The sequence below is a fragment of the Streptomyces sp. NBC_01314 genome (assembly GCF_041435215.1).
In the GTDB taxonomy this organism is placed as follows: Bacteria; Actinomycetota; Actinomycetes; order Streptomycetales; family Streptomycetaceae; genus Streptomyces.
In genome coordinates this window covers 5,746,843-6,662,173 of the sequence record NZ_CP108394.1, presented here as the reverse complement: position 1 = coordinate 6,662,173, position 915,331 = coordinate 5,746,843, and the positions used below count along the sequence as shown (strand labels likewise).

Sequence of the window (915,331 nt, the reverse complement as noted above, 5' to 3'; positions counted from 1 at the left end):
CCGCGCGCTCCGGCGGCACGTCGTTGATGAACACGTTCATGCCGGACTCGGAACCCGCGAGGAACTTCAGCTTGCCGGAGGTGCGGCGGATGGTGAAAAGCTCGAGGTGGAGTGCGAAGTCCTCGCGCTGGACACCCTCGAACTCCTCCAGCGTGCCGAACGGGGCCTGGTGCCAGGCCGCTATGTACGGCGTCGAGGGCTCACCCTCGCCGAAGATTCGGTCGAAGCGCCTCAAGAGTTCCAGATAGACCTTGGGGAATTCTGAGCGTGCGTCCTCGTCGAGGGCGAGGAGGTCCGGCACCCGGCGCTTCGGGTACAGGTGGACCTCGTACGGCCAGTGCGCGGCGTACGGCACGAAGGCGACCCAGTGCTCTGTCTGGAGCACGATCCGCTCGTCGGCGAGCTCGCGCTCCAGTACGGCGTCGAAGAGGTTCTCGCCGCCGGTGGCGTCCTTGTGGGCCGCGATGGAGCGCAGCATCAGCGCGGTGCGGGGTGTGGTGAAGGGGTACGCGTAGATCTGCCCGTGCGGGTGCCCCAGGGTCACGCCGATCTCGGCGCCCCGGTTCTCGAAGCAGAACACCTGCTCGACGGAGGGCAGATGCGACAGCTCCGCCGTGCGGTCGGTCCACGCGTCCAGGACGAGGCGGGCCTGCTCGTCGGTCAGGTCGGCGAAGGACGCGTTGTGGTCCGAGGTGAAGCAGACGACCTCGCAGCGGCCCGAGTCACCGGCGAGGGAGGGAAAGCGGTTCTCGAAGACGACGGCGTCGTACGAGGAGTCGGGAATCTCGCTGTGCCGGTCGCCCTCGGAGGGGCAGAGCGGACATTCGTTCGCCGGGGGGTGGTAGATGCGGCCCTGCCGGTGCGAGGCGATCGCGACCGAGTCACCGAGCAGCGGGTCCCGGCGCACCTCCGAAGTGGTGACCGTGCGGTCGAGGGGTCGCTTGTCCACCGCGTCGCGCACCGTGTCGTCGCGCAGGTCGTAGTAGATCAGCTCACGACCGTCGGCCAGTCGGGTCGAGGTCTTCTTCACGCCGGACTCCCCATCCCACCCATCAAACAGAACCGAACACATCAAAGCACAAGTTCCGACGTTCGTCACCATCACAAACAAACAAAGATCACCAGATGCCAACTTCAGCGAGCGTGAGCGATCTCGGCGCCGGAATCGACGAGGCCCAGAGCGTCGACATCAACGTGTTGGCGGACTTGGGCATGCTCGCGCCGAAGGTGTTCCTTCAGGGGCGGCCGTGAATCACGCCGACGCCACCGCCTCCGCCGGTGGACGCGGACGAGCAGCGGAGGAGGACGCGGAGTAACGCTGCGAGCGTGGGCCGGGACTCGCTCCGGCCCACGTGTGTCACTTGGGGGCGAAGATGTCAGCGGGGTCGGTCACTTCGTAGGCGCGGTCTCGCAGGACCCTGAGCCGGTCCAGGTCGGTGGTCTCCAGGACTTTGCGGCGAACAGCGGGCGGTGCCTCGATATCTCGCCAGTAGAGGAGTCTCAGCACCAAGCGCTGGAGACGACCCTGCTCAAAGCTCTCCACATAGCCTTCGGTCCAGGCCCGCTCCGCAGCCTCCAGCCACGCTCGTCGCGCCGACGGGTGCCAGATGTGCGGGGCAGCTTCCAGGGAGTCCGGTCGATCTCCGAGCCCTCGTCCGCCGCGTCAGACTTCGTCGCCATCGAACAGGTCGGCCGCTTCAGTGACGTCGTAGGCTCGGTCCACCCAGATCTGGAGCCGGTCGGGGTCGGTGCAGCCGCGTACCCGCTGCCGTACGGATTCGGGTACTTCGATGTGACGCCGGTCGAGGGTGCGCAGGATGCCCGCGATCCGTTCCTCCACCCGCCCCTCCTCTCGCAGCTTCACCGCGACCGGGTTCTTGAAGAAGTAGTTCACCGGCATCATCAGCTCCCTCCACACCTTCTTCGCCTGCACATCGACCAGGCCTGACTCGACAAGCTCCGCGAACATTGCTTGCTGACGCGGACGCGTGAAGGTCGAGGCTGAAGCGGGTTGTCGGCCGCGACGAGGCCGGGAACCTCGTGCTCAAGGCCGGAATCATGAGCATCGTGAGGGAGGGCGGTGCGGTGTGTCCGGGCGACACGATCAAGGCGGAACTTCCCGCCGAGCCGCACCGCCCCTTGGAGCGGGTCTGACCTCACGCCGACCCACACGAATGGCGAGCCGACCTACCAGGCACCCTCGAACGGACGCGCCTTCAGCGGAAGGCAGCCGTCGAGCCTGTCCCGCTCACTCCGCGACGGATCATCCGGCCCACTGCTCGGTCAGCGGAACAGGTCCTCGGCGTCGGTCACGCGGAGGGCCCGTTCCGCCCAGACCATGAGCTGAGCTCGGTCGGGGCAGTCGATGACTCGTTCGCGGACCTGGTCCGGCACCGGGATGCCACGCCATTCGAGGGTCTTGAAGATCATCTCGATCTGAGCCTCGATCCGGCCTTCCTCACGGCCTTCCTCACGGCCTTCCTCACGTGTCTGCTCAGCAAGCGGGTGTCGCCAGAAGTACTGCGTATCCGTCATGAGGTCCCTCCAGATCTGCTGTGCCTCGGGGTCCTTCAGGCACGAGTCGACGAACTGCACGAAGACCGCGGCGCTCTCCGCGTCGATGGTATGCAGGGCGGCTACCAGGGATTCCAGTATGGCGGCAGCCTTGGGGCCCTTGCCATGCGTCATCGCCGAGAGCACCGCGAGAGATACATCCCGCTCGGCCGACCGCTCGTCCGCGACCACCGGTACGTTGTCCGGGCCCAGCACGAGTGGCCGTACCGTCAGCGAGGGACGGCCTCGCACCCCGAGATGGATGGGCTGCTCCGCCCAGCGGGCCGTGGCACGGCTCTGGGTGATCACGATCAGCACCGGGTCGCAGTGGTACTTCGCGTACAGGTAGCTGAGGTAGTACGGCCAACTGCGTTGCTTGGCCTCGTCCTTCTTCCCCTGGGACTCGACGACCAGGAGATACGTCCCCTCGTCGGTCTCGGCCCGCAGCAGCGTGTCCACGCGCCGCTCGACGGGTTCGATCTCCGTGAGGTCGACGTTCATGGCCGCGAACTCGCGCGGCTCGGGGAAGGGCACGTCCAGCACCTGTTGCAGAGTGCGGGTGAGCAGCGCGGGATCCTTCTGGAAGATCCGGTGCAGCGCCTCGTGCGACGAGCTGACCATCGGCTCTCCTTTCTGTCGGGGTGCTCAACGAGCTACGCGGCCATCAGTTCGCACCACACATATTTGCCCAGGTGCCCGAAACGGGAGGACGGCTGCCAGCCCCATACGTCCGTGCAGGCCCGTACGAGGGCGAGGCCTCGGCCGGATTCCGTGTCGGGCGTGGCCGCCAACCGGGCCGGGGGTTCCGGGGGTTCGGGGTCCGCGTCCCAGGCTCCGATCCACAGGGTGTTGCCCGACCAGCGCACGCGCAGGGCCGCTGGACCCTTGGTGTGGAGTACGGCATTGGCGATCAGCTCCGTGGCGAGGAGTTCGGCGGTGTCCAGGAGCGTGGTCAGGCCGTGCATCGTGAGGATGAGGCGGAGGGTGCGGCGGGAGACGGTGACGGCTCGGGGGTCGTGGGGGATGTGGAGGACGTACTCCCAGGGGTCGGGTGCGATTTCGGGCATGGGTCAGCTCCGTGGTGGGGGTGAGGGCGGGGGTTGGTCTGGGCGGGCGGTGGCATTGCCTCAGCCGTCGGGGCATGACGGAGAGGTGCGCTTCCGGGGTGCCGGTGATACCGCAGCGTGTGCGGCGCATGACTGACGGTATTTCCTAACTTTAGGATTCCGCAACCGGCTGCCGTATTCTGACCCCCGAACGAGGTACGCACACGGGGCAGTTGGGACGAGGAGGCATCGGTGCCGCCGAAGAGGCATCTCACGGCCCGCAGAGTGCGACTGGGCTCCGAGCTGCGCAAACTGCGCGAGGCGACCGGCATGAAGGCGCGGGAGGCAGCGGCGCTCCTAGGAGCCGACTCGGTCCAGATGAGCCAGATCGAGTCCGGGGTCGCGGGCGTGAGCGCCGCTCGGGTACGTCGCCTCGCCGCTCACTACGCCTGTGCGGACGAGGGGTTGATCGAGGCCCTGGCAGCAATGGCGACCGATCGCACACGGGGCTGGTGGGAGGAGTACCGGGAAGTACTGCCCCCGGTGAACCTGGACCTGGCCGAGGCGGAGCACCACGCGGCGCTCCTGCGCGAGGTCGTCATCACTTACGTTCCGGGCCTCCTCCAAACCCCGGACTACGCCCGGGCCGTCTTCGGGTACATGCGCCCGGAACTCCCCGACAGTGAGCTGACACCCCGGGTGGAACACCGCATGAGGCGACGCACCGTCATCGAAGGCGATGCCCCCACCCCGTACGAAGCGATCGTCCACGAGTTCGCCCTGCGCATCCGCGTGGCCGACCGCCACGTCTCCCGTACTCAACTCCGGCAGATCCTGGATCGGACCGACCAGGAGCACGTCACCGTACGCGTCATCCCGATCGACCAGGACGGTTTCGGCGGCGCCGGAGCTTCGATGATGTACATGGGAGGCCCGGTCCCCCAACTCGACACCGGGCTCCGGGAAACCGCCACAGGCACCGCATTCATCGATGCCGGGCCGCAACTGAGAACGCTTCGAACACTTTTCCGTAAAGTGGAGGAGGCGACGCTGACCCCCACCGCGTCCCGGGACTTCATCCACCGCTTGTCGAAGGAACTGTGAGGCGCCTCATGGCTCAGGCCCCGAACTGGCAGAAGTCGACGTTCTCCGGTGGCGGCGAAGGCGACACCTGTGTCGAACTGGCCGCATTCCCCGTCACCTGGCAGAAGTCCACTTTCTCCGGCGGCGCCGAGGGCAACGCGTGCGTCGAACTCGCCGCAACCACCGACGACATCCGCCTCCGCGAATCGGACACCCCCACCACCCACCTCCGCACCACCCCCACCCCCGTCGCCCACCTCCTCCAGGCCATCACCTCCGGCCGGCTCACCTCGCCGCGCGGCTGATCACTGTCCGCGACGGCCGGTGGGCGCGGTGGGCGTGAACAGGACAGCCGACAGTGGCCGTTCGGCGGGCCGGGGTCCGAGGGATTGGCGGGGAAGCCTTCGCAGTGATCGAACACCGCGCCGGATGCGTCGACAGGCGGACACACTTGGTCCGCATGCCGACCTCGCCCGTTCAGAACAAGTCACCCGGGACCGGGGTGATCCCAGAGACCTGACAGCAAGTCACTGTCTGTATCGGATCTAGTGCGCTGAGTAACAATCCTCGTACGGTCATAGCGCCGCCAAAACCGTATCTCTGGAGGATTCGTGGCAAACATGCGCACTCGACTGGCCGTGCTGGGCTCCGCCGTGGCTCTCGCCGCAGGTGCCCTCATCCCCGTGCAGCTCGCCGACGCCACCCCGGCCGCCGCGGCGGCCTACGAGTGGGTCGCCCTGGGCGACTCCTACACCGCCGGGGTCATCCCGGCGGCGGGCGAGACCTTCGAAGTCCCGCGTGACGGATGCGAGCGCACCGACCTGTCGTACCCCCAGGTCATCGACCGCGACCTCGGCTCACTGATCGAGCTGACCAATGTCAGCTGTGGTGCCGCCGCCATCGAGGACATCACCTTCAACGCCCAGGAGCCGATCGGCCGCCATCTGCCGCCGTTCTCCGAGGACCCGGACTACCCGTTCCCCCCGGTGCCTCCCCAGTCCGAGGCGGTGAGCCCCGGCACCGACGTGATCACCGTCGGCGCGGGCGGCAACACCCTCGGGTTCGCCGAGATCCTCTTCACCTGTCTGCAACTGGGCGACGGCAGCGGCGGCGTGGGCACACCGTGCCGGGACGACCTGGCCGACAACATTCCCGGCCGGCTGACCAAGGTGAGCCAGGACTACGACGACATGCTCGCCACGCTCCACGAGCGCGCCCCGCACGCCAAGGTCCTGAACGTCGGCTATCCCACCGTCATCCCCGAGGACACGTCCAAGTGCCGGTACAACGACTGGGAGCAGTTCGCCTCGATCACCCCGGGGGACCTGGACTGGCTGCGCGACGACGTCCTGGGACCGCTCAACGCCACCATCGAGAAGGCCGCCGGTGAGCACGGGGACACCTTCGTCGGCCTCTCCGACTCCACCCGGAACCACAGCGTCTGTGACGCGGGCAAGTGGGTCGAGGGCCTCCTCACCAGCCTCGACCCGTTCCAGGTGGCCTTCGTCCACCCCAACGCCAAGGGCCACAAGAACGCCGCTGACCAGGTCTCCGTGGCGATTCTGAACGCCTTGGGCGTGAACTGATCCGCGTCCGGCATCCCCGGGGAGCCGCATCGGGCCGACGGCCTGATGCGGCTCCCCGCTGCCGTCGCGGCTCCCTCATGCCGTCGCGGCGCCCGAACCCAGCCGGCCGGGCGCCGCCGCCCTACGCCCCCGCACCCGCCCCCGGCGACGGGTGCGGCACCGGACCCGCCCGGTCCAGCAACCCCGTGCGCGCCGCCAGCGCCGCCGCTTCCAGCCTCGACCCCACGCCCAGCTTCATCAACACCCGCTGGACGTGCGTGCGGGCGGTCGACGGGGCGATGTTCATGCCCGCCGCGATCAGACGGGTGTCCTCGCCGTCCGCCACCCGCACCAGGACCTCGACCTCACGCGGCGTCAGCATCTGCAGGAGCCGCTGGCCCTCGTCGTCCGGCTGGGCGGCGGGGTTCAGCAGTTCGCTGAAGGCGCTCTGGAGGAGTTGGGGGGCCACCGCGGCCTCGCCGGCGCGGGCCTTCATGATGGCCCGCTCGACCCCCTCGATGCGCTCGTCGTGCCGGACGTAGCCCGAGGCGCCGGCGGCGAAGGCCGCCGCGATGCCTCGTGGATTGGGCACCGGGCCCAGGACCAGTACCGCCACTTGCGGGCGTTCCCGCTTGATCCTCACCACCGGGTCGAAGATGCCCGGCTCGGCGGGTGTCGCCGTGCCGATCAGGCACACCTCGGGTGCCCGTGTGATCACCAGTTCCGCCGCGCCCGCGGCGGGCGCCGCCGCCGCGAGCACGCGGTGCCCCCGCAGCTTCAACGCCGAGGCCAGCGCCTCGGCCAGCAGTCGGTGGTCGTCGACCACCATGAGCCGCACTCCCATCGAGCCACCCACCCCCAGTCCCCCCAGATGGTTGCCAACTATGGCGGCCCACTGGTCCTCACGGACAGAAGCCCCCCGGCTTCCCCGTCGGCTCCCCGCTCTTCATGCCCCCGGAAGCTACACGCTTGTTCGACGTTGCGCTCCCCCTATCGAGAGAAGTGCCCCGGATTACCGAAATTCCCTCCAATTCGAGCGTGATGAGGGATACGTGCACGGCCCCGCCCCTGAGCAGGGGCGGGGCCGTTGAGCGAGGTCGAGGGGGCGCGTGGGGTTACTTCGCCCCGAAACCGAGCGCCGTGTACTCCTTCTCGTCCTTCGAGTAGGGCTTGCTGACGAGTTCCGAGCCGATGAACCACCGTCCGTCGGTGTAGAGCATCTCGCTCAGCGTCGGCGTCATGCCGCTGATCGCGCGGAGCACCGACTCCGAGGACGGGGTCTCCAGGAGCTTGGTCTGCTTCAGCGTCTTGCCGTCGACCGAGACGATCTGGGCGCCCTTGTCGTACGGGCCGTCCTTGAAGGCGATGATGTTCGGCCCGTCCATCCGGATCGGGAACAGCTCGTAGTCGTCGCCCGCGTCGACCCTGTCGCCGGTGGACTTACCGCTGGCCAGCGAGAAGGAGACGATCTCGTTGGTGGAGCTGTAGGAGCCGGTGCCGTCGTGGTTCTTGGTCGGCATGTACACCTTGTCGTTGCCGACGTAGATGCCCCTGCAGGCCCAGACACCGCGGACGGGGCACTCGTAGTCGTACTTGTCGTCCGGGATGGAGATCTTGGCGCGCAGCTTGCCGCTGTCGTCGAGCGAGAAGATGTCGTTCGTGCCGGTCAGCGGGACGTCGCTGCCCGTCACCACGCCGAAGACGACGGGGTTGGTGGAGATGACCTTGGCACGCTGGATGCCGGAGGGAACCTTGTAGGTCCACTTGACGCTGCCCGACTTCGGGTCGAGCAGCTGGATCTGGAAGGTCTCGCTGCCGTAGTCGCCGCACTTGCGGACCGCGATCAGCTGGGCGCCGCCCGCGTAGCCCTCGTCGATGCACTCGCCGACCTTCGGCGACCACAGCACCTTGCCGGAGTTGACGTCGAACGCGGCGCCGCCCTCGTAGCCGCCGGACGCGGCGACCGTCGTACCGGAGATGGTGACCTCGCCGAACGGCACCTTCTCGCCGCTCGTCTCGGCGCTCTTGGTCCACACTTCCTTGCCGGTCTCGACGTTGAACGCGGTGACCTCGGTGCAGGGGTGGCGGTCGTCGTTGTTCTTGCGCTTGGCCGACTCGGTCACCACGACGGCGATGCCCTCGGTGGTGATCTCACGGGAGCCCGCGCAGGTCTGACCGGCCAGGTCCAGCGTCCACTTGGACTTCCCGCTGTCCGGGTCATAGCCGACGATCTTGTTCAGGGCCGACTTGGCGTACGTGGTCTTCGTCAGCCAGGAGCCCTTGACGCTGTCGATCGTCAGCTTTTCCTTGACCTCGTGCGCGGGCACCTGGAAGAGGATCTTCGCGCTGGTGCTGGAGGGCGTCTTCTCCTGCGCCTCGGTCGGGACCTCCACGCCGCCGGTCGACGAACCGCCGGACGACGACGAACCGCCCTCGTCGCCCTTGGTGTCGTCCTTGCCGCCGGTCGTCCCCTCCGAACTGGCCGTGTCCTTCTTGCCGTTGTCGTCGTCCCCGCTGGAGGAGGCGACATAGACGCCGCCGCCGACGATGAGCGCGATGGCCGCGACCGCCGCGGTGATGATGATCGCCGTGGAGTTGACCTTCTTCTTGCCACCCGGACCGCCCGGAGCCTGCCCCATCTGCGGGTGCAACGGCATGGTCGGCGGCTGATAGCCGTACGGGCCGGGCTGCGGCTGCTGGCCGTAGGGGCCGGGCTGGGGCTGCTGTCCGTAGCCGGGCTGCGGCTGGCCGTAGGGACCCGGCTGACCGGGGTGACCGGGCTGGCCCGGGTAGCCGTAGCCGGGCTGCGGCGGAGGCGTCTGCGGGTAGCCGTAGCCGGGGCCCTGCGCGGGCGGGGGCCCCTGCGGAGGCTGGGCGGGCGGCGGGGTCTGCTGCGCCGGGGGTGCCTGCGGGTAGCCGTAGCCCGGGCCCGGCGCGGGCGGGCCCTGCGGCGGGGGTGTCGGGGCGCCGAAACCGCCGGGCGGCGGGGGTGTGGGCGCGCCGAAGCCGCCCTGCGGCGGGGTGGCGTCCTGCGGGGGCTGCGCGGGCGGCTGGTTGGGGGGCGGGCCCGGGGGCTGGTTCGGCGGGGGCGGCGGCTGCGTCATGACGTGGATACCTCGAAGCGGATCTCGGAGGAAGGGTGAGGGACGGATGGGGATGTCGACCGGGTCACGGCGGGGCCGGACGGCGGTGGCGTCGGAACGCCGGCGTTCGCGGCCCGCGGCTACGGCGCGGTCCGCCCCGTAGCCCGCGCCGACGGCCGGGACACGGCCGGCCCGCGGCGCGCGGCGGTAGCGCGCGTCACTTGCCGTAGGCCAGCATCAACTTCTCCTTCGCGTCGTCGACACCGTTCAGCAGGGTCGTGGAGATGTAGAAGCGCCCGTCCACGTAGTCGATGGCCTTCGAGTAGAAGGAACTCTCGATCTCCGCGGCGCTCGCCGGCATCTGGATGAGCTTGGTCGCCTGGCGGCTGTTGCCGGTGGTCGGAACGGACACCACCTGGCCGCCCGCGTCGCGCGTGGACTCCACGTACGCGATGAGCTTCGAACCCTCGACCCTGATCGGGGAGATCTCCGCGTCGGAGGAGGGTGACTTGAGACGCCACTTCTCCTTGCCGGTCGCGAGGTTCAGCGCGACGATCTCGTTCGTGCCGTCCTTCTCCTCGGTCGGCAGGTAGAGGGTGTTCGCGTCGGCCGCGACGTTCGTGCAGCCCTGCATGTCACGGGTGAGGATCCCGCCGTCGCACTCGGGCGCGAACGAGTCGTCGGAGTCGACCTGCGAGCGGGTCGAGCCGTCGGCGTTCAGGGTGGAGATGTTCCAGGTGTTCTCGTCCTCGTTGGTGAGGTAGAGGACGAGCGGGTCCACCGAGTACGCGTGCTCGACCTTCCAGCCCTTGGGGATCTTCCGCGTCCACTTGGCCTTGCCGGTCCTCGGGTCGAGTTCCTGGACCTCGTCGTGCTCCTTGTCGGTGGTCACCGCGCAGGAGGAGACGGAGATCAGCCGCGTGCCGCCCGCGAACCCGGCCGGGTAGCACGACTGTCCGTAACTCTTCTTGTCGAACAGCTTCTTGCCGGTGTTGACGTCGTACGCCGTCCCGGACTGCGAGCGGCCCACCATGAGCGTGTCACCGGTGACGGACAGCCCGACGCTGATGGCGCTGTCGAACAGCTCGCCCTTCTCCAGCTCCGTCGACCAGCCCTTGTCGCCGGTGTTCAGGTCGACCTGCTGGAGCTGGTCGCACTCGGCGTCGCTCCCGGTGCCGCTCTGGTACGAGACCACGATCCGGTCGCCGGAGGTCGCCTTCGGGGTGACCGCGCAGATCTTGCCCTCGAACTCGATCGGGTCCCAGGCGGGGTTCCCGTCACCGACGTTGTAGGCGAACAGCTGCTTGTACGCGGGCTTCACCGCGACCTTGTCGGTGACCCACAGGCCGGGTGCGTTCGCACCGGAACCGGGGGCGTCGGGGGCGCTCTTGTACCAGAGCACCTTCGCCTCGCCCGCCTTGCGGTCCGCGTTGAGGTCGGAGATGTCGAGGTCCTCGCCGCCGTCGCCGCTGCCGTCGCCCTGGTTGACGGGCTCGGTGGGCGAGGGCGAGGGCTTGCCGTCCTCGGTGGGGCTCGCGCTCTCCTTGGCGACCGGCTTCTTCTCGCCGTCGTCCCCGAGGCTCGTCACCGCGAACACCGTGCCGCCCACCACGAGCAGCGCGGCCACGGTGGCGCCGATGATCATCGCGGGCTTGCCCTTGAAGGGGTTCCTGGAACCGCCGCCACCGACGGGCGGCGGGGTGGGCGCGCCCGGGTACTGCGACTGCGGGTAGCCGTAACCGGCCTGCGACGCCGGGTTGTACGGGCCGGGCTGGGCGTAGGGGCCGGGCTGCTGCGGCTGGGCGTACGGGCCGGACTGCGTGTACGGGCCCGGCTGGGCGGGCGGCGGCTGCTGCTGCTGCTGGGGGTAGCCGTAGCCGGGGCCCGGCACGGGCGGGCCCTGCGGCGGGGGCGTCTGCGGGTAGCCGTACGGCGGTTGTGGCTGTGACTGCGGTGGCGGGCCCTGTGGTGCTCCGAAACCGCCCTGCGGCGGATGATCGGGTGGCTGAACCATCAGCGCTTTCCCCCTGTTCGCTGCTTTCGAGCCACCCGTGGTCACGCGTGGTGTCGCTGCTCAGACTCTTCTCAGACGGCTCTTTTCTATCACTGCGAGGCTCCCACGCACGGGGCCGGTCGCTCCCCTGTTCCCAAGGGACAACCGGCCCGTGATGCCTCCGTTACGCTCCTTCACGCCCCCTTCACGGGACGCGCGCGCCGTGCGCGATACGCGATGTGAAGGCGGGGGGACTGATGAGCACCGGCCGATCGCAGCGCCCTGACGGGGCGCGGGGAACGGCGCGATCAGCCACGAACACCCGCGCCCAGCATCGAACATCAGCCCTGACGGCACTCCCCCGCACCTGGCGGAGCGCTCACGCGTCCTCGGCAAGTTCCAGCCAGCGCATCTCCAGCTCTTCCTTCTCCCCGAGCAACGCCCGCAACTCGGCGTCCAGCTCCCCCACCTTCGCGAAGTTCGTCGCGTTCTCGGCGATCCGCGCGTGCAACTTCGCCTCCTTCTCGGAGACCTTGTCCAACTGCCGCTCGATCTTCTGCAGTTCCTTCTTCGCGGCACGGGAGTCGGCGGCGGAGACGGCCTTCTCCGAGGCGGCCTTCACGGCGACGGGCGAGGCCGCGGCGGCGGCCTCCTCCATCTTGTGACGCCGCTCGATGTACTCGTCGATCCCCCGCGGCAGCATCCGCAGCGCCGCGTCGCCGAGCAGCGCGAACACCTTGTCGGTCGTGCGCTCGACGAAGAACCGGTCGTGGGAGATCACGATCATCGACCCGGGCCACCCGTCGAGCAGGTCCTCCAACTGCGTGAGGGTCTCGATGTCGAGGTCGTTCGTCGGCTCGTCGAGGAAGAGGACGTTGGGCTCGTCCATCAGCAGCCGCAGAATCTGGAGCCGCCGCCGCTCACCACCGCTGAGGTCGCCCACCGGTGTCCACTGCTTCTCCTTGTTGAACCCGAAGGTCTCGCAGAGCTGGCCCGCCGTCATCTCGCGGCCCTTGCCGAGGTCGACGCGGTCGCGGATCTGCTGCACGGCCTGGAGCACCCGCAGATCCGGGTCCAGTTCGGCGACCTCCTGCGAGAGGTACGCGAGCTTGACCGTCCTGCCGGTGACGACCCGGCCGGCGGCCGGCTGCTTCTCGCCCTCGCTGCGCGCGGCATCGGCCATGGCCCGCAGCAGGGAGGTCTTGCCTGCGCCGTTGACGCCGACGAGACCGATGCGGTCGCCCGGTCCGAGCTGCCACGTCAGATGCTTCAGCAGCACCTTCGGCCCGGCCTGCACGGTGACGTCCTTCAGGTCGAACACGGTCTTGCCCAGCCGGGACGACGCGAACTTCATCAGCTCGCTCGTGTCACGCGGCGGCGGCACGTCCGCGATCAGCTCGTTCGCCGCCTCGACCCGGAACCGCGGCTTCGACGTACGGGCCGGGGCTCCGCGCCGCAGCCACGCCAGCTCCTTGCGGACCAGGTTCTGCCGCTTGGTCTCCTCGGTGGCGGCGATGCGCTCGCGCTCGGCACGGGCGAAGACGTAGTCGGAGTACCCGCCCTCGTACTCGAAGACCGAGCCCTTCTGCACGTCCCACATCCGCGTGCACACCTGGTCCAGGAACCACCGGTCGTGGGTGACGCAGACGAGCGCGGAGCGCCGCTGCCGCAGGTGGTCGGCGAGCCAGGAGATGCCCTCGACGTCCAGGTGGTTGGTGGGCTCGTCGAGGACGATCAGGTCCTGCTCCTCGATGAGCAGCTTGGCGAGCGCGATGCGTCGCCGCTCGCCGCCGGAGAGGGGTGCGATGACGGTGTCGAGCCCCTGCGGGAAGCCGGGCAGGTCGAGTCCGCCGAACAGTCCGGTGAGTACGTCCCGGATCTTGGCGTTGCCCGCCCACTCGTGGTCCGCCATGTCCCGGATGACCTCGTGCCGGACGGTGGCGGCGGGGTCGAGGGAGTCGTGCTGGGTGAGCACCCCGGCGTGCAGGCCGCCGGAGTGGGTGACCCGGCCCGTGTCGGCCTCCTCCAGCTTGGCGAGCATCCGGATCAGGGTCGTCTTGCCGTCCCCGTTCCGCCCCACGACGCCGATCCGGTCCCCTTCGGAGACGCCGAGCGAGACCCCGTCGAGCAGGGCGCGGGTGCCGTACACCTTGCTGACGTTCTCGACATTGACCAGATTGACGGCCATTACTCTCCTGCCACGGGGACGATCGACCCTCCAGAGTAGTCCGCGGGGCGCGGGGGGCGTGACGGGCGGCGGGGCCGGGGGCCGGGGGGCACCGTGAGCGGGGGCTGAGCCCAGGGGCCGGGGCTCGGGGGAGGCCGTGCGCGGGGGCTCGGCCCAGAGGCCAGGGCTGGGGGGAGGCCGTGCGCAGGGGCGCCGGGCCCAGGCGGCCAGAACTCGGGAAAGGCCATGCGCGGGCGCCGGGCCCAGGAGCCAGGGCCCGGGAGAGGCCGTGCGCAGGGGCCCGGCCCAGAGGCCAGGGCTCGGGAGAAGCCATGCGCAGGGGCCCGGCCCAGAGGCCAGGGCTCGGGAGAAGCCATGCGCAGGGGCCCGGCCCAGAGGCCAGGGCTCGGGAGAAGCCATGCGCAGGGGCCCGGCCCAGAGGCCAGGGCTCGGGAGAAGCCATGCGCAGGGGCCCGGCCCAGAGGCCAGGGCTCGGGAGAAGCCATGCGCAGGGGCCAAGGCCCGAGGGCTGAGCCCAGGCGCCGGGGCGGAAGGTTTCACTCGGTGACGGTGACGCCCTCGCTCGTACGGTCGGGGACGCTGTCGCCCGCGCGGCCCGGACCGGCGGTGGCGCGGGGCGCACGCCCCGCGCCGGGCCGCTCGCCGCGGGCGGCGGTGCGCAGGCGGCGACCGCGCCTGGTGAGCCCCCAGGGCTTCAGCACCGAGATCACGGTCATGAAGACATACGCGGACAGCGAGACGACCGGCCCGAAGAGGACATCCCCCGCGTCCGGCAGCGGTCCGCCCGCGGCGACGGCGCTGACCGCCGCGTTCACGCCGGGGCGCAGGGCGAGCACCGTGGCGGTGAGTGTGGCCAGGGTCAGCCAGAACTTCGTGTAGACCCAGCGGTGCCGGGCCAGCCCCCACGGGGTGCCCAGCGACAGGACCAGCCCGCTCAGGAACGTCAGGAGTCCGACCGGGATCAGCAGCCAGTCCGCGAACAGCTTCATGGTCCGAACGGACGCCTCGACCGTCACCGCGGACCCGGTGGTGCCCGCGGTGACCCCGAGTGCCAGCAGCCCGAGCGTGAGCCCGAGCCAGCAGGCGGAGGCGGCCACATGGACGACGAGGAGGGCCCGGCGCACGGGACGGCTTGTCTTCATGTCCACCACGGTGCCGGGCGGGGGCGCCGGGGTCGTCTGCCCGCGGGAGTATCCGGGAGTACTGGGCTCGGCGTACGGGGGTCCTGGTCGCCGGTGGCCGTGCGTACGGATCAGGCCGCGGGTGGGTGAGGGCCGATCGCGCGAGCACCCACACACGGCCCGCCCCGCCGGACCACCCGCACCCCGAGCCATCAGGCGCCCGGCCAAGCGGCCCTACCCGGTCGTAGGGACTCCCTTCGGGCACCGCGACCTACTCCGGTACGTCGATGGCGTCCCCGCACGTCGCCGGCGCGGCCGCCGTCCACCTCGGCGAGAACCCGAGCGCCTCGCCCTCGGCGGTCACCACGGCCCTGACCTCGGCGGCCTCCGCCTCCACCCTCACCGGCACCGGCAGCCCCGACCTGCTGCTCCAGGTCACGCCCAGCGGCGAGGACGACGGCGGGGACGGCGGCGAGGACGACGGTGGCGACACCGGTACGCCTTCGAGTCACCGCTCACCCGTGCCGGACATCCGCCGAGAGCCCGCGGCCCGCCCGCTCCACCAGCAGCCACCCGACGAGGGTCATCGCCACCGCCACGGGCGCGCTCACCTGAACGGCGATCAACAGAGCCGTACGCCCCTCGAACAGCCCGCCGAACCCGACCATCGACAGCCCCAGCACCCCGAAGAGACAGAGCACGACACCGACGGTGGCGGCCGGTCCGGAGTACGCCGTCGACCCGCGCGAACTCCCTGGCGGGCGCGGGGTGGTGGAACGTGCGGCAGGTCGCTCGAAGCTCCGGAAGGCGGCGATGAGGACCGCCGTGAGGACGACCGCCGCGGCGATGCGCGGGGGCAGTTGGGCCCACCAGGCACCCGACGCGGGCGCGGGCAGGTCGACGCCGAGGGCGAGCAGGACGCCGTACACCCCGAGCATGGCCGAAAGGTGCCACAGGAACGCGGTCATCGAGATGCCGTTGGCCGCCACGACCGCCCGCCACACCTTCGGCCGCTCCAGCCACCGCCCGACCGGCCCGCGCAGCCACTCCACCGCGCCGACCAGCCACAGCCCGTGGCACAGCAGCGCGAAGGTCGGCGGCGCCATGTTCGACACCTTCTCGCCCGGCATCCCGACCATCGACAGCGGATACGGCCCGTACGCCACCAGCAGCGCGGCCCCCGCGAGCCCGGCCCCGGCAAGCAGGTACGGCCGCGTCAACCGCCCGTCGGCGCGCAGGAATCCGAGCTGGTGGATCGCGAGCCACACGAAGGCGAAGTTGAGGAACTCGACGAAGGGGACGTCGAGCGCGAAGCGCAGTACGTCGACGAGCGCGGCAGCCGCCACGAGCCCGCCGAACGCGCCCCACCCCCATCGCTCGTGCAGCTTGAGCAGCGGCGGAGTGAAGGCGACCATCGCGAGATAGATCCCGATGAACCACAGCGGCTGCGCGACCAGTCGCAGCGCCACGTCGAGCAGTCCCCCTCCCTCGCCCACGAGTTGGAGGAGGACGGCGGCGGCGCCCCACACCCCTATGAACACCATGGTGGGCCGCAGCAGCCGCTGGAGGCGGGCACGGAGGAAGGCCGGGTAGACGGAAGCCCCCTCGCCGGTGCTCTTTCGGCTGAGCGAGCGGTAGGAGAGGGCGTGCGAGAAGCCGCCGACGAAGAAGAACACCGGCATGATCTGCAGGGCCCAGGTGAGGATCTGCAGCCGCGGCTCGACGGCGAGGAGGTTGCCCACCTCGACCTGGCCGTTGCCCCCGGCACCGGTCGTGACCGCCGCCATCAGCCAGTGGCCGAGGACGACCGTGCCGAGGGAGGCGACGCGCAGGAGGTCGACGTACCGATCGCGGGTGGACGGGGTGACGGCGGCGAGCTCGCTCGCACTCACGCTTGCACTCATGGGAGTACGGTCGCGCCGGCGCCCGGGTGGGCGTCAGCGCTCACGTACTCAACTCACCTCTGAGTACCTACGGTTGGGCTGCCGGGATCACGGTCGCCCCCGGCGCGGGTGAGACGGCCACGCGCGCCGCCCGGCACGTACCGGACGCGCGCAGCCCCTCGGCGATGGTGCGGGCCGAGTCGGCGTCCCGGGCGAGGAAGGCCGTGGTCGGGCCCGACCCGGAGACGAGCGCGGCGAGCGCGCCGGCCGCGAGGCCCTCGGCGAGGGTGTCGGTCAGCTTCGGGAAGAGTGAGAGGGCGGCGGGCTGGAGGCCGTTGGAGCCCGGCAGGAAGGCCGCGAGCGCGTCGACGTCCCCCTTGGCGAGGGCGTCCAGCAGCACCTGGGAGGCGACGGGCTCGGGGACGACGTCGTGCGCGTGAAGCCGGTCGAACTCACGGTAGACAGCGGGGGTGGAGAGGCCGCCGTCGGCGACCGCGAAGACCCAGTGGAACGGGCCGCCCACGTCGAGGGGCCGAAGCTGTTCGCCCCTCCCGGTCCCGAGGGCCGCCCCGCCCACCAGAGCGAACGGCACATCGCTGCCCAACTCCGCGCAGATGTCGAGGAGTTCGTCGCGCGAGGCGTTCGTGCCCCATAGCGTGTCGCAGGCCAGGAGCGCGCCGGCCGCGTCCGCGCTGCCGCCGGCCATGCCGCCCGCGACGGGGATGTCCTTGGCGATGTGCAGGTGTACGGCGGCCTCGACGCCGTGGCGTTCCGCCAGCGCGAGCGCGGCCCGCGCGGCGAGGTTCGTACGGTCCAGGGGGACCTGGTCGGCGCCGGGGCCCTCACAGGTGACGGTCAGCTCGTCGGCGGGGGTGGCGGTGACCTCGTCGTACAGCCCGACGGCGAGGAAGACGTTGGCCAGGCCGTGGAAGCCGTCGGGCCGGGCACCGCCGACCGCGAGCTGCACATTGACCTTGGCGGGGACGCGAACGGTGACGCTCACGACTGAGTGGGCTCCTCGGTGTCGGTGTTTCCCGCGACGCGGCTGTCGCTGCCTGCGGAGACGCGGGTGTCGCTGTGGCCTGCGTCCTCGGAGACGCGGTTCTCGGCGATGGCGGCGAACTCCTCGACCGTCAGGGACTCGCCGCGGGCCTGCGGAGAGACTCCGGCGGCCACGAGGGCGGCCTCGGCGGCGGCCGCGGAACCGGCCCACCCGGCGAGGGCGGCCCGCAGCGTCTTGCGCCGCTGGGCGAAGGCCGCGTCGACGACCGCGAACACGTCCCGTCTGGCGGCGGTGGTCTTGATCGGCTCGGTCCGGCGGACGAGCGAGACGAGCCCGCTGTCGACGTTCGGCGCCGGCCAGAAGACGTTCCGCCCGATCGACCCGGCCCGCTTGACCTCCGCGTACCAGTTCGCCTTCACCGACGGCACGCCGTACACCTTCGAGCCCGGCCCGGCGGCGAGCCGGTCGGCGACCTCCGCCTGGACCATCACGAGGGTGCGCTCGATGGTCGGGAAGGTCTCCAGCATGTGCAGCAGCACGGGGACGGCGACGTTGTAGGGCAGGTTCGCGACGAGGGCCGTGGGGGCCGGCCCGGGAAGCTCGGTCACCTGCATCGCGTCCGAGTGCACGAGGGCGAAACGGTCGGCGCGGGTGGGCATGCGGGCGGCGATGGTGGCGGGCAGCGCGGCGGCGAGGACGTCGTCGATCTCGACGACCGTGACCCTGTCCGCCACCTCCAGCAGGGCGAGGGTGAGGGAGCCGAGACCCGGGCCCACCTCGACGACCGTGTCCTGCGGACGGACGTCCGCGGTCCGCACGATCCGGCGGACCGTGTTCGCGTCGATCACGAAGTTCTGGCCGCGCTGTTTGGTGGGGCGCACGCCGAGCGCTGCCGCGAGTTCACGGACGTCGGCGGGGCCCAGTAGGGCGTCGGGGGGGCTGCTCACGGCTCAAGGGTACGGGTCGGGGGCCGCGCCCTGGTTCTTGGGCGCCTCAGGGGTCGGGGGTACGGTTCGTCCGCGAGTGCGGGTGCGTGGGGGCTGGTCGCGCAGTTCCCCGCGCCCCTGAAGAACCGGGCCCCACGGGGCCTGAAAGACCAAGCCCTACGACGGTCCTCGGGGCCTGAGAAGACGACGGTCTGCGGGTCGAGAAGCACGGGGCGCAGCCCCTGCTTTTCAGGGGCGCGGGGAACTGCGCGGGCAACCACGACGCACCCGCACTCGCCGACGCACCGAACCCCCGACCCCTGAGGCGCCCCCACCCCCCGAGGCACCCTCACCCCCGCAGCCGCGCACCGCAATGCGGCCAAGGGCTCGCCCCCCGCTGGACGTACAACTTCTTCGCGCGGAGGGTCTGTTCGCCCGCCGAGGCATCCTGGGGACGACCACTGCCGCCGAGGCTCTGCCAGGTCCGCGTATCGAACTGATACAGCCCCCCGTACGTCCCGGAGGGATCGACCGCGTTCGGCCGCCCCCCGGACTCGCACTCGGCGAGCCCGGACCAGTTCAACCCCTCCGCCCCCGCCGCGGACGTCGGCATCGCCTTCGTCCCGACCTTCACGATCTGGTCCTGCGGCTCACGCACGACCTCCGTGCGGAGCAGCCGCGGCCGCTGCCTGACCCCGTTGACCGTGCGGAGCGCGTACGTGCTCCGGCGCGTGCCCGGATGACCGGCCCGCTCGACGACCTCGGTGCCCCGGAAGAGCGAGGGGTCCTCGGCGCGGAGCACCCGGAACGGGATCGGCACCTCGCGGACCTCCTGGGACCCGGTCACCCGCAGTACGGTCACCGCCTGCCCGTCCCGGGGGAAGCTCGCCCACGCGACCGAGGTGGTGTCCTCCCCGCGCAGGGTGACCCCGGCCTGCTCCACCGCCTCCCCCACGGTCGCCGCGTTCGTCCGGATCGTGCGCGTCCGCCCGTCCGCCATGATCGTGACGGTGCGCTCGGTCCGGACGTCCAGCTCCAGCCCCTCACGCCCGATGCGCCGGGAGCGCGAGGTCGACACGTACGCGCCCTCCGCACGCACCCCGAGCTGCTGGAGTGCCCCGTCCACCGTGCGGGCGGTCGTCCAGACCTTGTGCGGCCGGCCGTCGAGGGTGAGGCCGACGGGCCGCCCGTAGTGCACGGCGACCTCGTCACCGCTGCTCAGCGCGGTGCCGGGGGCGGGTGCGATGACATCGTGGGCGCCGAAGGCGACGCCTTCGTCGGCGAGCAGCTCGGAGACGTCGTCGGCGAAGGTGTGCAGCGTGCGCGGCCGTCCGTCGACGGTCAGCTCGATCGCCTTGTCCTTCGCCACGAACGCGGAGGTCCCGCCCGCGAGGAACGCCACCACCAGCGCCTGCGGCACCAGCCGCCGCAGCGAACCGGGCCTCCCGGCGGCCCGCCTGCGCCGCACGGTGCGCCGGGAGCCACCCCGCCCACCACCCACCGGCACGGCGGGCTCGGGGATCAGCTCTTCCGACACGTCACGGCCGGGCCGGCCCTCACGGGCGGACCGGCCCTGGTATGCGGGCCGGTACGTGTCCGCATAGACCTCGTACGACAGCGTCTCAGCCTCGTACGGCGGTGACTCGGCGTCGTACTGCGGCGGCTCTGCGACGTACTGCGGCGGCTCGGCGTCATACCGCGCCGGCTGCCAACTCGTGTCGTCCGGAGGGCCATAGGTCTCGTACGACGACGACTGCACGTTACTCACGACGACACGCTCCAGAGGGGATCCGGGTCCGGGTCGGGCGACGTGAACCTAGCGGACTCCGATCACCCTCCAAAGCAACGTGGTCACGCAGTGTCGCGACACGGGCCACTGATCATCTTTTTGGGCCCCCCGGACGGCTGACAGAGCGTGACCCTTCAGTAATCGAACGCCCTCGCCGTGTTCGCCGCGAGCGCCGTCGCCAGCGCGTCCTCGTCGATGCCCCGCACCGCGGCCATCGCCCGAACCGTGACCGGAATGAGATATGGCGCGTTGGGCCGTCCGCGGTACGGCGCGGGCGTCAGGAAGGGCGCGTCGGTCTCGACGAGGACGAGTTCGAGGGGCGAGACGGCGAGGGCGTCGCGCAGCGGCTGGGCGTTCTTGAAGGTCATGTTCCCGGCGAAGGACATGAAGTAGCCGTGCTCGGCGCACACGGCGGCCATGTCGGCGTCACCGGAGTAGCAGTGGAAGACGGTCCGCTCGGGCGCGCCCTCCTCCTTCAGGATCCGCAACACGTCGTCGTGGGCGTCGCGGTCGTGGATGACCAGCGCCTTGCCGTGCCGCTTGGCGATCTCGATGTGTGCGCGGAAGGACCGCTCCTGGGCGGCCTTGCCCTCCGGCCCGGTCCGGAAGTAGTCGAGCCCCGTCTCCCCGACCCCCTTGACCTGCTCCAACGCGGCCAGCCGGTCGATCTCCGCGAGCGCGTCGTCGAGCGCGGCGGTGCCGCCGGGCGTACGCGTGCCCTGCCGGGACCAGCCGTCCGGGTCGCCGTGCACGATCCGCGGCGCCTCGTTGGGGTGCAGCGCGACCGTCGCGTGGACCGCCGCGTACCGCTCGGCCGTCTCGGCGGCCCAGCGCGAGCCCTTGATGTCGCAGCCGACCTGGACGACCGTCGTCACCCCCACGGAGGCGGCCTTCGCGAGGCCCTCCTCGACCGTGCCGGACTGCATGTCCAGATGCGTGTGCGAATCCGCGACCGGCACCCGGAGGGGTTCGGGGAGCGGGGGCGCGGCGTTCTTGGCGTTCTTGCCGGACGCGTTGCCGGAGTCGTTCGAAGGCATGCCCCGATCCTACGAATCGCAGGATCGGGGCATGCCCTCCAGGCTCACCGGGGGAGGATCAGCTCGCCTGGCGGTGGGGTCAGCTCGCCCTGCGGTGGAACGGGTGCAGCAGGTCGGACAGGTGCCAGTGGTGGTGCTCCGTGGGCTCCGCCGCGTCCGGCGCCTCCGCGTCCGACGCGTTCGCCGGGCGCGGCTTCGGCACGTGCCGCCGGCGCTCGGCGTCGCGGACCGACGACACCTGGCCCGCCCGCATGATTCGTACGACATGGCCGTCGCAGTTCTGGCACGCGGGCTTCGACAGCGGGGACGGCACGACCTTGTCGTCGGCCACGTACATCACGAAGTCGTGCCCCTGGGCGTCGTTGTGGTGCTCGATCTCGTACGACTGCTCCCAGCCGTGGCCGCAGCGCATGCAGGCGAACGCATACGACTCGTGAACGACGGCGGTGGCGGTGTCCCGCAGGACGGTCCGCTCTGCGATCTCGGTCATTGCCAGCTCCTCTGGTCCGCTGGACGGTGAGGACGAGTACGTCCTCCACCACCCAGTGGACGCCTCGGCGGACCTGAACGGCACCCCACCTGCCGACTGTTGAAGCCGTTTTGGCCCTCCCTTGTGGGAAGGCCGTCCGCGCGAGGGCTGTGCTTTGCTCGGCTTTGCCGAGGCATGGGGCGTGGAGGCTCGTTCAGGGCGCACAGGGGCGTGCGTTGCGCGTCGCGGAGTGCGGGCGCGTCGTGGCTCTCGCGGGCGCGGGGAACCGCGCGAGAAGCCCCGCCGGGCCCGCGCCGGCGAACGCACCCCCGCCCCTACGCCGCCGAACGCCCCGTCACGCCTATGGCGCCGAACGCTTCGCAGCCACCACCGCGTCGAAGACCTCTCTCTTCGGCAACCCCGCCTCAACGGCCACCGCGGCGATCGCCTCCTTGCGCCGCTCCCCCGCCTCTTCCCGCACCCGAACCCGCCGCACCAACTCCGCCGCGTCCAGCTCCTCCGGCCCCTTCTCCGGCGCCCCCTCGACCACGACGGTGATCTCCCCGCGCACACCGGCCGCCGCCCACTCGGCCAACTCCCCGAGAGGGCCCCGCTTGATTTCCTCGTACGTCTTGGTCAGCTCACGGCACACGGCGGCCCGCCGCTGCGCGCCGAAGGCCTCGGCCATCGCCGCGAGCGTCGCGTCCAGGCGGTGGGGCGCCTCGAAGTACACGAGGGTCCGCCGTTCCTCCGCGACCTCACGCAGCCGTCCGAGCCGCTCCCCGGCCTTGCGCGGCAGGAACCCCTCGAAGCAGAACCGGTCGACGGGCAGCCCGGACAGCGCGAGCGCGGTGAGCACGGCCGAGGGCCCCGGTACGGCCGTGACGCGGATGTCCTTCTCCACGGCGGCGGCGACGAGCCGGTACCCGGGGTCGGAGACCGACGGCATCCCCGCGTCCGTGACCAGCAGCACCCGCGCCCCGCCCACCAGCGCCTCGACGAGTTCCGGCGTGCGCGCCGCCTCGTTGCCCTCGAAGTAGGAGACGATCCGCCCGCCCGGCTGCACGCCCAGCGCCTGGGTGAGCCGCCGGAGCCGCCGGGTGTCCTCGGCGGCGACCACGTCCGCACCGGCCAACTCCTGGGCGAGCCGGGGCGGCGCATCCGAAACATCACCGATGGGGGTACCTGCCAACACAAGGATTCCTGTCACCCACCCATCCTCCCAGGGGCGAAACCGCCGAAGGGGCGCGGGACGGTGCCGAAACGCGGCTCCGCCGCGTGGGCGCGCCCGGCCACACGCCACCCGCGGTCGCCCTGCCACGCGCACCCACACCCCGGAAAGCGCCCCACGCCCCACGCCCCACATTCCGTTCCCACGGGACTCCCACAGCGGTGTTCCCTACGATGGCGCGGTGACCAGTACCGCGTCCTCCACGGACACCCGGCAGGACCAGGCCACCGAAGAGCAGCGGCCGTCGTGGCAGCACCGCCTGCGCCGATTCGGCTACGCGGCACCACCGAGAGGCGACGTCCGCACCCGGCTGGTGCCCCCGTACACCCGGCCGAGCCCGCGCGTCCTGGCCGTGCTCGGGCTGCGCGAGGCGGCCGCGGCGCGCCTGGTCCGCTGGTCGGCGTGGGGTGGTCCGCTGCTGGTGACGCTGGTCGCGGGGCTGACGCGGTTCTACAACCTGGGCAGCCCCAAGGCGGTGATATTCGACGAGACGTACTACGCCAAGGACGCGTGGGCGATCGTTCATCGCGGGTACGAGGTCAACTGGGCCAAGAACGCCAACGAGCTGATCCTCCAGAACAACGGGAACGTGCCGATCCCGACGGACGCGGCGTACGTGGTCCACCCACCGGTCGGCAAGTACGTGATCGGTCTGGGCGAGCTGATGTTCGGGTTCGACCCGTTCGGCTGGCGCTTCATGACGGCCCTGCTCGGCACGCTCTCCGTGCTGATGCTCTGCCGGATCGGCCGCCGTATCTTCCGCTCGACGTTCCTCGGCTGCCTGGCGGGCGCGCTGATGGCGGTGGACGGCCTGCACTTCGTGATGAGCCGCACGGCACTGCTCGACCAGGTGCTGATGTTCTTCGTCCTGGCCGCGTTCGGCTGCCTGGTCATCGACCGCGACCGAGCACGCGAACGGCTGGCCGCCGCGCTCCCCCCGGACGGCGACGGGGTCGTGCGCCCCAACTCCCTCATCGCCGAGACGACCCGCCTGGGCCTGCGCCCGTACCGCTTGCTGGCCGGCCTCTGCCTGGGCCTGGCTCTGGGCACCAAGTGGAACGCCCTGTACTTCATGGTGTTCTTCGGGATCATGACGGTGCTCTGGGACTACGCGGCCCGCAAGGTCGCCGGCGCCCGTCAGCCGCTGATCGCGACGCTCCAGCGCGACCTGGGCCTCGCGTTCCTGTCCACGGTCCCGGTCATGATCGTCACCTATCTGGTCTCCTGGACTGGCTGGATCGTCTCCCCGGACGACGGCGCCGGCGGTTACTACCGCGACTGGGCCGCGACCGAGGGCAAGGGCGGCTGGTTCAGCTGGCTGCCGGACTGGCTGCGCAGTCTGTGGCACTACGAGCACGCGGTCTACGAGTTCCACGTCGGCCTGTCGTCCCCGCACACGTACCAGTCGAACCCGTGGAGCTGGATCGTCGCCGGCCGCCCGGTCTCGTACTTCTACGAGTCGCCGTCGCCCGGCAACGACGGCTGCGCCACCGACACCGCCGACAAGTGCGCCCGCGAGGTCCTCGCCATCGGCACGCCTCTTCTGTGGTGGGCCGCCGCGTTCGCGGTTCTCTACGTCCTGTGGCGCTGGTTCTTCCGCCGCGACTGGCGCGCCGGCGCGATCGCCTGCGGCATCGCCGCCGGCTACCTCCCGTGGTTCCTCTACCAGGAACGCACGATCTTCTACTTCTACGCCGTCGTCTTCCTCCCCTTCCTCTGCCTCGCCGTCACCATGATGATCGGCGCCATCCTCGGCCCCCCCGGCGCCCCGGAACGCCGCCGCGTCGCCGGCGCGGCAGGAGCCGGCGTGCTGGTCCTCCTGATCGCCTGGAACTTCATCTACTTCTGGCCCATCTACACGGGCCAGCCCATCCCGATCGACTCGTGGCGGTCGCGGATGTGGCTGGATACCTGGGTGTGATGGCCTGAATCCGGCGTGCCGGGCTCCTGAGGGACTCCTGGGCTAACAATCAGGGCACACACGGGAAGCATTTTTCCCATGCGTTGCTCCGGCGTGTTTACAGTGAGCCTCGGAAAGCGGTTTCTGAACGCGTTCAAAGGGGGAGTCGCGTCATGCGCAAGGGGGTCAAGGTCGCCATAGTCGGCGGAGTTTTCGCGGCGATGGTGGGGGGTGCCGGGTACGGCGGGTACAACTTCGTGACGGCGCTCAACGGGGACGGCGGGAGCGCGGAGAAGCAGACCGGGCCGCCGGGTGCGGACGAGGTCCGGGAGACGACGGAGAAGTTCTTCGCGGCCTGGGAGAAGGGCGACTCGGCCACGGCGTCGTCGTACACGAACGACGCGGTGGACTCGGGCAAGGTCTTCGGCAGCTTCACCGGCACCGCGCGGATCGACGACGTGAGGATCGAGCCGGGCAAGCCCACCGGGACCGGCGGCCGGACCGTCCCGTTCTCCGTCGAGGCGACCGTGTCGTACGAGGGCAAGAGCAAGGAACTGTCGTACAAGAGCCGGCTGACCGTCGTGCGGGGGAAGACCACCGGGCGGGCCCTGGTCGACTGGCAGCCGTCCGTCGTGCACCCCGAGCTGAAGGCAGGCGACACGCTGTTCACCGAGGAGGCGGCGGCGGCGCCCATCGAGGCGGTGGACCGGGACGGCAAGGTGCTGACCAAGGAGAAGTACCCCTCCCTCGGGCCGATCCTCGACACCCTGCGCGAACGCTACGGCGCCGACGCGGGCGGCACCCCCGGCATAGAGCTGGGCATCCACCACACCGCCACGGACGCCGGCGACACCACCCTGCTGACCCTCGCCGAGGGCAAGGCGGGCAGGCTGGAGACCACGATCAGCGCGCGGACGCAGGCGGCGGCCGAGCAGGCGGTCAAGAAGTACGCCGAGTCGTCCGTGGTCGCCCTGCAGCCCAGCACCGGTCAGGTGCTGGCCGTCGCCAACCACCGCAAGGACAGCTTCAACGCGGCCTTCCAGGGTGAACTCCCGCCCGGCTCCACGATGAAGATCGTCACCGCCGCGATGCTCATCGACAACGGCGTGACCTCCATGAACGGCCCCGCCCCCTGCCCCGACACGGCCACCTGGATGAGCCAGACCTTCAAGAACCTGCCGGGCATGAAGGCGGACGAGACGCCGAGCGCCACGCTCGCCAACAGCTTCGAACGGTCCTGCAACACGGCCTTCATCAAGCTGATCGACGAGAAGCCGCTGTCCGACGCGTCGTTGACCGAGGAGGCGCAGGAGCGGTTCGGGATCGGCCGGGACGACTGGAAGACGGGCATCGTCTCCATGGACGGCAAGGTGCCGCCCTCCGGCGGGCCGAACCGGGCCGCCAACGCGATCGGTCAGGGTGACGTCCTGATGAACCCGTTGAACATGGCGTCGGTGACGTCCACGGCGATCACGGGTGCGTTCCGGCAGCCGTATCTGGTCTCACCCGAGCTGGACGACCGGGAGTTGGCCACGGCGAAGGGGCTGTCGCCCGGTACGTCGTCGCAGTTGAAGCAGATGATGCGGCTGACCGCGACGCAGGGCACGGCCGCGACCGTCATGTCCCCGCTCAACGGGGACATCGGGGCGAAGACCGGGTCCGCCGAGATCGACGGGCAGGCCGTGGCGGACAGCTGGTTCACCGGGTTCCGCGGGGATGTGGCCGCGGCGGCGATGTCGGAGGGTGGTGGCCGTGGCGGTGAGGCGGCCGGCCCGATCGTGGTGGATGTGCTCAAAGCCGGGGGGTGAGTTCCCGGTTCGCGCCGTAGGGGTGCGGATCCGTTACGGCGTGCGGGTGGTGTGTGGTTGCTCGCGCGGCTCCCCGCACCCCTGAGAAACACGGCCCCGCGGGCCGAGGAGCACGGGGCGCGGCCCCTGCTTTTCGGGGGCGCGGGGCTGTGTCGACGTGCGGCTCCGCCGCGGCGCGCGACCAGCCCTCACCCGCCCGCCCATATCCCGGCCGAACCCACGGAGTGATCCGCGGGACTCTAGTGTGGTGGTTCTCGTTGAGGGACGAGAGGTAGCCAGGGGCAGCGGAAGGTCGGGAGCGTGGGTAAGAGAAGGCGTGTCGACGAGCGGAAGGCCGCGAAGTCGGGGAGGTCACGGCGGCACCTGGTGCTGGGCGGAGTGGCGGTCGCGGCCCTCGGTGGCGGCGCCGTCGCCGTGTACACGGTGTTCGGCGCCGGCGCGTCGGCCGACGACGGTTCGGGCGGCGCCGAGGCCGTGAAGAGCGGCCCCCTGTCCGCCGGCGAGGTCCGTACGGCCGCGACCGCGTTCCTCACCTCCTGGCAGAAGGGCACCGTCACGAAGGCCGCCGCCGCCACGGACGACTCGGCGGCCGCGAAGACCGCGCTGACCGGATTCGCCAAGGACGCCCACGTGAAGGACGTCACCCTCACCCGCGGCAAGCGCTCGGGCGACAAGGTGCCGTTCACGGTGAAGGGCACGGTCGCCTACAAGGGCACGGAGAAGCCCGTGGCCTACGCGTCCGCCCTCACCGTCGTACGGGCCGAGAAGGACGGCGAACCCGTCGTCGACTGGCAGCCGTCCGTCGTCCACCCCGACCTCGACGAGGGCGACCGCCTGGTGACCGGCGAGGCGGGCACGCCCCCGGTGAAGGCCCTCGACCGGGACGGCGGCGAGCTGACGACGGAGAAGTACCCGTCGCTGGGCTCGGTGCTGGACGGTCTGCGGGAGAAGTACGGCAAGAAGGCGGGCGGCAAGGCGGGCGTCGAGCTGCGGATCGTCCGGGCGGACCCGGCACAGGACGCGTCGGACGGCAGGTCCGGCACCTCCGAGTCCAAGTCGTCCGAGAACTCCACCAAGTCCACCGGGTCCGGCAAGGAGAAGGCCGCCGACAAGACGCTGCTGGAGCTGAACGAGGGCACTCCGGGTGAGTTGAGGACGACGCTCAGCCCGTCGTTGCAGGCCACCGCCGAGGCGAAGGTGGCGGCCACGAAGCGGGCGTCGGTGGTCGTGATGCGCCCCTCGACCGGCGAGATCCTGGCCGCGGCGAACTCCGGCAGCTTCAACGTGGCGTTCCAGGGCTCCCTGGCCCCCGGCTCCACGATGAAGATCGTGTCGTCGGCGCTGCTCCTCGACAAGGGCCTGGCCTCTGCGGGCAAGGTCCACCCGTGCCCCAAGTTCTCGTCGTACGGCGGCTGGAAGTTCCAGAACGACGACAAGTTCGAGATCAAGGGCGGCACCTTCAAGGCGAGCTTCGCCCGCTCCTGCAACACCGCCTTCATCTCCCAGGCGAAGGAGCTGGACGACAACTCCCTGACCCTGGAGGCCCAGCAGGTGTTCGGGCTCGGCCTGAACAACTGGGCCATCGGCGTGTCCAGCTTCGACGGCGCGGTGCCCGTGCAGAGCGCCGCCCCGATGGCGGCCTCGCTGATCGGCCAGGGCGGAGTGCGGATGAACCCGCTGAACATGGCGTCGGTGGTGTCGACGGCCAAAACCGGCGTCTTCAAGCAGCCCTACCTGGTCGCGCCGTCCGTCGACGGCCGCACCCTCGCCACCGCCTCCCGGCCACTGTCCGAGACAGTCCGCTCCCAGCTCCGCGAACTCCTCCAGTACACCGCCGCGGCCGGTACGGCGGCCGAGGCGATGTCGGGCCTCGGCCCCGACTACGGTGCCAAGACCGGCTCCGCCGAGGTCGACGGCCAGAAGGAGCCCAACGGCTGGTTCACCGCCTGGAAGGGCGACCTGGCCTCCGCCGGAGTCGTCCAGGAGGGCGGCCACGGCAGCGAGTCGGCGGGCCCGATCGTGGCGGCGCTCCTGAGGGCGGGCAGCGGGGGCTGAGCCGCGCGCTCGGAGCCCCGGGCCCGCGTCGGCCGGGTCACCTTGTCACGTACGGCCGTGGAGGGGGGCCTTCTCATACGTCTCGGGTGACGCCTCCAGGCACCAGTCGAACATCGACGGCCAGGAACCGTAGCCCGCGTCCAGGTCCAGGTGGGCCGCGCCCGGCAGCACGTCGGCGGGCAGGCCCAGCGGTTCGGCGTACCTGACGGCCGCGCCACCGGGGCAGTACGGATCGTTGTCGGTGCCGACGACCCGGGTGTACGAGGCGGCCAGGGCCAGCCGCGCGGGCGCCGGCGTCGGCGGGGCGAACTCGGCGACCTCCGGGTTCTCCAGGAGGACCTCAGGGGCGGGCGGGGCGACGAGCAGGACGCGGTCGACGGGGCCGGCCAGGACGTCGTCCCGCGCGACCGCGTGCAGCCACAGCAGGCAGGCCAGGCTGTGGCAGACCACCGTGATCCGCCGTCCCGCCAACTCCCCCAGCAGCGCGTCCAGTTCAGCCAGCCACCGCTCCAGGTCCGGGTCGTCCGCCTCCGGCAGCTGCGGGTACGCCACCTCGTGGCCCAGGTCGGTGAGCCGGTCGGCCAGCCAGTGCTGCCAGTGCGCGGCCGGGCGGTGGTTCTGCCAGCCGTGCAGGATCAGGAAGGCGCGGGGGTCGCCGGCGGGCGGGGTAGGCGGAGTCTCTGTCATCCCCTGATCGTCAGCGAAACGGATCTGCCGGTCCAGTGCCGTCTCTGTGGCTGGATGGGCTGTTCGCCCGCCGGGCGAGCGGGGCCCCGCTCGCCCGGATGAAAGGCAGGGGGCGCGGCCCTGCTTTCAGGGGCGCGGGGAACCGCGCGAGAAGCCCCACCGGGCCCGCACCCGACGAACAGCCTCGACAACCCGGTCGCATGGCCGGTACACGCACCGCTAGCGTGCCCGGCATGACCAACGTCACGCAGGACACCGAGGGCTCCGGAGCCCACCCCCGTTTCACCGAGGCGCTCACCGCGCTGGGTCTGGGCGAACTGCACACCCGGATCCGCCGGTTCCCGGAAGCCACACGGACCGCCGCGGAGGCGGCCGCCGCCCTCGGCTGCGAGCTGAGCGAGATCTGCAAGTCGTTGATCTTCGCGGCGGACGGCGTCCCGGTGCTGGTGCTCATGGACGGCGCGTCGAGGGTCGATCTGGAGCTGGTCCGGCGTGAACTCTGCGCCGCGAAGGTCACCCGGGCCCGCGCCGACGTCGTACGGGAGACGACCGGGTACGCGATCGGCGGGGTCCCGCCCTTCGGGCACCGAACGAGGACCCGCGTCCTGGCGGACCGCTCGCTCCTCGACCACGCGACGGTGTGGGCGGCGGCCGGCACCCCGTACACCGTCTTCCCCATGGACCCCAAGTCGCTGATCAGGCACGCGGGCGCCACCCTGGTGGACGTCCGGGAAGCCGCCGAAGGACGGGAAGCCGGCGAAGGCGTCCGCGAGCCGAAGGCGTGACGCCGGTCGTCACCGCGGCGGTGCTGCTCGCCGCGGTCACCCATGCCAGCTGGAACGCGATCGCCCACAAGATCACGGACAAGCTCGTCGGGTTCACGCTGATATCCGGCGGCGGGGCGCTGATCGGGTTCGTGATGGTGCCGTTCGTGCCGCTCCCGGAGGCCGGCGCGTGGCCGTACCTGATCGCCTCGACGGTCGTGCACCTCGTGTACTACGTGCTGCTGATGACCTCCTTCCGGCTGGGCGACTTCGGCCAGGCGTACCCCATCGCACGCGGCTCCGCGCCCCTCGTCGTCACCGTCCTCGCCGCGGTCTTCGCCCACGAGGTGCCGGACGGCTGGGCGGCGGCCGGCATCCTGCTGAGCTGCGCCGGGCTGACCGGGGTCGCGCTGTGGGGGCTGCGCGGCGACCGGCCGCACTGGGCGGCGATCGGGGCGGCGCTGGCCACGGGCCTGTCGATCGCCACGTACACGGTCGTGGACGGCCTCGGCGTACGGGCCTCCGGGTCCGCCCTGAGCTACATCGCGTGGCTGATGGCCCTGGAGGGGCTGGCGATCCCCGCGTACGCGGTCTGGCGGTGGCGCGGCGAGACGGTCGCCCTGCTCCGGCCGTTCGCCGTCGTGGGCCTGCTCGGCGCGGCGCTGTCCGTGGCGGCGTACGGGCTGGTCCTGTGGGCCCAGACGAAGGCCGAGTTGGCGCCCATCGCGGCCCTGCGGGAGTCGTCGATCATCGTGGGGGCGGCGATCGGGGCGGTGTTCTTCAAGGAACGGTTCGGGGCGCCGCGGCTCGTGGCGGCGGGGCTGCTGGTGGTGGGGATCGGGCTGATGTTGCGGGCCGGGTAGGCGGGACACGTCGATGTGTGCCGGGCCGGCCGTGCATCCCCGGGCGCGGAGGAGCACTCTGGAAAGAGCGGTTCCGGAGGTGATCGTCATGATGAAGACCGCAGTGGGATGGCACATCGAGCTGGAGTTCCAGGAAGACGACCAGCGCACACGGGCGGTGGCCCTCGTACGGCTCCCCGACGGGAACGAAGTACGCGCAAACGGCTACGCCAGCCGCCACCAGACCGACTCCAACCAGCCCCGGGTCGGCGAGGAGATAGCCGGGGCGAGGGCCCTGAACGAGCTCGCCATGAGGCTCCTCACCAAGGCCCACGACGAAATAGACGAGACATCGGGCCGAACGTCACACCCGATAGCTCTCTAAAGCTCTTCAGAAATCTCCCGAAATCTCCCGAAGCTCTCCGAGCGAAAGCGACCGACAACCACTGTGCCCACCCGCCCTCGCCACGAACGCGGCCGCGGGTGCCCGACAGGGCGAGGGCGCGGCCTCCCGTGCCCGGTACGGGTGGCTGCCGGTTGGCTGTTGCGTGTGGTGGGCGCAAACAGTGGACGCGTTGCCAAGTGGCAGTGGACCGTCAGCCAATGACATTGGCCGGATTTCCGCGCATCCTGGTGATCGCCGCCGCGGAGTGCGGCCGTCCGGAACACCGGGATCGGGCCAGGACACCAGCGGGGGAGCCCTGGGCCGGTCCGGCCGCTCACCCGTGACGGCCGCGCTTCGCGGTGAGCGTCGCGCGCCTCGTCACCCGAATCTAGACCAGCGCCTCCCGCACCGCCCTCACCAGCGCCTGTGCCCTCGGGTCCGCCGTCACCGTCTTGCGGTAGCCGTTCGTGACGTAGCCCAGGGCAATGCCCGATTCGGGGTCGGCGAAGCCCAGGGGGCCGCCTCGGCCGGGGTGGCCGAAGGAGCCGGCACCGAGCAGCGGGGAGGCGGTGCCGTGGAGCATGTAGCCGAGGCCGAAGCGGGTGTTGATGACGAGGACGCGGTCGGGGCCGGAGGATTCCTCGGCACGGGCCGCCTCCATGGTCGCCGGGCCGAACAGCCGTACGCCGTCGACCTCGCCGACGAGCGCCGCGTAGAAGCGGGCCAGGCCGTCCGCCGTGGCTATGCCGTTGGTCGCGGGGAGGGCGGAAGCCCGGTACGCGGGGTCGTTCTGGTCGGGGAACGGGGTGATCGCGGCGAAGGCGCGGCGGGTGAGGGAGGCCGGGTCGTCGTAGGCCTCGGTGACCGAGCGCTTCGCGCGCACCCGGAGGTTGCCCGTGGGCTCGGGCGCCGACTCCAGACGGCCCGCGCGGCCCACCCGCCCCGCCGCCGCCACCGCGTCCGGCAGTCCCAGCCACAGGTCCGAGTCCAGGCCCAGCGGGGCGGCGATGTCCGACGCGATCCACTCGCCGGTCCCCCGGCCGGTCACGCGCCGGACCAGTTCGTCGAGCATCCAGCCGTACGTCAGGGGGTGGTAGCCGTGGTCGGTGCCGGGCTCCCAGGCGGGGGTCTGCGCGGCCACGGCCGCCGGGCCCCGGCGCGGGTCCAGCGCCTCGGCGGGGGTGAGGGGTTGGTCGAGGACCGGGAGCCCGGCCTGATGGCTGAGGACCTGCCGCACCAGCACACGGTCCTTGCCCTGCGCCTTGAACTCCGGCCAGTACCGGCCCACCGGCGCGTCGAGGTCCAACTCCCCGCGCTCGGCCAGCATCAGCGGCACCGCGGCGGCGACGCCCTTCGTCGCCGAGCGCATGATCTGGGCGGTGCCGTGCTGCCAGGGCTCGTCGCCGTCGACGTCCCGGGTGCCGGCCCACAGGTCGACGACCTTGCGCCCGTGCCGGTACACGACGACCGCCGCGCCCCGCTCGCCGAGCGCCTCGAAGTTGCGTACGAACGCGGCCCTGACCGGCTCGAAGCCCTCGGCGACTGTGCCGTTCACGTCCACGTCGGCGCTCCCTGTCCGTTCACTCGCCACGACGACGGTGCAACGTACACGCACGGCCCGGGATTCCTCCGCCCGGGGCCGCCTCCGCGCCTGCGCACCTCCGCCCCCTCCAGGCCGTTCTCAGCCCAGCAGGATGGTGACCTCGATGTTGTCGCGGGTCGCGTTGGAGTACGGGCAGACCTGGTGGGCCGCGTCGACGAGTTTGGCCGCGATCTCCTGGTCGATGATCGGGAGGGAGACGCTGAGGGCGACGGCGAGGCCGTAGCCGCGCTGCTTGTTGGGGCCGATGCCGACCTTCGCGGCGACGGTGGAGCCGGTCAGGTCGTAACCGGCGCGGCGGCCGACGAGGACCAGCGCGTTGTGGAAGCAGGAGCTGTACCCGGCGGCGAACAACTGCTCGGGGTTGGTGCCGTTGCCGTCCCCGCCCATCGACGGCGGCATCGCGACCTTGAGGTCGATCTGGCCGTCCTGACTGGTGATGTAGCCGTCCCGGCCGCCGTGCGCGGTGGCCTCGGCGACGTACATGATCTTCGTCGGACGGGTGTCCGGACGAGCATCGGGACCGGCGCCGGGACCGGTATCGGAACGGGTCTCCACCGCGGCGTCGTCAGTCATTCCCTTGGCCTCCCCCAGGACGAGCGCGTGACCTCCCCAGGACAGGCGCGCACGAATACATCGTGCACAAGGTACCGGTCGGTACGAGAGAGCGGTTACCAGGGGGTAGTAACCACGGGTAACACAAGGTCACTGTCGGCCGGAGTTCGGCCGCCGGGTCGGCCCGGCCCGCTCAACGGCCCGCCGCCTTCGTCGCCCGTGCCGTCAGCTGCCACAGTTCCTCACGCAGCCGGGCCACCTCGGGGCCGTGCAGCCCGGTGGCGGAGGCTAGGGTGCCGGGGACGGCCGCCGCGCGGTCGCGGAGCTGCTCGCCGCGCCCGGTGAGCGCGATCCGCACCGAACGCTCGTCCCGCAGCGACCGCTCCCGGCGCAGCAGGCCGGCCGACTCCAGCCGCTTCAGCAGCGGCGAGACCGTGCCGTAGTCGAGCCGCAGGGCGCCCGCCAGTTCCTTGACGGTGGTCTCGCCGCGCTCCCAGAGCGAGAGCATGACCAGGTACTGCGGGTAGGTGAGGCCGAGTTCGTCGAGCAGCGGACGGTACGCGGCGGTGACCGCGCGCTGGGCCGCGTACAGCGCGAAGCACAGCTGCTCGTCGAGGAGCAGCGAACCGTGCCGTTCGGGTTCCTCATGATTCGTCACGGGCCCCATTGTCACGGATGTCCGCGTGGCCCTGCCGGGGGACCTTGTTCGCCCGCGGGTGGGCGGGGAACCGCGCGACCGGCCCCCACCGGACCGGACCCCCATCCGCACCAGCACCCGCACCCGCACCCGGTCATCGACGAGACGCGACCGAGCCCGGGTCGAACCCAAACGGAAGTTCGAGGCGATGGGCCCGCATCAACTCGTCGTCGACCAGCAGCTCCCCGGTCGGACCGTCCGCCGCGATGACCCCCTCGCTGAGGATCAGCGCGCGCGGGCACAGTTCGAGGGCGTACGGCAGGTCGTGCGTGACCATGAGGACGGTGACGTCCAACGACCGCAGGATGTCGGCGAGTTCGCGGCGCGAGGCGGGGTCGAGATTGGAGGACGGCTCGTCGAGGACGAGGATCTCGGGCTCCATCGCGAGGACGGTGGCGACGGCCACCCGGCGCCGCTGCCCGAAGGAGAGGTGGTGCGGTGGCCGTTCCTTGAACTCCGCCATGCCGACCTGTTCGAGGGCCCGGTCCACCCGGGCCTCCAGCTCGGCGCCCTTCATCCCCGCCGCGGCGGGCCCGAAGGCCACGTCCTCCCGCACGGTCGGCATGAACAGCTGGTCGTCGGGGTCCTGGAAGACGATGCCGACCTTCCGCCGGATCTCGGCCATGTGCCGCTTGCCGACAGGCATCCCGGCGACGGTCACCGTGCCGGCGCCCCCGGTGAGGATGCCGTTCAGGTGCAGGACGAGAGTCGTCTTGCCGGCCCCGTTCGGCCCGAGCAGCGCGACCCTCTCCCCTCGCCCGACGGTGAGGTCGACGCCGAAGAGGGCCTGATGGCCGTCGGGGTAGGCGAAGGCGAGCCCTGCGACTTCGAGGGACGGGGGCACGAGGCCTTCGGACGGGGGCGCGAGGCTTTCGGACGCGGTCAAAGGCTCCATCCCAGCAGACAGACGACGAGGGCCGCGCCCGGAAGCGCGAATGCGTACGACCACTGTGCCCGGGACGCGGTCACTTCGTCGATGACGGGCATGGTGCCCGCGTACCCCCGGCTGATCATGGCCAGATGGACCCGCTCGCCACGCTCGTAGGAGCGGATGAACAGGGCCCCGGCCGTTTTGGCGAGCACTCCCCAGTGCCGGACGCCGCTCGCCTCGAACCCTCGTGACTCGCGCGCGATCCGCATCCGCCGCATCTCATCGGTGATCACGTCCCCGTAGCGGATCATGAAGGACGCGATCTGGACGAGCAGCGGCGGCAGTCTGAGGCGCTGGAGTCCGAGGAGGAGTTCGCGGAGTTCGGTGGTGGACGCGAGGAGGACGGAGGCGGCGACGCCCAGTGTCCCCTTGGCGAGGACGTTCCAGGCGCCCCACAGCCCGCTGACGCTCAGCGACATGCCGAGGACCTCGACGCGCTCGCCCTGCGCCACGAACGGCATCAGCACGGCGAACGCGACGAACGGGATCTCGATCAGCAGCCGCCGGAGCAGGAAACCGGCGGGTACGCGGGCCGTGTACGCGACCACGCCGAGCAACGCGGCGTACAGCCCGAACGCCCACATCGCCTCCCGCGGCGTCGACACCACGACGACCACGAAGGCGAAGACGGCCGCGAGTTTGGTGTGCGGCGGCAGGGCGTGCACGGGCGAGTGCGCGTGCCGGTAGAGCTTGTGGGCGTGGCCGGCGCCCATGTCAGGCGTTCTCGGGCACGGAGGTGGGGGACGTGGGGTCGCCCTCGCCGGTCCGCCGCCTGCGTACGGCCCAGAAGATGCCCGTACCCGCGACGACCGTCACGCCGACCCCGATCACGCCCGCGAGACCGCCTGAGAGCCGGGCGTCGGTGAGGCCCTCGACACCGTAGTCGGCGAGCGGGGAGTCGGCGGCGGCGTGGTCCTCGGCCTTGGCGTCGATGCCCTTGTCGGCGGCGACCTTCTCCAGACCGTCGGGGCTGGCGGACGCGTAGAAGCTGACGACACCGGCGAGGAGGAGGGAGGTGCCGAGGCCGGCGAGGAGAAGCCTGCGGGTGGAGCGGGCGGCGACCGGGGCGGGCGTCGGCTCGGCGGCGGGCGCGTCGACCAGCTCGCCGTTGACACGCAGCTTCAGCGGGGCGGTCAGGCCCCGGGCGCCGTGTACGAGATCGGGGCGTACGGCGATGACGGCGCCGACCGTGGCGGCGGTGATCGCGGCCTCACCGATGCCGATGAGGACGTGGACGCCGACCATGGCGGTGAGGACCGAGCCGATCGGCACGTCCGTGGTGCCGCCGATCGCGTAGACGAGCGTGAAGGCGGCGGCCGCGGCGGGCACGGAGATCAGTGCGGCGACGAAGGCGGAGACGGTGACCGAGCGGCGCTTCCTGGGCAGCACCTTCACGAGCCCGCGGAAGACGGCGTAGGCGACGACGGAGGTGACGACCGCCATGACGGTGATGTTCACACCGAGGGCGGTGAGGCCGCCGTCGGCGAAGAGGATGCCCTGCATCAGCAGCACCACGGACACGCACAGGATCCCGGTGAAGGGGCCGACGAGTATCGCGGCCAGGGCGCCTCCGAGCAGATGTCCGCTGGTCCCGGCCGCGACCGGGAAGTTCAGCATCTGCACGGCGAAGATGAACGCGGCGACGAGCCCGGCGAGTGGCGCCGTCCGCTCTCCCCCACGCTCGGCTTCGCTCGCGCGGGAGGTGCCCCCCTGCTCACGCCGGGCGCCGCGGAGGCTCACGGCGACCGCACCGGCGGCGACGACTCCGGCGACCGTCGAGACGGGGGCGTTGATGAATCCGTCGGGGACGTGCATACGAGGGCTCGCTCTCCTGTGTACGGGGGCCGGGCACCGGGTGCGGACACACTGGCGGGCAACGGGCGGTCTGCGGATGGCTGGAGTGGCTGGAACCTTACGATGATAGAGCCCTATTGCGAGTCTCTTGCAAGAGCGATGAGGGATTGATTAGCGAACGGCTCGCCGAACGCGGGGACGGACACCCCTCGCACCCGTCACCGCCCCGCGTGCTCGCAGCGGCCTTCCGGCGCTCTCGCGGGGCTTGCGGGGGCTTGCGGAGGCTTGCGGGGGGCGCGGGGCGGAAAATATGCGACATTGGAGGGGCAGTGGACAGCGGATTGACAGTTTCTGCTTGTGTCACTCAGCGTGAGGAGCAGCCCGATGTCTGTCACCGTCGAGCAGTACGCTCGGGCCCATGTCGTCACGGACTCCCCCGAGGACCGGGACACCGTGCCGGTCGTCCTGCGCTACGACCCCGACGCCGACGCCACCGCCGTCCGCGTACGCCTCCCCGGCTCCGACGAGTGGACCTTCCCCCGCGACCTCCTCGAACGAGGCCTGCGCACCCCCACCAGCTCCGGTCCCGTGAGCATCTGGCCCTGCGGCCGCGTCCAGGCCGTCATGGAGTTCCACTCCGCCCAGGAGGTGGCGGTGCTGCAGTTCGACACGAAGGCCCTGATCCGCTTCCTGCGGCGGACGTACACGGCTGTGCCGGTCGCGCACTGACGACGGGGGTCGGGGGGTAGGGATGGCGGCGTGGAGCCGGGGGGCGCTGACGAGCCTGGGGACGCATGACAGCGCCGATGGACGACACCGATATCGACACCGACACCGCGATCACGACCGCGCCGGCGCCCGGTGAGGGGATCGCGCCGCCGTACACGCTCGCCTCGTTGTGGGTGATCCGGCACGGCCAGAGCACCGCGAACGCCGCGTCCGCCGAGGCCGAGCGGACGGGGTCGGCCGTGCCGTTGCCGGGCCGGGGCGCGGACGTTCCCCTGTCCGACCTGGGCCGTGCGCAGGCCGGGGCGCTGGGCGGGTGGCTGGCCGGGATCGCCGGCGACCAGGGGCCGGAGCTGGTGGTCTGTTCGCCGTACGTACGGGCCCGGCAGACCTGGGAGTCGATGGCCGGCATCCGCGCGTGGCCCCGCCTCCGCTGCTCGTCGACGAGCGGCTGCGGGACCGGGAGATGGGGATCTTCGAGATGCATCCGCCGGGTGGGGAGGCGCTGACCGATGTGGTGCTGCGGGTACGGGACTTCGTCGACGAGCTGGACCGGGCCGCCCCCGGCCGGCGGGTGCTGCTGATCGCCCATGACGCGATCGCCGTCGCCGTACGCCTCGTGTGCGCGGGTCTCGGCACGACGTCCCCCGACCGGCTGCCACCCGTCCCCAACGCCTCGGTCTCGCAATGGGAGAGCGACGGGGGACGGCTGCGGCAGGCGCGGTGGGGACACGGCGCACCTCGGCTGATACGGGGGCTCCGGTGCTCTTCCGGGTCACACCGGGACGGTGAGGGTGGCCGTGTAGCCCTTGTCGGTGCTGCCCTTGAGGGTGGCGAGCTGCTGGTCGTAGCCGTCACTGAAGATCATGTCGCTCTCCAGGGAGAGCTGGCTGAGGTTCTGCACGCTCTGGCTGTACCCGTCCGTCGCGTACACGGTGTCGCAGACGTCCTTGGGGAACGCGAGCTGCGAGGTGGCGGCGATGTCCTGGGCGGCGGTGGCGTCGTCCAGGCTGCCGTACACCTCGAAGTGGATGTGCGGCCAGCGGCCCGTGTAGCAGGCGGGGAAGATCGACGTGAAGGTGACCTGGCCCTTGTCGTCGGTCTCCTGGACGCCTCGCAGGTAGTTCTCCTCGGTGACACCGTCGGAGTAGAGGGAGTACCTGCCCTCCCGGTCGCAGTGCCACAGGTAGACGGCGGCGCCCTCCTTCGGGGTGTCGCAGCCGGAGGCCTGGTCGACGACCGTCAGCGTGATCGTCAGCGGGATGCCTTCGGCGACACCACTGGACGAGCCGAAGCTCTTCGTGATGTCGCGCCGGACGACACCACTCTCCTTGAGGACGTTCGGGCCGTTCGAGCCGTCACCGGGGTACGGGCCGGCCGTCTCGGTCGGGATGACCTCGCAGTCCGAGCCGGAGGTGCCGGACGAGGACGAACCTGAGGATGACGAGTCCGCTGCGGCGCTGCTGCCGGAGTCGTCCGTGGAACACGCCGCCACCAGCGGGACCATGCTCGCGCCGGCCAGCAGTCTGATCATGCGGCGGCGGGCGAACACGGGGAGGTCGTGGGAGAGCCCTCTGTCGAACTCGTCGTCGTGGTGGTGGTCGTGCCCGTGGCTGTGGCCGCTGCTGCCGCTGTTGCTCGCTGTGCTCATGATGCCGAACCGCGCTTTCCGAATGTTCCCGTCATGGAATGCCCGGATGCTATGAGCGGTAGCTGTGTGATTCCCAGGTGTCTGCCATGGGCACCTTGTCAGGCGCCTCGGCCCGCCGTCACCGTACGGCCGACAGCACCACGAGTGTCGAGAACCAGAAACGACCCGTCTGAGTCGGCTCAGGTCAACAGCGCAGACCCGTGCACCCGCGCGGGTCAGAGCAGCATCAAGAAGCGCTTCCTCCCGGGCGTGAACGCCCGGGGTTCCGCGCCAGATCCCGCTGAAGGGCCTCGAAGCCCGCGATCCCAACACCGCGACGATCTTCGTAGAACTGACATCTCAGGGGCTGGGAGAAACCTCGGCCGCCGCTACCTGGAGGGACCTCATGACCGACCTCTCGTTCTTCACGTCGCCGATCTCCGAGGAAATCCGGGCGGAGGGCAGGGCGCAGGGCGTCGCACAGGGCCTCGCACAGGGGGTCGCACAGGGCGTGGCCAAGGGGCTGGCCGAGGCAAAGATCGAGGACGTCCTCCTGCTCCTCGACCATCGCGACGTGCACGTGTCCGACGCCGATCGCGACCACATCGCGTCCTGCCACGACCTCGACACCCTCAACCGCTGGTTCACCCGCGCGATCACGGCCACCTCCGTCACCGAGGTGTTCGACGATGACGTGCCCGACGCCAGGGAGTGACCCGGTCCCGGTCCCGGTGGTCAACGGCCGCGTCGGCGGCGGCGCTCCTTGATCAGGCGTACGGCCGAGCTCAGAACGATGAGGAATCCGGCGAGGAACGCGCTCTGGACCCAGTCGAAGGGCGGGTTCCTCAGTCGGCCGACGAGCCAGAAGAGCACCGTGTAGACGGCCCAGTGGCTGAGCCAGACCATGCCTTCGAACCACACGGGCCTTGCGTTGCCCTGGACGGGTGGCGCGGGAAGGTCCCGGCGGAAGCCTCCGTTTTGCGCGTAGTGGGCCTGGCGGCGGCGTTCGAGGCGGCAGCCGAGCCAGACGAACAGGCCTCCGCACAGACCGATCGAAACCGCCTGGAGCAGTCGCACCGGATCATGAAACGCGGCCAGGGCCCACACGGTCAGGCCTCCCCACAGTGCGCCGAAGACCACTCCGGCCCTCACCGGATGCCGGGCCACGAACACCTGCGCCTTCGGGGGCGGTTGCGCACCACCGAGACTCCGGTCGAATCTCAGAAATGCCTGCCACAGTCTCTCCGATAACCTTGCCACCGGCTCCTCCCCCGCTCCGCCCCGCCTGTCAGCAGTTGTCACCGCGTGATCAGCTTGGACCGTGGAGACCGTCATCGCCAGTGGCACAGCCGTACTCGGTACGCTCCTCGGCTCGGGGCTGACGCTCGCATTCCAGCAGCGCACCACCGACCGGAGCCGCGAGTTCGCCCGCCGGGAAAAGCTTCGCCAGGAGCGCCTCGACGCCTACTCCGTGTACGCCGGCGCACTGATCAACTACCGCCGCTACCTCGTTCAACTGTGGTTCTGTGAGCACGAAGCCGCCGCCGGAAGACCCCGGCACCGTCCGCGTCGTCCAACGGGTGCCCCGACGGCACCTGGCCCCTCACGCCCCGACCGTCCCGTCCACCCCTTCCCGCAGGAAGTCCGCGTGGCCGTTGTGCCGGCCGTACTCCAGCAGGACGTGGATCATGACCATCCGCAGCGAGACCTCCTCGCCCCAGCGCGGCTGGTAACCGGCCAGGTCCAGGGTCTCCGCCTCCCGTTCGATACGCCGCGAGGTCTCCACCTCCGCCTCCCACGCCCCGAACGCCTCCGCCCGCGTCGATGCGCTCGCGTCGTACGCCGCCTGGAAGTCGATCTCCTTCGACCACACCATCGGGGCGTCGTGGTCCTCGAAGGCCCGGCGGAACCAGGCGCGTTCCACCTCCGCCATGTGCCGCACGAGGCCCAACAGCGAGAGCGTCGACGGGGGCATCGACCGGCTGCGCAACTCCTCGTCCGTGAGGCCCTCGCACTTCATGGCGAGGGTCGCGCGGTGGTAGTCGAGGAAGGCTCGGAGCGTGTCTCGTTCGGAGCCGAGCAGGGGCGGGCCTATGCGGCTGTCGTCGGTCACTGGTCATGCCCTCGCAATCGGGGAATCCAGCCGTCGGAGAACCCGATGGCTGGAGAATCGAGTGGTCAAAGAATCGAGTGGTCAAAGAATTCTGTCGAAGAAGGTGCGGATATCCGTCGCCAGTGCCACCGGCTCGTCCATCGCCACGAAGTGGCTCCCCGGGTTCGACTCCGGCCAGTGCACGATCCGATTGTCCCGTTCGGCGAGGCGGCGGATCGCGGGCGGGCCGCAGTAGACGCCCGTCGGGACGTGCTGCTGCCCCTGCGGCCACACGAACTCTCGGCGGCTGTACATGAACCAGGACGACGTGCCGGAGGTGCCCGTCAGCCAGTAGAGCGTGACGTTCGTGAGGAACAGGTCGCGGTCGTAGTCGCGGATGAGGAAGTCCTCGAACTTCTGCATCATCCAGGTGAGTTGGGCGACCGGGGAGTCGTTCCAGGCGTACGCGAAGGTCTGCGGGGCGAAGCGGAGGAGGGTGTGGTGGTCGACGCCGCCGTTCGACCACTGCTTGATCATCTCGTAGTGGGCCCGCTCCGCCTCGGTGAGTTCGGGGACGTCCGCCTCCGTGGGGAAGCCGAAGCCGCCGTTGATGTGGACGCCGATGGCGTGCTCGGGGGCCGTACGCGCCACCGCCGGGGCCAGATACGCGCCCAGGTCGCCGCCCTGGGTGCCGTAGCGGTCGTAGCCGAGGCGGCGCATCAGCTCGGCCCACATACGGGCCACGTCGTCGATACCGAAGCCCACCTCCCTCGGCCCCTCGGAGAAGGCGAAGCCGGGGACGGACGGGGCCACGACATGGAACCCGCGTTCGGTCAGGGGGCCGATCAGACGCGTGAACTCGACCACCGAGTTGGGCCAGCCGTGGGAGAGGAGGAGGGGGACGGCGCCGGGCCGGGGCGAGCGTACGTGGAGGAAGTGCACGTCCAGGCCATCGATCTCGGTCATGAACTGGGGGAACTCGTTGAGGCGGCGTTCCTGGGCTCGCCAGTCGTACTTCGTGCGCCAGTACTCGGCCAGCTCCCGCACCGCCGCCACCGGCACCCCCCGGTCGAAACCGTCACCGGGCAGCTGCTTCGGCCAGCGCGTACGCGCCAACCGCTCCTCCAGGTCGTCCAGTTCGGTCTGAGGAATGTCGATACGGAAGGGACGGATCTCGGTGCCGGCAGCCATGGTCGGTCGCTCCAGTTCCGGTGGGGTGAACGCGTACGACCACGTTAGGAACCGTATGGGTCAGGACGTGTCCCACATGCTGGAGACCCGGAAACGCAGAAGCCGGTGAGGGCGCCCGTCCCCACGGGCCCTCACCGGCGGTCCTGCGCGGCTGCCGATCCCACTCGGCAGCCGTCCGTCGCGTCAGGCGCGGACCAGTTCCCTGTCCTCGTCGTCCTCGGCCGAGTTCTTCGCGGCGTCGTCGTGCGCCCGCAGGCCCTCACCCTCGACGTCGACGTTCGGCAGCGCGCGGTCGAGCCACTTCGGCAGCCACCAGGCCTTGTCGCCCAGGAGGGCGAGGACGGCCGGGACGATGGCCATGCGGACGACGAACGCGTCGAAGAAGACGGCGATGGCGAGGCCGAAGCCGATCATCTTGATCATCGACTCGCCGGAGCCGATGAAGCCGGCGAAGACGGCCATCATGATCGCCGCGGCGGCCGCGACCACCCGGCCGCTGTACCTGAAGCCGGTCACCACGGCCTGGTTCGGGTTCTCGCCGTGGACGTACGCCTCACGTATGCGGGTCACGAGGAACACCTCGTAGTCCATCGCCAGGCCGAAGACCACACCCACCATGAAGATCGGCATCATCGACATGATCGGGCCGGTCTCCTCGACGCCGATGAGTCCCGCCAGCCAGCCCCACTGGAAGACCGCGACCACGGCGCCGAGCGCGGCCAGCACGCTGAGCAGGAAGCCGAGGGCCGCCTTCAGCGGAACCAGGATCGACCGGAAGATCACGATCAGCAGGAGGAAGGCGAGCCCCACCACCAGCGCCAGGTACGGGAGCAGCGCGTCGGTGAGCTTCTGCGAGAAGTCGATGTTCATCGCCGTGGCGCCGGTGACCAGCACCTCCGCGTCCGTGTCCGCCGTCACGCCGGCGCCCGCGTCACGGATGGAGTGCACCAGGTCCTCGGTCTGCGTCGAGGACGGCTTGGACTTCGGGATCACCGTGATCATCGCCGTGTCGCCGGCCTTGTTGAACGTCGCCGGGGTCACCGTCACGACGTCCTGGAGATTCTTGATCTCGTCGGTCACCGCGGTGGCGGCCTTCTGCGGGGACGCGCTGTCCTTGGCGTCGACGACAACCATCAGGGGACCGTTGAAACCGGGTCCGAAGCCTTCGGACAGCAGGTCGTACGCCCGGCGCTGCGTGGTGGACGTCGCCTGCGAACCGTCGTCGGGCAGGCCCAGTTCGAGCTGGGTGGCCGGGAGCGCGATCGCGCCCAGTCCGACCACGCCGAGCAGCAGCACGGCGACCGGACGACGGACGACGAAGCTCGCCCAGCGGGTGCCCATGCCGGGCTTCACCGCGCCGGCTTCCTTGGCAGGGTTATGCGTGGAGTCCTTCGTGAAGCCCTTCGTGGAGTCCTTCGTGAAGCTCTGCGCTGAGCCCGTCGTGGAGTTCTCCGTGGAGCCCTTCGCCTTGCCGCGTCCGAGCAGCTTGCCCTTCTCTCCGGCCGGCCGGACCTTGCGGCCCGCGTAGCCGAGCAGCGCCGGGACCATGGTGAGGGCGATGAGGACCGCGATGACGACCGTGCCCGCAGCCGCGAGACCCATCTTGGTCAGCATCGGGACGTTGACGACCGCGAGGCCGGCCAGCGCGATCACGACCGTGAGCCCCGCGAAGACCACCGCCGAGCCGGCGGTGCCGACGGCCCGGCCGACCGCTTCGTCGCGTTCCCGGCCCTCGGCCAGTTCGGACCGGTAGCGGGAGACGATGAAGAGCGCGTAGTCGATACCGACCGCGAGACCGATCATCAGGGCGAGGGTGGAGGTGGTGTCGCCGAGGTCGAGCGCGTCGGCGAGGGCGGTGATGGTGGAGACGCCGATGCCGACGCCGATGATCGCCGTCAGCAGTGGCAGCCCGGCCGCGACGAGCGAGCCCAGGGTGACGACGAGGACGACCGCGGCGAGGGCGAGACCGATGATCTCGCCGGTGGCCGCCGTCTCGGGCTCGGCCTGCAGGGCGTCACCGCCCATCTCGACGGTCAGCCCGGCGTCCTGCGCCTTGTGCGCGGCGGTCTCCAGAGCCTCCTTGGAGGAGTCCGTCAGCTCCATGCCCGGGACCTTGTACGTCACCGAGGCGTAGGCGACCGTCCCGTCCCTGCTGACCGCCTTGGTGGTGAACGGGTCGCTGACGGAGACGACCTCGGAGCCGTCGCCCAGTTCCTTGACGGTCTTCTCGACAGTCGCCTTGTTCGCGGCATCGGCCATCTTCTCGCCTTCCGGCGCCTTGAAGACGACCCGGGCGGTGCCGCCGTCGGCGCTCATGCCGGGATAGCGCTGTTCAAGCAGGTCGAAGGCCTTCTGGGCCTCGGTCCCGGGGATGGAGAAGGAGGACGAGCCCGCGGCGGGCGCGGAGGCGGCGGCGACGCCCGCGAGCGTCAGCAGTGCCACCCAGATCAGGGCTACGAAGTGTCGTCGCCGGAAGGCGAGTCGACCCAGTTTGTAAAGGAATGTGGCCACGGGGGTGGTACTCCCGTTCAGGTCGTGGACGTGCGGAGGGCAGGCAGGACGGATCAGCCCGTGCCGCGGGGAGGGTGAGGGCAGGGCGAGGCAAGGCAGGGGTGATCAGCCCGACGACATGAGCGGGTGGCGTCAGGTGGGACTCAGCCGCGCGTCAGGCGGCTGTCGGCACCGGGGGGATGTGGTGTCGGTGGTGTCGGTGGTGTCAGTCGATCGGTACGCCGAAGGCGGGGAGGACCACGGCGTCGATGTACGAGACGAGGAAGGCCTGGGTCGGCGGCAGCTCTTCGAGCAGCGTCCGGGTGACGAAGGCACCGAGCATCATGTGCATCACGAACTCGAGCGCGGGGTTGTCCGGCCGGACCTCACCGCGGTCGATCGCGCGCTGCAGCACCCGCTGGAACTCCGCCATCTCCGGTTCGACGAGGAACTCACGGAACGCCGCGAGCAGTTCGGGGTTGGTGTGCACCGCCATGGCCAGGCCACGCATCAGCGCGGAGTTCTGCTCCATGGCGCAGTCGTCCTCGCGCCGGACCAGGGCGTGGAAGTCGCCGCGCAGGGATCCGGTGTCGACATCGGTCCCGGACATCGATTTGTCCTGCCGGATCGCCTTCGCGACCAGCTCGGCCTTGCCGCCCCACTGGCGGTAGAGGGTGGCCTTGCTGGACCGGGTGCGGGTGGCCACGGCGTCCATGGTGAGGGCGTCGTAGCCGACCTCCCGGAGCAGGTCGAGGACGGCGGCGTACAGCTCGGCCTCACGCTCGGGCGTGATCCGACTGCGGCGCACTGTCGCGGTCTCAGTCATCCCACTCCCCTTTACCCGGGTTGCACGTTCGAGAACGACAAGGCTACCGGCCGTACGGCATGGCACGGGCCGGACACCCCGCTTCTCGAACGAAACGGTTTCGTACGCTTACGAAGGTACACCGAAAGTCGAAGAAAACGAAACGGTTTCGTTCGTGTTCTGGGTCGCGCGGTCGTACGCCCGGCGGCGAGCGGCCGTGCGCCCGGCGGTCCGCGACCGCACGCTCGGTGGCCCGCGGCCGTCCCCCGGCCGATTTCACGAGTTGCCGGGGTCTCCCGAGCGGAAAAACATGGGGAGGTGAGAGACGAGTACGAGAACGCGCCCGCAGACGCAGCCGAGACCTACGAGGAGGCGGCCGGTGGCGAGCCCGCGCCCGGCTACCTCCGCTTCCCCCACCTCAGCGGCGACCGCCTCTGCTTCGTCGCCGAGGACGACCTGTGGCTGGCCCCCCTGGACGGCTCGGACCGCGCCTGGCGGCTCACCGTCGACCGTACGAAGGTCACCACGCCCCGTTTCTCGCCCGACGGCCGGCACATCGCGTACACGAGCTGGCGGACCATCGTCCCGGAGATCCATCTGGCCCCGTTGGACGGCGGGGCCCCCGCGCGCCGGCTCACCCACTGGGGCAGCCCCGACACCGAGGTCCGCGGCTGGACGCCCCCCACCGCCGACACCGAGGGCCGCTCGGACATCCTGGCCGTCGCGTCCCACGGCGAGCCGTTCTCGTACTTCACCTGGGCCTACAAGCTCCGCACGGACGGCGATCCCGGCCACAAGCTCCCCTGGGGACCGGTCTCCGACATCCAGTGCGCCGAGATCGACGGCGAGCGCCGCACGCTGCTCCTCACCGGTACGCCCCCGCACGAACCGGCCTCCTGGAAGCGCTACCGGGGCGGGGCCACGGGCCGCCTCTGGCTGCACGGCGAACGGCTGCTGGCCGACCTCGACGGGCACCTCCACTCCCCCATGTTCGTCGGCGGTCGCATCGGCTTCCTCTCCGACCACGAGGGCGTCGGCAACCTCTACTCCTGCGCGTACGACGGCTCCGACCTGCGCCGCCACACCGACCACGACTCCTTCTACGCCCGGCACGCGGCGAGCGACGGCACCCGGGTGGTGTACCAGTGCGCGGGCGACCTGTGGATCGTCGACGACCTCGCCGCCGACGCCGTCCCGCGCCGCCTCGACGTACGGCTCGGCGGTTCGCGCACCGGGCGGCGGCCGTACCAGGTGCCGGCCGCCCAGCACGTCGACGGCATCTCCGTCGACGAGACGGGCCGGGCGAGCGCGGTCGTCGTACGGGGCAGCCTCTACTGGCTGACCCACCGCGACGGCCCCGCCCGGACCATCGCCGACACCCCGGGTGTCCGCGTCCGGCTGCCCGAGATGCTCGGCTCCGGCGCGCAGGTGGCGTACGTGACGGACGCGGACGGCGAGGACGCGATCGAGATCGCCTACCTCCCCCGGGCCACCGGCGACCGCGAGCCCCGCCGCCTCGCCTCCGGCGGCCTGGGCCGCGTCCTGGAACTGGTGTCGGACCCACGCGGCGAACGCCTCGCCATCGCCGCCGACGACGGCCGCGTCCTCCTCGTCACGGTGTCCGGCAAGGCGGCCGCCACCACGGGCACCACGGGGACGGAGAAGTCGGAGAAATCGGAGGAGCCGGAGGAGTCTGACGAGGCGGAGGAGGAGATCACCGAACTCATCACCTCCCTCAACGGCCCCGTCCGCGACCTCGCCTTCTCCCCGGACGGCGCCTGGCTGACCTGGTCCCACCCGGGCATCGGCCGCACGCTGCGCCAGATCAAGATGGCCCGCATCAAGGACCGGACCATCGTCGACGTCACCAACGGCCGCTTCGAGGACGAGAACCCGGTGTTCACGCGCGACGGCCGCTACCTGGCCTTCCTGTCCTGGCGCGGCTTCGACCCGGTGTACGACGTCCACACCGGCGACCTGTCCTTCCCGCTCGGCTGCCGCCCGTACCTGGTCCCGCTCTCCTCCGCCACGCCCTCCCCCTTCGCCCTGAACCCCGACGGCCGCCCGGTGGCCGGAGGCATGGACCCGGCCCAGGACGAGAACATCGGCGGGACGGTGATCGTGGAGACCGAGGGCCTGGAGAACCGCGTCACGCCGTTCCCCGTCACCGCCTCCAAGTACTCTGCGCTGTACCCGGTCGCCGGCGGCGGCCTCGTCTGGCTGCGCTGGCCCATCTCGGGCGCCCTGGGCGAGACCTTCGCCAACCCTGACGACATGACGGGCCGCCCGACCCTCGAACACTTCAACATCAGCAAGGCGAAGAAGTCCGAACTGGTCGAGCACCTGGACTGGTTCGCGGTCAGCGGCGACGGTTCACGGCTGGTCGTGGTGGACGAGGGCGACCTCCGGGCCGTCCCCTCCACCGAGTCCGGCGACCTCGACTCGACCGTCTGGATCGACCTGCGGCGCGTCCTGCACGAGGTCGACCCGGCGGCGGAGTGGCGCCAGTCGTACGCGGAGGCCGGCCGCCTGATCCGCGCGTACTTCTGGGACCCGAGGATGAGCGGCATCGACTGGGACGGCGTCCTCGACCAGTACCGCCCCCTGGTCGAACGGGTCGCGTCCCCCGACGAGTTCGCGGACCTCCTCCGCGAAGTCCTCGGCGAACTCGGGACGTCCCACGCCTATGTCTCCCCCGCGCGCCGCAACGAGGGCCCGCCCCACTACCAGCGCCGCCAGGGCCTCCTGGGCGCCAACTTCGTCCGCCGGGACGACGACTGGACGATCCGCCGCATCCTCCCCGGCGACTCGTCCGACTCCAAGGCCCGCTCCCCGCTGGCCGGCACGGGCATCAGGGAAGGTGCCGCGCTGACCCACGTCGACGGCCGCCCGGTGGACCCGACGACAGGCCCGTACCCCCTGCTGGCGGGCGCGGGCGGCACGACCGTCGAACTGACCTTCGCCCAACCCGTCGCCCACCACCACCCTTCCTCGAAAGACCCGTCGGGCCCTTCCGAGGAAGGCCCTTCGGGCCCCTTCGATGCCGAGGGCGAGGGCCGCTCCCGCCGCGTCGCCGTGGTCCCCCTCCTCGACGAGCGCCCCCTGCGCTACCAGGACTGGGTCGCCAAACGCCGCGAGGTCGTACGGGAGTTGAGCGGCGGCCACTGCGGCTACCTCCACATCCCGGACATGGGCGGCTCCGGCTGGGCCCAGTTCAACCGCGACCTGCGCATGGAGGTCTCCCGGCCCGCCCTGATCGTCGACGTACGCGGCAACGCGGGCGGCCACATCAGCGAGTTGGTGGTGGAGAAACTGACCCGCACGATCCTCGGCTGGGACCTGACCCGCAACGCCCAGCCGGTGTCGTACGCGTCCAGCGCCCCACGCGGCCCGGTGGTGGCCCTGGCCGACGAGGCGACCTCGTCCGACGGCGACATGATCACCGCCGCCTTCAAACTCCTCAAGCTCGGCCCCGTCGTCGGCCTCCGCACCTGGGGCGGGGTCGTCGGCATGACCGGCCGCCACCAGCTCGGCGACGGCACCGTCATCACCGTCCCCATGAACGCGGCCTGGTTCGACGCGTACGGCTGGACCATCGAGAACCGGGGCGTCACCCCCGACCTGGAAACCCTCCGCACCCCCCTCGACTGGGCCGAAGGCCGCAACACCCAGCTCGACGCGGCGGTGTCCCTGGCCCTGGACCTCCTGAAAACCCACCCCCCGGCAACCCCCCCGGACTACACCAACACCCCGAACCGAGCCCGCCCGAAACTCCCCCCGCGTTCCTGACAAAGGGGCGCGGGGAACTGCGCGACCAGCCACAACGAGCCCGCACCCGACAACGACAACGCACCCCCGCGGACGAACAAAAAACGCAGGGCGCCCTCCCCAAAAGGGAGGGCGCCCCACGTTCCGCGTGGCCGAAGCCAAGTCCGGCGGCTACACGTCCTGCCGGAACCGGTCTTCCTCGTCCCGCACCAGCCGCTCGGACTCCTCGTCCCGCCGCTGCGCACCACGCTCCGGCTGCCCGTGCGCACGCTGCGCCTGCCGCTCACGCTGCGGCTGCTGCTGCCCGTGCTCGCGCTGCGGCTGACGCTCACGCTGCGGCTGCCCGTGCTCACGCCCGGGCTGCTCACGCTCACCGGGCCGCTGAGCCCGCTCACGCTCCTCCGGCGACTGCCCGGCCTTCTGCTTGGCCTGCTGCTTGAGCCGCTCGGCCTTGTCCTGGAACTGGTCCTTCATGCCCATGTGGTTTCACTCCCGTAGTGGGTGAGGGGATCGGGCCTCGACCAGACAAACACGGGCGGACATTCAACGCATTTCGATCAGTGACACTCGGTAACCCTCGGTCATCGGGGGTCCGGCTCCCCGACCCCCCGCGTCCGCTCGTCCGCGGCCCCACCGGCCCCCACCAGCCCCTTGGCCACCCCACGCAGCCGCGGCTCCATCCGCCGCACCTCGCGCGGCGCGAACGTCCCTATGAGCCCGGGGAGATACCCGCGTACGCCCTGCATCCCCCGCAGCCACCACTGCCCGTACACATGGCTGGACCGCCGTTCGATCCCGGCGACGAGCCGGTCCACGGCCGGCCCCAGCGGATACGTCTTCCCGGCCGGCCACGGCAGCCGCTCCCGCAACTCCCGCAGCGCCTCGTCCTTGTCGGCGCCACGCACCATGTCCGTGTCGGTCCAGGACAGATACCCGACGCCGACACCCACCCCCTGGTGCGCAACCTCGGCACGCAGACAGTGCGCGTACGCCTCGACGCCCGCCTTGGACGCGCAGTACGCCGTCATCATCGGCGCCGGAGTGATCGCGGCGAGCGAGGCGATCTGCAGCAGATAGCCCCGGCTCTCGATCAGCGCCGGCAGGAACGCCCGCCCGGTGACGGCCGATCCGACGAGGTTGACCTCGATGACCCGCCGCCAGGACTCCGGGTCGGAGTCGACGAAGGGCCCGCTGTTCGCGACGCCCGCGTTGGCGACGACGATGTCGACCCGCCCGAACCGCTCCTTCACCTCCGCCGCGACCCGCGCCATGGCCTCGTGGTCGGTGACGTCGGCGTGCCAGAACTCGCTGTCCCCGTACAGCCGTTCCGACGCCCGCTTCAGCTCGTCCGGTTCGAGGCCGACGAGCGCGACCTTCACCCCACGCACCGAGAGCTTGCGCGCGAGGAGTTCCCCGACGCCCCGCGCGGCCCCGGTGACGACCGCGACCCGCCCCTCCAAGGTGCTGCCGTTGCTCATGCGCCCGCCTCTTCCAACTCGTCCCGCTCGGTCGTCGCACACGTCGTCGCGTACGTCGTCACGAGCCCGCGTATCCGGGCGGTGACCGCCTCCGGCGCCTCCACCGGCGCCATGTGTCCGACCCCGGTCAGCTCGCTCACGCCCACGCAGTCGGGCAGCGCGGCGGCCAGCGCCCGCGCGTGCACGGGCGGGGTCATCCGGTCCGCCGTGCCCACGACCACGGCCGTCGGTACCGTCAACTCCCCTACGCCGTGGTCGAGATCGAGCGAGGCGAGGACGTGCGACCAGGCGTGCCGCACCCTGGCCGGGCAGGCGTGCACGATCCGCGCGCACGCCTCGACCATCACCGGCGACGAACCGGGGCCCATCGTCGCGTACTTGAGGATCCGTCGGGAGACCGGCGTGACCGGCCCGAGCGGCGCCCGCGAGCCGAGGACCTGCCGGGTGAGCCAGGTGCGCACCCGCCCCGGCCGCATCGGCACGACCAGCGACTCGGCGACCAGCTTCGAACTGCCCGTGCTGCACAGCAGGACCGCCGCCGCGTGCTCCCGGAAGCCCGGCCGTCCGGCGGCCGCCATCAGCGTCATCCCGCCCATGGAGTGCCCGGCCAGCACCGCCTTCTCGCCCGGCGCGAGCGCCGCCGCGAGCACCGCCTCCAGATCGTCGGCGAGGGCGTCCGCGCTGCACACGGCGGAGGCGGGACTGCGGCCGTGGCCGCGCTGGTCATAGACGACGACCCGGTGGTCGACGGCGAGGTCCCGGACCTGCGCCGCCCAGTACGCCGTCGAACACGTCCAGCCGTGCACCAGCACCACCGCGGGCGCACCCTCGGGTCCATGGACCTCGACGTGCAGCCGTGCCCCGTCGGCGGACACGGCCGCCAACTCCCTCGCGGCGACGGGGGGCGCGTAGGGCCCGTTCTTCACATGGGTCAGTCGGGTCACGCTCCGGCCTCCACCTTCACCGTGTCGCCCTTCCTGGGCGTCTCCTCGTTCTCCGTACCCTGCCGAGCCGCCCGCAGCACCGCGTACTCGCTCAGATCGACCCGCCGGGTCGCGCCCCGGAACTCGGTCGTCGTGCCCGGCCAGACCGTCGTGTTGCGGCCGTTCGCGTCGAGATACCAGCTCGTGCAGCCACCCGTGTTCCAGACCGTGCGTTCCATGCGCTTCTGGACCCGCTGGTTCCAGGCCGCCACGGCGGCGGGCCGGGCGTCCAGGGCGACCCGGCCGCCCAGCACGTCCAACTGCCGTACGAAGTCCGCCATGTAGTTGAGCTGTGACTCGATCATCAGGATCATGCTGGAGTTCCCGAGGCCCGTGTTGGGCCCGATGATCGTCATCCAGTTCGGGAACCCTGCGGCCGACGCCCCGCGCAGCGACCGCATCCCGCCGTCCGCCCAGGCCTCGGCGAGGGTCCGGCCGTCGGCGCCCACGACCCGGTCGGCGATGGGCATGTCGGTGACGTGGAACCCGGTGCCGAAGACGATCGCGTCGACCTCGGCGGCGGACCCGTCGGCGGCGACGAGCGTGGAGCCGTCGACCTTGGCCAGCCCGGAGGCGACCACGTCGACGTTCGGCCGGGTGAGCGCCGGATAGTAGGTGTTGGACAGCAGGATGCGCTTGCAGCCGATGCGGTAGTCGGGGGTGAGCCGGGCGCGCAGCTCCGGGTCCTTGACGGTCCGGGCCAGGTTCCGCTTCGCCACCCCCTCCACCACGCCCAGCACCTTGGGCCGCTTGGTGAAGGCCTGCACCTGCAACTCCCGCATGCCCCACAGCAGTCCGCGCCGGGCCTGCGCGGTGAAGGGCAGCTGCCGGTGCAGCCACCGCTCGACGCCGCCGATGCCCCGGTCGACCCGCGGCAGCACCCACGGCGGGGTCCGCTGGAAGAGGGTCAGCCGGCCCACCTCGGGCTGGATCGCCGGCACGATCTGGGCCGCGGAGGCCCCCGTACCGATCATCGCGACCCGCTTGCCGCGCAGGTCGTAGCCGTGGTCCCAGCGAGCGGAGTGGAAGACCTTGCCGGGGAACGAGCCGAGCCCCGGCAGCTCGGCCTCGGTGGGAATCCTCGGATCGGAGAGCGGCCCGGTGGCGGATACGACGAAGTCGGCGGACAGCGGCCCACTGCTGGTCTCCATCTCCCAGCACAACCGCTCCCCGTTCCAGGCCATCCTCAGCACCTCGGAGTCGAAGCGAATATGAGACCGCAGCCCGAAGACATCCGTCACATGCTCCAGATAGGCCCGGATGTGCTCCTGCCCGGAGAAGGCGCGCGGCCACGCGTAGTCGGTCGCGAACGAGAACGAGTACAGGTGGGACGGCACGTCACAGGCGCACCCCGGGTAGTCGTTGTCCCGCCAGGTGCCGCCGACGGAACCGGCCCGCTCCAGGACGACGAAGTCGGTGATCCCCTCGCGCCGCAGCCGCACGGCCGCCCCGAGCCCGCCGAACCCGGACCCGACCACCGCCACCCGCACATGCGGCCCTTGTTCCCGCCGCGCCTGCCCCTGCTCGGCCATCCGGTACCTCCACGCCTCATCGCGTGCGCACACCGCGTTCGCACCCCACGTCCGCGCCAGTAATCACTGGCGCAGTGGGAGCGTAGGGCAGGACCGTACCGATGGGTAGGGGTCGGGCCCTCTGGAGTTACCAGCGGTACGACATAGGCTGCGCGCGTGGCAGAAGACGGCGAGCGACGCGAGTACCGCATGGAGGAGCTGGCCGGAGAGGCCGGCATCACCGTACGCACCCTGCGCTTCTACCGGGAGCGCAAACTGATCCCGCCGCCCCGCCGCGAGGGCCGTATCGCCTGGTACGACGGCACACACCTGGCCCGGCTGCGCACGATCTCGGCACTGCTGGAGCGCGGCCACACGCTCAGCGGCATAGCCGAGCTGGCGGAGGCCTTCGACCAGGGTCGCGACGTGGGCGAACTGCTGGGCCTCGGGGACCCCACCGAGGAGGTCCCGGTCCGCCTCTCCCCCGAGGAACTCGCCGACCACTTCGGCGACCAGGCGACCTCGGAGAACCTCGCCGCCGCCCTCGAACTCGGCTACCTCGCCACCGACGGCGGCGAGATCGTCCACATCAGCCGCCGTCTCCTCGACGTCTCGGCGGCCCTGGTCCGCGAGGGCGTCCCCCTCGCCGATGTCCTCGCCGCCGGTCGCCGCGTACGCGAACACGCCGAAGCCCTAGCCACCCTCTTCACCGACCTCGTCCTCACCCAGCCGGGCCGCACCCCTGAAGACCTCCACCGCCTCCGCCCCTTGGCGAAGAGCGTGGCGGAGGCAGAACTGTCACTGGCGCTGGACCGGCGGTTGCGCCAGCAGTCGTAGAAAGCGGCGGGCTGTGACATTCACCCCATCGGGGGCGCTCAGCCCCACTTCCCTGTATGAGGATGTTGATTCGACATCCGAGAGCGAGATCGAGAAGGCTGGGCCGCTGTGTGACCAGCCCGGGGCATGGCCGACATCGCCAAGGAGCGGCGTCGACGGCGTAGCCCTCGCCACTGATCCCCCACGACCGCCAGGCCCAGTCGCGCGCCCAACCGGAGGTCGCCGGCCGCGGCCAGGCCCGACTGGCCAGGCCGTACTACCTCTCGAAGCGCGTCACCTGTCGAAGACCACGGTCACGGGAGCATGGTCCGACCAGCGCTCCGCATGGCTGGCGGCCCGCTCCACATAGCCCTTGACGGCACGTTGAGCGAGCCCCGGAGTGGCGACGGCGAGGTCGATCCTCCAACCTGAATCCGCGTCGAAGGCCCGCCCCCGGTACGACCACCAGGTGTAAGGCCCCTCGACGTCGGGATGCAGGGCGCGCACAACATCGACGTACGCCCCGTCACTCTCGTCGAAGACCTGCCCGAGCCAAGCCCGCTCCTCCGGCAGGAAACCGGAGCTCTTCTGGTTCCCGCGCCAGTTCTTGAGGTCGGCCTGCTGGTGGGCGATGTTCCAGTCGCCGCAGACCACGACCTCACGCCCATCGGCGGCGGCCCGCTCGCGGAGCCCCTTCAGATAGGCGAGGAACTCCCCCATGAAGCGGACCTTCTCGTCCTGCCGCTCGGTCCCGACCTCGCCGGAGGGAAGGTAGAGGCTGGCCACGGTGACGCCGGGGAGATCGACCTCGACGTACCGCCCGCTCCCGTCGAACTCGGCCGACCCGAAGCCGACCTGGACCCGGTCGGGCTCACGCCGGCTGTAGAGCGACACCCCCGCGCGCCCCTTGGCGGCGGCCGGGGCGTGCACGACGTGCCACCCCTCGGGCCGCCGCACCCCCTCCGGCAGCTGCTCCGGCTCGGCCCGCACCTCCTGCAGGCACACCACATCCGCCGAGGTCCCGGCGAGCCACTCCACGAAGCCCTTCTTCGCGGCGGCCCGCAGCCCGTTCACATTCACAGAGGTCACAGTCAGCACCCGGGCACGATACCCGCACCTTGGACGGAGTCCAGATCCGACGACAATCACGCCGGATGCACCGACTCTGGAGATCTCTGGAGAGCTTGGGAGGGTCCTGGAGGGCTCTGGAGGGCTCTGGAGGGCTCTGGAGGGCTCTGGAGGACAGTCATTGCATAGATGTACGATGTCCGGCATGATTATCCGCCGCGTAGCCTTCGACCATCCCGACGCCGTCAAGCTGAACGACGAGGTCCAGGCCGAGTACAGCGCCCGCTACGGCGACGAGGGCGACGCGACGCACATGGACCCGGCGCACTTCGTACCGCCGGCGGGGCTGTACCTGATCGCCTACGACGAGCACGGCAGCCCGCTGGCCACGGGCGGCTGGCGCACCCAGGACGCCAACGACGAGGATTACCAGGACGGGGACGCCGAGATCAAGCGGATGTACGTCACCCCCGAGGCCCGCGGCCTGGGTCTGGCCCGCCACATACTCGCCGAACTGGAGTCCGACGCCCGCGCCGGCGGCCGCACCCGCATGGTCCTCGAAACCGGCGCCAAGCAGCCCGAGGCCGTGGCCCTCTACACCTCCAGCGGCTACGAGCCCTGCGCGAAGTTCGGCTACTACCGCTTCCACGAACTGAGCCTGTGCTTCGCGAAGCCCCTCTGACCGCACCAGGAACCGACACCCGGCACCCGGCCAGGTAAATCCCGGTGCCCGCGACGGCGTTGGCCGCCTACGGTGTCCCGGTGACGAAGAACAACCGTCTACGCCGTCTCGTCGTGGGCGACACCACCTGGCACTGGACCGTCCGCCAACTCCCCCACTCCCGACTTCGCTCAAGTGGGAGGGACCCTCGCCGCGCGGCCGACGACCACTGCCATCTCAAGCTGTCCCTCTACCCGGAGGGCCCCCGGCGCCGCCGCCTGGTCCTGCTCTTCGGCCCGTCCGAGGACCGCACCGTCTCGAACTGCTACTTCGACTCCGGCGCCCTGGTCCGCCTTTCCGACCACACCTACCTCAACCTCCACGAGCCCGGCACGGTCCGCCGCCTCCTGGACGCCGCCGCCCCGAACCTGGACCTCCACCCGTCCGCCCAGACGGTCGAGGTGGACGGCTGGCCGTACTTCGACGCGATCACGGAGCCGGCGACAACCGCAGCCACCCCGTCCTGACAACACGTCAGAGCCCCCAGTGGTGATCACCACTGGGGGCTCTGAGCTGCGTGGACCTGTGGGGATTTGAACCCCAGACCCCCTCGATGCGAACGAGGTGCGCTACCAGACTGCGCCACAGGCCCTTGCAACGAGAGAAACTCTAGCATCCCGATCGCGGTGCTTGGAAATCCGTTCCCGAGGGGCCGGCGAGCGGCTCGCGGGCGGCTTGCGGGCGGCTTGCGGGTGCCTCGTGGCTGGTCAGCGGAGTGGGAGATCCGGCATCGCGAGGGTCACTCGTTGGCCGCTCGGGGGCGGTCGCCGTCCTCGTACTGGTCGAAGAGCGGCGTGCGCCCCCGCTCGCGGGAGCGTCGCGCGGACGCGGCCCGGCGGGCGTCGGAACGACCACCGTCGGGAGCGTCGCCCGCGTCGGCGTCCTCCGCCTGCTCCTCGCCGTCGTGCTCCCCCTCCGGCTCACGCCCGGAGCCGTGCGCGGAGTTCGACGGGGCGCCCGACGAGCCGTGCGGGTCGGCCGCGCTGGAGCGCGCGGAGCTCCACGCGTCCGGCGCTCCGAGGTCGACCCCGGACGTGGCCCGGGGGGCGACCGGCGCGGTGACGTACGTCGGGAGCGGCACGGGGACCGGGTCCCAGCTGTCGCCCTGAGCAGGCCGCCGCTGGCGCTCACGCTGCTGGTCGACCCACTCGGCGTGGTCGGTCTGCTCGACGAGGGCGCGGCGGTCGGCCGCGAGCGCGGTCAGCTCGGCCCGGTTCTCCTCGTTCTCCGGTCCGTCCTCCGGCTCGTCGGTGTCCACCGGGTCCGGCATCGGGCGCCGCCGCTGGGGCTGCCGCTCCCGCAGTCGCTGCGCCGCCACCTCGGCCTGCCGCCGGTCCATCGTGAACGCGAACCGCTTCAGCTCCTGGCGGCGCAGATGCGCGATGTACGTGCTCAGCAGCACCGCCGGTACGGTCGGCGCCCACAGGAAGGCGAGCCCGCCGACCGCCGCGACGACCGCGCCCAGCGTGAAGGCGATGAAGAGCATCACTGTCGTACGCCGTCGGCGCGCGAGCACCTTCGAGCGCTGCGCCCGCGCCTTGGCCTCCGCCGAGTCGCCCCGGCGTGCGCCCGTCGCCTGATTGCCCGGATGCTTCGCCCGCGCGGGGGTGGGCACTTGGGCCGCCCCCTGCTTGGCCGACGAAGCGCCCGTCTGCTTGACGGAGGGCGCACCCGCCTGCTTGGCCGGCGGCGCGCCGCCCTGCTGGGGCACCGGCTTCGCCTGTGCCGCCTGTTTTCCCGGTTGCTGCGTCTGCTGACTCTGCTGCTGGCCCTGCTGGGGTGACTCACCCCGCTCCGCCGGCAGTTGTGCCCTCGTGTGCTCCCGGGGCGGGGGCATGGCGAAGGCCCGGACGTCCACCGAGTCGGTGACGCCGCCCGGTTCGGCGCTGGGCTCCCCCTCTTCGGTGGAGCGCGCCCGCAGGTCCTTGGCGTATCGGCGCTCCATCCCCGCCCGGCCGGAAAGCAGCCGGATGGCGGTGCTGAAGCGTTCCGTCGGACGGGCTTCGTTCAGCTCGTCCTGCCTACGGAGCCACATCGGCACCAAGTAGGCGGCCCAGGCCCCGACGATGACTGCGTAGATGAGGCCGCTGCTGCTCACGCCTCACACGGTAGAGGGGTTTGCGCGAGGGCATCCGCCAATTGAGCCGGTGTGTCGCACGATCCGGCTGATATTTCGAGCTTTTTTTGTGACCGATCCGATCAACAGGCCGCCGAGAGGGCGAAATTAACGTGCCGAGAACGCCTCAACTCGTTCACGCCGATCGCCATCCGATCGCTACCCGATAGCCGTCCGGCCGCCTTCCGGTCGCCTTCCGGTCGCCGTTCAGCCGCCGTCCGATCGCCGTCCGGCCACCGTTCGGACCTGCTTTTCGAACACTCATTTCATTTATTGGGGTTGTCCGGGCTTGCCCATGTCGGAGCCCGCGTTCCGCGCCCGTTCCCGCTGCCAGCGGCCGAGCAACCCTTCGGGGACCTCTTCGGCGGTGAGCGCGAAGACGAGATGGTCGCGCCAGGCACCGTCAATGTGAAGATATCGTGGACGAACGCCTTCTTCGCGGAATCCGAGTTTCTCCACAACCCGTCGGCTGGGCCGATTCTCGGGGCGAATACAGACCTCGATGCGGTGCAGTCCGACGCTCCGGAAGCAGTGGTCCACGACGAGCGCGACCGCCGTCGGCATCACCCCGCGCCCGGCGACCGACTCGTCGACCCAGTAGCCGACATGGCCGGAACACATGGAGCCCCAGGTGATCCCGGCGACCGTCAACTGCCCGACCAGCCGCCCCTGGTACTCGATCACGAACGGCAGCATCCGGCCCGCGTTCGCCTCCGCCCGCAGATGGCGGACCATCTGGCGGTACGTCGGCCGATGTGCGATGGGTCCGCTGGGCGTGGGCGGCGGAATGGTCGCCTCCCAGGGCCGCAGCCAGTCCCGGTTGCGCCGGTTGACCTCGCGCCAGGCCCGCTGGTCACGCATTCTTATGGGCCGGAGGACGACCTCGCCGTCCACCAGCGCCACGGGCCAGGATGGGCTGTTCAGCTCGCACCCCCGTGGCTGGATCCGGGGTGGTCTACCCCGTGGCCGGGTCTGGAGTGGTCTTCGCCGCGGATCTGGTCGACCGCGTGGGTCAGCAGCGGTTCCAGTACGGCCAGGCCGTCGCGTACGCCGCCGGTCGAGCCCGGCAGGTTGACGATCAGTGTCCGGCCCGCGACTCCGGCGAGGCCCCGGGAGAGCGCCGCCGTCGGCACCTTGTCCCGGCCGTACGCCCTGATCGCCTCGGGGATTCCGGGCACCTCGTGGTCGAGGACGGCGCGGGTGGCCTCGGGGGTGCGGTCCGTGGGCGAGATGCCGGTCCCGCCGGTCGTCACGATCACGTCGTATCCGGCGTCGACTCCGGCCCGCAGCGCGGCCTCCACTGGGTCGCCGTCGGGCACGACCTGGGGGCCCTCGACGGTGAAGCCGAAGCCCGCGAGACCCTCGGCGACCAAGGGCCCGCCCCGGTCCTCGTAGACCCCGGCGGCGGCCCGGTTGGAGGCGGTCACGACCAGGGCGCGGTACGGCGCGGTACGGGTGTCCCCGGTGGGCGCCGTCATGTCCGGCTCCAGTCGCCCGACTTGCCGCCCGTCTTCTCCTCGACGCGGACGTCCGTGATGACCGCGCCCTTGTCGACCGCCTTGACCATGTCGATCACGGTGAGGGCGGCGACGGACACCGCCGTGAGGGCCTCCATCTCGACGCCCGTACGGTCCGTGGTCTTCACGGTGGCGAGGATCTCCACGGCGTCGTCCGCGACCGACAGGTCGACCTTGACGCCCGACACCGACAGCGGGTGGCAGAGCGGGATGAGGTCGGGCGTGCGTTTGGCGCCCATGATGCCGGCGATGCGCGCGGTGGCGAGGGCATCGCCCTTGGGCACCCCCTCACCGCGCAGCAGTTCGACCACCGTGGGTGAGACCAGGACCCGGCCGCTGGCGCGGGCGGTGCGCGCGGTCACGTCCTTCCCGGAGACGTCGACCATGCGGGCGGCGCCCGCCTCGTCGATGTGGGTCAGTCGGTCCTGCGGCGTACTCATGGTGGTGTGGCGCTCCCGGTCGGGGCCCGTCGCGGTGCGGCGCGCGGTCTGTTGTGCGCGACACGGTACGCCACCCTCGACGGTTCAGCCGAGCAGGACGACCTCGACCTCCGTACCGGGCTCTACCGACTCGGTGTCCTCGGGGATCACGATCAGCGCGTCGGCGTGCGCGAGGGCCGCCACGAGGTGTGATCCGGCGCCCCCCACGGGGGCGACCTCGCCGTCGGCGTAGGTCCCGCGCAGGTACTGCCGGCGCCCGGCGGGCGAGGTCAGCGCCTTGGGTGCCCGGAGGGTCGCCTTGGTCGTCGGCCGATGGACGTCGGTCAGGCCCATCAGGGCGCGGATGGCGGGCCGGACGAAGATCTCGAAGGACACGTACGACGACACCGGGTTGCCGGGGAGGGCGAGCAGCGGGGTGTGGTCGGGGCCGATGGTGCCGAAGCCCTGGGGCTTGCCGGGCTGCATGGCGAGCTTGCGGAAGTCGATGCCGGCGCCCTCCTCGTCCTCGTCCCCGACGGACTCCAGGGCCTCCTTGACGACGTCGTACGCGCCCACGCTGACCCCGCCGGTGGTGACGACCAGGTCGGCGCGGACCAGCTGGTCCTCGATGGTGGAGCGGAGGGTCTCGGCGTCGTCGGCGACGGCGCCGACGCGGTAGGCGATCGCGCCCGCGTCCCGGGCGGCGGCGGTGAGGGCGAAGCTGTTGGAGTCGTAGATCTGGCCGGTGGCCGGGGTCTCGCCCGGCGGGATCAGTTCGCTGCCGGTGGAGAGCACGACCACGCGCGGGCGCGGGTGTACGCGTACCGAGGCGCGGCCGACGGCGGCCAGCAGCCCGAGCTGGGGCGGGCCGAGGATCGTCCCGGCGGCCAGTGCGCGTTCACCGGCTTCCACGTCGCTGCCCCTGGCGCGTACGTGCGCGCGTGCCTCGGCGGAGCGGTGCACGGCGACCTGGCCGGTGGCGCCCTCGGGGTTCGCGCTGCGGGCGCGCATCCCGGAGACGGGTCCCTCGCCGAGGCCGCCGTCGGTCCACTCCACCGGGACGACCGCCTCCGCGCCGGGCGGCAGCGGGGCACCGGTCATGATGCGGGCGGCCTCGCCGGGGCCCACGTGGGGCTGTTCGGCCTGGCCCGCCGCCACGTCCCCGATCACCGTGAGCACGGCCGGGAACTCCTCGCTCGCGCCCGCGATATCCGCGACGCGCACCGCGTACCCGTCCATCGAGCTGTTGTCGAACGGCGGCAGCGAGACCGGCACCGTGACGTCCTCGACCAGGACGCACCCCTGGGCGTCGAGGAGTTGCAGCTCGATGGGTTCCAGGGGGCGGACGGTGGCGAGGATGTCCTCCAGGTGCTCGGTCACCGACCAGAGGTGGCCCGGTCCGGTGGTGCGGGTCGCGGCGGTGCTCAATGTTGCTACATCTCCTCGGCTACGTAACTGCGAAGCCAGGTCCGGAAGTCCGGGCCCAGGTCCTCACGTTCGCATGCGAGTCTGACAATGGCACGCAGGTAGTCGCCACGGTCCCCGGTGTCATAGCGGCGGCCCTTGAAGACGACGCCGTGCACGGGACCGCCGACCTTCTCGTCCGCGGCGAGCTGCTGGAGGGCGTCGGTGAGCTGGATCTCGCCGCCGCGGCCCGGCTCGGTCCGGCGCAGTACGTCGAAGATCTGCGGGGCGAGGACGTAGCGGCCGATGATCGCGTAGTTCGACGGGGCGTCGGCCGGGTCCGGCTTCTCGACCATGCCCGTGACCTTGACGACGTCGCCGTCCACCGTGGCCTCGACGGCCGCGCACCCGTAGAGGTGGATCTGCTCCGGGGCGACCTCCATGAGGGCGATGACGCTGCCGCCGTTCTGTTCCTGGACCTCGACCATGCGCTTCAGGAGCGGGTCGCGGGGGTCGATCAGGTCGTCGCCGAGGAGGACCGCGAAGGGCTCGTCGCCCACGTGCGGGGCGGCACACAGGACGGCGTGGCCGAGGCCCCTGGGGTCGCCCTGGCGGACGTAGTGCATGGTCGCGAGGTCGCTGGACTCCTGGACCTTGGCGAGCCGGTGGGCGTCGCCCTTCTTCTGGAGGGCGGACTCCAGCTCGTAGTTGCGGTCGAAGTGGTCCTCAAGGGGGCGCTTGTTGCGGCCGGTGATCATCAGGACGTCGTCGAGACCCGCCGACGCGGCCTCTTCGACCACGTACTGGATCGCCGGCTTGTCCACGACCGGCAGCATCTCCTTGGGCGTCGATTTGGTGGCCGGCAGGAACCGGGTCCCTAGACCCGCCGCGGGGATGACAGCCTTGCTGATCCTGGGGTTCGCCTCACTCATGTGCCGAACCTTATCCGGCACCTTTGTGGGGAATCTGTGGCTCCGATGAATTCGCTCTCATATGAGCCGATTACGAATAGTACTGGAGCAACCTGTGAGCCGGATGGGACCTGAAGCGGAGCTTTCCAAGCGAATGTTGCGTCGAGAGCTCCTTCTGGTGAGGAACGGGTTGACGCCTGATGACGTCCGAAATACGACGGGCGCCCTTGCGGGCCGGGCCCTCGGTCTGGCCGAACTGGCGCACGCGCGCACGGTCGCCGCGTACGTCTCCATGGGGAGTGAGCCGGGCACCCTCGCGCTCCTGGACGCACTCCGCGCCCGGGGCGTGCGCGTCCTGCTGCCGGTCCTGCTCGCCGACAACGACCTCGACTGGGGCGCCTATGAGGGAGAGGCCTCTCTCGCGCGCGTGCGGCACGGGGGCGGCCGTATGACACTCCTGGAACCCGCCGGCGAGCGGCTCGGCCCGGAGGCCGTGACCACCGCCGACGCCGTCCTGCTGCCGGGCCTGGCGGTCGACGCGCGCGGGATGCGCCTGGGGCGGGGCGGCGGCTCGTACGACCGCGTCCTGGCCCGCCTGGAACGCGCGGGCGCCGACCCGGCCCTGGTGGTGCTCCTGTACGACACGGAGGTCGTGGACCGGGTCCCGGAGGAGCCGCACGACCGCCCGGTGCACGCGGTGGTGACCCCGTCGGGAGTGCGACGGTTCCGGTGACCTGAACACGAAAGCGGCCTCCACGCGTGTGTGGAGGCCGCTTTCGTGTTCAGACGGGCGTCACGGTTTCAGCAGCAACGTGTCGCTCGTGTCGCTCTCGACCGCCTTGTCCGAGAACGACCACGTCAGCAGCTCGCCCTTGACCCACTTGTCGGTCTGGTCGGTGTAGTGCGCGTTGTAGGCGTGCCCGGAGGCGCCGGTGAGGTTGATCCACTTGGACTTGTCGAGGTCCCCGAGGTTCACCACCATGCGCATCGAGGGCACCCAGACGACCTCGTAGCCGCCCGCCGCGTTCCAGCCGGTGGCGTTGACCGTGCCCTCGCCGCCGCCGAGCTTCCAGGGGCCGCGGTTGAGCATGTACTTGAGGAAACCGGGGCCCTCGGTGCCGAGGGTCTGGTTCTCCAGGAACAGCCGGTGCAGCCGGCCCCAGCTCCAGGTGTCGATGTCCTTGCCGAGCTTGGCGGTGAGCTCCCAACGGGCGTCCCGCATGGCCCGCGCGAACAGCTCGTCACGGTTGTCGACGGCGTCCTGGGTACGCGTCTTCGGCGTGGACCACCAGTCGTTGTCCTGGTCGTCGATGATCCGGCGGACCACCTCGAACCAGCGGTCGCCGCCGTCCGGCTGCGCCTGGTCCGCGTCGCGCCTGCCGCACTCGCGCACCCGCTGGTCCTCGTCGGCGGGCCCGGTGGCGTCGACCGGCTCGACCGACAGGCACTGACCCTCGACCCGCAGCTCCTTGGGCAGCTTGTTGCCGAAGGCCAGTTTGAGGATGTTGCGCCAGACCGAGTTGAAGTACGCGGCGGCGGCCGAGTCGGCGTCCTGGGTGTAGTCCCAGCCCTCCAGGAGCTTCTGCGCGTCGCGGACGTACTTGTCGTTCACGTCGATCTTGAGCAGCAGCGGCACCAGCAGCTTGGCGATCTCGCTGCTGTTGTCCATCTGCATCTGCCGCATGTCGTCGGTGGAGATCTTGCCGCCACCCTTGATCTTCGACTCGATGAGGCTGGCGATCCGCTGCGCGCGCGTGCCGTAGCCCCAGTCCGTGGTGAGCGTGTACGGGTACTTGTCGTCGACGACGGCCTGGTTCGCGGTGACGATGTAGCCGCGCTCCGGGTTGTACTCGTACGGCAGTTCGTCCTGGTCGATGTAGCCGGTCCAGCGGTACTTGGTGTCCCAGCCCGGCGCGGGGAGCGAGCCGTCGCCCTTGCCCCGGGTGGGGATCTTGCCGGGCAGCTGGTAGCCGATGTTGCCCTCGGTGTCGGCGTAGGTCAGGTTCTGCGAGGGGACGTCGAAGAGGGCGGCGGCCTCACGGAAGTCGTCCCAGCCCTTGGCCCTGTTCATGGCGAAGACGGCGTCCATGGAGGTGCCGGGGTCGAGCGCGGTCCAGCGCAGGGCGATGCCGTAGCCGTCGCCGCGGTCGGGGGCGTCCTGGTCGACGGAGGCCTTCTTGCCGACCTGGACGAGTTCGTCGCTGCGGTCGGACAGCAGGGGACTGCCGTCCTCGGTGGTGCGGACGACGATCTTCTTGGACGTGCCGCCGGCGACCTCGATGGTCTCCTCACGGCTGTCGAACGGCAGGACCTTGGCTCCGTACTGGTAGCCGTCGCCGGTGAGCTTCTCCAGGTAGAGGTCGGTGACGTCGGCGCCGGAGTTGGTCATGCCCCAGGCGATGTCGGCGTTGTGGCCTATGACCACGCCGGGCATGCCCGAGAAGGTGTAGCCGGAGACGTCGTACTGGCACTTCGCGGAGACGGCCTTGCAGTGCAGGCCCATCTGGTACCAGACCGACGGCAGCGTGGCCGACAGGTGCGGGTCGTTGGCGAGGAGCGGCTTGCCGGTGATGGTGTGGTCGCCGGAGACGACCCAGGAGTTGGAGCCGATGCCGTTGCCGTTCACACCGACGGCCTCGGGCAGGTCCTCCAGGACGTTGTAGAGGCCGCCCAGCTGGGTCTGGAGGGCCGAGGAGTCCGTGGAGGTCCCGGCGGTGCCCAAGCCCGTTCCGGTGCCGCCCGTGCCCTCCGTGGAGCCTTCGGTGCCCTGCCCGGTGCCCTGCGTCGACCCGGACCCGTCCGACCAGGTCCTGGTCAGCTCGTCGTACTCGCCTTCCCGCACTATCGTCCTGTTGCGGTCGTACGGGTACCGCGGGTACAGGTCGGCGATCTGCTTGGGGTCGAGGCGGCTGGTCATCAGGGCGCGGTCGATCTCGTCCTGCATGTTGCCGCGCAGGTCCCACGCCATCGCCTTCAGCCAGGCGACCGAGTCGACCGGGGTCCACTCCTCGGGCTTGTAGTCGTTGGCGAAGCCGAGCGCCGCGTACTCCAGGGAGATCTCGTCGCCGTCCTTGCCCGCGAGGTAGGCGTTGACCCCCTTGGCGTACGCGTCGAGGTACTTCCTCGTCTCGGCCGAGAGGGTCTTCTTGTACTCCTCCTCGGCGATCCGGTGCCAGCCGAGGGTGCGCAGGAACTCGTCGTTCTCGACCTGGCCCTCCCCGAACATCTCCGAGAGGCGGCCGGCCGTCATGTGGCGGCGCACGTCCATCTCGTAGAACCGGTCCTGGGCCTGGACATAGCCCTGCGCCATGAACAGGTCCTCGTCGGAGGAGGCGTAGATCTGCGGGATCCCGTAGTCGTCGCGCTTGACGTCGACCGGTCCCGACAGACCGTCCAGGGTTATAGAACCCTTGGTCTGGGGGAAGGAGGCGCGCACGGTGGAGACGGACCAGAACGCCCCGTAGCCGACGCCACCGATGATGGCCAGGACCAGGACGATCAGGAGAAGACGGACTTTGCGTCCCTTCTTCCTGCCGGACTTGCCGGACTGCTGGCCGGAGGAGGCGGGATTGTCGGTGGGCATCGCTGTCCTTGCTGTCCTAACACGAGCGGCAGGTCGGGCTGTGCTTTGTACTGAACGCTGGAGCAACCATAGGCGCAGGGCCCGACGCGACTTGACGCGGAGTCGGGAACTGGCGCGGACGGCTGTTCGATCTTGCCCTCGCTAGCGTCAAGAAATCGTCAAGAGTTAGGTAAGGTAACGAAGTACTTGCACTGACGTAACCGCAACCGCACGGTTTCCGTGATCGGCTCCACATGCCCACACGCGCGTGTGCCCCGCATCCAGTGCTCGGCATCCCCACTCGGAAACCACGTGCGGTTCGGCGAGAAAGGTACGGCCCTCTGACTGTCCACGACCTCAACCAGCTCCTGCTCGTCTGCTCGCTCGTCCTGTTGATCGCGGTCGCCGCGGTCCGGATCTCGTCGCGCAGCGGGCTCCCCAGCCTGCTCGTCTACCTGGGCATCGGCATCGCCATGGGCCAGGACGGCATCGGCGACATCCACTTCAACAACGCCGAACTGACCCAGGTCATCGGCTACGCGGCCCTCGTCGTGATCCTCGCGGAGGGCGGCCTCGGCACGAAGTGGAAGGAGATCAAGCCGGCCCTGCCGGCCGCCAGCTCACTGGCGCTGGTCGGAGTCGCGGTCAGCGTCGGCGTCACGGCCGCGGGTGCGCACTATCTGATCGGGCTGGAGTGGCGACAGTCACTCATCATCGGCGCGGTCGTGTCCTCCACGGACGCGGCGGCCGTCTTCTCCGTGCTGCGCAAGATCCCCCTCCCCGCGCGCGTGACGGGCACCCTGGAGGCCGAGTCCGGCTTCAACGACGCCCCGGTGGTCATCCTCGTCGCCTCGCTCTCCATGGCCGGTCCGGTCGAGCACTGGTACGCCCTGATCGGGGAGATAGGGCTGGAACTGGCGATCGGCGCCGCCATCGGGCTCGCCGTGGGCTGGCTGGGTTCCTGGGGCCTGCGGCATGTGGCGCTGCCCGCCTCCGGCCTCTACCCGATCGCCGTCATGGCCATCGCCGTCGCCGCGTACGCGGCCGGCGCCCTGGCCCACGGCAGCGGCTTCCTCGCCGTCTACCTGGCCTCCATGGTCCTCGGCAACGCCAAGCTGCCCCACTGGCCGGCCACGCGTGGCTTCGCCGAGGGAGTCGGCTGGATCGCCCAGATCGGCATGTTCGTCCTGCTCGGGCTGCTCGTCACCCCGCACGACCTGGCCGACGACATCTGGCCCGCGCTCGTCATCGGCCTGGTGCTGACCATGGTGGCGCGACCGCTGAGCGTCATCGTCGCGCTCACGCCGTTCCGGGTTCCGTGGCGCGAGCAGACACTGCTGTCATGGGCCGGGCTGCGCGGCGCGGTGCCCATCATCCTGGCGACGATCCCCATGGTGAGCGGCGTCGAGGGCAGCCGCCGGATCTTCAACATCGTCTTCGTGCTGGTCGTCGTCTACACCCTCGTCCAGGGACCGACGCTGCCCTGGCTGGCCCGCAAGCTGCGCCTGCGTGGCTCCGGCGACGAGGCCGCCGACCTCGGCATCGAATCGGCCCCCCTGGAGCGGCTGCGCGGCCATCTGCTGTCCGTCGCGATCCCCGAGAAGTCACGTATGCACGGCGTCGAGGTCAACGAGCTCCGGCTTCCCGCGGGCGCCGCCGTCACCCTCGTCGTACGCGGCGGCACGTCCTTCGTGCCGCTGCCGACCACGGTGCTGCGACGCGGCGACGAGCTGCTCGTCGTCGCCACGGATCCCGTCCGGGACCAGGCCGAACGCCGCCTCAGGGCCGTCGGCCAGGGCGGCAAGCTGGCCGACTGGCTGGGCACGGGGAACGGGAACGGCGACTCCCGTCGTTAAGCGCAGGTTTCCTCCCGTTCACACCTTCCGGAATCAGGGGTGCGGCCGCCCATAGTGCTCACTTTCACAGGTGAACCGATCGATCCCCCTGTACGATGAAGGCGCACTTGATCGGACCAACTCTGCCTGACGCAGAGCTGGCGCGACCGTATGGCGGCCGTCACGCCCCCTCTTCCGTGGGCCCGGCATCTACCGCAGTAGCGCAAGAGGACAGCTCTCGGTGCCCCCGCACGGGCGCGCTACCAGGCGGCGGAAAGGCACGGCCGTGGCATCCACGGTCACCTCGAACACCTCGAAGGCGTCCCGCCCGGGCTACGGGCAGCTGCTACGCACCCGTGGCGCGTGGACGTTCCTCCTGCCCGGCTTCGCGGCCCGCCAGCCGTTCGCCATGCTGACCATCTCCATCGTGCTGCTGGTCCAGCACACCACCGGCTCGTACGGGGCGGCCGGCGCCGTGGCCGCCGCCACCGGTGTCTCCATGGCGGTGTTCGCCCCCTACAGCGGCCGTCTCGCCGACCGTCACGGTCAGCGGGCCGTCCTGATCCCCGGCATCCTCGTCCACGCGGCGGCGGGCCTCTCCCTGACGGCGCTGGCCCTGACGGGCGCCCCCTTGTGGGCGCTGTTCGTCGCCGCCGTGCCGACGGGAGCCTCGGTGCCGCAGATCGGCCCCATGGTGCGGGCCCGCTGGGGCGTCAAGCTCCAGGACTCGCCCCTGACGAGCACCGCCGCCGCCTTCGAGTCCGTCACCGACGAGCTGACCTTCGTGCTCGGCCCGCTGGTCGCGACCGCGCTCTGCACCGCCGTGCACCCGGCCGCCGGCCTGTTCACCGAGGCCGGTCTCACCCTGATCGGCGGCCTGCTGTTCGCCGCGCAGCGCGGCACCCAGCCCAAGGTCGTCCCCGTGGCACACGCGCGCGTGGAGCACGTCTCCGCCCTGTCCGTCCCCGGGGTGCGCGTCCTGATCGTCACCTTCCTGGGCATCGGCTCCGTCTTCGGCGGCATGCAGGTCTCGCTCGCCGCCTTCTCCGAGTCGATCGGCGAGCCCGGCCTGAACGGCGTCCTGTACGGCGTCTTCGCCGCCGGCAACATGCTCTCCGGCGTCGTCTGCGGTGCGATCGCGTGGAAGGTCGCCCCCCAGCGGCGCCTGATCGTCGGCTACACGGCCCTCGCCCTGGTGGCCTCCGCCCTGTGGACGGCCGACTCCGTGCTCGTTCTCGCCACGCTCGGCCTGCTGGTCGGCATGTGCATCGCCCCCGCCCTGATCACCGGCTACACGCTGGTCGACTCCCTGGTCCCGTCCGGCGCCCGCACGGAGGCCTTCACCTGGCTGACCGGCGCGGTCGCGCTCGGCCAGGCGGCCGCCGTCACGGCAGCCGGACAGTTGGAGGACGAGCTGTGGGCCGGCGCCGGATTCCTGGTGCCTGCGGCCGGTACGGCACTGGCCCTGGGGACCCTGTTCGCGCTGCGTACACGGCTGGCGGGCAGGCCCCGGAGCCTCACCGTCGCGCGTGTCGTCGGTCACCGAGTGCCGGTGACAGTGGACTGATACCCGGGGAATAGGTCAGTATGGACTGTCGTTAGCACTCATCGAGTGAGAGTGCCAGGAGGAAGAGCCAGTGCCGACGTACCAGTACCAGTGCACCGAATGCGGTGAGGGCCTCGAAGCGGTGCAGAAGTTCACCGACGACGCCCTGACCGAGTGCCCCAACTGCAGTGGCCGCCTCAAGAAGGTGTTCTCCGCGGTCGGCATCGTCTTCAAGGGCTCCGGTTTCTACCGGAACGACAGCCGCGGCTCCTCGTCGAGCAGCAGCCCGGCGACGGCGAAGTCCTCGTCGGACGCGAAGTCGTCCTCCGACACGAAGTCCTCTTCGTCTTCGTCGTCCTCCGAGTCGAAGTCGTCGTCCTCGGGCTCCTCCTCCACCAGCAGTTCCTCGGCCGCCTAGCACTTCCGTCCGGGACCCTGCCGTCGTACGACGACGGCGGGGTCTTCGGCGTTTCCCGGCCCGGTTAGGGTGCGGGCATGGCGAACACGGAGCACGGGGAGCACGGGGCGGGGCCGGCAAGCGGAGCCGCCACGGCAGACGGCGGCGCGGCGGGGACAGGCCTGGCAGAGATCGGCGTCATCGGCGGGTCGGGTTTCTACTCGTTCCTCGACGACGTGACCGAGATACAGGTCGACACCCCTTACGGACCGCCCAGCGACTCCCTCTTCCTCGGTGAGATCGCGGGCCGCCGGGTCGCCTTCCTCCCGCGCCACGGCCGCGGCCACCACCTGCCGCCGCACCGCATCAACTACCGGGCCAACCTGTGGGCCCTGCGTTCCGTCGGCGCGCGCCAGGTGCTCGGCCCGTGCGCGGTGGGCGGTCTGCGGCCGGAGCACGGACCAGGCACCCTCCTCGTTCCGGACCAGCTGGTGGACCGCACGAAGTCCCGCACCCAGACCTACTTCGACGGCCTCCCGCTGCCCGGCGGGGCCATCCCCAACGTCGTCCACGTCTCGCTCGCCGACCCCTACTGCCCCGTCGGCCGCAAGGCCGCCCTCGAAGCGGCGCGTGGGCGCGAGTGGGAACCGGTGGACGGCGGCACCCTGGTCGTGATCGAGGGCCCCCGTTTCTCCACCCGCGCCGAGTCCCTGTGGCATCAGGCCCAGGGCTGGTCCGTCGTCGGCATGACCGGCCACCCCGAGGCCGTCCTCGCCCGCGAACTCGAACTCTGCTACACCTCCCTGACCCTCGTCACCGACCTCGACGCCGGCGCCGAGACCGGCGAGGGCGTCTCCCACGAGGAAGTCCTCCAGGTCTTCGCCGCGAACGTCGACCGGCTGCGGGGGGTCCTCTTCGACGCGGTCGCCGCCCTCCCGCCGAACGACAGCCGCGAGTGCCTGTGCACAAAGGCACTGGGCGGGATGGACCCGGGCTTCGAACTGCCGTGACGGCGCGGCCTCATCGGCATGCCCAGGGCGCGGGTGGTGCGACAGCCGGGGCGGGAGTGGTGCGACAGCCCGGGCGGAGCTAGCGGAACTACTCGTTCGGGTGGCGGGGTTTTCCACAGCCGGTGGGTAGTCCACAGGCTTCAGCGGGCTCCGCCGCGAAGCCTCATCGTGGGACCGCAAGCCGATCCCACACAGCAGGTGGTGCCCCTATGTCCCGTCCGCCCTCCCGTCCGTCGTCCGCGTCCGCGCTCTCGCCCTCGTACTCATCCACGTCCACACCCTCGTTCACTCCCCCGCACTCGTCCCCACCCACATCCGTACGCCTTCCCTCCTGGGCCGCCGGTCCACCCGGCACCGACGCCCCTCCCACCTGCGAGGTCCCTCACTTCGCCCCGCTACGGGTACGCGGCGGAGCACACCGGCTCCGCCGCCTCGCCCGTTGCCGGAGGCGAGCCCTGGCCGCCGGCCTGGCGGTTACCGCCGCCGCCCTGTTGGCGACGGGGGCTGGGCCGCGGGAAGCCGAACGGGTCAGGGGTCACCCGGTGGCCGACCCGGTCCCCGGGCGCCCCACCACCGTCGAGACGGTGACCGCGCCGGTCCGGATCGCCGACGGCGCGACGGTACGGCTGCTGCGCCCCGGCGACCGCGTCGACGTGATCGCGGCCGAGGAGTCCGCGACGGGCGCCGGTGCCGCACGGGTCGTCGCCCGCGGCGCCCGCGTCTCCAAGGTTCCGACCGCCGACGCCACAGAGAGCGGAGCCCTGGTCGTCCTGACCGTGCCCCGCCGCACCGCTGCCCGGCTGGCCGGCGCGGGCGCCACGTCCCGCCTGGCGGTGACGCTGTGGTGACCGCGAACCCTGACACCGGCACCGGCACCGGCGCTCAGAACGCCGGCCGCTACCCGTCAAGTCCCACGATGGGGGGACCCAATTGGACACCCTGGCCCGGCCCTGACGTAGGTTGCGGAGTCATTTGTTCCACAATCAGCGCAGAGGGGCCTCGTGGTGAGCGAGAAGAAGAAGCCGAGCGTCTGGGAGGGCTTCAAGGCTTTCCTGACGCGGGGGAACGTCGTCGACCTGGCCGTCGCCGTGGTCATCGGCGCGGCATTCACCAACATCGTCAACTCGGTGGTGAAGGGAATCATCAACCCACTGGTGGGGGCGATCGGCACCAAGAACCTCGACAGTTATGCCACCTGCGTGAAGGAACCCTGCAAGGCGGCCGCGGACGGCACGGTGACGAACGGTGTCCAGATCGCGTGGGGCTCGGTGCTGGGCGCCACGCTCAGCTTCGTGATCACCGCGGCCGTCGTCTACTTCCTCATGGTGCTCCCCATGGCCAAGTACCTGGCCCGTCAGGAAGCCCGCCGGAAGGCGAAGGAGGGCACGCACGAAGTCATCGAGGTGAGCGAACTGGAAGTACTCAAGGAGATCCGCGACGCCCTGGTGGCCCAGCGCGGCTCGGGCCACGACCGCGAGTAGCAGCTCCGACCCCTGGCCGGCGTTGCCGACCCCTCAGGGTCTTCGGTCAGCGGTGCCGATGCCTCAAGGCCGTCGGCCGGCGGTGTCAGATGTGGTGGGGCGGCTTCTCGTCGAGGAAGCGCTTCAGGTCGGCCGCGCTGTCGCCGCCGTCGCCGGTTCGTTCGCCCCACCCGTGGTCCGTGTCGTCGGACGACGGCCGACTGAGCGGGTCGTCGAAGACCAGCGCGGCCTTGGGGTCACGCGGTTCGGGGACGGGAGCGGTACTCATACCTCCAGAGTACGGCCCCCACCGCGAACGGCGGCCCGCCGCAGCCCCTCCCCCGGCCCACCCACACGTTCACCGGGCCCGTCCGCGCACTCCCTCGGTCCACCTGGGCACTGGTGAACACCCGAGCGGGAATTCCACCCGCTTTTCTGGTGTGCTTGGCCCCATGACGTCCAGTTCCACGCCCTCGAACTCCTCGGCTCCGGAACCACGCCCAGGCTCTGGCACGGCCCCGGCCAGCTCCCCGGCCTCGTCCTCGTCCTCGGCTTCCGCCTCCCCTTCCGTCGGCCGGGCGCCCGTGCGCAGGCTGGTCGCGCGGGGACGTGGGGAGGAACACCGGGTCGCCTCACCGCTGGAGCTCTTCTTCGACCTGTGCTTCGTCGTCGCCGTCGCCCAGGCAGGCATCCAACTGGTGCACGCCGTCGCGGAGGGGCACGCGGCCGAGGGCGTCGTGAACTACGCGATGGTCTTCTTCGCGATCTGGTGGGCCTGGATGAACTTCACCTGGTTCGCCTCGGCGTACGACAACGACGACGTGCTCTACCGGCTCGTGACCCTCCTCCAGATCGCCGGTGTGCTGGTGCTCGCCGCCGGGGTCACCCGGGCCTTCGAGGACCATGACTGGCTGCTGATCGTCCTCGGTTACGTGATCATGCGGCTGGCGATGACAGCGCAGTGGCTGCGGGCGGCACGGACCGCGACGGGCGCCGAGCGGGTAACGGCGCTGCGGTACGCGGGCGGTGTGGCGCTGTGCCAGGTCGGCTGGCTGGGGCTGCTGGTGCTGCCGGAGCCGGCCAGACCCTGGCTGTTCCTGGCGATGGTGATCGCCGAACTGTGCGTCCCGGTGTACGCGGAGAAGGGCTTCCAGACGTCCTGGCATCCGCATCACATCGCCGAGCGGTACGGCCTGTTCACCATCATCGTGCTCGGCGAGACGATCCTGGCGGCGACGGTCGCCGTGAAGTCGGCGGTGGACGACAACGAAGCGCTGGGCGAGCTGCTGCCGATCGCGGTGGGCGGACTGCTGATCGTGTTCTCGGCATGGTGGGTCTACTTCACCGTTCCCATCCACAGTCATCTGCGCTCCAGCAAGGAGAGCTTCCTGTGGGGTTACGGCCACTACCTGATCTTCGCCTCGGCGGCCGCGATCGGCGCCGGGCTGGAGGTCGCGGTGGAACAGGCGGTACACAAGGCGCACATCTCCACACTGGCCGCGTCCGCCGCGGTGACCCTGCCGACGGCGCTGTATCTCCTCTCCGTGTGGGCGCTGCACGCCCGCCACTACAAGGTGGGCACGGCCCAGCAGACCGTGCTGCCCGTCTCCACGCTGGCCGTGATCGTGTGCACGTTCCTGGGCCGCGGGGCGGTCCTGGCCGCGGGCATCGTGGCGACCGTGGCGGTCGCCGTCGGGGTGGTGCTCACCGCCCGCGGCCACAGCACCCCCGACGCCCATGAGACCCACGAGGCCCCCGAGACGCACGGGACCCGCCCATGACGTCCACGGCAGTTGACGCGCTGACCGATGTCCCCGGCCTGCGGGTCGGCCACGCCACCCGGGTCGGCGGGGGCTGGCTCACCGGCACCACGGTGGTGCTGGCTCCGGAGGGCGGCGCGGTCGCGGCCGTGGACGTGCGCGGGGGTGGGCCCGGCACCAAGGAGACGGACGCGCTCGACCCGCGCAACCTGGTGCAGAAGGTCGAGGCGGTGGTCCTGACCGGCGGCAGCGCGTACGGGCTGGACTCCGCGTCGGGAGTGATGGCCTGGCTGGAGGAGCGGGGGCGCGGTGTACGGGTCGGGCCCGACCCGGCGCACGTGGTGCCGGTCGTGCCGACCGCCTGTGTCTTCGACCTGGGGCGGGGCGGGGACTTCAGAGCCAGACCGGACGCGGCCACCGGCCGGGCCGCGGTCGAGGCGGCCGCCGCGAGCGGGCCCGGTGCCCCGGTGGCGGAGGGGTGCGTGGGTGCCGGTACGGGGGCGACGGTCGGGCTGCTCAAAGGCGGCATCGGCACAGCGAGCACCGTGCTGGACTCGGGGATCACGGTGGCCGCGCTGGTGGTGGCCAACGCGGCGGGATCGGTGACGGATCCGGAGACGGGGGTTCTGTACGGGGAGTTGTTCCAAGGGCGTGCGGCGTATCCGGCGCCGGAGGTTCACGAGATCGCGCGCCGCCGGGTCGCCGAGGCCGCCGCGAAGAGTTCTCCTCCCCCGCTGAACACCACGCTGGCCGTGGTCGCCACCGACGCCGTCCTGACCCGCGCCCAGGCCCAGAAGCTGGCCGGCACTGCGCACGACGGCATCGCCCGCGCCGTACGCCCCGTGCATCTGCTCAACGACGGGGACACGGTGTTCACCCTGGCGACAGGCGCCCGGCCGCTGCCGCCCCAGGCCGGACCCCTCGCCCTGAACGAACTCCTCGCGGCGGGAGCGGATTTGGTGACGCGGGCGATCGTACGGGCGGTGCGGGCGGCCGAGTCGGTGGACGGGCCTGGTGGAGCGTGGCCGTCGTACGGGGAGTTGTACGGAGAGGGATGAGGGAGATGTTGGGGATGACGGGGGATGACGGAGGTTTGAGGGCCCGGTAGTTCCAGCGTTCCGGCAGGTGTCGCCGGGGGCGAGTGTCCCGGTTCTGTCACGTGATGCCGTCAGGCGGGAATCAGCGGGAACCCGCCCGGCCGCCGCTCGCTCTTTGTCCACGTACCGGAGCGGATCACGTGGATGACGTAGAAGCGAAGAAGCTGGAGCTGATCGTGACAAGGCCGAAGATTGCTGTACGGCGGGCACTGGGGACCTGTGCCGTGCTGGTGGTCGGTGCGCTGACCCTCACGGGCTGTGGCGGAGACGCCCAGGCCGACAACAAGAGTGATGGCAAGGGGACTTCGGCCGGGGAGGCGGCGGCGCGGATCACGATCTCGGCGAAGGACGGTTCGACGGGCGCGTCCATCAACGCGACCGGGGTGAAGGTCAGCGGCGGCAAGCTGACCCGGGTGGAGATGACCGCCGCCGAGGGCGGCGCGGTCGTGGCGGGCGAGATAGCGGCGGACGGCCGGTCCTGGAAGCCGAAGGACCAGTTGGAGCGCGGCACGAAGTACCGGATCTCCGCGACCGCGAAGAGCACCGCGGGGAAGACGTCGGCCGCCAACTCCATCTTCACGACCGTGTCGACGGACAACAGCTTCATCGGGACGTACACCCCGGACAACGGCACCACGGTCGGGGTCGGGATGCCGGTGTCGTTCACCTTCGACAAGGCGATCACGGACCGGAAGACCGTGCAGTCGCACATCAAGGTGACGTCGAGCAGCGGGCAGGAGGTGGTCGGGCACTGGTTCGGGGCGCAGCGCCTCGACTTCCGGCCCGAGGAGTACTGGAAGGCCGGATCCAAGGTCACGATGAAGCTCGACCTGGACGGCGTGGAGGGCGCGAACGGCCTGTACGGCGTGCAGGACAAGACCGTCACCTTCACTGTCGGGCGCTCGCAGGTCTCCACGGTCGACGCGAACACACAGACCATGACGGTCGAACGGGACGGGAAGACGCTCAAGACCGTGCCGATCTCGGCGGGCTCCGCCGCGAACCCGACGTACAACGGTCAGATGGTGATCTCGGAGAAGTTCCGGCAGACGCGGATGGACGGGGCGTCGGTGGGCTTCGGCGGTGAGTACGACATAGCGGACGTGCCGAACGCGATGCGGCTGACGAGATCGGGCACCTTCATCCACGGCAACTACTGGTACAGCAGGTCCAACCCGCCCTTCGGGCAGCAGGGCACCAGCCACGGCTGCGTCGGCCTCGCGGACGCCCAGGGGGCGAACGGCGACACGGTCGGCAAGTGGTTCTTCGACAACTCGCTGATCGGCGACGTGGTGATCGTCAAGAACTCCCCCGACGAGACGGTCTCGCCGGACAACGGCCTCAACGGCTGGAACATGTCGTGGAGCGAGTGGACAGCGGGAGACGCCGTCTGACCCCGTCTGTTCTGGGGGTTCGTCGGGCCGCGCGGGAACCAACCGCGCGGCCCGGCCGTTTTATGGACGCACGTTTTCTCGGTTCCCGGACATGATGTCCGACCGAGGGGCTACGGTATGCACCCACAAGGTGACATGCAGCAACGCCGGGAGAAACCTTGAGCGTTCCGTACGAGACGGCAGCGTACGAGCCACCCGAGTCGCCCGAGTCTCCTGAGGAGCACCTCGCGCGGCTCCTAGGCCGCGCCCTGAACTCCTTCGAGCTGCCGGACGAGACGATACGACAGCTCGACTGCGCCCTCGCGCACGACAGCTCGCTGCACTCCGCGCACTACAGTTCGGGGCTGCACCGGGCGACGTACCGGCACACCTGGCTGCTCGCCGACGGTTCCGCCGTCACCCTGTGGGAGCTGGTGCACAACACGGTGCCCGGCAGCGACACCCAGCACGAGGTGTACACGGACGACGAGGAGCTGCGGGCCGCCACCGCGCGCCTGCCGCTGCCGCCGGACGCCCCCGACTTCGACCTGCCCGTCATGGTGGAGCTGGCGGCTTTCCCCGAGCCGCGCCACGAGTACGTACTGGACGACTCGGCGGACCACGCCCGTCGGCTGCTGCGGCGCGCGGAGAACCCGGACCCTCCCGGGGACGAGCTCGCCACGCTGCTGCTGCGGACCGCGTTCGCGCATGAGATCACCCAGGCCTTCGGCCGCCCGCACCGTCCCGCGCGGCACGGCCGGCCGGGCTTGAGCTTCTCGCTCTACGAGCACGCGTTCCTGCTCGCGGACGGGCAGGAGATCTCCCTGTGGGAGGTCGAGCACACGGCCACACCGGACGGGCGCCACATGTGCGAGGTGTACGCGTCGGAGGACGCGGCGCGGGACGCGATGGAGCGGCGGGCGGGGACGCTCGGCTAGAGCCCTCGGCCAGAGCCCTCGGTCAGACCTCTGGAGGGAAGGGCTCAGGCCAGGCGGTCGTCGCTGAACTGGCGGGCCAGGAACGCGAAGGCGTCCTGTTCCGCCGGAGTCAGCTCCACTTGCTCCACGTGCGGGCCCTTGCGGCGCTGATGAGGCAGGCCCCGCAGGCGCTGCCCGCCACCGCGGGCCAGCCCGGCGAAGCGGCCGCGGTGGACCTCGTGGTCGCGGCGCAGTACGCGGAAGAGCACGGCGACCCAGATGACCGCCGCGAGGGCGAGGGCGACCGGGCCCAACGGCTGAAGGATCGACACGTACTCAGGCATGCGGTCCAGTAGACACCACCGGATAGGACTTTGAGCCCGGACCGTGACGTATCTCGCAGGTACGGCTTACACGTCACACTTGCTGTAAAGGCGCCCAAAGGGGCGCACGGGGCGCAAGCGCGTTGGGCCGCGGGCCCCCTCCCGTGGAAGAGGGCCCGCGGCCCGGCGTACGGTCGGGGGTTCAGGCCGCGACGGGTTCCGTCGTCCGCGCCTCGGCGGCCGCGGGAGCGGACTCGGGCGTCGTGCCCGGCGCGGCCTTGCGCATGCTCTTCAGGACGATGACCAGTCCGGCCGTGACCGCCGTACCGACCGCGACGGCCAGCAGGTAGAGGAACGGCTTGCCGATCAGCGGGGTGACCCAGATGCCGCCGTGCGGGGCGCGCAGGGTCGAGCCGAAGGCCATGGCCAGCGCGCCGGTGACCGCGCCGCCCGCCATGGAGGCCGGGAGCACCCGCAGCGGGTCGGCCGCAGCGAACGGGATCGCGCCCTCGGAGATGAACGAGGCACCGAGCACCCAGGCCGCCTTGCCGTTCTCGCGCTCGGTGGTCGTGAACAGCTTCTTGCGGATCGGTGGCGAGCGCCATGCCCAACGGCGGGACCATACCGGCCGCCATGACCGCCGCCATGATCTTCATCGCGGAGTCGCTGGGGTCCTGCACGGCGATGCCCGCGGTGGCGAAGGCGTACGCGACCTTGTTGACCGGGCCACCAAAGTGCTTTCGAAGCAAATCACACGAGAGAGGACGGAACGAGTGACGCGAAATGGCACCCTGACCAGCATAGATGGACGTACGATGATCCCCGGCCAAGCCGACCGAGGGGGAGGGGTACGTGTACCAGCTAGGTGCTTATCTACGGATCTCCGACGACGACAAGGACCCGGAGACCGGGGAGCTGTCGCGGGAGGGCGTCACTCGGCAACTGAGGGACTGCCGCCCCGTGGCGGCAGACCTGGGCGGGGAAATCGTCAAGGTCTACGACGACAACGACACCACCGCCTCCAATCCCCACGTTAAGCGCAAAGACCTTGAGCAACTGATCAAGGACCTTGAAAGCGGCATCATTGACGGATTCGTCTTTTACCACGCTGACCGTGTAGCCCGGCAGGCTTATGACGCTGCCCGTGTCTGCCAGATATATGAGCGCAATACCAAGTTGGTCGGCAGGGCGGCCATGGGCGGAACCGACCTCAGCACGGCTGAAGGCCGCGCCATGTTTGTCATGCAGGCCGTTATGGGCGGCGTGGAAGCCTCCGCCATTCGCCGCAGAAAGACAAGCGCTAACCGGCACAAGGCGCGGGATGGAAAGGACCACGTTGGCCGTATCCCGTGGGGATGGGACCGGGAAGGGAAGCTAGTTCAGCCGTACGCGGGCCTTCGCGCTAAGGGGATTGAGATGGTGGCGGATGGAGCCACCATTACTGAGGTTATCCGGTATTGGACTAAGAACGGTATTACCGGAGCGACCGGTAAGCCGGTGCTTTATAAGACGGCCATGCTCAGGCTCACGCATCCCCGTAACGCCGGTTTCCGTGCGTACGCCCCCACGGATGAGCGACGCGGTAAGGCCACCCCGTGGGGCCCCGACATTCTGTTGTATGAGGACAAGGGCGGCCCCGTTGTGGGTGAGTGGGAACCGCTCGTTACGCCGGATGTTTACTGGCGCGCTATTCACCGCCTGGAAAAGGTTAGGGACGAGGCAAAAGCAAGCGGCGCCACTGGGGGTACGCGCCCTGGTCACAGGACGCATATGCTTTCCGGATTGCTGCGGTGCGGCGCGTGCGGAACGCGCATGGTGGCCTCGGCCCGCACGATTAAGCGTAAGGACGACTCTAGCTTTAGATCCCCCTTCTACCGTTGCCCTACGACTAACAACGGCTGCGGAAAGATCACCCGTTCCGCTGCGGTACTAGAGGAGCACATCGAAGACCTTGCCCTGGAGGCCCTAAAGCGCATTGCCGGTAAGACCGCCGCTAAGGGCGACAAGGAAATGCAGGCCGTTGCGGCGGCTGAGGCTCGCCTCCGGGAGATCGGCGAGGAGATCAAAGAGGTGATGCTGCGACGGAAACCGGACGCCCCTAAGCGGATTTCTGCCAGCGCAGCTATGGACATGATCTCCGAATTGGAAGACGAGCGGGGTAAACTCCACTACGACGTGCGAGCCCTTTCAACGAAAGCCGCAGACCTTAGAGGCCGGACGCCGGACCTTCTGAAGGAATGGAAGGGTTTCACAACCGACCGTAAGCGACTGGAACTGACGAAGCTGGTTAAGGCGATCATTGTGGAAAAAGCCCCCAGGGGGCGGCACTTCGACCCGGATACCGTGGACGTTGCTTGGCAGGACGCCTGACACCACTACAGGCCCCGCACCTAACTAGGTGCGGGGCTTTTCTTTTCATCTCTCGGCGACAAGTCCCCAGCACCTTAGCATGTCGGCGCGGAATTCCTCGCCAAAGTTCGGCATTTTAGCCAACTGGCAATCAATCCAGGCTTGCGCCTGCGGGGACCGCTCACGGTTTATGGTCTGGGTTATGGCTTCCTCCTCGGAGACGGTTGGCGTACAGAAACCATTCAGTTTTTTGTGTGCCCCACTTCCTATAGTAGAGCTGTCGGTCCGGGGGCTCCCGATGGCCGAGCGGAATTCGTCGGTCAGAGCCGACGTCTCCGGGTGTGGCGACAGTTGTGTCGACGACCGCCCGTGTACTGGATCTCGCCCCGGGAGCCGCTCGACACAATTCACAACACATGTTCGGAGACTGCGCCCGGATCTCAGAAAAGCAAACAGGTTCGGGCGCGACTCGGGCATGGACGGACATGATCGGGCGCGCGACGAGAGCGGGGCCCCGCGCCCCGAGGGTGCCTGGCCCCGCTCTCGTCGCCGGTCAGCGAGCGTCGGTCTCCACGGCGGCTCGACCCGGCAGGGCGAACATCAGCAGGAAGATCGCGAACAGGACCGCTGCCACCCAGCCGAGCGCGTATTCGAACGCGTCCACGAAGGCGGGGCCTGTCGCGGCCGGAGCGAGATGGTCGTCCATGACGCCGAAGAAGACGACGGCGACCAGGCCGAGGCCCAGCGCGTTGCCCATCTGCTGGACCGTGCTGATCAGCCCGGACGCGGACCCGGCGTGCTCACGCGGCACTCCGCCGAGAATCGCGTCGGTCAGGGGGGCGACGATGAGACCCATGCCCGCGCCCATCACGATCAGCGGGAGCGCCATCTGCCAGGAGGTGATGGCGAGGCCGTACCGTTCGGACTCCGCCAGGTACAGCAGCACCCCGGCCGCCATCAGCAGCGCGCCCGCCTGGAGGACCTTGCGGCCGAAGCGCGGGACGAGCTTCTGGACCGAGAGGCCGGCCGCGACGGACACGGCGAGGGAGAACGGGATGCCGGTGAGGCCGGCCCGCAGGACGCTCCAGCCGAGGCCGGTCTGGAGATAGAGCGTCCAGACGAGAAAGAAGACGCCGAGGGCGATCCCGAAGACCGTCTGTACGGCGATGCCCGCCGCGAAGCTCTTCACCTTGAACAGCGACAGTTCGATGAGCGGGGACCCGTCGCGCGCGGCCTTGCGCCGCTCGTAGGCCACCAGTGCCGCGAACACGGCCAGCGAGCCGGCCATCGAGACGTACCCCCACAGCGGCCAGCCCAACTCCCGGCCCCGGGTGAGCGGGTAGAGCAGCATCAGCAAACCGGCGGTGACGAGGGCGACGCCCACGAGGTCCAGCTTCAGGGCGCGCGGGGCCTTGGACTCGGTGATGAAACGGCGGCCCAGGATCAGGCCCGCGACGCCGACCGGGAGGTTGATCAGGAAGATCGCCCGCCATTCCAGGCCGAGTGGGTTCCACTCGATGAGCAGGGCGCCGAGCAGTGGGCCGGAGACCGCACCGAGGCCCACGATCGCCCCGAACAGGCCGAAGACCTTGCCACGTTCGTGTGCCGGGAAGGTCGCGTGCACGATCGAGAGCACCTGCGGCACCATCAGCGCGGCGGTCGCGCCCTGCGCGATCCTCGCCGCCACCAGCATCTCCGGGTTCGCGGCGAGGCCGCACAGCGCGGAGGTGAGTGTGAAGCCGCCGATGCCGAGGAGGAAGATCCGCCTGCGGCCGTGGATGTCGCCGAGCCGGCCGCCGGTGACGAGGCCCGCGGCGAAGGCGAGGGCGTAGCCGGCGGTGATCCACTGGATCTGGCTCCATGTGGCGTGTTCGCTTCGCCGGATGGAGGGGATCGCGATGTTGACGATCGTGACGTCCACGAGGTCCATGAAGGCGGCCGTCATGACGATGGCCAGGGCGAACCATCGCCGTCGGTCGGCGTCGGGGGGTGTGGTGAGCGCCGTTTCGGTAACCGTGGTCGGGTCACCGGCGGTTGTGTGTGGCTTGTCGCGCCCACGCGACGGAGTCGCACATGTATCTGCCCCGCGCCCTTGAAGGGCGCTCGTGGTGGAGGTCATGGGTTGAAAGTAGGGGTCCAGTAGGACAGATCGTGTCCTACTTCTGCGGCATTCTCGTATCCATGACTACGGACACTCCGGCGCGGCTCCTTCAGCTTCTCTCCCTCCTCCAGACGCCCCGTGAGTGGCCCGGTGGTGAGCTCGCCGGGCGGCTGGGGGTTTCGCGGCGGACCGTTCGGCGGGACATCGACCGGCTGCGGGAGTTGGGGTATCCGGTGCAGGCGACCATGGGGGCCGAGGGCGGGTACCGGCTGGTGGCGGGGAAGGCGATGCCCCCGCTGGTGCTGGACGACGAGGAGGCGGTGGCGATCGCGGTGGGGCTGCGGGCCGGGGCCGGGCACGCCGTGGCGGGGGTGGACGAGGCGTCCGTACGGGCGCTCGCCAAGCTCGAACAGGTGCTGCCGTCACGGTTGCGCCACCGGGTCTCCACGCTGCAGGCCGCCACCACTCCCCTGACCAGCGGCGACGGGGCGACCGTCGCGCCCGAGACGTTGACCGTGATGGCCTCGGCGGTGGCGGGTCAGGAGCGGCTGCGCTTCGCCTACCGTTCCGGGGACGGCACGGACTCACGGCGCCACTGCGAGCCGTACCGGCTCGTCTCGACGGGCCGCCGCTGGTATCTCGTCGCGTACGACCTCGACCGCGCCGACTGGCGCACCTTCCGGGTCGACCGGGTCGAGGAACCCTTCGCCACGGGCGCCCGGTTCGCACCGCGCGAGCTGCCGACGGGGAGTGCGGAGGAGTATCTGCGGCAGTCGATGTACCGGCGGCAGGAGACCTACGCGTTCGACGTCACCTTCGCCGCGCCCGCCGAGTTCATCGTGGCCCGGCTGCCCCGCTGGTTCGGTGCGCCCGAAGCCGTCGACGAGCACAGCTGCCGGCTGAGGGCCTCCGTCGGCGACTCCGTGGAGTGGCTCGCCGTACGGCTCGCGATGATCGACTGCGACTTCACGGTGCATGAGCCGCCGGAACTGATCGGGTACGTACGGGAGTTGGGCTCACGGCTGACTCGGGCGACCGGCGCCTCCGAGGCGTGAGACGCCGCAGGGGACCCGGCATGAGAGGTGGGGTGGAGCCGGGCTCCGGCGCCGGGGGGGGTGGCGCCGGAGCCCGGCTCTTGAAGAGTCCCGGCGCTGGGGGGAGAGCGTCGGGACTCGGCTTCGGGTGGCTTCGGGGTCCCGGGCCTGGTGGCTCCGGGCCCGGTGAAGTCGTGGCCCTGAGGTCTTGTGCCCCGGGAACGGGGAGTTGAAGCGGCGTAGTACGGCCAAGTAGCGGCACAGAACGGCCAAGGTGCGGCCGGCGTACGGCGCTGCGCCGGGCCAAGCCCCGTGGCGGCCCCACGGATTGGGCCGTACGGGGCCTTGGTCCGTACCGGGCGGGATTCGTCCGTACTGATCCCTCGAACGGGTCAGGCGACCGCGTCGAAGCCCGTGTCACGGGCGAGCTTCTTCAGTTCGAGCAGGGCGTGCTTCTCGATCTGGCGGATTCGCTCGCGGGTGAGCCCGTGTTCCTTGCCGACCTCGGTGAGGGTGCGCTCTCGGCCGTCGTCGATGCCGTACCGCATCTTGATGATGGACGCGGTGCGCTGGTCGAGGCGCCCGATGAGGTCGTCCAGCTCCTCGCTGCGCAGCAGGGTGAGCACGGACTGCTCGGGCGAGACCGCGGAGGTGTCCTCCAGCAGGTCGCCGAACTGGGTGTCGCCGTCGTCGTCCACCGACATGTTCAGCGAGACCGGGTCGCGGGCCCAGTCGAGGACGTCGATGACACGGTCCGCGTTGGAACCGAGCTCGGTGGCGATCTCCTGGGGCTCGGGGTCGCGCCCGTGCTCGCGGTTGAACTCCCGCTGCACGCGGCGGATCCGGCCCAGCTCCTCGACGAGGTGGACGGGCAGCCGGATGGTGCGCGACTGGTCCGCGATCGAACGGGTGATGGCCTGACGGATCCACCAGGTGGCGTACGTCGAGAACTTGAAGCCCTTGCGGTAGTCGAACTTCTCGACCGCGCGCACCAGGCCGGCGTTGCCCTCCTGGATGAGGTCGAGCAGGGGGAGGCCGCTGCGCGGATAACGCCGGGCGACAGCCACGACAAGGCGCAGGTTCGACCGTATGAAGACGTCCTTGGCCCGCTCACTGTCGGCGACGAGGGCTTCGAGCTCTTCGCGAGTGGCGTCCGCCTTGGGCGCCTCCTCGCCGTCGAGGATCTGCTGCGCGAACACACCCGCCTCGATCATCTGGGACAGCTCGACTTCCTTGGCGGCGTCGAGCAGCGGTGTACGCGCGATCTCGTCGAGGTACATGCCGACCAGGTCGCGGTCGGCGATCTCGCCGCCAGAGGCGCGAACGCTGCGAGCCGCGTCGGTCCGGCCGGCGGACGAACGACGAGCGGCGACGGCACGGGTTGCCATGCGTGCTCCCTTGCGTTGGGGGTCCCCCCGCTCGAGCGCAGTCGAGAGTGGGGGAGGGCTGGCAGGGTCGTATCTGGTCCTGCGTGGGTCTTGATGCGGCCGCTCGGACACTCTCCCGAGTGCCCTGCTTCCGAAGGAAACAACGACTGGAATCAGGACAGAATTCCCAACCCGTCCCACTATTTTTCTGATCTTGCAGTACCCTGTGCCGCTACAGAGGGAGGCGAGATGTCCGGAGAGTCCGTAGAGGTGCAGGTCAGACCAGGAGTCGAGACCGACCTCGCCGCCCTCACCGACATCTACAACCACTACGTCCTTGAGACGCCCCTCACATTCGACACCGCTGTCTTCACTCCGGAAGAGCGCCGGCCTTGGTTTCTCTCCCACCCTGAAGACGGCCCGCACCGCCTGATGGTTGCCGTCGACACCGGTTCACAGCGGATTCTTGGGTACGCCACGAGCAGCGCGTTTCGCGTGAAACCGGCGTACGACACCTCGGTGGAGGTGTCGGTGTACCTCGCCCCGGACGCGGGCGGCCAGGGCGTGGGCACGCTGCTGTACAAGGCCTTGTTCGAGGCGCTCGCCGACGAGGACATCCATCGCGCCTACGCCGGGATCGCCCAGCCGAACGAGGCGTCGACGCGGTTGCACGAGCGGTTCGGCTTCCGGTACGTCGGCACGTATCGGGAGGTCGGGCGGAAGTTCGGGCGGTACTGGGATGTGGCCTGGTACGAGAAGGGGCTTTGAATCAGGGCTTCGAACCCTTGCCGCCGACCCGTTCCGCCGCTCGGCCGGACGCGCTACCCGGCGGGCAGGGACTCCCTCATGGCCTTCGCGGTGGCGCTGGGGTCGTAGTTCTCAGACACCCCTTCGACCAGGATGATGTCGCCCTGGATGTGGCGTGACCGCAGCGGGGCGATCTCCTGGTACGCCGGTGAGTCCCACCAGCTCCGCGCCTCGGCGATCCCGGGGAAACCGATCACCACGACGCCTCCGGGCCAGCTTCCCTCCTGCACCTCGTGCTGGGCGCCATGCACGAGGAAGCGGCCGCCGAACGGCTCGAAGGTGGCGGGGATGCGCTCGATGTACTCGGCGACCTCCGGGTGCGGGGCGGGGTCCTTCAGGTGGGCGATGGCGTAGGCGGGCATGGCGTCCTTCCGGTCGGTCGGGCTCGGTCGGGCTCACGCGGGCGCGGCTCGGACGAGCCGCCGCTCCGTACACGGACGACCGTGTCAGACGTACGGGCCGGGGTCGATGACCTGTCAGGTCATCGACCCCGGCCCGCGCGCCATGGCCCATGAGGCCGTACACCCTGAGCCCATGAGGCCGTGGGCGCTGTGCCCGTGTGCCCGTGTGCCCGTGTGCCCGTGTGCCCGTGGGGGCTGAGCCTGTGCCCGTGGGCGCAAAACCCGTATGCCCATGGGGGCCGAGTCTGTGACCGTGGGCGCAGAACCCGTGTGCCCGTGGGGCTGAGCCTGTGCCCGTACGTACCGACCTGCCCCGTCGCCGGGGTGCGGGAGCGGCTAGCCGAACTGCACCGACCGCTTCGCCAGCCCGTTCCAGAAGCCGTCGATCACCGACCTCTGCGCGTCCAGTTCGCCGGTGGCCTCGGCCGCGCCCATGGTGACGAAGAGGGGGGCGAAGTGCTCCGTGCGGGGGTGGGCCAGCTGACCGGCCGGGGACTTGTGGAGGAAGTCGAGGAGGGCGTCCCAGTCCCGGGATTCGAGGGCTCGCCGGCCCCAGTCGTCGAACTCGGCGGACCAGGTGGGGACGCCGCCCTGGCGGAGGGCGGCCAGGTTGTGGGTGAAGAAGCCGGAGCCGATGATCAGCACGCCCTCGTCGCGGAGGGGGGCCAGCTTGCGGCCGACGTCCATCAGCTTCAGCGGGTCGAGCGTCGGCATGGAGATCTGCAGGACCGGGATGTCGGCGTCCGGGTACATCTCCACCAGGGGGACGTACGCTCCGTGGTCGAGGCCCCGGTCAGGGATGTCCTGGACGGGAATGCCGGGGGCCTGGAGCAGTTTGCGGACCGAGGCCGCCAGCCCGGGGGCGCCCGGGGCCCCGTACCGGACCTGGTAGTAGTGCTCGGGAAAGCCCCAGAAGTCGTAGACCAGGGGGACGGGGTCGACGGCGCCGAGCGCGAGCGGGGCCTCCTCCCAGTGGGCGGAGACCATGAGGATGGCCTTGGGGCGGGGCAGGGTCGCCGACCAGGCGGCGAGCTCGCCGGGCCAGATCGGGTCGTCGGCGAGCGGTGGGGCCCCGTGACTCAGGTACACGGCGGGCATGCGCTCGGCGGTGGCGGCGGACATAGGGGTGACTCCCTCAACACGCGCGACGCACACGACACGCGCGCCTCGGCGGGCCCGGTGGTCGCTTCTGTCTCCTTGGTTTCGCCTGGCACTCCAGGCACTTGAGACTCCTTCCAACTCCCCAGTAGTTGAAGTCTCAATATTTCTTGTTTCACCTTACATCTCTATAGTTCAAATTTCAAGAAGGAGCCTCGTACAGTGGGGGCATGAAGACCGCATCCACTGAGGAAGAACCCCGCTGGCTCACCGATGAGGAACAGCGCACCTGGATCGCCTATGTGCACGCCGCGACCCTGCTCGAGGACCATCTCGACCGCCAGCTGCAGCGCGATGCGGGCATGCCGCACCTCTATTACCGCCTGCTCGTGGTGCTGTCCGCAGCGCCACTGCGGCGGCTACGGATGACCGAGCTGGCGATGCGGACGAAGATCACGCGGTCGCGGCTGTCGCACGCCGTGGCCCGGCTGGAGAAGAACGGGTGGGTGCGGCGCGAGGACTGCCCGTCGGACAAACGGGGGCAGTTCACGGTGCTGACGGACGGGGGCGCAGAGATGCTCTCGAAGAGCGCGCCGGGACATGTGGCCGCGGTGCGGCAGGCGCTGTTCGACCGGTTGTCGGCGGAACAGCGGAAAGCCCTCGGCGAGATCATGGAGATCGTCGCCGAGGGGCTTCAGCCGTCGGAGGCGGGCGCGGATCTGCCCTGGCTGCGGTAGCGCTCCGCCGGGTGAGTCGAGGGGTGCCCTGGTTGTACTGCCGACCGTTACTGCCGACCGTCTACGGCTGCGAGTCCTCTTGGGCTGGTCGCGCGCAGTTCCCGCACCCCTGACGGGGCGGGGTGGGACCGAGGGCTTCGCCTCGGTCCCACCCCGCCCCGTCGTCGTTCGTCGAGGTCGTCTCAGTGGGCGATCACCGGAATCTTGATCTCGTCCGTCGCGCCCTCGCCCGCTCCGGCGTTGGCCGTCATGTCCGGCTTGCCGGTGGTGATGAGGGTGAAGGCGATGGCGGCGGAGGCCACGAGGATCGCCACGGCGAACCAGATGGCGCTGGTGTAGCCGTTGACCATGCCCTGGAGTTGGACCAGCTGGGCGGCCGGCTTCGAGGTGGCCGAGCCGATGTGGTCCTGGATGTAGGACGTGGTCGCGGAGGCGGCGATCGTGTTCAGGAGGGCCGTGCCGATGGCGCCGCCGACCTGCTGGGAGGTGTTGACCATGGCGGAGGCCACGCCCGCGTCACGCGGTTCGACACCGTAGGTCGCGAGGGACATCGCCGGCATGAACGCCGTACCCATGCCGAGGCCGAGCAGCAGCTGGGCGGGCAGGAGCAGACCGGCGTACGAGGAGTCGATCTCCATCTGGGTGAGCAGCAGCATGCCGAGGCCGGCGACCAGGAAGCCGGGGCCCATCAGCAGGCGCGGCGCGACCCGGGTCATGAGACGGGTGCCGATCTGGGTCGAGCCGGTGATCATGCCCACGATCATGGGCAGGAAGGCGAAACCGGTCTTGACCGGCGAGTAGCCCTTCACGATCTGCAGGTAGTAGGTCAGGAAGAGGAACAGGCCGAACATCGCGATGATCGCGAGCCCGAGGGAGAGGTAGACACCGCCGCGGTTGCGCTCGGTGATCACGCGCAGCGGCAGCAGCGGGGCCTTGACCTTGGACTCGACGAGCACGAAGGCCGCGAGAAGCACCGCCGAGGCGACGAACAGGGAGACGGTCGTCGAGTCGCCCCAGCCCTCGGACTCGGCCCGGGTGAAGGCGTAGACCAGGGTGACCAGGCCCAGGGTGGACAGGACCACGCCGGGGATGTCGAGCGGGGAGCGGTTGCGGCCGCCCGCCGGCTCACGGATGACGAAGTACGCGCCGGCCGCCGCGATCACGGCGAACGGAATGTTGACGAAGAAGGTCCAGCGCCAGTCCAGGTACTCGGTGAGGAAGCCGCCGAGGATCAGGCCCACGGCGCCGCCACCACCGGCGATCGCGCCGTAGATGCCGAAGGCCTTGGCGCGCTCCTTGGCGTCGGTGAACATCACGGCGAGGAGGGAGAGCGCGGCGGGCGCGAGCAGTGCGCCGAAGGCGCCCTGGAGCGCGCGGGCGCCCAGCATCATGGCCTCACTGGTGGCCGCGCCGCCCAGTGCGGAGGCGCCGGCGAAGCCGATCAGACCGGTGACGAAGGTGCGCTTGCGGCCCCACAGGTCGGAGATACGGCCGCCGAAGAGGAGCAGACCGCCGAAGGCCAGCGCGTACGCGGTGATGACCCACTGGCGGTTGCCGTCCGATATTCCCAGGTCCTGCTGGGCGGACGGGAGGGCGATGTTCACGATGGTCGCGTCGAGCACGACCATCAGCTGGGCGAGGGCGATGAAAACGAGCGCTTTCCAGCGGTTGGAATGAGCGTCGTTACGCGGATCGTCCACCGATCCGGCGGCGCTGCGGACTGTTTCGGACATGGGGATACCCACTTCGGGACTTCGTGACGGAAAAATCGGTATCGGGTGGTGAAAAGGGCGTCAGGAGATAGCAGCTTGTCGGTGGCCTGTCGTCGTCGACAGTGGTGAGATCGGCGCGATCGGTTCGGTGCGATCGGTGCGGTGCGATCGGTGCGTCAGGGCGGGGTCGGGCCGGACCACCGGGTCGGGGTCCGGTCAGGGCCGTCAGGGCAGCTCGGTCGGGTCAGGACGGGTAGGGCCTCCGCAGGTCCTCCACGGTGACGGGGGCACCGGGCAGTTCGGAGCGGGCCGGGGCGCGCAGGCCGTCCAGGAACAGTTGCAGGTGGCGGTGGAGGAAGCGGTCGACGCCCGCGCACTGGGTGCCGGCCGGGGGTCTGCTGAGCTGGCTGACGGCGATCATCAGGTCGCCGACGCCCACGTCGGCGCGGAGCTGCCCGGCGTCCCTGGCGCGCTTCATGACCCCTTCGACCAGCTCCTCCAGTCGCTCGCGCGCCGCCTCCAGGTCGGGGTGACGCTTGTCGAACGTGTTCTGGATCATCGGGCAGAGCGCGCTGAGCCGTTCGTCGGCCGAGGCGTGCACGAAGCGCGAGAGCGCCTCGAACGCGTCACCGGTCTCGGTGAGCGCGACCTCGGCCGCGAGGGCCGTACGGTCCATGACCGAGCAGACGACCTCACGGGCCAGTGCGTCGCGGTCCGGGAAGTTGCGGTACAGCGTGGCGTTGCCGACACCGGCCCGGCGGGCGACCTCGTCGAGCGGCACCTCGGAGCCGAACTCCACGAACATCTCCCGGGCGGCGCTGACGATCCGCTCCCGGTTGCGCAGGGCGTCGGCCCGAGGGCGGGACACCTTGCGGCGCACGGCGGTGGCGGTCTCCACGGCGTACTCCTCTTCCTGATCCAGTGGCGTGGGGGGGCCGGTGACTATCCGGGGATGGAGTCCCCGTTTCGTTCGGACACATGGCTAAACGGGGAAAGGATCCCCGGTTATTTCCCATCACCGAAGACTTTTCGTGTGACCTGGGCCACATGGATGTGCGCGCGCCGACGCGCATGCGGCGATGCCCACGTTCGGCCCTTCCAGCGCGCGCCCGTGCACCCCTCGACCCAGGGTGATCGAAAGGGCGCAGCCCCGTCCCCGGGCGGCTGCCGTGGAGCGAAGGGCGCGTGCATGCAGCAGCCGTTCCGCAGAGACGGGATATCTGCGCGCCGGATACGTCCGCGCCGTGTCGTCGCGCTCGCCTCCGTCACCGCCCTCACGCTCGCGGTCAGCACCTCCGCCGGCACCGGGCACCTCATGGCGAAGGAGACGACGACGGCCCCGGGGGCCACGGCCCTGCCCCGCGGTTCGGCGCTCGACCCCTGCATGATCCGCGGCCCGCTCGGCACAGAGATGTCCGAGGGCATCCCGACCCCGCACGGCTACGCCCGCTCCACCGGCACGGTCCGCGCCCTCAACCTGATGATCGACTTCTCCGACGCGCCCGGCGAGGGCAGCGCGATGGACCGCTTCGCGGAGTTCGCCCCGCAGACCCAGAAGTGGTTCAGGACCAGCAGTTACGGCCGTATCGACTACCGCCCCGAGGCCCCGCTCACCGAGTGGCTGCGGATGCCGAAGTCGTTCCGCTCGTACGGCATAGAGCGCGGCGCCCCCTTCGAGCCCGGCTACCGCCGGCTGGTCCAGGACATGGTCCGGGCCGCCGATCCGCTCGTGGACTTCCGGTCGTACGACCTCATCAACGTCCTCGTCACCCCGAACGCGGGCCCCTCCGCGCTCGACACCGTCCTGTCGGTGACCTTCGCCGGCAACCGGGAGGCACCGGTCGCGGACGGCGTTCCGGTCGCCAACGCGTCCTTCGTCTACAGCCGCCAGGACGACGGCTCCGGTTCGTACGCGGAGACCGGGTACCGGGTCCTCCCCCACGAGAACGGCCATGTCTTCGGGCTGCCCGACCTCTACACCCACGAGGGCGGGGGCGCGGTCGGGCACTGGGACATCATGAGCGAGGACTGGGGCGTCGAGAACGATCTGCTGGGCTGGCACAAGTGGAAGCTCGGGTGGCTCGACAAGACGCAGGTCGGCTGTGTGGCGGCCGTCGGAACCGCCGAGTACACGCTGACCCCGCTCCCCACCACCGGCGGCGCGAAGCTGGTCGTCGTCCCGCTCGGCCCGCGTGCGGCGTACGTCGCCGAGCTGCGCACGCGGGCGGGCAACGACGCGGCGGTGTGCCGGCCGGGGGTGCTCGTCTACCGTGTCGACGCGACCGTCGACACCGGGAACGGGCCCGTCAAGGTCCACGACTCCCGCCGGGACAGCGGGGGGTGCACGCGCAGCCCCAACGTCCACGCGGAGCTGTCCGACGCGCCGCTCGTCCCGGGCGAGACCTTCAAGGACGTGCGGAGGGGGGTGGAGATCGCCGTGGCGGGGGTGGATGTCGGGGGGAACCATCGGGTGGTGGTGAGTCGACGGTGATGGTGACGGCGCAGGCGCAGGCACCCCCGAGCTCCGAGGCACCCGGCCCAGCTGCGCAGCATTAACGTGAACCCATGCTCCCGAACGTCACCGGCGCGGCCTCCGCTCCCGCGCCCGCCGAAGCCGTCGCACCCCTGATGCGGGGGATCACCGTGCTGCGCCGGCTCACGGAGGCGGACGGGACGCTGAGTCCGAGCGGGCTGGAGCGGGCCACCGGGCTCGCACGCTCCACGGTCGACCGGATCACGGCGACGCTGGCCCGCATGGGCTACGTACGGCTGGACGGCCGCGACGCGATCCTCGCCCCCCGTCTGATGGAGCTGGGCAACGCCTATCTGGCCGCCATCCGTCTCCCGCGTCTCCTCGACGCCCACGCGGACGCCCTCGCCGACGAGTTGGACGAGTCGGTGTCCCTGGCGGTCCGCGACCGGGACGGCGTCCGCTTCATCCACCAGGCGACCCGCCGACGCGCGATGTCCCTCAGCTTCCGCATCGGCGACCTCCTCCCCGCCGAACGCACCGCACCCGGCCCGCTGTTCGCCACCGAGTGGGAGCCGGCGGACTGGGCCCGGTGGCGGGCCCGCCGCGCGGCCGACCCGGAGGGCCACGGCTTCCCGGCGGTGCCTCCGCGCAGCGGCGCGTACGACGACTTCGAGGACCGTACGGCTCGGGCGGGCGCCCAAGGGTGGGCGTTGGACGACCAGTTGATCGAACCGGGGCTGGTGGCGGTGTCCGTACCCGTGCGGGATCCGCGTACGGGGCGGGTCGCGTGTGTGGCGAACGTCGTCAGCCATACGAGCCGGCACACGGCGGAGTCCTTGCGTTCGGTGCTGCTGCCGCGGCTGCGGGTGGCCGTGGCGGCGATGGAACGGGAGCTGCGGGAGCCCGCGGCGCCGGCCGCCGCGGCACGGGACCGCCCCTCCGGCCCCTCGGGTCGTTCCGGCCCCTCGGGTCGTTCTGGCTTCTCTGGCCTCTCGGACCCGTCCGGTCGGGTCGGGCCTCCCTCCGGTCTCGCCGCCTGGACCGGCGCGTCCAAGCAGGAACTGGGCCGGGAGTTCATCGAGTCGCTCGCCCGGGGGCTCACCGTCATCACCTCGTTCGGCGAGGGGCGGGCCGAGCTGACCCTCACCGAGGTCTCCCAGGCCACCGGGCTCGCTCGGGCGACAGCCCGGCGCGCGCTGATCACCCTCGAACACCTCGGGTACGTCGAGTCGTACGACCGTGTCTTCCGCCTCACGCCCCGGGTGCTGGGCCTGGGCTTCCCGCCCCTGTCGATGCTGCCCCTCCCCCGGATCGCCGCGCCGCATCTGGCCGAACTATCCGCGCGGGTCCACGACTCGGCCTCTCTCGCGATCCTCACCGGGGGCGGGGACGAGGTGCAGTACACGGCTCGGGTCGCCACGAGCCGCATCATGAGCGTCAACATCACCCTCGGCACGCGACTGCCGGCGTACCCGACCTCGCTCGGCCGCGTCATGCTCGCCGACCTGCTCCCGGAGGTCTCCCTCCCGGAGCGTCTCGTCCGGCTGACCCCGCACACGGTCACCGACCGGCGGGAACTGCTGGCCGTCCTGGAGCGCGTGCGGAGTGCCGGGTACGCCCTCGTCGACGGGGAGTTGGAGGAGGGCCTGCGGTCCATCGCCGTGCCGGTGCGGGAGCGGGGCGGGCGGGTCGTGGCCGCCGTGAATGTCGCCATGCACAGCAGCCGGCGGTCGGTCGAGGAATGCGTGGCGGAGGTGCTGCCCGAACTGCGGGACGCGGTGGGGCGGATCGAGGGGGAGCTGGCGGTGGGGGGGATGTTCCGCCGGGTGCCGGAAGTCTGAGCGGGGCCCGACCGGAAGCGGGCTGGTGAGCCGGGCCGGAAGCGTCCTGGTGAGTCGGGGCCGACGCGACCTGGCGAGCCGGGCCCAAGCGATTGCGAGTCGACCGAAAGCGACCGTGAGCCCGACGGAAGCGGGCGTGGACCCGACGGAAGCATGCGGCCCAACCGGAAGCGCGCGTAGACCCCACGGAAGCACGCGGGCCCAACCCGAAGCGCGCGGCCCGACCCGAAGCACGTGGCCCAACCGGAAGCGCGTGGCCCCGACCGGAAGCGCGTGGCCCGGCCTGCGATGCGAACACCGTACGCTGGGCGCGTCAGCCGTACGCAGGCAGAGGAGAGACTCCCCCATGGCACCCGAGAAGCCGGTCAGGAAGCAGCAGCAGGAGGGGTTTCAGTCCGTGTGGACGCGGCCCCGGACCGGGCGGGAGCAGCCCGCGCTGAGCCGGGAGCACATCGTGGCCGAGGCGCTGCGGCTGCTCGACGAGGAGGGCATCGACGCGCTGAGCATGCGCAAGCTCGGCGGCAGACTGGGCGCCGGCGCGACCTCGCTGTACCGCCATGTCGCCAACAAGGAGGAGCTGCTGGAACTGGCCGTCGACGAGATCTACGGCGAGATCGAGGCCCCGGCCGCCTCCGGCCAGGCGAACTGGCGTGCCGACATGGCCAGTTGCGCCCACAGCCTGCGCGCCACGATCCTGCGCCACCCATGGCTGGCCTCCGTGCTCGGCGAGCTGGGCATGTCCTACCTCGGCCCGAACTGGATGCGGATCTCCGAGGCCATGCTGAAGCTGCTGACCACCGCCGGGTTCCCGGCCGACGAGACCGACCGGGCGCTCTCGACGCTCGTCGCGTACGTCACCGGCATGGCCACCAGCGAGGCCGCCTGGCTCAACGTCCTCGCCCGCAGCGGTCAGGACGAGCGGACCATGGTCGAACGGCTGTGGCCGGCCGCCGAGAAGGCCGCCCAGGACTACCCGCTGCTGCGCGAGGGCTACGCCGAACAGCGCGGGGCGGATCCGCGGGCCGCCCGGGAGGAAGGCTTCCGGTACGGGCTCGACCGGGTGCTGGACGGGTTGGAGACGCGGCTGAGGTGACACCGGCCACCCCGGTACGGCTTCGGCGCCACCGCGCCTCCAACTCTCCCTCTCCGCTTACCCGTTGACGCCCGTGTACTTGCTCAGGCTCCAGTTCCACAGCAGCCGCGACAGGACGAAGGCGGTGAGGCCGATGAAGGGTGAGGCCACGGCGAGCGCCTCCGGCACGCCCATCGCGTCGCCGTGGCCGGTCAGTACCCCGGCCGGGAAGTACGCGATGAAGGCGAGCGGTACGACGAAGGTGAACGCGGCGGACGCGGCCTTCGGGAGGATGCTGAGGGGGTAGCTGCCGAAGGTCCCCATCAGCTCCTCCAGCCACTGGCTCCAGTACGACGTGGCGGGGAAGTGGAACGCGGCGGCGGCCAGGGCCGTGAAGAGCGCCGCCTCGACCAGCATGCCGCCGAGCACACCCGCCAGCACGTACGCGATCCGGCCCGCCGTCCAGTCGAGGGAGCTGCGCTGCAGGGCGGCGACGAACAGACCGGCCGCGACGACCAGGTCGCCGATGGCGTTGACCGGGAAGAAGGTCAGCTGGATCTGCCGGTAGACCGGCATCGGGCGGATCAGGCAGGGCTCGACGATCCCCTCCTGGACGAGGTTGTTCATGTACTGGACGCGGCCGAGGAACAGCACGTACAGCCCGTGGGCCAGCATGCGCATGCTGGCGATGAGCAGCACGTCGGAGCTGGACCAGCCGCCGAGTCCGGGGAACCGGGTGAGCAGCACCGAGGCGAAGACGACGATGGAGACCTGCCAGATCGCCCCCACGGCGACCCCCATCAGGAACTCGCCCCGGTACTCCAGCCGGGCCTTGAAGTTGAGCTTGGTGATCCGCCAGACGACGCGCCAGGCGTGCGCGGTGCCATGCGGCGGACGGGACGGTTCGGTGGCGGGTGGGGATGGGGATGGGGCAGGGACGGATCCTGGTGCCGGTGCTGGGTTCGGTGCGGTCGTCATGGTCATCCTCCCTGGGCCACGACGCGTCGGCCGGCCCGGTCCCAGAGCCGGCGGGTGAGCAGCGCGAGCAGCACGATCCAGACGGCCTGGATCGCCATCTGCCCGCCGGCGTCGCCGAGGCCGATCCGCCCGACGTAGATGGAGAGCGGCACACCGAGGGTCGCCTGGAACGGCAGGAACGCGCTGAGCGTGATGAACCAGTCCGGGAAGTACCAGAGCGGGGCGTACACACCGGAGAGCAGGTTCTGCGCGAAGACGAGGATCATCAGCGCCGCCTCGTTGCGCAGCGTCCAGAAGCACAGCAGGTCGACCAGCATCATCACGTAGTACAGGACCAGTTGGCCGAGCAGCATGCTCAGCGCGAAGGCCCCGGCCACCGAGGCGGAGGCGGGCGGGGCGACGATTCCGACGGCGAGCGACAGCACGTATCCGGCGAGCACCCAGCCGAAGCCGTACAGCTGGTCGCCGAGGGCGCGCAGCGCGTAGTAGCGCTGGGGCTTCATCGGCCGCAGGTACCAGTAGACGATCGTCCCGAAGTGCAGATGCTGGATCACCGTGTCACGGCCCGCGCGCCGGTCGAGGCCGCGGATGCGGTTCGCGAGCACGGCGAGTACGGCGTAGCCGACGGCCTGGGTCTCGTTCAGCCCGGAACTGGAGTCGGTGTGCGCGTACAGGCCGCGCCAGAGGTAGACGACCAGGCACACCTGGACGAACAGCCGTACGGCGGTGGCGGTCATCCGGGGCGGGGTGAGCAGCTCGCCCCGGGGGGTGATCCAGGAGACGCGGCGTGCACGGGAGAGGACGGAAGCGGCGGCCATGGCTCAGCCGCCCTGGGAGGCGGAGGCGGAGGCAGGGGCGGATGCGGATGCGGCGGCCGCCGTGTCCGGCTCCTGGGCCGGTGGGTCGATCGGTGGTACGTCGCTGAGGTAGGCCGCGCGCATGACGTCCTCGAGGTCGTTCTCCTCCAGCGCCAGGTCGGCGACCCGGAACCGTCCGATGATCACCTTGAGCGCCTCGTGCACGCTGGGCGCGTCCTCGCCGACCGGCCCGAACACGACCTGTGGCCCTTCGCGCCGCAGCACACCGATACCGGCGAACCCGGGCAGCGGCGCAGGGACTCCCGTCGCTCCAGTGACTCCCGGCGCTCCCGCCCTCTCACCGCGCTCGATCTCCTCGACCGCCTCGACGTCGGCCGGGTCGGCGAGTGTGGCCCGGACCTGCCAGGTGCCGCCGAAGCGCCGCCGGATCTCCTGGAGCGAGCCGTCGAGGACGATCCGGCCGTGGTTGATCAGCACGACGCGTTCGGCGAGCCGTTCCACCTCGGTCATGTCGTGCGTGGTGAGCAGGACGGTACGGTCGCGCTCCTCGACCTGGTGCCGCAGGAACCGCCGTACCTGCTCCTTCACCACCACGTCCATGCCGATGGTGGGCTCGTCCAGGAAGACGACGGGCGGGTCGTGCAGCAGCGAGGCCGCGAGATCGCAGCGCACCCGCTGCCCGAGCGACAGATGCCGGACACGGGTGTCCCAGAACTCGGAGAGTTCGAGCAACCCGTCGAACTCCTCTATACGGTGCCGGAATTGCGACTCGGGCACCCCGTAGATGTCCCGCAGGATCTCGAACGACTCCCGGGCGGGCAGATCCCACCACAACTGCGTCCGCTGCCCGAACACGGCTCCGATGTTGTGGGCGTTGCGCTCCCGGTCCCGGTGCGGAACGACCCCGGCGACGAGTGCCTCGCCGGAGGTGGGCGTCAGAATGCCGGTGAGCATCTTGATGGTGGTGGACTTCCCGGCCCCGTTGGGACCGAGCAGGGCGAGTAACTCCCCCTTGCCCACACTGAATTCGACGTCCTGCACCGCGACCTTGGCCACGCGCCGCGGGCTGACGAGCGAGGTGAGCGCGCCCACGAAGCCGGGCCGCCGTACGGTCGTCTGGAACACCTTGGACAGTCCGCGCGCCTCGATCACCGCAGACAACGGCGTCACATCCCCTCACACCAGCTCGTTCGAGCACATCCGAACCCGTCCGAAATACCGAACGACATCCGAGGCAACGGCGGCATGCTAGGCCCGACGCCCGAGCCCAGAAAAACGATTTGTTGCCCACCCCAACGACATCCCCGCGATCACCGCCCCCGACCTACCCTGCCCCGCCTCGCCCCGACCACCCCGGACACCTACCCCCACCCACCGCCTCACCACCCGCCACACTGCCCGGGCACCTTGCCTTCGATGCCTTCGCTGCCTTCACCGAGGACAGTGGCATCGCCCGCATGTGATGCCGCGGAGGGCCTGGGCCGTGGGGCTTCCTCCATGGCCTGCACGATGGTGCGGACCAGGGCGGTGATGCTCCTGGCCTTCGTCCAGGAGCATCGGGGGTGGTTCCTTGCGGTGGAGGGTGGTGGATGCGGTGGAGGTTGGTGGATGCGGTGGATGTGGTGGAGCGCGGTGGAGGGTCAGAAGCTGTAGGGGCCGAAGCGGCCCCAGGCCACCAGGGCGGCCAGGACCAGCAGAACGGCGTTGAAGGCGATCGCGCCGGGTTCCTTGCGGCGGGCGTGGGTGATCGCGGCCAGGACCATCACCACGACCAGGCCGGTCGCGGCCAGCGGGGTCAGCACGGGGGCTATGCCGGTGGCGGCGGGCAGGATCAGTCCGAGAGCGGCGGCGAACTCCACGACGCCGACGAAGCGGACGGTGGCCTGCGAGAAGTCGGCCACCCAGGGCAGCCGGCCGATCAACTCCTCCTTGGGCTGGGCGGACTTCATGACGCCGGCCAGGGCGAACATGGCGGCCAGCACTGCCTGGACTGTCCACAAGAAGACGTTCACGTACGGATTCCTTGATGCAGGGGGACGGGACATGGGACAGGGAGGGAGCGGATTTCCCCTCCCGGCAGCGGGCGGATTTCCCCTCCCAGGAGCGGGACGGACTCGCCCTCCCGGCAGCGGGCGGATTCCCCCCGGGAGCGGGGTGGGCCGCCGGTCAGGCGTTGAAGACGGCCTCGGAGCGGTCGCGGTTTTCGTGCAGGTCCCAGTACAAGGGGGCGATCTCCTCGGACGTGGCGGTCGGGAAGCCCTCCGGGCCGCCCCCGCCGATCCAGACGTTGATCGCCACGTGCGCGGCATGCACACCGCTTCCGGTCAGCTCCTTGTTCAGGTTGATGACCCAGTTGCGCAGCGCGGCCCCGGCGGCGTTGACGTTGCCGAGCATGGGAACGGGATCCACCGAACCGCCGCCGGTGGTGAACAGCAGGGTGCCGGCGCCGGCCTCGCGCATCGCGGGCAGCACCGCTCGGGTGGCGGCGACGGCGCCGTAGAAGACGTATTCGATCTGCGGCTGCAGATCGTCCACCGTGGCCTCCGAGGGGGCGGTCAGGGTGAGGCCGGGCACCGGGGAGTGCGGGGCCGGTGAGTACTCCAGTACGTCGATGCCGCCGAAGCGGGCCTTCACGGTGTCCAGGGCATCCGTCAGGGAGGCACGGTCCAGCACGTCGGCGGGGAACGCGGCGGCCGTGATGCCTTCCTGGCCGAGCTGGTCGACCAGCGTCCGAAGCTTGTCCTTGGTGCGGGAGATCAGCGCGACGTCGAAGCCGCGGCTGCCGAAGGTGCGGGCGATGGCCAGGCCCATACCGGGGCCGGCGCCGACGATGGCAAGGGTGGGCACGGTTGTTCCTCTTCCGTTGGGCGTGGGTCAGGAGCAGGAGACGGCGATCTTGCCCGGGGTGCCGGCGCCGAAGGCGGCGAACGCCTCGGATGCCTGCTCCAGCGGATAGGTGGCGGTGACCGGCACACGCAGCGCGCCGGAGGCGACCCGCTCGGCCAGGGAGGTCAGGATCCGGGCGTCGGGGTTGGCCATGATCGTGTGGACCGTGGCTTCCTGCCCCTTGACGTCGTCCTGGGTCAAGCCGGTGGCAGAGGCGATCTGACCACCCGGCCGCAGCAGAGCGGCCAGCTGGGCGCCGTCGCCCGCCAGGTGCAGCACCGCGTCCACACCGTCCGGGGCGATCGCACCGACCTGCCCCTCCAGGTCACCGGTGAAGTCGACCACGTGCACCTCCGCGCCGGTCAGGCCGCTGACGAAGTCGGTCTGCGTGCCGGGGCGGGCGGTCGCGATCACCTTCACCCCACGGGCGGCGGCGAGTTGCACCGCCAGCGAACCCACGCCGCCGGAGGCCCCGGAGATCAGCAGCGTCTCACCCTCGGCCAGGGCCACCGCGTCCAGGCTCACCAGGGCAGTCGCCCCGGCCACACCCAGCGCGCCCGCGTCCCCCGCTGTCACGCCCGCGGGGATGCGGGCGACTCCGTGGCCGGCGGCCACGGTGACGTACTGGGCCAGCGACCCGGCGCCCAGATACGGCTTCAGCACGACACCGAAGACCGCGTCGCCGACCGCGAAGCCCTCCACGCCCTCGCCGAGCGCCTCGACGGTGCCCGCGAAGTCCTGGCCGAGGACCAGCGGGAACCGGTGCTCCATAAACGCTTGCGTGTAACCGGCGGCGGTGGCGATGTCGATGCCGTTCAAGGAGGCGGCGGCCACCTTGACCAGCAGTTCCCCGGCCTCCGGGCGAGGAGTGTCCACCTCGGCCACGGCCGGGGCCGAGGGGACGGATTCGAGCGTGACAGCGCGCATGCCCATGCCTTTCGAATAAGTGGACCAGGCGGCCCACTTCCACTGCGGGCCACCGTACAGCAGAAGCGGTCCGCCCGTTCCACTTGGGTAGAGTGGGCGTATGAACTCCCCGCCCTCCGACGAGACGCCGTGGCAGCAGCCCGGCACGGGACTGCGCGCCGACGCCGAGCGCAACCGCGACCGCATCCTGGCCGCCGCTCGCCGCCTCTTCGCCACCGAAGGGCTCGGCGTGTCCATGGCCTCCGTCGCCCGCGAGGCAGGCGTCGGCAAAGCCACGCTCGGCCGGCGCTTCGCGACCCGGGAGGAACTCGTCAACGCGGTCTTCGCCGACCGCATGGACGCCTACGCCGACGCCGTCACCGAGGCCCTCGCGGACCCCGAGCCCTGGCACGGCTTCACCGGCTACATCCACGCCGTCTGCGCCATGCAGGCCGCCGACCGCGGCTTCGCCGACGTCCTGACCATGACCTTCCCCGCCGCCAAGGCGCTCGAAGCCCGCCGCGCCGAGTCACACAACGGGTTCCTCGAACTCATCGCCCGCGCCCGCAGCAGCGGACACCTGCGCGACGACTTCACCCACCAGGACCTCGTCATCCTGCTCATGGCCAACGCCGGCGTCATCGCCGCCGCCGGTGATGACGCCCCTGACGCCTGGCGCCGCCTCGTCGGCCACATGCTCCGCTCCTACGCCGCGCCCGGCGCACCCATCCCCGCAGTGCCCGAAGCCCCGAGGCCCACTGCTCTCTACCGCGCCATGGTCCGCCTGTCACGCACCGGCTCGGGCACCGTCCAGAGTGGCACCCTCGGCCCGTAGTACGCGTTCGCGCCGCGGCAGGCGCCTGTCGACACGACAACAGGGGACTGACTGCCTTGCCTCGGCCGCGCGCAGGCGTCGGCGCCGTGGGTGCGGAGACTGCCCATGACCTGGCGAGAGGCGCCGATGACGGCAGGAAGTATGTCGAACCGGGCGCGGACCGGCGCGGGACCTCGCCGATCACGATGACGGGCTCGCACCCCTGAAGCCATACATGGGCCATGGCTTCGGCACCATCCGGCCTGCGTGCATCGCAAGAGCCCCGACCTCCACGATCAAGGGGCGACCTGCCATGCAAGCCGCCGGCGGGACAGCGCCCAGTGGCCCACAAACAGCCGCAGCGAACAGAACGGTCCGCACTCCAGCTCACTGTCCCGCTCTCCGGCCCTATACAGAGGACGGCCGCTGGCGCACATCCGCTACGCTGTCCCTGGTCGGTCGTTGGTACATCATGTTGTCTGTCCTGGTAACAGTGCGGAGAGCATCGCACCACGTCTGACCAGCGGGCTTGCACTCCTCGTTGAAAATCCGCAGTCCGGATTTCCAGCAAGGCTTCCCACAAGCCCTCGCTTTCGTGTTGCCTTCGTGGGATGTGTGGGAAATTCCGTCGCCGCAGGTCAGACGTGATGCCGTGCGGAGCCCCAAAACGCCGCAGCGCGAATCTCAAACGCCTTTTCAGCGTTTCCGCAGCTCATAGCAGGTTTCACGGACGACAGGGCAAGGCTCGAATCGCTGCCACGTGTGCACGCCCACGAGGCAGGACAGACCGCCTACCGCAGCGCACATCTGATGCGGCCCGCATGAAGCAGTCACCCGTGGAGCCGCATTCAACTTGCTACTTGAGTAGCAATCGAAGCAGGCTTACGGCATGGCGACCTCCCATAGCGTGCAGCCGGCTGTCGACCGCCGCGTCCTGCTGCTCCTCCTGGACGACCAGCACCGCCTGATGCTGTGTGGTGGCTGCTGCAGCGGCTGGACGGTCCCGCAGGTGTTGCTCGCCGCCGGAACCGATTTTCATGACGGAGCTGCTCAATATCTCGCTGAGCGGTTTCGCATCGAGAACCCCCGCTTCGGCACTGTCTACGGAGTTCACGAAACAGTCGAGTCCGACTGCTGGGAACACGACCGCCGGACCGTTTCTCGCGTTTTCATCGTGCGGATCAGCCCCGAAGAGTCAAATCTGTTTCAGCTGGCCTCTCCGTCACACACTCGGTGGGGAATCGACGAGCTCAAATACCGCCACCAGGAGATCTCTCCGGAAGGCGTGACCCTTCTTGTATCTGGCTACGTGGAAGGTTGGATTCCCGACGGCCCCATCTCGCTCTACTGACCTGGAGTCCTCATGCCCTTGCATGCCATCGAAATCATCTTGACCCGGACGGTAAGCGGAGTTGAGTTGAAAACTGCGCGACAGGTCAGCGGCATGCCGATGGCATCGTCGCACGACGGTAAGAGCATCGCCGTTCTCGTATCGGCACAGGACGAGGAACACGCCATCAAGAAGGTTTGGCGGCGACTTGAAGACTCCCTGCCTATCGATGTCCTGTGCACTCTCTTTCCTGGTCCGGACGGTATGCTACGGATGAGCATTCCCTTCGCACCTGCGGTCAGGAAAAGAATGCGCTCATGTGCCAGAGCGGCAGGGAAGAGCACTGAGGAGTTTTTGAGCGGAGCGATCAGAGATGCCCTGGCTCGTGATCGGGCAACGGAGGCAGGACGCCAGGATTGCGCTCTTAATTTTCTTCTCCACAAATGCGCGTGGGGAGATACGTCACTAAGCGTCACAGACCGCATAGCGGTGTCAAGACTTCCACTGTCACTAGAGAACCTCGTACGGAGGATCTCCATTTCGGGAACACGTGTCACATTCACCGACGAAAGCGGACCGCTCGCATCACTGCTCAGTGAACGGGAATTGACGGAAATCGAGAACACGCTGGCTGATAAACAGCATCACGGGGATGACGCGCACCGTTGAACCGATTGATCCCCAGGTACTGGTGCCGAGCCCGGCTCGTACCGTCCAGCGCGCACCTGACCAAGCCCTACTGGATCCGGAAGTCCCACGAGGGGCGGGCAGGGCCCCTGAGACGTCACCTGCTGTACGGCGCCAGTCCCTCGTTTCCGGCGACGACCAAGGAGTCGACGAGCATCTGCCACTCGTCCAACTTGCCGAGTTCCTCCGCCATTCTGCGAATTTCCTTGAGCCAGCTGTTAGAAGACCACGAGTGTTTGACCGTGACACGTCCATCTTGAATACATAGGTCGGAGACCCAGTGCACGCCACGGGTGGCCTGCACTTCCTCCGGGAGCTTCCGCAGGATGCCGATGAGCGCGTCGACGGACTTGGCCTCCCCACGAGCGACCGGCAGCCAATCGTCGATCGACTCAACGAGGTCTTCAGCGCGGACCCAGTCGATGGGTCCACCGACGACCTCGTTGTACAGTCCGTGCGCCCACGGAAGAGGGTCCGGTAGCAGGGCAGCAGCAGCCCAGTCGCCCCAGTGATGGTCGCGGTAGGGGTTCGGGTCGTCACTCAGGTAGCCAACGGCGTGGCGCAGCAGAGATGGCCAGACACCTCGTGCAGCTTCGGCCAGCCGTTCGTTCTCTGCACCTGCTGCGGCAAGACCGTGGAGGAAATTGGACATCAGTCCCGCATCTGCGCGAAGGGCGTCGAGGTGCTCGAGCACCGGTTCGGCGTCACTGTTCTTCGCAAAGCCTTCGAGCAGGGCCCGTGCGGCGACGAGGGTGTGCGTCCCGCGGTCGTCCGCGGTCCAGCCTTCATTCTCCTGCGCGACCATGGCGCGTCGCTCGACGTCGAGGAACTCGACGAGGAGCGTGGTTGCGTCGTCTGTGCAACAGTGGTCTGTCGACGCGGCTACACCGAGTCCGCGAATGGCTGCGTCGAGAACCGCGATGTCGAGGGAGTCACCCGATAGTTCTTGGAGTCGTTCGGTAACGTCGCCCGCAATCTGACCGTTCGGCCATCGCTGGCCGTCCTGGTCCCACGGACCGATTTCTGCGCCACGGGCGGTCTCGAGCAACCAGTTCAACGCAGTCCGGTGGATGCAAGGGTCGAAGTGGCATGGAGCCGCCCAGACGACATCGCATCCACGCGCCAGGTGCAGCCGTGTCTCCAAGGACGCCTTGCCTGCCATCGCAAGACCGGCTGCAGCAACATCTTCGATCGAACCGCCGGCGGCTTCCAGCGGCGCTGCCAGTGCGGGTGTGAGGAACGCGGGCACGGTTTGAGCCACGGCTCGGTCGGCACCAAGGTCGAAGTACTGGTCCTCGTGACGCTGATCCTCAACGTCCTGGAACGACGCTGCGATACCGATGACGAGCTCCGTTGCGAACTGCGCTTCGTTGCCCAGCGCGTCTGTATCGCCGACGGCAGCTCGTTCGACGGCTGCTCGGACGACGTGGGCAACGGCGTCCACAGGCCGGTTCGGCATCAGGTCCTCATCGGACTGAAGCAAGGCGCGGCCTGCCGCCAGGTCCGCAGCGATCTCCTCCGACGAGGGCGGCACGTACTCGGCGTCGTGCTTGGCCGAGCCCCAGTACCGATTCTGCAGCCGCAAGCTGGTCTGCACGACCTCTTGGTGAGCCTCGTGCGCATCTTGTGCGGCTCGCAGCTCAGGCGGCGGTTCGACCTCGATGTACATCTCATCGCCATGCTGCTTGATTCGGTACCGGTCCCAGTCCAGGCTGGCGGCCCAGTTCTTCGTTGCCTCCTGGCTAATGCCGAGACGGTCGCCGTTCTCGACAAGCTTGTCGGCGACCTTCTTCAAAGCCTCGGCACGCTCCTGCCCACCGCGCATCATCAACCGCATGGCTACCTCACGCGGTGTCCACTGGCGGCGTTCGAGGTTAGCGAGCCCTTCGGTTGCTGCACGCAGCCCTGAGTACTCCCGCATCGTACGACCGAACTCCAACTTCCATACGACCGGTTCGGCAAGGAACGGGTCGAGGTCGGTGTCGACGTTCTCCATATGGCGCACGAGCAGACCGAACAGCATCCCCGGAATTGCGAGGTTCTCGCAGCCATTCAGGAGAACTTCGACGACCCTTCTAGGTGACACACCCTGGCTCAACCACATGTCGGCAAGGCGTTCCATTGCCTGGAGCGCACTCATCGCTGAGTACGGGCCGACCGACGTGCCCCTGTACCAGCTCCACACGTGGCTGTCGCCGACGTACAGGCGGGCAGTGCCGTCAAGGTTCAGAATCGCACCGCGGTTTTCACTCTCTCCGTTCTGTGTCTCGCCATCAGCGTCTTCGTTCCGGGCGTCGGCGGGCCCAGCGAAGGCGTCAGGCGAACTATGTCGCGACAGCGTTGCTACGCGCGCCCGCGCACCGCTGTTCAAGATGTTGTTCAACACCCGCACAGAGGTCGACAACGACGCTGTCTGAAACAGCTGCCAGAACCCGCCGAAGTAGTACTGGAAGAACGGTGGTCCGATACCGCTCCACCGGCCCTGATGCCTCCGGACACCCTCATCTCGGTGCCAGCTTGGCTCGTCGTCGATGTAGTAGGCCTCTATCAACGTTGCCAATAGTTCCGGGTCCTTCTGGGCCAAGGCTCGGGCGCTCAACGGCGAGTCCACAGCCGGAGCCAGGAACGCTGGTGCGTCGTCGGCGATGGCCCGAAGGCATGCTTCGATGGCATCGTCGATGTCCGGTCCGAGCAGTGCCAACGTTTCGACGAACTCTTCCTTGGTCAGGTGGTGATCCAGCGTGCGTCGGCGTCGGCGATGCTGTGACTTCGACCCGGGCAGTTGGTCCCCGCTGGTTTCGCGTAGAGGGAGCGAGTTCCAGTAGGCGAGGAGACGGTCCCGCAGCCGGATTCGCAGTTCGTTACCAGCCGGAACGTCCGCAAGGGACAGGGCTTGCAGCCAGTCCGCAAGCAGCTCGAACGACTCCTTCGAGACGTTCCACGGCTTTTGGTTGTCGAGGAGAATCCGCACAATGGGGTTCGTGATCAGACGGTCGACCCGCCCGTTGGCCTTGTGCCTTTGCTGAACGACTCGAACCACGTCGCCGAGCGCCAGGTCGATCGACTGATCCGTGCACGCTGACTTCAGACATTGATACGCGAACGGCGTCTCCAGAACCGCCTCCACCGGGACGTCAGTCCACCGGGGTCCGTGTGCTGCCGCGAACATCCGCAATTGCGAGTGCAGTTCGACAAACTTCCGAACGGGCCGAGCGTCGGGTGCTTTCAGTAGCCCCTTGCACGCAAGAGTGGTAGCCGACAGCGCCCACCTGGGCGCCCCAGCTGACTGCAGCAACTCGGTCGGGCTCTGGCCACGGACGAGAAGGATGGCGGTCGCGTACCGCCGGACTTCGTCGTGTGCGAATTCCGGCTGGCCCCGGTACGGGCTCGCTGGCGCGAGCAGATGATCCCGACGCAGCATGTCAACCGCTGCAGCATCGACGCCTGCATCAGGCCGACGGCCCTCGGGCAGTTTCATCGTCGTCGCGGCCACCGCGAGCAATGTCCGTTCACGTGCCTCCGCCGAACCGACACCGGGGCGCCCATCGCCCCGAACAACCCTGCTCCACACCAGCTCAAGGCACTCCCACTCACCCAGTGAGCTGTCTGGCTCCGCCCCTGTCCGAGCCAAAAGGTCCAGCACAACGGGCCTGCGCAGCAGCGAGTTCGCCGACAGGTCTCGCAGGACCGCACGCAGAAGCGGAAAGTGGTCTGAGACGATCGAGATGTCCTCGTCGCCCAACGGTCTCATCGCGAAAGATGAAATGGGCTTCGTGAACCCCAGCTCTACCTGCTCCCGCACGAAATCCGATGCCATGTCGGATGTCACCGCCACGAGCCCAACGCCCGCCGCAGCCGCTGCCAGCACCAAGTCACTCAACAGGCCGGCAGACCGTTCCAGAGCAGCATCAGCCGCGTCGATGACCAAGACCCGAGCAGGTGCCGACAATTCCGCGAGCACGTCCTCCATCGACATCCCGAGCGCAGTACGCAGCTCCAGGCTCGACTGTGGCAGGCTGCGGAAGTTGACCACCACCCCTTGGAACCCTGCGGGGTCTGCGGCTTCCAACTCGGCAACGGCCGACAGCGTCAATGCGCTCTTACCGATGCCCGACTCGCCGGATACCAGCAGAGCCGAAACACGGGTACCAGCCTCGCGCAGGGCCTCAGCGAGTTGTTCGCGGCGGTCGGCGAACGAGATCTCGACCGGCCCGCCAGATGACTCATCACCGATAGTGGCCCGCACACCGGCAACGGCCAACTTGCGTTGCTCGGCAAGCACCGACCACGCCCGCCGACTTCGAGTCGCAGCCGAGTCCAAGACCACGTGAATGTCCCGGCGGAGCACCTTGAGGTCCACCACGGCGCCGGTCGCGTCGTAGCGGGTCGCCTCGATCTCGAGCCGGTCCCGGACCGCCACCCCATCGGCGGCAGCCGAGGCCACGCCGTCCAGCGATGTCGCGACCGCCGCGCGGTCGCCTTCGCCCGGGCTCTGAACCGCGAAACCGAGGATGTGAAGCCGGCCAAGCAGCCGCCACGTCAGCCGCCGGACCTCTTCCGGCGCTGTGTCGTCTCCGACGGCCTTCTCGACCATCTCCAGGAAATGCTCCTGGCGCTTACGCACCGGCCTCGACCAGCGGCCGTCGACGTTCATGGACGCTTGGAACGACTCTGGGTCGGCATGAGCACGCGCGATGCCGCAGAGCGTTGCAAGCTGGTCCCACTGATCGGACCGACCGGCGGTCGCGACGGCGACCTGGCGAGTGTCGGTGTCGAACTTCTCGACCTCGGCGAGCAGCGACCCGACGAGCTTCACCGTGTCGCCATGGCTCTGGACGAAGTTCGGCGTTGCTCGACATGCCACGGCAAGGATGACTTCGGCTGCCTCATCGCCGCATTCGATCAGAAGATCATCCACCGGGTGCGCCGGACCGGTTTGGAACGACACCCTCCGGACCGGCAGCTCAGAGACCTCCGCCCGTCGTTCGCCAGTCAACATGCCAGCGAGATAGACAGCCGCGACGCGGTGCGCGAACGAAACGCCGCCACCGCCGGTCGCGTAGGTACTCGATCCTCGCTCAGCTTCACCGGCCGCGGCGGTCGCGACCCCGACGGCCGCATCCTGGGAAGTGGCCCCCGGTCCAGATACTGGCTCACCTTCGGGCCGAGCGGCAGCGTCCGACCCAACGGGCTCGTTCATGTGCTCCTCGGTGGCATTGTGCTAGCAGTTGCCGCACGGCTCACCGTAGCGGTGAGTCGAGAATCATGCAGTCTTAGAGTGCGGAACGTGAGCTCTTGTCCGTTTCGTGGTTGAGGTTGGGGAAGGACCGCTGGTCGAGGGTGGGGGTGGACCTCAGGCGTCGGGGCGGGCGAACAGGCCGGGTTCGGGTTCGATGAGGATGCCCCGGCTGACCAGGCGTTTCAGTTTGGAGCGGATGCCTTCGGTGTTCTTCGGGAGGATCGGCAGGTCGAGGGCCTGGCAGAGGTCGCGGGCGCGCATCGGTCGGCCAGGGTGGTGAGGATCTGCTGGTAGGCGGGGTGGTCCGGTATGTCGGGGTGGTCCGGCCCGGTGGCGGGTGAGGGCAGCGGGAGAGTGAGGAGGGTCTTGCGGGTGATGCGCAGGTTCTCGCTCTCCGCGTCGAGTTCGCCGAGCTGCCGGGTGAGTTCTTCGATGCGGTCCCGGAACTGCCCGGCCTGGTCGGTCAGTTCGCGCTCGCGGGTCTCGATGTGTTCCAGGATGGCTCTGACCTGTGGGTTCTCGCTCACGCGGTCCTCCAGGAGGCGATGGTGGCTCCGGTGAGGCGGCGGCTCATGACGGAGGTCATCGCCCAGAAGACGCGGGAGCGGGAAGAGGCGGGCCGGTGTTCGTAGTCGCGTACGAGACGGCGGTAGAACATCAGGATCCCGTTCGTCTGCTCCACGATCCACCGCTTGGCCTGCGGAACGAAGCCCTTGTCGTCCGGGTTGCGCTCGACGATCTCGACGTCGATGCCCACGTTCTTGCCGTGCTCGACGACCTTCTTCTTGAAGCCCTGGTCGACCAGGGCCTTCTTCACGGTGTCGCACTGCTCGGCGACACCGTCCAGCAGGGCGATGCCGGCGGTGTTCTCGTGCGCGGAGGCGGGCAGGACGAGGCAGTCGATGACGAGGCCCAACACGTCCACGGCCAGGCATCTTTTCCTGCCCGGCACCCTTTTCGCGGCATCCCGGCCCGTCGTCGTGGCCGGGACGCCGACGGATGCGTGGATGCTCTGCGTGTCCAGGACCACCAGGCTCGGGTCGGCTAATCGCTTCCGCTTCTCCCGCAACTGCCAGCGCAGCAGGTCGTGAACGTCCTGGTCGGTGCCCTCGTCGCGCCAGAGGTAGAAGTAGTACTTCACCGCTCCGGGCGGGGGCATGTCATGGGGCAGGAACTCCCACTGACAACCCGTGCGGTTCTGGTAGAGGATCGCGTTCACGATCTCCCGCATCGCGTACTTCCCCTGGTGCCCGCTGACCGACGGATGCCGGGCCTTCCATGCCGTGATCACGGGTTCGACGAGCTCCCACTGCTCATCGGTGAGATCGCTCGGGTACGGCTTGCGCATGCTCATGCCATAACCAAAGCGAACCCTGAACTCCTGACCGGCAGCGATGCCCCAACGTCACACCATCGAGCGATGACAAGACCGGCGGAACGCCACATCCCGCACTCTTAGAACTCCTAACGAAATGATCTTCGAGGTGGTTGGATCAGTCCGGGACTGTTGATCTGGGGGTGTGGGGTGGCTCGGCCGAAGCCGTGGGATGTCGATGACGAGCTGTGGTCAGTGATCGAGCCGCAACTGCCCAAGGTCGAGCGTCGGACCCGGCATCCAGGACGCAAGCGGCATCCGGACCGGCTCGTGTTCCAGGGCATCCTGTTCGTGCTGCATACCGGGATCGCCTGGGAACACCTGCCGCAGGAGCTTGGCTTCGGTTCCGGGATGACGTGCTGGCGGCGCCTGGCCGAGTGGACCGAGGCAGGAGTGTGGCCTCGGCTGCACGAGATCCTCCTCGCCAAGCTCCGCAGCGTGGACGCCCTGGACTTCTCCCGGGCGGCGGTCGACGGCTCCCACATCCGCGCGTTAAAGGGGGATCCAAGACCGGACGAAGCCCCGTCGACCGGGGCAGGACGGGCAGCAAACACCACCTGATCACCGACGCCACCGGCATCCCGCTCGCCGTCACCCTGACCGGCGGCAACCGCAACGACGTCACCCAGCTGATCCCTCTGCTTGAGGCAGTACCGCCGGTGCGGGGCAAGCGCGGCCGGCCCCGGCGCCGCCCGGACGTGGTGCTGGGCGACCGCGGCTACGACCACGACAAGTACCGCCGGCTCGTCTGGGACCTCGGGGTGAAGCCGGTCATCGCCCGCCGGGGCACCGAGCACGGTTCCGGCCTGGGTACCCAACGCTGGGTCGTGGAGCGCGCATTCGCCCACCTGCACTGGTTCCGCCGCCTGCGGATCCGGTGGGAGATACGCGACGACATCCACGAAGCGTTCCTCACCCTCGGATGCGCCCTCATCTGCTGGCGACGACTGCACGCTCTGGCAAGCGATGCCGTGGGCTAGTCAGTCGCCGCCAGGCGGTTGAGAACTTCCACGGAGGTGAAGCTCCAGCCGACCAGACGCGGCCCGCTCCAGTTGATGCCGATCACGAGTCCATCCCGGGCGGCATCGGGCAGTACGTGTTCGCACCAGGTGTCCAAGGGCATGGATCCGACGCGTAGCCCACGCCCCCAGATCCTCGATGCCCTCTGGGCGCGGGCCGAGGTCGACCAGAACGGAAGACTTCGCGTGCCGTCCCCGGAGAGGTGAGTCGGGCTTCCCTCGTCATCCCGGACAAGCCAGACCACTCGGCTCTGGCGGACATCTCGGAAGAATGCTGCCGCTTGCGAACCGCTCTGACTCATGGCCACCGAGCCTACCGTTCCCCACCACTCATTTTGTTAGGAGTCCTTAGTCGCCGCACGTGTACATGAGATGGTGGCTGTATCCGGGGCAACGACCATCGGTAAGAGCCCTGCGGAAGCCGCCGAACACGCCGCCGGCATCGGGCCCGTCCCCACCAACGCACACGCCGACGCCTCCTACCGGGTACCCTCGCGCGCCGCCTCACCGAACGTGCCCTCCAGCACGCCCTCTCGACGGGGATGTGAGGAGGGCGGCGACTGCGCTGATCCGGCTCGTTCGGACAAACCTGTGCCGCCTGTTCCGGCCTGTTCACAGCAGTTGGCCTCAGGCCGCGGGAACCTGCCCATGCGGGGTGCTGGGCGGGCTCTCCGGTTCGCGACGGCGGTGTGCGCGTACACGGGCGATGAGATCGGCGTCGGTCTGGCACGTGCACGTGGGGCGGGGACGGCGGGGCGTCGTCATGTCGTACCAAGGCCCGACGCGGGCGTCGTATTCAACGTGCCGCATCGGCCCGGCGGCATGTCCGGTCCGGCGGGCGATCATCGCCCCGACCACAAGGCACGCGGCCTGCTGGGCGACGAACGAGGCGGAGGGCTGGAAATCGTCCGCGTCGGTCGTGGTCAGGCCCATGAGATTGCTCACGCCGCACACGGGCTTGCCGACATGCGGCAACAGGGCGGCTCGGTGACGGGCGGACAGCCCGTCAAGGTCGGCGTCCGTGATGAGTTCGTCACCGCGGGCGATCCGTTGCAGGGGCAACCCCGTTGCTTCGTGCAGGAGTTGCTCCGCGCTAGGTCCCACAGGGACGGTCGGCTGCGGGTAGTAGCAGCGGATGCAAGGGCCCTGGGGAACAGCTTCGTGCAGGGCGAGGGTGGTGCCAGCGGATCCGCCGGTGCTGCCGTCGAGGGTGAGGTCGGCGTGGATCCGCTGGATCTCGTGACGGGCCTCGACGCTGTGTACGGCGCCGAGGACGGTACGGGGCCATGGTGCGGTGCCGTTGTCGACGGCGTCGATGAAGTCCTGTGCGGAGTGGGGGATGGGGGTGACATCCATGCGCGGCAGGTACCGGCGGACGAGCTGGGTCTTGTGCACGCGCTCGTCGGCATCGTGCCGGGTACCGATGCTGTACGTGGTGACGTTCGGTGGCTCGAAGGACTCGGGCTCGACGACGGTCAGCTCGCCGGTCGTCCCCATCAGGCCGAGGATCAGAGTGATTCCGGTGCCGATCGCCCCCGCGCCGACGAGGGCGGTGCTCCTGATCTCGGAGAGCGTGTCGGTCATCATGCCCGGCTCCGTCGCAAGCGTCACCGGGCAGAAGTCCAGCGTCGGAGCGGTCCCGTACGTGCCGGGGCGCAGTCCCGTAGTCCGCTTGAAGACCTCGGCGGTCACGGTGGCAGCGGTCAGAACGGTGCCGAGCCCGGATCCGGGAGCGTTCAGGCTCGGGAACGCGTGCCCGCGATGCCGGAGGCGAACGCCGTGTCCGTCGGGTGCGCCGCTGAACGCTGCGCCGGACGGCGGCTGGACTCCGAGATGGACGTGGAGGCACAGCGCCGGGGCTGCGGTGATGCGCAAGGGCCGGTCGGGGTCGATCCCGGATACAAGGGTCTGCAGGTCGGTGAGGACCGTGTCGGGGATGGGGGCTGTGCCCCCGGTCGGGTCGAGGGTCAACTGGTAGGGCAGGCGGCGCAGATCGGCAACCATGACGGAGAGCGCCGCGAGGACTCCGGGGATGTCCGGATCCGCGGTCAGGTGCACGTTCGTCGCGGACAGGGTCTCCCGCAGGGTGACAGCGTCCGCACCCACTGCCGCAGCGGCCAGCCGCAGACCGCGGCTGTAGTCAGTGCTCATAGAGCTCTCGGACTCCTTCCGCATCGAAGGTGACGACACAGGCCGACGGGCAGCTGGCGTCGGCGACCGCCGGCGAACAGACCGCCCACTCGCCGTCGTACTGCCACCAGCCCCAGTCGGCAGGACTACTGGGTGGAGCGGCGAAGTTCGGTACGACCGCGTTGACGAAGCCGCGGACCCGCAGGGAGTACCGGAGATCGGTACGGGAGAGGAACGCGGAGCGCGGATGGGAGTGCAGCATCGCGCGTACCTGGAGACCGCGCTCCTCGGCGTAGCTGAAGACCTTGTCGATCGCGGGCAGACCGATGACGAACCGGCCGTACGCACGCTCGATGCCGCTCTCCCCGGCGAGAGCCACGACGGTGACGTCACGGTGCTCCGGAGCGGTCAGGAAGAACGCGCCCGTTTCTCGGGCGAGTTGGCCATGACGCCGTACGTCATCGACGAACGTGGTGAGCGCCCACGGCGAGACACAGAGCGCTTCGGGCATCACGCGGCGCGCCTCCCGTCGACTCGGTCGATGTCGCCCTGCAACGTGTCCAGGACGAAGAGCAGCGGATTGCCGGTCGAGGACCAGGCATGCTGGCCGGTGGCCCACTCCGCGTGCAGTCCCTGGCCCTCGGCGGTGAAGGGCTTGCAGATGTCATTGGGGGCGCGGTAACCGTTCGCTGCCGGCCAAGCCGCGGACTCGGTCGTCGGCCCGCCGGGCTCCATGGCAAAGTGCACGGACGGCGGTCGGTGCGGGTAGACCGTCCAGACGATGCGGGCGGTGAACGGTGCCCGTTCGCGGTTGTGCGGCTGCAGCACCGCCCAGTACACGCCGAGCGGATCTTGTTCGCGTCGTACGAGCCTGCCTCCGACCGAGGCGAGAAACTCCCCGACCGGAGACAGATCGCGCTCCAGACGGAGCCGACTCTCCAGGTCCATCACAGACTCTCGGGTCAGCCCGCGGTCGTGACGGTGCGCAGGCCCAGCCGCAGTTGGTGCCCGTGCCGGGCGAGGTCGCCCACGGTCTTGTCGGGCGGAACGACCTCGCCGTCGTAGACCAGCTCGTACGTGGTCGTCCCGTCGGTCGTCACCTCGAATGCGACCAGTGCGTCGGCTTCGACCATGCCGATGGAGGTCCGGGGTGCGTACCTGTGCTGGTACGGCCTGGGGGCGAGGGCGAAGGTCACGGTGACGTGGACGTCCTGCGGCGGGTGCTCAGGAGTGGGCATGGCGGTGCTCCTTTCGGCGGAAGCGGAGGCTTCACATCCTCAGTATCAGCAGTCGACCACTGGTTCGCAAGAGAATCCAGAGCCTGTTGCATCAAAGCTGCAAAGCAGCTTTGGCGGTATGGTCGGACCATGCGTCACAGCGGCGAGGGCCCCGACCTCTTCAGCGAAGAGGCAGTGGCGCCGGAAGAGGTCGAAAAGCTCGACATCAACGAGCTCGGCAGCCTGCTGCGCGAGCGGCGAGGATCCCTGTCCCTGCGGCAGGCTGCTGCCGAGGCGGGGGTGAGCTTCAGTACCTTCTCGAGAGTGGAAGGCGGCGCCCAGCCTGACCTGGCCACCTTCACCCGGCTGTGTGCCTGGCTCGGCGTGCCCGCCAGCCGCTTCTTCACCCCGGTCACCGAACGCGAGATCTCCCCGCTCGATCAGGCCATCAGTCACCTGCGGACCGATCCGCGGCTGTCGGACGAGGCCGCTTCGAAGATCGGATCTGTGCTGCGGGACCTGTACGACGCTCTCGCACGCGACGTCGAACCGTCCCGCCCCGTGGTGGCCTGCCACCTGCGCGCCACGAACGTGATGCGCCCAGGTGTACCGCAGCGGCTCGCGACTCTCGTCGACGACATGCGCGACGAGCTGCTCCGCCTCGTGGAAGCCGGTGAGCTGTGACTCTCCCCAGGGGCTTCAAGGCCAACGCGGAACGGCAGGCTGCCCGTCTGCGCGCCGAACTCGGCATCGCCGAATACGGCCGCCTCCGCGTCGAACTGCTTGCTGACCACTTGGGCGTCCGGATCGTCAGCGCCGACCGGCTCGTCGCACGCGAGCGGCTGGAAGAACTCGAGCGGCTGCAGGCATACGCGTTCTCCGCGGCCACGTTCGAGATCAAGCAGAAGGCGTACGTTGTGACGAACCCGCTGCGGGCCGAGGGCCGACAGGCCAGCGACATCGCGCACGAGTTGTCGCACCTGATTCTCGAACACGAACTGACAGAGATCCGGGAGGTCAACGGGCTGCCGTTCCGGACCTGCCGCCCCGAACAGGAAGAAGAGGCGACCGCTCTCGGCGGGACCCTCATGCTGCCCCGTCCGCTCCTTCTCGGCGCTGTCCGGCGCGGCTGGGGACCGGAGGAGATCGCGGACGAGTACGGGGTCACCCTCGAAATGGCCCGTTTCCGCTACAACACGACCGGCGTGGCCAAACAGATCCGGCGAGGATCCGCCTGAAACTCCGCCCGAGCAGAACCTGCCGACTTACTGGCTGTCACAAGCACCGGCGCGGCGGCCACCACGGTTACGGGAGACTCCAACGGGCCGGCACGAGGCTGAGGGCTTGCCGCGGACCGACGGGTTGCCTCGTTGGAGAGGAGCGCTGGTCCCTGGATCGGCGATGTCTCATTGCGGGAACTCGGCTTGCGTGACCGCGAGGACGGTTCACAAGCGTCCTGGCCACGTCCCCTTCGGCCGACCCCAGGGAGATAATCGACACCATGGTCAAGTTCGATCCTGACTCCGACGCAGCGGTGGTGTACCGGAGGGGGAGTTCGCCCGCCGGTTACCCGCCAGCCTCAGTGAACTGGCCGGGTCAGAGCAGGGTTTGGTCGAGCTGCCTCTGCAAGTGGCCTGGTCCGGGCGGGTCTTCGACCTGGACCGGCCCCGTCGGCGCATGAGCCTGTACCGGACCGTACTCGCCGGAGGCATGCGTGACGACCTGTGCCGCATCCTCAACCACGACATGCTCCTGGAGCTATGGCCGACCCTGTACCGCCTCATCGGACTTGCTGTCAGGGAGGCCTGGGAGGATGCGTTCCCCGAGTTTCTGGCCAGCAGGACGTCGGTACAGAGGTGGTAGGGCTGCAGGCGCTGTCGCCGGGTAGGCGACGGGCCCCGCGGATCGTCGCCGGGAGCCCGCGAATCCTCAGGCGTTGATCAGGCGGCCGGATGGCCAGGGGCAGTGGCGCGCAGCTCCTCCCCGTCGGTGCAGAACCCTTCGCCGGGGCCGACCCAGTCGCTGCCGATCGCGTCGGCGGCTGGTGGTACCTGATCCCGGAGGGCAGTCAGTTCGCCGGGCAGGTCCCGCAGTCGGCTGAGGACACGGGTCCCGTTCCGCTGGCCCGCCCTGGACCGCGACAGCAGGTCCGCCATTTCGCGGTCCGGGACAACGACATGGCAGTAGGGCACCGCCATGCTCAAGGCGTCGATATCGTGGAGGGCGTTCACCGTCCACGCCTTGGTGTGGTTGCGGAAGAGCTGCGCTTTCAGATCCACGGCGATACGCACCGATGGCATCTGGTCGGCGAAAGCGATCATGCGGGGGCGCCCTGATCCGGGCCGGGTGGGATCGAGACCGATCTCCCGGTGGAGGTCGATGCGGTATTCCGCGAGCAGCTCCCGAAGCAGCTCAAAGTGCTCGTGGAGGATCTCACGTGCTTGGACCCGTATCCGGAGTTCCTGCCGGCTGACCGGATCATCCGCGAGCAGTCCGACATAGATCTCTTCCCACTCAAGCCTGCTACCGAAGGCCTCACGTGTCGTTTCGGGCCGGTATCCGTGGCGCCGCAGGTCTTCGATCTCCTCGTCCTTAGGCCCGGCCAGCAGATGGAACTCGGCGAACTGATTGATCTTACGGAGCCACGTCTGCATCCCCGGAATCGATGCGGCGTCCACCTTGCCGGCCGGGCCGTAGAGACTCAGCGGGGCGCGCTCGCCAGTGAAGGCCCACATCGCGCCGATACCGAGTACCTGCGGGGGCCGCGGCCGGAACGCCGGTCGGCCGAAGCTCAGGTGCATGGCGTGGAGCATCTGATGACGCAGAAGAACGTCCGGTGACCGCAGCGTGCGGCAGTGTGAGATCGGCGCCATGATCTGCGCGAGGTCTGCCCGCTGGCGCGGGTCCGCGATCTTGCTGGTCTCGATGTAGTGGGTGGTCGAGAGGGGGAACGCGACGCCGGCGGCGCTCGCGTCGCGCACCGCGGCGAGGACGTCGGTGTCGGATGCGTCCTGCGGAGTTCCATTCGCCGCCCGGGCTAGGCGAATCCATACCCACTGGTCGAGGTAGACCGAGGGTGTGGCCATGTGCAGGTCCACCGAGCCGACTTCCGCTGTCATCGACGTACCCATGTTCTCCGGGCGCACAGACCTCGACGTGCGCGTAGGGGTGAGAACGACGTCCGCCAGGAGGGGCGGCACTGCGTTTTCTCCCCGCCATGTTTCCAGCATCGTTTGCCGAACACCGCGCATTTACGGCGGACGGTCCGCGCCGACGCGGGAAACAGGCCGAGCCCGACCGTGACTCCGGTCGTCGACCGCAGGTGCCGGGCATCCGCCCGGGGTTCGCGGGCGCGGTGGTCCGGTGAGCACGTCAGTGTGGCGGTTGCTGCTCTCGCCCTGGACGAGTTGGCGTGCATGGCGGCGGGCACGGGCCAGTCGGGGCAATCTCTCCTTCGACACGGCCTGGCGGCGTATCCGACTGGAGCGACACCCAGACGAAATGCCCTATCAACAGCACGGCCATCTCCGCGCAGATGACCCTGGCGACGCCCCTGCCGCCCGACGGAGGTGAAGCCGACAAGACGGAGGCAGCGACCGATGGTGCGGGCCAACTGCGGGCGTGAGTAGCGCGGAGACGCGTCGTTGGACGTGCATGGCCTCCTTGTCTGCTACGGGGATTGCCGAGATCTCCACGACCGAGAACCCACACACTCTGGCGTACAAGCGTCTCAGGCCGCAGGCGTGGGGCACCATCGGCCGGGTGCACAGCGTGCGCTGGGGCGGCTCGGGAGCAATGCTCAGGACTTGTGGATCAGTTCCTCTGGATGGCGCGCGAAGGGCTTACCTTCCCGAGTGAGTGATCGTCAAGTCACCGAGTAGGCCCGCGCTGCGAACGCGGGTCGGGAAGGCACGCCCGTGCTCAGCGTAGTCAACGAAGACGGCACCACCGAGGCCGGTTCCCTGATCGACGAGATCGTCCGCGAGGGTGCTCGGCGGTGCTGGCCGCCGCTCTGGAGGCGGAGGCGGACCAGTCCATAGCCGAGCTCGCCGGGCAGCGTGACGAGGCCGGTCGCCGACTGGTGGTCCGCAACGGCCGGCACCGGCCCGCGGACCGTGACCACGGCTGCCGGGCCGGTCGAGGTGGCCGCCCCGCGCGAGAACGACAAGCGGGTCGACGAGACGACGGGTGAACGTCAGCGGCTCTCCTCCAAGATCCTGGCGCCGTGGTGCCGGAAGTCCCCGAAGATCAGCGAGGTGCTGCCGAAGACCGGGTGACCGACCAGGGCAGCAGCAGACACCGCACGGCGTACAGAGAGACTTACCCGTGGCGGCAAGTAGGTTTTGCCCCACCGTGACTCAGTCGGGTCCTCAACTCCCGCACGAACGCTGCGGTATGGCTGCGGTCGACGCGTGTGACGCGCCCGTCTTCCGTGCCGTGGTCCTGGAACAGCTCGCACAGCCAGCCCCAGCCGAAGGCGGCCTCGTCGCGACCGCGTCGATCCCGAGCCTGACTGCGACCGCTTTTGTCACGGACCGCTCCGTCGGGTGGTTCGGGCAGACCTCCTCAACCATGGGCACCGCAACCGTACAGGCTGGCTGGGACGGCCAGGCCAGGCAGCACTCTGGGGGAAAGGAGGTGAACCTACGGGTCCGACGATCGCGACCGCAGCAGTCCGCGATGCCGCGACCCGCAGCCAGTGGGCCCCGCCTCCTACTGGTGGCTGAAGGCGGCGTCGAAGGACGTCGTGGGGAGCTTCCACAGCAGGGAGCGGATGTAGCGCACGGCCTCGGCCGCGCCGTGCAGGCGGTCCATGCCGGCGTCTTCCCACTCGATGGAGATGGGGCCGTCGTAGCCGATCGACGCGAGCGCCCGGAAGGCGTCCTCCCAGGGGATGTCGCCGTGTCCGGTCGAGACGAAGTCCCAGCCGCGGCGCGGGTCGCCCCACGGCAGATGGGAGCCGAGGATGCCCTGGCGGCCGCTGGCTTTGCGGATGCGGGTGTCCTTGCAGTCCACGTGGTAGATGCGGTCGGAGAAGTCGGTGATGAACGACACCACGTCGATGCCCTGCCAGGCCATGTGCGAGGGGTCCCAGTTGAACCCGAAGGCCGCGCGGCGGTCGATGGCGTCGAGGGTGCGCACGCTGGTCCAGTAGTCGTACGCGATCTCGCTGGGGTGCACCTCGTGGGCGAAGCGCACGCCCTCGGCGTCGAAGACGTCGAGGATGGGGTTCCACCGGTTCGCGAAGTCCTCGTAACCGCGGTCGATGACCTCGCCGGGCACGGGCGGGAACATGGCGACGTAGGGCCAGATCGACGATCCGGTGAAGCCGACGACGACGTCGACACCGAGCTTGCGGGCCACGCGGGCGGCCCGCTTCATGTCCTCGGCGGCGCGCTGCCGTACGCCCTCGGCGTCGCCGTCGCCCCATACGTGGTCGCGCAGGATCGCCTGGTGGCGGAAGTCGATGGGGTCGTCGCACACGGCCTGGCCGGTCAGGTGGTTGGAGATGGCCCACACCTTCAGCCCGTGGCGGTCGAGGATGTCGAGCCGGGACTGCACGTAGGCGTCGTCCTCGTCGGCGCGGGCGAGATCCAGGTGGTCACCGCTCGCGGCGATCTCCAGGCCGTCGTAACCCCACTCGGCGGCGCGGCGTGCCAGCTCCTCGAAGGGCATGTCGGCCCACTGGCCGGTGAAGAGGGTGACCGGGTGACGGGACTGCTCTGTCACGACTTCTCCGTTTCGGCGGTGAGCACTGTGTCAGCGGCACCGATCTCGGTCCAGTCGCCGGTGGCGGCGCTGTGCAAAAGTGCGTCGATGATCTCAATGGATCGCAGGCCGTCGTCGACTGTGGGAAGTCCGGTGCGCCGTTCGCCCTTGACGGCAGCGTAGGTGTCGGCGCAGAACGCCGCGAACGCGTCGGGCCAGCCCTGGGGGTGGCCGGGTGGCACGCGGTTGAGTCGTCCCTGGTCGCCTGCGACCTCGCCTTCGCCACGACGGACGACTGTCGCACCACGCTCGGTTCCGAACCAGACGGACTCGGGCTGCTCCTGGTCGAACACGGCCGATCCGAGCGTACCGTCGAGCTCCAGCCACAGCCGGTTCTTGCGGCCGGCGGAGACCTGCGAGATCACGGAGTTCGCGAGCGCACCCCGTTCGGTGCGGAACGTCGCGACCGCGATGTCCTCGGTCTCGACGGGCACGCGCTCGCCGTGCGCGCCGCCGCCGAAGGAGGGGCCGGAGGCGACGGGGCGCGTGGGATAGGCGATGGACGTGCTGGCGGTCACGGCGGTGAACCGCTCACCGGAGACGAACTCGGCCAGATCCGCCCAGTGCGATCCGATGTCCGCGAACGCGCGCGAGGCGCCGCCGGTTCGGGGGTCGACCCGCCAGGTCGACGCGTCGGGGGAAACGAGCCAGTCCTGAAGGTAGGAACCGTGGACGAGCAGCAGTTCGCCCAGGTCACCCGCCTCTCGGCGGCTGCGGATCTCCCGCACCAGGGGGTGATAGCGGTACACGTACGGCACCGTCGCGACCGTTCCGGCGTCGTGGACGGCGGCCGCCAGCTCGCGCGCCTCGGTCAGGCTGGTGGCGATCGGCTTCTCGACGACCATGTGGAGCCCGGCCTTGACCACGGCGTGCGCGTAGCCGATGTGGGTGTTGTTGGGCGTGCAGATGTGCACGACGTCCGGCCGTGCCTCCAGCAGCTCGGGCAGACTCGGGTAACCGGTAGCGACACCCCACCGCTCCGCGGCCTCCAGGGACCGCTCGGGGAGGGAGCCCAGCACGCCGACGACCGCGGCACCGGCGTCCCGGGCCGCGCGCAGATGCGCCTCCGCGATCATGCCGGTCCCGATGATCGCCACCCGGAGCGACCCGGGCCGCGCGCTCACTCAGCGCCTCCCGTCGTGGCCATGAAGTAGGGGTGCTGCCGCAGGAATTCCAACGACGCGGCGCTGCTCTCCGCGGGGGTGCCGATGTTCGGCACGTCCACCTCGATGACGAACCAGCCGTCGAAGCCATCCGGGAGCGCGCCCAGGACGGCGTCGAAGTCGATCGCGCCGCGGCCGGGCTCCATCCACACCTTCAAGTGGCCGGTCGCCGTCATGTAGTCCTCGCGGCGCTGCCGTGCGGTGTCCGCCGCCTCGGCGTCGACGTCCTTCAGGTGGACGTTCAGCACGCGGTCCGCGTAGTCCGCGACGAGCTTTTCGGGTACGGCGCCGGCCCAGCGCAAATGGCCGGTGTCGGGGCCGAACCACAGCGCGCTGCCCGCGGTGGAATCCAGCACCGCGCGCACCTCTTGCTCGATCTCGACGGCGGAACCGACATGGGGGTGCAGCCCGTAGCGCACCCCCTCTGCGGCGGCCGCTTCGGCCGCGGCGGCGAGGCCTTCCGCCACCACCAGCGTCCGGTCCGCGTCGTGTCCCGTACCGACGGCGGGTCGTGCCATGCGCTCGGGCAGCAGGTCGGCGGCGATGAACGCGCTGTCGACGCCGAGCTCGAGGTGCGCCTGTGCGTGACGTTTGATCGCTTCGACGGCCTCGTGGTGACGCTCGCGTTCGTGGAAAGGGGCGCAGAAGTACCCGGGCGCCGCCGCGAGCGAGTGGTCGGCCAGGAGCGTGCCGTAGTCGGCGGGGCTCATCTCCGGGGGCAGCTCGATGGTGAAGTGCGTGAAGCCGATGGCGGACAGCGCGGTCATGGCTTCGTCCAGGACGGCCCGGTCGAGTCGGTATCCGCCGTCGCTCAGGATCCAGGGCAGCGGATTGATCGCCGTACGGCGCGTGAGGGGCGGGGAGGTCATGGGGTCGGAGTCCCTTTCTTGATCACTGGCCGCCGGAGGTGTTCTGTGGGTCGAAGGGGTAGTCGACGAACGCGAACGCCGACGCGTCCGGGGACCAGCTGGGCACGTTGATCGTGCCCTGGCCGCCGTCGAGGGCGACGAGCGTGGTGGGTTTCTGCCAGGCGTCGACCGACACGAGGCGCAGCTCGACGGGCAGGTCGGCGGGGTGGCCGGTGGTGCCGGGCGGGTAGCTGAGGTAGACGGCGACGTCGCCGGTCGGGGCGATGTGCGGGAACCAGTTCACGCGCTCGTCGAAGGTGAGCTGCTCCAGCTCGGTCCCGTCGGGCCTGACGCGGGCGAGCTGGGCGTGGCCGGGCTGCTGGGAGAACTGCTCGGTGTTGAAGTGGATCCAGGCTCCGTCGGGCGTCCACTCGCAGCCGTCCGCCGGTCCGGGATCGGTGGTGACGGCGACGTCGTCGCGCCCGTCGACGCCGATGGTGTGGATGGTGGCCGAAGCCCACCAGTTGTCGCCTTCGGGTTCCAGACGTACGTATCCGAGGCGGTGTCCGTCGGGGCTGGCGCCGTGCAGGAAGTGCATCCCGCCGTCGTCGGCGGTGATCCTGCGGGCGGCGCCGCCGGCGAGAGGCACCTCCCAGATGTGCCAGTCGTTCGCCGAGGCGAACACCGTGGTGCCGTCGGGAGACAGGACGTGGTCGTTGTTGACGTCGGGCAGCCCCTGGGCCGGCACCGCCCGGGGCGCTGCCGATCCGTCGGTGGGGAGGGTCCACAGAAGTCCGTCGCCGTTGACGAGCAGGCGCCCGTCGGGTGTCCAGTTGGGTGCCTCGTACAGGCGGTCGTGCGACTCGTACACGGTGCGGGCTGCCCCTGTCGCACGGTCCCAGACCCGGATGCGCGCACGCTGACCGCTCCGCAGCCGTCGTGCAGGAACCTGCTCGCTCATGCGCTGCCTCCGTGGGCCAGGTGGGCGCGAATGCCTTCGACGATGAGGTCGTGATCCTCCTGCGAGGACAGACCGGATGCGGTGACGGCCGCGACGACACCGACATCCCTGACTCGGATGGGGAACGAGCCTCCCGTGACCGCGTACTCCGCGCCCAGCCATCCGATCGCAGCGGGGTCGACCCCCGCTGCGGACAGCCTGGCGTCCACCAGCGCGCTGCTGGCCTCCATGCGCAGCACGACTGCGGCTTTCCGGGTGATCCACGTGTCCTGATCGGGCGTGATGCCTGGCAGGGCGGCGCGGAACAGGATCAGGCCGGGCCGCCGGATGTCGATGCCGACCGCATGGCCGGCCTCCTTCGCGATCGCGGTGATGCGCGAGCCCAGTCGCCAGGCATCAGCGTGGTCGAACGACTCGAAGACCAGCTCCTTCTCCTGACCTTCCAGTGTGGTGATGAGATCCGTCATGGAGTCCCTCCTCCGGGTGCGCAGGTCAGGACGCGGCGATCTGGGCTCGCGCCTCGTCGATGGTGGCGAGGATCGAGATGGTCTCGTCGAGCGTGTGGACGGGTGACTCGGTGCGGCCCTCGCCGACGAAGCGCGCCAGTGCCGTGGCCTCCCACGAGAGCCCGTCGAACAGCTTGAGGCCCGTCGGGTCGCTCCAGGTGAGCTCCTGGCCGAAGGGATCGCCTGCTGGGGAGAGGGTGAAGGAGGTCGGCGCGTAGAAAATGCCGTCGATGCTGAGCGTCGCCTCACTTCCGGCGATCACGGCGGTCATCGGCGTGCGGGCCAGGATCGAGGTGTGGAGCGTCGACTGCGCGTCGCGTTCGTGGGTGAGTACCAGGGTCGAGTGGGCGTCGACGCCCGTCTTGGTCATGCCGCCGACGGCGGTCACCCGGGTGGGGGCCCCGAGCACCATCGAGGCGAACTGCACCGGATAGATGCCCAGGTCCAGCAGCGCCCCGCCACCGAGTTCGGGTCGGTAGAGGCGGTGCTCAGGGTCCGCCGTGATCGCCTGTCCGTGATCGGCGAAGACGGTACGGATCTCCCCGAGCGCGCCGTCGGCGAGAAGCTGGCGGATGACCGATGTCTGCGGCAGATAGCGGCTCCACATCGCCTCCATCACCAGCACCCCGGCGGCCCGCGCCGCATCGGCGAGGGTCTTCGCCTCGGCCGCGCTCACGGTGAAGGGCTTCTCGATCAGCACATGCTTGCCTGCCGCGATCGCCGCCAGGCCGACGGCGAGGTGCTCGCTCTGCGGGGTCGCGACGTAGACGACGTCGACATCGGGATGGGTCACGAGCTGTTCCGTGGATCCCAGGGCGACGCCGATGCCGTGGGTGGCGGCGAACGCCGACGCGCGGTCGAGGGAGCGGGAGGCGACCGCCACGATCTGTTGAGCGGTGTGGTTGCGCACGGCCTTCGCGAACTCGCCGGCGATCCAGCCGGGGCCGACGATGCCCCAGCGAAGCGAAGGCTCTCCGGTGCCAGGCAGATAGAGGTGGGGCTCCGGCAGACGGGACGGCAGCATGTCACGCTCCTCGACGTCGCTATAGGCAAACCATTTGGCACGAGCTAAAGTCGGCCAAACGCCAGGTTAGCACGAGCTAAATCGCCTCATCGGTGAGCGCTCCGCCGGGCGTTCGGCATACGACTCAAGGAGGCGTCGATGGCGACGAGAACTCCCGCACCCCCCGTCACGAACCAGATCCCCATCCGGTCCGTCAGCAACTGGTACATCGCCGCGATCGGAATCGCCCAGTTCGGGATCTTCGTGGCGATCCTTGCGCCCGTCATCGTGAGCATGCAGCTCAAGGCCCAGGAGCTGAACCCCGGCGATCCGGCGTCCGTCGTCGCGGTGGCGCTGCCGATCGGCTCCATCGGCGCGATCCTCGGCAATCCCCTGTTCGGGGCACTCAGCGACCGGACCCGGACGCGATGGGGGCGACGGCGGCCCTGGCTGCTGGGTGGCATCGTGTTCCTGCTCGTCGGCCTCGCCGCGGTGGCCCTCTCGACGAACGTGCTGACACTGACGCTGTCGTGGCTGCTGTGTCAGCTCGCGTCCAACGCGGCGTTCGCCGCGCTCATAGCCAGCTTCGCCGACAACGTGCCCGAGTCGCAGCGCGGACGGGCATCCAGCGTCCTCGGCCTCGCGCAGAACATCGCGATCCTGGCGGGCATCTACGCGGCCGCGCTCCTCGTCGCGAACCTGCCGCTGCTGTTCATCGTGCCCGGTGTCGTCGGTGTCGCCTGCGTGGTCGTCTACGTGCTGGTCACCCCCGACCGCATCCCGGAGACCCCCATGGAGTCCTTCTCCGTGATGGCCATCGTCCGCGCGTTCTGGACCAATCCCGTGAAGCACCCGGACTTCGGTCTGGCCTGGGCGTCGCGGTTCATGATCGTCCTCGCGATGTTCCTGTTCACAACCTTCCGGCTCTTCTACATGCAGGACCACCTCGGGCTCACTGAGGAGCGGGCGGTCTCAGCCGTCGCGACCGGCGTGCTCCTCTACACCGTCGCCCTGATGGCGAGCGCCGCCCTGTCCGGCTGGCTGTCCGACAGGCTCGCCCGCCGCAAGATCTTCGTCGCCGGTTCGACGCTGCTCTTCGGTATCGGGCTCGTCGTGCTGGTCTACGCCGACACCGTGGCCCACTTCTACATCGCCGAGATCGTCATGGGCCTGGCCTACGGCGTGTACACCGCGGTCGACAACGCTCTCGTGATCGATGTGCTGCCCGATCCGGGGAAGCCGGGCAAGGACCTCGGCGTCCTGAACATCGCCAACTCGCTGCCGCAGTCCTTCGCGCCCGCGCTCGGCGCTCTCCTCCTCGGCCTCGGCGGCGGAGACAACTACCCGGCGCTGCTCTGGTGTGCGGGCATCGTCGCCCTGATCGGCGCCGCCGTCATCATCCCCATCCGTGGGGTGCGTTGAGCTCTCGCGGCCTACGGAACCGGGGCGGGACAGCAGGAACCCGTCACGCCCCGGTCTGCGCCGACCCCGTCGACTCGCGCACCACGAGTGTCGTCGCCGTGGCGACGGCACGGCGCGGGCCGTCGTCTCCGTCAAGCCGCTCGAGTACCGATCCCAACGTCGCCTCGACCGTTGCCTCGACGTCCTGCCGCACCGACGTCAACCGGTGATACGACAACGACGAGAGGTAGCTGTCGTCGAATCCGACGACGGAGACGTCCTCAGGTACCCGGATCCCCGACCGTGCGAACACCGCCATCACGCCCGCCGCGCACTGATCCCCGCAGCACACCACGGCCGTCGGGCGCCGAGTACGCGCGACGATCTCCCTCGCGGCCACGGCGCCGCCCTCTTCCCAGAAGTCGCTGGACAGCACCTCGGCCTGATCGGACAACCCGAACGTGGCCATCGCGGCGCGATAGGCGTCGGCACGGTCCCGCCCCACGCGCCCGCCGAGCCCGCCGACGTAGACGATGTCACGGTGCCCCAGGCCGACCATGTGCTCGATCGCGAGACGAAGCCCCTCGACCTCGTCGACGTGGACGTTGTCGACCTCGGGCGTCTGCACCCAGTCGCCCAGCCAGACGACAGGAACGAGATCGCACGCCTCGGCGAGCGCGGCCGATCCTGGGTCGGGGTTGAACGCGACCAGGGCTTCGACGCGCTCCTCCATCAGCTCGGCGACGACGGCATCCGTGGACCTCTCGACCGTCAAGGGGCCGAGCACCAACCCGAATCCCTTCTCCGCCGCCCGAACGAAGAGTCTCTCCACGAAGCGCACCTGGAAGGGGTTGCGCATCTCGAACATCATCCCGATCAGACGGGTGCGATTCTGTCGCAGCAGGCGCGCGGAGGCGTTCGGCCGGTACCCGAGCTCACCCGCGGCGGCGAGGATCCGCTCCCTCGACTCCGCGCTCGGCCCCGGTACACCTCTCATCACCAGCGAGACAAGCTGACGAGACACACCGAGATGGGCGGCGATGTCCTGCATCGTCGGCAGTCGACCGGAGCCCTTGCCCCTCCTGGGGATCCGCGAGCCCTCCACGCCGGTCGTCATGCGTGCCAGTCTCGCATGTGGGGGGCGGCGGTCGCGGAGAACGGGCGACCATGGCCCACCTGCTCAACCGCTACCACCTCACCGCCGCTGACGGCTGCCCCGGTCGCCTGACCACACAAGCGGGATAATAGAGAAATATGCCGCGCCAGTCCCGAGTCACGTGCCGGAAAACGGCGATGATCTCCGCGCGAGCGAGCTGAGCAGCGAGGGAGGGCCGCATGGCCACCGACGAGGTGCCAGGGGCGTCCGCCTACGTCGTCGACGAGACGCTCAGTGCAAACGTCACCGTCGACGGACACGGCCTCGTGACCGGGTGGAATGCGGGGGCCGAGAGATTGCTGGGGTACTCGCCCACGCAGATCGTGGGACAACCCGCGGCTGGTCTGCTGGCCGAGGAGATCAACGAACCGGTGCTGCGCTCCCTCACACAGCTGCCCAGGTGGAACGGGCGGATCGCCCTCCGGCACCGCGACGGCCACCGCCTGGAGGCCAAGGTCCTGGCACACAGAAGAGCGCTGGCCGACGGGCAGCGCGAATGGTTCCTGGTTTCCGCGCTTAGAGGGCTGCGACCCCGGCCCGACGACAGCACACTCATGATCTGGGACCATGAGCAAGTCGCAGGCTGCCACATGGCGGTGTACGACACCGGGTTGCGCATGCGCCTGGCCAACAAGGCCACCCACCGTGACGTGGCCCTCACTGATGACGACGTGCGCGGGCTGCGGGCTTCGGAGATCGCGGACCATCCGTCGATGGACAGGATGGAGCGGTCCATGCTGCGGGCACTGGAGACAGGTGAGCCGCAGACCCTGGAGATCTTCGGGAGTACCCCCAGCGAGGGCCGCGAGCATGCATGGTCCGTTGTCCTCACCCCGCTCAAGGACGAAGGCGGTCGCGTCCAGGGTGTAGGTGTGGCCATGCACGACATGTCCGAGCAGCACTGGGCCCGAAAGCGGCTCATGCTGCTCGCGGAGGCCAGTAGGCGTATCGGCAGCACCCTGGACGTGACACGGACGGCTCAGGAACTGGCCGACGTGGCCGTCCCGGAATTCGCCGACTTCGTCAGCGTCGACCTGCTCCCCTCCCTCGACGGCACATATGAACCGCCGCCGGGAACGGGCACGCCGCCCGGCCCCGTCCTCCTGATGCGTGTCGCGCACCGGTCCGTGAACCCGGGAACCCCCGAGGCGGTCGTCGCCCCGGGCCAGGTGGACAGCTACCCGGAGGGCTCCCCGCCGGTCGAGAGCCTCCGGTCGGGACGCGCCCTCCTGCACGAGGCGAGCGACCCCGCGATCACCGAATGGACGACACGTGATCGGGGCCGGGCCGCCCGGGTCCGCGACTTCGGCATGCACTCGGTGATGACGGTGCCCCTGACCGCCCGCGGCGCGACCCTGGGCGTCGTCGTCTTCATCCGCCACCAGCACCCCGAGGTGTTCCGCGAGGACGACCTGCTGCTGGCCGAGGAGCTGGCCGCCAGAGCGGCCGTCTGCATCGACAACGCCCGCCGCTACACCCGCCAACGCGCCACCGCGGTCGCCCTGCAGCGCAGCCTGCTGCCTCAGGGCCTGCCGGCGCAGGCCGCCGTGGAGGTCGCCTCCCGCTATCTGCCGGCCGGCGCCCGGGCCGGGGTGGGCGGAGACTGGTTCGACATCATCCCGCTGTCCGGCGCCAGAGTCGCACTGGTCGTGGGCGATGTCGTCGGCCACGGCATCCACGCCTCCGCCACCATGGGCCGACTGCGTACCGCCGTGCTCACCCTCGCCGACATCGACCTGCCCCCCGACGAACTGCTCACCCACCTCGACGACGTCGTCGCCCGCCTGTCCACCGCGGAGAAAGACGCCCCACAGCCGGACCCAGGGGCGGAGACCACCGGGGATGTCGGCGCGACCTGTCTGTACGCCGTGTACGACCCGGTGTCCCGCCACTGCACGATCGCCCTCGCCGGACACCCGGCACCCGTCCTGGTCACCCCCGACGGCACCGCGACCCTGCTCGACCTCCCGATCGGCCCCCCACTGGGACTGGGCGGGCTCCCCTTCGAATCGACCGACATCGAACTGCCCGAGGGCAGCCTCCTCGCCCTCTACTCCGACGGGCTGATCGAGTCCCGCAAGCAGGACATCGACGTCAGCACTTCCCTCCTCTGTCAGGCTCTGGCGCAGCCGTCCTCATCCCTGGACAACCTGTGCGCCGCTGTTCTGGTCGCCCTTCTTCCCGACCGTCCCTCCGATGATGTCGCCCTGCTCCTCGCCCGCACCAAAGCACTGGACAGCGACTGTGTGGCCACCTGGGAAATACCTGCGGACCCGGCCGCCGTCGCCCAGGCCCGCAAGGGGGCCATCGCTCAGCTGGAGGCCTGGGGACTGGACGACGCCTGCTTCGTCACCGAACTGGTCGTCAGCGAACTCGTCACCAACGCCATCCGGTACGGCGCCCCACCCATACGGCTACGTCTGATCCACGACCGGAACCTCATCTGCGAAGTCTCCGACGCCAGCGGCACCGCCCCCCACATGCGCCGCGCCCGCACCTTCGACGAAGGCGGCCGCGGCCTCCTCCTGGTCGCCCAGCTCACAGCCACCTGGGGCACCCGGCAAACCACCGAGGGAAAGACCATCTGGTCGGAACAGACCCTCCCCGTGAGCCCGTAGAGGCGCGCACTGACGATGAGCGAGTCCCGGCTGCTCTGCCACACGCGAAGGAGCACCGGGCCACGGCCATACGGCGGTTGTGCCGATGGTGCCGGTACCGGTGCTCTTCGAGCGGGCGTGGGCCCGGACTCAGGGGACCTGAGCCCAGCGGGACCCGGACTCGCGTTTTTCGGCGCGGTTCACTAGTCGGTGAAGGTCGGTGTCGATGCCGACCTGATCACGACCTGGTTCGGGTAGGCGGTCAGCAGCGAGGCCGTGACCGACGAGGGGGCGTCGGTCTCGACCACGACCCGGTCGCTCATCCCGTCGTAGTGGACCTCCACACCGTAGTTGGTGGTGTCGTCGCCTGCGCCCGCGATCTGGTTGACGGCCGCGGTCTGGATGTTCTGGATCTGGGTGAGCGTGAACTGGGGGCTCTTGGCGGTGGTGGGGGTGGGCCAGCTGGCCGGGACCTGCCCGTACTGGTTGGTCCAGCCGGGCGGCTTCTGCAGGTCGTTGACGTCGCCGGTGTAGTCCTTGGGGAAGGTGATCACCGGGCCGACGCTCGGGTCGTCGAACGCGGTGAGCGCACAGTTGTAGTCGGCCAGGGCCTGGACCTGCTGCCACTGCAGTTGCGTCGTGACATCGTCGACACCGCTCGCCGGCACCGCGTCGGTGGCCAGCGAGCCGGCCATCGTGGTCTGGTGCGGCGCGCACTTGCCCGGCGCCGCGGCGTCGCTCTCGATCACCAGCCGGTCCGGGTACTGGGTGACCAGTGAGTCGGTGACGGATGCCGGAGCGTCGGTGCGCGCCACCACCCGGTCGCGCATCCCGTCGTAGACGATGTTGAGCCGGTAGTTGGTGCTGCCGTCCTGCGGCTGCACCTGGGTGGCGACCGCGTCCTCGACGGTGGCGATCTGGCCGACCGTGAACTGCGGGCTCAGCTCGGTTGTCGGGGTGGGCCAGGAGGTGGGGGTCTGTCCGTACTTGTCGGTCCAGTTGGTGGGGGCCTGCAGGTTGTCGATGTCGCCGGTGTAGTCGGAGGGGAAGATGATGACGGGGCCGATCTGGGGGTCCTGGAACACATCGAGCGCGCCGTTGGCGGAGGCCAGGGCCTGCACCTGCTCCCACTCCTCCTCGGTTTCGGTGGCTGTGGTCTGTACTTCGGAGGAGGACAGCGCCCGGTTGTAGACGCGGAAGTCCCGCATCCGGCCGTCGAAGTACTTGTCGTCGGCGTACAGCGACCGGCCGAGGTAGTTCGCGGTCGTCGTCCCGCCGCCGATCGCGCCGGGGGTGATTGTGACGTCGGTGTTGCGGGCCTTCTCCACGCCGTTCTCGTACATGATGCCGGTGTCGCCGGTCTGGGTGTACGTCACGTGCTTCCACATGCCGCGGTCGAGCTGGTAAGGGCTGCCCGACGGCTGGATGTCCTGCTTGGCGGTGTAGTCGGTCATCGAGACCGACGTCCGGAAGGTGTTCCCGGTGGTGAACAGGTAGCCGTTGCCGCTGGTGCCGCTGGTGTTGCCGAGCCCGTACAGGAAGTACGGCTTACCCATGGTCGGGTCGATCCACACGTCGAACGCGACAGTGATCGAGTTGAGCCCGGCCATGACGTTGTCGGGCATCTTGACGTAGGTGTTGGAGCCGTTGAAGTCCAACCCCTCCGCGCCCTTCCAGTCGGCGGTGCCGTTGACCGTTCCGTCGCGGCCGTTGCCCGAGGAGTCATGGGCGACCGTGCCGGAGGTCTCGTCCAGCTTGTACCGCAATATCAGCCCGTTGGAGATCTCGGCCTGCGCGGGTGCGGCGGTCGTCAGCGCCGCACCGGCGACCGCCACCAGGGAGAGGGCGGCGAGGAGACCGGCGGAGATCCGCCGTCGTGCCGGGGTCGGCCCAGGGGCGGTGCTCACCGCGCTGCTCGAATTCCTTCTTCGCATCGTCTTACCTTTCAGAGCTTTACGTAGCTGTCCACGTCGACGGCCTCGGTGCTCGGCGTTCACGCCGCCCGCACGGGCCCGCAGAGGACAGGGATGGAAGTGCCGTTGGACAGCCGCCTGTGCCGTGCCCGGACAGGACGGCAGTCGAGGTCTGTCGGCCTCGGCTCCCGCGCAAGCGCCTTGAGGAAGCGCCTTACGCCGGAGCCGGAGCGGGGAAAGTCAGTTGCGACCCTTGGAAGTCGCGAGGACATACTGCGCGTACTGGGCCGCCGTGAAGAGGACGATCGCCACGGCGTCACCGAAGGTGCCCCGTCGGTAGGCAGTGAGGGGCTGCGGGTCGCGGTGGCCCTGGGGAAAGCCGAGAAGCCAGTTGAAGCGACCGCTCAGCTTGGCCCAGTTGTTCTCCTGCGCTGCCAACTGCGGAGGTATGAAGTGGACGGCGTCCGCGCCTATGACGGCGGCGATGTTGTCCCGCAGGGGACGCAGCCGGGCGGGTTCCGAAATGAACTGAGTCATCCTCAGCACTCCCCGCGCCATGTTCTGATCGTTGTTGGCATCGAAGAGATACCAGGCAGCAGAACTGATGCTGTCGCGGCTGATCGCCATGTTCGCGCGGCGCTCATTGGCCCTGGTCTCCATGCTGACGTAGTTCTCTTCGAACGGGGCACGGCGGACACTGTCGGCGTTGCGCATGTTGCCGTTTTCCTCCCGCTCACGCTCGGCCTGCGGGACCGTGCGGTTGCCCAGGTAGTGGTAGACGTTTTCGCGGTCCCACCAGCCGATGACGTACAGGTCTGCCCGCTGCAACTGCAGGCGCACGAAGTTCGAGCTGCCCCACATCTGGATGTCCACCTGCAAGTACGCGTCGTGGGCGTTGCGGTTGCTGGGATAGCTCGGGCCGGGAAGCAGGGTGGTGTTGGTGTGGTTCACCTGGAAGGAGTTCCCGGCACCGTCCACCACGGTGCGGCCACCGTCGTTGATGCGTGCGCGGATGGTGTTGATGAAGTTCACGTACTCGTAGCCGTGGTCGGTTCCGATACGGAACCTGGGAGGGGCTTGGGCGGCCTGTGCGGTCTGCACCATCCCCATCGGGCCGACGAGCGCGGCGACCAGCGCCAGCACGAGCGCGGCCAGGAGGACAGTGGTTCGGGGCCTGGCGAGGGCTCGGTGGGCAAGACTGCTGGATCGGCTCGGTGGTGCGGCCGTCCGGTGCTTGCTTCGATCCTGCTCAGGGCCCTCGTTGATGACTTGTTCGATCATGGTCTCTGTGCTCTCCCTGGTACACGATGTGCCGGGTCACTGCTGCCCGCTTCGCAGGGCGTGACGGGTTGCCACATCGGGGCGGGCTCAGCGGCACTGGACCGGGCCGGTGGCCCTCGCAGTCCGGTACCGGGCGCGCAGCGCTGCCGCGTGCCGGGTGCCGGACTCCGCCCGCTGTGATGTGGCGTGGCACAAAGCTTGGTACGGGGGAGTGGGCCCGGACCATGGGCGTTTTTACGGGGTTCTTTACCTGGGTCTTACGGGGTGGGTTCTTGGTTCCTCGCCCACCAGCTCGCGATCTGGGCACGTGAGGTGAAGCCGAGCTTGGCCCGGATGTTCTCGATGTGGCCGTCGACCGTGCGCGGGGAGAGCACGAGCGCGGCGGCGATCTGCCGGTTGCTCATGCCCTGGGCCACCAGTGCGGCCACCTCACGCTCCCGGCGGGTCAGCGGGCTCGGGGCAGTGGTCTGGGCAACCGGTTCGGCGCCGGTGCCCAGAGCGAAGGCGATGCCGCGGCCTGGGCCGTCGTGGCGGCTGCCCTCGGTGAGGGCGTTCGCATACGCTGCCGGGCCCAGGGCCCTTGCGACCGCTTCCTCGCAGCGTGCGTGGTGCTCGGCAAGATCGGGGCCGAACACGGAGAGAGTGGTGCCGGTGTCCCGCCACAGGGCACGCACGGTGCCCAGTAGCCGACCTGCCCGCTCGTGGTCGTCACGGGCGGCGCTGATCCAGGCGAGCAGCTCCAGCAGCAGCGCGGCCCCGACGTGGTCGTTGAAGCCCTGCTGGATCGCCAGCCCGGCACGGGTCAGCCCCGTGGCCGCCTCCTGGTCGCCGTGAACCCAGGCGTCAAGGCCCAGCACCCACAGCGCGTACGCGCGAGTCCAACGCTCACCGTAGGCCTGCGCGGTGGCGACCGCCTGCCTGGCGGTCTCGGCCGTGCGCGGGTCACCGATGTGGGCCTGGGTGTTGGCGAGCTGGAACAGCCAGAAGACCGTCGCTGCTTCCTGCCCCAGCGCCGTCTGAGCGGCCACCGCGTCCTCGAGAAGGGGCACGGCCTCCTCGAAACGCCCCCGGAACAGCGCCAGCGTCCCGCGGAAGCCCTGGCCGTTCGCTCGTACTGCCGGATCGTCCAGTTGGTCGCCCAGCTCCCCTGCCTCGTTCAGCCATCGGTCAGCCGTCGCGAGATCGCCCTGTAGCAGCGCCACCCAGGCGGCGGCCAGAAGCGCCCGGGCCTTGGCCGGGGTGGGCTCGGGTGCGGCATCGAGCGCCCGGCTGAGCCGGCGGCGCCCCTCACCGAGGAATCCATCGGCGCACCAGTGGAAACGCAGCGCCGCGGCCAGCGCCAGCTCGGCCTGCGGGTCACCGCCGTGGTCCAGTGCCGCGAGCAGATTGCTGTGGTCGGCGCGCAGCCGGGCCAGGGTGTCCTCCTGGCCCGGGCCGTACCAGCTGTCGGCGCCGCATTCGACGAGGGCGAGGAAGAAGTCGCGGTGACGTCGCAACAGCCGCTGCTCCTCGCCGGACTCGGCGAGCCGCTGCCTGCCGTAGTGGCGGATGGTCTCCAACAACCGGTAGCGCGACAGGCCCTCCTGCTCGGTGGCCAGGACGACGGACTGGCCGACCAGCCGGTCCAGGAGGTCCACCACCTCGCGCCGGTCGATGCCCTCCCCCACGCAGACGCCCTCCGCCGCGTCCAGGGTGAACCCGCCGGTGAAGACCGACAGCCGGTTCCACAGCAGCCGCTCGGCGGGGGCGCACAGCTCGTAGCTCCAGTCGACCAGAGCCCGCAGCGTGCGCTGCCGAGGCCGCGCGATCCTGCTGCCACTCGTGAGCAGCGCGAAACGGTCCGCCAGCCGGTCCACCGCCTGATCGACGGTGAGCGTCCGCAGCCGGGACGCGGCCAGCTCGATCGCCAGCGGCAGTCCGTCCAGGTCGGCACAGAGGCGGGAGGCCCCGGCCCGGTTCAGATCCGTGATCCGGAACTCCGGCCGGACGGCGGTGGCCCGGTCCCGCAGAAGTTGGACCGCCTCGTCCGGCACCGACAGCGGCGGCACCACCAGGACGTGCTCGCCCGCGATGCCCAGCGTCTGTCGGCTCGTCGCCAGAACGCGTACCTCAGGAGCGGCCGCCAGCAGCGTGTCGGCCAGCTCGGCGCACGCGTCGACCAGGTGCTCGCAGTTGTCCAGCACTAGCAGCGCCCTGCGCCCGGCCAGATACGCCGCGAGCTGCTCCAGGACGGGCCTGGTGCCCAGGTCAGGCACCCCCAGCGCGGCTGCGGCCGCGTCCGCCACCGCCGCTGGCTCCAGCACCGGAGCCAGATCGACCAGCCACACGCCGTCCGCGAAGGCCCTGCTCGACTCGGCGGCCGCCTCCAGCGCCAGCCGCGTCTTGCCCACCCCGCCCATTCCGGTGAGCGTCAGCAGTCGCGCCTGGCCGAGGAGACGGCGGATCTCGGCGATGAGGTGCCGTCGGCCCACGAAGCTGGTGAAGGCGACGGGCAGGTTCCCCGCTTCCGAGATCATGCTGGGCACGCCGCGCCCTCACCTCCTCCTTCGCGGAACCACGCTGTAGGCCGGGGCAACCCGCCGGGCCTGCGCCGCTCCGCACACCACGCAGCGCCGACACATCACGGCCACTACCGCCAGGCGCCGGACACGGACGACGCACACGTCACCCGACCGGTACGGCAGTACCACCGTACCCACAGCCCACCCATAGACGGACAGTGCCACAGGTCGCACAACCAGGCACGGCGAAGGAACCAGTGTCTCCGCAGTCGTGGCGCAGGTTCGAATCCAGCCGAAGACACTCCGGGAACTTCCCCCCCGCCCCCGAAGCCGCGGCTACCGAGTGACTGGCAGAACCCGTGTCGTCATCACCAGAAACGCCTCCGGCCGACGAGTGTGAAGCTCTTTTGGCAGGCTTCCCACCCATTTGCTGAGCGACGACTCCTGCGGTGATTCTCAGGTGGCCGCTGGGGGCGGGAACTCGAGGACGAGCCGCCCCCGCAGGCCGCCCTTCTCGAGCTGCCGATGAGCCTCGGCTGCCTGGTCCGCAGGCAGGGCTGCCGCGACTCGGAGGGTGAGCGCACCTGACTCGACCTGCTCGCGCAGCTGGGTGACGGCCGCCGTGTCGGTGACGCGTGTGCGGACGTTCACGGGATACACGGTGATGCCGCGGCCGGGATCGGCGTCCCAGAAACGCAGGACCGCGAGCCGGCCGTTGTCGCGGATCGCCGGCGTGATCCGCTCGTGCAGCATGGCGCTGTCCGCGACGGCGTCGACTCCACCGGGCACGGCGTCCAGCACGCGCTGTGCGATGTCGTCTCCGCGAGCGACGAAGGTGTCGGCGCCGCGGGAGCGCAGCCACTCCTCGTCCTGCTCGGAGGCCACCGCGACTACGCGCAGGCCCTCCGCGGCGGCGAGCTCGACGACGTAGCCGCCGACGGCACCGCCGGCTCCGGTGACGGCCAGTGTCGAGCCGGGGGCGAGTGCGAGGAAGTCCAGGACGCACCGGGCGGTCAGCGCGTTCATGAGGAACGAGGCGGCCTGCGGGAACGTCGTCCCGGCAGGCTGACGCGTGACCGACGCGGCCGGCAGGACGACGTACTCGCTGTAGCCGCCGTGACGGCCGTGATTGTCGACGACGCCGATCACCGGATCGCCCTCGGACAGTCCGTACGCGGCCCTGACGTCGTCCGCGACCTCGTCGAGCGTTCCCGCCACGTCCATGCCGGGAATGAAGGGAGGTTCGAGATCGCGATACCACTCGGCGAGGGAACCGTCGCGGAGCATGACGTCGGCCGGGTTCACCCCGGCGGCACGCACCCGAACCCGCACCTCACCGGGACCGGCGTGCGGCTCCGGAAGCTCGACGGTGTGCAGCACCTCCGGGCCGCCATAGGTTCGAACGCCGATCGCCTTCATGGATGAGGACTGCTGTGCGCGCATGAACGGGGTGTTCCTTTCCCTGAGTGCCGACGGCCGGCTCAGGCCCGCCTGCGGCGGGCAAGGATCGTGAGGACCGTCTTGGGATGTTGATGGCGAAGCGTCGACCGGCGGGGCCGTGGCGGTGCGGCGCGGGTCATGTGCTGGTGCGGCGGGTGCCGTTCTCTCAGCGCTTGCTGTTCCGTCGTACGGCGTAGCCGTACTGCTCGGGCCAGCGGGGCTCGGCGCCGAGTTCGAGTGCGGCGTGCTGGGGCCAGTAGGGGTTGCGCAGCAGTTCGCGGCCGAGGAGGACGGCGTCGGCCTGTCCGGTGGCGACGATGCCTTCGGCCTGGGCGGGTTCCAGGATCAGGCCGACGGCGCCGGTGGGGATGCCGGTCGCCGAACGGGCTTGGGCGGCGAAGGGGACCTGGTAGCCGGGTGCGACGGGGATGGTGGCGTCGGCGACCATTCCACCGCTGGACACGTCCAGCAGGTCGACGCCGTGCGCGCGCAGTTCCTTGGCGAGGCGGACGGTGTCGTCGCCGGTCCAGCCCTCGCGGTCGTCCTCCGGGTTCTCGGTCAGCCAGTCGGTGGCCGAGGTGCGGAAGAAGACCGGTAGGTTCTCGGGCCACACCATGCGTACGGCGTTGACGACCTCCAGAGCGAAGCGCAGCCGGTTCTCGAAACTGCCGCCGTAGGCGTCGGTGCGGTGGTTGGAGGCTGGGGAGAGGAAGGAGTTGATCAGGAATCCGTGGGCGCCGTGCAGTTCGACCACCTGGAAGCCGGCGGCCAGGGCGCGCTTCGCCGACTCGGCGAAGTCGCGCACCAGTTGCTGGATCTCGTCCAGGGTGAGCTCGTGGGGGGCGGGCCGTCCGGTGAACGGCTCCGGGCTGGGGGCGATCGGCTGCCAGCCGCCCTCTGTCTGGGGTAGGTACCCGCCGGTGAGCCAGGGCTTGTCGACGGATGCCTTGCGGCCGGCGTGCGTGAGCTGGATCGCCGGGACCGAGCCGTGCGAGCGGATGGCCGCGGTGATGCGGGCGAACGCCTGTTGCTGGCGGTCGTTCCACAGGCCCAGGTCCCAGGGGGTGATGCGCCCGTCGGGCCGGATCCCGGTCGCCTCGGCCATCACCAGACCGGCGCCGCCGGCTGCCCGGCTGGCCAGGTGGGTGAGGTGGAAGTCGGTCGGCACCCCGGTCTCCGGCCCCTCCTGGGCGGCGGAGTACATGCACATCGGGGATGTCCAGACGCGGTTGGGGATCTCGAGGGACCGCAGGGTCAGGGGGGTGAACAGGGCACTCACGGATGGTTCCTCATCGGTTGGGTCATGTCGGCCTCGGGCGGCCAATACCTTGGGCGGTTGGGGGTGCCGCATCTCTTCGGATCCGGGCCGTCGGGTGCGGGCGAGCGATCCAGTGCGGTGCGCGGGCCGGAGAACCTCCACTGGCCTCGGCTCATTTGCAGCCGAGAGGCATCCCGTGTCCCGGTGAGTTCCTGCTGCCGGGGGCGGCCACACCGAGGGAGCAGCCGCCTGCGAATGGCGGGCACTCCCGTTGCGGTGCGACGGTCGGGTCGTCACGCGGGTGTTCGTGCGGCCGGTGAAAGGTCGCCCGAGGCGGGTTGGTGGATGGGTCCGGTGCTGTGGGAGAGGGGCCGGCCGGTGCGGTTGTTGGTATGGGCGATGATCTCGGCGGTGATGGAGATGGCTGTCTCCTCGGGGGTGTGGGCGCCGAGGTCGAGGCCGATCGGGGAGTGCAGGCGGGTCAGTTGGTCGTCGGGTACGCCGGCTTCACGCAGGGCGTCCAGGCGGTGGTCGTGGGTGCGGCGGGAGCCCATGGCGCCGACGTAGCCGACCGGGAGGTCGAGGGCCAGGCGTAGGAGGGGGATGTCGAACTTGGCGTCGTGGGTGAGGACGCAGACGGCGGTGCGGGAGTCGACTTGGGTGTGTTCCAGGTAGCGGTGGGGCCAGTCGACGACGACTTCGTCGGCGTGGGGGAAACGGGCGGGGGTCGCGAAGACGGGGCGGGCGTCGCAGACGGTGACCCGGTAGCCGAGGAAGCTGCCGGCCTGGCTGAGGGCGGCGGCGAAGTCGACCGCGCCGAAGATCAGCATGCGGGGGCGGGACGCGTGGGTGTGGACGAGGACGGACAGCCGGTCGGGGCAGGTGTCGGCGTCGCCGCCGACCTCGACGAGGCCGGTGCGCCCGGCGCGCAGCAGTGCGCGGGCCTGTGCCGTCACCGCCCGGTCCTCGCGCGCGCCGCCCAGGGTTCCGTAGTGGGCGCTGCCGTCGCCGAACAGGCAGAGCGTGCGGCCGACGAGTTCCTCCGGGCCATCGACGATCTGGGCCACGGCGGTGGGACGGCCCGACACCACCTCTTCCATGGCGACAGTGAGGTGGGGCTGGGCCGTTGGCTCCACATGCTGTACCAGGACTTCGATTTCGCCGCCGCAGGTCAGGCCGACGGCGAAGGCGTCGTCGTCGGAGTAGCCGAACCGGGCTCGTGCGGGGATACCGCCGTCCGCCAGGACCTGTTGGCACAGTTCGTAGACGGCTCCTTCCACGCAGCCGCCGGAGATGCTGCCGACCGCCGTGCTGTCGGCGTCGACGGCAAGGGCGGTGCCGGGTGGCAAGGGTGCGCTGCCGCTGACCTGGATGACGGTGGCGAGGGCGAAGGGGCGACCCTCGCGACACCAGTCGTAGAGCGTGTCCGCGATGTTCAGCATGGGCGGGTCTCCGGGTGGGACGACGTGGGGCGACAGCTTGGGGGCGGGCCGCCGCCGTGCCGTCCGGAAGAGACGTGGCACGGCGGCGGCCCTGGGGTCCGGCGGCGGGGTCAGGTCGACCGCCGGACGGTCGGGCGAGCACTCAGGTACTCAGAGCAGGGCTTCGGCGGTGATGGGCAGTTCGCGGACGCGGCGGCCGGTGGCGTGGAAGACCGCGTTGGCGATGGCGGGCGCCACGCCGATGAAGACGACCTCGCCGAGTCCCTTCACCCCGATGGGGTCGGCATGGAGGTCCTCACCGCCATCGAGGAAGATCCCCCGCAGGTCGGGGATGTCGGCGTTGACCGGGACCATGTAGTTGGCCAGGTCGGCGTTGACGATCCGGCCGTCGCGGTGGTCGGTGACGGTGTGTTCCAGCAGGGCCTGACCGATGCCGCCGACCATGCCGCCGAGCGCCTGGCTGTCGGCGAGCTTGGGGCTGATGATCCGCCCCGCGTCGAAGACGCCGAGCATCCGCCGCACCCGCACCAGCCCGAGTCGGGCGTCGACGGCGACCTCGACGAAGATCGCGCCGTACGTGTACATGGAGTGCCGGGCCTCGCCCGGGGTCCAGGTGCCGAGGACTTCGAGGTGGGTGCGGTTGTTGCGGGCCAGAAGCTGCCGGTAGGTCTCCCCGCGTGCGGGATTGCGCTTCATGTGCAGGCGTCCGGCCCGGACCACGATGTCGTAGGCGTCGGCGCCGTACAGCGGTGAGCGCCGGTCCTCGACAGCGAGATTGATCGCCTGCAGACGTACTTTGTCGCAGCCGTCCTGGACGGCGGAACCGACGTTGGTCATGGTCTGCGAGCCGCCGTGGGGCGGGGTCGGCGGCATGGTGGAATCGCCGAGCCGGAAGGTCACATTGCGCATGGTCAGGCCGAGGGCGTCCGCGGCGACCTGGGTGTGGGAGGTGTAGGTGCCAGGGCCCATGTCGCTGGTCGCGGCCTCGACCAGGGCGGTGCCGTCGGCGTCCAGTCTGACGCGGGCCTGGGCTGCGTTCCGCAGGACGTCGTAGGCGCCGGCGGCCATGCCGGTGCCGATCAGCCAATCGCCGTCGCGGGTGGAGCGCGGCCGGGGGTTGCGGCGGTGCCAGCCGAACTCGCGGGCGCCGACGGTGTAGCACTCGCGCAGCCTCCGGGTGGAGAACGGCAGTTGCTCGGCCGGGTCCTCCTCCGGTTCGTTGCGCTGGCGCAGTTCGATGGGGTCGATGCCCAGCTCGTGGGCGAGTTCGTCCATCGCCGACTCGATGGCGAAGCCGGCCGTGGCGAAGCCGGGGCCGCGCATCCAGATGGGCGTGTTCACGTCCAGCGCCACGGTCCGGTAGTCCTGGCTGACGTGGGGCGCGTTGTAGAGCATCTGCCCGGTGTGCAGGACCCTCTCGGTGAAGTTCTCGTACGTCGAGGTCTCGGCCTTCAGGTCTTGGACCATGGCGCTCACCCGGCCGCGTCGGTCGCTGCCGAGGCGCACCCGGTACTCGTACGAGGGCCGGTACCCCACCCCGAAGTACAGCTGCCTGCGGGTCAGCATGAGCTTGACCGGACGCCCCGTCTCACGGGCGGCGAGGGCCGAGATGGTGATGTGGGGCCAGGCGCGTATCGCGTTGCCGAACGCGCCGCCGACGAACGGGGAGATGACATGTACCGAGTCGTTCGGGATGCCGAACACGGCGGCGATGTCCTTCTGCGTGCCCTTCGGCCACTGGGTCTTGTCCCACAGGGTGAGCTTGTCGCCTTCCCAGCGGGCGATGGTGGCGTGGAGTTCCATCGCGTTGTGATGGGCGCGGGCCTGCTGGTAGGTCGCGTCCACCTTCACAGGGGCCGATGCGAACGCCTTGTCCGCGTCGCCCCGCGCGTAGGTAACGGGTTCGCCGGCCGGAGCGGAGGTCATGTCGGTCGACGTCTTCTCGGCGTCGTAGCGGATGTTCACCAGCTCGGCCGCGTGCTGGGCGGCCTCCAGTGTGGTGGCGACCACGACGGCGACCGGCTGACCGCGGAAGAGGACCTTGTCGTCCTGGAAGACCCGCAGCTGCCTGCCCGGCGGATCGAACGACTCCGGGTTGCCGCGGTAGGGCAGCACGGGTGCGTTGAGGTGGCTGATCACCTTCAGTACGCCGGGCTGGGCGAGGGCGGCGCGGGTGTCGATGCCGGTGATACGTCCGCGGCCGATGCTGCTGTCCACGACGACCGCGTGGACGACGCCTTCGATGTCGTGCTCGGCGGCGTAGGTCGCCTTCCCGGTCACCTTGAGCCGGCCGTCCACACGGGACAACGGCGCTCCGACGGCCGATTGGGGCTGCGGGCTCACTTGGTACCTCCTACGATGCGCAGCTGGCGCTCGACGGTGCGGGTGAGGAGTTCGACCTTGAAGCGGTTGTGCTGCAGCGGGCGGGCACCGGCCGCCGCGTGCTCGGCCGCCGCAGCCCAGAGCCGGTTCGACGGCCGCTCACCGACAAGGTGCTTCTCGACAGCCGACAGCTTCCACGGCACGGTGCCCACACCTCCGGCGGCGACCTTCGCCTCCCGGATCACCCCGCCCCGGATGTGCAGCGCCACGGCCGCCGAGGTCAGCGCGAACTCGTACGACTGCCGGTCACGCACCTTCAGATAGCCGGACTTCAGCGGACGCGGAAGGGCGGGGATCTCCACGGAGGTAATCAACTCGCCGTTGCGGAGGGCCTGTTCGCGGTTCGGGGTGCTGCCCGGCCGCAGCAGGAAGTCGGCGAACGGGATGCTGCGCGCGCCGTCCGGGCCGAGCAGGTACACGCTCGCCTCCAACGCGGCGAAGGCCACGGCCACGTCGGAGGGATGCGTGGCCACGCAGTCGTTGGACGTGCCCAGGATGGCGTGGGTGCGGTTGTAGCCTTCCCGCGCCGCGCAACCCGAGCCCGGCTCACGCTTGTTGCAGGCCGCCGTCACATCACGGAAGTACGTACAGCGGGTGCGCTGCATGATGTTGCCGCCGATGGTCGCCATGTTGCGCAACTGGGCCGACGCGCTCAGCTCCAGCGCCTGCGAGATCACGGGGTAGGTGGCGCGGACCTTGGGGTGGGCGGCGGCATCCGCCATCCGCGCCAGGGCGCCGATGCGCAGGCCCCCGCGGCCCGTGACGGATATCTCGCCCAACGGCAGGTCACTGATGTCGACGAGGGTTTCGGGGCGTTCGACCGTCTCACGCATCAGGTCGACCAGAGTGGTGCCGCCGGCGATGTAACGTCCGCCGTCGCGGCCTGCGTTGACCGCCGCACGGGTGTCCGAGACCTTGGTGAAGGAGAAGGGATACATGGAGACCGGGCCTCATTTCCCTTGGGCGGTCTGCTCGACCGCGCGCACGATCTTGACGTAGCAACCGCAGCGGCAGATGTTGCCGCTCATCCACTCCCGGATCTCGTCCTTGGAGCCGGTGTGGCCCTCCTGGATGCAGCCGACGCCGGACATGATCTGTCCGGGCGTGCAGTAGCCGCACTGGAAGGCGTCCTCTTCGATGAACGCCTTCTGCAGCGGGTGCAGTTCACCGTCCTCACCCCCGGGGGCGAGGCCTTCGATGGTCGTGACCTCGGCGCCCTCCAACCGGACTGCCAACGTCAGACAGGAGTTGACCCGCCGCCCGTCGACCAGCACCGTGCATGCCCCGCACGCCCCGGCGTTGCAGCCCTTCTTCGAGCCGGGTAGATCCAGGTGCTCGCGGAGCAGGTCGAGGAGTGAGGTCCGGTTGTCGACCGTGACGGTGTGCCGCTTGCCGTTGACGGTCAGCGAGACGCGACTGCTCGGTGGCGCCTCGGCGGCGACCGCTTCCCCGGCACCCAGCAGGGGCGAGCCGGTGACCAGGCCCCCGGCGACGACAGCGCCCCCGACCGCGGTGGTCGTCGCGATGAACGTGCGCCGGGACGGTGCCGAAGGAGAATCGGCAGAGGGATCGGTGGGGGGAGGAACAGCTGACTCGGTGAGTTCAGTGGACATCTCTACGCTTTCGGATCGGCGGAAGGTCGAGGGCCTGACTCGTGGGGGTGCCCGGAGGCAGAACCGGTTCGTCTCAGCCCGTCTGGCTGGTCACCACTGGGGTGAACAGCGTTCCCGTACTGGTCAGTTGCGATGAAAGATGTGGCGGCAGAATGTGAGGAGTTCCGCCAGCCTGCCGAGATGCGCGGTGCCGGTCGTACGTGGCGGTCCGGCGTCGTTCGTCAGCGTGTGGGAAGGAGGGCGTTCGGTCAGTGAGCGGTGAAGCCGCCGTCGACGGGGAGAGCGACACCGACCACGAGGCTGGCTCCCGGACTGCACAGCCAGAGAACGGCTGCGGCGACCTCGTCCGCTCGACCAAGCCTTCCGATCGACTGCTCTTTCATGATCTCCGCCATGGCGTCGGCCTGGCTCTCGAGCATGCCCGCGGCCATGGGAGTGTCGATCACTCCGGGGCACACGGCGTTGATCCTGATCCCCCTGGGGGCGTACTCGACGGCGGCGCTCTTGGTCAGGCCGATCACGCCGTGCTTGGACGCGTGATAGGCCGCGCGTTGTGGCATGCCCAGGAGCCCGCCCAGGGACGAGCAGTTGACGATGGCACCGCTGCCCTGCTCTCGCATCTGGCGAAGCTCGTGCTTCATGCTGGCCCAGACGCCGCGCAGGTTGACCGCGTTCACGTGGTCGAAGTTCTCGGCCGGCTCGTCGGCCGCGTCACTGGGCGGTACCTGCACACCGGCGTTGTTGAACGCCATGTCCAGACGGCCGAATGTCGTGACCGCGCGTTCCACCATCGCGGCCGTCTGGCTTTCGTCCGTGACGTCGCAGACGACGCCGATCGCCCGGTGGCCGGCCGAGGTGAGTTCCTCGGTCGCCCAATTCACGGCCTCCTTGTCCACGTCCGCCAGCACGACGGCGGCTCCGGCCTCGGCGAAGGCGCGGGCCGTCGCGAGTCCCATGCCAGACGCCGCGCCCGTGACGAGTGCCACCTTGTTCTCGAAGTCGTAGGTCGGGTTCATGGTGTGCGTCGCTCCGATCATCGGTCGGCCGAAGCCTGGGTTTGGGTGTGTCAGGCGTTGGTGTCGTCGTGGGCGAGGTTGGCGCCGAGTTCGCGGGAGGCTTCGGCCTGGGCGAGGAGTTCGCGGGCTTTGGCGGTGACGCCTTCGATGGCGTCGGCTCCGGCGACGAAGCGCTGCAGGGGCTTGTCCTGGGCGGTGATGGTGAGCAGGGCGCGGGCGAGTTTGGCGGGGTCGCCGCTCTGCTGGCCGTTCATGCTCTTCCATGCGGTGATGGTGGCCGTCGTGCGCTCGGCATAGTCGTCGATGGTCGGCTCGGGCCAGGTGGTGGAGGCGTCCACGAGCAGCTCGGTGCGGAAGAAGCCGGGCTCCACGACCGTGGTGTGGATGCCGTACGGCTCGACGTCGTAGCGCAGTGACTCCATCCAGCCCTCGACGCCGAACTTGGAGGCGGCGTAGGCGACGCAGAACTCCTGGCCGATGATTCCTGCGGAGGAGGACAGGGTGATGACGTGCCCGGAGCGCTGCTTGCGCATCACGGGCAGGATCGCGCGGGTGACGTTCATGGGGCCGAAGAGGTTGGTCTCGATCTGCTGGCGCATCTGCGCGGGCGTGATCTCCTCGAAGTAGCCGGCGAAGAAGTTCCCGGCGTTGTTGATCAGCACGTCGATGCGGCCGAAGCGGTCGACGGCGGCCTGCGCGGCGGCCTCGGCGTCCTCGAGGCTGGTGACATCGAGCTTGGTGACCAGCAGGTTGTCCTGCGGACCTCCGAGGGTCTTCTCGACCTGGTCGGGGCGGCGGCCGGTGGCGACGACCTGGTGCCCGGCGGCGAGGGCCTCACGGACGATGTCCGTGCCCAGACCACGTCCGGCACCGGTGACGAGAATGACCTTGCTCATGAGGGTTCCTTGGAAATGGTTGGCGGTGGATGGCGACGGGCAGGGTCAGGCCTGGTCGGTGGGCATGATCCACAGTTCGCCGATGGAGGCATGGCGGGGACGGGTGACCATGTAGGCGACGCCGTCCGCGATGTCGTCGGGGGCGAGGACCTCGGTCTGCTCGTAGAAGGCGCCGATCGCGTCGCGGACCTCGGGCTTGTGGTCGTTGTGCGAGCCGAGCTCGGTTTCCACGCCGCCGGGCTCCAGGACGCCGACGCGGACGTGGCGCTGGGTGACTTCCTGGCGCAGGGCTTCGGTGAAGCCGTTCACACCGAACTTGGTGAGGTTGTAGACGCCGTAGCCGTTCCAGGCGACACGGCCGGCGATCGAGCTGATGTTGACGATGTCGGCGACCCGGCGCGACCCGTCCTCGGCGGCCTTGAGCAGGTGCGGGAGGGCAGCGCGGGTGGTGTAAAGCAGACCCTGGACGTTGACGGCGATCATGCGCTCCCATTCGTCGGCGTCCGCGCCGACAACGGGGCCCAGGAGCATCAGGCCGGCGTTGTTGACCAGGGTGTCCAGGCGTCCGAAGTGCTCGACGGTCCGCTGTACGGCGGCCTCGGCCTGAGCTCGGTCGGTGATGTCCGCTTCCACGACCAGGGCGATGCCGCCGGCCTTCTCGATCTCGGCGGCGAGCTCGATCAGACGGTCCTTGCGGCGGGCCACGAGGGCGACGGAGGCGCCGTCCTCGGCGAGCCGGCGGGCGGTGGCGGCGCCGATACCGCTGCTCGCACCGGTGACGAGCGCGACAGTGCCGGACAGCTTCGTTGCCATGGGAGGAGTCCTGTTCCTTGGTTTCTTTGGTTCTCTGGATGCTTGGTTCTCTGGAATGTGCGGCGCAGGGGCGGCGGGGGCCCGTACGCCGCCGCGCCGCGCCGAGGGACGCCGAGCGCCGGTCATGGCACTGGTGCAGGGGCGGGTGCGGCGTAGCCGGGTGAAGTACAGAACTCCACTCCGCTGCTACGCGGCGGGGATGGCGCCCATCTGCGTGAGGATGCCGAGCATGTCGAGCTGGGCGCGCTCCTCGACGATCTTGCCGTGGGACAGGCGGTAGAACGCGAAGCTCTCCGCGTGGATCTTCTTGCCCGTGCCCTCGACTCCTGCGAAGGGGCCCTCGTGCGTGCCGGTCATGGTGTAGCGGATGGCCACGGTGTCGCCCTCGGCCCGCATGTCCTCCACCGTCCACTTGAGGTCGGGGAAGGCCTTCATGTTCGCGGCGACGATGCCGAGGTAGGTGTCCCGGCCCTGCTGTGTCGTTCCGCCGAAGTGCATGACGATGTTCGGGCTGATGAACTTCCTCGCCAGAGCAGGATCGCCGGTGGGCAGGAACTCACTGGTGAAACGCTGCATGACGCGCTTGTTCACCTGCGCGGTTCCGTGGTTCCACGAGACGGACTCGGCCGTGACGCGAGGCGACGAGCCGGAGCCGGCGTTGCCGCCGGCCGCGTCCGCGGCACCCGATCCGAAGGCCGCGAGGCCGAGCGCTCCCAGCGCCGTGACGACGACGGCAGGCTTGGTGTATCGACGCATGATTCATCCTTCTGATTCCGGGGATCGCGGCGCCGGCGGCGCCGCGGAAGGGCTGGTTACGGCTGCAGAAGTGCCGCCGTGTCCGGGCCGTTCACACCGCCGTGGGCGGTGCACCACCAACAGAACCGTTTGTCACAGGTGTTTGGGAGTCCCTGATGAGGGGGTCACTGACAGGGACCCCCAGACAGAGGAAAGCGCTCGTAGAGTGGAGCGCATGACAGGCAGAAACAACCCCTATGACACCAATCGCGATATGCGTGATGATTTCCGTGCAGAGATCCGGGAATTCCTGGGCTCGCGACGGGCCAGGGTCACACCCGAGCAGGCCGGACTGCCCTCGTACGGGGGAGACCGTCGGCGGGTCAACGGGCTGCGCCGGGAGGAGGTCGCCCTGCTCGCGGGCATCTCCAGCGAGTACTACACCCGGCTGGAGCGCGGCAACGCCACCGGCGTCTCCGAGAGCGTCATCGACGGCATCGCGCAGGCACTGCGGCTCGACGAGGCCGAGCGCATCCACCTGCTCGACCTCCTGCGCGGCGCCGGCACGACCCGTCCCCCGCGCCGCAAGCCCGCCCAGCAGCGCGTCCGGCCCGCGGTACAGCGTGTCCTCGACTCGATGACCGGAACGCCCGCGTTCGTCCTCAGCGGACGCCTGGACATCCTGGCCGCCAACGCCCTCGGGCGGGCGCTGTTCTCCCCGGCCTACGCCGACCCGGCGCGGCCGCCCAACAACGCGCGGTTCGTCTTCCTCGACCCGCACGCACCCGAGTTCTTCCGCGACTGGGACCAGGTCGCCAACGACGTCGTCGCCATGCTGCGCGCCGAGGCCGGCCGCGACGCCTACGACCGGCGCCTGACCGACCTGATCGGGGAACTGTCCACCCGCAGCGAGGACTTCCGTCGCCGCTGGGCCGCCCACAACGTCCGCATCCACACCACCGGCCTGAAGCGCCTACACCACCCGGTCGTCGGCGACCTGGACCTGCCCTTCGAGACCTTCCCTCTCGGGGGCGACGCCAGCCAGAGCCTCCTCACCTACACCGCCGAGCCCGCGTCACGTTCGCAGGACGCCCTGAACCTGCTGGCCAGCTGGGCCGCCACCAACGACGACATCGACGAGTCCGAACCGGTCAACGACTCCGAGCCGGCTGGGTCGGCCGAGACCTCCGACTGACCGACGAGCCACGCGTCTCGATCCGCGGGAGTCGTCAACATCTGCGGCCCAGCGACACGATCCGCCACCGAAGCAACGGCTGCCGCGGATTCCCTGACCCACGGCTGCGCCGTGGCCTTCACTGCACAGGCCACATGTTCCTGGCCGCACTGGTCGATTTCCTGGCCGCACTGGTCGATATCGCGGCGTCAGGCCAGCCCCCGGCGAACCCGAGCAACTCTCTGCCAGGGAGCCGCGCTGCCGTCGAGTGCGCGATGTAACCCATGTGGGATTCCTGACGTACGCCCCGCAACGTGCGACTGCCTCACGCACGTCACTCCCCGTCCTGAACGAAACGTCGAGGGCCAGGCTGTCACCGAGGCCGTGCGGAAACATGTCTCCGCCGCAATTGATTCCTCCGCAGAAGGACGGCCATCGACATCGCAACAGGGCACAGGCAGGAGATCCACGCAATGGAAACAGGAGGGGTACTCGATGAGTAAGACCTCGAAGTCACCCGATGAAAGAAAAATGCATCGGCGGGGTGATCGGTCGGAGCAAGCCCTCACCGAGAAGAGCACACACGGAAATCGGAAATGCAAAGCCGTGATCCTGATCACTGTTGCCGCCCTGACCGTGGCAGTACTCATTTATGTCAACCTGCAAAATGTGCGAGACACGGGCAGTCGAGGAGGTTCTCTCCTGAGCGACGCCAGAACGCCTGAGTCCGGACAACGGTCGAGCGAGCCGGACCGGATAACCCGGGTGGAGCCCTAGCGATGCTACGTAAACTGCTGTTCTGGAGCTTCGCGGTGGCGTTTCCGCTCCCGCTGGTGCTCACCTATGATCTCGTGGCCGATGAACCCGAACGCCTGAAGTTCTATATCTTCCTCGGCTTGATTGCCTATACATGGTGGCTGTTGTCCATCGTGCTCAGTGTGAGACCGTCCTGGCTGCACCGTTTCGTGGGACTTCCGTCCATCTACGGCTTGCATGGGGCACTCGGCGTACTGGCACTCGCTGCGGCCTATACGCACAGTGACAACTCCTACTCACCGAACAGCCTGGCCCGCATTCTGGGAGATTGGGCGTTCTACGGGGCCCTCGCAGTGCTGTGCTACTCGGTGTTCTTCATGAGCGGGTGGTTCGTCGACAGGTCGAGACTGCTGCTGGCGGTCAAGAGACTCCTGGAGACTGTCTTCCGTCGCCGGCTTTCCCTGTGGATTCATCGACTCAACCTGGTGATCGTGGCGATGATCTGGCTGCACGCCCACCTACTCGTGAGAGTCAACCAGTACTTTGCGTTCATGGTGCTGTTTGATCTGTACACGGTGATGGCACTCGGCATCTACGTCTGGAAGAAATGGATCGCGCCCGACACGTATCTGATGGGGACCGTCACAAGCAACGACACGCGCGGCGGGGCGACCCGCAGGGTGTCGGTGGGTCTCGACAGCAAAGCGACGACCTTGCAGCCAGGTGACTTCTTCTTCCTCAGCTTCGAGGGGTCTTCTTCCGTGAGCAGAGAATGGCATCCCTTCTCAGTCACCGACGACAACCGGAAGGCTCTGAGTTTCACGATTCGGCAGCACGGAGACTTCACTCGCCGCCTCGACAATGTCGAAGTGGGAACCCGCGTCCGCCTGGAGGGGCCATTCGGCCGCTTCGAATCGATCATCCAAGGGCGGGACCGTGAAGCCCCGCTCGTCCTCGTCGGGATGGGCGCGGGCGTGGCGCCTCTTCTCAGCCTGGCAGCAGCTCACCACACCACGCGAAAGATTCACCTGCTGTGGGCTGTGCGTAACCCGGAAGACGCCTATTACCGTGACGTGCTCGAGGAGTACCAGGCGGCGTCAGGTGGCCAGCTGCAGGTCACCATCAATGTTGGCCGGTTCCGACGCGAAGACCTTGCCGGCACTCTGTCCGCGGAGGCAGTTGCAAAGGGCGCGTTCTTCATCGTGGGTCCGAACCCCGCCGTGTTGGCAAACCAGCGTCTACTGCGACGCATCGGAGTCTCTGCACGGCGAATACACCAAGAACGCCTCACCATGTAGGCGGTGCGATTACCTGTCCACGCCGCCCCAAGGAAATCGGCATCGACGACGAAACGGAGTTCACTGAGATGACAAACACTACGCGCCGGAAATTTCTTGCACTGGCCGCCGTCACATTGGCGGGAGGTAGCGCCGCAGGCTGCTCAATAGTAGGAGGGGCAAGCGAGGCGCTCGGCGATTCCGAATCCTCGAAAACCGCTCCTCCGCTGGACAAGTCGCGTACTTTGGTCGCCTATTTTTCAATGCCGGAAACCGATGACCCGAACAACATGACCGGAGACGAGGAGAGCAGTACTCACGTCGTTGACGGCAAGGTTCTCGGAAACACCCAGCACGTCGCTCAAATCATTGGGGAGAGCACGGGCGCCAGAGTGTTCCGCATCGAGACAGCAGAGGAGTTGCCCCTTGATCACAAAACGCTGTCGGATCTTGCACTCAAACAGCAGGAAGAAAACGAAAGGCCGAAACTCAAGACTCTGATCCCGAACCTCGAAGAGTATGACACCGTGTTCATCGGTTATCCGATCTGGTGGTACGGTCTGCCGATGCCGGTGTACACATTCCTTGAGCAGCACGATTTCAGCAAAAAGAACATCATCCTGTTCAGTACCCATGGTGGAAGCCGCCTGTCGGGAACTGTTGATATCGTCACCGAAAAGCTTGCTGATTCAACCGTGATCAGTAATGCGTTCACGATCTCGCGAGACGACATGGGCAGTGCAGAGGCGGAGGTGGGTGATTGGCTCGACAGTCTCGGGGTTTCATGACGCTCGCCAGTTCGCCTGTGGACTGCTTCTGCTTGCGCTTCGGCTCTCGGGCATGACGGGCCCGTCGGGCGGTATCAGAACCACCCGCCCGACGGCGCTGCAACACATACCCGTCGTCCCTCCGGCCGAAGAAGGCGTGGACGCCGGCCTACGACGCCGAGCAGCCCGGCGCCCGGGTCTCGGAGATCACCGATAGGGCCGACCTGACTTCCTGACCGAAGGACGTGCGGCGGATCGTGGCGATCACGCCGGGGCTGATGGAGTTGATCCGGGCTTCCGCTCGCCCCAGGATGCACTGGCGGCCTGAACCGCAGCCGGTTGCCGTACTTGGCCAGCGGATAGGCGCTCTGTCCCGCGACCTCCGGATCGGTGAAGGGCAGGTTCAGCAGATCGTCGGCGGGCGTGTAAGGCGAGGGCCTGTTCCTGCTCCGTGCTCAGGAGGACAGGCAGCATGTGACCGGCCATGCTGGATCACCAGACCGGCGCCGTCGGGCGCGACGACCCGCCCGAACTCCTCCAGGACCAACGTTACGCAGCCCCGGCATCTCCCAGCAGGTCGCACGAAACACGGCGACCTGAGCTTCCCCCGTGGAGACGCGTTACAAGGTCGGAAAACGTTCGAGAGGGCTACTACCGGGGCTCGACTGCGGCGAGCGGCACGTACTCCGGTCACGGCCCACGCTGTTCCTGTTCGCGACCACGCAGGTCAAGTCAGACCCTGCCATGCAGGGCGGATCTCCATTTCCGCCCACCGACCACGGTCAGAGCGAAGATGACGGTGCCTCGCCCGGAGCGGTTGCCGAAAACCGGCCGTTGCGGGGCGAAGCCTTCGCGGAGTGCTCTTGCGCGGTCATGTCGAGGAGGACGATCGCGTCGTGCTCGGGTGTGCCGGGCTCGGCGTAGTACGTGACCAGGCGCTGGCCAGGGGTGCCCTCCAGTTGCATGGACTGGTAGCCCAGGGTGAGGGTGCCGACCTCCGGGTGGTGATAGGTCTTGTGGCCGTATGCGCGTCCTCGGACGTCGTACCGTTCCCAGAGGCGGGCGAACTCCGGGCTCTTGAGGAGGAGTTCACCGACGAGCTGGGCGAGGTCGGGGGCATCGGGATCGGTGCCGGCCACGGCGCGCAGGCGTGCCACACAGCCGCGCAGCGAGTTCTTCCAGTCGTCGAACACCTCGGGGGCCGCAGGGTGGAGGAACGAGTAGCGCGCGGTGTTGCGCTGCCTGGCCGGCCAGTCCTCGATGCCGGGGAGGAGTCGCAGCCCGGCCGGGTTGTGGGCGAGCAGGTCGAAAGTGCGGCTGACCACGTAGGCGGGGTTGGGCCGCAGGCTCTCCAGCAGCAGTTTCACACCGGGACGTACAGTGCGGCTGGGCGCCGGCGGTGGCTCCGATGCGGTCCGTGCCGCGAGGGCGGCCAGGCTGCGCAGGTGCTCGTGCTCCTCGTCTTCCAGCAAGAGGGCACGGGCCAGGGCGTCGACCACCGAGGGACTGGGACGGTTCTCCTTGCCGCGTTCCAGGCGGACGTAGTAGTCGACGCTGATCCCGGCCAGGGTGGCCAGTTCCTCACGGCGCAACCCGGGCGTGCGGCGCCGACCGGTGCCGGCGGTCAGGCCGGCCTCGACGGGGGTCACCTGGGCCCTGCGGGCGCGCAGGAAGCGCCCCAGTTCGGTGCCATGCTCCTGCTGACTCGTCATGACTTCAGTGTCGCAGTGCTGTGACCTGCGAGGTAGTCGCATGGGGGGCCCTGTCACACCCCCGAACCGCGCTCCCTGGCTCAACAGGGACTCCCTTGTGGCGGCCGATGCGGGCAGGGTCGATGTTGTTCAGAGACAGGATCGACACGCACCGCGGCACCGCCGCAGGAGGACCCGAGTCCCGCCCGAAGCGACTCGGGGAGCACGACAACCGCTGCTTCTTCTCGTACGAGCCTCCCCGTACAAGCGGCATCCAGCGAGTGGTGCGGACGCGTCCGCAGGCAACCGAGAGAAATACGGAGCTGTAGCCATGAAGCACATCAAGCTGGGGAGCCTGGACGTTTCCCGCATCGGTCTGGGCACAATGGGCATGAGCGCCTTCTACACCGGACACAGCACGGACGACGCCGAGTCGATCCGTACCATCCACCGGGCGTTCGACCTGGGCGTCACCTTCATCGACACCGCCGAGGTCTACGGGCCCTTCACCAACGAGGAACTCGTGGGCCAGGCCGTCAAGGGCCGTCGTGACGAGGTCGTCGTGGCGACGAAGTTCGGATTCCTCTCCCACAGCGGCCGCGCCGCCGGCTCCCTGGACAGCAGCCCCGCGAGCATCCGCACCGCGGTCGAGGGATCCCTGAAGCGGCTCGGCACCGACTACATCGACCTCTACTACCAGCACCGGGTCGACCCGGACACGCCCATCGAGGACACCGTCGGCACGCTGGCGGAACTGGTCGCCGAGGGCAAGATCCGCCACATCGGCCTGTCCGAGGCCGGCGTGCAGACGATCCGCCGTGCCCACGCCGTCCACCCGGTCACCGCCCTGCAGTCGGAATACTCCCTGTGGACCCGTGACCCGGAGGCGGAGGTGCTGCCGGTGCTGCGCGAGCTGGGAATCGGCTTCGTGCCCTACTCCCCGCTGGGCCACGGCTTCCTCACCGGCCAGATCCGCTCGACGGACGACCTCGCCGACGACGACTGGCGCAAGACCAACCCGCGTTTCATGGGCGAGAACTTCCAGCGCAACCTGCGCGTGGCCGACGAGGTCAAGGCCGTCGCCGACGAGGTCGGCGCCACCCCGGCGCAGGTGGCCCTCGCGTGGCTGCTCGCCCAGGGCGACGACATCGCCCCGATCCCCGGCACCAAGCGCGTCGAGCGCGTCGAGGAGAACACCGCCGCCGACGGCATCGAACTGAGCGCCGAGCAGATCGCCAAGCTCGACAACCTCACACCGGCCTCCGGCGACAGCCACAACGAGGCTGGCAAGCGGCTCCTGGAGCGCTGACCCTATCTGCCCGCCTCCAGCACAGCACGGCCACGCAGGGAACGTTTCGGATGAAGTGGCCGCCATCGACGCCCACAGCACTGGGAAGCGAAGTCGCCCCGCCCGGAGCGCATTCGGCTCGACTCGTTCAGCTGCCGCTGAGCCGACCGGACCGCAGAAGCGCCCCACACGATGCGTGCGGTGCACTAGGAGGACCGGAGAACGTGCGCGTGGGCGAGGTGTCTGCCCCTTGAGGTCGCGTACGCGGCGCGAGCGTCCACTCCCGCCCTGCCTACGGGGAACTCCCGCGGGAGGAGGCCGCCGGTCTCCGTGTATTCGAGAGTCCCCGGCCCCGCCACGGTAGTCGGCGGGGCTGGGGACTCCGGAAGGTACGAGGAGAGGGGACACGACCGAGTGCCGAGCGACACGGCTCGTGGACGGTACGGCTGCGTGCGGGTGATGGTCCGGTGTCAGTCCTTGACGGCGCCGGCGGTCACGCCGGCGGCGACGTAGCGCTGGGCGAGGACGAGGATGACCGCGGCGGGCAGCGAGGCCACGACGGCGGTGGCCATGATGGCGTTCCACTCCTGGTTGTTGTTGCCGATGTACTGGTAGATGCCGAGGGTGATCGGCTCGTGGGCACCTCCGTTGACCAGGGTGCTGGCGAAGATGAAGTCGGACCAGGACCACAGGAAGGCGAACAACGAGACCGTGACGATCGAGTTGCGGCTCATCGGCAGGACGATAGACCAGAAGGTGCGCAGGGGACCGGCTCCGTCCGTCTTCGCGGCCTGGAGCAGTTCGCCGGGGATCCCGGACATGAACGCGGTGAAGATGAGTACGGCGAAGGGGACGGCCAGCGTGGAGTCGGCGACGATCAGGCCGGGCATCGACTGGAGCAGACCGAGCTGGAGGTAGATGGCGTAGAAGCCCATCGCCATGATGATGCCGGGGATCATCTGGGCCGCCAGCAGGACGAAGTTGAGGACTCCCCCGCCACGCGGGCGCAGTTTGGCCAGCGCGTATCCGGCGGGTGCGGCCAGCGCCACGGTCAGGGCCACGGTGCCCAGGCCGATGACGAGGCTGGTGCCGAGGTAGGGCAACTGCTGGTCGACGACGGCCCGGTAGCCCTCCAGCGTGGCGTGGGCGGGGAACAGGTCCGGCGGGCTCTTGCGCATGTCCTGGTCGCGGGTGAAGGACACGTTCAGCATCCAGTAGACCGGGAACAGCATGACCGCGGTCAGCAGGAGACCGATGACCGTCTTCCACCACGTACGGGGGCGCCGGTTCAGGACCGTCTGTGCACTCGTCATGACAGCGCCTGCTTTCGCTGGACTCGGACGTAAACCAGGCCGAAGACCAGGGCGGCGACGACGAGCAGGTTGCCGACGGCCGCGCCGGGGCCGAAGGCGGGCAGCAGGTTGCCGAAGCCGAGCTGGTAGGACCAGGTGGCGAAGGTCGTGGACGAGTCCGCCGGACCGCCCTTGGTCATGATCCAGATGATGTCGAAGACCTTGAGCGTGTAGACCAGGCCCAGCAGCAGGGTGATGGCGGACACCGGACGAAGGAGCGGGAAGGTGATGCTCCAGAAGCGTCGCCAGGGGCCCGCGCCGTCAAGGGAGGCGGCCTCGTACAGGCTGGTGGGGATGGACTGCAGGCCGCTGTAGAGCACGACGAGGTTGAAGGGGACGCCGATCCAGATGTTGGCGATGATCACCGAGGCCAGTGACCAGGACGGTGAGGTCAGCCAGTTCACCGGGCCTGTACCGACCGCGTGCAGTACGGCGTTGACGATGCCGGAGTCGCTGTTCAGCATCCACGACCAGGTGGACGCCGACACGATCAGCGGCAGCAGCCACGGCACCAGGAACAAGGCGCGAAGGGTGGCCGAGAGCCGGAAGTGCTGGTGGAAGAAGACCGCGAGCGCCAGGCCGATCGCGTACTGGAAGACCAGGCACACGGTGGTGAACACCGCGGTGTGCAGGAGTGCGGGGGCGAAGGCCGGGTCGTCGAGGACGGTCCGGTAGTTCGCCAGGCCCGTGAACGGCGCGTCGCCCTGGACGAAGGAGCGCACGGTGTAGTTCCGCAGGCTCAGGTCGATGTTGCGGTAGAGCGGATAGGCGTAGAAGAGGACGAGGTAGAGGACGACCGGGGCGAGGAACGCCCAGGCGGCCCACTGTGGGGAGGTGGGACGGCGCCGGGCCGTGGCGCCGGCCGGGGGCGGAGCGGCGGCGTTCGCCGCTCCGTTCCGGTCGCGCACGGGCCGGCGGTCCGGCAACGGTGTCGTGTGCTTCATCGGCAGGCCGCAGTCCTGGTCACTTGACGGCGGACTGGGCTGTGCCGAGCGCGTCCTCCGGCGACGCCGACCCGCTGAGGGCGGACTGCACCGCCTTCCACAACTGCTCGGAGATCTTCGGGTAGTTGGTGCCCAGGTCGTCACTGGTGCGTCCCTTGGCCGCCCTGACGGCATGGACCCAGGGCTCCAGCTTGGCGTTCGCCGCGATCTGCTTGTCCTGCACCTCGTTGATGGGCGCGACGTAGGAGAGGGTGGTGTCGGTGGCGAGGAGGTTGTCCGCGCTGGTCAGACAGGTCACGAGCTTCTGGGAGGTGGCGTAGCGGCCGGTCTCTCCCTGGACCGGGACGGTGACGAACTCGCCGCCCGTCGGGGCGGCCGCGTTGCCGCCGTCGACACCGGGGACGGGGATGACGCCGTAGTCGAAGCCGGCCTTCTCCGCGTTGGCGAGCTGCCAGGTGCCGTTCTCGGCGAACGCGTAGTCGCCGGTCGCGAACTCCTGCCAGCTGGTCGTCTGGGTGTTGTTGATCACCGAGTTGGGGGCGTAGCCCTTGTCCAGCCAGTTCTTCCACAGCGACAGCGCGGACACCGACTCGGTCGAGTCGACGTCGGGGAGCTGCGCTCCGGAGCCCCAGAACCACGGCAGGAACTGGAAGCTGCCCTCCTCGGTCCCGATCGCCGAGAACGTGATGCCCTTCTTCCCGGCCTTGTCGACCTTGGCCAGCGCCGCCGTCAGCGACTTCCAGTCCTTCACCGAGGCGATGTCCACCCCAGAATCCTTGAGGACCTCCTTGTTGTAGTAGAGGGCCAGGGTGTTGGCGCCGATCGGCGTGCCGTACGTCTTCCCGCCCAACTGGCCGGCCCCGAGCAGATTGGAATCCACCGTCGAGGTGTCCAGCTTGTTGTCGTCGGTCGTGGTCAGCACCCCCGCCTCGGCCAGCGTGGAGACGACGGGGTTGTCGACGATGAGGACGTCCGCGGAGTTGTCCTGCTGCGCCGCCAGCAGCGCCTTGTTCGTCAGGTCGCTGGTGTCGAACGCGGTCCGCTTGATCTTCACACCGGCCTTGCTGCCGCAGTCGTCCAGCAGCTTGGCCCACGCCGAGCCCTTGTTGAACTGCGGGTACGGGTCCCAGATCGTGTACGTACCGCCGCCCGCGGCCTTCGTGGAGGTGTCGCCCGATCCGGAGGAGCACGCACTGGCGCCGGCGGTGACGGTGACGACGGTCAGAACTGCGGCGGTGAGACGCCGTCTGGCAGATCGATTCATGGCGTATTCCTCATGGCTCTTGGCACAGGCGTGCCCTGGGAGGGGTGATCGGGACCTGCCGGCCTCGCCGCACCCGGACGGTGACTTGCGTAGTCGGGCGGTACGGGGTGCGGAGGTGAAGGGGAGTGTGCGGGGCGATGGTCAGGGGTGCGTCTGGACGCCGAAGTCCGGAGCCGGGTCGGCGGGCCTGGTGCCGGCGGGTGCGGTGCTGGCGCGCAACGAGATCGGCGGCGCGAGCAGGTGATTCCGGGCCGGTGCGTCGGGGTGGTCGAGCCGCTCCACGAGCAGCTCGACGGCGAGGCGGCCCATCTGTTCCGCCGGTACGTCCGCCGCGGTGAGCTGCGGGGTCACCGTCTCCGCCCACCTGCTGGCCACCACTCCGGTGACGGAGAAGTCGCGTGGCACATGGCGGCCGGCCTGGACCAGCCCCCGGTAGAGGCCGCCGAGCGCGGCCTCGTTCAAGGTGACCAGGGCCGTGGTGGCGGGGTCGTCGTGCAGGATCCGCTCCAGACAGGCGAGGCCCGAGGCGGCGTCGTCCTCGCAGCAGTACGTCCGGACGGTCAGACCGCGTTCCGCCGCGGCCTTGGTGAACCCCTCGAGTCCCCGGTGGGCGGACTCGTACCCGGCCCGTAGGAGCTGCTCGGGCCGGTTGACGAAGGCCACCCGACGGTGACCCAGGTCCGCCAGGTGGTGCACACAGGCCGCCGCCAGGGCCGTGTGGTCCAGGCCCACCCACCAGCTGCCCTCGGGGTGGGCGGTGCGGCCGATGGCGACGGAGGGGAAATCCACCGCGGTGAGGTGGTCGAGCCGGTCGTCCCGCAGTCGGATCTCCATCAGGATCGCGCCGTCGACCCGCCGCTCGCCCAGCAGCCGCTGGAACGAGCGGTCGCTGTCCACACCGCTCGGAGAGAGCAGTACGTCGTAGTCGTAGGCCGCGGCGGCCTCGGTGACGCTGCCGATGAAGTCCAGCTGCATGCCGGTGTAGTGGTTCCCGGCCGGCGGGAAGACCAGACCGATGGTGTTGGTCCGGCCGTTGGCCAGCGCCCGCGCACTGGCATTGGGCTGGTAACCCAGCTCGTCGATGACCCGCTGGACCTTCTGCCGGGTGTCCTCGGACACCGGACGCTTCCCGCTCAGGGCATACGACACGGTGCTCCGCGAAACACCGGCCCGCTTGGCGATCTCACCGATGTTCACGGGACTCCTTGCCGAGATGGGGCGAACCGGTTCGATGATTCTAGGGAACGAAATCAGCCAGGCGCCGATCGTCGAACCGGTTCGCGTGAAGTGAAGGTAGGAGCAACCCGGACGAGTGTCAACGCCTCACGTCGAATTTCCCGTAACGGCCCGGAAACCTCACCGTGCGGAGGCAAGACGCCTGGTCCGCCCGAGTTAAAGCACCCTTACGAGCAGGCCAGGCGTCACATTCGGCGGGACGGGACGCCCGGCCCCGTCGGGAGTGGGCATCCATGCACGGTCGAAGAGATCTACGTCAGGGGTATTGCTGGCTGGTTTCCTCGATGCTAGCTTCCCCGAACCGGTTCGACGAACCATCGAGAGGTCATGGCCGCCGTCGAGGCGTCACTCACGCCTCGGAGCGTCGCCGGGGCCCATACCCCCTATACATCCGCCGCCCGGAGCTCCCCCTCCGGGCGGCGGATGCCACCCAGTGACCGTCGCCCTCGTACGTGGCGGCGGTGCCTCGCCGACTCGGCACACCCGCCGCCAGGGCACGCGGTCCTCTCCCCGAAGGCCGGCCGAGTGCGTCCGGCTACCCGGAGCCTGAGCGCCGGTGAACCGGGGCGACTCCTGTCGCGCGGCCCAATGTCGAACCGATTCGCCCCTGGCGGAACGTGGCCGGACCAGACCACCGCACGGACCGGCCCCGTCCCGTACGAAACGCATCGGATCCAGCATCCGAGATGCCACGGAATCCACGGAATCCACGGAGACCTCAGTGAGACAACGACAGAGAACGACGGGAGCCGGCGTCATCACGGCCGCAGCCCTCGCCACCATGCTCGCCGTGCCCTCCGCGGGCCCGGCACAGGCGGCCGGTCCGGAACAGCTCGTCATCGACCTGGCCACCGACACCGGTGCCTTCCACGGCGGGGCGAGCGGCTCGTTGTACGGGATCTACGGCGACGGGGCGCCCAGCCGCAACCTCATCGAGGGCATGAACCTGCGCACGGTGTCCACCAAGGCGCAGGACGGTCCGCAGCACCCGGGTGCGGACGCCCTGGAGATCCTGCCCCCGTTCGTGGACTCCGGCGGCAAGGACGTCTACATCTACATGACCGACATCTACCGCGGGTTCCCGTACCAGTGGCCGGGCGCCAACGGCCCCGAACGGCTCGCGGACTTCAAGGAGAAGATCAAAAAGCAGGTCGCCCAGGTCAGGACGACAGGCGACTACCAGGACCACGTCGTCTACGTCCCCTTCAACGAACCCGAGGGGAACATGTTCGGCTCGGGCGCGTGGAGCTACAACAACGTCTCCTGGCTGAACGATCCGCAGTACTTCTTCGAGGCGTGGAAGGAGACCTACCGCCTCATCAAGAGCCTGGACCCGGACGCGCGGATCGCGGGCCCGAACACCTCCCTCCTCTTCGACCAGGTCAAGGGCTTCCTGCAGTACGCCAAGGCCAACGACGTCGTCCCGGACGTGATGACCTGGCACGAGCTGTCCAGCCCCGCCGCGGTCCGCACCAGCGTCGCGAAGTACCGGCGGTGGGAGAAGGAGGTCGGTATCGACCCGCTGCCGATCAATGTCAACGAGTACGGCCACAACTACCACTTGTCCGTGCCCGGCCAGGTCGTCCAGTGGGTCTCCGCCATCGAGGAGTCGAAGATCGACGCCGACCTGGCGTACTGGAACATCGACGGCAACCTCAACGACTCGGCCGTCGACGCCAACAAGGGCAACGGCCAGTGGTGGCTGTTCAACGCCTACGGCCAGATGTCCGGACACACCGTCCAGGTGACCGCTCCCCATCCGAACCAGCAGTACACCCTCCAGGGCGTGGCCACGCTGGACGCCGACAAGAAGCAGTCCCGGGCGATCTTCGGCGGCAAGAGCGGCGACGCGGACATCGTCTTCGACAACATCGACCCGAAGCTGTTCGGGAAGACGGTGCACGCCACCGTGCAGGAGATCCCGTGGACCGGGCAGGTCGGTGACTCGGCCCAGCCCCAGCGACTGGCGGACCAGGAGGTCACCGTCGGCGCGGACGGCACGGTGACCCTGCCGATGACCGGCATGAACGAGATGTCCGCCTACCAGGTCATCCTCTCCCCCGGCGGGAACGGCGGAGAGCCGGCCGAGCCCTCCGTCAGCTGGCGGAAGTCCTACGAGGCGGAGAACGCCACCTACACCGGCGGCGGCTACTCCAAGAACGGTCCCGAGGGCACACCCTCCAACGTCGGCAAGTTCGCGACAAGCGGCAACTACAACGTCGGCGGACTGCGCACCGGCTCCGACGGCGTGCTCGCCTTCGACGTGGACGTACCGCAGGACGGCACCTACGACCTGAGCGTCTTCGCCAACTCCTACAACCTGGACGGCCGGGTGAAGGAACAGGGCCCCACCAACGTCTTCCTGCGCGTCGACGGCAAGGACCCGCAGGAGCTGCGCCTGACGCTCGGTTACAAGTGGGTGGTCTGGGGGCACACCGACACCACCGTGAAGCTGACCGCCGGCAAGCACAGGATCACGCTTTCCGCGAAGGACGCGGACCTGGGCGTCACCAAGGGCGACGCCATCATCGACAAGATCGACCTGGCCCTGCGCGACGAGCACGTCATCCAGCCGGCGATCTACGAGGCCGAGTACGCCACGCTCACCGGAACCCGGCCCGGTTACAGCTACCCCGAGGCCTCCGGGCCGGGCGCGGTGCCGCTGCCCACGGACGCCTCCGCGACCTTCTGGGTCCACTCCCCCACCGACGGTGAGGCCACCGTCTCCCTCGACCACCTCGGCGGCGGCCGGGCAAGCCTGTCACTCAACGGCGAGGAACTCGACGTCCCCCGGATCGGAAACGGCAAGCCGCGCACGGAGACGGTCAGGATGTTCCTGTCCGCGGGCATCAACAAGATCACCGTCACCGGCACCTCCCGCGACCTGGTCCTCGACCGGCTGCGGGTGTCGCCCTCGCAGGGCACGCTGGTACCCACCGTCTACCAGGCGGAGGACGGCAGCGCCTCCGGGGCCGCCAAGGCCACCGAGGCGTACACCTTCGCCGCAGGCGGCAAGTCCGTCACCGACATCGGCAACGGGACCGCCAACGCCCTCACCATCGACGTGGTGGCCGCCAGATCCGGACGGCACGCGGTGACCATCCGCTACTCCAACGCCGAACAGCTCCCCGCCACCCACTACAACCCCGACCCGATCGCCCGCCACGCCGACATCTCGGTCAACAACGGCCCGGCCCACAGGGCCCTGTTCCCGACCACCTTCCACTTCAACAGCTTCCGGGACCTGACCGTCCCCCTCACCCTGAAGAAGGGCACGAACCGGATCACCTTCACGGCCGAGGAACTGCCCGACTTCGACGGCGACACCTACAACCAGCTCGACCAGCGATCCCCCTACGCCCCGGTGATCGACCAGATCGCCGTCACACCGCTGACGGAGAAGTAGCCGCCCGAACCTCCTTGGAACATCCGGGTGTCGGCCGGGGTCCGGCCGGCACCTGGCTGCCCACGGGTTCCGTACCCCAGAGAGGAGCGGCCTTGCCGCGACTGCACTCGGCGACCGCAGGCCCGACCTCACCCACAACTCAAGGCAGTCGGCCTACGGTTATTCGATCCGCTGATCGTTGATGGACCGCGGAACGTCTGGCGTCGCACGAGGCAGCAGGCCAGTACTCGGCGCGGCGGTGGCGTCGGTGCCGCGCATTTCGGCACCGAGCGGCACGCGCTGTTCGCCATCACCGCGATCGTTGAAGCAGATCTACACCCGCCTCGGGCGACCCGCACCCAGCCCCTACGAAGCCCGACAGCCACAGCCCCGGTACATAGAGGTGATCCGCCCGGCCCGGTCAGCCGCTCATCGTCCGTGAGAGCGGGGCCTCCGGCGTGGAGGTCGCGGCCCAACCAACCGGGAGGCCTCGCTTTCGGTCAGCGAGGAACGCAGGTCGATCCGTTGAAGACGAAGCCTGCGGAGCAGCTCGTCGAGCCGGTCACGGAGCCCGCGTAGGCCGGCGCCTGCGAGAAGAGCACGGCTCCGAGGATGCCGCACACTGCAGCGGCCGTCACGACTGCCTTGCGGGATTTGCTGAGGATTGCGCTCACATCTATTCCTTTGAACATTCAACGACCAACATCGAGTGTTGTAACACGCCTCGAAACCCCACCACGCAGCAACTCCCAAGATTTCCAGCCTTGTTGGGCGGGACGGTTGGCCATGTCAGGCTCCGTTACATCTCGGCGCACCAGATGTTGTGTTGGCCTCGCCAGGCAACGACCATTTGCCGATGATGGTGGGCGCCGGTGTCGGCGGGACCAGCGGCTGGTCGTGCCCGGCGCGAGCAGCCGCCTCAGTCGTTTCGGAGGCTGCGGCGCACAGCGGTCAGCCTTCGATGCCGGCCATGCTCGCCTCGTTGTGGCGCTCGCCCGACGCGGGGGTGAGGTTGTTCAGGCGGTCGAGCTGCGCGGCGGTGAGCTCGATGCCGTCGGCGGCGGTGTTCTCCTCGACCCGCGCGACCCTCCGGGTGCCAGGGATGGGGGCGATGTCGTCGCCGCGGGTCAGCAGCCATGCCAGCGCGGTCTGCGCGGGGGTGGCTCCGATCTCGGCGCCGATGGCCTGGACTTCGTCGACGATGCGCAGGTTGCGCTGGAAGTTCTCGCCGATGAAACGCGGGTTGGACTTGCGCCAGTCGTCGTCGGCGAAGTCGTCGACCGTGCGGATCTGCCCGGTCAGCAGGCCGTGCCCGAGCGGCGAGTACGGAACGAAGCCGATGCCGAGCTCGCGCAGTAGCGGCAGGATCTCGGCCTCGACGTCGCGGGTCCACAACGAGTACTCGGTCTGCAGTGCGGCCACCGGGTGCACTGCGTGCGCGCGGCGGATCGTCTGGGGGCCGGCCTCGGAAAGCCCGATGTGGCGCACCTTGCCCTCGGCGACCAGCTCGGCCAGCGCGCCGACGGTCTCCTCGATGGGCGTGCTCCGGTCGACGCGGTGCTGGTAGTACAGGTCGATGTGGTCGGTGCCCAGCCGCTTGAGGGAGCCCTCGACGGCGGTCCTCACGTTGGCGGCGCTGCTGTCGGTGACACCGGGGCCGCCACCGGCGTGGGAGACGAGCCCGAACTTCGTCGCCACGACGACGTCGTCACGCCGGCCCTTGATGGCCTTGCCGACGAGTTCCTCGCTGTGGAAGGGGCCATAGATCTCGGCGGTGTCGATGTGGGTGACCCCGAGGTCCAGTGCCCGGTGGATGGTGCGGATCGACTCGGAGTCGTCGAGTCCTCCGCCGGTGGTGTAGGTGCCGGCCATGGTCATGGCTCCCAGACCGATGCGCGAGACATCCAGTCCGCCCAGCGATACGTGCTTCATCAGGTATTCCTTGCGGTAGCGGTCGTCAGGCCCAGTCGGTGATCATGACCCGTAAATGCATGATCAGTGCGGTGCGGTGGGCCCGCCATCCAGACAACCACCGGCGGACCTCGCGCGGGCGCCCGTACGGGGGTCTGTTCTTCGGGGGGTCTGGCAGTACCCCTTTCGCCGGGGAAGAGGGGCAGAGGTCCGCCGTACGGTGGGTGCATGGACCGCAGCACCGAGATCCGTGAGTTCCTGCAGCACGCTGCCTGACATGTCGGGGACCGCTGACGGGTCGTCGCTCCGCGGGCTGTGACGGGCACCGCCCGACCGGTCGTCAGGCGCAGTCGGTCACACGTCGTCGTGGGAGCCATGCGTCCCATGAACGTCTCAAGGAAGGACTGCGCCCAGCCGTGGTCATCGTCATCCCCCTCGTCTGGATCGCCCTGCTGACGGCGTTCGGCGCGCTTCACCTGTACGCCTGGCGCCGTCTCGTACGCGACACGACACTCCCGGGCTCGCTCCTGCGGCGGGCCGGAAGCTCTGTCTTCGTGGCCGGGCCGCTGCTGACCGTCGGCGCCCTGGCAGCCGAGACGAGAGCCCCGTTCCTCCTCGAACGGAGCCTTGCCTGGCCCGGATACCTGTGGATGGCGCTGTTCCTGTACCTCGTGCTCGCACTGCTCGCGGGCGAGGCCGTCCGACCTGTGCTGCGGCGCCTCCTCGTACGACGGGACACCGGCACGCACGAGGACACCCCAGTGGCGGTGGGGACTGCCGCCGCCCAGCCCGGCGGGTCCAGGGCAGATCGGAACCCGGAACTCGTCGCCTCCGCGCAGCCCAGGCTGGTGACGGACGCGCACGGCGGGTCCGGAACCGTCGCTCCGGACATCGCGGCACCCGAAACCGTGGCGGAGCGCCCGCGTACGCCTGAGGCCGGATCCCCGCCGCGCTCCGGAACGGCGACTACCTCGCGTCGTCTGTTCGTCTCCCGCGTCGTGGGCGGTACCGCTGCGGCCGTCGCCGTCGGCACCGTCGGCCGTGGTACGTACAGCGTGCTCCGCGGCCCCAAGGTGAAGCGCCTCACGGTTCCGCTGGCCAAACTCCCCCGCAGCGCACACGGGTTCAGGATCGCCTTGGTCAGCGACATCCACCTCGGCCCGGTTCTGGGCCGCGGTTTCGCCCAGCGTGTCGTCGACACGATCAACGCCACCCAGCCCGACCTCATCGCTGTCGTCGGCGACCTGGTAGACGGCAGCGTCGAGGACCTCGGCCGGGCCGCCGAACCCCTTTCACAGCTGCGAGCGCGCCACGGAGCGTTCTTCGTCACCGGCAACCACGAGTACTTCTCCGGCGCCGAGCAATGGGTCGAGAAAGTGCGGGACCTGGGGTTGCGGCCGCTGGAGAACGCCCGCGCGGAAATGCCGGGCTTCGACCTGGCGGGTGTCAACGACCTGGCCGGCACGGATGAGGGCCAGGGCCCTGATTTCACCCGGGCCCTCGGCGACCGCGACCGCTCCCGCGCCGCCGTCCTCCTCGCCCATCAGCCCGTCGTCATCCACGACGCTGTGCGTCACGGCGTCGATCTCCAGTTGTCCGGCCATACCCACGGCGGCCAGCTGTGGCCCGGCAGCCTCATCGCCGAACTCGCGAACCCGACGGTCGCCGGCCTGGAACGCTACGGCGACACCCAGCTCTACGTCAGCCGCGGCGCCGGAGCCTGGGGCCCGCCGGTCCGCGTAGGCGCGCCCTCGGACATCACTGTTGTTGAACTCGCCTCGAGTCAGGCCTGATTCAGCCTCGGCCTTACCGACCGCAGTAGCTCGTTGACTGGCTCTGAACTGCGACGATTCGTAGATTGCATGTCTGCGAGGGGAGTTGCAGCCGTTGCCCGAACTCGGTTGAGTGATGTCATGCCTGGGCTCTATCGGGTACGGCGGCCGGTCTCGGCCCGCCGGGATGATGAGCTTGACTCATGCCCTGATGCAGTTCGGAGAAGCCTGCGTCGATGCCCGGTGCTTCAGGTCCGCCCGAAGATGATCAACCGGCTCGACGACCTCGAAGCCGGCCTCATCGCCCGCAGAGCCCGCGCCCAGGCCGGACGGACTGGAGAGATCGAAGGTTTGATCTCACCCTCCAGCTGCTCCGAGCCTCGCGCGAAGACACCCAGCGCAGAGCGTACCGCCAGCCCATCCAGCCAGGCCCCAAGCCTCGCAGGCAAAAGGAGGCGCAGTGAACCACGACGTAAGGCAATCTGCCTTGCTGTATCCGCCGCTCGTCTACGGTGCAAGGGTGTCCACGCGGATCATGGTTTGCTGACCGGTCGCGACGAGCTTGGCCTGCCCGTCGCGTATTCCGAACACTTCCAGTCGGCACACGGTGAGCGTACGTCCTGACTTCAAGACCGTGCCCACCGCTTCGATCTGATCGCCAAGGGCGGGCGAGAGGAGGTTGAGCTTGTACTCGACGGTGAGGCCTTCGCTGTTCTCGGGGAACAGGGTGAGTGCGGCATAGCCGCCGGCACTATCCGCAATGGCGCTGGTGGCGCCAGCGTGGATATAGCCGTGCTGCTGGGTCACTTCGGGTCGGCTTGGCAGGACGATACGAACACGGCCCGGGGCAATTTCGGTGATCTCAGCGCCGAGGTGGCGCATTAGGCCCTGGCGGGCGAAGCTGTCCCGGACGCGCGCCTGAGTCTGAGGGCTCGCTTCTTGCTGTTCCTGCGCGGGGTGCTCTCGCATCATTCTCCTTCATGGTGCCGCTACGCGGGCTGGGATCACCAGCCAGCCAGCCAGACGCGGCGCGGGGCATCGGATGGGTGAGATTAGCGTTCCAGGAGCCGCTTGCCCGCCTCGTTGTGGCTGTTGCCGGCTGCCGGCTGCCGGGGTGAGGTTGTCGAGCTTGGCGAGCTGGTCGGCACTCAGTTCGATGCCGTCGGCGGCGGTGTTCTCTTCGACGCGCTTGGTACCGAGGATCGGGGCGATGTCGTCGCCCTGGGCCAGCAGCCAGGCCAGGGCCACCTGCGCCGGGGGCGCCGGCCTCGTCGGCGACGGCCTTGACCTCTGGGCTCCCGTTCGTCCGGGGCAAAACAGTGCTCCCCACGGCGACATCGAAAGTGTCGGCGCTCATGGCGGCGCGATGGCATCGGCAGTATCGAGGCCTCGCAGCACGGTGGCGCAGTCGCCTTGCGATGGTCAGTCGGCTGGTTTGTGTGCCTGTTCGGGGGCGAGTGATGCGGCAGTGGGGGCGTTGGTCCAGCTGGCGAGGATGCCGATGGCCTCGGCGGAGGGGGACGCGGGTTCGGGGGTGTAGATGATGAGGTTCTGGTCTGCGTCGCCTTCGACGGCGAGGACGACGTACTCGAGGGTGAGGTCGCCGACGAGCGGGTGGTGGAGCCGTTTACTGCCGGTGGTGTGGGCGAGGACGTCGTGGTCGGCCCACAGACGGCGGAAGGTGTCGCTGTGCAGGGACAGCTCGCCGATCAGCTCGGTGAGCTGCGGGTCGTCGGGATGGCGTCCGGCGTACAGGCGCAGCGTGGCCACACAGTCCCCGGCGACCCGTTCCCAGTCGGTGTACAACGCGGGGGCGGCCTCGTCGAGGAAGACGAAGCGTGCGGCGTTGCGCTCACGGTGGGGCCGGGCCTGGAAGTCCGCGATGAGGGCGTAACCGAGTCGGTTCGCCGCCAGGATGTCCATGCGCCGCCCCTGCACCATGGCGGGGACGGCGAGCGCGTCCAGCGCCCGGTACACGGCCGGGCGCACGCGCTGCGGCGCCAGTGGCCGCCGGCTCCGTGCGCGGGCCGCGGTGGGCTGGGCGAGGTCAAAGAGGTGGGCACGTTCGGTGTCGTCCAGCTGCAGGGCGCGGGCTACGGCATCCAGGACGGTTTGGGAGACGCCCTGGGTTCGGCCCCGCTCCAGGCGGACGTAGTAGTCGACGCTGACCCCGGCGAGCTGGGCGACCTCCTCGCGGCGCAGCCCCGGCACCCGACGGGCGCCCGGGTGCGGGGCGAGGCCGGCCTGCTCGGGGGTGACCCGGGCCCGGCGGGTGCGCAGGAACTCACGGATCTCGGTGCTGCGGTCCATGCACCCACCGTACGGCGGACTCTGCCCCTCTTCCTCCTTGAAAGGGGTACTGCCAGACCCCCGGAAGAACAGGCCCTGCACTACGACGTCGAGCCCTACAACATCCACACCACCGTCGTCGAACCCGGCTTCTTCCGCACCGAACTCCTCGTCGACGCCTCCACCACCTGGCCCGAACCGACCATCGACGACTACGCCGAACGCACCACCGCCACCATCACCGCATGGAAGAGCATGAACGGCCAGCAGAGCGGCGACCCCGCCAAACTCGCCCGCGCCCTGCTCACCCTCACCGACCAGGACAAGCCCCTCCAGCGCTTCGTCGCCGGCGCCGACGCCGACGCCATCCAAGGCGTGGAGGCCAAAGCCCGCGAACTCCTCGCCCAGGCCGAAGCCTCCCGCGAACTCGGCGCCAACCTCGCCCACGACGACACCAACACCTGACACACCCACACCCAGGCTTCGGGCTCACATCGCAAGGTGAGCCCGGGCCGCACACGTGCGAGGCCTTGGACGACCGCAGGTCCCCCTGCCCGGGATAACGGTGACGGACACTTTCCGCGGGGGCGAAGGCCGGAGCCGCGGCGGGCGCGACCGTCATCGGAGTCGGGCAGCGCGGCCTGACATGGCGCGACGGCGTCCTCAGCCTCGCCGCCGCGGACCTGCTGCGGTTCTGACCACGCCCTACGCATCCGACGCGGGGCGCCACCGGCTGGGTGTCGAGCTTGCCGTTCGCGATCAGCAGCAGGAGACGCTCCACGCAGTCCCGGCCCCCTGGTCGGCCTGGGCCGCGGTCAGGAACTTCTCCACTACTCCGTAGTTCCGCACACCGGCCGCCGCATCAACCTCCTTGGCGCGCCTGCCGCCCGAGGGTGACGGGCTTCAGCGGCCAGGCCCGTGGGCCGGTGTTCCGCCGACATGACGTGAGCCCCGGTAATGGAGGAAGTGATCAGCCTCACTACTATGGACGAATGGGCAGCAACGGCCGCATCCGCGGCTCAGGCGACGGGCGCGAGCGCATTCTCGTAGCGGCACTGGAAGTGTTCTCCGCACGGGGCTTCCGCGCGGGAAGCCTCAATGACATCGCGGAGGCGGCAGGGCTGACGCGGGCCGGGCTGCTCCACTACTACCCGAGCAAGCAGGCCGTACTGCTGGCGCTTCTGGAGCATCGGGACGCCGAGTTGCAGGTCGCCGAGCCCGAGCTGGGGATGACGCTGCTGGAGGTCCTGGAGAACATGGACACGTTCACCGCTCGGGCCGTCGGAGACCGGGCAATGGTCCAGCTCGCGCACATCCTCACCGCGGAGGCCTCGGGCGAGGAGCACCCGGCCAGGGAGTGGGTCGCCCGGCGGTACGCGACGTTGCGTGGCGCGCTGGCGGATGCCGTACGGCGCTCGGTGGACGCCGGTGAACTGCGTTCTGACGTGGACCCGGAGGCGTTCGCGGCGCTCGTCCTGGCCGTGGGCGAGGGGGCGGAGAACCAGTGGCTGGTGAGCCCGGACGCGGTGGATCCGGTCACGGTGATTCGGCAGTTGCGCCTGCTGTGCGAGGCGGCCCGGCCCTGACGGATCGTCCGCCCGGCGAGCCGCCGGGCGGACGATCTTCCTGAGTTCCTCGCATCAGATGAAGGGCACACGCGTGTGCCCGGTTCCGCATGAGCGTTCCTGCCCACTGGGGAGCCGGAGAGTGAGCGGCACGGGGCTGTCGACCTCGACGCCGGACGAGTCGAAGGCCACGTGCAGCAGTCCGTCGCGCGTCGGTACCGCGCCCTCGGCGCGTTCCACGACACCGTAGGCGGGGGTGACGCGGGCTCGTCCGAAACCGGGTTCGGCCGGGCTGACGCCCAGGACGTATGTCATGAGGTCGCGTGCCGGAGTGGAACTCCAGCCGTGGGCGGGGGTGCCCCACCCCCAGCACTCGCCGAACGTGTCGTAACCGTCGTGCAGAAAGCGGCTCCAGCGCCGCAGCGCACCGACCAGTTCGGGGACCCGCCCGGTGAGGGCCGCGGCGTCGTGGACCAGGTAGCTGAGGAAGGGCTGGGCCCGGACGACCTGTTCCTCGGGGTCCCAGTCGATGCGCCGCACGCCGCGCATCTCGTCGTGGATCTTCTCCGCGTCGTAGCCGCCCTCCCCACCGATCCAGGAGCGGGTGACCAGCCGGCCGGGGTCCATGATCCGGTCGATGATCCGGTGGTGACGGGTCGCGGGGGCCAGCCCGGACGCGATGGCGGCGGCGCCGGCGATCTGGGAGGCCGGGGGCTGTTGGACACCGATCAGCAGGTGATCGACGTAGGTGCCGCGACGCTCGTCCCAGAACATTTCGTACCCCTTGCGCGCCCTTTCCCAGTGCCGTCGGGCCCAGGAGGCCTCGCCGTCGTTGCGCAGCAGGGTGCTGATCTCGGCGTACTCGCGCAGGCCGCGCGCCCACAGCGCGGTGACGATGGAGCTGGTTCCCGTGGTGAACACGCTGGACCAGTCCACGAGGTTCCATTCCGGCAGATCGCTCAGCACCCCGTCGTCCGTCCGGAACGGCAGGTACCAGGCGAGGATCCGCCGGGCGGTGGGGGCGAGTTCGGCGAGGCGGTCGCGTTCGTGCTCACCGCCGTGGCGGTAGAGGTTGTGTACGCCGTGCAGCCAGTGCAGGGACCAGTCGGGGATGGTGGTGCCGCCGCCCTGTTCGATCTCCCCGACGACGCTCATCGGCAGGATGCCGTCCGGGCGGGGCGAGTTGGCCAGGTCGAGGTAGTGCCAGGCCGGGCGCCAGTCGGTGGAGGTGGCGAGCTGCACCATCTGGTGGACCACGGCGTCGCCCACCCAGGCGCGCTGCTCCCGAGTGGGGCAGTCGACGAAGGCGTCGTGCGAGGTGAGAGCGACGGTGCGCACCCCGGCGGTGTACAGGGCGTCGAGTTCGGGGTCGCTACTGCGGAAGTACGCCGCTCCGGCGCGCGGGTAGAGGTGTTCGCGGACGGCGACCGCGTCGATGTGGACCGGTCCGTCCGAGGTGACGAGGGCGTGCAGATAGCGGAAGCCGTTCACCTCGCACGCCTCGAAGCGGTCGTCGTGGCCGCGGGCGATGTACCGGGCACCGGTGTTGGGGGCCGAGAAGGGGTCGTTCGCGCCGGGCGCGTGGGGCGTCTCGCGGTACATGAGGTCGACCTGCGTCCCGGAGGGAGCGGTCAGGTCGAGGCGCACGAAGCCGCAGACGATCCGGCCCATGTCGACGACCACGTGGTGGGCACGACCGGTGCCGGGAGTGAGCGTGAGGGGAAGGGAGGTGGCCACGGGTTCCGGCAGGTCCGGCGTGGACAGATACGTCCGCACATGTCCGACCGGATGAGGGTCGTCTGGTACGGCGGCGGGCGGTGACACGGCGATGCGCACCGGGGTGACGGTGTCGCCGCCGAGCGGGCCGATCGGGCGGGGCCGCAGCGGCCCGTAGGGATCGGCGGGCGGTGTCGAGCGGGCCAGTGAGCCGAGATGGAGTGCGGGCACGATGCGTGCCTTCTGCCAGTCGGAGTCGGGCGCCCCCGACTTCCAGTCCGAGGGCAGCAGGCGTGCGTCGAGGCACTCGACGGGGATGCCGTCCATCCCTTCTGCCTCCGCGCTGTGCCAGGCACCGGAGGCCAGTATCCGCCAGGTGTCGTCCGTCACCAGCAGCCGGTCGCCGAGGTCGGCCTCGAGGACCAGGACGGCGTCCCTGCCGAGTGCGCCGTTGGCGGCGGCGGGTTGCCAGAAGGAGTTGGCCTTGCCGTAGTAGGTGACCAGGACGACCAGGGTGTTCTCGCCGGCGCGGGCGAGCGGTGCGAGGTCGAGGGTGTCGTACGCCAGGCGCCGGGGCTGCGATCGCACCGGGCCTCGGCCCGCTTCCCGGCCGTTGAGGTGGACGACGTAACGGGAGTCGGCGGTGATTCTGGCCGGGATGGCCTGCGGCACCGCGTCGAGGGTGAACGTCGTACGGAACAGGTAGCGACCGAAGGGGCCACGCGTGTCTGGCGGCCCGAACCCCGCGGGTCCCGGCCCGTGGTCCGGGGTGTGGGGGCCGATCCAGTGTGCGCGCCAGGCCGTGTCCCGCGGGACTCCGGGGATGTGGGCCGGCGATCGATGGTCGGTTCCGGGGGGCTGGGCCGCCAGGTTGTCGATCACGAGAGAATTGCTCCGTTGGGTGCGTTGTACGAACGGGATACGGTCAGGCGGTGCCGGGCACGCCGACCGGGTCGGCGACGGTCGTGTCGTTCCCGGCGGGTTCCCGGTCCCACGGCGCGGTGCGCCGGGAGCGTTCGAGAGCGGGGACGGCGAGAGCGCCGATCAGTCCGCTGACCACGAGGAAAGCGACGAGCAGCGCGACGAGCAGTCGTGGGTTGCTGACGGCGATCGTCGGGGTGATGACGGCGAAGCCGGCGGCCAGACCCCGGGTGATGCCATGGGTGATCCCCTGGGCCGTCCCGCGCAACAGGGTCGGGAAGAACTCCTGCGACCACACCCTGTAGATCCCCTCGCCGGCGAACGCTCCGCCGATGCCGAAGCCGGTGCCCAGCAGGAACAACGACACGGAGGTGAACCCCATGACCAGTGGTGCCGCACAGGCGACGATCTGGACCACCGAGCCGAAGACGAAGAACGCGCGGCGGGCCCGGGAGTCCGCAACCTTGAGGAAGACGAACGCGCTCACCAGGGTGAAGGGCACGGACACCAGCCCCAGCAGCGAGGCCTGGCTGAGGGAGACGTGCGCGACGTTGACGTAGAGGAAGCCCAGGAAGGCACCGATGGTGTTCGCGGTGAAGCTCCAGAAGGCGCAGTACAGGGCGGTGACCAGCAGCGGCACCAGCAGCTTCGGGTGCAGCAGGGCACGCATCGAACGCTCGGCACCAAGCGCCTCCGCCTTTCCGGGGGCGCGTGCCGCCTGCCACTCGGTGGACTCGTGCAGCGAGCGGCGCAGGAACCAGGTGACGATCGCCACCACGAGGACGTGTGCGTAGAGGATCCGGGCGCCGGTCACTCCGTACGGCGCGACGACTCCGGCCATCAGGGAGACGACCACGACGCCGCCCAACCACAGCAGCGAGGTGACACTCACCATGCGGCCCTTGAGACCGTCGGGCGAGTTCTCGGCGATCAGGGCGAGTGATGTCGGCAGGTCGGCGCCCATGGCGAGGCCGGCGATGATCACTCCGACGTACAGCATGGGCGTGTTGACCGCGCTGAAGAGCACCGCGACGCCGACGGTGAACACCAGCAGATCGAGCGTGTAGACCCGCTTGCGACCGACGAGGTCGCCGAGTCGGCCGCCGATCGCGGCACCGATCGCGATGGTCACGGTCAGCAGTCCGGAGAGGATGCCGATCGTCAGCGGGGTGAGCCCGAACGCGAACTGGAACAGGACGAGGGAGACCGCCGTCGAGACGATCGTGGCAGCGTCCAAATAGGAAGCGAGACCGCCGAGTACGGCGATCTTGTACGGGCCTGGGGAGCGGTCCGCTCTGGCGGGTGTGGCTGGAATCAGAGGCTGGTGCGGCATGGGAACACCTCTCGAAGCACCTTTGCTGCGGGGATACCGGGCGGTGAACGGCATGTTTCCGCCATCGGGTGGGCACAGTAGAGCACAAGCTCCCAACTAGTTGGTAGGTATCGAGGTGAAGTAATTTCGCGACCGCCATCGGCACCGACTCGCCCACGCGCCCACTGGATGATCAAGGCAAGATCGCGATCATGCCGATGAATCGGAGGTTGACTTCGGCACTTACATGAGAATCATCGACTCCCTGGCGGGTCGACGTGCTTGGTGAATGAGCTGCCGGTCTTGCGGGTGGGAGCGTCGAGGAGGCAGGCGGCGTCGCGCGAAAACCACTTCGGAGGCACCCGGGAGAGGCAGACCGCCGTGCCGCCGACGGAAGCGGCCGACCCGGAGGCGGACTGCCTCGTCGTCGCGTTGGCCGGTACACAACCCTGTCGGCGTGATGGCCCGGATGAACTCGACCGAGCAGGGATCTCCTTACCGCCTTGTTGCCTGACTCAAGTAAGTCCATCGGACTCGCGGTGGCCGAAACAGCAGAGGCTCGGTAAGATCGGTCATTGATTGACAGGATTCCTGATTATTGTTCTCCTCAATCAAGGTGCGCTCCCGGTGGCGGTCGAGCGCTCTCGGACCGATCGGAGACTCCCGTGCCCCTTCTCGCCCGTCCGGCGGTAGCCGCCTTCGTGGCCAAGGCCATGCAACGTGTTGCAGTGTTGGCGAACAGCCGTGCAAGCGGGCGGGGTTCACAGGCCTCGTGGTTCGCCCGTCTGCCCGAGTACACGTGCACCAAGCGTGAGCTGACCATCCCGACCGAGGTCGGCCCCGCTCGCGCCGTGCTGTACCTGCCCGCCGGCACCGAGGGTGCCCCGCCCCCGCCGGTCCACGTCAACTTCCACGGCGGCGGCTACGTCATGCCGCAGATCGAGCTGGACGACGCGCTGTGCCGGTGCATAGCCGTCGAGGCGGGTGTGGCCGTGCTCAACGTGGACTACGTGGTCGCCCCGCAGCACCCGTTCCCCGCGCCGCCCCGGCAGGCCTTCGAGGTCGTCCGGTGGGTCGCCGAGCACGGGGGCGCACACGGCTGGGACGGCGAGCGGCTCTCCGTGGGCGGCCAGAGCGCGGGCGGCGCCCTCGCGACGGCGGCGGCCCGCCAGGCGCTGGAGGAGGGCGGCCCGTCGATCGCCCTCCAGGTCCTGCACTATGCGCCGCTCGACCTCGCCACCGCCGGCCGCGACAAGCGGGCCGCGATCCCCAAGCCGGTACTGCGCCCGTGGATGGCGGACGTCTTCGACAGCGCGTACGTCCCGGATCCGAAGCAACGGGGCGACCGTCTGGTCTCGCCCGCGCATCCCTCGGACACCGCCGACCTCAAGGGCATCGCGCCGGCCTTCGTCATCACCGCCGAGTACGACCTCCTCAAGGCCGAGGGCGTGGCCTACGCCGACCGGCTCCGCAGGGCCGGATCGCTGGTCGGCCATCACGACGTCACCGGCGCCGACCACGGTTACGACGTCCAGGATGAGGCCAAGGCGCGCGAGGTGTACCCGTTGATCGCGGAGCAGGTGCGGCGGGCGTTCGGGGAGCAGACCTCGTAGCCAGACGCGGGTAGCCGTTCAGGAGGGTCAACATTCCGTCAATGATCTTGGTGGCAGTTGAGCCGCGTCCGGTCTACAGCGTGTCCCCTCAGCCGACCGGCGGTGTGCCGTGCGTGTGGAAGGACTCGATGGTGACGAGCGGCCAGTCGGGGGCGAGGACGAGCCGGGTGAGCGGGTTGCACAGCTCGACACGGTTGCCGCCCGGCTCGTAGACATACAGGAAGAACGTCTGCTGGATGGCGTGCTTGTGCGGCCCGGTCTCGATGAACACGCCCTGGGGACAGGATGGGGAGTTCACCGCGACGGTCCGTGATGCCGCCGCCCTGGGCAAGCGCGTGAGTACCGTTGCAGCCGCCGCCTCCAGTCGTGCCCGGCAGCGAGCCAAGCACTACCGGCACCAGGCCGCTGCGGCCCGGCAGGCCGCAGCCCAGGCGGCCAAGCAGGCCCGGCTGTGGGGCAGCGGGAAGCTGCCGACGCTGCCGGGCCCGGCGTGGCTTCAGACGGCCGACGAGGGCGACTGCTTCGCCGTGGCCGTCGACTGGCGCCCGGGTGCCCTGCCCACCGGGCCGGGCCGGAACGCGGTGGAAGCCGCCATGGCGGCCGTCAGCCTGCTCTCCGCACAGCTGTCACCGCAGGGCGTGGCCAGCGACGAGGGCTGACTGGGTGGGGCCCTCGGGACCGGAACTTCCCCCAAAGGACAATCTCGCTTCCCTCCTGACGATCGTGCCCGGCCACAGGCTGGGCGAGGTGGCCGAGGCCGTCTTGAAGCGCATCGGGTACGCGCCCACCGCCGATGACACGGAGACCACCGGCAGGCCGGAACTGCTGATCGGCACTGATGGGACCTACCGCTGCGGTCCTCTTGTCGGCCGGCCGCCGCAGGCGGTGCGCGCCAGCGCACCGGTGGCCTCGCACATCGGAAGGGAAGCCCGGCGCGCCGCGGCCCAGCGGGAGGCCACCGCGGCCCAGCGCGAATGCGACGACCGCTTCGAGCTGGTGGCAGCGCTGTATGCGCGTACCGCGGCCCGGTTCACGCAGTACGCGGCGCTGGTGGATCAGATCGCCGACCAGTTCCCGCACGAGCTGTCCCGGGCCGCGTGGCAGGCGCAGACCGTCCGCGCGCAGTGCGCGGTGTCCGAGCAGGACGCCCGTGCCCACGCGTGCGAAGAGGACAGGCTGGCCCAGGCGAAGGAAGCGCAGACCCGGTGCGCGCTGGCACAGTGGCGCGAACGGGCCGCCGCCTACAGGCTGCCCGACAGCCTGTCCCTGGTGCGCGACGAGGCCGAGGCATCCGCCCGGCGCGCCCACCCCCTGGGCCGGGCCGTCGAGGGGATACACGGCGTCAGCAGCCTGCTCGAAGACGTGCAGCGGGCGGCGCAGACCGGCCTACGACGCCGATGACACCGAGCGGCCCGCGCCCGGGTCGCGGAGATCACCGGCATGCCCGCCCTGACCCTTTCTGACCGAAGGATCATGTGGCGGATCGTCCGCGAGGAGCGAAACGCGCTCATCGCCGTTACGGATGGGCGGGAGGTCCGACCGCCCCGTCCTGGACGCGGCACCGGGCGTCCGGGGCCGGGCGGTCAGGTGCCCGGCAAGCTCTCTCATCCGTTCATGGCGCGGTGAGCTGCGCGGTTCCTCACTCCCCGAGAAGCCGGCCCAGCCACCGCAGTCGTGCCGCCTGGGTCGCCTGGGACACCTCGGCGTGCGGTGCCATCATGTCGTAGCCGTGGAAACCGCCGGGCCACACGTGGAGTTCGGCGACCCCGCCGGCCTGCCAGATCCGCGAGGCGTACGCGACGGTCTCATCCCGGAATGTCTCTGCGGAACTGATGTCCAGGAAGGCCGGAGGGAGCCCGGACAGGTCTTCGGCCCGGGCCGGAGCGGCGTAGGCGGGCACGTTCGGGCCGCCGCGCCGGTCGCCGAGCAGCGCGGTCCAGCCCATCTCGTTGGAGGCGTGGTCCCACACGCCCAGGCCCGCCATCTGGCGGCTGGACACCGTGTCATTGCGGTCGTCCAGCATCGGGCACATCAGCAGCTGCCCGATCGGCTGCGGACCCTTGCGGTCCCGGGCCAGCAGGGCCAGCGCCGCGGTCAGGCCGCCGCCCGCACTGGCACCCGCGATGACGATCCGCTCAGCGTCGCCGCCGATCTCCTGCGCGTGCTCCGCCGTCCACACCAGACCGGCGTAGACGTCCTCGATCGCAGCCGGGTACGGGTTCTCGGGCGCCAGGCGGTACTCCACGGACACCACCACCGCGTCCAGCTCCCGCGCCCAGCCGAGCACCATGTCGACCCCGGTCCGGTTGTCGCCGAGGACCATTCCACCGCCGTGGACATGGTAGAAGACCGGGCGAACACCGGCGGACGCGGCTGGGCGGCCGATCAGCAGCGAGATGTCGGGCGCGCCCTCGGGGCCCGGCACGATCCGGTCCTCCACCTCGAAGAACCCGTCCTGGTCCAGCGCCTCCGGACCTGGCCTGGCCGCCGCGATGCCCTGGCGTATCGCGGGCACCATGTCGATCGTGAAGGTGGAAGGAAGCGTCTCGGCGACAACCTCCAGAACGGCGGCGAGTTCGGGGTCGAACGGGGGCGGAACCAGGCTCATGGTTTCTCCTCATATATACGGGCACTTGCGGGCCGGCCGAGAGTTGGTGGTCATTCGGTGAGGCGGCGGACGAGGGCCGGGGCCCAGGAGGGGCGCTGCGCCCCGGTCCTCCGAGTCAGGCGACCGGAGTGAGACGGCCGGCGCGGATGGCCGCGACGACACCGCCGTCCACGAGCAGGTCGTTGCCGGTGATGAAGGTGGCGCCGGGGCCCAGCAGGAAGGCGGCGGCCTCGGCGATGTCGTCGGGAGTGCCCAGCCGGCCGGTTCCCGACGCGGAGATCATGGCACGCATGATCTGGCCGCTGTCGCCGTCGAGTTCCTGCTGTCCCATGGGGGTGGCGATCACGCCGGGGCTGATGGAGTTGATCCGGGCTCCCCGCTCGCCCCAGGAGGCGCTGGCGGCCTGGACCCGCAGCCGGTTGCCGTACTTGGCCAGCGGATAGGCACTCTGTCCCGCGACCTCCGGATCGGTGAAGGGCAGGTCCAGCAGATCGTCGGCGGGCGTGTGGGCGAGAGCCTGCTCCTGCTCCGCGCTCAGGGGGACGGGCAGCATGTGACCGGCCATGCTGGAGATCACCAGGCCGGCTCCGCCGGGCGCGACGACCCGACCGAACTCCTCCAGGACCAACGCCGTACCGAGCAGGTCCACCTTCAGGACAGCGGCGGCGGGGGCCTGGACGGGAGAGAGGCCCGCAGTGTGCACGACCTGGACGACAGGACCGAGCCGGGCCGCCGCGTCCGCAAGAGCGGCGACGGAAGAGCGTGAGGAGACGTCCACCGTCTGCGTGACGATGTCGTGTCCCTGCCCGCGCAGGAGATCCGCGACGGAAGCGAGAGTCTCCCCGTTGAAGTCGGCGAGCAGTAGCTTGTTGCCGCTGCCCTGGCGCCGGGCGATGGCCTGCCCCATGCCGCCCACACCGATGACGACGACCACGTTTGCACCCACGGACACCTCCTATATAGCGTTACGATACGTTTCGTAATTGTGGAGTGTACCTCTCGTAGGATGGGCGGCTATGGATGAGGTGCGGCGGCCTGGGCGGCCCCGGGATGCGGCCAGGGACGAGGCCATCCTCGACGCGGCGCGGGAGGTTCTCCTGCGCGACGGCTATGCCGGCCTGTCGATGGAGAAGGTCGCTGCCGCAGCCGGCGTCGGCAAACCCACGCTCTACCGCCGCTGGTCCTCCAAAGCGGCCCTCGTCGGCGATGCCGTCCTGCACAGCTTCCTCACTGCCGCGCCCGGCATCCGCCTACCCCTCCGGCCGACCACCGACGGCGCCGCCCAACAGCTGACCGCCTGGTTCGGGGCCTACGCCGCATCGGTCGGCGACCCGCGCCATGCGGCCATGATCCTGGCCTTGACCGCTGCCGCAGCCGAGAGCCCGCACGACGCCGAAAGCCTCTATCGGGACCACACCCGCGCGCAGCACGAGGCCGTCGTGGGCTGCCTGCGCGCGGGAGTGACGGGTGGCGAATTCCGCGCCGACGTCGACGTGGAAGTTGTTGCTGACGCTCTCGTCGGCTCCGTCCTCTACCAGCTCCTCACTCGCACAAGCAGCGCCTCACTCCACCGAACCGAACACCTGCTCGTTATCCTGCTGGCCGGGCTGCGCACCCCTGATCACTGACTGCAGCGTGAATGCCGTCATGGTGGGGCAGGACGAACCCCGGTGCCGGTTCGGGGAAGCCGCGTTCACATCCCTCCGTGGAGTGCCGCACAGGCCCTACTGACTCGGTAGTACGCGGTGGCCGTGAACGGCGCTCGCCGCGCAGATCAACACCTCCTCCGCGGGGTAGTCGGCGGACTGTCCGCCGATTACCCCGCGCGGAGTCGGGGGACAGTCCGCCCAGCTGCGCCATCAGTCGCTGGGCACGTACTCGTTCATGCCGGGCAACCGCTGCGGTCAGACTCTGACTGCGGGGTGAAGTTCAGCCCGATGAGACGGGAGCCGGAGACCTGAGCTGCCATGGGCTCCAGGACCGCGAGTTCATCGGCTCCGAGGACGAGGGTCGCGGCCGCGGTGTTCTCCTCCACCCGCGCGGGGCTGCGCGTCCCGGGGATGGGCACAACCGGTAATCCGTGGACGGCGGACCGGTGGTGGAGCCAGGCCAGGGCGATCTGAGCCACTGTTGCCCCGCCGGCCGCGGCGATCTGGTGGAGTGGCGCCAGGATCGCGGTGTTGCGCTGGGCGTTCTCCCCGGTGAAGCGGGGCATCGTCCGGCGGTAGTCGTTGGCGGAGAGCTGGTCCGCGCTGGTGAACCCCCCGGCGAGGAATCCCCGCCCCAAGGGTGAGTAGGCCATGAGGACCACTCCCAACTCGGCGGCCACCGGGACGACATCGGCCTCGACCTCCCGGGAGAACAGCGACCACTCCGACTGCACGGCGGCGATCGGATGGACCCGGTTTGCCCGGAGCAGTTCCTCGCCCGTCACCTCGGACAGACCCAGTAGGCGGACCTTGCCCTCGTCGACCAGCTTGGCCATCTCGGCGACGGTGTCCTCGACGGGTGTCCGGGGGTCGAGGCGGTGGGCGATGCAGAGGTCGATGGTGTCGGTGCCGAGCCTCCGCAGGCTGCCTTCAACCGCGGTGCGGAGATATCCGGGAGAGTTGTCGATCCCCCGGTAGTGCGGATCGTCCGCCCTCCGCACCAGGCCGAACTTGGTGGAGACCAGTACCCGGTCGCGGTGGGCTCGCACAAACGGGGCGAGCAGCCTCTCGTTCTGCCCATGGCCGTAGTTGTCGGCGGTGTCGTAGAGAGTGACTCCGAGTTCCAGTGCCCGTTCCAGGGTCTTCAGGCACTCCTTGGGGTCGCTGGGGCCGTAGAACTCGCTCATACCCATGCAGCCGAGTCCCTGGACTCCCACGGGCGGGCCGTCGACGCCCAGCCGGGTGGTAGGAAGCGTGTCCGGCGCGTTCATCCGGCCACCCGCCCCGCGCGGTCGGCCGTACGGTGGGAGCCCGGCTCCGCCCAGAGGGTGCCGGCGGCGAGCTCCTCGTCCACCTTCCTGAGGAGCCCGGCATCGATCTTCCGGATGTCGTCGACCATGTACCGCACGCCGGTGGCCTCCATCTCCGCGCGCTGGAAGTTGTGGGGCAAGGAGGCCGGTACACCGATGAATCCGGCTCCCAGACTCTTGGTGACCTCGGCGACGCGGTTGATGTCGTCGACGAAGACGACCTCGTTGAACTCGTAGCCGAAGATGTCCCGGACGATCTCCTTGGTACCGGGCCGGAAGTCGTTGACGTCGACGTAGGGGATCTCGCTGTCGAAGTACTCGGCGAGGTGGCCGAGATGGGTGTCGAAGGTGTACTCGCGGTTGCGTCCTCCGTAGCAGACGACGCGGACACCGGCCTCCCGCAGGGTGGCGAGGAGTTCTTCGGTGCCTGGGATCAACTCGACCGGGTTCTCCCTGAGATATTCCTCGCGCTCCTTGAAGAACGCCCCGATGGTCTCCTTGGCCGACCACGGGAGTTTGCAGGCAAGGGCCATGTTCTGGCCGGCCGCCAGTTGGGGGGAGCCCCAGACTCCGCGTTCGACGGCCGCGGTGTACTCGCCGCCGTGCCGGGTGACGAACCGTTCGATGACGGGGCTGTACGTGTCGTTGAGCAGTACGCCGTCACTGTCGAGTGCGACGAGGCGGATCTTCTGAAGGGGGTTCATGAATACCTCCGGGTGATGGTTCGCCAGATGGGAAGGGGGTTGTTCCGGGCGGGTGCTGATCAGGCGGTCGTGAGCACCAGTGCCGCGTTGTGGCCGCCGAAGCCGAGCGAGGTGCTCACGGCGACGTCCACCAGGGCGCTGCGGGGAGATCCGCTCACCACGTCGAGCTCCAGCTCGGGATCAAGCCGGGTCAGGTTGGCTGTCGGCGGAACGATGTTGTGTTCAAGGGCGAGCGCGGTGTACGCGGCCTCGATGGCGCCGGCCGCGCCGAGCGTGTGTCCGATGACGCCCTTGGCCGAGGTGACCAGGGGCCGGGCGCCCAGCACCCGGTGGAGTGACCGCCCTTCGGTGACGTCGTTCAGTGGAGTCCCGGTGCCGTGCGCGTTGACGTGATCCACATCCGCGGAGCCGAGCTGCGCGTCGGCCAGCGCGGCCCTGAGCGCGCGTTCGATGCCTTGACCTTGCGGATCGGGCGCTGTGGGGTGGTAGGCGTCGGTGGAGCTGCCGTACCCCCGGACGACGGCCCGGATGCGCGCGCCGCGCGCCCGGGCGTCGGCCATCCGCTCCAGGACCAGGACGCCCGCGCCCTCGGCGGCCACGAATCCGTCACGGTCGGCGTCAAAGGGGCGGGACGCCCGCTCCGGCTCCCGCCTGCGCCCGGACAGCGCGCCCATCCTGCCGAGCCCGGCCATGACCAGCGGGGTCAGCGCGGACTCGGTCCCTCCGGCCAGCACCACATCGCAGGCCCCGGAGCGCAGAAGTTCCCGTGCCGTGCCCACCGCTGTGGCCCCCGAGGCACAGGCGGTCGCCGTGACCAGACTCGGTCCCCGGGCTCCGAGGTCGATCGCGACCTGTGCGGCGGCCATGTTCACCATGAATCTGGGGATCAGGAGAGGGGAGACGTTGCGTGGTCCCTTCTCCAGCAGGCTGCCGTGCTGCTGTTCCAGGGACTGCATCCCGCCGAGCGAGTTGCCGAGCACGACGCCGACCCGGGCACCGTCCCAGGTGGCGGGATCCCAGCCGGCCTCCTCGACGGCCTGCCGGGAGGAGGCAATCGCCAGTTGTACGAACCGGTCCAGCTGCCAGGCGGAGAATCCCCCGAGCAGGGCGTCCGGATCGAATCCGGGCACCCGGCAGCTGAAGTCGACCGGGGAACCGCGCAGTTCCTCGTCGGTGGCTGCACAGGAGACCCCCGACAACAGGCGGTCCCAATTCTCCTTGACTCCTATACCGGCGGGGGTGACCAGCCCGAGCCCGGTGATTGCCGCTTCGAACGGACGTGCAGGGCCCGTCATCAGAGCACGGCCTTCTTCGCCGCCACCAGTTCAGCGGCTTCGGCGATGGTCATGTGGTCGTGCAGTTCGCCGTCCGCCACCCTGATGTCCAGTTCGTTCTCCAGAACGAGCGCCAGCTCCACGAGAACCAGGGAGTCGAACCTGATGTCCGCGAACGTCGCATCGGAGTGAATCAGTTGGCGGTCCACTTTGAAATGGTCTGACATGATATCAGCTATTATCTTCTGTGACTGGTTCATTTTCGCGCTCCTGACTGGTCAGCTGGTGGTGCAGGGAGGATGTGATTTCCGGGGTGAGCAATGTGCGGCCAGACGAGGGCCACCGACCCCCATGCGAGTCCGCCGCCGAAACCGGCCAGAACCACGCGGTGTCCCGGCCTGAGCTCGCCGGAGAGGACACCGTCGGAAAGCGCCAGCGGAATCGAGGCGGCGACCGTGTTGCCGACCCTGTCGATGTTGGACAGGAAACGCTCGGCGGGCAGTGCGAGCCGGTGAGCGGTCGCCGTGACGATCCGGGCATTGGCCTGGTGCAGCACGAACCGGTTGATCTCTTCCAGCGGCCACCCGGCCCGTGCCGCGGTCTCCCGCGCCGAAGCGGACATCCGGTGCACCGCTTCGGCGAAAACGGCTCGCCCGCGCATCGTGAGAAAGGTGTCGTCCGGCTTGGCCGGCAGGCTGGTGGACCGCTGCCGGGAGCCGCCCGCCGGAATCTCGATGAGGTCGCTGCGGCTGCCGTCGCTGCCGAGGCTCAGGCCCAGCAGTGCCCCCGGCTGGTCGAGGGATCCCGCCCGCAGTACGACAGCCCCTGCCCCGTCGCCGAAGACTGCTCTGGTCGTTCGGTCCGCCGGGTCGAGAATTGTGGAGAAGGTGTCGGCGCCGATGACCAGTACGCTCTCGGCGACTCCTGTCGCGATCAGCCCCGCCCCGGCTGCGAGGGCGTAGACGAAGCCGGCGCACACGGCCGCCACGTCGAAGGCCGGTACCGTGCCCAGTCCGAGTCGGCTCGCCACCTCGGGCGCGGTCGCCGGACTCAGCCGGTCCGGTGTGCTGGTCGCAAGGACCAGCGCACCGACGCCCACCAGGCCGGCGGACTCCAGTGCCCGCCTCCCCGCCTCGACGGCGAGGTCGCCGGTGGCCTCGCCCGGGGCGATCACATGGCGCTGCCGGATGCCGGTACGTGTGCGGATCCACTCGTCGTCGGTGTCCAGGAGGGCGGCGAGTTCATCGTTGGTCACCACTGTGCGCGGCACCCAGCCGCCCAGGCCGGCGACGACCGCCGCACGGTCCGCGCCGCTCATCCGAGGAACCCCGGACTCGTGGGCCGCGCGCGGAAGCTGGTGGCCATGACGACCTTCGTGCGGGTGATCTCCGCCCCTCGCTGGTAGAAAGTCACCTCGACTGCTCGGTCGTGCTCACGGCCGTCCGACGCCACGTCCCGGCCTCCGCCGCCCGACGGTCGCGCCGCCGTGAGGACGACGGGCTCGTCCAGCTCGGCGAATGAGAGAAACGACGACTCCGCCGCGACCATGGCGCCGAGGCGTGGCGCGATGCCGTCCCACTCTTCCTGCGCCAGCACTGCCATCTGAAGGGCCGCCTCCGTCAGCACCATTCCGGGGACGTGGTCCTGCGGGTGGTCGAAGTAGCTGGGGTTGTCCGTGGCGAGGCGCAGGGTCGCGGTGAGGGCGCCCCGAGCGACACCGACGTCGCGCAACAGGGCATCCATCGCTCTGGTCCGCCCCACCCTGGCCGGATCGACCGGCTGTCCCGCCCCGGCCGTCGGCTGCTCGTCCGACATCGCCGGAAAGTGCCCGCGCCTGCGCGACCTGACGGAGGTGTAGGCGTCTTTGGCCAGGTAGCCGACGTCCATCCGGACCTGCCCGACCTGGGTGTCGGCCAGCCACAGCCGGAATTCGTAGACCATGCCGTGCGCTCTGGTCGCGGCAGGGCCGCGGCGCTCGGCAACCGCCGTCATGAACAGTTGATTCGAGCCGGACGGCACGGCGGCGAAGGCCTCCGGAGAGACTTCGAGGGACCAGTTCCGCAGGATGAAACCGGCGCCCGTCTCCACACCGAAGAAGGCGTGCGCGGCATAGGTCTCGGCCTGTCGGCAGCATTCCAGCAGGAGCATCGGATCAGGGCTCCCGGCCGCATGAGTGCGGCCTGTGTAGTGCGGATGCACCGGGGGCAGCGAGGCGGCTGCCACGAAGCTCTGCGCATCCGCCTGCAGCACGTCGGTCAGGAAGACCTCGGTGAGGTGGCGGCGGTGGATCGTCTCCCGGGCCACGGTGTGGGAGAAGTTCACCTGCGCGGCGAGCTCCGGAAGGGCGGTGCCGCGCGTCGGGGTGGGCATTCCTTGTCACCTCTCCATGTCTGTTGGAGCCCCGCGGTCCGGGAGTGACCCCATGACGACGCGGAGCAGCTCGCCCGCGGGCACGGCGGGATCGCGGCCCAGCAAGGTGGTGGCCAGTAGGTACGGATCCGCGTAGCGCCGCCGTCCCGCCCTCGCAGCCAGAAACCGTCCGGCGGTGCCGTGCCCGGAGCCGTCGAGGGGCAGGGGGCCGCCGGACTCGTCGAGCAGCCGGACGGCACGGCGCATCCATCGCCGAAGATGCCCCAGCGAGAAGGACGAGCGAGCTGTCCTGCCCAGACCGGCCACCAGATACAGGCGCAGGCCGAGCTGGAACACCTCGGGACCGAACTCGTCGACCAGCGCACCCGCGAACGCCCCCAGGGTGTGGCCCTGCCAGCCACCGAACCTGGTCGACCGGACGACTCCGTCGATCGGGACCCGGGGGACCTCGAACCGTACGACAGTGGCGCCGAGCGAGGTGAACACATGGGCCAGCGTCTGGTAGTCGGTGCGCAGGTCGACGTCATGGGCCAGTACCACCAGGTCGTGGCTTTCCAGGAGCGGCACCAACTGGCGGAGCAGGTAGAGCAGGTAGTTGGCCTGCCCGTCCGGGCTGGTGACGGCCCGCAGCGGCAGCCCCGCAGCGGTGGCGTCCAGATAGGCGGGCGCTTGCAGACTCCGTGCGTCGATGCACAGGTTCCGGCTGGCTAGGAGATCCAGGACGGCGGCCTCGGAGGCCGGCTCCGGGCCGGTGCGGCCCAGTCCGGGATCGGCCATACCGAGCAGCCGGTAGTGGCCCTCCCAGATGTCGAGGAGACGTGCCGTCACCGGGTGGGTCCAGCCTGCCTCGGCACGTCGGACCACCGGTAACAGGTCGGCCTCCGGTGCGGGCCCGGCCCGGTTGTAGGCGGTGTACAGCTCGCCTATCTCTTCCTCGCTCAGGGCTTCGTGTGCCACGTTGGCGTGGCAGCGGTCGAGGTACTCCCAGAATCCGGCCACCTGCCGGCTCCCGGCGAACGCGGTGTGGTGGTACACGAAGGTCACATCGGCGAACGTGGCCGTCGCCCTGTGGAGCATGTCGAGGGAGAGCAGGTACTTCAGGTGGGTTGGCGTCAGCGGTTTGGTGGGGCTGACGGGCACCGGTGCGAGCAGGATGCGGGCTCTGGGTTGTTGTGCGGTGGCGCGTGCCAGGGTGTCGGCCGCGTGCACACCCGCCGTCATGGCTGCTCCACCGTGCCTGCGAGCGCCGTCCTGAGACGGCCGATGACGTCCTCGGCCTCGGCGGGGGTGCAGTGTCCGGGGTCGGCGACAAAGCCCCGCCCGCTCTGCTTCCCCTCGGTGCGGGGCACCAGCCATGTATGGAAGTGCCTGGTGCCCTCCATGCAGGAGAAGACATGAATTCGGGGGGCTCCGGTGGCCTCCTTCAGGGGATCCGTGAGTCGCTGGACCAGCGGACCGAAGGTGGCGGCCTCGTGGGCGTCGAAACCGGCGTGGTCCAGGAAGTGCCGGCGGGACTCGATCAGCAGGGTCCCGGCCGGCCAGTACGGAGTGGGGCCGTGTCCGACCCGCCAGGTTCCGTCATCGATGACGTGCCCGCCGGGCGGTTTGGCGAAGCCCGCCCAGGGCGGCACCGGCTCGCCCGCGTACTTGCGGCAGATCAGGCAGTCCTGCGGGAGGGGGCTGCGCCCGCTCAGCAGTCGGCTGAACGGGTCGCGGACGCGTGCCAGCGGTTCCAATTGCGCGTGCAGTGCGTACCAGGCGTCGATTGCGGCGGCCTCGGCCGCCGGGTCCGCCGGGTGGAAGGCGCCCGCCGCGTCGACGTCCGGGGCGGGCGGCAGGTCCTGCGGGTGCTCGCCACGGCTCCTCGCATATCTCGCGATGGCATCCTTGAGCAGCGGGACCTCGGCCGCGAGGAGCGAGCTGAGCTCGGCGGTCAGGCCGCCTCCGCCGTCCGCGGCAGCTGGGCGGTCCTCCGCGGCGACCGCCGTCCTGAGCGATTCCGAGAGACTCCGCAGCCTTGAGGAGAGCGCCAGGCGGGCCAGATCGTCATCGGTGAAGTCGGGGATGTCCATGGTTTCCTCGCCGTCCAATTGCTGTTGAGTGGTGCTGTTACCTGTGGGCGGTCGGGCTGTGGCGGCCGTGGTGGGACGTGTCGGAGAGCCAGACGTGGAGACGGAGCCGCTCCGGGTCGTCGGCCGCCTGGTGGACGCGGGCATAGCCCTGCGTTCCCCTGGCCGCTTCGGCACCGAGGTCCGGGCAGTGGATCAGGCGGAGACGTTCGTCCGGCCGGAGGCGGCCTTGGAGGACGGACTCGCTCAGGGCGTGGTGGAGGTGGATGAGGTAGTCGGCGAGTTTCAGGTCCCGTACGGCGATGTGCAGGGGCCGGCACGGGCCGCCGGGTGTGGGAGGCGTACCGGCAGGGGGTTCGGCAGGTGTGATCTCGATGTCCGGGCGGAGTTCCGGAAGAACCCCGGAGACCGGTTTGTACAGCCGGATCGGGCCGGGCAGATGCTGGGGCGCATAGGGCCCGAGCCAGGCGGTGGTCCCGGTCGGGGAGACCAGTCGGGGCGGTGTGCGCTCGGTGAGGTTGGCGGGGTTGCCGAACAGGAAGAGCGTCCGGGTCCAGGATCGGCGCCAAGCGTCCGCCTCGGCCGGGGCAAGGCCTGCCGCGAACGCGCGCGCGCCGTTGACCAGGCTGTCCAGGTCGAAGGAGCGCAGGAGCACCACGACGGTGGCCTCCGCGGGATGTCCTGCCGCGGGGTCCCGAGGCGGGCCGCCCACCCAGGCGGCGCGTTCGGCGAGGAGTTCGGCCAGCCGTTCCTTTGCCTGCGACCCCACGGTCGTCGGGTGCTCGGTCGAGGTCACCGCAGCGCCTCCGTCCGCACGGAGGCGAGTACGTCGGCCATGACGGTGTCCGGATCGGCCGAGCCGTCGATGACGGTCAACGGCACGTCGCCGACCTCCTTCAACAGCGCCTCGCGCAGTTCGGACTGCAACTGGAGGAAGCCGGCCCGGCCTGCGGTTCCGGGGCGCTGCTCGAAGGCGTTGAGAAGTGCTCCCTGACCGCTACGCGCCCAGGTGACCTCGGGCGGGACGTCCAGGTAGAGCACCCCCCTCGGCCGGGGAAAGCGCCGCCAGAGGTCGAAGGTGGGCTCGTGCTCCAGCCCGAGCAGGCGGCATTTGGCGAGAAGCTTGTAGAAGTACGAGTCGACGATCACCGGTTCCGGCCCGGTGGAGCAGGCGAGTTGGTCGCGCAGATGCAGCACGATGGTGTGCAGCACGGACAGCACCAGCTCCGGGGAGTAGCGCTCCCCGGCCCACAGGAAGGCGTCGTCGATCCAGCGCTGCCGTAGTCGTGCGATCAGCGGGTACTGCTCCAGATATCGGTCGTCGTAAGACACCACGCGCCAGCCGTGATCATCGTGGAGGCGATTCAGCACGGTGGACTTGCCCGCGAAGTCGGGTCCGAGCAGGGTCCAGAAACCGGGGTCGTCGGTGATCGGGGCGTAGGAGATCACTGCAGTCCTCCTTCCGTGAGCAAGCCGACCGCCAGGAAACTGGCGTACATGGCCGGCAGATAGTTGCGGATGAGTGCCACCGGCCAGCCCGTGGCACCTGCCGCGAAGCGGGCCGCGGCGGTGGCCGGCAGGAGCAGCGGGATCAGCAGCAACCACCCCCAGCCGTATCCGGCGGCCTCCGGGCGCCATGGCTGGGTGATCGCCAGCACGATGGCAGTGGCCGTCGCGGCGGCCGCGACCGCGGCGGCCGATGCGAGCGCCGGACCGAGCACCGTGGCATAGGTCCGCTCTCCCGGCCGCGGGCGGCGGGTGGTCTTCCGGCCGAGCTCCAGGCAGAGTCCGCCGAACGTGGCGGCCGCAACGGCCATCAGCCCGGCGAGGTTCGGCTGCTGCTGCTCGGCCCTCAGGAAACCGGCGTACACATACAGGCTCAGCAGGGTCTGGATCGGCAGATTGAGCGCCAGTTGGAGTCCCAGCCTGTCGGCCGACGGCCGGCCTGTCCGCCATTCCAGGGTCATCACACCGATCCCGTAGGCGAGTTGGACACCCAGCGCCGCCAGCACCATGCCCCGGTGGGCGTTGAGCAGAAGCAGGACGGCGGTGCCGACGGCGACCAGGGTCAGCAGGTCCCGTTCCGTGACCATCCCGCTGGGTAGCGGCCGGGACGGATGGTGTTCCCGGTCGTACCCGTGGTCGCGGAGGTCGTCGAGAGCCCGGAGCAGGAGCATGTCGACAACCAGGGTCACCGCGGTGATGGCCAGCCCGCTGTCGGGATGCCAGCGGAAGGCCCCGCCGACGGTGCAGGCGAAGAGGGCGGTCAGTCCGACGGCCCAGGAGAGCATCAGGGGCAACTGCGTCCTCGGCGGATAGGCCACGCCGATGTAGCGACCCAGTCGGCGGATCATGACGCGCCGTCCAGGATGCGCACCGTACCCGAGGAACCGTCGACCTCGATGAGACTGCCGTCCGCGATGAGGTCTGTCGCGTCGCGCACCGCCACGACGGTGGGGATGCCCAGCAGTCGGCCGGTGATGGCCGTATGCGAGAGCAGTGTCCCGCGCTCCACCACCAGGGCGCTGGCCGTCATCATCAGGAAGAGCCAGCCGGGGTCGGTCTCCCGTGCGACCAGGATGCGGCCCTGGCACTCGTCGGCGTTGACCGACGGGTCAAGAACGATCTTGGCCGTACCCCGCACCGTGCCGGAACTGGACGCAAGTCCGGTCAGCAGGCGCGATGGCGCGGTGCCGTCCTCGGGCGCTGCCTGCCGCGCCGCGTCCTGGCCGGTGACGGACAGCAGCGCGGTCGCCAGCGGCAGGTCCCGGTCGGTCGTCATACGTGGCGGCAAGGGGTCCCCGGCCGTCCAGCGTGCCCGCTCGGCGGCGCGCACGGCCGCGAGTCCCCTGAGGTCGGCCCCCGCGAGTGTCCCGTCGAAGGCGCCCAGAACCTCGTCGGCAGTGAGGTCGAGAACGTCCCTGGGCCGGTCCAGGCGGCCGGCCGCAGCCAGTTCCTCCCCCAGCCTCATCAGCAGGACGCGCACGTCGCCGATGAGCTGACTGCGGCAGAAGCGGGTGTCCTCACGCACCCGGGTCAGCATCCGCATGATCCCGAACGTTCCACGCAACACCGCTCGCTTGAGGGGGTTGCGCAGACTGCCGCGCAGCTCCTGCTCGGCCTGTCGGCGGATCTCCCGGCCGGCGGTCCGGCTGCCCTCGACGGTCAGACCTTGCCGCAGATACGCGCGTACCGTGTGCAGGACGGTCCAGGGCTGGTCACGCGGCGTCAGCGTCTCCAGCTTGAGGTCGTGCAACCCTCGGTCGCCGTAGCGTTGGACATGCTGGCGCATCGCCGACACGAACGGCTCGTCGTGGCCTTGCTCCGTCAACCGCCGCCACAGCGTTTCGGGGTCCTGGTCGGACATCAGAGCGGTGCGCAGGTCCGGGGACGCGGCCGCGGTCTCGGCCAGGGCGATCGCCGATCGCAACGCCGCGGCGGACCGGTTGTCGGGTCCGCCGACCAGCATGCCGTTGAGCAGACTCCGGCCCGCCTCCGGGAGCCACCGGCGCAGCAGGCCGTTGGCGGCCCAGGTCACGGTGAACAGAAAAAGCCCGTTCACCAGCGTGACACCCCAGCGGCGGGACACCTGCGCCCACAGGGTCCGGTAGGCCTCCACCACCTCGTGCGGGCGCATCGCCGGCACATCCGAGAACTGCGGGTGGTAGCTGTCCCACCAGTGCAGGAACCGGCGGACCCGGCGGGGATGCGCCATCAGCCTGCCGAGGATCTCCGCGAGGTGGACGGCGTCGGCGAGCCGCGCCAGCGGGCCACGGCTCCGTGAAGCCGAACCGTGGCGGCCGCTCTCCGCGAGTCCCAGGGACTGCTCCCAGGTGGACCACAGCGGCCGGAAGCAGCGAATCTGCCCGTGCAGCCTGTACCACGAGTCCAGTTGGTAGTAGACCCAGCCGTCGAGGTGTCCGACCATCCGTCGCAGCAGTGGCCGGTTGTGTTCCAGAAGTCGGGCGGGCACGCCCATCCGCCGGTACAGGTCGCCGAATCCCACCTCGTACAGCGTGCGGGCCACCGAGAAGGTCAGGGCGCAACTGACGCCTGGATAGCTCTCCGTGACGTTGTTGTTGTCCCAGAGGATCCCCCCGGCGTTCCCGCCACGGTCCGGTGGGGTTGTGGATGCGCGCGGCGCGGTCACGATCGGCCGGGCCTGCACCAGGTGGACGCCGCCGTCCTCGGTGATGGTCCCCTCGATGTCCTGGGGCTCCCCGAAGTGCTCCTCGACGCGTAGCGCGAGGGTGCTGATCTCCTTCAGTTCGGTGTCCGAAAGCACGGGAGCCGCCGCCTGCCGTTCGTCGACCGGCACCGCCACCGGGCCCTGATCCGGTCGCGCCGCGTCCCAGCCGACCGCTCTGCTCTTGACCACGACATGAGCCTCGATACGCCACGCCACAGGATCGACGAAGAAGTGGTCGACGTCCGCCTTCTCCTGGACGACACCCTCGCCAATGCCGTGGGCCGCCGCGATCACGCAGCGCCTCGCACTGTCATGGGGGGCACGGGGGTCACGGGTGAAGGCGACGAAGGACCGTACTCCCATGACCATGCGCTGCACTCCGACCGCCACCCGCGCGCTGAAGGGGTCCAGCCCCTGCCGGGCCCGGTACAGCGCCGCCTCCGGATTGAAGGCGGAGGCCCAGCACGAGAGGATCCGGTCGGCGAGTCCTTCTCGGCCCACGTAGAGGAAGCTGTCGCTGAGGCCGGCGAACGGGTCCTGCGCCGAGTCCTCCCCCAGCTCCTGATCGCCCGGCCGAGGCACCACGCAGGCGCGCACCGCCACCAGTCCGCCCGGTCCGGCGAGCTCGTCGAAGCGGCGGTCCAGCGCGTCCCTCAATTCCTGGGGCACTTCCAGACCGCGAACGACACTCTGGAGGGCTCGTGCCCTCTCTGCCACCGCCGAGGCGGAAGACGTCGCCCAGTCCGGGGACGTGGAGTCCGAGGGCGCGGGCAGTTCCGGACGGACCACACGGTCGAAAACGGCGGCGGGCACACAGGCGAAGGGAGGTATAGGGAATCCCTCAAGCCCCAGCACCGCCTGCCGTGCGAATTTATGCCCGACCTGCAGCGGATCCACCAGTCCGGCTCCGCTCCCGATCAGCCAGTCGGTGCCCGAGCCATCCCGCATCACGGCTTCCCCGCCAACGCCAGGGCGCGGCCGAGCGCCGGAGCCGGCCTGCGGGATTCCCCACCCGACCTGGGGCGGAGAACACGCTGACGGCGGCTGGGCTGCAACGGAGGGAGCACCCTCGGACTGCCTCCCCGAAGTGGGTTGCTCTCGCATTGCCGGCACATCCGCGCGGTCGAGATCTCAGCTACATGGCCTGCGAAGTTCCCGGCGCCGTCGGCATCGTCAGCATCGTCGGCCTGGACACTGATGCGTCCGAAACCGTGCTCGCAGTAGCGGCCGGCGCCGACATCCTGGTGGGCGAACTCCGGGACGATGTCCGTGCTCGGACCGCGTCCAGCACCTGTATCGAACATTGACTTGCTCATGAGAGATTGCCTTCCGGGTGCCGTATCGGCGCCAGGGGTTGTGTGGTGATGAATGGCGTCGCATCGCCGGAGGAGCTCAGACTCCTGGCCGCCGACAGGACCGATCGGTTGTACGGTGCGCCGCCAGCGGGCGGACCGCGCTTCGGGGCGTATCGCTCAGGCGCGGGGTCGCCGTAGGCCAGGCCGGTGCTGCCGGTGACAGGCGGCGGGGCTCGGTGGGCTGAACCGGCTGTGCCGGGTCAGTGCGCCTGGGCCGCAGGCTCCAGAACGAGGACCGGGATGTCACGGTCCATGTTCTTGTGGTGCTCGGCGTATTCGGGGAAGGCCTCGTCGGCTCGGGCCCACCACAGGGCCTTCTCGTGCCCGGTCACCTCGCGTGCCCGCATGTCCTGGCGCGCCAACCGTCTTGAAGCCGACCCGGGGGTCGGCCACCGCGTTGTGGTACCAGACCGGGTGCTTGGGGCCCCTCCCGCGGAGGCGACCGCGGCGTAGGAGCCGTCGTGCTCCACCCGGTTGACCGGAGACTTGCGGATCTTGCCGCTCTTCGCGCCCAGCGTGGTCAGCAGGACAACGAGCACGTCCCCCAGCTTCTCGTCTTCTTCGCGTGTGACCAGGACACCCGGCGTCGTTCCTTGTGTACCGCCGGAGCTTTCGTACAGCTCCACATGGTCACGTACAAGCTGCGCCGCGCTCGGCTCGTACTCGCCCTTGAGTGGCATGCTGCCCGTCTCAGGTGTTGGTGTCGTCGTGGGCGAGGTCGCCGCCGAGTTCGCGGGAGGCTTCGGCCTGGGCGAGGAGTTCGCGGGCTTTGGCGGTGACGCCTTGGATGGCGTCGGCTCCGGCGACGAAGCGCTGCAGGGGCTTGTCCTGGGCGGTGATGCTGAGCAGGGCGCGGGCGAGTTTGGCGGGGTCGCCGCTCTGCTGGCCGTTCATGCTCTTCCAGGCGGTGATGGTGGCGGTGGTGCGTTCGGCGTAGTCGTCGATGGTCGGCTCGGGCCAGGTGGTGGAGGCGTCGACGAGGAGTTCGGTGCGGAAGAAGCCGGGTTCGACGACCGTGGTGTGGATGTTGTAGGGCTCGACGTCGTAGTGCAGGGATTCCATCCAGCCCTCGACGCCGAATTTGGAGGCGGCGTAGGCGACGCAGAACTCCTGGCCGGTGATGCCGGCGGAGGAGGACAGGGTGATGACGTGCCCGGCGCGCTGCTTGCGCATGATCGGCAGGACGGCGCGGGTGACGTTCATGGGGCCGAAGAGGTTGGTCTCGATCTGCTGGCGCATCTGCGCGGGCGTGATCTCCTCGAAGTAGCCGGCGAAGAAGTTCCCGGCGTTGTTGATGAGGACGTCGATGCGGCCGAAGCGGTCGACGGCGGCCTGCGCGGCGGCCTCGGCGTCTTCGAGGCTGGTGACATCGAGCTTGGTGACCAGCAGGTTGTCCTGCGGTCCGCCGAGGGTCTTCTCGACCTGGTCGGGGCGGCGGCCGGTGGCGACGACCTGGTGCCCGGCGGCGAGGGCCTCGCGGGCGATGTCGGTGCCCAGACCGCGTCCGGCACCGGTGACGAGAATGACCTTGCTCATGAGGGGATTCCTTCTTTCAGGCGCCGTGATCCGACACCCGGTATGTGCGGTGGTGATGCGTGCAGCGGAGGGGCTGGGGACAGGTGGCACAAGCGCCGTCAGTATTCGGGCCGTTCACACTGCCCGTGGGCGGTGCACCACCAACAAAACCGGTTGTCACGGGCGTGTGGGAGTCCCTGATGAGGGGGTCACTGTCAGGGACCCCCTAACCGGCGGGAAGCACTCGTAAAGTCGAGCCCATGGCAGCAGAAATTACTCTTACGGAACTAACCATGACATCCGTGAGGTTTCCCCTGGACCCTGACAGAGGGGCAGATGGTTCTCGCGAGGAACATCGACGATGACTGCCCCCACGAAGTACTCGTTGGAGTTGCGTGAGCGTGGGGTGAGGGTGTACCACACCTCGAATCCGAAGCCGCAGATCAAGAAGCCGGTTCCACCAACGAGGGGCCACTGCGGCTCTCCGCGATCTGCGACGCGCCCTCCCGCCGGGTGAATGGCTTGGGAGACCTCCGCGCGAGCGGACGCCGACCTGGCCTTCACCACACGGGCGGCAATGACACTCGCCGAATACCGAGCCCAGGACAAACCCAAGGGGTGCTACATCAGTAGCATGGTGGGGCGGGCGCGCGTCGGGAGTGCGTCTCAGACACACTTGTCGGGTGCCTGGAGGAACGCGACGTGCGCAAAAACCGAACGAGTATGTGGTCGGCGGGAAATGGCCCCGTGCCATGATGCAGGTCCACCGCGGCGCGCTCGTCGCACAGGCCATCGCCCGCAGGCTCGCCGAAGCGATGACGGAGCAGCAGCTGAGCGCGAATGCGCTGGCGCGCAAGAGCGGGGTCAACCGTCAGGTGGTCGCCAACGTCCTGAACGGCACCGTGTGGCCCGACATGCTCACCGTGGTCGACCTTGAGGGTGCCTTGGGCGTCAAGCTGTGGCCGGACCACCTGGAGTGGAAGATTCCCGCGCCCGGCGAGTCTCCCGAGGACGGTGTCACCGGCCCGCAGGAGACCACCTCCGAGTAGACAACCAGGCAGCCCCGGCAACGCCGCTGCTACTCAGCCCGAGGAATGCCCCACACAGCCCCTGCGGTATGGCCCTTTGCCCCGGTTGGTATCGGCCAGCCCTCCAGGAACGCACTCATCCCTATGCCTTCCCCGGGCGGTGCGTATCGGCGTGCGGCGGCTGATTACTCAATTCGGGGTTGCTTTGACGCTTACGAATTGCTGCTGCGCATAGGGTGGTCCGGGTTGTTCCTGGGCGGGACTGCGCTGCCCAGGTCCGTGTCGGGGCCTACGGGGAGGTCGGCAAGGACTGATGGAGAGACCAGCGACCGCACGGCTCGGACTGGGTGACCGCGTCCGGTTCGACGACCATGCTTGGTCGGTCATCGGTCTGGACGGTGACTGCGCCGAACTCGTCAACGCGCTTGGCGAGGGCTTGGCGTGCTCCGTACACCGTCTGGTGGCACAGGACGGTTTCGAGGTTCTCGAGCAGGGCGTCCAGTCCCGTCCGGCCGTCGTGCCGCCCCATGGCGTGCCACCCGCTTCCCATGCTCAGGCATTGTGGTGGGAGCGTCATCTCGTCGAGGTCATCAGCGGACGACCGCCGGATGCGGATCCCACGGTGCGTCCCCGGCCCGCGTACGATCCGGACACGCGCACGCTGGCCGAGCGGGAGGCCGCCAAGGCGGACGAGCTCGCGGCCTCGGGGGTCGCGAGGGCATCGGCTCGGACCGTGCGGCGCAAACGCCAGCAGTACCAGGCCCACGGGGTGGCCGGGCTGTACGACCGCCGCACCGGCAGGACGCCGACACCGGGAAGGCACGTCGATCCGCGGGTACTGGAGTGTCTTCTCGCGGTGATCTCCGCCGACGAGGGAGGGCGGGCCCGGTCCTTGGAGCAGTACCGTCAGCAGACCTTGCGGGCGGTCATCGAGGTACACGGCGGCGACGAGTCGTGGCTCCCGTCCCGCTCGACGTTCTATCGTCTGCTCGGCCGCCTGTCCGTCGCCCACTCCCGCCAAGGCCACAAGCGCCTCCCGGCTCGGGACGGAAAGCCCCGGGTCATCACGGGGGGAACCTGGCTGTCACGCCCAGGGGAACGTGTCTATCTCGATTCCGTGGTCCTGACGCTTCCCGACAGCAGCCAGCGCATGCGGCTGACGGTGGCGATCGACGAACTGACCTGGTCGGTATGCGCGTTGACGATCCAGGACACCAAACTCGCCGTGGACGCCACATCCTTTCTGGCACGGTGGTGGACCGCCATCGCGCTGCGGCCACCGGCCTGCGGGCAGGCCGATAAACCCGCGGAACCGCTCGAAGGTCCACCGCCCGCGCTGCCGCTGATCATGCCGGAACGAATCGCCCTCGCGCCCGGCATCTTCCCAGTCCGCAGCGGGTTCGATCAGTTGTGCCGACAATACGGAGTAAGCCTGCTGCCCGTCTCACCCCTACTCGTGGGGTCGGGGGAAGGCAAGGTCCACCGGCTGGTCACCCGGTTCACCGAGTACCTCGCAGCGCGTCCCGACGCGGAGGCGGCCGGGCGGTGGACCGCACACATGGTGCAGGCGTGGGCGCAGGCGTGGGCGGGGCTGATGTGGCAACACCATGAGGTGGAAGCACTGAAGCCGGTGACGTTGCCAGACGTCGCGCCCACGCCGAGCGGGGCGTTCACGGCGTGCGTCACCCGCCAGGGCTGGGTCCATCTGCCTTTGCCTCCCGCGGCCTACCCGCATCTGCTGCCTGATGCCACAAAGCCCCTGTCGCCGGCCGGGCTGACGGTGCAAGGGCGGCGATACGACGGGCAAGCCCTGGCCGGCCTGCAGCTCACCCGCGCCGGCTCCTCTCCCGCACGGATCAGTGTGCATGCCGACACCTACGACCCCGGTCGTGTCTGGGTCCGCGACCAGAACGGGTCCTGGCGCGAAGTCCCCGCCCTCGATGCGCAAGACGACACCTCGTCCGTTGGGACAGAGGCAGGTGTCGATGGGTCAGTTCCCGTACGGATTACCTCAGTTGACGACGGCAGTGTCCGGCATCCCTCACCGCTTGCCAGGCTGCCGTACGACCGCCAGGTGCCGCCCCGCCCACGTGACTCACGCACACCCGAAGCCGCGGGCGCCGCCCTGGCAAGGCGCTCTGCCAAGATCGCTCCGGAGCAGGCCCGTATCGCCTACCACGCGCGCCTTACCGTCCCGGGGGACCCCTTGACGCGCGAGGTCTGCTCGGCGGGGCAACGGCTTCTGGTGTTGAACCACTACGCGTCGACGGACCGTCGCACCCTGGTGGTGACAGGCCCCTCTGGCTGCGGCAAGTCGACCGCCGTGCTGGAACTCACGCACCGCCTCAAGCAGATGCCCCATCTCCCGTGGCCCGACCGGGGCGGACCAGCCACCCTGTACATCTCCGTTCCGCCCGAGGCAACGGCCCGCACCGTGCTGGTCCGGCTGGCCCGCCGTCTGGATGTCTCTGTGCCCACCCGTACGGCAGCGCTCTCGGACGCGGTCGAACAGGCGCTCATCGCGGCCGGCACCGCATTGGTGGTGATCGACGACGCGCACAGCCTGCGGCCCTCATCCCCCTCACTGTCTGACGCCTGGGAGGTGCTGCGGTTCATCGGCGACCAAGTGCCGTGCCTGTTCGCCTACGCCGCCATCGCCCCGGACCCTCAAGCGCTGTGGACGACCGGTAACCACACCCAGCTGCACCGCCGGGCTGTCCACGTCGCGGGCGGCCCGATCACGGACATGGCCGCGTGGCACCAACTGGTGCAGCAGACAGAGGGAGTTCTGCGGCTGAAACAGCAGGCACCCGGCTCTCTGACCGCGGCCGGCTTCTACCTGCACCAGCGCACACAAGGACTGGTCGGCGGACTGGCGCATCTGGTCCGCTCGGCTGCCGTTCAGGCAATCCTCGACGGCAGCGAGAGCATCACGCGGGAGTCGTTCGACCACCTGACATGACAGCTCTGCCCGTGCCGGGTGCCGATGGCCGCACACCCCCGACGGACCAGATTGCGTGAGACGAGCATGCTCAAGAGAAGAGGCAGAACCTCGTACGGTGATTCAGGCCAGACGCCGCACCCGGCCATCCCCGCATTTCTGGCCGCACCATTCGCACAGATGCCCGCTGGAAAGAAACTGAGTCCGATTACATGCGAAGGGACAGGCCCCTTCAAACGCTGTTCTGACCAGTGATCAGGCCACATTCTGGCACCGCCGGAAGTTCACTCCTGCGAGGCACCCGACCGGCCTCAACCAGCCCTAGGCTATGAGCCATGAGGCCGAGCACTGACCGCGCCGCGGAGGGGACCCACCCGACGGCTTTCGATGGTCTCAAGCCCCTGGCAGAAAAGGCCGTCCAGACCTTCAACCAGTCCCTCGCCGTGTGCGGCGCGGACATTCGGCATCTGAAGGAGCTGCTCGCGGCGAAACAGGACGAGTACGACGGGCTTCATGCCGGCCGGGAGCACGCACAACGGATGCTGGAGATCCTCGAAAGCGCAGAGACACGTACGGTCGCCCCCCACCCCGCCGCCGACCCCTCACAGGAAGCTGTCCCTCCCCAGCCGGACGAGACGCCCGCGGCAGACATCCCCTCACCTCGGGACAGCGAGCCGGCGGACCACCCTGAACCGAGCGCGCCGAACAGCGACGGCGGCAGGGGCGTCATCAAGATCCAGGGCGAGGAGTCGCTGCGCCTCCTGGAGATGATGGCCGGCAAGCCGGACCACGCATGGAGCGCTTACGAGGTGGCGGCCGCATTGGGCAACATCGACCGCCGTGAAGTGCGCCGGGTGCGATCCGGACTCACGTACCTGACGCGCAAGACGGTGCTGGAAAGGCTGAAGGGGAAGGACTCTCGCGCCATGCCCGGGATCACCGCGCCCGGCGAGGCAAAGGTGCGATACCGCATCGCCGCCCCCTGGGAACGCGCGTGAACCGAATACCCGGCACGCGTCACCACGCGTAATCGCCCACCGCCACATCACCACATGAATACCGCCGCCCGGCTCGACCTCCTGGCCTCACAAACCGAAAGACGAGCCGAGGCGGCGGCCTCCCGCCGATCACGCAAACAATCGCGTCACGTAACCAAACGGTCGACACCTACGACGTTAGCGGCTCCCGCATCGGGCACCGTACGTGGTCGGCCGGATTCACCCTGTCCACGTACCACGGAGCCGAACGCCTGTGCCCTTTTCGCTGCGACTTTCGCGCAAATCACCCTCCATGCCCAGCGCCAGCCATTCACCTTCCGAACACGAGTTCCCAAGGTTGCCCAGCCCCTCGCTGACGCCACTCCCGCACATCCGCCGTGCCGGCCCGCAGGGCTCCGCCACCCACCGGCCCTGCCATCCCCGACCGGGATGCGCTACACCCCGGGGGGTGCTACCAAGGCAGCAACCCCAAAGTGTGAAGGGCTTGCTCGGCGCACCCACCCGTCCCGGTGACTGTTCGGCGACCGCGCTCTCCCGCGCGGCCATTGTCGAACTCGGAGGAGGCCAGTGATGCAACGTCAGAGCCCCCGGCCTCCGTCGGCACGGGCGCTGCCCAGTCGGCGGACCCGGGCGGACCAGCACCTGGCCGCCGTTCGCGCTTTCTGCCTGACCGAAGGCCCGTTCACCGCCCGCTCTCTCGAAGCCCTAGCCGGCGTTCCGGCGACCCGCATCCAGCTGTCACTGTCGTTCTGGCGGTCCTGCGGCCTTGTCGAGCGGGCACCGGGCCGAGGCGCCTACCGCCACACGAGAACGGCACGTTCCCTGGCCGTGGCCTGGCGGCAAGGCGACGCACAAGGCAGCCGGGCCCTGGGCGGGATTCTTCGCGGACAGTGGTTCGCTCGGTCGGTGCGATCCCGCCTGCTCGACGGCCCTGGGCTCCGCACCGCGCTCGTCACGCGACTCATGCGCCTCGCCCAGGTGGGCGACGAGTACCGGCTCGAAGTAGAGATGCTCATCGACCTGATGGTCGCTGTCGACCTGCTGCAGCCCCAGCCGGACAGCCGACTGAGCTGGCGCGAGGAAGCATCCCCGATGTCCGAACCAGCAGACGCCCCGGACGTCACCAGCGCCGAGGACGAGTCCTCGCCCGAGGACAGCTCCGCCGCGAGCGAGGCACACGCTGCCGGCTCCCCTGACAGCCCGGGCGAACCGGCACCCGAAGACCCGCGGCCAGAGGAGTTCGCCGCGAAGGTTCCCCCTCCGCGCGCGGCTTCCGACGACAGCCTGCTGTCGCTGCTCAGCCACCCCGTCCGGTTGATCGACCTCGCGAGTCTCTCCGCCGAGGAACTGCTGTCCGTCCACGGCCACATCACCGCGCTGGCCGCCGCAGCCACCAAGCTCAGGAGCCGCCCCTCGCCCCACCCGACCGACTGACTGACCACAGCATCGACCCACGCATGAAGAACGGGTCCGGCAGCGCCTCTTCCTTGGCCGGGACGGCGCCACCGGACCCCCACCTCCACCCATCAGCTCACTGCGGCGATCGCCGCAAGCACGTCCGAAGGGTTTTGGTATGCCCAGATACGCAACCGCACCGGGCTGCGCCCACCGTAGCGCGTCCGGATCCCCCTGTGTCCCCCTCCCGATCCGCCGTCACCCGCACGCGGCACGCCTCGCCGGAGGCCGCCGTGGCTAAGATCCGCATCCGCACCGTCCTCCCTCTCATCACCCGCGTCTGGCTGGACCGCGCGGTGGCTGGGCACATGAGCCTGGAGACAGTCGACCTCTACACCCAGATCTGTGAACGGGCCGAGCGCTATGCCCGGGTCCACGGTGTCCTCTGCTTCGACGACTTCACCCACGCCCTCGCACTCTCGTTCATCGAGGCGCCGGGCAACGACCGCCACCAAGGGCTGCTCCTCAATCCGGCAGCCGGTACCCAACGCCAGCGCCGCGCCGGCCTCCAGGCCCTCTTCACCGAGGCCCGCGCACTCGGCTTCACGACAGCGGCCCCGTTGGTCGATCTCCCGCCCATTTCGCGCAGCCCCCGTAAGAAGGGTGTTCGCCTGGAAGAGGGCGATATCCAGCAGTTGCGTTTCCAGGCCGAGCGCGGCATGCCCGCCACCCGCCACGCCGCCCTCCTGGCCCTGCTTCTGGCCGGCTGGCACACAGCTGAGATCGCGAAGGCCACCACCGATGACCTGGATCTCACCGGCGCGAGCGCCTGGACCGGCGGCGCCACCCGCACCTACGGCCGGCACTGCCCGCTGGACGAGTGGGCGGTCATCGTCCTGCGGCTGCGCTGCCACCACCTTTTGCGCAGCGCCGCGCCGGGCACAGCACAGCAGTTGGTGACCGGGGCGTCCTCCGCCTACCGCGCGCAGGCCAGCGTCTGCTCCGGCTTCGGCGACATCGCCCGGCGCAGCGGACTGGCCACCGCCCGGCGCCGCGTCGAACCCAAGGACATCACCCGCTACGTCGCCCGCACCATCCTCGAAGAGACCGGGCAGCTCTCGGAAGTCGCCCGCCGACTGGGCCTGTCCTCCCTCGACAGCGCCGCCTCACTCGCCTCGCTGGAGTGGCTGCCCGAAGAGACGGAAACGGCATGAGCGCCCCCAAGCAGCGGCGCCGCGCGAAGAAGAAGACCGCCGAAGGCAAGAGCTGGCTGCTCGGCCCCATCCCCGACGACGCCTTCGGCTCCGCCTGCGACGTCCCGCCCCCGCGCAGCCCCGAAGCGCCACCGCTCGCCATCGACGAACGCTTCGAGTACCTCATCCGCAACCCCGACCTGTACGCCACCGCCCTCGAAGCACTCCCGCCCCGCGACGCCGGTCAGGTCGGACGGCCGCCCGCCTACCCGTCCTACATCTACTTCCTGTTCCTCTGCGCGATCTCCGTCTTCGGCTCCGCCCGAAGCACCGCCACCCACCTCGCCCGCCCCCTGTGGTGGGAGCCCATCCGGCAGGCCGTACACGACTTCGTCGGACCCGAGGAAGCCGCTGCGCTTCCGGCCACCGGTCCCACCCGCAGCCAGTGGAACTACTTCTTCCAGCGCCACCTCAAAAAGGCCGTCGAGGACGTACGCGACATCAGCCGCGGCAAATGGATCCAGCAGGCCATCACCCAGGGAATGCTGGCAGTCACACCCCGGGGCAGCTGGATCTATCCGGCCCGCGAACAGGTCCTTCACGGCGACGCCACCGTCGCCTGCCCGCCTTCCGACCACACGGCGTACGAAGAGGCCGACGAAGCGACCGGGGAAATCCGCCGGCACCGTGTAGACCCCGACGCCAGCAACACCACCGAAGGCGGCGGGCGCCACGTCTACGGAAACAAGTTCCTCTCCATCGCCGTCCGCGCCGCGAACACCCCGCACAGCCGCATCATCCTTGCCCTGGAATCCGTACGTCACAAAGCCCACAAGCACGACCCCCATCGTGAAGACGAGGGGAAGGCCGCCGTGCGGCTGGTCAAGGAAATCCTCAAGAAAGCTCCCGGCGTGCGGGCCCTCACCTACGACACCGCTCTCCGCGGGGTCCACCGCGCTCCACTCATCGCGGAAGGAATCGTCGTCTTCACCCAGCAGCACAACGGCCTCGAACCGCAGCCGCTCCTGAAATACGAAGACAAGCCCTGCAGCCACGACCTCTATGTCACGGCCGGGCGGGTCTGTGAGCGCCGTTTCACTGTGCAGGGCGAAACCCACTACACACCCGTACCGGTACAGGAACTGGAATTTCGTAAAGGGGCGCAAGCACGCTTCTACCAGCGCATTGAAATCACCTGCCCACGCGGACCTCACGTCATCCGAATCCGCGTCGACGAGACCAAGGAAGACCGGGAGATCGACCCCTCCACCAAGCGTCAGCGTTTCAACCGCACCGAGCATCTGCGGCAAATCGCACCCGATACCCCGGCTGGGCGACGACTCAAGGGATTCCGCCAGGACAGCGAGTCCCAGCATTCCCGGTTCGACCAGGCATATCCGCACAAGCGCGTCCCCGCGTACGGAGCGACGGCTGCCTTGCTCATCTACCTCGGCTACGCCTGGGTGAGCAATTCCGTGGCTCGCTTCGTCGCTCGCGTCACCGGACGCCGCACCACATGACACCCACGTTGGGCCCGGCCGCGACGCCCCACCAGGACTCCGTCACGGCCGGGCCCCGCTCACTCCCTGCCCTCCCCGACCAGTGCAGGCGCCTCACTGCCCACAACCACCTGCCACCACCAGGCCACCCGCTACACTGTGTGCGGTGGCGCAGCCGTTCTCGGCCGCACCACCGCACAGCTGTCGGGGCCCAACCTGAATGAGATCCGTCCACCTTTGGGTGAATTTCAGACACGTTTTCCGACAGATCCCTGCCTTCGTAGCTCAGGGGATAGAGCACCGCTCTCCTAAAGCGGGTGTCGCAGGTTCGAATCCTGCCGGGGGCACCAGGTCAGACGGGTGAAGGCCCAGGTCGCGGAGCAAGTCTCCGGGCCTGGGCCTTCGTTCGCTGCAATTTGACTACACCCTCAGACAGTCTGACTACACCCTCACTCCACAAGGTCCACGCCTAAATCACGCCTAAACGATCATGGCGTCTGCGCAGGTCAGGGGCTGGAGAGTGGCTGCTCCCGCACCCAGCAACGTCGCGAGAGCGGGGATCCTTCAGTGCCAGGCCGTCGCAGAGGGGGGCACCAGTTGGGACGGCCTGGCACTTCGGGGTGGGGGGTGGGCTCTATGTCTAACGCGATTTACGTGCCCCCGTCATTCACCCGTTCGTGTGAACAATTGTTCTATTGATGGCAGCCTCTATGACCCTGCGGTGCGCGCCGTGACGCCGCAGGGTTGAGCTGCTCACAGCGCCTGGATCTTCGCGCCGCTGATCCCGCATGCCCCGAAAGTCGTCGTTCACGCTGATCTAGATCGGAAAAAGCCTGGTGTCACCAGGCTGACATATGATCCAGCAGCTCAGAGCGTGTGTCGAGTGCTCAGCAACCTGCCCGACGACCCATGGCTGCTCCAGCAACGCGAGCGCGTCGGCAGATGCATCCAGCAAGCCCGCATGCACCACAACATGACCCAGGACGCCGTGTACCTGGCGATCCCGCTGAATCGCAGCTACTACCAGGACATCGAAGCTGGCCGCGCGAACCCGTCTCTGGACACTCTGAACGGGATCGCGCGCGCCATCGGCGTCTCGCTGTCTGATCTGGTGCGGTGAGCCCGCCGCCTCGGGGGACGAGCGGCGGGCCCACACCAGGCCACCCCTACGGCGCGGGGCGGCCACCCTGGCGCCGGCGTCTGGAGGACCGGCGCGAGGGGGTCTCAACGCCGGCGGCGGCGCCCGTCGAGGACAGCCGGATACGACTGGCTCGGGACGCTCCGGCACAGCGGCTTGTGCGTGACGGCGGCCGGGGCGACACCGGAGGCGGAGTCCGGGGTGTGTTCCTGGTACTCGTCGTCGGGCTTGATCGGCTTCTGGCAGCGGTCGCAGAACATCAGGTCCTCACCTTCGTGGGGCGGCTCGTCAGGCCGTGTGTCTCCGCGCAGTCGGGGCAGGCGTACACGTCGGTGCTCATGTCGTGGGCGCCCAGGAAGCCGGTAGCCCTCCCTGCCCGCACTGCGCCGCGGATGAGTCGGGCCTCGCACCAGACGCAGTCCCATCCCCTGTACTGGCCGTGGGTGAGTTCGGTGGCGTCGGGGATCTCTGGGGGCCGGACTATCGGGCGTGCTTCATCACCAGCTGCTGCAGCGCTGCCTCCGCCGCCGAGGTCTTTGGTCATGTGCGTCCGCCGCCTGCAGTGGTCGCATTCACTCCGGCCCGACGAGCTTCGGCAGGGGTGGCCGTACGGAGGGCATCCGGGCTCGCGTCCCACTCCCTGCCGCCAGCGACAGGCCGCAGTTGTACGTACGGCCCCTCGTGCCCCATGACGCGGCCGGTCCGGTTCCGCTGAGTGTCCTGGACGATCTGGCCGATGGCCGGCTTGCTGGCGGTCATCGTCACCACGTCCTCCTCGCCGAGGAGAACGGTCGCCCCAGGGCCCGTGATAGATGTTGCATCGTCGATCTGCTCCGATCAGGTCGGCCATTGCCCCGGGACCGCGGCCGAGCGGTCGCCGGGGTACAGCGTCAGTCAGCCCGCCCGTTCCTCACCGACGCGAGGGCCGAAGGCGTCCTCGAGAGCCGCCCTCAGCGCCTGCGGGTCGGTGAGCATGCGGCCCTCGCCCGGGCACATCCGCCAGTGCGGGCCCGGCCCTTGGGTCCGGCGCGCGGGCGGGATCGCTACGTCGTCACCCGCGCGGACCGCCTCGGTGTGGTCGACGGACCAGCCGGCCGCAGTGCCGCACGGAGTGAAGAAGAAGACGGCCGCGCCGTCCTCGACGACAGCACCGCACCGCGATCCGAGGATCGCCATCGCGGCCAGGCCGACGACCTTCTGCGCACGGATCGCGTCCCAGTCCTGACCCGCGTGCTGCATCGTGCAGACCGACTGGGTCGATAAGGCGGCAGCAGGCATTGGGGGCTCCTCGTCACCAAGGGGGAAGGCGTGCGTACAGGCTGTCGCGACTGACGGCGCTTTCCGAGGACTTTGAGGGGACTCTTCGCGGCCGAGAAGCGGACTTTCTCTAGGCCTACCGGGTGACGAGTAGCCAGACTGAGGACCTGTAGCGACACTGACCCCGTGTCCGATACGGAGGTGGACGGTGGCCCAGGCCCCAAGCAACACCCGACTCAAGTCCGCGCGGATCGCCGCCGGCTACAACTCCCAGCAGGCCCTCGCCGACGCACTCAGCGTCGGCGTACGGCAAGTCCGCCGATGGGAGTCCAGCGCCCCGCCCTGGCCCCAGGGAGAGATGGCACAGAATCTCACACGCCTCCTCGGCCAGGACCTGCAATCGCTCGGATTCACCCCGCCCCCAGGCGCGCAAGCAGACAACGGCCGACGCCCGGGACTCGCCCCAGCAGCAGCCGTGGGCCTCGCTGCCGTTCCGACCCAGGCCGTCATCATCCAACCCGCCTCGGTCGCCGCCGACTTCGCCGCGGTCACCCGCGCGCACCGGCGCCTGTACTGGTCCGTCGCACCCGCCACCCTGCACCCCGCCGCCATCGCCCACGCCACCCTCGGCTGCGCCCTCCTCCCCGAAACCGCCGGCCAGACCCGCCGAGCCGTCGCGACCGCCCTCGCCGAGACCTGGCTCCTCGCCGGACGCATCGAGTTCTTCGACCTCCGCAACGCCGACCGCGCCCAGCAGACCCTGCTCCGCGCGCTGCAGGCCGCAGGAGAGGCAGACGACCCGCTGATCGGCGCCGCGATCCTCGCCCACACCGCGTTCATCCCGGCCTGGGCAGGCGAGCGTGACGCGGCCGTGGAACGGATGGTCGCGGCCCGCACCTACGCCCGCCGGGGGCCGGCGTCCGCCCAGCTGCTCGCGTGGCTGGACGCGGTAGAGGCCGAGTGCGAAACGCGATGCGGCCACACCCGCACGGCGCTGCACCTGATCGGCCACGCGGAGAACGTGCTCGAGGCAGGCAGCGAGTACTCCTCGCCGGAGTGGCTGGACTGGTTCAGCCCCGTACGCCTGGCCGCCTTCAAGGGCAACACCCAGCTCTTGGCCGGCCATCTGCCTCAGGCCCGCGCCACCCTGCTCGGCGTACTGGATGAGCTGGAGAAGACCGAAGAGAAGCAGACCACCGTCGTCCTCGGCGACCTGGCCGCCGTCGAGGCCGCGGCCGCCGACCCCGAGGCCGCCTGCAGGTACGCGCGCCGTGCGCTCGATCAGCTCGAGCGCACCTGGTACGCGATGGGCATGGACCGCGTCCGCGACGTACGCCGCTCACTCACCCCGCACCAGCACGAGGCGTGCGTACGGGACCTCGACGACCGGCTGTACGGCTGGGCAACGACCGTCAGTGCCCTCGCTCGTTGAAGTCCTTGATCAGGCCAGGCAGCTCGAGGAGGCTCTCCACCCGGAACGTGGGGAGAGCCTTGGCCTCCTCGGCGTTCCACTGGATCGTCGCCCACGGGCCCCGGCGTACGAGCGCCGTGCGCATCCCGGCCTGGGCGCCCGGGCGCAAGTCGTTGTCGACGCGGTCACCGACGTAGAGGATCTCGTCCGGCGCGAAGGGGACGACCTCGCCGACGCGGACGAAGAACGCCAGGTCCGGCTTGCTCGCACCCCAGTCGTCCGAGGTCCCGATCAGGTCCACGTCGTCCGTGAACAGCCCGCGCAGCAGACCGCCGGCACGCACGGTCTGGTTGCCCGCGATACCCAGCCACAGGCCGTCCGCGCGCAGCTGGGCGAACGCCGGGCGGACGTCGGTGTACAGGTCCTCCTCACCGAAGTACTCCGGCTGCCCCGCGTCCGCGCGCTTCTCCCGCTCTTCGTACAGGTCGAAGCCGGGCCGGAACTCCTGGAACGTCTCGCGGTAGTCGCGGCCTTGGGCGATGACCGCGCCGAACATGGACGCGAAGGTGTGCCTGGGTACGCCGAGCCAGTCGGCCCAGGTGCCGTACTCCCGCGTCTCGTCGACGAGGCATTCACCAACATCAAAAACCACTGCACGAATCATGCGGGCAGCGTACCCAGGGCCCTCACTGGCCAATTCCCACGGCCTTGTCGGCCCTTCGCCGTACGCTTCTCGTATGCCCACCGACCTCTCGTACCGTGGTTCCGTGCGGTCTGCGGCCGACCTCAACGAGCGGATCCGCACCCTCATGCTCGGCGCCGGCGGATACCTCCGACCCCACGAACGCGACGAGTACGAGCAGCTCGTCACCGCCTGGGCCATCGCCGACGCAGCCGAACGACGCACCCACCCCACGTACGCCGAAGCGGCCTGACCCCCAGCCGTCGGCCAGCCCCCGGCAGCCGATCCAACGCTGCCACTTAGGATCCCGTCACGTGAGCGACTTCGAATACCCGAGCGATCTGATCAACCTGGAGACGACGGCCTGGCAGGAGATCCAGGCTGGGCGACTCACCATCGCCACCGCAGACGCAGTCCAAAGCGCCATCACCACGTTCGCCACAGAGGCCGGTCTCGACCGGTACACAGTCGAGATGGGACTCAAGAAGATGGTCCGGCATACCGCACAAGCAGCCTGACCCACGACAGGAAAAGGCGCCTCGGATCACGAAGGCCCACTGACCGCCCCAGGGCGCCGCGTCGACAGGACGTACTCACGTTCCCCGGCCTGGAAAGCCTGACGCGCACGTTCCAGCAGCTCCGCATCGTCCTCGTAGCGTCGGTAGATCTGCTTCAGCGCGCGGTCGACGTTCGGATACGGGCGGTACGACATCAGCGTCTCCTCGGATCAGCCACACGATCACAAACCACAACGCTGTCCCCGGACATGACGAAACGGCCCTCGCCTCCCGAAGGAGAGCGAGGGCCGCGGGCGTACAGTCAGTCGTCTACGCGCATCGGCAGGAAGGCCCGGAGCTGGTCGGTGTAGGGCATGACCGCCCTGCCGTTCCTGCTCTTGGTGACCAACCTGCGGTTCGCCAGCGCGTTGACATCTCGGGGCACCGTGCGTGACCCCTTGCCTGCGTAGTCGCGTGCCAGACGCGGGGTGAGCTCCGGGATCTCGGCGGTTGGCGTCATGACGCCCCATGGCAGGTCCAGGACCAGGCGGCGCTGGCGCATGCACGCCGGCGTCTCGGACCCATCGAACTCTGCGTGCACGAAGTTCTGCCAGGTGACCATCATCTGCTGCCCCCGGATGGCCTCGATCTGCTCACGCAGGCCGTCAACGAAGCCCTGCAGGCCATACCGGATGAAGCCAGTGATGTCGTACGGCTTGCGGCTCGTCATCGCCAGCTGCCGGTAGTACTCGGTCCGCGTGCGGTTGTAGTGGTCGGACAGCACGTGCGCGGCCACAGTCGGTGCCCCTGCCGCCAACAGCAGCTGGAACTCCATGAGCCGCGCCGTCCGCCCATTGCCATTACCGAAGGGGTGGATCCAGGCCAGGTAGAGATGAGCCAGGATCGCCGAGATCAGCGCGACCGGCCTACGCAGAGGATCCTCGATCTCGGACAGGCCGTTCAGCCACCCACACAGCTGATCCAGCAGGTCGTCACACTCGTCCCATGGTGCGCCACGGTAGATGGACCCCACGAGGACACTGTCCGTGCGCACTTCGCCCGGGACAACGCCCTCCTCAGGAGGCAGGTCTTTCAGGACGATCGCGTTGAACTGTTTGATGCGCTCAGGCGTCAGCGCGAGCGGCCGCCCCTCGACGACGTCCTTGATGATGAGGTTGTAGCCCTCGACGATGTTGTCGACCTCCTGCCCCAGGTACTGCTGAGAAGGAGGCAGCACCAGCTCATGCTCGATTCGCTTGTGGACCTCCTCCTCGGACAGGGTGTTGCCCTCGATCTGCGTGGTCGCGTGTACGCCTTTCGTCAGGTACACGAGGTTCAGCTTGCGGGCCACGGCCGGCTGCAGCGGCACGCCTGAGATGTGCTCGCACTTAGAGATGGCCTCGCCCAGCAGCATCCAGCTGACGTGGTCCAGGTCGTTCAGGTCGAGCTGAAACGTGATCCATGGATGCGTGCCTCTGTATGTCCGTCCCATTGACCCCTCCGGCGCCCACAAAAGCCCAGTTCACATCAGGTGTGCTCCTAACATGGCCTGGTTTTTGTCCGTTGTACTGGCAGCGTACAGCGCTGCTAGCGGGCTGCAAGATGACGCCCGGCCAGTTCAGGTAAACCTTCCTACAAACACGGTCGACCCCGCCCTCCCGTTAGGGAGAGCGGGGCCACTGGTCGTTCACGCGAATCGTCGTCGGGGCTCGAGGGCCGCCGAGAGCGGGCTGGCCGAATCGTCTTCGTCTTCGGGTGGAGCGGTTGTACGACGGCACACCAGAGCCTCTGGATCCCACGATGGCGCCTGCAGCTCGTAGCCGTCCGGGCAGGTCTGCCCGTCCTGGCCCGGCTCGCCAGCAGGCCCTCGTTCACCCTGTTCACCCTGCTCGCCCGCCGGTCCGGCCGGGCCGGGCTCGCCCTGAGGACCAGGCGGACCCGCAGGGCCGGCCGGACCCTCCGCGCCCGCCTCACCCGGCGCGCCAGCCTCCCCGTCCGTTCCGTCCTGGCCATCGCTGCCGTTGCGCCCCGGGGATCCGGACGCCCCCGGAGACCCGGGCTTCCCGGTCTCGCCTGGTTCACCGGCTGGCCCAGCAGGGCCGGGGATGGGTACCGGGACCCGAGCCCGGTCATCGAGATCCTCGACGGCTTGGCTCGGATCGGGTGCCGCAGGCACCTCGCCTGCGGCCTTGACCTGTTCACGCAGCACACGCACATCGGAGGCGAGGGTACTGACGGCCTCACCGCGCCGGTCGGCCTCGCCCGCCAGCCCGCTGAAAACGGACCAACCAGCAACGCATGCCCCGGTCAGTGCGACCAGCCAGCAGAACACTGCGATCCACCGCCACCGCCCTGCGAGGGCCAGCTCTGCACGGGTCACGACGGGTCGCCTCCCGACTCAACGATGGTGATACGGAGGCGGGCGATCGTCTCCCGGTCCTCGAGCCGCTGCACGAGCAGTTCCTCGATCCGGGTGTCCTTCTGACCGATCTGCGTCTGCAGGGCATCACGCTGTCCGCGCATGTTGTCGCGCTCCTCCTGGACCTGGTCCATCTCGGCGACCATGCGCACGTTCGCGTTCTCTCCGCGCTTGCCCAGGTAGGCGACCACCGACCCGGACAGGACACCGACGAGCGCGATCATCGCTCCGATAGTGGCAGCGTCCACGCGCTCCTCCTGGTGATCAGTCGTGCAGCCAGCCGCCGAGGCGGCCAGCGGTGTCACTCGCCGCCGTAGGCCCCGCCGTAGGAGCGGGGGCTGACCGGCGGCAGCGCCGACTCCGTCGGATACGCCGGCGGCCGCGCCCAGCCGAGGAGGAACCCCGCCAGCTTCTGCAGGACGGTGCCGCGGGCTTTGGTGCCGGCCAGCTCGAGGAGACGGAACAGGGCGTAGTAGGCGAGCGCCAGCGCGAGGGTGACCGCACCAGCCACCGCCTGGGAGTCGACCTCGACACCGGCCCACACGGCGAGGCTGATGAGCCAGCCGGCCACGAGCGGGACGGCCGTTCTCATGACCGAGATGAACAGAGCAGGCATGGCAGTTCCCTTCGAGGGGGCAGGCCGGAGACCGTCTCTGACCTGGGGTGTCATAGAGCGCGTAATAAAATCGCGCGGAAAGTTAAGGGTCTGGAGGCGTCCTACAGGCGGCAGATGCCGAGCAGGACCCGGAGCAGGTGCCCGGGCCCTACCCGCAGGCAGCAGCAGCCCGGACACACCAGCCGCTCGAACAGCCGCCTCACTTCGCGGGGAGCTTCAGCTCCTGGCCCACCGACAGCTCGTTCGGGTCGACGTCCGGGTTGAGGTCGGCGATCTCCTGCCACCGCCCGCCCTTGCCCAGCTCGTGCGCCGCGATCCCCCACAGCGTGTCGCCCGCCACCACCCGATACACACGGGTAGCCCCCGGCGACCAGGACGGCTTGTGCTTCAACCGCTCCGAGATCCGCGCCTCGACGTCCGCCCAGCCCAGGCCACGCGGGTCGACCTTCCCGACCTGCCACGCCAGATGCCGGATCACGCTGCGCACGGTCCAGCCGTGCGCCCGGCACAGCGCCGCCCCGGTGCGGACGATCGCTTCGACCTGCTCGTCCGGCCACGGGTCCCGGCCGTCGCCGAGGTTCTCGCACTCGAAGCCGTAGAAGTGCCGGTTGCCGTCGGTGTTGTTCTCGTTCGCCGCAGGCAGCGCCTTCTCCGCGACGACCGCCTTGAGGACGTCGTCGTCACCGGAGCCGGCGTGGTTGGCGCGGCCGTAGCCGACGAGGTGAACCTGGCCGTCCTTGGTGATGACGCCGTGGCACAACGGCCCGGGCAGACCCGCGTAGCCGTCGCGGCAGATCCGCACCGTCAGGGCGCTGCCGGAAGTCACGGTGTGGTGGATCATCACACCGTTGACGGGACCCCACGGGCCGACGTGGTTGCGGTTGTGGTCGCGCCAGTCGCCGACCTCGACGACGGTCACACCCTCGTTCTTCAGCGCGGCCAGGAACTTGGCGGCGGACAGCGGCGGCGCCATCACACACGCCCCGGCCAGGCCCAGGCACCGGGCCGGTCACCCTCGGCCGCCGAGGTGGCCCAGTAGGTGTCGTTGCCGTCCAGCAGCACCTGCAGGTTGGCGGTCACAGTGGCCTCGTCGAAGACCTGGACCACGACCGCCGGGAACACATCGCCCTCAGCCGCCCAGTTCCCGACGTGCCCCACGAACCCGGACCCCGCCTGCGCGCGGCCGTTCTCGTGGAAGTCCTTGCGACCTTGGTTGATCTGCTCGGCGTTGTGCTCGCTCAGCCTGTAGTGGACGATGCGCCCGATACTCGGCCGCTGCGGCGCCGGCTGCTCGCTCCGCACCGCCTTCTCCGCGGGCTGCTCGATGACGGCCTGGGCGACGGCGGCGGCCGCCGCGATCCACGCCTGCTGGACCTGGTCGCCGAGGTCGTCCCAGTCGGGCATCGGCCGGTCGTCGTGGGTGCGGTTGTTGGTGGACGCGCCGTACGCGGCGTACGCGTACTGGGCGAGCTCCATGGTCGATGGATGGGACATGCAGGACTCCTGACATGACGAAGGCCCCGGCCGTGGGCGCGGGGCTGCGGGGAGTGGGGGGTGGGTCAGCTGGTGTAGCCGTGCAACAAGATCCCGGATCCGGCGCCGAAAGCGCCGGCCGTGAAGGCGCCGGCCGTGACCGTCGGCGGGGTGGTCTGGCCGGTGTCGGTGCCGCCGAACCCGGGGCTGACGGACGCGAGGACGTCGGCAACCGACCCCTCGCTGACCAAGCTCGGCACGGTCGTGGCCTTGATCATGACGCCGAGGTAGTGCAGCCCGCCGTACGTCGTCGTGTACGAGGAGGCGGCGCCCGCCGTGGCCTGCGCGATCGCGAGCGTTTTGACCGTGTTGGCCGCCCAGGCGGCGGTCAGCTGGTCCGCGGTGCGGGCGAGCGCGACCCTCGACCGGTTGTGCAGGGTGAACCACCAGTTCGTCGGCGTCACCATCGCGGTGCCCCCGGACACGAAGCTGATGTTGGAGACGACCAGGCCCTGCGGCAGCCAGATCGGCACCAGGTACAGGGTCTGGGAGGTCGGGGTCGACGTCGTCCCGGACCGCAGGCGGCTGGTCGTCTCGTACCGGCCGGACGGGCGTACGAGCAGCTCGAGGGCGCCGGCCGCGTCGAACGGCGACGGCTCGTTGCCGGTGGACTGGTCGTCCAGCCCGGTGTCGAGCAGGTCGTTGCCGTGCCTCTTGACGTTCGTGCACGTGCTGGTGATGCCGATCCCGGCCGCGACCTCGTTGCCGCTGCCGTATTTCCGCACCTTGTTGCCGGTGATGAGCAGACCGTCGGCGGAGGTCGAGCAGCGGATGCCCCACGACCCGGCGGCCGCCCGGGAGGCGCCCTTGATGTAGTTGGTCTGCACCTGGATGTCGGAGCCGCCGATGACGTGGACCCCGTTCACACCGGCATCGCGCACCTGGTTGGCGGTGATGTTGATGCCCGTGCCGGTGTCGCACGAGATGCCCGAACCTGCCGGGGCGTAGACCCGGTTGGGGCCGACCACGCCGCCGATGACCTGTTCCTGGCTGATGGCGGTGCCGCCGGTGTTGCGGACGGTGTTCCCGGTCACGGTGTAGTCGGACGTGTAGTAGAGGCGGATGCCGTTCTCGCCGTCGTCGGCGCCGTCGACCACGTTGCCGGTGATCGTGACCCCGGTGATCCGGCCGGTCGTCTCGCCGAACAGGAGGATCGGGTCGTCGAAACCGCTGCAGTCCACGATGACGTTCCGGTCGATCGTCAGGTTCTCCATCACCTGGCTGGCGTTAGTGACCACGCCCGAGGTGTTCGTCGAGTCGGCGGCATCCGCGCTGATGATCGACCGGCAGCGGATCCCCGCCCCGCAGCCCTTCATCGTGTTGCCCGCGATCGTGGAGTCGTTGTACGCGTACGCCACCACCCCGTACTGCAGGCAGCCCTCGAAGGTGTTGCCCTCGATCTTGATCCGGCGGTGCGCGACGTCCACGGTCGCCGAGTGCGAGCCGATCCCACGCGGCCACGCGGTCGTGCCCGCGGTACCGGACGCGCCGACGTAGCAGTCCCTGATCGTGACGTCCTCGCAGACCGTGTTGTCGTACGGCCCGAACCCGCCGAACACACCCGAGCTCTTCGCGAGGTCGACCTGTACGGCCTCGCTGAAATCACGGCCGCCCGGGTCGACATACCCGAGGAACTTGCAGCGCTCGATCGTCGCGTTCTTCGTCGAGTTCAGTTCGATCGCGTGGTAGCCGGAGACGTCCTTGATCAGGATGTCGCTGATCGTCACGTTCCGGGCGTGCCCGATGGAGACGCACATCGCGGATGCGGTCAGGCCGCTGGTGGTGCCGCGCATGTTCCACAGGCCACCCTCGATGAGGATGTTCCCGTGGCCGGTGTAGCCGCCGAGGTCCTGGTCGCTGGTCCCGTTGAGGAGCATCGTCCCGGCGTAGTTCCGGCGGAACTCGGCGCCGGGCATGAGGGTGAGCCGGGTGTTGCTGAAGATCCGGAGGATCTCGCCGATCATGTAGGTGCCGGAGGGGACGATGACCCAGCCGCCGCCCGCCGCGTAGGCCGCGCTCAGTGCGGCGTTGATGAAGGGGGCGTCGTTGCCGGTCCCGTTGCCGAGGGCCCCGTACACGCGCGGGTTGTAGATCCGCATGCCGGACAGCTGCAGGTTCTGCGGGGTGAAGGTCCCCGAGACGTCCAGGTCGCCCTGGACGTCGAGGCCGTCGACGGTGGCCCCGCCGGTGACGTCCAGTCCGGCCTCGACGCTCAGTCCGCCCTCGAACGTGGTGCCGCCGGTGACGGTGCCGCCGTCCGCCTTGGACAGGGCGCCGGCGGCGGCGCTCGAGGCCTCCTGCGCCAGCTCGCGCGCGGCCTCGTACCAGCGGACCGGCGACCCCCCGGGCCCGTTGTAGGCGTACTCGATGGCCGTGACGTCGGCGGCCTTGAAGGAGCGGATCGCGCCGGGGGTCTGAGAGAGGTTGTCGTTGGAGCGGAGCTCGCTGATGGGGGTGGTGCCGTCGACCTCGTACAGGGCCGTCACCAACTCGTCGGTGCCTGCCCGGTAGACGAGGACCTCGAAGTCGGGGACGACGTTGCCAGCGGTGTCCTGGAGGACGGCGGCCGGGCTGCCTCCGTAGGTGTACTGCGTCACGCTGTGGGCCCTCCTTTCAGTCGATCCAGTACGCGCCGTTGATGGCGATCCACGGGGTGCCGACCGCGACCGGTCCGTCCTGGGACCACCAGGTGATGTCGCCGGCGTCGCCGAGCGTGGAGGAGGTGTCCGTCTCGAGGACCTCGAGTTTCCCGACGCCGATGACGACGTCGCCCGCGAGCGAGCAGGTCCCGGCGTATGCGCCGACCTGCTCCTGCGGGGTGCACGAGGTGGGGACGGTGCCGACCTTGACGCCGTTGGTGGGGATGACCAGGCCGTCGACACGTTCGATGCGGCCGCGCAGACTGACCTGGTTGCCGATGAGGCGGGCCTGCGGGGTGTAGCCGCCGGACACTTGATAGCCGGACGTCAGCGTGACGTTCTGCCAGGCAGGCAGCGGCTCCCACACGGTCACCCACGTGTTGGACCCGGAGTCTGTCTTGATCCAGGTGGTGCCGTCCTCGGCGACCGCCACGGTGTGCTGCGGCGCCGCGGACAGAGTGGAGTTGCGGTCGGCGAGGTCCTCGACGTGCTGGACCAGGTGCGGGTCGAGAGCGGTGGCCAGACCGGCGAGCGCATCGACGACGGCGGGCGCGTCCGCACCCGCGGGCACCGGCAGCTGTGCGTATCCGATGTTGGGCAAGAGGTGCTCCTACGCGGAGAAAGTGATGGTCAACTTGCCGCCGGTGACGGCCATGTAGTCGCGGCTGCCGGAGGAGTAGATCGCCAGCCCCTTGGCGTCGCCGCTCGCCAGCTGCGTGCGCCAGGAGGCGGGCAGCGTCGCGGTGCCGGTCGCCCCGACGGACAGGCTCAGCAGCTCCTCCGGCCCGTCGTCCAGATCGAGCTGGCCGGAGGGGGCCGAGGAGTGGTCGTGCAGGTACAGGTGCATCGGGCGTTTGGCGTTGACGCCGGAGCCCTGCTTCCTCGAGAACCTGACGGTCATCTTCGCCACGGTTTTGCCCGTGCAGGCGTTCTGGATCGCCGACCCGTAGAACCACGCCCCGCGCCGGTTGCCCCGACCCGTCCAGTCCCCTTGCGTGGGAGAGGCCGCGTACTCGTCCGGCCGGCCGTTGCGCCAGGAGCCGGCGTCCGTCGGTGAGATCGTCACGGGCTTCGGGGCCGGGACGCCCGGGGTGGTCGGCGACGGGTCTGCGACCGAGGCGACCTTGAAGTACAGCTCGAGCTTGCCGTCGATCTTGCGGACGTGGACCTCGGTCGCCTGCTGCCAGCCCGATCCGGCCGGGGCGCCGGTGCCGTAGGTGGCGGCCCGGACGACCTGGGAGTCCAGGGCGGCCTGGACGGCGATCTCTTCGGTGCTCTCCGTCTCGGTTTCGACGGGGTCGCCGCCGAGCCGCCACAGGACTACGGGGCGCGCGGACATGCGTACGGCCACCCAGTCGCCGGCCTTGCGGTCCCGGTAGGAGTCCGGGCACGGCACCTCCAGCATCAAGTCCCCGTTGCCGAGCTGCAGGTTGACCCGCCCGGATTCGGTGACGTCGGCGACCTCCAGCGAGAGCACGTCCCCTTTGCCGGATGTGCCGGCGCGGCGGGCGAGGGCGGCGCCGAGGAGGTCCGCGGGGTCGGTCACGTCAGCCTCCTGGTGGTGGTCCGGGTGGAGCAGGACATGGAGGCCGCGCCGAGCGTGTACGAGAGGGAGTCGATGATGTGCTGCTCGAACACGTCCGGTTCGGTTTCGACGGACACCAGGTCACCCGGCTCGAGGGCGGGGTTGCAGACGGCGGTCAGGGTGAGCGACGCGCGCACGCCGAGGCTGTCGGCGAGCTTGGCGGCCGCGACGTCGGAGGCCTGGTTCGGGGTGGTGATGACCGCTGACGCGTGCCGCTGCACCCGCAACCTGACCCCGTACAGGCCCAGGCGCTGGGGGGCGCCCGGGTCGGTGATCGGATCGGGTCCCGCGTAGGTGACGCTGTTCGGGTCGTTGTCCCACGCGAACGCGGGGCCGACGGCGGGGGCGCCGTCGCCTCCGTCGCCGGTGACGGCCCACACGTTGGCGAGGCCTTCGGCGGTCTGCTCGGCCGCGGGTTCCACCAGGGCGCCGCCCTGCCCCCGGCGGATGGTCCACACGACCGGGTCGTCCAGGGTGGGGACGGGGCCGACGGTGACGATGCCGCGGGCGTCCACCCAGATCTCCCCGGCCAGCGCCGAGACGATCCCGGTGTCCGTGCCCGTGGAGTCGGAGCCGCCGGACAGCACCATCCACCGGTCCTCGGTGGCGGCGATCTGCGGCACCTGCAGGTCCGCGTTGACGCCCGACCGCCACGCCACCGGGATCCCCGGCAGCGCCTCCCCGACGAGCCCTTCGACCAGGTCCCGGGCGAGCCCGGGCCCGACCGTCCGCGCGGTCGGAAACGACGCGGCGCGGAGCTCGTCCTCGATGCCGTCCAGCTCCACCGCCATCGTTCCCGACCGGTTCATGCGGGTGCGGGCGACGGTGTACCGGCCGGCCGGGAACCACACCGGGTCCGTGCGCGGCAGTTGCACGCCTTGCCACAGACGGACGTTGGTCGAGATGGCGTTGACACCGTTGCGTCCCCCGGCAACACCGACCAGCTCGGCGCCCGCGGTGTACCGGACGTCCGCGGTACGGTCCGCCGACACCGACGCCGACCCCGTCGCGAGCGAGCACCGGGTCCAGGTGCTGCCGCCGTTGTTGGACCACTCCGCCCAGTACGGCCGGCCCACCGCCTGCGGCAGGGCCGCCAGGACGTGCGCGCTGATCGGCAGCATCACACGGCCCCGTGCGTGGCCAGCGCCGTGAACGTCGAGTACGCGGCCTCGGCCGCGTCATACGACGCGTACGCCCCGGCGAGAACGTCGTAGGACCACTCCGGCATCCGCATCGGCTGACCCGTCGTGTCCGGCCGCTCCACCTGGATGACCGACGCGGTGAACGTACGCGCGGCATCCGGGGTGGAGTCGAGGGCCTCGGCCGGATCGGACAGCAGCACGTACATGTCGGGGCGGCGATAGGCGGGCTGGGTCTGCAGCAGCAGCACACCGGGCGTCGTCAGCAGCGCCCGGACGGCCTCGATCGCGTCGCCCTCCGCGTCCAGGGTGATGTCCGAGGCGGCCGCCCCGTACACGTCCTGCGCGGCCGCCGGAAAAGGACTGCCCGCCACGGTGGCCTGGTCGATGCGGGCCGTCCACGCCAGCTGCGGCCACGCGATCACGGTCACCCGCGCGGAAGCGCCCGGGAGATCGATCGACTTGAGCCACACGTCCGCCACCGGGGAAGGCGCCGGCACCTCGATCCCGAGAGACGACTCAGGCCCCCACGTCCCGTCCGCGTACTGCGGGCGTGCGGTGTAGGTGACGCCGACCCCGAGCGGGGCCTCACCGTCGTAGCCCTGCCCCACGCCCTCGAGCGCCCACGCCGTGTCCGCCCCGCGTACGGGCACCGGCGCGGCCGCGCCCGGGTCCTGTCGGGTAATCAGGACCCGGACGACGTCGGCCACGTCCGCGAGCGGGGTGGACGCGGTGTAGTCGACGGCCAGGACCACTCCGGCCCACGTGGTGTCGACGACGGCCGTCAGCCAGCCGTCCGGGCTGGTGACGGTCTCGGGCGGCGTGATGGGCGGCGCGTCCGGGTCCACGATCATCGGCATCCGGCATGCCCTCCTTCCTCTACTGCTTGCGACGGCGGGACGAGGCCCGGCGTACGGCGGTGAGCCCGGCATCCACGCGGCCGTCGGCACGGTCGTCGACGTACGCGCTGAACTCACGGCCGTCGACGACCAGGCGCAGCCGCGTGCCCGGGGTGAGGCCCTGCGGCGTGGACGCTGTTGCGGCGATGCCCGCCGGGGACACGGTCGGGACGCCCGGAGCGGCGGCATCGGCGACGCGCGCGGCCGCGGCCGCCACGCTCGCGGCGGTGTTGTCCAGGCCGACCCCAACACCCGCGCCGGCCATCTCGCCGACCCACTGCGTGGCCTTCGACGGAGACTTGATCTTCAGCTTCTTGCGGATGGCCGCGACGAGCCCGGCGCCCAGCCGGTCCATCGCCTTCTGCAGCTCCGCCTCCTGCGCCTGCAGGCCCGTCAGGAAGCCCTTCCCGGCCTGCGCTCCGGCGTCGAACATCGCGTCGGCCATCGTCCGGCCGTATGCCGTCGACAGGGCACCGCCCGCTGCGGCCACCTTGTTCAGCTGGCCCAGCTGGCCCTTGGACGCCCCGGCGATCAGATCGATCAGCGGACCGCCCGGCCCCTGGGCGACGAGCTGACTGATGATGTCTTGGCTGACCCCCTTCTTCGACAGCCCGGCGATCTGCTTGCGGAACGCATCCGCCTCGGCCTGGCGGGACTTCAGTCCGCCGAGCAGGTCGGAGAACGTGGACACCTCGCCGACCTGCGAGAGGCCGAAGAAGTCTTGGGCGGACTTCTTCTGGTCGGAGGCCGCCGACTTGGCTGCCTCGAGACGGGAGTCCACGCTGTCGCGCTGCTTGGCCAGCGACTGCAACTTGGCGGACGCCTTCGTGCTCGAGGCAGCGAGCGACTTGCCCGCGGCGCCGGTGGCCTTGAGGTCCTTGGTCAGCTCGGCGAACGCCTTCTTGATGTCCGCCGCGCTGGCCGTGAGGACCTTGCTCACGGAGGTGAGGTCACCGGGGACTTGCTTGCGCGCGGCCGCCCGCGCCTTGGCGCTACTGGTGCCCTTGGCGTAGCCGTCGAGGACACCCATGCCGGGGGCCATCCGCAGAGAGTCACGGTGGTTGAGGATCTGCTCCCCTCCGCCGAAGTGGACCAGCTCGGGGCCGAGTTCACCGACCCACGCCCAGCCGGGTGTGGCGCCGCGGGTTCCCTTGGCGTATCCCTTGAGGCCGTAGGTGTCGGTGAACAGCGAGGCCCGGTAGCTGCGGGCGCGCGACCCGACGATGACACCGTCTCCGCCGCGCGACTCGACGTTGACGCCGTTGATCGTGCCCGCAGTGTGGCCGACACCGGAATTCGTGATCCCGATACGGAAGGGTGAGCTGGCGCCCTTGACCCAGCCGGCCGGGGCCGACGAGCCGGAGAACGCGCCGGTCGCCCAACGGCGGTGCGGCTTCTGTCCTCGGATCACGGACTCGATCGCCGACATGAAACCTGAACAGTCCCAGCTCGGATCACCGTTGCCGCCCCACTGGTACGGCTTCCCGTTCTGGGTGCGCGCCCAGGCGAGGGCCGACTTGAAGCCCTTGCCTCCGATGCCTGCCGCGCCGAGCTTCTTGTCCGCCGTGTCGGTGTAGCTCAGCAGGGACTTGACCATCTTCTCCGGGACCTTGGTGATCATGTCCCGGTACAGCGACGCGGACCCCGAGATCCGCTCGATGAGGGGCCTGACCACCTTGTTGATCCCGGCGAGGGCGCTGGCCTTCATGCCGTCCTTCAGCCACGACACCCCGGACTTGGCGATGTCGACGCCCTTGGAGGCGGTGTTCTTCACCCAGCCGAAGATGCCGCCGTCCGCGAACCCCGGCAGGCCGAGGGCGCGCTGCACGCCGCGGATTCCTCCGCCGCGTGCAGCGGCGTTCATGGAGTTGACGTAGCCGGGGCCGACCGCCCGCGTCCACTCCGGCCGCATGACGGCCTCGCCGCCGGACAGCGCCGCCAGGTGCACGTCCCGGCCCGGCGTGTAGCCGGGCAGAACGCCACCGGTGGCGAACGTGTAGGCCGGCAGCTTGGGAGCCCCGAAGGCTCCCGCCACGGTGTTCCAGACACCGCGCAGCTTGCCGTACACCGTGTTCACGACGAAGACGACGGGCGCCTTCGCGATCCCCTTCACCTTGTCCCAGGCCAACTTGATCGCGTCCTTGGCCAGGCGGAACGCGTCGCCGACCTTGCCGACGGCCGCGCGCAGCTTGTCCAGGACGGGCCGGATCCCGACGTTGTAGCCGTCGGCGATGACCGACTTGATCCCGGACAGCGCAGGCGAGACGGCACTCTTCCACAGCCACGTCGCCCCGGCTCCCACCGCCCGGAACCCGGCGCGGACGAACCCGAAGTAGATCTTGACCCCGGCCCACCAGAGCTTGAAACCGCCGACGATCAGGTCGATCACGGGCGAGATCGCCACGCGCCAGAGCCACATCGCTGCCGCTCCAACGGCCCGGAATCCGGCCCCGACCAGGGAGAAGTAGAGCTTCGCCCCGGCCCACCACAGCTTGAATCCGGCGATGATCCAGCCGATCACCGGGGAGATCGCCGACTCCCAGAGCCAGACGGCCACCGCGCCGAGTGTGTAGAAGATGACGCCGACGGCGGTGAAGTAGATCTTGGCGGCGGTCCACCACCACTGGAACGCCTTGACGATGAGCCCGATCACGGGCTTGAGCACGACGTCCCAGAGCCACAGGGCTGCGACCGAGATCGCCTTGAAGGCGGCCTGGACGATTGTGCGGAAGGTCTCGCTCTTCTTGTAGGCGATGACCAGCGCGGCGCCCAGGGCGACCAAGGCGATCGCCACCAGCACGAACGGATTGAGCGCCATGACCGCGTTGAGTAGGCCCTGGGCTATGGCGAACCCGTTCGTCACCGCGGTGCCGATCAGGATGGCCGCGCGGTAGACCGAGAACACGCCCGTGACGAAGGCGGTCGCGATGGCCTGCGCGTTGAGAGCGATGGTCAGGCCGCCGACCGCGATCGCCGCAGGGATGAGCCACACGCCGAAGTCCCGCAGCCAGCCGATCGTCGCAGCGCCGGCCATCCACGTCAGGCGCAGAGCAGGCACCAGCGTGACGGCCAGGACGGAACCGAGCCCCTTCACCGGGGGTAGCACGTTGCGGTTGAGGAAGCTGCCGGCCTTACTCAGGACGGGCAGCACCTGGCCGCCGAGGAACGTCACGAAGCCCTGTTTCAGGCCCCGGACGAACACCTCGAGTTCGTGCGAGGCCCCCGAGTGGAGGTCCTTGCCGAGCTGCGTCGCCGCCCCGGACATATCCCCGAAGGCCTTGGTCGCTTTGCTCGGGTCCAGCTTGAACAGTGCCGAGCCGACTTCCTCGGCCTGGGTGCCGAACAGGCCCACGGCGGCCGCCTCACGGGCCACCGGGTCCTTCATCTCGCGGAGCTTGTCCAGGACGGTCTGCAGTCCGGCCGACGCGCTCTTGCCGCCCTTGGCGATCTTGCTGGACATCTCCTGTGCGGGCAGGCCCAGCGCCTTGTACGCGTCCTGGCTGGACTGCGACATGTCGATCGAGCGGATCGAGAACTCTTTGAAGAGGTCGGCCAGGATGTCCGTGTCGCGGGCGCCGCCCTTGAGGCCCTGCTGGAACAGGCCGAGGCTGGTCTTGGCGTCCAGGCCCAGCTTCTTCAGCTGGACCGGGTACTCCTGGAACGTTTCCAGGAGGTCCTCCGCGTTGGGGCCCAGCTTCTGGAAGCCGGTGGTGATGATGCCCAGCGCTGTCTTCGCGTTCGGCGCCAGACCGTTCTTCAGCAGCGCGGACACGGCCTGGGACTGCAGCCCCATGTCCGTGCCGAAGGTGGTCGCGACGTCCGACATCTGCGCGGCAATGCTCTTGAGCTGTTTGTTCGTCGCGTCCGGCGGCGCCAGACCACCGGAGACCACGGCCCGGATCGCGTCCGCCGCGCCCTGGACGTCGGCGGTGATGCCCTTCGCGTACAGCTCCCCGGCGATCTTCCCGTACCGGGCGGCGTCCTTACTGGTCGCGCCGAGCTGGCCCTTGAGAACCGAGGTGATGTTCGCCTGCTCCATCGCCTCGGTGATCCCGGCGACCAGCAGCGCACCCGCGGCCGCGCCGGCGACAGCGGCACCCACGAGGAGCTTGTCCTTGAGGGTGCCGCCCGCCGCCTGCCCGGCGTCCTGCCCGGCGTCCTCAGCCGGGCCGACGAGCTGGGAGCGCAGCTCGTCGCCGATCCCGCGTACGGAGGGGATGATCTGAAGCGTGGCGTAGCCGACATTCGGCACAGGGCACCCCCGGTATTCAGTTGTCGGTCAGCTGATCTCCCCGGCGGCGATCGCGCGGCGCCGATCGGCGGCGCGCGTGAGAGCGGCCTTGCGCTTGGCCACCCGCTCGGGGCTGTTCTTGTCGCGTCCGCCCCCGACTCCGGGGCGGGACAGGGGCTTGGGCGGCTTTGTCTGCTTGGACTCCTTGACGCCCTCGTTGGCCCGCTGCCAGTTCGCGACCCGCAGCTCGTCGATCACAGCCGCGGTCAGATGCTCCTGCAGGCCCCACACGCTGTCCGTGTCACCGGTCACCAGACGCGTGCGGGCGCGCGGGGGGAGCTGACGAACGTAGCCGCCCAGCTCCCGCCATGTCAGCAGTGGGCACCCGGACTCGTCGCGCCGGTACAGGTCGGACAGGCGGATGCCGTACGTCTCGCGGAGGTCTGCTTGGACTGCCTCGCCGTGCTCCTTCAGGAGTCGGACGAGGCTGGCGATTCCCCCGGGTCAGTGCCGCAGTGCTTGCGGTAGGCCTTGAAGAGGGCCTCCATCTTGTACTGAGGCAGGGGCGACTTCTGGAAGTCCTCCCACTGGTCTTCGCCGAGTGCGGTCTCGAACGCCGCCATCATCGCGCTGGCGTCGCCGCCATCGGCTCCCGCCAGCAGCGGCCACACGTTCAGACCGGCGATGTGCTGCATCGTGAAGCGCCTGTTCGGGTTCTGCTTGCTCGCCCACATGAAGCGGAAGGGGCGTAGCTCGGTCTCGGCTTCGACGGTGTTGAGGTTGAAGTCGAACACCTCGCCGTCGCCGGAGTTGCCGGTCGCGGTTCGGGATCCTGCCATGGTGCTACTCGCTCTCGTTCTTGCTGGGCTTGGGCTTGAGGACCTGGACCGCCTCGGCCATGAGCGTGAGGCGGACGGTGCTGATGCCCTCGGGGTTGAGGCCGATCTCCATCGGCTGTCTGGCGATCAGCCAGGGGAACGGCTCGCCATCGATGAGCACGGCGCCGCCGGGCTCGACGACGATCTCCTTCGCACACACCGGCTCGGGCTGCTTCTCCTGCCGGTCGGCGGCGCGCCGTTCCTCGACGAGGGCGGCCACCACCTTCGAGCGGTGCCGGTTCGGGACGGACTCGCCCTGGGTGATGACGCCGAGCTGTACGGCCTTGGCGTTGATCTCGGCGTCGGTGAACTGCAGAGGCACAGTGCCTCCTTCGGTCTCGTGGTTCGGGGTGGGTGGTGCACCGGGCGCGGGCCGAACCGCGACGAACTCCCCGCGCCCGGGCGCTGGTCAGGCCGTGACGGTGACGGCGCAGGTGTCGGTCTCGCCGAGGTAGGAGGCGGTGACCGTGGAGGCGCCGGCCGCGATGCCGGTGACGAACCCCGCGCTGACGGTCGCCTTGGTCGGGTCCGAGGAGGACCAGGACGCCTCGGCGGTCACGTCGGCCGTGCTCGCGTCGGAGTAGGTGGCGGTCGCGGCCAGGGCGCCGATCTCCCCGTCGGCCACGGTCAGGGTGGACGGGGCGACCGAGATGGACTCCAGGATCGGCGTGGCCTGCCGGTTGAACAGGACACCACCGCTCGTCGGGAAGATCGTGGCCGCGATGGTCGCCGACTCGAGGTCGGTTTCGTTCTCGCCGTGGTCGCCGTCCAGCGAGCACTCGGCGTACTGGGCGGTGATCAGGCGGCGGACCTTCTCGCCCTCCCGGGTCTCGAACGCCACCAGGACGCGTTCCGGCTTGGGCACCTTGATCTGCGTGTCCGTGGACCCGGGCCACACGAGCTTGCGGGTCCACTCGTTGTCCTCGAGCGCGGTGAAGCTCTTGGTGAGCTTGAAGTGGTTGCGGCTGGTGCGGACGATGATGCCGCCCCAGGCGAACTTGTCGTCGGTGTCCTCGTCGCGGGTCTCGGGGAAGCCCTCGTCTCCGTCGAGGAGGCCGATGAGCTTCCAGTCCGATCCGAACGGGGTCTCCGCGTCGGCGGGCAGGGTGGCGCTCAGGTTCCAGGACACGTACACATCGGCGTCGGTCCAGAGGTTCGCGTTGGTCGGGTCGCCGGCCACGGCGCCCTCCTCTCATGTAGCAGGTCAGCAGGGAGCCGCGGTTCAGCAGCGCAGCCTCGGCGGTCAGGCCAGCCGGGGCTTGATGTTGGCGAGCACGGTGAACGTGCTCAGGGGGTTGTCGGAGACGTGGTCGACGGCGGCGATCGGGCCTGTGCCCGGGCGGACGCCGCGGATGACCGGGCCGGAGTGAACGATCAGCAGCCCTTGGCAGAGCATCGCGAGGTCGTGCGCCTGGTCGTCGTCCTCGTGCCAGATGGTGACCCGCAGCGTGACGCGGGCGTTGGCCATGGACGAGTGCGGCAGGTCGCCGTCCTTGCGGACCATGACGTACGGCAGCCGGTCGAGTTCGGGCGACCGGTCGGCCGGCACCTTCGTGCCGACCGTGACGTCCTGCGCGTACGCCTCCACGCGGGCGGCGAGGGCGTCACGCAGGACGGTGGCTCCGGCAGCTTGGGCGTCGCCGAAGACGGTCAGGGTCTTCATCGCTGCCAGGCCTTCACCTCGAGCCCGGCCGCCGCGGCGGCGCGGGTGAGGATGCCGTCACGGGCCTGCCACGCCATGGCCCGGACGTCCTGCACGGTGATCGAGGCGGCGCCTCGGTCGGTGGTGTAGCCCTTCACCGAGACGACCACATCGCCGGGTACGTTGCCGCGGACGTGGCCGGCGATCTGGTCGGCCAGGCCGTCCACGGCGGCGCGGAGTTCGGGGCCCCTGAGGACCTCGCGTACGCCAGCCGCATCAAGCCGGAAGTCGACAAGCACGGCCCACCTCCTATCCGGTCGCGCGGACCATCGTGAACTCGGTGTGGTGGTGGGCGCCGGTGAGCGGGTCCGGCCACGGAGCGACCTCGCCCTCCACCAGGAGGGTCATGCCGTTCCACTCGATGCGGTCCCGGGCGGTGATGTCCGGGGCGGTGCCCTCCTCGGACTGCACCCGCCAGCCGGTGATGACCGCCGTACGCGTCGCGTCGGTGGTCTCCGCCTGGCTGGTGGGCTGGACGTTCAACTGCCCGACTGCCGCCCGCGTGACGGCGCCGTCTGACCAGTCCTCGACGGTGTTGCCGCCCCGGTCCGTGCGCGTCCCCGCGCGCACGCGCACGACCGAATCGAAGAAGAACACGACTCTCCCTCCTCACACGTCGGAAGCTGCACGGACCGCGTGCCGGGCGACGCACTTCGTCCAGGCCTCGGTGGATCCGGAAGCGGCCTGCGCCCCGAACGTGACCGACTGCCCGCCGACGGCCTTGGACTGCACGCCCACCGGGATCGTGAACGCCGCCTCGGCCCGCTCGCCCACGACCTCTTGGATGTCCTCGGGGGAGGTCGCGAAGCCGTGGCTGTAGCCGACCTGCAGGCAGCGCAGCTTGTCCGGCCACACCCGGCATCCCAGCCGCCGCAGGATGCCCGCATCCGACCAGTCGTAGTCGGTGCCCTCGACGAGGGTCACGCCCTCGAGGACGACCGACTGAACGGCCGTCGTCGGCCACACCGGCAGCAGCAACGACTCACGGCCGTTGCCGTCCAGCGTCACCGTCTCCGTCGTCACCGGAATGACCGAGTGCCCGACCTGCCCACGAAACCGCCGAGACGCCGACAGCAGCGCATACAGCAGCTTGGGGTCGTCCTCGGCCCGGCCGAGCTTCACCGCGAGCTCGGCCGGATCCGCGAGGTACTCGTCAGCCACCGCTGCTCTGCGCCTTGTTGGCCGCCGCCGGGCGGGCCTTGTTCGCCGATGCCGACTGCCGCTTGGCAGCCGCCTTCTTCACCGGCGCCTTGACGGGCGCCTTCGCCGCGGCGTCACCCGGGCCAGCCGGGTCGGAGGATGCCGCCGGGTTGTCGGCCTCGGTCACCGCTGCCTCCTCCGGATCGTCCGGATCCGGCGCAGGCGTCGGGTCTCCCGGCGCCTGGACGTCACCGCCGGAGTCCGCAGCCGGCTGCACCGGCTCCGCCCCCGCACCGGCATCAGCAGCAGCCACGGCCTGGACGTCACCGGAGTCGTCAGCAGCGCCATCGCCGTCACCACCGTCGGACTCGTCGACCGGCTGGATGAGCGGGATCGTCGACGCCGCCCCAACGACGTCGGCCGGCCCCACACCGAGCCGCTTGGCGTCGGCTTCGTTCAGCTTCATCACGGTCTCCACGCCGCCGCGCGTGACCCTGTACTTCGCCAGTGGTCCGCTCACCGCGGCCACCTCCTCGATGCGTAGGTCCACCGGCACCACATCGGAGGGCGGCCCGCACGTCGCATCCTTCGCTCCGCACGGGCACCGCCCTCCGGCGTTGCGGTGGGTGAACAGGGTCACGGCGCGAGCTGGCCGGACGTGCGCATGGCCGCGAGCAGCGCGTTGAGCTTGGTGCGCAGCGCGTTCGTGTCGGTCAGGAGCGCGTCGAACTCGGCCTTCGTCGGGTTCGCGCCGGCGGCCGCCGCAGCGGTCGCGGCGGCGGCGTTGGCGACGGCGGCGGTCTGTTTGCCCTGGCGGGACGCGCCCGCGGCGGGGTCGAGGTAAGCCATGAGTACAGCCTCCGATCAGGCGGTCAGGTCGATCTCGACGAACGCGGACGGCTGGATGACACCGAAGGCCGCGCGCATCTCGGCGAGGATCGCGACGAGGTTGCGGACGAAGAAGTCCAGGTGGCTGTCGGTGACCTGGATGGTGGCCTGCTCCCGGTCCCACAGGACGGCCTTGCGGAAGTCGCCGACGTAGCCGGTGCCCGCGGGGACGGCCTCGGTCTCGATGACCGGCAGGTTCCACAGCGGCATCGCGGTGCCGGCGCCGGACGGGCCGCCGAAGTAGTAGCGCGCCTCGTTGTCCTGCAGGAGGTCGAGGGTCTCGAGGTCGGCCGGGTTGAACAGGTAGGCGTTGGCGAAGGAGCGGCCCACGGTGCGGACCTTGGTCTTGGCCTTGCGGGTCGTGGTGAGCAGGTTGGTGTCCCACGCCTGCGCCTGGACGCCGGAGACGGTGCCGAGGCCCTCGAAGTTCTCGCCCGTGTTGTCGCCCTGGATCATCTGATCCTCGAGCTCCTCCTCCAGCCCGTACAGGAGGAACGCGTCGATCAGGGTGCGGATCTGCGCAGCGTCGGACAGGGACCGCTTGGTGGCCGGCATCCAGTGCGCGATCGTCTTGACCGCCGCTGTGATCTTCGCCAGGGCGAGACCGGACTCCGGCTTGTAGCCGCCGCCCGCGGCGTTCACGAGGGCGCCCGCCGCTTCCGGCGCGGTCGGCGCCGCTGCGGTCGTCGCCTCGGCGATGGGCGCGGCGTTGTTCGTCACCGAGGTGACGCGCACGTACTCCACCGTGTCCGAGGTGGTGGTGCCCTGGGTGACGACGTCCCGCAGCCGCAGCGGCCGCTGGAACACGTCGAGTCCGACGGCCAGGCCCCGGTAGTCGTTCTGGACCAGGGCCCCGCCGGAGGTGTCGGATGCGCCGGTGACCAGCGACTTGAAGCCGACCATCTCCGACTGCACACGCTGCTTCGCGCCGAACTGACCGCCCTTGGCCTGGGAGAGCAGGGCCTTGTACTCGTCCGACTCGGTGACCTGGGCGCCGAGGGACTTGGCCTTGTCCGGCAGGTGGAAGCCGGACGCGGTCTGGCGGTGCCCGTTCTCGTCGGTCTTGGCGTTCAGGGCGATGTCGTCGCCGAGCTGGGCGAGGGTGTCCTTGAGCTGCTGGTTGCCCTTGAGCTCCTCGATCGCGGCCTTGGCCGCGGTCGCCTTGGACATGTGCTCGCGCAGCTGCGCGGTCTCGTCCGGGGTGAAGCCGCGGTCACCGTCCTTCTCGGCGGCCTCGGTGATTTCCCGGGCCTTGAGCAGGTGGTGCTTCGCCTCTTCGATCAGTTCCTTGATCGTCTTGGCCATGGTCTCCTCATTCCGTGAGCGAGACCTCGAGCTCCAGGAGCTCGAGGTCGGAGCGCAGACGGAGGGAGTCGGCACCGGCCTTGGCGGCATCCACGGGGGATGCTTCGCGGAGGTCCGGCGTGGTCTCGTCCTCGGTCGTGCTGGGGGTCTCCTCCGGGGTCGCCTTGGCGGGCGCGGGCTCTTGGGGCTGGGCGGGCGGCGTGATGCCGCTGGCCGCCGCAGAGCCGGGCTGGCCGGTCTCCTCGGGGGTGGTCTTGGGGGCGGCCGGGTGCCGGGCCTTCTCAGGCTCGGCGGCGGCCAGGACCTCACCGATAGACGTGTGCGCGGCGGTGAGGCGGTCGTAGTTCGCCGACGACAGGACGCGGCCGGCCTTCGCGCCGGTGGCCAGGTGCTGGGCCTTCGCGGCGAGCAGCTCGGTCTCGCGGTTCACGCCGAGCAGGCACGGGCCGACCTCGTGAAGCTCGACCTGGCGCAGCTCGTAGTAGCCGCCCCACCGGTGGGTGTCGTCCTTCACCCACGCCCCGCCGCCGTTCGGCACGTCGTAGGCGAAGCTGAACTGGGTGACGCGGCGGCCCTTGAGCAGGCGGTACACCTGCTTCGCGGTGGGGTTCTCGTCGTCGCCCGTGAGGTCGTCGATCTGCCCGAGGACCTCCAGGCCCTCGAAGGTCTCGGTGGCTTTGACGACGTGACCGATGTGGGAGAACGGGTCGGACCACTGGTGGGCCCAGATGACGGGGACGTCGTCGCCCTTGGCCGCCCAGTCCATCAGCGTCTGGGCGAAGGCGCCCGGGCGGACCACGTCGCCGTACGTGTCCTCGTTGTTGAACACGCTGACGAGGGCGAGGAACTGACCCTCTTCCAGACCGTCGGCGACGCCCGCCGCCTTGACCTTGGCGGTGACTTCCATCGTGCGCACGTCAGCGCTCCTTCCTGGTGAGAGCCGCGCGCAGGGTCGCCTCAGCTCGCCGGTAACCGGTCTCGTCGTCGCGGTTCGTGAAGGAGAAGGGCTCGCCCTCTTCAGCGGCGAGCAGCTGCCAGCCGGTGATATCGCCGCCCTCTTCCTGGTTCAGGGCAAGCGCCAGGCCGCGCGGATGGAACGCGATGCGGTTGATCAGCCACAACAGACCGGACTCCCGCAGGGCGCCCAACGGCTGCAAATCACCGCAGGATCGGAAGGTCCCGCTCGGGTATTGATCCCCGCATTGCGCGTCCGCCCACTGCACGCGGGCACCGTGCAGAGGGTGCTCCGGGTGGCGCTTGTTGAGCAGCTCCTCCATCGACAGCGCAACGGTCATCTCGCCGAAGGGCTGCCTTGGGTGGATCAGGCAGACGTGCCCACGGGGATATTGCGCTCCGTCCCAGACACGGCCATCGGTCAGATGCAGGCGGAAGGGCCGGGCCCACTCCATGTCAGCCCCCCTCGTAGTCGAGCTTGCAGTTGCAGTTGACGAGCTCTTTCGTCTCGCCCTTGCCGTCACCGGGCCAGCGCAGACCGTTGGAGAACACGTCGTCCAGCGACACGGACTCGCCGTTCTGCGCCTTGTGCGAGGCGCGCGGGTTCGTGCCACCGGTGCGCCAGATCTTTTTCGTCAGCCCGCTCGCGCCGGCCGCGTCGTGGCCGCCGAAGGAGCGCAGCTCGGTGGAGGCGGTCAGTGCCCGTGCAGCGGCCGCGGTGCCCCACGCGCCCGCGGCCGTCTGCAGGGCCTCCCGCCAGCCGTCGCCGCCCTCTTCCTGCACCGTGGCGACGGCCTCCCGTCCCGCTTCCTCGTGCTGCGCCGCATGCGTCTCTGCAGCCGCGAGGATCCAGGCGAGCATCACATCGGCCGACCAGTCCTCGGCCTCGGGGTTGTGGACGTCGAGGACTTCCCACGCACCGACCTGCGCGAGCCGGAACCCGTGGTTGCCGAGCAGCGCCTGCAGCTGCGCGAGCCGGTCCTCTGACCCCTTGGCCCACAGCTCCAACAGATCCGGCATCCCGTCCTCGTTGGCCTTCACGCCGGCCGCAACGAGCAGCGCATCGGCCTGCCGCTCGCTGAACCGGACGAGGGTCTTCTCGAGGGCGTCCCGCTCGGACACGAAGGTGCCGATAGTGGAAGGCTTGCCGCTCGCCTTGGTACGCGGCAGGCCGCGCGCTTTGGGGGCCGTGTCTCCCGGATCGGGGGCCGTATCCCGGGGATTGGCCAGGCCGCCCTCGGTGACGTTCATCGGGACGATCAGCTCGTCCCCGCCCTCGACAGCCGGCAGGTTGTTCCGCGCCCGGATCTCGTTGCGTGTCATCCACGGCCCGCCCGTCGCGGTCGACGCTGCGGCGGCCTGCGACTCGAAGTCGCCACGCATCTTCGCCTCGACGTTGAACTCGCAGTACACGTCCCGGTTGTCGCCCGGAAGGTCGGGAAGGATCTGCGCCTCGAACTCCTGCGGCGTGCTCACCGTCCAGGGGCCGAGTGTGTCCTGGTACAGGTGGGCGTGCTGCTCCTTGATGTTGCTGTAGGTGGCGTGGTCGAGGATCCCGATCAGTGGCGGCGGGATGAAGTACGCGGCCGCGCACTCCTCGCGCGTCAACTTGCGCGCCTCGATGTACTGGGCCTGCTCGGGGTTGAAGCCGACCGGCTTGTAGTCCATGCCGTCCTCGAGGATCGGCGTGCCGCCCTCGGCGCCGCCGCCGGAGGAGAACGTCCGCCACATCTCGCGGAAGCGCGCCTTGTCCTTCCCGTCCCAGTCCGGTGCGTCGGCTGGCCGGACGAGGACACCGGTCAGGCGGGCCCCGCCTTTCCACATGGCCTTTCGCTGCTTGGTCGCCTCAGCCGACTCCAGGATCAGATCCCGCAGAGCCTCGATCGGGGACTCGCCGTAGGTCAGGTCGGTCGGCGAGTAGCCGTGGATGTGGACCACCTCGTCCACCCCGAACTCCCTGCCGCCCGCTGTCTCGTAATGGTCAGGGCGGATCCAGTTCCCGCCGTACGGGCGGATCAGCGTGGGCGGCACGGGCAGGATCCGCAGCCTGCTGTCGAGCTTCACCTTGATCCCGTACCAGTTGTCGTAGAGACAGAGGTCGGACACGAGCCGCTCAATGAACCGGTACTGCGTCATACCCGGCAGCGGCTCGGCGAGCAGCTGGGCGAGGGGGTGGTCGCGCAGCCGCTCGCGGTCGGTGTCGCTCACCCGCCGGAAGACGTGGACGCCGAGCTGGGCGATGTTCCGTGCGATGAACCCGATGACGGTGCGGACCTGTGGCTGGGTGCGCCAGATCGTCTCGTACTCCCACGGGGCCGCCCGCAGCGTCATTGCCGAGTACGCGGGCAGCACTCCGGCCCCGGTGGTGGAGAGTTCGCCGGAGCTGACCACGAACGCCATCAGCCACCCCCTCCGGCGAGGACCTGGGTGAACTCCACCTTCGACCGCTCGACGACGATCTCGCCGTCGACGGGCTGCGCGGGGCGTCCGGCCTCGAGGAGCTCCGCGTCCCGCAGGACCAGGAGCGGGCCCCGCTGCGCCCACAGGATCCCTCTGAAGGCCTGGTCGGCGAGGTTGACGACGACCCTCTTACGCACCGCTGTACGGCGCCACGCGAACACAGCAGCCTCCCGCTTCCGGCCGCTACACGACCATGATTTCGTCTTCGTCCGCGTACCGGGACTTCCGGCGCGGGGGCCTGGCGATGATCTCGGCCATGGCTGTGGCCAGCGCTGACACGCCGTCGATCTTGTCGTTGCTGTTGGCCTTGTCGGGCTTCACGTTGCCCGCGGGGTCCATGACGACGGCGAGGTTGTCGACGCACCAGCGCACGACGGGATGCCCGCCGTGCCGCAGCGCCGGCGCCTCGGGGGTGCCCTGCAGCGTGAGCCGCTGGATCTCTTTGAGGACCGGGCTCATGGTCTGGAAACCTTGCCTCACTTTGACCATGGGGGCCCGCTCGGAGACCAGGTCGTTGGTCAACTGGCTGGCGTTCCACGGGTCGTAGCCCAGCGACTTGACCTTGAAGGTGTCGCGGTCGCGGCGGATCTGCTCCTTGATGAAGTCGTAGTCCGCCACGTTGCCCGGCGTCTTGGTCAGGAATCCTTCGCGCACCCACCGGGATGCGGCGCCGGCGGTCCGCTTGTCGAGGGAGGCGAGGTTGTCCTCCGGCGTCCAGAACCGCCAGACCGCGTCCAGGGTCCCGGTCTCGTCGTCGGGGAACAGCCAGCACAGCGCACACAGGTCGCTGGTGCTGGCGAGGTCGAGGCCGCCCCAGGTGTCCCGTTCGGCGAAGGCCTGCTCGTCGACCATGCCCGCGTTGCGGTCCCACGCGGTCAGGAGCAGGAACTTCGTCTCCTGCTTGGTGCGGATCCCCAGGTGCAGGCGAAGGAACTTCGCCAGGTCGGCCGGGGACTGCTTGGCCTCGTCCGACCGCGCGCGCATGTACGCGCGGGTCGGGCTGATCCCGTACCCGGGGTTGGCCTTGCGCCAGGTCGCCTCGTCGTGCGGGTCGTCGTCCTTCTCGGCCGCCCACACCACGCCGTACACGGTGTGCGCGGTGAACACGCGCCGCGACAGCTGCTCGATCCGCGTGCGCTTGCGGTTGTAGATCGTCTCCCGCTTGCCGGAGTCGGCCGTGGTGATGATGACGATCAGCGGCTGGGTACGCGAGCCGGTGCCGGTCTCGATCGTCTCGACGAGCTCGGGGTCCTTGTGGATGTGGAGCTCGTCGATGACCGCGCCGTGCAGGTTCGCACCGTGCTGGGCGTCAGCGACCGAAGCGACGCACTCGAAGTACGAGTTGCTCCGCTTGTGGACGATCTTCTTCTTCAGCGCGACGACGCGGTCCTTCAGCGCCGGGGCCCGCTCGGCGAGCTGCTTGATCGGCGCGAACACGAACCCGGCCTGCCGCTCCGACGTCGCGGCCGCAACGACCTGTGCGCCGGGCTCGCCGTCCGCGCAGGTCAGGTAGATCGCGATGCCGCCCGACAGCGTGGACTTGCCGTTCTTGCGGGGCACGTCCACGTACAGCTCGCGCACCACGCGCACGTACGCGTCTGCGTCCTCCTCCCACTGCACCCAGCCGAAGACGGGCGCGATGACGTACGCGACCTGCCACGGATCCGGCACCAGCGGGCTGCCGGCCCACCGACCCTGGGTGTGCCGGAGCTTGGAGAACGCGCGGATCACCGTGTCGACGCGGTCCGGGTCGAACACAGCGCCGGGCGCCTCGCCCGGGCTGGGGGTCTGAATCAGCGGCGGGCAGTCCGGCAGCGGAATGCCGCGGCTGAGGAGGTACCAGGCGACCTCGGGGGAGAGCTTGAGCCGCTCGAGCTCGGCCTCGTCGGGGAGGTCGAACTGCGGCTCAGAACGGGTTGTCGTCCTCTTCGCCATCGTCGGCCCCTCTCGCCAGGGCCTGCTCGCTGGAGGGGGTCAGGCCGAACTGTGCGGCGAACGCCCGCAGCTCACGGCCGGCGGAACGCGCGATCGCCACGGCGGGGTTCGGCACGATGCGCGTCGTCTCGGCGCCGGAGACGCTGATGGTCGTGACCTCGGAGGTGATGCCCTCGCGGCTGACCGTCCGGGTGGCGGTGACGAACTGGGACCAGGTCTCGCAGTAGGCGGCGAGGACCGCACGGTCCTCCTCCTTGAGGAGGTCCAGGCGCTCGAGGCCGGGCGCGACCCGCTTCCACTCGGCAGCCGCCTCGCGGCTGAGCCAGGTCGGCGCCCGGGGCGGGATGCGGCGGAAGGCCGGCCCCTTGTTGACGACGCGGCCGCCGGAGTCGCGGCCGGGCGCACGCCCCGAGATGAGCTTGAGGGCGGCTGGCTTGGCGGTCCGTCCCACGGGATCACCCCCTGACCTGCATGTTTACTCAGCGTGATCGGTTCGGCGGCCATCGGCCGAAATTTATTCTGAGCGTAGAGATGCCGAGTTGACCGCGGCGGGCCCCCAGGAAATCAGGCTGGTGATTTTGACTCCCCTACCCCCTCGGAGGACCTCGGAAGGGCCTTCGGGGTGCCCCAGTGGGCCAGATCGGGGTGGGTCACGAGCCCGTCGGCCTGGATGATCGCCTTCGCGGCGTCGCGCAGGATCTCGTGGAGCAGCTCCGCGCCGAAGCCCTGGCCAGAGTTGGCGAGCTCCTTGCGGAAGTCGATCAGGCGCTGTGCCGTCGTGGGCATGGTCATGGGAGCCTCCTGGGGCGTTGGGGAGTGGTCAGCGGGCCTTGCGGCGCCTCTGGTTGGCCCGTCGGGCCTCGGCCTTGCTCTTGGCGTCGTGGCACGAGGTGCAGGCGAGGCCGAGGTTGTCGAGGGAGCGGCGTGCTCCGCCTTCGCTGATGGGGATGACGTGGTCGAGCTCGTGCGGCTCGGCGTCTTCGTCGTCGGGGTCGACGGGTTCGGCGCCGCACATGTAGCAGCAGCCGTTGTCACGCGTGGTGACCTTGGCCTTGAGCTTGCGCCACTCGCCGCTTGAGATGCCGTATCGCTCGGCCTTGTTGTCTCGGCCTCGCCATGGGATGGGCTGGTGATCATCACAGCGTGATCCCTTGGTGGCGAACTCAGAGCACTCGGGGTCGGTGCAGCGTGAGGGTGGGGCGTACGGCACGGGTTACCTCCCCCTGGGGGGTCCCGGGGGGAGGTGCCCCAGGGCTACTCCTGCGCGGCCTCGGTCTTGGTGATGCCTGTGGCCTCACCGTTGACCATGGTGGCGAAGATGCGTGCCTGGGCTTCCTTACGCGCGGGGACGGGCACGAGGACGATGCCCTCCTGGTGCTCGATGGTGATGAACAGCTGGCTCATGTCCTTCTTGGCCCAGATGGCGAAGACACCGATGAGGGCGACGCGTGTGGCTGTGATCCGTTTCCGAGCGGTCTCGCCTGCCTCGATGGTGACGCGTGCTCCCTCGATGGGGATGGCCTGCTGGTTGGGCATGCGGACCTTGCCGCTGATGACGGTGACGCCTGCTGCGGCCGCTGCGGCTGTGATCTGTCGCTGGCGCGCGGCTGCGGCCTTCTCCTCGGGTGACTTCTTGTTGCCGAACATGTCGGCCCCCTCCTCGTCGCGGTTGCGGGCCACATGGTTCCACGGTCGCGATGGCGTGAGATTGGGGTTCTCGTAAGTCAGGGAACCTGGTGAGAGTAGGCCGGGGTGCAGTGGTAGCACCCGCCCGTCGGCGTACCGCAGCCCCACGCGGCTGCGGGAGACCTTCCCCGGGTCTCGTGCGCGTCGGGCGGGTGCCGGGCATCGAAAAAGGCCCTCGGGTCAGGTCCCGGGAGCCTCTTCGATGCGTGTGTGACGCCCTGTTCGGGGGCGCTTCGTGGAGCATGTTTGGACATGCTGGACGTGGGTCGAGTGTTACAGGAGGTCAGAGGAGTGGTCAAGCCGCATCCTGGCGGGCCTTCTCGGCCTTGCTGTGGACGACCTGCTGCAGCTCTTCGAGGTCGACGAGGGCGCGGCGGCGCTTGTCGTAGCCGTGGTGGGTGATCTCGCCCCGGTGGATCCACTGGCGCAGGGTGGCGGGCTTCTGCGTGACGCTGAGGGCAGCGGCGTAGATGTCCACGATCATGGGATCGCTCATGTGTTCAGGATGTCACCTGCAGGTGGGTCGTCTTGGGCCGCACCCGGGCACGGCGAAGGCCCCGCTGCGACGGGGGCGCGGCGGGGCCGTACAGCGGGAGGACGGTCAGTCGTCGTCCTCGTGGAGGCCGACCCGAATCTCCTTGATCTTCCCGCTCGTCGAGAGCTCGGCCCGGAGCGGGTTGGTGCCGGGAGCGCCGGCCTTCTTCGCCGCTTCCACGAAGGCGACGAGCTCGTCGAGGGTCAGGTCCTTGTCTTCACCGATGAAGGTCAGCGCGGCAGGCATGAGTCCAGGATGGCGTACGAGGGGGCCTGGGCGGGAGCGGTGGACGCGGTCGCCTTCAGCTGAGTCGGACGGCGGCGGACGTCGATCAGCTGGCGCTAGGGTCCACGCCGTTCTGTTCGCGCATCGCCCGGTTGGACTGCTCGGCGAACTGAGCGAGCTGCTCGGGTGTCCAGTCGGCCGGCTGGGGCGGGAGGCCGGCCACTGTGGTGGCAAGGCGATCGGTCTCGGTCTGGGTGCTGCGGTTGAAGAGGCCCATGATGGTGCTCCGTCTCGTTGCGTGCGGGATGGACCCGGGGCGGCCGGTTAGCTGGCAGGCAGGCGGCCGCCCCGGGGGTCTGAGTGGCTCAGTCGTCGTCCGGGGTTCGTGCCGGGCGGTTCCTGCAGGCGTCGTCGGCAACCTCGCTGACGAGCCGTCCGCCGTCGCCGATGGCCTCTACACGGGTCCCCTTCTGGGGGCCCTCTCCTGGGGTGTTGTCGGCGTTGTTGTTGTCGTCTGACCTGCAGCAACAACGCTCGTCGTGGGGGTCGCTGGCAGGGGAGGAGGCGGGCGGGATGTGGGCTATGTGGACGCCCGGGCCGTTCCCCGTGGGTGTGCGGACCGCCTTCCACGGGATGTCGGCCTCGTCCAGGAGCGCCTTCACGGCCTTGGTGTCGGGCAGCTGCAGCTTGTCCCGGAGCGCGGTGAGGAGCACGCTGCCGCCGATGTCGACGGCCAGCTCGCGGAGGGCGGCGGCGACGTCGACATCGACGGCCTCCTCCCCCGGCTCCTGGTCGTCGCTGCCGCGGCGGCCGAGCCAGCCGCGGGCCTTCTGCCAGCCGACGCAGATGAGGATGCCGGTCACGACGTAGGCGATGTCCGGCATGGCGGCGACCAGCCCCCAGGCCGCGAGCAGCGCCACCCCGGCGAGGACGGCCTTGGCGGCCTGTTCGGCCCGCTCAGAGGTCTCCCCCGCCTCCTCGACGGTCTCCTCTTGTTCCTGCGGTTCGGCTTCGGTGTGGCTCATCCGAAGACCCCGTTGAAGCCGCTGCCCAGCAGGTTGGCGCCGCTACCGAGCGGGATCGCAGCGACGCCGGCGACGTTGCCGGACAGGGCGATGGCGATACCGGCGAACGAGCCCGCGACGATCTTCCCGGTCGGGATCTTCTTCGCGAACTTGCACAGGGCGATCAGGAGGACGGTGAGGAGCAGCACGATGACGTAGCCGCCGTCCGTGAGGGCGAGCTGGGTGGCGCGGGTGACGTCCGGGGCGTTGCCGCCGACGCCCCAGACGAGGCCTGCGTAGCCGGCCACGTTCGCGGCCCAGAGGTTGAGCCAGACGGCGAGGCCGAGGGCGGAGGCGGAGCCGAAGGCGGCGAGGGCGGCGAGCATGCCGTAGAGCAGGGCGAGGACGAAGGGGACGAGGGCGGTCCAGCGGCGGCCTTCGGCGAACCACCAGCGGACGGCGAACCAGAGGATGACGGCGACGCCGGCGGTGACGCCGCCGAGGTTGATGGCCATGTACGGCATGGGTCAGTGGCTCCAGACGGCCGCGACGCACGCGGCGGTGGTGGTGGTCATGGGAGGGCCTGGGCGATCGGCTGGAGGGCGGCGAGCAGCAGGCAGGCCGCGCCGATGGTGACGGCGGTGCCGCGCAGGAGGCGTGGGGCCCAGGTGGGGGTGTGGTCGTCCCAGCAGGCGACGGCGAGGGCGAGCGCCAGGCCGACGATCCCGATGCAGACGGCGGCCAGGAGCAGCCCGGCGGCGGGGATCACGGGGTGGCTCCGTCCAGGAGGGTCCGGATGGCCTTGGCCTTGGGCTGGCCGATGCGGAGCTCCTGCTTGAGTACGCGGATGCCGGCGGGCCGGTTGTGGGTACGGCGGTGCGCGGCGTCGACCTCTCGGGCCCGGGCGAGTACGGGGTCCTCGGTGTCCGTACCCGGCGTACCCAGCGGCGTAGGTACGGGCTGTACCTCGGGTACGGGTACGGGAGGTACGCCGGGTACGGGCGTCTCCGCGGTACGGTCCGGCGTCTGCCGGGCGGTGGTCTCACGCTCCTCGCGGGCGGCGGGCTCCCCCATGTCCTCGCGGCCGTGAGGTACGGCGGGTACGTCGGGGATACGGGCGTGTACCTCGGTGCGGGTACGGCCCGACCGGCTCATTGCGGCGGGTACAGCGCACAGGACCTCGCGGTGTACCTCGGGGGCGGTGGTGATGTCGAGGTGCAGGCCACGCGCGGTGTACTCGTACCCGGAGACCTGGGGTACGGCGGGTACGGGTACAGGCTGCGGGGTGGGTACGGCCTCGGCGGCGGCCTCGATCTGGGCCCGCTCGGGGGCGGCGGGTACGGCCGGGACAGGCGCGGGTACGGGGTCCGGGTCGGCCGCGCGGAGGGCCATGCGTACCCGGGTCTCGGTGACGGGTACGCCGTACCCGGTGCAGAGCTCGGCGAGCTCGGCGGGTGTGGCGTCGGGGTGGGCGGCGTGGACGCGGAGTACGGCGTCGAAGGGGTCGAGGCGGCGGAGCTCGGCGCCCGTGACCCCGAGCGGGGTACGCGGGTACGGATCGGGTACGGGCTCGGGTACCCAGGGGCTGGCGACGGGTACGGTGCGGAGCTCGTCGGCGCTGCGGCGGCCGGCGAGCTGCTGCAGGAGGTGGTGGCGCTGGTCGCCGTGGACGGCGGCGCCGGAGCGGGCGACCGCGGTCTTCAGGGCGGCCCTCCCCCACGGGCCGAGCCAGCGTCGGGAGGCGAGGCGTACGGCGCGGGCGGTGGCGCGGTCGCGGCTGATCTGGACGGCGGTGCGGCCGCGGGTGGCGAGGCCGAGGCGGGACAGGAGGCGTTCGCGGAGCTCGGCGCCGATCTGTGCGGGCAGGCCGGTGGAGAGGGCCTGGGGTTTGGCGACGCGGATCTCGAGGCCCATGGCGAGGTGCCAGAGCAGGCCGGCCATGACGGGGCCGAAGAAGGCGCGCACCGTGCCGCCCAGGAGGCCGGACTCGGTGAAGGCCGGGATGACTTGGACGCCCGTGATGGTCCAGACGAGGACGCCGGGGACGCCGGGAGTGCCGGCGGTGTCGTCGGTCGCGGTCGCCTTCTTGTTGGCGCGGGCCATGACGGCGCAGGCCAGGAGAGCGATCTCACCGGCGGCGAACATCACCCCGCGCTCTGTCACGTCGACCATGTCCAGGCGGTGTTCGGCGAACCGCCAGGACGTGTCGGCGGTGTAGAGGGTGCAGACGAGGGCGCCGAGGCTGGCGGTGAGGACCGCTCCGCTGGTGCGGCGGGCGATGACCCAGCACAGGGCGGCCACGGCGAGCAGGAGGAGGCCCGCGGCGAGAGCGGCGGGCCCGTAGGCGGCCGCCACTCTGGCGTAGGGCTGGTCCAGGATCACGTGGGCTCCAGAGAGGGAGGAACAGAGAAGGGGAGGCCGGGCCCCGCCGGGGGTGGAACGGGGCCCGGCCGGTCGGCGGGTCAGGCGGGTCCGTTCTCCAGGCCCGGGGTGGCTTCAGCGGCCTCGGCCGCGAGCGCGGTCAGGCCCGAGTCCATGGGCGGCTCGTCGCCGGCGTGGCGCTGGGCCTCGGCGGCGGCGTAGTCGGCGGCGGCCTCAGCAAGCAGCTCGGCGGCCGTCGCGCGGGTGCCGGGGCCTGCGGGAGCGGTGGCGGCCGCGGCCGCTCTGCGGTCGTCGTCGAACTGGGCGCGGGTGCGGTAGCTCGGCGGGCGCTTGGCGGCCTGGTCGCGGAGGTAGCGGGCCTCCCACTCGATGCCCTCGTACGCCCTGCCGTTGAGGACGGCGTCGATCGCGAGGCGGACGTTCTGGACCCGGTCGTCGAGGAGGCCCTGGTGGGCGAGCTCGGCCGTCCGTTCCGGGGCCGGGACGGGCAGGTCGAGGGTGTCGGCGATCGCGGCGAGCAGGTCACGGACGGGGCCCGGCACGGCGGGCTGCGGGGCGCTCATCCCAGTTCCTTCGCTGCGCGGCGGAGGAGGAGGGCGTACTCGCCGCGGGTGAGGAGGGCGGGGCGGTCCGGGAGGACCCGGTACATGCGGCTGATGCTGTCCTGGGCGACCACGTTGGGGAGCGGGCGCAGGATGGTGTCGGCGGCGATGTCGATGGCGCGCTCGAGGTCGAGGCCGGCCAGGGGCTGGGAGGCGTCCATCTCGAGGAGGCGGGCCGTGGTGATGAGCATCTGCGCGGCGTAGGAGGGGGTGTCGAGGAGCACCTTGAGGGCTACGTCGACCGGGTTCGGCTGGGTAAGGTCAGGCACTGGATCTGCCCCTTCGTTCGCTTCAGGGTGGGTCCGCCCCCCGGCCATATGGAGCTGTGAACTCCGGCCGGGGGGCTTTGTGCATCAGCAGTTCGGACTGCTTGCTCTTGACTGTAGGGGTCCCCTACAGTCAATGCAAGCGGCCCGCCAAAAGAGAAGGGTCGGACGTGAGCGACGAGGAGGTGCGCCGCGTGACGGAGGCCGTCGAGGCAGTCGAACAGATTGCCGACGTGGAGCAGCGTGTCAGGGCCAAGAGCCGGATCATGGCCGCGCAAGTGGAGCGCAACCGCGAGTGGGCCAAAGAGCGGGATGAGCTGATCCAACGGCTGCACCACGAGGAGGGCCTGTCGTACCGCAAGATCGCCGCGCGCCTGGAGATCAAGCTGAGCACCGTGCAGGACGTCTTCCGCGGGTACAAAGGGTCCGGCACCACGCGCCCGAGGAAGGCCGAGCCGGAGGAGTAGCTGAACGCACTGAGCCCCGCCACCCCAGTCGAAGTGGGGTGGCGGGGCTCTGGCGTGTCCGGGGCACACGCTACGCCGTGGTGACGGGACATGTCAGGCCGCCGCCGCCTGCAGCTCGTCGGCTACGGCCTGGTTGCCGGGCTGGAAGTGGCGCAGGGCGAGCCACCGGTCCGGCGGGTACACGCACAGGCACCATTCGCACCGCACGGCGGTGCGCATGTCCGCGAAGATCTTGGCCCCGCAGATGACGCCGGAGGGGTCGACGGCGATGCAGTGACCGAGGAACGTCGGCGGCGGCCGGTCCAGGCCGTGACCGGGCTGGACGACGCGGTGCACGCGCTGGAAGAGCCGGCGGATGTCCCAGGCGAAGCTGTCGCCGGCGTACCAGCGGGCGATCCAGTCGAGGTGGTGGTCCAGGTCGGTGGCCGCGATCGTCACGCGGTTGCCGAGGCTGGCCGCGCGCTCCGGCCGGTCCCAGCCGCGCGTCTCGTACAGGGCGATGCGCCAGTCCTCCAGGACGCCGACGATGCCGCCCTCGGCTCGCAGGTCCAGGACTTCGCTGTCCAGGGGGAGGGGGGCCTCGGCGAGGCGGACGCGGCCGCCGTATTGGGCGCTGCCGGTGGTGCCGGGGGTGAGCCAGGACTCCAGGGACGCCCACAGTCGGGGGAGGCGCACGAGGCGTTCGTGGGTGGCGTGGGTGCAGCTGGTGCAGAGGCTGCCGTATTCGATCTCGCGGGTGTCACACAGGGTGCAGATCATGTGTGCTCCCCTTCCTGCTGGTGGTGCGTGGGGTCGTCGGGCCACTCGATGTGGCCGCCTCCGTAGCCGCGGATGAGGTCTGCGGGGGTGGGGGCGGCCGAGGTCAGCCCGTACTGCGGGTCGTCGATCGCGACGGCCCAGCCGTCGGCCGTCTCAAAGCCGTCGAGGACCTGTCCGTGGGGCAGGTGGAGACGGAACGGCCGGGGCTCGGTCATGTCCCGGTGCGTGGGGCGGGGTGTGGGCGGACATGGACGACGCCCGGGCGCAATGACTCGTCCGGTACGAGGGGCAGGTCGGACGCGCGCCACGCTTCGAGGACTTCCGGGGCGGCGCGGGTCTCGGCTTCCTTGGGCCGCAGGATGTCCTCCAGCAGGGCGAGCGTGTCCGGCTCGGCGGCGATCTCCTGCGCCGGGTTGGTGCGGAAGAGGTGGAGCTGCATCAGCGCCTCCTCGACGGGCCGGTGTCTCCGGGCTGGTAGAGCGCCACGTCGGCGAGGTGAGGCGCGAGGATCTCCATTGCTCGCCCGATCCCGGGCTGGAACCACGGAGCGTCGAGGCCTGCGCCGGTGAAGAGAGCATCGGCCGGGCTTTCCAGTGCGGACCGGAAGCTGACGAGGGCCTCTTCGTACCGGGCCCGGGCCTCGGCGATGGACTGCTGCAGGTGCTCGCTGAAGATCTTCCTGAGGCTCTCGTGCTCGTCGCAGGTGAGCGCCGGGTGGTCCGAGTGGCGCCCTGATGGACACGGCGGGACCCAGTGCGACAACAGCTCCACCGGCACGCACGGCGCCTCGGATGCGTGGACGTCGTCGAGGAACGCGCGCCTGAACTCGCCCGCCCCGTCCGGCGCATGGACCTGCGCGTTCTCGTCCGGGTGGACGACATCGGGCGCTGGTGGTCGTGGCTCGTCCACCAGCGGGCGGTGGCCCCACCGCTTCTCTACCTGGTCCTCGGTGATCGGGTTCTCGCGGTACGGCTTCGCGGGCAGCGGCTCGCCGGTGCGGTGCGCCCACCAGCCGGCGCACACCATCGCGCCGAGCGGCAGCCCGCGGAACATGGCGACCGGGGTGTAGGCGCCGGACGCGGAGACGGGCAGACCCTGGTGGCAGTAGAACGGCTCGTCCTCGGGGAGCCGGGCGCCGTTCGCCTCCAGCTCCGGCGACCCGGGCCGGTACGCGCAGTCCCCGCACGGGGCGCGCATCACCCCGGGCGGCCTGGGTGCGCGTTCGGCCTCGCCGCACGGGTCGGCGGTGAGACCGGTGCCGGCGCAGTGATGACAGTGGTCGATGTCGCGGCCGTCCTTGTCGAGGACCAGGCCGCCGGTGCAGAACGGGCACTTGAAGGCCGTGATGCACAGGCCAGCGCTCCGCACAGGTGTGTCCTCGGATGCAGGGGCGAGGCGTTTGACGGCGACGCGGGAGGACATGACGCTGAGGTCGCGGTCGGGCCAGCGGGCGATGGTCCAGCCGGGCTCGGGGTAGATGTCGCCGTCGGTGGTGTGGATGACGAGCTGGGTGCCGTCGAAGTGATGGCCGTCCTCGCCGAGCCACGCGATGAGGCCGGGGTCGTGGGTGCCGTTCCAGATGCGGGTGTCTACGTTGGCGGCCACAGTGTGCTGCAGCACGGTCAACCCTCCTTGCGGTAGTTGACGGAGAAGCCGGGCAGGCCGAGGCCGAAGTCCGGGTCGGCGGAGGCCGGGCGGAGCGGGGCGCGGAGCTCGGTCTCGTCGACGCTGCACATGGGCTGGCGGGGCGAGAGGCCGGCCGGGACGCCGGTCCAGCGGAAGGGCTCGCCGCAGTCCCGGCAGTTGACCCTGATCTCGGCCGAGTAGCCGATCACGGTGGGGTCGTTGTCGCCAGCGGCGATACGGCCGACGTCAACGAAGGCGTCGAAGTTCTCATGCGTGCACGGCTGGTCGGGGTCGACGCGGGGCTGGACGCTGTCCGGCTCGATGGTCAGGCTGCTGTGTCCCCAGTGGGGTGAGCCGCCGTGGGTGACCTTGTTCCAGCCAGAGCCGTCCTCGTTGTCGATGTAGAACGTGTGGTCCCCGTACGTGACCTCGACGACGTTGCGGCGGGTGCCGACGAGATGGCGGGCCCAGTACTGGGGGAAAGCGCCGTCGTCGGCGACGATCGCGGTGACGCGGCGGGCCTGGCAGGGCTCGCCGTTCCAGCGTGTCTCCTGTCGTTCGCTCATGCGGCCTGGTCCTCCTTGAGTGATGCTTCGTTGACGGGGGTGCCGTAGCCGGCGGGGATGCCGAGGGCGTGACAGCACGGGGTGCAGCGGCGACGGCCGAGGCGGGAGAACAGGCCGGGCAGCTCCCAGCCGCGGCGGAGTCTGCAGGCGGCGCGCGCGGGGACCAGTCGGCCCTCATCGATGGCCGTGCGCAGCTGCTCGGGGGTGATGGCGGGTCCGGCGATGGCGTGCAGACTCCGCCACTTGCCGCAGGCCAGCCACCAGTGCCCGGCGTTCTCGGGGACGGGATGAGAGGTCATGCCGCGCCTCCGGCCCTGTGGAAGGCGGCCGCGAGCCCTGCGAAGGCCGCCTCCTCCTCGGAGGTGAGGGTGGTGCGCGCGCCAGCGGGGCGGGTGCAGTCTGGGCCGTGGACCTGACGGTCGGTGTGCCGCCAGAACGAGCAGCACGGTGCCGGGGGGACGAACGGTTCGTCGTCCTCGCGGTGGAACCACTCCAGTCGTTGCTGGACTGCCCGTTCGAGGCGGGCCTGGGCGTAGCAGCGGCGGGCGAACCACGCGAACAGGACGGCGGTGAAGAGGGTGGACAGTCCGATCCACCGGGGGTGGAGGTCGGGGTGGCAGGCGCCTGCGGTGAGGAGGATGGCGGCGGCCGCGCTGGCGTGGGCGTAGATGCGGGTGGTCATCGGCTGACCTCGATGTCCGGGATCGGGATGTTGGCGGCGAGGGCCGCGTGGAGTTCGCGGACGCGGAGGAAGGCGCCGGCGTCGCGTCGAGAGAGACGGCCTCGGGTGGTGTCCGGCAGAGCGCGCCAGCAGGAGCCGCAGAGGTACTGGCGGGGGTTGCGTCGGCCAGGGCAGCCGGGGCATTTGACGGTGCGGTCGGTCATCGGTTCCTCCGGCGGTCGCGGTAGGTGAGGGCGCAGATCGTCACGGCGGCGATCAGGAAGATCAGGGGGCAGGCGGCGCCGAGGATGTCGGCGCCGCCGATGGCGAGGGGGATCACGCGTTCCTCCCGATGAGCACCCGGGCCACGGCGACCAGGTCCGCGCGGAGGACCTCAGGCAGGCCGCGGCCGCCGTCCGCCTGGTTGATGAGCGGGGCAAGGGCGCGGGCGAGGTCCCTGGGTACGGCTCCGCACGGCGTGTCCACTCCGTGCGCGGTATGCCCCTTGCCGAGGAGTTCGACGGCCATGCCGAGGAGCTGCTCGTCTGTCGGCGTGCCGTTCGCGCACAGGGTGGTGCAGCCCTGGGTGCCGTGGCCCAGGCAGTTCTCAAGGTGGGGGAAGTCGGCGCGGTGGATGTCGCACGTAAGCCACGTCGGGTTGTGCGGGACCTGGCGCAGTGGGTGTCGGCAGGCGCGGCTCACGGCAGGTCCACCAGGGATGGGCGGCCGTCGGTGAGGCAGGTGTGGTTGCCGTCGGACACGAGGCAGACCCGGTGGCCGTCGGCCTGCAGGAGCTGGGCCGCCTCAAGCGCGGTACGGGGTGCATGGGGGCCGGTGCCCCAGCCCTTGGGGAGCGCGGCCCGAACCCGCACCGTCCGGCTCACGGTGATGGAGAGCTCGGGGATGACCGCGAAGAGGTCGTAGCTCACTGCTGTTCCTGTTCGTCGAGGGGGAGCTGGCCGTCGGTGGACGGCAGGGGCTGGTTGAGTGCGCGGCGTACGGCGGCCGTGCTGGGCCGGGCGGACTGGCCGAGCAGGGCCCGCATGGCGGCGCGTTGGTCGGGGCGGAGCTTGCGCCAGCAGCGGCCCCCGATCCGCCGGCCCATGGAGGCCTTGGAGCGGATGGGCTTGTGGCAGGCCTGGCACTCGACGGGATGTCTCATGGGGTGGCTCCGAGCGGGTCGGGTGCGGGCTGGGGCGGGTAGTTGTCGATCGGAATCGGGACGGTTTCGACGAGGCGGGTGCGGCCGCGCACGGTGATCACCTGGGCCCCGTTCTGCAGGGCCTCGAGCAGCTCGGCGTCCTCGGGGTCGTACTCGCCGCAGACCTTGAGGTCGTCCAGGTCGTCCAGGTCGCGTTCGAGGCAGGCGCAGTAGCCGTCCTCGCAGCCGCCGTACGGGCAGTCCACGAAGATCGGGAGCTGGATGGTCATGCCGCCTCACCTCGCGGTCCCGGGCGGGGCGGTGTCTTGGCATGGCGGCGGATGGCAGCGCCGACGACGAACCCGGACAGGGCGTCGCTGAGGTCGGCCAGGTGGGCGGCCTGCTCGTCTGCGGTGCAGGGCGTGATGTAGTCGGGCAGCGCCGGGCGTGCGCCGCCGAACTGCCCTGTCGGGACGTCCTCCGCGGGCATCTCGTACGTCTCGGCCGCGGTCACGCTGCACCCCCGGCTGCCGGGAGGCTGCGCCTGGTAGAGCGCATCGGCTCGTCGGTGAGGTGAGGGCCGGCCATACAGCCCGGCTCACGGCAGTCGGACAGCGTGTAGCCCACCGGGTCACGCCCGTGGTGCGCGGTGAAGGCCACGCGGCGGGCGTTGTGGCTGCGCCCCTCGGCGAACAGCTCGGGCATACGGCCGGAGTAGGGGCCGGTCCAGCGCACATGGCCCAGGCCGTACGTCTCGGTGTAGAGGGCGAGGGTCTGGGCCACCGTGCGGGACGGCTTCGGCCGAACAGCCTTCGGGATGTTCCAGTCCAGACGGATCAGCCGGATCGTCGGATGGCTCAGCCCCACCTCGGCGCTGATCTCGTCGTAGGTGGCGCCCTGCAGGAGCAGGACGGCGACCCGCTGCTCGAGGCGGGCCTTGTCCTCCGGCGAGTACCGGTAGCCGGGCCCGACGGGCAGAGGGATCTTGTAAGCCTTGCGGGTGGCCGAGACGACGTGAGCGGACACACCGAGCTGCCGCATGACGGTCTCGTAGGTCGCCCCCTGGTACAGCAGTTCGGCGACGTCGTCGCGGGGGACTCCGTTCCTCATCGCGTTCCCCTCTGCGGCTGTCCCCACAGCGGGGCCTGCACGGTGGGCCTGCGCCGCGCGGGGCGGGAGGCCTGGGTGGGCTGGGGGTTCTGCCCGCCGGTGCAGCTGTGCCAGTGGAGAAGAGCCGGCCACTCCAGGCGCGCGTCCTCGACGTTGGGGAATTCCGCGTCCAGCTGACGGACGACCAGGCCGCCGTGCTGGTCGTTGCGGGCGGCGTATCCACCCATCGGGGCCGGCAGGGCGTTCAGCGGGACGCGGCGGCCCTTGTAGGTGCCGGAGATGCAGATGGCCCAGCGGATGAGAGCGCCACACCGGCCGCATGGGGTGACTCCCTTGGTGGGGTGCGGGGTGGTGGGCATCAGTCGGTCTCCGTTCCGCGCGTCTGGGCGGCGGTGGTGCGGGCGTCGTGGGGGTCGCGGCGGCGGCCGCGCCCGGTGGTGCAGGGCTGGCCTGCCTCCGCGAGGCAGCCGGTCTGGGGGCAGGCGATGGCGAGCGCCCCGGTGGTCGTGGTCCGGCCGAGCTGGGCTCGGATCTGGTCGGGCATGTAGCCGTGGTCGGGCATGGGCGCCTCCTCGACGGGACGACGGAACGAAGCGGTGGGTGAGGCCGGGGCGGCGCCGACGGCTGCAGGGAGCTGTTCGTGGTGGGCGCGGAGGAGTTCGCCCGCGCGGAGTACGCCGAAGCGGTGGAGCGCGATGGCCGGTCCGTGTGCGGCGGCGACGGCCAGGACCTCGGCGTCGAATGCCTGCGCGCGCTGGCGGTATGTGGCCTTCGCGGGCAGCTGCTCGGCGTCGGCCTGGCGGTGGGCGCGGAGTTCGGTGAGCCGGTCGTTCAGCTCGCGGGCGCGCCGCCAGTGCTCGCTGGTTGCCTGCCGGTTGACCGTGCAGGACTCGCACGTGGCGCCGGTGGGCCAGAGCTGGCCGTCCTCGCACAGCGGCTGGCCGCAGCCGCGGTGGACGACGCCGACGGCGAGGAGCCAGGCGGCGATGTCGCGGATGGGTCCGGCGTCGCGGTAGCGGGTGGCGATCCGAGCGGCCATCCGCTCGGCGGTCATCAAGTTGCTGGCGGCCTGGTCGAGCTGGCGGCCGATCTCGCGGGCCACTTTCCGCAGCAGGAAGCGGTTGGCGTCCGGCTGCTGCAGGAGGTGGCGGACGGGGGCGAGGCTGACGTGGATGCGCTCGGTCCAGCGCAACTCCGGCCCGCCGTAGGGGGCTTGTCCGGTCGGTGGCTGCGGGGTGGGGCGGGTGCCGCGCGGAGCGCGAGAGGCGCCGGGCCCGAACGTGCCGTCAGCAAGATCGATCGCGTCAGTCGCGGGCTCACTTACGGTCACTCGCCTACGGCGGGAACCACCCACCTCCTGGGGCGCAACAACCTCGTCAGTGAGAACCCCGGTGTATTCCTTGATCGCGAGGGATCCGCCGCCCGTGGCCGGACCGGATCCGCCATGGTTGTCCGCACTCGCCTCCCCGCACTGCCCGGCAGGGGCTGCGGCGTCCGGCGCGGTGGCAGCAGCGTCGAGGTCCAGGGCCAGCTGCTCGGCGAGGATGGGGTGGGAGTTCACGGCCACGGTGTGGCGGCCCTGGTGCCCGGTGCGGTGGCCGACGCTCACCCAGCCGGTGGCCTCAAGGTCGTGGACGATGCGGCGCGCGGTCCGCTCGGACAGCTGCTTCCCCGCGCTCTTGCCGTGGTGGTGGAACAGCTCGCCCGCCAGCTCGGCCGCGGTCGGCTGGTAGCCGGGGCTGTACTTGGCCGTGTGCGCCATCAGCAGCGCGGCGCGCAGGCGGCGCGGCTCGAGGGCGTCGCACATCGCCACGGACACCGTGACGTACCGCTCGCCATCGACGACGGGACGAACCTGACGGATCGCGGTGCGCCCGGTGCCGGACCTGCGGGTCATGCGGCGGGTGGAGAACTCCGGCGCGCCGCCGTCCGGGCCGGGGTGCCGGCCTTCGGTGAGGGCGCGCTCGAAGTCGCGCAGGGACAGGCCGCAGAAGCGGGCCATCGTCTCGACGCCGGCGTTGCAGTGCTCGACATTGGTGTCGACGTCGAGGGCGGCCATCTTCACCCACGCCTTGATGAACACGTCCGAGTAGTGGGAGCCGCGGTAGACCCGCTCGGGGATCTCAACGGTCTGGACCGCGCGGCGCTGCGGGCGCCGTGGCCTGACCCGGGCCACGCCACCGGCCCCGCCACGGATGTGGCGGGGCTCGGCGGCGGCAGCACGGGCAGCGGTCATCGGTCAGCGGCGACCGGGGCAGACGGCCATGTGGGCGCGGGCTTCGGCGCGGGCGGTGGTCAGCTGGGTGGTGTCCATGGCGTCGTAGGTGGGGGTCTCGTAGGCGTGGCAGTAGTCGCAGGTGAAGCGGGTCATGAGCGGGCCCGTGTGCTCGGCGAGAAGCGCCGCCCCGATACGGGCGACGGACCGGGCCTCGGCGCGGGTCATGCCGTAGTGGTGCTGCAGGAACGGCACGAGCTCGGTGTGGGGCTGCGCGGGCGGGCGGCGCCGGTGGCGGCGGACTCGGCTCTTCGGCATCGGGCTCTCCGGGATGCGGTGCGGGGATCAGGGGTGGGTGCAGGCGGTGAGGACGAGCGCGGCCGTGGTGAGCGCGGCGCCGAGCCACAACAGGGCGCGGTACGCCCGGTGCCGGGGCTGGCGGCTCACTCGGTGCCGGGGCTGGCGGCTCACTCGGTGCCGCTATCGGGGCCGGCGGTGCGCGCCTGGCGGGGGGTTTCTGCGGCGCGGGCGGCGCGGACCTGCTCGAGGAGCAGGGCGGGGATGGCGAGGGACAGGGCGAGGCTTCCGGTGTCGTGTCCCTGGGTGATGCGGCGGGTGCAGAGCCAGCCGCGCTGGGTCAGGACCTGGATTTGCACGCCGACCTGGCCGACGGTGAGCCCGGTGGCCTCGGCGAGCTGCTCGAGCGTGGGCCTGAAGCGGGGGAAGACGACGCCGGTCTTGTGGTGGGCGTAGCCGAGCAGCGTCAGCGCGACGAGCCGTGCCTCGGGGTGCAGGCGGCTGATCCGCATGCCCCGCTCGATCATGGTGCGCATGCGCTCCTTGCCCACCAGTTCGCCGGGGGCGATGGACTCGGCGGGTGTGCGCGGCTTGGGGGCCGGGCGGCGGGCGAGGGCGGCGGGGGTCGGCCGGGCGGTGGCGGGGATGGTCATAGGTTCAGGTCCCTTCGGTGGTCGACCGCGGCCTGGGCGGCCCGGTAGGCGGCGGGGGTGGAGCGGCGTTTGCCGGAGGCGATCGCCCGGGTGTCGGCGACTACGGACGCCGACAGCGGGCTGAGGGGGAGGTCGCCGGGCGCGAGGCCGGGCCCGGGCGGTGCTTCGGGTTTCCCGGCGAGGGCGTTGGGGGTGTGGAGGGGGCAGCGGAGGCCTTGGATGTAGGGGCGGATGCCGTCCACGGCCCGGCAGTGGCGGCGCTCGGATCCGATCCAGTGCCGGCACTCCGGGCCGGGACGGTCCTCGCTCACTCGCTGGTCTCGTCGGTGCCCCAGGCCTCGCATGCGGTGTCAAGGGCGTCGGCCTGGTCCCAGGAGTCGCCGATAATCCCGCCGTCCCAGCGGGCGCTGCTGATGCCGTGGTAGGACCCAGCGCCGATCTCTCGCGAGATGACCTTGCGAGCGGCCTCGACGATCGCGGCCGGACTGGCGTAGCCGTACACCGGCAGGTCCGTCGGGTACTCGTTGGAACCGTCCGACTTCAGCTCGGCGAACTGCCAGACCGGGCCCTTGTGCGGCTCGCCGTGGTCGGCCTCGATGCCGGTGTGCCACTCCCAGATCAGCAGCAGGCCGTGCGGCCAGTCGGCGTTGTCCTCGTCCAGGCCCCGAGTGATCGTGCCGGAGGGGTCGAGGGTGATGACAGCGTTGAGGTAGCAGTAGGTGCCGCGGGTCTCGCAGTCGTCCGTCCATGTGGAGTCGGTGGGTTCCCGACCGGCGGCGGTGAGGGCGTCACAGACGGCGGTGATGTAGGGGTCGTGGGGCAGGGTGCGCTCGGTCATGGGCTTCCGTTCGAGGTCAGGACCGAGGTCGGTCAGGTGGTTGGTGGGCGGGTCAGGTCAGGTCCGGCGCGGGGGCCTGGCGGGGTGCGCCGCAGCCCAGGCAGGTGGCGCCGCCTTCGCCGTCGTCCTCGTGCCTGGCGGAGCCCGGGCAGGTGCCCTCGCATTCGGCGGCCTCGGGCGTGGTGTCGTCGGCGTGGAAGTGGGCGTAGGCGGTCCGGGCGGGGTGGCGGCGGCTGGGCGGGTACGGGATGCCGGAGGCGAAGGCGACGCTGGCGGCCGCGCTGAGGAGGGCAGTGGCGATCTGGGCGCTCTGGCTCACGGCCGGGCCCCCTCGCGGCGGGCGGGGCGGCAGGGCAACTCGGCCAGCCAGTGAGCGCGGCCGCGGATGCCGTCCTCGTAGAACCAGGTGATCCGGGCGCCGCTGCGGTCAGGGAGCGGCCGGGTGGCGACGGTGAGCCACGTCCCGGAGGAGTCGTGGACCTGGTCGCCTGGGCGCAGGTCGAGGACGGGGCGGGTCGGCAGGCTGCTCATTCCGCCCCCTGGTCCAGTCCGGCCAGAGCGTCGGCCCATGCCGCGTCGTCGCCGGTGGCGGACGGTGCGGCGGGGGCGGGCTCGGCGTGGTGGGCGCTGTCGCCGGTGTAGCGGGCCTCGACACGGGTGCCGTCGGGGACGGTGTCGGTGCGGGTTTCGAAAGAGCCGGTCGGTCCGTATGCGCTGTAGTTCCCGGCCGCCAGGCGGATTTGGGACCTGACGCTGCGGGCGGTGGCGAGCGACCGGTAGACGCCGACCGTCCCCCACTGGCCCGCCCGGGCGCGCAAGTCGGCGGCGATCCTCCCGTGATCGGCAGGCCTGCCGTACGAGCACACCTGAGGAGTGGACGTCGTCCCGGCGGTCGGCTGTGCGCCGGCGGCCGGGATGCCCTTCTCCTCGCGCTCCTGCTCCTGCAAGGCCTGGTCGATGGCCTCGGCGACCTGCGGGATAGTCGCCGACCAGATCAGGTCCGAGTTGGCGCCGGTCAGCATGAGCATCGGACCGCGCATCTCGTGCCCGACGTACGGCCGGGCGGTCTTCGGGGCACGCAGGGCAGCGGCGATGATGTCGAGGCGGTCAGTCATCTGACACCGCCTTCGTGGCCGTTGGTGCGGAGGTCTGCGCGGGCGCGGTCGATCGCCGCGCACCGGCCGCAGCCGGGGACGGCGCAGGTGTGGAAGAGCGGGATGTCGTCGGCCGTACGGCTGGCGCCCGTGAGTCCCTTGTTCCAGGCGAGATTGGCCTTGCGCTGGGCGGCGCTGGTCTCGGGCAGCTGGGGCCGCTGGGAGCGGGCCCGCATCAGACGTCACCGCCGTCGGCGTCGGGCTCGGTGGCCTGGTTCTGCTGGGCGCGCCAGGCGGCGGCCTCGTCGTCGGTAAGCGTCCGGTAGGCGGTGAGTTCGACCTCGATGCCGTCGACCATGGCGTTGGCCTGGGCGTATTCGATGACGGCCGGGTACGGGGCGCCGTGCTCGGTCATCCTGGTGGTCACCTCGGCGCCGAGTGCGGCCGCAACCGCGCGGACCGCGTTCACGTCGGCTACCGCAAGGTTCAGGGTGCCGGTGGCGCCGCCGTGGCTGTGGGCGATGAGCACGGTGTGCGAGACGGTGACGTCGGCGTCCGGGTGCTTGGCACGCAGGCGCCGGGCAAGTCCGGCCATGACCGCGACACGGGTCTCCAGCACCTGGACCGCGGTTAGCGGGCCAGGCTCCTCCTTCGGCGCCTGGTCCTCCTCGTCGGCCGGGTGGTGGTCGTGGTGGAGGAGTTCGCCGAGCCGGGTCAGGCCGGGGATCTCGCTGATGCGGTCGTGCCCGCATGCGCTGCAGGGCTGGACCAGTGCGAACGAGGTGTCCTCGGCGTCGTGGTCGTACTGGTAGCGCAGGTACTCCGGCCGCCGCTGGGTGAGCGGGGCGGTGGCCTGCTCTGTGTTCTTCGGCTGGCCGCCGTGCGGGGTGTAGGTCCACTCGAGCTGGTCGGCGGCGGAGCCCAGGCGGGCGGAGGCGGTCGCGCGGGCGGCGGACAGGAAGGTGTCGCGCAGCTGCTCGGCCTGCTCGGCGGCCACGTCCTCGGCGGCGCCCAGGTACTCGGTGTAGGTGGTGAGGGCGAGATCGATGAGGTTCATACGGCTACCACCAGGGGCTTCTGCTGGGCGGGGTCGATGGCGTCCGCGATCCAGGCGGCGGCCGTCTCGGGGTTGGTGTGGTCGCTGGTGCGGTGGGCCCAGGCGAGGCGGTACTCGCCGGGCTCGGGCAGGACACGCAGGGGCGGCGGGACCTGTACGGCTCCGGCCCACCAGCGGGGGTGGCCGCCGGCGGTGCGGTGGCGGCCGATCGCGCCGACGCAGTCGCCGGGGGTGAGGCGGTCGACCAGCGCGGTGGTGACGAGGTACTCGTGCGGCTGGTCGTCCAGGCCGGAGGCGCCGGGGCCCCATCCGTGGAGGACGGGGCGTCCGGGCCACAGGTAGAGGCCGGCGATCTGGCGCGGGGCCTGGCCGTAGCCGAGGGCGTCGGTGGTGGTGACCGTGCGGGCGAGGCTCTCGCCGGTGATGACGTGCGCGGTGTCGCAGCCGCGGCAGATGACGCGGACGGTGACCCGGCCGAAGTCGCTGTCGTGCGTGCAGTGCTGGTCCGGGCAGCCGTGGGTGACGGCCCGGTCGGCGTGCGGGCGGATGCCGGTGTCGTGGCGGACGTCGATGTCCCAGGTAGGGGTGGCGCAGCTCTCGGTGTGGCTGAGCTGGGTCCACCCGAAGTAGGTGTGCTCGATCACGAGGCGGTCCTCGGCTTGGCGTGGCGTGCGCGGGAGGCTTGGACGGTGGTGAGGTGGAGGGTTTCGCCGGTGCACGCGGTGGTGTGGGCGTGCGGGGCGGGGAAGGGCTGCCAGAGCGGCGGGGCAGGGACCGGCGCGGCGGGCGCGCGGCTGGGCTCGTCGCTGGCGGCGTCGATGAGGAGCTTGAGGAGCCAGAGCACGAGGCCGGTGCCGGTCGCGGTGCTGGTGATGACGAGCCATAAGGCGGGCCCGTTGCCGGTCACCACGGGTGTCCGCCGATGAACTGGGTCAGGCGGGTCGCGGAGGCGGTGACGACCTGGTCGTCCAGGAGCTGGCCGACGTTCTCGCCGCGCAGGTACACGGTGATCTCGCCGTAGTAGCCGGTGCCGGTGATCAGCTGGCCGTGTCTCCGGGTCGAATCCACGGCGACGCCGGCCTTGTTCAGCCACCAGTCCCACGCGCGCAGCGACTGCGGCCGGACGGTGATGGTCAGGTGGGTGCGGGTGGGTACGTCGGTGGAGGTGATGTCCGGCTGCATGCCGCGCCACTCGAGAGCGAGGAGTGCGGCCGGGGCATCCTCGTCCACCTCGGGGTGGATGGAGGAGCGGCAGCCGTTGTACTCGGTGACGTGGCGGTCGGCGGGGGCGGCCTGCTCGGTCAACGTGTACTCGACGGGCTCGTGTTCGGCGGCGCGGTCGTCGGCCTCGAGGAGCAGCGCCTTGACGGCCGGAGTGAGCTCGACAGCCAGGCGCTCAAGGTGGTCGCGGGTGAGCGGCAGGTCGAGGACGGCGGCCGCGGTGTCGAGGCGGGAGTGCAGCAGGTGCTGCAGGTGACGGCTCACTGCTCACCGCCGGCGGCCGGGCTGACGGGGGCAAAGGAGATCGTGCTCGGGCCGTCGTCGGTCTCGGCGGCGGGGACATGGCCGACGACGCTCCCGCCGAGCGAGGCGACGTACCGGGTGAGGGACTGGTCGTACCTCTCGACCTGGTCGGCCTGGTCCTGGGCGACGGGGCTCTCGCCGAGCGGCACCGGCGCGGACTCCGCGTCGGGACTGGTCGGCCAGGACAGGAGGCCGCCCTGCCCGTCGATCAGGCAGACCGTCGGCGACTGCTCCTTGAGGGCGTCAGCTTCATCGTGCGAGAGCAGGGCGCTGGCACGGAGCTCGACGTCACCCATGCGAGTCAGGCACTCGACGTGCGTACCGAACTCGGTGACCGCTTCGGTGACCGGGACGCCGACGAGGCGGGCGAAGTCGAGCAGGCCTGCCGTCTGGGACGAGCGGAACTTCAGATGAATGCGCCAGCCGGAAGGGAAGTCCTCGTGCGTCTCGACGGCGAACGGCAGCACGGCGAGCCGGTTGACGATGTCGCCGGAGACCATTTGCGCGTGCTGGAACGCCAGGCGCTGCGCGTCCGGGGTTCTTACCTCGGGTGATGCGATGGGCGTGGTGGGCTGGGTAGCCTGCACGTTGAGCCTCATTTCTCAGTGGTGAGGTGCTCGTTGTGAGCGGGGTCGTGGGGACCGGGCATGGTCCGCGCGGCCCCTCATGTCGTCAGACGGCGCGCTTCTCGAACGGCACGACCGCTGTCCTGGCGTTCTCCAGGCGGAGGTCGTCGACGGTGAAGGTGATCCGGCCGCCGTCGAGGTGGTGGTAGACCTCGCGCCGGTAGCACTTGTCCCGAAGTACGCGGCGGCTCTTGTACGGCAGGAGCTGCTTCGCGATGACCTCTTCCAAGGTCCAGCGGTGGAATTCGGCCTCGAACTCAGCTCGGTCCTGCATGTGCTGGGCGGGCCCGGTGGGGGTCAGGGTCGTGGCCTTCCCGGTCACGGCTACTCCTCTTGGGTGATCACGTCAGGGGGGACGTTCAACGCGGTGGCAACCCGTTCGACCTGCTGGTCACCGGACTCCTGGATGAGGCCTCGCTCCATGCGGGAGAGGTAGCCCCGATCCAGGCCCGTCTCGTCCTGGAGCCAACGAAGGCTCACTTTCCTCGCCTTACGTATGGCTCTGATGACAGGTCCGTTGGGCTTCACGCCAAGAATCTAGGTGCAATCTCGCTACGTACGCAAGCACTCTGACTACATTCAAGCTCGAAAATCTTGGCCTGAAGCTCAGATTGCGTGACTCGTGGGGCCTCTGTGGTGCAACCCAACCGGCTCAAAATGCTCATTAATGCCCAGGTCAAAGCGCCGAATCTGGGCTACGCGCATGCAACCCGATGCGGCATGATGGGGACCCATGGACCCCGACTCCAAGCGGCTTGGCTCCGAGCTTCAGAGAGCGCGTGAAAGCCGACGCCCAAGGCTCAAGCAGGGCGACGCCGGCGAGACGCTCGGCGTGAGCCGAACCACGATCCAGAACATCGAGCACGGCAAGTTCACCCGGATCAACTCCACCGTGCGGAAGTACGCGCGGCTTCTCGGCTGGCCCGAGGGCGCCGAGGACCGCGTCATGGCCGGCGGACCGGTGCTCGACGAAGCCGTATCGAGCAGCCCTCCGCCGAGCGAGGCTTCTTCGTCCGAGCTGGGCCTGACGCCGGAAGTCGAGTACGAACTCAGAGCGGGCGAGACACTCGGCTCACAGGTCATCAATCTGGGACCCGACGACGAGGACGGGCACATCATCGTCGTCCTGCAAGGCCGAAAAGGCGCTACGCCAGAGGAGATTGAACGGATCGCAGCCCGCTACCGGCGGGCTCGTCGGCACCTGCAGGGACTCGCGGCGGAATCAGGGGAGGTTGCAGATCCTTAGTGGAGTTTGCGCAGGACACTCGCGCAACTCCAGTAAGTATGGTTGCATGCACGGACCGTCACCGAGAGGGGGGCACCACTCGGCGGATCGGGGAATCATGCAGCGCGTTATCGGAGTGGAGCGTCGGTCTGGGGAGTACTTCCAGCCGTACATCGAAGATGACGACACCGGGTGTGTCTTCCACTTCCACGACGACGACATCACCAAAGAGGGGGCCTCGCTCTTCGCGGAGGCCCTGACAGAACAGGCACGCAGGTGGATGCCCCGCGCACCGGAGACACCTCGCGGACCGCGGATCCCGGTCACTATGGATCTGCGCACGGACATGCCGGACGGCGTCCCCATCGTGGTTGACGACCGTCCGACTCGCATCGCGTACTTCGTGCGGCACGGCCTGATCAGCGAGCGCGGCGCCACGTCCATCACCCGTCAGCAGTCCGAGAGATCACCGGACTGGGAACGCTGCCACGCGCGCCACCCCCGCCACCTCCACGCCGTCTGAGGCCGGCCTTCGGCGCGCGCGGCGGGGGAGAGACATGGCCTACGCACAAAAGGTCTACAAGGTCCGCGATGGCAAGCAGACGAAGCAGTTCACGTGGAGGGCGCGATACAAGAAGCCCGATGGCAGCGTCGGCAGTGAGCCGGGGTTCCCGGTCAAGAGCAAGGCTGAGGAGTGGGGTGAAGAGCAGGAACGGAAGATCAGGGAAGGCACCTGGATCGATCCGGACCTGTACCGCTCCCCCTTCGGGAGGTTCGCGAGGAAGTACATGGCCGAACGCCCCAAGCGCGGCCGCACCATGGACACCCGGTGGGACCTCCTGGACAAGTACATCCTGCCGACGTGGGAGCACGCGCCGCTGATCTCGATCACCTGGTTCGACGTCGACTCCTGGCAGATGGCCCTGCTCTGTGACGACGTCACCAAGGGGCACTGTGTGTCGCTGCTGTCGACCATTCTCACGGGCGCCGTCGACGCGCGCTGGCTGCCGCTGAATCCGGTCTTCGGGCGCAAGCGCACCAAGCCGGTGGACCACACTCCAGCCGTCGCCCCCGTGAGCGGCAGCGCCAAGAAGAAGCTCCACTCCCCCGAGGCGGTCCTCCGGGTCGCCGACCGCCTGGGGCCGGCCAAGGGGCTGCACGTGATCACCACGATGTTCACGGGGGCCAACTGGGGCGAGGGGATCGGACTCCAGCGGCAGCACTGCCTGCTCACCCGTAGCGAGGTCTGGGGGAACAGCGTGTGGGAGTGCCCGGTCCTGCGCCTGGTCCAGGAGGTCGCGGAGTACGAGGACCGCGACGTCGACGGCAAGAAGCTCGGCACCGTCATGCGGCTCGAGCCACTGAAGAACCGATACCGCGTCCGCGACCTGGACCTGCCGCCGTTCCTGGCCCGGCTGTGGCAGTACCACCTCCAAGACTGGCCGTACGACTGGGTGTTGTGTACGTCCAACGGGACGTGGTGGCGTCGCAACAACTGGGGCAAGCAGTACCTGCGCCCCGCAGCCGACGGCCGGCCCGAGCGCATGAAGCGGCAGGGCGCCTCGTACCGGGAGGAGTGGAAGCCGCTCGCGTCGGGGCTGACGATGCGGAGTCTGCGGCACCTGCACGACTCGCTTCAGGACCAGATCGGCGTCCGGGCCGCGCTCGCCTTCGAGCAGGCCGGCCACAAGCGGCCCGGCATCAAGGGCGTGTACCAGCACCCGACGCCGGACATGCGGCAGGAGCGCCTCGACGGCATGGAGGAGATCTTCTGGAGGGCGATGGGCAACCTGGGCTGGGAGACGCTGTGGGGCCGGGCGAACCTGGTGAAACGGACTGCCGAAGTTGATCTCCCAAAAACCGCCCAAACGATCTCCATGGAGGAATGGCGGAACGGGCGGCGCGGGTATCGTGACAGGTCAGAGGCCATGTGACGGACGCGGGCAGGATGTTCCAGCGCCAGTCTCCTAAAGCGGGTGTCGCAGGTTCGAATCCTGCCGGGGGCACCAGCCAAAAGGCCCCGGACCGATCATGGTCCGGGGCCTTTGACATCCACTTCTGACATCAACGAGGACGGTCACTCGCAACCGGCCGCCTCTTGAGCAGCCGGTCCATGTGGCTGATCGCCTCGCGCTGAGTGTCCTGCACGACGTGCGTGTACACGTCCATGGTGATGCTGATCTGACTGTGCCCGAGGATCTCCATCACGACCCGGGGCGCGACTCCGGCAGCCGTGAGGAGCGTGGCGGTGCCGTGGCGAGCGTCATGGAGCCGGATGACGCGAAGGCCGGCGGACTCTGCGACGCGGGTGAAGGAGCGGTAGACGTTCCGAGGCTCGACCTGGCGGCCGGTACGGGTGGTGAAGACGTAGCTCGACTCGTGCCACTGCTCCCCCGCCTTTGCACGAGCGGCGGACTGCCGCATGCGGTGCCAGCGCAGCGGGGCAATGCAGAGGGCGGGCAGAGGGACGACGCGTCGGCGGCGGCTCTTGGGGTCATCGTCGTACAGGACGCCGCGGCGCCGCTGGGTCTGCTGACGGACGTAGAGGACGCGGTTTTCGAGGTCGAGGTCAGACCAGCGGAGACCAATGATCTCTCCCCGGCGCAGGCCCATGGCGATGGCGAGCACGAAGGCCGCGTAGAGCGGATCTCTGCGGGAAGCGGCGAGGAAGTCGAGCGTCTCGTCCAGGCTCCAGGGCTTCAGCTCCCTGTTGTCCGTGCGGGGCGGCTCGACGAGCTTGGCAACGTTGCGCGTGATCAGCTCCTCGCGGCAGGCGGATGACAGAGCGGAACGCAGAACGCGGTGCGACTCCTTGGCCGTTGCCGCGGTGGTCTCCTTCTCCAGGCGGACGAGGAAGCGGCGTACGTCGGCGACGCCGAGGGATTCGAGCCGCTTGGAGCCAAGGAGCGGCACCAGGTAGAGCCGGACGTGCGACTCGTACTTGTCGTACGTGCTGAGCTTCCGCCGAGGCTTGATCACGTTGTCCAGCCAGTACGGCAGCCACTCGGAGAGCTTGGCCGAGCGGGTCGGCACGGGCACGCCCTGGTCGACCTTGGCGAGCAGCTCACGGCGCTTGGTGTCGCACTCCTGCCAGGTCTTGCCGTAGGCGAACTTGCGGGCGCGGGTGCCGTCCGGCTGAAGCACGTAGACGGCGCACTGATACCGGCCGTCCTTGCGCTTGGTGATCGTGCCCGCCCCGTTCGGGTTGCGCTTGCGCTGGCCAGCCATCAGGCTGCCGCCTCCATTTCGTGGGTGATGTAGTCGCTGAGGGCCCGCGCGGGGATACGGCGGCAACGGCCGATGGTGATCGAGGGGAGCCGACGGGAGCGGATCAGGTCGTAGACCGTCGACCGGCCGAGCTTGAGTCGCGCCATGACGTCAGCCACGGTCAGCAGCTCGTCGTCACGCATGCGTCGGTTCTCCTTCTGTTCCGGGGGCGGGTTCGAGGGATGCGGCAAGCCAGGCTTCGGTGTCGGACAGGCCGGTTCCGGCGAAGACCCAGTGGGCAAGGACGTACGTCGTGTCGGGCGCCGGTCCGTTGGCCGTTGCGGCTTGGGCGCGGCGCCATTCGGCGCGGGCGTCGCGGAGGGCGCCGAGGGTGGTGGAGTAGCGGCGGGATTTGGTGGAGAAGTGGCCGCGGAAGCCGAGCATGTGGGCCCAGGCGCGCAGGCGGAGGTGTTCGAGGCTCTTGCGTGCGCCGAGGGTCCAGGCAGTTCGGATGAGGCGGCGGGCGTGGTCGCTGATGTCGAGCTGAGCCAGCTCGGCGGCGAACTTCAGCGGTCGGTCGAGAGCTCCCGTGGCTGTTTCGGCGCCCTTGGTGGCGTACTTGGCGATGTACGAGGCGACGGCGCGTTCGGTCAGTTCCTGGCCGTCGTTGAAGTCGGCGGAGCGGATGGTGCGCACGTCGAGTTGGCGGCCGAAGGTGAAGGTGTGGGCGCGTCCGTCGATGACCGGGCCGTCCACGCGAACCTTGACTGCCGCTGCCTCGATGGCGTCGGTGAGGAGTTCGGCGGTGGCCCAGGTCGGGGGCGGGGTGTCGCCGCCGGTGGGGCCGTCGATGCGGATGACGGCGTGGAAGTGGACGGCGCCACGCTTTTGGTACTCGGCGACCTTGGCGAAGGAGACGCGGGCGTGGTCGCGAAACCGGCGTTGTGACAGGCCCGCCCGCTTGGCGACCTCTCGGCGCAGGTAGGTGGAGAAGCGTCGCCAGAGCGGACCGGCGTGCGCGTTCCAGAGAACGGCCGCTTCGTAGTCGTACGCGTCCGGGTCGAGCGCGGTACCAAGTACGGCGTCGTCCTGGTCGTGGCGGGTTCCGCAGCGGCAGGGCCGTCCGCTGGAAGGGCGGTTGTGGACCGGGCCGAAGCTCGGTGCGGTGAAGGTGGCGAAGACGCGCGGGTGGGTGGCGACGTGTTCAGGAGTGCCCTTGCCGCCGCGCAGGCCGGAGGTGATCAGGTGGAAGGTGTCGCGGCGGTAGACCTCGGAGCAGGCCGCGCACCGAGTCGTCCGGCGGTTGTTGCAGCGCACGAGGAGTTGGCCGGCCGGGAGGTCGGTGGAGTCGAGGTGCTGGAGGACACGGCCGATCTCACCGGTCGTGGTGTCGACGTCGTGCTCGGTGCGGTGCCCGTCGAGGCGGATCGGGTTGACGCAGCCGCCGAGTCCGGAGAGCTGACGGAGGATACCGGGCAGGGTCCCGTGCTCGGCCAGCTTCGCGAGTTCCGGGAGCGGGGGCGGTGTGGTGCGGGTGAAGATGGCGATTCTCCTTCTGGCTGGCTCGGTCAGGAGTGATGGCCCCGGGGCGGCGGATGCTTGGTCGTGTGTGCCGCCCCGGGTGCTGGGCGCGTTCAGCGCCGGTTCTGTTCGCGGATCAGGGAGCGCAGGACCACGGCCGCGATGGCGACGGAGATGGCCGAGACGGCAACGGCGGCCAGGAGCGCGGTGAGGACGACACCGCCGACGGCGACGGCCGCGACGACTCCGGGGCTGATGGAGACCGCCGGGAGTGAGCGCCGCACGGGCGCCGGATCGGCCGGGGCGTGGGTGTGTGCGGGCGGCGGGGTGGGGCTGTCGGGGTACTTGGGCAGGAACACGGTCAGACTCTCCTCATCTACTCGTCTAGGCATGTGAGCCGTTTATGACGTCCACGCCGGAGCGCGTGCCGGATTCGATGGCGGGGGCGAGGAAGGTTTGCGAGAGGTAGAAGCCGAAGAGAGCGATCAGTACGACGACCCAGGTGCGGACGCCGAGGAACTTGACCGCTCCCCAGGCGAAGAAACCGAGGACGACGACGAGCGGCAGGCTGACGGTCACGGTGTGCGGGTCCCTTTCGAAGGATCAGCGGACGGGGCAGCGGTGGGTGCGGGCGGCCAGCTCGGCGGCGGCGCGGCTGTCGTAGTCGGCGGAGAAGCCGCAGCGCGGAGCCGTACAGACGGCGGTGTGCTTCTCGCGGCCCCGGCCGTCGTAGGACGTGGCGACCTGGACGGGGCCGAGGCGGGTGACGTTGCGGAAGCGGCGGTTGGCGGACACGGGGTCTCCCTTCAGAGGTGGGCGGCGATGGCTTCGGCCATGGGGGCGGGGACGCCGAGGCGGGCCCGGAGGGTGAGGGTGTCGATGGGTGTTCCGGTGCGGGTGTGGTGTTCGGCGGCGACTTTGCGGGCGTGTTCGACGAGGGCGGCCGGGACGGATACGGCGGGTCGCTCGGGCGGCGGTGGCTCGATGGCCGGTGGTGTCGGCGGCGGTTCCTCGGGGACGAGTTCGGGCGCGTCCTCCTGGCCCACGGTGTCGTCCGTGTCCTCTGGGCCCTTGTGGTCTTCACCGGTTCTCGCGGGGGCGGTGTGGGCGAGGAGGGTTCCGCCGAGGAAGGCGACGGCGGGCCAGCCCGCGACGAGGATGCGCAGCCAGGCCGGGACGTCGTTCAGGTCGAGTAGGCCGGCGGTGGCGACGTTCGCGCCGAGGGAGGCGGCGAGGGCGATGACGAACCAGCACCACCCGGCCGCTTTCGCCTCACCGGACCGCAGTCGGCGCCAGGCGGCGACGAGCAGCAGGTCGACCGAGACGGGATAGGCCCACGCCTTCCACCCGTCCTGACCGGCCGCCAGGGCGATGTCGTGCAGGTGGGCGAAGGACAGCGCGGCGGCGATGAGCGCCTGGACGAGCACCGCGTCGACACCGGCCAGTTGGGCGCGCATGATGCGGCTCCTTTCGGATTCAGGCATGGCGGGGGTAGGGAGTTGGCGCGAGGCGGTCACGCCGACCGGGGTGAGGGGTGGGCGAGGGTCAGTCGGTCAGCGGGTGCGGCTGCACGGCCGGGGCCGAGGACTCCACGGGCCGTACGGGGATGTCGGGCCGGAAGGGCTTGAGCGCGGGAAGGTCGGGCACCAGGTGCGCCGAGTCCCGGCAGATCTCGGCGGCGGCGCCGAGGGCAAGGTACGGCGTGCGGATGCGGGACCAGCCGCCGGAGGTGTCACCGGCCACAGCCAAGCCGGGCAGTTCGGGGGCGATGGCGCAGGCGGCGGAGACCGCTTCGGGGGCGATGTCGCCGAGCGCCATCTTCGCGGAGGCTTCGTCGTTGACGCGGTGGCAGACCCGGCCGGTCAGCTGAGCGCGGAGCATGGTGGCGCCCTTGCCCAGTTCGGCGCCGAAGCGCTGTCCGCAGACCTCCAGGTAGATCCCGGCGGCGCGGCCGAGCTGGGCGAGGCGGATGAGCTGGGTGACCATCTCGTCCCGGCGTTCCTCGTCCTTCTTGGTGGCGACGAGGAAGAGTTCCGCTACCTCGTCGACGAACAGCACGATCGGCACCGGGCGTTGGTTCTCGGGCAGGCCCCAGATGTCGGAGGTGATCTCCTCGTCGGGGGTGCCCGGGGCGATGCCCTGTCGGGCCTTGATCAGGTCGTAGCGGTCCTCCATTTCCTTGACGAGCACGGGCAGCAGCTCGGCAGCTTCGTCGGGATCGGTGGCGAGGGCGGAGAGCCGGGCGGCGAACGGCGCCAGTTCCACGCCACGCTTGCAGTCGATGCCGACCAGTGCGACGGGCTGTCGGGCGAGGCCGGTGATCAGGTGCCGCAGGTACATGGACTTCCCGGACAGCGTGGCGCCGAGGGTGAGTTGGTGCGGGATGGTGCGGTAGTCGCGCACGAAGGGAGTGGCGTCCTCCCGCAGCGCCACGGGCACCTTGAGGAGTTCGGCGGTGGCTTTGCGAGGCATCCGCACGTTTCGCAGCACGTCGAAGCCGACGAGCCGCAGTTCGACCACGCCCGGCTTGACGGTCGAGACGTATACGGCGTGAACGCCCCAGGCGTGCCGCAGCCGTTCGGCCGAGGCAGCGACGTCGGCGGGTTCCTGGCCGGGAGCGAGCCGGAGGCGAAGTCGCAGCCCGGTCGAGGTGGGCCGGATGATCCCCCGCCGAGGCGGTACCGGCCGGACCTCCCGGCGAGTGGTCGCCTTGACAGCGAGAATCCGCAGCCGGGACGGCGCCACGGTCAGGCCGCACGCCTCCATGACCGAGCCGTACGAGCCGAGGAGCCGGGCGGTGGATATCGGCAGGCCGACCGTGGGCCAGTACACGCGGGGGTGCTTGGCCCGGGTGTAGGCGGCCCCACCGCCGAGCGCGGCGACAGGACCACCCACCTCCAGAAGTGTCACCAGATCGGACATCAGGCGGTGGCCCTCATGGCAGCCGGGAAGGCAGCCGGAGTCACGGCGGCGGCACGGAAGGCAATGCCGTGGCGCTGCTGTCCGTTGAACACGCTCTCCCACGGCCGGGCCACCAGCCCCGGCAGCGAGACCGGCGCCCCCAGCGTCAGCCCCTCAGCCACACCGCCCTCAGGCACGGTGACCTTGACCAGCGACGATTCCCCGTCCTCGATGTAGACAACGCCGAGCGTCATCAGCGCCTCACCGCTGACGGCGTCCTTGGCGATCTCGCCCGTCTGCCGGTCCCGGACCTTGGGCTCAGGAGCCTCAGTCAGAAGGATCGTCGCGGCCGAGGTCTCAACACGAATGGTACGCAAGGCAATTCACCCATCTACTCGTCTATACATGAAGCGTCCTGCGAACCCGATCTCCGGGCTCACGTTGACCACCCTGCCACACCACTTGCCCACTCGTCTATACGAGTATGCCTGTTGGGGTGTACGAGTCGGAGAAGCGTCCCCCGCGCACCACCGCACATCACCTCATCACGTCGCCGGAAGCTGATACGACAGCACGTACGCATCCGCCGCCATGACCGTGTCGCAGACCTCCACGGCCCGCCCTTCGGCGTCGAAGGCGGTACGGATCAGGTGGATCACTGGCACACCGGAGGCCAGCCGCAGCGTCTTGACCTCAGCAGGCGAGGGCATCCGGGCGCGAATCTCCTCCTCGAAGTGGTCGAGCCGGTGGCCCAGCTCTTCGAGACGGGCGTAGATCCCGCCGGGCCCAGGGTTCGGCTCGGCGATCGGCGTACCGCGCGCGATGTCGAGCGGCAGATACGAGGTGGCGAACTCGACCGGACGACCGTCGAGCAGATACCGCCGGCGCCGAGCCAGCACCCGCCGCACGGACCCGAGCCGTGTCGAGACGTCCTGACTGGCCTTTTCTTCCTTCACCTCAAGGCTGTCGACCTGAGGGTGACTGCCGGCCGCGTTGGCTTCGACGATGAAGGCCGCCTTGCCCTGTTCCCGGTGGCGCCGTGCGAACCGGTCGGAGGCGAGTCGCCGCACGGGCGGCCGGGGCCGGACGAAGACGCCCTTGCCGTGCTCGGCGTGCACGAGCCCTTCGCCCTGGAGGACGGAGAAGGAGTTGCGGACCGTCATCCGGGATACCCCGTAGTGGTCAACAAGCTCAGCTTCCGAGGGCAGTTTTTCACCCTCCTTGAACCGCCCACGGTCGATGGCCTCGCGCAACTGGTCGGCGATCTGCCGAAAGACCGCACGATCACTCGTGGGGTCGAGATCACCGAGGAAGCCGGAAGGAAGAGACGGCACGTGTACTCCTTTAGATATCTAGACGAGTGGGCGATTGTTGTTGCTACGGTGGAGAGCCTAGCCAGCCGAGAGGGCCGAGGAACGTGAGCACCGACCGTCCGCACTCCGTGAGCGTCGCCGGAGTCATCGTCGACGACCAGGGCCGGGCCCTCTTGATCAAACGTCGTGACAACGGCAAGTGGGAACCCCCGGGCGGAGTCCTCGAACGCGAGGAAACCCTCCCCGAAGCCCTCCAGCGCGAAGTCCTCGAAGAGACCGGCATCAAGATCGCACTTCCCGCGACCCTGACCGGCGTCTACAAGAACATGACGGGTTTGATCGTCTCGCTGGTCTTCCGCTGCGAGGCGGCCGACGGCACGCCGACCACCGGCGACGAGACCCGCGCACTGCGCTGGGCCACCCGTGAAGAAGTCACCGAGCTTGCCGACGAGGCATACGCGATCCGCGTCCTGGACGCACTCGACGCGGCATCCCCGCCGGCCATCCGCGCCCACGACGGCGTGAAACTCATCTAGCCCGAACCCGCTGCACATGGCGGCCTACCAGCATGAAGGAACTTGTATGCACGAGTATACGAGCACCGCCCGGGTCTGGGGACTCACTTGCCCAGGATTTCCGGAAGAGGTGAGCCGGGCCCGCCGCTGGACCCGTGACATCCTGCGCGGATCTCCCATGGCCGAGGACGCCGAGTTGATCGTGAGCGAGCTGAGTGCGAACGCGATCCTCCACACGGCCAGCGGCATGGAATCCGGCAGCTTCCATCTCGCCTTGGCGGTCTCCCGGCAGGTGATCGCCCTGTCGGTGACGGACAGCGGAGGAACCGGCACGGCCCCCAAGGCCGAGCACCAGGACGAGGCGGCCGAACACGGCCGGGGCCTGGGCATGGTCACCGCACTCGCCCACCGAGTCGTCGTCCACGGCAGCGAGGGCGGCTACACGGTCACCGCGGAACTGTTCACCGGCCTCCGACCGGGAGACAACCTGTGCTGAAGGACGAAGCCCGCCGGGGCTACTGGTGCGAGTGCTGGACCGAAGACCTCACCTATGACGGCGAGTTGACGCTTCGGGCATCCTTCGACGCCTACACGGCACCCCAGGCCGACCGATGGGTTGCCGTCGCACTCCGCACCATCTCACCGGCATTCGACCCGGAAGCATCCGAGCAGGCATGGCAGTGGCTGTACGACGGCCGCATAGAGACACGACGAGCCCTCCTGCGCTCCGAGCCCTGCACCGTGTCCGTCACCTTCTTCACCACCCGCATCACATGGACAATCCGCCCCGTAATCTTCCTGCCACTGGCACACCGGCAGGGCACCCAACTTCCGGTATGCGCATACGACTTCAAGCCGCTCCACGACGGCCATCAGCGGTGACGGCCTCCATTAGCGTGGCCCTATGACAGACACGGGGAAGGCCACGCGGAGGCTCAGACAGCTGAACGAGCTGACAGATATGTACGACTTCCTGGACGAAGTCAGGCTGCGTCCGGGCATGTGGGTGCGAGGCCGGTCGCTCCTGCACCTGGAGTCCATGCTGATCGGTTACACAGCGGCCCTTGGCGTCCATGGCATCGACGAGGACTGCACCCTTCACGCCGGGAGCCAAGGGCCATTCGCCCAGTGGCTGTGGAACCGTCTAGGGATGGCATACCCCAGCTCACTGGGTTGGGCGGTCGAGATCGAGCGCAGGGCAGAGCAGACCGACGTGCCTGCCCTGGAAATGTTCTTCGACCTACTGGATGAGTTCCGCGCCGCAGGCCCCGGTGCTCATCAGGTGAAGCCGGACGGCCAAGCATCCACCGAGGCTGAACAGCCCCAACAGTCCGACTGAGTTACAACTTTCTCTACTGGTTCAAGGCGGCTCGCTCCGCTCCCCGCGCGCGGCACGGCCCCCGGCCGGGCCTGCGCTCCAGTCTCCGCCCCGCTCCAGCCCGACCGGGGGCCGGGCCGCGCTCTTAGCCACTTGTCGCCAGACTTACGGGGTCATGATCGGTCGCGCCAAGAAAACGCCCTCCCAGAGCCGCTACGCCGGCCTCACAATCATGCCCGCGGCCTATCCATACAGCCATGAACCACTCAAGTGCCGTGACAGCGTGGATGCGCGTTAGTCACCAGCGCTGCACTCTACCTCGGTATTCAGCCAACGCCTCAAGGCATTTTTCGGCACGCTTGATATCGCGATCAAAGGCGCCGCCCACAATAAGGGGCCACGATGGCGAAATTTCCCTTGAAATGTCTACCGCGACTCCCTTGCCCTCATACCCCCATGCCGAATCGAGAAGGAACTCTCCTGGCCACGGGTTGGCCAAGAATTCGTTCTCGGAATCCATTGCCATCATGGAAACAATGAGTTCGAAGCGATGACAGGCTAGGACATAAGCGGAATCACTAGGCTCTAGTTGACGGAACGGCTCCCGCAGCTCGTCGCGGAGCCAATGACTCTGCACAAAAATATACTTCCCTCCGCTATCTGGATGGCAGATATCGTGAAGGAGTTCAGTTTCAATGATGCGCAAAGGGTTAAGGTAACTGGCCGGACTCTGGCGCTGGATTTTGCCGAATGGTTGATTCCAGCTCACTTGGACGAAAATGCGCGGCAGGAATTCCTCGCGATTCGCCAGAACTGCCGCCAAACCCATTGCCCAGGCCGATAGGAGCGCTGGATAGTGGCGCAACCTCTCCAAAACGTCATTATAGGACCCCGGAATCGTGTCGCGCACGCGTGAGAGTCGCTCGATTGTGCGCCGCCACAGGGCATCGTAAGTGCCATCGTCATAGTAGACGCCAGCAGCAAGCAGGTGCAGGAGGGTGTCGCAGTCTGCGCGGTAGCCGCGAATACTCTCCTCAAACACCGGTCCAATGAGTGGCTTTTGCTGAGGGTTAGCTGCCTCGATCACACGATTGGTCGTTCCGGTGATGAGGTCGTTTAGTTCGATCCGGTGAATGGGGTTGGGTAGGTAACGCTTTAGATTCTCTACTAGTTGGTCGGCCGTGCGTGATGGAGCCACCCCGCTTGCTTCACCGGTCAGCTTTGTGGATTGCTTCTCAGTGGATTCCGGAATCAATTTTTTGGACTTGAAGGCCTCTAGCTCAAGCTCAGCCCCTCGAACCGAGTGAGCTACCACAACGCGATACTCTATCTCTGAGTAAAGTTGGGGCCGCTGCTTTGCTCCAGATTTTTGGAGTTGTTCATAAACGTATTCGTAAAGGTCCTGTACAGATACGAGCCCATCGGCATCTTTGTCAGCCTCACCCGATAGAAGACCTTCAATAAGAGCTCCAGTAAACCGGGACGGCTCCGGCTCCAGCTCGCTTAGGTGGTTACCTTCCCAAGCGTACTCGGTGCGGTTTGTCGCCGTAATAACTGCTCGCCCGTGTCCTGCCAGTTCATCACGCACGTGCACCGCAGAGTCTCCCTTGGCGCCAGGAAGAAACGCGCCGCTGTAACAACAGTCAAGCAGTAGAACGATCGACTTGGCTCGACAGCGTTGCATCTGCGCTTGCAGAAAGGTGGAGGAAATTGCTGTTGACGCCAGTAGCTTCTGATCGGTATTTCTGGCGGCAAAATACAGCTCTCCCCTATCGGACTTGATCCCGTGGCCCGATATGTGAATAAGGAGAAGGTCATCTCTGCGTCGGTCGTTAAAGAAGCGCTCAATCGCGCGGGTAACCTGATGCTGCTGTCGATCAATGACCGTTGTTACTTCAAAGTCCCCAATTCTCCTGTCCTGTAGAACTGCTGCGAGTCCTTCGACGTCCTTAATAGGGGAGCGCAGCTGTTGCAGGCTCTCACTATCGTATGAGCCTGTCGCAATTAGCAGGGCGAATCGGTCACCGGTCATGGCTGCGACGAGCCTTGAGATTCGATTGCATCCGTCCCGTGTTGTGAGACGAACAGTTCAATCAAACGTCTCTGTTCCTTTGATGACACGGTCTGAAGCTCGATACTGTCATCCCCAAGAGTGACGCTGACGGTTCGAACTGGGCGATGCTCAATCCACTTTTCCAACAGGCGAATGATGCTTCGTAGCGCGAAGGGAGCCGCGACTACCAGTAGAGAGCCTAGGGCTATGACTTCGCCAGGCTTAGAACCTGCTGGGGGAGTTTGAGACCTTTCCAGCTCGACCCGATCCACCTCTAGCTCAAGAAGCCGATCACGCAGCTGCTGCGTCAGCGCATCCAACTCTTCATGATCAGTGTCCGAATCTACTGTGAGTGTGACACCCATCCGGCGAGTGCCATCATTTCGCACCATGTGCTTGCCCCCTTGCACCTCGTGACACAACAGGTTACTGGCTGGATCGGACACCGAGGTGCGCTGACCAACACAACAAGGCAGGGCACTCGTCTCCTCGCCGTCCGGCTGTGCCGACTACGTGCCAGATCGTGCGGGGAACTGCGGGAGGTAGGGGAGGACCAGGTCGTCAGCGTTCGCTCCGGCCCAGCAACCACCCGTAGGCAACACGAGCTTCCAAAGGCGTAGAGCTTTGCGGGGCCCTCTGGTGGTTTCTTACGGGCCTGCCGTTGTGGCTGGCTCTGGCCGACGGCACCAATACCGTGGCTGAGGCCGGTGGGGGTGCAGCGAGGCACACGCGCGTCTGGTCGGTCGGCTGACGCGCCGTCGTGGCGGGCTTTCGTCGGCTGCGGTTGAGACGGACCGCGACGAAGGTGCCGGCCGTCGGCCGAGCGAGGCCCCGCACCGGGCAAAGCTGGGCCGTCCCTGGGCCGTCCGAGGCCGCTCAACAGTGGCCAAGGACGACCAACGACGACCACCAGGCGCACGAGGCTACCGCCCTTGACCAGCAAAAGCCCAGCTCACCAAGATCCCCGGCAAGACCCAGGGCAAGAAGACAGATCATGACTCGCCCATTGAGGCTCCGTCGTCTGTGGTGGCACGGTGCCGCGTGTTGGCTGGCGGGGGATCGCGGGTTCGCGCGGCCGGTGGAGGTGTCTGCGTGCCAGCATGGTCGGTCAGGCTGGTGTCTGACTTTTCTCGGGGGTGGGTTGTGCAGACTGCGCTTCGGTGGCTGGTGGCGGTGGCGGGTTCGGCTCTGGCGTTCGCTGTGGTGGCGGTGCCATGGGCGGTGCTGTCAAAGGGGGGCGATGATCCGTGGGATGTGATCGCTCCGGTGGCGGGTGTGGCGGCGGCGGGGGTGCTAGCCGCGTTGGGCTGGTGGGCGTCGCAGACCGGAGGAGCAGGAGTACGTCGGGTGCGGCAGTCGGCACGCGGCGCGGGCCGCATCCGGCAGACCGGTGGTAGCCAGGGCACGGGTGCCGGGGCGCCTGGCGCTGCGGCGCGATGGGATGTGCGGCAGAAGGCGCGTTCCGATGGCACGGGGGACATCGATCAGGTCGGCGGGGACCGGGCCTGAGGCAAGGGGGCCAGAGATGGTGGAGGGTTCGGGGCAGCGGCGTGCACGCCAGACGGCGCAGGCGCACGGGGATGTGACTCAGGTGGCGGGAGACATGCATGTGCATCCCGCGCCTGTACAGGGTCGTCCGTCGGTCGAGTGGCCGGTGTTAGTGGGGGACGTCCCACGTCTGGCGGCAGCCTTCCAGCCCCGCACACGGATCCGCAAGAAGGTCGGAGCGGCGCGTGACGGGGGCAGAGATGTTGTGCTGTCCGGTCCTGGCGGGGTAGGTAAGAGCCAGCTTGCGGCGTCGTTGGCGCGGGAGCTGCGGGATCAGGAGCGTTCCGGTGGGGGCGACCTGGATGTGCTGGTGTGGGTGCGTGCTACCGGCATCGATCAGGTCATCAGCGCATATGCGGAAGCGGCCAGCCGGTTGCAGCTTCCCGGAGTGTCCGCGGACGACGAGGGCCGGGCGGCACGGCTGTTTCTGCGGTGGCTGACGGCGGCCGAGCGCCGGTGGCTAGTAGTGCTGGACGATGTCACCAACCCGACGGCCGTCCAGCAGTGGTGGCCGGACAGCGGGGCCGGCCGTGGCTGGGTTCTGGCCACCAGCCGGCGTGAGGACGCCCGGCTCAGTGGCCAGGACCGCGCCTTGGTCCGGATCGGTCTCTACACGGATTCCGAGGCTCGCACCTACCTGAAGCGCCGGCTGGCCGATGCCGGGCACGCGCACCTGCACGATCCCGCCCGGGCAGGCGAGATGGCCGCCGAACTTGGCCATCTCCCCCTCGCACTTGGCCACGCGGCCGCATATCTCATCAACAAGCGGCCCACGATGGCCGGCTACCTCACCCTGCTGCGCGACGCCAGCAAACGGCTGGGCGACCTGCTGCCGGCAAGCGCGGATACTGAAGACTACGGCCGACCCGTCACCGCCTCGCTGCTGCTCTCCCTCGAAGCGGTCGAGGAAGCCGATACCAGCCAACTGGCCCGGCCCCTACTGCACCTCGCCTCCCTCATGGACCCCCTCGGCCACCCCGCCACCACATGGACCACACCCCAAGCCCTCGACCACCTGCGCACCGCCCGCCCGCCGCAACGCCGCCTCCTGCGCAAGCACTATCCGGCTGTCACCGAAACAGAGGTGCGCAACGTGCTGGAATTCCTGCGCACCTACGCCCTGATCACTCAAGACATCGCCACCGCCCCCTTGCGCATGCACGCCCTGACCGCCCGCGCCGTGCGGGAGACCATCCCACCCCGCACACTGCCCGCCACGGCCCGCACCGCCGCCAACGCCATCACCAGCCTGTGGCCCCGCCACGACCACGAGGAACGCGAACTGGCTGCCCTGCTGCGCGCCAACGTGGTCCACCTTGACCAGCTCACCCGCCCGGCCTTGTGGCAGCCCACAACCCACCCAAGCATTTTCAGGGCCAGTCGCAGCCTCACCGAAGCGGGCCTCTACCAGCAGGCGATCGAGTACAACGAAACGACCTCCGATCTCAGCAAGAGCATTCACGGCCCCGACCACCCCGACACCCTCGGCGCCCGCAGCAACCTCGCCGTCTCCTACAGCGACGCTGGGCGCATCCAGGACGCCCTCGACCTGCGCGAGCGGGTCCTCGCCGACTGCGAGCGGGTCCTGGGCCCCGACCACCCCGCCACCCTCACCGCCGTCCACAACCTCGCCAACTCCTACCGCGACGCCGGACAGGTCCAAGACGCCCTCGACCTCACCGAACGGGTCCTCGCCCACCGGGAGCGGATCCTGGGCCCCGACCACCCCGACACCCTCAGCACCCGCAACAACCTCGCCAACTCCTACAGCGCCGCCGGGCGAGTGCAGGATGCTCTCGACCTTCGGGAGCGGGTCCTCGCCGATTGCGAGCGGGTTCTGGGCCCCGACCACCCCGCCACCCTCGACGCCCGCAATAACCTCGCCAACTCCTACAGCGACGCCGGACAGGTCCAAGACGCCCTCGACCTGCGCAAGCGGGTCCTCGCCGACTACGAGCGGATCCTGGGCCCCGACCACCCCGCCACGCTCACCGCCCGCAACAACCTCGCCAACTCCTACAGCGACGCCGGACAGGTCCAAGACGCCCTCGACCTGCGCAAGCGGGTCCTCGCCGACTGCAAGCAGATCCTGGGCCCCGACCACTTCTCCACGCTCACCGCCCGCAACAACCTCGCCAACTCCTACAGCGACGCCGGACAGGTCCAAGACGCCCTCGACCTGCGCAAGCGGGTCCTCGCCGACTGCAAGCAGATCCTGGGCCCCGACCACCCCGCCACCCTCACCGCCCGCAATAGCCTCGCCGTCTCCTACAGCGACGCCGGACAGGTCCAAGACGCCCTCGACCTGCGCAAGCGGGTCCTCGCCGACTACGAGCGGATCCTGGGCCCCGACCACCCCGCCACCCTCACCGCCCGCAACAACCTCGCCAACTCCTACAGCGACGCCGGACAGGTCCAAGACGCCCTCGACCTCACCGAACGGGTCCTCGCCGACTACGAGCGGATCCTGGGCCCCGACCACCCCGCCACCCTCAGCACCCGCAATAACCTCGCCAACTTCTACAGCGACGCCGGACAGGTCCAAGACGCCCTCGACCTCACCGAACGGGTCCTCGCCGACTACGAGCGGATCCTGGGCCCCGACCACCCCGCCACCCTCACCGCCCGCCACAACCTCGCCGCCTCCTACAGCGACGCCGGACAGGTCCAAGACGCCCTCGACCTCACCGAACGGGTCCTCGCCGACCGGGAGCGGATCCTGGGCCCCGACCACCCCGACACCCTCACCGCCCGCCACAACCTCGCCCTCGCCCGTGAAGCTGCGGCGACTGCACAACGACCAGATGCAGCAACCCCGTCAACCGCGCCCGACCGTCAGCCTCCCTCAGACACTCCTGAGCAACTGGCGTGACCGTCCCCGATCGACCTCTGTAAAACTACGGATCGCGGATGGTGGCGTGCGCACCACGGCCGCCCACAAGCGCACCAGATCGAGCGGGGAACAGCGGGGAATCACGGTGAAAGCAGCAGAGCCCAATAGAGCTGCACCCCGGCCGTTCACGCAGGTCAGCGCCCGAACCCGCCCCAAATGACCACAGCTTCCCAAGCTGAGGTACCAGCCAAGTCACCGGCGGCAGCCGACCTCAAGTCCTGCCACCGGAGCGTACGAGTGTCTACGATCGCGCGGTGAGCTACGACATCTACTTCTTGAGCCGACGCGACGGGCAGTCCTGGGATGACGCCCTGGAGGCCATGGAGGACGCAGCCGAGGAGGGCGAGCCGATCCCTGCCCGCCTCCTTGAAGCTTGGGACCGAATCGTGCCGCAGGCTCGGACCCTGCTGGGCAAAGTAGAGATCACGGAATATGGGCAGGAGTCGCGGGACCTGAGTCACTCGGGCACCGGCATCGACCTGTCCGTCTTCGGCGACGAGGTGAGCATTACTGTGCCCTACTGGCATGCGGGGGACGACGCTGCGGTCGTGCTCGACAAGGTCTTCGCCCTTGCGGCCCTCGTCGAGACGGAGACTGGGCTGACTGCCTACGATCCCCAGGTGGAGCGTCCGCTTCGAGAGACACCGTTGCAGGGCGCTACCGGGCTGGTGTCGCGCATCACCGAGGATTTGCGCAGCCGCTACGGCGGTTGATCACCGGGCAAGGCGGCGCCGGGCTAGGTTCCGAGCCGTCTACGCGTCGCGTGCCACAGTCGTGCCAGATACAGGGGTCAGCCGCGGTCAACAGGGGTGACTGGCAGGCACCATCGTGCCGACTGGCTTGGTCGGAGTATCCGCAGGTCACCTACCTTTCCACCCAGCCGCTCTCCTAAAGAGGTTGTGCAGCCCGCTCACCGAGTCCACACCCGCTGGAACTCCTCGGCCTGGATGGTCTCCAGCGGGTCCTCTTCAGGGTCGATCGCTTGGTCTGTCAGGCCGCCGTGCTCGTCCTCCAGGTGCTCCCAGCTATACCGGTGGAGTTGGCCGGCCGAGGTCAGCTCGGCTTGCTTGACGACGACCAACTCGCCGCGGTCGGGTACGGCCTCGATGTACCAAAGACCACCCTCCTCGTCGACGTGGCGCAAGTGGTGCCGCAGGGTGGCGTTTTCATCGAGTGCTCGGAAGTACGCCACGGTCTCTGCTCTGATGCGCTCCAGATCAACCACGAGACCATCGTGCCAGCGAGCAAGCGAGGGTTGCTCCGTTTCTGACATCCACGAGTGACATCAACGGCGCCGGACACCAACACCCCTGGGCAGCCCGACACGGCCAGTGTGGACGGGCGGTTTCCCGATAGAACCGAGGAGCGATCGAACTCCTAAAGCGGGTGTCGCAGGTTCGAATCCTGCCGGGGGCACAGCAAAAGGGCCAGCTCAGGAGGGTTTCCTCCCAGGCTGGCCCTTCGTCGCAGATCCACAGACAGCCCGACTCGCCAGAAGCTTACGGGGCCATGATCACTCGACCCATGGCAGCTCCCGCCCAAAGCCGTTCCACCGACCTTGCTGAGTAACCTCACCCAGCGGTCGTCAAAGCTCCCAGTCATCCTCGCCACCAGGGCCCACCGTGATCGGGGCTACTCCGTGTCCGGTCAGGTGCCAGGACTCGAATTGTGGATCTGGGCCGATCCAGAGCCCGGCACCGTCTTGAAAGTCGATGACCAAAGCACCGTGCTCGCGGACATCGACCCCCGTGAGTGTCTGCCCGAACAGGGCCAGAACGGGGGCGAGGCTCACACCCGTGCCGGGGTCGAGTTCATGCCATTCGCCACCGGCATCCCGGAACAGGAACGGCGTCTCCAGCACCAACTCGGCATCCAACCGGTAGCCCTCATCGGGGTCGAGAGCGCCAAGGCTCAGCCGCACTTGGTGATCAAAGGCTGTGCGCTCCACTTGAGCGCCGATCAAGGCGCTAGGGACCTTCACCCTGTCTCCCTTCCGCACCGTGTGACAGCTCGACAGCGTAACTGCGTGCCCCTCCCGTGCCCGTTCGGTCGGGAAACGGCGGGGAGTCACGGTCGCCGGCGAACCACGCTCACGAGAACGGCTCCTGACCGATTTACCTGGTCAGGAGCCGTTCATCTGCGGTGGGTGTGGGATTGGAACCCACGGTGACATTGCTGCCACGACGGTTTTCAAGATCTTTCGGCGATCATGGACGTCTGTCCCTCCGCCGCAGGTCAGACGGATATGAGCGCCCCGGCGGAGCCGTCCTCATCTTCGTCGTGCCCGCTACGTGCCCTAGGCGCTCGGTCGTGCCCGCTCAGCCGCCAGTCACAGCGGGAACGATCACGGCGGCGACAGCCGACAGCAGCCCTCCTACGGCGAGAGCGCCATTGAACTTCTCTTTGGCCGTTGGAAACACGGAGCGACTCACGTTCCCGACCTTGCTGCGCAGAACGATCATCTTGAGCTTCTGCCACCTGTGCTGACGTTTCGAGCACCCCATCAACACGCCATAAGCGTTGTTGCGGCAGTAGGTCTGCCCGTCTCGGTTAACCGCTCCACACCAGACCGGCACCTGGAAGGCGGCATAGGTCGAGACGCCGAGTGACAGAGCCACGATCACAGGCAAGGACCATTGCTGGCTCCAGGCAACGACCAAGGCAGCAGCCACCATGTATCCCCAGTACAGACGCACCACTTTCCCCATGAGCACGCAGAGTATCGGTGCATATGCACAGCGCATAGACGTGAATCGGACACTGCGGCACAGCACAACGCCCCTGACCGTGCTTCTGGCCAGGGGCGTCACAAGTGCAGGGTGCCTCAGAGGGGTTTATGGACTTCGGGAGAGCCGACCCCTTCTTGCCCTCCAAGCCATGCATCGGCCGCTTCTGCCACCTGATCATCACGACCGGCGACCGGCCGGGCGTAGTGCCGGGTTGTCACACTCGCGTTCGAGTGGCCAAGTCGGTGAGCGGCGGTCATGACGCCGTAGCGGTCGGCGACCCACGTCCCATGTGAGGCCCGAAGGTCGTGCGGGGTCACGTCGGTGAGCCCGGTCGATGCGGACGAGCCCGAGATCGAAGCAGGGGTCGACGGTGAGGCACTGACCTTGCCAACACCCGTACGATGCACGATCCGACCCCGGGCCCTGCACGTACGGGTACCACGCCACCGCCCTGGCGTGCCCCGGACGAAAGCCCCCATGGGCTGGCGGCGGCTACGGAACCTGGCGCTGAGCTGAGGAAGCGTCGTCCATCGAGGCAGAGAGGGCGTGGCGGTCAGCCCGAGGTCCCCGGCACGAGTCAGGGCGTTTTCGTAGCGGACCGCTTCGCGCTCTTGCTCCGGCCCGTGCCCGTGCTGCTCCGACCGGGCTTGGCGGGCACGTTCTTCCGCCCCGTGGCCTTCTCGGTGCCTGCGACCGTCCACGATGGCGCTTTCCGAGTCGGCGCGGTCGGCCACTTGAACTCGATCTCCAGCTCGATCTCCCCGTCACCGATCTCGACCTCTATCTCGCCGCGAAGGTCGTCGGGAATCCGCAGGCTCAGCGTTCCGGGGCTGAGTTCCAGTTCGGCATCCCCGCCTTCCCTCAGCGCGGCTGCGAGTGCCGTGAGCTGGTCAGCCGCCTCAAGGCGTGACAGTGAGCGCTTCTGCTCAAACTTGAGGTCCTTCATAGGGGTCTCCGATCCGACAGAAAGAGTAGATAACACCCATTCTGGTGTCATGCGCGGGATTAGACATCCTCATGACCGGGCGAAAAGCCGGAACGCCCCACGACGTAGACCTCGTTCGTAGTTGGTGGCGCGGCCCCACGGTGTTCGTGATCATCGACGACTACGACCTGGTGTCCACGTCGAGCGGAAACCCGCTGTCGGGACTCACGGAAATGCTCCCGTTCGCCCGTGACGTCGGCGTCCGCTTCATCATCGCCCGCTCCAGCGCGGGGGCGGGCCGCACCGGCTACGAAGCCTTCAGCTCCGTGCCTGGCGACGCAGACAAGTCACGTGGGCGCCGATCCCTCGATACCGACCGACTGGCGGCAGTCAGCGACGGCGTGTTCTCGATCGCCGCGACGCTGCTCGTACTGGAACTCGCAGTGCTTCACCGGGCACACCACTGGAACAGGTACTTCACGCCTGGCCCGGCTACCTGGGCTACCTAGTCAGCTTCCTGACGATCGGCGGAGCGTGGCTCCTCCACACGTCGATGACCGGCCGGCTCACACGAGCCGATCCGAACTTCCTGAGTCTCAACTTGCTCTTCCTGCTCGTGGTGGCGTTCCTGCCGTTCCCGATCCGTCTCGTCACAGAGGCCCTGCACACGGACGAGGGCGAAACCGTGGCAGCCACGGACGGCTACGGGCGTTGCGACAGGAAGAGCGGGACGTCATGAGTGGTGGCAGCGCATGGACCGGAGCCGCGGTTGCGGCCGTCACCGCCGGCTATGGGCTGTTCTCGCGCCGCCTGGCCTCGACACCGGTGTCGGCTCCGATGGTGTTCACCGGCTTCGGTGTGCTCATCGGGCCGCTCGGGTTGGACGTTCTCGACCTGGGCCATGACGCAGGCCCGGTGCTGACGTTGGTCGAGGCCACCCTGGCCCTGATGCTCTTCACCGACTCGATGACGGTACGCCGACGCGACCTGCGCACGGGCGGCTTCCTGCCCCTGCGGCTGCCGGCCATCGGCCTGCCGTTGAGCATCGGAGCGGGGTGGCCGCTGGCATGGCCCTTGCTTCCGGGCCTGACTATCCGGGAGTTCGCGCTGCTCGGCGGTTCTCGCCCCCACCGATGCGGCGCTCGGCAAGACCGCCTGCTCCAGCCCCCGTGTCCCGGCCCTCGTGTGCCACGGGCTCAGCGTCGAGAGCGGCCTGAACGACGGCCTGGCGCTGCCGTTCTTCCTCATGTTCCTCGCCGCGATCCCCGGCACCGTCGCCTCCGAGGATGGCGCGGACGGAGTGTTCCTGCGGGCACTCGTGGTCGGCACCGTGATCGGCCTGGCCTCCGGCGGGCTCGGCGGACGGCTGCTGATCCTGTCGCGAGCCCGGGGCTGGGCGACGGGTGAATGGCAGCAGGTCGTCGTCCTGGCGGTGGCGTTCTGCGCGTACGACGTGGCGACGGCCTTGGACGGGAGCGGCTTCATCGCCACCTGGATGGGCGGGTTCGCGTTCGGCGTCGCACCGCGCAAGGGCGAGCCGGCGGACAGGGAGCCGGCCAAGGAGCGGCCCACAGACCTGGCCGAGTACGTGGGTGGGCTGCTGGGGAGCCTGAGCTTCCTGGTCTTCGGCGCGTTCCTGCTCGGCCCGACACTGGAGCACCTCGGCCGGCGGATCATCACGTACGCGGTGCTCAGCCTGACGGTGGTCAGGATGCTTCCGGTGGCCCTCGCGTTGGCCGGCACCGGCATGCGGCTGCCCACCGTGGCCTACATCGGCTGGTTCGGACCCCGCGGCCTGGCCTCCGTGGTCTTCGGACTCCTCCTGGTGGAGGACACCGTGCCCGGGATCGCAATGCTGGGGCGGGTCATCGCGGTCACCATCGGCCTCAGCATTCTGCTGCACGGCATGTCTGCCCCGTACTTCGCCGACCGCTACGGGAACTGGTACGACGCCGCGAAGGCCACCACTACCGACCTGCGCGAGGCCCAGGACGCGCCGGCAGGCTCCGGGAAACAGCACAGCGGTTCGCGACACCTGCGCTGAGAAAGAGCGGGATTCGGCCGGCGCCGCCCGCCGCCCTCGGCCGGAGCGCCGGGCTCCGTCGGAGCGGACGATCAGCCCCCCCCATGCGTGGGGCCCGGATGCGTTCTACGGTTGAGAGGATCCCCCACTTCCGCGGATCCGTTCTTCCGTCTCGCCCCCCGACCAGCGGAAACACACCCAGGAGCGAGGGCATATGCCATGTCCACTGCATCCGACACCCCAGTCCTGGACACCCTCGCCGCCATGACGGTCGACTCGATCGAGCGATGCGGGTTGGCCCCGGACCTGCTCATACTCACGCGCATCGCGGCACTCGCCGCCTCGGACGCCCCGCCCATCTCCTACGCGGCCCACATGGACCCCGCTCTCAAGACCGGCGTCACCGCCGACCAGCTGCAGGACGTCCTGGTCGCCATCGCGCCCACCGTGGGCACCGCCCGCGTCATGACAGCAGCGGGCAACATCGCCAAGGCGCTCGGTATCGCCATCGCCGTCGCCGATGCCGAGATCGACGCCCAGGGCTGAGAGCAGCCGATCACTCAGCCTCGTTGATCCGCACGGTCGGCATCGGGCAGAAGGACGCAGAGCTGTCCTTCGGCCCGAGGTCCCCTGTGCCGGGCGTCCAGACGGCCGCAGGACCAGGCAGGAGGGCCTTCGATGTCCCAGAACGCGACCACGGCCATGCGCGCGGCACCCCACACCACGCCCGAGGAACGCGCGACTCTCGGCAAGAAGGCGCGGCGCCGCTCGCCGCGGTCGGGCCACGCCGTGTACAACCCGTCTCCCGACCGACCGGACCCGCTGGCGATCCTGGAGGCGCAGTCCGCGGCACGGGTGCAGGAACTCGTCCCGATCCGCTACGGCCGGATGATGGAGGCCCCGTTCCGCTTCTACCGGGGCGCCGCCGCGATCATGGCGTCCGACCTGGCCGACAGCCCGGTCTCGGGGATCGCGGCCCAGCTGTGCGGGGACGCGCACATGCTGAACTTCCGTCTGCTCGCCTCGCCGGAGCGGGATCTGATGTTCGACATCAACGACTTCGACGAGACCCTGCCGGGCCCCTGGGAGTGGGACGTCAAACGGCTCTCGGCGAGTCTCGTCATCGCGGGCCGGGCGAACGGCTTCAACGACGCCGAGCGCACCCGCATCGTGAGGTCCACGGTCCGTTCGTACCGCGAGGCGATGATCCGCTTCGCGGGCACGGGCAACCTCGACGTCTGGTACGCGAAGATCGACCAGGACATCCTTGAGGCCCTGGCCCCGGGCCGGCTCCACAAGCGCGGTCAGAAGAGCCTGGCCCGTGCCATGGCGAAGGCCCGCACCCGCGACACCCTCCAGGCTTTCGACAAGCTCACCGAGACGGTCGACGGCGGGCCCAGGATCGCGGCGGATCCCCCGCTGCTCGTCCCGGTCGGCGACCTGCTGCCGGACGTCGAGCGCAGCGCGCTGGAGCGCCAGTTCCGCGGTCTCGTCGAGCGGTATGGCAGCACTCTGGCTTCCGACCGGCGCACGCTTCTGGAGGACTACCGACTGGCGGACGTCGCCCGCAAGGTGGTCGGCGTCGGCAGTGTCGGCACCCGATGCTGGATCTTCCTCCTGCTCGGCCGGGACGGCCAGGACCCGCTCTTCCTCCAGGCCAAGGAGGCCGACACCTCCGTACTCGCCGCACATGTCGGCACGAGCCGGTACACCAACCAGGGCGAGCGGGTCGTCGCGGGCCAGCGGCTGATGCAGGCCGCGAGCGACATCCTCCTCGGCTGGGAACGGGTGGACGGCATCGACGGCAAACAGCGCGACTTCTACGTCCGCCAACTGCGCGACTGGAAGGGCATCGCCGAGCCGGAGAAGATGCGGCCGAAGGGCATGAAGGTGTTCGGCGAACTGTGCGGGGTCACCCTGGCCCGTGCGCACGCGCGGTCCGGCGACCGCATCGCGATCGCCGCTTACCTCGGCAGCGGCGACTCCTTCGACCGAGCACTCGCCACATTCGCCGAGGCATACGCCGACCAGAACGAGCGCGACCACCAAGCCCTGGTCGACGCGGTCCGCGCAGGCCGACTACCCGCGGAGGAGCTGCCGGCCGCCTGACCCGGGAGAGGACACCCCGGCACGCCCTGCCGCTCGTCAACAGCTCCAGGAAGTCCTGCTGTCGAGCAGCCTCCGGCCAGAACGGATTCAGCACACATCAGAACGGGAAACCCCGCGAACGCGCGAGAACTGCGGAGGGGCATATCCCCAGGCCAGGCCACCTACACCCGACGTTTCCGCAGGTCACAGCCCCGCCCAGGGAAAACTCCTAAAGCGGGTGTCGCAGGTTCGAATCCTGCCGGGGCACCAGGCAAAAGGCCCCGGACCGATCATGGTCCGGGGCCTTCGACATCTACTTTGCCCAGCTCGGCGCCGAAGCGCTGCCCACAGACCTCCAGGTAGATCCCGGCAGCGCGGCCGAGCTGGGCGAGGCGGATGAGCTGAGTGACCATCTCGTCCCGCCGTTCCTCGTCCTTCTTCGTGGCGACGAGGAAGAGTTCCGCCACCTCGTCGACGAACAGCACGATCGGCACCGGGCGTTGGCTCTCGGGCAGGCCCCAGATGTCGGAGGTGATCTCCTCGTCGGGGGTACCGGGCGCGATGCCCTGCCGGGCTTTGATCAGGTCGTAGCGGTCCTCCATTTCCTTGATGAGCACGGGCAGCAGCTCGGCCGCCTCGTCGGGATCTGTGGCGAGGGCCGAGAGCCGGGAGGCGAACGGTGCCAGCTCCACACCGCGCTTGCAGTCGATACCGACCAGGGCGACGGACGGCCGGGCGAGGGCGGTGATCAGGTGCCGCAGCTACATGGACTTCCCCGACAGCGTTGCGCCGAGGGTGAGCTGATGTGGGATGGTGCGGTAGTCGCGCACGAAGGGAGTCGCATCCTCCCGCAGTGCTACAGGCACCTTGAGGAGTTCGGCGGTGGCTTTGCGAGGCATCCGCACGTTTCGCAGCACGTCGAAGCCGACGAGCCGCAGTTCGACCACGCCCGGCTTGACGGTCGAGACGTACACGGCGTGAACGCCCCAGGCATGCCGCAGCCGCTCGGCCGAGGCAGCGACATCGGCGGGTTCCTGCCCCGGAGCGAGCCGGAGGCGAAGCCGCAGCCCGGTCGAGGTGGGCCGGATGATGCCCCGCCGAGGCGGTACCGGCCGGACCTCCCGGCGAGTGGTCGCCTTGACGGCGAGGACCCGCAGCCGGGACGGCGCCACGGTCAGCCCGCACGCCTCCATCACCGAACCGTAGGAGCCGAGCAGCCGGGCGGTGGATACCGGCAGGCCGACCGTGGGCCAGTACACCCGGGGCGGTTCAATCACACGAACGGCTGTCCTTCCAGCCGCCTGTGACTGCCCGTCACCGGACCACAAGAAGTGGATCAGAACCTTTTTCTACTGGCCGCCGACAGTGCGGATCGGACGGGCCCTTCTGGACGTCGCCACCCGCGCCGGCATCTCCACCGCACTAGAACTCGTTGCCGACCGGCCCGGCAGCAGAGCTGCGGTGGACGCATTGGCAACTGGATTGCCCACGGACAGACAACGACATCGGAGAGATGATTCTGCATTCTTGCCTTGATCTGATCATGTGATGCGGAAGGGCTGAAGAATGCGTAACTTCAAGCGGTTCGTGGGTACATCGTTCGCCGTGGCGGGCCTGGCCGCGACGGCGGTGTTCACGGGAGGCGGGAGCGCTTCGGCCGCCGACCCGAACTTCACGTTCAGCGTGGACAGGGACGGCAAGGACTACAGTATCGAGGTCTACAACAACCACACGCGCGCGGGCTTCGCGGACTGGAACGCCGACCCCGACAACTCCGTCAGGCCGCCCATCCCGGGGGACGCCCTTCAGGCCCGGGACATCCTGGGCGACGGCTGGGGAATCGAAGCCTGGGCGGCAACGCAGTCCGGCGCGGAGGGCTACCGCATGGCAACCACACGAGGCCACGCGGCGGTGTACCTGTCCGGATGGAAGACCGGCAACATCACGGAGGGAACCCCCATCACCGTCACGGTCTGCGCCGTAAAGGGCACGAAGGAACAATGCGGCTCCGCTTACGGTCTGGCGTAGCCGACGAATACCGCCACCCGCTGCAACGACCGCGGACGCTACATCGACAGCAGATCCTGGGACCACCACCCCGGCGGCGGCCACCACCGCTGACCCAACACTGCGTGCCTGAAACCAACCCACGCACCGCAGTCGGTGCACGTGCCCTCGAAGACGAGGGCGTGCGCCTTCGACTCGCGCGGCAGGAGAAACAGGGGGTGCTGATCTATGAGTTGGCTCTGCCCGCTCGGCAGCAGGCCATGCCTTGACGGAGTGTCCGGGCGTGGCGGATCTACCAGTCGGCCCCCGTGCGCGCTCGACACGCGTGCGATGCACGCCGCCACTGGGTAAGGGCCAGCTCAGGAGGTTTCCTCCCAGGCTGGCCCTTCGTCGCTTCAGACGCCGTGCCACATGCGTGCCACTAGGCCTCTAGCCCCGCCCACGGTGGCCCGCCCGCACTCGGACGGGAAGGCGCACACCCGGTCGCCCGCCACAAGCTCATGTCGAGTACCGGATGGTCTGCAGGAACTCGCCGGACCGGTCATCGAGAGTGATCGACTGTTAGCCGGATGCGACTTTTCGTAGTAGATGACATCGGGGCGAGCAAACTGACACCGGTTACGCCTGTCGAAGGCGCCCGTGAGACTGGGTCGTCGAGTGGCCCGAGTGAGCGTCGTGGTTGGCCCGCGATCAACGCCCCTGTCCAGAGAGGGGTTGTTCGGCGAACGAGGTGCGGTAGGTGCGCGGGCTGGTCGCCAGGCGGGACGTGAAGTGCTGGCGCATGGTGACTTCGCTGCCGAAACCGGACCGGCGGGCGACCTCGGGCATGGGCAGGTCGGTGCGCTCCAGGAGTTTCTGGGCCGTCGCGATGCGGTGGTCCACAAGCCAGCGCAGCGGGGTGGTTCCGGTGGCCGCCGCGAAGTGCCGGGCAAAGGAACGCGGCGACATCCTGGCGCGGGCGGCGAGCGCGGCCACGGTGAGTGGCTCGTCGAGATGCGCCAGGGCGAAGGCACGCACCTCGGCCAGCGCGTCCGCGTCGCGGTCGGCGTGCGGGGTCGGATGTTCGATGAATTGGGCCTGGGTGCCGGTCCGGAAGGGTGCTGTGACCATGGAGCGGGCAACTGTCGCAGCTGCCTCCGCGCCGTGCGCGGCGCGCACCAGATGCAGGCACAGGTCGATGCCGGCGGCGGTGCCGGCGGCTGTCCACAGATTGCCGTCCTCGACGAACAGGGCGTCTCGCTCGACCCGCACCTGTGGGTGTCGGGCCTCCAGCAGATCGGTCAGCGCCCAGTGGGTCAGCGCCCGGCGGCCGTGCAGCAGTCCCGCCTGGGCGAGTGTGAACGCGCCGCCGCACAGCGCGGCGATCGTGGTGCCCCGGGCGTGGGCGCGACGCAGCGCTGCGAGGACGGGCTCGGGCGCTGGGGTGACGTGGTCGTCCAAGCCCGGTACAAGGATCAGCTCGGCGCGGGGTAGCCAGGCGAGGGTGCGGTCAGGTGTGAGCGCGAGCCCGCCGCGCATCGGTACCGGTTCGGAGCCCTCGGCCACCCGGCGCAGCTCGAACGCGGGGACCCCGTGGTCGGTGCGGTCCGTGCCCCATACCTCAGTGATCACCGAGACATCGAAGGCCCGGATGCCGGGGAAGGCAAGCAGGGCGATGCGGTGGGCCGGTGCGGGTCGGGTCATCCTGGCAGTAAATCATCGATCGCTGTCTTTTCGCCTCCTGTGAGAGAGCCCGCCGGGGCGGCAGGATCGTGGACATGAAGATCACGCAGAACGCGGCGCTGGTAGTGGTGGACGTGCAGAAGGGCTTCGACGAGTCGGAGTTCTGGGGCCCGCGCAACAACCCGGCCGCCGACGAGAACATCGCCTCGCTGATCGTGGCCTGGCAGAACACGGACCGGCCGGTCGTCTTCGTACGGCACGACTCGAACCAGCCCGGCTCGCCGCTGCGGACCGGGTATGAGGGAAACGATTTCAAGGACTACGTCGAGGAGCGTCGCGGCAAGGGCGGCGGGCCGGAGCTGTTCGTCACCAAGTCCGTGAACTCGGCGTTCTACGGCACCCCCGACCTTGACGACTGGTTCAAGGCGTCGGGCGTCACCCAGGTCGTACTGGCCGGTATCCAGACCAACATGTGCGTGGAGACCACCGCCCGCATGGGCGGCAACCTCGGTTACGACGTACTGGTCGCCCTCGACGCCACCCATACCTTCGACCTGACCGGCCCGAACGGCTGGCAGCTGACGGCCGACGAACTGGCCCGAGCGAGTGCCGTCTCGCTGCACGGCGGGGGCTTCGCTCGGGTGGTGACGACCGGCGAGCTGGTGGCCGCCGTCCGCCCCTGACCCCAGGATCAGGGGGCGTGCCACCTCCGACGCTCACCCGGGCCAACTCGACCACTCACAGGCCAGGTCAAGGACTCGGCCACAGCCGGACGGGCTCCTGGCCACGTGACCAGCGCAGATGCCACTACCGCGGGTGGCAGTCGGACTGGAAACTCGGGGTAAGTGTCAACAATCTCGACCTTCTGGTGGCAAGTAGCGCGAAAACTCAACCCTTCGAGCGCAGGTCAGCGCGCACCGCCGGTGTCATCTACCGCGAGAAGTCGCACCGGAGCCAGTTGGCCCCGCACCATAACCGCACCAGTTCGAGCGGGGAACAGCGGGTACTCACGGGGTACGGAGGCGCCGTCGACGCCGCCGCAGCCCCGGCCGTTCGCCCAGGTCAGGGCCCCAGCAGGCCTCAGAGTGCCGCAGCTTCCCAAGCTGGGGGTCTGACATCCACCCTCCGCTCGTGGTCGACATCGAGCTTCCGCAGGCCATGGTCGCTCTGCAACTCGGCGTGTATTTCGTTCGATTGAGGGTGGTCGAGCATGTTCGTGCGCACGGGCCGGTAGGTGGGTGGAGCCCTGACGTCGACGCCGAGGGAGCAAGACTGCAACAGGCCTGCGAAGCGAGCGAGGCCGCACTTGGGAAGGCAATCGAGGAGAGCGGCTTGGAACGGGAGCATGGCCGGCGCGCGGTTCGTCGGGCGCTCATGGCGGCAGCCGCACCACAAGTGCATGGTGGTTGCGACTGTCCGTGAGTGGCACGACGAGGAAGGGTGGGGGGTACTCGACTCTCCCGAGACACCCGGCGGTTGCTGGGGCCACTACGCCGACATCCAGACGAAGGGCTTCCACACGCTGTCGCCGGGACAACGTGTAGATCTCCAGTGGGAAGCCCCTGGCTTCAAGCAAGACGGCTACACCTACCGCGCAGTGAAAATACTGCCTCGGCCAGCCTGACATCCACATCTGACATCAACATCTGACATCAACAACGGCAGACAGCAGCAGCCACGAGCGGCCCCTGACGGCCATGCCTTCCAGGCATCCGAAGCTCCTGAAGCCCCGTTGATCGAACTCCTAAAAGCGGGTGCCGCAGGTTCGAATCCTGCCGGGGGCACCAGGCGAAAGGCCCCGGACCAATCATGGTCCGGGCCTTTGACACCTTCGCGAACGGTGACAGGTGACAGGCGTCGCGGGGTGAAGTCGAACTCGGCGAGATCGGTCGGCTGCCTTCAGGATGACGCTCCGTAGCAGGTGGCGATCGCGGCGGCGCGGTTGCGGAGCGAGTCGCGCAGCCACTGCGGGGACAGGGCTTCCGCGGCCGTGGCGAGGTGCCACAGTGCCCATTCGGCGTGTCTCGAATCCTGGAAGGTGACCTCCAGCCGCAGTCGGCCGTCCGCGGCGGTTTCTTCGGCGCGGACGGCCAGCGCGGTGTCCACCAGTTCCCTCCGCCGCGCCGGGTCGACCCGTACCAGCACGGTGACCTGGTCGCCGCCGGCCCGAAACCGCGCGCTGCGCTCCTGCCAGGCCCGGTCCAGATCGACCCGGTCCGGTCGCTGTGCCGGTTCGTCGAGTTCCTCGGCGGCCAGGATCCGGGACAGCCGGTAGGTGCGGTCCGCGCCGGACCTGGTGGCCAGCAAGTAGCCCTGGTCGCGTACGGTGACCAGGCCGATCGGGTCCACCGTGCGCCACCTCGTGGTCTGGTCCACGGCCGCGTAGTGGATGCGCAGCTTGTGTCCGGCGAACACCGCCCGTCGGACCTCGGTCACTATGGCGTCGGGCACCTCCTCGGCGACCCGCCGACGCGAGAGGAGGTCGGTCTCCGGGTCGATGAGCAATCGCTGAGCCGCGCCGGCCGCGATGTCCCGATGGTCTTCGGGTAGCGCGTCGATCACCTTGAGCATGGCCGAAGCGAGCGCCGAGCCGAGGCCGAATGCCTGCGCGCCGCGCCGCGATCCGGCGACCAGCAGGGCGAGTGCCTCGTCGTGGTTCAGTCCGGTGAGCTCGGTCCGGAAACCGGGCATCAACGCGAAACCGCCGTGCCGACCACGCTCGGCGTAGACCGGGACGCCTGCCGCGGACAGCGCCTCGATGTCGCGCAGCACGGTGCGGGTGGACACCTCCAACTCGCGGGCGAGCGCGGTCGCGGACAACCGACCGTGCTGCCGTAACAGCAGCACCAGCGATACCAACCGATCGGCGCGCATACGAAAAACCCTACCGAATACATGACACACGATGTCGTAGTTGGGTTGGGAGGCTTCCCCCGCAGCACAAAGACCTGTCGCACACGAGGGGTGATCCACATGACACACGCCATCGTCAATCCGGACGGTTTGCACGACCCGGTCCCGTTCGGTTACAGCCACACCGCCACCGTCCCCGCAGGTACGGAACTGGTGCTTGTCTCGGGGCAGTACGGATCGGGCCCGGACGGCGCGGTTGTCTCCACCGACTTCGCCGAGCAGGTGAGACAGACGTTCCGTAACATCGGCGTCGCTCTTGCCGCCCATGGGCTCGACCTCGGCCACGTCGTCCAGCTCAGGACGTACGTGGTGAACCATGACGTCAGCAAGCTCGGGCCGATCGCCGGGGCCGTGCAGGACGGCTGGGGTACGAAACCGCCCACGCAAACCCTCATCGGTGTCACGAGCCTGGCCGCGCCTGACGTGCTGTTCGAGGTCGAGGCCCTCGCCGCCCGGCCCTGACTCGTCGGCACCCCTGAGCAACCCGCGCCCTCGTCGGACGAACCGTCCGAGGGGGGACGGGAGGGCCATGCCTGGTCCGCTTGGCTCCGTTGTCCTTCGGGAGACCGCGCGGACGCGGTCGCTGGTATCGGCGTGCAGGCGGTGCCGAGGCGCGCGGGTAGCCGGGATGTGCTGTGGCTATCCCGCTGCCAGGGACGTGGAGTTGAGTTCGCGTACCAGCTGTGGGGTGAGCAGTTCGCCGGCTCGGTCGGCGAGGACGGCCATTTCGTAGCCGACCAGGCCGACGTCGCATCCCTCGAAGGCGAGGACGCCGAGGCAGCTGCCGTCGCGGATGCGACCGACCATGAGGAAGCCGCCGAGCATTTCGATCATGACGAGCTTCATGCCGTGGAAGCCGTGGGTCGTTGCCGCGTTCTGGGCGAGGCTGGTGATGCCCGAGACGACGGCGGCGAGGTGGTCGGCACGATCTCGGCCGAGGCCGTCCGAGGCGGCCATGAGAAGGCCGTCGGAGGAGACGGCGACGGCGTCGATGACGCCGTCGGTGGTGCGTACGAACTCCGAGATGAGCCAGCCGAAACTCTGGACGGCGGTGGTCACGATGACACTCCTTGGGTGCTTCTGGCCTCGGCACGGGCGACACCTGCTCGGAAGCCGTTGAGCAGGGCGGAAACAGCCGGCCTGGCGGGTGGGGGTGGGGGTGTGGCGGAGCCGTCCCGCGCGGGGGCCAGCAGGCGCCCGGGAAGGACAAGGAGAGCGGACAGGCCGCCGCCAGGGGTGTCGAAGAGCTGGACCTGCGCGCCTTCACCGAGGCGGTGGACGAGCCGGCCGACGACGAGGTGGCCGAGGAACCGGGTGGGCGCGGCGAGAAGGGCTTCCTCGCCGGATTCCGAGAGACGAGCGCGCGCACGTTCCTTGTCGGCTTCGGACATGCCGATGCCGTGGTCGACGACAGCGAAGCAGTACGTGTCGTCCTCGGCGTCGTACCAGCCGTGCACCTCGACCGGTTCGGTCGGAGGTGAGAAGTTCAGCCCGTTCTCGACGAGTTCGGCGAGGAGGTGGGCGGCATCCGCGACGGCGTGCCCGCGCACCCGCACCGGCTCCACCGCCGCGATCAGGACCCGCCGGTACTGCTCCACCTCGGCGACCGCGGACTGAACGACTTCCAGACCGTCGGCGGGTGCCGCCGTCGGCCGCGGCGGGTTCTGCCCGGCCAGGACCAGCAGGCTTTCGGCGTTGCGCCGCATACGGGTGGCGAGGTGGTCGAGCTCGAAGAGCTCGGCGAGGGCATCCGGGTCGAGTTCCTGCCGTTCCAGGCGGGTGATGAGGCTGAGTTGGCGACGCACGAGATTCTGGTTGCGGCGGCCGAGATTGGCGAGCGATTCGGTGGTGTTGCGGCGCAGGCCGGCCTGCTGGGCGGCCAGGTGGAGGGCGGTCTGTTCCACCTGGCGCAGGGAGGCCGCGACCTCGGCGATCTCCGCCGCGCCCCCCAGCAACTGTGCCTCGGCGGCGTCCGGGGCCTCCAGCCCCGCAAGCAACTCTCCTTGGTCCTGCGCGGATTGATACTGCGGGGACTGCTGGATGCTGGCGACGGTCGCGGGCAGCCGGTGGCGCGCCACGTCGTGGGCGGCCGCGGCGAGTGCGCCGAGCGGGCGGGTGAGGGAACGTGAGGCGAAAGCGGCGAGGCCCGCGACGAGAGCGGCCATGAGCGTTCCCGCGACGAGGTAGGCGGCGAGGCCCAGTTCCGCCTCGTGACTGAGCCGGTCGGCCCGGTCCCGTACGTCGTCACCGACCGACTGCTGGACGGCGTACAGATCGTCGACGAGTACGGTCATCGCGTCCCACCACGTGCCGACGTCGGCGCGCAGCGCGGAGCCGTCGGCGGCGCCCTCCGCCTGATTCTCGTAGGCGGTGGCGCGTTGGGCGTCCTTGGTGCCGAAGGCTTTCTTCAGGGCGGCGCGCTGGGGCGCGGTGGCGACCTGGCGGAAACGGGTGAGGGCGGCGACGCGCGTGGCGCGCACCTCGGTGAAGCTGAGGTACTCGCGGCCGTGGAAGGCTCCCTCGGCGAACACGCCGTTGAGGAGACCGCGTTCGAGTGCGACGGACTCCTTGGCCGCGGCCAGTTCCTGCAACGCCGCCAAGCCGTCGCGCAGTTGACGGTCGGCGCGCGTCGCGGTCTCCGTCACCGGGTCGACGGCGTTGAGCGCGTCGACGGCGGTGGTGTAGAAGGCGAGGGTGGCGGTCCGGTCGGCGGTGTCCGTGCCGGCCGCGCCGACGCTGCCCCTGTCAGCCGTGCCGACATTCTCCCCGTCGGCCGTGCCGACGCTGTTCCTGTCGGTAGAGGTGTCCTTGTCGGTAGAGGTGTCCTTGTCGGCAGGTGTGTCCTTGTCGGCTGCGGCTCGGATGGTGGCGAGGCGCCGCAAGTGCCGCTGGATGACATCCGCGACGGCGGGTTCGTGGCGCATTCCGCGCAGCGCGGTGTCGACGCGCTCGCGCGTAGCGGCGAGTGGTGTGCGGAAGCTCTCCTCGCCACCCAACAGGCCGTTGGTCAGGCCGCGTTCGCGTTGCAGCTGGTGCACCAGCGCCTGGACCCGCAGGCTGAGGCCGACCTCGGCACGAGTTGTCCGCGCGTCGCCCAGGGCCTCGGCGCGGCCGTACATGGCCAGACCGGCCACCGCCAAAAGCAAGCAGATCGGGACGGTGATGACCACCGCCACACGGCCTCTGATGCTGCGCCAGCCAGGCAGCGGCCGACGGTTGGTCAGTGGCCGGTCGCCGGAAGTCGTTCGGCTGCCGCGTCGGCGACCCGAACCGCTCCTGCCGAGACGGCCCTTGGCGATTGCGCCGAGCCCGCTGAGCCTGCCGGGCAGCAGCCGAAATGACGTCGACACCCTCATGTCACGAAGTTAGTCCGCTTACCGTAGCGGCCGGTTTCCGGCCTGTTAGGCCCGTGGGAACTTCAGTTGCGCCGCCCTCACACCGCAGGCCAGGAGACTGTGACACATAGGTGTCAATCCCCTGGTTGCGTAGAGACGTTGGTTATGCGGCCCGGCCTTCCTGATCGGTCCGGGCTCGCACTTCCTGGATGATCCGTTCGAACTCGACGGGCGGCTTCCCGCCGGCCGCGCTGTGGCGCCGCTTCGTGTTGTAGAAGTCCGCGATGCACGTGGCGGTCTTCAGCCGGGCCTCGGCGCGGGTGGCGAAGGTGTGCCGGTGGACGTACTCGACCTTCAGGACCGAGTGGAACGACTCCGCGGCGGCGTTGTCCAGCGCCGACCCGACGCGCCCCATCGACTGCACCACGCCCCGGCGGCCGCACAGCTGTTGGAATGCCTCGGACGTGTATTCGGCGAGTTCAACCAGTCGTTGCAACACCGGGCTGTTGCAGCGAGCGTAGCTGCTCTTCGAAGACCTCGGGAGATCAGGGACGAACTGCGGGCGCGGTCCTACCGGCCCGCTCCCGTGCGGCGTGGGCTATCGCTACCGCGGAGCACGTATCCCGACTCCGTGGACCATCGACTCGGCAGCCGGAACCGGCTGACCGCAGGGCAAGACACGTGGAGAGCCGGATGCGTGGAGACACGCACGTCCGGTTCGGGTCGGCGGCTCGGGGAAACGGAACGACGGCAACGTCGTCACCGCGTCCTGAGCCGACCGCACATGGTCAGATGCACAAGCAGACCCGGTTGCCGTCGGGGTCGGCGAGCACCCAGAAGCTCGGCGCCTCAGGGCCGGGCGGCCAGACGCTCGATGAGCAGGTAGTGGGCGAGCAGCGACAGGAACCAGGTCGCCACGCCCCCGACCAGGAACAGGCCGAGAGAGCTGAGGTCGGGCTGGCCGCGGCGTAGCAGCCAGTACACGGGGAGGTGCAACAGAAAGAGGCTGTACGACATGCGGCCGATCTCGGTGAGCAGGTCACCCGACAACAGCCGTGCCAGGGGGACTCGGTCGCCGCAGAGCACTGCCGTCAGCAGCGCGGCGCCGAGCACGACCGCGACCGTGTATCGGTCGCCGCCCTGCCCGCCGCCGCCAAGGACGGCCGACACCGCCAGGGCCGCCGTCGCGGCGAGCCCGGTCGCCGTCAGCAGGACGACGGCCGGACGGGACACCGCACGGCCACCGCGTTCGGCCAGGTGTACGAGGCAGGCGGCACCGACACCGGCCGGCAGGGCGAGTGTCCGCATACTGGTGACGACGCCGATGCCGGGCAGCGCCCCGCGGGCCGCGACGACGGTCGCCGCCGCGACGAGCAGGGCGGCGACCAATGTCACGGCGGTGAGTCGGCGCCGGGCCGGCAGGCAGAGGAACGCCAGCAGAAGGGACCACGCCAGCACGGAACGTGCGGTGATGTCCCACAACCACAGCGGAGCGAGCGGCGAGTCCGTCGTGGGGACGGCGCCCAGTGTCCGGCCGTGCGCCCACTCGGCCCAGCCCCCATGGCCGGGGAGCACCGACAGAGCTTGCCGGGCCAGGTCGTGGATGACGCGCGGAGAGCCGAACGCCCAACAGACCGTGAGGGTCACGGCGACCGACACCAGCAGGACGGGAATCAGCCGCTTCGCCCTACGGGCCAGGAAGCCGGCGACGCCGGTCCTGCCGGTCGCCGTCGCTCTGCGGAGCAGGGGCAAGGTGGTCAGGAAACCCGTCAGCACCAGCAGGACGTCTACGCCCGCACCGCTCCAGGAGACATACGGCCCGCCCATACCGGTGTCATGCAACAGGACGGCCAGCACAGCGACCCCCCGCAGACCGTCCACGGCGGGGAACCGCCTGCCACTCGCCTCTTGCCCGGAACCCTCCACCGGCACCGGCTCGGCCCCGGGCACAGACTCGGCGACCAGCGTGGGGAATGGGGTGACGTCAGCAAAGGGCGCACTGTCGACCGGCCCTCCGAACGCGACCGGCCCTCCGAACGCGGGCCCCGCAGCCCATGGAGCCGGTTCGGCGTACGGATGCGCCCGCTCCGACGGCGGATGGGGATCGGAACCGGAATCGGAACCGGGACAGGCGTCGGGATCGGAACCGGGCCTGGAATGGGGACCGCGTTCGTACCAGTACGACTCGGGCTGGTACGGCGGCTCGTGCCCGTGGTGCTCTTCGTTCATCTCGGCCAGGTCCGGAAGCAGGAGGTGATGACAGCCTCGGCGGGGCGGCCGAGGAAGGAGGTGTGGGAGCCGGCGGGGGCACCCGCCGCGGGGTCGGCGTGGAAGTCGAGGTTCCACCAGTACAGGCCGGCCATGTCGCGGTCCCGGGCGACCTTGCAGGCCGCCGCGAACCAGCGTTGCTGCACCGTGGGGTTGAGCTTGCCCCCGCCGTTCCAGACGGCCGGGTGACGATAGGCACCGTTCTCGGCGATGATGCCGACCTCACTCAGGATGATCCGGTGCAGTTTTCCGGTGCTCTTGCGGTCGAGCCAACGCTGCCAGCCCTCAGCGATCTCCGCGACGGAGGCGTCGTCGCCGAGCCGGGTGAGGGGGAAGTAGGCGTCGACGCCCAGGTGGTCGACGGGGACGGGGACATGCCGGGAGACGTAGTCGTCCCAGTTGGCGTCGTAGGACAGTTCTCCGGCGAACGACTTGCGCGCCGCAGCGACCACCGAACGCCAGCGCGGGTCGTCCTCCAGTGACGTCAGCTCGGCCCCGAGGACGAAGGTGCTCGCGTGATGGCGGGCCGCGAGGGTGAGATACGGCGCGAGGAAGGCTTCGTACGACCGGAACCAGGCCGCCCTGTCGGCAGGGGCGAGTGAGCCGCGCCAGGCCAGGGGGTCCCGGGCCACCAGGCTCCGCTCGTCGAGCAGTGGACGCAGAGTGATGCGCAGTCCGGCCGCCTTCGCCGTGTCCAGGAGCATCCCCAGGTGCCGTACGGAGGGCGTCTCGGCCGAGGCTCCGACCCGGCTCGCCGTGGGGCCGGCGGTCGCGAAGGGCAGGGTCACCGAGATCGCGTTCATGTGCTTGCCGACCATGTAGTTCACCAGGCGCAGTGCGTTGGTGCGCACGGACGAGTCCGTTTCGCCCGGGTAGGCGTACCAGAGCACCTGCGCGCCGAGTTGGGGGTCGCCGCGCCGCCAGGGGCGGGCGACCCGCGCCGGGGCAGAATTTCCGGACGCGGACGCGGCGGGAGAGGCGGACGGGGACGCTGTGGTCGGTGCCGGTACTCCGGCCCCCGGGGCGACACACCCGGCCGTCAGCAGGAGAACCAGCAGGACGAGGCAGCCAAGACGTGTACGCATCTCTCAGGCCGGCTTCGCTATGACGACGAACTGGTTCTCCACGCCGCGCAGACAGCGCAGCAGCCCCCGGAAGGAACCGGCCGCCTCCCAGAGCGCGAAGATCGGCATCAGGGCCACCACGGCGATCGGCTCCCACCACAGACGCCGGCCGTTGGCCGACACCGAGGCGTTGATCTTGAGGCCCTCCCAGTACATCCAGACCGCGTAGCCCATGGTCACCGCCCACAGGGGCAGGATCCACGGCGTGACGGGCGAGGTGTTGAGGTCGCCGAGCAGCGCGCCGACCGCCAGGACCACACCGACGTGCTGGAAGGGCCCCATGACCCAGGTCGTCACGCTGTACATGAGCAGGGCCCTGGAGCGCCGTGGCAGGCTGCGGTTGAAGGCGAGACCCACCAGGCCCCAGGACCAGCGTTCTCGTTGTCTGAGGAAGTCCCGCACGGTCGAGGGGGACGCGCCGTAGCTGCGGCCGGAGAACCAGTCGCTGCGCCCCTTGTAGCGGCTGGCGAAGATCAGGGCCAGGTGAGCGTCCTCGCAGATGGAGTCCGGGCCGAAGTCCCAGCCGATCGTGGCCTCGATGGACGCGCGCAGCAGCAGCAGTTCGCCGTGCAGCCCGGCCAGTGGGGTACCGCCGCCGGTGAGGACCGCGAAGCGGGCGATGTCGTCGGCCGGGCGTATCGCGTCGGCCAGCCAGACCAGGCGGTTGACGGCGTTCTCGCGCGGATACGTCAGCATGCCCTGGGCCAGGTGTTTGGCGTCGGGGCCGGCGCGGCGTTGGGCGTTGATGAAGCGGGCGACCTGTTCGGCCGTGTCGGGGCCGACGCCGGTGTCGTCGTCCATGTGCAGCACCCACACGTCGTCCAGGGCCTCGCCCTCGGCTATGCGCGACTCGTGGGCGTAGTGGTTGGCGCGGGCCTTGAAGCGGGTGCCGTTCGGCGTGCGGTAGGCCTTCGGCACGGTGACGACACGGATCAAGCGGCTACGGGCGGCCAGGGCGTCGATGCGGTCGGCGGCCTCGCAGCCCTCCTCCGTCAGGATGTCGATGCGCAGGGCGGGAAACCAGCGCGGCAGGAACGCGCAGTACGACAGCACTGACCGCTCCAGGGCCGGGTAGGTGTCGTGGCGGCCGATGGTGGGGACGAGCACGACGAGCCCGTCGTGCAGCGCCACTTCGGCGTCGGTCCAGCCGCGCTGGCGGGCGATACGCCGGCGGGTGAGCGCGGCGCCGGTGACGCCGACGAGCGAACTGACGACGGGCAGCGTCCACAGGACGGTGACCACCCAGCCCATCAGGGTCGCCCTGGGGGAGTACAGCGCGGAGGAGAAGGCGTAGGCGAGGGCGGCGGTGACCAGGAAGGGCAGAAAACCCGGCTTCCAGGCGGCCTGACGCTTCACCATGCGCGCGGTGCGGCGGGATGGGGATAGGTCGATGCCGTCTGCAGAGGTGGCCATGAAAACCCACTTGCGTATGTAAAGGGCGATTTGCCGCTCAGAGGCAGGGACGCCCTGGAAGCACTATGCGGAACCTTGCATGATAGTTGCGGATTTTGTGAAGATGATTCCCGTCACAGGGCCGATCCGGTCACGGGGTCGATCCGGTCACGGGGTCGATCCGGTCACGGGGTCGATCCGACGAGGGCTCCCGCCCGGGACGCCGATGGTGGTAGGGCTGGACTACTGGGACACCTCGGTTGCCGGGGCGCCGGACCCCGTGGCTTCGCGAGGACCACGGAGAGGTTTCCCGGCGAAGGAGGCACCGGTGAGCGACGCGGACATGCCCGCGGACCTGCCCGCACCTCGGCGCAGCGAGGCCAAGCGCGCCCAGGACCGGCGCCGCCGTGAGCGTATGCGGACCAACGGGAGCGTCGAGCGCTACACGGCGGAGGAGATAGGTGCGCGGGACGACTGGATCTGTGGGCTGTGCCAAGACCCGGTGGACCGGGCCCGGCAGCACCCGGACCCTCGCTCCCCGAGCATCGACCACGTCCGCGCCATCGCGGTCGGCGGCACTGACACACGCGACAACGTGCGCCTCACACACTGGGGCTGCAACCATGAGCGCAACGACAGCACTCCGCTGAGGACCGCCGAGGAAGCCGAGGCGCAGCGCGCTGTCCTCCTGCGGATACCCGGGCTCCGGGCCTACGCGGAGAGCCTCAACGCAGAGGACATGGTCCGCCGCTCCCAGGCCTTTCACTCACCCGAGAGATATCGGGCCAGACTGGCCCGTCGAGTGGAACGTCACGAGCGCGAAGGACGCTGACCGCGCACCCGCCCCGCGACCTCTGCGCGCACCCGCCCCGCGACCGTCTCCGCGCACCCGCCCGCGACCGCATCACGCACCCATCCGCGACCGTCTCCGACCGCCTTCACACACCCATCCGCGACCGCCTCCCCGCACACGGGTCCACGAAGGGCGCGGTGTTCCGGTGCGCCGCGATGGTGCTCGTGGGGTCTGTGAGGCTTCTGTGAAACTTGAACTTTCAGGGTTTCACCCGTCCAAGTGGGAATGACAGGGTTTGGAGCGCACAACTCGGCCGCTGTGTGCGGTCGTTGGACTCCTCACCCCCCACGAGGCGTGACATGGCGAAAGCCTCCTCGCAGAGAACGCGAGCGACCATATTCACGGCGACGGCCGGCCTTGCGCTGGCCGTCGCCCTTTTGCCCGGTGCCGCGAACGCGGTGCCGGGCGACCCGACGGGCCGGCCCTCGCCCGGCGCCGGGTCCCCGGCGGCCGAAGAAGGTGTGCCGCCCACGCCGTCGCAGCAGACGCTGGTGCGACGTGACGCGCGGTTGACGAAGGCCGAACAGCGGCCCGGTGTACGGCGGCTGCGGGACCGGCTCGGCGCTCAGGGTGTACTCGAACTCGACCCGGCGACGAGCACCGCGCGCCAGGTGGCCCGGCTGGACGGGTATCTGACGGCGCGCAGCGGGGCCGACCCGGAGGACATCGCCCGTGCGTACCTGCGGGCTCACCCCGATGTCTTCGGGCTCACCGCCGGCCAGGTGCGCGGCCTGACGCTGCGCAAGCAGTACACCGACGTCGCCGGCATACGCCATCTGTCCTTCGTGCAGTCGGTCGACGGCGTGCCGGTGTTCGGCAACGGCGTCAAGGCCCATGTCGCCCGCGACGGGCGGCTGATCAGCGTGCTCGGCTCCCCGGTGCGGAACCTGCCGTCCGGGCTGGCTCCCGGCCGGATCACCGGAACCCAGGCCCGGCACACCGCCGTACGCGACATCGCGGGCGCCAAGGCGGTCGGCGGTGACAACACGGACGGCGACACCGCCAAGCAGGTGGTGTACGCGGCGTCCGGCGGCACCGCCCGCCGCGCCTGGCGGACCGTCACCTCGCCGGACGGCCACGCCATGTGGCTGCACGTCGTCGACGCGGAGACCGGACGGGTCCTGTACCGGCAGAACCTGTCCTCCGACCAGTCCGCCGACCTGTCCCCTGGCCAGTCCGCCGACCTGCCCTCCACCCAGTCCGCGACCAGGACGTCGGGCAGCGGCTCGGCGCCGGCCGCCAAGAAGCTCCCGCCCTCCGCTCCGGGCTCGCCCCTCGGTGCCGAAAAGGCGCTGGCCTGGGAGAACGCTCCGGGTGACGCGCGAGGCGGCAAGCAGCGCGCCCGCAATCTGACCGCCCGGGGATGGCTCCCCGCAGGCGCCAAGACCCTCGACGGGACCGTCGCGCACGTCTATAGCGACGTGAACGACAACAACGAGCTGGACGCCGGGGAGGAGATCTCGGCGGGGAAGAACGGGACGTTCACCTTCCCGTTCAAGCCCTTCACCGGAGACGGCTGCGGCACCCCGGTGCCGTGCTCCTGGGACGCGAAGACCCCGAACTCCTGGCAGACCAACCGCGAGCAGAACGCCGCGCAGGTCTTCTACTTCCTCGGCACCTTCCACGACCACCTGAACGCCGCGCCGATCGGCTTCACCCGGGCCGCGGGCAACTTCGACAGCAGGGACGGCGACGCCCTGCAGGCGCAGACCGACGACGGCGCGGCCATGAAGGACGGGCTGCCCGACGACGACCACCTGAACAACGCCAACATGGGTACGCCGCCGGACGGGCAGCCGCCCACGATGCAGCTGTACCTCACCGCGCCGTCGGACAACTACCCGATCGTGCAGGGCAATTGGGGCGACGACGCCGCCACCGTCTACCACGAGTACACCCACGGTCTGTCCAACCGGCTCGTCGTCGACGCGGACGGCGTCTCGACCCTCGTCAGCCAGCAGGCGGGGGCCATGGGCGAGGCGTGGAGCGACTGGTACGCCCTCGACTTCCTCGGCAACGAGGGCCTGCGGCGGGACACCCGTCGCACGGACGGCGAGGTGACGCTCGACCCGGCCGACTGGGTCGAATCCGCGCCGACCCGGACCCAGGGGCTGGACTGCCCGGTCGGCTCCACGTCGGCCGGCTGCCCCGGCACGGCGGAGGCGGGCCCCGGCGGGTACACCTACGGCGACTACGGGAAGATCTCCGGCGGCGGCCCCGAGACGCATGCCGACGGCGAGATCTGGGGCGAGACCCTGTGGGACCTGCGCGCCGCACTCGGCAGCCGGCTCTCCCAGTCGCTGGTGACCCGGGCGATGGAGCTGTCCCCCGCCAACCCCAGCTTCCTCGACCAGCGCAACGCCATCCTGCAGGCCGACACCGTCGTCAACCGCGGGCGCTCCCACGACCGTATCTGGAAGGTCTTCGCCCACCGGGGCATGGGCTACTTCGCCGCCGCCCTCACGGGTGACGACACCAAGCCCGACGAGGACTTCTCCCTGCCGCCCGGCCCGGACACCCCGGTGGTCACGCTCACCGGCAAGGTCACCGACGACGCGTCCGGCGCCGCCGTGGGCGGGGTCACGGTCAGCGTCAGCGGGCACGCCTCCGGCTTCCCCGGCTCCGACTTCTCCGCCGTGTCCGCGGCGGACGGCACGTACACGATCCAGGACGTCCCCAAGGGCACGTACCGGAAGGTGTACGCGAGCGGCAACGGTTTCGAGCCGCAGATCCGCACCCTCGTCGTGGGATCCGGTTCCACCGACTGGCAGGTGCGCCGCGACTGGGCGGCCTCCTCCGGCGGCGCCGAGGTCGCGGACTTCGGCGGCCCCGACAACTCCGGGTTCGGCTGTGGGCCGGGCGGACTGATCGACATGTCGGGCACCGTCTGGGGCTCGGACATCAGTGACACCGGCGTCGCCCCGCACAACACGGTCCGGCTGCCCGAGGTCGTGGACATCAGCGAGCTGCTCGTCGATCCGACGGCGGGCTGCGGGGACGACACGACCGCGTCCCTCGGCGACTACCGGATCGACACCTCCGCCGACGGCACCGACTGGACCACCGCCGCCGAGGGCCACTTCGGTCCCGCCGACACCGGCCGGGAGAACGCCGTCGCCCTCAAGGCCGGCACCGGCCAGAACGTCCGTTACGTCCGCCTGACGCTGCTCGGCAACCAGGCCGCCGACAACGGCGTCGACTGCGCGCAGGACTCCGGCCCCTCGGGCTGCGAGTACCTGGACGTGACCGAACTCGTGGTCCACGGCGCCCCTCACCAGGGCTGACCGTCCCACCACCCGACCCCCGAGGGCGGCATCCCGACATCGGGACGCCGCCCTCGGGCGTTCCTGCCGGAGTCGGCGACGAGGGCGAGAAGGGCAAGGAGGACGAGGGCATCCACGACGACGGGCTTGACGGGCTCCCCGACACCCGTATCCTCGCCGGACGCTCCCTCACCGTTCCATGGGCCTGCGAAATACCCAAGAACGAGACGTTCCTCCAGGTCGAGGTCTCCCCCGACTACGACTCCGAGGAAGCGATCTTCACCGGCAATGTGAAGAAGTGAGGGACGGGCACACTTGATGGCAGTGCGTGCGGCGCGTGCAATGCGTGCGGTGCGCCGACAAGCACCCCCGGGAAGGATCACATGTTGATCATCTTTGGCACCAAGGGATACCTCTACCAGCTCGCGATACTGACGCTGGTGTGCGGACAGTGCGGGAACCCCTCCGCGCACACGCTCAGGAAGCGGGTCACGAAGTTCACGCTGTTCTTCGTGCCGCTGTTCCCGGTCTCGACGAAGTACCAGACGCAGTGCACCTTCTGCGGCGCCGAGCAGAAGGTGAGCGCAGAGCAGGCCGAACAGCTCCAGGCGCAGAGCGCGGGCGGTCACGGCGGCCAGCCCCACAGCCAGCCGCAACGGCAGCCGTACCAGTCCTGAGGACGGCGAGAACGCGCTGAGCCCGCCCGCTGTGGGGAAGCTGTGAGTTCGCTGATTCTCATTCTTCCCTCAGTACTCGCTCAGCATCGACCCAGAAGCGGCGCCGACAGTCGCTGCCATGAACGAAATGAACGCGGGAGGCGTCCGGCAGCGCTCGGTCGAGGTCGAGATCGTGGTGCCGGTGTACAACGAGGCGCACGTCCTCGCCGGCAGTGCGGCCGTGGACATGGAGTACGCGTCATGACCACCCTCGCCCCGCCGCCCACCACCGGGCCGGACAGCGGCCCGAGGCATCGGGCCGAGGCTCCTTCCACCGAAGCCACCGGAACTGCCGGAGCCGCCGGAGCCGGGGGCGGTCTCGCCGCCCGCGCCCGCCGGATGTTCACCGGCGCGCCGGAGGACCCGCGCTGGGCACGCCCGGCCCTGTGGACGATCCTCGTCCTGGCCACGGCGCTGTACGCCTGGAACCTCTCCTCCATCACCGGCAACACCTTCTACAACGCGGCCGTCTACAGCGGCACGAAGAGCTGGAAGGCGTTCTTCTTCGGCGCGCTGGACGCGGGCAGCTTCATCACCGTCGACAAGCCGCCGTTCGCGCTGTGGGTGATGGGCCTGTCGGCCCGGGTGTTCGGCTACGGCACCTGGCAGATGATGCTGCCGATGGTCGCGGTCGGCGTGGGCTCGGTGGCCCTGCTGTACCGGATGGTCAAGCGTGACTTCGGGGCCGTGGCGGGCACGATCGCCGCGCTCGCCCTCGCCCTCACGCCGATCACGGTCGCCATCACCCGGGACACCAACCCCGACCCGGTCCTGGTCTTCCTGATGCTGCTCGGCGCGGCGGCGCTCATGAAGGCCGTACGCACCGGACGCGTGATGCCCCTCGTCTGGTCCGGCGTGGCGATCGGGTTCGCCTTCAACACGAAGATGATGCAGGCGTACGTCGTCCTGCCGGTCTTCTTCCTGGTCTACCTCTGGGCGGCGAACGCCTCGCTCGGCCGCCGGATCCGCAACCTGGCCGTCGGCACGGCCGCGCTGATCGTGTCGAGCGCCTGGTGGATGGTGGTCGTGGATCTGATCCCCGCCTCCTCCCGGCCGTACATCGGCGGCTCGACCGACAACACGGTCTGGGACCTCGTCATCGGCTACAACGGCTTCGGCCGGATCTTCGGCGCCAGTTCGTCGGTGGGCTCGCAGGGCAACGGGGCGAGCTTCGGCGGCGAGGCGAGTGTCTACCGGATGTTCAACGAGATCATGGGCGGCCAGATCTCCTGGCTGATCCCGTTCGCGCTGATCGCCCTGGTGGGCGGTCTGATGCTGCGGGGACGGGCACCTCGTACGGACGCCAGGCGGGCCGCGCTGATGCTCTGGGGCGGCTGGTTCGTCCTGCACTACCTGACCTTCGCCCTCGCCGAGGGCACCTTCCACCCGTACTACGTCACGGCCATGGCCCCCGGTATCGCGGCGCTCGCCGGTGCGGGCGGGGTCATGCTGTACGGCGCCTTCAAGGAGAAGTCCGTCGCCAGGTGGGGCTGGGTGCTGCCGCTGGCCGTCGCGGTGAGCGCGGTCTGGGCGGTCGTGCTGCTGCAGCGGGTCTCCGGCTCCGGAACGCTCTACACGGTCGCCGAGGTGGTGGCCGGTGTCGCCGGGGCGGCCGCCGTGATCGGGCTCCTCGTCGGACGGTTCATGCGCCGCCGGAAGCTCGTCGGGCTGGCCTCCCTCGTGGCGGTCGTCGCCCTGCTGGCCGGGCCCGCCGCGTACTCGGTGTCGGCGGCGACCACCGCGAGCTCCAGCGGCACCAACCCGACGGCCGGCCCCAACACCGGGGGCGGCATGGGCGGTGGTGGCGGCACGGGCGGCGGCCAGCGGCCCAGCGGGAACGCGCCGACCGGGAACGCGCCGAGCGGCACGGGCAACTCCGGATCCAGCGGTTCCAGCGGCTCCGGTTCGAGCTCCACCTCCAGCAACTCCACCGACTCCTCCACCGGCACTCAGGCCAGTGGCGACGGTGACGGTGGCGGTGGTGGCGGCATGGGCGGCGGCTCCCAGGTCTCCTCCGAGATGATCACGTACCTGAAGAAGAACCAGGACGGCGCGACCTGGCTGGTGGCGGTGGCCACCGACCAGACGGCCTCCTCGGTCATCCTGGAGTCCGGTCAGCCCGTGATCTCCATGGGCGGCTGGTCCGGCAGCGACGAGGCCATGACCCTCGCCAGGCTCAAGGAACTGGTGAAGGCCGGCAAGCTCCACTACATCGTCGTCAGCGACAGCGGCGGCCAGGGCGGCAACAGCAGCGCCGCCTCCGAGATCGCCGAGTGGGTCAAGGAGAACGGCAGCGCGGTGAGCGACTACAGCGGCCTGTACCGTCTGGACTCGGCCGACGTCAGCTGACCCTCACTCCTACCTGACCGACCGCTCCCGACGGGCGGGCGGCGGCCGGGCGGGCGGGCCACCGGATCTTCCCTTCCGGTGGCCCGCCCTTTCGTATGTCACGCCGTCAGTCGGAGTCCAGGCGGGTCATCACCGCGTCGAAGATCTCGGAGAAGTCCGAGTCGCGGTGGAGTTCGGGCGTCAGCGTGTTCATGTGGCGCAGGATGTCCGCCAGGCGGGGCAGTTGGGCGCGGATCTCCGTGTAGAGGTCGATGTCCTCCCGGAACCCCTGGAGATTGGCCGCCGAAACAGTCTTCATGGCCTCGTCCAACTCGCTGACCTGATCCTCCCAGTACCGCACGTAGCCGATGCGGTCCTGCGGCCGGTAGATCCGGGCGTCGGGGAGCACCACCGGGAACACCCGGTCGGTGAACTCGCCGTGCCTGGCGGTCTCCAGCAGTTCGAAGAGGCAGTTCGGTGACTTGAGGTATGCATCGCTGATCACGAGGATCACGCACCTGCCCTGGCCGAGGCGTGCCATGAACTCCTTGATGGACGCCTTGTAACCGATATCCCGCCGGTCGCGCACCACCGTGACGCCCCTGGCTTGGAAGGCGAGGTCCAGTTCGTCGGCGGCGGCGCTGCTCGCCTCGCTCCATGAGTACGACAGGTAGACCTCCGTGCCGGACTCGGTCGACGACGGCACCATCAAGGCTCGTTCCTCATTTCTGTGTCGGGCCCACTCGTGCCGCAGCACCACGCGCAGCGGCTGGAACGCCGGATGGTTGAACGCGATGGCGTACAGCGTCAGCACCAGGTCGAAGAGTCCGACGACATAGCGGATGTCGTCCTGAAACCTGCCGGCGACGAGGCCACGCAGGTCGGCGGGAAGCGCCGTCTCCGCGACACCGACGCGCAGCAGCGGAATGACGCCGGGCCCCTGACCGGGACGGGTCCGCTGTCGCCGCGCGCGGATCAGGGCGGCGACAGCGGACGACGGCCCCGCGGGCCGGGACAGTGCCTGTACGTGTTCGGGTGTCACCACGACCAGGACGATGTCGTCGTCCTGTACGTCGGCCGGGTCCTCCACCACGAACACCCCGGCCTCGCGCAGGTCGCGGGCCAGCTGGGAGACCCACACGGAGTCCGCGGGCAGGTGGCTGAGATGACACCGGGGCACCGCGCGGTCGCTGCGGAAGCTCTTCACCCGCACGAGGTGTGCCTCATAGGTGCTGCGCAGCCGCGCGGCGGCCTCGTCGCGTTCGACGAGCCGGGTGTCCTCGGCGCCGAGCGCGACCGGCTGTTCGGTCTCCGGGAGGTCGATGCGGTCCCCGCACCGGAAGCAGAACATGACCCGCATCCCGCCGCGCAGCGAGCCCATCACCGCCGAGCGCTCCTGTCGGTGCCGGTTGGCGCAGAACACCGGCGGGAAGACGGTCACCATCACATCGCGCTGGTACAGGAACCTCTCGAACAGGCCCTGGAACATGCTCCGGCCGTACCGGGGCACCGCGTCGCTGTAGTGGAGCACGAGTTCGATCTCCCCCTCGCGCTCCTGGAAGAGCCGGAAGCCGCAGATCTGTCCGCTGCCCATGTCGAACTGCGCCTGGCTCTGCCAGTAGTTGACCCGGGTGAACGTCTGCGTGTGACCGAGCAGGACAACTAGCGCGGGGTAGACGTTCTCCACCCGGCCGCGGACGACGTACGACACGTCGTCGATCGTCTCGATCGCGTCGAACAGGGGACGTTTCTGCTTGATCAGTCCGGGGAAGATCAGCAGGGTTTCCGCGCCCAGTGTGCCGCGGAAGCAGAGGTTGTGTTCAAGGAACCGCACCACGGCGGCGTCCAGCAGCACCTGCCGCTCGGCCGGATCCAAGGATTCCACCTCGGGGAACCGGTAGTTCCCGCTCAGCAACGTGGATTCGTTGAGCGCGCCCAGCTCCTGCGGGTGTTTGTCGGCCTGGAGGAACACGGACGAGGCCAGATCGACCAGCAACTCGGGCGCCAGCAGGACGGTCTGCTCGCCGGAGGAGGTGCGCAGCACGGACAGGTATCCGTGGTTCTCCAGGTGCCCGACCGCCGTCATCATCTCGGCGTCGGTGAACTGCCAGCTCGGGTCGGTCTCCCGCAATTGCCGCCGCAGGTCCGCGGGAAACACCAGTACTCCCTGGCGGTTCGGGAGTTCCTTCAGTTCAAGGACGAACTCCTTGATGCGCTTGAACGTCAGGGTCGTGACGGTGGTCGTCATCCGCTCCCACTGGATCTGTCCGCGCAGATGCTCCATCAGCGCGTCGACGCCCGTGCCGCTCGCCGCGCTCGTGCTGACGTAACCGCCGCTGATCCCCTGCTGCTGGCAGAACTGGTCCAGTTCCCCCTGCGAGACCACCGGCGCACCCCGGTCGGCGCGTGCCCCGACGAGGACCGTCGGCGGCAGTGGGCGCCTGCCGGAGAGCTGCTGGAGCCAGAACCGAACGCCCTTCAGCGGTTCCTGCCGATTGGTCGGGTCGAAGAGCACGAGCGCCAGGTCGACGTTGTCCAGAAATATCGCGTGCACGGGCCGGTAGACATGCTGACCGGCCAGATCCCACAGCACGGCCTCGCAGTCCGTGCCGTCCGCCAGCTGCGTACGTACGTCGTCGATGAGCCAGAACTGCTGGCCGTGGGTCGAGGCGTGTTCCTTGAACTCGTTGTGGGCCAGCCGCCACCCCAGCCCGGTCTTGCCGACTCCGGAGTCGCCGACGAGAACGACTTTGGCCGTCATGTACCGCACCGACTCGCCGACCGCCGGGTCGTCCAGCAGGAGATCCAGGTCGTACTCCCAGATGGCCAGCCCCGTGTAGTTGGCCCAGACGGCGAGTTGGGGCAGCGTGGGGTGGAAGGCAAAGGTCGGCATGGTCCGCTCACGGCGGTGTATGCCGCCGCCCATGACCTTGTCGTCGGTGTCGTCCGGGTAAGTGCCGAAGTCGTCGAAGTCGTCGTCGACAATCACTTCGGAGTGGCCACGGATACTGTCGTCGAAGTCCTCGTCGAAGTCGCCGTACTCCTCGTCCTCGCCATGAGACAGCTCCAGTACCGCGACCATCGACCAGTCGTCAGTGCGCCACAGTCTGATCGTGTGGTCCCTGGACGCCGTGCCCAGGAGCTTCCCGTCCGCCGAGAACATCACGGTGGAGATGGATTCGGTGTGCCCCTCCAGAACGACGGTGGATCCTGCCTCGGTCCGCGTACCGATCTCCACACAGCTGACCTTGCCGTCGCTCGCGCCGGCAACGAGCGTCCTGCCGTCCGGAGACCATGCGGCGCAGGTCACGATGGCCTCATGGCGCCAGGTGAAAAACGGTCGTCTCGCGTTCTTGGCGTCCTGCCAGACGTTGACGGATCCGTCGGCCGAACCGGTCGCCAGCAGGGTGTCATCCGGCGACCAGGCGAGACAGTTCACGTAGTTGCTGTGCCCTTTGACGGTATTCGCCGGTTCCTCACCGCGGCCGTCCCAGAGTCTGACCGTCTCGTCCTGCGCACCGGACGCGAGCAGCTCCGCCGAGTGCGACCAGGCGACCTGGCCGACCCAACGCGTGTGTGCCGTCATCCGCATGGAGTGGTGGGGCCTGTCGATGTCCCACACCCGAACGCCGTGCAGCCCGCAGGCGGCGGCGAGCCTCGATCCGTCGGGCGACCAGCTCACCCGGTTGATGTAGCCCCTGTTGCCGCGCGAACGGAGGACCGTGATGTCCGTGTCCTGCCCGACATCCACGATACGGATGCGGCTGTGGTCGGCAGGCACCGCGAGCCGGCTTCCGTCCGGTGACCAGGCGACATACAGACCACAGTCCTTGTACGGCGCTCTTCCCAGCACTCGGTCGAGCCGCACACCGGCATTGGACGAAACCCCGTGTTCCGACATGGCCCCCCGTTTCGCTCAACCTGTCGTCGCCGCGCACGGCCCTCGGAAGGGGATCCAGGTTAGTACCGATCACCGATACCGGGGTTCGGACGCCTTCCCCCTCCTTCCGGCGCCCTGGCCACGCCCGCCTCGCGGCGCGGCAGTACAGGCGGACGCGGAACCGGACGGCGAGGGCTCGGCGCTTGCCCCCAGGAAGCGGTGGCGGACGCGGCAGCCACCAGCACGGTCAGGTGCTCGGCGAAGTCGGGCCCCGGCAACGGGAGTTCGAAGTCCGGGTTGTCCACGTAGCCGAGGGCCACGGCGCCGGGGACGTAGTGCATGACGGCGTCGACGAGTTCGGTCCGGCGGGGCGGGGTGGTGCGGTCGAGGTGGCTGAGGGCGCGCAGGACCGTCGGGAAACTGGCGTCGTACGCGGTGGGGATGCCCGGGTCCGGGACGGCCAGGAGGAATTCGGGCGCGGGACGGGTGGCGATCTTCGTCTGTTCGCGCCACCAGGCCGCCGCCTCCGTGTCGCCCAGGATCAGGTGGTGCAGATAGAGGCAGTACGAAGCGAGGTCGTCGCCGGCCCCAGCCGCGTACTGCCACCAGGAGCGCGCGCTGTCCTCGGCGTCGGCGAGCTGGAGGATGCAGCCGAGGACACGGGCGCCCGGCGGTTCCGGCAGATGCTCGGTGACGAAGTCCTGGAGGGAGTCGGAGGTGGTGTGGGCCAGGACGGTCTCGCACAGGGTGCGCAGATCGCGGGCCGCCATCGTGCTCGTACCGTCGTGGTGACCGGCGAGCGGGAGCAGGGAGTCCTGGCAGCGGGCTCCGGGGACCACGTCGTGCGGGACGTGTGGGGCTTCGAGAAGCAGGGCTCGGGCGAGGAGCTGGTCCATCGGGCTGGTCGGAGTGGTCGGGGTCGGGGTCGGGATCATTTCGGGGTCTCTCCCAAGTCGTTCTGGAGGTGGAGAGCTGTGGTCAGGGACTTGCGGGCGTAGCGGTCGGCCGTGTGGACCGAGGCGATCGGGACGCCCAGGACATCGGCGACGGCCGCGTGGTCCATGCCACGCAGGTAGGTGAGGGCCATGACGTCCAGCTGGTGGGCGGGCAGTCGGCTGATGGCCTTGAAGAGGGACATCGACTCCTCGATCTGTGCGAACCGCGCCGCGGGGGTCGACAGCAGGCTCAGGGCGACCGTGTCGAACGCGGTGCGAGCCAGCTCGGGGCAGCCGTCCGTGTGGCAGGCGCGGGCCATCACACTCCTGCGCAGCACCGACCACGCGAACGGCACCACGTCGGCGCTGGCCAGCGCTTCGGCCCAGCGGAACCACAGCACGTCGAACGTCTCCGCGACCACCTCGCGCGCCTCCTCCTCGCTCACGAAGAGCCGGGCGTAGGCGAGATAGGCAGCGCCGTTGAGTTCTGTGAACGCCTGATGCTCCAGCGGGGGTACAGCCAGTCCGGTCGGCAGGGCCGCCCCGGGGCGCCGGTCCGGACTCTGCTGGTTCGGACGGGGAGTGTGTGGGCGGCGCTGGACGCAGCCGTCTATCCAGTCCGGCTTCTTCCGCGCCTCCAGTGCGGCGGCCATCCACAGCCGCCGCATCGGCCAGGTCGGTACGTCGAGGACGTCCAGCAGACCGTAGGTGATCTCCCAGCGCGGATAGCGGCCCGTGCCGCGCAGCAGTTCGGAGATCTTCGACTTCGCCCAGCCCGACCGGTCGCTCAGCTCGCCGATCGTCAGGCCGCTGGCCAGGAACCGGATCCGCAGGGGCTCCAGCCATGCCCGGTGGGCGCGGCCCACGCCCTCCGCTATCGGGCCCAGCTTCCGGCCCGGCTTGCTCACCGGCGCGCCCCCTCCGGGCCGCCGCGACAGGGACGGCGGGGTCACCCCGCGCGCTCCTCATCATCGGATACGCGTATTCGTTCGCCGCCGTCCGCCACGGGCACCCGCTCGTCGTTCACCGCGGCCACCCGTGCCGTACCGGTGGTCATCGACGTCACGACCTGCTCCGCGCTCAGTACGAGTGCCGGGACCGCGGCGGCGGCCGCTGCCGTCTCACCGACGGCGACGAGCACGACGCTCCACCCGAGGACCGTCAACAGCACGATGACGGATAAGACTTGCCTTCTGGACATCGGTACCTTCCGAGACACATGCGTACGCCCGAGAGGCCCCCCTCGGCGGTGCCGACGCGTCGTCGAGGAGCCGGACGTCAGCATGCTGGGCGCACTCACCCTCACGCCATGGCATCCGGGAATCGCGGAACAATGCCCCGCCCAACGACAGCGCGCACGGTACCGCCTCCTAGCGCGCATCCACCGCAAAACGCCAGGCAGTACAGGCTTCCGGGGCGAAGTTCCCGGTTCGCCGGGCGTCGGCTCCGGCGGCACGCATCATGGAATCGCAGGCGCCCCGAGCGCCGGAGCCTTCCCGCCCGGGAAGCTGTGCCCCTTGTGCCGATCAAGTGGGGGCACGCCCCTCCCGCCCAGCCCACCTGGGCGGCGGGAGCGGCTACTCCCCGTAGTACCTACAGGCGAGTTGGTGCCGTGGTGCACACCTCCGCCCACACCGTCTTGCCCACGGGCCGGCGAGTCACCGACCCCCAGCGCACGGCCAGTACGTCCACCAGGAGCAGTCCGCGACCGGACTCGCCCTCGGGATACGACGAGGGCGGGGCCGTGGGCAGCCGCTTCGCGGAGGCGGCGTCCGCGACCTCGATGCGCACCAGGCCCCCAGCCGCGTCGAGAGCGAGCCGGAGGCCGAAGTCGTGTCCGGGAACCCGGCCGTGCTGTACGGCGTTCGCGGCGAGTTCGCCGACGACGACCGCGACCGCGCACGACGTGTCGGACACCGACAGATAGCCCCACTCCTGCATGCGCCGGACGGTGAAGCGTCGGGCGAGCCGCACGCCTCGGGGCGAGGAGACGAACTGCTCCGCGAATGTGGGGAGTTCGTGTGCCGCGTCGGCGGGCGCGACGGTTTTCGCCGCAGGGGGCGCGGCGCTCCGTCGTGGCCCGTCTCCCGGGGTGGTCGTTCCTGTCCGCACGGTCGGTCCGTCCTTGTCTGTCGAGCCGAGGCATTTCGCGACGTGCACGAGTCATCACGTTCCGTGCTCAAGGATCGCCCGATCGACCTACGCTCGACAGGTGACACGGCCTTACTTTTCAACCCGTAAGGAACGGAAGTGATGCTTTGGCCAACGGAATTGACCCCAGCACGTCGATGGCGGCCCTGTTCGGCGCCCGGGTACGCAGACTCCGTACGGCGGCCGGACTGACCCAGGCCGAGCTCGGCGACCGGACGCACGTGGTGAGCACGCGGATCACGCAGATCGAGCGGGCGTCCGGGGCGAAGCCGACGCTGGAGCTGGCGCGTGCGCTGGACGCGGCCCTCGACGCGGACGACTTGTTGGTGGACCTGTGGCCGTACGTGTACCGGGAGGCGTTCCCGGACTGGTCGCGGAAGTTCATGGAGTACTCGGCGCGGGCGGGGGCCATCAGGCAGTACGCGGCTCATGTGGTGCCTGGCTTGTTGCAGACGGAGGACTACGCACGGGCGGTGCTGAGTGTCGGTCGAACGCTCAGCAGCGAGGAGCAGTTGGAAGAGCGGGTTGCCCTTCGCATGGGACGACAGGAGCGCCTCGGTACGCCCGATCGTCCCGAACTGTGGGTGGTCCTCGACGAGGCGGTGCTCAGACGTCCGGTCGGTGGCCGGGAGGTGATGGGTGAGCAGTTGGCGCGGCTGCTCGGGACCGCGGCGGAACCGCACATCACCGTGCAGGTACTGCCGTTCGACCAAGGTGAGCACGATGCCTTGGGCGGATCGCTCACGGTGCTCACCATGCCGGACGGCTCGGAGATCGCCTACACGGAAGGCGCGCACTACGGCCAACTCATCGAGGATCCGGACGAAGTCAGGAGTTTCGCGCTGACTTACGATCGGCTGCGGGCGGCAGCTCTGCCCCCGCTCATGTCGCTCGACATGATCCGATCCGTGATGGAGGACAACCACCGTGGAGCGAACGTCCCGTCCCGATCCGAACGGCGTCGCCTGGCGCAAGAGCAGCTACAGCAATCAGGAGGGAGGCGACTGCGTGGAGGTGGCCGACGGGTTCCGGACCGTCGTCCCCGTCCGTGACAGCAAGGTCCCGCACGGTCCGGCGCTGTGCTTCGAAGCCGCCACCTGGGCCGCCTTCATAGGCGAGTTGAAGGCAGGGGACCACCGTCCCTGAGGCCGCCGGGCTTCGGCCGCCGTCCGTCTGACGGGCTCACCGGGCCCTTGTCCGCGAGGGTCCGGCGGGCCACTGACCTCCCCAAAGAACCGGGGGAAAGAACTACCCGCCCACCCACCCTCCCCGGTCGCGAAGCGGCGCGTCACCCGTCCGAGTGACCGGCTTGCAGGCGCGGGATGCGGGCGGTTACGTTCGCCGCGACAACCACAAACAGATACGGCCCCCGGCCGGGACGGCAATCCCGAACGAGGGCCTGACCAACCAGGAAGTAAGCACCTTCCCGATGGCTGACTCGCAGTCTAACGCGCGCCTGCGCGCCGACGCCGGAGCTCCGACCTCCGGCGTGATCCACGTACGCACCCGGCTGACAGCCGAATTCACCGTGATCTCGAACGCCCTCGCCCAGCGACGCGGCAGCGCGGTCACGGTCGGCGTCGCGACGTACATCTCCTCCCTGCCCACCGGCACCCTCGTGAGCATCACCGCCCTGTGCGAGCACTTCGACGAGGGCGAGATCCTGATCTCGCGGGCGCTCAGGGAACTCGAAGCGGCCGGATACCTGGAACGCCGCCGCGAGCGAACGCCCGCCGGGAAGATCCGCACCCGGACGTACTTCTACGACATCCCCGGCGGCGATCCGGACCTGAATCCGGATCCGGATTCAGGTCCGGACGGGCCTCCCGAGCCGCCCAGGCCTCGTCGGCCCCGGAAGAAGCCCGCCACCGCGGCGGTCGTGCCGACGTCCTCGTCCCCGCCCGTGGCCGCGGAGGAGACCGTGGCCGCGCCCGTACAGGCCGAGGCGGAGGCACCGATCCCGCTCGCCGCCGCCGAGGCCACCGCCACCGCCGACCCGCGCGCCATCGCCGTACTCGCCGCCCTGCGCCGGGTCGACCCCCGCCTCGTCGTGTCCGAGCGGGAAGCCGCCCGCCTCGCCCCGGCCGTCACCCGGTGGCTCGCGGCAGGCTTCCTGCCCACCCAGATCACGGACCACCTCACCGCAAGGCTCCCGAACAACCTCCTGGTCCGCCCGGCCGGCATCCTCGCCTACCGGCTCAAGGAGACTCCCCTTCCGCTGCCCACACCGGCCGGAAGCGCGGAGCCCCCCGTCCGTCCGACGGTCGTGGACATGCGGAACTGCGACGGTTGCGACCGGGGGTTCCGCTCGGCGGAACACAGCCGTTGCCGGGACTGCAGGTCCGGGGACCACCTTCGTGCGGCCGGCTGACCGGTGGGTGGGTGTGCGGTCCACCCGCAGGTGGGAATCCTGATGTGCGACGATGCGAAACCCGGCATCAGGAGGAGGTGGGGCATGGTCGACAGGTTCCAGGACGGGCTTCTGACACCCACGGAAACGGCCTCCTACCTTGAGATTCCGCAGTCGACTCTCATCTCCTGGTTGAGGAGCAAGGCCGCCGGAGCCCCTCTGGTCCACCAGGTGGAGCCGGTGCGGAAAGGGCAGCCCTCGGTGCCGTTCATCGCTGTGGCCGAGGCGCACGTCCTTCGTTCTCTGCGTTCCCTGGGGCTCCGCATGAGCGAGATCAGGGAGGCGGCTGTCGCTGTCCGGGACGCCTTCGACACCCCGTACGGACTCGTGTCCAAGCGGATCGCCACGGACGGCGTGGACATCTTCGTCGAGCACGGTTGGGGGGATCTTCGCAGAGCCCGCGACGGCCAGGCCCCCATCCAGGAGGTGGTCTCCGACTATCTCCGCTACCTCACCTGGGAGCCGGGCGACGACTTCCCCTCCAGCCTGCGACTGAGGCAGTACCCGGCCTCCGTACCCGTCGTGATCGATCCGAGGTTCGGCCACGGTCTTCCCGTGGTGGCCGCCAACCGCGTCACGGTCCAGGCCATCACCGACCTGTGGGAGGCCGGGGAGACCGTCGAGGACATCGCGTACGACTACGACATGACGCCTGAGCAGGTGGACGCCCTCTGCCAGGCAGTGGTGCACCTTGTCGCCTGAGTTCTTCCTCGACCGGAATCTCGGTCGTCGTGTCGCGGAGGGGCTGAGAGCCTTCGGGTGGACGGTTCACCGCATCGGAGACGTCTTCCCTGACGACGGGCAGGACGTTCCCGACGAGGAGTGGATCACTCACGGCCTCGACCGGTCCTGGGTCCCGCTGTCGAAGGACGGGCGGATCAAGACCCGGGACCTGGAGATCCGGCCTGTCCTGGAACGCGAGGCGGTGCTCTTCTACCTGGACAACCAGCAGCTTCGTAGTGCCGAGATGGTCGAGCGGCTCGTCGCACGCCATGACGCGATCCACCGGGCCGTCGAGAAGGGCGGTCCGGCGGCGTACGCGGTGCGACACGACCGTATTGAGCGCACCTGGCCGTGAAAGGGCAGGCGCACCTGGGGACGGACAGGCCGTCAAGACGCACGCGCCGGTGACGTGAGCCCCGCCCGTTCGTCCCGCCCCGCCGCCCACAACACGCGCGAGCCGCACCCGCGAAAGCTCCGCCGAAGCCGAGGCCCGCCCCGGGGCGGGTTCGCGCCGAACGAATCCAGGAGGTGTCCACGTGGGCTGGTGGCAGGTCAACGCCGACACGCTCGCCGGGAGCCGGTTCGTCGTCTCGCCGCTCGCGGAGACGTTCGCGAGCTCCTCGGCCCCTCCTCGGCGACGCCCGCGCCCGGGTCCTCGTCCTCCTCGACTCCCCCATGAGCACGACCCAGCTGTGCGCGGTGACGGGCCAGGCCCTCGGCTCCGTCGGCCGCCACCTGAGGGTGCTGCTGGACGCCGGGCTGGTCCGGCGCGGGCGGGCCGGACGGTCGGTGCTGTACGCGCGGACGGCGGAGGGGGAGGTGCTGGTGCGTGCCGCCCCCAGGGAGGGGGCGGGTAGGGGCGGCGAGGCCGAACATCCTTCCGGAGATAGCATCCGATTATGACTACAGACAACGCCACCCCCTCCGTCCTCGACGTGCAGATCGACGCCCTGAAGGGCGGTTCCGCGGACCTCGCCCAGTACGCCGGACAGGCCGTCCTCGTCGTGAACGTCGCCTCCAAGTGCGGCCTCACCCCCCAGTACACGGGCCTGGAGGCGCTGCAGGCGCGCTACGCCGCGCAGGGCTTCACCGTGCTCGGGGTGCCGTGCAACCAGTTCATGGGGCAGGAGCCGGGCTCGGCCGAGGAGATCGCGGAGTTCTGCTCGGCGACGTACGGCGTGACCTTCCCGATGACCGAGAAGGTCGAGGTCAACGGGGAGGGCCGGCACACGCTGTACGAGCGGCTGGTGGACCACGCGGACGCCGAGGGGCACACCGGTGACATCCGCTGGAACTTCGAGAAGTTCCTGATCGGCCGCGACGGCTCGGTCGCCGCCCGCTTCTCGCCGCAGACCGAGCCCGAGGCGGCGGAGCTGGTCGCCGCCGTGGAGAAGGCCATCGGCTGACGCCCGGAGGGCTGCCGTTGACCTTGCCCCTGGGGCAAGGGGCACCGTCCCTCTCGCCGGGCGGAGGGCGCCCGGCGACGGAGGATGACCCAGTGGACACGGACGATCCGGACGACCTGCTCACCATCGGTACCTTCGCCGCCCGCGCGCGGCTGTCGGCGAAGGCACTGCGGCTGTACGACCGGCTGGGGCTGCTCACGCCGGCGTACGTCGACGAGGTGACCGGCTACCGGTACTACCGGGACGGCCAGACCGAACGTGCCCGTCTGGTGGCCCTGCTGCGGCAGCTCGACATGCCGCTCGCGCGGATCGCCGAGATCGTGGACGCCGTCGAACCGGACGGCGCTCGGGCCGCCGAGCGGCTCACCGCGTACTGGGCCGAGGCCGAGGAACGGTTCGCGTCCCAGCGGACCCTTGTCGCCTACCTCCGTGGACGGCTGTCAGGAACGGAGTCAGGAATGGCCGAGACGTACGGGAAGTTCGTGGTCGAAACGGTCGATACGGCCCCGCAGGTGCTGCTGACCCAGTCGCGGCACACACTCGCGGACGAGTTGCCGACGTGGATCGGGGCGTCGCTGGGGCGGCTGGAGGAGGGCGCGGCGGCGTGCGGCGGAACGACCGGCGCGCCGTTCGTCGTGTACCACTCCGAGGTGTCCATGGAGAGCGACGGGCCCGCGGAGTCGTGTGTGCCGGTGGCCGACGAGAGCTCCGCGCGGGCCTGGGCCGCCGAGCACGGGCGGACCTGGGCGACGAAGGTGCGCGTGGAGTCGGCGGGACGGCTCGTCTACACCCGGATCAGCAAGGCCCAGGTGGCGCATCCGCAGATCCTCGCGGCCTTCGAGGCGGTCGAGCGGTGGATCGCCGGGCACGGCCTGGAGGTCACCGGCCCGTGCCGCGAGATCTACTTCGCGGACTGGGACGCGGCGGGCCCCGAGGACCCGGTGTGCGACGTGGCGTTCCCGGTCTCATCCTGACCTGTGGGACGGAACACGGCCGTAGGGGTTTCCCTACGGCCGTAGCGGATCGCACACGTCCTGTCGGCCAACTGTCAGCGAGTGATTAGCGTCTACCTCCACACACGTCTTTCCCCACGCACGGAGAACGTCCGGGAGGGGCGTTCGAGAAGACGTCTGTGAAGACCGCACCCGCCCGCACGAGTCGAAACGGAACGGAAGAGCCGCAGTGGCCTTTGCCGAGCTGACCCCACGACGGCCCGTCTCGCGCGCCGACAAACCGTCGCGCGAGCCGTGGCGGGTACGCCACCGGGTGCCCCTCACGGCCGCCCTGTGCGCCCTGCCGCTGTACTTCGTGTGGTGGGCGGTCTTCGCGACCGGCGGCGGCGATCTGGCGGCCCAGGTGGCGTGGGCGGAGTTCGCGAAGATGTACCCGGACTCCGCGGTCAACCTGTTCTGGTACGGGGGTCTGCACGCGGCGAACTACAGCGTGCTCTCGCCGTACCTGATGGCGGCGTGCGGAGTCGTCCCCGTCACACTGGCGTCGGGCCTCTCGGCCTCCTGGCTGGCCGGTGCGGTCGTCACTCGTACGGGTGTACGCGCGCCGGTGCCGGTCGCGCTTGCGGCGACGTTCTCGCTGTGGTGCCAGGTGGTGTCGGGGCGCTCCACGTTCATGCTGGGCACGACCTTCGCGATGGGGGCCCTGCTCGCGGTGCTGAGCGGGCGCGGCGGGCGGCATCTCTCCGTGGCGGCGGTGTGCGCGACGCTGTCCACGCTGGGCAGCCCCGTCTCCGGCCTGTTCCTCCTCGTGGTCGGCGCCGCCTATCTGCTGTGCCGCGAGTGGGGCCGGGCGGCGGCGCTGATCCTGCCGCCGGTGACCGTGGTCGCCGTGACCACGGTGCTGTTCCCCTTCGAGGGCGAGCAGCCCATGGCCTTCAGCCGGATATGGCCGCCGGTCGTGCTGTGCGCGGTGGTCGTGCTGGTCGCGCCGAGCGCCTGGCGGGTGCTCCGCCTGAGCGCCGCGATCTACGCGCTCGGCGTGGTCCTCTGTTATCTGATCCCCACCCCCATCGGCACCAACGTCGAACGCCTCCTGGAACTGGCGGGCCCGGCTGCGGCACTGGCGATCTGCCTCTACCGGGGCGAGGCGCACACGGACGGCGCCCGGCTGCCGCTGTCCTGGTTCACGCCCCGGCGGCGGCAGATCGCCGGGGCGGTGGCCCTGGTGCTCTCGGTGACCTGGCTGACCGGCAAGACGACCGCCGACATCGTCACCAACACCAAGGTGCCCGAGTGGGCGGTGAAGACCGACGGCGTCGTGAAGGAGCTGAAACGGCTCGGCGCCTGGAAGACCCGCGTCGAGGTGGTACCGGCCCGCGACCACCGTGAGGCCGCCATCCTCGCCCCGTACATCAACATGGCGCGCGGCTGGAACCGGCAGGCCGACGTCGAGCGCGGCCGGCTCTTCTACGAGGGCCACGGCGGGACCGAGGTGCCCGAAGGGGCCTTCACGCCGACCGCGTACAAGGCGTGGCTCTCGCAGTGGGCCGTCGGGTTCGTGGTCCTCGTCAACGGCGAGCCGGACGGGCCCGCCGAGCTCGAACACGCGCTGGTGACCAAGGGGCCGGACTATCTGGAGCCGGTCTGGCAGGACGCCAACTGGAAGATCTACCGGGTGAAGAACGCGACCCCGCTGGTCGACAAGCCGGCCTCGGTCGTCAGCGCGGACGGCGCCAACCTCGTCGTCCACATGCCGAAGGCCGGCGAGATCACCGTCCGCGTCGCCTACTCCCCGTGGCTCTGGGCCGACAACGGCTGCCTCACCGCCGACCGCGAGTCCGACGGCGACCTCACCGAGTTCACCCGCCTCACGGTGCACGAGCCGGGGGATGTCCGGATCAGCTCCCAGTACGGCGGCCCGTCACGGACGACGGCCCTGGAGTGCGAGCAGGAAGCGGACGAGAAGGCGGAGCAGGGGGACGGCGAGAACGGGTAGGACAGGGATACGGGGAGAGCGGGGAGACGGGGAGAGCGGATAGGACGGGGAGGACGGGTGCGTGTCGGGCGCCAAGGCGCACCGCACAGCGACGAAGCGCTCCTTGCGGCCATGGGGTCGCAAGGAGCGCTTCGTCGTGGGCCGGCGGTCGTCGGCCGACGACCGTGGGCCGGTCGGGGCTTGCCGGTCAGTGCACGCCGGTCAGCTGACGCGGGTCAGCTTCGTGAGGAAGTCGGGCTCGGCGAGGGTCTCCTGGAGGGCGACCGGTACCTCCACGCCGTAACCGGCGCCGTCGCCGACGATCAGTGAGCCGACCTCGGTGCCCGGCTTCGCCTGGTGCGGGATGGTGGCGCTCGGGTCGAGTTGGAGCTTCACCGTCTTGCCGGCCCAGCCGACCGCCGAGACGTTCTTCGTGACCACGACCGGGGTCTGCCCGCCGAGCCCGTCGTCGACGTAGCCGACGACGTCACCCTTCTTCAGGATCGCGTCGGAGGCCAGCGCCTCCTGGGCGGCGACCATCGCGGTCTTGCTGACCGCGTTGACCGTGTCGATGATCGGCGGCGTGTGCTGGCCGAGGACCGCGCCGACGACGATCACCGTCTCACCGCCGACCTCCTTCGTGGCCGCGAAGAGGAGGTTGCCGCCGGCGGCCGTGGTGGAGCCGGTCTTGATGCCGATGGCGTTGTCGTAGGGGACGAGGGTGTTGTAGTTCCGGTGTTTCAGGCCCGAGGGGTCCTTCCACTCGGGCAGCTTGGTGATGTCGGTGAGGGCCTTCATCCGCACCAGCGCGTTGCCGAGCTTGACCTGGTCCTCGGCGGTGGAGACGGTCGTCTCCTTCAGCCCGGAGGGGTCGGTGTACGTGGTGTTGGTCATGCCGAGGTCCTTGGCGGCGGCGTTCATCTTCTTGACGAACGCCTCCTCCGAACCGTTGCTGTCCCAACGGGCCAGCAGCCGCGCGATGTTGTTCGCGGACGGAATCATGATGGCCGCGATCGCGTCGTACTGGGAGAGCTGGTCGCCCTCCTTGACGGTGTTGAGCGTGGACTCGCCGTCCTTGTCGTAGCCGCCCTCGGTCTCCGCCTTGGCGTCGACGGGGATCGTCTCGCCCTTCTCACCGACCTTCATCGGGTGTTCCCTGAGGATGACGTACGCGGTCATCGCCTTGGCGACGGAGCCGATGGCCACGGGCTTCTGGTCGCCGAAGCTGTCCATCGTGCCGATGCCGTTGACGTCCATCCAGCCCTGACCCTCGGCGGGCCACGGCAGGTCGACCTTGTCGCCCTTGAACGCGTACGACTCGTTGGCGGTCAGTGCGAGCGTGGGGGCGGGCAGCGAACGGAAAGACTGTGCGACCGCAAACGCGATCACCAGCAGGATGGCCAGGGGCGTCCAGATCTTGACCCGGCGGATGATCGTCCGCACGGGGGTCTGGCGCGGGGGCGGCGTGTTCGTCAGCTCCGCCAGCAGGTCCAGCGGCGGCTTCGGCGGCAACGGCTGCTGCGTCGTCCGCTCCGGGCCCACCTGCGGGATGGCCCGCGTCGCCTCCGCCGGACTGACGGCGGGGCTGTCGGGCGCGGGCGCCGGAGGCTTGGGCGGGGCGTGCTCGTCCAGCGGCTTCAGCGCGACGAATTTGCTGGTGCGTTCGGCCGGCGGCGCGGAATCCGTGGTGCCGCCCCTGCCCACGGCACCGGCACCCTCGGCCTCACCCTTCGCCTCGCCGTCGGCGCGCTCGGACTTGTCGGCACGGCTGGACTGGTCGTCGGCTTCGGCGGGTGCGGTGGGCTCGGCTGGTGCGGTGGGCTTGGTGGCGCCGCCGCCCAGCTTCAGCATGGTGGTGGGGTGATCCAGGGAGGGCGGCCGGGGCGCCCGGAAGATCGCGGTCGGCTGATCCACAGCCCCACCCGCACGACTGCCGTCGTCGACCGCGGGCGGCCCCTGCGGGACGCCTTCATCGTCGGCGTCATCCGGCTCGCCGCCGGCGTGAGCAGCCTCGGGGACGGCGTCGCCCTGGGCCCCGGCCGCGGCCTCGGTGCCGAGCTCGGGGACGGCGTCCTCCGGGCCTTCGGTGCCGGCTTCCGCGGCCGTCTCGGGGACGGCGTCCTCCGGGACTTCCGTGGCGGCTTCCGCGTTGGCCTCGGGGACCGCGTCCTCCGGGACCTCGGTGCCCGCTTCCGCGCCGAGCTCAGGGACGGCGTCCTCCGGGACTCCCGTGCCCGCTTCCGCATCCGTCTCGGGGACCGCGTCCTCCGGGGCTCCGGTGCCCGCGTCCGCACCGACCTCGGGGACAGCGTCGCCCTGGGCCCCGGCGGCGGCCTCGGTGCCGTCTTCGGGGACGGCGTCCTCCGGGACTCCCGTGCCCGCTTTCGCGTCCCTCTCGGGGACCGCGTCCTCCGGGGCTCCGGTGCCCGCTTCCGCGCCGACCTCGGGGACGGCGTCGTCATGGGCCTCGGTGCCAGCCTCCGCACCCGTCACCGCGTCCTCGGGGACTCCGGTGCCGGCTTCTGCGCCGACCTCAGGGACCGCGTCCTCGGGGACTCCCGTGCCCGCTTCCGCGTCCGTCTCGGGGACCGCGTCCTCTCCCGCCCGAGCTGCGGGCAGTCGTGCCCCTGGGGCGGCACGGGTGGGCGCAGTGGCGCCCTCCTCGCGCGGGTCGGTGTCGCCGTCCTCGGCGTCCGCCCCAGCCGTCGGCTCTCTGCCGGAGGCGGCCTCGTCCGCGTCCTCGTGCTCGGTCGCGCCTTGGTCGTCCTCGGCCTCGTCGGTCTCCTCGGCGTCGGCCCGCGCCTCCGTGGAGCCGTCCTGGCTTTTCGCGGCGCCCTCGGGACCCTCACCGTCGCCGGAGTCGGCATCCGTCTCGGCATCGCCCGCGTCCGAGCCCCCGGCGTCCGAGCCGGCGTCGCGCGAACCAGCGCCCGAGCCCTCGGCGTCCGCCCCATCGTCACCCGATTCGGCGTCCGAGCCCCCAGCGTCCGGACGAGCCTCGTCCGAGCCTCCAGCTCCGGCCCCGTCAGCCCGACCGGTGTCCGGCTCGTCCGTCTCCGGCTCGTCCGTCTCCGACCCGGCAGCTTCCGACCCGGAAGTCTTCCGCCCCGCAGGCTTCGCCGCACCCACACCCGCGTCCGAGTCCGTCTCGGCGGCGTCGTCCAGCTTCAGGCCCTCCGCCTCCGCCGCCTCCAGCAGCGCCCGGCGGGAGAAGACCGCTGTCGCCTGGTCGACCTTCGGCGCGGAGTCCCGGGACATCGCGAGGCGAGGATCCGGGGATGACTTCGCGGGGCCGGGGGCCGGAATCGGTGGCTCGCTCCCCGGTGCCGACTCCGTCGACGACTCGTACCGCTTCGACCTGTCGGGGGACGTGCCCGCCACCGATGCCTCCTCCCGCGCGCCGCCCGTCCTAGGAGCGCGCGCCCAACCGAACCGTGAAACCCGCCGCCCGGACACTAGTCACCCCAGGCACCCCCGCGCCGCGCCGGTGTCCGAACCATGTACCAGTGTCCTGTGTGCGGGCTTAACCCCTGCGGTAGACGAGAACGACATACCTATCGGTTCCACAACATTCCGGTCACGCACCCTCGACAGACCGATGTGAGAGGGGTCACCCTGTCATTCATCCACGCGGGGAGGCATGGATGGGCAGGAGCCGCAGAACGATTCCGGAAGAGCTTTTGCTGCTGGCGTTGGACCCGGCCACGGGTACCACCGCACAGCCGCAGTCGCTCGACCTTGGTCTGGCCGGAGCACAGCTAGTGGAGCTGGCGCTGGCCGGACGGATAGCCCCAGACGGGGATCGTATCGCCGTGGTGTCCCCACGGCCGACTGGAGATCCGACTCTGGACTGCGCGTTGGAGTTGCTGCGAAGGCGTGGCGCTCCCGTACGGGCGGTCCATTGGATAGGCGGGCCGCGTCTCGGGCTACGCCAGATCTACCTCTCGCATCTGGAGCGGTGCGGCATGGTGCATGCCGTGGCGGGCCAGATGTGCGGAGTGCTTCCGACGACTCGCTATCAGTCGAGTCAGACCGAGATCAGCCGGGAGATCCGAGCCCGGCTGGACTCCGCGATCCGCACCGGCGTCCCGCCGGACCCGCGGACCGCGGCGCTCGCCGCCCTGGCGCACGCGGTCGGACTGGGCAAGCACCTGTATCCGGGGAACGAGGGACGCTCGTCCCGCTCCCGGCTGCGGGACCTGATCCGGCACGACCCCATGGGTGGCCTGGTGGCCCACGCCGTCATGGACGTGCAGAACGGCGTGGCCGCACAGCCACGCCGCAGCCCGGCACCGACCGGCCGTCAGGCCGCCCCCGGCGCCAGGCCACCCGCACCGGAACCCGCGCGCGGCGTTCCGATGCAGCCACGCCGCGGCTCGATGGCCCGCGTAGTGGCGCACTGAGACGCACGCTCGGCACTCGAAGTACGCGAAGCACGCGCTGAGGCACAGAGGTGCGCGTGGGAGCCGGACCCCAGAGCCGCGGGTCCCGACCCCACCGCACCACGTGCGTCACGCGCATCACCCGCTTCGCGACGCTCCACGATGCTTCGCGACGCGTCACTCGCACTGCTTGTTCGCACCGCCGGCGCCGAACCACCGCAAGGGACCCCAGGACCCGGTTCGGGAGCCGCAGGTTCGCGCGGGGCGTGTGCGGCCGTACATACGGCCGCACACGCCCCGCGCGACCGCATGTTCGCGTACATGCGGCGTAGATCCCTCCACGGCGGAAAATCACCGGCGTAAACGGCGCGTGCGCAGCGCATATCCGATGTTTTCCAGCGGTACTCGGCACCTTGGTGGCAATCTGCTCAACAGCAGATACACAAAGTAGAGGCACGCAGCCGGAGGTGCACGTCCCGTGGCGTCCAATGTCAATCCCACTGTCAGGCGACGCCGGTTGGGCCAGGAGCTACGTCGGCTCCGCGAGCTCAAGGGCATGACCGCCGAGGAGGTCGCCGAGCGGCTGCTGGTCTCCCAGTCGAAGATCAGCCGCCTGGAGAACGGCCGCCGCAGCATCAGCCAGCGCGACGTCCGCGATCTCTGCGGGGTCTACGAGGTCGAGGACCAGCGGGTCGTCGACTCACTGATGCAGATGGCCAAGGACTCCCGCCAGCAGGGCTGGTGGCACGCCTTCGGCGACGTCCCGTACAGCGTCTACATCGGTCTGGAGACCGACGCGGCCAGCCTGCGCGTCTACGACCCCCAGGTCGTCCCCGGGCTGCTGCAGACCCGCCCGTACGCCGAGGCGCTCATCGCGGGCGCGCTGCCCGAGACGACACCCGGCGACATCGACAAGCGGGTCCAGGTACGGCTGAGGCGACAGGAACGTATCTCCGCACCGGAGAGCCCCCTGCGGCTGTGGACGGTCCTCGACGAGTCCGCGCTGCGCCGTGTCGTGGGCAATCGCTCCCTCATGCGCGAGCAGTTGGAGCACCTGGTCGAGCAGTCCCAGCTCCCGCACGTCACCGTGCAGGTGATCCCCTTCGACATGGGCGCGCATCCCGGTCTGAACGGGCAGTACGCGATTCTCGAATTCCCGGACGCGTCGGATTCCAGCGTCGTCTATATCGAGGGTGTCACCAGCGACCTGTACCTGGAGAAGCCCGCCGACGTCCAGAAGTACAGCGTCATGTACGAGCACTTGAGGGCGCAGGCCCTGAATGTGGATCAGTCCCGCCAGTGCATCGCGGACATCGCGAAGGAGTACGCGGAACTCCGGCCGCGCTGAACCCTTGCTTCAAGCCCCAATGGGACTGAAGGGGCCGGAAGATACACCATCGACACACTCGGAGGGAAGACCCTCATGGAATATGCCACCCACCCGAGTGAATAGTCGCTTCGTCAGCCGATGTTGGCGAGTAGCGTCGATCACGCCAAGGAAATCAACGACCTTGGCGCAAACCGAACCGTGGAGTCCGGAGACGGACAGCACCATTCCACGGTTCGGCGACAGCACTCACCGACCAACCGGCAAGCGGAGCAGAAATGGCAATTCAGCAAGGCGCCCAGGACACGTGGATCAAGTCGTCCTACTCCACGGGGAACGGCGCGTGCGTCGAGGTCAAGTCCCCCGTCGTCTCGGCCCTGTCCGTGCGCGACTCCAAGGTTTCCAACGGTCCGACGCTGGCGTTCCCCGCCGACTCGTGGAGCGCCTTCGTGGCCGAGGTCGGCCGGGGAGCCTTCGACCTCGCGTGACCATGGTTCACCACGACCGTCACCATCACCATCACCCCAACTTCACCTACACCTACTGATAGAGCCCTCTCGACCGGCCCGCCGTCCTGGCCGAGGGGGCTCGGCTTTTGCCCCCCACCGCACCGGGGCCGCGAGGGGCACGAGAGGCACTACAGGGGCACCACCGGGGCGCCACAGGGACACTGAGGGGCACTGCGGGATGACTTCAGGCCCACCTGATGACCTCAGGCCCACCTCGGGACTACTTCGGGACTACTCGCGATCACCGCAGCCGGTCCACGTACCTGTCCGTCCCCGGCACCGTGGGGACGAACGGTGCCAGCAACTCCAGCCTCCCCAGCCCTGATTCGGCGACCGCCTCCCCCAGCCCGCCGAAGTACGCCTCCCAGCAGTCGCGCGGGTCGGCCTCCAGGAACCACAGCAGCGTCAGCCGGGTGTCGACGCCCTCGACCTGCTTGACGTACGACATCCGGTCCAGGGGCAGCGGGGTGGGCCGGAAGACGGTGACCATCGCGGCCGGCGATCCGGCGAGCCGCTTGGGCAGATGCCTGGCCCGCAGCCACTCCAGCAACTCGGCCCGCTCCTCGGGCCCTTCGGCGTCGATGACCTGAAGCACGAGCCCCGCGTACGGGTGGTCGAGTGCGTGGAAGTCGCGGGGCCCGGCGGCTCCGTCGCGGTAGACGGTCGCCTCATGGTCCTGGAAGGCCGTGAAGACATGCGTACGGTCCTGGTAGACGCGTGCGTCGCGATTCAGCCGCTTGTTGATGGCGACGGTCCACCTCATGTGGTCGTCGTAGCGGCCGTCGGTGATCCAGTACGTGGAAAGGTAACAGCCGGCGGTGACCGGCTGGGCGATCGCCGACCGCTCGGGCGTACGCAGGAGTTGGAGATCGCGGGTGGCCACCCAGCGGCGGCCGGAGAACATCCACGGCATGGCCATCGCGCCCGCGTAGTAGTGGTCGTCCTCGTACCAGCGGTTGTACGCGTACTCGTGGCCCGGGTGCGGCTCGACCATGGTGATCAGCGCGTGGCCGGGGCGGACCCCGTACGGGCCGACGGCGGCCAGGTCGGCGTACACGGCGCTGCGGGTGTCCTCACCGCCGCGCCTGCCCTCGCTCATGCGCTTGTCCTCGCCCTCGCTCATGCGCTCGCCCTCGCTCATGCGCTTGTTCTCGCCCATGCGCCTCCCCTTCCGTCCACCTGCGGTCGCCCATACTCTGACGCTCCGTCAGATAATGTGCCAGAGCCGGGAGGTCTCCGATGTCACTGCTCGCGGGAAAGACGGTTGTCGTCTCGGGGGTCGGGGCCGGGCTGGGTCAGCGGGTCGCCGCGGCCGTCGTACGGGACGGCGGGAACGCCGTGCTGGGGGCGCGCACGGAGGCGAATCTCGCCAAGGCCGCGGCGGAGGTGGATCCGGACGGCACGCACACGGCGTACCGGGCGACCGACATCACCGACGAGGCGCAGTGCACGGCGCTCGCGGCGCTCGCGCGGGAGCGGTTCGGGGGCGTGCACGCGGTGGTGCACGTGGCGGCCTGGGACAGCTACTTCGGAGGCCTGGAGGACGCCGACTTCACCACCTGGCAGGCGGTCCTCGACGTGAACCTGCTGGGCACCCTGCGGATGACCCGGGCCTGCCTGCCCGGCCTGAAGGCGGCGGGCGGCGGGTCGGTCGTCATCATCGGCACGCAGTCGGCGGTGGCCGCGCCCTCACAGGTGCGGCAGGCGGCGTACGCGGCCTCCAAGGGCGCGCTGACGAGCGCGATGTACTCACTGGCCCGGGAGCTGGGGCCGCACCGGATACGGGTCAACACCGTGCTGCCCGGCTGGATGTGGGGGCCGCCCGTGGAGGCGTACGTGCGGTTCACGGCGCACGGTGAGGGCGTGCCCGAGGCGGAGGTGCTGGCGCGGCTCGCCGAGCGGATGGCACTGCCGGAGCTGGCCACGGACGGGGACGTCGCGGACGCGGCGGTCTTCCTGGCCTCCGACCGCGCACGGGCGATCACCGGCCAGTCGCTGCTCGTCAACGCCGGTGAACTGATGCGCTGAAATGCCCTGAACCGATGGGCTGGACCAATGGGCTGGACCAATGGGCTGACCTGCCCTTTCCGACGCCCTCACCCCGGGACGAAGGTGATCCTTTTCGGCCACTCACTGTTCATATACATAAACCGAGGTCATTGCTCGGAACTTCTTTACCCCCTCTTGACCTTCCAATTGCTTGCCGTGGGCATGCCACCGAACCCAGAGTTCACATGCCTGACCGTGCATATGGCTGACCTTGGCGGCGGACTCTGGAAGGGGGCCCATGAACAGTCTCGACTGGGCCGTGCTCATCGGCTACTTCGGTGTGATGGTCGCGATCGGCGTCTGGTCGCACAAGCGCGTGGACAACGTCAGCGACTTCTTCACCGCCGGCGGCAAAATGCCCTGGTGGCTCTCCGGCATCTCGCACCACATGTCGGGCTACAGCGCGGTGATGTTCACCGGATACGCGAGCATCGCGTACACCTACGGCGTCACGTCCTTCGCGACCTGGTCGTTCCCCATCGCGCTCGGCATCGCCATCGGCTCCAAACTGTTCGCGCCGCGCATCAACCGGCTGCGCTCGCGACTGCATGTGGCGTCTCCTCTCGAATACCTGAAGAACCGTTACAACCTGGGCACTCAGCAGGCGTTGGCCTGGTCCGGCATGCTGCTGAAGATCGTGGACGTCGGCGCGAAGTGGGCCGCGATCGCGACCCTGCTGTCGGTCTTCACGGGCATCTCCCTGAACCAGGGCATCCTGATCACCGGTTCGATCACGGCCGTCTACTGCACCATCGGCGGCCTCTGGGCGGACGCTCTCACGGAGTTGGGTCAGTTCGTGATCCAACTGCTGGCGGGTGTCGCGATGTTCATCGCCGTGGTGGGCAAACTGGGCGACTACGGCGGCTTCTTCGGCGTCTGGGACCGCCCGGAGCTCAAGGGCCACGCCGAGCCGCTGGTGGGCCCCTACGGCACGGTCTTCCTCCTGGCGTTCCTGTTCATCAAGCTCTTCGAGTACAACGGCGGCATGCTCAACCAGGCCCAGCGCTACATGGCCACGGCGACCCCGTACGAGGCCGAGCGCTCCGCCCGGCTGTCGGCGGCCCTGTGGCTGATCTGGCCGCTGGTGCTGTTCTTCCCGATGTGGATGTCGCCGCTGCTGGTGACGTCGGTGAAGGGCGACGGTTCGGACTCGTACGCCCTGATGACCGAACAGCTGCTGCCGCACGGGCTGCTGGGCCTGGTCATCGTCGGATTCTTCTCCCACACGATGGCCATGTGCTCCTCCGACGCGAACGCCATCGCGGCCGTCTTCACCCGGGACTGCGCGCCGGTGATCTGGCGCCGGGCGCGGACGTGGAACGAGGGGCAGGGGCTGCGGGTCGCCCGGATCGCGACGGTCGTCTTCCTGGGCCTGTCGATGGCGGCGGCCACGCAGGTCAACTCGCCCGCCTTCAAGGACATCATCACCGTCGTCATCAAGTGGGTCGCCGGGCTCATGGGCCCGATGGCCATCCCGATGATGCTGGGTCTGCTGCGTCCGTTCCGCCGGTCGGGGCCGACGGCGGCGCTCACGAGCTGGGCGTGCGGGCTGTTCGCCTTCTGGCTGGTGAACTACCCGATCAACTGGAACGTCGAGGGCGGGGTGCCGCTGCAGTTCCAGGTGTCCATCCCGCTGGCCGTCTCGCTGGTGCTGTACATCGTCATCGGCTTCATCAAGCCGGAGGACACACCCGAGCGGCTCGCGATCATCGAGATCATCAACTCGGACGGCGACGGGGACGGCAGGGGCGGCGCCGGAGCCGCTGCCGCCGTACCGGCTCAGGGGAAGGACGCGTCCAGCCCCAGCGGGGTCTGAGGACCCGACGGAGGTTCGCTGCGAGGCCGCGAGGGCCGCGCCCGGGAGGTGTCCGGGGGCGGCCCTCGGGGTTGTTGGCCGGGGGTTGTCGGGTGAGGGCTGGGAGCGGGGACTGACCGGGCCTCTACCGGAAGCGGGAGGCGTGCTCCCGGGCCCACGCGGCGAAGGTGCGGGGCGGGCGGCCGAGGAGGTGGGCGACGTCGGGGCTGACGAGGCGTTCCGCGGGGGTCGGGGCGCCGAGGATGTCGAGGGTGGTGTCGACGACGGGCTCGGGCATGAACCGCAGCATCGCGGCCCGGGCCTCCTCGCGGGTCTGCTCGACGAAGCGGACGGGTTCGCCGAGGGCGTCGCCGAGTGCCGCGGCCTGCTGCCGGGGCGTGGTGGGGGCCGGCCCGGTCAGCTCGTAGGACCGGCCGCCGTGGCCGTCCTCGCGGAGCGCCACCGCGGCGACCTCGGCGATGTCGGCGGGGTCGACGGTCGGCAGGCCGGTGTCTCCGAAGGGAGCGGTGACGGTCCGCCGGGTGCGGACCGACTCGGCCCAGGCATAGGCGTTGGAGTGGAAGCCGCCGGGGCGCAGGATCGTCCATGCCAGGCCCGACTGCCGTACGGCGTCCTCAATGGCGCGTCCGACGCCGCCGTGGGAGGCCGAGTCCGGCCGGGTGGCGATTCCCTGGGAGGACAGCAGGACGACCCGTTCGACGCCGGCGGCCTTCGCGACACCGAGGATGTCCTGAGGGCTGAGCAGATGCGCGCTCGGTCCGCCGTTCTGCAGGAACAGACCGGTGGCGCCGTCGAACACCGGACGGAGACTTTCCGCGTCGGCCAGATCGGCCCGGCGGTGCCGGACGCCGTCCGGCACGTCCGCTTCGGCGATGCTCCGCGACGTCGCGGTCGTCCGCTCACCGGCCGCCACGAGTGTCCGTACGAGCGCCCGGCCCACGTTGCCGGTCGCCCCCGTCACGACGTACATGCGTAACTCCCTTTTGTTGCACTGCTGTTGGGACGAGAGGGACGCTAACAGCGGCGATACAGTAGGTACCTAGAGGAAAGTGACTCCCCCGAAGGGATGTGTACGGGTGACCGGCGACTCGGCCCCATGGGCACCGTCCGCGACCACGGTGACCGACCCTCGGCTCGCCTGTCCCATCAGCCCGGTCGTGGACATCGTGTTCAGCCGGTGGACCACACCGATCCTGTGGAGCCTCCACGCCCACGGCCGTCGGCGCTTCGTCGAACTGGAACGCCTCGTCTCCGGCATCACGCCGAAGGTCCTGACCCAGCGTCTGCGCCAACTGGAACGCGACGGCCTCGTCGTCCGCACCTACCACCCCGAGGTCCCGCCCCGGGTCGAGTACGAGATCACCGAACTCGGCCGCAGCCTCGCCCCCCTCTTCGCCCACCTCGCCGAATGGTCCACCGCCCACCTGCCGGAGGTACAGCGATCCCGCGAGACCTACGACTCCGAACCGGGCCGGCCCGCGCCGTAGGTCAGCTGATGTGGGCCGCGATCGTGCGGGCGCAGGTCAGGGACTCGCTGTGGGTGGTGTCGACCTCCAGGTCGTAGTGCACGCCCTCGTGGACGAGGCCCGCCTGGGCCGCGGCCATTCCCCGGACTCGGTCTCCCCGGGAGATCTCGCGGCCGGCGGCGACGGCGCTGTCGCAGCGGACCCCGACCCAGAGCACGTCCAGGTCGGCGAGGATGTTCTGCCAGCGCTGCTGGGAGGCCGCTCCGCCGAGGAAGATGTCGTCGATGATGATGCGGGCGCCCGCGCGGGCCATGGCCACGACGCCCTGCGCCCAGGCCTGTTCCAGGACGCGGAAGTCCGCCCCGATGCCGACCTGGCCGTCGGCGGAGATCTCGATGCCGCCGTCCGACGTCTGCATCCTCGCGGGCATCGCGTCGATGAGGGAATCGGCCCCGAACGCCAGCCATTGGTCCGGCAGTTCGGCCTGCAGGCACCGTACGATCCCGGACTTCCCGGAGCTGGAGCCGCCGTTGAGGATGATCATCTGAGTGGTCACCGGGCTACGGTAGGGCGCCCCGCGCACGGCACGAAACCCATTTCGGGGGACATACGGCGGGCGACGGGGTGGGAGGGGGAGCGCGTGGGTGTCGATGTCGTCGAGCGCGAGGTGACCGATCCCTGGGAAGGCGTCCTGGTCGCTCCCAGGCGTGGCGGCGGTGCCGGTGTTCTGGTCCTGGCGGGTTCCAGTGGGCGCGTCGAGCGGGAGAGGGCGCGCCTTCTCGCCCGGGAGGGCATGACGGCTCTGGCGATCCGCTGGTTCGGTGGGCCGGGGCAGCCGCCGGGTATCTGTGAGGTTCCGCTGGAGACCTTCACCGCGGCCGTCGACCTCCTCCGGGCGCGCGGGGCGGCACGCATCGGAATCCTGGGCGCCTCCAAGGGGGCCGAGGCGGCACTGCTCACGGCGGTGCGCGAACCACGTGTGGACGCCGTCGTCGCGCTGTCGCCCACGTCCCGGGTCTGGTGCAACGTGGGACCGGGCCGGGATGGAGCGCATCGCCCCTACCGGTCCTCCTGGACCTGGCGGGGACGGCCCCTGCCCTTCGTACCGCTGGACGATTCCTGGACTCCCGCGGAGTCGGGCGGCGGCAGCCCGGTCGCCGTCCGCGGGTGGTACGAACTCAGCGAGCGGACGTTCGCCGAACTGCTCCCTCCGGCCGAGATCCCCGTGGACAGGGCTCGGGCCGATCTCCTGCTGGTGGCGGGCGGCGACGACGCGATGTGGCCGTCCCTGCCCTGGGCCGAGCGACTGGCGGAGCGCCGCCGCGCCGCCGGGGCGGGCGTGCGCCTGATCGCTCACTCCGGCGCCGGCCACCGCCCCCGCCTTCCCGGCGAGCGCCCCACCCCGGCATCCCCTCGCTTCCGGCACGGCGGCACCCCCGAAGCCGACGCCCTCCTGGGCACGACCGCCTGGCCCCATATCCTCGGCACGCTCCGCGCTCCGGAGGACTGACGCTCACTTCCTACGACGCCTGCTCGCCCGCTTCTTCCACTCGCCCACGCCCCCACCCCTCGTAGGCGATCCAGCCTGGACCCCCGCGCGGACACGGGGCAGGGCGCATACCTGACGCCGTCACGCCGGACAGGCGCACTCGGGTAGGTACTGCGGGGGCGCGGTCCTGGTGCGGTCGGGAAGGAAACCCGGTGAACCCCGGTGTGCCCCCGGCATGAGGACTTCGGTACGAGCGTTTCGGCAGGTCGCTGAGGCGTGGTCGCCGCCTCACTCGCCGCCCGGCGTGCGCACCATGAACACGTCCACCGGGTCCTCGGTGTCCAGGCGGAAGCCGTGGCGCTCGTAGAGGCGTCTGGCCGGGCTGCCCCGCAGGACGTTGAGGCGGACCGGGGTGCCGGTGTGGTCGCAGCGGGCGAGGAGGTCGTGGAGTACGGCTGTGCCGATGCCGGTGCCCTGGAGATGCGGGGCGAGGTAGAAGTGCTCCAGCCAGTGGGCCTCGGCGGTCGGGCGGAGGGCCACACAGCCGGCGAAGGCGCCGCTGACCTCGATGATCCAGGTGTGGGCCGGGTCGAACGCGTCTCGGAAGCGTTGACGGACGCGGTGGGGGTCGTAGCGGCCGAGACGTTCGAGGTCCGGGCGCATGACCACGGCGCGCAGCTCGACGATGGGCTCGACATCCGTCGAAAGGGCCGGGCGTATGTGCAGGTCAACCATGATCGGCACGGTATCCCTCGCCTCTTGCCGGGGCGCTCCCGCCTCAGGCCCGCGGATACCGCGTCAGCCACCCCGGTACCGCGCCGCCCGGGGCGTGCAGGGACGGGCCCTGGGTCATTTCGAGGGCGAAGTCGTCGGCGAGGACGAGGATCGTGGGGCGGCCCTCCAGTTCCGCGAGCCAGGCGGGCGGCAGGGCGGTCTCGCCGTGGAGGGCACCGAGGAGGCCGCCCGTCAGGGCACCGGCGGCTCCCGAGGGGCCCCCGTGGTTGACGGCGAGGCACAGGCCGTGGCGTACGTCCTCGCCGACCAGGGTGCAGTACACGGCGACGGCGAGCAGGCCCGCAGCCGCGCCGTCACCGGCGATCTGCTCGACCACGGCCGGGGACGGCGGGCCCTGGCGTACGGCGGCGAGGGCCTGCTGGAGGGCGTCGGAGACGGACTGGTGGCCGGGGCGGGCGGCCAGCAGCACCAGGGTCTTCTGGACGGCGGCGTCGAGGCTCTCGCCCCGCGCGAGGGCGTGGACGATGACGGCGTAGGAGCCGGCGGACAGGTAGGCGGTGGGGTCGCCGTGGGTCTGCGCCGCGCACTCGACGGCCAGCTGGAAGACCAACTGGGGTTCCCAGCCGACGAGAAGGCCGAACGGGGCGGAGCGGGCGGCGGCCTCGGCTCCGGACGCGCCGGGGTTCTTGGGGGCGTCGAGGGTGCCCATGGTCCCGTCGGCGAAGCCGAGGAGGCAGATGAGGGAGGGGTCGCGGCGGGCGTAGAGCCACTCCTCGCGGGCGAGCCAGCCGTCGTCCTTGCGGCGTTCGTCGGGGCCCCAGTCCCGCTGGGTCGCGGCCCAGCGCACATACGCCCGGTGCAGATCGGTCGGCGGGTGCCACACGCCGGTGTCGCGGCGGACCTGGGCGCGGATCAGGCCGTCCACGGTGAACAGGGTGAGCTGGGTGAGGTCGGTGATCGCGCCCCGTCTGCCGTAGGCGGAGGCCAGATCGGTCAGCCACTCCGGGCCGTACGCCTCACCGATCTGCGCCAGGGTGAGCTGGTCGACCGGCGCGCCCAGCGCGTCGCCGACGGCCGCGCCCAGCAGCGTTCCGCGCACCCGGCTGCGGAAGTCCTGCTGCTCGACCCGCCCCCAGACGGCACCGGCTGTCGCACCCACCCCGGCCTCCTCACGGCCCTTGCCCGGCCCGTACGTCAGTACGTCAGTACATCCGTACGCCCGTACGTCTCGACAGTCCAGCACTGTAATCGAACAGGAATGGTCGATTCAGGACTCTCGGCGAGCGCTGAACATCTCTTGATACGCGACCGGTCATTTCGGTCCGAGCGCGGAACGATCAGAAGTGAACAGATGACGTACCGGAGTCCCACTCTCGGAGAATCCGTGCGCCGGCGCAACAGCCGTCGCCGGTCCGTTCACGCCGGTTCACGCCCGTTCACGCCGGTTCACGCTGGTTCACTCCGGACGGTCGGGGCGGGCCGCGCGGTCCGGACGGGCCGCCGCCGCCTCCGTGGCCCGGTCGGCCCGGTCGTACACGTCCGCGATCAACGGGTCGTCGGGGCGCAGCGCCCGCGCCCGCCCCGCGTCGGCCAACGCCCTTTCGGTGTCGCCGCGTTCGAGGTGGAGCGCGGCTCGGTGACGCAGGGCCCAGGCGTACTCCGGGAGAAGGGCGACCGCCGCGTCGAGGTCCGTGAGGGCTTCGTCGTGGCGGTCCAGCCTGAAACGGGTGACGCCCCGGCTGGCGTACGCGGAGGCGTACAGGGGGTTGAGTTCGACGGCCCGGTCGTAGTCGGCGAGGGCCTCCTCGTCGCGGTCGGCGGCGCGCAGGGCGTCGCCGCGTTCGCAGCGGACCCAGGGGGCGTCCGGGTCGAGGGCGACGGCGTGGTGCAGGTCGGCCAGCTGCCGCTCGTGCTCGCCCCGGGACCGCCGTACGCGTGCCCGGCGCACCAGGGCCCAGACGTACTCCCCGTCCAGTTCCAGGGCGTGGTCCAGGTCCGCGAGGGCTTCGTCGAGGCGGCCCTGCGCGTGCCGGGCGGCACCGCGCGAGGCCCAGGTCGAGCGGCGTACGGGGTCGAGGGCGACCGCCCGGTCCAGGTCGGCGACCGCCGCGTCGGGGTCGCCGAGGAGGCGGTGGTAGTCGCCGCGCAGGACGAGGGTGGTGGTGTCGTCGGGGGCGAGCGCGTCGGCCCGGTCGAGGTCGGCCACGGCGGCGGCGTAGTCCCCGCCGTGCGCCCGTGCGACCGCCCTGCCCTGCCACGCCGTGGCCGACTCGGGGTCGAGGGCGAGGGCCTGGTCGTACTCGGCCACCGCCCGCTCGTGCGCCCCGTCCCGGTGCAGCGCCCGCCCCCGCAGGGCCCGCGCGAACGCGGCCCGCCGGGCGTCGAGACCGGCCCGGAGCAGCAGCACCCCCAGCGCGTCATGGACACCGCCCCGCTCCAGCGCGCCCACCAGGTCCCGCCCCCAGCGGCCCGCGTCCTCGGCGTCGGCGTCCTGCCCCGCCTGCGTCAGGGCCTCGGCCCACCTCCGGGCCACGGCCGTGCCCTCCCCGCACGCGTCCACGACGTCCCGCAGCACCCCGGCGAGCGCCCCGCGCTCCCCCGCGCACAGCCGGTGGTACGCCTCGGCCAGCCGTAGCTCCCGCCACCGCGCCCCTCCCCACAACTCCTCCCTCTCCAGCCCCACTTCGGCCTCCGCCCGCCACCCGGCGAACGTCTCCGCCAGCCGCAGGTGCCGCTCGCTCCAGCCCCGGGGCGACCGCATCCGCTGCAACCGCACCATCGGCGCCCGTACGACGTCGTGGAACACCACCCGGTCCCCGCGATCGGTCACGAAGGGCAGGGCGCGCAGCCAGGCAAAGAGCCCTTCGGGGACCTCGCCGATGCCCGCGTCCGCACTCGTACCCGCACTCGCACCCGTACCCGCGCCGAGGTCCGCACCGGGGCCCGTACCCGTGCCCCTGTCGGACACGGCCACGCGGAACACATCCGCGTCCAGCCACCGAGGCAACGCGCAGGTCAGCGCGGCGGCCCGCCGTACGGGGTCCCCCTCCCAGCGCAGGAAGCGCTCCACGGCCGTGGCGCTCGCGTCGCCCGCGTCGGCGAGGTCGTCGAGATCGGCGGGGCGGGCCTCGGCGAGGGTGGAGACCAGGACGGGCAACCCGCCGGTGAGCCGCAGGACTTCGTCGACGACAGGCTCGGCGAGCACGCCCTTGGCCGCGAGGAGGCCGCGTGACTCGACCTCCGTGAAGGGCCGCAGGGGGAGGTCGAGGACGAAGTCGGTGAGGCCGCCCCAGCGGGCGGCGTCGAAGGGGCGCTGCCCCGCCGTCACGAGAACGAGGTTGCCGGGGATGGGGCCGTAGCGGTCGCCGGAGACGATGTCGTGCAGCCACGGGTCGAGGAAGGCGCCGGTCCGCTCGTACGTGTCGAAGAAGAGGACCAGCCAGGGCGCTTCGGCCGCCGCGCCGGTCAGCTCCTCCAACAGCGCGGGGGTGAGCACGAGTTCGGGGGCCAGCAGCAGTTCGGCGTCCTCCTGGCCGCGCGTACGTGAGCCGAGGCCCGTCCGCCACCGGTCGGCGTGGCGGGCGAGTTGGGCCGGATCGACGGCGCCGGCGAAGGGGCCGACCACGGGGACGAGTCCGAGCGCGACGAGCGTCGCCCGCGCGGCGGCCATGCTCGCGGCCGACGGCTCGGCGGCTCCGGTGCCGCTCGGCTGCCCCGCCTCCTCCCGCTGCCCCTCCGGCTCGGACAGGGCCACGGCGGCCAGTTCGGCCTCGTACCGTCGCTCGCGGTGTGCGGTGAGCAGCCGTTCCAGTTCCTTGAACCGCCGCCCCTGCCGGGCGAACCGGTCCGCGATCACGGCCATGGCCTCCGGCGTGCTGCCGACACTGTCGTCGACGTACGCGGTGAGGGCCCCGCGCTCCTGGGCGATCTGCTCCAACTCCCGGACCAGGAAGGTCTTTCCGATACCGGCGTTGCCGTGCGCGTGGAAGAGGAAGCGGCGCCGTTCGTCCTCGATGGGCAGGTCGAAGTTGGTGCGGAACGCGGCCCGTTCGGCGTTCCGGCCGACGAAGCCCTGGCGGGTGCGCCGCCGGATCAGCTCCTGCATCGTCGGAATCGGCGGCTGCGCGCGCCCCATGCGTATCCTCCGGCCGTCCTCGGTTCTCCACGGTTTTCCGCCATCGGCGGAACGCCTTGCCTTCCCCCGCCCCGCACGCCTTGTCGCCGGTCTTCAGATCCTGCACGAGCGGCTGCTTCGGCGGCAGGTTCTCCGCCACGTGCGCCACTGAGGACGTGGTCGCCACCATGGCCGCCACGGAACACCCCATCGCCAGCAGCGCACGGCCGCCGGATCTCCGCAGCCCCTTTAACCCCTTCGACCCCTTCGACTGTCCCCTCCCCTGTGAGCTTCCTCGTGCCCGTGGGTCGCACGGGCCGGAGGAGGCTCACAGGGGGCACGGACACCGCTGAAAGGGTTTTCCGACCCGCTCGCCGCAGCCGTCAGTCCAGCACAGGCAGCAGCTCCGGCAGATGCCCGTCCGACACCGCCGCCGCCCGTTGCCGTTCCTCCGGGACCTCGCCGTACAGCGTCGTACGGGGCCTGGCCGGGCGGCCGGCCGCCTCGGCGACCGCGATCAGGTCCTTGACCGACTTGTAGGAGCCGTAGGAGGAGCCCGCCATGCGGGAGATCGTCTCCTCCATCAGGGTGCCGCCCAGGTCGTTCGCGCCCGAGCGGAGCATTTCGGCCGCGCCCTCCGCGCCGAGCTTGACCCAGCTGGTCTGGATGTTGGGGATGTGGGGGTGGAGGAGGAGGCGGGCCATGGCGGTGACCGCGCGGTTGTCGCGCATCGTCGGGCCGGGGCGGGAGATGCCGGCCAGGTACACCGGCGCGTTGGTGTGGATGAAGGGGAGCGTCACGAACTCCGTGAAACCGCCGGTGCGCTGCTGGATGCCGGCGAGGGTGCGGAGGTGGCCCAGCCAGTGGCGGGGCTGGTCGACGTGGCCGTACATCATCGTCGAGGAGGAGCGGATGCCCAGCTCGTGGGCGGTGGAGATCACCTCGATCCAGGTGGCGGTCGGCAGTTTGCCCTTGGTCAGGACCCAGCGGACCTCGTCGTCCAGGATCTCCGCCGCCGTGCCGGGGACGGAGTCGAGGCCCGCCTCCTTCGCGGCCGTCAGCCACTCGCGGATCGACATGCCGGTCCGGGTCGCGCCGTTCACCACCTCCATCGGGGAGAAGGCGTGCACGTGCATGCCGGGCACACGGGACTTCACCGCCTTCGCGATGTCGAAGTAAGCCGTCCCCGGCAGGTCGGGGTGGATGCCGCCCTGCATACAGACCTCGACCGCGCCGAGGTCCCACGCCTGCTGGGCCCGGTCGGCGACCTGGTCGAGGGAGAGCGTGTACGCGTCGGCGTCCGTGCGGCGCTGCGCGAAGGCGCAGAAGCGGCAGCCGGTGTAGCAGACGTTCGTGAAGTTGATGTTCCGCGTGACGATGTACGTGACGTCGTCACCCACGGCCGCCCTCCGCACGTCGTCCGCGATCCCGCACAGCGCGTCCAGCGCCGGACCGTCCGCGTGCAGCAGGGCCAGCGCCTCGGCGTCGGACAGCTTCGTGGGGTCGTCCGCCGCCGTGGCGAGGGCCGCCCGTACGTCCGTGTCGATGCGCTCGGGCACCATGCCGGGCGCCGCCGCCTCGCGCAGGGCGCCCCAGTCGCCGTAGACGGAGTCGAAGTCCTCCCGGCGATCGCCGGTACGGCCCTCGGTGTCGATCGAGGTGTGCAGATCCGTACGGCCGGCGGCGACGAACACCTCCTCGGGCTCCTGCCACGGGTGCCCCTCCACCACGGCGTCCGGGCGCGCGAGCCCGGTCTCCGGGTCGGCCAGCGCCCGTACGTGCGGCAGGAGGCGCGGGTCCAGCCAGGGCTCGCCGCGCGAGACGAACTCCGGGTACACGCACAGGCGTTCCCGCAGCTCGAAGCCTGCGGCGCGGGACCGCTCGGTGAGTTCCTCGATCTGCGGCCAGGGGCGCTCGGGGTTCACATGGTCGATGGTGAGCGGGGACACCCCGCCCCAGTCGTCGATCCCGGCGCCGATCAGCCGCTCGTACTCGCTGTCGACGAGGTTCGGCGGGGCCTGGACACAGCCCGACGGGCCCATGAGGTGCCGGGCGACGGCCACCGTGGCGACCAGCTCGTCCAGCTCCGCGTCCGGCATGCCGCGCATCGCGGTGTCCGGCTTGGCGCGGAAGTTCTGGATGATCAGTTCCTGGACGCCGTGGTAGGAGCGGGCGACCTTCCGGAGCGCGAAGAGCGACTCCGCGCGCTCCTCGTACGTCTCCCCGATCCCGATGAGGACACCGGACGTGAAGGGGACGGAGGACCGGCCCGCGTCCTCCAGGACCCGCAGCCGGACCGCCGGCTCCTTGTCGGGCGAGCCGTGGTGCGGGCCGCCCGGCTCGGACCACAGCCGCGTCGCCGTCGTCTCCAGCATCATGCCCATGGAGGGGGCCACCGGCTTGAGCCGCTGGAAGTCCGTCCACGACATCACACCCGGATTCAGATGGGGCAGCAGCCCCGTCTCCTCCAGGATGCGGATCGAGATGGCCCGGACGTACGCGATCGTGTCGTCGTAGCCGTGCGCGTCGAGCCACTCGCGCGCCTCCGGCCAGCGGTCCTCCGGCTTGTCGCCGAGCGTGATCAGCGCTTCCTTGCAGCCGAGCGCGGCCCCCTTGCGGGCCACGTCCAGCACCTCGTCCGGCGACATGAACATCCCGTGCCCGGCCCGGCGCAGCTTGCCCGGCACGGTGACGAACGTGCAGTAGTGGCACTTGTCCCGGCACAGCCGGGTGAGCGGGATGAAGACGCTCTTCGAGTACGTGATGACACCGGGCCGGCCCGCCTCCTGGAGGCCCACGTCCCGTACTCGCGCCGCCGACGCGGCCAGATCCTCCAGATCCGCGCCGCGCGCCTGCAGCAGCACCGCCGCCTCGGTCACATCGAGCGCCACACCGTCCCGGGCACGTTTGAGCGCACGCCGCATGGAGTTCTCGGTCGGGCCGGTGGAGCCGGTTCCAGAGATCGCGGAAGTCGTCATCCGTCGAGCATACGAGCGGCTTGGCTCCGTCATGGGGCCGGGCGCCTGATAGCTCGGGGGTCCGGGTGCGTCGGCGGGTGCGGGTGCGTCGTGGTTGCTCGCGCCCCCACCGGGCGCGCACCCGCCGACGCACCCCGTGGGCCCGAGCCTGTCAGGCGCCGTCCCCCAAGAACACCCCGTACTCGTCCAACAGCCCGAGCACCTCGCCCTCCCCCGCCGGAGGCAGTTGCACCACAGCCTCCTCGATCCCCAACTCCGCGTAGTACGCCAGCTTCCCCGCACTCGGCTGCACCGCGTACGGCACCACCTGCAGCGCCGCCGGGTCGCGCCCCGCGTCCGCCCACGCCGCCCGCAGCACCGGCAGGGCCTCTCCCAGTCCCCGTCCCCCGATCGGCAGCCACCCGTCCGCGTACTCGGCGATGTGCGCGAACAGCTTGGGCCCCGCGGCCCCACCGATCAGCGTGCGCGGCCCGACCACCGGCCCCCGCGGCTTCTGCACCGGCTTGGGGTACGCGGAACTCGCCCGGACGCTCCCGAACTCCCCCTCGTACGCCGTCGGCTCCTCCGCCCACAGCGCCCGCATCAGCGCCATCCGGTCCCGCACCAGCTCCCGCCGGGTACGCCACGCGACCCCGTGGTCGGCGGCCTCCTCGACGTTCCAGCCGTAGCCGAGGCCGAGGGTGAGGCGGCCGCCGGAGAGGTGGTCCACGGTCGCGATCTGCTTCGCGAGGTCGATCGGGTCGTGCTGGGCGACCAGCGTGATGCCCGTGCCGAGGCCCAGCCGCTCGGTGACGGCGGCGGCCTGGCCGAGCGCCACGAAGGGGTCGAGGGTGCGGCCGTACTCGCGCGGCAGGTCCCCGCCGGCCGGGTACGGGGTCGTCCGCTCGACGGGGATGTGCGTGTGCTCGGGGAGGTAGAGCCCCGCGAAGCCGCGTTGCTCCAGCTCGCGGGCGAGGCGGGTCGGGGTGATCGTCTCGTCGGTGAGGAAGATCGTCACGGAGATGCGCATGTGTCATCTCTAGCGGCTCGGGAAGGGGATGTCCATACCGACCGGTCGGCACTGAGGAGAGCCGGCCGGTCGGCGTATGACGAACAGAGCCGGGTGCCGGTGAAGTGGTCCTTGAGCCCACAACAGCCGGGTGAACGTCACGACGCGCCCCGCGTGTCCGGTCCGTCCCGCGGCGGGACCGCCGCGAGGAGGGTCTGCTTCGCGAGACTGTCCGTGCGGGCCCCGTCGCCGAGGCGGTGGAGGAGGATCCACCGGCCGTCGTCGTGCGCGGCGGCCATGACGGACGAGCCCCGGGTGGCGCCGTTGTGCCACCGGATCGAGGGACCGCGCTGCCAGGAGGGCGCCGGGTCACCGAGCCCGCGTTCGACGAGCAGGGCGACCAGGAGGTGCGCCAGCGTCCGGCAGGTGGACCACAGGCCGCCGGCCGACAGGATCGGCCCGGTGAGCGTCCACAGCGGGCGGGGCCGGCCGAACAGATCGCGCGGTACGAGGCGGAGCTCCTCCGGCGGACACGCCGTCACCGCGCCCGCCTCCAGCCCGAGCGGCAACAGGACGCAGCTGTCGACCAGTTGCTGGTACGAACGTCCCGTCGCGGTCGTGAGCGCGTACCCGAGCACGGCGTAGCCGAGGTTGGAGTACTCCTCCTCCCCCAGCCGTCCGGCCGCCAGCCGGTCCAGATCGCGCAGCGACTCCCGCAGAACCGTCTCCGTGAAGCCGGCGTACGGATCGTCCGGGGGGCCGGTGGGCCCGGCGGGCAGGCGGGGCAGACCCGAGGTGTGCTCGGCGAGATGCCGGAGGGTGATGCCCGTCCCTCTCGGCACGTCGTCGACACACTCCTCCAGCGGGGTGTCGAACCCGACGTCCCCCTCCGCCGCCAGCCGGGCGAGGACGGTTCCCGTGAGCACCTTGGTGAGGGAGCCGATCTCCACGAAGCGGTCCGCGTCGTGGCCGTGGGCGACCCGGTCGGTGATGCCGGCTCCACCCAGCAGGCAGGTCGGTGTCCGCACGTTGTGTCTCTCCTGTCAGACGAGTTCGGGGTGGGGGGAGGTCTCGCCGCTCGTCCCGCTCACAGCGGACTCCCGTACGGCCGTTGCCGGTTCCCCGGCGGAGTCCCCCGGCGGCTTCGCGGCCGGAGTCGCCGGTTCCCCGGTGGTCCTCCGCCCTCGGGCGAGGCGGACGCGGACCGAGGCGACCGCCCGGTCGAGAGGGCCGGACAGGAAGACGAGATCGCAGGCGATCACGGTCAGCGCGAAGCCCGTCAGTCCGATGAAGAACGCGATCGATGGAAAACCGGCGATCGGCGATTTCCCTCCCTTGTCCCACAGTTCACCACCGCATAGGAAGGTGGCACGCACCACCCCCGCACCACCCATGCCATGTCACTCACGACCGACCTGGGGAGCAGCAGCATGTGCGACGACCACCACGGTGACGGGAACGGGAACGGGAACGGACTCGGAAGGCGCGCGCTGTTCGTGACGTCGGCGGCGGCCGCGCTTACGTTGGGAAGCGTGACCTTTGGGACGAGCGGCGCCGAGGCCGCTGACGGCGACCAGGAGACGAAGACCATCCGGGGGACCCTCCCCACCGGCTCCCCCGACTTCGTGTATCTGCCGGTCGAAGTACCCTCGGGCGTACGGGAGTTGAAGGTCTCGTACAGCTACGAGAGGCCAACCGTCCCGGCGGGCACCATGGGCAACGCGCTCGACATCGGTGTCTTCGACGAGCGCGGCACGGAACTCGGCGGCACGGGCTTCCGGGGCTGGTCGGGCGGTGCCCGCACGGAGTTCTTCATCCGGACGGACGAGGCGACCCCGGGCTACCTCCCGGGCCCGGTCCGCCCCGGCACCTGGCACATCGCGCTGGGCCCGTACACGGTGGCGCCGGACGGGCTGCCGTACGAGATCACGATCACCCTCACGTACGGCACGCCGGCCACGGCGGTACGGCCGGTGTACCCGCCGGAACGGGCCAAGGGGCGGGGCCGGGCCTGGTACCGGGGCGACTGCCATCTGCACTCCTGGTACTCCGACGGCCGCCGTACGCTCGCCGAGCTGGCGGCGCTGGCGCGCGCGGCGGGCCTGGACTTCATCAACAGCTCGGAGCACAACACCCCGTCCGCGCACGCCCACTGGGCCGAGCACGCGGGTGACGACCTCCTCATTCTGCTGGGCGAGGAGGTGACCACGCGCAACGGTCACGTGGTGGCGCTCGGCATCGACCCGGGGACGTTCGTCGACTGGCGGTACCGGGCCCGGGACAACCGGTTCGGCAAGTACGCCCGGCAGATCCGCCGCGCCGGGGGCCTGGTCGTCCCGGCCCACCCACACGCCACCTGCATCGGCTGCAACTGGAAGTTCGGCTTCGGCGAGGCGGACGCGGTGGAGGTGTGGAACGGCGCGTACTCACCGGAGGACGAGGTGGCGCTCGCCGACTGGGACGGCATGCTCGTGGCGTCCGTGAAGGAGGGCCGCGGCTGGATCCCGGCGATGGGCAACAGTGACGCCCATCGCGACCCCGACCCCGTCGGCCGCCCCCAGACGGTCGTCCTCGCCGACGACCTGACCAGGGAGGCCATCCAGGATGGCCTGCGGGCCGGCCGCTCGTACGTCGCCGAGTCCAAGGACGTGTCCGTGTCCTTCACCGCGTCCGGGGCGCGCGGCGAGCACGCGGGCATCGGTGAGCGGCTGAAGGTGGCACCGGACACCCCGGTCACCGTCCGGCTGCGGGCGACGGGCTCCGCCGGCTGCACCCTTCGCCTCGTCACCGACCAGGGCACGCTGTTCACCTCGGCCGCGCTGCCGGAGTCCGGCACCGGTTCGGCGGAATGGCGTACGACGGCCTCGTACGCGGCGTACGTACGTGCCGAGGTCCGCAGGCCGCCGATCGTGCCGGGCTTCCCGGGGCCGCTGGCGGCCTTCACGAACCCGATCTTCCTCGGGCGGCGGTAGGGCGGCGACGCGGCGGCTGTCCCGGTCGGCGACAGGACGGCGGCGGTGCGGCGAGAGGGCGGCGATTGCAGCCAGCTGGAAGGTCGGGCGGCCGTAGGGGGAACCCGCGTACGAAATAGCTGTGTTGGGCCTTAGGTTTGACTCGACACATCACGTGCGTCTGTACGGCTACGTCCGTTCGCGTGGACGCACCTGTACGGCGGAGGAGACGGCGCCCATGACCGATCACGCGACCACGCCCGACCCGGCGGCGGCTCCGGCGGCGAAGGAGAAGGTCGACACTTCGGTGCCCGCCTCCGCCCGCATCTGGAACTACTGGCTGGGCGGCAAGGACAACTACCCGGTGGACGAGGCGGCCGGCGACGCGTACGCCGGCGCCTTCCCCGGCATCGTGACCATCGCGCGCAGCAGCCGCGCGTATCTGCGGCGCAGCATCCGGCACCTGGTGGAGGTGGAGGGCGTCCGGCAGTTCCTGGACGTCGGCACCGGCCTGCCCACCGCCGACAACACCCACCAGGTCGCCCAGCGCAGCGCGCCGGAGGCGAGGATCGTCTACGTCGACAACGACCCGATGGTCCTCGCGCACGCCCGCGCGCTGCTCTACTCCTCACCCGAGGGCGCCACGGCGTACGTCGACGCCAGCCTCTACGACACGGACCGCATCCTGGAGGCAGCCGCCGGGACGCTGGACCTGTCCCGGCCGACGGCTCTGATCCTCAGCGGCATCCTGGGCCACGTCGGCGACTACGAGGAGGCCCGCGACATCGTCCGCCGCCTCCTCGCCGGCCTCCCCTCCGGCAGCTACCTCAACATCAACGAGGGCTCCCGGGGCACCGACCCCGAGTACGAGCACGCGCAGGACGCCTACAACGAGACCGGCGCCGTCCCGTACTTCCTGCGCCCCATCGACCAGATCACCGGCTACTTCGACGGCCTCGACCTGGTCGACCCCGGCATCGTCTCCGTACCGCTGTGGCGCCCGGACGCCACGGATGCCGCGGGCGCGGGCGCGGGCGAGCCGAAGCCGCAGCCGAAGCCGATCGGGCAGCACGGGGGGCTGGGCAGGAAGCCGTAGGGCACGTGGGCGGCCGGGGGTTTTCAGTGTGCCCCGGCCCCGTCCGCCACCCCGGCCTCCACCGTGTCCGCCCTGTCCGCCACCGTGTCCGCCCCGGCCTCCGCCAAGTCGGCCACGACGGCCATGTGGTCGGAGGGCCATACGCCGTCGACGGGGGCGTCGCCCGCCCTCCGTACGGCGCGCACGTGCCCGATTCCGCCGGGCCCCGGCGGTCCGACGTGGATGTAGTCGATCCGCACGCTCGGCCCGAACGTCCCGGCGACGTAGGGGTTCGCCATGTCCCAGGTGGCCGACGGCGTGCCCGGCTCGGCGTACTCCCAGACGTCGAAGAAGCACTGTCCGGGCACGGCGGGCGCGGTCCTGTAGCCGCCGAAGAGCCGGACCTCGTCGGAATCCGGCCAGGCGTTGAAGTCCCCGGTGATCACCGGCGGATGGGCGCCCCGGTCCCGGTGGCGGGCCACGAACTCGGCCAGCGCGGTGACCTGGCGGCAGCGCACGGCGGACGCGTCGGTGGCGGAGCTGAGGTGAGTGGTAAAGAAGGGGACGGGCGCGCCGGGGGCGTCGAGGAGGGCGTAGAGGGCGCCGCGTGCGCTGCCGCCCTCTCCCGTCGGCAGCCCGATGGAGTCCCGTTCCAACACGGGCCACCGGCTCAGCACGGCGTTACCGATCCCGACGCCCGGGTCCCCGATCCGCCGCTGCCAGCGCGCGGCGTCGCCGTACGCGCCCCAGGCCCAGTGCAGACCGAGTTCCCCGGCGAGCCACCCGGCCAGATTCGCCCCGCTGCCCCCGCCGTTCCCGTTCTCCCCGTCCCACTGCCAGACCTCCTGCAATCCGACCACGTCGGGCCGCAGTTCACGCAGCACGGCGAGGATCGCCTTCTGCCGCTCCTGCCACGGCCCGAACCTCCACCACAGATTCCACGTCACGACCCGCACCGGCCACCCACCGCCTTCGCCCCGTACCCGATCCTGTAGTCCGTACCTCCCACACTTCGAGGAGAACCACGCCGATGTCCCGCAGTGCGGAGCACGCGAACCATCCGGAACACGCCGGGCTCAAGCAACGCGTCGTCACGGCCCTCCAGCGCCGCGTCGCCAACCCGGTCCTGCGCCGCGTACCGATCCAGACCCTCCTGGAGACCACCGGCCGCACCTCCGGCCTCCCCCGCCGCACCCCTATCGGCGGCCGTCGCGTCGGTGACACGTTCTGGCTGGTCTCCGAGTACGGCGAGAAGTCCCACTACATCCGCAACATCAAGGCCGACCCCTCGGTCCGCGTCCGCCTCCGGGGCCGCTGGCACGAGGGCACGGCCCACCTCGTCCCGGACGACGACCCGGTGGCCCGCCTGCGCACCCTGCCTCGCATGAACAGCGCGGCGGTACGGGTACTGGGGTCGGGGTTGCTGACGGTACGGGTGGACCTGCGCGGCTAGTGGTCTGACCGAGTCACCGCACTGATGGATCGCGACGCGAGCGTGTGACAGGTGAGCGAGACAGAATTTCTGGCCGGGGGCTTCGAGGAGCACCGCTCCCATCTGCGGGCGGTGGCCCACCGGATGCCGGGCTCGCTCAGAGAGGCGGACGACGCCGTTCAGGAGGCCTGGTTGAAGAGGGTCGGTGGCCCAAGCCGTCGGCCGCAGGCGGCAGAACCAGGTCGCCTCTCTCCGGGACGACCCAGGGTTCCGATCAGGGTGATCACTGATGGCAACGGCGCTCCGCTGCCGCAAAGTTGACGTTGTCCCCACCGCCCGTCGACGCCCCTTCGGAGAAACCTCGATGCGTATCCGCCGCGCCGTCACCGCCCTCTTCCTGACCACCGCTCTCAGCGTCGGCGCGGCGCTGCCCGCGGCCGCCGCCATCGCTGCTTCCCGCGCCCCGGCTCCCGCGAACCCCGCTGTCCAGGATGTCCTCGACCGCCTGCCCGACGACGTCGTAGCGGGCGCGCTGGTCAGACGGGACGGCGTGGGGGCCGCTGCCGGTCCGGTCTCCGCTGACGCGTATTTCCGGATCGGCAGTGTCACCAAAGTGTTCACCAACACGGTGGTGCTACAGCTCGTTGCCGAGCACCGGATCGACCTTGACGCACCGGCGCGGCGGTATGTCCCCGGGCTGATGCCCGGCGCGTACGACCGCGTCACCGTACGCCAGCTCCTCGACCACACGAGTGGCCTGCCCAAGCCCGCCGCGACACCCGGGCCGGCCGACGGAACCGGATGGTGGCTGAAGGCGGTGACACCCCAGGACGGCCTCCGCGACTCGTTCGCCGCAGCCACGGACGCGCCACCCGCCCCCGGCTCCGAGCAGCAGTACAACGGGCTCAACTCCCTCGTCCTCGGCCTGATCGTCGAGAGGGTCACCGGTCACCGCTTCGCCCACGAACTGGAGCGCCGGATCACACAGCCGCTGCGCCTGCGCCACACCAGCCTGCCCGCCGCCGACGACACGACGATCCCCTCGCCCCACGCACAGGTGTACGTCGGCGGGCGGAACGTGACCGAGCAGAGCCCGTATCCATGGGCCGAAGGCGGCATGATTTCCACCGCCGCCGACCTCGACCGCTTCCTGACAGCGCTGTTCCGGGGTCGCCTGCTCCCGCCCGCCCAGCAAAGGCTGGTGTTCGACGTCCCGAAGGCGAGAAGCGCCGCCACCAACACGAACTGCTTCGGCCCGGAAGCCTGCTACAGCGTCGGCGGGCTCATGCGCTATCAGCTCCCCAGCGGCGAGTACGCATGGGGCAAGACAGGTTCTCGCCCCGGCTGGGACAACGGGTTCTTCGCCACCCGAGACCTCAGACACCGCGTGGTGTACTCCCTGAACCCCACGGGGACGGGCTCGGACCTCGCGCACATCAAGGCGATCGTCGGCACCGCGCTCGCCGACTGACGATCCGTCCATCCATGATGACGACTGTGCCCGTTCCATAAAAACAAGCAAAAGGGCCGAATCAGTCAAACCGCCGATGGCCGACACGCCACGAACACGAACTCCCTCCCGGGCCGCGTGAGCGACGAGATCCGCCACGTTCGCCCGCGCCACGCCGACCGTCATCAGCTCCTCCCCGCCCGGAATTCACGCGACACGACACGAGCGCTCTGGAACGCTGTGCCGTCGGAGCCCTAGCGGGGTCGCATGACCACGCACGCCCTCCGGAATGCTCCCGGAGCACCCCGGAGCACCCTGGGAACGAAGGCTGCATGAACGCTGTACCCGTATTCGATTGGCATGGGCGGCAGATGAGTTTCACGCTTGAAGGGCCGGTTCTGGAGGGCACGCGAGTGCGTCTGGAGCCGTTGGATCACCGCCACGCGGCGGATCTGGCCGTGGCGGCGGAGGAGGACCGGGGTTCGTACCGGTTCACGTGGGTGCCCAGGGCGGCCGAGGTCGAGGCGTACGTCGACGCTCAGCTCACCCGTGCCGCCGCCGGGCAGTTGGCCCCTTACGCACAGGTCGAGCGGGCGTCGGGGCGGGCGGTCGGGGCCACGGCCTACTTGGATCCGCGGCTGTGGCCGACGGGGGACGGCGGGCTGTGCGCCATCGAGGTGGGCTACACCTGGCTCGCGGCGTCGGCCCAGGGAACGGGGCTGAACACCGAGGCCAAGTACCTGCTGTTCCGGCATGCCTTCGAGCAGTGGGGCGTGGCCCGCGTCGACCTGAAGACGGATGCGCGCAACGGGCGTTCGAGGGCGGCGATCGAAGGGGTGGGCGCCCGCTTCGAGGGCGTACTGCGGAACTGGTCCCGCTCCTGGGCACCGGGGGAGGACGGCCGCCTCCGCGACTCCGCGATCTTCTCGATCACGGCGACGGAGTGGCCGGACTGCCGGACGGCGCTGGAGGCCCGCCTAGCTCGTACAACGACAGCCGACAGCCACTGAACGGGGACCCGAAACCATGCCTTCTCGACCGCCGACCGTGTCCATCACGGAGTTCCCCGTCTCCGACGCCAAGGCGGGGCCGTACGGGATCACCGCCGGACCGGACGGCGCGCTGTGGTTCACGCTGGTCCACGCCGGGCGCATCGGCAGGCTCTCGCCCGACGGTGAGACCACGTCGTACGCGCTCGGATCGACGTCCGGCGGACCGTCGGTCATCACGGCCGGGCCGGACAGCGCGCTGTGGTTCACGGAGTTCCTGGGGCATCGGATCGGGCGGATCAGTACGGCCGGAGAGGTCGCGTCCTTCCCCTTGTCGACGCCGAATGCCGGTCCGTTCGGGATCGCGGTCGGTCCTGATGACGCGCTGTGGTTCACGGAGGCGGAGGCCGACCGGATCGGGCGGATCACGACCGAGGGTGAGGTCGACGAGTTCCCGCTCCCGCTCTCCGGAGCGTTTCCGTCGGCCATCGCCGCCGGGCCGGACGGCCGACTGTGGTTCACGATGAACCGGGCGAACGCGATCGGCGCCATCACGCTGGACGGAGAGGTCACGGTCCACCCGCTGCCGACGCCGGCCGCCGGTCCCGTGGGCATCACCGCAGGTGGTGACGGGGCCATCTGGTTCGTCGAGATCGGGGCCGGGCAGATCGGGCGGATCACACCGGCCGGGAAGATCGACGAGTTCCCCCTCCCGGACCCCGAGTCCCGCCCGCACGCCATCGTCGCCGACCCCGGCATCGACGGCGGCTGCTGGTTCACCGAATGGGGCGCGAACCGCGTGGGCCGGATCGTCTACGACAGCCGTCACCACACCATCCAGGAACATGATCTGCCGACCCCCTCCTCGGAGCCCCACGGCATCGCGCTGGGGCCGGACGGCTCGATGTGGACGGCTCTTGAGATCGGCTCCGTGGCCCGCGTAACGGCTGTGGCCGCTGATCGCTCATAGGGTTACCGGCAGGATGGAGTCGCGGGGTGGGCGGGCCTGCGCGGAGGTGCACTTCTCAGGCGCGGTCAGCGGCTTCGAGGAAGGTTCGGGCCTCTCCCTCCGGGAAGCGCCGCCAACCTCAGATCATCCTCTGAAACCGCCCCTTCGCCTGTTGCCGTTCTCGGCCCGGTGTCACGATCACCACCTCGCCCGCCACCAGCGGGCAGATTGACGGGGGTCGTTAGTGTCACGCTCATCACGCCTGTCCTGCCGCACACTCACCGCCCTGACGCTGCTGTCGGCGGCCGCTCTCCTCTCCACCACCGCCTGCTCGTCGAACGGCGACCCCGGGTCACAGAAGCAGCAGCCTGTACGGACGGCCGAGCCGAGCCCGAGGAAGGCGACCCCGGCGACGGACTCGAACGAGGCGGACGCGGGCGCCGTATCCGATGCGTCCGTGGACCGTGCCCCGGACCTGGCCATGGCCGACCGAGTCGTCCTGCGCCAGGACGGCACCCGGGACAGCGCGTCACTGGAGTTCGGCAAAGCGAAGAAGGGCGACGGCAAGACGGTAACCATCGCGGTGGAGTGCGAGGGCCCGGGAAAGGTCGAGGTCGTCCTGCGCCCCATGAACACCTCCTTCCCCATGACCTGCCTCGACGGTGAAGTGTCCGGCCAGTACAACCAGTTCACCCAAGAGGGCGCGGACCGCGCGGGCGTCGTCTCCGTCACCGCCGACCCGGAGGTGCGCTGGTCCCTTTCGGTCGGCCGCGGCGATCCCGCGGGGGAGGACCTCAGCGACTAGGAGCGGCCGACGGGTGGGACGCTCACCGGGTCACACGGCGCAGCACAAACCCGGCCAGCTCACCAGGGCTCGACTCACCGTCCAGGAACACCGTGTCGGAGGGCAGGGTGTCGACCGCGGACATGCACTCCGCGATCCGGCCCCTGCACCACCGCCGGACCCGTTCGTCCTGCTCGGGATCGTCCGGCGTGAAGCTGCGGCCGTCGATCCGGGCGGCCAACACCCCCTCCGGGACCTTGAGAAAGAAATGGTGGAGCGGGATACCGGCCGCCTTGATCGCGCCGAACACCTCACCCGCGTACGCGGCGTTCACCAGGGTCATCGGCGCCAGCACCGGCCGCCGGTACTCCTCCACCAGGCCCACCAGGGACTCGGCGACCTGCCGCCGCCACAGCCGCAGATCCTGGAAGTCGCCGGTCGGCACCTCCACGATCTCCCTCAGTACGTAGCCGATCACCTCGGGGTCGAACACCAGCGCCTCGGGCCACCGCCCCCGCAACTCCTCGACCAACGTCGTCTTTCCGCTCCCGAAGGCCCCGTTCACCCACACGATCATCGGCCGACCGTATCTCTATCCCGCCCGGCCGGTGGTCCTGGCGAAGGCGGCGAGGGTGGCGAAGTCCGGTTCGCGCAGGCCGAGCCGGGGGTCGACGCGGTGCAGCAGGGCGGAGTTCGGGTGGTGGGTGGCCACGAACTGCTGGTCGGCGGTGCCGATCTCGTCGTCGACCCATGCGAACGGACGCCCCGCCGCGTGTTCGACGAGACGCGGTGTCTTCCAGAACACGCCGGGTTCCGGGGCCACTCCGGACAGGCCAGTGACTGGGCTCCGAGGCCACTCCACCACCGGCAGTTCCGGCAGCCCGAGGACCGGCGCGATGTACGTGTTCGCCTCGCCGACCCAGGTCGTCGCCCACACCAGGTCGAACAGAGTGTCCAGTTCCAGCAGTTGACGGCCGTGGTCCGGGTTGAGCCAGACCCGTAGCGGCTTGACGTACGCCGCGGGGCGTCCGGGATGCTGGGCGAGCCAGCCCTGCGGTTTCATCCGGTGGGTCGTGTAACCGGCGGGCCGCCGTTCCGGCTTCGCGGCGTACGGGTTCAACGGCCCGTCCACGTCGAGGTAGAGGAGAGGTCGGTCCATCAACCCGTCTCTCGGGGGAGCGCGTTCTGCCACTGGGTGAGGAGGCGGCGGGTGGAAGCCGTGGTCGGATCGTCGGCGCCGAAGGCACGTTCCATCGCGTCGACGACGGCGGCCATGTCCTCGACAGCCTCGGCGGTGGCAACAGCGGTGGCGTCCTCGTCGCCGGTCCGGCCGGCCCGGTCGTGGCGCAGAATTGTCAGTGAACTGCGGGCGATCAACGTCATGTTGTGGTCGGCGCCCAGATGCTCCGTGGTCGCGGCGATGACATCGGCGAAGGCCGCCTCCGACTCGTCGGTACGGCCGTCCTGGCCGAGCCACTCCGCGCGGCAGTAGGCGGCGGCGAGCGTGTCGGGGTGACCGGGACCGAGGACGCGGGTGATGTCGACGATCACCTGCTCGACAGCGCCCACACGATCCGGCAAGTCACCTGTCTCGCCCCGCAGTTGGACGCTCAGGACGCGCGCGGACAGCGTGTCGGGGTGGTCCGCTCCCATTGCGCGGGTCAGGTCCGGCAGGACGGACTTCAGGCGGAACACCGCGAGGCCGGGCTGCCCCTGCTGCAGGCACGCCACCGCCGACAGGACACGGGCGCGCAGGACGTCGGGATCGTCGCCCCCGAGCCGCCACTGCGCCACGGCCACCGGGAACGGGATCTCCCGTTTCGCCATGCTCACGAGGGTGACGACCGCGCCCAGCGTCACCATCAGATGCACCCACAGCGGCCCACCGATCGGCACGAACAGGGCGCCCACGACGGCCGCCGCCAGGCCGCCCAGGGGCCACCGCCACGCCTTCGACACACGCTGACCACGCCGCTCACGCCCGTCACGCCGCTCATGCTGCATTCGAACATCATTGCGCCCAAAAGGATCAGAGGGGAAGACCTCACCCGGGCCAGACGATCGCCTGCGTCTCGCTGTACGCGTGCAGCGCGTACGACCCCACGTCGCGCCCCACTCCGCTCTTCTTGAAACCGCCGAACGGGGCTTCCATGTTGCGGCCGACGGTGTTCACGCCCACGCCGCCCGCACGCAGACGCCGGGCCACGCGGAACGCTCGGGCCACGTCCCCGGACCAGACGTAGTCGATGAGGCCGTAGTCGCTGTCGTTGGCGAGGGCGACCGCCTCGTCCTCGTCGTCGAAGGGGAGGACGACGACGACCGGGCCGAAGATCTCCTCACGGACGACGCGCATGTCAGGGGCGCAGTCCGCGAGAACCGTGGGTGCCACGTAGAACCCCCGCTCGTACGGGGGCCGTTCGCCTCCCGCGACCACCCGCGCTCCCTCCTTGCGGCCCAGTTCGACGTACGCCTCGACGCGGTCCCGGTGCGCCGCCGAGATCACCGGCCCGACCACCGTGCCCGGCTCGCGCGGGTCACCCACCGGCAACCGCCCGGCGTACGCGGCCAGTTGCGTCACCATCCGGTCGTACACGCCCCGTTGCGCGATCACCCGCGTCGGTGCCGTGCAGATCTGTCCGCTGTAGAAGGTGAAGGTGGTGGCGATGCCGGCCACCGCCGACCCCACGTCCGCGTCGTCGAAGACGACCGCCGCGCCCTTCCCGCCCAGCTCCATCAGCTGGCGCTTCATCCCGCGCCCGCACACCTCCGCGATCCGCTGTCCGACCGCCGTCGAGCCGGTGAAGCTCACCATGTCGACGTCCGGTGAGTCCACGGCCGCCGCACCGACGTCCGCACCCGACCCGCTCACCACGTTCACCACACCCGGCGGGACACCGGCGGCCTCCAGGGCCTCCGCCATGCGGTAGACGGAGAGCGGGTCCTGCGGGGCCGGCTTCACGACCACCGTGTTCCCCATGGCGAGCGCGGGGGCGATCTTGCCGGCCGGGTTGGCCCAGGGGTTGTTGTACGAGGTGACACAGGTGACCACGCCGACGGGCTGGCGTACGGCGAGGGCGCCCATCACGGCCGCCCTGCCGAAGGGGCCGGCCTCGTTGATCTGGGGGGCGATCGGCTCCTCCACCGGCTCGACGCGGGAGTACCGCTGGAAACGGGCCGCGCCCACCCCTACCTGCATGCCCCGCGCTGTACCGGTCGTCGCACCGCTCTCGGCCTGGGCGAGTTCGGCGTACGGGGCGAGGTGACGTCGTATGTGGTCCGCCGTACGGGCGAGGATCGCGGCCCGCTCGGCGGCCGGCACCCGTGACCACGGGCCGAAGGCCTCGCGGGCGGCGGCGGCGGCCGCGTGCACCTGTTGACGTGAGGCCTCCGGCGCCCGTCCGACGACGTCCTCCGTCGCCGGGTCGACCACCTCGTAGTGCCCGCCGTCGGGCTCCACCCAGGAGCCGCCGATGAACAGCGGCTGCCCGTCCGGTACTTGAGGCGCAGGGCTCACTTCGTACTCACCGTCCGCGTGTCCCGCCCGCTGCGCAGCACCTTCCCGGGTACGGCCCCGGTCACCACGTCGTCGCGGATCGCCTCGACGCCGTTGACCCAGACCGCCCGTACGCCGAGCGCCCTGGAGTCGAGGCGCGGGCTGTCACCCGGCAGGTCGTGCACCAGGGTGGCCTTGTCGGCGTCGACGCGCTCCGGGTCGAAGAGGACGAGGTCCGCATGCCACCCCTCCCGCACCTGCCCCCGTTCCCGCAGGCCGAAGAGGCGCGCCGGGTCGTCCGTCAGCATCTTCACCGCCTGTTCGAGCCCGACCAGCTTCCGGCCGCGCAGACAGTCCCCGATGAACCTGGTGGTGTACGGGGCGCCGCACATGCGGTCCAGATGGGCGCCCGCGTCCGAGCCGCCGAGCAGCACGTCCTCGTGCCGCCAGGTCTCGGCGCGCAGGGTCCAGGAGTCGGGGTCGTTGTCGGTGGGCATGGGCCACAGGACCGTACGGAGGTCGTCGGCGGCGCAGATCTCCACCAGGCACTCGAAGGGTTCCTGCCCCCGTTCCGCCGCGATGTCCTTGACGACCCGCCCGGTGAGGCCCTCGTTCGCCTCGCTGTACGTGTCCCCGATGACGTACCGGCCGAAGTGGGCGAGCCGCCGGAAGACGCCCGCCTCCTTGCTGTCCGCGCGCCGCAGCATCTCGGCCCGCACCTGCGGGTCGCGCAGCCGCGCGATCCGCTCGGGCACCGGCAGGCTCAGGACGGGCCCCCACCCCGGGATCAGGTTCAGCGCGCAGAACGTACCCAGCGACATGTTCATCGGCGTGAGGATCGGCATCGTCAGGGCCACCACCCGGCCGCCCGCCTTCCGCGCCCGTTCGCTCGCCTCCAGCTGCCTCGGCACGCGCTCGGGGACGGCCGCGTCGATCGTCAGCACGTTCCAGTTGAGGGGCCGCCCGGCGACCGCGCTCATCTCCACGAAGAGATCGATCTCGTCGTCGCTGAACTGGTCCAGGCACCCCGCGACGATCGCCTCGATCTGGGTGCCCTCGTGCTCGCCGACGGCCCGCGCCAGCGCGATCAGTTCGGCGGGCCCGGCGTGCCGTGACGCGACGGGCTGCCCGTCGCCGTCGCTGTGTGTCGACGACTGCGTGGTCGACAGCCCCCAGGCGCCCGCCTCCATCGCCTCGTGGAACAGCCGCAGCATCGCGTCCAGTTGCTCGTCGCTCGGCTGCCCGCCGACCGCGTCCGGTCCCATCACGTACCGGCGCAGCGCGCAGTGCCCCACCATGAAGCCGGCGTTGACGGCGATCCGGCCTTCGAGGGCGTCCAGGTACTCCCCGAACCCGTGCCAGGTCCAGGGCGCCCCCTCCTCCAACGCGACCAGCGACATCCCCTCGACCTTGGACATCATCCGCCGTGTGTAGTCCGCGTCCTCGGGACGCGAAGGGTTGAGGGGTGCGAGCGTGAAACCGCAGTTCCCGCCCGCGACGGTCGTCACACCGTGGTTGAGGGAGGGCGTCGCGTACGGGTCCCAGAACAGCTGGGCGTCGTAGTGGGTGTGCGGATCGACGAACCCGGGCGCGAGCATGAGCCCGGCCGCGTCCTCGGACGTACGGGCCTCTTCGGTGACCGTCCCGATGACGGCGATACGGCCGTCGCGTATGCCGACATCGGCTGTGTACGCGGGCGCGCCTGTCCCATCGACGACGGTCACACCCTTGATGACATGGTCGAGCATGTCTCTCCCTTCCGGACGCCTGGTGACGATGCGGTGCCGCCGTGCTTTTAGGGGCGCGGGGCTGTGTCAATGTGCGGCTCCGCCGCGTGGGCGCGACCAGCCCCCACCGACCCGCAGACTCAGACGGCGCTCCCCGCGGAGCGGAACCGCGAAGTCCGGTGCACGGGATCCGTGTCGATCTTCGGAATGACGTGCTCCCCGACCAGCCGGATCGTCTGCAGGGTCGCCTCCTTCGGCACCCCCACCGGCAACCCGAAGCTCAGCTGGTCCGCCCCTGCCTGTTCCCACCGCTTGCACTGCCGGGTCACTTCGTCCGGATCCCCGCAGATCAGCAGCTCTTCCTCGATGAGCAGTTCGATGAGTTCCTCGTTGTACTCGGGCAGCGTCTCCGGCCAGACGGGGAAGCCGTCGGGCCGGGGGAAGGTGTCGTGGTACCGGAAGACGAGGGACGGCAGATAGTGCAGCCCGCCGTTCACCGCGATACGGACCGCCTCGTCGTGCGTGGGCGCGCAGATCGCGGTCGTCGTCACCATCACGTTGTCGTTGACGAAGTCACCGATCGGCTCGGCGTCGACGATCGCCGTCTTGTACTTCTCCAGCACCCACTCCATGTCGGAGACCTTCTGCACACTGAAGCCCAGCACCCCGAGCCCCTTGCGCGCGGCCATGGAGTACGACGGCGGCGACCCGGCGGCGTACCACATCGCGGGGTGGGACTTCCCGTACGGCTTGGGCAGGATCTTGCGGGGCGGCAGGGACCAGTGCTTGCCCTGGAAGCCGACGTACTCGTCCTGGAGCCACATCTTGGGGAACTCGGCGATGGTCTCTTCCCAGATCTCCTTGGTGTAGTTCATGTCGGTCACACCGGGGATGAAGCCGAGGATCTCGTGCGAGCCGGCCCCGCGTCCGCTGCCGAACTCGAAGCGACCCTCGGTGAGATGGTCGAGCATGGTGACCTTCTCGGCGACCTTCACCGGGTGGTTGACCTGGGCGAGCGGGTTGAAGATCCCGGAGCCCAGATGGATCCGCTCGGTCGCGTGCGCGAGGTAGCCGAGGAAGACGTCGTTGGCGGAGAGGTGCGAGTACTCCTCCAGGAAGTGGTGCTCGGACGCCCACGCGTACTTGAAGCCGGACTTGTCCGCCTGGATGACGTACTCGGTCTCCTCCATCAGCGCCTTGTGCTCCGCGAGCGGGTCCGTCTTGGCCCGCTTGCCCACGTACCCCTGTACAAAGAGCCCGAATTCCAAGGAGGTTCACCATCCCCAGCGATACCCGGCAGCCGTATCTGACTGAACGTCAGATCTCGATACGGCCGACTGTTCCACCGGCCCCGTGGAGCGTCAATAGCTGACGTGCCGTCAGATGGAGTCGGCTGTCAGATGAGACTGACCCCGGCCAGCCAGCCCCCGTCGATCACGAACGGCTGCCCGGTGATGTAGGAGGAGTCCTCACAGGAGAGGAAGAGGGCGAGGCGGGCGACCTCGTCGGGGCGGCCGATCCGGCCGAGCGGGACCCGCTTGCGGTAGAGCTTGGCGACGGCCTCGGCGGACACCTCGTCACCCGGGTCGGTCATCGCGGTGTCGATGGAGCCGGGGCAGACCGCGTTGACCCGGATGCCCTTGCGGGCCAGCTCCAGCGCGGCGACGCGGGTGAGGCCGACGATCGCGTGCTTGGTCGCGGCGTACGCGCCGACGTACGCCATGCCCGTCAGCCCCGTGTACGAGGCGGTGTTGACGATCGTGCCGCCGCCGGCCGCCTCGATCTCGGGGGCCAGGGTCTTGATGCCGAGGAAGACGCCGACCTGGTTGACCCGCACGACCTGCATGAACTCGTCGAGGGAGGTGTCGACGAGGGAGTTGAAGCGCAGCACGCCGGCGTTGTTGACGAGCCCGTCGACGCGGCCGTACGCGCCCTTGGCGGCGGCCACGGCTGCCGCCCAGTCGTCCTCGCGGCTCACGTCCAGGTGGACGTAGTGCGCGCCCAGCTCCTTGGCGAGGGCCTCCCCCTGGTCGTCGAGGACGTCGGCGACGACGACCTCCGCCCCCTCGGCCCGGAACAGCCGGGCCTCCTGCTCGCCCTGGCCGCGCGCGGCACCTGTGACGAGGACTACACGTCCGTCGAGCTTGCCCATGTGGACTCCCTTCGCGGTGCGTTGACCGAGGTCAGCGTACCTCCGTAGCTGACGTAACGTCAGATGTGAGGCACATGCTTGCGATCGCGATCTCAAGTGACCGGTGGGTAGGGACATTTGACCCTGTCCATAACACGTACGGGGCCCCAATAATTTGCCATCGGAAGGTAAAGCCACCCCCAAGGAGAGAGCCGATCATGGCGAAGAGGCGCTTCAAGAACAAGAAGGTCCGGTACCTGGCGATCGGTGCCTCACTTGTGACCGGCACGGCTATCGCAGCCGTAGTGTTGCCGTCGGCCAGCGCGGCCGACGAAAAGACGCCGGACCAGATCATGAGGATGTGCGAAAGGACTTCCAAGCTCAACGGCAAACAGCAGACGACGAGGGACTTCGGGGGCGGGCTCGGGGACGGTTTCGAGTCGGACACCTGTGATTTCGTCGAGACGAAGTTCGAGACCTTCGACGGCCCCACGGAGAAGGTCACCGTCGACTTCCCGAACTGCGAGCCGAACGCCACCGAACCGTCGAAGGTGACCACCGAGTTCTCGAAGGCGATTGGCCAGGGCCAGGGCAAGTACACCGCGACCCAGCAGGGCGCCCTCGGTGGTCTCTTCGGAGCCCTGAGCGGCGGCTGGGTGAAGCACAAGGGCACGCTGGACATGACCATCAAGACGGCCACCGCCAGCGAGTCGGAACAGCGGGAAGTCCCCGTCGGCAAGATCATGCACGTGACGTTCACGCCGAAGATCCAGCGCATGACCGGCGAATGGCGGGTGCACCTCGACGCCGATCCCGGAAGCTTCGCCGTGAACCCCTCCCCCGAGAAGAACTTCGTGGCGCCGGAGGTCGTCGAGGGTCCCGTCATCCTGGAGAGCGCCGCGGGCACGCCCGGACTCGCGGACGGCACCAGCAAGGTCGTGCTGGAGGACTGCTGACCGGAGGCCTAGAGCCGACGGTCCCAGGACCCCCGACCACCACACAGACTTTTCCCCCCACGGAATCCCCCACCCCCACCCCCACAGCACAACCCATCCCACCAGCTCTTCTCCCCCGATCCCCCTTGCAGGAGATACACATGACACGCACCGGGCGCAGCGGCAACCACCGCAGCAAGAAGAAGCGCATCACCCTCGCGCTGGCGCCGGTCGTCGCCCTCGGACTGGCCGTCCCGCTGATGTACAGCGCGGGTGCCGCCACCCCCGACGAGGTGGCCACCGACTGCCGTACGGACTCGAACAAGCTGGAAAACTGCGAGTTCGTGGACGTCCAGAGCAAGGCCAACAGCCTGGGCCCCAACGAGCGGGTGACCACGGTCACGGACAACTGCGGGGTCACCAGCCCCGCTACCAAGACCTTCAGCGGCTCGGCGTCCGTGACCCGCGTCATTCAGCTGGAGGACGGCTTCAACACGGACGGCAGTACGAAGCTGGGGAGCTCCATCTTCGAGATCGGCATCAAGTTCGCCACGCAGGAATTCAACATCAAGCGCGACGACACCACGTCGTCGTTCTCCTTCTCCAGGAGTGACACGGTGAAGGCGGACCACATCGCCTTCTTCATGTGGTCCCACAAGCGCACCGACGTCAGCGGCTTCCTCAAGGCCACCTACAAGGACGCCCAGGACGGCCAGACGGTGTTCTTCTCCCCCAGTGAGGGGGCCGCGACCGTCCACGTCTTCTATCCGCAGCTCCTGCCCAGCGGAACGCCGGACGGCCGGCTCTGGCTGCGCAACGTCCAGTGCGGTACGCCCCAGGCCAACGGAATTCTCAACAGTGGGAACAGCGCCCGCGCCGAACCCGGATTCGAGGAGGGTGGCGCGAACGTGACCGACATCGAGGTTCCGCTCTCCGACGTCACCATTCAATAGCGGCCGGAGAAACCCGGATAATCCCCCGTGCTATGCGCGGGGGATTTTTTCGTGGGGTTTTTCAAACGGGCTCTATTCGGCCTCCACGGGTCGGCCTCCACGAGCTCCGTGCGTTCCTGAATACGCTCAATCCGGCGTTCTCATACGCGAACTCTGGGGGTCGCTCCCAGCCACCTCAGCACCGCCTCCGTACTCCCGCGGACATCCAGCTTGGCGTAGACGTTGCTGAGGTTGTTGCGGACGGTCTTCTCGCTCAGCCGGAGGCGCAGCCCGATCTCCTGGGCGCCGAGGCCGGTGGAGAGGAGCTCCATGATCTGGCGTTCGCGGGGCGAGAGCAGTGAGCGCAGCCGCTCCATCGCCTCCCCGTGGTCCGGCAGATGCCGGGCAGCGTCCCGGATGGCGGCGCAGGCGACGGGCGAGAAATAGGTGTGGCCGACCGTGGCGGCCACGACCGCGGAGGAGAGCATGCAGGTGCAGTAGTCGCCCTCGACGAGATAGCCGGCCCCGCCCCGGAACACCTCCACGACCGCCTCGGGGTCCCGGCGGGGGCTGACGACGATCACCGGGGCGCTCATGGAACCCCTGGCCTTCAACAGCGTCGCGAAGGACACCGACGGGTCCTCGCAGCGCAGGACCACGACGTCCGCCTCGGTCTCGCGGAGTTCACGGTAGGGCGGCGGGACGTGCAGCGCGCTGCTCACGTACCGGTCGTCGGGGGCCGGCCAGTCGTCGTGCGGCCACTCCCTCTCGACACAGGCGAGCGCGACGGACAGGCCCTGGGACGACGCTTCCGACAAGCGGGGCGGGTGTGCCGGGACACGGGAGGGACGTGCGGGAACAGCTGAAACGGGGGTGCCTACATGCTGGGACGTGCTGACGTGTCGGGGGGATCGCACCTCACGTGTCCTTCCGCCGAAGCCATGACTCCCCTACATACGTGACTCGGGCGTAAGTTGTTCGAAGTTTCAAGGACGAACCGCGAAGCTGTCAGACAGGTTCCCCCGACTCGCCCACTCCGACGGCAGGACGGAGAAGCCGCAGACACGGTTTCCCCCGCCCCGCTGCCCGGACGGCTCCTAGCAGACGAAGTTCCGGTGGTCGGTGCTCGTGCTCAGTCGGCAGCTGTTGCCCAGGGGGTCGCCGGTCCTGTCACGGAAGGTGAGAATCCAGGTCGTGCCGTCCCAGCGGAGGTCCCCGTAACCGTAGATCGCCAGACCTCCGGGGGTCCGCAGCTTGGTCACCGACTGGTTCACCTGCTGCGGCGGCGTGCCGATGGACTGCAGCTCGACATTGCCGTCGATCGGGCCGTTGTCCAGGGGGCCACCGGAGTTGCCCAGGGTCAGCTGGGGTGGGCGGGTGCTGTCGAAGTCGAGCTTCTGGGCGAGGTGGAAGTGTCCCGAGAGCACCATGCGTACCTTGCTCTGCAGGTGACGCAGCTGGGTGTTGGCGACGGCCCCGTCGAGAACCCGCGTCGCCCAGGTGACCGCCCCCGGCGTCTGTCCGGCCGCCTTCACCATCCACAGCGGCTTGTGCGTGACCACGAAGACGTCACCGGGAGCCTGCGCCGCGGCCTGGTTCACGGCGTTGAACTGCGTGGTGTAGGTGCCCTGGTTCGCTGTGCTTCCGTCGTCCCGCCGGTCGGCGAGCGAGGAGTCCACGGAGGCGAGGGTCAGCGTGCCGGCGTGGATCATCGCAGGCTGGCTGAACAGGCTGCAGGTACCGTTGGAGCGCAGTTCGTCGGCGAGATAGCGGAACCACGCGCCGCCCGCGCCGCCCTGCTGGTTCATGTTGCAGTCCTCGTGGTTGCCCCGCGCCAGCACGACGGGAGCCGTGGCCAGCAGCCGTTCGGCGGGCCTGAAGAAGTCGGCGACCACGCAGGCCCAGCTGGCCGCGTCGGCGGTGCCCGTGCAGCCCGCCGGATTGTCGTTCCCCCTGCCGGGGTCCTCCCGGTAGAGATAGTCACCGACGTGGACGACGAGATTCGGCCTCGTCCGGTCGACGACACTGTCCGCGATCTGCCGGAACGGCCAGCGGTTCGCACAGTCCTGCGCCGGCTCGTTCATGTCCGCGGGGAGTTCGCAGCCGGTGTCGCCGATGACGCCGATCCTGGCGGGACGGGTGGTCGAGGTCCAGTTCGGCAGAGGCAGCTGACCCGTCGACGGGTGCAGCCTGGCCGCTCGTACCGTCGCGGGCACCAGCGTCGCGTCGGAGGCCGTGAGGCGCACCTCGGCCTCGCAGACGGTGGTCGGGAACTGGAGCCCCCCGGGCTCGCTCCTCCGGCTGAGCGGGTCCGTGTGCTGGCTTCCCCCGTACGTGTAGCGCACGCTGGGGCACGTTTGGCTGGAGTCCGTGGACACGTATCGGATCTGGGTGCCGCCGCTGGTCAGCTGCGTCCAGGCCCAGGCCTCGCCGTCCGGCGACGCCGAACCGGGTGGTGGAGCGGTCGGCCCCGGCGGCGGTGAGTCCCCGTACCCGTACCCGTCCTCGTACCCGTACCCGTACCCGGGCACGGGCTCCGGGGAAGCCGCGCCGGCCGGGATCGTCGCGGCCAGCACACCCGCCACCGCGAGGGCGACTATTCGATGTCTCATGCTCACATACCTCCGTCCACGTGCCCCGGACACAGGCGTACGTCATCGCCTGACGGGCACACCTGGAATCGTTGGATCCGCTTCGGGATCGCGCACGACGACACCGGCAAACGGCCTACACGGCCGCACGGGGTCCGGCTGCGCACGGGGCGACCGTGCCCCGTTGCCCGACGGCCGCCCCCACAGTGCCGACTGTCCCGACCCGCGTCGCACCACGGTCGGCTGCCGTCACTTCTCCTGATCAGCGACGAACGAGCCCTGCCTCAGCTTGTCCACCACGTACACGCCCATGCCCGTCACCGTCTCCACCAGTCCCTCGTCCTTGAGCACCTTCACGGCCTTGCGCAAAGTGTCGCGGGCCACGCCGAACTCGGCTTCCAGCTCGACGAGACTCGGGATACGGCGGCCGGTCTGGATGCTGCCGTCCTCGATGCGGGCGCGCAGGCTGTCGGCGATCTGACGGTACGGCGGGACTGGCCCTTCCCGGTCAATGCTCATGCCCAGGACAGTAGGCGGCGAGCGTGTACCTGCCATAGCTACCACAGAGGGTAGACGGGGGTAGTACAGTCCGTCTACCCTCTGGGAATGTAAGACCCCGGCGAGGTTGTGGGACCTCCCGGGGCACGGCCATCAGCTGAAAAGGAGCTGGCGACAGTGAGCATTATCCATGCCCTCTTGCGGTGCGTTCTGAGCGTCTTGGCGCCAGGCACCGGCAGGAGGCGAGCCGGTACGTGCCTCTTCGAGCCCGGCCCCGGGCACGAGTCCGAGGCATCCTCAAGGACCACCGGGCCGCTCCCCGCCCCGCGTTCCCCGTACGGCCTTGACCAGGGCCCCTTCGACGGCGCCGCCTCCCCGCTCGTCCGCCCCTACCTCGTCGCAGTAGAGCGGGAGCAGGCGCGGCAGTCCCGGCGGCGGCTCGCCCTGGTTCTCGCCGCCGACTTCGGCATCGACCTCGACCGGCACACCATCGGCGCCGAGCAGGTGGTGGCGTGTTGAGGCCGTCGGAGACGGACGCGGCGCTGTCGGCCGAGTGCGCGCTCGCGGGGCGGCCCGGCTACGAGGACCTGCACCGGCGATGTCGTCAGACGGCCGACGTACCGCTGCCGGGAACCATGGGCCTGCTGCTGATGTCCGCCTGCCCGTGCTCCTGCCACGCGCCCGGCACGGACGGGACCCGGTGAAAGCTGGGCGGTACCCCGGCAACGGGGCCTCCCGACTGACCATCCGCACCTACCGGATCAGCCCTGACGGCGAGACCGACGGCCAGCCACAGCAGCGCACGGTCACCAGTGCGCACGACACCGAGCGCCTGCCACAGTCGCACGAGTGGCCGCCTTGCCGATGTCCTCGCTGCCGGACCAGGCGGGAAACAGAACTCCGGTAGCCGGCCCCGCACCATCAGCCGCCTGCCCTTCCACAGCCTCCGAGGCAGGGCGGGCGGCTTCTACAACAACGGTCCCACCTCGGCCCCGAACTGCGCCATCTGGTCCGTGAGTTCACCCCGGCCACGGCTACGGAACCGCACCTGGATCTGGTCCACCCCCATCGCCCCGTACGCCCGCAGCGACTCCGCGAGGGCTTCCGGGGGGCCGGTGAGGGTGCGGCGGCCGACGTTCCAGGTCGGGTCCCCTACGTACAGCGGCTCGGTGATCGCGCCGATGGTGAGGGGGGTGGTTACGCCGGCCTCCTCCCGGAGGCGTCGGAGTCGGGTGATCTGGGCCGGTAGCCGGTCGCGGGGGTCGCCCTGCGGCAGCCAGCCGTCGCCGCGGACGGCGGCCCGGCGTACGGCGGCGGGGGACGAGCCGCCCACCCACACCGGGATACGGTCCTGGGCCGGGCGGGGGCGCTGACCCAGGCCCTCGAAGTCGTACAACTTGCCGTGGTGGGAAGGGAATTCGTCCGGGCCGAGGGCCGCTCGCAGGGCGTCCACGCACTCGTCCAGGACGGCTCCCCGGCGGTCGAAGTCGACGCCGAGCGCCTCGAACTCCTCCCGTACGTGACCGGCGCCGACGCCGAGGATCAGCCGGCCGCCGGAGAGGTGGTCGAGGGTGGCGTACTGCTTGGCGGTGAGGAGTGGGTGGCGGAGTCCGACTACCGCGACGTGGCTGAGCAGCCGGACGCGCTCCGTCACCCCCGCCAGGTAGGCGAGCGTGGCGACCGGGTCGTACCAGACCGTGCTCATCGCGGGCGCGAGGCGGCGCGGGATGGCCACGTGGTCGCAGGTGGCGACGTACGCGAACCCCGCCCGGTCGGCGGCCCGCGCGATCTCGGCCAGATCCTCGGGACCGGCGTCCGCCTCCCAGGGCTCGGCATAGAGAGTGCTCTGCGACTGGACGGGGAGCTGCATCCCGTAGGCCGGTCCGCTCGGTCCGCCTGCCCCGGCCAGTCCGCCCGGCTCGCTTTCCTGCGGTGTTCGCACGGTCGCTCCCCCACTCCCCGGCTACCGGGTCCTCGGTGTCCGCCATGTGCGTGGCCGGGCGACATGAGCCGCGCTCGGCACAGCCGGCGACTCGGCCGCGTCCATCGTCGTAGCTGACGATCCGTCAGACAAGGGGTGGAGCAACGGTGTTGTGGAGGCCGGGTGTGAGCGATTCCGTCGGGGAGAGGGGAAGGGAGAGGGAGCCGGCCGCCTGTCGCAGGTGTTCGGCCAGCGCCTCGGCCGCCGTCGACGCGGGTGAGGTGCGGGCCTTGGCGCCCCAGGCCAGCAGGTGGTGGCGGCGGGCCCAGGGCTCGCTCAGCTCGCACACGTCCAGCGGCTGACGGTCCGGGTCCAGGGCGCGGCGGGGCACGACGGCGAGGCCCACTCCGGCGGAGGCCAGGGCGACGAGGGTGCCCAGGTCGGCGACGGTGGTGCGGTGACGGGCGGCGGGGGCGTGCGGGCCGAGGTGCTGCTCGATCCAACGGCGGAGCGAGGAGTCGGCGTCGAGGCCGACGAGAGGATGCTCGGCCACCTCGCTGTACGTCAGCGCGGTGCGTCCGGCGAGGATGCCGCCTGCCTGACCGACCACGACGAGGGAGTCGTCGCCGAGCGGTTCCGTGTCGAGGCCCCGGTCGCGAGCCTCGTCGTCGACGACGACCCCGAGGTCCGCCTCGCCGGCCGCGAGCAGCCGCAGGGTGCGCGGGGTGCGGCTCTCGGAGACGGTGACGTCGATGTCCGGGTGGGCCCGCAGGAACGAGACCAGGGCGCGCGGCACCAGCCGGTGCAGGGCGGAGCCGCCGCCCAGCAGGGTCAGGGGCTCGGTCCGGGGGCGGGCGTAGCTGGCGACGGCGCTTTCGAGGCGTGCCGTGCGGTCGAGGACCTCTCGGGCGTGGCGGGCCAGCGTGGTCCCCGCCGGGGTGGGCCGCACGCCGCGCCGGCCCCGGATCAGCAGGGCCACCCCGGCGTGGTGTTCCAGGGATCGCACCCGCGCGCTGGCGGAGGGGAGGCTCAGGTGCATCCGGCGGGCCCCGGCCGTGATCGAGCCCTCCGTCACGATGTCGAGGAAGAGCCGCAGGTCGTCGAGGTCGTAGCGCACCGGGTCAGCCTATGGCAGGGCCTTAGGCTCGATTCGTGGATCGCGCATGGTGGGCCCATTGCGGGGACCTCGTCCCCGGCACGATGCTCACCGGATGTCGGAGATCCTCCTCGTGCTGCTGGCCGGTCTCGCCGCCGGGACGCTGAACGCCGTCGGCGGTGGTGGCACGTTCGTGGCGCTGCCCGCCCTGGTCGCGGTCGGCCTGTCCCCGGTGACGGCGAACGCGGCCTCGACCATCGCCCTCCTGCCCGGCTCGGTGGCCGGCGCCTGGGTCTCCCGGCATGAGATCACCCAGGTAGGAGCGGCCTCCACACGGGCGCTGACCACGACCAGCGTGCTCGGCGGCGGCCTCGGCGCCGTCCTCCTGCTGGTCCTGCCGTCCGCCTCCTTCGACGCCGCCGTGCCCTGGCTGCTGGCCTTCGCCACGGTCGTCCTCGCCTTCGGCCGCCCTGCCCTGCGGCTGTTCGGCGCCGCGTCGGACCGGGCGGCCGGCCTCGGCCCCCGGGCCGTCCTCACCGGACAGTTCCTGCTCGCCGTGTACGGCGGATACTTCGGCGGAGCCGTAGGCATCCTGATGCTGGCCCTGTGGAGCATGGGCCTCGGCCTGGATCCAGCCGCCGGTAACCCGATGCGGATCGCTCAGGTCACCGCCGTCTACCTCAGCGCCGCCGCGCTCTTCCTCGTCGCCTCGGACGCGCTCAGCGCTCCGCTTCTCCTCGCCGCCATGCTCACGGGCGCCGTCGTCGGCGGCTTCGCCGGAGCCCGCCTCGCCCTCCGCCTCCCGGCCCGCGCACTGCGGGCCGTCGTCCTGGGCACGGCGGTGACGATGACGGTCCTGTACTTCCTGCGCGCGGGAATCAGCACCGGCTGACATGACCGGCGATTTGCGCCCCGCCGCCCCTACCCGTTCCCATCCCCAGGGGCTGTGGCCCTTCGACCCCCAAGGCGCGCGTCCGGTGGGGGCTGGTCGCGCAGTTCCCCGCGCCCCTGAAAAGCCAGGGGCTGCGTCCCTTGCTTCTTCGGCCCGAACGGGCCGTGGGCCCTTAGGGGTCCTTGCAGAAAGATCGTGTTGTGGCACGGCGGAGATGTACGTGATCCCGTCTTTTGTGGGGTGTGGCCATGGCGCGGCGGAAGCCGTGGGAGGTCAGTGACGAGTTGTGGGCGGTGATCGAGCCGCTGTTGCCGAAGCATGAGCGGCGGTTCCGGTACCCGGGGCGCAAGCGGATCGATGACCGCAAGACGCTCCAGGGTGTATCGAACCGTACGCCGACCTGAAGACGCACCCTCCCCGCCCCTGAGGTTCCCCCGGTGTGCGGGAGGTGCTGATCAGCTGGTCAGGGCGGGTTGACGGGGTTTCAGGTTCGTTCGTTCGGCCGTTGCCTGGTCGGCGTAGTGCTTCTCCTCGAACTCGACCGGGCTGAGGTAGCCGAGGCGTTTCTGGATGCGCCGGGAGTTATAGTGAAAGTCGGTCCGGGGCGCCATGCTGATGTTTCCACCAGAGGTTTCCCCGAACCGCTTCCCGCACCGGACGTGCGCCTTTCAACGCATCCGGCGCTCCACAGGTCCTGATGGGACGTGTTCTTCTTCTCATCCGGTGATCGGCCATGGGCTTGGGATCTTCGTTCCTCGGAAGCGGTACCACTGCGTGGTGACTTTCTCCGGATCGAAGAGGACTGCCTTCTGGCCGCTGGGCCACCATCCGCCCCCGCAGTAGCGGCGGCGCAATTCCTTCCAAGTCGCGCGGGGGTGCTTTCTCCGCAGCCAATACCAGACGCGTTTCCAGAGGAAGGCGTGCAGGTAGTAGAACGTGACGGAGGAAACCCCCGCTCGGAAGTACGTGGTCCAGCCCCGCAGCACCGAGTTGAGCTGGTACAACAGGTGATCGAACTCCAGGTGCGTTGACTGTCGGCACAACGTCCGGATCTTTCCGGTGATCGAGGTCAGAGACTTCTTGGCCGGGTAGTTGTAGACGTAGTGCTTGTCCGTACCTCGCTTGCGGTGGCGCTGGATGTGCCAGCCGAGGAAGTCGAGGCCGTCGTCGATATGAGTGATCAGGGTCTTCTCCTCGGAAAGCCGCAACCCCATCGTGCTCAGAACTGCGGCGATCTCATCGCGCAGAGTCTCGGCGTGTGCCCGAGTGCCCGAGACCATCAGGCACCAGTCGTCCGCGTACCTTGAAATACGGTAGTTCGGCAGACCTTGGGCCCGGCGCTTGGCCCTGCGGCCGTTGGTCAGCGAGGGACCGCCCGGACCGTCGGCGATGAACTCGTCGAGGACTGAGAGGGCCACATTGCTGAGCAACGGTGAAAGGATCGAACCCTGGGGGGTACCGGCGTTGTTCTCCCTCAGCACGCGATCCTCTCCGAGGATGCCCGCCTTGAGGAACGCCTTGACCAGGGCAAGGACGCGTTTGTCTTCGATCCGAAGACGCACCCGGTCCAACAGAGCGGGGTGCGAGATCTCGTCGAAGCAGGCTTTGATATCGCCCTCCACGATCCACTCGTAGGAGTGGGAGGTGAGGTGGCGGATCTCGGCTATCGCGTCGTGAGCCCGACGGTTCGGGCGAAACCCGTAAGAACACGGGAGGAAATCCGCCTCGAAAATCGGCTCCAACACCAGTTTCAGAGATGCCTGCACGACCCGGTCGGTGATCGTCGCGATCCCCAGACGACGCCACTTGCCGCCCGTCTTGGGGATCATCCGCTCCCGCACCGGCATCGGCTGGAAAGTGCGGTCCCTGAGCGAGACCCGCACCCGGTCGACAAATTCATCGACCCCAACCGACAATGCGATCGACGAAGCAGTGCGCCCGTCGATCCCGGCCGTCTTGGCTCCCTTGTTCCCCCGCACCCGGTCCCACGCGACCAACAGGAAAGCGGGATCGGCGAACACCGGTAGGCCGCTGGCGAGGTGCCGTGTTACCACGGTCCTGCTCCAGCGGCCCCCGGTCCGAACCACGCGGGCACCTTTCGGTGCACGTAGCTCTCCAGCGACTACTCCGTGAATTGCGCGGTGGGTTGCCCCGTATGGATGGCCTCATGACAGCGGGTGCAGACCACGAGGGTTTTTCTCCGCTTCTTTGCCATGTGTTGTGCCCACGGGGGCTGTGGTCGTCCGGACTCGGTGAGATCGGCGAGCTTTCGGACCTGGTGGACTTCCACTTGGTCTATCTGCTCACACAGTTCACACTTGCCCAGGCGGAGCCGTGTAATCAGCTCTTTGCGGGCAACGGGTCGGACTACCGGGCGGTCTTGTAGTACCGCCTTCTTCTGCCGTTTCAGCGGGATTTCGCCGAACCTTCCGACCAGTGGTTTCCTGCCTGCTCGTTGAATGCTGGCCTCGTAGCATGTCCGTGGTCCATCTGGTGTCGAGATCTTGGCCCTGTACTTGCGGGCCATCGCCGACACCGTCGAACGGTGCTTGGCGGCAAGCGTCTTGAGCATGGAGGTCTGTGCGACCCATTTCAGCCGGCTCAGTCTCCAGACGTCACCGGCCAGCAGGTAGTACTGGACGAGACCCCTATATTCCGCTCCGTATGTGCTGATGATCGTGAGGTCGTCACGGTTGAACAGCTCGGTGCGGCGCTCGGGTTTTCCGTGCTTCAGGTAGGGGACACACTTGGATTTGATCACTTGTCGTGGGACGCGCAGAGCGACGCTGCCGTTAACAGACGGGCGGGTCGCGCTGTGCTGGACAGTGATCTCGTAGCCAAGGAAAGACGCTGCCCGGGTACGGGCTTGCGTAACCAGCGTCTTGTCCGGGTTCAGTTCCAACTTGAGTTCGTCTCGAAGGAACTGTGCCAGACGCTGCTTGATTTCCTCAGCTTCGACCTTCGGTCCGGCGAATCCGAGGAGGGTGTCGTCGGCGTACCGGCAGTAGCGGAGTCGCCTGTAGCCCGGATCCTGAGGATCCTTGCTGGACGTTCCCCGTAGCTGTTTACGCAACTCGCGTGCTGCGGTTACATTGCCGCGTTTTCGAGCGCGCACCGCCGCCATTCGTACCCTTGCGTAGGCAGGGTTGTTGGCCCTGCTAGCTCCTCTGGTGTACTGCGGTATCAGAACTGTTTCGATGAACTTGTCCAGCCGGTCCAAGTAAATATTGGAAAGGATCGGCGAAACGACACCGCCCTGTGGGGCTCCACTGAGCGTTTCGTTCCATACCCAATCCTCCAGATATCCGGCTTGTAGCATCTGTTCGATCAGCCGGAGGAGCCGGTTGTCGTGGATTTTCTCAGCCAGCATCGAGAGCATGACCTCGCGGTCAAGGCTTCCAAAGCAGTCTGATATATCACCCTCAATGAACCATGCCGTGCCAGTCCAAAGGTCCGCCACTTCGCTGAGTGCAGTGTGACAGCCCTTGCCGGGACGGAAACCGTGTGAACGGTCAGAAAACCGCGGCTCATAGTACGCCTCCAGCAAGAGGCGGACCACTTCACCGACGAGCTTATCCGACCACGAAGGCAAGCCGAGCGGCCTCTGCTTCCCATTCTTCTTCGGGATGTAGATCCGTTTTGCTGGCTTAAACCGAAACCGCTCGTGACGCAGGGCGTCGATGATGCGTTCAATCTTTGCCAGCGACATGCCGTCTGCGGTTTCTCCATCGACCCCAGGCGTCATGGCTCCATGGTTGGAGTACAGGCGCCCGTAGGCCATCAGATACATCTGCGGATTGAACAGTTGTCGGAACATTTCATTGCACGGCAGGCCACGCCTACCGCGATCACGGAGGATACTCAGTACTGTTTCGGCGCTCTGCATTACGCATACCTCCCAGTCTTCGAATACCCGATCACCTGGCCCCCTTGGCCCTGCGGACGGCCTTCCCGTCCCCCTCGGTAGGGCGTTACTCCTACGACTACTACGGGGCCTCTGTCACCGTAGGGCTCGCGCCCCTTAGGTGATCCCACGTTCGTCTCTGTCATACGTGATAGTGCGACTTAGGATCCTCATTCATCTCCTTGAATGCCCTCGTTGGGCATCGCTCCACATCCCGGAGGATGTATCAGCCACCTCGTGATGCCGATACAGGGTGTGGCGCCGGTATCAGGCACTATTTCCGGCGGGCGTGTTCTTGCACCTTCTGGAGATTGAGGTCTAGGCAATCAAGCTTTATCCGTATCGCACGGGTCCCGCAACGCCTCGCTTCATATGCCTGAACGCGAGCGTTACTTTTCTGGCATGCTATTGTTCCCTGCACCTTTCGGATTCAGGTTAGCCATCGGACCCAGGAACATCCCTCCGAGTTCCTCCCGGCTTAACCGGGGATATAACAGAGCGCTTTCGTGGCGCAGCAAGGTTGAACAGATCATCGAACCGACGGTGAGAATCATCGGTCGCCCAACAGTGCAGCTTGGTCTGGATCTTCAGTACCCGGCGCTCCGCCTGAAATAAGGCGTGCTCCAACTCGTCGGTATTCACCAACGACATCCTCCTGACATTCCAGTTCTTCCGCTGCTGAATTGCTGGCCCCCTTCGCCATGTGCGCGGCTTTCCCGCGCTCGGACTACTACGGGGCCTCCGCCCCACCCGTGGCCATCAGCCGACGACGGGCCTGCCCATCTCCGCGATGGCTTCGCGGAGTTCGGGCGACCACGGATGGTTCCCACGTTCACTGCACGACGTTTCACGAAGGAGGCGTCCGACTTTGCCCCGGCAGCATCGCCAGCGGTATGCCGCAGGCTTTCCCACTGGCCTCACCACCGACGGATCCGGTCGGCTTCTGAGTTGACCGCTCCTGGCGAACCAGAACGGCCACGCGCTGCACCCCGGCCCATATCCACCAGATTTGAGCCGGCACATCGCTTACGGGGCTTTACACCATCGGTTCCTCGCGTACACCTCTCCGTATCGCTTGCCGGACCCGACCTGTCTGGCAGTGCCAGGCCGTCCCGTCGTTGTCAGGACTGCTCTCCATCCTCACCGGCGTCTCCCGGGTCGGACTGTCCTCAGCTACTCCGCCCAGCTGCGACTGAGCGGAGGCAGGGTCCTTTCATCCCCGCACGTCATGCAGCGCCTCGTGGCGCACGAAGCCGTCGATGTACTCGAAGAGCGCGAGGTTCACCTCGGCCCGGGTGGCGAAGACGCGGCCGCGGATGCACTCCGTCTTGATCAGCATCCACAAATTCTCCGCGAGAGCGTTGTCGTACGAGTCCCCGACCGACCCCATGGACGCGTGAACTCCCGCCCGCACCAAGCGAGTTGTCAGCTTCACAGACGTGTACTGCTCAGGTTCAAGGAGTCCCTCGCTGGTTGCGATCATCGTGAGGTCGGTGACCCACAGCCGGTTCGGCGCGGGCGCCGTGAAGTCGCGTTCGACCAGGTCCGGGGCGAGCGTGGCCTTGGGATCGCGGCGCGTGAAGCTGCCCCGGCGCGGGCTGACGCCCGCGATGTCGGCCTCGCGCATCAAGCGCTCGACCCGTTTGCGGCCCACGTGCACGCCTTCGCGCTTCAAGGACGCGTGGACGCGCGGCGAGCCGTAGATCCCGCCCGAATCTGCGTGGATCTGCCGGATCCGCTCGGTCAGCTCCGCGTCCTGGCGGACGCGCTCGCACGGCTCGCGCTCGGCACGACGCCAGCGGTAGTACGTCGAGGAGGCGATGGAAAGTTCCCGGAGTACGCACTCGACCCCCAGGCTGGGATGCTCGTCAACGAGCGCCGTCACCTGGGCCGGGTCGGGTCGAGCTGCGCCGCGAAAAACGCCGAGGCCGTCCGCAGAACCTCGTTCGCCCGCTTGAGCTGGGCATTCTCCTTGCGCAGCGCGGCGAGTTCGGCGCGTTCATCGGTGGTGAGCCGGTCATCGCGCTCGCCGCCGCGTCAACGTCCTCTGGGCCCTTCTGCGCGACGGACGGCGCTACGAGCCAGCTCCGCCGGCAAGGGCTGCCGCATAGGAAGGGACGCGACACGCTGCGCACGGCCAGTTGGCCTGACCGACCCCGTCAGACCAGGCAAAACTCGTTACCTTCCGGGTCTGCCATCACCACGTGATCCGGCCTGCCCTGCAACTCGTCCTCGCGGACCACGGTCGCGCCCGCAGCGGTCAACCGCTCCACCGCCTCGACCACGCGCGGCCAGCGCACCTCCCACGGGGTTTCACGGCCGCCACCAACTTGCACGTCGATATGCAGCCGGTTCTTCGCCACCTTCGGCTCCGGCACCTTCAGGAAGGACAAGGTAGGGCCCACGCCGTCCGGATCTGAGAGGTACGCCCCGTCATCCCACTCGTCCTCCGGAACCTCATGATGCGAGAACCACTCCTCCCAGCTCCCGAACCCTGCGGGCGCGGGCTTCTCCTCGTAGCCCAACGCCAGCGCCCAGAACGCGGCCAGTTTCGCCGGGTACGCGCAGTCGATCGTCAAGCTCCACTTGGTCGCCATGAGCCCTCCCCAGTCGGATGAACGGACTGTACCGCGCACCTCTGACACCTCCTGCCCGCTACCTCAAGCGTGCGCCGCGGCTTGACGAACGGCATTAGGAATCGGTGACACGAACCTACTGATCGTCACCCTTCAGCGACAACGCTCAATGTCCCGTCTCTGCCGATCTGGTCCTTGTCTCAGTTGATCGGGTCCGATGCGCTCGTCGTCTCAGACGATCTGGTCTGCAAGATCGCCTGAGACGAACTGCCATGGGGGACCGGCAGAAGTCACCGAAGGTCGTTTCCTGCGAGGAACCGATGGGCTGCCCGCAGACCTGCCTCGTCCCTGGCCCACAGCCCCCACTTGACCTGCCTCTCCTGCTGAAACAGTTCCGCGAACGTCCGCCACAGGTGTACTCGAAACCCGTCGGACTCCCACCACCACTCCGTGTTCCCGGAACCTTCCCGGATCAGAGATAGCCGTGAAGCCGCTTCCCTGACCCCTGCAGCGGACTGCCCTACGTTCGGCTCCACCACGGGGATCCAGCTCTCGCACTCCCAGTACAGCGCGTCCGCCTCGATCAGGGCGTCGGCGTCCGCGAACACGGCCACATCTGCGGCGAAGCGGTACACCACCGCGCCGTCGCTCCGCAGCGTCACGGAGTAGGGGTGCGCCACCTCGTGGTCGATGAACTCCCCCAGCGGCCCGTGGTCCACGCTTTCCTGGTAGTACGGCCACGGCTCGAAACGAACCTCCTCCTGGAACGACCAGGCCGAGGTGGGATAGACGAGCCCGCCATAGCGCTCCTGGGCCCGCCGGAGCCCGGCGAGCGTCATCGTGGTGTCCACCTCGGGAAACGGCGCGAGCCGCGCGATGACCTCGGTGTCGTCCGGGTTGTCCTGCACGGGGAAAGGAACGGTGCGGGCCCGTGCGGCGAGGAAGCGCCGGCCCCTGTCCGTGAGCCCTCCCGGTGTGTTGAGGATGTGCTGCATCAAGTCATCATCTCCACGGCCGTTCCACGCTCGCACTACAGGGGCGGGACACGGTTATTCGAAACCGTGGAGCTGGACCAGATCAACTGTCTTCGATGCTGGTGCGAAAGAGCTTGCCGCTCTCGTGGGCACGGACGACCGAGGACTGTTCTATGAGACGCTCGGCGAAGGCGCCCAGGGAACCCGGACCGGACAGATGCAGACCCGTCTCACGCAGCGCTTCGCGGCGCAGCTGCTCCGGAAACTTGTTGATCAGCTCGCCGACCAGACCTGCACGGCTCTGCTCGAAGGCGCCGGTGTGCACCTCGCGGTAGTGATGGGACCGGACGAAATGGAGCACGACCAGGTCGCGCAGCGTCGCGACGTGAAGCGGGTCGGCGAACGGAGTGCCGGCATGCACGGCGGCCAACGCGGCAGGAGCACGTCTCTCCACGGCGCACCACAGTTCTTCAGCGGATGCAGAGTCGAACGCGACGAAGTTCTCGGCCCAGCCGCATGCGCGGGTGCTCTTTAAGGGGCGCGGGGAACTGCGCGAGAAGCCCCACCGCACCCGCACCCGCACCCGATCCCTCGCACCCGATCCATCCCGCCCGATCCATCACGCCCACAACCCTCAGGGCCCCGCCCAGAGCCCCTCCTCCGTCAGCCCCAGCAGCTCGATCGCGTTCCGCCGCACGATGCGGTCGACGACGTCCGGGTCCAGGTGCCCCATCTGGGCCTCGCCGACCTGCCGCGACTCGGGCCAAGTCGAGTCGGAATGGGGGTAGTCGGTCTCGTACAACACGTTCCCCACGCCTATCGCGTCGATGTTCTTCAGGCCGAACGCGTCGTCGAAGAAGCAGCCGTACACATGCTCGGCGAACAACTCCGACGGCGGGCGGTGGACCTTGTCGGCGACGCCGCCCCAGCCCCGGTTCTCCTCCCAGACGACGTCCGCGCGCTCCAGGATGTACGGGATCCAGCCGATCTGGCCCTCGGCGTACATGACCCTGAGATTGGGGAAACGCTCGAACTTGCCGCTCATCAGCCAGTCGACCATCGAGAAGCAGCAGTTGGCGAAAGTGATCGTGGAGCCGACGGCGGGCGGCGCGTCGGCGGAGGTCGACGGCATACGGCTCGACGAACCGATGTGCATCGCCACGACCGTGCCCGTCTCGTCGCAGGCGGCGAGGAAGGGGTCCCAGTCGTCGGTGTGGACGGAGGGCAGACCGAGGTGCGGGGGGATCTCGGAGAAGGCCACGGCGCGGACCCCCCGGGCCGCGTTGCGACGCACCTCCGCCGCCGCCAGTTCGGCGTCCCAGAGGGGGATGAGGGTGAGCGGGATGAGCCGGCCCCGCGCCTCGGGGCCGCACCACTCCTCCACCATCCAGTCGTTGTACGCCCGGACGCCGAGCAGCCCCAGTTCGCGGTCCGCGGCCTCGGTGAACGTCTGGCCGCAGAAGCGCGGGAAGGTCGGGAAGCAGAGGGCCGACTGGACGTGGTTGACGTCCATGTCCGCGAGGCGCTGCGGGACGTCGTACGAGCCGGGGCGCATCTGCTCGTACGTGATGATCTCCAGCTTGATCTCGTCCCTGGAGTAGCCGACGGCGGTGTCCAGGCGGGTCAGCGGGCGGTGCAGGTCCTCGTAGACCCACCAGTCGCCGATCGGGCCGTCGTCGCCGGGTGCGCCCATCACGGGCTTGAAGCGGCCGCCGAGGAACGTCATCTCCTTCAGCGGCGCGCGGACTATGCGGGGGGCCGTGTCCAGGTACTTCTTCGGGAGCCTGTCCTGCCAGACGTTCGGGGGCTCCACCGTGTGGTCGTCGACGGAGATGATCTTCGGGAAGGTGGTGGTGTCGGCGGTGGGATCCGTGGCGCTCGTCTCCAAGGTGTCCATGTCCGCCACGGTAGCGCCGATCTGACGACCCGTCAGTAACCTGGTGTCCGCTCTCCGCCCGACGCCCCGTAAGCCGCGCCGAGCGACACCGACCCCGTCCGGCCCGCCAGGAGACGCCTGGACACGCCAGGTGACGGAAGGACATCGGGGTGTGAACGCGCGAGGAGAGCATGTGCGGACCGGGTGACATCCCGCGTCGCTCCCTGTGATCGCCCTCCCCCACGGCTGACGGATCCGCCATGAACAAGGCAAACTGGCCTGGTTGCCAGGCAGCTTGGGGGGCGTCGATGGGTGGTGAACCGGGAGTGCCGGAGATCGGTGTGCCGCGCGTGCCGGAGCAGAGGGGTGCCGTGGACGCCCGGATTCCGCAATCGGACCCCCGGGCCGCGGCCGAGTTGCGCTTCGCCGTGCTCGGACCCGTGCGGGCCTGGCGCGGCGCCGAACCCCTCGCCACCGGCTCGCCCCAACAACGCGCCCTGCTCGCCGCCCTGTTGCTCCGCGAGGGCCGCACGGCCACCGCACACGAGCTGATCGACGCGCTGTGGGGCGACGATCCGCCGTCGCAGGCGCTGGCCGCCGTACGGACGTACGCCTCGCGGCTGCGCAAGGTACTCCCCGGTGTGCTGGTCAGCGAGTCCGGCGGCTACGCGGTCCGCGCGCTGCCCGGCGGCGCGCTGGACCTCGCCGTGGCCCAGGAACTGGCCACCGACGCCGAGAAGGCCAAGAACTCCGGGGATCTGTGCCAGGCACGCCATCTCCTCAACAAGGCGCTGGGCCTGTGGGACGGGGAGGTCCTGGCGAGCGTTCCGGGACCGTACGCGGAGACCCAGCGGACCCGCTTGGAGGAGTGGCGTCTCCAACTGGTCGAAACTCGACTCGACATGGACCTGGAGCAGGGCTGCCACGCGGAGGCGATCTCCGAACTGACCGCCCTCACCGCCGCGCACCCTCTGCGGGAGCGTCTGCGCGAGCTGCAGATGCTGGCGCTGTACCGCAGCGGGCGGCAGGCGGAGGCCCTCGCGGTGTACGCCGACACGCGCCGCCTCCTCGCCGACGAACTGGGCGTGGACCCCCGCCCGGGTCTGCGGGAGTTGCAGCAGCGCATCCTGCAAGCGGACCCGGGCCTCGCAGAACCCTCCGCCCCCCTCACCCCGGAGCTCGCCGCTGCCCCCGTCCGGCCCGCCCAACTTCCCGCCACCGTCCCCGACTTCACCGGCCGCGCCTCCTTCGTGGGCGACCTGAGCAAGGTGCTGGCGGAGGCGTCCGGCGCCGAGGGCCAGGTGATGGCCGTGTCCGCGCTGGCGGGCATCGGCGGCGTCGGCAAGACGACTCTCGCGGTGCATGTGGCCCATCAGGCCCGGTCGGACTTCCCGGACGGCCAGCTGTACGTCGACCTCCAGGGCGCCGGGTCCCGCCCCGCCGAGCCGGAGACGGTCCTCGGCTCGTTCCTGCGGGCGCTCGGCACGGCCGACTCCGCGATCCCCGACTCCCTGGAGGAGCGGGCCGCGCTGTACCGGTCGGTGCTGGACGGCCGCCGGGTGCTGGTCCTGCTCGACAACGCGCGGGACGCCGCCCAGGTACGGCCCCTGCTGCCCGGCACGGCGGGCTGCGCGGCCCTGGTCACCGCCCGGGTGCGCATGGTGGACCTGGCCGGCGCCCACCTCGTCGACCTCGACGTGATGTCCCCCGACGAGGCCCTGACGCTCTTCACGAAGATCGTCGGCGAGGAGCGCGTCGCGGCGGAACGCAAGGCCGCGCTCGACGTCGTCGCGGCCTGCGGTTTCCTGCCCCTCGCCATCCGCATCGCCGCCTCCCGCCTGGCCGCGCGCAGAACGTGGACGGTGTCCGTCCTTGCCGCCAAACTCGCGGACGAGCGGCGGCGGTTGGACGAGCTGCAGGCCGGCGACCTCGCGGTGAAAGCCACCTTCGAGCTGGGCTACGGCCAGTTGGAGCCCGCCCAGTCCCGCGCCTTCCGCCTCCTGGGCCTGGCGGACGGCCCGGACATCTCCCTGGCCGCCGCGGCTGCCGTACTCGACCTGCCGCCGGAGGACGCCGAGGACGTCCTGGAGATCCTCGTCGACACGTCCCTGCTGGAATCCGCGGCTCCCGGCCGCTACCGCTTCCACGACCTGGTACGGCTCTACGCGCGTGCATGCGCCGAACGGGACGAGCAGCCGCCGGGCATGGGGGCACCTCCCACGCCTTTCGGGCTGTGGGGGAGGGACGCGGCGATGTCACGGCTGCTGGACTTCTATCTGGCGACCGCGTCGGAGGTGTACGCGATCGAGCGGCCCGGGGACCGGCTGGTGGACGATCTGGAGGCCACCGAGCATCCGGGGCTGCGCTTCAGCGACGGATCCGCGGCTCTGGACTGGCTGTACAGCGAGGCCTCGCCCCTGCTGGCCTGCGTACGGCAGGCGGCGGGCACGGACCGGCTGCGGCGGGCGGTGGATCTGCTGTGGGCGGCCCGGGACCTGGCCGAGTCGGGTGCCAACTCCCACCAGTACGAGACGACCGCACGGGCGGTGTGCGAAGCCACGCAGCAGGTCCGTGACGTGCGCGCCGAGGGGCGGGCCCGCGCGACCCTCACCAACGTGCTGCTGGTTTCGGGCCGCATCCACCAGGCCGCGGAGGAGGCGCGGCTCGCCATGGAGTGCGCGGCCGACGCCGAGGACTCGACCGCCAATAGCTGGGCGTCCCAGGACCGTGGCGTCATCGCTCTTCACCAGCACCGGTACGCGGACGGAAAGGTCTTCTTCGACCAGGCTCTGGAGGGGTTCAGGGAGGCCGGCAACGGGCTCTGCGAAGCCACCGCCCTGGGCAACCTCTCGCGGGCCCACATGGGGATGGGCAACACCGCCAAGGCCGTCGAGTTCGCCCAGCACGGCCTCGCCGTCCACATCGAGGTGGGCAGCACGATGCGGCTGGCCAACGGCTACTACGCCCTGGGAGTGGCACTGACCGCGGCCGGGCGGCACGCGGAGGCCCTCGGTCAGTTCTCCGAAGCGCTGACCATCTTCATGGAGCACCGACAGCGGCTCTGGGCGGGAACCACCTACTTCAGGATCGCCGAGGCCCACAGTGTCGCCCGTCGTCCCGCCCAGGCGGCCCAGTACGCCGAACAGGCCCTCGCCCTCGGATGCATCGGCGGCGACCGGATGCGGGGCAACGTCCTGACTCTCCTGGGGCGGGCGCTCTCCAGGCTGGGCCAGGCGGACCGGGCCAGGGCCTGCTGGCGTGAGGCGCTCAACCTCCACGAGGAGAACGGCGCCCCCGAGGCCGACGAGGTACGCGCCCTGCTCACGCCTCTCACAGCGGCCTGAGCGACGTACGTCCCGCCGGACGGCAGCCGGCGTTCAGCATTCGTTTATCGCCGCCCGGCACTCTCATACGTGCCAGACCGTCGCGTCGGGGGGCAGGCGGTCTGAACAGGAGCGCAACCAGTTACGGTGCAGCTCCGCATCGCCCGTCCGGCGGCCCTCGGGGGAGCTTCCGGGCGGGCGTTCCTGACTCGTCATCACAGCAGTAGGGACACGGGACATGAGCAACACGCAGAAGGACGGGGACGTCACCCCGCTCGACACCAACATGCCCACTCCGCCGGAGAACCCGGAGATCACCACGCTCGACACCAACATGCCCGCACCGCCGAAGAAGCCGGGCCCCAAGCCGCTGGACACCAACATGCCCAGCGAGCCGGCCGCGGACGCCATCAGGACGATGGACACCAACATGCCCGCACCGCCCGCCCTCGGCGGCGGCGGCAAGTAGGCACACGCCGGACTTCCGTTCCCACGGGGATCGGCCGCGGTGGCGCGGAGGGGGAGCCACCGCGGCCGAAGTGTGTCCGGGGGCCGGCCCCAGGGTCTGTCGTCACATTCCCGTCGTCGCCCGCAGGGCAGGCGGGAACGCGACGACAGACCCTAGACCGCCCACGACCGGAGAACCTCGGCCACGCTTCCGGCGGTACAGCTCTCCTTCTTCAGCTCGGTCGCCAGCGCGGAGACCCGCCGCTGATCCAGCTTGGCCGGGGCTCCGGAGGCGATCAGATACGCGTGGGCGACCGCGACCGCCACTCGGAGGTTCGAGCGCTCCAGCCACCTCATGCGGCCGAGGGAGTGGGCAAGGGCCGCCGCCTTGGCGTACGCACCCTGGTACACGTCCTGACCGACGAGCACCGCCCGATGCCGTTCCACGGTGGCGATCGCCACTCCGTAGTCGTCGATGGCGGGGTCGTCCTGGCCCGCCCGCTGCGCGACCTCCAGGATCCACGCGAGGTCGATGTCGACGTTCACCTACCGGACTCCCCCTCGATCTCGTCGAGGAGATCGCCGTACTCGTCGAGCACCTCCTGCGCGGCAGCCATGAAGACGGCACGCACCTGCTCGTTGTCGTTCCGGATGAGTTGCTCGACATACTCGTTGACCGGTATCCGCCGCGTGGCCGCCGCCTGGCGTGCCATCTCGGCGGTGTCGTCCTCCATACGGATGTTGATCTGGGTCTTGGCCATGCCTGGACGGTATCACCAGATACCAGGCAGGGCTATCCGGTGATACCAGGCGTGCCTCGGACCCGCTCAGGAAGGAGCCCCGTCAGCCTGCCCTCCCCCGCAGCTCCCCCTTCACCACCTTCCCGCTCGCGTTCCTCGGCAGCTCCCCCACGAACTCCACCGACCTCGGCACCTTGTAGTTGGCCATCTCGCGCCGGGACCAGGCGATGAGGTCGTCGCCGGTGAGCGGGGATCCCGGGCGGCGGACGACGTACGCCTTGCCGACCTCGCCGAGGCGGGTGTCCGGGACACCGATGACCGCCACGTCGGCCACGTCCGGGTGGAGGCCGAGGAGTTGCTCGATCTCGGCCGGGTACGCGTTGAAGCCGCCGACGATGAACATGTCCTTGATCCGGTCGGTGATGCGGAGGTTGCCGTCGTGGTCGAGGACGCCGACGTCACCGGTGCGGAGCCAGCCGTCGGCCGTGACGGCGCGGGCGGTCTCGGCGGGGTCCTCGAAGTAGCCCCGCATGACGTTGAAGCCACGGACGAGCACCTCCCCGGGGGAGCCGGGCGGCAGGGCGGTCCCCAGCGGGTCGACGACCCGTACCTCCGTCCCCGGGACAGCCCGACCGGACGTCGACGCGATCACCGACGGCTCGTCGCCGCGTCGGCACATCGTGACGATGCCGGAGGCCTCTGACAGGCCGTACGCCGTCAGGACGGTGTCCACGCGCAGCTCCGCCCGCAGCCGTTCGACCAGTTGGAGCGGCACCACCGCCGCGCCCGTCACCACCAGGCGCAGGGCGCTCAGGTCGTAGTCGTCGCGGGCGGGGTGGTCCAGGAGGGACTGGTGGAGGGTGGGCGGGCCGGGGAGGACGGAGACGCGTTCCGCCGCCACGTTGGCCATCGCCGTCTCCACGTTGAACACCGGCTGCGGAATCATCGTCGCGCCCCGCATGAGGCACGCGATGACGCCCGCCTTGTAGCCGAAGGTGTGGAAGAAGGGGTTCACGATGAGGTAGCGGTCGCCCTGGCGGAGCCCGGCCAGCTCGCTCCACACCTCGTACGCCCGCAGGGTCTGCGCGTGGGTGATCACCGCGCCCTTGGGCCGGCCGGTGGTGCCGGAGGTGAAGATGATGTCGGAGGGGGAGTCACCCGTCAGCCCGGCCGACCTCGCCCGCACCTCCCCCGCCCCCACCCTGTCGCCGCTCGCGAGGAAGTCCTTCCAGGTGCGGAAGTCGGCGGGGGCGTCGTCCGACAGCACCACCACCTGCTCCAGATGCGGGAGTCCGGGCAGCGGGCCCGGCCGCTCGCACACGCTCCCGGCCCCCGGCGCCCGCAGCCGCCCGCCGTCCGCGCCCGCGGCCCGCCGCAGCGAGGCCACGTACGACGTCCCCAGGAACGTGCCGGTGATGAACAGCAGCTTCGCCCGGCTGCGCGCCAGGACGTCCGCCGTCTCGCCGCCCTTGAAGCGGGTGTTCAGCGGGACGAGCACCGCGCCCGCCGAGACCGCGCCGAGCGCGGAGACGATCCAGTCGAGGGAGTTCGGCGCCCAGAGCGCGACCCGGTCACCGACCCCGACCCCGTTCGCGACGCACGCCGCCGCCGCGCGCTCCACCCGCGCGCCCAGCTCCGCGTACGAGACCCGCGTACGCCCGTCGACGACGGCCTCGACCCCGCCGAACCGCCGGGCCGCCGAGCGGACCAGCCCCGGGAGGGTCCCCCACTCCACGTCACCGCGCCCATCCAAGTCACCGCGCACAGCAGGCCTCCGTACCGAGAACCAATAGCTGACTACCCGTCAGATTAGCTGTACCCTGACGGACTGTCAGCAGCCGGCCGGGGCTGAACCACCCCCTGGCCCATGCCCCTGTGCGGAGGTGTGCCCCATGGCCGTGCTCAAGGACGCGACAGCGATCGTCGGTATCGGCCAGACCCCCTTCGCCAAGCAACTACCGGAGACGGAACGGGCGTTGGCGTGCCGGGCGATCCTCGCCGCCCTCGACGACGCCGGCGTGGCCCCGGACGAGGTCGACGCGCTCGCCTCGTACACGATGGAGGAGACGGACGAGGTCGAGGTCGCCAAGACGCTCGGCTTCGGGGACCTCACCTTCTTCAGCAAGGTCGGCTACGGCGGCGGCGGTTCCTGCGCCACGGTCGCGCACCTGGCCGCCGCGATCGCGACCGGGCAGGCCACGGTCGGCGTCGCCTGGCGGTCACGGAAGCGCGGTTCCGGACCCCGCCCGTGGAAGAACACGACCGCCCAACTCCCCACACCCGCCCAGTGGACCCGCCCCTTCGGCCTGCTCCGGCCCGCCGACGAGATAGCCATGCTCGCCCGCCGCCACATGCACGAGTACGGCACGACCCGCGACCACCTCTTCAACGTCGCCCTGGCCTGCCGGAACAGAGCGAACCAGAACCCCGCCGCGATCATGTACGAGCGCCCGCTGACCCGCGATATGTACATGAACTCCCGCTGGATCAGCGAACCTCTCTGCCTCTTCGACAACTGCCTGGAGACGGACGGGGCGTTGGCGTGCGTCCTCGTCTCCGCCGAGCGCGCCCGCGACTGCCGCCGGGCCCCCGTCTACGTCCACTCCGCCGCCCAGGGCCTGCCCGCCCAGCACCACGGCATGGTCAACTACTGGAACGACGACCCGCTGACCGGCCCCGCCTGGACCGCCGCCCGCCACCTCTGGAAACACGCGGACATCACCCCGGACGACATCGACGTCGCCCAGATCTACGACGCCTTCACCGCCCTCATCCCGCTCTCCCTGGAGGGCTACGGCTTCTGCGGCCGGGGCGAGGGCGGCGCGTTCACCGAGGGCGGCGCCCTGGAGAGCGGTGGCCGGCTGCCCCTCAACACCTCCGGGGGCGGCCTCAGCGAGGCGTACGTGCACGGCTTCAACCTGATCACCGAGGGCGTACGGCAGCTGCGCGGCACGAGCACCGCCCAGGTGCCGGGAGCGGCGACCTGCCTGGTGACGGCGGGCGAGGGCGTACCGACGTCCGCCCTGCTGCTTCGGAACTGAGGAGTTGACTCGCATGCTCACCCCTGTCGTGGACGACGACGGCGCCCCTTTCTGGGGGTACGCCGCCCAAGGCGAACTGCGCATCCAGGCCTGCGCCGACTGCGGCGAACTCCGCTTCCCGCCCCGCCCCTGCTGCCCGCACTGCCGCTCCTTCGCGACCGAGTGGCGCCAGGTCAGCGGCCGGGGCCGCGTCTGGTCGTATGTCCTCCCCCACCCGCCCCTGCTCCCCGACTACGCCGAGCAGGCCCCGTACAACGTCGTCCTCGTCGAACTGACCGACGCCCCCCGCATCCGCCTCGTCGGCAACCTGGTGACCGAGCCGGGCGCCCGCCTCGACTCCGTCCCCGTCGGACGCCTCCGCATCGGCGCCCGGGTCCAGGTGGTCTTCACCGCCGCCGGCCTCCCCCAATGGGTACTGGAGCGACCATGACCCTGCGCACGACGACGGACAAGGACACGGGCGTCGCGCTCCTCACCCTGGACCGCCCGGAGAAACTGAACGCGATCGACCTGCCGACGGCGGAGCAACTGACCTTGCTTTGGCGGGAGTTGAGATACGACGACACCGTACGGGCCGTCGTCCTGACCGGCGCCGGCGACCGCGCCTTCTGCACGGGCCTCGACCGGGACGCGGCGAAGGCCGTCCCCCAGCCGAACTCCCCGTACACGATCGAGGACCCCCTCCTCAGGATCGGCCCGAAGTCCAACGACCTCTGGAAGCCGGTGATCGCGGCGGTGAACGGCATGGCCTGCGGCGGCGCCTTCTACCTCCTCGGCGAGTCCGACTTCCTCGTCGCCGACTCCTCCGCGACCTTCTTCGACCCCCACACCACCTACGGCATGGTCAGCGCCTTCGAGTCGATCCTCATGGCCCAGCGGATGCCGTACGGGGAGGCCGCGCGGATGGCGTTGATGGGCACCGCCGAGCGAATGTCGGCGAACCGGGCGTACGAGGTGGGGCTGGTGTCGGAGGTGACGGAACCCGGCGAGGCCGTCGCCGCCGCGGTGCGGTGCGCCGAGGTGATCGCCGGGTATCCGCCGGAGGCCGTCCAGGGCACGGTCCGCGCCTGCTGGGCCGCCCGGGAGGCGGCACGGGCGCACGCCCTCGCGTACGCCCCGCACCTCGTCTCGTTGGGCAACCTGCCTGGGGAACGGCAGGCGGAGCTGTTCACGGGGCGCCGACCCGGTGGCTACCGGATGCGATGAGCCCTCGCCCCACCTGACACAGCCGACTCAGCCGACTCAGCCGACTCAACGGAACGGCTCGGCCTCCGGTTCCGCCACGCAGCGGTCGACCGACGACGCCAAGCTCTTCTTCGCCAACTCGATGTCGACGGTCACCTTGTCGTCGGCGAGCACGTCGACCTTCCAGGTCTCGTCCTTGAGCGTGGCCCCGTCCTTGTCCTTGAACGAGACGTCGACCCAGAACGTGGCGTCCCTCGAATTCGGGTTGGTCACTTCGACGGTCGCATACGGCTTCTTCACCGTCGCGCACTTCACCAACCGCACGGTCGCCGGCTTCAACTGCCTCTTGCCCGACCCGGTGCCGTTGGTACCCCCGGACGAGCTGCCGCCCGAGGACGAGGACGAGTTGTCGTGGTCCTGGGACGAGGAGCTGCAACCACCACCCCCGCCCCCGCCGTCACTGCTGCCGCCACTGGAACTGGTGCCACCGTGACCACGCCCCGTGGAGAACCCGGTCAGAGCGAGCACGACTACCGCTGTCATCGACGCGAACTTCAGTCCACGCCCCCGTATTTGCATGCGCATGCCCACACCATAGTCACCCCGCGGCGGCCCGGATGTCCCGACCGGAGAGAGGGTGTCCGCCGGATCACCCGCGCTCAGCGCCGGGCGTTCTCCGGCACCGTGAGCAGCTCGCCGGTGGACGGGTCCACGACCAGCTGTTCCGCCATCACCCGGTACGCGGCCGCCCGGACAGCGTCTGCGAGCTGAAGAACCGCAAGAGCGGCCTGTGCCTGGGGATTTCGGGCGCGAGCACCGCCAACGGGGCGGTGTCCGCCCAGTTCGCCTGCGACGGCTCGACCAATCAGGGCTGGTCGTTGATCACCCGCTAGCCGACCGCCCCGCTCGCTCCGACGCTTTCGACAGCTCCGCCGACGATGCCCCGGACACCGACCGGTCCGGGGCGCCACGACGGGTCAGGCGTCGGCCCCATCTCTGGGCAGGCGCCTCGATGCAGTGGTACGTCAGCACGCACACCGGCAACAGCACAACGTAGAAAGCCACTTCGAGGACGAGGTCGTCGTGGCGCCGACGGCCGATCGTGCCGTCGCTCACCGCCAGGAGCAGCGGATGCACGAGGTAGACCGAGTAACTGATCGTGCCCAGGCCCGTCAGCAGACGCGGGATCCGCCGCCCGCGCAACGCCAGCCCGACGCCGAAGGTGACCACCGCCAGCAGGAAGGACACGATCCAGGCGCGCCGCGTGAAGTGGCCCCCGTCGCCGTCGACATACGCACTGCCCACCGCGCAGGCGACCACCACGGCCGCCGCGCACCCCGCGTACGACCAGCCGCTCTGACCGGTGTCGGCCCGGTACACCGCCGTACCCAGGAACATCACGGCGAGAATCACCAGGCCCTCCCACACCGGGACCGTGCCGTTGAAGGCGACCAGCCCCAGCGCGAGAACCCCGCCCAGCACACCCCCGAACACCTGCAGCGCAACCGACCCCGTGCACGCACAGCAGATGGCGACGACCATCACGACCGAGGCGAGCGCGATCAGCCGGCCGGTGCCCAGGGCGTTGGACAGCGCCGACGCCGGCAGCACGAACCCCACCGCCACGCTCAGCGCGGCGAGCGCCGCCAGCGTGACGGCGACCGCGCCGGACCGCCGGTGCAGACGAACCGTGAAAAGGGCGACGACCAGCAGGTAGAAGGCCATCTCGTACGAGAGCGTCCACAGGACGAGCAGGAGATTGGGAGTGCCCAACAGCTCCTGGAACAGGGTGAGATGGGCCAGAGCCACCGAGGCGAGGCTCTGCCCGCCGAAGTCCCGGATCTCCGCCACGCCGAAGTAGTCGGCCACGAGCAGACCGGTGACGACGGCCGCGCACAGCGGATAGATACGGAAAAGACGGCCGGTCCAGAACGTCCTCACACAGCCCCGGCGTTCCAGCGACGCGGGAATGATGTAGCCGCTGACCAGGAAGAACACCATGATGCCGTAACGGCTGGTGTTGAACTCCGGCATCAGCTCCCGTCGGAACTCCGCCATGAAGGAGTACGACGAGTGGTCGAACACCACGACGAGCGCCGCGATGCCGCGCAACGCGTCCAGCCAGCCGAGCCGCGACGCGCCGGACGAGGCCGACCGGGGCGACGCGGAGTGTGAGGGCTTCATACCCGTTCTCACGTGCTGTTCTTCTCCTGTGTTCAGCTCGACTCCGCTGGGCACCCCCGAGCGGATACCGGCGCGCCGGGGTACGGGGTGGCGCTCATGCCGGAGGGGGACGGAACCCGGCGGGCCCCACCTCCGCGCGGTGCGATGTGCCGAGGTGATCGCCGGGCGCCCACCGAAAGCCGTCCAGGGCACGGTACGCCCCTGCCGGGCCACCCGAGAAGCGGCGCCGGCGCCCGCCCTCGCGTATGCCCAACACCTCATGTCGTTGGGCAGTCAACTCGGGTAAGGGCAGCAGAAGTTGTTCGCTGAGCGACGGCGGGGTGGGTTCCGGATGGGGCGAGAAGCGTCAAAGCACGGACAATTCACCGAACAAATGTGAAGCGTTTCACACCGCACCTTCACTTGATTTAGGTTACTCATAGATTTTGTCCAGATGTGAGTCTCTGGTTAAGAGTCTGTGATGCTCGTATGTTGCGACCTGATCGTTTGATCGCCCATATTCAGTCATAGCTCAACACCGCTTGGCGGGGACCATACATATGAATACGCACGGGGGAAGACGTCGGCTCCGCAGAGCCAGCATGGTGCTTTCCGCAGCGCTGATGCTGGCGGCGAGCACATCCGAGGGCGCCACGGCCGCGACCGACGGGGGTGTCGGCACCTCGGCAGTTGACGCCACCAAGGCCGCTGGGACCGCCGAAACGGGCGGGTCGGCCGTTGAGACCGGAGAAGGTGAAGCCGGCGAGGACACCAGGGCGCTGGCCAAGGCCGAGCGCACGGGCAAACTGGTGGAGATCACCTCGCTGCGCGGTGAGAGCAGCGAGGTGTACGCCACGCCGGAGGGTCACCTGGAGGCCCGGGAGCATCTGCGTCCGGTGCGGACGCGGGTGGACGGCGAGTGGCGGGAGATCGACACCACGCTGGCGCGCGGCGCGAACGGGTCGGTCGCACCCAAGGCCACCACCGTCGGGCTGACGTTCTCGGGCGGGGGCTCGGACCCGCTGGTGCGGATGACGAAGAACGGCCGCGAACTGGCGTTGTCCTGGCCCGAGAAGCTGCCCGCCCCGGAGCTGAGCGGGAACACCGTCACCTACCCGGACGTGCTGCCCGACGTGGACCTGCGGATGACGGCGCAGCAGGACGGCTTCACCCAGCTTCTGGTCGTCAAGTCGGCCGAGGCCGCGAAGAGCACGGAACTGAACGAACTCCGTCTGGAGTTGGACGCCGACGGCATGACGGTCAAGGAGACCGAGGACGGCGGCCTGGCGGCGATCGACGACGGCGCCAAAAGCGCGGTCTTCGAGGCCCCTCGCCCGGTGATGTGGGACTCCAGCGACAAGGCGCCCGACGCCGCGGAACAATCCGCGACACAGTCCTCCGACAGGGTTGCCTCGAAGGCGTCCTCGGTCTCCGCACCGCGCTCCACCACCGCGTCCGCCACGACGACCGCCGTCACCGCGGCCGACGACGGCGGGGACAACCCGGAGGCCGTCGCCGCCGAGTCCGCGAACGTGGCCCCGGTCGGTGTGGACGTCCCCGCCGCGCAGGACGCGCTGGTGCTGACGCCCGACCGCGACGTGCTCCGGGGCAAGGACACGGTGTACCCCGTCTTCATCGACCCTCAGTTCTACTCCCCGAAGGCCTCCGCGTGGACGATGGCCTCCGAGTACTGGGCGTCGTCGCCGCAGTGGAAGTTCAACGGCGAGTCGGACGCGGGCCTCGGGTACTGCAACTGGGCCTACTGCGCGCCGCACGACACCAAGCGGCTCTTCTACCGCATCCCGACCTCGAAGTTCGCGGGCCGGACCGTGCTGGAGGCGGAGTTCGTGGTCCGTAACACCTGGTCGGCGTCCTGCTCCGACCGGAGCGTGGAGCTGTGGCGTACCAAGGACATCTCCTCGTCGACGACGTGGAACTCGCAGAACGCGTCCGGCTTCTGGATCGACCACCTCAAGACGGCGTCCTTCGCCTACGGATTCACCGGATGTGCCGCGAAGGACGCGGAGTTCAACGTGAAGTCCGCGATACAACTGGCGGCGGACAAGAAGTGGCCGACGATGACCTTCGGCATGAAGGCGGCGAGCGAGTCCGACGCCTACGGCTGGAAACGGTTCTCGGACGACGCCTTCCTGCGCGTGGAGTACAACCGGCCGCCGCCGCAGGTGAAGATGTCGCAGCTGGTCATGGAGTACGGCGGTTCGTGCAAGAAGCCCGAGAACGCCCCGCGCGTACGCACCCTGGGCACGATCCGCGCGAACGACATCACCGACCCCGACGGCGACGCCGTCAAGGTGGAGTTCCGGGCGAACTGGGACACCGGGGACGGCAAGGGCTCGGTCACCCGCTGGAAGTCCGGTCTGACGAAGGCGAAGGACTCCGGCTCTGACTTCGTGATCACCCTGCCGTCCTCCATCCCCACCAACAAGACGGTCAACTGGTACGTCCAGTCCTACGACGGGGCCCAGTACTCGCCGTGGTCGTCCACGGGCAACGCGACCGGCTGTTACTTCGTGTACGACACGAGCGTGCCGAAGGCACCGAGCATCTCCTCCGCCATCTATCCGGCCTCCGACCCGGAAGACCCCGAGGACCCCTGGCACGACGGAGTGGGCCAGTACGGCAGCTTCGTGATCACCGGGGCCGTCTCCGACGTGACGAAGTACTGGTACGGCGTCAACGGCGACCCGGTCTCCGCCAACACGGTCACCACCTCGGGCGGCGCGGCCAGGACCGTCCCCGTACTGCCGCTCAAGCCGGGCCTGAACACCTTCACCGCGCGGTCCTTCGACGCCGCCGGCAACGGCTCCGAGATCCGCGCCTATCAGTTCCGCGTCAAGGCGGGGCAGCTCGAACGCGCGGGCTGGTCGATGGACGAGGCGGCCGGCGCCACCCAGGCGGCGGGCAGCGCACCTCAGCAGACCGCGACCCTGCACGGCGGCCCGACGCCGGACGTGGAAGGCAAGATCGGCAAAGCGGTGCAGTTCGACGGTGTCGACGACTACGCCACCACCGATGTCGCCACCATCAACACCGACGTGAGCTTCACGGTGTCGGCGTGGGTGAAGCTGTCGGCGATGCCGTCCGACGCGGCGGTCGTCGCCGCCCAGCGGGGCAACAACGCGCCGGGCTTCGAGCTGTACTACTCCAAGGGGTACGACCGCTGGGTGTTCAACCAGTACAGCTCCGACAGCACCAGCGGCACTCCCGTCCGGGCCATGCAGGCCGCCGCCGGCGGGGTCAAGGCCGGCGAGTGGACGCATCTGGTCGGCATGTATGCCGCCGGTGAGCAGCAGCTGAAACTCTTCGTCAACGGCACGCTGGCCGGGACCACCGCCTACAGCACGGGGTGGAACGCGCGGCGCGGCATGGTGATCGGCGGCAACGTCCTCAGCGGCACACCGACAGCTCCGTTCCCCGGCGCCATCGACGAGGTGAAGACCTACGAGAAGCCGCTGTCGGCGGCCGAGGTGTCGACCCTCTACAGCTCAGACTCGATCGGCGCCGGACGTCCGGCCCGCGCGGTCTTCCACATGGACGACGCCGCCGACGCCACCGCGCTGACCGGCCGGGCCGACGTGAACCCCGCGGTCCTCAAGGGCGGGGCCACCACCGGCGCGGCAGGGGTGGACGGCAACGCCCTGACCCTGGACGGCACCGACGACTACGCCATCACGAGCGGCCCGCACATCAACACCTCGTACAGCTACGCCGTCTCGGCCTGGGTGAAGCTGTCGAAGACCAAACCGAACCACGCCGCCACGGTCGCCTCGCAGATCGGCAGCACGGTCACGGGGCCGGAGCTCTACTACTCCAGTTCCTACGACCGCTGGGTGTTCAACCAGCACAGCGCCGACACCGCCGACTCCTCGGTGGTGAGGGCAATGCAACCCGAGGGCACCACCGCGTACGGCGGTGAGTGGACGCATCTGGTCGGTGTGCAGGACACCGTGGCCGACAAGCTCTCGCTGTACGTCAACGGGACGCTGGCCGGCACCACCGCCACGACCTCCACCTGGTACGCCGGGGGCGCGGTGCAGATCGGCGCCAGCGCGTTCGAACGTACGCCCACCTCGTTCTTCCCCGGCCAGATCGACGACGTACGGCTCTTCGACCGGCCGGTGTCCGCCGGTGAGGTGCAGCAGCTGTTCAAGCAGCGCGCGGTGGTCAAGGGCCGCTGGAAGTTCGAGACGGCCACCGGCACTCCGTCGCTGTCGCCCGACGCCTCGGCCTCCGGTAACGCCATGACCCTCTACAACGGCGCCCAGACGGGCTCGGGCTGGGTCGACGGTGCCGTCACCCTCGACGGCACCAACGACTACGCCGCGGCCTCCGTGGTCCCGGTCGACACCGCCGCCAGCTTCACCGTCAGCGCCTACGTCCAGGCGGCCGCGACACCGACGAGCCCGGTCACCGTCGTCAGCGCTCCGGGAGCCAAGAAGAGCGCGTTCGCGGTGCGCTACGAGCCCAGCGCCACCCCGGCCACCGATCCGGGCCGCTGGCGGATCGCCACGGCCGACTCCGACAGCGACTCCGCCGCCGTTTCCGACGTCGGCAACGGCATGTTCTACAGCCCCACCGACTGGAACCATCTGGCACTCGTCTACGACGGGTTCTCCAAGGAGGTCCGCCTCTACGTCAACGGCGAACTCCAGGAGACCGCCTGCGCCGACGCCGACGAGGACGGGGCGCAGGACGACGCGAGCTGCGCCGACACCGTCTCGTGGGCCGACGACGTGCTGACCTACAAGGCCGCGAAGACGCTGCAGCTCGGCCGGGACACGACGGGCACCACGTCCGGCCAGTACTTCCCCGGCTCGCTCTCCGACGTCTGGGTCTTCCAGGGCGCGCTGACCGAGACCCAGATCGATCACCTCGCCGTCGGCATGCCGGGCGTGGAGACCGCCGTCCCCAGCGGCGGCTGACCGGTCCAGTCAGGGGGGAGCGGGCCGGCCGCCTCAACGCGACCTGCCCGCTCCCCTGCTCACTGCCTCACTCCGCACATGCGGGGCCCGCCGCCCGCGGAGCACTCAACGGGAGAAAGACCGACTCGTATGTATCGCAGATCACTGAAGCGCAGACCACGCACAGGAACAGGCCGGCCATGGCGGTGGGTGGCCATGGCCTCGGCCGCCGTGCTGACCGGCACACTGCTACAGGCCTCAGGCGTGCCCGCCGTCGCCCAGGCCTGGCGCAAGCCGGCCCTGCCACAGGCCGAGGACCCGGTCACCGGCGGCCCGGCGGGCAAGGCGGTGGCCCGCACGATCACGAAGGGCCCCCGCACCCCCGCCAAGGCCCCGGCCACCAGCTGGCCCAAGGCGACCGCCGCAACCGTCACCCTGGACAAGGACACCACCCGGGTCAAGGGCACGCCCCTCACCCTGGACACCCGCGTCAAGAAGACCGCCGACGCGGCCGACGGCACCTACACCGTGCGCACCCTGTCCAAAAAGGCCGCCCGCAAGACCGGCGTCGACGGCCCCGTCTTCACCCTGACACCCCGTCAAAAAACCAAGCAGCGTGCCGGAAAAGTGCGCGCCGGACTCGACTACTCCTCCTTCGCCGGCCTCTACGGCGGCGGCTACGCCTCCCGCCTGACCTTCGTCCGACTCCCCGCTTGCGCGCTCACAACACCCCAAAAGGCGAAGTGCCGCACGACGCAGCCAGTGGAGACCGTCAACGACACCGGCAAGCAGAGGCTCACCACCAAGTCGGTCGCCCTCAGCGCCGGCACGGCGACCGTGCTGGCGGCTACCACGTCGGCGAGCGGCGACAAGGGTGACTACAAGGCCACGTCCCTGTCGGCCTCGTCGACTTGGAGCACGGACCTGAGCAGCGGCTCGTTCGCCTGGTCGTACGACATGGCGGTGCCGCAGGTGCCCGGCGGCCTGACTCCGCAGGTCGGACTGTCCTACTCCTCCGGCGGTGTCGACGGCCGGACGGGCAACACCAACAACCAGGCGTCATGGGTCGGTGACGGCTTCGAGCTGGCGCCCGGCTTCATCGAGCGCAGCTACAAGGGCTGCGAGGAGGACGGGGCGACCAACGCCGACGGGAAGAAGCCGGGCGATCTGTGCTGGGCGTACGACAACGCCACCCTGTCGCTGAACGGCTCCGGCGGCGAGTTGGTGCCGAACGGCACCAACTCCTGGAAGCTGCGGAACGACGACGGCACGAAGATCGACCGGATCTACGGCTCCAGCGACAACGTGCGGTCCAACGGGGCGCGCAACGACGAGTACTGGCGGGTGACCACCCCCGACGGCACGCGGTACTACTTCGGCTACAACCGGCTGCCCGGCTGGGCGAGCGGCAACGAGACCACGGACTCGACGTGGACGGTGCCGGTCTTCGGCAACAACGCCGACGAGCCGTGCAACGCCTCGACGTTCGCGGCGTCCTGGTGCCAGCAGGGCTGGCGCTGGAACCTGGACTACGTCGTGGACCGGCGCGGCAACGCGGTCGCGTACTACTACGACAAGGAGACCAACTCCTACGGCCGCAACGTGACCGCCGCCGACGACACCCCGTACGTACGCGGCGGGACGCTGGACCGCGTCGAGTACGGGCTGAAGTCCTCCGCCATGTACTCGGCGAAGGCGCAGGCCAAGGTCGACCTCAGCAACAGCGAGCGGTGCATCGCCGACAGTTCGACCACGTGCTCGTCCATCTCCACGGACTCCGCGTACTGGTACGACACCCCGTGGGACCTGAACTGCGAGGCGGGAACCGACTGTGACGAGGGCCGGTACTCCCCGGCGTTCTTCACCCGCAAGCGGCTGACCGGAGTCACCACCCAGGTCCTGGTGTCCGGCGCGTACAGCGACATCGACAGCTGGAAGCTCACGCACCGCTGGGGTATGGCCGACACCGACTACCAGCTGCTGCTCGACTCGATCCAGCGCACCGGGCATGACGGAACGGCTTCGATCACGCTGCCGAAGACCACCCTCGCCTACACCCAGCTCGCCAACCGGCTCGACAAGACCGGCGACGGCTACGCCCCGTACATCAAGTCCCGGCTGTCGACCGTCGCCGACGACTCGGGCGGTCAGATCGACGTCGGCTACTCGGCGCCGGTCTGCGACTTCGACGCGCTGCCGACCCCGCAGACCAACACCACCCGCTGCTTCCCGCAGTACATCGGCGGCAGTTCGACCGACGACCCGGACCTGCAGTGGTTCAACAAGTACGTGGTCGACTCGGTCACCTCGACCGACCGCACAGGCGGCTCGCCCGACCAGGTCACCATGTACGACTACCTGGACGGCGCGGCCTGGCACTACGACGATGACGACGGGATGACCAAGAAGAAGTCCCGGACCTGGTCGCAGTGGCGCGGTTACGGGCACGTCCGGGTCCGGACCGGTGGTCAGGGCGGCGCCTCGGCCATGAAGACGCAGAGCGACTCGTACTTCCTGCGTGGCATGGACGGCGACCGCAAGGACACCTCCGGCGGCACCAAGTCCGTGAGCGTCACCCTGGGCGACGGCGAGGGCGACCCGATCACCGACCACGAGTCGCAGGCCGGGTTCGCGTACAAGACCGTCACCTACTCCGGTCCCGGCGGCAAGGTCCTCGACAAGACGGTGAGCCGCCCCTGGTACAAGGAGACCGCGAAGAAGGTCCGTGACTGGGGCACCGTCACCGCCAACTTCACTGGCACCGCCTCCGGCAAGTCATGGACGTCGCTGGACGACGGTGCGGGCGCCAAGTGGCGGACCACCTCAGGATCGGACACCCACGACCCCGCCACCGGACTGGTGATCCAGAGCGAGGACCTGGGCGACACGACGACCGCGGACGACAACCAGTGCACCCGCACCACCTATGTCTCCGGCAGTGTCCCCGTGGGCCTCCCGGCGCGGGTCGAGACGGTCGCCAAGGCGTGCGACGCCCCCACCAGCCGACCGGCCGACGTCATGTCCGACGTCCGCACCGCCTACGACGGCGGGGCGTACGGCGTCGCCGCCACCAAGGGCGAGGCCACCAGGACCGCGAAGCTCAAGACGTACAGCGGCTCCAGCGCGGTCTACCTGGAGTCCAGCTCCACCTTCGACGGCTACGGCCGGGCCCTGACCACCACCGACCTGACCGCCGACGTCACGGTCACCTCCGCGGGTGCCCTGACCAGGACCGCCCGATCCGACGGCCGGACCACCACCACCGCGTACACCCCGGCCACGGGCTTCGCGACGAGCAGCACGGTGACCACCCCGCCCGCCACGGCCGGGGACAGCACCACCACCCAGACCTCGACCACCACCTACGAGGCTCTGCGCGGGCTGCCGCTCACGGAGACCGATACCAACCAGAAGGTCACCACCTACACGTACGACGCACTGGGCCGCGCCACCAAGGTGTGGCAGCCGGACCGGACCACGGGCCAGACCCCCAGCCACGAGTTCACCTACACCATCACCGACGGCAAGCCGGTCGTGGTTGCCACCAAGACCATAGGCAACTCGGGTGCGCAGGACACCACGTACGCCTTCTACGACGGCTTCCTGCGGCCCCGCCAGACGCAGGCCCCCGGCCCGGCTGGCGGAACGCTGCTGGCGGACACCTTCTACGACGAACGCGGCCTGACCACCAAGGAGTTCGCTTCCTACTACATCACCGCGGCGCCATCGACCACACTCTTCAAACCCGACGACGCGCTGAGCGTGGAGACCCAGAACCGGTACACCCATGACGGCCTGGGCCGGGTGACCGAACTGCGGCAGATCGCCGGCAACGGAGACGGCGGAGCCGTCCTCAGCGTCACGAAGACCATCTACGGCGGCGACCGCACCACGGTCATCCCGCCCGTGGGCGGCACGGCACAGACCACCGTCACCGACGCACGCGGCCGCACCACCGAACTGCGCCTGCTGCACTCCCGTGCCGCGGACGCCGACTACGACACCACGTCGTACGGCTACTCGGCGCGCGGTGAGATGACCAAGGTCACCGACCCGGCGGGCAACGCCTGGACGTGGACGTACGACCTGATGGGCCGGCTCACCGACACCACCGACCCGGACAAGGGCGCCGGTCACCACGAGTACGACGACCGGTCCCGGATGACCAGCAGCAAGGACGGCCGCGGCGTCCTCGCCTACGTCTACGACGGTCTGGGCCGCAAGACCGAGACGCGGGAGAACTCGTCGTCCGGGACGCTGCGCGCCAAGTGGGTCTACGACACGATCAGCGGCGCCAAGGGGCAGCTGGCGTCCAGCTCCCGCTTCAGCGGCGGCCAGGAGTACAAGTCGAGCGTCGTCGCCTACGACCGGCTCTACCGGCCGCTGCGCACCTCGATGACGATCCCGTCGAGCGAGGGCGCGCTGGCCGGCACCTATCTGTCGACGACCAGCTACAACGCGTCGGGCACGGTGCAGGGCGTCGGCTACCCCAAGGCCGGTGATCTGGCCGCCAACACCGTCACCTACACCTACGAGAACGGCACGCTGCGGCCCGTCGGGGTCAGTGGTCCGCTGAACCTGACCGCGAGCACCAGCTACAGCCTCACCGGCAAACCGCTGCAGTACTCCATGGCCGCGAACGGCGGAAAGGCCACGTACGAGACCAACACCTACCAGTGGGGCACCCAGCGGCTGGCCGCCTCACGGGTGGACCGCCAGGACATCGCGGGTGTCGACCAGCACAACACCTACTCGTACGACGAGGCGGGCAACGTCCTGTCCGTCTCCGACACCTCCCGCTCCGGCACCGACAACCAGTGCTTCACTTACGACCACCTCGGGCGGATGACGGAGGCCTGGGCCCAGTCGACCACCGGCTGCGTCGCCACTCCCAGCACGGGTTCGGTGGGTGGCCCCGCCCCGTACTGGACCTCCTACACCTACGACAAGGTCGGCAACCGGCTCACCGAGACCAAGCACGCCACCGCGTCCGGTGCCTCCGACACCAAGCGGAGCTACCACTACCCGGACGCGGGTGCCGTTCGGCCGCACGCGGTGACCTCGGTGGACAACACCGAAGGCACGGTGAAGTCCACCGACACCTTCGGTTATGACGAGACGGGCAACACCCACACTCGTCTGCTGGCCAACGGCACTTCCCAGACGCTGGACTGGGACGCCGAGGGGCATCTGGCCAAGGTCACCGAGCCTGTGGAGGGCGGCAGCGACAAGGTCAGCGAGTATCTGTACGACGCGGAGGGCAACCGTCTGATCGGCCGGACCCCGACCGAGACGACGCTGTACCTCGGCGCCACGGAGATCACCCTGGCGAAGGGCGCCACGGCGGCCAAGGGCACCCGCTACTTCGACGTGGGCGGCGGCCACATGGCCGTTCAGTCCAACGACGGGACCATCTCCTTCACGCTGGCCGACCACCATGGCACGGCCCAGCTGTCCGTCAACGCCACCACCCAGGCCCTGGCCCAGCGCCGCACCCTGCCGTTCGGCGAGCTGCGCGGCACCGAGCCGAACAACTGGCCCGGCACCAAGGGCTTCGTCGGCGGCACCACCGACACCGCCAGCGGCCTCACGCACCTCGGCGCGCGCGAGTACGACCCGACGATCGGCCGCTTCCTGTCAGTCGACCCGGTCTTCACGGCCACCGACCCGCAGCAGATGCACGGCTACGCCTACGCCAACAACAACCCGCTGACCCACTCCGACCCGGCGGGCACGGAGATCGGCTCCCGGCCCAACTCCTGCCAGTACTCCCTCGCGAACTGCAGCAAGAAGACCCAGAAGGAAGTCGGCTACGACGCGAAGTCGGGTACGACCGACTACCGCCGCGGCAATATCTACAAGAGGTACTGGGTATCGGCGAACACCCCGGTCACGAACGACATCGACAAGCTGGCGGACGACTACTGGTCTCCCAGGATGAACGGGGAGTTCACGGACGACTTCTGGTACAACCCGGTCTACGAGAACTCCCAAAAGGGCCAGGAAGGCACCGCCTGCTACGGGCGTGCGGGATGCCGAGCGGCCTACAGGTACGTGCTGCACGGCGGCACGGACGTCGAGAAGGCCAAGGAGATCGCGGCGACCTACTGCGTCCGCAACTCGGACGAATGTGACGAGAAGGCCGCGGCCGTCGCACGGGGCAACGTCATCAAGGAGGTCGGCGCCACAGTCGCGCTGGCCCTCCTGGGCGGTGCCATGGGCTCGAGGCCCTGCCACAGCTTCGTCCCCGGCACCAAGGTCCTGATGGCCGACGGCAGCACCAAGTCCATCGAGGACGTCAAGACTGGCGACAAAATCCTCGCCACGGACCCCGAGACCGGCCGCACCGAGGTCAAGACGGTCACCGCCGAGATCACCGGCGAGGGCCGGAAGAACTTGGTCAGGATCACCCTGTCCGTCGTGATCAACGGCAAGAAGCAGACCGCCACGGTCACCGCGACGGAGGCACACCCGTTCTGGGTCCCGACACTGGGCGCCTGGATCGACGCCACCGAGCTGACCGTCGGCGAACGGCTCCGCACATCCACCGGGTCCCTGGTCGGCATCACGGCGATCCACCGCTGGACCCAGCAGGCCACCGTGCACAACCTCACCGTGGCTGACCTCCACACGTACTATGTGCTGGCGGGGGAGACTCCGGTACTCGTTCACAACTGCAATACAGGCGGATTGAGCCTCGCGGGTGCGCGGCACGTAAGCGGACGCTTTCCCAAGACTGCCAACCCTGGGGAAACGCTTTACCGTCAGAAAGAGGATGGGACGGTTACTGCGTATGCGCGATATGATGAAGAAGGCGCAATTTCCCAGCGCGCAGACCTCGATCCTGCCTCAGCCCCGCACGCCGGAATACCGGCCCCACACATTCTCGATATGGCCAAGCATGTCAATCCAAAAACGGGCCAGGTTTTTCGCAACTGGGAGAAGATGCCGCGGCCCCTACGCCCCGAGGAAAAGCTATGCGGCTGCCGGTAGGCCGAGCCAAATATGGATGGCTGACATGCAAGCCGTTCAGAAGTAATTGAATAGTGGCAGAAGGACACCACCTCAGGCGCTCGCAATGATATGGCGGGCGCCTGAGGTCTCCGAATTTCTGAATCTCTATGGATTTGCCACTATCTCTCTGGGTGACTCGAATGACTCACCCCTCTACGCAAGTGACGCGAGGAGCCATCCGTGAATGACCCGATGGATTACCCCAGAATTAAGTCCTGGGTGGAGGAATGGGGAGGGGGAGTTGATTACCTAGATTACGTGAAAGGCCATGGCGATCTAGGAATGATGGTGGCATTCTCCCGGATCTTCTGGCCGCGTTTTATCGAAGTGGACGGGTGCGTGTTGTGGGATCGTGCATACGAAGAGTCAAATTTTAAATCCTGGCGCGAGAGCCTCTCTGGTGACATTCGAAAAATTGAGGCGACACTGAATCAGCTACGCGTCTGGCAGATTGTCGATTCGGATGATGTCGAAGAGGACTGGCGGGCGCAGGATTTCTTTGCCGCATGTGTTGCAAAAACGTGGGGCGCTGCGCTTTCTGCCGAATTTCCACACCGGAGTTTCGATGTTCGGGTTATCGATTCCGAAGATGGCCCCATTGTCACCTTCACATCCGGATCGACGTAGTTCATGGTTTTGTCTCGAAAGGTCGAATGTGATCAATTCTGAACCATCTGAGGTTGCGCCACTCGCACGTTGGTTGCTGGGTGAGTGATACTCAATCCCGCAGCCCTCGCGGTGAATGGCATTAGCAAACTCGAACCCCCGCCGGATGCGTCCTAGCGGGGGTTGCGTGAAGGGTGACGGCAGTAGTTGACGGCAGGCGCCGCTCACTCCCGTGCCGGAATCAGCCGGCGCCGTCGCGGTGGCCCGCGCCTACGCCTCCCGCCTGAAGGCTCGCGAGGTGGAGAACCAGGCACTGAAGGCACAGAAGGCGACCGAACTCGCCGGAGACCTCCATACCCGCCTGACCCGCTTCATGGAGAACACCGCACACCAAGTACAGGAAGCTTTCCGGGAGTTCGACCCCACCGCATTCGCGAGCGTGGACAACGCGGCCCCGCCCAGCCCGAAAGCGAAGTACTGGCACGGCCAACTGGTTCATGCGGCGCGACTGGCCGACTTCTACGCCAACCTCGGCGAAGGCTCCTGGTGGGTTCGCCTCTACCTGAGGCTGCGCGGAAACCTGCTGCGCTTCATCACCACCATCCAGAAGGTGGGTCGCGGCGAAACCGGCGTACTCGCGCTGACGGTGTTCGCCGAGGTTCTCTCCTCCGACGCGGAGAACGGGCCGCCCACTCCGCTGTACCGCGTGTTCGAGCACCCACACGTTCCCGACAACGTGACGCTGATCTACACGGACGAAGCGGAGACCCGCTGGGAGGACGTGCACCAGGTCGTGGACACAGCCCTGTCCACGGCGATCAGCCGCTTCTCGGAGGACCTTGCCTGAACGCTCCGCCCTTGGCCCCGTCCAGGAACGCCCGCCACCCGTCGGGGGTGAGGTGGAGGAGAGGGCCGTGAGGGTTCTTGCTGTCGCGGATGGCTCGGGCGCCGGTGGTTGTGACGGCGACTTCGACGCAGTTGCCCTCTTGGATCGAGTAGGACGACTTCCGGTAAGGGCCTGCAGCCTCGGGCGTCATCAGTCTTCCTCACTACTCCGCAGCGCGTTCCGAATGAACCGAGCAGACTCCTCGGGTGCCATGGACTCTGAACGCAGCAGGTCAAATGTATGACCATAGACATCAACCTCGTCCGGCTCGTCCACGACCAATGTACTGCGCAGTTGCTCCAGCGTTACCGCCTCGGTGGTCGGTTCGGGACCGAACCCGAAGGAGGCGAACGGGGAGGTCGCCGCAAGCGGCCCCTTACTGAACGGCAGGACTCGCACCGTCACGTTCTCCCTCTGCCCCGCTTCCAGAAGCGCGGACAGCTGCTCCCGGTGGACCTGCATACTCGACAAGGGATGGGTGACCACCGGCTCCCAGATGATGTAGTCGCACGAGGCTCCGCCCTCGGCGACCCTGGCCTGTCGCCTCATGCGCACCTGCACCAAGAGGTCCACACGTCCAGGGGCGACCTCCAAAGGGCCCGTCCTGATCACCGCCTCCGTATACGAGGCAGTTTGCAGGAGTCCAGGGACAACGCTTGGATGCCAGTTCCAGATGTAGGTGGCGTCTTCCTCCAACGCGATGTGATCCATGTAGTCCGATCGCAGGTGCTCGGCGTACTCCTGCCACCAGCCGCGCCGATTGGCATCCTTGGCCAACTTCTCCAGCCTGACGCGCACTTCGGGATCGTCGACCCCGTACGCGTCCAACATCACACGGATCTCGATCGGGCGAGCGATGACGAGCCCACTCTCGATGCGGCTGACCCGAGCCTGATGGTTCGCGATCACCTCAGCGACATGCGGCTGGTCGAGCTTGGCGGCCAGCCGGTACTTCTTCAGCGTGGCCCCAAGTCGCCTGCTGCGCACGGTCGACCGTCCCGCCATCAGGCGCCCACCTTTCCTCCCCTGTTCATGGCGAACACCACTGTAGAGGCAGTCAACACCTCACATCGATCTCTATATATGTAGCTAGTTTCGATTGAGAAAAGCTCCATATATGCAATAGCCTCAATGTGTGCACGCCGCTACAGCGCGTGACTTGACTACGTGTCAGGGGGTCCCTTCGCCATGCCCGCACTCAGCACCCGCCGCCGCACCCACCCACGCCGCGACTCCTTCCGTATCCCCAAGTGCAGACGACACGTCCCCGAAGCCCGTGCCAACGTGCGGCGCATCCTGAAGGACTGGGCCGTCGACGGCGAACTCGCCGATGACATCGCCACCGTGGCGACCGAACTCGTCAGCAACGCCGTACGGCACTGCCGGGTGACCCTCGCCGAAATCGAGGTGGCCGTGTCGATCCGGGGCTGTGGGCTGCTGTTGGAGGTGTCGGACCCTGACCGGGGGCGGCTTCCGGTGCCGCATACGGAAAGCGACCCCAACGACCCCAACGATCCGGAGGGCGACGGTGGGCGCGGGCTGACCCTGGTGCGCGCGCTCTCGGAGCGGTGGGGCCATGACGTACGGCCGTTCACCAAGTGCGTGTGGGCGTACTTCGTTCTGTCGCCCGAGGAGTCGCGGTGCAACAGGTGACGCTTCCGCCGCTCAGCCCCGAACGCGCCCGGTGGCGACGCTGGGCGGCCCGCTCGGAACGGCACAGGGTCACGTACGGCCGGTGGTTGCCCCTCCTCCCCCGCGAACCATGCTGGGAACCACCGCGTACACACGTGAACGTACGCACCGAGCACCCGGAGCAGGCGGAGCGGGACCTCGTACGGCCGTACGTGACGGCCTACTTGGGGCAGGAGCGGCCGAGATGGACATGAGCGAAGAGGCAGGGGCGCAGCCGCGTGATCCGGACCCGGTCAGGGCCACGTTCCACGCGTGGCTCGACCATGTCCTCGTCTGCCACGACTGCCGTCACACCCCGGCACGCCACTGCTACGGCTCGGCCCGGCTGGGCGACCAGCACCGCCGGGTCGCGCGCGCCGCACGCCTTCGTCGCTGAACCACGTATCAGAAGACCGGCACGCTCATCGGTCGGCGTCGCCGGGCGGAACAACCCATTCCGTGGGCTGACCGGTGAGGGAGGCGATCATGTCGAAGTCTCCGTCGTAGTGCAGGACCGTTCGCCGGTTCAGTTCCGCCGTGGCGGCGATCAGCAGGTCAGGCAGGGACAGAGCGCGATGGAACCCGGCGTTGAGCGCGTGACGCTGGATCTCAAGCGCGCGGGTGAAGGTGTCGTCGTCCGTTTGAAGGTAGTCGAAGGCGTGCAGCCAGGTGCTGATCCGGGTCGCTTCCGCGCTGTCCCGTGCGGAGTGGACCATCTCGAACTCGGTGGGCTGACACACCGCGAGGAGGTAGCGCTCGTGCAGCGGCCTGAGCACCTCCCGGACACTCGGCTTCGCCCAGCGGGCAAGGGCCGACTTGTCGATCAGGTAGCGGTCCTGCATCAGGCGGCCCGGCCTCCGCCACTGTCGCCGTCGCGGCCACCGCCACGCTTGAGGGAGCCGTCCGCGTTACGGGGCCCGGTGCTCTCGACGATCTCACTGAAGTCGAACTCACCGGCCTCTATGGCGTCGAAGCCTTCCTGCCGCAGATGCCTCTTGACGGCGTCCTCCATCGCGAGACGGACGGCTTTGGCCTTCGTTCTGGTCCCGAAGATGCGCATGGCCTCGGCCACCATGTCTTCATCGAGGTCGATGACGGTTCTGGCCAAGGGACAGTCCTTTCACGGGCACCCACACTCAATACTCAGAAAACGATATCACCATCCTGGTGTATCAGATATCGTTTCGGTGGGCGCCCCTACGACGTCCGCGCCGTCCCCGTCCCCTTCTCCGCGTCCAGTGCGTACACGCACCGGTCCTTGCTGCAGGCGTACACGACGCCCTCCTTGACGACGGGTGAGCCGGTGATCTCGCCGCCCGTCGCGAGCTTCCAGCGGAGTCGGCCGTCATCCGCCTTCAGCGTGTACAGGAGGTGGTCCGTGGAGCCGAAGTGGATACGGCCCTCCGCGACCGACGGCGATCCGACGATCTCGCCGCCCGCCTGGAAGCGCCACTTCGGCGTCCCCGTGACCGCGTCGAGGGTGTAGAGCCCCTTGCCGCTTCCCACGTGGACGTGGCCCGCGGCCACCAGTACCGGCTCCAGTGAGGAGCGCGACTCCGTCGCGATCCTCCAGCGGTCGCGGCCGTCCGTGGCGTCGAGGGCGTAGACCGTGCCGAGGTAGTCGGCGAGGTAGACGCCGCCGCCCGTGACCGCCGGTCCCGGTGCGAACGTGGGCGCGGAGAGGAACACGGCCGGTGCCTCGAAGTGCCAGCGGACGTGGCCGCCGGCGATGTCGATGGCGAGGACGCGGCTCCCGGCGGCGACGTACACATAGCCGTCCGCGGCCGGTGTCAGCCGTACCGGGACGCCACCGCAGGAGGCCGCGTCCCCGATGGGGTACGACCAGCGCTCGTCGCCCGTACGGGCATCCAGCGCGCGCAGCCGGGCGTCCTTCCAGACGTACACCGTGCCGTCCTGCACGACCGGCCCGGCCTCGGGGGACTCGAAGTCGGTCTGGGCGCCGGTGAGCTCCCAGAGCTTCTGCCCGTTGGACGCCTCCCAGCCCTGTACGCCGCCGCCCCGGGTCCCGGTGACCACCGTGCCCCGGTCGGCCCGCAGGGAGTACACCCAGGCGTCCGTCGACAGCCGCCACAGGTCCGAGCCCTCGCGCGCGTCGAGCGCGAAGAGGGTGGGGCCGTCGGAGGCGTGGATACGGCCGTCCGCGACCGCCATCGACCAGGCCACGTCACGGGTCTTGAAGCGGCGCCGGCCGGTGGCCACGTCCAGGGCGTGCACCTCGAAGGAGGTGACGTAGACGAGGTCGTCGGCGACGGACGGGGTGCCCCACACGTCGTTCGACATGCGGAAACGCCAGGGGCGCCAGCCGGAGGCGGTGGGCTCGGGGCCGGCGGGCGGGGCGCTCACGGAGGGCGCGGGGTCGGCGCCGTTCACGCCGGCGCGCGGCCGGGACCAGGACGCGGCGAGGCCCGCCTCGGGAGGGGGCGCCTTCACGGCGGCCGCGCGGGCGTCGGCGACGCGCGGACCGGGCCCGATGGGCACCTGACCGCCGGCGAGCCGTACCGGCCCGGTGTCGGGGGCGCCGACGGAGAGGGGCGCGGGGTCGTACGAGGGCGGGGGCGGCGGTACGGGGGCGGGGCGGGCTCCTCCGCCGCCGCGCCCGCCCGAGGTCTGCTGGGGCTTGGGCGCCGGGCGACCACCGCGGCGGGTCTCGATCATGGCCACCGCCTTCTCGGGCAGCCACGCCGACGCCGTACCGCTGTCGTCCGAGCCGGAGCCGAAGAGGTGGGGCGCGAGCTGGGCCTGGAGGTCGGCGGGGTTGGGGCGCGCGGTCGGGTCCATCTGCATACAGGACTCGATGAGGGGGCGCAGGTCGTCCGGGAGGCCGGAGAGATCGGGGCCCTCGCGCAGCAGCATGAAGACGGTCTCGACGGGGTTGGCCCCGTGGAACGGGGCGTGCCCGGTGGCGGCGAACACGAGCATCGAGCCGAGCGAGAAGACGTCGCTCGCGCCGGTCACGCTCCGCGAGTCCTTCGCCTGCTCGGGCGACATGTACGCGGGCGTCCCGACGGCGACGTTCGTCATCGTCAAACGCGTGTTCGATACGCCGGACGCGATGCCGAAGTCGATGACGCGCGGCCCGTCCTCGACGACGAGGACGTTGGAGGGCTTCAGGTCACGGTGGACGAGTCCGGCACCGTGGATGGACTGCAGGGCTTCGGCCACGCCCGCGGCGAACCAGCGAACGGCCTCGACCGGCATCGGCCCACAGTCGTTCACTATCTCCTCGAGGGAGGGCGCGGGGACGTACGCGGTCGCCAGCCACGGCACGGCGGCACGGGGGTCGGCATCGACCACCGCCGCCGTGTAGAAGCCGGACACCGCGCGGGCCGCCTCGACCTCACGCGTGAAACGGACCCGGAAGAGCTGGTCCTCCGCCAGTTCCGTCCGCACCGTCTTGATCGCCACGCGCCGGCCCGACGCCGAGCGCGCCAGATAGACCAGCCCCATGCCGCCGGCACCCAGCCGTCCCAGCACCTCGAACGGGCCGATCCGCCGCGGATCGTGCTGTGTCAGCTGATCCACCACTTGCCCTGCCACCTCCCCGTACGGACCGCGTCACCCACGTTGTGCGCGCGACCCCCGTGCAGCGTCTCACCACCGCACCGCCATGGCGGCACGCACCCCGATTCTTCCTGCTACCGGGGGCAGGTTGCTAACCCGGGTGCGGAACGGGGTGTCTCAGGACAAAACCATGTTGTCCGCCTCTCGGGAAGCGGGAGCCCGGATGGTGGGACACCGCGGCGAGCCGCGTACCACCGGCGCACAACCCCGTACGCCCGCCCGCTCGGCGGCCCGGTCACGCCCCCGGAGCGCCCGCGCGGGCAACAGGTCGAGCGCTCGTCCTCCCACCGGCCGGCTGCCCTCCCCTCACCGGTCGGCCGCCGTCTTCTCGCTGGTCAGCCGCTGTCTTGCCGCTGCTCAGCCGCTGTCTTGCCGCTGGTCAGCCGTCGTCGCCCGGGGCGGTCGCCCCGCGCTCTCCCGCTGCTCGGGCCTCGTCCTGGCGCCGGTCGTCACCCTGTTGCCGCAGATCGTCCGGGCGCTGTTCGGCCTGATCCGACTCCTGCGTGGCCTCCCGCCAGCCGTTTCCGTGACTCCGTTCGAGCAGCGCGAACGACGCGCCTTGATTGTCCGTGACGACCGCCACATTTCCGTACGAGGTTTCGAACGGCGGCACCTGCACCCGGCCCCCGAGCCGGCTGACGGTCCCGATCGCGGCCTCGCAGTCGTCCGTCCCGAAGTGGACCAGGAAATGCGGCGGCATCTCCGCCGGAAAGACGTCCGTGAGCGTGGCCCGGCCGAAGTCGGGGGCCGCGTCCGGACCGAAGAGCGCGTCGTGGAAGAGGTGCGCGTAGAAGGAGTTGGCCGCTTCGGTGTCCCGTGTGTACAGCTCGGCCCACATGAACGTGCCGGGCTCGTGGCTCCGCCCGAAGCCGGTGTGCGTACCGGCCTGCCAGAGACCGAAGACGGCGTTTTCGGGGTCGGTGGCCAGCGCGGCCGTGCCGAGCGTGCCGACCGGGGTCGGCGGGGTGATCACCTGACCGCCGGCCGCGGTGATCCGCGCGGTGAGGGCGAACACGTCCGGGGTGGCGAAGTGGACGGTCCAGACGGTGGGCAGCCGGCCGTCGGGCTTGGGGGCGAGGGCGGCGAGCGGGGTCGAAGCGCCCGCGGGGTACGCCCACACCTCGTGGGCACCGTCTCCGGGGGCCACCTTGAAGGTCCACCCGAACAGTTCGCCGTAGAACCGCTTCCCCGCCTCCACATCGGGCAACTGGGCGTCCACCCAGCAGGGGACGCCCTCGGGATACGGGACGCTTCCTGTGCCGGCAGCGGCTTCCGCCCCGGTGACGGCTCCCGTCTCATCGGCCATAGGGCCAAGCTAACGGCCGCTCACGCGGGGCGCGCGTCGGAGACGCCCAAGCGCCTGACAGCCCGGGGGTGCCTGTGTTCGGGCGGGTTCCGGCGGGTGCGGGTGGGTGCGGGTGGGACGTGGCCGCTCGCGCAGTTCCCAGCACAGGGCGCGGCCCTCGGGAGAGGAAGGGTAGGGGCGGCGGGGGCGAATGAATCCCGCCAACACGCCCCGTGATCACTCACGAACCCCTTGGTGAAGCCCCTGCTCCCCATTTGCAGTCGGCCGAATCGCGTTCCGATCACCCCTCGGTAAGCTGACGTCATGACAGGACAAGTGCGTACCGTCGACGGCCGCGTGGCCGGCCGACGAGGGCAGGCGACCCGGCAGAAGCTGCTCGACTGCCTCAGCGAGATGCTCAGCTCGTCGCCCTACCGGGACGTCAAAGTCATTGATGTCGCCCGGAAGGCGGGGACTTCACCCGCGACCTTCTACCAGTACTTCCCGGACGTCGAAGGCGCCGTCCTGGAGATCGCCGAGCAAATGGCCGCCGAGGGCGCCACGTTGACGAACCTCCTGCAAGGCCGCTCCTGGGTCGGCAAGGCCGGCTGGCAGACCGCCCAGGAACTCGTCGACGGTTTCCTGGAGTTCTGGCGCAGGAACGACGCGATCCTCCGCGTGGTCGACCTGGGCGCCGCCGAGGGCGACAAACGCTTCTACAAGATCCGTATGAAGATCCTGAACTCGGTCACCAACTCCCTCTCGGAAACGGTCGCCGATCTCCAGTCGAAGGGCCGCGTCGACAAGGACGTGAACCCGTCGGCCCTCGCCGGTTCCCTCGTCGCCATGCTCGCCTCGGTCTCCGGGCACCAGAAGGGCTTCCAGAGCTGGGGCGTCAAGCAGGCCGAACTGAAGCCCAACCTGGCCCTCCTGGTCCACCTGGGCATCACCGGCAAGAAACCCACGAAGTAACCAGGAGCACCCGGGCACGCCCCCGGACGCGATCCTGTCACGCAGACGGCACCCTCGGACGAGGCGTGCCGCCTGCCGCGTTCAGGGGGACTTGGAGGCCAGGGGGCTACCGGGGGAGGGGGACTACCGGGGGAGGGGGCTGCCGGGGGGCTGCCGGGGACTCGTGGGCCCGCCGGTTCGGTGGGCGCCCTCACGGCCACACGGGGCCGCACGGCTACCGGCTACCGGCTACCGGCTACCGGCTACCGGCTACCGGCTACCGGCAGCACTCGAGCGGACGAATGCGCGAACGCGCCAGCGCGGTTCAGCGCCGTACGATCCGGAACACCCGAATCTCCCGGTCCACCCGGGCCTGGTACGTCGAGTACGGCGGCCAGAATTTCAGCAACTCCTGCCACACGGCGGCCCGTTCCTCCCCCGCCAGCAGGTGCGCGGTGACGGGGATGTCCTGCCCCTTCCAGTTGATCTCGGCGTCGGGGTGGGCCAGCAGGTTGGCGCTCCAGGCGGGATGGCCGGGGCGGCCGAAGTTCGACCCGATGAGCACCCAACTGCCCTTCCCCTCCTCGGGCATGCAGGCCAGCGGCGTACGCCGCGGGACCCCGCTCCGCGCGCCGGTCGCGGTCAGTACGACGCCGGGCAGCAGCTGCGCGCTGAGCAGCACACGGCCCCGGGTGGCCCGGTGCACGGCCCGGTCCAGCGCGGGTATGACATGCGGCGCGACCCGGGCGAACGCCGGAGCCGAGGACACCTTCTGCACCAGCCGCACGCCCATGCCCTTCATCCCCTCCGCCATCCCCGCCATCCCCGCCGTCATCCCGGCCGCCCTTCTCGAAGCCATCAGCCCCGCACCTCCCTCTGCTCGCCCGGCCCGCCGACCATGAGCCCGCCGACCGTGAAGACCCCCGCCATGTCGGCCGCCCGCCCCCGCAGCCGGTGTACCGGCCCGAAGAGCGCCTCGTCGCCGGCCGCCCGCTTGAAGTACAGGTGCGCCTCGTGCTCCCAGGTGAACCCGATCCCCCCGTGCAACTGGATCCCCTCCCCGGCCGCCACCCGCAGCGCCTCCAGCGCCTGCGCGAGCGCCAGCCCGCCGACCCGCTCGCCGCCCCCGCCACCCTCTCCGACGGGCCTGGCGGCCGCCGCCCAGGCCGCGTAGTACGCCGCCGACCGGGCCGCCCGCACCTGTACGTACACATCCGCGAGCCGGTGCTTCACCGCCTGGAACGACCCGATCGGCCGCCCGAACTGCTCCCGCTGCCGCGCATACGCGACCGTCCGCTCCACCACCCGGTCGGCGGCGCCCACGGCCTCCGCGGCGAGCACGGCGGCGGCCGCGTCCCCGACCTCGGACAGCGCCGACAACACACGGACGTCAACACCGGCCCCAGCCCTGGTATCGGTCTCGGTATCGGGGCCCAGCAACTCCGCCTCCACATCCCGCAGTTCGAGCCGAGCCGTCGACCGCGTCTCGTCGATACAGGTCTGCCGCACCCGCACGAGGCCCCCACCGGCCCCCGCTTCCCCCCGCACGAGGAAGAGCAGCGTCCGTGAGCGGGCGTACCCCCCGGCATGCGCGGCCACGAGCAGCATCCCCGCGCTGTGCCCGTCGAGAACCTGCCCGGCCTCCCCGTAGAGCCGCCACCCGTCCCCGACACGTCGCGCCTGCACGCCGCCGGCCCGGCCGCCGCCGGCCCACGCGCCTGCGTTGTCGCAGGTCAGCGCCAGCGCGGTGGTGAGGGTGGTGCCCGGTACGGCGAGGGCCGCGGTGAGCCGGCCCGAGGCGAGGCGGGGCAGCAGGTCGGCGCGCTGCCGCTCCGTGCCTAGGGCGAGGATCAGGGGGGCGACGAGGACGGAGGTGGACAGCAGCGGCGTGGGCGTGAGCGCGCGCCCCAACTCCTCGTTCGCCAGGGCCAGTTCCGTCACCGAGCAACCGACGCCGCCGTACGTCTCGGGGAGCGCGAGCCCCGGCAGCCCGAGCTGATCGGAGAGGGCGGCCCACAGTCCGACGTCGTACCCCGCCCCCGTGCGCACGGCTGCGCGGACCTCCTCCGGACCACAGCGCTTGAGCAGCAACTCCCGTACCGTGCGCCGGATTTCCTCCTGCTCGGTGGTGAAGCGGGCGTCCATGGGCGGTCCCCCTTCCACTCCCCCGACATCATCTCGACCTGACGGTCCGTCATATTAGGCCGGAAGGCGACCGAAGCACAGGGCCGCCGCCCGCTCATCTGATGTACCGTCAGATTCATGACCGCTGCGCCTGCTACGCCCGGAACCGGTGGCCGTCGTGACGCGGTACCTCGTGGCGGCGGCCGGAAGGTCGCAATCGTCGGGGCCGCGCTGTCCGACTGCGGCCGGGTGGACGGCGTGACCCCGTACGCGCTGCACGCGCAGGCCGCCCGCCGGGCCCTCGCCGACGCGGGGCTGGAGCGCACGGCCATCGACGGTCTGGCATCGGCCGGCCTGGGCACGCTGGCCCCGGTGGAGGTGGCGGAGTATCTGGGCCTGCGGCCCACCTGGGTGGATTCCACCTCGGTCGGGGGCTCGACCTGGGAGGTCATGGCGGCGCACGCGGCGGACGCGATCGCCGCCGGGCACGCGAACGTCGTGCTCCTCGTCTACGGCTCCACGGCCCGCGCGGACATCAAGGGGGGCCGCCGCACCGGCAACCTCTCCTTCGGCGCGCGCGGCCCCCTCCAGTTCGAGGTCCCGTACGGGCACACCCTGATCGCCAAGTACGCCATGGCCGCGCGCCGCCACATGCACGAGTACGGCACGACCCTGGAGCAGCTGGCCTCGGTGGCCGTGCAGGCCCGTGCCAACGCGGGGGCGAACCCGGAGGCGATGTTCCGCACGCCGATCACCGTCGACGACGTCCTCTCCTCCCCTCCGATCGCCGACCCGTTCACCAAGCTCCACTGCTGCATACGTTCCGACGGCGGCGCGGCGGTCCTGCTGGCGGCGGAGGAGTACGTGCGGGACTGCCGACCGGCGGTCCCCGTCTGGATCCTCGGCACCGGCGAGCACACCTCTCACGCGACCATGTCCGAGTGGCCCGACTTCACGGTCTCCCCGGCGGCGGTCAGCGGCCGCCTGGCCTTCGAACGGGCCGGCGTACGCCCCTCCGAGATCGACTTCGCCGAGATCTACGACGCCTTCACCTACATGACCCTCGTGACCCTGGAGGACCTCGGCTTCTGCGCGAAGGGCGAGGGCGGGGCCTTCGTCGAGAAGAACCGCCTCACCCTCACCGGCGACCTCCCCGTCAACACCGACGGCGGCGGCCTCTCCGCCCAACACCCCGGCATGCGCGGCCTCTTCCTCCTCGTCGAAGCGGTACGCCAGCTACGCGGCGAGGCGGGCGACCGCCAGATCCACACCTCCGACGGCCACCTGCCCCGCCTCGCGGTGGCCTCGGGCACGGGCGGCTGGTTCTGCTCCTCGGGGACGGTCGTTCTGGGGCGGGGGTGAGGAGGCCCGGCCACCCGTTCGGGTGAATCAGGCCTGATCAGAGCCCCCAGGTTAACGCTTGCATTAATTTCCTGCGCATGGCTCCAATGGGAAGTGATTCTCGTCGCGGAAGTGGCGACGCGGTTCGAAGCGCTGGCCAATTCCGACCCGGCCAGTGCCAGGCAGATGGAAGTAGCGGTCGACACCTTGGCGGACGAAGGCCCGTCCCTCGGGCGCCCTCTGGTCGACCGCATCAAGGGCTCCGAACAACATCACCTGAAGGAGCTGCGGCCCGGGTCCGCAGGTAACAGCGAAATCCGTGTCCTGTTCGCTTTCGACCCCGTACGCCGTGCCGTCCTGCTGGTCGCCGGAGACAAGGCCGGAAACTGGCGTGGCTGGTACGACACCAACATCCCGATCGCCGAGAAGCGCTACCGAAACCACATCGACGAGCTGCACACGAGGGAGTACGAATGAACACCGTCAGCTGGGAGGAAGTTAAGCGCCGGGTCCACGAGCAACAGCGGGCCGCCGGAATCCCGGTCATGACACCTGAGGAGAAGCAGGCCGCCAAGGACCAGCTCCTCGCCGAGATCCGCGCCTACAAGCTCGCCGAACTGCGGCGCGAGCAGGACCTCACGCAGCGCGACATCGCGGACTCCATGGGAGTCTCCACTCCTCGTATCTCCGCGATCGAGCACGGCGAGATCGACCGCACGGAGGTGGCGACCCTGCGGGCCTACATCCGGGCGCTGGGCGGGGAACTGCGGATGGTGGCGGACTTCGGCGACACGGCCTTCACGGTCGGCTGACGGCGGTCGTTCGGCGAGGCGCCGGCGTCTTCTCCCGGCGCCGGAATACGAGGCGGGACAGGGGCGCTGAACCGCTCGGCAGACGAAGGCGTCCCCGCAGCAGCCCGGAGGAAGCGACATGGCACTGTCCCGCAAGGAGCGCGAGGAGTTTCTGGCCGAGGCGCATGTGGCCGCGTTGGCGGTCGACGCCGGGGAGGGAAGGGCCCCGTTGACGGTGCCGATCTGGTACCAGTACGAACCCGGCGGCGACATCTGGGTCATGACCGGGCTGGACACCCGCAAAAACCGGCTGATCCAGGCCGCCGGCCGCTTCTCCCTGATGATCGACCGGCTCGACCCCACCATCCGCTATGTCTCCGTCGAGGGCCCCGTCACCGACACGTCCCCCGCCACCCTCGACGACCTCCGCGAGATCTCGGCCCGCTACCTCCCGGCCGAAAAGGTCGACGGCTACGTCGACTTCGCCTCGAAGAGCCACGGCGAACAGGTCATCATCCGCATGCGCCCCGAGAGGTGGGTCTCGTCCGACCTGGGCACGGTGTGAGACCGTCCCACCCATGATCGAGCCCCCTTCCCAGCCGCGGCCCACCTCCCCGGCCCCCGCCCGGCCGTCCGAGTTCGTGGAGGCCCTGCGCGGGCTGCGGGTCTGGGATCCGCAGGTCAGCGCCCTGCCGCTGTTCGACCCGGCTGCGGCGCCCGCCGAGCCGGTGTCGCTCTTCGCCGTGTGGTTCGGGGAGGTCGTGGCGGCCGGGGAGGTGGAGCCGCACACGATGTCGCTGGCCACGGCGGACGCGGAGGGCCGACCGGACGTCCGCACGGTGATGCTGCACGACGTGGACGCGCGGGGCTGGCACTTCGCCTCGCACGCCGACAGCCGCAAGGGACGCCACCTCGCGGCCCGCCCCTACGCCTCCCTCGGCTTCTACTGGCCCCTCCTCGGCCGCCAGGTACGGGTGCGGGGCCGGGTCACGATCGAACCCCCCGAGGCCGCCCACGCCGATCTGCACGCCCGCTCGACGGGAGCGCTGGCCGCCGCCCTCGTGGGCCACCAGAGCGAAGCCCTCTCCTCCTACGAGGAGTTGGAGCGCGCCTCGGAGGCCGCCTGGGCGCGCGCCGAGCGGGAACCGGACGTGGCCGTGCCCTCCTGGACGGCGTACGTCGTGGAACCGGACGAGGTGGAGTTCTTCCAGGGGGACGCGAGGCGACGGCACGTACGGCTGGACTACCGACGGGAGGGCGGGGGTTGGGTCACCGGGCTGCTGTGGCCCTAACAAACGTTTGGCGGTTCTACCAAACGTTTGGGCGGCGGTTCTACCAAACGTTTGGCAGACAGGCTGGGCAGCCGAGCGCGGCCAACACCCTCAGTGGTCGTTCTCCAGGTGCAGCTTGAGGAGATCGATGCCGTAGTCGCCCCCGTTGGGCGTGCGGATGATGGTGTGGATGTGCTGCTGGGTGGGGGTGCCGCCGGGACCGCCCATACCGCCACCACCGTTGCCACTACTGCTACTGCTACTGCTGCCGTTGAGGTTGTAGCCGAGCGGGGACTGGGCGTCGTACTCGATGAGGACGACCGGGCTGTGCACGCGGTAGTAGAACGCCGAGTCGTCGTCGGTCTCGCCGATCCAGTAGAAGTACGTGTCGTCGAGGTGTTCCTCGACCTCCTTCATCTTCACGTCGGCGTGCGCGTCGGCCATGTTGCCGACGTAGACGCGGACGAGGGCGAGGAGCTTGTCGCGCTGGGCATCGGTCCAGTCGGCGGCGGCGAGACCCTGGTGGGCGAGCTGGAGGTTGTCCTGCCCGGCACCGGCCTTCAGCTTGTTTCTTGCGAGGAACCCCGGGCGTTCACGCCCGGGAGGAATCGCTTCCTGGGTCAGGTGGCGCGGAGCGCCGCAGCGCCATGACGTCTGCTCGGCCGCGGAGCGGCCGGGTCTCTCGTCCGGTCAAGGCACCGACACACGACGAGGCGTGCCACTCGTTCAGGTGATCCACTTCGAACGTGCGGTGGCCCCTCGTGCGGGTGTGTACGTTCGGTGATTGTGAAACTGGTGGTGCAGGTCAAGCTGCTGCCGACGCCCGAGCAGGCGGCGGCACTCGATGCAACCCTGCACGCCTGCAACGAGTCCGCGACCTGGGTGAGCGAGGTGGCCTTCGAGCGCGATGAGTTCAAGAACTTCACCCTGCGCCGACACACCTATGACACCGTCAAGTCCCGCTGGGGCCTGGGCGCGCAGGCCGCCCAGCACGTCATCAAGAAGACGTGCGACGCGTACACCGCACTGAAGGCGAACCTGAAGGCCGGAAACCTGGGGCGTCCCGGCTCCAAGCGCTACCGTCGGGCGACCGAGAAGCCGATCTCCTTCCGCTCCCAGGGCGCGCAGCCCTACGACGACCGCATGCTGTCCTGGCAGATCCCGGACCGCACGGTGTCGATCTGGACCACCGGCGGGCGGGTCAAGGGCATGCCGTTCACCGCCTCCCCGGAGCAGCTGGCCACCCTGGCCCTGTACCGCAAGGGCGAGTCCGACCTGCTGGAGCGGGACGGCATGTGGTTCCTGAGCGCCACCTGCGAAGTCCCCGAAGCGCCACTGAACACGGAGCCGGTGGACTTCCTCGGGATCGACCTGGGCATCGTGAACATCGCTACCACCTCGGACGGCGAGATCCTGGCCGGACGTGAACTCAACCGGATCCGTACACGCGAGCGCGGCCTGCGCGCCAAGCTGCAGAAGAAGAACACTCCGTCCGCCAAGCGCCGGTTGAAGAAGCGACGGCGCAAGGAGGCGCGGCGGGCCAAGGACATCAACCATAAGATCGCGAAGCATGTGGTGGCCGAGGCGGAACGCACCGGTCGCGGGATCGCCCTGGAAGACCTCACGGGCATCCGCGAGCGGGTACGGCTTCGCAAGCCCCAACGGGCCACCCACGCCAGCTGGTCCTTCCACCAGCTGGGGCAGTTCATCGCGTACAAGGCCCGCAAAGCGGGGGTGCCGGTAGTGCACGTCGATCCGGCGTACACCTCCCGTACCTGCGCCGAATGCGGCCACATCGACAAAGCGAACCGGGTCTCCCAGGCCTGGTTCGCATGCCGGAACTGCGGATTCGTTGATCACGCAGACCGCAACGGCTCCCGCAACATCCGCGCGCGAGCGTGGGAGTTGTGGCGACGCGGGGCCCAGTCAACGGCCCCTGTCCCACCCCGAACACCTCGGAGCGGGACTGGACGCAAACGCAGCATCACCGCCAGTGATGCCCGTTGTGCAAGCCCGGCGCTTTAGCGCTGGGTACTTGACGTTGTCACCGGCCTTCGACTCGGACGAGATCACCTTCTCGCGCTGGGCGTCGGTCAGGGCGCGCAGGACGGTCAGACCGGCCTTGGTCTCCTCCCTGAACGTGGTGATCTTCTCGCCGTTATAGGTGGCGGAGGTCGGCTCGGAGCCCATGAAGGTCGGGGTCATGACGACCTGGTCGCCGAGGACGAAGTAGTTGATGGCCAGGTGATGGCCCTCGTACTGGAAGCCCCAGGGCTCGCTGGTGGACGGCGTGCCCATGAAGGTGAAGAAGTAGGCGCCCTCGGTGAGGGTGTCCCTGCCGCCGCCGCTGTACTCACCGAGTAACGCGTTTAGCTTCATGATGTTGCGGGACTGGGTGAGCCCGTCGGCGGAGAGCGCGGCGCCGGGGAGCGCGTAGCCGAGCTCGCGCTGCTTCTCGGTCAGGTCGCCCATGCGTGCGCCCTCGCGCTCGTAGCCGTCGACGTTGCTACAGGCCAGCCACTCGTCGTCCTCCACGTCGAAGACGGAGGCCTTCTTCTCCGCGCTGGTCAGCCCGTCGAGGAAGGCCTGCGCCCTCTGGACGACCTTGTCGGTGGACACGTCGGTGGAGTGGATCGAGTACAGGTCGTCGACGACCTTGCCGTCGGTCGTCACGCCGACGAAGTCCGCGTACTTCACCGCGCTGGCGCCCGGTCCCATGCCGCCCCCGCCGGCACCCGGGCCTCCGGAGGGCATGCCGTTCGGGGCGGCGGAGGACGAGGACGAACTCGCCGTACCGGACGAGCCCGACGAACAGCCGGTCATCGTCGCCACGGCCGCGACACCACCGGCCAGCAGCGCCCTGTTCATGAACCAGCGGCGGGTGCGCTGGGCCTCGGGGGGGGCGGTGGCCGTGGGTGTGGGTGTGCGGGTGAGGGTGGGCGTGCGCGTTCTCAGTCATGCGCCCAAGGTCGGGGGCGGAGCTGCGGCGTTCCTGAAGTGCGGCTGTGAGCGGACTGTGCCGGGCAACGGCCTCCCGGCCTCCCGGCCCTCAGTCCTCCATCAGCCCTCCCGCAAGCCTCCCTCAGCCCTCCCTCAATCCTTCGCCCAAACGGACACGTGCTTGGTGCTGTCGTTCGTGAACGGCTCCCCGTTCCATCCCGCCCAGCGGTCCCTCAGCCGCATCCCGGCCAGCCGGGCCATCAGGTCCAGCTCGGCCGGCCAGACGTAGCGGAACGGGATCGACCGGTACACCGGCCGCCCCTCGACGACGGTCATGTGGTGCGACCGCAGCCCCTGCGTCGCCACCTCGTACGTGTCGAACCCCAGCCGTGTCGGATCGACATGGAACGGCACCGCGTTCTGCCCCGGCGGCAGCCTCCGCAGGTCCGGCACCCCCACCTCGATCACGAAGCAGCCGCCGGGCACGAGATGCGCGGCGGCGTTGCGGAAGCAGTCCACCTGGGCGTCCTGCGTGGTCAGGTTGTTGATCGTGTTGTAGACGAGGTAGGCGACGGTGAAGCCGGGGCCGTCCACCCGGGCCGAGGCGAAGTCCCCGATGGTGACCCCTATGTCCGCGCCGCCCGGCTTGGCCCGCATCCGCTCCACCATGGCCCGTGACATGTCGATGCCGTGCACCGGCACGCCCCGCCGGGCGAGCGGCAGGGCGATCCGCCCGGTGCCGATCCCGAACTCCAGCGCCCGCGCGTCCCCTCCGGGCGCACTCGCGAGACCGGCGATCAACTCCACGGCCGGGTCGACGGCCTCCGCGCCGAACATGTCGGAGGAGGGATCGTCGTAGTGCGCGGCAACAGCCTCGCCGAAGTAGCCGTCGGGGTTGTCGAGGTCGTCGACGGCCTCGTAGCCGCCCCCGTGTGCGTATTCGTCAGCCACGCTCATCAGATCCCTTCCAGAGCCGGGTCCGTGGCCAGCCGAGCGTGCAGGTGCGCGTCCCTGAAGGCGTCGTGGCGTCCCTCGTCGAACGCCGCCCCGCGCATGGTCCCCTCGTACGGGAACCCGCACAGCTCGGCGATACGGCAGGACGCGGCATGGCCGACGACATGGTCGAGTTCGAGCCGGTGGATGCCGAACCCGGTGAAGGCCCAGCGGGCGGCGAGGTCGAGGGCGCGGGTGGCGACCCGTCGGCCACGGGCCTCGGGCAGTACCCAGTACCCGACGACGGCTCTCCGCATGAACGCGTCGATCCCGCTCAGTCCGACCAGCCCGAGCGTCACCCCGCTCTGCGCGTCCGCGACCCGGAACGAGACGGTCTTCCCCTCCGCGTCGGACTCGGCCCGCTGCCGCAGGGACTCCCGGGCACCCTCAAGGCTGCCGTCCAGGGTCGTGGGCGTGTTCCACCGCTGGAAGTCCGGATCGGCACGCCCCAGGAACCACGCCTCCACATCCGCGTCGGACTCTGGGTCCCAGGCGCACAGCCGCAGCCCGTGACCGTGCGGCTCGGCGGAGGGCCGCCGGGAAGGATCAGGAATCGGACCGGAGGATCGCTCATCAGTACGGCTCACGCCCCCATTGAAACGCGCACCCTGTCACGAGCGCGCGCGAAATACGGGCACCACGAAGCCCCCGCTCTCCCGGAAGACGACCTCCAACCCCATCCCCATGCGCAGTCCCTCCTCCTGCACCTCCTCCTTCTGCACCTCCTCCTTCTCCCCCCACTCCACGACCTCGGTCATCATCCGCGGCCCCTCGACGAGATCGACGACGGCGGGGACGTACGGCGTCCGCTCCCCGAAGGGCGGCAGGTCGTTGCGGTGGACGACGGACCAGGTGTAAAGCGTGGCACGCCCGGAGGCCTCCTCCCAGCGCACGTCCTCGCTCCAGCAGTACGGGCAGAACTCCCGCGGATAGTGATGGGCGCGCCCGCAGTCCGCGGCCCCGCAGCGCCGCAGAAGCAGCCGCCCGTCGGCGGCGGCGTCCCAGTACGTACGGGTGAACTCGTCGACCTCGGGCAGATCGAACCGCGCGCCACCACTCATCAATCGCACCCCCTTCAGAACAACCCCAACGCGCTGTCGAGGGACCACGTCTGCCAGGACATCCCGAACAGCGCCACCACCGAGATGAGCGCCATCATCGAGTTCTGCCCCTGCTCGGCCCAGTCGTGGATCATCAGCACGAAGTAGAGGAGGTTGAGCAGCAATCCGCCCACGAGTGCGACCGGCGTGAGGAACCCGAGGATCAGCCCGAGCCCGAGGGCGAGTTCGGCGTACACGACGACATAGCCCATGGTGCGCGGCCGAGGCTTGACGACCACATCGAACCCGCTCCGCACCGCCCCCCACCGATGCTTGCCCGCCACCCCCGCCGCCCACGCGATCCCGGCCCCCTCGGACCAGGCCTTCTTGTCCTTGTGCCGCCAACTCTCCAGCCACCACAGGCCCAGCCCGATACGAAGAACGGCCAGCCATTCGGCCCCAGAGAGCCAGATCGTGTCCATCGAAGCCGCCCTTCCGCATCCGCGTGGGGTTTCTGACGGTACGTCAGTTCAGCGGATGGGGGGTGGATACGCAAGACGCACGCAGGCGCGCCTGGGACCGACCGCCGAACCTAGGGCACGAATCCGGTCGGCATGGCGCGCCCGTAAAGCTCATCAAGACCGACCAACAGCACGCCACCTCTCTCTGCCACGGTTCGCAGCGACTCGCTGAAGCCCGCGGCGCTGAAGAACGCCAGTCCGCAGTGGGCAGTGTCCAGCCCCCTCGCAGCCGGCAGCTCGCGGGCCCGACCGAGCCGCTCCAGATGAGCGACGCCGATCACCGTCCCCCACTTCGCCTCCCCGAGGAGAGCGACCGAGGGCCGGCTACCCCCGGATCCCGGTGAGACGACAGCCACGCAGTCGAGAGCGGTGAAGGCAGTCGCGGGGGCCTCCCACGTCACCCCGTACGCCACCACCTCCTCTCCACATTCCAAGAGGCATACGCCACAGACCCCACCCACCCCTCCTACACCCGTGATCAATCCGCAACCAATTCCGGGCTTGACCGAGACCCAACAAGTGAGGGCGTGAATACGCTCGGTCGCATGGCCGATTCCAAAGCTTCCGTGACTCCCGCCTCCGACCGCCCCGTCTACGTGATCGGTGGCGGCCCCGGGGGACTGGCCGTCGCCCACGCCTTGCGGGCCCAGGGGGTGCGGGCCGTGGTGCTGGAGAAGGCGGACGAGGTCGGGGCGTCCTGGCGGCGACACTACGACCGGCTGCACCTGCACACGACCCGGCGGCTGTCGGGCCTGCCCGGCCTGCCCATGCCGCGCCACTTCGGCCGGTGGGTGTCGCGGGACAACGTGGTGCGCTACCTGGAGAAGTACGCCGAGGTGCACCAGCTGGAGATCGTGACCGGCGTCGAGGTGTCCCGCGTCGAGCGGAGCGCCGACGGCACCGGCTGGCTGCTGCACGCCACCGGCGGCCGCGAGCTGACCGGCGGCGCGGTCGTCGTCGCCACCGGCTACAACCACACGCCCCACATCCCCGACTGGAGTGGCCGGGACTCGTTCACCGGTGACCTGGTGCACGCCTCCGAATACCGCAATCCCGAGCCCTACGCCGGCCGTGACGTCCTCGTCGTGGGGATCGGCAACACCGGTGCCGAGATCGCCGTCGACCTCGTCGAGGGCGGGGCGCGGCACGTGCGGCTCGCGGTGCGGACGGCCCCGCACATCGTGCGCCGGTCGACCGCCGGGTGGGCGGCCCAGTACACGGGTGTCCTCGTAAGGCGGCTGCCGGTCGCCCTCGTGGACCGGCTCGCCAAGCCGATGGCGAAGCTCAGCGTGCCGGACCTGTCGGCGCACGGCCTTTCCCGGCCCGACACCGGCCTCTACTCCCGCGTGAACGAGGGGGCCGTTCCCGTGCAGGACGTCGGGCTCATCGACGCCGTACGGAAGGGCAAGGTCGAGATCGTCGGCTCGGTCGAGGGGTTCGAGGACGGCAAGGTCGCCCTCGGCGACGGCACCCGGATCGAGGCCGACGCCGTGATCGCCGCCACCGGCTACCGGCGAGCCCTGGAAGGGCTCGTCGGGCACCTCGACGTGCTCGACGGGCGCGGGAAGCCGGTCGTGCACGGCGCCCACTCCCCCAAGAACGCCCCCGGCCTCTACTTCACCGGCTTCACCAACCCCATCAGCGGCATGTTCCGCGAACTCGCCCTCGACGCCGAGAAGATTGCCAAGGCTGTCGCGAAGACGGGCGGGGTCGCCACGCGCGACGCGGTCACCGTACAGATCCGCACCGCGTCGCACTGACGAACGACCTGGCGGCGGCAGGGGTGGCGGAGTAGCGGGGGCGGGAGCCCTGTGCACCGAGCGGCCCCGGCCGCCGGTCACCGGGCGGCTCTGACCACCGGGCGACCCCCGGCCACTGGTCACCGGGCGACCCCGGGCACCGAGCGGCCCGGGTCACCGGGTCACCGGGTCACCGGGTCACCGGGTCACCGGGTCACCGGGTCACCGGGTCACCGGGTCACCGGGCGATCCTGGCCACCGGGCGATCCTGGCCACCTGACCAGCCGGCCGTCACCTGACCACTTGGGGACCTGCCGCCTGCCACCCTGCGACCTGGCTCCAGGCGCGGGCCCATGCCCATGCCCAAGCCCCGGCTCGGCTCGACCCAACCCCGGCCCCGCCCCCCGTCGCACGGGCGCAACTTGACCCCACTCGCTGACCCCACTCGCCACCCCGGGCGTCACCATGCCGCCCACGCTCACCCACAAGGCGAACGCCCGCGCCGCGTTCGGCCGCAGACCGACCTGCTCGTACACGTCTGATCGCCACCCCGTACGGGTACAACCTCCTTACTGCCGCGTAACTTTGCTTGCACACCCATTCCTGACACAGCGTCAGTTCAGTAATCTGAGATCTGACGTGTCGTCAGAAACGTGAGTGCGTCACGTCACTGAATTGGCTGTCACACAGGAGCGGGCGGACCGATGCTTGGATCAACCCACGGCACCCTCACCACCGACTCCCGCCGGGCCCGGGCCATCGCGTGCGGCGAGCACCCCGCGCAGGTCGTACACGGCAGGCCCGCCGAGGCCGGCGACCTCGACGTCAGCGGACGCCCGCTGTACGCCGACGTCCCCGATCTGGACCGTTTCTTCCGCCCGGAATCCGTGGCCGTCGTCGGCGCCTCGGACGCGGAGGGCCGGCCGAACACCGGGATCACCCGGCAGCTGCTCGCCTGGTCCGAACGGGTCGGCGCCCGGCTGCACCCCGTGCACCCCACGCGTGCATCGGTCTTCGGTATCCCCTGCGTCCCCTCCGTCGCCGACCTGCCCGAACAGGTCGACCTCGCCGTACTGCTCCTCTCCGATCCCCTCCCCGTCATCAACGAACTGGCCGAGGCCAAGGTGAAGTTCGCCGTCGCCTTCGCCTCCGGCTTCGCCGAGACCGGCGAGGAGGGCGCCGCCGCGCAGGAACGGCTGGCCGCCGCCGTGGCCCGCGCCGACGGTCTGCGGCTGCTCGGCCCCAACACCAACCTCAACGCCTTCGAGCACTTCCGCGACGACCTCGACGGCCCGGCGATCGCGCTGATCACCCAGTCCGGCCACCAGGGCCGCCCCGTCTTCTCCCTCCAGGAACTCGGCATCCGCCTCTCCCACTGGGCCCCCACCGGCAACGAGGCCGACCTGGAGACCTCCGACTTCATCTCCTACTTCGCCGAACGCCCCGAGGTCGGCGCCATCGCCGCCTACGTCGAGGGCCTCAAGGACGGTCGCGCCTTCCTCCTCGCCGCCGACCGGGCCGCCCGGCGCGGTGTCCCCGTCGTCGCCGTCAAGGTCGGCCGCACCGAGACCGGCGCCCGCACCGCCGCCTCCCACACCGGCAAGCTGACCGGCGCGGACGCGGTGGTCGACGCGGCGATGCGGCAGTACGGCGTGATCCGCGTCGACGGACTCGACGAACTCCAGGACACGGCCACCCTGTTGGCACGGGCACGCCGGCCACGCATCCCGGGCTCAGCCACCCCGGACTCAGCAGGCCCGAGGCCCGAGGGCATCGTCGTCTATTCGATCTCGGGCGGCACGGGCGCGCACTTCGCCGACCTGGCCACCGAGGCCGGACTGCCTCTCCCCACGCTCTCCGAGACCAAGCAGGCAGAGCTGCACCAGTGGATCCCGGACTATCTGAGCGTGGCCAACCCCGTGGACAACGGCGGCCACCCCGTGGGCGACTGGCGTGGTCCCCGCATCCTCGACGCGATCCTCGACGACCCGGCGGTGGGGGTGCTGATCTGTCCCATCACGGGCCCCTTCCCGCCGATGAGCGACAAGCTCGCCCAGGACCTGGTGGCCGCCGCGGAGCGGACGGACAAGCTGGTGTGCGTGGTGTGGGGGTCGCCGGTGGGCACCGAGGCCGCCTACCGCGAGACGCTGCTGGGCTCGTCCCGGGTGGCGACCTTCCGTACCTTCGCCAACTGCATCACGGCCGTCCGCGCCCATCTCGACCACACCCGCTTCACCAGCGCCTACCGCTCCCCCTTCGACGAGGCACCGCGCTCCCTCTCCCCCTCCTTCCGCAAGGCGAAGGCGCTGATGCGGCCGGGGCAGCAGCTGAGCGAACACGCGGCCAAGCAGCTGCTGCGCGCGTACGGGATACGCGTGCCGCGCGAGCAGTTGGTGACCAGCGCGGCAGCGGCCGTACGCGCGGCGAGCCTCGTCGGCTACCCGGTGGTGATGAAGGCCTCCGGTGCCCGCATCGCCCACAAGACGGAACTCGGCCTGGTGAAGATCGGCCTGACCTCCGCGAGCCAGATCCGCGACGCCTATCGCGAACTGACCGACATCGCCCGCTACGAGGACGTCTCCCTCGACGGGGTTCTGGTGTGCCAGATGGTCGAGCGGGGTGTGGAGATGGTCGTGGGCGTCACGCACGACGACCTCTTCGGGCCCACGGTCACGGTCGGCCTCGGCGGTGTCCTCGTGGAGGTCCTCCGCGACTCCGCCGTACGCGTGCCCCCCTTCGCCGAGGACCAGGCCCACGCCATGCTCGCCGAACTGCGCGGGCGGGCCCTGCTGGACGGGGTGCGCGGGGCTCCCCCGGCCGACGTGGACGCCCTCGTGGAGGTCGTGCTCCGCGTGCAGCGCATGGCGCTCGAACTCGGGGACGAGATCGCGGAGTTGGACATCAACCCGCTGATGGTGCTGCCGAGGGGGCAGGGAGCCGTGGCCTTGGACGCCCTGGCCGTGTGCCGCTGAGCGTCGGCGCAGCACACCCAGGACAGCCATCACTCCCCGTAGCGACAGGAGCACCCACATGTCCGCTTCCCCCTCTGAACATCCCGAAAAATCCCGTGACTCATTGATACTGCACGCCACTGACAACGCCGTCTCGTGGATCACCCTCAACCGCCCCGAGGCGATGAACGCGATCACCCCTGACCAGCGGGAACGCCTCATCCACCTCCTCACCGACGCCTCCGCCGACCCCGCCGTACGCGCGGTCGTCATCACGGCGACGGGCCGCGGCTTCTGCGCGGGGGCGGACCTGCGGGGCGCGGCGACCGGCGGGGAGCGGGTGGCCGGTGACGTGGCGCGCACCATCCGGCTCGGCGCCCAGCGCCTCGTCTCGGCCGTGCTCGACTGCGAGAAGCCGGTGATCGCGGCGGTGAACGGCACGGCGGCGGGCATCGGCGCGCATCTCGCCCTCGCGTGCGACCTCGTACTGGCATCCGAGGAGGCCCGTTTCATCGAGGTGTTCGTACGGCGCGGCCTCGTCCCCGACGGGGGTGGCGCGTATCTCCTCCCCCGCCTCGTCGGCCCCCACCGGGCGAAGGAGCTGATGTTCTTCGGCGACGCCCTGTCCGCCGCCGACGCGGAGCGCCTCGGCCTCGTCAACCGTGTCGTCGCCGCCCAGGACCTGGAGAAGACGGCCCGCGAGTGGGCCGAACGTCTCGCCGCCGGCCCGACCCGCGCCCTGGCGTTGACCAAACATCTGGTCAACTCCTCCCTCGACGCCGACCGCGCCACCGCCTTCGCCGCCGAGGCCGCCGCGCAAGAGATCAACATGACGACGCGGGACGCCCAGGAGGGCGTGGCGAGCTTCGTGGAGCGACGGACACCGCACTACGAGGGCCGCTGACGAGTTACGAGGGCCGCTGACGGGTGCGGGAGAACCGTTACGGGACCGGCCTTCACTTCTGACGGATCGTCAGCTCCAATGGTGATGTGATGGGACACGCTGGAATGGCAGCCACCGCCGTCCGCTATCTGAGGTCGGACCCGGCGGACGGAAGCCGTAGGACGACGCGCACGGAACCTGTCGTCGAAGCACTGCCGCGCCCCGAGCTGCGCTGCGTCGGCGAGGATGAGCGCGCTCCGGTGGACCAGGCCGAATTCCGGCGCGTACTGGGCAACTTCGCGACGGGTGTCACGGTGATCACCGCACCGGCGCCGACCCCGTCGGCCGACGACCCCGCCGTCACCGGGCGCCTCACCGAACACCTCGACGGCCGCCCCGCCGACTGTCCCGCCGACCGCCCCGCCGGCTTCGCCTGCCAGTCGTTCTCGTCCCTCTCCCTCGATCCGCCGCTGGTCGCCTTCATGGTCGGCCGTACGTCGACGACCTGGCCCCTGATCGCCCGCGCGGGTGTCTTCTGCGTGAACGTACTCGGCGCGGATCAGGGCGACCTGTGCCGACGCTTCGCGGTGAGCGGCGCGGACAAGTTCGCCGACGTCGCCCACACCCCGGCCCCCGCCACGGGCTCCCCCCGCCTCACCGGCGCCGCCGCCTGGATCGACTGCGCGATCCACGCCGTGCACACCGGCGGCGACCACCTCATCGTGGTGGGCCGGGTGAAGGCGCTGGGCACGGACGACGAAGCCACGCCACCGCTGCTGTTCCACAGAGGACGGTTCGGGGAGCTCAGGGCCTGACCAACAGGACGGGCGCAACTCGCACAGAGGGCAGGGATGCCGCAGCCCTGCCCCGCCCTGCCTGCCGTGGCGCGGTTCGAGGCGGGCGGGGCCATCCCCACGGCCAAGGAGCCCCGACCCACAGGCCCCTGCTGCCCCACGCCTCGACCGGCTACCCCCTCACCACCCCGCCCACGACCACCACACACAGCACGGCCAGCGTGCCCCACGTGAGGATGGCCGCGCAGGGCTGGACGGGGCGGCCCGCGTCGGCGCGTGCGAGGGTGTGGTGTGCTGCCAGGGTCGGCGACAGGACAGCCGCGTAGAGCGCGAGGCCGGTGAGGTGCCAGGACGGGACGGCCAGGGCGGGGAGCACCCACAGGGTGCAGGCGGGCGGGATCCACCACCAGGCGATACGGCCCGTCAGCTGCCGTGCGGTCCAGTGCGCGAGCAGGAGGGCCGGGAGGACGTAGGCCGCGGTCAGCACGGTGGCGGCGAACAGGACGAGCAGGAGCAGCAGCGGAGCCACGGCGAAAGCCACGAAAGGCTCTCCACCACCGAGTCCCGGCGACTCACCGAGTCCCACCAGGAACAGCACCGCACACAACAGCGCGCCCTCCACGCCCAGCACCGCCATCGCCACCGCCGACGGCGCGGCCCCCTTCCGGGCCGTGCCCTCCGCCGCCACCCCAGCCGTCGCCATGTCCATCACCGCCATCCCTCCCCTCACAGGGAGTGTGCCCCGGCCGAAACGGTTGCTCCGCACGCGGTCCCGGTCGCATCTGTGGGACGGCTCAGGCGACCCCCACCCTCCCCGCCCCCCGCCTCCGAATCACCAGGGCCATCAGGGCCGCCGCCGCGCACAGCGCGCCCGAGGCGTACCAGACGACGTCGTACGAACCGAAGATGTCGCGGGCGAGGCCGCCCAGGAAGGCGACGAGGGCGGCGCCGATCTGGTGGGAGGCGAGGACCCAGCCGAAGACGATGGCGCTGTCCTCGCCGTAGTGCTCACGGCACAGGGCCATGGTGGGCGGGACGGTGGCGACCCAGTCGAGGCCGTAGAAGACGATGAAGAAGATCATCGGGAGATGGACGGCGGGGGCCAGCAGGATCGGGAGGAAGAGGAGCGAGATGCCCCGGAACGCGTAGTACAGCGCCAGCAGCCGGCGCGAGTCGAAGCGGTCCGTGAACCAGCCCGAGGCGATCGTGCCGAGGACGTCGAAGATCCCGATGACGGCCAGCAGCGAGGCCGCCGCCCTGACAGGCATGTGCTCGTCGTGGGCGGCGGGGATGAAGTGGGTCTGGATGAGGCCGTTGGTGGAGGCGCCGCAGATCGCGAACGTGCCGGCGAGCAGCCAGAACGGCCCGGTCCGCATCGCCGAGAAGAGCACCCTCACCGCCCGCCGCGCCGCTCCCGTCACCGGTCCCGGTTTCGGCACGAACTCCTTCGCCCCGTACGGCTTCAGCCCCACGTCCGCCGGGTGATCCCGCAGCAGCAGCCAGACGAAGGGGACGACGGCCAGCGCGGCGAGGGCGACGGTGACGGAGGCGGGCCGCCAGCCGCGTTCGGAGACGATCCACGACAGCAGGGGGAGGAAGATCAGCTGCCCGGACGCCGAGGCGGCGGTCAGGATGCCCGAGACCAGGCCGCGCCGTGCGGTGAACCAGCGGTCGGTGACGGTCGCCGCGAAGGCCAGCGCCATCGAACCGGAGCCGAGCCCCACCAGCAGGCCCCAGCAGAGCATCAGCTGCCAGGCCGAGGTCATCCACACCGTCGTACCGGCCCCGAGCGCGATCACCGTCAGGGCGACGGCGACAACCCGGCGGATGCCGAAGCGGTCCATCAGCGCGGCGGCGAAGGGAGCCGTCAGGCCGTACAGCGCCAGGTTGATCGAGACCGCCGACGCGATCGTGCTGCGCGACCAGTCGAACTCCTGGTGCAGCGGATCGATCAGCAGACCCGGCAGCGAACGGAAGGCCGCCGCCCCGATGATCGTCACGAAGGTGACGGCGGCGACGAACCAGGCGCGGTGGATCCGGGCCCGCCCGGCGGGGCGTGCCTCGGCGGGGCGTGCCTCGGCGGGACCCCGGTCGCCGGCAGCGGGACGAGCGTCAGCGACGGGAGGGACGTCGGCGGGACGGAGGTCCGCGGCGGCAGCGGTGGCGCGGGCGTCGTCGTCGGCGGGACGAGCGTCGTCGGCTGTCTGGGTCATGCCATCAACCTTCCCGACCTGCGGCCTTGCCGCACGAGTGGCCTGCAGGACAGCATTCATTAGGATCGGGCCATGCCCGCCGAGCCGCCCACCAGGCCCCCTGTCCCTCCCCCGGTCCGCCACCGCGTCGTGGTCCTCGCCCTCGACGGGCTGCTGCCCTTCGAGCTCGGCATCCCGCAGCGCATCTTCGGCATGGCGCGGGACGCGGCGGGGCGGGCGCTGTACGACATCGTCACCTGCTCGATCCGGCCGCCCGGCCCGGTGGAGACGGACGCCGACTTCGAGATCCTCGTCCCGAACGGCCCGGAGACCCTCGCCACCGCCGACACGGTCGTCGTCCCCGCCTCGTACGAACTCGGCCCGGTCCACGAGGACGGCGTCCTCACCCCCGAACTGGCCGCCGCCCTCGCCCACATCCGCCCCGGCACCCGGCTGGTCTCCATCTGCACCGGCGGCTACGTCCTGGCCGCGGCGGGCTTCCTCGACGGCCGCCCGGCGACCACGCACTGGTACCACGCCGAACACTTCCAGCGGCTCTTCCCGAAGATCCGGGTAGACGCGGACGTCCTCTTCGTCGACGACGGCGACGTCCTCACCTCGGCGGGCGTCGCGGCCGGCATCGACCTGTGCCTGCATCTCGTACGACGCGACCACGGCACCGGCGTCGCCAACGACGTGGCCCGGCGTACGGTCGTACCGCCGCACCGGGACGGCGGGCAGGCCCAGTACATCCAGCGGCCGTTGCCCGCGCCGCAGTCCGCGACCACGACCGCCGCCCGCGCCTGGGCCCTGCGGCGCCTCCACGAACCGATCCAGCTCCGCGACATGGCCGAGCAGGAGTCCATGTCCGTCCGCACCTTCACGCGCCGCTTCCGCGAGGAGGTCGGCGTCAGCCCCGGCCAGTGGCTCACCCAGCAGCGCGTCGAACGGGCCCGCCACCTCCTGGAGTCCACCGCCCTCTCCATCGACCAGGTCGCCCACGACGCGGGCTTCGGCACGGCCCAGTCGATGCGGCAGCATCTGCAGGGTGTGCTCGGGGTGACTCCGACGGCGTACCGACGGACGTTCAAGGCGGAGGGGACCGGGCGCGCGGAGGGAACCGGGCGCGCGGAGGGAACCGGCCGCGCAGAGGGAACCGGACGTGCGGAAGACACCGGACGTGCGGAAGACGCCGGACGTGATCGACCTGCCCGGCCGGTGGTCTAGAACCGGTGGTCCAGAACCGGTGGTCTAGAAGGTGAGCACCGCCCTCGCCACCCGCCCCTCTCCCGCGTCCTCCGCCGCCTTCGCGAAGTCCTCCACCGGATACGTGGCCGTGACCAGCTCGTCCAGGAGAAGGCGGCCCTCCCGGTACAGCTCGGCGTAGAGCGCGATGTCCCGCTGCGGTCGCGAGGAGCCGTAGCGGCATCCCAGGATCGACTTGTCCAGGTAGAGGGAGGAGACGAGGAAGGACGCCTCGGCGGTCGCGGCCGGTACCCCCAGCAGTACCGCCTGGCCGTGCCGGTCCAGCAGGTCGACGGCCTGGCGGATGAGTTCGACGCGGCCGACGCACTCGAAGGCGTGGTCGGCGCCCGTGGGGAGGATGTCCCGTACGCCGTCCACGGAGGTGAGGAAGTGCGTGGCCCCGAACCGCCGCGCCACCGCCTCCTTCTCCGGATTGGCGTCCACGGCGACGATCCGCGTCGCCCCCGCGATCCGCGCGCCCTGGACGACGTTGAGCCCGATCCCCCCGGCCCCGATCACGACGACACCGTCCCCCCGGTCGACGCGCGCCCGGTTGAGGACCGCACCCACGCCGGTCAGCACCCCGCACCCGATCAGCGCGGCGGAGGTCAGCGGGACGTCCTTCGGTATCCGTACGGCCTGCACGGCCTTGACCACGGTCTTCTCCGCGAAGGCGGAGTTCGCGGCGAACTGGAACAGCTCCCGCCCGCCCCGCGAGAACGGCCGTGTGGGCCGCCCGATCGCCCTACGGCACATGGTCGGCCGCCCCCGGTCGCAGTCGGCGCAGGCCCCGCAGTTGGCGAGGGTGGACAGGGCCACATGGTCCCCTGACCGGACATGCCCGACCCCCGCGCCCACCGCTTCGACGACCCCCGCACCCTCGTGTCCCAACACCACCGGAACCGGAAACGGAATCGTCCCGTCCACCACCGACAGGTCGCTGTGGCAGAGCCCGGCGGCCGAGACGGCCACCAGCACCTCACCGGGCCCCGGCTCCCGCACGACCAGATCGTCGACGACCTCGGCCCGCTTCCCGTCGAACACCACTCCGCGCATGGTCTTCACCCCTCGCCTCTCGGCTCCCTCGGCAGACCGAGCACCCGCTCGGCGATGATCGTGCGCTGCACCTCGTCCGAACCGCCGTAGATGGTGTCGGCCCGGCTGAACAGGAACAGTTGCTGGAACGGCTCCAGTTCGTACGGCTCCTGCGCCGACCACTCGCGCGGCCCCACCACCGCCCCCGCGCCCCGCACCTCCATGGCCAGCTCCCCGAGCCGCCGATGCCACCGCCCCCACAGCAACTTGGCCACACTCGGCGCGCCGGCCTCCGCGCCCCCGCCCCCCGAGCCGGACCCAGACCCGGACCCAGACCCAGACCCCGAGCCGGACCCCGGACCACCCTCCGGACCTCCCAGTGTCCGCAGGGCGTTCCACCGCATCACCCGCAGCTCGGCCCACTGCCGTACGAGACGGTCGCGTACGACGGGATCGTCAACCGCCCCGCTGTCCACGGCAGCCCGTACGACGTCCCCCAACTCCTGCTCGAACCCGATCTGCTGGGCGAGGGTCGACACCCCCCGCTCGAAGCCGAGGAGACCCATGGCGACCCGCCAGCCGTTCCCCTCGCCCCCGACGACGTGCTCCGCGCGGGCGTGCGCCCCGTCGAAGAACACCTCGTTGAACTCGCTCGTGCCCGTCATCTGCCGGATCGGGCGCACCTCGATCCGCCCCGGCTGGTCCATGGGCACGAGCAGCAGCGACAGCCCGTGGTGGCGTGCGGACCCCGCCTCGGTACGGGCCAGCACGAAGCACCAATCGGCCTCATGGGCCAGCGAGGTCCAGATCTTCTGCCCGGTGATCCGGTACGACCCGTCCCCCGCACACTCCGCCCTCGTCCGCACCCCGGCGAGATCCGACCCGGCACCGGGTTCGCTGTAGCCCTGGCACCAGAGTTCGTCGCCGCGCGCGACCGCCGGCAGGAACCGCCGCTTCTGCTCCGCGCTTCCGTACGCGATCAGGGTCGGCGCCAACAGCTTCTCGCCGATGTGCCCCGACCGCGCGGGCAGCCCGGCCCGGGCGTACTCCTCGGCCCACACGACCTGCTGAGTGAGCGAGGCGGTCCGATTCCCGTAACCCCCCTCACCCCACCCGAGCCCGATCCACCCGGCGGCTCCGAGGGTCCGTTCCCAGGCCCGCCGGTCCTCCCGCACCCCGGCGTGCGCCCCCAGCCACACCCGCACGTCCGCCCGGAACGCCTCGTCCTCGTCACTGAACCCGAAGTCCATGCCACCTCCCGTTTGTCGGCTGCAGGTGAGTGGGGGCTGGTCGCGCGGTTCACGGGGCGCAGCCCCTGCCTTTCAGGGGCTGCGAGGAACTGCGCGAGCAACCACACACCACCCCACCCGCCAACGAACCGAAACACCCACCCTCTTAGGCGTTCGGCCGCTCCCCAGTCGCCGCCGCCCGCGCCATCCCCTCCACCCGCTCCAGCATCGGCATCGGGTCCACCCCCACCGCCCCCGGCAGAACCTCCGCGATCCTCTCCGGCGTCCAGCCCTCCTCCGCGTACGCCGAGCGCAGCTCCCGCGGCTGCGCCCACACCGCGATCTTCGGCCCGGCGACCGTGTACACCTGCCCCGTGATCCGCTCCTCCCGAGCCCGGTCCGACAGCAGATACACCACGAACGCGGCCACATCCTCCGGCTCACCGATCTCGGTCAGCTCCATCGGGACACCGGCGGACATCCGCGTACGCGCGACGGGCGCCACCGCGTTCGCGGTCACCCCGTACCGGTGCAGGCCCAGCGCGGCGCTGCGCACCAGCGAGATGATCCCGCCCTTGGCCGCGCTGTAGTTGGCCTGGGAGACGGACCCCTGGTGGTTGCCGCTCGTGAACCCGATCAGGGTCCCCGCCCGCTGCTTCCGCATGATGGCGGACGCGGCCCGGAACACCGTGAACGTGCCCTTCAGATGCGTGGCGATCACCGGATCCCACTCGTCCTCGGCCATGTTGAACAGCATCCGCTCCCGCAGGATCCCGGCGACGCACACGACCCCGTCGATCCGCCCGTACGTCTCGACCGCCGCGTCCACGACCCGCTGTCCGCCGGCCATCGTGGAGATGTCGTCGGCGACGGCGACCGCCTCGCCCCCGGCCGCCTCGATCTCCTTGACGACGGTCTCGGCGACGGAACTGGTGGGTTCGGAGCCGTCCACGGAGACGCCGTAGTCGTTGACGACGACCCGCGCGCCCTCGGCGGCGGCGCCGAGAGCGACCGCACGGCCGATCCCCCGCCCCGCTCCGGTGACGGCGACGACCTTGCCTGCCAAGAAGTTTCCCACCCCGGCCCCTTCCCCTCATCGCAGTTTCTGACGGACCGTTAGCTGACGGGTCGTTAGATTCGCCCCGCACGGCGATTCTACGACCCGTCGGATACGCCACCACAAGCCCCGGGGAGGCCCGATGTCATCACCCACGGAGTTCGCAGCGTTCACGGAGATCGCCAAGCGCGTGAACAACTGGGGGCGTTGGGGGGCGGACGACGAGATCGGCACCCTCAACCTGATCACCGACGAGGTCGTGCGGGAGGCCGCCGCCTCGGTCCGCTCCGGTCGCCGCGTGCCGCTCGCGCTGCCCCTCCAACAGGACGGCGTGCAGACGGGGATGATGCCGGGCAGGGTGAACCCGCTGCACGCGATGGTGCAGATCAACCAGGAGATCTTCGGTCCGGGCACGGTCGCGTGCAGCGACGACGCGGTGACGATGGGGCTCCAGGCGGCGACCCACTGGGACGCGCTCACGCATGTCTCGCACTCGGGCCGGATCTACAACGGCCGCCCGGCCGCCACCATCACCCCGCACGGCGGCGCGGCCTTCGCCGGCATCGACAAGGCGCGGCACATCGTCTCGCGCGGCGTCCTTCTGGACATCCCGCGCGCCCTGGGCCTCGGCGACGACCGCCTCCCCGGCAACCACGCGGTCACCCCCGAAGACCTGGACGCGGCCGAGGAGTTGGCGGGCACCCGGGTCCGCGCGGGTGACATCGTCCTCGTCCGCACCGGGCAGATCCGGACCTACCTCACCGGCGACAAGCACGCGTACGCGTTCCCGTCGCCGGGGCTCTCGCTCCGCACCCCGGAGTGGTTCCACGCGCGTGATGTCGCGGCCGTCGCCAATGACACCCTGACGTTCGAGATCTTCCCGCCGGAGATCGAGGACCTGTGGCTGCCGGTGCACGCGCTCGACCTGGTCGAGATGGGCATGCCGCAGGGACAGAACTGGAATCTCGAAGAGTTGTCCACAGCCTGTGGAAAACTTGGGCGGTACGACTTCCTGCTCTCGGCCATGCCCGAGCCGTTCGTCGGCGCCACGGGCACACCGGTGGCACCGATCGCCATCCTGTAGGCCCCCTGAGGGCCCCCGAGGGCACCGAGTCGGCCGGCGGCGGCGCGCCGTCGCCCGCCCCGAGCACGGCACCGCGCGCCACCATCCGGCTTCGACGCACCCCCGCACCCCGCCCCGCCCTGCGGGCCCTGTCGGGAGTCGACGCCGAAACGCGACCCACGCTCGTCGAGGGCTTCCGTCATCGAAACCCTCGTCGTCCCCTCGCGGCGAATCGCTGAACACAAGCGTGATCAAACGGACACGACACGTCAACACCCGTTCGGGGACCAGTCAGGCGAAACCGTCGTCGCGGCGGTGCGTACGGAAGCACGTCCCGGCGCGCGGTTCGGCCACCACCGGCCGCCCGTCCAACGCCGTGCGCTCGCGCGCAGGCTCGTGCGGCGCGAATCCCGCCCGGCTGTGCGCCCCTGCGTCGGAGGTACGCGATGTCGTGCGCCCCCAGGCCGTACGCGGCTGATCGCGCGGTTCCCCGCGCCGCTGAAGGAGCGCACCCCGGCGCCGCCCTCAGCGCCGGCTGAGGGCAATCACGCCGCTGGGGCGGCAGGGGTGGGCGCGGCGGCACCTCGTCGCCGCCGAGCAGCGGAACCGACTCCCGGCCCGCCGCACCTCCGGCCCGCCGGGAACTCCGGTCCTAGACCGACTCGTACGCCAATCCCTCGCGCGCCAGGCTCTCCCGGGCGACCGCGGCGACCCCGGTCACCGCACCGCACGCCGGGTAGACCGCCGGTGTCACGACGCCGTTCCCCGCACCCGGCGCGCCACCCGACGCCCCCGAGACACCCACCGCGCCGGTCACCCCGGGCACCACCCGGTCGAGCTCGCACCAGATGCGTTTGCCGACACCCTCGTAGGACCAGCCCCAGCGGTCCGCGAGGACCTCGACGAGGGCGAGGCCTCGCCCGCCCGTCTCGTCGCCGTCGGCGCACCGCGGCGTCGGCGGACACGCGCTGGTGTCGGCGACCTCGAGGCGGACCATGCCGATCGCACCGTCACGAAGGCAGGACAGCAGCAGCCGCAGCACGGCCGGACGGCCGGTGTGGACAACCGCGTTGGTGACCAGCTCGGAGACGAGGAGGATCAGCGTCTCGGCGAGTGGCTCGTCGTCTCCTATCCCGGACCCGGCGAGCCGTGAACGGGCCCATCTCCGTGCGCGACCCACCTCTGTGGGGTCGGGCCGGATCTCCAGCTGCACTTGAAGCACCTGCACCGCTCACACCATCCGAACCGGCGGACACATCGCCGCACGCCCCTCAGGGGCCACGATCGTGGTCATCTGCTGCCTGGCCGACGCCACCGTCATCGACACCGTCGGCACCGGGATCACGGAACGTGATCCCCTTACAAGACAGCATGGTTGACGTACAGTCACCCCAACAAGCGCTTCGGGCATATTCCAGCGCGAAGGAGTACGCATACGGCATACTGTGCGACGCTCGTCGCGGGGAGTCGAACAGACCGGAGCGACGGGACTCCGGCCCACTTCACGAGCGCCGCGCACCGCCGGATCCGGGGCCGCCACAGGGGCAACACCGGCTCGGCTCGACCTCGGAACCACTCGCATCCACCAGAAGGTACCGGAGCGGGACTCCGACTCCAGGCCGTGACAAGTCACACCTAGGACACAACCCGGTATCAACGCTCGGTAATTCCGGTATGCCACGTTCCGCGACATTCAGCCGGGACCCTGCCACACATTTCCGTTCCTCTCCTGGTCAGCGCGGTCAACCCGCCTCGATCAGCAGTTCTCCCGCCAACAACTCCTCACTCTGCGTGATCGATCCGCCACGTTCCGCCCGTACCCACGCCCGCTTCAGACACAGATGTACGTCGGCCTCCCAGGTGAACCCCATGCCGCCGTGCACCTGGAGACAGTCGCGGGCCCCGCGCACCGCCGCCTCGTCGGCGAGCAGCCGGGCAGCCGCGATGTCCACGGGATCGGCGGTCACAGCCGCCGCGTACACCGCCGCCCGCGCCACCTCCACCCGCACCAACAGTTCGGCGCACAAATGCTTGACCGCCTGGAAGGCCCCGACCGGTCGACCGAACTGCTCCCGTGTCCGGGCGTGTTGCACCGCGGCCTCGCAGGCCCGAACCGCCGTCCCCAACTGCTCGGCGGCTGTGAGCAGCACGAAGAGATCATCAGGGCGGACGGAGGAGTCGGCCCCCGGCACCCGGTGCAGCGGCGTCAACGGATCGACGGACCGCAGCTCCACGGCCTCGCCGGCCTCCCCCACCACCACGTCCGCCTCGTCCAGCCACTCCACCAGTCCCCCACCCCCGACGGCGGTCACGACGACCTCCCCGGTCGCCGCCCCCGGTATCTCCCCCGCCGCGAGGTGCGTGGCCACCAGCGGCCCCGGCAACAGCGCCCGCCCGGCCTCCTCGAACACCAGCACCGCCTCCGGCAGCCCGAGTCCGACCCCGCCCTCCGCCTCGGACAGACAGAGCGAGAAGAACCCCGCCGCACCCAGCTCCCGCCAGAGCCCCCGGTCCAGTCCGGGCCGGTCGACGGCCGCCCGCAACGCCTCCGCGCCGAAGCGCCGCGCCAACAGGCCCCGTACGCCGTCCCGCAAGGCCCGCTGATCCTCAGTGAGTTGAAACCGCATACGCCAACAGCCCCTCGTCAACACCGAGCACGACCTGCTTCTCAGGGGCGCGGGGAATCGCGCGACCAGCCAGGAACAACCCGCGGCCGGACACCCACAACACCCCCACCCATGAGGCGCCCCCGAACCCCACGTCACCCCTTCGGCAACCCCAAGATCCGCTCACCCACGATGTTCCGCTGAATCTCGGACGTCCCCGCGGCGATCGTGTACGACAACGAACTGAGCCGATCAAGAACCCATCCCCGCCCGAGATCGAGCGCGTCGGGCCCCAGGACATCCGCCGCCACGTCGTACAACTCCTGCCGCGCGCGCGAGTACCTCAGTTTGAAAACCGAACCCCCCACCCCCGGCACCCCTCCGGAGGACTCCGCCGCGCTCACGTTCCACTGCGTGAGCCGCCACAGCGTCCGGAACTCCGCGTTCAGCCGCCCCAGCCGCCGCCGCACGACGGAGTCGTCCCAGCGCCCGTTCGCCCGCGCCTCCCGCGCGACCTCCCCCAACGCCCGTCGGCACGCCACCACTTCACCCACGAACGCGGTCCCGCGCTCGAACGACAGCGTCACCATGGTCACGCGCCAGCCGTCGTTCTCCTCCCCCACCCGGTTGGCGACCGGCACCCGCACCTCGTCGAGGAAGACCTCGGCGAACTCGGTGGAGCCGGCGAGGGTGCGCAGGGGCCGTACGGTCACGCCGGGCGTGTCCATGGGCATCGCCAGCCAGGAGATGCCCCGGTGCTTCGGCGCCTCCGCGTCCGTGCGCACCAACAGCTCGCACCAGTCGGCGACTTCGGCGTGCGAGGTCCAGATCTTCGACCCCGTCACCACGTACTCGTCGCCGTCCCTCCGCGCCCGCGTGCGCAGCGCCGCCAGGTCGGACCCGGCGTCCGGCTCGCTGAAGCCCTGGCACCAGACCTCCTCACCGCGCAGGATCGGCGGCAGCCAGCGCGCCCGCTGCTCGGCGGTGCCCTCGGCCGCGATGGTGGGCCCCGCGTGCAGCAGTCCCACGAAGCCGGCGCCCACGTACGGGGCGCCCGCCCTCTCGGTCTCCTCCAGGAAGATCAGCCGCATGGTCGGCGAGGCGTCCCAGTGGACGTCGGCGTACCCGGCGTCGTACAGCATCCGCTGCCAGCCGAGGTCGTACGCGCGCCGTCCCGGCCAGTCGTCGGGCGACGGCTTCGGCGGCAGCGTGGGGAGCACCTTCGCCAGCCACTCCCGCAGCCGCGCCCGGAACTCCTCCTCCGCCGGGCTGTGAGTGAGATCCATCAGCCGAGCCCCTTCACCCGAGACCCCTCACTTGTCGAAGTCGAGGTCGAGCATCCGGATCGCGTTGCCACGCATGAGCTTGTAGACCGTCTCGTCGTCGAGGCCCTTCACATGGTCGAGGGCGACTTCCTTGGTGTGCGGGAAGGTCGAGTCGACGTGCGGGTAGTCGGTCTCGAAGGTCGCGTTGTCCCGCCCCACGACATCCAGCGAGGCGATGCCGTGCTTGTCGCGGAAGAAGCAGCAGAACATCTGCCGGTAGTAGTACGTCGACGGCGGCTCGGGGATCAGGTCACGCACGCCGCCCCAGGCCCGGTGCTCCTCCCAGACGTCGTCGGCGCGTTCCAGGGCGTACGGGATCCAGCCCATCTGGCCCTCGCTGTAGGCGAGTTTGAGGCGCGGGAACTTCACCAGGACCCCGCTGAAGAGGAAGTCCATCATTGAGGCCATCGCGTTGTTGAAGGAGAGCGAGGCCTGTACGGCGGGGGGCGCGTCGGGGGAGGCGGCCGGCATCTGGGAGCTGGACCCGATGTGCATGTTGACGACCGTCCCCGTCTCCTGGCAGACCGCGAAGAAGGGGTCCCAGTAGCCGGAGTGGATGGAGGGCAGCCCGAGGTAGGTGGGGATCTCGGAGAAGGTGACGGCCCGGACGCCCCGGGCGGCGTTCCGCCTGATCTCCTCGACCGCGAGGTCGATGTCCCACAGGGGGATCAGGCAGAGCGGGATCAGCCGGCCGCCGCTGTCGCCGCACCACTCCTCGACCATCCAGTCGTTGTACGCGCGCACGCAGGCCAGGGCGACTTCCTTGTCGTGCGCCTCGGCGAAGGTCTGCCCGCAGAAGCGGGGGAAGGTCGGGAAGCAGAGCGAGGCCTCGACGTGGTTGAGGTCCATGTCCGCCAGCCGCGCCTTCGGGTCCCAGCAGCCGCGCCGCATCTCCTCCCGGGTGATCCCCTCCAGCGTCATCTCGTCCCGGTCGAACCCGACGGCCGCGATGTTCCGTTTGTACGGGAACTTCAGGTCCTCGTAGATCCACCAGTCCGTCTGCTGCCCGTTCGGGTCCATCGTGATCCGGTACTTGCCGGCGACGTACGCGAGCTCGCCGATCCCGGCGGTGAGGGGCTTCGGGCCCCGGTCGCGGTACTTCTCGGGCAGCCAGGTGTCGAAGAGGTGCGCGGGCTCGATCACATGGTCGTCGACGCTGATGATGCGGGGCAGTTCGGTCATGGGTTCCCCACTCCGTTGCCTCAGTTATCTGATGGACCGTCAGATCCTTGGTGAGCAGGTTAGTGGCACACCCCTGGACCGACAAGCCGCCCCGGCCTACGCTCTGGCCACGATCTGACATGCCGTCAGCTAGCAGGCGAGTGAGCCGAAGGGGCGCGCCGGGGACGGGACCGTGAGCGCGCGGAGGCCCGAAGGGTCGAGCACGGTCGCGGTCCCGACACCGGCCGCAGCGCCCCGGAGACGAACCGAGCCTCAAAAAAGGGGGCCACGCAGTGAACGACACCGCCCATGCGCTCAGCGAGTCCCGCACCCTCTGGGAGCTCCTCGTCCGCCGCGCCGCCCTCACGCCCGACCGGCCCGTCCTCCTCCAGGACGACCGCACACTGAGCTTCGGCGAGCTGCGCGCCCGCGCCGAGCGGGTGGCGGCCGGGCTGTACGACAGGGGCGTACGCCCCGGCACGGTCGTCGCCTGGCAGCTGCCCACCCGGATCGAGACGGTCCTGCTCTCCTTCGCCCTGGCCCGCCTCGGCGCCGTCCAGTCCCCGGTCATCCCCTTCTACCGCGACCGCGAGGTCGGCTTCGCGCTCCGGGAGTCCAAGGCGGAGTTCTTCGCGGTGCCGGGCGAGTGGCGGGGCTTCGACCACACGGAGATGGCCCGGCGACTGGAGGCACGAGGCGTCTTCGAGGCGTACGACCGCCTCCCGGACGGCGACCCTTCGGCGCTCCCCGCCCCGCCGGCCGACGGCACCTCCGTCCGCTGGATCTACTGGACCTCGGGCACGACCTCCGACCCCAAGGGCGTCCTCCACACGGACCGTTCACTGATCGCGGGCGGTTCCTGCCTCGCCCACGCGCTCCGGCTCAACCGGGACGACGTCGGCTCGATCGCCTTCCCTTACGCGCACATCGGCGGCCCGGACTACATGGTGATGCTCCTGCTGTACGGCTTCCCTGCGGTGCTGTTCGAGCACTTCGCGCTGCCGGCCGCGCTGGAGGGCTACCGCAAGCACGGGGTGACGGTGGCGGGCGGGTCGACGGCGTTCTACTCGATGTTCCTCGCCGAGCAGCGCAAACAGCCCGGCGTTCCGGTCATTCCCACCCTGCGGCTGCTCGCGGGCGGCGGGGCCCCGAAGCCGCCCGAGGTCTACCACTGCGTCGTACGGGAGATGGGCGTGCAGCTCACCCACGGCTACGGCATGACGGAGGTCCCGATGATCACGATGGGGGCGCCGGACGACTCGGTGGAGAACCTGGCGACGACGGAGGGGCGGCCACCGGCGGGGATGGAGATACGGATCGCGGAGGACGGGGAGGTGCGGTTGCGCGGGGAGGCCGTCTGCCGGGGGTATCTGGATCCGGCGCAGTCGGCGGCGGCCTTCGACGCGGACGGGTTCTTCGCCACGGGCGACCTCGGGCAGGTCACCGACAGCGGTCACCTGGTACTGACCGGCCGCCTGAAGGACGTCATCATCCGCAAGGGCGAGAACATCTCGGCGAAGGAGATAGAGGACCTGCTGCACCGGCATCCGGCCGTCCGGGACGCGGCGGTGATCGGGCTGCCGGACGCGGAGCGGGGCGAACGGGTCTGCGCGGTGGTCGAACAGCCGCCGGACGCCGGCCCCCTGACCCTGGGGGACGTCACCGACTGGCTGCGCGCGGAAGGACTGTCCGTCCACAAACTGCCGGAGCAGGTGGAGGTGGTGGACGCCCTTCCGCGCAACGAGACCCTGCGAAAGGTGCTCAAGTACAAGCTGCGCGAACGCTATTCATGAGCCGCGCACCGGCCAGTGGTCGCTCAAGTCGCTATTCGGGCACGGTGAAGTAGCGCGCGAACGCGGTCACGACCTCCACCTCGTCCACCTTGCCGTCGGCGTCGGTGTCGAGGGTGGCGGCGGCCGCGGCGGCGACCTCCTCGGGGGCGCCGAGGGCCATGAGGACCCGGGCCGTCTCCTCGACCGTGGCCTTCCCGTCCCCGTCGGCGTCCGCGACGGCGAGGGCCGCGTGCAGGAAGGGGCGGGCGATCTCGGCGAAACGGTCGGGGTTGTCGCGCAGCCGCTTGACCGCGCCGTTCACGAACTCGTCCCGGGTGATGCGCTGGTCGCCGTCCCGGTCCGCTATTCCGGCCATACCCTGCCAGAAGGCCTCGGCGCCGCCGTACAGGGCCTGGCCCTTGTCCGAACGGGCGGTGGTGCCGAACTCGTTGAGAACCGCCTTGCTCGCCGCGCTGAAGTCCTCGCGGTCGATCCAGCCGTTGCCGTCCTGGTCGAAGGTGGCGAACCGGGCGGCGATCCTGCGCTCGTACTCGCTGCTGACCATGTCTCTTCGGGCCCGCCTTACGTCAAGTGGGTGCTTCTCGGACGGAGCGTACGACGTCAGGGGCCCGGGCGGAGCGGGAAAGCGGCGCTTGTACCAAGACTGCGGGAATTCTGGGACAACTGTGTGGCCACCGGGCCGCCAGCGCGTGCGAGGGCTCATATGTACGTACTGCTCACCGGGAGAGTGCGGGGGTCAGGCCGAGAGGTCAGGCCGAGAGGGGGTCGGCCTCGTCGTCGGACTCCGGGGCGACCGCCGAAGGGACGTCGGGGTGGACGTCGAAGAGGCGGCGGACGCCGAGGGCGGCGAGGACGCGGTTGACGTGCGCGCCCTCGGCCGGGCCGCCCGCGTGGCCGTCGGCGGGGAGGATCAGCCGGAGCCGTCCCCGGCAGGAGCGCATGAGGCGGCGGGTGGCGACGAGGACCCCCACGCCGCTGGAGTCGCAGAAGACGACGCCGGAGAGGTCGATGACAAGACTTCGGTGGCCGTCGGCCACCGCCTCGTGCACCCGCTGGCGAAGCTGGGGCGAGGTGACCAGATCCATCTCTCCGGACACGTGCAGCACGGCCCACTCGCTTCGAGCGCCTTGCTCGCCTTGCTCACTCTGCTCGCCGTCGGTCACTTCGAACGCCACCGCGATGCCTCTCAGTCGCCGAACCGGAAGCCACTGCACCGCTTCCTGCTTGCGCGGCTGCCCCGCCGTCGTTCCATGAAACACCCGTGGCTCACCGAAAGCGCGTGGCAAGCGAGCCATTTCAGGGGCCTTTTCGGTGCGATTTCCATCTAGTACGGTCACACATGATCGAATTTTGATCGCAAATGGAGCTGACACGGTCTTGAGCGGTCAGATTACGTGCAGATCAGGCCCCATGTGGGGTCGTACAAGCATACGAACGGCAGGCAGACGCCCACGTGGGCGGCATGGAAACGGCTTGCGCCGGCGGTCATACCACCTCCGGCCTTGCGAGGGGCGCACATTGCCATAAAGGGGCGTGCGCGGTCAGCGGTGCCGACTACATTCGGGACGGCAGTGCACACAGGCTGGAACCGGTCCGAACGGGCCGGAGCGACACCGGGTCGACACGGGTCCGACACGGGGTCCACGGCACGGAGTCCATCAGGAACGGCGCGGGTACGAGCAGGGTGAGGGGGCTGTATGGCGACGAAGGACGCACCGCCCCGCTGGGACCGCAGGATGCAGCAGCGGCTGGCGCGCGGCGAGGCGGCGGCGCTCGGTGAGCTGTACGACCGGTTCGCGTCCCTCGTGCACGGGCTCGCCCACCGCGTCCTCGGCGACGAGCGGGGCGCCGACGGCATCACCCGCGAGGTGTTCCTCCAGCTCTGGGAGAACCCCGAGGCGTACGACCCCAAGCACGGCCCCCTGCGTTCCTGGGTGGCGGCGCTGACCCACCGCCTGGCCGTGCAGCGGCTGCGCACCACCGAGACCGCCGCGCTCGCCCGGGGCGGCGAGGGCACCCCGGAGGACCTGGAGCGCAAGGTCCAGCACGCGTCGGTCGCGGCCCGCGCCGACTACATAGTGCAGGCGATGCCCACCCCGTTGCGGGCCGCGCTGGACCTGGCGTACTTCCAGCGCCGTGACTACCGCCAGACCGCCACCGACCTCGGCGTCACCGAGGACGAGGCCCGCCGCCGCCTCCGCCTCGGCCTCCAGCTCCTCTCCACCGCCCACGACACCCGCCCCTCCGGCACCCCGCCCGAACCCGGAGGTACGGCGTGACCGGCGGAACGAGCCCGTTCGGGGCGTACGACGACGACCCGGAGGGCCGGCAGCCCCACGAGTACGCCGACACCCCCACCACAGGACCGACCGTCGGCCGGGTACCGGCGGCCAGGGAGCCGTCGGACGGGGAGCCGTCGAGCAGTGGGGTCCCGGACGAGGACGGTGCGCGAGGCGCCGGTGATCCCCGCGCGGCGGACGAATTCGACGGGCCCGAGTCCGACGACTCACCGACCGGCGACGACGCCGCGGTCGGTGACGGCGGCCCGAATGGTGACGGCGGCCCGGATGGTCACGGCGGCCGTGGGAACGGGTCCGGTGGGAACGGCCCTGGTGGACCGTCCGGGTCCGGGCCTGATGGCCCTGGGGACGGCGGCGGCGACGGGCCGGTCAGGCCGCCGCGTATACCGCTGCCGCGTTCCTCCGTGGAGGACACCGGGCTGCCGTTGCCCGACCTCACGCCCCCGCCCGCCCCCGAAGCGACGCCGCGGCCGGCATCGGCGGACCCGGAGCCCGCGGAGTCCGAGTCGGCCGTACCCCCCGTGCCGCCGGCCTCTGCCGTGCCCCCCACCCCTCCGGCCCCTCTCACCTCTCCCACCCCTCTCGTCCCTCCCCCTCCCCTCGTGCTGGAGCACCGCGTGCTCAAGGCGCTGCTCGGGGCCTGGGCGCTGGCGGCGTGTTCGGCGGAGGAGTCGCTGGCCGTCGAGGAGCACCTCGGGGCGTGCGGGGCGTGCGCGGACGAGGCGCGGCGGCTGCGGGAGGCCGTGGGGCTGCTGCACCCGGCGGAGAGCCTCGACCTGGACCCGGCCCTGCGCACCCAGGTGCTGGACGTCTGTCTGGGCCGCCGCCCGCCGCGCATCCCCGTACCGCGCTGGGCCGCCCCTTACGACGCGGAGACGGCCCGGCTGGACGCGTTGCTGCAGGACATCGGGAGCGCCGACTGGCACACGCCCGTACGGCTGCGCTGGTTCGAGGGCGTGGGACCGGTGAGCCGTCGTACGACCGTCGCCGGGGTCATCGCCCACCTGCTCACCGTCGACGGGCTGGTCGCGGCCGCGATCGGCCTGGACGACCCGCTCGGCCTGCTGGAGACCGGCGGCGACGAGCCCGTCGTCCTTACCCCGACGGCCCGCACCGAGGCGTACTGGAAGGCGTCCCACTTCCCGCCCACCCGTGCCCTCCGCGCGCCCTGGCGGCAGCAGAGCCACGACATCGTCCGCACGACGTCGTTCACGGGCGGCGGCGACCCGGACGACTCCGACGCCCCGGGGCACCTGGCGGTCTCGTACGGCGGCTTCGAACTACCACTGCGGGACGCGATGCTGGACCGGGCGTTCGAGTGCTGGATCCACGCGGAGGACATCGCGGAGGCGGTGGACTACCCGTACGAGCCGCCCTCGGGCCGCCATCTGCACGGCATGATCGACCTGGCGGCCCGCATGCTGCCCGTGTCCCTGGCCGAGCGCCGCCGGGCCGGGCTGGCGTCCCCGCCCCCGCCCGGCCGCCACCTCGTACCGGCCGGAACCCCCGGCCGCAGCCTCCGCCTGGAGATCGAGGGATCAGGCGGCGGCGAGTGGCTCATCCCCCTCGACTCCCCCGCGGCCCTCGGCTCCGCCGACCACGAGGTGGCCCATGTGGCCCTGGACGGCGTCGAATTCTGCCGCCTGGCCGCCGGGCACGTGCCTCCGGAGGAAGCGGCCGCGGGCCGGGGCGGCGACCGGGAAGCGATCAGGGACGTACTGTTCGCGGCGGCGGCACTGAGCCGGATGTAGGGGCCAGAGGCCTGGGGCCCGGAGGTTGCGCCGGGCGGGGCTCGGGGGCGACCACGACCCACGCTCAGCCTCAGCCACAGCCACAGCCACAGCCACAGCCACGCAACCGCACGCGCGCCCCCAAGCTACGGGGCGCCCCGCCACACGCCTACGCGAAGACGACCGTCCGTCGCCCGTTCATCAGAATCCGCCGCTCCGCATGCCACTTGACGGCCCGCGCCAGCGCCTGGCACTCCACATCCCGCCCGACCGCGACGAGCCCCTCGGGCGTCACCCCGTGCCCGACCCGCTCGACCTCCTGCTCGATGATCGGCCCCTCGTCGAGGTCGGCGGTGACATAGTGCGCCGTCGCCCCGATCAGCTTCACACCCCGCGCGTGCGCCTGGTGGTACGGCTTCGCGCCCTTGAAGCTCGGCAGGAAGGAGTGGTGGATGTTGATGATGCGGCCGCTGAGCTGCTTGCAGAGGTCGTCGGAGAGGACCTGCATATAGCGCGCCAGAACGACCAGCTCGACGTTCTCCTCGCGCACGATCTCCAGCACCCGCGCCTCGGCCTGCGCCTTGGTGTCCTTGGTCACCGGGATGTGGTGGAAGGGGATGTCGTACGACCTCACCAGCTCGGCGAAGTCGGTGTGGTTGGAGATCACGGCCGCGATCTCCACCGGCAGGGCCCCGATGCTCGCCCGGAAGATCAGGTCGTTCAGGCAGTGGCCGAACTTGCTGACCATCAGGACGATGCGCATCTTCTCGTCGGCCTGGTTGATCTGCCAGTCCATCTGGAAGGAGTCACCGATCGCCGCGAAGCCGGCCCGCAGCTTCTCCACGCTCACTGGGGGTACCTCCCGCGCGTTCAGCTGCGGGGGAGCCTCCGCCGAGAAGTGGACGCGCATGAAGAACAGACCCGTGTCGTGGTCGCCGAACTGCTGGCTGTCCTCGATGTTGCAGCCGGTCATGAAGAGGTAGCTCGACACGGCGTGCACGATGCCCTGCTTGTCCGGGCAGGCGAGGGTGAGGACGTACTGGTCGGCGGGCGCCGCGGCTCGGGTGGACTGCGCGTTCATGCCCGACAGGGTCCCATATGGCGTACCCATGTCGGCAATCGTCCCGAGGACCGGACCCCCGCCCATCCCCGGCATCCGGGCCCTACGCCACCCGCGTCATGATCCGCAGCACCTCGAGCGTGCGCGGCGGTGTGTCCGGCTCCTCCCCGTCGCTCACCGAGAGGCGTACGTGGGCCTCGCGGGCGGCACGGACGGCCTCGGGCCAGGCCTCGTGGTCGACGTACGTGGAGACGGGCGCGTCCGGGCCGACCTGGTGCATGATCCGCAGCACGCGCAGCACGGCGGTGTCGACGAGGGCCGCCTCCTGGGCGTCACGGAAGATCGTGCCCACGTATTTCTCGGCGGACCAGTTGTCCAGCCAGGTGTCCTCGACCAGGCGGTACACGGCGTCGGTGACGTCCCCGTACCCGTCGACACCGGCCAGCCAGACGTTCTGCTGGAACGCGGGGTCGGAGAGCATGTGCAGCGCGGAGCGCACATTGCTGCGCCAGCGCCACCACGGCATGTCGTTCAGTGGCATGTCGCCCATGGTGGATGAGTGACGCCCGCGACGGGAAGGGGTCTCCGGACCTTGGACGGTCATCGATCGTGCCTTCCTCTCTGAAACCACTCAAAAATACGATCGTAGCTCTTCGCAATTCACCTCCCGGTCGCCTCCCGTTGCCCATCCGTCACGCCCGGGTTGGTCATGTGACGGAATCGTGCGGAGTCATGACTGGCTTCCAGGCACGACGGACCCCTCTGCTCACAGGCCTCCCCCCAGGGCGCGCCAAACGCCTGGTCAGGGCCACCACGCTGGCGGCGTGTGCCTCACTCGTCGCCGGGTGCGGGGTCATCCCCGGTACCACGGGGGGTACCGGGGACGGCCCCGTCACCGTCATGACCTGGGCCCCGGAGAAGACGGCCGCCACCAACAAGCCCGGCATGCCCGCCATGGCGAAGGCGTACGCCCGCTGGGTCAACGCCAACGGCGGCATCAACGGCCACGAGCTGAAGATCATCACCTGCAACGACCACAACGAGACCGTGAGCGCCGCGAAGTGCGCCCGCCGCGCCGCCGACGAGAGCGCCGTCGCGGTCGTCGGGTCCTACAGCCAGCACGGCCGTTCCTACATCGCCCCGCTGGAGTCCGCGAACATCCCGTACATCGGCGGCTACGGCGTCACCGACGACGAGTTCGCCAGCGCGCTGTCCTATCCGGTCAACGGCGGCCAGGCCTCCCTCATGGCGGGCCTCGGCGAGCAGCTCGCCGAGGCCTGCGGCCCTGTCGCACTCGTGCGCCCCGACTCGATAGCCGGCGACCAGCTGCCGCTGCTGCTGGACTCGGGGCTGCGGTCGGGGGGCCACGACGGGTCCGAGGACCAGTTGGCGGCCGAGGACGCGACCGAGTACGGGGGGCACGCGCGGGAGGCCCTGCGCCGGGCCGCCGCCGACCCGGCCGCGGAGGGGTGTGTGGTCCCGGCGCTCGGCGACCGCACCTTCACCTTCATGGACTCCTTCCGCCGGGACCGCGAGGACTTTCCGGACGTCCGCACGGGGACGGTCCTCGGCAGCGTCGACCAGACGGTGATCGACGCGACCGGTGGCAGGTCGGGGCCGTACGAGGGGGCGTACGTCACCGGCTGGTACCCGGTGGAGAGCGACCAGCGGTGGGATCAGATGAAGAAGGTGATCCGGGAGCACGCGTTCGACGACAACCGGATCGACCCGGCGGACCCGGGTGTGCAGACCACGTGGATCGCGTACACGGTCCTGAAGGCCGCCATCGAGAAGATCGGCGGGGGCGAGGTGACCTCCCAGGCGATCCGGCGCGTCCTCGACGACGGTCTGGAGGTCACCACGGGCGGCCTCACTCCACCCCTCAGCTGGCGCTTCGAAGACCTCATAGCCTCCGCCGGCTTCCCCCGCATCATCAACCCCGAAGTCACCTTCCAGATCGTCCGCAAGGGCCAACTCGTCGCCGCCCGAAGGGGGTTCGTGAACGTGGAGGAGACACTGGTGGAAGCGGACAGCTGAGCGGCGGGGCCTCGGGCCGAGACCTCGGCTGGAGGGCGGCTCAGCCGTTGACCGGGCTCGGCGACAGGCGTTCGGCCCCGGCCCGGTCGGCGGTGCTCGGCCGTGCTGCTACAGCTGGACCGCCTGGCGTTGGGTCAGGGAGTAGGTGGTGGCGATCGTGTTCCAGAGTGCGGCGGCCTTGGTCTTCTCGGCGCTGGCGGTGCCGCTGGCCTGGTTGCCGGCCTGGGTCTGGCCGGTGGCGCGGGCCTGGCCCTTCCTGCAGCCCTTCCTCCCGGCGGCCTGGTCGGCCCACGCGGCGTAGTGGTTGTCGGCGGAGGCGGAGGCCTGCCAGGCCTTGGTGAGCGAGGTGGTCAGGGCCTTGTTGTCCGGCAGCTTGTCGACGGACAGCCCGCCGAGCCGGGTGACCAGGTCGTTGCGCTGTTTCGCGGCGTCCCGGAGGTCGGTGGCGGCCTGGCCCAGATTCGTGCAGGTCCTGATGTTCGCGACCGCCTTGATCACGCTGTTCCGGCTGTCGCCGCTGTCCGCCAGCAGCTTGTCCAGCGCGACCGCCTGCTCCTTCGCCGGGTCCGCCGACGCGGACGCCGACTCCTCGGGCGCCCCGGTCGCCGCGACGGGCTTGTTGTCGTTCTGCGAGGAGTCGTCCCCGGGCCCGGCCATCAGGGCACCCGCCCCGATCCCGAGCACGGCGATCCCCACCCCGACGAGCGCGATGAGCGGCACCCGGGAGTTCTTACGGCCGCCCCCTCCGCCCCCGCTGCCGTCCCGTCTCGCGGAGGCCCGCCCACCGTGACCGCCGGGTCCGCCGTGGCCACCTTGACCGCCGTGGCCGCCGCGCCCACCGGGGCCCTGCGGCGGCTGCGGGGCGTGCGTGTGCTCGATCCTCGGCATCTGCTGCGTGCCCCCGGCGGCACCCTCCGCCCCCGCCTCGCTGCGGAAGAGACTGTCGAACACGTCCGGCTGCTGCGGCGGCTGCTGAGCCCGCCGCTGCCCCGGCGCACCGTACGGCTGCTGCCGGGGCTGCGCCTGCGCGGCCACCGGCGGTATGAACTGCGTGGGCTCGGCGTCCGGGTTCCCCGCGGGCGCCGCGTGCGGGTGCTGTACGGGGTTCGCGGTGGGCGGCAGGGGCCCGGCACCGTGGTGCGGCACCCGCCCCAGGTACGCCGTCGCCTCGCCCGACGCCTCCGGCGGCAGCGCGCCCGGTCCGATCGGCGGCAGGAACTGGGTGGCGGCCTCCGCGGCGGGCGCCTGCGCGGTCACCGGCGGTATGTACTGCGTCGCCCCTTCGTCCACCGGCGCGGCCCCGGCCGACGGCACGAACGGGATGTACTGGGTGGCTCCCTCGTCCATCGGCGGCGCGGCGGGCGACGGCAGGGACACCTCACCCGCGACCGGCGGCAACGGAGCACCCGACCCCGCTCCGCCATACCCCTCGACCCCGTACGACGGCCCCGGCCCCTGGGAACCCTCCGGGGGCAACGGCAGCCCGCCCTGAGTGCCGTACGCGGCCTGGGTGCCGTAGTCGGCGCCGTGGGTGCCGTACCCGGCGTGTCCACCCTGAGCGCCGTACGTGTCGTGCGCCCCCTGGCCGCCCCACTCCGGAGCGGGCGGCGCGGGCGGCGTGCTGTGCCAGTGGTCGGCAGCGGGCTGGGCGGGCGACCCGGCCTCCTCCGAGCCCCACTGGCGCTGCTGGTCCCACGGCTGGACCGGGGCCGGCGGCAGCGGCGCCGGCGGCAGATCGCTCGGATGGAGTGGTGCCCCACCGTCCGAGGGCAGCACGATGCCTTCGCGCGCGGTCCGCGCCGAGGGCTCCTCGCCCTGTCCACTCTGCGTCACCGAGACTCCTACGAACGGGGGACTTCCGGAATCGTCGACTCACGCTACCGGGTCCGCGTGACAGCCCACGCACCACCCGCGCCCTGATGAGGGGGGAAGCCCCTCCCTAAGGCGCGGGGAACCGCGCGGCCGGCCACGACCCACCGCGGTCGCGAGACGACCGAGTCCCCCACCCAGAGCGTTCTACGCCGCCTGCAAGTCCATTCGCGCCCCGAACTCCCTGACCACCGCCTCCTCCCTGAACGGCTCCAACCGTTGCTGGAAGTCCTCCAGGTACTCGGCCCCCCGGTTCGACCGCAGCGACCCCAGCAACTCCACGGCCTTCGTCCCCGTGTGGCAGGCCTCTTCGACCTCCCGTTGCTGCACCTGCGCCGTGGCGAGCAGCACATACCCGATCGCCCGCCGCCGGGCCCGCGACTCCGGATGCTTGGCCAGCGACTCCTCGGCCCGCCGGGCCGCCGCCTCCGCCTGCCCGAGGTCCCGGTGGCAGTGCGCCAACTCGTCGGCGAGATAGGCCTCGTCGAAGTGCTTGATCCACGCCGGGTCGTCCCCGGCCGAGGGGTCCGCGCCCTCCAGCGCCTCGACGGCCCGGCCCGCGGCCGTCTGCGCGGCGCGCGCGTCGCCCATCAGCGCGTGCCCGCGCGCCTCCGCCGCGTGGAACATCGACTCCGCACGCGGTGTGGCCCGCCCCCGTGCCCCTTCCTGCGCCGCGCGCGCCAACTGCGCGATCTCACGCGGATTTCCGAGCTGTGCGGCGAGGTGGCTCATGGAGGCGGCGAGGACGTAACCGCCGTACGCGCGGTCGCCCGCGGCCTGGGCGAGGCGGAGTGCCTGGATGTAGTACCGCTGGGCGAGGCCGGGTTGCCCGGTGTCGACGGCCATGTACCCGGCCAGTTCGGTCAGCCGGGCGACCGCGGCGAACAACTCCCGCCCCACCGCTTCGCGGTAGGAGCCGGCCAGCAGCCCCGAGACCACGCTGTTGAGGTAGTGCACGACGACCGGCCGCACATGCCCGCTGCCGTACTGGTGGTCGAGGTCGACGAGCGCCTGCGTCATCGCGCCCACGGCCGCCACGTCGGCCGACCCCACCCGGGGCCCCGCCGAGCGGGCCACCTGGGAGTCCGGCGCGGAGATCAGCCAGTCGCGGCTGGGCTCGACGAGCGCGGAGGCCGCGACGGACGACCCGGAGAGGAAGTCGCGCCGCCCCACGTCGCTGCGCCACAGCTCGCAGACCTGCTCGATCGCTCCCAGCACCGTCGGCGAGAACTGGAGGCCGACGCCGGACGCGAGGTTCTTGCCGTTGGCCATGCCGATCTCGTCGATCGTGACCGTACGGCCCAGTTTGCGGCCCAGGGCCTCGGCGATGATCGCGGGCGCCCGGCCCCGCGGCTGCTGTCCACGCAGCCAGCGCGCCACGGACGTCTTGTCGTAGCGCAGATCCAGACCGTGCTCCGCGCCGCACATGTTGACCCGCCGGGCCAGTCCGGCGTTGGAGCAGCCCGCTTCCTGGATGAGCGCCTGCAGTCGTTCGTTCGGCTGCCTGGCGACGAGCGGCCTTGCGGCCATGGCGTACCCCCTGTGGCTGTGGTGCCGTGCCCACGCACCGAGTTGACGTGTCCTCAGCGGCCGATTCCCCTCGTATACGTGTACCCACATATCGAAAGGATCCGGCCTCGAAGATCAATGCCCCGCCGACATACCGAAGATGCGAGACATACCGAAGATGCCGGGGTAAACACGGATGCTGTACCCCACACGTGGCTACCCGGCTCACTCCGTGATCCCTCCCGCGCGCCCCCGGCCGTGCACCCATGCGCCCCGGCCCCGTTGGCGATGCTCTCCCCCGCGCATGTGACTTCCGTAACCCCTGATGACCGCTAGAGTTGTGTTCATCGTGGAAGAGACCATCGCGGGCCCTGAAGCTGCCCAAATCCCGAAGCAGCGTGGTGAATCGCTGCTGGATACCGCCGTTCGATACACCGAAGAGCGCCACTGGGACGTGTTCCCCGGAACATGGCTGGAAGCCGTCGAAGGGGTGCAGCAGTGCTCCTGCGGCAACCCGGCGTGCGCCATCCCCGGCGCGCACCCGGCGCGCGAGGACTGGGCGACCCAGGCGACAGGCAGTGCGACCGTCGCACGCCGCCTGTGGTCGAAGCAGCCCACCGCGTCGATCCTGCTGCCGACCGGTCGTACGTTCGACACGATCGACGTTCCCGAAACGGCCGGCCTGCTGGCGCTGGCCCGCATGGAACGCATGGAGCTGACGCTCGGGCCGGTGACCTGGACGCCGGATCGTCGGATGCACTTCTTCGTGCTGCCCGGCGCCTCCGTCAAGGTCCCCGATCTCGTACGGAAGTTGGGCTGGTCGCCGCTGGTCCTCGACCTCAAGGCATTGGGTGAGGGCGAGTACGTGGCGGCTCCGCCGACGCGGTACGGGTCACGGGGCGCCGTGCAGTGGGCTCGACGGCCCACTCCGGCGAACCGGTGGCTGCCGGATGCGGAGGAGTTGATCTCGCCGCTCTCCTACGCGTGCGGGCGGGACGGGCGCCGGTAGCGTTCCGGGCGGGGGCCGCGGGTCGGTTCTGCGACTGCGCGTCGGTCGTGGTTGTTCACGCCCGCGCGGCGGAGCCGTGTATCGACTTCACCCCGCGCCCCTGAAAGACCGGGGGGCGCTGTCTACCCGAGGGGGCAGCCGGTGTGAGTGATGTCGTCGCTGTACGTGTGCAGGGGCTCTGGAAACGGTTCGGGGCCCAGGTCGCCGTCGCCGGGATCGATCTGGAGTTGCCCGCCGGGCGGTTCGTCGGGCTGGTCGGGCCGAACGGCGCCGGGAAGACCACCACCCTGTCGATGGTCACCGGTCTGCTCCGCCCCGACCAGGGGTCCGTGGAGGTCGTCGGGCACGACGTGTGGCGCGACCCGGTCGAGGTGAAGGCCCGTATCGGTGTCCTGCCGGAGGGCCTGCGCCTCTTCGACCGCCTCACCGGGCGTGAACTCCTCGCCTACACAGGCCGGTTGCGCGGGCTGCCCGGTACCGAGGTCGACAAGCGGGCCACCCAGCTGCTGGACGTCCTCGATCTCGCGGGCGCCCAGCACAAGCTCGTCGTCGACTACTCGACGGGCATGCGCAAGAAGATCGGCCTCGCCGCGGCCCTCCTGCACAACCCCGAAGTCCTCTTCCTGGACGAGCCGTTCGAGGGCGTCGACCCCGTCTCCGCCCAGACCATCCGCGGCGTCCTGGAGCGGTATACCGCCTCCGGCGCCACGGTCGTCTTCTCCTCCCACGTCATGGAACTGGTCGAGTCCCTCTGCGACTGGGTGGCCGTCCTCGTCGCCGGCCGCATCCGCGCCCACGGCCCCCTCGCCGACGTACGGGGTGACGCGCCCTCGCTGCAGCGCGCGTTCCTGGAGCTGGTGGGCGCGAGCGACCGGGTCACCGGCTCGGACCTGGACTGGCTGGGCGGCGGCGGGACGGGCAGCCGATGAGCACGACGGGCTCGGCGGGCGCGGCGGGTTCGGCCGGTTCGGCCGGTTCGGTGGGGGCCGCGTCGGTGACCGCCGTCGTCGTACGGCTGAAGCTGTCGCTGTTGCGCAACGGGCTGCGGCAGTCGACGGGGCGGCGGGCGGCGTACATCTTCTCCGTCGTCTTCGTGCTGCTGTTCGCGGCGCTCCAGCTGATCGGGCTGATCGCGTTGCGGGGCGACGAGCACGCGGCGTCCGTGACCGTGCCGCTGGTGGCGCTGCTGGCGCTCGGGTGGGCGGTGATGCCGCTGTTCTTCCCCGGCGGGGACGAGACACTGGACCCGACGCGGCTGGTGATGCTGCCGCTGCGCCCGCGCCCACTCGTACGGGCACTGCTCGCGGCCTCCCTGGTGGGCATCGGCCCGCTGTTCACGCTGTGCGTGCTCCTCGGGTCGGTCGTCGCGCTGGCGCGGGGCCCGGCCGCGTACGTCACCGCCGTGGCCGCGGTCCCGCTCGCGCTGCTCTGCTGCGTCGCGCTCGCCCGAGCGGTGGCCGCCGCCAACACCCGCCTCCTGACCAGTCGGCGGGGCCGGGACCTCGCCGTCCTGAGCGGCCTCCTGATCGCGATCGGCGCCCAGGCCGTCAACTTCGGTGCCCAGCGCCTCGGTTCGTCCGGCCTCGGTCAGCTGGACCCGGTGGCGGACGTACTAAGCTGGGTCCCGCCGTCGTCCGCGATCGGCGCGGTGCGGGCGACGAGCGAGGGGTCGTACGCGGTCGCGGTAGCCCAACTGGCGTTGTGCGCACTGGCGTTGATGATGCTGCTGCGTCTCTGGGCACGGACGCTCACCCGGCTGATGACCTCCCCGGACGGCTCCACGCTCCAGGCCGCCGACGCGGGGCGGGCGCGGACGCGCTCCACCGGCCTGAGCCGGCTCCTCCCCGCCGGCCGCACCGGCACGATCATGGAACGCAGTCTGCGCTATGTCCGGCGGGACCCGAGGACGAAGGCGGCGTGGGTGACCTCGCTCGCCATCGGCCTGATCGTGCCCGTCTTCAACGCCCTGCAGGGCACCGGATCGATCTACTTCGCCTGCTTCGCGGCGGGGATGCTCGGCATCCTGATGTACAACCAGTTCGGACAGGACACCTCGGCGTTCTGGATGGTCGCCATGACGATTTCGTCCGCACGGGACGCGTACGTCGAACTGCGTGGTCGCGCCCTGGCGTTGCTGGTCATCACCCTGCCGTACGCCACGTTCGTCACCGTCCTGACCACCGCGCTCCTCGGCGACTGGCCCGCCCTCCCCGAGGCCCTCGGTCTCTCCTTCGCCCTCCTCGGCGCGATGCTCGCCACCGGGGCCTGGTCCTCCGCCCGCTTCCCCTACTCCATCCCGCAGGAGGGCCACAAGAGCGTCGCCCCCGGACAGGCCGGCCTCGCCTGGATCTCCGTCTTCGGAGGCATGATCGCCGCCGCCCTCCTCTGCCTCCCGGTCATCGGCCTCACCATCTGGCTGCACGTCTCGGCGGGCGGCGGCTCCTGGACGTGGCTGCTGCTGCCGGTGGGAACGGCGTACGGGGCGGGGATCGCGGAGCTGGGGCTGCGGCTGGCGGCGCCCCGGACGGCCGGACAGCTGCCGGAGATCCTGACGGCGGTGAGCAAGGGGTAGCTTCTCGCCCCGATACCCCCTCTGCCGTGCGCAACAGAGGGGGTCCGTTCGGTACTTATGCGCGTTGTGCGTCGGCCTCTCGGTAGGGGTTGCCCTCCGCCGGAGTCACACACCAGAACGTCTCTGCCCTGGCCGTGAATCGCCGGTGGTCAGGGTTGAGTCCCGTGTGTTTGAGGGCCCAGACTTCGGCGGGTAGGCGGTCGTTGTCCGTGGGCGCCGGGGCCGCACCGCAGGACAGACACACCACGGAATAGACAACTTCTGGGATGTCGTCTCCGGTGGCCGGCGCCAATGTCCATTCGACTGCCGTGATGATGGAGCGGGTCACCGTACCCCCGTCCCGGTCCGGTGTGGTGCGACCGGCTCGATCATGCTCTCGCCGCGGCAGTCCGGCGCAGACGGCAGCGCCGGGTGGTCTTCAAGGGCACGGCAAAGGGACGCGTGCAGGTGCTCGGTCTCGACCATGGAGAGCACAAGCTCGGCGTCCGTCGCATGCTCCCCGTTGCGGGACAGGCGTAGCGGAACGGCCACGTGACCGTCGTCGGTGCGGTGCACGCGGCTGCCCGGAGTGCGTTCGATTCCCCAGCTCATGACGGCCTCCCGATCCGCGTGAGGCGGTACGTACCCCAGAGTTCGCGTCCGGTCTCGCAGCCGTCCTGAGCCTTGGGCTTGCCCTTGCAGCCGTCGCACTTCCTCGTGTGCTCGAACCACAGGCGGTAAGCACGCAGCATGGGCAGTTCGACGTTCCGTACGCGCGACTCGACCGTTCCACCCGTCATCAGCTCACCCCCGTGAACTGGCGTACAGACAGAGCGCGTTGACGCTCGTCAGGCGGCAGGACGTAGGCGCGCACGAGGGGATGCCCGGCGTCCAGCGGGGCAGGGCCACCTCCGTCACGACACAGGCATGCGAACGCGAGCGCCGCGCCCCATGTCTCCGGCTGCGGCTGCACCGCGTACACGGGTGCCTGATGTACGGGATGGCCGGAGAGGGAGTGCGCGCTTGGTTTCCGGGGCCCTGACAGCAGGGCTCTCACCCGTTCGAATGCCTGTGATACGAATCGCATGTTGGCGCTCCTTCGCAGCGTCGGCCACGCCCCGGGACCGTCGTGAGCGGTCGCCGGGGTCTTCGTGGTCTTCGACCGTAGGAGCGGCAAGAAGGGAGCAGGGGCACAGATTGTGCCCCCTCCCGTCATGCGGCCAGCAGCCCGATCCTCACGGCGAGTTGGGACGCGCGGCGGCGACGGGCCTGATCTTTGGATTCGGCTTCTTCGAGGACGATGCGCTTCGCGTATCCGTTGTACTTGATCGTCTCTGGTGCGGCCTCGTGCGCCTTCTCCAGCGTGGCGAGAGCGACGTCGGGTTGCCCGTCAAGCTGGTAGCCGCGAGCTTCCTCGATGCGGTGCCGGGCCCGTCGCGGCCTCGATTTGATGGTGGCCGCGTCCGCAGCGGCGGCCTGCCGTACGGACTCGCCGCCCTGACGCAGCTCCACTGCAACGGTGACCGCGTGCGCACCCATGATGGCGCGGGAGAACGACGTCACGGGGTGGTAGTAGTCCTCCGGAAGCCGCTTCGCCATCGCGCGCGCCTGGTCCCAGTACCGCCATGCCGTGCCGGTCTCCGCCCTTCGGGCCGCTGTGTATCCGGCCTCGAAGGTGAGGGCGCCCGTGATGGCGAGGACATCGTCCGAGGCATCGGGAAGGAGCGGTTCGAGGTAGGCCAGGGTCTCCAGATTGACCGCGTCGGCAGCGTCAAAATGCGATGCTCCCGAGTCGCGGTGCGCCTGCGCCGCCAGCCACGCGGCCATCCCGATGGTGTGCGGATCCTCGGACTCCTGCGCGGCGACGAGGCCCCGATCGGCGACGCGCCACAGCAAGGCGGCGTCCGGCTGGTAGGCCACGAAGAACTGGCACAGTGAGTAGACCTCGGCAAGCACCGACTGAGCCGCCCTGCGATCCGGGGCGGTCTCGGCCTGTCTCACGGCGAGTTGGGCATCCCGGATCAGATCCGGCAGCAACGCGCCGATCGCTTCGCGGTGGTTGGACGCCTCGTGCCGCGCCTTCCAGGCTCGGGCGAGCCGCGCCTGAAGGTGCGCGGCCGGGGGCGCCTCCCGCTGCGTCGTGAGCGGGAAGGCATCGACTGCAGCCTTGACCGCGGCGAGTCGGGGGTGACCGGGACCGGCGAACAAGTCGACATGTACGGACTGGTCGCCGGTGAGATCCGACAGGTCGCGGACGCGCAGCAACTCGGCGATGCGCAGGATCGTCTCCAGCTTGGGCGTCTTCAGACGTCCGGTCTCGATGCCCTTGACCCAGGACCCGGTCTTGCCGAGTAGTCCGCCCAACTGGTCGCGTGTCATACCCCTGCGGGTACGAAGGATCTGTAGGCGTTGGCCGAAGACCAGCGGATCGGCATACGGATCCGGGGTAGCAGCTTCAGACGACACAGCCTTGCCCCTCTCTGAACAGCTCGACACTGTCAGGGTATGGGGCAGGGCCGCTCTCATGTGAGGATCCCGCTGTCCGTCCGTCTCTCGACCACTCGGCTCGCCCCGCGCCCCAGTCCACAGACGCCGGAGAGGCTGAGGAGGACAGGGGAGGGCCCCGGAGCGATTCGGGGCCCTTCGCCCGGTCCGGGGATCAGTCCGAGAAGCTGTCCAGGAACGGCTCTATCGCCGCGCGCCACGCGTCCGGCTGGTCGTAGTGGACGAGGTGCCCCGCGTCGGCGACCTCGGCGTACTGGCCGTGGGGCAGGACGCGGACCATTTCCTGCGACTCGGCGCGGCCCAGCTCGCCGTCGAGGCCGCGGACGACGAGGGCGGGGCAGCAGACCTGGGTCAGCTCCTCCCAGTGCGCGTCGTACACCCAGGTCTCGCGGGTCTTGAGCATCTGCTCGGGGTCGAAGACGGGCCGCCAGCCGTCGGGGCCCTCGTGCATGACCTCGGCGTAGAACTCGCCGCGGGACGGGCTGGGGCGCTCCACCCAGGGGTCGTCCTCGCCGAACCACTTGCGGACGTCGGCGAGGGTGGCGAAGGGCAGCGGCCAGGCCTTGAACCAGCTCTCCCACTCGCGCTGCGAGGCGGCGCCCAGCGCCGAGGCCCGCATGTCGCAGATGATCAGGCCGCGTACCAGGTCGGGGCGGCGGGCGGCCAGCTGCCAGGCGGTCAGCGCGCCCATGGCATGGCCTATGAGGACGACCGGGGCGAGGCCCAGCTGTTCGACGGCGGCCTCGGCGTCCTCGACGTAGGCCTCTCGGGTGTACGCGGCCTGCTCGGGCTTCGCGCTCCGGCCGTGGCCCCGCTGGTCGAGTGCGACGGCGCGATGCCGTTCGGAGAGCCAGCGGGCGGTGGGGGCCCAGTGCGAGGCGCGGCCCATGAGGCCGTGCAATAAGAGCACCCCGGGCCGGGGCTCGTCTTCCCCGGTCTTGGGCGGGTCGTCGAACTCCCAGGCGGCGAGACTCACACCGCCCGCTCCCGTCACGTCGATGCGCCGCGCCATTGGCACCCCCCAGACTCCCGCCCGGACCGCTCGCTCCCGCCTCTCGCTCCCGCTTCGAGCCGGCCGGTCCACTCGCCCAACTGCTGTCGTACCTCTGTTCCGCTGCTGCTTCCGCGTTGCATCCGCTGTCGCTTCCGCCGTTGCTCCGGCTGCTGTCGCCGCCGTGCGCGCCGCTCGGACGACGAGCACTTGTGTTACAGCGTGCATATCGGTTGACACGTTACGTGTGGGGGGTGCGCATCAGTTACGGCACGGGTCACGCGAACGCCACGCCGTACACGTTATCGAATACACATTCGAAGATGTCGCTCTTGGCGACAACACCCCTCATTCGAGTGACCTGCCTCAAGGATTGCCCGCCGCCGCCGAGGGGAGATCTTCAACGGGAGGCGGACCGCTCGGGGAAAACGGTCCGAGGGGAATGACCCTGGGAGCTCGGGGCTCCGGGTCAGCACAGGGGAGGACAGGCCCCGGCGCCACACGGCGCCGGGGCCCTCCTCACGTCCACGGCACATCCGCCCCGCCCCCTCCCCTGCCACCGGAGATCCGCTGTCTCGGGCGGCCAAGAGCCCCTCAGGTCATATGCCTCACGCGCAAGCCTCGCACGCGAACGGCCGGCGCGCTGCGATTCGGCGCACTGAATCTTCGATTCGGCGGGATCCCGGCCATGGACCCCGACGGGTCACAACTTCCCCTTCCGCACCGGGAGTTGGCGGGCGATACGGACATCAGTCGACGCATGTCGAACAGGCTCCGCCGGGGGGCGGCGCGGGTCGAAACCGGGTGGTCGATATCGGTCGACCCGGTGCCCCCGCCTGTGCCGTCGGCCTGTACGCGCCGCCCGGCGCCGGGCGATCGGTGACGTGCGCGTGTCAGCGCTCGGCGCTCGGCGCTCGGCGAAATCGGCGCGCGGGTCAGGGCTTGGCGACGAACACGTGGGAGGCGACCTCCGCCTCCAGCTCCGCCGCCTCGCCGCCGCTGCCCACGAGGACACCGCCGGCCGCCTCCGTCACGCTCACCACGGAACCGGGCTGCACGCCCGCGCGGCGCAGCGTGTACATCAGCTGGGCGTCCGTCTGGATGGGCTCACCGATCCGGCGTACGACGACGGTCTTGCCCTCCGTGCCCGGGTCGAGGTCCGCGAGCGACACCATGCCCTCGTCCAGGAAGGGGTCCGCGCCGTCCTTCTCGCCCAGCTCCTCCAGGCCCGGGATCGGGTTGCCGTACGGCGACTCGGTGGGGTGGCGCAGCAGCTCCAGGACGCGGCGCTCGACCGCCTCGCTCATCACGTGCTCCCAGCGACACGCCTCCGCGTGCACCTGCTCCCACTCCAGGCCGATCACGTCGACGAGCAGGCACTCCGCGAGGCGGTGCTTGCGCATCACGCGCGTCGCCAGCCGACGCCCCTCCTCGGTGAGCTCCAGGTGACGGTCCGGGGCGACGGACACCAGGCCGTCGCGCTCCATGCGCGCGACCGTCTGGCTCACCGTGGGACCGCTCTGGTCGAGCCGCTCGGCGATCCGGGCGCGCATGGGGACCACACCTTCCTCCTCCAGCTCGAGGATGGTGCGGAGATACATCTCCGTCGTATCGATCAGTCCGGACATACGTGCCCCTCGATGAGATTCAGCCGGAGGCTTCGAAGGCCACACCGGCTTACTGCGGCTTGCTGCGCTGACCCTGGACCCAATTCTTACGCATCCGACTGACAACCGGGTGATGCCGGGGGAACGACGACGGTATGACTCGCGCCGGGTGGCCGATTTGTGACCTGACGCCCCTTTCCGACGGTGGCGGGGGGCTCGGGAGGTTTCGGTCCGTGAGCGGATGCGGGTCGGTCGGAGCGCAGTCCCTGGGGTGGGACGGGCAGGGGCGGCGGGGGCGAGAAGAGTCGACGGCCCCGTCCCGGCCGTATTGACACCCCACTGGTCCAGACCTCTAACGTGATCCGCGACACTGCAGGCCGGCGACAGGGCTGAGGGGTTCACACATGGACGACGGCAGGCTGGGCGAACGCTTCCTCGACGCGGCGATCGGACTGCTGCAGCGCGTGCGGGACGAGGACGGGGAGGCCGTCGCCGCGGCCGGCGAGATGATCGCGGACACCGTCGCCGACGGGGGCCGGCTCTTCGCGTTCGGGGCCGGGCACTCGTCCCTCCCCGCCCAGGACCTCGTCTACCGGGCCGGCGGTCTCGCGCTGATGAACCTGCTGGCCGTCCCCGGCACGGTCGGCGTGGACGTGCTGCCCGCCACACTCGGGTCGGCGCTGGAGCGGGTCGACGGACTGGCGACCGCCGTGCTCGACACCAGCCCGCTACGGGCCGGCGACCTGCTCGTGGTGATCTCACTCTCCGGTCGCAACGCCCTGCCCGTGGAGATGGCCGCGCACGCCCGGGAACGGGGAGTGAAGGTCATCGGCGTCACCTCGGTCGCCTACGCCACGCAGACGACATCACGCCACTCCTCCGGCACCTTCCTCAAGGACCACTGCGATCTCGTCCTGGACTCGAAGATCGCGGTCGGTGACGCGACGCTCACCCTCGACACCATCCCCGCCCCCTTCGCCCCGGCCTCCACCGTCGTCACCTCCGCGATCCTCCAGTCCGTCATGGCCACCGCCGCCGCCTCCCTCGCGGACCGGGGCATCGATCCGCCCCTGCTCCGCTCCGGGAACGTGGACGGCGGGCTCGACTGGAACGACCGCGTCATGCGGGAGTACGGCGACCGCATCTTCTACCTGCGCTGACTGAGCCCCCGGGTTCGTGGGAACGTTGAGAAGGGTGAGAAGGAAATCCGGCGTACAACGATTTCATCCACATCTTGCGTGAACCAGATGTGGGCTGGGTCACGTTCGAGTTGAATGATGGTGAGTGAGCGAACCGAGGCGCCGTACAGGCGTACATGCGGACGCAACGCAGCCTGCAGGGGGTTCAGGTGAGTGCTTCCCGGCGTAGTGGGACCACCGACGAGCTCGGGCCCGACGAGCCCGAGCGGGCCGGTCCGACGGACGAGGACACCGAGGACATCGAGGGCACGGTGAACACCGAGGACACCGAAAGCACCGAGGGCTCCATGGACGCCGGTGGCTCGGATCTCCTCGCCGCCCTGCTGGACGGGATGGACGCGGCCCTGTGCGCCTTCGACGCCGACGGCGTCGTCACCCACTGGAACCGCGAGGCCGAACGCATCCTGGGCTGGAACGCGGGGGAGGCCGTGGGGCGCCGCGGATTCGCCGGGTGGGCCGTACGGACCGCCGACGCCGAGGAGGTCGAGGGGCGGCTGATGGCCGCCATGCACGCCGCCGGCCGGCAGGTGCACGAGTTCGCCCTGGTCACGAAGGACGGCGGACGCATCCTCGTCCGCACCCAGTCCGCCGCCGTACGCGGACCCGACGGCAAGCCCGCCGGCCTGTACTGCGCCTTCAGCGAGGTCCACGCGCAGATCGACCTCGAACGATCCATCGCCCTCAGTGAGGCCCTCTTCGAGGACGCGTCCTGGGGCGTCGTCCTCGTCGACGCCGACCTGCGCCCCGCCGTCGTCAACGCCCACGCCGCCCGCGCCCTCGGCATCGGCCGCACGGCGGTCCTCGGACGCCCCCTCGGCGAACTGCTCGCCCAGGGCGTCGAGGAACTGGAGAGCGCCCTCACCCACGTCCTCGCCGAGGGCGCCCCGCCCGCGCCCGCCGAGATCTGGGTCAGCGTCCGCACCCCCGAGGGCGAGAAGCGCCGGTGCTGGCGCAGCGGCTTCCTCCGCCTCGCCTCACCGCTGGCCGAGGAGCCGGTTCCCCTCGGCGTCGGCTGGCTCTTCCAGGACATCACCGAGTCCAAACAGACCGAGCAGGAGGCCGCGCAGCTCCGCTTCCGCGTCAACCAGCTCCACCGGGCCGCCCGTGCCGCCGCCGAGTGCGAGGACCCCGGCGAGGGAGCCACCGTCCACCTCGACTTCGCCCTCGCCGGCTTCGCCGACCACGCCCTCATCGACCGCGTCGCCGGCGGCTCCCTCAGCGACGGCGACGGCCCCGCCCGCCTCGTACGCGCCGCCGCCACGCCCTCCGGCCAGCCCGGCCCCAGCCACCTCACCGGCCACGCCGGCATCCCGGTCCGCTACGGCCCCGGCCACCCCGCCCTGCAGTGCGCGGAGCGCGCGGGCTCGGTCCGCGCCAGCGCCGGCACGGCTCCCCCGGAAGCGGCCCGCCAGTGGGCCACCGGCCGCCAGTGGCCCCCGGACACCGTCCACTCTCTCTGTACCGTCCTGCGCAGCCGCGGCCGCACCCTCGGCGTCGTCACCTTCCTCCGCGGCGCCAACCGCACCCCCTTCGAACGCGCCGACGCGGTCTACGCCGAGGACATCGCCGTACGCATCGCCGCGGCGCTGGACCTGGAGGCGCTGGAGAGGTCGGCGGAGTAGCCGGGGCGGAAGCCGCCGCGGGCGTAAGCGCCACGGGCGCGAACCGGTACGGCGACGGCCGGGAGCCGACGGAGCGGTGAGCCGGAGGCGCCCGGCGGGCGCGCGCGGGAAAGAGCTCGCGTCCGCTCGTCGGCCCGGCGGAGAATCCGCCCCATGGCACTCATCCACCACACCACCCTCACACCCACCAAGCTCGAACTCCTGACCTCCTGGCTGCCCACCCGCCGCTGGTACGCAGGCGGCCCGGCCGCCCCGGTACTGGCCAAGGCCGGCGGCTTCCGCCTCGACGACCCCGAGGGCGAGGTCGGCATCGAGTTCATGGTCGCCACCGACGCCTCCGACCCCGCCCCGGTCCACTACCTGGCGCCCCTCACTTATCGGGGCGCCCCGCTCCCCGACGCCGAGCACGCTCTCATCGGCACCATGGAACACGGCGTACTGGGCAGGCGCTGGGTCTACGACGGCGTCCAGGACCCGGTCCTGCTCACCCAGCTGCTGGCCCTGTTCGAGGGCCGCGCCGAACCCCAGGCCCAGAGCCTCACCGACACCCCGGACCCCGAGATCACCCGGTCGTACAAGGGCGAGGGCCCGCTGTCCGTGGCCGCCCTCGCCGCGACCGACACCCCCAGGGCCACCGAACTCCCCATCCAGCCCGGCCCCGCCGTCCTCCACCTGAGCCGCATCCTCCAGCCCGGCTCACTCGACCTCCCGGAGGACGCGAAGGGCCACGTCACCGGGCACTGGACCCTCCCCGACGACACCCGGGCGCGCGCGGTCTTCGCCGTACTGCGGTAGTCCCTCGCCAAACCCTTCGGAAAATCGCTTGAGCGTCTCCCCACCGCTTCCTAAAGTGGTGGGCACGTGAGAAAGGAGGTGATCGGGTACATGTATGAAACCCGGACGCGCGAGGTGGCTGCGGGCTAGCGCCCGTCACCATTCTCAGTGCGGTGTCGGACCAGCGTGTGAAACGAGCACGCAGCCGGCCCAATCTCAAGCAGTCACCCGACCCGCAGACTCGCCGGCACGTCCGGCCGGCTTCTTCGCCCCCTGGGCGGAGGGACCCAGAGTCTGCGGGTCGCCTGTTTTGCAGGGTGTTTCCGTGTCGGGACTGGCAGGAACCGGCACTCACCAGTCCGCAGGCCGAGCGGCATCACTCGGAGCTGCTCAGCCCCGCGTGACGCGGCGAGAGGACTACTGGGCGATGTCCTCGTATCCCGTGATCTCCTGCGGGCTGCGCGTGCCCGGCCCCACATAGCGGGCGGAGGGGCGGACGAGGCGGCCGGTGCGCTTCTGTTCGAGGATGTGCGCCGACCAGCCCGCCGTGCGGGCGCAGGTGAACATCGATGTGAACATATGGGCCGGGACCTCGGCGAAGTCGAGGACGATCGCGGCCCAGAACTCGACGTTCGTGGCGAGGACCCGGTCGGGGCGGCGGGCGTGGAGTTCCGCCAGGGCCGCCTTCTCCAGGGCCTCGGCGACCTCGAAGCGCGGGGCGCCGAGGTCGCGGGCGGTGCGGCGGAGGACGCGGGCGCGGGGGTCCTCGGCGCGGTAGACGCGGTGGCCGAAGCCCATGAGGCGTTCGCCCTTGTCGAGGGCCTGTTTGACGTAGGCGTCGGCGTCGCCCGTGCGTTCGATCTCCTCGATCATGCCGAGGACGCGGGAGGGGGCGCCGCCGTGGAGGGGGCCGGACATGGCTCCCACCGCGCCGGAGAGGGCCGCTGCCACGTCCGCGCCGGTCGACGCGATGACCCTCGCCGTGAAGGTGGACGCGTTCATGCCGTGCTCGGCGGCCGAGGTCCAGTACGCGTCGACCGCCGCGACGTGCTTCGGGTCGGGCTCGCCGCGCCAGCGGATCATGAAGCGTTCGACGACGGACTGGGCCTTGTCGATCTCGCGCTGCGGGACCATGGGGTGACCCTGGCCGCGGGCGGACTGGGCGACGTAGGAGAGGGCCATGACGGCGGCGCGGGCGAGGTCGGCGCGGGCCTGCTGCTCGTCGATGTCCAGGAGGGGCTTGAGGCCCCAGACCGGGGCGAGCATGGCCAGCGCGGACTGGACGTCGACGCGGATGTCGCCCGAGTGGACGGGGATGGGGAACGGCTCGGCGGGCGGCAGGCCGGGGCGGAAGGCGCCGTCGACGAGCAGGCCCCAGACGTTGCCGAAGGAGACATGGCCGACCAGGTCCTCGATGTCGACGCCGCGGTACCGGAGTGCGCCGCCCTCCTTGTCCGGTTCGGCGATCTCCGTCTCGAACGCGACGACTCCTTCGAGTCCGGGTACGAAGTCGGACATCAGGCGGCTCCTCTTGATGTGTGCGACGGGGGGGGACCGGCGGCGGCGGATGCGAGGCCCCACCGGAATGTTCCAGCACCTTACGCCTGAGTGCCAGGTTTGGGGAGGGTGCGCGGCACTCAGTGCCACCAGCCTTCCGGTCGGCCGTCGATACGGCAAGATGACCGGGTGAGCGATCCCGGCCTGGAACCCGTGCCCGACCCCGCCGTCATGCGCAAGCAGTACCGCGCCGACGGGCTCGACGAGAGTGAGCTGGCCGGGGATCCGATGGAGCAGTTCGCGCGGTGGTTCGGGCAGGCCGCGCAGGAGGGCGCCGTGTTCGAGCCGAACGCCATGGTCGTGTCGACGGCGGACGCCGAGGGGCGCCCCGGTTCTCGTACGGTCCTGATGAAGGCGTACGACGCGCAGGGCTTCGTCTTCTACACGAACTACGACTCCCGCAAGGCCCGTGACCTGGCGGAGAACCCGCATGTCTCGCTGCTCTTCCCCTGGCACGGGATCGCCCGGCAGGTGATCGTGACGGGTACGGCGCGGCGGACCGGGCGGGACGAGACGGCGGCGTACTTCCGGACGCGTCCGCATGGTTCGCAGCTGGGGGCGTGGGCCAGCGCACAGTCCTCGGTGATCTCCTCGCGGACCGAACTGGACGCCGCGTACGAGGAGTTGCACACCCGCTATCCGGAGGGTGAGCAGGTGCCGGTGCCGCCGAACTGGGGTGGTTTCCGGGTGGCGCCGCAGAGTGTGGAGTTCTGGCAGGGCCGGGGCAACCGGCTGCACGACCGGCTGCGGTACGTGGCGGAGCCGGACGGGTCGTGGCGGGTGGAGCGCCTGAGTCCGTGAGGGCCGTCGGCCCCGTGCGTCGTCGGCCCGGTTCGTCAGCCCGTTTCCGTCAGCCGGGTTTCGTCAGCCCAGTGCCTCGTCCAGCAGGGCCGCCCACTGGGCCACCACCCTGTCGCGACGGCTCGTGTCGTCGGTGAGGAGGTTGGCGAGGCCGAGGCCGCGGGCCATGTCGAGGAGGCCCTGGACGGTTTCGCGGACGCCGGGGACTGTCTCGTCGGCGCCCAGGAGGTCGACGGCGATGCGGTGGGTCTCGCGGCCGACGTGGGCTTCGAGTTCGGTGACGCGAGGGCGGAGCTGGTCCTCGTTGGAGGCGGCGACCCAGAGGTGGAGGGCGGCGCGGAAGAGGGGGCCGGTGTAGAGGTCGACGACGGCGGCGACCACGGCGCGGCGGTCGGCGGGGCCCTCGGGGAAGAGGGCGCGCAGGGCGAGGGAGCGTTCCTCGGCGACGTACTCGACGGCGGCGGTGAACAGGTCCTCGCGGGTGCGGAAGTGGTGCTGGGCGGCGCCTCGGGAGACGCCGGCGCGTTCGGCGACGACGGAGACGGTGGAGCCGGCCCAGCCGTGTTCGGCGAGGCAGGACACGGCGGCTTCCAGGAGGCGTTTGCGGGTGACGCGGCTACGGTCCTGCTTGGGCCCTCGGTCGGCCACCGCGCTCGTGTCGGTGCTCGTATCGGTGCTGGTCCCGGTGCTGGTCCCGGTGCCGGTGCCGGTCTCGTCGGATGTGTCCACCGCGCTCACAGCACCCATCCCGGTTCCCGTCTTTCGAGGAAGGCCGTCATGCCCTCGCGGGCGTCGGCGGAGGCGAACAGCCGGGACGAGAGGCGGGTCAGTTCGCCCGCGTCCAGGTCGAAGTTCTCCAGAACCTTAGCTGTGAGCAGGTGTTTCGTCTCCGCCAGGGCCCTCGGGGAGGCTCGGCGCAGACCGTCGAGGACGGGTTCGAGTACGTCGTCGACATCGGCGCCGGCAGTGGTGAGGAGGCCGATACGGGCGGCTTCGGCGGAGCCGAACCTCTCTCCGGTGAGGTAGTAGCGGGCGAGGGCGCGGGGGTCGGTGCGGGGGCGGAGGGTGAGGGAGATGACGGCGGGCGCGACGCCGATGCGGACCTCGGTGAGGGCGAACGTGGCCTCGGGACCGGCGGCGGCGATGTCGCAGGCCCCGAGCAGGCCGAGGCCGCCCGCCCGGACGTGCCCGGTGACGCGGGCGACGACGGGCTTGGGCAGTTCGAGCAGCAGGCGGAGGAGGTCTACCAGGGCCTGCGGGTCGGGTGGGTCGCGCAGGTCGGCGCCTGCGCAGAAGGTGTTGCCGGTGTGGGTGAGGACGACGGCTCGTACGGTGTCGTCCTTGCCGCACCGGTCGAGGGTGTCGCGGAGTTCGCCGACGAGGGCGGCGGAGAGGGCGTTGCGGTTGGCCGGGGAGTCGAGGGTGAGGGTGGTGATGCCCCGGTGGTGGGCGTACTGGATCAGCTCTGTCACAGGCGCTCCCTGAGTTCGCGGCGGAGTATCTTCCCGGAGGCCGCGCGGGGCACGCCGTCGATGAAGGTGACGTGGCGGACGCGTTTGTAGGGGGCGACGCGTTCGGCGACGTACATCATGATCTCGCCCTCGGAGATTTCGCGCGCCGTGGGGTGGCGGACGACGAAGGCGTGCGGGACCTCGTTGCCGTCGGCGTTGTAGTGGCCGATGACGGCGGCGTCGGCGATACCGGGGTGGGTGACGAGGAGGGCTTCGAGTTCGGCGGGGGCGACCTGGAAGCCCTTGTACTTGATCAGTTCCTTGACGCGGTCGACGACGTACAGCCAGCCGTCGGCGTCGGTGTGCCCGACGTCCCCGGTGGCGAGCCAGCCGTCGGCGTCGATCATGTCGGCGGTGGCCCGGGGTTGCCCGAGGTAGCCCTTCATGACCTGGGGGCCCCGGACGACGATCTCGCCCTGTTCGCCGACGCCGACGTCCTTGCCGGGGTCGTCGAGGGAGACGATCCGCATCTCGGTGCCGGCGATGAGTTTGCCGACGGTGCCGGGGGGCGCCGCCGCGGCCTGGGCGAGGGGCACGATGTGGGAGCAGGGGGAGAGTTCGGTCATGCCGTAGCCCTGGACGACCGGCGGCAGGCCGAGGCGGGCGGAGCAGGCGGCGGCGAGGGCCGCGTCCAGGGGTGCGGCGGCCGAGAGGATGTGCCGGACCGTGGAGAGGTCGTAGCGCTCGGCGGCCGGGTGCTTGGCCAGGGCGAGGACGATCGGCGGGGCCACGTACAGGTGGGTGATGCGGTGTGCGGCGATCGCCGCGAGGTAGACCTCCAGGTCGAAGCGGGGCAGGACGACGACCGTGGCGCCGAGTCGCAGCGGGGCGTTCATCAGCGCCGTGAGCCCGTAGATGTGAAAGAACGGCAGTACGGCGAGGACGCGGTCGCCGGGGCCGGCCGGCATGACCTCTTCGAGTTGGGCGAGGTTGGTGGCGATGGACCGGTGGGTGAGCATGACGCCCTTGGGGACACCGGTCGTGCCGGAGGAGTACGGGAGGGCCGCGACGTCCGTCACCGGGTCGATGTCGACGGCCGGTTCGGGCGCGGCGGAGGCGAGCATGTCGATCAGCGAACGGTGACCGGGGGCGCTGTCGCAGACGAAGATCTCCCGTATGCCGCCCACGCGTTCGGCGGCGGCGCGGGCGGTTTCGAGGAGGGGTGAGACCGTGACGATCCAGCTCGCCCCCGAGTCCCGCAGCTGTTTCGCCAGCTCGCCGGGGGTGGCCAGCGGGTGCACGGTGGTGACTGTGGCACCCGCGCGCGTGGCCGCGTAGAACGCCGTCGGGTAGGCGATCGTGTTGGGGCTGTGCAGGGCGAGCACGTCGCCCTTGCGGACGCCCGCCTCGGCGAACGAGGCGGCCAGCCGCCGGTGGAAGCGGTCCAGCTGTTCGTACGTGAGGGTCGTGCCGTCGACGCCGTCGACCAGCGCGGGCAGGTCGCCGAACTCGGCGGCGCGGGCCAGCACGGCGTCGTGGATGGGGAGTTCGACGGGTGAGACGTCTGCGTACTCGCTGCGGAACATGGTTCCTCCAAGACTGCCCAATACGACCAGGACTGCCTGATGCGACCAAGACGGCCTAATACGACTTCGGCAGGCCCAGGGTCTGGTGGGAGACGTAGTTGAGAATCATCTCCCGGCTCACCGGCGCGATACGAGACACGCGCGCGGCCGTTATCAGCGAGGCGAGGCCGAACTCGGTCGTGAGGCCGTTGCCGCCGAGGGTGTGCACGGCCTGGTCGACGGCCTTCACGCAGGCCTCCCCCGCCGCGTACTTGGCCATGTTGGCGGCCTCGCCGGCCGCCGCGTCGTCGCCGGCGTCGTAGAGGTGGGCCGCCTTCTGCATCATCAGGCGGGCCAGTTCGAGTTCGATGTGGGACTGGGCGAGGGGGTGGGCGATCGCCTGGTGGGCGCCGATGGGCTGACGCCATACGGTGCGCTCGCGGGCGTAGTCGACGGCCTTGGCGAGGGCGTACCTGGCCATGCCGATCGCGAAGGCGGCCGTCATGATCCGCTCGGGGTTGAGGCCGGCGAAGAGCTGGAGCAGGCCCGCGTTCTCGTCGCCGACGAGTGCGTCGGCGGGGAGCCGGATGTCGTCGAAGGTCAGCTCGAACTGCTTCTCGGCGGCGCGGAGTTCCATCTCGATCGGGCGGTACTCGAAGCCGGGGGTGTCCGTGGGGACGATGAAGAGGCAGGGCTTGAGGTTGCCGGTGCGGGCGTCCTCGGTGCGGCCGACGACGAGGACGGCGTCGGCCCTGTCGACGCCGGAGATGAAGACCTTGCGGCCGGTCAGCAGCCAGTCTCCGGCCGCGTCCCTGCGGGCCGTGGTGGTGATGCGGTGGCTGTTGGAGCCGGCGTCGGGTTCGGTGATGCCGAAGGCCATGAGGCGGGAGCCGTTCGCCAGCGAGGGCAGCCAGGTCTGCTGCTGTGCCCTGGTCCCGAAGCGGGCGATGACGGTGCCGCAGATGGCGGGCGAGACGACCATCATGAGCAGGGGGCAGCCTGCGGCGCCGAGCTCCTCCAGGACGATGGAGAGTTCGGTGATGCCGCCGCCCCCGCCCTCGTACTCCTCGGGGAGGTTGACGCCCAGGTAGCCGAGTTTGGCCGCCTCGGACCAGAGTTCGTCGGGGTGGCGGCCCTCCTTGTTGACCGTGGCTATGTATGCGCGGCCGTAGCGCTTTCCCAGGGCGGATACGGCGGCTCGAAGGGCCTTGTGTTCTTCGGATTCCAGGACGGGGGCCATGAAGGGGCTCCTGAGGGGGAGGGGGTTTCGGATGTCTGGAGACTGCGGGTGGTTCGTGGCTGGTCGCGCCCTCGCGGCGGAGCCGCATATCGATACAGCCCCGCGCCCCTAACCCGGCTGCACGACCGCCAGCAACATGCCTGGCTCCACCTGTTGACCAGGTACTACGTGCAGGGCCGTCAGCGTGCCCGGCACCGACGCCGTGATCCTGTGCTCCATCTTCATCGCCTCCAGCCAGAGGAGGGGTTGGCCGGCCTGTACGGGTGATCCCGGCTTCAGGTTCTCCGCCACGCGGACGACCGTGCCCGGCATGGGGGCGAGGAGGGAGCCGGGGGTCTGTTGGGTGGTGGGGTCGGGGAAGCGGGGGAGGGCGGTGAGGTGGGTGGTGTTGACGTAGCGGTGGGGGCCGTAGCGCGTCACCTCGAACCGTCGCCGTACGCCGTGGACTTCGAGTACGACGAGGTCGGCGTCGGCGTGTACGACCGTGACACCGTCCGCCTCCGGACCCGTGCGGGTGTGGCGGTAGGTCGCCTCGTGTTCCTCGCCCGCCGTCGCGTAGCGCCTGGTCCGGGGTTGTGAGTGGACGTTGCGCCAGCCGCCGAAGCGTGGGTCGCCTTCGGTGGCGGCGTCGGCGAGGGCGGCGGCCAGGGGGGCGTGCGGGTCGGGGGTGGGGCTGGTCAGGGCGGGCAGGTGACGGTCGTAGAAGCCCGTGTCCATGCGGGCCGTCGTGAACTCCTCGTGACGCAGGGAGCGGGCCAGGAGGTCGCGGTTGGTGGCCGGGCCGTGGAGGGTGGCCCGGTCCAGGGCGGCGGCCAGGCGGCGGATCGCCTCCGCGCGGGTGGGTGCGTGGGCGATGACCTTGGCGAGCATGGGGTCGTAGTGGACGCCGATGTCGTCGCCGTCGGTGAAGCCGGTGTCCAGGCGGACGCTCTCGGGGACCGTGAGGCGGTGCAGCGTGCCCGTCTGCGGAGTCCAGTTCCGCGCCGGGTCCTCGGCGTACAGGCGGGCCTCGACCGCGTGGCCACGCGCGCGCGGGGGGTCGGCCGGGAGGGCGTGGCCCTCGGCGACGCGGATCTGTTCGGCGACCAGGTCGAGGCCGAAGACGGCCTCCGTGACCGGGTGTTCGACCTGGAGGCGGGTGTTCATCTCCAGGAAGTGGGCCGTGCCGTCGGCGACGAGGAACTCGACCGTGCCCGCGCCGACGTAGTCGACGGCTCGGGCGGCGTGTACGGCCAGGGTGTGGAGTTCCTCCCTGAGTTCGTCGGAGAGGGCGGGGGCCGGGGCCTCCTCGATGACCTTCTGGTGGCGGCGCTGCAGGGAGCAGTCGCGGGTGCCCAGGGGCCAGATCGTGCCGTGGGTGTCCGCGAGGATCTGGACCTCGACGTGGCGGCCGTTCTCGACGTAGGGCTCGACGAAGACCTCGCCGTCGCCGAAGGCGCTCGCGGCCTCGGCGCGGGCGCTCTTCAGGGCGGCGTCCAGGTCGTCGAGGTGGCGTACGACGCGCATACCGCGTCCGCCGCCGCCCGCGGCGGCCTTCACGAGGACCGGCAGGTCCTTCCCGGTCACCTCGGTGAGGGGTTCCAGGCCCATCAGTTCCTTGGCGCGAGTCTTGGACGCCATGGCCTCGATCGCCTCGGGGGCCGGGCCGATCCAGGTGAGGCCCGCGTCGAGGACCTGGCGGGCGAAGCCGGGGTTCTCGGAGAGGAAGCCGTAGCCGGGGTGGACCGCGTCGGCGCCGGCGGCGAGGGCGGCCTTCACGATCAGGTCGCCGCGCAGGTAGGTGTCGGCGGGGGCCGCGCCCGGCAGCCGTACCGCCCTGTCGGCCACGCGCGCGTGGAGGGCGTTCTCGTCGGCGTCGGAGTGCACGGCGACCGTCTGGATTCCCAGCTCACGGCAGGTGCGGAAGATCCGGCAGGCGATCTCGCCCCGGTTGGCGACGAGGACAGAAGTGATCACTGATGTCTCTGGTGTCTCTGATATCACTGGTGTCACTGGTGGTTCCTCACGTTCCTTACATCCGGAAGACGCCGAAGCCACCGCGTGCGCCCTCGTAGGGCGCCGTGTGGATCGCGGACAGGCACAGGCCGAGGACGGTGCGGGTGTCGCGGGGGTCGATGACCCCGTCGTCGTACAGCCGCCCGGACAGGAACATCGGCAGGGACTCGGACTCGATCTGCTGCTCCACCATCGCGCGCAGTGCGGCGTCCGCGTCCTCGTCGTAGGGCAGTCCCTTGGCCGCCGCCGACTGGCGGGCGACGATCGACAGCACGCCCGCCAGTTGCTGCGGGCCCATCACCGCCGACTTGGCGCCGGGCCAGGCGAAGAGGAAGCGGGGGTCGAAGGCGCGCCCGCACATGCCGTAGTGGCCGGCGCCGTACGAGGCGCCCATCAGGACGGACAGATGGGGGACCTTCGAATTGCTCACCGCGTTGATCATCATCGCGCCGTGCTTGATGATGCCGCCCTGCTCGTACTCCCTGCCGACCATGTAGCCGGTGGTGTTGTGCAGGAAGAGGAGGGGGATGTCGCGCTGGTTGGCGAGCTGGATGAACTGGGCCGCCTTCTGCGACTCCTCGCTGAAGAGGACCCCTCGGGCGTTGGCGAGGACACCGACCGGGTAGCCGTGCAGGCTCGCCCAGCCGGTGACCAGGCTGGTGCCGTAGAGGGACTTGAACTCGTCGAAGTCGGAGGCGTCGACGATCCGGGCGATCACCTCGCGGGGGTCGAAGGGCACCTTCAGATCGCCCGGCACGATGCCGAGCAGTTCCTCCGCGTCGTACTTGGGGGGTGCGGCCGGAGCCGGATCGGCGTACGCCTTGCGGTGGTTGAGGCGGGCGACGACCCGGCGGGCCTGGCGGAGGGCGTCCTGCTCGTCCACGGCGAAGTGGTCGGCGAGGCCCGACACGCGCGCGTGCATCTCGGCGCCGCCCAGCGACTCGTCGTCGCTCTCCTCGCCGGTGGCCATCTTCACGAGGGGCGGCCCGCCGAGGAACACCTTCGCCCGCTCCTTGACCATGATCACGTGGTCGGACATACCGGGGATGTAGGCCCCGCCGGCGGTGGAGTTGCCGAAGACGACGGCGATGGTGGGGATTCCGGCGGCCGAGAGGCGGGTGAGGTCGCGGAAGATCGCGCCGCCGGGGATGAAGATCTCCTTCTGGGAGGGGAGATCGGCCCCGCCGGACTCGACGAGGCTGATGCAGGGCAGGCGGTTGGCGAGCGCGATGTCGTTGGCGCGGAGGGCCTTCTTCAGGCTCCACGGGTTGCTCGCGCCGCCGCGCACGGTCGGGTCGTTCGCGGTGATCAGACACTCGACGCCCTCGACGGTCCCGATGCCGGTGACGAGGGAGGCGCCGACCGGGTACTCGCTGCCCCAGGCCGCGAGCGGGGACAGTTCGAGGAAGGGCGTGTCGGGGTCCAGCAGCAGTTCGACGCGCTCGCGGGCGAGCAGCTTGCCGCGCCCCCGGTGCCTGGCGATGTACTTCTCGCCGCCACCCGCGAGGGCCTTCGCGTGCTCGGTGTCGAGTTCGGTGAGCCGGGTGAGCATGGCCTCGCGGTTCGCGGTGTGGTCGGGGGCGCCCGGGTCCAGGGCGGAGCTGAGGACGGTCACAGCAGGATCTCCGGTATGTCCAGGTGGCGGGAGCGCAGCCATTCGCCGAGGGCCTTGGCCTGGGGGTCGAAACGGGCTTGCGAGGCGACGCCCTCGCCGAGGATGCCGACGATCTCGAAGTTGAGGGCGCGAAGGTCGGGCAGGACGTGCCGGACGACGGGCAGCTCGGCTGTCTCCGGGAGGAGTTCGCGGAGGCGGTCGATGGTGAGGGTGTGGGCCAGCCACCGCCAGGCGTCGTCCGTGCGGGTCCAGAGGCCGATGTTGGCGTTGGAGCCCTTGTCGCCGCTGCGGGCGCCGGCGACGAGGCCGAGGGGTGCGCGGCGCACCGGTCCGGGGGGCAACGGATCCGGGAGGGGCGGCTCGTCGACCGGCCGCAGTACGAGGGTGCCGTCGGCCGGGGGTACCGGGACCCGGCGGCCGTCGTGGAGGACCGCCGTGTGCTCGACGGCGCCCTGGTCGACGTACGCCGCCTCGAACACCCCGTAGGGCGCGCCCTTTCCCGGTGGGGCCAGGACGTGGAAGCCGGGGTAGCTCGCGAGGGCCAGCTCCACGGCGGCACCGCTGAGGGCGCGGCCGACGGCGTTCTGGTCGGGGTCGCGGACGACGAGGCGGAGGAGCGCGCTGGCGGTCTCCTCGGTGCGGGCGTCGGAGTGGTCGGTGCGGGCCAGCTCCCAGTCCACGTGCGCCGGGCGGGACTTGGCGGCGGCGAGCGCGGTCTCCAGCTGGTCGCGGACGAGGGCGGCCTTGCGTTCGATCTCCAGGCCGGTCAGGACGAAGGTGACCTCGTTGCGGAAGCCGCCGAGCCGGTTGAGGCCGACTTTGAGGGTCGGGGGCGGGGCCTCGCCGCGTACGCCCTCGACGCGGACGCGGTCGGGGCCGTCCTGGGTGAGCCGGATGGTGTCGAGCCGGGCGGTGACGTCGGGGCCCGCGTACCGGGCTCCGCCCGTCTCGTAGAGGAGCTGGGCGGTGACCGTGCCGACGTCGACGAGGCCGCCGGTGCCGGGGTGTTTGGTGATGACGGCGGTTCCGTCGGCGTGGAGTTCTGCCAGGGGGAAGCCGGGGCGGCGGAAACGGGCCGCCGGGTCCGACTCATGGACCGCGTGGGCCTCGTGGACCTTGCCGGCCTCATGGACCTTGCCGGCCTCGTGGAAGAAGGCGTAGTTGCCGCCGGTGGCCTGGGCGCCGCACTCCAGCACGTGCCCGGCGACGACGGCGCCCGCGAGGCGGTCGTACTCCCCCGGGCCCCAGCCGAAGTGGGCGGCGGCGGGCCCGGTGACCAGGGCCGCGTCCGTCACCCGGCCCGTGACCACGATGTCGGCGCCCTCCCGCAGACAGGCCGCGATGCCGAAGCCGCCGAGGTAGGCGTGGGCGGCGAGGCTGCCCGGATGGCCGGCGGTGAGGTCGTCGCCCTCGACGTGCGCGACGCGGACGGGGATGCCGAGTCGGCCCGCCAACTCCCGTACGGCGTCGGCGAGTCCGGCCGGGTTGAGGCCTCCGGCGTTGGCGACGATCCGCACGCCCCGTTCCTGCGCCAGCCCCAGGCACTCCTCCAACTGGCGGAGGAAGGTGCGGGCGTACCCGGCGGTGGGGTCCTTCAGGCGGTCGCGGCCGAGGATGAGCATGGTCAGCTCGGCGAGATAGTCGCCGGTGAGGACGTCGAGTTCGCCGCCGGTGAGCATCTCGCGCATCGCGTCGAAGCGGTCGCCGTAGAAGCCGGAGGCGTTGCCGATGCGGAGGGGGGCGGCCGTCACCGGGTGGCTCCCTCGGCGCCCTTGGTCCCCTCGGCCTCCTTGGGCTCGCGCCCGGCACCGGGCGGTCCCGCGAAGGCCTGGGCGATGTCCAGCCAGCGGTCGGCGTCGTCCCCTTCCGCGCGCAGTGCGAGGTCGGCGCGGTGGGCGCGCTGGGTGACCAGGAGGCAGAGGTCGAGGGCGGGGCCGGTGACGCGGTCGGTCGCGTCCTCGGGGCCGTAGGTCCACAACTCACCGGCCGGGCTGGTGAGTTCGACGCGGAACTCCTCGAACGGCGGGGTGTGGCCGTGCACGCCGAAGGCGAAGTCGCGGGTGCGGATGCCGAGTCGGGTGATGTGGCGGAGCCGGTCCCCGGGGGCGATCCGGGGGACGCCGAGCGCGTCGGCGACGTCCAGGCCATGGGCCCAGGTCTCCATGAGGCGGGCGGTCGCCATGGAGGCGGTGGACATGGGCGGGCCGTACCAGGGGAACCGCGCGTCCTCGGGCGCCGCGCGCAGGGCGTTCTCCAGGGCCCCGCGTCCGGCCCGCCAGTCCGCGACCAGCCGCTCGGGTGGCTTCCCGGCCCCTTCCTCCGCGCCGCTGTCCACGAAGTCGCCGGGCGACGTCATCGCGCTCTCGACCTCACGGGCGAACGCGGCCCGGTCGGTCACCGCCAGCACGGAGGAGTGGTCGGTCCAGGCGAGGTGGGCGATCTGGTGGGCGACGGTCCAGCCGGGCGCGGGCGTCGCGAGCGCCCACTGTTCCGGGCTCAACTCGGCGACGAGCAGGTCGAGTTCCTCGCTCTCGGCGCGGAGATCGTCGATCACGGGCGTTGGGTCGGCCATGGGGCGAGCATGGCACCGGGATCAAAAACAATCAAGCGTGCTTGGATTTATGTCCGCGGATTCGCCGACCGGTCGATCAGGGAGGCGAAGCCGGCCGATCCCAAAGGGAGGTTGCGGAGCGTTGAAGTAAGTCGCAAAACTGGTTACAGACCTGACTTAGTCCATTGCCTTGCACTACCAAGTCCTTCATACTGAACGAAAGCTCCTCCATCTCCTCACCTCCAACACCCCCTCCGCTCTCCCTGGACGGCCCCCGTGACACTCCCCAGCGCTGACCGGTCCGCGCCCGCCGCCACCGCGACGACACCACCGGCCGACCTCGCCTCCGGCGGATCCCGCACCGCCCGCGCTGCCCGCACTCCCCGAGCGCCCCGCGGCCTGGGTGCGCTCGGGCCCGTGGGAATGGTGCTGGCCGGTGGGATATCGGTGCAGTTCGGCGGTGCGTTGGCGGTGACGCTGATGCCGCGGGCCGGGGCGCTCGGGGTGGTGACGCTGCGGCTGGCCGTGGCCGCGCTGGTGATGCTGGTGGTCTGCCGCCCCCGGCTGCGCGGGCACTCGCGCACCGACTGGAGCACGGTGATCGTCTTCGGCGCCACCATGGCCGCGATGAACGGCCTCTTCTACCAGTCCCTCGCCCGGATCCCCCTCGGCCCCGCCGTCACCCTGGAGGTGCTCGGCCCGCTGGTGCTCTCCGTCCTCGCGTCCCGCCGGGCGGTGAACATGGTGTGGGCCGGGCTCGCCCTCTGCGGCGTCTTCCTCCTCGGCGGCGGAGGGGGCTTCGGCGACCTCGACCCGCTCGGCGTCGCCTTCGCCCTCGCGGCCGGGTTGATGTGGGCCCTGTACATCGTCTTCAGCGCGCGCACGGGGAGGCGGTTCCCGCAGGCCGACGGGCTGGCGCTGGCCATGGTCGTCGCGGCGGTGCTGTTCCTGCCGCTCGGGATCGTCGAATCGGGGACGCGGCTCATCGCCCCGACGACGCTCGCCCTGGGCGCCGCCGTCGCCGTCCTGTCCTCCGTCCTCCCCTACACCCTCGAACTCCTCGCGCTGCGCCGCCTGCCCGCGTCCACCTTCGCGGTCCTCATGACCCTGGAGCCCGCGATCGCCGCCACCGCCGGTTTCCTGATCCTCGACCAGGCCCTCTCCGCCCCCGAAGCCCTGGCGATCGCGCTGGTCATCGGGGCGAGCATGGGGGCGGTGCGGACGCAGGTGGGGCGGGGGAAGACGGGGGTTACTGGGTGAGCGAGGCGGAGACGGTCCGGACCTCGCACCGGGCGGGACGGATCACTGGGGCGTGAACTCGTACTCCAACTCGTAGAGGTGGCCCGCCTTCACCATGACGGTCGCCTCGATGGGACGGTCTCCGTCGCTGTAGACGACGCGGAGGGTACGCAGTACCGGCAAGCTGCTGAGAAGGTTCAGGGCCTGGTACTGGTCCTGGGTGGGAATCCTCGCGGAGACGCGGTCCACACTGCGGCGCGGTGGATGGCCCAGGTCCGCAAGAAGGGTGGGAGTTCCGCCCTTGATCTTACGCCGGTCCATCATCTCCGTACCTCTGGCGATGTCCAACGGGTAGTAGGAACTCACGAGTTCGGCGGGCTCGTCGTCGATGAGGAGCAGCTGGCCGCGGAGCAGGGCCAGTCCGTTCTCCGAAAGGCCGAGGGCCGCACGGACGTCTGCGGACGGGATCGCTAGTCAGCGGTCCCGTCCGCCTCTGGGCCGTCAACGGCGGACTCGGGCACCTCGACGATGAACGTTCCCTTCGCGGGCACCGTGTCGGCAATGCCTCGCTCCCGTAGCTCCCGGATCGCGCGGCGGAGGGTGTTGATCCCAACGCCGTAATGGGCTGCGAGATCGGGCTCCGAGGCCAAACGCGCGCCTACGGGCAGGCTTCCCGCGCGAATCTGATCGGCGATGTGCTCGGCGATCTGCACATACACGTAGATCCGGGACGCGGGATCGGGGCGCCACTCCTGGGCTTCGGTCATGACGGCACGTTAGACGGTCAGGGGTGATCATAGTTAGGCAGTAAGAGTCATGACGCTCCCTACCGAGTCATAGTGCTACCTGACTCGTCATGATGAGGTTTACAGTCGGAGCAGCAAAGACCCCGGCGAGGTGTGGAAGACCTCCCGGGGCACGGCCCACGCTTACAAGGAGCGTCGACATGACCGACCTTATCCCCCGCGCCCTCCACTGGCTGCGCCTCCTCTTCTCCCCGGGCACCGGAAAACGGCGCCTCCCCCGTCACCGCCCCTACCTCTGCCTGCACGTCACCGCCGTACGCCACCTCTCCACCCCCGCGCCGGCCCCCGCGTCCTCCAGCCTCCCCCGCCACCGCTCCCCGTACGGCCTCCACGGCCCCATCGACGGCTCCGCCTCCGCCCTCGTGCGCCCCTACCTCGCCGCGCATGAAGAAGAGGCCCTCCAGCAGCGCCGCCGTCTCGCGCTCGTCCTCGCCGCCGACTTCGGGATCGACCTCGACCAGCACCTGGTCGGCGCACGGAAGGTGGCCGCGTGATGGAACACGTCAACGGCACACCCGTACCCGTACCCGTACCCGGTCGCGCGCCCGCGCCCCGGCTCCTGCCCTGGCCGTCCCCCGGGGGCAACCCTTCCTACCTGGTGACCGACCACAACGGCGGCTACGTCTCCCGCCTCGCCGACGACCTGGAGGCCACCCAGCTCACCACCGGCACCGACGTACTCGACCTCGCCCGCGCGGTGCTGGACGACCCGACCTCGCCGTACACCGAGGTCCGCTACGCGGGCATCCGTCTCGCCGAGTGCCTGACGAACGCCCTGCGCGTCGCCGAGTCCCGGGGGCTGCGCCTGCCCGTGCCGGATGCCGAGGACGACGCGGAAACCGTTGAGGACGAGCCGCCGGAACCCGGTCAGTGACAGACGCGTTCATGGGACCGCCCCGGCGGTTGGACTGGCGGTTCGACGCTCTGGCACGCCGGTGGCGGACGGGCTCCGCCGGTTGACCGGCAAGCGGGCGGGCCGCAGGTCAGCGGCCCGCCCGCTTCCACGCGTTGATGAACTCCTTGTACAGGAACCGCTGGAAGGGCTGTGCCCCCACGAACGCGAACTGCTTGCCCAGAGTCCGCGCTCCGAGCCACAGCCCGCTGACGGCCGGCACACCGGTGGCCACCTGGGTGACAGACGCCACGGAGTTCACCAACTCCTGTTCCATGGCGGACATCTCGGCTCTGCGCAGTCCCAGTCGGTCGAGGAGTCGGTCCTTCACGCCTTCGATGTCGCGAGCGAGCCGCAGATGGTCCTCGTCGGTGACGCAGCGCTCGACGGCCTGCCGAAGCTCAGCGGCCCGCTCGCGGTATTCGCGCACGCGTTGGACGACAAGGGCTATCCAACGCCCGTCGTCGAGACGCCCGGTCTCATCCGGCTCCCACAGTCTGCCTCCCAGCAGAGGCAGTTCGAGTTCGAGCAGCTGCAGCCGGTGGGCGTCGCCCTGCCCGGCAGCGTGACTGAGCGTGTCGTGGATGCCCCGTACCGCCTGGATGATGTCCAGTACTGCGTCGTCTCCCGCGCCGTCACGCGTGAGGTCGAATGTCAGGGAGAAGTCTCTGCGGAGTGGGTGCGACTGGTACGTCATCTCGGCCGCTTCCGCTCGGGCCTGGTACTTCATGCCTCTTGAGAGGGTGGCCATGAGGTACTTGCCCTGGCCAGACGCCGTGATGTCCCGTAGCGGGCCGGCGAGGATGACCGCCGCGGCGCGAGCCCATTCTCCGAAACCGTCCTCCTCGACTCCGTCCCGGGTGGGGATGCGGTCGGAATGGTGGCCGCTGGTGTTCCGGACCTTCCGTTCCTGAAACGTGCTCCAGCCTCGTAAGCGGCTGGAGAGCGCGGTCTGTGATCCGGCGCTGGCACGGTCGATCGTGAACGCCTGCTCCACGAAGCGCGCCATGCTGGTGATGCCGTGCACGCTCTCCAGGTCGTGGAGCGCGGTCTCCACCAGGTCCGCCGCCCGCTGCTGCTGGGGGGCGTCAGCCTGGAGACCACGGGTCAGGCCTGCCCGCATGAGTTCGCGCAGGAGCAGCGGGCGCTCCCCGAAGTCCTCAGGGCGTGGGTTCGGCAGGACAGGGTGCGCCACGTGGACCCGGGACATGAAGATGAGTGACTGCACGATCTCCACGAAGCACTGACGCGCGAAGGGGTCGTCGGGCTGCCCGGCCCTGTTCTGGGCCAGCAGAAAGTCCTCCGCGCTGATGAAGGACGTGACGTCAAGCAGGACGTCGGTGTTCCGCTGTGTCATCGACCCGCCGCTTCGCGTCGTCAGTGGGGTGAGTCCAGGAACCAGGAGACGACCTCCGGGCGGCCCAGGACCGTGGAGGCGAAGACAGGTTCGGCCTGGCCGAAGAAGGACGGAGCAGTCGGCAGCGGTTTGCCGTCCTCGTCACAGTGACGCAGGCCTGCCGCCGTGCCGAGACACAGGCCGGCGACTCCGTCCCAGACCTTCTGCCTGCGTCGCCAGAACAGTTCGAAGGCTGGCAGGGAGGGATCCGTGCAGTGGCTGAGGTCGACGGCAGTGCGGACCATGTCGAGTGTCTGGGAGGTTGTCCGGGTCTTCAACAGGAACCCCGCTTCCCCGGCCGCCGCGTCGAAGTCCCGGGGAGGCGCCCCGGCGCTGCGGGTGGCGGAGAGCCAGCGGTCCTGGCCGGGCCGGGTGGGAGGAGTGACGGTGTCACCATTGAGAGTGAGACGGTGCCCGGGGGCGTCCGCCGTCACGACGAGGGGCGTGCGGCTCGGTCCGAGTTCCGGGGCGAGGACGAAGGCCGACACCGGCTGCCAGTTCTCCAGCAGGCAGACCACCGAACAGAACTCGACCCGTTCCTCCTCGACGAACTCCGCTGTTCCGTCGATGGGATCGATCACCCACACCCGGCCGCCCGCGCCGACCACATCCTCGCGAGGGCCTTGCCGTTCGTCCTCCTCGGCGATGATCACAGCGTCCGGTTCCGTGGCCCGGATCGCGTCGATGATGATCCGCTGCACGGCGACGTCGGCCTCCGTGAGAAGGGTTTTGTCTGCCTTGACCTCGACAGGGAGGTCCGCGATGTGGCTGCGGTACTCGGTGAGGACTGGCAGGAGCCGCTCGGTGAGTTCGTCCCACAACGGGGCAGCGGACATCAAGAACCCTCCTGCGGCTCGGCCGGACGACGTAGCGCCCTTGAGTCACAAGGGCGCTACGGCAACCTTTGCACAGCCACGGACAGCGTTGGAAGACGGCAGAACAGGGTGCACGGCGCAACCAGCGACCGCCCCTGGGCTCCGACACCCGCCCTGGTCATCGCCCTGGCGGGCACCGGGACCTGTACGGCTCCTGGCACCGTGACCGACCCTTGGTGAAGCATGGGCAAGTCCGACGGTCGAAGAGTGTGCGGTTGACCCGCACAGTGTGATCGCATAAGCTTTTTGCGAGACGCTGATGGCCATGCTGTGCGCTTACCCGTATCCGGATGTAAGCCAGCATGGAGGAAAGCTATCGCCGAGTCGGGAGAGTCCGCTCGCCTCTGTAACAGGGGTGAGGGGTAGGGCCCGAGCCATGAGGCTTCAGTCGGCGTGTGCGATGTTACCGGTGTACTCCTCTCGTAAGGTCAACCCTCTATGGGGCTGACCCATACCCATGGGGAGCACTAGGTGTCCAAAGAACCTGAGAGTGGCGACGAAGGCGTGCAAGCTACGCCGCCCCACCACGTTCTTTCTGTCTCACCTGCAGGATCCTCGCAGACGGATGAGACCAAAACAGAACTGTGTGCCTCCGCCGACGTCGTTGCGGAGGCACACAGTGCCCCGGAGGGGTACACGGTAGAGACGGCAGATCTCGACCGTGCGTTCTGGTGGCTGCGTCGGGCCGTGACGCAGTTGAAGGAGCGGGGTGCGCGTGTCACGGCTGCGGGAGTCAAGTCCGAAGTTCTGCGCCTGACGGCGTTCCGGGAAAACGATCTCGGCTTCACGTCGTTCCGGTCCTTCCTGGAAGCTGCTGAGCGAGCCGGTGTCGTCACGCTCGCGCTTCCCGCACCAGGATCTGGCCAGGACGTAACCGTCTCCCTCGACGTAGACCCCGCTTCGGAAACCGCTACTCGGCGGTCCGGCCCTCCTTCGCGTCGACGTATCCGGCCAGACCTCTGGACTGCCTTTGTCGACTGGAACCAGAAATTTGTTCGCCTCTGGGACCGGTCAGCCGAAAGGGCGGTCATCTTCCCTGCCGCTCCGAGTGCCGGCGACATGCCAACCATCGCGCGGTTGCGGGACAGGTACCTGAGCCGGCCGGATGATTTCGTGCTCATCGAGCCGATCAGTCAGGAACAGCAACTGGGCTGGATGAGGGACTTCGCGAAGTCCGTCTCGTCGGAAGCCGCGGACCTCCAGCGGTGCCTGGATGAACCCCGGCCCGCAGCGTCGTTCGCGCGGACTTTGCGCGGCGACCCGGCGCTTGGCGAAGCCTGGCGCTCTCAACTGTCCAGCCTGGTCTTCGGCGTCATCGAAACCTGGGTAAATCAAAATGGTCTCCACGTCGATCCCGGAGAGTCGTTGTTCGGGCCCGGGCAGCAGACGACACAAAAAACCCTTGGGCAACCCAGGCATCTCAACGCACGGTCGTTCGCCGAGCATCAGCCAGCGGTGTCGTCCGGGCCCCGAGAGACCGATCTTCGGGCTCAACTGCTCGCAGTTCTATCAGAGTTGAGCACAGATGAACTCATGCAGATCAAGGTGCCGATCGTCTATGCTCTACGGCCATGAGCCGCCCGGGGTTGGAGGAGTTCAGTCTGCTGCGCCTTTGCAGAGAGGCGCGTGAGATTCCCGGCCCAAGGACATCCACTGCGAAACAGCATCCACTGGGCCTGGGAATCAAGCTGAAGCAGGAATATAAACTGCCGCAGGGCGTGGTGCGGCTCCCCAAAGATACGGCCGGGCTTGTCAACCTTCGTGATGCTGCGGCGGAAGAGGTTCCGTTTCTCGGTCCGGAGCTGAGGGAGTATGCGTGGGGTGAGCTGCTCGGGCGCCCGAGTCTCATCGCGGAGATCGCCACCCCCGCGCCGGAGCAGCTGTTGGCCGACGAGATTGTGGTACCGGCCTCCATTGCCCCTGAGCGCCTGCGGGAACTGGCGCTCGGGGTGGTGGTGAAACCAGGAGATCTGACCCTTGCGAACGGGACCCTCAGTGCTGTGCCGCTCGCAGGAGTCGCTCGCCTCCTGCTGGAAAAGTCGGAATATAGCGCGGCGGCGTCCAGTAACGCGTGGGTCTCGGCGAAGTGGACGACGTCGGCCGTGGAATTCGTTGCTCTGCTTGAACAGCCCTTTCGTGATGCGACGCCTGCGGCCCAGAGGTCTGGCAAGAGGAACTCTGCAACGGCACTCCTTGATTATGAGGTAGCCACCGCAGTAGGAAGCAGGCTGACGGCTGCGGCGGCCATCTGTGGATACGATTTGACCCATTTTGAACCATTGGACTTCCATGATGCCGCGGTGTCCGCCATGCGGTCGCGTGCTCCGTCCGTACTGCTGGTCCAGTCATCCGTGCTGGATCAGGCTCGTCAAGCAATAGCCGTGTTCAGTGGGGTCTCTCCGCAGAAGCCGCTCCTGCTCGACGCGACCAGTCCTGACGGCGTCCTGGCGGCGTTGAGAGCAAGACTGCATGAGCGTTCGGGGATTTCACCCGGACTCTTTCTTTTTGGTGATAATCTCGCACAAGAAGACAGTGGATATGTGTATGTCAACCAAGTAGAGCTTCCTGTGAAGCAGCCGGGCAGGAGGGCGCGACATGCAAGATTTAAAGTTATTGAAGAATGTCTTGAAGCGAAGTTGTGGTACTCCCGAGATCTTGCGGATCATTCTCGAACCGGCATCGTGGCCTTTAAGTGTTTCAGGGAATCCGCCACGGGGTTGGAGTGGGCCGGTGATCTGGATGAGAAAGGCGAGTTCATCGACGGAAAACACAAGGGGCCTGTCGGTCTTTTCATTCCGTGGAAAGACCTCGCTTTCGGCTGATTCGGTATTGCCGGTCAGGTCACCCGATACTGAGTGATCAGCTCCGCTCGATGTTCGATCTCTCCTGCCCCACCCTTCGCGCCCGCCTGAACTGGCAGGATGGAGGGGTTGCGTACGGAGCCGGGCCCAGGGCGGTTGCAAGTTCCGGGGTCATGCGACTGGTCGGGCTGTGACCGGTTGGGGTGCATAACAGGGCAGACACGGGCTTCGTGATCATTGCGGTGTCTAAGCACGCACGCCCTGCCATCCGCGTCCACCGCCGCCGCAAGCAGACCGGCAAACGCGAGACCCGTGAGAGTGTCTACGCCGTCACCAGCCTCGACGCCCGTCAAGCCGGCCCGGCCGACCTGGCCGCCGCGATCCGCGGGCACTGGGGAGTGGAGAACTCCTCGCACCACATCAGGGATGTCACCTTCGCCGAGGACGTCTCCACCGTCCACGCCGGGACCGCATCACGGGCCATGGCGACCCTCCGCAACCTCACCATCGGCGTGCTGAAAACCCTCGGAGCCGACAACATCGCCAAGACCACCCGAGCGATCCGCGACGAGCCCCAACGAGCACTCCCCATCCTGGGCATCACCAACGATCCGGACACCTACGGAACTTGATCAAGCCCGCCTCGCCGACACCACCGAATCCATCCAGCTCGGCATGGGCACGGAACTCCTCGCCCACGCCCGAGCCCTGCTGCCGAGCACACAGCGCGGTGAACTCTGTTTTCTGACCGAGAGGTTGACCGAGGCCCTCAACGACGCACTTCGGGTCGCCGAAAGCCGTGGGCAGCGGTTGCGGCGGCTGAACTGAAGGCAGGAAGGAGGGAGCGGCGGGCCCGGGTGGGCCGCCCCCTCCTTCCTTCCGACACAGAGAAAGGAAATGCCCAGGCGGCGCTGTCCGTCGCCGTGGCCGGGCGCTGCGGTATAACCAGCCTGTGATCTACCACGTCGTGTCCCTTGATGCCTGGAATGCCCGACCGGGTCGGCCCTACGCCCCCGCGTCGCTCCCGGAGGACGGCTTCGTCCACTGTTCTCCCGATGAGGCGACGACCCTGGCCGTCGTCAACGCCTTCTACCGGGGCGCGCCCAAGCCGTTGCACGTACTCGTCCTCGACGAGGAACGGCTGGACGCCAGGGTGGAGTTCGAGGCGGCCGCTCCCGCTCCACCGCCGGGAGTCGGGGAGGATGTTCTGTTCCCCCACGTATTCGGGCCCATCGACCGCGACGCCGTCGTAAGGGTTTTGGAGATCCGGTGGGACGACGAGGGGCGCGCGGCGGGGCTCGAAGCGAGCTGACGGTTCCCATGACCTGCCGGTTCATGCGGCAGGAGAAGTTCGACACCACGCCCGCGCCTGTGGCCTGTCCGGCGACGACGTGCCGCCGCCGCCGCGCGAGGACCGGGATGCGCCTTCGTCATCAGCGCGCGTGCGGTCACGGCTGAGGCGGCCTCGCCGTGCACGGCGAGGCCGCTTGCGCGCGACCCGCAGCGCCGCCCCGCACCACGCCACCTGCCACGTCACCTGCCACGTCCCGCGCCCTCGCGCCCCCCACCGCCCGTCCTGCCCCCCGGGTTCCGGCCTGCCGCCGCAGGACGCACCCGACCACTGACAGTGACCGTGAAGTGACGGGGCGACGGATGAACAGGCGGCGCGCCGCTCACCGGGTACGTTGGCTTGATTCCGGAGAGCTAACCGGAAACCGGCCAACCCCCGTCACGAACTCCCATATAGTGACGCCCAATTGAGCACCAGAAGTCGCTTCTCGTTCAGGGACCGACCGAGTTACCGCCTCCAGGAACCGACTGAGTTACCGAGTTCAGAACCGACCGAGGACAACAGCCGATGACCGCGACCAGTTCCCCTCGCTCACCAGGCGAACGCCCCGCCCTGCGCTCAGTTCTGCCCTTTCCGCTGGTGACCGCCGTACTCACCGCGACCGCCGCCGGCGCCGCGGTCGCGGTGGCGCCGCAGTCCGTACGGCTGCCCCTCGCCGGCGGCGCGGGCGCGGCCGCGCTGCTGCTCACGGTCGCCGTCGCGGTCGCCGTGCACGCGCGCGCGTCTGTGAGACTGCTGCGCCACCGCCTGAACGCCGTCTCCCGGGACGCCGGTCTGCTGCTCCAGGAACGGGCCCGGATGGCCGAGGACTTCACGCAGGAGCGAGGACGGCTGACCGAGGAGTTCGTCCAGGAGCGGGCACGGATCGCGGCCGAGTACGCGCGGGAACGGGCTCGGCTGACCACGGAGTCGGAGCGCGAGCGCGAACGGCTGTCCGACGAACGGAACCGTACGACGGGGGAGATCACCCAGGAGCGCATCCTGTTCATGGAACGCGCCAGGCAGGCCGATATCGATCGCACCGCCCTCCTCGCAATCACCGCCAACGTGGCCGGCCGGATGCAGGCCCTCGCCACCGGCACCCTCGCCGACCTCCGCGCCATGGAGGAACGTCACGCCGACGAGGACGTCCTCTCCGACCTCCTCCACCTCGACCACCGCACCGCCCAGGCGGGCCGCCTCGCCGACTCCGTCGCCGTCCTCGCGGGCGCGCGCTCGGGCCGCCGCTGGGCGCGGCCGATTCCCATGGAGTCGATCCTGCGCGGCGCGATGGGCCGTATCGGCGCCTACCGCCGGGTCCGGCTGCACTCCTCCAGCGAGACCGCCGTCGCCGGTCACGCCGCCGAGGGCGTCATGCACGCGCTCGCCGAACTCCTCGACAACGCGGCCAACTTCTCGCCGCCGACCGCCGACGTCCATGTGTACGTCGAGGAGGTCCCGGCCGGCGCGATCATCAGCGTCGAGGACTCCGGGCTCGTCATGGGTGACATCCAGCTCCGCCGCGCCGAACGCGCCGTGTCGGGCGAGGCGTCCGACCTGACGAGCCTCTCCGGCACCCGTCTCGGCCTCGCCGTCGTCGGCCGCCTTGCCCGCAAGCACGGCCTGAGGATCTCCTTCCGCCCGTCCGCGCGCGGCGGCACGGGCGTCCTGATGCTCATCCCGCAGGACGTCCTGGCGAGCACGATCCCCACCACGGCGTCTCCCACGGCGTCCGCCCCCTTCCAGCCGCCGCCCTACGCGGGTGTACGCGCCCCGCGCGACCTGGACACCGAGCCGACGCCCACCCACGAGTTCCCGACGGACGCCCCTGCCGCCCCCGTCGCCGACCCGGTGGCCGACGCCTTGATCGACTCCCTGTCCGGCTTCAGGACCGGGCCGCCGGCCCCTGCCACCGACGCCCCGACCGGCTCACAGACGTTCGGTTCCCCCTTCAGCTCGTCGTTCAGCTCCGAATTCGGCTCCGGCGACCCCGAGTTCGGCCCTGGCGGCTCCGCATTCGGCTCCGCAGGTCCCGAGTCCGGGCCCAGCAGCTCCGCATTCGGCTCCGCAAGCTTCGAATTCGGCTTCGGCACCCCCTCATTCGGCTCCGCCGCGCAGCCCAACTTGCCCCTCCGCTCCGAACCCGCCGGCTCCGAACCGGGCGGCTACCACCCCACCGGCCACGACACCGGCTCTCCGGCCGCCGCCGACGAGTCCCCCATCGCCTCCGACGCCCTCCCCCGGCGCCGCCGTGGCCAGTCCCTCGCCCAGGCGGAGGCCCGCACCCGGGCCCAGGCCGCCGAGGCCGCCGCCCGGCCGGAGCGGACCTCCCGGCCCGCCGAGGATGCCAGCACCGGCGCCGTCCGCTTCAGCAGCTTCCGCCGCGCGGTGCGTGGCACGGGCGGGCTGGACCAGGCGTTCGTCCAGGGCACGGCCGCGGGGGACGAGGGCACCACAGAGGTGCCGGGAGCGCCGGCGACGCCGGAGACATCCACCGCCGTGGACCGCTACCCGAACCCGGCCGTGCCGCACGCCCACGAGGCCGCCCTCGAACCAGCACACGAGGCCGCCCCGGAACCCGTACAGGAGGCCGCCCTCGAACCCGTACGGGAGGCCGCTCCGCCCGCGGACGCCGTACGGCAGCCGGAGTTGGAGCCGGTGCGGGAGTCCGAGTGGGAGTCCGAGTGGGGTGCCGTGGCGGGGTCGGCGTGGCAGTCGGGACCCGAACCCGTACCGGAGGCGACGTGGGAGCCCGGGCCGCCCGTGCGGGAGACCGGACGGGAACCCGAGCCCTCGCGGGGACTCGCGTGGGACCCGGAAGCGGCGAAGGACGCGGCATGGGAAGCGGACGCCGCCACGGAGCTGCCGTGGGCGCCCGACCCCGCACGGGAGGCGAAGTGGGAGCTCGATCCGGTACGGGAACTGGCCTGGGAACCCGTACGGGACACCCGCCCCGCCCCGGACGACGGCACCGCCTCCGCAACCCTCCCCTCCCCCTCCTACCCGGTCTCGGGCCATGCCCCGGACCCGGGCTCCGATCCGGCCGGAGAGCGGCCCCCCGCCCCGGACCCGCGCACCCACCCCCACTTGGAAGGCGACCACACCCCATGACCGGCACCGGTATCGGCACCACCGCCGACGACAGGCTCACCTGGCTCATGGAGGGACTGCTGGAACGCACTCCGGGCGCCCGGCACGCGCTCGTTCTCTCCCGGGACGGCCTGAGGCTGTGCCGTACGCCCGAGCTCACCGTCGACCGCGCCGACCAGCTCTCCGCGATCGCCGCCGGCATCCAGTCGCTGTCCCACGGCGCGTCCCTGGAGTTCGGCGACGGCAGCGGGGGCGTGCGGTCTGCGATGGCGGAGTTCCACGGCGGGGTCCTGTTCATCGTGGAGGCGGGCGAGGGCGCGCATCTGGCCGTGGTGACGGACGAGGAGGCGGACGCCGGGCTCGTCGGCCACAACATGAGCGAGCTGGTCGAACAACTCGGCGAGCACCTGAGCGCGAAGCCGCGCTACCCGACGAGCCCGGCGAACCCGGCCGGCCCGGCGACCGGTACGACGAGTACGGCGTCGGGTACGACGACGGGTACGTCCACCGCTCCGACGACGACCGCGGCTACGGCTCTGGCGCCCCGTACGTCATGAGCCGGCCTGGCAGGGACGACCTGCCCGACCGGCTGTACACGCTCACCGGCGGGCGCAGCCGTTCCGCGCCGGGAACGGCGTTCGACCTGGTGACCCTGGTGGTCGCGGAGAGCCAGCCGACGCCGGGCATGCAGTCGGAGCATGTGGCGATCCTGCGGCTGACGGAGCGGCCGACGGCCGTGGTGGAGATCGCCGCCGAGTTGCGGCTGCCGGTGAGCATCACGAAGGTGATGCTCTCCGACCTCCTCGCGGCCGGCCGGGTCAGCGCCCGGCATCCGAACCAGGCCACGCTGATCGATCTGGACATTCTGGAGCAGGTGCTAGTTGGACTTCGCAACCTCTGAGAACGGCGACGGTCTCTCGTTCCCCACACCCATGCCCATGCCCATACCCGCACCCGCACCCGTGCCCCTCTTCGGTGCGCGCTTCCGGGGTGAACCCGCCGCCCTGTACCGGGAGTTGCGGCGGGAGCACGGCGAGGTCGTGCCCGTGCTGCTCGACGGGGGCGTACCGGCGTGGCTGGTGCTCGGCTATCGGGAACTGCACCAGGTGACGAGCGATCCGGAGCTGTTCAGCCGGGACTCCGAGCTGTGGAACCAGTGGCCGAACATCCCGGCCGACTGGCCGCTGCTGCCCGTGATCAGCCCGGAGCAGCCGTCGGTCCTCGGCACGGTCGGTGAGCGGCACCGCCAGCGGGTCGCGCTGATCGAGGAGGCGCTGGAGGCGGTCGAGCCCCTGGAACTGCGCGGTCATGTCGAGCGGTTCGCCGACGAGTTGATCGACGTGGTGTGCGGGGTGGGCGCGGCCGATCTGGTGGGGCAGTTCGCGGCGCTGCTGCCGGTGCGGGTCCTGGCGTACCTCTTCGGCTTCCGGGAGGAGCACGGTCCCGGGCTGGTGGTGGCGCTGAACGACATCCTCGACGGCCAGGACCGGGCGATGGCGGCCGAGGAGTATCTGCGGACGGCGATGGCCCGGCTGGTGGCGGAGCGCCTGCAGCGGCCCGGGGACGACGTGGTGTCCCGCCTCCTCGCGAACGCGCGCGCCTACGAGGTCACGGTCGAGGAGGTCACCCACGACGTGATGGTGATGCTGGCGGTGGGGCACCAGCCGACCGCCGACTGGATCGGCAACTCCCTCCGCCTGATGCTGACGGACGACCGTTTCGCGGCCTCGCTCTTCGGCGGGCGCAGCAGTGTGGCCGAGGCCATGAACGAGGTGCTGTGGGAGGACGCGCCCATCCAGAACGCCGCCGGCCGCTGGACCACCCGCGACACCCGCCTCGGCGGTCGTGTGCTCCGCGCGGGTGACCTGGTCATCCTCGGCCTCCAGGGCGCCAACTCCGACCCCCGCGTCCGTACCCACGGCTCCGCCCTCACCGGCGGCAACAACGCCCACTTCTCCTTCGGTCACGGCGACCACCGCTGCCCTTTCCCGGCCCAGGAGACGGCCGAGGTCATCGCCCGTACGGGTATAGAAGTCGTCCTGGACCGGCTCCCGGACATGGACCTCGCGGTCCCGGCGGCCTCCCTCACCCGCCGCGCCTCCCCTTGGCTGCGCGGGCTGGTGGAACTGCCGGTGCGGTTCACGCCGGGGCCGGCGCGTGGGGCTTGACGCCTGGGCCTACGGCCCCTGAAGGCCCTACGGCCCTGTGCGGGCCGAAGAAGCATGGGCGCAGCCCCTGCTGTTCAGGGGCTGCGGGGAACTGCGCGAGAAGCCCCACCGGCCGCGCACCCGCCCACCCACCGAACCCCCGAGCTATGAGGCGCCCTCCCAGCGGCGCACCCCTCTCACCCGTCTCACCCGACGGACGACGTTTCGCCCGCGTTTCGGGAAGCCGATAGGGTCGCGGTCGTGGCTGATATCCAGATCCCCGCTGACATCAAGCCCGCCGACGGACGTTTCGGCGCGGGCCCCTCCAAGGTGCGGACGGAGGCGCTGGACGCGCTGGCCGCGACCGGTACCTCCCTGCTCGGCACCTCCCACCGCCAGGCCCCGGTGAAGAACCTGGTCGGCCAGGTCCGCGAGGGGATCAGCGAGCTGTTCTCCCTCCCCGAGGGCTACGAGGTCGTCCTCGGCAACGGCGGCTCCACGGCCTTCTGGGACATCGCGACCCACGGCCTGATCGAGAACAAGAGCCAGCACCTGACGTTCGGTGAGTTCAGCTCGAAGTTCGCCAAGGCCGCGAAGCTCGCCCCCTGGCTCGCCGAGCCGACGGTCGTCTCCTCCGACCCCGGCACGCACCCGGAGCCGGTCGCCGAGGCGGGCGTCGACGTCTACGCCTTCACCCACAACGAGACCTCGACGGGCGTCGCGGCCCCCCTGGCCCGTGTCCAGGGCGCCGACGAGGGCTCCCTCGTCCTGGTCGACGCCACGTCCGGCGCCGGCGGCCTGCCCGTCGACATCGCCGAGACCGACGTCTACTACTTCGCCCCGCAGAAGTCCTTCGCCTCCGACGGCGGCCTGTGGATCGGTGTCTTCTCCCCGGCCGCCATCGAGCGCGCCGAGCGGATCCACGCCTCCGGCCGCCACATCCCGGAGTTCTTCAGCCTCCCCACGGCGATCGACAACTCCCGCAAGAACCAGACGTACAACACCCCGGCCCTCGCGACCCTCTTCCTGCTGAACCAGCAGCTGGAGTGGATCAACGGCCAGGGCGGTCTGAGCTGGTCCACGGCCCGTACGAAGGACTCCTCGACCCGCCTGTACACCTGGGCGGAGGAGAGCAAGCACGCGAGCCCCTTCGTCGCGGACCCGGCCAAGCGCTCCCAGGTCATCGGCACCATCGACTTCTCCGACGAGGTCGACGCCGCCGCCGTCGCCAAGGTCCTGCGCGCCAACGGCATCGTCGACACCGAGCCCTACCGCAAGCTCGGCCGCAACCAGCTCCGCGTCGCCATGTTCCCGGCCATCGCCCCCGCGGACGTCGAGGCCCTCACGAAGTGCGTCGACTACGTGATCGAGAAGCTCTGACCACTCCCGTACGACACGTAAGACGCTGAAGGGCGCCCGGCAACCAGTGCCGCCGGGCGCCCTTCCCGTGTCTCATGCCGCCGTACGACTCACACCCGTGAGGTGAAGCCGGAGGCCTCGATCGCGCCGGCAGCTACCGTCGGCCGCCTGGCGGCGACTGCGGTCCCGCTTCGGCCGTTACACCGTGGCCGAGGTCCACGTAGGTCCACCGTGAAGAACGAGGGCCACCGTCCGCACGTGCAATGAGAAGGGCGCCCGGCGTGTCGCCGGGCGCCCTTCTCATTGCCGTACGCGGTGATGCTCAGGCAGGCATGCTCAGCCGCGGAAGCCGAGGATGCCGTGCAGGGTCGCACCGCTCGTCGCGGTTCCCGGGGCCGTGCTCAGCGTGGACTGCGCCGGCTGCGCGGCCAGCGGCTTCGGGTCGGCCAGCTTCTTGCAGGTGGCGTCGACCGTGCCCTTGCCACGCGGCACCTTGCCGTTGGTGAGGTACGTCGCCAGGTACTTGTCGAGGCAGCTGTTACCGCTCAGCGTGATGCCGTGGTTGCCACCGCCCTGCTCGACGACCAGGCTGGACTTCTTGAGCAGCTTGTGGACGGTGACACCACCCTGGTACGGGGTGGCCGCGTCGTCCGTCGCCTGGAACAGCAGCACCGGCGGCAGCTTGGAGTTGGCGATGCCCACCGGCTTCAGCGACTTGGTCGGCCAGAACGCGCACGGCGCGTTGTACCAGGCGTTGTTCCAGGCCATGAACGGGGCCTTCTTGTACACCGCCCAGTTGTCCTTGGTCCACTTCGTCCAGTCACGCGGCCAGGACGCGTCACGGCACTGCACCGAGGTGTAGATGCTGTAGCCGTTGTCACCGGAGGAGTCGATGGCGGCGAAGTTCTCGTACGCCTCCACCAGCAGGTCGGTGTCCTTGTCGTTGACGTAGGACGCGAACGCATCGGCGAGGTAGGGCCAGTAGCCGTTGTAGTAGCCGCCCGGGATGAAGGTGTCCTCCAGCTCGGAGGCGCCCACCTTGCCGCCCGCGGGGCTCTTGGCGAGGGCCGCCCGCATGGCGTACCACTCGGCTTCGATCTTCTTCGGATCGGTGCCGAGCTTGTACGTGGAGTTGTACTTGGCGACCCACTTCGTGAACGCCTTGTGGCGCTTGTCGAAGGCGTAGTCCTGGTCGAGGTTGTCCTCGTACCAGACACCCGTCGGGTCGACGATCGAGTCGAGCACCAGGCGCCGCACGTTCTGCGGGTACATCTTGGCGTAGACCGCGCCGAGGTAGGTGCCGTACGAGTAGCCGAAGTAGTTGATCTTCTTCGCGCCGAGGGCCTTGCGGATCGAGTCCAGGTCCTTCACGGCACTGATGGTGTTGATGTGCGGCAGGACGTCCTTGTACTTCGTGCCGCAGGCCTTGGCGAAGGCCTTGGCGCGCGAGACGTTGGCCTTCTCGATCGCGGACGTGCTGGGCACGGAGTCCGGGCGCACCGGGTTGAAGTAGCCCGGCTTGCAGTCCAGGGCGGGCTTGCTGTCGCCCACTCCGCGCGGGTCGAAGCCGATGACGTCGTACTGCGCCGCGACCTTCTTCGGCAGCGAGCCCGCGACGAACGCGGCCAGACCCGTACCGCTACCGCCGGGACCGCCCGGGTTGACCAGCAGCGGGCCCTGGTACGTCTTCGAGGTGTGCGGCACGCGGGACAGCGCCAGCGTGATCTTCTTCCCGCTCGGCTTCGCGTAGTTCAGCGGCACCTTCACCGACGCGCACTGGAGCGTCGGGGAGTTGTCCGTGGCGCACTTCTTCCAGGCGACCTTCGCGGCGGCGGCCTGGACGGTGTTCGCGGAGGGTGACCCGCTGGCGTTGGCGGGTACGGCTGTGAGCGACCCGGCCAGGACAACGGTGGCACCGCACAGCACGGCTGCGCTTCTTCTCATGAAGTTCTCTCTGAACGATGGGGGGTTCGGGTCCGCGAGGTACGCGGCCTGTGCCCCGCATGTTTCCGGAAAAGCACGCCACACAAGAACATATTCGACCAAGACTTGACCGAATTGAGTCATTGCAAACTCTCAAATGACCCACAGAAAGGGGCAGTTGAGGCATCCGGGACACGCCACCTCGATGAGCGGCTTGTGATCACCGAAGACCGGCATGGGGAGCGGTGAGGGGCACCCGGCGATACGCCGGGTGCCCCCTGCTTCACGGCCCGCCCGTACCTCACGCAGCCGTGCAGCTCACACTCGGTACACCCCCGCCCCCGGGCGCGCCCCCGAAGCCGAGGCTCGCCGAACCGCCCGCGGGCACGGCGCCGTTGTGCGCCGCGTTGGTCGCGGTGACCGTCGCCCCGCTCTGCGTGTACGACGCGTTCCACATGTTCGTGACCCGCTGGGAGCCGGGCCAGGTCCAGGTGACCTTCCAGGAGGTGAGGGCGGTGGTGCCGGTGTTGGTGACCTTCACTTCGGCGTTGAAGCCGCTGCCCCAGTCGCTGCTGACGGTGTAGGCGGCGGTGCAGGCCGCCGTTCCGCCACCGGGGTCGCCCGGATCTCCCGGGTCGCCGGGGTCGGTGCCGCCGGGCGGGAAGCCCGGGGCCTTGATACTGGTCAGGTAGCCGTCCTTGACGGTGTCCACCGTCTGCCAGTCGTCCTTGAGGATGCCGCCGGTGTCACCGGAGTTGGGGTTCCAGGACCAGAAGGTCCAGTGGAAGGAGTCCGAGCCGTAGGTGGCGGTCGAGCGCAGATACGTCACCAGGGCCGCCAGCCACCTCTGGTCGGTCGTCGACTGGAGCGTCGTACCGAACTCGCCGACCCACACCGGCGCGATGTTCTGCTTGAAGATGTAACCCCAGTACTTGTCCCAGATGCCGGGCATGTTGGCCGGGAAGGACGGGTCGCTGAACCAGCTCTGCTGGGCGACGCTCGTGGCGTAGTCGTGGGCCGAGTACACGACACGGTTGGCGACGTCGAGCTGCACCGGGTACTGGGCCACGCCCATCAGGTTGCCGCCCCACCAGCCCGAGACGCCGTTGTACGTCTGGACGCCCTCGACGAGGATCAACAGGTCGGGGTTGACGGACAGGACCGCGTTGCCGGCGCGCTGGGCGGCCAGCCGCCAGTCCCTGGCCGTGTCGCCGCAGCCCCAGCAGGCGGGGTCGTGGGGCTCGTTGTGGAGGTCGATGCCGACGACCGTCGAGTTGCCCTTGTAGCGGGTGGCCAGCGCCTTCAGGTTGGTGATCCACGTCGTCTCGGGGACGGCCGAGGTGTACCAGAGCGCCGACTGGCCCGCCGCGTCCGGGCGGTGGCGGTCGAGGATGACCTTCAGACCGCCCTGCCCGGCGTACGCGACGATCTTGTCCAGCACCTGGAGGGAGGTCAGTCCCTGCAGGTCCGCGTTCTTGCCGTCGGAGTGGTTGAGGCTGTCGGGCATGGTGCCGGGCTTGAGGATGTCGTCGCTGTAGGGCATCCGGATGGTGTTGTAGCCCAGCGACTTCATCTGGTCGATCATGCTCTTGTAGTCGCGGGACCAGAGGCCGTGGGGGACGTGGTTGGCGGTCTCGAAGCCGAACCAGTTGATGCCGGCGATGCGGACGGACTGGCCGGACGCGTCCAGGATCTGGCGCCCGTTGGTGTGCCAGTAGCCGGCACCGGCCTCGGCCGCGCCGACGTCGGCCGCACCGGCCTCCGGCGCGGTGGCCGCGGCCGCCGGGTGCGCACCGCCGGCCAGGGGCAGCGCGAGCACGGCGGCGGCCGCGCACAGGGTGCCCAGGGTTCTCCGTAAGCTGCGGAACATGTCGCTGCTTCCTCCTCGGGAGGCGCGGGCCCGGAATCGGTGGGAGCGCTCCCACCACCCGCACCTCCCATGGAAGACAGATCGCATGAACACGTCAAGGCATCCGGCGTCACCTGATACACCGGACGCCCCTCACCCGACCCGGCCACGGCTCGTCACCGGCTGAGGTTCTGGACCGACTCAGCGGCTGAGCGTCTGGATGGACTCAGCGGCTGAGCTTCCTGAATCGACGCACCGCCAACGGCAGGAACACCAGTGTCAGCACCAGCGGCCACACCCCGGCCATCAGCAGCGCGTTCCGCTCGATCCAGGAGTCACCGCCGCCGACCGGCGTCCCGAACAGCTCGCGGGCCGCCGCCGCCGTGGAGGAGATCGGGTTCCAGGCGGCGATCCAGCCCAGCCAGTCGGGCATGAGCTGCGGGGCGACGTAGATGCTGGAGATCATGGTCAGCGGGAAGGCGACCGCGAAGAGGCCGCCCGCCGCCTCCGGGTTGGGGACCAGCAGGCCCAGCCAGACGCCGATCCAGATCAGCGCGAAGCGCAGCCAGAGGAGCAGACCGAACGCGGCCAGGAAACCGAGGCCACCGTCCGGGCGCCAGCCCATCGCGAGGGCCGTCAGCATCATGATGGCCAACTCCGCGCAGGCGGCCAGCAGATCGGTCACCCCGCGCCCGGCGACCACCGCGGACGGGGCCATGGGCATGGAGCGGAAACGGTCGATGACCCCCTTGGTGGAGTCGTAGACCACCAGCGTCGCGGTGTTGATGAACCCGAAGGCCATCGTCATCACGAACATGCCCGGCATCAGGAAGTCCCGGTAGTCCCCGCCGCCGGGCACCTGCATGGCACTGCCGAAGACATAGCCGTACAGCAACACGGACAGGATGGGAAAGCCCAGCTGCCAGGCGATGTTGACCGGCTGGCGCCGGTAGTGGGTGAGGCCGCGGCGGACGATGTTCCAGACGTCGGCGAGCAGCCAGTACGTACGGCCGCGCGCACTCGGCGCGGCCAGGTCGACGGCGGTCATACGGCGACCTCCTTCTCCGTCTTGGTCTTGTCGGTCTTGATCTTGTCGGCCTTGTCAGCCTTGTCGGCCTTCTTCGTCTTGGTCTTGTCGGTCTTCTCCGCGCGGTGGCCCGTCAGGCGCAGGAACACGTCGTCCAGGCTGGGCCTGCGCAGGCCTATGTCCTCGACCCGCACGCCCTCGTCCTGGAGGGTGCGGGCCACCTCGGTGAGGGCCGAGACGCGGTCGGTCACCGGCGCGTGGACGCGCAACTCCGTCTCGTCCGACTCCGGTTCGCCGTCCGAGACGCGGGCGACGACCTTGACCGCGCGCGGGATGTCGGCACGCTCGGCGACGACGATTTCGATCCGGTCGCCGCCGACCGTGCTCTTCAGCCCGTCCGGGGTGTCGTCGGCGATGGCCCGCCCCTGGTCGATCACGGTGATGTGCGAGGCCAGCTTGTCGGCCTCCTCCAGATACTGCGTGGTGAGCAGCACGGTCGTGCCGCCGGCCACCAACTCCCTGACCGATTCCCAGACCTCGTTCCGGCTGCGCGGGTCGAGGCCGGTGGTCGGCTCGTCCAGGAAGAGGACGGCCGGGGCGAGGATCATCGAGGCGGCGAGGTCGAGCCGCCGCCGCATACCGCCGCTGTACTTGCCGACGCCCTTGTCGGCGGCGTCGGTGAGGTCGAACTGGTCGAGCAGCTCGGCCGCCCGCAGCTTCGCCCGCTTCCCGCCCAGGTGGAACAGCCGGCCGAACATCTCCAGGTTCTGACGGCCGGTCAACACCTCGTCCACAGCCGCGTACTGGCCCGTGAGGCCGATCCTGGCCCGCACCTCGCGCGGGTGCCGCGCCACGTCGAGGCCGGCCACCGTCGCCCGGCCGCCGTCCAGGCGCAGCAGCGTGGAGAGGATGCGTACGGCGGTGGTCTTGCCCGCGCCGTTCGGGCCGAGCAGGCCGTGCACCGCGCCCTCGCGGACAGTGAGGTCGAAGCCGTCCAGCGCGCGCTTCTCCCCGTACCGCTTCTCCAGGCCCTCCGCCCGCACCGCGTATCCGTCGCCGCTCCCGGCGCCGTTTCCGTCGCTCATGGGTTCCCCTTCCGGATCCAACTGGGTACACCGTACCCGATTGCGCGTACGGCGTACCCAGTTTTTCCGCGAGGACCTAAACTCGGGTCCATGACAAGGGGCAAGGGCGGTACCGGCGTCGGTACGGAGACCAGCGGCAGCGGCGACATCGTCCGCACCCTCCAACTGCTCTGGGACAGCGGGCCGCGCCCCAGTCGCGGCCCCAAGCCGGGGCTCACCCTGGACCGCATCGTGGAGGCGGCCGTGCGGATCGCCGACGCGGAGGGCCTGGACGCCGTCTCCATGCGCCGGGTCGCCACGGAACTCGGCACCGGCACCATGTCCCTCTACCGCTACATCCCCGGCAAGGGCGAACTACTGGACCTGATGCTCGACCGCGTCCAGCGCCCCTCGGAGAACCCCGCCGACCTCGGCGACGGCGGCTGGCGCTCCGCCCTGGAGGCCCTGGGCCGGACGACCCTGGCCCTCTACCAGCGCCATCCCTGGCTGCTCCAGGTCAACCAGTCCCGCCCGATCCTCGGCCCCAGCGCCCTGGACGGCATGGAGAAGGTCCTCTCCCGCATCAAGTCCATGGGGCTGACCGACCCCGAGCTGATCTCCGTGATCATCGCGGTCGACGGCTACGTCGTCGGCGCCGCCCGCACCCAGCTCTACGCGCAGGAGGCGGAACACCGGACCGGCCTGACCGACACGGAGTTCTGGCAGGCCCAGGCACCCGTCCTCGAAGAACTCATGCGCTCCGGCCGCTATCCCCTCCTCGCGGGCCTCTCCGCCGACGCCTTCGGCACGGACTTCGACCACTTCGACTTCGGATTGCAGCGCATCCTGGACGGGCTGGAGGTGCTCGTCGCCCGGCGGACAGGAAGCGGCGACGAGAGGGACGGGAGCGGGGAGGCGTGACGACGAAGCCCCGCGCCGGGGGCTGACCGGCGGCGGCGTGACCGGTGCCGGTGTGACCGGTGCCGGTGCCGGGGGCGACTGGTGCCGGTGCCGGGGGCGACTGGTGCCTGCCGGCTCAGGACGGTCGGCGCAGCACCCGCTTGAAGCCCCACACGACGACGACCGCCCCGGCGACGGCGAGGGCGCCGACCTTGAAGGTGGAGCTGGTTCCGTCGGCGTCCGCCTCGGTGGTGCCGGAGTCGTTCCCGCCGGACGACGACGAGCCGGAACCGCCGCTTCCGGAGCCGCCGGGTACGTCCCGCGCGACGACCGAGCTGCCCGACCCCTCGCTGCCGTACATGATCTTCGAGCCGTCGGTCTCGAAGGTCACCGACTCCCCCTGCCGCTGCAGGGGCACGCTCAGTCGCTCGACCTTCTTGATCTTGCCGCCGTTCCAGTCGTAGAGGATGCCGCCGAAGTACGCGCGCAGGGCGAGCTGCTTGCCGTCCGGCGAGAACGCGCCGTCGGTGACCTCCAGGTCGGGCACGGAGGCGACCTTCCTGAAGACGTTCGTGCCGGAGGCGGAGAGGTCGGCCGGTCCCTCGTACAGCGACCCGCCGGCCTCGTTCTTGTCGGCGATGTAGACCCGCCCGGTCTTCGGATGCACCATCAGCGCCTCCGCGTCCCGCGCCCCGTCCTCGTACTTCACCACGTACTGCGTGGCCTTGATCGTCTGGTCCTTCAGCTCCTTCGGCTCCGGCAGCTCGTAGATCCACACATACGCCCAGGTGCCGCCGAGGTTGTCGCCGATGTCGCCGACGTAGAGCTTGTTGTCCGGGCCCATGGAGATCGCCTCCACGTCACGCGGGGTGCCGACGCCCGTCATGGTGACCGTGGCGACCGTCTCGCCCGTCTCGCTGTCGACGGCGTAGAGGAACGCCCCGTCGTCGCTGTCGTTGTGGGTCCAGTAGACCCCCGGGTGCTGACGCGACGCGGCGAGACCGCTCGACTCGGTGATCCGCGAATCCTTCATCGTGAACCCGTCGTCGTCGGCGACCGCGGGCGCGGCCGGGAGGGCGGCGAGCAGGACCGCGGCGAGACCGGCGAAGCCGGCGCGGAACCCGCGGAGGGAGGAGAGGGAGCGACGAAGCATGGGCCCAAGCCTGCCATCTCGCTCCGCCGGGCGGGGCGGGGGAGCGCCGTTGGGGTGTCCGGTGAGGTGGTCGCGTGCGGGTTCGTCGTGGCTGGTCGCGCGGTTCCCCGCGCCCTTCGGACGCGCGGGGCGCCCCGCGCACCGAACGGTGGACGCCGGACAACGGCACCTGTCCGACACCCCCACGTGGCACGGTTCACAGCACTGTCCGTGCCGACCGGGCCCTACCAACCGGTAGCGATCGTTCATGATGAGCGCATGCTCAGGTTCATGCCCGTAGGCGACTCCATGACGATCGGGAGCGCGGGCGAACACACATGGCGCTACCGGCTCTGGCAGCACCTGCGCGCGACGCACGACGGCCCCTTCAAGATCGTCGGCCCGCGCGAGACGCTCCACGACAAGGCGACCAACACCCCGACGTCGTACGAGTACGCCGACACCGACCCGCGTTTTCCCCGCGCCCATCTCGCGGGCTGGGGCGAGGGCTGGCTCCACATGGCTCCGCTGATCGCCGACGCGATCCGCAGCCACCGGGCCAACATCCTGCTCGTCTCCCTCGGCCTCATCGACCTGGGCTTCTACACCAACGCCGAGCAGACCGCAGAGAACACCCGCCGCTTCGTCGAAGCCGCCCGCGAGGCGAACCCGCACGTCCGCATGGTTCTTCTCCCGGTCACCCCGAACGTCCGCGCCGAGTCCGACGCCCCCTTCGCCGCCCAGGTCGCCCGCTTCAACGAACTCCTCGCCAAGACGGCCGCCGACCTCGACGAACCCCGCTCCCCCCTCCTCCTGGCCTCCCCGCCCCCGTCGTACGACATCCACTGGGACACCTACGACGGCACCCACCCCAGCGCCTCCGGCGAACACAAGATCGCGGCGACTTTCGCGAACGCGATGCACGAGGCGTGGGGGTTGGGGGGACCGTACGAGGAGTCGTAGGAGGCCGGTTGGCGTACGGGTCCGAAACAGTGGCCCTACTCGCTCTTCCTGGCCGTCCCCAGGGGGGCCGAGCCAAGTGGTCCGGGCGACGGCCGCGCAAGGGAGTTTCGCCGTACCGGCCGTGCCCAGGTCACCGTGCGTATCGTTGTACTGCGCGGCCGTCTTCGATCGAGGGGCGGCCGGGGAGGAGCGCCACGATGACCGTCCTTGAAGACAGGATCGCGATGGCCGAGAGCGACAACACGCGCCAGCTCGACGAGATGTTCGAGCGGCTCGAGAAGATGCCCGTCCCCGAGGGATACAAGGTCGAGATCGTCGGGGGGGCCATCTACATGTCACCACAGCGGGACATCCACTGGCAGACCATTCGCAAGGTCCTCTGGGCGTTGGAGGATCGCTTCGGACGGGAAGCGATGGTGTTCTCGGACGTCCGCATCGACTTCCCCGGCCATCTGAACGGCTACTGCCCAGACGTGGCCAAGCTGCGCGACGGCGCCGAGAAGGACGCCAAGGGCCGCTGGCGCTACGAGGACGTCGAGTTCATCGCCGAGGTCATCTCCACGGACACCGCCAAGAACGACTACGGCCCCAAGAAGACCGCGTACGCACTCGCCGAGGTCCCCGTGTACCTGATCGCCGACCCCTACACGGGCAAGTGCCGGCTGTTCACCCAGCCCAAGGACGGCGACTACGTCAGCGATCTGTCCGTCACCTACGGCGCCGACGTCGACATGACCACCACCCTCCTGGGCCTCGTCCTTCCGACCGCCAAGTTCCCCCGCGGCTGACGGCGCCACCCTCACGCGTCCCCGCTCAGCCGCTCCGCGATCGCCACCGCCGGCCTCCTCCTCCTTGCGACCCCGCTACTCCTCCTCCCCTACCGCCACCCGCACCCGTCTCCGCTTGCCTAGAGCGCACTCCACCGCCTTGGCTAAGGAGTCATGAAGTACACACAGCTCGGACGCACAGGACTCAAGGTCAGCCGGCTGGTCCTCGGCACGATGAACTTCGGTCCGCAGACGGACGAAGCGGACAGCCACGCGATCATGGACGCGGCGCTGGACGCGGGCGTCAACTTCTTCGACACGGCGAACGTGTACGGGTGGGGCGAGAACAAGGGCCGCACCGAGAGCATCATCGGCAACTGGTTCGCGAAGGGCGGCGAGCGCCGCGACAAGGTCGTGCTCGCGACCAAGGTGTACGGGAACATGGCGGCTTCCGCCGACTCCTGGCCCAACCACGACAAGCTCTCCGCCCTGAACATCCGGCGGGCCGTGGACGCCAGCCTCAAGCGGCTGCGGACGGACTACATCGACGTCTACCAGTTCCACCACATCGACCGGTCCACCCCCTTCGAGGAGATCTGGCAGGCCGTCGACGTTCTGGTCCAGCAGGGCAAGATCCTCTACGCCGGGTCCAGCAACTTCCCCGGCTACAAGATCGCCCAGGCCAACGAGATCGCCGCACGCCGGGGCGGCACCATCGGCCTCGTCAGCGAGCAGTGCCTCTACAACCTCGCCGAGCGCCGCGCCGAGATGGAGGTCATCCCGGCCGCGCAGGAGTACGGCCTCGGGGTCATCCCCTGGTCACCGCTGCACGGCGGGCTGCTCGGCGGGGTCATCAGGAAGGCGGCCAAGGACGGTCGCCGCAGCTCGGGCCGTTCCGCCGACGCCCTCGCCGACAGCGCCGTACGCGCCCAGGTCCAGGCGTACGAGGACCTCCTCGACAAACACGGCATCGAACCGGGCGAGGCCGCCCTCGCCTGGCTCCTGACCCGCCCCGGCGTCACGGGCCCGATCGTCGGCCCGCGCACGGCCCAGCAGCTCGAATCCGCGATCCGCGCGGCCGAGCTGGAGCTGTCGGGGGAACTTCTGGCGGCCCTCGACGAGATCTTCCCGGGGCCGGGCCCGTCCCCGGAGGCCTTCGCCTGGTGAGGGCCCCGTAAGGGGCGCGGGGAACTGCGCGACAAGCCCCCACCGGGCCACAGACCCACACGGTCCGCAGTTCCCCGACGGTCACCTGCCAAGCGCCGCCGCGAGAGCGACCACCGCGAACATCAGCACAAGCACACCGGCCATGATCCGGTTACGGGTCTTCGGGTCCACACCACCGAGCCTAACCGCCCGCCTCCGGCCCCCTTCGGACGGCCCCGGCGGTCAGGGCGGTCCGGGCGGCCCCAGCAGTCAGGGCGGCCAGGGCGGCCAGGGCGGCCAGGGCGACGCTCAGTCCCCCAGCGCCCATCGCCCGACCGCCTCGTACCGCGGCTGCTCCCCCGGCACCCCGGACTTCGGCAGATCGCTGCGCACCAACGCGAGGTCGGACACCGTCCACGTACGCCCGGCGAAGGCGTCGAGCGCGGCGACGTACGGCCCTACGTCGTAGTCCTCCCGGCTGCGGGCCACCGTCAGATGGGGCGTGTACCGGCGGTGCTCCCCCATCGGCAGCCCGGCCTTGCGCGCCGCAGCCTCCGCCCGGTCGGCCAGCAGCCGCAGGGCACCGAGGTCCCCCTCGGCCCCCGCCCACAGCGCCCGGCCGTGCCCGAACTGGCCGCCGCCGCGCACCGCCAGCGGAAACGGCTCGCTCCGCCGCGCGGCCCGCTCCAGACGCCGCGACAGTTCGGGTACGACGTCCTCGTCGACCTCTCCGTAGAAGGCGAGCGTGAAGTGCCAGCCGGGCGGCTCGGTCCAGCGCAACCCGTCCGCACCGGCCAGGCCCTTCAACTCCCCGATCAGCAGGCCGAGTTCATCGACGACATCGGCGGGCGGCAACACCGCGGCGAACAGCCGCACGGTACTCATCGCACTCATGACCGCCACCCTTCCAGTACTAGGCCGCGGTCGTCACGGAAACCGCCTGCTCCTCGCGCTTCCCCTCGTGCTTCCCGTCGCCCTTCCCCTCGTTCGGCTCCTCGTTCTGCTGCTCGTTCGGCTCCTCGTTCTGCTGCTCGTTCTGCTGCTCGTTCTGCTGCTCGTTCTGCTGCTCGTTCTGCTGCTCGTTCTGCTCCTTGGGTACGAACCGCACCCGTGGATGCCCCCGGTTCCACCCCACCGACAGCCGCAGTCCGCCGGCCCGGACGAGGACCAGACCCACGACGACCGCGGCGACCGTGGAGACGACGCCACCGGCGACGAAGCCCGCGCGGGCGCCGTACGCGTCGGTGGCCCAGCCGGCGATCGGCGCGCCCAGCGGGGTGCCGCCGAGGAAGACCATCATGTAGAGGGCCATGACACGGCCGCGCATCGCGGGGTCCGTGTTCATCTGGATGGCCGTGTTGGTGGTGACGTTCACCGTCAGGCCGAACATCCCTATCGGCACCATGAGCAGGGCGAACATCCAGTACGCCGGTGCCAGCGCGGCCAGGATCTCCAGCAGGCCGAAGGCGAGCGCGCCCCCGATCAGCACCCGCAGCCGGGTGGTGCCCCGGCGGGCCGCGAGCAGGGCGCCGGCGACGGAGCCGACCGCCATGAGCGTGTTGAAGAAGCTGTACGAGCCGGCGTCCCCGTGGAACACGTCGTCCGCGTACGCCGACAGCCAGACGGGGAAGTTGAAGCCGAAGGTGCCGACGAAACCGACGAGGACGATGGGCCAGAGCAGTTCGGGGCGGCGGGCCACATAGCGCAGGCCCTCGCGGAGCTGGCCCTTGGCGCGGGGAGCGCGGCGGACGGAGTTCAGGTCGCGGGTCCGCATCAGCAGCAGGCCGGTGATGGGGGCGACGAAGGAGAGGCCGTTGAAGAGGAAGGCCCAGCCCGTGCCGACGGTGGTGATCAGCACACCGGCGACCGCGGGGCCGACCAGACGGGCCGACTGGAAGTTCGCGGAGTTGAGGCTGACCGCGTTCTGCAGCTGGTCAGGGCCGACCATCTCCGACACGAACGACTGCCGGGCCGGGTTGTCGACCACGGTGGCCATGCCCACGGCGAAGGCGGCCACATACACGTGCCACACCTGGACGTGTCCGGAGAGCGTCAGCGCGGCGAGCGCCAGTCCCGTCACCGCCATCGACGTCTGCGTCAGGAACAGCAGCCGCCGCTTGGGGAACCGGTCGACCAGCACCCCGCCGTAGAGCCCGAACAGCAGCATCGGCAGGAACTGCAGCGCCATCGTCACCCCGACGGCCGTCGAGGATCCCGCCAGGCTCAGCACCAGCCAGTCCTGCGCGATCCGCTGCATCCACGTGCCGATGTTCGACACCACCTGCCCGACGAAGAACAGTCGGTAGTTCCGAACCCGCAGCGACCGGAACATGGACTCACGTTCACGGGGGGCAGGGCCGGCAGCCGGCGGGTCGGAGGAGGATGCGGGGGCAGGGGCGGGGACGGGGGCGCCAGGGGCCGTACCGGAAGCCTCGGGGGCGTGCGCCGAAGGGCCGGAGGCGGTCGTCGGCCGGCCGGTGGTATCCGGTGGCGCTTCGGGGTTGGGCGGGGAGTCGTGGGGGGTGGGTGGTGCGGGGACGGAAGCTGCTCCGGGGCCCGTACTCAAAAGGGTTCGCCTCCTTGCGTGGAACGCGTGCGTGTCGTGCGGTTGCGTAAGCCTCACCGCTCCTGTTCTGTCTGCTGGTTTTCGGATCGGCCCATGCCCGTCCCCTGAGGGCGCACAGGCTGTCGGCCGGGGCGTACCGGCGGCCGATCGGGCGTACCCCCCTGGCCGAGGCGCACCCGGTGGCCGGGCGCCGGGTCAGAGATGCGCGAGCCTCTCCAGCACGGGCGCTGCCGCGCGCAGCTTCTCCCATTCGTCCTCGTCGAGGCCCTCGACGAGGGTGGCGAGGAACGCGTTGCGTTTGCGGCGGCTCTCCTCCAGCATCGCCTCGGCCCGCTCGGTCTGGGTGACCACCTTCTGCCGCCGGTCCTCGGGGTGCGGCTCCAGCTTCACCAGCCCCTTGCTCTCCAGCAGGGCGACGATCCGGGTCATCGACGGCGGTTGCACATGCTCCTTGCGGGCCAGCTCACCGGGGGTGGCGGTGCCGCAACGGGCGAGTGTGCCGAGCACCGACATCTCGGTCGGGCTCAACGACTCGTCGACCCGTTGGTGCTTGAGCCGACGGGACAGGCGCATCACGGCGGAACGGAGGGCGTTCACAGCGGCCTCGTCGTCGCCATGGTTCAGGTCAGGCATGTTCTTTAGCTTAACTCATTACTCTCGCTAAAGACCACCGGAACTTCACAGCCGTGCCCGTGAGCCCCGCCACTCATGCCGATCTCGGGCCTCTGATCACTCATACGAGTGACTAGTACGCAGAACGTGACACGACAGAGGGGAGCGCACCTGAACCTTGTACACATGGGGACCACTGTGCTCAGCCTGCGGATAGACGGGGAGCTGCTCGAACGGCTCCGGACCCACGCGGCGAAAAGGGGAATGAGTGTCCAGGACTACGTGATCGGGACGCTCATCCGGGACGACTTCGACGAGCGGTTCCAGACCGCCGTCGAGGAGACGGAGAAGTTCTACGGGGTGCGAGAGACCCGGATGCCGCTCACGTAAGCCCCGGCGTCGACATCAGGCAGTAGAAGACGAAGACCGCGACACACAGAACTGTTTCAGCATGAACCTATGATTCGTCAATCGCCATCTCCGCGCGTAGAGCCTTCGGCCTCGTAAGCTGTGCCCCATGGCGAAGTGGACCCCCAAGCACGAGGCACCGGCGCCCCTGGAGGGGCCCATCGTGCCGACCATCATCGGCGGCACGATCCTGTGGCTCGTCCTCTTCGTCGTCCAGCTCCCCTTCTACGGCTGGTACGAGGACCACGGGCACGCCTGGTGGGTGTGGACCTGTCTGGCGGGCGGCGGGCTCGGGTTCATCGGCATCTACTACGTGCGCAGACGGGACGCGGCGATCAAGAGAGACGCGCGGCGCAGGGCCAGGAGCGACGCCGACGCGGACGCGAGCGCCGACGAGGCCGATGTGACGCCGGTCGAGCCCGTCGAGTAGTACCACCGACAGGGCACCCTCAGGGAGTGGACCGGTAGGGGCACCCTCAGGGACAGACCGGTAGGGGCGCCCTCAGGGAGTAGTACGACCACGGCACCATCTCGCCCCTCCCCCGTCCTCCCCAGGTCGGATCTTTCGCGCACTCGGCGGGTGAACGCCCAAATCCGCACGTACCGTCGAGTGCATGACGCACATCGACGCGGGTACCGAACTCGATCCTGTGCACCCCACCGCCCCGGCCGCGACACGCACGGGGCGGGCGCGTGGTCTGACGGCCGCCGAGGTGGCCGGTCGGGTGGCCCGCGGCGAGGTGAACGACGTACCCGTGCGGAGCAGCCGCTCCATGGTGGAGATCGTCCGCGCGAACGTCTTCACCCGGTTCAACGCGATCATCGGCGTGCTCTGGCTGATCATGCTGTTCGTGGCGCCGTTCCAGGACAGCCTCTTCGGCTATGTGATCCTCGCCAACACGGGCATCGGCATCATCCAGGAGTGGCGGGCGAAGAAGACCCTCGACTCCCTCGCGGTGATCGGCGAGGCGAGGCCGACGGTCCGGCGGGACGGGGTCGCCGCGCCGGTCGGCACCTCCGACATCGTCCTCGGGGACATCATCGAGATCGGCCCCGGCGACAAGATCGTCGTCGACGGCGAGTGCGTCGAGACCGACGGCCTGGAGATCGACGAGTCACTGCTCACCGGCGAGGCCGACCCGGTCGTCAAACAGCCCGGGGACCAGGTGATGTCCGGCAGTTTCGTGGTCGCCGGCGGCGGGGCGTTCACCGCGACGAAGGTGGGCCGGGAGGCGTACGCGGCCCAGCTGGCGGAGGAGGCGAGCCGTTTCACCCTCGTCCACTCCGAGCTGCGCTCCGGCATCTCCACGATCCTCAAGTACGTCACGTGGATGATGATCCCGACCGCGATCGGCCTGATCATCAGCCAGCTGATCGTGAAGGAGAACGACTTCAAGGACTCCGTGGCCCGCACGGTCGGCGGCATCGTGCCGATGGTCCCCGAGGGCCTCGTCCTCCTGACCTCCGTCGCCTTCGCGATCGGGGTGATCCGCCTCGGCCGCAAGCAGTGCCTGGTGCAGGAGCTGCCGGCCATCGAGGGCCTGGCCCGCGTCGACACCGTCTGCCTCGACAAGACCGGCACCCTCACCGAGGGCGGCATGGACGTCACGGAACTCCGCCCCCTCGACGGCGTCGACGAGGCGTACGTACGAAGGGTCCTCGGCGCACTCGGCGAAGCGGATCCCCGCCCGAACGCCTCCCTCCAGGCCGTCATCGACGCCTACCCGGACAGCGAGGACTGGCGCTGCACCGAGTCCCTGCCCTTCTCCTCGGCCCGCAAGTACAGCGGCGCGTCCTTCAGCGAGAGCGACGGCGAGTCCAGCACCTGGCTGCTCGGCGCCCCCGACGTCCTGCTCCCCGAGGACGCCCCGGCCCTCACCGCGACCGACCGGCTGAACGAGGAGGGGCTACGGGTGCTGCTGCTGGCCCGGGTGACCCGGGAGCTGGACGACCCGGAGGTGACCCGGGGCGCGCACCCCACCGCCCTCGTCGTCCTCGAACAGCGGCTGCGCCCCGACGCCGCCGACACCCTCCGCTACTTCGAGGAGCAGAGCGTACGGGCGAAGGTCATCTCCGGCGACAACGCGGTGTCGGTCGGCGCGGTGGCCGGAAAGCTGGGCCTCGCCGGAGAGGTCGTCGACGCCCGTCGGCTCCCCGCCGAACGCGACGGCATGGCGGAGGCCCTCGACTCCGGCACGGTCTTCGGCCGGGTCACCCCGCAGCAGAAGCGGGACATGGTCGGCGCGCTGCAGTCCCGCGGCCACACGGTCGCGATGACGGGCGACGGCGTGAACGACGTGCTGGCCCTCAAGGACGCCGACATCGGTGTGGCGATGGGCTCGGGCTCGGAGGCGACCAGGGCGGTGGCCCAGATCGTCCTTCTCAACAACAGCTTCGCGACGCTGCCGTCGGTGGTCGCGGAGGGCCGCCGGGTCATCGGCAACATCACCCGCGTCGCGACCCTCTTCCTGGTGAAGACGGTCTACTCGGTGCTCCTGGCCGTCCTGGTGGTCTGCTGGCAGGTGGAGTACCCCTTCCTCCCCCGCCACCTGACCCTGCTCTCGACCCTGACGATCGGCGTCCCGGCCTTCTTCCTCGCCCTGGCCCCCAACAAGGAGCGCGCGAGACCCCACTTCGTGCGGCGGGTGATGCGGTACGCGATCCCGGGCGGCGTGCTGGCGGCCGTGGCCACCTTCGCCACCTACCTGATCGCCCGCCACCACTACGCGGGCGAGGGCGCGTTGGAAGCCGAGACCAGCGTCGCGACCCTGACCCTCTTCCTGATCTCCATGTGGGTGCTGGCCATCATCGCCCGCCCTTACACCTGGTGGCGCCTGGGCCTGGTCGCCACGATGGGCGCCTGCTTCCTGGTGGTCCTCGCCGTGCCCTGGCTCCAGGACTTCTTCGCCCTGCGCCTGGTGGGTACGACGATGCCGTGGATCGCGGTCGCCATCGCGGCCGGGGCCGCGGCCGCCCTGGAGCTCCTGTGGAGGTGGGTGGACCGCCGCTTCCCTGCATAGGGCGTACGCCCCGCGCCCGAAACCGGACATCCCCGGGCGGCGTCCTCGCCTCTGACCGGCCTCGTCGAGGTCGCGCCGTCGCGGCACCGGCATCGAGCGGCACCGGGAGGCGGCACAGAGAACAGGGTGGGGAGAAGCAGCTTCATGAACCCGTATCAGCAGGTGGAATTCCACGCCGCGTGCGGACACCTGATCTCGGCTCCGGCCGACCGGGTCGGGCAGGACGTCCGTTGCCCGCACTGCCACCAGGTGGTCCGGGTCCCGTCGCCCGACGTTCCGTACGCTTCGGCGGTCCCCGTGCCGGCCGGCGCCATCGAACCGCCCGCTCTGACCGCTCTCTACGTGACCGCGCTGATCGCCGGCCTCCTGGGCGCCGGTCTCGTCTATCTCGTCATGTTCGACGAGTTCTCGGAGACCGAGCTGGTCACGATCACACCGCTGTGGTTCTTCCCCATCGTCTTCGGCCTGTACGGCTTCGCCTCGCAGCGGCTGCTGCGCCACATCGCCACGGGCCGCGCCGGCACCCTCGGCCAAGCCGCCCGTGTCTCCATCGACGTGGCCGGTTACTGGGCGGCCCTGGTGCTCTTCCCGTTCCTCGTGTTGAAGTGGCGCAGTTCCCTGCTCGTGTCACTGGCGGCGGCGCTCTTCTGGGCCGTGCTGCTGTGGCTCTTCTTCGTCCTGCTCTTCCCGAGCCTCTGACAGCACGGCCCACCCCACCCGTCCCCCATCACCGCTTCGGGCCCTACTTCACGTCGACGTAGTCGCCCGTATTGCCGGAGGCGTCCGAGACCGCGCACCCCATCGATCACCATCACCCGAGCGAGTGACCACACCCAGCCGACACGGCCACCAACCACCGGGCCCCAGGGGCCTCCCCCCGACCCCGACATCACCACCTGTCCAAGACCACCCTCAGGGGCATGGACGCCGTCGAATCGCGCTATACGGAAAAGGCGTCGGCCCTGGAGAACCCAGAGCCGACGCCCACACCTCTTAATGCTGCCGCGCCTACTTCACGTCGACGGCGTCGGCCGCGGAGGTCACAGCCGCCGCGCCCGAGCTGCCCGCGAAGACGAAGCGGTACGTACCGTCGACAGTCGCCTTGACGGTGGTCTTCAGGGCGCCCGCGGAGGACGACTTGACCGTCTTGACGTCCTTGTAGGTGGACGTGCCCTTCTTCTTGAACTGCAGCTTCACGGACTGGCCGCCGTACGCCGGGAACTTGTTGGTCTCCCAGTTGGCACGGGTCAGCTTGCTCGTGACCGTGATGGTCCTGCCCTTCTTGACGGGCTCGGGGGCCGCGTTGGCGCCGGTGAGCCTCGTCTCGCGCTGGAGCTTGGCGGTGCCGAGGCCGCCCTGCCAGGTCTCGCCCATGTCCGCGGTGTCCTCGTCGAACTGGATGGCGAGGCCGCCGGCCTTCCAGGTCTTGGCGTACGCGTTGGCGAGTTCGCCGTCGCCCGGCCTGATGTCGATGAGCGCCTTGCAGTTGGCGGTGGTCGGGGAGGTGGCGGTGCAGGACGCCGCCTCGTCGCCGAAGAGCACCGGGTTCTCGAGTGTGTCCTCCAACGAGGCGGGCAGCGCCTTGAGGTAGAGGAACGGCCCGTTGGCGAAGTCCTCGGAGGTGATGTCGAGGTCCGCGGCGTGCGTGAGCGTGTAGGTGACCGACACCGTGCGCTTCTTGCTCGCGCCGACGACGATCGGCTTGCCGCCGTTCACCTTCATGCCGGAGAAGGAGACGTCGGGGCCCGCCGTCGCGTCGGCGGTGGTGGCCGCGCCGAACGCGGACGGCCCGGCGTCGGCGGCGGCAGCCGCCCACTCCGGGGAGGTGGCGATGCCGTTCGCCGAGTCGTCCGCGGCGTACACGGCCGGAGCGGCGAAGGCGGAGAGAGCGAGGGCGCCGGAGACGGCGACCGCAGTGGTTCGCATACGCATGTTTTCCCCCGGTGGTAAGTGGGGCCCGACGGTCGTCGTCACATCGGCCCCCCGTGATCGCGGGCCCGTTGCCCGCGTGATCTGGTGCGTCGGGGGGACGCGCCGGTTCACCCGACGCGTCCCCCCTGCCTCCCGCTACGGCGCCAGGCCGACCGGGAGGGGTGAGCCCTTGGGCTCGCTGCTTACTGCACGTCGATGGTGTCGCCCGTGGCGGTCGAGCCCGCCGTGGTCGAGGTGCCCGCGAACACGTAGCGGTACGTACCGTCGGCGCTCGCCTTCACCGTGGCGGACACATCGCCCGTGGAGGCCGAGTTGACGGTCTTGACCGCCTTGTAGGTGGACGTGCCACTCTTCTTGAACTGGAGCTGCACCGGCTGGCCGCTGAGAGCACCGTTCACATTGGTGTTCCAGTTGGCGCGGGTCAGCTTGCTGGTGACGGTGATCGTCGCACCCTTGGCCACCGGCTCCGGGGCGGCGTTGGCGCCCGTGAGCTGGCTGGCGCGCAGGACCTTGAAGGACTTGACGTTGTCCTTGATGACGTAGTCGTAGTCCTTGGCCTGGGCGAGCACCGTGGTCTTCCACGTACCGGCGACGGAGTTGATGGCCTCGTACCCCGGCCTGATGGTGAAGCTCGCCGAGCAGTTCGACTTGGACGAGGTCACCTTCTTGCAGGTGATCGGGTCCTTGGTGGACGCGACAATGGCGTCGGCGGTCTCGATGGTCTTGCCGCGGTACAGGTACGCGCTGGCCGTCCGGTGACCGGAGTTGTCGGTGACGGTGAACTTGAGCGTGACCGTCTTCTTGGCCTTCGCGCCGATGACGACGGCCTTGCCTCCGTTGACGGAGACATTACTGATCCTGGTGTCGCCGAAGTGGTCGTCAGCCTGCGCGGCCGGAGCGGCGAGGGCGGTCAGAGCCAGGGCGCCGGTGACGGCAACGCCCAGAGTGGCACGCTTACGCAATGTTTTCCCCACGTGGAAGGGATCTCACGGACCGTAGGCCGCACGAGATCCGGTTCAGGTCTGTTGAGCCGGTCGGCTTCCGGGAGTCGAGTGACTCCTGAGAAACCCGTCGGCTCGGGCGATCAGATCCACGAGGGAGGCGAATGGTTGTACGAGATTCGAGTTTCCGGTGAAGATGTTGCCTAGATCACAGTCGACCTCGCGCGTAACTCCGCAAAAGCCCCTCTGCGCGGGCTCCAGCAGGCGAAGCGACCCGACCGGAAGCTCGACGTCGATCGCGTCGCCGTGGCGGACCGCCCCGTGATCCCGGACCTGAAGGTGAAGTCCAGCGTCTTGGCGTCGAGTTCGAGGACCTCCCGCAGCAACCCCTTCTGGAACGTGTCGATCTGCGAGCACTGCTGCGCTGCCCCGCAACCTCCACGATCGCCTCCTGGCCGAGGTGCAGCAGCGCTGCCAACGGGCAGGCCGACGCCGCGCGGGCAACGTTCCCGCCGGGCTGACCGGCCGCGATCATGGAGCCCTTCGCGGCCCGCCCGCCGAAGAGCTCCACGCGCATGAGGTGCACCTGACGCAGATTGGGCGCATTCAGCTGACATGTCATCCGGAACCGGCACTTAACCTCGCGCTTTCACGAGGTGGGGTGTGTCCGAGGCTTGATCAAATAAGCGGAGAGTGCTCCTGACCTGCAACGATGGGACTTGTCTAGGGCCCTGTTGGCTGCACGGAAAGAAGCACTCTGCGGCTCAACTCGCCACCACCGCCCACCGCTGGCACCTGAGATTCGCAGGCCACTGGCCCTGGACCGGCCTCATCACGGATGCGATCGAACGGCTTCACGCTCTCCCGAACCCAGGCTGACCAACAGATCCACCCGTCCCGACGAGCTTGGACCACCCCTCCGGAGCCGTGGAACCCTGCGCCCACCCGACGTGACAGCCGGGCCCTCACCCTGCCCAACAAGCCGAAACGGCCCGCCAGATGAACCAACGAGCCGTCACGCAAGATCGAGGCTAGAACGGCCAACATGGATCCGACGAAAACCACGCCTCAAGTGAACATAAGACCATAATCAGCCGCGCTGATCACACGCCCCAAGGAAAACCACTTTCCCGGAATGCAGCATTCCGGGCTACATTCCGGCCACGCACACGCACTCTCGGCCATTAGCAATTCAAGGACTTTACTTCTCACAGATGATCAACATATAAATACAGTCGACGATAAGTTCGTTCACCAATGGGGGAATAGATGCACCGACGCGTGCACAGATCACACATATTTGGCACCGGCGTACTATCCTTGGCCATAATCGCGCTGCCACTGTCGGCCGCCCATGCGGCGACTCCAAGCCACACAGGGATCTCGAACGACGATTCTGCGGAAATGCTGGAAATCACGACTGGCTACCTGCAAGAACGCGCCGACGTCATAACTTCCGATACGGCTCCAAAGGTGAGGAAGGCGTTCGCCTCGTCTGCAGAGTCAAGGATCACTGCCGCACTTGCGGCAAAAATGGCAAGAGAGGCTGCGGCGCTCGCGCAATTGCGAAGAGGGCTCGAAGCAGAAAACGGCGGTTACGCTCGCGCAGAGGTTCAGGTCACACCGGTATCAACCACCGTGAACGGTGATCAGGCAACCGTCGAAGTCACGGAGGATGCACGGCTCTATTACCCGACCGTGCCCGTCGGCGACCCCGAGTTCGAGGAGTATTCCGTACCTCACACCATGACCTTCACCAAGGGGTTCGACGGAGGCTGGCTCCTCAACAGCGACAAGATCCATGAAGACCTCACGGGACCTGGCCCGGTAACACAACTCACGGAACCGCACAGTGTCACGGCTTCCGACGCCGAGGACGAGGGTCAGATAGAGACCGGAAGCAGCACCGAGCGGACCTCCGAAACCGAGGGCGATAAGCCACTGGACACTGACGCCCAAACGGCCCCCACTGCCGCAAGAGCAGCAAGCGCCCGCTACAACTACAGCAATATGGTGGGTTACGCAAATAAGCACTGGAAGCGCGCGAACACGAACTATCGAACCTACGGCAGCGACTGCACAAACTTCATATCGCAGGCCATGACCGCCGGCGGCTGGAATACCACGTCCGGCGGTTTCCTCGAACGCAAAGACAGTGATAAATGGTTCTACGGCTCATTCGAGTCGACCACGAGTTACACGTGGGCCGGAGCAGAGAATTGGTACTGGTTCGCCAAAAAACACTCAAAGCGAACGAAGCCACTCAATAACGTTTGGAAGCTTGTTTCATCCGACGTTCTCCAGGCCGACTGGAAGCGGGACGGGATCATCGATCACACGATGATCGTCACCAAACGCGGAAAAAAGGGAGAAATCTACCTCACATACCACACTCCGAGCAAGCACAACGTAAAGTTGAGTACGCTGCTGAGAAAGTACCCCAATGCATCATGGTACGCACACCGCACGTGACAGGAAGAAATGCGAATGATTTTTCCGAAGGTCGCATTCTGTGCTGCGATTTCACTTGCAGCCATCACACTGAGTGGCTGCTCCAGCAAGGCCGCGTCCTCCGATGGACGGACAGAGCGGGAAACAGCCAAAGCGTATGTCTCGGCTCTCAACGAAAAGAACGTCGACGCTCTTGCAGAACTTGCTCCATCCGGACACATAGGGACGGAGCGCGAGGCTCGGAAAATCATTGCGGCACACGGCGGGCGCGGTCTGCACATCAAGAGCATGAACGTGTCCCACGACGTTGGACCCGGCGAGGCCAGTACACACGTCTCAGCCACGGACAGTCAGGGCAACGAATTCAGCACTGACATCCAGATGTCGCGGGAGGAAGGTACCTGGGTCATCGTTCTCGGACACGCACCCGGTTTCGACGGGAGCGATAAGAGCCCGGCGTCCACCGACCCCGCGCAGAGGTAGAGCATGGCCTCGTCCACCTGGTGAGGTCCCGTCAGGAAGTGACGCGACCTCACCAGGTCGATCCCCAGCCGTACGTGGCTCAGGGCAACCAACGTCCATGCCCATGGCCCGCCTCTCGTGTCGCCCGGGGCCCGTGAGGAACTCAGTCGAACCAGCGGTCCCGCGCCAACTCCGCCGTCCGGGACGGGTCTTCGAGCAGCGCGGCCACCTCGAAGCGGCGCGGCCACTGTCCCGCCGCCCAGGCGAGACCGGCCGCGACCCCCTCCAGCGTGGCGGCGTGCAGCACTCCGTCGCGGGTGCGCCGCCAGTCCAGCTCGACGCCGTCGACGACCAGTTCCTCGTGCTCGAAGTAGCTCTCGGGCGTCCGGGAGCCGAGCAGGACCCGTACCGGCTCCGGTACGTCGTGTTCCGTACCCTGCGAGTCCACCTCCCCGGTCACCGATTCGCTGAGCCGCCGCACCTGGAACAGCTCGGCCAGCTCGGCGGCCCTTGACGGCCGTACCGGGAGCAGGGGCATCCCGGAGGTGAAGGGCAGCAGGTCGGGGGAGTCGACGACGACGGCGTCGGCCGCGTCCACGACGGTCACCTCACCGTCCACCACCGCGCGCAACTCGTCCGGCAGGGTCACCTGTTCGGGGTCGAGGTCGGCCAACGCGCCGTACAGGCCGTGCAGTTGCGCGGCGGCCACGGGCAGGTCCGGGTCGGCCAGGCGGTCCAGCAGCTCGGCGGCGCCGCCCGGCTCGTCCAGCAGCGCGGCCACCGAGGTACGGACGCCCAGCGCCCGCAGAACCTGCTCGTCGTCGAAGCCGGTGGCGTCGGCCTCGTCGTACAGGCCGTGCAGCAGCGGGTCCCCGCCGGCCGCGAGCAGGCCTGCCGGGCGGCGGCCGTCGAGGACCGGGTGCCCGCGCAGCCACCAGGCGGTGTAGGGGCGTACGGCCTCGTGCGTGCCGTCCGGGAGCAGGATGCGTACCGGCTGGACGAGGGCGTCGCGCAGGGGCGGCTGGGCGAGCAGGGCGAGCGCCTCCGGCCAGCGGTCCTCGTCGACGAGCTCCAGGTCGCGCACGGCCACGATCTCCGTCGCGACGGGCGGCACGGGGCTGTCCGGGAACCGGTCGAGGATGTCCTCGGACCACACGTCCACCGCGTCGAGCAACCCGGCGTCGTCGGGTTCGGCGAAGTCCCCGTCGCGCGGCTCCAGTTCGTCCGGGTCGAGGACGACGTCGGTGGCTCGGACCAGGGCGAAGTTGGCCAGCACCCCGCAGGCGGCCAGGGGCTGTTCCCCCCAGCGGTCGGCCAGCTCGGCGTCCACGAAGGCGAGTTCGTCCTCACGGACGACCCGGGCGAAAGGGCTGCCGGGGAGGACGAGTTCACCGGCGGGCGCCAGTTCGCCGTCCTCGTCGGTCAGGGCGAGGGCGGCGAGCCAGGGTTCGTCGCCGGGGTCGAGGGCGGCGTCGCGGGCCAGAGCGAGGACGAGGTCGGCGAGTTCGTCGGCGTCCGGCCGGCCGTCCTCCTCGTCCCAGGCGCCGCCCTCGTCGTCCAGGGACGCGGCGACGGCGGCCCGTACCTGCGGGGTGGTGAGCACGGCACGCGGGGTCGCGGGCAGGGCGCCCAGCTTCTCCAGAAGCGGATGCACGGCGTCCGGGTGGGCGACCTTCAGTCCCAGGCGGGCGAGGGTCTCGGAGGCCGTCTGCGGCCCGTCGGCGGCCGGCAGGAGCACCTGACGCGGCCCGATGGTGGTCCGCCCGTCCGCGAGTGGCACCGGCAGCCCGGACAGCCGGTCCGGGTCGACACCGGCGAGGCTGTCGTACAGCCGCCGCCACCAGTCGGGCGCCTTCTCCAGGCCCGCGAGCCGGTCGATCGTGTCGCCCAGCGGCAGGCGCGCGACGCCCAACGTGCGTAGTTCCGCGCGCCGTTCGAGCCCGGCGGGCAGCAGGTTGGGCAGGACGTCGGCGAGCACCCGCACGGTCTCGTCCCCGGCTCCCTCGACGACCTCCGCGTCCCGGGGGCGGAGGGCCGCGGGCAGGTCGTCGTCGGGCTCGGGCGCGACCGCGCGCGGCAGGAAGGCGGTCCGCGGCAGCCGTTCGAGGATCGCCCCGCGCAGGGCGCCGTCCAGCTCACCCTTGCCCAGCGGGCCGGGCACGAGGTCGATGATCCCCTCGGCGACCGGCTCCCAGGCGGCGAGGAGTCCCGCGTACGCGTCCGCCGCGCGCTGCACGAGGAAGTCGGTGAGCGGCCCGGCCGCGGCGTGCCGCCGGGTCGTGTCCAGGGGGAAGGAGGCGATGAGCAGCGCGGGTACGCCGAGCGCCTCGTCGCTGGGTGTGGGGGCGTGCACGACGGCGCTGGTACGCGGCCGGACCGGCGCGCCGTCGGGCCCCGTGGGCACCGCCCAGGTGACGGACCAGTGCGGCCGCAGCCGCTCCTCGACGGGCCGGTCGGCGAGCAGCGCGCCCTCGACCACGCCGTGCTCGGCGACGGTGCGCCAGCGCGTGACCCCGTCCCGCGAGTCCTCGACGACGACGTACGCCTCCTCCACGCGCCGCCGCAGCGTCCGTACCTCACCGGCGCCGATCTCGATGACGACCTCGTCGAGGCCGGGCAGGGCGAGGAGCAGCGCGTCGTCGACCGCGTGCAGCAGCCGCTCGGCGAGATCGGCGGCGGCGGTGTCGCGCAGCGGCAGGATGACGACGGTGTCGTACGTGTCCGGGGCGGTCCCCTCGGCCGCGAACGGCAGCCGTAGCAGCGGCACATGCCCGTCACGCCGACGGACCTCGTCGCCCAGCCCCGGGCTGTGCCGGGCGGTGTCGGCGGCGAGCATCCGGGCCTCGGCGAGCGACCAGCGGATACCGCCGTGCCGGCCGACGACGGCGGGCTCGTCGGTGACGGCGAGCACGGCGGCGAAACCGACACCGTAACGGCCCACGGCACCGTCGTGGAGGTCCCGCTTCGCGGACGCGCGGAGCGTGGACAGCGACTCGACGCCGCCCGCGTCGAGCGGGGCGCCGGTGTTGGCGGCGACGAGGACGCCGTCGCGGAGGGTCAGCCGCAGCCGCCCCGGCACCTTGGCCCGCGCCGCGGCGTCGGCGGCGTTCTGCGCCAGCTCCACGACGAGGCGGTCCCGGTAGCCGCCGAGGACGAGATCCTCCTCGGCGTTGGCATCCTCACGGAAACGGGCCGGACTGGTGGCCCAGGCGTCGAGCACCCCCCGCCGCAGCCGAGCCGTCCCGAACGGGTCCGCACCCTCTGCCGCCGGCCGCACGAACTTGCTCACGGTTCACTTCTCCCTGTCGCCTGGTGGACACGAAGGTACCGGGTCGCAGCGCTGGCTAGGCAGGATGCCCAGGGGGTGGGGGGTACCTGGCATGTCGGCGGGTGCGGGTGGGTGGGGCTTCTCGCGCAGTTCCCCGCGCCCCTGAAAAAGCAGGGGCCGCGCCCCATGCCTTTTCATCGGCCCGCACCCGCCCGCATACGGCCGGACCCGAGCTCCCCGTCGAACCGCCGAACCGCGAACGGCGAACGGCGAACCGCGAACCGCGAACCGCGACCTACGAATGCCCCAGATCCGCCTCGAACTCGGTCTCCTCCGGCCCCACGTACACCGACCCCGAGTCCGGCGACGGCCGCAGCGGGAAGGGATCCACCCGCGTCTCGTCCAGCCGCGGCGGGAGCGGGCGGGGCGGGGCGGGCATGACCGCCGCCTCCGAGTGCCCGCCGCATCCGTACGTCAGCGAGACCATCCGCCCGTCCGCCGGCGCGAACTCGTTGGCGCACACCCCGAAGGCCTGCCCGAGGGACCCGCCGATCGCCACGAGGAACCCACAGCTGACGCACGCCGCCGGCGCGGCCTGGGCCATCGCGGTCTTCGCCCCGAACCCTTCCTCCCACCGGTCCGCGGCCGTGTGCAGCCCGTACCGGGACAGCACCCGGGCCCGCCGCATGCCCAGTTCCTCGGCGACCGCGGCGATCGACCCGCGGGTCGGCGCGAGCGGCAGGTTCGCCGGTACCCCGGCGGTGACCTCGGCGTCCTCCGCCTCCACCAGCTCGGCCATGTCGTGCGAGACCGGGGAGTTCGGCAGCGGCTCGTCCTCGCCGGAGTACCCGGGCTCCAGCCGCAGGTCCTCGGCGTCCGTGGGCAGCAGGTCACCGGGGCCCATGTCGCCCGGCCGGAGCCGCTCGCTCCAGGGCACCCACTCCGGCGCGAGCAGCGCGTCGGCGCCCGGGAGCAGGACCACCTCGTCCAGTGTCACGAACTTCGCGCGTGAGGCACGGGCGACGGTGACGGCCCAGCGCCAGCCTCGGTAGCCCATCTCCTTGCACTCGAAGAAGTGCGTCACGACCCGGTCGCCCTCGGACACGAGCCCCGCGTGCTCGCCCACCACGCCTGGCGCGGCGGCCTCCTCCGCGGCGGAACGGGCGAGGTCGACGGCCTCGGCACACAGACGGTCGGGGGTGCGGCTTCGCGTTGTCGCTGCGCTCACAGGTATCGCTTCTCTCCTACGCCGTCTCACGAGTGCGCCTCCCTCGGCGGAGGGGAGCGGACGGAGCGGACCAGGGGGCCGCGTCGACGTCCGCGCCCGATCGCACTCGGGCGCACCTATGTCATCCATTCTGCGGGATGAACGAGAGGCGCGCGGCCGAGAACAACTGCCGCAGGCGCGCTATGCACGCTACCTTCTCCGAGGCTCCGCGCCCACACCGACGTAGCGGTTCCGCGATTCCGCTGCGCTCGACTTCGGCCGGAGAGGGGGTCGAGAGGGCTGGACAGGCACCGTCGGTTATTGGCGGGAAACCGCCGTGACCTGCGGTCCGGCCGCGCGTGAGGACTCGGGAGGCCAGGGTCGTCGGGCGGCTGCGGGTGGGTCGTGGCTGATCGCGCGGTTCCCCGCGCCCCTGAAAAAAAGCAGGGGCTGCGCCCCGTGGTTCTCTCCCCGCGAAGCCGTCGTTCTTCAGGCCCGCGGGGCCAGGAACTTTCAGAGGGCGCGGGGAACCGCGCGATCAACCACGACGAACCCGCAGCCGGCCCACCCACCGCGGACACCCGTCCCGAACCGGGGCCATACGAGCGGTAAACGCACTACGCCCCCCTTTCTCGGGGCACTATGACGAGGTGACCGGCGCCGAGCGGGGCGGAGCGCGCGGATCGGGTCGGGTGACCGGCGCCGTCCGCTCGGTGGGCCGCGCCCTGCACCTTCCGTTCACCGGCCCCGCCCGAGGCATCCGCAAGGCCACCCACGCCCACGGCGCCGGCGAATCCGGCCTCGGCAAACTCATCGAGCTGCACGGTGTGAACGGCGCGGGCGACGTGATGATCACCGTCTCCCTCGCCTCCACGGTCTTCTTCTCCGTCCCCACCGACGAGGCCCGCGGCCGAGTCGCCCTCTACCTCGCCATCACCCTCGCCCCCTTCGCCCTCCTCGCCCCCGTCATCGGCCCCCTCCTGGACCGCCTCCCGCACGGCCGCCGCGCCGCGATGGCCGGCGCGATGCTGGTCCGCGCCTTCCTCGCCCTGCTCCTCGTCGGCGCCGTCGAGACGGGCAGCATCGAGCTCTACCCCGCCGCCCTGGGCGTCCTGGTCGCCTCGAAGGCGTACGGGGTGGTCCGCAGCGCCGTCGTCCCCCGCCTGCTGCCCCCTGGGTTCTCCCTGGTGAAGGCCAACTCCCGGGTCACCCTGTGCGGTCTGCTCGCCACCGGCGTCGCCGCTCCCATCGGCGCCGGACTGCAGGCGCTCGGAGCCCGCTGGCCGCTCTACGGCGCCTTCCTGATCTTCGTCGCGGGTACGTTCCTCTCCTTCACGCTCCCCTCGAAGGTCGACTCGGCGAAGGGTGAGGACAGGGCCCTGCTCGCGGCCGACCCCGAGCATCTGCACGGCCCGCACCGCAGCGAGACGCTGAAGCGGCCGGGCCTGCGGACGGTCGGCCCGGCGGTCACCCACGCCCTCGCCGCCAACGCCGCGCTGCGCGGCCTCTCCGGCTTCCTGATCTTCTTCCTGGCGTTCCTGCTGCGCATCCACCCGCTCCACGGGCAGAGCGCCGCCGTCTCCCTGGGCATGGTGGCCGTCGCGGCCGGCACGGGAAACGCGCTGGGCACGGCCGTGGGGGCGTGGGCGAAGCAGCGGTCGCCGGAACTGATCATCGTGACCGTCGTCGCCGTCGAACTCTGTGTGGCGATCACGGCGGCCCTGTTCTTCGGCGCGTTCTTCATCGCCTGCCTCGCCGCGGTCGCCGGGTTCTCGCAGGCCCTGTCGAAGCTGTGCCTGGACGCCCTCATCCAGCGCGACGTCCCCGAACTCGTCCGGACCTCCGCCTTCGCCCGCTCCGAGACCCTGCTCCAGATCTCCTGGGTGATCGGCGGCGCCATCGGGATCGCCCTTCCCCTCAACGGCACCCTCGGGATGGCCGTGTCCGCCGCGATCGTCGCCGCGGGCTGGCTCACCACGGTCCGCGGCCTGCTCTCCTCCGCCCGCCACGGCGGCGCGCCCCGCGCCCGTGTGGCCTGACCGATTCCCCGGCCGGCCCGGCACGCCGGACCCCACGTAGGGGCACCTCTGGACGGGCCAGATAACCTTCGCCCATGACCTTCCCGCGTTCCCGTCGCGCCGCAGCCACCCTCGGCGCCGTTTCCGCCGGACTTCTCGTCCTGTCGGCCTGCGATGAGCCGACGCCGATGGCCACCGTCACGATCGGCACCGACTCGATCAGCGCCGAGGCCGAGTGCTACCGGTCCCTCGACGCCGCACAGGCCAAGGAGTGCGCGGAGGGGAAGCCCTCCAAGTCGATCGACCTGCCGGCCGGCAAGGCCCTGCGCATCGGCGTCGACCCGGAGGTGGCGAAGACGGGCTGGGCCCTGTGGATCAACGGGGAGCAGGCCACCAGCGAGACGTTCGACAAGACGTACTGGTCGTTCGAGAACCCGGGCCTCTTCGCCACCCAGCCCGGTCAGCCCGCCCAGAAGTCGCTGACGATCAGCATCGTCGAGCAGAACGCCTCGGGTTCGGCGATCAAGGGCGTGTGGAACTTCAAGCTGAAGAACCCGGACGCCTGATCCGCGGCCGCCGCCCATGCGCATCCTCGTAGCCACCGCCGTCCCCGCCGAACGGGACGCGGTGGCACGAGCGCTCCCGGGCCCCGCCACCGAGGCACGACTCCCGGCGGCGACCCTCCACGGCTTCCGGACGCCCCCGCACGACTACGACCTCCTCGCCGCCGGTGTGGGCCCCGCCCTCGCCGCCGCCTCCACCGCCGCCGCGCTGACCGCCGCGGCCCTGGAGGGCAGGCCGTACGGGCTGGTCGTGTCCACCGGTATCGCGGGGGGATTCCTGCCCGAGGCGCCCCTCGGCTCTCTCGTCCTCGCCGACGAGATCACGGCGGCCGATCTGGGCGCCGAGACGCCGGACGGCTTCGTCCCGGTCACCGACCTGGGCTTCGGCACCGTCACCCACCACCCGCCGCAGGACCTCGTACGTGCCGCCGCGACCGCCACCGGCGCCCGCACCGGCACCGTCCTCACCGTCTCCACGGTCACCGGCAGCGCCGGGCGCGCGGCCACCCTGCGGGCCCGCCACCCGCGTGCGCTGGCCGAGGCGATGGAGGGCTTCGGGGTCGCCGAGGCCGCCGCCGCGCACACCACTCCCGTCCTCGAACTGCGCGCCGTCTCCAACCCCGTGGGCCCGCGCGACCGCGCCGCCTGGCGCATCGGCGACGCGCTGACCGCACTCACCGAGGCCTTCGGGAAGCTGACGCCCGTACTGGAGAGTTGGGACCCCCATGAGCCCTATGAGCCCTAGCAGCCCCATGAGCCCCGAGGCGACGCCCATGAGCCGCGCGACCACCCCCGCCGGGACCGGCGGGCTGCGGATGGCGTACTCGCCCTGCCCCAACGACACGTTCGTCTTCGACGCCTGGGCGCACGGCCGGATCCCCGGCGCGCCCGCGCTCGACGTGACGTTCGCGGACATCGACATCACCAACGGCATGGCCGAGCGCGGCGACCTGGACGTACTGAAGGTGTCGTACGCCGTGCTGCCGTACGTCCTCGACGAGTACGCGCTGCTGCCCTGCGGCGGTGCGCTCGGGCGGGGCTGTGGCCCGCTGGTGCTGACGCGGGAGCCGGGCACGGACCTCACCGGCCGTACGGTGGCGGTGCCGAGCGAGCGGTCGACCGCGTATCTCCTCTTCCGCCTCTGGGCGGCGGACACGCTGCCCGGCGGGGTGGGCGAGATCGTGGTGATGCCGTTCCACGAGATCATGCCGGCCGTGCGGGACGGCAAGGTCGACGCCGGACTCGTCATCCACGAGGCCCGCTTCACCTACCGGAACTACGGCCTCCACAACCTCGCCGACATGGGCGCGCACTGGGAGGACACGACGGGGCTGCCGATTCCGCTGGGCGCGATCATCGCGAAGCGCTCGCTGGGCACGGAGACACTGACCGGGCTCGCGGAGACGATCCGCGCCTCCGTCCGCGCGGCCTGGGACGACCCCGAGGTCTCCCGCCCGTACGTCCTCGAACACGCCCAGGAGATGGACCCGGCCGTCGCCGACCAGCACATCGGCCTGTACGTCAACGAGTTCACGGCCGACCTCGGCGAGGACGGCTACGCGGCGGTCAGGGGCCTGCTCACACGTGCGGCGGCCGAGGGACTGGTACCGCCCCTCGGCCCCGACGCGCTCGAATTCCCTTAGACACCCTTGGAGTCGGTGGACTACACGTCCAACTGGTCGGCCACGGCGCGGAGAAGACCCGCGATCTTCCCGCCCGCGGCACGGTCGGGATAGCGGCCCCGCTCCAGCATCGGCGTGATGTTCTCCAGCAGTGTGGTCAGATCCTGCACGATCGATGCCAGCTCGTCGGGCTTCTTGCGCTGGGCGGCGGCGACCGAGGGGGCCGGCTCCAGAACCGTCACGGAGAGGGCCTGGTCACCGCGTTGACCGGCGACGACCCCGAACTCGACCTTCTGGCCCGGCTTCAAGGTGTCGACACCGGCGGGCAGTACGGAGGAGTGGACGAAGACGTCACCGCCGTCGTCACGGGAGAGAAAGCCGAAGCCCTTCTCACTGTTGAACCATTTGACCTTGCCAGTCGGCAAAGCACACGCTCCCTCGATAGCTGCCGGACTGACACCGGACACCCTTGAACTGCCGTCATGACAGCCTACCGGGGCTCTCCCCAGCGACACACAGGCTTAATCACGCCTGGAAACACGACTGAGCCCCTACCTGTGTCGGCAGAGGCTCAGAGTGGTGGGGGAAGTGTGAGGGCCCCGTTTCACCACACTCGTCACCCAGCCCACCCACGCAGCCGCACATCGACTCCACTGGTCCGCATGGCGACGACGCCACCAAGCCCGATCCCGGGCCAGCCACTACCGGCGCCGAATGGTTCTCCCGTGAAGATCACGATCTGCGGCACGGACAGCCGGGGACGCCATGGAGTTGGCAGTCATGGCTGCCGATCCTAGGCTCGGCAGCCATGACAGTTCTGATCACTGTGTGGGGAGCATCTCCCGGAGCGGGCAAGTCGACGCTGTGTGCCGGGCTGTCCCAGTGGCTGGCCGATACGGACTGCGGGTGGACCACTTCCGCGAGGAGGAGATCTTGACCCGACCGCAGTTCGCTGCGGTAGCCGAGGAGTTCAGGGCGACAGGCGTGGTCGAGCCGGGGACACTGATCGCGGCGACTGCGAGATTCGTCGATGCGGTCGTGGCGAGCGGCAATGACATGGTGATCGCGGACGCGCTGATGCCGTTCGTGCCGACGCTGCTGGCCATGGGGCACGGCGAAGAGACGATCGACGCGTTCATGACTGACCTCACAGAGGTTCTCGAACAGGTCCGGCCGGTCATGGTCTTTCTCGACGGGGATGCCGAGTCCGCATTGTCCCGGGCCGTGACGAGGGAAGGCGAGCAGTGGCTGGACTGGTACGTCGGGAAACTCGCAAGCTACGAGGTAAGTCCTCCAGTGGACGACCTGGCTTCGGCGGTGAAGTACCTGCTGCGTGAGCGCGCAGTGACGCTTGGCGCAGTCCGCCGGAAGGACTGGGGTCTCGTTGTGATCGAACGAGCTGACGAGCTGCCCCCGAGTGAAGTATTGCGGGTCGCGCAGCGGGGCCTGAGGACGTGGCTCGGCACGACCGTCACACACGGATAGGACGGGCCAGCCAATACGACTCGGGCATCCGGTGCCACGACCGTAACGATCTACGGCTGGAGTACTGGGCACTCGAAAGACCAGACCACCCCCGATCGATATTCAACCATAAAAGGCGGGAGGTGAATCCGTAAACAATTCAGGAAAAGAAAAAGACCCCGTCATTCGACAGGGCATTTTCTTTACATATTCCAGTTCTTGGCGAATTCCAATGCTTTCCACATGCGGGCTTCCGAATTGCGGCTAACCACAAGTCTTGTCATTTCACTTTTCCCTGGACGCGAGAGTGCCAGCTCGCTCGCCATGGCCTGAATATCCCCCAGATCCATAACCATTCCCCTCTCACTCTCATCCGTTCCCTTATCCCAAGCCCAGACCTTCACCTGATAGCTGCGAAGGAATTCCCTACGGTCTTCCTGGTCTTTAGCTTCCCAGACTTCCCCGTACTTCTTACCTGTCGCCTTGAGAGCCGGGTTAGCCCTTTCCTCTTCCTGCTTTACCAGGAGAGCAACCTTTGCCGACAGACCCTTATGCATACGGCGGTAGGACTCTTCCTGGCCCTCTCCGTCGTACTCCCCTGCCAGGAAGTCAGCTTCCAGCTTTTCCAGGCGCGCCCTAGCTGACTGGAGTTCCCTTGCCTGAGAGGGTCCCGTACCGGCTCGCTCGTACATGTCCCACGTGCCCACACTCCCCCGAATCTCCTGGTCAACCCATCCGTCCAGGAGATCAGCACGGACATAGAGACCCTGGGTGCATGCTCCGCCCTTGAACTTATTGGAGCAGCGGTAATACCTGTGTCCCGGAATTCGCTCTCCGTCTTTCCTTGTATGTCCGGAATTCAGAAGAGAAGTTACCGGCGCTCCACAGTTACCGCAGCGAGCAATACCAGCAAGCAGACTCTTGGCACCCGTACGGCTTTCCGTTCCTACAGGCTTGGGGGCGGGTTTGATCCTGTCTACCAGATCTGTCCATTCATCCATCGAAGCCAATGGCTGTTCAGGGAGGATTACCGGCTCTCCCTGGTCGTCCAGAACAGCCTCGCCCTTATAGGCATAGATACCAGGGACCCAAGAGGAGCGGATGAACTTATTGATGATGGTTGACTGCCACTGAGTTCCGTTGATTTCCTCCCCCTTCAACTTCCTGAGATGGTCTCCCCATGTGAGTACGCCACGGCCATTGAAGTCTCGGGCAATCCTGTGTGTGGACTGACCCTCACGGACACGAGAGAAGATCTCTTCCACGTAGGGGTGGAAGTCGTGGTCAATCTCCAGAACCTTCCTCTTGCCTCCCTCTACGGCTTTGATGCGGTAGCCGGTAGGCGGAGCGCCTGTGAGCCATGAACGGTTCTCCAGACGGCTTTGTACGCCGTTCAGAATGCGTGCCTGGATGGTGTCCCACTCAGCCTCAGCAAAGACGGCAGTCATACGGGCCATCATCTTTCCTTGAGGAGTGGAAAGGTCGAACCCTTCCTCTACACAGACGATGAACTTCCCGTTCTCCTGTGCCCACTCCAAGAGGTTGTTGAAGTGCATCGAGCGTCGGGTGAGCCGGTCCATCTTGGCCGCAATGATCACGTCGAACTCATGGGCTCGAGACGTCAGCCACTTACCGAGTCTCGGACGCTTGAAGGGAGAGATGGAGCCTGAGACATCCGTGTCCTCTGCCTCGCCCACCAGGACGCCGGACAGGTGCGGAGAACTGACGTGGTGTCGGATCACGCCACGCTGCCACTCGATGGAGGTGGAGCCGTCCGAGTCGGCAGAGAGACGGAGACAGGCGAGGTAGCGCAGACCGGGTGTCATGGCGCGAGCGTACCGCTCTATGCGTGTCTAGTTAACCGGCTTGGCATTGCCGGTAGGCACGTCTGTCATCGCTCTCGTACTCGTCGGAAACTGCGTCTGTTTGGTGTTCTCGGTGTGCGCAAACTGCTCTGGACAGCACTACAGCGGGTCGTCGGACCCGCCGGTCCCCAGCCTATTGGTCCGGGGGCGGGTGACAAGACGTCGGCCGACTGTTCCCTCGCGCTGGGAACTACCCTGGTCGGGTGCGTGACAAAACCCAACCGAATTCCGCCGAACCCGGTGACCGGCTGATCCGTGCCGGTGCGATCGTGTTCTTCGCCGGTGCCGTGGCCACACTCGTCACCGTGGCACCACTGTTCCTCGGAACGACTCCGTTCCCCACCTACATGTTCGTCCTGAGCATGCTCATGGGCGTCGGCTTCCTCGTCGCCGGCGCCGGAGTGCTGCAGTCCGTCGCGGCGGGGCGCAGAAGGGCGCGCGAGGCACGTCTCTGAATCCGGCCGTCTCCGGTCCCGCCGGGCAGGCCGTGCCCAGCCGGCCGTGCCCAGCAGGTCCTACCGGGAGCGCGTGCGCCGGTGCGTGTCGAGCCACGCCGGGAACGCGGTCAGGTCCGTGAGGACGACGTCGGCGCCGGCCTCGCTCAGCTCCCGCTCGTCGCAGGGGCCGGTGGCGACGGCGACCGCGTACGCCTGTGCCGTGCGGGCGCCGCGTACGTCGCCGGTGTGGTCGCCGACGTACACGCTCGCGCCGTGCTCGCGCAGCGCCGCCGCCTTGGCCTCCGCCCACAGGTCGCCGACGAGTACGTCCGGCTCCATGCCGAGGTGCTCCAGGTGCAGCCTGGCGTTGGGCTCGTACTTGGCGGTGACCACGATCGCCCGCCCACCGGCCGCCCGGACCGCCGCGATCGCCTCCGGCGCGCCCGGCATCGCGGGGGTCGCGGCGATCGCGATCGCCGGATACATCTGCCGGTAGAGGTCCGCCATCGCCGGGATCTCCGCCGCCGGAAACCAGTGCGCCAGCTCGTCCGCGAGCGGCGGCCCCAGCCGGGTGATCGTCAGATCGGCGTCTATGTACGTCCCCGTCCGCGCCGCCAGCGCCTCGTAACAGGCGTGGATCCCCGGCCGTGAGTCGATCAGCGTCATGTCGAGATCGAATCCGACGGTCAGCGCGCGAGAGTTCATGCCGTCCATTGTGGGCCGGGTGGGGTGGCGGGTCGGGTGCGGGTGTGTGGGTGCTGGTCGCGCGGTTCCCCGCGCCCTTGCCTTCTGCGGGGCGCGGGGAGGAGAACGCCGGTCAGCGGGGGCGTTGGGAGCGCCAGAGGAGGTAGAGCGCGGAGGAGACGGCGGCGGTGCGGAGGACCCAGGGCCAGGTGTCGGTGAGCGCGGAGTTCATGTGGCCCTGGGCAATGGGGTCACCCCAGCGGCCGTCCGTTCGCCCCCACAGCCAGACGATCCCCCCGGCGGCCACCACCCCCGGAATCCCCATGACCGCCCACTTCGACTCGGTGGGCGTCAGCCGCCGCGACAGATAGGCGATCAGCCACCCGAGCCCCAACGGCACCAGACTCCCCATGACCGCCCCCGCGACCAGCAGCACGGCGGCCAGCAACAGCAGTGGGTTGCTCCACCCCCCACCCGCGGGCCGCAACCGGGGCAGCGGCAACCGCAGCCGCCGGGACCCTCTCTCCTCCGTGACGACCGCCGAGGGGGCCTCCCCCTTCTCGACCGCCCGCTTCTCCCCCTTGCCCTGCCCCTCCCCCTCCGCCTTCACCGGCGGCGGCTTCAGCAGCTCGGGAATCTCCACACCCCCGACGAACCCCGGCACGGAGTCCCCGAGCCCGAACCCGAGATCGGCGCCTCCGGGCCCGCCACCCCCGCCGACCCGCCACCAGTCGGGCTGCGCGTCGCCGTCCCCCAGTTCGTGCAGCGGAGCGAGATGCGGCGGAGCGGCACCGCCCGCCACCGGCGGCGGCACGGCTTCGGCGGGGCGCGGTCGCGGCACGACCCGTCGGAGCCCTCTGGACAGCCCCTTGGGCCGCTCCCCGGCGTCCTCCGTGTCGGCGCCGTCGTCACCGGTCACCCGCTGCACGGGCACGGCGGCGGCCCGCGGCTCCGGTACGTCACCGGGCGCGCCCGCCGCCTCGACGACGTCGTTCGGCGTACCGAGGCGGGCGATGATGCGCCGCACGGCAGCCGGACTGTCCACCGGCACCTTCGCCCGCCGCCGGTCGATCTCGTCCCGCAGCCCCGACACCAGACGCATCCGCGTCGCCGACGGCAACTGCCGCTGCTGAGCCAGATCACCGACCCGGCTCAGATACTCGTAGACGACCTGGTCGCTCTCAATCCCCACGAAGCCCCTCCGGGGTTGGCGCGTATCCCCCCGACGGTATCGCTTCCGGGTACCCGGGGTTCCTCGGTGCCCGGCGCCGGAGCGGGGCGCGGGGGTTGTGCCGGCCGGCGGCTCCGCCGCGTGGGCGCGATCAGCACACGACTCACCCGCACCCGCCACACCGCACACGCCCCCGAGTCATGAGGCGCCCCGGTCCGGCGGAGCCCAGGCGCTAACGTTGGCCGGATGAGCACCGAGGAGCACATCCCCACAGAGGCGGCGCCTGCCGGTGGGGCCCCCCGTTCGCTGGCGGAGGCGCTGCGCGGGCGGGACGACCGTTCGCTCGCCGTGCTGCTCCGGGCGCGGCCGGATCTCATCACGCCCGTGCCGACGGACCTGACCCAGCTGGCGACCCGGGCCGGGACACGCGCGTCGGTCGTCCGGGCCCTGGAGCGCCTGGACCGGTTCGCCCTGCAGACGGCACAGGCGCTGGCCGTGGCGGCCGACCCGGCGTCGTACGCGGAACTGGCGTCCCTGCTGGCCGGTGACGACGCGGACCCCGCCGTCACCGCCGCGCTGCCCCGCGCGCTCGGCACCCTGCGCGACCAGGCCCTCGTGTGGGGCGCCGACGACCGACTCCGCCTCGTGCGCACGGCCCGCGAACTGCTCGCCCCCTCGCCGCAGCACCCCTCCCCCACCGGTCTCGGCCCGACCGTCGCGGAGGCCACGGCGGGCATGTCGCCGGGGCGGGTGCAGGAGATCGTGGCGCAGGCCGGTCTGGCGAGCACCCACGACTCGGTGTCGGCCGTCACCGGTCTCGGCGGGCTCTTCACCGACCGTCGCCGCATGGCCGCGCTCCTCGCCGCCGCGCCCCCCGAGTCCCTCGACGTCCTGACCCGCCTGGTGTGGGGGCCGCCGTACGGCCAGGTCACCGCCAAACCGGCGGCCCATCTGCGCTGGCTGCTGGACCGGGGCCTGCTCCTGCCGACCGCCCCCGGCACGGTCGTCATCCCCCGCGAGGTCGCCCTGCATCTGCGGGCGGGCCGCGCGCACCGGGAGGTCCAGCCGGTACCGCCGCCCGTCGAGGCGGCGGCGACGCACCGTCCACAGGTTGTGGACGCGGCGGCGGCCGGCCAGGCGTACACCACGCTGGCGACCATGGAGGAGCTGCTGAAGGACTGGGACGAGGGCGGGCCGGGCGTCCTGCGTGCGGGCGGGCTCAGCGTGCGGGACCTGAAACGGACCGCCATGGCCCTCGACCTGCCCGAGCCCGCCGCCGCGTTCTGGGTGGAACTCGCCTACGCCGCCGGACTGTTGGCATCGGACGGCGAGGCCGACGAACGGTACGCCGCCACCCCCGCGTACGACGAGTGGCTGGAGCTGCCCGCCGCCGAGCGCTGGGCGCGGCTCGCCACGGCCTGGCTGACGGCGACCCGTACGCCGGGCGTGATCGGGGAACGGGACCCCAAGGACCGTACGTTGTCGGCGCTGGGCCCGGGTCTGGACCGTTCGGCCGCGCCCGAGGTGCGCCACCGGGTCCTCGCGCTGCTCGCCGGGCTCCCCGAGGGCACGTCGGCCACCCCCGATTCCGTGCTGGCCCGCCTCCACTGGGAACGCCCCTCCCGCGGCGCCCAGCAGTCCTCACAGCCCCAGCAACCACCCGCATCGCACGCGCAGTCCGCGCAGTCCGCGCAGTCGTCCCGGCCCGGCGACGACCTGCGCGCCCGGATCGTCCGGTGGACGCTCTCCGAGGCCGAGTCGCTCGGTGTCACCGGGCGCGGCGCGCTGTCCGCGCAGGGCCGCGCGCTCCTCGGCTTCCCCCGCGAGGCCGCGGCCACCGCCGACCTGCCGGAGACCCCTGGCGACAAGCTCCCCGCCCATCACGTCCTCCTGCCGCACCATCCCGTGCCCGCCCTTTCCCCCACCCCCGACGCCGTCGCCGAGCAGGCCGCGGCCGCCTCCCGGGCCGCGCGGCTGCTCGCGCCGCTGCTTCCCGAGCCGCTGGACCACGTGCTGCTGCAGGCGGACCTGACGGCTGTCGCGCCCGGCCCGTTGAAGCGGCCGCTGGCCGACATGCTGGGCGTGCTGGCGGACGTGGAGTCGAAGGGTGGCGCGACGGTGTACCGGTTCACGCCGGGGTCGGTGCGCCGGGCGCTGGACGCGGGCCGAAGCGCCTCCGACCTGCACGACTTCCTGACCGCCCACTCCCGTACGCCGGTCCCGCAGCCGCTCGCGTATCTGATCGACGACGTGGCACGGCGCCACGGCCATCTGCGGATCGGCGTGGCGTCGGCGTACGTGCGCTGCGACGACGACGCGATGCTCAGCGAGATCCTCGCCGACAAGCGGTCGCAGGGGCTCGGGCTGCGGCGGCTGGCGCCGACCGTCCTCGCCGCGCAGGCGGACCCGGCGACGCTGCTCAACGGGTTGCGGACGATGGGGTTCGCGCCGGCCGCCGAATCGGCGGAGGGCGACGTCCTGATCACCCGGGCGCACGCCCACCGCACCCCGCCCCGCACGGCCCCGGAGCCCGTCCCGGAGGGTCCCCCGGCGCCGGACGACACGCTGCTGGGCGCCGCGATCCGCGCCATCCGCGCCGGTGACCTCGCCTCCACCACGCCCCGCAAGACGACCGGGGACACGGCCCCGTCCGGCGCCCTGCCCCGTACCGGCTCCGCCGAGACCCTCGCGACGATGCAGGCCGCCGTCCTCACCGGCGAGACCCTGTGGATCGGTTACGTCAACGCCGAGGGCTCCGCCAGCCAGCGCGTCATCGCCCCGGTCCGCGTCGAGGGCGGCTTCGTGACGGCGTACGACCACACGGCGGACGAGGTACGGACGTTTCCGCTGCACCGGATCACGGGCGTCGCGGAACTGGCGGACGACGCGCCCTGACCAAGTTGATCAACACGCTTCCCGCCCCGCACCCGTTCGGGTGTATGTGGGCGTTCATGCAGGCCACACCCGCTTTTCCCCCTCACGAGCGATGAAGGGGCATCCGGCGCATCCCGTCTCGTGACACGGGGCAGCCACCCTGTGTCCGATCGAGATCGACTCCTGCGCTCGAAAGGCCCACCCGTACGCATGCGCCCACTCGTCACGCTCGTCTCCGCTGTCGCCGCCGTCACCCTGGTGGGTGTGCTCGCCTCCCCCGCCGCGGCCAACCCGCCCCTGCCCCTCCCCGAACTCGGCACGCTGGTGGGCGAGGGCATCGGCGTGGAGGGGCCGTTGATCCAGAACGTCAGCCTGGGGAAGTAGCGCGGCGCAGCCGGTAGCTGTCCCCTTCGAGGCGGACGATCTCGGCGTGGTGCGCGAGGCGGTCGACCATCGCCGGGGCGGCCCCGCCGAAGATCTCCTCCCAGCGGCCGAGCGGCCGGTCGCTGGTCACGATCAGCGAGGCCCGCTCGTAGCGGTGCGCGATGAGCTGGAAGAAGAGCCGGGCGGTGTCCGTGTCGAAGGGGAGGTAGCCGACCTCGTCGACGATCAGCAGGGGGCAGGCGTCGAGCGCGGACAGTTCCTCGGCGAGTCTGCCCTCGGCCCGTGCCCCGGCCAGCCGCGTGGCCCACTCCGAGGCGGTCGCGAACAGCACCCGGTGCCCGGCCTCGCAGGCCCGCACGCCGAGCCCGATCGCCAGATGTGTCTTGCCGGTGCCGGGGGCGCCGACGAACACCACGTTCCGTCCGGTGGCCACGAAGTCCAGGGCTCCGAGCCGCGCCAGCAGCCGCCGGTCGAAGGAGCGCGGGTGACCCGCGTCGAACTCCTCCAGCAGCTTCCGCGCCGGGAACCCGGCCTCCCGCACCCGTCCCTCGACCCCGCCCTCGGCCACGTGCGGCGCGCGCCGGGCCTCGTACCGCATGAGCCGGGTCTTGCCCTGCGCGAACCGGGTCTCGTAGGGCGGAACCCGGCTCTCATGGGTCAGGTGGTTCTCGTACGAGGTGGCCTGGGCCGGGATCGGCAGCGGCGCCCGCGGGGGAACGGGGGCGGCGGCGGGCCCGCCCGGCCGGTCCGGTCCCGTCGGCTCCAGCGGTTCCCTCAGTGCCGTGGGGCCCGTCGGTGTCCGCGGGCACTGCGGCGGCTTCGGGGCGTCGGGCGGGCCGTGGTGGGAACCGTGCCCCTTGTCCTCGCGCAGCATCGGCCCCGACATGTACGCCAGGAGCACCGCCGAGGCGATGAAGGCCATGTGGATCACCGTGCCCCACAGCAGCGCGTGGTGCGAGGTGTGGTGGACGTCCACGAACATCTGGAGCAGATGGACGGAGGAGATGCCCACGATGGCGGTGGCGAGCTTGACCTTCAGCACGTTGGAATTGACGTGCGAGAGCCATTCGGGCTGGTCGCGGTGGCCCTGGAGGCCGATGCGGGAGACGAAGGTCTCGTAGCCGCCGACGATCGTCATGATCAGCAGGTTGGCGATCATGACGACGTCGACCAGCTTGAGCACCGCGAGCATCACATACGTCTCGCTGGCATTCCCGCTCACGCACCTGACGATTAAGGTCCACAGTTCGTTGAAGAACTTGTAGACGTACACCCCCTGTGCCGCGACCAGACCGAAGTACAGCGGTGCCTGGAGCCAGCGGGTGGCGAACAGGGCGTAGCCGAGCGTGGTGCCCTGCGGGGAGGCGGACGGGGTGACCGGATCGGCGGGGTCGGCCGGGGTGAGTGGCTGCACGGTTCGCCATTCTTCGGAACCAATGCTGCAAATCTGAATTCCCGCCACTCAGGGGAATGAATAGACATTCAATAGCACTGGTGATGGTGGGCGGGATCGCACACGCGAGCCCGCCGGCTGAGCCGGATGATCAGGCACACTGGACGTTTGGCCGAAGCGCCGAAGCGCCCACGACGACCAGGGGACGTTCACAACGCCCCCTCACTCCGGTCCGGGCCGAATCGAAAGGGTGTCGTGCGGTGAATGGTCCGCTCATCGTCCAGTCCGACAAGACGCTGCTCCTGGAAGTCGGCCACGAGCTGGCCGACGAGTGCCGTCGCGTCATCGCGCCGTTCGCCGAACTGGAGCGGGCGCCCGAGCACATCCACACCTACCGGGTGACCCCGCTCGGCCTGTGGAACGCGCGGGCCGCCGGCCACGACGCCGAGCAGGTCGTGGACGCGCTGGTGCAGTACAGCCGTTACCCGGTGCCGCACGCGCTCCTCGTGGACGTCGCCGAGACGATGGACCGCTACGGCCGCCTCACCCTCTCCAAACACCCGGTCCACGGTCTCGTCCTCACCACCACCGACCGGCCGGTGCTGGAGGAGATCCTGCGGTCGAAGAGGGTCGCCCCGCTCGTCGGCAACCGGATCGACCCGGACACCGTCGCCGTGCACCCGTCCGAGCGCGGGCAGATCAAGCAGACCCTGCTGAGGCTGGGCTGGCCCGCCGAGGACCTCGCCGGATACGTGGACGGCGAGGCCCACCCGATCGAACTGGCCGAGGAAGGCTGGGCGCTGCGCCCGTACCAGAAGCAGGCGGTGGAGAACTTCTGGCACGGCGGCAGCGGAGTAGTCGTGCTGCCCTGCGGTGCCGGCAAGACGCTGGTCGGGGCCGGGTCCATGGCCCAGGCCAAGTCGACCACCCTCATCCTCGTCACGAACACCGTCTCCGCGCGGCAGTGGAAGCACGAGCTGGTGAAGCGGACGTCGCTGACCGAGGAGGAGATCGGCGAGTACAGCGGGACGCGGAAGGAGATCCGGCCGGTCACCATCGCCACGTACCAGGTGCTGACGACCCGCCGGAAGGGCGTCTACCCGCACCTGGAGCTGTTCGACTCCCGTGACTGGGGCCTCATCGTCTACGACGAGGTGCACCTCCTTCCCGCTCCGGTCTTCAAGTTCACCGCCGATCTGCAGGCGCGCCGACGGCTGGGGCTGACGGCGACCCTCGTCCGGGAGGACGGGCGGGAGTCGGACGTGTTCTCCCTCATCGGGCCCAAGCGGTTCGACGCGCCCTGGAAGGAGATCGAGGCGCAGGGCTACATCGCGCCCGCCGACTGCGTCGAGGTCCGGGTGAACCTGACCGACTCCGAGCGGCTCGCCTACGCCACCGCCGAGCAGGAGGAGAAGTACCGCTTCTGTTCCACCACCGCGACCAAGCGGAAGGTGGCCGAGGCGCTCGTCCGCCGCTTCGCGGGACAGCAGATCCTCGTCATCGGCCAGTACATCGACCAGCTCGACGAACTGGGCGCCCACCTGGACGCGCCGGTGATCAAGGGCGAGACCAGCAACGCGCAGCGCGAGAAGCTCTTCGACGCGTTCCGGCAGGGCGAGATCAACGTCCTGGTCGTGTCGAAGGTCGCGAACTTCTCCATCGACCTCCCGGAGGCCACGGTCGCCATCCAGGTCTCCGGCACCTTCGGCTCGCGTCAGGAGGAGGCCCAGCGTCTCGGCCGTGTCCTGCGACCCAAGGCCGACGGCCACCAGGCCCACTTCTACTCCGTCGTCGCCCGCGACACCATCGACCAGGACTTCGCCGCCCACCGCCAGCGCTTCCTCGCCGAACAGGGCTACGCCTACCGGATCATGGACGCGGACGAGCTGCTGACGGACGGCTGAGGGCGGGAAGCGCCGGCTGAGGAGGACGCCCCACCGGCCCTCGGCCTGTCGGTCGGCCGAGCTGTGCCGTGCACCGAAGACCGAGGCCGCCTTGAGTGCGGGCAGCGGGAGCCAGGTCGTCGGGTACCGGGAGCACAGGTCACCGGGCGCACAGGTCGCCGGGAGGCGGGTGTTCGTGAGGCAGGTCGTCGGGGCGAGGATTCGCAGGGGTGGCCGCCCCTGCGGGTCGGCGTGGGCTCAGCGGGGTGGGCGGGGCCTCAGCAGGGTCGGCGGTGCCTCACCGGCGGTGTACGCCCGCTTCCTCCGCGTACTCACCGAGGACGACCACGCCGAAGGCGGCGCTCGCGAAGACCTTGACGGCGCGGAGGGTGTCGGCGAAGCGGTGGCGGTTGTGGTGGTCGTCGAGGCCGGTCGCGCCGGGCGGCGGACCGGGTCGGCCGGAGGCCGAGGCTGGGATGAAAGTCGCTGCACTCATGTCTCCATGGTGGAACGTCCGCCTTTGGATTGCGTCGGTCTCCGGAGTGAACCCGCTGAGACCCCGGCTCACCCTCAGGTGTCACCCACCCCTAGTACCCGCGACGTACTGGCCCCCTAGGGGTTACCGCATGGAAATCGGTTGGTCTCCACCCCCTCACCTCACCTACACTCTCCGCTCTTGCCCGCCTCCCGTCCGTGGAGCGCCGCCGCCCGGACGGAAACCGGTCGGTCATCGACGACAGACCCTAGGCACCGCATCGCCGTCAGGCAGTACCCCTAGGTCCCGTAGGCCACCCGGAGGCACCCCCTTGTCCGCGCACCCCACCGCCGGCCCCACCGACCCCCTCTCCCGCGAGCGCTCCCACCTCTCCGCCTCCCGTTCCGCTCTGCGCGCCATGCGGGAGGACGTGCAGGCGCTGGACATCAAGGACGTCACCGCGAACTGGGTGAACGCGGAGGTGCTGGCACGCCAGATCGACGAGCGGATCAAGGCGCTGGCCGACCTGAGCCACACCCCCCTCTTCTTCGGCCGCCTCGACTATCTGCACGCCCCCGGCGCCGCCCGGGCCGAGGGCGCGGAAGGGGAACGCTTCTACATCGGGCGTCGGCATGTGCACGACGCGGACGGCGATCCGATGGTCATCGACTGGCGTGCCCCCGTGTCGCAGCCGTTCTACCGGGCCTCCAAGACCGATCCGCTGGACGTCGGACTGCGGCGCCGCTTCGGGTACACCGGCGGCGACCTCACCGCGTACGAGGACGAGCACCTCTCCGACCCCGCCGAGGCGGCCGCCACCAGCAAGCTGCTGCAGCAGGAGATCGAGCGTCCGCGCGTCGGCCCGATGCGGGACATCGTGGCGACGATCCAGCCGGAGCAGGACGAGATCGTCCGGTCCGGCCTCGCCGGCTCCCTCTGCGTCCAGGGCGGCCCCGGCACCGGCAAGACCGCCGTCGGCCTGCACCGGGTCGCCTACCTCCTCTACGCCCACCGAGAGCGCCTCGCCCGCACCGGCACCCTCGTCATCGGGCCGAACCGCTCCTTCCTCCACTACATCGAGCAGGTCCTCCCCGCGCTCGGCGAGCTGGACGTCAGGCAGGCGACCGTCGACGACCTCGTCGCCCACGTCGAGGTGCGGGGCGCGGACGAGGCGCCGGCCGCCGTCATCAAGGGCGACGCCCGGATGGCCGAGGTCCTCCGCCGGGCCGTACGGTCGCACGTCACCCTCCCCACCGAGCCCGTCATGGTCGTCCGGGGTTCACGCCGCTGGCGCGTACCGGCGTACGAACTGTCGGACATCGTGCGGGAGTTGCTGGACCGCGAGATCCGCTACGGGGCCGCCCGCGAGGCGCTGCCGCAGCGGATCGCGCACGCGGTGCTGGTGCAGATGGAACGGTCCGGGGAGGCGCCCGACGACCGGGTGCAGGACGCGGTGGCCCGCAACACCGCCGTGAAGGCGGCCGTCAAGGCGATCTGGCCGCCCGTCGAGCCCGCCAGGCTCGTCCTGCGCCTGCTGTCCGACGCGGACTTCCTCGCCGCGCACGCTGACGGGATCCTGACCGAGGACGAGCAGAAGACGATCCTGTGGGCGAAGCCCGCGCGGAGCGTGAAGTCGGTCAGGTGGTCGGCCGCCGATGCCGTACTCATCGACGAGACCACCGACCTCGTGCAGCGCACGCACTCCCTCGGCCATGTCGTCCTCGACGAGGCGCAGGACCTGTCGCCCATGCAGTACCGGGCCGTCGGGCGCCGCTGCACCACCGGTTCCGCGACCGTTCTCGGCGACCTCGCGCAGGGCACGACCCCCTGGGCGACGCGGAGTTGGGAGGAGGCGCTGACGCACCTCGGCAAGGCGGAGGCCCATGTGGAGGAGCTGACGGCCGGTTTCCGCGTGCCGACCGACGTGATCACGTACGCCTCCCGGCTCCTCCCCCACATCGCGCCCGGCCTGACACCGGTCGCGTCCGTCCGTGAGAACCCGGGCTTCTTCGACGTACGGCCGAGCGAGGACGACTCCCAGGTGATCGCCGCGTGCCAGGAGCTGCTCCGCAACGAGGGTTCGACCGGGCTCATCGCCGCCGACGCCCGCGTGCCCGCGCTCGCCGAGGCGCTCAAGGCGGCCGGCATCGGCTGTCTCGCGCCGGGCGAGGAGACGACGTACGAGACCCGCCTCACCCTCGTACCGGCCACGCTCGCCAAGGGCCTTGAGTACGACTACGTCGTCCTGGACGAACCCCAGGCGGTCGTCGACGGCGAACCGGACGAGCGGACGGGGCTCCGCCGCCTGTACGTGGCGCTCACGCGCGCGGTGTCGGGCCTGATCGTGACGCACATGGCACCGCTGCCGACACAGCTCACCTAGCCCGCGTCACGGCCGCCCCATCTGGCCAGTTCGTCCGGGGTGTGCGGGCTGACGAAGTGGAAGGGGACCGAGAGGCGGGCGGCAGCTCCCACCACTCGGACGTGTTCATGACGGCGAATGTACGCGCACGCGCGACGGCCCCCGGCGACCGAGGTCACCGGGGGCCGACCACCTGCGAGCCGGGTCTACTTGAACTTGTTGCTCGTCGCCAGGTAGACCTGCTTGGCGTTCTTGCCGAGGCGCGGCCCGGTGATGAACGTGGAGCGGTCGCTCAGGGAGTTGTTGGAGACCAGGTACGTGCGGCCCTTGTAGGTCGTGAACCAGGGGCCGCCGGACGCGCCGCCGTTCATGGTGCAGCCGACCATGTACTGGGCCGGGTAGTCGCTCGGGTAGCTGTAGCCGAGGACGAAGCGCTTGGTGGCGCCCTGGCAGTGGTACATCTTCGAGCCGTCGTACGGGGCCTCGGCCGGGTAGCCGCGGACCTTCATCTTCTTGACCTTGTTGGCGGCGGGCGCGTTGAACCACACCGGCAGGGCCGAACCGAGCCGCTCCTCCAGGGACTTGGAGCCCTTCTCCGGCTTCATGTGGAGGACGGCGTAGTCGTACGCGGCGGCCACGGTGCCGTTGCTGGCGGCGCCCCCCTCGATCCAGGGGCCGGAGGTGGTGGCCCAGTCGGCCCAGGCGAGGCCGTACGGGGAGACGTTGCCCGCGCGGTAGTCCTTCGACGCCTGGGCGATGTTCAGCTTGCCCGTGTTGTTGAAGGACGGGACGAAGGCGATGTTGCGGTACCAGCCGCCGCCCTTGCCCGCGTGCACGCAGTGCCCCGCGGTCCACACGAGGTTGGACTTGCCCGGGTGCGCCGGGTCCTTCACGACCGCGGCGGAGCAGACGCTGGACCCCTGGGGCGTGGTGAAGAAGAGCTTGCCGACCGGGGCGGCGTGCTTGTGGTAGGTCGCCTTGACCTTGGTGGCCTGCCGCTTCTTGACCTTGCCGTCGGGCAGCCAGACCTGGGTGGTCTTGCCGCCGCCCGTCGCGGTGTTGCCCGCCTCGGCGACCGCCGGCAGCTCCGGGAGGTTCTCCCTGGCCTCGGCGATACGCTCCGGCGTCCAGAAGTCCTCGATGTACGGGTTGGCGAAGTCCTCCGCCTTGGAAGCCCAGTCGCCGCCGAAGTCCTGCCAGCCACCGTCCTTCCACTTCGCCAGCGCGTCACCGGTGAGGTCGGTGGGTACGCCCTCGGGGAGCTTGAAGCCGCCGACGGTCGTGTCACCGCCGCTCTCCTTCTCGCCGGTGTCGATGGTGTCGCCCGCGCCCGCCTGGGCGGTCGTCGAGCCGGAGGCCTTGGCCCCGCTCTCCTCGGTCTTGCTGCAGGCAGTGGTAGTGATCAGGACCGCGGCGATCACGGCGGCAGCGCTCGTGAGTCCGCGGCGACGTATGAATGGCATGGAGCCCGTCCCCCGTATGACTGGAACTTGTCATGCCCCCGCTTAGCTGGGGGCGGAGACAACTATGCACGCGGGCGGGCGCGAAATGATCTCCGAGGCGGCCTTCGCGGCGACTTCGCACACAACAACTACGTGGCGGATATCCGACCGTGACGTGACACGAGTCGCGGCATCCGACTCACGGTGGCGCCCCACAGAGACAATGCACAGGATCTACACATTAATTGATTCTTCATCACTCCGACACCTCCCGACTCTTGTGTACTACCCACGAGTAGGGCGAACCTGACCTGCGCATGCCACTCCGCACATCGGCATGTCCCCACCCCGGCTCCCGGCCGTCACCCCCGCGCCGCGGTCCATCAGGAGGTCGCAGTGAAGACAGGTTCACGCACGCGCACTTCGCGTCGTTTCCGCAGATCCGCAGTCACCCTCGGTGCCACCGTCGCGCTGGTCGTCGGTGTCGCCGGCAGCGCGTACGCGGCTCCGCCCGGCGCACTGCCCGCCAACGCGGAGACCCTGGAGACGACCTGGCAGCCGGCGTACGACTACGACACGGACGGCTGTTACTCGACCCCCGCGATCGGCCCCACGGGCACGGTCAACGGCGGCCTCAAGCCGACCGGTTCGCTCAGCGGCGACTGCCGCGACCAGTCCGATCTGGACAACACCAACGGCTACTCGCGCTACAAGTGCAACAACGGCTGGTGCGCGATCATGTACGACCTCTACTTCGAGAAGGACCAGGCGGTCGCGGGCAGCAGCATCGGCGGCCACCGGCACGACTGGGAGCACGTCGTGGTCTGGGTGCAGAACGGCACGGCCCAGTACGTCTCGACGTCCAACCATGGCGGCTTCACCGTGCACGCCGCGTCCGCGGTGCGCTGGGACGGCACCCACGCGAAGATCGTCTACCACAAGGACGGTATCCGGACGCACTGCTTCCGCCTCGCGGGCTCGAACGACGAGCCGCCGGAGAACCACGAGGGCACCTGGCAGTACCCGCCGCTCGTCGGCTGGAACGGCTACCCGTCCGGTGTCCGCGACACCCTCGTCGCCTACGACTTCGGCAGCGCCAACTTCGGTCTCAAGGACGGCAGTTTCGCGTCGAACCTCACGGCGGCGATGCCGTCGGGCATCTCGTTCGACCCGAACGCGTAGCCCTGCGGGATGCCTTCGGCCGGTTGAGAGGCGGCGGGGGTTGCGTGGCGGGGGTTGCGTGGCGAGTGGGGGCTGGTCGCGCAGTTCCCCGCGCCCCTGAAAGCAGGGGCTGCGCCCCCTGCTTTCGTCGCCCTGCGCCTGCCGCGATCCGTTACCCGCGACGCGCGTCCAGCGCCCTGCGCCATTCCCGTACGGCACCGGCGGCGACCGGCGCGGTCCATCCCTCGGGGCGGGCCGCGCCTCCGATGTGGAAGGCGTCGACGCGGGCGGCGCGCAGGCGCGGGACATGGTCGAGTCGGAGGCCGCCGCCGATCATGAGGCGCTGGGTGTAGCCGGGGTCGCCGCGTCGCGCGGCCTCGGCCAGCAGCACCGGGCGGCCGTCGTCGACACCGGCGCCCGAGCCCGCCGTGAGGTAGGTGTCCAGCCCCGGCAGATCCGCGAGTTGCTTGCGCAGGGCGTCCCGGTCGGCGGCGCGGTCGATCGCCCGGTGGAACGTCCACGACCGCCCGTCCAGCTCGGCGACCACCCGCTCCACGGCGTCCAGATCCGGCCCGCCGTCCTCCCCCAGGAAGCCGAGCACGAACTCCTCCGCCCCGGCCGCCCGCATGTCGCACGCCACCCGCACCAGCGCGTCCACGCGACCCGCCCCGAACCCGTCGGCGAGCCGCAGCATGACCCGTACCGGGATGTCCACGGCGGCCCGCACCTCCACGAACGCGGCGACCGTCGGGGTGAGTCCGTCGGCCCCCATATCCCTGACCAGCTCCAGCCGGTCGGCACCTCCGGTCTGGGCGGCGACGGCGTCCTCGGCGTCGAGGGCGATCACCTCCAGAAGCGCGCGCGTGGTCATGGGGCCCCTTCCGTCGGGCTGCACGTGACGACAATAGGTCTAGTCCAATTTAGCAACAACCAGGAGCGTTGACCGCGGACGTCACGTTCAGCACCCGGACGACGACCCTCCGCATCTACCCTGGTTCGGGCGCACTTCAACAAGACCGCCCGTGCGAGAGGGAGTTGTGGGGATGCTGGAGGTCTGGACGCGGAGGATGCAGCCGACGTTCGCGCGGACGGCGGACGAGGTGCTGGACACCGGAAGGGTCCTCACGCGGAACCTGGAGGCGGCGCGCAAATCACCGTAGGAGTGCCACGTCGCGGACGTGGAGGAGTTCGAGGGCCTCGCTCACACGATCACGGACCGGGCGCCGATCCTGGTCCCGGGTCCGCTTCGGACGGCCGCGTAGCCGCGGGCTGTGGTCCTGGCGTACGACCCCGTCCTGACGGAGGACGTCGCGGAGGAGCGGGCGGCCGCCCGCCGCGCCCGCGCGCGCATCTTCGACGATCCGAAAAAGCCGCGGTACCCGGCGGTCCTGGACGAGACGGTCCTGCGACGGCCGGTGGGCGGCCCGGCCGTCATGGCGGAGCAACTTCGGCACATCGCGCAGATGGTGCGACGCCGCAGGATCGTCGTCCACGTGCTGCCGCCGACGGAAGCGGCGATACCGGGATGGAGGGCATCCTGCGTCGATACGGCGGTTCGGCCGGTCCTGAGCGGCTCGCGCGCGCACGCTCAGGACCGGTCCTCACCCGACGACGGGCCCGATCAGCCCGCGCAGAGCTTCACGTTCACCGTGTCGCCCTCGGTCACGATCTTCGGGCTGTGGGGAGTCACCTCGACGACCGTGGCCGACTTGCAGCCGGGGCTGACCACCTTGGTGATCGAGCCGAGCTTCAGCTGAGCCTTGAGGAGCTGTCCCTTGGCCCCGTCCAGGTCCACGCCCGTGAGGTCGACCGGGATGGGCTCCTTCGTGAGGCCGCCCAACAGGAAGGTGGCCTTGTTGTGGTCGACGGTGGTGGTGGCGGCGGGCTGCGCCGACGTCTGTGAGACACCGGTCATGGAGGCCAGCGCCGTGCCGCCGCCCGCCACGATCAGGGCGGCGGCGACACCGGCGATGAGCGCGGTCCGCCTGCGGCGGGTGCGGTGGACCATGCCGGCCGTGTCGAAGGCCGGTGCGTCGGTGGAGTGCGCGAAGTTGTTCATAGCGTTGACCAGTTCCTCTTCGAACGATGTGCAGCCGGAAGGCCGCGGGTTGGACGAACTCACCGGATTCCTTCCATGAGCTGCTGCGGTGAAGGGGCGGAGGGTGCGGGGAGCTGGCTTCTGAGCCGGTCGATGCCACGGGCGAGTTGGGAACGGACGGTGCTCGGCGAGATCTTCAGGTCGGCCGCTATCTCGGCGTCGGACAGATCGTGGAAGTACCGCAGCACCACCACCGTCCGCATCCGCATGGGCAGTCGCTGAAGAGCACGGACCAACTGGTCCCGACTGTCGATCCGTCCGTACTCGTCGCCCGGCGCGGCCGGGTCGCCGTCGACCGGGTGCTGAGCCGTACGGCGGAATCTTCGCCAACGGTCGTTGGCGAGATTGACCATGATCCGCCGCACGTACGCGTCCGGGGCGTCCTTGGCGCTGATGGTGCGCCACTTGCGGCAGGCCCGCTCCAGGGTCTCCTGCACCAGATCCTCCGCGACGTCTCGACTGCCCGTCAGGACAAGTGCGCCCCGGAACAGCGCGGCCGACCGGGCGGCGACGAATCCATGGAAGTCCCCCTCCACCGACTCGGCCCCGCCGCTCTCGGCACCCGCTGCCCACTTGGCTGCCAGATCCACACGCTCCTCCCTTCCTGTCACCCCTCCTCGACGGGAAAGCACATGGATCTGCTGCACGGCCATGGCGTGACCTGGGTCACGTCGGCGACGCCCACCCTTCCCGCCGGCCGCCTGCTCCCGGCCCTGCCGCCAACAGCGTCACCTGCGCCACCCGTGGACTCATCGCCCCCGAAAAGGGCTACGCGGCGAAGTTCCTCGCCACCCGGTGCCGACCACCGGGTGACCGTGGCCGGGCTCGGCCGCAGGGATCGAACCCGGCCACGGCACAATGCGTACATGCCCGCCCCTGACGCCCCAGGCACCCCGAGTACCCCGGACACCCCGGACGCGGCCGAAGCCCGCCGGGAAGCCCTCCGCTACCGCTGGCTGCCCGCGCTTCTCTCCGCCCGGGACGGGGCCTGCGATCCCCCTCCGTTCCCGTATGCCGACAACCTGATCGAGCGGTGGTCGGAGCCGCAGCGGAAGTACCACACCCTTGATCACCTGACGGCGGTGCTGGACCGTGTCGAGGTGCTGGAGGAGTACGCGGCGGACCCGGACCTCGTGCGGCTGGCGACCTGGTTCCATGACGCCGTGTACCTGCCGGAACGGTCGGAGAACGAGGAGCGGTCGGCCCGGCTCGCCGACCGGGCGTTGACCGAGGCCGGCGTGCCGGAGGAGAAGGTGGCCGAGGTCGCCCGGCTGGTGCGACTGACCATCACCCATGATCCGGCCGACGACGACCCGAACGGGCGAGTGCTGTGCGACGCGGATCTCGCGATCCTGGCATCGGCGCCGGACGCGTACGCCGCCTACGCCGCCGCCGTCCGGGAGGAGTACGGGTTCGTGCCGGACGAGGCGTTCCGGGAGGGCCGAGCCGCTGTGCTGCGACAACTCCTCGATCTGCCACGCCTGTTCAGGACGCCGTACGGGGAGCGGGAGTGGGAGGACCGGGCGCGGGAGAACCTGCGGGCGGAACTGGCCGGACTGACGGGGACTGACGGAGGCCTGACGGGGGACTGACGGAGGCCTGACGGGGGCTGGCGGGGGACTGACGGGAGGACTCATCCAACGAACCGAGTCCCCCTCCGTTCCTCCGTTCCTCCGTTTCTCCGTCCCTCTGTTCTGTTTCTCCGACCCTCTCTCTGTCCCTACTGTCCGAAGGAATGCGGCCCCGCGGCCGTTGGTTGCCCATGAATATGTCCTCACCCGTCGCCGCTCCGGACCAGGCCGCCCGCTTCCGCATACCTCTCTCCGTCTACGTCCTCGGCCTCGCCGTCTTCGCACTCGGCACCAGTGAGTTCATGCTCTCGGGGCTGCTGCCGCCCATCTCCGAGGACATGCACGTGTCCATTCCACGGGCGGGGCTGCTGATCTCGGCGTTCGCGATCGGCATGGTGATCGGGGCGCCCCTGCTGGCGGTGGCGACGCTGCGCCTCCCCCGGCGTACGACGCTCGTCGCGCTGATCACGATCTTCGGTTTCGGGCAGGTCGCGGGCGCCCTCGCACCGAACTACGCCGTCCTCTTCGCCTCCCGGATCGTGAGCGCGCTCGCCTGTGCGGGGTTCTGGGCGGTCGGGGCGGCCGTGGCCGTCGCGATGGTGCCGGTGAACGCGCGGGCACGGGCGCTGGCCATCATGATCGGCGGGTTGTCGATCGCGAACGTGCTGGGCGTGCCGGCGGGGGCGTTCCTCGGGGAGCACTTCGGATGGCGGTCGGCGTTCTGGGCGGTGGCGGTGGCCTCGGCTATCGCGCTCGTCGGGGTCGTGACACTGGTTCCGGCCATTCCCCGGCCCGAGGAGCGGCCCCGGCTCGGGCAGGAGGTCCGGATCTACCGCGAACCCCAGGTCTGGCTGACCATCGCCGTCGTGGCACTCGCCGCGGGCGGCGTCTTCTGCGCGTTCAGCTATCTCGCGCCGCTGCTCACGGATGTGGCGGGGCTGGACGACGGGTGGGTGCCGTCGGTTCTCGCGCTGTTCGGAATCGGCGCGCTGATCGGCACGGCGGTCGGGGGCCGGGTCGCGGACGCCCACCTCTTCGGGGTCCTGCTCAGCGGAATCACCGCCTCCACGGTCTTCCTCGTCGCCCTGGCACTGCTCGCCGAGTACGCCGTCGCCGCCGTCCTCCTCTCCTTCCTCCTCGGGGTGTCCTGCTTCTACACCGCCCCGGCCCTCAACGCCCGGCTGTTCAACGTCGCGGGCGCCGCCCCGACCCTCGCCGGCGCCACCACCACCGCCGCGTTCAACCTCGGCAACACCGGCGGCCCCTGGATCGGCGGTGTCGTCATCGACGCGGGCTTCGGCTTCGCCTCCACGGCCTGGGCGGGCGGCGCCATCATGGCGACCGCCATCGGCACCACGGCTGTCTCGCTGCGCCTCCACCGGCGTACGCGGGCCTCCCGCCGCGTGGCCGGAAGCAGTCGCGGCACCAGCGAGGGCAACCGTGACAGCGCCGTAAATCCGGTACGTACGGACGTCTGATCTCTCTTATCCTCGCCGCCATGCGACCAATGGGTGGGGATCAGGTTCAGGAAGCCGTCGAACACGGCCTCGCGGTGCTGGGGACGGTGGTCGACCAGGACTGGGAAGGCGTCAAGGCCGGTCGGCTGGAGTGGAGTTGCCGGAACACCGCCGACCATGTCGCGTCGGACCTGATCGCGTACGCGGGGCAGTTGGCGGGGCGGCCCACGACGCGCTGGGTACCGTTCGAGATCACGACGGAGGAGTGCGAGGAGAACGCCGACGTGCTGGAGGTGATCCGGACGACCGGTGCCCTCCTCGCCGCCACCGTCAGTGCCACCCCCCGCACGGTCCGCGGCTTCCACCCGTATCCGTTCCGCGCGGCCGACCGCGAGGGCTTCGCGGCGATGGGTGTCGCCGAGGTGCTGCTGCACACGTACGACATCGCGGAGGGCCTGGGGCTCCCCGCGTCCGCGTCCGTGCCGCCCGTCGGGCTGTGCGAGTCCGTTCTCGCGCGCCTCTTCCCGCACGTCAGGCCCGGTGACGACCCCTGGGCGACGCTGCTGTGGGCCACCGGCCGGGGCGAGCTGCCGGGGCGCGCGCACGTCACGGAGTGGCGCTGGAGCAACCCGCTGCACATCGACGCTGAGCGCATCGTCCTCCAGGGCATCCACCCGGCCGCCGCGGCCGATCTCGCCGAGGGCGGCACCGGTGGCTTCGACTGGATCGTGGGCGGGCCGGTCGAGGGGACGCGGGTCGGGGCGGGCCTGGTCTTCCAGGCGTACGAGGCGGGGGTGCACCGGCCGGAGTGGGGCATGTTCGTCCTCGTGCGCAAGGAGGACGGGCTGGCCGTCGGCGCGCTCGGCTACCACGGCGCCCCGGACGAGGAGGGCCGTGTCGAGGTCGGCTACGACCTGGTCGAGGGGGCGCGCGGACGCGGCTACATGACCGAGGCGCTGCGCGCGCTGGCCGACTGGGCGCGGGAGCGGGGCCGGGAGCGGGGGGACGTACGGTCGCTGTTCGCGGTCGTCGAGAAGGCCAACGCCCCTTCGCAGGGCGTCGTTTCGCGGGTCGGCTTCGAGAAGGTGAGCGACGACTGGGGCGACGGGGAGCACGGGGAGCAGTTCGCGTACGAACTCCGCCTGCGCGACTGACGTACGCCGGGGCCAACCGTTCAGCCACCGCCGCTCAGGCCTGCGCAGCCGCCCGCCGCTCAGGCCGTAGCCCCCCGCCGCTCAGGCCGTAGCTCCCCGCCGCTTGGGTCTGCGCAGCCCCGCCTCCGTCAGCCTGCGCAGCAGTTCCTTCGAGCCCACCTCCACGGCCCCCTCCCGCACGACCTCCTCGTAGCGGTGGGACGGGATGTCGTAGTGGTCGCGTTCGAAGGCGCGCTCGGGGATGCCCGACCGCCGTGCGAACGCGTGCAGTTCGTCGAAGGATTCGTCGCTCACCAGGTGGGACCACATACGCCCGTGTCCCGGCCAGGTGGGCGGGTCGATGTAGAGGGTCATGAGGACGCCGCCTCTCCGGAGGCCTCTCCCGATGCCTCTCCCGATGCCGAGCCCAGCGTCCCCACCGCCGCGACCCGCACCCCCGCCTTGTGGCACACCCACTGCGGGTCGGGCCCGAGCTCCGGCTCCACGTCGAGCGCGTGCGGGTCGCCGTCACCGCAGACCGGGCAGAGGGGCCAGCGGCCGTACCGTTCGAGCAGGGCGTCCTGGACGTCCTGGGCGACGAGCCCGGCGACGTACGCCGCGCCGTCCGGCCACTGCTCGACCCACCAGCGGCGCTGCACGACCGCATCCTCGACCATGGACACGACATCCGCCTCGGCGACCTGGCCGGACACCAGATCGGCGATCACGAGGGCGCGGGCCGCGTGCAGCGCCTGTTCTAGCGGGCTCACGGGATCCCGGGGCTCCACGGGGTCACTGCTGGGACTCATGCCATCCATTGTGCGGCCCTTGACCATATGGCCGTACAGAAAATATCTTTCATAGTGTGAGCGATGACGTGAAGGAAATTTTCGCAACCACGGAGGGACAGGCCCCGGGCCGCCCGGCCGGAGGGCGGAGCGGCGCCGCGACCACACCCCCCACGCCTCCCGCACCCGCCGCCCTGGCAGCGAAGGTGCGGACGCTGGCCCCCTCCATGACCCGCTCCATGCAGCGGGTCGCGGAGGCCGTCGCGGGCGACCCGGCGGGCTGCGCGGCGCTCACGGTCACCGGCCTCGCCGAGCTCACCGGCACCAGCGAGGCGACGGTCGTACGCACCGCCCGCCTCCTCGGCTACCCCGGCTACCGCGACCTGCGCCTCGCCCTCGCCGGCCTCGCCGCCCACCAGGAGTCGGGCCGCGCGCCCTCGGTCACGGCCGACATCGCGGTCGACGACCCGCTCCCCGACGTGGTCGCCAAGCTCGCCTACGACGAGCAGCAGACCCTCGCGGACACGGCCGCCGGACTCGACATGGCCCAGCTCGGCGCGGCGGTCGGTGCGCTCGCCGGGGCCCGCCGCATAGACATCTACGGCGTCGGGGCGTCCGGGCTCGTCGCCCAGGACCTCACGCAGAAGCTGCTCCGCATAGGGCTGATAGCCCACGCGCACAGCGACCCGCACCTCGCCGTCACCAACGCGGTGCAGCTCCGCGCGAAGGACGTGGCCATAGCGATCACCCACTCCGGCTCGACGGGCGACGTCATCGAGCCGCTGCGGGTCGCCTTCGACCACGGGGCCACGACGATCGCGATCACCGGGCGGCCGAACGGGCCGGTGTCCCAGTACGCCGATCACGTCCTGACGACGTCCACGGCCCGGGAGAGCGAGCTGCGGCCGGCGGCGATGTCGTCCCGGACGAGTCAGCTGCTGGTGGTGGACTGCCTCTTCATCGGGGTGGCGCAACGGACGTACGAGTCGGCGGCGCCCGCGTTGTCGGCGTCGTACGAGGCGCTGGCGCATCGACATCGGACCGGGGGCCCGTCGCGGTAGGTGAGGCCAGGAACGAGCGCCCGTCAGGGGCGCGGGACCGCGACCTCCGCGGCTCCGCCGCGGGCCGCGATCAACCACGACGAACCCCCAGGCAACTGCGGCGTTCACCCCAGAGCACCAGAGCCCATGTGGACCGCCGCACCCCCGCATCGCCGCACCGCCGCACCGCTCCGTACGGAATGAGCCGCCATGCCCCCCACCTCCCCCAACACCTCCGCCCTCCCCAACCACCTCTCCGTGCGCGCGGAGCTGGAGTCGCTGACGACCGAGGCGTTCCGGCCGGAGCTGGCCGACATCGATCAGCTTCCGACGCTCGACATCGCGAAGCTGATGAACGGCGAGGACGCGGCCGTGCCGACGGCGGTCTCCGCGCAGCTGCCGCTGATCGCGGCGGCGATCGACGCGATCGCGGAGCGGATGGCGCGGGGTGGCCGGCTGATCTACGCGGGCGCGGGTACGGCGGGAAGGCTGGGCGTGCTGGACGCGTCCGAGTGCCCGCCGACCTTCAACACGGCACCCTCGCAGGTCATGGGCCTGATCGCGGGCGGCCGGGAGGCCATGGTCACCTCGATCGAGGGGGCGGAGGACTCGGCGGAGCTGGCCCGGACAGACCTCGACGCGCTCGCGCTGACGCCCGACGACACGGTGGTCGGCGTCTCGGCCTCCGGTCGCACGCCGTACGCGGTGGGCGCGGTGGAGCACGCGCGCGCGGCCGGCGCGCTGACGGTCGGCCTGTCCTGCAACGCGGCCAGCGCGCTCGCCGCCGCGGCCGACCACGGCATCGAGATCGTCGTCGGCCCGGAACTGGTGACGGGCTCGACCCGCCTCAAGGCGGGCACGGCCCAGAAGCTCGTCCTCAACATGCTCTCGACGATCACCATGATCCGCCTGGGCAAGACCTACGGGAACCTGATGGTCGACGTCCGCGCCACCAACGACAAGCTCCGCGCCCGCTCCCACCGCATCGTCGCCCTCGCCACGGGCGCGACCGACCCCGAGATCGAAACGGCCCTCACCGCCGCGGGCGGCCAGGTGAAGAACGCCATCCTCACCATCCTGAGCGGCGTCGACGCGCCCACCGCGACCCGCCTGCTGACAGCGAACGAGGGCCACCTGAGGGCGGCCCTGGCTGCGGCGATGACGACGGGCTGACACTCCGCGGGCACAGGTGGGCGCCCCGGAGCAGGCTCCGCGTCAGCTCCGCAGCGGCCCTTGGTGGACGTTCAGCTGACGAAGTTCGACCGCCAGGCGAGCAGCCGTCACGAAGTCCCTGTCGTCGTGCAGGACGACAAGACCGTGGTGAGCGGCGGTGGCACAGACCTGCAGATCGACAGCGGACAGCGCCTGATGCTCTCCCCGCCCGGCGGCCCGCAGTTGTAGTCCGCCGATCCAGTGGGGCGCGCCCTTCGGGACGGAGACGTCGTCGTAGAGCTCGGCGAACATCGCGCTGTAGGCCTCGTACTCCTTGAGGCCGCGTGCCGAGCGCAGGAACTCCGCCCGCTGCGGATAGCACGACCGGATGTCGCCGTCCATGACGACGGGGCGCCACACCTCGTGGAGACTCCGGTCCCGAAGCAGGCGCCACAGGGCCGACGAGTCCAGCAGGTAACCGCTCACGCGCGGTGGGCCTCCTTGTCCGCACGGTGCGCGGCTTCGGCCCCTTCGATGTCCCACTCCTGGGCAAGCTCGAAGTACTTGTCATGCGCGGTAGCGCGCAGAAGCCGCATGTTGTACTCCTCCAACGCCTTCGCCACCGCGGCGGTCTTCGTCCGGTGCCCGCCCAGGCGCTTGGCGGTCTCCAGCGCCTCATCGTCGATGTCGATGTGTGTCAGAGACATGCAGCCCTCCCGCGATGTACAGAATTACCGGCAATCCCTTCATCGAGTGTACATACCTCTCCGAGGTCGAGCCTGGCCTTCGGGGACTGTCAGTGGGGTGTGGCACGGTGGTGGGGATCGCTGATGTCTCCCATGTCCCATGTCCCCCATGCCTGATCTCTCATGTCTCCAGGGAAGGACCTAGCCCCGTGAACCACGCCCAGCTCACCGCCCTCGGCCGCGCCCTGCGTCTCCTAGGGGAGCACGGCGACGCGCTGAACGCCGAAAGCCCGGACGCCCGGCTGCACGAGGTGAAGGCGGACCTCAAACGAGCCCTGGACCTGCTGGACGAGACGGTCACGTCGGCCAAGCCGACGACCCGCTGCGCCGAGCATCCGAACGGCCCGGTGGACGAGGAGGCCCCCGACGGCTGTCTGTTCTGCGAGACCCGCCGCCGCGCCGCCCGCCGCACCCAGCTGAACGACAGCTACGGCCCTCCCCGCCCCACCGGCCCCGCCACCCCGACCCCCTCCCGCTACGGCGTACGGGACGACCGCCCCCAGCCCCAGGAGCGCTGGCTCCCGGAGGCGTGGAACGGCCAGGTCTGGCAGCTCTGCGGCACCCCCCGCCGCGACCGCCGCGAGGCCGAGCTGTACCTCACCGCCCAGCGCCGGGGCGCGCGCCCCGCCATCGCGTACCGCCTGGTCCAGGAGTTCACCGACTACGACGTGACGCGCATCTGGGGCGAGCCGGTCAAGGTGGACATCGAGCCGATGGGGAACGTGTGAGCGTGCCGCGCCGCGCTCCCTAATCGGCCGGCAGCGTCGTCACGGAGGACACCTTCAGGCGTACGGGGAGGGCGCCCGTGTTCAGGTTGGCCGCCAGTTCCTCGGCCTCCAGGCTGGTGAAGCTGCCGGAGATCTCGGCCTTGCCGCCGGTGATCGCGGAGCTGACGGAGGGGGCGGAGACGACCGTGCCGTCGAGAACGATGGCGAACTGGTTCTGCGGCGGGGTCTGTTGGGCCAGCCGACCGGTGACGTCGGCGAACTTCTTCGCGCCCGCCGAGGTGAAGTCCAGCGTCACGAACCAGCCCGCCCCCCGCGCCGCGTCGATGTCGGCCTGCGCGTCGGACACATCCGTGCCGGGCAGGGCGACAGGGCCGAGTTCGTACGTGTAGAGGGCGTCCTGCGTCTTCCCGCACGCGGTCAGCGGCTGTGACGGGGACGCGTCCACGACCGCCCGGCACGTGCCCTCGTCCTCCGTCGGCACCTGGTTCAGCACCGGGCGGAACGCCAGCTCGGCCGGCGCGCCGAGGGACTCCAGCGACTTCTGCCGGCCGGCCGGACCGGCCACCGTGATCTGCCGCTTCTCCTCGACCGTCACCTCGACACCCGTCAGCCCGGCCTCCTCTGCCCGGTCCCGCATCAGCCCGGCGGCCCGTTCCAGGGTGGCCGGGCTCACGGGCTCGGCGGACGTGAACGTCACGAAGGCCCGGCCTCCGCGTGCGGAACCCGAAGCGGAGGGGGAAGCGGAGGGTGAGGCCGCCGCCGTTGTGCGCGGCCTGTCCGACCCCGCCGCCTTCGAGTCACCGCCCGAGCCACTGCCCGAGCCACCACACCCGCACACCAGCCCGACCAGACACACCACCAGCCCGAACATCCTGCGCACAGCCGTCCCCCGTCCCTCGATCCGTGACCGTCCAAGCGTGAGCCTGACACGGCCGCTCGGCAAAGGGGACACCTTCACTCCAAGTGCCACCAACCGCTCAACACGGCAGCCGCCCCTCCCCGTTGACCTGCCGCACCCGCGCCCGCAACACCTCCCCCGGAGCGGCCTCGCGCAGCGTGTCCGGCGGACAGTCCCACTCCCGCCCGCCCCCGACCGGCCGCAACTGCACGTAACCGCCCTCGCGGCCCATCACCTCACCGAGCCGCCCGTTGCGTACGTCCACGGCGTACGACCGCTGCGGCGCGGTCACGTCTCCGCCGCGTTGCGCAGGACGGCGGCGAGGTTGGCGGCGACCTGGAGGTTGCAGCAGCCCAACTCGACGAGCGGGTACGGCAGTTCACTGGCCCCGGTCACCGGGTCGACGCGCAGCGACGGCAGCACGATGCCGACTCCGCGCAGCGCCTGGTCGAGCTGCTCCACGGCCTCCTCGGTCGTCCGCACTGTGCTCCGCCCCTTCGCCGCCGCTCTGTTCTTCACGTCCGCTTCCTCCACGCTGGGTTTCCGATTCACCACACAGCGTGTCTGAAGGGCCTCTAGCCTGGCCAGATACGACGCCCCAACATGGGGTCTGCTGGACAGGGAGCTGTGCCCATGCCAGGACCGAAGGATCTGGACCCGTCGTCGTCACCCCGAGCGCTTTTGGGCGCGGAGCTGCGCCATGCCAGGGACAAGGCAGGTCTCAGCCAGGAGGAGTTGGGTCAGCAACTGTTTGTGAGCGGTGCGTTCGTAGGGCAGTTGGAAAAGGCGACGCGGCGCTTGAAGCCGGAGATCGCCCGCCTCATCGATGTCGCCCTCGACACGGGCGATTTCTTCAGCCGGAATTGCACGGCGGTGGCCAAGTCCCAGTATTCAGAGCACTTCACGGAAGCAGTCGAAGCGGAAGCAGCGGCTACGGAGATCCGGCAGTACGAGCCGCTCCTGATCCCTGGGCTGCTGCAGACACCCGCGTACGCACGGGCCGTGTTCCGCGCGTATCGGCCCACGGCTTCGGAGGAGGTGATCGAAGAGAAGGTGGCCCATCGGATGGAGCGGGCCCACATCCTCGAACGTGAAACAAATCCGTTGTTTTGGACCGTGTTGGACGAGGCGGTAGTGCGTCGCGTGACAGGCGGGCGGGCGGTGATGGCGGAGGCCTTGCGCCACATCACCACCCTGGCCCGCCGGAACCGCATCATCGTGCAGGTGCTGCCGTTCGACGCGGGAGCCCACGCGTCGATGGAGGGCTCCATCAAGCTGATGGACTTCGCGGACGCCCCAACCCTGCTCTACTTCGAGGGGGTCGGCTCCGGACGCCTGGAGGACGACCCGGCCACCGTCCGGTTCCAGCGACGCACCCACGAGTTCCTCACTGCCGTCTCGCTCTCGCCGGAGAAGTCCCTAGCCATGCTCGAAGCGATGGCTCAGGATTACGCACATGAGGAACATCTCTGAGTACGACCTGAGCGTGGCCATCTGGCACAAGTCCAGCTACAGCGAAGGCAGCGGCGGCAACTGCCTCGAAGTCGCCGACAACCACCCCACCCACATCCCCGTCCGCGACTCCAAGACCCCCCTCGGCCCGAAGCTCGTGTTCCGGGCCGAGGCGTGGTCCCTGTTCGTCGAGGACCTCAAGTCGCGCTAGGCGAACGGGTTCCCGTGACCCGGTAGCTGTCTGCCCGGCGGCACATACCTCAGCCGTCCGCCCTGGTCGGTCACCGGCGTGAACCCGGCGGCCTCAAGCTGGGCGGTGTACCTGACGTGGCGACGTCGACTGGCGACGAGCCCGACGTATGCCAGGCCCATGAGCGCGGCCCAGACGCCGACGGAGACGACGACGCCGGTGGTGCCGTCCCCGAACCGGTATCCGATGCCCGCGACCATCCCGGTGATGGGGATACCCGCGAGGGCGAACCGCTGCTTGTCGGTGAACTGGCGGCCGAGGTCGAACAGCATCCGGGCCTTGAGAAGTCCGGCCTCGTCGGGCGCCACGGGCGGCAGCGAGCCCCCGTTCCGCGCGTCGGGATACCGCTCCCGGTTGCGCGCGGCCCGCTCCCGGCCCTCCCGGCTCGGGTCGGGCACGATGCGCAGCGCGAACCTGTTGTCGACCTGGTTCAGGTCCGCGTACTCGTACCCGAACTGCTGGGCGAGGAAGGCGAGTCGGGTGAGCCCCTTCATCGTCGTCATGCTGACGCTGAGCTCCACGGGCTCACCGCTCTCCATCTTCCGCAGCATTTTCCGCACATGCCTCTTACCCACCAGTGCCCCCGTTCCTCAACAACACCTACTGATCGAACAGCATTTCACCGAGGCGGCCGATCTGGCCGGGGTCCGAGGACCAGCAGTACAGGATCACCTCGTCCGCCCCGATCCCGGCGAACCCGGCGACAGCCGCCCGTACCGCGTCCGGCGTGGTCAGCAACCCCTCCGCCATGTACTCCGCGCGCCCGGTGAAGGCGTAGTAGCGCAGCAGGTTGGCGCGGGCGTCGGCGATCACGGACGGCGCCCCGGCCGCGACGTTGACCTGGGCCACGAGCTTCGGGCGCCCGGTCCGCCCGTGCTTCTCCCAGGCGGTCTCGACGTCACGGAACATCCGGTCCATGTACGCCGGAGGCAGCGCCGCGCCGAGGAAACCGTCGCCCCAGCGCGCGACACGTTCGAGGGCGGCGGAGGCGAAGCCGCCGAAGAGGACTTCGGGCCCACCGGGGGTGGCGGGCAGCGGCCCGACCGCCCCGACCCCCTCCCCGTACGGCTGCCCGGACCACGCCCGACGCAGCTGCTCCATCTGCTCGTCGAGCCGACGCCCGCGCCGCCGGATGTCGATCCCGGCGACCCGGCAGTCGTCCTCACGCCCACCCACCCCGATCCCGAAGGTGAAGCGCCCGCCGGAGAGCCGGTCCAGCGTGGCCGTCTGTTTGGCGAGGATCGCGGTGTTGTAGTGCGGCGCGAGCAGGACCTCTGTCTGGACGCGGATACGGCTCGTGGCCCCGGCGAGGGCGGCCAGCGTGACGAGCGGGTCGGGGTTGTCGTAGACGAGCCGGTCGAGCAGGCCCAGCGTGCTGAACTGGCTCTCCTCGGCGAGCCGGGCCCAGGTCAGCAGGCCGGCGGGGTCGTCGACGGGCAGACCGAGCCCGACGGGTATGCGTGCGGGTACGGCTACGGAACTCATGGCGGATCACTCCTGTGAGCGGAAAGCGGAAAGCGGAAGAAGGGCAGGGCAAATTCACTGCCGCCCGCTTCATCACCACGCACAGACAGCCGTAGACCAACCGCTGTGCGCGTCCGCTCCCGTTTCTGCGGCTTCCTACTGGAGAGCGTGATCGTCGAAGTGCCACCACGCTACTCAGCGGCCCCGCCCCCGGCGACCGATTTAACGCCCCGATCACCGCCCCGAAGCTCAAGCCCCCAGCTCCGAGCCCTCTCTCTAAGGATTGGGAGGTGGGCCTCAACCCACCCTCCCACCCGGCGAGTTGACTTGACGCGTTCGACTTGCCACGCACAGTGACGATGCTGATACCGTGCCCGCAGACGAAACAGCCCCCGCCAGGTGCTACCAACACCTGCGGGGGCTTGACCTACGAGATCGGAAACAGCGATCCCATGGCTTCTGCCAACCTTAGTGCTGCCCCCCTGCCCGCGCACGCGGACCCGCACCCTCCGCGCCCCCACCCCATGGCCAACCCGGGCTACGGCAAACGCACCGCCCCCGGCCAACACCCCCGCACGGCCCACGACTTCGCGGACCTCCCACCCCGCGAGGCAGCCATCGCCGCGTACATCGACCGCCTCTCCGAGGGCGCCGACATCTCCGTGAAGACGCTGGCCAAGACCCTCACGTACGGGCAGTGCGCGCTCCGCACAGCCCTCAACCGGCTCCAAGAAGCGGGCCACTTGCGCCGGGGCCGTGAGTCCGTGGAGACCGAGTCGGGCAGTTCCCGCTGGATCACCCGATCGTGGTTCTCCCGGACGGCACGGGACGACGACTGGTGGGCGAGGTTCACGCGGGGCGACGTACCGCAGGAGCAGGGGCAGGACCCGAAGAGATCCCCCACTCGCTCCCGCGCCCACATCCTCCTGGCCGCCCTGGGCCGGGCAACCCCCGCACTCTCCCTCTCCCAGGCGGAGTGCGCGGCGCTGGCCCCACTCCTGCTGCCGTGGTTCGAGCGAGGCGCCACCGACGAGACGATCCGCCAGGCCCTGGCCTCCGGCCTCCCGACCCCGGTCCACAGCCCGGCAGCCCTCCTCCGCACCCGCCTCGTCACCAAGCTCCCCCCGGAACCGGCACCCGCCCCCGACCCCGTACGCCCGCCTCTCCGCATGCTGGAGTGCGGTGAATGCGGCACCCCGGGCCCCCCGGAGGCCCTACCGGGCGGCATGTGCAGCGCCTGCCGGGGCGAACGCGCCCCCGCTCGACCCAACACGCCCCTGTCCTCCGCCGCAGTGCACACCCACGCGGCCCAGATCCGTGCGGCGATGTCACAACAGCCACGAGAAAGGACACCCGCATGACCGCTCCTACGGTCCGCAGGCATCACCCCAGGGCACGATGGAGGGGAGGAGGCGACGCCATGACCCCCAGCACCGCCGAACGTCCACAGATGCCCGTCGAGGACTTCGAGGAACTCGCCAGCGTGGCACCGGAGCACGTCCGGCTCGAATTCGTCGACGGGCGAGTCCGGACCAGGGACCCACTGAGCGTCGAGGACTTCGAGGAACTGGAGCGGCGGGCACCGGAGACCGTCCGGCTTGAGTACATCAACGGAAAACTTGAGGTCAAGGCCATGCCGGACGGCAACCACAGCGAGATCTTCATGTGGCTGCTGGAGCAGTGCCTGCAGCATCGCCCCGGCCTGCGTCTTTACCACGAGCGCGGAGTCAGGACCGAGGCCTACCGCAAAGGTCGCGCTCGCACGGACGGAGCTCTCGCGCAACGGGGTCACTTCAAAGGCCACGGGGAGTGGTCCGCTTCCAACGGCGTCCTCATGGTCGTCGAGATCACCTCACACGACCGCGACACCAATCAGCGAGACCGCATCGACAAGCCCGTCGGCTATGCGGCAGTCGACATCCCCGTCTACCTCCTCGTCGATCGCGACAAGGAGACCGTCGTCGTGTACAGCGAGCCGAAGGACGGCAGCTACCAGCAGATCACCCCATCCCCCTGGGGAACCCCGGTGGAACTGCCCGACCCCCTCGGCTTCACCCTGGACACGGAAGAACTGAAGGACTACGCCGACTGACCCGCCCCCCATGCCGGGCCCACCGGACTCGTGGGCCCGGCACCGCCTCAGCTGAGCGAGCCCAGCGCGGCCGGCGCGAACGGCTTCAGCTCGCCGAAGCGGCCGTCGAGCACCTTCGCGGCCCACTCCGGGTCCTGGAGGAGCGCGCGGCCCACGGCGACGAGGTCGAACTCGTCGGCCTCCAGGCTGGTCAGCAGGTCGTCGATACCCTTGAGCGTCGCCCCCTCACCGGAGAACGCGGCGAGGAACTCGCCGTCCAGGCCGACCGAGCCGACGGTGATGGTGGGCTTGCCGGTGAGCTTCTTCGTCCAGCCCGCGAGGTTGAGTTCGGAGCCCTCGAACTCCGCCTCCCAGTAGCGGCGCGTGGACGCGTGGAACGCGTCGACCCCGGCCGCCACGAGCGGGCTCAACAGCGCCCCCAGCTCCTCCGGCGTCTCGGCGAGGCGCGCGTCGTACCCCTCCTGCTTCCACTGCGAGTAGCGGAAGATGACCGGGAAGTCGGCGGACACGGAATCCCGCACGGCCGCCACGACCTCCGCCGCGAACTTCGTACGGGCGACGAGGTCACCGCCGTAGGCGTCCGTACGGCGGTTGGTGCGCTCCCAGAGGAACTGGTCGATCAGGTAGCCGTGGGCGCCGTGGATCTCCACGCCGTCCATGCCGATGCGCTCGGCCTCGGCGGCGGACTTGGCGAAGGCCGCGATGACCTCGTCGATGTCGGCCTGGGTCATGGCCCGGCCGCCCTCGGCCTCGGTGCCGTCGGTCCGCAGACCGGAGGGGCCGAGGACCGGCGCGTCCGGGAAGAGCTTGCCCTGCTGCCGGACGGCCCCGATGTGCCAGAGCTGCGGAACGATCGTGCCGCCCCCGGCGTGCACCGCCTCCGCGACCTTCGCCCACCCCGCGAGCTGCTCCTCACCGGCGAACCTCGGCACCCCGTCCGTGTCACCGGCCGTCTCGTGCCCCACGTACGTCCCCTCGGTCACGATCAGACCGACCCCCGCGGCCGCCCGCCGCCCGTAGTACGAGGCCACGTCCGCCCCCGGCACACCACCGGGCGAGAACACCCGCGTCATCGGCGCCATGGCAATGCGGTTCGGAACGGTCAGACCGTTGATCGTGACGGGTCGGGACAGTACCTCGGAGGCGCGGGAGACGGAGGTGGAGGTGGAGGCGGTGGTCACGTGGGGACTCCTCGGGGGACATCGGATGGAACATGCACTACATGCGCACGCATCTAGCGTCTCTCCTCCCAACCGCCCCGCCCGGCACGGAATTCCGCCGCCGCACCCGCGTCCGATGTGACCCCGGACACGCCCGAGGGCGGCACCCCCTGCGTCCAGGGAGTGCCGCCCTCGGTACTGAAGGACTGTGATCGACCAGGGTCGATCAGAAGTCCATGTCACCGCCCGGCATGCCGCCACCGGCACCGGCGCCGGCACCGGCCTTCTCCGGCTTGTCGGCGATGACGGCCTCGGTGGTGAGGAAGAGCGCGGCGATGGAAGCGGCGTTCTGCAGAGCGGAGCGCGTGACCTTCGCCGGGTCGATGATGCCCTCGGCGATCATGTCGACGTACTCACCGGTCGCGGCGTTGAGGCCGTGGCCGACGGGAAGGTTGCGCACCTTCTCGACGATGACGCCGCCCTCAAGACCACCGTTGACGGCGATCTGCTTGAGCGGGGCCTCCAGGGCGAGACGCACGATGTTGGCGCCGGTCGCCTCGTCACCCGTCAGCTCAAGCTTCTCGAAGACCGAGGAGGCCTGGAGCAGGGCCACGCCACCACCGGCGACGATGCCCTCCTCGACGGCCGCCTTCGCGTTGCGAACGGCGTCCTCGATGCGGTGCTTGCGCTCCTTGAGCTCGACCTCGGTCGCGGCACCGGCCTTGATGACGGCCACGCCGCCCGCGAGCTTCGCCAGGCGCTCCTGGAGCTTCTCGCGGTCGTAGTCCGAGTCGCTGTTCTCGATCTCGGCGCGGATCTGGTTGACCCGGCCCTGGACCTGCTCGGAGGAGCCGGACCCGTCGACGATGGTCGTCTCGTCCTTGGTGATGACGACCTTGCGGGCACGGCCCAGGAGGTCGATGGAGGTGTTCTCGAGCTTGAGACCGACCTCCTCGGAGATGACCTCGCCACCGGTGAGGATGGCGATGTCGTTCAGCATCGCCTTGCGGCGGTCACCGAAGCCCGGGGCCTTGACCGCGACGGACTTGAAGGTCCCGCGGATCTTGTTGACGACCAGGGTCGAGAGGGCCTCGCCCTCCACGTCCTCGGCGATGATCAGCAGCGGCTTGCCCGACTGCATGACCTTCTCCAGGAGCGGGAGCAGGTCCTTGACGTTGGTGACCTTGGAGTTGGCGATGAGGATGTAGGGGTCCTCGAGCACGGCCTCCATGCGCTCCATGTCGGTCGCGAAGTACGCCGAGATGTAGCCCTTGTCGAAGCGCATGCCCTCGGTGAGCTCAAGCTCCAGACCGAAGGTCTGCGACTCCTCGACGGTGATGACGCCTTCCTTGCCGACCTTGTCCATCGCCTCGGCGATGAGCTCGCCGATCTGGGTGTCGGCGGCGGAGATGGAGGCCGTGGAGGCGATCTGCTCCTTGGTCTCGACCTCCTTGGCCTGGTCGAGCAGCGCACCGGAGACGGCCTCGACGGCCTTCTCGATGCCGCGCTTCAGGGCCATCGGGTTGGCACCCGCGGCGACGTTGCGCAGGCCTTCGCGGACCAGCGCCTGGGCCAGGACGGTCGCGGTCGTCGTGCCGTCACCGGCTACGTCGTCCGTCTTCTTCGCGACTTCCTTGACCAGCTCGGCGCCGATCTTCTCGTACGGGTCCTCGAGCTCGATCTCCTTGGCGATGGAGACACCATCGTTGGTGATCGTGGGGGCGCCCCACTTCTTCTCGAGGACGACGTTGCGGCCCTTGGGGCCGAGCGTCACCTTGACGGCGTCCGCGAGCTGGTTCATGCCGCGCTCGAGGCCGCGCCGTGCCTCCTCGTCGAACGCGATGATCTTGGCCATGTGAAGTGGTCCTCCCGGACAGGGGGTGGATTTCTCCGGACCGTGCTGGCGCCCGCGACGGACGGCTCGCCGACCTCGTGGTTCCTTGCCCCACATGGCCTGCGGGCCTCACCGACCCGATCCTCATTGTCACTCTCACCTTCAGAGTGCTAACGCCAATGATTAGCACTCGGCATGGTCGAGTGCAAGCGCCTCTCGATGATCCGCAGGTGAACGCGCCCCCTCACCCCCGTGCGCGACCCCCCGCGCGACCCCGCCCCGGACCCGTCGGTGACCGCACGCGGACCGGACGCGGACGGGCACGGACGGGCACGGACGGGCACGGACCAGCCACCGGCCGCACACACAGGAGGGCTCGCACCCCCTGTACGGGGTGCGAGCCCTCCCATGAAGAACGAAGAACGTCGCTGCGTTAAACCCGGCGCGTTACTTCAGCCGACCGCGAGTCGGACCATGTCCGCCTGCGGCCCCTTCTGGCCTTGCGAGATCTCGAACTCGACCCGCTGGCCCTCTTCCAGGGTGCGGTAACCGTCCATCTGAATCGCGCTGTAGTGGACGAATACATCCGCACCACCGTCGACCGCGATGAAGCCGTACCCCTTCTCCGCGTTGAACCACTTGACGGTGCCCTGAGCCATGCCTAACTCCCCTATTACTGGCCCTTGCACAGATCCACACTTCGCGGATCCGGGTCAGACCTCACCCCCCAACGGTTGGGGGTGTGCGCCGGAACGCGTCGACCGCGGCCGAATGTATCTGTCCAACTGCCCTCTGCAACAGGTCAATCGGACGAGAATTCTGGACACGACCGGTCGGGAATGTACGAACAATTCGCCTGAATTCAGGGCAAGTCGGGCCCCACAAAAGGGAAGAAGTACGCAAAAGGCATACACACTTTGGCTACTTCATATAGGGCGCTCGGCTCGATCGGATATGCGCCCGGCATGAAATCAGTAGGGCGATCGGACCGGCTTCCCCAACTGTACCGTGCTCAACCATAGAGAATTGCCCCCTCCGCTTCTCTCGCGGAGGGGGCAATTCGATGAACTCTCGGTAATCGAAGTTACCGACGGTTACTACCGACCGGTACTGATCGGCGGTCAGCCACCGGCGACCGCGGGAATGATCGACACGCCCGCGCCGTCCGGCGTGACCGTCTCCAGCCCCTGCTCGAACCGGACATCGTCGTCATTCACGTACACATTCACGAACCGCCGCAACTTGCCCTGATCATCCAGAACCCGGGCGGCGATCCCGTTGTGGTTCTTCTCCAGATCGGCGATGACCTCGGCGAGAGTCGCACCTTCGGCACTCACCTCGGCCTTACCGCCGGTGTAGGTACGAAGGATGGTGGGGATACGGACGTTGACGCTCATGACTTACGACCTCCGGTCGGGTGCAGCGCCTCTTCAGGGGCGCGGGGCTGTGCCGGCCCTTCAGGGGCGCGGGGCTGTGCTGGATGTGCGGCTACCGCCGCGTGGGCGCGACCAGCCCCCACGGACCCGCAGACGAACGACTACCGGGCCTTACGCGAGACCGGCCGCACGGAACGAATCAAGGCTGGGCCGAATGGTCGCGGTCAGTCCCGTCCCGGCCACCGCGTCGAGCGTCTTCAGGCCATCACCGGTGTTGAGAACGACCGTGGTCAGCGTCGGGTCGAGAAGCCCGTCCTCGATCAGCTTCTTCGCCACCCCGACGGTCACCCCGCCGGCGGTCTCCGCGAAGATCCCCTCCGTCCGCGCGAGCAGCTTGATCGCCTCGACGACCTGCTCGTCCGTCACGTCCTCCACGGCCCCACCGGTCCGCCGCGCGATGTCGAGCACGTACGGCCCGTCCGCCGGGTTGCCGATCGCGAGCGACTTGGCGATCGTGTTCGGCTTCTGGGGCCGCACCACGTCGTGTCCGGCCTTGAAGGCCACCGACACCGGCGAGCACCCCTCCGCCTGCGCACCGAAGATCTTGTACGGCTTGTCCTCGACGAGCCCGAGCTTGATCAGCTCCTGCAGCCCCTTGTCGATCTTCGTGAGCTGCGACCCGGAGGCGATCGGCACGACCAGCTGGTCGGGCAGCTGCCAGCCGAGCTGCTCGCAGATCTCGTACGCCAGGGTCTTGGAGCCCTCCGCGTAGTACGGCCGCAGGTTGACGTTCACGAAACCCCAGCCCTCACCGGCCGGGTCGCCGATCAGCTCGGAGCAGAAGCGGTTCACGTCGTCGTAGTTGCCCTCGATACCGACGAGCTCGCCGCCGTAGATGGCGGCCATGACGACCTTGCCCTGCTCCAGGTCGTGCGGGATGAACACGCAGGACCGCAGACCGGCGCGGGCGGCGGCGGCGCCGACGGCGCCGGCCAGGTTGCCCGTGGAGGAGCAGGAGAGGGTGGTGAAGCCGAACGCGCGGGCCGCCTCCAGCGCCTGGGCGACGACGCGGTCCTTGAAGGAGTGCGTCGGGTTGCCGGAGTCGTCCTTGATGAAGAGCTTGCCGGTGTCGACGCCGAGCGCGGCCGCCAGGTTGTCGGCCTTGACGAGGTGGGTCCAGCCGGGGTTGATGTTCGGCTTGGTGGCCACGTCGGCCGGGACGGGCAGCAGGGGCGCGTACCGCCAGATGTTCGCGGGGCCCGACTCGATCCGCTTGCGCAGCTCTTCCGTGTCGTAGGCGGAGTAGTCGTACGCGATCTCCAGCGGCCCGAAACACTCCTCACAGGCGAAGACCGGGCCGAGCGGAACGCGGTGACCGCACTCGCGGCAGCTCAGGGCGGCGGCGGGGCCGAGGTCTACTGTGGAGGGGGAATCGGTGGTGCTTGCAACAGTCTGCGCAGCCATGGAGGGGAGGCCCTTTCTCCTCATCTTCCTCACGACGCACTTCGCCGTGAGACGGATTTGGCACCTTCCCGAGCCGGGAGCCTCACCACGACAACGTGGTCAGACCGGCTGGAGGGTTGCCGGGGCTTCATCGGGCCGTATCCCTCTGCCCCTCTGGATGAGCGGTATTTGGTTGTATACGCGGACGAGCACCGACATGCGATGGTCACCAGCGTTGTCCAAGACTGTAACCGAAGGCCAGGACAGTTGAGAGAGCAGTCCGAACCGCGAGATGAACGCAGAGGAGCCGCGCACTGTGCTGAAGGAAGTCGAGCGCTGGCTGAGCACCCGCTCCTGGTCCATGGCCGACCGACCGCTCCACAAGATCATGGCCGCGAAACGAGCCGGCGGCCAGTCGGTCAGTGTCGTCCTGCCCGCGCTGAACGAGGAGGAGACGGTCGGCGACATCGTCGCGATCATCCGTCATGACCTCATGCGGCAGGTCCCGCTCGTCGACGAGATAGTGGTCGTCGACTCCGGCTCGACCGACCGGACGTCCGAGGTCGCGGCGGCGGCCGGGGCCAAGGTCGTCCACCGCGACGCGATCCTGCCCCGCATCCCGGCGGTGCCCGGCAAGGGCGAGGTCCTGTGGCGCTCCCTGCTCGTCACGACGGGCGACATCGTCTGCTTCATCGACGCGGACCTCAAGGAGTTCTCGTCCGACTTCGTCTCCGGGATCGTCGGCCCGCTGCTCACGGACCCCGGTGTCGACCTCGTCAAGGCGATGTACGACCGCCCCCTCGGCTCCGCCGCCGGCCAAGGCGGCCGTGTGACGGAACTCATGGCCCGCCCCCTCCTCAACATGCACTGGCCCCAGCTGGCCGGCTTCGTCCAGCCGCTCGGCGGCGAGTACGCGGCCCGCCGCTCCCTCCTGGAACAGCTCCCGTTCCCCGTCGGCTACGGCGTGGAGCTGGGCATGCTGGTCGACGCGCTGCATCTGGTCGGCCTCGACGCCCTGTCCCAGGTCGACGTGGGCGTCCGCAAACACCGCCACCAGGACGGGCAGGCGCTGGGCCGCATGTCCGCGGCGATCTACCGCACGGCTCAGCTCCGACTGGCCCGCGGCCACCTGATCCGCCCCGTCCTGACACAGTTCGAACGGGGGCGGGAGGGGTTCGTGCCCCGGACGTACTCGGTGGACCTGGAGGAGCGGCAGCCGATGGTGGAGATCGCGGAGTACGCGGAGCGCAAGGCCGCGTGAGGGGGTGGGGGGTTCGGTTCGTGGGCGGGTTCGGGTCCGGTGGGGACTGGTCTTTCAGGGGCGCGGGGAACTGCGCGAGAAGCCCCACCGGACCCGCACCCGCCACACCACCCTCACCCCCACCCCCCATAGGCACTCCTGTATACGGCCGAGCCGCACGTTTGACCGCCGAACCCCCGGGCTAGGTTGAGCCCTATGGCATCAACGCACGGCGCGGCCCGGGTCCTGGTCGCGTCCAACCGGGGACCCGTCACCTACACGCTGGACGAGAAGACCGGCGACCTCACCTCCAAGCGAGGCGGAGGCGGCCTCGTGTCCGGCCTCTCCGCGATCGACCCGGCCTCCGGCGCCGTCTGGGTGTGCTCCGCGCTGGGCGACGGCGACCGCGAGGCCGTACGACGCGGCGTCGCCGAGCCCGGCGTGCGCATGCTGGACATCCCCGCCGACGTACACCACGACGCCTACAACGGCGTGGCCAACTCCACGCTCTGGTTCGTGCACCACATGCTCTACCAGACCCCGCTGGAGCCCGTCTTCGACGCGGAGTTCCGGCGCCAGTGGGCGGCATACGAGACGTACAACCGCGCCTTCGCCGAGGGGCTCGCCCAGGAGGCGGCGGACGGCGCGGCCGTACTGGTCCAGGACTACCACCTGGTCCTGGTCCCGCGCATGCTGCGCGAACTCCGCCCCGACCTGCGGATCGGCCACTTCTCGCACACCCCGTGGGCACCCGTCGACTACTTCCGGCTGCTCCCCGACGACATCGCCGCGCAGGTGCTCGACGGCATCCTCGGCGCCGACCGGGCCGCGTTCCTCACCCAGCGGTGGGCGGACGCGTTCACCGAGTGCTGTCGCGCCGTCCTGGGCCCCGGCAACCCGTCCGGCACCCGGATCGGCGTGCACGGCCTGGGCGCCGACGCGGACTTCCTGCGGGCCCGCGCCCACCAGCCGGACGTCGAGGACCGCATCGCCCTGCTGCGGGAGCAGATCGGTACGGCCCCGGACGGCACCCCGCGCCGCACGATCGTCCGCGTCGACCGCACGGAACTCTCCAAGAACATCGTGCGCGGCCTGCACGCCTACCGGCAGCTCCTCGACGACCAGCCGTCCTGGCGCGAGCGCGTCGTGCACGTCGCCTTCGCGTACCCGTCGCGGCAGGACCTCGCGGTGTACCGGGACTACATGGCCGAGGTCCAGCGGGTCGCGGACGACATCAACGAGCGGTACGGGACGCCGGGCTGGACCCCGGTCATCCTCCATCTGAAGGACGACTTCGCACGGTCCCTGGCGGCGTACCGGCTCGCGGACGTGGCCCTGGTGAACCCCATCCGGGACGGCATGAACCTCGTCGCCAAGGAGGTCCCGGTCATCACCGACGAAGGATGCGCGCTCGTGCTGTCGCGGGAGGCCGGGGCGTACGAGGAACTGGGCGACGACGCGCTGGTGGTGAACCCCTACGACGTGGTGGCCACGGCGCGGGCGTTGCACGAGGCGCTGCGCATGCCGGCGGCCGAGCGGGCGGAGCGGACGAAGCGGTTGGCTGCGGCGGCCACGGCGCTGCCGCCTACGCAGTGGTTCCTGGATCAGTTGCGCGCGTTGGAGGGGTGAGGGGGCGCCGAGTAGCTCGGGGGAGCTGTTTGGGGGCGGGTGCGGGATCGTCGTGGCTGATCGCGCAGTTCCCCGCGCCCCTGACAGAACTTGGCGCGCCCCCTCGCTATACGTGCTCGGCGATGGCTGCCAGCAGGTGTACGACCCCCGCCGGGCCGTCGACCACCAGGTCCGCTCTCTCCGACAGCTCCGTGACCTCTGTGCTGCCGCTGCAGACCAGGAGGCCGGGGGTGCCCTCCGTGCGGAGTTTCTCGATGGTGGCGAAGGCGGGGAGGTCGCCGAGGTCGTCGCCGGCGTAGAGGACGCATTCGGCGGCGGTCTCCGTCAGGTAGTCGCGGAGGGCGACGCCCTTGTCCATGCCCGGAGGGCGGAGTTCGAGGACCAGACGGCCGGGTTCGACGATGAGGCCGTGGCGGGCGGCGAGATCGGCGAGCGGGGCGCGCAGCGCTTCGAAGGCGGCCTGGGGGTCGGTGGCGCGGCGGGTGTGGACGGCAAGCGCCCGGCCCTTCTCCTCGGTCCAGGTGCCCTGCCACGCGCCGACGCTGTCGAGGAAGCCGGGCAGCTCCGCGCGGACCGCCGCGACACCTGGGTGCGGGGCGGGAGCGCTGACCGTGCCGGTGACGGCGTCCCAGCGTTCGGCGCCGTAGTGGCCGAGGACGACGAGGTGCTCCAGACCGGGGACGCCGGCGAAGCCGCCGTGCCGGACGGCGACACCGGCCGGGCGGCCGGTCACCACGGCGACGGAGGCGACCTTGGGGGCGAGTGCGGCGAGTGCGGCGACCGCGTCGGGGTGGGCGCGGGCCTGTTCGGGGTCGGGGACGATCGGGGCGAGCGTGCCGTCGAAGTCCAGCGCGATCACCGTACGGCCGGGACGGTCGAGGATCGCGTCCAGCGCGTCCCGCCCGGCCGGGGTCACGGGTGTCGGCAAGGTGGCCTTGGGGTTCTCTGCGTCCTTGTGGCTGCCCATGCCTCCGACCCTATCCGTCATCGCTCTGCCCGGCGTGCCTCCCGAACTCTCCGCAGCCGGTTCACGGTGACCGGGTCGTGGGCGAGGGCACGCGGGTCGTCGAGCAGGGCGTTGAGCAGTTGGTAGTAGCGCACGGGAGCGAGACCGAGCCGCTCCCGAATGGCCCGTTCCTTGGCCCCGGGCCCCGCCCAGCCCTGCCGCTCCACGGCGAGGATCGCCTGTTCACGGGCCGCCAGCTCTTCCATGCGACGACGGTAACGGACGGGTGTGACATTCGGCCGCGGGCGAGTGGGGCTTCTCGCGCAGTTCCCCGCGCCCCTGAAAAGCAGGGGCTGCGCCCCTCACTCCTCCCGGTCCGCAACCGCCGCCGTCTGCTGCAACTGCTCCAGCACAACCCCCGGCTCCACCCCGGGCCGCACCGCCCGCCCTATCTGCTCCTTGACCGCCGCGCTGACGTCCGCCCAGGACGTCTTGCCGACGGGGTACAGCTCCGCGTCGGGCAGCGCGTCGAGGAAGGGACCGAGATCCGCGTCGTCCTTGTCCGCGGTCATCTCCTCGGACGCGGACGCGGTCACCGGCAGCAGGTCGTACTCACGGGAGAAGTCGAGCACGTTCTCGTCGCCGTAGACGAAGTCGAGGAAGTCACCGATCTCGTCCCGGTGGCCGTTCTGCTTGAAGGCCATCATCCAGTCGGTGACCCCCATGGTGGCGTGCTCCCGCTCGTCGCGCCCCGGCATGGCGGCCGTGCCGTAGTCCACACCCTCGTCGGCGGCCATCCGCATCAGGCTGGGGTGCCCGTTGAGCATGCCGACCTCACCGCGCGCGAACGCGTCGAACGCGTCGGCACGGTTGAGGTCGGCGGGGGCGGTCGGCCCGGTGAGACCCTTGTCGACCAGCTTGTCCTTGAGCCAGGTGAAGGTCCGGACGTTGTCGTCGGAGTCGAGCCGGTAGGTGCCGACGTCGTCGGTGTAGCCGCCCCCGCCGCTGAGCAGCCACTGCATGGTCTCGGCCTGGGCCTCCTCGGAGCCGAGCGGCAGCGCGTACGGCGTCTTCACGCCGGCCCTGTCGAGGGCCTCGGCATCGGCCGCCAGCTCGCTCCAGCTGCGCGGGGCGCTGTCGATGCCCGCCTCGGCGAAGAGCTTCTTGTTGTAGAAGAGGACGCGCGTCGACGCGGCGAACGGCATCCCGTACGCGACCCGCCGCACCTCGCCCGAGTTGGCGAGCTGGGGGAGGAAACCGGCCTGGACGGGGATGGAGAGCAGGTCGTCGACCTCGTACAGCCTGCCGGCCGAGGCGTAGTCGGCGTACGTGCCCGCCTGCGCCATGTCGGGCGCCTCACCCGCGGCGACCAGCTCCTTGACCTTGCGGTCGACGTCGTTCCAGGAGAGGACGCTGACGTCGACCGTGACGCCCGGGGTCTTCTTCTCGTACGCCTTCACCACCGCGTCCCAGTACTTCCGGGAGCTGTTGGCCCTGGAGTCGCCGTAGTCGGCGGCGACCAGCCTCAGGGTGACGCCGGAGCCGTCGGCCTCCGAGGCACCGCAGCCCGCAAGCGTCGCCATCAGTCCCAGCGCGGACAGTGCGGCCTGTGCCGCCGTTCCGTTGTTCCTGACACCGGTCTTCGTCCGCCGCTGCCCCTGCCGCTGTCCCACTCGTACTGCCCCAACCTGTCGCACGGGCCCCGCGCACAACAGCCTGAATCACAGGCCCCGCGTTCAAGACCGTCCATCTCTCAACTTCTCGGACTTCTCCATGAGGTCTACACCATAAGGTCTACACCACGTAGTGGACTAGACCTCTCATGGGTCGAAGGGCCACACTGTCTCCGTGAGACACGTCATCGCCCTCGATGTGGGCGGCACCGGGATGAAGGCCGCACTGATCGGGGCCGGCGGCGAGCTGCTGCACCGGGCGCGGCTCGCCACCGAGCGCGAGCGCGGGCCGGACGCCGTCGTCGCCTCGATCCTCGACTTCGCCGCCGAGCTGCGCGCGTACGGCGAGCGGCGCTTCGGCGAGCCGGCGGCCGCCGCCGGGGTAGCCGTGCCCGGCATCGTCGACTCCGGCCGGGGCGTCGCCGTCTACGCCGCCAACCTCGGCTGGCGCGACGTCCCGCTGCGCGCGCTCCTCGCCGAGCGCCTCGGCGGCGTCCCGGTCGCCCTCGGCCACGACGTGCGCACCGGCGGGCTCGCGGAGGGGCGCGTGGGTGCGGGCCGGGGCGCGGACCGCTATCTCTTCGTGGCGCTCGGCACCGGGATCGCCGGCGCGATCGGCGTCGACGGCCGGGTGGAGGCGGGCGCCCACGGCTTCGCGGGCGAGATCGGCCACATCGTCGTACGGCCCGGGGGCATCCCGTGTCCCTGCGGTCAGCACGGCTGTCTGGAACGGTTCGCCTCCGCGGCGGCCGTCAGCCAGGCCTGGGCGGAGGCCTCCGGCGACCCCGGGGCCGACGCGGCGGACTGCGCCAAGGCCGTCGAGTCGGGCGACCCGCGCGCCGGAGCCGTCTGGCAGCACGCCGTCGACGCCCTCGCCGACGGCCTCGTCACCGCCCTCACCCTGCTCGACCCCCGCACCCTCATCATCGGTGGCGGCCTGGCGGAGGCCGGCGAAACCCTGTTCACACCGCTGCGTACCGCCGTCGAAGACCGGGTCACCTTCCAGAAGGTGCCCACCCTCGTCCCGGCCGCCCTGGGAGACAGCGCGGGCTGCCTGGGCGCCGGCCTGATGGCCTGGGACCTCATCACCCCCACGGACCTCACGGCCCCCACGGCCCCCACGGACCCCTCGGACCCCTCGGACCCCTCGGAGGTAACCACCTGATGGCCCCCACACTTTCCGACACCGGGTCCGACGGCAGCGCCTCGTCAGGGGCCGCGCGTCCTGTCGCCGGTTCCGACAGCGCCCCGAAGGGGGCGCGGGGCGACTCTGAACATGCGGCTACCGCCGCGTGGGCGCGACCAGCCCCCACACACCCGCAGTCGCCACCCAACGCGCACCCTTACGTCCTCGAAGGCGCCCACGTCGTCCTCCCCACCGGCACCGTGAGAAACGGCCGACTCGTCATCGACGGCACCAGGATCGCCGCCGACGCCCCGGAGAACGCCCACACCATCGACGTCCGAGACCACTGGGTGGTCCCCGGCTTCGTCGACCTCCACAACCACGGCGGCGGCGGAGCCTCCTTCACCTCCGGAACCGTCGAGGACGTGCTCCACGGCATCCGCACCCACCGCCTCCACGGCACCACGACCCTCGTCGCCTCCACGGTCACCGGCGACATGGACGGCCTCGCCCACCGCGCCGGTCTCCTCTCCGAGCTGGCCGAACAGGGCGATATCGCCGGGATCCACTTCGAGGGCCCGTTCATCTCCCCCTGCCGCAAGGGCGCCCACTCCGAGGAACTGCTCCGCGACCCCGACCCGGCGGACGTCCGCAAGCTGATCGACGCGGCGCGCGGCAGGGCGGCCATGGTCACCCTGGCCACCGAACTCCCCGGCGGCCTCGACTCCGTACGCCTCCTCGCCGAACACGGCGTCATCGCGGCGATCGGGCACACGGACGCGACGTACGAGCAGACGGTTCAGGCCATCGACGCGGGCGCGACCGTGGCGACCCATCTCTTCAACGCGATGCCCCCGCTCGGCCACCGCGAGCCCGGCCCGATCGCGGCGCTCCTGGAGGACGAGCGGATCACCGTCGAGCTGATCAACGACGGTACGCATCTGCACCCGGCCTCCCTCCAGCTGGCGTTCCGTCACGCGGGCGCCGACCGGGTCGCGTTCATCACCGACGCCATGGACGCGGCCGGCTTCGGCGACGGCCTCTACACGCTCGGCCCGCTGGCGGTCGAGGTCGTGGACGGCGTGGCCCGCCTGGTGGAGGGCGGTTCGATCGCGGGCTCGACCCTCACCCAGGACCGCGCCCTCAAACGCGCCGTCACCGTCGACCGCCTCCCCGTCGAGGACGCCGTCACCGCCCTCTCCGCCAACCCGGCGCGACTCCTCGGCCTCTACGACCGCATCGGCTCCCTCGACCCGGGCAAGGACGCCGACCTCGTCCTCCTCGACGCGGACTTCGAGCTGAGGGGAGTGCTGCGGAAGGGCGAGTGGGTGGTGAACCCGTTCGGCGACTGACCTATGGACTGAGCTACGGACCGACCTACGGGCGATCGATCCCCAACCGACCTGCTCCGTCCGGTCGTTGACATGCGGTGCGGAGTGCGGCGGTCGGCCCGGGGGGACTGGGCCGACCGCCGCCCATTTGGCATGATCGAGCCTCCGCGCAGTCGAGACGCAAGGGGGTAGGTCCAGGTGATCCTCACGGTCACACTGAACACCGCTCTCGACATCACCTATCGCGTACGGGACCTGAGGCCCCACGCCACGCACCGGGTGACCGACGTGACCGAACGCCCCGGCGGCAAGGGCCTGAACGTGGCCCGGGTGCTCGCGGCACTCGGCCACGAGGTGACGGCCACCGGTTTCGTCGGCGGCGCGACCGGCCGGGCACTGCAGGAGCAACTCACGCACACACCGGGCGTGGTGGACGCGTTGGTCCCGGTGGAGGGGGCGACGCGCCGGACGGTCGCCGTGGCCGACGCGAGCGGCGACACGACCCAGCTCAACGAACCGGGCCCGCTCATCACACCCGCCGAGTGGTCCGCCTTCCAGGAGGCGTACGCCGATCTGCTGCGCTCCGCCTCGGTGGTGGCCCTGTGCGGCAGTCTGCCGCCGGGGGTGCCGGTGGGCGCGTACGCGGGCCTGGTCCGTACCGCCCGCACGCTGTCCGTCCCGGTCCTGCTGGACACCAGCGGCGAGCCGTTGCGGCGCGGGGTCGCGGCCCGCCCCGACCTGGTGAAGCCGAACGCCGACGAACTGGCCGAACTCACCGGCTCCCACGAGCCGTCCCGCGCGACCCGGGACGCCCGGCGCCGTGGCGCCCAGGCGGTCGTCGCCTCCCTCGGCCCCGACGGCGTCCTCGCCCACACCCCCGAAGGCAGCTGGCGCGCCACCCCGCCCCGCCGCTTCCACGGCAACCCGACGGGAGCGGGCGATTCGGCGGTCGCGGGCCTGCTGTCCGGCTTCATCGACCGCCTCCCCTGGCCCGACCGCCTGGCCCGAGCCGTCGCCCTGTCGGCGGCGACCGTACTGACCCCGGTGGCAGGCGAGTTCGACCGTCAGGCGTACGAGGAGCTGGTGGGGCAGGTGACGGTGACGGGGGAGGTCACTGCGGCGTGAGCGGGCTCAGCCCTTGAGGGCGAGCCTCACTTCCAGCCCTTCTCCAAGTACAGCTGGTCGAAGTTGACGTCGCAGGAGTTGCCGTCTTCGCAGGAGATCTTGATCTCGTTGCTGCCCTTGTTGAGCTGGATGGACGCGTAGGTGTTCGTCCAGCCCTTCTCGTAGTCGCCCTCGGGACCCTTCGAGAAGTTGGCCAGGTTCAGCGCGCGGCCCTGGGCCGTGCCGTTGACCGTGAGGGTGGCGTTGGCGTCCTTGCCCGGGACGCCGTAGATGACGTAGAGCGTGTACTTGCCGCCCTCCGGGACGTCCTCCGCCTTCCAGGTGATGGACGAGCCGACCGAGTTGAAGTTCCCCACGTAGAACCCGCCCTCCGACTTGGCGCCGGAGATGTCGGAGGCGATAGCCGCGTTGCCGCCGAGGAGGAGGGTCTTGGCCTCGGCCTTGGGGAGTTCGCCGGCTTCCGCCTTCTTCGACTTGCTGGCCGACGGGCTGGGGTCGGTGCTCTCCCCGGTGGTGGGGGTGGTGGAGGCGCCGGTGTCGTTGCCGGCGTTGTCCTTCGAGTTGTCGCTGAGCATGGCGACGCCGATCCCGATCACCACCGCGGCCAGCACGGCGATCGCACCGGTGAGGAGGCCCTTGGTGTTGGGGCCACGGCCTCGGCCGCCACCCCCGCCGTGACCCTGCTGACGGGTCGTCGGGGCGCCGCCGGAGAAGCTCTCGGGGGCCTGGTAGTGCGCGTTCGGCTGGCCGGGGCCGCCCTGCGGCTGGCCGTACCCCTGCTGCGGGACCTGCCCGTACTGCGCGGTGGGAGCCTGCGGAGCCTGCTGGGTCTGCTGCCCGTACTGGCGTTCGCCGACCGGTCGCGCCCGGTTGACCGCGTTCGGGTAGCCGTAGCTCGCGCTGGGCGGCTGGGCCCCTCTGGCCTGCCCGTCCTCGTAGAGGTAGCCGAACGGGTCGTCGTCCTCGGGCGTGCTCGCGCCGTTGTTGCCGGGCGTCATCCCTAGGTCTCCTCAGCGGTGCGGTACATACACGTACGGGTGGCGGGTTATTGCGTCGGGGTGTAGGAGAGCGAGCCTACCCGCTCGTGATGGTCCAAACGGGTGACTCGGACCTCATCACCCGGCCGACCCACCGCCCACCAGGCACTTTCCAGCCGCCGCCCGGCTCTGACCTGGGCTTATCCCTACATGTCGCGGGTGTCACTCCGACCGCTATCCGGCCCGCCTGTGCTGCCTGGGACGAGATCGTTTCTCGACGTACATCCGCTCGTCAGCTGATTTCAACACCTCGTCCGCCGTCATTCCGCAGTGCGCCCATCCGATGCCGAAACTGGCGCCGACGCGCATCGCGCGGCCGTCGACCCGAATCGGCTGGATGATCTCGTTGCGAAGGCGTACGGCGAGGTCCTGGGCGTCCGCGCGGCCGAGGCCGTCGGCGAGGACGACGAACTCGTCGCCGCCGAGCCGGGCCACCGTGTCGCCGTCGCGCACGCCCCGGCTGAGCCGCCGGGCCACCTCGATGAGGACGGCGTCGCCCGAGTTGTGCCCGAACCGGTCGTTGATCGACTTGAAACCGTCGAGGTCGCAGAAGAGCACCGCGAGCCCCTTGGTCCCGTCGTCCCGCTCGTCCTCGGGCGCGACGGTGTGCACATGGTGGTCGAAGGCGTCGTACGGTCCGCCGGCCATGTGGAAGTCGAAGGCGTGCCCGTGGTGTCCCGCGGCCTCGTACTCGTCGAACGACGGGTGCGGCAGCCGCGCCGCCTGCTCGGCGGCACCGTGCTCCCCGAACTCCCCCTGCTCCCCGACCTGCCCGAAGGCCGCGTTCATCGAGTCGGCCGCCGCGCCGGCCGGGAGCGACTGGGGGCGCTGACAGAGACGGGAGGAGAGGCGCGAGCGCAGCTCCGCGGAGTTCGGCAGCCCGGTGAGGGCGTCGTGCGAGGCCCGGTGCGCGAGCTGCAGCTCACGCCGCTTGCGCTCCTCGATGTCCTCGACGTGGGTGAGCAGGAAGCGGGGCCCGTCGGCGGCGTCCGCGACCACGCTGTTGCGCAGCGACACCCACACGTACGTCCCGTCGCGCCGCCCGAGCCGCAGCTCCGCGCGCCCGCCCTCGGCGGAGGTCCGCAGGAGGGTGCCTATGTCCTCGGGGTGGACGAGGTCGGAGAAGGAGTAGCGCCGCATCGCGGAGGCGGGCCGCCCGAGCAGCCGGCACAGCGCGTCGTTGGTCCGCAGGATCCGGCCGTGCTGATCGCCGCCCATCTCGGCGATGGCCATGCCGGAGGGGGCGTACTCGAAGGCCTGCCGGAAGGATTCCTCGCTGGCGCGCAGCGCCTGCTGCTCCCTTTCGAGCCTGACCAGTGCACGCTGCATGTTGGCGCGCAGGCGAGCGTTGCTGATCGCGATGGCGGCCTGGAACGCGTACATCTGAAGCGCTTCCCGTCCCCATGCGCCCGGTCGGCGACCGTTTCGCGGCCGGTCCACGGACACGACGCCGAGCAGCTCGCCGCAGGAGGCGCCAGGGGCGCCCGGGGTGTACATCGGGGCGAAGAGCCGGTCGGACGGATGCCACTCGTCCTCGAACCGGGGAGCGGGACCGTCGGTGTACCACTGCGGTACGTCGTCCTCGTCGAGCACCCAGCCCTCGGTGTGCGGTATGAACCGCAGGTCGCCCCAGGCCTCACCCATGGTCAGTCGGCGGTCCCAGGCGTCGCGGGAGCCGACACGGCCGGTGATCAGGGCCTCGGCTGCGCTGTTCCCGGCGAGGGCGGCGACGACGAGGTCGCCGTCGGGGCGGACGAGGTTCACGCAGGCCAGTTCGTAGCCCAGGCCGTTGACCACGCCGTCGGCGACGGTCTGCAGCGTGTCGGCCAGGCTGCGCGCGGTGTTCATGTCCGCCATCACCTTGTGCAGCTGCCGCAGTGTCGTCAGACGGACGTAGGGCTCCGAGTCGGTTTCCATTCGCCCTCCCCCCGAGATCTCGTGGCAGCTCCAGGCTCCAGGTAACCTGCTTAACTCGCGGGCTTACTACCGCTTACAGTTCCCGCTTACAGCTTGCAGCGTCCCCGCCACTGAATCACAGCGTGAAGCCCACTCGGTACACAGGGTCAACAAAATATGGCTCCTGTGACTCAAGTCACAACAGAAGATGAGCAATTGAGTGGAGTTTATGCGTTTCTCGCGTGCGCTTATTGAACAGAATTCAGAACTCTGTGTAGGCACTGTGCGCGGGTCGGATCAGCCCTGATCGAGGCCGATCGGGGCAGCCCATCGGGGCAGCCGATCGGGGGCCCACGCGGCGCCGCGTGGGACTGAGTGCGGCCGGGCGGTTCGCCCTAGGTCGTAGGTCCGGGAGACGGGTCGGACCCTGGCCCGATGTGTCGGCCGGTCGCCGAGGACTAGCGTGCGGACGTGTCGAAGACCCCACCCTCAGCCCTGCCGGTGCCACCGCGCACCGTTCCTACGGTTCCTCCCGCTCTTCCTGTTCCTCCCGCTCTTCCTGTTCTTCCCGCTCCTGACGCAAATCCGTCCGTGGTCGCGCGAAGCACCCCGGCTGCCCCCCGTTCCATGTCCGGCGGGCATGCTGAGGGGGTGAGTGAAGACGAGTTCCGTGCCGCGATGTCCCGACTGGCGGCCGGTGTGGTCCTGGTGACCGCGCACGAGGCGGCGCTGGATCCGGAGGGGCCGCGCGGCGAGGACGTCGGCATGACGGCCACCTCGTTCATGTCCGTGTCCCTCGACCCGCCCCTCGTCATGGTCAGCCTCCGCGAGGGTTCCCGCATGGACGACCTTCTCGACGAGCAGCCCCTGTGGGCCGTCTCCATCCTCTCCGACCACCAGCGCACCGTCGCCGGCCGCTTCGCCATGAAGGGCCGCGTGAGCGACCGCCTCCTCTTCGAGGACCTCCCGCACACCCGGGGCGGGATCACCGGCGCTCTCCTGATGGACGGCGCCCTGGCCACCCTGGAATGCCGCACCGAGCAACGCGTGACCGCCGGCGACCACACCCTCGTCATCGGCAGGGTCCTGGCTTCGACGGCGCCGGGTCCCGGAGGCGGCCCCCTGGCTCATTTCCGGGGCCGCTACAGGCATTTGGCCCCGTAAAGGCGTGAAGGCCGACCCCGTCAGGGGTGCGGGGGAACCACGCGCGCCGCCCCGGGCCTCAGCCCCAGTCCCGCCCCGTCCGTCCCCGCTTGGTGTCGGACCGCTGCTTCTTCTCCCGCAGCCGCCGTTCGTTGATCCCCCTCGGGATACGGGTCGCCCGCCGCTGCCTGGGCGGCGGCGCGGTCGCCTCCGCGAGCAGCGCGGCCAGCCGTACGGCGGCGGTCTCCCGGTTGCGCCACTGGGAACGGTGCTCGGAGGCCCGCACGCTGACGACCCCGTCGACGAGCCGCCCCGCGAGCCGCTCCAGCGCCCGCGCCTTCCACACCTCGGGGAGTGCCTCGGTGTTCGCGAGGTCGAACCGCAGCTCGACCTGGGTGTCACTGGTGTTGACGTGTTGTCCGCCGGGACCGGAGGACCGGGAGAAACGCCACATGAGCTCGGCCTCGGGAAGCGAGACGGAGCCACGGATGACGTGAGGACCGGACATGCCCCTATGGTCGCGCGAATGTCCGGTCCACGTCACGCCCTTTTCACCGCACCCGGCGATACTGCGACCGCATCCGGCGACAGTGCGGCCCGAACCCGGTCGAAACCTTGGGTAAAGAAAGTAAAAACCGCTGGAACCTCTGGCGCCCCTCCCGACGTTCATAGGGGTACAGGTAGCTTCGTCCCCGGCACGAAGCCCTAGCACGTACGCAACGAGGGAAGGACTCCCAACCATGGCTGTAAGCCTGTCCAAGGGTGGCAACGTCTCGCTCACCAAGGAGGCTCCGGGCCTGACCGCCGTCACCGTGGGCCTCGGCTGGGACGTCCGTAGCACCACCGGCACGGACTTCGACCTCGACGCCTCCGCGATCGCGGTCAACACGCAGGGCAAGGTCTACTCGGACGGCCACTTCGTCTTCTTCAACAACAAGCAGACCCCGGACCAGACCATCGTCCACACCGGTGACAACCGCACGGGTGAGGGCGCGGGCGACGACGAGGCGATCAACGTCAACCTGGCGGGTCTCCCCGCCGACATCGACAAGATCGTCTTCCCGGTCTCCATCTACGACGCGGAGAACCGTTCGCAGAACTTCGGCCAGGTCCGCAACGCCTACATCCGCATCCTCAACCAGGCCGGCGGCGCCGAGATCGCCCGCTACGACCTCTCCGAGGACGCAGCCACCGAGACCGCCATGGTCTTCGGCGAGCTGTACCGCAACGGCGCCGAGTGGAAGTTCCGCGCGGTCGGCCAGGGCTACGCCTCGGGCCTCGTCGGCATCGCCCAGGACTTCGGCGTCAGCGTCTGACGTTCCGACATCCGGGGCGCCGACGCCCCGCACCACACCACACCGCCGAAGGCCCCGCCGCGACGCCCGCCGTCGCAGCGGGGCCTTCGGCCGTCATGCCCTTCCCTCCACGTCCCGCCTCGCGTCCGCCTTCTTCTCCTGTTCGCACCCTCTTCGCACCCGTCTGCACGCCGTCTCTGCGCCGTCCGCACGCCGCCTTTGCGCCGTCTTTGCGCCGCCCTTGCGCCCGTCCTCACACCCGCCAGTCGGCGGAGTACTGGATGTGCAGCAAGGCGGGTACGTGCCGTCGGTTCCGCGGTCGCGACCATGACCCGGCTCCCAGCTCGACACAGAAGTGCCCTGCGTGCGGGTACTGGTACGGGAACGACGGGGCTTCGTCGACGAGGCCGCGCAGGGCGGTGCCGCTCTCGCGGAACGCGGTGGGGCTGCCCACGACGAAGAGCGTGTGCGCCGCGATGTCGAAGGCGAGGTGGTCGCGGTACGACCGGTAGTGCCGGCGCTGATAATCGATGGCGGCCTCGTCCGGGAAGTCCTGGTCCGGAGTGCTCGTCGTATGCGGCTTGCCGACGTCGAGCCGTGACCGCACCCGCTTCCACGAGGCGGTCGGAAACCGCAGGCCGTGGTGGACCAGAACCAGGTCCAGCGAGACGGGTTCCCCGCTCCCGACGACGACGGGAGCGGGGCAGGCACGGATCGGCATATGGATCAGCGACCGGGCGGACCGGGCGGCCAACGCCCACAGGGCCAGGAGCTGCTCCGCGCCGGCCCGATCGGCGTACATCGACAGCCAGTGATGGTCGTCACGCAACGCCAACCGTGCCGGGGACGGCGCCGGCCGGATCACCCGGAACTCATCGCCTCCCAGCCGGACCTTGTGCACACGCACCCGCTGCTCCACACGCCCCCCTCACGCCCCTCGGCTCTCCTACGTCCGGAGAAACTGTAGGTCCGATCAAGCCGCTCGGCGCGGAGCCAACTTCAGACCCGATGTCGGACCCGACGTCGGACCCGACGTCGGACTCCATCGATGACCCGATCGATGACCCGATGTCAGACCCGATCGATAACGTGCGGGGCATGCTGCTGCTCGAAGCCCTCCACACGGCCGAGGACGGAACCATCCCCGGCCCTCTCCTCGCCGAACTCACCGCCCTGCACGCCTCCAACCGCGACTTCTACGCCCTCAGCGGTGACTTCCCGGACGCGAACGACATCCGTCCCGAACAGGTGGCTGCGGCACTGTCGGTGGAGCTGGCCAACCCGGATGTGGAGATCCTGCTCGCCCGCGACGACGGCGACGGCGGCAGCACCAGCATCGCCACCGGCGGCGAGCACCGGCAGGAGCTGGGGCAGCTCGTCGGGGTCGCCATCACCCTCGCGCGTCATCCCGATCCGGCCGACCCCGACCCGTGGATCGGGCTGCTGCTCGTCGACGCCGCGGCTCAACGGCAGGGACACGGGCGAGAGTTGGCGGCCCTCGTCGAGGAACGGTTCCGGCAGGCAGGGCGTACCGCCGTACGGCTGGCGGCGCTCGACAACAACCCCGGCGCCCTGGCGTTCTGGACGTCCCTCGGTTACGAGGTCGTCGAGCGTCGCCGGGACCGCCAACTGGGCCGCCCGTGCACGGTGTTGCGTCGGACGCTGCGCAGGCTGCGCCGGGCCGCACGGGTCGCCGTACTCGATCCGGAGGGCGCCGTCTTCCTTTTCAAGTACCACAACGCGGAGGTGGGCGTGCACTGGGCCCTGCCCGGGGGCGGGCTGGAGGCGGATGAGACACCGCGCCAGGGTGCCCTGCGGGAGCTGCGCGAGGAAACGGGCTGGACGGACGTGGAGCCGGGCGCCTTCCTCTGTACCTGGGATCACGACTTCACCCGCGCCGACATCCCCGTCCGCCAGCACGACCACATGTACGTGGCCCGGGGCCCCCGCCGAGAGCCGGTCGGCGGCCTCCTCGCCGCCGCGCGGGCCAAGGAGGGCATCCTGGCCTGGCGCTGGTGGACCCGCCAGGAGCTCAAGGAGGCGCAGGGGAGCGTATGGCCGCCCGAACTGCCGCGGCTGCTGACGGAGTTCGAGGAGTCGGAGAATTCCGGGAAGTGAGGCCGCGGGACTGATTCCTCTCACGCCTCCGGCGGCTTGCCCTCCCCGTACAGCCATTCCTTCCAGATCGGGGTCAGGTCCGCGTCCGGGGCCCTCTTCTCCGCGAACTTCTCCACATACGCCGTGAAGTCGGCCGTGTCCGCGTTGCCGTGGCGGTGTGCGGTCGCCCAGCTCTGGATCAGCTCGAAGAACGCGTCGTCGCCGACCGCCTCTCGGATCTTGTGCAGGACCATGGCACCGCGTTCGTACACCGGGCTGTCGGAGATACGGGCGGCGCTCGGCGGCTTCGCGGGCGGGAAGTCCCAGACGGCCTCGTTCGAGGCGGCGTCCTGGAAGTAGTCGCCCTCGTACAGCGCGTCGAAGATCTCCTGGGCGGAGTCGCCGCCGTGGTCCTCCTCCCACAGCCATTCGGCGTACGTGGCGAAGCCCTCGTTGAGCCACATGTCCCGCCAGCTCTTCGGGGTGACGGAGTCGCCGTACCACTGGTGGGCCAGTTCGTGGACGAGGAGCGACAGGTCGGGGGCGCCGGGGAAGACGGGGCGGTTCTGGGTCTCCAGCGCGTACGCGATGTCCTCCGGCCGGTCGACGATCGCGCCGGTGGAGGAGAAGGGGTACGGGCCGAAGTTCCCCTCCGCCCATTCGATGACCTCAGGGATCCGGGCCAAAACCGCACGGCTGTCCTCGGCCTGCGCGGGATCGACAGCGACGTACACCGGAAGCCGTCCCGCGCCGGCACCCCGGCCCTCGCCCTCGCCCTCGCCCTCGCCCACCGTCGAGCGCCGGATCTCGTACGTGCCGATCGCGATCGTGGCCACATAGCTCGCCATCGGTTCGGCGACGTGCCAGGAGTACGTGGTACGACCGCCTTCGCCGGACTCGCTCTTCAACTCCCCGTTGGAGACGGCCCGCAGGCCCTCGGGCACGGTGACCGTGATGTCGTAGGTCGCCTTGTCGGAGGGGTGGTGGTTGCCGGGGAACCAGGTCATCGAGCCCGTCGGTTCGCCCAGCGCGAGGACGCCGTCGGCGGTCGGCAGCCAGCCCTCCCGGGAGCCGTCCGAGTCGGTGATCGTCTCCGGGACGCCGGAGTAACGCACCGTCGTGCGGAACGTCTCCCCTTCGCCGAGCCCGTTCTCGGGAGTGACGGTCAGCTCCTGCCCCGCCCGCTTCCGACGCGCCGCCACGCCCTCGACCGTGACCGACTCGACGTCCATCCCCTTCAGGTCGAGGTTGAAGGAGCCGAGGTCCCGCGTCGCCCGAGCGGTGATGACGGCGGTGCCGCGCAGCCGGGCCTCGGCGTGGGTGCCGGACGGGGGCTCGTATCCGAGGGTGAGGGCGTAGTGGGTGACGTCGTAGCCACCGTTGCCGAGCTGGGGGAAGTACGGGTCCCGGAGGCCGGCGGAGCCCCTGCTCTCCTCGGCCTCGCCGCCGCCCTCGGTGCATGACGTGAGCGTGAGTGCCAGCGCGACGGTGAGCAGGGCGGCCGGGACAACCGGTGCGGATCGGGACACGTCGGGGATCCTATGAGGACATGACACCATCGCCTACGTGCTCGACATCGGCTACGCCCTCTCCAACCGCTTCCCCGACCCGCCGCAGACGGACTACCGCCGCGCCGACGTGTACGCGCTGCGGCACGACCTGTTCTGCGGTGACGTCTACCTCGCCGACACCAAGGCGGACCGGGAGCTGTCCACAGCCTGGGGATGGGTGCCGGTGCTGGACTTCGCGTGGGCGCTGTGCGACATCGTGGAACTGCTCGACCAGGACCCGGCCGGGTCCCGTGCCTCCCGGCCCCAGTACGCGGAGCTCGACTTCACCGAGTCCACCGACCGCGTGCTCTTCGAGCGGCGCTTCGGGTGGGTGGACGTCGAGTCGGACTGGATGCCGGCCGAGGAACCACCGCTGACCTTCTCGCACGCCGAGCTCCGCCGCGAGGCCCGCGACTTCCTGCACGATGTGATCGCCGACCTCTGCGACCTCCACGACGCCCTGGCCGAGAACCCAGCGATCTGGACCCTCCAGTCCCGCTTTCCCCGGGTCCCGTAGGGGCGCCTGGTTGGTCCGCGGGTGGGTGGGGGCTGGTCCCGCAGTTCCCCACGCCCTGAAAGACGAGGGCCCTGCCTTGCTTTTCGGGGGCGGGGGCGGGGGCGCAGGGAACAGCGCGAGCAACCACGACGAACCCGCGCTGGGGGGGGGGTCGAAGGGGCGCAGCCTCTGGGTGGGCGAGAAGGGAAGCGACGGGTAGGCGCGGCGGAGGCGAACCCACCTGGCGCCCACGCTGCCCCACCCGGCACTCACACGGCCCCACCCAGCCCCGCCCGGCACTCACGCGGCCCCCACCCGCCACCCACCGGAGGTCACCCCTCCACCCGAATCCCCATCTCCCCCGCCAGCACCGGCGCCAGGTCCATCAACTGGGCCGTGCTGATCACCGCCCCCGACAACCGATCCACCCCGCGCGCGATCTCCACCGACGCGGCCCCCCGCAGATCCACATCCACCAGGGTCACGCCGCTCAGATCGGCCCCCTTCAACGCACACCCCACAAACGCGACCCGCTCCAGCCGCGCACCCGCGAAATCCGGCTCGACGAGCACGCAGTCCTCGAAGACCACGTCCTTGAGCCGGGCCTCACGCAGGTTGAGGTAGTCGATCTTCCCCCCACGCACGAGCACCCGCTCCAGCACGGCCCCGTGCAACTGCACCCCACCGAGCCGCGCGTCGACCAGCTCCACGTCACGCAGCGTCGCCTCGGCGAGATCCGTGCCGACACCCCGTATCCCGGTGAGGACGGAGTCGAGCACACGAGCCCGGTGCAGCCGCGTCTCGTCCAGCGCGCAGCCCGTCAGCGCGCAGTCCATGAAACGGGCGCCCCCGCCGTCCTGCCCGACGAAGTCCTCCTCGCGGAACTCCAGCCCGTCGTAGTCCCCGTCGGGCTCCAACCCCCCGCCCGCGTACGCCTCCAGCACCGGCAACCGCACCTCCGGCCGCCGCGCCGCCTTCACCACCGACCCCGACTTCGCCCTCACCATGCCCCCATCGTGCACCCCACCACTGACAATCCGCCTGACCTGCGCGAACATCCCGCCGGTCCTCCCACCGACAGCCCCATGTCACATTCCGGCGCCCTCGACCTGTCGTACTCGCAGACAGCCGCCAAGACGGCCGACACCGACCCAACACCGGCACCGGCACCGGCACCGGCACCGACCCGAGGGAGCCCCAGCCATGCACCGCACTCCAGCCGAGTCCCGCCGCCCCTCCTCCGGTACGGGCACCGCCCCCCGCACCCGTGCCGCACACCTCCCCGCCCCCACCCACCTCACCGTCATCGGCGGCGGTTTCGCCGGGCTCACCGCGGCGATCACCGCCGCCGAGGCGGGCGCGAAGGTCACCGTCCACGAGGCGCACCACACGCTCGGCGGCAGGGCGCGGACCGCGGAGGGGCCGTACCGGACGAACGAGGGACCGCACGCGCTGTACAGCGGCGGCCCGCACTGGACCTGGCTCGGGCAACGCGACCTGATCGGGCCGCTCGCGCCGCTTTCGCCCCTGGAGGCCGCCCGGCTGCGCCTGCACCACAAGGGCGCCCTGCGCCGGACCCCGCCGTTCACGATGCTCAAGCTCCTCCGCCCGCGCCGTACGGGCCAACAGGCGCCCATCGACGTCGACTTCCTCACCTGGGCGACCGAACAGGCCGGCGAGGAGGCCGCGCACGCCGCCGCCAACTACTCGGCGGTGGCGCTGTTCCACCACGACCCGGGCTCCCTGTCCGCCGCGTTCGTGCAGGAACGGCTGCGCCGGGCCACGAAGTTGCCCCCGGAGGCGCACTACCCGCGCGGCGGCTGGGCGAGCGTCATCGACCGGATGGCGGCCCGCGCCTGGAACCTCGGCGTCCGCATGGAGACCCTCAGCCGCGTCGACAGCCTCGACACCCTCAGCGGCGGCAACAGCCGCACGGGCAGGGGCAGGAGCGGGGGCACCGGCCCGATCATCGTCGCCACCTCCCTCGACGCCGCCCGCCGTCTGCTCAAGGACGACTCGCTGACCTGGCCGAGCGGCCGTACGGCACTCGTCGACCTCGCCGTACGCACCCGCCGGGGCGACGCGTTCGCGGTCTCCGACCTGGACGCGCCCGGCTGGATCGAACGGTTCACCGCACAGGACCGCACGCTGGCCCCGGCGGGCGAGCAGCTGCTCCAGGGGCAGTTCCCGATCGGTCCGCACGCGTCGCGGGCGGACGGCGTCGCCCGAGCCGAACGCCTGCTCGATCTGGGGTTCCCCGGCTGGCGGGACCGGGTCACCTGGCGGCGCGAGGCGACCGCGAACGGCCGTACGGGCGCGGTCGATCTGCCCGGCACCAGCTGGCGCGACCGCCCGGCCGTGGACCGGGGCGACGGCGTGTACCTCGCGGGCGACCAGGTCGCGGCGCCGGGCGTGCTGTCGGAGGTGTCGTTCAACAGCGCCCTCGCGGCCGTCTCGCTGGCGCTGGGCAGGAGGTCGAAGAACACCCTTGACCTCAAGCACGCTTGAGGCCGGAGGCTGAGGCTCGCCGGGCGCGGCCAAGCGCACACACGCCACGCGAAACGCGAGCCACCGCTCAAGCGCACGCCCGAGCACGCCCAAGCACGCCCAGGGGGACTCCATGCACGCCATCCGTCTGCACGCCTTCGGCCCGGCCGAGAACCTCACGTACGAGAAGGTCACCGACCCCGAGCCCGGTCCGGGCCAGGTGCGTGTCGCCGTCGCCGCGGCGGGCGTACATCTGCTGGACGCGGCCATCCGCGAGGGTCTTCCGGGGCCGGGACCCGCGCCCGAACTGCCCACGATCCCCGGCCGCGAGATCGCCGGCGTCGTCGAGGCGCTCGGGGAGGGCGTCCCGGAACGCTGGCTCGGCAGGCGGGTCACCGCTCACCTCGGCTTCGTGCCCGGCGGCTACGCCGAGTTGGCCGTCACGGAAATCGAACGGCTGCACGAGATCCCGGAGAACCTCGACTTCGCCGAGGCCGTCGCGATGATCGGCACGGGCCGTACGGCGATGGGCATCCTGCTCTTCGCCGAACCGGGCCCGGACGACGTGGTGGTGATCCCGGCCGCGGCCGGCGGTCTCGGCACGCTCCTCGCGCAGTACGCCAAGAACGCGGGCGCCACGGTCATCGGCCTGGCCGGCGGCCCCGAGAAGACGGCCCGGGTGGCGGCGAACGGCGCCGACCTCGCCGTCGACTACACGGACCCGGCGTGGCCGGAGAAGGTCGCGGCGTACCGGGGGAAAGCCACGATCGTCTTCGACGGGGTCGGCGGGGCGGCGGCGCGGGAGTCCGTCGCCCTCCTGGCCCCCGGCGGCAGACACCTCGTCTTCGGCTGGTCGGCGGACGGGATCGCGAAGGGCGGACCGTACGTCGTCGAGGGCGTCTCGGAGTCGGTCCTGGGCGAGGAGATGCGGCGCCGGGCGGGCGGCCCCGACCCCATCCGCACCCTCGAACTCCGCGCCCTCGCCGAAGCCGCCACCGGCCGCCTCACCCCGGCCGTCCACCGCTTCCCCCTCACCCGGGCAGCCGCCGCCCACCGCGCCCTGGAGAACCGCGGCACCACCGGCAAGGTCGTCCTGGAACCATGACGTCACATGCGCCCCGGTCCGGGCAGGTGACCATCGCTCCTCCGCCGTCGACACGCGGCGTCCTGCGCCCTCAGTGCCGTCCCGCCACCCGGTCCGCCCACCGCGCCAACCGCGACGACTCCCCCTTGTTCGAGGCCGCCTCCCGCCGGTCGGCGGCGCGGTAGGTCGCGTACATGCCCTGCACCCCCGCCCAACGCAACGGCTCCGGCTCCCACTTGCGCACCCGGTGGTTCACCCACGGCAGCGAGGTCAGCTCCGTCGCCCCGGCCTGCCCGGAGTCCCGCTGGACGAGATCGCGGAGGGTGCGGGCGGCGAGGTTGGTGGTGGCCACACCGGAGCCGACGTAACCACCCGCCCAGCCGAGCCCCGTCGACCGGTCGAGGGTGACCGTGGCACACCAGTCACGGGGGACCCCGAGCACCCCCGACCAGGCATGGGCGACCCTCACCCCCGCCAACGAGGGGAAGAACCTCACCAGGATCTCGTACAGCGCCTCGACCGTCGCCGCCTGCGTACGCCCGTCGTTGTCCGTCCGCGACCCGAAGCGGTACGGCACTCCGCGGCCGCCGAGCGCGATCCGGTCGTCGGCGGTGCGCTGGGCGTACATGTACGCGTGCGCCATGTCGCCGAGCGTCTCGCGGCCCTCCCAGCCGATCGTCGCCCACTGCTCGGCGGTCAGCGGCTCGGTGGCGATCATCGACGAGTTCATCGGCAGCCAGGTCCGCCGCTGCCCCTTGAGGTTCGCCGTGAAGCCCTCCGTGCAGCGCAGTACGTAGGGCGCCCGGACCGTGCCGTACGGCGTGACCGCGTGCCCCGGCCGGATCGCGGTCACCGGCGTCAGCTCGTGCACGGTCACCCCCAGCCCCTCGACGACGGCGGCCAGCCCCGTCACCAGCTTCACCGGGTTCAGCCGCGCCCCGTGCGGCGTCCACGTCGACCCCACGGCATCGGCGACCCTGATCCGCTCGGCCGTCTCCCGCGCGCCGTACAGCTCACGGTCGTCCTCCCCGTACGCGAGTTCGTGCGCGTGAAAGGCCTTGAGCCGCCCCAACTGAGCAGGGGTGTACGCGACTTCGAGCACCCCGCCCCGATGGATGTCCGCCTCGACACCCTCCGCCCCCGCCACCCGCACGACCTCGTCGACGGTCTCGTTCATGGCCTTCTGCAACCGCACGGCGGCGTCCCGCCCGTGCAGCCGCGCATACCGGTCCCGCCCCGCGACCCCGTTGTAGAGCCACCCGCCATTGCGACCCGAAGCCCCGTACCCGCAGAACTTCTGCTCCAGGACGACGACCCGCAGGGAAGGGGCGGCCTTCTTCAGGTAATAGGCCGTCCACAGCCCGGTGTACCCGCCCCCCACGATCACCACATCGGCGGACGCGTCCCCGGCCAGCGGCTCCCTCGGAACGGGAACGCCGGCCTGCGCGTACCAGAAGGAGATCCCACCGTTGACGGTGCCGGCCATCGCGTCCGAGCTGCTCATGACCGGACGCTAACCCCTGCCGACGGCCCCTGTCTGCTACGGATTTCGTGGCGTGCGAGCCTCCGGCGGGCCGGAAATCCAGGGAACTGCGGGCAGGCGCGCGCGTAGTGTCGCCCGCATGATCGACACCATCTCGGTACCGGAGAAACTGGCCGCCACACTGGAGATGTTCTTCGAGGAGGAGGGCCTGGCCTTCGCCGCCGCCCTTCCCGACCTGGCCGCCGGATTCCTGGACCGCTGGGGCCTGCGCCTCGACGGCCCGGCCATGCACGGCATGTGCGCCCTGGTCCTGCCCGTGGTCCGCACGACCGACGACACCACGGCGGTCCTCAAGCTCCAGATCCTCGACGACGAGAGCGAGGGCGAGCCGGTCGCCCTGCGCGTCTGGAACGGCGACGGCGCGGTACGGCTCCTCGCCCACGACGACGAGACGGGCACCATGCTGCTCGAACGCCTCGACCCGGCCCGCATGCTGTCCCACGAACCCGACACCCGCGAGGCCGTCCTGGTCATCGCCCGCCTACTGGCCCACCTGACCACCACACCGGCCCCGCCGACCATGCGCCGCCTGTCCGACATCGCGACGGACATGCTGGACCGCACCCCCGCGGTCCTGGCCCGCATCCCGGACGGGTCCGACCGCCGCCTGATCGCGGACTGCGCGGCGGCGCTGCGGGAGGTCGTGTCCGAACCCGGCGACCGCCTCCTCCACTGGGACCTGCACTTCGACAACGTCCTGGGCGCCGATCGCGCCCCCTGGCTCGCCATCGACCCCAAGCCCCTCGCCGGTGACCCCGCCTTCGAACTCTGGCCGGCCCTGAACAACCGCTTCGACCCCGCCGACGTCCCCTGGCGCTTCGACGCGATGACCGACGTCCTGTCCCTCGACCGCGAACGGGCCCGCGCCTGGACCTTCGCCCGCCTCCTCCAGAACGCCGTCTGGGAGATCGAAGAAGGCCGCCCCCTCGACCCCGACGACCTGGAACTCGCCCGCCGCCTCCGCTGACCCACCCCTCCGACAACAAGATCCCGGGCCGCCATCGCGACCCGGGATCCCCGGAGCCCCCTGTCGGATTCGAACCGACGACCTACGCATTACAAGTGCGTTGCTCTGGCCAGCTGAGCTAAGGAGGCGTGCCCCTCGCGGGGGCGCCCGTGCAGTGTACCCACGTCACAGGGTGTGCTCGTCGAAAATTTCCGCGAAGTTCACAGGGGTCCAGGTACTGACAGACCAGGTGAACGACAGGTACCGTCCTGACCCAATCCACTCCCGTGGACTACACCACCGTGGAACCGTCCGCGGTGGATCACCACCTTTACTCGGATCGTCCGGCACGTTCCTGCCGGTGAAGGGGGCCTACGACCCATGGCCACAGTTTCGTTCGACAAGGCGACCCGGATCTACCCGGGTTCCACCAAGCCCGCCGTCGATGCTCTGGAGATCGACATCGAGGACGGCGAGTTCCTCGTCCTCGTCGGTCCGTCCGGTTGCGGCAAGTCCACCTCGCTCCGCATGCTCGCGGGGCTCGAGGACGTCAACGGCGGCGCCATCCGCATCGGTGACCGCGACGTCACGCACCTGCCGCCGAAGGACCGGGACATCGCCATGGTGTTCCAGAACTACGCGCTGTACCCGCACATGTCGGTCGCCGACAACATGGGCTTCGCGCTCAAGATCGCCGGCGTGAACAAGGCGGAGATCCGTAAGAAGGTCGAGGAGGCCGCGAAGATCCTCGACCTCACGGACTACCTGGACCGCAAGCCGAAGGCCCTCTCCGGTGGTCAGCGTCAGCGTGTCGCCATGGGCCGTGCCATCGTGCGTGAGCCCCAGGTCTTCCTCATGGACGAGCCGCTGTCGAACCTCGACGCCAAGCTCCGTGTCTCGACCCGTACGCAGATCGCGTCCCTGCAGCGCCGCCTCGGCATCACCACCGTCTACGTCACCCACGACCAGGTCGAGGCCATGACGATGGGCGACCGTGTGGCGGTCCTCAAGGACGGTCTGCTCCAGCAGGTCGACACCCCGCGCAACATGTACGACCGCCCGGCCAACCTCTTCGTCGCCGGCTTCATCGGCTCCCCGGCCATGAACCTGGTCGAGGTCCCGATCACCGACGGCGGCGTGAAGTTCGGCAACAGCGTCGTCCCGGTCAACCGTGACGCCCTCAAGGCCGCCTCCGACAAGGGCGACACCACGGTCACCGTCGGTGTCCGTCCCGAGCACTTCGACATCGTGGAGCACGGCGGCGCCGCCGCCACCGCCCTGTCCAAGGAGACCGACGACGCCCCGGCCGGCCTCGCCGTCACCGTCAACGTCGTCGAGGAGCTCGGCGCCGACGGTTACGTCTACGGCACCGCCGAGGTCGACGGCGAGACCAAGGACCTCGTGGTCCGCGTCAACGGCCGCCAGGTCCCGGAGAAGGGCGCGACGCTGCACGTCGTGCCGCGTCCGGGCGAGAACCACGTGTTCTCGACCTCCACGGGCGAGCGCCTCTCCGACTGACCCCGGACACGGCGCGTTCATGACCGTTCGCGAAACCACCGGCCCGGGATAAATCACCCAGGTTGACGAAGAAGGCCCCGCAAACATCTGCGGGGCCTTTTTCGCTGCCACCAACTACCCCGGCAAATAGGCTCATTTCGACCAGTGTGCGTCAACCCATCACACAGAAGAAGGCGCTTCGGCATCCCCCGTACCGGTGACCTAATGTCGCCATATCACTACCCCGCGCTACCCTCACTCGCGTGAAGCACACCCACACCCACACCCACACCCAACGGACGCGGCACGGTCGCGGTCCCGCCCGCAGGATCGGCCGTTCCCTGGCCCTGGTCCTGCCCGTCGTCCTCGTCCTCTCCGGCACCCTCGCGGTCACCCGGGTCAACTGGTCGGGCGCCGACCCCGCGGAGTCTGTGCTCGCCGGCTCGGAGGTCTCCCAGCGCGCCAAGACCCGCGCCCCGCACGAGGTGCTGCGCGACAGGCTCCTCGTGGAACTCCAGAAGGAGGACCCGGGCGTCGCCCTCACCCACCTCCAGCAGGCGGTCAACGGCCGCCCGGCACTGGCGAAGCACTGCACCACCATCGCCCGCGCCCTCGGCCGCGCCGCGGTCCGCGCCTACGGCCCCACCCGCGCCCAGTCCTACGCCCGCCCGGTCTGTGACACGTCCTTCGCGACAGGAGTGGCCGCCCAATACAGCTGAGGACGCGCGAAGCACCGCTGAGGGCCCCGCAGGGCCGCAGAAGCCCCAGCGGCTTCTCCACGGCGTTCCGCGGCCTCCCGCAGCCTTCCCACGGCCTCCCACGGCCTCCCACGGCCTCCCACGGCCTCCCACGGCCTCCCACGGCCTCCCACGGCCTCCCACGGCCTCCCACGGCCATCCTCCGGCCTCAGTGCCTCCCCAACGGCTCCCGGAGGTCCCGAAAGGATCCCAAGAAGCCCCAAGGGCTCGCCCCCGTATACCGATCCCAGGGCCGTGCTCCCGCGAACGGGGCGCCACGTACAGTTCGGGCATGACCGATCCGAACGCCGCGTCGCGCCCCGTTCAAGCCGTGGTCCTCGCAGGTGGCCAGGGCTCCCGGCTGCGTCCGTACACCGACGACCGGCCCAAGCCCATGGTCGAGATCCCCGGCACGGGCACCCCGATCATCGGCCATCAGCTCACCTGGCTCGCCGAGGAGGGCGTGACCGACGTGGTCGTCTCCTGCGGCCATCTCGCCGACGTCCTGCAGAAGTGGCTGGACTCGGCGGACCTGCCGGTCCGCGTCACCACGGTCGTCGAGACGGAACCCCTGGGCCGAGGCGGAGGCCTCAAGTACGCCGCCGCCCACCTCCCACACCCCGACCGCCCCTGGTACGCCACCAACGGCGACATCTGGACCCGCTTCTCGCTCCGCGACATGGCGGACTTCCACGCCGAACGCGACGCCCTCGCCACGCTCGCCCTGGCCCGCCCCCGCATCCCCTGGGGCGCCGTGAAGACGGACGGCTTCGGCCGTGTGACGGACTTCATCGAGGCCCCGCCCACGACGTACGAGATCAACGCCGGCGTCTACGTGTTCTCCCCCGAGTTCACCGACCTCCTCCCAGTCCGGGGCGACCACGAACGCACCACCTTCCCCCGCCTGGCCCGAGAGCGCCGCCTCGCCGGCTTCCCTATCCCCCAGGGCGCCTACTGGCGAGCCATCGACACGGCAAAGGACCTGACAGAAGCAGCGAAGGAGCTGTCGGCACTGAACCGTTAGCGGTCACTGAACCGTCAGCGGATCGCCGAGCCACCAGAGCCGCCCTGAACGGTCAGAGCAGCCGCCCTGAACCGTCAGAGCGGCGTCTACTCATAAGGCCGCCGGACAGCCACCGGTCACCAAAGGGGCGCGGGGAACTGCGCGACAAGCCACGAACAACCCGCGGTCGCCCTAAAGCGCTCCCCACGAGCTATCAGGCGCTCCCCCCATCTCTCTCCCCCTCCCGCCAAAACACGACAATGGGCCCCGCGCAAAAAATCACGCGGGGCCCATCGGCCCATCAACACGTCGGCTCAGCCGGAGGAACTACCCGAGCAGTCCCCCCACCAGCCCAGGCTGCCCACCCGAGGAACTCCCCCCGGTGGACCCACCGGTCGACCCGGTAGCCCCCCCGGTCGCACCGCCGGAGGCCCCGCTGGAGCTCGGCCCGGCAGTGGTGCTCGGCACCTGCTCGTCCGGCGTGGTCTGCTGCGGCGGCGCCTGCCCCGCCGTCGTCCCCTGCGTCTGGCTCGGCTGCCCCCCGGTGACCGCCCCGGTGGACCGCGTGGCCCCCGGCGTCGTAGCCGCCTGCGAAGGCTTCGCCGACGTCGCGCCCGCGGTGGGCGAGTCGGACGCGGACGGGCTGTTCTCACGCCGCGCGCTGGGCTCACCCGGCAGCGGTGCCCCCGGCAGCTCGTTGCGCGGCGCCTCCCCGGGCCCGGGGACGACGATCCGGTCGGCGTCCCGCACGGCACCGCCGAGCACGGACCCCACGAGCAGTGTCAGCCCGACGACGATCGCGGTGACGATCACGCCCCGCCGCAGCACATAGCGCCGCAGCTCCCAGATGTCGGCGCGCGGCCCGAGCGTGCGCCAGGCACCGCCCGCGAGCCGCCCGTCGACCGAGTACACCGGCGCGCCCGCGATGATCAGCGGGGACCAGGCGGCGAGGTAGATGATGTCGGGCGTCTCGTAGACGGGGACGGTCTTCCAGCTGACGGTGACGAGCAGCGCGGCCGACAACAGTGCCCCGACGCCGGCGGCGACCCGCTGCCAGAGTCCGAGGATGGTCAGCACACCGACGATGACCTGGGCGAAGGCGATGACGAGCCCCGAGCCCACCGGGTGTTCGAGGGCGAACTGCCGCAGCGGCTCGGCCACCTCCCACGGGTGCAGCGTGTTCAGCCACTTCACCATGGAGCCGCGCTTGCCGCCGTCGAAGTAGTGCGGGTCGCAGAGCTTGCCCATGCCGGCGTAGACGGAGATGAACCCGAGGAAGACGCGCAGCGGCAGCAGCACCACGCCGAGGTTCATCCGGCGGCCGGGGTAATAGGCGTGCCGGACGGGCTCGTTGCCGGTCCGGAGTCCGCTCCGCTCGTCCTCGCCGTCGTCGTACGGCTCCTCGAACTCCCCGTCGGCGTAGGCGCCCTGGCCGTAGCGTGCCGCCTGGTCGTACTCCGACTGGTCGTACTCCGGCTCGTCGTATGTGCTGCCGACGGTACGCATGGCGGGGAGCAGCCGGGTGCCGTCGGGGGCGGCGAGATCGCCGTGGCTGCGCTGGCTGCCGACGATGGGCGTCTCGACGGTCTCGACGGTCAAGTCGGCGCCGTAGCGCCCGCTTTGGTCGCCGTAGCGCCCGCTCTCCGTGTCGTAGCCGCCGCGGCCCAGACCGTCGACGCGTGGGATGACCTGGGTCGAGCCGGTGTCGCTCAAGGGGTCGGGGACCCCGCGGCCGACGCCCGCGCCGCGTACCGCCTGGAGGAGTCGGTGGGCTCCGGTGTCGTCCGGCGCGGACTTGCCGCTCCAGACGACGGGCGCCCGCCGACGCCCGGCGGCGGGCGCGCCGGAACGCCCGGCCGTGCCCACGACCGGGATACGCGCGGTGTCCTCGCCGACTCTCAAGTGCCGTGCGATGCGCGGGGACGCCCGCGTGGAGACGCCCAACTGCACGCGAAAGCTCGCGTGGTTGACGATGACCTGCGCCGGATCGCTCGGCACCTTCACCATGCTCAGCGCGGGAGCGTCGTCGAATCCCGAGTCGAATCCCGACGAACGGTCCCCCGTGGGTGTGCGGGGTGTTCTGGTGTCCACACTCATCTAACCGAGTGACGTGTCGTTAGGACACTGCTTTGACCGCCCCGATCTGTCCGGACCCCGTCAAGGTGATCCAGAACATCCCGAACCCGCAGTTGAGGCCCGGTTTCCCACCCGCCCCGACAACAGGACTACGCCCTGCGCGCGCCGCCTCGTACAGCACAACTCCCGCCGCGACAACGGCGTTCGACGACGACCGGTCCCCACCCGGCATCGGAATCCGCACCCGGTAGTCGCGGGACCGCTCCCGCCCGCGACCCTCGCACCGCTTCGCGGACTTCACGAGGCCGCGCCGGCCGCCGGGCGCCGCTCATTCGCCGAGCAGGACCGTCAGGCCCGACGCCGAGCCGCCTCGTACAGCACGATCCCGGCCGCCACGCCCGCGTTCAACGACTCCGCGCCACCCGGCATCGGAATCCGCACCCGGTAGTCGCAGGTCTCGCCGACGAGACGGGACAGGCCCTTGCCCTCGCTGCCGACCACGATGACGACCGGGCCGCCGAGGGCCTCCAGGTCACCGATCTCGGACTCGCCGTCGGCGGCGAGACCGACCACGGCGACACCGGCCTTCTTGTAGGCCTCCAGCGCGCGCGTGAGGTTGGTGCAGCGGGCGACGGGCGTCCGGGCCGCCGTGCCGGCGGACGACTTCCAGGCACCGGCGGTCATGCCGGCCGCGCGCCGCTCGGGTACGACGACGCCGTGGCCACCGAATGCGGAGACGGACCGGACGACGGCACCGAGATTGCGCGGGTCGGTCACCCCGTCCAGCGCGACGATCAGCGGGTCCTCGCCCCCGTCGTGCGCGGCGGCCACCAGGTCCTCGGGGTGCGCGTACTCGTACGGCGGGACCTGGAGGACGAGCCCCTGGTGGTTGAGCCCGTTCGTCATGCGGTCCAGCTCGGGCCGCGGCGCCTCCATGAGGTTGATGCCGCCGCGCTCGGCCGCGAGCTGCAGCGCCTCACGCACCCGCTCGTCGTTGTCGATGAACTGCTGGACGTAGAGCGTCGAGGCGGGCACGCCCTCGCGCAGCGCCTCGACGACGGGGTTGCGCCCGACGACCATCTCGGACGTGCCCTTGCCGCCCCGGCCCCGCGCCGCGGGTCGGCGTGCGGCCTGCTTCGCCTTGGCGTTGGCGACGCGGTTCGCCTTGTGCTTCTTGCGCATCTCGGCGGGCGGCGTCGGGCCCCTGCCCTCCAGCCCCTTGCGTCGCTGGCCGCCACTGCCGACCTGCGCGCCCTTCTTGCCGGACATGCGGCGGTTGTTAGCGGCCATGACCTACCCGTCTGTGTGAAGCGTGCGTGTGTACGTATTCGTGTGTGCTCAATGCAGTGTGCCGCCCGGACGGCCGGGCGGCACAATCGATCAAGGTCGATCGATCAGGATGACCGGAGGACTCAGCGCGGGCCGAGCGTCCAGCGCGGACCGTCCGGGCTGTCCTCGATGACCAGACCCGACTGGTTGAGCTGGTCGCGGATGGCGTCCGCGGTGGCCCAGTCCTTACGGGAACGGGCGGCCTCGCGCTGCTGGAGAACGAGTCCGACGAGCGTGTCGACGACCCCGTGGAGGTCCTCGCCGCGGTCACCGCCGTCACCGGCCCAGTGCTCGCCCAGCGGGTCGAGGCCGAGCACGCCGAGCATGGCCCGCACTTCGGCGAGCCGCGCCACGGCCTCTTCCTTGTCGTCGGCTGCCAGCGCGCTGTTGCCCTGGCGGACCGTGGTGTGCACGACGGCGAGCGCCTGCGGCACCCCCAGGTCGTCGTCCATCGCCTCGGCGAACGCCGGCGGCACCTCGGCCGCGGGCTCGACGACGCCGCCCGCCTTCTCGACGACCCGCTGGACGAACCCCTCGATACGGGCGAACGCCGACTCGGCCTCGCGCAGGGCGTCCTCGCTGTACTCGATCATCGACCGGTAGTGCGGGGTGCCCAGGTAGTAGCGGAGCACGATGGGCCGCCAGCGCTTGACCATCTCGCTCACGAGCACCGAGTTGCCCAGTGACTTGGACATCTTCTCGCCGCTCATGGTGACCCAGGCGTTGTGCACCCAGTACGTGGCGAAGTCGTCGCCGAAGGCCTTGGCCTGCGCGATCTCGTTCTCGTGGTGCGGGAAGATCAGGTCGAGTCCGCCGCCGTGGATGTCGAAGGCGCTGCCCAGGTACTTGTGCGCCATGGCCGAGCACTCCAGGTGCCAGCCCGGCCGCCCGCGCCCCCAGGGCGTCTCCCAGGTCGGCTCCCCCGGCTTCGCCGACTTCCACATGGCGAAGTCACGGGGATCGCGCTTACCGGTCTCGCCCTCGCCCGAGGGCTGGAGGAGGTTGTCGAGCTCCTGGTTGGACAGCCGCAGATACTCGGGGAACGACCGCACGTCGAAGTAGACGTTCCCGTCGGCCTCGTAGGCGTGACCGCGCTCGATCAGCCCCCGCATCATCTCGACCATCTCGGTCACATGCCCGGTGGCACGCGGCTCGTAGGTCGGCGGCAGGCAACCGAGCACGCCGTACCCGTCGTTGAACGCGCGCTCGTTCTCGTAACCGATCGACCACCAGGGGCGGCCCTGGTCGGCCGCCTTCGCGATGATCTTGTCGTCGATGTCCGTGACATTCCGGACGAACGTCACTTCGTACCCGCGGTACTCGAACCACCGGCGCATGATGTCGAAGTTGAGCCCCGACCGGATGTGCCCGATGTGCGGGGCCGCCTGCACCGTGGCGCCACACAGGTAGATCGAGACACAACCCGGCGTGAGCGGGGCGAAGTCACGAATCTGCCGGGCGCTGGTGTCGTGCAGGCGAATAGTCACGCCCTCAAGGGTAGTGGGCCAGCGGCTGTGCCCCCAGCCTTTCCCCCCGAGAACAGCACATCCGTGACGTCCGGCGACAACAGCGCCCCCGAAGGGGCGCGGTGAACCGCGCGCCAAGGGGAACGGGAACCGCGCGACTCAGCCCACGCGCACGACGAGCGCCGTGGCGATCGCCATCAACCCCTCGCCCCGCCCCGGGAACCCCAGCCCGTCCGTGGTCGCCCCGGACACCGAGACCGGCGCCCCCACGACGTCCGAAAGCACCTTCTGCGCCTCGTCCCTCCGCTTGCCGATCTTCGGCCGGTCACCCACCACCTGCACGGCCACGTTGCCGATGACGAACCCCGCGGCCCGCACGATCCGCGCCGCCTCCGCCAGCAACGTCACCCCGGACGCCCCGGACCACTCGGGCCGACCCGTACCGAAGTGCCGGCCCAGATCACCGAGCCCGGCGGCGGAGAACAACGCGTTGCAGGCGGCGTGCGCCACGACGTCCGCGTCGGAGTGGCCGGCCAGCCCCGGCCCCTCCCCCTCCCACTTCAGTCCGGCGCACCACAGCTCCCGCCCTTCCTCGAAGGCGTGGATGTCGGTACCGATCCCGACCTGCGGCAGCACCACGGAACCCGGCACGGACGCCACCGGCGCGGACGGCACCGGCGCGGGCCCGGAACCCACTGAGCTCTCAGAACCCATCGTTCAGCCTCCTGCGCGCCAGAACCGCCTCCGCGAGCACCAGATCCAGTGGCCGTGTCACCTTGAACGCCTCCTCGTGCCCCGGCACGACCACGACCCCCAGCCCGAGCCGCTCCACCATGCTCGCGTCGTCGGTCACCTCCCCGGTGACCGTCTCGTGCGCCCGGACCAGCGTCTCCCGGTCGAACCCCTGCGGTGTCTGCACGGCTCGCAGCCGCGCCCGCTCGGGCGTGGCGACGACCGGCTCCGGCGCACCCGGCGCGTCCGCCGGCTCGACCTCCTTGACCGTGTCCGCGAGCGGCAGCGCGGGCACCACGGCGGGCGCCCCGTCGCGTACGGCCTCGATGACGGCGTCGACCGTGTCGACGGGCACGAGCGGACGGGCCGCGTCGTGGACGAGGACGATGTCGTAGCCGGGCGGAAGCGCGTCGAGCCCGTGCTTCACCGACTCCTGGCGGGACTCGCCTCCGGGTACGACGAGGAAATCCGTCCGCTCCGGCAGGGCGTGCGTGTCGAGCAGGGTCTTGACCTCAGGGGCGCCGTCGGGCGGCGCCACGACGATCACCAGGGAGACGGCGCGGGACGCGGCCATGGCCCGCACCGCGTGGATCAGCATCGGAGTGCCGTTCAGCGCGCGTAGCGCTTTGGGGGCGCCCGGACCGAGGCGTACGCCCCGGCCGGCGGCCGGAATCACGGCCGCCGTACGGGTTGGCGTACCGGCTGCGGAAGGCGAAGGGCGCGAATCGTCAGACATCGGTTCCTGTCAGGTTTGTGTGCTCGGCCTACGTGGGTATGGCCACAGCGTGCCGGGCGCGACACCTTGACCGGACCCTTCCGTGACATCTGGTCGAGCCAGCTGCCCGGGCCCGGCACACCAGTACGCGTACTCAGTACTTTGAGCACCGGGGCACGTTAAGTATCGCCGAGTATCAGGGTCACCATTGAGGCGTTCGGCATCCGGACACGAACATGCCGCAGCGCCCGGCGACATTACATACGTCATCGGGCACCGCGGCATTTGCGATGTGCTGCGCTGAACGGCTGAGCGGGCTGGCTGCCTGCCTCAGGAGTCAGTTCAGGACGCGAGGACCTCGTCGAGCAGGGCCTCGGCCTTGTCCTCGTTCGTGTTCTCCGCGAGGGCGAGCTCGCTCACGAGGATCTGGCGTGCCTTGGCGAGCATGCGCTTCTCACCGGCGGACAGTCCGCGCTCACGCTCACGACGCCACAGGTCGCGCACTACTTCCGCGACCTTGATGACATCGCCGGAGGCGAGCTTCTCCAGATTTGCCTTGTAGCGACGCGACCAGTTCGTGGGCTCCTCGGCATACGGCGCACGCAGCACCTCGAAGACCCGGTCCAGGCCGTCTTGACCGACCACATCACGTACGCCGACGAACTCCGCATTGTCCGCTGGCACACGCACCGTCAGGTCGCCCTGAGCGACCTTGAGCACCAAGTAGGTCTTGTCCACGCCTTTGATCTGGCGAGTTTCGATGGCCTCAATCAGCGCGGCCCCGTGATGGGGATAGACCACGGTGTCGCCAACCTTGAACGTCATGTGACAGGTACCCCTTCCGTGGCTATCCAGGGTAACACGGAAACGGCGTGTTCTGAATGGCGTTTTCGCAGGTCAGGGCGCATCTCGGGGCTTGACAACTGCAAGAGGAACGTGCTGCGGGGGCCGAACGGAAGAGGGTATCCGCAGGTCGGAGCGGCTCTCCGGGCGGAGTGAAACGCGTACGTTACACGCATCCGGAGGGCCCCACGAGCGACCGAACGTCCCACTTTGTCCTCCACCGGGTGTGCGACTTACGCTACTCCGTTCGGTGAGCGGAGTCGGGTACGAGACGAATCCGGAATTGATCAAGGAGTTCGATCTCCGGGCGATGTTCCGCCGTTACCGGATCGTGTTCTGTCGCTGTTCCGACAGCGTTCCGACGGTCTTCTGCCAGGCGTTCCGGGATGCCTTCCCTCGACTCTTCCCGCGGCTGTTCCTGCGACTCTTCCCGCGGCTGATCGATTTTCCGTACCGGCCCACATTCCGTGGCGGAAATCCAGGACGCGGCGGCGGCGAGTTCGATGGGGGTTATGTGAATGCCGGACAGGCATGCGGGTGAGGCGTCCGCCAATTGCTTCCGGTGACTTGTCGGGTACTTGTCGGGGACTTGGGGAGGGTCGGGTGCGGCGGCGGCGGAACGGCTCGGTAACCTAAGGCCGCTACCGACCACGTACCGCCCACGTTCTAGGAGTTGCCGCCGCCGTGAGCAGCAGCCTTCGACGCGGCGCCCTCGCCGCCGCCGCCATCGCGTTCTCGATCGCCTCACTCGCCGCGTGCGCCGCCGGCAACAACGCCCAGACGCTGGGAGTCAAGCCGGACAACGCGGCCACCAGCGTCGGCGACATCAAGATCCAGAACGCGCTCGTGGTCACCCAGCCCGGTACCGAGACCGAGGGTCCCGCCGTGGTCTCCGCGACGGTGTTCAACGGCGCCACGACCGACCAGACCCTGGACTCCATCACCGTGGAGGGCGCCGGCACCGTCGAGATCACCCCGGCCAAGGGCGAGGGCAAGGGCGGCAAGGTCGTCGTCCCGGCCGGCGGCTCCGTGGTCCTGGGCGGCGCGGACAACGCCTCCGCGGTCCTGGCGGACATCACCGACGCCGTCAAGGAGGGCAACGCCCAGAAGGTCACCTTCACCTTCAGCGAGACCGGCGAGGTCAGTCTGCGGGCCTTCGTGGTCCCCGCCGAGCACTACTTCGAGAAGTGGGGCCCGAGCGACGTGCCCGAGGCCCCCGCCGCCAGCGCCTCCCCGTCCGAGTCGGTCTCCGGCTCCCCGTCCGCGTCCACCTCGGGCTCCCCCTCCACCGGCGAGGGCACCACCGAGGAAGAGGGCACCGCGGCGGGCTCGACGGCCTCCCCGTCCACCTCGGCGTCCGAGGAGACCACCGGCCACTGAGGCCCGTACACCTGCGCCGAAGGGCGGCACCCCTGGAGGGGGTGCCGCCCTTCGGGCGTACGGCGGTGGTGTGAGCGCCGGCCTACGGCTCGAACTTGTAGCCGAGCCCACGCACCGTCACCAGGTACCGCGGCGCGCCCGGGTCCGGTTCGATCTTGGCGCGGAGGCGCTTGACGTGGACGTCGAGGGTCTTGGTGTCGCCGACGTAGTCGGCGCCCCAGACGCGGTCGATGAGCTGCATGCGGGTCAGGACGCGGCCCGCGTTGCGCAGCAGCATCTCGAGCAGGTCGAACTCCTTGAGCGGGAGGTCGACCTTGGAGCCCGAGACAGTGACCACGTGACGGTCGACGTCCATACGGACGGGGCCCGCCTCCAGCGCGGCCGGGCTGACCTCCTCGGGCTCGCCGCGGCGGCGCAGTACGGCCCGGATGCGGGCGACGAGCTCGCGGGAGGAGAAGGGCTTGGTGACATAGTCATCGGCTCCTATTTCCAGGCCCACGACCTTGTCGATCTCGCTGTCCTTGGCGGTCACCATGATCACCGGGACATTGGAACGGCCGCGCAGCTGACGGCAGACCTCGGTACCCGGCAGACCGGGCAGCATGAGGTCGAGGAGAACGAGGTCGGCCCCGTTGCGCTCGAACTCGTCGAGACCGTCGGGCCCGGTGGTCGCGATGGCGACCTCGAAGCCCTCTTTGCGGAGCATGTAGGACAGGGCGTCGGAGAAGGACTCCTCGTCCTCGACGACGAGCACTCGGGTCACGGAAGGACCTCCGGGGCGGGAAGCGGTTCGTACGGGGATGGGTCTGGGTGAGGCTGTCCGTCCTCGACGTCGAGGTCCGGGTGCTGGGCCGCACGGTCACGGGACGAGCCCGCCTCCGGCAGCCTGAGGGTAAACGTGGAGCCCTGTCCTTCCGAGCTCCACACCGTGACCTCCCCGCCGTGCGAGGCGGCCACGTGCTTGACGATCGCGAGACCGAGACCCGTACCGCCGGTCTGGCGGGAACGGGCCGGGTCCACGCGGTAGAAGCGCTCGAAGACGCGCTCCTTGTCCTTTTCCGAGATGCCGATGCCCTGGTCGGTCACGGCGATCTCGATGTGCTCCCCGCCGGGCGCGGCCACCCGCCGCGCGGCTATGCCGACGCGGGTGCGGGCCGGGGAGTAGTTGACGGCGTTCTCGACGAGGTTGCCGAGGGCGGCGGCGAGCTGCCCGCGGTGGCCCCAGACACGCAGCTCCGCGGTGCCACCGGCGGCCATGGTGATCTGCTTGGTGCCGGCCTGGTGGCGGCAGCGGTCGACCGCCTCGGCGACCAGCTCGTCCACCCGAACGGGCTCGGCGTCCTCCAGCGGATGGTCGTTCTGCACCCGGGAGAGGTCGATGAGCTCCTGCACGAGGTTGGTGAGCCGGGTGGCCTCTATCTGCATGCGCCCGGCGAACCGTTCCACCGCCTCGGGGTCCTCCGACGCCCCCATGACGGCCTCCGAGAGCAGCGACAGGGCGCCGACCGGCGTCTTCAGCTCATGGCTGACGTTGGCGACGAAGTCACGTCGTACGGCCTCTGTCCGGCGGGCCTCGGTGAGGTCCTCGACGAGAAGCAGCACGAGCCGGGAGCCCAGGGGGGCGACGCGCGCGGAGACGGCGAGCGCCTCCCCGCGTCCCGTGCCACGCCGGGGCAGATCCAGCTCGACCTGTCGTATCTCGCCGTCCCGCCGGGTGTCGCGGGCCATCCTGAGCATCGGCTCGACCGCGAGTTTCCCCCCGCGCACCAGCCCGAGGGCGTACGCGGCGGAGCTGGCCTTGACGACGGCGTCGGCCTCGTCGAGCACGACGGCGGAGGAGCGCAGCACGGACAGCACTGTGTCGACGCCGGGCGGCAGAACCGCGTCCGTGTGCAGGGAGGTCCTGGTCGGACGCTTCTGCTCGCGCTCGCTGACGCGGAACGCCAGCATGGCGATGACACCGGTGAGCACTCCGGCGATCGCTGCCGCTGCGGCGACTGCCGCGTTCACGTCCATGCATCCAGGTTAGGCACGAGGTCGGACATCCCCACAGCGATCGGAGGGCGACCTCGAACACTCGTCGCCCAGAGTTCACCTTGGAGCCAGTATTGGTTCATTTGGGATGGCTGAAACAGACGCGTACGGGTCGCAACGTGGGAGCGTGGGGTTCGTCCGGGCCCCCGGTCACCGTTCACTGTCGCCGTTCATTCGGTCGTTCGGCGGTCCCGGCCTGGCGGAACGGCTTCCGGGACGGCTTTTCTGGTTACCCACGAGCAGACGTACGTAAGAGAGGGACACCCTGATGCGGGACGCGTACCACGAGGAACTTGACTCGATCGGTGAGGGCCTGGTCGAGATGGCCCGACTGGTGGGGTCGGCGATCGGTCGCGCCACAACGGCGATGCTCGACGCCGATCTGAAGCTGGCCGAGAGCGTGATCGAGGCCGACAAGAAGGTCGACGACCTCCAGCACGACCTGGAGGCCCGCGCGATAGCCCTGCTGGCCAGGCAGCAGCCGGTGGCGACGGATCTCCGGATCGTCGTGACGTCGCTGCGTATGTCGGCCGACCTGGAGCGCTCCGGCGACCTCGCCCAGCACGTGGCCAAGCTGACCCGGCTCCGCTTCCCCGACCACACGGTCCCGCGTGACCTCCACGCCACCATCCTGGAGATGGGTCAGCTCGCGCAGCGCCTGATGGCGAAGGCCGCCGAGGTCATCATCACCAAGGACGTCGACCTCGCGCTCCAGCTGGAGAGTGACGACGACGAGATGGACCTCCTCCACCGCACCCTCTTCCAGCACCTCATGGACGACCGCTGGAAGCACGGCATCGAGACCGCCGTCGACGTCACCCTCCTCGGCCGCTACTACGAGCGCTTCGCCGACCACGCGGTGTCCGTCGCCAAGCGCGTGGTGTACCTGGTGACGGGTGAGCACGCGGACGAGCTGCAGGCGGACATCCAGCCGGTCACGGGGGTGGAGGGGGCGTAGGGCCCCCTGACTGGTGCGGGGAGGGCAAGGAGTGCGGGGCTCCGGTTGCGGGGCTCCGGCGCCTGCCGGTGCGGCGGGGCGTGTGGACGCCTCCGTGCGCCGTTGATGCGCCCGACTGAACGGGCCTGCAATGGGGCAACCAATGGGCGCAGGCACCAGCCTTCGCTGTCCTGGCTGCCTTCGCCGCGCTCGCTGCCTTCGAGGAGGGACCATGGCCGAATCCCCCGCCAGCCCCAGCACCCCGGACCCGACACAGGTCCGGGACACCCATCAGCCCGCCGACGTCAAAACCCTGCCCCTTTTCGGCGCCTGCGGCTGCGGCTCCGGATGTGCGTGCGGGTGCCAGTCCGGCAACCCGTGCCAGTGCGGCTGACCGGCTGACCGGCACGCGGTCGCTTTCGTACGCGGAAGAGGGCGGAAGAAGGGGGCCTGTCGCCCGCGACGGGCCCCCTTCACGCCTGTCCTGCTGCTGGGGAGCGTTCCCTGTCCTGTTTCCTGGGGAGCGTTAGGTGAGCGTTCAGCAATAGGGCTCGGAGTATTCGCGGGTGGCGATGATCCCGACGTCGAGGGCCCCGTCCGTCGGCCCGCCGATGGTCAGGTACGCGGTGGTCCCGTCGATCCGCTTGTCGAAGCAGCCGCTCGACCGGTACCGCCAGCCGTGGGCCTGCGCGACATCCCGGTAGTGCGCGAGGGCACTCTCGTGCGCCACGACGTCGCCCTCCCGGCCCCTGCCCTGCCCCTTGTCATACGTGTACGTGTACGTGTACGACTTCCCCGCGACCACGAACAGATCGTCGTCGTCGCACCCCTCGTACGGCTCCCCCGCCCCGACCCCGTCCGGCCCGTCGTCCAGCACGGCGTCCCCGGCCAGCGCCTCACCGAGCCGGTCCTCCGCGTCCCCGCACCCGTACTCCATGAGGAACGACACCTCGGGAATTGCCAACGCCGCACCCTTCACGACCGCGACCCCAGGAGGGCCGCGATCCCGACGGCCGACAACCACACCTTCAATCCACGCATGACGGGACGTTAGTGCACGCCTGTTCGACACCATGAGCGCTTCAACAGGTCGCCCGCGCGTCGATACAGGCGCAGCATGAAGGCAGGGAGCAGAGAGCAGAGAGCAGAGAAAGAACAGCAGAAAGGGAAGGAGGTGCGAAGCCATGACCAGGTTCATGGACGTCCACCACGGGATGAAGGGCATAACCGGCGACCAGCTGCAGGCCGCGCACAAGGCTGACCTCGCCATAGAGAAGGACGAGAACGTCCACTTCGAACGCGCCTGGGCCGACCCTGAGTCCGGCACCGTCTACTGCCTGTCCGAGGCCCCCTCGGCCGAAGCCGTCCAACGCATCCACGAACGCGCCGGCCACAAGGCGGACGAAATCCACCCGGTACCCCTGGCGGTCTGAGCGTGCGAGGGCGGACTGGCGGGAGCCGCCACGCTTCCGCACGCCCTGTCCGGCGAAGCCCGCTGGATGGAAGCATCTCCATGCCGATACCGGTAGTGGACGGGGGTTTGCGCATGGCTGTAGTGATGTCGATGCTCTGGGCAGAGGTAACTCCGGAGCAGTACGACACGGTGCGAGACGCGGTCGACTGGGAGGGGGTCCCGGCGGCCGGCGGCCAGGTACATGTGGCCTGGTTCGACGATCAGGGGCTGCACGTCACCGATGTCTGGGCATCTCAGCAGGCGTTCGAGACCTTCTTCGCCGAAAGGCTCGCCCCCGTGATCCAGAAGGCCGGCCTCCCGGGCGCCCCCGAGACCACCTTCAGCCCACTGCACCGCCGCTTCATCGCCCCGAACATCACCGGCGCCGCCACCTAGCCCCTCCCCCACCCCACACAACAAGCCCCTCACCCGCGACTGCCTGGCGGGTGAGGGGCTCTTGTTCGGCCTGGTTACTTCTTCTTGCCCTGGTTCCTGACCGCCTCGATCGCAGCCGCGGCAGCGTCCGGGTCGAGGTAGGTGCCGCCGGGGGTGAGGGGCTTGAAGTCGGCGTCGAGTTCGTAGGCGAGGGGGATGCCTGTCGGGATGTTCAGGCCCGCGATGTCGGCGTCGGAGACGTCGTCGAGGTGCTTCACCAGGGCGCGCAGGGAGTTGCCGTGGGCGGCGACGAGGACCGTGCGGCCGGCGAGGAGGTCCGGGACGATGCCGTCGTACCAGTAGGGGAGCATGCGGGTGACGACGTCCTTCAGGCACTCCGTGCGGGGGCGGAGCTCCGGCGGGATGGTCGCGTAGCGCGCGTCGCCGGCCTGGGAGAACTCGGAGTCGTCCGCGAGCGGGGGCGGCGGGGTGTCGTACGAGCGGCGCCACAGCATGAACTGTTCCTCGCCGAACTCGGCGAGCGTCTGGGCCTTGTCCTTGCCCTGGAGGGCGCCGTAGTGGCGCTCGTTCAGGCGCCAGCTGCGGTGGACCGGGATCCAGTGGCGGTCGGCGGATTCGAGAGCCAGCTGCGCGGTGCGGATGGCGCGCCTCTGGAGGGAGGTGTGGAGCACGTCCGGGAGCAGGCCGGCGTCCTTGAGCAGTTCGCCGCCGCGCGTCGCCTCCTTCTCGCCCTTCGGAGTGAGGTTCACGTCCACCCAGCCGGTGAACAGGTTCTTCTCGTTCCACTCGCTCTCGCCGTGGCGGAGGAGGATCAGCTTGTGCGGTGCGTCGGCCATGGCTCCGAGCGTAATCGACGGCCCCGATCGACCACACGCCTGGCCGACAGGCGGACAGGCCCCATCGCCAGGCGCTGACAGTTGACTGGGGTTGCTAATTGGGTGGCTTGCGTCCCGAGCACGTTCGTAAGTTGTGTTCACCGCCTTAGCCGCTTACGTCCGTGGGGGATCTCCATGCCACTCGTCGCTGTCGGACGTGCCGTCCGGGAGTCCGTCTCGGGGCTGCCCCGGGAGTTCTGGTGGCTGTGGACCAGCACGCTGGTGAACCGGCTCGGCGCGTTCGTCGCCACCTTCATGGCGCTGTATCTGACGCTGGACCGTGGCTACTCCGCCTCGTACGCCGGGCTCGTCGCCTCGCTGCACGGCCTCGGCGGAGTCATCTCCTCGCTCGGCGGCGGTGTCATGGCCGACCGGCTCGGGCGGCGGCCCACGCTGCTCATCGCGCAGGCGTCGACGGCCGTGTCGGTCGCGCTCCTCGGCTTCGTGCAGCACCCCGTCGCGATCGCCGCTGTCGCCTTCCTCGTCGGCGCGACCAGCAACGCGTCCCGCCCGGCCGTGCAGGCGATGATGGCGGACATCGTCCGGCCGGAGGACCGCGTCCGCGCGTTCTCCCTCAACTACTGGGCCATCAACCTCGGTTTCGCCATCTCCTCCATGGCCGCCGGGTTCATCGCCGAGGTCAGTTATCGCGCCGGGTTCCTGATCGAAGGGGGAATGACGCTGGTCTGCGCCGTCCTCGTCTTCCTGAAGCTGCCGGAGTCGCGACCGGAGAGCGGTACGGCGGCGGTGGGGAAGGCCGGCGGCACGGATGCGGTCGGGCTGGGGACCGTGGTCCGTGACCGGCGGTTCATGGGCGTCGTGGGGCTCTCCTTTCTTGTCGCGCTGATCTTCCAGCAGGCGTCCGTGGGGCTGCCGGTCGCGATGGGGGAGGCCGGCTTCACGCCTGCCGACTACGGCCTCGCCATCGCCGTCAACGGGGTGCTGATCGTCGCCCTGCAGATCCCGGTCACCCGGTTCATCGAGCACCGGGACCCGGGACGGCTCCTCGTCGTCTCGTCCGTGCTCGCCGGGTACGGCTTCGGCCTCACCGCCTTCGCCGGGTCGATCGGGGTCTTCACCCTCACCGTCTGCGTCTGGACCCTCGCCGAGATCATCAACGCGCCCACCCAGACCGGCCTCGTCGTCCGCCTCTCGCCCGCGCAGGGGCGCGGCCGCTACCAGGGCATGTACACGATGTCGTGGTCCGTCGCCGCGCTGGTCGCTCCGCTGATGTCCGGCGTCGTCATCGACCGTTGGGGCGCCGAGTGGCTGTGGGGGATGTGCACGGTGATCGGGACCGTGGCGGGGGTGGGGTACTGGGCGTTGATGCGCCGGGTGCCGACACCGGATGCGGGGGCGGACTCTGAGGGGGACGCAGAGGCGGAGGGGGACGCGGAGGCCGCTCAGAAGGTTGTCGCCGGGGAGCCCGTCGTGGGTCCGGCTGCGGGGGCGGAAGTTCGTACGGCGCGGGAGGCAGAGGCCCGTTCAGCCCGGGAGGCAGAGGCTCGTACGGCCCCGCAGGCGGAGGCTCGTACGGCCCCGGAGGTCAAGGCCGGGACCGGGTCGGTCTGAGCGGGGTCAGGGATGCATTCGCGCCCCCTTCACCACCTTGTCCACCCCGTTGCGCGGCCCGTACACCGCCAGTCCCACCAGGTCCAACTCCCCCGTCGCCACGGCTCGTACGGCCGCGCGGTTGTCACGGTCGTTGCCCGTGGCGAAGAGGTCGGACGTGAAGACGGCGCGGGGAAGGGCCCGGGCCAGCACACGCGCATGGGCCGTCTTCAGCACCTCCTTCGTTCCCTCGAAGACGAGGACCGGCTGACGGAACATGGGGAGGTAGGCCGTGCCGTCGGCGTCCTCGTACGGGTCGCCGATCACCTCCGGAACCATCGGGCCGATGCCGCTGACCAGGAAGGACGTGACGTTGAGGCGTTGCCAGGTCTCCAGGTCGTCGCGGAGGAGGACGGCGATCTTCGTGTCGAAGCGGACGGGGGCCTGGGCGGATGCCTGGTCCGGGACGGGTTCGCCGGGGATCTCGTGGTTCATGGGATGAGACTGCCGACCGGCGTACGCCCCCGTCTTGTACGTTCTTTGCATGTGCCCTCAGCGGCAGTGGTCGCCCGAGCTTCCTTCCCAACGGCAGCGGCCTCCCGAGCGGCAGTCGTCCCCCCAGCGCGAGGTCTCCGCCTGGCGGCCGCGTGTGCCCGGCATCGTCGAGGTGTTCCACGCGCACTACACGGAGTACGCGTACCCGATGCACGTCCATGACGTCTGGACGCTGCTGATCGTCGACGACGGGGCCGTGCGGTACGAGTTGGACCGGCACGAGCACGGGACGCCGAACGACACGGTCTCGCTGCTGCCGCCGTATGTGCCGCACAACGGGGCGCCGGTCACGGACGTGGGCTTCCGCAAGCGGGTGTTGTACCTGGACCTGGACGCGAGCACGCTGGACGAGAGTCTCATCGGGGCGGCGGTGGACGATCCCGACCTGCGGGATCCCCTGCTGCGGCGGCGGGTGGGGCAGTTGCACACGGCGCTCGCGCGGCCGGGGGACGAGCTGGAGGCGGAGAGCCGGCTGGCGCTCGTCGGGGAGCGGCTGCGGGGGCATCTGCGCAGGCCGCCGGCGCGTTCACCCTCGCAGGCACCCGGCGGTCGCACGGTCGCCCATCGGCTGCGTGAGCTCCTCGACGAACGGGTCACGGACGGGGTGACACTGGAGGAGGCCGCGGGGACGGTCCACGCCCACCCTGCCCATCTCGTACGGGCGTTCGGGGCGGCCTTCGGGATCCCGCCGCACCAGTATCTGATGTCCCGGCGGGTGGAGCGGGCGAGGCGGCTGCTGCTGGACGGGATGCGGCCTGGCGAGGCGGCGGCGGTGGCCGGGTTCTACGACCAGGCGCATCTGACGCGGCACTTCAGGCGGTGGGTGGGTGTCACCCCTGGCCGCTATCGGAGCGGTCGGCCGCCTGGCGGGTCAGGTGGCTGAAGGCGTCCAGGTTGCGGGTCGACTCCCCCCGGGACACGCGCCACGCGTACTCCTTGCGGATCGCGGAGGCGAAGCCCAGTTCGAGGAGGGTGTTGAAGGCGCCGTCGGCCGCTTCCAGGACCTGGCCGAGAAGGCCGTCGATGCCGTCGGGGGTGACGGCGGAGAGGGGCAGCCGGGCCGTGACGTAGACGTCGCCGAGCGGGTCGACGGCGTAACTCACGCCGTACAGCTTGAGGTTGCGCTCCAGAAGCCAGCGGTGGACGCCCGCCTCGTTCTCGTCGGGATGGCGGATCACGAAGGCGTTGAGGGAGAGGGAGTGCCGGCCGACGATCAGGGAGACGGTCGTCGAGAGCTTGCGGGTGCCGGGGAGTTTCACGACGTAGTTGCCGGGTGCCGGGCTCTCCCACTCCAGCTCGGCCTCGTTGAGGACCTGCTCGATGATCGACGCTTCGTCAGCCATGGGGCGAGCGTACCCGCCGGTACGGACCGGTCGACGGCTCACTCATGACGCATGCCGGACGGCTCGCCCAGGACGAGTGCCCGACGGCTCACCCATGGCGAGCGCCGAACGGCTCACGCATGACGGGTCCCCGACGGCTCACCCGTAGAGGCCCCGCACCCGGTGGCGGCGGTGTTCCTGCATGGCGGCCGTGTAGACGTCCCCGGTGGCGGCGGCCGACGTGTCCCAGCCGAAGGACTCGGCGTGGTGGGCGGCGGCCGCGCCCATGCGGGCGGGCAGCTCGGGGGTGTCGGCGAAATCGCGCAGCACGCGCGCGTAGGCGACGGGATCGTGGCCCTGGACCAGGAAACCCGTCTCCCCGTCCCGCACGGCGACCGGCAGGCCGCCGACCGAGGCCGCCAGCACCGGCGTACCGGCCGCCTGCGCCTCGATCGCGACGAGCCCGAAGGACTCGCTGTACGACGGCATGACCAGCACGGACGCGGCGCGGAACCAGTCCGCGAGCTGCTCCTGATCGACGGGCGGCCGGAACCGTACGACATCGGCGATCCCGAGCCGCGCGGCCAGCTTCTGCAGGCCCTCCGGCTTGGCGAGGCCGCTGCCGCTCGGCCCGCCGACCACCGGCACGACGATCCTCGACCGCAGCTCGGGACGCTCGTCGAGGAGGACGGCGACGGCGCGGAGCAGGATGTCGGGGGCCTTGAGGGGCTGGATGCGTCCGGCGAAGAGGGGGATCAGGGCGTCCTGGGGCAGGCCGAGACGGGCTCGCGCCGCCGCACGGCCGTCGGCGGGACGGAAGCGGTCGAGGTTGACGCCCGGGTGGACGACGGCGACCTTGGCCGGGTCGGCCTCGTAGTGGCGTACGAGTTCGTCGGCCTCCTCTGCCGTGTTGGCGATGAGGCGGTCGGCGGCGCGGACGATCTGGGTCTCGCCGATGACACGGGCGGCGGGCTCGGGGGTGTCGTCGTCGGCGAGCGCGGCGTTCTTGACCTTGGCCATCGTGTGCATGGCGTGCACCAGGGGGACGCCCCAGCGTTCGGCGGCGAGCCAGCCGACGTGGCCGGAGAGCCAGTAGTGCGAGTGGACCAGGTCGTAGTAGCCGGGGCGGTGCCCCGCCCATGCCTGCATCACTCCGTGCGTGAAGGCGCACAGCTGGGCCGGGAGTTCCTCCTTCGCCAACCCCTCGTACGGGCCCGCGTCGACGTGCCGGACCAGTACCCCCGGGGCCAGCTCGACCGTCGGGGGCAGGGCGCCGGTGGTGGCCCGGGTGAAGACCTCCACCTCGATGTTCTGTGCGGCCAGCCGCTGCGCCAGCTCAACGATGTAGACGTTCATCCCGCCCGCGTCACCCGTGCCGGGCTGGTGCAGCGGCGACGTGTGCACCGACAGCATCGCGACCCGGCGCGGCTTCCGGTGCAGCCGAAGCCGCGCCGCGCCGACCGGGGAGCGTCGCCCGAGCCTGCTGACGTAGTGGCTCACGTGGCGTTCCTCCTCGCTCCGGGCATGCCTTTCGGAGGGCGTGGGGTCCCTCTGGACAGCAGGAACGCCGGAGGAGGCAGTTCCATTTCCTCTTTGCAGAATTATTACCGAATCTCGCTCAACCGTTCGATCATTTTGGGGAGCGGGAGGGCTCGCCGCACAGCTGAGGAACAAGGGGTGAACGCGCACCCGAAGGGCGGGGGAACGCGTGTGGCAGGCCGGGAACTGCGCGATCACCACATACGGCTCTGGGAATACGCTCACTCCATGGCAAGACCAGTCGGCACCGTGACGCGCGGCACCACCAACCCCAACCGCCTGCGCCGCATGGACCGCTGGATCGCGGCGGCACACGGCGCCGAACTTCGCCGCGCCACCGCCCCACTCGCCGTCGACCTCGGCTACGGCGCCGCCCCCTGGACGGCCGTCGAACTCCTGCGACGCCTCCGCACGACAGCGCCCCGCACCCGGGTGGTCGGCATCGAGATCGACCCGGCCAGGGTCGCGGCGGCGAAACCGTACGAGTGCGAGGGCCTGGCCTTCCGGCACGGCGGCTTCGAGGTGCCCGTACCGGGCCGCCCGACCCTCATCCGGGCGGCGAACGTACTGCGTCAGTACGACGAGGAGGAGGTCACGGCCGTCTGGGAGCGTCTGTGCGCCCGCCTCGAACCAGCCACCCCTTCTTCCTCCGGAGGTCTGCTCGTCGAGGGCACCTGCGACGAGATCGGCCGTCGGCACGTCTGGGTCGCGCTCGGCCCGGAGGGCCCTCGCACCGTCACCTTCGCCACCCGGCTCGGTTCCCTGGACCGCCCCTCCGACCTCGCCGAACGCCTCCCCAAGGCACTCATCCACCGCAACGTCCCCGGCGAACCGGTGCACGCCTTCCTCCGCGACTTCGACCGCGCCTGGGCCGCCGCGGCCCCGTACGCCTCGTACGGTGCCCGGCAGCGCTGGATCCGCGCGGTCCGCGCCCTGAGCGCGGACTGGCCGGTGCGGGACGGGGCTACGCGATGGCGGCAGGGCGAAGTCACGGTGGCGTGGGAGGCGTTGACGCCCAGGGGGTGAGCGCCCGCTCCGACCAGCACTGGTGACACAGAGCAACATTTCGTGACGCACGGGAACGATCGGCTCGGGCCATTCGTCGGACGGACGGGGGCAACGATCTCCTCGGCCGTGAGTCATACAGACGGGAGCACGCACAGAAGCCAACGCGGAAGCCAACCCAGAGGCCACGCGGAGGCCAACGCGAAGGCCTACACAGAGACCACGCGGAAGCCACGCAGAAGCACGTGGCGAGGTGGAGCCGGAAGCGATGCCACGCGGGCGTGACCAGCAGGGAAGCAAGGGGGAGCGAGGGGAAAGGAGTTCTTGCCCGCCTCTGTCGTATTGCGCGACGCCGTGACACGATCACCGGGCACCGGCAAGTTACTGACGGTTAACCAGTTCTGTTTCTATTGGGCTTGGGGGCAAGGGGTATGGGAGCCGGCAAGCGGAGCCTGACCATGGCGGCCGTGGCCGTGGTCTGCGCGATGACCGTGCTGGGCGCACCGGTCAACGCGTACGCGAGCCAGACGAAACCGACCGAGCCGACCCCGAGCCCGACACCTTCCTCCTCGAACACCGCAGGCGGTTCAGGTGCGTCAGGCGGTTCCTCCAGTACTCCGGACACGTACTCGACCCCCGTGACGAACGAGGAGTTGGAGGCCGTCCGCGAAAAGCTGGAGGGCCTCTACCACGAGGCGGCGGTGGCCACGGACGCGTACAACGCGGCCGAGGAGAAGGCCGACAGGCAGTCCGAGGAGATCGTCGATCTGGCCCATGAGGTCGTCGAGGGCCACGCCAAGCTGGACAAGTTGCAGGATCTCATCGGCGCCGCGGCCCGCGCCCAGTACCGCGGCGGCGGCCTCCCGCCCGAGGTGCAGCTGTGGCTGAGCGAGAACCCCCAGGACTTCCTGGAGGGGGCGGACCGCGTACGTCAGGGCCAGCTCGCGACCAAGGGCCTGCTCGCCGAAATGACCCGGACACAGGAGGACTTGGAGCAGTACTCCAAGGATGCCTCCGCGCGCTGGGAAAAGCTGGAGGCCAACCGCAAGGCCAAGGAAAAGGCCAAGAAGAAGATCAAGAAGCAGATCGCCGCCGCCCAGGAGCTGGAAGGTCAGCTGGAGGACGACGAGCGGGACCGGCTGGCTCAGCTGGAGCAGGAGGCCGCTGAGCAGTCACAGGCCACCTGGCTGGACTCCGGCATTCTCGGCGAGATCAACGGCAAGGCATCCCCGCAGGGCAAGCAGGCCGTGAAGTTCGCGACGGACCAGATAGGCAAGTGGTACGAATGGGGCGCCGAGGGCCCCGACACCTACGACTGCTCCGGCCTCACCAGCCAGGCCTGGGCCGCCGCCGGCCTGACCATCCCGCGCACCTCACAGGAGCAGTGGCGACAGCTCAAGCACATCGACATGCAGGACATGCGCCCCGGCGACCTCATCATCTACAACTCCGACGCCAGCCACGTCGCCATGTACCTGGGCAACGGCTCCATAGTCCACGCCCCCCGACCGAACCGTAAGGTGTCGATCGCGGGCGCGGGCACGATGCAGATCCTCGGGGTCGTACGACCGGACGCGTGAGCCGACCGGGCGGAATCTGCGGGCCGGAGGTGAGGGTCGGCGGTGACCGGCCAGCGGTGACTGGCCGGACGGGCACGTGAACCTGCGGGGCGCGGGGGGCGGCACGGTGCCTCTGGGTCACGTGAACCTGCGGTAGCCCAAGGAACCCGGCGTCTCTGGCCCACGTGAACCTCCGGGAGCCCAAGAGACGCAGCACCACTGGCGGGGTCCGGGGCGGAGCCCCGTGGGCGTGGTGTGCGCGGGCGCGTGCTGGGCGGGGTCGAAGGGGCGCAGCCCCTGGATGGGGGCACCTCCCGCTCGAGCGAAGCCGAGAGTGGGGGAGGGACGGGTAAGGGCAGCGGGGGCGAAATCCCTCTGAGCCGGCCGGACGAGACCAGCAACCCACCCCCAACCCCAGCCGCCCCCCAGGCCAGGCCGGCCCGACCCCAACCGCACCCCAGCCCGGCCCAGCCCGACCCCCGCCTCACCCCCGCCGACCCGCCCCCAGACCCTCAACCCCCAAACCCCGAGACGCACCCCCGTCCGTGACCCACCCCACGTGACTCGCACCACCTTCCCCGCCCGGCTCAACCCCCACCGCGTGACATACGTCATCTCAGGAGAAAGCCCTGCCATGTCCAAGTGCGATACAGGATGCGGCATATGACTCCGGCCGTTTGCCGCCCGACGCGCCGCCGACCATTCCGTTGCGGCGGCGCCTGGCGCTAAGGTCCCCGTCGATGGGTCGAGGTCTCTCGCCCGCCGTGCCCTCGGGGGGAGGGAAGGAACCCAAGAACATGCCCGTACCCGTACCGCGGCAGAGAGCGATCCCGGCCGTGGAAAGTGGTCAGGCGCACGCCGTGTCCGCACCCAGCGGACCGTCCGGAGAGGGGGCGGCCATGAGCGCCCCGGCCCTGGCTCCTGCAGACAACTCCACAAACCCGCCCGGCCCCACCGGCGACCGCGCCATGGGTTCGGCAGGCCCCACCGGCCCGCCCGTACAGCCCGGCGGCCCCACCAACCTCACGGTCCTCCTCATCGAGGACGACCCGGCGGGTTCCCTCAACGTGCCCGAGCTGCTCGACTCCGCGGGCAAGCCGATCCGCGTCCGCACCGCCCGCAACCTCACCGAGGCCCAGCGGCTGCTGACCGACGACGTCAACTGCATCCTCCTGGACCTGGCGCTCCCGGCCCCGGCCCGCCCCACCGACACGGACACCGAAGCGGCCGACGGCCCCGACGACGAACTCGCCGTCCTCAAACACGTCCTGGAAATGGCCCCCCGCCACGCCGTACTGGCCCTCACCGACTCCGGCGACGCCGAACGCGGCACGGAGGCCGTACGGGTCGGCGCACAGGACTACCTCTTCCGGGACGAAGTGGACGGCCGTCTCCTGAGCCGCGCGATCCGCTACGCGGTGGAGCGGAAGCGGTCGGACACGGCCGAGCGCCGGCTCTCGGAGTCCAAGCTGCGCGCCCAGGAGAACGCCCGCCTGGAGCGCGGTCTGCTGCCGACGCCGCTCCTGGAGGGCTCGTCCCTGCGGTTCGCCGCCCGCTACCGGCCAGGCCGTTCCCGCGCCCTGCTCGGCGGCGACTTCTACGACACCGTCCGCACCCCCGACGGCACCGTGCACGTCATGATCGGCGACGTCTGCGGGCACGGCCCCGACGAGGCGGCGCTCGGCGTGGAGCTGCGGATCGCCTGGCGGGCGCTGACGTTCGCGGGGCTGTGCGGCGACGAACTGCTGTCCACACTGCAGCGCGTCCTGGAGCACGAGCGCGAGAGCGACGAGATCTTCGCGACGCTCTGCACGGTCGACATCGCCCCCGACGGCCGCCGCGCGGGCCTCTGCCTGGCCGGCCATCCGTCCCCGCTGATCGCCCGCCACGGCCGCGGCGGCAGGCCCACCCCGCCGGCCGAGCTGCTGCCGTACGACAACGGCGGGCCGGCCCTCGGCCTGCTGCCCAACGCCCGCTGGCCGCGCACACAGATCGAGCTGGGTGCCGCCTGGAGTCTGATGCTCTACACCGACGGCCTGATAGAGGGCCGGATCGGCCAGGGCAAGGAGCGGCTGGGCCAGGACGGCATGGTGCGGATGGTGCGCCGCCAGCTGGCCGAAGGCCTGCGCGGCGAGGACCTGCTGCGCGCCGCGGTGAACGAGGTCCGCGACCTCAACGGCGGCGAACTGACCGACGACGTGGCGGTCCTCATGCTGGACCGGGAAGGCTGACTCAGGAGCCGGGCCCCGGCCGGCTCTCCGGCCGTTCTGCCTCGGCCCGAGGGTCAGGGACCGCTGCCGACCGCCGTGTCCAGCGAGGTCACCGGCCGCCGTTGTACGGGCCGTACGGACCGTCGCTGCTGGAGCCGCTGCGACCGCCGCCTCCGCCGCCACCGGACACCTGCTTGACCGCGGGCCGCACATCCACGATGTACACGATGCTCGCGATGACGCCAATGATCGGCAGGAACGACAGGATCGAGAACAGATAGCTCACGATGAGGGCGATCCCGAGGATGACCAGCCAGAACACCTTGGTCTGCTTGTCCGCCGCACGGAACGCGTCCTCACGCCGGAACGCGGCGTCGAACAGCCCGAACGCGGCGAGAGCCATCAGGACGATCTTCAGAATTCCCAGGAACCCCGCGAAGCCCGTCAACAGCATGCCGCCCACACCACCCGTTCCGTTCGCTCTGCCGACTGCCGACCGGCCGTGCCCGTACCGATGCCGACACCTACGCGGTCACCGTACCCGTAGAACGGGCCGGCCACCCCAAAGGTGCCCGGCCCGTCTCCGTACCGCGAAGTACCGCGCGGGTACCTCTGAGATACCGCGACACCGCGCGCGTACCTCTCGCTCTGTCGCCGACTCCTTCGTCGGCTATGTCGCCCACCGGGCGGCGTGCCCTGCCGCTTACTTGGCGGGCGGAGTGGTCTTCTTCGCGGCCGTCGCCTTCCGGACCGGGGCCTTCTTCGGCGCGGCCTTCTGGGCGGCGGGGGCGGACGCGGCCTGGGCCGGGACCGGCTTGGCGGGCGCCGGCTCGTCCTTGACCTCGACCGGCTTGGAGTTGGGCTCGACGGCGATCGCGAACTCCTCGATCTCCTCCGCGGCCTCGCCGCGCCAGGTCTTCACGGCCTGCTCACCGTGCTCGGCGACCTTCTCGTACGTCTCCCGGGCCTTCACCGCGTACTCGGCGGCGACACCGACGCTGCGCAGCGCGAGGTCCTGAGCGGTCTCACCGAGCTTCTTCAGGTCGGTGTCGAGGGTGCCGATGAACTCGGTGACCTTGACCTGCAGGTTCTCCTGGGTCTCCTTGACCCGGGCGGTCGCCTTCTCCTGGACGGCCTTCGGGTCGGTCTGGCGTACGGCGTCGATCCTGGCCGGAGCATCGGCGCGCAGCTGCTCGACGATGCCGGGGACCTTCTTCGCCTGCTGGAGGGCGAGATCCGCGGTGCCGGCGGCGAAGTAGAACGGCGTCGGGTCGGTGACGGCCTTGCGGATGTCGTCGGTGATGGCCATGGTGATGGTCCTCCGGGTTGCTTTCAGCTGAGGGTTTGTGTCGTTCCGGTCCGCGTTCGAAGGAATCGTCGAAGTCCTCGAAGTCGTCAAAGTCATCGAATTTCTCGCATTCCCCGTATTCATCAACTCGCCGACTGCCGCGGACCCGCATCGTCGCCGTCGGCCGCGCCGGGGCCGGGGGCCGAGGCTTCCTCGGCGTCCGTCGCCACGCCGGGGCCGAGGTCGATCTCGAATCCGTTCTCCTTGCGGAAGGACTCGTAGATCTGGAGCAGCACCTGCTTCTGCCGCTCGTTCAGCGTGGGATCGGCGAGGATGACGGCGCGCGTCTCCACCTCGTCGCGATCCCGCTCGGCGTCGAGAATGCCGGCCCGCACGTACAGCGTCTCGGCGGAGATCCGCAGCGCCTTGGCGACCTGCTGCAGCACCTCCGCGCTCGGCTTGCGCAGCCCGCGCTCGATCTGGCTCAGATACGGATTGGACACCCCGGCGGCGTCGGCGAGCTGCCTGAGCGACAGCTGCGCGTTTCGCCGCTGTTCACGCAGGTACTCACCGAGATTGCCGACGTTGAGCGATGCCATGCCTCCACCATGCCCCACCCCTGCTAACTATTGCAAGCACCCGCTTGCAAAAGTGCGCTACGCCACTTGCGACTGAGTTGTGACTGCTCGCGACAGTCGGCACTTCGCAGAGCTGGTTGGCACGGAGCGACCGCGAGCGTGAATGCCGTTGTGAGCCGGGCCACGCCAGGTGGAACCTGTCCAGGCATGTTGGAACTAGTGGAGACGTATCGCAGTCCGGACGAGGTCGGCGACGGCTCTGGACCGGCTGTGCGGTGGCCAGGCGATCACGGTGGTGACTGGGGGCGCGTCCAGCACGGGCACGGCGGCCAGGTCACCGTGCAGTTGGGCTCGGCACGACTGCGGTGAGACCGCGCAGGCACGGCCGAGCGCGACCAGCTGCAGCAACTGCGCGTGGTCGCGGACCTGCGGGCCGGGGCCAGGCAGGTAGGTGCCGTCGGGCTCCGGCCAGCGTGGCAGAGGCAGACCTGGCAACCCGGCGATGTCGGCCATGTGCACATGGGCCCGGACGGTGAGCGGATGCCCGGCCGGCAGGACCACGACCTGGCCCTCCGTGCTGAGCTCTTCGGTATGGAACCCGGCCGTCGAGTCGAACGGCCGGTGCAGCAGCGCCACGTCGGCCAGGCCTTCGCGCAGCAGTCGTGCCTGCTCGGCCGGGCCGCACAGAATGACCTCGACGGGAACCGCGCCGGGTTCGGCGGCATACGCGTCGAGCAGCTTCGCCAGCAGTTCGCTGGACGCGCTGGCTTTCGTGACCAGGACCAGGCCGGGACGGCCGGTCGAGGGCAGGGCGGCGCGGCGGGTCCGCCGCTCGGCGGCGTCGACCGCGTCGAGGGCCGCCCGGCCCTCGACCAGCAGCACCCAGCCGGCCTCGGTCAGCGTGACCGTGCGGCTGGTCCGATCCAGCAGCACTGTCCCGAGTCGACGTTCGAGCTGCTGGATCGCCCGGGACAAAGGCGGCTGCGAGATCCCGAGCCGCTGTGCGGCGCGCCCGAAGTGCAGCTCTTCAGCGACGGCGACGAAGTACCGCAGTTCCCGGGTCTCCATACCGCCACGGTATCCCGGATCAATACCTGGACGGTATCGTTGCCCACCCGATCGGTGTTGGACCCCGTCGGGGCCGGCGAGCAGCATGGTCCCCATGAGCGAACGAACGATTGCGCTGGTCACCGGGGCCAACAAAGGAATCGGCTACGAGATCGCGGCGAGCCTCGGCGCACTCGGCTGGAGCATCGGCGTCGGCGCCCGCGACGAACAGCGCCGCAACGCCGCGGTGGACAGACTGCGCGCGGCCGGCGTCGAGGCATTCGGCGTACCCCTGGACGTGACCGACGACGCGAGCGCGACCGCCGCCGCACGGCTGATCGAGGAACAGGCCGGACGCCTCGACGTGCTCGTCAACAACGCCGCCATCACCGGCGGCATGCCCCAGGAACCTACCCGGGTCGATCCCGCCACCATCCGGACGGTCGTGGAGACCAACGTGATCGGCGTCATTCGCGTCACCAATGCGATGCTGCCGCTGCTGCACCGCTCCGCCTCACCACGGATCGTGAACATGTCCAGCAGCGTCGGCTCCCTCGCCCGGCAGTCAGGACCCGCTGCCGAGCAGACGGCAGGTCCGGTGTCCGCGGCGTACGCGCCGTCGAAGGCGTTCCTGAACGCCGTCACCCTCCAGTACGCCCGGGAGCTGAGCGGCACGAACATCCTGATCAACGTCGGCTGCCCCGGCTACGTCGCGACCGACCTCAACGGCTTCCGCGGCGTGCGCACCCCCGAACAGGGCGCGGCGATCGCCATCAAGCTCGCGAACCTGCCCGACGACGGCCCGACTGGACAGTTCTTCAACGACGCCGGCGTAGTTCCCTGGTGATGCGCAGGACCGCCATCGCCCGCCGGGGTTACCGCTTCGCCCGCGCGACTCGAACAGGTCAAACCAACTGCGGCAGCCGCCCCGGCCAACGCTCCGGCGCCCAGGGCACCGCTCCGCACCTCAACCGGTTCCAACATGAACGGCAATTCACCGATGGTTGCAAGAAGCGTGACCAAATGGTTCCAACAAGCGTGCCCCACGAGGCCCAAACCGCCGGCTCGCCACTCCCTCGTGGTTCCAACTCCCGTGTCCCGGCTCACGTTGCGGACTCATGAGACTCAGCGTTCCGGCTGGCACACGGATGGCGGCGGGGGCCGCGAGCCTGGTGTGACTTACAGCCACGCCTCTTCTGCCCGCACCGGCGGTCCGGTGTCATCAACGGGCTACCGACAGTCACCAGTCGGAGGCTAGTCGTGCCGCCTGTACATCATGGGGCGTTTTGCGGTACGAGCAACGGGCCTACGCGCACGTCTGGCGCATGCCGCGTAGAAGGTCCTCCCGCTCCTCTCTACGATGGCACGTTGCGTGAACCAGCTAGTCTCTGGCGGCTGGTTCCGACAGGAAGCCGGGGCGCGTACCAGAGACGGCCGACTGTCGATCCTCGTGCCTGCCCAGCGCCGCGAGGGTCAAGGTCACGGCGACCGATGCGGCCGCCATCAGCGTCATCGCCGTGGCCGGGGAGGCCAGTTGGGCCAACGTGCCCGCGAGGAGGGCGCCGATGCCTTGGAAGGCAGCCATGCCGGTGGCATGCAGCCCGAGGGCCTGGCCCGCGAGGTCGTCGGGGGTGAGCGACATCAGGCGTTCCTGGAGAACCAGGCTCGCGGCGAAGCCGACGGAGGCGACGGTGACTGCCACGGCTGACAGCGCCACTCCCGGCTGTAGGACGAAGAACAGATAGGGAACCGCGAGCAGCAGGCGCAGCAGCGTCGCAAGGCGAGGGCGCAGGGCGGGCGGTACGAGACGGCCCACGGCCAGGTCGCCCGCGAACATCCCGAGCGCGCCGAATGCGTAGAGCATGCCGGCCGCTTCGGGAGCGTAGGAGACGTACAGCGAATCGCTGCCGACGATGAGGCCGTTGGGGACCCAAAGGCCCAGGTACGTCAGGCGGCGGTGGCGCGAGGACCACAGGAGGGCGTTGGCGCGCCAGGTCGCCGCGAGGGACGGCCGGCCGGCGAAGCGCGGTGGGCGGGCCGTGAGGCCGAGGCGGGTGACGAGGGCGGACAGCACGTACAGCGCTGCCGCGAGGAGCAGGCAGGTCCGCGGGGAGAGGAACGCAAGGAGCGCGCCGCCCGTCGCGAACCCGGCCATCTGTGTCAGGCCCCAGAGCATGTTGAACACCGAACGGCCCAGGACATAGCCGTCCTTGGTCAGGATCTCGTTCAGCAGGCCCCCGCGTGCTCCCCCGCCCAGCGACGCGACCAGGCCCTGCAGGAGCACGACGGCGAAGACCGCCCAGACCGGCAGACCGGGTAGCGCGAGGACCGCCGTGGCCGCCGCGAAGGAGAGGGCCAGGGCGGACAGGACAGCGCGCGGCGCCAGTCGGTCGGCGCCCGAGAGCAGGAACGCGCCGCCCAGCAACTGCGCCAGTTGCGGTCCGAACATGCTCACCGCCGACAGGAACGGGGAGCCGGTGGCCCGGAAGACCAGCGTGGCGAGGGCCAGTCCGCCGATCGTCTGCGCCGCGGCGAAAGCGGCGAAGGAAAGCAGGAACGGGGTGAACTCCGCCGTGCGGAACAGGGATCTATAGCTGCGCATGATCCGGAGTCTCCGAGCGTCCCGGGGCCGTGTGTACTGTTTCGGCGACACGCGAAAGGTCGTACGGATGGGCTTGTGGCAGATCGACACCGACACCCTCGCCCGCAGCCGGTTCGTGCTCTCGCCGTTCGCCGAGGCCTTCGCGAGCCTGAGACTGCTGTACGCGGGAACCGGCGCCCATCCGGGCGAGGATGCCTGGTTGCGCGCGCATCTGCCTGGCTATCGTGCGTACCTCGCGGCCGACCCGGCTGCCGCGCCGCTCGTGCAGGCGGCCATCGGCACCTCCTGGATCGCCGACTTCTTCTGCCCTACCTCCTGCGTTGGGGAGAGCTTCGAGGAGACCGTGGCCCGTGTGCGGACGACCGATGCCAGGGAAGCACGGGCCAACCTCCGGGTGTCCCTGCAGGGACCGCTCCCCTCCGTCTTGGAGCGGGACGACCTGCCCGAGCGGGCGACCGCGCTCCTGACGTACGTCTGGGAAGAGACCGTCAGGCCGGACTGGAAGCGCCGGCGGCGCGTCATGGAGGCCGACATGGCCGCACGCACCGCGCGAGTCAATCAGGGCGGCTGGGCGGCCGTCCTCGACTCGCTGAAGCCGGGGACGCGATGGCTCGGAGAGAGCCGCTTCCAGGTCAACCACAACGCCTACCCGCCGCGGGAACTCGCCGCCGGAGCACAGCTGCTGTTCATGCCGGTCACGCCAAGGACCAGTTGGGTGTCGTGGGAAGGACGGGAGCGGTACGCAGTCGTCTACCCGTGTCTCGGGGTGCTCTCCGAGGACCATGACCGGCGCCCCGTCCCGGACGGGCTCGGGGCGCTCATCGGGACCGCGCGGGCCGGGTTGCTGACGCTGCTCGGGACGCCCATGAGCACGACCCAACTGGTCGCCGTGACCGGGTGGGCACTGGGTTCGGTGGGCGGGCACCTGCGGGTGCTGCTGGACGCGGGGATGGTGGAGCGGCGGCGGGCGGGACGGTCGGTGCTGTACGTCCGGACGGCGGCAGGGGACGTACTCATGGATGCACCCGGATCCGTTGGAGCAGATTCGGTGAGACGTGGCGAGTAAAGCTGCGGGATGAAGCAGATCGGATGACTCATGCCCGGTCCCGCCAGTCTCAACGAAACTGCTCCGACCTGGTCAGGGACCTAACGTCGGAGCAGACTCAATGAGACGCGACACGACTGTCCTGCCCTGTCTCTGCGATGTGTAGGCAGTCCCGCTCTTCTGTAGGCAACGCATGGCTGGGTCCCGGTCATCTGTAGGCAAGTTCTGGAGAGTTCCGGTCTTGTGTAGGTGCGGCGATCAAGGCGCTTCTACTGGTCGAAGTGGCTGGTCAGCGTCGTACCGGAGGCCCGGACGGATGTGCGCGAGGTGTCGGCGGAGGAGGTCGAGCTGGAGTACGTCAGCGCGGGCCGGTATCCGTCAGCGGGGGTCCTGGGGTATCTGTGGCCGGTCCGGTTCGAGTCGGTACGGCCCGAGCGCGGGTTTCCGGCATTTCGTGGTCAGGGCAACTGGTGCGGCTGGTACTGGTCGGCGACCTGCGGCGGTCATGTGGGCTATGAGTCGTGGCTGGAGCGGGACCGCATTCGCACTCAACGCCGCTACTGGAGACTCCGACCGCGATACGGACCGACTCACATCGACGCGTGCTACGTCGCCACCGGCAAGCTCTGGAGCGGTCTGGCCCACCGCCACTACCGGCTCACCCACCGCGCCGAGCTCCTCCACGACCTGGTCCGCGTCAAGGCACCCACCGTCGAACCGGACAAGACAGCCCCATGACTGGAAGCCGCTGGATACCCCGAACACGTCACGCTGATCAGCCTGTTCGCATCAGGGCATCGGAGGCGATCGATCCTCAGCGACGACCTCCTCGTCGTCGTCACCCGGGCCATCGCCCAATTCCACCGCCTCTTCCCGCTGCAGGCGCCCCTGCGAGGCACCAGTCGCACATGGCTCAGCACCACCATCGAGGCCACAGCCAGACAGATCGAAGCCCTCCTGAACCCTTGATCTTGCTCCGAAGATCGTTCTGTTGGAGGCTGAGGCATGCAGAATCTGCCGACATTCGTTTTTGTTCATGGGGCCTTCGCGAATTCGTTCTCGTTCGCGCCGCTACAGGCCGAACTCGCCTTACTCGGGCACCGCTCGGTCGCGGTCGACCTTCCGGGGCACGGATTCGAGGCGACCTTCCCCGCGACCTACCAGGCTCCTCAGGATCTCGACGCACTCGCCGCAGAACCGGGGAGCATCAAGGGAATCACGCTCGCCGACAACGCCACCCGCGTGATCGAAGTCCTCGAACGGGCCAAGCGGAACGGGCCCACCATCCTCGTCGCCCACAGCAGGGGCGGCATCACGACCACCGCCGTCGCCAACGCCCGGCCCGAGCTGATCGACCGGATCGCTTACGTCTCCGCCTGGTGCCCCGTTGATCTGAACGTGAGCGACTACTACGCCCAGCCGGAGATGGCGGACGTCGACGCGGGAGCCTTCGCTGCCACGCTCGTCGGGAACCCGGCCGAACTCGGTCTGCTCCGGACCAACTTCCGCACCGCCGACCCGGCAGCGCTCGCCGCGTTCAAGCGAGCGTTCGCCGCCGACCTCACCGATGACGAGTTCCGGATCTTCCTGAACACCTTCCAGCCCGATGAGAACCTAGATGTCGGTACGTCCACCGACCGGGCACAGGCCACGACCTGGGGCCGGATTCCCAAGACCTATGTGCGCCTGGCCAACGATGCCAGCATTCCGCTCGCCGCGCAGGACCGCATGATTCGCGAAGCCGACGCGCTCACACCCGACAACCCCTTCGACGTCCGGACACTCGACGGGAGCCACCTGCGCTGGCTCGTCCACCCGAAGCCCGCCGCCGAGCTGCTCGCAAACCTCGCAGCGCGCTGACACTCCACCAGGCAATCGGTCGGTGCTGCAGGGACAGTGATGCCAGTCTTCGCGTCATCGCATGAGCAGACACAGGCACAGACACAGGCACAGGCGCAGGCGCAGGCGCAGACACAGGCCAGCGCACAACACGCCGATGAGCTTCCCCCGAGGGCGACTGCCTACGGTTGAGCGTGGCAGGGGGAGCCCGTTCGTCCCGCTCAACCGTAAGCACGGCAGGTCAGAGCCCCACCATGCCCACAGTTACCTGGGACAGGACAGTGGGTGACTGCTCACGACTGTCCGTTCTCAGGAGATGTGGCGAGTCCCAGTGGTCCTGGCGAACGACCTGGCGGAGTCCCGGCGAAGCCGGCCGGCCTGTTGTCCTGCCTCGCTGAAACTGGCGAATCCCCACTCGTGTGTCCCGTCGCCGGCAAGCCGGTCTCCGTCTCAGATGATCTGGTCCGATCCGTCAGTGGCCGCAGGTGATCCGGTCCACCGACGGCGGCCGCTCGAAGTGCCGGAAAACCGGTGGAGCCGTCGGAGCACGAGTCCGTACCGTCCGTGGGATGACCTATCTGAGCCCCCTGGGATATCTGCTGGGCATCGAGGGTGCTGCTTTGCTGCGCGGCATCAGGGAGGGGAAGGCCGACCGGGCGTTCGTCGAGGCCCGGATCGCCGAGATCCGCACCCTGCTGGATGTGCCCGCCCTCGCGCATGCCGAGGGAGTCACGGCGAGTCCGGGCACGATCAGCGCGGCCGACGTCTACCAGGAGTGGGCGCCGCACTATGACGCCCCCGGCAACCAGATGATCGACGTCGAGCAGCCCGTTGTCCGGCGCATCCTGGACAGCCTGCCCGTCGGCGCGGCGTTGGACGCGGCCTGCGGGACCGGCCGCCACACCATGTACCTGCATGAACTCGGCCACAATGTGATCGGCGTCGACGCCTCGCCCGAAATGCTCGCCCAGGCCCGCAAGCGCCTGCCGGATGTCGACTTTCACTCGGCCGAGCTGCACCAGTTGCCGCTTCCCGACAACGCGGTCGACACCGTCGTCTGCGCGCTCGCCCTGACTCACGTCCCCGACCTGGCCGCCGCGCTGGCCGAGTTCGCGCGTGTTCTGCGCCCGGGCGGGAACCTTGTGATCTCGGATGCCCACCTGCTGGTGTCCTACCTCCGGCCGACCCTGGCCCGCCGTCCCGGCCCGGACGGCCGCCCGTCCCTGCTCGTCGAATACCACCGCCCGCTCAGCGCCTACCTCGCCGCAGCCCTGCCACTGGGCTTCCAGGTCCGGCACTGCGAGGAACCCCACCGCCCGCGCCACTCCCCCGACTCCGACTCCGACACCGCCCCGGACCCACTCCCGACCTACATGTCCTGGGACCTGTTGCACTGGTGCCCGGAAGCGTCGGCCGCGGCCTTGGACGATTCCCCGATCGTGGTCGTCTGGCACTTCCGACTCGACGGCATCCGGAAGGCTGAGCAACCGGACCAGATCAACTGAGACAGCGTCCGGCAGCCACTCGTCCAGGACCGCATCGCACGAGTTTCCCACCGTCAGGTCTCACGCGAACTGGTCACCGCACGTCACAGGGCTGGTTCGGGGCGAGATCGTTCGAGACGGGACAGGTCGGCACGGAGCGGCCACCGGCGTGAATGCCACGGTGGAATCGGCCGGGCTTCGTGGATGACCCGGCCGGTAGGGTCGCGCGCATGTGGGTGGGGCTGGACGCGGTCGAGTGGGCTGGGCTGAAGCACAACTACGGGTCCGCCGAGGACATACCCGACCTGCTCCGCCGATGCGGGGGTCCGCATCCGGACGACGCGCACGACGCCTCGTCCGAGCTGCTCAATCTGCTCTTCCACCAAGGTGGCTGGGTCTGTTCCGCCGCCTCGGCCGCACTGCCCTTCGTACTCCGCCTGGCCTCGACACCTCAGGTGCCGACCCGCTGCGCGATGCTGGAACTGGTGGCGATGCCGGCGGCGGAAGCCCCTCGGATCGAAGCCCGGTTCCTTGATCCCGGCTGGGCACCGGCGTGGAAACAGGCCCTGCCCGAGCTGCTGAGCCTGCTGGACGATCCCGAGCCGGAGATCCGGCGGGCAACAGCCGACGTGCTCGGTGTCTGCGACAGCCCCGGTGAGTCGGTTCTGCCTGGGCTGCTGCGGTGCTGGGAGGCGGAGGATGATCCGGCGACCCGCCTCGACCTGGTCCTCGCACTGGGTAAGGCGGCCCTGCGCGCGCCGGTCGGCAGGCACAGCGCCGAGGTCTTCGACCTGCTCCATGGTCTGCTCGATTCTCCACAGGCTCAGATACGCCTGGCGGCGGTGCACGCGCTTGCCCCGGACGACCCGGCCCTGCCTGTCCGCCGGCTCGATCTCATGCTCGAAGCGGTCCGGGACCCGACCGTCGAGCTCTGGCGCCACACCAGCTCGGTGCACACCGGAGTACTGGGCGTCCACCTCTGGGCCGCGCGTCTGATACCCGGCCCCGCCCCCACGTTCACGCTCGGCCTGCTGGCAGACCATCACGACGGCGAACAGCGGATCGGTGCCTTGGCCCAGGCGGGCAGGCTGCTGTCTCAGTGGCGCTCACCGACCGCTGCCCTTCTGCCACGTCTCGTCGCACGACTGGACGATCCCGCCCCTGAAGCCCGCTTCCGGGCGGCCGAGTCGCTGGCCTGCCTCGGCCCGGCGGCAGCCGCCCACGCCGACGAGGTCGCCGCTCTCCTCTCCGACACCGCTTACTTGGGCCTGTTGGTCCCCAACGGCCTGATGGTCGGCGGTGATTCGCTCTACGTCTCCTACGTCTCCTACATCTCGCATGCCTCCTACGTCTCCTGCGCCTCGCATGTCCCGCACGACTCCTACGCCCCCGGCGCCGTCGCCACGCTGTACGCCTGCCGGGCGCCGCGGAACAGTCGCCGTCGGGCTTCCCGCCGGCTCGCCCTGGCTGGAAAGTCCGGGGCGCCGCCGGCGGCGTGGGGAAGCATGAAGCATGCGTCCGAATGACTGGCACCTCACCGCAGACGTCAACGACTTCCTCGCCCGAGCTGGGGACTTTCTGCGCTCGCGCCCCGCCCTGCACACCATGCCCCTGACGGTGACCGAGAAGTACCGAAGGGAAGGGGTGGCCTCGCGACACGGCACCGCGACCCCTGTTTTCGGCCGACTGGAGCGAGACGGCGCGGTCCACGCCGCCTTCTTCCAGCGCACCCCGGCCGGCTCGCTGAGCATCACCTCCGTCACCCGCGAGCAGGCCGACGCGCTCGCCAACCGCCTGGCCGAGCTGGATCACCCCGTCCCCGGCGTCGTCGGGGACCACGACTCGTCCACCGCGTTCGCCGGGGCATGGCAGCGGCGCACAGGTGCGGAGCCGGTGCCCACCACACGGCTCCATCTCTACCGCCTCGGCACGCTCACCCCACCGGAGCCGTTCCCGGAGGGCCGGGGCCGCGTCGTGGACGAGAAGGACCGGGAGCAACTCATCCGCTTCTGCCGTGAGTTCTGCGTCGAGGTCGGGGAGCAGTCCTCCATCGACCTGATCGACGCCGGCTCCTGGGCCGACTCTCGCTTCGCCGACAGACACTTCACGTTCTGGGAGACGCCGGACGGCACCCCCGTCTCCATGGCGGCCTCGACCTCGGTGGTCGGCGGCATGATCCGGGTGGACCCCGTCTACACTCCGCCCCACCTCCGGGGCCGCGGCTACGCGGCCGCCGTGACGGTCGAGGCGAGCCGCGCCGCGCCGGCCGGGGGCGCGAAGGAGGTCGTGCTGTTCACGGACCCCGGCAACCCCACCAGCAACGCCCTGTACAAGCGCCTCGGTTACGTCCTGCTCACCGACTTCACCGTGTACGAGTTCTCCTACCCGGCTGCGGGAGCGGGCGGTTCCTGACCTTCGGGGTCGGCCGCGCGGCGGATGCGTACCGTGCCTCGGTCCAGGTCCACCTGGAAGGGCGGGGTCCTCCGCCGGCCTGACGTTCTTGCGTACGCGTTCCTGTTCCATCCCGCGCTTGACGGCCTGGGCCCCGGGGTCGACGTCCTGGACCAGTTCGGCGCCGACGGAGGACAGGATCTTGGTCCTGCGCCAGTGGATCCAGCCCCTGGCCTCCATCGCCAGCGGCATCCGATCCGCCAGGAGGACGATGACGCCCAGCTCGACGACGCCTCCCACGATCAGCGGCACGGTGTCCACGGATCAGCGTCCGGACTTCGGGCGGGCCGAACGAGCTGTCCGGCGGCAAGGCCCGGCGCGCGGCACCGGCTCAGCGGCGTGGCCTCGGCGAAGCCGCCCGCCGAGATCAGGAACGGTAAGAACGCGTCCATGGCCTTGAGCCCACTGACCGGCTCACATCTCCGGCGTTCGCGCGAGGCGGTGGACAAAGATCGTGTGAGCGGCAGACTTGCCTCATGACCACCGCCGCTCCGGACGCCAAGGCCGACCTCCGCTTCTACCTGCGGTCCGCCCGCGATGCCCTGTTGTGGAAGCTCGAAGGGCTGTCGGAGTACGACGCCCGCCGCCCGCTGACCCCGACCGGCACCAACCTCCTGGGGCTGGTGAAGCACGCGGCCGGTGTCGAACTGGGCTACCTCGGCGACACCTTCGGGCGCCCGTCGGGCGAACCGCTGCCCTGGCTCGACAGCGACGCCGAGCCCAACGGGGACATGTGGGCCACAGCCGACGAGTCCCGCGAGGACATCGTGGGCCTCTACCGCCGGGCCTGGGCCCACGCGGACGCGACCCTCGACGCGCTGGCGCTGGACACCGTCGGCCGGGTGCCGTGGTGGCCCGACGGCAAGGACGAGGTGACGCTGCACCACGCCGTCGTCCGCGTGATCGCCGACACCCACCGGCACGCCGGGCACGCCGACATCCTCCGGGAACTCCTCGACGGCGCGGTCGGCATGAACGAGGGCAACACGAGCATCCCGTCGAGCGACCCGGCGTGGTGGGAGGACTATCGCGGCCGACTGGAAGACGCGGCCAAGGAGGCCGAACGAAAGGCGTGACTCGGGCCGATCGAGAGGTCGTTCCTATTCTGGGCACTGTCCGATTCTGAGCGCTGTCCGATTCTGAGCACTTTCCGACCTCCCGAATGCGCCTGACTTCAGGCCGAATACACATTGCCCGCCCTCACCCCCTCCCCTTATCGTTGGCGTATGACTGCCGGGTCGGCCTTGAGCCGTGAGCGGATTGGTTGCCCGGCCTCCGAGTGAGGCCGGGGCGGGCCAGGGGTCCGCCTGCTGAAGTACCGCGCACCGAACTCTCACACCGCAACGCGCGCCACGTGGTGACGCAACGCGCGGAGCCGTGCCGTACGGCACCGCGCCCCGCCGCGAAACCTCCACCACGCATTCCGTCGACGCACCTCTGTCGCCACGCATCCCGTCGACATGCATCCCGTCGGCTCGCATTCCACCGGTATGCATTCCAACGGCATGCATGCCAGCGGCCACTTACCGACGCGCGCCCTGCGGCAATCACCCCTGCCCCAATTCCGCGACACCCGTTGTCGCCATCCATGGAAAGCAGAGAATGCCCAACCCCTTCAACCAGCAGGTCATCGATGAGTTCCGCACCCATCACGGCGAGGTCGGCGGCTATTTCGAGGGCGCCCGTCTGATCCTCCTGACCACCACCGGCACCCGCAGCGGCAACCGGCACACCACTCCCCTCGGCTACCTCCCCGACGGCGACGGCACGATCCTGGTCATCGCGTCGGCCGGAGGATCGCCCAAGCACCCCGACTGGTACCGGAACATCACCGCCGAGCCCCATGTCACCGTGGAGACAGGGGCGTTCACCTACGAGGCCGAGGCCGTCGTACTGGCCGGCGAGGAGCGGGACCTGGCGTTCGCGCGGGCGGTCGAGGCCGAGCCGGGATGGGCCGAGTACCAGGCGAAGACGGACCGTACGATCCCGGTCGTCGCCCTGCGCGAGGTCCCCGTGGCCGGTCCTCCGAACATCAACGCCGGCTCCATGGGCGAGGCCATCAAGGTCGTCCATGACGCCTTTCGCCGCGAACTCGCTTTGATCAAAGAGGAGTTGATCGCGAGCAACGGCCGGGCCGGGCTCGGCGCCCAGCTCCGCGTCAACTGCCTCACGTTCTGCCAGGGTCTCCACAACCACCACACCGGCGAGGACATCGGCCTCTTCCCCTACCTCTCCGACCGCCACCCGGAGCTGGCCCCGGCGCTCACCCGCCTTCACGAGGAGCACGAGCGGATCGCCGCCCTCGCCGAGCAACTGCGCCGGGTCGTGACGGCCGAGAACGCCGACCCCGACGCCGCACGCCCCGACGCCGTACGCCCCGACGCCGTACTCCCCGAGGTGGAGCGCCTCATCGATGAACTCGAAGCCCATCTCACCTACGAGGAGGAGCAGTTGATCCCCGCGCTCGACGCCGTGACGGTGCCGACGACATCCTGAGCGGTCGGTGGGTGGAGGGGCGCGCGGAGGCAGGCACGCGAAACCTCGAAAACAACCGGTGAGCGGCGCGCGAGCCCCCTGGGGGGAGGGAGATCGGGCTCGCGTGCGCGCCGCTCACCGGCACCGCTCACCGTAGCCACGGCCCCGATCATCAAGGTGCCGGCACCGTCATGACTCCGCCGCCTTCCGGTAACACGGTTTCCGTGACCCAGCCTGTCGCGTCACCTGACACAGCCTGTCGCGACACGTGCGGCACGAGTCAGTCATCCGACGGTACCCACAGCACGAGTCATCGCGGCGACACCCGGAATACGGGGCACCGTCGGCGCCCGTGCCGCGCCCGCCCGGTCGCTCACCACGGCAGGGCACGCGCGTGCACCACGTCGAGCCGCGACACCGCGCGCGTGAGCACGACGTACAGCCGGTGCAGCCCCCGCCCCTCCGCGGCCACGATCGCGGCCGGCTCGACGACCACGACGTGGTCGTACTCAAGTCCCTTCGCCTCTCCGGCGCCCAACACGGTGACGCGCGCGCCGAGTTCACCTGTACCGCCCGTCGCGACCCCCGCCTCGCCGAGGGCCTCCCGCAGGCGTACGACATCCGGTCCATCGGCCGTGATGACCCCGATGGACCCCTCACGAGCGAGCGCGTCCCGCACGGCGGCGACGGTCTCGACGACGGCACCCGCGCCTCCCGCGTCCTCACCCCCGGCCTCCGCACCCCCCGCCTCCACCCCGTCGACCCTCCTGATCCGCAGCTCCCCGTCCCTCCGCAGGGACCGAGCGGCGGGCACGTCCACCCCCAGGCGCCCCAGCAGCCCGTTCGCCAGCCCTACGACGGCCTGCGGCACCCTGAATCCGGTGGTGAGGGGGATGACGTGGGCGTCCGGCTTGCCCAGGTGGGCGAGGAGTCGGGGCCAGTCGGGGGCCGCCCAGGGGGTCGTCCCCTGGGCCAGGTCACCCAGGACGGTCACCGAGCCGTAGGCGGCTCGGCGGGCGATCGCGCGGCACTCCATCGGAGAGAGGTCCTGGGCCTCGTCGACGACGACATGGCCGTAACCGTCGGGGTGGGCGAGGAGCCCCGCGACCTCGTCGAGGAGGACGAGATCGGCGGCCGACCAGCGCGCCGACCGCCACGTGCGCGGGGGCTTCGTCCAGGAGACGGCCTTCCGCTCGTCCGCGTCGAGCAGCCCCTCCGCCGCGTCGGCGAGCGCGTCCGGGTCCCCGAGCAGCCGCGCCACCACCTCCTCCGGCCGCGCCTTCGGCCATACGGCTTCGACGTACACGCCGACCGGCCGCGAGCGCGAGATCCGGTACACCCACGCGTTCGGGCGCGGCCCGGCCCGCCGCTCCGCCTGCATCTGCAGCAGCCGCACGACCCGCGCCCGGACACGTTCACGACCGATGTCGTAGGGCAGCTCCTCCGCCCGCACGTCCGCCACGATCCGTCGCAGTTCGTCTCCGGACACCCGCCAGCGGTACGAACCCTCGGACAGGACCAGGGAGTCGAACCGCTCTCCGGGCCCGCCGCCGCCCGCGACACCGGCGTACAGGGCCCGGCGGAGCACCCCCGCCATCCGGGCGTCGTGCTTCACGACCGCCGCCCGCTCGTCGTCCTCCGCCGTGACCGGGTGCCGGGCGATCTCGTCCGTGACCGTCGACTGGCGTACGCCCGTCTCGCCCAGCGCCGGCAGGACCTCCGCGATGTAGGAGAGGAAGGTGCGGTTCGGCCCGAGGATCAGCAGTCCGCCGCGGCGGATGCGCTGCGGGTACGTGTAGAGGAGGTACGCGGCGCGGTGCAGCCCGACGGCCGTCTTGCCGGTGCCCGGGGCGCCCTGCACGCAGACGGAGGTGCCGAGATCCGCCCGCACCAGGTCGTCCTGCTCCGGCTGGATGGTGGCGGCGATGTCCCGCATGGGACCGAGACGGGGCCGCTCGATCTCGACGGCGAGAAGGCCTCCCGGGCCTCCTGCGCCTCCCGGGCTGCCTGGACCTCCCGGGCCTCCTGGGCTGCCCGAGCCTCCCGGGCTGCCCAGGTCGCCCGGTGAGGCGCGGCCCCGGTCGTTCGCGACGCCCCGGCGGTCCAGGTGCTCGTCCTCCAGCCCCGTGAGGTCGGCCGAGTCCCCTCGACCGCCCTGCGCCCACCCGAAGCGACGTCGGACGGCCACACCTCGGGGATCACGGGAACTCGCCTGGTAGAAGGCCCGCGACACCGGCGCCCGCCAGTCCACGACGAGGGGCGGCACGGCCGGATCCTCACTGATCCGCAACCGACCGACGTGATAGCTCTGTCCGGCGTGGTCGCTCGTGGCGTGCGCGGCGAAGTCGAGGCGCCCGAAGAACAACGGCCCCTCCGGCAGCTCACGCATCTCCTTGGCACGACTGCGCAGCCGATACCCGAGCACCTCGGCGTCGGCCCCCGACGCGGAGACGTCCTCCCCGACGACGACCTGCTCCCCCGCCCCCTCGACCATGGCGGCGAGGGCCGCGCGGCAGGTGTCGTGATACGCCCGCTCGCGGGTGAGGGCATGCCGAAGGGCGGGGTCGACGGGAGGTTCGGGAGGCGTCATTCCGCCGAGCGTACCGAAATAAAGAAACCGAGTTAAATTCTTTACCGAGCCTCAAGCATCGAGAGTGCGCCACGCAACCCGCCCGCTCAGGCCAACCCGAACCCAGAACCGCCCCCAGACCACCCGGACCCGAACCCGAGCCCCCTCAGCCCACCCCAAGCGGAAGTGCCCCCTCCAGCCGCCCGAACACCCTCTCAGCGGCGGCTACGGCGTCCCGCTCGACCACCTCCACCGGCTCCCCCCGCTCGACCCGCCGCCGGTTCTCCTCCGCGAGCACCCGCCGTACGGCCACGATCTGACCGGCGGCGACCCGCGCGTCGAGCCCGCCCCCGAGCACCTCGGCGAGCGTGGCCTCGGCGCGCTCCAGATGGCCGTAGGCCCGCGCGACCAGCGACGGCGTGCCGTAGAGCAGCCGGTGGAACGCGAGCACCTGCGGGTGGTCGTTCAGCCCGGTCACCGGGTCCCGCCGGGCCAGCCCCGCCAGAAAGTGCGCCCGCACCGCCCCCACCACCGACTCCCCCTCGGCCCGCCCCGCGACCACGCGCGCGGTCTCGTCCTCGTGATCGGCGATCCGGTGCAGCACGAGGTCCTCCTTCGCCGGGAAGTACCGGAAGAGCGTCGGCTTCGAGATCTCCGCCGCCGCGGCCACCTCGGCCACGGACACCGCGTCGAACCCCTTCTCGAGAAACAGCCGGATCGCGACCTCCGACACGGTCTCGTACATCCGCCGCTTCTTACGCTCCCGCAGGCCGGTCTCACTCATGCCGTCGAGCCTATGCGTGCCCCTGCACGCCTACGATCCGACTCGATCCTGTCGCCGTGACCGCAGGCCAACGCCATGCCTTTGGAGCCATCGGGCGAGCGCGGCTTCGATCACCGTCACGCTCGGCACCTCCTCGACGCCCAGGGGCCGCGCGCCTCTGCTCAGCACGTCCCAGACCGTCCAGGTCGCGCCGCGCAGCAGGCTCCGGTCCACCTTCGGCTCCAGGCGCAGGGACTGCGAGGTGCGGATCACGTCGGTGAACACCGACTGCGCCTTCTTGTAGTCGAGCAGCTTCGGCAGATCCTCCCGCCAGCCCCTCGAACTCCCCGGCCGGACATCCTCGACGAGCGCGCACCACCGCTCCGTCACCCGCCGTTCCTGCTCCGCCGGGTACCGCATCAGATACAGATGGGTGGCCAGGTCGTAGAGCGGATCGCCGAACATCGCGAGTTCCCAGTCGATCGCCCAGAGCCGGCGCTCGCGGTCGACGATGAGGTTCTCGCGGTGGAGATCGGCGTGGAGGAGGCAGAACGGGCGCTCCCGCAGGCCGGCGACATGCTTTCTGAGCTGTTTGAAGGAGTCGGAGTCCAGCTTCAGGTCCGTGAACAGCTCCCCGTACTCCGGCAGGTTGTCGCCGTACACGCGCTCTTCGGTGAAGTGGATCAGTCGGTCGAGGAATCCGGCGCTGTCGCTCTCCCGCGCGCGGTCCCGCCGCTCGCACCTCCGCTTCACCAGAAGGGTCCGGGGTCTGACGGCGACGAGTTGCCGGAACAGGGTGAGGATCTGCTCGAACTCCTCGTCGGGGACCGTCGTACCGGACGCGTGGAGCGCCCCGAGGGTGTCTCCCTCGATGAACCGCTGGAGGACCGTGCCCTCGACCTCGATGAGATCGGGAATGTTGTCGATGTGTCCCTGAAGCTCGGTGAGGAGGCGTTCCTCCGAGTCGAAGCAGCGCCGGTCGAACCACAGCAGGCTCTCGCGCGGCTCACGGCACTTCCAGCGCCCGCCCCCACCGACCCTGGACTCGACCGGCAGCCGAAAGACATACGTCTCGTGGTGGTAGCCGCTGAGCGGTCCCTCCACCTCGTCCGGGACGGCGCTCATCTCACCGGCGCGGCGCCGCCCCGTGGAATCCGATTCAGCTGGCATTGCCCGTTCTCTCGCCGTGGTCGCACCAGTGGTGAAATCAAGGAAGTGGAGGCACGGTACTCCTCCGTGGGCGAGCATCGTGCCAGAAGCGGTGAGTTCGCCGGTGTCGGTCCACTGGTTGAACGCTCACGCGCCCGGACCCGTATAGGCACGCATTCGAGCGCCTGCCCGAAGGCCGCCCGTCCCCGAGGCGGGTGGCCGTCTGCACCACACTCACCACGATGACAGCGATGAACCCCACGCTCAGCGAGACGACCGAACCGCCGCGGCTGCGGCGGCTCCTCGGCAGGGCCCGAGCCGTGCTCTTCGACTTCGACGGCCCCGTCTGCGACCTGTTCGCAGGGCGGTCGACCCAGCCCGTCGCCCTGGAGATCAAGGCCATGGCACGGAAGAAGTGGAACTCGCTCGATCCCGCCGTAGAGGCATGCGACGACTCGCACGGCATCCTTCACTTCCTCAGGGACATGCTGGACCGAAGGGGGGATGCCGTCCTCGACCCGACAGCACTGAGCGCGGCGAACGACATCGTCACGCGGTACGAGTACGAGGCCGCGCGCTCGGCGGTGCCGGCGCCGGGCATCCAGCTCCTGCTGGACACCCTGCTCGGCCAGGGGAAGCGTCTGGCGGTCGTGACGAACAACGCCGAAGGACCCGTGCGGAAGTTTCTCGAACTTCACGGGATGTCCCGGAAGTTCGAGGCGGTCTGCGGCCGTGATCCGCGTGAACCACGCTGTATGAAACCCGATCCGAGTTCGGTGCGTCGTGCCCTGGAATGCCTGGGCCGCATGAGCCCGGATGCCGCCGTCATGGTCGGCGACCAGCTCACCGACCTCCAGGCGGCCGTGTCCGCGGAGGTCGGGTTCCTGGGGTACTCGACGGATCACGAGCGGGGCCGGCTCCTGCACCGGGAGGGTGCGCAGGGCGTGGTCGCGTCGCACGCTCAGCTCATCGCGGCGTGCGCCCCTGCCCCGGTCAGCCGTCTTCGTCCGTGAGCATGTCCCAGACCGAGTCGAACCAGGCCTGCGCGGCGTCCACGAAGTCGGCCCCCCGGGACGACGAGTCGGTGTCCTTGACGTGGTGGGTCAGTGTGGCGCCCAGGCCGAGCACGTCGCGGGCCTCGATCTCCTCATCGCCCACCGAGATCGTGCGCTCGACCACCGTGTAGAAACCGTGCAGCGCCTCGGTCCGGTTGAGCAGATAGACCTTGAAGGTCGGGGTGAGCGGCGCGTACCGGGTCACGACGTCGACATGCGGGACGAAGCCTCCTCGCTGGAGATCCTCCAGCGCCTCTCGCAGCGATGCTTCATGCACCCTGGTGATCTCACGAAGGCGTTCCTGAGGCCGCGGGTCGTCCTGGCATCCTCTGGCCGTCGGGTACGGCAGTGGCGTCGAGTCCCGGGGCAACAGCATGCGCAGAACAATGCGATCGGGCGCTGTCTCCCTTTCACGAACCCGTTCAGCCTGTAGACGGATGTGTGTGCTCAAGGACTCCGACGTCAGCGTGTGGATGTCCAGGAGCACTTCACTCTGCTCAAAGGCGGAGTCGAAGAACGAGCGCAGTGTCACCCTGCCCGCTCCCGAAGGCCGCACCTGCTGAGCTTCCAGAACCCGGGTTCCACTCCCCTGCCGGGACTCGACCCAGCCCTCCTCGCTCAACCTGGCCAGGACCCGCTGGACGGTGTCACGAGAGACGTCCAGCTCCTCGACAAGCTGCCGCTGCGGGGGAAGAGACGCCCCGACCGGATACGTGCCGTCCGCCATCCGAGCCCGCAGCGTCTCCAGGACACGCTCGAACTTGCTGCCGCCGCCCTCGCCGGTCTGCGCATCACCCACACCCCGACCGTACCGCCGAGAACCTGCAAGCAAACCAGTTCCAGTCAACAAGCACCCCAACTGGGCTGCTTGTTAAGGGATCAGCCCAATCGGGAATACCAATCACAGGCCCATCACCGACCAATTGGACTGGCCGGTGACGCAACGGGCAGAACGGGGTGGAGAACATGGTCATGTGGGAATTAGTGCGCGCAGCAGTCCAATTCACCGCAGGTCACCTGGTGGGGAAGGCGCTCGGCCCGCTCGGCCTGGCGCTCCTGGTCACCGTGCTGGTGGCCGTGCGGGTGGGCCGGGAGCGTCCGGCCTGGCCCTGGTGGGCCGTCCTTCTCTTCGTCCTGCTGATGGTTCAGGCCTGATCCGGAAGTTGAGCGCGCAGCACGTCCAGTACGGGCTTCAGCGAGTCCACCGTGGACGAGAGCGGCACGCCCACCTCCCGGAGCGCCTTGAGCTTGCCGTCGTTACGCGCGTAGCCGAGGAAGGGGACGCCCGCTTCGCGGGCTGCCTCGAAGTCGGTGGGGGCGTCGCCGAGCATCAGGGTGCGGGACGGGTCGGCGCCCATCGCGTTGAGGGCCTGGCGCAGGGTGTGGGGGTGCGGCTTCATCAGGTCGAGGTCGCGGGTGCGGCCGTACATGTAGGGGAAGCAGTCGGTGAGGCCGCGGGACTCGATGTAACGGGCCGCCGCGAGCGCCGAGTTGTTGGTGGTGATGGCGAATCTGGCCCGCCGCGACCAGGTGCGGATGAGCGGGTCGGCCCAGGTGGTGGGGAAGGCCTTCGGCGCGGCGGTCAGCTCCTGCTGGGTGAGCCACTTCTCCAGGTCGATGATCAGGTCGCTGCTCGGATGGCGCCGGCTCAGGCCCAGGAGTACGACCTGGGGGTCGGCCGTACTCCGCTCCCGCTCCGTCAGCAGGCCGCCCAGCCCGCGCTGGTCGATCAACTCCACCAGGTCTCGGGCCACTTGGTGCGCGGGATGCCCGGAAAACAGTCGACAGATCGGCCCGTCCAGGTCCCAGAGCACGAAGCGGACGGGAGTGATCAGTTCTCGAAGGGACTCTGTCTCTACTGTCACCGGTTCAGTCTGTGCCGTATCAGGAGTCACTAGGAGAGTGTCAGGTCCGTGGTGATGGTTTCCCAGAGGGCGTTGAACCATTGCTGGGACTGATCGACGAAGGCGGCGTCGCGGAGGCTGGTCTCCTTCTCGAAGGAGAAGAGGAGGGACTGGGTCCCGAAGGCGTCGTACATCTGCAGGGGGCCGTCCGCCATCTGCTCCTCTCGCTTCATGAGCATGTAGTAGGCGATCAGGGCCTCCTCGCCGTTGAGGAGGTAGAGCTTGACGGGCGGAGTGAAGGGCAGCGCGCGGAAGGCCACGCGGACGTCGAGCTGGTGGGAGGTGCGCAGGGCCAGGAGGTTGTGGCGCAGGACGCGGATCTGGGCGTTGCGCTGGTCGAGCCAGCGTTTGTGGACCGGGTCCTCCATGTCGTCCTCGCCCCGCTGCTCCACCGGGACCGGGAACGCCAGGTTGATCTTCCGGGAGGGGAGGAGGATGCGTACGTCGATGGACTCGGGACGGATCGTTCCCTCATGGATGCGGCGGACCGGTTCGCCGAGGGCCAGCATCAGGGTCTCGGCGGTGAGGCAGGCCGCGTCGACGCGGACGTGCGGCGCCGAGAAGGCCGCGCCGAGGCGGGGGCCGAGGCCCACCATCGTCGGCTGCGGCTCGTCCCTCGCGGCATTGACGGCCTCGGCGACCCTCGGCGGACTCCCCTTGCTCACGTTGCTCAGCAGCCCGTCCTCCTGCAGCGCGCGCAGCGCCTGACGGACCGTGCCGCGCTCCACGCCGAACTCCTCCGCCAGTTCGGCCTGGGTGGGCAGGCGCTCGCCGGGCCTGAGGTCGCCGCCGCGGATGCGGTCCCGCAGGGTGGCGGCGATCTCCTGGGACGAGAGCTTTCTGCTGCCGTTCACTGCAACGTTCTCCTGGGTCACGACCAAACGCTACAACTCTCATCCATCTTTTGGGAGTTCACGGCAAGGTGGTTATGAACATGGACCAAGTGGGAACCATTTAAACAAAGTTGGTTGCCAACTTGGTCGAGTTGGCGGAAGTTCTTCGACATCTCGGCCCTCGCCCGCCCCGGCCCCTCGGAGGAGGTACCACCATGCCTGCTGCCATCGCCCTCATCTCCGCCCTCGCCGTCATCGTCTTCCAGCGATTCGTCGAGTGGCGCTTCGGCACGATGGGAGCCGTCGGCCTGCTGTTCCTCACGATCGGGCTGAAGGCGAACAACCACACGTGCAGCTCGATCGGCGCGGTCATCCTCGCGCTGATGTTCACCGGCCCCGCGATGTGAGGCGGGAACCCCGCCCTGTGACGGCTGTCAGGTCGTGAGCAGCAGGTCCGAACTGATGGTCTCCCACAGCGCGTTGAACCACAGGCCGGACTGCTCGACGAAGCTCGTGTCCCGCGGGGTGTCCGCCCCGCTCCGCTCGAACGCGAACAGCGTGGACTGGGTGCCCTCGGCGTCGTACATCTCCAGCTGCTCACTGTCCACTTCGGCCTCCTTCCGCTGGACCGTGTAGTACGCGAACAGCGCCTCCCGGCCATTGAGGAGGTACAGCTTCACGGGTGGGGTGAAGGGCAGCGCACGGAACGAGACATGGACGTCTATGCCGTGCGTGGACCGCAGGGCCAGCAGGTTGTGCTTCAGGACCTGCCCCTGCGCGTTGCGCTGGGCGAGCCAGCGGCGCTGCAGCCGGCCGTCGACCGAGGCATCGACCGGGGTCGGGAAGGCGAGCGGGATGTCACGGCTGGGCAGCATCACCCGGACGTCGACCCTGGCCGGATTTATACGCCCCGCGTGAATCTCGCGCAACGACTCACCCACGGCGAGCGTGAGGGACACGGACGTCAGACAGAGGGCGTCGATCTTCACATGCGGGGTCGCGAAGGCGGCGGATATGCGAGGGGCAAGCTCCACCATCGTGGGCCGCGGCGCCGCTCCCGGCCCGCCGACGGCCGCCGCTCCCACACGTGGGGCCACAGTCGCCGGGCTGCCCTTGGAAACGTTGGTGAGCAGGTGCTCCGACTGCAGGATGCGCAAGGCCTGTCGTACGGCCCCGCGCTCCACGCCGAACTCGTCGGCCAGCTTCGCCTGTGTGGGCATGCGCTGTCCCGGTCGCAGCTCGCCGGACCTGATCCGGCCGCGCAACACGTCGGCCACCTCGCGATGTGACCTCTGGGGCCGCTGTGACGACTTCCGCCCATCGACGGCCGTGCGTTCCCGCTCCACGAACAAACACTACAACTTCTCGCCATCTTTGTGCAGTTCATGGGAAGGTGGTTATGAGACGACTCCAAGTGGAGATAAGTAAGTTGGAGTTGGTCGCCAACTTTCACAACATGGTCAAGATTTCAGATGGTTGGCGACACCAGTGACATCGAGAGCGACTCGACAGCTACACCCGAGACCGACCGATCGACCTCCTCTCCGGAGGGGAGCCGGGAGTCCGACCGGTCCGCACAGCCACAACTGAATGGTTCAGCCACAACTGAATGCGCAGCCACAACCACAACTGAACAGCTACGGATTCCGCACACACACCAGGAGCACACGCAAGGAAAGGTCTCAGAAGAGGTCCGGGCACCATGGGCGCCTGGACGTCCGCAGCAGGGCGTCGGCTACGGAGGCGGCGCCCTTCCGCTGTTCCCGCACCCGGCCGAGCGCGGTGAGCCGTACGGCCGACTCGTCGCCCAGCCACAGCGCCGCCAGATCCGCGGCCTCCAGGACGAGGTCCCCGTCCTCCCTCGTCGGCACACAACTCGCCCCGTCCGGGCCCGCGTCCAGCCGATAACGCCCGCCCGCGAAGCCTCCCCCACTCTCGACTCCGCTTGAGCGGGAGGACCCCCGTCGGTCCACGACTCGGTCCACGACCTCCAGCACCAGCGTCCCGGTCCCCGCGTACGTGCGGGCCTCCAGCGCCCGTACGACGTCCAGGATCCGCACCCACAGCCAGTCCGCCTGGGTGGTGACGCTCACGGCGCGCGGGTCGGGGAAGAAGTTCGGGAGGAGGTCGTCCGGGGCCCGCCAGCCGGACTTGACCTTGGTGATCCAGTCGATCGAGCAGAGGTAGTGCCACAGGGCGCGCTCGGCGGCCGGGGTCGTCGCGATCAGCCAGTTGACGTCGGCCGTGTTCTGCGGCTGCTTCATCTGCCAGGTGTCGTCCGCCTCGTACGAGACGAGGCCCTCGATCTCACCGGCCGCCGAACGGTACACCGCGTAGAACGGCTCGTCCCAGGAGCCGTGGACCCGCAGGTCACCGGTGTTGACCCGCCACCAGCGCTCGTCACGGCTCACCGCGCCGGGCTGGGCGTGGCGGAGGCGGTCGTGGAGGGCGGGGCCGAGGGAGCGTACGGCCGCGCCGTCGACGAGGTCGACCCGGCCGCCGTCCGCCGGGCCGGACCAGCGGGGGTCCAGGCCGGTGCGGGGTACGTCGACGGTCCACTCGGTGGTCCAGGTGGCGGGACCGAAGCCGTAGCGGCCGTAGATCGGGTACTCGGCGGCGATCAGGGTGGCGACGACGTCGCCGCGGTCCTTCGCGGCGGTGAGGTCGTGGGCCATCATCCGGGTGAGGAGACCTCGGCGGCGATGGGTGGGGCTGACCGTGACGTTCGAGATGGCGTCGGCGGGGACGGTTCGGCCGCCGACGACTGTCAGCTCCTGCGGGAAGGAGCGGTAGGTCGCGACGACCTGGGTGGTGTCGGTGGGGGTGAGGGGGGCGTGGGTGCGGGACTCGTCGAACGCGGCGAGGGTGCGGGGTGGGTCGATGTGGGCCGAGCGGTTCTTGAGCTCCTGCTCGGAGAGGGATTCCGGGGCGCGGAGGAAGCCGGTGTTGAGGGCGTTCAGCCAGGCCGGGATCTCGTCCTCTGTGACGGGGCGTACGGCTATGTCGTGGGAGGAGCTCATAGGGCCACGCTAGGGGGGTGCTCCGCGGTGTGTCTCGGGGTTTTCTCGCCCCCGCCGCCCCTCCGCCCCCGGCCGCGGCTTCGGTGGGGCCGGTGGGGCCTGGTCGCGCAGTTCCCCGCGCCCTGGAAGGCACGGCCCTTCGGGCCTGGCCTTCCAGGGGATCACCTCCGTCGATCAGATCAGCAGGTCGTCCACCTGGGCCTCGCCCTCTCGGTAGCGGCGGGCGATCTCGGCGCTGCAGTCGTCGGCGGTGCGCTGGAGGCGCTGGCGGCGGCTGGAGATCTGCTGCTCGTGGTGGACGAGACGGGCGAGGCCGACGGTGAGTTCGTCGTCGGTGCGGGCCTGGAGGTCGGAGAGTTCGACCTCGTCGAGCATCTCGGCGGCGAGCCGGCGGTGCTCCTCTCCGTACGGTGTGCCCACGGTGACGTGGCGGGCCGAGGAACGGTGCCGGGCCGGGGCGTCCGTGAGGATCGCCGACAGCCGGTCGACCAGCGCCGCCGGATCCCCTGGTGCTGTGGGGTCCTGCGCGCCGCCCCGGCGGACCAGTTCGGCGCGCAGGATGTCGATACGGCCCTGGAGCAGCCGCCGCAGATAGCTGAGATCGGCCTCGTCCCGCTGGGCGTCCCGGCGCAGTGTGCGCAGTTCGGGCAGCCGTAGCCGGGACAGTTCGTGCTCGGCCGGGTCCGGCGGCGGCAGTGGTCCGCTGTCGGTGCGCTGGACCGGTGGCCGGCGGACGCCGGGGCCGGGCCCCGGATTCGTACGGGTGAACGTCGCAGTCCCTGGGGGCTGCCCTGTACTCGATGTGCTCATGCGCCTCAACCGTCCCCTCGACCGGGTTGTGTGAGCATGGTGCCACTCCGAGTGGCCGCTATGTGACCGAGTCCCCGCGATCCACCCCAGATGGTCGGTAATGGAACAATGAGAAAGACCGGGCAAAGCACTCTTCAAACCCTCGTGATCACAAACCCCCCGTAAGGGGGACCCCTCGCGCGCCCTGGTGGACGGCGGCGGCATGATGGTCGGCATGCGTGCGGTGGTGCAGAGGGTCGACGGTGCGAGCGTCGTCGTGGACGGCGAGACGGTCGGGGCGATCGAGGGCGAGGGGCTGTGCGCCCTTGTGGGGGTGACACATGACGACACCAAGGAGAAGGCGGCGCAGCTGGCCCGCAAGCTGTGGTCCGTGCGGATGCTGCACGACGAGAAGTCGTGCAGCGACATCGACGCGCCACTGCTGGTGATCAGCCAGTTCACGCTGTACGGCGACGCCCGGAAGGGACGCCGGCCCACCTGGAACGCGGCGGCGCCCGGCGATGTCGCCGAGCCGCTGGTGGAGGAGGTCGTCGCGCAGCTTCGGGCGCTGGGGGCGACGGTGGCGACCGGACGGTTCGGCGCGAAGATGCGGGTCGCTCTGACGAATGACGGGCCGTTCACGGTGCTGCTGGAGATGTGAGGCGCCGGACGCCTCCGCGGGCCGGGAGGGAGGGGGCGCGACCCGGCGCTCGCGGAGTGACGCCTCTACGGCTCGACGACGGTCTCCTGCGCCGCGGCCGTCGTGTCGGCCATGAGCCTCGCGTCCACCGGTACGTTGCGCTTGATCAGGGCGAGGGCCACCGGGCCGAGTTCGTGGTGGCGGGCCGAGGTCGTGATGAAGCCGAGCTTGCGGCCGTCGGGGCCGTCGTCGGCGAGGCGGATCTCCGCGCCGCGCGGCGGGAGATGGACCTCGCTGCCGTCGAGGTGCAGGAAGACGAGGCGGCGCGGGGGCTTGCCGAGGTTCTGGACCCGGGCGACCGTCTCCTGGCCCCGGTAGCAGCCCTTCTGCAGGTGCACCGCCGAACCGATCCAGCCCAGCTCGTGCGGGATGGTGCGGTGGTCGGTCTCGAAGCCGAGGCGGGGAAGGTGGTGCTCGACGCGCAGCGCCTCGTACGCGAGAAGGCCCACCGCGGGGGCCGCCTTCTCCGCGTACGTCTCCAGGTCGGCACGCGGCAGGAACAGATCGCGGCCGTACGGCGTCTCGCGGACGACCGTGCCCTGCGGGATCTCGGCGATCGAGCCGGCCGGGAGGTGGACGACCGCGAAGTCGCCCGTCCTGTCGGCCACTTCGACCCGGTAGAAGAACTTCATCGACTCCAGGTACGCGAGCAGCGCCTCCTGGGTGCCGGGCTCGACGTGGGCCCAGACGGTCGCGCCGTCGTCGACCAGGTACAGCGCGTGCTCGATGTGGCCGTTGGCGGAGAGGATCAGCGCCTCGGTGGCCTCGCCCGTGGGAAGTTCGCTGACGTGCTGGGTGAGGAGCAGGTGCAGCCAGCTGAGCCGGTCCTCGCCGGAGACGGCGAAGACGCCCCGGTGGGAGAGGTCGACGAAGCCGGTGCCGTCGGCGAGGGCGCGCTGTTCACGGAACAGGTCCCCGTAGTGGGCGGCGACACCTTCGTCGACCCCCTCGGCTGGGACGGCGCCGGGCAGGGACAGCAGAGGGCTCTTCATACGCCAAGCCTACGACTCGGTAGTTGAACTCTTGGAAGTCGAACTCCCGGCCGTCGGGTTCTGGGCCGCCGAACCCTTGCGGGAGCAGTTCTCGCAGCGGCCGAAGATCGCGAAGTGCTTCATGTCGGTGTCGAAACCGAACGTCTCGCGCAGCTTGGCCGTGAAGTCCGCCGCCACCGACACATCCGCCTCGATCACGTTCGCGCAGTCCCGGCAGACGAGGTGGATGTGGTGGTGCCGGTCGGCCAGGTGGTACGTCGGCGCCCCGTGCCCCAGATGGGCATGGCTGACCAGCCCGAGCTCCTCCAGGAGCTCCAGGGTCCGGTAGACCGTGGAAATGTTGACCCCCGACGCCGTCCTCCTCACTTCCACGAGGATGTCGTCGGGGGTCGCGTGCTCAAGGGTGTCCACGGCTTCGAGCACGAGCTGCCGCTGCGGCGTCAGCCGGTAGCCGCGCTGCCTGAGGTCACTCTTCCAGTCGGTGCTCACCACACCACGAGTCTAGAACTACTTGAAGAACGCGATGCCGTCGTCCGGCATGTCGTCCGGGAGGGCCTTGGCCCAGCGCTCGACGTCCTCGGGGGTGACGACCTTCTTCAGGTGCGCGGACATGTAGGGGCGCAGTTCGACCTCGGGCGTCGACTTCTCGCCCACCCACATCAGGTCGCTGTGCACATAGCCGTACAGCCGCTTGCCGCCGCTGTAGGGCCCCGAGGCCGCCGTCCGCGCGACCGCGTCCGTGACCACGTCGATCTGCGGCTTCTGCTTGGCCAGCTCGCCGTACCAGACCTCGACGACGCCGTCGTCACGGGTCATGACGATCTCGACCTTGCGGTCGGCGTCGATGCGCCAGAATCCGGACTCGGTCTCCAGCGGGCGGACCTTGTTGCCGTCCTGGTCCAGCACCCAGGTGTGGGAGTGGTACTCCAGGAAGTCCCGGCCGTCGTGGGTGAAGGTGACCTCCTGGCCGAAGTTGCACTTCTCGGCACCGGGGAAGTCGTGGACGCCCGCGCCCGCCCAGTCGCCGAGCAGAAAGGCGAGGGGGACGAGGTCCTTGTGCAGGTCGGACGGGATCTCGATCATGAATGCGGTTCCTGGATGTCCTCGACGTGGGTCAGCGCTGGCCCTGGTACAGCTTCTTCACGGTCAGACCGGCGAAGGCGAGAACGCCCACGGCGACCAGGACCAGCAGGATTTCGAAGAAGAGTTCCACGGGGTGCTCCTCGGATGAGCGGGGATTCGGTACTGCACAAGGCCGGGCCCCAGCTTACGCGGCCGGGACACGGGGTTCGCCGTGAGGTGGGCCCTTCGCCGCTCGGCCGCGACGACGATCACTGTGCGGACTACCATGCGGCCATGGCGAAGAAGCTCGTGATCAAGGTGACGGCCGGGGCTGATGCTCCCGAGCGCTGTTCGCAGGCGTTCACCGTGGCGGCGGTGGCGGTGGCCAGTGGGGTGGAGGTGTCGCTGTGGCTGACCGGCGAGTCCGCCTGGTTCGCGTTGCCGGGCCGGGCCGCCGAGTTCGAGCTGCCGCATGCCGCCCCGCTCCCGGATCTCATCGACTCGGTCCTCGCGGGCGGCCGGCTCACCCTGTGCACGCAGTGCGCCGCCCGCCGGGACATCACGGAGAAGGACGTCATCGAGGGCGTACGGATCGCGGGCGCGCAGGTGTTCGTGCAGGAGGCGCTGGCGGACGACGCCCAGGCACTCGTCTACTGACACGCGTTCGTCTGCCGCGCTGGTCTGCTGATACGCGCTGGTCTGCTGATACCGGGCTACGGGCGGCGCCTCTTGCCGTCCAGCTCGTCCCACCACTCGTCGGACTTCGGGTCACCCGAGGGGTCGTCCCACCAGCGGTCGTCGGGGCCGCGCCGGTTGGCGACGACTGCGGCGAGCGGCGGGATGACCATGGCGACCACGCACATGCCGACCGCGACCGGGACCGACCAGAGGCGTACGACACCCCACGCCAGGACGAAGAGCGCGAGGCACGTGCCCATCATGGCGAAGTAGGCGTGGCGCCGGCGGGCGTACATGTCTCCAGCGTAGGCCCGCGCACGGCTGAGGGCCGTACCCCGGGTCGGACACCCGGGGTACGGCCCTCAGCCGTTCAGCCGTTCAGGAACAACCGTCTCAGACGGCGATCGCGACCTCCGCCAGGCCGCCCTGCTCGGCGACGACGGTGCGGTCGGCGGTGCCGCCGGGGACGAGCGCGCGGACGGTCCAGGTGCCCTCGGCCGCGTAGAAGCGGAACTGGCCCGTCGCGGAGGTCGGGACCTCCGCCGTGAACTCGCCGGTCGAGTCCAGCAGACGGACGTAGCCCGTCACCGGCTCGCCGTCGCGGGTCACCTGACCCTGGATCGTGGTCTCACCGGGCTTGATCGTCGAGGCGTCCGGGCCGCCGGCCTTCGCTCCACACATGTCTTTCTCCAAGAGAGGTCTGACCGGAAGGAAGGCCGGTCGGGATGAACGGGTATTCGCTGACTGCCGGCTACGGCTACTGCCGACCGGTCCTACTTGTTGGCGCCGAGCTCGATCGGGACACCGACCAGGGAGCCGTACTCGGTCCAGGAGCCGTCGTAGTTCTTGACGTTCTCCACACCGAGCAGCTCGTGCAGGACGAACCAGGTCAGCGCGGAGCGCTCACCGATGCGGCAGTAGGCGATGGTGTCCTTCGCCAGGTCCACCTGCTCGTCGGCGTACAGCTCCTTGAGGTCGTCGTCCGACTTGAAGGTGCCGTCGTCGTTGGCGTTCTTCGACCACGGGATGTTGCGGGCGGACGGGACGTGGCCCGGACGCTGCGACTGCTCCTGCGGCAGGTGGGCCGGGGCGAGCAGCTTGCCCGAGAACTCGTCGGGCGAGCGCACGTCGACCAGGTTCTGCGAGCCGATCGCGGCGACGACGTCGTCACGGAAGGCGCGGATCGCGGTGTTCTGCGGCTTGGCCTTGTACTCGGTCGCGGGGCGCGCCGGCACCTCGTCGACCAGCTCGCGGGCGTCCAGCTCCCACTTCTTGCGGCCGCCGTCGAGAAGCTTGACGTTCTCGTGGCCGTACAGCTTGAAGTACCAGTAGGCGTACGACGCGAACCAGTTGTTGTTGCCGCCGTAGAGGACGACGAGGGTGTCGTTGCCGATGCCCTTCTCCGACAGGAGCTTCTCGAAGCCCTCCTGGTCGACGAAGTCACGGCGTACCGGGTCCTGGAGGTCCTTCGTCCAGTCGATCCGGATGGCGTTCTTGATGTGGTTCTTCTCGTACGCGGTCGTGTCCTCGTCGACCTCGACGATGGCGATGTTCGAGTCGTCGAGGTTGGCCTCGACCCAGTCGGCGTCTACCAGGACGTCGCTGCGGCTCATGCTCGTTCTCCTCCGGGGCAGTTGCGGCGGGGTGTGCAAGGCGCCTGACGGCGATCGGGCCGGGCGCGCACGGGTGTGCCCTGGCTGGGCAGGGCGACGGGGAAGGCGGCAGTCGTGGCTGCCACTCAGAAAGTGCGACAGAGCATGGCGGCGACGCGGCACAGGTCTACTGCCCGCCGCTTCGTGAGATCCGCCTGTCGCTTCATGAGTGTCGATCGTAGGGACGCACAGGCGGACGTGTCACCGGTGTGTCGCATATTGAGACGCGATCGTCCGCAATGTGGGACCGCATGGGTGCACGGGCGGGGGCCGCACCGGTTCCCGAGGGATTTATCGGTCGTCACAGCTGCGCTGCGGACATGGGCGTCTCGCCCACCGGACAGCGCGGGTCCATCGGACCCCGCCCCCGTACTACCCGGCCAGCCTGACGTTCGAACCCCGCACCGTGATCTCCACGCCGTCCGGTGCCGCCTCGACCTTGTCGAGCTTGATGCCGCCGGGGAGGTCGTCGATCTTCTGTTCGAAGTCGGTGATCGACCGGACCTGACCCTCCGCGGCCTCGACGACCAGGTTCGGCAGGTTGTCGGCGTGCACCTTCACGGTGTCGCCGTCGACGGTGACCGTGCTGAGCACCGGGTACGTCGTCGACTTGCCCAGGACCGCGACCTTGATGTCGACCTTGACCTTGCCGTTGCCGCCGTCGGAGAGGCCGACGACCTGGGCGGTCACGCCGGTGACGATCTGCGTGGGCTCCGACTTGGCGGCCTTGAGGAGTTCGTCGTACGCGATGGACGCGCTGCCGGTGGCGCTGTCGGCCGTGGCGGAGCTGTAGTCGCTGGAGAAGGCGACGCCGCGCATGCTCGCCCGCAGATCGGCGATACGGATGCTCTCGCCGGACTTGCCCGTGCTCGCCTCGTAGTCCTCGATGCCGACCTCGACGTCGTCGAGCTCGCCGCTCGCGACCTGGGTGAGGAACGGGAAGCCCTTGATGGACACGTCGGGGGCGCTCGTCAGGCCCTCGCTGGTCTTCAGCTGCTCGGCCGCCTCGTCCTCGGCGAAGCCGACGGCCACACGGTCCGCGATCACGAAGAGGCCGCCCAGGATCACGGCGACGATGACAAGTATTCGCAGTGCGCGCATCTCTCGGTGTTCCCCACGTAGTCCACTCGGCGGTCGGTTCGGCGGTCGGTCCGGCTTCGACGCCCGGTCCGGCTTCAACGACCTGAGTGGCCGTTCCACGCGAGAGTAATCGCGCGGGCGTATGGGCGGGGTTGGGTGTCCGGCCTTGTTGATCACCTGTGACAGGGCGGGTGGGCGCGCCTCCAGGGTTCCGCCCCCGGTCAGCCCAGCGCGCGGCCCAGCAGATACACCGCCGGGGCCGCGGCGGCCAGCGGGAGGGCGACTCCCGCGGTGAAGTGGACGAAGCGGGAGGGGTAGTCGTAGGCGGCGACACGATGGCCGATGAGGGCGCACAGGGCCGCGGCGGCGCCGAGGAGGGCGCCTGAGGTGCCGAGGTCGGTGGCGCCGCCGACGGCGATGCCCGCGCCGGTCGCCGCCAGCAGGGACACGATCACCGAGGCCGGTGTGGGGAGCGGCAGGGCGCGGGCCAGGACGGCCACCGCCACCGCTACGCCGCCCACGGTGACCGCGTCCGGCAGGGCCGCCAGGTAGCCGGTCGCGATGATCGACAGTGCCGCCGAGGTCACGGTCGCCATCAGTCCGTACATCCGCTCGTCCGGGTCCGCGTGGCTGCGCAGCCCCAGCACGATGCTGAGCAGCACCCACACGCCCAGCGTGCCGAGGATGACGGCGGGCGCGTGCTCCCGGCCGGCCGCGAACAGCGCCGCGTCCGCCGCGAGCGCGCCCGCGAAGGCCAGCACGATGCCCTGCCGGGCCGGCCACATGCCGTTCAGCCGGAACCAGCCCGCCGCGGTCACGGCCTGCAGGACCACCAGGGGGACGGCGAGGGCGTACTCGCCGATCGCCGCGGCGCCGGCCAGCAGCAGGCCCAGCACGGCCGTGAGAAGCGCCGGCTGCATCCCGGGCTCGATGATCGGCGACCGCCCCTCGGCCCGCGCCCGCTGGGCGTCGGTGACACGGGTGTTGCCGGTGAGGGTGGGCGGACCATAGCCGGGCGCGGACCCCTCGGGCGCCACGGCAGGGTCCGTCCGGGGCTGTGCTTGAGGCTGTGCTTGAGGCTGGGCCTGGGACTGTGCATGGGGCTGTGCCTGGGCCTGGCGCTGGGCCTCGGGCTGGAAGTGTGTCTGCGCGGGCGCCTGCGGCTGAGCGGCCTGCGGCGGGTGCTGGCCGAACTGGCTGCTCTGGCCGTACTGGTTGTCCTGGCCGTACTGGTTGTTCTGGCCGAACTGACCGTTCTGCCCGTCCTGGCCGTACTGGTTGTTCTGGCCGTCCTGGCCGAACTGACCGTTCGGGCCGAACTGCGCGTTCGGGCCGTCCGCCTGCGGGGGCAGGTAGGCCGTCTCCGCCGCGTTGGTGGCGGGCGGGGCCTGGGTCTGGGGCTGGATCTGGGTCTCCCAGGTCTGGCCCTCCCACTGCTGGGTGTACTGCTGGGCGTGGGCGGCCTGGCCCTCGTCGTAGCCCTGCCAGTGCGGCTGCGGCTGCGCCTGGGGGTGGGGCTGGGCCGGGTAGTGCTGGGGCTCCGCCTGCGGTTCCTGGTAGGCGTCGTAGCCCTGGTGTCCCTGGTGTCCCTGCCCCTGGTGTCCAGGGTGGCCCTCGTACCCGTACGGCTGGTTGCTCATGATGTGGGGGTCACCCTCCTGCGAACGGCGGGAGCACCTCGACCGTGCCGCCCTCGGCCAGACGTACCGTCTCATGCGCACGGGTGCCCACAGGGTTTCCGTCGACGAGGAACGAGCATCGCTGCAGTACGCGTACGAGTTCACCGGGGTGTCGCTCACGGGCCGTGTTCAGGGCGTCCGCGAGGGTGGCCGCGTCGTAGGGCTCCTCGGCGAGGCCGGCTGCGGACTTGGCTGCGGCCCAGTAGCGGACGGTGCCCTTTGGCATCTGCGTTCCTCTTGGTCGGTCGTGTCGGGGATCAGGCTACGGGGCGGTTGGCGATGTGGGGAACCGCGGTTGAGCGGGGCCCCGAAGATCGGGCGTGGCCCAGGTGGCGAGGCGAGGGCCGGCTAGCGGTGCGTCGTACCTGTCGTCCCCTTCTTCGTCACCCACTCCCCGATCCTGTCCAGCAATTCCTCGCTCGCCGCGTTCTCCGCGTGCCCCATCCCTCTCTCCAGCCACAGTTCGCCGTGATCACCCGCCGCCGCAGCCAGCATTTCGGGGTGGTCGGTCGGGAAATAGCCGTCCCTGTCGCCGTGGACTATCAGGAGCGGGGTCGGGGCGATCAGAGGGACGGATTCGACCGGGGAGAGCGGGACGGGGTTCCAGTCGCGGTGGTGGATTCGGGTGCGGAAGCCGTAGCGGCCGACCAGGCGGCCTCCGGGGCGGGTGATGAGCCAGTGGACGCGGCGCATGGGAGCCGTGCCGCGGTAGTACCAGCGGGCGGGGGCGCTGACGGAGACGACCGCGTCGGGACCGCCGGGGAGGGCCGCGTGACGCAGGACGACCGAGCCGCCCATCGAGAAGCCCACCGTGGCGACGTGCTCGTGGCCGAGTTCGCGGGCCCAGCGGACCGCCGCAGCGAGGTCGAGCACCTCGCGGTCGCCGACCGTGGAGCGGCCGCCGGATCTTCCGTGGCCGCGGAAGGAGAAGGTGACGACGGAGCCGTACCGGGCGAGCGCCTTCGCCACCCTCCGAACATGTGGACGGTCGACGTCACCCGTGAAGCCGTGTGCGACGACGACGGCCAGGTGGCCGGAAGATGGAGTTCCGGTGCCGTCGGAGCCGTTGTATACAACGGCCTTCGGGTCGTATACGGCCTCGATATTCACCCCGTCGTCAGTGCCCAGAAACCTGCGCGAAGGGGTTCGGGGCGGCCTCGGAGAGGTTCGATCGGCCGTCTCAGAGTTCGGAATGTCGAAGGAACGCGTCACATGGCCTGCCGGACCAGCACTCATGTGGGCTATTCTGCTGGACAGAGGACTCGGGCAATGTCGCCCCCGGGTCCTTTTGTGCTTTCGGAAGCGTTGTATACGAGCGGGAAACACCAGGTGACCGCAGATGTACGGGCCCCGGGATCGCAGAGCAGAACACGGTGAAGCACCGCAGTGAACATCGCGGTGCCGCACAGTGCCACACACGTCCTCGCAGGGACCGAGGAGGAACCAGACGTATGAGTTCTCTGCTGCTCCTGACCAATGCCCTCCAGCCTTCCACCGAGGTGCTTCCGGCCCTCGGCCTGCTGCTGCACAACGTGCGCGTGGCCCCGGCGGAAGGCCCCGCTCTCGTCGACACCCCCGGTGCGGACGTCATCCTGATCGACGGACGCCGTGACCTCCCGCAGGTCCGCAGCCTGTGTCAGCTGCTCCGCTCCACAGGCCCCGGCTGCCCCCTCATCCTCGTCGTGACCGAGGGCGGCCTCGCCGCCGTCACGGCGGACTGGGGCATCGACGATGTCCTCCTCGACACCGCCGGCCCCGCCGAGGTCGAGGCCCGGCTGCGGCTTGCCATGGGCAGGCAGCAGATCGTCAACGACGACTCCCCCATGGAGATCCGCAACGGCGATCTCTCGGTGGACGAGGCGACCTACAGCGCCAAGCTCAAGGGCCGCGTCCTCGACCTCACGTTCAAGGAGTTCGAGCTTCTCAAGTACCTCGCCCAGCACCCGGGCCGCGTCTTCACCCGCGCCCAGCTGCTCCAGGAGGTCTGGGGCTACGACTACTTCGGCGGTACGCGCACGGTCGATGTCCACGTACGACGGCTTCGCGCCAAGCTCGGCCCCGAGCACGAGTCGCTGATCGGGACCGTCCGGAACGTCGGTTATCGATTCGTTACGCCCGAGAAGGCGGAGCGCGCCGGTGACGACGCGAAGAACAAGGCGGCCTCCGCGGCCTCCTCAAAGGCGGCGGATGCGGACGAGACGGCGTCCCTGGACACGGTCGAGATCGCGGCCGAGGCGTAGCGGCCCGCCCATCGGGTCCCTGCGGGGCGGCATACACACGGCCACCGCGCAGGGAGGCTCCCGTACGCCCTGCCCAGGGGCGATTTATCCGCGTAGACTCCGGGTGTGGCCAAGGTGACTCGGGATGACGTGGCAAGACTGGCGGGTACGTCGACCGCCGTCGTCAGTTACGTCATCAACAACGGACCCCGGCCGGTTGCCCCGGCCACGCGCGAGCGTGTCCTCGCCGCCATCAAGGAACTGTCGTACCGGCCCGACCGCGTCGCCCAGGCGATGGCGTCGCGCCGCACCGAGCTCATAGGTCTGATCGTCCCGGACGCGCGCCAGCCGTTCTTCGGCGAGATGGCGCACGCGGTCGAACAGGCGGCCGCCGAGCGCGGCAAGATGGTCCTCGTCGGGAACTCCGACTACGTCGCCGAGCGCGAGGTCCACTATCTGCGGGCGTTCCTCGGGATGCGCGTCTCCGGGCTGATCCTCGTCAGCCACGCCCTCAACGACAACGCCGCCGCCGAGATAGAGGCGTGGGACGCGCGGGTCGTACTGCTGCATGAGCGGCCCGAGGCGATCGACGACGTGGCCGTGGTGACCGACGACCTCGGCGGCGCGCAGCTCGCCGTGGAGCATCTCCTCTCGCACGGCTACGCGTACGTCGCCTGTATGGGTGGTATCGCCGAGACCCCGCTCGTCGGTGACCCCGTCTCCGACCACGTCGAGGGCTGGCGGCGCGCGATGGACGAGGCCGGGATCCCGACCGAGGGACGGCTCTTCCAGGCGCCCTACAACCGGTACGACGCGTACCAGGTGGCGCTGAAGCTGCTGGCCGAGCCGGGCCGGCCGCCGGCGATCTTCTGTTCCACCGACGACCAGGCCATCGGTGTGCTGCGGGCCGCGCGTGAGCTGCGGATCGAGGTGCCGAGCGAGTTGGCTGTCGTCGGGTTCGACGACGTCAAGGAGGCGGCGCTCACGGATCCGCCGCTGACGACGATCGGGACGGATCGTACGGGGATGGCTCGGGCGGCGGTGGATCTGGTGCTCGATGACGGGATTCGGGTGCCCGGGTCCCGGCGGGAGCGGGTGAAGCTGTTCCCGTCGAGGTTGGTGGCCCGGCGGTCCTGCGGTTGCGAGTAGCGCCGTAGGGGCTGCCCGTCGTGGCTGACCGCGGGTTCGTTGTGGCTGATCACGCAGTTCCCCGCGCCCCTCGGAAGTCGGCATCACCGCACGGCAACCCCTTGCTTCTCATGCCTGCGGGGCTCCGGCGCCTTTATATGGGGCGAACGAGGTTCTGGCGTGGTTCTCAGGGAGCACTCAGGAACGTCTCATGGTCGGGCGGCAGGCTCTGAGTCATGACCGAGAGCTTCCGCCGCAGCGGCGAGTACGAGAACCCCTACCAGGGTGACCAGCAGCAGCACTCCGGGTCCGCCGAGGGCGAGACCCGACAGCAGCCCGCGTACCTCCAGCAGCAGCCCGCCTCCGCCCCGGTGAACCCGGAGTGGCCGCCCCCGCCGGCGTACGACCCGGCGGCGCCCCCGGCTCCGGCGGGGCCTGCGGCCGGGTACGGCACGTACGGGCAGCCCACCGCCGCGACGGCCTCGGCTCCCACCGCGCTCCTCACCGAGCCGGTCTCCTCCGCCGCCACCCCCGGATCGACGCCCGCGCCCGCGTCGAGAAGGCGTGCCCGGGGTCCGATCGCGCTGCTGGCGGCCGTGGCGTTCGTCGCGGCGGCGATCGGCGGCGGTACGGCGTACGGAATCCAGGAGCTGACCGGCACGGACACCGTGGCCTCCAGCTCCACCAGCACCAGCGTGGTGCCGACCAGTCAGAAGGGCACGGTCTCCGGGGTCGCCACGGCGGTCAGCCCGAGCATCGTGGAGATCAGCGCCACCTCGAACGCGGGCGAGTCCACCGGCTCCGGTGTGATCATCACCAGCGACGGCGAGATCATCACCAACAACCACGTGATCTCCGGCGCCTCTCAGATCAAGGTGACGACGAGCAACGGCAAGTCCTACACGGCCGAGGTCGTCGGCACCGACAGCAAGAAGGACCTCGCCCTCATCAAGCTGCGGAACGCCTCCGGGCTGAAGGCCGCCACCCTCGGCGACTCCGCCGGTGTCAAGGTCGGCGACCAGGTCGTGGCGATCGGCTCCCCCGAGGGCCTGACCGGCACGGTCACCAGCGGCATCGTCTCCGCCCTCGACCGTGACGTGACGGTCTCGACGGACGAGAGCCAGGGCCAGCAGCAGCAACAGCAGGGCGGCGGCAGCGGCCAGTGGCCGTTCGAGTTCGGCGGCCAGGAGTTCAACGGTGACACCGGCTCCTCCACGACCACGTACAAGGCCCTCCAGACCGACGCCTCCCTCAACCCGGGCAACTCCGGTGGCGCCCTCATCGACATGAACGGCAACATCGTCGGGATCAACTCGGCGATGTACTCCGCCGCGGACTCCTCGTCGTCCAGCGCCGGCAGCGTCGGCCTCGGCTTCGCGATCCCGGTCAACACCGTCAAGGCCGACCTGAGCACGCTGCGGGCGGGCGGCTCGGACTGAGGTCCAGCGCTCCGACCAGGTAGTTCCCTTCCCGTCCGTCCCGTCCCGCTGAGCCCGAGGAGTCCGACATGACCAGGCAGATCGCGCAGATTTCGCACACCGTCGAGACCGCCGGCGACCCGGCCGGGCTGGACCTCGCCCTCGCGGTGGCCGCCGAACTGCATCCGCCGGTGACCCGGGCCCCCGAGGTGGCGTCCGCCACCCGAGGCACGGCCCGCCGCACCACGGTCGCGCGACCGCACCGCCGCACGGTTCGCGGCTGATCCTCACGGGACTCTCACGGGCTACTGCACGGCCAGGGGACGTGCAAGGCTAGAGCAGTATCGCGCGCGCCCCTTCAGGGGCGCGGGGCAGTGCTGACCATGCGGCTACCGCCGCGCGGGCGCGACCAGCCACAACGCACCCGCACCAGGCAACGCACGAGAACCCCTACGGCGCCCCGGCCTTGTAAACCACCGCACCCGAGGAAACGAAGACCACCATGAGCCCCGCCGAAGGCGCCCCCGAACCCCAGCGCATCCTCATCGTCGACGACGAGCCTGCGGTGCGTGACGCACTCAAGCGCAGCCTCGCCTTCGAGGGCTACGGCACCGAGGTCGCCGTCGACGGCGCGGACGCGCTGGAGAAGGCGACCGCGTACAAGCCGGACCTGGTGATCCTCGACGTCCAGATGCCGCGGATGGACGGGCTGACCGCCGCCCGCCGGATCCGCGGCGCCGGCGACACGACCCCGATCCTGATGCTCACGGCCCGCGACACGGTCGGCGACCGTGTCACCGGCCTCGACGCCGGTGCGGACGACTACCTGGTCAAGCCGTTCGAGCTGGACGAACTCTTCGCCCGCGTCCGCGCGTTGCTGCGCCGCAGCACGTACGCGTCCGCCCTGACCGACGCCGCCGAGGTGGACGAGGCGCTCACCTTCGCGGACCTGCGGATGGACCTGGCGACACGGGAGGTCACCCGGGGCGGACGCCCGGTGGAGCTGACCCGCACGGAGTTCACACTCCTGGAGATGTTCATGGCCCACCCGCGCCAGGTCCTCACCCGCGAGCAGATCCTGAAGGCCGTCTGGGGCTTCGACTTCGAGCCCTCCTCCAACTCCCTGGACGTGTACGTCATGTACCTGCGCCGCAAGACCGAGGCGGGCGGCGAGCCGAGGCTCGTCCACACCGTGCGGGGTGTCGGGTACGTCCTGCGGCAAGGCGGCGCGGAGTGAAGAAGCTCCTGAGCCGCTATCGGTCCCTGCCGATCCGGGCCCGGCTGTCGATGCTGGTCGCGGCGGCGGTCGCGTTCGCGGTGGCGGCGGTGTCGGTGACGTGTTGGTTCATCGTGCAGGGGAAGCTGGACGACGAGATCAACAACGATCTGAAGTCTATGGTCAGCCGTGCGCTGCCCAAGCAGATGGTTGAGCAGAGCGTCCTCACCGCCTGCCCCGAGGTGCCGTCGCAGTCATTCTTCGGGCCGCGGAACAAGGGGTACTCCCAGGTGGTCAAGGCGGACGGCACGAAGTGTGTCTTCCCCAACTCCACGGGTGTGGTGAACGTCGCCGAAAGCGACAAGGACATGGCCAAGAACCCCAAGATCAAGACCGGGGAGATCCGCAACGGCACTGACAGCGAGGGCAATTCCGTACGAGTACTGGCCACGGCACTCGTGGTCGAGGACGGCGGGGTTCAATACGTGATGCGGAACGCCGCCTATGTGGTGGCGGTACCGCTCAAGGGCACCGAGTCCACGCTCAACGAGCTGGCGCTGCTCCTCCTCCTCGTCTCCGGCATCGGAGTCGTCGGCGCCGGTGCGGCCGGTCTGGCCGTGGCCCGCGCGGGCCTTCGCCCGGTCGACAAGCTCACGGAAGCCGTCGAACACGTGGCGCGCACCGAGGATCTGAGCATCCGCATCCCCGTCGAGGAGAAGAGCGAGGACGAGATCGCCCGCCTCTCCCGCTCCTTCAACTCGATGACGGGCGCACTCGCCAACTCCCGCGAACTGCAGCAACAACTGATCGCGGACGCCGGCCACGAACTCCGTACGCCCCTCACGTCCCTCCGGACGAACATCGAACTCCTCACCCGCAGCGAGGAGACGGGCCGCCCGATCCCGGCGGACGACCGCAAGGCTCTGCTCGCCTCGGTGAAGGCCCAGATGACCGAACTGGCCGCGCTGATAGGTGACTTGCAGGAGCTGTCACGTTCGGAAGCGGGTCAGCAGGGAGGCCGTCATCTCCAGGTGGTCGACTTCCAGGAGACCGTGGAGGCGGCCCTGCGCCGGGCCCGGCTGCGCGGGCCCGAGCTGACGATCACGGCGGACCTCCAGCCCTGGTACGTCCGCTCCGAGCCGTCCGCGCTGGAGCGCGCGATCGTCAACATCCTCGACAACGCGGTGAAGTTCAGCCCCGAGAGCGGCACGATCGAGGTCTCCCTCGACGCGGGTGTCCTCACGGTCCGCGACCACGGCCCCGGCATCCCCGCCGACGAACTCCCCCACGTCTTCGACCGCTTCTGGCGCTCCCCCAGCGCGAGGGCCCTGCCGGGCTCGGGCCTGGGCCTGTCCATCGTGGCCCGCACGGTCGAGCAGGCGGGCGGCGAGGTGTCCCTGGCGCGAGCCGAGGGCAGCGGCACGCTGGCGACGGTACGGCTGCCGGGGGCGGCTACTCCGCCGCCGGGAGCGCCGGAGTAGCCGGAGGAGATTCGCCACCGAGCCGGAAGAGTCCGTGACCGCTTCTGGGGAGCCTCAGTGGAAGCCGAGCATTCCGGGGGAGTCGATGTCGATGGCGAGTACGCCCGGCGGGTAGTCGTCCTCGTGACCCGTCAGGATGATGGACATGCCGCCCGTCTCCAGGTGCGGCGTGGCGACGTAGAGAGCATGACAGGTATCGGCTCCGCCCCAGCCGTCGCGCACCATCCCGCCCACCGTCACAGCGGCCGTCTGCCCGAGCGGATCGACGTGGATGCCCGGCAGCGCGAGCAGTGCCCGTCCGATGCCCTCGTCCTTCTCCTCCGCCCGCATGAGGCACAGGGAGGGAATGTGCAACCAGTCACCGGGGGTATGCGCGACGTTGTCCGCGAGGCGGTGCATGGCCTCGTGGCCGCGCGCGAGCGCGAGGGCCGCGCCCGTGTCGAGAACGATCACGCGGCGCGCCCCTGGTCAGGGCGCGTCATCTCGCGGCCGGAGCGCATTTTCTCCGCAGCCATCGCGTAGATATTGGCCAGGACGTCCGGCCCGCCGTCGAACTCCTCGTCGGTGAGCGTGCACCCCATGCGCTCACGCAGCACCTTGCGCGTGGCGGCGACCCGCTCCGCGATCTGTTCCGCCGTGGGCTGCTCCGCGGCCAGCCGCTCGATGAGCTGGCCGAGGGTCATGCCGCGTTCCTTGGCGACCTGTGCGAGATGATCGCGGGCCTGCTTGGACACCTGAATGGTCGTGCTATCTGCCATGGATGCACCATAGTCACACCACGGCGAGAGTGCCCCACCTCCGAGACCCCTTTCACCCGAAGGTGCTCAGTCAGCCGCGACGACCTCGACAAAGGCGGACCAGGCGCGGGTGGAGAACAGGAGCGGACGGCGGTCCGGGGCCTTGCTGTCCCGGACGGGGACTATGCCGGGGATTTCGTCGGTGACTTCGAGGCAGTTCGTGCCACCCCCGTCGCTGTACGACGACTTGCGCCACACAGCGGTGCCGAGGTCGAGGGTCCGGTTCATGATCTGCACTCCTTCAGAAGGCGCTTGATGAACGCGGTCGACTCGGCCGGAGGCAGCGCCGCGTCCCTGACGAGATCGTAGGACAGCCGGAAGGCCAGAACCTTGTCCGGATCGTCGATCAACTCGCCGATCCCGTTGCCCTCCGCGTAGGCAACGGCATCGCCGGTTCGCTGCCAAAAGAGCCAGAGGTGGCTGTCCATGAGGTCGTGCACCCCGGCCGTCCAGGGCAACACCTGAATGGCGACGGAGGGCAACTCCGCAGCCTCCACCAGGTGCGAGAGCTGGTCCTCCCACACCTTCGCCTTCGGCACAGCTCGCCGCACCGCTCCCTCATCGAGGATCACGCGGATGCTCGGCGCCGGCTGCCGGTGCAGCAACTCCTGCCGTCCCATACGCGCAGCCACCTGTTCCTCGATCTCCTCGCTGTTGCCTGGCGTTGTCTGGGCTCCAGACAACCCTGACAACACCGTGCGGGCGTAGTCCTCGGTCTGCAAGATTCCCGGCACCCGCAGCTGGAACATCCACATGACGCGAGCCGTCGCCTCCAGCTCCATGAACGCCTTGTACTTGTCCTTGATGACCTCCTTGCGCGCGTCCCGCCAGAGGCGAACCAGCAGGTCACCGCACTCGTAATAGGCGTCCAGGTCCTCCATGACCGCCCGCTTGGAGAGCCTCTCCCCCTTCTCCAGGCGATAGAGATAGCTCTTGTCGTACGACGTCTCCGCCGCCAGCTGGGCCAGCGTCCTGCCCGCCTTCTCGCGCAGGAACAGCAGTGTCCGCCCGAGCGCGACCCGCCCTGATTCCCGTTCCCCGTCAACGACTTCGCCCATGTCACCCCTCGCCGTTGTCTGGGGCGCCAGACAACGCCGACCCCCTTCCGCAGCGTACGTCTCACCCGTGACGATCGGAACACGAACGGTAATCACCGCTCGTCAGACCGACCCTGAAATAACCCTGAGACGAAAGAAGGGCACCGGCATGCGCGCACTCGTCGTCCGGCTCTGCGAGGCACTGCTCCGCTGGGCCGCACCCGGTCCACCGCCGCCCGAGGCGGAGGAGTCGCCGGAACCCGCCCCTCCTCACCCGCCCCACAAGCCCGTCGACATCTGGCCCTTCGAGCGCTACGACAACCTCGTACGGCCCTACGTGCTCAGCGCGGAAGAGCTGTACAGCCACGACATCTTCGGCTTCCACCGCATCGAGGTCCCCGCATGATGGACGGACTGCGCCTGCTGCCGTGGACCACCCTCGACGGCAAGCCCTGCTATCTGGACCCGGACACCGCGCACCCCGGGGCGCTCTCCCTCCTCGCCGACAGTGTGGAGGTGTCCCAACTCGGTTCGGCGGAGGAGGTGTTGGCCGGGAGCAGGGCCGTACTGGGGGACGCGGCGGCCGGGGAACGGGCGGTGCGGTTCGCGCTGACGCGGGCGGCGGAGTCGTTGGAGGACGTGCTGCGGATCGCGGTCAGCAGGGGGCGGCGGGTCGGCGAGGACTGCCCCTAGTCGGGAACGTCGATGTGCAGGACCCCGTCGGCGCCTTCGGAGGTCGCCTCGTCGGGGCCCAGGCTGCCGGCGAAGAAGGCGTACCGCTCGCCGATCAGCGAGCTCAGGACGGCGCCGGCGCCGTACCAGCCGAGGTCCAGGTCGCGCATGCGCATGTGACTGAGTCCTCGTCGCAGGTGGAGGTTGTGGCCGAAGACCAGGGTCGGGCCGCGGCCCGCCTCGATGGCGCGAATGTCGAGCAGGTTCTCGACCATGAGGGCGTCTCGGGTGCCGAGGAGGCGGGATATGCGGACGCTCTCTTCGACGGGCTGCGCCAACTGCCTGTGGTAGCGCAGCAGGCCGAGACCGGCGGTGAGGTGGGTCTTCGCCCGGAACCACTCGGCGCGTGAGGTCGCCGCGATCAGTTCCGGTGCGCGGGCGTGGAACTCGGTGAGAAGGTCGTCCGCGAGGCAGCGGAGCGTCTCAGCCTCCGCCGTGGCGCCGATGGACATGGCCGGGTCCATGACGGCCTCCGTACGGCTCCACCGATCGTCGTCACCTGCGAGGCTCGCCAGATCGACGGCGGAGGAGGAGGCGAGAGCGAGGGTGGGGGCGAGGCCTCCTCCGCCGGTCAGGTAGGCGCGGGCGTGTTCGAGGTAGCCGCGCGGGCTGGGCGCGCTCAGGTTCTCCATCTCGGCGTCGAAGCCGTGGACGGCAAGGCGTTCCTCCGGCGGGCGGGTCCGGTTGTACTCGCGCATCCAGGTGATCAGGTGCCGGTTGGGGGGCAGTTCGCCGCGGCCGAACGCGATGCCTTCGCGCATCACCTCGTCGAAGTCGCCGGTTCCGTCCTGGACATGGTCGTTCAGGGCGAACGCGGGGACGCGGTCGGTTTCGAGGGCGATCGAACGGAAGCCCTGGTCGACGAGTCGGGCGAACAGGTCGTTGCGGAGGCGGGGGAAGGCCGGCTCCGTGTGCGTCGGTTCGCCGAGGGCCAGCAGGTCGCATGACGGGGTCACGAAGTCTCGAATGTCCTGACTCATGAGCCTCAATCGTATCCTTGAAAGATCGGTTGAGGCTTGAGAAGTCACAGCCCGCAGGCTTGCTCCACGGAGTCCCGTAAAGTCTCAAACCGGTGATCACCTTGCGACCTTCCGACCTCGCCCGCGAACACGGCCTCTCGACCCAGGCGGTCCGCAACTACGAGCGGGACGGGTTCCTCCCGGCCGCCGATCGCACGCCCAGCGGCTACCGGGTCTACACCGAGGTGCACGCGGCGGCCCTCCGCGCCTTCCTCTCCCTCGTTGCGGCCTACGGACATCCGGCCGCCAGACAGATCATGCGCGCCCTGCACGAGGACGCCCTCGACGACGCCCTGCTGATCATCGACCGTGGCCACAGCCGGTCGCTCCGCGACCGGGAGACCCTCGACGCGGTGCGGGACGCGGTGGACCACCTGATGGCACAGGGCGGCGCCGAGCGTCCGACGCCGCCGACACCGCCGACACCGCCGTCGACAGAGCACGGCACGCGCACCGTCGGCGACCTCGCCCACCAGCTCCAGGTCACCCCGGCGACCCTGCGGAACTGGGAGAACGCCGGCATCCTCGCCCCCGCACGCGACCCGCTCACCGGGTACCGCGTGTACCGCGCGGCCGACATCCGCGACGCGGAGCTGGCCCACCTCCTGCGGCGTGGCGGCTATCCCCTGGACCACATCGCCACCGTGGTCCGGCGGATCCGGACGGCCGGCGGCACCGACACCCTCTCCGACGCCCTGGACGACTGGCGACGGAGACTGACCGCGCGGAGCGTCGCCATGCTCGACGCGGCGGCTCGCCTCGGCGAGTACCTGGGCCTGCTCGGCCGTGCCCCCTGATCAACGAGCGAGTGATGGTCGAGCGCTGTCGCCGCACCGGTGCGCGAGCATGGCGGATGCGCGTGACGGGTCCATGACCAATTTCTGAGCGGAGTCTGAGAAAGCTCTGACGCTGCTGTGAGGTGGGTCGTGTTCGCTACTGGTGAGTTCTTCGAGTTCTTACGTTCCCCAGACAACAGAACCGGTGACCGCCGAGCCGGTACCCAGTAGTAGGAGCGCACAGCTATGCGAACCGCACTCAAGGTCAAGGCATCTCTCAAGAAGGGCGCCCTCGTCGCGGCGTCCACCGCGCTGGCCGTGTCCGGTGTCCTGGCAGGCGCCGGTTCCGCCCAGGCGGCCGGGCCGGGCGGTGCGACGAACGTCCGGGGCGTGGACCCGGGCAACACCGACTCGATGATCGAGCGGCTGTGCAACCAGAAGACGAGCCTGACGGGCGTGTACGGCGCCCTCAACGTCCGGACCGGCGAGTTCAAGACCCAGAACGAGTACCTGCGGGACGTCTTCGGGCTGTTCGTGCCCGCCGGGGACTGGGAGACGTTCCGCGGCTGGTGCGGCAACGCGCAGGCGTCGACCTGGTCCACCACGGGCACCGCCGTCCGCACCTCCCCCTGGATCGGCAACCGGGGGTCGCAGGGCGACAAGGAGACCTTCGTCAGCAGCTACAGCACCAAGACGTTCGCCAAGAAGAGCGTCGGCGCGCAGCTCAGCTTCTCGGTCGCCAAGAGCATCTTCTCCGGCAGCGCGGGCGGCAGCTTCTCGTACGAGTGGGGCTGGGAGAAGTCGTCGAGCTTCGAGCGCCGCAGCGAGAAGGCGATCCCGCCGTGCACCCAGATCGCCGTGACGTGGACGCCGTACCAGCGCGTGGTCCGCGTCAACCCCATCTTCTACGTCGAGGACTACTCCTGGAACAAGGGCAACGGCGAGAAGACCGTCCACACCTGGCGCAACCGCTCCTACCGCACGATCTACTCGCACGGCTACTACATCGACGGCACCTCCGACAAGCTCCTCCCCAACGGCCAGCCCGACGGCCGTGAGGACAAGTGGGAAGAGAAGCTGGACCCCAAGACCTGCGCCAAGTAACGCTCCCCCAGCCCGCCCACACCCCTCTCCAAGACCAGCCACAGCGGTCGCCCTCACCTTGTGGGGATGGCGCGGAAGATTCTGCTGGTCGATGACGACGAGGCCGTACGTGAGGGGATCGGGCGGCTGCTGAGGTTCGAGGGCTACGACACCGTGCTCGCCGAGAACGGTCTCGTGGCCCTCGACGCACTGAGGGCTCCTGGCGGTGAGCCGGACCTCGTCCTCATGGACGTCACCATGCCGGGGCTCGACGGGCTCGCCGCGACCCGGCGGATCCGGGCCTCCGGCTCCACCGTGCCGATCATGATGATCACCGGCCGGGACGCGGTCGGCGACCGTATCGTCGCCCTCGACAACGGCGCCGACGACTATCTCGCCAAGCCCTTCGCCCCCGAGGAACTCCTCGCGCGCGTAAGGGCGTTGCTGCGCCGGGGCCAACCGCTCCCGCTCCGCGTGGTCGTCCCCCGTGCCCCCGCGGACCGGCTCGCCTACGCCGACGTCGTCATGGACCTCGGCAGCCGTGCCGTCACCCGCGCCGAACGCCCCCTCGCCCTCACCCGCACCGAGTACGCCCTCCTCGAATACCTCCTCCGCCACCCGGTCAAGGTCCACAGCCGCGCCCGGATCTTCCGGGAGGTCTGGGGCTTCGAGTTCGAGCCGTCCTCCAACACCCTCGACGTGTACGTCATGTACCTCCGCCGCAAACTGGAGGGCCGGGGCGAGCCCCGCATCATCCACACCGTACGGGGGCTGGGGTACACGCTGCGCGGAGCGTGACGGCGAGAGGTTTCGCTCCGGCGTCTAGTACGGACGATCCGTGTCCCGCTCCGGGAACACCCGCGCGACCGCCGCCGTACGGCTGTCGACGCCGAGCTTGCGGAAGACGTTCTCCAGGTGCTTGCGCACCGTGTGCGGGGAGACGACGAGGTGGCGGGCGATCGCCTCGTTGCCGAGTCCCCCGGCGACCGCGCGCATGACGTCGAGTTCGCGGGCGGTCAGACGGACCGTGGGTCCGTGCCGCCGACGGGCCGCCTCGCGGTAGAGGGTGTCGAGGTGGGGCCGGAGCAGTTCCAGGGTCAGCCGCTCCGCCTCGCTGAAGGGGCGGGCGCGTTCCCGTACGAAGATGAACACGCGGGTGCGGCCGGGCGCGGTCGGCAGAGCCACCGCCATGCTCGCCTTGATCGGTTTGAGGTACTCGGTGTAGAGGGGCAGGCGGCGCAGCTCCCGCGGGCTCACGAAGTCCGACAGCTGAAGCACCGGGGTGTTTCCCTGGCAGCGTTCGATGTGCAGGCAGAGCGGATGCGCGTGGCGCCACTGCCAGTACGCGTCGGGCCCGGGGTCCGGCGCGAAGCAACTGTCCGGCAGGCCCTCTTCCTGGTACGCCAGCTCGCGGCGCGTGGGGATGTCGAGTTCGCTGAAGGCGAGCTGGTCGCAGGGCACGAGCGCGTACAGACCCCGGAGCAGCGCGGGCGGGAGCACGGCATCGGCGGAGCGCTCCGTCCCGTCGTCCCGCCGGGCGTCCTCGACGACGTCCCGCATCGCCCGCAGATGCCGTTCCGTGAGGGATTGCCGGCCGGCCATGAGCGCCTCCTCCCCGGGTCGCCCTACCAAGCTAGCGCTGCGGACTCCCAAAACATACGTGGATGCGCTTTTCGGGACACAGGTGGATGGGATCGCCGCAACATACGCGGATGCGCTAATACCCGGGCGAGTACGGAGGATCCAGGGTGAGGGAGGAGAACGACAAGGAAAGGAGGCGACTGCCATGCAGGTCATGCACGGGCGCCTTGGTCTTCTGATCCCCGCCGCCTTCGTCTGCGCGTTGCTCGCCGCACCGTCGACGACGGCCGCCCCTACGGAACCCGGCTCCGCCGACGTCGGCACGACGCACCCCACCCGGCACATCACCAACGGCGCGGGCGGGCTCGCCTGTGGCGGCCGGTTCGACGCGGGCTGCGGCACGGGAGTCGTCACCCACGCCGACGGTTCCCTGTCCCTCGACGGCCGCCCGACGGGAGGGGGCGTGGCGCCGGGATACCCGAGGCCGTGACAGAAAAAGCGGTTCCCCGCGCCCCGGGAGGGGCGCGGGGAACCGCGCGATCAGGCATGTTCAAGCCCGATCAGGGATGTTCGAACCGCACTGGACGGACGGCCCGAAGCAACCCGCGAGGGGCTAGTTGATGATCGTGATCCGGTTGGCCGCCGGCGGCGCGATCGGGCTGCTCGCCGAGGAGTTGGCCAGCAGGTACTGCTCCAGCGCGGCGAGGTCGTCCGCGCCGACCAGGTCGTTCGTGCCCTGACCCAGCGTCGGGTAGCCGTCGCCGCCGCCCGCGAGGAAGTTGTTGGTGGCGACGCGGTACGTGGCGGCCGGGTCGATGGCGACACCGTTGAGCTTGATGGTGGCGACGACGACGCGGTCGGCGCCGGACTTCGTGAGGTCGAGCGTGTACGTCAGGCCGGACGACGGCTGCAGCACCTTCGGCGCGGCGGTGTTCGAACCGCTCACCTGCTCCTTGAGAACCTGGATGATCTGGGCACCCGTGAAGTCCTGCAGGTTGACCGTGTTGGAGAACGGCTGGACGGTGAAGCCCTCGGCGTAGGTCACCACGCCGTCGCCCTCGGTGCCCTTGGCCGCGTAGGTGAGCGGCCCGCGCACACCACCGGCGTTCATCAGCGCGAGGTCGACCCCGGGGTCCAGCGTCTTGCCGTACCAGTACTGCGCGTCGGCGATGAGGTCACCCATCGGGGTCTCGGTGCCGACGTTGGCCACATCGCCGGTTATGTAGCCGATGGTGCGGTTGCCGATGGGGGCGGCGAGGGTGTTCCACCTGCTGATGAGGGCCGTCATGTCGGCGGCCTTCGCGACGGTCCGGGTGACCACGTGGTTCGCGGACTTCACGGCCGTACGGGAGATGTCGTTGGTCTGACGGTCGTACGTCAGCGTCGTGTCGGTGTAGAGGCGGCCGAAGGACGCGGCCGAGGTGACCATGCGCGGCTGACCCGCCGGGTCGTTGATCGTGCAGGCGTACGCGGCGTGCGTGTGGCCGGTGACGAGGGCGTCGACCTTCGGCGTGATGTTCTTGGCGATGTCGACGATCGGACCGGAGATGCCGTCACCGGCGCCGGGCGAGTCGCAGTCGTAGTTGTACGACTGCGAGGCGGGGAGACCGCCCTCGTGGATCAGCGCGACGACCGACTTGACGCCCTGGCTCTCCAACTCCTTGGCGTACTTGTTGATCGTCTCGACCTCGTCCTTGAACTTGAGGCCCTTGACGCCCTCGGCGGAGACGACGCCCGGGGTGTCCTCCAGCGTCACACCGATGAAGCCGATCTTGACGCCGTTCTTCTTCCACACCCAGTAGGGCTTCAGGAGCGGCTTGCCGGTCTTCTCCTCGATGACGTTCGCCGCGAGGTACGGGAAGTCGGCACCCTTGAACTTCTTGCCCTCGACGTAGCAGCCGTCGGTCTTGTGACAGCCGCCCTTCTGCAGGCGGCGCAGTTCCTTGGCGCCCTCGTCGAACTCGTGGTTGCCGACGCTCGTCACATCGAGTTTGAGGCCGTTCAGCGCCTCGATGGTGGGCTCGTCGTGGAACAGGCCCGAGATCAGCGGGGAGGCGCCGACCATGTCACCCGCGGCGGCCGTGATCGAGAACTTCGTGTTGGCCTTGCGGGCCTCCCGCAGGTGCGTCGCCAGGTACTCGACACCACCGGCGTTGATCGTCGTGGTCGTACCGTCCTCGTGCAGCTCGCTCACCCGGCCCGAGGAACCGGCCGGCGGCTCCAGGTTGCCGTGCAGGTCGTTGAACGACAGCAGTTGCACGTCCTGGTACCGCGGCTTGCTCTTGCCGGGCTTGTGAGACTGCGCCTCACCGGCACTCGCCGGGATCGCGGCGGCCAGCGCCCCGAGGGTCGCCAGGCCTGCCGCGGTGGCGATGATCCGGTTGCGGCGGCTTCTGCGGCGGTGCGCTTGGGGTGTGGCTGACATGTGCCCCCCTGGATTCGTGAGATGTAAGAGAAACGTGAGAACAGGCCCCGTGGGCCCGAAGCGTAGGGTCAACGCGCGTAGCGCGACAGGGGGTTCATGGTTACGACCTGGTTGCCGTCAGGGAGGACTGGGAACGAAACGGCACGTATGGGGGCGCCGGACCGTGACATCCACGGCTCCACCGGGTGGCGCGATCCGTCACATTCAAGCCGCCGCCACGCGACAACGGGAAGCAACCGAGCTCGTGGGCGCTCCCCCCGGCCCACCCCACGGTTAACCTCGAACCCATGACCAGCGACGACACCGCCCGGCCCGGCCCAGCGGCAAGCGCAGCCGCCCGCAGCATCGAAACCCGACCGGAACTCACCCCCGACCAGAAGGACTCCGTCCTCACGCTGCTCGACGAGGCCGCCCAGGTGGACGGCCAGCAGGCGGTGTCCGAGCAGGGCCGCCTCCAGCTCCGCGGCGGACCCCGGGACGGCGTACGCCACCTCCTTCTCAGCGTCGGGGACGACCTGGTCGGTTACGCCCAGCTGGAGGACAACGACCCCATCGAGGCCCCCGCCGCCGAGCTGGTCGTCCACCCCTCCCACCGGGGCCACGGGCACGGCCGGGCACTGGGCGCCGCCCTGCTCGCCGAGTCCGGCAAGCGCCTGCGCGTCTGGGCGCACGGCGGCCACTCCGCCGCCCGCCACCTCGCCCAGGTCCTCGGCCTCACCCTGTTCCGCGAACTGCGCCAGATGCGCCGCTCGCTGGCCGATTTCGACCCTCCCGAGCCGGTGCTGCCCGGCGGTGTCACCGTCCGCCCGTTCGTCCCCGGCGAGGACGACACGGCCTGGCTCGCCGCGAACGCGGAGGCCTTCGCCCACCACCCCGAACAGGGCTCCCTCACCCAGCGCGACCTCGACGACCGCAAGGCCGAACCCTGGTTCGACCCGGCGGGCTTCTTCCTGGCCTTCCGGGGCGACGAACTCCTCGGTTTCCACTGGACGAAGGCGCACACGGCCGAACAGCTCGGCGAGGTCTACGTCGTCGGCGTCCGCCCCGGCGCCCAGGGCGGCGGCCTCGGCAAGGCCCTCACCACGATCGGCCTGCGCCACCTCGCCGCCCAGGGCCTGCCCACCGCGATGCTCTACGTCGACGCCGACAACAAGGCGGCGGTGACCGTGTACGAACGCCTCGGATTCGTGACGTACGAGACGGACCTGATGTACCGCAGCGAAACCTGACTTATCCACAGGCCGGGGGCGGTGTTGTTGACACCGCCCCCTCTCTTGCACCACCCTTTCACTACTCAATTAGTGAAAGGGTGGTTGTTCGAGTGGTCGAGTACCGCATCGACCGGCGCAGCGGTGTCGCCACCTACGTGCAGATCGTCCACCAGACCAAACAGGCCCTGCGACTGGGCCTGTTGGAGCCCGGCGACAAGCTCCCCACGGCCCGCGAGGTCGTGGAAGCCACCGCGATCAACCCGAACACGGTGCTGAAGGCCTACCGCGAGCTGGAACGCGAAGGCCTGGTCGAGGCCCGCCGCGGCCTCGGCACGTTCGTACGGAAGTCACTGGGCGCCACGCCCGTCGACTCCCCGCTGCGGGCCGAGCTGGACGCATGGGCCGTACGGGCCCGGGAGACCGGCCTGGAACGGGACGACGCGGCGGCGCTCTTCACGTCCGTACTGGACGAACACTTCACCAAAGACCAGCGTGACCAGCGAGATCAGCGAGATCAGCGAGATCAGAAGGATCAGGGGGACGAGGCATGACGGGGACCGCGATCGAGGCGGCCGCGCTCGGCAAGAGGTTCGGGTGGCGGCAGGGGGGCTGGGCGCTGCGTGACTGCACGCTGCGGCTGCCGATGGGGCGGGTGTGCGCGGTCGTCGGACCGAACGGCGCGGGCAAGTCGACACTCCTGGCCCACGCGGCCGGGCTGCTCGCCCCCACCGAGGGCGCGATCACGGTGCTGGGCACGACCCCGGCGGCGGCCCGCGAGCGCATCGCCTACGTCGCCCAGGACAAGCCCCTCTACCCGCAGCTGACCGTCGCCCAGACACTGCGGCTGGGCCACGAACTCAACCCCCGGCACTGGGACGCGGCCGTCGCCGAGCGGGTGGTGGACGCGGGCGGGCTGAACCGGGACGCCAAGATCCGCTCCCTCTCGGGCGGCCAGCGCACCCGGGTCGCGCTCGCCCTCGCCCTCGGCAAGCGGCCCGAACTGCTGCTCCTGGACGAGCCGATGGCCGACCTCGACCCGCTCGCCCGGCACCAGCTGATGGGCACCCTGCTGGCGGAGGCCGCCGAGCACGGCACCACGGTTGTCATGTCCTCGCACGTGGTGGCCGAACTGGAGGGCTCCTGCGACCACTTGTTCCTGCTGGGTGCCGGGTGCGTCCGGCTCGCGGGCCCGATGGACGAGATACTCGCCGCGCACACCCTGGTCACCGGCCCGGCCGGCGATCTCGCCCCGCACACGGTCGTCGAGTCCCGCACGACGGGGCGTCAGCTCACCGCGCTCATCCGCCCGCAGGGCCCCATCGGCCCCGACTGGCGAACGGCCGAACCAACCCTGGAGGAGCTGGTCCTCGCCCACCTGCGGGCGCCCGAGGCCCCGGCCCTCACCGTCGACGACGAGGGTGATGACGACCACGCCGGCGAGACCGACGGGGCCGAAGCGCGGGAGGCGGCGGTATGAGCACCACGACCACCGAGACCGTCCGCTCCGAAATGCCGACCCCGGCCCCGGCCATGACCCCGACCCGGGGTCTGATCCGGGCGACACTCCGCGTGCACCAGTCGGCCCTGTGGTTCTGGGGGCTGCTGGTGGGGCTGGCCGCCGGCGGGCTGCTGTGGGCTGCCGGACCGGGGGTGGACGCGGCCTGGGCGGAGTACGTGAAGAGCGGCTGCGCGGAGGCCGAGTACTGCGAAGTGGGCCCCGCGTACAACCGGTTCGACCTGATCGTCGGCCTCGGCTCCGTCGCCCTCGCCATCGCTCCACTCCTGATCGGCGCCTGGGCGGGCGGTGCCCTGATCGCCCGCGATCTGGAGAACGGCACCGCCAGGCTGGCCTGGACCCAGTCCGTCTCCCCGGCCCGCTGGCTGGCCGCCAAGCTCGCCGTCCCGGCCGCCCTGATCGCCTCGGGGACGGTCCTGCTGACCCTGCTGAACCGCCTGGTGTGGTGGCGGGAGGAGCAGCTGCGGCACGCACTCGGAACCCGGGACTGGTTCCAGTACAGCACCTTCATGGGCAACGGCACCCTCGCCACCGCCTACGCGCTGCTCGCCCTGGCCCTCGGCGTCCTCGCGGGCCTGCTGATCCGCCGTTCCCTGCCCGCGCTCGCCGCCGGGTTCGTGGGCGTGGCCGTCTTCATGAGCATCTTCCGGACGCGGCGCCATGCCCTGTGGCCGACCGAGACCCTCGTCTCCAAGGCCTCCGACCGGAGCTGGACGGGCGAGCTGGTCGACCGCGGCATCGTCCTCACCTCCGGCGACCGTGTCTCGAACGGGGCGTGCGCGGACGTCTCCTGCGACCGGACCGACGTCGCCGGTTACTACACCGACTTCCACCCCTCCTCCCACTTCTGGCCCCTCCAGTTCGTCGAGACCGGCATCGTCCTCACCGTCACCGCCCTGCTGGTCCTGGCCGCCTTCCAGCTGCTGCGCCGCCGTACGGGAAGCGTCGCCTCACCGCGTAAGGGAGGAACGACATGACCACCACGACCGCACCCGCCCTCCCCGCCGCCCACCGCGGCCTGGTCCGGACCGTGCTGCGCCTGCACCGCTCGGCGCTGCTGGTGTGGGGCGCGTACGTCCTGGCCATGGCGGGCTGGATGCTCTGGCTGCGGATCGTCACCCTGGACGAGATATGGCGGGAGAGCGCGGCGTGCAGGAGGCGCGGCGGATGCATCGACATCGAGTCCGCGATGTCGTACGGCATGTACATGAGCATGATCGGCACGCTCGTCTCGTACCTCTGCTACGGCGTGGCCGCCTGGGCCGGGGCCTCGCTGACCGGCCGCGAGCTGGAGCGGGGCACGGCCCAGCTGGCCTGGACGCAGTCGGTCACCCCGACCCGGTGGCTCGTCGTCAAACTGGCGGTGCCCGCCGCGCTGCTCGTCCTCGGCACCACCGTCCTGGTCCTGCTCTACCGCTCCGCCTGGGGAGCGGACCGGAGTGTCATGGGCGACGAGTGGGACTACCCCGACCCGATGGTGAACCGCGGCCCCCTGCTCGTGGCGTACGCCCTGTGCGCGCTGGCGGTGGGTGCCCTGGCGGGCCTCGCCCTGAAGCGGGCACTGCCGGCGCTCGCCGTGGCCCTCGGCTTCATGGTCTGGTTCCACCTGTACCTCGACCAGCACACCGGGGACCTGCGGCCCACCGGCCAGCCCGTCGGGACCCGGCCGTCCTCGCACTTCTGGCCACTGCACCTCATGGCCACCGGCATCGTCCTCGCCGTCACCGTCGTGGCCACCGCCGCCGCCTTCTGGCTCCTGCGCCGTCGCAGCCGCTGACCGGGCGGCGTCCACCACCCGAGCCACGAGAGTCCGGCCGGCCCATCGACCAGGCACGCCCCTCCTACGGGGGGAGGGGCGGTGCCCACGGCGTACGGCCGGTGAACAGCGCGCGACGGCGGAACCAGCGTGCGCCGGGGCCCGCGCGTGCCTCCGCGCGGGCTTCCGCACGTGCCTCCGGCGGGCTTCCGCGGAACCGGCGGTCCTCCCTCCGCTATCCCGCACGTAAGGTCTCCGTAACCGGCGATTCAGACAGCCTTGCGACGCTTCCGCAATGAACCCCGTCGTCCCTGAGCCCTCGCCTCCCCCACGCAACGGCCCAAGCAACGGGAAGAGCGCGGGGAGCGGCACCCGTGCGACCGCGCCCGTCGCCCCGGACCGGGCCGCCGATGTCGTCGACGTCGTCGCGCGCATCGACGCGGACATCGCCGAGAACGACGCCGCGAACGCCTTCGCGCCCGTCCCTTCACTCCCACCGGCCCTGTCTGACGCGCCTGTGATGCTCGCGGCGCGGAAGAATGGTGTCATGAGCCAGTCCAACGCCCAGGCAGACCCGGTCCAGCACGCACAGCCGACCGTCGGCTCCATAACGGGCCACCGCCCGCACACGGTGTCGGCCGCCGTCTCCGACCTGGAACCCGACATCGACGCCGACCTCGACGGATACGAGGAAGAAGAGTACGACGGCGAAAAGCTGCCGCAGGGCCGTTTCCTCGACCGGGAGCGCAGCTGGCTCGCCTTCAACGAGCGTGTCCTGGAACTGGCCGAGGACCCCCACACCCCCCTCCTCGAACGGGCGAACTTCCTGGCGATCTTCGCCAGCAATCTCGACGAGTTCTTCATGGTCCGGGTGGCCGGCCTGAAGCGCCGTATCGCCACCGGCGTGGCCACCCGCTCCGCCTCCGGCCTCCAGCCCCGCGAGGTGCTGGAGATGATCTGGGCCCGCTCCCGTGAGCTGATGGCGCGGCACGCCGCCTGCTTCCACGAGGACGTCGCCCCGGCACTGGCCGAGGAGGGCGTGCACCTGGTCCGCTGGAGCGAACTGGCGGAGAAGGAGCAGGCCCGCCTCTTCACGCTCTTCCGCCACCAGATCTTCCCGGTCCTGACGCCACTGGCCGTCGACCCGGCGCACCCCTTCCCGTACATCTCGGGTCTCTCCCTGAACCTGGCCGTACGCGTACAGAACCCCGTGACCGGCACCTCGCACTTCGCCCGCGTCAAGGTGCCGCCGCTGCTGTCCCGCTTCCTGGAGGCCTCCCCGGGCCGGTTCGTCCCCCTGGAGGACGTGATCGGCGCACATCTGGAGGAGCTGTTCCCGGGCATGGAGGTGCTGGAGCACCACGCCTTCCGGGTCACCCGCAACGAGGACCTGGAGGTCGAGGAGGACGACGCCGAGAACCTCCTCCAGGCCCTGGAGAAGGAGCTCATGCGGCGCCGTTTCGGGCCGCCGGTGCGCCTGGAGGTCGAGGAGAACATCAACCAGGAGGTCCTGGACCTGCTGGTGCGCGAGCTGAAGATCAAGGAGTCCGAGGTCTACCCGCTGACCGGGCCCCTGGACCTCACCGGCCTCTTCCGCATCGCCTCCCTGGACCGGCCCGAGCTGAAGTACCGCAAGTTCGTCGCCGGCGTCCACCGCGACCTGGCCGAGGTCGAGTCGGCGTCCGCACCCGACATTTTCGCCGCGCTGCGCAACCGGGACGTGCTGCTGCACCACCCGTACGACTCCTTCTCGACGTCGGTGCAGGCGTTCCTGGAGCAGGCGGCCGAGGACCCGGACGTCCTCGCGATCAAGCAGACCCTGTACCGGACGTCCGGCGACTCCCCCATAGTCAACTCGCTCATCGACGCCGCCGAGGCCGGCAAGCAGGTCCTCGTCCTGGTCGAGATCAAGGCCCGCTTCGACGAGCACGCCAACATCAAGTGGGCTCGGAAGCTGGAGGAGGCCGGCTGCCACGTCGTCTACGGCCTGGTCGGTCTGAAGACCCACTGCAAGCTGTCCCTGGTGGTCCGTCAGGAGGGCGACACCCTCCGCCGCTACAGCCACGTCGGTACGGGCAACTACCACCCGAAGACGGCGCGGCTGTACGAGGACCTGGGCGTGCTGACGTCGGACCCGCAGGTCGGCGCGGACCTCTCCGACCTCTTCAACCGGCTCTCCGGCTACTCGCGCCGCGAGACCTACCGCCGCCTCCTCGTCGCGCCCAAGTCCCTGCGCGACGGCCTGATCGCACGCGTCAACAAGGAGGTCCAGCACCACCGTGCCGGACGTCCCGCGTACGTCCGCATCAAGGTCAACTCGATCGTGGACGAGGCGCTCATCGACGCCCTGTACCGGGCCTCGCAGGCGGGTGTACCCATCGACGTGTGGGTGCGCGGCATATGCGCCATCCGACCCGGCGTCCCGGGCCTGTCGGAGAACGTCCGGGTGCGCTCCGTCCTCGGCCGCTTCCTCGAACACTCCCGGGTCTTCGGCTTCGGCAACGGCGGTGAGCCGGAGGTGTGGTTCGGCAGCGCCGACATGATGCACCGCAACCTCGACCGCCGGATCGAGGCCCTGATCCGGATCACCGACCCGGCCCACCGGGCGACCCTCAACCGTCTGCTGGAGACCGGTATGTCCGACACGACCTCCTCCTGGCACCTCGGTCCCGACGGCGAGTGGACCCGGCACTCGTACGACGCGGACGGCCAGCCCCTGCGCAACGTCCAGGAGACGCTCATTGACGCCCGGAGGCGCCGGCGTGGCACAGCAACACCTTGACCCCACGAACTCCACGAACTCCACGGTCGTCCCCGCCGACGCCGTCGCCGGCTATCTGCGGGCCCAGGCCACGGAGTTCCTCCGCGCGCTGCGCACCCACCGCGAGACCGGCGGGGGCGCGGCGGCGGGAGCCGAGGAGTCCGCCTACGCCGCCCTGGCCCTGCGCAGATCGGCCCGCCGCATCAGCGGCACGCTGCACACCTTCCGCCCCCTCCTCGACACGGACTGGTCGGAGTCCCTCCGCCCCGAACTGGCCTGGCTGTCGGGCAGCCTGGGCCGCGAACACGCCTACGCGGCCCGCCTCAACCGCCTGGTGACGGCCCTCAACCGCCTCTCAGGAGCGACCCCTTTCCCCACCCAGCCGCCCATCCCCACCCGCCCCACCACCACCTCCGCGACAACCGGCCGCTCCACCACAGCCGCCTCCACCGCGGGCGCACGCCCCGCTGACGCAGCCTCCACCGCAGGCAGTCGGTCCGTCGACGCCACTTCCACAGCCGGTGGACGATCCCCCGCCGCCGTGCCCACCCCCGACCGCGGCAACCTGACCGTCGGCGCGGCCAAGGCGGGCGCCCTCCTGGACCGTCAGCTCACCCTCGCCCGCACCCGGGCCCACTCCGCGGCCCTCCAGGCCCTCGGCTCCAGCCGCTTCCACGCCGTCGCGGACAGCCTCGCCGTCCTCGCCAGCGAGGTGCCCCTCACCCCCACCGCCCCCACCGCGGACCTGCGCCCCCTCGCCGCCGCCGCTCACGACCGCCTCCGCGACGCGGTCACCGGCCTCCCCCTCCACATGGCAGGCCACCCGTACAACGCCGAGGCCCTCATCCACGGCCTCTCCCCGGACACCGCGCCCCACCCCCAGGACGCCCCCTGGCACCAGGTACGGCTCCTGCTCCGCCTCCACCGCTACGCCCTGGAGGTCCTGTACCCCGAGGCCGTCCCCGTCGACGTACGGCTCCTCGCGGCCGGCGAGGCCCTCAACCGCCACCGCGACGCCTCCGAAGCGGCCTCCGCGGCGGCCTCCGCCGCCCGCACCCCCCGCATCACGCCGGCCACGGCCTACGCCCTCGGCGTCCTCCACGCCGACCAGCGCCACGAAGTGGAGGCATCCCGGTTCGCGTTCCAGCAGTCCTGGCAGAAGGAGGCGGTGAGCACGTCGTGACCGAGAACAGCGATGCCATCATCCAGGCGGCGGGCTGCGTGCTGTGGCGCCGCTCGCCCGACGGCGGAGACCTGCGGATCTGCCTGGTCCACCGGCCGAAGTACGACGACTGGTCCCACCCCAAGGGCAAGTTGAAGCGCGACGAGGACGCCCTCACCGGCGCGCTGCGCGAGGTCGAGGAGGAGACCGGCCACCACTGCGCGCCCGGCCCCCGGCTGCCCACGACCCACTACTTCGTCAACGGACGTGCCAAGCAGGTGAGTTACTGGGCGGCCGAGGCGACCGACGGTCACTTCGCGCCCAACCGGGAGGTGGACCGCATCCTCTGGCTGGACCCGACCGCCGCCCGCGCCCGCCTCACCCAGCCCCGAGACCGCGAACTGATCGACGAGTTCCTGGCGACCCTCCGCCACGCGTGATCCTCCGCCACGCGTGACTCTCCGCCACGCCTGGCCCTCACATCCCGCTCGCCGTGTGCCCCTCCGCGTCCGTCCGCGCCAGGCTCCGGGCCCGCCGGGCCGGACCGCGCCAGCCGCAGCTGCATCTCGCCACGCAGAACTGGCCCTGTTCGACAGTGGTCGTACGGTGCTGCTGCGGAGGTATCGGCTCGCCCTGATGCGCCACACCGACAACGTTACCCAGGGCAAGTAACCCCGATCCCTCCCACCCTGAGCTATTCGGCGCCCCCACTCCCTCCCCCGCGTGACGACCTCCCCAACCCGTCGTTATCACGAAAACAAGCAGGTGGACCCGGTACGGACCCGGCCAGGGGGTTGGCAGGCGATGGTGACGCGGCGGCACAGCAGAACAGGCGCGGCACTCGTCGCGGCGGGACTCATCGTCGGCGCGACCGGTGTCACCGGCTGCTCGGTCGGCGGCCCCTTCGACGACTCCCTCCCCTCCGACCCGGTGGCACTGCTGCACCGGGCCGCCCCCACCCTCGTCCGCGCGGGCAGCTCCAAGGCCCGTACGGAGATGGAGATGGCCACCGGCGGCACCCGCGTGACCATCCACGGCGAGGGCGTCTACGACTACGGCAGACAGCTCGGCAGGCTCAAGGTGCTGCTCCCGCACGACCCCACCGGCCGCAGCGAGCACCGCCCGATCACCGAACTCCTCGCTCCCGGTGCCCTGTTCATGAAGAACCGGGGTGCGGGCGTGCCCACCGACAAATGGGTCCGCGTCGACACGGGCACCCTCTCCGACGGCAACCTGGTCACCGGCGGCGCCACCGACCCGTTCGCCGCGGCCGAGGTGCTGCGCGGGACGCGTACGGCGACGTTCGTCGGCGAGACCGAGATCGACGGCACCCGGGTCCGGCACTACCGCGGCACCGCCGACCTCACGGTTGCCGCCCGCGCGGCCTCCGAGGGCAACCGGGCCCCCCTGCGCGCCGCCGCCAAGGGGTTCGCCACCGCCCAGGTCCCTTTCGACGCCTACCTCGACGACGAGGGCCGCATCCGGAAGGTGTGCCACCGCTTCAGCTTCGTCAACGGCGCCCGGCAGGGCACGATCGCCGTCGCTTCGACGACCCTGCTGTACGACTTCGGCGCCCCCGTCACCGTACGGCTGCCGAGACCCGAGGACATCTACGCCGGAAAGATCGCGGAGGACTAGGGCCTGTCGGAAAGTACCGGGCCGGAAATGGTCCGTTGGTGCCATGCGCGGGCTGTGGGCCGCTGCCTACCCTAGGAGTCGGTGACGGCAGAGAAGAGGTGATGCGTGTGGCTCCGGCAGGCGGTACGGCGGTTCAGGACCACGTGGCCCTCGCCGAGATCGAGCTCTGCGGCGACCTCATCATCGCGGCCTCGACCACCGACGGCGACCGCCTCAGCCCCGACCGCATCGACGAGGTCCTGCGCGTCTGGGAAGAGCACGCCCACGAGGACGAAACGCCCCGGTAGCGGACGGCCGCGCGGGGACACCGTCCCCGGGCCGGCATACCCGTGGCCACACCGCCCACAGCGGCCTCGCCCGCCGACGGCACTCGCCGACGCCACCCTGCGACCGACCCGGTGACCGCACCTGATGGCCACACCTGATGGCCGAAAAGCAACCCCAGGCGGCACACCCCCAGGCCACCCGGCGCTCAGGTCCGCAGCAGCCGCCCGATCGCCTTCGTGGCCTCCTCGACCTTCGCGTCGATCTCGGTGCCGCCCTTGAGAGCCGCGTCGGCGACGCAGTGCCGCAGGTGTTCTTCCAGCAGTTGCAGGGCGAAGGACTGCAGGGCCTTGGTGGAGGCCGAGACCTGGGTGAGTATGTCGATGCAGTAGACATCCTCGTCGACCATCCGCTGGAGCCCACGGATCTGCCCCTCGATGCGCCGCAGGCGCTTCAAGTGCTCGTCCTTCTGCTGGTGATACCCGTGGATTCCACGGTCGTGGTCGGTCACGACACCCGGCTCCACGCCGTCTACGGCGGAGGGCACTTCAGCGCCGGCCCCTGTGGTCGTCATCGCAGCCTCCAGACATATACCCCTACCGGGTATATGGTAGCGAACTTTGGCGGGTATACGCCCTGCGGGCGGCCCCCCTGCCGGTCGATCTGTCCCATGGGCGACACTGGGGGACGGCCCATTAGCCGTGGCCGGATGATGCGCCTAGCATCAGCCTGACCGAATCCAATGCATACCGAGGACCCCACGTGCGCTTTCGTCTGACCCCCAGGGAGACGAGCTTCTACGACATGTTCGCCGCATCCGCGGACAACATCGTCACGGGCTCGAAACTCCTCATGGAACTGCTCGGGGCGGACACCGCCGGCCGGGCCGAGATCGCAGAGCGTATGCGGGCCGCTGAACACGCCGGTGACGACGCCACCCACGCGATCTTCCACCAACTGAACTCCTCGTTCATCACGCCCTTCGACCGCGAGGACATCTACAACCTCGCGTCGTCCCTCGACGACATCATGGACTTCATGGAGGAGGCCGTCGACCTGGTCGTCCTCTACAACGTCGAGGAACTCCCCAAGGGCGTCGAGCAGCAGATCGAGGTGCTGGCGCGGGCCGCCGAGCTGACCGCGGAGGCCATGCCGAACCTGCGGACCATGGCCAACCTCACGGAGTACTGGATCGAGGTCAACCGGCTGGAGAACCAGGCCGACCAGATCCACCGCAAGCTGCTGGCCATGCTCTTCAACGGCAAGTACGAGGCCATCGAGGTGCTGAAACTCAAGCAGATCGTGGATGTGCTGGAGGAGGCGGCGGACGCGTTCGAGCACGTGGCGAACACGGTGGAGACCATCGCCGTCAAGGAGTCCTGAACCCTTCATGGACACCTTCGCTCTGATCGTGACCATAGGGGTCGCGCTCTTCTTCACGTACACCAACGGCTTCCACGACTCCGCGAACGCGATCGCGACATCGGTGTCGACCCGCGCGCTGACGCCCCGCGCGGCCCTCGCCATGGCCGCGGTGATGAACCTCGTCGGCGCGTTCCTCGGCAGCGGCGTCGCCAAGACGGTCAGCGAGGGCGTGATCTCCACGCCCGAGGGCTCGAAGGGGATGGGCATCCTCTTCGCGGCACTGGTCGGCGCGATCACCTGGAACCTCGTCACCTGGTACTTCGGCCTCCCGTCGTCGTCCTCCCACGCGCTGTTCGGCGGCATGGTGGGCGCGGCACTCGCGGGCGGTACGACGGTCTACTGGTCCGGCGTGCTGGAGAAGATCGTCATCCCGATGTTCGTGTCACCGGTGGTCGGCCTGGTCGTCGGCTATCTGGTGATGGCGGCGATCATGTGGATATTCCGCCGCGCCAACCCGCACAAGGCGAAGCGCGGTTTCCGTATAGCGCAGACCGTGTCGGCGGCGGGCATGGCCCTCGGCCACGGTCTCCAGGACGCCCAGAAGACGATGGGCATCGTCGTCATGGCCCTGGTCATCGCGGACGTCGAGGACTACGGCGACCCCATCCCGGTCTGGGTGAAGATCGTCTGCGCGGTCATGCTCTCCCTCGGTACGTACGCGGGCGGCTGGCGCATCATGCGGACCCTGGGCCGGAAGATCATCGAGCTCGACCCGCCGCAGGGCTTCGCCGCCGAGACCACCGGCGCGTCGATCATGTTCATCACGGCCTTCATCTTCAAGGCCCCCATCTCCACGACCCACATCATCACCTCGGCGATCATGGGAGTCGGCGCGACCAAGCGCATCAACGCCGTCCGCTGGGGCGTGGCCAAGAACATCATCCTCGGCTGGTTCATCACGATGCCGGCCGCGGCCCTGGTCGCCGCGACGAGCTTCTGGATCGTGAACCTGGCGGTCCTGTAGCCCCCGCCCCGCCCCACAAGGGCCGCGGGGAACTGCGCCCCGTCAGGGGCGCAGGGAACTGCGCGAGAAGCCCCACCGGACCCGCGCCCGACCACTCGGCGATGGGGGTCCGGGGGCGCAGCCCCCAGGGATGGGACGGGCAGGGGCGGCGGGGGCGAGAAAAACCGGCCTGCCACGCCCCCGCGGGAAAGGCCCCCGCACCGGACGAAGAAAGGGCCCGCCCCCGGGAGCCGGGGACGGGCCCTTCACCTACCTCGCGGCGGCACCGCCATGCAGCACCGCGAGGAGTTCCTTCGGACGAGGACGACGGCCTAGCCGAAGCGGCCGGAGATGTAGTCCTCCGTGGCCTGGACGGAGGGGTTGGAGAAGATCCGCTCCGTGTCGTCGATCTCGATGAGCTTGCCGGGCTGCCCGACGGCCGAGAGGTTGAAGAACGCCGTACGGTCGGAGACACGCGCCGCCTGCTGCATGTTGTGCGTCACGATGACGATCGTGAAGCGCTCCTTCAGCTCACCGATGAGGTCCTCGATGGCGAGCGTCGAGATCGGGTCCAGCGCGGAGCACGGCTCGTCCATGAGCAGCACCTTCGGCTCGACCGCGATCGCGCGGGCGATGCACAGCCGCTGCTGCTGACCGCCGGAGAGACCGGAACCCGGCTTGTTGAGGCGGTCCTTGACCTCTTTCCAGAGGTTCGCGCCCTTGAGGGACTTCTCGACGATGTCGTCCAGCTCGGACTTCTTCTTGCCGCCGACCAGCTTCAGGCCCGCCGCCACGTTGTCGTAGATCGACATCGTGGGGAACGGGTTCGGCCGCTGGAAGACCATGCCGACCTCACGCCGCACGGACACCGGGTCGACCCCGGCGCCGTACAGGTTCTCGTCGTCGAGCATGACCTTGCCCTCGACGCGGCCGCCCGGCGTGACCTCGTGCATCCGGTTCAGGGTGCGCAGGAACGTGGACTTGCCGCAGCCGGAGGGACCGATGAAGGCCGTCACCGTACGGGGCTCTATGGCGATCGAGATGTCCTCGATGGCCCGGAAGGAGCTGTAGTAGGCGTTGAGGCCGCTGACGTCAATTCGCTTGGCCATGAAAATCACTGCTTCTTTCGCGGGAGACTGGTCGCTGTATGGCCGCGTCAGCGACCGGTCTTCGGGGCCTTCCAGCGGGCGATGCCGCGGGCCGCGAGGTTCAGGATCATGATGAAGGCGATCAGCGTCAGCGACGCCGCCCAGGCGCGGTCGTACGCCGCTCCGGAGCCGCCGCTCTGCTGGAACTGCAGGTAGATGTACATCGGCAGCGAGGCCTGCGGGTCGGCGAAGGGGTTCGCGTTGATGTAGTTCGAGCCCCAGACCAACAGCAGGACCGGAGCGGTCTCACCGGCGATACGGGCGACCGCGAGCATCACACCTGTCGTGATACCACCGATCGCGGTCGGCAGCACGATTTTGAGGATGGTGCGCCACTTCGGCACGCCCAGGGCCAGCGAGGCCTCGCGCAGCTCGTTCGGGACGAGCTTGAGCATCTCCTCGGTGGAGCGGACGACGACCGGCAGCATCAGGATGGTGAGCGCCATCGCGCCGGCGAAACCGGAGGGGCCCATGCCCAGGATCAGGATCCAGGTGCTGAGGACGAACAGACCCGCGACGATCGACGGGATGCCCGTCATGACGTCGACGAAGAAGGTGACGGCCTTGGCGAGCTTGCCGTTGCCGTACTCGACCAGATAGATCGCGGTCAGCACACCGATCGGCACGGAGATGACGGCGGCGATGCCGACCTGCTCCAGGGTGCCGAGGATGGCGTGGTAGATGCCGCCGCCGGGCTCGGTGGTGGAGACCACGCCCATCGAGTGACTGAGGAAGTAGCCGTCGAGGACCTTCACACCGCGGCTGACGGTCTCCCAGATGAGGGAGGCAAGCGGGAGCACCGCGAGCAGGAACGCGACCCAGACGAGGCTGGTCGCCACGCGGTCCTTGGCCTGCCGCTTGCCCTCGACGCGCGCGGCGATGCCGTAGGTGCCGAGGACGAAGAGGAGTCCGGCGATCAGGGCCCACTGGATGGAGCTTTCGAGGCCGGCCGCGGCGCTGATGCCGAGGCCCAGGGCGATCGAGCCGGCGGCCACCGCCCAGGCGAACCACTTCGGCAGCGACGCGGCGCGCAGCGTGCTCGGGCCCTTCGGGGAGAGAGTTGCGTTGCTCATGCGTTGGCCCCCGAGAACTCCTTGCGGCGGGCGATGATCAGGCGCGCCGCACCGTTGACCAGCAGGGTGATGACGAACAGGACCAGACCGGAGGCGATGAGCGCGTCACGGCCGATCTCGGTGGCCTCGCTGAACTTGCTGGCGATGTTCTGGGCGAAGGTACCGCCGCCCGGGTCGAGCAGACTGAGGTTGATCTCGAAGCTGGACGACAGGACCATCGCCACGGCCATGGTCTCGCCGAGCGCACGGCCGAGGCCGAGCATCGAGGCGGAGATGACACCGGAGCGCCCGAAGGGCAGCACCGCCATGCGGATGACCTCCCAGCGGGTGGCTCCGAGGGCCAGGGCGGCCTCCTCGTGCATCTGCGGGACCTGGCGGAAGACCTCACGGCTCACGTTGGTGATGATCGGCAAGATCATGATCGCGAGCAGGATGCCGACGGTGAGCATCGAGCGGGGGGCGCCGCCCTGCCACGAGAGGATGCCGGTCCAGCCGAGGTAGTCGTTCAGCCAGCCGTAGAGCCCGTCGAGCTGCGGTACGAGGACCAGGATGCCCCAGAGGCCGTACACGATGGACGGCACGGCGGCGAGCAGGTCGATCACGTACGCGATCGGGCCGCCCAGCCTGCGCGGGGCGTAGTGCGTGATGAAGAGCGCGATACCGACGGCGACCGGGACCGCGATGGCCATCGCGACGACCGACGAGACGAGGGTGCCGAAGGCCAGCACCGCGATGCCGAAGACCGGCGGGGCACCGGTGGGGTTCCACTCGAAGGTCGTGAAGAAGTTGGCCTCGTCCTCGCTGATCGCGAGCGCGGCACGGTAGCTGAGGAACACGGCGATGGCCGCCATGAGCACCAGCAGGAAGATGCCCGACCCACGGGAGAGGCCGAGGAAGACCCGGTCGCCGAGGCGGGTGACACCACGGGCGGCGCGCTCGTCCTCGGCGGTCTGGAAAGTCGGTGGGGTGGGGGGAGCTGGAGTGTCTTTGGTCGATATGTCCATCAGGTTCTCCGGTCTGCGGAGCCGCCGTCGTGCGGGCGGCGACTCGGGGCGGAGCCGCCCGCGGTGGCGGTGGACTCCTGGCGGCGGTGCACCGGACGGTGCGGCCCGGTCCCGGTGGGGACCGGACCGCACTCAGGTCAGCTCAGTTCCGAGATGGTCGTACGGACCTTGGTGATGATCTCCTCGGGCATCGGGGCGTACCCGGCCTCGGAGAGCAGCGCCTGGCCGTCCTCGGACGCGACGTAGGTGAGGAAGGACTTGGTGGCGGTCAGGGTGTCCGCCTTGTTGCCCTTGTCGCAGACGATCTCGTACGTGACGAGGGTGATCGGGTAGGCGCCCTCGGCGGTCGGCACGTAGTTGAGCTTCAGCGCGAGGTCCTTGCCGGTGCCCACGACCTGGGCCTCGGAGATGGCCTTGGTGGCGTTCTCGACAGTCGCCTTCACCGGGGCTGCGGCACCGGTCTTGACGTCGACCGTGGTGATGCCGTCCTTGGCGTAGGAGAGCTCCATGTAGGAGATCGCGCCCTCGGTCTCCTTCACGCCCTGCGCGACACCGGAGGAGCCCTGCGCGGACTGGCCGCCCTTGGCCTGCCAGGCCTTGCCGCCCTCGTACTTCCAGTTGTCGGGGGCCGCGGCGATCAGGTACTTGGTGAAGTTGTCCGTGGTGCCGGACTCGTCCGAGCGGTGGAAGGCCTGGATCTTGAGGTCGGGCAGCTCGGCGTCGGGGTTCAGCGCCGCGATGGCCTTGTCGTTCCAGTTGGTGATCTTGCTGTCGAAGATCAGGGCGAGGGTCTTGGCGTCCAGGACCAGGCTGTCGACACCCGGGACGTTGTAACCGACGGCGATCGGGCCGCCGACCATCGGCAGGTCGATGCCCTGACCGCCGGAGCAGATCTCCTTGGAGGCCGTGACCTCTTCGGGCTTCAGCGCCGAGTCGGAGCCGGCGAAGGCGACCTGGCCCTGGGTGAACGCGGTGATACCCGCGCCCGAACCGCTTCCCTTGTAGTTGATCACGACGTCCTTGCAGGTGCTCTGGTACTGCTTCACCCAGGCGTCGATCGCGTTCTTCTGCGCGGAGGAGCCGTCGGCCAGCAGCTGACCCTTGGCGTCGCCGCAGTCGATGTTGCCGGCGGCCGCCGAGCTGTCGCCTGTACCGCTCGCGCCACCACTGGTGTCGTCGGACCCGCATGCCGTGAGGGTCAGGACGCCGGTGACGGCGACAGCACCGAGAGAAAGGGCGCGCAGCCGGTTCTTGCGCTGAAGCTTCACTTTCGGGAGTTCCTTCCAGAAGCCGCCGTCCACATGGCGGCGTGCGAGGTCGTCGTATCAGCATCGGGATCCGTCCGGCGGATGCCTTCCGTCCCCCAGATTGCTGTCGCCACGGGTTGCGTGGCCGTATTCAGGCCCACACCCCGCACCGGGTAAGGCTGAAATTAGGCAGATCAGGTGAAGCCGCCGATGGACGGAAGTGAACGGCGAGTGAACCCCTGCCGAAAGTGCGGTGAGGTCACGGAACGCTCACGGGAAGAGCACGTGCAGATTCCAATGCGGCGTTCCCCAATCGATCGCCTCACCCGCCCCACCCGACTCAAGCGTTCCACTTACCCCACCGCCCCCCTCTCTCGATAACCCTAAGCACTCATTCAACTACAGAGAGGAGCAATCTCAGTCCAAGCCCGCCCTACGCCCGCCCACAGACCCCGGCCCGCACAAATAGGGGCGCGGGGAACTGCGCGAATACCCCAGGATTCCCGCACAAACCACCCAGACCAACCACCCCACCACCCCCAAGCAGGGGCCTGGGGACGCAGCCCCCAGAATCGGGGGTCGAAGGGGCACAGCCCCTGGGATGGGAACGGGTAGGGGCGGCGGGGGCGAAAACCCGGGAACCCCACCCCCACCAACCCCGTCTCGTTCCACGACCCACCCCACGCGGCGCACCGGGAGACGCACATGGAACGACGCACGTTCATCGGCGGCGGCGCGGCCGCGCTGACCACCCTGACGGCCTCCGCCTGCACAGGCACCGACCCCGGCCCCGACACCCGCACCACGGACACCTCCCTGCGCACGACAGCCACGGGCACAGGCGCGGGCACCGCGTCCAAGGCCACCGTCGCCAACTGGTCCGCCCTCGCCCGGGACCTCGACGGCCCCCTCGTCCGCCCCGGCGACAAGGCCTGGTCCACGGCCCGCCAGCTCTACAACACCCGCTTCGACACCCTCAAGCCCACCGCGGTCGCCTACGTCGCCCACCCCGACGACATACGCACGACCCTCACCTACGCCAGGGCCCACGACATCAAGGTCTCGATACGCAACGGCGGCCACTCCTACGGGGGCTGGTCCTCCGGCAACGGCCGCCTGGTCATCGACGTCTCGAAGCTGAACAAGGTCCGCGCCTCCACGGGCGAGGCGGTCGTGGGCGCCGGCGCGAAACTCATAGACGTCTACCGCGCCCTGGCCGCGAAGGGGGTGACCATCCCCGCCGGCTCCTGCCCGACCGTGGGCGTCTCCGGCCTGACCCTCGGCGGCGGCCACGGCGTGACCTCCCGCGCCTACGGCCTGACCTGCGACAGCCTCACCCAGGCCACCCTGATCACGGCGGACGGCAAGCAGCTGATCGCGAACGCCACCACCAACAAGGACCTCTTCTGGGCCCTACGAGGCGCGGGCAACGGCAACTTCGGCGTGGTCACCGAACTCCGCTTCAGGACCCACCCGGCCCCCCAGGGCGTCACCGCGTACCTCACCTGGCCGTGGTCCAAGGCCGCCGCCGTGCTGAAGGCATGGCAGGAGTGGGGCCCGACACAGCCCGACGAGATCTGGTCCTCCTGCCACCTGCAGAACGGGGGCAGCCCGTCCGTCGCGGTCGCCGCCTTCTCCCTCGGCACGTACGGCGACCTGGAGAACGCCCTCGACCGCCTGGCCGACCGCGTCGGCACCCCGGCCCGCAGTGTCTCCCTCCGGCGCCGCTCGTACGAGGACGCCATGGAGGGCTACGCGGGCTGCGCCTCCTTCTCGACCGACGCCAAGTGCCATCTGCCCGGCTCGACCCCGGGCCGCTCCCCGCAGGGCGCGCTGGCCCGCGAGACATACGCGGCCCGCTCCGACTTCTTCGACCGCTCGATCTCCTCGGCGGGCATCCAGACCCTCCTGACCCAGATCACGGGCGTGAAGGGCGGGGCCGGCAGCATCGCCCTCACGGCCCTCGGCGGCCAGGTCAACCGCGTCTCCCCCACGGCCACGGCCTTCGTCCACCGCCGCTCCCGGATGCTGGCCCAGTACCTCGCCTCCTGGAAGAGCGGCACCTCCGGCACGACAGCCCAGTCCTGGCTCGACACGGCCCACAAGTCGATGACCCGCCACGCCTCCGGCGCCGCCTACCAGAACTACGCCGACCCCACCCTCACCAACTGGAAAAAGGCCTACTACGGCGACGCGGCCCCCCGCCTCACCACCCTGAAGAAGAAATACGACCCCAAGCGCTTCTTCACCTACCCGCAGGCGCTGTAGAAACCCCGGGGAAGCGCTGAAGGGCGGCAAGCGAGCTCTTCTCCTCCGGACGGGCCGCAGGCCCCGTAAGGGGCGCGGGGAACTGCGCGACAAGCCCCCACCCACCCGCACCCGCCAAACAACCGACCCCCCGAGCTATGAGGCGCTCAAGGGGGTCGAAGGGGCACAGCCCCTGGATGGGACGGGTAGGGGCGGCGGGGGCGAAAAGATCCCGGGCGGACACTCAGCCAGATCCCCGGGCGAACCCCCAGGCAGATCCCGGGCGACCCCTCAGGCCGCCAGATCCCGCTCCTCCGCCGAAACCCCCTCGACCCGCGCCCCCGGAATCACCGCACGCCCCCCGTCCCGCCCCCGAGCCCGCACAATCCACCCCACCCGGGGCGACCGCTCCACCGCCCTCATCAACGGCGTGAGCAGAGCCATCGCCAACGGCGACAGCAACAGCGCGACAGCGGTCCCCAACGCGAACCCACCGATCACGTCCGTCGGATAGTGCACACCCATGTAGACCCGGATGAACCCACCCAGCAGCCCGATGACCAGCCCGACCATCCCGAACTTCCGGTTGGCGACGAACAACCCCACCGCCATCGCCATGATCAGCGTCGCGTGATCGCTCACGAACGAGTAGTCGGTCTTGCCGGAGACGAGCACCTCCAGCCCTTCATGATCGAGAAAGGGCCGAGGCCGCTCCACGAACCCGCGTATCGGCACGTTCACCAGCACGGCGACCCCGGCGGCAAGCGGCGCCCAGACCAACGCGGCCACGGACGAGGCGGCGTCCTCCCCGCCCCGCTTCCGCACCCCCCACCAGCACCACAGGATCAGCAGCACCATCGCGAAGAGGAGCCCGTACTCACCCACGAACTCCATCACCCGGTCGAGCCAGTGCGGCGCGTCCTTGGCGAGGCCGTTGATGTCGTACAGCAGCTCGACGTCAGGGTTCGATCCGGATTCAGCGGCAATTGCGGCATGCGCGGCGAGTCCAGCCATCGTGCTGCGGCCCTTTCGTCATCGTTCTCGCGACCGCACCCTTACGTGCGCCGCGCTTTGCCACCCCCGTGGTGTCCGTAGTGCTTCCGCGTGAGCGTCAACGGGCTACGTCAAATAGGAACGCACACTCTCCTTCAATACGTTCCACCCTCCACCGAATGATCACTCAGACGTTATCGAAGAGAGACACGTCTCCGCAGCTCAGGGCAAGGGTTCACCGTTTATTACGGCGCCGTCAGACCGTTGTGGGCAACGCTTTCGCGCCATCCTCGGTGACTCGGGTGGCACCGAAGTAGTCGGGGGTATCAACCGGGTCGAACCGGATGACGGCCCCCGTCCGCGGAGCGTCGATCATGTATCCGCCCCCCACATAAATCCCGACGTGCCGAATGGCGCGGGAGTTGGTGAGATCGTCGGAGAAGAACACCAGATCCCCGGGCAGCAGCTCGTCCCGCGACGGATGCGGACCGGCGTTGTACTGATCGTTCGCGACCCGCGGCAGCGTGATCCCCACACTCGCGTACGCCGCCTTCGTCAGCCCCGAGCAGTCGAAGCGTCCATCCTGGTCAGCGGTACCGTTGCCGCCCCACAGATACAGCGTCCCGAGCTTCTTCTGCGCGTACGCGATGGCCCCGGCCGCCTGCTCGCTCGGATCGACCCGGGTCGTGGGCGCGGCGAAACTCTCCGACAGCGTCGTGATCGTCTTGACGTAGTTCTGGGTCTCCTTGTACGGCGGGACGCCCCCGTACTTGATGACGGCGTACGCCCCCGCGTTGTAGGAAGCGAGCATGTTCGCCGTCGGATCACCGGGTACGTCCTTCACGTACTTCGCGAGCGAGCAGTCGTACGAGGCGGCCGACGGAATCGCGTCATTCGGGTCCCACACATCACGATCCCCGTCACCATCACCGTCGAGCCCGTGCGTGGCCCACGTCCCGGGAATGAATTGCGCGATCCCCTGCGCGGCGGCGGGGCTCTGCGCCTTCGGATTGAACCCGCTCTCCTGATACAGCTGTGCGGCGAGCAACGCCGGATTGATGGCATCGCACAGATTGCCCCATTTCTGCACGAGGGTCTGATAAGCGGCGGGCACGGCCCCCTTGGCCAGCCCGACCGACTTCCCGGCGATCCCGTTGGCGAGATTCCCGGCGACCATGTAGACACCCACGACCAGCAGCATCACGAAGCTGAGCCCGGCGCTGCCGGCAGCGATCGCCACGATCCATGCCTTACGCACCGTCAACCGCCCCTCACCGCGCGCCAGTCCGCCGTCAGCAAGTGTAGAGGCGGCCACCCTCCTTAGGAATGATCACCCGACGGCCCCGCAGTCGACCCACAGCAGCTTCCCACCCCGTGAGACGCCAAGGTCTCGCGACACGGACACGCCCCGACCCTCGGAGCAGGCGCGTACGAGCTGCAGCCCCCGCCCGCACTCGGCGTCGAGGTCGACGGGTCGAACGTCCTCCTCGAACTCCACCGGCACCCGCCAGTCCCGATCCCACACCCCCACCCGCAGCCGCCCGCCGACCTCCAGCACCCTCAGGGCGTACTCCTGCACGGTGTGCCGATGAGCGTTGGTGAGCAGCTCGGCGGCCAACAGTTCGGCGGTGGGGGTGAGTTCGGAGAGGTCGTGCGCGGCGAGCACGGCCCGGAGGGTGGCACGCCCGACGCCGGGGGAGCGGGGGTCCCGTGGGAGGCGAAGGGTGTAGTTCCAGGACGGGGATACGGTGGCCATGGAAGTCTCCGACTACTGAGGGGAGTTGATACATGACCTACGATAACGATGCCCATAAAAGGTCTTACATGGAATCCAGAAAAGCACTGATCTACCACCCGTGTGGGTGACTTGCGTGCGAAAGGAGCGGGCAAGCCCGTGAGAAGCAACCCGACGGGACGTCAACTCCGGCTGGGCACCGAACTCCGCAAGCTCCGGGAGCGCGCCGGGCTGTCGTCCACACAGGCCAGCCGCCTGCTCGGCGTTCAACAGAACCAGATCAGCAACGTGGAAGCCGGGCGCGCCGGGGTGAGCCCCGAGCGCGTGCGTACGCTCGGCTGCCACTACAAGTGCCCGGACCGAGACCTGATCGAGGCGCTCACGGACATGACCTCCGACCGCACCCGCGGCTGGTGGGAGGAGTACCGCGACCGCCTGCCCGCCGCCCTGCTCGATCTCGCGGAGTTGGAGCACCACGCCGTACGCCTGCGTGCAGCCGTGACCGTGCACATTCCCGGCCTGCTCCAGATCATCGACCACGCCCGCGAACTGTTCCGCCAGGTCGTACCCGAGCTGTCCCCACCCGACATCGAGCACCGCGCGTCGTTCCGCATCAAGCGCCAGGACGTGCTCTTCAGGGACCGCCCGACCCCGTACGCGGCGATCATCCACGAGGCCGCTCTGCGCATGCAGTTCGGCGGACCGACTGTGGCCAAGAAACAGCTTCAGCACCTGCTGAGCATGAGCGAACGTGAGCACATCACCGTGAAGGTGCTCACGTTCGACGCCGGCTCGTTCCCCGGCTCAGGACAGTCGATCTTCTACTCCGGGGGGCCAGTACCTCCGCTCGACACCGTCCACCTCGACCAGTCCCACGGGCCGACCTTCCTCGACGCCGAAGCACAGCTGTACATGTACCGGGTCCTGCTCGACCGCTTGGACGGCCTGGCCCTCAAGCCCGAGAAGTCCCGCGACTTCATCCACAACCTGATCCACGACCTGTGAAAGGAACGACATGTCCCAGCACGTCTCCTGGCAGAAGTCGTCCTACTGCGGGGCGGGCGACTCCTGCATACACATAGCCACCAACTCCCTCACGATCCGCCTCACCGAATCCGCCGACCCCAGCCAAGCCACCCTCGCCACCACCCCCTCCTCCTTCCGAGCCCTCCTCCACGCGCTCAAACTCGACAAGGAACCCACCCGTGTCTGACATCCCCCCGGACCTCGACTGGATCCGCGCCGCCCCCGACGACGCCACCGGCCCCGGCCCCTGGATCGAACTCGCCTTCGGCAAGGGGAACGGCGAGGACGACCCCGAGGCCCCCGTCTACATCCGCGAGACCAGCGACCCGGACAACGTCGTGACGACGAACCGCCGGAAGTGGGACGCGTTCGTACTGGGCGTACAGGCGGGAGAGTTCGACCACTTCGTGGAGGGGGTCGAGGGATTCGAGAAGTGATGTGACCGTGTGCGGGAGGCAGGGAAGCCGGGTTGCTGCTCATCACCGTCGATGTCTCGCAACCGGCTCGGACGAGTTGTACATCGACAGGCGTCCGCCGCCTCACGGCATCCAGATGACTCCCGAGGAGGCCGGGAGGTCGGGGTAGCCCTGACCTGTCCACACCGCGCCGGTGACCTCGGTGCCGGGGTCGGCGAGGACCGGTGCACACGTCTCGTACGAGGCGCCGGGCGGGAAACTCTTGGTCTTCGGGTAGGAGTCACACGTGGCGAAGGTCCCGATGACCAGTAGCTGCCGGGCGGCGGTCCCGTCGTCGAGCAGCCCACCCGGCGGGTCGACAGGGGCGTGGGAGAGATCTTTCTCGCCCGCGTTCTTGATGGTCCCGCGCACGTAGTACGGCGTCATCTTCTTGGCGTCGCCGCTCAGCCCCAGCGAGGCCACATCCGCCTTGCTGCCCTTCTCGATGCCGGTGATCGTGACCTCGAGGACGCCCGCCTTCGTCCCACCTTCATAGCTGAGCAAGGTCGGTTCTCCGAGCTTCGCCTTGGTCCCTGGCTTCGCCGTGCCGTCCTCGTTCGTGCTCGAGGTCGGTGACGGCGAGGACTGGGGGGAACCGGTGGCGGAGACACTCGGCGCAGGCGTGTCGGCAGGAGAACCCTCCCCGCCGCCGGAACCGCAGCCGGCAAGGGTGAGCGCGAGGACCAACGAAGCCGCAGCCGACGCTGACCGGGGAGTAGTGCGAGTGACCATGCCAGGCATCGTATGCATCTGCAGTGCACGCCTCGTGGGCGAGTAGCGCACGTACGCCGAAGCCCGGCCCCCCACAGGTCACCTGACGGTCGGTTCAGGTGTCGATCTCGCCCCGCCACGCGAACGTCAGCAGAGCGCTCGGCAGGTACTCCGACTCGACCTCGATGGGGAAGCCCTTGTCGTGGGCGAGGCAGGCGATGGCCAGCGGACCGAAGGCGACGAGGCCGTCACTGTTGATGGCCCGGTCGTCGGACGCGGTCCAGTACTCCTTGTGCCACCGCAGCGCGTCGACCAGCGCCTCGTTGAACTTCTCGTGGTCCTCACGCAGGTAGCGGTAGAACAGGATGATCGGCGGATACAGGATCGAGGACATGTAGTCCTGGTCCGCCCACTGCGCCGAGTCCGGACCGGTGCCGTCCACGGCGGCGACCAGATGGTCACCGACGCCGTCCTGGCCCAGCCAGAAATGCTGCAGGGTCTCCACCCACGAGTAGATGTACTCGTCGAACGTCGCACCCGATTCACGCAGCAGAGAGACGGGCACCCGAGCCAGCTCGCCCAGCCTCTCGTTCTCACGGCAGATCAGCGCGAGGTAGAACGCTTTGACCCAGCTGCCGGCGTTCACGTTGGGCCGGGGCCCGGTCGTCGGAAGGTTCCACTCCTTCTCCTTGATCCGGCAGGTCAGGGTACGACCCTCGGGATCGGTGGCCAGAGCGAACCGCGCGTGACCCAGTTGCATCGCGGTGACCCAGGCTTCCCAGGTCTCGAACTCCTCGGCGCCCGGGTCCACCTCGCATCGGGCCATGGCATAGGTCAGCGTCGTGTCCAGTGCACGCCGCCGGGACATGTCCGATTGTTCGAGGCGCTCCAACACCCGCGCCACGGACCCCGCCAACGCTTCGAGGCCCGCTGCCGTATTGACGTGGGCAGCGAGACTTGGCGGGTTGTCATGGCGAGGAATGCGCGTGACCACGGGTTCTCTCCTCTTAGTCAATGTCGAAGTGCTCCAGCTTCGCACCAGCGTAGGTGCCTGGATTTTCCGCCGCCTTCACCATGACGTACTTCAGCTTGCCGCTCTCCAGGGCGTCGGATATCAGCTCTGCGAGGTCGCCGTTGGTCACCGGTTTCCCCTGGGCATCCAGCACTCGGTTGCCCACGCTGTCCGTTGCCTCAAGCTTGTAGTTCTTCTCCATCTGGAACAGGATCGTCTCGACATACGGCCGCGTGCCCTGCTGCACCATCCAGCCTTCCGCCTCTCCGGCGCCCTTGCGCCACATCGGATTGGCCTGAGGCGCCTTCGCCTCCGCGATCACGAGCGTGCCGTCGTCGAGCCGATAGAGCTGATCGAACATGTTTGCGCCGTTCGGCGTCTTCGGCAGGTCGATCCACTGGGCGTCCGGGAACCTTTGCGGAATGACATGGCGCATGGCCGCCTGCTCGCCGAGTGCCTCGGCGATCGAGCTGTTGTTGGGCCGCCCCGGGAGCTGCAGATCAAACGCTTCCTGCGCCTTGTTGAGCTTCGCCAGGTTCTCGGCGGAGGGGTCAGCCGTGTACGCCCGCTCGGCGTTGGTGAGGTCCTTGGACGCCTTCCGGTCCAACGCGGCGTCATCGAGGTGACCCATCTGGTCGGTCCGGACCGACTTACGATCGAAGGTCCCCGGGTCGAGCCTGCCCGTCGCGCCCGACTTGGCCGGCAGGGAGTCCTTCGCGATCCAGTCGCCATGCTCGTCCTTGGCCAGGATGGGCAGCGGGTCGCCGTTCCCGTCGGTCGCCTTGGTGCTCCAACGGTGGCCGTCCGAGCGGTAGTACTTGTCGAACCAGGCCTTATCGGGGTCGTTCGCCTTCCTGATCTGCTCCTCGACGATCTTCTTCGCCTCTTCGGGGGTCCGCTTCGGCGGTTGCTGCCCCTCGTCTGCGCCCCCGACCCCGTTGTCCGCCGTGTCCCCGGCCCGCCCCGCGTCATCGAGCCCGTCGAGCCCGTCGTCACCGGTCCGCCCGAGGTCGTCCAGGCCGCCACCGCCGGAGCCGCCCGAGCCACCGCGTCCGAGCGGCGGGTTCTCGCCGGTACGACCACCGGTTCCGCCCAGGTTGTCTCCCCCGCGCCCGCCGACAGCCGCCGAGTCACCCCCACGGCCACCCACCGCCGCGGTGTCCCCCACCCGCGTCCCGGCCCCGGCTCCCACCAGCTCGCGCTCACCGGCACCCCCCGGCGTCCGCTCCCCCCGCCCCCCGGCCTCCCCCGCCCGCTGCTCTGCCGTAGCCTCGTGCCGGATGCTGTCCAGCGACTCCCGCACCGTCCCGTCGGCGTTGTGCATCACCAGCGTCTTGGTGTCGAGGTAGACGACCTGGCCCTCGGGGGTCGTCATGCGGACGGAGTTCTCGGGGGTGAGTCCGGCCGGGAGGTCGTCGGCGATGTTCGGCGGGTCGGCGATCTGATACGTGCCCTCGCCGAGCCTGATGTGCGTGCCGTTGGTGATCCCCCGCAGGCCGGCCATGACGTCGCTGATCTTGACGGCGGTCCCACCGATGCCCTTGGCGATGTACGTCATCGGATCGACGATCCGCCCCGCCTTGCCCGCGAAGGAGATGGCCTTCGCGATCGCACCGGCCTTGGCCGTCCCGGCGACGGCCCCACCCGTGCCGCCCGTGAAGACGGTCGTCAGGACGTTGAAGGTGACGGCCCCCGCCGCCCGCGACGGGTTCTTGCCCCACTCGTCGTACGCGATCAGCGCCTTGCCGGTCTCCACCACCGCCGTACGGGAGTCGCGCAGCCAGGAGGGCAGCTTGTCGTCGGGTGCCAGCCAGTACGCGGTGCCGACGACCGGTACGGCCGTGATCACGATGCCGGTCAGGAGCTTCCCGAGCCCCGTCCACGCCTGGCCGGCCGCGTCCCAGCCGTCGACGCCCACCAGCGTGCCGAGCCCTCGGATCGTCCCCCACACGCCGTCGACGAAGAAGCCGACGGTGAAGTCCCAGGCGTGCTCGTGGAAGTAGTACCAGGGGTTGGACTCCTCGACGACGTCACCCCACGGCAGGCCGCCGACGTTGTCGAGGTCCTCGGCACGGTAGCCGTACATGTTGTCTTTGTTGGACCCGTCGTTGACGACGAGCGCCTCGCCGCCGACCAGCGCGACGATCTTGTTGTGACAGGCCAGTTCGGCGGCCTGGAAGGCGGACCAGGCGGCGTTCACCGCGTTGCGGCGGGCCGTGTTCTCGTCGATGAGGTCGCCGTCCGCGACCCACTCGTCGTCGTCCGCGACGCGCCGCTCGAAGGCCGCCGCCTCCTCGCGGAGCGAGTTGAGCCGGTCGACCAGGGGCCGGACCTCGGCCGCGTAGTCGAGCAGCGCCTTGGAGACCGTGCCCAGTTCGGTCTGCAGATCGTGGCCGGCCGCCGCGACCGGCGCCGTCGTCGCGAAGAGCTGGTCTGCCTCGGGAGCCTTGTAGAAGGGCTCCAGCATGTTGAAGTTCGCGTCGATCAGCAGACCCGCGGCACCGACCGCCATCCCGTCGAACGCGATGTCCCCGGCGTCCGTCTCCAGCTGTTCCAGATTCCCCGTGAACTCCGGTATCTCGCCCGAGACAACGGGCCTCTCCTCGCTCACGCCTACCCCCGTGGACGCCCTCGCAGATTCGTTCCGTCAACTCGGCGCCCAGCCCGCACGCCTGACGCACGAACAGACAGGGCCACCCAGTCGATCATTTGTACCAAAATTGCGATCGCGATCCCATGCAGTTCTGGCCAAAGCTCGGCTCTCACGGGCATCCGGCCCCCACACGCGACCCTTACGTCCACATCAGGCAGACTCGAACCCGGAGAACACCGGATCGACAGAACACAGCCGACACCCCGTCAGAAGCGGGGCCAGGCAAGCCCCCAGAGGGCACGAAAGGGGAATAACGACGGAACCACACCACAGGTTCCGATTCATCCTCGTTGCCCGGCGTGACCTGCTGTGATACACAGAGTGACGATACGGCCCTTCGTTTACCGTTCCGCGCCCCCGTCAGGGTCCCGCGCGGGCCGGCGGCAAGGAATCCGTACGAAAACCGCCAATCAATGACGCCAAGTCGACATACGACAGCGTCATTGTCGGCGAGAATGGGCCTGACCTCTGCGCACCCGCGCGGAGGCGTGCGGAGCGGACGCCCCAGGCGCACGCGCCGCACAGCCAGCGAAGACAGAAGACAACAGAACTACCCACTAGGGGCGGTGACTTACATGTTCGTTGCAGCCGAAAAAGGCGACATCACCACCATCATCGGCGGAATCGCCCCGGACTGGGGGCCTTTCGGCAGCCTGGGCAACGAGGCACGCGTGATGATCGAGGTCGTGATGGCGGTCGCCATCCTCCTCTGCCTCGGCATCGCGATCTGGGGCGCGGCCAAACAGCGCATCGGCGCGACCGCCCTCCGCGACACCTTCAGCGCCGAACAGGGCAAGGGCCTCATCATCGCCGGACTCACCGGCGTCTTCATCATCGGCTCACTGGGCACGCTCTTCACCATCGTGTACGGCATGGCCGTGTAGCGCGGCGGCCGGCCCGTCCCGGCCGGTCCGCCGGCTTCGCCCGGTTCCCCTTCCACCCCACCCGTCCGTCGTGCCCACCGGCTGAGGTTGCGTTTCCCTGATGTCGAGTCTCCACACCGCGCCCGCGCGGGAACCAGCGCGGCTACCGTCGTACTGCTACGCCTTTCGGTACGACGTCGAAGTTGAAGGGGCGACTGCGGCATGAGTCTCGGCGACGAGCAGGGGTACGGCGAGTCCTCGCGCTCCGGTGACGGCGGGGCGTACGGGGGGTACGCCGGCACCGGCCAGACCCGAACCCGCCTCCCCGAAGGCGGTGGCGACCCCTACGGCGGCGCCCCCCGCCGCCCCCGCTCCTCCTCCAGAAGCCTCGTCACCATCGTCGGCGTCGTAGTCCTCCTCATCGCCGCGATCGCCTTCGCGAACCGGGGCGGCGGCGACTCCGACACCGACGGGAACTCCGGCGGCGACAAGGCGGAGACGGCACCTACGGCGGCTTCTGGGGAACGGCCGGTGAAGTCAAGGACAGTCGGGATTCCTTCGGGGTTCGCGCAGAGCGAGGAGGGGGCGCAGAGCGCGGCGGCCAACTACGCCGTAGCACTCGGCTCGACCGGCATGTTCCACAAGGACAGCCGACACACCATCGTCGACGCCCTCTACACCGCCGACGCAGCCGCCGAACTGCAAGCGCCACTGGACCAGGCCTACTCGGCGGACTTCCTGAGCAAGATGGGCCTGGACTCCGACGGCAGCCCGCCCGAGGGCAGCACGTTCGTCTCGCGTGTGACCCCGCTGGGCACCACGGTCCAGGACTACGGCAACGCCGGCACCAAAGTAGCGGTTTGGTACATGGGCCTCATCGGCATGTCCGGACAGAGCTCAACCGATCCCGTCACCTCGACCTGGAAGACGTGGACCTTCGATCTCCAGTGGTCCAACGGTGACTGGAAGATCGTCAAGGACTCACAGAAGGACGGCCCCGCCCCGGTGCCGGGCGACGACCAGGCCGCCACATCCGAAGAGATCAGCAAGGCCGTCGAACAGTACGGAGGGTTCACGTATGCCCGGTAACCCGAACCGTGCGCTCAGGCTCACCGGAGCCGTCGCCGCCGTACAGACGGCTGTCGTCCTGCTTGCCTCACGCGCCTACGCGGATCCCACCCCATCGCCGTCACCCTCGACTTCGAACAACCCCTGCGATCTCATCGTCGGCGAAGCCAAGAAGTACTGCGAACGAGAATCCGGCGAAAAAGGCGACACCCGCACCCTCCCCAACGACGTAACCACCACCCTCGACCCCCTCTCCTCCCTCGCCCAAGGCTGCGCCGACGCCGCCTCCTGGACCATCGACAAGCTCTCCACCGCGGTCAACGACACGGCGAACGTCGACTTCACGAACCCGAAGTTCCTGCAGCAGTACGCCGTGGTCTTCGCGGCCTCGACGATCCTCACCCTGGTGCTGTGGCTGCTGGCGGTCGCGAAGCGGGCGGTGCGAGGCGTCCCCCTCACCACGGCCCTGTCGGAGGCGGTCGGCTTCCTCTGGCTGACGGTCATCGCCTCCGCCTTCACCCCCCTGATCCTCTACACCGTCGTATCGGCGACCGACGGCGTCACCGACGTCCTCGCCAAAGCCACCGGTGACCAGACGGACACCTTCTTCGGCACCTTCTCCGGCGCCCTGAAGAAGGGCGAGGACATCGGCGGCGGCCCGATCATGCTGATCGTCGTCTCCCTCGTCTCCATCCTCGCCGCCGGAGTCCTCTGGCTGGAGCTCGTGATCCGCGCCGCGCTGCTCTACGTCGGCGCACTGCTCGGCACGGTCGTCTACGCCGGCCTGGTGGACAAGAACCTGTGGGGCCACGTCCGCCGCTGGGCGGGCATCATGATCGCGGTCATCCTCATCAAGCCCGTGATCGTGATCGTCCTGGGCCTCGCAGGGGCACTCTCCGCGGACGACGGCCCGAACGCGTTCTCCGCGGTCGTCTCCGGCCTCGCCATCATCCTCCTCGCCATCTTCGCCTCGGCCATGATCTACCGCTTCGTCCCGGGCTTCGGCGACGAGATCGCCAACTCCCGCAACAACCGCATCATGCGCGGCGCCGAAGGCAAGGCCGCCGCCGTGATCAGCTCCCCGGCCAGCCTCGTCGCCCAGGGCATCAAGACCCACAGCTCCCGGGCCGACAACAACGGCGGCGGAGGCGGAAACAACACCCCCCGCCCGGCCAACCCCGTATCCGGCGGCGTGGCGGCCCACAGCTCACGCAACGCGAGCGGAGGCGGCGGAACCGTCCCCTCCGCCGCACCCCCACCCCGTACGAGCCCGGTCAACACCCCCCACGCCGGCAACACCCGCAACAGCAACCGCACGGGAGGTGAAGGGCGTTGACGACCGATTCCCACCTGTCCCATCCGGTCACGCCCCGCCGTACATATCTGATCGGCCGCGCCCGGCCGAACGCGATCATCGGCCGGAACCGCGAGTCCGGCGAGATCGCGCTGATCATCACGGGCGCGTTCCTCGGCATGATGTGCGGCCTCCTCGTCCCGGTGCTCGTCCCGCGCATCGCCCTGCTGACGGGCTTCCCGATGCTGGCGCTGGCCGCGGTGTACGTGCCGTACAAGCGCCGGACGTTCTACAAGTGGTTCGAGATCAACCGCAGTTACAAGCGCAGCCTGCGCCGCGGCACGACCTACCGCTCCGCCAACATGGAGGCCGGCACACACCTCGACGGCCGTGAGGTCGAGGTCGGGCCCCCGCCGGGCATCGGCCGCATCACCTGGCTGGCCGCGCCCTTCGGCCCCGACGAGATCGCCGTCCTCCTGCACGCCGACCGCCGGACCGTCACCGCGGCCATCGAGATCGAGGGCCCCGGCGTCGGCCTGCGCGACTCCGAGGACCAGGAAGCCCTCGTCGACCGCTTCGGCACCCTCCTCAAGCACGTGGCCAACGGCGACGGCTTCGTCACCCGCCTGCAGATCCTCGCCCGCACGCTCCCGGCCGACCCGGACGCCCACGCCAAGGACGTCGCCCAGCGCGGCGACGAACGCGCCCCGGGCTGGCTGCAGCAGTCGTACGACCAGCTGCAGTCCATGGTCTCCACGAGCAGCGAGCAGCACCGCGCGTACCTCGTCACCTGCATGCACTACTCCCGCGAACTGGCCGCCGAGGCAGCCGCCATGGCCCGCGCGGCCCGCCCACAGGGCCGGAAGATGGACAAGGACGCGGGCCTCGCCGTCGTCATGGCCCGTGAGCTGACGGACATCTGCTCGCGCCTCCAGGAGGCCGACATCCGCGTACGGCAGCCGCTGGGCCAGGGCCGCCTCGCCTCCCTCATCCACGCCATGTACGACCCGGACCACCCCATCGACCACATCCAGGCCATGACCAAGCGCAACGCCTGGCCGGCCGAACTGGACGCGATGGAGCCCGACTACCTCCAGGCCAAGACCCGCGAGTCCTCCACCCGCGCCCCCTGGTGCCACGCCACGGCCTGGGTGAAGGAATGGCCGATGACCCCGGTCGGCGTCAACTTCCTGGCGCCGCTCCTGGTCCACACCCCGGACGTCATCCGGACGGTCGCCGTCACGATGGACCTCGAACCCACCGAGGTCGCCATCGAGCGCATGCTGACGGAGAAGACGAACGACGAGGCGGAGGCGTCCCGCGCCGCCAAGATGAACCGCACCGTCGACCCCCGCGACGTGGCCTCCCACTCCCGCCTCGACCAGCGCGGCGAGGACCTCGCGAGCGGCGCGGCCGGCGTCAACCTGGTCGGCTACATCACCGTCTCCTCCCGCTCCCCGGAGGCCCTGGCGCGCGACAAGCGGACGATAAGAGCCTCGGCCGGCAAGTCGTATCTGAAGCTGGAGTGGTGCGACCGCGAACACCACCGGTCCTTCGTCAACACGCTCCCGTTCGCCACCGGAATCCGAAGGTAGGGCCACCGCGATGCGGGATCATCCGGACCAGCACGGCTCACGGCCGCAGTCGGAACAGAAGCCGGCGGAAAGGTCGGGACAGCAGCCGGAACAGAAGTCAGGACAGGAGGTACGTCGCTGATGAGGGACCCCATGTCCGCCCTCACGGACGCCTTCACGTCCTTCCTCTTCGGCAAGGTCGAGACGACCCGCCTCCCCGTGCGCACCTCCACGGGCCAGGCCCAGGCCGTCTACCTCCCGACCGCCGCCCCCGGCCTCGGCGACTCCGGCGTGATCATCGGCCGCGAGGTCTACTCCGGCAAGGGCTACATCTACGACCCCTTCCAGCTCTACGGCCAGCAGCTCCCCGCCCCGCACTGGCTCGTCCTCGGCGAGTCCGGCAACGGCAAGTCGGCCCTGGAGAAGACCTACGTCCTCCGGCAGTTGCGCTTCCGCGACCGCCAGGTCGTCGTCCTCGACGCCCAGGGCGAGGACGGCGTCGGCGAATGGAACCTCATCGCGCAGGAGCTGGGCATAACTCCCATCCGCCTGGACCCGACGGCCGCCCTGGACATGGGCATCCGCCTCAACCCCCTCGACCCCTCGATCACCACGACCGGCCAGCTCGCGCTGCTCCGGACGATCATCGAGGTCGCGATGGGCCACGGCCTGGACGAACGCTCCGGCTTCGCCCTCAAGGTCGCCCACGCCTACGTCAACGAGACGATCGTCGAACGCCAGCCGGTCCTCACCGACATCGTCGAGCAACTCCGCCACCCCGAGCCGGAGTCCGCGGAAGCGATGAACGTCGCCATAGACGACGTACGTGCCTGGGGCCTGGACGTGGCACTGGTCCTGGACCGCCTGGTCGACGGTGACCTGCGCGGCATGTTCGACGGGCCGACGACGGTCGGCATCGACCTCGACGCCCCCCTGATCGTCTTCGACCTGTCCCACATCGACCGCAACTCCATCGCCATGCCCATCCTCATGGCGATCGTCGGCGTCTGGCTGGAGCACACCTGGATCCGCCCCGACCGGAAGAAGCGCATCTTCCTGGTCGAGGAGGCCTGGCACATCATCAACAGCCCCTTCGTCGCCCAGCTCTTCCAGCGCCTGCTGAAGTTCGGCCGACGGCTCGGTCTGTCCTTCGTCGCGGTCGTCCACCACCTGTCCGACGTGGTCGACGGCGCGGCCGCGAAGGAGGCCTCGGCCATCCTCAAGATGGCGTCGACACGGACGATCTACGCCCAGAAGGCCGACGAGGCGAGGGCGACGGGCCGCGTGCTGGGCCTGCCCCGCTGGGCCGTGGAGATCATCCCCACCCTCACCCCCGGCATCGCCGTCTGGGACGTCAACGGCAATGTGCAGGTGGTCAAACACCTGATCACCGAGACCGAACGCCCTCTGGTCTTCACCGACCGCGCGATGACCGAATCGTCCGTAGACCATCTGCTGGACGAGGACGACGCCTTCCACGCCGCCGAGTTGGAGGCGGAGGAGCGAGCGGCCGCCTTCGTCGAACACCGCCTGAGCGAGGTCGACGGATACGGTTCCTCTGAGTCGACGGTGGCCTGAGCGGGACCCGGGACCAGGGACGAGCCGGAACAGGCAGGGGCAGGGCAAGGTGACGGCGTGTACGGCGGCGGAGGAAACGGCGTGAACGGCGGCGTGCGATGAGACCGGACGACCGGCGCCCCGACCAGGGCGGAGGCGGCATCCCCGACGGGCTGCTGATCGCCCTCCTCGGATTCCTGGTGGGCCTCACCCTGCTGGTCTGGTCGGCCACCGGCCTGTCCGGCCTCTTCGCCCACGGCGCCTGGCCCGACGCCGTCACCCTCTCCCGCACACCCCTCGCCGTACGCAGCCTGGTCTCCGCCCCTCAGGACCTCACCGCCGCCTGGCCGGACACCCCCGCCGACCAGCTCTCCGGCTACGGCCTCTTCTGGGGCCTCCTGATCAGCCAGCTCATGATCCTCCTCGTCCTGACCGTCTTCACGATGGGCACACTGGCCCGCTGGAGGGCCGTACGGACACGGGAGAAGACGGCAGGGCGCCAGGCAAAGGGCGACACCACGACGGGTACACCGCCGGTATTCCCCGGCCATTCCGCACCCCCCGCCGGGGGATACGTCCACAGCACGGGCCCGGTCCCCGGCGCCCACGCAGAACCGACCGCCCCAGCCCACCCGCACACCGGAGGCTACGGCCACCACGCGGATCCGGCGATCGGCACCCCCGCGGGGCCACACTCCGGAAGCCACAGCGGCGGCCTCGCTCCGCCCGCCGGGTTCCCCGCCACCACCTCGACACCCGCCACGCCGGTCCCCGAGCCACGTCACGGCGCGCCCTCCCCTCCGCTCGTCCCGGCGGCCGAGGCAGGCGCGCCGACCCAGCCTCCTCACACGCACCCGGCCGGCACGCACCCCACCGTCCCCCTGCCGACCGCGACCGCTACGGAAGCCGCCGCTCCGGCCGCCCACCCCCGGCCCGGAGTCACCGTGCCCTCGACACCCGCCGGCCCTGGCACCGGCGGCTGGGCGAAAGCGGTCCCGATGGTCATCCTCGGCACCGCCAAGTCCCGTCGCCCCGCCGCCACCCAAGCTGTACGGGACGCAGAGGGCCCCGTCCTGGTGGTCACCTCCGACCCCACCCTCTGGTCGGACACGAAGGACGCCCGCGCGAAGCTGGGCCCGGTCCTCCTCTACGATCCCGCGCACCGCTGCGACACCCCTGCCCGCCTCCACTGGTCTCCCATCGCCGGCTGCGAGGACAAGCCGACGGCACTGGCCAGGGCGACCGCCCTCCTCGCCCCCATCCGCCCCGCCGCCAGGATCGACCAGGCGATGGCGGACACGGCGGAAACCCTCCTGCGCAGCTACCTCCACGCCGCCGCCATAGACAACCGCACCATCCGCCACCTGCACCGCTGGGCCCAGGGCAGCAACGTCCAGGAAGCGGTACGCACCCTTCGTACGAACCCGAAAGCGGCCCCCGGCGCCGCGGGCGAACTCGAATCGGCCCTCACCTCGCACCCCGAACGCCGCGACATCGCCCAGCAGTTGACGGCGCGAGCCCTCTCCGCCCTCTCCACGGTCAACGTCCGGGAATCCTGCACCCCGAACCGAGCGGACACCCTCGCCCTGGATTCCTTCGTGCACGAGGGGGGAACGCTCTATGTGGTCGGCGACCCCATCGAGGACCCCAAGGCGAACCCATCCGCCATGCCCCTTCTGACGGCCCTCGCCTCAAGCGTGGTCGAGCGCGGCCGGCGCATGGCCGAACGGTCATCCTCCGGTCGCCTCGACCCACCACTCACCCTGGTCCTGGACGACGTGGCAGCCGTGGCCCCACTCCCCCAGCTCCCCGCCCTCCTGACCTCCGGCCCCGACCGCGGCCTCCCCACCCTGGCCCTGCTCCGCTCTCGCGAACAGGCCAGATCCCGCTGGCCGAACCACGAATTCCCGCAGCCGTAACAGCCGTCCACCACCCCGGACAGCCGCAACAGCCGTTCACCACCCCGGATCAGGAGCCCGTCACGACCGAAAAGGGCCGTCACCCGCTCGGCTGCCCGCCCTCCTGCGGCACCGCGTACCCCTGGACGGACGGCCACCGCACGGTCAGCACCACCGACTCCTCCTCCGCGACCCAGGAATGGTCCACCCCCCGCCCCCAGACGACGTAGTCGCCCTGGCGCTCCAACACGACGCTACGGCCGGGGAAGTCGACCCGGAACCGGCCGCTGATCAGCACCTGCAGGGCGGTACGTTCCTCGCCCCGAACCCACTGCGCGCGCGTATCGCCACGCGGGTGGACACCCCACTTGATCTCCACCTCGTCACTCCGACGAGGATCCCCCTCGGCCTTGAAGTGCCCGAGCAGCCAGCCCCTGTCCAGCGCCGCGTCCTTGCCCGCATTGCCCACATACACGCTGTCGTCCATGCCGCCGAACGCTAACACCAGCCCACTCGACGCCCACTCGACGCCTACGAGGACTGCAACACGTACTCCAACTCCAGCCCTTCGTCCCCCTCGACGGTCACTCCGCTCCCCACGAATCCGACCCGCCGATAGAACGCCGCGGCCCGCCCGTTCCCCTCATTGACGAACAACCGCACCCGATCGACCCCGACCCCACGGGCCCACTCCAACGCGGCCGCGAACATCGCCTCGCCCACGCCCTTCCCCCGGTGCCCGTCGCGCAGGAACACCCCCACCAGATGCCCCTGCCGCCGCTCGACGATCCCCCCGAAGAAGTCCCGCGTGCCGGCCTCCTCCACGAGCACGGTCACCGTCCCGACCCACCCGCCGTCCCCGTCCTCCACAACGAACTGCCGCCGTTCCCGGACCCCCTCCGCGGCCCCCTCCGTCCGCTCCTTCCAGAAGGCGTCCGGCCGGGCCACGGCTTCCTCGTAAGTCTCCAGAAACGCGAGATGCGCCACCGGATCCAACAACGCGGCCAACCGCAACTCCCGTACGGCCCGCCACTCATCAGCCCGAACGGCCCGCACCCCGTACCCCTCGGGCACGGCACTCTCAGCACTCATCACCGGATTCATACGGCCCACGGTAGTACCGGGGCACCACACCCTTCCTCCGATTTTCGCCCCGGGAACGCAAAAAGGCCCACACCATAAGGTGTGGGCCTTTCGCAATATTTGTTCGGCGGCGTCCTACTCTCCCACAGGGTCCCCCCTGCAGTACCATCGGCGCTGTAAGGCTTAGCTTCCGGGTTCGGAATGTAACCGGGCGTTTCCCTCACGCTATGACCACCGAAACACTATGAAACACTCAACCGCACCATCCCCCGTGACCAAACCGGGAATGGGGTTGTTCGTGGTTTCAGAACCAACACAGTGGACGCGAGCAACTGAGGACAAGCCCTCGGCCTATTAGTACCAGTCAACTCCACCCGTTACCAGGCTTCCATATCTGGCCTATCAACCCAGTCGTCTACTGGGAGCCTTACCCCATCAAGTGGGTGGGAATACTCATCTCGAAGCAGGCTTCCCGCTTAGATGCTTTCAGCGGTTATCCCTCCCGAACGTAGCCAACCAGCCATGCCCTTGGCAGGACAACTGGCACACCAGAGGTTCGTCCGTCCCGGTCCTCTCGTACTAGGGACAGCCCTTCTCAATATTCCTGCGCGCGCAGCGGATAGGGACCGAACTGTCTCACGACGTTCTAAACCCAGCTCGCGTACCGCTTTAATGGGCGAACAGCCCAACCCTTGGGACCGACTCCAGCCCCAGGATGCGACGAGCCGACATCGAGGTGCCAAACCATCCCGTCGATATGGACTCTTGGGGAAGATCAGCCTGTTATCCCCGGGGTACCTTTTATCCGTTGAGCGACGGCGCTTCCACAAGCCACCGCCGGATCACTAGTCCCGACTTTCGTCCCTGCTCGACCCGTCGGTCTCACAGTCAAGCTCCCTTGTGCACTTACACTCAACACCTGATTGCCAACCAGGCTGAGGGAACCTTTGGGCGCCTCCGTTACTCTTTAGGAGGCAACCGCCCCAGTTAAACTACCCATCAGACACTGTCCCTGATCCGGATCACGGACCCAGGTTAGACATCCAGCACGACCAGACTGGTATTTCAACGACGACTCCACCCGAACTGGCGTCCGAGCTTCAAAGTCTCCCAGCTATCCTACACAAGCCGAACCGAACACCAATATCAAACTGTAGTAAAGGTCCCGGGGTCTTTCCGTCCTGCTGCGCGAAACGAGCATCTTTACTCGTAGTGCAATTTCACCGGGCCTATGGTTGAGACAGTCGAGAAGTCGTTACGCCATTCGTGCAGGTCGGAACTTACCCGACAAGGAATTTCGCTACCTTAGGATGGTTATAGTTACCACCGCCGTTTACTGGCGCTTAAGTTCTCAGCTTCGCCACCCCGAAGAGTGACTAACCGGTCCCCTTAACGTTCCAGCACCGGGCAGGCGTCAGTCCGTATACATCGCCTTACGGCTTCGCACGGACCTGTGTTTTTAGTAAACAGTCGCTTCTCGCTGGTCTCTGCGGCCACCCCCAGCTCACCGAGTAAATCGGATCACCAGTGATGGCCCCCCTTCTCCCGAAGTTACGGGGGCATTTTGCCGAGTTCCTTAACCATAGTTCACCCGAACGCCTCGGTATTCTCTACCTGACCACCTGAGTCGGTTTAGGGTACGGGCCGCCATGAAACTCGCTAGAGGCTTTTCTCGACAGCATAGGATCATCCACTTCACCACAATCGGCTCGGCATCAGGTCTCAGACTATTGCCAGGCGGATTTACCTACCTGACGTCCTACACCCTTACCCCGGGACAACCACCGCCCGGGATGGACTACCTTCCTGCGTCACCCCATCACTCACCTACTGCAAGTCTGGTCCGTCGGCTCCACCACTTTCCATTCCCCGAAGGGTCCGGAACGGCTTCACGGACTTAGCATCGCCTGGTTCAATGTTTGACGCTTCACAGCGGGTACCGGAATATCAACCGGTTATCCATCGACTACGCCTGTCGGCCTCGCCTTAGGTCCCGACTTACCCTGGGCAGATCAGCTTGACCCAGGAACCCTTGGTCAATCGGCGCACACGTTTCTCACGTGTGTATCGCTACTCATGCCTGCATTCTCACTCGTGAACCGTCCACAACTCGCTTCCGCGGCTGCTTCACCCGGCACACGACGCTCCCCTACCCATCCCAGCAGGCGTTGGCCCTATATGCTGAAATGACACGACTTCGGCGGTACGCTTGAGCCCCGCTACATTGTCGGCGCGGAATCACTAGACCAGTGAGCTATTACGCACTCTTTCAAGGGTGGCTGCTTCTAAGCCAACCTCCTGGTTGTCTCTGCGACTCCACATCCTTTCCCACTTAGCGTACGCTTAGGGGCCTTAGTCGATGCTCTGGGCTGTTTCCCTCTCGACCATGGAGCTTATCCCCCACAGTCTCACTGCCGCGCTCTCACTTACCGGCATTCGGAGTTTGGCTAAGGTCAGTAACCCGGTAGGGCCCATCGCCTATCCAGTGCTCTACCTCCGGCAAGAAACACACGACGCTGCACCTAAATGCATTTCGGGGAGAACCAGCTATCACGGAGTTTGATTGGCCTTTCACCCCTAACCACAGGTCATCCCCCAGGTTTTCAACCCTGGTGGGTTCGGTCCTCCACGAAGTCTTACCTCCGCTTCAACCTGCCCATGGCTAGATCACTCCGCTTCGGGTCTTGAGCGTGCTACTGAAGCGCCCTGTTCGGACTCGCTTTCGCTACGGCTACCCCACTCGGGTTAACCTCGCAACACACCGCAAACTCGCAGGCTCATTCTTCAAAAGGCACGCAGTCACGACGCACCGAGTAAACTCGATGCGCGACGCTCCCACGGCTTGTAGGCACACGGTTTCAGGTACTATTTCACTCCGCTCCCGCGGTACTTTTCACCATTCCCTCACGGTACTATCCGCTATCGGTCACCAGGGAATATTTAGGCTTAGCGGGTGGTCCCGCCAGATTCACACGGGATTTCTCGGGCCCCGTGCTACTTGGGTGTCTCTCAAACGAGCCGTTAATGTTTCAGCTACGGGGGTCTTACCCTCTACGCCGGACCTTTCGCATGTCCTTCGCCTACATCAACGGTTTCTGACTCGCCGACCAGCCGGCAGACTGATCAAGAGAGATCCCACAACCCCGTATACGCAACCCCTGCCGGGTCTCACACGCATACGGTTTGGCCTCATCCGGTTTCGCTCGCCACTACTCCCGGAATCACGGTTGTTTTCTCTTCCTGCGGGTACTGAGATGTTTCACTTCCCCGCGTTCCCTCCACTTGCCCTATGTGTTCAGGCAAGGGTGACAGCCCATGACGACTGCCGGGTTTCCCCATTCGGACACCCCCGGATCAAAGCCTGGTTGACGACTCCCCGGGGCCTATCGTGGCCTCCCACGTCCTTCATCGGTTCCTGGTGCCAAGGCATCCACCGTGCGCCCTTAAAAACTTGGCCACAGATGCTCGCGTCCACTGTGCAGTTCTCAAACAACGACCAACCACCCATCACCCCCGGTAACCACCGGAGTTCACTGGGGCCGACACTGAAGGCAGCCATACGGCCATACCCTCAGACACCCAACAGCGTGCCCGACACGATCAGTCGATGAGCTTCGCGTTCCACGCCGAAGCAGTACTAACGCTCTCATCCATACCGACCGTGCCGAATAATCAACGTTCCACCCTTGAGCAACCACCGCAGAACATTCGCCTGCGTCATGGCCCTGGACCACCGGGCAAGCCCGGCAGCCTAGATGCTCCTTAGAAAGGAGGTGATCCAGCCGCACCTTCCGGTACGGCTACCTTGTTACGACTTCGTCCCAATCGCCAGTCCCACCTTCGACAGCTCCCTCCCTTACGGGTTGGGCCACCGGCTTCGGGTGTTACCGACTTTCGTGACGTGACGGGCGGTGTGTACAAGGCCCGGGAACGTATTCACCGCAGCAATGCTGATCTGCGATTACTAGCAACTCCGACTTCATGGGGTCGAGTTGCAGACCCCAATCCGAACTGAGACAGGCTTTTTGAGATTCGCTCCGCCTCACGGCTTCGCAGCTCATTGTACCTGCCATTGTAGCACGTGTGCAGCCCAAGACATAAGGGGCATGATGACTTGACGTCGTCCCCACCTTCCTCCGAGTTGACCCCGGCAGTCTCCTGTGAGTCCCCATCACCCCGAAGGGCATGCTGGCAACACAGAACAAGGGTTGCGCTCGTTGCGGGACTTAACCCAACATCTCACGACACGAGCTGACGACAGCCATGCACCACCTGTCACCCGACCACAAGGGGGGCACCATCTCTGATGCTTTCCGGGCGATGTCAAGCCTTGGTAAGGTTCTTCGCGTTGCGTCGAATTAAGCCACATGCTCCGCTGCTTGTGCGGGCCCCCGTCAATTCCTTTGAGTTTTAGCCTTGCGGCCGTACTCCCCAGGCGGGGAACTTAATGCGTTAGCTGCGGCACCGACGACGTGGAATGTCGCCAACACCTAGTTCCCACCGTTTACGGCGTGGACTACCAGGGTATCTAATCCTGTTCGCTCCCCACGCTTTCGCTCCTCAGCGTCAGTAATGGCCCAGAGATCCGCCTTCGCCACCGGTGTTCCTCCTGATATCTGCGCATTTCACCGCTACACCAGGAATTCCGATCTCCCCTACCACACTCTAGTCTGCCCGTATCGAATGCAGACCCGGGGTTAAGCCCCGGGCTTTCACATCCGACGCGACAGACCGCCTACGAGCTCTTTACGCCCAATAATTCCGGACAACGCTCGCGCCCTACGTATTACCGCGGCTGCTGGCACGTAGTTAGCCGGCGCTTCTTCTGCAGGTACCGTCACTTTCGCTTCTTCCCTGCTGAAAGAGGTTTACAACCCGAAGGCCGTCATCCCTCACGCGGCGTCGCTGCATCAGGCTTTCGCCCATTGTGCAATATTCCCCACTGCTGCCTCCCGTAGGAGTCTGGGCCGTGTCTCAGTCCCAGTGTGGCCGGTCGCCCTCTCAGGCCGGCTACCCGTCGTCGCCTTGGTGAGCCGTTACCTCACCAACAAGCTGATAGGCCGCGGGCTCATCCTTCACCGCCGGAGCTTTCCACACTCATCGGATGCCCGAGAGTGTTGTATCCGGTATTAGACCCCGTTTCCAGGGCTTGTCCCAGAGTGAAGGGCAGATTGCCCACGTGTTACTCACCCGTTCGCCACTAATCCCCACCGAAGTGGTTCATCGTTCGACTTGCATGTGTTAAGCACGCCGCCAGCGTTCGTCCTGAGCCAGGATCAAACTCTCCGTGAATGTTTACCCGTAATCGGGTCGACACCACGAGAGCGGAACAGTCAGGCGGAATAAGCCCGACCGTTCACAACGTCCTCGCTGTGTTTTACTTCAAAGGAACCTCGACCACCGGAAGATTCCGGCGGACGGGGTATCAACATATCTGGCGTTGATTTTTTGGCACGCTGTTGAGTTCTCAAGGAACGGACGCTTCCTTTGTACTCACCCAAGTTCTTCTCGGGCTTTCCTCCGGGCAGTTTCCCTTCGGTCTTGCGTTTCCGACTCTATCAGATCGTTTTCCGATCCGATTTCCTCGGTGCTTTCCAGGTTTCCGCTTTCGCGTTTCCCTTTCCGGCGGTTCCGACTCTATCAGATCCTTTCGGGCCTGATTCCCAGTCAGCGGGGGTTGTCTTCGCGACTGTTGGGCCGTTCCGACGTTCCAAACCTTAGCGGATCTGCTCGACAGTTCCCAATCGGGGCTGTCGAACCCAAATCGAATTGCATTCGGGCACACCGAATTCATCCCGATTGGGAGATCGTGCTGGTTGGTTTGGATGCCGCTTGGAGCGGCGGAGGTGCTGTCGCAGAACCGTTAAGGCTCTGTGGCAACCCGGAGAACTTTACGGATCGCGGGGTGGACTGTCAAGCCTCCCCAGGCTCCCCCTCAGCCAAACCTCGGGCACCTCTCAGACAGATGGCCTCAGACGGCCTCAGTCGAGGTCGGTGAGGCGGCCGCCGGCGTCCGGCTGGGCATGCTCGACGCGGCGGAGGAGCCGGGTCAGGACCTCGCCCAGAAGGGTGCGTTCGAGAGGGGAGAGGTCCTGGAGGAGGTCTTCCTCGAAGACCGAGGCGAGGCGCATGGCCTCCAGCCACTTCTCGCGGCCCTCGGGGGTGAGCTCGACAATGACGCGTACACGGTTCGTCTCGTCGCGCTCGCGCGTCACCAGGCCCTCGGTGACCATGCGGTCGATGCGGTGGGTCATGGCGGCCGGGGTGAGGCCGAGCCGCTTGGCGAGCTCGCTCGGGCCCAGGCGGTACGGGGCGCCGGAGAGGACCAGGGCCTTGAGGACCTCCCACTCGGCGTTGCTGATGTTGAGCGCCGAGGTCTGGCGGCCGTAGGCGACGTTCATACGGCGGTTGAGACGGGAGAGCGCCGAGACGATCTTCTCGACCTGGGGGTCGAGGTCTCTGAACTCGCGCTGGTAGGCGGCGATCTGTTCTTCGAGTGTCGGCTCGGCGCTGCCGGAGGTGCCTGGGGTGTCGCCCATGGGCGAAGTATGGCACGCCGCCGCTTGGCTTCGAAGTCCTTCGAGGTGTACTGTTTAGCTTCTAAGTTTTAGCTTCGAAGTCTTCAGTGTTAACGCTTGGCTGAAGACTTCCCCTACCAAGGCAGGTGAACGTGACCAGGGGGATGGGCGCAGCGATGCGCCGGATTCATGTGGGCAACGTGCTCGGTGCGTTCGGACTCGGCTTCACCGTCCCGTATCTGTACGTCTATGTGGCGCAGGTGCGGGATCTCGGTGCGACGACGGCGGGGCTCGTACTGGCGGTCTTCGCCGTGGCCGCGCTGGTGGTGCTGCCCTTCGCGGGGCGGGCCATAGTCCGGCGCGGCCCGCTTCCGGTGCTGCTCACCGCCCTGGTCACCGCCTCCGTCGGGTCGCTGAGCCTGGGGCTGGCCTCCACTGCGACGACCGTGCTGGTGTCGGCGGCGGCGCTCGGGTCGGGGCAGGCCGTGATGCAGCCGGCGCTCGCGACGATGATCGTCGACTGCTCGAGTGCGGAGAATCGGTCTCGGGACTTTGCCACGCAGTTCTTTCTGCAGAACCTCGGGCTCGGGGTCGGCGGGCTGATAGGCGGGCATCTCGTCGATGCCACGCGCGCCGGATCCTTCACTCTGCTGTTCTCCATACAGGCGGCGATGTTCCTGCTGCTCGTGGGAGTGATGGCGACCGTGCGCATGCCTCGGGCTCCCAAGGTCGAGAGTGTGCCGACAGGGACGGCGGCCAAGGGAAGCTGGAAGCAGCTGCTCGGCGATCGGGCCATGGTGCAGCTGTGTGTGCTGGGCTTCGTGCTGTTTTTCGCCTGTTACGGGCAGTTCGAGTCGGGCCTCAGCGCGTACGGGGTCGAGGCGGCCGGGATATCGACGTCCGCGCTCGGCACGGCGTTGGCCGCCAACACCGCGGTGATCGTGATCGCGCAGTTCGCCGTGCTGCGGTTCGTGGAGCGGCGTCGGCGGTCACGGGTGATCGCCGCGGTGGGGCTGATCTGGGCCGTCGCGTGGGGAGTGGCCGGGTTCGCCGGGCTGGGGCAGACGGGCGAGGCCATGGCGACTGCCGCGTTCGTCTCGACGTACGCGCTGTTCGGTCTCGGTGAGGCCATGTTGTCGCCGACCGTCGCGCCGCTGGTGGCCGATCTGGCGCCGACAGGGATGGCCGGGCAGTACAACTCCGCGTTCGCCCTGGTCAAGCAGCTCGCGCTGGCGGTCGGACCGGCGGTCGGCGGGCCGATGGGGGCCGCGCTGCACGCCCCGTACATCGTGGCGTTCCTCCTTTTCTCCCTGGGCATCACGGTGCTGGCGCTGCGTCTTGGGAGGCAGCTCAGTGACGTCCAGGACCAGCCGGCGTTGGGGAAGAGTCGCGTGGTGGCTCGGGGTGGGGCGGCGTCCCAGGCCGGGGTGGTGCGGGCCTGAGGTTTTCGCCCCCGCCGCACCTGCCCGTCCCTCCCCCACTCTCGGCTTCGCTCGAGCGGGAGGTGCCCCTGCGACCCGCGTCAAAGACTCGGGGCTCCGCCCCGGACCCCGTTCGCGCAGTTCCCCGCGCCCCTGTTAAGTCGTTGGGCCGGGTAGGGCGAATTCGCACCACACCGCCTTACCGCCGCCCGGGGCTCGGCGGCTGCCCCAGTTGGAGGCGATGGTGGCGATGATGGCGATGCCGCGGCCTGACTCGTCGGCGGGGTCGGCTCGGCGGCGACGTGGGAGGTGGTCGTTGCCGTCGGTGACCTCGACGATCAGGCGGCGGTCGGTGCGGCGCAGGCGCAGGCGCATCGGTGGGGTGCCGTGCTGGAGGGAGTTGGCGACGAGTTCGCTGGCTGCCAGGACGCCGAGGTCGTGAAGTTCCGGGGGAAAGCGCCAGCTGGTCAGGACGCCGGAGGCGAAGGCGCGGGCGCGGGGGGCCGCTTCCACGCCGCCGAGGAGTTCCAGGGCGGCATTGCGGAAGAGTTCACTGTCGGGACCGACGCGGGCGGGGTGCTGGAGGACGAGGACGGCCACGTCGTCGTCGTGGTCCGCGGTGACGCCCGTCGAGCGGACCAGGCGGTCGCAGACGACCTGCGGGGTGCCCGTGGCTCCGGACAGGGCGCGTTCCAGGGCGGCGATTCCCTCGTCCAGGTCCTCGTTGCGGCGCTCCACGAGGCCGTCCGTGTAAAAAACGGCCGTGGAGCCGGGGCCTAGGGGGATCGAGCCGGAGGAGTGGGTCCAGCCGCCGGTGCCGAGCGGGGGGCCGGTCGGTTCGTCGGCGCGCAGGACCGTGCCGCTCTCGTCGCGGACGAGGATGGGCAGGTGGCCCGCGGAGGAGTACACCAGGCGGCCCTCGTTGGGGTCGTGGACGGCGTAGGCGCAGGTGGCGATCTGGTTGGGGTCGATCTCCGTCGCGAGGCCGTCCAGCAGCTGGAGCACCTCGTGCGGGGGGAGATCCAGGCGGGCGTAGGCGCGGACGGCCGTACGGAGCTGGCCCATGACGGCGGCCGCTCGCACTCCCCGGCCCATGACGTCGCCGATGACGAGGGCCGTGCGGCCGCCGCCGAGGGTGATGACGTCGTACCAGTCGCCGCCGACGGCGGTCTCGGTGCCGCCGGGGTGGTAGACGGCGGCGATGCGCAGGTCGTCGGGTTCTTCCAGCTCCTGCGGGAGGAGGGAGCGCTGGAGGGTGACGGCGGTCTCGCGCTGGCGGCGTTCGCTCGCGCGGAGCCGTTCGGCGGCCTCGGCGTGGTCGGTGACGTCGGCGGCGAAGATCAGGACGCCGCCGTCGCTCTGCTCGGCGCCGTTCGGCACGTCGACGGGGGTGCAGGTGATCGTGTAGCTGCGGCCGCTGGGTGCCTTGCGGGACTTGACCGTGCGGGACTTGGAGCTGCGCAGGACCTGGTCGAGAAGCGGGAGGAGACCGAGGGCGTCCAGCTCGGGCAGGGCCTCGCGGGCGGGTTCCCCGAGCGGGCGGGCGCCGAAGGCCGCCGCATAGGCGTCGTTGACGTAGGCCGTGCGGTGGTCGGAGCCGTGGACGAGGGCGACGAGGGCCGGGATGCGGTCGAGGATCTCGCGGGTCGGGAGGTCGTCGACGGCGGGCACGGTCGGTGTGTCGTCCGGGGGGTCGTCGGTCCGCCGTTCGGCGCGGGCAGCGGGCACGGAGCCATCCCCCCGCCGGTCCGGGGTGACCGTGTGTTCGGTCCGCGCTGCGGCGCGGCGCTGCGTACCGGGGAGCCGGGCGCTCCAACGCGTGAAGTTCACCGAATCCTTGCCTCGTGCCTCGTGTTGTCGTCTGTGGCCGGCTCCGGATCCGGCCGGTGGCCCGGAGTGGTTGCTCCGGGTGCGGCGGTGGGGGACGCCTGGTCGTGGGTACGTGTGGGCGAGGGTGGCCCCGCCCGCGATCATGGATCACGTCACGGACCAGTCTGACCGACCGAACCGACATCCGTCAGACGTCGCCCTGAACGGTGGAGTTCCTGGATCCGGTCAGGACGACCCCTTCGGGTCCTCAGGAGGCTTTGCACCGGCCGCGAGTTCGAATTCCGCACGGGGGTGTTCGAGTGATCCGAGCGAGACGATCTCCCGTTTGAAGAGCCCGGAGAGGGTCCATTCGGCGAGGACGCGGGCCTTGCGGTTGAAGGTCGGCACCCTGCTCAGGTGATAGACGCGGTGCATGAACCAGGCGGGATAGCCCTTGAGCTTCCGCCCGTAGACGTGGGCGACGCCCTTGTGGAGGCCCAGGGAGGCGACCGAGCCGACGTATTTGTGCGAGTACGTCTCCAGCGGCTGGCCCCGCAGTGAACGGGTGATGTTGTCGCCGAGGGTGCGGGCCTGACGCACGGCGTGCTGGGCGTTGGGGGCGGTCTCCTTGCCCGGTTCGGCGGTGACGTCGGGGACGGCGGCCGCGTCGCCCGCGGCCCACGCGTGCGCGACGCCTTCGACCGTCAGCTCGGCGGTGCACTTCAGGCGCCCGCGCTCGTTCAGCGGCAGGTCGGTGGCGGCGAGGATCGGGTGCGGTTTGACCCCTGCCGTCCAGACGACCGTGCGGGTCGGGAAGCGGGCTCCGTCGCTGAGGACGGCGACGCGGTCGGCGCACGATTCGAGGCGGGTGTGGAGGCGTACATCGATGTTGCGGCGGCGCAGTTCGGTGACCGTGTAGCGGCCCATCTCCTCGCCGACCTCCGGGAGGATGCGGTCGGAGGCCTCCACGAGGATCCACTTCATGTCTTCGGGCTTCACGTTGTGGTAGTACCGCGCGGTGTAGCGGGCCATGTCCTCCAGCTCGCCGAGCGCCTCCACCCCGGCGTAGCCGCCGCCCACGAAGACGAAGGTCAGGGCGGCGTCGCGGATCGCGGGGTCGCGGGTGGAGGAGGCGATGTCCATCTGTTCGATGACGTGGTTGCGCAGCCCGATGGCCTCTTCGACGGTCTTGAAGCCGATGGCGTAGTCCGCGAGCCCGGGGATGGGCAGGGTGCGCGAGATCGAGCCGGGGGCGAGGACCAGTTCGTCGTACGTCAGCTGCTCGGCGCCCGTGCCCTCCTCCTCGGTGGCGAGGGTGTCGAGGGTCGCGATGCGTTTGGCGTGGTTGATCGCGGTGGCCTCGCCGATGACGACCTTGCACTGGTCGAGGACTCGGCGCAGCGGGACGACGACATGGCGGGGCGAGATGGAGCCCGCGGCCGCCTCCGGAAGGAAGGGTTGATACGTCATATAGGGGTCGGGGGACACGACGACGATCTCGACGTCGCCACGTCCGAGTTCCGGCTTTAGCTGTCGCTGCAGACGCAGCGCTGTGTACAGCCCGACGTAGCCGCCGCCGACGATAAGGATGCGCATCGGTTCCTTCACCATCCCATGACGCACCTTGCTCGTTGGTTTGTCCACAGGCTCGGCAATTTGTGTGACCGGTCGCCTCGGGGGCGCGGGGTTGGCCGATTTACCGGCGTGTGCGACAGGTGCGCAGGTCAGATGGTGTGAGCCGGGTGGCGGGAGAGGGCGCAAACCGGACGCAAACCGCCCGTACTCCGATCGGGGGGCGCTCCGTGCGGAACGTGCCCCTTCTGAATTGACTCCCTCTCAACTATGTTCGTATGTCGACGGGGTGTAGGGGGATGCGTTCAAGAGGTTCGGTCGGGTCCGGGGTCCGGGTTGTGGATTCCGGGTTCGGGTCCGGGTTCCGAGTGGTCCGCGACGGGCGGTTCGGCTCGGGGACCGGGTCTCCGACGAAGGAAATCGGAGACCACCGAGGACCTTGGACGCTTGTTCCGCCGCTCCGGCTTCCGATGACGGGGAGAGTCTCCGGGGGGAGACGTCATTACCGGGGGAACATGTATGCATATTCAGGAGTCCCATTGGTCGTCCGCGTCCACCATCACACCCAATGGTGTGATCGGCTCGGCGGGCGGCAACGGACGCGGTGACGGAGTGCGGTCAACTCCGCTCCGCGTGGACGCACAGCGCAACCTCGAGCACGTGCTGCGCGCGGCGCGCGAGGTCTTCGGTGAGCTGGGGTACGGCGCGCCGATGGAGGACGTGGCCCGCCGCGCGCGGGTCGGTGTCGGCACGGTGTACCGGCGCTTCCCGAGCAAGGACGTCCTGGTCCGACGGATAGCCGAGGAGGAGACGTCTCGGCTCACCGAACAGGCCAGGGTGGCACTCGGGCAGGAGGAGGACCCGTGGCAGGCGCTGTCGCGGTTCCTTCGGACGTCGGTGGCCTCGGGTGCCGGGCGGCTGCTGCCGCCGCAGGTGCTGCGGGTCGGGGTCGCGGATGACGCGGCCGAGGCCGACGGCATCGGCGCGTTCGTCGTGGACGAGGCGCGGGTGCCGCAGCAGCGGGTTCAGCCGACGGCCGAGCTTCGGTTGGTCTCGGCGGATCCGTGTGCCGGTTCGGCCGGGGCCGCGGGTGCCGGTGGGCCGGTGGACGATGCCGGGGCTTCGACGCTGCTCGAGGTGGTGGGGCAGTTGGTGGAGCGGGCTCGGGCCGCCGGTGCGCTGCGGGCGGATGTGACCGTGGCGGATGTGTTGTTGGTGATCGCCACGGGCGCGCCCGCGTTGCCGGATGCGGCGCAGCAGGCTGCCGCGTCGGCTCGGTTGCTCGACATTCTGCTGGAAGGGCTGCGGTCTCGGCCGGCCTGATGAGGGTCGGGTGAGGGTTCGTTGGCTCAGGGGCGGTGCGGGGTGGTTTTTTCACCCCCGCCGCCCCTATCCGTTCCCATCCATCCCATCCGTTCTCATCCGTTCCCATCCCCAGGGGCGCTGCCCCTTCGACCCGAAGGGTGCGTTGTCGGGTGCGGGTCCGGGGCGGGTTGCTCGCGCGGTTCCCCGCGCGCCTTTCCGGGCGCGGGTTACTCATATGGGTGAACGGCCGTACTGAGGTCCGGAAAGCCCCTCGGACGGGTGGTATGCCCTTGGTGCTAGGGACTGAACAAAAGCCAATATGGCACTCTGCCCTGGTGTTGGGGACTGGGTCGGCTGGTGGCGGGGGCTTCCGCGATGGTGTTGACGGGCGGGACGGGTCGAAGTCGGAGGCGGAGCCACAGGTACCCAGCCAAGGGGGGCGGGGGGTACCGGCGCAGTGGGATCGGTTCGACTCCGGAGTGTTGCCGCCGCGAGCGCCCTCCGACGGCGATCTGATCGAGTGGATGCGGTCGGGGGACGACTCGGCGTACGAGGAGCTGTACCGCCGGCACGCGGAGGCCCTACGCCGGTATGCGCGGACCTGTTGCCGGGACGCCCACACCGCCGATGACCTGACCGCCGAGGTCTTCGCACGGATGCTGCAGGCCGTACGGGGTGGCTACGGGCCGGAGCACGCCGTACGGGCCTACCTGCTCACGTCCGTGCGGCGGGTCGCCGCCACGTGGACGAGTTCCGCCGGGCGGGAGCAGCTGGTCGACGACTTCGCGGTGTTCGCGGCGCGGGCGTCGCGCGGGGCCGAGGCGTCGGACACCGACACACTCGACCTCGGCGCGGAGGTTCGGGCGATGCACGAGGCCGAGCAGTCGATGGCGATGCGGGCGTTCCGTTCACTGCCGGAGCGGTGGCAGGCCGTGCTGTGGCACACGGAGGTCGAGGACGAGTCGCCGAGCGAGGTCGCCTCGCTCTTCGGGCTGGACGCCAACGGAACCCGGGTGCTGGCCAGCCGGGCCCGGGAGGGACTCAGGCAGGCGTATCTGCAGGCCCATGTGAGCGCCACGCTCGCCGGGAACCCGGGGGAGTGCGGGCGGTACGCCGACCGGCTCGGCGCGTACGCCCGTGGCGGTCTGCGGACGCGAGCCGAGCGAGGGCTGAGCGCGCATCTGGAGGGGTGCGCGGCGTGCCGACTGGCCGCCGGGCAGATCAAGGACGTCGCGAGCGGGATCCCGGCCGTCGTACCGGTCGCGGTCATCGGCTGGTTCGGTGCGGCCGGGTACGCGAAGGTGGCCGCGCTCGTCGCCGGTGGCGCGGGGGCCGGGGCCGCGGGTGCGGCAGCCGCCGCGAGCGGGGGTTCCGGTGGAGCGGGCGCGGGTGGCGGGGCCGCCGCGGAGGGGCTCGGCGCGCCGGCGATGGCCGGGATCGCGGTGAGTGTGGCCGGGATGGTCGCCGCGGCGGTGGCGCTCGCGCTGGCGGGGGACGACGTCGAACCCAAGAACCCGTTGGCCAAGCCGTCCGCCTCACGGCCCGTCGAGGCCGAGGCCGCGCCGGAGCCGGATCTCTCGACGCCGTCGGAGGAGCCCGCGCCGGGCCCGCCCGCGGTGGTGGTGCCGATGTCCAGGCCGTTGCCGACACCGACGCCCACACCGTCGCGGGCTGTGGCACCGGCTCTGTCCGTGAAGCCGACGCCCACTCCTGTTCCCACGCCGACGCCCACACCCGCGCCGCCGAAGCCGTCGCCCACGCCGACCCCGACGCCTCCCCCGCCCACGCCCGCTCCGCCGGCCGTCTATCAGTGGAACGAGCTGCGGTACGGCGTCCTCGGCGACGGCACCGAGCCCGAGATGCGGCTCGGGGAGAGCAGCTGGGTCTGGCAGCGGTACGGCGTGGCGATCGCCGGGAGGCGGTACGGGAACGGGGTGACCGTGCACGGCCACTCCTCCGTGACCATCGACCTCAACCGCCGGTGCGGCTCGTACAACGCGTTCGTCGGCGTCGACGACCTGACGCACGGCCTCGGCGAGGTCTACTTCTCCGTCTATGGCGACGGGGTCCGGCTGTGGAAGTCCGGGCCGGTGCGGGGTGGGGATCCGGCGGTCCCGGTGCGGGTGAGTCTCAGCGGGCGGGAGACGGTACGGCTGGTCGTCGAGCCGCACAGCCACTACGAGCTGCCGGTGTTGGCGGACTGGGCGGAGTCGAGTTTCAGCTGCGGATGACAGTGACGGTTCGGCGGCCGCCCGGGGTCGGGGGCGGGGGCGGGCGTCCATGCGGATGGCCTGGGGCTTCGGACAGGTCGGACAGGTCGGACAGCGCGTCGGTCCGGGTGAAGGCCGCGCCCGTGGTGCGTTCGGTCTCGTGGCGGGCGGGGCCCCATGCGGCGAGGGCGGGCGAGGTGGTCGCCGCGCCGGCTGGTTCCGGGGGCTGCCGTCCTGCGGCCCCGGCCGGGGGATGACGAAGAATGCGGTCCGCACCGGTGAGAGCTCGCGGCTAGGCCCGTCTCGCCGTCGCCCCCGCGCCCAGCGCGCCCCTTTGGGGGGTGATGCCGGCCGGTACCGCGCGTTGTCTTGCCGGGGTGCCTGTCCAGCAGGTGCCACGGCGGGAGAGGAGGCGGCGGAGCCAGAGTTCGACGGCGACCAGGTCGGCAAGGCCGTCCAGGGGGAGCGGCTCTCCCTCGGCGGCCGCGCGGAGGGCCTTGCGGACCACGCGGGCTTCGACGAGACCCGCCTGGGCGAGCAGGGGCGTGTCGAAGAGGGTGATCAGGGTGTCGGCGGCCACCCGGAGGCCGATGCGGGCGGCGGCGTGGGAGTTGGCGTGGGAGGGGGCGCCCCAGCCGGGCGGGAGGTCGGTGACGCCGGCGCCCTCCAGGACCGTACGGAGGATGGCGGCGCGGGCGCCCGGCTGGACGCGCAGGGCCTCGGGGAGGGCGCGGCAGGCGCGGACGACCTGGTTGTCGAGGAAGGGGGTGTGGAGGCGTTGGGAGCGGATCTCCACGGCCTGTTCCAGGATTCTCAGGTCCGCCGCGTGGCGGGCCAGGGCCGCGCGGGCGCGGAAGTCGCCGGGCCGCTGGGCGGGGCCGACGGTGGAGCGGCCCGTCGTCGCTCCCAGGCGAATCGATACTTCTGCCAGGGCCTCACCCGTGAGCCAGCGGGCCGCGGGGCCCGGTCTGGCCCAGGTGAGGGCGGCCAGGGAGGCGCCCACCGCGCCTCCGGGCTCCTCGAAGCGGCGTTGCATGAGGCGGTTGGCGAGGACTTCGAGGCCGGAGCGGTACGGGGTGCGGGCCAGCTTCCGCGCGGCGCCGTACACGCGCGCGGGGACCATCACCGAGCCGTCGGCCTTGGCGAGAGCGGCGACCGGGCGGACCAGGTGGCGGCGTTTGCGGTCCATGAGGAGGTCGGCGAGGCGGGCGGGGTGGGCGTCGAGGACCTGGCGGGCGCCGTAGCCGGTGAAGTGGTCCGCGCTGCCGGAGGCGAGGCGGGCACGGTGGCGGGCGGCCGTCACCAGGGAGGGGCCCGGCTCGTCGGTCAGGGGTACTTCGAGGTCGGCGTACGGGAGTACTTCCTCGCCGCCCGTCACGACCACGTGGTGGAGGCGGGGGTTGGCGGCCAGGGTGCCCGCGCGTTCCAGCTCGGTCTCGCGGCCGGAGGTGGCCAGGTCGTTGAAGGTGACGGCGAGGAGGCGTTCGCCGGCGCCCGTGCCGTGGCCGAGGACCGTGCCGGGGGCGCCGGGCAGGCCGGCGGCGAGCAGGGCGAGGGTGCCGGAGGCGGGGCCGCCGGAGACGTCGGCGCCGATGCCGGGGACGGGCATGCCGCGGGCGGCCCGGCGCTCGGCCGGGCCCATTCCGGGGACCGGGCCGGGATCGACGTCGGGCACGTGCCGGGGCGCGGACAGCCGGGTCCGTACGGCCTCGACGAGCGCGTCGCGGACGGCGTCCACCGCGCTGGCCGGGTCGGCGGAGGGGGCGGCGACGGCGAGGGAGGCGACCGGCTCGTAGCCGGCGATCTCGCGTGCCCCGGCGCGCAGGATCAGTGCGTGCCCCGGAGGAATGCGGCGCACGCCGTCGTACGGGGTGGAGTCCTGGAGGGCGTCCGGTACGTCGGGGGCGGCGAGCAGGGCGGCCAGGTGCCCGAAGTCGAGGTTGGCCTCGATGAGGTCGGCGAGGGGGAGGGCCGCGGTCGCGTACGCGGTGCCGCCCGCCCAGGGGGTGTGGAAGACCGGGCGCGCGCCCGCGAGGTCGCCGCAGACGGTCAACCGGCGGCCGACCTGGACGACGGCGGTGTAGCTGCCGGGCCAGGCGGTGAGGTGGCGCAGGGCGCCGCCCCGGGCGGCGAACAGGCCCACGCGCAGCTGCTCGTCGGAGGCGCCGCAGGTACCGAGGACGGCGATCCGCGTCCGGGCGTCGGCCGTCACGACGCGCACCTCGTCGGGGCGCCAGTCGCCGACGGCCCACAGCGGGTCGGGGTCGCCCCACAGGAGATGGGAGCCGACCGGGTGCACGGTCTCGCCGTCGAGTCCGGTCGCGCCGGCGGAGCCGAAGACGGGTGCGCCAGCGGCGGTACTGCTCCATCCCACCAACCACCGCATCGACGCCTCCACGGGCTGTGGACAACCAGTGCACCGGACGAACGGCACCCATGCTGCCACGAAGGAGGCTTGTCGGAGGGCGTGTGGCTCGGCTTGCACACTGGTAAGTGCGCCCCCGGGGAGCCTTGAGCGCTCCCCCGCCCCGCCCTCAAGTCGCCCTGGACGAGGGGAGGTCGACAAAGGTGGACCCCGGGTCTACGACGTGAATGCGCCCCCGGTACGCTCCCCCAAAAGACCTAACGCGCCCTCAACAGACGTGGTCGGAGCGGTATTCACGCTCGACGACCACCGTCGATTTTCGGCCAAATCGGCCCTGAAGGGCGAAGTTGGCACACCCGCCGTACCGCCCCCGATGACGACACAGCGTCAACGCACAGTCCGGGAGGCGGAGTTCGCCCCCCGGACCGGTCCGCCGCCCGCGGGGATGTAGGCGACGGTGTCCCCCAGCCCACTGGATCCAGTACAGCGGGCCGACCCACGCACGACCATGGAACCGCTCCCCCGGTGGCCGGAGAAGAGCGCACGGCCGGGCGCACGGCCACACAGCGGGAGCACGTGACAACACTCCGTACTTCGTCCGCACTTTCGTACGGACCACAATCCCGCCATCCGGATTTGGGCCCCTTAACGCTTGGGATGCGGCGAACTACGCTGGGTTTACGAATGCCGCGTGCCTATGCCGCCGCGGCAGCCGTCTGTTCGAGGGGTGGCGCAATGTCCAGGGAGCAACGCGGGCCGAACGAAAAACTCGGCGCCGTTCTCGCCCTCGCGGGAATCAGCAACGCAGGACTCGCGCGTCGCGTCAACGACCTTGGCGCTCAACGCGGGTTGACACTTCGCTACGACAAGACCTCGGTGGCGCGGTGGGTCTCCAAGGGCATGGTCCCCCAGGGGGCCGCGCCGCACCTCATCGCGGCCGCGATCGGGCAGAAGCTCGGCCGGCCCGTGCCGCTCCACGAGATCGGCCTGGCGGACGCGGATCCCGCCCCCGAAGTGGGCCTCGCCTTCCCCCGTGACGTCGGACAGGCGGTGCGCGCGGCGACGGAGCTGTACCGCCTCGACCTCGCCGGCCGCCGCGCGGGCACCGGCGGCATCTGGCAGTCCCTCGCCGGATCGTTCGCGGTGAGCGCGTACGCGACGCCCGCCTCACGTTGGCTGATAACCCCGGCCGACAGTTCGGTGGCTCGCGAGGCGGGCTCGGCGGAGGGCTCGGGGTCGCCGTTGAAAGTCGGCCACAGCGATGTGCAGAAGTTGCGGGAGGCCGCCGAGGACGCCAGGCGCTGGGACTCCAAGTACGGAGGCGGCGACTGGCGTTCGTCGATGGTGCCGGAGTGCCTGCGGGTCGAGGCCGCGCCGCTGCTGCTGGGGGCGTACTCCGACGAGGTGGGCCGCGCGCTGTTCGGAGCGTCCGCGGAACTCACCCGCCTCGCAGGCTGGATGGCCTTTGACACGGGTCAACAGGAGGCCGCGCAGCGGTACTACATCCAGGCGTTGCGGCTCGCGCGGGCCGCGGCCGACGTGCCGCTGGGCGGGTATGTGCTCGCCACGATGTCCCTGCAGGCGACCTACCGCGGCTTCGGCGACGAGGGCGTCGACCTCGCGCAGGCCGCCCTCGAACGCAACCGGGGGCTGGCCACCGCGCGCACGATGAGCTTCTTCCGGCTCGTCGAGGCGAGGGCGCACGCGCGCGCGGGCGACGCGGTGGCCGCCGGGGCCGCCCTCAAGGCCGCCGAGGGCTGGCTGGAGCGGGCCCGCGACGGCGACAACGATCCGACCTGGCTCGGCTTCTACGGCTACGACCGGTTCGCCGCGGACGCCGCGGAGTGCTACCGCGACCTCAAGGCGCCACGTCAGGTGCGCCGCTTCACCGAGCAGGCGCTGTCGCGGCCGACGGAGGAGTTCGTACGCTCGCACGGGCTGCGGCTCGTCGTGTCGGCGGTCGCCGAGCTGGAGTCCGGCAACCTCGACGCGGCATGCGAGCAGGGGGTACGGGCGGTGGAGGTCGCCGGGCGCATCTCCTCGGCTCGCACCACCGAGTATGTGAAGGATCTGCTGCATCGGCTGGAGCCGTACGGGGATGAGCCCCGGGTCATCGAGCTGCGGGAGAGGGCGCGGCCTTTGTTGATGACTCCGGCCTAGGGTTGGGTGCCGACTCGGGTTGGGTGCCGACTCGCCTGCCGGGTCTACGTCGGTTTGGCGAGTTCTGGGGTGTTATGGCTGCTCGCACAGTTCCCCGCGCCCTCTTTGGGGCGCGGCCTTGGACACCCGGCGTACAAGATCGTGACCAGCACCATGTAGGCGGCTTCCGGGTTTGAGGGCATTGTCAGTGGTGCAGTGCACTATCGGAGTCGGGAGGTGGGGCGCGTGCGGAGGCAGGGCGCGTACGACTGCGATGTGCTCGTGGTCGGCGGCGGAATCGTCGGGCTGTCGACGGCGTATGCGATCACGCGGGCCGCGCCGGGCACGCGGGTCACCGTGCTGGAGAAGGAACCGGGGCCGGCCCGGCATCAGACCGGGCGGAACAGCGGCGTCATCCACAGCGGGATCTACTACCGGCCCGGATCGCTGAAGGCGCGGTACGCGGTCGGGGGCGGCGCCGAGATGGTCAAGTTCTGCGCCGAGTACGGCATCGACCACGCCGTCACCGGGAAGCTGATCGTCGCCACCGAGAGGTCCGAGCTGCCCCGGCTGCACGCCCTCGTACAGCGCGGGCGGGAGAACGGGATCTCGGTGCGGGAGCTGGGCGCCGCCCAGATCGCCGAGTACGAGCCGGAGGTGCGCGGGCTCGCCGCCATACACGTCGGGACCACCGGGATCTGTGACTTCGTCGGGGTCGCCCGGCAGCTCGCGCGGGCGTCCGGCGCCGAGATCCGGTACGGCGCCGAGGTCGAGCGCATCGACCGGCGGGCCGCACTGGGGGTCGCCGTCCGGATCCGGGGCGGTGACGTCGTACGGGGGCGGGTGCTGGTGAACTGCGCCGGGCTGCACTGCGACGAGGTGGCCCGGATGACCGGCGACGAGCCCGGGATGCGGATCGTGCCGTTCCGGGGGGAGTACTACGAGCTGGCGCGGCCCGAGCTGGTCCGCGGACTCGTGTATCCGGTACCCGATCCGGCGTTTCCGTTCCTCGGGGTGCATCTGACCCGGGGGATCGACGGCGGCGTCCACCTCGGGCCCAACGCGGTGCCCGCGCTGGCCCGCGAGGGGTACGAGTGGGGGACCGTACGGGTGCGGGAGCTGGCGGCGACGCTGGCGTGGCCCGGGTCCTGGCGGATAGCGCGGCGGCACTGGCGGTACGGGGCGGGGGAGCTTCGGCGGTCCGTGTCGAAGAAGGCGTTCACCGGGGCGGTGCGGCGGTTGTTGCCGGCGGTCTCGGAAGGGGATCTTGTGCCGGCGGCAGCGGGGGTGCGGGCGCAGGCCGTGCTTCGGGACGGGACGCTGGTGGATGACTTCTTGATCCGGGAAGGGGCGCGGGCGGTGCATGTACTGAACGCGCCTTCCCCCGCGGCGACCGCTTCGCTGCCGATCGGTCGAGAGGTGGGACGGCGAGCGCTGGCCGCGCTGGCCGGGGTGTAGCGGAGGCCTGGTGGAGCGGACGCCTGCTCAAGCGGCGCGCGGCGGGTGGTGGTGGTGCTGGGTGGGGGCGGGTTTCGCTCGCCGGCGCGCGGCGGGTGGTGCCGGGCGGGAGCCGGATGCACTCACCAGCACGCGGTGCGGACAGTGCTGCGTCCGCCCGGGCCGCCTCAGCGGCCTGGCTGCCCGCGGCTGGGTGGGGGGTGGTGGAGGCTGTGGGCAGGCTGGGACGGGGTTCGGGGGAGTCGTAAAATCGGGGCACTGTGTCTGACTCTGCCGATACCCCCGAGCCCCGCACCTCCGGTGCCTCCCTTCAGCATGCCCGGGTCAAGGGTGAGCCGCGGTTTCCCGATGGGCCCAAGCCGGATCCCGCCGGGTCGCACTTCGAGCGGCGGATCAGGAGCTTTCAGCCTCGGCGGAGTCGGGTGACGGCCGGGCAGGCGGACGCGTTGCAGCGGCTGTGGCCCAAGTGGGGGCTCGACATCGACGGGCGGGCGCTGGACCTCGTCGAGCTGTTCGGCAACGAGAAGCCCGTCGTGCTGGAGATCGGGTTCGGGATGGGAGAGGCGACCTCTCAGATGGCCGCCGCCGATCCCGGCACCAATGTGCTCGCCGTGGACGTGCACACGCCTGGCCAGGGGAATCTGCTGAATCTCGCGGACCGGGAGGGTCTGTCGAATGTGCGGGTCGCGAACGGCGACGCGATCATTCTGCTGCGGGAGATGCTCACCCCCGGCTCGCTGAACGGGCTGCGGGTCTACTTCCCCGACCCCTGGCCGAAGAAGCGGCACCACAAGCGGCGGCTGATCCAACCGGAATTCCTCGCGCTCGTCGCGTCGCGGCTCGGGCCGGGGGCGATCGTGCACTGTGCGACGGACTGGGAGCCGTACGCCGAGCAGATGCTGGAAGTGCTGACCGCGCATCCCGAGTTCGAGAACACCCGGGCCGACGGCGGGTTCGCGCCACGTCCCGACTTCCGGCCCCTGACCCGTTTCGAGGGGCAGGGACTGGACAAGGGTCATGTGGTGAACGATCTGCTCTTCCGCCGCGTACAGCAGCGTGAGTCTCAGTGAGCATGAGTCTCAGTGAGCGTGAGCCTCGGGTGAGCTGACGCAGGAGCAGGAGCAGATGCACGAAGTGGAATCCGAACAACCCCCCACAGGCGTCTGAAGGCCGTCGTTCACAGTCCGGCGGGCACGGTTCCAAGGAATCGGTTCGGCGGGCGCCATCCGAGAATGCGGTTCGGCGGACGAGTCCGATGGGCGCGGTCCGGCGGGCCCGGTCCCGCGGGCCGCACCACGCGCCGTCGCGGGCGGCGCCCATCCCTCGTTAGGGTCCATGCAATGGCCACCAGTTCCCCCTACCCGACGCACCCCCGCGGCCCCGCCGACGGGTATGCGTTCAGGCCCACGCGCTGGTGGCAGCGGAAGAGCGTCAGATACGGGGCACTGATAGGGCTGCTCGGAATCTCCGGGTTCGTCATCCTCGCGCTGGTCCGTGAACAGACCGGCACGGAAGGGTTCCTCGTCGGACTGGGGCTCGCCGTGCTGCCCGTGCCGTTGCTCATGGCCGCGTTCCGGTGGCTGGACCGAGTGGAGCCCGGGCCCTGGCGGAACCTGGTGTTCGCGTTCGCCTGGGGGGCGTGTGCGGCGGCCCTGATAGCCATCGTGGCGAACAGTTTTGCGACCCGGTGGATAGCTACGGCGACCGCGGACCCCTCGCATGCCGACGCCCTGGGTGCCACCGTCATAGCGCCCGTGGTGGAGGAGACCGCCAAGGCCGCCGCCGTACTCCTCGTCTTTCTGTTCAGGAGGCGCGACTTCACCGGGATCGTGGACGGGGTGGTGATCGCGGGGTTCACCGCGACCGGGTTCGCGTTCACCGAGAACATCCTGTACCTGGGCACCGCTTTCGGGACCGATCAGCTCAGTGGGGGAAGTGGGCTGGCGTCGGTCACCGCGGCCACGTTCTTCGTACGGGTGATCATGTCGCCGTTCGCGCATCCGCTGTTCACCGTGCTGACGGGGATCGGGTTCGGGGTCGCGGCGTTCTCCGCGGAGTGGCAGCGGGGGCGGCGCGTGCTCGTGCCGGTGGGCGGGCTGCTGCTCGCCATGGGGATGCACGCGGTCTGGAACGGGTCGGCGACGTTCGGGGAGTACGGGTTCTTCGCGGTGTACGCGGCGTTCATGGTGCCGGCGTTCGGGTTGCTGACCTGGTTGGTGATCTGGGCTCGGCAGCGGGAGTTGCGAACCGTGCGGGAGGAGTTGCCGGCGTATGCGGGCGCGGGGTGGCTGACGCCGGCCGAGCCGTATGTGCTGGGGTCGATGCGGGCTCGGCGGGTGGCGCGGGAGTATGCGGCGCACCACTTCGGGAAGGCGGGGGCCCGGTCGGTCGCGGAGTACGAGGCGTACGCGACGCAGTTGGCGTTCCTGCGGCATCGGGGGCGGCGGGGGCGGGCCGGGGGTGACTTCGCGCTGCGGGAGCGGGAGCTGTTGTTCGAGCTGTGGCGGCGGCGGGGGGTGGCTCGGCCGGCCATGGCGTATGCGGGGCGGGAGGCCGGGCCGAAGCTGGGGTATGGGGCTGGGTACGGGTATGGGTACCAGTACGGCGGGTACGGGTCGGCCTACCCGCAGGCGGTGGCCTACGGGATGGCTCCGTACTCCTCGTACAACCCGTATCGGTATTAGCGGGCCGCGGCATTCGGTCGGGCGGTTCGCGTGCTGCCGGTGGTCGGGGCCGTGCGTGGGCGGCGGACCGGGCGTTGTGGGATCGGTCGATGGCCGCATGCCGCACATCTCGCGCCTCACGTATGACGCCTCACGTATGACACCTCGCTGAGGGCAGCTCGGTCGTCGGTGCGGTTGCCCGGCCCGTACGGCCTCGCCCAGCCGTGGGCAGCGTGCCGCTGGGCGGCATGGGTGAGCGTGGCCCGACCCTGCCGGCCCCAAGGGGTGTCGCGGACGCTACGCCGAGGCCTCGGTCAGGCGGTTCAGCTCCTCGGGGGTGAGGGTGAGGTCGGCGACGGCCAGGAGGGCGGGGAGTTGGTCGACGTTTCGTGCGGAGGCGATCGGCGCGGCGACGGTCGGCTGGGCGGCGAGCCAGGCGAGGGCGATGGTGGCGTGAGCGGCGCCGCGGGACTCGGCGATGTCATCGAGGGCCGTGAGGACCCGCGTGCCGGCCGGGGTTTCGAGGTACGCGCCGGCGCCGGCGGCGCGGGGGCTGTCGACCGTCGTGCCGGGTCGGTACTTACCCGTCAGGAAGCCCTTGGCGAGGGCGAAGTACGGGACGGCGGAGAGGCCGGAGTCGGTGGCGATGGCCTGGAGGGGGCCCTCGTAGGTGTCCCGGGAGACCAGGTTGTAGTGGGGCTGGAGCGCCACATAGCGGGCCAGGCCCTCGGCGGCCGAGAAGTCCAGGGAGGCCTGCAGGCGTTCGGGGGTGATGTTGGACGCGGCAATCGCGCGGACCTTGCCGGCCTTCACCAGGTCGTCGAGGGCGGTGATGATCTCCTCGACGGGGACTTCGGGCTTGTCGAAGTGGGTGTAGTAGACGTCGATGTAGTCCGTGCCGAGGCGGGCGAGGGAGGCGTCGGCCGCGGCCCTGATGTTGGCCGCCGTCAGACCCTGGTACTCGGGGTGCTGGCTCACCTTGGTCGCGATGACCACGTCGGCGCGGTTGCCTCGGGACGCGACCCACTTGCCGATGATTTTCTCGGACTCACCGCCCTGGTTGCCCTCCACCCAGGCCGAGTACGAGTCGGCGGTGTCGACGAAGTTGCCGCCGACGGCCGCGTAGGCGTCGAGGACGGCGAAGGACTGTGCCTCGTCTGCGGTCCAGCCGAAGACGTTGCCGCCGAGGGACAGCGGGAAAACCTCGATGTCGGACGTGCCCAGCTTGCGAAGAGAAGTCATGTCCAACGTCAACCGGCGAGGCGGACACCCGCATTCCGCCCCAGCGTGAACGGCACGTGAAGGGGTACGGCACGTGAAGGGTGGGACAGGGGAGGAATTCCTCGGCGACGGTGCTTGCCGTCTCCGTCGGCGTCCGGCCTCGTGCGGCCCGGACATGACGAACGCCGCGTAGTCCTCACGGACTGACGCGGCGTCGTTGGTGGTGACCGGCTCTACGGGTTCAGGCCCTTGCTGCGCAGCCACGCCGCCGGGTCGATGCCGCTGGCCGAGCCGCCGGGGTGGACCTCCATGTGGAGGTGGGCGCCGGTGACGTTGCCGGTCGCGCCCACGCGGCCGATGACGTCGCCGGTGGCGACCTTCTGGCCGACGCTGACTCCGATGGAGGACTGGTGGGCGAACCAGATCTCGGTGCCGTCGTCGAGGGTGAGGACGGTCTTGTAGCCGTAGGAACCCTCGTAGCCGGCCTGCGTGATGGTGCCGCTGTGCACTGCCTTGATGAGGGTGCCCGTGGGAGCGGCGAAGTCGAGGCCGGTGTGGTAGCCGGAGGACCAGTAGGGGCCGGCCTGGCCGAAGGTGGAGGTGAGGGTGTACGAGGAGGTGGGAAGCGTGAACTGCCCGGCGAGGGCGGCGAGGCGCTCGGCCTCCTTCTTCGCCGCGGCCTCGTCGGCCGCCTTCTTCTTGGCCTCGGCCTCCTTGGCCTCGGCCTCCTTCTTCTCCTTGGCGGCCTGCTCGGCGGCCTTGTCCGCGGCGGCGGTCTGCGCGGCCTCGGCGGCGGCCTTGTCGGAGGCGTCCTGCTGGGACTCGGCCTGCGCCATGATGCGGGCGCGGAGCGCCTCACCGGCGTCGGCGGTGCCCTGCTCGGCGTCGGTGGCGATCAGGCCGGCGCTGCTGAGCGGGGACCTGGAGGCCTCCGGCTCCGGCTCCGGGTCGTCGGCCTCGTCCTCGAAGACCGAGCCGACGTTCGGCATGTCGGGCATCGAAATGGACACCGGGGCCTGGCCGGACTGCGCGCTGGCCATGCCGGCGCCGCCGACGGCGGCAATGACACCGACGCCGAGAACCGTGGAGCTGCGGGCCAGTCCGCCACGGGCGAGTCCACCGCGCGGCTTGGCGACGCGGTGCCGACCGCGAACGGGGCGAATGGTCTCCTCGCTGGGATTCCACTCCTGCCAGGGGCCCTCGTTGTCGCTGTTGTAGCTGCCGTAGCCGAACGTCTGGCTCTCGCCGTCGTGTTGGCTCGGTACGAACGGGGCTTCGGTCGCGGACCGGTTCGACGCCACGTGGGCGTGCTCCTTCCTTCCTCCTCGCCTACCGGGTTAGCTGACGGGTTCGGAGCAGGAAGGTCTCCTACGCGCGTAAACCGGACGTGCGCACTGCCACGACGGTTTCCGTGCGATTCACCCCAGGGTGTTGGTTCCCCGGTTCCCTTGCGGGATTCGGCGCGTGAGCACGGAGCCATCTCTTGTGACGGCTGGGACGACCGCGCTGCGTTATCGAACGTTAATAGACGCGAGTGCTCCATTCCAAGCTGTTCCGAATGATCGTTCCGGCATTCGCGCTGGACTTTACGGGGCATGAGGGGTTTAAAACGGGCGAGTTGACCTTTCCTCGCGAGTAACAAATGTTCTGACGATACATCAGCCGCTATACGGAGGACGGTCGAACGGACACGTTCCGTCATATCGCGGTCCGCCGATCGTGAGAGATGTGAGAGAGACGTGTCGGCGGGCAGGCCAGGCCGGGCACGGCAGGGCGGAGCAGGGCAGGCACATGGGGACGGTCGTGTGTCACGGGCGGCGGACTGCCAGGAGGGCCATGTCGTCCGTCGTGCGGTCGCCGGTGTGCTGACGCACCTCTTCCGCGAGCGTCGTCAACAGGGCGCGCGGTGCGGAGAAGACACGGCCCGACAGGCGCGCGGCCGGGTCGTAGAAGACACCGCACGCGTCCCGCGCCTCGGAGAGGCCGTCCGTGTAGAAGAGGAGCGTGGCGCCGGGCGGGAGTCCCGTCTCCTCCGCGCGGTCGGGCCAGGCGCCCAGGTCCTCCATGCCCAGCGGGAGCGCGGGCCGCGAGGCGTCCAGGGTGCACAGGGTGCCGTCGGCGTACAGCAGCAGGGGTGAGGGGTGGCCTCGGTTGACGATCCGGGCGCGGCCTGCACCGTGCGGGAACTCCGCCAGTACGGCCGTCACGAACCGTTCCTGTGGACTGAGCGGGGGTGAGTCCGTTCAGCCGCGCGCCCCGAACGGCCTTGGGCGAACTGGTCCCCGGCGTACTCGACCCCGGGGCGGCGACACGCATCCTGTGCGTGGTCCGGGCCCGGGAGGCCCCCGCGGCCGGAGGCCGCTGATGGACACAGCCGGGCGTCGCTGCGGCGGACGAGACGGTTGATGAGTACGGCCAGTACGGCGACGGTGGCCACCGTGGCGATCTCGGTGATCGCGTCCACCCTGCCCGTGTCGCCGGAGTGGAGGCGTACGGCTGTGATGCCGGCGATCGAGGCGATTCCGGTGATCACCGTACCGTGCAGCGAGAAGAGCGGGGCCGCCACGAGGGGTGCGGCGGTGAAGAAGGGGACCGCCGTGAACTCACGCGGGGTGAAGTGGTCGTAGAAGAGGCCGATGGCGATCAGCAGGACGGGAATGCCGCGGGCGAGCGTACGTGTGTGCGAGAACCGCCACCCACCCGGCTCCCTCACACCCTCCGCCCCCTCTCCCACACCCTCGACCCGCTTCACTGCCCCACGGATACAGGGTTTCCGGGCGTGGAGTACGGGGCTGGTCGGCGGGGCCGAGTGGGCTAGTGGGAGGGCGTGGGGGTGGGTGGAGGGAGCCGATTCAGCCCGGTGGGAGGGGTGCGGCTGACGGGTGCGTTGTGGGGCGGCGGAGCTGTTCCGGCCGGAGGACGGATGGGCCGCTGCCGGAGGTTGGTTGCTGGAGGCCGGTGGGCTGACGGCTGGTGCTGGAGGCCGGGGCGGCTGCGACCCGCCGCTTGGGCTAGCGGGGTCGGTGCGGCCGTCCTTCGGGTCGCTCCTGCCTGCGGCCCCGGGCCACTGCCCGGCCCGTTCGTGCTCTCGCCACCTTCGTCTCCTCGGCCCTCCGGCCCTCGACCCTGTTGCCCCGGGGACTCAGCCCGCCGTCAGTCCCGTCAGCTCCGGCAGGAGGAGCGTGTGGTGGGTCTGGAGGACCTTCGCGCGGAGGTAGCGGACGTTGTGAGCGGTGGTGAAGACGCCCGTGGGGACGCGGTCGCGGACGCCTACGCCCAGGTCGCGGAGCTGCTGCGCCTTGTCGGGGTTGTTCGAGAGCAGGTCCAGCTCGTCGATGCCGAGGGCACCCAGCATCTGGGCCGCCGCCGTGTAGTCGCGGGCGTCCTCCGGCAGGCCGAGCGCCGCGTTCGCCTCGTACGTGTCGAGGCCCTGGTCCTGGAGGGCGTACGCGTCGAGCTTGTTGTAGAGACCGATGCCCCGGCCCTCCTGGCGGAGGTAGAGGAGGACCCCGCCACGGTCGGCGATCCGCTCCACCGCCTCGCGCAGCTGCGGACCGCAGTCGCAGCGGGCCGAGCCGAAGACGTCGCCGGTCAGGCACTCCGAATGCAGCCGGACCAGCGGGGCCGTGCCGGGCGCGGGGTCACCGAGGACGATCGCCAGGTGCTCCTGGCCGTCGACGAGGCCGTGGAAGGTGACCATTTCGGTGTCGACGCCGTAGCCGTCGTGGAAACGCAGCGGTACCCGGACGCGGGCACGCGGGGTGGCAGCGGGAAAGTCGGGCATGCGGTTCTCCGGTCCTGGTACGGGCGTCGCCATGCTTCAGATTTGAAGCACAGCGCTCGCCAGGACTCTAACCCCTGCTTCAAATTTCAAGCAACCCGTTTTGGGGATGCCTCACATTCCCGCAACACAGGGAACCTCGCGGTGGGCTACTGACCGGACTGGCTCGACGGACACGCGCGGCGGCGCCACGGCAGGTCGTCGGAGCCGGCGACCGCCCGCGGGTCCCCGCCCTGGATCGCCGTCGCGATGGCCGCGCAGATCTCCTCGAACTGGCCGATCTGCTCGGGGCTGAGGTGGTCGAAGACGGCCTTGCGGACCGTTTCGACGTGGCCCGGCGCCGCACGCTCCAACAGGGCCATGCCCTCATCGGTGAGCACCGCGACACTGCCCCGTTTGTCCCACTGGCAGTCCTCGCGCCGCACCACGCCGTCCTTCTCCAGCCGGGTCACGACGTACGTCAGCCGACTGCGCGTGATCTTCAGGTGTTTGGCAAGATCGGTCATCCGCATCCGGCGGTCCGGCGCCTCGGAGAGGGCGGCGAGTACGGAGTAGTAGAGGTGCGGCAGGCCGGCCTCCTGCTGGAGCTGCCGGTCGAGCGCGTCCTCCAGGAGCGAGCTCGCGGCCACGTAGGCGCGCCAGGCACGCTGCTCCTCGGGGGTGAGCCAGCGGGTCGTCATACGTACAGTGTAGTTATTGTTTAAAACTTGAACCAAGCCGGACCGGAGACGGTCGTCATCGTTTGCCGCCGACGGCCATCATCACCGCCGCCGACGGTCTCGCCCCGCCGGCGCCACAGTCACCACCACCACCACCCTCCACAGCCACCGTCACCGCCAGGGAGCGCGTCCATGCCCCAGCCCTACGTCCTGTTGTCCGCCGCCGTCTCCCTCGACGGCTTCCTGGACGACACCGGGCCCGAACGGCTGCTGCTCTCGGGCCCGGCCGACTTCGACCGGGTCGACGAGGTGCGCGCGGCGAGCGACGCCATCCTGATCGGCGCCGGCACCCTGCGCACCGACAACCCCCGGCTGCTGGTCAACTCCCCCGAGCGCCGCGCTGCCCGCGTCGCCGCCGAGCTCCCGGAGTACCCGCTGAAGGTGACGGTCAGCGCGTCCGGCGATCTCGACCCGACGGCCCGGTTCTGGCACACGGGCGGCGAGAAGGCCGTGTACACGACGGACAAGGGCGCGGAGCGACTGCGCGCGCTCGGCCTGCCGGCCGGGCCGAACGGTGTGGACGTGGTGTCCGTCGGCCCCGATCTGGAGTGGCCCGCCCTCCTCGACCACCTCGGAGACGTACGCGGTGTCCGGCGCCTCATGGTGGAGGGCGGCGGCCGGGTGCACACCCAGCTGCTCCAGCAAGGGCTCGCGGACGAGGTGCAGCTGGCCGTCGCGCCGGTGTTCGTGGGAGAGGCGGACGCGCCGCGGCTGTTCGGCGCGGGCGCGTATCCCGGGGGGCCGAAGAGCCGGCTGCGGCTGCTGGAGACCCGGCCGGTCGGCGACATCGTCCTCATCCGGTACGCCCCCACCGTCCCCGGCGTCGGATCGGCCGTCTCCCCCGCCGACCGGCACTGGCTCGCGCTGGCCTGCGAACTGGCCGCCGAGTGCCCGCCCTCGCAGACCGCGTTCAGCGTGGGGGCGGTCGTGGTCGCCGAGGACGGGGCTGAACTGGCCCGCGGCCACTCCCGCGAGGACGGCGATCCCGTGGCCCACGCCGAGGAGGCCGCCCTCGCCAAGCTCGGCTCCACCGACCCCCGCCTCGCCTCCGCCACGGTCTACAGCAGCCTGGAACCGTGCGCCCGCCGCGCCTCCCGCCCCGCACCCTGCGCCCGGCTCCTCCTCGACGCGGGCGTCCGCCGCGTCGTCACGGCCTGGCGTGAGCCGGACACGTTCGTCGAGGACGCCGCCGTCGGCAACGCGGTGCTGTCGGCGGAGGGGGCCGAGGTCGTCGTCCTGGCGGGGTACGAGGAGCGGGCGAAGGCGCCCAACAAGCATTTGGTCGGCTGACTGGGGCTTGGCGACTGGCCTGACGAACGTTTGGGCGGCGCCCTGCAGACCTGACAAACGTTTGGGCGGCGCCCTCGGGACCTACCAAACGTTTGGGCGGCCAGGGTGCACCCGCGTGATCCGCAGAGATCAGCAGTGATCAGCAGTGATCAGCAGTCGCCATTCAACCCGTGTGCTTGGGGTCCCGCGGATGGCGTACACTGGTTTCAACGACGCGGGGTGGAGCAGCTCGGTAGCTCGCTGGGCTCATAACCCAGAGGTCGCAGGTTCAAATCCTGTCCCCGCTACTGAAGGCCTGGGGCCGGAATCCGATGAGGATTCCGGCCCCAGGTGTTTGTGTGCCCATGCGCCCTCATTGGTCAGGGCCGGGTGTCAGGGCCGGGTACGGCGGACCGCCGCCACCGCGTCCGTGTAGAGCTCGCGGGTGAGGTCCTCCGGGACGATGCCCAGGTCGCCGAGTACCGTGCGGATGTCGTCGAGGGCCGCGGCCACCTCGGCTTCCTCCTGGACCAGGCTCTCGATCTCCAGGAACGTGCCGTCCAGCTCGGGGACCCGTACGAGGGTGGCGAGCATCCGTCGGCCGTACGCCTCGAAGGAGTGGCTGCGGCAGCGCTTCTCGAACACGATCGCCGGCACATAGCCGAGGTGTTCCAGGATGGCGTGCGCGATCTGCGAGTCCTCGACCCGCGTCTCGTACTCGGGCTTCGAACCGGACGCCTCGTCCACCGTGGCCGCCTTGAAGGTGAGCAGCGTCCGCCGGTCGCCCGTGCCGTGGTCGGCCAGGAACCGCAGCCGCAGTTCCTCGTCCCGGGCGCGCAGGCTGCCGTCCGGCAGGTCGTAGTACGTGTCCTGGTACGTCTCGGACCTGCCCTCGGCCCGCTCGTCGAGCGCCCGCGCGACCGCCTCCGGCGCACGGACCCGGGCCTTCAACTCCGCCTCGATCACAACCCGTTCCTCTCCTCACGCACCGCTCTCCCCCGTTCCCCCTCCCTCCTACTGTCCCCTCCGGCCGCCGGTCGGGGGAGAGCCCGTCGTGTGCGCATTGACGGAAGGAGGGAAGGAGGAGAGGACGAAAAGCGGACTCCGTAGAGGCCGACCGGGGTGCGATTCGGCCGAGGCGACGGATGCCGTACAGAGAGTCTGGAGTCTGATCTACGGGTCGAGTGCCGGGTTCCGTGTGCGCCGCGTGCCCGTGCCGTCAGCCGTGGGCCCGTGCCGTGAGATAGGGGTCCCGGCGGAGGACTTCGCGGCTGCCGAGGAGGGTGCCGGTGGCCGGGCCGACGGCGGGCAGCAGCAGTGCGGCGGCGGCCCAGGCCGGTCCGGGCAGGGCGTCCGTGCGGGAGATGGGCAGGCCGAGGAGGCCGCTGAGCGGACCGGCCAACGCCACGGAAGCAACCGTTCCGACGAGCACGCCCACCACCCCGGCCGCCCCACCCGAGAGCACGGCCTCACCGAGCAGGATCCGCCGCAGCTCCGGCCGCCCGGACCCGAGGATCCGCAGGACGGCGAACTGCCCGACCCGGGCCCGCGTACTGTCCGCCGCCCGCACCGTCCCGAGCGCGACGGCACCCAACGCCAGAACCAGCACCCCGACCCGCATCGCGAGATCCGCCACCCCGAAGAGACCCGGCAGGTCACGTACCCGGTCGGACACGGGCGACGCCGAGAATCCCGCCCCCTGAAGCGACTTGGTCACGGCGGCCACCTGCCGCTGGTGCCCGACCAGCACGACGGCGGCCTGCGCGCCCTCCTGGCCCTCGGCCCCGGTTCGTCGTCGGTGTGACACGCATGGACCCTGTCGGCATGCCCGCCTCAGCACGGCGTGCCACGCTCGGAATCGCGCCGCGTGCATCAGTCGGCGAGGCGTTCCGGGTTCGGTTCGCCGGCGGCCGCCGGTGAGAGCGCGGCGAGGCCCGGATCGCGAGGAGGCCATGCGCATGCCGGTCGGCACGACCGAATCCGGGGCCGCGTCGCCCCCGGACCCGATGACGCTTCTTCGGAGCCGCGCGTACCTGGTGCTTCTGGTGATGGCCGCGCTGATCGGCGTGCCGGTGTCCGCGGCGGCGTTCGGCTTCCTCGCACTGGTCGGGGAGGTCCAGCCGTTGCTCTACACGGATCTGCCCAAGTCGATGGGGTTCGCCGGGACGCCCTGGTGGTGGCCGCTGCCGCTGCTCGCGGTGGGAGGGCTGCTCACGGCGCTGACGGTTCAGTACCTGCCGGGGCACGGCGGCCATGAACCGACAGCCGGGTTCAAGCCGACCGGCGCGCCCACCCCCATCGAACTGCCCGGCATCTTCACCGCGGCCCTGGCGACACTCTGCTTCGGCGCCGTCCTCGGGCCCGAGGCGCCTCTTCTGGCGCTCGGCGGCGGGCTCGCCGCCGGCGCCGTGCGGATGGTCAGACGCGACCCTCCGGAGCAGATGAGCGCAGTGTTGGGCGCGGCCGGCAGTTTCGCGGCCGTCAGTTCGCTGCTGGGATCACCCCTGCTGGGAGCGTTCCTCCTGATGGAAGCCTCAGGGCTGGGTGGGGCGATGATGGCGGTGGTGCTGGTGCCCGGCCTGCTGGCCGCGGGCATCGGCGCGCTCATCTTCGTCGGGCTGGGATCCTGGACCGGGCTGGGCACCTACTCGCTGACACTGCACGACGTACCCGAGGCCGCGCGCCCGACAGCGGCGGAATTCGGCTGGGCTCTGGTCATCGGACTGTCGGCCGCGCTCGCGGGTCTCGGAATCCGATGGCTCTCCGTCCGGCTCAGGACGCATGTCGAGAGGCGGCGGGTGCCGGCCACGGTGGTCATGGGCCTGGTCGTGGCGGGGCTGGCGATCGGCTACGCGGAGGGCACCGGCAAACCGGCGACGGACGTGCTGTATTCGGGGCAGACGGCGCTGGATCCGTTCCTCACGCACAGCGCCGCGTACTCGGTGGGCGCGTTGTCGCTGCTGGTGTTGTGCAAGGGCCTGGCCTATTGCGCGTCGCTCAGCGGCTTCAGGGGAGGCCCGATCTTTCCCGCGATGTTCGTGGGAGCGGCGGGCGGCATCCTGTCCTCCCATCTGCCGGGGCTGACCCTGGTCGCGGGGTTCGCGATGGGTATCGGAGCGATGAGCGCCGCGATGCTGCGCCTTCCGCTGGTCTCCGTCCTGCTGGCCACGCTGCTGATCGGGGCACAGGGGGTCACCGTCATGCCGCTGGTGATCGTCGCGGTAGTGGTCTCGTACGTCGCCACAGCGAAGCTCACACCGCTTCCGGGATCGGGATCGGGATCGGGATCGGGATCGGCACCGGCACCGGCACCGGCACCGGCACCGGCACCGGGCCGACGGTAGCTGTGACTTCGATGCTGGCCGACGGTAGCCGTGAACCAGGTGCCGGGGCCGCTGACAGCCACGAGCCCGATGCCAGGCCGGCGGCAGCCACGAGCCCGATGAAGGTCGGCCCCCGTTACGACAGTGGCCCCAGGATCTCCTGGGACTCGATCAGCCCCTGGTCGCTGGGGGCTTCGCCGTCGTCGAGGACACGGGCCGCCTGCCGTGCCCGGAATTCGAGATGGGCCTCGGCGGGCTTGGCGTAGCCGTGGCGGGCGCGGGCCTCCGCGGGGGTCAGTACCTCCTCCTTGCGGGGAGGTATGCCGAGCTTCATCGGTGCGATCACCGCGACGGTGGAGGGCGAGAGCCGTGCTATCAGGCGCAGTTCGGCCCTGGGGCTGAGGTGGGCGAGCGCGAAGGCCGTCTTCATGACGGGCACGATGAGCGCGTCGAGGAGGCGTGACTGCCGGATTCCCGCCATCTCGCGCATCCAGCGCGGCATGGTGGCGATCGTGGCGATCCGCTGGGTCTTCGCGACAGCCAGGCTCGCCGGTTTCGCCCAGCGCGGCGTCGGCGGGAAGACGAGCTCGCTCCTGAGCAGGTGGTTCATGGCCTGCACGGCGATGGGGCTGGCGGACAGCCGCGGACGCATCCGTTCGAAGTACGCGCGGACGCCGTCACGGCTGCGGGGCACGTCGTCCGGGGAGCACGTCTGCAGTTCCGCGGCGACCGCGCACGCCTCCCAGTACTCCTTCTCCTCCTGCTCGGTGAGCCGGCCGGGTCCGTACTTCTCGTACGCGTAGAGGATCGAGTGCCAGCCGGTGAGCTGGATCCACAGCTGCGAGGCGGGATCGTTGGCATCGTAGGTGCCGTCGCCGTAGGGCAGTCGGCCGATCGCCTTGGAATGGATCTTGACCAGGACGTCGGCGGCCCCGCACACCTCCCGTGAACCGGCGAAGGCCACCATCGCGAAGTACCGCAGGGTCCGGTCGTAGCGAGTGCGCGAGCGCCGGTAGATGCCCTGGGTCGCGTGGACCGCGGCAACCAGCGGCGGATCGAGTTCCTCCACCACGACGGCCCGCTGGAAGCCCACCGTCGGCGCGGTCGGATAGCTCCAGACCTTCCACACCACCGAGCCGGGACCGAAGAAACCGTAGTCCTCGTGCGGTTCGACCTCGTTCCGCTTCAGCTTCGCCATGGAACCGCTCCTCGTGCGCCCGGGGCGTACGCCGCCACCGAGCCGCGATTGATCCTCGATTACGACACTGCTGTCTTAAATTAAGACACGCATGTCGTAAACTGCCAAGATGCCAGCGCCCACCTCTTCGGAAGACAGGCCACGCAAGCGCCGCCCCTACGCCCCCCGTGTCCCGCTCGCCGAACGCCGCGAGCAGTTGCTCGACGCGGCCCTCACCGTGATCGTGAGCGACGGCTACGACCGGGTCTCCATCGACGCCATCGCCAAGCGGGCCCACGTCGCCCGGTCGGTGGTCTACGGCGCCTTCGAGAATCTCGACACCCTGCTGACCGCGCTGCTCGACCGACAGCAGGCACGCGCCTTCGCACGACTGCTTGAGACGATCCCCGCCGCGGGAGACCCGCGTGATCCCACCGCGGGAGATCCGCGTGCCCCTGCCGCTGCGGACCTGCACGACCCCGCCGTGTTCGCCTCCGAAGCGGTGCGCCGGATGTCGGCGATGCTCCGCGAGGACCCGGACACCTGGCGGCTGATCCTGCTGACTCCGGGCAACATGCCCACGGTCGTCCGCGACCGCATCGAGTCGGACCGCGAACGGTTCCGGCGCCGGGTCGAGGAGTGGATCTCCCTCGTACTGACCGGCAGGAGCGACCGGAGCGGCCCGGAACTCGACCCGCGGGTCCTCGCCCACGCACTCGTCGCCTGCGCGGAACACTTCGGCCGCGTCGCCCTCACCGATCCCGGCACATTCGAACCGTCACACCTGATCGGCCAGGTACGGATGATCCTCGGCGCCCTCTGGCCGCCTACGCGCTGACGGCCGGTCAGCGGCGACACCCTCGGCCGGCGGCCCGGCGAAAACGAAGCGGCGCCCGAGCCGACCGAAGCCGACCCGAGCGCCGCACCGCAGGTCAGAGGGGATATCCCCCACCCGCGAACCGTAGGCCCTGTGGGACTCGAACCCACAACCAATGGATTAAAAGTCCACTGCTCTGCCAATTGAGCTAAGGGCCCAGGCGATGTTGCCTCCCCGAGCATAGCCGGACGTGGCCGGGACTCCGATCGGGTATCGGTGACCCGGCCGCGTCGGCGGGCCGCAAAAAGGTCCGCCACAGAACAGAACGGACGGAAGATCGCCTGAAGCGGGTCGAGTTGGCTGGTGCCCGGGCCCTCTCGGTCAGGGCGCCCGAGCCCCTATCGCGCCACCTTCCGCGCCTCCTCCCGGGCCACGCTGCGCTCGTGCTCGGGGTTGAGGAACCAGTGGCGGGCGGAGGCGGCCCACCAGATCGCCGCGAAGCCCAGCACCGCCAGGACGGCGACGGGCGCGTAGTTGAAGTTCTCCCAGGTGACCGGGGACAGCTGCGGGAGCATGAACAGCACGGTGATCACGAAGACCCAGATCACCGCGATGAGGCCGATCGCCCGCGACCAGCGGCCCAGATGCCAGGGCCCCCGTTCGAACGCGTCGCCCTTGCGCAGCCGCAGCAGCGTCGGGATGACGTACGCGATGTAGAGGCCGATCACAGCGATCGAGGTGACGGCGGCATACGCCGTGACATTGATCAGATACGGCAGGCCCAGTACGAGCGCGCCGCCCGCCGCCAGCCAGACCGCCGCCACGGGGGTGCGGGTGCGGGGGCTGACCGTGTGCCAGACGTGCGAGAACGGGAGTGCGCCGTCGCGCGAGAAGGCGTAGATCATGCGGCTGTTGGCTGTGACGGAGGCCATACCGCAGAAGAGCTGCGCGCCGATGACGACGAGGAGGAGCAGTTTGCCGCCGGTCGCGCCGAGCGCGTCGAGCAGGATCTGCGCGGGCGGCACCCCGGTGGCCGACTCGCGAGCGCCGTCGTAGGACTGGATGGCGAAGGTGAAGCCGAGGAGGAGGACGAAGCCCGCCACCCAGGACGTCCAGATGGACTGGACGATGCCCTTGGGGCCGGCCGTCGACGCGTCGTGCGTCTCCTCGGTCATGTGGGCGGAGGCGTCGTACCCGGTGAAGGTGTACTGCGCCATCAACAGGCCCAGCAGCACCACGTACAACCCGCTGCCCCAGCCCGTGTGGTTGACGAACTCAGTGAACACGAACGACGCCGACTGATGGCTGTCGGGGACGATGACGAGCGCGCCGACGATGACGACGACACCCACGACGTGCCACCACACGCTGATGTTGTTCAGCAGACCGACGATGCGGACACCGAAGGTGTTCAGGAGGCCGTGCAGCAGCAGGATCGCGGCGAAGAGGAGGATCGTCCGGCCCGGAGTCACCTCGAAGCCGAACTCCAGGTTCAGATACGCCGCCAGGAAGGACGCCGCGCCGAAGTCGATGCCGGCGGTCACGGCGACCTGGCCGAGCACGTTGAACCAGCCCGTGAACCACGCCCAGGCGGCCGCGCTGCGCTCCGGCGCCAGTCGATGGGCCCAGAAGTACAGGCCGGCGGAGGTCGGATAGGCCGAGCAGATCTCGGCCATGGCCAGGCCGACGAAGAGCGTCATCAGGCCGACCACGACCCAGCCCCAGGTGATCACCGCGGGCCCGCCGGTGTTCATGCCGAAGAGGTAGAGCGTCATACAGCCGGAGAGGACCGAGATGATCGTGAAGGAGACCGCGTAGTTGGAGAACGCGGACATACGGCGGGCGAGGACCTGCGTGTAGCCCAGTTGGGCCAGCCGTTCCTCGTCGGACACCGAGACCGACACAGAGTCCGGAGCCGAAGCCCCGGCTGCCCCACGGGCTATGTCGTCATCTGTCATGCCCCCAGCAATTCCCTCTCCAGGGACGTGACATGCGCCACAGCGTGGCCGAAAACCGGCGGGGACAGGACGGAGCGGGGCGGAACAAGCCCGAAGGGCCCGTACGACCGGAGTCGTACGGGCCCTTCGAAGTGTCAGCAGGCGTCGGCCACGGGCCTCAGCAGTCGGCGTCAGCGATCGACACCGGCCATCGGCCGAGGGCCATCGACATCAGCCGTTGCGCTTCCAGCGCGGCTTCTCGTCGCGACGGCCGAAGGAGGAGCCGGTGCCGGTGCCGGAGCCCGTGCCGGTTCCAGTGCCGGTGCCGGTGCCGGTGCCGCGGTGGTCGTCACGACGGCCGTACGGACGCTCGTGGCCGCCGGAGCGGAAGCCCGGACGGTCGCCGCCCTGCCGGTCACGGTTGAACGGACGGTCGCTGCCCCGGTGCCCGCCACGCTCGTCGCGGCGCTCGAAGGTACGGCCACCACGGTCGCCGTCCCGACGGAAGCCACCGCCACCACTGGCACCACTGGTGCCACTGCCACCACGGTCACCGCTGTCACGACGCTCGAACGAACGCCCACCGCGCTCACCGTCACGACGCTCGACCCCGCCACGGTCGTTGTCCCGGCGGAAGCCACTGCCGCCGCGGTCGTCACGACGCTCGAAGGTACGGCCACCACGGTCGCCGTCCCGACGGTCGTCACGGCGGTCGTTGTCGCGGCGGAAGCCACTGCCGCCGCGGTCGTCGCGGCGCTCGAAGGTACGGCCACCACGGTCGTTGTCCCGACGGAAGCCACTGCCACCGCGGTCGTCACGACGCTCGAAGGTACGGCCACCACGGTCGCCGTCCCGACGGTCGTCACGGCGGTCGAACCCACCGCGCTCACCGTCGCGACGGTCGTCACGGCGGAACCCGCCGCGGTCGTTGTCACGACGCTCGTAACCGCCGTTGCCCCGCTCGTCGCGACGCTGACGCGGCTCGTACGCCGGACGCTCGGCCGGCTGCTCGACGATCACGGCCGGGGCCTCGACCGGCGCACCGTCCGCCTCGACGGCGGCGGTGGCGGTGACGGTCTCCGCGGCGGCGACGACGGCCGCCTCCGGGTCCTCGCCCCGCTCCCGCGCGGCACGCGCGGTCAGCCGCGTGGCCTCGTCGCGCAGCTCGGAGGCGCGGCGCGTGGCCCGCTCCAGCTCCTTGCTGAGCTGGGCGACCTCGCGCTCGGCCTGCTGCGCGGCGTTGTCGACCGACTCGGCCTGGACCTCGGTCATCGACCGGGCGCCGGTGATCTCGGCGACCTCGGTGTCGAAGGCCGTACCGCCCTGGATGATGTGGCGCGAGGCGTCGACGCCCGCGTCCTCCATCAGACGGAAGATCTGGCGACGCTGGTGCGGCAGGGAGAGGGACACGACCGTGCCACTCCGGCCCGCGCGGGCCGTACGGCCGGAGCGGTGCAGGTAGTCCTTGTGGTCACCGGCCGGGTCCACGTTCAGGACCAGGTCGATACCGTCGACGTGGATACCGCGGGCGGCCACGTCGGTCGCGACCAGCGCGTTGACGTAACCCTTCTTGAAGTCCTCGAGCACGCGGGTACGCGCGCCCTGCGTCATACCGCCGTGGAGCGCGTCGGCCTTCACACCGGAGTCGCAGAGCTGCTCGGCGATACGGTCGGCGCCCAGCTGGGTGCGGACGAAGATGATCGTGCGGCCCTTGCGGGAGGCGATCGCGGCGGTGACCGGCGCCTTGTCCTTGGGCTTCACGATGAGGATGTGGTGCGACATCGTCGTGACGTTGCCCTGGGCGCTGTCGACCTCGTGTGTGACGGGGTTGCTCAGGTAGCGCTTGACCAGCGTGGAGATCTCGTTCTCCATCGTGGCCGAGAACAGCATGCGCTGGCCGCCGCCCGGGATCTGGTCGAGCAGCTCGGTGACCTCGGGCAGGAAGCCCAGGTCGGACATCTGGTCGGCCTCGTCGAGCACGGCGACCTGGACGTTCGCGAGGGAGCAGGCGCCACGGTTGATGAGGTCGCGCAGACGGCCCGGGGTGGCGACGAGGACGTCGACGCCGCGCTCCAGGGCGTAGATCTGGTTGCTCATCGACGTACCGCCGCAGACGACCTTCATCTTCAGGCCGAGAACGTCGCCGTACGGCTGGAGGGCGTCCGCGACCTGCATCGCGAGCTCACGCGTCGGCGTGAGGATGATGCCGCGGGGCTTCTTCTTCTCGGTGTGGCTGCCGGACAGCTGCGTCAGCAGCGGCAGACCGAAGGAGAGGGTCTTGCCGGAGCCGGTGCGGCCACGGCCGAGGATGTCCTTGCCGGCCAGGGCGTCCGGGATGGTCGCGGCCTGGATCGGGAAGGGGCTGGTCACGCCGTTCTGCGCGAGCTTGCGCACTACGCCCTCGGGGAGACCCAGGGTCGCGAAGGTGACCTCGGGTGCTGCCTCGACGGAGACGTTCTCGATGTTCTCGACGTCTTCGTTCTCGGGCACGACGACGTGATCAGTACTGGAAATGGACATGCGTATGCGAAACCTTCCGGAGTCTCGTCGGCACGCGCCCGTCAACTCCGTGATTCGCACACGACCGCCTCTATGCGGTCCGCCACGGCAAGGGAGAGTACGCGCCACGCGGCGCGCTCTGTGGTGGCGCCGGGCAATGGGATCAAACGATCTACCACCATACGCACCCGCCACCCCCCAAGGCAAACTGAACGGATAACCGCAGTCAGATCCCGATACTTCGGGCAGGGGGTAAGGGCCAGCGTCAAGCGGCGGCAGAAATCTCATCGTACAGCACGGGCAGGGGCGAACAGGCACCGCACCCGAACACACCCCCGGTCCAGCGCCCAGCGCCGACAACTCCCCAGGCCCTACGCGGCATCCCCCGCTTGAGGCGCCGGCTCCCGTTCCACCAACTGCGCGCCCTGCTCGTGCGCGGACGACGACGGCTCGGCCGAGGGCTCCGGCGACGGCGACTCCACCGGCGGCGGCTCGGGCTCGGGCTCCGCCACCGTCGGCGGAGGAGTCGGCTCCCCCTTCGGCGGCTCGGGCTCCTCCGGCCGGTCCCCCTTCCCGTCGCCCTCGCCCCCCTTCGGCGGCGTCGCCTTCCCGGACGGCTCGGCGGCTCGGGAAGCCGACGGGGAGGCGGAGGCGGACTCGGACGCCGAAGGACCGGGCGAGGGGGAGCCGTGCCGCTTCCCCTGCCCGGACCGGTACGCCGCACCGCCCCCGCCCGTCACCGCGGAGCCCCCGTCCGGCTTCTCACCGCCTGGCTGCCCCGTGGACGGCGACGGCGCGGGCTTCCGCCCGTCGTCCCCCACGCTCATACAGCCGGCGGCTGCCGCTACGGCCATGACCGTGGCGGCCAGACGGACGGATACGTTCAAGGCGCGCACGGCGGCCACCTCCGAAGGGGGCGGAAAGGGGAGTCCACCTGCCCAACTCCCGCCGCCCACAAGAGGACACGCGCATCCGCGCGCCCCCGGAGCCCGCGCGCCACACCACCCCGCGGCTATCCGTAGCCCAACGCGTGCAACCGCGCGTCGTCGATCCCGAAGTGATGCGCGATCTCGTGCACCACGGTCACCTCGGTCTCCGCGACCACTTCCTCCCTCGTCCCGCACATCCGCAGCGTCGGCCCCCGGTAGATCGTGATCCGGTCCGGCAGCACCCCCGCGTACCACTCCCCGCGATCCGTGAGCGGAGTCCCCTCGTACAGCCCGAGCAGCTCGGGGTCGTCGGCGGGCGGCTCGTCCTCGACGAACACCGCCACGTTGTCCATCAGCCGCGTCAGCTCCGGCGGAATCCGGTCCAACGCCTCGGCGACCAGTTCCTCGAACTCCTCGCGCGTCATCTCCAGCACACGGCCATTGTCATGCACGACACGCGCGTACGAGAGATACGAGCAGCGCGAGAGCCACCGCACGAGACGCACAGCGACCCGGCGCACCACGCGCAACGACCACGCGCACCCCGCACATCACCACCCGGCCCTCGCCCCGGCCCCACGACCCCCGCCGCATATCCGCCCCCACCCATGGGCATACGGGACCAATGGCCCGCGTCCCCGCAGCCCCAGCCACCGCCGACACCGCCGCCAACACCCCGCGTACGATCCTGCGCCGCATCCGCCGGGCCATGCCTCGGGCCCCCCGCGCGCTGGCCCGGCACTATCGCTCGCGCCGCGCGCACCCGACCGTCGAGCTGGTCCACCACCCCCACCCCTGGGGGCGCGCGCTCGGCCTGGTCGCGGTCGTCCTGCTCGGCGCCTGGCTGGGCCTGTTGATCGTGGGGAACGTACGCACCCCCGTCGGCCCCATGAACACGACGATGACGCTGCGCCCGTCCCTCACCGGCGGCACGAAGATCAACGTCTCCCCCCTGGGTGCCCTGGAGCTACGCAGCCACAACGCCCCCGTACGCCTGGACGTGAACGTCGACCAGCTCGATCCGGAGCGCGCCCGGGCCCTGGTCGACCACCCCGAGCGGATCTCCGGGCTGCAGGAGGAGATCGCCTCCGACGTGCAGCACGGCACCATCGACCTGGCCGTACGCTCCGGCGTCGCCGTCGTCTCCGGGGCCACCGCGCTCGGCCTCGCCGTGTACCGCCGTCCCCGTCGCGCCCTCGCCGCCGGCGGCCTCGCCCTGGTACTCCTGGCCGGCGCCGGAGGTACGGCCGCCGCCACCTGGAACCCCAACTCCGTCCTGGAGCCGAAGTTCTCGGGCCTGCTCTCCTCCGCACCGTCCCTCGTCGGCAACGCGCGCAGCATCGTCACCGAGTTCGACGTCTACCAGAAGGAGTTGGCGCGCCTGGTGACGAACGTGACCAAGCTGTACGACGTCACGTCCACGCTCCCCGCGTACCAGCCGGACCCGACCACCATCCGCGTCCTGCACGTCTCCGACATCCATCTGAACCCCGCGAGCTGGAAGATCATCGCCTCGCTGGTGGAGCAGTACGAGATCAACGTCATCGTCGACTCCGGCGACACCATGGACCACGGCACCGCCGCCGAGAACGGCTTCCTCGACCCGATCGCCGACCTCGGGGCCCCGTACGTCTGGGTGCGCGGCAACCATGACTCCCGTGCGACGCAGCGCTATCTGGAGGGCATCGACAACACGCACGTCCTCGACGAGGGGAAGGCGGTGACCGTGGGCGGGCTGCGCTTCGCGGGGATGGGGGACCCGCAGTTCACCCCGGACCGCTCGACCGACAAGTCGGGACTGCCCTCGGAGGAGGCGGCCGGGGCACGGCTGGCGGAAGCCCTGCGCGCCCAGAGGGCGGCGGGCACCCCCGTGGACATCGCGATCGCCCACAACCCGGACGCCGCCCGGGAGACGGACGGCGACGTCCCGCTCGTCCTCGCCGGGCATCTGCACCACCCGGAGACGGAGGTCCTCGGCGAGGGCACCCGCCTGCGCATCGAGGGCTCGACCGGCGGCGGCGGCCTGCGCGCCCTGGAAGGGGAGCATCCCGACCCGATCGAGGCCTCGGTCCTGTACCTCGACCGCGACACCCGCCGCCTCCAGGCCTGGGACGAGATCAAACTCGGCGGCCTGGGCCTGACGACGGCCGAGGTCAGCCGCCACCTGCCCGCAGGGAACCGGCCCTGAGCGGCCGCGCCTATTCGGTTTGGCCCCCGTCCAACTGGCGTAGTACAGTCTCGTCGTGCCCAAGGGCACCGGTCAGGGCTTGACCGTCCCGAGCTTCGCAAGAGGCAAAGGAAAAGCGGAACCTCTCGGGGGAAAGCAGAGTCACATGCTTCTCACGTCCCCCCTGGGGTGCCCAGACGAAGCAGAGCAGTATCTGTGTTCGCCCTCATCGTCTAGTGGCCCAGGACGCCGCCCTTTCAAGGCGGTAGCACGGGTTCGAATCCCGTTGGGGGCACGCAACACTCTGTGCGAGACTAGTCCCGCACAAGCTTGGTCCTGTGGAGCAGTTTGGAGTGCTCGCCACCCTGTCAAGGTGGAGGCCGCGGGTTCAAATCCCGTCAGGACCGCTGATGTTTCACGTGAAACATCGTGGCTGGGTAGCTCAGTTGGTACGAGCGATCGCCTGAAAAGCGATAGGTCGCCGGTTCGATCCCGGCCCCAGCCACAACGAACGAAAGCCCTCTCCGGTGACCGGAGGGGGCTTTCGTCGCTCAGGGAGAACCTGGGGGTTCCTGAAGCACGTCCAGCGGCACGGACGACTGGTCGGCCATCGACGTCAGCCTCGGCCACCCGGGCGAGATCGATCCGAGGACTACGTCGACGTGCGGTAACGCGCATCACAGGCACCGGACGAGGGGCGGACGCAAAAGCGTTCGCCCCTCGTTTCGTCGAGGTGAGATCCTGGGTCGCGTATGTCTACGTCACCTGCCCCCGCCTTCGGCGCCCTCGCCCCCCGCCTGGCCGAGCTGTCCCTGCGCGACGCGCACCGGCTCGGACGCAGGCTCGAAGGCGCGCGCAAGATCCGTAAGCCCGAAGCCCGGGCCGCCGTCCTCGCCGAGATCGAGGCGGAGGTCGCCAAGGGCGAGTCCCGCATGGCCGAGCGCGCCGCGCGCGTGCCGACCGTCTCGTACCCCGAGCAGCTGCCCGTCAGCCAGCGGAAGGACGACATCGCGGCCGCGATCCGCGATCACCAGGTCGTCATCGTCGCGGGTGAGACAGGCTCCGGGAAGACCACCCAGATCCCCAAGATCTGTATGGAGCTGGGGCGTGGCGTGCGCGGCATGATCGGGCACACGCAGCCCCGTCGTATCGCCGCCCGTACGGTCGCCGAGCGCGTGGCGGAGGAGCTGCGGACCCCTCTCGGTGAGGCCGTGGGCTGGAAGGTCCGCTTCACCGACCAGGTGAACCCGGACGCGACCTTCGTCAAGCTGATGACGGACGGCATCCTGCTCGCCGAGATCCAGACGGACGGCGAGCTGCGCGCCTACGACACGATCATCATCGACGAGGCCCACGAGCGGTCCCTCAACATCGACTTCCTGCTGGGCTACCTGGCTCAGCTGCTGCCCAAACGCCCCGATCTCAAGGTCGTCATCACCTCCGCGACCATCGACCCCGAGCGCTTCTCCCGCCACTTCGGCGACGCCCCGATCGTCGAGGTCAGCGGCCGTACGTATCCGGTGGAGGTGCGCTATCGCCCCCTCCTGGAGGAGGAAGGCGACGACGCCGACCGCGACCAGATCACCGCGATCTGCGACGCGGTCGAGGAGCTCCAGGGCGAGGGCAAGGGCGACATCCTCGTCTTCCTCTCCGGGGAGCGGGAGATCCGCGACACCGCCGACGCGCTGATCAAGAAGCAGTACCGCTTCACGGAGGTACTCCCTCTCTACGCCCGGCTCTCGCACGCCGAGCAGCACCGGGTCTTCCAGCCGCACACGGGTCGCAGGATCGTTCTGGCCACGAACGTCGCCGAGACCTCCCTGACGGTCCCCGGCATCAAGTACGTCATCGACCCGGGCTTCGCCCGCATCAGCCGCTACAGCCACCGCACCAAGGTCCAGCGGCTCCCGATCGAGGCTGTCTCCCAGGCCAGCGCCAACCAGCGCAAGGGCCGCTGCGGCCGTACGTCCGACGGTGTCTGCATCCGTCTGTACAGCGAGGACGACTTCGAGGCGCGTCCCGAGTTCACGGACGCCGAGATCCTCCGTACGAACCTCGCCTCCGTCATCCTCCAGATGACCGCGGCCGGCCTCGGCGACATCGAGAAGTTCCCGTTCATCGACCCGCCGGACCACCGCAACATCCGCGACGGCGTCCAGCTCCTCCAGGAGCTCGGCGCGCTCGACCCGGCGCAGCAGGACCTGCGCAAGCGGCTGACCCCGATGGGCCGCAAGCTCGCCCAGCTGCCCGTCGACCCGCGCCTGGCCCGCATGGTCGTCGAGGCCGACAAGAACGGCTGCGCCCGCGAGGTCATGGTGATCGCCGCCGCGCTCTCCATCCAGGACCCGCGCGAGCGCCCCGCCGAGAAGCAGGCCCAGGCGGACCAGCAGCACGCCCGCTTCAAGGACGAGACGAGCGACTTCCTCGCCTACCTCAACCTGTGGCGGTACGTCCGCGAGCAGCAGAAGGAACGCGGCTCGTCGTCCTTCCGCCGGATGTGCAAGCAGGAGTACCTGAACTTCCTGCGGATCCGCGAATGGCAGGACATCTACAGCCAGCTGCGCACGGTCGCGAAGCAGATGGACATCCATCTCAACGAGGACGACGCCCCCGAGCAGCACGTCCATCTCTCCCTCCTCGCCGGCCTGCTCTCCCACATCGGCATGAAGGACGTGAAGGAGACCGGAGGGGAGACCGGGAGAAGCACGGGGAAGAACGAGTACCTGGGCGCCCGGAACGCCAAGTTCGCGATCTTCCCGGGCTCGGCCCTCTTCAAGAAGCCCCCGCGCTTCGTGATGTCGGCGGAGCTGGTGGAGACAAGTCGCCTCTGGGCGCGCGTCAACGCGAGGATCGAACCGGAGTGGGTGGAGCCGCTCGCCGAGCACCTCCTCAAGCGGACGTACAGCGAGCCGCACTGGGAGAAGGACCAGGCGGCCGTGATGGCGTACGAGAAGGTCACGCTGTACGGCGTACCGATCGTCGCCCAGCGGAAGATCAACTACGGCCGGATCGACGCGGAGGCCAGCCGCGAGCTGTTCATCCGCAACGCGCTCGTCGAGGGCGACTGGCGGACGCACCACAAGTTCTTCGCCGACAACCGCAGGCTCCTCAGCGAGGTCGAGGAGCTGGAGCACCGGGCGCGGCGCCGGGACATCGTGGTCGACGACGACACCCTCTTCGACTTCTACGACCAGCGGGTCCCCGAACATGTCGTCTCCGGCGCCCACTTCGACTCCTGGTGGAAGCACAAGCGCCACGAGCAGCCCGACTTCCTGGACTTCGAGCGCGAGATGCTCATCCGGGAGTCGGCGGAGGCGGTCACGAAGGCCGACTACCCGGACTCCTGGCGCCAGGGGCAGCTCAAGTTCCGTGTCACGTACCAGTTCGAGCCGGGCGCCGACGCCGACGGCGTGACGGTCCATGTCCCCCTCCATGTCCTCAACCAGGTCACGGACGAGGGCTTCGACTGGCAGATCCCGGGTCTGCGGGAGGCGGTCGTGACGGAGCTGATCCGTTCCCTTCCGAAGCCGATCCGCAGGAACTACGTGCCGGCGCCGAACTTCGCGCGGCGCTTCCTGGACCGGGCGGTCCCCCTGCAGGAGCCGCTGCCGGTGACGATGGCCCGCGAGCTGAAGCGCATGGTGGGTGTACCGGTGACGCCCGAGGACTTCGACTGGTCCCGGGTCCCCGACCACTTGAAGATCACCTTCCGGATCGTCGACGAACGGCGCCGGAACCTGGCCGAGGACAAGGACCTGGAGTCGCTGCGACTGCGGCTGAAGCCGAAGGCACGCCAGGCCCTCTCCCAGGCGGCCGCGGCCACCGCCGAGCGTGAGGGCGGCGAGTCCCTGGAACGCAAGGGCCTCACGGACTGGACGATCGGCTCGCTCACCCGTGTCTTCGAGACCCGGCGGGCCGGACAGCCCGTGAAGGCGTACCCGGCGCTCGTGGACGACGGACCGACGGCGAACACCGTCTCCGTACGCCTCTTCGACACCGAGGCGGAACAGACCGAGGCGATGTGGAAGGGCACCCGGAGGCTCATCCTCCGCAATATCCCGGTCAACCCCGCGAAGTTCGCTTCCGAAAAGCTGACGAACGCGCAGAAGCTGGCGCTGTCCGCGAATCCGCACGGTTCGATCCAGGCGTTGTTCGACGACTGCGCGATGGCGGCGGCCGACAGGCTGATCTCCGACTTCGGCGGGCCGGCGTGGGACGAGTCGTCGTATCGCAAGCTGTACGACAAGGTGCGCGCCGAGATCGTCGACACGACGGTCCGTACGGTGGGCCAGGTGCAGCAGGTGCTGGCCGCCTGGCAGGCCTGTGAGCGCCGCCTGAAGTCCACCCGCAGCCCGGTCCTCCTCGCCAACCTCGCGGACGTTCGGGGGCAGCTGGACGCCCTCGTGAAGCCCGGCTTCGTCACGGAGGCCGGGCTGCGCCGCCTGCCGGACCTGATGCGCTATCTGGTGGCGGCCGACCGCCGGCTGCAGCAGATGCCGACCGGTCTCCAGCGGGACACGGCCCGCATGGAGAAGGTCCACGAGATGCGCGACGAGTACGCCTGGCTGCTGGAACAGCTGCCCCAGGGCCGCCCCGTCCCCTCGTCCGTCCTGGAGATCCGCTGGATGATCGAGGAACTGCGCGTCAGTTACTTCGCGCACGCCCTCGGCACGGCCTACCCCGTCTCCGACAAGCGGATCGTGAAGGCGATCGACGCGTCGGTTCCGTAACGGGCCACGCACGCTGGGTGAGTTCGACCGGGGGGCTCCCGCTCCTGTACAGTCTCTTCTCGCAGGCCAGCGCGGCAACAAGGCGCGGACTGCGAAACCTGGTCCTGTGGAGCAGTTTGGAGTGCTCGCCACCCTGTCAAGGTGGAGGCCGCGGGTTCAAATCCCGTCAGGACCGCACGATTGCTTGAGGCCCGTATCCGATGAGGATGCGGGCCTCTTGTCATGTGGTCAGCGGGATTCCTTCGCCCCCGCCGCCCCTACCCGTCCCATCCCGCCCCCATCAGAGGCTGCCGCCCCTCGACCCGGGCCCGGACTCCGCCCAAGAACTCGGGAAGTTGGGGTGATTGGGCGTGTGCGGGTCTCCTGTGGCCGGCTGGGCAGCTCCCCGCGCCCCCGGAGGGAGCCTGCGGCCCCTCCGGGGGCGCGGGCGGGGTTGACGGCGTCACATTCCGCCGGTACCTCAGATTCAGGGCCCAGAGACCCCGGAGGTGGCGTATGGCGGCGTCCGCTCGGCACGAGACCCGCGCACTGCTCCGCGCCCACCTGTCGGCCGCCTCCTCGTACCGCCATCTCACCCGCCACTGCCCGATCTGCCACCGCCTGCTGAGGCTGGCGACGGAGCACGGGGCCGGCGAGGAGGACTGGGCGGAGGGGCCCACGGAGGACGAGGTGCCCTCCAAGGCGTGAGACGCGCCCCGCAGGGAACACACTCGGCTAGGGCATGCGCCGCACAACTCTCGCCCCCATTACCGCAAATGCCGCTCGGTCAACAAGGATCCCGGCATGTGATGGGTGTCACGGTATGAGTTTTCAGAACGTCGGCTCTTACGGGTCCCCTACAACTAGTCAATTTAATATGTGCAATTGCACTAGCCCCCGGGGGCCTCTACACAGGAGATCCGACAGCCCTCCCCAGAGTCCGACAAGCCCGCGCACAACCCTTCGCGTCCGGACCCGAAACCCCTGGTCCGGCGCACAAAAAAGATCGCGCTGGACCCGGCGGAGTCCAGCGCGATCTACGACGCACCCTTGTTGCTTGCCTGACGATGTCCAGGGGGCCTGAGGCCTCCCGGAAAGTTCTGTGTGGCTCGGGCGTGGGATCTGTTGGGGCAGAACCCGCGTCGTTCGGAGCTGTTGGAGCGGTGCTTCCAGGCTCCCGGCCGATTGGGGGACCAGCCGAAATGCCCTGTTAAGCGATGGTTCAGGCCTCGCTGCGCTGCTGCGGAATACCCGCGAGCAGTGCGCGGACCTCAGCCTCGCGGTAACGGCGGTGTCCGCCGAGCGTGCGGATGGACGTAAGCTTGCCGGCCTTCGCCCACCGCGTGACCGTCTTGGGGTCGACACGGAACATGGTGGCGACCTCAGCCGGGGTCAGCAGCGGCTCGGCATCAGGGGTGCGAGCGGTCATGAGCGGCCTCCTCGGGAGAACCGAACCTTCTCGGTTCTTTCCTCTAAATTCTGCACCTTGACCCGCGTTGCCCGAAATGGCGGACGCGAGTCGAGTCGGTTATAGGACGAACGGCTTGTCCTCGGCACTACAACTACACCATCTGTCCAGCCGCGTCGGCCAAACCGATGGAATTGCCCTCCCAGGTGTTCATCAGCGACGGATGCCGATGGACCATGCCATAGCGGACAGTCACGCCACTGTGACGATCAGTCACAGTGGCGCGCAGGAGTCACGAGACCCCCCAATAGCGTGCAATGCCGAGATTCCACCCATACGCGGGCAGAAGGAGCCTCCCCCGGACTCCTTGTCCTATTTTGACACGAGGAGGTGCGTAAGAGGCAAGGCCCGCGTAAGTGCAATCCGTCACGCTTGTCGGCTTCTTGACGCAAAAGCCCGGATCAGTGACCTACGTCCCATGATGACGCTCCTGTGGAACTTCGGTGCGTCAAGCCTGGGCCAAGGGTGGACAGTTCACCATGCTTCAGCTTTTGTGGAAAGCCTTTTCCCACAGGCCCCACAAGTGACAAGTACGGCCAGAAGGTTGATTCGGTTCAACCGGTTCGGCACGATTCTGCTCACTGAGCACCGGTTCTGCTCACCTGGTGCCGGGTTCTGCTCGCCGAGCGCCGGTTCAGTTCGCCGAGCGCCGGTCCCGCACCGCCCGCCAGCGCTCGACCAGCCGCCCGTACGCCTCCCCGGCGGCGAGACCGTCCCCGCCCCGGAGGGCCTCGATGCCCTCGGCGACGTCGGCGGCGGAGTGGTCGCCGTCCAGTTCGGCGGCGGGCAGGACATGCACGAGACCTCCGTAGTCCAGCTCGACGAGCGACCGCGGATGGAACTCCTCCAGCCAGCGGCCCACATCGATCAGACCGTCGATGAGCGGCCCCTCGTCGATGGTGTCGCGCAGGGCCCGCAGCCCGCGCGCCACGCGCCGCCGGGCCTGCACCATGGGCGTGCGATAGCGAAGCACCGGCGAGCTCTCGCCCGAACCCTTCTCGCCCGAGCCCTTCTCGTACGTGCGCTCGTCGTCCGAGACGAGGACGAACCAGTTCAGCGGCACGTGCCAGGTCGCCGTGCGGATCCACGGGCGGGCGTCGGGGTTGCCGGCCATCCACCGCTCGTAGTCCTGGCTCGCCTGATGCCGCACCAGGGGTGGCAGCACCGCGTCCAGCACCGGCGCGGGCAGCTCCTCGGCCAGGTCGCCCAGCGCCTGCCAGCCGCGCAGCCGGGTCCGCCAGGGGCAGACACAGACCACCCCGTCGACGTCCAGCACGAAGGCGTCGCCGCTCTCGTGCACCGGCACCGGGACGGGCGGGGTCGGCAGCAGGTCGGCCAGCGAGCGGCGCAGCTCGTCCTGGTACGAGGGGCGGTCGGTGCGCCGGGCGTAGCGGGTCCAGTGGCCGCGCTCCGGCTCGGGGAAGGCCGCCAACGGCTCGTACACGCGGAGGTAGGACGCGTACGGGACGATCACCGAGGACACCTTGGGCACGCCTGCTCCCTCCCCCGGCTGCCACCGGGGAAACCTGCCGAACCCGCACACGGGCGGGCCGGAAAACTGTGCGATCGCACCACGTCCGTACTCCGGAAGTGGGGTGATCCTGAGGCTGCGCCGCCCTCGGGCGGACGCAGGCTCTAATCTCATGGTCACAGACCCCGCCACCCGTACGGGAGCCTGTCACCGACCGCCGCTTCTTACCCAGGAGTCACCACAGTGACCGATGTATCTGACGGCGTCCTGCACACCCTGTTCCAGTCGGACCAGGGCGGTCACGAGCAAGTCGTGCTCTGCCAGGACCGGGCCAGCGGCCTCAAGGCCGTCATCGCCATCCACTCCACCGCGCTGGGCCCCGCTCTCGGCGGCACGCGCTTCTACCCGTACGCGACCGAGGCGGAGGCCGTCGCCGACGCGCTGAACCTCGCGCGCGGGATGTCGTACAAGAACGCCATGGCCGGTCTCGACCACGGCGGCGGCAAGGCCGTGATCATCGGCGACCCCGACCGGATCAAGAGCGAGGAGCTGCTGCTCGCCTACGGGCGGTTCGTGGCCTCGCTGGGCGGCCGGTACGTCACCGCGTGCGACGTCGGCACGTACGTCGCCGACATGGACGTCGTGGCGCGCGAGTGCCGCTGGACGACGGGCCGCTCCCCCGAGAACGGCGGCGCGGGCGACTCGTCCGTCCTGACCGCCTTCGGCGTCTACCAGGGCATGCGGGCCTCCGCGCAGCACGTGTGGGGCGACCCCTCGCTGCGGGGCCGCAGGGTCGGCATCGCGGGCGTCGGCAAGGTCGGCCACCACCTCGTGACGCATCTCCTCGCGGAAGGCGCCGAGATCGTGATCACGGACGTGCGCGAGGACGCCGTACGGCGGATCCTCGACCGGCACCCGGAAGGGGTCACCGCCGTCGCCCACACGGACGCGCTCATCCGGACCGAGGGGCTCGACATCTACGCCCCGTGCGCGCTCGGCGGGGCCCTCGACGACGACTCCGTGCCCGTCCTCACCGCCAAGGTGGTGTGCGGCGCGGCCAACAACCAGCTCGCGCACCCCGGTGTCGAGAAGGACCTCGCCGACCGCGGGATCCTCTACGCGCCGGACTACGTGGTGAACGCCGGCGGGGTCATCCAGGTCGCCGACGAGCTCCACGGGTTCGACTTCGAGCGGTGCAGGGCGAAGGCCGCGAAGATCTACGACACCACGCTGGCAATATTCGCACGTGCGAAGACAGATGGCATTCCGCCGGCCGCCGCGGCCGACCGGATCGCCGAACAGCGGATGCACGAGGCGGTCGTGGCGCGCGGTCGCTGAGCCTCGGCGAGGGCCGTCGTACGGTGTTCGAGCGGTGTTCGTACGGCGTCGGCCGGTACCCGTCGGCGGCTTTAGAGAGAACTCTCACTTCCGTCGGCGGGTCGCTCGCCGAGAAACGGTTAAAATCACTGTTGACCAGCGAGGAAAGGGCTCCTCGCAGGTTCTGGGCACGGGCACGTCCTGCGGGCGACGTACCGTATGGGCGTGGGCTCAGGTACCGTGGAAGCCCTACGGACCGGTCTCTCCATGGAGAGTCCGTTCCAGATCATGAACGCGTGTCAAGACTCTGGGGCCACCGAGCCCCGTATCCGAGGGGGTCGAGCCATGGGGCGCGGCCGGGCAAAGGCCAAGCAGACGAAGGTCGCCCGCCAGCTGAAGTACAGCAGCGGCGGTACCGATCTTTCGCGTCTGGCCAATGAGCTGGGCGCTTCGACTTCGAGCCAGCCGCCGAATGGCGAGCCGTTCGAAGATGACGAAGACGAAGACGACCCGTACTCCCAGTACGCGGATCTTTACAACGACGACGATGAGGACGAGGACGACGAGTCCGGTCCCGCGTCGCATCGTCGCGGGGCTTGACGCCATACCGCTGCGCTTGCCCGGTCCGGGTGGTTCTCCACTGCCGGACCGGGTTTTGTGCGGTTCCGCTCCGCTTGGGGCGGGGGCGCCTGAAAGCTCGGATCCCACTGTGGTCTGGCGGGTGCGGGTGCGTCGTGGTTACTCGCGCGGTTCCCCGCGCCCCTCGGGGGGCGGCCTTCGGCCTACGCCCGAGGGGCGCGTTGGTGTTCAGCCTCGTGCGTAGTCGCCCACCAGTTCCGCGCCTGTCGTGTGGTCGGCTCGGTCGGTGATCTCGCCTGCCACCCAGGCATCGACGCCGCGGTCCGCCAGGGCCGTCAGAGCCACGTCAGCGGACTCCTGGGGGACGATGGCGATCATGCCCACGCCCATGTTCAGGGTCTTCTCCAGCTCCAGGCGCTCGACCTGGCCCGTCCTGCCGACCAGGTCGAAGACCGGGGCAGGGGCCCAGGTGGAGCGGTCCACCGTGGCGTGCAGGGTGTCGGGGATCACGCGGGCCAGGTTGGCTGCGAGACCGCCGCCGGTGACGTGGCTGAAGGCGTGGACCTCGGTGGTACGGGTGAGGGCCAGGCAGTCCAGCGAGTAGATCTTGGTGGGCTCCAGGAGCTCCGCGCCGAGGGTGCGGCCGAGTTCGGCGATCTCGGCGTCCAGGGAGAGACCGGCCTGGTTCAGGAGGACGTGGCGGACGAGCGAGTACCCGTTCGAGTGAAGGCCGGAGGCCGCCATGGCGATCACCGCGTCACCCGTACGGATACGATCCGGGCCGAGCAGGTGCTCCGCCTCGACCACGCCCGTGCCGGCGCCGGCGACGTCGAAGTCGTCCGGGCCGAGCAGGCCGGGGTGCTCGGCGGTCTCCCCGCCGACGAGGGCGCAGCCGGCCAGGACACAGCCCTCGGCGATGCCCTTGACGATGGCGGCGACCCGCTCGGGGTGGACCTTGCCGACGCAGATGTAGTCGGTCATGAACAGCGGTTCGGCGCCGCAGACCACGATGTCGTCCATCACCATCGCGACGAGGTCGTGGCCGATGGTGTCGTACACGCCGAGCTGCCGGGCGATGTCGACCTTCGTGCCGACGCCGTCCGTGGCGGAGGCGAGCAGCGGGCGCTCGTAGCGCTTGAGGGCGGAGGCGTCGAAGAGGCCGGCGAAGCCGCCGAGGCCACCGAGGACCTCGGGGCGCTGCGTCTTCTTCACCCACTCCTTCATCAGCTCTACGGCGCGGTCGCCCGCCTCGATGTCGACGCCCGCGGCTGCGTAGCTGGCACCAGTTGTCTCAGACATGACGGTGAGAACTTTCGTGTCGTACTGCAGATAAGCGCAGGTAAGCAGGTGTTACCGGCTGTCTACGGGCAGTCTTACGGGCGACGGATCGCGTCGGCCGCGGCTGTGGCGGCGGGGCCTGCCGCCAGCTCGGTCTCCAGGAGCTGCTTGCCGAGCAGCTCGGGGTCCGGCAGCTCCATCGGGTACTCGCCGTCGAAGCAGGCACGGCAGAGGTTCGGCTTGGCGATGGTGGTCGCCGCGATCATGCCTTCGAGGGAGATGTACGAGAGCGAGTCGGCGCCCAGGGAGGTGCCGATCTCGTCGACCGTCATGCCGTTGGCGATGAGCTCGGCCCGGGTGGCGAAGTCGATGCCGAAGAAGCAGGGCCACTTCACGGGCGGCGAGGAGATCCGGATGTGGACCTCGGCGGCGCCCGCCTCACGGAGCATCCGGACCAGCGCGCGCTGGGTGTTGCCGCGGACGATCGAGTCGTCGACGACCACCAGCCGCTTGCCCTTGATGACTTCCTTCAGCGGGTTCAGCTTCAGGCGGATGCCGAGCTGGCGGATCGTCTGGGAGGGCTGGATGAACGTACGTCCGACGTACGCGTTCTTCACCAGACCTGCACCGAACGGGATGCCCGAAGCTTCCGCGTAGCCGATGGCGGCCGGGGTGCCGGACTCCGGGGTCGCTATGACCAGGTCGGCGTCGACGGGGGCTTCCTTGGCCAGCTTGCGGCCCATCTCCACGCGGGAGAGGTACACGTTCCGGCCGGCGATGTCGGTGTCCGGGCGGGCCAGGTAGACGTACTCGAAGACACAGCCCTTGGGCTTCGCTTCCGCGAATCGGGAGCTGCGCAGACCGTTCTCGTCGATGGCGATGAACTCGCCCGGTTCGATCTCGCGGACGTAGGAGGCACCGCAGATGTCGAGGGCGGCGGACTCGGAGGCGACGACCCAGCCGCGCTCCAGCCGGCCGAGGACCAGCGGGCGGACGCCCTGCGGGTCACGGGCGGCGTAAAGGGTGTGCTCGTTCATGAAGACGAGGGAGAAGGCGCCGCGCACCAGCGGGAGGACCGTGTGTGCGGCCTCCTCGATGGTCAGCGGCTTGCCGTCCTCGTCGACCTGGGCCGCGAGGAGCGCGGTGAGCAGGTCGGTGTCGTTGGTGGCCGCCACGCGGGGCGTACGGCCCTCCTGCTTGGGCAGGTCGGCGACCATCTCGGCGAGCTGGGCAGTGTTGACCAGGTTGCCGTTGTGGCCGAGCGCGATGGAACCGTGCGCGGTGGCACGGAAGGTGGGCTGGGCGTTCTCCCACACGGAGGCACCGGTGGTCGAGTAGCGGGCGTGACCGACCGCGATGTGACCCAGGAGCGAACCGAGCGAGGTCTCGTCGAAGACCTGGGAAACGAGGCCCATGTCCTTGAAGACGAGGATCTGGGAGCCGTTGCTGACCGCGATACCCGCGGATTCCTGGCCCCGATGCTGGAGGGCGTAGAGCCCGAAGTACGTGAGCTTGGCGACCTCTTCACCCGGGGCCCAGACACCGAAGACGCCACACGCGTCCTGGGGGCCTTTCTCGCCGGGGAGAAGGTCGTGGTTGAGTCGTCCGTCACCACGTGGCACGCCACCGAGTGTAGGCGAGATCGCGCACCGGTCCGAATCCGGTTCTCTCGCCCGCCCCGGTTCCCGACTTCGGGCCGGCGCACGTCACTTGTCGGCGACGGCGCCGATACCAGCGTAGTTTTCGCTGGTCAACGTGATGGCGAAGTGATCGATTCGGTACTCCACCGTGCCATTGAAAATCTCCAGAAAGCTCCGCTCGGCGTCCATGAGTGAATCGGAGCACATCTTGCGGGTGGTCCGCGGTTGGCCGAGGGTGATTTTGTTCTCACTCACGGTGGCCTTCGCGGAGATGTCGTTGCAGCCGCCGCTTCCGCGCAGCGTGCCCGTCTTCTTGTCGAGGGTGAACCAGGCCTTGCCCCGAGCGGCCTCGGGGAGCGAGGTGGAGACACGGTCGGCCATGAGGGAATCGACCAGCCACTTCGTGCCGTACAGCGGGGTGAGCTTCTCCTCGGTCAGCTCGACGGTGTCGCCGTCGGCGGTGGTGAGGGTGAGCTTGCCGTCGTCGGTCGCCCCGGCCGTGAACGTCCCGGCGTCGAGCGTGCGGGCGAAGGTCTCCTCGAACTTCATCGGGACGTCGTCGCAGGCCATCTCGGTGGACCGGGCGGCCTCGAAGTCGATGCCGTCGTCCTTGAACGCGGCGGTCGAGCCGAAGGTGTTGCAGCCGTAGTTGCCGTCGACCTCGCCGTTGTCGGCGATCTTCAGATAGGCGCCCTCGGGGGCCTGTTCGGTCTTCCCGCCCACGGTGAGGCTGTCGACCTTCCAGCGGACGCCGGTGACCGAGGCCTTCGTGGTGGTCGAGCCGACGTTGCCGCTGCCGGAGTCGCCGGCCGACTCGGAACCACAGGCCGCGAGCAGCGGAAGCGGAAGCAGTGCCAGGGCGGTGAGGGTCAGTCGCTTGTCCATGGCGGTGGGACGGGTGAGGTGGGAGGGTGGTTCCACCGGGTTTTCGGGCTGCGGATCAGCCCATCAGGGGCAGCAGCGCACTCAGATCGGCCCGCTCGCCGCTCGCGCTGACCTTGGCGTCGTCCAGGGCCGCGGCCCACTCCAGCCGGCCGGTGGCGAGACGGATCCAGGTCAGCGGGTCGGTCTCGACGACGTTCGGCGGGGTTCCCCGGGTATGCCTCGGCCCCTCCACGCACTGCACGACGGCGTACGGCGGTATCCGCACCTCGGTCGAGCCGCCGGGTGCCCGCGCGGCGAGGGTGTCGGCCAGCAGCCGGACGCAGGTGGCCAGGGCGTGCCGGTCGTACGGGACGTCGAGGCCGGGAACGGCGGCGTTCAGGTCGTCGGTATGGACGACGAGTTCGATCGTGCGGGTGAGGAGGTAGTCGTCGAGCCTCATGCCGCCGGCGCGGGTGTCGACGACCCGGTCCTGGGGGGCGGCGGCGAGGGCGTCGGTGATCCGCTGCTCCACCCCCGCGTAGAGGGCGACCAGGTCGGGGTTGGCCTCGGCCAGGCCGCGGCTGCCCTCGGCGATGGCGCCGGCGTACGTGGCGGTCGCGGAGGCGTAGTCGAGCGGGTTCAGCTCGGCCTTCGGGGGCTCGGGCCGTTCCAGGGCTCGGCTGACGCTCTCCACGGCCATGGTGATGTGCGCGGCCAGGTCCCACACGCTCCACTCCCCGAGCCGGGTCGGCAGCGCGAGCCGCTCGTCGGTGAGGGTACCCACGGCCTCCCGTACGTTCCCGAACTGGGCCAGCACGGCCTTGCGGGTCTTGGCGGGGTCGTAGGCGCGGGGGCGTTTCCTGGCCGGGGGCATGGTGGGAAGCGTAGTTGGAGCCGCGGCCGACGGAGGGCACGTCACTGCGGCCCGCTGTCCGGGACGGCGGGCCGCAGCTGTGTGTCGGTGCGGCGTCAGGGGGTCTGGCCGCCCGAGGTGGGCTTGAGCTGGACCCAGCCCGCGTTGCTCGGGGCGCCCTCCTCGTTCAGCAGGAAGACCATGTAGTAGCCGGGTGGGGCGGCGGCGGCCGAGGGCGGTGCCTGGAGCTCGAGGAAGTTGCCGGAGCGGCTCTTGATCCGCAGGTCCAGGTGGCGCTGGCTGGTGTTGACCGAGTGGGTCGCGGTGGTCGGGGCGAGCAGCACTGCCCGGGTCACGTCGGCGGCGGTGCTGCTGCTGACGGTGATCCGCTCGTTGTAGCCGACCGAGGGGTTGAAGACCGTGCCGAGGTTGGGGCGGCTTCCCTGGTGCAGGTAGGCCGGCTCGTAGATCTCGATGCTGCCGTTCATGTCGTCGTCGATGTTCGGGTCGTTGGCGAGCTGCTGCAGTTCGTCACCGGTCACCATCACCCGGCCGTCGGGGAGCACCACCGCGTTGGAGTGGTAGCCGCGCGGCAGCCGCTGGGCCGGGCCTAGCTTCCAGTTGCCGTTCGCGTCCCGGAGTTCGGTCTGGCGGTACTTCAGGTCGGCGTTCGGGTTGTACGGCCCGTTGCCGTAGTCGCGGATGTCGAAGGCGCCGTTCACGGTGAGCAGGGTGGCGTCCGGGAGCAGCAGGGTGTTGTCCTGGGTGCGGCCGAAGGCGCGCGGCTTCTCCTTGCTCCACTGGCCGCCGACCAGCTGGTAGGTGTTCGGGTCGTCACGGTCGCCGCCGAGCACCAGCACGGAGTCCGGGCCGCGGAAGCCGGCCGGGAGCGGGACGGCCGAACCGTAGTTACGGCCGATGCCTTGCGGGGGGACCATGGCACCCGGCGGGTGCGGGACGTCCGGGCGGGCCGGAAGGTCACTCCTGGTCTCGGTGTTGATGTCGAACGTCCACTGCTGGTCGGGGTTGCGGCCGAGCCCGTAGATCTTGCCGTCGCGCAACGAGAACAGGTGCGGGTAGTCGCGCTTGAACGGCGCGTCCGCCCGGAACCCACCGACGGACCAGCCTTCCGGCTTGTCGGTCTTGGCCACCGGCACCGTTTTGTCAAGTGCGGGGAAGCGCTCGACGATCGAGGTCGGTGTGCCCCAGCCCAGCTCGGACTGGCCGGACATGATGAGCTGTCGGCCGTCCATCCCGGTCACCACGCTCGGGTACCAGCGGCCGACCGTCATGTCCTGGTTCTGGTACCAGACCTCCTGCCAGGGGTCGAAGACCAGCGAGAGCTTGGCCCCGGAGCCGCCGTTGCCGCCCAGGTTGCCGCCGAAGACACCGAGCATGCCGTTGGGCAGGAAGGAGTGCCCGGCGCAGAAGAACGGCGCGGGACGCGGCTGGTTGAGCCCGTCCGGCACGTTGACCGTCGGCGGGGTGACCTTGGTGAAGGCGTTCGATCCGGTGCCCTTGGCCGGGTCCCAGAGGTAGGCCCGCCCCGCGTTCTCCTTGCCGATGGTGTCGGTCGGCGCGGGTTCCTTCTGCGGGTTCTTCTCGACCCGCTCGAACGAGAACAGCAGCACCTTGCCGGTGGGCAGCTGGGCGATGTGCGCGGCGAAGTCGGGGGACTGGAAGTACTCCCGGAACCGCCCGGACTCACTCGGGTCGAAGCCCGTGTTGGCGGCGGCCTGGGACTCACCCAGCGCCTTGAGGCGCGCGGTACGGGTGGTCTGCGGGTAGTCGCCGAGCGCCGCCAGCATCCTCCTGGTGTGGGCGTGCTCCTCGGCGTGCTCCTCGCCGAGGGCCGCGGCCTCGTCCGGATCGGCCTTCACCGGCGCCCCGGCGGAGGTGTCGGCGGTCCGGTCGTGGTCGTGGCCGGCGCCATGTGCAACGGCCGGCCCGGTCACTCCGACGGTCAGTGCGGAGGTGGTACAGACCGCCAGTGCGGCCGCGAGCAGCCACCGGGGGACGGTCGAGGGATTACTGCGGGACATGGAACTCCTAGCGAAGCAGGTATCGATGGATCGATGGCATGGGCCGACCGAGGGGCCGACGCACCGTCACCCAGTGTTGTTTCGCCATGACTGGTTGTCGTTTCCAGCGGGCGGCCGGGTGAGCCGGGGTCCGACTGGTTCGCCCGGTCGGGTAAGCCAGGAGCACGGCCCATCGACTCACGAACACATTCTGTAGTTATATGACTACTGAATGTAACTCTTCGCCATCGGGAGACGAGATGCTGGCTGAGCTGACACTGCGGGAGAGCGAGGACATCCAGGGCGATGTCGTCGCAGGTTTCAAGAAGGACCAGATGACGCTGCTGTTCCTCAAGTTCGAGGACGCGGCCAGGGCGAGGACGTGGGTGCGGCAGCTCGAACCGCAGATCTCCACCACCAGGCAGGTCGCCACCTTCAACGCGGCGTTCCGCAGGGCCCGGCAGGCCTCGGGCGGCGACGATCCGCAGAAGCTGAAGGCGACCTGGATGAACATCAGCTTCACCCACGAGGGCATCCGGCAGCTGATCGGCAAGGACCCGCTGCCCAGCACACGGCCCGGCGGCACACTGGAGGCGTTCAAGGACGGCTCGAACAACCGTGCGCTGGGCGACGTCGGCGACAGCTCGCCGGAGAACTGGCTGTTCGGCAACGGCAAGGGCCAGACCGTGCACGCGGTGCTGACCATCGCCTCGGACACCGTCCAGGACCTGCAGACCGCCGTCACCGCGCAGCGCGAGGCAACCGCCCAGGCCAAGATCGTGATCGTCTTCCAGCAGAACGGCGCGACCCTGACCGGCTCCCGCCGCGGCAAGGAGCACTTCGGCTTCAAGGACGGCGTGAGCGAGCCGGCCGTGATCGGCTTCGACGAGCCGGACCCGGAGCGGCCCGAGTACGAGAAGGGCAAGCCCGGCACCCGGCTGATCCCGGCGGGCGAGTTCGTGATCGGACATCCGAGGATCGGCGGTATCACCTACGACGAGATGCCGGACTGGACGGTGAACGGCAGCTTCCACGTGGTGCGCCGGCTGGCCCAGGACGTACCCGGCTGGTGGGCCCAGATCTCCGCCCAGCTCAAGGTCCTGAAGAAGGCCAAGGTGGTGCCGCAGGAGGCCACCCCCGAGTGGCTGGCCGCCCGGGTGGTCGGCCGCTGGCGCTCGGGCACCCCCGTGGCCAAGTGCCCGCACGCGGACCGGCCGGGCAACGCGGAGGCCGGTGCGGACAACGACTTCGGCTTCAAGAACGATCCGGAGGGCTTCGTCACCCCGCTCTTCTCCCATCTGCGCAAGACCAACCCCCGGGACGGCCTGCAGGAGAAACCCGGCGCCGATCCGTTCCCGGAGAACCCGGTGATGGACCGTCGGCGGATCATGCGCCGGGGCTCCCCGTACGGCGCGCCCTTCGACCCGGCCTCGGAGGGGCCCGGCGGGCCCGACGACCCACGCGGGCTGCTCTTCGTGAGCTACCAGTCCGACCTCGTCGAGCAGTTCGAGTTCATCCAGAAGGCCTGGATCAACGCCCCGGACTTCCCCCCGGGCCGGACGAACAAGCCCGGCCCCGACCCGGACGTCGGCCCGACCGGCACCGTGACGTACGAATCGCCCGGCGCCTCCACCAAGCTGACGTTCAACCAGTTCGTGACCACCGAGGGCTCGGTGTACGGCTTCGCGCCCTCGATGACCACGCTCCGGCTGCTCGGCGAGGGACGGCTGACCGACAAGCTGCCCAGCACCGTCCGGCCCACCGACGCCTTCCTGGCCGTCCCGGACCTCTACCGCCAGGGCGGCAAGAGCTGGTACTGGGCATACGGAACGGGCAGTTCGGGCCCGGTCGCCCGCACCGTCTCGATCGCCGAGGGCAACGAACACAGCGACAAGCTGGAGCGGCCCGACCGGCCACTCTCCACCTGGCCGCAGCTCTACAGCGGGGTCGGCCGCGTGGACGCGGTGCTCCCGGTGCCGGACGAGCAGCGGATCGACGGGCGCAGCCGGTTCTGGCTGTTCCACACCACCGAGGGCCGCCAGGTCTACCGGCTGATCTCGATCAACGACCGGGCCGAGTCGGGCCTGCCGCCGGACCAGGCGGGCACGGTCGACCGGGGGGACCGTGCGATCACGGCCTGGGCCTCGTTCAACGGCATCGAGCAGGTGGACGCGTTCCTGCCCGTGCCGGACTGGAGCGGCGAGTTCCGGAACAACGGCAGGAGCTGGTACTGGGTCTTCCACACCCTCATGGGCCAGCAGGTCTACCGACTGATCTCGATCGCCGACGGCAAGGCGCACACCGACGTGATCGAGCGCGGCGACCGTTCACTGTCGCTCTGGCAGTCGCTGGCCGGGATCGACAAGGTCGACGAGTTCCTGGCCGTGCCGGACATGCAAATGATCAACGGCTTCAGCCTGTTCTGGGTCTTCCACCAGGACAAATACCGGATCATCTCGATCAAGAACGGTGCCGGACACCCGGACCAGGAGTCGGTCGCCGACCGGCCACTGACGCTCTGGACGTCACTGACGAGCTGACCCGGCCGCCCGGCCGACCCGGCGGCCCAGTCACGCCCAGCTGACCAAGCGGCCGGCTGACGCTCACCCGCCCGTACGGACCGCCGGGTCCGTACGGGCGGTTCTTACATGGCCGACGAAGGCGGTGAAGGCGTCCGGCGGGAACAGGAGGGCAGGACCTCCGGGGGCCTTGGAGTCACGGACGGCGACGAGGTTGCGAGTGGGTATGAGGTCGGCGATCTCGATACAGCTGGCGCCCTGGTCGCTGCTGTACGAGGACTTGAACCACGCCTCCTCTCCGGCCAGTTCGAGGGCTTGGGGGTGGCTACTCATGGTCGTTCCAACTCTCGTGCGGCTTGTTCCAGGAAGCGTGGTGTGTCCCGAGGAGCTGGTGCCCCAGCCCGCATCGCATCGAACCGCCGGGCGTACCGCCAGATCTCGGTGTCCTTGTCCGTGACGGTCGCGCCTTCCGCGGTGTCGACGCTCACCACCATCGGCAACGGCCGCTCGAACTCCATAAGGATGAAGTTCCCACTGGCCCGATAGATGGGCACGTTCATCGGCAGGATCTGCACAGTCACATGATCCAGCGTGGCCAGCTCCGCCAGGTGCTTGTACTGCTCCCGCATGACATCCGGGCTGCCGAAAACCCGCCGAAGAGTGGCCTCTTCCAGGATCGCGTGCACCTCGACCGGTCGGTCGCCGCGTGTGATGGCGTCCTTGCGCCGCATACGGATCTCGATGTTCCGCTCGACGAACTCAGTCGTCCGCTCATCCACCGGCTTGGCGATCTCGAACTGGGCGCGCGTGTACGCCTCGGTCTGGAACAGGCCGAACATCACGTCGGGTTGGTACACGCGCAGGATCTTGGCGTCCCCCTCCAACCCGACGCTCATGCCGAACCCCGACGGCATCAGGCTCCGGTACGGCGACCACCAGCCCCGCTGCAACGAGTTCTTGTGGACCTCCAACAGGAACTCCACGTCGTCCACGTCCGTGACGCCGTACCGGTCGAGCAGATCCTTCAAGTCCTGGACCTTGGGGAGGCTCGTCAGACCGTTCTCCACCCGGTACAGCTTCGATTCGGTGAAGCCCAGGCCTCGCACCGCCTGGGCCAGGGTCAGTCCGTTCCCGTCGCCGTCATCGCGGGGCGCTTGCCGACGCAGCCGCCTCAGTTCAATACCGAGCTGCATCCGTCGGATCGTCGGCCCAGTCTTCGTCGCCACCCTGCCCGCCCCTTCTGCGGCCATGCCCGCCAACAGTACGCCGATGCCCGACGGTTGACACCCCGTGCCCGGCACCTCACCACCTGTGAGGCGAGTGTGCCATGCCATGCCCACCTTGCGGAGCACTATGCCAACCTCCTGGCATATTCCACATCTCGTAAAAATTCCACGTTCGATTGCCTCACCTGTGGATCGAGAGGGACCGTGGTCACAGGACACCCCCGAAAGGCGGCAAACCCCATGGCCACCCCCCGTTTCCGCGTCGGTGACCGAGTGCGCGGCACCACCTACGTCCCGCCCGACCTCCGCCGCCAGGAGCGGCCCGAACCCTTCGAAGGGGTCGTCGTGCAGATCGGGTCCGGCTACGACAAGGTCGATGCCGGGCGGGCGTACCTCTGGACGCGGCTGGCCGACCACACCGAGCGGCAGTCGCTCGTCGAGGAGACGGAACTCGTCGTTCGGGAAGGGCAGTCGTGAGGGCGTTGCTGCGTCGGCTCAGCCGACGGATCAGCAGGGGAGACCGGGCGGCGGCCTCGCCCCCGTCGGCACCGTCGGCGCCACTACGGGGCTGGGGCGTCTCCGGACCCCACGTGCCCACGAACGGCGGGGAGGACCGCGACCATGCCTGCCGCTGCTGAGGAGTCGCGCCCCGAACTCCTGTGCACGGTCTGCGGCACCGGCCGCGCGCCCTTCCTGCGCTACGGGACCGTGGACCGTACGGGGCGGATGTGCTCGGAGTGCCTGCGCCGGACCCGGATCTGCGTGCGGTGCCAGTGCCCCGCCGAGAAGCCGGTTCCCGTGGCCTTCGTGCACGGCGCCACGGGTCCGGGCCGTACGGAGTACGCGTGCCGGGACTGTGCCGACCAGGGAGGAAGGTCGCCCGAAAGTGTGATCGACGGCGAAATCAGCCTCGCTCCGACGCCCACGAGTGACACTGGCCTTCGCCTGGAAAGGGGGGCAACATGACGGTTATGGCCGAGCGCACGTCTCAGATGTCGGTGGAGGAGTTCGAAACGATCGCTTCCTCTGCTCCCGAGACCGTCACGTTGGAGTTCATCAACGGACAGATCGGGGTCAAGAAGGTGGCGGACGGAGACCACGACACGATCGTGACGTGGCTTGCGCGGCGCTGTATGCAGGCCAGGCCCGACCTGGACCTGTATCAGGGCCGAGGGCTCAGGGTCGAGTCCTACCGAGCGGGCAGAGCGAAACCGGATGCGGTGGTCACCCCCGAAGCCCACTTCGCGGGGCACGGCGAGTGGGCCGACCCCGACGGGGCGCTCATGGTCGTCGAGGTCACGTCCTACGACTCCGACACCGACCGGCGGGACCGACACGAGAAGCCGGCCGCGTACGGCCAGTCCGGAATTCCTCTGTATCTCCTGATCGACCGAGACTCGTGCACCGTCACCGTGCACAGCGGCCCGGACCCGCTGGTCGGCGGTTACCGCGACGTGCGCACCGCGAAGTTCGGCGAGAAGGTGTCCCTCCCCGATCCGGTCGGTATCGAACTCGACACGGAGATCCTCAAGAACTACGTCCGCTGAGCTGTCAGGACGCGAGGAAGCCCCGCCCGGAAGCATCGATCCGGGCAGGGCTCCGTCGTACGAACGTCGCACGAACAAAGGACTGACTACGCCAGCAGCGCCGGGATCGTGCCCTCGTGCGCGGTGCGCAGCTCCTCCAGGGGGAGGCTGAACTCGCCCTGGATCTCGACGGAGTCACCGTCGACGACACCGATGCGGGTCGCGGGCAGGCCCCGCGCGCCGCACATGTCGTTGAAGCGGAGCTCCTCGGAGCGGGGGACGGCCACGACGGCTCGGCCGGCCGACTCCGACAGCAGGAAGGTGAAGGCGTCCAGGCCGTCGGGGACGATCAGACGGGCGCCCTTGTCGCCGAGCAGGGCCGACTCCACGACCGCCTGGACGAGGCCACCGTCGGAGAGGTCGTGCGCGGAGTCGATCATGCCGTCGCGGGAGGCGGAGATCAGGATCTCGGCCAGCAGGCGCTCGCGCTCCAGGTCGACCCGCGGGGGCAGACCGCCGAGGTGGTCGTGGACGACCTGGGACCAGGCCGAGCCGCCGAACTCCTCATGGGTGTCGCCGAGCAGGTAGAGCAGCTGGCCCTCCTCCTGGAAGGCGACCGGCGTGCGCCGGGCCACGTCGTCGATGACGCCCAGGACCGCGACGACCGGGGTGGGGTGGATGGCCACCTCGCCCGTCTGGTTGTAGAGGGAGACGTTGCCGCCGGTCACCGGGGTGCCCAGCTGCTGGCAGGCGTCCGCGAGACCGCGTACGGCCTCCGCGAACTGCCACATGACCGCCGGGTCCTCGGGCGAGCCGAAGTTCAGGCAGTCCGAGACGGCGAGGGGCTTGGCGCCGGTGGTGGCGACGTTGCGGTACGCCTCCGCCAGGGCCAGCTGGGCGCCGTGGTACGGGTCCAGCTTCGCGTAGCGGCCGTTGCCGTCCGTCGCGATGGCGACGCCGAGGCCGGTCGACTCGTCGATGCGGATCATGCCCGAGTCCTCGGGCTGGGCGAGCACCGTGTTGCCCTGCACGAAGTGGTCGTACTGCGACGTGATCCACTGCTTGGAGGCCTGGTTCGGGGACGCCACCAGCGCCAGGACCTGCTGCCTCAGTTCTTCCGAGGTCGTGGGCCTGGGGAGCTTGTTCGCGTCGTCCGCCTGGAGCGCGTCCTGCCACTCGGGGCGGGCGTACGGGCGCTCGTAGACCGGGCCGTCGTGCGCGACCGTGCGCGGGTCGACGTCGACGATCTTGCCGCCGTGCCAGTAGATCTCCAGGCGGTCGCCGTCGGTGACCTCGCCGATGACCGTGGCGATGACGTCCCACTTGTCGCAGATCTCGAGGAAGCGGTCGACCTTCTCCGGCTCGACGACCGCGCACATGCGTTCCTGCGACTCGCTCATGAGGATTTCCTCGGGAGAGAGGGTCGAGTCGCGCAGGGGTACGTCGTCGAGGGTGACGCGCATGCCGCCGGAGCCGTTCGAGGCCAGCTCGGACGTGGCGCAGGAGAGCCCGGCCGCGCCGAGGTCCTGGATGCCGACGACCAGCTTCTCCTTGAACGCCTCCAGGGTGCACTCGATGAGGAGCTTCTCCTGGAAGGGGTCGCCGACCTGGACGGCGGGACGCTTGGAGGGCTTGGCGTCGTCGAAGGTCTCGGAGGCGAGGATCGAGGCGCCGCCGATGCCGTCGCCGCCGGTGCGGGCGCCGTAGAGGATGACCTTGTTGCCGTCGCCGGAGGCCTTCGCGAGGTGGATGTCCTCGTGCCGCATGACGCCGATGGCACCGGCGTTGACCAGCGGGTTCCCCTGGTAGCAGGCGTCGAAGACGACCTCGCCGCCGATGTTCGGCAGGCCCAGGCAGTTGCCGTAGCCGCCGATGCCGGCGACGACGCCCGGGAGGACACGCTTGGTGTCCGGGTGGTCGGCCGCACCGAAGCGGAGCGGGTCGACGACGGCGACCGGGCGGGCACCCATCGCGATGATGTCGCGGACGATGCCGCCGACACCCGTGGCCGCGCCCTGGTAGGGCTCGACGTACGAGGGGTGGTTGTGCGACTCGACCTTGAAGGTGACCGCGTAGCCCTGGCCGACGTCGACGACGCCGGCGTTCTCGCCGATGCCGACGAGCAGGGCGTCGGAGTGCGGGGCCTTCTCGCCGAACTGGCGGAGGTGCACCTTGGAGGACTTGTACGAGCAGTGCTCGGACCACATGACGGAGTACATGGCGAGCTCGGCGCCGGTCGGGCGGCGGCCGAGGATCTCCACCACCCGCTCGTACTCGTCCTTCTTCAGGCCCAGCTCGGCCCAGGGCAGCTCGACGTCGGGGGTCGCGGCCGCGTGCTCGACCGTGTCCAGAGGCGTCCGGCTCATGCGTTGACCAGCTTCTTGAGGATCGAGGTGAAGAAGGGGAGGCCGTCGGTGCGGCCGGACCCGATGAGGGGTTCGACGGCGTGCTCCGGGTGCGGCATGAGACCCACGACGTTCCCGGCCTCGTTCGAGATGCCGGCGATGTCGCGGAGCGAGCCGTTCGGGTTGCCGCATCCGTCTGTGGCTTCGCCGCTGACGACGTAACGGAACGCGACGCGGCCCTCCGCCTCCAGCTTGTCGAGCGTGTACTCGTCGGCGACGTACCGGCCGTCCATGTTCTTCAGCGGGATGTGGATCTCCTGGCCGGCCGTGTAGTCGGTCGTCCAGGCGGTCTCCGCGTTCTCCACCCGCAGCTTCTGGTCGCGGCAGATGAAGTGGAGGTGGTCGTTGCCGAGCATCGCGCCGGGGAGCAGATGGGCCTCGGTGAGAATCTGGAAGCCGTTACAGATGCCGAGGACCGGCAGTCCGGCCTTCGCCTGCTCGATGACCGTCTCCATCACCGGCGAGAAACGCGCGATGGCTCCGGCGCGCAGATAGTCACCGTAGGAAAAACCGCCGCACAGCACCACGGCGTCGACCTGGTGGAGGTCCTTGTCCTTGTGCCAGAGAGCGACGGGTTCGGCACCGGCGAGCCTGATCGCACGCTGCGTGTCCCGGTCGTCCAGGCTGCCGGGAAAGGTGACGACGCCAATACGAGCGGTCACTTTCCCGCCTCCGCGACTTCCTCGACCTTGACGGTGAAGTCCTCGATCACGGTGTTGGCGAGGAAGGATTCCGCCAGCTCATGGATGCGGGCGAGCGCGGCGTCGTCCACCGGTCCGTCAACTTCCAGTTCGAATCGCTTTCCCTGACGTACGTCGGAGACGCCCTCGAAACCGAGGCGCGGCAGCGCGCGCTGCACCGCCTGGCCCTGGGGGTCGAGGATCTCCGGCTTGAGCATGACGTCGACTACGACGCGTGCCACTGGCACTCCCGGTGTGTGGTGCTGAGCAGGTTCCTTCAGACTACCCGTACGAAATTTCTACGCGGGTAGATTCGTAGGAAACTACAGGGATTCCGGGTGACGGCGGTCACGATCCGGCATCAGGTGATCACCCTCGCGAAAACTTGCGGGAAAGATCCCGTATCCCTATTGCGTGAGGGACACACGGGCGGATTAAGTCTGTCTTCACATTGCAATGCCGGGCACTGTACAAATAAATTGGCAATAGCCGATACTTTGCCCAAATAACAGCCGGACAGTCGACATCTTCCTGACGTCAGGGCACGTCAACGGAGAGATGTCGCACGAAGGGACCGATATTCGTGGCGCAGCGTGTCGTAGTCACTCTCTCCGACGACATCGACGGCTCGGAAGCAGCGGAGACGATCGCCTTCGGACTCGACGGCAAGTCGTACGAGATCGACCTGAACGAAGCCAATGCCAAGAAACTGCGTAAGGCGCTCGCGCCCTACGTGGACGCCGGCCGCAAGCGGTCGAGGTCGGGCAAGGCGTACAGGCAGACCCAGATCGCTCCGGACCCGGCGGCCGTCCGCGCCTGGGCCCAGGCCAACAAGCTGGAGGTCCCCGCACGCGGCCGGATCCCCAAGAGGGTCTACGAGGCGTTCGCCGAGGCGCAGTAGCGCCGCTCCCGCCGGCCGGCCCTCAGGATTCGTCAGCGGTCCCCGGGGGCGGCCGACTTGGCCCCCGGGGACAACCGACTTGCGTTGCCCCCGGGCGGATCAGCTAGAGTCTGGAGCACGCCGAGGGGCAAGGCCGAAAGGTCCGGCTCACCGGAGTCACGCGGGTGTAGTTCAGTAGTAGAACATCCCCCTTCCAGGGGGAAGGCGCAGTGTGCAATTCCTGTCACCCGCTCTGGATCACTTACCGACCACTGTTGTGGATCAGGTAAAGTAGTCCTCGCGCCGATCGGTGGGAGCCGGTCGGAGGCAATGCGGACGTAGCTCAGTTGGTAGAGCGCAACCTTGCCAAGGTTGAGGTCGCCAGTTCGAACCTGGTCGTCCGCTCGTTAAAGAAGGCCCCGGTCCACTGGACCGGGGCCTTCTTCGTGATCCCGACTCCCGCGTTCACGGCTCCAGTGTTCACGTCTCCCGCGGTCACAACTCCCCCTTCATGACTCCCGCGTCTGACATTTGTCATGTCGAGTGATGACACCGCGCACTGCCCTCCGGCCCTTGCCGACGAGACGCTGAAGGCATGAAGACGAACGGGCACGAGGGCGTGAGCACCCACGATCACGAGAACGTGATCGAGGTCACCGACCTGCGGCGCGTGTACGGGGGCGGTTTCGAGGCCGTGCGGGGGATCACGTTCTCCGTCGGCCGGGGAGAACTCTTCGCGCTCCTGGGCACCAACGGCGCGGGCAAGACATCGACGGTCGAACTGCTGGAAGGACTCGCACCGCCGTCCGGCGGCCGGGTGCGGGTCCTCGGGCACGACCCCTACGGGGAGCGCGCGGCCGTACGCCCCCGCATCGGCGTGATGCTGCAGGAGGGCGGCTTCCCCTCCGAACTGACCGTCGCGGAGACGGTACAGATGTGGGCCGGCTGCACCAGCGGGGCGCGGCCCGTCGGAGAGGCGCTGGAGATCGTCGGGCTCGGACGGCGGGCCGGCGTACGGGTCAAGCAGCTGTCCGGGGGTGAGAAGCGGCGCCTCGACCTGGCGCTCGCGCTCCTGGGGCGCCCCGAGGTCCTCTTCCTGGACGAGCCGACGACCGGGCTCGACGCGGAGGGCCGCCAGGACACGTGGGAACTGGTGCGGGAGTTGCGCGACGGGGGAACGACCGTGCTGCTCACCACGCACTACCTGGAGGAGGCGGAGGATTTGGCCGACCGGCTCGCCATCCTCCACGAGGGCGCCGTCGCCGCGACCGGCACCCCGGCCGAGGTGACCGCCTCCCAGCCGTCCCGCATCTCGTTCGAACTGCCCGCCGGGTACTTCCTGGGCGACCTGCCGCCGCTGGGCGAGCTGGGTGTCACCGGGCACGAGGAGCACGACCGCGTGGTGGTGCTGCGCACGCACGAACTGCAGCGGGCGGCCACCGGACTGCTGGTGTGGGCGGAGCGGGCACGGGTCGAGTTCCGGCGCCTCGAGGTGCGGTCGGCCTCGCTGGAGGAGGCGTTCCTGCGGATCGCCCGGGAGTCGGCGGAGGCGGCGCGTGCGGATACGGAATCCCGTACCGACACGGGACCGCGTGGGGGCAAGGGATCGCGTACGGGCAAGGGACCGCGTGCGGGCAAGGGATCGCGCAAGAACGGGGTGGCGGCATGAGCACGACCACGGGTACGACGGCGGGGGCGGAGGCGGTCGTCAGGGCCGGGACGACGACTCTCAGGAGCCGGATGACCGCGCTCGCCCGCGCCGAGCTGACGCTCCTGGGGCGGAGCCGGGCCACGATGTTCACGGCATTGCTCATGCCGTTGCTGCTGCCGCTCAGTGTGCGGTCGGCGACGGACCAGATGGACCTGGGGAAGGCCGGGCTGAGCATCGGGACGGTCATCCTCCCCGCCGCCATCGGCTTCTCGCTGCTCTTCGCGATCTACACCGCTCTCACCAACATCTACGTCGTACGCCGCGAGGAACTCGTCCTGAAGCGGCTGCGGACCGGTGAGCTGCGCGACCCGGAGATCCTGGCCGGGGCCGCGCTGCCCGCCGCCGGCATCGGGTTCGCGCAGTGCGTGCTCCTCGCGATCGGCTGCACGGTCCTGCTCGACGTCGGGGCGCCGCCCGCGCCGCACCTGGCCGTGCTGGGGGTCCTGCTGGGCATCGTCCTGTGCGTGGCGCTGGCGGCGGTCACCGCGAGCCTCAGCCGTACCGCCGAGAGCGCGCAGCTCACCAGCCTGCCGCTGATGCTCGTGTCCCTGCTCGGGTCGGGCATCACCGTGCCGCTCGAAGTGCTGCCCGACCGGGTGGCGTCCGTCTGCGAACTGCTGCCGCTCAGCCCCGTGATCACGCTGGTGCGCGGCGGCTGGACCGGCGACCTGTCCGCGTACGACGCCCTGGGCGCCCTCGCCACCGCGCTGGCCTGGACCGTGCTCGCGGTGTTTGCTGTACGGCGGTGGTTCCGCTGGGAACCGCGCCGATGAGGGGGGTTGAGCCATGCGAGGGCCGGGGGCTTGGTGGCGGACGAAGAGCACACCGGCGAAGGTGGAGACGTACACGCGGTGGTCGTTCCAGACCTTCCCGTTGATCGAGGTCGGCGGGTTCGGGATACCGCTCTTCGGCCAGATACCCCTGCGGTACGCAGGCTGGGTCTTCGCCCTGGTGACCGTGCACGGCGCGCTCTGCTCGGTCGCGGTCTCCCGGGCGCTCGACTGGGTGCGCGACCGCCGTGAGCAGCCCGTACGCCTGCTCTGGACCATCGGGGTCGTCACCGCGCTGGTCGGCTGCGCGGCGATGGTGCTCGCCAGCAGCGCGTCCCTCGGGGACGACCCCCGTGCGGCGCTGTTCGCGACGTTCGGGGGCGTGCTGATCTTCGGCGTCGGTACCATCGCGCTCGGTGTCCGCAGCCGCCGTCGCCTGGCGGCCGTGATCGTGGCCTTCGCCACGGGCGGCGGGGCTTCGGCCCTCGGCGCCGGGGCCGGCGGGAGCTCCGCACTGGCGGCCCTGGTGGTGGTGCTGATCGGCACCACCTCCCTCGCCCTCACCTCCGTCTTCTCCGTCTGGCTCCTCACGGCCGTCTACGAACTCGCCGACGCCCGCGAGACCCGCGCCCGGCTCGCGGTCGCCGAGGAGCGGCTCCGCTTCGGGCGCGACCTGCACGACGTGATCGGCCGCAACCTCGCGGTCATCGCCCTGAAGAGCGAGCTTGCCGTCCAGCTGGCCCGCCGGGAACGGCCCGAGGCGGTCGAGCAGATGATCGAGGTCCAGCGGATCGCGCAGGAGTCGCAGCGCGAGGTGCGGGATGTCGTACGGGGATACCGGGAGGCCGACCTCGGGGTCGAACTCTCCGGTGCGCGGGGCGTGCTGGCGGCGGCCGGCATCACCTGCTCGGTCGACGGGGCGGACACCGCCGGGCTGCCCGGCGAGGTGCAGTCCGCGCTCGCCTGGGTGGTGCGGGAAGGGACGACGAACGTGCTCCGGCACGGGAACGCCGTGCGGTGCGCGGTGGTATTGAAGGTGACGGAGGGGCAAGTGGTGCTGACCGTGGAGAACGACGGGATACGGGCGGCGGGTGCGGAGGAGGACGCCGGGCGTTCCGTCGGCGCCGGGTCCGGGCTCGCCGGGCTGCGGGAGCGGCTGGCGGTGGTGGACGGGACGCTGGAGGCGGGGCCGGCGGGTGGAGAGGTGTTCCGGGTGGTGGCGCGGGTGCCGCTGGCCTCGGCCGGGTCGGCGTCCGCCGAGAACTCGGGCTCGGCTTCTCCAGCGGACTCGGCTTCGAGGGGTACGTCGGCCACGGTCGGCCCGGCGGTCGTACGACGGGCCGCGTCATGACGGGCGTACCGGAGGCGGCGGCGGACGGGCGGCCCGTGCGGCTGTTGCTCGCCGACGACGAGCATCTGATCCGGGGGGCGCTGGCCGCGTTGCTGGCGTTGGAGGACGACCTGTTGGTGGTCGCGCAGGCGGCGAGCGGGCCGGAGGCGCTGGCGATGGCGCTGGCGCACACGCCGGACGTGGCCGTGCTGGACCTGCAGATGCCGGGGGCCGACGGTGTGAGGGTCGCCACATCGCTGCGGGCCGAACTGCCGGGCTGCCGCGTACTGATCGTGACCGGTCACGGCCGACCGGGGCATCTGAAGCGGGCGCTTGCGGCAGGTGTGCGCGGGTTCGTCCCCAAGACCGTCAGCGCGCAGCGGCTCGCGGAGATCATCCGGGCCGTGCATGCGGGGAACCGCTATGTGGACCCGGAGTTGGCGGCCGACGCGATCTCCTCCGGCGACTCCCCGCTCACCGCGCGGGAGGCCGAGGTCCTCGAGCTCGCCGCCGACGGGGCGCCCGTCGCGGAGATCGCCGAGCGGGCCGCGCTGTCCCAGGGGACTGTCCGGAACTATCTGTCGTCGGCCACGTCCAAGCTCGGGGTGGAGAACCGGCACGCGGCGGTACGTCTCGCACGGGAGCGGGGTTGGGTATAGTAGGCCTCGCGCCACGGCGCAGCGCGGACGTAGCTCAGTTGGTAGAGCGCAACCTTGCCAAGGTTGAGGTCGCCAGTTCGAACCTGGTCGTCCGCTCTTGAGATCGAAAGAAGGCCCCGGTCCACTGGACCGGGGCCTTCTTCGTGCGCCTAGCTCCAGCGCATGCCCGTCAGTCGCTCGTACGCCTCCACGTACTTGGCGCGGGTCGCGGCGATGATCTCCTCGGGCAGCGGCGGCGGGGGCTGCTCGCTCGCGCGGTCCCAGCCGGAGGCGTCCGAGGTCAGCCAGTCGCGGACGAACTGCTTGTCGAAGGACTGCTGGGCGCGGCCCGGCTCCCACAGGTCGGCCGGCCAGAAGCGGGACGAGTCCGGGGTGAGGACCTCGTCGGCGAGAACCAGGGTGTCGTCCTCGTAGCCGAACTCGAACTTGGTGTCGGCCAGGATGATGCCCCGGGCACGGGCGATGTCCCGGGCGCGGCCGTACACGGCGAGGGTCGTCTGGCGCAGCTGGGCGGCAGTCTCCGCGCCGACCTGGCGGGCGACCTCCTCGTACGACACGTTCTCGTCGTGCTCGCCGACGGCGGCCTTGGTGGCCGGGGTGAAGATCGGCGCGGGCAGCTCCGAGCCGTCGACCAGGCCCTCGGGGAGGGCGAGGCCGCAGACCGTACGGGAGTCGTTGTACTCCAGCAGGCCCGAGCCGGTGAGGTAGCCGCGGGCCACGGCCTCCACCGGGACCATCTTGAGCGACTTGCAGACGAGGGTGCGGCCCGCCCAGTCGGCGGGGGCGTCCTGCGGCAGTTCGGTGCTCAATACGTGGTTCGGGACCAGGTCGGCGAGCTGGTCGAACCACCAGAGGGACAGCTGCGTGAGGACACGCCCCTTGTCGGGGATCTCCGTCGGCAGCACCCAGTCGAACGCGGACGTTCGGTCGCTGGCGACCATCACGAGGTCGCCCGCCTCGTTCTGGTACAGCTCGCGCACCTTGCCGGTGTGCAGATGCACCAGGCCCGGAACCTGGATCGGCTCGGGCTTTTCTACGAATCCGGACACGGTTCCTCCCCGTGGTGATGTCCAAGTGGCTCGATTCTCCCGTACGCGGGGAACCGATCTTGGCCAGGGGTTGTACTGACTGGGCTCAGTCGCGTTTGCAGATGCGGTCCAGGAGGTTTGCCGTGGCTCGCTGGACCCGCGTGTCGACGTGGCCAGGCCGGTCCAGAGCGGGGGACCAGGCGAACGTTCCGGATGCGAAGACCCAGGCACCGGAGGGGGCCCGGTACAGGGAGGTCTCCTGATGGCGGACGATCGCGTCCTTGTCCCGGTAGGGGGAGTGGGCGAGGAGGATGCGGCCCTGGTGCTCGGGGAGCGGGGTGCGGGGGAAGTAGCGGTCGGCCTCGCCGGCGACCATGCCTTCCAGCTCGTCGTTCTCGTGGGCGCCGGTCGCGTCCCAGAGCCAGTGCTCGGCGTTGCGCACGACCAGGGGGTGGGGTTCGGGGACCCGGCCCTCGTACTGGATGCCCATCAACTGCTGTTCGGGACGGTCGATTTCGCGCCACAGTGCGGGTTTGCCGGGGCCCCGGCGTTTTCGGCAGGTGAGGAGGCGGTCGGGGACACCGGACGGGGAGGGGCTCAGCTCCACCTGCCAGTACATGGTGTTGGAGGAGAGGAAGACCAGCGAGGTGCCGGTGTCGCGGGCGAGTTCGGTGGTGCGACGCATCTGCGGTGACCAGTACTCGTCGTGGCCCGGGAAGACCAGCCCCCGGTAGCGGCTGGGGTCGACGCGGCCGGAGTGCAGGTCGCGGGCGTCGGCGTAGGCGAGGTCATAGCCGTAGCGCTCGGCCCAGCGGATGAAGTCGTAGGCGTGGCCGACGTGGAGAGGGAGGCCGGCACCGGCGTACGGACGGTCGAAGGAGACGGTCGTCGCGGCATCGGACTCGCCGAGCAGCCGGCCGTCCTCGTCCCAGGCGTGGTAGAGGCTGGCGCCGGTGCGGCCGTCCTCCGGATAGAGGTTGTACGCCTGCCAGGTGATGTCCGGGAGCAGGAGCAGCAGGTCGGCCTGGCGGTCGTCGCGGATGGTGAACGGCACGTGGGAGCGGTAGCCGTCGGCGGTGGTCAGGACCGCCACGTACGCGCCGACGTTCCAGTAGCTCGGGATCTGCAGCCGCCAGGAGAGCCACCAGTGGTGGCAGGAGACCGTGCGGTCGGCGGTGAGGGGCGGGGGCTGGACGATGCCGGAGAGGCGGGGGCTGGTGGTGATCTTCGCCGCGCCGACACCGCTGTAGTGGCCGATGCGGTAGATGTCGACGCCGAATTCCTGGGGCGGGTCCACGGTGATGTGGAAGTCGATGGACTGGCCGGGGGCGGCCGCTCCGGTCGCCGTGAAGCCCTTGATCTGGCGGTGCACGTCGTCGGCGGAGCGGGGGCCCGGCGGGGTGCGGGGTGCGGGGACGCGGGCGCCTTTGGCCGGCGCGTGGGGCTCGGGCGGGCCCGGCTCCACATACCAGGGGACCACGTGGCCGGTGTCGTCGAAGTACGTCACATTGCCCCGTAGCCAGGGGACCGGGCCCTGGCCGAAAGGGTCCGTCACGGCGTGGGCGAGGGCGCCCGATTCCCAGCGGCGGATGTGGTGGTGCTCCGAGCTCATGAGTTCTCCCCTCCCTCGTCCCCCGTGAGCTGTCGCAAGCCCTTGCTACGTACGCGATCGGTCCCAGCACATCACATTAAGCACGCACTCCGTCACCGTTCGTCGCGAATGGACGAGAGTGGAACAGTGGACTCCGGATGGGGAGTTGGGAGAGCGGGGGTGAGCTGGGCTGAGCCGGGGGCCCGGCGGGGGTGGTCGGCGGTGGTTGTGGGTTCGTGGTGGGGTGGTCGTGGGGTGTTGTGGGAGGACTCTGCGCCCGGGAGCAGGCCGGTGCTGTGGTCGGTCGCGTTCACACCAGGCGGACCGGTTTCTCCGGGCGGACGCCGAGGCGGCGGAGCCAGTCGCGGAGAGGGGCGGGGTCGCCGTCCTCCACGAGGGTCAGGACTTGGGGGGCGAGGTCGGCCGCCCGTACGCCGTCGACGAGGAGGGAGGGGCCGTCCAGCCAGTCCAGGCCCGGGTTCGCACCCGCCGTGTCCATCGCCGCGCAGCACACCATCGCGGCGACGTGCTCCGTCAGCAGCTCGCGGTCCGTGCGGGGCGGTTGCATCGGGAACAGCGGCAGCAGGTCGTCGTCCCACAGCGCCCGGTCCGGCCCCTGCGTCTCGGCTCCCCCGGCCGTGGTGGGCACGGCAGCCGGGGCCGCCGCCTCCTCCCGAGCCAGCTCGGCGGTCAGCGCGGCGGCGAGAGCGGCGGACTGGGCGTTGGCGAGACCGGGCTCGTCATCGTCACCGACATCGACACCGACACCGTCATCGCTGTCACCGTGGCTTTCGGTGGCGCCGTGGCCGTCGCCGTGCCCATGGCCGTCGCCGGCGCCGTGGCCACGATGGGATATGTGGGGCCCGTTCGGCTCTTGGTCGGGGTTGTGCTCGTGCTCCCGGCCTTGAGGGGCTTCGGGGGGCGGCACGGGGGCGGTGGGGGCTGCGGGGGCGAGGGTCTTGGGCGGGGTGGTCAGGTGGTTCAGTACGCGGGAGAGGGTGGGGCCACCGAGGGCCGGGCCGGTGGGGTCGGTGCTCGCGTCGCCAGTCGTGTGGCGGACTCCCAGCGCGTCGAGGACGCGGTGGAGGCGGGCCGCGTCGGTGCGCCATTTGCGGTCGACGACCTCGTCCGGGTACTCGTGCCAGTCGACCGGGGACCAGTCGGGGCCGGACTCGGCGGGGCCGCCGTGGAAGAGGCGGGCGGCGAGGAGGGACGCGGCCTCGTCGATCGTGCCGGGCTCTTCGAGGAGGTCGCAGGCGGGGCGCTCGCCCAGCCGGGAGGCGAAGCCCTCGGCGAGGCGGTCGCGGCGGGACAGCTCCGTGAGCGCGGCGACGACACCCGCGTCCAGGCGGGACGGCCAGCGGCCCATCCGCCAGGCGGGCAGCGCGACCCGGGTGAGGAGACGGTCCCAGCCCGCGTAGGCCAGGCCGACCTGCTCCTGGGCGACGATCCGCAGACCGTAGTCCACAGCCTGTGCACGCTCGGCCGCCGCGGCGGCGACCCCGCGCTCCATCTCGGCCGCGTGCCCCCGGCAGCCGCGCAGGAGCAGCCGGGTCACCCAGCCGACACCGGCCAGCACCGTACGGACGAGCGGGCCGCGCGTCGGGGCCGAGGTGACGGCCACGGCGGCGTCCAGCCCGCGGACGAAACGGCGGGCCGCGGCTATGTCCGGGTGCGCCGACGGGCCCGTACCCGCGACGACCGGTGCCAGCACCGCCCGTAGCTCACCGACCCGCATCCACCACAGGAAGGGCGAGCCGATGACGAGCACGGGGGCGATCGGCGCGCGGTGCCGCCGGTGAGAGGAGAGTCCGGACTCCGGACCGGACTGCAGACGGGACTGCGGTCCGGACGACGATCCGCCGGCACCCGGCATCTCGTCGGCCCGCTCGCCACCGGGGCCGCCGGCCACGCCTGGTCCCCTGCCGTCCGCGTCCGCCCCGTCGGACCCGTCGGTCGAGGAGTGGGCGGGCCGGGGCACGGGGGGCGTGTTGTGGGACGGATGGGTGCGGTCCTCCAGCCAGCTGTCGCAGTCCGGGGTGAGCGCTATCGCGGAGGGGGCCGGGACGTCGAGGCGGTCGGCCAGGTCCCGCACCAGGCGGTAGAGATCGGGCGCGGCCTTCTCGGTGACCGGGACCGTGGGGCTCACGGCGGGCCGGGCGCGGGCGACGACGAGCGCGATGCCTGCGGCCGCCAGCAGCACGACGAGGGCGAGGCCGGACACGACCCGGCTCGCCATGGACCAGCCGGGGCCGGTCAGATGGCCGGTCACCCCGCCGGCCAGCAGGACGACGGCAACGGCCGCGGGCAGCACTGCCACGGCCAGCGCCCTGCTGCGGACACGCAGCACGGCGAGGGCCCGTGCGCGCGCGCCCTGCGCGCCCGCCTCCTCACCACCTGCCATACCGGTCACGGCCCGACGTCACCCCCTGCTGTCCCGTGCGGCGCACACCGCGACGCCTGCGACGACTGCTTGTCACAGTGGTCGCCGCCGAATGCCCTGACGTTGTTCACTCCCCCACTGTGGCACCGCCCACCGACATCGCAATGCCGGTGAGCCAAGTGCCGGAACACTTGCGCCGCACCCTAGTTGGGGCCCCGGCCGCCGTCAGCCGGATAGGCCATCGCTCACTCGATGGAATGGCTTTGGGGAGAGGTGGATGACGCTGGGCAAGGATCGGGCCCCGGATTCCGACGGATTTTCCAGGGGTTCCTGGGGTCTCCGAGGGATTCCGGGGCCTGGGGTTCGTACCCGTTGATGGTGCTTCGCATGCGGATGTCGCGAAGGGGGCGGATGCGTGCGGATGTGAATCGATGCGTACAGCTGCACGGCGGCGTACGGCTGCACGGCTGTGCGTACGACTGCACGGCTGCGTACGGAAAGGCGTGGAGGGGCGTTGGAGGGCGTGGAAGGTCGGCGGTCAGTCGGTCACGCCTCGGCTGCCGCCTTCGCCGCGATGTCCGAACGGTGCTGGGAGCCGTCGAGGCCGATGCGGGCGACGGCGGTGTAGGCGCGGTCGCGGGCCTGGGTGAGGTCCTTGCCGGTGGCCGTGACGGAGAGGACGCGTCCGCCGGCGCTGACGACGTCGTCGCCGGCGCGCTTGGTGCCGGCGTGCAGGACGTACGCGTGCGGGGCGTCCACGGCGGCGACCTCGTCGAGGCCGGTGATGGGGTCGCCGGTGCGCGGCGAGCCGGGGTAGTTGTGCGAGGCCACGACCACGGTGACGGCCGCGTCGCCGCTCCAGCGGAGGGGTTCGAGGTCGCCGAGGGTGCCGTTGGCGGCGGCGAGCAGAACACCCGCCAGCGGGGTCTTGAGGCGGGCGAGGACGACCTGGGTCTCCGGGTCACCGAACCGCGCGTTGAACTCGATCACCCGTACGCCTCGGCTGGTGATCGCCAGGCCCGCGTAGAGCAGGCCGGAGAAGGGGGTGCCGCGGCGCCGCATCTCGTCGACCGTCGGCTGCAGCACGGTCTGCAGGACCTCGTCGACCAGCTTCGGGTCGGCCCACGGGAGCGGCGAATACGCGCCCATGCCGCCGGTGTTGGGGCCATCGTCGCCGTCGAGCGCGCGCTTGAAGTCCTGCGCGGGCTGGAGCGGGACGACGGTGACACCGTCGGTGACGGCGAAGAGGGAGACCTCGGGGCCGTCCAGGAACTCCTCGATGACGACCCGGCCGCAGGCGAGCGCGTGCTCACGGGCCTGGGCGAGGTCCGCCGTCACGACGACACCCTTGCCGGCCGCGAGGCCGTCGTCCTTCACGACGTACGGCGCGCCGAACGCGTCCAGCGCCTCGTCGATCTCCTCGGCGGTGGTGCAGACGTACGACCGCGCGGTGGGCACACCGGCCCCGGCCATGACCTCCTTGGCGAAGGCCTTGGAGCCCTCCAGGCGCGCGGCCTCACCGGACGGACCGAACACCGGGATGCCCGCCTCGCGTACGGCGTCGGCGACACCCGCGACCAGCGGGGCCTCCGGCCCCACGATCACCAGGTCGGCTTCCAGCCGCGTGGCCAGCGCGCTCACGGCGGCGCCGTCCAGCGCGTCGACCGGGTGCGACTCGGCCACCTCCGCGGTGCCGGCGTTGCCGGGCGCGCAGTGGAGTGCGGTGACATCGGAGTCGAGGGACAGCGAACGGCACAGCGCGTGCTCACGAGCACCGGTACCAATGACAAGGACCTTCACGGTGCCAGCCTAGCCGGAGGGGGCGGGCGACTTTGTGGGGGCTTCCGAAGAGTGGGACGGCGGGGGTTTGTCGGATCACACGAAGGTGAGGCGGGGTGCGGGGGCGGGAACCCTCGGTTGCGGCCCCGCGTCGGCGGAGCGAGGGCGAGGGCGAACAGGCTTCTTCCCAGGTGGCCCCGCCATCGGCCAACGGTGCGGCCGGCCTCGGTGAATGAGATAGGCGAGTGGGATCGGTGAGTGAGATCGGTGAGTGAGAACTGGCCGGGCCCAGCCGGACTGGTCCCGGCACCCGACGGTATGCCTGCCGCCCGCACCGCAGCGCCCCGCACCGCAGCGTCAGCCGGGGCTCTGGCCGGAGCCTCACGGTTGGCCTCCGCGGTTGCGGTTGTGGCCCTCCGCGCTCGTGGCTCGCTCGCCCGCTACTCGTTCACGATCTCCTCCACCACCGTCGCCCCCAGTTCCCGCACGATCAGGTCGTGGCCGGAGAGGGCCGATTCGTCGAGGTCGGGATCGTCGTCCTCGGGGGTGTCGTCCTCAGGGGAGACGGGCGGGGGTTCGGGGGCCGACGGTGGCCCGGCGGAGACGGGCGGGGCGCTCGGGGTCGACCGGTGGGACGTGGCCGGACGGGGGGCCGCCGAGGCCTGGGGCGCGGCCGGACGGGACGCCGGGGCCGGGGAGCCGCCGTAGCCACCCGCGGAGCCGCCACCTCCGTATCCGCCGCCCGTGCCACCGCCGCCGCCGTAGCCACCCGCGGCCGGCGCGGGAGACCCGTAGCCGCCCGGTGGGGTCGAGCCGCCCGAGGTGTCGATGACCGCCTCGATCTTCCAGTGGACGTTGAACTGCTCGGCCAGGGCCGACCGCAGTACGTCCTCGCTGCCGCTGCTCGCGAAGTTGTCCCGGGCGCCCGCGTTGACGAAGCCGATCTGGAGGGTCGTGCCGTCGAACCCGGCCACGTGCGCGTTCTGGCTGAGCAGGATCCAGGTGAAGCGGCGGCGGTTCTTCACCGTCTCCAGGATGTTCGGCCAGAGCGTGCGGGGGTCGGGTCCGCCGGGGGCCGGGTTGTGGGCGGCGGGGGCCTGGGCCGCGGCCGGAGGGCCGGGCTGGGCGTAGGCGGCGGGCGGGCCCGGTGCGGGGGGCGTGGTCGGGCCGGGCGCGTCCGGGGTCCCGGGGCCACCGCCGGCGGGCGCGGCCGTCGGCCACCCGCCGGGCCGGCGGCCACTGCCCGCGGCGGCCGGGGTGGGCCAGGAGCCTGGGGCGGAGCCGCCAAGGGCGCCCGGCGCGGAGGCGGGCGCGTTGGGGTGTGCGGGGGCCGGGTGTGGCGGGTGGGTGGGGTTCGCGCCCTGGTTGGCGTGCGCGGGGGCGGTGGGCGGCGTGGCCGAAGCGGCGGCCGGGGCGATCGGCGCGGCCTCAGGTGGGGCAGCCGGAGCCGCCCCGCCCGGGGACGGCTGTCCGCCGACGGCGCCCCCGGCACCGTACGCATCCGGACGGGGGCCCGGCGCGCCCGGGGCCCCTGTTCCGTCGCCCGCGGTGCCCCGGACCGCGGCCCGAGCCGCCGCGGGCCCACCGCCGGGCGGGACCTGCGCGGGTTGCGGAACGTGTGGGGCGTGTGGGGCCTGCGGAGGCGCGCCCATGGGCGGGGCGGCGGCTCCTCCGTGCGCTTCTGGGCCGGGCACGTACCCCATGGCGGGTCCGGCGCCGCCGCCCGAGAAGTTCACCCCGCGCTCCAGGCGGTCCAGGCGGGCCATGACGGATCGTTCGTCGCCGTAGGTGGCGGGGAGGAGCACACGGGCACAGATCAGTTCGAGCTGGAGGCGGGGCGAGTTCGCTCCGCGCATCTCGGTGAGGCCCTCGTTGACGAGGTCGGCGGCGCGGCTGAGCTCGGCGGCACCGAACACGCCGGCCTGGGCCTGCATCCGTTCCAGGACCTCGACGGGGGCGTCGATGAGGCCCTTCTCGATGGCGTCCGGCACGGCGGCCAGGATCACCAGGTCCCGCAGCCGCTCCAGCAGGTCGGCCACGAACCGCCGCGGATCGTTGCCGGTCTCGATGACGTGGTCGACGACCTCGAAGGCCACGGCCCCGTCCCCCGAGGCGAAGGCCTCGACGACCGAGTCCAGCAGGGACCCGTCCGTGTAACCGAGCAGCGACGTGGCCATGGCGTACGTCACGCCCTCGTCCGTCGCACCCGCCAGCAGCTGGTCCATGACGGACATCGAGTCACGCACGGAGCCGGCTCCGGAGCGCACGACCAGCGGGAGGACACCCTCCTCGACCGGGATCTTCTCCTTGCCGCAGACCTCGCCGAGGTACTCCCGGAGCGTGCCGGGGGGCACCAGCCGGAACGGATAGTGGTGCGTACGCGACCGGATCGTGCCGATGACCTTCTCGGGCTCGGTGGTCGCGAAGATGAACTTGAGGTGCTCCGGCGGCTCCTCGACGACCTTCAGCAGCGCGTTGAAACCGGCCGACGTGACCATGTGGGCCTCGTCGATGATGTAGATCTTGTACCGACTGCCCGCCGGTCCGAAGAATGCCTTCTCGCGCAGGTCACGGGCATCGTCCACACCACCGTGCGATGCGGCGTCGATCTCGATCACGTCGATCGACCCCGGTCCGTTCCGTGCCAGGTCCTGGCAGGACTGGCACTCTCCGCACGGCGTCGGCGTGGGCCCCTGCTCGCAGTTCAGACACCGGGCGAGGATCCGCGCGCTGGTCGTCTTCCCGCACCCACGCGGCCCGCTGAACAGGTACGCGTGATTGACCCGGTTGTTCCGCAGCGCCTGCTGCAGCGGGTCGGTGACATGCTCCTGCCCGATGACCTCGGCGAACGACTCCGGGCGATAGCGGCGGTACAGCGCGAGAGACGACACGCCTACGAGGTTATAGGCGCCCACTGACAACACGGACCGCCGCGGAAGCAGACCAGGGCCGAAGCGGCGCCTGAGCGTCGACAGGCCTCTCGGCGATCGGCTCGCGATCATCGGCCCGGAGCGCGAGCCATCGGCTCAACGTGGGGGCCTCGGGGCCTCGGCTCGGGGCGGGCCCGGATGCACAAGACCCCTCACGCACCCGCCAGAGCCAACCTACCCTTGCTGCCTTCCGGCCCTGGGGGAGTTCAGTCAGATAGCGCCGCGTGAGGGGCTGAGCCCAGCGTACCCGATCCCCGGCGGCCACCGAGCCGCCTCCCCACCCCTGCCTCCCTCATCGATCACCCGCGGTCGAACGGGTTCGCAACCACCCTCCGACGTCATGTAATGTTCCCGGCGGAGGATTCGCCTAGAGGCCTAGGGCGCACGCTTGGAAAGCGTGTTGGGTTCACACCCTCACGAGTTCGAATCTCGTATCCTCCGCCAGTGCCTCACCGGGCACGATGTCGAAGGGCCCCACCGTTCGCGGTGGGGCCCTTCGTCGTGCTCCGTCTCACTTTCCGTCTCAGTTGGGTTTTCCGTCCGGCTTCCCGTCGGGTTCGGTAGTCCCGGTAGTCCCGCCGCCTCCCGGCGGCTCCCAGAGAGCGTCGCCGATCTGCTGCGCGACCTTGCGGAGCATGGTCCCCGTCACGTGCATGTACCGGGCGCGCATCCGGGGTCGCTCCCCCAGGCTCCCAACCCGTGATCAAGCCCCAGCTGGTTGCAGTTTTGGTTGCATTCACATGCGCCCATTAAGGATATTTCGGCGAGCGGGTAGCCCGTATCTTCTACTGCCGTCGGCTCGTCTCGTCGGGCTGGGCCAGCGGCGGGGAGGCGCCCCGGACTCTGTCTTCGTACGGCATCCGCGGATCATGGAACTGCGCCATCCTTGACCTTGGCGCCGAAGCGGCTTCGGCCCGCCTGTGACGTTTCCTGTCTGTCGAGGTGCACCCTTCAGATGAAGTCCCGATCGACGCTTGCGACTTGGCTGAGCGAACTCGGCGGTTCCCGCCTGGCACGCGTACTCGCCATGCGGAAAGACGCAGCTTCCTCTCCGGAACCACGCTCGGTGGGGGAACTGGCGGACCGTCTCCAACGTCCGGGGTCCGTGGCACTCGTCCTGCCGCGACTCACGCTGCCGTGCTTGCAGGCCGCCGAGGCGCTGGCAGCCCTGGGAACACGAGCGACCCGGGACAGCCTCGCGGAGTTGCTCGGCTCGACGTCCCCTGCGGCGGTGCACGCGCTGGACGCGACCCTGGAGGCGTTGTCGGATCGGGCGCTCGTGTGGCATGACGGCAACGAGGCACTCCGCATGCCTACGCCCTTGCGGCAGGCGTGGAGCACGCCCCTGGGACTCGACGCCCCGCTGGAAGAGCTGCTGACCGGCACCACCTCGGAGGAACTGCGCGGCATGCTGGCGGTCCTGGGTATCAAGCCACCCGGCACCAAGCAGCAGCGACTCGCGGCTCTGGTGGAGCATCACACTGACGCGGAACGGGTCGCCGCGTTGGCGGCGGGGGCACCGGCGGCCACACGGAAGTTGCTTGAGCAGAGCGCCAGGTCCACGCCGCGACAGTCACTGTTCGTCGCGTTCGGGGCTCCTGACCACGACCTCCAACCAGGCGCCCGCTGGGCACTCGACCGCGGGCTTCTGCTCCAGGACCGTCACCGGTACGGGCCCGTCCGGATGCCGGTCGAGGTGGCCTTGGCTCTGCGGGGCCCCGATTGGCACGCTCCGTTCGAACCTCTGCCGCCCGTCCCGCAGTTGGTGCCCATCACCTCCTCGGAGGTGGAGCGGGAGGCCGCGGCGGCCGCCACCGCGTTCGCGGCCCATGCCGCCTCCGTCCTTTCGGCGTGCGCGACCGCTCCACCGACCCGGCTGAAGTCGGGCGGGATCGGCGCGCGTGAACTGGCCCGGCTCGGCAAGGCCGCCCAAGCGGACGACGCCGTCGTACGCATCGCCCTGGAGACCGCGTACGCCGCCGGACTGCTGGCTCGCGACGGCGATCGCGTACCTCCCACCGAGGCGTACGACGCCTGGGCCGAGCAGGAGCCCGCAGAACAGCTCGCCGTACTGCTCCGGGCATGGCGGGACCTGCCGCTCACCCCCACCCGGGCGCGCGACGAAGACAACAAGGCGCTTCCCGCGCTCGCCGGTGCGCCTGACTGCGGCGGCTGTCTGCAGGCCCGCCACGGGCTGCTCACCGCGGCAGCGGGGCTCCCGGCAGGACAGGGCGTGAAGGTCGCTTCGGAGCTGGGGCCGCTCGTGGCCTGGCACCGTCCGCTCGCCGACGACGCCTCGCCCCAGGACACGGCACCGTTCAGCACCGTGATCCGCGAAGGCGAACTGCTGGGCGTGCTGGCACGGGGTGCGCTGTCCCCGCTCGGTGCCCACCTGGCGGCCCACGCCGACGAAGAACTCGACATCACAGCCCGGCGGTTGCTGCCCCCCGCGACCACGACGGCCCGGATCGGCGCCGACCTCACCGCCGTCGTCACCGGCACCCCGTCCGCGCGACTCGCAGCACTGCTGGATTCGATGGCCGACCGGGAGACCAGTGGCACGGCGTCGGTGTGGCGCTTCAGTGCCGGCAGTGTCCGCCGGGCCCTGGACGCCGGCCGCACCCCGGACGACATCACAGCCGACCTGGCAGTCGGCTCCGCCACAGCCCTGCCACAGCCGCTGACCTATCTCATCGCCGACACCGCACGAGGTCACGGACGGGTGCGCATCGCCCCCGCGGCCTGTGTCCTCCACGGCGACGAACCCGCGCTCCTGGCCGAACTCGCCGCCCATCGCGCACTGTCCAAGCTCGCCCTGCGGCAGCTCGCCCCGACGGTCCTGGTCAGCGGCAGCCCGCCCGCGACGACTCTCGCCGCGCTCCGTGCCGCGGGCTACGCCCCGGTCGCCGAGACAGCCGGGGGAACGGTACGCATCGAAAAGCGCCTGCCGCAGAGGGCCGCCGCTGCAGTCCCGCCCCCGCGAGGGAACGTCGGACGGCGCAGCCCCCGGACCATCGCAACCCGCGCCTCGGACATGCCCACCGACGCCGGGATGGACGTCCTGGCCGACCGGCTGCTCAAGTCCCCGCCGACGACACCGGAACCCGACCCGTTCGGCAGCGGGGTGCCTTTCGCGACGGACACCGAGGAGATCGTCGCCGGATACGCGAAGCACCTCTCGTACAGCGACGTCCGCCAGGTCGCCCATGCCATCGACACCGGTGCGGCCATCACGGTCGAGTACATCGCCACCTCGGGCAACCGGACCGTACGCACCCTCAGCGACCTGGAACTCGACCCGCCCTACCTCGACGCCTGGTGCCACCTGCGCGAAGCGGAACGCGTCTTCACTCTCTCCCGCATCCATGGCGTGATGCCCGCGTAGGCGAATTCGAGGGGCCCTTCGTCGTGGTTCGCAGACGCCGTTGTCCTGCATTTTGTCCACAGGGGGGTTCCGGGGGCCATGTGGCTTCGTCGGTCTTCCGGGCGGCGTCTTTGACGATGGTGTTCGGTGCGTCGAGCGTTTCCGGCGCGGGCATCGGGTTGCCGACTTCGGCGTGAGCGGATCGCCGGGCTGTCCTGACGTTCGACGTCGGATATCTCCGCTACGGCACCGCACCGGCTACGTCTCCTCACGTGTGGTCCCTCCTCACGTGTGGTGCGTGATGTCGGTCCAGCGCCAGGCGCGCAGGGATGAGTCGGTGAAGATCCGGTCCAGCGCCCGGGCCATTTTCAGGTCCAGGTCCAGGTCCGTCTTCGTAGGGCAACCAAGGCGAACGGTGAAGCGTTTGCCCGCGAACTCCGGTTCGTAGTCCCAGTCTTCGGGCAGCAGGGAGATGAACCGTACGGCTGCGAGTTCCGGGGCACCGGCCACCTCGGTGGAGCGGGGTTCGATCAGGACGACGCGGCGGCCTGTCATGAAGTGCGGCGGCTGGAGGACGGGAAGAACGGCAGGCCCCCGCCCGAGCCGAGTGCTTCGTCAAGGGCGAGCAGGACCCCGGCCGTGCCGGTGGCGAGGTCGGTCGACAGGCGCAGGGTCTGGTCGCCGAGGAAGGCGGGGTGGCCCGCGTACGGGATGGCGTGCCAGCCGAAGGCCACCAGGTGGCGGCGTACCGCGGCCTCGGTCTCCGACTCCAGCCCTGGCTTCGACTCCCGCCCCGGCTCCGGCGTTCTGGCGCGTAGGTGACGCAGGGCGAGGGTTGCCCCGGCGCGGCCCTGGAACAGGCCCGTCTGGGCCTGGTAGAGAGCCGTCACCGATGAGTGGAGGACGGGGAGGGCGTCTCTCAACTCCGGGTCTGGGGATGGGAGATGAGGGAGTACGTCGCTCACGACCATCGCCACTCCCGCCCCGCCCACCGCCAGGTACGGCATGCGGCTGATGCCCGGCCCGGACGACAACTCGGCGAGGTCGTGACGCAGCGCCTCCACCGCTCCGTGCAGCAGTTTCCGGTCGCCCGTCTTCTCGTACAGCCGTAGCAGGAACAGCGCCGCGCCCGTCGCCCCGTACAGCAGGCCCGGTCGTGGGCGGGCCGCGTAGCCGCCCGGGGTACGGTCCGCGACCAGCTCCGCGAGGCGTTCGGCCGCGTCGAGGTGGCCGAAGTGGAGCAGGGAGAGGCCGATGCCGGGGAGGCCGGCGAAGAGGGAGCCGTCAAGGTCGTCCATCGGCAGGGCGAGGGCCCGGTCCAGGACTTCACGGGCCTCGGCCGTACGGCCCAGGGCGTCGAGGGCGTACGCGATGCCGTGCAGGCCGTCGTAGAAGCCGGGGCGGGGCTCGGGCCAGCGGCGTACGCGCTCGGTCAGCCAGTCCACGTGCGCGGCCGGGATCTCCGCACCCGCGCTGCCCAGCGCCCAGAGGACTCCGGCGGCGCCGTGGGCGAGGTTGAGGCCGCCGCCCGGGGCGGTGAACTGGGCGATGTCGCCGGGGAAGAGACGGTCCTCGCGGTCCGGGGTCGCGGCGGCCAGGATTCCGGCCGAGAGTGACGCGCGCAGGGACGGCCAGTCGGCGGGGGTGAGGGTCTCGGGCCAGACCGGGGCAGCGGCGAGCTCGACGCCCGCGTCGGCCACGGCCACGGCCACGCCGACGCCGACGCCGACAGCCACGGCAGTCTCGTCGCGGGCGCCGGCCTCAACGGCCCTGGCGCTCACGGCGGTCACAGCATCCGCACCCGCCTCGATGACCCCAGCACTCACTGCGATCTCAGCGTCCGCGCCGGTCTCGGTGGCCTCGGCCGTCTCGGCGGTCTCCGGGCTCGCCAGATCCGTCTCCACCCGTTCCGCGAAGTCCGCCGGTACCGGGAAGTTCTCCGTCACCAGCGCGATCAGCTGTTGCGTCTTCTCCCGGCCCCAGCTCAGCACCACCGTCAGCGGGAGGAACACCGCGAGCCGCAGGCAGCCGAGCGCGTACCGGTCGACCGCCGGGCCCACGTAACCGGCCGGGGCGCGGAAGCCGGGCGCGCCGATCGTCTGAGGTGCCGCGTCGTCGACGGGGCTCGCCGTCTCCAGGTCGATGAAGGCGATCGAGCCGTCCGGCCGGACCAGGACGTTGTTGGGGTGCAGATCACCGAAGACCACGCCCCGGGCGTGCATGGCCCGCACGCCCGCGTCGATCTGGTCGATGACGGACAGGGCCCAGGAGGTGTACGCCGCGAACGACTCGGGGGAGGCGTCGGCATCCGGGTTCAGCAGCGGGTTGGACTCGTGGATGCGGGTGTGGAGCGAGGCACCCGGCACGAACTCCCGTGCCAGGAAGTAGTGTTCGCGGCCTTTGCGGTAGTCGATCAGCGGCGGTACGCAGTCCAGTCCCGCCAGCCGCTCCAGCGCCCAGCGCTCCCGCTCCAGCCGGGCCACCGCGTCCTCGCCCTCCTCGTCGAGGCCGGCCAGCGGGCGGGCCTCCTTGAGGAGCACGGAGGCGGAGGATTCCGTACCGGGGTTCTGGCGCAGGTCCTCGGCCTCGTAGACGCCGCCCCCGTTGGAGAAGTGCAGCGCCCTGACCGCGCGGAACGGGAAGTCGCCCATCGTGCTCGCGTTACGGGCCGCCAGCGACTCGGCGAGGCAGTCCGGCAGCGTCACCCACGCGGGCGGCCGGAAGCCGGGGCCGCGTACATCGGGGACGAGGCGGCCGTCCGGGTCCTCGATGCAGTGCACCGGGTCGCCCTTCGCGTCCCGGCCGAGGCGGGCGACGAAGCCGCCGTAACGGACGTAGAGCGGGCCGGAACGCCAGCGCAGGTCGCTGAGGATGTACGGGCCGGGCTCGCCGCCCAGCTCGGCGTCCAGCTCGACGAGCACCCGCTCCAGCTGGGGCTCGTCCGGCGGGTAGACGGTGATGAACTTGCCGCTCGCGCCGCGGTCGCCGTACTTGCTGTTGCGCCGGTTCAAAGCCTTGGCGCTGCGGATGTACTTGAAGGTGAGCCGCTCACGTACGCAGTAGGCGCGTACGACGTCGAGGATGCGGTCGGCGTTGTCCCGGGTCGCCGAGACATGGATCTTCCAGCCCTGGCCGGGGAGTTCGGTGTGCGGCGGGGTCAGCACCACCCAGTCGCCGTTGACGGTCCGGGTCCAGCCGACGGGGGGTTCCGCCAGGACGTCAGCGGGCTCGGTGGTGGCGGCGGCGGTCGCAGGATCCTCGTAGAACGCGTTGCCCGCCTGGCAGTAAGTCACATACCGGAGATCCATGATCGTTCTCCCTGTACCTCTCCGTCTCGGCTTCTCGGCTACCAGCGCCAGGCAGGCGCGAGGTACTTGGTGTAGAGCCACTCCCAGCCCGGCCGGCTGCCCGCGTCCAGCTGGGCCGTGCCCGAAGCGTCGGCGGGAGCCTGGCCCCGTGCCTGGCGTACCTCCAGCGGAAGGCCGAGCGCCGGGGTCGGCAGGGCGTCGCTGCTGACCGGGATCAGCGCCGACAGCGGGGCCATGGCGTCCGTGCCGTCCGCCCCGTCGACGGCGACCGTCGCGGCGCCGGTCTGCTCGCGGGTCGCGATGCCGGCGCGGTAGAGGCGGACCGGGGCACCGGCCTCGATCAGCGCAGGGTCGGTGGAGAGGGGCAGGAGCAGCGTGATCCGGCCGTCCTCGGCCGTCGTATAGCCGCCGTTGACGGTGTACGGGACCTGGACCAGCTGCCCGAGTACGGCGATGGTGGCAGCGGCGAGGGCGAGCACCGCGCCGAGGCGCCAGGGGCGCCCGCCCGCCGTACGGGCCTCGCGGGCGAAGCGGCGTACGCCACGCGCCAGGTGGTGGAGGAAGTAGCCGATGCCGCACAGCACGAGGAGCGCGCCCAGGGCGCCGAGGCGCTGGAGGCTGTCCGACCAGAGGGTGATCGCGCCCGCCACGATGTAGAGCGGGAAGGTCATGCAGAGCAGGCCGAAGGGGACCGCCCAGCGCACGCCATGCAGTTCGCGGCGGTAGCCGGTGCCGCCGATCAGCAGGCGGGCCAGCCATCTGCGGGCGTCGGTCATCGCCCGGTCGCGCAGATGCGGGATGTCGAGGTGGCTCATCAGCGCGATGTAGCCGTCCAGTTTCACGAACGGCAGGAGGTTGAGAATGCCGGAGAGGTAGGTGACGACGGCGTACACGAGGACCCCGTCGCGCGCCGCCGAGTCGCCCATGAAGAGGGTGGCGAGGGCGGCGCCCCCGGCGATGACGGTCTGGGTGGCGATTCCGGCGAGTGCGACCCGTACCCGCTGCTCCTTGCGCGGCAGCCGCCAGCCGTCGGACACATCGCAGAAGAAGGCCGGCGACATGTAGAAGAGCATCATGCCCATCCGGGTCGGCCGTCCGCCGTAGTACGTGAGGACCGCGCCGTGGCCGATCTCGTGGACGGCGGTGGTGGCGAGCACCGCGCCGATCACGCAGAGGTAGAGCAGGGGCGCGAAGGGGCGCCCCAACGCACCCTGGAGATCGGCCGTTCGGAGGGCCAGGGCGAGCAGTCCGCCGATCGTGACGGCCGAGGCGGCCACGGCGGCCTTACGGTTCGCGGCGGCCGCCACCAGCGGGGCGAGCCGGGCCAGCAGCCGGTCCGGCTTGAGGAGGGTGAACTGGAGGGTGAGCGGCGGGACGAACCGGAACCATGAACTCCGGTCCTTCTTCGGCACCCCGTCGTCCAGCACCTTCGCCCCGGCGAGTGTCCGCACCGCCGAGCCGACGTCGGCCTGGGTCCAGGGCGCGCCGAGGGCGTCGGCCAGGTCGTCGTGGTCACGTACGCCGTCCACGGCCCGGACGAGGCGGGCCAGGTCCTCCTGGAGGCGGAAGTACTGGTGGCTGCCGCGCTGCACCACCCAGGGCGCGCCCGGCTCGGCCGGCTCGTGGACCACCACATCGGTGGCGAGGCGGGGTCGGGCCAGCCGCTCGGGGGCCAGTAGTACGGCACCGGCGGGTGTGCTGGGCATGCCTGGTTCTCTCCTCACGGAGTTCGGGGTCGGGCTCAGGACGGGCTCAGGACGGCGGGACGTGGCGGGCTTCAGCGGGCTCGGTCGACGTCAGACGACATCGCGGGCGGTGAACAGCTTCCGGGCGAGCAGCCCGGCGGCCGCCAGCCAGCCCGCGATCACCAGCAGCGCGAGCGGCGTGGACAGCAGCTCGGGCTTCGTGTCCCGGTAGACGGAGCTCTGGGCGATCGTCATCAGGTACCTGCCGGCCTCCGGCACCAGGACCTGCACCGCCGGATCGACGACCAGGGTCAGCGCGACGACGGTCACGACGGCCCCGACCTGGTGCCGGACGATCCAGCCGATCAGCGCGCCCCAGGGAGCGGCGAGCGTGTTGACGGCGAAGACGCCCAGCAGGATCAGCCAGGTCTCGCCGTGCCACGCGGGCTCGGCCCCGTTGGCGGCGAGTGTTCCCCAGGCGGAGGCGAGGGACAGCGCGGCGGTGAGCAGCGCGGCGAGGGCGCCCACGGCGGTGGCGGTCAGCACCTTGGCGGCGAGCAGGCGGGTACGGCTGCCGCCGCTCATCAGGACGGAGCGGCCGATGGCACCCGAGGTGTACTCGCGGGACACGAAGATCGCGCCGAAGAGAGAGGTGAAGAGCGACATCATGAACCAGGAGCGGACGATGTCATCGGTGACGGCGGCCCGGCCCATGGTGCCCTCCTCGATGGCCGCGGCACCCTGGGAGGCGTAACCGAGGGCACCGAGCAGGGACATCAGGACGCCGCACCCGGCCAGGATCAGCCAGCCGCGGCCGGTCCAGGCCTTGGCCCATTCGCCGGCGAGCAGGTTACGCATGGTTCTTTCCTCCGACAGCGGATGACGCGGTCGTCGCGGTGCCGACCAGGGAGAAGAACCGGTCTTCGAGGCGTTCCCCGGCGCCCGCGCCGACGAGTCCTTCGAGCGGACCGGCGTACCGCAGCGAGCTCTGGATGATCACGACGTCGTCCACGGTCTGTTCCACCTCGGAGAGGAGATGGCTGGAGACGAGGACGGTCCGGCCCTCGTCGGCCAGGCCACGCAGCAGGCCGCGCAGCCAGCGGATGCCGTCCGGGTCGAGGCCGTTGGCGGGCTCGTCCAGGACGAGGAGTTCGGGGTCGGGGAGCAGGGCGGTGGCGAGCGCGAGGCGCTGTTTCATGCCGGTCGAGTAGCCCTTGACGGGGCGGGAGGCCGCACCGCCGTCGGCCAGGCCGACCAGTTCGAGGACCTCCTCGACGCGCTGCTTGGGCAGGCCCAGGGTCCTGGCCCAGATGGTGAGTTCGCGTCGGGCACTGGCTCCCGGCAGCGGTCCTACGGCGTCCATGCTGACGCCCACCCGGCGGGCGGCGTGAGGCAGTTCGGCGTACGGGCGGCCGAAGACGGTCGCCTCGCCTGAGGTCGGCCGGCAGAGGCCGAGGAGCATCCGCAGCGAGGTGGTCTTGCCGGCTCCGTTGCGGCCGAGGAGGCCGACGATCCGGCCGGGCTGCACCTCGTACGTCAGGTCGTCGACCGCCGTGACCTCGCCGAAGCGCTTGGTCAGGCCGCGCAGGGCGACGACGGGGGCGGCGCCGGTGCTCGGTGCGTTCGCGGTACTCAACGGCGTGCCTTACGGAGGTTGGCGCCGATCCGGACCAGGCAGCTCAGCATGACGGCGCCGAGGCCGGCCATGACGAAGATCTCGAGGCCGCCCGTCAGCTGCGTGGTCGCGACCGCCATGCCGAGCGGGATGAGCGCGCAGGCGAAGGCGAGGTTCTTGTTCTCGGCCGCTGCCTTGTCCCGGCTGTTGGCCATGCTGGACTCCTTGGTCGGACTTGGTGGGACTCAGGTGGGGGGAGGTGGCGGAAAACGAAGCGCGGATTCCGCGGTGGCGGCCCGGGGTCCTCTGAGGTCCCAGGGACGCCGCCGCGGAAATCCGTATGCGGTTCAGTTGCCGCTGATCCGGTGGATCCGGTGGATCCGGTGGATCCGGTGGATCAGGTCGATCCGGTCGATCCGGTCGATCCGGTCGATCGGCCGGATCAGGTGGCGATGACCGCGCTGGCGACGGTGCTGATCACGACGCCGGTCTTGAAACCGCTCCAGAAGCCCGGGGCCTCCATGGCCTCCAGCTCCTGCATGCCCAGCTCCAGCGATGCCTCGAAGCCGGTCGGCTCCTGCGTGGCGATGTCCTTCATATCTGTTCCCCTCCCGTTGAGTTGAGACTGATGAGACTGATGGGACTGAATCGAGTCGAGATGCAGTCGAGTGAATCAGGTGATGATCGAGACGGCGACGCCCGTCGAGACGCCGACGGCCGACACGACGGTCGCGCCCACGACGACGCCACCAGCGGTCCACCAGCCCGGGGCCTCCATCGCCTCGAGCTCCTGCATACCCAGCTCCAGGGCGGAGCTGAAGTCGTTGTTGTCGAAGTTCTCCTGCATGGGAACTCCCCCTTTTCTCATGAGTGTTGAGAGCCGTTGCTCTCTTTCCGCCCGCTCCCGGGACCGGGAGCGGAAGTCTCAGGTGTGCGCGGCGTACGCGGCGGGCGTGGCGTGCGCGGTGGTCGCGCCGAGCGCCGCGTCCAGCAGGCGGCGCACATCCTCCGCCCGGAGCCCGCCGAGCATCGGCAGCCCGGCGCCCCAGGCCCGTACCGTCCGCTCGGCCAGGGCCTCGATCTGCCCCGGGCCGTCGGCGGTGAGCCGCCGGCCCACCCGCCAGTCGTCCATCAGGGCGGCGATCCCGTCGGCCGGGTCCTCGGGCAGGGCCCGCGCCCGGTCCTGTGGTGCGGCGTCGCGCAGCCCCGCCCACATCCGGTGCAGCCGCGGCGCGGAGCCCAGCCGTGGCTCCCCGTCGAGCACGGCCCGCCACAGGTGCGGCAGCAGCGCGGCGACGGCCGTCATCTTCCGTACGCCCAGGGCCGACGACATCTCGTTGGCGATGAGCCAGCCCTTGACCGCGTACGGGTCGCGGCCCTGGTGCAGCCATTCACCGTGCGTGAGCCCGCTGAGCTTCGCGATGTCGAGGCGGAGCGCGTCGCTCGGCCTTCCTTCCCGTACCGCCTCGTAGCCCAGCTGGACGAGCCTCCGGGCGACCGTCTCCGTGAGACGGTCCTCGGTGCGGCGGTCGTCCCGGTGGTCACCGGCGTACGGGCTGACCGCCCGGAACAGCGCCTCCAGGACGCCCTCCACGACCAGCTCGTAGGGCAGTGTGGCGGTGGCCGACGGATCGAGCAGCGCCGCCTCCGGCCGCAGTACGCCGCCGAGGATCAGCCGCTTGCCCTGCGGGTACGCCAGGCAGGCGACCGCGCTCAGCTCGCTGCCGGTGCCGAGGGTGGTCGGTACGGCGAGCAGCGGGACGGTACGGGTGACCTCGCCCGGCAGGCCCATCAGGCCGCCGCGCTGGGGCACGGTGAGGCGGGTGTACGCGACCGGGTTGGCCCGCAGCAGGGCCGCGATCTTCGCCTGGTCGAGCACCGATCCGCCGCCTATGGCGACCACCAGGCCGACGCCGGCCGACGTGTCGGCGAGGCCTTCGGCGATCGCGGCGGCCGCGCCGAGATCACCGGGGCCGGTGGTCAGTGGTGTCTGGGTCGTCCGCCAGTGGGCCCGGCCGAGGCGGTCCCGTACCAAGGCCGTGATCGCCGCCGTCGCGACAGCGCTGTCCACGAGGAGGGCGGCCGTGCGGCCCGCCCCGTCGGGGAGCCATGCCGTGAGTGCGTCGGGACCGATCAGCGCCCGGGTCGGTCCGCCCCGGCCGTAGCTCATGCCGGTACCTCTGTGCGCGCTTCCGCCTGCGCCGACCGGCTTGTGAACAGGGCCAGTCCGGTGCGGATGCGGTCCATCAGTTCGGTCAGTTCCGCGTCGGTGTAGGTCAGCGCGGGGAAGAGCTGGATGCCGTGGACGCCAGGGTGCACGATGGCACCCGCCGTACGGATCGCGGCGACCAGCTCCGGGACGCGTGCCTGCGGCAGCGGTTCCCCGTCCGGGGTGGTCAGTCGCAGTGACCGGAAACAGCCCACACCGGTGGTACCCGTCACCCAGGGGTGCTCGTCGACCAACCCGGACAGCTCCGCGTCCAGCCGCTCGCCCAGGGCCCGGCCGAGGGCGACCGCGTCCAGGCGGCGCATCTCGGCGATGGTGGCCAGGATGGTGGCACAGGTGACGGGGGTGCCGGCCTGGGTCTCGCCGTGGGTCAGCATGGCGCCCGCCGTGTCGAAGGCGTCCGCGACCGTGTGCGAGGCGATGACGGCGGCGGCGGCGCCGGTACCGTTGGTGAGCCCCTTGGAGGTCACCAGGAGGTCGGGCCGGGCGGACCAGCGCTGGGAGGCGAAGAAGTCGCCGGTACGGCCGAAGCCGGTGGCCACTTCGTCGGCGACCAGCAGGAAGCCGTACTCCTCGCGCAGCCGCAGCAGCTCGTCGACGTACTCCTCGGTGAGCGGTACCGCCCCCGAGCCGAGCACCGGCTCGACGACGACGGCCGCGACCATCGCGCCCTGACGCTCCATCAAGGTACGGATGCCGACCGGGTCGTTGGGGTCGACGTGGCGGATGAGCCGTTGGTCGACGCCGTACACCTGTTGTCCGAGGTCCTCGCCGGTCAGCGCGAAACTGCCGTACGTCAGACCGTGGTAGCTGCCGCGCAGCCCGACCACGAGTTTGCGGCGGTCCTCGCCGCGCAGGGCGTGGTAGTGGCGGGCGAGCTTCATGACGAGGTCGTTGGCGGCGCCGCCGGAGGTCGAGAAGAGGACCCGGCCGTAGCTGTCGGCGCCGCACAGCTCGACGAGGGCGGCGGCCGCGGCACGGGCGTAGGTGTTCTCGTAGCGGAAGACGCTCAGGTACGAGGCTTCGCGGAGCGCGTCGGCGGCGGCCCGGGCGATGGCCTCGTTGCCGTAGCCGATGTTGGTGTTCCACAACCCGCTGGAGGCGTCGAGGAGTTCGCTGCCGTCGGCGTACCGGACCCGTACTCCGTGCGCGGAGACCGCGCAGAGCGCGTCCGAGCCGTGCAGGGCGGGGGCCAGGAGGGACGGCCACAGCGCGTTCTTCGTGTTCTTCGTGTGTACGGGACTCATGGCGTGACCTCCGTTTCGAGCAGTACTTCGAGCAGTACGTCGTGATGGCGGGAGCCGACGGCCGGCAGCGGGTGCCGGGCGCGGACGGCGAATCCGGCGGCGCCCAGCTCGGCTTCGAGGAGGGCGGCGGGCAGCACGCCGACGCTGGTCGTGGTGACCTGGACGGGGCTGTCGTCGTCCGGGATCCGGGCCGGGAAGACGGTGACCGTGCGGGCGCTGTCGCCGACCGCCCAGTGCTCGTACATCCGGTAGGCGCGGCCGGCTTCGGCTTCCACCACCAGTTCGGCTTCGGCGGGCTGGCCGGAGTCCGTGTCCATGCCGACGGTCGACAGAAGGAACCGGCCGCCAGGCGCCAGGTGTTGGCGTACGGCCCGGTAGAGACCGGTCCGGCCGCGCTCGTCGAGGAGCGAGACGGAGGTGGTGCCGAGGACGATCACCGGGAAGGTGCGGCCGAGCGCGAAGGCGCTCATGTCGGCCTCGACGACCGTGCAACGCTCACGCAGGGCGGCGGGCGCTGCGGCCAGCCGGTCTTCCAGGAGCCGCAGCATGTACGGGGAGAGGTCGAGGGCGGTGACGTGGCGGCCCAGCGCGAGCAGCGGCATGGTCAGCCGCCCGGAGCCGGCCGCCAGGTCGAGGACATCGCCGGGCAAGGTCCTTACGAGGCCGGTCAGTTCACGTACCTCGTGGGTGCTGCGGCCGGCCACGTCGTGGTAGACCTGCGCGCCCGCTTCGGCATAGAGGTCGCCGGTGACGGCGCGGGAGCCGAGCTCGGCGAGCAGCTCCCCGGCTCGTCCGGGGATGGTGGGCGGTGCCGTCGGGGTGGGCGGTGCCGTCGGGCTGGTCAGGGTGGTCAGGGTGGTCATCGTGGTCACACTCCGGCCCGGGCGAGGAACCGCTCGATGCGTACGGTGTGGTCCGGATCGGCGTACTCCGCCGCCGCCTCGGCCGAACCGCAGGCCAGCAGCGCCTCGACCGGCGTGGCGGCGGACCGTTCCACGCTGAAGGTGCGGCTGGGCGCAGGGGCGTGGACGTACATGTCCTGGTCGGTCCAGAGGAGGAACGGCGCGTCCTCGTCCCGCAGATCGGCGTCGGCGTCCGCGTCGGCGGCCAGCGCGTCGGTGATCCGCCCGCCGAAGCCGGAGACCCGGATGCTGCCGTCCACGCCCCGGGCACGCAGGGCCCGGATCGCGCCGAGGGCGGCCAGGTAGCGCCCGAGCCAGGGCCTCGCGGCCAGTTCCGTACGCCGTAGGTCGTGGTCCACGACCGTCCCCAGGCACACCGCGCAGGTTGTCTGTGCGCCACTGTTGAGCCGCTGCCACCGCGCGTCGAGGAGTTCGGGCCCGTCGCCCGCCGTACCGAGGCGGGTACCGCCCGGCGTGGTGGAGACCGCCCCGTCCGCGTCGACGTACAGCCGGTACCGGGGTCCGGCGGCCGGTGTGCGGCCGGCGCCCAGGCCGGGGAGGTCGGCGAGCTGGATGGCGGGGTGGGTGAGGAAGTCGGGGAAGGTGCCGTCGAGCAGGGCCCGGTCGGCGTCGGCGAGGAAGACGTCGAAGTCCGTGTCGTCGGCGATCCGGACAAGGGTCGGCCCGGCGACGGACATGTACTCGCTGATGCCGTAGCCCTGGATCTGGAGGTAGAAGCCCGCGCCCGGTGAGAACTCCCCGCCGGCCCCGGCCAGCGACCCTTCGTACCCGACGATCCCGACGACGCGGCGGCCGTCCGCCGTCGTGTCCTCGCCGGGTCCGGCGGCCGCACCGGGCACGAGTACCAGCGTGTCCGTTCCGACGACGCCGGAATTCAGCATCGCCGTAAGGTGTTCCCGGCTTTCCAGTACGACGGTTTCCACGCCGTCGTACCTGAATTCACCGGCACTAATACTGGTTCTGGTACCGGAACTGGCCGTGCCAGTCCCCCAGCGGATGAGCCGCTCTTTCAGATCAGCCATTGTTTCGTATTCCCCCACGGTCAGGCGGCCAGGGCGGCCAGAATTCGCTTCGTTTCGTCCAGGGCCGCTTGTGGGCCGTACAGATTGCAAACGCCGGTCAGGTTCAGGACGACCTCGTCCACCCCTGCCTCGCGGAACGCGCCCAGTTTTCCGACGAGTTCGTCCGGGTCTCCGCTGAGGAACGCCCCGCCGTCGACGAGCGCCTTGGCGTTCGCCGCCGGGTCGTCACCGGCGACATCCGTCCCGGACCGTCGCAACATGTCGATGTAGTGGGCGCCTTGGAGATGGGCGGCGTTGCTCGCGAGCGCCAGTTCGGCGGGTTCGCGGTCGGGCCGGGCGAGGGCGAGCGGCACGATGGCGGTGAGCCTCGGGGTCCTACGCCCCTTGCCCCCCTTGCCGTCCGCCGCGTTCGCCGCGCCCTCGCGCATCGCAGGGAGCACGGTGTCCCGCAGATAGTGCGCCGGAGTCAGCCAGGTCACGGCGACATCGGCGACCTCACCCGCGAGTTTCGCCATGCCGGGCCGCAGCACACCGAGCCCGATCTCGACGCCCGGCACCGGGTAGCGAGGCATCTCGGCCCGGCAGCTGAAGTACTCGCCCCGGGTGTCGACCGTCTCGCCCGCCAGCAGTCCGCGCACGATCGAGAGGTACTCGCGCGCCGCCGTGAGCGGACTGCGGTACGCCTCGCCGAGCAGCGACCGCTGCAACGGCCGGCCGCCGGGCCCGAATCCGGCGATCACCGGCTGCCCGGTGGCCATCGCCAGCGAGCGGGCCTGGAGAGCGGCCTCGTACGGGTGGCGGAGCGGCATGAGCGTGACGCCGAGGCCGGTCGGCACACGGAATCCCGCTCCCGCCGCCGCGACGAATCCCTGGTGCGGCTCGATCATCACGGACTGCCCCTGCCAGAGGCGGCTCGCGTTGCTCCAGTGCACCAGTCCGGCATACGGAAGGATTTGCTCCGGCCGGCGCGGAAGAAAGGGCAGGAGTACGGAATAAGAAGTCATGCCCTGTCCTCCATTTCGCGAAGTAATTCGTTGATGCTGCTCGGCACTGCTTGTCCTGCGTTTCTCTTTCTTCTGTCGGCGTTCGTTCGTTCCGACACGGAGAACAATGCCAAACCGGAGCACGTCATCGGGCAGTTCCAGGGCGCTACTTGCTGCCAGTGACCGTGCAGCTTGTTGCAGGTACCCTCACAGGGATCACACCGCCGGATTCAGGCCGTCCTCGCGCCCGACCAGCGCGCCGACTTGCACCCGGCGACCGATTGAGTTGTGCACGGAGGCACCATGGGGGAATTGTCCGTACTCGGACTCACCGATACGGAAGAGGGCATCTACCGGCACTTTCTACGGAACCCCGGCACGACCGCCGAGGACATCCAGCTGCTGCTGCATGTCCCGCTGGACGAGATCGGGAGCGCGCTGGAGCGCCTGTCCGAGCTCGGCCTGCTGCACGGAACGGAAGGGACCAGGACCGGACCCGGAACGGACGGCGGGCCCGAGGTGATCTCCGCCGCCGACCCCGAGACCGCCGTGGACCGGCTCACCGACCTGCGGCTGCGCGAACTCCACCAGCAGCTCCAGCAGGTCACCCAGTCCCGGCACCTGATAGCCGGCCTGCGCGCCGAGCAAAGCCTGAAGGAGCCGCCCGACTCCGGGAGGATCGAGCGCCTGGAGGATCTCGGCCAGATCCGGGGCCGGATCGACGACCTGGCGTTCTTCGCCCGCGAGGAGATCCTCTCGGTCGAGCCGTACACCGAGCTGACCCCGGCGAACATCGAGCACGCCCGGCCGCTCGACACCCGCTGCCTGCGGCGCGGGGTACGGATACGCAACGTCGTACTGCGCGAAGCCCTGGACCATCCGCCGACCGTCGGCTATCTGCGCGACCTCACCTCGCTCGGCGCGCAGATCCGGGTCGCGGACACCATCGCGGAACGGCTCCTCGTCTACGACCGCCGGACAGCGCTCGTCCCGGTCGACCCGGCCGACACCCGGCGCGGCGCGCTGCTCGCCCGGGAGGCGGGGCTGGTCGCGAACATCCTGGCGCTGTTCGAGAAGATCTGGGACCAGGCCACCGATCTCACCGTGCTCATCGACGAGCGGGCAGGGGCGGCGGGCGGCGGGCTCTCGGAGATGGAGCAGCAGGTCCTGGAAGCGATGTGCCACGTCGGCAAGGACGAATCGGGGGCGCGCACGCTGGGTGTGTCGGTGCGGACGTACCGCCGGCATGTCGCCGACGTACTGCGCATCCTGGGCGCGAGCAGCAGGGCGCACGCGGCACTCCTCGCACGGGAGCGCGGCTGGGTGTGAGACCGGGCCGAACCCTGGGCGCAACAGTAGGACCGGGGCAGGACCCTGGGCGCAGCACGAGGCAGTAGCCCGCAGTAGTAAGCGTTAGTAACAGTAGTAAGCGTTAGTAATACGACGAAGGGGGTGCCCCGGCGACCTGACCGCCGGGGCACCCCCTGTGTACCGCTGCCAACCGTTCTCGCTGTCCCTACGGCTTCGGCTTCTCGATCTGCCACCCGTTGACGGGCTTCCAGGTGCCGCCACCCTGCTCGCCGCAGAGCGGCAGCCGTATGGGTAGCGGAGTCGCGCAGACGCGCTCGACGATGGAATCGACGACGACCGCCGGAGCGGTCACCCCCGCCTCCCCGGCCCGAACCTGCGCCTGAACCTGTGCCTGAGCCTGCGCCTGCGCCGGCCCCTGTCCACCCACCACCGCGAGCGCGAGCGCCGCACCCGCCACCGCGGCTGCCTTCTTGAACCCGGCGAACCCGGCGAACCCGTTGAACCCCACGACGTACCCCCGTTTGCTGTTCCCCCGCGTTCCGGGCCGGTCGTGCCCCCGCGGTGCCCCCTACTCTGCCAACGGAAGCCGCAGGCAGGACGGCGAATCGTGTCAGGTTGCTGCACACGCTCACTCAGCTTCATGCCATGCCCGCCCGGCAGTGGCGCCGCCCGCCCGTACGGACGGCGGTCCGCGTGGTCAGTGGGCCGGGGGCCAGTCCGGTGACTCGGGGGTGGGTGGGGGAGGCTGGGCCGTGGTGAGGCGGCGGTAGGCGGCGCGGGCCTGGAGGAGGCGGGCGAGGGTCGTGCCGGTGAGGGCCGCGGTAAAAAGGCAGACCAGCCAGAAGGTGTCGCGCGGGTTGGTCCAGGTCAGGACCCCGGCGGGTGGGATGGCGAACCCGTTGAGGAAGAGCCAGCACAGGGCGGCCGTCCCCGGGGCCGCGGTGAAGCGGGCGTACACGCCCAGGAGCGCGGAGAGCAGGGACAGCGCGGTCAGCGCCAGGCCGGGACGGTCCGTGCCGACCAACGCGTTGAGGACGGCCACCAAAGACATCGCGCCCGCGAAGGCCGTGGCCCACACCAAGGGGGTCGCCACGGGCTGGGGAACGGGCCGGGGGCCGGTCCCCAGGGACACCCACTGGATCACGGGCACGCTCCGGGGGCCTTGGGGGCGTGCGCTCCGGGGGGAGTGGGACCTTCGGGCACCTCGGGTGCTCCGGAGGGAATGGGTATCCCCATGGCGTGGGGCTTGAGGACACCCGCGCCGCGCGTCGTGGGGGCACCCGCCGCAGCCGGTTCGTCGGCCGTCGTCGGGGCGCCCGTTCCGCGTGTCGAGAGGGCGTCCGCCGCACGGGTTGTGGGGGCACCCGTTGGGATCATGGCGATGGTTCCTTTCGGTCATCCCCCGGTGGCGGGGCGGGGGCCGGCCCGGGGTTGAAGGGGGATTGTTCCATCGGGGTGCCGGCCTCGCGGCCAACGGCCGGTTTTCGGGGTCTCGTTAGGGTGGCACCGACGGTTGCCCGATGACATATCCGAATCAGACAGGGGGGCCAGCCATGGATGCTCCGCGCCTCAGTAGTACGCCGTTGCCGGGAATCGGCGTCCGCTACGACCTCACGACCAAGGAGCAGCGGCGGATCTCGGTGGTCGCCCATCGGGACGGTGCGCGGACACTGAGCGCGTACCGGCAGGACGATCCGGACGCGTGTGCGCTGTCGGTGCGGATGACGTCGGGGGAGGCGACCGCCCTGGTCGACGCGCTGACGCCGGACCACCACAGCCCGAACCTGTTGTCCACCACGGAGCTGGGGCTGGTGGCGGAGCGGATCAAGCTGGCGTCGACGTCCCACTGGAACGGCCGCGTGCTGGGCGACACCCGGATGCGGACCGAAACGGGCGCGTCCATCGTGGCCGTACTGCGGCGGGCCGAGGCGATTCCGTCGCCGACACCGGACTTCCGGCTGGCCGGCGGTGACACGCTCATCGTGATCGGCACCCGTGAGGGTGTGGAGACGGCCGCGGCGATACTCGGGCGGGAGTGAGCGGTCCGTGTACGCCTCCGCTCAGGCCGCGACGCAGTCCGCCGGGCCGTCCGCCGCGCAGTTCCTCGCACAGTCCCCCACCACGCACTCCTCCGCCGTCTTCCTGGTCGAGTTCGGCGCGATCATCCTCGGGCTCGGGCTGCTGGGGCGGTTCGCCGGGCGGTTCCGGCTCTCGCCGATACCGCTGTATCTGCTGGCCGGGCTGGCCTTCGGGGAGGGCGGGCTGCTGCCGCTGGGGACCAGTGAGGAGTTCGTGGCGATCGGCGCCGAGATCGGCGTGATCCTGCTGCTGCTCATGCTCGGGCTGGAGTACACGGCGACCGATCTCGTCTCCAACCTCAAGACCCAGTACCCGGCCGGCCTCGTCGACGCCGCCCTCAACGCCCTGCCCGGTGCGGCCATGGCACTGCTGCTCGGCTGGGGACCCGTCGCCGCCGTCGTGCTCGCGGGCGTCACCTGGATCTCCTCCTCCGGGGTGATCGCCAAGGTGCTCGGCGATCTCGGGCGGCTCGGCAACCGGGAGACGCCCGTCGTGCTGAGCATCCTGGTCCTGGAAGACCTCTCCATGGCCGTCTATCTGCCGATCGTCACCGCGCTGCTGGCCGGGGTCGGTCTGGCGGCGGGCAGCGCGACCCTGGCCATCGCGCTCGGTACGGCCGGGATCGTGCTGCTGGTGGCGGTGCGGTACGGGCGGCACATCTCCCGGTTCGTCTCCAGCGACGATCCCGAGAAACTGCTGCTCGTCGTGCTGGGGGTGACGCTCGTCGTCGCCGGGCTCGCGCAGCAGTTGCAGGTGTCGGCGGCGGTGGGCGCCTTCCTGGTGGGCATCGCGCTGTCGGGTGAGGTCGCCGAGGGCGCGCACAGTCTACTGGCGCCGTTGCGGGACCTGTTCGCCGCCGTGTTCTTCGTCTTCTTCGGTCTGCACACCGACCCCGCCAGTATCCCGCCGGTACTCCTGCCCGCGCTCGTCCTGGCCGTCGTCACCGCCCTGACGAAGATCGCCACCGGGTACTGGGCCGCGCGGCGGGCCGGCATCTCGGTGAAGGGCCGCTGGCGGGCGGGCGGCACGCTGGTCGCCCGCGGCGAGTTCTCCATCGTCATCGCCGGGCTCGCCGTCACCGCCGGCATCGAACCGTCCCTCGGCCCGCTGGCCACCGCGTACGTCCTGATCCTGGTCATCGCCGGCCCGCTGACCGCGCGCTGGACCGAGCCGCTGGCCGTCTGGCTCACCGCCCGCCTGCGCCGGCCCGCGACGGCCGACCCGGGAGGTGGCCGGCGAGCGGGGAGCGCGCCGGCCCCGACTCCGACGGGAGCGCACGAGGCGCTGGACGAGCGGAACGCGGCCGACCGGACGTGAGGGGAGGCGCGGCGGCCGGTCCTCGCGTCGCCCTCGGCCGGGGTGCCGTCGGCCGAGGTAGCCACGTCACCCGCATCACCCCGCGTCGCCAACCTCCCGGCCAAGCACACCTAGCCCACACCTAGCCCTTGACCTTGCCTTCACTCTCCCCGTTCTCCCTCGCCCTCGCCCTCGTCGAAGCTGGCGAAGTACGCGGCGGCCATGTCCTCGTCGGCGTGGCCCTGGGCGGCGGCGCGGGTGAAGCGGGCGGCTCCGGCGGCGGCGACATCGAGGCGTACGCCGTGTTGCCGGCCGGCCTCGACAATCAGGCGGGCGTCCTTCGCGGCGGTGGAGACGGCGAAGGATGCAGGGGAGAGGCGGCCTTCGAGGATGAGCGCGGACTTGGCGCGCAGGTAGCCCATGTCGAGCGGGCCGCCCTCGATGATCTCGAAGAAGGACTGGGGGTCGACGTCGAGGGCCTTGGACAGGGCCAGGACCTCCCCGGCCGCGTTGGTGGCGGCGAGCACCCAGCTGTTGGCCACCAGCTTGAGCCGGGTCGCGGTGCCCGCCGCGCCGTCCTCACCGGTCCAGACGGTACGGGCGCCGACGGCGTCGAAGACGGGAGTCACCGTCCCCCGCCCCTCGACCGGCCCCGCGGCCAGCACCGTCAACTGCCCCGCCTCCGCGGGCTGCCGCGTGCCGAGCACCGGGGCGTCGAAGAAGACCAGCCCGTGCCCGCTCGCCCACGCGGCCAGTTCGGCGACGCCCTCGACACCGGCGGTGGTGGACTGGACCCAGGCCGTGCCCGGGCTCAGCGCGGGTGCCGCCTCGCGCATCACGTCCAGGGCCGCGGCCGCGTCGTACAGCACGGTGAGCACCACATCGGCACCCCGCACGGCCTCGGCCGGGCTGTCGACGACCTGCGCGCCGTCGGCGGCGAGCGCCTCGGCCTTCTCCCGGGTGCGGTTCCACACCCGTACGGCGTGACCGGCACGGACGAGGTTGCGGGCCATCGCGGCGCCCATGATGCCGGTACCCAGGACACTTACGGTGAGCTTGTCGGTCATGACGTCAACTTCCTGCCGCGTACAGTGCGTTGGCAGTTTCGCAGCCCAAGGTGGGCCAGGAGGCGGTACGACACCGGGCGCGGACCCACTTGGCGGCCGAGGTGACGCGGCCGTCGATCGATCAGGACACTTTCCCGGCCGAACCGCATGCACGGGCGGCACCGTGGGAAGACCGGGCCACGACAGCCGACCAGGGCCATCACGGCATACGACCCGGCACACGGCCGAGCGTACGACCGGCGTCGAAGGGCGAGCGAGCGAGCGATGAGCACCGACACGAACACGTCCTCGGAGGGACCGGAAGGACCAGAGGGACCAGAGGGACCGAAAGGACCCACGGGCGGGCTCGACGTGCGCCCGGCCTCCGGGCACATCGGCGCCGACATCCACGGTGTGGACCTCGCCGGCCCGCTCGACGACGGGACCGTCGCCGGTATCCGCGCGGCACTGCTCCGCTGGAAGGTCGTGTTCTTCCGGGAGCAGCGGCTGGACCACGCCGGCCAGATCGCGTTCGCGCGTCGTTTCGGGGAACCGATCCGGCTGCGTTCGAGGGGCTCGGTCTCACCGGCCGGGTACCCGGAGATCGAGACGACGGCCGACCGTCAGGAGCTGGGCCGCAAGCACGGCATGGACCAGGCCGAATGGCTGGAGCGCCGCCGTCACTCCACCCTCCGCGGCTGGCACGCCGACCACACCGCGCGCATCGACCCGCCCGCCCTGACCCTGCTCCGCGCCGAGCGCGTGCCCCCGTACGGCGGCGACACCACGTGGGCCAACCTCGCCACCGCCTACGCGGGCCTGTCCGAGCCGGTGCGCCGGTTCGCCGACGGGCTGCGCGCCGAGCACCGGCTCGGCGTCGGCTATCTCGCCCGCTCCGGCCCCGACCCCTACCTCCGCCACCTCCAGGACCACCAGGTCGCGTCCGTCCACCCGGTCGTCCGCGTCCATCCCGAGACCGGCGAACGGATCCTGTACGTCAACCCGTACTACGTCGAGAACATCGTCGACGTCACCCGGGCCGAGAGCCGGCTCCTCCTGGAGATGTTCGTCGAGCAGATCACTCGCCCCGAGTACACGGTCCGCTTCCGCTGGGAGCCGGGTTCCGTGGCCCTCTGGGACAACCGTGCCACCGTCCACCTCGCCCCCAGCGACTCCGCCCACCTGGACTTCCCGCGCATCATGCACCGCGTCATGGTCGCCGGGGAGCCACCCGTCGGCGTCGACGGCACCCCGTCGAAGTCACTCTGCGGCGCGCCGCTGCACGAGCGGATCGGGTAGCGGACCGGCCGGAGGGGGAGTGCCGGCCGGAGGGCGAGAGGACCGCCCGAAGCGCGGTGGAGTCGTCCGGGAAGGACGGAGGGAACGGGGCGCTGGAGACCTCGGTGGCCTCGATCGCCCCGGCCCGGCTGAGCCCGGCTAGCTCACCCGTACCGACTTCTCCACCGTGACCTGGTCGATCTCCGTCGTACGGACCGTGAGCTTCATCGTCCACTTGCCGGGCAGGGGGAGCTGGAGGTCGTCGGTGACCCAGTAGCCGCCGCGGTCGGTGAGCTTCGCGTCGATCGGGCCGATCTTCTGGGCCCGCAGGGTGAAGGTGAGACGCAGTTCGGGGACGGTCGCGATGCCGTCGTCGGGGCCGAAGACCACGGCCTGCACGGAGTTCTTGCCCACGCGCCCGGGGCCCAGGTCGATCTGGACCTTGCCGTGACCGTTCGGGGTGCCGACGTCGAAGGGGAACGTCGTCGAGGAGGCCGTGACCTCAGCGGCAGCCGCGCCCGCGCTCTCCTTCGCGATCTCCGCCGCCGCCCGGCCCGGCAGGGTCCCCGTCAGCACGGTGGTGATCACCAGCACGACGACGGCCATGGTGAACTCCGCGAGCACGGAACGCCGCAGGCCCTGGCGCCGCGCATCAGCCACCGAGGAGCCCTCGGCCGCCGAGCCCACCCCGTCGCCCTGGCCACCGCCGCCTCGGCCGCCGTCTCCCTGGCCACGGGAGAGCACATCGGCGCCACCCTCCGAAACCTTGCTGTCGATGGCCCCCACCCGCTCGGGCACCCGCGCCGCCACCGCCACGGCCGCCCGCTCGGTGACCTCGGTCAGACCGGCGGCCCGCACCGACTCCGCAGCGTTCACCGACTCGCCGGCCTTCACGGGCTCGCCGGCCTTCACCGACTCGTCGGCCCTCACGGACTCGGCGACCGTCGTCGACGCGGCATCCTCGGCCGACCCGGCGGCCTCTGCTGAACCCGCGGCCTCTGCCGACCCCGCGGCCACATCCACCGCACCGGCCTCCGCCGAAGCCTCCCCCAGCCGTCCCGTCCAACGGCGTGAGAACGCCGCCGCCACCAGCAGGAGCAGTACCGCGACCAGCTTGGCGACGAGGACCTCCCCGTACGCCGTGGAGGTGAAGGCGGACCAGGAGCCGAGGCCGCGCCAGGACTGGTAGACGCCGGTGACGACGAGGACGATCACCGAGACGAAGGCGAGCCGGGAGAAACGGTTGACCACGGCGGCCGACAGGGTGTCCGGCGCCCGGTACAACACGGTGAGCAGCGCGGTCAGCCCGCCCAGCCAGACGGCCATGGCGAGCAGGTGCAGCACCGAGGAGGTCATCGCGACCGGCACCTGGATACCGGCGGAGGCGTGCTCGGCGGCCGCCCAGGTCCCGGCGAGGCCGACGGAGAGCAGCGCCCCACTGACGAGCGCGCCCTTCCCCCACTCCTCCTGCTCCCCCTGCCTCCCCTCGGACCTGTGCCTGCGTGCTCGGCCGAGGACGAGGACGAGAAGAACGGGGGCCACCGCGAGCAGCGCCAGCCGGGCCAGCAGCGCGAGTCCCGGCCGGCTCACCATCGTGTCGCGCAGGACGGAGAGGTCGAGGGCGGCTCCGATGCCGGTGCCCCGCTCGTACGGTCCGCGGAGCAGCAGCAGAGCCGCCGAGGCGAGCAGCAGCGCCAGCCACCCCGCCACAAGCAGCTTGCGCAGCGCCTCGCTCGGGCCCCCGAGCACGACCGCCAAGAAGAAGGTCACGCCGATGAGCAGGGCGAGGGCGCCGTACGCGAAGTAGCGGGTGATGTCGTAGAGGGAGGAGGTGAGCGGGTCCTCGGTGAGGTCGGCCGGGAGGACCGCGGCGGTCGCGGAGGGCTCGCCGATCGAGAAGAGCAGGGCGCCCGAGATGGGGTGACTGTCGGCCGAGACCACCCGCCAGGCGATCGTGTAGGTGCCGTCGTCGAGGCCGACGGGGAGGGTGACACGTGCCGTGTCGGAACGGCCGTCCGCGCGTCCCGGCTTGCCCGTGTCGACGGCCCGGTTCTCCGGGTCGAGGACGCGGAGGGAGTCCTGCAGGAGGCTTACCGACTCGGTGAAGCGGAGGGTGATGTCCCGGGGAGCGGCGTCGAGGACGCTTCCGTCGACGGGGTCGCTGCCTTTGAGAGCGGCGTGCGCGGACGCGGTACCCGCCCCGCCGAGGAGGAACAGGACCAGCACGGTGCCCAGCAGCACCAGGCGCTGAACCCCTCGGCCCCGGCCACCGCCGGTCCCACCATGCCGCCTCGTGCCGCTGTCTCTGCTGTCTCTATTGTCTCTACCTCTACCGCTGTTCACGACCCGCTCCATGGTGCTGTTGGTGCTGTCCATGGCCCTGTCCTCGACTGGGTCGCTGTACCTGCCTCGGTCCACGTAGTGCTCCGGATCCACGGTCGCCGGCTCTCGGACTCCTCGAACAGGTACGGACGGCACGAACACCGCGTTCAACGCGATCCGCACCGGGCCCACCGGGCCCACCGGGCCTCCCCGGCCTACGCCCGCCCCAGCTCCCTTATCTCGGCGGCCCGGTCCGGGTACAGCCGGGTCAGCTCAGCGGCGTCCCCGTGCTCGTACCCCTCGAACGTGAACCCCGGCGCCATCGTGCACCCGAACAACGTCCAGCCCCCACCACCGCCGCCGCCACCGCCACCGCCCAGGACCCTCGCCCCCATCCAGGTCCCCGCGGGCACGACGTACTGCACGTGCTGCCCGTCGAGCACGTCCGGGCCGAGGACGACGACCCGCGAGGAGCCGTCCGGAGCGAGGAGCAGCATCCGCAGTGGATCGCCGAGATGGAAGTGCCAGATCTCGTCGCCGGGCAGCCGGTGCAGCGCGGAGTAGTCGCCGGGTTCGGTGGTGAGCAGGGCGATGATCGCGGTCCCCTCCGGCCGCCCGTCGCCCCGCTCGGGCCCCGCCCAGGTCTGACGGAATCGGCCGCCTTCGCGCGGTATGGGCTCCAGCCCGTAGTGCGCGATGAGGTCTTCGGGAGTCATCCGTCAGAGGTTACGCCCACCGCCCGGACCCCCGATCGAAGCCACCGCCGAGGGTCTTCAACTGTTGGCGATTTTGCTGCGTTTTCCTGCATGAATCGGGCGTGGTTGCCTGGGTGCGTGTCTTTGTGCGGGAGTCGGTCGTTAGGCCGATCGGGTGCTGGTGTGTGCCCGGTTCGGGGCCGTGGAGGGGGGTGGTGGGTGTGGGCCGGTTGGTGGCGACGGCCACGTGCACCGCCTTTCGTGCTGTGGTCGAGGGCAGTGGCGAGCAGGTGGGTCAGCGGCTGCTGTGGGAGCGGGTGTCCTTCCTGGCCTCCTTGTGCCGGGAACCGACCGGCCGTCTGGTGGCCTCCCGGTGGGACGAGGGTTCGCTGGACGTACTGGCCGCCGGCCTCGACGGGCGGGGCGAGGATCTGCCGTCCAAGGGCTGGATGGCCATGCGCCGCCTGCACTGGGCGGGGGATGCCGCGCCCGCCGAGGGGGTGTATGTCTCGGACCGGGTGCGCCGGGCGGCCCAGGAGTACGCGGCACGCATGCTGCGCCTGGCCCTGCACCGGCGCACCATCGTGGCCGCGATCCTCACGGCCTGGCCCGCCGACCCCGTTCGGCGCACCGGGGCGGAGTGGGCCGCGCTGCGGGCGCTGCTGCCGACCGGGGTCAGCAGTGCGGAGATCCGCAACCGCACCCACCAGGTGCGCGCCCATCTGGCCGGGCACGGGAAGCTGCCCGCCGGACTGTGCGAGCTGGAGGAGCCGCCCCGGATCGCGGCGCAGGTGCTGCTGGCGGCGATGGACCGCCAGCAGGTCACCCTTCAGCGCCTGGACGAGGCCACGGCCCGGCTGCGGGTGAAACTCCCGCTGTGCGCGGCCCCGGCCTCGGGGCGGGAGTGGGCCTGGCATGTGATCGACCTGCGGCTGCCGGGCACCGTCGGTCCGGACGCGGTCCTGCACACCCCCACCCTGCGCCCCACCGGCAGTGGGCGGATCGCGGTGGACCTGCCGCACACGCGCCCCGTCTCGGCCGCCAGGGCGTCCGGGCACACCGTGGCGGCGGGTTTCGACTGGGGGGTGAACACCCTGCTCACCGGCACCCTGGGCCGTCTGACCGGGCGTGGCGGGGCGGCGCGGGTGATCACCGACGGCCGCCCCCTGCTCTTCGCCGCCACCGCGATCAGTGCGAAACTGCACCGGCTGCGCGGCCACCGCGAACACCTCGCCGCCAAACGCGACCACTACCAGGCGCTGGCCGACGGGCTCGGCGCCCCGCACCTGGCCTGGGCCGGCCTCCTGGACAAGGCCGCGGTGCTGCAGAGCGAGCATGAGCGGGTGTGCGCCCGCATCCGGAAGCTGAACGACGCGCTGGCGTGGTCGGCGGCCCGCTGGGCCGTCGACCAGGCCGCCGCGCTCGGCGCCACCGTCATCTACCTCGAAGACCTCGCCACCCTGGAGGCGCGCGGCCGCAGGCGCGGCAACGCCCGCCTGTCCGGGCAGGTCCGCGGCACCGTCGCCGAGGCGATGCGGCACCTGGCCGCGAAGGCGGGCATCGCGGTGGTCACCGTCCCCGCCCGGGGCACCTCCGCCCGCTGTCCCGGCTGCCTCGGCCCGCTGGGTCACCACCCCGCCCCCGACCGGCTCGGTGAGCGCGGCTGGACATGGGCCCACTGCACCCGCTGCCACCTGTCCATGGACCGCGACCACGCCGCCGCCCGCCGCATCGTCTCGCGCGGCCTGCTCGCCCAGAGCCACACCGTCACCGACCGCGCCACCCACGCCCGCACCATCCGCACCACCATCGAGGGCACCGTGGCCCAGGTGCGCCGGCCGAAGAAGACCACCCGCCGCCTGCGCCGCCAACGCCGCGCCGAGACGGCCCCGCCCCGCCCGGCCGGACCGAAGACCACTGCGGGCAAGGGACACCCCACCCCCAGCAGGCCCGCCGGCCCTCGCGGCCGAGACACCCGGCGCGCCGCCGCAGCCCCGGGCCAGAAGACTTCCCGCCGTACGCCCGATGTGCGTACGGTCCCCGCCACCACCCCTACCACGGGGGCGGTCCAGCGTCCGGCGGGGCATGACACCACGACACCAGCCGCCACACCCGGGCCGGTGCCAGGTCATGGAGTACCCGCACCCCACCGGACCGAAGAAGACCCTCTTCGGTCCGGCCGGGTGCGGCTCTCACGCGGAACCTGTCGACGGCGCACCCGCGCCGCCGAGCGGACCGGCTTCCACCACCTGCACGCCACCGAAGTCCATCCCCTCACCCCAAGGTTCGGACCACCGGACGGCAACCGCACACGGCCACGCCGCGCCCGAAAAGCCTGGAAACCACAGGCACACACAGAGTTCTAGAGACGCTACTGACCGTGACCGCACACGGTCTCCCTCCGCAGGAACGCCAGCCGGGCCCGCTTCTCGGGCAGATACACCTCCGGCAGATCGATCTCCGGCAGTACGACGACCGGCCCACGCTGGAACCCCTGCCGCGCGAACCGTGCGATCGCCCTCTCGTTCCGCTCGTCCGGATCGACGACGACCCGTGGCCGGTCCAGCCCGACCAGGACGTACGACGTGAAGACCGCCAGCACCGTGGACGACCACCCCGGCCGCCCTCCGCCGTCCCCGGCGGGAGCCAGCAGCACATGGACGCCGAGGTCGCCGGGCTCGACCTCGTAGCACTCACCGACCCGGTCGGCCTCCGGTTCGTACGTCTGCAGCAGCCCGACGGGCTCGCCGTCGTGCACCGCGAGGTAGGCGTGGTGGGTGTCGAAGGCCTCCAGACCCTCGTACACCTCCCGCACCTGCTCCTTCGTGAGCCCGGTCATGCCCCAGAACCCGGCCCTCGGCTCACTCACCCAGCCATGGACCACCTCGGCATCGGCCTTCGCGTCCAACGGCAGGATCCGCACGGTCCCGAACCCGTCGACCACCTGCTCATGAACGGCCGCACGGCCGCCGTACGACTCAACGGTCATGGAACTCCTCCTCGCTGCCCTGCTCGTTCGTGCTGTTGTTCTGGTTGGTCTCGTTGGTCTCGTTGGTCTCGTCGTCCTTGGTGAGGGTGAGGCGGTTCCAGTCGGTGACGACCGGTACCAGGTCTCCCCTGAGCCACAGGGGCAGCTGGTCGCGGTGGTGGGCCGATCCGCCCACGCCGGACGCCCCGAACGGCACCACCCAGAGGCTGTCCTCACGCCGGGCCAGGTCCCAGACGTAACGGGCGGCGGGGCCGCGAGCGCTGAGGTCGGTGATGCCGGGGACGGCGGAGGTGCAGAGCACACAGTCGTGGTCCCCGGCGAGACCCGGCTCGTCGGGGGCGCCCGGGTCGTCGTCCGGGAGCGCGCGCCACGGCACGAGCCGGTGGCGGTCACCCCAGCGCCCGGATTCCGTGCCGGCGGCCTCCTCCAGCGCCTCCCGCACGAGCCCGGCCCGGTCGATCCCGTACAACTCCTCGACCCTGAGCAGATGTTCGAGCGCGAAGCCGATGCGAACGGTGAGCGAGAGCCAGGGCCGGAAGACCTCGGGGTACGCCGGCGGCACCGCCAGCGCCGCGAAGGCGGACTCCGCCGCGAGCCGCCGTACGACCGCCCCGCGCAGCGCCGCGTACGCCGCCGCCTCGACGCTCTCGGCCTCCATCCGCCGGTCCCAGCGCAGGAGCCGGTCGCGCAGCGCGGCTGCGGCCGGGGTGAGCCCCGCAGGTCTCCCGGGACCGCCCTCGGTGGTGGCAGACGCGTGGGTGGTGGCAGTGGCGTCGGTGGTGTCGGCGAGGGCGGCCACATGGTCCAACAGGGGTCCGGCGGAGGCCAGATGGGTGTCCATGTGGAGGGCGGGCATGTCCGGGGCGGACCACAGCTGCTTCTCGTTCAGCAGCGTGCGGATGCGTTCGGCTCGGTGCGGCGGGGCGAACTCGACGCCCAACGGGGTCGCCGGACCACGCTGGTTGGCCATCACCGCGACGCCGTCCTCGAACGTGCCGTACGGCGGCTCGTGCCACCCCTCCCACTCGTGCCCCGGCTCCCACGCCGGGACCACCCGCGTCCGGTTGTCCCGGCTCCGCACCGGCACCCGTCCCGCCACCCGGTGCAGCACCCCGCCCCGCGTGTCCGCGGCCTGCACGACGTTCACCGGCTCGGCCCACCGATCGAACGCCCGGTCCACATCGGCGACTTCGCGGGCCCGGAGGAGGGGGAGAAGCGCGCTGAGCCCGAGGTCCTCGGTGACACGGGGCGGGTAACGGAGGCTGAGAGGGCCGACCGTGTCGAGGGCGCGCGGATCCAGGCCCCCGATGACGACCGGCCCCCGCGGGGTCTCGATCACCTCCACCTCGACGGGTTCCCCGCCCGCGACCTCGATGATCTCCACACGCCGGTGCACGGCCCGCCACACCCCGTCCGGATCGAGCGCCTCGACGACGTCCCCGTCCGCGTCCCCGTCTCCGCCCCCGCCTCTGCCCCTGCACCGCAGTCGCTCCCGGTACAGGTCCTGGTAGTCGGCCATGGCGTTGGTGATGGCCCAGGCCACGTCACCGGTGTGACCGAAGTGGGCGATGCCGGGCATGCCCGGGACGGCGAGGCCGACGACGTCGAACTCGGGGCAGGAGAGGTGGATCTGCTGGTAGACGCCGGGCTCCTCGATGAACCGGTGCGGATCACCGGCGATGACGGCCTGCCCGGTGGTCGTACGGGACCCGTCGACGAGCCATCCGTTGCTGCCGGAGGTGGCGGGCCCGTCGGTGGCGAAGAGCCCGACCGCGTCGGCGCCGAGATGCCGTACGGCCTCCTCGCGCCAGAGCTTCGCCGGGAACCCGGCGAACAGGATGTGCGTGGCGAGCCAGACACCGAGCGGATGCCAGGCCTCCCAACGCCCGGGTTCGATCCCGGCGCGCTCGAACTCGGGCGCGCGCCGACCGCCCTCGACCAGCCCGTCGTTCACACCCTCGACGTACGCCCGGACCCAGTCGGCGGTCTCCGGGTCCGTTCTCTCCAGCCGGGCGAAGCATCTTCGGGCCGTGTCCTCCAGACGCGCCCGTCGCGCGAACCGGTCCCAGCCGAGGGAGCCGACGCCGAGGAAGGCGGCCGAGGTGCCCTGGACGCGGTGGCGTTCGACCTCCAGCTGCCACGCGCGGTCGAGGGCTGTGACCCGGCCCTGCGCGTGGGCGAGCGCACGGACGTCGGCGGCGCGAAGGTGCGGGATACCCCAGGCGTCGCGATACGTCCCGTGCGAACCACATGAAGCGCACGACCCGGATGAACCGCATGAAGCGCACGAACCGTTTGGCCCGTGGCTCAAAACGTTCCCCTGAACATGCCCCCGCCTGCCACTGTCCCGCATCTCCGCACCCCGTCCGCGTATTAGGTTAGCCTTACCTAAACAATATGTGATCAAAGCGTACGTGGAGGGTGCAGAAGCCATGGGGCAGGGGCACGGTTGGGAGGGAGCGGTCCTCAAACTGCTCCGCGGGAAGGACTTCGTTCTCACGGTGGCCGGTGCGGAACAAGTCACCGAGCACTACCGCCGGGTCCACCTCACCGACGGCGGCATGCTCGCGGTGACCGGCGTCCACCCGACGATGTGGGTACGCCTCTGGTTCGACGCCGCCGGCAAACCGCACCAGCGGGCGTACACCCTCGTCGACCCCGACCCGGCCGCCGGCACCTTCAGCCTGGAGTTCGCCCTCCACGACGGCCACGCCAGCGACTGGGCCCGCGCCGTGAAGCCCGGCGACACCATCGAGGCCACGGTCCACGGCACCGCCTTCACCGACCCCGACCCCGCCCCCTCCCACATCCTCGCCATCGGCGACCCGGCCTCCCTCCCAGCCATCAACTCCCTCCTCGACGCACTGCCGTCAGCCCCGGCGACCATCTGGTTCGAGACGTCGGCGGAAGCGGAGACGGACGTGGAGGCGGAGGCTGCGGTTGAGGTGGGGGCGGAGGCAGCGGCAGCGGCAGCGGCGGCCCAAGGCCGGGCCCTGGTCCAAGTCCCCGAGGCAGGCGGGCTCCCCCTCCGCCTCGACCCCACCCGCCACGACTTCCGCCCGGTCCCCCGCCAGGACGCCGGCGCCCGTCTCCTCACCCAGGTGAGGACCGACGCCCCCGCCCTTCTGGAGAACACCCCCGACCCCTACGTCTGGATCGCCTGCGACACCGCGACGACCCGCTCCCTGACGGCGTACTTCCGCAAGGAACTGGGCCTGCCGAAACAACGGATGCACGCGCTGGGCTACTGGCGCCCGTAACGGTCCACGCCGCGCCACACCACGCCACCGCACAAACGCACCCCTCACCTGGACCGAACTCAGGGCTACGGCGCCGGGGCCGGACCCGGACTGCGGCGTGCCGCCCGGCGAGCGATCATCGGGGCATGAACGTCACCCTTCACCTCGCCCAGGACCCCGAGGCGGACGAGCTCCTCGGGCGCAGCCCGCTCGCCGCGCTGGTCGGCATGCTGCTGGACCAACAAGTGCCGATGGAGTGGGCGTTCAAGGGCCCGTGGACCATCGCCCAGCGGCTCGGCGCCGACGACCTGGACGCCCACGAGATCGCGGCGACGGACCCGGAGGCCTTCGTCGCGCTGCTGTCCACCAAACCGGCGGTACACCGCTACCCCGGTTCCATGGCGAAGCGGATCCAGCAGCTGTGCCAATACCTCGTCGACCACCACGACGGCGACGCGAGCGCGGTCTGGCAGGACGCGACGACCGGCGAAGACCTCCTCTCCCGCCTCGAATCCCTCCCCGGCTTCGGCCGGCAGAAGGCCCAGATCTTCCTGGCCCTCCTCGGCAAACAACTCGGCGTCCACCCCACCGGCTGGCGCGAAGCCGCCGGCTCCTACGGCGACCCCGGCTCCTTCCGTTCCGTGGCCGACATCAAGGGCCCCGACTCCCTGGCCAAGGTCCGCGCCCACAAACAGGAGATGAAGGCAGCGGCCAAAGCGGCGAAGGCCTCCGGCGAGTAACCGACGACCCTCCCCCTGCCACCACACAGGCGCCCCACACAGGCCCCCCCCCACACACAAGCCCCCGCACGGGCGAGCCCAACACCGGGCACCGTCTCGCGCCGAACCTCCGGCGAGACGGCGGCCCCGCACGCGGACCCCGATTCGGGCTGGTGGTCACTCATCGTCACTCACCTCGGACCCGTAGCCCCCGGACGGCCAGCCCCCGGAGAGCCGCCGGACGCCCGGCGAAGGCATCCCTGCGATCCGGGCGGCATCGCGGTGCCTCTCCGGAGAAATCCGGGTGAAGCCCCGAAAGCCCCGGAAAGGCCGGGGCTCGATCCCGGAGAATCCCCGGCGACGCCTCGCGGCGAACTCCCCGCGTCCTCGAAAGGACCCCGGCGAGCACCCATGACCGCCACCGGACCCTCACAGAATTACCGTTTCGCCCCACTTCGCGGCGCCTTTTCCAGGGTGTCGCTCCGTCGCCATGGCTGCGCCCGGAACGTCTCGACCGGTAGGCTTTCCGTGTGATCTTCAAGCGCATCGGAAACGGCCGGCCGTACCCCGACCACGGCCGGGAAAGCACCCGGCAGTGGGCGGACGTCGCGCCGCGCCCGGTCCGCCTCGATCAGCTCGTGACGACCAAGGGGCAGCTGGACCTGGAGACCCTCCTCGCCGAGGACTCCACCTTCTACGGCGACCTCTTCGCGCACGTGGTGAAGTGGCAGGGCGATCTGTACCTGGAGGACGGCCTCCACCGTGCGGTCCGCGCGGCCCTCCAGCAACGCCAGGTGCTCCACGCCCGCGTCCTCGAACTGGACTACTAGCCCTTCACCGGAAGCCGCCGCAGGCGGTCGCCCCGGCCATCCGCCACAGATCCTCGGCGCCGCCGTGGCATCGGCCCGTGCCCGGACGGTCGCCCGTTCGCCCTTTCGGGTTGGACTGCAGCGCGGTGAATGATCATCTAGTAGGCATCGCCGTCCAACGGCAACTACGCTGCGCCCATGAGCATGCTCACCCCTCCTGGCATGGGCGGCCAGTACCGGATCACGGGGGACAAGTACCCGAGGCTGCGCCGGCCCAAGAGGCGTCGCAGGCTCGTCCTCGCGGTCGTCGCGTCCGTGACCGCGCTGGGCCTCCTCGGCTGGGGCACCCTGCAGCTCATCGATGTCTTCACCGGTGACGGGGACCAGGCCGCCGCGGCCGGACCCAAGGCGGACTGCGCGTCCCGGGTGAGCCCGTCCCCGAGAGCGAGCGGCCCGGCCGGGAAGTCCGGGACGTCCGTGAAGGGCTTCCCCGTACCCGGCAGGATCACCGTCAACGTCCTCAACGCCACGCCCCGCGCCGGTCTCGCCAAGGAGACCGCCGACGAGCTGAAGAAGCGCGGCTTCCGCATCGGGAACGTGGGCAACGCGAGCAAGGAGTACGACAAGAAGGTCAAGGGCGCCGCGATACTGCTCGGCGCGAAGGCCGCCGAGAGCGCGGCGCTGCCCGTCCTCAACACCCAGCTCACCGGCGCGCGGCTGAAGACCGACAGCCGCACGAAGGCCACCGAGGTGGACCTCGTCATCGGCACCGGCTTCAAGGCCCTCAGCAAGCAGAAGGACGCCGACAAGGCCCTGGCCGATCTGACCAGTCCCGAGCCGACGCCCACCGCTGCGAAAACCTGCTGACCGAGCCCCGTAAGGAACCCGTTTCGTACGGGGCTACTCCGCGGCGCCGTACAGCCGGTCGCCCGCGTCTCCCAGGCCCGGCACGATGTAGCCGTGCTCGTTGAGGCGCTCGTCGACGGCGGCGGTCACGACCGTCACCGGGGAGCCCGCCAGCTCGCGCTCCATGAGCTCGACGCCCTCGGGTGCGGCGAGAAGCACGACGGCGGTCACGTCGTCGGCGCCGCGCTTGATCAGCTCACGGATCGCGGCGACGAGCGTGCCGCCGGTGGCGAGCATGGGGTCGAGGACGTACACCTGGCGCCCGGAGAGGTCCTCGGGCATGCGGGTGGCGTACGTGGAGGCCTCAAGCGTCTCCTCGTTGCGGATCATGCCCAGGAAGCCCACCTCGGCGGTCGGCAGCAGCCGGACCATGCCGTCGAGCATGCCGAGGCCGGCCCGCAGGATCGGCACGACGAGCGGGCGCGGGCGAGCGAGCTTGACGCCCGTGGTCGTGGAGACCGGCGTCGTGATGTCGACGAGCTCGGTGCGCACGTCCCGCGTGGCCTCGTAGGCGAGCAGGGTGACCAGCTCGTCGGCGAGGCGACGGAAGGTCGGGGAGTCGGTGCGCTGGTCGCGCAGCGTGGTCAGCTTGTGAGCGACCAGGGGGTGGTCGACGACGTGGAGGCGCATGTCCACAACAGTAACCGGGGCCACACCCCCGAGCGCCCCCGCACCGGCCACCACCCACCGCACCCTTCAGATGGCATCAAACCCCCCGTCGGAGGGAAAGTGGGATGGGATGAACGGAGCGGCGACGGAACGACCCGACGCCTGACGGTGGTGAGCCCATGCCAGACCCGACCAACACGTCCCGACCCCTACGGAGCGCCGACAGGGAGCCCGACCGGATATCGACCGCCGACCAGCGACAGCCTGCCGGACGGGGCCACCCGCCCGACAAGCCGACCCGCACGAGCAGCGGCACGGCGCGGACGGCCACCAGGACGGCGCGAAAGGGCGGCGGAGCGCCCCGGACAACAGGCGGGGCGACACGGACCGGCAGTGGGACAGCGCGGGCGGACGGCCGACCGGCCGGCACGGGCGTCCGCCGGAGCGGCACGGGCGTCCGGCGGAGCGCCACAGGGAGCCGAAGGGGTGACACGGGCGGCTGGCCGGGCAGCACAGGGGGCCGATGAGGTGACGCGTATGGCTGGTGGGGTGCAGGGCGGCGGGCGGGAGAGCGATGCCGCGCGTCGGCGGCGGCGGGCGCAGTTCCTGCGGGAGTTGACGGAGGCGCGGGAGCTGCGCGACCGGGTCCAGCCGCGCCGCGCCAAGGCCGCCCGACTCCGCCACGCCATGCGCATGCGCACCTTCCGCTGGTAGCCCCGGCGAACCGGCCCTCGCCCTCAGCACCTCCCTCAGCCCCTCCCCGGGGCTCTGCCCCAACTCCCTCCTCCCTCCTGCCCGCCCACGCTCCGCTCCCGCTTCGCCCCTCCTGTAACCCCATCCCCCCTTCCCCGCCCCCTCCCTGTGGCACCGTCACCTCTTCCTCAGCCGCTCCCTGCTTCCCGCCACGCCGCTCCCCTCGTCGCTGTCGACCGTTCCCCACGCTCCCGCGTGGCCCATGTGGCGAGTTCGTGGAGGATGTGTGGGGCCTTCACGGGGTGGTCGCGCATATGCGGCCGGGAACTCCGCGTACGATCCGCTCGTGGCGGCAACAGGTGCGCAGGTGAACGGCGAACCCACCGGCGATCAAAAGAGCCGGACACAGCGAGCCGAAGACGTCCCCTGAGCGCTCTGTTTCTGCCACGATTCCGAGTGGGTGGGGCTCGGACCGCAAACCTCCCCACCCACAACCTCCGCCGGGGGGAACCCCAACCGGCACACCTATGACCAGTGGGAGAGTCACGGTGTACTTCGCCGCACTGCTCGCGCGCACCGAAGACGGGTGGAAAGCGAGCGACACAGAGCTCGACGATGTGGAAACCCTGTCGGATCTGGCCGACCTGGCCCGTGAAGCCTCGCCCGGCGAGGACACGGTGCTGGTGCTCATCGAACAGGAGGACGCCTGGTTCGGCGTCGTCCGCATCGATGGCGAGGACGACCCTCGTATCTACGTGTCGGACGCCGCCGCCGCTGCTCGCAGCAGCTACGGCGAGATCCTGCTCACCGACGAACTGCTCGGAAGGGAACCCGGCGAGAACGACGCCGACCTGGACTCCCTCGACCTCGACGGCACCGAGGACGGCGAGTCCGATGCCGACGACGAAGACGACACGTCCGCCGAGGCCGTGCCGCACAGTCCCGTCGGCGACATCGAGATCCTCGACGACCTGGGGGTGGGCGAGAAGGAACTGCTCACCCTCGACGCCGACGACGCCCTCAGTTCGATCGCCGACGCCCTCGGGGCGTCGGAGGTCCTGGAGACGGTCCGCTGAGTCCGCCGACTCCGCCGAGACCATCGGTGACGTTCCCCCGGTGACCGACGCGACCGACGCGGAGGCACCGGGCGGCACCGATCCGGTACGCGACCCCTGGCGGGCCGCCATGCGGCTCGCCCTGGCCGAGGCCGGGCGGGCCGCCGAGGGCGGTGACGTCCCGGTCGGTGCGGTCGTCCTGTCTCCTGACGGCACGACCGTACTGGCCACCGGGCACAACGAACGGGAGGCGACCGGCGACCCGACCGCCCACGCGGAGGTGCTGGCCGTCCGCCGGGCCGCCGCCGAACTCGGGGAGTGGCGGCTGACCGGCTGCACCCTAGTCGTCACCCTCGAACCGTGCACGATGTGCGCGGGCGCGCTCGTGCAGTCCCGGGTCGACCGGGTCGTCTACGGCGCCCGCGACGAGAAGGCCGGCGCCACCGGCTCCCTCTGGGACGTCGTACGCGACCGCCGCCTCAACCACCGCCCCGAGGTCGTCGAAGGCGTCCTCGCCGACGACTGCGCCAGGCTCCTCACCGACTTCTTCCGCACCCGTTGAGGCCCCGGCAATACCGTTGAGTCCCCCGGCAATACCGATTTCAAAGCACGCCCCACCTTGCTGTAAAGTCTCCCTCGGTAGCGTGTCCGAGCGGCCGAAGGAGCTCGCCTCGAAAGCGAGTGTGGCGCAAGTCACCGAGGGTTCAAATCCCTCCGCTACCGCCGAAGAAGGGCCCCGTCGTCAGACGGGGCCCTTCGTGCGTTCCCCAGGCTCTGCCATCTCTCCTCCGAACGCATGATCGGGTTACACTCGCCGCCGACAAAGAGGGACCGATAGGGCCCACGGGCACAAGAGGCGGGGGAGGCCGTGGTGGCGGTGCAAGGGAAGAAGATCGCGCTGTTCGTGCTCGTGGTCTTCGTGGCCTACGTGATCATCACGGACCCGGCCAAAGCCGCCGACTACGTCCAGATAGGGTTCGAGGGCATCTCGAACGCCGCCCAGTCCATCGGCGACTTCTTCACCTGGATCGCCGACGGCGCCGAGTAGCCCCCGCACCCCGTACGACCTTCCCGGAGCGCCCATGATCCGCCACCTGGTCCTCTTCAAGCTCAACGAGGGCGTCGAGCGCGACGACCCGCGGGTCGTCAAGGGCGTGGACGCCTTCCGCGCGCTCGACGGCAGGATCGAGGAGATCCGTTCCTGGGAGCTGGGCTGGAACTTCAGCGACCGCCCCATCGCCTACGACTACGCGATCAACTCCGCGTTCGACGACGTGGACGCGCTGCGCACCTACGCCGAGCACCCGGACCACCAGGCGGGCGTGGCACTGTGGCGAGAGTTCGCCACGTGGATCATCGCCGACTACGAGTTCTGAACCGTACGCCGAGCCTTCCGAACGTCCGGACCTGCTGAACCGGCCGAACCGGTCGGCCTCCGAGCGTTCCGCCGGCCTCCGGGCGGACCGTCGCTCGTTCCGCCCCCGCACTCGAACAGTGCGGGGCTTTTTACACCCGATTGCCAATTCCCGCCCCCACCTATCCTCAACTCTCCTCAACACGGGCATATGCGGTGCTTGATCACAGAGCACATGTCTTGTGATGCTATGACCGCTTTTGACGGTTGAGTTGATGGATGAAGAGGTGGCGTTGACCGTGTCGGCCAGTACTGCGCCTCCCCAGGAAGACGTCCCGGCTCCCGACCCCACGTCGGCCCAGGTCACAGCCCAGGCCACCGCCCCCGCCCCGGAGAAACGCCGCGGCGCCGACACCAGGGCCCTCACCCTGGTGCTGTTCGGCGAGCTGAAGCATCTGACGCCGGGCACTCCGGAGCACAACCGCGTGCGGGGGGCGCTCATCGAGGCGAACCTCCCGCTCGTGCGCTATGCGGCGGCCCGTTTCCGCTCCCGCAACGAGCCCATGGAGGACGTGATCCAGGTCGGGACCATCGGGCTGATCAACGCCATCGACCGGTTCGACCCGGACCGGGGCGTGCAGTTCCCGACCTTCGCGATGCCGACCGTCATCGGCGAGATCAAGCGGTACTTCCGCGACAACGTCCGCACGGTCCACGTCCCGCGCCGGCTGCACGAGTTGTGGGTCCAGGTGAACAGCGCGACCGAGGACCTCACCACCGCCTTCGGGCGCACCCCCTCCACCGCCGAGATCGCCGAGCGGCTGCGCATCACCGAGGAGGAGGTCCTGTCCTGCATCGAGGCGGGCCGCTCGTACCACGCGACGTCGCTTGAGGCAGCCCAGGAGGGCGACGGGATGCCGGGGCTGCTCGACCGGCTCGGCTACGAGGACCCCGAACTCGACGGCGTCGAACACCGCGACCTCGTACGGCATCTCCTCGTCCAACTCCCCGAGCGCGAACAGCGGATCCTGCTGCTCCGCTACTACAGCAACCTCACGCAGTCGCAGATCAGCGCGGAGCTCGGGGTCTCCCAGATGCATGTGTCGCGCCTGCTGGCCCGGAGCTTCGCGCGGCTGCGCTCGGCCAACCGGATCGAGGCGTAGGCGCTCCGCTCGATGCCGGCCGCCTACTCGTCTGCCGGGTTTCTCCGGTTCGCGGGTGCGGGTTCGGTCGTGGCTCGTCGCACAGTTCCCCGCGCCCTTTCGAGGCGCTGCACCCGGAGCGCGGTGGGTGACCTTCGGTAACCAGAAACCCCCCACACCTTCCCGGACGGACCGTGGGGCACGCGGGGCGCACGAAGGCAGGCGGGGCGCACAGAATCGGCCAGCGGTACGCGTGTGCAGGCCATGGGCGTGACCGAATGCGCTGTCGAGGTGTCACCAGTGAGAGCGAATCGCTCATTGAGGCTTTTTCAGTCCTATTCGCTTTGAAATCCCATCAGACCGTCTGTTTCCAGGGTTTATTCACCCTCTCCATGTCGACATGTCACTACATCGCGTTGCCGACGTGTGACATTCTCTCCCCAGCGCGTTTGCCGTGGCCTCGCCGCCGGTATTCAGGTGGAGGCTGCGTTCCTTACGACGGAGCGTCCGCCGCGACCGTCCGCGACCCAAAGGGGGTGGCATGTCCGCAGACCAGGGCAGCTCGAAGGTGCTCACGCTCGAGAAGAGCGAGACCGCGCCCGACGCTCTCCAGGCCCCTCAGGACCTTCAGGCGCTTGAGGACCTTCCCAGTCCTCAGGCTCCTCCGGTGACTGACCTTCCGGCCTCGTCGGCCTCGGCGAACATCGACACCCGCACCCTGTCCCGCTCCCTGTTCCTGCGGCTGGCCGCACTCGACGAGAACAGCCCCGAGCGTGCCTATGTGCGGGACACCCTCATCGAGCTCAACCTCCCGCTGGTGCGTTACGCCGCCGCACGTTTCCGGTCGCGCAACGAGCCGATGGAGGACATCGTCCAGGTCGGAACGATCGGCCTGATCAAGGCGATCGACCGCTTCGACTGCGAACGGGGCGTGGAGTTCCCGACGTTCGCGATGCCGACGGTCGTGGGCGAGATCAAGCGGTTCTTCCGCGACACCTCGTGGTCGGTCCGGGTTCCGCGCCGCCTCCAGGAGCTGCGTCTGGCCCTCACCAAGGCCAGCGACGAGCTGTCCCAGAAGCTCGACCGCTCCCCGACGGTCGCCGAACTCGCCGTCGTACTGGGTGTGTCGGAGGAAGACGTCGTCGACGGCCTCGCGGTCGGCAACGCCTACACGGCGTCGTCACTGGACTCGCCGGCCCCCGAGGACGACGGCGGCGAGGGCTCCCTCGCGGACCGCCTCGGCTACGAGGACACGGCGCTGGAGGGCGTGGAGTACCGCGAGTCCCTCAAGCCGCTGCTGGCCAAGCTGCCGCCCCGCGAGCGCCGGATCATCATGCTCCGGTTCTTCGCGAACATGACGCAGTCCCAGATCGGCGAAGAGGTCGGCATCTCCCAGATGCACGTCTCCCGCCTCCTCACCCGGACCCTGGCCCAGCTCCGCGAGGGCCTGATCTCCGACTGAGTCCGGCCATGCGTTGACACGTGACCGCCGGGGTGCCCTTGCAGGGGCACCCCGGCGGTGGTCGTACGTGTGGGTGAGCGAGTGGGTGTGTGCGGGTCCGGTGGGGGCTCGTCGCGCAGCGCCCCGCGCCCCTTGAAAGCAGGGGCTGCGCCCCGTGCTTCTCCACCCGAAGAGGCCGTGCCCTTCAGCCCGCAGGTGCCTGCGTCTCTCAGGGGCGCGGGGGACCGCGCGACCAGCCCCCACCACACCCACACCACCCGCAGCCGCAGCCGCAGCCGCAGCCGCAGGATCACAGAACCCGGCAGACGAGCAGGCACTCGACCACCGGGCCGCGCACTCACATAATCGCGAGCCACACCACGGCGGCCACCACAGCCACCGCGGCGATCACACCGACGATCACACCTACCCGCGGGCCGGCGGACCCGGCAGCCGCGGCCGAGGCGGCCGCGCGGCCGCCGGAAGGCGTCTCGTCGACGAAGGCGCGGAACATCTGCGTGCTCCCCGCGGGGTCGTGGTTGCCCTGGGGGCCCTCGTTGTCAGCCATGGGCCGAGACCTTAGCGAATCGGGGCGGACGCGCCCAAGCGGGGGCGTCCGCCCACGACCGTGCGAACGTTCTCCTTTGCCAAGACTTGGACCGCGGAAGCCCGATTTCATTTGCCTGTAGCAACCATCCACTCCTATGGTTGCCCTAAGCAACAAACGCGGGAGGGGCTCCATGGCCGGGCAGGCGCACCACGAGGAGCTGGTCCGTCAGCTCAGTGCCATCGGGGCCGTGAAGCGCGAACTCGCCAGGATGCTGCCGTACGAGTGCCCCGGCGGATCGGCGGGAGTCCTGGCCCTGCTCGGCCGGCACGGCGAGATGCGGATGAGCAGGCTCGCCGAGCTGCTCTCGGTCGACATGTCGGTGACCAGCCGTCATGTCGCCCACGTCGCCGAGCGGGGCTGGATCGAACGCCTCCCCGACCCGGTGGACAAACGCTCACGCATCCTGCGCCTGACCCCCGAGGGCCGGGCCGTGATCGCCGAGCTGGACCGGCGCGGCAGCCGACTGATGGCCGACCGGCTCAGCGACTGGACCGACGACGAGGTCGCACAGCTCGCCCGGCTCCTGGGCCGGCTGCGCGAGAGCTTCGACGCCGCCGCGCCGCCCCGTACGGCCGTACAGCGGACCCGTACGCCCGAACAGCCGACCGGTACGCCCGCATAAGAGGCCACCACCACAACCCGTACACCCGCAAAGAGCAGACAGGAAAAGGAAGCCCCATGGCAACGACCACACCAACCGGTGTGCGGGCTCACGCCAAGCACGGAGGAGGCACCGCGAAGGGTGCCCCCCACAGCGGTGGCGACCACGCCCCGATGACGCACCGGCAGATCATGGAAGCGCTGACCGGGCTGCTGCTCGGCATGTTCGTGGCGATCCTGTCGTCGACGATCGTGTCGAACGCGCTGCCGGACATCATCAAGGACCTGGGCGGCGGGCAGAGCGCGTACACGTGGGTGGTGACCGCCTCGCTGCTCGCGATGACCGCGTCCACCCCGCTGTGGGGCAAGCTCGCCGACCTGTTCTCCAAGAAGCTGCTGATCCAGCTGGCCCTCGTGATCTTCGTGCTCGGGTCGGCCGCCGCCGGACTGTCCCAGAACGCCGGGACGCTGATCGCGTTCCGCGCGGTCCAGGGCGTCGGCATGGGCGGGCTCTCCGCGCTGGCCCAGATCATCCTCGCGGCGATGATCTCCCCGCGCGAACGCGGCCGGTACAACGGCTACCTCGGCGCCACCTTCGCGACCGCCATGGTCGGCGGCCCGCTGGTCGGCGGTGTCATCACCGACACCGACTGGCTGGGCTGGCGCTGGTGCTTCTACGTCGGCGTGCCCTTCGCGGTCATCGCCCTGATCGTGCTCCAGCGGACCCTGCACCTGCCGGTCGTCCGGCGCAAGGTCAAGGTCGACTGGGCCGGCGCGTTCCTCATCACCGCCGCGGTCTGCCTGCTGCTGGTCTGGGTGACCTTCGCCGGTGACAAGTACGACTGGGTGTCCTGGCAGACGTACGCGATGGTCGGCGGCACGGTCGCGCTGCTCGCGGTCTTCCTGCTGGTCGAGTCCAGGGCGAGCGAGCCGATCATGCCGCTGCGGCTGTTCCGCAACCGGACGATCGCGCTGGCCTCACTGGCCTCGCTCTTCGTCGGTGTCGCGATGTTCACGGGCACGATCTTCTTCAGCCAGTACTTCCAGCTGGCCCGCGACAAGTCGCCGACCATGTCCGGCGTGCTGACCATCCCCATGATCGCCGGTCTGTTCGTCTCGTCGACCGTCTCCGGACAGGTCATCACCCGCACCGGCCGCTGGAAGGCCTGGCTGCTCGCCGGCGGTGTGCTGGTGACCTCGGGCCTCGGGCTGCTGGGCACGCTCCGGTACGACACCCCGTACTGGCACGTGGCGATCTTCATGGCGCTGCTCGGGCTCGGTGTCGGCATGATGATGCAGAACCTGGTGCTGTGCACCCAGAACCAGGTGGCCCCGGGCGACCTCGGCGCCGCCAGCTCGGTCGTCACCTTCTTCCGCTCGCTCGGCGGCGCGATCGGCGTCTCCGCGCTGGGCGCGGTCCTGAGCCACCGGATCACGCACTACGCGGAGGAAGGCCTCGCCAAGCTGGGCGTGTCCGGCTCCTCCACGGGCCACGGCGAGATCCCCGACCTGGACGCGCTGCCCACGCCGATCCGCACGGTCATCGAGAGCGCCTACGGCCACGGCATCGGAGACGTCTTCCTCTACGCCGCCCCCTTCGCCGCCCTCGCGCTCGTCTTCTCCTTCTTCATCAAGGAGGTCCCGCTGCGGACCACCGGGGCGCTCGCCCAGGCCGCACAGGGCAGGACGACGGGGACCGACGGGACCGCGGACGTGCCGGACGCGTCGCCCGCGCCGGTCATGGCCATGGCTTCGGTGGCCGCGGCCTCCGACGAGGCCCGGGCTCCGGTCTCCGCCTCTGTGGCCGCCGCCCCTTCATCGGGCAGCGGTGGCGGCGGAATTCCCGTGACGGGTCACGTCCGCGGCGCCGAGAGCGCGCCCGTGCCCCGGGCCGCCGTCACCCTGATCTCGCTCGGCGGGCGACAGCTCGGCCGATCGGTCGCGGGGGCGGACGGGTCCTACACGGTGGACGTGCCCGGCGCCGGGTCGTACGTCCTGATCGCCTCCGCCGACGGCTTCCAGCCGCACGCGTCCACGGTCGTCGTGAACGGTGAGCCGGTCTCGTACGACATCCTGCTGAGCGGTACGAGCGGGCTGAGCGGTGTGGTGCGGGCCGCCGGTACCGCGCTGCCCGTCAAGGACGCCATGGTCGTCGTGACCGATGTGCGCGGGGACGTGCTGGCCGGCGGAACCACCGGTGAGCAGGGCGAGTTCGGCTTCGGCGAACTGGTGCCGGGCGGGGTCACCGTCGCGGTGAACGCGGCCGGGTTCCGGCCGCGTGCCCTGCCCGTCGAGGTCGGCGGCACCGGGGTCACCCGGATCGAGATCGACCTGGAGGCCGGGGCCCGGCTCCAGGGGGTCGTACGGGGGCCTGGCGGGGCTCTGGCCGACGCCCGCGTGACCCTCGTCGACACGGCGGGCAACGTGGTCGGCACGGCCACCACCGGCGCGGACGGGGCGTACGCCTTCACCGACCTGGACGGCGGCGAGTACACGGTCATCGCGACCGGCTACCCGCCCGTGGCCACGGCCCTGACGGTCGCCGGACCCGGCGTCGACGGCCACGACATCGAACTCGCCCACCCCGGCGAGCAGCCCGGCGCGTAGTTGGACCACCGGCCGGTGGAGCCACCCCCCGCTCCACCGGCCGGTTCGCATGCTGAGGAGTTGGACGACATGGGACTGACCGCGAGGATCCGCACCCGGGACGGATGGGCCGTGTCGCACGCGGTCGTCACGGTGACCGACATCGCCGGCGCGCAGGTGCTGCGGGCCGAGGCGGACACCGAAGGCGGTGTGCACGACCCCACGGCCCTCGCGCCCGGCGCGTACACGGTGATCGTCACGGCGGTCGGCTACGCGCCGTTCGCCGTCGGTGCGCTGGTGACCGATGGGGGTACCTCCCACTCGGGCGAAGCCAGGAGTGGGGGAGGCCGGGCGGCGGTCGGCACGGTCACCCTCTCCCGGCTCGGCGGCACGGAACTGCCGCCGCCCGGCCCCTGGACCGTCGACCCCGCCCACTCCTCCGTCGCCGCCATGGCCCAGCACCTCGGCATGTCCAGCGTCCACGGCCGCTTCACCGAGTTCTCGGGCACGATCGAGATCGCCCCGGCCCCGGACGAGGGGACCAAGTCCCGGGTGGAGGCGGTGATCCGGGCCGCCTCGATCGACACGGGGAACGCGACGCGGGACCAGCATCTGCGGTCCCCGGACTTCCTGGACGCCGAACGGCACCCCGAGATCACCTACGTCTCGACGGGCCTGACCCCCGCCGGCCCGGACCGCTGGACGGTCCACGGCGAGCTGGGCATGCACGGGGTCGTACGGCCGGTCGACCTGGACCTGGCGTACCTCGGCACCGGCGCGGACCCGTGGGGCGGCACGCGCGCCGCCTTCCGGGCCACCGCCGAACTCCGCCGCGAGGACTTCGCCATGCACTACAACCAGGTGGTGCGGGCGGGGATCGCGGCAATCGGTACGACGCTGAAGGTGGAGCTGGACGTGCAGGCGGTGCGGGGCGAGACGCTGCCGCAGGTGTGAACGTCGGCGTGGGCGCGTGGGTACGCATGGCAGGGTCAGGCTCACGGGCCGGGTGAGGGCCTACCCTGGCCGCCATGGCACGGAACATCGCGACCAACACCTCGGTCTCCCTCGAAGAACTGCTCGGCTTCGTACGCCCCCGGCACCGGGCGCTCCTCCTCACCCGACGAGCCGACGGCAGCCCGCAGGCCTCCCCGCTGACCTGCGGGGTCGACGACTCGGGCCGGATCGTGGTCTCCACGTATCCCGAGCGCGCCAAGACACGGAACGCCAAGCGGGACGAGCGCGTCAGCCTCGTCGTGCTGAGCGACGACTGGGACGGCCCCTGGGTCCAGATCGACGGCATGGCGGAGGTCCTCGACTCACCGGACTCGGTCGAGCCCCTGGTGGAGTACTTCCGGAACATCTCCGGGGAACACCCGGACTGGGACGAGTACCGGGCGGCCATGGTCGAGCAGGGCAAGTCGATCATCCGGGTCACGCCGGTGAAGTGGGGGCCGGTGGCCACGGGCGGGTTCCCGGCGCGGCTGGTGTCCGGGGAGTAGTCAGCCCCGCTGTGCCATCACCTCGATGCCCGCGACGAGGGTTTCCAGGGCGTAGGTGAAGTCCCGTTCGCGCATCTCCTCGACCGTGTCGCCGCCGCGGGCCTCCATGAGGTCCGCGGAGTGCTGGATGACCTCGTGGGGTTCCGGGCTTTCGGCCACCGCGCTCATGGCCTGGCGGAAGTACTCCTCCTGGGTCACCCCGGCGGTGGCGCAGCGCTGCACGAAGTGGCCCTCGATGGTGCCGAAGCCGTACACGAACTGGAAGACCGCCGCGATGGCACCGGCCTGGCCGCGCGCGGGCAGCCCGGTGCGGCGGACGACGCGCTGCACGGCGAGCGAGAAGTCGAGCGCGTGCGGGCCGATGTTGAGGAACGTACCGGCGAGGGGCGACACCCACGGGTGGCGGACCAGGACCGCCCGGTACTCCCCGGCCAGCGTGCGCAGTTGGTCCCGCCAGTCCTCGCCGGAGTCCGCCGCGGGCAGCCGCATCTCGTCGAACGTCTGGTCCAGCGCCAGTTCCAGCAGGTCGTCCTTGGTGTCCACGTACCAGTAGACCGACATCGCCGTCACGTTCAGCTCGGCCGCCAGTCGGCGCATCGAGAACCTGGCCAGCCCCTCCGCGTCCAGCAGTCGCACGGCCGTCCGGGTGATCCGCTCCCGGTCGAGCCCCGACGGCTGCCCGCCCCGCCCGGCCCGCGCCTTCTGTTCCAGCCAGACACTGGCCCGCCCGGACCCACCACTCCGACCGGCTCCCCGCACCATGACGCACCTTCCGAGACACGTTTCTCCGCCGATGACGATGCTAGGCGCGCGGCGCGTCCTTCAGGGGCGCGGGGAACCGCGCGGTCGGCCACGGCCGAACCGAGCCGCCCCGGCAGTCGAACCGCAGCCGCCCGACAGCGGAACCCGCCGCGCTACGAGGCGCCCACCAACTCCGCATCCCCCTTCTCCGCCCTGCGCAGCAGCCCCGCCGCCACCAACCCCCCGAGCAGTACAGCCACCGCCCCCACCAGCAGACTCGTCTCCAGCCCGGACGAGAACGCCGACATCACCTCGGCCCTCTCCGCAGCCGTGTCCGCCGCCCCCAGCGCCGCGGGCAACGACGCCGCCGCCACCGGGATCAGCGCCGCGAAACGGGAGTTGAGCACCGCCCCCAGCACGGCCACCCCCAACCCCGTCCCGAACTCCGCGAGCGTGCCGTTGATCCCGGCCCCCACCCCCGCCTTGGCCGGCGGGATCGCGCTCATGATCGCGTGCGCCATCGCGGGGTTGGCGATCGCGCAGCCCACCCCGATCAGCACCAGCCCGAGCAGGGTCCCGGCGTAACCGCCGGACGCCATCGTCGCGATGGAGACCAGCCCGCCGGACGTCAGCACCATGCCCAGCGTGATCGACACCGGCATCCCCAGCTCCGCCGTCCACTTCGCCGACAGCCCGGAGAAGTTGAGCGCGACGACGACCAGGGCGAGGGGCGCGGTCCGCAGTCCCGCCTCCAACGCGCCGTAGCCGAGCACGAACTGCAGATGCTGGGTGAGGAGGAAGAGCGCGCCGCCCATGCCGAAGGTGATCAGGACCACGCCGGCGACCGCGCCCGTGAAGCGGCGGTCGCGGAAGAAGTGCGGGTCGAGCATGGGGTACGGAATGCGGCTCTCCCAGTACCCGAAGGCCGTGAGGACGACCACGGCGACGGCGGCCGTGGCGAGCACGTGGCCGGACGTCCAGCCGTGGTCGGGGCCCGAGATGATCGCGTAGACGAGGGCGGTCATACCGATGGTCGACAGCAGCGCGCCCAGCAGGTCCGGCCGGTCTCCCTGCGGGTTCCTGGACTCGGGGACCAGGGCGATCACGGCCACCACACCCAGCGCGGCGACCGGCAGGTTGATCAGGAAGATGGCCCCCCACCAGAAGTGGCCGAGCACGAAGCCGCCGAGGAGAGGGCCGGCCGCGAAGCCGAGCGCGTTGACCGCGGCCCAGATGCCGATCGCCTTCGGCTGCTCCGCGGGCGCGAAGATCTGCATGGCGACGGCGAGCGTCGTGGTGAGCAGCAGCGCCCCGCCGACTCCCATCCCGGCCCGCGCGGCGATCAGCTGCCCGGTGGACTGGGCGAGTCCGGCCATCAGTGAGCCGATACCGAACAGCACCAAACCCGCGATCAGCATCTTCTTGCGGCCGTAGCGGTCGGCCGCGCTGCCCGCGGTGAGCAGCAGGCCCGACTGGACCAGCGAGTACGCGTTGATCATCCACTGGATGTCCGACGTGGCCGCCCCCAGCTCCTCGGTGAGGGAGGGGATCGCCACGTTCAGCACGGTGTTGTCCAGCAGGACGGTGAGCTGGGCGAGACAGATGACGCCGAGGATCAGCCAGCGCTGGGGGTGGCCTTGGGGGGAGGGCGGGGTGAGGGTTGTGGAGGCGGACATGCTCTACACCGTAGAACAGTTCTCATACACCGTACAACGACAATATCGCCGACCTGCGAAAAGGGCGGTGGCCCGGGGTTCGTCGCACCCCGGGCCACCGCCCCGCTCACACCGCGGCCTTGGCTACTTGGCCTGCGTGAGGTCGTAGAACGTCGTGCCGTCGACCGTCACCGACTCGAAGTTCTCCTGGACCCAGGAGGTGATCTGCGAGGAGGTGCCGTCGCTGCTGCCGCCCATGCCGCCGCCTCCGCCGGCGATGAAGTAGTGGATCTTGCCGGCCTCCACGTACTTCTTGAACTCCGCGAGGGTCGGGGACGGGTCGGTGCCGTTGAAGCCACCGATCGCCATGACCGGGTCGCCGGTGGAGAGCTGGTAGCTCGCCGCGTTCTGGGCGCCGATGGCGGCGCCGGCCCAGGTGTAGTCCCCGGCGTTCTTCTCCAGCAGTTCCTTGGCCTCGTCGCTGACGGAGGTGCCGCTGATCAGGCCACCCATTCCGCCACCGCCGCCGCCACCCATGCCACCGCCGTCACCGTTCCGGGTCTGGCCGTTGCCGTTCTGCTGACCCTGACTGTTCTGGCCCTGGCCCTGGCCCTGCTGACTGTTCTGGCCCTGCTGGTTGTTCTGGCCGCCGCCGAAGCCGCCGGTCGGGGGCTGGCCCGTCCGACCGTTGCCGTTCTGGCCGTTCTGGCCGCCCTGCTGGTTCTGGCCGTTGCCCTGCTGGTTGTTCTGGCCCGGCATACCGCCACCGCCGCCACCAGGACCGCCGCCCATGCCGCCACCGCCGCCGGGACCACCGCCCCGGCCGCCCTGGACGGACGGACCGGCCGTGACGATCGAGCCGGTGTGGCCCTCGCCCAGCGTGGTGAGCGTGTACGCCGTCGGGCCCGCCACCGCGGTGACGAAGCTCAGGCCCACGACCGCCAGGGCCAGCTGCCGGCCGAGCCTGGCCACGAAGACCAGGCCGAGCGCGGCGACCAGGCCGCCGACGAGGACGACCCACTTGAGCCAGGGCAGGTAGTCGGAGGAACGGTTGAGGAGGACGTAACCCCAGACGGCCGTGGCCGTCATGGCGGCCGCCATGGTGATCGACGCCCAGAGCTCGGTCCGCCGGTCCCGGAGCAGAGCCGCGCCCATACCGATCAGCGGCGCGATGTAGGGGGCCAGGGCCACGGTGTAGTACTCGTGGAAGATGCCCTGCATGAAGCTGAAGACCACCATGGTGATCAGCAGCGCGCCGCCCCAGAGGAGGAAGTCCGCACGGGTGGTGTCCGTGCGCTTCAGCTTCCGGGTGGCCCAGATCGCGGCGCCCAGCAGGATCAGCGCGGCCGGGATCAGCCAGGAGATCTGGCCGCCGATGGAGGAGCTGAACATCCGGTCCCAGCCGGTCTCGCCCCAGTTGCCGCCACCGCCGCCTCCGCCACCGCCGACGCTGCCGGTCTCCTCGCCGTTGATACGGCCGAGACCGTTGTAGCCGAAGGTCAGTTCAAGGAAGGAGTTGTTCTGCGAGCCGCCGATGTACGGGCGGGAGGACGCGGGCCACAGCTCCACGATCGCCACCCACCAGCCACCGGCGACGACCATCGCGAGCCCCGCGAGCAGCACCTGGCTGATCCGCCTCTTCACCGAGGCCGGCGCGAGGACGGCGTACACGATCGCCAGGGGCGGCAGGATCAGGAAGGCCTGCAGGGTCTTGACCAGGAAGGCGACGCCGATGGCGACACCCGCCCAGACCAGCCACTTCGTCTGCGCCTTCTCCATGGCGCGCTGTGTGCAGTAGACCGCGGCGGCCATCAGCAGCGCGAGGGCCGCGTCCGGGTTGTTGAAGCGGAACATCAGCGCGGCGACGGGCGTGAGCGCGAACACCGCCATGGTGATGAAGCCGGCCGTGGCGTTGAAGCGACGGCGTACGGCCGCCCACAGCACCCCGGCGGTGGCCACGGCCATCAGGACCTGCGGGAACAGGATCGCGAAGGAGTTGAGGCCGAAGAGCCGCACCGACAACGCCATCGGCCACAGCGAGGCCGGGGGCTTGTCGACGGTGATGGCGTTGGCGGAGTCCAGCGAGCCGAAGAAGAAGGCCTTCCAGGACTGGCTGCCCGCCTGCACGGCCGCCGAGTAGAAGGAGTTGGCGTAGCCGGAGGCCGTGAGGTTCCAGGTGTAGAGGCCACCGATGAGCAGCAGGGTGAGGAGGAAGCCGGGGCGAATCCAGCTGTTGTCCTCGGGCCTGCCTCTCCACAGCCGCTTCGCGAAGGGCTGCCCGGGTTCACCGGCTCCGGGGGCCGGGGGCTCGGCGGGCGCCTCCGGGACCACCGGTCCCTGGTGGGCCGTCGTCGACGGATCCCACCCGGGGCCCGGACCCCCCGGCCGGCTCGTCGTCTCGAACTGCGTGGTCATCGTGCGTTCCTCGAATCCTGATCGTGCGGGCGCACCGGCCGCATCTGCATGGTCGCGTCCCCCCAGGTGCGGTCCGCGGCTTCACCGGCGCGGAACTGGGTCGTGGTGTACGGGGTGTTCTCGTACGGGGCGTTCTCGTACGGGGCGTGGGCATATGGGGTCTGGGGCGCCGTAGGGCGCTGCGACATCGGGTGGAACCGGTCCTGGTGGCCGTAAGGGCCGGGCTGACCGGGACGCACCCCCATCGACGTCGTGTACGCGGGCGACGCCGCGTGGGCGGGCTGGTGCGAGGCGACGACCGTTGAGCCCGGAGCGGAAGACGGAGTGGGTGACCCTGCGTCGGGCGATCCGAAGTCGTGCGACTCGGAGGTGCGGTCCGGGAACACCCACGCCCGGAAGAGCAGGAACCGCAGCACCGTCGCCGCGAGGTTGGCGGCGACGAGGACCGCCAGTTCCGTGGAGTGCGCGGGGTCGGAGGTCGCCGCGTTCAGGGCGGCCAGCGAACCGCTGGTGAGGGCCAGGCCGATACCGAACACCACCAGCCCCTGCGCCTGGTGCTTGACCGCACCGCTGCGGCCGCGCACGCCGAAGGTCAGGCGCCGGTTGGCCGCCGTGTTGGCGACCGCCGAGACCAGCAGGGCGAGCGCGTTGGCGGTCTGCGACCCCGAGAAGGTCCGGAAGCCGCTGTAGAGGAGCAGGTAGAAGAGGGTGGAGAGGCCGCCGACGACGCAGAAGCCGAGGAGTTGGCGGGCGAGGCCGCGCGGCACGTCCTGGATCTCACGGTCCCGGGGGTCGTCCCCGAACGGCCGGGCGAGCCGGTCCAGCGCGACCGATCCGGAGGCGAGGGCCTTGCCGACCCGCCACACACCCTTGAGGTCGTCGGTCGCCGTCTTCACGATGTGGACGGTCGAGTTCGGGTCGTCGACCCAGTCGACGGGCACCTCGTGGATCCGCAGCCCCGCCCGCTCCGCGAGCACCAGCATCTCGGTGTCGAAGAACCACCCGGTGTCCTCGACCAGGGGCAGCAGCACCTGGGCGACGTCCCGGCGTATCGCCTTGAACCCGCACTGCGCGTCCGAGAAGCGGGCCTGGAGCGAGCCGCGCAGGATCAGGTTGTACGCCCGGCTGATGAACTCCCGTTTGGTGCCGCGCACCACCCGTGAGGAGCGGGCGAGCCGGGAGCCGATCGCGAGGTCCGAGTGACCGGAGATCAGCGGGGCCACCAGCGGCAGCAGGGCGTTCAGGTCGGTGGACAGGTCCACGTCCATGTAGGCGAGGACCGGCGCGTCGGACGCGGACCACACGGTCCGCAGGGCCCGCCCGCGCCCCTTCTGCTCCAGCCGGAAGGACCTGACCTCCGGGAGTTCCGTCTCCAGCCGCGCGGCCACCTGCGGGGTGGTGTCCGTGGACGCGTTGTCCGCGATCGTGATGCGGAAGGCGTACGGGAACGTGCGCGCGAGGTGCTCGTGCAGTCTGAGCACGCACGGCTGGAGGTCCTTCTCCTCGTTGTAGACGGGGATCACTACGTCCAGGACAGGCGTACCGGCGTTTCCGGCCGGGAGGTGCTCCCGCGCCGGCAGGGTGCCGGGAGAAGAGTCGGTTCGCATGACAACCACATTCGCGAGCCGCTCTGTTATGCCCGTGTGCTCACACTGTGCTGTGCCTGTGAGTCCGATTGCCAGCTTGTTGCGCCGGTCACCAAGTCGTTTCCGTCGAACTCGCCGTCGTGCTCGCCGTCGTAGTGCGCGTCGTCGAGCTGCCAGTTCGCGGCGTCGTCGAGCGGCGGCACGTCCCGTCCGATGGCCGGCAGATGCACCGTGAAGACCGTCCTGCCGGGCACGCTGTCGACGGTCACGGCACCGCCGTGCGCGTCGGCCACGGCCTGCACGATGGCGAGCCCGAGCCCGGTCGACCCGGACGCCCTGGACCGCGACGAGTCGCCTCGCGCGAACCGCTCGAACACGTGCGGCAGCAACTCCTCCGGGATGCCCTGCCCGTCGTCCTCGACATCGACGCACATCCACGGCCCACGCCGCTGGACACGCGCGGTGACGGTCGTACCGGGGGGCGTATGCGTACGGGCGTTCGCCAGCAGGTTGACGAGCACCTGCTGAAGCCGTGCCGCGTCGGCCGAGACGAGCGCGGGGATGTCCGGCAGGTCGAGCCGCCAGTTGTGGCTCCGCCCGGCGACACGCGCGTCGCTGACGGTGTCCACGACGAGGGGGATGAGGTCGGTCTGCTCGAACTGCAGCGGCCGTCCGGCGTCGAGCCGCGCGAGCAGCAGCAGATCCTCGACGAGCATGGTCATCCGCGCGGACTCGGACTCGATCCGCCCGAGCGCGTGCCGGGTGTCGGGCCCGATCTCCTCCCTGCCGCGCCTGGTCAGTTCGGCGTAACCACGAATGGACGCGAGGGGCGTCCGCAGCTCATGACTGGCGTCCGCGACGAACTGCCGTACGCGCGTCTCGCTCTCCTGCCGCGAGTGCAGGGCGCCGTGGATGTGATTGAGCATCCGGTTGAGCGCGGCTCCGACCTGGCCGACCTCGGTGTGCGGGTCGGTCTCGGAGGCCGGAACCCGCTCGTTGAGGGTCACTTCACCGGTGTGCAGAGGCAGCTCGGACACGCGAGTCGCGGTGGAGGCGACCTTGCGCAACGGCCGCAGGGCGACCCCGACGAGCACGGAACCGGCGATGCCCGCGGCGACGAGACCGGCGCCGGTGACGCTGAGTTCGACGACGATGAGGGTACTGAGGGTCTTGGTGACGGAGTCGGTGGGCAGGCCCACGTAGAACGTGTCGCCGTCATGGTTGGACTTGTACTGAACCAGGTAATCGCCCTGGTCGGGAAGGCTGACCCTGTGTGCGTTGCCGTCGTGCGAGACCTCGGCGAGCGCGGCGAGGTCCGCCTCGCTCAGCGTGACGGCCGTCATGTCCGGCTGCCCGGTGGTGTCGGAGGTCGCCAGCTCGCCGACGACGCCCTTGGCGATGGTCCCGTTCTCCACGAGGGCACCGATCGTGTACTCCGGCGAACCGCCCTTCGTGACGAACTGGAGTTTCTGATCCGTCGTCAGGGTGACGGTCCTGGTGCTGCCCGGCGCCCCGGGCAGCCCGCCGCCCGGCCCCTTGGGCCCATCGGTGCGCTTGGCGATCTCTTCGACATTGGTCGCCAGTTGGTCGTACAGGTGCTCGCTCAGCGCGACCGTCGTCACCGTTCCGATGACCGCACACACCACCGCGATCAACGCCACCGCGGAGACGACGAGCCGCGTACGCAGCGTGCGCGGCTGTCGTCCACGCCCTCGCCCCAGCTTCGGCTGCCTCTGCGTACGCGTCCGTCGTCGCCCGCTCATGACGCGGCGGGCTTGATCAGGTAACCGGCCCCACGACGGGTGTGGATCATCGGCTCGCGCCCGGCGTCGATCTTCCGCCGCAGATACGAGATGTACAGCTCGACCACGTTGGCCTGGCCACCGAAGTCGTACGACCAGACACGGTCGAGTATCTGCGCCTTGCTGAGCACCCGCCGCGGGTTCCGCATGAGGAACCGCAGCAGTTCGAACTCGGTGGCGGTGAGGTGGATGTTCGCCCCGCCGCGCGACACCTCGTGGCTGTCCTCGTCGAGCATGAGGTCCCCGACGACGAGCACGGAGTCGGAGCGGCGGTCGGCGGCACCGGAGCGGCGGATGAGCCCGCGCAGCCGGGCGACGACCTCTTCGAGACTGAACGGCTTGGTGACGTAGTCGTCACCGCCGGCGGTGAGCCCGGCGATCCGGTCCTCGACCGCGTCCTTCGCGGTGAGAAAGAGCACAGGCACCTCGGGCAGCTCGCGCCGCAGCCGCCCGAGGACGGTCAGCCCGTCCATGTCGGGCAGCATCATGTCGAGGACGACGGCGTCGGGCCGGAAGTCCCGGGCGGTCTGGAGGGCACCCGTGCCGTCCCCCGCACTCCGGATCTGCCATCCCTCATAGCGCAGGGCCATGGACAGCAGTTCGGTGATCGACAGCTCGTCGTCCACCACAAGCACTCGGACGGGGCTCCCGTCCGGCCTCAGCAGTTCGGTGCGCCCCTGGGGCGAGGTCGTGGTCATGCTGGACACCTTGTCGGGGACTCCTGAGAACACCCTTTCCGGAACCTGTGATTTTTCTGAGAAACACACAGGAGCCTCTCAGGCAACCCCTGGGTAGATCCCCGACTTCTCGGACAGCACCCTCGCCGACCAGCACGTTCCTCATCGTTCGCACGGCGTTTCCCAGGCTGCCCCACCGCGAGCCCACAGCTTCGCGGCCACGGGAAACCCTCCCCGCGCCCCTGCTCTGACCCTGCCTTTACGCAAGCGCCGTCATGCTTCGCCTCCCCCTCTCACGAAGCTGTGACTCCGCTCGACCTTGGCGATGTGCAGTGTGTAGCTCTCGTACCACTCGGCCCGCCCCCGGGCCTGCGCCGCACGGTGCTCGACATCGGCCCGCCACTCCGCGACGGCTTCGGCATCCCGGAAGTACCCCACGGTGATGGCCGGCCCGCCGGGCGTATGAGCTTGATCCATCCCGAGGAACCCGGGCACACCCTTCACCAGCTCCTCCATCCGCTCGGCGGTCTCCCCGTACCCGCTCTGGTCGTCGGTGCGTGTGGAGGTGAAGACGACGGCGTAGTACGGGGGCTCATGGGCGGGGACGGGCGCGACGACGGCCGCGTTGTCCGGCGCGTGGCCACTCGCCTCGCCACGTGCGGCGTCACGTGCTCCACCAGGCGCTCCGTCAAGTGCTCCGTCAGGTGCTATCCGCTGATCACTCATGGCATCACTCTCGGGCCAGTCCGCGACCGACGTCCACACCCTTTCCGGACGGGAAGCAAAAGGGATCGAAGTCTTTACCCGCCGTGCCTGTGCACCGCGCCCCACCGCGCACCACCGCGCACCACCGCCAAGGCGCCTCAGAACAGCCCGTCCTGCACGCTCCCGTCCCCTGCGCCCCGTGGGCTTTTCACCTCCCGTACGGGCACGGTGAGGGCGTCACGGGCACCCTCGCCGACGGGAGCGGTCAGCTCCCAGCCGGTCATGAGGCGCGTATCGAGAACGACGACCCCTCGACCGGTGACCAGATGCACATCGGGCCCGGCGACGGCGAGGACCTGACCGCCCACAGCCCCACCCACGACCAGCTCGCTCACCACCCCGTCCGCGGCCGGCAACCCGTCCAGGCCGAACACCTCGAAGTGATCGACCGCTCGGAAAGGCACGGGCTCCAACGACTCGGGCCACCCCGCGAGCCCCAGGGCCCGCCCGTGCAGCACCGCCAGCTCGCCGACCCGCTCCTCCTCGACCGGCAGGCAGGCCCGCACGAGCCGCTTCTCGGCGTACGGAATCCGATCGGGCACCTTGAGCGCGGTCCGCAGCACCTCCTCCGCCCGCCGCGCGGCCATCAGTGGCCCCCGCCCGAGCCACCCGAAGGAGACCGCCCCCTGCTCCAGCAGCCGCGCCGACCCCCGCTCGACCGCCGTGATTCCCACCTTCACCATTCCGGGCCCGAACCACGCGAGGTACACGTGATACGGCCGCGGATCATCGGCGATCGTGTCGGCAGCCACGGAATGGGCCCGGTCGAGCCGCGCGCACTCCTCACACCGAGCGCCGGTACTCCGCCCCGGCACCCCGGCACGCACCGGACAGGGGTTCCCCCGAGCCCCGACGCACGTCCGCCGCCCCTCGCCCACGACCCCGAAGGCCACCGGCTTCCCCCGCGACAACGGGCTCGCGCGCCCGCCCGCCCACTGCAACAGCGGCCCGTCCGCACCCCACCGCAGCCCCGTACATCTCCACACGCGTGCCATCCCTCACGACATTAGAGGGCACCACTGACAACGCCTCCGCCCGGCTGTCCCGGGATCTGAACGAGGTTCGTCGTCGTCGGAGGCGGCGATGCCGCGTCGGCAAGGCGGGACGGGGGCGTGACGTGGTGTGGCAGAACGGCATGACAGGACGCGCCCCCTCGGGAGCGAAACCTGCCGTCGGTCCTGGCCCTGACCCGGGTTCGGCCCTGACCCGGGTTCGGTCCTGGCTCTGGTCCTGGTCTTTGTCCTGGTCCTACAGCTTGCTCATCTTGGTGTACGGGCTCAAGATCCGCTGTCGCGCCGATCCGAAATCGACGAGAGCGGCGATCCCGTCCTCGATGCCGATCACCCGGCCGAGGCCGTACATGTCGTGCGTGACCTGGTCGCCCACCGCGAAGTGCTTGGGAGGCGGGGCGACCGGGGCCTTGAAGGGACTGGTGGGCAAATAGCGCTTCGGTGCACCTGGCTTTGTCATCTCGACCAGTATGCGCCCACTCGTATCCGGCCGTCCGCCGCGTGCCGACCCCAGCCACTCCGCCGACCGCCTCCAAGCCCTCCCGCCGACCGGCGGTCAGCACCACCGCCGAGGGCCCCGGATCTTTCCGGGACCCCCGGTCGATGTGCACGCGGCAGGATTCGACACACCGGCACCGTGCTGTGAAACGCGCACGTCGGAGCCCTGTGGGCACGCCCGACCGGACCGTGCGCTTCCGGCCGGCGATCCTTCGTGCCGCCTTCCAGCACGCCGTGCGTGAGGTCGATCCACCCCGCGGCAAGCTCCCCCGCAACGTGACCCGGAACGTGACCCGGAACTTGGAGCTGGGCATGGGCACGAAACGCGAGATCGAACCGCTCACAGCGAAGGAAGGAGGTCAGCTCCTCGCAACTCCTCGGGACGACCGGCTGTGGGCCGCGTACGAGCCGGCGGTCCGCGTCGGCCTGCGACGCGGTGAGCTGTTGATCGCCGCACCGAAGAAAGGAACGCCCTGCCGACGCCCGCACGATCAAGGAGATCCTTGGTCACAACTCGATCCCGATGACCACGAACATCGGCACTTTCGTACGACTCGACACCGGCGCGGGGGCTCTTGCGCCCTACCGGCAACCTCCGGACGGACAAGGGTTGTAGCAATCGCCAGGCGGGCAACCACCCTTGTCACCCGGGTAGTAGCGACGATGGAGGTCTCCGCCGAAGCGAGCGAGGACGAGGTTCGGGCCGGCGCTGGGCAAGCTGTCCGAAGCCATGGTCGGCGCCGGCTGGGCATCCCGTAGCCGAGACCCGCTCTCCCGGGAGACCCCGAACTCAGGGTCTCCCGCGCGCCTTTCGCCTACGCCGCATCCACGGTCAGGGAGTAGTCCACACCAACGGAGAAGTCCTGTGCCTGACCGCGAATCGTCAGTGTGTGCTTCCCGGATTTCAGCGGGGGCAACTGGACCCAGAGGCCGCACCCGGTAGCCGTGAAGCGCTCGCCCGTGCCTGTGACGGGGTTGTCGGCGACGCCCTGCACAGAGATCGTCTCTCCTCGGATGGTTTCCGAGTCGACCTTCTTGCCGTCCAGGACTGCGGACCCCTTGGCTGTGCTCATGAAGGCTGCGCAGTCCACCGGGGTGCCCATCTGGTTCACCAGGGGAAACGCGACAGGGACCCCGTCTGGGATGCTGCAGGTGCGCTCGGCCTGAGTGCCGAATGTGCCCGCCAGGAACCACATGTCCTGCGGCTGGTTGCGCTCGCACTCGCTGCCATCCTCGTCAGCGACCGGGTTGGTGCGTTCGGGTTCCGACATCGCCCATGTCCACCATCGGCTCTGCAGATCCTCAGGAGAGAGACGGGCTTGCGCCGACGACGGCGCACCTGAAACCGGAGCTGTCGAGTCCTCTGATCCCCCGGCTGGGCTGCCCCCGCATCCCACCAGTGCCGCCAGGACCATGGTCATGAGTCCCGCTCCGCCGGTCTTGATCTTCATATGTGCCCCTCCCGTGCCGCACAAGTGCCACGACCCCCCGGTCGCCGTGCGCGGACACCCTATCCGCGGGCCGGCCGCGCCCCTTGGGTCACGGTTGCCGTACTTCGCTGCCGTACGCCCCTGAAACGCAAGAAGCCCCGGATCTCTCCGGGGCCTCTCACCTGTGTGCACTCGGCAGGATTCGAACCTGCAACCTTCTGATCCGTAGGATCGGGCACCACACCATGAGGAGGGCCGACGGCCTCCTGTTCTGATCGCTCGGGTTAGCGATCATGCGCGTCTGTATGCCGTCGTTGCCGTCAGAGCTGCCGTCAACTTCGAACGGCGCGTCGCCATACGACGGTTCTCGAGACCGTTTCCTCAGGCCGCTCGGGCAACCCACCCCGCCTCCACCAGGGGCGGAGCGGGTACACCCCACGGGGTCCCGACGCGCGGTGCACGGTGGTTCGATGGCGGGTGTGGGAGGGGAGGGGGCGATGCACACGTACAGATGACGGCGACCGAAGTGCCATCACACAACACGTGCAGGTATGCGTCGAGGCCGGACGCCCGTGCATGGGTCCGCTATCCCGAGGTCCGCCGAAGGGCGGGATCCGGTGACGGCCATGGTGGCGAAAACGCCCGGTGAAAGGCGTTTCTGGAGGAAGCGGTGGCACGAAAAGTGTTTCCGGTCGCCATCGGTCAACATCGTGCGCGTGTCTACACCGAAGCGAACGACCGGATGTTCAGAATGTTGCCACTGCCCCAGTTGAAACTATGAAGTTTCGTTGCCGAGGAGCGTGACATGCAGGTTCGCAGGTGGCTCCCAGACCAGCCCACCCGTATCGGCCGGCACGACTGGCCGGACGAGGATGACAACGGAACACATCTGCGACTGCGGGTCGGCTCCATCGTGGTACTCGACCGGCAGGCCTGGCGGATCCTGGAGATCAACAGCTATACGGGCGACTCGTGGCCGAAGTCCTACGAGAAGGCTTGGCGCGACCACGTGGAGCTGTGGTGGCACGCCAACGAACTGTGGCGAGCCAACAACCAGGTGGTCAAGCCGGCACCGGAGCGCTCCGAGTTCTACAAGCGCCCGGTGGTCCTGGTACTGCGCAACGAGAACCTCCCCCGGTCCACGCCCAAGCACTGGTGCGCCCCTGCCAGCCACGACTGGCAGGTCCTCCCGGAACATTACGCCGTCTGCCGCGCCTGCGGCGAGCTGCCGCCCTGCCACCACGGGGAGTACCGCTGGGAGGGCGGTCCACGCCGGCCCGAGCAGAGCGGTGGCATCCCGCTCATTGTGCCGGAGGACTGCTGCATGGGCTGCGCCGAGCCGATCAAGCCCCGGGTGCGGACCGTGCGCTTCCCCGGCCCTAACCTCTGGTACCCGGACCTGGAGGAGGACACCGCGGTCTTCCACGCCCGCACCGCCTGCGCCGACCAGGTCGACTGCTACCGCATGCAGTGGCAGACCGAGTACAACCCGCGCTCCTCCACGCACTCCACGCCCCTGACATTCCCGGACTTCGAGCACTTCGTGCCCCGGACTCGTCACGCGCCGGAGCTGGTCCCGCCCGTCCAGCAGACCTCCCAGAGCCCGCCCGCCCCACAGCTCGCGCCGATGCGACCAGCCGTGAAGGAACGCGCCCGCGCGACCGACGGCTCCGGCACCTTCCACCCCCCGTTCGACGAGTACCGCGGGGAACCGGAGAACGGCGAGAGACCAGCCGACCGACCGGCATCGGCCTTCTCCGAGCCGACGCGCCGGATGGCACCCTCTGCTTACGGCGCACCCACGGCGGACCCGGCCGTGCCGGCCCGGCCCGCCGTACCCGTGTCCCTTCCCGTGGCCGAGGCGCCCGCGCCCGATGCCGCGCCCCCCTCCGCCGTGGGCGCCGGGCTGGCTCTCCAGACGGTGGAGAAACTGGACCTGTCCCAGGCCGTGCGCCCGGGCTTCCACAACGCGGAGCAGGCAGCCCGGGTGATCGAGGAACTCACCGCCGCGGTCCGGAACATCGCGCTCTGCCTGAACCCCCCAGCCGCCCGAGAGCGCTCCTGACCCACGGACGGTCGGACGCGAGCTCCTCATCGCGGCCGACCACGGGCCAGTACCGACCACGGGCCAGTACCGAGGCATCCGTTCCCGTCACGGCCGTCACAAGCCGGCTCGGTGCGCTTGCGGGGAGTGGACGCGAAGCGGATGACGGGTCCGCGCGACACCGCGGCCGTGCGGACTGCCCCATCTGTGGAAGAGCACAGACACAACCTGATTTTCACCACGAAGAACGGGGCGCCTAACGAGCCGCGCAACCTGAACCACTCTTTCGAGGCCCTGAACATCCGGCCGACGTGCGCAGGTCCGGGTTCACGATCTGCGGCACACCTGCGCGTCACTCATCCACGAGCAGGGAGCCGACGCCCGCATGATCATGGAAGTCCTCGGCTACAGTTCGATCCGGGTAACCATGGACATTTACGCCTTAGTCCGGCTCGACTCTCAGCGTTCGGCCTTCGACTGCGTCGGGGACACGCTCAGGAAGACACAGGTGACGGCAAGAAGCCGAACGATGACGACGGCCTGGACGGCGTCCCCATAGTCCTCTACCCCGCCCCCGAGGGTGGCTTCCGACAACCGTCAACACTGCTGGCAAGGCAAAAGTCAGAGGCCCCGTGGAATGATCCACAGGGCCTCTGACTTGCTGTGCACTCGGCAGGATTCGAACCTGCAACCTTCTGATCCGTAGTCAGATGCTCTATCCGTTAAGCTACGAGTGCTTGTTTTATTTTCTGCCGGCCCCGGCCCTTTCGGCCCGCTCGCGGCGACAGGAAGAACATTACATGACTGCCGTCGCCATGTGAAATCCGTTATCCATAGCCCTTGTGACCTGGGAAAACACCTTCTGAGGGCGCTCTTGGAGCGAGGGCGGGAACGACGAAGCCCCGGTCGGATGGACCGGGGCTTCGGTGATCAAGCGCGGAGGCGGAGGGATTTGAACCCTCGATGGGATTGAAGTCCCAAACCGCATTAGCAGTGCGGCGCCATAGACCGGACTAGGCGACGCCTCCAGCACAACCGCCCGCGCGAGCGCGAATGGTGCGTGCAGATGATGACACAGCCGAGTGGGCTGTCACCAATCGCCTCCCACGGTACTAGGCGGAGAGGCCGCAGGGCAAAGCCGTATGGCACGTCGGGAGCGGTGCGACGGGCGGACGGGGCGGTGTTGGGACGAGGCCCGCGGCGCCGCAACCGCGGGCCGGACGTGGCGTTAGTCAGGTCATGTCGCAGAGTCTTCCCACCGCGCGCCCGCAGTCTCCCGCCCACACTCCCGCCGCGCGCCCGCTCCCTCTCGCCGCGCCCCCCAGCCGCCCCGCCGTCCTGGGCCGACTGATCCTCGGCGCCGCCGCCTCGCTCGCCGCGGCCACCGCCGGCACGCTCGGGCCGGTGGCGCCGGACGCGTACGCCGCCGAGGCGGTGTCGCGGGCGGCGCTGCCCATGCCCGCCCCGACCGTCGGCCCCGGGGACCGGTTGACCGTCACCGTGCGGGATGCCCGCGGGACGGCGGACGGAACGTTCGAGCTGCGGTGCCATCCCGAGGGAGGCAGCCACCCGGACGCGCGTGACGCGTGCGGACGGCTAGACCGGAAAACCACCTGGGGGAAGGATCCGTTCGCGCCGGTCGGGTCCGGGACCGTGTGCACGATGCAGTACGGCGGACCGGCCACCGCCCACGTCACCGGGACCTGGGCCGGGCGTCGCGTCGACGCCCGCTTCGACCGCGGGAACGGCTGCGAGATCGCCCGCTGGGACGCCCTGGTGCCCGTACTGCCGGATCTCCGCGCGCAAGACGCCTGAGACGCGTGAGAAGGGAACATCGCGCGTACTAAGGGAGCGCAAGAAGGTCGCGCAAGAAGGGAACAGGTGAAATCGGCCATCCGATGAGGGGCGCGGACAGTCCCCTCGGCGACCGTGTACAGCCCGTACATATGTCCCGCCGCCGGGGCCGCCCGGCAAAACGCACGGTCACGGCATCCGCGTTCGTACAGTCACGGCATCTCCGTATGTTCGGTGTGCGACCTCCCTCTCATCCGGCGTCGCGAGCGCAACCTCTGCCCGTAGACTCCCTCGCGTGACACGTTGCGGGCCGGTTGGCAAGATGGCCACGGGCCCAGTGGTCGGCAAGGTGCGGTAACAGGGAGGAAGCGTCTCGTGAGCAGCAGGCCATCCCGAGGCGCTGCTCGCCTCGCAGCCATACTGGACGCACTTCCCGACGCGTTGGTGCTGGTCAACGCCAATGGGACCGTCGTCAACGCCAACACGATCGCGCTGGAGGCCTTCGAGACTCCCGGGACCGCGTTGGTCGGGCGCGGGTTGCTGGACCTGCTGCCCGAGTTCGACTCCCGGCTCATCCCGGGCTCCATGCGGCGGCCCGACACCATGGACCCGACGGGACGGACCAAGCCGACCCGTATGACCGCCCGCCGGACCGACGGCAGCGAGTTCCCGGTCGAGGTCACAAGCGCGAATCTGGAGAACGGGCAGCAGGCGTACGACGGTTACGGCTCTGCCAATGACGAGCTGCTCATGCTGGTCGTACGGGATCTTTCGGGCACCGTCGACACCGAGGCCGAACTCGCACGTTCGCAACGGCAGACCGAGATGATTTTGCGGGCGGCGTCCGAGGGTGTGGTCGGGACGGACACGGACGGGCGGATCGTCCTCGTCAATCCGGCCGCCTCCCAGATACTGGGTTATCGGGCCAGCGACCTCGGCGGACGCGAGCTGCACACGCTCGTGCTGCACTCGCGCGAGGACGGCGCTCCCTTCCCGTACGGCGAGTCGCCGCTCGCGGACACCCTGCGGTCCGGGCGCAAGCACCGGGTGCGCGGGCAGGTGCTGTGGTCGAAGAACGGCGAGAAGGTGTCGGTCGACCTGACGACCGCGCCGGTGCGTGACGGGGATCAGCTCGTCGGTGCCGTGATGACGTTCACCGACCGGCGGCCGTACGACAAGCTCGCCGAGGAGAAGGACTCCGAGGCCGAGACGCACGCGGAGGAGCTGGAGCGGCTCGCCAAGGAGCACGCCGAGGAACTCGCGAACGTCCGGGAGGAGCACACCGCCGAGCTGGCCGAGCTGAGCGAGCAGCACGCCGAGGAGCTCGCCGCCGGCGACGAGCGGTACGCGGCGCTCGGGGAGCGCGAGAAGGACCGGTACGAGGCGCTGGCCGCACGGCACGAGCAGCTGCTCGCCGTGCTGGGCACCTCGCTGCGCGGCCCGCTCGACCAACTCCGCGGTGAACTGGGCACGCTCGCCGCCGACGACGCCGGGCAGCTGTGGCCCGAGGCCAACCAGGTGCTGCATCACCTGACCGCCGGGTACTCGCGGATCACGACGCTCATCGACAACGTGCTCGGCTACCAGCGGATCGACACGGGCGAGGACGGTCTCGTGCGTACGGCCGTCATGCTCGACGCGGTCGTCGCGGCCGGTGTCGACGGGGCCGTGGAGCTGGTCGGGCCGGGTCGGGTGCAGTTCGCCGTGCACGCGCCGCCCATCGAGGCCGAGGTGGACCAGGTGCGGCTCGCGACCGCGCTCGCGCATCTCGTCGCGGATGTCGCCGGTGTCGACGCGACGGGCAACGCGCCCCTGTCCGCCGGTGGCTACATGGACAACACGGTCGTCGTGGCGGCCGCGCAGCGCGGTGAGGTCGTCCGGATCGAGGTGCGCGGACCGTACGCCGGGGGAGACCCGGTGCACCAGCCGATCGTCCAGGGGATCGTGCGGGCGCACGGTGGTGTGCTCCAGACGGTCGAGGTGCCGGGGATGAGCGGCAGCGCGTATGTGCTGGAGGTACCGCTGGGTGGCGGTGCCGGGGCCATGCCCGCCGCGGCGCTGCCCGTTGCGACGGGCGCCGAGGCCGACTCCGGACCCATGGCCACCGGTGCCGAGGTCGCCCTGTCGGAGCAGGCCCCCGTCGGTGGTGGACGCAGGCGTGCGCGGCGGTCGTCGGTGGACGCGTTCCTGGAGAGCGAGGACGCTCCCGAGAGCCAGGCCCCCGAGGGCGCTGTCGCCCCGACCGGGCGGCGCAGGCGCAGGGCGGAGGAGGCGGCGGTCGCGGCTGGTGCGGCGGACGGTGTTTCGGCCGCCGGTGCCGGGGAGGGCCCCGTGCCCGCGCAGGGCGCCGAGGCCGAGGGCGCTGGGGGTACCGGGCGGCGGCGTGGGCGTGGTACCTCCGCCGAAGCCGGCGGTGAGGCCGTGGCCGCCGAGGGCGCGGTCGTCATGGCGGCCGAGCACGCGGCGGGTGCCGCTGCCGCCGCCAACGGACTGGGCGGGACAGTGCCGCCGCAGGGTGTGCCCGCACCCGGCGGGCGGCGCGCCCGCCGGGAACCCGCCGCGCAGAACGCTCTGCCACCGGCGCTGCCCGCAGCGCCGAGCCCGGTCACCGAGGAGACCGCGGCCGACGCCGGCTCCGGCGAGGCGTCCGGCGCCCAGCAGCCCACCGGACGCCGTCGTCGCGCCCTCGCCAGCGCGGAGGAGCGCGCCGCCACGCCCGAGCCGGGCGCGCGAGCCGTCTTCGCGCTGCCGCCGGCCGAGGCCGACCGTGGGCCCGAGTACGCGCAGGCGGCCGGACTCGGTCCGGTACCCCTGGCCGCGGGGCCAGGTGCGCCCGGCGCTCCCATGCCGATGCCCATGCCCATGCCTCTGCCTCTGCCTCTGCCTCTGCCTCTGCCTCTGCCTCTGCCTGCCGGAACCGCCGTGCCCGTACAGGGCGTGGAGGGGTACGGCAGTGAGGGCGGCCAGGGTGCGGTCGGCGCGGGCGGGGGCTTGGTCCCTGCCGCTGCGGGGCAGCCGCTTCCCACTGGACAGCCGGTTCCCGCCGGGGGGCCTGCGCAGGCTGCGGGACCCGTGCCGCCAGGGGGAGTTGTGCCCCCCACCGGAGGACCCGCGCTCGCCGGAGGGCCGGTGCCCGCCGCCGGCATCGGACAGCAGGTCGGTGACATCGGGCAGCAGATCCCGCAGGTCGGCGCGGTGGCGCCGGGTGGCGTCGTCGGCCCGGGTGCGGGTCAGGTAGTCGGCGCGGGCCAGGCCGTCGGCGCCGTTCAAGGCACTGCTGCGGGGCAGGCCCCGGGCGTGGGTCGGGGTCAGGCCGCCGGTGCCGGGCAGGTCCCCGGCGTGGGTCAAGTGGCCGCCGCGGCACAGGTGTCGGGGGTCCCGGCCGGTGGTGTCGACGACGGTCGGCATGACGCCGCGCCGCACAGCCCGGCCGACGACCACACACCGCCGCAGCCGCACCCGGTGCCCACCCCGACAGGTCGCCGCCGGGCGGTACGACAGCCCGCTCCCGGGCAGGGTGACGGCGTAGCCATGATGGCGCCCGCGCAAGGGGTGTCCGCCCAGGGTGCTCCCGCGCAGGAGGTACCGGGACAGCCGGGACTCGCTCAGGGAGGACCGGGGCAGCCCGTGCTCGCGCAGGGCGCAGCGATGGCCTCCGCGCAGCCCGTGTCCGCCCAGGCTGTCCTGGGCGGCCCGCGGCCCCTTGCCGCCCAGGGTGTGCAAGGCGGCCCGCAGCAGGTGCCACCCTCCCAGGCCGCCGTTGCCGCTGCTCCCGGTCAGCCCGTCGCTCCGCAGGGGGTTCCCGGGGGCGCCACCCAGGCAGCCGTCGGGCAGGCCCTCCCCGGGCAGGCGGCCACCGGGCAAGCTCTCGCCGCACAGGCCGCTGCCGCCCAGGCCGGCCCCGGACAGCCCGCCGTCGGACAGCCCGCGGTCGGACAACACGTCGCCGCACAGGGCGCCGTCCCGCCGCACGGGGCCCCCGGTGGCCCGCAGCAGGTGCCCGCGCAGGTCGGCGCCCTCGGCCAGTCCGTCCTCGTACCGGGAGTTCAGGGGGTACAGGGCGTACAAGGGGTTCAGGCCGTGCAGAGCGCACAGCCGGTCCAGGGCACCGCCCAACCCGTACCCGCCCAAGGTGTGCCCGGCACCCAGCAGCCCGTCCCCGCTCAGGGTGCGGCCCCCGGCGCGCCCCAGGCCCAGTCCTGGCCCGACCCCCGCCACGCGACCTTCGGCGCCGGCATCCCCGTAGCTCCTCCGCAGGTGCCGCTGCCCCCTCAGTCGACCCCCTCCTCGGGAACCCCGCTGCCGCCGGAGGTCGCCGTCCAGCAGCAGCCGCGCGCCGCGCAGCCGTTGCCCGCCGAGGCCACGGCCCCGGCCGCCCAGGCCCAGGCCCAGGCGCAGGCGCAGGCGCAGGCGCAGGCGCAGGCCACGCCGACGAACCCGGCCCCCGCTCCCGCCCCCGTCGACCCCAGCTCCACCCACGAACGGGCGATCAGTGTGCGGACGCTCGGCCAGGGCGTCCCGTTCTCCCGCCAGGGCGGCCCCCAGGCGCAAGCGCAGGTCCAGGCAGGCGCGCAGGCGCAGCCCCAGGCCGGAGCCACGCCCGCCCCGAACCAACCCGGCGGTTCCGGCAGGCGCCGGAAGCTCGGGACACCGCCCCAGCCGACCGGCGACCGCCCCGAGACCGGCGCGCGCCCCCACCCGCAGTCCACCCCGACCAACGGCACCGGCCTCCGCATCGGCGCCGGCCAGACCCCGCCTCAGGCCCAGGCAGCCGCGCAGGTGTCGCAGCCCTCGCTCGCCGGCCAGGCCCCGTTGCCCGCGCAGCCGTCCCTCGCCGGGCAGGTTCCGCTCCCGCCGCAGCCGTCCCTCGCCGGGCAGGCCCGGCTGACGGGCCGTACCGAGGGTGCCGGGCGGTCGTATGCCATAGGGGCGCCCGATGTGAACGCGGACGAAGGTCCCGAGCCGCTCGACGGGCCCGGCGGTGCGGTGGAGGTCCCTGACCGGCCGCATCCACAGCCGATGGACGACGAGTTGCCGCCGGAGCCGCTGGACAACCCCCGCCGGCTGCTGGTGTGGCCCGCGCCGGACGCGACGACCCACCAGGCGCTGAGCGACCGCGGCTACCGGCCCGTCATCGTGAACTCCCGTGAGGACGTGGACGCCCAGATCTCCGCCTACCCGGCCGCCCTGTTCGTCGACCCGCTGACCGGGCCCATCACCCGCACGGCACTCCAGTCGCTGCGCCAGGCCGCCGTGGCCGCCGAGGTCCCCGTCCTCGTGACGGCGGGGCTCGGCCAGGCGACGCGGGAGGCGGCGTACGGTGCCGACCCGGCCATCCTGCTGAAGGCGCTCGCGCCGCGTGACTCCGAGCAGCACCCACCGCGCGTGCTGCTCATCGAGGAGCACGCGGAGATCGCGCTCGCCCTGACCGCGACGCTGGAACGGCGTGGCATGCAGGTCGCGCGCGCCGCGTCGGACACGGACGCGGTCACGCTGGCCGCGCAGATGCGGCCCAACCTCGTGGTGATGGACCTGCTTCAGGTGCACCGCCGCCAGGCCGGAATCATCGACTGGCTGCGTACGAACGGCCAGTTGAACCGCACCCCGCTCGTCGTCTACACCGCCGCCGTCGACCCGTCCGAACTTCCGCGCCTGGCCTCGGGGGAGACGGTCCTCTTCCTCGCGGAACGCTCGACGAGCACCGACGTACAGACCCGGATCGTGGACCTGTTGGCACGAGTCGGCACGAACTGATCCCGCAACGCATGAGGGTGGGGCGGTGTTTCACGTGAAACACCGCCCCACCCTCACCTGACTACGACGCTTCCTAGATCTGCGTCACGTCCAACGCGCCCTCCGCGTACTGCCTCCGCAGCACCTTCTTGTCGAACTTGCCCACGCTCGTCTTCGGCACCGACTCGATGATCGTCCAGCGCTCGGGGAGCTGCCACTTGGCGATGTGGCCCTCGTCGGCGAGGAAGGAGCGGAGGGCGGTGAAGTCGGTGGTGGAGCCCTCCTTCAACACGACGGTGGCGAGGGGGCGTTCGCCCCACTTCTCGTCCGGTACGGCGACGACGGCGGCCTCGGCGACGTCCGGGTGGGCCATGAGGGCGTTCTCCAGCTCGACGGAGGAGATCCACTCGCCGCCGGACTTGATGACGTCCTTGGCACGGTCGGTGAGGGTGAGGAAGCCGTCGGGGCTGATGGTGCCGACGTCGCCCGTCTTCAGCCAGCCGTCCTCGCTGAACTTGTCGTCGGGGCGGACGTGTTCGGCGCCTGAACCGCCGTAGTACGCGCCCGCGATCCAGGGGCCGCGGACCTCCAGCTCACCGGCGGACTCGCCGTCCCAGGGGAGGCGCTCGCCGCCGGGGCCGGAGAGGCGGGCCTCGACGGAGGCGGGGAAGCGGCCCTGGGTGAGGCGGTAGGCGAGCTCCTCCTCCGAACCGGCCTCCACACCGGCCGGCGGCCGGGCGATCGTGCCGAGCGGGGAGGTCTCCGTCATGCCCCAGGCGTGGCAGACGCGCATGCCGAGCTTGTCGAAGGCCTCCATGAGGGAGGGCGGACAGGCCGAGCCGCCGATGGTGACCTGGGTGAGCGAGGCGACCTCACGAGGACGGGCGGACAGCTCCGTGAGCAGGCCCTGCCAGATGGTGGGGACGGCGGCGGCGTGCGTCGGCTTCAGCGTCTCGATCATCTCGGCGAGCGGGCCGGGCTGCAGGAACCGGTCCGGCATCAGCATGTTGACGCCGGTCATGAAGGTCGCGTGCGGCAGGCCCCAGGCGTTGACGTGGAACTGCGGGACGACGACGAGCGAGAGGTCCACGTCCGTCAGGCCCATGGACTGGGCCATGTTGACCTGCATGGAGTGCAGGTAGATCGAACGGTGGGAGTAGACGACGCCCTTGGGGTCGCCGGTGGTGCCTGAGGTGTAACACATGGCCGCGGCGGCGCGTTCGTCCAGCTCGGGCCAGTCGTATGTGGTCGGCTTGCCGGCGATCAGGTCCTCGTACTCGTGCACCTGGACACTGGCTCCGGCGAGCAGCGACCGGTCGCCGGGCCCGGCGACGACGACGTGCTCCACCGGCTTGAGGTGCGGGAGGAGCGGCGCGAGGAGGGGCAGCAGCGAGCCGTTGGCGATGATCACGCGGTCGGCGGCGTGGTTGACGATCCAGGCGAGCTGCTCGGGGGGCAGGCGCAGGTTGAGGGTGTGGAGGACGGCGCCCATGGAGGGGATCGCGAAGTACGCCTCCACGTGTTCCGAGTTGTTCCACATGAGAGTCGCGACCCGTTCGTCGCCGTCGACTCCCAGGTCCTCGCGCAGGGCGTGGGCCAGCTGCGCGGCGCGGACGCCGATCTCGGCGTAGGAGCGGCGTTCGGGCTCACTCTCGCCGGTCCAGGTGATCACCTGCGACGTCCCGTGGATGCTCGATCCGTGGGTCAGGATCCTGGAGATCAACAGCGGTACGTCCTGCATGGTGCTCAGCACGGCGTCCTCCCGGGGCGGCTCTGCCTACGCGGTGGTAACGGTCGCGCCGATTCTGCTCGCATACCGATCGGTATGTCACTAGGGGACAAGATGATCGATCAGACAGAGTCGCCCGCGGAGTCCGAGTCCGAGCCGTCCCCAGTCCGGGTCCGGGTCAGATTCCGAGCAGGCGGGAACCACCTGACAGGCCAACGAACGACTCAGCGCACGGGTTCCAGTTCGGGGTCCTCGCGCAGCTTGCCCAGCGCGCGCGACACCGCCGACTTCACCGTGCCGACCGAGACGTTGAGGACCTCGGCCGTCTGGACCTCGCTCAGGTCCTCGTAGTACCTGAGGACGACCATGGCCCGCTGCCGCGCCGGCAACTTCATGATCGCGCGCCACATCGCGTCGTGCAGCGACTGCTGCTCGGCCGGGTCGGCGGCCTGGACCCCCTCGGGCTCCGGCAGTTCTTCGCACGCGAACTCGTCCACCTTGCGCTTGCGCCACTGGGACGTGCGGGTGTTGAGCAGCGCCCGGCGTACATAGCCGTCGAGGGCCCGGTGGTCCTCGATGCGTTCCCAGGCGACATACGTCTTGGCCAGCGCGGTCTGCAGCAGGTCTTCGGCGTCGCACGGGTTCGCGGTGAGTGACCGGGCGGTCCGCAGCAACACCGGCTGGCGGGCCTTCACGTACGCCGAGAACGACGGGTACGACAGGTTCGTCAGCCCCGACAGGGCCGGCCGGGTCGAGGCCGAACGGGCCGGGGCCGATCGGACCGGGGTCGAACGGGCCGGGGCCGATCGGACCGGGGTCGAACGGGCCGGGGCCGATCGGACCGGGGTCGATCGGACGGGGGTCGATCGGGCCGAGGCCGACAGGGCCCGCGTCACTGGTGCAGCGGCCTTCGCAGCGCTGGTGCAGACGGGTGTGGTCATGGGTCCACGCTAGGAGCGGGCCCCGCCCGGCAAATCGGCCGCAGGTCCCGAAGACGAATCCCCCTCAGGTTGTAGGAGTAGGGCAGACCCCACCTACTGAAGGTGGATGAACAGCCCCCAGGTACTGAGGGTGCACCCCTGAGAGAACGACCTCTGAGAAGGACCTGCCCAGGTTGTACGGCTCCGGACCCCGGGGTGCCCGAAACCCCCCTTCAGCCGCCACACCCGGACCGCTCACCCGTCCGTCCCCAGCACCAACCCCGAGGTCGGCACCCCGGTACCCGCGGTGACCAGCACCCGCTCGGCGCCGGGTACCTGGTTCACGGAGGTGCCCCGCAGCTGCCGTACCGCCTCCGCGATGCCGTTCATCCCGTGCAGATACGCCTCGCCGAGCTGGCCGCCATGGGTGTTGAGCGGCAGCCGCTCCTCGGCCACGAAGTCCGCCGCCTCCCCCGGCCCGCAGAACCCGAACTCCTCCAGCTGCATCAGCACGAACGGCGTGAAGTGGTCGTACAGGATGCCCACGTCGATGTCGTCCGGGCCGAGCCCGGAGGTCCGCCGCAGCTGCCGGGCGACGACGCCCATCTCCGGCAGCCCGGTGAGATCACCCTCGTAGAAGCCGGTCATCTGCTGCTGTGCCCGGCCCGCGCCCTGGGCGGCCGCCACGACCACGGCGGGCGGCTTCGGCAGATCCCGCGCGCGCTCCAGCGAGGTCACGACGAGCGCCTGGCCTCCGTCCGTCTCCTGGCAGCAGTCCAGCAACCGCAACGGTTCGACGATCCAGCGCGAGGCCGCGTGGTCGTCGAGGGTGATGGGACGGCCGTGGAAGTACGCCGCCGGGTTCGTCGCCGCGTACTTCCGGTCGACCACGGCCACGTGCCCGAACGCCTCGGGGGTCAGCCCGTACGCGTGCAGGTAGCGCTGCGCCGCCATCGCCACCCACGAGGCGGGCGTGAGCAGCCCGAACGGCAGCGTCCAGCCCAGCGCCACGCCCTCCGCCGACGGCTCCCGATGCCGTACGCCCGACCCGAACCGCCGTCCCGAGCGTTCGTTGAAGGCCCGGTAACAGACCACGACCTCCGCCACGCCCGTCGCGACCGCGAGCGCCGCCTGCTGCACGGTCGCGCACGCGGCGCCGCCGCCGTAGTGGACGCGGGAGAAGAAGGACAGCTCGCCGATGCCGGCCGCCTGCGCGACCGTGATCTCCGGGCTCGTGTCCATCGTGAACGTCACCATCCCGTCCACGTCCGCCGGCGCCAGCCCCGCGTCGTCCAGCGCCGCCCGCACCGCCTCCACGGCCAGCCGCAGCTCACTGCGCCCCGAATCCTTGGAGAAGTCGGTCGCGCCGATCCCGACGATCGCGGCACGACCGCCGAGCCGATCCTTGGTTCGTACGCTCATTCGACATCCCTTGTCGTGAGGGCGGGGGCGCTCCCGACCGCGCCCCCGACGGAAGGCGAGGAGGGACCGTCCGCGTCCGGGTCCGCCTGGCTCTCCGGCTCCGGCTGTGTCTGCCTCTGCGGCTCCGACTCCGGCTCCGGCTCCGGCTCCGGCTCCGGCTGCATCTCCGTCTCCGTCTCCGGAAGCGTGAGCGTGACCGTTCCGGTGACGTGTCTGCCGATGGCGTTCTCGCCGATGACCCTGACCGTGGCCGTGTGGCCGTCGGTCGTCTCGACCGTGCCGGTCAACACCAGCGTGTCGCCGGGGTAGTTGGGCGCGCCGAGCCGGACGGACACCTTGCGGAGGACGGCGGCCGAGCCGAAGTGGTCGGTGACATACCGCCCCACCAGCCCGTTCGTCGTCAGGATGTTCATGAAGACGTCCGGTGACCCGCGCCGCCGCGCCAGCTCCGGATCGTGGTGCACGTCCTGGAAGTCGCGCGAGGCGATCGCCCCCGCGACGACGAGCGTGCGGGTGATCTCGATCTCCAACGGCTGCAGCACGTCACCGGCCTCGGTCCTCATACGCGCGTCGCCTCCTCTTCCACGCGGAACACCGGCAACTCCAACTCCTCGTCGTAACGCGCGAATTCGAGCCGAACGGACATCCCGATCCGCACCTTGTCGTACGGCACCCCGATGACGTTGCTGACGATCCGCACCCCTTCCGCCAGCTCGATCAGCCCCACGGCGTACGGCGGATCGAAGGCCGGGAAGGGCGGGTGGTGCATGACGACGTACGAGTGGACCGTGCCGTCGCCGCTCGCCTCGACCGTGTCCCACTCGGGCGAACCGCACGCGTTGCAGCCCGGAAGCCAGGGGAGACGAAGCGTGGCGCAGTCGGAACAGCGTTGGATGAGGAGGCGGTGGCGCTGGACGCCTTCCCAGAAACCGGCGTTGTCGCGGTTGACGACGGGGCGGGGGCGCCGGGGCTTTTCTTCCTGGGCCTTTACTTCCTGGGGCTGTTGTTTCTGCGCTTCTTGGGGCTGTCGCTCCTGTACTTCCTGGGGCTGTTGCTCCCGGAGCCGGGGCCCGCGCTCGCCCTGATCGTCGGCCTGGGCGCGTTCGCCGGGGGCGTTGGCCGGCGCGTACTTGAGGATTCGGAAGCGATGGGTGCCGACGAGTTCGTCGCCTCCCTCGCCGACTCGCACATCCATACGGGTCGTGACGAAGTACCCCGTGCCGAGCCTGGTGGTCTTCCGCTCCGACACCGACTCGATGACCGAGTCGAACACGATCTCGTCCCCCGGCCGCAGCGCCCGCAGATACTCCTGCTCGCAGTCGGTGGCGACGACGGAGGTGTACCCGGCGCCGTCGAGCAGCGCGAGGAGTTCGCCGTACGGCGCCGAGCGGGTCTCGTGCCCGCTCAGCCCGCCCATCGTCCACACCTGGAGCATGGTGGGCGGAGCGATGGCGTCCGGTCCGGTGTACGCGGGGTTGGTGTCCCCCATGGCCTCGCACCAGTGCCGGATCATGGGCGAGTTGACGGGATCCTTGCCACGGCCGCCGATGACGGCCGCGCGCCCTTCGTAGGCCTTGAGCCGTACGGACAGGTCCTCGGTCACCGCCACCGTTCCCCCTCCGAAGTTTTCTGACTGTCCGTCAGATTGAAGGAACTGGCGCCGGAACTGTCAAGGTCGCCGAGGCACCTCGTGCGAACACTCACGAGATCACCGGAAACGCCTGTGCGGCGGTGCCGAAGCAGCGCCGCACAGGCGTGTCACACCCCACAGACATGTCCCACGCGTCCTGCACCCGAGGGTCGGACCCCGAGGCCTCAGGGCCGTGGCGACCTCATCCGCCCGCCCTCGCCCCCCGGCCCGCCCTCGATCGGCTCACCAGAGGTCGGTGAAGCTGACGACGGCGTGCTTCTGATCGATGGCCGTGAGGCCGGAGCCGTTGACCTGGGCGGTGTTGTTCTGGTTCGAGGCACCCGAGCCGTTCGCCTGCTGCTGCGAGGTCGACGAGTTGCCCTTGTTGTCGTGGCCGACACCGCTGCCGACGATGTTCGCCACGCCGGGCGTTCGATCCGTCGTCCGCGAAGGAGCCGTTGTCGGCCGTGGCGACGCCTGCGAAGAGGGCGGCGGCGAGCGGGAGCGCCGAGACTGCGGCGAGAACGCGGGCGGTACGGATGCTTGCCATGCGCATTCCCTCCAGGGCTTTCGCACAGGTACGGGCTGTCCCGAGGCGGTTGGCCGACCGCCTCGATGCCGGCCTTCGAGGTCGCGATCCAAGAGCTGCCCACCGAATCCCCGGCGAACCACCCCGGAAGCTCCCATTCCCTCCGAAGTGTGATGACAAGTCGATAAACCCCCTTCGATCAAGGAACTCCCAGCTCAGCAGGGATGAGCCCGGCGAACGACAGCAAGATCAAGCGGGACAAGGGGCGAAGCGTTCCGGCGGCTTTCCGGCCAACCCGCGAACAGACCCTCGACGACCGAAAGGACACCCCGGACCCCCTTCCCTTTATCGAACACCCGTACGAACATGGAGGTATGGCCACCACAGACCGGCAGGCCGGCACCCTGGCCCTGGCACACGCCCTCTCCGCCGCCGAACGCGGACTGGCGGTGATCCCCCTCTCCCGTTCGAAACTCCCGGCCTTGCGCTCCCCCCACCGGGACGACCCCGCGCCCCGCCCCTGTCACGGCGAGTGCGGCCGCTTCGGCCATGGCGTCCACGACGCCTCCACCGACCCCCGCCGCGTCCGCGAACTCTTCTCCGCCGCCCCCTGGGCCACCGGTTACGGCATCGCCTGCGGCCTGCGCCCCCACCATCTGATCGGCGTCGACCTCGACACGAAATCCGGTACGGACTCCTCGGCGGCCCTCCGCGAACTGGCCCTGCGCCACCTCTTCACGATCCCCGAGACGGTCGTCGTGCTGACCCCCAGCGGCGGACGCCACCTCTGGCTCACCGGCCCGCCCGACGTCGTCGTCCCCAACTCCGCGAGCCGGCTGGCCCCCGGCATCGACATCCGCGGCGCCGGCGGCTACCTCGTCGGCCCCGGCTCCCGCACCGACCACGGTGTCTACGGCACGGCCCCTGGCACCTCCCACCTCCCCCCGGCCCCCTGCCCACCGGCTCTGCTCCGCCTCCTGCTGCCACCGGCGCGCACGAACCCCTCCGGCTCGGCCGGCGGCCACGGCCCCGGACACGGCCACGGGCTGATCCACTTCGTCCTGACCGCCCAGGAGGGCCAACGCAACACCCGCCTCTTCTGGGCCGCTTGCCGCGCGTACGAGAACGGCCTCGACCCCGACCTCACGAACGCGCTGGTCGAGGCGGCCGTACACACGGGCCTCACGGAACGGGAGGCCCGGTCGACGGTGGCCTCGGCGGCACGGATGTCGGGGCGGGGGATGTGAGCGCGAGACTCCGGCCCACCGGACGAACGACCGGCGCCCGCGTTTCCGGACGTCGGTCGCCCGTCGCCGGTCGTGAGTCATCAGTCATCAGTCGTCGGAGCTGGTCGTGGACCGGCTTGGCCGGTTGGTGCCGGGCCGGACGTGGACCGGGCTTGGCGGATCGGTGGTGGGCCTGTTGGCCGGTCGTGGGTCAGTCAGGGGCCAGTAGTGGGCCAGGCATTGGGTCAGTCGTGGAGCCATCGTGGGTCAGTAGCGGAGGGCAACGCGGACGAGTACGCGTCACGCCTCGGAACCCGATCTCGTGCCCTACCCGAACCGCGACGCGAGAGGCGGCCGCGGCGGCCGCCTCTCGCGTGGACGAGTTGGGACTGACGGCCCTCGCGGGCCGCGGCGTCACCACGGCACCCCTACCGGGGCGGGTCCTCGCGGCCGGTCTCCCTCTGCCCTGTCTGCTCCGAGCCCAGCTGCTGCCTGAGCCTCTCCTGCGCGGAGTCGACCTGGCCGCTGTACTTCCCCTGCGTCCTGTCGTCGACGAGGTCGCCGGCCTTGTCGACGCCCTGCCCGGCCTGGTCCTCATGGCCCTTCAGCATCTGCTTGAGCTTGTCCATCACAGACATGGCGGCTCCTTCCGCTGTTTGCGCCATCCCCACCAGAATCAGCGCCCCTCCCACAGACCGCATCTCGTAGCCCCGCCGCACAGGGCCGGCATGCGGTGTGCGTGCCCGGCTCCGGAGGACGGATGCGGTCACTTGCCGCCGGCGCGCGGGGTGCCGATGCGGGTGATCTTGTGGTTGCGGTCCAGCTTGACGACGAGCTTGGTGGTGGCCCCCTGCCCCCAGGTGAGGGTGACGTCGACCTGGCCGGCGGTGCCGGTGCCCTTGACCGTCCACTTCCCCGGGACGTTCTGAGCGTGCAGGATGCCGTCCATTCCGTTGCGGTCCTCCCACTTCGCCAGCTCACGCAGGTAGTCGGCCCGGACGTAGAACTCGCGGAGTTCGGTGGTCAGCCTGCCGTTGTCCGCTTCGAGCTGGGCGTCGATGTAGGCGCCGTAGAAGTCCGCGACATGGGTCACGTCGTCCGACGACTTGCCGCTGATCGTCCGCTGCGCGACGGCGCTCGCCGTAGTCCCTCCCGTGGTCGCCTGAGCCGTCGCGGTAAGCCCCAGCGGCAGGACCACTGCGGCGACGAGGCCCGCGATCAGGGCGGTGCGGCGGCCGTGCTTGCGGGTGGTCGTGTTGCTGTTCATCAGTGTGCTTCCCCGATTTCGATGGGTCCGGAAGTGCGTCGCTGTGTACGGGGCGGCCTCTCGACCCTGTGGCGTGGAGGCGGCTCCGGCGACACCAAGAGCATCGGCGGCCCCTCGGTCCGGCCACAACGGACGGCGACCCACCCGCAACGGTGGAACCGTCCCAGGCCATCTGAGCTCTCCTTATGAGGGGTGCCTGGGATACCGTCCTGGGATGCGAGGCAGGGGAGAACCGGTGTCGGACCAGGACGATGTGGAGGAGTTCGCGGCGCTTCTACGGCGTCTGAAGTCCCGCACGGACCACAGCTACGCGGCACTCGCGCGGCGCCTGAACATGAACGCCTCGACGCTGCACCGGTACTGCGCGGGGGACGCCGTGCCGCTCGGCTTCGCACCCCTGGAACGGTTCGCCGCGATGTGCAAGGCCAGTCCGGCCGAACGGATCGAGCTGCACCGGCGGTGGGTCCTGGCAGTGGCGGCACGACAACGGTCCCGGACGGCGGCCGGGTCCGTACCGGGAGTCGCCGGAGCCCGCTCGGCAGGCAGCGAGGGCCCCATGACCGATGGCGCGGCTGAACTCGAGGCCGAGGTGGCCGCCGACTCCGTCTCCACGACTGCCGCGACTGCCGCCGGCTCCGTGCCCACGACTGCCGCGACTGCCGCCGGCTCCGTGCCCACGACTGCCGCGACTGCCGCCGGCTCCGTGCCCGAAGCCGCGCCCGGCCCCTTGCCCGGCCCCCGGAAGACCTCCGCGGAAAGCCTCCCCGGCTCGGCGCGCGAGCACGACGCGGCGTCGCGCCCCGTATCGCGAAAGCCCTGGTACAGACACCGCGTCGCGGTCACCGCGGCTCTCGTGACCGCGCTGATCGCCACCCTGGGCGGCCTGTCCGCCCTGTCGTCCGGGCACTCCTCGGCCACCAGCGACGACCAGGCGGCCGGCACGACGAACGTGGGCGCACGGCACGGCTCCCCGCCACTGTCCGCCCCCACCTCCTCCAAGCGCGGCCGGCCATCGGGCACGCCCTCGCCGAAGGCACCCGACGCGGACGACCACTCGTCGAGCCCGTCCATGGACGCGTCCAAGAGCCCGTCCAAGAGCCCCTCCGCCAAGCCCGATGCCGCCGTCCCGCCCCTCACCTGGACCGTGAACTCCCAGCTCTGGGCGTCCGGTTGCAATCACAACTACATCATCGACAAGGCACCCCAGCAGGTGCCGCCTCCCCCGGCCCCGCAGGACGCCACCCCGTGGGCGCGTACACAGGGCGCGGTACACGGCGGCCAGACACTCGTGGACGTCTCCGTGCAGGGGCGGACGGACACGGCCGTCGTCCTGGATGCGCTGCGGGTCCGCGTCGTGGGACGGGCCGCCCCGGTGAAGGGCACCGTCTATTTCACGGGCCAGGGCTGCGGCGCCGACCTCGACCCTCGCTCGTTCGCCGTGGATCTGGACATGGACCGGCCGATCGCCCGCTCGGTCCAGGGCGTTGAGGACGGCACGAACTCCGCGGCGATACGCATGCCCTACCAGGTGTCCTCGAAGGATCCCGAGGTGCTGATGATCGACGCCCGGACCGTCGACTGCGACTGCCGCTGGTATCTGGAGCTCGACTGGTCCTCGCAGGGCCGTACCGGCACCGAGCGCATCGACGACCACGGCAGCCCGTTCCGCACCAGCGGCACCAAGGGCCTGCCCTCCTACTGGTACGCGCGCGACGGCTGGACCCCCCTCGCAAACTGAGCGGGATCGACGGCGCGCCGGACCACCACCGTTACAGGGCAGCGATCACGTCCGCAGACTCGCCGCTGGGAATGCCGTGAGGTGTGCAGAGGGGTCGTCGAGCCGAGTCGAATCGTGGAAAACCGCTGGACCGACATTCTCTTGGTTCCGTACTCACCGCGGAACTGCGCGATCACCGGCGCGTCAATCTCCGACTAGGCGGGGCTGAGCTCGCCATGCAAAGGTCCTCGAAGCCGTCCAGAAGCCGTGTCTTCACCTCCTTGCTGACGAGCAGGCCGGATGACACGGGGGTGCGCCGCTCTTCGAGCAAGGCACGGGAGAAGCGGATGTTCTCGCCCGTGTCCGGGCGTTCGGCTCGACGAGGATGACGCTCGCGGGAACCCGGGAGCGACCTCCACCAGGAACAACAGTTGCCGTGCCCCTTGCGTGCCCGGTAGACCGGGAAACCACAGGGAACAGCGGGAGCCCTCGGACACCGACCAAGCCGAAGGCCCCCGACCGATCTAGCTGGTCAGGGGCCGTTCACCTGCGGTGGGTGTGGGATTTGAACCCACGGTGACTCGCGCCACGACGGTTTTCAAGACCGTTCCCTTAGGCCGCTCGGGCAACCCACCTACGCCCCGGCCCACCAGGGACGGAGCGGGTACAGCGTACCGGGCGCGGGCACTGCTCGGAGGGCGTGGTCCACACGGGGTCCACTGGCCCTGTTTCCGGCTGCCAGTGCCGCCGCCCGCGATCGTCCAGACGCGCCCCAGCAATCTGGCCCCTGCTGCGGCATTCGTCATCCTGGACGGCACCCAGCTGTCGATCGACCGTATCGCCGCCGACCGCCCCCACTACTCCGGCAAGGACAAGCGCCACGGCATGAACGTCCAGGTCATCGCTGCTCCCTTGGGACGCCTGCCCTGGGCCTCACCCGCCCTGCCGGGGCCTCTGGAGCACGCTCCCGGCTGGAAAGCGCGCGGTGAACTCCTCACACGCCAAGATCCGCGCCGTCGGCGAACAGGCCAGCGCCACCCTCAAGTCCTGGCGCCACCTACGCAAACTCCCTTGCAGCACCACCCGCATCACGGACATCGTCAAGGCTGTCCTGGTCTTGCAGCTCGCCGCGTCCGCATGAGGTCGGCGAAGTACCGACACGGACGAAAAACAGTGCCGCCGTCAACGACAACGAGGGAGCCAGTTCACCGTGGCAGACGTCAGGGTCACCTACGACAAGACCGCGAATGCAGCGTACGTGTACTTCACCGATCCACAGGTCCACGTGTACTCCGCCCACACGTATCCCTGCGATCCGGTGGACGTCGACGGCATGATCAACCTCGACTTCGACGAGCTGGGCCGCCTCATCGGCATCGAGGTGTTGGCGGCCGGCTCAAAACTGCCCAAGTACCTGCTCCAGTCAGCGGAGCGGCTGGACACCGAAGGTGCATGAAGTAGTGGCGCACGGCAGTCGCCACCGCCCCGCCGCGCTCTACCGCCGGTTGGAAACGCAGCTCCGCCGGTAACCTTCGATGCCGGTCACCACAGGTGAGGGGCAGCAAGTGACGCAGGGCAGCAACCCGGACTATCAAGTGGGCGACATACTCCGGGTGTCGTGTGCGCCGGCCCTGGCACGGGTTACTGAGGTATCGCGGTTTTATGTGGCGATCGAGTGGCCGTGGGGAGGAGTCGATCCTGACTCGCAGTATGGCTGGAACGGCCGGTTCGCCCTGCCTGTCGAACCCGACGGCTGGGAGTGGTCACTCTTCCGAACGGAACAGGACCCACGGACCCTGAAGCCGGACGACACATGCCTCGTCGGAATCCCAGAGACACTGGTGCGCGTCATCGATGTCGGGCACTACGACCCGCCCATGGACACCGGTCGGCTCCCGCGGCCACACACCTTGCTGATCGTGCTTCCCCTCGATCGCCCCAGCGCCGAAGGGACCACCGAAGGCGAAGGGGACACAATCGAGCTGGACTCCGCTCCGCCTGTCGCGATTGAACGAGTCCCGCAGAACGGATTTCGCTAGGTCATGCTCGCGGTTGGCAGCAGGTCGCGAGCTACTACCCGGCCACCCGCCCTGGTGAGGCGGCCAGCCTCCGTGCCACCTGCTGTTTCTCGACGACTTCGACCAGGTTGAGCACGCGTGGTTCTGGACGCTCGTCAGTGAGCACCTGACGGTCGAGATCTTCTACGAGTCGATGGACGGCGGCGAGAACTTCAGGGCCGTACCGATCCCACCGTGGGAGCCTCCGGCCTGACGCCGACCCGCCCCGCCCGTCGTCCCCGCCCCCGGTCCCCGCGCCCGACAGCCGATGGCCGGGGCGTGGGGACGACGGAGGGGGCGTGCGACGAGGGTCAGCTGTCGCCCTCGCGTTCGCCGAGGGTGACGTCCGCCGTGCGGGTCTTGCCGTCACGGGTGTACGTGAGGGTGACCTTGTCGCCGGGGAGGTGGGTCCAGATCTCGCCGATGAGGGTGGGGCCGCTGTCGATGACATGGTCGTCGAGCTTGGTGATGACGTCACCGGGCTTGAGGCCGGCCTTGGCGGCGGGCCCGTCCGCGGTGATGGAGTCCGCGCCACCGTCACCGGAATCCGTGATCTTCGCTCCGCCCGTGCCCTCCTCCAGGGAGACCGAGGCACCGATCACGGGGTACACCGGCTTGCCCGTCCTGATCAGCTGCTGGGCCACGTTCTTGGCCTGGTTGATCGGGATGGCGAAGCCGAGGCCGATGGAGCCCGCCTGGCCGGAGCCGAAGCTGTCGTTGCTGGCGGACTGGATGGCCGAGTTGATGCCGATGACGTTGCCGCGGGCGTCGAGGAGGGGGCCGCCGGAGTTGCCCGGGTTGATCGACGCGTCGGTCTGCAGGGCGCTCATGTAGGAGGCCTTGCTGCCGGAGGAGCCGTCGCTGGAGGCCACCGGGCGGTTCTTGGCGCTGATGATGCCCGTGGTGACCGTGTTGGAGAGGCCGAAGGGCGCGCCGATCGCGATCGTCGAGTCGCCCACCGCGATCTTGTCGGAGTCGCCGAGCGTCAGCGGCTGCAGGTTAGACGGGGCGTTCTTCAGCTTGATGACCGCCACGTCGTACCCCTGCGCGTGGCCGACGACCTCCGCGTCGTACTTCTTGCCGTCCGGGAAGGAGGCCGTCACCTTGCCGCCGTCGACAGCCTCAGCCACCACGTGGTTGTTGGTGACGATGTGGCCTTCCTTGTCGAACACGAAGCCGGTACCCGTACCGCCGTCGCCGTCGCTGTTCGACGCCTCGATGGTGACCGTGCTCGGCAGCGCGGAGGAGGCCACGGCGGCGACCGTGCCGGCCGCGCGCTTGACGTCTCCGCCGTTCTGGGAGGCCGCGACGGTGGTGGAACCGCTGGAGTTGTCGTTGCGGTCGGCCAGCGTGTAGCCGATGCCGCCGCCGACCCCGCCCGCGACCAGCGCGGCCACGAGGATCGCGGCGATCAGACCACCCCGCTTGTTGCCCGCCGGCTTGGGGGCCGGCTGCTGCGTCTGCTGCCACGAGGAGCCCCAGCCGCCGTCACCGGGCCCGCCGGGACCGCCGGTGCCGCCGGCTCCTCCGGCCGCGCCCACGTCGCCGTACGCGCCGCTGCCGTCCGCGTACGCGCCACCGCCGTTGTCCGCGTACGACGGGACGGCCGGCGGTGCCGGAGGCGGCCAGGCGGCGTCGGGCGCGGAGCTCCCGGCCCCACCGGGGGCCTGTCCGTACCCCCCGCCGGGCGCCTGGCCGTATCCCCCGCCGGGCGCCTGGCCCATGCCATAGCCCTGGGCCTGGCCCGCCGCCGCGTAACCGGGCGCCCCGGCGGACACCAGCTCCGGGTGCTGCTGATCAGCCACGGGCTGATGAGCCACCGGCTGCTGTGCCGTCGGCTGCTCCGCCTGTGGCACCTGCGGCTGCACCGCGGTCGCGTCCGGCTTCGGGGCCGTCGGCGGGACCGGCGGGAGCTGGGTCGTCGGTGCGTTGTCGGCGGTCGTTCCGGCCGGGGGCGCCGGGGCGGTCGGCTCCGCCGGGGCCGCGCTCGGCTCGTGCGCCGGGGCCTGCGCGGAGGCAGCGGGAGTTTCCACCGGCACGGGAGGTGCGGACGGGGCCGGTGGTACCGCAGTGCCCTCGTTCTCGGTGCTCACAGCTTTTCTCCTCGATCCACGGCTTCACCTTGTGGCGGTCGACTCTTCTTGATCGCACATCGGACTGTGCGCAAGTTTTGTATGAGGTCAGCTTTTCCCACGAGCCGTCAGGGCACCATAAGCGGTGCCTGTGGGTCCAGGACCATCCCTTATATAGGATCTATTGGACTAATGGCGCGTACTGTGCGTACGAACCCGGTCGTCCACGGTCACCGCCCCCACGCGTACCCCGTCACGGTGGCACCATGACGCGGTGACCCACGTACGACAGCTCCCGATTCAGGTCGTCGCCCACCGAGGGGCCTCCGAGGCGGCCCCCGAGCACACCCTGACCGCGTACAAGAAGGCGATCGAGGACGGTGCGGACGCCCTCGAATGCGATATCCGGCTGACGGCGGACGGCCACCTCGTCTGTGTCCACGACCGACGCGTCAACCGTACGTCGAACGGCCGGGGCGCGGTCTCCGCGCTGGAGCTCGCCGACCTGGCCGCCCTGGACTTCGGCTCCTGGAAGAACGGCGACGAGGCCCCCGACTGGGAGGTCACCCCCGAGGACCGGGCGGACACCTCCGTCCTCACCCTCGAGCGCCTGCTGGAACTCGTGGCCGACGCGGGGCGCCGGGTGGAGCTGGCCATCGAGACCAAGCACCCCACGCGCTGGGCGGGCCAGGTCGAGGAGCGGCTGCTGGTCCTGCTGAAGCGGTTCGGCCTGGACGCTCCGGACACGGCCGCCGACTCGCCGGTGCGGATCATGAGCTTCTCGGCGCGCTCGTTGCACCGCGTCCGCACCGCGTCCCCGACGCTGCCGACGGTCTATCTGATGCAGTTCGTCTCACCCCGGCTGCGCGACGGGCGGCTGCCGAACGGTGTCCGGATCGCGGGCCCTTCGATCCGGATCGTGCGCAACCACCCCGCGTACATCGAGCGCCTGAAGAACGCGGGCCACCAGGTGCACGTGTGGACCGTGAACGAGCCCCAGGACGTCGACCTCTGCGTCGAGTTGGGCATCGACGCCATCATCACCAACCGCCCACGCGCGGTACTCGACCAACTCAGTCGCTGACGACCCCCTCTCCAGGGCCCCCTCCGGCACCCTCTCCGGCGCCCTCTCCGGTGCCATCGAGCACCACCGGGCCCACAGTCTCCGACACCTTCGAACACACCGATCCGACAGCTTCCAACACGTCCTCCGCGACAGCTCCGAACACGCCTCTGTTCACACCTGCGACCACCACGCCGCCACCCGTCGACGCCGTCGCACCACCCTTGACGGAGGTAATAATTCCGCCAAGACGGCCGGACCACACCTGAGGACAAGTCGGCATTTCGGGGACGAAATTCAGCCAGTCGACTACGGGGGGTACACCGGCGCGTTCGGTCCGTATTCGATTGTTGTGAGTGCGTCAGAGCACGTGTTCCGGCCGGTTTCCAGTCCAGTCCAATGGGGCATTCACACCGTGGCGTGGGGCGAAGGAGGTCTCGGGGGTGGCGTTGGTGGTGGCACAGGAGGTGCCCACGTCGTCGAGCATGGCCGTACCCCATGGCCCTGCGGGCGTGGGTGAAGCGAGGCACCGGGTACGCGATCAGTTGCGCGACGGTGGAGTGGCGGAAGCGGTCATCGACGACGCCCTACTGATCCTTTCCGAACTGCTCAGCAATGCCTGCAAACACGGCAGGCCGCTGGGTGACGCACTCGCGGGTGACGGTGATGTGCGCTGCGCCTGGCGCATGGATCCCACCGGGCGGCTCACGGTCGAGGTGACGGACGGCGGTGGTCCGACCCGCCCGCTTCCGTCCACGCCCTCGGTCACCGCACACGGCGGCCGCGGGCTGAACATCGTCACGGCACTGGCCGACGACTGGGGCGTGCGCAACGACGCCCGCGGCGAGGTCACGGTGTGGGTCGTCGTCCAGGACGACTTCTACCGCGCCCACCGCAGGGAGGACTTCGCCGGCCGCGTCGTCGCTCCCTCGGTCTCCACCGTTCCCGACCTGGACTTCGCGGACGCGTTCGAGGACATGGACTGACCCACCGGGCGGCGGCCAGGCGGGTACAACCTGGCCTGAACCACCGGTTCCCGGACGACTCGGTGCGTTGTCCACAGGGTCCCGTCGGGCGTCGTACGAGCGGCTAGGCTCGCGCGAGTACGAGACGAGCCGTGATCGGGAGACACCCACGATGGCCAAGAAGCGACCCCAAACGAAGGCCAAGCGCCCGCAGGGCACCGGCGGAGTCGGTGCCGCAGGCGCCGATGGGCAGGTTCCGGTTGTCGGCGCGCGCGAGCAATGCCCCTGTGGCAGCGGCCGCCGCTACAAGGCCTGTCACGGCCGGGCCGCCGCCCATGCGGTGACCGAGCTGGTGCAGCGCCCCTTCGAGGGCCTGCCGGGCGAGGGCGACTGGATCGCGCTGCGCGAGCTGGTGCCCGCCGCCACCGTCGAGCTGAAGCTGAAGGACGCGCTCCCCGAGGGCGTCCCGTCGGTGACGCTCGCCACCGTCCTGCCCATGGCGTGGCCCGCGCTGCGCCGCGACGACGGGACGGTCCTGCTGGGCCTGCAGAACGACACGGCGTCCGGCGACATCAGCCGCGACCTCGCCGACACCCTCCGGCGTGCCCTCGTCGCCGAGCCGGGCACTCCGGTTCAGGGCCGGCGCGCCCCGGCCGACGGTCCGCGCCTGCAGGACCTGCTCGACCCCGAAGGTGAGTTCGAGCCAGTTGTGCACACGGGCTTCGAGTTCTGGGTCCCGGACACGGAGAACACGACCCCGGAGGTGACCGCCTCCCTGGAGCGGGCCAACTCCGCGGCGATCCCGACTGTGAAGCTCGCGGGCGTCGACGCGGCGTACTGGTGCGAGACCCCCGAGAAGAACCATTTGCGATGGGTCATGCCGCACGCCGAGGAGCGGCTTCTGGACGCTCTCGCCCGGCTGCACGCGGCGGGGCGCTCCAGCCTCGGCGAGGGCACCCGTCTGGTCGGCTCCTTCCGTGCTCACGGCCTCACCGTGCCGGTCTGGGACCTCCCCAGCGGAATCGGCGCGGACGACATCGAGAAGCCGGCGGCCGAGTTCGCCGAGCGGCTCGCCACCGCCCTGGCCGACGAGTCCCCGCTCACCCCCGACGAGCGCCGGGCGCGCGGCGGGCTCACCAACCGGCAGGTCACGCTCAGCTGACCGTGCGTGCCGGGGCTGACCTGACGGTCAGTTGATCAAGTGCGTTCGAGATGTGGTGACTCCTGTCACAACTCCCCTACGTAACAGGCAAATTCGTGTCCGAATAGCCGAGATCGAATTTGCGAAGCGCCGATCTCTTGTTACGGTTTCATTAGCCCGGTTGCTGGTGCATCCCCCGTCGCCAGCAACCGGGTCTTTTCATGCCCGGGATCCGGAGCGCCTCCGCCGTACCGATCCCGCTCGGCGTCAACGCCCTTACGAGCGGCCTGAGTTACTCCCTGAGCGCAGCAACAGCGGCCCACCGCCGTCCGGTGCCGCGAACTCCGCCACGGCCGCGTACGCCCCCGCCACGCCCCGCGTACGCCCCCTGGGCGTCTCGCACGCCCCAGGCTCGTCGTGTGCGCCCACGGCACAGTGCATCCGTACGGTGTGCCCGCCGGGCGCCATCATGCTGAGGACCGCGACGAGTTCCCGCCCGGTGGCGTTGCGGTAGTACGTGCGGGCCCAGGTCTGGTCGCCCTGCGTGAGGACACACGTCTGCGCCTCGATGCCGTCGGGGGAGGTGAGTTCGGGGCCGCAGCGGGCGGCGGTGGCGAGTCCGAGGCCCAGCAGAGGACGCGAGGAGCGCGCGGCATCATCCTCCGCGGTGTCCGCCGCGGCGTCCTCCGCGTCGGCGCCGCCCGTCGTCCGCCCGTCCGGTCCGCCCGTCCCACCCGCCTTCGGATCGACGCGCCCGGAGGACTTCTCGGCGGCCTCACCGACCCCGCCCGCCCGCTCGTCGGGCCCGCCTCCGGGTCCGACGGCCTCACCGGCGCGGTCGACGGCACGGTCCGGCTCGGCAGGGAGAGCATGTTCGGAAGTGGGGGCACGTTCGGACGTATGTACGTCGAGCGGGCCGGCGGAGGCGGCGAGGGGGAGACCCAGCGCGACCGCGACCGCGGCGGTCAGCCCCGCGAGGCGGAGCCGGCGTGGATCCGGCCCGCCGCGCGCCGGCTCGGGTGTTCTACGGCTCGGGGGCGGGGGAGCGCTGTGGCGGCCGCGCGGAGGGGCCCCGCGGCCCCCGGGAAAACGCTGCATGTGCGGAAGATAACGACCGACCGGGGGCGCGCGGCTCCGCGCGCGCCGGGCGGGCTCAGAACTCGGGCGCGCTCACACCCGTACGAGTGAGGGCGTCGACGACCGCGTCCACGACCGCCTCGACGTCGGGCACCCACGGCTCGGCCGAACCGGGCAGCGGTGCCCGCTCCCAGCGGATCATGCCGTGGCCGGTCTCGGAGGGGGGCAGGGCCAGATAGCCGCCCTCGCTGTGGAAGCGGAGCGAGCCGGGGACGAAGTCCTTGGCGTAGAGCAGCTCGCCCAACTGCTCCATGGAGTACGGCGCGACGAGGATCGCCCAGCGGTGCGGGGCCGCGACCACGGGGCCGAGGCGCATGCCGGTGCGGTCGAGCGCGGCGAGGGCACGGGAGGCGGCCAGGGCCGGCAGGCTCACCGCGCAGGGGGCGGCGCCGCCGGTGGCCAGCACGATCGGTGCCGTCGGCCGGTTGCCCCACCACCAGCGGACCATGCGCTCGTCGGTGGTGGCGGCCAGCAGGCCGGGGTCGAAGGGGTGAGCGCCGGGCACCACGCACTCCGGGTCCGGGCATCCGCAGCGGGCACGCCCCTGCGGATCCGGCGCCACCCCCGGGAGTACGGGCCACTGCCATTCCGTCGCGAACGTCAGGGCCTGCTCAAGAAGCTCGGGCCTCCCGCCGTTGCGCCTGGACAGGAGCCTGCGTCGCTTTCCGGGGATCTCGCGCATGAGCGCTCGTCCTTTCCGTTGCACGCATGGCAACACCGTGGGTCACATCACAACATGTGTCGTTCACTGCACTGTGCGTACCTGCTGGCGCATCACACCCCTGTCGCGGACAAGGGGAACCCCTGCGGGCCGAGCTCGGTTACGTCCGCGTCCCTCGCTTGCGTCGACTTGCGTCTGTCAAAAGCATGGGCATGGCGTAGGGGTGGCGGCGCCTGGCGTTTTGCTGTCCCGCATGTGCTCGCCGCCTCCGCCACGGGAGGATGGGGCTCGGTCGTCGGTGGATAGGACGCCCGGTTCCGTCGCCAGGTTCCGGGAGGCCTCCGCCGCCCCTGGTCTTCACCGAGTACGTACCCATCACGACCGCTGTGACGCTCTGTTGAACAAGGCCAGTCGACCTCAATACACCGTTCACCACAACAGTTTTAAGTCAACTTTGGTGTTTCCAAAGGACTGGACAAGAAGTTGACAGGTGTCCAACAGCGCCGCACGGACACCAGATATCCCAGCAGGACAATACTGGACATCTCATCACGAGTGCGTGTACATGTGGAGAGACTGCTAGCGGAGCAGAATGACATGGGGGTTTGCGATGCTTTTGAGCAATACGCACCGGTCGGAAAGCCGGAAACCATGAACGCCCCTCACCCTCCGAAAGTGGCTGGAATCGATTCAACGGTTCCCTCCCCCGCACACACTGTCGCGCCCGCGCCCGCCGCCCCGGGCACCCCATCGGCCCCTCCAGCCGCAGGACCGGGCACCGCTCCCGAGGCCGTTCTGCAGGACAGACTCGCGGGCTGGGTCTCGGATCTCACGACGCTGCACGAACTCACCGAACGCCTGACACGCACGGACTCACTCGACAGCGCGCTGAAGGAAACCCTGCACGCCGGAGCCGCCCTGGTCGGCGCCCGCCGCGGTCTCGTCGTCCTGGAACCGGGCGACGGCCTCGGTCCGGACACCACCATCGGCCTCGGCCTCGGCCGCGCCGACCTCGGCCACATCGAGACCGTGCCGCGCAGCTCCTTGCCCTACGGCCGCATCCTCGACGGGCTGCCGGGCGGTGACGGCGAGATCGCCCAGCCCGACCTGTTCGCCGAGGACGGCCTCGACCCCCGCCACCGCGAGGTCGCCGCCCGGCTCGGATACGCGGCGAGCTACGCGCTCCCCCTGTCCGCCGAGGGAGCCGCGCCGATCGGCGCCGCCGTCTGGCTGTACGACGAGCCCGCGGAGCCGGTCGAGCGGCAGCGGCACCTCGCCGGGCTGTACACGCGGTACGCGGCCGAGCATCTGGCCCGGCTCGTCGAGGTCGAGCGCACGCGCACGTGCATGGCGACCATCGCCGAGGAACTGCTCCCCTCCCGGCTGCCCCGTGTCGCCGGCGTCCAGCTCGCCGCCCGGCACCGCACCGGACCGCGCGGCGGCGGCGACTGGTACGACGCGCTGCCGCTCCCGGACGCCGCGCTCGGCCTCTCGGTCGGCTCGGTCACAGGGTCGGGGCCCAGCGCGATCGCCGCGATGGGGCGGCTGCGGGCCTCACTGCGGGCGTACGCCGTGATGGAGGGCGAGGACCCCGTCGCCGTCCTCTCCGACCTGGAGCTGTTGCTGCGCCTGACCGAGCCCGCCCGCTCCGCCACCGCGCTCTTCGCCTACGTCGAGCCCGCGCTGCGCAGGATCACGCTGGCCGGGGCCGGGCACAGCCCGCCGCTGGTGATCGGCGAGCGGCGCACCGAGTTCGTGGAGACGTCCCTGTCGGCACCGCTCGGCATGCTCGCCTGCTGGGAGGCACCGAGCGTCGAGCTGACCGCCGAGCGAGGAGAAACCGTCCTGCTCTACACCGACGGCCTCCTCCAGCACACCGGCGAACCCGTCGACCGCGCCTTCGCCCGCCTCCACGCGGCCGCGGCCTGCGTCCCCCGGCCCCTGCGCACCGACCCCGGCGCCGTCGCCGACCACGTCCTGCGCACCGTCCTGCCGGACCGAATCGACGAGGCCGACGGCACGGAGGACGTGGTGCTGCTGGCGGTACGGTTCGAGTAGGGCCGGTGGCCGAGCGCCGCGGACCGCCCGAGCCCGGCGCCGCGAGCGCCGCACACCGTCCGCCCTGCGTCGCCTGCCGTACGTCGCCGTGCCGTGCGTCGTTGAACTGTGCGTCGTTGAGCCGGGTGTCGTGGCCACCGTGGGTCGGCCCGCCCGGCGTCGGCAGCCCTGTGCACGCCGAGGCGTGCGTGGTGGTTTCCTCGCGTGCCGAGGGCTGGGGGGCCGGGTCGTCTCGGCTGCTTCCCGTGAGGGCTCGGTGACCCGTCGTGAGAGGTGCTTCGGGGGCCCCGTGTCCCCTTCGGTACGACCGTACGATGGACGCGGTCCAGTGCCGTACCTAGGAGGATGACCGTGGCGGACGAGCTCGAGCCGGCGACCCCGGAGACCGAGGCGACCGAAGCCGAGGAGCCGATCAAGCAGCGCAAGAACGGCCTGTACCCGGGCGTGTCCGACGAGCTGGCCGAGAGCATGAAGTCGGGTTGGGCCGACACCGAGCTGCACGGCCTGGAGCCGATCGCGCAGGCCGCCGAGACCGCCGCCCGCCGCGCCGCGCTCTCGGCGCGCTTCCCGGGCGACCGCCTGGTGATCCCCTCGGGCAACCTGAAGACCCGCTCGAACGACACCGAGTACCCCTTCCGGGCGTCGGTCGAGTACGCGTACCTCACCGGCAACCAGACGGAGGACGGCGTCCTGGTCCTGGAGCCGGTGGCCGACGGCCACGAGGCGACGATCTACCTCCTGCCGCGCTCCGACCGGGAGAACGGCGAGTTCTGGCTCTCCGGCCAGGGCGAGCTGTGGGTCGGGCGGCGCCACTCGCTGACCGAGTCGGCGAAGCTGTACGGCATCCCCGCCGGCGACGTGCGCGAACTCGCCGACAGGCTCCGCGAGGCCACCGGCCCGGTGCGGGTCGTACGCGGGTACGACGCCGGCGTCGAGGCGGCGCTCACCGACAAGGTCACCGCCGAGCGCGACGACGAGCTGCGGGTCTTCCTCTCCGAGGCCCGGCTGGTCAAGGACGGGTTCGAGATCGGCGAGCTGCAGAAGGCGGTCGACTCGACCGTGCGCGGCTTCGAGGACGTCGTCCGGGTGCTGGACAAGGCCGAGGCCACCTCGGAGCGCTACATCGAGGGAACGTTCTTCCTGCGCGCCCGGGTCGAGGGCAACGATGTCGGCTACGGCTCCATCTGCGCCGCCGGCCCGCACGCCACCACGCTGCACTGGGTCCGCAACGACGGGCCGGTCCGCTCCGGCGACCTCCTCCTGCTGGACGCGGGCGTCGAGACGCACACGTACTACACGGCCGACGTCACCCGCACCCTGCCGGTCAACGGCGCGTTCAGCGAGATCCAGAAGAAGATCTACGACGCCGTGTACGACGCCCAGGAGGCCGGTATCGGCGCCGTGCGGCCCGGCGGCAAGTACCGCGACTTCCACGACGCCGCGCAGCACGTACTGGCCGAACGGCTGGTCGAGTGGGGGCTCGTCGAGGGCCCGGTGGAGCGGGTCCTGGAGCTGGGCCTCCAGCGCCGCTGGACCCTGCACGGCACGGGCCACATGCTCGGCATGGATGTCCACGACTGCGCCGCCGCACGCGTCGAGTCGTACGTCGACGGGACGTTGGAGCCGGGGATGGTGCTGACGGTCGAGCCCGGCCTCTACTTCCAGGCCGACGACCTCACCGTCCCCGAGGAGTACCGGGGCATCGGCGTCCGGATCGAGGACGACATCCTGGTGACGGACGACGGCAACCGGAACCTGAGCGCCGGACTGCCTCGCCGCTCCGACGAGGTCGAGGCGTGGATGGCTGCGTTGAAGGGTGCCCGGGAGTAGGGCGGGTACGTGTTCGGCCGCGGGTGAGCGGGGCCGGCCGCACGGTTCCCCGCCCCCCTGAGAAAGCAGGGGCCGCGCCCCGTGCCTGGTCGGCCCGAAAGGGCCGTAGGCCCTCAGGGGCGCGGGGAACCGCGCGAGCGACCACGACGGACCCGCACCCGCCCGATCACAGTCGTCCCCGAGCTATGAGGCGGCCCGTACCCGCGAGGTGACGGGCAAGGAGTCCACGAACAAGGCGCCCGCGAGCAACGACCCACTCCCCCGAGGACTCCACCCCCGTCCCTGCAGATCCATGTCGAAGGCAGTCAGAGCCTCACGCCCTGCCTCACTCATGACACCCCCCGCGTCGATCACGCCCCGCGCCCCCGCCTGCACATGCCGCAGCCCGTGGGGACCGGCGGTGTAGAGCAACTCGGTGTCCTGGAGCGTCGACATGACCGTGAGCAGCGCGTCGAGGCGGGCGTCCGGCTCGGGCGTGCCGGCGGTGCGCGCCTTGGCCAGGACGTCCAACGCCCGCCGTACATGGGGAAAGCCCGCGCGGGCCTCGCCCCGGGCGCCGGCCGCCCCGTACTTGGCGGAGACCGACGACCCCCGGGAAGGGCGCCTGGGTGCCCGGCGGTCGGGATGCGCGGCGATCTTCTTGGCGGTGGCGGCGAGTTCGCGCCCCCGGGCGCCGGGTTCCATGGCCGCCGCGGCGACCAGAAGGCCCAGCACCCAGGTGGCACCGCGGTGTCCGCCTCCGGCGAGTCGCATGGAGTGTTCGGTGCAGCGCCCGATCGCGCCGAGTTCGGCGCGGAGTTCGGGGGTCGCCGCGCCGTTGCGGCGGGCGCAGGCAGCCATCGCCGCGAGGCCGGGCACCAGTGCCTTCGCCGACCAGCGCAGGGCCCGGTGGTCCTGCCGGGTGATCCGGGCGCCGAGGTCGCGCGGGTCGGGCAGGCCGGGCTTGGGCATCATTTCCAACTGCCGGGTGAGCGCGGCCACCGCGGCCTGCGCCAGCGTCTCGTCCTCTCGGCTGCTCATGGGCGTAGCCTACGAGGCCGACTCGGAGCTGGTGGCGCTGTCGGTCGGAGCGTCCGTCGGGGGCTCGCCCGTCGGCGGCTCGCCCGACGGGGGCGTACCGCCTTCGCCGCCACCGCCGCCGGCGCCCGTGTTCTCGGCGTCGGGGTCGACGCCGAGGGTGAGGAAACCCTTGTAACCGCGGGCCGGGTTGGCCTTCTTCACGGCCTTGAGGGTGAGCAGGCCGCTGGAAGCGCCGCCGCCGTCGTAGACCATGTCGTTGTCGAGGGTGGTGTAGCTGCCACTGTGCCGGGAGTAGGGCTCCAGGGTGAAGACCTCTTGAGCGACGGTGTCGTCGAAGAAGAACTGGCCGGTGTGGTTGACCTTGCCGCCCTCGTACGTGCCGTCCTCCTTCTCGCCGCCGGTGTGCACCTTCACATGGATGTGGCAGGTGCGGGGGGTGTACCAACCGGGGAAGACGGTCTCGAACTTGACGACCCCGTTCGCGTTCGCGATCTGGTAGCCACGGAGATAGGTGGCGTCGTCGGCGGTCGAGCCGTCCTCGCTCTCGGCGGGCGCAGAACCGCCGGGATTCGCGGTGGTGTAGCCGGAGTAGTAGCCCCAGGCATCGCAGTGCCAGATCTCCACGGCCGCGCCGGGGACGGGGGTGCAGCCGTCGGTGGCGTCCACGACCGTGAGGCGCAGCGTCAGCGGAACACCGCTCTTGCCTTCGGTGATGTCCTTCCGGACCAGGGCTCCGTCCAGGTAGTACGGGCCTTCGGTGACGTTGGACATCAGCGTCATGCACGCGTCGCCGGTACTCGTCGTGGCCGTCGTGGAAGTCGTGGCCGTCGCCTCGGTGCCGCTCGTCGTCTCGTCCGCGAACGCCGACTGGTACCCGGCGACCGCGATCCCACCGGCGGCGACCGCCCCTCCGGTCACCGCGAGAGCGCGGCGCCGCGTGATCGTTTTGCTTTTGTGGTTTCCCGTCATGACAGCGAAGTTAGGGACGCAGTCCGTCAGGCGGCTGAGGTGCGGCTGTGAGGGGGCTGAGAGTGCTGAGAACGCTGAAGACGCCCGGAACCCGGGGCATTCCGCCCAACCGCCGGGACCCCGCCGGGGCGATGAGACGGTTCTCACGTTTGCCGCCCCGAATACGGACGAGGCTTGTGTTGCCGTCCGAGCACTCCTCGGCGTCGGCTATGTTCTGGTCGCGACCAGCAGCTGACCGAAGAATCGGCGCCGTCAGCCCGGTCGGCCGCTCACTTCTTCTGCGGCCGACGCTTGAGTGAATAATTCTTGTCGGCATCCGCTTCATCGAGCCGCACGACCGCAACCCCGTCAGTTTCCACGCACAGATTGATGAGGTCTCCATGAACGCATCCCTCGACCCCACGGCCGAAGAGTCAGGGACTACGGCCGCCGTCGGTCCGGAGCGGGTGTCCTTGGTGCAGTTGGCGGCGCGGGGCGGCGGCGCGCTGTCGCCCGCTCTGACCCGAGCCGTGTCGAACGGCGTCGAACGGACGGGTCCGGGAAGGGTCGCGGTCGCGGCCTTCCAGTCCTCCGTCTGACACCCGTCCGTACCTGCCGAGATCCCTATGACCGTCACGGGCCGACCGCTCCTGCCGTTACGCCAGTTCGTGCTGAAGATGCACAGTCGCTGCGATCTCGCGTGCGACCACTGCTACGTGTACGAGCACGCGGACCAGAGCTGGCGCGGTCGGCCCCGGGTGGTGTCGGACAAGGTCCTGCGCGCCACGGCGGAACGCATCGCCGAACATGCGAAGACCCATGAACTCGCCGCCGTCCACGTGGTGCTGCACGGCGGCGAGCCCCTCCTCGCGGGCCGGACCCGGCTGCGCAGGGCGGCCATGGAACTGACGGCCGCCGTCGACGGTGTGTGCGAGCTGGATCTGCGGATCCACACGAACGCCGTCACGCTCGACGAACGGTTCCTGGACCTGTTCGACGAGTTCGACATCAAGGTCGGCGTCTCGCTGGACGGCGACAGGGCCGCGAACGACCTGCACCGGCGCTACGCCGACGGGCGCAGCAGCCACGACCGGGTCCTCAGAGCCGTCGCCCTGCTCAGCCGGCCCCGTTACCGCCACCTCTTCGCGGGCATCCTCTGCACCATCGACCTGCGCAGCGACCCGGTCGCCGTCCACGACGCGCTCGCCGAACTCGCCCCGCCCCGCGTCGACTTCCTCCTCCCGCACGCCACCTGGGACGAGCCTCCGCCGCGCCCGGCCGAGGACGTCAACGGCACGGCGTACGCGCGCTGGCTGCTGACCGTCCACGACCGCTGGGCCGAGACCGGACGCTCCATGGACGTCCGTGTCTTCGACTCGGTCCTGCGGACCCTGCGCGGCGGGAGCAGCCTGACCGAGTCGCTGGGGCTGGCCCCGGCCGACCTCGCCGTGATCGAGACCGACGGGACCTTCGAACAGGCCGACTCCCTGAAGACCGCGCACGACGGAGCCCCCGCCACCGGCCTGGACGTGTTCACCCACTCCCTGGACGAGGTCGCCGCGCATCCGGGCATCGTGGCCCGTCAGCAGGGCCTCGACGGGCTGGCAGCGCAGTGCCGTTCCTGTCCGGTCGTCCGCTCCTGCGGGGGTGGCCTCTACGCCCATCGATACCGGTCCGACGGCAGCGGATTCCTCAACCCGTCCGTGTACTGCTCCGATCTGCTGTCCTTCATCACCGATCTCCGGGACCGTCACATGACCGACCAGTCCGTACGACCCGCGCTCGCCGAGCACCACTTGGACGAGCTGGCCACCGGTCGCGGCACGGACACCACCGTGGACCTGCTGGCCGGCCACCAACTCGCCCTGGTCCGCGAGCTGCTGGGCCATGTGCGGCACGAGACGACGCCCACCGCGGCGGGCGGGCGGGCCGAAGGCACCAAAGTCACTGAAGACGCCAAATACGTTCAAGACGTCCAAGACGTCCAAGACCTCCAAGACGTCCAAGACCTCCAAGGCGTCGAAGACGCCTGGAACACGCTGACCGTCCTCGACGGCGAGGCCCCCGAGGCCGTGGACGGAGTCCTGGCCCACCCCTACGTACGGTCCTGGGCACTCAGCGCCCTCGGGTCTCGTCCGCCGCAGGCGGGACCGGCCGGGGGCGACACGGAGTCCGCCGCGACGGCCACGCGCGGGATCGCGGAGATCGCCGCAGCCGCCGCGGTGCGTGCCGGGCGCCCGGCAGCGGTCGTCGTGCCGGTCCACGGCGGGTTGCTGCGACTGCCCTCACTCGGGACGCTGACGGTGGGAGCAGGCTCCGAGTGGGCCGTCGTACGCACGGATGCCGACGGCTTCACGGTCCACGCGGACGACCGGACGTACACCGTGGCCCGGAACGGCCCCGAGAACCCCGCCTGGCGGGGGAGCCGGCGGTTGGAACTGGACGGCTGGTCCGTGACCCTGGAGGACACCGACCCCTGGCGGGCCTGCCACGGACATCCGGCGCACCCCCGGCTCAGCGAGGGGGAGGCCGAGGCGTGGCGGGCCGACCTGACCGAGGCCTGGGCCTGGATCCGCCGCGAACTGCCCCGGTACGCGCCGGGAATCGCCGCCGGGCTCCGTGTGATCACTCCGCTCCTGCCCTCCCCCGAGGGTGCCGACATCAGCTCGGCGGCCCGCGACGCCTTCGGCGCGGTGGCCATCGCCCGCCCCGCCACACCTCAGACACTCGCGCTGCTCCTCGTCCATGAGTTCCAGCATGTGAAGCTGGGCGCCGTCCTGGATCTGGTCGACCTGCACGACCCGACCTGCGACGAGCTGTTCTACGCACCCTGGCGGCCCGACCCGCGCCCTCTGGAGGGGCTGTTGCAGGGGACGTACGCCCATATCGCGGTGGTCGACTTCTGGCTCGCCCGCTGGCGGAGCGGCGGCGGGCGCCAGGCCGAGGCGCAGTTCTCCCGGTGGCGGGACCAGACGGCGGAGGCGGTGGGCACCTTGGCGGGGTCGGGGGCGCTTACGGAGGCCGGGGAGCGGTTCGTCGCGGGGCTCCGGGCGGGGTTGGCGGGGGACGAGGTGAGCGCGGATGCGCTGCGGACGGCCCGGCGGGCGGCGGAGGAGCACCGGCGGACCGTTCGGCCGTAGGAGGACTGGAGAGCCGAGGAGCCGGAGACCGAAAAGCCGGAGTGCCGGAGTGCCGGAGTGCCGGAGTGCCGGACGAGTGTGGAGTGCCCTGGTGCTTCCGCTTACGTGTTCGAGGGTCGTGCCGTCCTCGGCCGGAGCCGGGACATTGGGCCCGTTCGTCATATTCCACGTGCCCCTGCCTCCTTCCTACACTGAGGAAAGTCCGGGCATCGGGGGGCATGGGTGCGAGGAGATGCGGCCAGGGGCGGCGGAAGCCCTTATTTCTTCCTCAGTTATGCGCACACCCCGCGCAATGACGCCGGTGACACCGATCCGAACATCTGGGTGAAGAAGCTGTACGACGGGCTGTGCGCGCACATCATGCAGATGACCGATCTGCCGCGGGGCGCGCGGGCCGGCTTTCTGGACCAGGGCATGGCGGTCGGCACCCGATGGACGGACGAGCTGTCGGAGAACCTCGCGCGCTGCAAGGTTTTCGTGCCGCTGTACTCGCCGCGCTACTTCATCAGCGAGCAGTGCGGGCGGGAGTGGTGGGCCTTCTCCCAGCGGCAGATCAGCCACCGGGCACGCGGCGGGGCGGCGCGGGAGCACGCGATCATCCCCGCGTTATGGGTGCCCGTGGAGCCCGTCCAACTGCCGCACACGGCAAGGGATCTGCAGTTCAACCATGTCTCCTTCGGCCAGGACTACGCGGAGGAGGGGTTCTACGGGCTGACCAAACTCCGCTACCTCCGGGACGAGTACGAGCGGGCCCTGTACCGGCTGGCCAAACAGATCGTTCACGTGGCCAAGGTGACCGAGCTGGACGAGGGGCAGGCGTACGACGAGTACGAGTCGCTGCCCAGCGCGTTCGGCGCCTCGGGGCATCCCCCGGAGTTCGACATCACGGTCCTGGCGTGCACCCGCTCCGACCTGCCGCCGGGCCGTGAACCCGACTGCTACGGCCGGCTGCCGCGCGACTGGAACCCGTACCACCCGGCGTCGGCCCGGCCGCTCGGCGAACACGCGGCCGACCTGGTGCGCACCATGGACTACAAGGTGAACATCGGGGACTTCGAGAAGGACGCCGACCGTCTGCTCGGTCCTGGTCCGCCTCGGGCTCCCGGACTGCTGCTGCTCGACCGGTGGGCGCTGGGCTCCGCCAGGGGCCGGGAGCTGATGGAACGGCTGTGCGAGGAACAGCGGCCGTGGATCAGCGTGATGCTCCCCCGTTGCGAGGACGACACCGGCACGGCTCGGGAGAAGAAGCTGGCGGCGCTCACCGAGAAGGCCCTGGCCGCGCGTATGACGGAGGGCAGCGGTCACCGCAGCCTCAACGGCGGCATCCACACCCTGGACGCCTTCGGCAACGAGCTGCAGACGGCCGTGAAGCAGGCCGTCGCCTCCTACGAGGCACACGCACGGACCTACCCGCCGGCGGGACCCCCCATCGCACCCCCGCGGCTGAAGGGTCCGGCGGACCTGGGCGGCTAGGCGGCTAGTACCCGATGTCACCGGGACGTACGGGAGCACGGGGAGTACGGGGAGCACGGCAAGGGTGGGTCGGACTGGGCAGGCGGTCGGGCTGGGCAGGTCGAACAGGGCCGGCCGAACAAGGCGGGTCGGACAGGGCGGAGGACGGCAGGCGCATGACGGAGAACCGCAACGGCACGGTGATCACGTTCTACTCGTACAAGGGCGGCACCGGGCGGACCATGACGCTCGCGAACGTGGCGTGGATCCTGGCCGCCAACGGGCACCGCGTCCTGACCGTCGACTGGGACCTGGAGGCACCCGGCCTGCACAAGTTCTTCCACCCGTTCCTGAACCCCGCGATGCTCCGGGCGACACCCGGGCTGAGCAACCTCATCGGCGACTACCGCCGGGAGGCGCTGCGCGACCTGCCCGACCGCGCCCCGGACTGGCACCGCCGGTACGCCCGGGTCAGGCCGCACGCACTGACCCTCGACTGGTCGTTCCCCGAGGGCGGCAGCCTGGACTTCCTGTCCGCCGGGCGGCGGCACGACGACTACCCGATGATCGGCAACATGGACTGGGAGCTCTTCTACGCCAGTTACGGCGGCGGCCGGTTCTTCGAGGCGATGCGCGCGGACATGCGGCGCCACTACGACTACACCCTGATCGACAGCCGCACCGGCCTCAGCGATCTCGCCGACGTCTGCACCGTGCAGATGCCCAGCACCCTGGTCGTCTGCTACACCCTCAGCGGCCAGAGCATCGAGGGCGCCGCCGCCGTCGCGCAGAGCGTCAGGGAGCGGTTCGGCCACAAGGGCATCCGCGTCCTGCCCCTCGCCATGCGTATCGACCTCGGTGAGAAGGACAAGCTCGACGCGGGGCGCGCCCTGGCCCGGGAGCTCTTCGCCGGACTGCCGGCCGGACTCGACGGCGAGCGGCTCACCGACTACTGGTCGTCGATGGAAGTCCTCTACCAGCCGTACTACGCCTACGAGGAGATCCTGGCGGCCTTCGGCGACCCGCCGAAAACGGCCAACTCCATGCTGAGCGCCTGCGAACGGGTCACCTCCGTCGTCACCGAGGGCCGGGTCACCAGGCTGCCCCTGATCGGCGAGGAGAAGCGGGCCCGGTACAAGGCCGCGTACACCCGGCGGCGGCCACTGCCCGTCTCCCGGCTGGTGCTGTACTACGTCTCCGAGGACCGGATGTGGGTGGACTGGCTGGAGTCCGTGCTGCGGGACGCGGGCTTCGAAGTGGCGCCCATGGACGTCCGGGAGCTGCCGCAGGACGTCGACGGGACGCAGAGGGACGACGACCGGGCCGGGACCGGTGCCGAGGACGCGGCCGACGACTCGGAACGGCTGCTCGCCGTGGTCTCCCCCGCCTTCCTCAACTCCCGGCGGGCCCGCCGGGCCTGGGACGACGCCGTACGTGCCGGTGGGCACAAGCCCCGGAACCGGCCGGTGGCGGTGCGTGTCGACGACGTCCGGCTCAGCCTGCCGCACTCCGGCCGGGGCGCCATCGACCTGACCCGGCTGGACGAGGAGCGGGCGTACACCACGCTGCTGACCGGCCTCGACCACCCGGACATCCTGCCCGCGCCGCCCGGCGTCGCCGCGCGCTTTCCCCACACCGGTACGCGGATCTCCAACGTCCAGCCCCGCTACCCGTGGTTCACCGGCCGCTCACCGATCCTGGACCGGCTGCGCGAACGCCTGGTCAGCGGCCGCTCCGGACAGCGGCTGCCGCAGGTGCTGCACGGTCTGGGCGGGGTGGGCAAGTCGCAGCTGGCCCGCGAATACGCGCACCGGTTCAAGGCGGACTACGACCTGGTGTGGTGGATCGACGCCGAGCAACCGGATCTGGTCCTGCCGAAGGTGGCCGCGCTCGCCCAGGAACTGGACCTGCCCGTCGGCGACGACGTCGCGGAGGCTGCGGAGGCGGCCATGGCGGCCCTCCGGCACGGGGACCCGTGCGAGCGCTGGCTGCTGATCTTCGACAACGTCCCCGACCTGGACAAGGCGTTGCACCTCTTCCCGGAGCGCGCCGCGTCCCTGCCCGACCAGGTCTACGGCCACATCCTGGCCACCACCCGGGCCCGGCCCGCCTCGACCACGGTCCAGTCGCTGGAGATGGAGGTCTTCACCCGCGAGGAGAGCGTGGAGCACCTGTGCCGCCGGGTGCCGGGACTGCGCGAGAACGACGCGGACCGGGTCGCCGACGCGCTGGGCGACCTGCCGCTCGCCGTGGAGGTCGCGGCGGCCTGGCTGGAGACGACGGCCACCCCGGTGCAGGAGTACATCGAGCAGCTGACGGAGCAGTCCACCCGGGTGCTGTCCGTGCAGGAGGCCGTGGACGCAGTCGAGTACCCGTCCTCCGTCGGCGCCACCTGGAACATCTCCATCGCCCGGCTGCGCGAGGAGTCACCGGCCGCCGCCCGGCTCCTCGAACTGTGCGCCTTCTTCGCCGCCGAGCCCATCTCGATGTCCCTGATCAGCAGCGACGCGATGATCGACGCGCTCCTCCCGTACGACCGGGACCTGCGGGCGCGCTACATGCTCGGCCGCGTCACCCAGGCCCTGAACCGCCTCGCGCTCGCCAAGGTCGACTCGGCCGACAACTCGATCCAGGTGCACCGCCTGGTCCAGGCGGCGGTGCGCGACAGCCTGGACGACCAGCGGCATCTGGAGACCATGCACGAAGTGCACGGCATCCTCGCCGCCGCGCGGCCCAGCGAGGGCGATGTGGACGATCCCGCGCAGTGGCCCGGGCTGGAGGCGATCTGGCCGCACCTCACGCCATCGAACATCCGTTCGTGCACCAAGGATGAGCCGCGCCAGCTGCTGGTGGACCGTGTGCGCTACCTGGCCAGGCGCGGCGAACTGCACGCCGCGCGGACCCTGGCCACCCAACTGCACGAGCTGTGGACGGACGCGTTCGGGGACCGGGACGACGAGCAGATCCTCAACCTGCGCTTCCAGCTGGCGAACGTGCTGCGAGCCCAGGGCGACTACCGGGCCGCGGTCGCCATGGACGAGAGCACACGGGACGGCCGGCGCCGGCTGTTCGGCGAGGACCATCCGAGCATCCTCATCGCCTCCGGCAGCGTCGCCGCCGACTACCGGGCGCTGGGTCGCTTCAAGGAGGCCCTGGAACTGGACACGCGGATCCACCAGGGCTTCGCGGACGTCTTCGGCGAGGACCATCCGCGTACGCTCTCCGCCGCCAACAACCTCGCCATCGACCTCCGGCTGGCCGGTGACAGCGAGGCCGCCCGTCGGCTCGACGAGGACACGGTCCGCCGCCGTACCGCGCTGCTGGGCCCGACACACCCGTACACCCTCGCCACCAAGGGGCTCCACGCGCGCGATCTGCGCGATCTCGGCGACTACCGGACCTCCGCCGAGTTCCTGCGCGAGGTGCGCGAGGGATTCGAGCAGGTGTTCAACCCGGGTGTGCCCGAGGTCCTCCAGGCCGACAAGAGCCTCGCCGTCTCGCTGCGCAAGGCGGGCCGTACCGCCGAGGCGCTGCGGATCACGGAGGAGACCTGGAGGACGTACGCCCGCTACCACGACCGCTACGGCAGCACGATCCCCGAGGTCCTGGCGTGCGGGCTCAACCTCGCCGCGGACTACTACGCCACGGATGTCGAGGACGGTCCCGCACGGGCGGTCCGCCAGGTCGAGGAGGTGCTGGACGGCTACCGGGACTCGTTCGGCGCCGAACACCCGTTCACCATGTACTGCTTCAACAACCTCGCCATGTACCACCGGGCCCTCGGCAACACGGAGACGGCCGAGGAACTGAGCCGCCACGCCCGCGACTGTCTGGCCGCCACCCTCGGGGACGACCACCCGTCCGTCCTGTCCGCCGGTCTCAACCTGGCCAACGCCTACGGGGACCGCGGGCTGCACGATCAGGCCGAGCACTGGGAACGCCGGGCCGTGGAGGGACTGCGGCGACGGTTCGGCGCGGACCACCCCGATGTGCTGGTCGGCATGGGCAATCTGGCGATCACTCTGCGGGACACCCGTCGTGAGGAGGCCGGTCAGCTCCAGGAGAGGGCGGTGACCCGACTGACCCAACTGCTGGGCAGAGCCCACCCGGTCACCACGCTGGTCCGTTCCTGGCGACGCGTCGGACGGGATCTGGAGCCGCACCAGATCTGACGCGGGGGCCGGATCCGGGAGGAGGGGCCGGAACCAGGAGCAGGCGGCCGATCCAGGAGCAGAGGGCCGATCCAGGGGCAGGGGCGCGCTATACCGCCACCAGCGGTGCGTCCTCGCGCCACTTCAGGATCTTGTCGAAGCTGACGATCGCGCCACCGTGGTCCGGTTTGTTGCCGATGTGAACGTGGTCGGCGAGTTCGCGGATGAGACAGAGGCCGCGCCCGCTCTCGGCATCGGTGTGAGCCGGGCGGACCGGATGACGGTGCGGGAAGCCGGGGCCCGAGTCGGCGACCTCGATACGGCACTTCTCGCCGTCGAGGTAGGCCGTGACCCGGTACGCCTCGGTGGTGGCGCCGGCCGAGAGCCCACCGCCGTGCTCGACAGCGTTGGCACAGGCCTCGCTGAGGGCGACGGAGAGGTCGTAGGAGACGTCCGGGTCGACGCCCGCCGTCTCCATCGTGCCGATCAGCAGCCGGCGCGCGAGCGGCACGCTCGCAGCCTCGCGCCGCAAATGGAGTGACCACCAGATGCTCATGCTCCAGCCTCCAGGCCGCGGCTCGACATACCGTTACGTATTGCCGCCGAGAGCGGTGCGCAATCGCCCGGAAGCCCTCTCTCCGCCCATACGGCGGATGCGCCCCCCGCACAATCGGTGTATGCGGACCGAACCCTTCCGAATCACCCACCCCTTTCGACACTCAAGCACACAGCTTTCAGAGACCCGGAAGACTTCGCGATCGAGGGGGCAGTTCGAGGGGAAGCTTGAGGGAGCAAGGACCGTCACGCGCCCTTCACGAACATCGGCAACAGCGCGTCTCGCACGGCCGCGGGGGAGCAGCGGGTCCTTCAGGCCGCAAGGAACTGCGGCGGCGACTCCCGCACTTTCAGCGTCACAGAAAAGGCAGCACCTTTCAGGACCGCAGGGCCGGCGTTCCCGGCTGTAAGCCCGTAGGGCCGACACCCTTCGAGGCGACAGGGGCCAGCGATCCTTTTGAGGCACGGGGCCGGCCATCTCTCTGGGCTGCGGGGCCGGTGCTCGTTCCGGTCTGCGGGGGCGGGTGCTCGTGCAAGGCCGCGAGGGCCGGCGCTTGTTCCGGGCCGCAGGGCAGGTGGCCGTACCAGGCCGCAGGGTCGGTACCTCTGGGCCGCACGGCCGGCGCGCTCGTGCAAGGCCGCGAGGGGCCGGTGGTCTTTAGGGACGCGAGGGCCGGTGCTCGTGCAACGCCACGAGGGACCGGTGGTCTTTAGGGACGCGAGGGCCGGTGCTCGTGCAACGCCACGAGGGACCGGTGGTCTTTAGGGACGCGAGGGCCGGTGCTCGTGCAACGCCACGAGGGCCGGTGGTCTTTTAGGGGCGCGGGGAACTGCGCGACAAGCCACACACGACCCGCACCCGCCAACCAACCGCGCACCCCACCCCCAATCGCGCCCCACCCCCGATCGCCCAACCCCTCGACCGCACCCGAACCCCCACGTGAACACCGGCCCCCGTCTCCCCGTACCTCACCGCATGAACCCGCCGAACCCAGCGGAGCGCCCCGGTGCGATGATGAGCCCGCCATGACTGCCCCCCACCCACACCGGCCAGGCGCCCCGCGCCGGGCGCGCGCCGGAGGTGAACCCCGGATTCTGCGGGCCGCGGTGTTCGCCGCGGTCTGCGTCGTGCTGGCCGGGGCCGGGCACGCGCTCGCCGCATGCGCGGCGATCCCGCTGTGGAGCCTGGGCATCGGGTTCGTCGGCGTCTTCTCCGTCGCGGCCGCCCTGGCCGGACGGGAACGCTCGCTGCCGGGCATCGCGGCGACGCTGGCGGTGGGCCAGACCTTGCTGCACATTCTGTTCGGGCTGGGCCAGCACGGGCCGACGGCCGCGTCGCGGACCACAGACGCCATGGACGCCATGGACGCGGTGCTCATCGAGCGCGCCGCCCGCTTCGTGTGCGGCACGACCGCGGCGGCCCTGAGCCCCGCGCAGGCCCAGCGGATCCTCATCGATGCCGGTGTCGGCGGCACCCACGCCGCGCACGACCCGGCGGACGCCATGACGACCGCGCCGGGCTCCTCAGCCGCTCTCCTGCCGTCCCTGCCCATGCTGCTCGGCCATGTACTCGCGGCCGTCGCCGCCGGGTGGATGCTCCGTCACGGCGACCTGGCGCTACTGCGCCTGGCACGACTGTCGGCCCTGAAGCCGCCCGTACGGCCCCTGCGTGGGGCACTCGCGCTGGCGAGGGTCCTGCGGTCCGGCCTCCCGAGTGCGCCGGAGGCCGTTTCGAGTGCCCCGCGCGCCGGCTACGCGGCGCCCGCGCCCCCGCGGACGACCGCCCTCCAGCACACACTCGTCCGGCGCGGCCCGCCGAGGGCGGCGCCCGCCTTCGCCCTCGCCGCCTGACACGACGCCCGCTCACTCCGCACCTGGGAGAGGAGTCCGTCGTAGGGCGTCGAGACACGCGCGCATCAGTTTCCGCTCCCGGCTTCGAGCTCCCGGCCTTCGGCCTCGGGCCCCAGCCCCGGCCCCAGGCCTCGGCCTCGGGCCCCAGCCCCGGCCCCAGGCCTCGGGATCGGGCCCTCGGCCCGGCCGTCGGCTCGCGGCGCGCGCCGCCCCTCTTCCGCTCTTCTCCCTCATCCACTGTGGAGTGTCACCAGTCATGAAGGCTTCTCGTATCGCCGCCGTCGGCGCCCTTGCCGGTTCGGCCGTCCTCCTCCTGTCCGGCCCCGCGTTCGCGCACGTCAGCGTCGCGGCGGAGGGCACGGCGGCCAAGGGCGGGTACGCGACCGTCAACTTCAAGGTCCCCAACGAGCGCGACGACGCCACGACCACCAAGCTCGAGGTCAACTTCCCGACCGACCACCCGCTCGCCTCGGCGCAGCCGGAGGCCATCCCCGGCTGGAAGATCAAGGTCACCAAGGCCAAGCTCGACAAGCCGGTCGAGCTGCACGGCGAGCAGATCGACGAGGCCATCTCCAAGATCACCTGGACCGCCACCGGCGACGGCATCGCGGCGGGCTTCTTCCAGAAGTTCCCGGTCTCCATGGGCCAGCTACCCGAGAACACCGACGAACTGGTCTTCAAGGCCATCCAGACGTACTCCAACAAGGAGGTCGTCCGCTGGATCGAGGTGCCGAAGGACGGCGAGGAGGAGCCTGAGAACCCGGCACCCGTGCTCGCGCTGTCGGCCGCGTCCGAGGACCACCACGGCTCGTCCGGCGCCTCCACCGCCTCCGACGAGTCGAAGGACGCCAAGAACGCCGAGGCCGCGTCGAAGGAGACCGCCGCCGCGCCCACCGACACCAGCGACACCACCGCCCGCCTCCTCGGCATCGTGGGCATCGTCGTCGGCGCCGCCGGCGTGGCGTACGGCGTCCTGGCCGGCCGTCGGCGCACGAACGCCTGAGCCTCCGGCTTCTCGGCCCCTTCCCCCTCGGCGCGCACGCGGCCCGTACGAACTCCGTACCGAACTCCGTACACAGGCTGTCCGCGACGGCGTACGCCCCCGTGCGCGCCGGGGCTCGAACAACTGGGACATTTCTCTATGCGCACGAACACGACGAAGAAGAAGACGTTCGCGGCCGGCGCCCTGCTGGTCGCGGCCGTCCTCACCCTCTCGGCCTGCGGCACGGGCGACGCCTCGACGACATCGGTCGCCGAGGTCTCCGGCACCGGCCCGCGGAAGGCCGCCACGGTCCTCGACCAGCCGTTCACCAAGCCGGACCTGGTCCTCACCGACACGAACGGCAAGTCGTACGACCTCCGCAAGGAGACCGAGGGCAAGCCGACGCTGATCTACTTCGGCTACACCAACTGCCCCGACGTCTGCCCGCTGACCATGAACAACCTCGCGGTCGCGAAGAAGGAGGTGGCGAAGAAGGTGTCCAAGTCGGAACTGGCGAACCTCCGGCTCGTCTTCGTCACCACCGACCCCGAGCGGGACACCCCGGCGGAGCTCGGCAAGTGGCTCAAGGGCATCGACGCCGAGATCGTCGGCCTGACCGGCGACTTCGACGAGATCCAGGCCGGCGCCCGTACCGTCGGCATCTCCATCAGCCCGCCGACCAAGGACAAGAACGGCAAGACCATCTCCGAGCACGGCACCCAGGTCATCGCGTTCTCGCCGAAGACCGACGGGGGCTATGTGCTGTACGGCGAGGGCGCCACCGTGCAGGACTACGAGAAGGACCTGCCGAAGCTGCTCAAGGGCGAGAACCCGTGAGGCATCGACTCGCCGGTCCCGTCCTGGTCTCCACCGCCACGCTCGTCCTGGCCGGGTGCGGGTCCTCCGACTCCTCTTCTTCCGCCTCCGCCTCCGCCTCCGCCGCGAAACTGTCCGTGAAGTCGGCATACATGCCGCAGCCCGTCACGGACTCCCTGGCCGCCGGTTTCCTCGTCATCGAGAACGAGGGCGGTACGGCGGACGAGCTGACCTCCGTCACCAGCGACGTCGCCCGGGACGTCACCGTCCATGAGACGACCGGGCAGTCGATGCAGGGGGTCACGGGCCTGAAGGTCCCCGCCAACGGCGAACTCGTGCTCAAGAGCGGCGGAAACCACCTGATGTTCGAGAACCTGAAGCGCAAGCCGAAGGAAGGCGAGACGGTGTCCCTGCGGTTGAACTTCACCAAGTCCGAGGCCATCACGGTCGAGATGCCAGTGAAGTCGGCGACGTACCAGCCGACCAGCGGGCACTGAGGGAGGTAGCACCGTTGAGCCGGTTGAGGCCGTTGCTGTTGCTGTTGTTCGCCACCCTCGGAGCACTGCTCGCCGGTGCCGTGCCCGTCTCCGCGCACGCCGCGCTGACGGGCAGCGACCCTCAGCAGGGGTCGGTGGTCCAGGAGGCACCGGGCCAGGTGTCGCTCACCTTCTCCGAGAAGGTCGCGATGTCCGACGGCGCGGTGCGCGTGTACGACCCCAAGGGCAAGAAGGCCGACACCGGCGAGGTCACCGACCTGGGCGGCAACAGCTATGCGGTCGAGCTGCACTCGGGCCTGCCCGACGGCACGTTCACCGTCACCTACCAGGTCGTGTCGGCGGACAGCCACCCTGTCTCCGGCGCCTTCGTCTTCTCCGTGGGGGCGCCCTCCAAAACGACCGTCGCGGTACCCGAGCAGGAGGTCGGCGGCGGGATCGTCGGCGGGCTCTACGGGTTCGCGCGCTACCTGTCGTACGCCGGTTTCATCCTGCTGGTCGGCGGCGCGGCCTTCGTGCTGGCCTGCTGGCAGCGCGGTGCCGGGGTACGGCCGGTGCAGCGGCTGGTGGTCTCCGGCTGGCTCACACTGACCACCGCCACGCTCGCGATGCTGCTCCTGCGCGGCTCCTACACCGGCTCCGGCAAGCTCGGTGACGTCTTCGACCTCGACCTCCTGGGCCAGGTCCTCCAGACGAAGACGGGCGCCGCCCTCGTCTCCCGCCTGCTGCTGCTCGCCGCGGCGGCACTGTTCGTCGCGGTGCTCTTCGGGGCGTACGCGCGACGGGACGAGGAGGTCGAGGACGACGGGGAGTCCGAGAAGGTCGGCGGGGCGATCGGCGAGGGTGCCGATGGGGCCGCTGAAGCCGAAGAGGGTTCTCAGGGTCGTACGCGCCCTTCCGGGGACACCGAGAGCGACTCGGAAGCGGACTCCGTAGAGAACCCGGCAGCGGACTCCGAAGCCGAGGAGGCCGAGGAGGCCGAGGAGGCCGAGGAGGCCGAGGAGGCCGAGGAGGCCGAGGAGGCCGAGGAGGCCGAGGAGGCCGACGACGAGTCCCTGCGGCGGGACCTCACCTTCGGGCTGGCCATCGGCGGGGGCGTGGTCTCCGCCGGTCTCGCCGCGAGCTGGGCGATGGCCGAGCACGCCTCGACCGGCATCCAGACGGGCATCTCGATGCCCCTCGACATCCTGCACCTGCTGGCGGTCGCCGCCTGGCTGGGCGGCCTGGCGACCCTGCTCGTGGCACTGTTCCGGGCGCCCGTGGACGCGCAGATCGAGACCGAGGCCGTACGACGGTTCTCGCGGGTCGCGTTCGGCAGCGTGCTCGTACTGACCGCGACCGGGATCTACCAGTCGTGGCGCCAGGTCGGCACCTGGTCCGCGCTGACCGGCACCTCGTACGGGCAGCTGCTCCTGGTGAAGGTCGGCCTGGTCGCCGTACTCGTCGGCATCGCATGGATCTCCCGCCGGTGGACCGCTCAACTGGCGGAGGCACCGGCCGCGGTGGAAACGGAAACCCCGGCGAAGGCGGAAGCCGCGGTGGATGCTGAAACCGCGGTGGAGAAGGAGCCGGCGGCCGCGCACGCCACCGGTGGCTCCGCGCGGGGCGCGGGCGGTGGTTCGGAGAAGGTCACCGGCGAGGGCTCCGAGCGGGCCGCTCAGCTCGCCCGGCAGCAGGCGGCGGTGGCGAGCACGCGTGAGAAGCGGATACGGAACGCCGATCCGGGCCGAACGGGTCTGCGCCGGTCGGTGCTGGCGGAGGCGGGCGTCGCCGTCGTGCTGCTCGCCGTCACGACGGTGCTGACGGCCGCCGAGCCTGGGCGCACGGTGGAGGATGCCAAGGCTGCCAACGCTGCCGCGACGCAGGAGGACAAGACGTCAGGGGCGTTGGCGCTGGACATGTCGTTCGACACCGGGGGCAAGAACGGCAAGGGCGTGGCCCGGCTGCAGATCGACCCCGCGCGCGTGGGTGCCAACGAGATGCACGTCTACGTCCAGGGCCCCGACGGCAAGCCCTTCGACGTCCCCGAGGTGAAGGTCGCCTTCACCCTCAAGGCCAAGGAGATCGGCCCCCTGCCCGTGGTCCCCGACCGCGTCACGACCGGCCACTGGACCGCGAACGGCGTGCAGATCCCCATGGCGGGCGACTGGAAGATCGAGATCACCGTACGGACATCTGAGATCGACCAGGTGACCGTCAGCAAGAACGCGAAGATCGGCTGAAACACACCATGGCTGACCAGGACCTTGTCGAAGGCGACTCCGCCGCCCCTGAAGGGGCTCGGGCCGGTACCGAATCCGCGGCTACCGCCGCGCGGGCGCGAGCGACCACGAACGACGCACAGTCGCCCTCCGGCTCTTCGAAGCCGCGGCTGGAGAGTGACGCCCCACCCCCCGGTGGAACGATCTCGCGGCGCCTCCTGCTGGGCACCGCCGGCGCGACCGGCCTCGCGCTGGGCGCGGCAGGCGGCGCCGCCGGATACGCGGCCGGGTCCTCCTCGACCGCTTCCTCGTCCTCCTCTACCGAGCAGGCCGTCCCTCTGTCCTCCCTCGGCGCCGGGGAGGTGATGTTTCACGTGAAACATCAGCCGGGGATCACCACCCCGCTCCAGGCCCGCGGCCACCTCGTCGCGTTCGACCTGGCCGCCGGGGCAGGGCGCAAGGAGGCGGCCGCCCTGCTGCGCCGCTGGTCGGAGACGGCCCGACGACTGATGGCGGGTGAGGCCGCGGCCCAGGACGACACGGATGTCGCCCGTGACGCGGGACCGTCGTCGCTGACGGTCACCTTCGGCTTCGGGCACAGCTTCTTCGCCCGTACCGGTCTGGAGAAGCAGCGCCCAGAATCCCTGGACCCGCTGCCCGACTTCTCCTCGGACCAGCTGGACAAGACGCGCAGCAACGGCGATCTATGGGTGCAGATCGGGGCCGACGACGCGCTCGTCGCCTTCCACGCCCTGCGCGCGGTCCAGAAGGACGCGGGCAGGGCGGCCCGGGTGCGGTGGCAGATGAACGGCTTCAACCGTTCGCCGGGCGCCACGACCCACCCCATGACGGCCCGCAACCTGATGGGGCAGATAGACGGCACCCGCAATCCGAAGCCGACCGAGTCCGACTTCGACGAGCGGATCTTCGTGCCCGCGTCCGCCTCACCGGCCACCTCCGGCGACCCGGAGTGGATGGCGAACGGCTCCTACGCCGTCGTACGCCGCATCCGCATGCTCCTCGACGACTGGGAGCAGCTCTCGGTCAAGGAACAGGAGGACGTCATCGGGCGGCGGAAGTCCGACGGCGCGCCGCTGAGCGGGGGCACGAAGGCGATCGAGACGACCGCGATGGACCTGGAGAAGACCGACTCCCAGGGCAATCTCCTCGTCCCGATCAACGCGCACGCCCGTATCACCCGCCCCGACCAGAACGGTGGCGCGGCCATGCTCCGCCGCCCGTTCTCCTTCCACGACGGCATCGACGCGAAGGGTGTGCCCGACGCCGGTCTCCTCTTCGTCTGCTGGCAGGCCGACCCCCTCCGCGGCTTCGTCACCGTCCAGCGCAAACTCGACCGCGGCGACGCCCTGTCGAAGTTCGTCCGCCACGAGTCGAGCGGCCTCTTCGCGGTGCCGGGGGGCGCGGCGGAGGGGGAGTACGTGGGACAGGGGTTGCTGGAGGGGTAAACCGGCTGGGGAGTCTCCGTGTGGAGCGCTTCCGACTGAAGCGTCGTCCCGGCGGAGGGTTTTCCGACCGGCAGGGAGGCTGGGTCACCTTCGATCGCCCTGTTTCGCGCCCTGAGAGCGACCGGCCCCCCACCCACCAGCCCTGGCGCCGTCGCCCAGGGAGGCGTGAAGGCGGCCGCAGGGCCGTACGTCGCTCTCAGGGGGGTGGGGGACGGGATACGTGCGCCGGGGCCCCGCAAGGCCCATTAGGGTGAGTCCATGCCAGCCAGCTACGTGTACCTCGGCCCCGAGGGCACCTTCACCGAGGTCGCTCTGCGCACGCTGCCGGAGTCCGCGACCCGCCAGCTCGTCCCGGTGGTGTCCGTGCCCGCCGCGCTCGACGCCGTCCGCAACGGCGAGGCCGAGGCCGCGTTCGTGCCGATCGAGAACTCCGTGGAGGGCGGCATCACGACCACACTCGACGAGCTGGTCGCCGGCGCCCCGCTGATGATCTACCGCGAGGTTCTCCTCTCGATCACCTTCGCGCTGCTGGTCAGGCCGGGCACCAAGATTTCGGAGATCAAGACGGTCACCGCGCACCCGGCCGCCCAGCCGCAGGTCCGCAACTGGATGAAGGCCAACCTCCCGCCCGACGTCGTCTGGGAGTCCGCCGCCTCGAACGCCGACGGCGCCCGCCTCGTCCAGGAGGGCCGCTACGACGCCGCCTTCGCCGGTGAGTTCGCGGCCGCGCGGTACGGCCTGAAGGCTCTGCACACCGAGATCCACGACGCGGAGAACGCCCAGACCCGGTTCGTCCTGGTCGGCCGCCCCGCCCGGCCCGCCGCCCCGACGGGCTCCGACAAGACCTCCGTCGTCATCTGGCAGCGCGACGACCACCCCGGCGGACTGCGCGACCTGCTCGGCGAGTTCGCCGTCCGCGGCGTCAACCTCATGCTGCTGCAGTCCCGCCCGACCGGCGAGGGCATCGGCAACTACTGCTTCGCCATCGACGCCGAGGGACATATCTCCGACCGCCGGGTGGCCGAGGCGCTGATGGGCCTCAAGCGGGTCTGCCTCCAGGTCCGCTACCTCGGTTCGTACCCGCGTGCGGATGCCGCCACCGCGAAGGTCCGACCCACTCCGCCGGGCACCTCCGACGCCGAGTTCGTGGCCGCGGCGGACTGGGTGGCACGCTGCCAGGACGGCCGGTTCTAGGCAGCCGTTCCAGGCAGCCGGTTCGCAGCCCGTTCCAGGCAGCCGGTTCGGGGACGGTCCGTTCTGGACGGTCAGCCCTGCGGCGGTCAGCCCTGGGACGGCCGGTTACAGACCTGCCTGTCGCCGGTCCTACCTGCTTATTTTCTTTGTCCACAGAAGTTATCCACAGGGCGGCTTCTCGACCTGGGGACAAATCGACAACACATCGCCATTCAGTCGACAAATCCCCTTCATGGGCCCGTCGTGTCCACAACCCCGCACGTCACCCTTCGTCCACACACCCTCTCCCGTCAATCCTTTAGGGCTACCCATTTACCCGCGAATCCACCCGAAAGTGGGCGTGAAGGTGGTTTGAGTCGGGAATCCTCAAGCCGACGGCCCACATTCCCCGTGATCTTTCCCTCGGTCCACAGATCTTTCACACAGCCTGTGGATAACTTTGCGGCACTGCGGACTTCTGTGGACAGCGGATCCCCAAGTCCCTTGCAACACAAGGGAGTCGAGTCAACCAGGCGCCACACTTGCACCCCCTTTCAGGGGGACAGGCCCCAATTCATTGACTTTCACCGACACCCGCACATCGCCCCTCACCCGCCCTTCGCCCACTCTTCACGCTCTGCCACCACGATCGATACTTGGTTCAAATCAGCACAGACGCGGCACAGAGCGAATTCGAGTCGTGGGCCGGAACCACGCACCGGTAACCTTGTGGGGTGATTGACCTTCGCCTGCTCCGTGAGGACCCCGACCGTGTGCGCGCGTCCCAGCGCGCCCGTGGAGAGGACGTCGCGCTCGTCGACTCCCTCCTGTCCGCCGACGAGCGGCGCAGGTCCTCCGGCGTCCGCTTCGACGAGCTCCGCGCCGAGCAGAAGTCGCTCGGCAGGCTGATCCCCAAAGCCTCCCCCGACGAGAAGGCGGAGCTGCTCAAGCAAGCGGAACAGCTCAAGGCCGACGTCAAGGCCGCCGACGCCGAGCGCGACGCGGCCGACACCGAGACCCACGAGCTCCTCCTCCAGCTCGGCAACCTCGTACACCCGGACGTCCCGGTCGGTGGCGAGGAGGACTTCGTCACGCTGGAGACGCACGGCGAGATCCGTGACTTCACGGCCGAGGGTTTCGAGCCCAAGGACCACCTGGAGCTCGGCACGATCCTCGGTGCCATCGACACCGAGCGCGGCGCCAAGGTCTCCGGCTCGCGCTTCTACTTCCTGACGGGCGTCGGCGCCCTCCTCGAACTCGCCCTGGTCAACGCGGCGATCGCGCAGGCCACCGCGGCCGGCTTCACCCCGATGCTGACCCCGGCGCTGGTCCGCCCGCAGTCGATGGCCGGCACCGGCTTCCTCGGCCAGGCCGCCCAGGACGTCTACCACCTCGACAAGGACGACCTGTACCTGGTCGGCACCTCCGAGGTCGCGCTGGCGGCGTACCACATGGACGAGATCATCGACGCCGACCGCCTCCCCCTGCGCTACGCGGGCTTCTCCCCCTGCTTCCGCCGCGAGGCCGGTTCGCACGGCAAGGACACCCGGGGTATCTTCCGCGTCCACCAGTTCGACAAGGTAGAGATGTTCTCGTACGTCGCGCCCGAGGACTCCCAGGCCGAGCACCAGCGTCTGCTCGACTGGGAGAAGCAGTGGCTGACGTCGCTCGAACTTCCCTTCCGGGTCATCGACGTCGCCTCCGCCGACCTCGGCTCCTCGGCCTCGCGCAAGTTCGACTGCGAGGCGTGGATCCCGACCCAGGGCAAGTACCGCGAGCTGACCTCGACCTCCGACTGCACGGAGTACCAGTCGCGCCGCCTGCAGATCCGCTTCCGTGACGGCAAGCAGGTCAAGCCGCTGGCCACGCTCAACGGCACGCTCTGCGCCGTCCCACGCACGATCGTCGCGATCCTGGAGAACCACCAGCAGGCCGACGGCTCCGTCCGCGTCCCCGAGGTCCTGCGCCCGTACCTGGGCGGCCGCGAGGTGCTGGAGCCGGTAGCCAAGTGAGCGATGCGGCTGCCACCGAGGGCTCCACGGACTCCAGGAAGGCCACGGCGTCAGAGGCGTCCGAGGTCTCCGAAGCGTCCGTGCCGCCCTCGGGCTTCCCGTACAAGCTGATCGCGACCGACCTCGACGGAACGCTCCTGCGCTCCGACGACTCGGTCTCCCGGCGCACCCGTGAGGCGCTCGCCGCGGCCACCGCAGCGGGCGCCGCCCACATCGTCGTCACCGGCCGGGCCGTCCCCTGGACCCGCCACATCCTCGACGACCTCGACTACCGGGGTCTGGCCGTCTGCGGCCAGGGCGCCCAGGTCTACGACGCCGGAGAGCACCGGCTGCTCACGGCCGTCACCCTGGACCGGCAGCTCGCCGCCGTGGCCCTCGCCAAGATCGAGGCGGAGGTCGGCCCCCTGCACCTGGCCGCCAGCCGGGCGGGCCTGCAGGGCGAAATACTGGTCAGCCCCGGCTATGCCGTCCACGGCACGCTGCCCACCACCCCGCTCACGGACGTGTCCGACCTCTGGGCGGCTCCGCTGAACAAGATCTACATACAGCACCCCACCCTGACTTCCGACGAGCTCGCCGAAGCCTCCCGCCAGGCCGCCGGCGGCTTCGTCACGGTCGCCATGGCCGGCGAGGGCATCGTCGAACTCCTCCCCCTCGGCCTCAGCAAGGCCACCGGCCTCTCCCTCGCCGCCCGCCGCCTCGGCGTGAAGCGCACCGACACCATTGCCTTCGGCGACATGCCCAACGACATCCCCATGTTCAACTGGTCCACCTACGGCGTAGCCATGGCCAACGCCCACACCGACCTCAAGGCCATCGCCGACGAAGTGACCTCCTCCAACGAGGACGACGGCATTGCCGAGGTACTGGAACGCCTGCTGAGCTAGCAGCCGGGCGAACGCTGCAGGCCCCGGGCAGTCGTGGCGCTGGGGCGGCGGGGGTTGGCGTTACCGGCACCCTGCGAGCGCCGGTAAGCGAAACCCACCTCCGCCCAGCACCAACCGCCGAGCCCTCTCAAGAACGCCCCCGAGGCCCAGCGCAACGCCGCGGGCCTCCCTACACGTACCCCCAGCCCAAATACGGCCAGTCTCAGCGACAGCGAACGGCGGAGGATGCACGAATCGAACGTGCGCGGGCAAAACCCGACCACGGCTTAGCAAGCCGGTGCCTTACCACTCGGCCAATCCTCCGGGTGGGCGGCCCACGCGAAGCGATTCGCGCGCTCGAAGCGGCCGCCCCGGGCAACTCCCCGCTGGGGGAACGGACTCGACGGAGGGGTAACTACTCCGGAGCCCGCCATGGACTGCCCTGCCGGGAACTCGACGTACCGCGCCTGAAGGACAGCATCGTCGGGCTCCTCTCCCAGAACGTGGCGCCGATTCGACCCGGCGACCTGGACATCAACCACTGTGCCCGGCAGCCGAGTTGCCCGCCACCGAATATCCGTCGCAAACGGCCACACGCCACGGTCACACGGAGGGTCACCGGCGGCGCCACCTGCGGCGTCGCGCCTTGCTGAAGAACCACCCGGCGGGCGGCTCGTCCGAGCGCCAGGGCTGGGGATCGGGGGCCTTCTGCCGCCAGCGCGCCGCCAGCATCCGGGCCCGCCCCGACGGTTCGGCCGTCTCGGCGGACCGTATGAAGTCCTCGTCCAGAACGACGTCGTCCCAGACACCCTCGCTCGCGCTCCCGGCACCGGCCTCGGCTCGGGCGCCTGGCTCCGACAGGGGTCCGGATCCCTCCTTGGCGCCCGGCACTCCCCCCGACCCCGGCCCCGCACCGGCCCCGCTGCCCGCTCCGGCTGTGGCTCCGCTGCCGGCGCCCGGTCCAGCCACAGAGTCCGCTCCACCCCCGACCGTGCTGTTGACCACCGCGCCCTGCGCCTCGCCGTCCCCGGCCGCCGCCTCCGTTGCCATCCCCGTCCCTCCTGACTCCCGGCCGCCCCTCCTGGCCTCTTATGTCCCTTCGTTTTTCCCCTCGTTCAGTGTGCCTGGATGTGCGTGAAGCCCCTGTCAAGATCAAGGAAGGGTGGGCCTCCGGGGCCGAGCGCCCCGGAGGGTTCCGTCACTCCTCGCCGGCCAGCTTCAGCGTTCGCAGCTTCTGCCCCGCGTACCAAGTCGCGCCCGCCGTGACCACCGTCAGCAGAACCACCGCGGTCGGCAGCCCCACGTCGGACGTCACGAGACCGCCGTCGGTGACCTTCTGGGCGACGGCGAGCCCCCACTGCTGGACACTGAGCGTGCGTGCCCCGTCGATCAGGGACCCGAAGAGGGTCTCCCAGACGAGCGCGTACACGAGTCCGAAGACGACCGCGTGCCGGGTGACCGTCCCGAGGAGCAGGAATATCGCCGCGTACGCGATCGAGGAGACCAGCGCCGCCACCGTGTAGGCGACCGCGATCTGCTGTCCGTTGCCGTTCAGGATCAGACCGGCGATCAGGGTCGGTATGGCCGAGAACGCCATGGTCACCGCGATCGCCACGATCAGCTTGGTGATGATGATCTTCGGCCGCTTCACCGGCTTGGCCAGCAGATACACCACCGAGCCGTCATCGATCTCCGGCCCGATCGCGCCCGTTCCCGCGATGACACCGATGATCGGCACCATCGTGGCGAGCGCGAACCCGCCGAGGAGGTCCGCGGCTACCTGGTCATCGGCGCCGCTCAGGGCGCGCACGGCCACGGAGAGCACGATCAAGAGGATGGGCAGGGCACTGAGAATGAGGGCCCGACGGCGGCCGAGCAGAGCCCGGTAGGTAAGCCGGGCGACTGTGGGGTCGTACATCTTCGGCCTCCTACGCCGCGACGAGATACGAGAAGACGGACTCGAGCGACTCGTCCGACGGCGAGACCGTGAGCAGACGGATGCCGTGGTCCCGGGCCACCCTCGGCAGCAGGGCCGTGAACCGGCCGAAGTCGACGGCCTGGACACGCAAGGCGCCCTCGGCCAGGTCCACTTCGATCCCGGCGGTCGACGGGTCGGCGATCAGCGCGGCGGCCAGGGCCCGGTCGTCGCTGGAACGCACCAGATAGCGGTGCGGGCGGTCGGTCATCAGACGGCGGATGCGCCGGAAGTCGCCGCTCGCCGCGTGCCGTCCGGCGACGATCACTTCGATGTGGGCCGCCAGTTGCTCGACCTCTTCGAGGATGTGGGACGAGAACAGCACCGTGCGGCCCTCGTCGCCCATGCGTCGCAGCAGGTCCATGAGCTGCATGCGCTGGCGCGGGTCCATGCCGTTGAACGGCTCGTCCAGCAGGAGCAGGGACGGTTCGTGGACCAGCGCGGACGCCATCTTCACACGCTGGCGCATGCCCTTGGAGTACGTCGAGATCTTGCGGTCCTGCGCGTACTCCATCTCCACCGTGGCGAGCGCCCGCTGGGCGGCCTTCGCCCCGAGGCCGTGCAACTCGGCGTTGGCGACGACGAACTCTCGGCCCGTGAGGAAGTCGTACATCGCCTCGCGCTCGGGGACGATGCCGATGTGCTTGTAGATCTGCTCGTTGCGCCACACCGGCGAGCCGTCGAGTGTGACGGAGCCTGTGGAGGGGGCGAGGAAGCCGGCCATCATGTTGATGAGGGTGGACTTGCCGGCGCCGTTCGGGCCGAGCAGGCCGGTGACACCGGGGCCGATCGTCATCGTGACGTCGTTGACCGCCACCACGTTGCCGAACCAGCGTGAGACGTGGTCGATGTTGAGTGTGGTCACAGCCCGACCTTTCGGTAGCGGCGCATCAGCAGGCCGTAGGAGCCGGCGATGAGACCCAGGACGACGAGGAAGTAGAGAGCTCCCTGCCCGCTGGAGGGACCATGACCGCCGGGGAAGGCGGAGGTGGCACCCAGGAAGGCGGTCTGTACGCCGTCTATCAGCGTGATGGGCGAGAAGAGACCGAGCCAGGGCACCGCGTCGGCGCTGGACTGCTCGTTGGCGATGGCCTGGATGACGGACACCGCCCCGTAGGAAATGGTCAGGACGGCGATGACAGCCGCGATGCCGAAGCCGCGGCGCGGGGTGACCGCCGAGATCACCAGGCCGATGCCGGCGAAGAGGAGCGAGAGCAGTGCCACGGACACCAGTCCCTGCGCGAGTCCCTTGGTCTGGTCGGTGAAGTCGAGCTTGGCCAGCAACGCGCCCACATAGAGCACGAGCAGGGGCACCGCGGTCAGGATGAAGAGTGCCGAGGTCAGCGCCGCGAACTTCGCGCGGACGTAGTCGGCGGTCTCGATCGGGCGCGAAAAGTACAGCGGGACGGTCTTGAACCGCAGGTCGCGTGAGACGGCCTGCGGTGCCTGGGAGGCGACGTACAGACCGATGACAGCCTGCATGATGACCGCGTAGTCGGTGTACCTGATCGGCAGGTCGTTGGCCTGGGTGGCGACCGAGACCGCCACCATGATGGCCGCCGGCACGCACATCACCGCGAACAGCAGCATCGGCAGCACCTTGGACTTGGCCGAGCGGCCCAGTCCGTACGCGCCGCGCAGGGACTGCGAGTACAGCGAACGGCGGGCGTACGCGCTGCCCAGGCGGGGGCCGTCGTACGAGCGGTATCCGATGTTGTGGATGCGGCTCTGCTCACCCTTGCGAGCGGGCTGTCCACTGGCGAGGGCCGGTGCCTGTGCACCGTGCTGCTCAACCGCCATGGCCGACCGCCTCCTTCCCTGCGTTCTGGGCGCTGCGGGTGCCCGACTGCTCGTCGTTGTCCTGGAAGACTTCGGCGATCTGGTGCCTGCGCTGCTCCATGCGGACCAGACCGAGACCCAGGTCGGCGACGACGTCGCGGACCAGGTCGTAGGTCTCGTCGCCCTGGGCGGCGAGCAGCAGGATGTGTCCGGCTCCCGGCAGGCCGCTTCCGTCGGAGACGGTCACTCCGCGCGCGTGGAGCGCCTCGCGCAGCGCGCCGGTGCCGTCGGGGTGTTCGTCGCTGTCGGTGACCTCGATTGCGAGGGTCGCCGTGCTCTGGGTGAAGTCCCTGGTGGAACTGGACCGCAGGAGCTTGCCTCCGTCGACCACGACGACGTGGTCGCAGGTGCGTTCCAGCTCGCCGAGCAGGTGGGAGGCGACCAGCACCGAGATGCCGAAGTCGGTGTGGATGCGGCGGATCAGGCCGAGCATCTCGTCCCGACCGACCGGGTCCAGGCCGTTGGTCGGCTCGTCCAGGAAGACCAGCTGCGGGTCGTGCACGAGGGCCTGGGCGAGCTTCACTCGCTGTTTCATGCCCGTGGAGTAGCCGCCTATGGGGCGGTACCGCTCCTCGTACAGGCCGACGTGGCGCAGGGTGTCCGCGGTGCGCTCACGCGCGGCGGCCGGCGGGAGCCCCGACATGCGGGCCATGTGCACGACGAACTCGGTGGCCGAGACGTCGGGCGGCAGGCAGTCGTGCTCCGGCATGTACCCCACGCGCTCGCGGATGGCGCCGCCCTTGGTGGCGACATCGAGGCCGAGCACCTCGGCTCGGCCCTCCGAGGCGGGGGACAGACCCAGCAGGATTTTGATCAGTGTGGACTTGCCGGCGCCATTGGCACCGACGAGTCCCGTCACACCGGGTCCGATGTCCACGGAGAGCCGGTCAAGAGCGGTTACCCTCGGGAACCGCTTGCTCAGGCTTTCGGTCGCGATCACAGTCACGATTTAGACATTAGGGGCGCCGGCCGCCGCGGTCATCACCCCGCAGAGCTGTCTCCGCGTCACTCTCGAGTCGTACGGGCCCGTAGGGGGCCTCCACCGCCGGTCCCCCTAGGGGTCACCCTGAGGTCGAACGACCCGACGGAGCCGAGCCGCGTGTCAGCGGCCGTCTTGTCCTGAACGATCGGCGTCTCCGTTTCGTGCCCGCGTTCCCATTTGTCTTCGTGACCGCCTCCCCGTCCGTTCTCCGGGCCCGGCGGTTCTCCACAGCCCGCACACCCCATTGACGGAGCCATCAATCACTGTCACATTCATTGGTGTCACGTGACGAACACGGACCGTAGTCGACGGAGACGGGTGGGGCAGTGACATGACCTCGGCACCGGCAGGCGGACTCACCGCGGAACTGCGGGGCTTCAGGCAGGTCCAGACCCTCGCGTACGAGTGCGCGGAAGCGGTCGCGGCCCAGCTGAAGCCTGGCGTGACCGAGCGCGAAGCGGCGCGCATGCAGCGACACTGGCTGCGCGAACGCGGCGTGCGGGACTGGTTCCACCTGCCGTTCGCCTGGTTCGGGGACCGCACGGCCTTCGTGGACTTCCGTATACCTCTGCAGTTCTTCCCCACCGACCGCCGCCTCGAAGCGGGCATGCCCTTCATCCTCGACATGGCCCCCATATACAAGGGCCACACTGCGGACATCGGCTATTCGGGCTGCCTCGGACCGAATCCCCTGCACGACAAGCTGATGACGGACCTTGGAGCGCACCGCGAGCTGATCCTGCGCGAGGTGCGTGAGCGCCGGTCGCTGCGCGAGATCTACGAGGACGTGGACCGGCTCATGGTCCGCCAGGGATATGCCAACCGGCATCGTGCCCATCCCTTCGGTGTCATCGCGCACAAGGTGGACCGGGTGAAGGAAGGCCGCTGGTCACCGCATGTGTTCGGGTTCGGCACACGGTCCTTGCGGGGCCTTGCGGCCGACGCACTGCGCGGACACCGCGACGGCTGGTCGCCGCTGTGGTCGCCCTACCGGTTCTCCGACCACCCGCCGCGGCCGGGGCTGTGGGCGGTCGAGCCGCACCTCGGCTTCCGGGGCACGGGCGCGAAGTTCGAGGAGATCCTGGTCGTCACCGACTCCGGAGATCCCGAGGAGCGCGCGTTCTGGCTGGACAACGGTCTGCCGCACGTCCGGCGGTGGGCGGAGGAGAAGTGCCGATGACCGAAGGGGGAGACGTGACGGATTCGATGACACTCGAAGGCGCGCGGGAGCGCCGGGTGCGCGCGGGCGGGGTCGAGTTGTGCGTCGCCGAGCTGGGCGACCCCGAGCAGCCGACCGTGCTGCTCGTGCACGGATACCCCGATACCAAGGAGGTCTGGTCCGAGGTCGCGGTACGGCTCGCGGAGCGCTTTCACGTGGTGCTGTACGACGTACGCGGCCACGGCGGATCGACGGCACCCAAGCCCCTGCGCGGTGGGTTCACGCTGGAGAAGCTGACGGACGACTTCCTGGCGGTCGTGGACGCGGTCAGCCCCGGCCGCCCCGTGCACCTGGTGGGTCACGACTGGGGTTCCGTGCAGGGCTGGGAATTCGTGACGGTCGAGCGCACCGAGGGCCGCATCGCGTCCTTCACCTCGATGTCCGGCCCTTCCCTCGACCACTTGGGGCACTGGATCAAGCGGCGGATGAAGCGCCCGACCCCACGCCGGATCGGTCAACTCCTCGGCCAGGGCGCCAGGTCCTGGTACGTCTACGTGCAGCACATGCCCGTGCTCCCCGAACTCGCCTGGCGTGGCCCCCTCGGCAAGCAGTGGCCCGGCCTGGTCCGGCGGGCCGAGAAGCTGCCCCCGGGCGACTACCCCAGCCCGTCACTGCCCACGGACGCCGCCCATGGGGCATGGCTGTACCGGGACAACATTCGTGCCCGTCTGGCCCACCCCCGTGACGACGCGTACGCCCACGCGCCCGTGCAGCTCATCACTCCTCTGGGGGACCGGTTCCTCTCCGAGCGGCTCTACGACGACCTGGAGTCGTGGGCCCCACAGCTCACTCGCCGCACCCTGCCTGCCAAGCACTGGATCCCGCGCACGCGGCCCGATCAACTGACGGCCTGGATCACCGAGTTCGTCAGGGCCACCGAGGGCGGACGCCCCGCACCGGTGGCCACCGGGAAGTACACGGACCGGTTCGGCGGCCAGTTGGTGCTGGTCACAGGGGCGGCCGGCGGCATCGGCCGGGCCACAGCCTTCGCGTTCGCCGAGGCCGGGGCACGCGTCGTCGCTGTCGACCTGGACGCCGAAGGAGCGGCCCGCACCGCGGAGTTGTCCAGGCTGATCGGCGCGCCCGATGCCTGGGCCGAGACGGTCGACGTCTCGGACGAGCAGGCCATGGAGAAGCTCGCCGAAAAGGTCGCCACCGAGTACGGCGTGGTCGACGTGCTGGTGAACAACGCGGGAATCGGACTGTCTGGGTCCTTTCTCGACACCACCTCCGACGACTGGCGGAAGGTTCTCGACGTCAACCTGTGGGGCGTGATCCACGGCTGTCGTCTGTTCGGCAGGCAGATGGCCGAGCGCGGGCAGGGCGGCCACATCGTCAACACCGCCTCGGCCGCCGCGTATCTGCCCTCCAGGTCGCTGCCCGCGTACAGCACCTCCAAGGCGGCCGTCCTGATGTTGAGCGAGTGCCTGCGTGCGGAACTGGCCGGGCAGGGCATCGGGGTGTCGGCGATCTGCCCGGGCATCGTCAACACCAACATCACCTCGACCGCGCGCTTCGCCGGCGTCGACGCCGAGGAGGAGAGGCGCCGTCAGCAGAAGGCCACGAAGCTGTACGGACTGCGGAACTACCCGCCGGAGAAGGTCGCGGAAGCCGTCCTGCGCGCGGTCGTCCGCAACCAGGCGGTCGTACCCGTCACCCCGGAGGCCCACGGCGGCCGCTTCCTGTCCCGGTTCGCCCCGCGGGCGCTGCGCGCGTTCGCCCGACTGGAGCCGCCGCTGTGAGCCCCCAGGACAAGCGGAACACTGTGCCGCATCTGCCGCTACCGGCGGGGGAGCGGTGGTTCGCGAAGATCGCCGGGGAGAGTCTCCCGCTGGCAGCTGCCCACGTCCCTCGACCGGGTGATGACCGGACCTTCGGCTCGCAGGGAGGGGGCACGCCTCGGCGGCGGTGTTCGTGCGATCTGGCCGGTCGAACACGGCGTCGGCGTGCGGGCCCCAGATTTACCAGAGAGATGGGTCAGGGCCTCCCAACCGGGTTCCGGGTGTGCCAGTGCCAGTGGACGGGCCCGCGCCTGCCACCGTCACGGAACGGTTCATGGGGCAGGAGGCCCCACAGGGCAGTGAGTTGCCCCCGTAGGCCCGACGGGTCACGGTCATGGCGGTCGCCACGTCCCCGGCTCCACGCCGGCGGACGCGAAGGCGCCATCCATCTCATTACGGCGCGAGCCGACGCTCGTTGGACGCCTGCGCTACTCGCTCGCCGCGCACAACAAGGCCGTACGCAAGAACCCGTTCCCACATGGAAGGAGCTCGGCGCGGCCGTCCACCGCCATCTGCACCGCTCCTTTCTCCCGTCGCAGGAGTGGTCACTGCGCAGGGCGGTCGAGTATCTGGCGAAGTCGCCCGCGGCATGCACGGCAGCAGGCGCGAGTGCACGGGGGGCGTCGGCGTAACCAACGACGGACGGCACGGCGAGGCAGAAGAGGAGGCACGAGGATGGCGAACGACGAACCGGCCGGGGCCGCGTATCGCATCGAGGATCTGGCGCATCGCAGCGGCGCCACGGTCCGGACGATCCGCGCCTACCAGGACCGCGGGCTGCTCCCCCGCCCCGAGCGGCGAGGCCGGGCGAACCTGTACGCCGACACGCATCTGACCAGACTGCGCCAGATCGCCGACCTCCTCGACCGCGGCTACACCCTGGCTTCCATCAAGGAGCTTCTGGAGGCCTGGGACACGGGCCGCGGCCTCGGCGGGGTGCTCGGCCTGGCCGCAGAGGTCGACGGGCCGTGGACCGACGAGAAGGCCGTACGGATGTCGCGGGCCGAGCTGGTCGAGCGATTCGGTGGCTCTCCGGACGAGGCGGCGGTGGCGGACGCCGTCGAGCTGGGCGTGCTGGAGCAGGTTCCCGGCGAGGAGAACCTCTTCCTGGTGCCGAGCCCTCAAGAGCTGTTCGTAGCGGCCGAGTTGCACGCGGCCGGGGTACCACTGTCCGCGATCGCCGGTCATCTACGGGAGTTGAGAGGACAGGTCGAGCACATCGCTGCCCGCTTCCTGGAGTTCACCACCGAGCACGTGTTCGCTCGCTATATAGGGCCGCACCAGGCACCGACCGAGTCCGACGCGGTCGAGGCGGCGACGCTCGTACGTCGGCTACGGCCGCTGGCCCAGCAGACGGTCGACGCCGAACTCGCCCGCGCGATGCGACTGTTCGCGACCCGGCAGTTGCGCGGGCACCTGAACTCCAAAGCCGCTGCCGAAGCCGCAGACGAGTCGTGTTCCGTGCGGATCCCGGCGTCCACAATACGAGCCGTGGAGGGACTGGTTGGTCCGGCGCGGACATCAGCCTTCATCACCGCGGCAGCCGAACGGGAGGTGCAGTCACGCACCTTGGACACTCTTACTGCAAATATGAATAAAGGTAACAAAATTGACCAATTGCCCTGAGTTGCGGGGGCGGTTGTCCACAGAATCTTCAATTCCCCTGTGGATAACCCTACTTGGCTGTGGATCAAACATCCGGATCAAAATCAAGTGCGTGACGCGGGTCTCGCCAGGCACGCTGGCGGGATGAACGAACGACGTACCGTGAGAGTGTCGAAGTACCTCTCGAAACACCTCCGACACCAGCCGGAACGCATCGGGCTCACGCTCGACGAGGGCGGCTGGGTCGGGATCGACACGCTCATCGAGGCAGCCGCCACCCACGGCTTCCGCTTCACCAGGGCGGAGCTCGACCATGTGGTCGAGGCCAACGACAAGCAGCGCTTCGCCGTCGAGGGCGACAGGATCCGCGCCAGCCAGGGCCACACCGTCGAGGTCGACCTCGGCCTTCCCCAGGCGACCCCGCCGCCGTACCTCTATCACGGGACCGTTGCGGCCTATCTGTCCGCGATCCACGACGAAGGCCTGCGCGCCATGAACCGGCACGACGTGCACCTCTCACCCGACCGCGAGACCGCCACCCGCGTCGGCGCCCGCCGCGGCCGCCCCGTCGTGCTCTCCGTGGACGCGGGTGCCATGCACCGCGACGGCCACGTCTTCCGCGTCAGCGCCAACGGTGTGTGGCTGACGGAGGCGGTTCCGCCCCAGTACCTGCGTTTCCCGGAGTCGCGCTGAGCGGGACCACCCGACGGCTGCCCTTACGCTCGATGCATGAGTCTGCGTCTGAGCACCGTGATCCTGCCGTACCTCCGCTGGCACGAGGGCGGCCGCGACATGTGGCAGCGGGCCGAGCAGCTCGGGTTCCACACCGCGTTCACGTACGACCACCTGTCGTGGCGGACCTTCCGGGACGGGCCGTGGTTCGGCGCCGTGCCCACCCTGACCGCGGCAGCCGCAGTCACCGACCGGCTTCGCCTCGGCACGCTCGTGACCTCGCCGAACTTCCGCCACCCGGTGACCCTCGCCAAGGAACTGATTTCCCTCGACGACATCTCGGGCGGCCGGATCACCCTCGGCGTCGGCGCGGGCGGCACCGGCTTCGACGCCACCGTGCTGGGCCAGGACCCGTGGACGCCGCGTGAGCGCGCCGACCGGTTCGCCGAGTTCGTCCCCCTGCTCGACCGGCTGCTCACCGAGGACTCCGTCTCGTACGAGGGCGACCACTACTCCGCACATGAGGCCCGCAACATCCCCGGCTGCGTCCAGCGCCCCCGGCTGCCCTTCGCCGTCGCCGCCACCGGTCCGCGCGGGATGCGGCTGGCCGCACGGTACGGGCAGGCGTGGGTGACCACCGGGGACCCCAAGCTGTTCGCGTCGGGCACCCCCGAACAGTCGGTTCAAGCCATTCGCGGACAGGTCGAGAGGCTGGCCGACACGGCCGCCGCGCTCGGCAGGGACACGGCCCGGCTCGACAAGATCCTCCTCACGGGCTTCACCCCGGACCGCGGTCGACCGCTGGAGTCGCTGGACGCGTTCGTGGACTTCGCGGGCCGCCACGCCGAGCTGGGCTTCACCGACATCGTGATCCACTGGCCGATCCCGGACTCTGACTTCGCCGCGGACGAGAAGGTCTTCGAGCGGATCGCCATGGAAGCACCGGCCCAGCTGGGCTGAGAGCGCCCCGGAGCGGTCGCGGTCCGGGAGAGGGCGACTGCTCGTGGAAGCACGGCACGGCCGGTTGTGACAGCGCAGGTGACGGGTGGTCCAGAGCGGTAATCACTCACCTGTGCGGGCGCCTGCACGACCGTGCACGCATATGCGCGACAATGGGGTCCGTGACCTCAGCGACGAGACAGCCCGAGACCCCGGCCCCGACCGTCCCGCTCCGGCTGATAGCCACGGACCTCGACGGCACCCTGCTCCGCGACGACAAGTCGGTCTCCCCCCGCACCGTAGCCGCCCTCGCGGCCGCCGAGAAGGCCGGCGTCGAGGTCTTCTTCGTCACCGGCCGCCCGGCCCGCTGGATGGACGTCGTCAGCGAACACGTGCACGGCCACGGCCTCGCGATCTGCGGAAACGGCGCCGCCGTGGTCGACCTGCACGGCGGCCCGGGCGCTCATCGTTTCGTCAAGGTCCGCGAGCTCGCGCGGGAGAACGCTCTCGACGCCGTACGGCTGCTGCGCGATGCCGCGCCGGGCACGGTGTACGCGGTCGAGCAGACGTACGGCTTCCATCAGGAGCCCGAGTACCCGAAGCTCCACATGGAGATCCCCGATGGCCTCGCGCCCGCCGAGAAGCTGCTGGCCCCGGGTGGTGTGGCCGACGACGAGCCGGTGCTGAAGATCCTCGCGTACCACCCCTCGATCGACCCCGACGATTTCCTCGCCACCGCCCGTATCGCCGTCGGCGACCGTGCCGCCATCACCCGCTCCAGCCCCAGCGCACTGCTGGAGATCAGCGGACCGGGCGTCTCCAAGGCCAGCACCCTCGCCCTGTGCTGCGCCGAGCGCGGTATCTCCCACGAGGAGGTCGTCGCCTTCGGCGACATGCCGAACGACGTCGAGATGCTCACCTGGGCGGGTCGGTCGTACGCCATGGGCAACGCGCATCCGGAGGTCCTGGCGGCGGCATCCGGCCGGACCGTGGCCAACAACGAGGACGGCGTGGCGGTCGTGATCGAACGGCTGCTGGCGGAACGGCTGTAGCCGGCGACCGCCGACCCACCAGCGCCGCTCCGCCCACCACCGCGGCTGCGCTCACCACCGCCGTGCTGCCCCACGGCCGCTGCTGCGCTCGTGAGCGCCGGTTCGCCCACAGCCGACCCGGTACCGGAGCGGTCGGCTACAACTCCACCCCGTGGTTCCGCAGCCACGGCACGGGGTCCACGCTCGAACCCAGCTCCGGGGTGACCCGTACCTCGAAGTGCAGGTGCGGTCCGGTGGAGTTGCCGGTGGTGCCCGACTGGCCGATCCACTGCCCCGGCGCCACCCGTTCGCCCTGGTCGACGGTGACGGCGGCGAGATGCGCGTACTGCGTGTAGTAGCCGTCCGCGTGTTCGATGACGATCTCGATGCCGAAGGCACCCCCGCACGACACCTTCACCACCCGTCCAGCCCCGACGGCCCGCACCGGCGTGCCGATCGGCACCGCGAAGTCCTGCCCGGTGTGCTGACTGGCCCAGCGTTCACCACCGCTGCCGTAGCCCGCGGAGAGTTCGTACGTGTCCACAGGCGTGACCCACGCGCTCGAGGGCCCGCCGTCCGGCTGGTCGAGCCGGACGGCTCCCCGGCAGGCACCTGCCGCAACCGCCGCGTCAGCCTGCCCCTGGAGCGTCCACTGCGCCTCCTCCAGCTTCTGCTGGATCGCCTGCTTGATCCCGGCAAGTCCGGTCTTCCACTCCTCCAGCGCCCGCCACACCGCAGCGGCCTTCCTCTCGTCCTCGGCGAGCCTCGCCTCCGCGCGGCGGTTCTTCGTCACAGCGTTGTTGACCGCCAGATCGGTCTGCCAGACAGCCCGCTGCCCCCGCATCAGCTCCTCCAGATCCTCGGCGAACAGCATCTGTGCGGTGTACGGCACCCCGCCGCCCTCGCGGTACTGGGCGCGCGCGATCCGGCCGAGGTCCGCGTTCAGCACCGCGATCTGCTTCCGCTCCCGCCCGAGCAGCTCCTCCAACCGTTTCGCCTTCGTCTTCTGCGCCACCGCCGCCCGCCGGCCCGCCTCGTACCGCTGTGTCGCCACCGCCGCTTCCTCGAACAACCGCGCCACCTGGGCGCTGGTCCCTGCCTCGTCGGACGCGCCCCGGGCTCCGCCCCCGTCGCTGTCGGCCGC

At 70.0% G+C, this 915,331-nt stretch carries 834 protein-coding genes, 18 tRNA genes, 3 rRNA genes, 1 other RNA gene, 24 pseudogenes and 2 riboswitches (2 of these 882 running past the window's edge); of the genes and pseudogenes, 371 read left to right on the top strand and 509 right to left on the bottom strand.

Annotation, left to right across the window (positions count from 1 at the left end):
- The 3 genes from galT to OG622_RS29570 all read right to left on the bottom strand — a co-directional run.
- On the bottom strand, positions 1–1,030 hold the 5' portion of the coding sequence (gene galT / locus OG622_RS29580; RefSeq protein ID WP_371579665.1) for a galactose-1-phosphate uridylyltransferase. The gene continues 32 nt to the left of window position 1, outside the view; only the first 1,030 of its 1,062 coding nucleotides appear in the window; its start codon is at positions 1,028–1,030; the stop codon falls past the left edge of the window.
- 327 nt (positions 1,031–1,357) lie between these two features.
- Positions 1,358–1,510: a hypothetical protein gene (locus OG622_RS29575; protein ID WP_371579664.1), complete on the bottom strand. Its 153-nt coding sequence runs from the start codon at positions 1,508–1,510 to the stop codon at positions 1,358–1,360.
- Positions 1,511–1,663: 153 nt separating this feature from the next.
- Complete coding sequence (locus OG622_RS29570; protein ID WP_371579663.1) at positions 1,664–1,969, bottom strand: hypothetical protein; 306 nt, start codon at positions 1,967–1,969, stop codon at positions 1,664–1,666.
- Positions 1,970–2,001: 32 nt separating this feature from the next.
- On the opposite strand from OG622_RS29570, the pseudogene OG622_RS29565 reads away from it, so the two are divergent.
- A pseudogene (locus OG622_RS29565) lies at positions 2,002–2,154 on the top strand (MOSC domain-containing protein); the annotation flags it as partial.
- Between the two features lie 129 nt (positions 2,155–2,283).
- Here OG622_RS29565 and OG622_RS29560 read toward each other — a convergent pair.
- Both OG622_RS29560 and OG622_RS29555 read right to left on the bottom strand, forming a co-directional pair.
- Positions 2,284–3,174, bottom strand: a complete 891-nt coding sequence (locus tag OG622_RS29560) for a hypothetical protein (protein WP_371579662.1) — start codon at positions 3,172–3,174, stop codon at positions 2,284–2,286.
- A gap of 32 nt (positions 3,175–3,206) precedes the next feature.
- On the bottom strand, positions 3,207–3,620 hold the full coding sequence (locus OG622_RS29555) for an ATP-binding protein (RefSeq protein ID WP_371579661.1): 414 nt from the start codon (positions 3,618–3,620) through the stop codon (positions 3,207–3,209).
- 231 nt (positions 3,621–3,851) lie between these two features.
- On the opposite strand from OG622_RS29555, the gene OG622_RS29550 reads away from it, so the two are divergent.
- From OG622_RS29550 to OG622_RS29540, 3 genes are all read left to right on the top strand, one after another.
- Positions 3,852–4,703 (top strand): helix-turn-helix domain-containing protein, encoded by an 852-nt coding sequence (locus OG622_RS29550; RefSeq protein ID WP_371579660.1) that lies wholly within the window; start codon positions 3,852–3,854, stop codon positions 4,701–4,703.
- Positions 4,704–4,711: 8 nt separating this feature from the next.
- A complete protein-coding gene (locus tag OG622_RS29545; protein WP_371579659.1) occupies positions 4,712–4,987 on the top strand; it encodes a DUF397 domain-containing protein in 276 nt (91 codons plus the stop codon).
- 315 nt (positions 4,988–5,302) lie between these two features.
- The gene (locus tag OG622_RS29540) at positions 5,303–6,268 is read left to right on the top strand and encodes an SGNH/GDSL hydrolase family protein (protein ID WP_371579658.1); all 966 of its coding nucleotides are present in this window, start codon (positions 5,303–5,305) and stop codon (positions 6,266–6,268) included.
- 121 nt (positions 6,269–6,389) lie between these two features.
- Here OG622_RS29540 and OG622_RS29535 read toward each other — a convergent pair whose 3' ends face one another.
- The 5 genes from OG622_RS29535 to OG622_RS29515 form a co-directional block, all read right to left on the bottom strand.
- Positions 6,390–7,091: a LuxR C-terminal-related transcriptional regulator gene (locus tag OG622_RS29535; protein WP_371579657.1), complete on the bottom strand. Its 702-nt coding sequence runs from the start codon at positions 7,089–7,091 to the stop codon at positions 6,390–6,392.
- Positions 7,092–7,362: 271 nt separating this feature from the next.
- Positions 7,363–9,351 (bottom strand): PQQ-binding-like beta-propeller repeat protein, encoded by a 1,989-nt coding sequence (locus tag OG622_RS29530; protein ID WP_371579656.1) that lies wholly within the window; start codon positions 9,349–9,351, stop codon positions 7,363–7,365.
- Between the two features lie 196 nt (positions 9,352–9,547).
- On the bottom strand, positions 9,548–11,344 hold the full coding sequence (locus OG622_RS29525) for a PQQ-binding-like beta-propeller repeat protein (protein ID WP_371579655.1): 1,797 nt from the start codon (positions 11,342–11,344) through the stop codon (positions 9,548–9,550).
- 358 nt (positions 11,345–11,702) lie between these two features.
- On the bottom strand, positions 11,703–13,511 hold the full coding sequence (locus tag OG622_RS29520; protein ID WP_371579654.1) for an ABC-F family ATP-binding cassette domain-containing protein: 1,809 nt from the start codon (positions 13,509–13,511) through the stop codon (positions 11,703–11,705).
- 536 nt (positions 13,512–14,047) lie between these two features.
- Entirely contained in the window at positions 14,048–14,653 is a 606-nt protein-coding gene (locus OG622_RS29515; protein ID WP_371579653.1) for a DUF2269 family protein, read from the bottom strand.
- Between the two features lie 266 nt (positions 14,654–14,919).
- Between OG622_RS29515 and OG622_RS29510 the strand changes: the two are divergent.
- Positions 14,920–14,970 (top strand): annotated as a pseudogene (locus OG622_RS29510) (hypothetical protein); the annotation flags it as partial.
- Positions 14,971–15,147: 177 nt separating this feature from the next.
- Here the strand turns inward: OG622_RS29510 and OG622_RS29505 are convergent.
- From OG622_RS29505 to rsmI, 7 genes are all read right to left on the bottom strand, one after another.
- Positions 15,148–16,536, bottom strand: coding sequence for an acyltransferase (locus OG622_RS29505; protein WP_371579652.1), 1,389 nt, complete (start codon positions 16,534–16,536; stop codon positions 15,148–15,150).
- Positions 16,537–16,603: 67 nt separating this feature from the next.
- Positions 16,604–17,518 (bottom strand): 4-(cytidine 5'-diphospho)-2-C-methyl-D-erythritol kinase, encoded by a 915-nt coding sequence (locus OG622_RS29500; protein WP_371579651.1) that lies wholly within the window; start codon positions 17,516–17,518, stop codon positions 16,604–16,606.
- Entirely contained in the window at positions 17,515–18,465 is a 951-nt protein-coding gene (gene rsmA / locus OG622_RS29495) for a 16S rRNA (adenine(1518)-N(6)/adenine(1519)-N(6))-dimethyltransferase RsmA (protein WP_371579650.1), read from the bottom strand. Before rsmA ends, OG622_RS29500 begins: the two co-directional genes overlap by 4 nt.
- A 328-nt stretch (positions 18,466–18,793) precedes the next feature.
- The gene (locus OG622_RS29490) at positions 18,794–20,212 is read right to left on the bottom strand and encodes a ubiquitin-like domain-containing protein (RefSeq protein WP_371579649.1); all 1,419 of its coding nucleotides are present in this window, start codon (positions 20,210–20,212) and stop codon (positions 18,794–18,796) included.
- A gap of 155 nt (positions 20,213–20,367) precedes the next feature.
- Positions 20,368–21,270, bottom strand: a complete 903-nt coding sequence (locus OG622_RS29485) for a TatD family hydrolase (RefSeq protein WP_371579648.1) — start codon at positions 21,268–21,270, stop codon at positions 20,368–20,370.
- A gap of 79 nt (positions 21,271–21,349) precedes the next feature.
- Positions 21,350–21,760, bottom strand: a complete 411-nt coding sequence (locus OG622_RS29480; RefSeq protein ID WP_371579647.1) for a hypothetical protein — start codon at positions 21,758–21,760, stop codon at positions 21,350–21,352.
- A gap of 340 nt (positions 21,761–22,100) precedes the next feature.
- Positions 22,101–22,949 (bottom strand): 16S rRNA (cytidine(1402)-2'-O)-methyltransferase, encoded by an 849-nt coding sequence (gene rsmI, locus OG622_RS29475; RefSeq protein WP_371579646.1) that lies wholly within the window; start codon positions 22,947–22,949, stop codon positions 22,101–22,103.
- A 202-nt stretch (positions 22,950–23,151) separates the two neighbouring features.
- Here rsmI and OG622_RS29470 point away from each other — a divergent pair, with 202 nt between their 5' ends.
- The 3 genes from OG622_RS29470 (at position 23,152) to OG622_RS29460 (ending at position 28,733) form a co-directional block, all read left to right on the top strand.
- Positions 23,152–24,891 carry a dolichyl-phosphate-mannose--protein mannosyltransferase gene (locus OG622_RS29470; protein ID WP_371579645.1) on the top strand — a complete coding sequence of 580 codons (1,740 nt, stop codon included), beginning with the start codon at positions 23,152–23,154 and terminating at the stop codon, positions 24,889–24,891.
- Positions 24,892–25,043: 152 nt separating this feature from the next.
- A complete protein-coding gene (locus OG622_RS29465; protein WP_371579644.1) occupies positions 25,044–26,678 on the top strand; it encodes a penicillin-binding transpeptidase domain-containing protein in 1,635 nt (544 codons plus the stop codon).
- Positions 26,679–26,978: 300 nt separating this feature from the next.
- Positions 26,979–28,733: a penicillin-binding transpeptidase domain-containing protein gene (locus tag OG622_RS29460; RefSeq protein WP_371579643.1), complete on the top strand. Its 1,755-nt coding sequence runs from the start codon at positions 26,979–26,981 to the stop codon at positions 28,731–28,733.
- Between the two features lie 45 nt (positions 28,734–28,778).
- Here OG622_RS29460 and OG622_RS29455 read toward each other — a convergent pair whose 3' ends face one another.
- Positions 28,779–29,420, bottom strand: a complete 642-nt coding sequence (locus OG622_RS29455; RefSeq protein WP_371579642.1) for an RBBP9/YdeN family alpha/beta hydrolase — start codon at positions 29,418–29,420, stop codon at positions 28,779–28,781.
- Between the two features lie 233 nt (positions 29,421–29,653).
- On the opposite strand from OG622_RS29455, the gene OG622_RS29450 reads away from it, so the two are divergent.
- From OG622_RS29450 to OG622_RS29440, 3 genes are all read left to right on the top strand, one after another.
- Entirely contained in the window at positions 29,654–30,205 is a 552-nt protein-coding gene (locus OG622_RS29450; RefSeq protein WP_371579641.1) for a YbaK/EbsC family protein, read from the top strand.
- Positions 30,202–31,047, top strand: coding sequence for an EamA family transporter (locus OG622_RS29445; RefSeq protein ID WP_371579640.1), 846 nt, complete (start codon positions 30,202–30,204; stop codon positions 31,045–31,047). The genes OG622_RS29450 and OG622_RS29445 overlap by 4 nt, the downstream gene beginning before the upstream one ends.
- 88 nt (positions 31,048–31,135) lie before the next feature.
- Positions 31,136–31,411: a DUF1876 domain-containing protein gene (locus OG622_RS29440; protein WP_371579639.1), complete on the top strand. Its 276-nt coding sequence runs from the start codon at positions 31,136–31,138 to the stop codon at positions 31,409–31,411.
- 388 nt (positions 31,412–31,799) lie between these two features.
- Here the strand turns inward: OG622_RS29440 and OG622_RS29435 are convergent, their stop codons facing one another.
- The 6 genes from OG622_RS29435 to OG622_RS29410 form a co-directional block, all read right to left on the bottom strand.
- Entirely contained in the window at positions 31,800–32,972 is a 1,173-nt protein-coding gene (locus OG622_RS29435; RefSeq protein WP_371584256.1) for a serine hydrolase domain-containing protein, read from the bottom strand.
- Between the two features lie 120 nt (positions 32,973–33,092).
- Positions 33,093–33,587, bottom strand: coding sequence for an organic hydroperoxide resistance protein (locus OG622_RS29430; protein ID WP_371579638.1), 495 nt, complete (start codon positions 33,585–33,587; stop codon positions 33,093–33,095).
- Positions 33,588–33,759: 172 nt separating this feature from the next.
- Positions 33,760–34,233 carry a MarR family winged helix-turn-helix transcriptional regulator gene (locus OG622_RS29425; RefSeq protein ID WP_371579637.1) on the bottom strand — a complete coding sequence of 158 codons (474 nt, stop codon included), beginning with the start codon at positions 34,231–34,233 and terminating at the stop codon, positions 33,760–33,762.
- 124 nt (positions 34,234–34,357) lie between these two features.
- The gene (locus OG622_RS29420; protein ID WP_371579636.1) at positions 34,358–35,158 is read right to left on the bottom strand and encodes an energy-coupling factor ABC transporter ATP-binding protein; all 801 of its coding nucleotides are present in this window, start codon (positions 35,156–35,158) and stop codon (positions 34,358–34,360) included.
- Complete coding sequence (gene cbiQ / locus OG622_RS29415) at positions 35,146–35,907, bottom strand: cobalt ECF transporter T component CbiQ (RefSeq protein ID WP_371579635.1); 762 nt, start codon at positions 35,905–35,907, stop codon at positions 35,146–35,148. The genes OG622_RS29420 and cbiQ overlap by 13 nt, the downstream gene beginning before the upstream one ends.
- Before the next feature lies 1 nt (position 35,908).
- Positions 35,909–37,009, bottom strand: coding sequence for an energy-coupling factor ABC transporter permease (locus OG622_RS29410; protein ID WP_371579634.1), 1,101 nt, complete (start codon positions 37,007–37,009; stop codon positions 35,909–35,911).
- A 363-nt stretch (positions 37,010–37,372) separates the two neighbouring features.
- Between OG622_RS29410 and OG622_RS29405 the strand changes: the two genes are divergently transcribed.
- The 3 genes and pseudogenes from OG622_RS29405 to OG622_RS29395 all read left to right on the top strand — a co-directional run.
- The gene (locus OG622_RS29405) at positions 37,373–37,717 is read left to right on the top strand and encodes an SsgA family sporulation/cell division regulator (protein ID WP_371579633.1); all 345 of its coding nucleotides are present in this window, start codon (positions 37,373–37,375) and stop codon (positions 37,715–37,717) included.
- A 77-nt stretch (positions 37,718–37,794) separates the two neighbouring features.
- Positions 37,795–38,223, top strand: coding sequence for a phosphoglycerate mutase family protein (locus tag OG622_RS29400; RefSeq protein ID WP_371579632.1), 429 nt, complete (start codon positions 37,795–37,797; stop codon positions 38,221–38,223).
- Positions 38,181–38,384 (top strand): annotated as a pseudogene (locus OG622_RS29395) (histidine phosphatase family protein); the annotation flags it as partial. The gene OG622_RS29400 and the pseudogene OG622_RS29395, both read left to right, overlap by 43 nt.
- Positions 38,385–38,489: 105 nt before the next feature.
- Here OG622_RS29395 and OG622_RS29390 read toward each other — a convergent pair.
- Positions 38,490–39,365 carry an intradiol ring-cleavage dioxygenase gene (locus OG622_RS29390; protein WP_371579631.1) on the bottom strand — a complete coding sequence of 292 codons (876 nt, stop codon included), beginning with the start codon at positions 39,363–39,365 and terminating at the stop codon, positions 38,490–38,492.
- A gap of 385 nt (positions 39,366–39,750) precedes the next feature.
- On the opposite strand from OG622_RS29390, the gene OG622_RS29385 reads away from it, so the two are divergent.
- Complete coding sequence (locus OG622_RS29385; RefSeq protein ID WP_371579630.1) at positions 39,751–40,059, top strand: hypothetical protein; 309 nt, start codon at positions 39,751–39,753, stop codon at positions 40,057–40,059.
- 20 nt (positions 40,060–40,079) lie between these two features.
- Here the strand turns inward: OG622_RS29385 and OG622_RS29380 are convergent, their stop codons facing one another.
- The gene (locus tag OG622_RS29380) at positions 40,080–40,511 is read right to left on the bottom strand and encodes a hypothetical protein (RefSeq protein ID WP_371579629.1); all 432 of its coding nucleotides are present in this window, start codon (positions 40,509–40,511) and stop codon (positions 40,080–40,082) included.
- Between the two features lie 154 nt (positions 40,512–40,665).
- Between OG622_RS29380 and OG622_RS29375 the strand changes: the two are divergent.
- Positions 40,666–40,915 (top strand): annotated as a pseudogene (locus OG622_RS29375) (hypothetical protein); the annotation flags it as partial.
- A 32-nt stretch (positions 40,916–40,947) separates the two neighbouring features.
- On the opposite strand, the gene OG622_RS29370 reads toward OG622_RS29375, so the two are convergent.
- The 4 genes from OG622_RS29370 to OG622_RS29355 form a co-directional block, all read right to left on the bottom strand.
- The gene (locus OG622_RS29370; protein WP_371579628.1) at positions 40,948–41,457 is read right to left on the bottom strand and encodes a DinB family protein; all 510 of its coding nucleotides are present in this window, start codon (positions 41,455–41,457) and stop codon (positions 40,948–40,950) included.
- Between the two features lie 81 nt (positions 41,458–41,538).
- A complete protein-coding gene (locus tag OG622_RS29365) occupies positions 41,539–42,627 on the bottom strand; it encodes an epoxide hydrolase family protein (RefSeq protein ID WP_371579627.1) in 1,089 nt (362 codons plus the stop codon).
- A gap of 183 nt (positions 42,628–42,810) precedes the next feature.
- The gene (locus OG622_RS29360) at positions 42,811–45,138 is read right to left on the bottom strand and encodes an MMPL family transporter (protein ID WP_371579626.1); all 2,328 of its coding nucleotides are present in this window, start codon (positions 45,136–45,138) and stop codon (positions 42,811–42,813) included.
- 205 nt (positions 45,139–45,343) lie between these two features.
- Positions 45,344–45,943 (bottom strand): TetR/AcrR family transcriptional regulator, encoded by a 600-nt coding sequence (locus OG622_RS29355; protein ID WP_371579625.1) that lies wholly within the window; start codon positions 45,941–45,943, stop codon positions 45,344–45,346.
- 435 nt (positions 45,944–46,378) lie between these two features.
- Between OG622_RS29355 and OG622_RS29350 the strand changes: the two genes are divergently transcribed.
- Positions 46,379–49,711: a S41 family peptidase gene (locus tag OG622_RS29350; RefSeq protein ID WP_371584255.1), complete on the top strand. Its 3,333-nt coding sequence runs from the start codon at positions 46,379–46,381 to the stop codon at positions 49,709–49,711.
- Between the two features lie 150 nt (positions 49,712–49,861).
- Here the strand turns inward: OG622_RS29350 and OG622_RS29345 are convergent, their stop codons facing one another.
- The 4 genes from OG622_RS29345 to OG622_RS29330 form a co-directional block, all read right to left on the bottom strand.
- Positions 49,862–50,170, bottom strand: coding sequence for a hypothetical protein (locus OG622_RS29345; RefSeq protein WP_371579624.1), 309 nt, complete (start codon positions 50,168–50,170; stop codon positions 49,862–49,864).
- A 101-nt stretch (positions 50,171–50,271) separates the two neighbouring features.
- Positions 50,272–51,168: an SDR family oxidoreductase gene (locus OG622_RS29340; protein ID WP_371579623.1), complete on the bottom strand. Its 897-nt coding sequence runs from the start codon at positions 51,166–51,168 to the stop codon at positions 50,272–50,274.
- Positions 51,165–52,112, bottom strand: a complete 948-nt coding sequence (locus tag OG622_RS29335; RefSeq protein WP_371579622.1) for an alpha/beta fold hydrolase — start codon at positions 52,110–52,112, stop codon at positions 51,165–51,167. The genes OG622_RS29340 and OG622_RS29335 overlap by 4 nt, the downstream gene beginning before the upstream one ends.
- Entirely contained in the window at positions 52,109–53,683 is a 1,575-nt protein-coding gene (locus tag OG622_RS29330; RefSeq protein ID WP_371579621.1) for a flavin-containing monooxygenase, read from the bottom strand. Before OG622_RS29330 ends, OG622_RS29335 begins: the two co-directional genes overlap by 4 nt.
- Before the next feature lie 156 nt (positions 53,684–53,839).
- On the opposite strand from OG622_RS29330, the gene OG622_RS29325 reads away from it, so the two are divergent.
- Positions 53,840–54,499, top strand: coding sequence for a MerR family transcriptional regulator (locus OG622_RS29325; RefSeq protein WP_371579620.1), 660 nt, complete (start codon positions 53,840–53,842; stop codon positions 54,497–54,499).
- Positions 54,500–54,772: 273 nt separating this feature from the next.
- On the opposite strand, the gene OG622_RS29320 is transcribed toward OG622_RS29325, so the two are convergent.
- The gene (locus tag OG622_RS29320; RefSeq protein ID WP_371579619.1) at positions 54,773–55,576 is read right to left on the bottom strand and encodes an exodeoxyribonuclease III; all 804 of its coding nucleotides are present in this window, start codon (positions 55,574–55,576) and stop codon (positions 54,773–54,775) included.
- Between the two features lie 175 nt (positions 55,577–55,751).
- Between OG622_RS29320 and OG622_RS29315 the strand changes: the two genes are divergently transcribed.
- On the top strand, positions 55,752–56,228 hold the full coding sequence (locus OG622_RS29315; protein WP_371579618.1) for a GNAT family N-acetyltransferase: 477 nt from the start codon (positions 55,752–55,754) through the stop codon (positions 56,226–56,228).
- A gap of 80 nt (positions 56,229–56,308) precedes the next feature.
- The gene (locus tag OG622_RS29310) at positions 56,309–56,734 is read left to right on the top strand and encodes a hypothetical protein (protein WP_371579617.1); all 426 of its coding nucleotides are present in this window, start codon (positions 56,309–56,311) and stop codon (positions 56,732–56,734) included.
- Positions 56,735–56,785: 51 nt separating this feature from the next.
- Here the strand turns inward: OG622_RS29310 and OG622_RS29305 are convergent.
- The 7 genes from OG622_RS29305 to galU form a co-directional block, all read right to left on the bottom strand.
- Positions 56,786–56,859: transfer RNA gene (locus OG622_RS29305), tRNA-Ala, on the bottom strand.
- Between the two features lie 147 nt (positions 56,860–57,006).
- Entirely contained in the window at positions 57,007–58,365 is a 1,359-nt protein-coding gene (glpR, locus tag OG622_RS29300; RefSeq protein ID WP_371579615.1) for a gephyrin-like molybdotransferase receptor GlpR, read from the bottom strand.
- A 288-nt stretch (positions 58,366–58,653) separates the two neighbouring features.
- Positions 58,654–59,286, bottom strand: a complete 633-nt coding sequence (locus tag OG622_RS29295; protein ID WP_371579614.1) for a GNAT family N-acetyltransferase — start codon at positions 59,284–59,286, stop codon at positions 58,654–58,656.
- A gap of 17 nt (positions 59,287–59,303) precedes the next feature.
- Positions 59,304–59,861: a molybdenum cofactor biosynthesis protein B gene (locus tag OG622_RS29290; protein WP_371579613.1), complete on the bottom strand. Its 558-nt coding sequence runs from the start codon at positions 59,859–59,861 to the stop codon at positions 59,304–59,306.
- A complete protein-coding gene (moaC, locus tag OG622_RS29285; RefSeq protein WP_371579612.1) occupies positions 59,858–60,340 on the bottom strand; it encodes a cyclic pyranopterin monophosphate synthase MoaC in 483 nt (160 codons plus the stop codon). Before moaC ends, OG622_RS29290 begins: the two co-directional genes overlap by 4 nt.
- Before the next feature lie 84 nt (positions 60,341–60,424).
- Positions 60,425–61,747 (bottom strand): gephyrin-like molybdotransferase Glp, encoded by a 1,323-nt coding sequence (gene glp, locus OG622_RS29280; RefSeq protein ID WP_371579611.1) that lies wholly within the window; start codon positions 61,745–61,747, stop codon positions 60,425–60,427.
- A gap of 5 nt (positions 61,748–61,752) precedes the next feature.
- Positions 61,753–62,655 carry a UTP--glucose-1-phosphate uridylyltransferase GalU gene (gene galU, locus OG622_RS29275; RefSeq protein WP_371579610.1) on the bottom strand — a complete coding sequence of 301 codons (903 nt, stop codon included), beginning with the start codon at positions 62,653–62,655 and terminating at the stop codon, positions 61,753–61,755.
- A gap of 133 nt (positions 62,656–62,788) precedes the next feature.
- On the opposite strand from galU, the gene OG622_RS29270 reads away from it, so the two are divergent.
- Positions 62,789–63,367, top strand: a complete 579-nt coding sequence (locus tag OG622_RS29270; protein ID WP_371579609.1) for a 5-formyltetrahydrofolate cyclo-ligase — start codon at positions 62,789–62,791, stop codon at positions 63,365–63,367.
- Positions 63,368–63,427: 60 nt separating this feature from the next.
- Here the strand turns inward: OG622_RS29270 and OG622_RS29265 are convergent, their stop codons facing one another.
- Positions 63,428–66,217: a penicillin acylase family protein gene (locus tag OG622_RS29265; RefSeq protein WP_371579608.1), complete on the bottom strand. Its 2,790-nt coding sequence runs from the start codon at positions 66,215–66,217 to the stop codon at positions 63,428–63,430.
- Between the two features lie 371 nt (positions 66,218–66,588).
- Here OG622_RS29265 and OG622_RS29260 point away from each other — a divergent pair, with 371 nt between their 5' ends.
- The 6 genes from OG622_RS29260 (at position 66,589) to mscL (ending at position 72,465) form a co-directional block, all read left to right on the top strand.
- Positions 66,589–68,052, top strand: coding sequence for a potassium/proton antiporter (locus tag OG622_RS29260; RefSeq protein WP_371579607.1), 1,464 nt, complete (start codon positions 66,589–66,591; stop codon positions 68,050–68,052).
- A 265-nt stretch (positions 68,053–68,317) separates the two neighbouring features.
- Positions 68,318–69,598 (top strand): MFS transporter, encoded by a 1,281-nt coding sequence (locus tag OG622_RS29255; RefSeq protein ID WP_371579606.1) that lies wholly within the window; start codon positions 68,318–68,320, stop codon positions 69,596–69,598.
- 70 nt (positions 69,599–69,668) lie between these two features.
- Entirely contained in the window at positions 69,669–69,995 is a 327-nt protein-coding gene (locus tag OG622_RS29250) for an FmdB family zinc ribbon protein (protein WP_371579605.1), read from the top strand.
- A gap of 77 nt (positions 69,996–70,072) precedes the next feature.
- Positions 70,073–70,984, top strand: a complete 912-nt coding sequence (locus OG622_RS29245) for an S-methyl-5'-thioadenosine phosphorylase (RefSeq protein WP_371579604.1) — start codon at positions 70,073–70,075, stop codon at positions 70,982–70,984.
- 209 nt (positions 70,985–71,193) lie between these two features.
- On the top strand, positions 71,194–71,832 hold the full coding sequence (locus tag OG622_RS29240; protein ID WP_371579603.1) for a hypothetical protein: 639 nt from the start codon (positions 71,194–71,196) through the stop codon (positions 71,830–71,832).
- Between the two features lie 156 nt (positions 71,833–71,988).
- Positions 71,989–72,465, top strand: a complete 477-nt coding sequence (mscL, locus tag OG622_RS29235) for a large conductance mechanosensitive channel protein MscL (protein WP_371579602.1) — start codon at positions 71,989–71,991, stop codon at positions 72,463–72,465.
- Positions 72,466–72,550: 85 nt separating this feature from the next.
- Here the strand turns inward: mscL and OG622_RS29230 are convergent, their stop codons facing one another.
- Positions 72,551–72,733 (bottom strand): hypothetical protein, encoded by a 183-nt coding sequence (locus OG622_RS29230; RefSeq protein ID WP_371579601.1) that lies wholly within the window; start codon positions 72,731–72,733, stop codon positions 72,551–72,553.
- 163 nt (positions 72,734–72,896) lie between these two features.
- Here OG622_RS29230 and OG622_RS29225 point away from each other — a divergent pair, with 163 nt between their 5' ends.
- From OG622_RS29225 to OG622_RS29210, 4 genes are all read left to right on the top strand, one after another.
- Positions 72,897–74,225, top strand: a complete 1,329-nt coding sequence (locus OG622_RS29225) for a low temperature requirement protein A (protein ID WP_371579600.1) — start codon at positions 72,897–72,899, stop codon at positions 74,223–74,225.
- Positions 74,222–75,262, top strand: a complete 1,041-nt coding sequence (locus OG622_RS29220; RefSeq protein WP_371579599.1) for a P1 family peptidase — start codon at positions 74,222–74,224, stop codon at positions 75,260–75,262. Before OG622_RS29225 ends, OG622_RS29220 begins: the two co-directional genes overlap by 4 nt.
- Before the next feature lie 215 nt (positions 75,263–75,477).
- Entirely contained in the window at positions 75,478–76,695 is a 1,218-nt protein-coding gene (locus OG622_RS29215) for an Ig-like domain-containing protein (protein WP_371584254.1), read from the top strand.
- Between the two features lie 158 nt (positions 76,696–76,853).
- Positions 76,854–77,612 carry a DUF6227 family protein gene (locus OG622_RS29210; protein ID WP_371579598.1) on the top strand — a complete coding sequence of 253 codons (759 nt, stop codon included), beginning with the start codon at positions 76,854–76,856 and terminating at the stop codon, positions 77,610–77,612.
- A gap of 44 nt (positions 77,613–77,656) precedes the next feature.
- On the opposite strand, the gene OG622_RS29205 is transcribed toward OG622_RS29210, so the two are convergent.
- Together OG622_RS29205 and OG622_RS29200 are read right to left on the bottom strand one after the other, a co-directional pair.
- A complete protein-coding gene (locus OG622_RS29205; RefSeq protein WP_371579597.1) occupies positions 77,657–77,935 on the bottom strand; it encodes a hypothetical protein in 279 nt (92 codons plus the stop codon).
- A 181-nt stretch (positions 77,936–78,116) separates the two neighbouring features.
- Positions 78,117–78,645: pseudogene (locus tag OG622_RS29200) on the bottom strand (fructose-specific PTS transporter subunit EIIC); the annotation flags it as partial.
- A 121-nt stretch (positions 78,646–78,766) separates the two neighbouring features.
- On the opposite strand from OG622_RS29200, the gene OG622_RS29195 reads away from it, so the two are divergent.
- The gene (locus OG622_RS29195) at positions 78,767–80,284 is read left to right on the top strand and encodes a recombinase family protein (protein ID WP_371579596.1); all 1,518 of its coding nucleotides are present in this window, start codon (positions 78,767–78,769) and stop codon (positions 80,282–80,284) included.
- Positions 80,285–80,816: 532 nt separating this feature from the next.
- Here the strand turns inward: OG622_RS29195 and OG622_RS29190 are convergent.
- A complete protein-coding gene (locus OG622_RS29190) occupies positions 80,817–82,382 on the bottom strand; it encodes an MFS transporter (RefSeq protein WP_371579595.1) in 1,566 nt (521 codons plus the stop codon).
- Positions 82,383–82,444: 62 nt separating this feature from the next.
- On the opposite strand from OG622_RS29190, the gene OG622_RS29185 reads away from it, so the two are divergent.
- Positions 82,445–83,419 (top strand): helix-turn-helix transcriptional regulator, encoded by a 975-nt coding sequence (locus tag OG622_RS29185; RefSeq protein ID WP_371579594.1) that lies wholly within the window; start codon positions 82,445–82,447, stop codon positions 83,417–83,419.
- A gap of 371 nt (positions 83,420–83,790) precedes the next feature.
- Here OG622_RS29185 and OG622_RS29180 read toward each other — a convergent pair whose 3' ends face one another.
- The gene (locus OG622_RS29180; protein WP_371579593.1) at positions 83,791–84,786 is read right to left on the bottom strand and encodes an RNA polymerase sigma factor RpoD/SigA; all 996 of its coding nucleotides are present in this window, start codon (positions 84,784–84,786) and stop codon (positions 83,791–83,793) included.
- Positions 84,787–85,014: 228 nt separating this feature from the next.
- Here OG622_RS29180 and OG622_RS29175 point away from each other — a divergent pair, with 228 nt between their 5' ends.
- The gene (locus OG622_RS29175) at positions 85,015–85,533 is read left to right on the top strand and encodes an N-acetyltransferase family protein (RefSeq protein ID WP_371579592.1); all 519 of its coding nucleotides are present in this window, start codon (positions 85,015–85,017) and stop codon (positions 85,531–85,533) included.
- Between the two features lie 53 nt (positions 85,534–85,586).
- Here OG622_RS29175 and OG622_RS29170 read toward each other — a convergent pair whose 3' ends face one another.
- Both OG622_RS29170 and OG622_RS29165 read right to left on the bottom strand, forming a co-directional pair.
- Positions 85,587–85,934: a DUF1330 domain-containing protein gene (locus OG622_RS29170; protein WP_371579591.1), complete on the bottom strand. Its 348-nt coding sequence runs from the start codon at positions 85,932–85,934 to the stop codon at positions 85,587–85,589.
- Positions 85,935–86,309: 375 nt separating this feature from the next.
- A complete protein-coding gene (locus OG622_RS29165) occupies positions 86,310–87,095 on the bottom strand; it encodes a dioxygenase (protein WP_371579590.1) in 786 nt (261 codons plus the stop codon).
- 206 nt (positions 87,096–87,301) lie between these two features.
- Here OG622_RS29165 and OG622_RS29160 point away from each other — a divergent pair, with 206 nt between their 5' ends.
- Positions 87,302–87,808, top strand: coding sequence for a MarR family winged helix-turn-helix transcriptional regulator (locus OG622_RS29160; protein ID WP_371579589.1), 507 nt, complete (start codon positions 87,302–87,304; stop codon positions 87,806–87,808).
- Between the two features lie 182 nt (positions 87,809–87,990).
- On the opposite strand, the gene OG622_RS29155 is transcribed toward OG622_RS29160, so the two are convergent.
- Positions 87,991–89,541 carry an MFS transporter gene (locus tag OG622_RS29155; protein WP_371579588.1) on the bottom strand — a complete coding sequence of 517 codons (1,551 nt, stop codon included), beginning with the start codon at positions 89,539–89,541 and terminating at the stop codon, positions 87,991–87,993.
- Positions 89,542–89,764: 223 nt separating this feature from the next.
- Positions 89,765–90,418, bottom strand: a complete 654-nt coding sequence (locus OG622_RS29150) for a TetR/AcrR family transcriptional regulator (protein WP_371579587.1) — start codon at positions 90,416–90,418, stop codon at positions 89,765–89,767.
- A 291-nt stretch (positions 90,419–90,709) separates the two neighbouring features.
- Between OG622_RS29150 and OG622_RS29145 the strand changes: the two genes are divergently transcribed.
- The 3 genes from OG622_RS29145 (at position 90,710) to OG622_RS29135 (ending at position 94,927) form a co-directional block, all read left to right on the top strand.
- Complete coding sequence (locus OG622_RS29145; protein WP_371579585.1) at positions 90,710–92,011, top strand: M6 family metalloprotease domain-containing protein; 1,302 nt, start codon at positions 90,710–90,712, stop codon at positions 92,009–92,011.
- A 74-nt stretch (positions 92,012–92,085) separates the two neighbouring features.
- On the top strand, positions 92,086–93,834 hold the full coding sequence (locus OG622_RS29140) for an IclR family transcriptional regulator C-terminal domain-containing protein (RefSeq protein ID WP_371579584.1): 1,749 nt from the start codon (positions 92,086–92,088) through the stop codon (positions 93,832–93,834).
- A 346-nt stretch (positions 93,835–94,180) separates the two neighbouring features.
- Positions 94,181–94,927 carry a TetR/AcrR family transcriptional regulator gene (locus OG622_RS29135; RefSeq protein WP_371579583.1) on the top strand — a complete coding sequence of 249 codons (747 nt, stop codon included), beginning with the start codon at positions 94,181–94,183 and terminating at the stop codon, positions 94,925–94,927.
- A 57-nt stretch (positions 94,928–94,984) separates the two neighbouring features.
- Here the strand turns inward: OG622_RS29135 and OG622_RS29130 are convergent, their stop codons facing one another.
- The 6 genes from OG622_RS29130 to OG622_RS29105 form a co-directional block, all read right to left on the bottom strand.
- Positions 94,985–95,884 (bottom strand): ABC transporter permease, encoded by a 900-nt coding sequence (locus OG622_RS29130; RefSeq protein ID WP_371579582.1) that lies wholly within the window; start codon positions 95,882–95,884, stop codon positions 94,985–94,987.
- Between the two features lie 2 nt (positions 95,885–95,886).
- Positions 95,887–96,702: an ABC transporter permease gene (locus tag OG622_RS29125; RefSeq protein ID WP_371579581.1), complete on the bottom strand. Its 816-nt coding sequence runs from the start codon at positions 96,700–96,702 to the stop codon at positions 95,887–95,889.
- A 3-nt stretch (positions 96,703–96,705) separates the two neighbouring features.
- Positions 96,706–97,863 (bottom strand): ATP-binding cassette domain-containing protein, encoded by a 1,158-nt coding sequence (locus OG622_RS29120; protein ID WP_371584253.1) that lies wholly within the window; start codon positions 97,861–97,863, stop codon positions 96,706–96,708.
- Positions 97,864–98,342: 479 nt separating this feature from the next.
- Positions 98,343–98,714 carry a DoxX family protein gene (locus OG622_RS29115; protein ID WP_371579580.1) on the bottom strand — a complete coding sequence of 124 codons (372 nt, stop codon included), beginning with the start codon at positions 98,712–98,714 and terminating at the stop codon, positions 98,343–98,345.
- A gap of 154 nt (positions 98,715–98,868) precedes the next feature.
- A complete protein-coding gene (locus tag OG622_RS29110) occupies positions 98,869–99,549 on the bottom strand; it encodes an SDR family NAD(P)-dependent oxidoreductase (RefSeq protein WP_371579579.1) in 681 nt (226 codons plus the stop codon).
- A gap of 27 nt (positions 99,550–99,576) precedes the next feature.
- Positions 99,577–100,515 (bottom strand): NADP-dependent oxidoreductase, encoded by a 939-nt coding sequence (locus OG622_RS29105; protein WP_371579578.1) that lies wholly within the window; start codon positions 100,513–100,515, stop codon positions 99,577–99,579.
- A 100-nt stretch (positions 100,516–100,615) separates the two neighbouring features.
- Between OG622_RS29105 and OG622_RS29100 the strand changes: the two genes are divergently transcribed.
- From OG622_RS29100 to OG622_RS29090, 3 genes are all read left to right on the top strand, one after another.
- Complete coding sequence (locus OG622_RS29100; protein WP_371579577.1) at positions 100,616–101,329, top strand: TetR/AcrR family transcriptional regulator; 714 nt, start codon at positions 100,616–100,618, stop codon at positions 101,327–101,329.
- A gap of 868 nt (positions 101,330–102,197) precedes the next feature.
- Positions 102,198–102,659 (top strand): hypothetical protein, encoded by a 462-nt coding sequence (locus tag OG622_RS29095; protein WP_371579576.1) that lies wholly within the window; start codon positions 102,198–102,200, stop codon positions 102,657–102,659.
- 12 nt (positions 102,660–102,671) lie between these two features.
- Positions 102,672–103,307 (top strand): hypothetical protein, encoded by a 636-nt coding sequence (locus OG622_RS29090; RefSeq protein WP_371579575.1) that lies wholly within the window; start codon positions 102,672–102,674, stop codon positions 103,305–103,307.
- A 115-nt stretch (positions 103,308–103,422) separates the two neighbouring features.
- Here OG622_RS29090 and OG622_RS29085 read toward each other — a convergent pair whose 3' ends face one another.
- The 3 genes from OG622_RS29085 to OG622_RS29075 all read right to left on the bottom strand — a co-directional run bounded on the left by OG622_RS29085 (position 103,423) and on the right by OG622_RS29075 (position 109,918).
- Entirely contained in the window at positions 103,423–108,525 is a 5,103-nt protein-coding gene (locus tag OG622_RS29085) for a hypothetical protein (protein ID WP_371579574.1), read from the bottom strand.
- A gap of 221 nt (positions 108,526–108,746) precedes the next feature.
- Positions 108,747–109,091: a hypothetical protein gene (locus tag OG622_RS29080; RefSeq protein ID WP_371579573.1), complete on the bottom strand. Its 345-nt coding sequence runs from the start codon at positions 109,089–109,091 to the stop codon at positions 108,747–108,749.
- A complete protein-coding gene (locus OG622_RS29075) occupies positions 109,088–109,918 on the bottom strand; it encodes an IS5 family transposase (RefSeq protein ID WP_371579572.1) in 831 nt (276 codons plus the stop codon). The genes OG622_RS29080 and OG622_RS29075 overlap by 4 nt, the downstream gene beginning before the upstream one ends.
- 171 nt (positions 109,919–110,089) lie before the next feature.
- On the opposite strand from OG622_RS29075, the gene OG622_RS29070 reads away from it, so the two are divergent.
- Positions 110,090–110,919, top strand: a protein-coding gene (locus tag OG622_RS29070; protein WP_371579571.1) for an IS5 family transposase whose coding sequence is annotated in 2 segments (ribosomal slippage) — positions 110,090–110,432 and positions 110,432–110,919 — 831 coding nt in all. Because the reading frame shifts where the segments join, the coding sequence is not laid out codon by codon here.
- Here the strand turns inward: OG622_RS29070 and OG622_RS29065 are convergent.
- The 5 genes from OG622_RS29065 to OG622_RS29045 form a co-directional block, all read right to left on the bottom strand.
- A complete protein-coding gene (locus OG622_RS29065) occupies positions 110,916–111,260 on the bottom strand; it encodes a DUF2750 domain-containing protein (protein WP_371579570.1) in 345 nt (114 codons plus the stop codon). The two genes, OG622_RS29070 and OG622_RS29065, sit on opposite strands and share 4 nt — an antisense overlap.
- A 325-nt stretch (positions 111,261–111,585) precedes the next feature.
- A complete protein-coding gene (locus OG622_RS29060) occupies positions 111,586–113,109 on the bottom strand; it encodes a ThiF family adenylyltransferase (protein ID WP_371579569.1) in 1,524 nt (507 codons plus the stop codon).
- The gene (locus OG622_RS29055; protein ID WP_371579568.1) at positions 113,099–113,599 is read right to left on the bottom strand and encodes a hypothetical protein; all 501 of its coding nucleotides are present in this window, start codon (positions 113,597–113,599) and stop codon (positions 113,099–113,101) included. Before OG622_RS29055 ends, OG622_RS29060 begins: the two co-directional genes overlap by 11 nt.
- A complete protein-coding gene (locus OG622_RS29050; protein ID WP_371579567.1) occupies positions 113,599–114,036 on the bottom strand; it encodes a hypothetical protein in 438 nt (145 codons plus the stop codon). The genes OG622_RS29055 and OG622_RS29050 overlap by 1 nt, the downstream gene beginning before the upstream one ends.
- Before the next feature lie 14 nt (positions 114,037–114,050).
- Positions 114,051–114,326 carry a hypothetical protein gene (locus OG622_RS29045; protein ID WP_371579566.1) on the bottom strand — a complete coding sequence of 92 codons (276 nt, stop codon included), beginning with the start codon at positions 114,324–114,326 and terminating at the stop codon, positions 114,051–114,053.
- A 129-nt stretch (positions 114,327–114,455) separates the two neighbouring features.
- Between OG622_RS29045 and OG622_RS29040 the strand changes: the two genes are divergently transcribed.
- The 3 genes from OG622_RS29040 to OG622_RS29030 all read left to right on the top strand — a co-directional run bounded on the left by OG622_RS29040 (position 114,456) and on the right by OG622_RS29030 (position 116,168).
- The gene (locus OG622_RS29040; protein ID WP_371579565.1) at positions 114,456–114,989 is read left to right on the top strand and encodes a helix-turn-helix domain-containing protein; all 534 of its coding nucleotides are present in this window, start codon (positions 114,456–114,458) and stop codon (positions 114,987–114,989) included.
- Positions 114,986–115,543, top strand: coding sequence for an ImmA/IrrE family metallo-endopeptidase (locus OG622_RS29035; protein ID WP_371579564.1), 558 nt, complete (start codon positions 114,986–114,988; stop codon positions 115,541–115,543). Before OG622_RS29040 ends, OG622_RS29035 begins: the two co-directional genes overlap by 4 nt.
- A 370-nt stretch (positions 115,544–115,913) precedes the next feature.
- Complete coding sequence (locus OG622_RS29030) at positions 115,914–116,168, top strand: transcriptional regulator (protein WP_371579563.1); 255 nt, start codon at positions 115,914–115,916, stop codon at positions 116,166–116,168.
- Between the two features lie 77 nt (positions 116,169–116,245).
- Here the strand turns inward: OG622_RS29030 and OG622_RS29025 are convergent, their stop codons facing one another.
- Positions 116,246–117,424: a hypothetical protein gene (locus OG622_RS29025; protein WP_371579562.1), complete on the bottom strand. Its 1,179-nt coding sequence runs from the start codon at positions 117,422–117,424 to the stop codon at positions 116,246–116,248.
- A gap of 798 nt (positions 117,425–118,222) precedes the next feature.
- On the opposite strand from OG622_RS29025, the pseudogene OG622_RS29020 reads away from it, so the two are divergent.
- Positions 118,223–118,570, top strand: a pseudogene (locus tag OG622_RS29020) (transposase); the annotation flags it as partial.
- Between the two features lie 448 nt (positions 118,571–119,018).
- On the opposite strand, the gene OG622_RS29015 reads toward OG622_RS29020, so the two are convergent.
- Genes OG622_RS29015 through OG622_RS28990 form a run of 6 tightly spaced genes read right to left on the bottom strand, consistent with a single transcriptional unit; the run spans position 119,019 to position 124,576 of the window.
- Positions 119,019–119,981 (bottom strand): sugar phosphate isomerase/epimerase family protein, encoded by a 963-nt coding sequence (locus tag OG622_RS29015; RefSeq protein WP_371584252.1) that lies wholly within the window; start codon positions 119,979–119,981, stop codon positions 119,019–119,021.
- A 50-nt stretch (positions 119,982–120,031) separates the two neighbouring features.
- The gene (locus OG622_RS29010; RefSeq protein WP_371579561.1) at positions 120,032–121,198 is read right to left on the bottom strand and encodes a Gfo/Idh/MocA family protein; all 1,167 of its coding nucleotides are present in this window, start codon (positions 121,196–121,198) and stop codon (positions 120,032–120,034) included.
- Positions 121,195–122,106 carry a sugar phosphate isomerase/epimerase family protein gene (locus OG622_RS29005; RefSeq protein ID WP_371579560.1) on the bottom strand — a complete coding sequence of 304 codons (912 nt, stop codon included), beginning with the start codon at positions 122,104–122,106 and terminating at the stop codon, positions 121,195–121,197. Before OG622_RS29005 ends, OG622_RS29010 begins: the two co-directional genes overlap by 4 nt.
- Positions 122,107–122,128: 22 nt before the next feature.
- Positions 122,129–123,046, bottom strand: a complete 918-nt coding sequence (locus OG622_RS29000; RefSeq protein ID WP_371579559.1) for a TolB family protein — start codon at positions 123,044–123,046, stop codon at positions 122,129–122,131.
- On the bottom strand, positions 123,043–123,513 hold the full coding sequence (locus tag OG622_RS28995) for a heme-degrading domain-containing protein (RefSeq protein WP_371579558.1): 471 nt from the start codon (positions 123,511–123,513) through the stop codon (positions 123,043–123,045). Before OG622_RS28995 ends, OG622_RS29000 begins: the two co-directional genes overlap by 4 nt.
- A 25-nt stretch (positions 123,514–123,538) precedes the next feature.
- Positions 123,539–124,576, bottom strand: coding sequence for a Gfo/Idh/MocA family protein (locus tag OG622_RS28990; protein WP_371579557.1), 1,038 nt, complete (start codon positions 124,574–124,576; stop codon positions 123,539–123,541).
- 138 nt (positions 124,577–124,714) lie between these two features.
- Between OG622_RS28990 and OG622_RS28985 the strand changes: the two genes are divergently transcribed.
- Positions 124,715–125,977, top strand: coding sequence for an MFS transporter (locus tag OG622_RS28985; protein WP_371579556.1), 1,263 nt, complete (start codon positions 124,715–124,717; stop codon positions 125,975–125,977).
- A gap of 43 nt (positions 125,978–126,020) precedes the next feature.
- On the opposite strand, the gene OG622_RS28980 is transcribed toward OG622_RS28985, so the two are convergent.
- Positions 126,021–127,073 carry a LacI family DNA-binding transcriptional regulator gene (locus OG622_RS28980; protein ID WP_371579555.1) on the bottom strand — a complete coding sequence of 351 codons (1,053 nt, stop codon included), beginning with the start codon at positions 127,071–127,073 and terminating at the stop codon, positions 126,021–126,023.
- A 218-nt stretch (positions 127,074–127,291) separates the two neighbouring features.
- On the opposite strand from OG622_RS28980, the gene OG622_RS28975 reads away from it, so the two are divergent.
- Positions 127,292–129,730, top strand: a complete 2,439-nt coding sequence (locus OG622_RS28975; RefSeq protein WP_371579554.1) for a SpoIIE family protein phosphatase — start codon at positions 127,292–127,294, stop codon at positions 129,728–129,730.
- A gap of 182 nt (positions 129,731–129,912) precedes the next feature.
- On the opposite strand, the gene OG622_RS28970 is transcribed toward OG622_RS28975, so the two are convergent.
- From OG622_RS28970 to OG622_RS28910, 13 genes are all read right to left on the bottom strand, one after another.
- Positions 129,913–131,616 (bottom strand): LamG domain-containing protein, encoded by a 1,704-nt coding sequence (locus OG622_RS28970; protein ID WP_371579553.1) that lies wholly within the window; start codon positions 131,614–131,616, stop codon positions 129,913–129,915.
- 246 nt (positions 131,617–131,862) lie between these two features.
- A complete protein-coding gene (locus tag OG622_RS28965; RefSeq protein ID WP_371579552.1) occupies positions 131,863–132,765 on the bottom strand; it encodes a ribosome-inactivating family protein in 903 nt (300 codons plus the stop codon).
- A gap of 395 nt (positions 132,766–133,160) precedes the next feature.
- Positions 133,161–135,419, bottom strand: coding sequence for a LuxR C-terminal-related transcriptional regulator (locus OG622_RS28960; RefSeq protein WP_371584251.1), 2,259 nt, complete (start codon positions 135,417–135,419; stop codon positions 133,161–133,163).
- 441 nt (positions 135,420–135,860) lie between these two features.
- On the bottom strand, positions 135,861–136,847 hold the full coding sequence (locus OG622_RS28955; protein ID WP_371579551.1) for an NADP-dependent oxidoreductase: 987 nt from the start codon (positions 136,845–136,847) through the stop codon (positions 135,861–135,863).
- Between the two features lie 163 nt (positions 136,848–137,010).
- Positions 137,011–138,123, bottom strand: a complete 1,113-nt coding sequence (locus OG622_RS28950; protein WP_371579550.1) for an NADH:flavin oxidoreductase/NADH oxidase — start codon at positions 138,121–138,123, stop codon at positions 137,011–137,013.
- 272 nt (positions 138,124–138,395) lie between these two features.
- Entirely contained in the window at positions 138,396–139,544 is a 1,149-nt protein-coding gene (locus tag OG622_RS28945) for an XdhC family protein (RefSeq protein WP_371579549.1), read from the bottom strand.
- A 150-nt stretch (positions 139,545–139,694) separates the two neighbouring features.
- Positions 139,695–141,887, bottom strand: a complete 2,193-nt coding sequence (locus OG622_RS28940) for a xanthine dehydrogenase family protein molybdopterin-binding subunit (protein ID WP_371579548.1) — start codon at positions 141,885–141,887, stop codon at positions 139,695–139,697.
- Entirely contained in the window at positions 141,884–142,864 is a 981-nt protein-coding gene (locus OG622_RS28935; RefSeq protein WP_371579547.1) for a xanthine dehydrogenase family protein subunit M, read from the bottom strand. Before OG622_RS28935 ends, OG622_RS28940 begins: the two co-directional genes overlap by 4 nt.
- Positions 142,865–142,876: 12 nt before the next feature.
- Complete coding sequence (locus OG622_RS28930) at positions 142,877–143,539, bottom strand: (2Fe-2S)-binding protein (RefSeq protein WP_371579546.1); 663 nt, start codon at positions 143,537–143,539, stop codon at positions 142,877–142,879.
- Positions 143,540–143,787: 248 nt separating this feature from the next.
- Complete coding sequence (locus tag OG622_RS28925) at positions 143,788–144,555, bottom strand: glucose 1-dehydrogenase (RefSeq protein WP_371579545.1); 768 nt, start codon at positions 144,553–144,555, stop codon at positions 143,788–143,790.
- A gap of 50 nt (positions 144,556–144,605) precedes the next feature.
- Positions 144,606–145,451, bottom strand: a complete 846-nt coding sequence (locus tag OG622_RS28920; protein ID WP_371579544.1) for an SDR family oxidoreductase — start codon at positions 145,449–145,451, stop codon at positions 144,606–144,608.
- Between the two features lie 45 nt (positions 145,452–145,496).
- Entirely contained in the window at positions 145,497–146,264 is a 768-nt protein-coding gene (locus tag OG622_RS28915) for an SDR family NAD(P)-dependent oxidoreductase (RefSeq protein WP_371579543.1), read from the bottom strand.
- A 186-nt stretch (positions 146,265–146,450) separates the two neighbouring features.
- Positions 146,451–147,020, bottom strand: coding sequence for an ester cyclase (locus tag OG622_RS28910; RefSeq protein ID WP_371579542.1), 570 nt, complete (start codon positions 147,018–147,020; stop codon positions 146,451–146,453).
- Positions 147,021–147,234: 214 nt separating this feature from the next.
- On the opposite strand from OG622_RS28910, the gene OG622_RS28905 reads away from it, so the two are divergent.
- From OG622_RS28905 to OG622_RS28895, 3 genes are all read left to right on the top strand, one after another.
- Entirely contained in the window at positions 147,235–148,194 is a 960-nt protein-coding gene (locus tag OG622_RS28905) for a helix-turn-helix domain-containing protein (RefSeq protein ID WP_371579541.1), read from the top strand.
- A 758-nt stretch (positions 148,195–148,952) separates the two neighbouring features.
- Positions 148,953–150,227: an FAD-binding oxidoreductase gene (locus OG622_RS28900; RefSeq protein ID WP_371579540.1), complete on the top strand. Its 1,275-nt coding sequence runs from the start codon at positions 148,953–148,955 to the stop codon at positions 150,225–150,227.
- A 68-nt stretch (positions 150,228–150,295) separates the two neighbouring features.
- Positions 150,296–150,994 (top strand): flavodoxin, encoded by a 699-nt coding sequence (locus OG622_RS28895; RefSeq protein ID WP_371579539.1) that lies wholly within the window; start codon positions 150,296–150,298, stop codon positions 150,992–150,994.
- A gap of 761 nt (positions 150,995–151,755) precedes the next feature.
- Here the strand turns inward: OG622_RS28895 and OG622_RS28890 are convergent.
- Complete coding sequence (locus OG622_RS28890; RefSeq protein WP_371579538.1) at positions 151,756–152,685, bottom strand: helix-turn-helix transcriptional regulator; 930 nt, start codon at positions 152,683–152,685, stop codon at positions 151,756–151,758.
- A 310-nt stretch (positions 152,686–152,995) separates the two neighbouring features.
- Here OG622_RS28890 and OG622_RS28885 point away from each other — a divergent pair, with 310 nt between their 5' ends.
- Complete coding sequence (locus tag OG622_RS28885; RefSeq protein ID WP_371579537.1) at positions 152,996–153,973, top strand: aldo/keto reductase; 978 nt, start codon at positions 152,996–152,998, stop codon at positions 153,971–153,973.
- A gap of 449 nt (positions 153,974–154,422) precedes the next feature.
- Here OG622_RS28885 and OG622_RS28880 read toward each other — a convergent pair whose 3' ends face one another.
- The 4 genes from OG622_RS28880 to OG622_RS28865 all read right to left on the bottom strand — a co-directional run bounded on the left by OG622_RS28880 (position 154,423) and on the right by OG622_RS28865 (position 158,709).
- Positions 154,423–155,265 (bottom strand): carbohydrate ABC transporter permease, encoded by an 843-nt coding sequence (locus OG622_RS28880; protein ID WP_371574175.1) that lies wholly within the window; start codon positions 155,263–155,265, stop codon positions 154,423–154,425.
- Positions 155,262–156,248, bottom strand: coding sequence for a carbohydrate ABC transporter permease (locus tag OG622_RS28875; protein ID WP_371579536.1), 987 nt, complete (start codon positions 156,246–156,248; stop codon positions 155,262–155,264). The genes OG622_RS28880 and OG622_RS28875 overlap by 4 nt, the downstream gene beginning before the upstream one ends.
- Before the next feature lie 19 nt (positions 156,249–156,267).
- A complete protein-coding gene (locus tag OG622_RS28870) occupies positions 156,268–157,512 on the bottom strand; it encodes an extracellular solute-binding protein (RefSeq protein ID WP_371579535.1) in 1,245 nt (414 codons plus the stop codon).
- A 141-nt stretch (positions 157,513–157,653) separates the two neighbouring features.
- The gene (locus OG622_RS28865) at positions 157,654–158,709 is read right to left on the bottom strand and encodes a LacI family DNA-binding transcriptional regulator (RefSeq protein WP_371579534.1); all 1,056 of its coding nucleotides are present in this window, start codon (positions 158,707–158,709) and stop codon (positions 157,654–157,656) included.
- Between the two features lie 820 nt (positions 158,710–159,529).
- Here OG622_RS28865 and OG622_RS28860 point away from each other — a divergent pair.
- Positions 159,530–162,154: a cellulosome protein gene (locus OG622_RS28860; protein ID WP_371584250.1), complete on the top strand. Its 2,625-nt coding sequence runs from the start codon at positions 159,530–159,532 to the stop codon at positions 162,152–162,154.
- 479 nt (positions 162,155–162,633) lie between these two features.
- Here the strand turns inward: OG622_RS28860 and OG622_RS28855 are convergent, their stop codons facing one another.
- Both OG622_RS28855 and OG622_RS28850 read right to left on the bottom strand, forming a co-directional pair.
- Positions 162,634–162,807, bottom strand: coding sequence for a hypothetical protein (locus OG622_RS28855; protein ID WP_371579533.1), 174 nt, complete (start codon positions 162,805–162,807; stop codon positions 162,634–162,636).
- Positions 162,808–163,084: 277 nt separating this feature from the next.
- Positions 163,085–164,065 carry an aldo/keto reductase gene (locus tag OG622_RS28850; RefSeq protein WP_371579532.1) on the bottom strand — a complete coding sequence of 327 codons (981 nt, stop codon included), beginning with the start codon at positions 164,063–164,065 and terminating at the stop codon, positions 163,085–163,087.
- A gap of 401 nt (positions 164,066–164,466) precedes the next feature.
- Between OG622_RS28850 and OG622_RS28845 the strand changes: the two genes are divergently transcribed.
- Entirely contained in the window at positions 164,467–165,837 is a 1,371-nt protein-coding gene (locus OG622_RS28845) for a metallophosphoesterase (RefSeq protein ID WP_371584249.1), read from the top strand.
- Between the two features lie 486 nt (positions 165,838–166,323).
- On the opposite strand, the gene OG622_RS28840 is transcribed toward OG622_RS28845, so the two are convergent.
- The 3 genes from OG622_RS28840 to OG622_RS28830 form a co-directional block, all read right to left on the bottom strand.
- Positions 166,324–166,785 (bottom strand): PaaI family thioesterase, encoded by a 462-nt coding sequence (locus tag OG622_RS28840; RefSeq protein WP_330293710.1) that lies wholly within the window; start codon positions 166,783–166,785, stop codon positions 166,324–166,326.
- Between the two features lie 9 nt (positions 166,786–166,794).
- Positions 166,795–167,064, bottom strand: coding sequence for a hypothetical protein (locus tag OG622_RS28835; protein WP_371579531.1), 270 nt, complete (start codon positions 167,062–167,064; stop codon positions 166,795–166,797).
- Positions 167,065–167,238: 174 nt separating this feature from the next.
- Positions 167,239–168,126 carry a helix-turn-helix transcriptional regulator gene (locus OG622_RS28830; RefSeq protein WP_371579530.1) on the bottom strand — a complete coding sequence of 296 codons (888 nt, stop codon included), beginning with the start codon at positions 168,124–168,126 and terminating at the stop codon, positions 167,239–167,241.
- Between OG622_RS28830 and OG622_RS28825 the strand changes: the two genes are divergently transcribed.
- Together OG622_RS28825 and OG622_RS28820 are read left to right on the top strand one after the other, a co-directional pair.
- Entirely contained in the window at positions 168,043–168,570 is a 528-nt protein-coding gene (locus tag OG622_RS28825; RefSeq protein WP_371579529.1) for a hypothetical protein, read from the top strand. The genes OG622_RS28830 and OG622_RS28825 overlap by 84 nt on opposite strands.
- 527 nt (positions 168,571–169,097) lie before the next feature.
- On the top strand, positions 169,098–169,691 hold the full coding sequence (locus tag OG622_RS28820) for a TetR family transcriptional regulator (protein ID WP_371579528.1): 594 nt from the start codon (positions 169,098–169,100) through the stop codon (positions 169,689–169,691).
- 54 nt (positions 169,692–169,745) lie between these two features.
- On the opposite strand, the gene OG622_RS28815 is transcribed toward OG622_RS28820, so the two are convergent.
- Both OG622_RS28815 and OG622_RS28810 read right to left on the bottom strand, forming a co-directional pair.
- On the bottom strand, positions 169,746–172,268 hold the full coding sequence (locus OG622_RS28815) for a family 78 glycoside hydrolase catalytic domain (protein WP_371579527.1): 2,523 nt from the start codon (positions 172,266–172,268) through the stop codon (positions 169,746–169,748).
- Between the two features lie 43 nt (positions 172,269–172,311).
- Positions 172,312–173,640, bottom strand: a complete 1,329-nt coding sequence (locus tag OG622_RS28810; RefSeq protein ID WP_371579526.1) for an MFS transporter — start codon at positions 173,638–173,640, stop codon at positions 172,312–172,314.
- A gap of 644 nt (positions 173,641–174,284) precedes the next feature.
- On the opposite strand from OG622_RS28810, the gene OG622_RS28805 reads away from it, so the two are divergent.
- Positions 174,285–175,232: an alpha/beta hydrolase gene (locus OG622_RS28805; protein ID WP_371579525.1), complete on the top strand. Its 948-nt coding sequence runs from the start codon at positions 174,285–174,287 to the stop codon at positions 175,230–175,232.
- A gap of 88 nt (positions 175,233–175,320) precedes the next feature.
- Here the strand turns inward: OG622_RS28805 and OG622_RS28800 are convergent.
- A pseudogene (locus OG622_RS28800) lies at positions 175,321–175,506 on the bottom strand (catechol 2,3-dioxygenase); the annotation flags it as partial.
- A 61-nt stretch (positions 175,507–175,567) separates the two neighbouring features.
- On the opposite strand from OG622_RS28800, the gene OG622_RS28795 reads away from it, so the two are divergent.
- Positions 175,568–175,891: a hypothetical protein gene (locus OG622_RS28795; RefSeq protein WP_371579524.1), complete on the top strand. Its 324-nt coding sequence runs from the start codon at positions 175,568–175,570 to the stop codon at positions 175,889–175,891.
- A 64-nt stretch (positions 175,892–175,955) separates the two neighbouring features.
- The gene (locus tag OG622_RS28790; RefSeq protein ID WP_371579523.1) at positions 175,956–176,633 is read left to right on the top strand and encodes a hypothetical protein; all 678 of its coding nucleotides are present in this window, start codon (positions 175,956–175,958) and stop codon (positions 176,631–176,633) included.
- A gap of 238 nt (positions 176,634–176,871) precedes the next feature.
- On the opposite strand, the gene OG622_RS28785 is transcribed toward OG622_RS28790, so the two are convergent.
- Complete coding sequence (locus OG622_RS28785; RefSeq protein WP_371579522.1) at positions 176,872–177,840, bottom strand: alpha/beta hydrolase; 969 nt, start codon at positions 177,838–177,840, stop codon at positions 176,872–176,874.
- Between the two features lie 115 nt (positions 177,841–177,955).
- A complete protein-coding gene (locus tag OG622_RS28780) occupies positions 177,956–178,786 on the bottom strand; it encodes an SDR family oxidoreductase (RefSeq protein ID WP_371579521.1) in 831 nt (276 codons plus the stop codon).
- A 70-nt stretch (positions 178,787–178,856) separates the two neighbouring features.
- On the opposite strand from OG622_RS28780, the gene OG622_RS28775 reads away from it, so the two are divergent.
- Complete coding sequence (locus tag OG622_RS28775) at positions 178,857–179,468, top strand: TetR/AcrR family transcriptional regulator (RefSeq protein WP_371579520.1); 612 nt, start codon at positions 178,857–178,859, stop codon at positions 179,466–179,468.
- 254 nt (positions 179,469–179,722) lie between these two features.
- On the opposite strand, the gene OG622_RS28770 is transcribed toward OG622_RS28775, so the two are convergent.
- The 12 genes from OG622_RS28770 to OG622_RS28715 are packed head-to-tail and all read right to left on the bottom strand — an operon-like array spanning position 179,723 to position 192,353.
- Positions 179,723–180,760, bottom strand: a complete 1,038-nt coding sequence (locus OG622_RS28770) for an aldo/keto reductase (protein ID WP_371579519.1) — start codon at positions 180,758–180,760, stop codon at positions 179,723–179,725.
- A complete protein-coding gene (locus tag OG622_RS28765; protein WP_371579518.1) occupies positions 180,757–181,503 on the bottom strand; it encodes an HAD family hydrolase in 747 nt (248 codons plus the stop codon). Before OG622_RS28765 ends, OG622_RS28770 begins: the two co-directional genes overlap by 4 nt.
- A gap of 59 nt (positions 181,504–181,562) precedes the next feature.
- On the bottom strand, positions 181,563–182,798 hold the full coding sequence (locus OG622_RS28760; RefSeq protein WP_371579517.1) for a beta-ketoacyl synthase: 1,236 nt from the start codon (positions 182,796–182,798) through the stop codon (positions 181,563–181,565).
- Complete coding sequence (locus OG622_RS28755) at positions 182,798–183,037, bottom strand: phosphopantetheine-binding protein (protein WP_371579516.1); 240 nt, start codon at positions 183,035–183,037, stop codon at positions 182,798–182,800. Before OG622_RS28755 ends, OG622_RS28760 begins: the two co-directional genes overlap by 1 nt.
- Positions 183,034–184,095, bottom strand: coding sequence for a beta-ketoacyl-ACP synthase III (locus tag OG622_RS28750; RefSeq protein ID WP_371579515.1), 1,062 nt, complete (start codon positions 184,093–184,095; stop codon positions 183,034–183,036). The genes OG622_RS28755 and OG622_RS28750 overlap by 4 nt, the downstream gene beginning before the upstream one ends.
- On the bottom strand, positions 184,092–185,147 hold the full coding sequence (locus tag OG622_RS28745; RefSeq protein ID WP_371579514.1) for an AfsA-related hotdog domain-containing protein: 1,056 nt from the start codon (positions 185,145–185,147) through the stop codon (positions 184,092–184,094). Before OG622_RS28745 ends, OG622_RS28750 begins: the two co-directional genes overlap by 4 nt.
- Before the next feature lie 6 nt (positions 185,148–185,153).
- Positions 185,154–186,368 carry a hypothetical protein gene (locus tag OG622_RS28740; protein WP_371579513.1) on the bottom strand — a complete coding sequence of 405 codons (1,215 nt, stop codon included), beginning with the start codon at positions 186,366–186,368 and terminating at the stop codon, positions 185,154–185,156.
- Positions 186,365–187,219, bottom strand: a complete 855-nt coding sequence (locus OG622_RS28735) for an HIT family protein (RefSeq protein WP_371579512.1) — start codon at positions 187,217–187,219, stop codon at positions 186,365–186,367. Before OG622_RS28735 ends, OG622_RS28740 begins: the two co-directional genes overlap by 4 nt.
- A gap of 37 nt (positions 187,220–187,256) precedes the next feature.
- On the bottom strand, positions 187,257–188,012 hold the full coding sequence (locus tag OG622_RS28730; RefSeq protein ID WP_371579511.1) for a DUF6182 family protein: 756 nt from the start codon (positions 188,010–188,012) through the stop codon (positions 187,257–187,259).
- On the bottom strand, positions 188,009–188,665 hold the full coding sequence (locus tag OG622_RS28725; RefSeq protein WP_371579510.1) for a dTMP kinase: 657 nt from the start codon (positions 188,663–188,665) through the stop codon (positions 188,009–188,011). The genes OG622_RS28730 and OG622_RS28725 overlap by 4 nt, the downstream gene beginning before the upstream one ends.
- Positions 188,662–189,570: a hypothetical protein gene (locus OG622_RS28720; RefSeq protein WP_371579509.1), complete on the bottom strand. Its 909-nt coding sequence runs from the start codon at positions 189,568–189,570 to the stop codon at positions 188,662–188,664. Before OG622_RS28720 ends, OG622_RS28725 begins: the two co-directional genes overlap by 4 nt.
- A complete protein-coding gene (locus tag OG622_RS28715) occupies positions 189,567–192,353 on the bottom strand; it encodes a PEP/pyruvate-binding domain-containing protein (RefSeq protein WP_371579508.1) in 2,787 nt (928 codons plus the stop codon). Before OG622_RS28715 ends, OG622_RS28720 begins: the two co-directional genes overlap by 4 nt.
- A 191-nt stretch (positions 192,354–192,544) precedes the next feature.
- On the opposite strand from OG622_RS28715, the gene OG622_RS28710 reads away from it, so the two are divergent.
- Entirely contained in the window at positions 192,545–192,712 is a 168-nt protein-coding gene (locus tag OG622_RS28710) for a hypothetical protein (protein WP_371579507.1), read from the top strand.
- 248 nt (positions 192,713–192,960) lie between these two features.
- Here the strand turns inward: OG622_RS28710 and OG622_RS28705 are convergent, their stop codons facing one another.
- The gene (locus OG622_RS28705; protein WP_371579506.1) at positions 192,961–193,440 is read right to left on the bottom strand and encodes a nitroreductase/quinone reductase family protein; all 480 of its coding nucleotides are present in this window, start codon (positions 193,438–193,440) and stop codon (positions 192,961–192,963) included.
- 10 nt (positions 193,441–193,450) lie between these two features.
- Positions 193,451–194,296, bottom strand: coding sequence for an SDR family oxidoreductase (locus tag OG622_RS28700; RefSeq protein WP_371579505.1), 846 nt, complete (start codon positions 194,294–194,296; stop codon positions 193,451–193,453).
- Between the two features lie 731 nt (positions 194,297–195,027).
- On the opposite strand from OG622_RS28700, the gene OG622_RS28695 reads away from it, so the two are divergent.
- Positions 195,028–195,324: a helix-turn-helix domain-containing protein gene (locus OG622_RS28695; protein ID WP_371579504.1), complete on the top strand. Its 297-nt coding sequence runs from the start codon at positions 195,028–195,030 to the stop codon at positions 195,322–195,324.
- A gap of 268 nt (positions 195,325–195,592) precedes the next feature.
- On the opposite strand, the gene OG622_RS28690 is transcribed toward OG622_RS28695, so the two are convergent.
- Complete coding sequence (locus OG622_RS28690) at positions 195,593–195,853, bottom strand: hypothetical protein (RefSeq protein ID WP_371579503.1); 261 nt, start codon at positions 195,851–195,853, stop codon at positions 195,593–195,595.
- Between the two features lie 567 nt (positions 195,854–196,420).
- On the opposite strand from OG622_RS28690, the gene OG622_RS28685 reads away from it, so the two are divergent.
- From OG622_RS28685 to OG622_RS28655, 7 genes are all read left to right on the top strand, one after another.
- A complete protein-coding gene (locus OG622_RS28685) occupies positions 196,421–198,265 on the top strand; it encodes an AAA family ATPase (RefSeq protein ID WP_371579502.1) in 1,845 nt (614 codons plus the stop codon).
- Positions 198,266–198,579: 314 nt separating this feature from the next.
- Positions 198,580–199,242 carry a hypothetical protein gene (locus tag OG622_RS28680; protein ID WP_371579501.1) on the top strand — a complete coding sequence of 221 codons (663 nt, stop codon included), beginning with the start codon at positions 198,580–198,582 and terminating at the stop codon, positions 199,240–199,242.
- 570 nt (positions 199,243–199,812) lie between these two features.
- A complete protein-coding gene (locus tag OG622_RS28675) occupies positions 199,813–200,676 on the top strand; it encodes a hypothetical protein (RefSeq protein WP_371579500.1) in 864 nt (287 codons plus the stop codon).
- 254 nt (positions 200,677–200,930) lie between these two features.
- Positions 200,931–201,851 (top strand): hypothetical protein, encoded by a 921-nt coding sequence (locus OG622_RS28670; protein WP_371579499.1) that lies wholly within the window; start codon positions 200,931–200,933, stop codon positions 201,849–201,851.
- The gene (locus tag OG622_RS28665) at positions 201,848–203,350 is read left to right on the top strand and encodes a hypothetical protein (RefSeq protein WP_371579498.1); all 1,503 of its coding nucleotides are present in this window, start codon (positions 201,848–201,850) and stop codon (positions 203,348–203,350) included. Before OG622_RS28670 ends, OG622_RS28665 begins: the two co-directional genes overlap by 4 nt.
- A gap of 253 nt (positions 203,351–203,603) precedes the next feature.
- Positions 203,604–203,679: transfer RNA gene (locus OG622_RS28660), tRNA-Arg, on the top strand.
- A gap of 533 nt (positions 203,680–204,212) precedes the next feature.
- A complete protein-coding gene (locus OG622_RS28655; RefSeq protein WP_371579497.1) occupies positions 204,213–204,449 on the top strand; it encodes a helix-turn-helix domain-containing protein in 237 nt (78 codons plus the stop codon).
- 104 nt (positions 204,450–204,553) lie between these two features.
- Here the strand turns inward: OG622_RS28655 and OG622_RS28650 are convergent, their stop codons facing one another.
- From OG622_RS28650 to OG622_RS28640, 3 genes are all read right to left on the bottom strand, one after another.
- The gene (locus OG622_RS28650; RefSeq protein WP_371579496.1) at positions 204,554–204,727 is read right to left on the bottom strand and encodes a hypothetical protein; all 174 of its coding nucleotides are present in this window, start codon (positions 204,725–204,727) and stop codon (positions 204,554–204,556) included.
- 280 nt (positions 204,728–205,007) lie between these two features.
- Complete coding sequence (locus OG622_RS28645; protein ID WP_371579495.1) at positions 205,008–205,226, bottom strand: hypothetical protein; 219 nt, start codon at positions 205,224–205,226, stop codon at positions 205,008–205,010.
- Between the two features lie 135 nt (positions 205,227–205,361).
- Positions 205,362–205,706 (bottom strand): hypothetical protein, encoded by a 345-nt coding sequence (locus OG622_RS28640; protein ID WP_371579494.1) that lies wholly within the window; start codon positions 205,704–205,706, stop codon positions 205,362–205,364.
- A gap of 226 nt (positions 205,707–205,932) precedes the next feature.
- Between OG622_RS28640 and OG622_RS28635 the strand changes: the two genes are divergently transcribed.
- On the top strand, positions 205,933–207,156 hold the full coding sequence (locus OG622_RS28635) for a transcriptional regulator (RefSeq protein ID WP_371579493.1): 1,224 nt from the start codon (positions 205,933–205,935) through the stop codon (positions 207,154–207,156).
- Here the strand turns inward: OG622_RS28635 and OG622_RS28630 are convergent.
- On the bottom strand, positions 207,137–207,799 hold the full coding sequence (locus tag OG622_RS28630) for an HAD family hydrolase (protein WP_371579492.1): 663 nt from the start codon (positions 207,797–207,799) through the stop codon (positions 207,137–207,139). The genes OG622_RS28635 and OG622_RS28630 overlap by 20 nt on opposite strands.
- Positions 207,800–207,872: 73 nt before the next feature.
- Here OG622_RS28630 and OG622_RS28625 point away from each other — a divergent pair, with 73 nt between their 5' ends.
- Positions 207,873–208,070, top strand: coding sequence for a hypothetical protein (locus OG622_RS28625; RefSeq protein WP_371579491.1), 198 nt, complete (start codon positions 207,873–207,875; stop codon positions 208,068–208,070).
- A gap of 61 nt (positions 208,071–208,131) precedes the next feature.
- Positions 208,132–208,335 (top strand): hypothetical protein, encoded by a 204-nt coding sequence (locus tag OG622_RS28620; protein WP_371579490.1) that lies wholly within the window; start codon positions 208,132–208,134, stop codon positions 208,333–208,335.
- Between the two features lie 26 nt (positions 208,336–208,361).
- On the opposite strand, the gene OG622_RS28615 is transcribed toward OG622_RS28620, so the two are convergent.
- From OG622_RS28615 to OG622_RS28415, 41 genes are all read right to left on the bottom strand, one after another.
- Positions 208,362–208,529 (bottom strand): hypothetical protein, encoded by a 168-nt coding sequence (locus tag OG622_RS28615; protein WP_371579489.1) that lies wholly within the window; start codon positions 208,527–208,529, stop codon positions 208,362–208,364.
- Between the two features lie 107 nt (positions 208,530–208,636).
- Complete coding sequence (locus OG622_RS28610) at positions 208,637–209,806, bottom strand: Fic family protein (RefSeq protein WP_371579488.1); 1,170 nt, start codon at positions 209,804–209,806, stop codon at positions 208,637–208,639.
- An 884-nt stretch (positions 209,807–210,690) separates the two neighbouring features.
- Positions 210,691–210,981: a hypothetical protein gene (locus OG622_RS28605; RefSeq protein ID WP_371579487.1), complete on the bottom strand. Its 291-nt coding sequence runs from the start codon at positions 210,979–210,981 to the stop codon at positions 210,691–210,693.
- A 53-nt stretch (positions 210,982–211,034) separates the two neighbouring features.
- On the bottom strand, positions 211,035–211,349 hold the full coding sequence (locus OG622_RS28600) for a hypothetical protein (RefSeq protein WP_371579486.1): 315 nt from the start codon (positions 211,347–211,349) through the stop codon (positions 211,035–211,037).
- Between the two features lie 199 nt (positions 211,350–211,548).
- Positions 211,549–212,322 (bottom strand): N-acetylmuramoyl-L-alanine amidase, encoded by a 774-nt coding sequence (locus OG622_RS28595; RefSeq protein WP_371579485.1) that lies wholly within the window; start codon positions 212,320–212,322, stop codon positions 211,549–211,551.
- Complete coding sequence (locus OG622_RS28590) at positions 212,322–212,843, bottom strand: hypothetical protein (RefSeq protein ID WP_371579484.1); 522 nt, start codon at positions 212,841–212,843, stop codon at positions 212,322–212,324. Before OG622_RS28590 ends, OG622_RS28595 begins: the two co-directional genes overlap by 1 nt.
- Positions 212,844–212,908: 65 nt before the next feature.
- Positions 212,909–215,479, bottom strand: a complete 2,571-nt coding sequence (locus OG622_RS28585; RefSeq protein WP_371579483.1) for a right-handed parallel beta-helix repeat-containing protein — start codon at positions 215,477–215,479, stop codon at positions 212,909–212,911.
- Positions 215,480–215,495: 16 nt separating this feature from the next.
- Entirely contained in the window at positions 215,496–216,122 is a 627-nt protein-coding gene (locus OG622_RS28580) for a hypothetical protein (RefSeq protein WP_371579482.1), read from the bottom strand.
- 9 nt (positions 216,123–216,131) lie between these two features.
- Positions 216,132–217,067: a hypothetical protein gene (locus tag OG622_RS28575; RefSeq protein ID WP_371579481.1), complete on the bottom strand. Its 936-nt coding sequence runs from the start codon at positions 217,065–217,067 to the stop codon at positions 216,132–216,134.
- On the bottom strand, positions 217,064–218,227 hold the full coding sequence (locus tag OG622_RS28570) for a phage tail protein (RefSeq protein ID WP_371579480.1): 1,164 nt from the start codon (positions 218,225–218,227) through the stop codon (positions 217,064–217,066). The genes OG622_RS28575 and OG622_RS28570 overlap by 4 nt, the downstream gene beginning before the upstream one ends.
- The gene (locus OG622_RS28565) at positions 218,227–219,105 is read right to left on the bottom strand and encodes a hypothetical protein (RefSeq protein WP_371579479.1); all 879 of its coding nucleotides are present in this window, start codon (positions 219,103–219,105) and stop codon (positions 218,227–218,229) included. Before OG622_RS28565 ends, OG622_RS28570 begins: the two co-directional genes overlap by 1 nt.
- A 19-nt stretch (positions 219,106–219,124) precedes the next feature.
- Positions 219,125–223,396 (bottom strand): replication protein, encoded by a 4,272-nt coding sequence (locus OG622_RS28560; protein ID WP_371579478.1) that lies wholly within the window; start codon positions 223,394–223,396, stop codon positions 219,125–219,127.
- A 27-nt stretch (positions 223,397–223,423) separates the two neighbouring features.
- Complete coding sequence (locus tag OG622_RS28555) at positions 223,424–223,687, bottom strand: hypothetical protein (protein ID WP_371579476.1); 264 nt, start codon at positions 223,685–223,687, stop codon at positions 223,424–223,426.
- A gap of 158 nt (positions 223,688–223,845) precedes the next feature.
- A complete protein-coding gene (locus OG622_RS28550; RefSeq protein WP_371579475.1) occupies positions 223,846–224,214 on the bottom strand; it encodes a hypothetical protein in 369 nt (122 codons plus the stop codon).
- Positions 224,215–224,218: 4 nt separating this feature from the next.
- A complete protein-coding gene (locus OG622_RS28545) occupies positions 224,219–224,575 on the bottom strand; it encodes a hypothetical protein (protein ID WP_371579474.1) in 357 nt (118 codons plus the stop codon).
- An 87-nt stretch (positions 224,576–224,662) separates the two neighbouring features.
- Positions 224,663–225,433: an Ig-like domain-containing protein gene (locus OG622_RS28540; protein WP_371579473.1), complete on the bottom strand. Its 771-nt coding sequence runs from the start codon at positions 225,431–225,433 to the stop codon at positions 224,663–224,665.
- 63 nt (positions 225,434–225,496) lie between these two features.
- Positions 225,497–225,916: a hypothetical protein gene (locus OG622_RS28535; RefSeq protein ID WP_371579472.1), complete on the bottom strand. Its 420-nt coding sequence runs from the start codon at positions 225,914–225,916 to the stop codon at positions 225,497–225,499.
- Positions 225,913–226,194 carry a hypothetical protein gene (locus OG622_RS28530; protein ID WP_371579470.1) on the bottom strand — a complete coding sequence of 94 codons (282 nt, stop codon included), beginning with the start codon at positions 226,192–226,194 and terminating at the stop codon, positions 225,913–225,915. Before OG622_RS28530 ends, OG622_RS28535 begins: the two co-directional genes overlap by 4 nt.
- Before the next feature lie 10 nt (positions 226,195–226,204).
- Positions 226,205–226,552 carry a head-tail adaptor protein gene (locus OG622_RS28525; protein ID WP_371579469.1) on the bottom strand — a complete coding sequence of 116 codons (348 nt, stop codon included), beginning with the start codon at positions 226,550–226,552 and terminating at the stop codon, positions 226,205–226,207.
- 12 nt (positions 226,553–226,564) lie between these two features.
- Positions 226,565–227,116 (bottom strand): mobile element protein, encoded by a 552-nt coding sequence (locus tag OG622_RS28520; RefSeq protein ID WP_371579468.1) that lies wholly within the window; start codon positions 227,114–227,116, stop codon positions 226,565–226,567.
- The gene (locus OG622_RS28515; protein ID WP_371579467.1) at positions 227,109–227,615 is read right to left on the bottom strand and encodes a hypothetical protein; all 507 of its coding nucleotides are present in this window, start codon (positions 227,613–227,615) and stop codon (positions 227,109–227,111) included. The genes OG622_RS28520 and OG622_RS28515 overlap by 8 nt, the downstream gene beginning before the upstream one ends.
- Positions 227,616–227,731: 116 nt before the next feature.
- The gene (locus tag OG622_RS28510) at positions 227,732–227,944 is read right to left on the bottom strand and encodes a hypothetical protein (protein WP_371579466.1); all 213 of its coding nucleotides are present in this window, start codon (positions 227,942–227,944) and stop codon (positions 227,732–227,734) included.
- Between the two features lie 15 nt (positions 227,945–227,959).
- Positions 227,960–229,288 (bottom strand): phage major capsid protein, encoded by a 1,329-nt coding sequence (locus OG622_RS28505; protein ID WP_371579465.1) that lies wholly within the window; start codon positions 229,286–229,288, stop codon positions 227,960–227,962.
- Between the two features lie 7 nt (positions 229,289–229,295).
- Positions 229,296–230,195, bottom strand: a complete 900-nt coding sequence (locus tag OG622_RS28500; RefSeq protein WP_371584248.1) for an HK97 family phage prohead protease — start codon at positions 230,193–230,195, stop codon at positions 229,296–229,298.
- Positions 230,196–230,205: 10 nt separating this feature from the next.
- Entirely contained in the window at positions 230,206–230,697 is a 492-nt protein-coding gene (locus tag OG622_RS28495) for a hypothetical protein (RefSeq protein ID WP_371579464.1), read from the bottom strand.
- 1 nt (position 230,698) lies between these two features.
- Positions 230,699–232,642 (bottom strand): phage portal protein, encoded by a 1,944-nt coding sequence (locus OG622_RS28490; RefSeq protein WP_371579463.1) that lies wholly within the window; start codon positions 232,640–232,642, stop codon positions 230,699–230,701.
- The gene (locus OG622_RS28485) at positions 232,642–232,839 is read right to left on the bottom strand and encodes a hypothetical protein (protein ID WP_371579462.1); all 198 of its coding nucleotides are present in this window, start codon (positions 232,837–232,839) and stop codon (positions 232,642–232,644) included. The genes OG622_RS28490 and OG622_RS28485 overlap by 1 nt, the downstream gene beginning before the upstream one ends.
- Positions 232,840–232,885: 46 nt before the next feature.
- Complete coding sequence (locus tag OG622_RS28480; RefSeq protein WP_371579461.1) at positions 232,886–234,637, bottom strand: terminase large subunit; 1,752 nt, start codon at positions 234,635–234,637, stop codon at positions 232,886–232,888.
- Positions 234,609–235,088 (bottom strand): phage terminase small subunit P27 family, encoded by a 480-nt coding sequence (locus OG622_RS28475; RefSeq protein WP_371579460.1) that lies wholly within the window; start codon positions 235,086–235,088, stop codon positions 234,609–234,611. The genes OG622_RS28480 and OG622_RS28475 overlap by 29 nt, the downstream gene beginning before the upstream one ends.
- 113 nt (positions 235,089–235,201) lie before the next feature.
- Positions 235,202–235,429: a hypothetical protein gene (locus OG622_RS28470; RefSeq protein ID WP_371579459.1), complete on the bottom strand. Its 228-nt coding sequence runs from the start codon at positions 235,427–235,429 to the stop codon at positions 235,202–235,204.
- A 28-nt stretch (positions 235,430–235,457) separates the two neighbouring features.
- Entirely contained in the window at positions 235,458–235,847 is a 390-nt protein-coding gene (locus tag OG622_RS28465) for an HNH endonuclease (RefSeq protein ID WP_371579458.1), read from the bottom strand.
- A 44-nt stretch (positions 235,848–235,891) separates the two neighbouring features.
- Positions 235,892–236,317 carry a hypothetical protein gene (locus OG622_RS28460; protein WP_371579457.1) on the bottom strand — a complete coding sequence of 142 codons (426 nt, stop codon included), beginning with the start codon at positions 236,315–236,317 and terminating at the stop codon, positions 235,892–235,894.
- Between the two features lie 301 nt (positions 236,318–236,618).
- Positions 236,619–236,819 carry a hypothetical protein gene (locus OG622_RS28455; protein ID WP_371579456.1) on the bottom strand — a complete coding sequence of 67 codons (201 nt, stop codon included), beginning with the start codon at positions 236,817–236,819 and terminating at the stop codon, positions 236,619–236,621.
- 105 nt (positions 236,820–236,924) lie between these two features.
- On the bottom strand, positions 236,925–237,104 hold the full coding sequence (locus OG622_RS28450; protein WP_371579455.1) for a hypothetical protein: 180 nt from the start codon (positions 237,102–237,104) through the stop codon (positions 236,925–236,927).
- An 85-nt stretch (positions 237,105–237,189) separates the two neighbouring features.
- The gene (locus tag OG622_RS28445) at positions 237,190–237,360 is read right to left on the bottom strand and encodes a hypothetical protein (protein WP_371579454.1); all 171 of its coding nucleotides are present in this window, start codon (positions 237,358–237,360) and stop codon (positions 237,190–237,192) included.
- Between the two features lie 88 nt (positions 237,361–237,448).
- Positions 237,449–238,108 carry a hypothetical protein gene (locus tag OG622_RS28440; RefSeq protein WP_371579453.1) on the bottom strand — a complete coding sequence of 220 codons (660 nt, stop codon included), beginning with the start codon at positions 238,106–238,108 and terminating at the stop codon, positions 237,449–237,451.
- Complete coding sequence (locus OG622_RS28435) at positions 238,105–238,611, bottom strand: hypothetical protein (RefSeq protein ID WP_371579452.1); 507 nt, start codon at positions 238,609–238,611, stop codon at positions 238,105–238,107. The genes OG622_RS28440 and OG622_RS28435 overlap by 4 nt, the downstream gene beginning before the upstream one ends.
- Before the next feature lie 47 nt (positions 238,612–238,658).
- Entirely contained in the window at positions 238,659–238,856 is a 198-nt protein-coding gene (locus OG622_RS28430) for a hypothetical protein (protein WP_371579451.1), read from the bottom strand.
- The gene (locus OG622_RS28425; protein WP_371579450.1) at positions 238,853–240,469 is read right to left on the bottom strand and encodes a hypothetical protein; all 1,617 of its coding nucleotides are present in this window, start codon (positions 240,467–240,469) and stop codon (positions 238,853–238,855) included. The genes OG622_RS28430 and OG622_RS28425 overlap by 4 nt, the downstream gene beginning before the upstream one ends.
- Positions 240,470–240,549: 80 nt before the next feature.
- Complete coding sequence (locus tag OG622_RS28420) at positions 240,550–241,032, bottom strand: hypothetical protein (RefSeq protein ID WP_371579449.1); 483 nt, start codon at positions 241,030–241,032, stop codon at positions 240,550–240,552.
- Positions 241,029–241,340 (bottom strand): hypothetical protein, encoded by a 312-nt coding sequence (locus tag OG622_RS28415; RefSeq protein ID WP_371579448.1) that lies wholly within the window; start codon positions 241,338–241,340, stop codon positions 241,029–241,031. The genes OG622_RS28420 and OG622_RS28415 overlap by 4 nt, the downstream gene beginning before the upstream one ends.
- Positions 241,341–241,507: 167 nt before the next feature.
- Here OG622_RS28415 and OG622_RS28410 point away from each other — a divergent pair, with 167 nt between their 5' ends.
- A complete protein-coding gene (locus OG622_RS28410) occupies positions 241,508–241,804 on the top strand; it encodes a helix-turn-helix domain-containing protein (protein ID WP_371579447.1) in 297 nt (98 codons plus the stop codon).
- Between the two features lie 93 nt (positions 241,805–241,897).
- Here the strand turns inward: OG622_RS28410 and OG622_RS28405 are convergent, their stop codons facing one another.
- The 32 genes from OG622_RS28405 to OG622_RS28250 all read right to left on the bottom strand — a co-directional run bounded on the left by OG622_RS28405 (position 241,898) and on the right by OG622_RS28250 (position 256,499).
- The gene (locus tag OG622_RS28405) at positions 241,898–242,563 is read right to left on the bottom strand and encodes a hypothetical protein (RefSeq protein WP_371579446.1); all 666 of its coding nucleotides are present in this window, start codon (positions 242,561–242,563) and stop codon (positions 241,898–241,900) included.
- Complete coding sequence (locus tag OG622_RS28400; protein WP_371579445.1) at positions 242,560–242,778, bottom strand: hypothetical protein; 219 nt, start codon at positions 242,776–242,778, stop codon at positions 242,560–242,562. Before OG622_RS28400 ends, OG622_RS28405 begins: the two co-directional genes overlap by 4 nt.
- Positions 242,775–243,002, bottom strand: coding sequence for a hypothetical protein (locus tag OG622_RS28395; RefSeq protein ID WP_371579444.1), 228 nt, complete (start codon positions 243,000–243,002; stop codon positions 242,775–242,777). Before OG622_RS28395 ends, OG622_RS28400 begins: the two co-directional genes overlap by 4 nt.
- Positions 243,002–244,183: a hypothetical protein gene (locus OG622_RS28390; protein WP_371579443.1), complete on the bottom strand. Its 1,182-nt coding sequence runs from the start codon at positions 244,181–244,183 to the stop codon at positions 243,002–243,004. The genes OG622_RS28395 and OG622_RS28390 overlap by 1 nt, the downstream gene beginning before the upstream one ends.
- Before the next feature lie 2 nt (positions 244,184–244,185).
- Positions 244,186–244,755, bottom strand: coding sequence for a hypothetical protein (locus OG622_RS28385; protein WP_371579442.1), 570 nt, complete (start codon positions 244,753–244,755; stop codon positions 244,186–244,188).
- Positions 244,752–245,054 carry a hypothetical protein gene (locus tag OG622_RS28380; RefSeq protein ID WP_371579441.1) on the bottom strand — a complete coding sequence of 101 codons (303 nt, stop codon included), beginning with the start codon at positions 245,052–245,054 and terminating at the stop codon, positions 244,752–244,754. Before OG622_RS28380 ends, OG622_RS28385 begins: the two co-directional genes overlap by 4 nt.
- Positions 245,051–245,437, bottom strand: coding sequence for a hypothetical protein (locus tag OG622_RS28375; protein WP_371579440.1), 387 nt, complete (start codon positions 245,435–245,437; stop codon positions 245,051–245,053). The genes OG622_RS28380 and OG622_RS28375 overlap by 4 nt, the downstream gene beginning before the upstream one ends.
- Positions 245,434–245,640, bottom strand: coding sequence for a hypothetical protein (locus OG622_RS28370; RefSeq protein WP_371579439.1), 207 nt, complete (start codon positions 245,638–245,640; stop codon positions 245,434–245,436). The genes OG622_RS28375 and OG622_RS28370 overlap by 4 nt, the downstream gene beginning before the upstream one ends.
- 112 nt (positions 245,641–245,752) lie before the next feature.
- Positions 245,753–246,118: a hypothetical protein gene (locus OG622_RS28365; RefSeq protein ID WP_371579438.1), complete on the bottom strand. Its 366-nt coding sequence runs from the start codon at positions 246,116–246,118 to the stop codon at positions 245,753–245,755.
- On the bottom strand, positions 246,115–246,345 hold the full coding sequence (locus tag OG622_RS28360; protein WP_371579437.1) for a hypothetical protein: 231 nt from the start codon (positions 246,343–246,345) through the stop codon (positions 246,115–246,117). Before OG622_RS28360 ends, OG622_RS28365 begins: the two co-directional genes overlap by 4 nt.
- Entirely contained in the window at positions 246,342–246,578 is a 237-nt protein-coding gene (locus tag OG622_RS28355) for a hypothetical protein (protein WP_371579436.1), read from the bottom strand. The genes OG622_RS28360 and OG622_RS28355 overlap by 4 nt, the downstream gene beginning before the upstream one ends.
- Positions 246,575–246,847 carry a hypothetical protein gene (locus OG622_RS28350; protein WP_371579435.1) on the bottom strand — a complete coding sequence of 91 codons (273 nt, stop codon included), beginning with the start codon at positions 246,845–246,847 and terminating at the stop codon, positions 246,575–246,577. Before OG622_RS28350 ends, OG622_RS28355 begins: the two co-directional genes overlap by 4 nt.
- Positions 246,844–247,071, bottom strand: a complete 228-nt coding sequence (locus OG622_RS28345) for a hypothetical protein (RefSeq protein WP_371579434.1) — start codon at positions 247,069–247,071, stop codon at positions 246,844–246,846. Before OG622_RS28345 ends, OG622_RS28350 begins: the two co-directional genes overlap by 4 nt.
- Positions 247,068–247,667 (bottom strand): hypothetical protein, encoded by a 600-nt coding sequence (locus OG622_RS28340; RefSeq protein ID WP_371579433.1) that lies wholly within the window; start codon positions 247,665–247,667, stop codon positions 247,068–247,070. The genes OG622_RS28345 and OG622_RS28340 overlap by 4 nt, the downstream gene beginning before the upstream one ends.
- Positions 247,664–248,026 (bottom strand): hypothetical protein, encoded by a 363-nt coding sequence (locus OG622_RS28335; protein WP_371579432.1) that lies wholly within the window; start codon positions 248,024–248,026, stop codon positions 247,664–247,666. The genes OG622_RS28340 and OG622_RS28335 overlap by 4 nt, the downstream gene beginning before the upstream one ends.
- Positions 248,026–249,903: a hypothetical protein gene (locus OG622_RS28330; RefSeq protein ID WP_371579431.1), complete on the bottom strand. Its 1,878-nt coding sequence runs from the start codon at positions 249,901–249,903 to the stop codon at positions 248,026–248,028. The genes OG622_RS28335 and OG622_RS28330 overlap by 1 nt, the downstream gene beginning before the upstream one ends.
- A gap of 3 nt (positions 249,904–249,906) precedes the next feature.
- The gene (locus OG622_RS28325) at positions 249,907–250,200 is read right to left on the bottom strand and encodes a hypothetical protein (protein WP_371579430.1); all 294 of its coding nucleotides are present in this window, start codon (positions 250,198–250,200) and stop codon (positions 249,907–249,909) included.
- 27 nt (positions 250,201–250,227) lie between these two features.
- The gene (locus OG622_RS28320) at positions 250,228–250,353 is read right to left on the bottom strand and encodes a hypothetical protein (protein WP_371579429.1); all 126 of its coding nucleotides are present in this window, start codon (positions 250,351–250,353) and stop codon (positions 250,228–250,230) included.
- Entirely contained in the window at positions 250,350–250,832 is a 483-nt protein-coding gene (locus OG622_RS28315) for a helix-turn-helix domain-containing protein (protein WP_371579428.1), read from the bottom strand. Before OG622_RS28315 ends, OG622_RS28320 begins: the two co-directional genes overlap by 4 nt.
- Positions 250,829–251,143 (bottom strand): hypothetical protein, encoded by a 315-nt coding sequence (locus tag OG622_RS28310; RefSeq protein WP_371579427.1) that lies wholly within the window; start codon positions 251,141–251,143, stop codon positions 250,829–250,831. The genes OG622_RS28315 and OG622_RS28310 overlap by 4 nt, the downstream gene beginning before the upstream one ends.
- Positions 251,140–251,670 carry a hypothetical protein gene (locus tag OG622_RS28305; protein ID WP_371579426.1) on the bottom strand — a complete coding sequence of 177 codons (531 nt, stop codon included), beginning with the start codon at positions 251,668–251,670 and terminating at the stop codon, positions 251,140–251,142. Before OG622_RS28305 ends, OG622_RS28310 begins: the two co-directional genes overlap by 4 nt.
- Positions 251,671–251,722: 52 nt before the next feature.
- Positions 251,723–251,989 carry a hypothetical protein gene (locus tag OG622_RS28300; RefSeq protein ID WP_371579425.1) on the bottom strand — a complete coding sequence of 89 codons (267 nt, stop codon included), beginning with the start codon at positions 251,987–251,989 and terminating at the stop codon, positions 251,723–251,725.
- Entirely contained in the window at positions 251,986–252,201 is a 216-nt protein-coding gene (locus tag OG622_RS28295; protein ID WP_371579424.1) for a hypothetical protein, read from the bottom strand. Before OG622_RS28295 ends, OG622_RS28300 begins: the two co-directional genes overlap by 4 nt.
- Entirely contained in the window at positions 252,198–252,785 is a 588-nt protein-coding gene (locus OG622_RS28290; RefSeq protein WP_371579423.1) for a hypothetical protein, read from the bottom strand. The genes OG622_RS28295 and OG622_RS28290 overlap by 4 nt, the downstream gene beginning before the upstream one ends.
- Complete coding sequence (locus tag OG622_RS28285) at positions 252,782–253,000, bottom strand: hypothetical protein (RefSeq protein WP_371579422.1); 219 nt, start codon at positions 252,998–253,000, stop codon at positions 252,782–252,784. The genes OG622_RS28290 and OG622_RS28285 overlap by 4 nt, the downstream gene beginning before the upstream one ends.
- Positions 253,000–253,821 (bottom strand): hypothetical protein, encoded by an 822-nt coding sequence (locus tag OG622_RS28280; RefSeq protein WP_371579421.1) that lies wholly within the window; start codon positions 253,819–253,821, stop codon positions 253,000–253,002. Before OG622_RS28280 ends, OG622_RS28285 begins: the two co-directional genes overlap by 1 nt.
- Positions 253,818–254,465, bottom strand: coding sequence for a hypothetical protein (locus OG622_RS28275; protein ID WP_371579420.1), 648 nt, complete (start codon positions 254,463–254,465; stop codon positions 253,818–253,820). The genes OG622_RS28280 and OG622_RS28275 overlap by 4 nt, the downstream gene beginning before the upstream one ends.
- The gene (locus OG622_RS28270) at positions 254,462–254,728 is read right to left on the bottom strand and encodes a hypothetical protein (protein ID WP_371579419.1); all 267 of its coding nucleotides are present in this window, start codon (positions 254,726–254,728) and stop codon (positions 254,462–254,464) included. The genes OG622_RS28275 and OG622_RS28270 overlap by 4 nt, the downstream gene beginning before the upstream one ends.
- A complete protein-coding gene (locus tag OG622_RS28265; protein ID WP_371579418.1) occupies positions 254,725–255,306 on the bottom strand; it encodes a hypothetical protein in 582 nt (193 codons plus the stop codon). Before OG622_RS28265 ends, OG622_RS28270 begins: the two co-directional genes overlap by 4 nt.
- The gene (locus OG622_RS28260; protein ID WP_371579417.1) at positions 255,303–255,932 is read right to left on the bottom strand and encodes a hypothetical protein; all 630 of its coding nucleotides are present in this window, start codon (positions 255,930–255,932) and stop codon (positions 255,303–255,305) included. The genes OG622_RS28265 and OG622_RS28260 overlap by 4 nt, the downstream gene beginning before the upstream one ends.
- Before the next feature lie 85 nt (positions 255,933–256,017).
- Positions 256,018–256,293 (bottom strand): hypothetical protein, encoded by a 276-nt coding sequence (locus OG622_RS28255; protein ID WP_371579416.1) that lies wholly within the window; start codon positions 256,291–256,293, stop codon positions 256,018–256,020.
- Positions 256,294–256,295: 2 nt separating this feature from the next.
- The gene (locus tag OG622_RS28250) at positions 256,296–256,499 is read right to left on the bottom strand and encodes a helix-turn-helix domain-containing protein (RefSeq protein WP_371579415.1); all 204 of its coding nucleotides are present in this window, start codon (positions 256,497–256,499) and stop codon (positions 256,296–256,298) included.
- A gap of 205 nt (positions 256,500–256,704) precedes the next feature.
- Between OG622_RS28250 and OG622_RS28245 the strand changes: the two genes are divergently transcribed.
- From OG622_RS28245 to OG622_RS28235, 3 genes are all read left to right on the top strand, one after another.
- The gene (locus OG622_RS28245; RefSeq protein WP_371579414.1) at positions 256,705–257,217 is read left to right on the top strand and encodes a helix-turn-helix transcriptional regulator; all 513 of its coding nucleotides are present in this window, start codon (positions 256,705–256,707) and stop codon (positions 257,215–257,217) included.
- A 97-nt stretch (positions 257,218–257,314) separates the two neighbouring features.
- Positions 257,315–257,719 carry a hypothetical protein gene (locus tag OG622_RS28240; protein WP_371579413.1) on the top strand — a complete coding sequence of 135 codons (405 nt, stop codon included), beginning with the start codon at positions 257,315–257,317 and terminating at the stop codon, positions 257,717–257,719.
- Between the two features lie 34 nt (positions 257,720–257,753).
- A complete protein-coding gene (locus OG622_RS28235; RefSeq protein WP_371579412.1) occupies positions 257,754–259,130 on the top strand; it encodes a hypothetical protein in 1,377 nt (458 codons plus the stop codon).
- A gap of 130 nt (positions 259,131–259,260) precedes the next feature.
- Here OG622_RS28235 and OG622_RS28230 read toward each other — a convergent pair whose 3' ends face one another.
- Genes OG622_RS28230 through OG622_RS28220 form a run of 3 tightly spaced genes read right to left on the bottom strand, consistent with a single transcriptional unit; the run spans position 259,261 to position 261,831 of the window.
- Positions 259,261–260,424 carry a tyrosine-type recombinase/integrase gene (locus OG622_RS28230; RefSeq protein ID WP_371579411.1) on the bottom strand — a complete coding sequence of 388 codons (1,164 nt, stop codon included), beginning with the start codon at positions 260,422–260,424 and terminating at the stop codon, positions 259,261–259,263.
- Positions 260,424–260,606 (bottom strand): helix-turn-helix domain-containing protein, encoded by a 183-nt coding sequence (locus OG622_RS28225; RefSeq protein ID WP_037705495.1) that lies wholly within the window; start codon positions 260,604–260,606, stop codon positions 260,424–260,426. Before OG622_RS28225 ends, OG622_RS28230 begins: the two co-directional genes overlap by 1 nt.
- Complete coding sequence (locus OG622_RS28220; RefSeq protein WP_371584247.1) at positions 260,599–261,831, bottom strand: replication initiator; 1,233 nt, start codon at positions 261,829–261,831, stop codon at positions 260,599–260,601. Before OG622_RS28220 ends, OG622_RS28225 begins: the two co-directional genes overlap by 8 nt.
- On the opposite strand from OG622_RS28220, the gene OG622_RS28215 reads away from it, so the two are divergent.
- Positions 261,757–261,981: a hypothetical protein gene (locus tag OG622_RS28215; protein ID WP_371579410.1), complete on the top strand. Its 225-nt coding sequence runs from the start codon at positions 261,757–261,759 to the stop codon at positions 261,979–261,981. The genes OG622_RS28220 and OG622_RS28215 overlap by 75 nt on opposite strands.
- A 56-nt stretch (positions 261,982–262,037) precedes the next feature.
- Here OG622_RS28215 and OG622_RS28210 read toward each other — a convergent pair whose 3' ends face one another.
- The 7 genes from OG622_RS28210 to OG622_RS28180 all read right to left on the bottom strand — a co-directional run bounded on the left by OG622_RS28210 (position 262,038) and on the right by OG622_RS28180 (position 266,159).
- A complete protein-coding gene (locus OG622_RS28210; protein WP_371584246.1) occupies positions 262,038–262,283 on the bottom strand; it encodes a SpdD protein in 246 nt (81 codons plus the stop codon).
- A gap of 25 nt (positions 262,284–262,308) precedes the next feature.
- Positions 262,309–262,503: a hypothetical protein gene (locus tag OG622_RS28205; protein WP_033531893.1), complete on the bottom strand. Its 195-nt coding sequence runs from the start codon at positions 262,501–262,503 to the stop codon at positions 262,309–262,311.
- A 24-nt stretch (positions 262,504–262,527) separates the two neighbouring features.
- The gene (locus tag OG622_RS28200) at positions 262,528–262,719 is read right to left on the bottom strand and encodes a mobile element transfer protein (protein WP_371579409.1); all 192 of its coding nucleotides are present in this window, start codon (positions 262,717–262,719) and stop codon (positions 262,528–262,530) included.
- An 11-nt stretch (positions 262,720–262,730) separates the two neighbouring features.
- The gene (locus OG622_RS28195) at positions 262,731–263,381 is read right to left on the bottom strand and encodes a DUF2637 domain-containing protein (protein WP_371579408.1); all 651 of its coding nucleotides are present in this window, start codon (positions 263,379–263,381) and stop codon (positions 262,731–262,733) included.
- 88 nt (positions 263,382–263,469) lie between these two features.
- Positions 263,470–264,846 (bottom strand): FtsK/SpoIIIE domain-containing protein, encoded by a 1,377-nt coding sequence (locus tag OG622_RS28190; protein WP_371579407.1) that lies wholly within the window; start codon positions 264,844–264,846, stop codon positions 263,470–263,472.
- Complete coding sequence (locus tag OG622_RS28185) at positions 264,846–265,202, bottom strand: hypothetical protein (protein ID WP_371579406.1); 357 nt, start codon at positions 265,200–265,202, stop codon at positions 264,846–264,848. The genes OG622_RS28190 and OG622_RS28185 overlap by 1 nt, the downstream gene beginning before the upstream one ends.
- Positions 265,203–265,370: 168 nt before the next feature.
- Complete coding sequence (locus OG622_RS28180) at positions 265,371–266,159, bottom strand: GntR family transcriptional regulator (RefSeq protein ID WP_060903208.1); 789 nt, start codon at positions 266,157–266,159, stop codon at positions 265,371–265,373.
- Between the two features lie 107 nt (positions 266,160–266,266).
- On the opposite strand from OG622_RS28180, the gene OG622_RS28175 reads away from it, so the two are divergent.
- The 4 genes from OG622_RS28175 to OG622_RS28160 are packed head-to-tail and all read left to right on the top strand — an operon-like array spanning position 266,267 to position 267,992.
- Positions 266,267–266,674: an NUDIX hydrolase gene (locus OG622_RS28175; protein WP_037705728.1), complete on the top strand. Its 408-nt coding sequence runs from the start codon at positions 266,267–266,269 to the stop codon at positions 266,672–266,674.
- A gap of 46 nt (positions 266,675–266,720) precedes the next feature.
- A complete protein-coding gene (locus tag OG622_RS28170; protein ID WP_371579405.1) occupies positions 266,721–267,149 on the top strand; it encodes an ATP-binding protein in 429 nt (142 codons plus the stop codon).
- Positions 267,143–267,535, top strand: coding sequence for a hypothetical protein (locus tag OG622_RS28165; protein ID WP_371579404.1), 393 nt, complete (start codon positions 267,143–267,145; stop codon positions 267,533–267,535). Before OG622_RS28170 ends, OG622_RS28165 begins: the two co-directional genes overlap by 7 nt.
- Positions 267,536–267,557: 22 nt before the next feature.
- Positions 267,558–267,992 carry a hypothetical protein gene (locus OG622_RS28160; protein WP_371579403.1) on the top strand — a complete coding sequence of 145 codons (435 nt, stop codon included), beginning with the start codon at positions 267,558–267,560 and terminating at the stop codon, positions 267,990–267,992.
- A 277-nt stretch (positions 267,993–268,269) separates the two neighbouring features.
- On the opposite strand, the gene OG622_RS28155 is transcribed toward OG622_RS28160, so the two are convergent.
- Both OG622_RS28155 and OG622_RS28150 read right to left on the bottom strand, forming a co-directional pair.
- A complete protein-coding gene (locus OG622_RS28155; RefSeq protein WP_371579402.1) occupies positions 268,270–270,003 on the bottom strand; it encodes a caspase domain-containing protein in 1,734 nt (577 codons plus the stop codon).
- Positions 270,000–270,416 (bottom strand): hypothetical protein, encoded by a 417-nt coding sequence (locus tag OG622_RS28150; protein ID WP_371579401.1) that lies wholly within the window; start codon positions 270,414–270,416, stop codon positions 270,000–270,002. Before OG622_RS28150 ends, OG622_RS28155 begins: the two co-directional genes overlap by 4 nt.
- A 1,049-nt stretch (positions 270,417–271,465) precedes the next feature.
- Between OG622_RS28150 and OG622_RS28145 the strand changes: the two genes are divergently transcribed.
- Positions 271,466–274,444 carry a tetratricopeptide repeat protein gene (locus OG622_RS28145; RefSeq protein WP_371584245.1) on the top strand — a complete coding sequence of 993 codons (2,979 nt, stop codon included), beginning with the start codon at positions 271,466–271,468 and terminating at the stop codon, positions 274,442–274,444.
- A gap of 275 nt (positions 274,445–274,719) precedes the next feature.
- Positions 274,720–275,178 (top strand): hypothetical protein, encoded by a 459-nt coding sequence (locus tag OG622_RS28140; protein WP_371579400.1) that lies wholly within the window; start codon positions 274,720–274,722, stop codon positions 275,176–275,178.
- A 197-nt stretch (positions 275,179–275,375) separates the two neighbouring features.
- Here OG622_RS28140 and OG622_RS28135 read toward each other — a convergent pair whose 3' ends face one another.
- The 4 genes and pseudogenes from OG622_RS28135 to OG622_RS28120 form a co-directional block, all read right to left on the bottom strand.
- Positions 275,376–275,690 carry a hypothetical protein gene (locus OG622_RS28135; RefSeq protein ID WP_371579399.1) on the bottom strand — a complete coding sequence of 105 codons (315 nt, stop codon included), beginning with the start codon at positions 275,688–275,690 and terminating at the stop codon, positions 275,376–275,378.
- A 360-nt stretch (positions 275,691–276,050) separates the two neighbouring features.
- Positions 276,051–276,446: a DUF6188 family protein gene (locus OG622_RS28130; protein ID WP_371579397.1), complete on the bottom strand. Its 396-nt coding sequence runs from the start codon at positions 276,444–276,446 to the stop codon at positions 276,051–276,053.
- A 337-nt stretch (positions 276,447–276,783) separates the two neighbouring features.
- Complete coding sequence (locus OG622_RS28125) at positions 276,784–277,173, bottom strand: hypothetical protein (protein ID WP_162948333.1); 390 nt, start codon at positions 277,171–277,173, stop codon at positions 276,784–276,786.
- Between the two features lie 116 nt (positions 277,174–277,289).
- Positions 277,290–277,532, bottom strand: a pseudogene (locus OG622_RS28120) (site-specific integrase); the annotation flags it as partial.
- Between OG622_RS28120 and OG622_RS28115 the strand changes: the two are divergent.
- Positions 277,525–277,710: pseudogene (locus tag OG622_RS28115) on the top strand (diacylglycerol kinase); the annotation flags it as partial. The pseudogenes OG622_RS28120 and OG622_RS28115 sit on opposite strands and share 8 nt — an antisense overlap.
- A 61-nt stretch (positions 277,711–277,771) precedes the next feature.
- Here the strand turns inward: OG622_RS28115 and OG622_RS28110 are convergent.
- Positions 277,772–278,140 (bottom strand): amphi-Trp domain-containing protein, encoded by a 369-nt coding sequence (locus tag OG622_RS28110; protein WP_371579396.1) that lies wholly within the window; start codon positions 278,138–278,140, stop codon positions 277,772–277,774.
- 116 nt (positions 278,141–278,256) lie between these two features.
- Here OG622_RS28110 and OG622_RS28105 point away from each other — a divergent pair.
- The 5 genes and pseudogenes from OG622_RS28105 to OG622_RS28085 form a co-directional block, all read left to right on the top strand.
- Positions 278,257–278,439: pseudogene (locus tag OG622_RS28105) on the top strand (hypothetical protein); the annotation flags it as partial.
- A 6-nt stretch (positions 278,440–278,445) separates the two neighbouring features.
- Positions 278,446–278,858 (top strand): annotated as a pseudogene (locus tag OG622_RS28100) (TMEM175 family protein).
- 432 nt (positions 278,859–279,290) lie between these two features.
- A pseudogene (locus tag OG622_RS28095) lies at positions 279,291–280,163 on the top strand (cation:proton antiporter); the annotation flags it as partial.
- 198 nt (positions 280,164–280,361) lie between these two features.
- A complete protein-coding gene (locus OG622_RS28090; protein WP_371579395.1) occupies positions 280,362–280,688 on the top strand; it encodes a carboxymuconolactone decarboxylase family protein in 327 nt (108 codons plus the stop codon).
- A gap of 132 nt (positions 280,689–280,820) precedes the next feature.
- A complete protein-coding gene (locus tag OG622_RS28085; protein WP_371579394.1) occupies positions 280,821–282,251 on the top strand; it encodes a DUF2252 domain-containing protein in 1,431 nt (476 codons plus the stop codon).
- 296 nt (positions 282,252–282,547) lie between these two features.
- Here the strand turns inward: OG622_RS28085 and OG622_RS28080 are convergent.
- Positions 282,548–283,507, bottom strand: a pseudogene (locus tag OG622_RS28080) (FtsK/SpoIIIE domain-containing protein); the annotation flags it as partial.
- 289 nt (positions 283,508–283,796) lie between these two features.
- On the opposite strand from OG622_RS28080, the gene OG622_RS28075 reads away from it, so the two are divergent.
- Positions 283,797–284,258 carry a hypothetical protein gene (locus tag OG622_RS28075; RefSeq protein WP_371579393.1) on the top strand — a complete coding sequence of 154 codons (462 nt, stop codon included), beginning with the start codon at positions 283,797–283,799 and terminating at the stop codon, positions 284,256–284,258.
- A gap of 669 nt (positions 284,259–284,927) precedes the next feature.
- Here the strand turns inward: OG622_RS28075 and OG622_RS28070 are convergent.
- On the bottom strand, positions 284,928–285,920 hold the full coding sequence (locus tag OG622_RS28070) for a GlxA family transcriptional regulator (protein WP_371579392.1): 993 nt from the start codon (positions 285,918–285,920) through the stop codon (positions 284,928–284,930).
- A gap of 74 nt (positions 285,921–285,994) precedes the next feature.
- Between OG622_RS28070 and OG622_RS28065 the strand changes: the two genes are divergently transcribed.
- The 3 genes from OG622_RS28065 (at position 285,995) to OG622_RS28055 (ending at position 287,523) form a co-directional block, all read left to right on the top strand.
- Entirely contained in the window at positions 285,995–286,582 is a 588-nt protein-coding gene (locus OG622_RS28065; RefSeq protein ID WP_371579391.1) for a cysteine hydrolase family protein, read from the top strand.
- A gap of 448 nt (positions 286,583–287,030) precedes the next feature.
- Positions 287,031–287,321 (top strand): hypothetical protein, encoded by a 291-nt coding sequence (locus OG622_RS28060; protein ID WP_371584476.1) that lies wholly within the window; start codon positions 287,031–287,033, stop codon positions 287,319–287,321.
- The gene (locus tag OG622_RS28055; RefSeq protein WP_371579390.1) at positions 287,299–287,523 is read left to right on the top strand and encodes a cold shock domain-containing protein; all 225 of its coding nucleotides are present in this window, start codon (positions 287,299–287,301) and stop codon (positions 287,521–287,523) included. Before OG622_RS28060 ends, OG622_RS28055 begins: the two co-directional genes overlap by 23 nt.
- A gap of 275 nt (positions 287,524–287,798) precedes the next feature.
- Here the strand turns inward: OG622_RS28055 and OG622_RS28050 are convergent, their stop codons facing one another.
- Positions 287,799–288,773, bottom strand: coding sequence for a helix-turn-helix transcriptional regulator (locus OG622_RS28050; protein ID WP_371579389.1), 975 nt, complete (start codon positions 288,771–288,773; stop codon positions 287,799–287,801).
- 99 nt (positions 288,774–288,872) lie between these two features.
- Here OG622_RS28050 and OG622_RS28045 point away from each other — a divergent pair, with 99 nt between their 5' ends.
- Positions 288,873–289,274 (top strand): RidA family protein, encoded by a 402-nt coding sequence (locus OG622_RS28045; RefSeq protein ID WP_371579388.1) that lies wholly within the window; start codon positions 288,873–288,875, stop codon positions 289,272–289,274.
- Positions 289,275–289,451: 177 nt separating this feature from the next.
- Here OG622_RS28045 and OG622_RS28040 read toward each other — a convergent pair whose 3' ends face one another.
- The 6 genes from OG622_RS28040 to OG622_RS28015 all read right to left on the bottom strand — a co-directional run bounded on the left by OG622_RS28040 (position 289,452) and on the right by OG622_RS28015 (position 296,952).
- The gene (locus OG622_RS28040; protein WP_371579387.1) at positions 289,452–289,871 is read right to left on the bottom strand and encodes a roadblock/LC7 domain-containing protein; all 420 of its coding nucleotides are present in this window, start codon (positions 289,869–289,871) and stop codon (positions 289,452–289,454) included.
- Complete coding sequence (locus OG622_RS28035; protein ID WP_371579386.1) at positions 289,868–292,168, bottom strand: nitrate- and nitrite sensing domain-containing protein; 2,301 nt, start codon at positions 292,166–292,168, stop codon at positions 289,868–289,870. Before OG622_RS28035 ends, OG622_RS28040 begins: the two co-directional genes overlap by 4 nt.
- A gap of 142 nt (positions 292,169–292,310) precedes the next feature.
- Positions 292,311–292,643 (bottom strand): integrase core domain-containing protein, encoded by a 333-nt coding sequence (locus OG622_RS28030; protein WP_371579385.1) that lies wholly within the window; start codon positions 292,641–292,643, stop codon positions 292,311–292,313.
- Between the two features lie 353 nt (positions 292,644–292,996).
- On the bottom strand, positions 292,997–294,028 hold the full coding sequence (locus OG622_RS28025; RefSeq protein WP_371579384.1) for an acyltransferase family protein: 1,032 nt from the start codon (positions 294,026–294,028) through the stop codon (positions 292,997–292,999).
- 344 nt (positions 294,029–294,372) lie between these two features.
- The gene (locus OG622_RS28020) at positions 294,373–295,500 is read right to left on the bottom strand and encodes a hypothetical protein (RefSeq protein ID WP_371579383.1); all 1,128 of its coding nucleotides are present in this window, start codon (positions 295,498–295,500) and stop codon (positions 294,373–294,375) included.
- A 3-nt stretch (positions 295,501–295,503) separates the two neighbouring features.
- Positions 295,504–296,952: a glycosyltransferase family 2 protein gene (locus OG622_RS28015; RefSeq protein ID WP_371579382.1), complete on the bottom strand. Its 1,449-nt coding sequence runs from the start codon at positions 296,950–296,952 to the stop codon at positions 295,504–295,506.
- A gap of 307 nt (positions 296,953–297,259) precedes the next feature.
- On the opposite strand from OG622_RS28015, the gene OG622_RS28010 reads away from it, so the two are divergent.
- From OG622_RS28010 to OG622_RS27990, 5 genes are all read left to right on the top strand, one after another.
- Entirely contained in the window at positions 297,260–297,763 is a 504-nt protein-coding gene (locus OG622_RS28010) for an HNH endonuclease (protein ID WP_371579381.1), read from the top strand.
- Between the two features lie 482 nt (positions 297,764–298,245).
- Positions 298,246–301,068, top strand: a complete 2,823-nt coding sequence (locus OG622_RS28005) for a M36 family metallopeptidase (RefSeq protein WP_371579380.1) — start codon at positions 298,246–298,248, stop codon at positions 301,066–301,068.
- Positions 301,069–301,433: 365 nt separating this feature from the next.
- The gene (locus OG622_RS28000; protein ID WP_371584244.1) at positions 301,434–301,724 is read left to right on the top strand and encodes a zinc-ribbon domain-containing protein; all 291 of its coding nucleotides are present in this window, start codon (positions 301,434–301,436) and stop codon (positions 301,722–301,724) included.
- Between the two features lie 118 nt (positions 301,725–301,842).
- Positions 301,843–301,968 carry a hypothetical protein gene (locus OG622_RS27995; protein ID WP_371579379.1) on the top strand — a complete coding sequence of 42 codons (126 nt, stop codon included), beginning with the start codon at positions 301,843–301,845 and terminating at the stop codon, positions 301,966–301,968.
- A complete protein-coding gene (locus OG622_RS27990) occupies positions 301,965–304,112 on the top strand; it encodes an ArnT family glycosyltransferase (protein WP_371579377.1) in 2,148 nt (715 codons plus the stop codon). Before OG622_RS27995 ends, OG622_RS27990 begins: the two co-directional genes overlap by 4 nt.
- A 106-nt stretch (positions 304,113–304,218) precedes the next feature.
- Here the strand turns inward: OG622_RS27990 and OG622_RS27985 are convergent, their stop codons facing one another.
- The 5 genes from OG622_RS27985 to OG622_RS27965 form a co-directional block, all read right to left on the bottom strand.
- Positions 304,219–307,959, bottom strand: coding sequence for a TIR domain-containing protein (locus tag OG622_RS27985; RefSeq protein ID WP_371579376.1), 3,741 nt, complete (start codon positions 307,957–307,959; stop codon positions 304,219–304,221).
- Between the two features lie 92 nt (positions 307,960–308,051).
- Positions 308,052–308,906, bottom strand: a complete 855-nt coding sequence (locus tag OG622_RS27980; RefSeq protein WP_371579375.1) for a hypothetical protein — start codon at positions 308,904–308,906, stop codon at positions 308,052–308,054.
- On the bottom strand, positions 308,903–309,859 hold the full coding sequence (locus tag OG622_RS27975; protein ID WP_371579374.1) for an RNA polymerase subunit sigma: 957 nt from the start codon (positions 309,857–309,859) through the stop codon (positions 308,903–308,905). Before OG622_RS27975 ends, OG622_RS27980 begins: the two co-directional genes overlap by 4 nt.
- The gene (locus OG622_RS27970) at positions 309,856–310,107 is read right to left on the bottom strand and encodes a hypothetical protein (RefSeq protein WP_159024640.1); all 252 of its coding nucleotides are present in this window, start codon (positions 310,105–310,107) and stop codon (positions 309,856–309,858) included. Before OG622_RS27970 ends, OG622_RS27975 begins: the two co-directional genes overlap by 4 nt.
- Positions 310,108–310,499: 392 nt before the next feature.
- Entirely contained in the window at positions 310,500–311,018 is a 519-nt protein-coding gene (locus tag OG622_RS27965) for an ATP-binding protein (protein WP_371579373.1), read from the bottom strand.
- 176 nt (positions 311,019–311,194) lie between these two features.
- On the opposite strand from OG622_RS27965, the gene OG622_RS27960 reads away from it, so the two are divergent.
- The 9 genes and pseudogenes from OG622_RS27960 (at position 311,195) to OG622_RS27920 (ending at position 318,545) form a co-directional block, all read left to right on the top strand.
- A complete protein-coding gene (locus OG622_RS27960) occupies positions 311,195–312,109 on the top strand; it encodes a helix-turn-helix domain-containing protein (RefSeq protein ID WP_371584243.1) in 915 nt (304 codons plus the stop codon).
- On the top strand, positions 312,066–312,203 hold the full coding sequence (locus tag OG622_RS27955) for a DUF397 domain-containing protein (RefSeq protein ID WP_371579372.1): 138 nt from the start codon (positions 312,066–312,068) through the stop codon (positions 312,201–312,203). Before OG622_RS27960 ends, OG622_RS27955 begins: the two co-directional genes overlap by 44 nt.
- A gap of 283 nt (positions 312,204–312,486) precedes the next feature.
- Entirely contained in the window at positions 312,487–313,428 is a 942-nt protein-coding gene (locus tag OG622_RS27950) for a hypothetical protein (protein ID WP_371579371.1), read from the top strand.
- A gap of 84 nt (positions 313,429–313,512) precedes the next feature.
- On the top strand, positions 313,513–314,169 hold the full coding sequence (locus OG622_RS27945; RefSeq protein ID WP_371579370.1) for a DUF433 domain-containing protein: 657 nt from the start codon (positions 313,513–313,515) through the stop codon (positions 314,167–314,169).
- Complete coding sequence (locus tag OG622_RS27940; protein ID WP_371579369.1) at positions 314,159–314,545, top strand: toxin-antitoxin system, toxin component, PIN family protein; 387 nt, start codon at positions 314,159–314,161, stop codon at positions 314,543–314,545. The genes OG622_RS27945 and OG622_RS27940 overlap by 11 nt, the downstream gene beginning before the upstream one ends.
- 272 nt (positions 314,546–314,817) lie before the next feature.
- Positions 314,818–315,093 (top strand): annotated as a pseudogene (locus tag OG622_RS27935) (ArsR/SmtB family transcription factor); the annotation flags it as partial.
- Positions 315,090–315,596: a glutathione peroxidase gene (locus OG622_RS27930; protein ID WP_371579368.1), complete on the top strand. Its 507-nt coding sequence runs from the start codon at positions 315,090–315,092 to the stop codon at positions 315,594–315,596. The pseudogene OG622_RS27935 and the gene OG622_RS27930, both read left to right, overlap by 4 nt.
- A gap of 92 nt (positions 315,597–315,688) precedes the next feature.
- A complete protein-coding gene (locus tag OG622_RS27925) occupies positions 315,689–316,570 on the top strand; it encodes a MerR family transcriptional regulator (RefSeq protein ID WP_371579367.1) in 882 nt (293 codons plus the stop codon).
- A gap of 292 nt (positions 316,571–316,862) precedes the next feature.
- A complete protein-coding gene (locus OG622_RS27920) occupies positions 316,863–318,545 on the top strand; it encodes a hypothetical protein (protein WP_371584242.1) in 1,683 nt (560 codons plus the stop codon).
- Between the two features lie 201 nt (positions 318,546–318,746).
- On the opposite strand, the gene OG622_RS27915 is transcribed toward OG622_RS27920, so the two are convergent.
- Positions 318,747–321,905, bottom strand: coding sequence for a D-alanyl-D-alanine carboxypeptidase (locus tag OG622_RS27915; RefSeq protein ID WP_371579366.1), 3,159 nt, complete (start codon positions 321,903–321,905; stop codon positions 318,747–318,749).
- A 263-nt stretch (positions 321,906–322,168) separates the two neighbouring features.
- Here OG622_RS27915 and OG622_RS27910 point away from each other — a divergent pair, with 263 nt between their 5' ends.
- The 3 genes from OG622_RS27910 (at position 322,169) to OG622_RS27900 (ending at position 324,721) form a co-directional block, all read left to right on the top strand.
- Positions 322,169–322,927, top strand: coding sequence for a GPP34 family phosphoprotein (locus tag OG622_RS27910; RefSeq protein WP_319766403.1), 759 nt, complete (start codon positions 322,169–322,171; stop codon positions 322,925–322,927).
- 457 nt (positions 322,928–323,384) lie between these two features.
- The gene (locus OG622_RS27905; protein ID WP_371579365.1) at positions 323,385–324,254 is read left to right on the top strand and encodes a helix-turn-helix domain-containing protein; all 870 of its coding nucleotides are present in this window, start codon (positions 323,385–323,387) and stop codon (positions 324,252–324,254) included.
- Positions 324,255–324,511: 257 nt separating this feature from the next.
- Positions 324,512–324,721 (top strand): DUF397 domain-containing protein, encoded by a 210-nt coding sequence (locus tag OG622_RS27900; protein WP_371579364.1) that lies wholly within the window; start codon positions 324,512–324,514, stop codon positions 324,719–324,721.
- A gap of 262 nt (positions 324,722–324,983) precedes the next feature.
- Here OG622_RS27900 and OG622_RS27895 read toward each other — a convergent pair whose 3' ends face one another.
- Positions 324,984–325,841, bottom strand: coding sequence for a hypothetical protein (locus OG622_RS27895; RefSeq protein ID WP_371584241.1), 858 nt, complete (start codon positions 325,839–325,841; stop codon positions 324,984–324,986).
- A 140-nt stretch (positions 325,842–325,981) separates the two neighbouring features.
- On the opposite strand from OG622_RS27895, the gene OG622_RS27890 reads away from it, so the two are divergent.
- Positions 325,982–326,770 (top strand): SDR family oxidoreductase, encoded by a 789-nt coding sequence (locus tag OG622_RS27890; RefSeq protein ID WP_371579363.1) that lies wholly within the window; start codon positions 325,982–325,984, stop codon positions 326,768–326,770.
- A gap of 259 nt (positions 326,771–327,029) precedes the next feature.
- Positions 327,030–328,607: a sodium:solute symporter family protein gene (locus OG622_RS27885; RefSeq protein ID WP_371579362.1), complete on the top strand. Its 1,578-nt coding sequence runs from the start codon at positions 327,030–327,032 to the stop codon at positions 328,605–328,607.
- A 124-nt stretch (positions 328,608–328,731) separates the two neighbouring features.
- Here OG622_RS27885 and OG622_RS27880 read toward each other — a convergent pair whose 3' ends face one another.
- Positions 328,732–329,577: an NAD(P)H-binding protein gene (locus OG622_RS27880; RefSeq protein ID WP_371579361.1), complete on the bottom strand. Its 846-nt coding sequence runs from the start codon at positions 329,575–329,577 to the stop codon at positions 328,732–328,734.
- 106 nt (positions 329,578–329,683) lie between these two features.
- Here OG622_RS27880 and OG622_RS27875 point away from each other — a divergent pair, with 106 nt between their 5' ends.
- Positions 329,684–330,094 carry a winged helix-turn-helix transcriptional regulator gene (locus tag OG622_RS27875; protein ID WP_371579360.1) on the top strand — a complete coding sequence of 137 codons (411 nt, stop codon included), beginning with the start codon at positions 329,684–329,686 and terminating at the stop codon, positions 330,092–330,094.
- 1 nt (position 330,095) lies between these two features.
- Here the strand turns inward: OG622_RS27875 and cpt are convergent, their stop codons facing one another.
- Positions 330,096–330,629, bottom strand: coding sequence for a chloramphenicol phosphotransferase CPT (gene cpt, locus OG622_RS27870; protein WP_371579359.1), 534 nt, complete (start codon positions 330,627–330,629; stop codon positions 330,096–330,098).
- An 84-nt stretch (positions 330,630–330,713) separates the two neighbouring features.
- Here cpt and OG622_RS27865 point away from each other — a divergent pair, with 84 nt between their 5' ends.
- A complete protein-coding gene (locus OG622_RS27865; protein WP_371579358.1) occupies positions 330,714–331,583 on the top strand; it encodes an acyl-CoA thioester hydrolase/BAAT C-terminal domain-containing protein in 870 nt (289 codons plus the stop codon).
- 267 nt (positions 331,584–331,850) lie between these two features.
- On the opposite strand, the gene OG622_RS27860 is transcribed toward OG622_RS27865, so the two are convergent.
- The 7 genes from OG622_RS27860 to OG622_RS27830 all read right to left on the bottom strand — a co-directional run bounded on the left by OG622_RS27860 (position 331,851) and on the right by OG622_RS27830 (position 341,753).
- Entirely contained in the window at positions 331,851–332,297 is a 447-nt protein-coding gene (locus OG622_RS27860) for an N-acetyltransferase family protein (protein WP_371579357.1), read from the bottom strand.
- Between the two features lie 43 nt (positions 332,298–332,340).
- Positions 332,341–333,456, bottom strand: coding sequence for an ADP-ribosylglycohydrolase family protein (locus tag OG622_RS27855; protein ID WP_371579356.1), 1,116 nt, complete (start codon positions 333,454–333,456; stop codon positions 332,341–332,343).
- Positions 333,457–333,753: 297 nt separating this feature from the next.
- Positions 333,754–336,432 (bottom strand): tetratricopeptide repeat protein, encoded by a 2,679-nt coding sequence (locus tag OG622_RS27850; RefSeq protein WP_371579355.1) that lies wholly within the window; start codon positions 336,430–336,432, stop codon positions 333,754–333,756.
- Between the two features lie 362 nt (positions 336,433–336,794).
- The gene (locus tag OG622_RS27845) at positions 336,795–339,389 is read right to left on the bottom strand and encodes a bifunctional FO biosynthesis protein CofGH (RefSeq protein WP_371579354.1); all 2,595 of its coding nucleotides are present in this window, start codon (positions 339,387–339,389) and stop codon (positions 336,795–336,797) included.
- A 151-nt stretch (positions 339,390–339,540) separates the two neighbouring features.
- Positions 339,541–340,398 (bottom strand): LLM class F420-dependent oxidoreductase, encoded by an 858-nt coding sequence (locus tag OG622_RS27840; RefSeq protein ID WP_371579353.1) that lies wholly within the window; start codon positions 340,396–340,398, stop codon positions 339,541–339,543.
- Between the two features lie 137 nt (positions 340,399–340,535).
- Complete coding sequence (locus OG622_RS27835) at positions 340,536–341,405, bottom strand: serine hydrolase domain-containing protein (RefSeq protein WP_371579352.1); 870 nt, start codon at positions 341,403–341,405, stop codon at positions 340,536–340,538.
- A 15-nt stretch (positions 341,406–341,420) separates the two neighbouring features.
- Positions 341,421–341,753, bottom strand: a complete 333-nt coding sequence (locus tag OG622_RS27830) for a hypothetical protein (protein WP_371579351.1) — start codon at positions 341,751–341,753, stop codon at positions 341,421–341,423.
- A gap of 54 nt (positions 341,754–341,807) precedes the next feature.
- Between OG622_RS27830 and OG622_RS27825 the strand changes: the two genes are divergently transcribed.
- Both OG622_RS27825 and OG622_RS27820 read left to right on the top strand, forming a co-directional pair.
- A complete protein-coding gene (locus OG622_RS27825; RefSeq protein ID WP_371584240.1) occupies positions 341,808–343,349 on the top strand; it encodes a CehA/McbA family metallohydrolase in 1,542 nt (513 codons plus the stop codon).
- A gap of 217 nt (positions 343,350–343,566) precedes the next feature.
- Positions 343,567–344,424: an SAM-dependent methyltransferase gene (locus OG622_RS27820; RefSeq protein WP_371579350.1), complete on the top strand. Its 858-nt coding sequence runs from the start codon at positions 343,567–343,569 to the stop codon at positions 344,422–344,424.
- Between the two features lie 23 nt (positions 344,425–344,447).
- Here OG622_RS27820 and OG622_RS27815 read toward each other — a convergent pair whose 3' ends face one another.
- Positions 344,448–345,359: an endonuclease/exonuclease/phosphatase family protein gene (locus tag OG622_RS27815; RefSeq protein WP_371579349.1), complete on the bottom strand. Its 912-nt coding sequence runs from the start codon at positions 345,357–345,359 to the stop codon at positions 344,448–344,450.
- Positions 345,360–345,433: 74 nt separating this feature from the next.
- On the opposite strand from OG622_RS27815, the gene OG622_RS27810 reads away from it, so the two are divergent.
- From OG622_RS27810 to OG622_RS27785, 6 genes and pseudogenes are all read left to right on the top strand, one after another.
- Positions 345,434–345,856, top strand: coding sequence for a nitroreductase/quinone reductase family protein (locus OG622_RS27810; protein WP_371579348.1), 423 nt, complete (start codon positions 345,434–345,436; stop codon positions 345,854–345,856).
- A gap of 51 nt (positions 345,857–345,907) precedes the next feature.
- A pseudogene (locus OG622_RS27805) lies at positions 345,908–346,033 on the top strand (sigma factor); the annotation flags it as partial.
- Between the two features lie 166 nt (positions 346,034–346,199).
- A complete protein-coding gene (locus OG622_RS27800) occupies positions 346,200–347,306 on the top strand; it encodes a serine hydrolase domain-containing protein (protein WP_371579347.1) in 1,107 nt (368 codons plus the stop codon).
- Positions 347,307–347,656: 350 nt separating this feature from the next.
- Positions 347,657–348,295, top strand: a complete 639-nt coding sequence (locus tag OG622_RS27795; RefSeq protein ID WP_371579346.1) for a GNAT family N-acetyltransferase — start codon at positions 347,657–347,659, stop codon at positions 348,293–348,295.
- A gap of 16 nt (positions 348,296–348,311) precedes the next feature.
- On the top strand, positions 348,312–349,244 hold the full coding sequence (locus OG622_RS27790) for a virginiamycin B lyase (protein WP_371579345.1): 933 nt from the start codon (positions 348,312–348,314) through the stop codon (positions 349,242–349,244).
- 223 nt (positions 349,245–349,467) lie between these two features.
- Positions 349,468–350,028, top strand: coding sequence for a hypothetical protein (locus OG622_RS27785; RefSeq protein WP_371579344.1), 561 nt, complete (start codon positions 349,468–349,470; stop codon positions 350,026–350,028).
- Positions 350,029–350,050: 22 nt separating this feature from the next.
- Here the strand turns inward: OG622_RS27785 and OG622_RS27780 are convergent, their stop codons facing one another.
- The 7 genes from OG622_RS27780 to OG622_RS27750 form a co-directional block, all read right to left on the bottom strand.
- Positions 350,051–350,584, bottom strand: a complete 534-nt coding sequence (locus OG622_RS27780; protein WP_371579343.1) for an AAA family ATPase — start codon at positions 350,582–350,584, stop codon at positions 350,051–350,053.
- Between the two features lie 15 nt (positions 350,585–350,599).
- Positions 350,600–351,166, bottom strand: coding sequence for a hypothetical protein (locus OG622_RS27775; protein WP_371579342.1), 567 nt, complete (start codon positions 351,164–351,166; stop codon positions 350,600–350,602).
- Positions 351,166–352,011 (bottom strand): tetratricopeptide repeat protein, encoded by an 846-nt coding sequence (locus OG622_RS27770; RefSeq protein ID WP_371579341.1) that lies wholly within the window; start codon positions 352,009–352,011, stop codon positions 351,166–351,168. The genes OG622_RS27775 and OG622_RS27770 overlap by 1 nt, the downstream gene beginning before the upstream one ends.
- 40 nt (positions 352,012–352,051) lie before the next feature.
- On the bottom strand, positions 352,052–353,521 hold the full coding sequence (locus OG622_RS27765) for an aldehyde dehydrogenase family protein (RefSeq protein WP_371579340.1): 1,470 nt from the start codon (positions 353,519–353,521) through the stop codon (positions 352,052–352,054).
- On the bottom strand, positions 353,518–355,248 hold the full coding sequence (locus OG622_RS27760) for an amidohydrolase family protein (RefSeq protein WP_371579339.1): 1,731 nt from the start codon (positions 355,246–355,248) through the stop codon (positions 353,518–353,520). Before OG622_RS27760 ends, OG622_RS27765 begins: the two co-directional genes overlap by 4 nt.
- Positions 355,249–355,367: 119 nt before the next feature.
- Positions 355,368–356,495: an LLM class flavin-dependent oxidoreductase gene (locus OG622_RS27755; RefSeq protein WP_371579338.1), complete on the bottom strand. Its 1,128-nt coding sequence runs from the start codon at positions 356,493–356,495 to the stop codon at positions 355,368–355,370.
- A 128-nt stretch (positions 356,496–356,623) separates the two neighbouring features.
- Entirely contained in the window at positions 356,624–357,379 is a 756-nt protein-coding gene (locus OG622_RS27750) for an SDR family NAD(P)-dependent oxidoreductase (protein WP_371579337.1), read from the bottom strand.
- 197 nt (positions 357,380–357,576) lie between these two features.
- Between OG622_RS27750 and OG622_RS27745 the strand changes: the two genes are divergently transcribed.
- Positions 357,577–358,314 carry a hypothetical protein gene (locus OG622_RS27745; RefSeq protein WP_371579336.1) on the top strand — a complete coding sequence of 246 codons (738 nt, stop codon included), beginning with the start codon at positions 357,577–357,579 and terminating at the stop codon, positions 358,312–358,314.
- 140 nt (positions 358,315–358,454) lie between these two features.
- Positions 358,455–359,246 carry a hypothetical protein gene (locus tag OG622_RS27740; RefSeq protein ID WP_371579335.1) on the top strand — a complete coding sequence of 264 codons (792 nt, stop codon included), beginning with the start codon at positions 358,455–358,457 and terminating at the stop codon, positions 359,244–359,246.
- A 140-nt stretch (positions 359,247–359,386) separates the two neighbouring features.
- On the opposite strand, the gene OG622_RS27735 is transcribed toward OG622_RS27740, so the two are convergent.
- From OG622_RS27735 to OG622_RS27725, 3 genes are all read right to left on the bottom strand, one after another.
- Positions 359,387–360,043 carry a response regulator transcription factor gene (locus OG622_RS27735; protein WP_371579334.1) on the bottom strand — a complete coding sequence of 219 codons (657 nt, stop codon included), beginning with the start codon at positions 360,041–360,043 and terminating at the stop codon, positions 359,387–359,389.
- A 279-nt stretch (positions 360,044–360,322) separates the two neighbouring features.
- The gene (locus tag OG622_RS27730; RefSeq protein ID WP_371579333.1) at positions 360,323–361,837 is read right to left on the bottom strand and encodes a metallophosphoesterase; all 1,515 of its coding nucleotides are present in this window, start codon (positions 361,835–361,837) and stop codon (positions 360,323–360,325) included.
- Positions 361,838–362,065: 228 nt separating this feature from the next.
- Positions 362,066–362,335: a GntR family transcriptional regulator gene (locus OG622_RS27725; RefSeq protein WP_371579332.1), complete on the bottom strand. Its 270-nt coding sequence runs from the start codon at positions 362,333–362,335 to the stop codon at positions 362,066–362,068.
- 198 nt (positions 362,336–362,533) lie between these two features.
- Between OG622_RS27725 and OG622_RS27720 the strand changes: the two genes are divergently transcribed.
- Positions 362,534–362,833, top strand: a complete 300-nt coding sequence (locus OG622_RS27720; protein WP_371579331.1) for a hypothetical protein — start codon at positions 362,534–362,536, stop codon at positions 362,831–362,833.
- Positions 362,827–363,018 (top strand): hypothetical protein, encoded by a 192-nt coding sequence (locus OG622_RS27715; RefSeq protein ID WP_107417619.1) that lies wholly within the window; start codon positions 362,827–362,829, stop codon positions 363,016–363,018. Before OG622_RS27720 ends, OG622_RS27715 begins: the two co-directional genes overlap by 7 nt.
- A gap of 263 nt (positions 363,019–363,281) precedes the next feature.
- On the opposite strand, the gene OG622_RS27710 is transcribed toward OG622_RS27715, so the two are convergent.
- A complete protein-coding gene (locus OG622_RS27710) occupies positions 363,282–364,184 on the bottom strand; it encodes an LLM class F420-dependent oxidoreductase (protein ID WP_371584239.1) in 903 nt (300 codons plus the stop codon).
- Between the two features lie 196 nt (positions 364,185–364,380).
- Positions 364,381–365,352, bottom strand: coding sequence for a LysR family transcriptional regulator (locus tag OG622_RS27705; RefSeq protein WP_371579330.1), 972 nt, complete (start codon positions 365,350–365,352; stop codon positions 364,381–364,383).
- Between the two features lie 94 nt (positions 365,353–365,446).
- Between OG622_RS27705 and OG622_RS27700 the strand changes: the two genes are divergently transcribed.
- Together OG622_RS27700 and OG622_RS27695 are read left to right on the top strand one after the other, a co-directional pair.
- Entirely contained in the window at positions 365,447–366,223 is a 777-nt protein-coding gene (locus OG622_RS27700; protein WP_371579329.1) for a sulfite exporter TauE/SafE family protein, read from the top strand.
- A 248-nt stretch (positions 366,224–366,471) separates the two neighbouring features.
- Positions 366,472–366,606: pseudogene (locus OG622_RS27695) on the top strand (IS5/IS1182 family transposase); the annotation flags it as partial.
- A gap of 72 nt (positions 366,607–366,678) precedes the next feature.
- Here the strand turns inward: OG622_RS27695 and OG622_RS27690 are convergent.
- The 8 genes from OG622_RS27690 to OG622_RS27655 form a co-directional block, all read right to left on the bottom strand.
- Positions 366,679–366,834, bottom strand: coding sequence for an IS3 family transposase (locus tag OG622_RS27690; RefSeq protein ID WP_371579328.1), 156 nt, complete (start codon positions 366,832–366,834; stop codon positions 366,679–366,681).
- 105 nt (positions 366,835–366,939) lie between these two features.
- Entirely contained in the window at positions 366,940–368,244 is a 1,305-nt protein-coding gene (gene ltrA / locus OG622_RS27685; RefSeq protein ID WP_371574200.1) for a group II intron reverse transcriptase/maturase, read from the bottom strand.
- A gap of 101 nt (positions 368,245–368,345) precedes the next feature.
- On the bottom strand, positions 368,346–370,109 hold the full coding sequence (locus OG622_RS27680) for a reverse transcriptase domain-containing protein (RefSeq protein WP_371574201.1): 1,764 nt from the start codon (positions 370,107–370,109) through the stop codon (positions 368,346–368,348).
- Positions 370,110–371,340: 1,231 nt separating this feature from the next.
- The gene (locus OG622_RS27675) at positions 371,341–372,012 is read right to left on the bottom strand and encodes an IS3 family transposase (protein WP_371579327.1); all 672 of its coding nucleotides are present in this window, start codon (positions 372,010–372,012) and stop codon (positions 371,341–371,343) included.
- A gap of 274 nt (positions 372,013–372,286) precedes the next feature.
- Positions 372,287–372,724: a VOC family protein gene (locus OG622_RS27670; RefSeq protein ID WP_266309316.1), complete on the bottom strand. Its 438-nt coding sequence runs from the start codon at positions 372,722–372,724 to the stop codon at positions 372,287–372,289.
- Positions 372,725–372,993: 269 nt separating this feature from the next.
- The gene (locus OG622_RS27665) at positions 372,994–373,698 is read right to left on the bottom strand and encodes a hypothetical protein (protein WP_371579326.1); all 705 of its coding nucleotides are present in this window, start codon (positions 373,696–373,698) and stop codon (positions 372,994–372,996) included.
- Between the two features lie 82 nt (positions 373,699–373,780).
- On the bottom strand, positions 373,781–374,254 hold the full coding sequence (locus OG622_RS27660) for a hypothetical protein (RefSeq protein ID WP_371579325.1): 474 nt from the start codon (positions 374,252–374,254) through the stop codon (positions 373,781–373,783).
- 57 nt (positions 374,255–374,311) lie between these two features.
- On the bottom strand, positions 374,312–375,574 hold the full coding sequence (locus OG622_RS27655) for an amidohydrolase family protein (protein ID WP_371579324.1): 1,263 nt from the start codon (positions 375,572–375,574) through the stop codon (positions 374,312–374,314).
- A 287-nt stretch (positions 375,575–375,861) separates the two neighbouring features.
- Here OG622_RS27655 and OG622_RS27650 point away from each other — a divergent pair, with 287 nt between their 5' ends.
- Entirely contained in the window at positions 375,862–378,897 is a 3,036-nt protein-coding gene (locus tag OG622_RS27650) for a BTAD domain-containing putative transcriptional regulator (protein WP_371579323.1), read from the top strand.
- 217 nt (positions 378,898–379,114) lie between these two features.
- Entirely contained in the window at positions 379,115–379,345 is a 231-nt protein-coding gene (locus tag OG622_RS27645; protein ID WP_371579322.1) for a hypothetical protein, read from the top strand.
- Between the two features lie 152 nt (positions 379,346–379,497).
- Here the strand turns inward: OG622_RS27645 and OG622_RS27640 are convergent, their stop codons facing one another.
- The 3 genes from OG622_RS27640 to OG622_RS27630 all read right to left on the bottom strand — a co-directional run bounded on the left by OG622_RS27640 (position 379,498) and on the right by OG622_RS27630 (position 381,828).
- Positions 379,498–379,869 carry a fic family toxin-antitoxin system, toxin component gene (locus OG622_RS27640; protein ID WP_371579321.1) on the bottom strand — a complete coding sequence of 124 codons (372 nt, stop codon included), beginning with the start codon at positions 379,867–379,869 and terminating at the stop codon, positions 379,498–379,500.
- Entirely contained in the window at positions 379,866–380,084 is a 219-nt protein-coding gene (locus OG622_RS27635; protein WP_371579320.1) for a hypothetical protein, read from the bottom strand. The genes OG622_RS27640 and OG622_RS27635 overlap by 4 nt, the downstream gene beginning before the upstream one ends.
- Positions 380,085–380,166: 82 nt before the next feature.
- Positions 380,167–381,828, bottom strand: a complete 1,662-nt coding sequence (locus OG622_RS27630; RefSeq protein WP_371579319.1) for a fatty acid--CoA ligase family protein — start codon at positions 381,826–381,828, stop codon at positions 380,167–380,169.
- Between the two features lie 127 nt (positions 381,829–381,955).
- On the opposite strand from OG622_RS27630, the gene OG622_RS27625 reads away from it, so the two are divergent.
- Genes OG622_RS27625 through OG622_RS27615 form a run of 3 tightly spaced genes read left to right on the top strand, consistent with a single transcriptional unit; the run spans position 381,956 to position 384,310 of the window.
- On the top strand, positions 381,956–383,104 hold the full coding sequence (locus OG622_RS27625; RefSeq protein WP_371579318.1) for a lipid-transfer protein: 1,149 nt from the start codon (positions 381,956–381,958) through the stop codon (positions 383,102–383,104).
- Between the two features lie 13 nt (positions 383,105–383,117).
- Positions 383,118–383,534: a Zn-ribbon domain-containing OB-fold protein gene (locus tag OG622_RS27620; RefSeq protein WP_371579317.1), complete on the top strand. Its 417-nt coding sequence runs from the start codon at positions 383,118–383,120 to the stop codon at positions 383,532–383,534.
- Positions 383,531–384,310 (top strand): enoyl-CoA hydratase/isomerase family protein, encoded by a 780-nt coding sequence (locus OG622_RS27615; protein ID WP_371579316.1) that lies wholly within the window; start codon positions 383,531–383,533, stop codon positions 384,308–384,310. The genes OG622_RS27620 and OG622_RS27615 overlap by 4 nt, the downstream gene beginning before the upstream one ends.
- A 45-nt stretch (positions 384,311–384,355) precedes the next feature.
- Here OG622_RS27615 and OG622_RS27610 read toward each other — a convergent pair whose 3' ends face one another.
- On the bottom strand, positions 384,356–384,562 hold the full coding sequence (locus OG622_RS27610; RefSeq protein WP_371579315.1) for a hypothetical protein: 207 nt from the start codon (positions 384,560–384,562) through the stop codon (positions 384,356–384,358).
- Here OG622_RS27610 and OG622_RS27605 point away from each other — a divergent pair.
- Both OG622_RS27605 and OG622_RS27600 read left to right on the top strand, forming a co-directional pair.
- On the top strand, positions 384,555–384,782 hold the full coding sequence (locus OG622_RS27605; RefSeq protein WP_371579314.1) for a hypothetical protein: 228 nt from the start codon (positions 384,555–384,557) through the stop codon (positions 384,780–384,782). The two genes, OG622_RS27610 and OG622_RS27605, sit on opposite strands and share 8 nt — an antisense overlap.
- Positions 384,783–384,906: 124 nt before the next feature.
- Entirely contained in the window at positions 384,907–385,182 is a 276-nt protein-coding gene (locus tag OG622_RS27600; protein WP_371579313.1) for an RICIN domain-containing protein, read from the top strand.
- Here the strand turns inward: OG622_RS27600 and OG622_RS27595 are convergent.
- Positions 385,172–386,473 (bottom strand): acyltransferase family protein, encoded by a 1,302-nt coding sequence (locus OG622_RS27595; RefSeq protein WP_371579312.1) that lies wholly within the window; start codon positions 386,471–386,473, stop codon positions 385,172–385,174. The genes OG622_RS27600 and OG622_RS27595 overlap by 11 nt on opposite strands.
- A 581-nt stretch (positions 386,474–387,054) precedes the next feature.
- Between OG622_RS27595 and OG622_RS27590 the strand changes: the two genes are divergently transcribed.
- The 4 genes from OG622_RS27590 (at position 387,055) to OG622_RS27575 (ending at position 399,841) form a co-directional block, all read left to right on the top strand.
- Positions 387,055–391,395 carry a LamG-like jellyroll fold domain-containing protein gene (locus OG622_RS27590; RefSeq protein WP_371579311.1) on the top strand — a complete coding sequence of 1,447 codons (4,341 nt, stop codon included), beginning with the start codon at positions 387,055–387,057 and terminating at the stop codon, positions 391,393–391,395.
- Positions 391,396–391,590: 195 nt separating this feature from the next.
- Positions 391,591–398,367 carry a polymorphic toxin-type HINT domain-containing protein gene (locus tag OG622_RS27585; RefSeq protein ID WP_371579310.1) on the top strand — a complete coding sequence of 2,259 codons (6,777 nt, stop codon included), beginning with the start codon at positions 391,591–391,593 and terminating at the stop codon, positions 398,365–398,367.
- Between the two features lie 201 nt (positions 398,368–398,568).
- Positions 398,569–399,015 (top strand): hypothetical protein, encoded by a 447-nt coding sequence (locus OG622_RS27580; RefSeq protein WP_371579309.1) that lies wholly within the window; start codon positions 398,569–398,571, stop codon positions 399,013–399,015.
- A 211-nt stretch (positions 399,016–399,226) separates the two neighbouring features.
- The gene (locus tag OG622_RS27575) at positions 399,227–399,841 is read left to right on the top strand and encodes a hypothetical protein (protein WP_371579308.1); all 615 of its coding nucleotides are present in this window, start codon (positions 399,227–399,229) and stop codon (positions 399,839–399,841) included.
- Here the strand turns inward: OG622_RS27575 and OG622_RS27570 are convergent.
- On the bottom strand, positions 399,813–400,031 hold the full coding sequence (locus OG622_RS27570; RefSeq protein ID WP_371579307.1) for a DUF397 domain-containing protein: 219 nt from the start codon (positions 400,029–400,031) through the stop codon (positions 399,813–399,815). The two genes, OG622_RS27575 and OG622_RS27570, sit on opposite strands and share 29 nt — an antisense overlap.
- The gene (locus OG622_RS27565) at positions 400,031–400,885 is read right to left on the bottom strand and encodes a helix-turn-helix domain-containing protein (RefSeq protein ID WP_371579306.1); all 855 of its coding nucleotides are present in this window, start codon (positions 400,883–400,885) and stop codon (positions 400,031–400,033) included. Before OG622_RS27565 ends, OG622_RS27570 begins: the two co-directional genes overlap by 1 nt.
- Positions 400,886–401,068: 183 nt before the next feature.
- Here OG622_RS27565 and OG622_RS27560 point away from each other — a divergent pair, with 183 nt between their 5' ends.
- Together OG622_RS27560 and OG622_RS27555 are read left to right on the top strand one after the other, a co-directional pair.
- Entirely contained in the window at positions 401,069–401,533 is a 465-nt protein-coding gene (locus tag OG622_RS27560; RefSeq protein WP_371579305.1) for an ATP-binding protein, read from the top strand.
- A gap of 223 nt (positions 401,534–401,756) precedes the next feature.
- Complete coding sequence (locus OG622_RS27555) at positions 401,757–401,948, top strand: hypothetical protein (protein WP_371579304.1); 192 nt, start codon at positions 401,757–401,759, stop codon at positions 401,946–401,948.
- Between the two features lie 25 nt (positions 401,949–401,973).
- Here OG622_RS27555 and OG622_RS27550 read toward each other — a convergent pair whose 3' ends face one another.
- The 4 genes from OG622_RS27550 to OG622_RS27535 form a co-directional block, all read right to left on the bottom strand.
- Positions 401,974–402,393: a PIN domain nuclease gene (locus OG622_RS27550; RefSeq protein WP_371579303.1), complete on the bottom strand. Its 420-nt coding sequence runs from the start codon at positions 402,391–402,393 to the stop codon at positions 401,974–401,976.
- Positions 402,393–402,659, bottom strand: a complete 267-nt coding sequence (locus tag OG622_RS27545; RefSeq protein ID WP_371579302.1) for a type II toxin-antitoxin system VapB family antitoxin — start codon at positions 402,657–402,659, stop codon at positions 402,393–402,395. The genes OG622_RS27550 and OG622_RS27545 overlap by 1 nt, the downstream gene beginning before the upstream one ends.
- 89 nt (positions 402,660–402,748) lie before the next feature.
- Positions 402,749–405,097: a PQQ-binding-like beta-propeller repeat protein gene (locus tag OG622_RS27540; RefSeq protein WP_371579301.1), complete on the bottom strand. Its 2,349-nt coding sequence runs from the start codon at positions 405,095–405,097 to the stop codon at positions 402,749–402,751.
- Between the two features lie 415 nt (positions 405,098–405,512).
- Positions 405,513–406,439 (bottom strand): VOC family protein, encoded by a 927-nt coding sequence (locus tag OG622_RS27535; protein ID WP_371579300.1) that lies wholly within the window; start codon positions 406,437–406,439, stop codon positions 405,513–405,515.
- Positions 406,440–406,742: 303 nt separating this feature from the next.
- Between OG622_RS27535 and OG622_RS27530 the strand changes: the two genes are divergently transcribed.
- The gene (locus OG622_RS27530; protein WP_371579299.1) at positions 406,743–407,390 is read left to right on the top strand and encodes a TetR family transcriptional regulator; all 648 of its coding nucleotides are present in this window, start codon (positions 406,743–406,745) and stop codon (positions 407,388–407,390) included.
- A gap of 304 nt (positions 407,391–407,694) precedes the next feature.
- Here the strand turns inward: OG622_RS27530 and OG622_RS27525 are convergent, their stop codons facing one another.
- Together OG622_RS27525 and OG622_RS27520 are read right to left on the bottom strand one after the other, a co-directional pair.
- On the bottom strand, positions 407,695–408,183 hold the full coding sequence (locus OG622_RS27525; protein WP_371584238.1) for a nitroreductase/quinone reductase family protein: 489 nt from the start codon (positions 408,181–408,183) through the stop codon (positions 407,695–407,697).
- 44 nt (positions 408,184–408,227) lie between these two features.
- On the bottom strand, positions 408,228–409,514 hold the full coding sequence (locus tag OG622_RS27520; protein ID WP_371579298.1) for an acyl-CoA dehydrogenase family protein: 1,287 nt from the start codon (positions 409,512–409,514) through the stop codon (positions 408,228–408,230).
- Positions 409,515–409,631: 117 nt separating this feature from the next.
- On the opposite strand from OG622_RS27520, the gene OG622_RS27515 reads away from it, so the two are divergent.
- The 5 genes from OG622_RS27515 to OG622_RS27495 all read left to right on the top strand — a co-directional run bounded on the left by OG622_RS27515 (position 409,632) and on the right by OG622_RS27495 (position 412,917).
- Entirely contained in the window at positions 409,632–410,855 is a 1,224-nt protein-coding gene (locus OG622_RS27515; RefSeq protein WP_371579297.1) for an acetyl-CoA acetyltransferase, read from the top strand.
- A gap of 111 nt (positions 410,856–410,966) precedes the next feature.
- Positions 410,967–411,311 carry a type II toxin-antitoxin system RelE/ParE family toxin gene (locus OG622_RS27510; protein WP_371579296.1) on the top strand — a complete coding sequence of 115 codons (345 nt, stop codon included), beginning with the start codon at positions 410,967–410,969 and terminating at the stop codon, positions 411,309–411,311.
- Positions 411,308–411,646, top strand: a complete 339-nt coding sequence (locus OG622_RS27505) for an XRE family transcriptional regulator (protein WP_371579295.1) — start codon at positions 411,308–411,310, stop codon at positions 411,644–411,646. The genes OG622_RS27510 and OG622_RS27505 overlap by 4 nt, the downstream gene beginning before the upstream one ends.
- Positions 411,647–411,764: 118 nt before the next feature.
- Positions 411,765–412,190 (top strand): pyridoxamine 5'-phosphate oxidase family protein, encoded by a 426-nt coding sequence (locus OG622_RS27500; protein ID WP_371579294.1) that lies wholly within the window; start codon positions 411,765–411,767, stop codon positions 412,188–412,190.
- Positions 412,191–412,203: 13 nt separating this feature from the next.
- Entirely contained in the window at positions 412,204–412,917 is a 714-nt protein-coding gene (locus tag OG622_RS27495) for a pyridoxal 5'-phosphate synthase (protein ID WP_371579293.1), read from the top strand.
- Between the two features lie 90 nt (positions 412,918–413,007).
- Here OG622_RS27495 and OG622_RS27490 read toward each other — a convergent pair whose 3' ends face one another.
- The gene (locus OG622_RS27490) at positions 413,008–413,460 is read right to left on the bottom strand and encodes a DUF3500 domain-containing protein (protein WP_371584237.1); all 453 of its coding nucleotides are present in this window, start codon (positions 413,458–413,460) and stop codon (positions 413,008–413,010) included.
- A 222-nt stretch (positions 413,461–413,682) separates the two neighbouring features.
- Here OG622_RS27490 and OG622_RS27485 point away from each other — a divergent pair, with 222 nt between their 5' ends.
- Positions 413,683–414,921, top strand: coding sequence for an RNA-guided endonuclease InsQ/TnpB family protein (locus tag OG622_RS27485; RefSeq protein WP_371579292.1), 1,239 nt, complete (start codon positions 413,683–413,685; stop codon positions 414,919–414,921).
- On the opposite strand, the gene OG622_RS27480 is transcribed toward OG622_RS27485, so the two are convergent.
- From OG622_RS27480 to OG622_RS27455, 6 genes are all read right to left on the bottom strand, one after another.
- The gene (locus OG622_RS27480; protein WP_371579291.1) at positions 414,823–415,764 is read right to left on the bottom strand and encodes a DUF3500 domain-containing protein; all 942 of its coding nucleotides are present in this window, start codon (positions 415,762–415,764) and stop codon (positions 414,823–414,825) included. The two genes, OG622_RS27485 and OG622_RS27480, sit on opposite strands and share 99 nt — an antisense overlap.
- A 225-nt stretch (positions 415,765–415,989) precedes the next feature.
- Positions 415,990–416,793 carry a class I SAM-dependent methyltransferase gene (locus OG622_RS27475; RefSeq protein WP_371579290.1) on the bottom strand — a complete coding sequence of 268 codons (804 nt, stop codon included), beginning with the start codon at positions 416,791–416,793 and terminating at the stop codon, positions 415,990–415,992.
- Positions 416,793–417,416, bottom strand: a complete 624-nt coding sequence (locus tag OG622_RS27470; RefSeq protein WP_371579289.1) for a GNAT family N-acetyltransferase — start codon at positions 417,414–417,416, stop codon at positions 416,793–416,795. The genes OG622_RS27475 and OG622_RS27470 overlap by 1 nt, the downstream gene beginning before the upstream one ends.
- A gap of 24 nt (positions 417,417–417,440) precedes the next feature.
- Positions 417,441–417,890: a Zn-ribbon domain-containing OB-fold protein gene (locus OG622_RS27465; protein WP_371579288.1), complete on the bottom strand. Its 450-nt coding sequence runs from the start codon at positions 417,888–417,890 to the stop codon at positions 417,441–417,443.
- A gap of 14 nt (positions 417,891–417,904) precedes the next feature.
- Positions 417,905–418,351: a DoxX family protein gene (locus OG622_RS27460; protein WP_371579287.1), complete on the bottom strand. Its 447-nt coding sequence runs from the start codon at positions 418,349–418,351 to the stop codon at positions 417,905–417,907.
- A gap of 110 nt (positions 418,352–418,461) precedes the next feature.
- Complete coding sequence (locus tag OG622_RS27455) at positions 418,462–418,806, bottom strand: hypothetical protein (RefSeq protein ID WP_371579286.1); 345 nt, start codon at positions 418,804–418,806, stop codon at positions 418,462–418,464.
- Positions 418,807–418,935: 129 nt separating this feature from the next.
- On the opposite strand from OG622_RS27455, the gene OG622_RS27450 reads away from it, so the two are divergent.
- The 4 genes from OG622_RS27450 (at position 418,936) to OG622_RS27435 (ending at position 424,778) form a co-directional block, all read left to right on the top strand.
- The gene (locus tag OG622_RS27450; RefSeq protein ID WP_371579285.1) at positions 418,936–420,150 is read left to right on the top strand and encodes a flavin-containing monooxygenase; all 1,215 of its coding nucleotides are present in this window, start codon (positions 418,936–418,938) and stop codon (positions 420,148–420,150) included.
- A 683-nt stretch (positions 420,151–420,833) separates the two neighbouring features.
- The gene (locus tag OG622_RS27445; protein ID WP_371579283.1) at positions 420,834–423,101 is read left to right on the top strand and encodes an acetate--CoA ligase family protein; all 2,268 of its coding nucleotides are present in this window, start codon (positions 420,834–420,836) and stop codon (positions 423,099–423,101) included.
- Between the two features lie 58 nt (positions 423,102–423,159).
- Positions 423,160–423,984, top strand: a complete 825-nt coding sequence (locus OG622_RS27440) for an enoyl-CoA hydratase/isomerase family protein (protein WP_371579281.1) — start codon at positions 423,160–423,162, stop codon at positions 423,982–423,984.
- 89 nt (positions 423,985–424,073) lie between these two features.
- Positions 424,074–424,778, top strand: a complete 705-nt coding sequence (locus OG622_RS27435; RefSeq protein ID WP_371579279.1) for a flavin reductase family protein — start codon at positions 424,074–424,076, stop codon at positions 424,776–424,778.
- 151 nt (positions 424,779–424,929) lie between these two features.
- Here the strand turns inward: OG622_RS27435 and OG622_RS27430 are convergent, their stop codons facing one another.
- Positions 424,930–425,466, bottom strand: coding sequence for a hypothetical protein (locus OG622_RS27430; RefSeq protein ID WP_371579278.1), 537 nt, complete (start codon positions 425,464–425,466; stop codon positions 424,930–424,932).
- Between the two features lie 85 nt (positions 425,467–425,551).
- Positions 425,552–426,970: an MFS transporter gene (locus tag OG622_RS27425; RefSeq protein ID WP_371579277.1), complete on the bottom strand. Its 1,419-nt coding sequence runs from the start codon at positions 426,968–426,970 to the stop codon at positions 425,552–425,554.
- 72 nt (positions 426,971–427,042) lie between these two features.
- On the opposite strand from OG622_RS27425, the gene OG622_RS27420 reads away from it, so the two are divergent.
- Positions 427,043–428,176 (top strand): GlxA family transcriptional regulator, encoded by a 1,134-nt coding sequence (locus OG622_RS27420; RefSeq protein ID WP_371579276.1) that lies wholly within the window; start codon positions 427,043–427,045, stop codon positions 428,174–428,176.
- Between the two features lie 24 nt (positions 428,177–428,200).
- On the opposite strand, the gene OG622_RS27415 is transcribed toward OG622_RS27420, so the two are convergent.
- The 3 genes from OG622_RS27415 to OG622_RS27405 form a co-directional block, all read right to left on the bottom strand.
- On the bottom strand, positions 428,201–429,250 hold the full coding sequence (locus OG622_RS27415; protein ID WP_371579275.1) for a Zn-dependent alcohol dehydrogenase: 1,050 nt from the start codon (positions 429,248–429,250) through the stop codon (positions 428,201–428,203).
- 5 nt (positions 429,251–429,255) lie between these two features.
- A complete protein-coding gene (locus tag OG622_RS27410) occupies positions 429,256–430,479 on the bottom strand; it encodes an acyl-CoA dehydrogenase family protein (protein WP_371579274.1) in 1,224 nt (407 codons plus the stop codon).
- A gap of 145 nt (positions 430,480–430,624) precedes the next feature.
- Positions 430,625–431,536, bottom strand: a complete 912-nt coding sequence (locus OG622_RS27405) for an SDR family NAD(P)-dependent oxidoreductase (RefSeq protein WP_371579273.1) — start codon at positions 431,534–431,536, stop codon at positions 430,625–430,627.
- 121 nt (positions 431,537–431,657) lie between these two features.
- Here OG622_RS27405 and OG622_RS27400 point away from each other — a divergent pair, with 121 nt between their 5' ends.
- A complete protein-coding gene (locus OG622_RS27400; protein ID WP_371579272.1) occupies positions 431,658–432,599 on the top strand; it encodes a cyclase family protein in 942 nt (313 codons plus the stop codon).
- Between the two features lie 631 nt (positions 432,600–433,230).
- On the opposite strand, the gene OG622_RS27395 is transcribed toward OG622_RS27400, so the two are convergent.
- From OG622_RS27395 to OG622_RS27380, 4 genes are all read right to left on the bottom strand, one after another.
- On the bottom strand, positions 433,231–433,791 hold the full coding sequence (locus tag OG622_RS27395; protein ID WP_371584236.1) for an ATP-binding protein: 561 nt from the start codon (positions 433,789–433,791) through the stop codon (positions 433,231–433,233).
- A gap of 529 nt (positions 433,792–434,320) precedes the next feature.
- The gene (locus OG622_RS27390; protein ID WP_371579271.1) at positions 434,321–435,205 is read right to left on the bottom strand and encodes an acyl-CoA dehydrogenase family protein; all 885 of its coding nucleotides are present in this window, start codon (positions 435,203–435,205) and stop codon (positions 434,321–434,323) included.
- A gap of 134 nt (positions 435,206–435,339) precedes the next feature.
- On the bottom strand, positions 435,340–436,470 hold the full coding sequence (locus OG622_RS27385; RefSeq protein WP_371579270.1) for an acyl-CoA dehydrogenase family protein: 1,131 nt from the start codon (positions 436,468–436,470) through the stop codon (positions 435,340–435,342).
- 27 nt (positions 436,471–436,497) lie between these two features.
- Positions 436,498–437,691 carry an amidohydrolase family protein gene (locus OG622_RS27380; protein ID WP_371579269.1) on the bottom strand — a complete coding sequence of 398 codons (1,194 nt, stop codon included), beginning with the start codon at positions 437,689–437,691 and terminating at the stop codon, positions 436,498–436,500.
- Positions 437,692–437,963: 272 nt separating this feature from the next.
- On the opposite strand from OG622_RS27380, the gene OG622_RS27375 reads away from it, so the two are divergent.
- The gene (locus OG622_RS27375) at positions 437,964–439,463 is read left to right on the top strand and encodes a class I adenylate-forming enzyme family protein (protein ID WP_371579268.1); all 1,500 of its coding nucleotides are present in this window, start codon (positions 437,964–437,966) and stop codon (positions 439,461–439,463) included.
- 31 nt (positions 439,464–439,494) lie between these two features.
- Here the strand turns inward: OG622_RS27375 and OG622_RS27370 are convergent, their stop codons facing one another.
- On the bottom strand, positions 439,495–440,007 hold the full coding sequence (locus tag OG622_RS27370) for an EF-hand domain-containing protein (RefSeq protein ID WP_371579267.1): 513 nt from the start codon (positions 440,005–440,007) through the stop codon (positions 439,495–439,497).
- Positions 440,008–440,212: 205 nt separating this feature from the next.
- Positions 440,213–440,644 carry an STAS domain-containing protein gene (locus OG622_RS27365; RefSeq protein WP_371584235.1) on the bottom strand — a complete coding sequence of 144 codons (432 nt, stop codon included), beginning with the start codon at positions 440,642–440,644 and terminating at the stop codon, positions 440,213–440,215.
- A 516-nt stretch (positions 440,645–441,160) separates the two neighbouring features.
- Here OG622_RS27365 and OG622_RS27360 point away from each other — a divergent pair.
- Entirely contained in the window at positions 441,161–441,742 is a 582-nt protein-coding gene (locus OG622_RS27360; RefSeq protein WP_371579266.1) for a sigma-70 family RNA polymerase sigma factor, read from the top strand.
- 404 nt (positions 441,743–442,146) lie between these two features.
- Complete coding sequence (locus tag OG622_RS27355) at positions 442,147–443,514, top strand: MDMPI N domain containing protein (RefSeq protein ID WP_371584234.1); 1,368 nt, start codon at positions 442,147–442,149, stop codon at positions 443,512–443,514.
- A gap of 148 nt (positions 443,515–443,662) precedes the next feature.
- On the opposite strand, the gene purU is transcribed toward OG622_RS27355, so the two are convergent.
- On the bottom strand, positions 443,663–444,574 hold the full coding sequence (purU, locus tag OG622_RS27350) for a formyltetrahydrofolate deformylase (protein WP_371584233.1): 912 nt from the start codon (positions 444,572–444,574) through the stop codon (positions 443,663–443,665).
- An 82-nt stretch (positions 444,575–444,656) separates the two neighbouring features.
- Positions 444,657–445,157: a hypothetical protein gene (locus OG622_RS27345; RefSeq protein WP_371579265.1), complete on the bottom strand. Its 501-nt coding sequence runs from the start codon at positions 445,155–445,157 to the stop codon at positions 444,657–444,659.
- A gap of 128 nt (positions 445,158–445,285) precedes the next feature.
- Between OG622_RS27345 and OG622_RS27340 the strand changes: the two genes are divergently transcribed.
- Positions 445,286–446,590, top strand: coding sequence for an ABC transporter substrate-binding protein (locus OG622_RS27340; protein WP_371579264.1), 1,305 nt, complete (start codon positions 445,286–445,288; stop codon positions 446,588–446,590).
- A gap of 108 nt (positions 446,591–446,698) precedes the next feature.
- Here OG622_RS27340 and OG622_RS27335 read toward each other — a convergent pair whose 3' ends face one another.
- Together OG622_RS27335 and OG622_RS27330 are read right to left on the bottom strand one after the other, a co-directional pair.
- Positions 446,699–448,423 (bottom strand): hypothetical protein, encoded by a 1,725-nt coding sequence (locus tag OG622_RS27335; protein WP_371579263.1) that lies wholly within the window; start codon positions 448,421–448,423, stop codon positions 446,699–446,701.
- Between the two features lie 183 nt (positions 448,424–448,606).
- Positions 448,607–449,989 carry a transcriptional regulator gene (locus OG622_RS27330; RefSeq protein ID WP_371579262.1) on the bottom strand — a complete coding sequence of 461 codons (1,383 nt, stop codon included), beginning with the start codon at positions 449,987–449,989 and terminating at the stop codon, positions 448,607–448,609.
- 304 nt (positions 449,990–450,293) lie between these two features.
- On the opposite strand from OG622_RS27330, the gene OG622_RS27325 reads away from it, so the two are divergent.
- The 3 genes from OG622_RS27325 (at position 450,294) to OG622_RS27315 (ending at position 453,549) form a co-directional block, all read left to right on the top strand.
- A complete protein-coding gene (locus tag OG622_RS27325; RefSeq protein WP_371579261.1) occupies positions 450,294–450,977 on the top strand; it encodes a bifunctional DNA primase/polymerase in 684 nt (227 codons plus the stop codon).
- 143 nt (positions 450,978–451,120) lie between these two features.
- Entirely contained in the window at positions 451,121–451,906 is a 786-nt protein-coding gene (locus OG622_RS27320) for an ABC transporter ATP-binding protein (protein WP_371579260.1), read from the top strand.
- Complete coding sequence (locus OG622_RS27315; RefSeq protein ID WP_371579259.1) at positions 451,903–453,549, top strand: transporter; 1,647 nt, start codon at positions 451,903–451,905, stop codon at positions 453,547–453,549. The genes OG622_RS27320 and OG622_RS27315 overlap by 4 nt, the downstream gene beginning before the upstream one ends.
- A gap of 324 nt (positions 453,550–453,873) precedes the next feature.
- Here the strand turns inward: OG622_RS27315 and OG622_RS27310 are convergent, their stop codons facing one another.
- The 5 genes from OG622_RS27310 to OG622_RS27290 form a co-directional block, all read right to left on the bottom strand.
- The gene (locus tag OG622_RS27310) at positions 453,874–454,140 is read right to left on the bottom strand and encodes a hypothetical protein (protein WP_371579258.1); all 267 of its coding nucleotides are present in this window, start codon (positions 454,138–454,140) and stop codon (positions 453,874–453,876) included.
- Positions 454,137–454,328, bottom strand: coding sequence for a hypothetical protein (locus OG622_RS27305; protein ID WP_371579257.1), 192 nt, complete (start codon positions 454,326–454,328; stop codon positions 454,137–454,139). The genes OG622_RS27310 and OG622_RS27305 overlap by 4 nt, the downstream gene beginning before the upstream one ends.
- A gap of 412 nt (positions 454,329–454,740) precedes the next feature.
- Positions 454,741–455,952, bottom strand: a complete 1,212-nt coding sequence (locus OG622_RS27300; protein ID WP_371584232.1) for a helix-turn-helix domain-containing protein — start codon at positions 455,950–455,952, stop codon at positions 454,741–454,743.
- A gap of 235 nt (positions 455,953–456,187) precedes the next feature.
- A complete protein-coding gene (locus OG622_RS27295) occupies positions 456,188–457,045 on the bottom strand; it encodes an alpha/beta fold hydrolase (RefSeq protein ID WP_371579256.1) in 858 nt (285 codons plus the stop codon).
- 914 nt (positions 457,046–457,959) lie between these two features.
- Complete coding sequence (locus tag OG622_RS27290) at positions 457,960–458,652, bottom strand: metal-dependent transcriptional regulator (protein WP_371579255.1); 693 nt, start codon at positions 458,650–458,652, stop codon at positions 457,960–457,962.
- A 383-nt stretch (positions 458,653–459,035) separates the two neighbouring features.
- Between OG622_RS27290 and OG622_RS27285 the strand changes: the two genes are divergently transcribed.
- The 3 genes from OG622_RS27285 (at position 459,036) to OG622_RS27275 (ending at position 462,247) form a co-directional block, all read left to right on the top strand.
- Complete coding sequence (locus OG622_RS27285) at positions 459,036–459,791, top strand: SIS domain-containing protein (protein WP_371579254.1); 756 nt, start codon at positions 459,036–459,038, stop codon at positions 459,789–459,791.
- A 188-nt stretch (positions 459,792–459,979) separates the two neighbouring features.
- Positions 459,980–461,452, top strand: a complete 1,473-nt coding sequence (locus OG622_RS27280; protein ID WP_371579253.1) for a PAS domain-containing protein — start codon at positions 459,980–459,982, stop codon at positions 461,450–461,452.
- 153 nt (positions 461,453–461,605) lie between these two features.
- Positions 461,606–462,247 (top strand): 1,4-alpha-glucan branching protein, encoded by a 642-nt coding sequence (locus tag OG622_RS27275; protein ID WP_371579252.1) that lies wholly within the window; start codon positions 461,606–461,608, stop codon positions 462,245–462,247.
- A 396-nt stretch (positions 462,248–462,643) separates the two neighbouring features.
- Here OG622_RS27275 and OG622_RS27270 read toward each other — a convergent pair whose 3' ends face one another.
- Positions 462,644–463,744 (bottom strand): citrate synthase 2, encoded by a 1,101-nt coding sequence (locus OG622_RS27270; RefSeq protein ID WP_371579251.1) that lies wholly within the window; start codon positions 463,742–463,744, stop codon positions 462,644–462,646.
- A 210-nt stretch (positions 463,745–463,954) separates the two neighbouring features.
- Here OG622_RS27270 and pdxH point away from each other — a divergent pair, with 210 nt between their 5' ends.
- On the top strand, positions 463,955–464,584 hold the full coding sequence (pdxH, locus tag OG622_RS27265; protein ID WP_371584231.1) for a pyridoxamine 5'-phosphate oxidase: 630 nt from the start codon (positions 463,955–463,957) through the stop codon (positions 464,582–464,584).
- Positions 464,585–464,647: 63 nt separating this feature from the next.
- Here pdxH and OG622_RS27260 read toward each other — a convergent pair whose 3' ends face one another.
- The 8 genes from OG622_RS27260 to OG622_RS27225 form a co-directional block, all read right to left on the bottom strand.
- On the bottom strand, positions 464,648–465,331 hold the full coding sequence (locus tag OG622_RS27260; protein ID WP_371579250.1) for a TetR/AcrR family transcriptional regulator: 684 nt from the start codon (positions 465,329–465,331) through the stop codon (positions 464,648–464,650).
- Positions 465,319–466,056 carry an enoyl-CoA hydratase family protein gene (locus OG622_RS27255; RefSeq protein ID WP_371579249.1) on the bottom strand — a complete coding sequence of 246 codons (738 nt, stop codon included), beginning with the start codon at positions 466,054–466,056 and terminating at the stop codon, positions 465,319–465,321. Before OG622_RS27255 ends, OG622_RS27260 begins: the two co-directional genes overlap by 13 nt.
- Complete coding sequence (locus OG622_RS27250) at positions 466,053–467,621, bottom strand: 4-coumarate--CoA ligase family protein (RefSeq protein ID WP_371579248.1); 1,569 nt, start codon at positions 467,619–467,621, stop codon at positions 466,053–466,055. Before OG622_RS27250 ends, OG622_RS27255 begins: the two co-directional genes overlap by 4 nt.
- A gap of 55 nt (positions 467,622–467,676) precedes the next feature.
- Positions 467,677–468,840 (bottom strand): acyl-CoA dehydrogenase family protein, encoded by a 1,164-nt coding sequence (locus tag OG622_RS27245; RefSeq protein ID WP_371579247.1) that lies wholly within the window; start codon positions 468,838–468,840, stop codon positions 467,677–467,679.
- A 108-nt stretch (positions 468,841–468,948) separates the two neighbouring features.
- Positions 468,949–470,796, bottom strand: a complete 1,848-nt coding sequence (locus OG622_RS27240) for a biotin carboxylase N-terminal domain-containing protein (protein ID WP_371579246.1) — start codon at positions 470,794–470,796, stop codon at positions 468,949–468,951.
- A 55-nt stretch (positions 470,797–470,851) separates the two neighbouring features.
- Positions 470,852–472,450, bottom strand: a complete 1,599-nt coding sequence (locus tag OG622_RS27235; RefSeq protein ID WP_371579245.1) for an acyl-CoA carboxylase subunit beta — start codon at positions 472,448–472,450, stop codon at positions 470,852–470,854.
- Complete coding sequence (locus OG622_RS27230) at positions 472,447–474,138, bottom strand: acyclic terpene utilization AtuA family protein (protein WP_371584230.1); 1,692 nt, start codon at positions 474,136–474,138, stop codon at positions 472,447–472,449. The genes OG622_RS27235 and OG622_RS27230 overlap by 4 nt, the downstream gene beginning before the upstream one ends.
- Before the next feature lie 59 nt (positions 474,139–474,197).
- Positions 474,198–475,022: a TIGR03084 family metal-binding protein gene (locus OG622_RS27225; RefSeq protein ID WP_371579244.1), complete on the bottom strand. Its 825-nt coding sequence runs from the start codon at positions 475,020–475,022 to the stop codon at positions 474,198–474,200.
- 255 nt (positions 475,023–475,277) lie between these two features.
- Between OG622_RS27225 and OG622_RS27220 the strand changes: the two genes are divergently transcribed.
- Positions 475,278–476,261, top strand: a complete 984-nt coding sequence (locus tag OG622_RS27220; protein WP_371579243.1) for a DMT family transporter — start codon at positions 475,278–475,280, stop codon at positions 476,259–476,261.
- Positions 476,262–476,303: 42 nt separating this feature from the next.
- On the opposite strand, the pseudogene OG622_RS27215 reads toward OG622_RS27220, so the two are convergent.
- Positions 476,304–477,007 (bottom strand): annotated as a pseudogene (locus tag OG622_RS27215) (GntR family transcriptional regulator).
- A gap of 179 nt (positions 477,008–477,186) precedes the next feature.
- On the opposite strand from OG622_RS27215, the gene OG622_RS27210 reads away from it, so the two are divergent.
- Positions 477,187–477,540, top strand: a complete 354-nt coding sequence (locus OG622_RS27210; protein WP_371579242.1) for a hypothetical protein — start codon at positions 477,187–477,189, stop codon at positions 477,538–477,540.
- Positions 477,540–477,920 carry a hypothetical protein gene (locus OG622_RS27205; RefSeq protein WP_371579241.1) on the top strand — a complete coding sequence of 127 codons (381 nt, stop codon included), beginning with the start codon at positions 477,540–477,542 and terminating at the stop codon, positions 477,918–477,920. Before OG622_RS27210 ends, OG622_RS27205 begins: the two co-directional genes overlap by 1 nt.
- A 109-nt stretch (positions 477,921–478,029) precedes the next feature.
- On the opposite strand, the gene OG622_RS27200 is transcribed toward OG622_RS27205, so the two are convergent.
- Together OG622_RS27200 and OG622_RS27195 are read right to left on the bottom strand one after the other, a co-directional pair.
- Complete coding sequence (locus OG622_RS27200; RefSeq protein WP_371579240.1) at positions 478,030–479,295, bottom strand: hypothetical protein; 1,266 nt, start codon at positions 479,293–479,295, stop codon at positions 478,030–478,032.
- A gap of 20 nt (positions 479,296–479,315) precedes the next feature.
- Positions 479,316–480,170, bottom strand: coding sequence for an inositol monophosphatase family protein (locus tag OG622_RS27195; RefSeq protein ID WP_371579239.1), 855 nt, complete (start codon positions 480,168–480,170; stop codon positions 479,316–479,318).
- A 510-nt stretch (positions 480,171–480,680) separates the two neighbouring features.
- Here OG622_RS27195 and OG622_RS27190 point away from each other — a divergent pair.
- The 10 genes and pseudogenes from OG622_RS27190 to serC all read left to right on the top strand — a co-directional run bounded on the left by OG622_RS27190 (position 480,681) and on the right by serC (position 490,957).
- The gene (locus OG622_RS27190; protein ID WP_371579238.1) at positions 480,681–481,784 is read left to right on the top strand and encodes a hypothetical protein; all 1,104 of its coding nucleotides are present in this window, start codon (positions 480,681–480,683) and stop codon (positions 481,782–481,784) included.
- Positions 481,781–483,031 carry a hypothetical protein gene (locus tag OG622_RS27185; RefSeq protein WP_371579237.1) on the top strand — a complete coding sequence of 417 codons (1,251 nt, stop codon included), beginning with the start codon at positions 481,781–481,783 and terminating at the stop codon, positions 483,029–483,031. Before OG622_RS27190 ends, OG622_RS27185 begins: the two co-directional genes overlap by 4 nt.
- A 221-nt stretch (positions 483,032–483,252) precedes the next feature.
- Positions 483,253–483,642 (top strand): hypothetical protein, encoded by a 390-nt coding sequence (locus tag OG622_RS27180; RefSeq protein ID WP_371579236.1) that lies wholly within the window; start codon positions 483,253–483,255, stop codon positions 483,640–483,642.
- Positions 483,620–483,838: a hypothetical protein gene (locus OG622_RS27175; RefSeq protein ID WP_371584229.1), complete on the top strand. Its 219-nt coding sequence runs from the start codon at positions 483,620–483,622 to the stop codon at positions 483,836–483,838. The genes OG622_RS27180 and OG622_RS27175 overlap by 23 nt, the downstream gene beginning before the upstream one ends.
- Positions 483,839–483,962: 124 nt before the next feature.
- Positions 483,963–484,322 carry a DUF952 domain-containing protein gene (locus OG622_RS27170; protein ID WP_371579235.1) on the top strand — a complete coding sequence of 120 codons (360 nt, stop codon included), beginning with the start codon at positions 483,963–483,965 and terminating at the stop codon, positions 484,320–484,322.
- A 546-nt stretch (positions 484,323–484,868) separates the two neighbouring features.
- On the top strand, positions 484,869–487,451 hold the full coding sequence (locus OG622_RS27165; RefSeq protein ID WP_371579234.1) for an ATP-binding protein: 2,583 nt from the start codon (positions 484,869–484,871) through the stop codon (positions 487,449–487,451).
- Positions 487,448–487,855, top strand: a pseudogene (locus tag OG622_RS27160) (roadblock/LC7 domain-containing protein); the annotation flags it as partial. The gene OG622_RS27165 and the pseudogene OG622_RS27160, both read left to right, overlap by 4 nt.
- Before the next feature lie 128 nt (positions 487,856–487,983).
- Positions 487,984–488,331 carry a DUF742 domain-containing protein gene (locus tag OG622_RS27155; RefSeq protein WP_371579233.1) on the top strand — a complete coding sequence of 116 codons (348 nt, stop codon included), beginning with the start codon at positions 487,984–487,986 and terminating at the stop codon, positions 488,329–488,331.
- Between the two features lie 37 nt (positions 488,332–488,368).
- A complete protein-coding gene (locus OG622_RS27150; protein ID WP_371579232.1) occupies positions 488,369–489,598 on the top strand; it encodes a cytochrome P450 in 1,230 nt (409 codons plus the stop codon).
- Positions 489,599–489,838: 240 nt separating this feature from the next.
- A complete protein-coding gene (gene serC / locus OG622_RS27145) occupies positions 489,839–490,957 on the top strand; it encodes a phosphoserine transaminase (protein WP_371579231.1) in 1,119 nt (372 codons plus the stop codon).
- 315 nt (positions 490,958–491,272) lie between these two features.
- Here the strand turns inward: serC and OG622_RS27140 are convergent, their stop codons facing one another.
- From OG622_RS27140 to OG622_RS27125, 4 genes are all read right to left on the bottom strand, one after another.
- Positions 491,273–492,880 carry an alpha/beta hydrolase gene (locus tag OG622_RS27140; RefSeq protein ID WP_371579230.1) on the bottom strand — a complete coding sequence of 536 codons (1,608 nt, stop codon included), beginning with the start codon at positions 492,878–492,880 and terminating at the stop codon, positions 491,273–491,275.
- Positions 492,881–493,160: 280 nt separating this feature from the next.
- Positions 493,161–494,729 carry a cellulase family glycosylhydrolase gene (locus OG622_RS27135; protein WP_371579229.1) on the bottom strand — a complete coding sequence of 523 codons (1,569 nt, stop codon included), beginning with the start codon at positions 494,727–494,729 and terminating at the stop codon, positions 493,161–493,163.
- A gap of 205 nt (positions 494,730–494,934) precedes the next feature.
- Positions 494,935–495,756, bottom strand: a complete 822-nt coding sequence (locus OG622_RS27130) for an ABC transporter permease (RefSeq protein ID WP_371579228.1) — start codon at positions 495,754–495,756, stop codon at positions 494,935–494,937.
- Complete coding sequence (locus OG622_RS27125) at positions 495,753–496,820, bottom strand: ATP-binding cassette domain-containing protein (RefSeq protein WP_371579227.1); 1,068 nt, start codon at positions 496,818–496,820, stop codon at positions 495,753–495,755. The genes OG622_RS27130 and OG622_RS27125 overlap by 4 nt, the downstream gene beginning before the upstream one ends.
- 90 nt (positions 496,821–496,910) lie before the next feature.
- On the opposite strand from OG622_RS27125, the gene OG622_RS27120 reads away from it, so the two are divergent.
- On the top strand, positions 496,911–497,720 hold the full coding sequence (locus tag OG622_RS27120; protein ID WP_371579226.1) for a TetR/AcrR family transcriptional regulator: 810 nt from the start codon (positions 496,911–496,913) through the stop codon (positions 497,718–497,720).
- Between the two features lie 115 nt (positions 497,721–497,835).
- On the opposite strand, the gene OG622_RS27115 is transcribed toward OG622_RS27120, so the two are convergent.
- The gene (locus OG622_RS27115; RefSeq protein ID WP_371579225.1) at positions 497,836–498,852 is read right to left on the bottom strand and encodes a WD40 repeat domain-containing protein; all 1,017 of its coding nucleotides are present in this window, start codon (positions 498,850–498,852) and stop codon (positions 497,836–497,838) included.
- 258 nt (positions 498,853–499,110) lie between these two features.
- Here OG622_RS27115 and OG622_RS27110 point away from each other — a divergent pair, with 258 nt between their 5' ends.
- The 3 genes from OG622_RS27110 to OG622_RS27100 all read left to right on the top strand — a co-directional run bounded on the left by OG622_RS27110 (position 499,111) and on the right by OG622_RS27100 (position 501,728).
- The gene (locus tag OG622_RS27110; RefSeq protein WP_371579224.1) at positions 499,111–499,794 is read left to right on the top strand and encodes a GDSL-type esterase/lipase family protein; all 684 of its coding nucleotides are present in this window, start codon (positions 499,111–499,113) and stop codon (positions 499,792–499,794) included.
- A gap of 197 nt (positions 499,795–499,991) precedes the next feature.
- The gene (locus tag OG622_RS27105) at positions 499,992–500,582 is read left to right on the top strand and encodes a Uma2 family endonuclease (protein ID WP_371579223.1); all 591 of its coding nucleotides are present in this window, start codon (positions 499,992–499,994) and stop codon (positions 500,580–500,582) included.
- Positions 500,583–500,735: 153 nt separating this feature from the next.
- Entirely contained in the window at positions 500,736–501,728 is a 993-nt protein-coding gene (locus OG622_RS27100; protein WP_371579222.1) for an aldo/keto reductase, read from the top strand.
- A 181-nt stretch (positions 501,729–501,909) separates the two neighbouring features.
- On the opposite strand, the gene OG622_RS27095 is transcribed toward OG622_RS27100, so the two are convergent.
- The 4 genes from OG622_RS27095 to OG622_RS27080 all read right to left on the bottom strand — a co-directional run bounded on the left by OG622_RS27095 (position 501,910) and on the right by OG622_RS27080 (position 504,906).
- Positions 501,910–502,035 carry a hypothetical protein gene (locus OG622_RS27095; protein ID WP_371579220.1) on the bottom strand — a complete coding sequence of 42 codons (126 nt, stop codon included), beginning with the start codon at positions 502,033–502,035 and terminating at the stop codon, positions 501,910–501,912.
- Complete coding sequence (gene thpR, locus OG622_RS27090) at positions 502,017–502,583, bottom strand: RNA 2',3'-cyclic phosphodiesterase (RefSeq protein WP_371584228.1); 567 nt, start codon at positions 502,581–502,583, stop codon at positions 502,017–502,019. Before thpR ends, OG622_RS27095 begins: the two co-directional genes overlap by 19 nt.
- A gap of 37 nt (positions 502,584–502,620) precedes the next feature.
- The gene (locus tag OG622_RS27085) at positions 502,621–504,039 is read right to left on the bottom strand and encodes an MFS transporter (protein ID WP_371579219.1); all 1,419 of its coding nucleotides are present in this window, start codon (positions 504,037–504,039) and stop codon (positions 502,621–502,623) included.
- A 429-nt stretch (positions 504,040–504,468) separates the two neighbouring features.
- Positions 504,469–504,906, bottom strand: a complete 438-nt coding sequence (locus OG622_RS27080; RefSeq protein ID WP_371579217.1) for a MarR family winged helix-turn-helix transcriptional regulator — start codon at positions 504,904–504,906, stop codon at positions 504,469–504,471.
- 165 nt (positions 504,907–505,071) lie between these two features.
- Here OG622_RS27080 and OG622_RS27075 point away from each other — a divergent pair, with 165 nt between their 5' ends.
- The 4 genes from OG622_RS27075 to OG622_RS27060 all read left to right on the top strand — a co-directional run bounded on the left by OG622_RS27075 (position 505,072) and on the right by OG622_RS27060 (position 509,012).
- Complete coding sequence (locus tag OG622_RS27075) at positions 505,072–505,275, top strand: ribbon-helix-helix protein, CopG family (protein WP_371579215.1); 204 nt, start codon at positions 505,072–505,074, stop codon at positions 505,273–505,275.
- A gap of 127 nt (positions 505,276–505,402) precedes the next feature.
- Complete coding sequence (locus tag OG622_RS27070) at positions 505,403–505,723, top strand: DUF2530 domain-containing protein (RefSeq protein ID WP_371579214.1); 321 nt, start codon at positions 505,403–505,405, stop codon at positions 505,721–505,723.
- A gap of 184 nt (positions 505,724–505,907) precedes the next feature.
- Positions 505,908–508,313 (top strand): HAD-IC family P-type ATPase, encoded by a 2,406-nt coding sequence (locus OG622_RS27065; RefSeq protein WP_371579213.1) that lies wholly within the window; start codon positions 505,908–505,910, stop codon positions 508,311–508,313.
- Positions 508,314–508,457: 144 nt separating this feature from the next.
- Positions 508,458–509,012, top strand: a complete 555-nt coding sequence (locus tag OG622_RS27060; protein WP_371579212.1) for a hypothetical protein — start codon at positions 508,458–508,460, stop codon at positions 509,010–509,012.
- A gap of 309 nt (positions 509,013–509,321) precedes the next feature.
- On the opposite strand, the gene OG622_RS27055 is transcribed toward OG622_RS27060, so the two are convergent.
- Together OG622_RS27055 and OG622_RS27050 are read right to left on the bottom strand one after the other, a co-directional pair.
- The gene (locus tag OG622_RS27055; protein ID WP_371579211.1) at positions 509,322–510,245 is read right to left on the bottom strand and encodes a hypothetical protein; all 924 of its coding nucleotides are present in this window, start codon (positions 510,243–510,245) and stop codon (positions 509,322–509,324) included.
- Positions 510,246–510,427: 182 nt separating this feature from the next.
- On the bottom strand, positions 510,428–511,207 hold the full coding sequence (locus OG622_RS27050) for a calcium-binding protein (RefSeq protein WP_371579210.1): 780 nt from the start codon (positions 511,205–511,207) through the stop codon (positions 510,428–510,430).
- 1,383 nt (positions 511,208–512,590) lie between these two features.
- Here OG622_RS27050 and OG622_RS27045 point away from each other — a divergent pair.
- Both OG622_RS27045 and OG622_RS27040 read left to right on the top strand, forming a co-directional pair.
- Entirely contained in the window at positions 512,591–513,658 is a 1,068-nt protein-coding gene (locus OG622_RS27045) for an amidase domain-containing protein (protein ID WP_371579209.1), read from the top strand.
- Between the two features lie 15 nt (positions 513,659–513,673).
- Positions 513,674–514,120, top strand: coding sequence for a hypothetical protein (locus OG622_RS27040; protein WP_371579208.1), 447 nt, complete (start codon positions 513,674–513,676; stop codon positions 514,118–514,120).
- Between the two features lie 142 nt (positions 514,121–514,262).
- Here OG622_RS27040 and OG622_RS27035 read toward each other — a convergent pair whose 3' ends face one another.
- Together OG622_RS27035 and OG622_RS27030 are read right to left on the bottom strand one after the other, a co-directional pair.
- Positions 514,263–517,388, bottom strand: a complete 3,126-nt coding sequence (locus tag OG622_RS27035; RefSeq protein ID WP_371579207.1) for a sacsin N-terminal ATP-binding-like domain-containing protein — start codon at positions 517,386–517,388, stop codon at positions 514,263–514,265.
- A gap of 274 nt (positions 517,389–517,662) precedes the next feature.
- Positions 517,663–518,595, bottom strand: coding sequence for a DUF3027 domain-containing protein (locus tag OG622_RS27030; protein WP_371579206.1), 933 nt, complete (start codon positions 518,593–518,595; stop codon positions 517,663–517,665).
- 671 nt (positions 518,596–519,266) lie between these two features.
- Between OG622_RS27030 and OG622_RS27025 the strand changes: the two genes are divergently transcribed.
- The 4 genes from OG622_RS27025 to OG622_RS27010 all read left to right on the top strand — a co-directional run bounded on the left by OG622_RS27025 (position 519,267) and on the right by OG622_RS27010 (position 522,798).
- On the top strand, positions 519,267–520,613 hold the full coding sequence (locus OG622_RS27025; RefSeq protein ID WP_371584227.1) for an MFS transporter: 1,347 nt from the start codon (positions 519,267–519,269) through the stop codon (positions 520,611–520,613).
- A 74-nt stretch (positions 520,614–520,687) separates the two neighbouring features.
- Positions 520,688–521,158 carry a hypothetical protein gene (locus OG622_RS27020; protein WP_371579205.1) on the top strand — a complete coding sequence of 157 codons (471 nt, stop codon included), beginning with the start codon at positions 520,688–520,690 and terminating at the stop codon, positions 521,156–521,158.
- A 16-nt stretch (positions 521,159–521,174) separates the two neighbouring features.
- Positions 521,175–521,900 (top strand): futalosine hydrolase, encoded by a 726-nt coding sequence (locus tag OG622_RS27015; protein WP_371579204.1) that lies wholly within the window; start codon positions 521,175–521,177, stop codon positions 521,898–521,900.
- Positions 521,901–521,928: 28 nt separating this feature from the next.
- Entirely contained in the window at positions 521,929–522,798 is an 870-nt protein-coding gene (locus OG622_RS27010) for a 1,4-dihydroxy-6-naphthoate synthase (RefSeq protein WP_371579203.1), read from the top strand.
- 20 nt (positions 522,799–522,818) lie between these two features.
- Here OG622_RS27010 and OG622_RS27005 read toward each other — a convergent pair whose 3' ends face one another.
- Positions 522,819–523,202: a cold-shock protein gene (locus OG622_RS27005; RefSeq protein WP_037705295.1), complete on the bottom strand. Its 384-nt coding sequence runs from the start codon at positions 523,200–523,202 to the stop codon at positions 522,819–522,821.
- Positions 523,203–523,683: 481 nt separating this feature from the next.
- Between OG622_RS27005 and OG622_RS27000 the strand changes: the two genes are divergently transcribed.
- Positions 523,684–524,262 (top strand): hypothetical protein, encoded by a 579-nt coding sequence (locus tag OG622_RS27000; protein WP_371579202.1) that lies wholly within the window; start codon positions 523,684–523,686, stop codon positions 524,260–524,262.
- 182 nt (positions 524,263–524,444) lie between these two features.
- On the opposite strand, the gene OG622_RS26995 is transcribed toward OG622_RS27000, so the two are convergent.
- Positions 524,445–526,067: a recombinase family protein gene (locus OG622_RS26995; RefSeq protein ID WP_371579201.1), complete on the bottom strand. Its 1,623-nt coding sequence runs from the start codon at positions 526,065–526,067 to the stop codon at positions 524,445–524,447.
- Between the two features lie 242 nt (positions 526,068–526,309).
- Here OG622_RS26995 and OG622_RS26990 point away from each other — a divergent pair, with 242 nt between their 5' ends.
- On the top strand, positions 526,310–526,561 hold the full coding sequence (locus OG622_RS26990) for a hypothetical protein (protein ID WP_371579200.1): 252 nt from the start codon (positions 526,310–526,312) through the stop codon (positions 526,559–526,561).
- Between the two features lie 60 nt (positions 526,562–526,621).
- On the opposite strand, the gene OG622_RS26985 is transcribed toward OG622_RS26990, so the two are convergent.
- Together OG622_RS26985 and OG622_RS26980 are read right to left on the bottom strand one after the other, a co-directional pair.
- Positions 526,622–527,248, bottom strand: coding sequence for an HAD family hydrolase (locus OG622_RS26985; RefSeq protein ID WP_371579199.1), 627 nt, complete (start codon positions 527,246–527,248; stop codon positions 526,622–526,624).
- Positions 527,249–527,360: 112 nt separating this feature from the next.
- The gene (locus tag OG622_RS26980) at positions 527,361–528,419 is read right to left on the bottom strand and encodes a hypothetical protein (RefSeq protein WP_371579198.1); all 1,059 of its coding nucleotides are present in this window, start codon (positions 528,417–528,419) and stop codon (positions 527,361–527,363) included.
- A gap of 225 nt (positions 528,420–528,644) precedes the next feature.
- Between OG622_RS26980 and OG622_RS26975 the strand changes: the two genes are divergently transcribed.
- Positions 528,645–531,293 (top strand): helicase-associated domain-containing protein, encoded by a 2,649-nt coding sequence (locus OG622_RS26975; RefSeq protein WP_371579197.1) that lies wholly within the window; start codon positions 528,645–528,647, stop codon positions 531,291–531,293.
- A gap of 189 nt (positions 531,294–531,482) precedes the next feature.
- Positions 531,483–531,656 (top strand): hypothetical protein, encoded by a 174-nt coding sequence (locus OG622_RS26970; protein WP_371579196.1) that lies wholly within the window; start codon positions 531,483–531,485, stop codon positions 531,654–531,656.
- Here OG622_RS26970 and istB read toward each other — a convergent pair.
- Positions 531,640–533,070, bottom strand: coding sequence for an IS21-like element helper ATPase IstB (gene istB / locus OG622_RS26965; RefSeq protein WP_371579195.1), 1,431 nt, complete (start codon positions 533,068–533,070; stop codon positions 531,640–531,642). The two genes, OG622_RS26970 and istB, sit on opposite strands and share 17 nt — an antisense overlap.
- 239 nt (positions 533,071–533,309) lie before the next feature.
- On the opposite strand from istB, the gene OG622_RS26960 reads away from it, so the two are divergent.
- Complete coding sequence (locus OG622_RS26960) at positions 533,310–534,953, top strand: DNA repair helicase XPB (protein ID WP_371579194.1); 1,644 nt, start codon at positions 533,310–533,312, stop codon at positions 534,951–534,953.
- A gap of 277 nt (positions 534,954–535,230) precedes the next feature.
- Here OG622_RS26960 and OG622_RS26955 read toward each other — a convergent pair whose 3' ends face one another.
- The gene (locus OG622_RS26955; protein ID WP_371579193.1) at positions 535,231–535,428 is read right to left on the bottom strand and encodes a hypothetical protein; all 198 of its coding nucleotides are present in this window, start codon (positions 535,426–535,428) and stop codon (positions 535,231–535,233) included.
- A 397-nt stretch (positions 535,429–535,825) separates the two neighbouring features.
- On the opposite strand from OG622_RS26955, the gene OG622_RS26950 reads away from it, so the two are divergent.
- Positions 535,826–537,790: an ATP-binding domain-containing protein gene (locus tag OG622_RS26950; RefSeq protein ID WP_371584226.1), complete on the top strand. Its 1,965-nt coding sequence runs from the start codon at positions 535,826–535,828 to the stop codon at positions 537,788–537,790.
- 185 nt (positions 537,791–537,975) lie between these two features.
- On the opposite strand, the gene OG622_RS26945 is transcribed toward OG622_RS26950, so the two are convergent.
- On the bottom strand, positions 537,976–539,232 hold the full coding sequence (locus tag OG622_RS26945) for a serine protease (RefSeq protein WP_371579192.1): 1,257 nt from the start codon (positions 539,230–539,232) through the stop codon (positions 537,976–537,978).
- A gap of 375 nt (positions 539,233–539,607) precedes the next feature.
- Between OG622_RS26945 and OG622_RS26940 the strand changes: the two genes are divergently transcribed.
- Positions 539,608–540,393 (top strand): NPP1 family protein, encoded by a 786-nt coding sequence (locus tag OG622_RS26940; RefSeq protein ID WP_371579191.1) that lies wholly within the window; start codon positions 539,608–539,610, stop codon positions 540,391–540,393.
- A 151-nt stretch (positions 540,394–540,544) separates the two neighbouring features.
- Here OG622_RS26940 and OG622_RS26935 read toward each other — a convergent pair whose 3' ends face one another.
- A complete protein-coding gene (locus tag OG622_RS26935; RefSeq protein ID WP_371579190.1) occupies positions 540,545–541,243 on the bottom strand; it encodes a copper homeostasis protein CutC in 699 nt (232 codons plus the stop codon).
- A gap of 400 nt (positions 541,244–541,643) precedes the next feature.
- Here OG622_RS26935 and OG622_RS26930 point away from each other — a divergent pair.
- Positions 541,644–541,844 (top strand): annotated as a pseudogene (locus OG622_RS26930) (Scr1 family TA system antitoxin-like transcriptional regulator); the annotation flags it as partial.
- 149 nt (positions 541,845–541,993) lie between these two features.
- Here OG622_RS26930 and OG622_RS26925 read toward each other — a convergent pair.
- Both OG622_RS26925 and OG622_RS26920 read right to left on the bottom strand, forming a co-directional pair.
- On the bottom strand, positions 541,994–542,431 hold the full coding sequence (locus tag OG622_RS26925; RefSeq protein ID WP_371579189.1) for a hypothetical protein: 438 nt from the start codon (positions 542,429–542,431) through the stop codon (positions 541,994–541,996).
- 59 nt (positions 542,432–542,490) lie between these two features.
- On the bottom strand, positions 542,491–543,060 hold the full coding sequence (locus OG622_RS26920; RefSeq protein WP_371579188.1) for a SigE family RNA polymerase sigma factor: 570 nt from the start codon (positions 543,058–543,060) through the stop codon (positions 542,491–542,493).
- Positions 543,061–543,336: 276 nt separating this feature from the next.
- On the opposite strand from OG622_RS26920, the gene OG622_RS26915 reads away from it, so the two are divergent.
- The 3 genes from OG622_RS26915 (at position 543,337) to OG622_RS26905 (ending at position 546,652) form a co-directional block, all read left to right on the top strand.
- Positions 543,337–544,062, top strand: a complete 726-nt coding sequence (locus OG622_RS26915) for a hypothetical protein (RefSeq protein WP_371579187.1) — start codon at positions 543,337–543,339, stop codon at positions 544,060–544,062.
- A gap of 176 nt (positions 544,063–544,238) precedes the next feature.
- Entirely contained in the window at positions 544,239–545,519 is a 1,281-nt protein-coding gene (locus OG622_RS26910) for a Cmx/CmrA family chloramphenicol efflux MFS transporter (RefSeq protein WP_371579186.1), read from the top strand.
- A gap of 29 nt (positions 545,520–545,548) precedes the next feature.
- Positions 545,549–546,652, top strand: coding sequence for a GNAT family N-acetyltransferase (locus OG622_RS26905; protein ID WP_371584225.1), 1,104 nt, complete (start codon positions 545,549–545,551; stop codon positions 546,650–546,652).
- Positions 546,653–546,733: 81 nt separating this feature from the next.
- Here the strand turns inward: OG622_RS26905 and OG622_RS26900 are convergent, their stop codons facing one another.
- Together OG622_RS26900 and OG622_RS26895 are read right to left on the bottom strand one after the other, a co-directional pair.
- Entirely contained in the window at positions 546,734–547,006 is a 273-nt protein-coding gene (locus OG622_RS26900) for a DUF4031 domain-containing protein (RefSeq protein WP_371579185.1), read from the bottom strand.
- Positions 547,003–547,440, bottom strand: a complete 438-nt coding sequence (locus tag OG622_RS26895; RefSeq protein WP_371579184.1) for a hypothetical protein — start codon at positions 547,438–547,440, stop codon at positions 547,003–547,005. The genes OG622_RS26900 and OG622_RS26895 overlap by 4 nt, the downstream gene beginning before the upstream one ends.
- A gap of 56 nt (positions 547,441–547,496) precedes the next feature.
- On the opposite strand from OG622_RS26895, the gene OG622_RS26890 reads away from it, so the two are divergent.
- Both OG622_RS26890 and murQ read left to right on the top strand, forming a co-directional pair.
- Positions 547,497–548,480: a MurR/RpiR family transcriptional regulator gene (locus OG622_RS26890; RefSeq protein WP_371579183.1), complete on the top strand. Its 984-nt coding sequence runs from the start codon at positions 547,497–547,499 to the stop codon at positions 548,478–548,480.
- A gap of 189 nt (positions 548,481–548,669) precedes the next feature.
- Positions 548,670–549,632, top strand: a complete 963-nt coding sequence (murQ, locus tag OG622_RS26885) for an N-acetylmuramic acid 6-phosphate etherase (protein WP_371579182.1) — start codon at positions 548,670–548,672, stop codon at positions 549,630–549,632.
- Between the two features lie 42 nt (positions 549,633–549,674).
- On the opposite strand, the gene OG622_RS26880 is transcribed toward murQ, so the two are convergent.
- On the bottom strand, positions 549,675–550,097 hold the full coding sequence (locus OG622_RS26880; RefSeq protein ID WP_371579181.1) for a PIN domain-containing protein: 423 nt from the start codon (positions 550,095–550,097) through the stop codon (positions 549,675–549,677).
- A complete protein-coding gene (locus OG622_RS26875; protein ID WP_060891249.1) occupies positions 550,094–550,318 on the bottom strand; it encodes a type II toxin-antitoxin system VapB family antitoxin in 225 nt (74 codons plus the stop codon). Before OG622_RS26875 ends, OG622_RS26880 begins: the two co-directional genes overlap by 4 nt.
- Positions 550,319–550,506: 188 nt before the next feature.
- Here OG622_RS26875 and OG622_RS26870 point away from each other — a divergent pair, with 188 nt between their 5' ends.
- Positions 550,507–551,085 (top strand): hypothetical protein, encoded by a 579-nt coding sequence (locus OG622_RS26870; RefSeq protein ID WP_371579180.1) that lies wholly within the window; start codon positions 550,507–550,509, stop codon positions 551,083–551,085.
- A gap of 19 nt (positions 551,086–551,104) precedes the next feature.
- On the opposite strand, the gene secD is transcribed toward OG622_RS26870, so the two are convergent.
- The 3 genes from secD to OG622_RS26855 form a co-directional block, all read right to left on the bottom strand.
- Positions 551,105–551,782 (bottom strand): preprotein translocase subunit SecD, encoded by a 678-nt coding sequence (secD, locus tag OG622_RS26865; protein ID WP_371579179.1) that lies wholly within the window; start codon positions 551,780–551,782, stop codon positions 551,105–551,107.
- 280 nt (positions 551,783–552,062) lie between these two features.
- Complete coding sequence (locus tag OG622_RS26860) at positions 552,063–552,275, bottom strand: hypothetical protein (protein ID WP_371584475.1); 213 nt, start codon at positions 552,273–552,275, stop codon at positions 552,063–552,065.
- The gene (locus OG622_RS26855; protein WP_371579178.1) at positions 552,272–552,502 is read right to left on the bottom strand and encodes a hypothetical protein; all 231 of its coding nucleotides are present in this window, start codon (positions 552,500–552,502) and stop codon (positions 552,272–552,274) included. Before OG622_RS26855 ends, OG622_RS26860 begins: the two co-directional genes overlap by 4 nt.
- 114 nt (positions 552,503–552,616) lie before the next feature.
- Between OG622_RS26855 and OG622_RS26850 the strand changes: the two genes are divergently transcribed.
- Together OG622_RS26850 and OG622_RS26845 are read left to right on the top strand one after the other, a co-directional pair.
- On the top strand, positions 552,617–553,456 hold the full coding sequence (locus OG622_RS26850) for a Scr1 family TA system antitoxin-like transcriptional regulator (protein ID WP_371579177.1): 840 nt from the start codon (positions 552,617–552,619) through the stop codon (positions 553,454–553,456).
- On the top strand, positions 553,440–553,646 hold the full coding sequence (locus tag OG622_RS26845; RefSeq protein ID WP_371579176.1) for a DUF397 domain-containing protein: 207 nt from the start codon (positions 553,440–553,442) through the stop codon (positions 553,644–553,646). Before OG622_RS26850 ends, OG622_RS26845 begins: the two co-directional genes overlap by 17 nt.
- On the opposite strand, the gene OG622_RS26840 is transcribed toward OG622_RS26845, so the two are convergent.
- Together OG622_RS26840 and OG622_RS26835 are read right to left on the bottom strand one after the other, a co-directional pair.
- Complete coding sequence (locus tag OG622_RS26840) at positions 553,643–554,260, bottom strand: hypothetical protein (RefSeq protein WP_371579175.1); 618 nt, start codon at positions 554,258–554,260, stop codon at positions 553,643–553,645. The two genes, OG622_RS26845 and OG622_RS26840, sit on opposite strands and share 4 nt — an antisense overlap.
- A 25-nt stretch (positions 554,261–554,285) precedes the next feature.
- Entirely contained in the window at positions 554,286–555,170 is an 885-nt protein-coding gene (locus OG622_RS26835) for an LLM class flavin-dependent oxidoreductase (RefSeq protein ID WP_371579174.1), read from the bottom strand.
- Between the two features lie 431 nt (positions 555,171–555,601).
- On the opposite strand from OG622_RS26835, the gene OG622_RS26830 reads away from it, so the two are divergent.
- Both OG622_RS26830 and OG622_RS26825 read left to right on the top strand, forming a co-directional pair.
- Entirely contained in the window at positions 555,602–556,510 is a 909-nt protein-coding gene (locus OG622_RS26830) for a hypothetical protein (protein WP_371579173.1), read from the top strand.
- Positions 556,511–556,569: 59 nt separating this feature from the next.
- On the top strand, positions 556,570–557,241 hold the full coding sequence (locus tag OG622_RS26825) for a Uma2 family endonuclease (RefSeq protein ID WP_079023865.1): 672 nt from the start codon (positions 556,570–556,572) through the stop codon (positions 557,239–557,241).
- A 47-nt stretch (positions 557,242–557,288) separates the two neighbouring features.
- Here OG622_RS26825 and OG622_RS26820 read toward each other — a convergent pair whose 3' ends face one another.
- The 5 genes from OG622_RS26820 to thrC all read right to left on the bottom strand — a co-directional run bounded on the left by OG622_RS26820 (position 557,289) and on the right by thrC (position 563,075).
- Positions 557,289–558,422: an NADH:flavin oxidoreductase gene (locus tag OG622_RS26820; protein WP_371579172.1), complete on the bottom strand. Its 1,134-nt coding sequence runs from the start codon at positions 558,420–558,422 to the stop codon at positions 557,289–557,291.
- Positions 558,423–558,627: 205 nt separating this feature from the next.
- The gene (groL, locus tag OG622_RS26815; protein WP_371579171.1) at positions 558,628–560,256 is read right to left on the bottom strand and encodes a chaperonin GroEL; all 1,629 of its coding nucleotides are present in this window, start codon (positions 560,254–560,256) and stop codon (positions 558,628–558,630) included.
- 431 nt (positions 560,257–560,687) lie between these two features.
- A complete protein-coding gene (locus OG622_RS26810; RefSeq protein ID WP_046709519.1) occupies positions 560,688–560,894 on the bottom strand; it encodes a cold-shock protein in 207 nt (68 codons plus the stop codon).
- A gap of 462 nt (positions 560,895–561,356) precedes the next feature.
- Entirely contained in the window at positions 561,357–561,632 is a 276-nt protein-coding gene (locus tag OG622_RS26805) for a MoaD/ThiS family protein (protein ID WP_371579170.1), read from the bottom strand.
- Between the two features lie 150 nt (positions 561,633–561,782).
- A complete protein-coding gene (gene thrC / locus OG622_RS26800) occupies positions 561,783–563,075 on the bottom strand; it encodes a threonine synthase (protein WP_371579169.1) in 1,293 nt (430 codons plus the stop codon).
- A 17-nt stretch (positions 563,076–563,092) separates the two neighbouring features.
- Positions 563,093–563,239, bottom strand: a riboswitch (SAM riboswitch).
- A gap of 131 nt (positions 563,240–563,370) precedes the next feature.
- On the opposite strand from thrC, the gene OG622_RS26795 reads away from it, so the two are divergent.
- Positions 563,371–564,315 (top strand): glucosyl-3-phosphoglycerate synthase, encoded by a 945-nt coding sequence (locus OG622_RS26795; RefSeq protein WP_371579168.1) that lies wholly within the window; start codon positions 563,371–563,373, stop codon positions 564,313–564,315.
- 195 nt (positions 564,316–564,510) lie between these two features.
- Positions 564,511–565,923, top strand: coding sequence for a trehalose-6-phosphate synthase (locus tag OG622_RS26790; protein ID WP_371579167.1), 1,413 nt, complete (start codon positions 564,511–564,513; stop codon positions 565,921–565,923).
- 106 nt (positions 565,924–566,029) lie between these two features.
- On the opposite strand, the gene otsB is transcribed toward OG622_RS26790, so the two are convergent.
- The 3 genes from otsB to OG622_RS26775 form a co-directional block, all read right to left on the bottom strand.
- Positions 566,030–566,890 carry a trehalose-phosphatase gene (otsB, locus tag OG622_RS26785; RefSeq protein WP_371579166.1) on the bottom strand — a complete coding sequence of 287 codons (861 nt, stop codon included), beginning with the start codon at positions 566,888–566,890 and terminating at the stop codon, positions 566,030–566,032.
- A 17-nt stretch (positions 566,891–566,907) separates the two neighbouring features.
- Positions 566,908–567,135: a DUF3263 domain-containing protein gene (locus tag OG622_RS26780; RefSeq protein WP_371579165.1), complete on the bottom strand. Its 228-nt coding sequence runs from the start codon at positions 567,133–567,135 to the stop codon at positions 566,908–566,910.
- Between the two features lie 96 nt (positions 567,136–567,231).
- Complete coding sequence (locus tag OG622_RS26775) at positions 567,232–568,542, bottom strand: extracellular solute-binding protein (protein WP_371579164.1); 1,311 nt, start codon at positions 568,540–568,542, stop codon at positions 567,232–567,234.
- A gap of 175 nt (positions 568,543–568,717) precedes the next feature.
- Here OG622_RS26775 and OG622_RS26770 point away from each other — a divergent pair, with 175 nt between their 5' ends.
- The 3 genes from OG622_RS26770 to OG622_RS26760 all read left to right on the top strand — a co-directional run bounded on the left by OG622_RS26770 (position 568,718) and on the right by OG622_RS26760 (position 572,124).
- A complete protein-coding gene (locus OG622_RS26770) occupies positions 568,718–569,707 on the top strand; it encodes an ROK family protein (protein ID WP_371579163.1) in 990 nt (329 codons plus the stop codon).
- Positions 569,707–571,020 carry an N-acetylglucosamine-6-phosphate deacetylase gene (nagA, locus tag OG622_RS26765; RefSeq protein WP_371579162.1) on the top strand — a complete coding sequence of 438 codons (1,314 nt, stop codon included), beginning with the start codon at positions 569,707–569,709 and terminating at the stop codon, positions 571,018–571,020. The genes OG622_RS26770 and nagA overlap by 1 nt, the downstream gene beginning before the upstream one ends.
- A 177-nt stretch (positions 571,021–571,197) precedes the next feature.
- Entirely contained in the window at positions 571,198–572,124 is a 927-nt protein-coding gene (locus OG622_RS26760) for a 1-phosphofructokinase family hexose kinase (RefSeq protein ID WP_371579161.1), read from the top strand.
- 26 nt (positions 572,125–572,150) lie between these two features.
- Here OG622_RS26760 and OG622_RS26755 read toward each other — a convergent pair whose 3' ends face one another.
- Both OG622_RS26755 and cdgB read right to left on the bottom strand, forming a co-directional pair.
- Positions 572,151–573,122: a CBM35 domain-containing protein gene (locus OG622_RS26755; RefSeq protein ID WP_371579160.1), complete on the bottom strand. Its 972-nt coding sequence runs from the start codon at positions 573,120–573,122 to the stop codon at positions 572,151–572,153.
- 213 nt (positions 573,123–573,335) lie between these two features.
- Positions 573,336–575,078 carry a diguanylate cyclase CdgB gene (gene cdgB, locus OG622_RS26750; RefSeq protein WP_371579159.1) on the bottom strand — a complete coding sequence of 581 codons (1,743 nt, stop codon included), beginning with the start codon at positions 575,076–575,078 and terminating at the stop codon, positions 573,336–573,338.
- A gap of 630 nt (positions 575,079–575,708) precedes the next feature.
- On the opposite strand from cdgB, the gene OG622_RS26745 reads away from it, so the two are divergent.
- Positions 575,709–576,221: a flavin reductase family protein gene (locus OG622_RS26745; RefSeq protein ID WP_371579158.1), complete on the top strand. Its 513-nt coding sequence runs from the start codon at positions 575,709–575,711 to the stop codon at positions 576,219–576,221.
- 58 nt (positions 576,222–576,279) lie between these two features.
- Here the strand turns inward: OG622_RS26745 and arfB are convergent, their stop codons facing one another.
- Positions 576,280–576,708, bottom strand: a complete 429-nt coding sequence (gene arfB / locus OG622_RS26740; protein ID WP_371579157.1) for an alternative ribosome rescue aminoacyl-tRNA hydrolase ArfB — start codon at positions 576,706–576,708, stop codon at positions 576,280–576,282.
- A 232-nt stretch (positions 576,709–576,940) separates the two neighbouring features.
- On the opposite strand from arfB, the gene OG622_RS26735 reads away from it, so the two are divergent.
- Positions 576,941–577,516: a TerD family protein gene (locus OG622_RS26735; RefSeq protein WP_371579156.1), complete on the top strand. Its 576-nt coding sequence runs from the start codon at positions 576,941–576,943 to the stop codon at positions 577,514–577,516.
- 232 nt (positions 577,517–577,748) lie between these two features.
- Here OG622_RS26735 and OG622_RS26730 read toward each other — a convergent pair whose 3' ends face one another.
- Positions 577,749–578,402, bottom strand: coding sequence for a hypothetical protein (locus OG622_RS26730; RefSeq protein WP_371579155.1), 654 nt, complete (start codon positions 578,400–578,402; stop codon positions 577,749–577,751).
- A gap of 194 nt (positions 578,403–578,596) precedes the next feature.
- Between OG622_RS26730 and OG622_RS26725 the strand changes: the two genes are divergently transcribed.
- Entirely contained in the window at positions 578,597–579,613 is a 1,017-nt protein-coding gene (locus tag OG622_RS26725) for a GNAT family N-acetyltransferase (RefSeq protein WP_371584224.1), read from the top strand.
- A 20-nt stretch (positions 579,614–579,633) separates the two neighbouring features.
- On the opposite strand, the gene OG622_RS26720 is transcribed toward OG622_RS26725, so the two are convergent.
- Positions 579,634–581,151, bottom strand: coding sequence for a M1 family metallopeptidase (locus tag OG622_RS26720; RefSeq protein ID WP_371579154.1), 1,518 nt, complete (start codon positions 581,149–581,151; stop codon positions 579,634–579,636).
- A gap of 7 nt (positions 581,152–581,158) precedes the next feature.
- Between OG622_RS26720 and OG622_RS26715 the strand changes: the two genes are divergently transcribed.
- On the top strand, positions 581,159–581,659 hold the full coding sequence (locus tag OG622_RS26715; RefSeq protein ID WP_371579153.1) for a hypothetical protein: 501 nt from the start codon (positions 581,159–581,161) through the stop codon (positions 581,657–581,659).
- Positions 581,660–581,970: 311 nt separating this feature from the next.
- Here OG622_RS26715 and OG622_RS26710 read toward each other — a convergent pair whose 3' ends face one another.
- Positions 581,971–582,645 carry a pentapeptide repeat-containing protein gene (locus OG622_RS26710; protein ID WP_371579152.1) on the bottom strand — a complete coding sequence of 225 codons (675 nt, stop codon included), beginning with the start codon at positions 582,643–582,645 and terminating at the stop codon, positions 581,971–581,973.
- 196 nt (positions 582,646–582,841) lie between these two features.
- Between OG622_RS26710 and OG622_RS26705 the strand changes: the two genes are divergently transcribed.
- Together OG622_RS26705 and OG622_RS26700 are read left to right on the top strand one after the other, a co-directional pair.
- On the top strand, positions 582,842–584,146 hold the full coding sequence (locus OG622_RS26705; RefSeq protein WP_371579151.1) for an FAD-dependent oxidoreductase: 1,305 nt from the start codon (positions 582,842–582,844) through the stop codon (positions 584,144–584,146).
- Between the two features lie 112 nt (positions 584,147–584,258).
- A complete protein-coding gene (locus tag OG622_RS26700; RefSeq protein ID WP_371579150.1) occupies positions 584,259–585,230 on the top strand; it encodes a zinc-binding dehydrogenase in 972 nt (323 codons plus the stop codon).
- A gap of 70 nt (positions 585,231–585,300) precedes the next feature.
- Here the strand turns inward: OG622_RS26700 and OG622_RS26695 are convergent, their stop codons facing one another.
- On the bottom strand, positions 585,301–586,713 hold the full coding sequence (locus OG622_RS26695; protein ID WP_371579149.1) for an NAD(P)/FAD-dependent oxidoreductase: 1,413 nt from the start codon (positions 586,711–586,713) through the stop codon (positions 585,301–585,303).
- A 118-nt stretch (positions 586,714–586,831) separates the two neighbouring features.
- On the opposite strand from OG622_RS26695, the gene OG622_RS26690 reads away from it, so the two are divergent.
- Complete coding sequence (locus OG622_RS26690; RefSeq protein WP_371579148.1) at positions 586,832–587,719, top strand: aminoglycoside phosphotransferase family protein; 888 nt, start codon at positions 586,832–586,834, stop codon at positions 587,717–587,719.
- Positions 587,720–587,773: 54 nt separating this feature from the next.
- Here the strand turns inward: OG622_RS26690 and OG622_RS26685 are convergent.
- Positions 587,774–587,847, bottom strand: a tRNA-Thr gene (locus OG622_RS26685).
- A 232-nt stretch (positions 587,848–588,079) separates the two neighbouring features.
- Here OG622_RS26685 and OG622_RS26680 point away from each other — a divergent pair.
- The 3 genes from OG622_RS26680 to OG622_RS26670 all read left to right on the top strand — a co-directional run bounded on the left by OG622_RS26680 (position 588,080) and on the right by OG622_RS26670 (position 590,956).
- Positions 588,080–589,216 carry an ABC transporter ATP-binding protein gene (locus OG622_RS26680; protein WP_371579147.1) on the top strand — a complete coding sequence of 379 codons (1,137 nt, stop codon included), beginning with the start codon at positions 588,080–588,082 and terminating at the stop codon, positions 589,214–589,216.
- A 242-nt stretch (positions 589,217–589,458) separates the two neighbouring features.
- Positions 589,459–589,914: a hypothetical protein gene (locus tag OG622_RS26675; RefSeq protein WP_371579146.1), complete on the top strand. Its 456-nt coding sequence runs from the start codon at positions 589,459–589,461 to the stop codon at positions 589,912–589,914.
- A gap of 310 nt (positions 589,915–590,224) precedes the next feature.
- Entirely contained in the window at positions 590,225–590,956 is a 732-nt protein-coding gene (locus tag OG622_RS26670; protein ID WP_371579145.1) for an NDP-sugar synthase, read from the top strand.
- A gap of 306 nt (positions 590,957–591,262) precedes the next feature.
- Here OG622_RS26670 and OG622_RS26665 read toward each other — a convergent pair whose 3' ends face one another.
- The 6 genes from OG622_RS26665 to OG622_RS26640 all read right to left on the bottom strand — a co-directional run bounded on the left by OG622_RS26665 (position 591,263) and on the right by OG622_RS26640 (position 598,078).
- On the bottom strand, positions 591,263–593,026 hold the full coding sequence (locus OG622_RS26665) for a DoxX family membrane protein (RefSeq protein WP_371584223.1): 1,764 nt from the start codon (positions 593,024–593,026) through the stop codon (positions 591,263–591,265).
- Positions 593,027–593,359: 333 nt separating this feature from the next.
- A complete protein-coding gene (gene rlmB, locus OG622_RS26660) occupies positions 593,360–594,301 on the bottom strand; it encodes a 23S rRNA (guanosine(2251)-2'-O)-methyltransferase RlmB (RefSeq protein ID WP_371579144.1) in 942 nt (313 codons plus the stop codon).
- Between the two features lie 122 nt (positions 594,302–594,423).
- Complete coding sequence (cysS, locus tag OG622_RS26655) at positions 594,424–595,827, bottom strand: cysteine--tRNA ligase (RefSeq protein WP_371579143.1); 1,404 nt, start codon at positions 595,825–595,827, stop codon at positions 594,424–594,426.
- 138 nt (positions 595,828–595,965) lie between these two features.
- On the bottom strand, positions 595,966–596,520 hold the full coding sequence (gene ispF / locus OG622_RS26650) for a 2-C-methyl-D-erythritol 2,4-cyclodiphosphate synthase (protein ID WP_371579142.1): 555 nt from the start codon (positions 596,518–596,520) through the stop codon (positions 595,966–595,968).
- Positions 596,510–597,274, bottom strand: coding sequence for a 2-C-methyl-D-erythritol 4-phosphate cytidylyltransferase (gene ispD / locus OG622_RS26645; protein WP_371579141.1), 765 nt, complete (start codon positions 597,272–597,274; stop codon positions 596,510–596,512). The genes ispF and ispD overlap by 11 nt, the downstream gene beginning before the upstream one ends.
- Positions 597,275–597,595: 321 nt before the next feature.
- Positions 597,596–598,078: a CarD family transcriptional regulator gene (locus OG622_RS26640; RefSeq protein WP_003953493.1), complete on the bottom strand. Its 483-nt coding sequence runs from the start codon at positions 598,076–598,078 to the stop codon at positions 597,596–597,598.
- A 268-nt stretch (positions 598,079–598,346) separates the two neighbouring features.
- Here OG622_RS26640 and OG622_RS26635 point away from each other — a divergent pair, with 268 nt between their 5' ends.
- Both OG622_RS26635 and OG622_RS26630 read left to right on the top strand, forming a co-directional pair.
- Positions 598,347–598,637 (top strand): hypothetical protein, encoded by a 291-nt coding sequence (locus OG622_RS26635; RefSeq protein ID WP_371579140.1) that lies wholly within the window; start codon positions 598,347–598,349, stop codon positions 598,635–598,637.
- Between the two features lie 143 nt (positions 598,638–598,780).
- Positions 598,781–599,476: a copper chaperone PCu(A)C gene (locus OG622_RS26630; protein ID WP_371579139.1), complete on the top strand. Its 696-nt coding sequence runs from the start codon at positions 598,781–598,783 to the stop codon at positions 599,474–599,476.
- A gap of 82 nt (positions 599,477–599,558) precedes the next feature.
- Here the strand turns inward: OG622_RS26630 and OG622_RS26625 are convergent, their stop codons facing one another.
- Both OG622_RS26625 and OG622_RS26620 read right to left on the bottom strand, forming a co-directional pair.
- A complete protein-coding gene (locus OG622_RS26625; protein WP_046707143.1) occupies positions 599,559–600,239 on the bottom strand; it encodes a response regulator transcription factor in 681 nt (226 codons plus the stop codon).
- Positions 600,236–601,492: a sensor histidine kinase gene (locus OG622_RS26620; protein ID WP_371579138.1), complete on the bottom strand. Its 1,257-nt coding sequence runs from the start codon at positions 601,490–601,492 to the stop codon at positions 600,236–600,238. The genes OG622_RS26625 and OG622_RS26620 overlap by 4 nt, the downstream gene beginning before the upstream one ends.
- Positions 601,493–601,778: 286 nt before the next feature.
- Here OG622_RS26620 and phoU point away from each other — a divergent pair, with 286 nt between their 5' ends.
- Positions 601,779–602,468 (top strand): phosphate signaling complex protein PhoU, encoded by a 690-nt coding sequence (phoU, locus tag OG622_RS26615; RefSeq protein ID WP_371579137.1) that lies wholly within the window; start codon positions 601,779–601,781, stop codon positions 602,466–602,468.
- Positions 602,469–602,985: 517 nt separating this feature from the next.
- Here phoU and OG622_RS26610 read toward each other — a convergent pair.
- A complete protein-coding gene (locus tag OG622_RS26610) occupies positions 602,986–603,411 on the bottom strand; it encodes a hypothetical protein (protein WP_371579136.1) in 426 nt (141 codons plus the stop codon).
- Between the two features lie 220 nt (positions 603,412–603,631).
- Between OG622_RS26610 and OG622_RS26605 the strand changes: the two genes are divergently transcribed.
- Both OG622_RS26605 and OG622_RS26600 read left to right on the top strand, forming a co-directional pair.
- Entirely contained in the window at positions 603,632–603,880 is a 249-nt protein-coding gene (locus OG622_RS26605; protein ID WP_371579135.1) for an SCO4226 family nickel-binding protein, read from the top strand.
- A gap of 113 nt (positions 603,881–603,993) precedes the next feature.
- Positions 603,994–604,296, top strand: a complete 303-nt coding sequence (locus OG622_RS26600) for a hypothetical protein (RefSeq protein WP_371579133.1) — start codon at positions 603,994–603,996, stop codon at positions 604,294–604,296.
- Positions 604,297–604,370: 74 nt separating this feature from the next.
- Here OG622_RS26600 and OG622_RS26595 read toward each other — a convergent pair whose 3' ends face one another.
- Positions 604,371–605,132 carry a phosphoglyceromutase gene (locus tag OG622_RS26595; RefSeq protein ID WP_371579131.1) on the bottom strand — a complete coding sequence of 254 codons (762 nt, stop codon included), beginning with the start codon at positions 605,130–605,132 and terminating at the stop codon, positions 604,371–604,373.
- Between the two features lie 174 nt (positions 605,133–605,306).
- Between OG622_RS26595 and OG622_RS26590 the strand changes: the two genes are divergently transcribed.
- Positions 605,307–606,743, top strand: a complete 1,437-nt coding sequence (locus OG622_RS26590) for an MDR family MFS transporter (protein WP_371579130.1) — start codon at positions 605,307–605,309, stop codon at positions 606,741–606,743.
- A 6-nt stretch (positions 606,744–606,749) separates the two neighbouring features.
- Here OG622_RS26590 and OG622_RS26585 read toward each other — a convergent pair whose 3' ends face one another.
- Positions 606,750–607,217, bottom strand: a complete 468-nt coding sequence (locus tag OG622_RS26585; RefSeq protein ID WP_371579129.1) for a DUF2000 family protein — start codon at positions 607,215–607,217, stop codon at positions 606,750–606,752.
- 49 nt (positions 607,218–607,266) lie between these two features.
- Here OG622_RS26585 and OG622_RS26580 point away from each other — a divergent pair, with 49 nt between their 5' ends.
- Entirely contained in the window at positions 607,267–608,160 is an 894-nt protein-coding gene (locus OG622_RS26580; protein ID WP_371579128.1) for an AraC family transcriptional regulator, read from the top strand.
- Here OG622_RS26580 and OG622_RS26575 read toward each other — a convergent pair.
- Entirely contained in the window at positions 608,108–608,620 is a 513-nt protein-coding gene (locus OG622_RS26575; RefSeq protein ID WP_371579127.1) for a YbjN domain-containing protein, read from the bottom strand. The two genes, OG622_RS26580 and OG622_RS26575, sit on opposite strands and share 53 nt — an antisense overlap.
- Positions 608,621–608,758: 138 nt before the next feature.
- The gene (mshA, locus tag OG622_RS26570) at positions 608,759–610,099 is read right to left on the bottom strand and encodes a D-inositol-3-phosphate glycosyltransferase (RefSeq protein WP_371579126.1); all 1,341 of its coding nucleotides are present in this window, start codon (positions 610,097–610,099) and stop codon (positions 608,759–608,761) included.
- Positions 610,100–610,366: 267 nt separating this feature from the next.
- On the opposite strand from mshA, the gene OG622_RS26565 reads away from it, so the two are divergent.
- The 3 genes from OG622_RS26565 (at position 610,367) to OG622_RS26555 (ending at position 614,933) form a co-directional block, all read left to right on the top strand.
- Positions 610,367–611,164, top strand: a complete 798-nt coding sequence (locus tag OG622_RS26565) for a class I SAM-dependent methyltransferase (protein WP_371579125.1) — start codon at positions 610,367–610,369, stop codon at positions 611,162–611,164.
- 410 nt (positions 611,165–611,574) lie between these two features.
- Positions 611,575–612,723, top strand: a complete 1,149-nt coding sequence (locus OG622_RS26560) for a C40 family peptidase (RefSeq protein WP_371579124.1) — start codon at positions 611,575–611,577, stop codon at positions 612,721–612,723.
- 878 nt (positions 612,724–613,601) lie between these two features.
- A complete protein-coding gene (locus tag OG622_RS26555) occupies positions 613,602–614,933 on the top strand; it encodes a PP2C family protein-serine/threonine phosphatase (protein ID WP_371579123.1) in 1,332 nt (443 codons plus the stop codon).
- Between the two features lie 88 nt (positions 614,934–615,021).
- Here OG622_RS26555 and OG622_RS26550 read toward each other — a convergent pair whose 3' ends face one another.
- From OG622_RS26550 to OG622_RS26535, 4 genes are all read right to left on the bottom strand, one after another.
- Positions 615,022–615,375: a DUF2516 family protein gene (locus tag OG622_RS26550; RefSeq protein WP_371579122.1), complete on the bottom strand. Its 354-nt coding sequence runs from the start codon at positions 615,373–615,375 to the stop codon at positions 615,022–615,024.
- A 240-nt stretch (positions 615,376–615,615) separates the two neighbouring features.
- On the bottom strand, positions 615,616–616,221 hold the full coding sequence (locus OG622_RS26545) for a hypothetical protein (RefSeq protein WP_371579121.1): 606 nt from the start codon (positions 616,219–616,221) through the stop codon (positions 615,616–615,618).
- Between the two features lie 122 nt (positions 616,222–616,343).
- Complete coding sequence (locus tag OG622_RS26540) at positions 616,344–616,799, bottom strand: helix-turn-helix domain-containing protein (RefSeq protein ID WP_371579120.1); 456 nt, start codon at positions 616,797–616,799, stop codon at positions 616,344–616,346.
- Between the two features lie 195 nt (positions 616,800–616,994).
- Entirely contained in the window at positions 616,995–617,846 is an 852-nt protein-coding gene (locus tag OG622_RS26535; protein WP_371579119.1) for a LysR family transcriptional regulator, read from the bottom strand.
- 94 nt (positions 617,847–617,940) lie between these two features.
- Between OG622_RS26535 and OG622_RS26530 the strand changes: the two genes are divergently transcribed.
- Positions 617,941–618,672, top strand: coding sequence for an SDR family NAD(P)-dependent oxidoreductase (locus OG622_RS26530; RefSeq protein ID WP_371579118.1), 732 nt, complete (start codon positions 617,941–617,943; stop codon positions 618,670–618,672).
- 534 nt (positions 618,673–619,206) lie between these two features.
- On the opposite strand, the gene OG622_RS26525 is transcribed toward OG622_RS26530, so the two are convergent.
- Positions 619,207–620,427 carry an MFS transporter gene (locus OG622_RS26525; protein ID WP_371579117.1) on the bottom strand — a complete coding sequence of 407 codons (1,221 nt, stop codon included), beginning with the start codon at positions 620,425–620,427 and terminating at the stop codon, positions 619,207–619,209.
- A gap of 67 nt (positions 620,428–620,494) precedes the next feature.
- Here OG622_RS26525 and OG622_RS26520 point away from each other — a divergent pair, with 67 nt between their 5' ends.
- The 8 genes from OG622_RS26520 (at position 620,495) to OG622_RS26485 (ending at position 629,742) form a co-directional block, all read left to right on the top strand.
- Positions 620,495–621,493 carry an ArsR/SmtB family transcription factor gene (locus tag OG622_RS26520; protein WP_371579116.1) on the top strand — a complete coding sequence of 333 codons (999 nt, stop codon included), beginning with the start codon at positions 620,495–620,497 and terminating at the stop codon, positions 621,491–621,493.
- 228 nt (positions 621,494–621,721) lie between these two features.
- Positions 621,722–622,210, top strand: coding sequence for a hypothetical protein (locus tag OG622_RS26515; RefSeq protein WP_371579115.1), 489 nt, complete (start codon positions 621,722–621,724; stop codon positions 622,208–622,210).
- A 267-nt stretch (positions 622,211–622,477) separates the two neighbouring features.
- Complete coding sequence (locus OG622_RS26510; RefSeq protein ID WP_371579114.1) at positions 622,478–623,332, top strand: alpha/beta fold hydrolase; 855 nt, start codon at positions 622,478–622,480, stop codon at positions 623,330–623,332.
- Positions 623,333–623,880: 548 nt separating this feature from the next.
- A complete protein-coding gene (locus OG622_RS26505; protein WP_371579113.1) occupies positions 623,881–624,816 on the top strand; it encodes a class I SAM-dependent methyltransferase in 936 nt (311 codons plus the stop codon).
- A gap of 209 nt (positions 624,817–625,025) precedes the next feature.
- Positions 625,026–626,321 carry a HEAT repeat domain-containing protein gene (locus OG622_RS26500; protein ID WP_371579112.1) on the top strand — a complete coding sequence of 432 codons (1,296 nt, stop codon included), beginning with the start codon at positions 625,026–625,028 and terminating at the stop codon, positions 626,319–626,321.
- Positions 626,308–627,207, top strand: coding sequence for a GNAT family N-acetyltransferase (locus OG622_RS26495; RefSeq protein WP_371579111.1), 900 nt, complete (start codon positions 626,308–626,310; stop codon positions 627,205–627,207). Before OG622_RS26500 ends, OG622_RS26495 begins: the two co-directional genes overlap by 14 nt.
- Before the next feature lie 515 nt (positions 627,208–627,722).
- Positions 627,723–628,322: a DinB family protein gene (locus OG622_RS26490; RefSeq protein ID WP_371579110.1), complete on the top strand. Its 600-nt coding sequence runs from the start codon at positions 627,723–627,725 to the stop codon at positions 628,320–628,322.
- A 526-nt stretch (positions 628,323–628,848) separates the two neighbouring features.
- Positions 628,849–629,742, top strand: coding sequence for a nitroreductase/quinone reductase family protein (locus OG622_RS26485; RefSeq protein ID WP_371579109.1), 894 nt, complete (start codon positions 628,849–628,851; stop codon positions 629,740–629,742).
- A gap of 352 nt (positions 629,743–630,094) precedes the next feature.
- Here the strand turns inward: OG622_RS26485 and OG622_RS26480 are convergent, their stop codons facing one another.
- The 3 genes from OG622_RS26480 to OG622_RS26470 all read right to left on the bottom strand — a co-directional run bounded on the left by OG622_RS26480 (position 630,095) and on the right by OG622_RS26470 (position 634,223).
- Positions 630,095–632,311, bottom strand: coding sequence for an AAA family ATPase (locus tag OG622_RS26480; protein WP_371579108.1), 2,217 nt, complete (start codon positions 632,309–632,311; stop codon positions 630,095–630,097).
- A gap of 145 nt (positions 632,312–632,456) precedes the next feature.
- A complete protein-coding gene (locus tag OG622_RS26475; protein ID WP_371579107.1) occupies positions 632,457–633,074 on the bottom strand; it encodes a TetR family transcriptional regulator in 618 nt (205 codons plus the stop codon).
- A gap of 30 nt (positions 633,075–633,104) precedes the next feature.
- A complete protein-coding gene (locus tag OG622_RS26470) occupies positions 633,105–634,223 on the bottom strand; it encodes a phosphotransferase family protein (protein WP_371579106.1) in 1,119 nt (372 codons plus the stop codon).
- Between the two features lie 221 nt (positions 634,224–634,444).
- On the opposite strand from OG622_RS26470, the gene OG622_RS26465 reads away from it, so the two are divergent.
- Positions 634,445–635,215, top strand: coding sequence for an HAD family hydrolase (locus OG622_RS26465; protein ID WP_371579105.1), 771 nt, complete (start codon positions 634,445–634,447; stop codon positions 635,213–635,215).
- On the opposite strand, the gene OG622_RS26460 is transcribed toward OG622_RS26465, so the two are convergent.
- A complete protein-coding gene (locus OG622_RS26460; protein ID WP_371579104.1) occupies positions 635,196–636,056 on the bottom strand; it encodes a GntR family transcriptional regulator in 861 nt (286 codons plus the stop codon). The two genes, OG622_RS26465 and OG622_RS26460, sit on opposite strands and share 20 nt — an antisense overlap.
- A gap of 185 nt (positions 636,057–636,241) precedes the next feature.
- On the opposite strand from OG622_RS26460, the gene OG622_RS26455 reads away from it, so the two are divergent.
- Positions 636,242–636,412 carry a hypothetical protein gene (locus OG622_RS26455; RefSeq protein WP_371579103.1) on the top strand — a complete coding sequence of 57 codons (171 nt, stop codon included), beginning with the start codon at positions 636,242–636,244 and terminating at the stop codon, positions 636,410–636,412.
- Here OG622_RS26455 and OG622_RS26450 read toward each other — a convergent pair.
- Positions 636,403–637,122, bottom strand: a complete 720-nt coding sequence (locus OG622_RS26450) for an HAD family hydrolase (protein WP_371579101.1) — start codon at positions 637,120–637,122, stop codon at positions 636,403–636,405. The genes OG622_RS26455 and OG622_RS26450 overlap by 10 nt on opposite strands.
- Before the next feature lie 29 nt (positions 637,123–637,151).
- Positions 637,152–638,015, bottom strand: coding sequence for a GntR family transcriptional regulator (locus tag OG622_RS26445; RefSeq protein ID WP_371579100.1), 864 nt, complete (start codon positions 638,013–638,015; stop codon positions 637,152–637,154).
- A gap of 194 nt (positions 638,016–638,209) precedes the next feature.
- Here OG622_RS26445 and OG622_RS26440 point away from each other — a divergent pair, with 194 nt between their 5' ends.
- A complete protein-coding gene (locus tag OG622_RS26440) occupies positions 638,210–638,401 on the top strand; it encodes a hypothetical protein (protein ID WP_037688367.1) in 192 nt (63 codons plus the stop codon).
- Positions 638,402–638,428: 27 nt separating this feature from the next.
- On the opposite strand, the gene OG622_RS26435 is transcribed toward OG622_RS26440, so the two are convergent.
- The 3 genes from OG622_RS26435 to OG622_RS26425 form a co-directional block, all read right to left on the bottom strand.
- Positions 638,429–639,346: a winged helix-turn-helix domain-containing protein gene (locus tag OG622_RS26435; RefSeq protein ID WP_371579099.1), complete on the bottom strand. Its 918-nt coding sequence runs from the start codon at positions 639,344–639,346 to the stop codon at positions 638,429–638,431.
- 330 nt (positions 639,347–639,676) lie between these two features.
- Positions 639,677–641,014 (bottom strand): GNAT family N-acetyltransferase, encoded by a 1,338-nt coding sequence (locus OG622_RS26430; RefSeq protein ID WP_371579098.1) that lies wholly within the window; start codon positions 641,012–641,014, stop codon positions 639,677–639,679.
- Between the two features lie 174 nt (positions 641,015–641,188).
- Complete coding sequence (locus OG622_RS26425; RefSeq protein ID WP_371579097.1) at positions 641,189–641,824, bottom strand: AmfC protein; 636 nt, start codon at positions 641,822–641,824, stop codon at positions 641,189–641,191.
- Positions 641,825–642,038: 214 nt separating this feature from the next.
- Between OG622_RS26425 and dtd the strand changes: the two genes are divergently transcribed.
- Positions 642,039–642,464 carry a D-aminoacyl-tRNA deacylase gene (dtd, locus tag OG622_RS26420; protein ID WP_371579096.1) on the top strand — a complete coding sequence of 142 codons (426 nt, stop codon included), beginning with the start codon at positions 642,039–642,041 and terminating at the stop codon, positions 642,462–642,464.
- Positions 642,465–642,529: 65 nt separating this feature from the next.
- Here dtd and OG622_RS26415 read toward each other — a convergent pair whose 3' ends face one another.
- The 3 genes from OG622_RS26415 to OG622_RS26405 are packed head-to-tail and all read right to left on the bottom strand — an operon-like array spanning position 642,530 to position 644,578.
- Entirely contained in the window at positions 642,530–643,495 is a 966-nt protein-coding gene (locus tag OG622_RS26415; protein WP_371579095.1) for a folate-binding protein YgfZ, read from the bottom strand.
- Positions 643,496–643,504: 9 nt separating this feature from the next.
- The gene (locus OG622_RS26410) at positions 643,505–643,987 is read right to left on the bottom strand and encodes a Fur family transcriptional regulator (RefSeq protein WP_371579094.1); all 483 of its coding nucleotides are present in this window, start codon (positions 643,985–643,987) and stop codon (positions 643,505–643,507) included.
- A gap of 15 nt (positions 643,988–644,002) precedes the next feature.
- Positions 644,003–644,578 (bottom strand): FABP family protein, encoded by a 576-nt coding sequence (locus OG622_RS26405; RefSeq protein WP_371579093.1) that lies wholly within the window; start codon positions 644,576–644,578, stop codon positions 644,003–644,005.
- A 273-nt stretch (positions 644,579–644,851) separates the two neighbouring features.
- Between OG622_RS26405 and OG622_RS26400 the strand changes: the two genes are divergently transcribed.
- Entirely contained in the window at positions 644,852–645,214 is a 363-nt protein-coding gene (locus OG622_RS26400) for a DsrE family protein (protein WP_351408870.1), read from the top strand.
- 56 nt (positions 645,215–645,270) lie between these two features.
- Here OG622_RS26400 and OG622_RS26395 read toward each other — a convergent pair whose 3' ends face one another.
- The 7 genes from OG622_RS26395 to OG622_RS26365 all read right to left on the bottom strand — a co-directional run bounded on the left by OG622_RS26395 (position 645,271) and on the right by OG622_RS26365 (position 650,882).
- Positions 645,271–645,531: a DUF3099 domain-containing protein gene (locus OG622_RS26395; protein WP_371579092.1), complete on the bottom strand. Its 261-nt coding sequence runs from the start codon at positions 645,529–645,531 to the stop codon at positions 645,271–645,273.
- Between the two features lie 97 nt (positions 645,532–645,628).
- On the bottom strand, positions 645,629–645,916 hold the full coding sequence (locus OG622_RS26390) for a DUF1416 domain-containing protein (protein ID WP_037688344.1): 288 nt from the start codon (positions 645,914–645,916) through the stop codon (positions 645,629–645,631).
- Between the two features lie 92 nt (positions 645,917–646,008).
- A complete protein-coding gene (locus tag OG622_RS26385) occupies positions 646,009–646,848 on the bottom strand; it encodes a sulfurtransferase (RefSeq protein WP_371579091.1) in 840 nt (279 codons plus the stop codon).
- A gap of 411 nt (positions 646,849–647,259) precedes the next feature.
- Positions 647,260–647,988: a DUF2993 domain-containing protein gene (locus tag OG622_RS26380; protein WP_371579090.1), complete on the bottom strand. Its 729-nt coding sequence runs from the start codon at positions 647,986–647,988 to the stop codon at positions 647,260–647,262.
- A gap of 200 nt (positions 647,989–648,188) precedes the next feature.
- A complete protein-coding gene (locus OG622_RS26375) occupies positions 648,189–649,607 on the bottom strand; it encodes a hypothetical protein (RefSeq protein WP_371579089.1) in 1,419 nt (472 codons plus the stop codon).
- Between the two features lie 10 nt (positions 649,608–649,617).
- Entirely contained in the window at positions 649,618–649,872 is a 255-nt protein-coding gene (locus OG622_RS26370; protein WP_371579088.1) for a MoaD/ThiS family protein, read from the bottom strand.
- A 122-nt stretch (positions 649,873–649,994) separates the two neighbouring features.
- Positions 649,995–650,882 carry an alpha/beta hydrolase gene (locus OG622_RS26365; protein WP_371579087.1) on the bottom strand — a complete coding sequence of 296 codons (888 nt, stop codon included), beginning with the start codon at positions 650,880–650,882 and terminating at the stop codon, positions 649,995–649,997.
- Between the two features lie 215 nt (positions 650,883–651,097).
- Here OG622_RS26365 and OG622_RS26360 point away from each other — a divergent pair, with 215 nt between their 5' ends.
- From OG622_RS26360 to OG622_RS26335, 6 genes are all read left to right on the top strand, one after another.
- The gene (locus tag OG622_RS26360; RefSeq protein WP_371579086.1) at positions 651,098–651,886 is read left to right on the top strand and encodes a response regulator transcription factor; all 789 of its coding nucleotides are present in this window, start codon (positions 651,098–651,100) and stop codon (positions 651,884–651,886) included.
- A 105-nt stretch (positions 651,887–651,991) separates the two neighbouring features.
- On the top strand, positions 651,992–653,014 hold the full coding sequence (locus OG622_RS26355; protein ID WP_371579085.1) for a LacI family DNA-binding transcriptional regulator: 1,023 nt from the start codon (positions 651,992–651,994) through the stop codon (positions 653,012–653,014).
- Between the two features lie 215 nt (positions 653,015–653,229).
- Complete coding sequence (locus tag OG622_RS26350) at positions 653,230–654,432, top strand: S1C family serine protease (protein ID WP_371579084.1); 1,203 nt, start codon at positions 653,230–653,232, stop codon at positions 654,430–654,432.
- Between the two features lie 68 nt (positions 654,433–654,500).
- Positions 654,501–654,695: a hypothetical protein gene (locus OG622_RS26345; protein WP_371579083.1), complete on the top strand. Its 195-nt coding sequence runs from the start codon at positions 654,501–654,503 to the stop codon at positions 654,693–654,695.
- Positions 654,696–654,913: 218 nt separating this feature from the next.
- The gene (locus OG622_RS26340; protein WP_046707396.1) at positions 654,914–655,648 is read left to right on the top strand and encodes a response regulator transcription factor; all 735 of its coding nucleotides are present in this window, start codon (positions 654,914–654,916) and stop codon (positions 655,646–655,648) included.
- Entirely contained in the window at positions 655,645–657,108 is a 1,464-nt protein-coding gene (locus OG622_RS26335) for an ATP-binding protein (protein WP_371579082.1), read from the top strand. Before OG622_RS26340 ends, OG622_RS26335 begins: the two co-directional genes overlap by 4 nt.
- A gap of 54 nt (positions 657,109–657,162) precedes the next feature.
- On the opposite strand, the gene OG622_RS26330 is transcribed toward OG622_RS26335, so the two are convergent.
- The 4 genes from OG622_RS26330 to OG622_RS26315 all read right to left on the bottom strand — a co-directional run bounded on the left by OG622_RS26330 (position 657,163) and on the right by OG622_RS26315 (position 658,963).
- Positions 657,163–657,561, bottom strand: coding sequence for a hypothetical protein (locus OG622_RS26330; RefSeq protein ID WP_046707398.1), 399 nt, complete (start codon positions 657,559–657,561; stop codon positions 657,163–657,165).
- Positions 657,558–657,866, bottom strand: coding sequence for a hypothetical protein (locus OG622_RS26325; RefSeq protein WP_371579081.1), 309 nt, complete (start codon positions 657,864–657,866; stop codon positions 657,558–657,560). Before OG622_RS26325 ends, OG622_RS26330 begins: the two co-directional genes overlap by 4 nt.
- A gap of 66 nt (positions 657,867–657,932) precedes the next feature.
- Positions 657,933–658,133 (bottom strand): DUF397 domain-containing protein, encoded by a 201-nt coding sequence (locus OG622_RS26320; RefSeq protein ID WP_371579080.1) that lies wholly within the window; start codon positions 658,131–658,133, stop codon positions 657,933–657,935.
- Positions 658,130–658,963, bottom strand: coding sequence for a helix-turn-helix domain-containing protein (locus tag OG622_RS26315; RefSeq protein WP_371579078.1), 834 nt, complete (start codon positions 658,961–658,963; stop codon positions 658,130–658,132). Before OG622_RS26315 ends, OG622_RS26320 begins: the two co-directional genes overlap by 4 nt.
- Before the next feature lie 148 nt (positions 658,964–659,111).
- Here OG622_RS26315 and OG622_RS26310 point away from each other — a divergent pair, with 148 nt between their 5' ends.
- Positions 659,112–659,348: a hypothetical protein gene (locus tag OG622_RS26310; protein ID WP_371579077.1), complete on the top strand. Its 237-nt coding sequence runs from the start codon at positions 659,112–659,114 to the stop codon at positions 659,346–659,348.
- The gene (locus OG622_RS26305) at positions 659,345–659,635 is read left to right on the top strand and encodes a hypothetical protein (protein WP_371579076.1); all 291 of its coding nucleotides are present in this window, start codon (positions 659,345–659,347) and stop codon (positions 659,633–659,635) included. Before OG622_RS26310 ends, OG622_RS26305 begins: the two co-directional genes overlap by 4 nt.
- On the opposite strand, the gene OG622_RS26300 is transcribed toward OG622_RS26305, so the two are convergent.
- The gene (locus tag OG622_RS26300; RefSeq protein WP_371579075.1) at positions 659,632–660,654 is read right to left on the bottom strand and encodes an erythromycin esterase family protein; all 1,023 of its coding nucleotides are present in this window, start codon (positions 660,652–660,654) and stop codon (positions 659,632–659,634) included. The two genes, OG622_RS26305 and OG622_RS26300, sit on opposite strands and share 4 nt — an antisense overlap.
- Positions 660,655–660,746: 92 nt before the next feature.
- Here OG622_RS26300 and OG622_RS26295 point away from each other — a divergent pair, with 92 nt between their 5' ends.
- The 3 genes from OG622_RS26295 (at position 660,747) to OG622_RS26285 (ending at position 663,350) form a co-directional block, all read left to right on the top strand.
- Positions 660,747–661,490 (top strand): TioE family transcriptional regulator, encoded by a 744-nt coding sequence (locus tag OG622_RS26295; protein ID WP_371579074.1) that lies wholly within the window; start codon positions 660,747–660,749, stop codon positions 661,488–661,490.
- 225 nt (positions 661,491–661,715) lie between these two features.
- Complete coding sequence (locus OG622_RS26290) at positions 661,716–662,573, top strand: hypothetical protein (RefSeq protein ID WP_371579072.1); 858 nt, start codon at positions 661,716–661,718, stop codon at positions 662,571–662,573.
- Positions 662,574–662,639: 66 nt separating this feature from the next.
- Complete coding sequence (locus OG622_RS26285; RefSeq protein ID WP_371579071.1) at positions 662,640–663,350, top strand: response regulator transcription factor; 711 nt, start codon at positions 662,640–662,642, stop codon at positions 663,348–663,350.
- Between the two features lie 24 nt (positions 663,351–663,374).
- Here the strand turns inward: OG622_RS26285 and OG622_RS26280 are convergent, their stop codons facing one another.
- On the bottom strand, positions 663,375–664,154 hold the full coding sequence (locus OG622_RS26280; RefSeq protein WP_371579070.1) for a response regulator transcription factor: 780 nt from the start codon (positions 664,152–664,154) through the stop codon (positions 663,375–663,377).
- Between the two features lie 184 nt (positions 664,155–664,338).
- On the opposite strand from OG622_RS26280, the gene OG622_RS26275 reads away from it, so the two are divergent.
- Positions 664,339–664,623 (top strand): hypothetical protein, encoded by a 285-nt coding sequence (locus OG622_RS26275; protein WP_371579069.1) that lies wholly within the window; start codon positions 664,339–664,341, stop codon positions 664,621–664,623.
- Positions 664,624–664,746: 123 nt separating this feature from the next.
- Here OG622_RS26275 and OG622_RS26270 read toward each other — a convergent pair whose 3' ends face one another.
- Complete coding sequence (locus tag OG622_RS26270; RefSeq protein ID WP_371579068.1) at positions 664,747–666,558, bottom strand: bifunctional UDP-sugar hydrolase/5'-nucleotidase; 1,812 nt, start codon at positions 666,556–666,558, stop codon at positions 664,747–664,749.
- Between the two features lie 287 nt (positions 666,559–666,845).
- Here OG622_RS26270 and mshD point away from each other — a divergent pair, with 287 nt between their 5' ends.
- The 10 genes from mshD (at position 666,846) to OG622_RS26220 (ending at position 676,889) form a co-directional block, all read left to right on the top strand.
- Positions 666,846–667,787 (top strand): mycothiol synthase, encoded by a 942-nt coding sequence (gene mshD, locus OG622_RS26265; protein ID WP_371579067.1) that lies wholly within the window; start codon positions 666,846–666,848, stop codon positions 667,785–667,787.
- Positions 667,788–667,879: 92 nt separating this feature from the next.
- A complete protein-coding gene (locus OG622_RS26260) occupies positions 667,880–668,320 on the top strand; it encodes a GntR family transcriptional regulator (RefSeq protein ID WP_371579065.1) in 441 nt (146 codons plus the stop codon).
- Complete coding sequence (locus tag OG622_RS26255) at positions 668,317–669,246, top strand: ABC transporter ATP-binding protein (protein ID WP_371579064.1); 930 nt, start codon at positions 668,317–668,319, stop codon at positions 669,244–669,246. Before OG622_RS26260 ends, OG622_RS26255 begins: the two co-directional genes overlap by 4 nt.
- Complete coding sequence (locus tag OG622_RS26250) at positions 669,243–670,262, top strand: ABC transporter permease (protein WP_371579063.1); 1,020 nt, start codon at positions 669,243–669,245, stop codon at positions 670,260–670,262. Before OG622_RS26255 ends, OG622_RS26250 begins: the two co-directional genes overlap by 4 nt.
- Positions 670,259–671,062, top strand: a complete 804-nt coding sequence (locus OG622_RS26245; RefSeq protein ID WP_371579062.1) for an ABC transporter permease — start codon at positions 670,259–670,261, stop codon at positions 671,060–671,062. The genes OG622_RS26250 and OG622_RS26245 overlap by 4 nt, the downstream gene beginning before the upstream one ends.
- A 499-nt stretch (positions 671,063–671,561) precedes the next feature.
- Positions 671,562–673,823 (top strand): RNA degradosome polyphosphate kinase, encoded by a 2,262-nt coding sequence (locus tag OG622_RS26240; RefSeq protein ID WP_371584222.1) that lies wholly within the window; start codon positions 671,562–671,564, stop codon positions 673,821–673,823.
- The gene (locus OG622_RS26235; protein WP_371579061.1) at positions 673,804–674,985 is read left to right on the top strand and encodes a CHAD domain-containing protein; all 1,182 of its coding nucleotides are present in this window, start codon (positions 673,804–673,806) and stop codon (positions 674,983–674,985) included. Before OG622_RS26240 ends, OG622_RS26235 begins: the two co-directional genes overlap by 20 nt.
- Positions 674,982–675,404 (top strand): NUDIX hydrolase, encoded by a 423-nt coding sequence (locus OG622_RS26230; protein ID WP_371579060.1) that lies wholly within the window; start codon positions 674,982–674,984, stop codon positions 675,402–675,404. Before OG622_RS26235 ends, OG622_RS26230 begins: the two co-directional genes overlap by 4 nt.
- A 364-nt stretch (positions 675,405–675,768) precedes the next feature.
- Complete coding sequence (locus OG622_RS26225) at positions 675,769–676,602, top strand: hypothetical protein (RefSeq protein WP_371579059.1); 834 nt, start codon at positions 675,769–675,771, stop codon at positions 676,600–676,602.
- A 101-nt stretch (positions 676,603–676,703) separates the two neighbouring features.
- A complete protein-coding gene (locus OG622_RS26220; protein ID WP_371579058.1) occupies positions 676,704–676,889 on the top strand; it encodes a hypothetical protein in 186 nt (61 codons plus the stop codon).
- Positions 676,890–677,074: 185 nt separating this feature from the next.
- On the opposite strand, the gene OG622_RS26215 is transcribed toward OG622_RS26220, so the two are convergent.
- The gene (locus OG622_RS26215) at positions 677,075–677,440 is read right to left on the bottom strand and encodes a metal-sensitive transcriptional regulator (protein WP_326581256.1); all 366 of its coding nucleotides are present in this window, start codon (positions 677,438–677,440) and stop codon (positions 677,075–677,077) included.
- A gap of 188 nt (positions 677,441–677,628) precedes the next feature.
- On the opposite strand from OG622_RS26215, the gene OG622_RS26210 reads away from it, so the two are divergent.
- Both OG622_RS26210 and OG622_RS26205 read left to right on the top strand, forming a co-directional pair.
- Complete coding sequence (locus tag OG622_RS26210; protein ID WP_037688246.1) at positions 677,629–678,249, top strand: DUF47 domain-containing protein; 621 nt, start codon at positions 677,629–677,631, stop codon at positions 678,247–678,249.
- Positions 678,250–678,256: 7 nt separating this feature from the next.
- Complete coding sequence (locus tag OG622_RS26205; RefSeq protein ID WP_371579057.1) at positions 678,257–679,255, top strand: anion permease; 999 nt, start codon at positions 678,257–678,259, stop codon at positions 679,253–679,255.
- Positions 679,256–679,566: 311 nt separating this feature from the next.
- Here the strand turns inward: OG622_RS26205 and pstB are convergent, their stop codons facing one another.
- From pstB to pstS, 4 genes are all read right to left on the bottom strand, one after another.
- A complete protein-coding gene (pstB, locus tag OG622_RS26200) occupies positions 679,567–680,343 on the bottom strand; it encodes a phosphate ABC transporter ATP-binding protein PstB (protein ID WP_371579056.1) in 777 nt (258 codons plus the stop codon).
- Positions 680,344–680,390: 47 nt separating this feature from the next.
- Positions 680,391–681,455 carry a phosphate ABC transporter permease PstA gene (gene pstA, locus OG622_RS26195; RefSeq protein ID WP_371579055.1) on the bottom strand — a complete coding sequence of 355 codons (1,065 nt, stop codon included), beginning with the start codon at positions 681,453–681,455 and terminating at the stop codon, positions 680,391–680,393.
- On the bottom strand, positions 681,452–682,459 hold the full coding sequence (pstC, locus tag OG622_RS26190) for a phosphate ABC transporter permease subunit PstC (RefSeq protein ID WP_371579054.1): 1,008 nt from the start codon (positions 682,457–682,459) through the stop codon (positions 681,452–681,454). The genes pstA and pstC overlap by 4 nt, the downstream gene beginning before the upstream one ends.
- Before the next feature lie 137 nt (positions 682,460–682,596).
- A complete protein-coding gene (pstS, locus tag OG622_RS26185; RefSeq protein WP_371579053.1) occupies positions 682,597–683,727 on the bottom strand; it encodes a phosphate ABC transporter substrate-binding protein PstS in 1,131 nt (376 codons plus the stop codon).
- Positions 683,728–684,411: 684 nt separating this feature from the next.
- Here pstS and OG622_RS26180 point away from each other — a divergent pair.
- Complete coding sequence (locus OG622_RS26180) at positions 684,412–685,974, top strand: FAD-binding oxidoreductase (protein ID WP_371579052.1); 1,563 nt, start codon at positions 684,412–684,414, stop codon at positions 685,972–685,974.
- A gap of 270 nt (positions 685,975–686,244) precedes the next feature.
- Here OG622_RS26180 and OG622_RS26175 read toward each other — a convergent pair whose 3' ends face one another.
- From OG622_RS26175 to OG622_RS26165, 3 genes are all read right to left on the bottom strand, one after another.
- Positions 686,245–686,967 carry a phosphatase PAP2 family protein gene (locus OG622_RS26175; RefSeq protein WP_371579051.1) on the bottom strand — a complete coding sequence of 241 codons (723 nt, stop codon included), beginning with the start codon at positions 686,965–686,967 and terminating at the stop codon, positions 686,245–686,247.
- A gap of 235 nt (positions 686,968–687,202) precedes the next feature.
- Entirely contained in the window at positions 687,203–688,147 is a 945-nt protein-coding gene (locus tag OG622_RS26170) for an NlpC/P60 family protein (RefSeq protein ID WP_371584221.1), read from the bottom strand.
- A 129-nt stretch (positions 688,148–688,276) separates the two neighbouring features.
- Positions 688,277–688,702 (bottom strand): ATP-binding protein, encoded by a 426-nt coding sequence (locus OG622_RS26165; RefSeq protein WP_371579050.1) that lies wholly within the window; start codon positions 688,700–688,702, stop codon positions 688,277–688,279.
- 138 nt (positions 688,703–688,840) lie between these two features.
- Here OG622_RS26165 and OG622_RS26160 point away from each other — a divergent pair, with 138 nt between their 5' ends.
- Genes OG622_RS26160 through OG622_RS26150 form a run of 3 tightly spaced genes read left to right on the top strand, consistent with a single transcriptional unit; the run spans position 688,841 to position 690,144 of the window.
- On the top strand, positions 688,841–689,686 hold the full coding sequence (locus OG622_RS26160) for a helix-turn-helix domain-containing protein (RefSeq protein ID WP_371579049.1): 846 nt from the start codon (positions 688,841–688,843) through the stop codon (positions 689,684–689,686).
- Between the two features lie 10 nt (positions 689,687–689,696).
- Positions 689,697–689,894, top strand: coding sequence for a DUF397 domain-containing protein (locus tag OG622_RS26155; RefSeq protein WP_371579048.1), 198 nt, complete (start codon positions 689,697–689,699; stop codon positions 689,892–689,894).
- Positions 689,887–690,144, top strand: coding sequence for a DUF397 domain-containing protein (locus OG622_RS26150; RefSeq protein ID WP_371579047.1), 258 nt, complete (start codon positions 689,887–689,889; stop codon positions 690,142–690,144). The genes OG622_RS26155 and OG622_RS26150 overlap by 8 nt, the downstream gene beginning before the upstream one ends.
- 102 nt (positions 690,145–690,246) lie before the next feature.
- Here OG622_RS26150 and OG622_RS26145 read toward each other — a convergent pair whose 3' ends face one another.
- The 3 genes from OG622_RS26145 to OG622_RS26135 form a co-directional block, all read right to left on the bottom strand.
- A complete protein-coding gene (locus tag OG622_RS26145; RefSeq protein WP_371579046.1) occupies positions 690,247–690,666 on the bottom strand; it encodes a hypothetical protein in 420 nt (139 codons plus the stop codon).
- A gap of 322 nt (positions 690,667–690,988) precedes the next feature.
- On the bottom strand, positions 690,989–691,741 hold the full coding sequence (locus OG622_RS26140; protein ID WP_371579045.1) for an immunity 49 family protein: 753 nt from the start codon (positions 691,739–691,741) through the stop codon (positions 690,989–690,991).
- Positions 691,742–691,880: 139 nt separating this feature from the next.
- A complete protein-coding gene (locus OG622_RS26135; protein ID WP_371579044.1) occupies positions 691,881–694,496 on the bottom strand; it encodes a hypothetical protein in 2,616 nt (871 codons plus the stop codon).
- 617 nt (positions 694,497–695,113) lie between these two features.
- Here OG622_RS26135 and OG622_RS26130 point away from each other — a divergent pair.
- From OG622_RS26130 to OG622_RS26105, 6 genes are all read left to right on the top strand, one after another.
- Entirely contained in the window at positions 695,114–695,422 is a 309-nt protein-coding gene (locus OG622_RS26130) for a hypothetical protein (RefSeq protein ID WP_351416155.1), read from the top strand.
- Between the two features lie 201 nt (positions 695,423–695,623).
- Positions 695,624–696,490 (top strand): hypothetical protein, encoded by an 867-nt coding sequence (locus tag OG622_RS26125; protein WP_371579043.1) that lies wholly within the window; start codon positions 695,624–695,626, stop codon positions 696,488–696,490.
- Positions 696,480–697,805 carry a hypothetical protein gene (locus OG622_RS26120; protein WP_371579042.1) on the top strand — a complete coding sequence of 442 codons (1,326 nt, stop codon included), beginning with the start codon at positions 696,480–696,482 and terminating at the stop codon, positions 697,803–697,805. Before OG622_RS26125 ends, OG622_RS26120 begins: the two co-directional genes overlap by 11 nt.
- Positions 697,802–699,358 carry an SCO6880 family protein gene (locus tag OG622_RS26115; RefSeq protein WP_371579041.1) on the top strand — a complete coding sequence of 519 codons (1,557 nt, stop codon included), beginning with the start codon at positions 697,802–697,804 and terminating at the stop codon, positions 699,356–699,358. The genes OG622_RS26120 and OG622_RS26115 overlap by 4 nt, the downstream gene beginning before the upstream one ends.
- Positions 699,359–699,478: 120 nt before the next feature.
- Positions 699,479–700,915: an ATP-binding protein gene (locus tag OG622_RS26110; protein WP_371579040.1), complete on the top strand. Its 1,437-nt coding sequence runs from the start codon at positions 699,479–699,481 to the stop codon at positions 700,913–700,915.
- Between the two features lie 98 nt (positions 700,916–701,013).
- A complete protein-coding gene (locus tag OG622_RS26105; RefSeq protein ID WP_371579039.1) occupies positions 701,014–702,813 on the top strand; it encodes a type VI secretion protein in 1,800 nt (599 codons plus the stop codon).
- Between the two features lie 79 nt (positions 702,814–702,892).
- On the opposite strand, the gene OG622_RS26100 is transcribed toward OG622_RS26105, so the two are convergent.
- From OG622_RS26100 to OG622_RS26075, 6 genes are all read right to left on the bottom strand, one after another.
- Positions 702,893–703,279, bottom strand: a complete 387-nt coding sequence (locus tag OG622_RS26100) for a signal peptidase I (protein ID WP_371579038.1) — start codon at positions 703,277–703,279, stop codon at positions 702,893–702,895.
- A gap of 44 nt (positions 703,280–703,323) precedes the next feature.
- Positions 703,324–703,884: a GNAT family N-acetyltransferase gene (locus tag OG622_RS26095; protein ID WP_371579037.1), complete on the bottom strand. Its 561-nt coding sequence runs from the start codon at positions 703,882–703,884 to the stop codon at positions 703,324–703,326.
- Between the two features lie 113 nt (positions 703,885–703,997).
- Positions 703,998–704,114 (bottom strand): 5S ribosomal RNA (gene rrf, locus OG622_RS26090).
- Between the two features lie 95 nt (positions 704,115–704,209).
- Positions 704,210–707,332, bottom strand: a 23S ribosomal RNA gene (locus OG622_RS26085).
- A 309-nt stretch (positions 707,333–707,641) separates the two neighbouring features.
- A 16S ribosomal RNA gene (locus tag OG622_RS26080) occupies positions 707,642–709,167 on the bottom strand.
- Together the 16S, 23S and 5S rRNA genes form the textbook arrangement of a ribosomal RNA operon.
- 689 nt (positions 709,168–709,856) lie before the next feature.
- Positions 709,857–710,414 carry a MarR family winged helix-turn-helix transcriptional regulator gene (locus OG622_RS26075; protein ID WP_371579036.1) on the bottom strand — a complete coding sequence of 186 codons (558 nt, stop codon included), beginning with the start codon at positions 710,412–710,414 and terminating at the stop codon, positions 709,857–709,859.
- A 143-nt stretch (positions 710,415–710,557) separates the two neighbouring features.
- Here OG622_RS26075 and OG622_RS26070 point away from each other — a divergent pair, with 143 nt between their 5' ends.
- Positions 710,558–711,835 carry an MFS transporter gene (locus OG622_RS26070; protein ID WP_371584220.1) on the top strand — a complete coding sequence of 426 codons (1,278 nt, stop codon included), beginning with the start codon at positions 710,558–710,560 and terminating at the stop codon, positions 711,833–711,835.
- Positions 711,836–711,970: 135 nt separating this feature from the next.
- Here the strand turns inward: OG622_RS26070 and OG622_RS26065 are convergent, their stop codons facing one another.
- Both OG622_RS26065 and OG622_RS26060 read right to left on the bottom strand, forming a co-directional pair.
- Positions 711,971–713,644 (bottom strand): SpoIIE family protein phosphatase, encoded by a 1,674-nt coding sequence (locus OG622_RS26065; RefSeq protein ID WP_371579035.1) that lies wholly within the window; start codon positions 713,642–713,644, stop codon positions 711,971–711,973.
- A gap of 225 nt (positions 713,645–713,869) precedes the next feature.
- Positions 713,870–715,234 (bottom strand): NAD(P)/FAD-dependent oxidoreductase, encoded by a 1,365-nt coding sequence (locus OG622_RS26060; protein WP_371579034.1) that lies wholly within the window; start codon positions 715,232–715,234, stop codon positions 713,870–713,872.
- Positions 715,235–715,714: 480 nt separating this feature from the next.
- On the opposite strand from OG622_RS26060, the gene OG622_RS26055 reads away from it, so the two are divergent.
- Both OG622_RS26055 and OG622_RS26050 read left to right on the top strand, forming a co-directional pair.
- The gene (locus OG622_RS26055) at positions 715,715–716,518 is read left to right on the top strand and encodes a TetR/AcrR family transcriptional regulator (protein ID WP_371579033.1); all 804 of its coding nucleotides are present in this window, start codon (positions 715,715–715,717) and stop codon (positions 716,516–716,518) included.
- 506 nt (positions 716,519–717,024) lie between these two features.
- On the top strand, positions 717,025–718,731 hold the full coding sequence (locus tag OG622_RS26050; RefSeq protein ID WP_371584219.1) for a sigma-70 family RNA polymerase sigma factor: 1,707 nt from the start codon (positions 717,025–717,027) through the stop codon (positions 718,729–718,731).
- 271 nt (positions 718,732–719,002) lie between these two features.
- Here the strand turns inward: OG622_RS26050 and OG622_RS26045 are convergent, their stop codons facing one another.
- Positions 719,003–721,096, bottom strand: a complete 2,094-nt coding sequence (locus tag OG622_RS26045; protein ID WP_371579032.1) for an asparagine synthase-related protein — start codon at positions 721,094–721,096, stop codon at positions 719,003–719,005.
- Between the two features lie 714 nt (positions 721,097–721,810).
- On the opposite strand from OG622_RS26045, the gene OG622_RS26040 reads away from it, so the two are divergent.
- The 4 genes from OG622_RS26040 (at position 721,811) to OG622_RS26025 (ending at position 727,356) form a co-directional block, all read left to right on the top strand.
- A complete protein-coding gene (locus OG622_RS26040) occupies positions 721,811–723,235 on the top strand; it encodes a hypothetical protein (RefSeq protein WP_037689248.1) in 1,425 nt (474 codons plus the stop codon).
- 225 nt (positions 723,236–723,460) lie between these two features.
- Positions 723,461–724,672: an L-2-hydroxyglutarate oxidase gene (lhgO, locus tag OG622_RS26035; RefSeq protein WP_371579031.1), complete on the top strand. Its 1,212-nt coding sequence runs from the start codon at positions 723,461–723,463 to the stop codon at positions 724,670–724,672.
- A 260-nt stretch (positions 724,673–724,932) separates the two neighbouring features.
- On the top strand, positions 724,933–725,742 hold the full coding sequence (trmB, locus tag OG622_RS26030; protein ID WP_371579030.1) for a tRNA (guanosine(46)-N7)-methyltransferase TrmB: 810 nt from the start codon (positions 724,933–724,935) through the stop codon (positions 725,740–725,742).
- A gap of 270 nt (positions 725,743–726,012) precedes the next feature.
- Complete coding sequence (locus tag OG622_RS26025) at positions 726,013–727,356, top strand: PrsW family intramembrane metalloprotease (protein ID WP_371579029.1); 1,344 nt, start codon at positions 726,013–726,015, stop codon at positions 727,354–727,356.
- 276 nt (positions 727,357–727,632) lie between these two features.
- Here OG622_RS26025 and OG622_RS26020 read toward each other — a convergent pair whose 3' ends face one another.
- The 5 genes and pseudogenes from OG622_RS26020 to OG622_RS26000 all read right to left on the bottom strand — a co-directional run bounded on the left by OG622_RS26020 (position 727,633) and on the right by OG622_RS26000 (position 733,017).
- Entirely contained in the window at positions 727,633–728,577 is a 945-nt protein-coding gene (locus OG622_RS26020; RefSeq protein WP_371579028.1) for an aldo/keto reductase, read from the bottom strand.
- Positions 728,578–728,789: 212 nt separating this feature from the next.
- Complete coding sequence (locus tag OG622_RS26015) at positions 728,790–729,857, bottom strand: M23 family metallopeptidase (RefSeq protein ID WP_371579027.1); 1,068 nt, start codon at positions 729,855–729,857, stop codon at positions 728,790–728,792.
- Between the two features lie 10 nt (positions 729,858–729,867).
- Positions 729,868–730,029, bottom strand: a riboswitch (cyclic di-AMP (ydaO/yuaA leader).
- Positions 730,030–730,364: 335 nt separating this feature from the next.
- Positions 730,365–731,269 (bottom strand): annotated as a pseudogene (locus OG622_RS26010) (PP2C family protein-serine/threonine phosphatase).
- A gap of 429 nt (positions 731,270–731,698) precedes the next feature.
- Positions 731,699–732,340, bottom strand: coding sequence for a GTP cyclohydrolase II (gene ribA, locus OG622_RS26005; RefSeq protein ID WP_371579026.1), 642 nt, complete (start codon positions 732,338–732,340; stop codon positions 731,699–731,701).
- 146 nt (positions 732,341–732,486) lie between these two features.
- The gene (locus tag OG622_RS26000; RefSeq protein ID WP_371579025.1) at positions 732,487–733,017 is read right to left on the bottom strand and encodes a MarR family winged helix-turn-helix transcriptional regulator; all 531 of its coding nucleotides are present in this window, start codon (positions 733,015–733,017) and stop codon (positions 732,487–732,489) included.
- 171 nt (positions 733,018–733,188) lie between these two features.
- Between OG622_RS26000 and OG622_RS25995 the strand changes: the two genes are divergently transcribed.
- Positions 733,189–734,346: a dihydrofolate reductase family protein gene (locus OG622_RS25995; RefSeq protein ID WP_371579024.1), complete on the top strand. Its 1,158-nt coding sequence runs from the start codon at positions 733,189–733,191 to the stop codon at positions 734,344–734,346.
- A 213-nt stretch (positions 734,347–734,559) separates the two neighbouring features.
- Positions 734,560–734,633: transfer RNA gene (locus tag OG622_RS25990), tRNA-Met, on the top strand.
- Between the two features lie 85 nt (positions 734,634–734,718).
- Here the strand turns inward: OG622_RS25990 and cyaB are convergent.
- Together cyaB and OG622_RS25980 are read right to left on the bottom strand one after the other, a co-directional pair.
- Positions 734,719–735,291 (bottom strand): class IV adenylate cyclase, encoded by a 573-nt coding sequence (cyaB, locus tag OG622_RS25985; protein ID WP_371579023.1) that lies wholly within the window; start codon positions 735,289–735,291, stop codon positions 734,719–734,721.
- A gap of 253 nt (positions 735,292–735,544) precedes the next feature.
- Positions 735,545–736,132: an FtsX-like permease family protein gene (locus OG622_RS25980; RefSeq protein WP_371579022.1), complete on the bottom strand. Its 588-nt coding sequence runs from the start codon at positions 736,130–736,132 to the stop codon at positions 735,545–735,547.
- Positions 736,133–736,283: 151 nt separating this feature from the next.
- Here OG622_RS25980 and OG622_RS25975 point away from each other — a divergent pair, with 151 nt between their 5' ends.
- On the top strand, positions 736,284–737,669 hold the full coding sequence (locus OG622_RS25975; RefSeq protein ID WP_371579021.1) for a chloride channel protein: 1,386 nt from the start codon (positions 736,284–736,286) through the stop codon (positions 737,667–737,669).
- A 115-nt stretch (positions 737,670–737,784) separates the two neighbouring features.
- On the opposite strand, the gene OG622_RS25970 is transcribed toward OG622_RS25975, so the two are convergent.
- Positions 737,785–738,846, bottom strand: coding sequence for an oxygenase MpaB family protein (locus OG622_RS25970; protein ID WP_371579020.1), 1,062 nt, complete (start codon positions 738,844–738,846; stop codon positions 737,785–737,787).
- Positions 738,847–738,955: 109 nt separating this feature from the next.
- Here OG622_RS25970 and OG622_RS25965 point away from each other — a divergent pair, with 109 nt between their 5' ends.
- Positions 738,956–739,663 (top strand): TetR/AcrR family transcriptional regulator, encoded by a 708-nt coding sequence (locus OG622_RS25965; protein ID WP_371579019.1) that lies wholly within the window; start codon positions 738,956–738,958, stop codon positions 739,661–739,663.
- 124 nt (positions 739,664–739,787) lie between these two features.
- On the opposite strand, the gene OG622_RS25960 is transcribed toward OG622_RS25965, so the two are convergent.
- The 5 genes from OG622_RS25960 to OG622_RS25940 all read right to left on the bottom strand — a co-directional run bounded on the left by OG622_RS25960 (position 739,788) and on the right by OG622_RS25940 (position 745,441).
- A tRNA-Lys gene (locus tag OG622_RS25960) sits at positions 739,788–739,860 on the bottom strand.
- Positions 739,861–740,040: 180 nt separating this feature from the next.
- Entirely contained in the window at positions 740,041–741,600 is a 1,560-nt protein-coding gene (locus tag OG622_RS25955) for an amino acid permease (protein ID WP_371579018.1), read from the bottom strand.
- 210 nt (positions 741,601–741,810) lie between these two features.
- Positions 741,811–744,099, bottom strand: a complete 2,289-nt coding sequence (locus tag OG622_RS25950; RefSeq protein WP_371579017.1) for a DEAD/DEAH box helicase — start codon at positions 744,097–744,099, stop codon at positions 741,811–741,813.
- Positions 744,100–744,449: 350 nt separating this feature from the next.
- The gene (locus OG622_RS25945; RefSeq protein ID WP_371579016.1) at positions 744,450–744,974 is read right to left on the bottom strand and encodes a hypothetical protein; all 525 of its coding nucleotides are present in this window, start codon (positions 744,972–744,974) and stop codon (positions 744,450–744,452) included.
- Positions 744,975–745,090: 116 nt separating this feature from the next.
- Positions 745,091–745,441 (bottom strand): metallopeptidase family protein, encoded by a 351-nt coding sequence (locus tag OG622_RS25940; protein WP_189776386.1) that lies wholly within the window; start codon positions 745,439–745,441, stop codon positions 745,091–745,093.
- Between the two features lie 191 nt (positions 745,442–745,632).
- Between OG622_RS25940 and OG622_RS25935 the strand changes: the two genes are divergently transcribed.
- From OG622_RS25935 to OG622_RS25905, 7 genes are all read left to right on the top strand, one after another.
- Positions 745,633–747,195, top strand: coding sequence for a metallophosphoesterase (locus tag OG622_RS25935; RefSeq protein WP_371579015.1), 1,563 nt, complete (start codon positions 745,633–745,635; stop codon positions 747,193–747,195).
- Between the two features lie 201 nt (positions 747,196–747,396).
- Positions 747,397–747,469: transfer RNA gene (locus OG622_RS25930), tRNA-Glu, on the top strand.
- A gap of 37 nt (positions 747,470–747,506) precedes the next feature.
- Positions 747,507–747,581: transfer RNA gene (locus OG622_RS25925), tRNA-Asp, on the top strand.
- 24 nt (positions 747,582–747,605) lie between these two features.
- Positions 747,606–747,679: transfer RNA gene (locus OG622_RS25920), tRNA-Phe, on the top strand.
- A gap of 247 nt (positions 747,680–747,926) precedes the next feature.
- On the top strand, positions 747,927–751,904 hold the full coding sequence (gene hrpA, locus OG622_RS25915) for an ATP-dependent RNA helicase HrpA (RefSeq protein ID WP_371579014.1): 3,978 nt from the start codon (positions 747,927–747,929) through the stop codon (positions 751,902–751,904).
- A 100-nt stretch (positions 751,905–752,004) separates the two neighbouring features.
- A tRNA-Asp gene (locus tag OG622_RS25910) sits at positions 752,005–752,079 on the top strand.
- A 320-nt stretch (positions 752,080–752,399) separates the two neighbouring features.
- Positions 752,400–752,591, top strand: coding sequence for a DUF6274 family protein (locus OG622_RS25905; protein ID WP_371579013.1), 192 nt, complete (start codon positions 752,400–752,402; stop codon positions 752,589–752,591).
- 514 nt (positions 752,592–753,105) lie between these two features.
- On the opposite strand, the gene bldC is transcribed toward OG622_RS25905, so the two are convergent.
- Together bldC and OG622_RS25895 are read right to left on the bottom strand one after the other, a co-directional pair.
- Positions 753,106–753,312, bottom strand: coding sequence for a developmental transcriptional regulator BldC (gene bldC / locus OG622_RS25900; RefSeq protein ID WP_003949541.1), 207 nt, complete (start codon positions 753,310–753,312; stop codon positions 753,106–753,108).
- A 673-nt stretch (positions 753,313–753,985) separates the two neighbouring features.
- Positions 753,986–754,843, bottom strand: a complete 858-nt coding sequence (locus OG622_RS25895; RefSeq protein WP_371579012.1) for a hypothetical protein — start codon at positions 754,841–754,843, stop codon at positions 753,986–753,988.
- Positions 754,844–755,065: 222 nt separating this feature from the next.
- On the opposite strand from OG622_RS25895, the gene OG622_RS25890 reads away from it, so the two are divergent.
- Positions 755,066–756,160 (top strand): Leu/Phe/Val dehydrogenase, encoded by a 1,095-nt coding sequence (locus OG622_RS25890; protein ID WP_371579011.1) that lies wholly within the window; start codon positions 755,066–755,068, stop codon positions 756,158–756,160.
- 324 nt (positions 756,161–756,484) lie between these two features.
- Positions 756,485–756,739 carry a DUF3073 domain-containing protein gene (locus OG622_RS25885; protein WP_371579010.1) on the top strand — a complete coding sequence of 85 codons (255 nt, stop codon included), beginning with the start codon at positions 756,485–756,487 and terminating at the stop codon, positions 756,737–756,739.
- Positions 756,740–756,946: 207 nt separating this feature from the next.
- On the opposite strand, the gene purM is transcribed toward OG622_RS25885, so the two are convergent.
- From purM to OG622_RS25860, 5 genes are all read right to left on the bottom strand, one after another.
- Entirely contained in the window at positions 756,947–758,017 is a 1,071-nt protein-coding gene (purM, locus tag OG622_RS25880) for a phosphoribosylformylglycinamidine cyclo-ligase (RefSeq protein WP_371579008.1), read from the bottom strand.
- Positions 758,018–758,091: 74 nt separating this feature from the next.
- Positions 758,092–759,618, bottom strand: a complete 1,527-nt coding sequence (gene purF, locus OG622_RS25875) for an amidophosphoribosyltransferase (protein WP_371579007.1) — start codon at positions 759,616–759,618, stop codon at positions 758,092–758,094.
- Positions 759,619–759,702: 84 nt separating this feature from the next.
- A complete protein-coding gene (locus OG622_RS25870; protein WP_371584218.1) occupies positions 759,703–760,521 on the bottom strand; it encodes an META domain-containing protein in 819 nt (272 codons plus the stop codon).
- A 55-nt stretch (positions 760,522–760,576) separates the two neighbouring features.
- Positions 760,577–761,374, bottom strand: a complete 798-nt coding sequence (locus OG622_RS25865; protein WP_371579006.1) for a sterol carrier family protein — start codon at positions 761,372–761,374, stop codon at positions 760,577–760,579.
- Positions 761,375–761,469: 95 nt separating this feature from the next.
- Positions 761,470–763,395 (bottom strand): galactose oxidase-like domain-containing protein, encoded by a 1,926-nt coding sequence (locus tag OG622_RS25860; RefSeq protein ID WP_371579005.1) that lies wholly within the window; start codon positions 763,393–763,395, stop codon positions 761,470–761,472.
- Between the two features lie 239 nt (positions 763,396–763,634).
- Between OG622_RS25860 and OG622_RS25855 the strand changes: the two genes are divergently transcribed.
- Positions 763,635–765,914 (top strand): Dyp-type peroxidase, encoded by a 2,280-nt coding sequence (locus tag OG622_RS25855; RefSeq protein ID WP_371579004.1) that lies wholly within the window; start codon positions 763,635–763,637, stop codon positions 765,912–765,914.
- Positions 765,915–765,977: 63 nt separating this feature from the next.
- On the opposite strand, the gene OG622_RS25850 is transcribed toward OG622_RS25855, so the two are convergent.
- A complete protein-coding gene (locus tag OG622_RS25850) occupies positions 765,978–766,226 on the bottom strand; it encodes a DUF397 domain-containing protein (protein ID WP_371579003.1) in 249 nt (82 codons plus the stop codon).
- Positions 766,223–767,086, bottom strand: coding sequence for a helix-turn-helix domain-containing protein (locus tag OG622_RS25845; protein WP_371579002.1), 864 nt, complete (start codon positions 767,084–767,086; stop codon positions 766,223–766,225). The genes OG622_RS25850 and OG622_RS25845 overlap by 4 nt, the downstream gene beginning before the upstream one ends.
- A gap of 273 nt (positions 767,087–767,359) precedes the next feature.
- Between OG622_RS25845 and OG622_RS25840 the strand changes: the two genes are divergently transcribed.
- Positions 767,360–767,596 (top strand): hypothetical protein, encoded by a 237-nt coding sequence (locus OG622_RS25840; protein ID WP_371579001.1) that lies wholly within the window; start codon positions 767,360–767,362, stop codon positions 767,594–767,596.
- Between the two features lie 485 nt (positions 767,597–768,081).
- Positions 768,082–768,666, top strand: coding sequence for a Uma2 family endonuclease (locus OG622_RS25835; protein WP_371579000.1), 585 nt, complete (start codon positions 768,082–768,084; stop codon positions 768,664–768,666).
- Between the two features lie 86 nt (positions 768,667–768,752).
- Here the strand turns inward: OG622_RS25835 and purL are convergent, their stop codons facing one another.
- Genes purL through purS form a run of 3 tightly spaced genes read right to left on the bottom strand, consistent with a single transcriptional unit; the run spans position 768,753 to position 771,972 of the window.
- Entirely contained in the window at positions 768,753–771,011 is a 2,259-nt protein-coding gene (gene purL, locus OG622_RS25830; RefSeq protein ID WP_371578999.1) for a phosphoribosylformylglycinamidine synthase subunit PurL, read from the bottom strand.
- On the bottom strand, positions 771,008–771,712 hold the full coding sequence (purQ, locus tag OG622_RS25825) for a phosphoribosylformylglycinamidine synthase subunit PurQ (RefSeq protein WP_371578998.1): 705 nt from the start codon (positions 771,710–771,712) through the stop codon (positions 771,008–771,010). Before purQ ends, purL begins: the two co-directional genes overlap by 4 nt.
- Positions 771,709–771,972: a phosphoribosylformylglycinamidine synthase subunit PurS gene (purS, locus tag OG622_RS25820; RefSeq protein WP_005482678.1), complete on the bottom strand. Its 264-nt coding sequence runs from the start codon at positions 771,970–771,972 to the stop codon at positions 771,709–771,711. The genes purQ and purS overlap by 4 nt, the downstream gene beginning before the upstream one ends.
- 341 nt (positions 771,973–772,313) lie before the next feature.
- On the opposite strand from purS, the gene OG622_RS25815 reads away from it, so the two are divergent.
- The 8 genes from OG622_RS25815 to OG622_RS25780 all read left to right on the top strand — a co-directional run bounded on the left by OG622_RS25815 (position 772,314) and on the right by OG622_RS25780 (position 777,176).
- Positions 772,314–772,631 (top strand): Lsr2 family protein, encoded by a 318-nt coding sequence (locus tag OG622_RS25815; RefSeq protein ID WP_371578997.1) that lies wholly within the window; start codon positions 772,314–772,316, stop codon positions 772,629–772,631.
- A 160-nt stretch (positions 772,632–772,791) separates the two neighbouring features.
- Positions 772,792–772,863 (top strand) — tRNA-Gly (locus OG622_RS25810).
- 79 nt (positions 772,864–772,942) lie between these two features.
- Positions 772,943–773,015 (top strand) — tRNA-Gly (locus OG622_RS25805).
- Positions 773,016–773,205: 190 nt separating this feature from the next.
- On the top strand, positions 773,206–774,279 hold the full coding sequence (locus OG622_RS25800; protein WP_371578996.1) for an ABC transporter ATP-binding protein: 1,074 nt from the start codon (positions 773,206–773,208) through the stop codon (positions 774,277–774,279).
- Entirely contained in the window at positions 774,276–775,094 is an 819-nt protein-coding gene (locus OG622_RS25795; protein ID WP_371578995.1) for an ABC transporter permease, read from the top strand. Before OG622_RS25800 ends, OG622_RS25795 begins: the two co-directional genes overlap by 4 nt.
- Positions 775,095–775,107: 13 nt before the next feature.
- Positions 775,108–776,442, top strand: coding sequence for a sensor histidine kinase (locus OG622_RS25790; protein ID WP_371578994.1), 1,335 nt, complete (start codon positions 775,108–775,110; stop codon positions 776,440–776,442).
- Complete coding sequence (locus OG622_RS25785; RefSeq protein ID WP_371578993.1) at positions 776,439–777,080, top strand: response regulator; 642 nt, start codon at positions 776,439–776,441, stop codon at positions 777,078–777,080. Before OG622_RS25790 ends, OG622_RS25785 begins: the two co-directional genes overlap by 4 nt.
- A 23-nt stretch (positions 777,081–777,103) precedes the next feature.
- Positions 777,104–777,176: transfer RNA gene (locus OG622_RS25780), tRNA-Gly, on the top strand.
- 53 nt (positions 777,177–777,229) lie between these two features.
- On the opposite strand, the gene OG622_RS25775 is transcribed toward OG622_RS25780, so the two are convergent.
- The 6 genes from OG622_RS25775 to ffs form a co-directional block, all read right to left on the bottom strand.
- On the bottom strand, positions 777,230–778,129 hold the full coding sequence (locus OG622_RS25775) for a phosphoribosylaminoimidazolesuccinocarboxamide synthase (protein WP_371578992.1): 900 nt from the start codon (positions 778,127–778,129) through the stop codon (positions 777,230–777,232).
- Between the two features lie 85 nt (positions 778,130–778,214).
- On the bottom strand, positions 778,215–779,720 hold the full coding sequence (locus OG622_RS25770; protein ID WP_371578990.1) for a N,N-dimethylformamidase beta subunit family domain-containing protein: 1,506 nt from the start codon (positions 779,718–779,720) through the stop codon (positions 778,215–778,217).
- A gap of 289 nt (positions 779,721–780,009) precedes the next feature.
- A complete protein-coding gene (locus OG622_RS25765) occupies positions 780,010–782,112 on the bottom strand; it encodes a hypothetical protein (protein ID WP_371578989.1) in 2,103 nt (700 codons plus the stop codon).
- Between the two features lie 516 nt (positions 782,113–782,628).
- Complete coding sequence (gene purD / locus OG622_RS25760) at positions 782,629–783,882, bottom strand: phosphoribosylamine--glycine ligase (RefSeq protein ID WP_371578988.1); 1,254 nt, start codon at positions 783,880–783,882, stop codon at positions 782,629–782,631.
- 419 nt (positions 783,883–784,301) lie between these two features.
- Entirely contained in the window at positions 784,302–786,752 is a 2,451-nt protein-coding gene (locus tag OG622_RS25755) for a DNA polymerase III subunit gamma and tau (RefSeq protein WP_371578987.1), read from the bottom strand.
- A gap of 182 nt (positions 786,753–786,934) precedes the next feature.
- An RNA gene (gene ffs, locus OG622_RS25750) (signal recognition particle sRNA small type) lies at positions 786,935–787,025 on the bottom strand.
- 122 nt (positions 787,026–787,147) lie between these two features.
- Here ffs and OG622_RS25745 point away from each other — a divergent pair.
- Together OG622_RS25745 and OG622_RS25740 are read left to right on the top strand one after the other, a co-directional pair.
- Positions 787,148–787,235 (top strand) — tRNA-Ser (locus OG622_RS25745).
- Positions 787,236–787,746: 511 nt separating this feature from the next.
- Positions 787,747–790,176, top strand: a complete 2,430-nt coding sequence (locus OG622_RS25740; RefSeq protein ID WP_371578986.1) for a helicase-associated domain-containing protein — start codon at positions 787,747–787,749, stop codon at positions 790,174–790,176.
- Between the two features lie 264 nt (positions 790,177–790,440).
- Here OG622_RS25740 and OG622_RS25735 read toward each other — a convergent pair whose 3' ends face one another.
- The 13 genes from OG622_RS25735 to OG622_RS25675 all read right to left on the bottom strand — a co-directional run bounded on the left by OG622_RS25735 (position 790,441) and on the right by OG622_RS25675 (position 803,186).
- Entirely contained in the window at positions 790,441–790,710 is a 270-nt protein-coding gene (locus OG622_RS25735; RefSeq protein WP_371578985.1) for a hypothetical protein, read from the bottom strand.
- Positions 790,707–793,463, bottom strand: coding sequence for a class III lanthionine synthetase LanKC (lanKC, locus tag OG622_RS25730; protein ID WP_371578984.1), 2,757 nt, complete (start codon positions 793,461–793,463; stop codon positions 790,707–790,709). Before lanKC ends, OG622_RS25735 begins: the two co-directional genes overlap by 4 nt.
- A 38-nt stretch (positions 793,464–793,501) precedes the next feature.
- Positions 793,502–795,169 (bottom strand): daptide biosynthesis intramembrane metalloprotease, encoded by a 1,668-nt coding sequence (mpaP, locus tag OG622_RS25725; RefSeq protein ID WP_371578983.1) that lies wholly within the window; start codon positions 795,167–795,169, stop codon positions 793,502–793,504.
- A gap of 90 nt (positions 795,170–795,259) precedes the next feature.
- Positions 795,260–796,006 carry an ABC transporter permease gene (locus OG622_RS25720; protein ID WP_371578982.1) on the bottom strand — a complete coding sequence of 249 codons (747 nt, stop codon included), beginning with the start codon at positions 796,004–796,006 and terminating at the stop codon, positions 795,260–795,262.
- Complete coding sequence (locus OG622_RS25715; RefSeq protein ID WP_371578981.1) at positions 795,999–796,784, bottom strand: ABC transporter ATP-binding protein; 786 nt, start codon at positions 796,782–796,784, stop codon at positions 795,999–796,001. The genes OG622_RS25720 and OG622_RS25715 overlap by 8 nt, the downstream gene beginning before the upstream one ends.
- Complete coding sequence (locus OG622_RS25710; RefSeq protein WP_371578980.1) at positions 796,781–796,978, bottom strand: hypothetical protein; 198 nt, start codon at positions 796,976–796,978, stop codon at positions 796,781–796,783. The genes OG622_RS25715 and OG622_RS25710 overlap by 4 nt, the downstream gene beginning before the upstream one ends.
- A 227-nt stretch (positions 796,979–797,205) precedes the next feature.
- Positions 797,206–797,361, bottom strand: coding sequence for a daptide-type RiPP (locus OG622_RS25705; protein WP_371578979.1), 156 nt, complete (start codon positions 797,359–797,361; stop codon positions 797,206–797,208).
- A 75-nt stretch (positions 797,362–797,436) separates the two neighbouring features.
- The gene (locus OG622_RS25700; RefSeq protein ID WP_371578978.1) at positions 797,437–797,610 is read right to left on the bottom strand and encodes a daptide-type RiPP; all 174 of its coding nucleotides are present in this window, start codon (positions 797,608–797,610) and stop codon (positions 797,437–797,439) included.
- Between the two features lie 78 nt (positions 797,611–797,688).
- Positions 797,689–798,933: a daptide-type RiPP biosynthesis dehydogenase gene (gene mpaC / locus OG622_RS25695; protein WP_371578977.1), complete on the bottom strand. Its 1,245-nt coding sequence runs from the start codon at positions 798,931–798,933 to the stop codon at positions 797,689–797,691.
- Positions 798,930–800,237: a daptide-type RiPP biosynthesis aminotransferase gene (gene mpaD, locus OG622_RS25690; RefSeq protein ID WP_371578976.1), complete on the bottom strand. Its 1,308-nt coding sequence runs from the start codon at positions 800,235–800,237 to the stop codon at positions 798,930–798,932. The genes mpaC and mpaD overlap by 4 nt, the downstream gene beginning before the upstream one ends.
- Complete coding sequence (mpaM, locus tag OG622_RS25685; RefSeq protein WP_371578975.1) at positions 800,234–801,100, bottom strand: daptide-type RiPP biosynthesis methyltransferase; 867 nt, start codon at positions 801,098–801,100, stop codon at positions 800,234–800,236. The genes mpaD and mpaM overlap by 4 nt, the downstream gene beginning before the upstream one ends.
- Positions 801,101–801,105: 5 nt before the next feature.
- Positions 801,106–802,182, bottom strand: coding sequence for a daptide biosynthesis RiPP recognition protein (gene mpaB / locus OG622_RS25680; RefSeq protein ID WP_371578974.1), 1,077 nt, complete (start codon positions 802,180–802,182; stop codon positions 801,106–801,108).
- A gap of 20 nt (positions 802,183–802,202) precedes the next feature.
- Positions 802,203–803,186: an LLM class flavin-dependent oxidoreductase gene (locus OG622_RS25675; protein ID WP_371578973.1), complete on the bottom strand. Its 984-nt coding sequence runs from the start codon at positions 803,184–803,186 to the stop codon at positions 802,203–802,205.
- A gap of 282 nt (positions 803,187–803,468) precedes the next feature.
- Here OG622_RS25675 and OG622_RS25670 point away from each other — a divergent pair, with 282 nt between their 5' ends.
- Positions 803,469–804,494: a helix-turn-helix domain-containing protein gene (locus OG622_RS25670; protein ID WP_371578972.1), complete on the top strand. Its 1,026-nt coding sequence runs from the start codon at positions 803,469–803,471 to the stop codon at positions 804,492–804,494.
- 187 nt (positions 804,495–804,681) lie between these two features.
- Here the strand turns inward: OG622_RS25670 and OG622_RS25665 are convergent, their stop codons facing one another.
- Together OG622_RS25665 and OG622_RS25660 are read right to left on the bottom strand one after the other, a co-directional pair.
- Positions 804,682–804,984, bottom strand: coding sequence for a hypothetical protein (locus OG622_RS25665; protein ID WP_371578971.1), 303 nt, complete (start codon positions 804,982–804,984; stop codon positions 804,682–804,684).
- A 189-nt stretch (positions 804,985–805,173) separates the two neighbouring features.
- Positions 805,174–805,620, bottom strand: coding sequence for a hypothetical protein (locus OG622_RS25660; RefSeq protein ID WP_371578970.1), 447 nt, complete (start codon positions 805,618–805,620; stop codon positions 805,174–805,176).
- Between the two features lie 409 nt (positions 805,621–806,029).
- Here OG622_RS25660 and OG622_RS25655 point away from each other — a divergent pair, with 409 nt between their 5' ends.
- Complete coding sequence (locus tag OG622_RS25655) at positions 806,030–806,515, top strand: cation:proton antiporter regulatory subunit (RefSeq protein ID WP_371578969.1); 486 nt, start codon at positions 806,030–806,032, stop codon at positions 806,513–806,515.
- Between the two features lie 103 nt (positions 806,516–806,618).
- Positions 806,619–807,872, top strand: a complete 1,254-nt coding sequence (locus tag OG622_RS25650) for a cation:proton antiporter (protein ID WP_371584217.1) — start codon at positions 806,619–806,621, stop codon at positions 807,870–807,872.
- 140 nt (positions 807,873–808,012) lie between these two features.
- Here OG622_RS25650 and OG622_RS25645 read toward each other — a convergent pair whose 3' ends face one another.
- Positions 808,013–808,918, bottom strand: a complete 906-nt coding sequence (locus tag OG622_RS25645) for an NAD(P)-dependent oxidoreductase (RefSeq protein ID WP_371578968.1) — start codon at positions 808,916–808,918, stop codon at positions 808,013–808,015.
- A gap of 264 nt (positions 808,919–809,182) precedes the next feature.
- On the opposite strand from OG622_RS25645, the gene OG622_RS25640 reads away from it, so the two are divergent.
- Complete coding sequence (locus OG622_RS25640; RefSeq protein WP_371578967.1) at positions 809,183–810,196, top strand: TauD/TfdA dioxygenase family protein; 1,014 nt, start codon at positions 809,183–809,185, stop codon at positions 810,194–810,196.
- 138 nt (positions 810,197–810,334) lie between these two features.
- On the opposite strand, the gene OG622_RS25635 is transcribed toward OG622_RS25640, so the two are convergent.
- Entirely contained in the window at positions 810,335–812,416 is a 2,082-nt protein-coding gene (locus OG622_RS25635) for a copper resistance CopC/CopD family protein (protein ID WP_371578966.1), read from the bottom strand.
- Positions 812,417–812,712: 296 nt separating this feature from the next.
- A complete protein-coding gene (locus tag OG622_RS25630) occupies positions 812,713–813,213 on the bottom strand; it encodes a cupin domain-containing protein (RefSeq protein WP_371578965.1) in 501 nt (166 codons plus the stop codon).
- Positions 813,214–813,458: 245 nt separating this feature from the next.
- Between OG622_RS25630 and OG622_RS25625 the strand changes: the two genes are divergently transcribed.
- Entirely contained in the window at positions 813,459–815,558 is a 2,100-nt protein-coding gene (locus tag OG622_RS25625) for a zinc ribbon domain-containing protein (protein WP_371578964.1), read from the top strand.
- Positions 815,559–815,563: 5 nt separating this feature from the next.
- Here the strand turns inward: OG622_RS25625 and OG622_RS25620 are convergent, their stop codons facing one another.
- Both OG622_RS25620 and OG622_RS25615 read right to left on the bottom strand, forming a co-directional pair.
- A complete protein-coding gene (locus OG622_RS25620; RefSeq protein ID WP_371578963.1) occupies positions 815,564–816,181 on the bottom strand; it encodes a GNAT family N-acetyltransferase in 618 nt (205 codons plus the stop codon).
- Positions 816,171–818,534, bottom strand: coding sequence for a penicillin acylase family protein (locus OG622_RS25615; protein ID WP_371578962.1), 2,364 nt, complete (start codon positions 818,532–818,534; stop codon positions 816,171–816,173). The genes OG622_RS25620 and OG622_RS25615 overlap by 11 nt, the downstream gene beginning before the upstream one ends.
- A 79-nt stretch (positions 818,535–818,613) precedes the next feature.
- Here OG622_RS25615 and OG622_RS25610 point away from each other — a divergent pair, with 79 nt between their 5' ends.
- From OG622_RS25610 to OG622_RS25595, 4 genes are all read left to right on the top strand, one after another.
- On the top strand, positions 818,614–819,441 hold the full coding sequence (locus OG622_RS25610) for a siderophore-interacting protein (RefSeq protein ID WP_371578961.1): 828 nt from the start codon (positions 818,614–818,616) through the stop codon (positions 819,439–819,441).
- A 125-nt stretch (positions 819,442–819,566) separates the two neighbouring features.
- The gene (locus OG622_RS25605; protein ID WP_371578960.1) at positions 819,567–820,160 is read left to right on the top strand and encodes an HhH-GPD-type base excision DNA repair protein; all 594 of its coding nucleotides are present in this window, start codon (positions 819,567–819,569) and stop codon (positions 820,158–820,160) included.
- A gap of 509 nt (positions 820,161–820,669) precedes the next feature.
- On the top strand, positions 820,670–820,969 hold the full coding sequence (locus OG622_RS25600; RefSeq protein WP_031036932.1) for a type II toxin-antitoxin system VapB family antitoxin: 300 nt from the start codon (positions 820,670–820,672) through the stop codon (positions 820,967–820,969).
- 201 nt (positions 820,970–821,170) lie between these two features.
- A complete protein-coding gene (locus OG622_RS25595) occupies positions 821,171–821,815 on the top strand; it encodes a LytR C-terminal domain-containing protein (protein ID WP_371584216.1) in 645 nt (214 codons plus the stop codon).
- A 33-nt stretch (positions 821,816–821,848) separates the two neighbouring features.
- On the opposite strand, the gene upp is transcribed toward OG622_RS25595, so the two are convergent.
- Positions 821,849–822,484, bottom strand: a complete 636-nt coding sequence (gene upp, locus OG622_RS25590; protein ID WP_371578959.1) for a uracil phosphoribosyltransferase — start codon at positions 822,482–822,484, stop codon at positions 821,849–821,851.
- 516 nt (positions 822,485–823,000) lie between these two features.
- Here upp and OG622_RS25585 point away from each other — a divergent pair.
- The 8 genes from OG622_RS25585 (at position 823,001) to OG622_RS25550 (ending at position 828,169) form a co-directional block, all read left to right on the top strand.
- Positions 823,001–823,177 (top strand): hypothetical protein, encoded by a 177-nt coding sequence (locus OG622_RS25585; protein WP_371578958.1) that lies wholly within the window; start codon positions 823,001–823,003, stop codon positions 823,175–823,177.
- A gap of 527 nt (positions 823,178–823,704) precedes the next feature.
- Positions 823,705–824,232 carry a hypothetical protein gene (locus tag OG622_RS25580; RefSeq protein WP_371584215.1) on the top strand — a complete coding sequence of 176 codons (528 nt, stop codon included), beginning with the start codon at positions 823,705–823,707 and terminating at the stop codon, positions 824,230–824,232.
- Positions 824,233–824,341: 109 nt separating this feature from the next.
- Entirely contained in the window at positions 824,342–824,773 is a 432-nt protein-coding gene (tadA, locus tag OG622_RS25575; protein ID WP_371584214.1) for a tRNA adenosine(34) deaminase TadA, read from the top strand.
- A 76-nt stretch (positions 824,774–824,849) separates the two neighbouring features.
- Positions 824,850–824,934: transfer RNA gene (locus OG622_RS25570), tRNA-Ser, on the top strand.
- Between the two features lie 148 nt (positions 824,935–825,082).
- The gene (locus tag OG622_RS25565; protein WP_371578957.1) at positions 825,083–825,259 is read left to right on the top strand and encodes a hypothetical protein; all 177 of its coding nucleotides are present in this window, start codon (positions 825,083–825,085) and stop codon (positions 825,257–825,259) included.
- A 34-nt stretch (positions 825,260–825,293) separates the two neighbouring features.
- On the top strand, positions 825,294–825,587 hold the full coding sequence (locus tag OG622_RS25560) for a Dabb family protein (RefSeq protein ID WP_371578956.1): 294 nt from the start codon (positions 825,294–825,296) through the stop codon (positions 825,585–825,587).
- Positions 825,588–825,840: 253 nt separating this feature from the next.
- Positions 825,841–826,728, top strand: coding sequence for an RNA polymerase sigma factor SigF (locus tag OG622_RS25555; RefSeq protein WP_371578955.1), 888 nt, complete (start codon positions 825,841–825,843; stop codon positions 826,726–826,728).
- Positions 826,729–827,248: 520 nt separating this feature from the next.
- Complete coding sequence (locus tag OG622_RS25550; RefSeq protein WP_371578954.1) at positions 827,249–828,169, top strand: RNA polymerase sigma factor SigF; 921 nt, start codon at positions 827,249–827,251, stop codon at positions 828,167–828,169.
- A 337-nt stretch (positions 828,170–828,506) separates the two neighbouring features.
- Here OG622_RS25550 and OG622_RS25545 read toward each other — a convergent pair whose 3' ends face one another.
- Positions 828,507–828,716 carry a hypothetical protein gene (locus OG622_RS25545; protein WP_371578953.1) on the bottom strand — a complete coding sequence of 70 codons (210 nt, stop codon included), beginning with the start codon at positions 828,714–828,716 and terminating at the stop codon, positions 828,507–828,509.
- Between the two features lie 172 nt (positions 828,717–828,888).
- Here OG622_RS25545 and OG622_RS25540 point away from each other — a divergent pair, with 172 nt between their 5' ends.
- The 4 genes from OG622_RS25540 (at position 828,889) to OG622_RS25525 (ending at position 833,443) form a co-directional block, all read left to right on the top strand.
- Complete coding sequence (locus OG622_RS25540; protein ID WP_371578952.1) at positions 828,889–829,380, top strand: MarR family winged helix-turn-helix transcriptional regulator; 492 nt, start codon at positions 828,889–828,891, stop codon at positions 829,378–829,380.
- Between the two features lie 56 nt (positions 829,381–829,436).
- A complete protein-coding gene (locus OG622_RS25535; RefSeq protein ID WP_371578951.1) occupies positions 829,437–831,965 on the top strand; it encodes an MFS transporter in 2,529 nt (842 codons plus the stop codon).
- 69 nt (positions 831,966–832,034) lie between these two features.
- A complete protein-coding gene (locus OG622_RS25530; protein ID WP_371578950.1) occupies positions 832,035–832,898 on the top strand; it encodes a YceI family protein in 864 nt (287 codons plus the stop codon).
- 74 nt (positions 832,899–832,972) lie between these two features.
- Positions 832,973–833,443 carry a PPOX class F420-dependent oxidoreductase gene (locus OG622_RS25525; protein ID WP_371578949.1) on the top strand — a complete coding sequence of 157 codons (471 nt, stop codon included), beginning with the start codon at positions 832,973–832,975 and terminating at the stop codon, positions 833,441–833,443.
- Here the strand turns inward: OG622_RS25525 and OG622_RS25520 are convergent, their stop codons facing one another.
- The 10 genes from OG622_RS25520 to OG622_RS25475 form a co-directional block, all read right to left on the bottom strand.
- Positions 833,444–834,205 carry a TetR/AcrR family transcriptional regulator gene (locus OG622_RS25520; RefSeq protein ID WP_371578948.1) on the bottom strand — a complete coding sequence of 254 codons (762 nt, stop codon included), beginning with the start codon at positions 834,203–834,205 and terminating at the stop codon, positions 833,444–833,446.
- Positions 834,206–834,357: 152 nt separating this feature from the next.
- A complete protein-coding gene (locus OG622_RS25515; RefSeq protein WP_371578947.1) occupies positions 834,358–835,860 on the bottom strand; it encodes an MFS transporter in 1,503 nt (500 codons plus the stop codon).
- Between the two features lie 123 nt (positions 835,861–835,983).
- Positions 835,984–838,254 carry an ArnT family glycosyltransferase gene (locus tag OG622_RS25510; RefSeq protein ID WP_371578946.1) on the bottom strand — a complete coding sequence of 757 codons (2,271 nt, stop codon included), beginning with the start codon at positions 838,252–838,254 and terminating at the stop codon, positions 835,984–835,986.
- The gene (locus OG622_RS25505; protein ID WP_371578945.1) at positions 838,251–839,861 is read right to left on the bottom strand and encodes a glycosyltransferase; all 1,611 of its coding nucleotides are present in this window, start codon (positions 839,859–839,861) and stop codon (positions 838,251–838,253) included. The genes OG622_RS25510 and OG622_RS25505 overlap by 4 nt, the downstream gene beginning before the upstream one ends.
- A 26-nt stretch (positions 839,862–839,887) precedes the next feature.
- A complete protein-coding gene (locus OG622_RS25500; protein ID WP_371578944.1) occupies positions 839,888–841,603 on the bottom strand; it encodes an ATP-binding protein in 1,716 nt (571 codons plus the stop codon).
- The gene (locus OG622_RS25495; RefSeq protein WP_020115793.1) at positions 841,600–842,340 is read right to left on the bottom strand and encodes a response regulator transcription factor; all 741 of its coding nucleotides are present in this window, start codon (positions 842,338–842,340) and stop codon (positions 841,600–841,602) included. Before OG622_RS25495 ends, OG622_RS25500 begins: the two co-directional genes overlap by 4 nt.
- A 252-nt stretch (positions 842,341–842,592) precedes the next feature.
- Positions 842,593–843,045 (bottom strand): antibiotic biosynthesis monooxygenase, encoded by a 453-nt coding sequence (locus tag OG622_RS25490; protein WP_371578943.1) that lies wholly within the window; start codon positions 843,043–843,045, stop codon positions 842,593–842,595.
- Between the two features lie 137 nt (positions 843,046–843,182).
- Positions 843,183–844,079, bottom strand: coding sequence for a DUF2797 domain-containing protein (locus OG622_RS25485; RefSeq protein ID WP_371578942.1), 897 nt, complete (start codon positions 844,077–844,079; stop codon positions 843,183–843,185).
- 253 nt (positions 844,080–844,332) lie between these two features.
- Positions 844,333–844,554, bottom strand: a complete 222-nt coding sequence (locus OG622_RS25480; RefSeq protein ID WP_013002359.1) for a hypothetical protein — start codon at positions 844,552–844,554, stop codon at positions 844,333–844,335.
- An 853-nt stretch (positions 844,555–845,407) separates the two neighbouring features.
- The gene (locus OG622_RS25475) at positions 845,408–846,043 is read right to left on the bottom strand and encodes a signal protein (protein WP_371578941.1); all 636 of its coding nucleotides are present in this window, start codon (positions 846,041–846,043) and stop codon (positions 845,408–845,410) included.
- A 784-nt stretch (positions 846,044–846,827) separates the two neighbouring features.
- Here OG622_RS25475 and OG622_RS25470 point away from each other — a divergent pair.
- Together OG622_RS25470 and OG622_RS25465 are read left to right on the top strand one after the other, a co-directional pair.
- A complete protein-coding gene (locus OG622_RS25470) occupies positions 846,828–848,087 on the top strand; it encodes a hypothetical protein (RefSeq protein WP_371578940.1) in 1,260 nt (419 codons plus the stop codon).
- 313 nt (positions 848,088–848,400) lie between these two features.
- Positions 848,401–848,625, top strand: a complete 225-nt coding sequence (locus tag OG622_RS25465; protein WP_371584213.1) for a hypothetical protein — start codon at positions 848,401–848,403, stop codon at positions 848,623–848,625.
- Between the two features lie 105 nt (positions 848,626–848,730).
- Here OG622_RS25465 and OG622_RS25460 read toward each other — a convergent pair.
- Positions 848,731–848,803 (bottom strand) — tRNA-Arg (locus OG622_RS25460).
- A 200-nt stretch (positions 848,804–849,003) separates the two neighbouring features.
- Positions 849,004–849,094: transfer RNA gene (locus OG622_RS25455), tRNA-Ser, on the bottom strand.
- 211 nt (positions 849,095–849,305) lie between these two features.
- Here OG622_RS25455 and OG622_RS25450 point away from each other — a divergent pair.
- Both OG622_RS25450 and OG622_RS25445 read left to right on the top strand, forming a co-directional pair.
- On the top strand, positions 849,306–849,881 hold the full coding sequence (locus tag OG622_RS25450) for an SSI family serine proteinase inhibitor (protein WP_371578939.1): 576 nt from the start codon (positions 849,306–849,308) through the stop codon (positions 849,879–849,881).
- Between the two features lie 354 nt (positions 849,882–850,235).
- On the top strand, positions 850,236–855,614 hold the full coding sequence (locus OG622_RS25445; protein ID WP_371578938.1) for a PAS domain-containing protein: 5,379 nt from the start codon (positions 850,236–850,238) through the stop codon (positions 855,612–855,614).
- A gap of 73 nt (positions 855,615–855,687) precedes the next feature.
- Here OG622_RS25445 and OG622_RS25440 read toward each other — a convergent pair whose 3' ends face one another.
- The 6 genes and pseudogenes from OG622_RS25440 to OG622_RS25415 all read right to left on the bottom strand — a co-directional run bounded on the left by OG622_RS25440 (position 855,688) and on the right by OG622_RS25415 (position 861,844).
- Positions 855,688–857,346: a long-chain fatty acid--CoA ligase gene (locus OG622_RS25440; RefSeq protein WP_371578937.1), complete on the bottom strand. Its 1,659-nt coding sequence runs from the start codon at positions 857,344–857,346 to the stop codon at positions 855,688–855,690.
- A gap of 200 nt (positions 857,347–857,546) precedes the next feature.
- The gene (locus OG622_RS25435; protein ID WP_371584212.1) at positions 857,547–858,062 is read right to left on the bottom strand and encodes a SigE family RNA polymerase sigma factor; all 516 of its coding nucleotides are present in this window, start codon (positions 858,060–858,062) and stop codon (positions 857,547–857,549) included.
- 435 nt (positions 858,063–858,497) lie between these two features.
- Positions 858,498–859,664 carry a lipid-transfer protein gene (locus tag OG622_RS25430; protein ID WP_371578936.1) on the bottom strand — a complete coding sequence of 389 codons (1,167 nt, stop codon included), beginning with the start codon at positions 859,662–859,664 and terminating at the stop codon, positions 858,498–858,500.
- A gap of 170 nt (positions 859,665–859,834) precedes the next feature.
- Positions 859,835–860,227, bottom strand: a pseudogene (locus OG622_RS25425) (MaoC/PaaZ C-terminal domain-containing protein); the annotation flags it as partial.
- On the bottom strand, positions 860,224–861,273 hold the full coding sequence (locus tag OG622_RS25420) for an OB-fold domain-containing protein (RefSeq protein WP_371578935.1): 1,050 nt from the start codon (positions 861,271–861,273) through the stop codon (positions 860,224–860,226). The gene OG622_RS25420 and the pseudogene OG622_RS25425, both read right to left, overlap by 4 nt.
- 264 nt (positions 861,274–861,537) lie before the next feature.
- Positions 861,538–861,844, bottom strand: a pseudogene (locus OG622_RS25415) (hypothetical protein).
- Between the two features lie 353 nt (positions 861,845–862,197).
- Here OG622_RS25415 and OG622_RS25410 point away from each other — a divergent pair.
- Complete coding sequence (locus OG622_RS25410) at positions 862,198–863,070, top strand: bifunctional DNA primase/polymerase (RefSeq protein WP_371578934.1); 873 nt, start codon at positions 862,198–862,200, stop codon at positions 863,068–863,070.
- A 407-nt stretch (positions 863,071–863,477) separates the two neighbouring features.
- Here the strand turns inward: OG622_RS25410 and OG622_RS25405 are convergent, their stop codons facing one another.
- Entirely contained in the window at positions 863,478–863,687 is a 210-nt protein-coding gene (locus OG622_RS25405; protein WP_371578933.1) for an antitoxin, read from the bottom strand.
- 128 nt (positions 863,688–863,815) lie between these two features.
- Entirely contained in the window at positions 863,816–864,316 is a 501-nt protein-coding gene (locus OG622_RS25400; protein ID WP_371578932.1) for a hypothetical protein, read from the bottom strand.
- 214 nt (positions 864,317–864,530) lie between these two features.
- Here OG622_RS25400 and OG622_RS25395 point away from each other — a divergent pair, with 214 nt between their 5' ends.
- Positions 864,531–866,054 (top strand): helix-turn-helix domain-containing protein, encoded by a 1,524-nt coding sequence (locus OG622_RS25395; RefSeq protein WP_371578931.1) that lies wholly within the window; start codon positions 864,531–864,533, stop codon positions 866,052–866,054.
- A gap of 244 nt (positions 866,055–866,298) precedes the next feature.
- On the opposite strand, the pseudogene OG622_RS25390 reads toward OG622_RS25395, so the two are convergent.
- Both OG622_RS25390 and OG622_RS25385 read right to left on the bottom strand, forming a co-directional pair.
- Positions 866,299–866,435: pseudogene (locus OG622_RS25390) on the bottom strand (YdcF family protein); the annotation flags it as partial.
- Between the two features lie 148 nt (positions 866,436–866,583).
- Positions 866,584–866,668, bottom strand: a tRNA-Ser gene (locus OG622_RS25385).
- 148 nt (positions 866,669–866,816) lie between these two features.
- On the opposite strand from OG622_RS25385, the pseudogene OG622_RS25380 reads away from it, so the two are divergent.
- The 3 genes and pseudogenes from OG622_RS25380 to OG622_RS25370 form a co-directional block, all read left to right on the top strand.
- Positions 866,817–867,174: pseudogene (locus OG622_RS25380) on the top strand (IS5/IS1182 family transposase); the annotation flags it as partial.
- Between the two features lie 69 nt (positions 867,175–867,243).
- Positions 867,244–867,489 carry a DUF2283 domain-containing protein gene (locus tag OG622_RS25375; RefSeq protein WP_371578930.1) on the top strand — a complete coding sequence of 82 codons (246 nt, stop codon included), beginning with the start codon at positions 867,244–867,246 and terminating at the stop codon, positions 867,487–867,489.
- A gap of 79 nt (positions 867,490–867,568) precedes the next feature.
- Positions 867,569–868,072, top strand: coding sequence for a hypothetical protein (locus OG622_RS25370; RefSeq protein WP_371578929.1), 504 nt, complete (start codon positions 867,569–867,571; stop codon positions 868,070–868,072).
- 329 nt (positions 868,073–868,401) lie between these two features.
- Here the strand turns inward: OG622_RS25370 and OG622_RS25365 are convergent, their stop codons facing one another.
- On the bottom strand, positions 868,402–870,183 hold the full coding sequence (locus tag OG622_RS25365; RefSeq protein WP_371578928.1) for a S1C family serine protease: 1,782 nt from the start codon (positions 870,181–870,183) through the stop codon (positions 868,402–868,404).
- A gap of 253 nt (positions 870,184–870,436) precedes the next feature.
- On the opposite strand from OG622_RS25365, the gene OG622_RS25360 reads away from it, so the two are divergent.
- From OG622_RS25360 to OG622_RS25350, 3 genes are all read left to right on the top strand, one after another.
- Positions 870,437–871,246 carry a glycerophosphodiester phosphodiesterase gene (locus OG622_RS25360; RefSeq protein WP_371578927.1) on the top strand — a complete coding sequence of 270 codons (810 nt, stop codon included), beginning with the start codon at positions 870,437–870,439 and terminating at the stop codon, positions 871,244–871,246.
- Between the two features lie 422 nt (positions 871,247–871,668).
- The gene (locus tag OG622_RS25355; protein ID WP_371578926.1) at positions 871,669–872,211 is read left to right on the top strand and encodes an ATP-binding protein; all 543 of its coding nucleotides are present in this window, start codon (positions 871,669–871,671) and stop codon (positions 872,209–872,211) included.
- A 151-nt stretch (positions 872,212–872,362) separates the two neighbouring features.
- Positions 872,363–873,352, top strand: a complete 990-nt coding sequence (locus tag OG622_RS25350) for a DUF5926 family protein (protein ID WP_371578925.1) — start codon at positions 872,363–872,365, stop codon at positions 873,350–873,352.
- 255 nt (positions 873,353–873,607) lie between these two features.
- On the opposite strand, the gene OG622_RS25345 is transcribed toward OG622_RS25350, so the two are convergent.
- Positions 873,608–874,429, bottom strand: a complete 822-nt coding sequence (locus OG622_RS25345; RefSeq protein ID WP_371578924.1) for a hypothetical protein — start codon at positions 874,427–874,429, stop codon at positions 873,608–873,610.
- Positions 874,430–874,484: 55 nt separating this feature from the next.
- The gene (locus tag OG622_RS25340; protein WP_371578923.1) at positions 874,485–875,150 is read right to left on the bottom strand and encodes a bifunctional DNA primase/polymerase; all 666 of its coding nucleotides are present in this window, start codon (positions 875,148–875,150) and stop codon (positions 874,485–874,487) included.
- 513 nt (positions 875,151–875,663) lie between these two features.
- Here OG622_RS25340 and OG622_RS25335 point away from each other — a divergent pair.
- Together OG622_RS25335 and OG622_RS25330 are read left to right on the top strand one after the other, a co-directional pair.
- Positions 875,664–877,187: a PP2C family protein-serine/threonine phosphatase gene (locus OG622_RS25335; RefSeq protein ID WP_371584211.1), complete on the top strand. Its 1,524-nt coding sequence runs from the start codon at positions 875,664–875,666 to the stop codon at positions 877,185–877,187.
- Between the two features lie 345 nt (positions 877,188–877,532).
- A complete protein-coding gene (locus OG622_RS25330; protein WP_371578922.1) occupies positions 877,533–879,017 on the top strand; it encodes an aminopeptidase P family protein in 1,485 nt (494 codons plus the stop codon).
- Between the two features lie 183 nt (positions 879,018–879,200).
- Here OG622_RS25330 and OG622_RS25325 read toward each other — a convergent pair whose 3' ends face one another.
- Both OG622_RS25325 and OG622_RS25320 read right to left on the bottom strand, forming a co-directional pair.
- On the bottom strand, positions 879,201–880,037 hold the full coding sequence (locus OG622_RS25325; RefSeq protein WP_371578920.1) for a triphosphoribosyl-dephospho-CoA synthase: 837 nt from the start codon (positions 880,035–880,037) through the stop codon (positions 879,201–879,203).
- 9 nt (positions 880,038–880,046) lie between these two features.
- Positions 880,047–881,006: an intradiol ring-cleavage dioxygenase gene (locus OG622_RS25320; RefSeq protein ID WP_371578918.1), complete on the bottom strand. Its 960-nt coding sequence runs from the start codon at positions 881,004–881,006 to the stop codon at positions 880,047–880,049.
- 380 nt (positions 881,007–881,386) lie between these two features.
- Between OG622_RS25320 and fxsA the strand changes: the two genes are divergently transcribed.
- From fxsA to fxsT, 4 genes are all read left to right on the top strand, one after another.
- Positions 881,387–881,584, top strand: coding sequence for an FxSxx-COOH cyclophane-containing RiPP peptide (gene fxsA / locus OG622_RS25315; RefSeq protein WP_037689515.1), 198 nt, complete (start codon positions 881,387–881,389; stop codon positions 881,582–881,584).
- Between the two features lie 27 nt (positions 881,585–881,611).
- Positions 881,612–884,125, top strand: a complete 2,514-nt coding sequence (locus tag OG622_RS25310) for an FxsB family cyclophane-forming radical SAM/SPASM peptide maturase (RefSeq protein WP_371578917.1) — start codon at positions 881,612–881,614, stop codon at positions 884,123–884,125.
- A gap of 222 nt (positions 884,126–884,347) precedes the next feature.
- A complete protein-coding gene (locus OG622_RS25305) occupies positions 884,348–885,598 on the top strand; it encodes a TIR-like protein FxsC (RefSeq protein WP_371578916.1) in 1,251 nt (416 codons plus the stop codon).
- 155 nt (positions 885,599–885,753) lie between these two features.
- Entirely contained in the window at positions 885,754–889,749 is a 3,996-nt protein-coding gene (fxsT, locus tag OG622_RS25300) for an FxSxx-COOH system tetratricopeptide repeat protein (RefSeq protein ID WP_371578915.1), read from the top strand.
- Between the two features lie 88 nt (positions 889,750–889,837).
- Here the strand turns inward: fxsT and OG622_RS25295 are convergent, their stop codons facing one another.
- Complete coding sequence (locus OG622_RS25295) at positions 889,838–890,284, bottom strand: ATP-binding protein (RefSeq protein ID WP_371578914.1); 447 nt, start codon at positions 890,282–890,284, stop codon at positions 889,838–889,840.
- A gap of 1,025 nt (positions 890,285–891,309) precedes the next feature.
- Here OG622_RS25295 and OG622_RS25290 point away from each other — a divergent pair.
- The 9 genes from OG622_RS25290 (at position 891,310) to OG622_RS25250 (ending at position 902,165) form a co-directional block, all read left to right on the top strand.
- Positions 891,310–892,134 carry a hypothetical protein gene (locus OG622_RS25290; RefSeq protein ID WP_371578913.1) on the top strand — a complete coding sequence of 275 codons (825 nt, stop codon included), beginning with the start codon at positions 891,310–891,312 and terminating at the stop codon, positions 892,132–892,134.
- 256 nt (positions 892,135–892,390) lie between these two features.
- The gene (locus OG622_RS25285; RefSeq protein ID WP_371578912.1) at positions 892,391–893,137 is read left to right on the top strand and encodes a YcnI family protein; all 747 of its coding nucleotides are present in this window, start codon (positions 892,391–892,393) and stop codon (positions 893,135–893,137) included.
- 138 nt (positions 893,138–893,275) lie between these two features.
- Positions 893,276–893,953 carry an SCO family protein gene (locus OG622_RS25280; protein WP_371578911.1) on the top strand — a complete coding sequence of 226 codons (678 nt, stop codon included), beginning with the start codon at positions 893,276–893,278 and terminating at the stop codon, positions 893,951–893,953.
- Positions 893,950–894,429, top strand: a complete 480-nt coding sequence (locus OG622_RS25275; RefSeq protein ID WP_371578910.1) for a copper chaperone PCu(A)C — start codon at positions 893,950–893,952, stop codon at positions 894,427–894,429. The genes OG622_RS25280 and OG622_RS25275 overlap by 4 nt, the downstream gene beginning before the upstream one ends.
- 14 nt (positions 894,430–894,443) lie before the next feature.
- On the top strand, positions 894,444–896,648 hold the full coding sequence (locus OG622_RS25270) for a copper resistance CopC/CopD family protein (RefSeq protein ID WP_371578909.1): 2,205 nt from the start codon (positions 894,444–894,446) through the stop codon (positions 896,646–896,648).
- 8 nt (positions 896,649–896,656) lie between these two features.
- Complete coding sequence (efeB, locus tag OG622_RS25265) at positions 896,657–898,093, top strand: iron uptake transporter deferrochelatase/peroxidase subunit (RefSeq protein ID WP_371578907.1); 1,437 nt, start codon at positions 896,657–896,659, stop codon at positions 898,091–898,093.
- A gap of 258 nt (positions 898,094–898,351) precedes the next feature.
- Entirely contained in the window at positions 898,352–899,287 is a 936-nt protein-coding gene (pheA, locus tag OG622_RS25260; protein ID WP_371578906.1) for a prephenate dehydratase, read from the top strand.
- A gap of 713 nt (positions 899,288–900,000) precedes the next feature.
- Positions 900,001–901,278 carry a serine--tRNA ligase gene (gene serS, locus OG622_RS25255; protein ID WP_371578905.1) on the top strand — a complete coding sequence of 426 codons (1,278 nt, stop codon included), beginning with the start codon at positions 900,001–900,003 and terminating at the stop codon, positions 901,276–901,278.
- 80 nt (positions 901,279–901,358) lie between these two features.
- Complete coding sequence (locus OG622_RS25250; RefSeq protein ID WP_371584210.1) at positions 901,359–902,165, top strand: HAD family hydrolase; 807 nt, start codon at positions 901,359–901,361, stop codon at positions 902,163–902,165.
- 219 nt (positions 902,166–902,384) lie between these two features.
- On the opposite strand, the gene OG622_RS25245 is transcribed toward OG622_RS25250, so the two are convergent.
- The 6 genes from OG622_RS25245 to OG622_RS25220 all read right to left on the bottom strand — a co-directional run bounded on the left by OG622_RS25245 (position 902,385) and on the right by OG622_RS25220 (position 906,898).
- Positions 902,385–902,468 (bottom strand) — tRNA-Ser (locus OG622_RS25245).
- 291 nt (positions 902,469–902,759) lie between these two features.
- Complete coding sequence (locus OG622_RS25240) at positions 902,760–903,005, bottom strand: hypothetical protein (protein ID WP_371584209.1); 246 nt, start codon at positions 903,003–903,005, stop codon at positions 902,760–902,762.
- A 337-nt stretch (positions 903,006–903,342) separates the two neighbouring features.
- Positions 903,343–904,062 (bottom strand): ABC transporter permease, encoded by a 720-nt coding sequence (locus tag OG622_RS25235; protein WP_371578904.1) that lies wholly within the window; start codon positions 904,060–904,062, stop codon positions 903,343–903,345.
- Positions 904,063–904,072: 10 nt separating this feature from the next.
- Positions 904,073–904,984, bottom strand: a complete 912-nt coding sequence (locus OG622_RS25230) for an ABC transporter ATP-binding protein (protein WP_371578903.1) — start codon at positions 904,982–904,984, stop codon at positions 904,073–904,075.
- Positions 904,981–905,919, bottom strand: a complete 939-nt coding sequence (locus tag OG622_RS25225) for an ABC transporter permease subunit (RefSeq protein ID WP_371578902.1) — start codon at positions 905,917–905,919, stop codon at positions 904,981–904,983. The genes OG622_RS25230 and OG622_RS25225 overlap by 4 nt, the downstream gene beginning before the upstream one ends.
- Entirely contained in the window at positions 905,909–906,898 is a 990-nt protein-coding gene (locus OG622_RS25220) for an ABC transporter ATP-binding protein (RefSeq protein ID WP_371584208.1), read from the bottom strand. The genes OG622_RS25225 and OG622_RS25220 overlap by 11 nt, the downstream gene beginning before the upstream one ends.
- 373 nt (positions 906,899–907,271) lie before the next feature.
- On the opposite strand from OG622_RS25220, the gene OG622_RS25215 reads away from it, so the two are divergent.
- From OG622_RS25215 to OG622_RS25190, 6 genes are all read left to right on the top strand, one after another.
- Positions 907,272–908,120, top strand: a complete 849-nt coding sequence (locus OG622_RS25215) for a M24 family metallopeptidase (protein WP_371578901.1) — start codon at positions 907,272–907,274, stop codon at positions 908,118–908,120.
- Positions 908,117–909,901, top strand: coding sequence for an SDR family oxidoreductase (locus tag OG622_RS25210; RefSeq protein ID WP_371578900.1), 1,785 nt, complete (start codon positions 908,117–908,119; stop codon positions 909,899–909,901). The genes OG622_RS25215 and OG622_RS25210 overlap by 4 nt, the downstream gene beginning before the upstream one ends.
- A gap of 714 nt (positions 909,902–910,615) precedes the next feature.
- Complete coding sequence (locus OG622_RS25205; RefSeq protein ID WP_371578899.1) at positions 910,616–911,566, top strand: MerR family transcriptional regulator; 951 nt, start codon at positions 910,616–910,618, stop codon at positions 911,564–911,566.
- Positions 911,567–911,689: 123 nt separating this feature from the next.
- Entirely contained in the window at positions 911,690–912,238 is a 549-nt protein-coding gene (locus OG622_RS25200; protein ID WP_371578898.1) for an RNA 2'-phosphotransferase, read from the top strand.
- Between the two features lie 36 nt (positions 912,239–912,274).
- Positions 912,275–913,177 carry an LLM class flavin-dependent oxidoreductase gene (locus OG622_RS25195; RefSeq protein WP_371578897.1) on the top strand — a complete coding sequence of 301 codons (903 nt, stop codon included), beginning with the start codon at positions 912,275–912,277 and terminating at the stop codon, positions 913,175–913,177.
- A gap of 161 nt (positions 913,178–913,338) precedes the next feature.
- Positions 913,339–914,208 carry an HAD family hydrolase gene (locus tag OG622_RS25190; protein ID WP_371578896.1) on the top strand — a complete coding sequence of 290 codons (870 nt, stop codon included), beginning with the start codon at positions 913,339–913,341 and terminating at the stop codon, positions 914,206–914,208.
- 136 nt (positions 914,209–914,344) lie between these two features.
- Here the strand turns inward: OG622_RS25190 and OG622_RS25185 are convergent, their stop codons facing one another.
- Positions 914,345–915,331 carry the 3' portion of a peptidoglycan DD-metalloendopeptidase family protein gene (locus OG622_RS25185; protein ID WP_371578895.1) on the bottom strand. It continues 78 nt past the right edge of the window, so the window shows 987 of its 1,065 coding nt (coding positions 79–1,065); its start codon lies beyond the right edge, outside the window — the gene reads right to left on this strand; the stop codon is at positions 914,345–914,347.

Coding starts and splice junctions, on each gene's coding strand:
- OG622_RS27080 (WP_371579217.1), bottom strand. CDS start 504,906: ATGCCTGACCTGAACCATGGCGACGACGAGGCCGCTGTGAACGCCCTC.
- OG622_RS27800 (WP_371579347.1), top strand. CDS start 346,200: ATGCGTATCCGCCGCGCCGTCACCGCCCTCTTCCTGACCACCGCTCTC.
- OG622_RS26175 (WP_371579051.1), bottom strand. CDS start 686,967: ATGGCTGGACTCGCCGCGCATGCCGCAATTGCCGCTGAATCCGGATCG.
- OG622_RS28420 (WP_371579449.1), bottom strand. CDS start 241,032: ATGAGCGCCCCGCAGCCCGCCGTGCCGGGCCCCGTCCGTGACCTGCTC.
- OG622_RS27810 (WP_371579348.1), top strand. CDS start 345,434: ATGTCCCGCAGTGCGGAGCACGCGAACCATCCGGAACACGCCGGGCTC.
- OG622_RS29145 (WP_371579585.1), top strand. CDS start 90,710: ATGCAGCAGCCGTTCCGCAGAGACGGGATATCTGCGCGCCGGATACGT.
- OG622_RS28315 (WP_371579428.1), bottom strand. CDS start 250,832: ATGACCATCCCCGCCACCGCCCGGCCGACCCCCGCCGCCCTCGCCCGC.
- OG622_RS28895 (WP_371579539.1), top strand. CDS start 150,296: ATGACAAACACTACGCGCCGGAAATTTCTTGCACTGGCCGCCGTCACA.
- OG622_RS27275 (WP_371579252.1), top strand. CDS start 461,606: ATGGCACTCATCCACCACACCACCCTCACACCCACCAAGCTCGAACTC.
- OG622_RS27015 (WP_371579204.1), top strand. CDS start 521,175: ATGCGCATCCTCGTAGCCACCGCCGTCCCCGCCGAACGGGACGCGGTG.
- OG622_RS27620 (WP_371579317.1), top strand. CDS start 383,118: ATGCTCACCCCTGTCGTGGACGACGACGGCGCCCCTTTCTGGGGGTAC.
- OG622_RS28910 (WP_371579542.1), bottom strand. CDS start 147,020: ATGCGTCGATACACCAAGCCTGCCGTCGTCGTCACGGCGCTGGGAGCG.
- OG622_RS29240 (WP_371579603.1), top strand. CDS start 71,194: ATGTCCCGTCCGCCCTCCCGTCCGTCGTCCGCGTCCGCGCTCTCGCCC.
- OG622_RS26600 (WP_371579133.1), top strand. CDS start 603,994: ATGGCTGTAGTGATGTCGATGCTCTGGGCAGAGGTAACTCCGGAGCAG.
- OG622_RS25585 (WP_371578958.1), top strand. CDS start 823,001: ATGGCTGGTGGGGTGCAGGGCGGCGGGCGGGAGAGCGATGCCGCGCGT.
- OG622_RS27390 (WP_371579271.1), bottom strand. CDS start 435,205: ATGCGGTTTCAACTCACTGAGGATCAGCGGGCCTTGCGGGACGGCGTA.
- OG622_RS28480 (WP_371579461.1), bottom strand. CDS start 234,637: ATGGCGAAGAGGACGACAACCCGTTCTGAGCCGCAGTTCGACCTCCCC.
- OG622_RS26975 (WP_371579197.1), top strand. CDS start 528,645: ATGAGCACCGAGGAGCACATCCCCACAGAGGCGGCGCCTGCCGGTGGG.
- OG622_RS29140 (WP_371579584.1), top strand. CDS start 92,086: ATGCTCCCGAACGTCACCGGCGCGGCCTCCGCTCCCGCGCCCGCCGAA.
- OG622_RS26565 (WP_371579125.1), top strand. CDS start 610,367: ATGGCAAGACCAGTCGGCACCGTGACGCGCGGCACCACCAACCCCAAC.
- OG622_RS26810 (WP_046709519.1), bottom strand. CDS start 560,894: ATGGCTCAGGGCACCGTCAAGTGGTTCAACGCGGAGAAGGGGTACGGC.
- OG622_RS28240 (WP_371579413.1), top strand. CDS start 257,315: ATGCAGCGCGTTATCGGAGTGGAGCGTCGGTCTGGGGAGTACTTCCAG.
- OG622_RS25485 (WP_371578942.1), bottom strand. CDS start 844,079: ATGGCACGCGTGTGGAGATGTACGGGGCTGCGGTGGGGTGCGGACGGG.
- OG622_RS26155 (WP_371579048.1), top strand. CDS start 689,697: ATGTCCCAGCACGTCTCCTGGCAGAAGTCGTCCTACTGCGGGGCGGGC.
- OG622_RS25310 (WP_371578917.1), top strand. CDS start 881,612: ATGACCGTCACGGGCCGACCGCTCCTGCCGTTACGCCAGTTCGTGCTG.
- OG622_RS28740 (WP_371579513.1), bottom strand. CDS start 186,368: ATGACGGCGGGTGTGCACGCGGCCGACACCCTGGCACGCGCCACCGCA.
- OG622_RS26875 (WP_060891249.1), bottom strand. CDS start 550,318: ATGTCTCTGACACACATCGACATCGACGATGAGGCGCTGGAGACCGCC.
- OG622_RS27550 (WP_371579303.1), bottom strand. CDS start 402,393: ATGCAGGACCGCTACCTGATCGACAAGTCGGCCCTTGCCCGCTGGGCG.
- nagA (WP_371579162.1), top strand. CDS start 569,707: ATGGCCCCCACACTTTCCGACACCGGGTCCGACGGCAGCGCCTCGTCA.
- OG622_RS27380 (WP_371579269.1), bottom strand. CDS start 437,691: ATGACCGAACTGCCCCGCATCATCAGCGTCGACGACCATGTGATCGAG.
- OG622_RS25470 (WP_371578940.1), top strand. CDS start 846,828: ATGCAGGTTCGCAGGTGGCTCCCAGACCAGCCCACCCGTATCGGCCGG.
- OG622_RS27745 (WP_371579336.1), top strand. CDS start 357,577: ATGGCGAAGAGGCGCTTCAAGAACAAGAAGGTCCGGTACCTGGCGATC.
- OG622_RS29555 (WP_371579661.1), bottom strand. CDS start 3,620: ATGCCCGAAATCGCACCCGACCCCTGGGAGTACGTCCTCCACATCCCC.
- OG622_RS28675 (WP_371579500.1), top strand. CDS start 199,813: ATGCAACGTCAGAGCCCCCGGCCTCCGTCGGCACGGGCGCTGCCCAGT.
- rlmB (WP_371579144.1), bottom strand. CDS start 594,301: ATGGCCGCTAACAACCGCCGCATGTCCGGCAAGAAGGGCGCGCAGGTC.
- OG622_RS28350 (WP_371579435.1), bottom strand. CDS start 246,847: ATGACCATCCAGCTCCCGATCTTCGTGGACTGCCCGTACGGCGGCTGC.
- OG622_RS25280 (WP_371578911.1), top strand. CDS start 893,276: ATGCGCACGAACACGACGAAGAAGAAGACGTTCGCGGCCGGCGCCCTG.
- OG622_RS29205 (WP_371579597.1), bottom strand. CDS start 77,935: ATGCCTGAGTACGTGTCGATCCTTCAGCCGTTGGGCCCGGTCGCCCTC.
- OG622_RS25330 (WP_371578922.1), top strand. CDS start 877,533: ATGACCGTGGCGGACGAGCTCGAGCCGGCGACCCCGGAGACCGAGGCG.
- OG622_RS26545 (WP_371579121.1), bottom strand. CDS start 616,221: ATGGCCATCACCGACGACATCCGCAAGGCCGTCACCGACCCGACGCCG.
- OG622_RS27520 (WP_371579298.1), bottom strand. CDS start 409,514: ATGGACGCCCGCTTCACCACCGAGCAGGAGGAAATCCGGCGCACGGTA.
- OG622_RS27285 (WP_371579254.1), top strand. CDS start 459,036: ATGGACGACGGCAGGCTGGGCGAACGCTTCCTCGACGCGGCGATCGGA.
- OG622_RS26575 (WP_371579127.1), bottom strand. CDS start 608,620: ATGGCTGACGAAGCGTCGATCATCGAGCAGGTCCTCAACGAGGCCGAG.
- OG622_RS29185 (WP_371579594.1), top strand. CDS start 82,445: ATGACTACGGACACTCCGGCGCGGCTCCTTCAGCTTCTCTCCCTCCTC.
- OG622_RS29000 (WP_371579559.1), bottom strand. CDS start 123,046: ATGAGCGAGCAGGTTCCTGCACGACGGCTGCGGAGCGGTCAGCGTGCG.
- OG622_RS27270 (WP_371579251.1), bottom strand. CDS start 463,744: ATGTCCGACTTCGTACCCGGACTCGAAGGAGTCGTCGCGTTCGAGACG.
- OG622_RS27825 (WP_371584240.1), top strand. CDS start 341,808: ATGTGCGACGACCACCACGGTGACGGGAACGGGAACGGGAACGGACTC.
- OG622_RS25410 (WP_371578934.1), top strand. CDS start 862,198: ATGGCCACCACAGACCGGCAGGCCGGCACCCTGGCCCTGGCACACGCC.
- OG622_RS28470 (WP_371579459.1), bottom strand. CDS start 235,429: ATGACCATGCCCACGACGGCACAGCGCCTGATCGACTTCCGCAAGGAG.
- OG622_RS28145 (WP_371584245.1), top strand. CDS start 271,466: ATGTGCGGCAGAAGGCGCGTTCCGATGGCACGGGGGACATCGATCAGG.
- OG622_RS26590 (WP_371579130.1), top strand. CDS start 605,307: ATGCCACTCGTCGCTGTCGGACGTGCCGTCCGGGAGTCCGTCTCGGGG.
- OG622_RS26835 (WP_371579174.1), bottom strand. CDS start 555,170: ATGAGTTCCGTAGCCGTACCCGCACGCATACCCGTCGGGCTCGGTCTG.
- OG622_RS27295 (WP_371579256.1), bottom strand. CDS start 457,045: ATGGCGCGGCGCATCGACGTGACGGGAGCGGGCGGTGTGAGTCTCGCC.
- OG622_RS25605 (WP_371578960.1), top strand. CDS start 819,567: ATGAACGTCACCCTTCACCTCGCCCAGGACCCCGAGGCGGACGAGCTC.
- OG622_RS26050 (WP_371584219.1), top strand. CDS start 717,025: ATGCGGTCGGGGGACGACTCGGCGTACGAGGAGCTGTACCGCCGGCAC.
- OG622_RS29400 (WP_371579632.1), top strand. CDS start 37,795: ATGGACGACACCGATATCGACACCGACACCGCGATCACGACCGCGCCG.
- OG622_RS26290 (WP_371579072.1), top strand. CDS start 661,716: ATGCGAACCGCACTCAAGGTCAAGGCATCTCTCAAGAAGGGCGCCCTC.
- OG622_RS26040 (WP_037689248.1), top strand. CDS start 721,811: ATGTCCAGGGAGCAACGCGGGCCGAACGAAAAACTCGGCGCCGTTCTC.
- OG622_RS26490 (WP_371579110.1), top strand. CDS start 627,723: ATGACCACCGCCGCTCCGGACGCCAAGGCCGACCTCCGCTTCTACCTG.
- OG622_RS29425 (WP_371579637.1), bottom strand. CDS start 34,233: ATGGGGCCCGTGACGAATCATGAGGAACCCGAACGGCACGGTTCGCTG.
- OG622_RS28455 (WP_371579456.1), bottom strand. CDS start 236,819: ATGAGCGATCCCATGATCGTGGACATCTACGCCGCTGCCCTCAGCGTC.
- OG622_RS26735 (WP_371579156.1), top strand. CDS start 576,941: ATGGCTGTAAGCCTGTCCAAGGGTGGCAACGTCTCGCTCACCAAGGAG.
- OG622_RS27950 (WP_371579371.1), top strand. CDS start 312,487: ATGGCTGACTCGCAGTCTAACGCGCGCCTGCGCGCCGACGCCGGAGCT.
- OG622_RS26025 (WP_371579029.1), top strand. CDS start 726,013: ATGGCCACCAGTTCCCCCTACCCGACGCACCCCCGCGGCCCCGCCGAC.
- OG622_RS27960 (WP_371584243.1), top strand. CDS start 311,195: ATGGCGGCCCTGTTCGGCGCCCGGGTACGCAGACTCCGTACGGCGGCC.
- OG622_RS26895 (WP_371579184.1), bottom strand. CDS start 547,440: ATGAGTCCCAGCAGTGACCCCGTGGAGCCCCGGGATCCCGTGAGCCCG.
- OG622_RS27670 (WP_266309316.1), bottom strand. CDS start 372,724: ATGGCGACCAAGTGGAGCTTGACGATCGACTGCGCGTACCCGGCGAAA.
- OG622_RS25525 (WP_371578949.1), top strand. CDS start 832,973: ATGGCACGGAACATCGCGACCAACACCTCGGTCTCCCTCGAAGAACTG.
- OG622_RS27420 (WP_371579276.1), top strand. CDS start 427,043: ATGCCCGCCGAGCCGCCCACCAGGCCCCCTGTCCCTCCCCCGGTCCGC.
- OG622_RS25450 (WP_371578939.1), top strand. CDS start 849,306: ATGTCGCAGAGTCTTCCCACCGCGCGCCCGCAGTCTCCCGCCCACACT.
- OG622_RS28110 (WP_371579396.1), bottom strand. CDS start 278,140: ATGAAGGACCTCAAGTTTGAGCAGAAGCGCTCACTGTCACGCCTTGAG.
- OG622_RS25560 (WP_371578956.1), top strand. CDS start 825,294: ATGATCCGCCACCTGGTCCTCTTCAAGCTCAACGAGGGCGTCGAGCGC.
- dtd (WP_371579096.1), top strand. CDS start 642,039: ATGCGTGCGGTGGTGCAGAGGGTCGACGGTGCGAGCGTCGTCGTGGAC.
- bldC (WP_003949541.1), bottom strand. CDS start 753,312: ATGACCGCTCGCACCCCTGATGCCGAGCCGCTGCTGACCCCGGCTGAG.
- OG622_RS25215 (WP_371578901.1), top strand. CDS start 907,272: ATGACCTCGGCACCGGCAGGCGGACTCACCGCGGAACTGCGGGGCTTC.
- OG622_RS28225 (WP_037705495.1), bottom strand. CDS start 260,606: ATGCGTGACGACGAGCTGCTGACCGTGGCTGACGTCATGGCGCGACTC.
- OG622_RS29075 (WP_371579572.1), bottom strand. CDS start 109,918: ATGAGCATGCGCAAGCCGTACCCGAGCGATCTCACCGATGAGCAGTGG.
- OG622_RS28775 (WP_371579520.1), top strand. CDS start 178,857: ATGGATGAGGTGCGGCGGCCTGGGCGGCCCCGGGATGCGGCCAGGGAC.
- arfB (WP_371579157.1), bottom strand. CDS start 576,708: ATGTCCGGTCCTCACGTCATCCGTGGCTCCGTCTCGCTTCCCGAGGCC.
- OG622_RS26640 (WP_003953493.1), bottom strand. CDS start 598,078: ATGACGTTCAAGGTTGGCGACACCGTGGTCTATCCCCATCACGGGGCC.
- tadA (WP_371584214.1), top strand. CDS start 824,342: ATGCGGCTCGCCCTGGCCGAGGCCGGGCGGGCCGCCGAGGGCGGTGAC.
- otsB (WP_371579166.1), bottom strand. CDS start 566,890: ATGGGCAGCCACAAGGACGCAGAGAACCCCAAGGCCACCTTGCCGACA.
- OG622_RS26900 (WP_371579185.1), bottom strand. CDS start 547,006: ATGACCCTCTACATCGACCCGCCCACCTGGCCGGGACACGGGCGTATG.
- OG622_RS25290 (WP_371578913.1), top strand. CDS start 891,310: ATGACTGCCCCCCACCCACACCGGCCAGGCGCCCCGCGCCGGGCGCGC.
- OG622_RS25545 (WP_371578953.1), bottom strand. CDS start 828,716: ATGGCTGACAACGAGGGCCCCCAGGGCAACCACGACCCCGCGGGGAGC.
- OG622_RS27385 (WP_371579270.1), bottom strand. CDS start 436,470: ATGGATCTCACTCACAGCCCGGCGGAGGAGGAGTTCCGGGCGCGGCTG.
- OG622_RS25505 (WP_371578945.1), bottom strand. CDS start 839,861: ATGCGAACCGACTCTTCTCCCGGCACCCTGCCGGCGCGGGAGCACCTC.
- OG622_RS26470 (WP_371579106.1), bottom strand. CDS start 634,223: ATGCCAGCTGAATCGGATTCCACGGGGCGGCGCCGCGCCGGTGAGATG.
- OG622_RS25615 (WP_371578962.1), bottom strand. CDS start 818,534: ATGCGGGACAGTGGCAGGCGGGGGCATGTTCAGGGGAACGTTTTGAGC.
- OG622_RS28490 (WP_371579463.1), bottom strand. CDS start 232,642: ATGGCGTTCGTGGTCAGCTCCGGCGAACTCTCCACCACCGGGGCCGGA.
- OG622_RS26440 (WP_037688367.1), top strand. CDS start 638,210: ATGCCTGCTGCCATCGCCCTCATCTCCGCCCTCGCCGTCATCGTCTTC.
- OG622_RS27945 (WP_371579370.1), top strand. CDS start 313,513: ATGGTCGACAGGTTCCAGGACGGGCTTCTGACACCCACGGAAACGGCC.
- OG622_RS27450 (WP_371579285.1), top strand. CDS start 418,936: ATGGCCGATTCCAAAGCTTCCGTGACTCCCGCCTCCGACCGCCCCGTC.
- OG622_RS29515 (WP_371579653.1), bottom strand. CDS start 14,653: ATGAAGACAAGCCGTCCCGTGCGCCGGGCCCTCCTCGTCGTCCATGTG.
- OG622_RS26255 (WP_371579064.1), top strand. CDS start 668,317: ATGACGGGGACCGCGATCGAGGCGGCCGCGCTCGGCAAGAGGTTCGGG.
- OG622_RS27290 (WP_371579255.1), bottom strand. CDS start 458,652: ATGTCCGGACTGATCGATACGACGGAGATGTATCTCCGCACCATCCTC.
- OG622_RS27425 (WP_371579277.1), bottom strand. CDS start 426,970: ATGACCCAGACAGCCGACGACGCTCGTCCCGCCGACGACGACGCCCGC.
- OG622_RS27750 (WP_371579337.1), bottom strand. CDS start 357,379: ATGGGCAAGCTCGACGGACGTGTAGTCCTCGTCACAGGTGCCGCGCGC.
- OG622_RS28325 (WP_371579430.1), bottom strand. CDS start 250,200: ATGCCGAAGAGCCGAGTCCGCCGCCACCGGCGCCGCCCGCCCGCGCAG.
- OG622_RS28500 (WP_371584248.1), bottom strand. CDS start 230,195: ATGGAAGTCACCGCCAAGGTCAAGGCGGCGGGCGTCGCCGACGGTCTG.
- OG622_RS27100 (WP_371579222.1), top strand. CDS start 500,736: ATGAAGTACACACAGCTCGGACGCACAGGACTCAAGGTCAGCCGGCTG.
- OG622_RS29330 (WP_371579621.1), bottom strand. CDS start 53,683: ATGGCCGAGCAGGGGCAGGCGCGGCGGGAACAAGGGCCGCATGTGCGG.
- OG622_RS25405 (WP_371578933.1), bottom strand. CDS start 863,687: ATGTCTGTGATGGACAAGCTCAAGCAGATGCTGAAGGGCCATGAGGAC.
- OG622_RS26520 (WP_371579116.1), top strand. CDS start 620,495: ATGGGCTTGTGGCAGATCGACACCGACACCCTCGCCCGCAGCCGGTTC.
- OG622_RS28925 (WP_371579545.1), bottom strand. CDS start 144,555: ATGAACCCGACCTACGACTTCGAGAACAAGGTGGCACTCGTCACGGGC.
- OG622_RS26950 (WP_371584226.1), top strand. CDS start 535,826: ATGCGGGAGGACGTGCAGGCGCTGGACATCAAGGACGTCACCGCGAAC.
- OG622_RS25325 (WP_371578920.1), bottom strand. CDS start 880,037: ATGAGCAGCCGAGAGGACGAGACGCTGGCGCAGGCCGCGGTGGCCGCG.
- OG622_RS27600 (WP_371579313.1), top strand. CDS start 384,907: ATGTCCCGACCGGAGAGAGGGTGTCCGCCGGATCACCCGCGCTCAGCG.
- OG622_RS26375 (WP_371579089.1), bottom strand. CDS start 649,607: ATGAGCAACCAGCCGTACGGGTACGAGGGCCACCCTGGACACCAGGGG.
- OG622_RS28990 (WP_371579557.1), bottom strand. CDS start 124,576: ATGCTGCCGTCCCGTCTGCCGGAGCCCCACCTCTATCTGCCTGGCACC.
- OG622_RS25675 (WP_371578973.1), bottom strand. CDS start 803,186: ATGACTTCTTATTCCGTACTCCTGCCCTTTCTTCCGCGCCGGCCGGAG.
- OG622_RS28445 (WP_371579454.1), bottom strand. CDS start 237,360: ATGGGCCTCTTCAACCGCAGCACCCAGACCGAGACCGATCGCCTTGCC.
- OG622_RS27060 (WP_371579212.1), top strand. CDS start 508,458: ATGAACCCGTATCAGCAGGTGGAATTCCACGCCGCGTGCGGACACCTG.
- OG622_RS28045 (WP_371579388.1), top strand. CDS start 288,873: ATGACACACGCCATCGTCAATCCGGACGGTTTGCACGACCCGGTCCCG.
- OG622_RS27525 (WP_371584238.1), bottom strand. CDS start 408,183: ATGGCGGAGGGGATGAAGGGCATGGGCGTGCGGCTGGTGCAGAAGGTG.
- OG622_RS28860 (WP_371584250.1), top strand. CDS start 159,530: ATGCTCGCCGTGCCCTCCGCGGGCCCGGCACAGGCGGCCGGTCCGGAA.
- OG622_RS28125 (WP_162948333.1), bottom strand. CDS start 277,173: ATGGGGAAAGTGGTGCGTCTGTACTGGGGATACATGGTGGCTGCTGCC.
- OG622_RS27430 (WP_371579278.1), bottom strand. CDS start 425,466: ATGGACATGGCGACGGCTGGGGTGGCGGCGGAGGGCACGGCCCGGAAG.
- OG622_RS27135 (WP_371579229.1), bottom strand. CDS start 494,729: ATGTTCCGCAGCTTACGGAGAACCCTGGGCACCCTGTGCGCGGCCGCC.
- groL (WP_371579171.1), bottom strand. CDS start 560,256: ATGGCCAAGATCATCGCGTTCGACGAGGAGGCACGGCGCGGCCTCGAG.
- OG622_RS28170 (WP_371579405.1), top strand. CDS start 266,721: ATGCACGAGTATACGAGCACCGCCCGGGTCTGGGGACTCACTTGCCCA.
- OG622_RS26205 (WP_371579057.1), top strand. CDS start 678,257: ATGGACACCTTCGCTCTGATCGTGACCATAGGGGTCGCGCTCTTCTTC.
- OG622_RS25555 (WP_371578955.1), top strand. CDS start 825,841: ATGGATGAAGAGGTGGCGTTGACCGTGTCGGCCAGTACTGCGCCTCCC.
- OG622_RS29245 (WP_371579604.1), top strand. CDS start 70,073: ATGGCGAACACGGAGCACGGGGAGCACGGGGCGGGGCCGGCAAGCGGA.
- OG622_RS26310 (WP_371579077.1), top strand. CDS start 659,112: ATGCGCGCACTCGTCGTCCGGCTCTGCGAGGCACTGCTCCGCTGGGCC.
- OG622_RS27095 (WP_371579220.1), bottom strand. CDS start 502,035: ATGGGCGCTGGGGGACTGAGCGTCGCCCTGGCCGCCCTGGCCGCCCTG.
- OG622_RS28290 (WP_371579423.1), bottom strand. CDS start 252,785: ATGACTGACCGCCTCGACATCATCGCCGCTGCCCTGCGTGCCCCGAAG.
- OG622_RS27970 (WP_159024640.1), bottom strand. CDS start 310,107: ATGTCCAGAAGGCAAGTCTTATCCGTCATCGTGCTGTTGACGGTCCTC.
- OG622_RS25640 (WP_371578967.1), top strand. CDS start 809,183: ATGAGCACCGACACGAACACGTCCTCGGAGGGACCGGAAGGACCAGAG.
- OG622_RS27305 (WP_371579257.1), bottom strand. CDS start 454,328: ATGACGGGTGGAACGGTCGAGTCGCGCGTACGGAACGTCGAACTGCCC.
- OG622_RS27770 (WP_371579341.1), bottom strand. CDS start 352,011: ATGCAGCATGAGCGGCGTGACGGGCGTGAGCGGCGTGGTCAGCGTGTG.
- OG622_RS28900 (WP_371579540.1), top strand. CDS start 148,953: ATGCTACGTAAACTGCTGTTCTGGAGCTTCGCGGTGGCGTTTCCGCTC.
- OG622_RS26845 (WP_371579176.1), top strand. CDS start 553,440: ATGAGGAACATCTCTGAGTACGACCTGAGCGTGGCCATCTGGCACAAG.
- OG622_RS25235 (WP_371578904.1), bottom strand. CDS start 904,062: ATGTACGACCCCACAGTCGCCCGGCTTACCTACCGGGCTCTGCTCGGC.
- OG622_RS29480 (WP_371579647.1), bottom strand. CDS start 21,760: ATGACCGAGATCGCAGAGCGGACCGTCCTGCGGGACACCGCCACCGCC.
- OG622_RS28980 (WP_371579555.1), bottom strand. CDS start 127,073: ATGACGACCGGCGTGGAGGGCTCGCGGATCCCCAGGAGGGGCAAGGGC.
- OG622_RS25885 (WP_371579010.1), top strand. CDS start 756,485: ATGGGGCGCGGCCGGGCAAAGGCCAAGCAGACGAAGGTCGCCCGCCAG.
- OG622_RS26505 (WP_371579113.1), top strand. CDS start 623,881: ATGACCTATCTGAGCCCCCTGGGATATCTGCTGGGCATCGAGGGTGCT.
- OG622_RS27680 (WP_371574201.1), bottom strand. CDS start 370,109: ATGCAGAGCGCCGAAACAGTACTGAGTATCCTCCGTGATCGCGGTAGG.
- OG622_RS27075 (WP_371579215.1), top strand. CDS start 505,072: ATGGGGACCACTGTGCTCAGCCTGCGGATAGACGGGGAGCTGCTCGAA.
- OG622_RS28930 (WP_371579546.1), bottom strand. CDS start 143,539: ATGTCCACTGAACTCACCGAGTCAGCTGTTCCTCCCCCCACCGATCCC.
- OG622_RS26910 (WP_371579186.1), top strand. CDS start 544,239: ATGTCCTCACCCGTCGCCGCTCCGGACCAGGCCGCCCGCTTCCGCATA.
- OG622_RS29230 (WP_371579601.1), bottom strand. CDS start 72,733: ATGAGTACCGCTCCCGTCCCCGAACCGCGTGACCCCAAGGCCGCGCTG.
- OG622_RS26605 (WP_371579135.1), top strand. CDS start 603,632: ATGACCAGGTTCATGGACGTCCACCACGGGATGAAGGGCATAACCGGC.
- ispF (WP_371579142.1), bottom strand. CDS start 596,520: ATGGGTTCTGAGAGCTCAGTGGGTTCCGGGCCCGCGCCGGTGCCGTCC.
- OG622_RS27045 (WP_371579209.1), top strand. CDS start 512,591: ATGCTGGAAATCACGACTGGCTACCTGCAAGAACGCGCCGACGTCATA.
- OG622_RS29220 (WP_371579599.1), top strand. CDS start 74,222: ATGACGTCCACGGCAGTTGACGCGCTGACCGATGTCCCCGGCCTGCGG.
- OG622_RS26970 (WP_371579196.1), top strand. CDS start 531,483: ATGCGCCCACTCGTCACGCTCGTCTCCGCTGTCGCCGCCGTCACCCTG.
- OG622_RS26830 (WP_371579173.1), top strand. CDS start 555,602: ATGGCTTCTGCCAACCTTAGTGCTGCCCCCCTGCCCGCGCACGCGGAC.
- OG622_RS29040 (WP_371579565.1), top strand. CDS start 114,456: ATGCGTCACAGCGGCGAGGGCCCCGACCTCTTCAGCGAAGAGGCAGTG.
- OG622_RS28610 (WP_371579488.1), bottom strand. CDS start 209,806: ATGGGACGGACATACAGAGGCACGCATCCATGGATCACGTTTCAGCTC.
- OG622_RS25630 (WP_371578965.1), bottom strand. CDS start 813,213: ATGACTCCCGAAGACCTCATCGCGCACTACGGGCTGGAGCCCATACCG.
- OG622_RS26465 (WP_371579105.1), top strand. CDS start 634,445: ATGACAGCGATGAACCCCACGCTCAGCGAGACGACCGAACCGCCGCGG.
- OG622_RS27995 (WP_371579379.1), top strand. CDS start 301,843: ATGAACGAAATGAACGCGGGAGGCGTCCGGCAGCGCTCGGTCGAGGTC.
- OG622_RS26850 (WP_371579177.1), top strand. CDS start 552,617: ATGCCAGGACCGAAGGATCTGGACCCGTCGTCGTCACCCCGAGCGCTT.
- OG622_RS29485 (WP_371579648.1), bottom strand. CDS start 21,270: ATGCCTTCGAACGACTCCGGCAACGCGTCCGGCAAGAACGCCAAGAAC.
- OG622_RS26755 (WP_371579160.1), bottom strand. CDS start 573,122: ATGACGCCCGGCAACAACGGCGCGAGCACGCCCGAGGACGACGACCCG.
- OG622_RS27120 (WP_371579226.1), top strand. CDS start 496,911: ATGACAAGGGGCAAGGGCGGTACCGGCGTCGGTACGGAGACCAGCGGC.
- upp (WP_371578959.1), bottom strand. CDS start 822,484: ATGCGCCTCCACGTCGTCGACCACCCCCTGGTCGCTCACAAGCTGACC.
- OG622_RS25705 (WP_371578979.1), bottom strand. CDS start 797,361: ATGAAGGACATCGCCACGCAGGAGCCGACCGGCTTCGAGGCATCGCTG.
- OG622_RS25995 (WP_371579024.1), top strand. CDS start 733,189: ATGCCCCAGCCCTACGTCCTGTTGTCCGCCGCCGTCTCCCTCGACGGC.
- OG622_RS26805 (WP_371579170.1), bottom strand. CDS start 561,632: ATGAGCGTCAACGTCCGTATCCCCACCATCCTTCGTACCTACACCGGC.
- OG622_RS28230 (WP_371579411.1), bottom strand. CDS start 260,424: ATGGCTGGCCAGCGCAAGCGCAACCCGAACGGGGCGGGCACGATCACC.
- OG622_RS27565 (WP_371579306.1), bottom strand. CDS start 400,885: ATGGCGGGACGGTCGACCGTGCGCAGCAGGCGACTTGGGGCCACGCTG.
- OG622_RS25770 (WP_371578990.1), bottom strand. CDS start 779,720: ATGAGCTCGGAGCACCACCACATCCGCCGCTGGGAATCGGGCGCCCTC.
- OG622_RS26695 (WP_371579149.1), bottom strand. CDS start 586,713: ATGAGCAGCTCGGACGCGATGGCCGGCACCGTCAACGGTGGGATCTCC.
- OG622_RS26275 (WP_371579069.1), top strand. CDS start 664,339: ATGCAGGTCATGCACGGGCGCCTTGGTCTTCTGATCCCCGCCGCCTTC.
- OG622_RS26215 (WP_326581256.1), bottom strand. CDS start 677,440: ATGACGACCACAGGGGCCGGCGCTGAAGTGCCCTCCGCCGTAGACGGC.
- OG622_RS29060 (WP_371579569.1), bottom strand. CDS start 113,109: ATGAGCACTGACTACAGCCGCGGTCTGCGGCTGGCCGCTGCGGCAGTG.
- OG622_RS29090 (WP_371579575.1), top strand. CDS start 102,672: ATGCCCTTGCATGCCATCGAAATCATCTTGACCCGGACGGTAAGCGGA.
- OG622_RS28810 (WP_371579526.1), bottom strand. CDS start 173,640: ATGCCGCACCAGCCTCTGATTCCAGCCACACCCGCCAGAGCGGACCGC.
- OG622_RS26495 (WP_371579111.1), top strand. CDS start 626,308: ATGCGTCCGAATGACTGGCACCTCACCGCAGACGTCAACGACTTCCTC.
- OG622_RS25480 (WP_013002359.1), bottom strand. CDS start 844,554: ATGACAAAGCCAGGTGCACCGAAGCGCTATTTGCCCACCAGTCCCTTC.
- OG622_RS26140 (WP_371579045.1), bottom strand. CDS start 691,741: ATGTCCCGGCGGCGTGCACTGGACACGACGCTGACCTATGCCATGGCC.
- OG622_RS29540 (WP_371579658.1), top strand. CDS start 5,303: ATGCGCACTCGACTGGCCGTGCTGGGCTCCGCCGTGGCTCTCGCCGCA.
- OG622_RS26560 (WP_371579124.1), top strand. CDS start 611,575: ATGGGAGCCGGCAAGCGGAGCCTGACCATGGCGGCCGTGGCCGTGGTC.
- OG622_RS26280 (WP_371579070.1), bottom strand. CDS start 664,154: ATGGCCGGCCGGCAATCCCTCACGGAACGGCATCTGCGGGCGATGCGG.
- OG622_RS28295 (WP_371579424.1), bottom strand. CDS start 252,201: ATGAGCAGCCTGCCGACCCGCCCCGTCCTCGACCTGCGCCCAGGCGAC.
- OG622_RS26585 (WP_371579129.1), bottom strand. CDS start 607,217: ATGAACCACGAGATCCCCGGCGAACCCGTCCCGGACCAGGCATCCGCC.
- OG622_RS29225 (WP_371579600.1), top strand. CDS start 72,897: ATGACGTCCAGTTCCACGCCCTCGAACTCCTCGGCTCCGGAACCACGC.
- OG622_RS25540 (WP_371578952.1), top strand. CDS start 828,889: ATGGCCGGGCAGGCGCACCACGAGGAGCTGGTCCGTCAGCTCAGTGCC.
- OG622_RS27505 (WP_371579295.1), top strand. CDS start 411,308: ATGAACACCGTCAGCTGGGAGGAAGTTAAGCGCCGGGTCCACGAGCAA.
- OG622_RS28750 (WP_371579515.1), bottom strand. CDS start 184,095: ATGAGCGGCGCGGACCGTGCGGCGGTCGTCGCCGGCCTGGGCGGCTGG.
- OG622_RS26425 (WP_371579097.1), bottom strand. CDS start 641,824: ATGAGCACATCGAGTACAGGGCAGCCCCCAGGGACTGCGACGTTCACC.
- OG622_RS27440 (WP_371579281.1), top strand. CDS start 423,160: ATGTCCGCTTCCCCCTCTGAACATCCCGAAAAATCCCGTGACTCATTG.
- OG622_RS28695 (WP_371579504.1), top strand. CDS start 195,028: ATGATGCAGGTCCACCGCGGCGCGCTCGTCGCACAGGCCATCGCCCGC.
- OG622_RS25710 (WP_371578980.1), bottom strand. CDS start 796,978: ATGGCCAACAGCCGGGACAAGGCAGCGGCCGAGAACAAGAACCTCGCC.
- OG622_RS25350 (WP_371578925.1), top strand. CDS start 872,363: ATGGCCAAGAAGCGACCCCAAACGAAGGCCAAGCGCCCGCAGGGCACC.
- OG622_RS28160 (WP_371579403.1), top strand. CDS start 267,558: ATGACAGACACGGGGAAGGCCACGCGGAGGCTCAGACAGCTGAACGAG.
- OG622_RS28090 (WP_371579395.1), top strand. CDS start 280,362: ATGTCCACTGCATCCGACACCCCAGTCCTGGACACCCTCGCCGCCATG.
- OG622_RS28330 (WP_371579431.1), bottom strand. CDS start 249,903: ATGACCGCTGCCCGTGCTGCCGCCGCCGAGCCCCGCCACATCCGTGGC.
- OG622_RS26915 (WP_371579187.1), top strand. CDS start 543,337: ATGCCCGCCCCTGACGCCCCAGGCACCCCGAGTACCCCGGACACCCCG.
- OG622_RS26995 (WP_371579201.1), bottom strand. CDS start 526,067: ATGACACCCGGTCTGCGCTACCTCGCCTGTCTCCGTCTCTCTGCCGAC.
- OG622_RS27360 (WP_371579266.1), top strand. CDS start 441,161: ATGGCGACGAAGGACGCACCGCCCCGCTGGGACCGCAGGATGCAGCAG.
- OG622_RS27340 (WP_371579264.1), top strand. CDS start 445,286: ATGACTGGCTTCCAGGCACGACGGACCCCTCTGCTCACAGGCCTCCCC.
- OG622_RS27625 (WP_371579318.1), top strand. CDS start 381,956: ATGGCCGTGCTCAAGGACGCGACAGCGATCGTCGGTATCGGCCAGACC.
- OG622_RS26220 (WP_371579058.1), top strand. CDS start 676,704: ATGCGTGTGGCTCCGGCAGGCGGTACGGCGGTTCAGGACCACGTGGCC.
- OG622_RS28995 (WP_371579558.1), bottom strand. CDS start 123,513: ATGACGGATCTCATCACCACACTGGAAGGTCAGGAGAAGGAGCTGGTC.
- OG622_RS27635 (WP_371579320.1), bottom strand. CDS start 380,084: ATGGCCAAGACCCAGATCAACATCCGTATGGAGGACGACACCGCCGAG.
- OG622_RS29160 (WP_371579589.1), top strand. CDS start 87,302: ATGAAGACCGCATCCACTGAGGAAGAACCCCGCTGGCTCACCGATGAG.
- OG622_RS26945 (WP_371579192.1), bottom strand. CDS start 539,232: ATGCCATTCATACGTCGCCGCGGACTCACGAGCGCTGCCGCCGTGATC.
- OG622_RS26720 (WP_371579154.1), bottom strand. CDS start 581,151: ATGGTGTCATGTCCTCATAGGATCCCCGACGTGTCCCGATCCGCACCG.
- OG622_RS29385 (WP_371579630.1), top strand. CDS start 39,751: ATGACCGACCTCTCGTTCTTCACGTCGCCGATCTCCGAGGAAATCCGG.
- OG622_RS26400 (WP_351408870.1), top strand. CDS start 644,852: ATGGCGAAGAAGCTCGTGATCAAGGTGACGGCCGGGGCTGATGCTCCC.
- OG622_RS26125 (WP_371579043.1), top strand. CDS start 695,624: ATGAGTCTCGGCGACGAGCAGGGGTACGGCGAGTCCTCGCGCTCCGGT.
- OG622_RS25610 (WP_371578961.1), top strand. CDS start 818,614: ATGGGGCAGGGGCACGGTTGGGAGGGAGCGGTCCTCAAACTGCTCCGC.
- OG622_RS25965 (WP_371579019.1), top strand. CDS start 738,956: ATGCCAGCGCCCACCTCTTCGGAAGACAGGCCACGCAAGCGCCGCCCC.
- OG622_RS28015 (WP_371579382.1), bottom strand. CDS start 296,952: ATGGCCACCTCTGCAGACGGCATCGACCTATCCCCATCCCGCCGCACC.
- OG622_RS27480 (WP_371579291.1), bottom strand. CDS start 415,764: ATGAACAGGGCGCTGCTGGCCGGTGGTGTCGCGGCCGTGGCGACGATG.
- OG622_RS27665 (WP_371579326.1), bottom strand. CDS start 373,698: ATGCAGCACATCCTCAACACACCGGGAGGGCTCACGGACAGGGGCCGG.
- OG622_RS27615 (WP_371579316.1), top strand. CDS start 383,531: ATGACCCTGCGCACGACGACGGACAAGGACACGGGCGTCGCGCTCCTC.
- OG622_RS27885 (WP_371579362.1), top strand. CDS start 327,030: ATGAACAGTCTCGACTGGGCCGTGCTCATCGGCTACTTCGGTGTGATG.
- OG622_RS28495 (WP_371579464.1), bottom strand. CDS start 230,697: ATGGAGTGGGCCCGGCCCTTCCGCCTGCATCTGACCGATGGCCGTGTC.
- OG622_RS26535 (WP_371579119.1), bottom strand. CDS start 617,846: ATGGAGACCCGGGAACTGCGGTACTTCGTCGCCGTCGCTGAAGAGCTG.
- OG622_RS28590 (WP_371579484.1), bottom strand. CDS start 212,843: ATGTCCCATCCATCGACCATGGAGCTCGCCCAGTACGCGTACGCCGCG.
- OG622_RS25670 (WP_371578972.1), top strand. CDS start 803,469: ATGGGGGAATTGTCCGTACTCGGACTCACCGATACGGAAGAGGGCATC.
- OG622_RS27130 (WP_371579228.1), bottom strand. CDS start 495,756: ATGACCGCCGTCGACCTGGCCGCGCCGAGTGCGCGCGGCCGTACGTAC.
- OG622_RS27585 (WP_371579310.1), top strand. CDS start 391,591: ATGGCCTCGGCCGCCGTGCTGACCGGCACACTGCTACAGGCCTCAGGC.
- OG622_RS25345 (WP_371578924.1), bottom strand. CDS start 874,429: ATGCAGCGTTTTCCCGGGGGCCGCGGGGCCCCTCCGCGCGGCCGCCAC.
- OG622_RS28340 (WP_371579433.1), bottom strand. CDS start 247,667: ATGAGGAACGGAGTCCCCCGCGACGACGTCGCCGAACTGCTGTACCAG.
- pstA (WP_371579055.1), bottom strand. CDS start 681,455: ATGAGCAACGCAACTCTCTCCCCGAAGGGCCCGAGCACGCTGCGCGCC.
- OG622_RS26070 (WP_371584220.1), top strand. CDS start 710,558: ATGGGCGCAGCGATGCGCCGGATTCATGTGGGCAACGTGCTCGGTGCG.
- OG622_RS27310 (WP_371579258.1), bottom strand. CDS start 454,140: ATGAGCTGGGGAATCGAACGCACTCCGGGCAGCCGCGTGCACCGCACC.
- OG622_RS29155 (WP_371579588.1), bottom strand. CDS start 89,541: ATGTCCGAAACAGTCCGCAGCGCCGCCGGATCGGTGGACGATCCGCGT.
- OG622_RS26365 (WP_371579087.1), bottom strand. CDS start 650,882: ATGAGTGCTGGTCCGGCAGGCCATGTGACGCGTTCCTTCGACATTCCG.
- OG622_RS26120 (WP_371579042.1), top strand. CDS start 696,480: ATGCCCGGTAACCCGAACCGTGCGCTCAGGCTCACCGGAGCCGTCGCC.
- moaC (WP_371579612.1), bottom strand. CDS start 60,340: ATGAGTACGCCGCAGGACCGACTGACCCACATCGACGAGGCGGGCGCC.
- OG622_RS25845 (WP_371579002.1), bottom strand. CDS start 767,086: ATGCAGCTCGGTATTGAACTGAGGCGGCTGCGTCGGCAAGCGCCCCGC.
- OG622_RS28650 (WP_371579496.1), bottom strand. CDS start 204,727: ATGTTCTGCGACCGCTGCCAGAAGCCGATCAAGCCCGACGACGAGTAC.
- OG622_RS26240 (WP_371584222.1), top strand. CDS start 671,562: ATGCTCGCGGCGCGGAAGAATGGTGTCATGAGCCAGTCCAACGCCCAG.
- OG622_RS28020 (WP_371579383.1), bottom strand. CDS start 295,500: ATGCGTACACGTCTTGGCTGCCTCGTCCTGCTGGTTCTCCTGCTGACG.
- OG622_RS27140 (WP_371579230.1), bottom strand. CDS start 492,880: ATGAGAAGAAGCGCAGCCGTGCTGTGCGGTGCCACCGTTGTCCTGGCC.
- OG622_RS28150 (WP_371579401.1), bottom strand. CDS start 270,416: ATGGTGCGAAATGATGGCACTCGCCGGATGGGTGTCACACTCACAGTA.
- OG622_RS27980 (WP_371579375.1), bottom strand. CDS start 308,906: ATGATCCCGACCCCGACCCCGACCACTCCGACCAGCCCGATGGACCAG.
- OG622_RS29405 (WP_371579633.1), top strand. CDS start 37,373: ATGTCTGTCACCGTCGAGCAGTACGCTCGGGCCCATGTCGTCACGGAC.
- OG622_RS29365 (WP_371579627.1), bottom strand. CDS start 42,627: ATGGCTGCCGGCACCGAGATCCGTCCCTTCCGTATCGACATTCCTCAG.
- OG622_RS25205 (WP_371578899.1), top strand. CDS start 910,616: ATGGCGAACGACGAACCGGCCGGGGCCGCGTATCGCATCGAGGATCTG.
- OG622_RS26360 (WP_371579086.1), top strand. CDS start 651,098: ATGAGTTCTCTGCTGCTCCTGACCAATGCCCTCCAGCCTTCCACCGAG.
- OG622_RS27595 (WP_371579312.1), bottom strand. CDS start 386,473: ATGAAGCCCTCACACTCCGCGTCGCCCCGGTCGGCCTCGTCCGGCGCG.
- OG622_RS25970 (WP_371579020.1), bottom strand. CDS start 738,846: ATGGCGAAGCTGAAGCGGAACGAGGTCGAACCGCACGAGGACTACGGT.
- OG622_RS26020 (WP_371579028.1), bottom strand. CDS start 728,577: ATGACTTCTCTTCGCAAGCTGGGCACGTCCGACATCGAGGTTTTCCCG.
- OG622_RS29165 (WP_371579590.1), bottom strand. CDS start 87,095: ATGTCCGCCGCCACCGCCGAGCGCATGCCCGCCGTGTACCTGAGTCAC.
- murQ (WP_371579182.1), top strand. CDS start 548,670: ATGCCCCCCACCTCCCCCAACACCTCCGCCCTCCCCAACCACCTCTCC.
- OG622_RS26710 (WP_371579152.1), bottom strand. CDS start 582,645: ATGGTGAGGGCGAAGTCGGGGTCGGTGGTGAAGGCGGCGCGGCGGCCG.
- OG622_RS26670 (WP_371579145.1), top strand. CDS start 590,225: ATGACCGATCCGAACGCCGCGTCGCGCCCCGTTCAAGCCGTGGTCCTC.
- OG622_RS28700 (WP_371579505.1), bottom strand. CDS start 194,296: ATGAGCAAGGTCATTCTCGTCACCGGTGCCGGACGCGGTCTGGGCACC.
- OG622_RS26525 (WP_371579117.1), bottom strand. CDS start 620,427: ATGCGCAGCTATAGATCCCTGTTCCGCACGGCGGAGTTCACCCCGTTC.
- OG622_RS28945 (WP_371579549.1), bottom strand. CDS start 139,544: ATGCTGAACATCGCGGACACGCTCTACGACTGGTGTCGCGAGGGTCGC.
- OG622_RS28630 (WP_371579492.1), bottom strand. CDS start 207,799: ATGATTCGTGCAGTGGTTTTTGATGTTGGTGAATGCCTCGTCGACGAG.
- cbiQ (WP_371579635.1), bottom strand. CDS start 35,907: ATGGGCGCCGGCCACGCCCACAAGCTCTACCGGCACGCGCACTCGCCC.
- OG622_RS25295 (WP_371578914.1), bottom strand. CDS start 890,284: ATGAGCATCTGGTGGTCACTCCATTTGCGGCGCGAGGCTGCGAGCGTG.
- OG622_RS27990 (WP_371579377.1), top strand. CDS start 301,965: ATGACCACCCTCGCCCCGCCGCCCACCACCGGGCCGGACAGCGGCCCG.
- OG622_RS25475 (WP_371578941.1), bottom strand. CDS start 846,043: ATGAAGATCAAGACCGGCGGAGCGGGACTCATGACCATGGTCCTGGCG.
- ispD (WP_371579141.1), bottom strand. CDS start 597,274: ATGTCTGACGATTCGCGCCCTTCGCCTTCCGCAGCCGGTACGCCAACC.
- OG622_RS28075 (WP_371579393.1), top strand. CDS start 283,797: ATGCGTAACTTCAAGCGGTTCGTGGGTACATCGTTCGCCGTGGCGGGC.
- OG622_RS27560 (WP_371579305.1), top strand. CDS start 401,069: ATGCCCGCACTCAGCACCCGCCGCCGCACCCACCCACGCCGCGACTCC.
- OG622_RS25955 (WP_371579018.1), bottom strand. CDS start 741,600: ATGACAGATGACGACATAGCCCGTGGGGCAGCCGGGGCTTCGGCTCCG.
- OG622_RS25655 (WP_371578969.1), top strand. CDS start 806,030: ATGGATGCTCCGCGCCTCAGTAGTACGCCGTTGCCGGGAATCGGCGTC.
- OG622_RS25430 (WP_371578936.1), bottom strand. CDS start 859,664: ATGAGCGTACGAACCAAGGATCGGCTCGGCGGTCGTGCCGCGATCGTC.
- OG622_RS25535 (WP_371578951.1), top strand. CDS start 829,437: ATGGCAACGACCACACCAACCGGTGTGCGGGCTCACGCCAAGCACGGA.
- OG622_RS29560 (WP_371579662.1), bottom strand. CDS start 3,174: ATGGTCAGCTCGTCGCACGAGGCGCTGCACCGGATCTTCCAGAAGGAT.
- OG622_RS25790 (WP_371578994.1), top strand. CDS start 775,108: ATGCGAGGGCCGGGGGCTTGGTGGCGGACGAAGAGCACACCGGCGAAG.
- OG622_RS26075 (WP_371579036.1), bottom strand. CDS start 710,414: ATGGGCGACACCCCAGGCACCTCCGGCAGCGCCGAGCCGACACTCGAA.
- OG622_RS29525 (WP_371579655.1), bottom strand. CDS start 11,344: ATGGTTCAGCCACCCGATCATCCGCCGCAGGGCGGTTTCGGAGCACCA.
- OG622_RS28595 (WP_371579485.1), bottom strand. CDS start 212,322: ATGGCGCCGCCGCTGTCCGCCGCCAAGTTCCTGGCCGCGCTGAAGAAC.
- OG622_RS29100 (WP_371579577.1), top strand. CDS start 100,616: ATGAACTCCCCGCCCTCCGACGAGACGCCGTGGCAGCAGCCCGGCACG.
- OG622_RS28765 (WP_371579518.1), bottom strand. CDS start 181,503: ATGAACCCCCTTCAGAAGATCCGCCTCGTCGCACTCGACAGTGACGGC.
- OG622_RS26380 (WP_371579090.1), bottom strand. CDS start 647,988: ATGCGCGCACTGCGAATACTTGTCATCGTCGCCGTGATCCTGGGCGGC.
- OG622_RS27500 (WP_371579294.1), top strand. CDS start 411,765: ATGGCACTGTCCCGCAAGGAGCGCGAGGAGTTTCTGGCCGAGGCGCAT.
- OG622_RS28715 (WP_371579508.1), bottom strand. CDS start 192,353: ATGCGGGATGGCTCGGGCACCGACTGGCTGATCGGGAGCGGAGCCGGA.
- OG622_RS28070 (WP_371579392.1), bottom strand. CDS start 285,920: ATGACCCGACCCGCACCGGCCCACCGCATCGCCCTGCTTGCCTTCCCC.
- OG622_RS28505 (WP_371579465.1), bottom strand. CDS start 229,288: ATGGCCAAGACGATCAAGGAACTGATCGAAGAGGCGAAGCACCACCTG.
- OG622_RS29420 (WP_371579636.1), bottom strand. CDS start 35,158: ATGGAGCCTTTGACCGCGTCCGAAAGCCTCGCGCCCCCGTCCGAAGGC.
- OG622_RS26480 (WP_371579108.1), bottom strand. CDS start 632,311: ATGACGCCTCCCGAACCTCCCGTCGACCCCGCCCTTCGGCATGCCCTC.
- OG622_RS26955 (WP_371579193.1), bottom strand. CDS start 535,428: ATGAGTGCAGCGACTTTCATCCCAGCCTCGGCCTCCGGCCGACCCGGT.
- OG622_RS27700 (WP_371579329.1), top strand. CDS start 365,447: ATGTCGGAGATCCTCCTCGTGCTGCTGGCCGGTCTCGCCGCCGGGACG.
- OG622_RS27110 (WP_371579224.1), top strand. CDS start 499,111: ATGCTCAGGTTCATGCCCGTAGGCGACTCCATGACGATCGGGAGCGCG.
- OG622_RS27400 (WP_371579272.1), top strand. CDS start 431,658: ATGTCATCACCCACGGAGTTCGCAGCGTTCACGGAGATCGCCAAGCGC.
- OG622_RS25835 (WP_371579000.1), top strand. CDS start 768,082: ATGACGGTTATGGCCGAGCGCACGTCTCAGATGTCGGTGGAGGAGTTC.
- OG622_RS28710 (WP_371579507.1), top strand. CDS start 192,545: ATGGCCTGCGAAGTTCCCGGCGCCGTCGGCATCGTCAGCATCGTCGGC.
- OG622_RS27555 (WP_371579304.1), top strand. CDS start 401,757: ATGGACATGAGCGAAGAGGCAGGGGCGCAGCCGCGTGATCCGGACCCG.
- OG622_RS26430 (WP_371579098.1), bottom strand. CDS start 641,014: ATGAGCTCCTCCCACGACATAGCCGTACGCCCCGTCACAGAGGACGAG.
- OG622_RS26510 (WP_371579114.1), top strand. CDS start 622,478: ATGCAGAATCTGCCGACATTCGTTTTTGTTCATGGGGCCTTCGCGAAT.
- mpaB (WP_371578974.1), bottom strand. CDS start 802,182: ATGGCTGATCTGAAAGAGCGGCTCATCCGCTGGGGGACTGGCACGGCC.
- mpaM (WP_371578975.1), bottom strand. CDS start 801,100: ATGACCACCCTGACCACCCTGACCAGCCCGACGGCACCGCCCACCCCG.
- OG622_RS25195 (WP_371578897.1), top strand. CDS start 912,275: ATGAGTCTGCGTCTGAGCACCGTGATCCTGCCGTACCTCCGCTGGCAC.
- OG622_RS27325 (WP_371579261.1), top strand. CDS start 450,294: ATGACCGCTAGAGTTGTGTTCATCGTGGAAGAGACCATCGCGGGCCCT.
- OG622_RS27125 (WP_371579227.1), bottom strand. CDS start 496,820: ATGAGCGACGGAAACGGCGCCGGGAGCGGCGACGGATACGCGGTGCGG.
- OG622_RS28440 (WP_371579453.1), bottom strand. CDS start 238,108: ATGAGCCACACCGAAGCCGAACCGCAGGAACAAGAGGAGACCGTCGAG.
- OG622_RS28680 (WP_371579501.1), top strand. CDS start 198,580: ATGAGGCCGAGCACTGACCGCGCCGCGGAGGGGACCCACCCGACGGCT.
- OG622_RS25800 (WP_371578996.1), top strand. CDS start 773,206: ATGAAGACGAACGGGCACGAGGGCGTGAGCACCCACGATCACGAGAAC.
- OG622_RS28640 (WP_371579494.1), bottom strand. CDS start 205,706: ATGCAGCACGCGGGTCAGGACTGGGACGCGATCCGTGCGCAGAAGGTC.
- OG622_RS29095 (WP_371579576.1), top strand. CDS start 102,198: ATGGCGACCTCCCATAGCGTGCAGCCGGCTGTCGACCGCCGCGTCCTG.
- OG622_RS25550 (WP_371578954.1), top strand. CDS start 827,249: ATGTCCGCAGACCAGGGCAGCTCGAAGGTGCTCACGCTCGAGAAGAGC.
- purU (WP_371584233.1), bottom strand. CDS start 444,574: ATGAACGCGCAGTCCACCCGAGCCGCGGCGCCCGCCGACCAGTACGTC.
- OG622_RS27195 (WP_371579239.1), bottom strand. CDS start 480,170: ATGTCCGCTGCCCCGTTGTGGGACGAACTCACCGAGCGGCTCCTGCCA.
- mpaC (WP_371578977.1), bottom strand. CDS start 798,933: ATGAGCTACGGCCGGGGCGGACCGACCCGGGCGCTGATCGGTCCCGAC.
- OG622_RS29315 (WP_371579618.1), top strand. CDS start 55,752: ATGATTATCCGCCGCGTAGCCTTCGACCATCCCGACGCCGTCAAGCTG.
- OG622_RS27760 (WP_371579339.1), bottom strand. CDS start 355,248: ATGCTCGACCATGTCATCAAGGGTGTGACCGTCGTCGATGGGACAGGC.
- OG622_RS26370 (WP_371579088.1), bottom strand. CDS start 649,872: ATGCCAAAGGGCACCGTCCGCTACTGGGCCGCAGCCAAGTCCGCAGCC.
- OG622_RS28690 (WP_371579503.1), bottom strand. CDS start 195,853: ATGGGAAGCGGGTGGCACGCCATGGGGCGGCACGACGGCCGGACGGGA.
- OG622_RS28760 (WP_371579517.1), bottom strand. CDS start 182,798: ATGACGGGCCCTGCACGTCCGTTCGAAGCGGCAATCACCGGGCTCGGG.
- OG622_RS28820 (WP_371579528.1), top strand. CDS start 169,098: ATGGGCAGCAACGGCCGCATCCGCGGCTCAGGCGACGGGCGCGAGCGC.
- OG622_RS26095 (WP_371579037.1), bottom strand. CDS start 703,884: ATGAGTGCTGAGAGTGCCGTGCCCGAGGGGTACGGGGTGCGGGCCGTT.
- OG622_RS28050 (WP_371579389.1), bottom strand. CDS start 288,773: ATGCGCGCCGATCGGTTGGTATCGCTGGTGCTGCTGTTACGGCAGCAC.
- OG622_RS27460 (WP_371579287.1), bottom strand. CDS start 418,351: ATGGACACGATCTGGCTCTCTGGGGCCGAATGGCTGGCCGTTCTTCGT.
- OG622_RS29440 (WP_371579639.1), top strand. CDS start 31,136: ATGATGAAGACCGCAGTGGGATGGCACATCGAGCTGGAGTTCCAGGAA.
- OG622_RS28375 (WP_371579440.1), bottom strand. CDS start 245,437: ATGACCACCCGCATCTACGCCCACGCCAGCGCGGCCGCCGCCATCCTC.
- OG622_RS28335 (WP_371579432.1), bottom strand. CDS start 248,026: ATGCCCACCACCCCGCACCCCACCAAGGGAGTCACCCCATGCGGCCGG.
- OG622_RS29050 (WP_371579567.1), bottom strand. CDS start 114,036: ATGGACCTGGAGAGTCGGCTCCGTCTGGAGCGCGATCTGTCTCCGGTC.
- OG622_RS26315 (WP_371579078.1), bottom strand. CDS start 658,963: ATGGGCGAAGTCGTTGACGGGGAACGGGAATCAGGGCGGGTCGCGCTC.
- OG622_RS28355 (WP_371579436.1), bottom strand. CDS start 246,578: ATGAGACATCCCGTCGAGTGCCAGGCCTGCCACAAGCCCATCCGCTCC.
- OG622_RS28625 (WP_371579491.1), top strand. CDS start 207,873: ATGCCCACCGACCTCTCGTACCGTGGTTCCGTGCGGTCTGCGGCCGAC.
- OG622_RS27495 (WP_371579293.1), top strand. CDS start 412,204: ATGATCGAGCCCCCTTCCCAGCCGCGGCCCACCTCCCCGGCCCCCGCC.
- OG622_RS28705 (WP_371579506.1), bottom strand. CDS start 193,440: ATGCCACTCAAGGGCGAGTACGAGCCGAGCGCGGCGCAGCTTGTACGT.
- OG622_RS29410 (WP_371579634.1), bottom strand. CDS start 37,009: ATGCACGTCCCCGACGGATTCATCAACGCCCCCGTCTCGACGGTCGCC.
- OG622_RS26100 (WP_371579038.1), bottom strand. CDS start 703,279: ATGGACGACAGCGTGTATGTGGGCAATGCGGGCAAGGACGCGGCGCTG.
- OG622_RS25510 (WP_371578946.1), bottom strand. CDS start 838,254: ATGACCACGCAGTTCGAGACGACGAGCCGGCCGGGGGGTCCGGGCCCC.
- OG622_RS28920 (WP_371579544.1), bottom strand. CDS start 145,451: ATGAGCAAGGTCATTCTCGTCACCGGTGCCGGACGTGGTCTGGGCACG.
- fxsT (WP_371578915.1), top strand. CDS start 885,754: ATGACGGAGAACCGCAACGGCACGGTGATCACGTTCTACTCGTACAAG.
- OG622_RS26555 (WP_371579123.1), top strand. CDS start 613,602: ATGAGCGCCCCGGCCCTGGCTCCTGCAGACAACTCCACAAACCCGCCC.
- OG622_RS29465 (WP_371579644.1), top strand. CDS start 25,044: ATGCGCAAGGGGGTCAAGGTCGCCATAGTCGGCGGAGTTTTCGCGGCG.
- OG622_RS26580 (WP_371579128.1), top strand. CDS start 607,267: ATGTGCCCTCAGCGGCAGTGGTCGCCCGAGCTTCCTTCCCAACGGCAG.
- OG622_RS27225 (WP_371579244.1), bottom strand. CDS start 475,022: ATGGCCGACCCAACGCCCGTGATCGACGATCTCCGCGCCGAGAGCGAG.
- OG622_RS29180 (WP_371579593.1), bottom strand. CDS start 84,786: ATGGCAACCCGTGCCGTCGCCGCTCGTCGTTCGTCCGCCGGCCGGACC.
- OG622_RS25490 (WP_371578943.1), bottom strand. CDS start 843,045: ATGAGTGATCAGCGGATAGCACCTGACGGAGCACTTGACGGAGCGCCT.
- OG622_RS26045 (WP_371579032.1), bottom strand. CDS start 721,096: ATGCGGTGGTTGGTGGGATGGAGCAGTACCGCCGCTGGCGCACCCGTC.
- pstB (WP_371579056.1), bottom strand. CDS start 680,343: ATGGCCAAGCGAATTGACGTCAGCGGCCTCAACGCCTACTACAGCTCC.
- OG622_RS28745 (WP_371579514.1), bottom strand. CDS start 185,147: ATGCCCACCCCGACGCGCGGCACCGCCCTTCCGGAGCTCGCCGCGCAG.
- OG622_RS28960 (WP_371584251.1), bottom strand. CDS start 135,419: ATGATCTCGGAAGCGGGGAACCTGCCCGTCGCCTTCACCAGCTTCGTG.
- OG622_RS27645 (WP_371579322.1), top strand. CDS start 379,115: ATGAGCAACACGCAGAAGGACGGGGACGTCACCCCGCTCGACACCAAC.
- OG622_RS28955 (WP_371579551.1), bottom strand. CDS start 136,847: ATGCGCGCACAGCAGTCCTCATCCATGAAGGCGATCGGCGTTCGAACC.
- OG622_RS28785 (WP_371579522.1), bottom strand. CDS start 177,840: ATGAGCCTGGTTCCGCCCCCGTTCGACCCCGAACTCGCCGCCGTTCTG.
- OG622_RS29125 (WP_371579581.1), bottom strand. CDS start 96,702: ATGGCCGCCGCTTCCGTCCTCTCCCGTGCACGCCGCGTCTCCTGGATC.
- OG622_RS27840 (WP_371579353.1), bottom strand. CDS start 340,398: ATGCGCATCTCCGTGACGATCTTCCTCACCGACGAGACGATCACCCCG.
- OG622_RS25500 (WP_371578944.1), bottom strand. CDS start 841,603: ATGAGCGGGCGACGACGGACGCGTACGCAGAGGCAGCCGAAGCTGGGG.
- OG622_RS27900 (WP_371579364.1), top strand. CDS start 324,512: ATGGCAATTCAGCAAGGCGCCCAGGACACGTGGATCAAGTCGTCCTAC.
- OG622_RS26790 (WP_371579167.1), top strand. CDS start 564,511: ATGGCATCAACGCACGGCGCGGCCCGGGTCCTGGTCGCGTCCAACCGG.
- OG622_RS28975 (WP_371579554.1), top strand. CDS start 127,292: ATGGCCACCGACGAGGTGCCAGGGGCGTCCGCCTACGTCGTCGACGAG.
- OG622_RS29390 (WP_371579631.1), bottom strand. CDS start 39,365: ATGAGCACAGCGAGCAACAGCGGCAGCAGCGGCCACAGCCACGGGCAC.
- OG622_RS26825 (WP_079023865.1), top strand. CDS start 556,570: ATGACCCCCAGCACCGCCGAACGTCCACAGATGCCCGTCGAGGACTTC.
- OG622_RS27445 (WP_371579283.1), top strand. CDS start 420,834: ATGCTTGGATCAACCCACGGCACCCTCACCACCGACTCCCGCCGGGCC.
- OG622_RS28380 (WP_371579441.1), bottom strand. CDS start 245,054: ATGACCTCTCATCCCGTCCCCGAGAACGCCGGGCACTGGTGGCTGGCC.
- OG622_RS27910 (WP_319766403.1), top strand. CDS start 322,169: ATGGGCAGGAGCCGCAGAACGATTCCGGAAGAGCTTTTGCTGCTGGCG.
- OG622_RS28880 (WP_371574175.1), bottom strand. CDS start 155,265: ATGACGAGTGCACAGACGGTCCTGAACCGGCGCCCCCGTACGTGGTGG.
- OG622_RS29530 (WP_371579656.1), bottom strand. CDS start 9,351: ATGACGCAGCCGCCGCCCCCGCCGAACCAGCCCCCGGGCCCGCCCCCC.
- OG622_RS28405 (WP_371579446.1), bottom strand. CDS start 242,563: ATGATCTGCACCCTGTGTGACACCCGCGAGATCGAATACGGCAGCCTC.
- OG622_RS27055 (WP_371579211.1), bottom strand. CDS start 510,245: ATGCGTATGCGAACCACTGCGGTCGCCGTCTCCGGCGCCCTCGCTCTC.
- OG622_RS25935 (WP_371579015.1), top strand. CDS start 745,633: ATGGCCCGCGTCCCCGCAGCCCCAGCCACCGCCGACACCGCCGCCAAC.
- OG622_RS27410 (WP_371579274.1), bottom strand. CDS start 430,479: ATGGACTTCGGGTTCAGTGACGAGGACGAGGCGTTCCGGGCGGACGTG.
- OG622_RS28720 (WP_371579509.1), bottom strand. CDS start 189,570: ATGATCCGCCGACTGGGTCGCTACATCGGCGTGGCCTATCCGCCGAGG.
- OG622_RS26305 (WP_371579076.1), top strand. CDS start 659,345: ATGATGGACGGACTGCGCCTGCTGCCGTGGACCACCCTCGACGGCAAG.
- OG622_RS29175 (WP_371579592.1), top strand. CDS start 85,015: ATGTCCGGAGAGTCCGTAGAGGTGCAGGTCAGACCAGGAGTCGAGACC.
- OG622_RS26395 (WP_371579092.1), bottom strand. CDS start 645,531: ATGTACGCCCGCCGGCGCCACGCCTACTTCGCCATGATGGGCACGTGC.
- OG622_RS27370 (WP_371579267.1), bottom strand. CDS start 440,007: ATGGTCAGCAGCGAGTACGAGCGCAGGATCGCCGCCCGGTTCGCCACC.
- OG622_RS27535 (WP_371579300.1), bottom strand. CDS start 406,439: ATGGCCGATGAGACGGGAGCCGTCACCGGGGCGGAAGCCGCTGCCGGC.
- OG622_RS27690 (WP_371579328.1), bottom strand. CDS start 366,834: ATGGCGCCCCGGACCGACTTTCACTATAACTCCCGGCGCATCCAGAAA.
- OG622_RS27330 (WP_371579262.1), bottom strand. CDS start 449,989: ATGGCCGCAAGGCCGCTCGTCGCCAGGCAGCCGAACGAACGACTGCAG.
- OG622_RS27895 (WP_371584241.1), bottom strand. CDS start 325,841: ATGAGCGAGGGCAGGCGCGGCGGTGAGGACACCCGCAGCGCCGTGTAC.
- OG622_RS26225 (WP_371579059.1), top strand. CDS start 675,769: ATGGTGACGCGGCGGCACAGCAGAACAGGCGCGGCACTCGTCGCGGCG.
- OG622_RS26345 (WP_371579083.1), top strand. CDS start 654,501: ATGACCAGGCAGATCGCGCAGATTTCGCACACCGTCGAGACCGCCGGC.
- OG622_RS26245 (WP_371579062.1), top strand. CDS start 670,259: ATGACCACCACGACCGCACCCGCCCTCCCCGCCGCCCACCGCGGCCTG.
- OG622_RS27415 (WP_371579275.1), bottom strand. CDS start 429,250: ATGCGCGGAGTGGTGTTCGACGGGAAGCGGGCCGAGGTCGTCGACGAT.
- OG622_RS27880 (WP_371579361.1), bottom strand. CDS start 329,577: ATGTACGTCGTGACGGGGGCGACCGGCAACGTGGGCCGGGCGCTCGTA.
- OG622_RS26180 (WP_371579052.1), top strand. CDS start 684,412: ATGGAACGACGCACGTTCATCGGCGGCGGCGCGGCCGCGCTGACCACC.
- OG622_RS28550 (WP_371579475.1), bottom strand. CDS start 224,214: ATGGCAGGATCCCGAACCGCGACCGGCAACTCCGGCGACGGCGAGGTG.
- OG622_RS27820 (WP_371579350.1), top strand. CDS start 343,567: ATGACCGATCACGCGACCACGCCCGACCCGGCGGCGGCTCCGGCGGCG.
- OG622_RS26530 (WP_371579118.1), top strand. CDS start 617,941: ATGAGCGAACGAACGATTGCGCTGGTCACCGGGGCCAACAAAGGAATC.
- OG622_RS29450 (WP_371579641.1), top strand. CDS start 29,654: ATGACCAACGTCACGCAGGACACCGAGGGCTCCGGAGCCCACCCCCGT.
- OG622_RS27205 (WP_371579241.1), top strand. CDS start 477,540: ATGGAACACGTCAACGGCACACCCGTACCCGTACCCGTACCCGGTCGC.
- OG622_RS28935 (WP_371579547.1), bottom strand. CDS start 142,864: ATGTATCCCTTCTCCTTCACCAAGGTCTCGGACACCCGTGCGGCGGTC.
- OG622_RS25395 (WP_371578931.1), top strand. CDS start 864,531: ATGCGAGGCAGGGGAGAACCGGTGTCGGACCAGGACGATGTGGAGGAG.
- OG622_RS29535 (WP_371579657.1), bottom strand. CDS start 7,091: ATGGGAGTGCGGCTCATGGTGGTCGACGACCACCGACTGCTGGCCGAG.
- OG622_RS27010 (WP_371579203.1), top strand. CDS start 521,929: ATGAGCCGCGCGACCACCCCCGCCGGGACCGGCGGGCTGCGGATGGCG.
- OG622_RS26165 (WP_371579050.1), bottom strand. CDS start 688,702: ATGGCCACCGTATCCCCGTCCTGGAACTACACCCTTCGCCTCCCACGG.
- OG622_RS29345 (WP_371579624.1), bottom strand. CDS start 50,170: ATGGGCATGAAGGACCAGTTCCAGGACAAGGCCGAGCGGCTCAAGCAG.
- OG622_RS26170 (WP_371584221.1), bottom strand. CDS start 688,147: ATGCTGCTGGTCGTGGGTGTCTACATGGTCGCCGGGAATCTCGCCAAC.
- OG622_RS29545 (WP_371579659.1), top strand. CDS start 4,712: ATGGCTCAGGCCCCGAACTGGCAGAAGTCGACGTTCTCCGGTGGCGGC.
- OG622_RS27570 (WP_371579307.1), bottom strand. CDS start 400,031: ATGACGCCCGAGGCTGCAGGCCCTTACCGGAAGTCGTCCTACTCGATC.
- OG622_RS29105 (WP_371579578.1), bottom strand. CDS start 100,515: ATGCGCGCTGTCACGCTCGAATCCGTCCCCTCGGCCCCGGCCGTGGCC.
- OG622_RS29130 (WP_371579582.1), bottom strand. CDS start 95,884: ATGACGACCGCACCGAACCCAGCACCGGCACCAGGATCCGTCCCTGCC.
- OG622_RS27850 (WP_371579355.1), bottom strand. CDS start 336,432: ATGGGGCGCGCGCAGCCGCCGATTCCGACGATGCAGGAGCTGATCCGG.
- OG622_RS28155 (WP_371579402.1), bottom strand. CDS start 270,003: ATGACCGGTGACCGATTCGCCCTGCTAATTGCGACAGGCTCATACGAT.
- OG622_RS29265 (WP_371579608.1), bottom strand. CDS start 66,217: ATGCCCACCGACAATCCCGCCTCCTCCGGCCAGCAGTCCGGCAAGTCC.
- OG622_RS27250 (WP_371579248.1), bottom strand. CDS start 467,621: ATGTTCCGCAGCGAGTACGCAGACGTCTCACCCGTCGAACTCCCCATC.
- OG622_RS28305 (WP_371579426.1), bottom strand. CDS start 251,670: ATGACCGAGCGCACCCTGCCCCACGACCCCTACATCACCGCCGTCTGT.
- OG622_RS25950 (WP_371579017.1), bottom strand. CDS start 744,099: ATGTCCATTTCCAGTACTGATCACGTCGTCGTGCCCGAGAACGAAGAC.
- OG622_RS26350 (WP_371579084.1), top strand. CDS start 653,230: ATGACCGAGAGCTTCCGCCGCAGCGGCGAGTACGAGAACCCCTACCAG.
- OG622_RS28755 (WP_371579516.1), bottom strand. CDS start 183,037: ATGAACCAGTCACAGAAGATAATAGCTGATATCATGTCAGACCATTTC.
- OG622_RS27710 (WP_371584239.1), bottom strand. CDS start 364,184: ATGCAGCTCCCCGTCCAGTCGCAGAGCACTCTCTATGCCGAGCCCTGG.
- OG622_RS28850 (WP_371579532.1), bottom strand. CDS start 164,065: ATGAAGCACGTATCGCTGGGCGGACTGGATGTCTCGCGCATCGGTCTG.
- OG622_RS25530 (WP_371578950.1), top strand. CDS start 832,035: ATGGGACTGACCGCGAGGATCCGCACCCGGGACGGATGGGCCGTGTCG.
- OG622_RS26000 (WP_371579025.1), bottom strand. CDS start 733,017: ATGACGACCCGCTGGCTCACCCCCGAGGAGCAGCGTGCCTGGCGCGCC.
- OG622_RS26270 (WP_371579068.1), bottom strand. CDS start 666,558: ATGTCAGCCACACCCCAAGCGCACCGCCGCAGAAGCCGCCGCAACCGG.
- OG622_RS26110 (WP_371579040.1), top strand. CDS start 699,479: ATGAGGGACCCCATGTCCGCCCTCACGGACGCCTTCACGTCCTTCCTC.
- OG622_RS26325 (WP_371579081.1), bottom strand. CDS start 657,866: ATGGCAGATAGCACGACCATTCAGGTGTCCAAGCAGGCCCGCGATCAT.
- OG622_RS27105 (WP_371579223.1), top strand. CDS start 499,992: ATGACCGTCCTTGAAGACAGGATCGCGATGGCCGAGAGCGACAACACG.
- OG622_RS28615 (WP_371579489.1), bottom strand. CDS start 208,529: ATGTCGTACCGCCCGTATCCGAACGTCGACCGCGCGCTGAAGCAGATC.
- OG622_RS25210 (WP_371578900.1), top strand. CDS start 908,117: ATGACCGAAGGGGGAGACGTGACGGATTCGATGACACTCGAAGGCGCG.
- OG622_RS27790 (WP_371579345.1), top strand. CDS start 348,312: ATGCCTTCTCGACCGCCGACCGTGTCCATCACGGAGTTCCCCGTCTCC.
- OG622_RS28400 (WP_371579445.1), bottom strand. CDS start 242,778: ATGACCGAGCCCCGGCCGTTCCGTCTCCACCTGCCCCACGGACAGGTC.
- OG622_RS25905 (WP_371579013.1), top strand. CDS start 752,400: ATGGCGGCGTCCGCTCGGCACGAGACCCGCGCACTGCTCCGCGCCCAC.
- OG622_RS28195 (WP_371579408.1), bottom strand. CDS start 263,381: ATGCGCGCCCAACTGGCCGGTGTCGACGCGGTGCTCGTCCAGGCGCTC.
- OG622_RS27245 (WP_371579247.1), bottom strand. CDS start 468,840: ATGGCCCCCGTCCTGGAATCCGAAGAACACAAGGCCCTTCGAGCCGCC.
- OG622_RS26250 (WP_371579063.1), top strand. CDS start 669,243: ATGAGCACCACGACCACCGAGACCGTCCGCTCCGAAATGCCGACCCCG.
- OG622_RS26340 (WP_046707396.1), top strand. CDS start 654,914: ATGAGCCCCGCCGAAGGCGCCCCCGAACCCCAGCGCATCCTCATCGTC.
- OG622_RS29025 (WP_371579562.1), bottom strand. CDS start 117,424: ATGACAGCGGAAGTCGGCTCGGTGGACCTGCACATGGCCACACCCTCG.
- pdxH (WP_371584231.1), top strand. CDS start 463,955: ATGCGCAAGCAGTACCGCGCCGACGGGCTCGACGAGAGTGAGCTGGCC.
- OG622_RS28600 (WP_371579486.1), bottom strand. CDS start 211,349: ATGCCTGCTCTGTTCATCTCGGTCATGAGAACGGCCGTCCCGCTCGTG.
- OG622_RS26780 (WP_371579165.1), bottom strand. CDS start 567,135: ATGGAAGAGCTGGCGGCCCGTGAACAGGCGATCCTCGCCGTGGAGCGG.
- OG622_RS26475 (WP_371579107.1), bottom strand. CDS start 633,074: ATGAGTGAGACCGGCCTGCGGGAGCGTAAGAAGCGGCGGATGTACGAG.
- OG622_RS27590 (WP_371579311.1), top strand. CDS start 387,055: ATGGTGCTTTCCGCAGCGCTGATGCTGGCGGCGAGCACATCCGAGGGC.
- OG622_RS27260 (WP_371579250.1), bottom strand. CDS start 465,331: ATGGGTGCTGTGAGCGCGGTGGACACATCCGACGAGACCGGCACCGGC.
- OG622_RS29290 (WP_371579613.1), bottom strand. CDS start 59,861: ATGACGGCGCCCACCGGGGACACCCGTACCGCGCCGTACCGCGCCCTG.
- OG622_RS29520 (WP_371579654.1), bottom strand. CDS start 13,511: ATGGCCGTCAATCTGGTCAATGTCGAGAACGTCAGCAAGGTGTACGGC.
- OG622_RS27165 (WP_371579234.1), top strand. CDS start 484,869: ATGACCGCGACCAGTTCCCCTCGCTCACCAGGCGAACGCCCCGCCCTG.
- OG622_RS29270 (WP_371579609.1), top strand. CDS start 62,789: ATGTTGCGTCGAGAGCTCCTTCTGGTGAGGAACGGGTTGACGCCTGAT.
- OG622_RS28875 (WP_371579536.1), bottom strand. CDS start 156,248: ATGAAGCACACGACACCGTTGCCGGACCGCCGGCCCGTGCGCGACCGG.
- OG622_RS25850 (WP_371579003.1), bottom strand. CDS start 766,226: ATGAGTAGCCACCCCCAAGCCCTCGAACTGGCCGGAGAGGAGGCGTGG.
- mshD (WP_371579067.1), top strand. CDS start 666,846: ATGACCAGCGACGACACCGCCCGGCCCGGCCCAGCGGCAAGCGCAGCC.
- OG622_RS25720 (WP_371578982.1), bottom strand. CDS start 796,006: ATGCGTAACCTGCTCGCCGGCGAATGGGCCAAGGCCTGGACCGGCCGC.
- OG622_RS25645 (WP_371578968.1), bottom strand. CDS start 808,918: ATGACCGACAAGCTCACCGTAAGTGTCCTGGGTACCGGCATCATGGGC.
- OG622_RS27155 (WP_371579233.1), top strand. CDS start 487,984: ATGAGCCGGCCTGGCAGGGACGACCTGCCCGACCGGCTGTACACGCTC.
- OG622_RS26055 (WP_371579033.1), top strand. CDS start 715,715: ATGCATATTCAGGAGTCCCATTGGTCGTCCGCGTCCACCATCACACCC.
- OG622_RS28985 (WP_371579556.1), top strand. CDS start 124,715: ATGGCGACGAGAACTCCCGCACCCCCCGTCACGAACCAGATCCCCATC.
- OG622_RS27150 (WP_371579232.1), top strand. CDS start 488,369: ATGCCCATACCCGCACCCGCACCCGTGCCCCTCTTCGGTGCGCGCTTC.
- OG622_RS26925 (WP_371579189.1), bottom strand. CDS start 542,431: ATGAACAACTTCGCGCACTCCACCGACGCACCGGCCTTCGACACGGCC.
- OG622_RS29190 (WP_371579595.1), bottom strand. CDS start 82,382: ATGACCTCCACCACGAGCGCCCTTCAAGGGCGCGGGGCAGATACATGT.
- galU (WP_371579610.1), bottom strand. CDS start 62,655: ATGAGTGAGGCGAACCCCAGGATCAGCAAGGCTGTCATCCCCGCGGCG.
- OG622_RS27020 (WP_371579205.1), top strand. CDS start 520,688: ATGACCTTCCCGCGTTCCCGTCGCGCCGCAGCCACCCTCGGCGCCGTT.
- cdgB (WP_371579159.1), bottom strand. CDS start 575,078: ATGGAAACCGACTCGGAGCCCTACGTCCGTCTGACGACACTGCGGCAG.
- OG622_RS26540 (WP_371579120.1), bottom strand. CDS start 616,799: ATGGCATCGCTCAACGTCGGCAATCTCGGTGAGTACCTGCGTGAACAG.
- OG622_RS28535 (WP_371579472.1), bottom strand. CDS start 225,916: ATGAAGACCCTGACCGTCTTCGGCGACGCCCAAGCTGCCGGAGCCACC.
- OG622_RS26595 (WP_371579131.1), bottom strand. CDS start 605,132: ATGGCCGACGCACCGCACAAGCTGATCCTCCTCCGCCACGGCGAGAGC.
- OG622_RS27085 (WP_371579219.1), bottom strand. CDS start 504,039: ATGTTCCGGTCGCTGCGGGTTCGGAACTACCGACTGTTCTTCGTCGGG.
- OG622_RS26985 (WP_371579199.1), bottom strand. CDS start 527,248: ATGAACTCTCGCGCGCTGACCGTCGGATTCGATCTCGACATGACGCTG.
- OG622_RS28735 (WP_371579512.1), bottom strand. CDS start 187,219: ATGGACATCCCCGACTTCACCGATGACGATCTGGCCCGCCTGGCGCTC.
- fxsA (WP_037689515.1), top strand. CDS start 881,387: ATGAACGCATCCCTCGACCCCACGGCCGAAGAGTCAGGGACTACGGCC.
- OG622_RS25795 (WP_371578995.1), top strand. CDS start 774,276: ATGAGCACGACCACGGGTACGACGGCGGGGGCGGAGGCGGTCGTCAGG.
- OG622_RS25735 (WP_371578985.1), bottom strand. CDS start 790,710: ATGACAGGCCGCCGCGTCGTCCTGATCGAACCCCGCTCCACCGAGGTG.
- OG622_RS28450 (WP_371579455.1), bottom strand. CDS start 237,104: ATGCCTGCCGCGCTGACCTTCATCGGTGAAGACAAGGACCTGACCCTC.
- OG622_RS27780 (WP_371579343.1), bottom strand. CDS start 350,584: ATGATCGTGTGGGTGAACGGGGCCTTCGGGAGCGGAAAGACGACGTTG.
- OG622_RS26415 (WP_371579095.1), bottom strand. CDS start 643,495: ATGAAGAGCCCTCTGCTGTCCCTGCCCGGCGCCGTCCCAGCCGAGGGG.
- OG622_RS27210 (WP_371579242.1), top strand. CDS start 477,187: ATGACCGACCTTATCCCCCGCGCCCTCCACTGGCTGCGCCTCCTCTTC.
- OG622_RS28830 (WP_371579530.1), bottom strand. CDS start 168,126: ATGGACCGCAGCACCGAGATCCGTGAGTTCCTGCGCACCCGCCGGGCC.
- OG622_RS27795 (WP_371579346.1), top strand. CDS start 347,657: ATGAGTTTCACGCTTGAAGGGCCGGTTCTGGAGGGCACGCGAGTGCGT.
- OG622_RS25595 (WP_371584216.1), top strand. CDS start 821,171: ATGGGCGGCCAGTACCGGATCACGGGGGACAAGTACCCGAGGCTGCGC.
- OG622_RS28510 (WP_371579466.1), bottom strand. CDS start 227,944: ATGGCTTACCTCGACCCCGCCGCGGGCGCGTCCCGCCAGGGCAAACAG.
- pstC (WP_371579054.1), bottom strand. CDS start 682,459: ATGGACATATCGACCAAAGACACTCCAGCTCCCCCCACCCCACCGACT.
- OG622_RS28280 (WP_371579421.1), bottom strand. CDS start 253,821: ATGAACCTCATCGATCTCGCCCTCACCACCTACACCGAGTACCTGGGC.
- OG622_RS26385 (WP_371579091.1), bottom strand. CDS start 646,848: ATGAGCCGCAGCGACGTCCTGGTAGACGCCGACTGGGTCGAGGCCAAC.
- OG622_RS29570 (WP_371579663.1), bottom strand. CDS start 1,969: ATGTTCGCGGAGCTTGTCGAGTCAGGCCTGGTCGATGTGCAGGCGAAG.
- OG622_RS25785 (WP_371578993.1), top strand. CDS start 776,439: ATGACGGGCGTACCGGAGGCGGCGGCGGACGGGCGGCCCGTGCGGCTG.
- OG622_RS28870 (WP_371579535.1), bottom strand. CDS start 157,512: ATGAATCGATCTGCCAGACGGCGTCTCACCGCCGCAGTTCTGACCGTC.
- OG622_RS25860 (WP_371579005.1), bottom strand. CDS start 763,395: ATGTCCCGCAGTAATCCCTCGACCGTCCCCCGGTGGCTGCTCGCGGCC.
- OG622_RS27655 (WP_371579324.1), bottom strand. CDS start 375,574: ATGGACACCTTGGAGACGAGCGCCACGGATCCCACCGCCGACACCACC.
- OG622_RS28915 (WP_371579543.1), bottom strand. CDS start 146,264: ATGGCAACGAAGCTGTCCGGCACTGTCGCGCTCGTCACCGGTGCGAGC.
- OG622_RS25870 (WP_371584218.1), bottom strand. CDS start 760,521: ATGGACAAGCGACTGACCCTCACCGCCCTGGCACTGCTTCCGCTTCCG.
- OG622_RS25620 (WP_371578963.1), bottom strand. CDS start 816,181: ATGACCGTTGAGTCGTACGGCGGCCGTGCGGCCGTTCATGAGCAGGTG.
- OG622_RS27065 (WP_371579213.1), top strand. CDS start 505,908: ATGACGCACATCGACGCGGGTACCGAACTCGATCCTGTGCACCCCACC.
- OG622_RS25320 (WP_371578918.1), bottom strand. CDS start 881,006: ATGACGGGAAACCACAAAAGCAAAACGATCACGCGGCGCCGCGCTCTC.
- OG622_RS29505 (WP_371579652.1), bottom strand. CDS start 16,536: ATGAGTGCAAGCGTGAGTGCGAGCGAGCTCGCCGCCGTCACCCCGTCC.
- OG622_RS28190 (WP_371579407.1), bottom strand. CDS start 264,846: ATGTCCGATCTGGTGACACTTCTGGAGGTGGGTGGTCCTGTCGCCGCG.
- OG622_RS27725 (WP_371579332.1), bottom strand. CDS start 362,335: ATGAGCATTGACCGGGAAGGGCCAGTCCCGCCGTACCGTCAGATCGCC.
- OG622_RS26500 (WP_371579112.1), top strand. CDS start 625,026: ATGTGGGTGGGGCTGGACGCGGTCGAGTGGGCTGGGCTGAAGCACAAC.
- OG622_RS27435 (WP_371579279.1), top strand. CDS start 424,074: ATGGGACACGCTGGAATGGCAGCCACCGCCGTCCGCTATCTGAGGTCG.
- OG622_RS25225 (WP_371578902.1), bottom strand. CDS start 905,919: ATGGCGGTTGAGCAGCACGGTGCACAGGCACCGGCCCTCGCCAGTGGA.
- OG622_RS27475 (WP_371579290.1), bottom strand. CDS start 416,793: ATGAGCGTGGCTGACGAATACGCACACGGGGGCGGCTACGAGGCCGTC.
- OG622_RS27890 (WP_371579363.1), top strand. CDS start 325,982: ATGTCACTGCTCGCGGGAAAGACGGTTGTCGTCTCGGGGGTCGGGGCC.
- OG622_RS26705 (WP_371579151.1), top strand. CDS start 582,842: ATGCACCGCACTCCAGCCGAGTCCCGCCGCCCCTCCTCCGGTACGGGC.
- lanKC (WP_371578984.1), bottom strand. CDS start 793,463: ATGGATCTCCGGTATGTGACTTACTGCCAGGCGGGCAACGCGTTCTAC.
- OG622_RS25515 (WP_371578947.1), bottom strand. CDS start 835,860: ATGTCCGCCTCCACAACCCTCACCCCGCCCTCCCCCCAAGGCCACCCC.
- mpaD (WP_371578976.1), bottom strand. CDS start 800,237: ATGAGTCCCGTACACACGAAGAACACGAAGAACGCGCTGTGGCCGTCC.
- OG622_RS28395 (WP_371579444.1), bottom strand. CDS start 243,002: ATGCAGCTCCACCTCTTCCGCACCAACCCGGCGCAGGAGATCGCCGCC.
- OG622_RS27185 (WP_371579237.1), top strand. CDS start 481,781: ATGAGCCGCCCGGGGTTGGAGGAGTTCAGTCTGCTGCGCCTTTGCAGA.
- OG622_RS28235 (WP_371579412.1), top strand. CDS start 257,754: ATGGCCTACGCACAAAAGGTCTACAAGGTCCGCGATGGCAAGCAGACG.
- OG622_RS26620 (WP_371579138.1), bottom strand. CDS start 601,492: ATGGACGTGAACGCGGCAGTCGCCGCAGCGGCAGCGATCGCCGGAGTG.
- OG622_RS25840 (WP_371579001.1), top strand. CDS start 767,360: ATGGCCACCCCCCGTTTCCGCGTCGGTGACCGAGTGCGCGGCACCACC.
- OG622_RS27465 (WP_371579288.1), bottom strand. CDS start 417,890: ATGAGTGGTGGCGCGCGGTTCGATCTGCCCGAGGTCGACGAGTTCACC.
- OG622_RS27345 (WP_371579265.1), bottom strand. CDS start 445,157: ATGACCGTCCAAGGTCCGGAGACCCCTTCCCGTCGCGGGCGTCACTCA.
- OG622_RS28890 (WP_371579538.1), bottom strand. CDS start 152,685: ATGACGAGTCAGCAGGAGCATGGCACCGAACTGGGGCGCTTCCTGCGC.
- OG622_RS26320 (WP_371579080.1), bottom strand. CDS start 658,133: ATGAACCGGACCCTCGACCTCGGCACCGCTGTGTGGCGCAAGTCGTCG.
- OG622_RS29340 (WP_371579623.1), bottom strand. CDS start 51,168: ATGAGCAACGGCAGCACCTTGGAGGGGCGGGTCGCGGTCGTCACCGGG.
- OG622_RS25495 (WP_020115793.1), bottom strand. CDS start 842,340: ATGACCACGACCTCGCCCCAGGGGCGCACCGAACTGCTGAGGCCGGAC.
- ribA (WP_371579026.1), bottom strand. CDS start 732,340: ATGCCCGACTTTCCCGCTGCCACCCCGCGTGCCCGCGTCCGGGTACCG.
- OG622_RS27315 (WP_371579259.1), top strand. CDS start 451,903: ATGAGCACGACGGGCTCGGCGGGCGCGGCGGGTTCGGCCGGTTCGGCC.
- OG622_RS27860 (WP_371579357.1), bottom strand. CDS start 332,297: ATGGTTGACCTGCACATACGCCCGGCCCTTTCGACGGATGTCGAGCCC.
- OG622_RS26060 (WP_371579034.1), bottom strand. CDS start 715,234: ATGGTGAAGGAACCGATGCGCATCCTTATCGTCGGCGGCGGCTACGTC.
- OG622_RS29065 (WP_371579570.1), bottom strand. CDS start 111,260: ATGAGTCAGAGCGGTTCGCAAGCGGCAGCATTCTTCCGAGATGTCCGC.
- OG622_RS27515 (WP_371579297.1), top strand. CDS start 409,632: ATGACCGCTGCGCCTGCTACGCCCGGAACCGGTGGCCGTCGTGACGCG.
- OG622_RS25285 (WP_371578912.1), top strand. CDS start 892,391: ATGAAGGCTTCTCGTATCGCCGCCGTCGGCGCCCTTGCCGGTTCGGCC.
- OG622_RS26130 (WP_351416155.1), top strand. CDS start 695,114: ATGTTCGTTGCAGCCGAAAAAGGCGACATCACCACCATCATCGGCGGA.
- OG622_RS25855 (WP_371579004.1), top strand. CDS start 763,635: ATGCTGGCTGAGCTGACACTGCGGGAGAGCGAGGACATCCAGGGCGAT.
- OG622_RS27070 (WP_371579214.1), top strand. CDS start 505,403: ATGGCGAAGTGGACCCCCAAGCACGAGGCACCGGCGCCCCTGGAGGGG.
- OG622_RS26485 (WP_371579109.1), top strand. CDS start 628,849: ATGCCCAACCCCTTCAACCAGCAGGTCATCGATGAGTTCCGCACCCAT.
- OG622_RS28885 (WP_371579537.1), top strand. CDS start 152,996: ATGAAGCACATCAAGCTGGGGAGCCTGGACGTTTCCCGCATCGGTCTG.
- OG622_RS27200 (WP_371579240.1), bottom strand. CDS start 479,295: ATGACACAGCGGAACACCGACGTCCTGCTTGACGTCACGTCCTTCATC.
- OG622_RS28905 (WP_371579541.1), top strand. CDS start 147,235: ATGACAGGCAGAAACAACCCCTATGACACCAATCGCGATATGCGTGAT.
- OG622_RS28055 (WP_371579390.1), top strand. CDS start 287,299: ATGGTGGTTGCGACTGTCCGTGAGTGGCACGACGAGGAAGGGTGGGGG.
- OG622_RS27845 (WP_371579354.1), bottom strand. CDS start 339,389: ATGACGACTTCCGCGATCTCTGGAACCGGCTCCACCGGCCCGACCGAG.
- OG622_RS26285 (WP_371579071.1), top strand. CDS start 662,640: ATGGCGCGGAAGATTCTGCTGGTCGATGACGACGAGGCCGTACGTGAG.
- OG622_RS27730 (WP_371579333.1), bottom strand. CDS start 361,837: ATGAGACATCGAATAGTCGCCCTCGCGGTGGCGGGTGTGCTGGCCGCG.
- OG622_RS28645 (WP_371579495.1), bottom strand. CDS start 205,226: ATGACCGCCAGCAAGCCGGCCATCGGCCAGATCGTCCAGGACACTCAG.
- OG622_RS25975 (WP_371579021.1), top strand. CDS start 736,284: ATGCCGGTCGGCACGACCGAATCCGGGGCCGCGTCGCCCCCGGACCCG.
- OG622_RS29045 (WP_371579566.1), bottom strand. CDS start 114,326: ATGCCCACTCCTGAGCACCCGCCGCAGGACGTCCACGTCACCGTGACC.
- OG622_RS28385 (WP_371579442.1), bottom strand. CDS start 244,755: ATGAGCGAACGACAGGAGACACGCTGGAACGGCGAGCCCTGCCAGGCC.
- OG622_RS25865 (WP_371579006.1), bottom strand. CDS start 761,374: ATGCCCCCGGCCAGGAAACGCCCCCGCGCCTACGACCCCGCCAAGACC.
- hrpA (WP_371579014.1), top strand. CDS start 747,927: ATGTCTACGTCACCTGCCCCCGCCTTCGGCGCCCTCGCCCCCCGCCTG.
- OG622_RS26105 (WP_371579039.1), top strand. CDS start 701,014: ATGAGACCGGACGACCGGCGCCCCGACCAGGGCGGAGGCGGCATCCCC.
- OG622_RS27530 (WP_371579299.1), top strand. CDS start 406,743: ATGACAGGACAAGTGCGTACCGTCGACGGCCGCGTGGCCGGCCGACGA.
- OG622_RS27115 (WP_371579225.1), bottom strand. CDS start 498,852: ATGCTTCGTCGCTCCCTCTCCTCCCTCCGCGGGTTCCGCGCCGGCTTC.
- OG622_RS25740 (WP_371578986.1), top strand. CDS start 787,747: ATGAAGTCCCGATCGACGCTTGCGACTTGGCTGAGCGAACTCGGCGGT.
- OG622_RS29005 (WP_371579560.1), bottom strand. CDS start 122,106: ATGACCTCCCCGCCCCTCACGCGCCGTACGGCGATCAATCCGCTGCCC.
- OG622_RS26300 (WP_371579075.1), bottom strand. CDS start 660,654: ATGAGTCAGGACATTCGAGACTTCGTGACCCCGTCATGCGACCTGCTG.
- OG622_RS25370 (WP_371578929.1), top strand. CDS start 867,569: ATGCCGGTCACCACAGGTGAGGGGCAGCAAGTGACGCAGGGCAGCAAC.
- mpaP (WP_371578983.1), bottom strand. CDS start 795,169: ATGCCCAGCACACCCGCCGGTGCCGTACTACTGGCCCCCGAGCGGCTG.
- OG622_RS29135 (WP_371579583.1), top strand. CDS start 94,181: ATGGCACCCGAGAAGCCGGTCAGGAAGCAGCAGCAGGAGGGGTTTCAG.
- OG622_RS28285 (WP_371579422.1), bottom strand. CDS start 253,000: ATGCGGGCCCGCTCCCAGCGGCCCCAGCTGCCCGAGACCAGCGCCGCC.
- OG622_RS26690 (WP_371579148.1), top strand. CDS start 586,832: ATGATCGACACCATCTCGGTACCGGAGAAACTGGCCGCCACACTGGAG.
- OG622_RS28840 (WP_330293710.1), bottom strand. CDS start 166,785: ATGCGAGAGCACCCCGCGCAGGAACAGCAAGAAGCGAGCCCTCAGACT.
- OG622_RS26700 (WP_371579150.1), top strand. CDS start 584,259: ATGCACGCCATCCGTCTGCACGCCTTCGGCCCGGCCGAGAACCTCACG.
- OG622_RS26680 (WP_371579147.1), top strand. CDS start 588,080: ATGGCCACAGTTTCGTTCGACAAGGCGACCCGGATCTACCCGGGTTCC.
- OG622_RS28565 (WP_371579479.1), bottom strand. CDS start 219,105: ATGCCGATGATCGTGGACCCGGACGCGCCGCCCATCACGCCGCCCGAG.
- OG622_RS27930 (WP_371579368.1), top strand. CDS start 315,090: ATGACTACAGACAACGCCACCCCCTCCGTCCTCGACGTGCAGATCGAC.
- OG622_RS26905 (WP_371584225.1), top strand. CDS start 545,549: ATGGGTGGGGATCAGGTTCAGGAAGCCGTCGAACACGGCCTCGCGGTG.
- efeB (WP_371578907.1), top strand. CDS start 896,657: ATGGCTGACCAGGACCTTGTCGAAGGCGACTCCGCCGCCCCTGAAGGG.
- OG622_RS28245 (WP_371579414.1), top strand. CDS start 256,705: ATGGACCCCGACTCCAAGCGGCTTGGCTCCGAGCTTCAGAGAGCGCGT.
- purM (WP_371579008.1), bottom strand. CDS start 758,017: ATGTCTGAGACAACTGGTGCCAGCTACGCAGCCGCGGGCGTCGACATC.
- OG622_RS28570 (WP_371579480.1), bottom strand. CDS start 218,227: ATGCTGCCGATCAGCGCGCACGTCCTGGCGGCCCTGCCGCAGGCGGTG.
- OG622_RS25200 (WP_371578898.1), top strand. CDS start 911,690: ATGAACGAACGACGTACCGTGAGAGTGTCGAAGTACCTCTCGAAACAC.
- OG622_RS29085 (WP_371579574.1), bottom strand. CDS start 108,525: ATGAACGAGCCCGTTGGGTCGGACGCTGCCGCTCGGCCCGAAGGTGAG.
- OG622_RS28370 (WP_371579439.1), bottom strand. CDS start 245,640: ATGACCGACCGCACCGTCAAATGCCCCGGCTGCCCTGGCCGACGCAAC.
- OG622_RS27740 (WP_371579335.1), top strand. CDS start 358,455: ATGACACGCACCGGGCGCAGCGGCAACCACCGCAGCAAGAAGAAGCGC.
- OG622_RS29430 (WP_371579638.1), bottom strand. CDS start 33,587: ATGACTGACGACGCCGCGGTGGAGACCCGTTCCGATACCGGTCCCGGC.
- OG622_RS27040 (WP_371579208.1), top strand. CDS start 513,674: ATGATTTTTCCGAAGGTCGCATTCTGTGCTGCGATTTCACTTGCAGCC.
- OG622_RS28085 (WP_371579394.1), top strand. CDS start 280,821: ATGTCCCAGAACGCGACCACGGCCATGCGCGCGGCACCCCACACCACG.
- OG622_RS26405 (WP_371579093.1), bottom strand. CDS start 644,578: ATGATCGAGATCCCGTCCGACCTGCACAAGGACCTCGTCCCCCTCGCC.
- thrC (WP_371579169.1), bottom strand. CDS start 563,075: ATGGCTGCGCAGACTGTTGCAAGCACCACCGATTCCCCCTCCACAGTA.
- OG622_RS28770 (WP_371579519.1), bottom strand. CDS start 180,760: ATGAACGCGCCGGACACGCTTCCTACCACCCGGCTGGGCGTCGACGGC.
- OG622_RS26390 (WP_037688344.1), bottom strand. CDS start 645,916: ATGTGTGGAGCGAAGGCCGGCGGCCCGGACGCCTCGACGATCAAGCCC.
- phoU (WP_371579137.1), top strand. CDS start 601,779: ATGCGGGACGCGTACCACGAGGAACTTGACTCGATCGGTGAGGGCCTG.
- OG622_RS28065 (WP_371579391.1), top strand. CDS start 285,995: ATGAAGATCACGCAGAACGCGGCGCTGGTAGTGGTGGACGTGCAGAAG.
- OG622_RS29015 (WP_371584252.1), bottom strand. CDS start 119,981: ATGCCCTTCGAGGAGCTGGCACGCCGCGCCGCCGAGTGGGGTTACGAC.
- OG622_RS27650 (WP_371579323.1), top strand. CDS start 375,862: ATGGGTGGTGAACCGGGAGTGCCGGAGATCGGTGTGCCGCGCGTGCCG.
- OG622_RS27230 (WP_371584230.1), bottom strand. CDS start 474,138: ATGCGCGAGATGCTCACCGGCGGCGAACTCGACGTCCTCACCGGCGAC.
- OG622_RS25520 (WP_371578948.1), bottom strand. CDS start 834,205: ATGGTGCGGGGAGCCGGTCGGAGTGGTGGGTCCGGGCGGGCCAGTGTC.
- OG622_RS25400 (WP_371578932.1), bottom strand. CDS start 864,316: ATGAACAGCAACACGACCACCCGCAAGCACGGCCGCCGCACCGCCCTG.
- OG622_RS29455 (WP_371579642.1), bottom strand. CDS start 29,420: ATGACAGAGACTCCGCCTACCCCGCCCGCCGGCGACCCCCGCGCCTTC.
- OG622_RS29055 (WP_371579568.1), bottom strand. CDS start 113,599: ATGCCCGAAGCGCTCTGTGTCTCGCCGTGGGCGCTCACCACGTTCGTC.
- OG622_RS28035 (WP_371579386.1), bottom strand. CDS start 292,168: ATGAGGGTGTCGACGTCATTTCGGCTGCTGCCCGGCAGGCTCAGCGGG.
- OG622_RS29170 (WP_371579591.1), bottom strand. CDS start 85,934: ATGCCCGCCTACGCCATCGCCCACCTGAAGGACCCCGCCCCGCACCCG.
- purL (WP_371578999.1), bottom strand. CDS start 771,011: ATGAGCCGGACGCCTCTGGACACGGTCGAGCACGCGGCCGCGACCCCC.
- OG622_RS27775 (WP_371579342.1), bottom strand. CDS start 351,166: ATGGACCGACCTCTCCTCTACCTCGACGTGGACGGGCCGTTGAACCCG.
- OG622_RS28435 (WP_371579452.1), bottom strand. CDS start 238,611: ATGCCGTACATGGCCATCAACCTCGGCGGCGTCACCGCCGGCGTCGCC.
- OG622_RS29355 (WP_371579625.1), bottom strand. CDS start 45,943: ATGACTGAGACCGCGACAGTGCGCCGCAGTCGGATCACGCCCGAGCGT.
- OG622_RS25700 (WP_371578978.1), bottom strand. CDS start 797,610: ATGCAGGAGAACTTCGACAACAACGACTTCAGCTCCGCCCTGGAGCTG.
- OG622_RS26935 (WP_371579190.1), bottom strand. CDS start 541,243: ATGACCACGCGCGCGCTTCTGGAGGTGATCGCCCTCGACGCCGAGGAC.
- pheA (WP_371578906.1), top strand. CDS start 898,352: ATGCCAGCCAGCTACGTGTACCTCGGCCCCGAGGGCACCTTCACCGAG.
- OG622_RS28665 (WP_371579498.1), top strand. CDS start 201,848: ATGAGCGCCCCCAAGCAGCGGCGCCGCGCGAAGAAGAAGACCGCCGAA.
- OG622_RS25340 (WP_371578923.1), bottom strand. CDS start 875,150: ATGCGCGAGATCCCCGGAAAGCGACGCAGGCTCCTGTCCAGGCGCAAC.